The organism is Echinicola shivajiensis (assembly GCF_018642165.1).
Taxonomy (GTDB): Bacteria; Bacteroidota; Bacteroidia; order Cytophagales; family Cyclobacteriaceae; genus Echinicola; species Echinicola shivajiensis.
The window spans coordinates 288,358-1,166,254 of the sequence record NZ_JAHHZM010000001.1 but is presented as its reverse complement, the minus strand read 5'-3'; the positions used below and the strand labels follow the sequence as shown (position 1 = coordinate 1,166,254).

682 protein-coding genes, 7 tRNA genes, 1 rRNA gene, 1 other RNA gene, 1 pseudogene and 2 riboswitches (1 of these 694 cut by a window edge) are annotated in these 877,897 nt (G+C 39.2%); of the genes and pseudogenes, 374 read left to right on the top strand and 318 right to left on the bottom strand.

Annotated elements, in window-relative coordinates; genetic code table 11:
* Window positions 1-2 precede the first annotated feature (2 nt).
* The 4 genes from rrf (at window position 3) to KMW37_RS04555 (ending at window position 2,747) form a co-directional block, all read left to right on the top strand.
* A 5S ribosomal RNA gene (gene rrf, locus KMW37_RS04570) occupies window positions 3-108 on the top strand.
* Between the two features lie 295 nt (window positions 109-403).
* Entirely contained in the window at window positions 404-1,156 is a 753-nt protein-coding gene (locus KMW37_RS04565; protein ID WP_215223383.1) for an SDR family NAD(P)-dependent oxidoreductase, read from the top strand.
* 1 nt (window position 1,157) lies between these two features.
* On the top strand, window positions 1,158-1,943 hold the full coding sequence (locus tag KMW37_RS04560) for a M15 family metallopeptidase (protein ID WP_215223382.1): 786 nt from the start codon (window positions 1,158-1,160) through the stop codon (window positions 1,941-1,943).
* Between the two features lie 27 nt (window positions 1,944-1,970).
* Entirely contained in the window at window positions 1,971-2,747 is a 777-nt protein-coding gene (locus KMW37_RS04555; RefSeq protein ID WP_215223381.1) for a ThuA domain-containing protein, read from the top strand.
* 15 nt (window positions 2,748-2,762) lie between these two features.
* Here KMW37_RS04555 and KMW37_RS04550 read toward each other — a convergent pair whose 3' ends face one another.
* Both KMW37_RS04550 and KMW37_RS04545 read right to left on the bottom strand, forming a co-directional pair.
* Window positions 2,763-3,398 carry an alpha/beta hydrolase gene (locus tag KMW37_RS04550; RefSeq protein ID WP_215223380.1) on the bottom strand — a complete coding sequence of 212 codons (636 nt, stop codon included), beginning with the start codon at window positions 3,396-3,398 and terminating at the stop codon, window positions 2,763-2,765.
* A gap of 7 nt (window positions 3,399-3,405) precedes the next feature.
* Window positions 3,406-3,885, bottom strand: coding sequence for a cytidine deaminase (locus tag KMW37_RS04545; protein ID WP_215223379.1), 480 nt, complete (start codon window positions 3,883-3,885; stop codon window positions 3,406-3,408).
* A gap of 130 nt (window positions 3,886-4,015) precedes the next feature.
* Here KMW37_RS04545 and KMW37_RS04540 point away from each other — a divergent pair, with 130 nt between their 5' ends.
* Window positions 4,016-5,353, top strand: coding sequence for a saccharopine dehydrogenase family protein (locus tag KMW37_RS04540; RefSeq protein ID WP_215223378.1), 1,338 nt, complete (start codon window positions 4,016-4,018; stop codon window positions 5,351-5,353).
* Between the two features lie 5 nt (window positions 5,354-5,358).
* On the opposite strand, the gene KMW37_RS04535 is transcribed toward KMW37_RS04540, so the two are convergent.
* The 5 genes from KMW37_RS04535 to aroQ all read right to left on the bottom strand — a co-directional run bounded on the left by KMW37_RS04535 (window position 5,359) and on the right by aroQ (window position 8,740).
* A complete protein-coding gene (locus tag KMW37_RS04535) occupies window positions 5,359-6,078 on the bottom strand; it encodes a tRNA1(Val) (adenine(37)-N6)-methyltransferase (RefSeq protein ID WP_215223377.1) in 720 nt (239 codons plus the stop codon).
* Window positions 6,079-6,088: 10 nt separating this feature from the next.
* On the bottom strand, window positions 6,089-6,544 hold the full coding sequence (rnhA, locus tag KMW37_RS04530; protein ID WP_215223376.1) for a ribonuclease HI: 456 nt from the start codon (window positions 6,542-6,544) through the stop codon (window positions 6,089-6,091).
* A gap of 69 nt (window positions 6,545-6,613) precedes the next feature.
* A complete protein-coding gene (locus KMW37_RS04525; protein ID WP_215223375.1) occupies window positions 6,614-7,192 on the bottom strand; it encodes a MarC family protein in 579 nt (192 codons plus the stop codon).
* Window positions 7,193-7,249: 57 nt separating this feature from the next.
* Complete coding sequence (locus KMW37_RS04520; protein ID WP_215223374.1) at window positions 7,250-8,305, bottom strand: aminotransferase class V-fold PLP-dependent enzyme; 1,056 nt, start codon at window positions 8,303-8,305, stop codon at window positions 7,250-7,252.
* A gap of 15 nt (window positions 8,306-8,320) precedes the next feature.
* Window positions 8,321-8,740 (bottom strand): type II 3-dehydroquinate dehydratase, encoded by a 420-nt coding sequence (gene aroQ / locus KMW37_RS04515; protein WP_215223373.1) that lies wholly within the window; start codon window positions 8,738-8,740, stop codon window positions 8,321-8,323.
* 117 nt (window positions 8,741-8,857) lie between these two features.
* Here aroQ and xerD point away from each other — a divergent pair, with 117 nt between their 5' ends.
* A complete protein-coding gene (xerD, locus tag KMW37_RS04510; protein ID WP_215223372.1) occupies window positions 8,858-9,763 on the top strand; it encodes a site-specific tyrosine recombinase XerD in 906 nt (301 codons plus the stop codon).
* A 166-nt stretch (window positions 9,764-9,929) separates the two neighbouring features.
* The gene (locus KMW37_RS04505; protein ID WP_215223371.1) at window positions 9,930-10,904 is read left to right on the top strand and encodes a c-type cytochrome; all 975 of its coding nucleotides are present in this window, start codon (window positions 9,930-9,932) and stop codon (window positions 10,902-10,904) included.
* Between the two features lie 118 nt (window positions 10,905-11,022).
* On the opposite strand, the gene KMW37_RS04500 is transcribed toward KMW37_RS04505, so the two are convergent.
* Window positions 11,023-13,392 carry a glycoside hydrolase family 95 protein gene (locus tag KMW37_RS04500; protein WP_215223370.1) on the bottom strand — a complete coding sequence of 790 codons (2,370 nt, stop codon included), beginning with the start codon at window positions 13,390-13,392 and terminating at the stop codon, window positions 11,023-11,025.
* A 258-nt stretch (window positions 13,393-13,650) separates the two neighbouring features.
* Here KMW37_RS04500 and KMW37_RS04495 point away from each other — a divergent pair, with 258 nt between their 5' ends.
* From KMW37_RS04495 to KMW37_RS04455, 9 genes are all read left to right on the top strand, one after another.
* Window positions 13,651-14,691 (top strand): quinone-dependent dihydroorotate dehydrogenase, encoded by a 1,041-nt coding sequence (locus KMW37_RS04495; RefSeq protein WP_215223369.1) that lies wholly within the window; start codon window positions 13,651-13,653, stop codon window positions 14,689-14,691.
* Window positions 14,692-14,756: 65 nt separating this feature from the next.
* Window positions 14,757-17,273 (top strand): FtsK/SpoIIIE family DNA translocase, encoded by a 2,517-nt coding sequence (locus tag KMW37_RS04490; protein WP_215223368.1) that lies wholly within the window; start codon window positions 14,757-14,759, stop codon window positions 17,271-17,273.
* A gap of 32 nt (window positions 17,274-17,305) precedes the next feature.
* Complete coding sequence (locus KMW37_RS04485) at window positions 17,306-17,959, top strand: LolA family protein (RefSeq protein ID WP_215223367.1); 654 nt, start codon at window positions 17,306-17,308, stop codon at window positions 17,957-17,959.
* 100 nt (window positions 17,960-18,059) lie between these two features.
* Window positions 18,060-18,878 carry an orotidine-5'-phosphate decarboxylase gene (gene pyrF, locus KMW37_RS04480; protein WP_215223366.1) on the top strand — a complete coding sequence of 273 codons (819 nt, stop codon included), beginning with the start codon at window positions 18,060-18,062 and terminating at the stop codon, window positions 18,876-18,878.
* 165 nt (window positions 18,879-19,043) lie between these two features.
* Window positions 19,044-20,336, top strand: a complete 1,293-nt coding sequence (locus KMW37_RS04475; RefSeq protein WP_215223365.1) for a DUF2851 family protein — start codon at window positions 19,044-19,046, stop codon at window positions 20,334-20,336.
* A 58-nt stretch (window positions 20,337-20,394) separates the two neighbouring features.
* Window positions 20,395-21,033: an acetyltransferase gene (locus KMW37_RS04470; protein WP_215223364.1), complete on the top strand. Its 639-nt coding sequence runs from the start codon at window positions 20,395-20,397 to the stop codon at window positions 21,031-21,033.
* A gap of 59 nt (window positions 21,034-21,092) precedes the next feature.
* Window positions 21,093-22,076 (top strand): oxygen-dependent tRNA uridine(34) hydroxylase TrhO, encoded by a 984-nt coding sequence (gene trhO, locus KMW37_RS04465; protein ID WP_215223363.1) that lies wholly within the window; start codon window positions 21,093-21,095, stop codon window positions 22,074-22,076.
* A complete protein-coding gene (locus tag KMW37_RS04460; RefSeq protein WP_215223362.1) occupies window positions 22,069-22,932 on the top strand; it encodes a nucleoside phosphorylase in 864 nt (287 codons plus the stop codon). Before trhO ends, KMW37_RS04460 begins: the two co-directional genes overlap by 8 nt.
* Window positions 22,933-23,118: 186 nt before the next feature.
* Window positions 23,119-25,554 carry an outer membrane beta-barrel family protein gene (locus KMW37_RS04455; RefSeq protein ID WP_215223361.1) on the top strand — a complete coding sequence of 812 codons (2,436 nt, stop codon included), beginning with the start codon at window positions 23,119-23,121 and terminating at the stop codon, window positions 25,552-25,554.
* Here the strand turns inward: KMW37_RS04455 and KMW37_RS04450 are convergent.
* From KMW37_RS04450 to ubiE, 5 genes are all read right to left on the bottom strand, one after another.
* A complete protein-coding gene (locus tag KMW37_RS04450) occupies window positions 25,551-26,600 on the bottom strand; it encodes a flavin-containing monooxygenase (RefSeq protein ID WP_215223360.1) in 1,050 nt (349 codons plus the stop codon). The two genes, KMW37_RS04455 and KMW37_RS04450, sit on opposite strands and share 4 nt — an antisense overlap.
* A complete protein-coding gene (locus tag KMW37_RS04445; protein ID WP_215223359.1) occupies window positions 26,584-28,482 on the bottom strand; it encodes an ABC-F family ATP-binding cassette domain-containing protein in 1,899 nt (632 codons plus the stop codon). Before KMW37_RS04445 ends, KMW37_RS04450 begins: the two co-directional genes overlap by 17 nt.
* Before the next feature lie 96 nt (window positions 28,483-28,578).
* Entirely contained in the window at window positions 28,579-28,899 is a 321-nt protein-coding gene (locus tag KMW37_RS04440) for a hypothetical protein (RefSeq protein ID WP_215223358.1), read from the bottom strand.
* Between the two features lie 101 nt (window positions 28,900-29,000).
* On the bottom strand, window positions 29,001-29,780 hold the full coding sequence (gene porT, locus KMW37_RS04435) for a type IX secretion/gliding motility protein PorT/SprT (protein ID WP_215223357.1): 780 nt from the start codon (window positions 29,778-29,780) through the stop codon (window positions 29,001-29,003).
* Window positions 29,729-30,451, bottom strand: a complete 723-nt coding sequence (ubiE, locus tag KMW37_RS04430) for a bifunctional demethylmenaquinone methyltransferase/2-methoxy-6-polyprenyl-1,4-benzoquinol methylase UbiE (RefSeq protein WP_215223356.1) — start codon at window positions 30,449-30,451, stop codon at window positions 29,729-29,731. Before ubiE ends, porT begins: the two co-directional genes overlap by 52 nt.
* Window positions 30,452-30,574: 123 nt before the next feature.
* On the opposite strand from ubiE, the gene yihA reads away from it, so the two are divergent.
* From yihA to KMW37_RS04415, 3 genes are all read left to right on the top strand, one after another.
* Window positions 30,575-31,180: a ribosome biogenesis GTP-binding protein YihA/YsxC gene (yihA, locus tag KMW37_RS04425; RefSeq protein WP_215223355.1), complete on the top strand. Its 606-nt coding sequence runs from the start codon at window positions 30,575-30,577 to the stop codon at window positions 31,178-31,180.
* Window positions 31,181-31,239: 59 nt separating this feature from the next.
* A complete protein-coding gene (locus KMW37_RS04420; protein WP_215223354.1) occupies window positions 31,240-31,680 on the top strand; it encodes a DUF5606 family protein in 441 nt (146 codons plus the stop codon).
* Window positions 31,681-31,755: 75 nt separating this feature from the next.
* Window positions 31,756-32,055 carry a hypothetical protein gene (locus KMW37_RS04415; RefSeq protein WP_215223353.1) on the top strand — a complete coding sequence of 100 codons (300 nt, stop codon included), beginning with the start codon at window positions 31,756-31,758 and terminating at the stop codon, window positions 32,053-32,055.
* A gap of 23 nt (window positions 32,056-32,078) precedes the next feature.
* On the opposite strand, the gene fbp is transcribed toward KMW37_RS04415, so the two are convergent.
* A complete protein-coding gene (fbp, locus tag KMW37_RS04410) occupies window positions 32,079-33,119 on the bottom strand; it encodes a class 1 fructose-bisphosphatase (RefSeq protein WP_215223352.1) in 1,041 nt (346 codons plus the stop codon).
* Window positions 33,120-33,180: 61 nt separating this feature from the next.
* On the opposite strand from fbp, the gene KMW37_RS04405 reads away from it, so the two are divergent.
* Window positions 33,181-34,449, top strand: a complete 1,269-nt coding sequence (locus KMW37_RS04405) for an aspartate kinase (RefSeq protein ID WP_215223351.1) — start codon at window positions 33,181-33,183, stop codon at window positions 34,447-34,449.
* A gap of 2 nt (window positions 34,450-34,451) precedes the next feature.
* On the opposite strand, the gene KMW37_RS04400 is transcribed toward KMW37_RS04405, so the two are convergent.
* From KMW37_RS04400 to KMW37_RS04390, 3 genes are read right to left on the bottom strand one after another with little or no spacing between them, the layout of a single operon-like run.
* On the bottom strand, window positions 34,452-35,327 hold the full coding sequence (locus tag KMW37_RS04400) for a fructosamine kinase family protein (protein ID WP_215223350.1): 876 nt from the start codon (window positions 35,325-35,327) through the stop codon (window positions 34,452-34,454).
* On the bottom strand, window positions 35,320-35,805 hold the full coding sequence (locus KMW37_RS04395) for a low molecular weight protein-tyrosine-phosphatase (RefSeq protein ID WP_215223349.1): 486 nt from the start codon (window positions 35,803-35,805) through the stop codon (window positions 35,320-35,322). Before KMW37_RS04395 ends, KMW37_RS04400 begins: the two co-directional genes overlap by 8 nt.
* Window positions 35,806-35,807: 2 nt before the next feature.
* On the bottom strand, window positions 35,808-36,797 hold the full coding sequence (locus tag KMW37_RS04390) for a DUF6588 family protein (protein ID WP_215223348.1): 990 nt from the start codon (window positions 36,795-36,797) through the stop codon (window positions 35,808-35,810).
* A 149-nt stretch (window positions 36,798-36,946) separates the two neighbouring features.
* Here KMW37_RS04390 and KMW37_RS04385 point away from each other — a divergent pair, with 149 nt between their 5' ends.
* From KMW37_RS04385 to KMW37_RS04350, 8 genes are all read left to right on the top strand, one after another.
* Window positions 36,947-37,360, top strand: coding sequence for a Fur family transcriptional regulator (locus tag KMW37_RS04385; protein WP_215223347.1), 414 nt, complete (start codon window positions 36,947-36,949; stop codon window positions 37,358-37,360).
* 41 nt (window positions 37,361-37,401) lie between these two features.
* Window positions 37,402-38,031 (top strand): peroxiredoxin, encoded by a 630-nt coding sequence (locus tag KMW37_RS04380; protein WP_215223346.1) that lies wholly within the window; start codon window positions 37,402-37,404, stop codon window positions 38,029-38,031.
* Between the two features lie 119 nt (window positions 38,032-38,150).
* Complete coding sequence (locus tag KMW37_RS04375) at window positions 38,151-38,663, top strand: hypothetical protein (protein WP_215223345.1); 513 nt, start codon at window positions 38,151-38,153, stop codon at window positions 38,661-38,663.
* Between the two features lie 102 nt (window positions 38,664-38,765).
* Window positions 38,766-40,016 (top strand): 3-deoxy-D-manno-octulosonic acid transferase, encoded by a 1,251-nt coding sequence (locus KMW37_RS04370; protein WP_215223344.1) that lies wholly within the window; start codon window positions 38,766-38,768, stop codon window positions 40,014-40,016.
* On the top strand, window positions 40,009-40,938 hold the full coding sequence (gene rsgA, locus KMW37_RS04365; RefSeq protein ID WP_215223343.1) for a ribosome small subunit-dependent GTPase A: 930 nt from the start codon (window positions 40,009-40,011) through the stop codon (window positions 40,936-40,938). The genes KMW37_RS04370 and rsgA overlap by 8 nt, the downstream gene beginning before the upstream one ends.
* Before the next feature lie 140 nt (window positions 40,939-41,078).
* Window positions 41,079-41,582: a phosphoribosyltransferase family protein gene (locus KMW37_RS04360; RefSeq protein ID WP_215223342.1), complete on the top strand. Its 504-nt coding sequence runs from the start codon at window positions 41,079-41,081 to the stop codon at window positions 41,580-41,582.
* 9 nt (window positions 41,583-41,591) lie between these two features.
* The gene (gene panB, locus KMW37_RS04355) at window positions 41,592-42,413 is read left to right on the top strand and encodes a 3-methyl-2-oxobutanoate hydroxymethyltransferase (RefSeq protein WP_215223341.1); all 822 of its coding nucleotides are present in this window, start codon (window positions 41,592-41,594) and stop codon (window positions 42,411-42,413) included.
* Between the two features lie 350 nt (window positions 42,414-42,763).
* Entirely contained in the window at window positions 42,764-45,007 is a 2,244-nt protein-coding gene (locus tag KMW37_RS04350; protein ID WP_215223340.1) for an NADP-dependent isocitrate dehydrogenase, read from the top strand.
* A gap of 159 nt (window positions 45,008-45,166) precedes the next feature.
* Here KMW37_RS04350 and KMW37_RS04345 read toward each other — a convergent pair whose 3' ends face one another.
* The 4 genes from KMW37_RS04345 to KMW37_RS04330 all read right to left on the bottom strand — a co-directional run bounded on the left by KMW37_RS04345 (window position 45,167) and on the right by KMW37_RS04330 (window position 48,793).
* Entirely contained in the window at window positions 45,167-45,913 is a 747-nt protein-coding gene (locus tag KMW37_RS04345; RefSeq protein ID WP_215223339.1) for a 3-keto-disaccharide hydrolase, read from the bottom strand.
* A gap of 43 nt (window positions 45,914-45,956) precedes the next feature.
* On the bottom strand, window positions 45,957-46,379 hold the full coding sequence (locus KMW37_RS04340) for a c-type cytochrome (protein ID WP_215223338.1): 423 nt from the start codon (window positions 46,377-46,379) through the stop codon (window positions 45,957-45,959).
* Between the two features lie 33 nt (window positions 46,380-46,412).
* Window positions 46,413-47,465: a sugar phosphate isomerase/epimerase family protein gene (locus KMW37_RS04335; RefSeq protein WP_215223337.1), complete on the bottom strand. Its 1,053-nt coding sequence runs from the start codon at window positions 47,463-47,465 to the stop codon at window positions 46,413-46,415.
* Between the two features lie 161 nt (window positions 47,466-47,626).
* Window positions 47,627-48,793 carry a Gfo/Idh/MocA family protein gene (locus tag KMW37_RS04330; protein ID WP_215223336.1) on the bottom strand — a complete coding sequence of 389 codons (1,167 nt, stop codon included), beginning with the start codon at window positions 48,791-48,793 and terminating at the stop codon, window positions 47,627-47,629.
* 276 nt (window positions 48,794-49,069) lie between these two features.
* On the opposite strand from KMW37_RS04330, the gene KMW37_RS04325 reads away from it, so the two are divergent.
* From KMW37_RS04325 to KMW37_RS04300, 6 genes are all read left to right on the top strand, one after another.
* Window positions 49,070-50,302: a nucleoside permease gene (locus KMW37_RS04325; RefSeq protein ID WP_215223335.1), complete on the top strand. Its 1,233-nt coding sequence runs from the start codon at window positions 49,070-49,072 to the stop codon at window positions 50,300-50,302.
* A 13-nt stretch (window positions 50,303-50,315) separates the two neighbouring features.
* The gene (locus KMW37_RS04320) at window positions 50,316-51,182 is read left to right on the top strand and encodes a hydroxypyruvate isomerase family protein (protein WP_246581324.1); all 867 of its coding nucleotides are present in this window, start codon (window positions 50,316-50,318) and stop codon (window positions 51,180-51,182) included.
* A 39-nt stretch (window positions 51,183-51,221) separates the two neighbouring features.
* Window positions 51,222-52,901: a GMC oxidoreductase gene (locus tag KMW37_RS04315; protein WP_215223334.1), complete on the top strand. Its 1,680-nt coding sequence runs from the start codon at window positions 51,222-51,224 to the stop codon at window positions 52,899-52,901.
* A gap of 17 nt (window positions 52,902-52,918) precedes the next feature.
* A complete protein-coding gene (locus KMW37_RS04310; RefSeq protein ID WP_215223333.1) occupies window positions 52,919-53,470 on the top strand; it encodes a gluconate 2-dehydrogenase subunit 3 family protein in 552 nt (183 codons plus the stop codon).
* A 61-nt stretch (window positions 53,471-53,531) separates the two neighbouring features.
* Window positions 53,532-54,434 carry a sugar phosphate isomerase/epimerase family protein gene (locus tag KMW37_RS04305; RefSeq protein ID WP_215223332.1) on the top strand — a complete coding sequence of 301 codons (903 nt, stop codon included), beginning with the start codon at window positions 53,532-53,534 and terminating at the stop codon, window positions 54,432-54,434.
* A gap of 281 nt (window positions 54,435-54,715) precedes the next feature.
* The gene (locus tag KMW37_RS04300) at window positions 54,716-55,342 is read left to right on the top strand and encodes an LON peptidase substrate-binding domain-containing protein (protein ID WP_215223331.1); all 627 of its coding nucleotides are present in this window, start codon (window positions 54,716-54,718) and stop codon (window positions 55,340-55,342) included.
* Window positions 55,343-55,347: 5 nt separating this feature from the next.
* On the opposite strand, the gene KMW37_RS04295 is transcribed toward KMW37_RS04300, so the two are convergent.
* Window positions 55,348-56,025 (bottom strand): hypothetical protein, encoded by a 678-nt coding sequence (locus KMW37_RS04295; RefSeq protein ID WP_317195549.1) that lies wholly within the window; start codon window positions 56,023-56,025, stop codon window positions 55,348-55,350.
* Window positions 56,026-56,255: 230 nt separating this feature from the next.
* Between KMW37_RS04295 and KMW37_RS04290 the strand changes: the two genes are divergently transcribed.
* From KMW37_RS04290 to KMW37_RS04265, 6 genes are all read left to right on the top strand, one after another.
* Window positions 56,256-56,328: transfer RNA gene (locus KMW37_RS04290), tRNA-Lys, on the top strand.
* A gap of 107 nt (window positions 56,329-56,435) precedes the next feature.
* Window positions 56,436-56,510: transfer RNA gene (locus KMW37_RS04285), tRNA-Pro, on the top strand.
* 31 nt (window positions 56,511-56,541) lie between these two features.
* Window positions 56,542-56,615: transfer RNA gene (locus tag KMW37_RS04280), tRNA-Arg, on the top strand.
* Between the two features lie 36 nt (window positions 56,616-56,651).
* A tRNA-Lys gene (locus tag KMW37_RS04275) sits at window positions 56,652-56,724 on the top strand.
* Between the two features lie 279 nt (window positions 56,725-57,003).
* Window positions 57,004-58,062 (top strand): M20/M25/M40 family metallo-hydrolase, encoded by a 1,059-nt coding sequence (locus KMW37_RS04270; protein WP_246581323.1) that lies wholly within the window; start codon window positions 57,004-57,006, stop codon window positions 58,060-58,062.
* Between the two features lie 263 nt (window positions 58,063-58,325).
* Window positions 58,326-59,969, top strand: a complete 1,644-nt coding sequence (locus KMW37_RS04265; RefSeq protein ID WP_215223329.1) for a sodium/sugar symporter — start codon at window positions 58,326-58,328, stop codon at window positions 59,967-59,969.
* Between the two features lie 85 nt (window positions 59,970-60,054).
* On the opposite strand, the gene KMW37_RS04260 is transcribed toward KMW37_RS04265, so the two are convergent.
* Entirely contained in the window at window positions 60,055-60,894 is an 840-nt protein-coding gene (locus KMW37_RS04260; protein WP_215223328.1) for an AraC family transcriptional regulator, read from the bottom strand.
* Between the two features lie 204 nt (window positions 60,895-61,098).
* On the opposite strand from KMW37_RS04260, the gene KMW37_RS04255 reads away from it, so the two are divergent.
* Complete coding sequence (locus tag KMW37_RS04255) at window positions 61,099-62,589, top strand: xylulokinase (protein ID WP_215223327.1); 1,491 nt, start codon at window positions 61,099-61,101, stop codon at window positions 62,587-62,589.
* 118 nt (window positions 62,590-62,707) lie between these two features.
* Window positions 62,708-64,021, top strand: a complete 1,314-nt coding sequence (gene xylA / locus KMW37_RS04250) for a xylose isomerase (RefSeq protein ID WP_215223326.1) — start codon at window positions 62,708-62,710, stop codon at window positions 64,019-64,021.
* Window positions 64,022-64,153: 132 nt separating this feature from the next.
* Here the strand turns inward: xylA and araA are convergent, their stop codons facing one another.
* The 5 genes from araA to KMW37_RS04225 all read right to left on the bottom strand — a co-directional run bounded on the left by araA (window position 64,154) and on the right by KMW37_RS04225 (window position 70,752).
* Entirely contained in the window at window positions 64,154-65,656 is a 1,503-nt protein-coding gene (gene araA, locus KMW37_RS04245; protein WP_215223325.1) for an L-arabinose isomerase, read from the bottom strand.
* Window positions 65,657-65,691: 35 nt separating this feature from the next.
* On the bottom strand, window positions 65,692-67,566 hold the full coding sequence (locus tag KMW37_RS04240) for a sodium/sugar symporter (RefSeq protein WP_215223324.1): 1,875 nt from the start codon (window positions 67,564-67,566) through the stop codon (window positions 65,692-65,694).
* 104 nt (window positions 67,567-67,670) lie between these two features.
* Complete coding sequence (locus tag KMW37_RS04235) at window positions 67,671-68,384, bottom strand: NUDIX hydrolase (RefSeq protein ID WP_215223323.1); 714 nt, start codon at window positions 68,382-68,384, stop codon at window positions 67,671-67,673.
* 186 nt (window positions 68,385-68,570) lie between these two features.
* Window positions 68,571-69,014 carry a VOC family protein gene (locus tag KMW37_RS04230; protein ID WP_215223322.1) on the bottom strand — a complete coding sequence of 148 codons (444 nt, stop codon included), beginning with the start codon at window positions 69,012-69,014 and terminating at the stop codon, window positions 68,571-68,573.
* 91 nt (window positions 69,015-69,105) lie between these two features.
* Window positions 69,106-70,752 carry a S41 family peptidase gene (locus KMW37_RS04225; RefSeq protein WP_215223437.1) on the bottom strand — a complete coding sequence of 549 codons (1,647 nt, stop codon included), beginning with the start codon at window positions 70,750-70,752 and terminating at the stop codon, window positions 69,106-69,108.
* Between the two features lie 200 nt (window positions 70,753-70,952).
* Between KMW37_RS04225 and KMW37_RS04220 the strand changes: the two genes are divergently transcribed.
* The 4 genes from KMW37_RS04220 (at window position 70,953) to KMW37_RS04205 (ending at window position 73,542) form a co-directional block, all read left to right on the top strand.
* Window positions 70,953-71,711: a hemerythrin domain-containing protein gene (locus KMW37_RS04220; RefSeq protein ID WP_215223321.1), complete on the top strand. Its 759-nt coding sequence runs from the start codon at window positions 70,953-70,955 to the stop codon at window positions 71,709-71,711.
* Window positions 71,712-72,125, top strand: a complete 414-nt coding sequence (gene ruvX / locus KMW37_RS04215; RefSeq protein ID WP_215223320.1) for a Holliday junction resolvase RuvX — start codon at window positions 71,712-71,714, stop codon at window positions 72,123-72,125.
* Window positions 72,122-72,676, top strand: a complete 555-nt coding sequence (gene def / locus KMW37_RS04210) for a peptide deformylase (protein WP_186757635.1) — start codon at window positions 72,122-72,124, stop codon at window positions 72,674-72,676. Before ruvX ends, def begins: the two co-directional genes overlap by 4 nt.
* Window positions 72,677-72,750: 74 nt before the next feature.
* On the top strand, window positions 72,751-73,542 hold the full coding sequence (locus KMW37_RS04205; RefSeq protein ID WP_215223319.1) for an amidohydrolase: 792 nt from the start codon (window positions 72,751-72,753) through the stop codon (window positions 73,540-73,542).
* Window positions 73,543-73,596: 54 nt separating this feature from the next.
* Here the strand turns inward: KMW37_RS04205 and KMW37_RS04200 are convergent, their stop codons facing one another.
* Window positions 73,597-75,714 (bottom strand): FG-GAP-like repeat-containing protein, encoded by a 2,118-nt coding sequence (locus KMW37_RS04200; RefSeq protein ID WP_215223318.1) that lies wholly within the window; start codon window positions 75,712-75,714, stop codon window positions 73,597-73,599.
* Window positions 75,715-75,883: 169 nt separating this feature from the next.
* Here KMW37_RS04200 and KMW37_RS04195 point away from each other — a divergent pair, with 169 nt between their 5' ends.
* Together KMW37_RS04195 and KMW37_RS04190 are read left to right on the top strand one after the other, a co-directional pair.
* Window positions 75,884-77,179: a UDP-N-acetylmuramoyl-tripeptide--D-alanyl-D-alanine ligase gene (locus tag KMW37_RS04195; RefSeq protein ID WP_215223317.1), complete on the top strand. Its 1,296-nt coding sequence runs from the start codon at window positions 75,884-75,886 to the stop codon at window positions 77,177-77,179.
* Between the two features lie 143 nt (window positions 77,180-77,322).
* A complete protein-coding gene (locus KMW37_RS04190; protein ID WP_215223316.1) occupies window positions 77,323-78,249 on the top strand; it encodes a hypothetical protein in 927 nt (308 codons plus the stop codon).
* Window positions 78,250-78,284: 35 nt separating this feature from the next.
* Here KMW37_RS04190 and KMW37_RS04185 read toward each other — a convergent pair whose 3' ends face one another.
* From KMW37_RS04185 to nirB, 11 genes are all read right to left on the bottom strand, one after another.
* Complete coding sequence (locus tag KMW37_RS04185; protein ID WP_215223315.1) at window positions 78,285-79,472, bottom strand: molybdopterin molybdotransferase MoeA; 1,188 nt, start codon at window positions 79,470-79,472, stop codon at window positions 78,285-78,287.
* A 142-nt stretch (window positions 79,473-79,614) separates the two neighbouring features.
* Window positions 79,615-80,712 carry a HesA/MoeB/ThiF family protein gene (locus KMW37_RS04180; protein ID WP_215223314.1) on the bottom strand — a complete coding sequence of 366 codons (1,098 nt, stop codon included), beginning with the start codon at window positions 80,710-80,712 and terminating at the stop codon, window positions 79,615-79,617.
* The gene (gene mobA / locus KMW37_RS04175) at window positions 80,712-81,305 is read right to left on the bottom strand and encodes a molybdenum cofactor guanylyltransferase (protein ID WP_215223313.1); all 594 of its coding nucleotides are present in this window, start codon (window positions 81,303-81,305) and stop codon (window positions 80,712-80,714) included. The genes KMW37_RS04180 and mobA overlap by 1 nt, the downstream gene beginning before the upstream one ends.
* Window positions 81,289-81,771, bottom strand: coding sequence for a cyclic pyranopterin monophosphate synthase MoaC (gene moaC, locus KMW37_RS04170; protein WP_215223312.1), 483 nt, complete (start codon window positions 81,769-81,771; stop codon window positions 81,289-81,291). The genes mobA and moaC overlap by 17 nt, the downstream gene beginning before the upstream one ends.
* Window positions 81,768-82,751 carry a GTP 3',8-cyclase MoaA gene (moaA, locus tag KMW37_RS04165; protein ID WP_215223311.1) on the bottom strand — a complete coding sequence of 328 codons (984 nt, stop codon included), beginning with the start codon at window positions 82,749-82,751 and terminating at the stop codon, window positions 81,768-81,770. Before moaA ends, moaC begins: the two co-directional genes overlap by 4 nt.
* Before the next feature lie 100 nt (window positions 82,752-82,851).
* Window positions 82,852-83,091, bottom strand: a complete 240-nt coding sequence (locus tag KMW37_RS04160; protein ID WP_215223310.1) for a MoaD/ThiS family protein — start codon at window positions 83,089-83,091, stop codon at window positions 82,852-82,854.
* 201 nt (window positions 83,092-83,292) lie between these two features.
* Window positions 83,293-83,973, bottom strand: coding sequence for a response regulator transcription factor (locus KMW37_RS04155; protein WP_215223309.1), 681 nt, complete (start codon window positions 83,971-83,973; stop codon window positions 83,293-83,295).
* An 18-nt stretch (window positions 83,974-83,991) separates the two neighbouring features.
* Window positions 83,992-85,794 (bottom strand): sensor histidine kinase, encoded by a 1,803-nt coding sequence (locus tag KMW37_RS04150; protein WP_215223308.1) that lies wholly within the window; start codon window positions 85,792-85,794, stop codon window positions 83,992-83,994.
* 68 nt (window positions 85,795-85,862) lie between these two features.
* Window positions 85,863-87,740, bottom strand: coding sequence for a DUF4153 domain-containing protein (locus tag KMW37_RS04145; protein WP_215223307.1), 1,878 nt, complete (start codon window positions 87,738-87,740; stop codon window positions 85,863-85,865).
* Window positions 87,741-87,908: 168 nt separating this feature from the next.
* On the bottom strand, window positions 87,909-88,286 hold the full coding sequence (gene nirD / locus KMW37_RS04140; RefSeq protein ID WP_215223436.1) for a nitrite reductase small subunit NirD: 378 nt from the start codon (window positions 88,284-88,286) through the stop codon (window positions 87,909-87,911).
* A 46-nt stretch (window positions 88,287-88,332) separates the two neighbouring features.
* Window positions 88,333-90,825 (bottom strand): nitrite reductase large subunit NirB, encoded by a 2,493-nt coding sequence (gene nirB, locus KMW37_RS04135; RefSeq protein WP_215223306.1) that lies wholly within the window; start codon window positions 90,823-90,825, stop codon window positions 88,333-88,335.
* Between the two features lie 153 nt (window positions 90,826-90,978).
* Here nirB and cobA point away from each other — a divergent pair, with 153 nt between their 5' ends.
* Window positions 90,979-91,749: a uroporphyrinogen-III C-methyltransferase gene (gene cobA / locus KMW37_RS04130; protein WP_215223305.1), complete on the top strand. Its 771-nt coding sequence runs from the start codon at window positions 90,979-90,981 to the stop codon at window positions 91,747-91,749.
* A 106-nt stretch (window positions 91,750-91,855) separates the two neighbouring features.
* Here the strand turns inward: cobA and KMW37_RS04125 are convergent, their stop codons facing one another.
* Window positions 91,856-93,007, bottom strand: a complete 1,152-nt coding sequence (locus KMW37_RS04125; RefSeq protein WP_215223304.1) for a DUF4221 family protein — start codon at window positions 93,005-93,007, stop codon at window positions 91,856-91,858.
* 276 nt (window positions 93,008-93,283) lie between these two features.
* Between KMW37_RS04125 and KMW37_RS04120 the strand changes: the two genes are divergently transcribed.
* From KMW37_RS04120 to KMW37_RS04110, 3 genes are all read left to right on the top strand, one after another.
* Entirely contained in the window at window positions 93,284-93,877 is a 594-nt protein-coding gene (locus KMW37_RS04120) for a DUF4202 domain-containing protein (RefSeq protein WP_215223303.1), read from the top strand.
* 600 nt (window positions 93,878-94,477) lie between these two features.
* Window positions 94,478-98,089, top strand: coding sequence for a DUF1592 domain-containing protein (locus KMW37_RS04115; RefSeq protein ID WP_215223302.1), 3,612 nt, complete (start codon window positions 94,478-94,480; stop codon window positions 98,087-98,089).
* Between the two features lie 187 nt (window positions 98,090-98,276).
* Window positions 98,277-99,629, top strand: a complete 1,353-nt coding sequence (locus KMW37_RS04110; RefSeq protein WP_215223301.1) for a DUF1552 domain-containing protein — start codon at window positions 98,277-98,279, stop codon at window positions 99,627-99,629.
* Between the two features lie 90 nt (window positions 99,630-99,719).
* Here the strand turns inward: KMW37_RS04110 and katG are convergent, their stop codons facing one another.
* Window positions 99,720-101,957, bottom strand: coding sequence for a catalase/peroxidase HPI (gene katG / locus KMW37_RS04105; RefSeq protein WP_394369593.1), 2,238 nt, complete (start codon window positions 101,955-101,957; stop codon window positions 99,720-99,722).
* Window positions 101,958-102,383: 426 nt separating this feature from the next.
* On the bottom strand, window positions 102,384-102,692 hold the full coding sequence (locus tag KMW37_RS04100; protein WP_246581322.1) for a SelT/SelW/SelH family protein: 309 nt from the start codon (window positions 102,690-102,692) through the stop codon (window positions 102,384-102,386).
* 268 nt (window positions 102,693-102,960) lie between these two features.
* Between KMW37_RS04100 and KMW37_RS04095 the strand changes: the two genes are divergently transcribed.
* The 3 genes from KMW37_RS04095 to KMW37_RS04085 all read left to right on the top strand — a co-directional run bounded on the left by KMW37_RS04095 (window position 102,961) and on the right by KMW37_RS04085 (window position 105,232).
* Window positions 102,961-103,221 (top strand): hypothetical protein, encoded by a 261-nt coding sequence (locus tag KMW37_RS04095; RefSeq protein ID WP_215223299.1) that lies wholly within the window; start codon window positions 102,961-102,963, stop codon window positions 103,219-103,221.
* Window positions 103,222-103,734: 513 nt separating this feature from the next.
* A complete protein-coding gene (locus tag KMW37_RS04090) occupies window positions 103,735-104,397 on the top strand; it encodes a GIN domain-containing protein (RefSeq protein WP_215223298.1) in 663 nt (220 codons plus the stop codon).
* Window positions 104,398-104,572: 175 nt separating this feature from the next.
* A complete protein-coding gene (locus KMW37_RS04085) occupies window positions 104,573-105,232 on the top strand; it encodes an ROK family protein (protein ID WP_215223297.1) in 660 nt (219 codons plus the stop codon).
* 106 nt (window positions 105,233-105,338) lie between these two features.
* Here the strand turns inward: KMW37_RS04085 and KMW37_RS04080 are convergent, their stop codons facing one another.
* The 4 genes from KMW37_RS04080 to KMW37_RS04065 all read right to left on the bottom strand — a co-directional run bounded on the left by KMW37_RS04080 (window position 105,339) and on the right by KMW37_RS04065 (window position 112,243).
* A complete protein-coding gene (locus KMW37_RS04080) occupies window positions 105,339-105,734 on the bottom strand; it encodes a DUF7009 family protein (protein WP_215223296.1) in 396 nt (131 codons plus the stop codon).
* A gap of 11 nt (window positions 105,735-105,745) precedes the next feature.
* Complete coding sequence (locus KMW37_RS04075) at window positions 105,746-107,176, bottom strand: rubredoxin domain-containing protein (RefSeq protein ID WP_215223295.1); 1,431 nt, start codon at window positions 107,174-107,176, stop codon at window positions 105,746-105,748.
* 172 nt (window positions 107,177-107,348) lie between these two features.
* The gene (locus KMW37_RS04070) at window positions 107,349-110,870 is read right to left on the bottom strand and encodes a nitrate reductase (protein WP_215223294.1); all 3,522 of its coding nucleotides are present in this window, start codon (window positions 110,868-110,870) and stop codon (window positions 107,349-107,351) included.
* A 17-nt stretch (window positions 110,871-110,887) separates the two neighbouring features.
* The gene (locus KMW37_RS04065; protein ID WP_215223293.1) at window positions 110,888-112,243 is read right to left on the bottom strand and encodes an MFS transporter; all 1,356 of its coding nucleotides are present in this window, start codon (window positions 112,241-112,243) and stop codon (window positions 110,888-110,890) included.
* A 678-nt stretch (window positions 112,244-112,921) separates the two neighbouring features.
* Here KMW37_RS04065 and KMW37_RS04060 point away from each other — a divergent pair.
* The 4 genes from KMW37_RS04060 (at window position 112,922) to KMW37_RS04045 (ending at window position 119,257) form a co-directional block, all read left to right on the top strand.
* A complete protein-coding gene (locus KMW37_RS04060; RefSeq protein ID WP_215223292.1) occupies window positions 112,922-113,602 on the top strand; it encodes a DUF2461 domain-containing protein in 681 nt (226 codons plus the stop codon).
* A 396-nt stretch (window positions 113,603-113,998) separates the two neighbouring features.
* Window positions 113,999-116,434, top strand: a complete 2,436-nt coding sequence (locus KMW37_RS04055) for a TonB-dependent receptor (protein WP_246581321.1) — start codon at window positions 113,999-114,001, stop codon at window positions 116,432-116,434.
* 30 nt (window positions 116,435-116,464) lie between these two features.
* Window positions 116,465-117,796, top strand: coding sequence for a hypothetical protein (locus KMW37_RS04050; protein WP_215223291.1), 1,332 nt, complete (start codon window positions 116,465-116,467; stop codon window positions 117,794-117,796).
* A gap of 195 nt (window positions 117,797-117,991) precedes the next feature.
* Window positions 117,992-119,257, top strand: a complete 1,266-nt coding sequence (locus KMW37_RS04045) for a PepSY-associated TM helix domain-containing protein (protein ID WP_215223290.1) — start codon at window positions 117,992-117,994, stop codon at window positions 119,255-119,257.
* A 104-nt stretch (window positions 119,258-119,361) separates the two neighbouring features.
* On the opposite strand, the gene KMW37_RS04040 is transcribed toward KMW37_RS04045, so the two are convergent.
* From KMW37_RS04040 to KMW37_RS04030, 3 genes are all read right to left on the bottom strand, one after another.
* Complete coding sequence (locus KMW37_RS04040; protein ID WP_215223289.1) at window positions 119,362-120,186, bottom strand: Cof-type HAD-IIB family hydrolase; 825 nt, start codon at window positions 120,184-120,186, stop codon at window positions 119,362-119,364.
* Window positions 120,187-120,450 (bottom strand): hypothetical protein, encoded by a 264-nt coding sequence (locus KMW37_RS04035; RefSeq protein WP_215223288.1) that lies wholly within the window; start codon window positions 120,448-120,450, stop codon window positions 120,187-120,189. It abuts the gene before it with no gap.
* Window positions 120,451-120,570: 120 nt separating this feature from the next.
* Entirely contained in the window at window positions 120,571-120,978 is a 408-nt protein-coding gene (locus tag KMW37_RS04030; RefSeq protein WP_215223287.1) for a hypothetical protein, read from the bottom strand.
* Between the two features lie 125 nt (window positions 120,979-121,103).
* On the opposite strand from KMW37_RS04030, the gene KMW37_RS04025 reads away from it, so the two are divergent.
* The 9 genes from KMW37_RS04025 (at window position 121,104) to KMW37_RS03985 (ending at window position 138,507) form a co-directional block, all read left to right on the top strand.
* Entirely contained in the window at window positions 121,104-123,248 is a 2,145-nt protein-coding gene (locus KMW37_RS04025; RefSeq protein WP_215223286.1) for an FUSC family membrane protein, read from the top strand.
* A gap of 217 nt (window positions 123,249-123,465) precedes the next feature.
* On the top strand, window positions 123,466-125,523 hold the full coding sequence (locus KMW37_RS04020) for an FUSC family membrane protein (protein ID WP_215223285.1): 2,058 nt from the start codon (window positions 123,466-123,468) through the stop codon (window positions 125,521-125,523).
* A 140-nt stretch (window positions 125,524-125,663) separates the two neighbouring features.
* Window positions 125,664-126,689, top strand: a complete 1,026-nt coding sequence (locus tag KMW37_RS04015) for a FecR family protein (protein WP_215223284.1) — start codon at window positions 125,664-125,666, stop codon at window positions 126,687-126,689.
* 151 nt (window positions 126,690-126,840) lie between these two features.
* Window positions 126,841-130,557 (top strand): SusC/RagA family TonB-linked outer membrane protein, encoded by a 3,717-nt coding sequence (locus KMW37_RS04010; RefSeq protein WP_215223283.1) that lies wholly within the window; start codon window positions 126,841-126,843, stop codon window positions 130,555-130,557.
* A gap of 26 nt (window positions 130,558-130,583) precedes the next feature.
* Window positions 130,584-132,251 (top strand): SusD/RagB family nutrient-binding outer membrane lipoprotein, encoded by a 1,668-nt coding sequence (locus tag KMW37_RS04005; protein ID WP_215223282.1) that lies wholly within the window; start codon window positions 130,584-130,586, stop codon window positions 132,249-132,251.
* A 269-nt stretch (window positions 132,252-132,520) separates the two neighbouring features.
* Window positions 132,521-133,138 carry an RNA polymerase sigma-70 factor gene (locus KMW37_RS04000; RefSeq protein WP_215223281.1) on the top strand — a complete coding sequence of 206 codons (618 nt, stop codon included), beginning with the start codon at window positions 132,521-132,523 and terminating at the stop codon, window positions 133,136-133,138.
* A 132-nt stretch (window positions 133,139-133,270) separates the two neighbouring features.
* The gene (locus KMW37_RS03995) at window positions 133,271-134,377 is read left to right on the top strand and encodes a Gfo/Idh/MocA family protein (protein WP_246581320.1); all 1,107 of its coding nucleotides are present in this window, start codon (window positions 133,271-133,273) and stop codon (window positions 134,375-134,377) included.
* A gap of 156 nt (window positions 134,378-134,533) precedes the next feature.
* On the top strand, window positions 134,534-135,412 hold the full coding sequence (locus tag KMW37_RS03990) for a hypothetical protein (protein ID WP_215223280.1): 879 nt from the start codon (window positions 134,534-134,536) through the stop codon (window positions 135,410-135,412).
* 269 nt (window positions 135,413-135,681) lie between these two features.
* Window positions 135,682-138,507: a family 78 glycoside hydrolase catalytic domain gene (locus KMW37_RS03985; protein WP_215223279.1), complete on the top strand. Its 2,826-nt coding sequence runs from the start codon at window positions 135,682-135,684 to the stop codon at window positions 138,505-138,507.
* Between the two features lie 190 nt (window positions 138,508-138,697).
* On the opposite strand, the gene KMW37_RS03980 is transcribed toward KMW37_RS03985, so the two are convergent.
* From KMW37_RS03980 to KMW37_RS03965, 4 genes are all read right to left on the bottom strand, one after another.
* Entirely contained in the window at window positions 138,698-140,137 is a 1,440-nt protein-coding gene (locus KMW37_RS03980) for a SusD/RagB family nutrient-binding outer membrane lipoprotein (RefSeq protein WP_215223278.1), read from the bottom strand.
* 21 nt (window positions 140,138-140,158) lie between these two features.
* Window positions 140,159-143,662: a SusC/RagA family TonB-linked outer membrane protein gene (locus tag KMW37_RS03975; protein WP_215223277.1), complete on the bottom strand. Its 3,504-nt coding sequence runs from the start codon at window positions 143,660-143,662 to the stop codon at window positions 140,159-140,161.
* Between the two features lie 69 nt (window positions 143,663-143,731).
* The gene (locus tag KMW37_RS03970; RefSeq protein WP_215223276.1) at window positions 143,732-144,667 is read right to left on the bottom strand and encodes a FecR family protein; all 936 of its coding nucleotides are present in this window, start codon (window positions 144,665-144,667) and stop codon (window positions 143,732-143,734) included.
* Window positions 144,668-144,764: 97 nt separating this feature from the next.
* Entirely contained in the window at window positions 144,765-145,367 is a 603-nt protein-coding gene (locus KMW37_RS03965; RefSeq protein WP_215223275.1) for an RNA polymerase sigma factor, read from the bottom strand.
* A 219-nt stretch (window positions 145,368-145,586) separates the two neighbouring features.
* On the opposite strand from KMW37_RS03965, the gene KMW37_RS03960 reads away from it, so the two are divergent.
* Window positions 145,587-145,663 (top strand) — tRNA-Ala (locus KMW37_RS03960).
* A 787-nt stretch (window positions 145,664-146,450) separates the two neighbouring features.
* On the opposite strand, the gene recR is transcribed toward KMW37_RS03960, so the two are convergent.
* Together recR and KMW37_RS03950 are read right to left on the bottom strand one after the other, a co-directional pair.
* A complete protein-coding gene (gene recR, locus KMW37_RS03955) occupies window positions 146,451-147,071 on the bottom strand; it encodes a recombination mediator RecR (protein ID WP_215223274.1) in 621 nt (206 codons plus the stop codon).
* Between the two features lie 12 nt (window positions 147,072-147,083).
* Window positions 147,084-147,377, bottom strand: coding sequence for an ATP-dependent Clp protease adaptor ClpS (locus KMW37_RS03950; RefSeq protein ID WP_215223273.1), 294 nt, complete (start codon window positions 147,375-147,377; stop codon window positions 147,084-147,086).
* Window positions 147,378-147,431: 54 nt separating this feature from the next.
* On the opposite strand from KMW37_RS03950, the gene KMW37_RS03945 reads away from it, so the two are divergent.
* Window positions 147,432-148,889 (top strand): sodium:solute symporter, encoded by a 1,458-nt coding sequence (locus KMW37_RS03945; protein ID WP_215223272.1) that lies wholly within the window; start codon window positions 147,432-147,434, stop codon window positions 148,887-148,889.
* Here KMW37_RS03945 and KMW37_RS03940 read toward each other — a convergent pair.
* The 3 genes from KMW37_RS03940 to KMW37_RS03930 form a co-directional block, all read right to left on the bottom strand.
* The gene (locus KMW37_RS03940) at window positions 148,886-149,251 is read right to left on the bottom strand and encodes a helix-turn-helix domain-containing protein (RefSeq protein ID WP_215223271.1); all 366 of its coding nucleotides are present in this window, start codon (window positions 149,249-149,251) and stop codon (window positions 148,886-148,888) included. The genes KMW37_RS03945 and KMW37_RS03940 overlap by 4 nt on opposite strands.
* 201 nt (window positions 149,252-149,452) lie before the next feature.
* Complete coding sequence (locus tag KMW37_RS03935; protein ID WP_215223270.1) at window positions 149,453-149,791, bottom strand: MGMT family protein; 339 nt, start codon at window positions 149,789-149,791, stop codon at window positions 149,453-149,455.
* Window positions 149,781-150,659: a mechanosensitive ion channel family protein gene (locus KMW37_RS03930; RefSeq protein ID WP_215223269.1), complete on the bottom strand. Its 879-nt coding sequence runs from the start codon at window positions 150,657-150,659 to the stop codon at window positions 149,781-149,783. Before KMW37_RS03930 ends, KMW37_RS03935 begins: the two co-directional genes overlap by 11 nt.
* 88 nt (window positions 150,660-150,747) lie before the next feature.
* Between KMW37_RS03930 and KMW37_RS03925 the strand changes: the two genes are divergently transcribed.
* From KMW37_RS03925 to KMW37_RS03915, 3 genes are read left to right on the top strand one after another with little or no spacing between them, the layout of a single operon-like run.
* Window positions 150,748-151,428, top strand: a complete 681-nt coding sequence (locus tag KMW37_RS03925) for an SDR family NAD(P)-dependent oxidoreductase (protein ID WP_215223268.1) — start codon at window positions 150,748-150,750, stop codon at window positions 151,426-151,428.
* A 12-nt stretch (window positions 151,429-151,440) separates the two neighbouring features.
* The gene (locus KMW37_RS03920) at window positions 151,441-152,139 is read left to right on the top strand and encodes a GIN domain-containing protein (RefSeq protein WP_215223267.1); all 699 of its coding nucleotides are present in this window, start codon (window positions 151,441-151,443) and stop codon (window positions 152,137-152,139) included.
* Window positions 152,140-152,146: 7 nt separating this feature from the next.
* On the top strand, window positions 152,147-152,611 hold the full coding sequence (locus KMW37_RS03915) for a nuclear transport factor 2 family protein (RefSeq protein WP_215223266.1): 465 nt from the start codon (window positions 152,147-152,149) through the stop codon (window positions 152,609-152,611).
* On the opposite strand, the gene KMW37_RS03910 is transcribed toward KMW37_RS03915, so the two are convergent.
* Window positions 152,608-152,778: a hypothetical protein gene (locus tag KMW37_RS03910; RefSeq protein ID WP_215223265.1), complete on the bottom strand. Its 171-nt coding sequence runs from the start codon at window positions 152,776-152,778 to the stop codon at window positions 152,608-152,610. The two genes, KMW37_RS03915 and KMW37_RS03910, sit on opposite strands and share 4 nt — an antisense overlap.
* A gap of 159 nt (window positions 152,779-152,937) precedes the next feature.
* Here KMW37_RS03910 and KMW37_RS03905 point away from each other — a divergent pair, with 159 nt between their 5' ends.
* Entirely contained in the window at window positions 152,938-153,399 is a 462-nt protein-coding gene (locus KMW37_RS03905) for a hypothetical protein (RefSeq protein ID WP_215223264.1), read from the top strand.
* 17 nt (window positions 153,400-153,416) lie between these two features.
* On the opposite strand, the gene KMW37_RS03900 is transcribed toward KMW37_RS03905, so the two are convergent.
* A complete protein-coding gene (locus KMW37_RS03900; RefSeq protein ID WP_215223263.1) occupies window positions 153,417-153,830 on the bottom strand; it encodes an META domain-containing protein in 414 nt (137 codons plus the stop codon).
* A gap of 526 nt (window positions 153,831-154,356) precedes the next feature.
* Between KMW37_RS03900 and thrA the strand changes: the two genes are divergently transcribed.
* The 3 genes from thrA to thrC are packed head-to-tail and all read left to right on the top strand — an operon-like array spanning window position 154,357 to window position 159,033.
* On the top strand, window positions 154,357-156,804 hold the full coding sequence (gene thrA / locus KMW37_RS03895; protein WP_215223262.1) for a bifunctional aspartate kinase/homoserine dehydrogenase I: 2,448 nt from the start codon (window positions 154,357-154,359) through the stop codon (window positions 156,802-156,804).
* Window positions 156,801-157,751, top strand: a complete 951-nt coding sequence (locus KMW37_RS03890) for a homoserine kinase (protein ID WP_215223261.1) — start codon at window positions 156,801-156,803, stop codon at window positions 157,749-157,751. The genes thrA and KMW37_RS03890 overlap by 4 nt, the downstream gene beginning before the upstream one ends.
* A complete protein-coding gene (thrC, locus tag KMW37_RS03885; RefSeq protein ID WP_215223260.1) occupies window positions 157,738-159,033 on the top strand; it encodes a threonine synthase in 1,296 nt (431 codons plus the stop codon). Before KMW37_RS03890 ends, thrC begins: the two co-directional genes overlap by 14 nt.
* Window positions 159,034-159,106: 73 nt before the next feature.
* Here thrC and KMW37_RS03880 read toward each other — a convergent pair whose 3' ends face one another.
* Together KMW37_RS03880 and KMW37_RS03875 are read right to left on the bottom strand one after the other, a co-directional pair.
* Window positions 159,107-161,029, bottom strand: a complete 1,923-nt coding sequence (locus KMW37_RS03880) for a M56 family metallopeptidase (RefSeq protein WP_215223259.1) — start codon at window positions 161,027-161,029, stop codon at window positions 159,107-159,109.
* Window positions 161,029-161,403 (bottom strand): BlaI/MecI/CopY family transcriptional regulator, encoded by a 375-nt coding sequence (locus tag KMW37_RS03875; protein ID WP_215223258.1) that lies wholly within the window; start codon window positions 161,401-161,403, stop codon window positions 161,029-161,031. The genes KMW37_RS03880 and KMW37_RS03875 overlap by 1 nt, the downstream gene beginning before the upstream one ends.
* Before the next feature lie 312 nt (window positions 161,404-161,715).
* Between KMW37_RS03875 and KMW37_RS03870 the strand changes: the two genes are divergently transcribed.
* The gene (locus KMW37_RS03870; RefSeq protein ID WP_215223257.1) at window positions 161,716-162,483 is read left to right on the top strand and encodes an NRDE family protein; all 768 of its coding nucleotides are present in this window, start codon (window positions 161,716-161,718) and stop codon (window positions 162,481-162,483) included.
* A 106-nt stretch (window positions 162,484-162,589) separates the two neighbouring features.
* Window positions 162,590-163,573, top strand: coding sequence for a YpdA family putative bacillithiol disulfide reductase (locus KMW37_RS03865; protein WP_215223256.1), 984 nt, complete (start codon window positions 162,590-162,592; stop codon window positions 163,571-163,573).
* A 67-nt stretch (window positions 163,574-163,640) separates the two neighbouring features.
* Here the strand turns inward: KMW37_RS03865 and KMW37_RS03860 are convergent, their stop codons facing one another.
* On the bottom strand, window positions 163,641-164,948 hold the full coding sequence (locus KMW37_RS03860) for a sensor histidine kinase (protein WP_215223255.1): 1,308 nt from the start codon (window positions 164,946-164,948) through the stop codon (window positions 163,641-163,643).
* Between the two features lie 77 nt (window positions 164,949-165,025).
* On the bottom strand, window positions 165,026-166,654 hold the full coding sequence (ade, locus tag KMW37_RS03855; RefSeq protein ID WP_215223254.1) for an adenine deaminase: 1,629 nt from the start codon (window positions 166,652-166,654) through the stop codon (window positions 165,026-165,028).
* 172 nt (window positions 166,655-166,826) lie between these two features.
* On the opposite strand from ade, the gene cmk reads away from it, so the two are divergent.
* From cmk to KMW37_RS03815, 8 genes are all read left to right on the top strand, one after another.
* Window positions 166,827-167,513, top strand: coding sequence for a (d)CMP kinase (gene cmk / locus KMW37_RS03850; RefSeq protein ID WP_215223253.1), 687 nt, complete (start codon window positions 166,827-166,829; stop codon window positions 167,511-167,513).
* Between the two features lie 8 nt (window positions 167,514-167,521).
* Window positions 167,522-168,418 (top strand): 4-hydroxy-3-methylbut-2-enyl diphosphate reductase, encoded by an 897-nt coding sequence (locus tag KMW37_RS03845; RefSeq protein WP_215223432.1) that lies wholly within the window; start codon window positions 167,522-167,524, stop codon window positions 168,416-168,418.
* Between the two features lie 128 nt (window positions 168,419-168,546).
* On the top strand, window positions 168,547-169,908 hold the full coding sequence (locus KMW37_RS03840) for a Na(+)-translocating NADH-quinone reductase subunit A (protein WP_215223252.1): 1,362 nt from the start codon (window positions 168,547-168,549) through the stop codon (window positions 169,906-169,908).
* 3 nt (window positions 169,909-169,911) lie between these two features.
* On the top strand, window positions 169,912-171,114 hold the full coding sequence (locus KMW37_RS03835; protein ID WP_215223251.1) for an NADH:ubiquinone reductase (Na(+)-transporting) subunit B: 1,203 nt from the start codon (window positions 169,912-169,914) through the stop codon (window positions 171,112-171,114).
* A complete protein-coding gene (gene nqrC / locus KMW37_RS03830; protein WP_215223250.1) occupies window positions 171,101-171,850 on the top strand; it encodes an NADH:ubiquinone reductase (Na(+)-transporting) subunit C in 750 nt (249 codons plus the stop codon). Before KMW37_RS03835 ends, nqrC begins: the two co-directional genes overlap by 14 nt.
* 45 nt (window positions 171,851-171,895) lie before the next feature.
* Complete coding sequence (locus KMW37_RS03825; protein ID WP_215223249.1) at window positions 171,896-172,579, top strand: NADH:ubiquinone reductase (Na(+)-transporting) subunit D; 684 nt, start codon at window positions 171,896-171,898, stop codon at window positions 172,577-172,579.
* A gap of 13 nt (window positions 172,580-172,592) precedes the next feature.
* On the top strand, window positions 172,593-173,204 hold the full coding sequence (nqrE, locus tag KMW37_RS03820) for an NADH:ubiquinone reductase (Na(+)-transporting) subunit E (RefSeq protein ID WP_215223248.1): 612 nt from the start codon (window positions 172,593-172,595) through the stop codon (window positions 173,202-173,204).
* 114 nt (window positions 173,205-173,318) lie between these two features.
* Window positions 173,319-173,879, top strand: coding sequence for a DUF502 domain-containing protein (locus KMW37_RS03815; RefSeq protein ID WP_215223247.1), 561 nt, complete (start codon window positions 173,319-173,321; stop codon window positions 173,877-173,879).
* 47 nt (window positions 173,880-173,926) lie between these two features.
* Here KMW37_RS03815 and trxA read toward each other — a convergent pair whose 3' ends face one another.
* A complete protein-coding gene (gene trxA, locus KMW37_RS03810; RefSeq protein WP_186757563.1) occupies window positions 173,927-174,247 on the bottom strand; it encodes a thioredoxin in 321 nt (106 codons plus the stop codon).
* Between the two features lie 130 nt (window positions 174,248-174,377).
* Window positions 174,378-178,667 (bottom strand): DNA polymerase III subunit alpha, encoded by a 4,290-nt coding sequence (dnaE, locus tag KMW37_RS03805; RefSeq protein ID WP_215223246.1) that lies wholly within the window; start codon window positions 178,665-178,667, stop codon window positions 174,378-174,380.
* A 295-nt stretch (window positions 178,668-178,962) separates the two neighbouring features.
* On the opposite strand from dnaE, the gene KMW37_RS03800 reads away from it, so the two are divergent.
* Both KMW37_RS03800 and KMW37_RS03795 read left to right on the top strand, forming a co-directional pair.
* Window positions 178,963-181,131, top strand: a complete 2,169-nt coding sequence (locus tag KMW37_RS03800; protein ID WP_215223245.1) for a bifunctional alpha,alpha-trehalose-phosphate synthase (UDP-forming)/trehalose-phosphatase — start codon at window positions 178,963-178,965, stop codon at window positions 181,129-181,131.
* A gap of 757 nt (window positions 181,132-181,888) precedes the next feature.
* Window positions 181,889-182,968 carry a 6-bladed beta-propeller gene (locus tag KMW37_RS03795; protein ID WP_215223244.1) on the top strand — a complete coding sequence of 360 codons (1,080 nt, stop codon included), beginning with the start codon at window positions 181,889-181,891 and terminating at the stop codon, window positions 182,966-182,968.
* Between the two features lie 11 nt (window positions 182,969-182,979).
* Here KMW37_RS03795 and KMW37_RS03790 read toward each other — a convergent pair whose 3' ends face one another.
* The 7 genes from KMW37_RS03790 to KMW37_RS03760 all read right to left on the bottom strand — a co-directional run bounded on the left by KMW37_RS03790 (window position 182,980) and on the right by KMW37_RS03760 (window position 193,818).
* Window positions 182,980-187,119, bottom strand: coding sequence for an AAA family ATPase (locus tag KMW37_RS03790; protein WP_215223243.1), 4,140 nt, complete (start codon window positions 187,117-187,119; stop codon window positions 182,980-182,982).
* Between the two features lie 69 nt (window positions 187,120-187,188).
* On the bottom strand, window positions 187,189-188,628 hold the full coding sequence (locus KMW37_RS03785; RefSeq protein ID WP_215223242.1) for a sodium:solute symporter: 1,440 nt from the start codon (window positions 188,626-188,628) through the stop codon (window positions 187,189-187,191).
* Between the two features lie 2 nt (window positions 188,629-188,630).
* Complete coding sequence (locus tag KMW37_RS03780; RefSeq protein WP_246581318.1) at window positions 188,631-190,184, bottom strand: glycoside hydrolase family 10 protein; 1,554 nt, start codon at window positions 190,182-190,184, stop codon at window positions 188,631-188,633.
* 18 nt (window positions 190,185-190,202) lie between these two features.
* A complete protein-coding gene (murQ, locus tag KMW37_RS03775; protein ID WP_215223241.1) occupies window positions 190,203-191,027 on the bottom strand; it encodes an N-acetylmuramic acid 6-phosphate etherase in 825 nt (274 codons plus the stop codon).
* Between the two features lie 11 nt (window positions 191,028-191,038).
* On the bottom strand, window positions 191,039-191,899 hold the full coding sequence (locus KMW37_RS03770; RefSeq protein ID WP_215223240.1) for a BadF/BadG/BcrA/BcrD ATPase family protein: 861 nt from the start codon (window positions 191,897-191,899) through the stop codon (window positions 191,039-191,041).
* Window positions 191,900-192,031: 132 nt separating this feature from the next.
* A complete protein-coding gene (locus KMW37_RS03765; protein WP_215223239.1) occupies window positions 192,032-192,916 on the bottom strand; it encodes an N-acetylmuramoyl-L-alanine amidase in 885 nt (294 codons plus the stop codon).
* A gap of 266 nt (window positions 192,917-193,182) precedes the next feature.
* Window positions 193,183-193,818 carry a response regulator gene (locus KMW37_RS03760; protein ID WP_215223238.1) on the bottom strand — a complete coding sequence of 212 codons (636 nt, stop codon included), beginning with the start codon at window positions 193,816-193,818 and terminating at the stop codon, window positions 193,183-193,185.
* Window positions 193,819-194,148: 330 nt separating this feature from the next.
* Here KMW37_RS03760 and KMW37_RS03755 point away from each other — a divergent pair, with 330 nt between their 5' ends.
* From KMW37_RS03755 to KMW37_RS03720, 8 genes are all read left to right on the top strand, one after another.
* Entirely contained in the window at window positions 194,149-194,820 is a 672-nt protein-coding gene (locus KMW37_RS03755; RefSeq protein WP_215223237.1) for an N-acetylmuramoyl-L-alanine amidase, read from the top strand.
* Window positions 194,821-195,103: 283 nt separating this feature from the next.
* A complete protein-coding gene (locus KMW37_RS03750) occupies window positions 195,104-198,355 on the top strand; it encodes a SusC/RagA family TonB-linked outer membrane protein (RefSeq protein WP_246581317.1) in 3,252 nt (1,083 codons plus the stop codon).
* An 11-nt stretch (window positions 198,356-198,366) separates the two neighbouring features.
* Window positions 198,367-200,079, top strand: coding sequence for a RagB/SusD family nutrient uptake outer membrane protein (locus KMW37_RS03745; RefSeq protein ID WP_215223235.1), 1,713 nt, complete (start codon window positions 198,367-198,369; stop codon window positions 200,077-200,079).
* 83 nt (window positions 200,080-200,162) lie between these two features.
* Entirely contained in the window at window positions 200,163-200,984 is an 822-nt protein-coding gene (locus KMW37_RS03740) for a polysaccharide deacetylase family protein (RefSeq protein WP_215223234.1), read from the top strand.
* A gap of 2 nt (window positions 200,985-200,986) precedes the next feature.
* Window positions 200,987-202,765, top strand: coding sequence for a glycoside hydrolase family 9 protein (locus tag KMW37_RS03735; protein WP_215223233.1), 1,779 nt, complete (start codon window positions 200,987-200,989; stop codon window positions 202,763-202,765).
* Window positions 202,766-203,006: 241 nt separating this feature from the next.
* Window positions 203,007-205,961, top strand: a complete 2,955-nt coding sequence (locus tag KMW37_RS03730; protein ID WP_246581316.1) for a glycoside hydrolase family 3 N-terminal domain-containing protein — start codon at window positions 203,007-203,009, stop codon at window positions 205,959-205,961.
* Between the two features lie 29 nt (window positions 205,962-205,990).
* A complete protein-coding gene (locus KMW37_RS03725; RefSeq protein WP_215223232.1) occupies window positions 205,991-207,823 on the top strand; it encodes an outer membrane protein assembly factor BamB family protein in 1,833 nt (610 codons plus the stop codon).
* Window positions 207,824-207,835: 12 nt separating this feature from the next.
* Entirely contained in the window at window positions 207,836-209,128 is a 1,293-nt protein-coding gene (locus KMW37_RS03720) for an exo-beta-N-acetylmuramidase NamZ family protein (RefSeq protein WP_215223231.1), read from the top strand.
* Window positions 209,129-209,187: 59 nt separating this feature from the next.
* Here the strand turns inward: KMW37_RS03720 and KMW37_RS03715 are convergent, their stop codons facing one another.
* The 4 genes from KMW37_RS03715 to KMW37_RS03700 form a co-directional block, all read right to left on the bottom strand.
* On the bottom strand, window positions 209,188-210,978 hold the full coding sequence (locus KMW37_RS03715) for a glycoside hydrolase family 15 protein (RefSeq protein ID WP_215223230.1): 1,791 nt from the start codon (window positions 210,976-210,978) through the stop codon (window positions 209,188-209,190).
* 198 nt (window positions 210,979-211,176) lie between these two features.
* Window positions 211,177-211,821 (bottom strand): 16S rRNA (guanine(527)-N(7))-methyltransferase RsmG, encoded by a 645-nt coding sequence (rsmG, locus tag KMW37_RS03710; RefSeq protein ID WP_215223229.1) that lies wholly within the window; start codon window positions 211,819-211,821, stop codon window positions 211,177-211,179.
* Window positions 211,822-212,032: 211 nt separating this feature from the next.
* The gene (locus KMW37_RS03705; protein ID WP_186757544.1) at window positions 212,033-212,644 is read right to left on the bottom strand and encodes an RNA polymerase sigma factor; all 612 of its coding nucleotides are present in this window, start codon (window positions 212,642-212,644) and stop codon (window positions 212,033-212,035) included.
* A complete protein-coding gene (locus KMW37_RS03700) occupies window positions 212,635-213,765 on the bottom strand; it encodes a glycosyltransferase (protein WP_215223228.1) in 1,131 nt (376 codons plus the stop codon). Before KMW37_RS03700 ends, KMW37_RS03705 begins: the two co-directional genes overlap by 10 nt.
* 133 nt (window positions 213,766-213,898) lie before the next feature.
* On the opposite strand from KMW37_RS03700, the gene tgt reads away from it, so the two are divergent.
* Genes tgt through KMW37_RS03685 form a run of 3 tightly spaced genes read left to right on the top strand, consistent with a single transcriptional unit; the run spans window position 213,899 to window position 217,028 of the window.
* Window positions 213,899-215,029 (top strand): tRNA guanosine(34) transglycosylase Tgt, encoded by a 1,131-nt coding sequence (gene tgt / locus KMW37_RS03695; protein ID WP_215223227.1) that lies wholly within the window; start codon window positions 213,899-213,901, stop codon window positions 215,027-215,029.
* Window positions 215,029-216,102: an LptF/LptG family permease gene (locus KMW37_RS03690; protein WP_215223226.1), complete on the top strand. Its 1,074-nt coding sequence runs from the start codon at window positions 215,029-215,031 to the stop codon at window positions 216,100-216,102. The genes tgt and KMW37_RS03690 overlap by 1 nt, the downstream gene beginning before the upstream one ends.
* A gap of 5 nt (window positions 216,103-216,107) precedes the next feature.
* Window positions 216,108-217,028 carry a DMT family transporter gene (locus KMW37_RS03685; protein WP_215223225.1) on the top strand — a complete coding sequence of 307 codons (921 nt, stop codon included), beginning with the start codon at window positions 216,108-216,110 and terminating at the stop codon, window positions 217,026-217,028.
* Window positions 217,029-217,100: 72 nt separating this feature from the next.
* Here the strand turns inward: KMW37_RS03685 and ispE are convergent, their stop codons facing one another.
* Window positions 217,101-217,913: a 4-(cytidine 5'-diphospho)-2-C-methyl-D-erythritol kinase gene (gene ispE / locus KMW37_RS03680; protein WP_215223224.1), complete on the bottom strand. Its 813-nt coding sequence runs from the start codon at window positions 217,911-217,913 to the stop codon at window positions 217,101-217,103.
* A gap of 565 nt (window positions 217,914-218,478) precedes the next feature.
* Between ispE and ilvD the strand changes: the two genes are divergently transcribed.
* The 10 genes from ilvD (at window position 218,479) to KMW37_RS22400 (ending at window position 230,328) form a co-directional block, all read left to right on the top strand.
* Window positions 218,479-220,158 (top strand): dihydroxy-acid dehydratase, encoded by a 1,680-nt coding sequence (gene ilvD, locus KMW37_RS03675; RefSeq protein WP_215223223.1) that lies wholly within the window; start codon window positions 218,479-218,481, stop codon window positions 220,156-220,158.
* A 57-nt stretch (window positions 220,159-220,215) separates the two neighbouring features.
* Window positions 220,216-221,910 carry a biosynthetic-type acetolactate synthase large subunit gene (ilvB, locus tag KMW37_RS03670; protein WP_215223222.1) on the top strand — a complete coding sequence of 565 codons (1,695 nt, stop codon included), beginning with the start codon at window positions 220,216-220,218 and terminating at the stop codon, window positions 221,908-221,910.
* Between the two features lie 10 nt (window positions 221,911-221,920).
* Window positions 221,921-222,424, top strand: a complete 504-nt coding sequence (ilvN, locus tag KMW37_RS03665; protein ID WP_015265869.1) for an acetolactate synthase small subunit — start codon at window positions 221,921-221,923, stop codon at window positions 222,422-222,424.
* A gap of 11 nt (window positions 222,425-222,435) precedes the next feature.
* On the top strand, window positions 222,436-223,479 hold the full coding sequence (gene ilvC, locus KMW37_RS03660; RefSeq protein ID WP_215223221.1) for a ketol-acid reductoisomerase: 1,044 nt from the start codon (window positions 222,436-222,438) through the stop codon (window positions 223,477-223,479).
* A 156-nt stretch (window positions 223,480-223,635) separates the two neighbouring features.
* Window positions 223,636-225,033, top strand: a complete 1,398-nt coding sequence (gene leuC, locus KMW37_RS03655; RefSeq protein WP_215223220.1) for a 3-isopropylmalate dehydratase large subunit — start codon at window positions 223,636-223,638, stop codon at window positions 225,031-225,033.
* 20 nt (window positions 225,034-225,053) lie between these two features.
* Complete coding sequence (gene leuD / locus KMW37_RS03650) at window positions 225,054-225,650, top strand: 3-isopropylmalate dehydratase small subunit (RefSeq protein ID WP_215223219.1); 597 nt, start codon at window positions 225,054-225,056, stop codon at window positions 225,648-225,650.
* Between the two features lie 117 nt (window positions 225,651-225,767).
* Window positions 225,768-227,351: an alpha-isopropylmalate synthase regulatory domain-containing protein gene (locus tag KMW37_RS03645; RefSeq protein WP_215223218.1), complete on the top strand. Its 1,584-nt coding sequence runs from the start codon at window positions 225,768-225,770 to the stop codon at window positions 227,349-227,351.
* Window positions 227,320-228,387, top strand: coding sequence for a 3-isopropylmalate dehydrogenase (gene leuB / locus KMW37_RS03640; RefSeq protein WP_215223217.1), 1,068 nt, complete (start codon window positions 227,320-227,322; stop codon window positions 228,385-228,387). The genes KMW37_RS03645 and leuB overlap by 32 nt, the downstream gene beginning before the upstream one ends.
* A gap of 183 nt (window positions 228,388-228,570) precedes the next feature.
* A complete protein-coding gene (locus tag KMW37_RS03635) occupies window positions 228,571-229,860 on the top strand; it encodes an erythromycin esterase family protein (RefSeq protein WP_215223216.1) in 1,290 nt (429 codons plus the stop codon).
* A gap of 321 nt (window positions 229,861-230,181) precedes the next feature.
* Window positions 230,182-230,328 carry a hypothetical protein gene (locus KMW37_RS22400; protein WP_246581315.1) on the top strand — a complete coding sequence of 49 codons (147 nt, stop codon included), beginning with the start codon at window positions 230,182-230,184 and terminating at the stop codon, window positions 230,326-230,328.
* Window positions 230,329-230,516: 188 nt separating this feature from the next.
* Here the strand turns inward: KMW37_RS22400 and KMW37_RS03625 are convergent, their stop codons facing one another.
* The 9 genes from KMW37_RS03625 to KMW37_RS03585 all read right to left on the bottom strand — a co-directional run bounded on the left by KMW37_RS03625 (window position 230,517) and on the right by KMW37_RS03585 (window position 240,676).
* Window positions 230,517-231,683: an FAD-dependent oxidoreductase gene (locus KMW37_RS03625; RefSeq protein ID WP_215223215.1), complete on the bottom strand. Its 1,167-nt coding sequence runs from the start codon at window positions 231,681-231,683 to the stop codon at window positions 230,517-230,519.
* 277 nt (window positions 231,684-231,960) lie between these two features.
* The gene (locus KMW37_RS03620; protein WP_215223214.1) at window positions 231,961-232,779 is read right to left on the bottom strand and encodes an enoyl-ACP reductase FabI; all 819 of its coding nucleotides are present in this window, start codon (window positions 232,777-232,779) and stop codon (window positions 231,961-231,963) included.
* A 122-nt stretch (window positions 232,780-232,901) separates the two neighbouring features.
* The gene (gene recN, locus KMW37_RS03615; RefSeq protein ID WP_215223213.1) at window positions 232,902-234,551 is read right to left on the bottom strand and encodes a DNA repair protein RecN; all 1,650 of its coding nucleotides are present in this window, start codon (window positions 234,549-234,551) and stop codon (window positions 232,902-232,904) included.
* 50 nt (window positions 234,552-234,601) lie between these two features.
* Window positions 234,602-235,504, bottom strand: coding sequence for a type IX secretion system protein PorD (gene porD / locus KMW37_RS03610; RefSeq protein ID WP_215223212.1), 903 nt, complete (start codon window positions 235,502-235,504; stop codon window positions 234,602-234,604).
* 40 nt (window positions 235,505-235,544) lie between these two features.
* Window positions 235,545-236,756, bottom strand: coding sequence for a bifunctional phosphopantothenoylcysteine decarboxylase/phosphopantothenate--cysteine ligase CoaBC (gene coaBC, locus KMW37_RS03605; protein WP_215223211.1), 1,212 nt, complete (start codon window positions 236,754-236,756; stop codon window positions 235,545-235,547).
* 5 nt (window positions 236,757-236,761) lie between these two features.
* Window positions 236,762-237,079: a DNA-directed RNA polymerase subunit omega gene (locus KMW37_RS03600; RefSeq protein WP_215223210.1), complete on the bottom strand. Its 318-nt coding sequence runs from the start codon at window positions 237,077-237,079 to the stop codon at window positions 236,762-236,764.
* A 33-nt stretch (window positions 237,080-237,112) separates the two neighbouring features.
* Entirely contained in the window at window positions 237,113-238,063 is a 951-nt protein-coding gene (locus KMW37_RS03595; protein WP_215223429.1) for an outer membrane protein assembly factor BamD, read from the bottom strand.
* A gap of 70 nt (window positions 238,064-238,133) precedes the next feature.
* Window positions 238,134-238,850 carry a T9SS type A sorting domain-containing protein gene (locus KMW37_RS03590; protein ID WP_215223209.1) on the bottom strand — a complete coding sequence of 239 codons (717 nt, stop codon included), beginning with the start codon at window positions 238,848-238,850 and terminating at the stop codon, window positions 238,134-238,136.
* Window positions 238,851-239,020: 170 nt separating this feature from the next.
* Window positions 239,021-240,676: an OstA-like protein gene (locus KMW37_RS03585; RefSeq protein WP_215223208.1), complete on the bottom strand. Its 1,656-nt coding sequence runs from the start codon at window positions 240,674-240,676 to the stop codon at window positions 239,021-239,023.
* A 10-nt stretch (window positions 240,677-240,686) separates the two neighbouring features.
* Here KMW37_RS03585 and tilS point away from each other — a divergent pair, with 10 nt between their 5' ends.
* The 5 genes from tilS to KMW37_RS03560 all read left to right on the top strand — a co-directional run bounded on the left by tilS (window position 240,687) and on the right by KMW37_RS03560 (window position 248,242).
* Window positions 240,687-242,048, top strand: a complete 1,362-nt coding sequence (tilS, locus tag KMW37_RS03580; protein ID WP_246581314.1) for a tRNA lysidine(34) synthetase TilS — start codon at window positions 240,687-240,689, stop codon at window positions 242,046-242,048.
* Between the two features lie 6 nt (window positions 242,049-242,054).
* Entirely contained in the window at window positions 242,055-242,570 is a 516-nt protein-coding gene (locus KMW37_RS03575; protein ID WP_215223207.1) for a Crp/Fnr family transcriptional regulator, read from the top strand.
* A gap of 148 nt (window positions 242,571-242,718) precedes the next feature.
* On the top strand, window positions 242,719-243,657 hold the full coding sequence (gene mdh / locus KMW37_RS03570) for a malate dehydrogenase (protein ID WP_215223206.1): 939 nt from the start codon (window positions 242,719-242,721) through the stop codon (window positions 243,655-243,657).
* Window positions 243,658-243,792: 135 nt separating this feature from the next.
* A complete protein-coding gene (locus KMW37_RS03565; RefSeq protein ID WP_215223205.1) occupies window positions 243,793-246,516 on the top strand; it encodes an NHL repeat-containing protein in 2,724 nt (907 codons plus the stop codon).
* A gap of 64 nt (window positions 246,517-246,580) precedes the next feature.
* The gene (locus tag KMW37_RS03560) at window positions 246,581-248,242 is read left to right on the top strand and encodes a mechanosensitive ion channel family protein (protein ID WP_215223204.1); all 1,662 of its coding nucleotides are present in this window, start codon (window positions 246,581-246,583) and stop codon (window positions 248,240-248,242) included.
* A gap of 26 nt (window positions 248,243-248,268) precedes the next feature.
* Here KMW37_RS03560 and KMW37_RS03555 read toward each other — a convergent pair whose 3' ends face one another.
* The gene (locus KMW37_RS03555; protein ID WP_215223203.1) at window positions 248,269-248,976 is read right to left on the bottom strand and encodes a TVP38/TMEM64 family protein; all 708 of its coding nucleotides are present in this window, start codon (window positions 248,974-248,976) and stop codon (window positions 248,269-248,271) included.
* 99 nt (window positions 248,977-249,075) lie between these two features.
* Between KMW37_RS03555 and KMW37_RS03550 the strand changes: the two genes are divergently transcribed.
* A complete protein-coding gene (locus tag KMW37_RS03550; protein ID WP_215223202.1) occupies window positions 249,076-250,221 on the top strand; it encodes a cystathionine gamma-synthase in 1,146 nt (381 codons plus the stop codon).
* A gap of 21 nt (window positions 250,222-250,242) precedes the next feature.
* Here KMW37_RS03550 and KMW37_RS03545 read toward each other — a convergent pair whose 3' ends face one another.
* Genes KMW37_RS03545 through KMW37_RS03530 form a run of 4 tightly spaced genes read right to left on the bottom strand, consistent with a single transcriptional unit; the run spans window position 250,243 to window position 257,948 of the window.
* Entirely contained in the window at window positions 250,243-251,082 is an 840-nt protein-coding gene (locus tag KMW37_RS03545) for a hypothetical protein (RefSeq protein WP_215223201.1), read from the bottom strand.
* 6 nt (window positions 251,083-251,088) lie between these two features.
* On the bottom strand, window positions 251,089-252,048 hold the full coding sequence (locus KMW37_RS03540) for a Smr/MutS family protein (protein ID WP_215223200.1): 960 nt from the start codon (window positions 252,046-252,048) through the stop codon (window positions 251,089-251,091).
* Window positions 252,045-253,340 carry a cryptochrome/photolyase family protein gene (locus tag KMW37_RS03535; protein WP_215223199.1) on the bottom strand — a complete coding sequence of 432 codons (1,296 nt, stop codon included), beginning with the start codon at window positions 253,338-253,340 and terminating at the stop codon, window positions 252,045-252,047. Before KMW37_RS03535 ends, KMW37_RS03540 begins: the two co-directional genes overlap by 4 nt.
* 33 nt (window positions 253,341-253,373) lie before the next feature.
* Entirely contained in the window at window positions 253,374-257,948 is a 4,575-nt protein-coding gene (locus KMW37_RS03530) for a translocation/assembly module TamB domain-containing protein (protein ID WP_246581313.1), read from the bottom strand.
* 57 nt (window positions 257,949-258,005) lie between these two features.
* Here KMW37_RS03530 and tsaD point away from each other — a divergent pair, with 57 nt between their 5' ends.
* The 9 genes from tsaD to rpsA all read left to right on the top strand — a co-directional run bounded on the left by tsaD (window position 258,006) and on the right by rpsA (window position 267,255).
* Window positions 258,006-259,016, top strand: a complete 1,011-nt coding sequence (tsaD, locus tag KMW37_RS03525; protein ID WP_215223197.1) for a tRNA (adenosine(37)-N6)-threonylcarbamoyltransferase complex transferase subunit TsaD — start codon at window positions 258,006-258,008, stop codon at window positions 259,014-259,016.
* A gap of 13 nt (window positions 259,017-259,029) precedes the next feature.
* Window positions 259,030-259,494 carry an SsrA-binding protein gene (gene smpB, locus KMW37_RS03520; protein ID WP_215223196.1) on the top strand — a complete coding sequence of 155 codons (465 nt, stop codon included), beginning with the start codon at window positions 259,030-259,032 and terminating at the stop codon, window positions 259,492-259,494.
* On the top strand, window positions 259,460-260,269 hold the full coding sequence (locus KMW37_RS03515) for a C40 family peptidase (protein ID WP_215223195.1): 810 nt from the start codon (window positions 259,460-259,462) through the stop codon (window positions 260,267-260,269). Before smpB ends, KMW37_RS03515 begins: the two co-directional genes overlap by 35 nt.
* A 4-nt stretch (window positions 260,270-260,273) precedes the next feature.
* Window positions 260,274-260,789, top strand: a complete 516-nt coding sequence (locus KMW37_RS03510) for an HNH endonuclease (protein ID WP_215223194.1) — start codon at window positions 260,274-260,276, stop codon at window positions 260,787-260,789.
* A 365-nt stretch (window positions 260,790-261,154) separates the two neighbouring features.
* Window positions 261,155-262,471, top strand: coding sequence for a gluconate:H+ symporter (locus tag KMW37_RS03505; protein WP_215223193.1), 1,317 nt, complete (start codon window positions 261,155-261,157; stop codon window positions 262,469-262,471).
* 50 nt (window positions 262,472-262,521) lie between these two features.
* Window positions 262,522-262,983: a RidA family protein gene (locus tag KMW37_RS03500; protein WP_215223192.1), complete on the top strand. Its 462-nt coding sequence runs from the start codon at window positions 262,522-262,524 to the stop codon at window positions 262,981-262,983.
* Between the two features lie 2 nt (window positions 262,984-262,985).
* Entirely contained in the window at window positions 262,986-264,110 is a 1,125-nt protein-coding gene (locus KMW37_RS03495; RefSeq protein WP_215223191.1) for a D-TA family PLP-dependent enzyme, read from the top strand.
* 50 nt (window positions 264,111-264,160) lie between these two features.
* The gene (locus KMW37_RS03490) at window positions 264,161-265,231 is read left to right on the top strand and encodes a dipeptidase (protein WP_215223190.1); all 1,071 of its coding nucleotides are present in this window, start codon (window positions 264,161-264,163) and stop codon (window positions 265,229-265,231) included.
* Between the two features lie 251 nt (window positions 265,232-265,482).
* A complete protein-coding gene (gene rpsA, locus KMW37_RS03485; RefSeq protein WP_215223189.1) occupies window positions 265,483-267,255 on the top strand; it encodes a 30S ribosomal protein S1 in 1,773 nt (590 codons plus the stop codon).
* A 137-nt stretch (window positions 267,256-267,392) separates the two neighbouring features.
* On the opposite strand, the gene KMW37_RS03480 is transcribed toward rpsA, so the two are convergent.
* A complete protein-coding gene (locus tag KMW37_RS03480) occupies window positions 267,393-268,265 on the bottom strand; it encodes a DUF72 domain-containing protein (protein ID WP_215223188.1) in 873 nt (290 codons plus the stop codon).
* A 182-nt stretch (window positions 268,266-268,447) separates the two neighbouring features.
* Window positions 268,448-268,518: transfer RNA gene (locus tag KMW37_RS03475), tRNA-Cys, on the bottom strand.
* Window positions 268,519-268,890: 372 nt separating this feature from the next.
* On the opposite strand from KMW37_RS03475, the gene KMW37_RS03470 reads away from it, so the two are divergent.
* The 18 genes from KMW37_RS03470 to KMW37_RS03385 all read left to right on the top strand — a co-directional run bounded on the left by KMW37_RS03470 (window position 268,891) and on the right by KMW37_RS03385 (window position 292,765).
* Window positions 268,891-270,150, top strand: coding sequence for a c-type cytochrome (locus KMW37_RS03470; protein WP_215223187.1), 1,260 nt, complete (start codon window positions 268,891-268,893; stop codon window positions 270,148-270,150).
* 40 nt (window positions 270,151-270,190) lie between these two features.
* Window positions 270,191-273,280: a TAT-variant-translocated molybdopterin oxidoreductase gene (locus KMW37_RS03465; RefSeq protein WP_215223186.1), complete on the top strand. Its 3,090-nt coding sequence runs from the start codon at window positions 270,191-270,193 to the stop codon at window positions 273,278-273,280.
* 18 nt (window positions 273,281-273,298) lie between these two features.
* Window positions 273,299-274,663, top strand: a complete 1,365-nt coding sequence (nrfD, locus tag KMW37_RS03460; RefSeq protein ID WP_215223185.1) for an NrfD/PsrC family molybdoenzyme membrane anchor subunit — start codon at window positions 273,299-273,301, stop codon at window positions 274,661-274,663.
* Complete coding sequence (locus KMW37_RS03455) at window positions 274,663-275,193, top strand: DUF3341 domain-containing protein (RefSeq protein WP_215223184.1); 531 nt, start codon at window positions 274,663-274,665, stop codon at window positions 275,191-275,193. Before nrfD ends, KMW37_RS03455 begins: the two co-directional genes overlap by 1 nt.
* Window positions 275,194-275,207: 14 nt before the next feature.
* Window positions 275,208-275,834 (top strand): c-type cytochrome, encoded by a 627-nt coding sequence (locus KMW37_RS03450; RefSeq protein ID WP_215223183.1) that lies wholly within the window; start codon window positions 275,208-275,210, stop codon window positions 275,832-275,834.
* A 2-nt stretch (window positions 275,835-275,836) separates the two neighbouring features.
* Window positions 275,837-277,204 carry a quinol:cytochrome C oxidoreductase gene (locus KMW37_RS03445; RefSeq protein WP_215223182.1) on the top strand — a complete coding sequence of 456 codons (1,368 nt, stop codon included), beginning with the start codon at window positions 275,837-275,839 and terminating at the stop codon, window positions 277,202-277,204.
* A 24-nt stretch (window positions 277,205-277,228) separates the two neighbouring features.
* Window positions 277,229-278,257: a cytochrome c oxidase subunit II gene (locus tag KMW37_RS03440; RefSeq protein ID WP_215223181.1), complete on the top strand. Its 1,029-nt coding sequence runs from the start codon at window positions 277,229-277,231 to the stop codon at window positions 278,255-278,257.
* A gap of 27 nt (window positions 278,258-278,284) precedes the next feature.
* A complete protein-coding gene (locus tag KMW37_RS03435; RefSeq protein WP_215223180.1) occupies window positions 278,285-280,180 on the top strand; it encodes a cytochrome c oxidase subunit I in 1,896 nt (631 codons plus the stop codon).
* Window positions 280,161-281,243 (top strand): COX15/CtaA family protein, encoded by a 1,083-nt coding sequence (locus tag KMW37_RS03430; protein ID WP_215223179.1) that lies wholly within the window; start codon window positions 280,161-280,163, stop codon window positions 281,241-281,243. The genes KMW37_RS03435 and KMW37_RS03430 overlap by 20 nt, the downstream gene beginning before the upstream one ends.
* The gene (cyoE, locus tag KMW37_RS03425; protein ID WP_186757489.1) at window positions 281,240-282,145 is read left to right on the top strand and encodes a heme o synthase; all 906 of its coding nucleotides are present in this window, start codon (window positions 281,240-281,242) and stop codon (window positions 282,143-282,145) included. Before KMW37_RS03430 ends, cyoE begins: the two co-directional genes overlap by 4 nt.
* Entirely contained in the window at window positions 282,145-282,726 is a 582-nt protein-coding gene (locus KMW37_RS03420) for a cytochrome c oxidase subunit 3 (protein ID WP_215223178.1), read from the top strand. The genes cyoE and KMW37_RS03420 overlap by 1 nt, the downstream gene beginning before the upstream one ends.
* A 25-nt stretch (window positions 282,727-282,751) precedes the next feature.
* Window positions 282,752-283,522 carry a cytochrome c oxidase subunit 3 gene (locus KMW37_RS03415; RefSeq protein WP_215223177.1) on the top strand — a complete coding sequence of 257 codons (771 nt, stop codon included), beginning with the start codon at window positions 282,752-282,754 and terminating at the stop codon, window positions 283,520-283,522.
* 22 nt (window positions 283,523-283,544) lie between these two features.
* Window positions 283,545-283,874, top strand: coding sequence for a cytochrome C oxidase subunit IV family protein (locus tag KMW37_RS03410; RefSeq protein ID WP_215223176.1), 330 nt, complete (start codon window positions 283,545-283,547; stop codon window positions 283,872-283,874).
* Window positions 283,875-283,914: 40 nt separating this feature from the next.
* A complete protein-coding gene (locus KMW37_RS03405) occupies window positions 283,915-284,619 on the top strand; it encodes an SCO family protein (RefSeq protein WP_246581312.1) in 705 nt (234 codons plus the stop codon).
* Window positions 284,606-285,157, top strand: a complete 552-nt coding sequence (locus KMW37_RS03400) for a DUF420 domain-containing protein (protein WP_215223175.1) — start codon at window positions 284,606-284,608, stop codon at window positions 285,155-285,157. Before KMW37_RS03405 ends, KMW37_RS03400 begins: the two co-directional genes overlap by 14 nt.
* Before the next feature lie 43 nt (window positions 285,158-285,200).
* A complete protein-coding gene (locus tag KMW37_RS03395; protein ID WP_246581311.1) occupies window positions 285,201-285,437 on the top strand; it encodes a hypothetical protein in 237 nt (78 codons plus the stop codon).
* Between the two features lie 83 nt (window positions 285,438-285,520).
* Entirely contained in the window at window positions 285,521-289,240 is a 3,720-nt protein-coding gene (locus KMW37_RS03390) for an ATP-binding protein (protein WP_215223173.1), read from the top strand.
* A gap of 75 nt (window positions 289,241-289,315) precedes the next feature.
* Window positions 289,316-292,765: a hypothetical protein gene (locus KMW37_RS03385; protein ID WP_246581310.1), complete on the top strand. Its 3,450-nt coding sequence runs from the start codon at window positions 289,316-289,318 to the stop codon at window positions 292,763-292,765.
* A gap of 13 nt (window positions 292,766-292,778) precedes the next feature.
* On the opposite strand, the gene KMW37_RS03380 is transcribed toward KMW37_RS03385, so the two are convergent.
* Both KMW37_RS03380 and KMW37_RS03375 read right to left on the bottom strand, forming a co-directional pair.
* Window positions 292,779-293,366, bottom strand: coding sequence for a peptidylprolyl isomerase (locus KMW37_RS03380; protein ID WP_215223172.1), 588 nt, complete (start codon window positions 293,364-293,366; stop codon window positions 292,779-292,781).
* A 104-nt stretch (window positions 293,367-293,470) separates the two neighbouring features.
* Window positions 293,471-293,968, bottom strand: a complete 498-nt coding sequence (locus KMW37_RS03375) for a DUF4488 domain-containing protein (protein WP_215223171.1) — start codon at window positions 293,966-293,968, stop codon at window positions 293,471-293,473.
* A gap of 405 nt (window positions 293,969-294,373) precedes the next feature.
* On the opposite strand from KMW37_RS03375, the gene KMW37_RS03370 reads away from it, so the two are divergent.
* Window positions 294,374-295,513 carry a glycoside hydrolase family 10 protein gene (locus tag KMW37_RS03370; RefSeq protein ID WP_215223170.1) on the top strand — a complete coding sequence of 380 codons (1,140 nt, stop codon included), beginning with the start codon at window positions 294,374-294,376 and terminating at the stop codon, window positions 295,511-295,513.
* A 69-nt stretch (window positions 295,514-295,582) separates the two neighbouring features.
* Here the strand turns inward: KMW37_RS03370 and KMW37_RS03365 are convergent, their stop codons facing one another.
* The 3 genes from KMW37_RS03365 to KMW37_RS03355 form a co-directional block, all read right to left on the bottom strand.
* The gene (locus tag KMW37_RS03365) at window positions 295,583-295,882 is read right to left on the bottom strand and encodes a cupin domain-containing protein (protein WP_215223169.1); all 300 of its coding nucleotides are present in this window, start codon (window positions 295,880-295,882) and stop codon (window positions 295,583-295,585) included.
* Window positions 295,883-296,202: 320 nt separating this feature from the next.
* On the bottom strand, window positions 296,203-296,613 hold the full coding sequence (locus tag KMW37_RS03360; protein ID WP_215223168.1) for a hypothetical protein: 411 nt from the start codon (window positions 296,611-296,613) through the stop codon (window positions 296,203-296,205).
* Window positions 296,588-297,226, bottom strand: a complete 639-nt coding sequence (locus KMW37_RS03355; RefSeq protein ID WP_215223167.1) for a SatD family protein — start codon at window positions 297,224-297,226, stop codon at window positions 296,588-296,590. Before KMW37_RS03355 ends, KMW37_RS03360 begins: the two co-directional genes overlap by 26 nt.
* A 526-nt stretch (window positions 297,227-297,752) precedes the next feature.
* Here KMW37_RS03355 and KMW37_RS03350 point away from each other — a divergent pair.
* On the top strand, window positions 297,753-298,637 hold the full coding sequence (locus KMW37_RS03350) for a DUF5677 domain-containing protein (RefSeq protein WP_215223166.1): 885 nt from the start codon (window positions 297,753-297,755) through the stop codon (window positions 298,635-298,637).
* A gap of 16 nt (window positions 298,638-298,653) precedes the next feature.
* Window positions 298,654-299,238 (top strand): hypothetical protein, encoded by a 585-nt coding sequence (locus tag KMW37_RS03345; protein WP_215223165.1) that lies wholly within the window; start codon window positions 298,654-298,656, stop codon window positions 299,236-299,238.
* Here the strand turns inward: KMW37_RS03345 and KMW37_RS22640 are convergent.
* The gene (locus KMW37_RS22640; protein WP_394369592.1) at window positions 299,225-299,455 is read right to left on the bottom strand and encodes an HNH endonuclease; all 231 of its coding nucleotides are present in this window, start codon (window positions 299,453-299,455) and stop codon (window positions 299,225-299,227) included. The two genes, KMW37_RS03345 and KMW37_RS22640, sit on opposite strands and share 14 nt — an antisense overlap.
* Window positions 299,456-299,625: 170 nt before the next feature.
* On the opposite strand from KMW37_RS22640, the gene KMW37_RS03335 reads away from it, so the two are divergent.
* Genes KMW37_RS03335 through KMW37_RS03320 form a run of 5 tightly spaced genes read left to right on the top strand, consistent with a single transcriptional unit; the run spans window position 299,626 to window position 303,880 of the window.
* The gene (locus KMW37_RS03335) at window positions 299,626-300,330 is read left to right on the top strand and encodes an SDR family oxidoreductase (protein ID WP_215223163.1); all 705 of its coding nucleotides are present in this window, start codon (window positions 299,626-299,628) and stop codon (window positions 300,328-300,330) included.
* 12 nt (window positions 300,331-300,342) lie between these two features.
* Window positions 300,343-302,328, top strand: a complete 1,986-nt coding sequence (gene ispG / locus KMW37_RS03330) for a (E)-4-hydroxy-3-methylbut-2-enyl-diphosphate synthase (RefSeq protein WP_215223425.1) — start codon at window positions 300,343-300,345, stop codon at window positions 302,326-302,328.
* Between the two features lie 32 nt (window positions 302,329-302,360).
* Window positions 302,361-302,552, top strand: coding sequence for a DUF6728 family protein (locus KMW37_RS22395; RefSeq protein ID WP_246581308.1), 192 nt, complete (start codon window positions 302,361-302,363; stop codon window positions 302,550-302,552).
* Between the two features lie 18 nt (window positions 302,553-302,570).
* Complete coding sequence (locus KMW37_RS03325) at window positions 302,571-302,921, top strand: MmcQ/YjbR family DNA-binding protein (RefSeq protein WP_215223162.1); 351 nt, start codon at window positions 302,571-302,573, stop codon at window positions 302,919-302,921.
* Complete coding sequence (locus KMW37_RS03320) at window positions 302,918-303,880, top strand: ABC transporter ATP-binding protein (protein WP_215223161.1); 963 nt, start codon at window positions 302,918-302,920, stop codon at window positions 303,878-303,880. Before KMW37_RS03325 ends, KMW37_RS03320 begins: the two co-directional genes overlap by 4 nt.
* Window positions 303,881-303,973: 93 nt before the next feature.
* Here the strand turns inward: KMW37_RS03320 and KMW37_RS03315 are convergent, their stop codons facing one another.
* From KMW37_RS03315 to KMW37_RS03300, 4 genes are all read right to left on the bottom strand, one after another.
* Entirely contained in the window at window positions 303,974-304,492 is a 519-nt protein-coding gene (locus KMW37_RS03315; RefSeq protein WP_215223160.1) for an FKBP-type peptidyl-prolyl cis-trans isomerase, read from the bottom strand.
* 228 nt (window positions 304,493-304,720) lie between these two features.
* Window positions 304,721-307,495 (bottom strand): leucine--tRNA ligase, encoded by a 2,775-nt coding sequence (gene leuS, locus KMW37_RS03310; RefSeq protein ID WP_215223159.1) that lies wholly within the window; start codon window positions 307,493-307,495, stop codon window positions 304,721-304,723.
* Between the two features lie 224 nt (window positions 307,496-307,719).
* Window positions 307,720-308,682 carry a hypothetical protein gene (locus KMW37_RS03305; protein ID WP_215223158.1) on the bottom strand — a complete coding sequence of 321 codons (963 nt, stop codon included), beginning with the start codon at window positions 308,680-308,682 and terminating at the stop codon, window positions 307,720-307,722.
* An 85-nt stretch (window positions 308,683-308,767) separates the two neighbouring features.
* Entirely contained in the window at window positions 308,768-309,670 is a 903-nt protein-coding gene (locus tag KMW37_RS03300; protein ID WP_215223157.1) for a mechanosensitive ion channel family protein, read from the bottom strand.
* A gap of 160 nt (window positions 309,671-309,830) precedes the next feature.
* Between KMW37_RS03300 and KMW37_RS03295 the strand changes: the two genes are divergently transcribed.
* From KMW37_RS03295 to KMW37_RS03280, 4 genes are all read left to right on the top strand, one after another.
* Window positions 309,831-311,375: a bifunctional GNAT family N-acetyltransferase/carbon-nitrogen hydrolase family protein gene (locus KMW37_RS03295; protein WP_215223156.1), complete on the top strand. Its 1,545-nt coding sequence runs from the start codon at window positions 309,831-309,833 to the stop codon at window positions 311,373-311,375.
* 2 nt (window positions 311,376-311,377) lie between these two features.
* Window positions 311,378-311,929, top strand: coding sequence for a KdsC family phosphatase (locus KMW37_RS03290; protein WP_215223155.1), 552 nt, complete (start codon window positions 311,378-311,380; stop codon window positions 311,927-311,929).
* 4 nt (window positions 311,930-311,933) lie between these two features.
* Window positions 311,934-312,782 (top strand): 3-deoxy-8-phosphooctulonate synthase, encoded by an 849-nt coding sequence (gene kdsA, locus KMW37_RS03285; RefSeq protein WP_215223154.1) that lies wholly within the window; start codon window positions 311,934-311,936, stop codon window positions 312,780-312,782.
* Between the two features lie 75 nt (window positions 312,783-312,857).
* Entirely contained in the window at window positions 312,858-314,510 is a 1,653-nt protein-coding gene (locus tag KMW37_RS03280; RefSeq protein WP_215223153.1) for a L,D-transpeptidase family protein, read from the top strand.
* A gap of 35 nt (window positions 314,511-314,545) precedes the next feature.
* Here KMW37_RS03280 and KMW37_RS03275 read toward each other — a convergent pair whose 3' ends face one another.
* A complete protein-coding gene (locus KMW37_RS03275) occupies window positions 314,546-315,277 on the bottom strand; it encodes a murein L,D-transpeptidase catalytic domain family protein (RefSeq protein WP_215223152.1) in 732 nt (243 codons plus the stop codon).
* A 414-nt stretch (window positions 315,278-315,691) separates the two neighbouring features.
* Between KMW37_RS03275 and KMW37_RS03270 the strand changes: the two genes are divergently transcribed.
* From KMW37_RS03270 to KMW37_RS03240, 7 genes are all read left to right on the top strand, one after another.
* Window positions 315,692-316,102, top strand: coding sequence for a 6-pyruvoyl trahydropterin synthase family protein (locus KMW37_RS03270; protein WP_215223151.1), 411 nt, complete (start codon window positions 315,692-315,694; stop codon window positions 316,100-316,102).
* Window positions 316,062-316,760 (top strand): GTP cyclohydrolase I FolE, encoded by a 699-nt coding sequence (gene folE / locus KMW37_RS03265; protein ID WP_215223150.1) that lies wholly within the window; start codon window positions 316,062-316,064, stop codon window positions 316,758-316,760. Before KMW37_RS03270 ends, folE begins: the two co-directional genes overlap by 41 nt.
* A 292-nt stretch (window positions 316,761-317,052) precedes the next feature.
* A complete protein-coding gene (locus KMW37_RS03260) occupies window positions 317,053-317,628 on the top strand; it encodes an RNA polymerase sigma factor (protein WP_215223149.1) in 576 nt (191 codons plus the stop codon).
* Window positions 317,629-317,881: 253 nt separating this feature from the next.
* Complete coding sequence (locus KMW37_RS03255; protein ID WP_215223148.1) at window positions 317,882-318,964, top strand: FecR family protein; 1,083 nt, start codon at window positions 317,882-317,884, stop codon at window positions 318,962-318,964.
* A gap of 154 nt (window positions 318,965-319,118) precedes the next feature.
* Entirely contained in the window at window positions 319,119-322,514 is a 3,396-nt protein-coding gene (locus KMW37_RS03250; RefSeq protein ID WP_215223147.1) for a SusC/RagA family TonB-linked outer membrane protein, read from the top strand.
* Window positions 322,515-322,527: 13 nt separating this feature from the next.
* Window positions 322,528-324,360 carry a RagB/SusD family nutrient uptake outer membrane protein gene (locus tag KMW37_RS03245; RefSeq protein ID WP_215223146.1) on the top strand — a complete coding sequence of 611 codons (1,833 nt, stop codon included), beginning with the start codon at window positions 322,528-322,530 and terminating at the stop codon, window positions 324,358-324,360.
* A 39-nt stretch (window positions 324,361-324,399) separates the two neighbouring features.
* Window positions 324,400-325,362: a discoidin domain-containing protein gene (locus tag KMW37_RS03240; RefSeq protein ID WP_215223145.1), complete on the top strand. Its 963-nt coding sequence runs from the start codon at window positions 324,400-324,402 to the stop codon at window positions 325,360-325,362.
* Window positions 325,363-325,697: 335 nt separating this feature from the next.
* Here the strand turns inward: KMW37_RS03240 and KMW37_RS03235 are convergent, their stop codons facing one another.
* Complete coding sequence (locus KMW37_RS03235) at window positions 325,698-326,288, bottom strand: hypothetical protein (protein ID WP_215223144.1); 591 nt, start codon at window positions 326,286-326,288, stop codon at window positions 325,698-325,700.
* Between the two features lie 493 nt (window positions 326,289-326,781).
* Between KMW37_RS03235 and KMW37_RS03230 the strand changes: the two genes are divergently transcribed.
* The 10 genes from KMW37_RS03230 (at window position 326,782) to KMW37_RS03185 (ending at window position 346,883) form a co-directional block, all read left to right on the top strand.
* Window positions 326,782-327,444 (top strand): RNA polymerase sigma factor, encoded by a 663-nt coding sequence (locus KMW37_RS03230; protein WP_215223143.1) that lies wholly within the window; start codon window positions 326,782-326,784, stop codon window positions 327,442-327,444.
* Window positions 327,445-327,699: 255 nt separating this feature from the next.
* Window positions 327,700-328,749 carry a FecR family protein gene (locus KMW37_RS03225; RefSeq protein WP_215223142.1) on the top strand — a complete coding sequence of 350 codons (1,050 nt, stop codon included), beginning with the start codon at window positions 327,700-327,702 and terminating at the stop codon, window positions 328,747-328,749.
* Between the two features lie 140 nt (window positions 328,750-328,889).
* On the top strand, window positions 328,890-332,240 hold the full coding sequence (locus tag KMW37_RS03220; RefSeq protein WP_215223141.1) for a SusC/RagA family TonB-linked outer membrane protein: 3,351 nt from the start codon (window positions 328,890-328,892) through the stop codon (window positions 332,238-332,240).
* Between the two features lie 28 nt (window positions 332,241-332,268).
* Window positions 332,269-333,891 (top strand): RagB/SusD family nutrient uptake outer membrane protein, encoded by a 1,623-nt coding sequence (locus tag KMW37_RS03215; RefSeq protein ID WP_215223140.1) that lies wholly within the window; start codon window positions 332,269-332,271, stop codon window positions 333,889-333,891.
* Window positions 333,892-333,930: 39 nt separating this feature from the next.
* Window positions 333,931-336,960, top strand: a complete 3,030-nt coding sequence (locus KMW37_RS03210; protein ID WP_215223139.1) for a SusC/RagA family TonB-linked outer membrane protein — start codon at window positions 333,931-333,933, stop codon at window positions 336,958-336,960.
* Window positions 336,961-336,980: 20 nt separating this feature from the next.
* On the top strand, window positions 336,981-338,675 hold the full coding sequence (locus tag KMW37_RS03205; RefSeq protein WP_215223138.1) for a RagB/SusD family nutrient uptake outer membrane protein: 1,695 nt from the start codon (window positions 336,981-336,983) through the stop codon (window positions 338,673-338,675).
* A 19-nt stretch (window positions 338,676-338,694) separates the two neighbouring features.
* Window positions 338,695-339,666, top strand: a complete 972-nt coding sequence (locus KMW37_RS03200; protein ID WP_215223137.1) for a BT_3987 domain-containing protein — start codon at window positions 338,695-338,697, stop codon at window positions 339,664-339,666.
* Between the two features lie 205 nt (window positions 339,667-339,871).
* Window positions 339,872-343,243 carry a VCBS repeat-containing protein gene (locus KMW37_RS03195; RefSeq protein WP_215223136.1) on the top strand — a complete coding sequence of 1,124 codons (3,372 nt, stop codon included), beginning with the start codon at window positions 339,872-339,874 and terminating at the stop codon, window positions 343,241-343,243.
* 153 nt (window positions 343,244-343,396) lie between these two features.
* Complete coding sequence (locus KMW37_RS03190; RefSeq protein WP_215223135.1) at window positions 343,397-345,211, top strand: DUF3472 domain-containing protein; 1,815 nt, start codon at window positions 343,397-343,399, stop codon at window positions 345,209-345,211.
* 46 nt (window positions 345,212-345,257) lie between these two features.
* Window positions 345,258-346,883, top strand: a complete 1,626-nt coding sequence (locus KMW37_RS03185; RefSeq protein WP_215223134.1) for a discoidin domain-containing protein — start codon at window positions 345,258-345,260, stop codon at window positions 346,881-346,883.
* Window positions 346,884-347,067: 184 nt separating this feature from the next.
* Here the strand turns inward: KMW37_RS03185 and KMW37_RS03180 are convergent, their stop codons facing one another.
* From KMW37_RS03180 to KMW37_RS03170, 3 genes are all read right to left on the bottom strand, one after another.
* The gene (locus tag KMW37_RS03180) at window positions 347,068-348,393 is read right to left on the bottom strand and encodes a vanadium-dependent haloperoxidase (RefSeq protein ID WP_215223133.1); all 1,326 of its coding nucleotides are present in this window, start codon (window positions 348,391-348,393) and stop codon (window positions 347,068-347,070) included.
* A 158-nt stretch (window positions 348,394-348,551) separates the two neighbouring features.
* Window positions 348,552-350,471, bottom strand: coding sequence for a peptide-N-glycosidase F-related protein (locus tag KMW37_RS03175; protein ID WP_215223132.1), 1,920 nt, complete (start codon window positions 350,469-350,471; stop codon window positions 348,552-348,554).
* A gap of 84 nt (window positions 350,472-350,555) precedes the next feature.
* Window positions 350,556-351,992 (bottom strand): sulfatase-like hydrolase/transferase, encoded by a 1,437-nt coding sequence (locus KMW37_RS03170; protein ID WP_246581307.1) that lies wholly within the window; start codon window positions 351,990-351,992, stop codon window positions 350,556-350,558.
* 276 nt (window positions 351,993-352,268) lie between these two features.
* On the opposite strand from KMW37_RS03170, the gene KMW37_RS03165 reads away from it, so the two are divergent.
* The 20 genes from KMW37_RS03165 to KMW37_RS03070 all read left to right on the top strand — a co-directional run bounded on the left by KMW37_RS03165 (window position 352,269) and on the right by KMW37_RS03070 (window position 394,573).
* Window positions 352,269-353,858: an outer membrane protein assembly factor BamB family protein gene (locus KMW37_RS03165; protein ID WP_215223131.1), complete on the top strand. Its 1,590-nt coding sequence runs from the start codon at window positions 352,269-352,271 to the stop codon at window positions 353,856-353,858.
* A gap of 174 nt (window positions 353,859-354,032) precedes the next feature.
* Window positions 354,033-354,626, top strand: a complete 594-nt coding sequence (locus tag KMW37_RS03160) for an RNA polymerase sigma factor (protein ID WP_215223130.1) — start codon at window positions 354,033-354,035, stop codon at window positions 354,624-354,626.
* An 85-nt stretch (window positions 354,627-354,711) separates the two neighbouring features.
* A complete protein-coding gene (locus KMW37_RS03155; RefSeq protein ID WP_215223129.1) occupies window positions 354,712-355,740 on the top strand; it encodes a FecR family protein in 1,029 nt (342 codons plus the stop codon).
* A 191-nt stretch (window positions 355,741-355,931) separates the two neighbouring features.
* Window positions 355,932-359,351 (top strand): SusC/RagA family TonB-linked outer membrane protein, encoded by a 3,420-nt coding sequence (locus KMW37_RS03150; protein ID WP_246581306.1) that lies wholly within the window; start codon window positions 355,932-355,934, stop codon window positions 359,349-359,351.
* Between the two features lie 18 nt (window positions 359,352-359,369).
* The gene (locus KMW37_RS03145; protein ID WP_215223127.1) at window positions 359,370-361,151 is read left to right on the top strand and encodes a RagB/SusD family nutrient uptake outer membrane protein; all 1,782 of its coding nucleotides are present in this window, start codon (window positions 359,370-359,372) and stop codon (window positions 361,149-361,151) included.
* Between the two features lie 111 nt (window positions 361,152-361,262).
* Window positions 361,263-362,648: a hypothetical protein gene (locus KMW37_RS03140; protein ID WP_215223126.1), complete on the top strand. Its 1,386-nt coding sequence runs from the start codon at window positions 361,263-361,265 to the stop codon at window positions 362,646-362,648.
* A 68-nt stretch (window positions 362,649-362,716) separates the two neighbouring features.
* A complete protein-coding gene (locus KMW37_RS03135; RefSeq protein WP_215223125.1) occupies window positions 362,717-364,822 on the top strand; it encodes a glycoside hydrolase family 2 protein in 2,106 nt (701 codons plus the stop codon).
* 31 nt (window positions 364,823-364,853) lie between these two features.
* Window positions 364,854-366,305, top strand: coding sequence for an alpha-L-fucosidase (locus KMW37_RS03130; protein WP_215223124.1), 1,452 nt, complete (start codon window positions 364,854-364,856; stop codon window positions 366,303-366,305).
* 80 nt (window positions 366,306-366,385) lie between these two features.
* Window positions 366,386-367,837, top strand: coding sequence for an alpha-L-fucosidase (locus tag KMW37_RS03125; RefSeq protein ID WP_215223123.1), 1,452 nt, complete (start codon window positions 366,386-366,388; stop codon window positions 367,835-367,837).
* Window positions 367,838-368,156: 319 nt separating this feature from the next.
* Window positions 368,157-371,270: a glycoside hydrolase family 2 TIM barrel-domain containing protein gene (locus KMW37_RS03120; RefSeq protein ID WP_215223122.1), complete on the top strand. Its 3,114-nt coding sequence runs from the start codon at window positions 368,157-368,159 to the stop codon at window positions 371,268-371,270.
* Between the two features lie 11 nt (window positions 371,271-371,281).
* Window positions 371,282-372,589: a DUF3472 domain-containing protein gene (locus tag KMW37_RS03115; RefSeq protein ID WP_215223121.1), complete on the top strand. Its 1,308-nt coding sequence runs from the start codon at window positions 371,282-371,284 to the stop codon at window positions 372,587-372,589.
* A gap of 215 nt (window positions 372,590-372,804) precedes the next feature.
* Entirely contained in the window at window positions 372,805-373,464 is a 660-nt protein-coding gene (locus KMW37_RS03110) for an RNA polymerase sigma factor (RefSeq protein WP_215223120.1), read from the top strand.
* Between the two features lie 137 nt (window positions 373,465-373,601).
* A complete protein-coding gene (locus KMW37_RS03105) occupies window positions 373,602-374,645 on the top strand; it encodes a FecR family protein (protein ID WP_215223119.1) in 1,044 nt (347 codons plus the stop codon).
* 100 nt (window positions 374,646-374,745) lie between these two features.
* Window positions 374,746-374,940, top strand: coding sequence for a hypothetical protein (locus tag KMW37_RS03100; RefSeq protein ID WP_215223118.1), 195 nt, complete (start codon window positions 374,746-374,748; stop codon window positions 374,938-374,940).
* 57 nt (window positions 374,941-374,997) lie between these two features.
* Entirely contained in the window at window positions 374,998-377,991 is a 2,994-nt protein-coding gene (locus KMW37_RS03095) for a SusC/RagA family TonB-linked outer membrane protein (RefSeq protein ID WP_317195548.1), read from the top strand.
* Window positions 377,992-378,009: 18 nt separating this feature from the next.
* Window positions 378,010-379,644: a RagB/SusD family nutrient uptake outer membrane protein gene (locus KMW37_RS03090; RefSeq protein ID WP_215223117.1), complete on the top strand. Its 1,635-nt coding sequence runs from the start codon at window positions 378,010-378,012 to the stop codon at window positions 379,642-379,644.
* Between the two features lie 688 nt (window positions 379,645-380,332).
* Complete coding sequence (locus tag KMW37_RS03085) at window positions 380,333-389,245, top strand: Ig-like domain-containing protein (RefSeq protein ID WP_215223116.1); 8,913 nt, start codon at window positions 380,333-380,335, stop codon at window positions 389,243-389,245.
* Between the two features lie 7 nt (window positions 389,246-389,252).
* On the top strand, window positions 389,253-390,224 hold the full coding sequence (locus tag KMW37_RS03080) for a PorP/SprF family type IX secretion system membrane protein (RefSeq protein WP_215223115.1): 972 nt from the start codon (window positions 389,253-389,255) through the stop codon (window positions 390,222-390,224).
* A gap of 12 nt (window positions 390,225-390,236) precedes the next feature.
* Window positions 390,237-392,207: an OmpA family protein gene (locus KMW37_RS22585; RefSeq protein WP_317195547.1), complete on the top strand. Its 1,971-nt coding sequence runs from the start codon at window positions 390,237-390,239 to the stop codon at window positions 392,205-392,207.
* A 254-nt stretch (window positions 392,208-392,461) separates the two neighbouring features.
* On the top strand, window positions 392,462-394,573 hold the full coding sequence (locus KMW37_RS03070) for a hypothetical protein (RefSeq protein ID WP_215223114.1): 2,112 nt from the start codon (window positions 392,462-392,464) through the stop codon (window positions 394,571-394,573).
* 160 nt (window positions 394,574-394,733) lie between these two features.
* Here KMW37_RS03070 and KMW37_RS03065 read toward each other — a convergent pair whose 3' ends face one another.
* Complete coding sequence (locus tag KMW37_RS03065) at window positions 394,734-395,474, bottom strand: LytR/AlgR family response regulator transcription factor (protein WP_215223113.1); 741 nt, start codon at window positions 395,472-395,474, stop codon at window positions 394,734-394,736.
* A 600-nt stretch (window positions 395,475-396,074) separates the two neighbouring features.
* On the opposite strand from KMW37_RS03065, the gene KMW37_RS03060 reads away from it, so the two are divergent.
* Together KMW37_RS03060 and KMW37_RS03055 are read left to right on the top strand one after the other, a co-directional pair.
* Window positions 396,075-397,670 (top strand): PAS domain-containing sensor histidine kinase, encoded by a 1,596-nt coding sequence (locus KMW37_RS03060; protein ID WP_215223112.1) that lies wholly within the window; start codon window positions 396,075-396,077, stop codon window positions 397,668-397,670.
* A 100-nt stretch (window positions 397,671-397,770) separates the two neighbouring features.
* On the top strand, window positions 397,771-398,646 hold the full coding sequence (locus tag KMW37_RS03055; RefSeq protein ID WP_215223111.1) for a 3-keto-disaccharide hydrolase: 876 nt from the start codon (window positions 397,771-397,773) through the stop codon (window positions 398,644-398,646).
* Window positions 398,647-398,726: 80 nt separating this feature from the next.
* Here the strand turns inward: KMW37_RS03055 and KMW37_RS03050 are convergent, their stop codons facing one another.
* The 3 genes from KMW37_RS03050 to KMW37_RS03045 all read right to left on the bottom strand — a co-directional run bounded on the left by KMW37_RS03050 (window position 398,727) and on the right by KMW37_RS03045 (window position 401,634).
* On the bottom strand, window positions 398,727-400,031 hold the full coding sequence (locus KMW37_RS03050) for a beta-N-acetylhexosaminidase (protein WP_246581305.1): 1,305 nt from the start codon (window positions 400,029-400,031) through the stop codon (window positions 398,727-398,729).
* Window positions 400,000-400,305 (bottom strand): glycoside hydrolase family 20 zincin-like fold domain-containing protein, encoded by a 306-nt coding sequence (locus KMW37_RS22385; RefSeq protein ID WP_246581304.1) that lies wholly within the window; start codon window positions 400,303-400,305, stop codon window positions 400,000-400,002. Before KMW37_RS22385 ends, KMW37_RS03050 begins: the two co-directional genes overlap by 32 nt.
* Before the next feature lie 96 nt (window positions 400,306-400,401).
* Window positions 400,402-401,634, bottom strand: coding sequence for a glycoside hydrolase family 88 protein (locus KMW37_RS03045; protein ID WP_215223110.1), 1,233 nt, complete (start codon window positions 401,632-401,634; stop codon window positions 400,402-400,404).
* Between the two features lie 275 nt (window positions 401,635-401,909).
* Between KMW37_RS03045 and KMW37_RS03040 the strand changes: the two genes are divergently transcribed.
* The 16 genes from KMW37_RS03040 (at window position 401,910) to KMW37_RS02965 (ending at window position 434,251) form a co-directional block, all read left to right on the top strand.
* Window positions 401,910-402,527 carry an RNA polymerase sigma factor gene (locus tag KMW37_RS03040; RefSeq protein ID WP_215223109.1) on the top strand — a complete coding sequence of 206 codons (618 nt, stop codon included), beginning with the start codon at window positions 401,910-401,912 and terminating at the stop codon, window positions 402,525-402,527.
* Between the two features lie 154 nt (window positions 402,528-402,681).
* Complete coding sequence (locus tag KMW37_RS03035) at window positions 402,682-403,731, top strand: FecR family protein (RefSeq protein ID WP_215223108.1); 1,050 nt, start codon at window positions 402,682-402,684, stop codon at window positions 403,729-403,731.
* Between the two features lie 59 nt (window positions 403,732-403,790).
* Window positions 403,791-407,234 (top strand): SusC/RagA family TonB-linked outer membrane protein, encoded by a 3,444-nt coding sequence (locus tag KMW37_RS03030; protein ID WP_215223107.1) that lies wholly within the window; start codon window positions 403,791-403,793, stop codon window positions 407,232-407,234.
* A 27-nt stretch (window positions 407,235-407,261) separates the two neighbouring features.
* A complete protein-coding gene (locus KMW37_RS03025; protein WP_215223106.1) occupies window positions 407,262-408,887 on the top strand; it encodes a RagB/SusD family nutrient uptake outer membrane protein in 1,626 nt (541 codons plus the stop codon).
* A gap of 63 nt (window positions 408,888-408,950) precedes the next feature.
* Window positions 408,951-412,436, top strand: a complete 3,486-nt coding sequence (locus KMW37_RS03020; RefSeq protein ID WP_215223105.1) for a polysaccharide lyase family 8 super-sandwich domain-containing protein — start codon at window positions 408,951-408,953, stop codon at window positions 412,434-412,436.
* A gap of 67 nt (window positions 412,437-412,503) precedes the next feature.
* The gene (locus tag KMW37_RS03015; RefSeq protein WP_215223104.1) at window positions 412,504-414,456 is read left to right on the top strand and encodes a heparinase II/III domain-containing protein; all 1,953 of its coding nucleotides are present in this window, start codon (window positions 412,504-412,506) and stop codon (window positions 414,454-414,456) included.
* Window positions 414,457-414,663: 207 nt separating this feature from the next.
* Complete coding sequence (locus KMW37_RS03010; RefSeq protein WP_215223103.1) at window positions 414,664-415,248, top strand: RNA polymerase sigma-70 factor; 585 nt, start codon at window positions 414,664-414,666, stop codon at window positions 415,246-415,248.
* 521 nt (window positions 415,249-415,769) lie between these two features.
* A complete protein-coding gene (locus tag KMW37_RS03005) occupies window positions 415,770-416,771 on the top strand; it encodes a FecR family protein (protein WP_215223102.1) in 1,002 nt (333 codons plus the stop codon).
* A 101-nt stretch (window positions 416,772-416,872) separates the two neighbouring features.
* On the top strand, window positions 416,873-420,355 hold the full coding sequence (locus KMW37_RS03000) for a TonB-dependent receptor (protein WP_215223101.1): 3,483 nt from the start codon (window positions 416,873-416,875) through the stop codon (window positions 420,353-420,355).
* A gap of 16 nt (window positions 420,356-420,371) precedes the next feature.
* A complete protein-coding gene (locus KMW37_RS02995) occupies window positions 420,372-422,135 on the top strand; it encodes a RagB/SusD family nutrient uptake outer membrane protein (RefSeq protein ID WP_215223100.1) in 1,764 nt (587 codons plus the stop codon).
* 117 nt (window positions 422,136-422,252) lie between these two features.
* A complete protein-coding gene (locus tag KMW37_RS02990) occupies window positions 422,253-423,794 on the top strand; it encodes a sulfatase family protein (RefSeq protein WP_215223099.1) in 1,542 nt (513 codons plus the stop codon).
* A 135-nt stretch (window positions 423,795-423,929) separates the two neighbouring features.
* Window positions 423,930-425,477 (top strand): sulfatase family protein, encoded by a 1,548-nt coding sequence (locus KMW37_RS02985; RefSeq protein ID WP_246581303.1) that lies wholly within the window; start codon window positions 423,930-423,932, stop codon window positions 425,475-425,477.
* A gap of 6 nt (window positions 425,478-425,483) precedes the next feature.
* The gene (locus KMW37_RS02980; RefSeq protein ID WP_215223098.1) at window positions 425,484-427,022 is read left to right on the top strand and encodes a sulfatase family protein; all 1,539 of its coding nucleotides are present in this window, start codon (window positions 425,484-425,486) and stop codon (window positions 427,020-427,022) included.
* 36 nt (window positions 427,023-427,058) lie between these two features.
* A complete protein-coding gene (locus tag KMW37_RS02975) occupies window positions 427,059-428,699 on the top strand; it encodes a right-handed parallel beta-helix repeat-containing protein (RefSeq protein WP_215223097.1) in 1,641 nt (546 codons plus the stop codon).
* Between the two features lie 42 nt (window positions 428,700-428,741).
* Complete coding sequence (locus KMW37_RS02970) at window positions 428,742-429,818, top strand: glycoside hydrolase family protein (RefSeq protein ID WP_246581302.1); 1,077 nt, start codon at window positions 428,742-428,744, stop codon at window positions 429,816-429,818.
* A gap of 386 nt (window positions 429,819-430,204) precedes the next feature.
* Window positions 430,205-434,251 carry a CBM96 family carbohydrate-binding protein gene (locus KMW37_RS02965; RefSeq protein WP_215223096.1) on the top strand — a complete coding sequence of 1,349 codons (4,047 nt, stop codon included), beginning with the start codon at window positions 430,205-430,207 and terminating at the stop codon, window positions 434,249-434,251.
* A gap of 262 nt (window positions 434,252-434,513) precedes the next feature.
* Here the strand turns inward: KMW37_RS02965 and KMW37_RS02960 are convergent, their stop codons facing one another.
* The 3 genes from KMW37_RS02960 to KMW37_RS02950 form a co-directional block, all read right to left on the bottom strand.
* On the bottom strand, window positions 434,514-435,968 hold the full coding sequence (locus KMW37_RS02960; protein WP_215223095.1) for an alpha-L-fucosidase: 1,455 nt from the start codon (window positions 435,966-435,968) through the stop codon (window positions 434,514-434,516).
* A gap of 112 nt (window positions 435,969-436,080) precedes the next feature.
* Window positions 436,081-439,023 carry a S9 family peptidase gene (locus KMW37_RS02955; RefSeq protein ID WP_215223094.1) on the bottom strand — a complete coding sequence of 981 codons (2,943 nt, stop codon included), beginning with the start codon at window positions 439,021-439,023 and terminating at the stop codon, window positions 436,081-436,083.
* Window positions 439,024-439,295: 272 nt separating this feature from the next.
* Entirely contained in the window at window positions 439,296-440,900 is a 1,605-nt protein-coding gene (locus KMW37_RS02950) for a discoidin domain-containing protein (protein WP_215223093.1), read from the bottom strand.
* A 532-nt stretch (window positions 440,901-441,432) separates the two neighbouring features.
* Here KMW37_RS02950 and KMW37_RS02945 point away from each other — a divergent pair.
* From KMW37_RS02945 to KMW37_RS02930, 4 genes are all read left to right on the top strand, one after another.
* The gene (locus KMW37_RS02945; RefSeq protein ID WP_215223092.1) at window positions 441,433-442,041 is read left to right on the top strand and encodes an RNA polymerase sigma factor; all 609 of its coding nucleotides are present in this window, start codon (window positions 441,433-441,435) and stop codon (window positions 442,039-442,041) included.
* Window positions 442,042-442,149: 108 nt separating this feature from the next.
* Window positions 442,150-443,205 (top strand): FecR family protein, encoded by a 1,056-nt coding sequence (locus KMW37_RS02940; protein WP_215223091.1) that lies wholly within the window; start codon window positions 442,150-442,152, stop codon window positions 443,203-443,205.
* Window positions 443,206-443,329: 124 nt separating this feature from the next.
* Window positions 443,330-446,833, top strand: a complete 3,504-nt coding sequence (locus KMW37_RS02935; protein WP_246581301.1) for a TonB-dependent receptor — start codon at window positions 443,330-443,332, stop codon at window positions 446,831-446,833.
* 24 nt (window positions 446,834-446,857) lie between these two features.
* A complete protein-coding gene (locus KMW37_RS02930; protein ID WP_215223090.1) occupies window positions 446,858-448,501 on the top strand; it encodes a RagB/SusD family nutrient uptake outer membrane protein in 1,644 nt (547 codons plus the stop codon).
* A 127-nt stretch (window positions 448,502-448,628) separates the two neighbouring features.
* Here KMW37_RS02930 and KMW37_RS02925 read toward each other — a convergent pair whose 3' ends face one another.
* A complete protein-coding gene (locus KMW37_RS02925) occupies window positions 448,629-449,207 on the bottom strand; it encodes an outer membrane beta-barrel protein (RefSeq protein WP_215223089.1) in 579 nt (192 codons plus the stop codon).
* Window positions 449,208-449,683: 476 nt separating this feature from the next.
* Between KMW37_RS02925 and KMW37_RS02920 the strand changes: the two genes are divergently transcribed.
* The 6 genes from KMW37_RS02920 to KMW37_RS02895 all read left to right on the top strand — a co-directional run bounded on the left by KMW37_RS02920 (window position 449,684) and on the right by KMW37_RS02895 (window position 459,474).
* Window positions 449,684-450,334, top strand: coding sequence for an RNA polymerase sigma factor (locus tag KMW37_RS02920; protein WP_215223088.1), 651 nt, complete (start codon window positions 449,684-449,686; stop codon window positions 450,332-450,334).
* A gap of 165 nt (window positions 450,335-450,499) precedes the next feature.
* Complete coding sequence (locus tag KMW37_RS02915; protein ID WP_215223087.1) at window positions 450,500-451,549, top strand: FecR family protein; 1,050 nt, start codon at window positions 450,500-450,502, stop codon at window positions 451,547-451,549.
* A gap of 36 nt (window positions 451,550-451,585) precedes the next feature.
* Window positions 451,586-455,104: a SusC/RagA family TonB-linked outer membrane protein gene (locus KMW37_RS02910; protein WP_246581300.1), complete on the top strand. Its 3,519-nt coding sequence runs from the start codon at window positions 451,586-451,588 to the stop codon at window positions 455,102-455,104.
* A 12-nt stretch (window positions 455,105-455,116) separates the two neighbouring features.
* Window positions 455,117-457,024, top strand: a complete 1,908-nt coding sequence (locus tag KMW37_RS02905) for a RagB/SusD family nutrient uptake outer membrane protein (RefSeq protein WP_215223086.1) — start codon at window positions 455,117-455,119, stop codon at window positions 457,022-457,024.
* A 30-nt stretch (window positions 457,025-457,054) separates the two neighbouring features.
* A complete protein-coding gene (locus KMW37_RS02900) occupies window positions 457,055-458,266 on the top strand; it encodes a DUF5000 domain-containing lipoprotein (protein WP_215223085.1) in 1,212 nt (403 codons plus the stop codon).
* A gap of 2 nt (window positions 458,267-458,268) precedes the next feature.
* On the top strand, window positions 458,269-459,474 hold the full coding sequence (locus KMW37_RS02895; RefSeq protein WP_215223084.1) for a DUF4998 domain-containing protein: 1,206 nt from the start codon (window positions 458,269-458,271) through the stop codon (window positions 459,472-459,474).
* A 55-nt stretch (window positions 459,475-459,529) separates the two neighbouring features.
* On the opposite strand, the gene KMW37_RS02890 is transcribed toward KMW37_RS02895, so the two are convergent.
* Window positions 459,530-460,003: a hypothetical protein gene (locus tag KMW37_RS02890; protein ID WP_215223083.1), complete on the bottom strand. Its 474-nt coding sequence runs from the start codon at window positions 460,001-460,003 to the stop codon at window positions 459,530-459,532.
* Between the two features lie 578 nt (window positions 460,004-460,581).
* Between KMW37_RS02890 and KMW37_RS02885 the strand changes: the two genes are divergently transcribed.
* From KMW37_RS02885 to KMW37_RS02875, 3 genes are read left to right on the top strand one after another with little or no spacing between them, the layout of a single operon-like run.
* A complete protein-coding gene (locus tag KMW37_RS02885) occupies window positions 460,582-460,743 on the top strand; it encodes a hypothetical protein (protein WP_215223082.1) in 162 nt (53 codons plus the stop codon).
* A 12-nt stretch (window positions 460,744-460,755) separates the two neighbouring features.
* The gene (locus KMW37_RS02880) at window positions 460,756-461,139 is read left to right on the top strand and encodes a hypothetical protein (RefSeq protein WP_215223081.1); all 384 of its coding nucleotides are present in this window, start codon (window positions 460,756-460,758) and stop codon (window positions 461,137-461,139) included.
* A gap of 28 nt (window positions 461,140-461,167) precedes the next feature.
* Window positions 461,168-461,479 carry a hypothetical protein gene (locus tag KMW37_RS02875; RefSeq protein ID WP_215223080.1) on the top strand — a complete coding sequence of 104 codons (312 nt, stop codon included), beginning with the start codon at window positions 461,168-461,170 and terminating at the stop codon, window positions 461,477-461,479.
* 74 nt (window positions 461,480-461,553) lie between these two features.
* On the opposite strand, the gene KMW37_RS02870 is transcribed toward KMW37_RS02875, so the two are convergent.
* The 4 genes from KMW37_RS02870 to KMW37_RS02855 are packed head-to-tail and all read right to left on the bottom strand — an operon-like array spanning window position 461,554 to window position 465,688.
* A complete protein-coding gene (locus tag KMW37_RS02870; RefSeq protein ID WP_215223079.1) occupies window positions 461,554-462,294 on the bottom strand; it encodes a LytR/AlgR family response regulator transcription factor in 741 nt (246 codons plus the stop codon).
* Complete coding sequence (locus KMW37_RS02865; RefSeq protein ID WP_215223078.1) at window positions 462,291-463,340, bottom strand: sensor histidine kinase; 1,050 nt, start codon at window positions 463,338-463,340, stop codon at window positions 462,291-462,293. Before KMW37_RS02865 ends, KMW37_RS02870 begins: the two co-directional genes overlap by 4 nt.
* An 11-nt stretch (window positions 463,341-463,351) precedes the next feature.
* Window positions 463,352-464,344, bottom strand: a complete 993-nt coding sequence (locus tag KMW37_RS02860) for a Kelch repeat-containing protein (protein WP_215223077.1) — start codon at window positions 464,342-464,344, stop codon at window positions 463,352-463,354.
* Between the two features lie 6 nt (window positions 464,345-464,350).
* Window positions 464,351-465,688, bottom strand: coding sequence for a DUF4270 family protein (locus KMW37_RS02855; RefSeq protein ID WP_246581299.1), 1,338 nt, complete (start codon window positions 465,686-465,688; stop codon window positions 464,351-464,353).
* A gap of 202 nt (window positions 465,689-465,890) precedes the next feature.
* Between KMW37_RS02855 and KMW37_RS02850 the strand changes: the two genes are divergently transcribed.
* On the top strand, window positions 465,891-467,129 hold the full coding sequence (locus KMW37_RS02850) for a PorV/PorQ family protein (RefSeq protein ID WP_215223076.1): 1,239 nt from the start codon (window positions 465,891-465,893) through the stop codon (window positions 467,127-467,129).
* A 29-nt stretch (window positions 467,130-467,158) separates the two neighbouring features.
* The gene (locus KMW37_RS02845; RefSeq protein ID WP_215223075.1) at window positions 467,159-467,575 is read left to right on the top strand and encodes a DUF2141 domain-containing protein; all 417 of its coding nucleotides are present in this window, start codon (window positions 467,159-467,161) and stop codon (window positions 467,573-467,575) included.
* A gap of 44 nt (window positions 467,576-467,619) precedes the next feature.
* Here KMW37_RS02845 and rlmB read toward each other — a convergent pair whose 3' ends face one another.
* Together rlmB and KMW37_RS02835 are read right to left on the bottom strand one after the other, a co-directional pair.
* A complete protein-coding gene (rlmB, locus tag KMW37_RS02840; RefSeq protein ID WP_215223074.1) occupies window positions 467,620-468,402 on the bottom strand; it encodes a 23S rRNA (guanosine(2251)-2'-O)-methyltransferase RlmB in 783 nt (260 codons plus the stop codon).
* Complete coding sequence (locus KMW37_RS02835; RefSeq protein ID WP_246581298.1) at window positions 468,375-469,622, bottom strand: GWxTD domain-containing protein; 1,248 nt, start codon at window positions 469,620-469,622, stop codon at window positions 468,375-468,377. The genes rlmB and KMW37_RS02835 overlap by 28 nt, the downstream gene beginning before the upstream one ends.
* Before the next feature lie 49 nt (window positions 469,623-469,671).
* On the opposite strand from KMW37_RS02835, the gene KMW37_RS02830 reads away from it, so the two are divergent.
* The gene (locus KMW37_RS02830) at window positions 469,672-470,451 is read left to right on the top strand and encodes a class I SAM-dependent methyltransferase (protein WP_215223073.1); all 780 of its coding nucleotides are present in this window, start codon (window positions 469,672-469,674) and stop codon (window positions 470,449-470,451) included.
* Between the two features lie 12 nt (window positions 470,452-470,463).
* Window positions 470,464-470,943, top strand: coding sequence for a GNAT family N-acetyltransferase (locus KMW37_RS02825; RefSeq protein ID WP_215223072.1), 480 nt, complete (start codon window positions 470,464-470,466; stop codon window positions 470,941-470,943).
* Between the two features lie 80 nt (window positions 470,944-471,023).
* Here KMW37_RS02825 and KMW37_RS02820 read toward each other — a convergent pair whose 3' ends face one another.
* Window positions 471,024-474,005, bottom strand: coding sequence for a glycosyltransferase family 117 protein (locus KMW37_RS02820; protein WP_215223071.1), 2,982 nt, complete (start codon window positions 474,003-474,005; stop codon window positions 471,024-471,026).
* 131 nt (window positions 474,006-474,136) lie between these two features.
* A complete protein-coding gene (locus KMW37_RS02815) occupies window positions 474,137-474,754 on the bottom strand; it encodes a hypothetical protein (protein WP_215223070.1) in 618 nt (205 codons plus the stop codon).
* Window positions 474,755-475,260: 506 nt separating this feature from the next.
* Between KMW37_RS02815 and KMW37_RS02810 the strand changes: the two genes are divergently transcribed.
* The 5 genes from KMW37_RS02810 (at window position 475,261) to KMW37_RS02790 (ending at window position 479,870) form a co-directional block, all read left to right on the top strand.
* Window positions 475,261-476,454, top strand: a complete 1,194-nt coding sequence (locus KMW37_RS02810) for a tetratricopeptide repeat protein (protein WP_215223069.1) — start codon at window positions 475,261-475,263, stop codon at window positions 476,452-476,454.
* Window positions 476,455-476,665: 211 nt separating this feature from the next.
* The gene (locus tag KMW37_RS02805) at window positions 476,666-477,148 is read left to right on the top strand and encodes an Lrp/AsnC family transcriptional regulator (protein ID WP_186756194.1); all 483 of its coding nucleotides are present in this window, start codon (window positions 476,666-476,668) and stop codon (window positions 477,146-477,148) included.
* 69 nt (window positions 477,149-477,217) lie between these two features.
* Window positions 477,218-477,760: an NUDIX domain-containing protein gene (locus tag KMW37_RS02800; protein ID WP_215223068.1), complete on the top strand. Its 543-nt coding sequence runs from the start codon at window positions 477,218-477,220 to the stop codon at window positions 477,758-477,760.
* 56 nt (window positions 477,761-477,816) lie between these two features.
* Window positions 477,817-479,187: an MATE family efflux transporter gene (locus KMW37_RS02795; RefSeq protein ID WP_215223067.1), complete on the top strand. Its 1,371-nt coding sequence runs from the start codon at window positions 477,817-477,819 to the stop codon at window positions 479,185-479,187.
* A gap of 110 nt (window positions 479,188-479,297) precedes the next feature.
* On the top strand, window positions 479,298-479,870 hold the full coding sequence (locus KMW37_RS02790) for an acyl-CoA thioesterase (protein ID WP_215223066.1): 573 nt from the start codon (window positions 479,298-479,300) through the stop codon (window positions 479,868-479,870).
* Here KMW37_RS02790 and KMW37_RS02785 read toward each other — a convergent pair.
* The 11 genes from KMW37_RS02785 to KMW37_RS02735 all read right to left on the bottom strand — a co-directional run bounded on the left by KMW37_RS02785 (window position 479,845) and on the right by KMW37_RS02735 (window position 491,250).
* A complete protein-coding gene (locus KMW37_RS02785; protein ID WP_215223065.1) occupies window positions 479,845-481,035 on the bottom strand; it encodes an MFS transporter in 1,191 nt (396 codons plus the stop codon). The genes KMW37_RS02790 and KMW37_RS02785 overlap by 26 nt on opposite strands.
* 78 nt (window positions 481,036-481,113) lie before the next feature.
* A protein-coding gene (prfB, locus tag KMW37_RS02780; protein WP_215223064.1) for a peptide chain release factor 2 occupies window positions 481,114-482,215 on the bottom strand; the annotation gives its coding sequence in 2 pieces (ribosomal slippage) (window positions 481,114-482,154 and window positions 482,156-482,215; 1,101 coding nt in all).
* Window positions 482,216-482,336: 121 nt separating this feature from the next.
* Window positions 482,337-482,882: a hypothetical protein gene (locus tag KMW37_RS02775; protein WP_246581297.1), complete on the bottom strand. Its 546-nt coding sequence runs from the start codon at window positions 482,880-482,882 to the stop codon at window positions 482,337-482,339.
* 121 nt (window positions 482,883-483,003) lie between these two features.
* Window positions 483,004-484,071, bottom strand: coding sequence for a branched-chain amino acid aminotransferase (locus KMW37_RS02770; RefSeq protein ID WP_215223063.1), 1,068 nt, complete (start codon window positions 484,069-484,071; stop codon window positions 483,004-483,006).
* 4 nt (window positions 484,072-484,075) lie between these two features.
* Window positions 484,076-484,624, bottom strand: a complete 549-nt coding sequence (locus tag KMW37_RS02765) for a cob(I)yrinic acid a,c-diamide adenosyltransferase (protein ID WP_215223062.1) — start codon at window positions 484,622-484,624, stop codon at window positions 484,076-484,078.
* Window positions 484,625-484,764: 140 nt separating this feature from the next.
* The gene (locus KMW37_RS02760; protein WP_246581296.1) at window positions 484,765-485,487 is read right to left on the bottom strand and encodes an ABC transporter ATP-binding protein; all 723 of its coding nucleotides are present in this window, start codon (window positions 485,485-485,487) and stop codon (window positions 484,765-484,767) included.
* Between the two features lie 87 nt (window positions 485,488-485,574).
* Window positions 485,575-488,379 carry a tetratricopeptide repeat protein gene (locus KMW37_RS02755; RefSeq protein WP_215223061.1) on the bottom strand — a complete coding sequence of 935 codons (2,805 nt, stop codon included), beginning with the start codon at window positions 488,377-488,379 and terminating at the stop codon, window positions 485,575-485,577.
* Entirely contained in the window at window positions 488,379-488,666 is a 288-nt protein-coding gene (gene gatC, locus KMW37_RS02750) for an Asp-tRNA(Asn)/Glu-tRNA(Gln) amidotransferase subunit GatC (protein WP_215223060.1), read from the bottom strand. The genes KMW37_RS02755 and gatC overlap by 1 nt, the downstream gene beginning before the upstream one ends.
* Window positions 488,663-489,445 (bottom strand): lysophospholipid acyltransferase family protein, encoded by a 783-nt coding sequence (locus KMW37_RS02745; RefSeq protein ID WP_215223059.1) that lies wholly within the window; start codon window positions 489,443-489,445, stop codon window positions 488,663-488,665. Before KMW37_RS02745 ends, gatC begins: the two co-directional genes overlap by 4 nt.
* Before the next feature lie 3 nt (window positions 489,446-489,448).
* Entirely contained in the window at window positions 489,449-489,823 is a 375-nt protein-coding gene (locus tag KMW37_RS02740; protein ID WP_215223058.1) for a globin domain-containing protein, read from the bottom strand.
* 74 nt (window positions 489,824-489,897) lie between these two features.
* Entirely contained in the window at window positions 489,898-491,250 is a 1,353-nt protein-coding gene (locus tag KMW37_RS02735; RefSeq protein ID WP_215223057.1) for an NfeD family protein, read from the bottom strand.
* 286 nt (window positions 491,251-491,536) lie between these two features.
* On the opposite strand from KMW37_RS02735, the gene KMW37_RS02730 reads away from it, so the two are divergent.
* The 3 genes from KMW37_RS02730 to KMW37_RS02720 all read left to right on the top strand — a co-directional run bounded on the left by KMW37_RS02730 (window position 491,537) and on the right by KMW37_RS02720 (window position 494,221).
* Window positions 491,537-492,763, top strand: coding sequence for a LysM peptidoglycan-binding domain-containing protein (locus KMW37_RS02730; protein ID WP_215223056.1), 1,227 nt, complete (start codon window positions 491,537-491,539; stop codon window positions 492,761-492,763).
* Between the two features lie 131 nt (window positions 492,764-492,894).
* The gene (locus tag KMW37_RS02725; protein WP_215223055.1) at window positions 492,895-493,449 is read left to right on the top strand and encodes a hypothetical protein; all 555 of its coding nucleotides are present in this window, start codon (window positions 492,895-492,897) and stop codon (window positions 493,447-493,449) included.
* Between the two features lie 7 nt (window positions 493,450-493,456).
* Entirely contained in the window at window positions 493,457-494,221 is a 765-nt protein-coding gene (locus KMW37_RS02720; protein ID WP_215223054.1) for a TIGR02757 family protein, read from the top strand.
* 48 nt (window positions 494,222-494,269) lie between these two features.
* Here the strand turns inward: KMW37_RS02720 and KMW37_RS02715 are convergent, their stop codons facing one another.
* Together KMW37_RS02715 and pyrE are read right to left on the bottom strand one after the other, a co-directional pair.
* Window positions 494,270-498,127, bottom strand: coding sequence for a TIM-barrel domain-containing protein (locus tag KMW37_RS02715; RefSeq protein WP_215223053.1), 3,858 nt, complete (start codon window positions 498,125-498,127; stop codon window positions 494,270-494,272).
* 277 nt (window positions 498,128-498,404) lie between these two features.
* Window positions 498,405-499,049: an orotate phosphoribosyltransferase gene (gene pyrE / locus KMW37_RS02710; RefSeq protein ID WP_246581295.1), complete on the bottom strand. Its 645-nt coding sequence runs from the start codon at window positions 499,047-499,049 to the stop codon at window positions 498,405-498,407.
* An 83-nt stretch (window positions 499,050-499,132) separates the two neighbouring features.
* On the opposite strand from pyrE, the gene KMW37_RS02705 reads away from it, so the two are divergent.
* Window positions 499,133-499,819 (top strand): NUDIX hydrolase, encoded by a 687-nt coding sequence (locus KMW37_RS02705; protein WP_215223052.1) that lies wholly within the window; start codon window positions 499,133-499,135, stop codon window positions 499,817-499,819.
* On the opposite strand, the gene coaD is transcribed toward KMW37_RS02705, so the two are convergent.
* Genes coaD through KMW37_RS02685 form a run of 4 tightly spaced genes read right to left on the bottom strand, consistent with a single transcriptional unit; the run spans window position 499,807 to window position 502,253 of the window.
* Window positions 499,807-500,262 (bottom strand): pantetheine-phosphate adenylyltransferase, encoded by a 456-nt coding sequence (coaD, locus tag KMW37_RS02700; protein WP_215223051.1) that lies wholly within the window; start codon window positions 500,260-500,262, stop codon window positions 499,807-499,809. The genes KMW37_RS02705 and coaD overlap by 13 nt on opposite strands.
* 10 nt (window positions 500,263-500,272) lie before the next feature.
* Window positions 500,273-501,106 (bottom strand): DUF3822 family protein, encoded by an 834-nt coding sequence (locus KMW37_RS02695; RefSeq protein ID WP_215223050.1) that lies wholly within the window; start codon window positions 501,104-501,106, stop codon window positions 500,273-500,275.
* Between the two features lie 2 nt (window positions 501,107-501,108).
* A complete protein-coding gene (locus KMW37_RS02690) occupies window positions 501,109-501,696 on the bottom strand; it encodes a hypothetical protein (RefSeq protein WP_215223049.1) in 588 nt (195 codons plus the stop codon).
* Window positions 501,697-501,749: 53 nt separating this feature from the next.
* Complete coding sequence (locus KMW37_RS02685) at window positions 501,750-502,253, bottom strand: NUDIX domain-containing protein (RefSeq protein WP_215223048.1); 504 nt, start codon at window positions 502,251-502,253, stop codon at window positions 501,750-501,752.
* Window positions 502,254-502,275: 22 nt separating this feature from the next.
* On the opposite strand from KMW37_RS02685, the gene KMW37_RS02680 reads away from it, so the two are divergent.
* Together KMW37_RS02680 and KMW37_RS02675 are read left to right on the top strand one after the other, a co-directional pair.
* Window positions 502,276-503,703, top strand: a complete 1,428-nt coding sequence (locus KMW37_RS02680; RefSeq protein WP_215223047.1) for an ATP-dependent DNA helicase — start codon at window positions 502,276-502,278, stop codon at window positions 503,701-503,703.
* A gap of 171 nt (window positions 503,704-503,874) precedes the next feature.
* Complete coding sequence (locus KMW37_RS02675; RefSeq protein ID WP_215223413.1) at window positions 503,875-504,291, top strand: DUF1573 domain-containing protein; 417 nt, start codon at window positions 503,875-503,877, stop codon at window positions 504,289-504,291.
* A gap of 91 nt (window positions 504,292-504,382) precedes the next feature.
* Here KMW37_RS02675 and KMW37_RS02670 read toward each other — a convergent pair whose 3' ends face one another.
* The 3 genes from KMW37_RS02670 to KMW37_RS02660 all read right to left on the bottom strand — a co-directional run bounded on the left by KMW37_RS02670 (window position 504,383) and on the right by KMW37_RS02660 (window position 507,734).
* Entirely contained in the window at window positions 504,383-504,676 is a 294-nt protein-coding gene (locus KMW37_RS02670) for a chaperone modulator CbpM (protein ID WP_215223046.1), read from the bottom strand.
* Window positions 504,673-505,584, bottom strand: coding sequence for a DnaJ C-terminal domain-containing protein (locus KMW37_RS02665; protein WP_215223045.1), 912 nt, complete (start codon window positions 505,582-505,584; stop codon window positions 504,673-504,675). The genes KMW37_RS02670 and KMW37_RS02665 overlap by 4 nt, the downstream gene beginning before the upstream one ends.
* Before the next feature lie 260 nt (window positions 505,585-505,844).
* Entirely contained in the window at window positions 505,845-507,734 is a 1,890-nt protein-coding gene (locus KMW37_RS02660; protein ID WP_215223044.1) for a DUF294 nucleotidyltransferase-like domain-containing protein, read from the bottom strand.
* Between the two features lie 218 nt (window positions 507,735-507,952).
* Between KMW37_RS02660 and KMW37_RS02655 the strand changes: the two genes are divergently transcribed.
* The 7 genes from KMW37_RS02655 (at window position 507,953) to KMW37_RS02625 (ending at window position 518,789) form a co-directional block, all read left to right on the top strand.
* On the top strand, window positions 507,953-508,615 hold the full coding sequence (locus tag KMW37_RS02655; protein WP_215223043.1) for an HAD family hydrolase: 663 nt from the start codon (window positions 507,953-507,955) through the stop codon (window positions 508,613-508,615).
* A 409-nt stretch (window positions 508,616-509,024) separates the two neighbouring features.
* Window positions 509,025-509,552, top strand: a complete 528-nt coding sequence (locus tag KMW37_RS02650; protein ID WP_215223042.1) for an RNA polymerase sigma-70 factor — start codon at window positions 509,025-509,027, stop codon at window positions 509,550-509,552.
* Window positions 509,553-509,660: 108 nt separating this feature from the next.
* Complete coding sequence (locus KMW37_RS02645; protein ID WP_215223041.1) at window positions 509,661-510,812, top strand: FecR family protein; 1,152 nt, start codon at window positions 509,661-509,663, stop codon at window positions 510,810-510,812.
* A 218-nt stretch (window positions 510,813-511,030) separates the two neighbouring features.
* Complete coding sequence (locus KMW37_RS02640; protein ID WP_215223040.1) at window positions 511,031-514,369, top strand: TonB-dependent receptor; 3,339 nt, start codon at window positions 511,031-511,033, stop codon at window positions 514,367-514,369.
* Window positions 514,370-514,384: 15 nt separating this feature from the next.
* On the top strand, window positions 514,385-516,217 hold the full coding sequence (locus KMW37_RS02635; RefSeq protein ID WP_215223039.1) for a RagB/SusD family nutrient uptake outer membrane protein: 1,833 nt from the start codon (window positions 514,385-514,387) through the stop codon (window positions 516,215-516,217).
* Window positions 516,218-516,271: 54 nt separating this feature from the next.
* A complete protein-coding gene (locus KMW37_RS02630) occupies window positions 516,272-517,210 on the top strand; it encodes a galactose-binding domain-containing protein (protein ID WP_215223038.1) in 939 nt (312 codons plus the stop codon).
* A 70-nt stretch (window positions 517,211-517,280) separates the two neighbouring features.
* Complete coding sequence (locus KMW37_RS02625) at window positions 517,281-518,789, top strand: alpha-L-fucosidase (protein ID WP_215223037.1); 1,509 nt, start codon at window positions 517,281-517,283, stop codon at window positions 518,787-518,789.
* A gap of 94 nt (window positions 518,790-518,883) precedes the next feature.
* Here KMW37_RS02625 and KMW37_RS02620 read toward each other — a convergent pair whose 3' ends face one another.
* The 6 genes from KMW37_RS02620 to KMW37_RS02595 form a co-directional block, all read right to left on the bottom strand.
* Entirely contained in the window at window positions 518,884-519,957 is a 1,074-nt protein-coding gene (locus tag KMW37_RS02620) for a phage tail sheath family protein (RefSeq protein WP_215223036.1), read from the bottom strand.
* Window positions 519,958-520,026: 69 nt separating this feature from the next.
* Complete coding sequence (locus KMW37_RS02615; protein WP_215223035.1) at window positions 520,027-520,464, bottom strand: hypothetical protein; 438 nt, start codon at window positions 520,462-520,464, stop codon at window positions 520,027-520,029.
* Between the two features lie 403 nt (window positions 520,465-520,867).
* On the bottom strand, window positions 520,868-521,314 hold the full coding sequence (locus KMW37_RS02610; RefSeq protein WP_215223034.1) for an SRPBCC family protein: 447 nt from the start codon (window positions 521,312-521,314) through the stop codon (window positions 520,868-520,870).
* Between the two features lie 66 nt (window positions 521,315-521,380).
* Complete coding sequence (locus KMW37_RS02605) at window positions 521,381-521,632, bottom strand: hypothetical protein (protein WP_215223033.1); 252 nt, start codon at window positions 521,630-521,632, stop codon at window positions 521,381-521,383.
* A gap of 96 nt (window positions 521,633-521,728) precedes the next feature.
* A complete protein-coding gene (locus KMW37_RS02600; protein WP_215223032.1) occupies window positions 521,729-522,091 on the bottom strand; it encodes a DUF2200 domain-containing protein in 363 nt (120 codons plus the stop codon).
* Window positions 522,092-522,097: 6 nt separating this feature from the next.
* The gene (locus tag KMW37_RS02595; RefSeq protein ID WP_215223031.1) at window positions 522,098-522,532 is read right to left on the bottom strand and encodes a DoxX family membrane protein; all 435 of its coding nucleotides are present in this window, start codon (window positions 522,530-522,532) and stop codon (window positions 522,098-522,100) included.
* A 570-nt stretch (window positions 522,533-523,102) separates the two neighbouring features.
* On the opposite strand from KMW37_RS02595, the gene KMW37_RS02590 reads away from it, so the two are divergent.
* Window positions 523,103-523,501, top strand: coding sequence for an acyl-CoA thioesterase (locus KMW37_RS02590; protein ID WP_215223030.1), 399 nt, complete (start codon window positions 523,103-523,105; stop codon window positions 523,499-523,501).
* Between the two features lie 501 nt (window positions 523,502-524,002).
* Here the strand turns inward: KMW37_RS02590 and KMW37_RS02585 are convergent.
* The 9 genes from KMW37_RS02585 to KMW37_RS02550 form a co-directional block, all read right to left on the bottom strand.
* Window positions 524,003-524,626 carry an SGNH/GDSL hydrolase family protein gene (locus KMW37_RS02585; protein ID WP_246581293.1) on the bottom strand — a complete coding sequence of 208 codons (624 nt, stop codon included), beginning with the start codon at window positions 524,624-524,626 and terminating at the stop codon, window positions 524,003-524,005.
* Between the two features lie 258 nt (window positions 524,627-524,884).
* A complete protein-coding gene (locus tag KMW37_RS22505; protein WP_262891699.1) occupies window positions 524,885-525,016 on the bottom strand; it encodes a hypothetical protein in 132 nt (43 codons plus the stop codon).
* Window positions 525,017-525,061: 45 nt separating this feature from the next.
* Window positions 525,062-526,117 (bottom strand): S66 peptidase family protein, encoded by a 1,056-nt coding sequence (locus tag KMW37_RS02580; RefSeq protein WP_215223028.1) that lies wholly within the window; start codon window positions 526,115-526,117, stop codon window positions 525,062-525,064.
* A gap of 974 nt (window positions 526,118-527,091) precedes the next feature.
* Complete coding sequence (locus tag KMW37_RS02575; RefSeq protein WP_215223027.1) at window positions 527,092-528,387, bottom strand: D-alanyl-D-alanine carboxypeptidase/D-alanyl-D-alanine-endopeptidase; 1,296 nt, start codon at window positions 528,385-528,387, stop codon at window positions 527,092-527,094.
* 43 nt (window positions 528,388-528,430) lie between these two features.
* On the bottom strand, window positions 528,431-528,817 hold the full coding sequence (locus tag KMW37_RS02570) for a DUF423 domain-containing protein (RefSeq protein ID WP_215223026.1): 387 nt from the start codon (window positions 528,815-528,817) through the stop codon (window positions 528,431-528,433).
* A gap of 1 nt (window position 528,818) precedes the next feature.
* Window positions 528,819-529,493, bottom strand: coding sequence for a YggS family pyridoxal phosphate-dependent enzyme (locus tag KMW37_RS02565; RefSeq protein WP_215223025.1), 675 nt, complete (start codon window positions 529,491-529,493; stop codon window positions 528,819-528,821).
* A 234-nt stretch (window positions 529,494-529,727) separates the two neighbouring features.
* Window positions 529,728-530,774 (bottom strand): vWA domain-containing protein, encoded by a 1,047-nt coding sequence (locus KMW37_RS02560; RefSeq protein ID WP_215223024.1) that lies wholly within the window; start codon window positions 530,772-530,774, stop codon window positions 529,728-529,730.
* Window positions 530,761-531,660 (bottom strand): hypothetical protein, encoded by a 900-nt coding sequence (locus tag KMW37_RS02555; protein WP_215223023.1) that lies wholly within the window; start codon window positions 531,658-531,660, stop codon window positions 530,761-530,763. The genes KMW37_RS02560 and KMW37_RS02555 overlap by 14 nt, the downstream gene beginning before the upstream one ends.
* Window positions 531,653-532,531, bottom strand: a complete 879-nt coding sequence (locus KMW37_RS02550; protein ID WP_215223022.1) for a DUF58 domain-containing protein — start codon at window positions 532,529-532,531, stop codon at window positions 531,653-531,655. Before KMW37_RS02550 ends, KMW37_RS02555 begins: the two co-directional genes overlap by 8 nt.
* 108 nt (window positions 532,532-532,639) lie before the next feature.
* Between KMW37_RS02550 and KMW37_RS02545 the strand changes: the two genes are divergently transcribed.
* Both KMW37_RS02545 and KMW37_RS02540 read left to right on the top strand, forming a co-directional pair.
* Window positions 532,640-532,975, top strand: coding sequence for a DUF4296 domain-containing protein (locus tag KMW37_RS02545; RefSeq protein WP_215223021.1), 336 nt, complete (start codon window positions 532,640-532,642; stop codon window positions 532,973-532,975).
* 4 nt (window positions 532,976-532,979) lie between these two features.
* Entirely contained in the window at window positions 532,980-535,370 is a 2,391-nt protein-coding gene (locus KMW37_RS02540; RefSeq protein WP_215223020.1) for an endonuclease MutS2, read from the top strand.
* A gap of 6 nt (window positions 535,371-535,376) precedes the next feature.
* Here KMW37_RS02540 and KMW37_RS02535 read toward each other — a convergent pair whose 3' ends face one another.
* Genes KMW37_RS02535 through KMW37_RS02505 form a run of 7 tightly spaced genes read right to left on the bottom strand, consistent with a single transcriptional unit; the run spans window position 535,377 to window position 541,465 of the window.
* A complete protein-coding gene (locus KMW37_RS02535) occupies window positions 535,377-535,814 on the bottom strand; it encodes a nuclear transport factor 2 family protein (protein WP_215223019.1) in 438 nt (145 codons plus the stop codon).
* Between the two features lie 8 nt (window positions 535,815-535,822).
* Window positions 535,823-536,296 (bottom strand): hypothetical protein, encoded by a 474-nt coding sequence (locus KMW37_RS02530; protein WP_215223018.1) that lies wholly within the window; start codon window positions 536,294-536,296, stop codon window positions 535,823-535,825.
* Between the two features lie 48 nt (window positions 536,297-536,344).
* Complete coding sequence (locus KMW37_RS02525; RefSeq protein ID WP_215223017.1) at window positions 536,345-536,980, bottom strand: ABC transporter ATP-binding protein; 636 nt, start codon at window positions 536,978-536,980, stop codon at window positions 536,345-536,347.
* A 3-nt stretch (window positions 536,981-536,983) separates the two neighbouring features.
* Window positions 536,984-537,763, bottom strand: a complete 780-nt coding sequence (gene lpxA / locus KMW37_RS02520; RefSeq protein ID WP_215223016.1) for an acyl-ACP--UDP-N-acetylglucosamine O-acyltransferase — start codon at window positions 537,761-537,763, stop codon at window positions 536,984-536,986.
* Window positions 537,760-539,154, bottom strand: a complete 1,395-nt coding sequence (locus KMW37_RS02515) for a bifunctional UDP-3-O-[3-hydroxymyristoyl] N-acetylglucosamine deacetylase/3-hydroxyacyl-ACP dehydratase (protein ID WP_215223015.1) — start codon at window positions 539,152-539,154, stop codon at window positions 537,760-537,762. The genes lpxA and KMW37_RS02515 overlap by 4 nt, the downstream gene beginning before the upstream one ends.
* 42 nt (window positions 539,155-539,196) lie before the next feature.
* The gene (lpxD, locus tag KMW37_RS02510) at window positions 539,197-540,219 is read right to left on the bottom strand and encodes a UDP-3-O-(3-hydroxymyristoyl)glucosamine N-acyltransferase (protein WP_215223014.1); all 1,023 of its coding nucleotides are present in this window, start codon (window positions 540,217-540,219) and stop codon (window positions 539,197-539,199) included.
* Between the two features lie 16 nt (window positions 540,220-540,235).
* A complete protein-coding gene (locus tag KMW37_RS02505) occupies window positions 540,236-541,465 on the bottom strand; it encodes an HD domain-containing protein (protein ID WP_215223013.1) in 1,230 nt (409 codons plus the stop codon).
* 66 nt (window positions 541,466-541,531) lie between these two features.
* On the opposite strand from KMW37_RS02505, the gene porX reads away from it, so the two are divergent.
* From porX to KMW37_RS02490, 3 genes are read left to right on the top strand one after another with little or no spacing between them, the layout of a single operon-like run.
* Complete coding sequence (porX, locus tag KMW37_RS02500; protein WP_215223012.1) at window positions 541,532-543,094, top strand: T9SS response regulator signal transducer PorX; 1,563 nt, start codon at window positions 541,532-541,534, stop codon at window positions 543,092-543,094.
* A gap of 7 nt (window positions 543,095-543,101) precedes the next feature.
* A complete protein-coding gene (gene tsaE, locus KMW37_RS02495; protein WP_215223011.1) occupies window positions 543,102-543,536 on the top strand; it encodes a tRNA (adenosine(37)-N6)-threonylcarbamoyltransferase complex ATPase subunit type 1 TsaE in 435 nt (144 codons plus the stop codon).
* The gene (locus KMW37_RS02490; protein ID WP_215223010.1) at window positions 543,526-544,743 is read left to right on the top strand and encodes an alanine dehydrogenase; all 1,218 of its coding nucleotides are present in this window, start codon (window positions 543,526-543,528) and stop codon (window positions 544,741-544,743) included. The genes tsaE and KMW37_RS02490 overlap by 11 nt, the downstream gene beginning before the upstream one ends.
* Here KMW37_RS02490 and KMW37_RS02485 read toward each other — a convergent pair.
* The gene (locus KMW37_RS02485; protein WP_215223009.1) at window positions 544,740-545,213 is read right to left on the bottom strand and encodes a response regulator; all 474 of its coding nucleotides are present in this window, start codon (window positions 545,211-545,213) and stop codon (window positions 544,740-544,742) included. The genes KMW37_RS02490 and KMW37_RS02485 overlap by 4 nt on opposite strands.
* Window positions 545,214-545,457: 244 nt before the next feature.
* Between KMW37_RS02485 and KMW37_RS02480 the strand changes: the two genes are divergently transcribed.
* Genes KMW37_RS02480 through KMW37_RS02465 form a run of 4 tightly spaced genes read left to right on the top strand, consistent with a single transcriptional unit; the run spans window position 545,458 to window position 551,620 of the window.
* Window positions 545,458-547,725 (top strand): Rv1355c family protein, encoded by a 2,268-nt coding sequence (locus KMW37_RS02480; RefSeq protein WP_215223008.1) that lies wholly within the window; start codon window positions 545,458-545,460, stop codon window positions 547,723-547,725.
* Window position 547,726: 1 nt separating this feature from the next.
* The gene (locus tag KMW37_RS02475; RefSeq protein WP_215223007.1) at window positions 547,727-548,410 is read left to right on the top strand and encodes a hypothetical protein; all 684 of its coding nucleotides are present in this window, start codon (window positions 547,727-547,729) and stop codon (window positions 548,408-548,410) included.
* An 11-nt stretch (window positions 548,411-548,421) separates the two neighbouring features.
* Complete coding sequence (locus tag KMW37_RS02470) at window positions 548,422-550,548, top strand: sensor histidine kinase (RefSeq protein ID WP_246581292.1); 2,127 nt, start codon at window positions 548,422-548,424, stop codon at window positions 550,546-550,548.
* Window positions 550,538-551,620, top strand: a complete 1,083-nt coding sequence (locus tag KMW37_RS02465; RefSeq protein WP_215223006.1) for a hybrid sensor histidine kinase/response regulator — start codon at window positions 550,538-550,540, stop codon at window positions 551,618-551,620. The genes KMW37_RS02470 and KMW37_RS02465 overlap by 11 nt, the downstream gene beginning before the upstream one ends.
* 61 nt (window positions 551,621-551,681) lie before the next feature.
* Here KMW37_RS02465 and KMW37_RS02460 read toward each other — a convergent pair whose 3' ends face one another.
* Window positions 551,682-552,398: an SIMPL domain-containing protein gene (locus KMW37_RS02460; protein WP_215223005.1), complete on the bottom strand. Its 717-nt coding sequence runs from the start codon at window positions 552,396-552,398 to the stop codon at window positions 551,682-551,684.
* 164 nt (window positions 552,399-552,562) lie between these two features.
* Here KMW37_RS02460 and KMW37_RS02455 point away from each other — a divergent pair, with 164 nt between their 5' ends.
* On the top strand, window positions 552,563-553,102 hold the full coding sequence (locus KMW37_RS02455; protein WP_215223004.1) for an inorganic diphosphatase: 540 nt from the start codon (window positions 552,563-552,565) through the stop codon (window positions 553,100-553,102).
* 133 nt (window positions 553,103-553,235) lie between these two features.
* Window positions 553,236-554,372 carry a 1-acyl-sn-glycerol-3-phosphate acyltransferase gene (locus KMW37_RS02450; protein ID WP_215223003.1) on the top strand — a complete coding sequence of 379 codons (1,137 nt, stop codon included), beginning with the start codon at window positions 553,236-553,238 and terminating at the stop codon, window positions 554,370-554,372.
* Between the two features lie 20 nt (window positions 554,373-554,392).
* On the opposite strand, the gene KMW37_RS02445 is transcribed toward KMW37_RS02450, so the two are convergent.
* Complete coding sequence (locus tag KMW37_RS02445; protein WP_215223002.1) at window positions 554,393-557,356, bottom strand: DNA polymerase III subunit alpha; 2,964 nt, start codon at window positions 557,354-557,356, stop codon at window positions 554,393-554,395.
* Window positions 557,357-557,527: 171 nt separating this feature from the next.
* On the opposite strand from KMW37_RS02445, the gene KMW37_RS02440 reads away from it, so the two are divergent.
* The gene (locus tag KMW37_RS02440; protein ID WP_215223001.1) at window positions 557,528-557,902 is read left to right on the top strand and encodes a DUF983 domain-containing protein; all 375 of its coding nucleotides are present in this window, start codon (window positions 557,528-557,530) and stop codon (window positions 557,900-557,902) included.
* A 7-nt stretch (window positions 557,903-557,909) separates the two neighbouring features.
* Here the strand turns inward: KMW37_RS02440 and KMW37_RS02435 are convergent, their stop codons facing one another.
* Window positions 557,910-559,448 carry a BCCT family transporter gene (locus tag KMW37_RS02435; RefSeq protein ID WP_215223000.1) on the bottom strand — a complete coding sequence of 513 codons (1,539 nt, stop codon included), beginning with the start codon at window positions 559,446-559,448 and terminating at the stop codon, window positions 557,910-557,912.
* A 131-nt stretch (window positions 559,449-559,579) separates the two neighbouring features.
* On the opposite strand from KMW37_RS02435, the gene KMW37_RS02430 reads away from it, so the two are divergent.
* Both KMW37_RS02430 and KMW37_RS02425 read left to right on the top strand, forming a co-directional pair.
* Entirely contained in the window at window positions 559,580-560,626 is a 1,047-nt protein-coding gene (locus tag KMW37_RS02430; protein WP_215222999.1) for an App1 family protein, read from the top strand.
* 4 nt (window positions 560,627-560,630) lie between these two features.
* Window positions 560,631-561,506, top strand: a complete 876-nt coding sequence (locus KMW37_RS02425) for a diacylglycerol/lipid kinase family protein (RefSeq protein ID WP_215222998.1) — start codon at window positions 560,631-560,633, stop codon at window positions 561,504-561,506.
* Window positions 561,507-561,514: 8 nt separating this feature from the next.
* Here KMW37_RS02425 and KMW37_RS02420 read toward each other — a convergent pair whose 3' ends face one another.
* Window positions 561,515-561,967: a DinB family protein gene (locus KMW37_RS02420; RefSeq protein WP_215222997.1), complete on the bottom strand. Its 453-nt coding sequence runs from the start codon at window positions 561,965-561,967 to the stop codon at window positions 561,515-561,517.
* Window positions 561,968-562,087: 120 nt separating this feature from the next.
* Window positions 562,088-563,548 (bottom strand): Gfo/Idh/MocA family oxidoreductase, encoded by a 1,461-nt coding sequence (locus KMW37_RS02415; protein WP_215222996.1) that lies wholly within the window; start codon window positions 563,546-563,548, stop codon window positions 562,088-562,090.
* Window positions 563,549-563,855: 307 nt separating this feature from the next.
* Here KMW37_RS02415 and KMW37_RS02410 point away from each other — a divergent pair, with 307 nt between their 5' ends.
* Window positions 563,856-565,400: a beta-N-acetylhexosaminidase gene (locus KMW37_RS02410; RefSeq protein ID WP_215222995.1), complete on the top strand. Its 1,545-nt coding sequence runs from the start codon at window positions 563,856-563,858 to the stop codon at window positions 565,398-565,400.
* Between the two features lie 39 nt (window positions 565,401-565,439).
* Here KMW37_RS02410 and KMW37_RS02405 read toward each other — a convergent pair whose 3' ends face one another.
* The 3 genes from KMW37_RS02405 to KMW37_RS02395 all read right to left on the bottom strand — a co-directional run bounded on the left by KMW37_RS02405 (window position 565,440) and on the right by KMW37_RS02395 (window position 568,987).
* Window positions 565,440-566,693 (bottom strand): serpin family protein, encoded by a 1,254-nt coding sequence (locus KMW37_RS02405; protein ID WP_246581291.1) that lies wholly within the window; start codon window positions 566,691-566,693, stop codon window positions 565,440-565,442.
* 107 nt (window positions 566,694-566,800) lie between these two features.
* Window positions 566,801-567,976, bottom strand: coding sequence for a trans-sulfuration enzyme family protein (locus KMW37_RS02400; protein ID WP_215222994.1), 1,176 nt, complete (start codon window positions 567,974-567,976; stop codon window positions 566,801-566,803).
* Window positions 567,977-568,114: 138 nt separating this feature from the next.
* A riboswitch (SAM riboswitch) is annotated at window positions 568,115-568,221 on the bottom strand.
* A 91-nt stretch (window positions 568,222-568,312) separates the two neighbouring features.
* On the bottom strand, window positions 568,313-568,987 hold the full coding sequence (locus KMW37_RS02395; RefSeq protein ID WP_215222993.1) for an SGNH/GDSL hydrolase family protein: 675 nt from the start codon (window positions 568,985-568,987) through the stop codon (window positions 568,313-568,315).
* A gap of 374 nt (window positions 568,988-569,361) precedes the next feature.
* Here KMW37_RS02395 and KMW37_RS02390 point away from each other — a divergent pair, with 374 nt between their 5' ends.
* Window positions 569,362-570,477, top strand: coding sequence for a DUF4407 domain-containing protein (locus KMW37_RS02390; protein ID WP_246581290.1), 1,116 nt, complete (start codon window positions 569,362-569,364; stop codon window positions 570,475-570,477).
* Window position 570,478: 1 nt separating this feature from the next.
* Here the strand turns inward: KMW37_RS02390 and KMW37_RS02385 are convergent, their stop codons facing one another.
* Together KMW37_RS02385 and KMW37_RS02380 are read right to left on the bottom strand one after the other, a co-directional pair.
* On the bottom strand, window positions 570,479-571,267 hold the full coding sequence (locus KMW37_RS02385; protein WP_215222991.1) for a DUF5995 family protein: 789 nt from the start codon (window positions 571,265-571,267) through the stop codon (window positions 570,479-570,481).
* A 693-nt stretch (window positions 571,268-571,960) separates the two neighbouring features.
* Window positions 571,961-573,172: a Gfo/Idh/MocA family protein gene (locus KMW37_RS02380; RefSeq protein ID WP_215222990.1), complete on the bottom strand. Its 1,212-nt coding sequence runs from the start codon at window positions 573,170-573,172 to the stop codon at window positions 571,961-571,963.
* A gap of 362 nt (window positions 573,173-573,534) precedes the next feature.
* Between KMW37_RS02380 and KMW37_RS02375 the strand changes: the two genes are divergently transcribed.
* A complete protein-coding gene (locus KMW37_RS02375) occupies window positions 573,535-574,119 on the top strand; it encodes an acetyltransferase (protein WP_215222989.1) in 585 nt (194 codons plus the stop codon).
* Between the two features lie 5 nt (window positions 574,120-574,124).
* Complete coding sequence (locus KMW37_RS02370; RefSeq protein WP_215222988.1) at window positions 574,125-574,790, top strand: Crp/Fnr family transcriptional regulator; 666 nt, start codon at window positions 574,125-574,127, stop codon at window positions 574,788-574,790.
* 18 nt (window positions 574,791-574,808) lie between these two features.
* Here KMW37_RS02370 and KMW37_RS02365 read toward each other — a convergent pair whose 3' ends face one another.
* Window positions 574,809-575,618 carry a universal stress protein gene (locus tag KMW37_RS02365; RefSeq protein WP_215222987.1) on the bottom strand — a complete coding sequence of 270 codons (810 nt, stop codon included), beginning with the start codon at window positions 575,616-575,618 and terminating at the stop codon, window positions 574,809-574,811.
* Between the two features lie 210 nt (window positions 575,619-575,828).
* Here KMW37_RS02365 and KMW37_RS02360 point away from each other — a divergent pair, with 210 nt between their 5' ends.
* The 7 genes from KMW37_RS02360 to KMW37_RS02330 all read left to right on the top strand — a co-directional run bounded on the left by KMW37_RS02360 (window position 575,829) and on the right by KMW37_RS02330 (window position 583,457).
* Window positions 575,829-576,632 (top strand): sulfite exporter TauE/SafE family protein, encoded by an 804-nt coding sequence (locus tag KMW37_RS02360; RefSeq protein WP_215222986.1) that lies wholly within the window; start codon window positions 575,829-575,831, stop codon window positions 576,630-576,632.
* A 152-nt stretch (window positions 576,633-576,784) separates the two neighbouring features.
* Window positions 576,785-578,206 (top strand): MBL fold metallo-hydrolase, encoded by a 1,422-nt coding sequence (locus KMW37_RS02355; protein WP_215222985.1) that lies wholly within the window; start codon window positions 576,785-576,787, stop codon window positions 578,204-578,206.
* A gap of 70 nt (window positions 578,207-578,276) precedes the next feature.
* Window positions 578,277-578,858 carry a YeeE/YedE family protein gene (locus tag KMW37_RS02350; RefSeq protein WP_215222984.1) on the top strand — a complete coding sequence of 194 codons (582 nt, stop codon included), beginning with the start codon at window positions 578,277-578,279 and terminating at the stop codon, window positions 578,856-578,858.
* Between the two features lie 14 nt (window positions 578,859-578,872).
* Window positions 578,873-579,364, top strand: a complete 492-nt coding sequence (locus tag KMW37_RS02345; protein ID WP_215222983.1) for a DUF6691 family protein — start codon at window positions 578,873-578,875, stop codon at window positions 579,362-579,364.
* Window positions 579,365-579,694: 330 nt separating this feature from the next.
* On the top strand, window positions 579,695-580,879 hold the full coding sequence (locus KMW37_RS02340) for an MFS transporter (protein ID WP_215222982.1): 1,185 nt from the start codon (window positions 579,695-579,697) through the stop codon (window positions 580,877-580,879).
* Window positions 580,880-580,982: 103 nt separating this feature from the next.
* Window positions 580,983-583,043, top strand: a complete 2,061-nt coding sequence (gene metG, locus KMW37_RS02335; protein ID WP_215222981.1) for a methionine--tRNA ligase — start codon at window positions 580,983-580,985, stop codon at window positions 583,041-583,043.
* Between the two features lie 189 nt (window positions 583,044-583,232).
* Window positions 583,233-583,457 (top strand): hypothetical protein, encoded by a 225-nt coding sequence (locus KMW37_RS02330; RefSeq protein WP_215222980.1) that lies wholly within the window; start codon window positions 583,233-583,235, stop codon window positions 583,455-583,457.
* Window positions 583,458-583,472: 15 nt separating this feature from the next.
* Here KMW37_RS02330 and KMW37_RS02325 read toward each other — a convergent pair whose 3' ends face one another.
* Both KMW37_RS02325 and KMW37_RS02320 read right to left on the bottom strand, forming a co-directional pair.
* The gene (locus tag KMW37_RS02325; RefSeq protein ID WP_246581289.1) at window positions 583,473-584,219 is read right to left on the bottom strand and encodes a 4'-phosphopantetheinyl transferase family protein; all 747 of its coding nucleotides are present in this window, start codon (window positions 584,217-584,219) and stop codon (window positions 583,473-583,475) included.
* Window positions 584,220-584,799: 580 nt separating this feature from the next.
* Window positions 584,800-586,851: a S9 family peptidase gene (locus KMW37_RS02320; protein WP_215222979.1), complete on the bottom strand. Its 2,052-nt coding sequence runs from the start codon at window positions 586,849-586,851 to the stop codon at window positions 584,800-584,802.
* 201 nt (window positions 586,852-587,052) lie between these two features.
* On the opposite strand from KMW37_RS02320, the gene mscL reads away from it, so the two are divergent.
* Window positions 587,053-587,469 carry a large-conductance mechanosensitive channel protein MscL gene (mscL, locus tag KMW37_RS02315; RefSeq protein ID WP_215222978.1) on the top strand — a complete coding sequence of 139 codons (417 nt, stop codon included), beginning with the start codon at window positions 587,053-587,055 and terminating at the stop codon, window positions 587,467-587,469.
* 15 nt (window positions 587,470-587,484) lie between these two features.
* Here the strand turns inward: mscL and KMW37_RS02310 are convergent, their stop codons facing one another.
* The 3 genes from KMW37_RS02310 to KMW37_RS02300 form a co-directional block, all read right to left on the bottom strand.
* Complete coding sequence (locus tag KMW37_RS02310) at window positions 587,485-589,587, bottom strand: ComEA family DNA-binding protein (RefSeq protein ID WP_215222977.1); 2,103 nt, start codon at window positions 589,585-589,587, stop codon at window positions 587,485-587,487.
* A complete protein-coding gene (locus KMW37_RS02305; RefSeq protein ID WP_215222976.1) occupies window positions 589,584-590,411 on the bottom strand; it encodes a PorV/PorQ family protein in 828 nt (275 codons plus the stop codon). The genes KMW37_RS02310 and KMW37_RS02305 overlap by 4 nt, the downstream gene beginning before the upstream one ends.
* A gap of 69 nt (window positions 590,412-590,480) precedes the next feature.
* A complete protein-coding gene (locus KMW37_RS02300) occupies window positions 590,481-591,911 on the bottom strand; it encodes a BamA/TamA family outer membrane protein (protein WP_215222975.1) in 1,431 nt (476 codons plus the stop codon).
* A gap of 109 nt (window positions 591,912-592,020) precedes the next feature.
* On the opposite strand from KMW37_RS02300, the gene yidD reads away from it, so the two are divergent.
* Complete coding sequence (gene yidD, locus KMW37_RS02295; RefSeq protein ID WP_215222974.1) at window positions 592,021-592,242, top strand: membrane protein insertion efficiency factor YidD; 222 nt, start codon at window positions 592,021-592,023, stop codon at window positions 592,240-592,242.
* Here the strand turns inward: yidD and KMW37_RS02290 are convergent.
* The 5 genes from KMW37_RS02290 to KMW37_RS02270 all read right to left on the bottom strand — a co-directional run bounded on the left by KMW37_RS02290 (window position 592,239) and on the right by KMW37_RS02270 (window position 597,613).
* Complete coding sequence (locus KMW37_RS02290) at window positions 592,239-593,342, bottom strand: prolipoprotein diacylglyceryl transferase (protein WP_215222973.1); 1,104 nt, start codon at window positions 593,340-593,342, stop codon at window positions 592,239-592,241. The two genes, yidD and KMW37_RS02290, sit on opposite strands and share 4 nt — an antisense overlap.
* A gap of 32 nt (window positions 593,343-593,374) precedes the next feature.
* On the bottom strand, window positions 593,375-595,228 hold the full coding sequence (gene nadE / locus KMW37_RS02285) for an NAD(+) synthase (RefSeq protein WP_215222972.1): 1,854 nt from the start codon (window positions 595,226-595,228) through the stop codon (window positions 593,375-593,377).
* A gap of 122 nt (window positions 595,229-595,350) precedes the next feature.
* Window positions 595,351-596,094 (bottom strand): ribonuclease III, encoded by a 744-nt coding sequence (gene rnc / locus KMW37_RS02280; protein ID WP_215222971.1) that lies wholly within the window; start codon window positions 596,092-596,094, stop codon window positions 595,351-595,353.
* Between the two features lie 6 nt (window positions 596,095-596,100).
* The gene (fabF, locus tag KMW37_RS02275) at window positions 596,101-597,354 is read right to left on the bottom strand and encodes a beta-ketoacyl-ACP synthase II (RefSeq protein WP_215222970.1); all 1,254 of its coding nucleotides are present in this window, start codon (window positions 597,352-597,354) and stop codon (window positions 596,101-596,103) included.
* Window positions 597,355-597,376: 22 nt separating this feature from the next.
* Complete coding sequence (locus tag KMW37_RS02270; protein ID WP_010855324.1) at window positions 597,377-597,613, bottom strand: acyl carrier protein; 237 nt, start codon at window positions 597,611-597,613, stop codon at window positions 597,377-597,379.
* A gap of 150 nt (window positions 597,614-597,763) precedes the next feature.
* Here KMW37_RS02270 and KMW37_RS02265 point away from each other — a divergent pair, with 150 nt between their 5' ends.
* The gene (locus tag KMW37_RS02265; protein ID WP_215222969.1) at window positions 597,764-598,192 is read left to right on the top strand and encodes an IPExxxVDY family protein; all 429 of its coding nucleotides are present in this window, start codon (window positions 597,764-597,766) and stop codon (window positions 598,190-598,192) included.
* Window positions 598,193-598,211: 19 nt separating this feature from the next.
* Entirely contained in the window at window positions 598,212-599,648 is a 1,437-nt protein-coding gene (gene pyk / locus KMW37_RS02260; RefSeq protein ID WP_215222968.1) for a pyruvate kinase, read from the top strand.
* Window positions 599,649-599,697: 49 nt separating this feature from the next.
* Here pyk and KMW37_RS02255 read toward each other — a convergent pair whose 3' ends face one another.
* From KMW37_RS02255 to KMW37_RS02235, 5 genes are all read right to left on the bottom strand, one after another.
* Entirely contained in the window at window positions 599,698-601,191 is a 1,494-nt protein-coding gene (locus KMW37_RS02255) for an NFACT RNA binding domain-containing protein (RefSeq protein ID WP_317195546.1), read from the bottom strand.
* Between the two features lie 62 nt (window positions 601,192-601,253).
* Window positions 601,254-602,018: an MBL fold metallo-hydrolase gene (locus KMW37_RS02250; RefSeq protein ID WP_215222966.1), complete on the bottom strand. Its 765-nt coding sequence runs from the start codon at window positions 602,016-602,018 to the stop codon at window positions 601,254-601,256.
* Window positions 602,015-602,293: a hypothetical protein gene (locus KMW37_RS02245; protein WP_215222965.1), complete on the bottom strand. Its 279-nt coding sequence runs from the start codon at window positions 602,291-602,293 to the stop codon at window positions 602,015-602,017. The genes KMW37_RS02250 and KMW37_RS02245 overlap by 4 nt, the downstream gene beginning before the upstream one ends.
* A 23-nt stretch (window positions 602,294-602,316) precedes the next feature.
* Window positions 602,317-602,697 carry a response regulator gene (locus KMW37_RS02240; protein WP_215222964.1) on the bottom strand — a complete coding sequence of 127 codons (381 nt, stop codon included), beginning with the start codon at window positions 602,695-602,697 and terminating at the stop codon, window positions 602,317-602,319.
* On the bottom strand, window positions 602,694-603,449 hold the full coding sequence (locus KMW37_RS02235; protein WP_215222963.1) for a response regulator: 756 nt from the start codon (window positions 603,447-603,449) through the stop codon (window positions 602,694-602,696). Before KMW37_RS02235 ends, KMW37_RS02240 begins: the two co-directional genes overlap by 4 nt.
* Before the next feature lie 54 nt (window positions 603,450-603,503).
* On the opposite strand from KMW37_RS02235, the gene miaA reads away from it, so the two are divergent.
* Window positions 603,504-604,421, top strand: coding sequence for a tRNA (adenosine(37)-N6)-dimethylallyltransferase MiaA (gene miaA, locus KMW37_RS02230; protein WP_215222962.1), 918 nt, complete (start codon window positions 603,504-603,506; stop codon window positions 604,419-604,421).
* On the opposite strand, the gene KMW37_RS02225 is transcribed toward miaA, so the two are convergent.
* On the bottom strand, window positions 604,406-604,738 hold the full coding sequence (locus KMW37_RS02225) for a hypothetical protein (protein ID WP_215222961.1): 333 nt from the start codon (window positions 604,736-604,738) through the stop codon (window positions 604,406-604,408). The two genes, miaA and KMW37_RS02225, sit on opposite strands and share 16 nt — an antisense overlap.
* Window positions 604,739-604,740: 2 nt before the next feature.
* Entirely contained in the window at window positions 604,741-605,712 is a 972-nt protein-coding gene (gene pfkA / locus KMW37_RS02220; RefSeq protein WP_215222960.1) for a 6-phosphofructokinase, read from the bottom strand.
* A gap of 1,044 nt (window positions 605,713-606,756) precedes the next feature.
* Here pfkA (KMW37_RS02220) and KMW37_RS02215 point away from each other — a divergent pair.
* The 6 genes from KMW37_RS02215 (at window position 606,757) to KMW37_RS02190 (ending at window position 616,665) form a co-directional block, all read left to right on the top strand.
* Window positions 606,757-609,843 carry a T9SS type B sorting domain-containing protein gene (locus KMW37_RS02215; protein WP_215222959.1) on the top strand — a complete coding sequence of 1,029 codons (3,087 nt, stop codon included), beginning with the start codon at window positions 606,757-606,759 and terminating at the stop codon, window positions 609,841-609,843.
* A 26-nt stretch (window positions 609,844-609,869) separates the two neighbouring features.
* Window positions 609,870-610,817 (top strand): PorP/SprF family type IX secretion system membrane protein, encoded by a 948-nt coding sequence (locus KMW37_RS02210; RefSeq protein ID WP_215222958.1) that lies wholly within the window; start codon window positions 609,870-609,872, stop codon window positions 610,815-610,817.
* Between the two features lie 220 nt (window positions 610,818-611,037).
* Window positions 611,038-612,069 (top strand): NAD-dependent epimerase, encoded by a 1,032-nt coding sequence (locus tag KMW37_RS02205; RefSeq protein ID WP_215222957.1) that lies wholly within the window; start codon window positions 611,038-611,040, stop codon window positions 612,067-612,069.
* 108 nt (window positions 612,070-612,177) lie between these two features.
* Complete coding sequence (rfbB, locus tag KMW37_RS02200; protein ID WP_215222956.1) at window positions 612,178-613,227, top strand: dTDP-glucose 4,6-dehydratase; 1,050 nt, start codon at window positions 612,178-612,180, stop codon at window positions 613,225-613,227.
* A 187-nt stretch (window positions 613,228-613,414) separates the two neighbouring features.
* Window positions 613,415-614,212, top strand: coding sequence for a polysaccharide biosynthesis/export family protein (locus KMW37_RS02195; protein WP_215222955.1), 798 nt, complete (start codon window positions 613,415-613,417; stop codon window positions 614,210-614,212).
* 2 nt (window positions 614,213-614,214) lie between these two features.
* Entirely contained in the window at window positions 614,215-616,665 is a 2,451-nt protein-coding gene (locus KMW37_RS02190) for a GumC family protein (RefSeq protein WP_215222954.1), read from the top strand.
* 52 nt (window positions 616,666-616,717) lie between these two features.
* On the opposite strand, the gene KMW37_RS02185 is transcribed toward KMW37_RS02190, so the two are convergent.
* Together KMW37_RS02185 and KMW37_RS02180 are read right to left on the bottom strand one after the other, a co-directional pair.
* Window positions 616,718-617,959 carry an anthranilate synthase component I family protein gene (locus KMW37_RS02185; protein WP_215222953.1) on the bottom strand — a complete coding sequence of 414 codons (1,242 nt, stop codon included), beginning with the start codon at window positions 617,957-617,959 and terminating at the stop codon, window positions 616,718-616,720.
* Between the two features lie 80 nt (window positions 617,960-618,039).
* On the bottom strand, window positions 618,040-618,762 hold the full coding sequence (locus KMW37_RS02180; protein WP_215222952.1) for a YceI family protein: 723 nt from the start codon (window positions 618,760-618,762) through the stop codon (window positions 618,040-618,042).
* Between the two features lie 144 nt (window positions 618,763-618,906).
* Here KMW37_RS02180 and KMW37_RS02175 point away from each other — a divergent pair, with 144 nt between their 5' ends.
* Entirely contained in the window at window positions 618,907-619,422 is a 516-nt protein-coding gene (locus KMW37_RS02175) for a gamma carbonic anhydrase family protein (RefSeq protein ID WP_215222951.1), read from the top strand.
* Window position 619,423: 1 nt separating this feature from the next.
* Here the strand turns inward: KMW37_RS02175 and KMW37_RS02170 are convergent, their stop codons facing one another.
* From KMW37_RS02170 to KMW37_RS02150, 5 genes are all read right to left on the bottom strand, one after another.
* Window positions 619,424-620,581 (bottom strand): hypothetical protein, encoded by a 1,158-nt coding sequence (locus tag KMW37_RS02170; RefSeq protein WP_215222950.1) that lies wholly within the window; start codon window positions 620,579-620,581, stop codon window positions 619,424-619,426.
* Window positions 620,582-620,698: 117 nt separating this feature from the next.
* The gene (locus KMW37_RS02165) at window positions 620,699-622,135 is read right to left on the bottom strand and encodes a hypothetical protein (protein WP_215222949.1); all 1,437 of its coding nucleotides are present in this window, start codon (window positions 622,133-622,135) and stop codon (window positions 620,699-620,701) included.
* 257 nt (window positions 622,136-622,392) lie between these two features.
* The gene (locus KMW37_RS02160; RefSeq protein ID WP_215222948.1) at window positions 622,393-623,412 is read right to left on the bottom strand and encodes a cytochrome d ubiquinol oxidase subunit II; all 1,020 of its coding nucleotides are present in this window, start codon (window positions 623,410-623,412) and stop codon (window positions 622,393-622,395) included.
* 4 nt (window positions 623,413-623,416) lie between these two features.
* Window positions 623,417-624,742 (bottom strand): cytochrome ubiquinol oxidase subunit I, encoded by a 1,326-nt coding sequence (locus tag KMW37_RS02155; protein ID WP_215222947.1) that lies wholly within the window; start codon window positions 624,740-624,742, stop codon window positions 623,417-623,419.
* Window positions 624,743-624,861: 119 nt separating this feature from the next.
* Window positions 624,862-625,947 (bottom strand): AMP-binding protein, encoded by a 1,086-nt coding sequence (locus KMW37_RS02150; protein WP_215222946.1) that lies wholly within the window; start codon window positions 625,945-625,947, stop codon window positions 624,862-624,864.
* Window positions 625,948-626,116: 169 nt separating this feature from the next.
* Here KMW37_RS02150 and KMW37_RS02145 point away from each other — a divergent pair, with 169 nt between their 5' ends.
* Window positions 626,117-626,950 carry a 1,4-dihydroxy-2-naphthoyl-CoA synthase gene (locus KMW37_RS02145; RefSeq protein ID WP_215222945.1) on the top strand — a complete coding sequence of 278 codons (834 nt, stop codon included), beginning with the start codon at window positions 626,117-626,119 and terminating at the stop codon, window positions 626,948-626,950.
* Window positions 626,951-627,005: 55 nt separating this feature from the next.
* Here KMW37_RS02145 and menD read toward each other — a convergent pair whose 3' ends face one another.
* The 3 genes from menD to KMW37_RS02130 are packed head-to-tail and all read right to left on the bottom strand — an operon-like array spanning window position 627,006 to window position 630,322.
* Window positions 627,006-628,682, bottom strand: a complete 1,677-nt coding sequence (menD, locus tag KMW37_RS02140) for a 2-succinyl-5-enolpyruvyl-6-hydroxy-3-cyclohexene-1-carboxylic-acid synthase (protein WP_215222944.1) — start codon at window positions 628,680-628,682, stop codon at window positions 627,006-627,008.
* A gap of 9 nt (window positions 628,683-628,691) precedes the next feature.
* On the bottom strand, window positions 628,692-629,900 hold the full coding sequence (locus KMW37_RS02135; protein WP_317195545.1) for a chorismate-binding protein: 1,209 nt from the start codon (window positions 629,898-629,900) through the stop codon (window positions 628,692-628,694).
* A complete protein-coding gene (locus KMW37_RS02130) occupies window positions 629,900-630,322 on the bottom strand; it encodes a hotdog fold thioesterase (RefSeq protein ID WP_215222943.1) in 423 nt (140 codons plus the stop codon). The genes KMW37_RS02135 and KMW37_RS02130 overlap by 1 nt, the downstream gene beginning before the upstream one ends.
* A 54-nt stretch (window positions 630,323-630,376) precedes the next feature.
* Between KMW37_RS02130 and KMW37_RS02125 the strand changes: the two genes are divergently transcribed.
* Window positions 630,377-631,006 carry a histidine phosphatase family protein gene (locus tag KMW37_RS02125; RefSeq protein WP_215222942.1) on the top strand — a complete coding sequence of 210 codons (630 nt, stop codon included), beginning with the start codon at window positions 630,377-630,379 and terminating at the stop codon, window positions 631,004-631,006.
* Here the strand turns inward: KMW37_RS02125 and KMW37_RS02120 are convergent.
* From KMW37_RS02120 to KMW37_RS02110, 3 genes are all read right to left on the bottom strand, one after another.
* Entirely contained in the window at window positions 630,990-631,400 is a 411-nt protein-coding gene (locus KMW37_RS02120; protein WP_215222941.1) for a hypothetical protein, read from the bottom strand. The genes KMW37_RS02125 and KMW37_RS02120 overlap by 17 nt on opposite strands.
* Window positions 631,401-631,572: 172 nt before the next feature.
* Complete coding sequence (locus KMW37_RS02115; RefSeq protein WP_215222940.1) at window positions 631,573-632,355, bottom strand: zinc ribbon domain-containing protein; 783 nt, start codon at window positions 632,353-632,355, stop codon at window positions 631,573-631,575.
* 3 nt (window positions 632,356-632,358) lie between these two features.
* The gene (locus tag KMW37_RS02110) at window positions 632,359-633,459 is read right to left on the bottom strand and encodes a Nif3-like dinuclear metal center hexameric protein (protein WP_215222939.1); all 1,101 of its coding nucleotides are present in this window, start codon (window positions 633,457-633,459) and stop codon (window positions 632,359-632,361) included.
* Window positions 633,460-633,504: 45 nt separating this feature from the next.
* On the opposite strand from KMW37_RS02110, the gene lpxK reads away from it, so the two are divergent.
* From lpxK to KMW37_RS02090, 4 genes are all read left to right on the top strand, one after another.
* The gene (gene lpxK / locus KMW37_RS02105) at window positions 633,505-634,572 is read left to right on the top strand and encodes a tetraacyldisaccharide 4'-kinase (protein WP_215222938.1); all 1,068 of its coding nucleotides are present in this window, start codon (window positions 633,505-633,507) and stop codon (window positions 634,570-634,572) included.
* A gap of 40 nt (window positions 634,573-634,612) precedes the next feature.
* Window positions 634,613-636,484 (top strand): putative porin, encoded by a 1,872-nt coding sequence (locus tag KMW37_RS02100; protein WP_246581288.1) that lies wholly within the window; start codon window positions 634,613-634,615, stop codon window positions 636,482-636,484.
* A 5-nt stretch (window positions 636,485-636,489) separates the two neighbouring features.
* Window positions 636,490-637,101, top strand: a complete 612-nt coding sequence (gene miaE, locus KMW37_RS02095; protein ID WP_215222937.1) for a tRNA-(ms[2]io[6]A)-hydroxylase — start codon at window positions 636,490-636,492, stop codon at window positions 637,099-637,101.
* A gap of 105 nt (window positions 637,102-637,206) precedes the next feature.
* Window positions 637,207-638,451, top strand: coding sequence for an ABC transporter permease (locus KMW37_RS02090; RefSeq protein WP_215222936.1), 1,245 nt, complete (start codon window positions 637,207-637,209; stop codon window positions 638,449-638,451).
* Between the two features lie 6 nt (window positions 638,452-638,457).
* On the opposite strand, the gene KMW37_RS02085 is transcribed toward KMW37_RS02090, so the two are convergent.
* Both KMW37_RS02085 and mtaB read right to left on the bottom strand, forming a co-directional pair.
* Entirely contained in the window at window positions 638,458-638,811 is a 354-nt protein-coding gene (locus KMW37_RS02085) for a DUF805 domain-containing protein (protein WP_215222935.1), read from the bottom strand.
* A gap of 115 nt (window positions 638,812-638,926) precedes the next feature.
* A complete protein-coding gene (mtaB, locus tag KMW37_RS02080; protein WP_215222934.1) occupies window positions 638,927-640,246 on the bottom strand; it encodes a tRNA (N(6)-L-threonylcarbamoyladenosine(37)-C(2))-methylthiotransferase MtaB in 1,320 nt (439 codons plus the stop codon).
* A gap of 235 nt (window positions 640,247-640,481) precedes the next feature.
* Here mtaB and KMW37_RS02075 point away from each other — a divergent pair, with 235 nt between their 5' ends.
* The gene (locus tag KMW37_RS02075) at window positions 640,482-642,644 is read left to right on the top strand and encodes a glutamine synthetase III family protein (protein WP_215222933.1); all 2,163 of its coding nucleotides are present in this window, start codon (window positions 640,482-640,484) and stop codon (window positions 642,642-642,644) included.
* Window positions 642,645-642,693: 49 nt separating this feature from the next.
* On the opposite strand, the gene KMW37_RS02070 is transcribed toward KMW37_RS02075, so the two are convergent.
* Window positions 642,694-643,455, bottom strand: a complete 762-nt coding sequence (locus KMW37_RS02070; protein ID WP_215222932.1) for a creatininase family protein — start codon at window positions 643,453-643,455, stop codon at window positions 642,694-642,696.
* Between the two features lie 313 nt (window positions 643,456-643,768).
* Here KMW37_RS02070 and KMW37_RS02065 point away from each other — a divergent pair, with 313 nt between their 5' ends.
* Together KMW37_RS02065 and rfbA are read left to right on the top strand one after the other, a co-directional pair.
* Entirely contained in the window at window positions 643,769-645,214 is a 1,446-nt protein-coding gene (locus KMW37_RS02065) for an alpha-L-fucosidase (RefSeq protein WP_317195544.1), read from the top strand.
* Window positions 645,215-645,370: 156 nt separating this feature from the next.
* Window positions 645,371-646,231: a glucose-1-phosphate thymidylyltransferase RfbA gene (rfbA, locus tag KMW37_RS02060; protein WP_215222931.1), complete on the top strand. Its 861-nt coding sequence runs from the start codon at window positions 645,371-645,373 to the stop codon at window positions 646,229-646,231.
* Between the two features lie 16 nt (window positions 646,232-646,247).
* Here rfbA and KMW37_RS02055 read toward each other — a convergent pair whose 3' ends face one another.
* Window positions 646,248-646,967, bottom strand: a complete 720-nt coding sequence (locus KMW37_RS02055) for a DUF6089 family protein (protein WP_215222930.1) — start codon at window positions 646,965-646,967, stop codon at window positions 646,248-646,250.
* Between the two features lie 221 nt (window positions 646,968-647,188).
* Here KMW37_RS02055 and gloA2 point away from each other — a divergent pair, with 221 nt between their 5' ends.
* Window positions 647,189-647,572: an SMU1112c/YaeR family gloxylase I-like metalloprotein gene (gene gloA2, locus KMW37_RS02050; protein WP_215222929.1), complete on the top strand. Its 384-nt coding sequence runs from the start codon at window positions 647,189-647,191 to the stop codon at window positions 647,570-647,572.
* Window positions 647,573-647,604: 32 nt separating this feature from the next.
* Here gloA2 and KMW37_RS02045 read toward each other — a convergent pair whose 3' ends face one another.
* From KMW37_RS02045 to KMW37_RS02035, 3 genes are all read right to left on the bottom strand, one after another.
* Window positions 647,605-648,000, bottom strand: coding sequence for a response regulator (locus KMW37_RS02045; protein WP_215222928.1), 396 nt, complete (start codon window positions 647,998-648,000; stop codon window positions 647,605-647,607).
* 193 nt (window positions 648,001-648,193) lie between these two features.
* Window positions 648,194-649,822: a chaperonin GroEL gene (gene groL, locus KMW37_RS02040; RefSeq protein ID WP_215222927.1), complete on the bottom strand. Its 1,629-nt coding sequence runs from the start codon at window positions 649,820-649,822 to the stop codon at window positions 648,194-648,196.
* A gap of 49 nt (window positions 649,823-649,871) precedes the next feature.
* Complete coding sequence (locus KMW37_RS02035) at window positions 649,872-650,150, bottom strand: co-chaperone GroES (protein ID WP_186756343.1); 279 nt, start codon at window positions 650,148-650,150, stop codon at window positions 649,872-649,874.
* Window positions 650,151-650,371: 221 nt separating this feature from the next.
* Here KMW37_RS02035 and KMW37_RS02030 point away from each other — a divergent pair, with 221 nt between their 5' ends.
* A complete protein-coding gene (locus KMW37_RS02030) occupies window positions 650,372-651,079 on the top strand; it encodes a hypothetical protein (protein ID WP_215222926.1) in 708 nt (235 codons plus the stop codon).
* 31 nt (window positions 651,080-651,110) lie between these two features.
* On the opposite strand, the gene KMW37_RS02025 is transcribed toward KMW37_RS02030, so the two are convergent.
* The 6 genes from KMW37_RS02025 to miaB all read right to left on the bottom strand — a co-directional run bounded on the left by KMW37_RS02025 (window position 651,111) and on the right by miaB (window position 656,858).
* Complete coding sequence (locus KMW37_RS02025) at window positions 651,111-652,094, bottom strand: sterol desaturase family protein (RefSeq protein ID WP_215222925.1); 984 nt, start codon at window positions 652,092-652,094, stop codon at window positions 651,111-651,113.
* A 169-nt stretch (window positions 652,095-652,263) separates the two neighbouring features.
* On the bottom strand, window positions 652,264-652,623 hold the full coding sequence (gene secG / locus KMW37_RS02020; protein ID WP_215222924.1) for a preprotein translocase subunit SecG: 360 nt from the start codon (window positions 652,621-652,623) through the stop codon (window positions 652,264-652,266).
* A gap of 12 nt (window positions 652,624-652,635) precedes the next feature.
* Window positions 652,636-653,517, bottom strand: coding sequence for a hypothetical protein (locus tag KMW37_RS02015; protein ID WP_215222923.1), 882 nt, complete (start codon window positions 653,515-653,517; stop codon window positions 652,636-652,638).
* Window positions 653,518-653,556: 39 nt separating this feature from the next.
* Window positions 653,557-654,093 carry an LptE family protein gene (locus KMW37_RS02010; RefSeq protein ID WP_215222922.1) on the bottom strand — a complete coding sequence of 179 codons (537 nt, stop codon included), beginning with the start codon at window positions 654,091-654,093 and terminating at the stop codon, window positions 653,557-653,559.
* Window positions 654,086-655,375: a sigma-54 interaction domain-containing protein gene (locus KMW37_RS02005; protein ID WP_215222921.1), complete on the bottom strand. Its 1,290-nt coding sequence runs from the start codon at window positions 655,373-655,375 to the stop codon at window positions 654,086-654,088. The genes KMW37_RS02010 and KMW37_RS02005 overlap by 8 nt, the downstream gene beginning before the upstream one ends.
* A 22-nt stretch (window positions 655,376-655,397) precedes the next feature.
* Entirely contained in the window at window positions 655,398-656,858 is a 1,461-nt protein-coding gene (miaB, locus tag KMW37_RS02000; protein WP_215223406.1) for a tRNA (N6-isopentenyl adenosine(37)-C2)-methylthiotransferase MiaB, read from the bottom strand.
* 295 nt (window positions 656,859-657,153) lie between these two features.
* Between miaB and KMW37_RS01995 the strand changes: the two genes are divergently transcribed.
* The 3 genes from KMW37_RS01995 (at window position 657,154) to tamL (ending at window position 666,185) form a co-directional block, all read left to right on the top strand.
* Window positions 657,154-658,665, top strand: a complete 1,512-nt coding sequence (locus KMW37_RS01995; protein WP_215222920.1) for a catalase — start codon at window positions 657,154-657,156, stop codon at window positions 658,663-658,665.
* A 156-nt stretch (window positions 658,666-658,821) separates the two neighbouring features.
* Window positions 658,822-663,876 (top strand): translocation/assembly module TamB domain-containing protein, encoded by a 5,055-nt coding sequence (locus tag KMW37_RS01990; RefSeq protein WP_215222919.1) that lies wholly within the window; start codon window positions 658,822-658,824, stop codon window positions 663,874-663,876.
* Between the two features lie 8 nt (window positions 663,877-663,884).
* Window positions 663,885-666,185, top strand: a complete 2,301-nt coding sequence (gene tamL / locus KMW37_RS01985; protein ID WP_215222918.1) for a translocation and assembly module lipoprotein TamL — start codon at window positions 663,885-663,887, stop codon at window positions 666,183-666,185.
* Between the two features lie 70 nt (window positions 666,186-666,255).
* Here tamL and pfkA (KMW37_RS01980) read toward each other — a convergent pair whose 3' ends face one another.
* From pfkA (KMW37_RS01980) to KMW37_RS01960, 5 genes are all read right to left on the bottom strand, one after another.
* Complete coding sequence (gene pfkA / locus KMW37_RS01980) at window positions 666,256-667,242, bottom strand: 6-phosphofructokinase (RefSeq protein ID WP_215222917.1); 987 nt, start codon at window positions 667,240-667,242, stop codon at window positions 666,256-666,258.
* The gene (locus tag KMW37_RS01975; protein WP_186756354.1) at window positions 667,232-667,618 is read right to left on the bottom strand and encodes a methylglyoxal synthase; all 387 of its coding nucleotides are present in this window, start codon (window positions 667,616-667,618) and stop codon (window positions 667,232-667,234) included. The genes pfkA (KMW37_RS01980) and KMW37_RS01975 overlap by 11 nt, the downstream gene beginning before the upstream one ends.
* A 142-nt stretch (window positions 667,619-667,760) precedes the next feature.
* On the bottom strand, window positions 667,761-670,286 hold the full coding sequence (gene priA / locus KMW37_RS01970) for a replication restart helicase PriA (RefSeq protein ID WP_215222916.1): 2,526 nt from the start codon (window positions 670,284-670,286) through the stop codon (window positions 667,761-667,763).
* Window positions 670,287-670,292: 6 nt separating this feature from the next.
* Window positions 670,293-672,329 carry a thioredoxin domain-containing protein gene (locus KMW37_RS01965; RefSeq protein ID WP_215222915.1) on the bottom strand — a complete coding sequence of 679 codons (2,037 nt, stop codon included), beginning with the start codon at window positions 672,327-672,329 and terminating at the stop codon, window positions 670,293-670,295.
* 12 nt (window positions 672,330-672,341) lie between these two features.
* Window positions 672,342-673,325, bottom strand: a complete 984-nt coding sequence (locus tag KMW37_RS01960) for a GSCFA domain-containing protein (RefSeq protein ID WP_215222914.1) — start codon at window positions 673,323-673,325, stop codon at window positions 672,342-672,344.
* A gap of 195 nt (window positions 673,326-673,520) precedes the next feature.
* On the opposite strand from KMW37_RS01960, the gene KMW37_RS01955 reads away from it, so the two are divergent.
* Window positions 673,521-673,769 carry a hypothetical protein gene (locus KMW37_RS01955; RefSeq protein WP_215222913.1) on the top strand — a complete coding sequence of 83 codons (249 nt, stop codon included), beginning with the start codon at window positions 673,521-673,523 and terminating at the stop codon, window positions 673,767-673,769.
* A gap of 84 nt (window positions 673,770-673,853) precedes the next feature.
* Here KMW37_RS01955 and rplI read toward each other — a convergent pair whose 3' ends face one another.
* The 4 genes from rplI to KMW37_RS01935 all read right to left on the bottom strand — a co-directional run bounded on the left by rplI (window position 673,854) and on the right by KMW37_RS01935 (window position 676,095).
* On the bottom strand, window positions 673,854-674,297 hold the full coding sequence (gene rplI, locus KMW37_RS01950) for a 50S ribosomal protein L9 (protein WP_215222912.1): 444 nt from the start codon (window positions 674,295-674,297) through the stop codon (window positions 673,854-673,856).
* Window positions 674,298-674,341: 44 nt separating this feature from the next.
* A complete protein-coding gene (gene rpsR, locus KMW37_RS01945; protein WP_186756360.1) occupies window positions 674,342-674,593 on the bottom strand; it encodes a 30S ribosomal protein S18 in 252 nt (83 codons plus the stop codon).
* Window positions 674,590-674,961: a 30S ribosomal protein S6 gene (gene rpsF / locus KMW37_RS01940; RefSeq protein ID WP_215222911.1), complete on the bottom strand. Its 372-nt coding sequence runs from the start codon at window positions 674,959-674,961 to the stop codon at window positions 674,590-674,592. Before rpsF ends, rpsR begins: the two co-directional genes overlap by 4 nt.
* Before the next feature lie 213 nt (window positions 674,962-675,174).
* Window positions 675,175-676,095 carry a coiled-coil domain-containing protein gene (locus KMW37_RS01935; RefSeq protein ID WP_215222910.1) on the bottom strand — a complete coding sequence of 307 codons (921 nt, stop codon included), beginning with the start codon at window positions 676,093-676,095 and terminating at the stop codon, window positions 675,175-675,177.
* Between the two features lie 32 nt (window positions 676,096-676,127).
* On the opposite strand from KMW37_RS01935, the gene KMW37_RS01930 reads away from it, so the two are divergent.
* Window positions 676,128-676,721: a class I SAM-dependent methyltransferase gene (locus KMW37_RS01930; RefSeq protein WP_215222909.1), complete on the top strand. Its 594-nt coding sequence runs from the start codon at window positions 676,128-676,130 to the stop codon at window positions 676,719-676,721.
* 2 nt (window positions 676,722-676,723) lie between these two features.
* On the opposite strand, the gene KMW37_RS22580 is transcribed toward KMW37_RS01930, so the two are convergent.
* Both KMW37_RS22580 and apaG read right to left on the bottom strand, forming a co-directional pair.
* Window positions 676,724-677,506 carry an O-methyltransferase gene (locus KMW37_RS22580; RefSeq protein WP_215222908.1) on the bottom strand — a complete coding sequence of 261 codons (783 nt, stop codon included), beginning with the start codon at window positions 677,504-677,506 and terminating at the stop codon, window positions 676,724-676,726.
* Window positions 677,507-677,509: 3 nt separating this feature from the next.
* Complete coding sequence (gene apaG, locus KMW37_RS01920) at window positions 677,510-677,896, bottom strand: Co2+/Mg2+ efflux protein ApaG (protein ID WP_215222907.1); 387 nt, start codon at window positions 677,894-677,896, stop codon at window positions 677,510-677,512.
* A 73-nt stretch (window positions 677,897-677,969) separates the two neighbouring features.
* Here apaG and ung point away from each other — a divergent pair, with 73 nt between their 5' ends.
* Window positions 677,970-678,632, top strand: a complete 663-nt coding sequence (gene ung, locus KMW37_RS01915) for a uracil-DNA glycosylase (protein WP_215222906.1) — start codon at window positions 677,970-677,972, stop codon at window positions 678,630-678,632.
* A gap of 70 nt (window positions 678,633-678,702) precedes the next feature.
* On the opposite strand, the gene lepB is transcribed toward ung, so the two are convergent.
* The 8 genes from lepB to KMW37_RS01875 all read right to left on the bottom strand — a co-directional run bounded on the left by lepB (window position 678,703) and on the right by KMW37_RS01875 (window position 687,343).
* The gene (gene lepB / locus KMW37_RS01910) at window positions 678,703-679,773 is read right to left on the bottom strand and encodes a signal peptidase I (RefSeq protein WP_215222905.1); all 1,071 of its coding nucleotides are present in this window, start codon (window positions 679,771-679,773) and stop codon (window positions 678,703-678,705) included.
* Window positions 679,774-679,789: 16 nt separating this feature from the next.
* Entirely contained in the window at window positions 679,790-680,512 is a 723-nt protein-coding gene (gene dapB / locus KMW37_RS01905; RefSeq protein ID WP_215222904.1) for a 4-hydroxy-tetrahydrodipicolinate reductase, read from the bottom strand.
* 7 nt (window positions 680,513-680,519) lie between these two features.
* Complete coding sequence (locus KMW37_RS01900; RefSeq protein ID WP_246581287.1) at window positions 680,520-681,035, bottom strand: DUF5683 domain-containing protein; 516 nt, start codon at window positions 681,033-681,035, stop codon at window positions 680,520-680,522.
* Between the two features lie 113 nt (window positions 681,036-681,148).
* A complete protein-coding gene (locus tag KMW37_RS01895; RefSeq protein WP_215222903.1) occupies window positions 681,149-682,075 on the bottom strand; it encodes a ParB/RepB/Spo0J family partition protein in 927 nt (308 codons plus the stop codon).
* A gap of 13 nt (window positions 682,076-682,088) precedes the next feature.
* Window positions 682,089-682,868 carry a ParA family protein gene (locus tag KMW37_RS01890; protein ID WP_215222902.1) on the bottom strand — a complete coding sequence of 260 codons (780 nt, stop codon included), beginning with the start codon at window positions 682,866-682,868 and terminating at the stop codon, window positions 682,089-682,091.
* A gap of 609 nt (window positions 682,869-683,477) precedes the next feature.
* Entirely contained in the window at window positions 683,478-685,274 is a 1,797-nt protein-coding gene (gene yidC, locus KMW37_RS01885; RefSeq protein ID WP_215222901.1) for a membrane protein insertase YidC, read from the bottom strand.
* Window positions 685,275-685,330: 56 nt separating this feature from the next.
* Window positions 685,331-686,953 carry a CTP synthase gene (locus KMW37_RS01880; protein WP_215222900.1) on the bottom strand — a complete coding sequence of 541 codons (1,623 nt, stop codon included), beginning with the start codon at window positions 686,951-686,953 and terminating at the stop codon, window positions 685,331-685,333.
* 246 nt (window positions 686,954-687,199) lie between these two features.
* Window positions 687,200-687,343 carry a hypothetical protein gene (locus KMW37_RS01875; RefSeq protein WP_168196248.1) on the bottom strand — a complete coding sequence of 48 codons (144 nt, stop codon included), beginning with the start codon at window positions 687,341-687,343 and terminating at the stop codon, window positions 687,200-687,202.
* A 194-nt stretch (window positions 687,344-687,537) separates the two neighbouring features.
* Between KMW37_RS01875 and KMW37_RS01870 the strand changes: the two genes are divergently transcribed.
* The 3 genes from KMW37_RS01870 to KMW37_RS01860 are packed head-to-tail and all read left to right on the top strand — an operon-like array spanning window position 687,538 to window position 690,150.
* The gene (locus KMW37_RS01870) at window positions 687,538-688,005 is read left to right on the top strand and encodes a hypothetical protein (protein ID WP_215222899.1); all 468 of its coding nucleotides are present in this window, start codon (window positions 687,538-687,540) and stop codon (window positions 688,003-688,005) included.
* Window positions 688,005-689,426: a CCA tRNA nucleotidyltransferase gene (locus KMW37_RS01865; RefSeq protein WP_215222898.1), complete on the top strand. Its 1,422-nt coding sequence runs from the start codon at window positions 688,005-688,007 to the stop codon at window positions 689,424-689,426. The genes KMW37_RS01870 and KMW37_RS01865 overlap by 1 nt, the downstream gene beginning before the upstream one ends.
* A 7-nt stretch (window positions 689,427-689,433) precedes the next feature.
* Window positions 689,434-690,150: a tetratricopeptide repeat protein gene (locus KMW37_RS01860; RefSeq protein ID WP_215222897.1), complete on the top strand. Its 717-nt coding sequence runs from the start codon at window positions 689,434-689,436 to the stop codon at window positions 690,148-690,150.
* 227 nt (window positions 690,151-690,377) lie between these two features.
* On the opposite strand, the gene KMW37_RS01855 is transcribed toward KMW37_RS01860, so the two are convergent.
* Entirely contained in the window at window positions 690,378-691,757 is a 1,380-nt protein-coding gene (locus KMW37_RS01855) for a S41 family peptidase (RefSeq protein WP_215222896.1), read from the bottom strand.
* A gap of 217 nt (window positions 691,758-691,974) precedes the next feature.
* On the opposite strand from KMW37_RS01855, the gene KMW37_RS01850 reads away from it, so the two are divergent.
* Window positions 691,975-692,172 carry a hypothetical protein gene (locus KMW37_RS01850; protein ID WP_215222895.1) on the top strand — a complete coding sequence of 66 codons (198 nt, stop codon included), beginning with the start codon at window positions 691,975-691,977 and terminating at the stop codon, window positions 692,170-692,172.
* A 108-nt stretch (window positions 692,173-692,280) separates the two neighbouring features.
* Window positions 692,281-693,432: an MraY family glycosyltransferase gene (locus KMW37_RS01845; protein ID WP_215222894.1), complete on the top strand. Its 1,152-nt coding sequence runs from the start codon at window positions 692,281-692,283 to the stop codon at window positions 693,430-693,432.
* Window positions 693,433-693,507: 75 nt separating this feature from the next.
* Here the strand turns inward: KMW37_RS01845 and KMW37_RS01840 are convergent, their stop codons facing one another.
* The 3 genes from KMW37_RS01840 to dinB form a co-directional block, all read right to left on the bottom strand.
* Window positions 693,508-694,287, bottom strand: coding sequence for a DUF2490 domain-containing protein (locus KMW37_RS01840; protein WP_215222893.1), 780 nt, complete (start codon window positions 694,285-694,287; stop codon window positions 693,508-693,510).
* A gap of 23 nt (window positions 694,288-694,310) precedes the next feature.
* Window positions 694,311-695,096: a DUF3050 domain-containing protein gene (locus tag KMW37_RS01835; protein ID WP_215222892.1), complete on the bottom strand. Its 786-nt coding sequence runs from the start codon at window positions 695,094-695,096 to the stop codon at window positions 694,311-694,313.
* 126 nt (window positions 695,097-695,222) lie between these two features.
* Window positions 695,223-696,419, bottom strand: coding sequence for a DNA polymerase IV (gene dinB / locus KMW37_RS01830; RefSeq protein ID WP_215222891.1), 1,197 nt, complete (start codon window positions 696,417-696,419; stop codon window positions 695,223-695,225).
* 227 nt (window positions 696,420-696,646) lie between these two features.
* On the opposite strand from dinB, the gene KMW37_RS01825 reads away from it, so the two are divergent.
* The 3 genes from KMW37_RS01825 (at window position 696,647) to KMW37_RS01815 (ending at window position 697,758) form a co-directional block, all read left to right on the top strand.
* The gene (locus tag KMW37_RS01825) at window positions 696,647-697,108 is read left to right on the top strand and encodes a GNAT family N-acetyltransferase (RefSeq protein WP_215222890.1); all 462 of its coding nucleotides are present in this window, start codon (window positions 696,647-696,649) and stop codon (window positions 697,106-697,108) included.
* Window positions 697,108-697,560, top strand: a complete 453-nt coding sequence (locus tag KMW37_RS01820; protein ID WP_215222889.1) for a GNAT family N-acetyltransferase — start codon at window positions 697,108-697,110, stop codon at window positions 697,558-697,560. Before KMW37_RS01825 ends, KMW37_RS01820 begins: the two co-directional genes overlap by 1 nt.
* A gap of 115 nt (window positions 697,561-697,675) precedes the next feature.
* Window positions 697,676-697,758: transfer RNA gene (locus tag KMW37_RS01815), tRNA-Leu, on the top strand.
* A 382-nt stretch (window positions 697,759-698,140) separates the two neighbouring features.
* Here the strand turns inward: KMW37_RS01815 and KMW37_RS01810 are convergent.
* Window positions 698,141-698,914, bottom strand: a complete 774-nt coding sequence (locus tag KMW37_RS01810) for a hypothetical protein (RefSeq protein ID WP_215222888.1) — start codon at window positions 698,912-698,914, stop codon at window positions 698,141-698,143.
* Between the two features lie 830 nt (window positions 698,915-699,744).
* Here KMW37_RS01810 and KMW37_RS01805 point away from each other — a divergent pair.
* The 3 genes from KMW37_RS01805 to KMW37_RS01795 all read left to right on the top strand — a co-directional run bounded on the left by KMW37_RS01805 (window position 699,745) and on the right by KMW37_RS01795 (window position 706,907).
* Window positions 699,745-702,141, top strand: coding sequence for a glycoside hydrolase family 3 N-terminal domain-containing protein (locus KMW37_RS01805; protein WP_215222887.1), 2,397 nt, complete (start codon window positions 699,745-699,747; stop codon window positions 702,139-702,141).
* A 210-nt stretch (window positions 702,142-702,351) separates the two neighbouring features.
* The gene (locus KMW37_RS01800; protein ID WP_215222886.1) at window positions 702,352-704,646 is read left to right on the top strand and encodes a family 20 glycosylhydrolase; all 2,295 of its coding nucleotides are present in this window, start codon (window positions 702,352-702,354) and stop codon (window positions 704,644-704,646) included.
* A gap of 26 nt (window positions 704,647-704,672) precedes the next feature.
* Window positions 704,673-706,907, top strand: coding sequence for a GH92 family glycosyl hydrolase (locus KMW37_RS01795; protein ID WP_215222885.1), 2,235 nt, complete (start codon window positions 704,673-704,675; stop codon window positions 706,905-706,907).
* A 51-nt stretch (window positions 706,908-706,958) separates the two neighbouring features.
* Here KMW37_RS01795 and KMW37_RS01790 read toward each other — a convergent pair whose 3' ends face one another.
* The 4 genes from KMW37_RS01790 to KMW37_RS01775 all read right to left on the bottom strand — a co-directional run bounded on the left by KMW37_RS01790 (window position 706,959) and on the right by KMW37_RS01775 (window position 712,385).
* Window positions 706,959-707,561: a ribonuclease HII gene (locus KMW37_RS01790; protein WP_215222884.1), complete on the bottom strand. Its 603-nt coding sequence runs from the start codon at window positions 707,559-707,561 to the stop codon at window positions 706,959-706,961.
* The gene (locus KMW37_RS01785) at window positions 707,533-710,205 is read right to left on the bottom strand and encodes an MGH1-like glycoside hydrolase domain-containing protein (RefSeq protein WP_215222883.1); all 2,673 of its coding nucleotides are present in this window, start codon (window positions 710,203-710,205) and stop codon (window positions 707,533-707,535) included. Before KMW37_RS01785 ends, KMW37_RS01790 begins: the two co-directional genes overlap by 29 nt.
* A 225-nt stretch (window positions 710,206-710,430) precedes the next feature.
* Window positions 710,431-711,528, bottom strand: a complete 1,098-nt coding sequence (locus KMW37_RS01780; protein ID WP_215222882.1) for a glycosyltransferase family protein — start codon at window positions 711,526-711,528, stop codon at window positions 710,431-710,433.
* A complete protein-coding gene (locus tag KMW37_RS01775) occupies window positions 711,525-712,385 on the bottom strand; it encodes a UDP-2,3-diacylglucosamine diphosphatase (RefSeq protein WP_215222881.1) in 861 nt (286 codons plus the stop codon). The genes KMW37_RS01780 and KMW37_RS01775 overlap by 4 nt, the downstream gene beginning before the upstream one ends.
* A 611-nt stretch (window positions 712,386-712,996) precedes the next feature.
* On the opposite strand from KMW37_RS01775, the gene KMW37_RS01770 reads away from it, so the two are divergent.
* Window positions 712,997-714,652 (top strand): GNAT family N-acetyltransferase, encoded by a 1,656-nt coding sequence (locus KMW37_RS01770; protein WP_215222880.1) that lies wholly within the window; start codon window positions 712,997-712,999, stop codon window positions 714,650-714,652.
* 91 nt (window positions 714,653-714,743) lie between these two features.
* Here the strand turns inward: KMW37_RS01770 and KMW37_RS01765 are convergent, their stop codons facing one another.
* Together KMW37_RS01765 and KMW37_RS01760 are read right to left on the bottom strand one after the other, a co-directional pair.
* Window positions 714,744-716,087 carry a sensor histidine kinase gene (locus KMW37_RS01765; RefSeq protein WP_215222879.1) on the bottom strand — a complete coding sequence of 448 codons (1,344 nt, stop codon included), beginning with the start codon at window positions 716,085-716,087 and terminating at the stop codon, window positions 714,744-714,746.
* The gene (locus KMW37_RS01760; RefSeq protein WP_215222878.1) at window positions 716,077-717,459 is read right to left on the bottom strand and encodes a sigma-54-dependent transcriptional regulator; all 1,383 of its coding nucleotides are present in this window, start codon (window positions 717,457-717,459) and stop codon (window positions 716,077-716,079) included. The genes KMW37_RS01765 and KMW37_RS01760 overlap by 11 nt, the downstream gene beginning before the upstream one ends.
* Window positions 717,460-717,682: 223 nt before the next feature.
* Between KMW37_RS01760 and KMW37_RS01755 the strand changes: the two genes are divergently transcribed.
* On the top strand, window positions 717,683-718,111 hold the full coding sequence (locus KMW37_RS01755; RefSeq protein WP_215222877.1) for an FKBP-type peptidyl-prolyl cis-trans isomerase: 429 nt from the start codon (window positions 717,683-717,685) through the stop codon (window positions 718,109-718,111).
* Window positions 718,112-718,166: 55 nt separating this feature from the next.
* Here the strand turns inward: KMW37_RS01755 and KMW37_RS22375 are convergent, their stop codons facing one another.
* The 5 genes from KMW37_RS22375 to rsfS form a co-directional block, all read right to left on the bottom strand.
* Window positions 718,167-718,433 carry a hypothetical protein gene (locus KMW37_RS22375; RefSeq protein WP_246581286.1) on the bottom strand — a complete coding sequence of 89 codons (267 nt, stop codon included), beginning with the start codon at window positions 718,431-718,433 and terminating at the stop codon, window positions 718,167-718,169.
* 413 nt (window positions 718,434-718,846) lie between these two features.
* Window positions 718,847-719,662: a hypothetical protein gene (locus KMW37_RS01745; protein ID WP_215222875.1), complete on the bottom strand. Its 816-nt coding sequence runs from the start codon at window positions 719,660-719,662 to the stop codon at window positions 718,847-718,849.
* On the bottom strand, window positions 719,659-720,423 hold the full coding sequence (locus KMW37_RS01740; protein ID WP_215222874.1) for a UDP-2,3-diacylglucosamine diphosphatase: 765 nt from the start codon (window positions 720,421-720,423) through the stop codon (window positions 719,659-719,661). The genes KMW37_RS01745 and KMW37_RS01740 overlap by 4 nt, the downstream gene beginning before the upstream one ends.
* A 216-nt stretch (window positions 720,424-720,639) precedes the next feature.
* Entirely contained in the window at window positions 720,640-722,685 is a 2,046-nt protein-coding gene (ftsH, locus tag KMW37_RS01735; RefSeq protein WP_215222873.1) for an ATP-dependent zinc metalloprotease FtsH, read from the bottom strand.
* Between the two features lie 65 nt (window positions 722,686-722,750).
* Complete coding sequence (gene rsfS / locus KMW37_RS01730) at window positions 722,751-723,098, bottom strand: ribosome silencing factor (RefSeq protein WP_186756399.1); 348 nt, start codon at window positions 723,096-723,098, stop codon at window positions 722,751-722,753.
* A gap of 88 nt (window positions 723,099-723,186) precedes the next feature.
* Here rsfS and KMW37_RS01725 point away from each other — a divergent pair, with 88 nt between their 5' ends.
* The 3 genes from KMW37_RS01725 (at window position 723,187) to KMW37_RS01715 (ending at window position 726,348) form a co-directional block, all read left to right on the top strand.
* Entirely contained in the window at window positions 723,187-723,945 is a 759-nt protein-coding gene (locus KMW37_RS01725; protein ID WP_215222872.1) for a biotin--[acetyl-CoA-carboxylase] ligase, read from the top strand.
* A 72-nt stretch (window positions 723,946-724,017) separates the two neighbouring features.
* Window positions 724,018-725,334, top strand: coding sequence for an adenosylhomocysteinase (ahcY, locus tag KMW37_RS01720; protein ID WP_215222871.1), 1,317 nt, complete (start codon window positions 724,018-724,020; stop codon window positions 725,332-725,334).
* Between the two features lie 141 nt (window positions 725,335-725,475).
* A complete protein-coding gene (locus KMW37_RS01715; protein ID WP_215222870.1) occupies window positions 725,476-726,348 on the top strand; it encodes an SDR family oxidoreductase in 873 nt (290 codons plus the stop codon).
* A 1-nt stretch (window position 726,349) separates the two neighbouring features.
* Here KMW37_RS01715 and KMW37_RS01710 read toward each other — a convergent pair whose 3' ends face one another.
* Both KMW37_RS01710 and KMW37_RS01705 read right to left on the bottom strand, forming a co-directional pair.
* Window positions 726,350-726,871, bottom strand: a complete 522-nt coding sequence (locus tag KMW37_RS01710; protein WP_215222869.1) for a hypothetical protein — start codon at window positions 726,869-726,871, stop codon at window positions 726,350-726,352.
* Between the two features lie 89 nt (window positions 726,872-726,960).
* Window positions 726,961-727,149, bottom strand: coding sequence for a CPXCG motif-containing cysteine-rich protein (locus tag KMW37_RS01705; RefSeq protein WP_215222868.1), 189 nt, complete (start codon window positions 727,147-727,149; stop codon window positions 726,961-726,963).
* Window positions 727,150-727,232: 83 nt separating this feature from the next.
* On the opposite strand from KMW37_RS01705, the gene KMW37_RS01700 reads away from it, so the two are divergent.
* From KMW37_RS01700 to KMW37_RS01675, 6 genes are all read left to right on the top strand, one after another.
* Window positions 727,233-727,619: an HYC_CC_PP family protein gene (locus KMW37_RS01700; protein WP_215222867.1), complete on the top strand. Its 387-nt coding sequence runs from the start codon at window positions 727,233-727,235 to the stop codon at window positions 727,617-727,619.
* A 105-nt stretch (window positions 727,620-727,724) separates the two neighbouring features.
* Window positions 727,725-731,498: an efflux RND transporter permease subunit gene (locus KMW37_RS01695; RefSeq protein ID WP_215222866.1), complete on the top strand. Its 3,774-nt coding sequence runs from the start codon at window positions 727,725-727,727 to the stop codon at window positions 731,496-731,498.
* The gene (locus tag KMW37_RS01690; RefSeq protein ID WP_215222865.1) at window positions 731,498-732,817 is read left to right on the top strand and encodes a TolC family protein; all 1,320 of its coding nucleotides are present in this window, start codon (window positions 731,498-731,500) and stop codon (window positions 732,815-732,817) included. The genes KMW37_RS01695 and KMW37_RS01690 overlap by 1 nt, the downstream gene beginning before the upstream one ends.
* A 70-nt stretch (window positions 732,818-732,887) precedes the next feature.
* On the top strand, window positions 732,888-734,597 hold the full coding sequence (locus tag KMW37_RS01685; RefSeq protein ID WP_215222864.1) for an efflux RND transporter periplasmic adaptor subunit: 1,710 nt from the start codon (window positions 732,888-732,890) through the stop codon (window positions 734,595-734,597).
* Between the two features lie 40 nt (window positions 734,598-734,637).
* Window positions 734,638-735,207: a DUF3347 domain-containing protein gene (locus tag KMW37_RS01680; RefSeq protein WP_215222863.1), complete on the top strand. Its 570-nt coding sequence runs from the start codon at window positions 734,638-734,640 to the stop codon at window positions 735,205-735,207.
* A gap of 49 nt (window positions 735,208-735,256) precedes the next feature.
* Window positions 735,257-737,269, top strand: a complete 2,013-nt coding sequence (locus KMW37_RS01675; RefSeq protein ID WP_215222862.1) for a heavy metal translocating P-type ATPase — start codon at window positions 735,257-735,259, stop codon at window positions 737,267-737,269.
* 4 nt (window positions 737,270-737,273) lie between these two features.
* On the opposite strand, the gene KMW37_RS01670 is transcribed toward KMW37_RS01675, so the two are convergent.
* Window positions 737,274-738,569 (bottom strand): acetyl-CoA hydrolase/transferase family protein, encoded by a 1,296-nt coding sequence (locus KMW37_RS01670; protein WP_215222861.1) that lies wholly within the window; start codon window positions 738,567-738,569, stop codon window positions 737,274-737,276.
* Window positions 738,570-738,912: 343 nt separating this feature from the next.
* Between KMW37_RS01670 and KMW37_RS01665 the strand changes: the two genes are divergently transcribed.
* The 5 genes from KMW37_RS01665 (at window position 738,913) to KMW37_RS01645 (ending at window position 746,928) form a co-directional block, all read left to right on the top strand.
* The gene (locus KMW37_RS01665) at window positions 738,913-742,293 is read left to right on the top strand and encodes a methylmalonyl-CoA mutase family protein (protein ID WP_215222860.1); all 3,381 of its coding nucleotides are present in this window, start codon (window positions 738,913-738,915) and stop codon (window positions 742,291-742,293) included.
* A gap of 73 nt (window positions 742,294-742,366) precedes the next feature.
* Entirely contained in the window at window positions 742,367-742,780 is a 414-nt protein-coding gene (locus KMW37_RS01660; RefSeq protein ID WP_215222859.1) for an OsmC family protein, read from the top strand.
* Complete coding sequence (locus KMW37_RS01655; RefSeq protein ID WP_215222858.1) at window positions 742,777-743,016, top strand: hypothetical protein; 240 nt, start codon at window positions 742,777-742,779, stop codon at window positions 743,014-743,016. The genes KMW37_RS01660 and KMW37_RS01655 overlap by 4 nt, the downstream gene beginning before the upstream one ends.
* Before the next feature lie 26 nt (window positions 743,017-743,042).
* A complete protein-coding gene (locus tag KMW37_RS01650; protein WP_215222857.1) occupies window positions 743,043-744,053 on the top strand; it encodes a cache domain-containing protein in 1,011 nt (336 codons plus the stop codon).
* Between the two features lie 10 nt (window positions 744,054-744,063).
* Complete coding sequence (locus KMW37_RS01645; RefSeq protein ID WP_215222856.1) at window positions 744,064-746,928, top strand: PAS domain-containing hybrid sensor histidine kinase/response regulator; 2,865 nt, start codon at window positions 744,064-744,066, stop codon at window positions 746,926-746,928.
* Window positions 746,929-746,983: 55 nt separating this feature from the next.
* On the opposite strand, the gene KMW37_RS01640 is transcribed toward KMW37_RS01645, so the two are convergent.
* The 6 genes from KMW37_RS01640 to KMW37_RS01615 all read right to left on the bottom strand — a co-directional run bounded on the left by KMW37_RS01640 (window position 746,984) and on the right by KMW37_RS01615 (window position 753,539).
* Window positions 746,984-748,279 carry a dihydrolipoamide acetyltransferase family protein gene (locus KMW37_RS01640; RefSeq protein ID WP_215222855.1) on the bottom strand — a complete coding sequence of 432 codons (1,296 nt, stop codon included), beginning with the start codon at window positions 748,277-748,279 and terminating at the stop codon, window positions 746,984-746,986.
* 93 nt (window positions 748,280-748,372) lie between these two features.
* Window positions 748,373-749,620, bottom strand: a complete 1,248-nt coding sequence (locus tag KMW37_RS01635; protein WP_215222854.1) for a competence/damage-inducible protein A — start codon at window positions 749,618-749,620, stop codon at window positions 748,373-748,375.
* Window positions 749,621-749,638: 18 nt separating this feature from the next.
* Complete coding sequence (locus KMW37_RS01630; protein ID WP_317195542.1) at window positions 749,639-750,157, bottom strand: dihydrofolate reductase; 519 nt, start codon at window positions 750,155-750,157, stop codon at window positions 749,639-749,641.
* 86 nt (window positions 750,158-750,243) lie between these two features.
* Entirely contained in the window at window positions 750,244-751,170 is a 927-nt protein-coding gene (locus KMW37_RS01625) for a hypothetical protein (RefSeq protein WP_215222853.1), read from the bottom strand.
* A gap of 216 nt (window positions 751,171-751,386) precedes the next feature.
* A complete protein-coding gene (fmt, locus tag KMW37_RS01620) occupies window positions 751,387-752,307 on the bottom strand; it encodes a methionyl-tRNA formyltransferase (protein ID WP_215222852.1) in 921 nt (306 codons plus the stop codon).
* A gap of 20 nt (window positions 752,308-752,327) precedes the next feature.
* The gene (locus KMW37_RS01615; RefSeq protein ID WP_215222851.1) at window positions 752,328-753,539 is read right to left on the bottom strand and encodes an exo-beta-N-acetylmuramidase NamZ family protein; all 1,212 of its coding nucleotides are present in this window, start codon (window positions 753,537-753,539) and stop codon (window positions 752,328-752,330) included.
* Between the two features lie 40 nt (window positions 753,540-753,579).
* Here KMW37_RS01615 and KMW37_RS01610 point away from each other — a divergent pair, with 40 nt between their 5' ends.
* On the top strand, window positions 753,580-754,800 hold the full coding sequence (locus tag KMW37_RS01610; protein WP_215222850.1) for an ABC transporter permease: 1,221 nt from the start codon (window positions 753,580-753,582) through the stop codon (window positions 754,798-754,800).
* Here KMW37_RS01610 and KMW37_RS01605 read toward each other — a convergent pair.
* The gene (locus KMW37_RS01605) at window positions 754,778-755,539 is read right to left on the bottom strand and encodes a polyprenol monophosphomannose synthase (protein ID WP_215222849.1); all 762 of its coding nucleotides are present in this window, start codon (window positions 755,537-755,539) and stop codon (window positions 754,778-754,780) included. The two genes, KMW37_RS01610 and KMW37_RS01605, sit on opposite strands and share 23 nt — an antisense overlap.
* A 75-nt stretch (window positions 755,540-755,614) precedes the next feature.
* Complete coding sequence (locus KMW37_RS01600) at window positions 755,615-756,400, bottom strand: tetratricopeptide repeat protein (RefSeq protein ID WP_215222848.1); 786 nt, start codon at window positions 756,398-756,400, stop codon at window positions 755,615-755,617.
* A 138-nt stretch (window positions 756,401-756,538) separates the two neighbouring features.
* Between KMW37_RS01600 and KMW37_RS01595 the strand changes: the two genes are divergently transcribed.
* Both KMW37_RS01595 and KMW37_RS01590 read left to right on the top strand, forming a co-directional pair.
* A complete protein-coding gene (locus KMW37_RS01595; RefSeq protein ID WP_215222847.1) occupies window positions 756,539-756,961 on the top strand; it encodes a heavy-metal-associated domain-containing protein in 423 nt (140 codons plus the stop codon).
* A gap of 27 nt (window positions 756,962-756,988) precedes the next feature.
* Window positions 756,989-758,053, top strand: a complete 1,065-nt coding sequence (locus KMW37_RS01590; RefSeq protein ID WP_215222846.1) for a globin family protein — start codon at window positions 756,989-756,991, stop codon at window positions 758,051-758,053.
* 78 nt (window positions 758,054-758,131) lie between these two features.
* Here KMW37_RS01590 and hisB read toward each other — a convergent pair whose 3' ends face one another.
* The 11 genes from hisB to rocF all read right to left on the bottom strand — a co-directional run bounded on the left by hisB (window position 758,132) and on the right by rocF (window position 770,039).
* The gene (gene hisB / locus KMW37_RS01585) at window positions 758,132-759,229 is read right to left on the bottom strand and encodes a bifunctional histidinol-phosphatase/imidazoleglycerol-phosphate dehydratase HisB (protein ID WP_215222845.1); all 1,098 of its coding nucleotides are present in this window, start codon (window positions 759,227-759,229) and stop codon (window positions 758,132-758,134) included.
* 50 nt (window positions 759,230-759,279) lie between these two features.
* The gene (gene hisC, locus KMW37_RS01580; RefSeq protein WP_215222844.1) at window positions 759,280-760,347 is read right to left on the bottom strand and encodes a histidinol-phosphate transaminase; all 1,068 of its coding nucleotides are present in this window, start codon (window positions 760,345-760,347) and stop codon (window positions 759,280-759,282) included.
* A 2-nt stretch (window positions 760,348-760,349) separates the two neighbouring features.
* Window positions 760,350-761,642 carry a histidinol dehydrogenase gene (hisD, locus tag KMW37_RS01575; protein ID WP_215222843.1) on the bottom strand — a complete coding sequence of 431 codons (1,293 nt, stop codon included), beginning with the start codon at window positions 761,640-761,642 and terminating at the stop codon, window positions 760,350-760,352.
* Window positions 761,643-761,669: 27 nt separating this feature from the next.
* Window positions 761,670-762,530, bottom strand: a complete 861-nt coding sequence (hisG, locus tag KMW37_RS01570; protein WP_215222842.1) for an ATP phosphoribosyltransferase — start codon at window positions 762,528-762,530, stop codon at window positions 761,670-761,672.
* A 278-nt stretch (window positions 762,531-762,808) separates the two neighbouring features.
* Window positions 762,809-764,050, bottom strand: coding sequence for a glutamyl-tRNA reductase (gene hemA, locus KMW37_RS01565; protein WP_215222841.1), 1,242 nt, complete (start codon window positions 764,048-764,050; stop codon window positions 762,809-762,811).
* Window positions 764,051-764,377: 327 nt separating this feature from the next.
* Window positions 764,378-764,734, bottom strand: a complete 357-nt coding sequence (locus tag KMW37_RS01560; RefSeq protein WP_215222840.1) for a translation initiation factor — start codon at window positions 764,732-764,734, stop codon at window positions 764,378-764,380.
* A gap of 6 nt (window positions 764,735-764,740) precedes the next feature.
* The gene (locus KMW37_RS01555) at window positions 764,741-765,589 is read right to left on the bottom strand and encodes a universal stress protein (protein ID WP_215222839.1); all 849 of its coding nucleotides are present in this window, start codon (window positions 765,587-765,589) and stop codon (window positions 764,741-764,743) included.
* A gap of 117 nt (window positions 765,590-765,706) precedes the next feature.
* Window positions 765,707-766,621, bottom strand: coding sequence for a 1,4-dihydroxy-2-naphthoate polyprenyltransferase (locus tag KMW37_RS01550; protein WP_215222838.1), 915 nt, complete (start codon window positions 766,619-766,621; stop codon window positions 765,707-765,709).
* Between the two features lie 65 nt (window positions 766,622-766,686).
* Window positions 766,687-767,274 carry a glutathione peroxidase gene (locus KMW37_RS01545; protein WP_215222837.1) on the bottom strand — a complete coding sequence of 196 codons (588 nt, stop codon included), beginning with the start codon at window positions 767,272-767,274 and terminating at the stop codon, window positions 766,687-766,689.
* A 2-nt stretch (window positions 767,275-767,276) separates the two neighbouring features.
* On the bottom strand, window positions 767,277-769,067 hold the full coding sequence (gene argS, locus KMW37_RS01540) for an arginine--tRNA ligase (RefSeq protein ID WP_215222836.1): 1,791 nt from the start codon (window positions 769,065-769,067) through the stop codon (window positions 767,277-767,279).
* A gap of 21 nt (window positions 769,068-769,088) precedes the next feature.
* Window positions 769,089-770,039 carry an arginase gene (gene rocF, locus KMW37_RS01535; protein WP_215222835.1) on the bottom strand — a complete coding sequence of 317 codons (951 nt, stop codon included), beginning with the start codon at window positions 770,037-770,039 and terminating at the stop codon, window positions 769,089-769,091.
* 441 nt (window positions 770,040-770,480) lie between these two features.
* Window positions 770,481-770,612: riboswitch (SAM riboswitch) on the top strand.
* A gap of 43 nt (window positions 770,613-770,655) precedes the next feature.
* Here rocF and KMW37_RS01530 point away from each other — a divergent pair.
* A complete protein-coding gene (locus tag KMW37_RS01530) occupies window positions 770,656-771,228 on the top strand; it encodes a hypothetical protein (protein WP_317195541.1) in 573 nt (190 codons plus the stop codon).
* 375 nt (window positions 771,229-771,603) lie between these two features.
* On the opposite strand, the gene KMW37_RS01525 is transcribed toward KMW37_RS01530, so the two are convergent.
* The 3 genes from KMW37_RS01525 to KMW37_RS01515 are packed head-to-tail and all read right to left on the bottom strand — an operon-like array spanning window position 771,604 to window position 777,460.
* Window positions 771,604-773,094: an efflux transporter outer membrane subunit gene (locus tag KMW37_RS01525; RefSeq protein WP_215222834.1), complete on the bottom strand. Its 1,491-nt coding sequence runs from the start codon at window positions 773,092-773,094 to the stop codon at window positions 771,604-771,606.
* A gap of 2 nt (window positions 773,095-773,096) precedes the next feature.
* A complete protein-coding gene (locus KMW37_RS01520; protein ID WP_215222833.1) occupies window positions 773,097-776,255 on the bottom strand; it encodes an efflux RND transporter permease subunit in 3,159 nt (1,052 codons plus the stop codon).
* A gap of 50 nt (window positions 776,256-776,305) precedes the next feature.
* On the bottom strand, window positions 776,306-777,460 hold the full coding sequence (locus KMW37_RS01515) for an efflux RND transporter periplasmic adaptor subunit (RefSeq protein WP_215222832.1): 1,155 nt from the start codon (window positions 777,458-777,460) through the stop codon (window positions 776,306-776,308).
* A gap of 652 nt (window positions 777,461-778,112) precedes the next feature.
* Here KMW37_RS01515 and KMW37_RS01510 point away from each other — a divergent pair.
* From KMW37_RS01510 to KMW37_RS01490, 5 genes are all read left to right on the top strand, one after another.
* The gene (locus KMW37_RS01510) at window positions 778,113-779,504 is read left to right on the top strand and encodes an arginine decarboxylase (RefSeq protein WP_215222831.1); all 1,392 of its coding nucleotides are present in this window, start codon (window positions 778,113-778,115) and stop codon (window positions 779,502-779,504) included.
* A gap of 710 nt (window positions 779,505-780,214) precedes the next feature.
* Window positions 780,215-780,862 (top strand): RNA polymerase sigma factor, encoded by a 648-nt coding sequence (locus KMW37_RS01505; RefSeq protein ID WP_215222830.1) that lies wholly within the window; start codon window positions 780,215-780,217, stop codon window positions 780,860-780,862.
* A 128-nt stretch (window positions 780,863-780,990) separates the two neighbouring features.
* Window positions 780,991-782,028, top strand: coding sequence for a FecR family protein (locus KMW37_RS01500; protein ID WP_215222829.1), 1,038 nt, complete (start codon window positions 780,991-780,993; stop codon window positions 782,026-782,028).
* 158 nt (window positions 782,029-782,186) lie between these two features.
* Window positions 782,187-785,642 (top strand): SusC/RagA family TonB-linked outer membrane protein, encoded by a 3,456-nt coding sequence (locus KMW37_RS01495; protein WP_246581285.1) that lies wholly within the window; start codon window positions 782,187-782,189, stop codon window positions 785,640-785,642.
* Window positions 785,643-785,685: 43 nt separating this feature from the next.
* Window positions 785,686-787,239, top strand: a complete 1,554-nt coding sequence (locus tag KMW37_RS01490; protein ID WP_394369585.1) for a RagB/SusD family nutrient uptake outer membrane protein — start codon at window positions 785,686-785,688, stop codon at window positions 787,237-787,239.
* A gap of 74 nt (window positions 787,240-787,313) precedes the next feature.
* Here the strand turns inward: KMW37_RS01490 and KMW37_RS01485 are convergent, their stop codons facing one another.
* A complete protein-coding gene (locus tag KMW37_RS01485; protein WP_215222827.1) occupies window positions 787,314-788,426 on the bottom strand; it encodes an alanine racemase in 1,113 nt (370 codons plus the stop codon).
* 11 nt (window positions 788,427-788,437) lie between these two features.
* The gene (locus KMW37_RS01480; protein ID WP_215222826.1) at window positions 788,438-789,472 is read right to left on the bottom strand and encodes an alpha/beta hydrolase; all 1,035 of its coding nucleotides are present in this window, start codon (window positions 789,470-789,472) and stop codon (window positions 788,438-788,440) included.
* Between the two features lie 138 nt (window positions 789,473-789,610).
* Here KMW37_RS01480 and KMW37_RS01475 point away from each other — a divergent pair, with 138 nt between their 5' ends.
* From KMW37_RS01475 to KMW37_RS01455, 5 genes are all read left to right on the top strand, one after another.
* Window positions 789,611-791,248, top strand: a complete 1,638-nt coding sequence (locus KMW37_RS01475; RefSeq protein ID WP_246581284.1) for a M28 family metallopeptidase — start codon at window positions 789,611-789,613, stop codon at window positions 791,246-791,248.
* Between the two features lie 172 nt (window positions 791,249-791,420).
* Window positions 791,421-791,990, top strand: coding sequence for a hypothetical protein (locus KMW37_RS01470; RefSeq protein ID WP_246581283.1), 570 nt, complete (start codon window positions 791,421-791,423; stop codon window positions 791,988-791,990).
* 10 nt (window positions 791,991-792,000) lie between these two features.
* On the top strand, window positions 792,001-792,543 hold the full coding sequence (locus KMW37_RS01465) for a hypothetical protein (protein WP_215222825.1): 543 nt from the start codon (window positions 792,001-792,003) through the stop codon (window positions 792,541-792,543).
* A gap of 230 nt (window positions 792,544-792,773) precedes the next feature.
* A complete protein-coding gene (locus KMW37_RS01460; protein ID WP_215222824.1) occupies window positions 792,774-793,778 on the top strand; it encodes an AbiH family protein in 1,005 nt (334 codons plus the stop codon).
* Between the two features lie 233 nt (window positions 793,779-794,011).
* On the top strand, window positions 794,012-795,343 hold the full coding sequence (locus KMW37_RS01455) for an aminotransferase class V-fold PLP-dependent enzyme (protein ID WP_215222823.1): 1,332 nt from the start codon (window positions 794,012-794,014) through the stop codon (window positions 795,341-795,343).
* Window positions 795,344-795,584: 241 nt separating this feature from the next.
* Here the strand turns inward: KMW37_RS01455 and proC are convergent, their stop codons facing one another.
* Both proC and KMW37_RS01445 read right to left on the bottom strand, forming a co-directional pair.
* Complete coding sequence (proC, locus tag KMW37_RS01450; protein WP_215222822.1) at window positions 795,585-796,382, bottom strand: pyrroline-5-carboxylate reductase; 798 nt, start codon at window positions 796,380-796,382, stop codon at window positions 795,585-795,587.
* A 237-nt stretch (window positions 796,383-796,619) separates the two neighbouring features.
* Window positions 796,620-799,253 carry a valine--tRNA ligase gene (locus tag KMW37_RS01445; RefSeq protein ID WP_215222821.1) on the bottom strand — a complete coding sequence of 878 codons (2,634 nt, stop codon included), beginning with the start codon at window positions 799,251-799,253 and terminating at the stop codon, window positions 796,620-796,622.
* 366 nt (window positions 799,254-799,619) lie between these two features.
* Here KMW37_RS01445 and fahA point away from each other — a divergent pair, with 366 nt between their 5' ends.
* Window positions 799,620-800,864 carry a fumarylacetoacetase gene (fahA, locus tag KMW37_RS01440; protein ID WP_215223399.1) on the top strand — a complete coding sequence of 415 codons (1,245 nt, stop codon included), beginning with the start codon at window positions 799,620-799,622 and terminating at the stop codon, window positions 800,862-800,864.
* A gap of 158 nt (window positions 800,865-801,022) precedes the next feature.
* Here the strand turns inward: fahA and KMW37_RS01435 are convergent.
* The 10 genes and pseudogenes from KMW37_RS01435 to KMW37_RS01390 all read right to left on the bottom strand — a co-directional run bounded on the left by KMW37_RS01435 (window position 801,023) and on the right by KMW37_RS01390 (window position 819,557).
* Window positions 801,023-802,660: pseudogene (locus KMW37_RS01435) on the bottom strand (sulfatase family protein).
* A 47-nt stretch (window positions 802,661-802,707) separates the two neighbouring features.
* Window positions 802,708-804,513, bottom strand: a complete 1,806-nt coding sequence (locus tag KMW37_RS01430; protein ID WP_215222820.1) for a family 43 glycosylhydrolase — start codon at window positions 804,511-804,513, stop codon at window positions 802,708-802,710.
* A 129-nt stretch (window positions 804,514-804,642) separates the two neighbouring features.
* Complete coding sequence (locus tag KMW37_RS01425) at window positions 804,643-806,232, bottom strand: glucoamylase family protein (RefSeq protein WP_215222819.1); 1,590 nt, start codon at window positions 806,230-806,232, stop codon at window positions 804,643-804,645.
* A gap of 12 nt (window positions 806,233-806,244) precedes the next feature.
* A complete protein-coding gene (locus KMW37_RS01420; RefSeq protein ID WP_215222818.1) occupies window positions 806,245-807,051 on the bottom strand; it encodes a carboxylesterase family protein in 807 nt (268 codons plus the stop codon).
* Between the two features lie 104 nt (window positions 807,052-807,155).
* The gene (bglX, locus tag KMW37_RS01415; protein ID WP_215222817.1) at window positions 807,156-809,450 is read right to left on the bottom strand and encodes a beta-glucosidase BglX; all 2,295 of its coding nucleotides are present in this window, start codon (window positions 809,448-809,450) and stop codon (window positions 807,156-807,158) included.
* Between the two features lie 64 nt (window positions 809,451-809,514).
* Complete coding sequence (locus KMW37_RS01410) at window positions 809,515-811,467, bottom strand: glucoamylase family protein (RefSeq protein ID WP_246581281.1); 1,953 nt, start codon at window positions 811,465-811,467, stop codon at window positions 809,515-809,517.
* Between the two features lie 146 nt (window positions 811,468-811,613).
* Window positions 811,614-812,705 (bottom strand): LamG domain-containing protein, encoded by a 1,092-nt coding sequence (locus KMW37_RS01405; protein WP_215222816.1) that lies wholly within the window; start codon window positions 812,703-812,705, stop codon window positions 811,614-811,616.
* Between the two features lie 28 nt (window positions 812,706-812,733).
* Window positions 812,734-814,275 (bottom strand): RagB/SusD family nutrient uptake outer membrane protein, encoded by a 1,542-nt coding sequence (locus KMW37_RS01400; RefSeq protein ID WP_215222815.1) that lies wholly within the window; start codon window positions 814,273-814,275, stop codon window positions 812,734-812,736.
* A gap of 22 nt (window positions 814,276-814,297) precedes the next feature.
* Window positions 814,298-817,381 carry a SusC/RagA family TonB-linked outer membrane protein gene (locus KMW37_RS01395; protein ID WP_215222814.1) on the bottom strand — a complete coding sequence of 1,028 codons (3,084 nt, stop codon included), beginning with the start codon at window positions 817,379-817,381 and terminating at the stop codon, window positions 814,298-814,300.
* A 292-nt stretch (window positions 817,382-817,673) separates the two neighbouring features.
* Window positions 817,674-819,557: a 7TM diverse intracellular signaling domain-containing protein gene (locus KMW37_RS01390; protein ID WP_317195540.1), complete on the bottom strand. Its 1,884-nt coding sequence runs from the start codon at window positions 819,555-819,557 to the stop codon at window positions 817,674-817,676.
* A gap of 160 nt (window positions 819,558-819,717) precedes the next feature.
* On the opposite strand from KMW37_RS01390, the gene KMW37_RS01385 reads away from it, so the two are divergent.
* The gene (locus KMW37_RS01385) at window positions 819,718-820,611 is read left to right on the top strand and encodes a flavin reductase family protein (RefSeq protein ID WP_215222813.1); all 894 of its coding nucleotides are present in this window, start codon (window positions 819,718-819,720) and stop codon (window positions 820,609-820,611) included.
* Window position 820,612: 1 nt separating this feature from the next.
* Here the strand turns inward: KMW37_RS01385 and KMW37_RS01380 are convergent, their stop codons facing one another.
* The 4 genes from KMW37_RS01380 to ffs all read right to left on the bottom strand — a co-directional run bounded on the left by KMW37_RS01380 (window position 820,613) and on the right by ffs (window position 822,626).
* A complete protein-coding gene (locus KMW37_RS01380) occupies window positions 820,613-821,323 on the bottom strand; it encodes a cell division ATP-binding protein FtsE (protein WP_215222812.1) in 711 nt (236 codons plus the stop codon).
* 9 nt (window positions 821,324-821,332) lie between these two features.
* On the bottom strand, window positions 821,333-821,536 hold the full coding sequence (locus tag KMW37_RS01375) for a fructose-6-phosphate aldolase (protein WP_186756464.1): 204 nt from the start codon (window positions 821,534-821,536) through the stop codon (window positions 821,333-821,335).
* Window positions 821,537-821,765: 229 nt separating this feature from the next.
* Entirely contained in the window at window positions 821,766-822,425 is a 660-nt protein-coding gene (gene fsa / locus KMW37_RS01370) for a fructose-6-phosphate aldolase (RefSeq protein ID WP_215222811.1), read from the bottom strand.
* A 110-nt stretch (window positions 822,426-822,535) separates the two neighbouring features.
* Window positions 822,536-822,626, bottom strand: an RNA gene (gene ffs, locus KMW37_RS01365) — signal recognition particle sRNA small type.
* A 138-nt stretch (window positions 822,627-822,764) separates the two neighbouring features.
* Between ffs and KMW37_RS01360 the strand changes: the two genes are divergently transcribed.
* On the top strand, window positions 822,765-823,058 hold the full coding sequence (locus KMW37_RS01360) for a hypothetical protein (protein WP_215222810.1): 294 nt from the start codon (window positions 822,765-822,767) through the stop codon (window positions 823,056-823,058).
* Between the two features lie 13 nt (window positions 823,059-823,071).
* Here KMW37_RS01360 and KMW37_RS01355 read toward each other — a convergent pair whose 3' ends face one another.
* Window positions 823,072-823,299: a hypothetical protein gene (locus KMW37_RS01355; protein WP_186756467.1), complete on the bottom strand. Its 228-nt coding sequence runs from the start codon at window positions 823,297-823,299 to the stop codon at window positions 823,072-823,074.
* Window positions 823,300-823,660: 361 nt separating this feature from the next.
* Here KMW37_RS01355 and KMW37_RS01350 point away from each other — a divergent pair, with 361 nt between their 5' ends.
* From KMW37_RS01350 to hisIE, 14 genes are all read left to right on the top strand, one after another.
* Window positions 823,661-825,073 (top strand): anthranilate synthase component I family protein, encoded by a 1,413-nt coding sequence (locus KMW37_RS01350; RefSeq protein ID WP_215222809.1) that lies wholly within the window; start codon window positions 823,661-823,663, stop codon window positions 825,071-825,073.
* Between the two features lie 47 nt (window positions 825,074-825,120).
* A complete protein-coding gene (locus KMW37_RS01345; protein ID WP_215222808.1) occupies window positions 825,121-825,516 on the top strand; it encodes a four helix bundle protein in 396 nt (131 codons plus the stop codon).
* A gap of 54 nt (window positions 825,517-825,570) precedes the next feature.
* Window positions 825,571-826,140, top strand: coding sequence for an anthranilate synthase component II (locus KMW37_RS01340; protein WP_215222807.1), 570 nt, complete (start codon window positions 825,571-825,573; stop codon window positions 826,138-826,140).
* A gap of 81 nt (window positions 826,141-826,221) precedes the next feature.
* On the top strand, window positions 826,222-827,232 hold the full coding sequence (trpD, locus tag KMW37_RS01335) for an anthranilate phosphoribosyltransferase (protein ID WP_215222806.1): 1,011 nt from the start codon (window positions 826,222-826,224) through the stop codon (window positions 827,230-827,232).
* A 9-nt stretch (window positions 827,233-827,241) separates the two neighbouring features.
* Complete coding sequence (gene trpC / locus KMW37_RS01330; RefSeq protein ID WP_215222805.1) at window positions 827,242-828,060, top strand: indole-3-glycerol phosphate synthase TrpC; 819 nt, start codon at window positions 827,242-827,244, stop codon at window positions 828,058-828,060.
* 3 nt (window positions 828,061-828,063) lie between these two features.
* A complete protein-coding gene (locus KMW37_RS01325; RefSeq protein WP_215222804.1) occupies window positions 828,064-828,690 on the top strand; it encodes a phosphoribosylanthranilate isomerase in 627 nt (208 codons plus the stop codon).
* A 42-nt stretch (window positions 828,691-828,732) separates the two neighbouring features.
* Complete coding sequence (gene trpB, locus KMW37_RS01320; protein WP_215222803.1) at window positions 828,733-829,911, top strand: tryptophan synthase subunit beta; 1,179 nt, start codon at window positions 828,733-828,735, stop codon at window positions 829,909-829,911.
* 97 nt (window positions 829,912-830,008) lie between these two features.
* Complete coding sequence (gene trpA / locus KMW37_RS01315; RefSeq protein WP_215222802.1) at window positions 830,009-830,785, top strand: tryptophan synthase subunit alpha; 777 nt, start codon at window positions 830,009-830,011, stop codon at window positions 830,783-830,785.
* 3 nt (window positions 830,786-830,788) lie between these two features.
* A complete protein-coding gene (locus tag KMW37_RS01310; protein ID WP_215222801.1) occupies window positions 830,789-831,808 on the top strand; it encodes a bifunctional 3-deoxy-7-phosphoheptulonate synthase/chorismate mutase in 1,020 nt (339 codons plus the stop codon).
* A gap of 239 nt (window positions 831,809-832,047) precedes the next feature.
* Window positions 832,048-832,830: a phenylalanine 4-monooxygenase gene (locus tag KMW37_RS01305; protein ID WP_215222800.1), complete on the top strand. Its 783-nt coding sequence runs from the start codon at window positions 832,048-832,050 to the stop codon at window positions 832,828-832,830.
* Between the two features lie 246 nt (window positions 832,831-833,076).
* Window positions 833,077-833,661 (top strand): imidazole glycerol phosphate synthase subunit HisH, encoded by a 585-nt coding sequence (gene hisH / locus KMW37_RS01300; RefSeq protein WP_215222799.1) that lies wholly within the window; start codon window positions 833,077-833,079, stop codon window positions 833,659-833,661.
* A gap of 2 nt (window positions 833,662-833,663) precedes the next feature.
* On the top strand, window positions 833,664-834,383 hold the full coding sequence (gene hisA, locus KMW37_RS01295) for a 1-(5-phosphoribosyl)-5-[(5-phosphoribosylamino)methylideneamino]imidazole-4-carboxamide isomerase (protein ID WP_215222798.1): 720 nt from the start codon (window positions 833,664-833,666) through the stop codon (window positions 834,381-834,383).
* A 7-nt stretch (window positions 834,384-834,390) separates the two neighbouring features.
* Window positions 834,391-835,146: an imidazole glycerol phosphate synthase subunit HisF gene (gene hisF, locus KMW37_RS01290; protein ID WP_215222797.1), complete on the top strand. Its 756-nt coding sequence runs from the start codon at window positions 834,391-834,393 to the stop codon at window positions 835,144-835,146.
* A gap of 49 nt (window positions 835,147-835,195) precedes the next feature.
* Entirely contained in the window at window positions 835,196-835,801 is a 606-nt protein-coding gene (hisIE, locus tag KMW37_RS01285) for a bifunctional phosphoribosyl-AMP cyclohydrolase/phosphoribosyl-ATP diphosphatase HisIE (RefSeq protein WP_215222796.1), read from the top strand.
* A 124-nt stretch (window positions 835,802-835,925) separates the two neighbouring features.
* Here hisIE and KMW37_RS01280 read toward each other — a convergent pair whose 3' ends face one another.
* Entirely contained in the window at window positions 835,926-837,257 is a 1,332-nt protein-coding gene (locus tag KMW37_RS01280) for a S41 family peptidase (protein WP_215222795.1), read from the bottom strand.
* Between the two features lie 154 nt (window positions 837,258-837,411).
* Here KMW37_RS01280 and KMW37_RS01275 point away from each other — a divergent pair, with 154 nt between their 5' ends.
* On the top strand, window positions 837,412-838,077 hold the full coding sequence (locus KMW37_RS01275; RefSeq protein WP_215222794.1) for a TetR family transcriptional regulator C-terminal domain-containing protein: 666 nt from the start codon (window positions 837,412-837,414) through the stop codon (window positions 838,075-838,077).
* A 3-nt stretch (window positions 838,078-838,080) separates the two neighbouring features.
* Window positions 838,081-839,400: an ABC1 kinase family protein gene (locus KMW37_RS01270; protein WP_215222793.1), complete on the top strand. Its 1,320-nt coding sequence runs from the start codon at window positions 838,081-838,083 to the stop codon at window positions 839,398-839,400.
* 59 nt (window positions 839,401-839,459) lie between these two features.
* On the opposite strand, the gene KMW37_RS01265 is transcribed toward KMW37_RS01270, so the two are convergent.
* Entirely contained in the window at window positions 839,460-840,644 is a 1,185-nt protein-coding gene (locus tag KMW37_RS01265; protein ID WP_215222792.1) for a PQQ-dependent sugar dehydrogenase, read from the bottom strand.
* Window positions 840,645-840,744: 100 nt separating this feature from the next.
* Between KMW37_RS01265 and KMW37_RS01260 the strand changes: the two genes are divergently transcribed.
* Both KMW37_RS01260 and KMW37_RS01255 read left to right on the top strand, forming a co-directional pair.
* Window positions 840,745-842,670 carry an ABC-F family ATP-binding cassette domain-containing protein gene (locus KMW37_RS01260; protein ID WP_215222791.1) on the top strand — a complete coding sequence of 642 codons (1,926 nt, stop codon included), beginning with the start codon at window positions 840,745-840,747 and terminating at the stop codon, window positions 842,668-842,670.
* A gap of 106 nt (window positions 842,671-842,776) precedes the next feature.
* Complete coding sequence (locus KMW37_RS01255; RefSeq protein ID WP_215222790.1) at window positions 842,777-844,036, top strand: type IX secretion system plug protein; 1,260 nt, start codon at window positions 842,777-842,779, stop codon at window positions 844,034-844,036.
* Window positions 844,037-844,110: 74 nt separating this feature from the next.
* On the opposite strand, the gene cas6 is transcribed toward KMW37_RS01255, so the two are convergent.
* From cas6 to KMW37_RS01230, 5 genes are all read right to left on the bottom strand, one after another.
* Window positions 844,111-844,977 (bottom strand): CRISPR-associated endoribonuclease Cas6, encoded by an 867-nt coding sequence (cas6, locus tag KMW37_RS01250; RefSeq protein WP_215222789.1) that lies wholly within the window; start codon window positions 844,975-844,977, stop codon window positions 844,111-844,113.
* Window positions 844,978-845,088: 111 nt separating this feature from the next.
* Entirely contained in the window at window positions 845,089-846,186 is a 1,098-nt protein-coding gene (ychF, locus tag KMW37_RS01245; RefSeq protein ID WP_215222788.1) for a redox-regulated ATPase YchF, read from the bottom strand.
* 13 nt (window positions 846,187-846,199) lie between these two features.
* Window positions 846,200-847,282 (bottom strand): AI-2E family transporter, encoded by a 1,083-nt coding sequence (locus KMW37_RS01240; RefSeq protein ID WP_215222787.1) that lies wholly within the window; start codon window positions 847,280-847,282, stop codon window positions 846,200-846,202.
* A gap of 127 nt (window positions 847,283-847,409) precedes the next feature.
* Window positions 847,410-847,748, bottom strand: a complete 339-nt coding sequence (locus KMW37_RS01235) for a DUF3276 family protein (protein ID WP_215222786.1) — start codon at window positions 847,746-847,748, stop codon at window positions 847,410-847,412.
* 196 nt (window positions 847,749-847,944) lie between these two features.
* Window positions 847,945-848,292 carry a 4Fe-4S binding protein gene (locus KMW37_RS01230; protein ID WP_215222785.1) on the bottom strand — a complete coding sequence of 116 codons (348 nt, stop codon included), beginning with the start codon at window positions 848,290-848,292 and terminating at the stop codon, window positions 847,945-847,947.
* A 170-nt stretch (window positions 848,293-848,462) separates the two neighbouring features.
* On the opposite strand from KMW37_RS01230, the gene KMW37_RS01225 reads away from it, so the two are divergent.
* From KMW37_RS01225 to KMW37_RS01210, 4 genes are all read left to right on the top strand, one after another.
* Complete coding sequence (locus KMW37_RS01225; RefSeq protein WP_215222784.1) at window positions 848,463-849,476, top strand: acyl-CoA reductase; 1,014 nt, start codon at window positions 848,463-848,465, stop codon at window positions 849,474-849,476.
* Between the two features lie 106 nt (window positions 849,477-849,582).
* Entirely contained in the window at window positions 849,583-850,884 is a 1,302-nt protein-coding gene (locus KMW37_RS01220; protein WP_246581280.1) for a TIGR00366 family protein, read from the top strand.
* 167 nt (window positions 850,885-851,051) lie between these two features.
* Entirely contained in the window at window positions 851,052-853,316 is a 2,265-nt protein-coding gene (locus tag KMW37_RS01215; RefSeq protein WP_215222782.1) for an aconitate hydratase, read from the top strand.
* A 359-nt stretch (window positions 853,317-853,675) separates the two neighbouring features.
* Complete coding sequence (locus KMW37_RS01210) at window positions 853,676-855,583, top strand: ATP-binding protein (RefSeq protein WP_215222781.1); 1,908 nt, start codon at window positions 853,676-853,678, stop codon at window positions 855,581-855,583.
* Here the strand turns inward: KMW37_RS01210 and KMW37_RS01205 are convergent.
* Window positions 855,571-856,518, bottom strand: a complete 948-nt coding sequence (locus KMW37_RS01205; RefSeq protein ID WP_215222780.1) for a tetratricopeptide repeat protein — start codon at window positions 856,516-856,518, stop codon at window positions 855,571-855,573. The two genes, KMW37_RS01210 and KMW37_RS01205, sit on opposite strands and share 13 nt — an antisense overlap.
* 285 nt (window positions 856,519-856,803) lie before the next feature.
* On the opposite strand from KMW37_RS01205, the gene arsC reads away from it, so the two are divergent.
* From arsC to KMW37_RS01185, 4 genes are all read left to right on the top strand, one after another.
* Complete coding sequence (gene arsC / locus KMW37_RS01200) at window positions 856,804-857,157, top strand: arsenate reductase (glutaredoxin) (protein ID WP_215222779.1); 354 nt, start codon at window positions 856,804-856,806, stop codon at window positions 857,155-857,157.
* A 28-nt stretch (window positions 857,158-857,185) separates the two neighbouring features.
* The gene (locus tag KMW37_RS01195; protein WP_215222778.1) at window positions 857,186-858,184 is read left to right on the top strand and encodes a cation diffusion facilitator family transporter; all 999 of its coding nucleotides are present in this window, start codon (window positions 857,186-857,188) and stop codon (window positions 858,182-858,184) included.
* Window positions 858,185-858,900: 716 nt separating this feature from the next.
* The gene (locus tag KMW37_RS01190; protein ID WP_246581278.1) at window positions 858,901-861,276 is read left to right on the top strand and encodes a TonB-dependent receptor; all 2,376 of its coding nucleotides are present in this window, start codon (window positions 858,901-858,903) and stop codon (window positions 861,274-861,276) included.
* A gap of 1 nt (window position 861,277) precedes the next feature.
* Window positions 861,278-862,090, top strand: coding sequence for a DUF4249 domain-containing protein (locus KMW37_RS01185; RefSeq protein WP_215222777.1), 813 nt, complete (start codon window positions 861,278-861,280; stop codon window positions 862,088-862,090).
* A 261-nt stretch (window positions 862,091-862,351) separates the two neighbouring features.
* On the opposite strand, the gene KMW37_RS01180 is transcribed toward KMW37_RS01185, so the two are convergent.
* The 4 genes from KMW37_RS01180 to KMW37_RS01165 form a co-directional block, all read right to left on the bottom strand.
* A complete protein-coding gene (locus KMW37_RS01180) occupies window positions 862,352-863,554 on the bottom strand; it encodes a hypothetical protein (RefSeq protein WP_215222776.1) in 1,203 nt (400 codons plus the stop codon).
* A 120-nt stretch (window positions 863,555-863,674) separates the two neighbouring features.
* The gene (locus KMW37_RS01175; RefSeq protein WP_215222775.1) at window positions 863,675-866,467 is read right to left on the bottom strand and encodes a hypothetical protein; all 2,793 of its coding nucleotides are present in this window, start codon (window positions 866,465-866,467) and stop codon (window positions 863,675-863,677) included.
* A 905-nt stretch (window positions 866,468-867,372) separates the two neighbouring features.
* Complete coding sequence (locus KMW37_RS01170; protein ID WP_215222774.1) at window positions 867,373-869,400, bottom strand: M3 family metallopeptidase; 2,028 nt, start codon at window positions 869,398-869,400, stop codon at window positions 867,373-867,375.
* Window positions 869,401-869,578: 178 nt separating this feature from the next.
* On the bottom strand, window positions 869,579-870,925 hold the full coding sequence (locus KMW37_RS01165; RefSeq protein ID WP_215222773.1) for a M20/M25/M40 family metallo-hydrolase: 1,347 nt from the start codon (window positions 870,923-870,925) through the stop codon (window positions 869,579-869,581).
* A gap of 69 nt (window positions 870,926-870,994) precedes the next feature.
* On the opposite strand from KMW37_RS01165, the gene KMW37_RS01160 reads away from it, so the two are divergent.
* Together KMW37_RS01160 and KMW37_RS01155 are read left to right on the top strand one after the other, a co-directional pair.
* The gene (locus KMW37_RS01160) at window positions 870,995-871,513 is read left to right on the top strand and encodes a DinB family protein (RefSeq protein WP_215222772.1); all 519 of its coding nucleotides are present in this window, start codon (window positions 870,995-870,997) and stop codon (window positions 871,511-871,513) included.
* Window positions 871,514-871,536: 23 nt separating this feature from the next.
* A complete protein-coding gene (locus KMW37_RS01155) occupies window positions 871,537-872,052 on the top strand; it encodes an acyl-CoA thioesterase (protein ID WP_215222771.1) in 516 nt (171 codons plus the stop codon).
* Window positions 872,053-872,133: 81 nt separating this feature from the next.
* Here KMW37_RS01155 and KMW37_RS01150 read toward each other — a convergent pair whose 3' ends face one another.
* Entirely contained in the window at window positions 872,134-873,342 is a 1,209-nt protein-coding gene (locus KMW37_RS01150; RefSeq protein ID WP_215222770.1) for a patatin-like phospholipase domain-containing protein, read from the bottom strand.
* Window positions 873,343-873,608: 266 nt separating this feature from the next.
* Between KMW37_RS01150 and KMW37_RS01145 the strand changes: the two genes are divergently transcribed.
* Window positions 873,609-874,766 (top strand): acyl-CoA dehydrogenase family protein, encoded by a 1,158-nt coding sequence (locus KMW37_RS01145; RefSeq protein WP_215222769.1) that lies wholly within the window; start codon window positions 873,609-873,611, stop codon window positions 874,764-874,766.
* Window positions 874,767-874,896: 130 nt separating this feature from the next.
* Window positions 874,897-876,576, top strand: a complete 1,680-nt coding sequence (locus KMW37_RS01140) for an AMP-binding protein (RefSeq protein ID WP_215222768.1) — start codon at window positions 874,897-874,899, stop codon at window positions 876,574-876,576.
* Between the two features lie 37 nt (window positions 876,577-876,613).
* On the opposite strand, the gene bioB is transcribed toward KMW37_RS01140, so the two are convergent.
* Window positions 876,614-877,591 (bottom strand): biotin synthase BioB, encoded by a 978-nt coding sequence (gene bioB, locus KMW37_RS01135; protein ID WP_215222767.1) that lies wholly within the window; start codon window positions 877,589-877,591, stop codon window positions 876,614-876,616.
* A 144-nt stretch (window positions 877,592-877,735) separates the two neighbouring features.
* A protein-coding gene (locus tag KMW37_RS01130) for a DinB family protein (protein ID WP_215222766.1) crosses the window boundary here: on the bottom strand, window positions 877,736-877,897 show its 3' end. 393 nt of this gene lie beyond the right edge of the window; 162 of the gene's 555 nt are visible here — the last part of the coding sequence; the start codon falls outside the window, past its right edge — the gene reads right to left on this strand; it ends in the stop codon at window positions 877,736-877,738.

Sequence of the window (877,897 nt, the reverse complement as noted above, 5' to 3'; positions counted from 1 at the left end):
TGGGCGGTACGGCGCAGGGGATCCACCTCTTCCCATCCCGAACAGAGAAGTTAAGCCCTGTCGCGCCGATGGTACTGGGGTTACACCCGGGAGAGTAGGTCGCCGCCCTCACCTATCAGGCCCCTTTCACAAACACCGTGAAAGGGGCTTTTTGTTTTTAATAAACAGTATACTTTTTAAACCAAATAGGCGTGAAGTGAGTCGCCTAAGTTTTAAGAATATTTTTGGATCAAAGCGATATAGGTATTCAGCGAAGAAATAAGATCTGCTGTTGTGGGGATTTGTTTAGGCTGATATCTTTTAATTTTGCCATTTACATAAAAACCAATTTAGTTTTTTATTTTTCTTCTCATTCTGAACGGATTCTTTTTTAAATTACCGTTTAAATGAATTTCAACTAATTATGAATAAAATCGCATTGATTACTGGAGCTACTTCTGGTATTGGTAGGGCCTGTGCCATTAGTCTTGCTAAGGAAGGTTATCATATAATAGCTACTGGTAGAAGAGAGCAACGTCTAAAGGAGTTAAAAGCTGATTTGGATCCTAAGGTTGATTATCATTATTTGGTATTTGATGTGCGTGACAGAAAAGCAGTTGAATATGCTATAGGTACCTTAGAGGGGAAATGGAGGGATATTGATGTTCTAATTAATAATGCAGGAAATGCCCATGGCTTGGATGCAATTGATGAAGGTAATGTTGATGACTGGGATGCAATGATGGATATTAATGTGAAAGGTTTGCTATATGTGTCCAAACAAATTATGCCCATTATGCGGGAAAGGAAATCAGGTCATATTATTAATATTGGTTCTATTGCAGCAAAAGAAGTTTACCCCAATGGTAATGTATATTGCGCTTCCAAACATGCAGTGGATGCATTGACAAAGGGAATGCGCTTGGATTTGACTAAATATGGTATAAAGGTTACGGGAATTCATCCTGGTTTAGTCGAAACTGAATTTTCAGTCGTTAGGTTTAAAGGGGATGAAGAAAGGGCAAAGACAGTTTATGAGGGGTTTGATCCATTAAAAGCTGAAGATATAGCTGATATTGTCAATTTTGTAGTGACAAGACCCAAACACGTCGCCCTAACTGATATTACAGTATTGGCAGGAGAGCAGGCAAATAGTACTACAGTTTATAGAAAATAATATGCCTAAATCTCGATATTTTCTTTTTTTTGGTTTACTATTTTTATGTTGTTTTTGCGATGGGAATAGGAATAAGGCAGAACAGACAGTAATAGAAGAAAGTCCAAAAGTATCTCATATTAGTATAGAAGAATCAGTATTGGATTCCCATATTGCTATGGAACCTGATTCTATAGGTGTATTGGAGCAAGGGCTTATTGAAGCTGGCTTGGTTAATGTACAGGCTGTATTACCTGAGGTATTTGTTGATTTGAAATATAGTACAGAGGATAACTTTTTTGGCCAAGATGTATATGGTGAGTTGACAAACTGCTATTTGCAAGAGGCCACTGTTAAAAAGTTAAAAGTGGCCTTGTATTATTTAAAAAACCACCATCCTGATTTGACCTTTTTGATTTATGATGGTGTCAGGCCGCAATCGGTTCAGCAGATTCTTTGGGATAGTTTAGATAAACCAGATAGTATTAAACCTTTGTATGTTGCCAATCCTCAAAAAGGAAGTTTGCATAATTATGGTTTAGCGGTAGACCTTACTTTGGCCTATAAAGAAACAGGAGAGGCGTTGGATCTAGGTACGCATTATGATTTTTTTGGGTATCCGGCCTATCCAGATCGGGAAAAAGAAATGTTATCTACTGGGAAAATTAGTAAAAGTCATATTGAAAGAAGGGAGATTCTTCGCCAGGCCATGAAAAAGGGAGGGTTTACAGGAATTGGTTCTGAATGGTGGCACTTTAATGCCTTTTCTTTAAAGGAGGCAAAATCCAAGTTTGAAATAATACCTTAATATATTTTACAATTATAAATACATACAATGAACCTATTGAAAAGTGAAGTCCTTAGAAAGGGCTTTTTAATGTTAAGTTTAATTTTATTTACAAGTATAAGCTCATTTGCGCAAGGCCAGTTTCGGGCTTTGGTTTTTAGTAAAACCCAAGGTTTTAGGCATCAATCAATCCCTAATGCCGTAAAAGCCCTCAAGGATATGGCTAGAGATAGGGTTTTTAGTGTATATGCTACTGAAGATGCAGCAGTTTTTACAGATGAATCTTTATCGAAATATGACTTAATTATTTTGGCAAGCACTACAGGTGATATTTTGAATGACGAGCAAAAGGCTGCATTTGTTAGATTCGTCCAGAGTGGCAAAGGCGTGGTGGGTATCCATAGTGCCACTGATACCGAGTATAATTGGGAATGGTATACCAAAATGATAGGCGGCCAGTTCAGACACCACCCTGCCCAGCAAACAGTGAGGATTAAAGTGGTGGACCCAAATCACCCATCAACTTATCACTTGGATAATAAATATTGGTTATGGACTGATGAATTGTATGAGTACCAAAACTTCAATGAAGATGTAAATATTCTTTTACAATTGGATGAAAGTACTTATGATGTAGGTTCAAGAAATGGTAAGAAGATGGGAATGGGTGATGTTCATCCGATTGCTTGGTATCATGAATATGATGGAGGAAGGGTGTTTTATACGGGATTAGGCCACGTAGAGTCAGCTTATGAAGATCCTGATTTCCTTAACCATCTTTATGGGGGAATTTGGTGGGCAGCAAAAGGATATCCACTAGATTAAACCCTATTTCCAATCTTATAAAATCTCCTTCAAGGGGGCTGGATATATATCATGTCCACCTTTGTAGGAGATTTTTTCTTTTTTGAGATTAATCTTATTCAAGATTTCTTCTTGTTCCTTTAATCTATCCTCGGTCAGAAAGTGATCCTTGTTACCCCAAACCATTATAATACGTGTATCCTTCAAAGACTTGTTTACTTGACTTAGGTCTACATCGTGTGCAAAGCCTCCTCCCCATAATACCAGTTTTTTTATTGGCATATTCAGCTGGGCAGCCCACCTGCTTGCAGTAGCACTTCCTTGAGAGAATCCCAAAACATGAATGTCAGGCTTTTGTCTATAGCCTTCTAATACCTGTTCTATAATAGCATTTAAAAATTGGTTGTTGTTTTCTATGGCCAGTTCCCGTTGATGCTTGGTCATCCAATTAGCCCCTACTCTGCCAGAATAACCTTTTAAATAATTATAATTCATGGCTTCTGGAGCAATAATAAGCCGCTTCTCATCAAAGATCGATTCAAACTTTTGTAAAAAGAAGGGAGCCAATTGTCCATATCCATGGAGCACCACCCAAATTTCCTTTTCCCTGCCATTAGGCTTATGAGAGGTGAGGTAAGATGCTTTACTCTGAAAGCTGACTTCTTGGTACATTTTTTATTTATTTAAAATTATTGAATTTGAAGGGGAGTAATTGGCTGATATTATCGGCTTTTAATATTTGCCCTGATGGATTTAGCATGTAGATTTCTATTTCCTGCTTAAATTTCAGCTCATATTCATTGATTGTCTGCCTACAAAGCCCACAAGGTGAAATGAAGGAGTATTCTTCGTTTGCGATTGATTTAGCAGCGATGGCAAGTTTTAAAGGAGCCTGATCAGGGAAATTGGCATTGGCATAGGAAAGTAACACTCGCTCGGCACAAATACCAACTGGGAAGGCAGCATTTTCCTGGTTATTGGCTGAAAGCATTTCTCCATTTGCCAAAAGTAATGCAGCTCCAACTGAAAATTGAGAATATGGGGCATAAGCTTTTTGTAGGGATTTTTTTGCCAACTCCATTAAAGCTATTTCCTTGGTGTCCAACTCTTCCAGTTCAAGGATGTGCAAACATACATTTTGAGAGACTTTTTTTGCCATGTGGGTATGCAAATAGAAGTTTTGGAATTTATATATTGATAATTTAACCTTTAGTTTAAGGATTTAAAAGGATAAATTTCTCCAAGATGAAATTATTTGGCATCTTGAATAAACCCAAAGTATTAACTTAATGAAAACGATATTAGTTATCGGTGCTGGAAAATCCTCAAAAGTTTTGGTGGATTATCTTATGGAGCGAAGTTCTCTGAATAAGTACCATTTGATACTTGCAGATACAAATGTTGAATTGGCCAGGGAAAGGCTTAAGTCTTGGGACAGTGGAGAGGCTATTCAGCTTAAGGTGGAGAACCATGAAGAAAGGAGATTGGCGATTTCTCGGTCAGATGTGGTAGTGTCTATGTTGCCTGCATTTTTACATCCTATAGTGGCAGGTGATTGTTTGGTTTTGGGAAAACATTTTTTTTCCGCATCCTATGAGTCAGAGGAGATGAAGGCAATGGGAAGAGAAGTCGCCGCAAAAGGTTTATTTTTCCTCAATGAGTGCGGTTTAGATCCTGGAATTGATCATATGTCCGCAATGAGGATCATTGATGAAGAGAAGAAAGAAGGAAATACAATAGTGCTCTTTAAGTCATACTGCGGCGGAGTGCTTTCTCCAGACAGTGAAAAGGATAATCCTTGGAAGTATAAATTTACTTGGAACCCTAGAAATGTAGTGCTTGCTGGGCAGGGAGTTTCGCGGTTTATTAGAAACGGAAAATATAAATTTGTTCCGTACCATATGCTTTTTAGGCGAACTGATAAATTGAAATTTGAAGAAGTTGGAGAATTTGATGGATATGCCAATAGAGATTCTTTGGGCTATAGGGCGGTATATGGACTTGAAGATATCCCTACCATCATAAGGGGGACTTTGAGAAGAACCGGTTTTTGTAGAAGTTGGGACGTTCTGGTGCAGCTGGGAATTACTGATGATACATTTAAAGTCGAACTTCCGGAGGATTTTACCATGCGTGAATTTTTCAACGCCTTTTTACCATTTGATCCAGTTCAAAAAGTGGAAGAAAAGTTACAGTCCTTACTTCCATGGGTAGATAATGAGATTTTATATAAACTGGAATGGCTAGGATTCTTTAGCAATGATCCCTTGCCTTTAGTTAAGGGGAGTCCCGCAGAAATCCTTCAAGTTATTTTAGAGAAAAAATGGGCTATGAGGGCTGATGATCATGATATGGTGGTGATGCAACATCAGTTTGAAATCATTACTCCTCAAAAAATTAGAAAGCATATTTACTCAAGTTTGGTCATAAAAGGGGAAAACCGGGATTATACAGCCATGGCAAAAACAGTAGGTTTACCACTCGCTATAGCGGTGGACATGTTTTTGCAAGGCGAGATCAAATTAAAGGGTTTGCACCTTCCTACTAAAAAGGAAATATATATTCCGATTTTGAGGGAATTGGCAGAAAAGGGAATTGTGTTTAAGGAGGAAGTATGTTATGATTAATCAGCTTAAAAGATCAGTAAAAAATCTTTTAAAAGACTTCTGTATTCCGGGGTATAATTGAATTCTTCATCCTTAATACAAATAGTAATTGGTTCCCGTTGTAAGGAACTATTGAAGGAAAATGATTTGATATGCCTTAAAACCTTGGTGCTAGAACGATCTTTTAATTCATAGAATTCCGCTGGGTAGAGTTTGAAAAAAAATGCAATCTTCTCCAGTTCCTTCATTTGGTTTGGAGGGAGGATTACCCAGAATTTTCCCGTTTTAGGATTTAGCAGTTTAATTACTCCTTTGATCAAGTCGCCGAACGGCAATTCGTCATTATGCAGTGCCAGGTTACGTTGTTGGTCTTTGGATTTGTTATGGTTAGTATAATAAGGAGGGTTGCTGACGATTAGGTCGAATTTTTTAGTCTCGCTCTTTGAAAAATCTTGGAAGGAACCCTTTTCTATTTTCACCTGATCAGACCAAGGGCTTTGGGCTATATTTTCGCTGGCTTGGGTAAATGCCTTGCTATCAATTTCCATTGCCTTAATTTGGGCTTTTTCAAACCTTTGGGCCAGCATCAAAGCGATCACCCCTGTGCCGGTCCCAATGTCCAGGATATTCTCTGGTTGCGATTGACTGGCCAAAGCACCAAGTACAGCAGCATCAGTACTTACCTTCATAGCACATTGATCTTGGTAAATAGTGAATTGCTTAAATTGGAAATAATTATTGGGCATAATAATTATACTATCTGTTTTCCCTTTCGTAAACCTCGTCGATTAATAGGTTTTTCGATTCTGCCGCATCCACAGCCAATTGGTCACATCTTTCATTTTCAGGATGGCCTGCATGTCCCTTTACCCATTGGAACTGGGGTTTATACTTATTGTGCAATGGAATATATCTTTTCCAAAGATCCACATTCTTTTTGTCCTTGAAGCCTTTTTTTTGCCAGCTCCAAATCCAGCCTTTTGTAACCGCATCGACCACATATTTGCTGTCTGAATATATTTTTACCGGAATCCCTTCCACTTTAATTGCTTCAAGTCCCTTTATTACTGCAAGCAATTCCATGCGGTTATTGGTAGTCAATCGAAATCCCTCAGAAAGTTCTTTTTCGTGTTGCCTGAATTTCAAAATGGTCCCATATCCCCCGTTTCCAGGGTTCCCCTTAGCTGCTCCGTCCGTGTAAATTAAAATCATGCTCAAAAGTATAAAAAAATGTCAGCCATTTCTAGCTGACATTTTAAATGATGGAATTTTAAATGTCAATTATAGTGCTTCAAATAGGTTTGTTTTGAAGATTTTGATGGCAATAGATAATAGGATAATCCCAAAAATCCTTCTCAAAACATCCAGTCCGGTCTTACCCAGTATTTTCTCCAGCCAATTGGTGCTTTTTAGTACTGCGTAGACAATCACCAAATTGATCAGAATACCAACGGCAATATTGGCCTGAGCAAATTCCGACTTTAAGGTCAAAATGGTAGTCATTGTTCCTGCCCCCGCAATTAATGGAAAGGCAATAGGGACAATAGAAGTACTGGAAGCATCCGCCTCGGGATCCGGTTTGAAAATTTCAATGCCTAAAATCATTTCGGCACCAAGTGCAAAAATGATCAGTGCACCGGCTATGGCAAAGTCATCCACCCCAATTCCAAATAGGTTGAGGATGTTTTTCCCCAGTAATAGGAAAAGGACCATGAGGATTCCTGCCACAATGGTCGCTTTTTCAGACTGAATGTGCCCTGATTTTCGACGTAAGTTGATAATGATGGGAATAGAACCCAAAATATCAATTACCGAAAATAGGATCAGTGTGACCGATAGAATTTCTTTGAAATCAAACATTGTTAAAATTTTGCCGCAAAAGTAAAATTTTAATTTGGAATAATTTCAGATTTTGAATTAATATTCTTTTAGGAATTTGATCAATTTATCGAACTCTGCATCACTGATAGCAGGGAAGTTGGCTATTCTAAAGCTGGTAGGCTTTAGCGGACCATAACCACTACCCATTTGCATTCCTGCTTTTTCAGCTTCGGCCTTGATTTCCTTGATGAATTCTTCCTTACCTGAAATTCCCATTACAGTCTTACTTCTGGTTTCTGGGTTTTGAACAAGCATCATCAATTTTTCCGATTGAGCAATGGTGTTCTCCAAAATCCTCATTCTCTCTCTAAGCAGATGGTCAGTTTCCTGAATTTCAGGCCTGTCCTCCAAGCTTCTTTTCAGCAAGTAGATCCCCAGGACATTAGGGGTGTAGTGCGTTTGGTAATTAGCTGCATTTTCGAGTATGAAACTTAAGGAATTATAGCGACCAGCCTCACCCTTATGGTTACATTTTTCTATTGCCTTTGGAGAAAGTATCAATATACCCAAACCAGCAGGAAGCCCAAAACATTTTTGTACCGATGCATACCAAATGTCAGCCAAAGTGAAGTCTAGCTCAATCCCTGCCATGGAAGATGTAGTATCCACAGCGATCATTTTATTAGGGTATTTTTGCCCTAGCTCAGCAATCAGTTCGTTGCTCACTTCTGTGGCGTTTGAAGTCTCATTTTGGGTAATTGCGATAAGATCAAATTTCTCATCAATATCCAGAGAGGCTACGTCTAAGGCTGTTTCAGTGTCTAGTTTAAGGGATTCAGTTTCTGGATTTAAATGGGAGGCAAAGCTCAACCATTTTTTCCCAAAGGATCCTGAATAAATATGGTAACTGGCACGCTCTACAATCGACTGAGCAATGATTTCCCAGTTTTCTGTCGCGCTTGAGGTGAAAAGTAATTTATAATCTTCAGGTACATGAAGTTTTTCCTTTATTAAAGTTTCAGTTTCCTGATAAAGGTTCATAAATGTAGCACTTCGGTGGTTAGCACTTAATATACCTTGATTAAAAGCATCTTGTAAATATTCTGCTACTTGGTCATAGACCTTGGAAGGTCCTGGTGAAAATGTGATCATCAGTTTTGAGGTTTGTTATGATTGAAGAAAATACTGAATGCCTAATTCATAACCTTTTAGGCCTAATCCAGAAATCATACCTATGCATTCTTTTGAAATAATGCTTTTGTGACGAAATTCTTCTCTTTTATAAATATTGGAAATGTGAATCTCTAAGGTAGGAGTTGTCACTCCGGCAATAGCATCTGATATAGCTACGGATGTATGGGTGTAGGCACCTGCATTGAGTAAAATTCCGTCGTAATTAAAGCCTACTTCGTGAATTTTATCTACCAGTTCTCCTTCAATATTGCTTTGGTAATAAGATAATTCTATTTGCGGGAAGGCATTTTGAAGGGTTTCAAAGTATTCTTCAAAGGACTGCTTTCCGTAAATTTCTGGTTCTCTCTTGCCTAAAAGGTTTAGGTTTGGGCCATTTATTATAAGTATCTTCAAAATATAAAATTGTTTTTAGCTTTTACTTCCAAATATTGGGTAAAGTTAAGTATATGCCAGTTGATTTAAATAAAAAAGCCAGGCTTAAATTTTATCTTTGGATCAAAATATTTATTTATGGAGGGTTATTGGGAGAATTATATCAAGCAGTTTGTCTATTATTTAAAGATAGAGCGCTCTTTGAGCCAAAATTCAATAACTGCTTATCAGCATGATATAAAAAGGTTGGTCTCTCATTTTAATGAAAATTATCCTGATCTACGACTCTCAGGACTTCAACTGGAACATTTAAGATCCTTTGTTCATGAATTGGCCTCCCTAGGAGTTTCAGAATATACCCAAGCTAGGGTGATTTCTGGAATAAAGGCATTTTTTAAATTCTTGATGTATGAGGATATTATTTCGGAAGATCCTGCTGTACTTCTGGAAGCCCCTAAGTTGGGTAGGAAATTGCCGGATACCTTGAGCTATCATGAGATCAATCAAATATTGGAAAGTGTTAAGTTAGGAGAGGCTGAAGGCCATAGAAATAGGGCAATGCTAGAAGTGTTATATAGTAGTGGTCTTAGAGTGTCCGAACTTACGGAATTAAAAATTTCGAATGTATATACCGACATTGGTTTTTTAAGAGTGATTGGAAAAGGAAATAAGGAAAGGTTGGTACCTGTAGGAAAAGATGCATTGAAATATCTTCAAATCTATTTAAAAGAAATTCGTCGTCACCAAAAAATAGCTACAGGCCATGAGGAATATGTGTTCTTGAACCGTCGGGGGAAAAAGCTAACCAGGGTAATGGTGTTTTTAATGATAAAAAAAATAGTGGCTGAGGTAGGGATTCGAAAAAAGGTCAGTCCTCATACCTTTAGGCACAGCTTTGCAACACATTTAATAGAAGGGGGAGCAGATCTCAGGGCCGTTCAAGAAATGCTAGGCCATGAAAGTATAACCACCACAGAGATTTACACTCACCTTGACAGGGAATATTTAAGACAGGTGCTGACAGAGTTCCATCCTAGGAAGTGAATTGAAGGGAATACAAAGGTTTTTGTTTATGAATTTTTTTAATGTAGGACCTAAGTGAAAATGTTTCATCTCAATACGAATGTCATAATTAGGTATTTGAACTTTAATTTTTTGTGTATTTAATATTTTTACGTATATTCTACCATATTTTGTAAACAAACGACATATGAAACGCTTTTTGAAGATAGTTATTTACATACTAACTGTATTATTAATTATTATTGGTGGGGGGATTGCCTATATGAGTTTGGGTTTGCCGAACGTAGGCCCGCCGGAAGAGATTAAAATAGCTGGCACTGATGAACAAATAGCAAGAGGAGAGTATCTAGCTCATCATGTTATGCTCTGTATGGACTGTCATGCCCAAAGGGATTTTTCAATATTTTCAGGACCACCCAAACCTAATAGCCTTGGTGCTGGAGGGGATAAGTTTGACCATTCCATGGGCTTTCCTGGAGTGTTTATAGCACCAAATATTACACCAAGTGGTATTGGCGATTGGACAGATGGTGAGGTGTTCAGATTGATCACTACAGGTGTCAAAAAGGATGGAGACCCAATTTTCCCGGTGATGCCCTACCAAAGTTATGGCAATATGGATGCAGAAGATATTAAAGCTGTCATCGCCTATATCAGGACCTTGGAGCCAGTGGAGAATGATTTGCCTGCCTCAAAGGCCGATTTTCCTATGAACTTGATTCTTAATACTATTCCTCAGCCGGCAGAGTTAAAACCAATGCCTTCAAAAGAAGATGTAGTAAAATATGGAGAATATTTAGTGACTGCAGGAGCTTGTGCAGATTGTCATACTAATTTTGAGAATGGTGCTTATGTAGGTCCTAGGCTTGGAGGAGGAAGGGAGTTTCCTTTTCCTGATGGTACCGTCATCCGTTCTGCAAATTTAACGGCCGATGAAACAGGTATAGGAAATCTATCGGAAGATGCTTTTGTGGCACTCTTTAAAAAGTATGAAACTGAGCCATTCCAAAATATCCCCGTAAAGCAGGGAGACTTTCAGACCATTATGCCTTGGGTAATGTATGCCGGTATGGATACGACAGATTTAAGAGCTATTTACAAATATTTGAACTCTTTGGAACCTGTGAAAAACCAGGTTGAAAAAGTGTCATTCGCAAATTAACATAGATTGAAAAAGTGGATTAATCACTTCAAAGAAGTAGGGGATTCCGGTTGAATCCCAACTTCTTTTTTTACCCTTTAGAAACACAGCCCCTTAATCCTCATTAAGGGGCTGTGTTTTATTGAGAAAACATGCTCAAGTCGTTATCCAGCCAGACCTTTTTATTTTTTGTGAGACTCAATGAGGTCTTCTTTCCATTATAAAGGACTTCTTTGTTTTGATCAGTTATGCTTAGCAAACCTATTTTTACCAATTTCCCTTCTTCCCACTTTATGTCAACTTCGATATTTCCTCTTGCTATTAGTCCTTCTACAGTTCCAGTTTTCCAACTTGGTGGCAGGGTAGGAAGTATCCTGATGAAGCCCTCATGAGATTGTAACAATAATTCTGCGACACCAGCAGTAAATCCAAAATTGCCGTCAATTTGGAAGGGAGGGTGTAGGTTAAATAAATTATTTCCAGTGGAGACTTCTAAAAGTTTGTAGAGGTTTTCTTCTGCAGCTTCTTTATCTTGAAGTCGTGCATTAAAATTTATCATCCATGCCCTACTCCAACCTGTGCCCGCTCCTCCGTGATTCAAACGGTAGCTGATTGTTTTTTTAGCGGCGTCAAATTCCTCTGGCGTTGACGCGGTGATATCATCACCTGGGTGCAAAGCATATAAGTGGGACATATGTCTATGTCCTTTTTCAGGTTCTTCAAAATTTTTGTTCCATTCCAGCAATCTGCCATCAGGTCCTATTTTGATCCCTGAAGTCAATAAATTATTTTTGGCTTTTATTTCTTTGGTTAATTCATCTTCAATTTCTAAGATTTTTGCTGCTGCCAATGTGTTGTCAAATACTTCTTTAATGATTTGGTGTCCCATTGCTGCTCCATATGAAACTGCAGCAGGCTTCCCATCTTTTGCAAAATAGGAGTTTTCGGGAGATGTCTCAGGATAGGAAATGTATCGCCCCGTTTCCTCATCCAACTCTAACCAGTCAAGGTAAAATGAAGCAAACTCTTTTAATGCAGGATAGGCTCTGTTTCTTAAAAAATCCATGTCTTGGGTAAATCTAAAATGTTCCCAATAATGCTGGGCCAGCCAGCCTCCTCCATGTATCCAAGAGCCCCAGTAAGGCTGGTTTGCTCTCATCCAAGGCACAGCCCATAGATCTGTGGCATGATGAACAATACTGCCCCTGTTGATTCCGTACTGTTCCTTGGCGAGGATTTTTCCTCTTTCAATTAACCTGTCTCCAAAGTCAAACAAAGGCAATTGCATTTCTGCTAAATTAGTTGGGCCTGCAGGCCAGTAGTTCATTTGTAGATTAATGTTCAAATGGTAATCGGCATTCCAAGGCGCTTCAATAGATTCGTTCCAAATTCCCTGTAAATTTGCGGGATTGGTGCCTGGCCGAGAGGAGGATATCAGTAAATACCTGCCATATTGAAATAGTGTCGCCGCTAAACCTGCATCTTTTTGGCCTTCTTTAACTAATTGCAGTCTTTGATCTGTGGGTAAGCTGTCCAACTCATGATTCCCTAAATCTAGCTTAACGCTATTGAAGAGCTTTGAGAAATCATTTGCATGATCTTTCAGAAGGTTCTCAACTGATTTATTTTCAAGCTTAGCCAGTGTAGTTTTATTTTTTGCTTCGAAGTCTTGGCTGTAGAATGAAGTATTGCAAACTATATATATGATGGCTTCATTGACTTCAGTTAGGGAAAGTGAATTCCCTTTTATTATAGAGTTGCCTCCCTTAGTGTTTACTTTCAGTCTAGTTTCAAATTTGACCCCTGATTCTAATGGGGTGGGCTTGCCTTCCAGAACTGCACCATATTGTGTCACTTCTCCAGACATCACCAATTCATGTTGGTTGGGAACTGAAACTTTAACTGTGGGATGGCCTTTGTCTTCAGGCCTGCTCAAGCTTAAGTCAAAACTCATTCCCTCTTTTGAATCGGTTTCAAGTTGAATGACTAAAACATCTTCTACAGCGGAAGAAAATATACGTTCTGAAAAGGAAGATTCGCCTACAGTGTAGTTGACAGTTGCCAAAGCATCATCAAAGCTTAGGTTTCTGGTGTAGTTTTCGATTTCGCCTTGTCTATCAAAATCAATAAATAAATCTCCCATAGTTTGATGGGATCTTACAACTCTTCCCTTTGAGAACTTTTCCACAATGAGTTTGTCCGCCTCATGTACTTTCCCCTCTTTGATTAATTTGCGTATGGCTTTTAGGTCCTCTGGATTTCCCTTGGAGGTGCCCCAGTCAGGCCCCCCAGGCCAAAGGCTATCTTCATTGAGCTGGATATGTTCAATATCCGTTTTGCCATAAATCATTGCTCCCAAGCGGCCATTTCCAACAGGCAAGGCCTCATTCCAGTTCTTAGCGGCTTGTGTATACCATATTTTAGTGGTGTTTTTTGAATTGTCTTTTGGTGTACATGAAAGACTGAGAAATGTTGAAAAACAACAAAGAATGATAAAAATCTTTTTCATGGGTAAATATGTCTAATGTCTTATATGTTGTTTGGGGTTATTTTTATTGTAAACGGTTAAAAGCAAAAGTATATCTTATTGCTTGGCTAATTTAATTGTTTTAGTTTTAGCGCAAACGCCCTTTATGTACATGTGAAAACTTAAGACAAAAGGAGTTACCGATTTTGGGCTGAATTAATTTCCTATGAAACTGCCAATTTGATATAGCTTTCCATTGATTTCAATTAATTTAGCATTTAAAATCAATCCATGATGTCTGTGTATAAAACCATAATGAAGCCTTTTCTTTTTAGAAAAGGTGCTGAAGATGCCCACCATTTCACCTTTTCAATGACCAAGTTGACCTTCAATTTGCCTCTCGTTAAGGGGATTATCAAGCGCATGTTTTATTTTGAAGATCCATCATTGGAAAAAGAAGTTTTTGGCTTGAAATTCAAAAACCCGGTTGGCCTCGCTGCTGGGTTTGATAAAGATGCCAAGCTGATAGATGAAATGTCTATGCTGGGTTTTGGTTTTATTGAGATAGGAACCTTAACCCCCAAACCACAAGATGGAAATCCACAACCAAGACTTTTTAGATTGCCAGAAGATGAATCACTGGTGAACCGAATGGGCTTTAATAATGGTGGTGTGGAAGGAGCTATCAGCAGGCTTAAAAGCAGAAAGTCTAAGGTGTTGATTGGTGGGAATATTGGAAAGAATAAGGTAACTCCAAACGATAAAGCGGAGGACGATTACCTGATTTGCCTTAAGGCGCTACATCCTTATGTGGATTATTTTGTGGTCAATGTAAGTTCACCTAATACGCCAAATCTTCGAGATTTACAGGAAAAAGAGCCGTTAAAAAAACTCTTGCTTTCCATCAAGGAGAAAAATGATCAGATGGATCATCCAAAGCCTATTCTGCTTAAAATTGCTCCGGACTTAACGGACGGTCAATTGGATGATATAATTGCTATTGTTCAAGAAACTAAAATTGATGGGGTAATAGCTACCAACACGACCATAGATAGAAGTAAGCTGAGGACTCCGCAGGAAAAAGTGGAGGCCATAGGTGCTGGAGGAGTGAGTGGCAAGGTTTTGGGTAAAAGAAGCACAGAGGTAATCAAATATTTGGCGGAAAATTCCAATCATTCCTTTCCTATCATAGGAGTTGGAGGGATTTTCAGTGCTGAGGATGCTATAGAAAAGTTAGAGGCGGGAGCAAGTTTGGTACAGGTTTATTCAGGGATGATCTATGAAGGTCCAGCGCTGATGAAGAGAATTAAAAAAGGCTTAAAAAAGTATTACAGCCGCTGATATTTTCTATATTTCAAGATTACAACTATCTTATTGTTCATTAAAAAGTGGATTACTGAAGAATTATGGCTTCAAATACATATAAATCAAATACCTTCAGGAAGAAAGAAAAAGCTAAAAAGACGAAACGATCTTTTAATTTTTCCATCAATGCCTTAAAGGATAAAAAAATAGCCTTGTCCTTTGGTATTTTATTTATGATGGTAGGCTTGTTTTTGTTTTTTGCATTTTTGGGATACTTATTTACTGGGCCTTCTGACCAGAGTGTGGTCACTAACATTGGTCAGGATGGAGTGTCCTTTAGAGAAAATGCTGCTGAAGCAAGGAATTGGTTGGGATATGCTGGTGCCTGGATTTCACATTGGTTGATTTTCAGGTGGTTTGGCTTAGCGGCTTTTTTATTGCCTCCCTTTCTATTTATACTTGGCTTTAAGTGGGCCTTTAAAAAAACTTTGATACCTCTCACCCAATACAGTGCCTTTGGCTTGTTTTTTATTTTTTGGATTGGTTTGTTATTGGGCTATGTAGTCCATATTCTTGATGGTTTTAATTATCTACAATTCTTGAGCGGAGGATTTGGCTATGAGATGGCGGTATTGTCAGATGAGTTTTTGGGCTGGGGTACCTTTATTCTGATATTTGGTTCTTTGCTGATCTTTGTGGTGTTTTTCTATAATATCACACATATAGAATGGTTGCAGGGGGATGTGAAAAATATGCCTGATGAAAATGGTCAAATGGATACCGATTTGGCGGTTTCCACCACTGCATCTCAAAGCGCTTCTACTACAACTGCTGATAAAACTTCAGATACATTGCAAACGGAAAATTTGGATGATTTTGAAGATTCCGATTTGGATTTGGAAGAGGAAGAAGATGATGGGCAAAGCTGGACTATCAAAAATGAAAAGCCAGCGAAGCAAAATAACAGCTCTCCAGAACCTGCTTTTAATATTGAAGGCCAGACTATGGTCAGTGAGGAAACTGTAGAAGAAGAGGCTAAACAAGAAGAGAAGAGATTCACCGTTGAGACGGCTGCTAAGGAGGAGAAGACAGTAAGTGAAGTGGAGAATTTGGATCCTTATGATCCTACTTTGGATTTGGCTTCCTACCAGTATCCAAATATAGATTTGCTCAATGAGTATGATCAACAAAAGGTGACGGTTACCAGGCAAGAGCTGGAAGAAAATAAAAACAAGATCGTAGAGACCTTGGTGAATTTCAAAATTGGGATTCAGGAAATCAAAGCTACCATCGGGCCTACAGTAACTTTATATGAAATTGTGCCCGATCCAGGAGTGAAGATTTCCAAAATCAAAAACCTGGAAGATGATATTGCTTTGAGTTTGGCGGCATTGGGAATCAGGATCATTGCGCCGATTCCGGGGAAAGGTACTATTGGTATAGAGGTGCCTAACAAAAACAGAGAGCTAGTCGCTGCAAAATCAGTTTTGGGGACAGAAAAGTTCATGAAAAGTGATAAGGACCTTCCTGTTGCCTTGGGGAAAACCATTTCAAATGAAGTTTTTGTAGCTGATTTGGCCAAAATGCCTCACCTCTTGATGGCTGGGGCTACTGGGCAAGGTAAGTCTGTTGGTTTGAATGTGATTTTGGCTTCTTTGGTTTATAAGAAACACCCTTCACAACTTAAATTTGTCTTGGTGGATCCAAAGAAAGTGGAGCTAACACTTTTTAATAAAATTGAAAGGCACTTTTTAGCTAAGTTGCCTAATGCTGAGGATGCCATTATTACTGATACCAAAAAAGTAATTTATACCTTGAATTCACTTTGTATCGAGATGGATAACCGATATGATTTGCTGAAGGAAGCAGGTTGCAGGAACCTTAAAGAATACAATGCAAAATTTGTGGCCAGGAAACTTAATCCGGACAAAGGCCATAAGTTTATGCCGTATATTGTGTTGGTGATTGATGAGTTAGCAGATTTGATGATGACTGCTGGTAAGGAAATAGAAGCTCCTATTGCTCGACTTGCGCAGTTGGCTAGGGCCATCGGTATTCACTTGGTGGTGGCCACGCAGCGACCATCTGTAAATGTTATTACCGGTATTATTAAAGCCAATTTCCCTGCAAGGCTTTCTTTTAGGGTTACTTCCAAAGTAGACAGTAGAACTATTTTGGATGCTGGAGGCGCTGAACAGCTGATTGGTATGGGGGATATGCTACTATCTCAGGGCTCTGATGTGATCCGTTTACAATGTGCCTTTTTGGATACACCGGAGGTTGAAGCGGTTTGTGAATGGATTGGAGAACAACGGGGATATAGTGATGCTTATATCTTGCCAGAATTTGAGGGAGAAGACAGCGATAGCAGTGTTGGGGATGTAGATCTTTCAGACAGAGACCCGCTTTTTGAAGATGCAGCCAAGCTAATTGTTTTACATCAACAAGGAAGTACTTCATTGATTCAAAGAAAACTAAAACTAGGGTATAATAGAGCAGGAAGGATCATAGATCAGCTAGAAGCAGCTGGTGTGGTAGGGCCATTTGAAGGGAGCAAGGCAAGGGAAGTGTTGGTTCAGGATGAAGTTAGTTTGGAACAGTTATTGAGTAACCTCTAAAATGCTATAAAGCCTAAAATAGAAGGTTAACTATGTTAAAAAGAATATTATTATTTACGGTACTTGTTTTGGGATTTCAGAGCCTCGTTTTGGCACAAAAAGATCCTAATGCAAAGGTAGTCCTTGATCAAGTGAGTGAGAGGTATCAGTCGTTGAACGGTATTCAGGCCACTTTTGAATACTATTATTATAATGATCTTGATGGAGCCAGTCAGTCCAGTAAAGGAGAGGTTGCTGTCAAAGGCAATCGGTATAAATTGATTTTGGATGATCAGGAGATTTATAATAATGGAGAAACTGTTTGGACTTATATCAAGACAGGAAACTATAAGGAAGTAACCATTAATACCGTCAGTGATGACCCTGATGAACTGACTCCTTCCAGTATCTATAACCTATATAAAAAGGGATATGATTATGCCCTTTTGGGAGACGAAAGAATGGGTGGTAAATTGGTTCAGAAAATAAAGCTTTCTGCCGAGAATAGAAATGCTCAGTTTAGTACCATTGTTTTATATGTGGATAAAGCTAATAAGGATCTTGTGGGTTGGGAAGTTTCTGATGCTGATGGGGGAAGTTTCAAATATGAATTTAAGGATGTAAAAACGGATGTAGATTTAAACAATTCATTTTTTGCATTTGATGTGGCAGAGCATGTAGATGTGGAGGTGATAGATTTACGCTGATTACCCTTATAGGACGAAAAAGTTAAGAATAGCACAGATACTAAATGATTTTAAGTTTAGTGCGTGCTATTTTTTTTATTTTTGCCAAAACAATTGAAAAATGGACAAGAAAAGCCTCTTTAAGCAAATTCAACAAAAATCTTCTTTTCTATGTGTGGGACTGGATGCGGATCTGGCCAAGATCCCTGCACATTTGTTAAAGGAAGAAGATCCGATATTTGAGTTTAATAAGCAGATTATCGATCATACAGCTGATTATGCCGTGGCTTATAAACCTAATATCGCTTTTTATGAGGCTTTGGGACCAAAAGGTTGGGAAAGTCTCCAAAAAACATTGGATTATATTCCCAAGGATATTTTTACTATTTCTGATGCCAAAAGAGGAGATATCGGCAATACATCTAAATTGTATGCCAAGGCGTTTTTTGAACAGATGAACTTTGACTCTGTGACGGTAGCTCCTTATATGGGGAAAGACAGTGTAAGTCCTTTCTTGGAGTTTGAAGGTAAGTGGGTGATTTTATTGGCGCTGACTTCCAATGAGGGAAGTAAGGATTTTCAAGTATTGGAAACAGAAGGAGGAAAGCCCCTATTTCAACAAGTTTTGGAGAAAAGCCAAGATTGGGGTACTGATGGGAACTTGATGTATGTGGTAGGTGCTACACGAGGAGAAAAGATTGCCGAGGTTAGAAAATATGCTCCGGACCATTTCTTTTTGGTTCCAGGTGTAGGTGCGCAAGGAGGAAGTCTTCAAGAGGTCGCTCAGTATGGGATGAATAAGGAGTGCGGCCTATTGGTGAATTCTTCAAGGGGTATTATTTACGCATCAAATGGTGAGGATTTTGGTGCCAAAGCAGGACAAGCAGCAAAAGAACTTCAGCAAGAAATGTCTCAATTATTGGATCAGTATTGTAAATAAAAGGGAGCTATTAAATATTCATCATTTAGCCTGTCTTCTATTTGAGGTCAGGCTTTTTGTTTTTTTAGAAGTAGGGACGATTTTTAGTTTTCGATAATTACCCTTAAATTATTGTTGTGGCTGAAATACAGCGGATTGTCTTTTTAAACTTAAATTTTTTAACAAATGAATTTTCAGGAAAATTTTATCCATGCTATATGGAAGTACCAGTATTTTGATAAACGTGATTTGAGGACAAGCAATGGGCAGTCTCTAGAGGTTAGGAAGATTGGCTATTATAATTTGCATGAGGGGCCAGATTTCAGGGAATCGCATATCAGCATAGATAGATTGGAACATTATGGAAATGTAGAGGTCCATCTAAAATCTTCCGATTGGTACCAGCATTCCCATGATAGGGATCGCAATTATGATTCTGTGATTTTGCATGTCGTATGGGATCATGATACAGAGATCAAAAGAGCTGATGAAACTTTGATACCTACATTGGAATTGAAGGGGAAAGTGTTTCTGAGTGTTTTGAGAAATTATGAAAGGCTGGTAACAGCAAATAGTCCAATGCTATGCCATGAATTTCTGCCGAATATTAATGGGATTATCAAATTCTCTGCTTTGGAAAAAGCTTTGGTGGAGCGTCTTGAAGAAAAAAGTCAGTTGGTAAGTGAAGAAATTGTTTCGACATCCGGCGATTGGGAGGAAGTGGCTTATCGGTGGTTGTTTTATTGTTTTGGTTTTAAAGTGAATAATGTTCCAATGCTAAAACTGGCCCAGTCGGTTCCCTATAAGCTACTGAAAAAGCATTCGGGAAAAAGGGGGATTCTGGAAGCTATATTGCTGGGACAAGCGGGTTTTTTAAATGATGAGGCACTTGATAAATACTCAGAGTTTGCACAAAGAGAGCATGATTTTTATCATAAAAAATATTCCTTGGGAGAATCTATTTATTCTTCTGAATGGAAATTCATGAGGGTTCGGCCAAGCAATTATCCTTCTGTAAGAATCGCCCAGTTGGCGGCGATTTTGTCCCAAAGCCCCAATCTGTTTTCTTTGATAACCAAGGAAATCAGAAATGTTAAAGATTTGCAAGAGATGTTTTCAGTGGTGACCTCATCTTACTGGGAATATCATTATTACCCTGGAAAAGAATGCAAAAAGCGCCAGAATAGGCTGCTAAGTAAAAGGATCGTTCATTTGTTGGGTATTAATTTTCTGGTTCCTCTTTGGTTTTCTTATGGGAAATACTTGGATGATGAAAGGTGGAGAGATCGCTGCTTTGATCTTTTACAGGAAATTCCTCCTGAGGAAAACCATATTATTTCAGCCTTTATAGCTGAGGGTTGGGAACCAATAAATGCCTTTGATACCCAAGGGATGATAGGCTTGCATCATGGCTATTGCAGTCTGAAGAAGTGCTTATCCTGCAAGGTAGGTCAAAACCTGCTTAGACCAAGTGAATAAGGAATTTTGGTTAGCTAGGGATTTTGGCGTAATTTTGCGGACTAAACCAAAAATGGATATGGAAAAACCGGTAATTATTTTAGGGGCAAAAGGAATCGCGCATCCTGCATTGGAGATCTTTAATAGCAATGAAGTGGTTGTTTACGGTTTCCTTGAAGAGGATAAAGAAATGCATGGCACAGAGTTAAACGTGGTGCCTGTACTGGGAGATCCTGAAGATGATGGTTACCTAAAGTTGATCGGCAAAAAGTGTGAGGCTTTTGTGGCTGTTGATGATAACAAATATCGTCAGTTTTTGGTGAAGTTATTGAATGAGCGCAGGAAGGTACAACCGATCAATGCTATTCATAAAACATCCTATATTTCCACAGATGCGACTATTGGCCATGGTAATTTTATCAATGCAAAGGTTAATATTGGTGCAGGAACTAGCCTAGGAAGTCATTGTATCATTCATTCAGGAGCAATCATAGATCATAAGGTCACGGCCGAAGACTTTGTTCAAATAGGTGCTGGTGCAGTGATTAATTCAGGAGTGAGCATTGGAAAAGGTGCTTTTATTGGTTCAGGAGTTACTGTAGTGTCTGGGGTTAAAATTGGTGCAAATGCCAGGATTGGTGCTGGATCGGTAGTAGTAGCAGATGTAGAAGAAGAAAGTACTGTTTTTGGTAATCCTGCAGCTCCTATTAAAGCTTAAATTATTATATTCAATTATCATAAAAACCAGAACACCCTGCTGGAATCAGGGCTATAGTTATGGAAAATTCAAATTACAGCGTACTCCTGTACTATTGTTATGCTGAGATCAAAGATACTGAGGCATACAGGGAAGAGCATCATCTATTCTGTATTGAAAACAATATCAGGGGTAGAATCATTATTTCATCTGAAGGGCTGAATGGAACGGTTTCGGGCCTTAAAGAGGACTGTGAGAAATACATGGCCTATGTAAAGTCTGATCCTAGGTTTGCTAAGACAGATTTTAAGGTTGATGATTTTGATCGTCATGCCTTCGCTAAGATCCATGTTCGTGTTAAACCTGAAATTGTTCACTCTAGCCTAAGGCATATTAATCCATTGGAGAAAACAGGTAAGCACCTGGAGCCGGAAGAATTTAGAAAATTAAAAGATCAGGATGATGTGGTGATCTTGGATGTGCGTTCAAACTACGAGCATGAACTAGGACACTTCAAGAATGCATTGACCCTTGATATTGATAATTTCCGTGATTTTCCTGAAAAGGTAAAAGAATTGGAACATTTAAAGGATAAAAAGGTTTTGACTTATTGCACTGGTGGGATCAAATGTGAAAAAGCCAGCGCTTATTTATTGGATCAAGGATTTGAGGATGTTTACCAATTGCATGGGGGAATTATCAAATATGGTATGGAAGCTGGAGGAGAAGATTTTGAAGGGAAATGCTATGTGTTTGACAACCGATTGGCTGTAGATGTCAATAAGGTAAATCCTAAAATTATCTCCAAATGTCATTGCTGTGGTACACCTTCTGACAGAATGGTGAATTGTGCCAATCCCGAATGTAATATTCATGTGCCGATTTGTGAGGAATGTGGATGGAAGTATGAAGGAGCTTGCTCAGATGAATGTAAAGAACATCCTGAAAAAAGAGGATATAATGGAACGGGATATTACCAAAAAAACACCAATGGTTATAACCCTTATAAAGGATTGCAAAGAAAACCAGATAAGGATAAAATAAAAGCCATTTCCCATGACTAAGGTTATCCCTGCATCGGAACTTATAATTAATCCAGATGGTAGTATCTACCATCTCAACTTGAAGCCAGAATTTCTGGCTTCAACTGTTATTACGGTAGGTGATCCAGAAAGAGTGGCTAAAATTACTAAGTATTTTGACCATGTAGAGATAAAAGTAGCCAAAAGAGAATTTGTTACCCACACAGGTACTTATAAGGGGAAAAGACTGACAGTGATGAGTACTGGTATGGGGACGGATAATATAGAAATTTTTATGACTGAGTTGGATGCTTTGGTCAATATTGATCTACAAAGTAGACGGGTAAAGCAAGACCACACGTCATTAGAGATTATTCGGGTCGGTACTTCAGGAAGTATGAGTGAAAATATTCCCGCAGGTTCGCTTTTGGCTTCCGAATATGGAATAGGACTGGATACACTCATGCAGTATTATACTGCGGAATACGGCTCTTGTGAAATAGCCATAGCTGAGGCGGTACAAAAGGCTATTGGACTAGGATTTAGACCATACTGTTTTAAAGGCTCAAGTCTTTTGATGGAAAGATTGATGAAGGGAGAGGTCATTAAAGGAAATACAGTAACCTGTCCTGGATTTTTTGGCCCGCAAGGTAGAGAAGTAAGGTTGAAACCTGCCATTCCTGATATCATAGAAAGACTTTCGAAAGTGAGTGTTGAAGGTGTTGAGCTAACTAATTTTGAAATGGAAACTGCTGGCTATTATGCCATGGGGAATATGCTGGGACATAAAATGCTAAGCTTAAATGCTATAGTTGCGAATAGAATCACTCAAGAATTTGTTGCTGACGCTGACGAGGTCATGGAAAGGTTGATATTACATACTTTGGATAATATTTAAGGACTGTTTGGGTCTGAGGCTTAATTCGGGATAAAATTTTGCCTTTTTGATGAGTGGTGAAACATGTGTTTAAGTTATTGAGTTAAAGTAAAATAGGAGTTGTTTCAGGTTCATCTCGGGAATTTTGCTTTAACCCGATGAATGATTTGCAGTTAAGCTTGTTTCAGTAACCAGCAAACTCTTAGCATGAAAAGCCTTTATCTCAATTTATTCATTTCTGGATTTTTATTCATTAATTTTTCTGCTTTTTCCCAATCAAGTTTACTTAAAGGAAAGGTACATGATGAACAAAGTGGTAAGGCTTTGGAATTTGCTAATATAGCCTTGCTGGATCCCAAGGATTCGGTTGTAATTACTGGCGGGATGACAGACTTGGCTGGTCATTTTGAGTTTGAGGCATCATCCGGGGAATATATTTTTAGAGTTGGCTTTATCGGATATAAAAGTTACCATGAAACCATTAAGGTTGGAGGAAATAAAAACCTGAATTTTGGTGTGATTAAATTGGAGTCTGAGACATCCGATTTGGATGAGATTTTGGTGGAGGGAGTGACATCCATGTTTGAATCCGATATTGATAAGCGCAGGTACAATGTAGAAAACAGTATAGTTGCAGAAGGAGCCACTGCTTCAGAACTCTTGGAAACTTTGCCTTCCATTCAAGTAGATGAGGAAGGAAGCATTAGTATGAGGGGGAGTGGGAATGTGTTGATTTATATCAATGGCAGACCATCCAATTTATCTGGGGAAAATACAGAAGCCATTCTTTCCCAGTTTCCAGCCAATAGCATTAAAGAAGTGGAATTGATCACCAATCCGTCATCTAGGTATGATGCGACGGGAGTAGGGGGAATTATCAATATTATCCTGAAGAAAAATAGTTTTCAAGGCTTGAATGGGCAAGTAAATGCATCTGTCGGGAATAGGGATAAATACGCAGGAGGGTTAATCCTGAATTATGGAGCCGAAAAAATAAACTTTTTCACCTCTTATAATTATCAAAACAGAAGGAGGTACCGCAAAAGCGATGAGAAAAGGTATAATAGTCTACCGAATACCTCTCCTTTGCTTGACCAAGATTCCTATAATGATGAGGTAGAGAAATCACATTTGATAAGAGGAGGGTTTGATTGGAATATGACGCCTACACAGGTGTTGGGTTTTTATGCCCAAGGTAATATTAATCAAGAAGTGGAGGATGAAACACTCAATCAAAGAAGTGTCAATTCCTCTGGCGGACTTGATAGTTTGTCTGTTAGGGATGCTATGGAGGATGAGGAAGGTGATAATTTTGAAACTGGATTAACCTATAATTGGGAAATAGATACTGTTGGACAAAAGGTTTATGCAAGCTTTTCTTACGCCCAGGATAGCCGAAGTCAAGTAGATACTTATGAGCAGTCATTTTATGATGAAACAATGCAGGAGGTGCCAAATAAGTGGATAAAACAATTAAATGATCGTACAAGGGCCAGCGAACTTTATATTGCCCAAATAGATTATGAAAAGCCCCTTGGCAAATCTTCAAAAATTGAAGTGGGACTGAAAGGAACTTTTGGGACTTGGGATAGGGGGCAGGAATTTTTTCAGGGCGATATAAATACTGATTTTGAATTGGTAAGAAACGATACCGTGAGTGATGAGTTTACTTTTAATGAGGATGTTTATGCTGCATATTTAATTTTCAGGAGTAAAATGGGGGATTTTGGCTATCAGCTTGGTCTAAGGGGGGAGGCAACAAGAACACTTGGTGTGCAGGAAAGGAAAGATTTAGAGGTGGTAAATGATTATTTTAATCTTTTTCCCAGTTTATTTCTTAGTTATACTTTTCAGGAAGAGGAAGAACTTACCGCTAACTTTAGCCGTAGGATATCCAGGCCAGGAATATGGGATTTGGCGCCTTTGTATTATGTTTCTGATCCTTTAAATGTGAGAACAGGAAATCCTTACCTGAAGCCAGAGTATACCAACAGCTATGAATTTGGCTATATGAAAGGCTGGGAAAGATGGTTGCTTAATGCTACAATTTATCACCGTTATTCCACAGATATTATTAGTAGAATTACCCGAATTAATGAAGATAACGTCACGATACAGACCCGGGAGAATATACATGACAGAAGCAGTACTGGTTTGGAACTGATCAACCAGTTTCAGTTTGGTAATTGGGTAGATGCCACACTTACGGGTAACCTTTTCTACAGTAAGATCAGTGGAGATAATCTTGAAAATGGGGCTAATAATTCCAATTTTAGCTGGACCATCAGCTTATTATCAAATATTATCATTCCTAAAGTGGCCAATGTTCAGATTCAAGGAAATTACCGCGGCCCAATTGTTTTGCTTCAAGGAGAGTTATTGCCTTATTGGGGAATGAATGTTGGTTTTAGTAGAGATGTACTTAACAAGAAAGGTACAATAAGTTTGAACTTCAGTGATATTTTCAACACCAGAGTGTTCAAGATCAAAACTAGTGGTCCAAGTTTTTCACAAGATCGGGTTTATAACAGAGAAACCAGAATAGTTACCCTTTCCCTGAATTATAAATTTGGGGGTTTTAAAGAGAAAAGAAATGGAAGGGACCGACAAGGTGGAGGCGGAGAAGAGGACAGTGAGTTTTAATTTTTTTGTTTGGAAATTGAAGTAGAAACGATAAACCCAGCATCCTTTGCTGCCCCATAAATTAAATGTGAAGTTCTTGACCTTTGATGCGGAATCCCTAGGAAATAAAGCCCGTCAATTTTAGAAATCCCGTGATTTGCCCTTAATTCTTCAAGGTTGTTTTCAAATCCATCAATATTGATAAAATCAAAATAGGTTTCATTCCCAGTTGCAAAAAGAACAAAGTCTATATCCAAGCTATTTTGGTTGGTGAAAGTTATTTTATTCCCTTCTGCTTTTTCTACCGCTGGGTGAAATTTAGCTTTTTTGACTTTTTTCCGTATATCGTTGAAGTTGTAAATTGGGGCTGTTTTGTTCCTTTTTTTCTCCTTTAGTGGTTTTTCCAACCGATTGAATTTCTTGTCCCAGAAGAATTTGTTTTTACCAAATGAATTAAGGGATTTGAACTTAGGCTTTTCATTTGTAGACCAATGTACCTCAAAATAGGCGGTTAATTCTGCTATAATCTGAGCGACAGTATTGCCTGAACCGACTACCAATACTCTTTTGCCTTTTATGGATAATGGGCTCCTGTATTGATTGCTATGGATGAAGGGTATGTTTAGGGAGTTAGCCCATTGTGGAATATGATTTTTTTGTAGGCATCCGTAACTAATGATGATGTTTTTGGCAGAGATCTTTTCAAAGGTAGATTCTACTAGGAAATGTTCTCCTACTTTGTTGATTTCAGTTACTTGATTTTTAGGGTGTAAGGGGAAATCAAAATGCGTGGCATATCTGGAAAAATAATCTGCAACCTGATTTTTGTTGGGTAAGCTTGTTGGGGACAAGGCCATGGGTAGGTCTGGAAGACTACAAAAAGTTGCGGGAGTGTAAAGCTTCATAGAGTCAAAGTTTTTCCTCCAGTTATCTCCAACTTCCTGATGTTTTTCCAGGATAATAAAATCTTTGTCTGCTTTTTGTAAGTGCCGGGCAGCGGATAACCCACTTTGCCCGGCTCCAATGATTAGAAAATCGGTTTCTTTCATATTAGTCCATAATGTCATCGAGTTCGCTTAATTCAAGCCATCTAAATTCCAATTCCTCCAATTCTTCAGTGATTGCTTGAATGGAATTGGACCATTCCAAAAGTTCCTCATGATCTTCGGTGCCTTGGTTGATTTTTTCCACTAAGGTTGACTTTTGGTCTTCAAGGTTGGAAATTTGTTCCTGTACCTTTTTGAATTCCTGTTTTTGTTTAAAGGAAGCCTTTTGGCTATTACTCTTTACTTCTTTGGTTTTTTGAGCTGTTTTTTCTTTTTCTTGCTGTTTTTTTGCGGCATTAATAGTTTCTTGCTCTTTTTCCCATTCCCTAAGATCTGTGTAGTTGCCAGGGAAGTCCTTGATTTGGCCTTTTCCTTGGAAAACAAACAAATGGTCTACCAACCTATCCATAAAATACCTGTCGTGCGAAACAATGATCAAGCATCCTGGGAATCCATCTAGAAATTCCTCCAAGGTATTCAGGGTCATGATATCCAAATCATTCGTCGGTTCATCAAGGATCAAAAAGTTAGGGTTTTTGATTAGAACCATCAATAGTTGCAAGCGACGTCTTTCCCCACCACTAAGTTTTGCTATTGGCGTGTGCTGTTGCTTGGGAGGAAATCCAAATTTGTTCAAAAACTGAGAAGCTGTTATCGTACTTCCTCCTGCCAAGGTTACTACTTCTGCAACTTCCTTGACTATGTCCAAAAGTCTTTTGTCTTCGTTAAAAGAACCTTCTTCCTGTCTATAATATCCAAATGCGGTAGTTTGGCCGATTTCAATATTACCAGTGTCTGGCTGAAGCATTCCGGTGATCAGGTTTAGGAAAGTTGTTTTTCCTGCTCCGTTTGGTCCTACAATTCCTATTTTATCACCTTTTTTGAAGGTATAGGAGAAATTGTCTATAAATTTTTGGCCATCGTAGCTTTTGGAAAGCTTTTCGATTTCGATGATTTTACTCCCCAATCTTTGAGAAGAAATTTGAAGTTCTATTTCCCTTTCTTCTTTCTTCTGGAAAGCTTTTTCTTTGGTTTCTTCAAAGGCGTCGATACGGTATTTGGCTTTAGTTCCTCTGGCTTTGGGTTGCCTTCGGATCCATTCAAGTTCTTTTTTGTAGAGACTTTTAGCTTTTTCCTGTTCTGTGGCTTCTATTTCTCTTCTCTCAGCTTTTTTGTTGAGAAAATAACTGTAGTTGCCGGTATAGCGAAAGATTTTACCCGCATCCAGTTCAAGGATTTCATTGGTGACTTTTTCCAGAAAATACCTGTCGTGGGTAACCATGAAAATGGAAAGATTGGCTTTGGCTAAATAATCCTCAAGCCATTCGATAGTAGCCAGATCCAAGTGGTTGGTAGGTTCATCCAATAGCAGGAGGTCTGGTTTTTCTAAAATAGCTTTGGCAAGGGCCACCCTTTTTCTTTGACCACCAGAAAGTGCACCGACTGGAAGAGATGTGTCATGTAGACCTAGTTTTCCCAATACTTCTTTTACTTGGTATTCGTAATCCCAAGCCTGTAAGGCATCCATTTTTTCCATCAAGCCATTGAGCTCATCAGCGTTGTCCTTGCCAGCCTGGGCATTGATCATGGCTTTTTGATAAGCTTCCATTACCTGAAGTGTCTCATTGGAAGAGTCAGAAAAAACAGTCTGATAAATACTGAGGTTGGCATCAAATACAGGGTTTTGATGGACGTAGGCCAGCTTGACCTGTTGATTAATGGCTATATCACCCGCGTCGGCCACCTCAAGGCCCATGATTATTTTCATCAATGTGGATTTTCCTGCACCATTGATTCCGACAAGCGCAACCTTTTGGCCTTGATCTATTCCGAATGATATGTTATTGAAAAGAGACTTATCGCCGTAAGCCTTCGATAGATTTTCTACTGACAAGTAATTCATGTCCAAAATTAAATAAAAAATAGCCACTAATCGTATTTCGACTGTTACAATAAATAGCAGCTAATGATATTGCTCGGTTAGTTGCAATATTGATGCCTATTTTCCATCAAAAAGGGTTTTTATGGCTGTAGTAAGTTCTTTTAATCCTGCTTTGAAATGTTCTTTTGATTTTTCCAACATTGGTTGAATGGTCTTTTTTTGAGAAGCGTATTTCTCTTCGAGTTCTTTTCTCCGCTTATTGAACTCTTTTTCTAAGGAAGCCTTGTCTTTCTTAAGTTCTTTGACCTTCTTTTCTACTTCCACCTTTGCCTCACCACTTACTTCAGCCCCCTTGGTAATTAGCTCCTCGATTTTGTGGCCTATTTCCTGCAATAAATTTTCTACTTCTTCAAATGAAGATTTTTCTTTTGTAGTCATGATAAAGTAGGTTTAAGTGAAATAATGTCCTCTTTCAATATACAAAGCAAGCCTGAATTTCTGATAAGAAATCAAGTTTATTTTTGTTGTATTGGGTTGGTTTATTGGAAGTTAAGGTAGATGGTGATGGATTTTCTCTTCAACTCCTCAATGGCGCCAGCAAATCCAGGGTTGGACTCTGCTTCTTCATAAATATTGGTGAGCCCATGGGAAAATCTGACCTCGGGAGAGAATTTGAAAAACTTGAAATAAAAATCAAAGCCTACGCCCATTTCCAAGGCAACATCTTTACCATTAATGACCAAAGGGTCTGCGTTGGCTTCATCCTGGGATTTTGTCCTGAACATTGGGTTTACACCTCCTGTAAAGAACATTCTGGTGTTGTTGAACCTTTGGGATTTGTATTTTAACAATAAGGGGAGCTCAATCATTGTGGCTTCGGTAACTAACGATTCTGTTCTTACTCCCAGTCCAGTTTCCTCAAATTCGTCATCTTCTAGATAGTTAATATCAGTGCGGTATTCGTAGAAGCCTACTTTTGGAGTTGCCAAGAAATTGAGCTGGTCATGAAGCCTGAGTTTTAACAGAAAACCCAATGAAAACCCTGGAGAGAAGACCGGCATGATGCTTTGGATTTGTCCAAATTGAGTTTGATTAGGATCCATATAGGCATCACTGTACTTAAGTCGGAGTGATGAGGTATGCCCAGCCAGGAAAAAACCATAGGTCATAAACTGCCCATCCTGCCCGGATTTGTTCAATGGTCTAAAAGAAGAGCCTTGTCCAAAACTCTGGAGCGCTAAAAAGGTAATGAAAAACAGGGAAAACCCTATTTTTCTCCAATGTAAATTGAGCTGATGCCGAATGTAAGCGGTTTGCATTTTGTTTGGGTAAAACCTACTTTTTTTAATACAGCCAGAAAGTCATTGCCATCTGGGAAAGCCTGAACGGATTCAGGGAGATAGGTATAAGCGGATTGGTCTTTAGAAATCACTTTACCGATCTGCGGTAGAATATACTTGAAATAAAAATTATATGCTTGTTTAAATGGAAACTTTTTTGGTTTGGAAAATTCTACAATGACGGTTTTTCCTCCAGGTTTTAGTACCCGGTACATATCAGCAAGACCTTTTTCCAAGTTTTCGAAGTTCCTTACGCCAAAAGAAACGATGACTGCATCGAATTTATTATCCTCAAAAAGTAACTTTTCCGAATCCCCCATCTGCAATTCGATAAGGTGGTTCAGCTTCTTGTTTTTGATTTTCTTTTTACCTTCAGCCAGCATGCCTTCAGAAATATCTACTCCGATGACTTTGTCAGGATTTAATGCCAATGCTTCAATGGCAAAATCTCCAGTACCTGTCGCAATGTCCAAAATCATTTTTGGCTGGTCTTTTTGGAGCATTTTGATGGCAGTCTTGCGCCAAATAATATCAATTCCTAAGCTCAGGACATGATTCAGTAGGTCATAACGCTTACTGATATTATTGAACATATTAGCTACTTGAGCTTTTTTGCCATCATTTTGATTTTTGTAGGGTACTACTGACATGGATTTTGACTGTTTAGATGCGCAATATTACTAAGGAAACATGAGCAATGGAAAAATGTTAAAGATTAATTGGTGCAAGGGTTTTACTAGGAAAGGCTTACCTTTGTAAAAAATGAAAGAAAAATGATTAAAAAGGCTACATTTTTGACCAGTAATTCGGACTATAGGAAATGTCCAACTAATCATAAACCAGAATTTGCTTTTATTGGCCGGTCCAATGTGGGCAAAAGTTCCCTGATCAATATGTTGACCAACAATAAAGGTTTGGCCAAGATTTCAGGGAAGCCAGGTAAGACCCAGTTGATCAATCATTTTGAGATCAATGACAAATGGTATATTGTAGATTTGCCAGGATATGGTTTTGCCCAAGTGAGCAAAACCCTAAAGGCGGATTGGGAAAAAATGATCAAGGGTTATCTTACCAACAGGGAAAATTTGGAAGCTACTTTTGTTTTGATTGATAGCCGGCTTGATCCTCAGAAAAAGGATCTTGACTTTATTCTTTGGTGTGCACAAAATTCAGTGCCAATAGTCTTGGTGTTTACCAAAGCAGATAAACTATCTGTAAGTAAGGTGAAAAGTAACGTCCAGAAATTCCTAAGAGCATCCAGCTCAATATTTGAAGAGGCGCCACTTTATTTTGTAACTTCTTCTTCTACAGCAGTAGGAAGGGAAGAACTCTCCGATTTTATGGATGAGTTAAGTGAAGAATTTTACGCACAACAATGATTCATCTTGAGCTTTTGAGGTGAAATCCTATATTTGCAACTTGATTTAAAAGAAGAGATATGGAATTTAATGAAATAGCTACCGTAGCAGGAAAACCAGGTTTATATAAAGTGCTCAAGCCTAGCCGAAGTGGAGTGATTTTGGAGTCTATGGATGCCAAAAAAGCTAAATTAGTGGTTGGGGCTAACCATAGGGTGTCCATCCTTAGTGAAATTTCCATCTACACCCTGACCGAAGAAGGGTCTGAGCCTTTGCAGGATGTGATGATTATTATTGAAAAGGAATTTGCAGGAGACACTGGTTTGGCCAAAGGAGCTGACAATGATGAGTACATGGCTTTTATGAAGCATATTCTTCCTGAATTTGATGAGGAAAGAGTGTACCCTTCTGATATCAAGAAATTGATATCATGGTATAAGATTATTCGTGAGCATGCTCCTGAGGTGCTTGAGGAAAAAGCCGCTGAAAGTGAAGATGCTGCAAAAGAAGGAGAAGCATAATCAGGTAATTCATTAACAAAAAATGTAGCTACCTAATGAGAGAAAAGAATCAACTCATTAGGTAGCTTTTTTATTATGGAGCATCAATATATCTTAGAAAGTGTCAAGCTGCTTCAAAAGGATTTTGATTTGCCAAGTCCTCAAGAGTCTATCAGTAAGGAAGAGCTTATTGATTTATTGGAGCCAGTAATCCGACAGCTTCTGAACAGAGACTTTGAGCGCCTGCTTCAGATTTGTTATAGGGTAGACCTTGGTGAATCACGATTAAAGCACATTCTCAATGAAGCTAATCCAGAGCAAATGAGCAGGGAGCTTAGTGAAGCTTTGGTCAATCGTCAAATTCAGAAGATCGAAATCAGAAAGAAGTACCAGTAAATTAGTCCTGCCTCATAGGGTGGCTATTTATGGACTGATGAATCGACCTCTTGATTGAGGTAACTTTGGGCTTCTTCTACCATTACCTTTGAACCAATATAAAGTGGGGTTCTTTCATGGAGAGAGGTAGGTAGGATATCCAGAATTCGTTCTTGACCATTGGTGGCGACAGCGCCAGCCTGTTCGGCAATATAGGCCAATGAATTGGCTTCATAGAGCAGCCTTAACTTACCTTTTGGTGCTTTTTCGGTTTTTGGATATATATAGATGCCTCCCTTTAGCAAGTTTCTATGGAAGTCAGCAACTAAACTACCGATATACCTTGCGCTGAAATTTCTTGCTTTACAAGATCCTATATAGTTTTTGTCACCTTCGCTTATCTGGGAGCTTAACCCTTCGTTAATACTATAGATTTTTCCATCCTCTGGAGCCTTCATATTAGGGTGGGAAAGGAAGAATTCTCCTAATGATTGTTCGTAAGTGAAACCATTCACACCTTTTCCGGTGGTATATACCAGCATTGTGGAAGAGCCATATAGTACATAGCCCGCAGCAACTTGCTTGTTGCCCGGTTGCATAATGTCTTCAGGCTGGATAGGGCTGCCAATTGGAGTAACCCGTCTATAGATGGAGAATATGGTGCCTATGGATATATTTACATCAATATTGGAACTGCCATCTAAAGGGTCCATAGCCACTACATATTTGCCCTTACTATTTTGAAGATCTATGACTTCATCGTCTTCCTCCGAAACCACGGCGCATACTTCACCTCCCTTGGTTAAAGCGCGTGTGAATCTGATATTGGCAATGACGTCCAGTTTTTGTTGTTCCTCTCCTTGGACATTGGTGCTACCAAAGGCCCCACCAATTTTTGATAGCCCCGCCCTGTTAATCTCTCGATTTACTATCTTTGAAGCTAAGGCGATATCTCTGAGGATTTGAGATAATTCCCCGGAAGCAAAAGGGAAGTCGTCTTGTTTGATTTTGATGAAACGATCAAGTGTTACCCCGACTGAATAACCCAACGCCGAATGGTCTGGTTGATATGGTTTTGTTTTCATGTTTGTATTGGAAAAGTACAATTTATTATATAACCCACTGAAAAATACGACTTAAATTTTTATGACAAAAGCAATTGTATATAAATTTGGTGGAGCTTCAGTCAAAGATGCTTCTGCTATTAAAAACCTTCATAGAGTTTTATTAAATCGATTGCAGAGAAAAATGGTGATAGTTATTTCTGCAATGGGAAAGACCACAAATTTCTTGGAGGAAATCTTAAGGTTCAAATTTGTGGAAAAAGATTATTATTCGAATTGTGCAATTTTAAGGAAAAACCATTTAGCAATATGTTCTGAGCTTTTTGAGGAACAAAATCCAATATTTTCGATTGTTGAAAATTTGTTCTTGCAATTGGAACGAGATTTAGAGCAACCCCTTAATAGGGGAAATTATGACCAATATTATGACCGCATTGTGAGTTATGGTGAAATGCTATCTACTAAAATTATTCATGCTTATCTCTGTAAAGAAAATTTTTTCTGCATTTGGCAAGATGCTAGGGAATTAATTGCCACGGATGAAAGTTTTAGGTCTGCCAAGGTAGATTGGTCGCTTACGGCCAAGCAATGTAAAAAGCAATTAGAGGAAAAGTTGAAAAAATTTCCAGTGATCACCCAAGGTTTTATGGGAGCGAGCCCTGCAGGGAAATGCACAACACTTGGAAGGGAAGGTTCAGATTTTTCGGCAGCTATTATTGCCTATAGTTTAAAGGCTAAATCCGTTACTATTTGGAAGGATGTCCCTGGGGTTTTAAATGCGGATCCAAAACGCTTTCCGGATACGATTAAGTTCGAAAGAATCGATTATAAAGAGGCAGCGGAAATGACTTATTATGGAGCTTCAGTGATTCATCCAAAAACGATCAAACCGCTGGCCAATTTGAAAATCCCCCTAAATGTTTGCTCATTCGTTGAACCGGAAGGAAAAGGGACGATTATTGGCACTTTTCCAGATGAAAGGCATGTAATTCCTACCATAGTGGTGAAAGATAGGCAGGTGTTGGTGACCTTTGAAGTTACTGATTTTACGTTTATTAATGAATCACATATGCATCATGTTTATGCCGAATTGGAAAGACTGCGCTTAGGGGTGAATATGTTGCAGACCTCTGCTATATCCATTTCAATATGTTTAAATGAGGAAATGTTTAAGCTGGAGCAGCTTTTGGAAGAAATGGGCTCTTATTTTAAAATTAAGTATAATGACGGTTTGCAATTGATAACTGTAAAAAACTATGATGAAGCCTCAAAAAAACAGTTTTTGAATAGAGAAGGGGTATTGATGGAGCAGACTACCCGTAGTACAATTCAGGTAGTGTGCAGACCTTGAAATCAAAGGAATTTTTTGAGTACTTTCTTGATGCCAGGTAGGTAGCTTTGACCAAATAGGTTGAGGTGAACCAGAAGGGGGTAAAGATTATGTATGTCGGCCCTGGTTTCAAAGTCAGGCTCAAGAGGGAAAATGTCTCCATAAGCTTCGTAAAAGCGGCTTTGGAATCCTCCGAAAAGTTTTGAAAATGCAAGGTCTATTTCCCTATGTCCATAATATACAGCCGGGTCTATCAGGCAAGGATCGCCCTTTGCATTGACAATGACATTTCCCGACCATAAGTCCCCATGAAGTAATGCTGGTTTTTCGTTTGGGATAAGATCGGGGAGTTTTGGGTAGAGATTTTGAAACTTTTTGTAAAAGTCTTTACTGATCAAGCCATCATAAAAAGCTTTTCCCAGCATGGGGTCCAATCTTTGTTCAGCATAAAAATCAGCCCAGTTACTGCTGTATTTGTTGCTTTGTGGAAGTATGGCTATGTAGTTGTCTTCATCTAGACCGAATTTTGGGGAAGTAGCCATGTGAAGTTCTGCTAGTCCATGTCCCAGTGTTTCCCAATACTGGGGATTGGGATAGCCTCCAGGTATCCACTCTATCAGTAGGTAGTTTTGGTCTTTAATTCTTCCTGCCCCAATGGTCTTTGGAATTTGTAAAGGGGTATGCTTGTGTAATAGTGTCAGACCTTTGAGTTCTTGATGGAAAATATTTGCTGACTCAAAATGGTTTGATTTCAAAAAAAGCGCACCCTTGTCGGTTTCCAAGAGTACGCTTTGATTCATTGTTCCGGCAGAGATTAGTCGGACGGAATTTATTTTTGTAGGTTCATGTATAGCATCATATAAGACTTCTTCATAAAAAGAATTGGGCTTATTAAGCATATACTTGATGTTCTTTTAGTAGTTTGGCAATCAATTCTTTGATGGATTCATCCAGAATTTTATATACATTTTCAAATCCATCTTCACCTCCATAATAAGGGTCTGGTACCTCTTCAGATTCAGCATTGGGCTGAAAATCCCGCATCAAATGGATTTGATCATGGGACTGGTTATAGGTGTCCATTAATTTGTATATGTTGGACCTGTTGGACTTGTCCATGGCAATGATATAGTGAAAGTCACGGATATCAGCGTGGGAAAGTTGTCTTCCCCTGTGGGAAATTTTTATGCCGTGGCCGTTAGCGCACTTGATGCTGCGCTCATCAGGTAGTTCCCCAATATGGTAATCAGAAGTGCCACAGCTGTCACTCTTGAATTTATGAGGTAAATTCAATTCTTGGATTTGATGATTAAAGATGGCTTCCGCTAAAGGAGAGCGACAAATATTTCCTAAGCAAACGAATAAAACTTTGATCATTTTTATCTAATTGATACTCCTAGTCCTACATTAATGGTATTGTATTCCTGGAAGGTGTAATCTCCACTAAGGAATATTGGCCCAAATTTAAACCTTAGTCCTAAGGTGCCCATTGCTCCTGCTATATCATATTTCAAGTTCACAGGATCCTCTATTGGCTCTGATAAACCTTCAACACTATAGTCTCCCAATACCTGATAAGCTGATTGGCCAGTATTATAGCCAAATGCACCATAAAAGGTAATAATAGATAATTTTTTACTAATAATACCTTGGAAGGTCCATGATTCTACATCCATTTTACCATGTTGGTTTTCTGTTTTATCAATGATATAACTGGACTTTAAGCTATTATATGCAACAAGTGCTGATAGATCAAAAGGTAATAATTTTAATCCTGGAATATGCTGTTTTATATCATGTTTTACTCCTAATCCCCATTGGGAGATTTCGGCATCATCTATTTTCAATTTAGGTATAAATCTTCCAACCAATTCAAATCCTGCTGGCAGACCCAGGGCAGCCTGGATAGTTGGAGCAGGGACATATTTTACAGGGATGTCCACACCTGGAGGGACTTCAACCTCCGCAATCAGTTCACCGCCCTCATAAATTCCTAAAGTGGAATTGGTTTCCGTATCACCAAATAGGGTAGGTAGTTCTTTTGGACCATTAGCTCCTATTACCCTAAGGTTATCATATTCATTTGGGTCAAATGTGAAAGATTCATACTTGCTTGGGACCGAAGCTGCTCCTAATCCAAATTTGATGTCAAACCCAAAGGTGCTGTGAGGTTTGGCAGTCTGAGACCATCCGCTTCCCATGCTGTAAATAAAACCTTTCGCGGCAGGTTCTACGTAATACCCCATGTAGGTATTTAAATCTTTAACTCCCGCACGAAGGATTTGTTCAACGTCCACATCACCCTGTCCAAAAGCTTTGGAACTCACTAATATGAGCCCAATTAAACAAAAATGTAATATTTTCTTCATTGATATTGGTGGTTTTAAAAGATAAAGGTAAGGAAATTTAGAGGAATCTTTTAGGGCAAAAAGTACCTGAAAAAATAATTTTTGAAAAATTGAAGAACTTCTATAGTTTTGCGGAACTATTACTAGATAAGAATCATTCTTAACACTGAATGAATATTGAAGCGGTAAAAAATAAGATTTCAAGTGGTGGGCTGAAGTTTACTCATCAGCGCATGGTGATATATGAAGCTGTATCGCAGACTCATAGTCATCCTACGGCTGAGTGGGTTTATGAACAGGTCAAGGGAAACAACCCCAGTATATCATTGGGTACAGTCTATAAGACACTGGATACTTTTGTCAATGCAAAGATCATCCAGAAGTTTATAGATACCAACGGCGTGATGCGCTTTGATGCTGTACTAGAGGCTCATAGTCATTTATATGACAAGGAAACAAATGAAATCAGAGATTACCACAACCACCAATTGGAGGCCTTGATCAAAGAGTTCTTTGAGAAAAATAAAATCAAGGATTTTGAAGTTGAAGATATAGAAGTGGTCCTAAAAGGCCACAATAAGTAGAAAATAAATTAAACATAACTAATCAATTAAAATTTAAAAGTATGTCATTAGTAGGAAAAAAAGCCCCTTTATTTAGCGCACCAGCAGTTATCAACGGAGAGGAAATCGTAGAAAACTTCTCTTTGGAGCAGTTTATCGGTAAGCAAGAAGTTATCTTCTATTTCTACCCAAAAGATTTTACTTTCGTTTGCCCTACTGAGATCTTGGCTTTCCAGGAGAAATTGGCCGAGTTCGAGAAAAGAGGTGTAGCGGTTGTAGGAGCTTCTTGCGACACTGAAGAAACTCACCTTGCTTGGTTGTCTACTCCTAAAGCTAACGGTGGCATTGAAGGTGTTACTTATCCATTGGTTGCTGATCCAGCTAAAACCGTAGCCCATAACTTTGGCGTTTTGGCAGGTGAGTGGAACTATAATGAAGAAGGAGAACTTACTTATGAAGGCGCTCCAGTAGCATTCAGAGGTTCATTCTTGATTGACAAAGCTGGTGTAGTAAGACACGAAACTATCAATGACCTTCCTCTAGGAAGAAACATCGATGAGATGATCAGATTGGTAGATGCACTTCAGCACGTAGAAAAGTATGGAGAAGTTTGTCCTGCTAACTGGGAAGAAGGAAAAGAAGCTATGAAAGCTACAAAAGAAAGTGTATCCGAATACCTTTCTAAAAACTAATTCTTAGAGAAGAATTTCAATAGTAAGGCCCCGGAAGTTTTTCGGGGCTTTTTTTTGTAGCATTTATGGAGTTTCTTACGTTCTAGTGGGGAGTATATTTTTAACTAAACAATTTCAAGATGAATGCTTTTAAAATTACTACTTCCATTTTACTTGCTTTGTTTCTTCTTTCTTGTGATGATAATGACCAGCAAAATCAATTGGAGAAAAGTGAAAAAAAATGGCAAGTTCTTAAATCACAGAACGATGAATCCTACCGTTATCAAGTAAGTACTTCATCATGGACCGGCTATAGTTCACAGACGACTATTACTGTCCAAAATGGTTTGGTTACCAAAAGAGTGTTTAAAAGTTATAATGTAGATAATGAGGGTGGACAGGAACTTGTGGATTTTTATGTGGAGGAAGGAGAAGAAGTAGGGGTAAATGAGGAAGGAACTGATCCTCTTACCTTGGATGAACTTTATGATATTTGTAAGGAAGAATATTTGTCTGTTGATCCTAAAATAAATACCATCTATTTTACCGCCTTTGACAATGGACTTGTGCAGAGTTGCGGGTATGTTCCAGAAAGCTGTGTTGATGATTGTTTTTTTGGTTTTAATTTGGAAATCATCGAATGGTTAGAATGAGTTTAGAAGAATGATCAATGAAGAAGCTTTACAGGATGGACCTAAGGCTTTTTTATTATGGAATAATGAAGGTGGTTTGTTCCGATCTTGTTAATTTTGGGCATGAAGGTGTTATATGATTTTTCTGTTTGGGCGATGTCTGGGATGTTGCAGTTGACTAAAGGAGGAAAGTCCAAGTTGGCCAGATTAGTTAAAGGAAGAGAGGGGGTTTTTGATCAGCTCCAAACTTTTAGAAATGGATTTTCGGGCAAGATAGTATGGTTTCATGTAGCTTCTTTGGGGGAGTATGAGCAGGCAAAACCTGTTATTGCTGCCTTGAAAAAGACCTATGCTGATAGTGCCGTATTGGTGACTTTTTTCAGTCCCAGTGGCTATGAAAATGTGATAAAGAAATCTCAGCCTAATGTAGATATTATTACTTATTTGCCATTTGATACTAATTCAAATGTCCAGCAATTTTTGAATATTGTAAAGCCTGAAATTGTCTTCTTTGTGAAGTATGATTTATGGGCCAACTATATTTTGGAGGCTAAAAACCGACAAATTCCCTTGTTTTTATTTTCGGCTTCCATGCGAAAGGAACAGGTGTATTTCCAGTCCTATGGAGGTTTTTTTAGAAAAGTTTTGAAGTCGTTTGATCATATTTTTACTCAAAATAAGCAAACTGAAGATTTATTGAGAAAAATAGAGGTCGAGCAAGTTTCCATTGCTGGGGATACTAGGTTTGATAATGTTCAGGCAATCAGTGAAAACCCTAAAAAGTTTCCCAAATTGGAGTCATTTGTCAATGGGGCTCCTGTTATTGTAATAGGTAGTGCCTGGCAAGAAGATATGGATTTGATCATTCCATTTATCAATAAATATTCTCAATATAAATATATTATCGCGCCACATGATATTGATCAAAAAGTGATCGATACATGGTCGAAAGCAATAAATAAGTCAAGCATTAAGTATTCAGAGATTAAAGAAGCAGAATTGGACAAGAAGGAAGTGCTGTTTATAGATAATGTAGGCATGCTGTCCTCCCTTTATCAGTTTGCTCATATTGCCTATGTAGGAGGGGCTTTTGGAAAGGGCTTGCACAATATTTTAGAGCCTTTGGCCTTTAGGGTTCCCGTGCTTTTTGGGAAGTTGAAAAAAGTCAGTAAGTTTCCTGAGGCAGCGATTAGTCAGGGGGCAGGTTGCGGTTTTGAGATTGTAGACGCAGCTTCGTTTGAGAAAATAATAGTAGATTTGGAGGCGATTAATGCATACAAGAAAGCAGCAAAATCTGCGGATGTTTTGGTGAGGGAAAACCTGGGAAGTGCTCAGAAAATCATCAGTGGCGTGAAAAAATCATTCAATGAATAAAAAAGGAAGGGTAATTCGATCAACGGGAAGTTGGTATACTGTGGAAATTGAGGGTGAATCCATTCAAGCCAGGTTAAGAGGGAAATTCAAACAAAGTGATTTGAAGTTGACCAATCCTATTGCTGTAGGGGATTATGTTTCTTTGGTAAAGGAGGAAAACCAAGAAACGGCTGTAATTGCAGAAATCATGCCCCGGGAAAACTATATAATCAGGAAGTCCACTCGAAAAAGCCATTTTTCCCATATCCTTGCATCCAATATTGATCAGGCATTTCTTGTGATTACCCTTAGGCAGCCTCGTACTTCTTTGGGTTTTATAGATCGATTTATTGTTAGTACGGAGAGTTTCAGGATTCCTACTACCATTGTAGTAAACAAGATGGACTTGGTTTCTAAGGTGAAGGATAAGGAGTTTTTGCAAGATATTCATGAAATTTATGAGCCTTTGGGCTATCCTGTTTTAGAAATTTCAGCTTTGAATGATGAAGAGCTGGAAAAGGAGTTTTTAGAGAAACTACAGGATAAAACTACTTTGCTGTCAGGTCACTCAGGAGTGGGTAAGTCCACTTTGTTGAATAAATTAATTCCAAATGCCCAGCAGTCCACCCAAGAGGTTTCCAATTATACTTCAAAGGGGGTGCATACCACTACATTTGCTGAAATGTTTCCTGTAAAAGGAGGAGGGTATCTGATAGATACCCCAGGGATAAAGGAGTTTGGTATTTTGGATATTGATGATGAAGAACTTTCCCACTATTTTGTGGAGATGAGAAAATACTTAGGTCAGTGTAAGTACAATAACTGCAAGCATCTTACAGAACCTGGCTGTAAGGTGTTAGAAGTACTAGAGGAGGGATATATCCACCCTTATCGTTATGATAGTTATGTGAAAATCATGCATGAGGAAGATTCTCATCGTTGATAAATATAAAAGTATAAGCCAATAGCAAATTTAATTATTTTGGATTAGATAGAATAGGATGGATTTTATCATATTCAAATCTTTGAATCCATTGGCATTTGAGCTAATTTTCGGCTTTCAAACAGTTTGAAGATACAAACATGAGCGAAATCAAAACACTGGTGCTGAACCATAAGCAAATCCAACAAAAAATCACCCGGATAGCTTTTGAGATATATGAAAGGAATGTGGGTGAGGAAGAAATTATTTTTGCAGGTATATCTGGAATGGGCTATGTATTTGCTGGCCTGCTAGCTGAAAAGGTAAAGGAAATCTCCACTATTGAAGTGAAGAAAATGATGATTACCATTGATAAGTTTACCAAAGTTCAGCCTCCTGTGCAACTTTCAGAGGAATTTGATTTTAAAAACAAGTGTCTGATCGTAGTGGATGATGTACTTAATTCAGCAAGGACATTGACCTATGCCATAGATCCTTTTTTGAAATATGAGGTCAAAAAAATAGAAGTGGCTGTATTGGTCAACAGAAGTCATAAGCTTTTTCCTATAGCCGCTGATTATACTGGCTATGAGCTGGCCACCACCCTTAGCGAAAACATTGTCGTGAATCTTTCAGAAGAGGACTCTACCGTTTATTTACAATAACCCACTGCTATGTCTGTTCATCAGTCTTCGAATATTAAAAGAATAACCACTCATGTGCTTCAAGAAATGAAAAATCGTGGAGAAAAAATCTCCATGCTGACGGCATATGATTTTTCCATGGCCGGTATTTTAGATACTGCCGGAATTGATATTATCCTAGTAGGGGATTCAGCTTCCAATGTTATGGCGGGGCATGAGACCACGCTACCCATTACACTCGACCAAATGATTTATCATGCTTCTTCAGTAGTGAGGGCTGTAAAACGTTCATTTGTAGTGGTTGATATCCCTTTTGGTTCTTACCAGGGAAATTCCTCTGAGGCCCTTAGGTCGACCATCAGAATCATGAAGGAATCTGGAGCCCACGCAGTAAAGGTAGAAGGAGGTGCGGAAATCAGAGAGTCAGTGGTAAGGATTTTAAGTGCGGGAGTTCCTGTAATGGGGCATCTTGGCTTGACCCCACAGTCAATATACAAATTCGGAACTTATACTGTTCGAGCTAAAGAAGAAGATGAGGCGGAAAAGCTTATTTCAGATGCGAAGGTGCTGGAGGAATGTGGTTGTTTTGCCATTGTTTTGGAGAAAATCCCTGCCGCTTTGGCGAAGCGAGTAGCTGAGACTGTTTCGATACCAGTGATAGGTATCGGTGCTGGTCCACATGTGGATGGGCAGGTATTGGTCGTGCATGATATGTTGGGGATTACCCAAGAGTTTAAGCCCCGCTTTTTAAGACAATATGCTGATTTGAGAGGAGTGATGACCGAAGCGGTGGAGAATTATATCAAAGATGTAAAGTCTGAAGACTTTCCTAGTGACAAAGAGAGTTATTGATCCTATAAAAACAAGGTATTTGGACCTTAGAGATCAAGATTTTATGGGAATATTAAGCCTTTCTATGTCTTGATATTCCTAATTAATTTTATAAAAACACCTTTCTAAAAGAATTTTTATTGGAATTGCCTTTCCTTGAAGGGAATAAGCAAAGTAAATATGTTTGATAGCCCGTTTCTGAAACCAGGGTAGGGCTGTCCAATTCCGTTTTAAACCTTTGAAAACGCGATATTTTGCTTAATTTAGCGGCAAATTCGAGTGCTCAGGCATTTATCAAATTATTTAATTAATCAGTAAAATACACCAAGGCCGGCTTCTTGCTGCGCTTTGTTGTGTCAAATTTTAATAAAATGACCACTACAAAAACACCGAAGATCCTCTATACGCTGACCGATGAGGCACCAGCTTTGGCAACCTATTCTTTGTTGCCGATTATCAAATCTTTTACCGATTCAGCTGGTGTGGCAGTAGAGACAAGGGATATATCATTATCGGGAAGGATCATAGCTAATTTTCCGGAATTTTTGAAGGAAGAGCAACGTATAGGTGATGCTTTGGCAGAATTGGGTGAGATCGCCAAAACTCCTGAAGCCAATATCGTAAAACTTCCCAATATCAGTGCTTCTATTCCTCAGCTTAAAGCGGCCATTAAGGAGCTTCAAGGACAAGGTTATGCCTTGCCTGATTATCCTGATGAGCCAAAGACTGAGGAGGAAAAAGGTATCAAGGCGAAATATGATAAGATAAAGGGAAGTGCTGTAAACCCTGTTTTGAGAGAAGGGAATTCAGATAGAAGAGCTCCTCAGGCAGTGAAGCAATACGCTAGAAATAATCCTCACAGCATGGGTAAGTGGAGTGCAGACTCCAAATCCCACGTTGCTAGTATGAGTGAAGGAGACTTCTATGGAAGTGAGCAATCTGTAACCATGCCTGAAGAAGGAACTATAAAAATCCAGTTGGAAGGAAAAGATGGAAAGGTAACTGTGCTGAAGGAAGCTTTGAAACTTCAGGAAGGTGAAGTGATCGATGCTTCTGTAATGAGCGTAAAGAAATTGACTGAATTCCTTGCAGAACAGAAAGAAGATGCGAAAAAGCAAGGGATTTTGTTCTCATTGCACATGAAAGCAACCATGATGAAGGTTTCTGATCCTATCATCTTTGGTCATGCTGTTAAGGTATTCTTTGCACCAGTATTTGAAAAGCATGCCCAGACCATTCAGGAGATTGGTGTGGATGTTAATAATGGATTTGGTGATTTGATCAGTGCTTTGGACAAACTTTCAGCGGATAAGCGTCAAGAAATCGAGGCTGATATTGAGGCCTGTTATGCTGATAGCCCTGATTTGGCTATGGTGAATTCTCATAAAGGTATCACCAACCTTCATGTACCTAGTGATGTGATCATAGATGCTTCTATGCCAGCAATGATCAGAACTTCTGGTCAGATGTGGAACAAAAATGATGAATTGCAGGATACCAAGGCAGTCATTCCAGACCGTTCATATGCTGGCGTTTACCAGGAAACCATTGACTTCTGTAAGAAAAATGGCGCTTTCGATCCAACCACGATGGGCAGTGTGCCTAATGTTGGTTTGATGGCCCAGAAGGCAGAAGAATATGGATCCCATGATAAGACTTTTGAAATTCCAGCTGATGGAACCGTGAAAGTACTTGCCGCTTCAGGAGAAACCTTGATGGAGCACGTAGTTGAAAAAGGCGATATCTGGAGAATGTGCCAAACCAAAGATGCACCTATCCAAGATTGGGTGAAATTGGCAGTGAATCGTGCAAGAGCTACAGGCGTGCCTGCTGTTTTCTGGTTGGATAGCAATAGGGCTCATGATGCTGAATTGATCAAAAAAGTCAACAAATATCTACCAGAGCACGATACCGAGGGATTGGAAATCAAGATCCTTTCTCCAGTGGAAGCGACTCGTTTCTCCCTGGAAAGAATCAAAGAAGGTAAAGATACCATCTCTGTAACAGGAAATGTTCTTAGAGATTATTTAACTGATTTGTTTCCTATTTTGGAATTGGGTACCAGTGCCAAAATGCTTTCAATTGTGCCTTTAATGAATGGCGGCGGGTTATTTGAAACTGGTGCCGGTGGATCAGCCCCTAAGCACGTTCAGCAGTTTGTGGAAGAAGGTCACTTAAGATGGGATTCATTGGGTGAATTCTTGGCATTGGCTGTTTCTTTGGAGCACTTGGGCAATACTTTCAATAATGATAGAGCCATCGTTCTAGGAAAGACTTTGGATGAAGCCACTACTAAGTTCTTGTTAAATGGCAAATCTCCTTCTCGTAAGGTGAATGAGTTGGACAACCGTGGCAGTCATTTCTATTTGGCTTTATATTGGGCAGAAGCATTGGCTGCGCAGGATAGTGATGCTGCCTTGAAAGAGGTCTTCACTAAGATTGCCAAAGCTATGGGGGAGAAAGAAGAAGTGATTATTGCTGAGCTTAATGGAGCACAAGGAAGTCCTGTTGATATCGGAGGTTATTATAAGCCAAATGAAGAAAAGACTTCTAATGCCATGCGACCAAGCAAGACCTTAAACGGCATCTTGGAAATGGTAGTAGCAAGTGTTTAAAATATGATTTAAAATAGTAAAAGGCCATCCGCCTAGGCGGATGGCCTTTTTTATGGTGTACTGGGGAAGAATCCCGAGTCTTGCTTTTATTCCGCTGCTCAGGGGAAATAAAAAAAAGCTGACATTTGCCAGCTTTATTAATTTTATAGATTTTGATTATTACAATTCCTTGATCATAATATTCTTGAAGAAGACATCATTTCCATGGTCTTGAAGGGCGATTTTACCTTTCTTGTAAATCCCGAAATGCTCTGCGTTTTTGAATTTACTTCCCGCGATAAGCTCTTTCCAGCTGTCATCCCACATGGTAGTTTCCACAGTGGTTACTCCGTTTAGTTTGAAGGTTAATTTAGCATCTTCAACAATGATTTCTGTAGTATTCCATTCTCCTACTGGGTTAGAAGCCTCTTCTGTAGCTTGGATCATGTCATATAGGTCTGCAGTACGGTGTTTTAAGTTTTTGCCGTCAGGGTGACCTTCATCATCCAACAATTGGTATTCAGGACCTGTAACATAAGGGTGTCTGAATTGCTCATCTTCATGTACCATGAACATGATTCCAGAGTTACCGTTGTCAGAGATTTTCCACTCAAGCTTGAGGTGGAAATTGCTGTATTCATTTTTGGTAACAATGTCCCCTCTTCCTTCCTTTTCAGAAGAGTCAAGGTACAATACACCATCTTTTGTTTTCCACGCTGCGCCTAATGCTTCTTTATTATAGGTTTTCCAGCTGTCAGTATTAGAGCCATCAAAGAGAATGGTCCAATCACCTTCACTTTTATCAGAGGTACTTTCTACTTTAATCTCCTCTTCTGATTTGGAAGTGTTTTCGTTGCTCTGGCCGGATCCACAAGCAGTGGTTGCTAATAGGATAAGGGCTGATAGAGATAATAAGGTTTTTTTCATAGGGATAATGATAAAAGAGGGCATTGAGCCCTCCTTGATGGGTTTATTTTTTCAATAATAAAATGTATTTCACCATTTTTTTGGCATCATCTTCAGAAAGACCAGGGTGAGCAGGCATTGGCACTTCTCCCCAAACACCAGAGTTTCCTTTGATTACGTGTTCAGCCAAAGTAGCGATGTTTTCTTCAGTGCTTTCATACTTGGCAGCTACATCCTTATAAGAAGGCCCCACGATTTTACGCTCAACCATATGGCAGCTCATACAATCAGATCCTTTAACAAGTGTCTGTCCTTCTAGGTAGGTAGGGTTATCCTTGTACATTTCGTCAAAGCTCATCTCCTTTGCTGGTGTAGTTGCAGCAGGAGTGGATGTAGCTTCTGTTTTTGTGTCTGATCCGCCACCACATGCGTAGGCAAATCCTGCAAGAGCTATTGCGCCTGCGCTAGCTAGTTTGCTGATATTCATTAGTTCTATAGGTTTGTTTGATTTGGTTTGTAATTAAATTCCTAATATTTTTTTGTTCAGTGCTTCATCCGTGCCGGCAGAAGCAAAGTCATCAAAGGTTTTTTCTGTTACCCTAATGATTTTTTCACTGATAAATTTAGCACCTTCAATGGCACCGGCTTCAGGGTGCTTGATGGCACATTCCCATTCAAGTACTGCCCATCCGTCAAAGTCGTACTGGGACAATTTGCTAAAGATAGCATTGAAATCTACCTGTCCATCACCAAGAGAACGGAATCTTCCAGCTCTATTGATCCAGCTTTGGTAACCTCCATATACCCCTTGCTTTCCGGTCGGATTGAATTCAGCATCTTTTACATGGAACATTTTGATTCTATCGTGATAGAAATCGATAAATTCCACATAATCCAAACACTGCAATAAGAAGTGGCTTGGATCGTAAAGAATATTTGCTCTAGGGTGATGGTCTACTTTCTCAAGGAACATTTCGAAAGTCACTCCATCATGCAAATCTTCTCCAGGGTGCAATTCGTAGCATAAATCTACACCATTTTTATCAAATTCATCCAATATTGGCAGCCACCTTTTTGCCAGCTCTTCAAAACCTGCCTCTACTAGGCCCGCAGGACGTTGTGGCCAAGGATAAACTGTGTGCCACATCAAAGCACCACTAAAGGTGGCATGGGCAGTGAGACCAAGGTTTTTAGATGCTTTGGCAGCATACATTAATTGTTGGGTCGCCCAAGCAGACTTACCTTTCAAATCTCCTTTGAGTTCTTCAGGAGCGAAGGCATCAAATAATTCATTATATGCAGGGTTAACAGCTACTAGTTGTCCCTGTAAATGCGTACTCAATTCAGAAATCTGGAGCCCAGCATTTTCTACAGTACTTTTTATTTCTTCAGCATAGGCTAGGTCCTCCGCAGCTTTTTGCAAATCGATGAATCTACTGTCCCATGAAGGGATTTGTATGGCTTTGTATCCAATACTACTAGCCCATTCACTGATACTTTTTAGGCTGTTAAAAGGGGCATTGTCATCTGCAAACTGTGCTATAAATAAGGCTGGGCCTTTGATGGTTTTCATACAATAGGTTTTTAAAAGTTTATTTAATTAATCGTTTTAGCGAATATCAGTACTGCAAAATACATCCTTTAGAAATATTTTTTTAACATTTCTAAAGCTTTTTGCATTCAAAAGGCCGAATTAGACCTTATTAGTTAGAAGTGGACTTTTATTTTAAAGTGCTATAATTCGAATTTAGTCCATTTTTGCTCGGATTTGCCACTTTTTACCACATGTTCTATAAAAGCCATGCCTCTGAGTCCGTCTTCAGTTCCAGGAAAGTCAAGCCATTCTTTTTCAGCTTCCTGTCCGTTTGATTGGGCCAAAAGCGTACGTGCGAAATTTCTATAATGGTTGGCAAAAGCTTCTAGGTATCCTTCAGGATGTCCTGCTGGTGTTCTGCTGTTGGCTAAAGCATAGGAGGAGAGGTATGCGTTGTTGGCACCTGCTCGATATATTTGGTCAGGCTGCTCAGGATATCTTACGATTAGACTATTGGCATCCTCTTGTTGCCACTCAAGGCCTGCCTTGTCCCCGTAAACTCTGATTCTTAGGTTGTTTTCTGCGCCAGTGGCAATTTGGCTTGCCATCAAAACCCCAGATGCACCATTGTCAAATCTCAGCAGTACGATCCCATCATCATCCAATATACGGCCTGGAAGGGTGGTATTTAGGTCTGCACAGAGTTTGTCCAGTTTAAGACCACTCACATATTCCGCCAAGTTCATGGCATGGGTGCCAATGTCTCCCATACATCCTGCGACCCCACTTCTTTTAGGGTCGGTTCTCCATCCAGCTTGTTTGTTTTCTTCTTCAGAAAAATCCTTCCAAAGCCAGCCTTGCGGGTATTCTACATATACTTTTCTGATATTACCTAAGGTTCCATTGGCTACCAATTGTCTGGCTTCTTTGACCATTGGGTATCCTGTGTAAGTGTGTGTCAGGCAAAATAAAAGGCCTGTTTCTTCAATAACTTTGTTGAGTTCCTTGGCTTCCTCAAAACTTAATGTCATGGGTTTGTCAAGTACTACATGGAAACCATTTTTCAACGCTTTAATGCTGGGGTCGAAGTGGACATGATTGGGAGTGACAATGCTGACAAAATCGATCCTTTGGTCTTCAGGGAGTTGTTTCTCCTTTTCAAACATTTCATCATAAGACTGGTAAATTCTATGGCTTTCCAAGCAGAGTTCTGCGCCCGCTTGGGCTGATTTTTCAGCATTGCTGCTAAAGGCTCCTGCTACCAATTCAATTTTACCATCCATATTTGCAGCTATTCGGTGAACTGCCCCGATAAAGGAACCGGGCCCTCCGCCGATCATGCCCATACGAAGTTTGCGTTGATCCATTTTTATTTTCTTGATTATATGTTGGGATTAATTTTTATTAATTAAGGATTAATTCGTCTAATTATCAGTCTTTTTACTCACAAAAGTGACCAAAAGTAATATAGTATTACGAGTGGTGATGCTTTTAATAAATAGATAATTTATACTTACGTCCTTTAAATACAAAAACTAAAATTAAATGAAAAACGCTAAAATTTAAATTAATATTTAAGTAGTTTGGCTTTTTCATTTTAAGATGTGACTTATTAAAATAATCAAAAACCCGTATTAAACCTTATGAATTTTACTACCAAGTTTAAGCTGTCCTTTATGATGTTCCTAGAATTCTTCATCTGGGGCGGTTGGTTTGTGACCTTGGGATTGTTCCTCGAGAAAAACCTTAGTACTACTGGTGCGCAAAGTGCTGCAGCATTTTCAACCCAGTCATTTGGGGCTATTATTGCTCCTTTTATCATTGGTCTAATTGCCGATAAGTATTTTAACGCAGAAAGAATCTTGGGCGTATTACACATCATTGGTGCAGTATTGATGTTCCAAATGTACAATGCCGAAGATTTTTCCACTTTTTACCCATATGTATTTGCCTATATGGTGGCATATATGCCGACTTTGGCTTTGGTGAATTCGGTTTCTTTTAACCAGATGAGCAATCCAGAAAAAGAATTTGGATCCATTAGAGTTTGGGGTACCATTGGGTGGATTGTGGCAGGATTAGTGATTAGTTTGGTGTTTGGCTGGGATTCTGCAGAAGGAGCAGGCCAAGGATTGCTTAGAAATACCTTTATGATGACTTGTATCGCTTCGGCTGTTTTAGGTATCTATAGCTTTGTCCTTCCAAAAACTCCGCCTAAGATTTCCAAAGGCGAAAAGAAAACCATTTCTGAGATTTTAGGTCTTGATGCTTTTGCTTTGCTTAAGGATAAAAACTACTTGATCTTTTTCATTGCTTCTATCATGATATGTATTCCATTGGCTTTTTATTATCAGAATGCCAGCTTGTTTTTAGGGGAGATTGAGATGACCAATTTGACGAGTAAAATGGCTCTGGGTCAGGTGAGTGAGGTGTTGTTTATGTTGCTTCTCCCGGTTTTCTTTAGTAAGTTCGGGATCAAGAAAACCTTACTTGTTGGGATGGTCGCTTGGGTGGTCAGGTATGCATTATTTGCTTATGGCAATGTAAATGAACTTTCATTCATGCTTTTGATAGGAATTGCGCTTCACGGAATATGTTATGATTTCTTCTTTGTTTCAGGACAAATTTATACAGATTCCAAAGCAGGTGAAAAGTTCAAAAGCGCTGCCCAGGGAATGATTACCCTAGCTACCTATGGAGTTGGAATGCTGATTGGGTTCTGGGTTGCTGGAATGATTACTGATGCTTACACTGGTGCTGAAGGTCTTCACAACTGGGAAACTATTTGGTTGATTCCATCCGGAATAGCCGTTTTGGTAGCTTTGATTTTTGCATTGGCATTTAAAGAAAAGAAACCTGCACCAGTTGCGGAATAATTTAGATCTAAACATGTCAGAAAGAAGGATCGCATTAAAGAAAATGCTCATGGGCACTGCTGCAATTAGCGGCATGCCCTATTTGAATTTAAACGCAAAGAATAACCAAAAAATGCTTAAAGGGAATATCAACCATTCTGTTTGTAGATGGACTTATGGTCATTTATCCTTAGATGAATTATGTGTATTGATTAAGGATATTGGATTTAATGCAATTGACTTAATGGGGCCAAAAGATTGGCCTACAGCTCAAAAACATGGCGTATACAGCTCTATGTGTAATGGTGCTGAAATCAGTCTTGAGGAAGGTTTTAGTCATACAGAATTCCATGATGAGCTGATTAAGAATTATACTGAAATGATTCCTCTGGTAGCAAAAAACGGCTATAAAAATCTTATCTGTTTCAGTGGGAACAGAAACGGAATGGATGATGAGACTGGACTCCAGAACAGTGTGAAAGGCTTGCAGAAATTATTGCCAATTGCTGAAAAACATGGTGTTACCTTGGTGATGGAATTGTTGAACAGTAAAGTAGATCATCCAGATTATATGTGTGATAAGAGTGTATGGGGGGTGGAGTTATGCAAAAGATTGGATAGTGATAATTTTAAATTGCTATATGATATTTACCATATGCAGATCGATGAAGGAGATGTGATCAGGACTATTCGAAAGAACCATCAGTATTATGGTCATTATCATACCGGTGGAAATCCAGGTAGAAATGAAATTAACGAGAGTCAAGAGCTAAATTATCCTGCCATTGTTAAGGCTATTGCAGAGACAGGTTTCAAAGGACATGTGGCTCAGGAATTTATTCCAAAGGCAAAAGACAAAGCAGCTTCCTTAAGAGAAGCAATTGCTCTATGTGATATCTAATTTAAATTACCTATAAACCTATAAACCTAATAATTTATTATGGCTAATCAAGAGTACGATGCAATCGTAGTTGGTTCCGGAATAAGTGGCGGCTGGGCTGCCAAGGAATTGACTGAAAAAGGATTGAAGGTTTTGCTCCTTGAAAGAGGGCAAAATGTGGAGCACGTAAAAGATTATAAGAATGCCACCAAGGCACCGTGGGAAATTCCTCACAGAGGAAGGAGAACCACGGAGATGGTGGAAAACCATCCTAACTTGAAGAGAGACTATGTACTCAATGAGCAAGTGCTGGATTGGTGGGCACATGAGGACGATAGTCCATATGTGGAAGAGAAGCCTTTTACCTGGTTCAGGGGATACCAAGTAGGTGGTCGTTCTTTGCTTTGGGGTAGACAAAGTTACAGGTGGTCTGACTTGGATTTTGAGGCCAACTTAAAAGAAGGCATCGCTGTTGATTGGCCGATAAGATATAAGGATATAGCCTCTTGGTATGATTATGTAGAGAAGCATGCAGGTATAGCTGGAAATAAAGACGGTTTGGACGTTTTGCCTGATGGGCAATTTATGCCGCCAATGGCCATGAACTGTGTGGAGAAGGATGTAAAAGCAAGGCTTGAGAAGAGCTTCGAGGGTAAACGCCACCTGATCAACGCCCGTATCGCAAATATTACCCAGCCACTTCCAGGAAGACCTGGGTGTCAATACCGTAACAAGTGTTGGTTGGGCTGTCCATTTGGTGGGTACTTTAGTACACAGTCTTCCACTTTGCCTGCGGCAATGGCAACGGGTAATCTAACCTTGAGGCCTTTCTCCATTGCCAATAGGGTGATTTATGACAAAGACACAAAGAAAGCTACAGGCGTTGAGGTGATCGATGCAGAGACCATGGAGACTATTGAGTATAAATCCAAAATAGTGTTCTTATGTGCTTCAGCTTTTAATTCAACTCAGATTCTAATGCGTTCTGCTACCGATATTTGGCCAGAAGGATTAGGGAGTAGTTCAGGAGAGCTTGGTCACAATGTGATGGATCACCATTTCAGATTGGGAGCAAGTGGAAAAGTAGAAGGTTTTGAGGATAAATACTATTTCGGTAGAAGGCCTGGAGGAGTTTATATTCCAAGGTTCCGTAATGTAGGAGATGACAAGCGCGATTATGTACGCGGTTTTGGTTATCAGGGAGGAGCAAGTAGAAGTGGATGGAGCCGTAATGTAGGAGAAATGAATATTGGAGGTCCGCTTAAAGAGGCTTTGACGGAGCCAGGACCGTGGAGTATGGGGATGATGGCATTTGGGGAAATTTTGCCGTATCATGAAAATACCATTAAATTGAGTAAAGAAGTGAAGGATAAGTGGGGAATGTATGCCTTGGTGATGAATGCGGAAATCAAGGAAAATGAGGAAAAAATGAGGAAGGACATGATGAACGATGCTGCTGAAATGTTAGAGGCAGCTGGAGTTAAAGATGTCAATACTTATGATTCTGGCTACACTTTTGGTCAAGGAATCCATGAGATGGGTACTGCTAGAATGGGTAGAGACCCTAAAAGCTCTGTGCTGAATGGAAACAACCAAGTTTGGGATGCGAAAAACGTATTTGTAACTGATGGAGCAGCGATGACCTCTGCCTCAGCAGTAAATCCGTCCTTGACCTATATGGCCATGACGGCTAGGGCCGCAAGCTTTGCAGTGGAAGAATTAAAAAAAGGTAACCTATAATCTAAAAAGACACGACTATGGCAATGAACAGAAGAGATGCATTAAAGAGTGTCGTCCTCATGATGGGAGGAACCATGGTGGGCGCTAATGCCATCCTGACAGGATGTACACCAGAAAAGCAAATTGAAGGATTGGACTTTTCTCCTGAGGAGATCGCCTTTTTAGATGAAATAGGAGAAACCATTATTCCTACCACAGATACCCCAGGAGCCAAGGCAACAGGTATTGGAGCGTTTATGGTAATGATGGTGAAGGATACCTATTGGGAAGATCAGCAAAAGGAATTTGTTGATGGCCTCAATTCCCTAAGATCTGGCTTCAAGGAAGAAGTGGGAAAAGATTTTATGAAAGCCAGTCAAGAGGAGCGTACTGAATATTTGAATAAGCTAAACTCCACTGCCAATGACGAAAATGGACCTAAGTACTTTAAGATGCTCAAGGATTTGACTGTATTGGGCTATTTTACTTCTGAGATTGGTGCTACGCAGGCTTTGAATTATGTAGAGGTTCCAGGTAAATGGGAACCATGTATTGACTATAACAAAGGCGATAAAGCTTACGCTATTTAATTATTGAATAAGGGGTAAAAGATTTTGCCCCTTTTTAAATTTAAACCTATACCAACCCCAAATGAAAGAAAGAAGAAAGTTTATTAAGTTGGGCGCTGCATTTGCAGCAGGGGCCTTTTTACCTTTTCAGTTTTGCTCTTCTCCAAAAAAGGAGTCTGAAGTTTTAGAAGAAGCCGTATCTGAAGCAGTAAAAGGAACCTTGGATAGCTTTGGTGTCCAGCTTTACTCTGTGAAAGAGAATATGGCTGAAAATGCCCAAGAAACCATTAAAAAGATAGCAGGGTTTGGTTATAATCAAATCGAAGGTTATGATGGTGGAAAAGGGATTTTCTGGGGAATGAAAAATACGGAATTCAAGTCCTTCACTTCAGACCTAGGGCTAAACTTCATTTCATCCCACGCCAATGTTTTTGAAAATACCGAAAAACTTGCTGAGGAAGCTGGAAGTATCGGTATAAAGCATTTGATTTGCCCATATATTGGCCAGCAGGAATCTATTGAAGAATGGAAAAAGGTGGCTGACCGTTTTAATAAAGTGGGTGAGATCTGCAAGCAGAATGGACTAAGGTTTGCTTACCATAATCATGGTTATACCTTTGAAGAGATGGAAGGTCAAATCCCCCAAGATGTACTGATGGACTATACAGACCCTGAGTTGGTGGATTTTGAGTTGGATATCTATTGGGCTGTCACTGCGGGGGTAGATCCAGAAGCTTATTTTAAAAATTATAAAAATCGTTTCCGTCTTTGTCATGTGAAAGATAGGGAAAAAGGAGCAGCAAGTGGAGAGAGTAATGCTTCCACAGTCTTAGGGACAGGTAGCATTGATTTCGGAAAGATTTTAAGAACAGCCAAAGATAATGGAATGGAATATTTTGTCGTTGAGCAGGAGAAGTTTGAAGGTACTACTCCACTGGAAGCAGCAAAAGAAAATGCCATGTATATGAATAAATTGGTGTTCTGATGGAGAAATTTTGAATATAATCCGATCATAATTATTTATGGTCGGATTTTTTTTGCTTCTTTTTTACTGGATCATTACTAATGTGTTTATACTCAGGTTAAAGCATGATAGAGATGATTATGTCATATTCTCCTGTATGATATGGCTTTAGGTCATCATTATTTTTTTGCAAAGCACGTGGTAATGCGCGAAGTAGGCTTCAGTATGATAGCATCTTTAGGGGGTAATTTACGTTTGTAATACTGAGGTTTTAGTGAGTCGTATTGATAATTAAGATACTGATGAGTGTTACAATTCCATTATTCCCTTTAAAGCTTGTTGCTTTCCCCGGAGAGAGTTTGAATCTGCATATTTTTGAGCCTAGGTATAAGCAACTGGTTAAGGACTGTTTGCAAGGTAATCTTGAGTTCGGTGTTTGTGTGTATACAGATAGGCTGAGGACTCATGGTACTGTAGTGAGGCTAGTGGAGGTTTATAAGGAATATGATGATGGTAGGATGGATGTTAAGACCATAGGTCAACGTCCCTTCAGATTGAAAACATTCGAAAATCCATTGGAAGATAGGATGTATGCTGGTGGAGAGGTGGAGTTTTTACAGAATGATAATCTTGTTTCTGAAGCACTATTTAACGAATATGTTTTTTATTTACAAGAGGTGCTTCGGTTGTTGCATACAGGTGAGGAAATAGAGTTAAATGGTTTAGATTCATTTACTTATGCGCATAAAGTGGGGTTGAAATTGGAAGAGGAGTACCAGCTACTTTTAATCGAAAAAGAAGCTGACAGAATAAGTTTTATGATTAAGCATTTAAAGCAAATACTTCCTATTATAAGGGAGATAGAAAAAGCGAAAGAGAGAATTAAAATGAATGGTCATTTTAAATCCCTCGATCCGCTGGATTTCTAGAAATATTATAGTCTTGATATACTGCTTTTTTTGACAAAGGCATTTTTTCCTTCCCACTCAATTTGGTACCAAATGTCAGTTGATGATTTGATAACTACTCTATGGCCTGAATTAACCTTAGCCAATAGATCTCCAGCAGCCGTAGGTTCTCCCATAATGATCGTTGGGCTTTCTTTAATTACCCCTGTTTCTGGTGCTTTTAGGAAGTTGTTACTAACAAAGGCAAGGGTAAGAAAGATGATGCTGGGGATGTAGTATTTGATCTTTCCAGTTCTTTTGGAAGTGATGGAAAGAATTATACTGATAATGAGCAGCAGTGCGAATGTTCCAGTAATTTCTTGCTGATAGTCAGTTAAGATTTTGAAAAATTGTGCTTTGTCTGAGATTTCATATCCCTTAAGATCTGTTTGGTCAGTAATGTCTTTGATTTTACTGATGACTTTTGGATTGGGATTGAGGTCATAGTATTTTGATAGGTACAGGGTTGTCTCCTCATGTTTTCCCATTCCTTCTGAAATATAGGCCATCTTTAAGAGCATTGCAGGGGAATAAGCGTCTTCATTTTTTAGGATATCTACATAGTGTTTGTAAGCTTCTTGATAACTCTTAGCATTGAATAATGAATCCGCTAAAAAAAGTGATTTTGTATCTGCTTGACAATTAATACTTTGTATTAATATCACTGAAAATATCAAAAATTTTACAATAAAGTTTCGTTTGATGTTTGGCATTTTCAAAATGGTCTCTTAAATTTGCAGTCCAATTACGACAAAGATATAACAAAAAGCAAGTCGAAATTGATAAAAAAAATGGAAGTTAAAAGGACTTTCTAAGCCAATAAATAAAGGTTTTTGAGTTGATTGGTTTTGAAGTATTGTATCAGAGATTCCTAATAATAAGGAAATAATAAAATGATTCCGTAGCTCAGCTGGTAGAGCAATACACTTTTAATGTATGGGTCCTGGGTTCGAGCCCCAGCGGGATCACAAAATTGGAAATAAAATTGTGAATTCTTTTGAATAATTTGATCGGAAGGTTTTACCTTTGCAACTCCAATTCGGGAATGCATTTGCTAAGTAAATGTTATTACTCCCGGGGTGTAGCGTAGCCCGGTTATCGCGCCTCGTTTGGGACGAGGAGGTCGCAGGTTCGAATCCTGCCACCCCGACTATCCAATACTTTGTTTATTCAAAGTGAAGGGTCCTGTAGCTCAACTGGATAGAGCAACTGCCTTCTAAGCAGTAGGTTAAAGGTTCGAGTCCTTTCAGGATCACAAAGCGGAAAACAATTTCCGCTTCTTATTTCTTAAGATTCCGTAGCTCAGCTGGTAGAGCAATACACTTTTAATGTATGGGTCCTGGGTTCGAGCCCCAGCGGGATCACAAAAGCCTGACTTTCGAGTCGGGCTTTTTGCATTTAAGGACTTTTAGCTCCGCATTTTAAATAATGTTTATAAAAAAGGAAGGGATAAAGCAATATTTATGGAGTTAAGTAATGATTTTGAGTAGCTGTAATTAATATATGATTTTTTTGGCAAGATTATTGAAATGCATAAAACTTGCTACAAAAATGGTTTATGTTTATGCTATTTGTAGTTTGTTCATGTGATAGTGGGATCAGGTCTTTCGGGACTTATAAATTACTGCTTAGTTTTGCCCTTTATGAAAAAGAACTTTTCTACATTTGCGCCAGTCAATACCTTTATTCGAGGTAAATCCAACATCAAAATGATAAGTAAAGTGAGTAAATTATTGTTATCCTCATTGTTGGGCATTTATTTTTTGACCTATGTAGACGTGATAGGATATGCCCAAGTTGAGAATATTAAGATTACGGAAAGTGAGATTAAAGAACATTTGGAATTTCTTACTTCCTCTAAAAATGCGGGAAGATATCCTGGTACCAAAGGAAATAAAAGGGTTGTAAAATATATTAATTCTCAGTTTGAGGAATACGGCTTGAAGGCATTTGAAGGAGAGTACCTTCAGGAATTTGAGGCCAAACTACGGGTGAAGGAGGGGGAGTCTCCCAAGTCTCCTGTAAAAACATGGAATGTTATAGGATATGTGGAAGGGACTGATCCTACTTTGAAGGATGAATATATTATTGTAGGGGCTCATTATGATCACTTAGGTCATGGCGGTCCATCTTCCAAAAAGCCAGAAAGCGATGAGATTCACCCCGGAGCAGATGATAACGCGAGTGGAACATCCGCTTTACTGGAGATCGCGCATAAAATGGCAGGAAATAGGTTTATGCTTAGCCGAAGTGTGATTTTTGTGGCTTTTGGAGCGGAGGAACAGGGCTTGTTAGGATCCAAATATTTTGTTGAACATCTACCCGTTCCTAAGGAAAGTGTGAAACTGATGATAAATATGGACATGGTAGGTCGTTTGAATAATGAAAATCAAGTTTATATGGGTGGAGCTGGTACCTTTCCTGGAGGTGTTGATTTAATGAAGGATTTGGGGCAGGAGCTTGGCTTGAATCCTATTGTTCATGCTGGTGAAATTGGTGGGTCTGATCATGTTTCTTTTTACAGGGCAGGTATTTCTGCTATGGGTTTACATACTGGAGGGCATCCAGAGTACCACAGGCCTGAAGACACCATGGATCTAATTAATATTTCAGGCGAAAAGGTAATAGCTGAATATGTTTATAGAACGGTTGTTAAAGTAGCTCAAGCTAATTATCATCTGGAATTTATCAATCAGGATTAGGTTATATATAATCTGATAAAAGAAATCTAAAAACCTATGCGAGTATTCGCTTAGGTTTTTTTGTTTTTGTACAATTATAAGAGGTGTTTTGGTTTAAGTGTAAGATTATTAGCGGTTTATATTGTTGTTTCACTTGTTTGAAATTCCTTCGAAGTAGGCTGAAATAATTTTACTTTTTATCCTGATGATTATGGTTTGCAAAAAAAAGAATAACTTATGTGCCAATTTGAAACGAATAAAAACCATTAAACCTAAATTTTAAAATGACCTTTAACACATTAGACCTCATCGTCTTTGTGGCTTACTGTCTTTTAATTATTACCATGGGCCTAGTAGTGTCCAGGGAAAAGAAAGGCCACGTCAAGGATTCAAAAGATTATTTCTTAGCAAGCAAAGCATTGCCCTGGTGGGCTGTTGGAGCTTCATTGATTGCTTCCAATATATCTGCAGAGCAGTTTATCGGTATGTCCGGATCCGGTTTTGCTCTGGGACTTGCAATATCCACTTATGAATGGATGGCTGCAGCAACCCTTATTGTGGTAGCTATTTTCTTCCTGCCCATTTATTTGAAGGAAGGAATTTACACCATGCCCCAATTCCTCAATAGGAGGTACGATGGACGCGTTAGGACTGTAATGGCCGTATTCTGGTTGTTGATTTATGTATTTGTAAACCTTACTTCAGTACTATATCTTGGTGCTTTGAGTTTGGAAACCATTATGGGGGTTCCTCTGCATTATGGTATTATGGGCCTGGCGGCATTCGCTATGATCTATTCCATCTATGGAGGGCTTAAAGCTGTAGCTTGGACAGATGTGGTTCAGGTGGTGTTCTTGGTGGCAGGTGGTCTTGCAACTACCTATTTGGCCTTGTCAATTGTTGGTAGTGGTGATGTTTGGGAAGGAATTGGCATTCTAAGAAAAGCAGCACCTTCTCATTTCTCTATGATCATTGAAAAGGGAGAAATGATGATTCCTGATGGGACAGGCGGAAGCAAGGATGCTTACTTGGATCTTCCAGGACTAAGTGTGTTGATTGGAGGAATGTGGATTATCAATCTTAATTATTGGGGATGTAACCAGTATATTACTCAGAGGGCGCTGGCTGCAAAAAGCTTAAATGAAGCCCAGAGTGGGATGGTATTTGCTGGTTTCTTGAAACTATTGATGCCCTTGATTGTGGTTATTCCAGGGATCGCAGCTTATGTAATTGTACAGCAAGGAGTGGATACCACTTTTATTGAATCCATGACTGATCCAATTACTGGTTTGGCTAAGTCTGATAGAGCCTATCCTACATTGCTTCATTTATTACCTCCAGGCCTAAAGGGCTTGGCATTTGCAGCACTTACAGCTGCGATCGTTTCTTCTTTGGCTTCTATGGCCAACAGTACCTCTACGATTTTTACCATTGATATTTATAAGCAGTTTATCAATAAAGGTGTTTCTGAATCCAAGCAAGTAACTATTGGTAGGATCACTGCCGTTGTCGCCTTTGTTATTGCAGCTATAGTAGCTCCACAATTGAGGCAGCTTGATCAGGCCTTCCAGTATATTCAGGAATATACAGGTTTTGTGTCTCCAGGTGTTTTTGCCATTTTTATCTTTGGATTCTTTTGGAAGAAAACCACTTCAAATGCCGCTCTTACTGCAGCTGTTTTGACCATCCCATTGTCAGCAGCCTTTAAGTTTATTACTCCAAATCTTCCATTTATAGATAGGATGGGAGTAGTTTTCTTGGTGCTTTCTGCATTGATTATTGCCATCAGTTTGATCGAAGGTAAAGGTCAAGACAGTGAAAAAGCTATTACCGTTGATAAGGAATTGTTTGCCTCAAGTACTTCGTTCAAGATTGGTGCAATATTGATTTGCGGAATACTCGCAGCATTATATACAGTATTCTGGTAAGAGAAAAATAGCCATATTTAAATGGAAAATATGACCCGAACAGTGCTAAAGGAAGGTTATTTCTGAGCATCGTTCGGGTCTTTTTTTAGGACTGCCAAATTTGCGTTCTGTAGATAGAAGGAGTAATTCCTTTAACAGCCTTGAATTGCCTGTTGAAATTGGTGATGTTCCTGTAACCACATTCATGGAAAATTTGGGAAACGAAAAGATTTTTATCTTTCAACAGTTTGCAGGCATGTGCTATTCGGATTTCCTTTAAAAAACCTGAATAGGATTTTTTTGTATTCAATTTGAAAAATCTTCTGAAATTAGAGGCACTCATTTTGGCAATGGAAGCCACTTCTTCAAGTTTTATATTTTCATGAAAGTGTTTAAAAGTGTATTCCATTATTTCATCAATTATGCCTTTTGCGTCAAAGGAATTGATATGGCCATTGGTTAATATAGTGTTCTGGGTTTGGATACTGAAAGCATGAAGGAGGTTCATCAAAATTCCAAAATGCTCATATCCTTTAGCATTTTCCAATCTTTGAATGAAATCAATAAGTTCTGATTGTTCAGAATAGTCTATAGATAATGCTTGGTTTAGATGTATTAGCTGGTTGATTTTATTTAGTTCAGGCATCTTCAAAAATGTATTGCCAAAGATGCTTTTGTCAAATTGGATAACCACTACTGTGCAAAAAACCTTTTCTTCATCTTTTCTAAACCAGTGCGGAACATTAGAGCCTATATAAAATAAGTCTCCAGCAGTGAATTCTCCCACAAAATCACCAATGATGGCAGTACCATAGCCTTCTTTTATATAAAGAATTTCATTTTCGACATGTCTGTGCCAAGGGGTTTCGAATAGCGGTGTACTAAAGGTGGTTGAAACAAAAGATTTGGATTCTTGTTTTGGTAGCTTTTGAACAATTGGTTTCATAGGGGAAGCAATTTAGGATGTCACCACTAATTTACAAAATGATACTCTTTGATTATGATTTTGATCAAAGAGTATTATAAATTAATTGAATAGTGTAAGTGTGTCTTTGTTTTTTGGTCGAAATTTGTTTGGATTAGAAAGATAAAGCCATGATTGTTATGGCTTTGGTTTTATAAATTATAGGAAAGTAACCCAGAATAATTCATGCGTAGATTATTGATTGGATATGATATAGGTAGTTCATCTGTAAAAACTACCTTATTGGATGCAGATACTGGTAAGGTGGTCGCTTCAGAAGGACAACCCAAAGTAGAAATGCCTATTGATTCTCCTCAGAAGGATTGGGCGGAGCAGGATCCAATGATGTGGTGGAAGTATGTGGTTAGTACCACCCAATCTGTCCTGCATGCAGGGGAGGTAAAGACTGGTGAAGTTAAAGGGATTGGTATTTCCTATCAAATGCATGGATTGGTTTTGGTGGACAAGGACCAAGAGGTCATTCGCCCTGCAATTATTTGGTGTGATAGTCGGGCAGTAGGAATAGGTAATCAAGCATTTGATGAATTGGGAGGCGAGTTTTGTCTTTCAAATCTGTTGAATTCTCCAGGTAATTTTACCGCTTCGAAATTGAAGTGGGTAAAAGAGAACGAACCTGGAAATTATGCAAAAATTCACAAAGCGATGTTGCCTGGTGATTTTATCGCCATGAAATTGAGTGGTGAAATTTTTACGACAGAATCAGGACTCTCAGAAGGGGTTTACTGGGACTTTAAGAAGAACCAGTTGAGCCAGGAACTTTTAAATTATTATGGTATCGACAATGATCTCTTGCCAAAAGCTGTTGATTCCTTTTCTGAAGCAGGAAAGGTTAGTACTCAAGCCTCGGAGCTTCTAGGCTTGGAAGCAGGGATTCCGATTACTTACCGAGCGGGAGACCAGCCTAATAATGCCTTTTCGCTGAATGTACTTGAAAAAGGAGAATTGGCCACTACAGCCGGAACCTCAGGTACGGTTTATGGCGTGAGTGACCAGCCAGTTTATGATCCTAAGTCAAGGGTGAATACCTTCCTTCACGTTAATCATGAAGCCAACAATCCTCATTATGGAGTCTTATTGTGTATCAATGGAACCGGGATTCTAAACAGTTGGCTGAAAAGGATGCTTGGCGGGGAATCCATTATCTATGAGGAAATGAATTCCTTGGCTTCTGAGGTGCCCGTGGGGGCGGAAGGCCTGAGTTTTATTCCATTTGGTAATGGTGCTGAGCGTATCATGGAGAACAAATCTGTAGGGGCTCATTTGAGTGGATTGAACCTGCTCAAGCATGATAAGCGCCATGTGTTACGGGCAGGTCAGGAAGGGATTGTGAGTGCCTTGACCTTCGGCTTCAATATTATGAAAAATATGGGGCTGAGTCTGAACACGGTGAAAGCAGGTAGGGCAAACATGTTCCTCAGCTCACTTTTCAGAGAGGCTTTTGTCAATATGAACGAAGTGAATCTAGAGTTTTATGATACCGATGGAGCTCAAGGAGCAGCTAGGGGAGCGGGAATTGGGGCAGGAATATATGCTCATCCTCAAGATGCCTTTGTTGGTTTGGAAAAAGTAGCCTCATTTGAGCCTCATCCCAAATTGGTGGAAGAGTATAGAGGAGTCTATCAAAATTGGGAGGAATCCTTGGCCAAAGTAAAATAATTAGCAGCCTTTTGTTGGGATACTTCCCATTAGGAATTAAAAAACTCAGTAAAACCATTTAGGAAACATTTTCATTCTGATTGAATAGAAAAAATAAATAACATAAACGAACAAAATAATGTCAAAAATCTATTTCCCTAGTGTTGATAAAGTGAAATTTGAAGGAAAGGATTCTAAAAATCCATTTGCCTTTAAATATTATGATGAGAATAAAGTAGTGGCCGGTAAGACCATGAAGGAGCATTTTAAGTTTGCGATTGCCTATTGGCATAGCTTTAATGCAACCGGTGATGATCCTTTTGGCCCCGGTACAAGGAGCTATGAATGGGATAAGTCATCAGATGCACTTCAAAGAGCAAAGGATAAAATGGATGCCGCCTTTGAATTTATCTCTAAAATTGGAGCTCCTTATTATTGTTTTCATGATGTGGACCTTATTGATGAGGGTGCTACGATTGAGGAATATGAGAGCAGAATGAAGGCCATTACTGAATATGCCAAGCAAAAGCAGGCGGAAACGGGTATTAAATTGCTTTGGGGGACAGCTAATGTATTCAGTAATCCTCGCTATATGAATGGTGCCAGCACCAATCCTGATTTTAATGTTGTTTCTTGGGCAGCTACTCAGGTGAAGAACGCTATAGACGCTACTATTGCCTTAGGTGGTGAAAATTATGTTTTCTGGGGAGGAAGAGAAGGTTATATGTCTCTTCTTAATACTGATATGAAGAGAGAGACTGAGCATCTTGCGCAGTTCTTGACCATGGCAAGGGATTATGGACGTCAGCAGGGATTCAAGGGGAACTTTCTTATAGAGCCTAAGCCAATGGAGCCAACCAAACACCAATATGATTATGATGCAGCCACAGTAACTGGTTTCCTGAGACATTATGGTTTGGACAAGGATTTTAAACTGAATATTGAAGTAAACCATGCTACCTTGGCTGGTCATACTTTTCAACATGAATTACAGGTAGCTGCCGACGCAGGTCTTTTAGGGAGTATTGATGCTAACAGAGGGGATTACCAAAATGGCTGGGATACCGACCAGTTTGCCTTGAACCTTCAGGAGCTGACAGAATCCTTGTTGGTGATTTTGGAAGCTGGAGGCCTGCAAGGAGGTGGAGTTAATTTTGATGCCAAATTGAGAAGAAACTCAACTGATTTGGAGGACTTGTTCCATGCCCATATAGGTAGTATGGATGCCTTTGCAAGAGCATTGTTGATTGCTGATAACATCCTTGAAAATTCTGATTATAAGGCTTGGAGGAAAGCGAGATATGCTTCATTTGATGAAGGTAAAGGCAAGGAATTTGAATCTGGTAAGCTTACTTTGGAAGACCTTCGTGCTCATGCTGTAGCTGCTGGAGAACCAAAACTGATTAGCGGAAGACAGGAGATGTACGAAAACTTGTTGAATCAATATATTTAAAAGATATATCAGGGGATTAAATCCGCAAATAGTTCTGGGCATTTTTTGTCTTGGAGCTATTTGTGGACTTTTTTATAAATTAAAAAGCGAGCCACATGACTCGCTTTTTAATTATTCGAATAGGTGGTTTTATTACTTTTTGTTGAATTGGTAATAAGCATCGCTCCATTTCAATTCATTTTGGATGCCTCTGATGGTTGTTCCTTTGTCAATATTGACCGTTTCTATACCGGCCATTGTAGCAAAATCATTGAGGTGTTCACTTGTCAGATTTTGACTGAAGCAAGTATGGTGAGCTCCTCCTGCTAATATCCAGGCGGCACAACCCGTTTTCATGTCTGGCATTGGCTTCCACATTACTCGGGCTACAGGGAGTTTAGGAAGGTCTTTTAAAGGTTTCACGGCTTCTACTTCATTCACTATAAGTCTGAATCTATTTCCCATGTCCACTATGGAAGCATTTAACCCATCCCCACCGGTTCCATTAAACACCAACCTTACGGGGTCTTCTTTTCCTCCGATACCCAATGGATGAACCTCGCAGCTTGGTTGGTCATTGGTTAGGGTTGGATCTACCTCCAGCATGTGCGAGCCCAAAACAAGGCTGTTATTTGGGTCAAAATGGTAGGTGTAATCCTCCATAAAGGCATTTCCTCCTTCCAATCCTGATCCCATTACTTTCATGGCACGAACCAAGGCTGCAGTTTTCCAGTCTCCTTCTCCTGCATAACCATATCCATCTGCCATCAATCTTTGGGTGGCGATCCCAGGAAGTTGTTTCATTCCATGTAGATCCTCAAAGGTGTTGGAAAAGCCTTTGAAGCTTCCTTCCTCAAGGAAAGTCCTCATGCCGATTTCTATTTTTGCAGCATCCAATAAGGATTGTCTTTTTCCACCGTTCACTTTTAGATTATCTGATAGGACATAAGTGGCCTCGTATTCCTCTATCAATGCTTTTACTTGTGCATCGCTGACAGCATTAATTTTTTCTACCAAATCCCCTACCGCGTAGGTGTTGACAGAGAATCCAAACTTAAGTTCAGCCTCAACTTTGTCTCCATCGGTAACTGCCACATAGCGCATATTATCTCCAAAGCGTGCGAATTTAGCGCCTTGCCAGTCATGCCAACCACTTGCAGCTCTAGCCCATACATCTATTTCTCCGTGCAATTCCTTATCTTTCCAATGGCCTACGACTACCTTCCTGTTGACCTTCATACGGGATGTGATAAACCCAAACTCACGGTCCCCGTGAGCACTTTGGTTGAGGTTCATGAAATCCATATCTATGGAATTCCAGGGGATATCCTGATTGTATTGCGTGTGCAGATGAAGCAGGGGTTTCTGAAGGATTTTAAGCCCGTTGATCCACATTTTTGCTGGAGAAAAAGTGTGCATCCAAGTGATAAGGCCGATACAGTTTGGTGATTGGTTGGCTTCTTGGATTACAGCATAAATTTCTTCAGTGGTTTTCACTACTGGCTTATATATAACGCTTACAGCTATTTTTTTGGATTTGTCCAAATCATTAGCAATGATTTGGGCATGTTCGGCCACTTGGCGCAAAGTTTCTTCACCATATAGGTGTTGACTGCCAGTTAGGAACCAAACTTCATTTTCTTTTAAATTTTTCATTTATTCGCTACTTATTGATTTCGATATTTTGAGTATTACATCCAGAAGAAATAGTACAATAGAGACACAATTAGGATGATGCCAGCTGCTCCCACATTGAATGGTGTCGCGGTATTAAACAAGGTTGGGTCTATATTGAATGATTTTTTATCCGCATGTTCCATTTTGACATTGGTATAAAGGATAATGCCTACCATAAGAAATAGGGCTGCCAGCATAAATATGGACTCAATACCTAGGTATTCATAGCTGTCAAATATGGCAAAGCCCACTATACCTGAGATTAATCCCAAGAAGATAAAGAAATAACTGGAGGCTACAGATTTAATGGCTTCTTTTCCTGTTTTAAAATCTGGGTTAGCAAAAGCTTTCTTTTCCGCAAAACTGATGACAGATGCAATTAGACAAAGGATGATAAATACATAGCCCATTCGAAGCAGGAAAGGCATTTCTGGATAAAATACTTTGAATATTATACCAGCTGGTATGGTGGCAATTGCCGTCCAAAGAGCTGCATTGGCTGTTGCCTGTCTCCATAATAAACCCATTCCAAATACGACAACCACGCCAGGATAAATGTATCCGGTATATTCTTGAATGTACTGGAATACTTGGTCAAGGGAAGCCAATTGTGGAGCTACAAACATGGCAATCAGTAGTGCAATTACTGCAACTATTCTACCTGTTTTTACCATGTCATGGTTATTGGCATTCGGTTTAAAATATACCCTATAAATATCCATGGTGAAAATGGTGGAAGTACTGTTGATCATAGAGGCCAAGGAGGAAACAATGGCTGCAGCCAGGGCCGCAAACGCCAATCCACGGATACCATCTGGAACAAAGTTTTTTAATAACCAAGGGTAGGCTTCATCTGATTTCTGGATTTCTCCAATATGTTCTATGGGCATATTGAGTAATGCAGAAAGTTGTTCAGGGCTGTAATCATGGATAAGTACATAGGCAGCTATCCCTGGAATTACCACAATAATTGGCATTAAAATCTTAAGGTATCCAGCGAAAATCAAACCTTTCTTTGCTTCTTGGATACTTTTTGCTGCCAAGCCTTTCTGGATAATGTATTGATTGAAACCCCAATAACCAATATTGGTTAGCCACATTCCTCCTAATATAACAGCTAGCCCGGGTAAATCCTGAAAGGCATCCCTTTCTCCTCCGGCTCCGTCCGGGACCATGGTGGCGCCTTGGGGCATGATCATAACGAAATGGTCTTTTGCATCACGGTATAGGTTACCCATTCCTGCTATCATTCCATCTCCCATTCCAACTGCATCCAGTGCAAGGAAAGTGGTGATCAATCCACCACCTATCAATACGATTACTTGAACTACATCCGTCCAAGCCACCGCTTCTAGGCCACCATAAATGGAGTAAATTCCCGAAAAGACCAAAAGTCCTATGATACCATATTGAAGTGGGACTCCCATTATTTTATCTAGGGCCAAGGCTCCCAAATAGCTTACAGAGGTGAGGTTTACAAAAACATATACCAAAAGCCAGAATACGGCAAAGGCAGTGCTTACTCCCTTATTAAACCTTTCACTCAGGAATTGCGGCATGGTGTAAATACCATGTTCCAAAAAAATCGGAAGAAAGTATTTCGCTACTAAAATCAGGGCCAATGCTGCAATCCACTCATAAGCGGCTATGCCTAGTCCGATAGCAAAACCTGAACCTGAGGTTCCTATAAAATGCTCTGCAGAAATATTGGCGGCAATAAGGGAGGCACCAACTGCCCACCAAGTAAGTGATTTATCAGCCAAAAAATATTCTTGAGCTGTTTTTTCCATTCCTTTTTTGGATCTGGATACCCATAGGCCTACCGAAACAATGGCCAGGGCGTAAAGGATGAAAATAACATAATCTAGGGTAGAAAATCCTACTGACATAATAGCGATATTGAGGGTTTATGTTATACTTTGTTATTATTGATTTCTATTTAAGTGTCATATTTACACCTAAAAAATCAGAAAAAAAAATAATGAGCAAAAAATTACTCATTAACACCCGGCATTTCATTTCTGGGAATGAAATTTAGGACGGTTTGAAATTGATCATTGTACTTAGATCTGTCGATTCGATAAAAGAATGCGCCTTTTTTGGAGCTAGTTTTATCCTTGTCTTTTTCTTTGATCAGCATATGGGTGGACAATACCTTTCTGGTAAAGTTGCGCTTATCAATCTTCGTCTCATAAAGGTTTTCATACATGGCCTGAAGATGAGGCAAGGTGAATTTCTTTGGTAGTAACTCAAATAAAATGGGATGTAGAGCTGCTTTATACCTCAGTCGTGACTTGGCCATTTCGACCATTTCATTATGATCGAAAATCAAATCGGGCAATTCATTCATTGAAAACCAATGGGCATGAAAGTCGTCACTGATTTGTTTTTGGTATTTCTGGATATCGATGAGGGCAAAATAGGTGACTGCTATAGTTCTTTCAACTGGATCCCTGTCCGGTTTACTGAAAGTGTGAAGTTGTTCCATATAGACATCTTCTAGACCAGTAAGTTTTTTTAGAATTCTATTAGCAGCTCCATCCAAAGATTCTTCCGGTTGTAAAAAACCTCCCATAAGACTCCATTTTTCTTTTTCTGGAGCAAAACCTCTTTGAATCAAAAGTAACTTATAATCGGATCCATCAAAGCCAAATATAATACAGTCAATAGCCGTAAGGATCCTCGTTTGATTTGAGTATTTCATCATAATAATTTGCGATTCGAGATCGATTTAGGAAAAAAATCGATTTATGACATGTTTGTTAGGTCTTGTCAATATGACACATAAAATTAGATATAATTTTTATTATAAACTAAAATTCAGTGTGGTAGGCGAGTAGTAGGGGATAGTTTGGCAGGAAATCACCATCCTCAAGTAAGAGGGTGAAATATATTAATGTTCATCATTGACTTCAATCCAATAGCCATTTGGGTCTTGGATATAGATTTGTCTGATACCATCAGGTCGGACATTAACGTTACCCTTTTCTCCTGGCCAATCCTCGAAAGAAATATTGTTTTTCTTTAGCTTGGCAATAAAGCCATCCAAATCCTCCATGCTAAAGCATAGGTGATTGATCTTGTTGATGGTTGGAGGAGTCCAAGGAAGCTGTTGGATCAGGTGAAGTTGACCACCGCCGATAGTATACCAAGTGTGTAATCCATCTTTAAACGGTTCTTCAATTTCTTCCAAACCGAGAAATTCCTTATAAAATTTATCGCTAGCTTTCAGATCTTCAACATATACCGCAATATGGTTCAGTTTGGTCTGACTATAGGTAGTCATGGGGATCAATGATAATAATAAAACTGCTAATACTTTGAAATGATTTTTCATTGGTAGGGTTACAATAGGTCTTATGTTTGTAAAATTAACTTACAATATAGGTGAAAAAATAAAAAAGCGGGAGGATGTCCCGCTTTTTATCTTATTGATTTTCCTGAGCTTCAGGAGTGAATGCCAGTGATTCGGCCTCATCAAATAATTTCAAACCCTGTTGGTAGATTTCATTGATGTCATTAATGACTTTATAAAAGGCATTGTCATCATAAATGTTTCTACCCATATGAGCTTTTAGTAGTGTCTTAAGGTACGATTTGGATTTGTTAAAGCTTTTCTCGTCAAATTCAAGCTTATTTCTTTCACCAATCGCAATCAACTGTTGGAGCATTTTATCACTCACTTCGAAGTTATTATAATAATCTTCAAAGCTCATGTCCTCAAATTTGTTCTTGTTTTTTTCTAAATAATCCAAAATGAATTCTCTATGGGAATCGGTACCAAATAACCTGTTAACATAAGCACTGGTCATCGAAGTGTCCATTGGGACAAAGTAATCTGGCATAATGCCTCCGCCACCATAGACCGTTCTGCCTTTGGTGGTTTGATATTTCAAGCTGTCATTAAATTCAATGCTGTCAGCACTGAAAAACTCACCATGCTCAAACCTGTTGATCCAATCCATGCTATACTCTTCAGAATTTTCACCATATGGTTTTTGGATAGATCTTCCAGAAGGAGTATAATATCTGGCTATGGTCAATCTAAGTTCGGCTCCATCAGCGAGGTCAATTGGCATTTGTACCAAGCCTTTACCAAATGATCTGCGTCCTACTATTAGACCTCTATCGTTGTCCTGCAAGGCACCGGCAACAATTTCAGATGCTGAGGCACTTCCTTCATTGATTAAAACAACTACCGATCCATCTTCAAATAAGCCTGGTCTCATGGCAAAAGCTTTTTGGTTATAACGGTTGACTTTGCCTTTTTGGGAAACAATCAGTGCATTGTCCGCTAAAATCTCATCAGCAACATTTATTGCAGCGCCCATATATCCTCCCGGATTGCCCTGAAGATCCAATACCAATTTGGACATGCCCTGCGCCTTAAGATCCATTAGTGATTCCTTGAACTCATCATATGTGGTAGCAGCAAAGCGGGTGATTTTTATATAGCCCACTTCATCATTGATCATATAAGAAGCATTGATGCTATATTGAGGAATTTTGTCCCTGGTTATGGCATAATCAATCAGGTCCTTATTGTTTTTTCTTTTGATGGCCACATTGACCACACTTCCCTTAGGCCCCCTTAAAAGATCAAAAACATCTCTATTGGTAACACCAGTTCCGGCAACCGTTTCGCCATCCACCTTGATGATCTGGTCACCAGACTGAATACCTAGTTTTTCCGAAGGCCCACCAGTAAGAGGGGCCACTACATAAATGGTATCCCTTAAAATGCCAAATTCTACTCCAATGCCGTCAAATTCTCCATCAAGTTGGGACTGAGCAAGCTCAGCATCCTTTGCTGGAATATAGCTGGAATGAGGGTCAAGCTCCTCCAGCATCTTTTCAATACCATGCTCTACCAATTGGGTAGTATTCACAGTATCCACATAATCTCTGTCTATATAAGTGATTATTTCCTGCAGCTTATAAAGGGCAGCTTTTAGATCGTTGCCATCTGATTGTGGCTCAGCAAAAGTCGCTCCTATCCATATGCCTGCAGAGATGGCCAATGCCAGTATTATGGGTAGTCTGATTTGTGCTTTGGTGTTTTTGGGGGTATTCACATTTGGACGTGAAGTATTGTTTTCTTCGCTCACGATAATCCTCAGTTTATAATTTTAATATGGTTCTGATTAAAGATAATCTTCAAATATACAATTTAACATGATTTTCCACTATTTCGTTTAACTAAACGTAATAAAATCAATTTAGGTAATTAAAACGCATCATTATTACCTGAAAAAATTTTACTTTTGTCGATACCATGCCTCATATTTCTCATATAAAGAAACGTTCCATAGAAGACTTAGTTCAAGAGAATTATGTCTTTGCAGGTGTGCTCCATTATTTTGGTATTAGTTTTTACGAATATGAGAAGCATTCTTTGGAAGATGTATGCCAGGCTTTTAAAATAAATCCCCGTCAGTTAATCAATGAACTGGAGGTTTGGGCTTGGAGAAAGGACCCCAGTCGTGAGGAGCTGTACCTGAGGCCTATTGAAGTTTTGGTTGAATATCTGAAAAACAAACACCATTATTTTTTAAGGCATGAACTTCCATTTCTATCCAATATTATAAGTGGCGTAAGCTTAAAAGGCAATTATGCTGAATTGCTTTCGGATTTGCGACTGATGTTCCCGCTATTTGTGGATGATTTTATTCACCATATTCATGAAGAGGAGAATACTTTATTCAATAGAATAAAGACCCTGCAGGAAGTGGAGAACAATCATTTCAGGTTAGAGGAGTCATTGAAGGTCCTAAATATGCCTTCCATAGCTGGACTAGCAGAAGAACACGAGGTCCACGATGATGAGATGCAGGGTATTCGGAAATTGACCAATGGCTATGAGCTTGAAAAAAATGCTCCTACTTCCATTAAGGTGCTTTATCATGAATTGCAAAATTTCGAAAAGGAGCTAATCATCCACGCAACAATAGAAAATGAATTATTATTTCCCAAAGCTGTTGAATTAGAGAAAGAGGTGAAAAGAAAAATAATCAAAAAAATAAAGTCGAACTAGATGGGAAGGGTATTAGCGATAGATTTGGGAACAAAAAGAACAGGAATAGCGGTTACAGACATACTGAAGATCACTGCCAACCCGTTGGAAACTATCAGGACCATGGATTTGGATAAATTCCTGAAGGATTATATACAAAAAGAGGATGTGGAGGCTATTGTTGTGGGATATCCCAAGTCAATGGACGGCAGCGATACCCAGATGACGCAACCCGCAATTAAATTGAAGGACAAATTGTCAAAGGCCTATCCCGACAAAAAAGTGGTTTTGGTCGATGAGCGATTTACCTCCAAGATGGCCATGCAAAGTATGATCGCTATGGGCAGCAAAAAGAAAGACAGAAAAGAAAAATCAGGCAACCTGGACAAAATCAGTGCTGCCATTATATTACAAACCTATTTAGATCAAATATGATATATCCGATTGTAGCTTACGGAAATCCGATATTAAAGAAAGAAGCAGAGGAAATTAACGAGGGAGAGGATATCAGCGGTCTGATCTCGGATATGTATGATACCATGGATCATGCCAGTGGAGTTGGATTGGCTGCACCACAAATCAATAAGGGTATTCGTCTTTTTGTTATTGACAGTACTTTAATGCTGGATGAGGAAAGCGAAGAAAAAGGGATAAGGAGAGCTTTCATCAATCCGATCATCTTGGATGAATATGGTGATGATTATGGCTTTGAGGAGGGCTGTTTAAGTATCCCTGATGTGAGGGCTGAAGTGATTCGTCCAGAAACTTTGACTATTGAGTATTTTGATGAAAACTGGAATCTGAAAGAGGAGGAGTTTTCTGGTATGACTGCAAGGGTAATCCAACATGAGTATGATCATTTGGAAGGAATACTTTTTGTGGATTATATCAAAGGCATCAAAAAGAGAATGGTCAAAAGTAAATTGATTGATGTCAGCAAAGGAAAGGTCCCTACCGATTATAGGATGATCTATCCAGTAAAATAGCGCTAATAAAATTTTTAAGTCCAAAGTTGACCAGGTTCATATCCGGTCAACTTTTTTGTTAAATAGGAATATTTATGGAAAACCTTAAAGTAGCACTAATACAAACTGATCTTTATTGGCAGGACAGAGAGGCCAATTTGGCCATGTTGGAAGAAAAAATCTGGCCTTTGAAGGGTAAGGTGGACTTGATCGTCTTGCCAGAAATGTTTCCTACTGGTTTTTCCATGGAAACGGAGAAATTGGCAGAGCCTATGAATTTTACTACTACCAAATGGATGAAGCAAATGGCTGCCCAAAGCAAAGCAGTTGTAACCGGTAGTTTGATTATTAAAGATGGCGAGAGGTATTTTAACAGGTTGCTATGGGTCACTCCTGAAGGAGAAATAGAGCATTATGATAAGCGTCATCTTTTCAGAATGGCCAAAGAGGATGATTATTTTAGCGCAGGGAGGGATAATGTTGCTTTTGAAGTAAAAGGATGGAATATACTGCCTCAGGTATGCTATGATTTACGTTTTCCTGTCTGGTCTAGAAACAATTCAGATGACGAGGGAAATACGGATTATGATGTAGCGCTTTATATCGCGTCCTGGCCTGAAGCAAGGGAAAGCGCATGGGATATTTTATTGAAAGCCAGGGCAATTGAAAATCTATGCTATTCCATTGGTGTGAATAGAGTAGGTGTGGATGGCAATGGTATTAGCTATTCTGGACATTCTGCTGCCTATGATTTTAAGGGCGGAACATTGGCCTTTTCAGAAAAGTCAGAGGAAGAGTTGATCATTGAGTTGGATGCTGAAAAACTTTTGGAGTATAGACAAAAATTTCCGGCCTGGAAGGATGCAGATCATTTTTATATTATATAAAAATATTGCTGCTCCGGATTTTTAATCCCGAGCAGCAATTATAGTCATACATTTTTATTGTACTATCAGTTTCTTGGTGACTCTTTCTCCTTTATTACTAATAAATTCCATGAGGTAAAGACCATTAGGGAAAGTGCTTAAATCAATGGTTAGAGTGGCGTTAGCTTCCACATCGAAACCCTCTTTTAAAACTTGCCCAATGGAATTGATCAACCTGGCTTTTCCTGCTTGACTGGCAATTAGCTTCACAGGTCCATTAACCGGATTGGGGTAGATTTTTACCAAGAGTTGGTCTTCCCCTGGAGGATTGGTGTCAGTGGAAATATCCTTTAGGAATTGTAATCCTCCAGCCCGATTTCCTAATAATAGATCAACTTTGTTTCCAAAAGTCTGAGGGATGGTGCTTATCCAAGTGTTGCGACTAAATTTGGTTTCCTGAAGGTTTCCATCAGGCATTTCCAATAATTGTGTATTTTGGGTACTGTTGAGATTTGGGAAATCTGGGGTAAAGGCCAAAACTCCACTTTGGTCTATAGAATAAAGGTCTAGTTGGCCATTGTTATTACTGACCTTTACGATCAAATTCCTACTTGCAGGACTGTCAGAAAAACCCAAATAATTGCTGTCCAACAATTCGAATTGGGGGGAGTCCTCAAATGTGACTTTGTAGCGTTGTAACTCTCCAGTTTGTTTGGCCAGTAACATATAATCCTCACTTTGGTATTGGTAAAATTCAAAATGGTCATTAGTACGAAGAGTGGTGTTGGGAATGTTGATTTCTTGTAGTTCCTGGATGTTTTGACTGTTTGAATAATATAGTTTTCTTACCAATAGGAAGTCGATGATTTTGGTTCCTGAAATAAAAAGATAATTATCCTGTCCAGTATTGGTATATTCCAAATACTGTAAATCATTTAATCCCAATTCCGATAAACCCAGATAATCGGTTTCAATTAATTCCAGTGCTTCATTTGACAAATCATAACGGAAAGCTTGTCCTGTCGCCTCACCATTCATGACGGTATTGGCAGTTAAGATAAGAGTTCCAGAACTGGCATTACCCTTAAAGAAAGGCCTGGTATTTTCTCCTAAATCCAACATGTCCTCCTGCAAAAAGGCTTTGCTGAAGGGGGCAAGGTTTTGGTCCAATAAATAGAGGCTTTGAGAGAAATCAATTCCTGCTGTTAAAGTAGTCTCGGAACTGTTGGTGCTGACCAAGAGTTGGTCTTCCAAAATTTGGGGTACGTGGAATAAAGGGAATTGGGGTAAGTCTCTTTTGCCGGGTAAATTGGTGCTGAAGCTATCGAAAATAGGGGCTGTATTGCTGCCCCTATTTTCCATATAGTATAGTGTGTTGCATTCATCCTGCCCCATCAAAAAATCCACGATGCCATCTCCATTGAAATCCTTCAATAGAATGGAATGCCCACCAGAGTGCTCAATGGCATTATTTTCATTGCTGGGGATTTTTCTGGAAATTGGGTCTCCATCACAGGTTTGTCCGAAGGCAAAACTGCCACATTCACAAAATTCAAAATTCCCCCATCGAATTTCTGGAGCGGCAAAGGCATCAATATCTCTGTTTCCTGTTCTTTCAACGCTAGTGTTTTTGTAATATTCCAAATAATCCCCTACGGCATAGTTAAATATTACAATGTCCAAATCCCCATCCCCATCCAAGTCTTGAATAGCAGGAATATCAAGGTTATTGGCTTGGAAATTGGAACCATTTTCTAGTTTTAGATAGGTTTCGGCCACTTCCCATTCAGGATTGGTTTGACCGGCTGTAGTGATGTTTTTGTAGGCTTTGATTCCAAAGGCAGTGCTGGTAAAAAGGTCCTTTTTTCCATCTCCGTCATAATCTGCCAAGACCATGAAGCCACTTATGTCCTGTGGAAAAAAATAAGGCATATAAGCAAGCTCTTTGTACTGTCCATTATAATTTTGAAATACCTTGATTGATCTGGAATTGATATCCCAAATGACCAGTTCCTCTTTCCCGTCCCCATTGGTGTCCATGCCCTGAACCTGGGCGGCATTGATCCCGCCTGCAAAAGGCATGGATAAATTTTCTCCATTTTGCTGGATGGGCATTTCTGAATATTGATATGCCTTTTGGGCATAACTTGAAAAGAAAACAAATATCAAAAAGAAGGGAAACAGGTATTTCATGTTTACAAAGATGAATAAACTTTATTTTTCATCTAAAATTAAACGAACAATCTTGCCCAAAGATGTGAGGGAATCATTTATTTTGAGAGAAAGTTTGACAGCTTTGTTTTTTGAGAGGCAGGCAGAAAGCTTTAAGACAGTTGAGAATCAAAAATTGTAATTTCATTTAATGGCAGCTATAACTTCACTTTACGAAATCTATAAACAATCCACCGGGGTATGTACCGATACGCGAAAGATAGGGGTTGGAAATCTGTTTTTTGCCTTGAAAGGGCCGAATTTCAATGCGAACAACTTAGCTTCTAAGGCATTGGAAGAAGGAGCCTTGGCCGTAGTGATTGATGAAGCTGAATATATAGTAGAGGGAGATGAACGCTATTTCTTGGTAGAAAATGTGCTTCAGGCCTTGCAGGAACTGGCCAATTATCATCGTAAACAATTGGATATTCCATTTCTGGCCATCACAGGTTCCAATGGTAAAACCACCACCAAGGAACTGGTCAATGCGGTGTTGAGCAAAAAGTATAAAACCTATGCCACTTTAGGGAACTTGAATAACCATATCGGTGTGCCATTGACCTTATTGGCCATGGATGAAAATACTGAGTTGGGAATAGTTGAAATGGGTGCCAATAAAATTGGGGATATAGCAGAGCTCTGCGAGATAGCAGAGCCTACCCATGGTTTGATCACCAATATTGGCCGAGCGCATTTAGAAGGTTTTGGGGGATTTGAGGGAGTATTAAGGACCAAAACAGAGTTGTATCAGTTTTTGATCAGTCATAAGGGGCAGATTTTTGTCAATAGTCAAAATCCAGTTTTGGCGAATATGATCAAGCGCATGGATCATCCAGTGACCTACCCAGCTAAAGGAGATGATTATCATTGTGAAATGGTGGAAGCCAATCCCTTTGTGAAATTCAGGACAGCTGATGGTGCCGAGTACCAAACGAAAATGTTGGGTGCGTATAATTTTGAAAATATAGCCACAGCATTAACGGTAGGGACTTACTTTGGTGTGGAGGAAAAGCAAGCTGTAACAGCGGTTAGTGAATATACTCCCGGAAATATGCGTTCACAGTTGATAGAAAAGAGAAGTAACCTCATTGTGTTGGATGCCTATAATGCCAATCCAAGCAGTATGGAACAGGCCATCAGGACTTTTGGTAAGATGACAGGCAAGCCACATAAAATGGTGATTTTAGGTGATATGTATGAACTGGGAGAAAGTGCAGCCGAAGAGCATCAAAAGCTTGGGGAGTGGGTAAGCGAATATGATATTGAAAAAATATGCTTTACCGGTGAACTGGTTCAAAATGCCTTATTGAAAGCTCCAAGGGCACTTTATTTTCCTGATCCATTTAGTTTAAGAAACTGGCTGTCCGACTCCCAGTTGGAAGACCACCTGATCCTGATCAAGGGCAGCAGGGGAATGAAGCTAGAGGGATTGGTGGAGTTTATTTAAGAGAAATGGATACAGCTGATATGTGTTTGCAGCGCGGACTTTTAGATATCTGCTTTTCCAATGTACTTCTTTTAATTACTCATTAAATGCTGTTTGTCGACCTCATCATGGTTATTAATTATCACCAAGTAACAATGCCCAAAATGAACCGAAAAAAAATATTGATTGGATTTTTTATCTGTATAATTTTAATTTCTAACTCATCTCTAAGCTTTGGCCAAGAGCTGGATAATGTGCCCAAAGCATTTGAGTCCCTAGGGCAGGAACCGGAAGTTATGATTTTTGAAAGTGATGTTGCTGTGCCAACTAAAGGAGGCCATTTGCAAGGGGTTCAATTAGTGCAAATTGCAGGGAAAGAAAAGCTGCTGGTTTCAGGCAGCTCCAGCCACCAATCCTATATCCTGCAGTTGGATATGGCTTCCAAAAAGGCAGATAAGTTAATACCCTTGATGGATGATCCATTCAGGCATGCTGGAGGAATTCAAGCTTCGGAGGATTATCTGATCGTGGGCATTGAGGATAATCATATCAGGACATCTGCAAAAGTTTGTTTGTATGATTTCCAAAAAGATAACCTTCTGACAGCTAGGCCAAATGTGATAGTCGCTAGAAAGGGAGAAGAAAAGCGACCTACTGCAGGTGCTACGGGCTTATTGGGAATGGGACAGGACGTTTTGATGGTGGTGGGTAACTGGGACGCACAGAATTGGGATTTTTATTGGCTGAAATCTGGGGAAAAGGAACCTTTCCTAATTTATAGTTTTGAGGCTCCTTCAGATTGGGCCAGCTATCAGTCCATCAACTTGCTAAAGGACAAGGAAGCCATTTATGCCATTGGCTTTTACCAAAAGGACGGTGTCGATTATGCGGATTTGATCTTGGTCAGTAAAGTCGAAGCTTTTGAGCCGATCATGAAGAAATTGAGCAATAAATCATTTCATTGCAAAGAAGGTGTTGATTTTTCAGGCGCTGCAGGACTTCAGGTGAATAAAGCTGGAAACTTGATTTTTTGGGGAACGCAGAAAAATGCTGGAGAGCAGATTATTGTTAATAGATTTATTGAAAAGTAGAGGGCCCTGTGGTAGTTCCAACCATTTAACAAACACTACCGAATGGCAATAAACGAAAACCTTTCCCCTTTCCTGTAATCTCCCGCTCTTTGTGGCAGCAGCAAAAAGCCATCAGTTTTGGCGAGGCTGAATAAATCACCGGAACCGTTATGATTTAGCGGGAATGCTTTTCCATTTTTAGGGTCAAGATTCACTGAGATAAATCTGGCCAAGTTGGGGTTACTCGGTATTTCTTCTCCCAGTTCCTTGGTTTCAAATGTCCAGCCATTTCCCAGGGATTTATAAAGCCACTGTTTGAAATAGAAGAGATGGTTGACATAGGTCGAAACAGGGTTGCCAGGGTAGGCAAATATTTTGGTGTTGAATGTCTCATGGTGCCCAAACCAAAAGGGCTTTCCCGGTCTTTGGGCGATACGATGAAATGATTTTTGCACCCCCAATTCTTCCATGATTTCGGGAATATGGTCAAACTTGCCCTTGGATACACCGCCACTCAAAAGCAAAATATCGAAATCCTTTACCAATGTGCTGAGCTTTTCCCTAAGGGCTTCTTTATCGTCACGGATATGGTGCATTTCAGCTTGAATGCCATCTTGATGAAGGGATGCCCAAAGAGAATATACATTGGATTTGCGAATTTGATGAGCCAGTGGGTTTTGGCCCACGTCGACTAGTTCATCACCTGTGGAGATGATGGCCGCTTTGGGAAGCTTGGCTACTTTTACTTTGGCTTGGCCAACTGTAGCCAATATGCCTATATCTCCTGTATTGATTTGTTTGCCCTTTTCAAGTACTTTTTGTCCCTTTATTGAATCGCTGCCTTGATAATGGATGAATCTTTTGGCCGCTTTTTCAATTTGAAGATATGCATGTCCATCTTTGATCTCTATTTCCTCATACGGAATTATAGTATTGGCATTGATGGGCAAAATAGCACCGGTCATCACTTCTAGACAATGTGAAGGATCTGCCAAGCTCATTTGTGGAACTCCAGCTGCTTGAATGCCCTGAATGGGATAACTAGGGTTTAAAGGATCCTGCAAATCTAGCAAATGAATGGCTATTCCATCCATCATCACTCTGTCAAAAGGCGGAGCATCACGGTCTGTGAAAATATCCTCAGCTAAAAATCGCCCTAAAGCCTTTGTTAATGGAACCTCTTCGGTTCCATAGGACTGATTTTGGCTAAGAACCAAGTCAAGGGCTTCTTGGATAGTGATCATGGTTATTATGAAATTCTTTTGAGCTTAAATTTTTTTCAGAAGGATATTATATCTTTCATAATTATATAGTCTTGATTGCAAATCAAGACTTGCGAAATTGTAGCTGGGAATTGCAAACTTCAATTCAGCCATTTTTTTCTTTTTACTTCCCTCCTCCGACTACTACCTTTGTGCTTCTCACAGCATTCATTCCTCCTTGAACATTGAAAATAGGAGCATTGGGGAAGATTTCTTTTAGCATCATAGCTGCCTGCTGGCTTCTTTTTCCAGATTGACAAATAAGGATAAGCTCCTTTTCTGATTTGAACTCTTCTTTTCTTTCATGAATTTCCTGCAGTGGAATATTGATCGCTTGGTCTAAATGGTCTTGTTCAAATTCAGTTTTGCTTCTTACATCCACCAATTGGAAGGAGTCTTTCTTACCTAACCTTTCTAATAAACCTTCGGGGCTTAATTCTGTATATCCTAGATCGACCGCACAAACAGCTTGGCCATAATCGGCTTTTAATTTGTCAATAGCCTTATTTTCTGGATTGCATGGGACGCCGATTTTCAAGTGGCTTTGTCCAAGGGTATCCACTATCATTAATTTACCTACCAATGGTTCACCAATCCCAGTGATGACCTTTATAGCTTCTAGAGCCTGGTATGTACCAATCAAACCTGGCAAAACTCCCAATACTCCATTTTCATCACAATTGGGAATCATTTGGTTTTGGCTGGATTCCGGGAATAGACAGCGGTAGGTAGGTCCATCCTTATAATTCAGCACCGATACTTGCCCCTCAAAATCATGGATGGCACCGTAAATAAAGGGCTTGTCCAAGATAATACAGGCGTCATTGACCAAATAGCGGGTGCCAAAATTGTCGGAAGCATCTACTATCAAATCAAATCCGGCAATGGTTTCCAGCGCATTCTCTGGATTAATATATTCCTTAAGGTTAATAAGCCTGGTGTCAGGATTTTGCTGGTGCAGCCAGGAAATAAGCGTGTCCGTTTTGGCCTTTCCAATGTCTTTTGGACAATACAGTGTTTGGCGGGCAAGGTTACTTTCCTCGATAAGGTCTTGGTCCATGATCCCAATTGTGCCAACTCCCATACCATTAAGGTATTGGGCGGCCGGTGTTCCAAGTCCTCCAGCTCCAATGATGAGAATTTTAGCATTGGCCAGTTTGTTCTGGGCTTCTTCTCCAAAACCTTTGAGTTTAATATGTTTTTGATAGCGATAAGCTGACATTACTTTTTTATTCTCGATTTGGCGAGTTCATAATCTTCCGGATAGTTGGCATTAAAAAGCTCAAGGTCTTTCTCTGGATAGATTAATGCTGTATCACTATTGATCAGGAATTTTCTAGGACAACTTTTTCCTGTTTCTCTAATGAATTTTTCTGCTTCTTTCAATCCCTCAGGTTCCCAAATGCCGATCAGCGGCTCAGGAAGCTGCGATTCATGGGTGGCATATACTGTAGCCATTCTTTTTGCTTGGCGCTGTTTGAGCAAAGCTCTCAACGTGCTTTCATGAATATGGGGCAAATCCACCGCAACTACCAGCCAGGCTTTGTCGGGGTGGGCATGGTGGGCAGAAAGTATCCCGTTGAGAGGTCCTTTGTATTGGTCCTCATCAAGGATGTAATTTAGGCCTGATTGAATAATGTTTTCTTGGTCAGCCCTACAACTGATAAAGGTTTTAGGGCAAAGTTCCCTTAGCGTATGGTATAGGTAGGTTCTATGGTTGGTTCTGTAATATTGCAATTCCCCCTTGTCTTGGCCCATTCTGCTACTTTTCCCTCCTGCCAATACCAGTCCGTAAAGGTTATCTGTTGAAATCATTTTTTCCTCCTTCTTTTGCCATTAATTTGGTTTCGCTGATGATAATGTCATGGCTAAGGGCTTTGCACATATCATAAATGGTCAAAGCCGCTACGCTGGCTGCTGTCAATGCTTCCATTTCCACACCGGTTTTTCCCTCGCATTTTACACTTGCATGAATGATCAACTGATTTTCCTCAGGAATAATATCGATATGGATTTTACTCAATGCCAATGGATGGCAAAGCGGAATCAAATCAGAAGTCTTCTTTGCTGCCATGGTCCCAGCTATGACGGCCGTTTGAATGATACTGCCCTTTTTGCCCAGAAAATTATCAGCGCTTAAACTGTTAAAAACTGTTTCTGGAAATTTAACGCTGGACTGAGCAGTGGCAGTGCGCTGGGTAATGGCTTTTTCTGATACATCCACCATCTTGGCATTGCCTTCCTTATCCACATGGGACAATTGGGTATTCTTATCTTTCATCCTCCGATTAATGTCATGGACTTTTTGGTAACGGATTGTTCTTCCGCTTCAAATCCATCCTTGTGACGGGTTTGTAAAGCGGTATGTATACTGAATTTCAATCCGCTGATATTTACATAATTTCTCAACAGTGATTTGAGGTCAATGGTTTCTGTTGCATACAGGCAGGTCTGCATTTCTCCCTTGGCAGAAACCCTCACTCGGTTACAGGTACCGCAAAAAGTTCTGGAATAGCTGGGGATAATGCCAAACGAGCCTTTTGCTCCTTTGATTTTATAGTTCAAGGAGGTGGAGCTAGGGGCAGCCGGTAATTTTTCCACTTGGCCAAAGTGGTTTTTAATATGTTCTATGATGGCAATATAGTCCCATTTCAAATTCTGTTTTCCTTTGGATTGGCCATTAAAAGGCATTTCTTCCAAAAACCTTACAGTTATGGAGTGTTCCTGGACAAAATTGATGAATGGAATAATGTCATCCGTGTTTTTGCCATCCATGATCACGCAGTTAAGCTTGACATTGAAACCTTCGTCCATCATATGAAGGATATTGCCCATGACGGTGTCATATTGGTCTCTCCTTGTAATATGGTTAAACCGGTCCTTGTCCAGACTATCAAAACTCACGTTAATGGTGGTGATACCCAATTCTTTCAGTTTGGATATATGAGGACCGATCAAAGTGGCATTGGTCGTAATCGAAATCTCGTCCAGTCCTTGGATTCGGCTGAGCCTTTCTAAAAAATCCATTAGGCCTTTGCGGACAAAGGGTTCACCACCAGTGATCCTGATTTTATTTATCCCCATATCTACAAAAGCTTCTGCCATGAGGAACATTTCCTCCCAGCTGAGCAATTCATGTTTGTGGGCAAACTGAACGCCTTCTTCGGGCATACAATATTGACAGCGCAGATTACAGTTATCTGTGACTGAAAGTCTCAGGTAATTGATTTGTCTTCCGTGATTGTCAATAATCGTTGGCATAAATATTTTTTATAGATTGGCTAAAGAATCTTCTAAATTTGAAAACCTTCTTGAATATTGGTTTGGATAGCATTTAAACGTGTTTCCACTATCGGACTTTTTATCCACCACTTACTGGTGGAATCAATGCAACCTCATCGTGCTTATTGATCACAGTTTCCTCACTTGCATAAAAAAGATTGACTGATATGGCTAGAGAGGGGAGATTGATCAAATCAGGATACTTTTGGTAAAGCAAGTTTTTAAAGTCCTTTACTTTTACGAAAGTTTCTTCCATTGGGAAATCTATCATGGCTGCTCCAGTGATGTCCTTGGCGACTCCAAATGCATGTATTTTCATAAGTGGTTTAATTTCTTCATTCTAATATGTTTCAGTCCTTATTAATTAAGTGCTGATCATTTCAAGCAAGGTACTAAATAATTTTATAAATACGTAAAATTACGTATAAAATTAAGTAGACATGGTGCTTGACTAATGAAGTTATGGGTAAGGTAATAAGAATAGTAGGAACAACCAATAGCTCTTTATTCCAATGGTATCTTAGGCACTTTCTATATGTTGTTTCAGTCCTGGTTCCTCTTCTAATTTCTTGAGCAGTTCTACCACATTGCTCACTTTAAGCTTTTTCATGATATTGAATCGATGGGTTTCTATCGTTCTGATGCTTTTGCCCAATTGTTCTGCTATTTCCTTATTTCCGATTCCATCTGATATCATTTTTAGGATTTGTTTTTCCCGCTTTGTGATATCATAGGTGTTCGTTGGAACAATATTTTTGGTGACTTTTCTGTCTTTTACATTAAGGTAGCTTTTGACCAGTACTTGGCTGATATCTCCACTGAAATATTGACCTCCTTGGAAAATGGTTCTAATGGCTTTCATAAATTCATCCTTGCTGGTGTCTTTAAGCAAGTAGCCAGAAGCTCCACATTCTATGGATTGAAGGATATAATCTTCATCGTCATGCATGGAAAGGATAAGCACCTTGGTAGGGTCTTTTAATTGGTTCAGTTTTTTGGTAGCATCCAAGCCGTTCATTACTGGCATTCTAATGTCAATGATGAGTAGGTCTGGGGTGACTTCTTTGACTAACTGAATGGCCTCTTCCCCATTGGCGGCTTCCCCGATTACTTCCACTTCACCTTCATTTTCCAGTAGGTTTTTGATGCCACTTCTAACTACTACGTGGTCGTCTGCCAATACTACTTTTATTTTTTCCATCCTTTCTTAATTTTCTTATTAATCCAAAGGTACATTGATACTTATTTTCGTCCCTTTTCCCTTTTCGGAAAAGATAGTGCACTGCCCGTTGATAAAATTAGCCCTTTCTCTGATATTGAACAGACCATGTCCTGATGCTGAGAAATGACCTTTTTCTTCTAGTTTTTTCATGTCAAAGCCCTTGCCATCGTCACTGATTTCCAAATTTAAATACAGGGAATTATGGGAAAGGGTGATTTTGACCTCCGAGGCTTCTGCATATTTTATGGCATTGTTGACTGCTTCCTGACAAATCCTATAAAGATTGTTTTCAACTTTTCCCTCCAAGCGAGTAAGAAAACCTGTTTGGTTTTCAAAGCTTACCTGTAGGTCTGAAAGTTTGGATATTTCCCTACAGAACTTGTTCAGTACCGGTACAATGCCATAATCTGAAAGGGCACTGGGAGTAAGGTTGAAAGAAATTCTTCTCACTTCCTTAATGACGTTTTTCAGGAGATCCTTACTTATTTTCAGCTTGTTTCTTTCTAGGTCTGTATTCACAGAATGAATGCCTTCAAGGTTGAATTTCATGGCAGACAATAGCTGTCCTATGCCATCGTGCATGTCCCTGGAAATGCGTTTTCTTTCTTCTTCTTGTCCTTCAAGGATCAATGCTGAGCGGAACTGTTGTTCCTTTACCTTTTTCTCGATTCTCTCCCTATTGATTTCTTGGGAAATGGCTTCCGCTTCTTTCTTTTCCGTTTCATCGGTGGCAATGATCATTAGGGTTTCCAATTCTCCGCTGTCACCCATAGTTGGCGTGATGTTTACCTTCAACCAAACGAAGTCCCCCATTTCATTGGTAACCTTGATTTCTCCAGACCAAGTTTTTCCATAAGGCATCATGTCTTGGATTTTTCTTAGGTAGGTACCTTCATAGCCCTGGTCTTGTAGCCAGTTAAACAGATTTTTTGGAGGGTTTTGATCAAATTCCATCAAACGGGAGAATTTGTCGGAAAAGTAGGTGAAGTCGCCATTGGCCTTGCACTTGGCAAAAATGGTGAAATCCTCGACATCCACATCTACCTCCAATAGGTCTTGATAAGCCTGCTCCAGAGAACTGTATAGGGAGCTGAGCTCCAATGTCATTTTCTTGGACTTCTGTTCTGACTGAAGGAGCTTTTTAAAGGTTTTTTTGATGGTTTTTGCTGATGGTATGAAGATGAAGAATATTTCAAACATGATAACACCCAAAGAAATTACCAATAGGAATATTTCTACTCCCTGTAAATTGGTTACCTTGGTCTTGGCTTCATTGTCATATTGGTATACAATCATATCCATGCCTTTTAGGAATGAAGCTTCATGGTTGATGATTTGATAAATGTCCTTTTTGATACTGTCAGTGGGCAGTTGAATGTTTTTATCCAGCTTTTCACTGATGTTTTCAGCCGCCCTAACAATCGTGAGGTGATCCTTTTCTATATTTTCGAATAGGGACTGAACAGTTTTGCTGTTTTTGCCAATGATATTAAGATTCCCATTTCCGTTTTTTAATCCAAGATGAGTCTCTTTCCAGTCATTTAGGGCTAAGTTAAACTCCTTCAGGTATTTGTCCCTTTGGTCAGATTGTGTGGAGTCGCCAAGAAGTAGGGCGCATTTGCTGATTTTTTGACTTAGCATCCTTTGCCTTCCAGAAAGGTTAATTACACGTGAATCGTTTTTTTGTTCACTGATAAACTTCTGAACCAGGATTTGGCTGAGTATGATACTGGTGGCAATGGCACACAGGGCTACTAAGTAATAGCGTACCAGTTTTTCGTATTTTGGTTTTTCAGACAAAGGAAATAGTTGATCTTAATTTTTTATCCAATATTAAAATTACGTAATAACACTTAAAAAACTAAAGATTAATTATTTTCTTTCCCTAGATTAATAAGTAAATTTCCGGATAGGCTATTGATCTTAATTTCCTGATCTAGATTTTTAGTATACCTAATATGGTGTAGTTCTAGTTTGTATTTTCCTTTTTTGCTATTGATCATCAGGTGGTTGGGGGAGATGATGGTTTCTTCTTCACTTCCTGAAAGTGATTGTGTTTCTTCAATTATAGGGGAAAGAAATAGATTGATTTGTTCTTGACCATCTTGAATTAGAATACCTTTTTGATCCTTGGAAATGGATATTTCATATTTTTGGCCCCCTGCATAAATAGTTGTGCTGTCTTTTTGGTTCAAGTGGAAAGGACTTAGGTAGTCAAAGCCGGTTGTTTGGGTGCTGTGCGTATTTAATTTTGCACGAATGATATGTTGCTTTTGATAGGATATATTGGAAAAGTCCAGTCCCATGGTCTCCAAATAAAGCCTTGACTGGTCAAAATATCGGGGACTTTCTGGGGATTTTTTGATGGCAATCATTATTTCGTGCAAATCCTGCGTAAACCAAGGGTCAATTTTTTCCAATCCGTGATGATCTGAAAGGTAGCTTACAATTGATCTTACTTCTTCTTTTTGTGCGGAGTCCAAGGATAGTTTTATGGATTGACCCTTCATAGGTTGTAGTTCAGGTAACTGGCTTTTGTCCCACTGGTATTCTTGAACCAGTTTTTGGTCTTTTAGAGCATTAGATGCTGTTAAAATAGTTTTCAACCTGTTGAACTGACTGTTTTCACTAATAGAGAAAATACCCCAAGGCCCAAAGGAGGCCAGTAATAAAAGTAAGGTAAGAGAAGAGGGGATGATTTTGATGTTTTGATAGCCTAAGATAAAGTAAAAGCAGGTAAAGGTCAGCCAAACTCCTAATAAGACAATCAAATAGCGGTTTATGGTAATGCCATACTCACTTATTCTGATTCCAATGGCTAAAAATAGAACGACTACTAAAGGCAGTAATAGATAATAGTAATATTTAGAAAAAATTACTATCCATGCCTCTTCCTTATCATTTCTGTATGGATATAATAGGAGCAAGGCCAAAACTCCTAGTGTTGAAACTGAAATGATCAAGTAGGTGACTACCCCTTGAGGCCAGTCCCAATTGATGATGATCTTGATACAATAACCATAAAGTATCAATAAGTAAAGGGCTAGCAGTGGGAGAAGAATAAATTGGCTGAAGATTTTCAATTCCCTTGGGAAAGTGTTTTCCAGTTCTATTTCTTTAAAATCTTCTGGAATACCTGAAATGAAAAACCAGGTATTGAAGACTCCAATGACAAAAATGAATACCTGCAAAAAGATTTCACCCTCAAATTCAATGTTAAAAAGCAAGTTGAGAGCCATCATGGCCAAGACTATCCCAATATAAATGACCATTGAAAATAGCAGCCCTGTGACCAGGCGCAGAAAAAGGATCTTATTGTAGTTCCAAAAGTCCAGTGTCTGACTGCTTTTTATATAAGGCATAAATGCCACCATGAGATGGGAACACAGGCTGAAAATTGCAAAGCGGTAATAGGGTAAGGCAGTGTTTTGACTGTTTAGACCATTAGGTAGAGTGAAATAAATGGCAACCAGAGCAGCCAGACCTATGAGTTCCAAAATCAATTTTTGACTTTTGGAAAAATCATTTTTTTCTGCGTAGATAATAATGCCGAAAAACAGGGATATTCCCAATGCAGCTACCAGCATACCATTTACAAAAGGAAAAAGGTTTTTGGAGGAGGACTCAAACTCAACGCTGTAGTTGGCAAAAGATACTGCCAGGATTGGGGAAATAATTACCCAAGGAAATCTATTAAATGATTTTTGTGCTTGGTCGCGCAGGTATCTTACCGAAAGTAGTCTCATAGTTCAAATATGGCAAGTGCTTTGAACTATAATTTACATTAAATAAACTAAAAAAGCAGGGTTTAAAAATCAAACCCTGCTTAGTTGCGAAAAATAGGTCTACTACTAATTGATTATCTACCAATCTGTCTTTAGGTTTTGGTGGACTTACCTATGCTTTCATTTTTTTTATTCCTCAAAGCCTACAAATACATATCCATCTTCAATCTTAATGGGGTAGGTAGCTATGTCGCAGGTGTCACCGTTAAGGTTCTTGCCTGATTTTAAAGAGAAGGTTTTCTTGTGAAATGGGCACGCTACTTTTGGTTCGCCTTCAAATGATCCAATCATTCCCCTCGACAAAATCATCTGCATTTTATGTGGACAAAGATTTTGACAGGCATACCATTCGCTCCTTCTGGTAAAGTTAAAAATGGCAATTTGAAGATCTTTGTATTTGATACATGCTCCACCATCTTCTGGGAAACGGTCCACAGGAGCGGCTTTGTACCAATGCGTGACTTTGGAAGTGTCGGCTGTTTTATATTTTTCCAATTCTGAAATCATCATGTCTTTGTTTAGTGTTAAGGGATCAAGGGACTATTCATTTGAATTACCAAGGAGTTGGGATTTTTTGTCCCCTCATATCCTGGAATTCAATGTTTGGATCTTCTTCCTCTGCATTAAGGAAATGCTTGAATTTGGCTCTTAAATGAGGGTTGTTGACCACTTCTTTCCATTCGCAGGCATAGGTGTTGATCATGAACTGCATTTCTCTTTCCAGTTCCTCTCCGATTCCCAAACTGTCATTGACCACTACATCTCGAACATATTCCAGTCCGCCTTCCAATTTGTTCAACCAAGTGGCAGTCCTGGTTAAGGGCTCAGCCGTACGGATATAGAACATCAGGAACCTGTCAATGAACTTTAGGCAAGTTTCAGTGTCTACATCATTGATCAATAGCTGGGCGTGTTGAGGTTTTGATCCCCCGTTGCCGCAGATATAAAGGTTCCAACCTTTTTCAGTGGCTATAATACCAAAGTCTTTGCTCTGGGCTTCTGCACATTCCCTGATACAGCCAGAAACAGCACCTTTGAGTTTATGAGGTGAACGCAGCCCTCGATATCTTTCTTCTACCTGGATGGCAAATGAAACAGAATCCTGTACTCCATATCGGCACCAGATGCTCCCAACACAGCTTTTGACTGTTCTTAAGGATTTGCCGTAAGCATGACCGCTTTCAAATCCAGCGTTGATCAATTCTTCCCAAATGTCAGGTAACTGATCCACTCGTGCTCCAAATAAATCGATTCTTTGACCTCCGGTGATTTTGGTATAAAGGCCATACTTTTTGGCAACTTCCCCGATTACAATAAGTTTTTCCGGGGTGATTTCCCCTCCCGGGATTCTTGGTACCACTGAATAGGTTCCGCCTCGCTGTATATTGGCAAGGAATCTGTCGTTCGTGTCTTGAATGGTATCTTGCTTAGTGATCAACTCATTCCAGGTGCTGGCCAAAATGGAGGCCACTGCTGGTTTACAAACCTCACAGCCATCACCTTGTCCGAATTGATTTAGAAGTTCATTATAGGTTTTGATTTTTTTTACTTTAACCAAGTCAAGCAGCTCCTGTCGGGAATAATCAAAATGTTCGCAAAGCACATTTTTTACCGATTTGCCCATGGCTTTTAGCTGGTGTTTCAACAAGTCATTGACCATTGGCATACAGCCTCCGCAGCCAGTTCCTGCTTTCGTGCAGGATTTGATTTCCTCAATTTTGGTAATGCCGTCATTTTCAACTAAGCTGCATATGTTTCCTTTGCTAACATTTTCACAGGAACAAATTTGTGCTTCATCAGGAAGGCTTTCCACTCCAGCGCCTACTGCTTCTTTGCCTCCTCTGGCTCCTAAAATCAAGTCCTCTGGCTCAGGAGGTAAAGGCATTTTGTTTTGGCACATCTGCAATAGCATATTGTAAGCTGAGGCATCACCAACCAAAATCCCTCCTAATAGACGTTTGCCATCTATGGAAACATTAATTCTTTTATATATTCCGCTGTTTTTATTCTCATAAAAAATTGGCTTGGAAGGCTCAAAATCTCCAAATGGATCTCCAAAGCTGCCTACATCCACACCTATCAGTTTCAATTTGGTAGACATATCAAAGCCCATAAAAGGTTTGACTTCTTCATTGACCAATTGGTTGACTACTTGGCTGGCCATTTCATAACCAGGAGCTACCAGACCATAAACCATGTTTTTGTAGGAAGCGACTTCCCCAATGGCAAAAATATTTTCGTCTTCAGTTTGCAAGAACTCGTTGACGATGACGCCTCCACGAGGAGCTGTGGGGAGACCGCAATCTATCGCTAGTTCATCCCTTGGTTTGATTCCTGCTGAGATGATCAACATTTCTACTGGTAATTCACTGTCATCGGAAAATTTCATGGATTCGAGCTTACCATTACCTCTGATCTTTTTGGTATTTTTGTTGAGGTGAATCTTTATGCCTAGCTCTTCTAGTTTTGATTGTAAGGTAGCTGATCCCGCTTCATCGAGCTGTCTGGGCATTAGCCTAGGAGCAAACTCTATGACATGGGCTTTGAGCCCCATATCGATGACCGCTTTTGCTGCTTCTAATCCTAATAATCCACCACCTATAACTGCTGCGGTTTTTACTTTTTTGGAATATTCAATGATGGCATCTAAATCCTCTAAAGTACGGTAGACGAAGACGCCTTTTTTGTCCACTCCATCGATAGGTGGAACAAATGCCCCAGAACCCGTGGCCAATATCAGTTTGTCATAGGAATAATCATGTCCAGAATGTGAAATGATTTTTTTCTGCTCTCTATCTATTTTTACAATCATTTCATTGGTGTGAAGGGTGATATTGTTGTCTTCATACCAAGATCTAGGTGCCATAATCAGGTCATCAGCGGTGGATCCCGAGAAGTATTCACTTAGATGGACCCTGTCATAGGCTGGCCAAGGTTCTTCCCCGAATACGGTGATTTCAAAATCCTTTGCGGTTTCTTGTGCACAAAGTTTTTCACAAAACTTATAGCCGACCATTCCATTTCCGATTACTGCTATCTTTGTCATACGATTATTGGTTTATAGGTTTGGCTGATTTCTAAGTAATTTGACTGATTATTAGATTTATTACGGAGGCTAAGTTATGAATTAAATTTATTAATACGTAAAAATACGTATAAAAATACTTAATTTTGTTTCAGTAACTAAGTAGAAACAAGTATGAAAGGAATAAATAAGAAGTTATCGATAGTGGGAGCTGGTCCTGGTGATCCAGAGCTGATTACCTTAAAGGCCATAAAAGTGCTCAAAACAGCGGATGTGATTTTATATGATGCACTTGCCAATGAGGATTTTTTGGCTTACGCACCTGAATCAGCTATTAAGATCTTTGTGGGCAAAAGGGCCGGTATGCATTCAAGGCAGCAAAGAGAGATTAACAAGATGATTGTCAATTATGCGCAGAACTGTGGACATGTGGTAAGATTGAAAGGTGGTGATCCATATGTTTTTGGCCGGGGACATGAGGAATTGGAATATGCAGTGCAATTTGGTATTCCTACAGAATATGTGCCCGGCATAAGTAGTGCCATGTCTGTGCCAGGACTTTCGGGGATACCTTTGACAAAAAGAGGAGTAAACGAAAGTTTTTGGGTGGTGACAGGAACTTTGAAGGATCACTCTACGGCGCAGGATCTGAAGTTTGCTGCCCAATCTTCCGCCACTGTAATTATATTGATGGGAGTAAAAAAGTTGCCTGAAATTGTGAATTTGTTTATGCAATACCGTGGAGGGAAGGAAGCCATAGCTATGATTCAAAATGGTAGTAAGCCTGATGAGCGATTTATCTCAGCTGAGCTTGAGAACATTATGGAGATCCAAGAAAAAGAGCAGCTGAAAGCCCCGTCGATTATTGTAATCGGTCAGGTGGTCAAGGAAAGAGGTAAATCTTTGAGTGCCTTTTTGGAGGGGCAAGGATTAAAGATGAGGTAATAGAAGTTAGGCTGGTATTTGAAAAAAGACAGGCGCCTTCAATTTTAAAACTCCTCCTTTTTGATTTTCAGGATTCCTTGCTCCATTCTTAATACATTGTGTTTTTTTATTCATTAATACTTGGCTGAATACAAACAAATGCCAATTCATCATTGTTATTATTGAAAATCCATATTTTGCCATCTTTGGCAAAATAGTGAGGGATAGTGAAATCTAGTTCAGGAACTAAAACTTCTGCTACAAGATTGAATTCTTTATTAAAAGCAGTAATGAATGTTTTTCTTTTTGAGACTTTTGGAAATGCTGAGTTCTGGTTGGGGGATTCTTCAAATTCAAGTTGGTATGAAAGTCTATAATATTGTTCATTAAGTTCGTCATAAACTACAGGACCAAATCGTATTTGTGACAACATGGATATATAGCCTTCAAAAAATTCCTCTCTAGTCCCAAGACGATTGTTGACTTTTAATTCTACTTCATTGGGGGTGAGAGTACTTTTATAGTCCACCAGTTGAAGTTCATTGGATAAATTGTCAAACCAATAAATTTCATTGGTGAATTCATGAGAAACCAATGCGAGATTGTTTTCTTCAGATAAATAAATTCTTGGTGACATGTAATAATTATCAGGAGCAGAATGGGAGTGGGATTTGAATTTTTGATAGGGGTCAATATTGAATCTTGAAATAAGTTTTTTATTGAAATCCAATACGGCCAATTCTGACTTGTTTGATTTTAGAGGTCCTTCTACACTTATGATGGTGAAAAGTTTAGCAATAGAGTTTCTCAGGAATATTTTTTTTCGAGATATCTCTTCTTCTTTTAGTTGTTCACCTTTCCATTTTTCATCTCTTAAGGATATTTTTTTAATGAAATCCCCATTATGATTGAATATTTTGGCTGAGTAGAAATCATTTGAAACCAAGATTTTATCATCAGAAAATACATGAAAACTGGTGAAGCTGCTACCTACACCGAGCGGGCCATTTTCTTGAAAATAATTTTTGGAAACAAGCTCTTTTTGGGTAAGGTCTATTTTCTCTAGGCTAAAGTCAAAATGATTTAAATTATAAAGTGAACTTTTATTATTTGACAACCCAGAGTTATCCAAATTGTATTTAAGGTCCAGTATTTCTCCCTTGGAATCTATGAAAACAGTGTCTATAGAATAGTTGATGGATTTCAAGGTTTGATTTTTGTCTTTGATTTGACATGAATAAAATAGGATCATCAGCACTCCAAAAACTAAGTTTTTCATATTGGAAAAGTAAAGGTTAAATGGAAGATTAGTGAGTGTTTTTTGTTTTAATATCTAGTTAATCAGGGGAATGAAAAAATAATTTTAAGATTGTTAACATAGATTAAGCTTTATTAAGAGGCTAATAGAATTCATACTCCCGACTCAAGACTCAAGACCTAATACTCAATACTATTCCTCCTTCTGTATTGATTCTCACCAAGAACACTACCCTTATTTATTTTCCTTCTAAGGGGAAATCCTCCTAAATTGATTTTTGATTACAATTTTGGAATTATGACAGCAAATAAATTTGATAAAACCATAGAGGAGATTGATGCAATTAATGCTGAAGACCCTCATAAGGAATTAATTAACGGTAAGGAAGTCGCCAAGGAGTTGGTATATGGGCATAGAATGTCAGGAATGCTACTGGAGTTTTGTCCTGATGCTTCAGAGACTTTGCGTCTGGCGGCCAGATGTCAACACATTAAAAGATGGGCCATCCCGAGAGAAGATTTTCCTATGGATAGAAAGGGGTATTTGATGTGGAGAACCAAATTGAAGAAATTTCACGGTGAGCTTGCCGGTTCAATTATGGAAAAGCATGGCTATGAGAAAAAGGAGATCCAAATGGTAGATGATCTTCTTAACAAAAGAAGGTTGAAAACAGATCCCGATGTTCAGGCTCTGGAGGATGTGGTATGTTTGGTATTCCTAAAATATTATTTTGATGATTTTATTGTAAAACATCAGAATGAGGAAGAAAAGCTGGTGGACATTGTTCAAAAAACATGGAGAAAAATGTCAGAAAAAGGACATGAGGCTGCTTTGGCAATGAAACACTCTGATTCAGCCTTGACTATTGTGAAAAAAGCTTTGGCTGCTTAAAAGTTTTCTCGTAGAAGACTGATTGATCATTTAAATTTAGGGGCTCCTTATTTTGAGCAGCCCCATTTTTACACGATTGAGGTGAACTAAGGGTGAAAATAGGAGGAGCTATTGCCCTTGGTTTTCAATAGCATGGGGACGTGACCTCAGGCATAAAGTAGGGCGGTTATGGCCTGCTACCTTTGAAGAAATCCTTTTTTGTTTATTCCTCTTTAGTACCCAAAATACTTTTTTATAAGTGAAGTTCCAAATCCTATTTTTTAATTCTGCTGGCATAAGCATTTTTTTGGGAAAGTTTATGTGTTTGATTTCCAGTACGAAATGTGCAAATGCAATCGGTTGTGATAAGTTGGCTGATATTATTTTAACAGGTTCATAACGTATATTGTCCGTTTGTGGTAAAATGGTTGGTAATGTGAGTGCTTATGGATAATATTATAGACTAAGAATTTGTTGTAGAGTTAGTTTTTAAAATATTATTGTTTTGGTATTTGCTTTTTTACAAGGGGTTTATCATGCAATAATGAGAATCATGGTAATTAAGGAATGTTTTTATTCCAAAATCATTACCCCATTATAAAATAATAGGATAGCGTACTGATGGAGAAGACCATTAAAAATTTAAATGCAAAAAAAATAACCTTAGGGGCAGGGGTACTTTCCGCACTCCTACTTGCATTTGTATTTATTCCATTTGGAGAAGAAGGGGCACATTGGACCCTGTTGTTTTTAGGCAAGCTGCATCCTTTATTGGTGCATTTGCCCATCGGTGTATTAATAGCGCTTTTTGTTTTGGAATTGGCGCAATATTTTTCTCCTTCACTAGGCTTGAAACCTGCTTGTACCTTATTGCTTTGGTTGGCTGTAATTACATCTATTCCTACAGTAATTGTGGGTGCATTATTGGCAGGTAGTGGCGGATATGGTAGTGAAGTGATGGTATGGCACAAGTATTTAGGTTTAGGAACCGCCTTGATAAGTATTTGGCTATTGGCCTTGCGCTATCATATTGATGAAGAAGATAAACCACTATTGTCCTACAGGGCGTTGTTATTGGTAAATATTTTGTTCTTGAGTGCTACCGGCCATTATGGTGGATCCCTTACACATGGCTCTAATTATCTTACTGAGGATTTGCCAGAAGAAGTAAGAGCTTTTTTAGGAGATGACCCATTTGCATTGGATGGTTTGGTAGCCATGGAAAGTAGTGAAGTGGATGAAACCTTGGCAAAATATGCCTTCGAAAAAGATATTGATCCCATTACCCAGAATTATTGTGTTAGCTGCCACAATGAAGATGAAAAGAAAGGGGGGCTTAGGTTAGATGATATTAATCCGGACATGGTAAAGGGCCATGATGCAGAAACCTGGAGAGCCATGTTAAATATGGTAAACAGCGGTGAGATGCCTCCAAAAGATGAAGAGCAACTTACAGATGAGGAAAGAAGGGTATTGGTAGATTGGATTACGGCATCAATTCACCAAGCTGTGGCACAGAAGAAATCTGAACAACAGCCTGTGATCAGAAGATTGACCAAGGATCAGTACAGCAATACATTGTCTGAATTATTATATGTTCCTGTTAAATTCGGAGAAGTCCTTCCAGATGATGCAAAGTCAGAAATGGGTTTCAGTAATAATGGACAGGTTCTACAGGTGTCGCCATTGCATATAGAGTACTATAAGCAAATAGCCCGGGGTGCCCTGAATAAGGCAATTGTTTCAGAAAAGAAACCAGAAAGCATTCACTATAGGATTAAATTTGGCAAAGGCATTGGAAAGGGAAAGACTGCAGGGATGATTGGTGGTTACCAAAGTGCGCCCATTAATTCAGATGATTTTACAGTAGAGATATTAGATGAAAATGGTCAGCCAAAAATAGGGAAAGACAGTGCAAGTAAGGCTGAGCTAGACCGAATCAAGAAAGATATTGGGGTAGGGATGAGAGGGTCTCATGCCGATAGGTATCAAGTAGTAGATGAAGGGATCATCCTTTATTCGGCATTGCCGCACAAAGAGGTAACGCCTAAGTCTTGGCAAGGTCCATCCCCTAATTTGAAATTATTGTTCAGGAAGCATTTTCCTGAACAGGGTAATTTTGAGTTGAGGGTAAAAGCTTCCCGTGGATATCAGTGGGAGATACAGAAAGAAGGTTTGATAAGTTTAAGAAACGACCAGCCAGCTGAAAATCTTCCAGGAGCCATTGTTCTAGAAGCCTCAAAAGCTTTGAAATCAGAGAATCTGATAAAGAAAGAGGATTTCTATAGACCTAAAGACCTTACCAATCCTAGCTGGGCATATTATGAGTTTGAAGCTCCAAAAGACGGGTATTATCAAATTGATTTTGAACATCCTTATGTAGGTGCTGATGGAATGCCTTCCTTGGAAATGAGATTGGACAAGTTCAAGCTGGAGGAGCGTTTCCACTTTATGGATGACCAAAAAGACCTTGCCAAAATGCATACGGCATTGACTATGGCGTATTTGAAAGCAGGGAAACATAAATTCACCATTGGTGGGAAATTCTTTACAGGCTTTAGTAAAGTAACCATAAGTCCATTCCCTGAAGACCATCCAGTAACAGTACAGTTGAAATCAGAAGCTGAAAAGAGTCGTCAGAAATATGAAAATGATGTGCCTGTTATCAGGACCTTTGCCGGTTCTAGAACTGATGACGGGATGGATTATAAAACTTTTGATGATTTCAAGACGGTAAGCTCCAAGGTGGGGGATTTTGAGCACCTGACTTTCAAGGGAAGGTTGGAGAACTTGCCAATTCCTATGATCGATACGGTTGAAACAGAGATTTTGGCCAATATCATGATCTTGGGATTATGGAATGATTATTTGGTAAAAGACAATGAGGATTCCGGTCCGCCACTATTGATCAATGAATTGGAGTTTGAGGCTCCTTATTATCCTGTTTGGCCTCCTAAGAGCCATACCGAAATCTTCTTCCCTTCCTCTAAGGAAGATGATAAGGAGGCTTACACCAAAGAGGTGGTTAAGAAATTTATGGAGAGGGCTTACCGCAAACCTATTGAGAATTCGGAACTGGAGCCCTATATGGAATTCTGGAGAGGAGTTAAGGATGACTATCCACGTTATGAGGATGGTGTTAAGGAAGTTTTGGTGGCAGTGCTTTGTTCTCCTAAGTTTATTTATTTGGCAGAGCCAGAGGAGGATACAGAAGAGGAGGAAAAGGAATTCTTCCTAGCATCAAGATTAGCCTATTTCTTATGGGATTCAGCGCCTGATGATGAATTGCTGGAATTGGCGGAAGATGAGGACTTGCATAAAAGTAGGAATTTGAAAAAGCAGGTCGCTAGAATGGTTAAAGACGATAGGGTCTGGAATATGATTAGGTCTTTCAGTAATGAGTGGCTTAGGGTGGACCGTCATGAAGCCATGAGTACCAATGTCAATGAATATGCCGATTACACCCGATTTGTAAAAAGGGATATGGCTGAAGAGACCTATAATTTTATGCATTATGTCTTACAGCAAGATCTGAGTATTATGAATATGATTGAGTCGGATTTTGCCATGCTGAATCAAAATTTGGCTGAGTTTTATGGCATAGAGGGCGTTAAGGGAAGTCATTTTAGACCAGTTGCGATTACGCCGGATATGCATCGTGGAGGATTATTGTCTCAAGGGGCATTCCTAAGCGGGCATTCAGACGGAACTCAAGCGCATGCCATTAAAAGGGCTGTATGGCTTAAAACCAAGATTTTGGGAGACAGGCCACCTGCTCCTCCACCAAATGTTCCAGAGCTTGATCCTGAAACTCCTGGTTTTGAAGAATTGACTTTGAAGGAACAGTTGTTTGTGCATAGGGATAAAGCTGCTTGTATGGATTGTCATAAAAAGATAGATCCTTATGGAATAGTGTTTGAAAACTATAATGCAGTGGGAAGATTCCAGACCGTGGCAAAGGAAAAACCAATCGATACTAAAGCGGAACTTCCTGGTGGAGAGAAAGTTGAAGGAATTGATGAAATAAAGTCGTATATTTTAAATATGAAGCAGGATGATTTTACCCGGTCTTTGGTGAAGCATTTGTTTTCTTATGCTTTAGGTAGGGATGTGACTTTTGTGGATGAAAGGGAAATTGAGGCCATTGTTAGAGAAGTGAGATCTGATGATTATCGATTCCGGTCAGTAATTGAACATATCGTATTGAGTCCTTCTTTTAGGGGTGAGAATTAATTTAGGAAATAAGATAGAACCGGATGGCTTTCCGGTTTTAAACTCCTAAGAAGAATAAAATAGAGTAAAAATAGATTTGTAAGTTAATTGATATAGTATACTAGGTAATAGTTTGGCCCGACTTTTTATGGTAGCATCTTAGTCCTGGTAAATTGAAAAATGAATTAATGATAAAGACAAAATAATCATGGGAAAGAAATCTTGGCATTTAGATCGAAGGACATTTTTGAAAGGCTTGGGAGTCAGTTGTATGCTTCCTTATATGGAGGCCATGAGTACACCTTTGGCTAAAGTTGGTTCTATGAGCGAGGCTCCAAAAAGGCTTTGCTTCGTTTATTTTCCAAACGGGGTAGGGCTTCCTCCCGTTACCAATTATCACCATGAACATTGGAACTGGTTTCCTTTGGGTGAAGGCAAGGATTATCGATTTACCAAAACACTTTCTCCATTGGAAAGGCACAGGAAAGAGATCTCGATTCTAGGAGGACTAAGTCACCCTAAAAGCCGTAGGTTGCTAGGGCACCTTGCTGGTGATACTTGGTTGACCGGTGGTGATCTTAGGGGCAGTGAATATAAAAATAACATTTCGGTGGATCAGTTGGCTGCCCAACATCTTGCCAAACATACCAGATTTCCTTCTTTGGCCTTGTCCACAGATGGTGGTGTAGGCTACAAATCCAGGGTATCGACACTTTCTTTTGATCCAAACGGAAGACCGATGCCTTCTGAGCACAGACATAGGGAGATTTTTGAAAGGTACTTTGCCCCTGGAGGAGGTGAAACCACTCAAGCTAGAAGAAAAAGTTTGCAACAAGAGCAAAAAATTGTTGACTTGGTGCTAGCAGATAGTAAGCAGCTTCAAAGAAGGTTGGGGAAGCATGATCAGTTGAAGTTGGATGAATATATGACCTCTTTGAACCAAGTAGAAGAACAGATCAAGCGAAATGAGAAATGGCTGAATGTTCCTATGAAAGAATTTAATGCTGATCATATCAATTTGAACCCCAATGCTACTGTAGATCCAGAGAGCTATATCCGCTCTTCCTTTGACCTGATGGTTTTGGGAATGCAGACAGATATTACTAGGGTCATGACCTATATGATGGCCCGAGAAGATGGGATGGGATTTGGTGAGAACTTCCCTAAGCTAGCATTAGGATTTAAAAATGGACACCACGCCATTAGCCATGACCAATCCAAAAATCACTGGGTAGAATGGGGTAGTTATGACCAATGGTTGGCCAAGCAATTCTCTTATTTCTTGGACAAGATGAAGAACACAGAGGATGAATATGGCCCATTAATCCATAATACGCTTGTGTTGTATGGTTCTGCTTGTAGTAGTACCCATGATGCCGTTAACTATCCTTTGGTATTGGCTGGTGGTAAAAATATGGGAGTGAATCATGGTACTTATACCAAGTTTGATGAGCACAGCCCAATGTCCAATTTGTTTGTCAGCATGTTACATACCATAGGCATTCCTGTGGAAAGTTTCTCTGATAGTACTGGAAAGTTGGAAACAGATATTTTAGGATAAGGATTATAGAATTTTAATATAAAAAGGCCATCTACACATGCGGATGGCCTTTGATTTTATGCGGCTGGTTTAATTTTCTCTAATTTCTATTTAGTCTTGAGGATATCTTAAGTCGAACCTATCTAGTTTCATGACTTTATCCCAAGCTGCTGCAAAGTCCTTGATAAATTTCTCCTTAGAACCATTACTGGCATAAACTTCAGCTAGTGCCCTTAATTCAGAGTTCGAACCAAAAATCAGATCGGCGCGGGTAGCAGTGTATTTTGTTTCACCTGTTTCTCTGTCTTTACCCTCAAAGATCTCTTTGGTATCATCAGTAGCGGACCATTCGGTGCTCATATCCAAGAGGTTCACAAAGAAATCATTGCTTAGCTTATCCTTTTCTGCAGAGAAAATCCCCAAGTTTGAATTGTCAAAATTGGCGTTAAGTGAACGCATCCCTCCAAGTAAAACGGTCATTTCTGGAGCGGTTAGGGTCAATAATTGCGCCTTGTCGATCAACAATTCCTCCGTGGAAATAGTGTACTGGGTTTTTAGATAGTTTCTGAACCCATCGGCCATTGGCTCAAGCAATTTAAATGACTCAACATCCGTTTGCTCTGCCAAAGCATCCATACGACCAGGGATAAATGGGATGTTGACTGGATAACCTGCATTGGCAGCCGCCTTTTCCACGGCAGCATCACCACCTAGTACAATGAGGTCCGCCAATGAAACTTTTTTAGCGCCTGATTTGGCATTGAAATCAGCTTGGATTTTTTCCAGTGTTCCCAAGACCTTGGCCAGTTGTGATGGATTGTTTACTTCCCAATCCTTTTGAGGAGCCAACCGGATTCTTGCACCATTCGCTCCGCCTCTTCTGTCTGATCCTCGGTAAGTAGATGCAGAAGCCCAGGCAGTTGATACCAATTCACTGATGCTCAGGCCAGAATTTAAAATGGTAGATTTCAGCCTGGCAATATCAGTTTTAGTGATCAGGGGATGATTCACTGCAGGAATGGGGTCTTGCCAGATAAGGTCTTCCGTTGGGGCTTCAGGGCCTAAATAGGTGGTTTTTGGTCCCATATCTCTGTGGGTTAGCTTAAACCAAGCTCTGGCAAAAGCCTCATTAAATGCTTCAGGATTTTCATAGAATCTTCTTGAAATCTTTTCGAAGCCAGGGTCCATCCTTAAGGACAAATCAGTAGTAAACATGGTTGGCTGATGTCTTTTGGTTTTGTCAAAGGCATCCGGAACGGTCATGTCGGAATCCTTGGCTACCCATTGGTGGCCACCTGCTGGACTTTTGGTCAGTTCCCATTCGTTTTCGAATAGACTTACAAAGAATAAATGGCTCCACTGAGTAGGTGTGGGCGTCCAGGTTACTTCCAGTCCTGATGTAATAGCATCCTCTCCTTTTCCGGATTTGTAGGAGCTCTTCCATCCAAAACCTTGCTCTTCAATACCTGCTGCTTCTGGGTCTGGGCCTACATTGGTAGCTTCTCCCGCTCCATGGGCCTTTCCTAGCGTGTGTCCACCTGCAATCAAAGCTACAGTTTCCTCATCGTTCATCCCCATTCTACCAAAAGTCTGGCGGATGTCTTCTGCTGCCAATAATGGGTCAGGGTTTCCATTAGGTCCTTCAGGATTTACATAGATCAATCCCATCTGTACCGCTGCCAATGGGTTTTCCAATTCCCTATCTCCAGAGTATCTTTTTTCATCTGAAAGCCACTCTTTTTCAGCTCCCCAGTAAACATCCATTTCTGGTTCCCAGACATCTTCTCTACCTCCTGCAAAACCAAAAGTTTTAAAGCCCATGTCTTCTAGGGCTACGTTTCCGGTAAGCACCATCAAATCTGCCCAAGAAATCTTGTCACCATACTTTTGTTTGATTGGCCAAATCAATCTTCGTGCCTTATCTAAATTGGCATTATCAGGCCAACTGTTCAATGGAGCAAACCTTTGCTGCCCTGCTCTTGATCCTCCTCTACCATCTGCCGTTCTGTAGGTGCCCGCACTATGCCAGGCCATTCTGATAAACAAACCACCATAGTGACCGAAATCTGCTGGCCACCATTCTTGGGAATCTGTCAATACCTTTCGGATATCTTCTTTTAATGTGTGATAATCAAGGCTGTTAAACTCTTCTATATAATTGAACTTTTCTCCCATAGGGTTGGAAAGTGAAGAGTTTTGTCGGAGTATGCTTAAGTTGAGTTGATTAGGCCACCAGTCACTGTTACTGGTTGCTTTAATATTTGACTTGCTCTTTTTAGTCGCTCCAGAATGTCCGTCTGCTTTGGTCATTTCTTGATCAGTACTTTTTTCCTGACAGGCAGGAAGCATAAAAGCCAATGCTATTAGCCACAAAAATGTCATTGTATTTTTCATATATAAAGGATTTAGTTGATGAATTTCTTTTACAAAATTACATAGCCATCAACGGATCATCATTATAAATACAATTGATTGTTTTTATTAATTGATAGAAAAAATCTATTAAAATATACCGTTTTGTTTTTTTGAATATGGGCGTAATGTTTTGATAGAGCGTTTTTTGTAGTGTTGTTGAGCTTTTTGTTAACTCTTAAACAATAAAAAATGTGATTTAAATAATAGAGATTTGCTGTTACTAGCTTTCAAAAATCACGGGATAAACTAAGTTTAGATTGGATGAATTATGGATCATAATTCATAGTGCATTGATAGTTGCCTTGGCAAAAAAAAAATAATTGTCAAAAAGTGTTTAAAAGAAAAGGTTCTGTGAGAGAATTAACTGTTCCCAGATTTATTTTTGTCAGAATGCCCTAAGTGTTTATCTGGAACTATTTCATCTCGGACAGCTTGTTTTAGCTCAGTTATTTCGGGAAATCGCCCTTTTTCCTTTCTGGACCAAACTAAATTGCCGTTGGCACTTACTTCAAAAATGCCTCCAGTCCCAGGTGTTAAAGTCAAATGTTTGATATCTCCATCAAAGGTGCTCAATAATTCTTGTGCCATCCAAGTGGCCCTTAACATCCATCGACATTGGGTACAGTATTTAATTTCTATACTATGGTTCATCGCTTTTTGATTGTTCATTTAAAGTTAAAGATCAAAATTGATTTTTTCCAAGTGATTCAATTTTCCTTTCAAAATAGGTGATCACAACTACGTGGTTAATTAGAATAATTTGGTTTTAAATCGATTTTGGTCTAGATAGTGATTTCGTCCTTGCTTATATGCAAGTTTTATATGTTGTAATAGGTTTTGTACAAAATATTTTGTAAATAAAGTAGGGATAGCAGAATGTTTTCATGTGAAATATTCTGTTAGTAGGATTGATGTTATACCCAAAACCCAAATAGCCATGATTAACGAACCTAATATCCTGCATTTCAAAATCTCTCCTGTTTTAAGTCACCACACATGGGTAAGTACCTTTGCTAAGGTGGTAAGAGCAATAGCTATCATTATTTTTCTGACTCCTTTTGTTTTTAGAATGTTAGGGGACATTTCTTTGGATATGTACTTTCTAATGTTTTTTGGTTGTTGGGGAGCTTCCATTTTTCTGTTTCTGGGAGCTGAAATCCTGGACGCATTGACTGAACCGGGCCATATAGACCTTTGAAAGGTGATTATTTCTTAGAATGAGGAATATGATAAGGTAAAACTATGGAAGCGTTCATACTTGGATACTTTTTATAGGTCTCTCTTATTCTCACAATTTTTATGATTGATATCATAGAGAAGGGAAATGCATGTTTGAATATTGAGTCTTTAACTCAATTATCGTAAATTTTAATCATTAAATTATCAATTAAGAAATATGCTCTTACCAAATAAAAGTTGGGGGATATTTCTCTGGGAAAATATTGGGATGGAAGCCTGATATTTCATCCGCATTGGGCAGTAGGGAATAAGTTTTAGAATAGACTAGAAATATTTTTTAATAATTATTCATAAAAATCCCTGATAGCCATAGGGTATACCTGCACTCTAGGTGTCTTTCTTGTACAAAAAAGGATTAACAAATTGGAAGTTGACCTAATTAAACCGTTCAGTTGCCTATGAATTCGTAGAGATGAAATTGGTTTTAGCTTTCAATGTTGGGTTCTATTTCTTTACAATCAATTAATGTATTATGAAAACAAATATCATTTGTCTGTTGCTTTTAGCAGTAGTTTCCTTTTCCTGTGAAAAGGACCACCTTTGTATCAAAGGAGATGGCAATGTGCGAGAGTATGAACTAGAGTTAGATGATTTTGATCAGATTTCACTGGTAGGTCCCATTGATCTTGTGATTATCCAAGATGAACAGGCTTCCTTAAAGGTTATGGCAGAGGCTCAATTAATGAATGAGTTGGAATATAGGGTGAGAAATAATGAGCTTAGAATAGGCTTGGAGGGAAATATTCGATGCTTAGACAGCAATAAAGGTATTTTGGTTGTGGCCACATTACCTAATATTCGAAAAGTGAGCGCAGATGGTTTGAGTACAGTGACCAGTGAAGGAGAGCTTGATTTGGAGGAATTGGTCATAGCGTCTTTTGGAGAATTTCACTTGGAACTTTCTGGTGAAGTAGATAGACAGGTACTTTATGGAGAAGGAAGAGTTGAGGTGTCTAATTTTGGCTTACTGGCACAGGAAACGGTAATTGAGATTTCTGGTAGGGGAGACTATGAAGTTTCATGTTCAGAAGAATTGTCCATTGATGTAGAGGGCTCTGCAAGGGTAGATTATAAAGGGACCCCTAGAATCAATCAAAGAGTGGAAGGATTACTGGACTTAAATGATGCTAATTAGAAAGAGATAATTACGATTTTAAAAATAAAAAACACATTGTTCCATTTGAGACGGAGCAATGTGTTTTTTATTTATGTGTGATCTTTTATTGAATTGTATTAAAAATGTAGGTTCATAACTTATGTAAAGAAGTTTTTTCGGTAATATTTTCAATGGACTTGTTATATTTGATTTTATGAAAATACTTGTAATTGATATCGGAGGGTCAAATATTAAAATTTTAGCCACTGGCCAAGAGGAAAGAATAAAGATTCCCTCAGGAAGTGATTTTTCACCTGAAGAAATGATACCCTTGGTTAAGGAACAAGCCTCTAATTGGGAATACGATGTGGTCTCAATGGGATTCCCTGGGATAGTCAAAAACAATAATATTTTAACAGAACCTATCAACCTTGGACATGGATGGGAAACCTATGATTTTGAAGGAGCTTTTGGCCGTCCTATAAAAATTATCAATGATGCGGCAATGCAAGCTTTGGGGAGTTATGAAGGTAAAAAGATGCTCTTTATGGGCTTGGGGACGGGCTTGGGAACAGCGATGGTGTTGAACAATATCGTAATACCAATGGAAGCAGCGCATTTGCCATATAGGAAAAGCACCTTTGAATCTTATATAGGAAAAGTCTATTTCAATAAACATGGGATAAAGAAATGGGAAAAACATGTAAACAAATGTGTTGAATATTTTTTCAGGGCTTTCCAGCCAGATGAAATTGTGTTGGGTGGAGGAAATTCCAAGCACCTTACCAAAGTTCCCGATAGATGCCGGCTAGGAACCAATAAAAATGCCTTTAAAGGTGGTTTTAGGCTTTGGGAAGAAGATATTAAGTTTTAACCGAAGAATAAGTCGGTTATAATGATTTAGGGCATTGTAAAATACCCTTTTTTATTCTATGGTGTTTGTCTTTAAAAGGCAGAGGTGTAGTGAAAATCACAAAAGGTCAATCGCAATTTTTGTAATCTTCTTCAGATTTTGGGTTAGGAAAATTGTCACTTTCATCCTCATCAGGCCTTTTATGCAGGCATTGGAAGTCTTTTTCTATCAAAATCAGGTTTTCATACTTATCTCCTTCATTCTGAACAAAACGCATCGTGACTTCATCAGAATTGGACCAATTGTCAGAAAGGGATTTGGGGACATAGATTTTGAGCTCATTTCCAAAGAAATGTGCAGAGATAGATGGGGCTTTCTCATCAGGGATTAGGCTATAAGCCAGACCGAAATTATTGTTGTCAAGGTATAGGTTTTCTGTAACCGATTGGCCTTTGGCAATTTCTTTAACCTCTGTTTGGCTAAGGCGAAGCCTAATGGAGTTATTATTGATCCTTAGTTTCATAATCAGTAAGATTATTTTGTAATCAATTTAAATGCAGATTTTGGACTTTCACAAACTGAGCAGCAATAATTTGTGGGTAATTTCATAAATGATGTACCAGGTAATATATCTGAATCTGGATCTCCATATTTTTCATCATAAATCGTCATGCAATTTGAGCACTGATATTTTTTGTGGTGCTTTTGTTCAGAATTTAAATCAGAATCACTGTTGTCCGGATTTTTTCTTTCCTCCAATTGATCATAATATTTATAACTCAGCTCGATAAGCAATGGTGGAATAGTGTCAATTGGGACATTTTTAGCATAGAAATAATACTCTGAAAGATTTGGGTTGAAGTCCTTGGAGTACAAAATGTTAAATGTGTCAGGGTCATTAGGATTTTCCTTGGGGGCTTTTTCTATCGCTACAGAGGTAAACAGTGCCATATGCTTAGTTTTTATCGAGAAGCTCAGTCCATAGGTACTGATGTCCTGCTTGTCTAGGGCACGAACAAGGTAGTTTTTAATATTGAGGGCTTCCTCATCCAGAACAGGCAAGTGCCAATGAAGCTCGAGCGAACTGTGACGAATATTGATGCCATATTTGCCCAACAATTTTTCCCAGCTTAACCTGTCTTTTTCTGCAATGCCTTTTACAATGATTGATTTCCAAGGAGTAATACATATTTTACCTATATTGGTTTCCATGCAAAGCTCGCAAAGGGCCTTGAGGAAATTGATGGTGAATTTATTGTTTCTCCAGTATAGGCCCAGCCAATATTTGCCCCCAACAATCCTGTTCATGCCTTCATAATAAGGGGAGTTTGATTCAGGGTAGTCTAATTCCTGCTCTATAGGACTTGTATTGGGTGTAGTTTGGGAAATTGCTTTATGAAAGATTTCAGCATATTTCAAATGACTGCCTACAGGGTCCAAATCCTCAATGGTTTTGGCCACTTTGGCCAGATCATAGCCATAAATTAGTACAGGTGCACACCAAGGTTTTGGATCAATTTCTGAAAATCGAAGGTATAAAAACCAATAATTATCAATGGAGGATGCGACGAAGTTAATATTTCCTGTGAAAAGGGGGACTAGACTTTGAACAGGGTCGGTAATGTTGATCTTAAGTTTTGCCTGATAGTCAAAGGTATCAAGAATATAATGATAAGTGTGCGAAGCTAGCCAATGAGTAGTTGGCATCACATCCAAGGCAGTATATGAAGTAACGATATTATGGTATTCCTCACCATCTGTATCGTAGGCGGTGTTGATAGCGCTGAAAGTGTTTTCGAGGCTTTGAAGGTTTTTGTCTTTGACAGGAAATAGAATATCCTGACGTGAACCCAAATGGATATATTTGGTGCCCAGTTCATAGGCTGTGTTGATCGTTTTAAGGAAATCACCTGGGGAGATGATCCCGCCTTTTACAAATACCCTTACTAAATCCTCTTTTTGCATTTTGTTATAGCTTTTGCTGTGGTAAAGTTATGGTTTTATCGTGAAGGATGTTGATTTGCTCTGTCCTATTGATAATTTTCCGAATTAGATTTAAATCGGTTTAAGTCCGATATTAAGCTTATAGATTTGTTTTTCAAAGGACCAATATATAAGCTTAAAGGTTTGGAGGGGACTATGCTTTGACTAGTGCAGGCAATTCTTTATCAAGGATGCTTTTAACTTCTGGCTTACAGCTTCCACAGCCAAGTCCTGCTCCGGTTTGCTGACAGAGCTGTCTGAATTCATGACAGCCGGATTGGATGGCTTTGGTGATATTTCCTGTGCCTACATTGCCGCATGAACAGACCATTTCCCCCATTAATTCTTCTTTACTGGATTTTCCGCGTAGCAATTCTTGCCGTTTTTTGGAGAGCTCAGTTTTTTCTTCAATTAAGCTTTTGAATTCAGCAAACTCTGATTTATCTCCCATCAGAATGGTGCCGACTAAGCGATCCTGGTAAACGATACATTTTTTATAGTAAGTTTGTGCAGTGTCAATCAATAAGATTTCCTCATAGCCCTCGGCATTGGCCGGGATTTCTGGTATGCCGATGGAACAAAGGTCCAGATCAGCAAATTTTAAAATGTTCATTGGAACAGACCCCTTATAGATGCTTAGCAAGTCCCCAGTAATAAATCTGGCTGCGATATCCGCTTGCATTTCTGCCGCAGCCGTGATGCCATTTAACTTGCCATGGTGTTCGGCGATTTCTCCCATGGCAAATATGGAAGGATCACTTGTTTGAAGGTAGTCGTTTACTTTTATACCTCTTCCACAATCCAATCCTGAGGATTTTGCCAATTCCATATTTGGCCGCGTTCCAATAGCATAAACCACGGCATTACAATGAATGGTCTTGCCACTTTTTAAGCTGACAGTAACACTTTTTTCTGTCTCATTACTTTCTAGATGGGAAACTTGGTTATTCATATAGAGTTGTACACCCATTTCTTCGATTTTTTCTCGAAGTAGGGAACTGGCCATAGGATCCAATTGACGTTCCATTAACCTAGAGCCAAGCTGTACTATAGTTACCTCAATATTTATCTCACGCAGTGCTGCCGCCAATTCAAGCCCCAAAAGCCCTCCTCCTGCGATAAGGACATGCCCTTGGTAGTTAAGGTAGGATTTAAGTTGATCTGCATTTTGCCGACTTCTCATGGTGAAGATACCAGGTAGGTGCATGGGGACATCAGCAGGTACAAAGGCCCTGCTTCCTGTGGCCAAAATCAAGGTATCATAGTGATGTACCAATCCTTTTTCATCAGTGACTGTTTTATTGGAACGGTCAATTGATTCAATGCCATTTTCAATATAAAGCTTAATATTTAGTTTGTTCATCTCCTCTTCGGATTTGAACTTTAGTAAATCTTCCCAAGCCTTATGACGATTGACATAATCCGGTAAAAGTACCCTATTATAAAATGGATACTTCTCCTTAGAGAATACATGGATTTCGTCACTTTCATTAAATTCCCGATAGCTGTTGATGAAGCGGTATGCAGCAGCACCGGCTCCCACTATCAATAATTTTTGTTTTGGCTTAACGTATTTTGCGACCTGTACAGCCGAATATTTAAAGTCAGGCTGCTTAGATACAGGATCAATGTTATTCCCAGTTAGGTTATTGGTTCTGGAAAAATCATTGTTGAGAATTTTGCCCCAGTGCATGGGAAGGAAAACGACTCCTTTTTTTATTTTTTCACTTATCTGGGCATGTACCCTTACTTCTCCTCTTTTCCCGGAAATAAGCACTGTCTCGCCGTCCTTTATACCTCTACTTTGGGCATCATCAGGATGTATTTCCAAAAATGGAGTAGGTATGTGTTTGTTTAGCTTGGATACTTTTCCCGTTCTGGTCATGGTATGCCACTGGTCCCTGATCCTACCTGTAGTCAAGATCAATGGTAAATCTTTGCTCAGTTTTTCGGTGTCGTTTTTTGGACCACTGGCCAATATTTGGGCACGACCATTAGGGGTGAAGAATTTTTTATCGGTAAATAACCTACTTGTTCCTCCTTCCTTCTTGTTTTTGAATGGCCATTGAGCGGTGCCTTTGCTTTTTAGATGCTCATAGTCCAAAGCTGAAATGTCAATATTGGTGCCTTTGGTCAATTGGCAATATTCCGCATACACCGCTCCCATGTCTTGAAAATCAAAACCATTGAAGTTCATTTTTTTTGCAAAACGAATGAGAATTTCTGCATCAGGGAGGGCTTCTCCAGGAGCCTCGGTAAATTTGTTGAGATAGCTGATCCTTCTTTCCGAATTGGTCATGGTACCCTCTTTTTCTCCCCAACCCGCTGCAGGTAATACTAAATCGGCATATGGAATGGCTTCCGCCTTGCTTGAGATATCTTGGACTACTACAAATTTCGCCTTTTTCATGGCTGCTTCTACTCGAGCGGCATTGGGCATGCTGACCAATGGATTGGTGCAGATTATCCATAGGGCTTTTATGGAGCCGTCTTCCAAACCTTCAAAGATTTGAGTGGCTGTTTTGCCAGGATTTTCAGGAAGACTTTCTACATTCCAGAATCGGGCAACTTCTTCCCGGTGCTCTGGATTGAGCAGATTTCTGTGAGAGGCCAATAGTGTGGCCATTCCCCCAACTTCCCTTCCTCCCATAGCATTGGGTTGACCAGTAAGACTAAATGGTCCCGATCCGGGCTTTCCTATATGGCCTGTAATAAGGTTGAGATCTATTAGGGCAAGGTTTTTATTAACTCCTTCAGCACTTTGGTTAAGTCCCATTGCCCAAAGGGATAGGAAGCCTTTGGCATTACCAATATAGGAGGCAGCTAATTTTATATCCCTTATAGCGACATCACAGGTCTTGGCAGCGTCTTCAAGACTGGTTTGTAGGACCAATTCCTTATAAGCTTCGAATCCATCTGTATGTTGTTTGATAAATTCGAGATCAATATCTCCTTGTTCTATGATGCATCTTCCTATGGCGAGATAAAGTGTTTCATCAGTACCTGGTCTTATTTGAAGGTGTAGATCGGCCAAGGAACAGCTTTGGGTTACCCTTGGGTCCACCACAATGATTTTAGTTTCAGGATTTTCTTCCTTGTGTTTCTCTATTCTTCTCCAAAGAATGGGGTGGCACCAAGCAGGGTTGGCACCAGCCACTAGGAAACAGTCTGCTAATTCGATGTCTTCATAGGAGATAGGAACACTGTCTTCTCCCAAGGTTTTTATATAGCCCATCACGGCTGAACTCATGCACAGCCTTGAATTGGTGTCAATATTATTGGTCTGCAGGTAAGCCTTGGTCAGTTTATTGACTAAGTAGTATTCTTCCGTTAGGCATTGCCCGGAAACATAAAAAGCTACTGAGTCAGGTCCATGTTTTTTTATGATGGATTTGAATACGGCAGCAGCCCTATTGAGCGCTGTATCCCAGTCCACCTTTTCCAATGGGTGTGACTTTCCCCAACGCATCTGTGGGTAGAGGAGACGGTCGGACTTGTCCTCAACTACGTAATGTAGATTCATGCCCTTTGAGCATAGCATGCCCCGATTAACCGGATGTTCAGGGTCGCCTTCTACTGTAACTCGACCTTTTTTGTCCTTGTTGGCAATAATTCCGCAACCAACACCACAGTAGGAACAAGTACTTTTATAACTTTCAGCTTTTGTCATTGACATTGCTTGGGGGTTTAGTCTTAGCTATTTGCGTATTCAGGTTGTAGTTGCTTCTCTTCTAGAGATTTCTCTAGTTCATATTGCGCTACTTTTTCATCTTCAGCGGAGAATCTTACCAGTAATGTGCTGGCACTGATAGCAGCCACCGCTATTCCCAATACTGTTAGGGCTTGTCCATATGAAACCCCATCCATTTTGAAAAGGAATCCGGCCATCACTGCACCAGCATTTCCCCCCGCTCCTACTATGCCTGATATGGTACCTATGGCTTTTTTATTGATAAAAGGAACTACGGAAAAAGTGGCCCCCTCTGCCATTTGTACAAATAGGCTAAATAAAATCATGGTGCCTATGGCCAAAGGAAGTAAGGTCATTTGAGCGAAGAGGATCAAAGCAAGCCCTTCTATCAGCAGCACTGCTCCCAATAATCCAACGCGTCCTTTCAATCCCCATTTGATTCCTGCTTTGTCACCGAATATTCCTCCAACTGAACGGGCAAAGAGATTCATAAGTCCAAATAAACCGGCTATTAAACCCGCAGTTTTGATGTCTAGTTGGAAATAGTCATGGTAATAAATGGCTGCGACATTATTGATAGTCAATTCAATGCCAAAGCAAGCTCCATAAATCAGGAACAGTGCCCAAACCCTGTGGTCTGAAATAGCTGCTTTAAAAGCTCCTTTGGCATCAGCTTTTTTGTTCTTTTTATAATCTAGGTCGGCTTTACTCAAGTCTGCAATATTCCCTTCAGGAAAATCCGTAGTCCATTTGTAATAGGCTATGCCACATAAGATCATGGCTATTCCTGGTACTATCATGGCATATCTCCAAGCTTGTGCATCCAGAAATCCAAGCGAAACAAATAGGGCGAAAATCATTGGCATTATCATTTGGGTCACTCCACCGCCCATATTACCCCAACCTGCAGAAGTGGCATTGGCCGTGCCCACTACATTCGGCGCAAACATCACAGAAGTGTGGTACTGGGTGATCACAAAGGAAGATCCTATGACTCCAATGGCCAATCTGAACAATAGGAAAGATTCATAGCTATTGCTCAGACCGATTAGCATAACAGGAATGGAGCCTAGCGTCAAAAGGTAGGTATAAGTAATTCGAGGTCCTATTTTATCAACCAGCCATCCAATGAGCAATCGGGCAATGACGGTAATAGCTACCGAGGCGATGATGATATTACCTATCTGAGCTTTGTTGAGATCCAATTCTTCTCTGACTATTGCCATCAGCGGGGCAATGCCAAACCAACCAAAAAAACATAGGAAGAAGGCAAACCAAGAAAGGTGAAAGGCCCGCATCTGTGGGGTTTTAAAATCCAACAGTTTGATGGAGGTGGCTTTTGTGGCTACTTTTTTCATATCAATAATGTGTTAATGGTTAAATGTTTTTGCTACTAGACCTGGTGGGATTTAAAATTCCCGGCCTTGTCAGATAATTAGTTTAATTGAAGGATCTGATAAAAAGGCTGGCCGTTTCTTTCAGTTGTTTAATTACCTGAATGAAAGGCCGCTACCTTTTCCCGTATAACCTATCTATCAATTTATGTTTGACCTTCTATATTGTCTTGATTCGATTATAAATACGTAATAATACTTGAATAAAAGAGCTTTAGTTGGTCAGGGTTATTTTTGGTTTATAGTTTATGGCTATAAGCTATTGAGCTAATCAGAGAGGATCCTGATGATTGTTTTCCTTTTACATCGTGCAGGATCCTCATCTGCTTTGCAATTAGTGGTTTCAGTGAACTAATGAAAACTACTGATGCTAAGGTAGCTTAATAATTCTAAAATAAGTAAAAATACGTAAATAAATTTACGTAAAATTTATTTTTCTACGTAATATGATCCGTTGAAGGGGGTATTTTGAACTGAGTTTTGAGTTTTTTAGCGGTCATTTTTGGAGTTGGATGATATTATAAGCTGTAGAGTGCGCCAAAACTTGGAGATTAAGCTTGATTGAAAGAATTTTAATATAAAAGTGCTCGAAATAAATTTTAACTTTAAATCTGTAGTTTCAAATTACCAAGCCCCATAAAGATGAAAAAGGATACACTGAAGTTTTTAGAGCAATTGGCAGCCAACAATAACAAAGAATGGATGGATGCCAATAGAGATTGGTATTTGGAAGTAAAAGAAGGATTTTTAGAAACTGCGGGAAATATATTGGCAGGGCTAAGTAAGATGGACGCTCGCTTTTCTGTGCTTAAACCCAAGGAATGTATTTTTAGGCAAAATCGAGATATTCGATTTAGTGCCAATAAGGATCCGTATAAAAATAATATGGGAGCTTATTTTTCTCCGGGAGGAAAGAAATCTCCATTGCCAGGGTATTATTTACATATACAGCCTGGGGAGTGTTTTTTGGGAGGTGGGATTTGGATGCCAGCTTCGGATGTTCTAAAGAAAATCAGGCAGGAGATTGATTATTCAGGGGAAGAATTAACTAAAATCATTGAAGAAAAATCCTTTAAAGATACTTTTGGGTACATCAGAGGAGAAAAGCTTAAGACCTCTCCAAGGGACTATGCCTTGGACCATCCATATATTGATTTTTTGAGAATGAAGAGCTTTGTTGTTTCTAAGCCATTGACAGATAAGGAAGTGTTATCGGAAAAGGTAGTGGATCTATGTATGGATGGGTATAAAAAAATGGAAAAGTTTAATGAATTTCTTTCCAGAGCTGTTGATGATAGTGAAGGTGGTGAGGGGATATTATAGCTTAGAATTTTGATGAGCTAAGTGCTAATGCTTTGAGATAGGAGCTAAGTATAAAACTCCCATCAATTAATTTTTTATCAGTTTTTTTGGGCTGTTGAATATTTTGCCCTGATGAGTTAAATCCTATAATCTGGTTTTACTTTTTTGAATAATTGAAATTCCAATTTGATTTTCATTTGTAGAAAGGCCTTTTTAATCGCTTGAGGTATGTTTTTTAATTTTATTAAAAATAAATCTAAATAAATATTGCGAGTTATAGAGTCGTGATATATTTTTGCATTCAATTAGATTAAGTCTAAATAAAGTCAATCAGGTTGGTCAAGCCTCTGATTTTTTAGGGACAAAATGAGATATGAATTTTCATTTAAAATCAAGTTAAGCAACAATACAGATAGCATGATGAAGTCTTTACTTTTATCGAGTATTCAATATCGGATAGGAACCCTTCTGATTTTATGCGGGCTTTCTGCTTTCTATCAGGACCTTCAGGCAGCAACATTAAAAGGAAGGGTATTCGATGCCAATTCCCAGCCTATTCCTGGAGCAATTGTAAGGATTATAGATAGCCCTTTGACTGCTATTTCATCCTTAGATGGAACGTATGAAATTCTTAATGTTCCTAAAGGGAATCTAGAACTTCAACTTTCATGTATGGGCTATCAAGCCCATTCAAAGATGGTGCTTGTAGTGAGAGGGGATGAGATTGTTCATTTGGACTTTTCCTTAGCCGAATCGACGACAGAGCTGGATGGTGTAATAGTAGAAGGTCAGTCTGTAAAGAGTGAAATAGAAACTCAGGGCTTTGCTGTGGAGGTTGTAGAAACCGAAAAGGCAGCCTTACAATCTGTACAGACCAACGATTTGCTCAACAGGACAGCAGGGGTCCGTGTCCGACAAAATGGAGGGCTAGGCTCAAGGGTGGATTATAACCTTAACGGCATGACTGGAGGTTCTGTTCGCATCTTTATTGATGGTTTGCCGATCACTACCTATGGACCTTCGTTTAGCCTGAATAGTATTCCTCCTGCCTTGATAGAACGCATAGAAATTTATAAGGGGGTTATACCTGCGCACCTCGCAGATGATGCATTGGGCGGTGCCATCAATGTCATCCTAAAGAAAGGAGCGGTCAATAATGTCTCTGCTTCTGTTTCTTATGGATCCTTCAATACCTTCCAAAATAACCTTAATGCGGTTTATAGGGATGAATCTACTGGTTTTACTGCAAAAATCTCTGCCTTTCACAACTACTCTGATAATGACTATGAGGTATGGGGGAAATTTGTAAGGAATATTTTGCCTAATGGCAGGTATGATTATGTGCGTGCTAGAAGGTTTAATGATAGCTACAGGTCTTTAGGAGGTAAAATCGACCTTGGATTTACCAATGTGAAGTGGGCAGATCAATTTTTTATCAGCTATACAGGATCGGATGATTATAATGAAATACAACATGGTGCTTATATGTCCATCCCTTATGAAGGCCGCTTTACCACTTCACAGTCAAATGTCTTTGGACTTAATTATTTAAAGGAAGATTTATTTACTGATGGATTAGAGTTCTCATTCAACGGTTCTTTCAGCAAGCGGGCGCAAGTGGTGACGGATACCGTAAAGTGGAATTATAATTGGTTTGGTGAAAAGAGTCTTGGAAAATATGGTGAACCGATATTACGTCCAGAAGGTGCCCAGCAGGGAGCTCCTACCATTAACCATATCGATAGGAATGTAAGTACTTTCCGGGCAAGTGCCAACTATAATATCAATCAACATCATAAGCTCATTCTGTCCCAATCCTATTTCAATATCGATAGGTATGATCAAGATATGATGCGCAGTGCTGTGGAGCGTGAGTTTATCGGTACCAGGGACCTAGAAAAGTACATCACTTCTCTAGGCTATGAATTCAATCTGATACAATCAAGGCTAAAAGGAAATCTCTTTGGGAAATATTATGTGCAGGGGATCGATAGGATAGATCCTACACTGGAAGATGGTGTACGTGTTGAGGACCAGGTGTCAAGTAAAAGAAATACCAAAGGTTATGGTATGGCCTATTCATTCAATCTATCCAAAAACTTGCTTTTGCTGGCCTCTGCGGAAAAGGCGGTAAGGATGCCTTCTGAAGGAGAGATCTTTGGTAGCCCAGGTGAAAATATTGTGGAAAATATGAGTATCAGGCCTGAAATAAGCAATAATCTTAATCTTGGGTTTAAGCTTGGGGATTTTGAGCGAAATGAACATGAGTTTTCCTTTTCTGCTACGGGTTTTATCAGAGATACCAGGGATAAAATTACCCGGGAAATTAATGATAGGATCAACGATGCGGTACAGACTGCCCCCTTCGTGAACCTAGGCAGAACAAAGGCGATCGGTTTTGAAGGGCAAGCCAACTACGCCTATAAAAAGACTTTGCTGGCCACTTTAAATTTCTCCAAGTTCAATTCGGTGTTTAACACAAAATATGATCCTAATGGAAATGTGTATGAGAAATATCAACAACAAATTCCCAATGAACCCTACTTTACGGTAAATAGCTCGCTTGAATATACTTTCAAGGATATCTTCCAAAAAGGATCAGTATTACGACTGTCGCATTTTTTCAGTTTTGTGGAGAGGTTTTACACCACTTGGTTGGAAATCGAAGACTTCAGGACTCCTCGTCAGTATGTTCACGACTTTGGGGCTACTTATATCCTTCCGAATCAAAGGTTTTCGATCAGTGCAGACTGTAGAAATATATTTGATAAGCAGGTTTACGACAATTTCGCAGTACAAAAGCCAGGTCGTGCTTTCTATCTCAAAATCAATTATTCAATCAATAATTTCTAATCAATTTTTAACCAATTATATAACGATAAAATGTTTAATTATAGCAGTTTAAGATCAAGAATTCTTCAATTGGGGCTTGCGGCGACAGTAGTGTCCATGGCTAGCTGTAATAATGAGGACGATATAACTCCAGATACTGGATTAGAGGCAGATCGCTGGGTAACTATCGCAGGAGCAGTTATGGGAGATAACCCTGGTGATGGCAATGGTGGGACCAAGATTTTTGCGGTAAGCTATGAGGATGCGGTCAATCCTGAAAAGGAAATTGATGTATTTGATAATGGTACCCCAGTAAAATCCAATCGTACGGCGAGATTACAGGTGTCTGAAGATGGAAGTACCATGTTCAATATTGCTTATGGCGGAGAAAATGGTGGTGAATATGCCAGATTTAAAGTTGGCGGAGGTAGCAGCTATATAGAGGAAGATGTACCGGTAAATATTTCCCAATATGCAGGAACTGCTCCAAGATGGAGCAAATTGTACAATGGAGACAAAAATGGTATTGCCGTAAATGTGGCCAATATTGCTGCAAATAACGCAACAGATGAAACTGAACCATTTCAATACTATAGAGGAACAGCTACTGTATTGGACCTGAACCTACAGGAAAACCTTATAGAGGATTATAAGGATTATGAGTTGCCATTGACAGCTGAGGAAGAGTTGGCTGGCCACTGTATTTTTAGACTGGATGCCCCTGTGCTCAACCAAGCTGGTGATAAATTGTTGATCGGTACCTGGATGCGTAAATATGATCCTGCTACAGGAGAAAGGGAAGGCGACTGGGAGAGATTAGGTACGAAGACTGTAGTGGTAGATTACCCATCCTTGGAAAATCCAAGAATCATTACTTCTAACCAAGCAAATGGTGACTGTTCTGGATATAGAAGTAATGTGAATCATCTTGCTGAAGACGGATATATTTATCAAGCTACTAATAGGGATACCAACGGTTCTCATATCCTAAGGATTACTCCTGATAACGAATATGATAATAATTTCTCCATCAGTCTTGATGAGGCCCTTGGTCTGACAGATGTTTATGTGGATGCTTGGAAATACGTGAATAATGGAATCGGTTATGCCGTAATCCGTTATGGTGAAGACAATCAGGGATATCTTGTTCGAATTGATCTCAACCAACAATCCGCCACATTGGTAGAGGGTATTCCAAATGATCCTGATGTAAGGTTCAACCAATACCAAGGGTTCCTTGTTAGTGGAAATGACCTTTTGGTAGCAGTGGCACCTTTGGGTAAAGATGGAAATATATATGTGCTTCACAGTCAGTCTGGAGAAGTATCTGTAGGCGCGAAACTTGTCAATAAACCAGGAAACCACTTTATAGGGGTGTTCTAGAAATTAGCTTGACGCACTGATATTGCCCCTGTATCAGCTACTTGTTGGTACAGGGGCCTTATGGATTAAAAGGTATTGTGAAAATGGCAGACTTATTTCTGTAATTAAGTCTATTTGATTTCGCAAATAGAACCTTTGGGAAGTGCCGGTTATATTATTCTAATCCAGTCTCTAACGATTATAAAATTGAAGAAGATGAAGACTAAAAAGAAAAAGACCAATTGGCAAAAGGTCAGGAAGTTTTTTAATGATATTCACCTTTGGGTAGGCCTGGCAGGTGCTTTGGTACTTATCCCTATTTGTTTATCCGGAACCATTTATGTTTATAATACTGAATTGCAGGAAATGTTCAGTTCCCATTTGCACTGGATTGAGAAGGAGGAGGGGCAGAGCAAAATGGATTTGGAAGACCTTATCCAACATTTGTCAAATGAAGTGGAGGGGAATATTACAGCCGTTTCCATTCCCCATGCAGAAGAGAGGACTTACGAGTTTTCAGTTAAAGAAGAAGGTAGCCGCAGCCGTTTTGGGACAACTTATTATTTGAATCCCTATAGTGGGGAGATAGTAGGGAGCTCGGAAGAGAAAAATGCCGTGGCTGGATTTATGAGAGATATGTTCAGTCTGCACAGATGGTTATTATTGGATAAAATAGAAGAGCCAATTTTCGAAGGTCTGGAAAACAGAAAACTGGGAAGTTATATTTCAGGGACAGCCACTATATTGTTTACGATTGGTTTGCTTACAGGAATAGTAATTTGGTTTCCCCAGAAATTAAAAAGCTGGAAACAGGGTTTAAAGTTGAAGCTGAATGGTAGCTGGAAGCGTGCCAATCACGATTTGCATAATACCTTGGCATTCTATTCTTTTTTGTTTTTATTGATCATGGGCTTGACGGGACCACAATGGTCCTTCCCATGGTACCGAACAGCCCTGCAAAAAACTTTGGGAACTTATCAAACCCCAGGATCGAGAGGAGGACATGGAGGTCCACCACAAGCCAGCAAAGGAGATAAGGTTAAAGAAAAACAAGCTGAAACACCTTCTTTTTTAGCATTTGAGGAATATCTCAAAGTGGTGGATGAAAACCTCCCTTATGAAGGAGAATATAGAATCAGTATTCCCCAGGATGCAGATCATAAGATAGATATTTCAAAAAGTAAGGTGGGCTTTTTTGCTCCTGCAGCAGGAGACAATATTAGCTTGGACATTGAAACAGCAGAGATCAGTGATTTGAAGATTTTTGCAGACCAACCATTTAACCAAAGGGTGGCCAGGTCCATTAAGGCCCTGCATATCGGATCAGTATATGGAGGATTTACCAAATTGCTTTATTTTATTTCTTGTTTGATTGCTACAAGTTTGCCAATTACTGGAACATTGATCTGGATCAATAAGATGAAGAAAAAACCTGCTAGGAAAAAGAGGGTTGAAAAGCGAGAGGTAAGTATAGCGTCCTAGATGATACGTGTGAAATTATCGCATAGTATCAAGACAATAGACAAATACCAAAACACCAATTACTATTTAATAAGGTAGTTGGTGTTTTGGTATATTTGGAAGATTTATAGACAATATTTTTCAATCATCATGGCCACTCCATCATCTATGTTCTTGGCTGTGATTTCATTGGCCACCGCTTTGACTTCATCTCTGGCATTGCCGACGGCAACACCATGGCCAACAGCTTTTAGCATTTCTATATCATTATAGTTATCGCCGAAAGCCATTACTTCAGATATTTTAATATTATATTTTTTACTAAGTAAAAGCTCTAAAGCACTCGCCTTTGAAATAGCCTTTGGGGCAATTTCAATATAGGTGTCCTTGGAGCGGTAAAGGTGTAGGTCTTCATTTTTCTCATTTTCAAGGGTTTTAAAGATAACCTCAATTTGTTCCGCAGGCCCCATGCACATGACCTTGTGGGCACCGGCTTGCCTACTGCTCCAATGATCTTTTACTTCTTCCCAAGATTTGATGACAGGATTCACCTTGGTGCTAGTGATTTCCCTTTGGGTCCAAAAGTCATCCTGTGGCACATACCATTCATCTTCATGATAAAGGCTGATATGGATGTCAGTTCCCTTTGCCAAAGAGCTAATATGATCCACAATATCCAAGGATATTTTTACAGAGTCCAATAGCTCGAAATTTTCTTCTTTTCCGTCGAAATGAATGATATAGCCCCCATTATAACAGATCATAGGGTTTTGAAGCCTATCCAAGTCTGTCTGTAAATGGCGCATAGCGCTTGGCATTCGTGAAGAAGCCAAAATGACTGGGAAATCTTCAGGAAGTTGTTTGATGGCTGAGATGGTTCTTTCCGAGATTTCTCTGTTTTTATTAAGGAAGGTCCCGTCTATATCGGTGCAAAGGGCTTTAATATTCATCTAATTGTATTGAGGGAATATGAAGGGTAATGTACTAAAGCCAATAATGGCTACCAGCAAAATTACAAAAGCTATTCCGATTGCCCATAATATTAGGGCAGCTTTGGCATAATTGGCTTTGCTTATCGGTGTACTTTTATCGAATGCCCATACAAGAAGCATGATAAAACCCAGAAATGGAATACCCGAAATAATAAGTGTAATGATCCAGTCTCCAGTGGAAACAGGGATTTGAGGTCTTTGGTTGAAATTGTATTGATTCATCCTGATGAGTTTTTCAAAAATTAATTATATGATTTCCAGTCCCAATAAAATAAAGGTAGTTTGTGTTTTTTAGGAAATTAGTTGCTAACTGAACGATGTGTTTTGTCTCCAATCCTCGATTTACTCTTCTATCAGGCTAGCAACTTCAAAGAGATAGCTGCTTTGGTAAAGGGTTTGGGGTGGAATATCTTCAGAAGTTTTAATGATAAAGATTTCTATTTCCTTATAGTCTTGGCTTTCTGTAGCCTCTACATAGGTTTTTGCGCACTTTCGAGCAATATTGGCTTCGTTTTCGTAGAGCTCCGGCAACTGTCCATTGAAAAGTCTCAATTCAATTTTACTTTGTTCTTGGCTCAGGTCTTTCTGGAAGTTAGCCTCAATACGATTGAAATGTCCTATGGCCATCACCTCGCCTTGTCCCTTGAACATGCTGGAATTGGCGATTAGTTCAAAGAGCTTTTCGGGATTGCAACTGCAGCCAGAAAGCAGGCATACTAGAAATAATATTAAAAAGCTATTCTTTTTCATTTTAAAAACGGACAATAAGGTATAGGGTAAAATTAGCAGTATTTTTAAACTATTGAAATAATTCCTCGCATTAGGTCAATAGCGCAGAAATGGAGATATTTAAATTTTGGAATTAAAACTCAAGAATGGCAATTCTTAGACCTATAGAATTAAAAAGTTTTTTGTTTGGTCAGTACTTTGCAGATGGTGTAAAGATGACCTTAGGGGTACTCCTCCCTGCTTTGGTCTTTTCTCTGATGGGGGATTTTAAAACTGGTATTTCTATTTCTTTAGGGGCCTTTTTTGTGAGTCTTTCAGACAGTACCGGACCTGAGGAACACCGGAGGACAGGCATGATGGCCAGTTGCGGATTTGTTTTTTTAGCCGCCTTGATTACAGGAATCCTAAATGTAAATGTGTTTTTATTGGGGATAGAGATCTTGGTCTTGTGCTTCTTTTTTGCCATGTTTTCGGTATATGGGCTTAGGGCCTCATCCGTTGGATCAGGGGCTTTATTGGCGATGGCCATTTCTATAGATTCCCAAAAAACGGAGGCGGCATTTTGGATTTATGCACTGCTGGTACTGGCAGGAGGTGTTTGGTATATGGTTTTGAGCCTGTCCATCATGCAGATCAGGCCTTATAGGGTAGCCCAGCAGGCTTTGGGGGAATGTGTCTTACAGATTGCGCAATACCTAAAGCTAAAGGCCAATTTCTATAATACTGAAGTAGATGTGTCCAAAAACTATCAGGATTTAGCCAGTTCCCAGGTTCATGTGCATGAGCATCAGGAAAGCGTGAGACAGATGCTATATAAAACTAGGATTAGGGTAGGGGATTCCATTAAATCTGGGCAGTTATTGATTGTAATTTTTGTGGATACCTTGGATATTTTTGAGCAAATGATGTCTTCCCATTATGAGTACAAAAGTTTAAGGGAGATATATGGTAAGTATGGTGTGCTAAAGGAAATTGGCTTGGGTATACAGCTGATAAGTGATCAGTTGTCGGACTTGGGCTATGCCCTGATCAATAATGAAAAGCCCATAAAAAAGTCTTCAAAAACAGTCATCCTTGCCAGACTAAAGGACCAAATCGAAGACATGGAAAGTCAGGGGGTGAAATGCCTGATGCTGCGTAAGATCCAGGCCAACTTGAGGTCGATTAGCAGAAGGGTGGATGATATCTTTAATTATTTTTATAAAGAAGAACTGACCTTTATTTCCCAAACTAGGGAGGAGAACCTGTCAAAGTTTGTAGGGCACCAAAGTTTCTCTTTCAAATTGATCCTGGATAACCTCACTTTTGAGTCCAATGTTTTCAGGCATGCATTGAGACTGTCGGTGACCTGTTTGGTTGGTTTTTTGATTTCACTTCAGCTGTCTTTGGGCCACCATAGTTATTGGGTGGTATTGACCATCTTGGTGATTTTAAGGCCTGGTTTTAGTTTGACCAAAAGGAGAAATGCCCAAAGAATAATAGGTACTTTGATAGGAGGTGTTTCTGGTGTTATGATTTTGTATTTGGTCCACGATTATACGGCCCGTTTTGTGATTTTAGTAATATTGATGGTGCTGGCTTATTCCTTTTTAAGGATCAAATATGTGCTCAGTGTGGTCTTTATGACGCCTTTCATTTTTATTGTTTATGGTTTTTTGTATCCAGATGCCAATATTCTTATCGCCCGTGAGAGAATTATAGATACTATTGTAGGCTCCGGATTAGCCTATTTGGCCAGTAATTTCTTCTTTCCAAGCTGGGAATATGGAGGTTTCAGGCATTTGATAAAAGAAGCAGTTAAAGCTGATTTAGAATACCTCGCCCAAGTGATTAAGCGATTGGATCATGAGATGTTTGATGAACTTGCCTATAGGTTGGCCAGAAAAAGAATGTACCTACAATCAGCCAATCTATCAGCAGCATTTCAGCGCATGCTGGATGAACCTAAAAGCAAGCAGAAAAACAAAGAGTCCCTGCACCAGTTTGTAGTGCTTAACCATATTTTATCTTCTTATTTTTCTACCCTCTCCACGAGTTTGATTCGATCAGACATGGCTTTGTCCTCACACGATCAGGTTGTATTGATCAAAAGAGCTAGGAATTACCTATTAAGAAGTTTGGAGCACTATGGTGAGCAAGGGTTTAAACTTGATTTTTCGATTTTGGATCATTCAGATCGATTGCTTGTTGCTAGGGCTGAAGCTGAAGATGTGTTGTTGACTGAACAGTTGAATTTGATCAAAAAGACTTGTAAAGATATCGAACGGTTAAGCAGGAAGTTAGCTAATTGATAGTTTATGCTTTTATTTGTCCATTAGATTTGAATTACTGCAGTTTTGCCAAGGCAAGATTGGAGGGTTTTAAAAATAAGCTTTTGTTTTTGGGCGCTTCCATGAAAAATCTGGATATTTATTATGGGGATAAATTGAAATCATTCTGAAAGCAGGAACCTTAAAAAGTATATTTCTAGGCCAGTATTTCACAGATGGTGTAAGGGTGGCACTGGGCATGATGCTGCCTTTCTTGGTCTTTTACCTAAAGGGGGATTATTTGTTGGGGGTCTATGTGGCATTAGGCGCCCTGATGGTGAGTTTGGCTGATGCTACAGGACCTAGGGCCTATAGGCGAAATGGTATGTTGGCCAGCTGTGTAAGCATTTTTATCAGCGCCTTAGTGACAGTGTCCCTGAATACAAATGTGTATTTGCAGGCCGTTCAAGTACCTTTGTTTTGTTTTTTGTTTTCTATGATCACGGTTTATGGTGTCAGGGCCTCTGCGGTTGGATTGGCTGGTTTATTGGTAATGGCCATTTCTATGGGGGCCATTAGCACTGGGGCTAGCAGCCTTAAGTTTGCATTTTTTATTTTATCAGGGGGATTGTGGTATACTTTGTTTAGTCTCTTTATTTCACAGGTAAGGCCTTTTAGGCTTGCACAGCAGGCTTTGGGAGAATGTATCCTGCAAATTTCCAAGTATTTAACCGTTAGGTCAAGGTATTATTTTCCAAGCGAAAATTTAGAGCATAACAATAGTCAGTTGGCCAAATTGCAAGTTTCAGTGATTGAGCATCAGGAGACGGTTAGGGAGATTTTGTTTAAATCAAGAGTAAAGATGGAGGAGTCCATTAAGCCTGAGCAGTTGTTAATAGTGATATTTGTGGACATCCTTGATATTTTTGATCAAATGATTTCTTCCCATTATGAATATAAACAACTAAGGAAAGATTATGGACGCTATGGGATCTTGGAGGATTTTGGACATGTTATCCGGATGGTGGCCAATGAATTGTCTCAATTAGGTTATGCATTGATCAATAATGAAAAGCCTAAAAAGAATGAGCTTCGACAGGCCGCATTGGAGGAACTGAAAGGGGGAATAGATGCGCTAAGTGACCAAGGTGTCAAAACATTGGTCTTGAACAGGATTTTTACCAATCTTAGAGCAATTAGCAGGAGAGTGGAAGATATCCAGAATTATTTTTATGAAGAGCAATTTACCTTTATTCCCCAGACCTGGGAAGAGAGCTTGTCCAGGTTTGTAGGGAAGCAAAGTTTTTCTTTGAAACTGATCAGGGACAATTTAAGTCTTGAATCTCCTGTTTTTCGATATGCCTTGAGGTTAGCAGCAGCAGCTTTTGTGGGTTTTCTTATGTCACAGATTTCCTTGTTGGGGAAGAACAGTTATTGGGTGGTTTTGGGGATTTTGTTGATCATGCGGCCAAATTTCAGTCTGACTAAAAAACGCAGCTTGAACCAGCTAGTGGGGACACTTGTGGGAGGGGTCTCAGGTATTTTGATATTATATTTTGTGGAGGATTACACCGTGAGGATGCTTATACTCGTGGTGTTGATTATCCTGGCCAATGCCTTTATTCGGATTCGGTATTTTTGGAGTGTGGTGTTCATGACACCTTTTATATTTATTGTTTTTGGCTTTTTATATCCTGGCAATGATTTGCAGGTTGCCAAAGAAAGAATTGTGGATATATTTTTGGCATCAGGTATCTCTTTTTTATTTATCAAATACTTTTTGCCAACTTGGGAATATGGGGGGATGAAGTCCTTGTTGAATGACAGTTTGAAGGCTGATTTGGCTTATTTGTCACAGATTATTAATAGTGTTCATCCAGAGGGCTTTAACGAGTTGGATTATCGTCTTGCAAGAAAACGGATGTTTATGCAAACAGCTAAACTTTCAGCAGCTTTTCAAAGAATGTTGGATGAACCAAAAAGTCAGCAAAAGAACAATGAGGTCATGCTCAAATTGGTGGTGCTCAATAATACTTTATCTTCTTATTTTTCATCATTATCACATAGCCTAATAGCGAATAAATTAGAGCTTACTTCTTCAGAACAGGCGGTATTGGTCAAAAGGGCCAGGAATTATTTGTTGAGAAGTATGGAACATTTGGGCGAGTCAGAATTTCAAGTGGACTTTACTGTATTGGAAAATACTGAAGAATTGCTTGGTCCAGCTGAAGGTGTTGAAGACCAACTCTTGACAGAACAATTGAACTTGATTAAAAAGACCTGTAAGGATATTGAGAAGTTGAGTAGGGAAATATAATTGTTTGGATTGCGAAGGAATAAAGTTTTGTGAAATTCTAATAGAGTAGTTTTTTCTTGCGTATTTTAATTTTTTTTCATTATTGAAGGGGGGTAGAATCAGAAATAGTAGTCTTTAATATTAAGACAACCATTTCTTTTATGGATTTTAATAATGCTATGGATGCGATAATTTTTAAAGTGCTTGCTGGGGAAGCAAGCATGGAGGAGATTGACGTTTTTGAAAATTGGCTTAACGAATCTCCTGGTAACGAGAAGAAATTCCAGTTGTATAAGGAGTTTTGGCAGCGAAAGAAAGGAATTAACCGCAAGACAAAGGAGCATGTTTGGGGAAAAGTGGTAGGAACCATTGGAGAAATTGAACTTGATGAGAAGAGGTCAAAAATGTTCAATTGGTCATTTGGAAATATGTTGAAATTAGCTGCGACACTTACTCTCTTAATAGGTCTTTCAGTAGTGCTTTTTAAGTATTTGGAAGAAGAAGAGGTGGTTTTTGAGGATGAAGCCGTCATTAGCTATATAGAAAAGGTAACGCCAAATGGTCAGAAATTGAGTTTAGTGCTTCCCGATGGTACTATGGTAAAGTTAAATGCCAATAGTAAACTCAGGTTACCGAAGGATTTTGAACCTGACAAGAGAGAGGTGTATTTGGAGGGAGAGGCATTTTTTGATGTAAAAAGGGATACACTTAGACCATTTTTGATTCATAGCGAAGCAGTGACCACCAAGGTTTTAGGAACATCTTTCAATGTTAGGACCAATCCTGAAGAAGCTACCATTTCTGTAGCTGTATTGACTGGCAAGGTAGAAGTGAATGAGGCTATTGAGAACAAAAAACTGGTTCTGGTTCCTTCAGAAATGGCTGTTTTTGATAAGCATAATAAAGGTTTGATAAAACAATCCTTTGATGAACATATGATTATGGGGTGGAAGGATGGTGAAATATGGTTTAAGAACAGCTCTTTTGCCGAGGTGATCAAGCGGCTTTCTGCTTGGTATGGAGTATTCTTTAAGATGGATAGCAAAATCAAAATAGGTGATAGGTATACAGGGGGCTTTGACAAGCAAAGCTTAGAGAATGTCCTGGATGGTATCTCCTATACCTTTCAGTTTGATTATAAGATTCAAGGGGATACCGTTCACATCAATAAGATGCATAAAAAATAATATAAGCTCAAAAAAAAACTTTACAGTGTACAACGACAGCAGCTAACAAAATTAAGCTCTTTTACCTAAGCCAAATTTTGGTCGAGGAGGCTTCGGCAAAAGAGCTATTGTCTTTAGAAATTGGAAATTTTCACTAAAAACATCTAAAAATATGAAATATAAACTTTTACCCAAAGTTTTGCTTATGGCAAGGTATACTCTATATGGGTTAGTGCTACAAACCTTCTTTTGTAGCTTCTTGCTGGCGAAAAATGGATATTCTCAAAAGAGCATCGATGAGATATTTGTATCATTGGAATTAAAGCAAGCCAATGTTGGAGAAGTATTTGAACGGATTGAAAGTCAGACAGACTTTATATTTGCATTTAAGCCAGAGGACCTCAATAAAAACAGAAGATTTGATATCAAGTACAGCAATGAGCCCTTAGGAGAGGTCTTAAGATACCTCTCTCAAAATTCTGAACTTGCATTCAAAAGGATCAATCATGTGATCAATGTGCAAAAGGCCGCGAAGGAGGAGGTTTCTGTAGAAGAAGACTTTATGGAAGTGACTATCCGTGGTAGGGTGGTAGATGAAAATGGAGAGCCCTTGCCCGGGGCTACTGTATCAATTGAAGGGACTTCCACAGGGACTATAACAGACATTGACGGATATTACAGTTTAGAGGTGCCAGAGGGTGCTAAACTGATTTTCTCTTTCACTGGCTTTAAGGCTCAGGAAATTGTTGTGGGCAATCAAACTGAAATCAATGTCACTTTAAGTTCTGATATTTTATTGGAGCAGGTAGTGGTTACAGCCTTGGGAATTGAAAAAAGTAAAAGAGACCTTGGATATTCTGTGACTGAGGTAAAAGGGGATAAATTGGCCAAATCCTTTGAGGTCAACCCTGTAAATGCACTGCAAGGTCGCGTTGCTGGCGTTCAAATTGATCAGGGAAGTGGAGGGGCTTTTGGTTCTTCCAAGATTTTGATCAGGGGTAATTCCACATTGAGCAGCAATAACCAGCCTATTTTTGTGATTGATGGTGTTATCATCGACAATGATGTATTTGGTGGAACTGGACGTGATTTTGGTAATGCCTTGAAAAACCTCAATATGGAGGATTTTGAGAGTGTGTCAGTGCTTAAGGGATCCGCAGCAGCTGCGTTATACGGTTCAAGAGCCATCAATGGTGTGATCTTGATTACCTCCAAAAAAGGTAGCAAAAGAAAAGGAGTTGGCGTGTCCGTTTCCCAAAATGCCCAGATATTTCAGCCGTTTTCTGGCCCAGAATTCCAAAATGTGTTTGGTGGAGGCTCGGTGGGGGCTTTCTTTACTGACCGGAGAGATCCAAACTATCAAGCAGATGAGGCTTGGAGAACGAAGGTGTTTCCAACAGATCCAGTAACGGGACAGCCTTATATTGACCATCAGATCAACAGGGAACTGGAAAACTGGGGCCCAAGAATGGAAGGACAGGAAGTTATCAACTACGATGGAACACCTACAAAATATCTTCCTCAGCCAGATAACTTCATGGATGCATTCAGAAATGGCTGGGCTTCAAATACCAACGTGGCCTTGGATGGAGGAACCGATAGATCTTCCTTTAGGTTGTCCTATACCAGAAGTCAGGGAGAAGGTGTTGTTCAAAACAATGACTATTTGAAGAATGGCTTTGATTTCAGGGCTACCCATGAATTGACAGATTATATAGATGTCGACGCTAGCGTTAACTATACCACATTTGAAGGAAAGAACCCGCCAAGATTAGGTGGTTTGGATGCTTTTGGTTCTTATAACTTTGGTAAACTATATAGCTGGATGCTTCCAAGAAATTATGATACTGAATATTGGATGAGAGAAGAGAAATACACCAGTGTTCTTGGAGGAGCTCCCAATCCAAACAATCCTGATGAGCCCAACAAGGCTCCTGAATCAAGGTTTTGGTATTCCTTATTTAACAATAATTATCTGCAGGATGAGCAAACAGTAAGAGGTAGAATTGCCATGACTGGTAAGGTTACAGATTGGATGAAGGTAAGGTTAGAAGGTAATTTGAATAATTACTATACCAAGAATGAAACCAAAGAGTTGGGCCAAAATGTAGGTTTTACTGGTGGGAAATATGGTTTGAGCCACACTGCTAAGAAAAGTAGCTTCCTGAAAGGAATGGTGATGATGAATAAAATCATCAATGATAACTATGATATCAGCGGTTATATCGGGGCAGAATCACAACGTACAGAGACTACTTTCAACAGTGCTGAAACCGTAGGCGGATTACTGTATCCTGGAAATTTCTTCTTGGAGAATTCAGTAGAACCACAACTGTCAAGGGGCGGAGTTTCTTATAAAAGAACCATTAATTCAGTTTATGCAAGTGTTGATCAGGCGTATAAGGATCAATTGTTTCTGTACCTCTCCTGGAGAGGTGACTGGTCATCGGCTTTGACTTATTCGGATGGTACTGGAAATAATTTCTTCCACTATCCTGCTGCCAGTGCATCATGGGTGTTGTCAGAAACAGTGGCCATGCCTTCTTGGATCAGTTTCGCAAAATTGAGAGGTAATATTGCTGCACTGGGTAAAGATACCAGCCCATTTACTTTAAACCCTGGGTTCTCTTTTAATGGTTTTACCTTCATCAATGGCAACCAGATTCCAACTTCTACTTTCAGTGATAGCAGGGTACTACAGCCAAATATTAAACCCGAAAGAAAAATCGCGAAGGAAATTGGTATTGAGCTTTCCTTATTTAAAGAAAAGTTAGGAGTGGATTTCACTTTCTATCAGGATAATACCAAAAATCAGATCTTACCAATTTCCTCCCCGGTTGAATCAGGGGTGAGCGCCATATTGGTAAATGCCGGAAATATCCAGAACCGAGGTATTGAACTTACTTTGACCGCAACACCGGTAAGGACAGAGAATTTCCAATGGGAATCTATCTTGACTTTCTCTAGAAACAGGAACTTGATTAAGGAGCTGTATGATGGCAGAGAGGAATATAACCTAGGTGCTAATATCGGTGAAGTGAGCACATGGGCGGTTGTAGGCAAATCTTATGGTACCTTAAGGTCTTCTATTCAGGCTGAAGTTTTCCAAGCTAAGGATGAAAATGGAAACCCAATTGATCATCCAAACAATGGTTTGCCACAATTTGCATGGAGATCTGATGCACGTGCGGCATTCCCTGCAAGAAGCAACAGAATTCAAGATGTAGGAGATATCAATGCGGACTTCAGATCTGGCTGGAGCAATAATTTCCAATATAAAAACTTCAACTTAGGATTCTTGGTGGATGCTAAAGTAGGAGGGGATTTTGTGATGCTTTCTTATAGATACGGTACGCATACTGGGGTATTGCCTAATACTTTGCCTGGACGAGATGCCGAATATGGAGGAATTACCTGGACAAGTGAATATGATGGGGAAACTTATGATGATGGAATGATTCCTCACGGTGTTTTTGCCCAAGGACAGATGGTTACTCAACCTGATGGTAGCCAAGCGGATGTAGGAGGTATGACTTATGAAGAAGCTTATGAAGCAGGTTTGGTAGAACCAACCCATACACCACAATTCTTTTATCGATATGGTTCTTCCTCAACAGGTGTGTCTGACTACTGGATTTTTGAAAGTACTTGGGTGTCATTGAGAGAAGTTTCCCTTGGTTATAATTTCCCAAAAACATTTACAGATAAACTAGGTATCGGCGGGATGAATTTTTCCGTGATTGGGCGTGATTTATTCTATATCTATAATTCACTGCCTTATAATTTTAATCCTGCGTCCAATAACTCCAATAATACGGCTTTCTCGGGAGAACAAGGTTTCTTACCGATGACTCGCTCAGTAGGGGCTACGTTAAGGTTTCAATTTTAATCATGGCAACTCAAACATCTAGTATTATGAAATTATTCAAAAAATATATATACGTTGTCCTAGCAATTGCTTCATTCAGTTGCACAAAGGACTTTGCTGAAATCAATACAGATCCGAGTATCGTTTCAGAGCCTGATATTAAATACTTGTTGACTTATTCAGAGGACAGACTGATGACCTATCAGGGAACAGAATGGGTATGGGAAAATATGGAGCATCTGTTGAGGTATACCCAGCATGTATCTGCAAGTCCATATGAATTGACGAATAATGTCAATACGCGGTACAATGCGTTTTATGCGAGTATTTTGCCCAATTTGATTGAGATCAGGAATCAAATTGATGGGAAGAGCAATTCGGAAGCTTACCAAAACATGAAGATGGTGACTTATGCTCTTGAGGTACTTCATGGAATAAAAGTTACCGATTTGAATGGCTCAATACCTTATACTGAAGCCGGAAAAGGTAGATATGAGGTGAAATTTGATCCTAAGTATGACAATCAAGAATTGCTTTTTGATACTTGGCTCACTCAGTTGGATGAGGTTATCAATACGCTTAGTGCGAATAATAATGATAGTCAGGAATCATATGGTACAGCAGATATTTACTATCAGAGTGATTGGGTTAAATGGGTGAAGCTGGCCAATAGTTTAAAGTTGAGAATAGCTGTAAGATTGGAAAATCAAAATCCTAGTAAGACTGGTGAGATATTTCAAGAGGTGATGAGCCATAATATTGGTCCAATAGACAGCAATGATGACCAAATGGTGTTTACCCATGACAATTATTCTCCTTTTGGTAGGGGTGGTGATATCTTGTACAGAAGCACCCGGTTTGGGACAATGTCAATCATTGATTTCTTGAAGAAGACCAATGATCCAAGGTTGCCAATTTATTTCTCTCCAAATGACCTTGTGGGAGATTATGAAGATGTTCTGGAAGAAAATAATGTGGATTTACCAGATTTTATTGATCCTAATGATCCTTTGATCCAGTTCCAAGGTGGTCCTGCAGATTGGACAGTGGCGCCGGAGATCGCCAATTACTTCAGCAATCCTTTGGTAGTGGGCAGTGAGCGCTTTTTCCTTATGTCGGTTGCAAATCAAAAATTCTTTTCCCCTAAGGTGGACAACAGTAATGGAATTTGGAAAGATGTAGTTGTTTCCCATGCAGAGACTTGTTTTTATATAGCTGAGTTAATTGCAAAGGGCTATGGTAATGGTGTAGGAACTGCTGAGGAATGGTATAACCAAGGTGTTAGGGCTTCCATCCAAACGATGAATGATATTGCTGTAAGTGCCTTGTCAACGACAGCCTTTGAAGGTGATGGTTTAGCTGAGATAGCTGCTTTTCTTGCGAGACCAGAGGTGATGTTGGATGGGACCAATGATCTTGAAAAGATTTATGTTCAGCAATACCTGAATTTTCTAAGGCAGCCTAACGAAGGTTTTGTGTTTTGTAGAAGAACGGGTTATCCTAGACTTGACTCTGATTATTATGCCAGAGAGGAATTCAACGAAATAGTACCAAGAAGATTTTGGTTGGGTGATCCAGGAGAGGTAAATAGGGCTAATTGGCAAGCGGCTATGGATGAGCAAGGTTTTACTCCGCTTAGTCAGGATGTGGCTGATTTGAATAATGAGAAAATTTGGTATGATAGAAATGCTCCTGCATTTGGAATGGGGCAATAATCAAGGTTGACCAAGACCGCATAGTGTCGAGGCAGTTGTATATTAATTCCCTTGGATTATACATAATATAATCCAAGGGAATTTTTTTTGTTTATCCATTGATATTTAAAAGGATTTGGATTTAACGATAATAGTATATTGACATTGTTATGTATTATATTTCCCATGTTGTTAAAAAGGTTTTGGGTGGTGATTTTTTAGGTAGTTATCCTTTTGAAATTGAGTGAAATTATAGTATTATGTATGGTGTTTCCCTGATTTAAATTTATATGAAAAAGCAGTCCCGTCAACTTTTAGAATGTGGAGGTTTGACGACCTTCAGGAGTTTTTTTGAAAAGTATTTTGACAGGCTTTTTACTTTTTCACTTTATTATCTAAAAAGTAATGAGATGGCGGAGGAGGTAGTTTCTGATGTTTTTATTAATCTGTGGGAAAGGAGAAAAGACCTTGGTGAAATTGAAAATATTGAAGCCTATTTATACAAAGCTGTTAAAAACAAATCACTTAGTGCCATTCAAAAGAAATCCAAGGCACCTGTTTTTATGAATTTAGACAACCTAAATGTTTTGGATAAATCAGTGGATCATTTTCATCCGGAGTCCAGTTATTCCCTTAATGAGTTATATGAGCGTTTGGACAGGGCGGTAGACACATTGCCATCCCAATGTAAAATCGTATTCAAGCTAGTACGGGAGGATGGTTTGAAATACAGAGAAGTGGCAGAGATTTTGGAGGTGTCTGAAAAGGCCATAGAAAAGCAAATGGCCCGGGCCCATAGAAAGCTGAAACCCTTTTTTGATGATTATCTGTCAGATCATAAAGAAAACAAGATCACTAAAATTGCCGGTGGTGGGGCTATCATATTAGTTCTTTTGCTGATATTATAGTTTTTGGGGAGTTCATTTTTTAAAATGACTTATTACCATTTGTCATCAAAATACTCCTAAAGTATCGACCTTTCTTTCAAGTGAACTTTGAAAGAAGGAAATTAAGCAAAGTAACTACTAACCTAAATACCTATGAAATTGAATGCCACTTTAATCGCGTTATTTTTATCAATGGCGATTTTATTGCCTAATTGTCTATTGGCACAAGAAAAAACAAAGTTTGCTATGGTGGGGCTTTCCCATGGCCATAGCCCGTGGTTTTTTGAATGGGGAAAGCAAGATGATATGGAGTTGGTAGGAGTTTATGAGCCTGATGCCGCATTGGCCAATCGTTTCAAGGAACGCTATGATTTGGACGCTTCATTGATTTACAGCGATCTGGATAAGATGCTGTCGGAAAGTAAGCCAGATGGGATATTGGTTTTTGGTCCTATTTTTTATCATCTGGAAGCTGTTGAGGCAGCAGCTCCTAGAGGTATCCATGTAATGGTGGAAAAGCCCTTGGCCACAAATCCGAAAGATGCGAAAAGAATGGCTGCCTTGGCCAGGGAAAATAATATTCACTTATTGACCAATTATGAGACTTCTTGGTACCCGAGTACTGAAAAGACTTATAGACTTTTTGAAGAAGATAAAGGTGATTTGGGCGAGATTAGGAAAATGGTCTTTCACCATGGACACCAAGGGCCTAAGGAAATCGGTGTAGGGCCAGAATTTCTAACTTGGCTTACCGATCCAAAATTGAATGGAGGTGGTGCCTTAGTAGATTTTGGTTGTTATGGAGCCAATATCATGACCTATTTGAAGCATGGAGAGAAGCCTCTATCTGTAAGGGCAGTCACCAAAAACTATAAGCCAGAAATTTATGATAAGGTAGATGATGAGGCCACTATAATTGTAGATTTTAAGGATGCACAAGGGATTATACAGGCTTCTTGGAACTGGCCTTTCAATAGGAAGGATATGGAGGTTTATGGACAATCGGGATATGTGATTACAAAGGATAATGAAAATATGCGTTGGAGGTTTGTAGGACAGAAAGAAGAAGTTTCAGAGGTGAAGGCTGAAGAACTGGGGTTGGTCAGTAACCCCTTTATTTATTTTGAAAATGTGATCAAGGGGAAAGTAGAGCTAGCTCCTTACAGTTTGTATAGTCTGGAGAATAACCTGATGGTAGTGGAGATTTTGGAGGCAGCCAAGCAATCTGCAGCCACGGGACGAGCGGTTATGTTGAAATAAATATGTTTTGATTTAGGGGCTAATTTCTGTCCGGTGACGCTGATTCTTTATTCAATTTTAATTTGATTAATTCCCTTACATTTATTTTTTAAAGGAATAATGGTTAAGTTAACTAAGATATATCCAAATTATATTTTTAGTTTTAAATTTTCTGTTATGGATTGCTTAACTCAAATTACTTCGTCCCCCCAGTTTCCAAGTAATAGAATTATCTATTTATTGATTTTGATTTTTCTCTTGGGAAGCTGTGGAGAATCTTCTGAGCCGGTAGAGGAAAATGCGGAGGCAGTAGAAGAAGTTCCGGAGGAGAAAGTGGATGAAACTAATCCAACTGTCCCTACCGGAGAAAAAGCTGTTGGCGGGGATGTGGATCTTGCTATTGACCCGGAAGTAGGAGGTCCTATCACAGAAAGTATTGAATTTCCTGAAATTCCCGCTCCGGTCATTGACGCAGAATGGGATACAGCTATAACAAGTCCTCATATGCCTTTGGAAGATTATAAGGCAGTGTTGGAGGTGGACAAAAGAATAAAACTGCATCAAAATGCTAGTTTGATAGTTTGGATTGGTGATGAAAGTACAGCATATGTTGCGGATGCAGAGGCTGTAGTAGATGCGGAAGTATTTCCTGCTAGGATAGGACAATATGCGAAAGTGAAGCCCATTGCACCGGATTTTGAGATAGTACCCAGCGAAACAGGTTGTATAAAGATTGATCCTAGTGGGTCTAAAGTGCAGTTTACATTGAAGGCGATTGAGGAAGGAACCTTTGAAGTAAGCGCAGAAATACAACTATTTGATAATCCAAACTGTGAAGGAACACCTGTTCCGAAAACCACTGAGCACCTTAGTGTAACTGTAGAAGTGGATAAGGATTATCGTTGGAAAAATAGGATTAATAAGTTGGGTGAGATCTTTTGGGATAAGTTCTTTTCGTTTTGGGGCGCTTTGGTGGCTTTGGTTTTGGGTTTTCTGATTTATATCATTCGAAAATTTCTAAAAAATAAAACAGGCTATGAAGAAGGGGAAGAGTAGTTGGAGATGGTATTGTTTAAATTGGCTAGCAAGTTTATTCATTAAATGGGGAGAAGGAGAAATGGCTGGTAGGATTTTTTTCTATGCATTCTAAATGGCCTTTTGTTTTATGTATGGTGGATATATCCTGTAATACTGCTATTCCTTTGAGTAGTTTGATAATGATTTTTTTGCTGTCAATATGGGGCTTAGGGAAAAGGCTACCAGTTGATTTTCTAAGATAGCCAAAGGAATGAGTTTAAGTTCGGAACTATAAATTTTATATGTCAATGATGGGGAAGGTTGCTTTTACCTTGAATACAAGCTATTTGAGATACTTTTTGTTTTTATTCGGATTCCTTGTCTTTAAGGTTGGTGAAGCCAGGCAAGTAAGTGTGGAGGAGCTAAACTGTGATTATTTGGTCAATCCTATAGGGCTGGATAATCCAACACCTAGTTTTTCTTGGATTTTGACTTCCAATGAGCGGGCAGTGTACCAGGAAAGCTATAGGGTAATTGTAGATGAGCAATTGCAAAATGTTAAGAGTAAGAGCGGGAAGGTTTGGGATTCTGGCCAAGTCCTATCTGAAAGAAGTGTGAATATTGATTATGGAGGTGGGGAATTTAATAGCAATGCCACTTATTATTGGCGTGTCGGGATAAGGACAAAGGAAGGTGAAGAATATTGGAGTGATCCTGCATCCTTTCATACAGCACTTTTACATAAGGAAGATTGGGTTGGAAAATGGATTAGTACCAGGGAGAAAATTGAAGATGCCAGTCCTGTTTTTCGAAAGCCTTTTAAACTTGATCAAAGGGTAAGGCGTGCCCATGTTTTTGTTACGGCATGCGGTTTTTATGAGCTTTATCTGAACGGGGAAAAAGTAGGAGATCATGTACTGGATCCTGCTGTTACTGATTATAGAAAAAGGATCCTTTATTCTACTTTCGATGTTGGTGGTGATTTGAAAAAAGGGGAGAATGTTTTGGGTGTGATGCTTGGGAATGGAGCATATAATATGCGGAAGACAGAAGGGCGATATAGCTGGGGAAGCGGTGGAGAGGCAATGGGAAATCCATCCTTTATCCTGCAGTTGCATTTGGAATATGTGGATGGTAGTCGGGAAGTGATCATTACGGATGAATCCTGGAAATATACCCAAGGGCCTATCACCTTTAATAATATTTATGGAGGTGAAGATTATGATGCCAATAAGGAGGTGGAAGGATGGTTCTCTTCAGGAATGAAAGAAAAAGGAAATTGGTTCAGCGCACAAGAGGCCTTAGTGCCCGGAGGGAAGTTAGTGTCCCAGACTTTGCCTGCTATCAAGGTCACCAAGACAATAAGTCCCATTAATTCAATACGTCCTGGGAAAGGAATTTATTTGTTTGATTTAGGTCAGAATATTGCAGGCTGGTGGCAGATTAAGGTAAAGGGTAAAGCGGGGCAATCCATTAGGGTGAGAGGTTCTGAAACCTTGAATGATGTACAATTTCCCAAGCCTTTAGAGAATGGTGATCGCTTAAGTGAAAAGTTTGATTATCATTCAAAAACTTGGACTGATTATACCTTGAAGGGTGGTGAAGAAGAGGTTTATGAGCCACATTTTTTCTATTCTGGTTTTAGATATATAGAGGTGGCCACTTCAGATGGTCTTGATCTAGAGGGATTAGAAGTGAAAGGGCGCGTAGTAAGGACTGCCTTGGAACGAAACAGTACTTTTAATTCTTCAAATGCACTTTTAAATCAGATTCATAAAGCCGGTATCTGGTCCCAAAAAGGGAATACTGTTGGTTATCCCACAGACTGTCCTCATCGGGAAAAAGGTGCTTATAATGGAGATGGACAAGTGATAGCAGAAACATCCATGCATGATTTTAATATGGCTCCATTTTATTATAAGTGGTTGGATGATATGAGGGATTCACAAGAAGAAAATGGAAGGATTCCCAATACTTCACCTACATTGATCGGAGGTATGGGAGGAGGAGTTGCCTGGGGAAGTGCCTATATCCTGATTCCTTATTGGATGAACCATTACTATGACGATATAAGGATATTGAAGGAGCACTATCCCAATATGAAGAAGTACCTGCAGTATTTGGTCAATCTGGCTAAAACTGATAAGGTGCCGGAAGAAGAATATATCATCAATGATTTCATGAGCTATTGGTATTCATTGGGAGAATGGTGTTCTCCAGGGATGAGTGATGGCCCAAACCACCCAGTGGTGAATACTTTTTATTTTTTCTATAATGCAAAACTGATGGCTGAAATTGCGGCTGTCCTAGGGGAGAGGGAAGATGCCAGATATTTCAGTTCATTAAGTGATACCATTAAAATGGAATTCAATAAGAAGTTTTTTAATCCTAATACCTTTCTATATGGTACAGATTCCACGTATCAGACTTATCAGTTATTAGCTTTGGCAGGAGATTTAGTACCAGAAAATATGGAGGAAAAAGTGCTAAAGACAGTAGTGGATGATGTTTTAGCACGTGAAAAACATTTGAATACTGGGATTATAGGAACCAAATATTTATGGCCTGTTTTGGAAAATGGCAATCAAACTGGTCTGGCTTATGAGGTGGCCACTCAGCGAACTTATCCAAGTTTCGGTTATTGGTTGGATAATAATTCCACTACTCTTTTGGAAAAATTCAATGGAGATAATTCACATAATCATCAAATGTTTGGTTCCGTAGTAGAGTATTTCTACAAATACTTGGCAGGGATCAGGTCACCCCTTGAGGAAGGAACTTCAAAAGGTTATAAGCAAATATATCTTGCCCCATCTGTTCCAAAGGGATTGAATTTTGTGAATGCATCTTTGGAAACAGTTTCTGGAAAGATAGTTTCTCATTGGGAAAAGACGACACGATCTTTTGCCTATATGGTTGAATTACCCGCCAATACACGTGGTAAAGTGGCTATTCCGGTTTTAGGGAACAAGATCTATAAGCTTAAAGAGGGGGATTCAGTAGTATGGGAAAACGGTAGATATAAAGCTGGTGTGGATGGAATTATAGCTGTAGAAAGAGAAGGGGATCGTCTTATGATTGATATACTTTCAGGTAAATATGATTTTGAGCTTGATTATTCTCAGGGTAATTGACCTTTTAAGAAGACGCTATTGTTCTTGATTCTACCTGATGATGGACAGGTTTACTATTCCTAGCAGAGGATGGCATAGTTTACAAGTCTTATTGCTCAATTTCTGGATTAGACAGGTATATTAAAAAGGGTGTTTGTCAGCTAAATGCTGACAAACACCCTTTTATGCAATGCATGATTGAAGCAGTAATTTAATTGTTACGGTCCCACCATACTTTTATGTTGATTTCATCTCCTCCCATTCGGGTTACAGCTTCTTGGTAATTTTGGAAATTACTATTGGCTTCGTCGATAGGATAATAAAACCTGGAAGGCATTTCTCCTTCATTTAGCATGGAAGCAGAAGTAGGGAGGTTGGGTAGCCCAGTCCTTCGCTGCTCAAACCAAGCCTGATAGTCTGTAAAGAATAAATCATAGTATTTTTGGAGTAAAATACGTTCCAAGCTACCATCATAGGCAGCATGAGGATTGTCGAAATATCCATCGGGTACTTCTTGGCTCCACATTTCAATGGCTGCCCTTACGCCTTTTTCATAATGTGATTGGGCATCATCTATATACCCTCTTTGGGCCATTTCGGCTTTTATAAATTCTACTTCCGCGTAACTCATTATAGGGATAATAAGTGGGGCTTCTGCCAAACTTCTTTTCACTCCTGAGGCGGTTGCGATACTGTCCGGTAAGGGGTTTTCTACAAAGTCTGTTGGTTGGCCGATATAGCCATAATCTTCACTTTCCAAGCCTCTGGCTGTACTGGCAAATACTCCTATTCGCGGATCTTCAAAATTTTTCAGATTATCAATAAAAAATTCCGTGTAATACCTAAATACCCCAAAGTCCTGTGGTCGGTCCCATGGAGAAAGTGTAGGGGCTATACCATCCAAATGCAGCACTGCCGCGTCATCGCCCGAATCGAATACAGGATAAGTTGCCGGGTTGTTGATCATTTCAGTGATTTTATCAAAAGCTCCCGTTTCAGGTCGGTTTGAAATCCTAAGTAACAACCTTAGGTGGAGTGAGTTGGTGAATTTTCTCCATTTCTGCACATTGTTTTGGTACAAAATATCACTCACATAAGGCATGCCTTGTTCAGCGTCGTAGATGCTGTTGGCATATTCCAAGTCTGCCAAAAGTTGTGTGTAAATATCTTCCTGAGGTGAGAATTCAGGATACCATACATCTTCCTCAGCTTGGAGGGCATTGGCCATTGGGATATCCCCAAAACAATCTGTCAATACAGAATATGCATAGGCTTTTAGGGTCAAGGCGATAGCTTCATAATTGGGAAGCGCATCCCTTACAGCTGCTTCTCGCATTTCCTCAATATTACTGAGATTGGTATAGTAATTATTCCATGTAGAAGCCCCGATGTTCTGGTCAAAATCGTAAAAGAAGGGAGAATTGTTGAAATCATCGGTTTGCAGGAACATTTGCATCAATGGGGCAGTATTACTGCGCATTTGCTTAGCATTTTGACTGGCCAAGCTATATAGCACGGGATTTAATGTACTTCCCGCCGTGATTTTACTTAAGTTGTTAGGATCTGTATTTGTCTCTTCAAAATCTTTTGAACATGAGCTTACCCAAATACAAAAGGAGGCTACAAATAAAGGATATATGTATTTTTTCATGACTGTAGTTTTATTAGCTGATTAAAATCCGATAACGACATTTACGCCATATTCATTAGGAACTGGCATTTGGCCGACTTCCACACCTGGGTGCATATTGGTGCCTCCTGCAAAACCGGCAACCTCAGGGTCATATATAGGGAAGTCCGAGATGACCGCTAAGTTTCTGCCATAGACGGAAAGTTTCATTTCATTAAGTGGTGTTTTTGAAAGGAATTTCTCAGAGAAATCATAAGAAAGGGTCACTTCCCTCAACTTTATAAATGATGCATCAAAGGAATTGGCTTCGGTATTGGCCAGTGGATACATTAGGTTATAGTAGTTGGCGATGGAGATGGCCTTGGTGTTAGGAGAGTAGGTGCCATCACCATTGTCCACTACGCCTTTGCCGACGAGTTCTCCTTCTTCCCTTCCCACTAGGGTATGTTTCAGCTTGCCTTGTTGTGTAAGTTTGTGGTGGGTGTGAGAGTAAATGGTTCCACCATATTTTGCATCTATAACCGCATTGATGCGGAAGTTTTTATATTGGAAGGAGTTGATGAAACCTGCGACCCACTTTGGTTGTGTATCTCCGATATAAATAATGTCATCTGTCATTTCTGGAGCGCCATTTTCATTGAAAATGATCTCGCCTTGAGGACTTCTTTTGTAACCTCTACCATAAAGTGCCGCTGGAGAGCCTCCCTCAACAGCGACAAGTCTAGCGCTGGAGGAACTTAGCATTTCGAATCTGCCACCCTCGGCATTTTCATGAAGGGACATTACCGTTCCTTTGTTTTTGGCCCAAGTTAGGGTGGTGTTCCATTTGAAGTTCTTGTTCTTTACAGGAGTGCCATTGAGCATGACCTCAATTCCTCGGTTACGTACTTCACCAGCATTGATAGTTACACTTCGGTAACCAGATGAATAAGGAAGTGGCGCATTGAATATTTGGTTTTTACTGTTGTTCTGGTAAATTGCCACATCTAGTTTTAGCCTGCTTTGGAACATCCTGAAGTCAATTCCCAATTCTTTACTTGTGGTAATTTCTGGTTTGAAATCCGTATTGTACAAAGAGGTCGGAGCTAAGGCTGAGCCAGGGAAATCAGAACGCCTGTAGTATTTATCTGTGCTATAGCGATTGCCATATTTTCCGGCACCACCTACTTGGGCTATAGAAGCTCTAAATTTAGCAAAAGTAATATTTCTTGGCATATCGAAGATTTCATTCAGGATGATGCCGGAACTTGCTGATGGGAAGAAATAAGATTGATTGTGTTTGGGTAAGATGCTGTTCCAGTCATTACGTCCCGTTAGGTCAAGGAATACTTTGTCCTGCCAGCCCAAGGTCACCATTCCGTATAAACTGTTTACTTTGTTGTAGCCATCAAACTTGCTTGTGAATAGTTGAGAGCCGTTTACCAGATTATATTCTCCGGGGATCTCAAGCCCTTCGGCCCAAGAATCTTGGCGGAGGTAGCGGTAATCCATTCTGTTGCCACCAAAATTGGCGGAAACTTCCCAATCGTTAAAAGTGTCGGTATAGCTTAGTAAAAAGTCCGTATTAACTTCTTGTTTAAATACATTCGTTTTGCGATAATAACCTCGTGCATATCGGTTGATATCATAAGGTCTTTCCTGGTCCATGTTTTTGTCATACATATTTAGGGCTCCGCGGAGCATTAGCTTGACCTTAGGATGGAGTTCGATATCCATTTTAAAATTCCCAGTGATGGCATATTGATCAAGGCTATTTTGGATCTCATATACCATGGCATAAGGGTTGTCTATATAGCTACTATAAGGCCTGATCATGTCCACTTGCTCCTGACCTTTTTTCCATATAGGCTCGTACCATGCGAGGTCCACATTGGGGTTTTGGAAAATCATAAAATAAGCAATGGAGTGGTTGTTATATCCTTGTCCAGGTAGGTTGTCGCTGGTACGGTTTCTGTAGTCCACTACAGAACTAAGCTTGATATGATCGGTTACTTGGTAGTTTCCATTGACGGAAAGTGATAGCTGTTCAAATCCAGTGTTTGGCATGATCCAATCATTTTTGGAATGGGTGATTGAACCTCGCATAGAACCTTTTTCATCGCCACCTTGGATGGAAATGTTGGTGGTCTGAGTCACGCCAGTTTTCCAAAAGTCCTTGCGGTTATTTTCGTACGGTCTCCATAATTGCCTTTCAGGCGACTGTCCTTCTACGGTAGGGTCATATTGGTAGTAATATTGTCCATCAAATCTAGGCCCAAAGGCGCTACTACTTCCTCCAGTGCTATTGCCATCTTCTGAGGCACCATAAGTATAATAAAGTCGGTCATTATAAGGTACAGGATTACCGTTTTCATCGGTTGCCGGTTTTAAGTATCCTCCTTTTCCGCTGCCTTGGCCATATTCATATTGCCAATCTGGCCATCTTTGGATATTGTCGAATTTGGTGTTGCTACTGACTGTGACGCCCAGTCCTTTCTGGCCTTTTCCAGATTTGGTGGTGATAATGACAGCGCCATTTGCAGCTTGATAGCCATAAAGTGCTGAAGCGGCAGGACCTTTTAGTACCGAGACACTTTCAATATCATCAGGGTTGAGATCAGAGATGGCATTACCATAATCTATAGGCGTATCATTGCTGGCACTTCCGCCCATATAGCCATTTGAGGGGCCTGAGCCTGGGTGTTCATTTTGGATAGGTACTCCGTCAATGACAATCAGGGCACCATTATTCCCCGGGTCCAGAGAGCTGTTACCTCTCAAGACAATCTGTTGAGAACCTACAGGGCCACCTAGCCCATTGATTTGTAGGCCAGGGACTTTGCCTCGTAAAGCTTCAGACCAGTTGTTGGGGCGGGCATCGGTAAGCTGCCTGGAGTCAATGGTTTGCTGGGCGTAACCAAGCTTCTTCTCTTCCCTCTCCATTCCTAAGGCAGTAACGACTACTTCATCCAGGGCATTGACGTTTTCTTCTAAGGTGATCGTTATATGGCCGGCTTGAAGCACAGGGACTTCTTTTGTTTTATATCCCAGGTATGAAACAATCAGTGTTATTGGGAAGGATTCAATTTCAAGTGCGAATTCTCCGTTGATACCACTGATGCCTCCTTTTGAGGTCCCTTTGATTAGTAAGGTGACACCTGGAAGGGCTTCCCCTTCATTATCGGTGACTTTTCCCGTTAGTGATTGTCGAGGAGATTGAGTAGGTAAAACAATAATTGTGTTATTGGTAGTTTTGAATGAAAAGCCCGTTTCATGACCGATTTGGTTGAGAATTTCCGGTAAAGGCTCATCATTAAATTGGAAGGAGAACAAGGTACCATCTTGACTTACCTTCTCGTCAAAAATAAAATAGAATGCTGTTTTGCGCTCGATTTCGGAAAGTACTTGGGTGATTTTTGCATCCTCCAAGGATAGAGATAAACGAACTTTCGAGTGTTTATTCCCCTCAGGAAGGGAATAGGCTTGTGCTGCCATGAATAACAGGCTGAGCAATAAAAGCCCTGATTGCCGAATCTGAGCAGTTAATGGTTGTAATGGTGTTTTCATTTTAATTGAAATTAAATTGGTTGTGTTTATGTTTGATATCCTTTTCTGATAGCATTGAGCAGAGTATTTCTATTTTTTCTTTATATAAATGGTGTTCTCATTTTGAAACTCATAAGAGAATTGCTTGAGCATGGCGATGCTTTTTAAAATATTATCTATTGTCTCATTCTTGAATTTTCCGCTGATTCGCTGCTCTTTTAGTGCCTTGGATTCAAATTTTATTTTGATTCCAAAACGGTTTTCCAGCATTTCAGCAGCCTCGCCAAGACTGGTGTTTTTGAGGACAATTAGCTTGGTCCAGGAAATAGGCTCTTGACTTCTAAAAGAAGAGATGGCTAATAGTTGGGTGGAGGAACTGGTAAGCTGTTGGTTTCTGCTTATTACTACAGCTTCTTCTGGATGTTTTAGAGGGCTTACTTGAACTTTTCCTGTGATTACACTGACAGTGGTGGCCTCGGGACTTTGGCAGTTTACATCAAAGGAGGTTCCCAGCACTTTTATATCCGCGTTTTCGGTGTGAACCAAAAAGGGGCTAGATATATCTCTTTTAATATCAAAGAAAGCCCTGCCTTCCAAGTTTACTTCTCTGGCATTTCTGAATGATCTGGGATAGGTAAGACGACTGTTTTCACTTAAGGTGACGGTGCTGCCATCATTAAGCAGAACTTCCATTTGCTCACCTATGGCGGTACTGACCGTTATATTTCTGTTTTCAGCAATATGTTTGATGGTAACAGCCATGACCATAATGAGTAAAAGAGCTGCCGCAACTTTAAAGATGGGCCAGATTGGTCTGTTATTGATTTGTTTTCTATCCGATAGTTTTGTTATGATAGCATCGAAGAGCTGATGCCCTTTTTCTTCGGATACTATGGATTCGATATCTTCCAGAGTGGCATGATATTGCATATTGTCGTAGAATTTTTCTACGAGCTTGACCTCGCTTGCTGTTGCTGTTCCTTGCCGGTGTTTTTCCACCAGCTTTAAGAATTCTTCTTTTATCAAAATGTGCTCTTTAAGGGATAGTGTGAAAAATAGGAGGCACACTTAGCGAAAAGAGTGAACTTAAAAGTTTCTTAATTATTGACTTGGTAAGGTGATGTTACAGTAATCTTAGGGTAATATAAAGTGTGAAAAGTATAGGAGGAACCGTTAAGTAACTAGTTTCACGAAGCTGGGAGCGGAGTTGTTTGAGTGCCATGCTAATATGGCCTTCTACTGTTCGTTTGGAGATGTTTAGTTCTTTAGCAATTTCGCTGTTAGATCTGTTTTTTAGGCGACTGAGTACAAAGACCTCCCGACATTTTCCAGAAAGCTTATTGATATGAGCAGTGAGGATTTCCTCCAACTCGTGGTACTCCATGTTCGTGTTTTCATGTTGAGGAATACTAAGTGATTTTAATTCTTCTTCGTGGGCAAAGTCGAACTTTAGCTTTTTGATATGTGCAGACAGTTTGTACTTGATAGCTTTAAAAAGGTAACTTTCTAAGTGGAGGATGGTTGTTTCTTTATTGTTTTTCCAGAGACTTATAAATATTTCCTGTACACAATCTTCACAGACTCCTTCGTCTCTATAAACGCTATAGGCATAGGCAAAAAGTCGCTTCCAGTATCGGTCAAAGATAAGCTGAAAAGCAGCATTGTCGTCTTGCCTTAGTCGTAACAAGAGCTGAGTATCAGGTATGTTATTGCTGGATTGGTTCATGGTTTAGCTTACAGCAGCAAAGTAAGGGATTGTTAAAAAATGATACCTATTTATGATTTTAAGTTTAGGTTATGGAAATATGAACCTATTTATATTGAATTGAAGGTTTTCTGTTTGGTTATGCTTTTTCGAAAAAAAAGTGTGATAAAAAATCTTGGTCAAAAGATAGAAAAGTCTTGTTTCAAAAAAATCCCCACCCTATATTTGTGCCCTCATTAAGGGGGATTAGCTCAGTTGGCTAGAGCGCTACACTGGCAGTGTAGAGGTCATCGGTTCGAATCCGATATTCTCCACCACTCGAAACCGTGATCAAACGATTACGGTTTTTTTGTTTTTAAGGGAGCATAGAGTGGGAGGACAGTAGCGATAGGAGCATACAATATTTCTTGGAAAATGCCTAAGGCTTAGTTAGTCATGATGTGCTGCTAATAAGGAAAACCATTTAACCCGGATTATGCATTAGCAATCGTAGTGAGGGCTGAAAATGCAAGAAAATCAGGCTGTTTGGAGACTGAGGCATAGCGCCTTTATGGTGAAGTCGAAGACAGCAGCAAAGCGACTGATTTTAAAGTGTTTTAAGTCCGTAATACTTGTGCGCAGCGGTGTAGATAAGCTAATGCGTATTTCGGGTTTAACACTATAATAATTCGCTAAATCTCCTTTGTGGCCATTACTGGAATATGTGTTTGAAGCCGCCCTCTAAGCCGCCCAAAATTTATATAGCTCACTTTTATGCCTGGCTCCAATTTTTAGTTTTAACGGCTGCCCTGTCCAGTAGCAATTCTGTGCTTAGTGCCTATTTCTGCTCACATCGTCCTTGGGTTGTCTTTGCCTTTGTTTTTATAAAAACCAAATAATCTTCGGACCACTCAGGGATCTCCTTCGGATCACCTTCGGATTACCCTCGGTTATACCCGAGTATAATCCGAAGATAATTTGGATATGAGCCCTGCTTGATCCAGAGAGATGTAAAAGAATACCTTACTTGTTCTAGGCTGATCCATAAGAGGAACATAAGGAGGTGTCAGGCGCTTAAAAGGTTCCTCGGCCTGTTATATGATGCTTGAAGAGGTGGAGAATTGCTTAATCCGCCGAATAGTTGACACGAGTGAGTATACTCCTTCCCAATGTAACCTCATCGGTATATTCCAATTCACCGCCGATAGGGATGCCTCTAGCAATGGTGCTTACTTTAAGGCCTTTTTCTTTCAGTTTTCTGGTGATATAAAATGCAGTGGTATCACCTTCCATGGTGGATGGAAGGGCCAAAATTACCTCAGTAATTGGTTCGCCACTATGGGGATGGTCTATACGATAAAGTAAAGATTCGATTTTGAGCTCTTCAGGACCGATACCTTGTATAGGGGAAAGTACCCCTCCCAAAACATGGTAAAGTCCATTATACTGTGAAGTGTTTTCAATAGCCAAGACATCGGGAATGTCCTCTACTACACAGATAAGCCCTTTATCTCTTCGGGCCCCTAAGCATATGCTACAGACCTCCTGATCCGAAATATTATGGCAAACCTTACAGTATCTGGTATTTTTTCGAAGTTTTGAAATGGCCTCTGTCAAGCTATCCGAAATTACTTCTGGCTGTTTTAGTAGGTGCAATGTTAGCCTGAGGGCAGTCTTTTTACCTATACCTGGAAGACGGCTGATTTCATTCACAGCATCTTCAATAAGTTTAGAAGGGAAGTTCACCGGCAAGAATGATTAGACGATGGCTGCCTGAATGCCCGCATCCAAAATGGATTGACACATAGGCTTCAATTGATTCCTGCTGCCTTTTTTAACAGCACATTTACCCTTGTAGTGGATGATCATCGTGCATTGTTCAGCCTGTTCCTGGCTATGTTTGCAGACTTTGATCAAAACCTTGGTAACATGTTCAAAGGTATTGATGTCATCATTGAAAACCACCAAGTCATGCTCTTCAGTGTCGACCAAATCTTCTAATAAGATTTCAATTTCTTCTTCTACAGTATGTTCTAATGGTTGCATGCTCATTTTGCAAAGTTAATAATAATAGACAAATTAGCAGCCTTTAATATTTAGTATAGAATGGATTCAAATGTAATACTCCTAGTCATAACATCCTATTTCCTATTGTTGTTCATCATTTCTTGGTTGACATCAAGAAAACTCTCAGAGGAAACATTTTTTACCGGCGATAGGCAATCTCCATGGTTTCTGGTGGCATTTGGTATGATAGGGGCCTCTCTTTCGGGGGTGACTTTTATATCTGTTCCCGGTGAGGTGGGAAGTAGCAATTTCTATTATTTTCAGGTGGTTTTGGGGTATACCTTAGGTTATTTTACGGTGGCCAAGGTGCTTTTACCACTATATTATCGTTTGAATCTGGTTTCTATTTACTCCTATTTGGAGGATAGATTTGGTTTTTGGTCCTACAAAACGGGAGCATTTTATTTTATACTTTCCAGAACACTGGGCTCTTCTATTAGGGTCTTTTTGGTGGCTGGGGTTTTACAGCTTATCCTTTTTGATGACTGGGGCATTCCCTTTTGGGGTTCCGTGCTGATTACTGTTTCTTTGATCTGGCTATATACCCATAGGGGAGGGATCAAGACTGTGGTTTGGACGGATACTTTGCAGACCTTATTTATGTTGTTGGCAGTAGGGACTAGTATTTATCTTATTTCACGAGATCTAGGAATATCAGGAGTGGGTGAATTGGTGGGGAGTGCCATGGAGGATTCTAAATCTAGGATCTTTGATTGGGATTGGAAATCCAGTACAAATTTCTTCAAGCAATTTGCTTCGGGAGCGTTTATTGTCATTGTAATGACAGGTCTCGATCAGGATATGATGCAAAAAAACCTTACCTGTAGGAATATTGGTGAAGCACAAAAGAATATGTTTTGGTTTACCATCATTCTGGTGGTAGTGAATTTTTTCTTTTTAGTTTTAGGGGTACTGCTGTATCAATATTGTGCAGTAAATGGCATTGGCTTACCAGAAAGGACAGATGACCTCTATCCCATGCTGGCCACGCAGCATTTTAGCGTGTTTGCAGGGACAGTGTTTGTGCTTGGGATAATTGCTGCAGCCTATTCGAGTGCTGATTCTACTTTGACGGCCTTGACCACTTCCTTTTGTTATGATTTCTTGGAGATCGAAAGGAGGTATCCTAAAAAGCAGCAAGTCACCATTAGGAAAAAAGTCCATCTTGCCTTTACCGCTTTGATGTTTTTGGTCATACTAGCTTTTAGATGGATCAATGATCAAAGTGTGATCAATGCCGTCTTTATCATTGCGGGTTATACCTATGGCCCACTTTTGGGGCTATACAGTTTTGGTTTGTTTACCAAAAGGGAAGTGAAGGACAAAGCAGTCCCGGTAATAGCCGTATTAGCACCACTGATAGCCTACATATTAAGTGCCAATTCCAAGGAATGGCTCTGGGGATACCAATTTGGTTTTGAAGTACTGATTCTCAATGGTGGTTTAATGTTCTTGGGATTGTTTCTGTGGAGCAAAAAAAAGAGGAGAAATGTTTAAATTTCTCCTCTTTCGATTAATGAATTCACTTTTTTCAATCTCTTTAGCTGGTCTTCCAAGGTCTCCAGACTGCCATCTAAGGTTACCATTAAAGACAAGCTGTTTTCTTGGTTGCCGTCTCCTTCTTTCTTCTGCTTGATACCAGGAGAGCCATTAATGAGATCTTGAACCTCTACCTCATAGAGTTCAGATAATTTTATGGCATCATCCATTTTTAGGTTGGAACGCCCCTGCTCGTATCTAGAGTAAGCTGTATAATCTTTTTTACCTAGATAGTCGGCAATGTATTCCTGTGTGAATCCTCTGAGTACCCTGTATTTCCTAAGGTTCTCAGCAATGTGTTGTTTTAGTCCTCGTTCCATACTTAATTAATCCGTTTCAATCTAAACTTGTACTACAAAAAGCGTACACAATTTTAATATTAAACGTTTTTAACCAAAAACTGGTTTGGAAAGCGGTAAAAAAGTTAAAAATGGTAATAATTACAGGCTTTTTTGTAATCTTAATAAGTAGAGGAATTACGCATTCTTTGTATTGAATGTAGAATTACTGGTAAATATTAATCATAATGCCAGTTCTTTATTAGGGTCCCAGAAAATGTTTTTGAAGTTTTTAATTTTATCATCCTCAATGATCAATCCTTCGGCTTCAAGTAGTTTTTGCATTTTCTCTGGTGGTGAAAAATGGTGTTTTCCAGTAAGTAATCCTAGTCGGTTGACTACACGATGTGCAGGAACGTCTTTAATACCGTGGCATGCATTCATGGCGTAGCCCACGGTTCTTGCGCTGCCTTTTGCTCCCAAGTAATTGGCGATGGCTCCATAAGAGGTAGCTCGTCCTTTAGGGATCAGTCTTACCACCTGGTAAACTAGGTCAAAAAAGTTTTCCTTATCAGTTTTCACAGGCTATTTCTATTATGGTTTGGTTCATCAATCGTCTTATTTCCTTTTCTTTGGTTTTGTCAGCCGTCGTCATCATCAATTGACACTTGAATTTAACTGCTTCTTTCAGGATTTCCATGGTCTTCAAAGTGAAACTGTCCATATTGATGACTTTGTTGTAAGCTGTAATGGTCGATTTAAGCCTCGATTCAATTTGGTTGACTTCCATGGATTGGTTGATTTTCATTTCAAATTCAAAGGTCAGCTTTTTATGATGCTGCTTGGAATAATTGACTACCTGTGAGGTCAAGATGGTACTGTTTGGGATCATGACTATATCCGCATCCTCATTGATGAGAACCATATTGAGCAAGGTGACATCTCTAATCCTTCCTTGTTGGTCCCCGATTTTGATCATGTCACCTAGAGACAGCTGGTCCGAAAACATGATGATCAGTCCATTGATCATATTGGTGATATAGTCCTTGGAGAGTAAGGCTATGGCTGCCGCCACAATAGTGATGCTGGTGAAGAATGCGATGGGGCTGATGCCGAATAAAAGCAGGATGGATATCAATGCTGCAGCAACATTAAGGATGCTGGAAATATGGTTAATTCCCAATACAAAATTGCTTCTAAATGGATCTTTTCCTTTTCTGCGCAGGTAAAATCGGACGGTAATGATCCTGCCCAAAGAAATCAGGATATTACTGCTTAGAAAAAATGTTATGGCCCTTAAAGGGGCATGATGGTTAGAGAAGAAAAGTTCTAGAAAAGAGGAAATGGGATCTTCAAAAATTTTGATCAGCATAAAGGCAACTAACTTAAAAAAGAACAACAGTCTTTTGCGCTTTTCTTTCTCTCTGATTTCTGTTTTTTCTGTTGACATGCCGTTTTCGGAAATAAAGTCTTAATTTTAAGTGAATACTTTTTGCATCAATAGTAGCAAAAAATAACAATTTAACCATAAACAAAATATGAATAGAAATATCATCGTAACTGGTGCTGAGGGAAATTTGGGAAAATCTGTTGTGGAAAAGTTTAAGCGTGAAGGGTTTAGGGTGATTGCCACCGTTCACCATGGAAAGCTTGAAGAAATGGAAGAAGCAGATGATGTTTATGAGTTGGATGTAACTGATGAGCAGGCGGTAGCCGAGTTTGCAAAGGAATATGCTATGCAGTATGGGGGAGAGCTAGATGCCATGGCGCTTTTGGTAGGAGGTTTTGCTATGGGGGATTTAGAAAATACTTCTAAGGAGGACATTGAGAAAATGTTCCAATTAAACTTCTTTAGCGCTTACAATATGTGCAAAGCCTTTTTGCCAGTATTTAAAAAGGCCGAAAAGGGCAGTATTCTGTTTGTTGGAGCAAGACCAGCGCTTCAGCTTAGAGATGGTAAATCACTTGTGGCATACACTTTGAGTAAAGGTTTGGTATTGGATTTGGCTGAGCTTGTTTCGGAGGAGGGCAAAGATGCAGGGGTTAAGGCTCATGTATTTGTACCAAGCATTATTGATACACCTCCTAATCGTGAAGCAATGCCAGACCAAGATTATTCTAAATGGGTTAGTCCAGCAGAAATTGCAGAAGCCATGCACTTTGCGGTCAGTAACCCATCATTAAAAAACACAACCTTTAAACTATACGGTGGAGTCTAAATTATCAACACAATGAAAAAACAAATTTCAACAATTTTCACGCTGGTATTTTTGATCAGCAGTTTTAACTTATTTGCCCAAACCAACGAAGAAACCAGAACTGTTTCCATTTTCAATGGAGTAGAAATAAGCAATTCCATAGAAGCGGATTTGGTGAAAGGGGATCGTTATGAAGTGCAGATTATGGCCTCAGGGACGGATGCATCCAATGTTGTGACCGAAGTGAAGGACAGACAGTTAAAAGTGAAGATGGGGAAAGGAAGTTTTGGGACAAATACCGTAAAAGTGGTGATTACGTATGCGGGTAAATTGGATAAGATTTCATCAAATAGTAGTGCAAAGGTGTTTGTTAAGGATCTTGTGAAAAGTAAGAACCTTACATTGGTGGCTGAAAACAGTAGTTATATTGAAGGAGAAGTGAATGTGAACAGCTTGAAGTTAGTAGGGATGACCAATGGGAAGATTTTCATTGAAGGAACTGCCAATGAATTGGATTTGGAGGCATTCACCAAGGCTACTATTTCTGGAGACAGTCTTGTTGTTAAAAATGCTGAGGTAAGGACCAATACAGCTGCTGTTTCTACGATTGTTGTGGAAAGCTCTATTAAAGGTACAGCAGGAACCGCCGGAAAGGTCTGGTATACTGGCGATCCGGGAATGGTAGATGTAAAAACAAATACTGGTGGCGATATAGCTAGAAAAAATAATTGATAGATATATGACGATTAAGAAATTGATGTTAACCCTGCTGTTATTGGCGGGGTTTTCTTTTGGACTTAGTGCTCAGGCAATATCAGATGATGAGCAAATCAAAGAGGCCATTGTCTCATTGTTTAAGGGGATGCAGGATAGGGATGTGGCCCTACTGGAAGGGGCTTTTGCAAAGGAAGGGTATTTACAGACGATTAAACAGGGGCTGGATAGTGTAAGGGTGGAAACTTCCAGTCCAAAGGAGTTTGTAAACGGGATAGCAGCAGTTCCTGCAGAGATGAACCTAGAGGAAAGAATATTGTCCATGGAAATCAAGCAAGACGGCCCTATGGCATCAGTTTGGGTTCCCTATGAGTTTTATGTCAATGGGGAGTTGAGTCATTGCGGTGTCAATTCCTTTCAAATGGTAAAGAAACCAGAAGGGTGGAGAGTGGTCTATATTATTGATACAAGAAGGAAAAAGGGCTGCTAAGATTTTTTCCATCTTTTGAGCACTACTGCTGAGATGATGATTACTTCCAATAAAATAAATGCAGATACAAAGATTATTTGTCCCTGATCGCCTTTGACAGCGCCTTTGAAAAGGATAAAGAGCAGGAATACTGCTATTGCCGAAACGAAGCCGTTTTTAATACTCATGCTCAAAGAAACAAAAAATGGGAGGATTTGAGAAGCGTTTTTTATGCTTACTTTTGTGAGAAAAAAAATGCAGGCTATGGTTAATGCTGCTGAAGAACCAAGGATGAAGTGAATATTAGTTGGACTTGAGTATCAAGAGAACATATAAAATTAGGATAAATGAATGAGTCTTCATTTTCAAAAGAGCAAGTACATGAGGTCTTGGTAGAGGCTATTGAGGATAAATTAAAGCTGATTGAAGATAGTATCGATCAGTTGAAGCTATCAGCAGCGGAGGATACCAAGAGCAGCGCAGGGGATAAATATGAGACAGGTAGGGAAATGGTTCGCCAAGAAATAGATAAGGCGGAGCAGATGAGATTGGAGTACAGGAAGCAACTTGATCAACTTGCCAATATTAAGCCTAAGGAGCTTTTGAGTAGGGTTCAGTCAGGCAGTTTGATCATTACTGACAAGGTGCCTCTTTATGTGTCGGTAAGTTTTGGAAAAGTCACAATAAACGAACAGGATATTTTCGTCATTTCTGCTCAAGCACCTCTTGCCCGAATCTTAATGGGGAAACAAGCTGGAGATCAGGTTCAATTCAATGGAGTCAAATACCTGATCTCAGCCGTCCAATAAGTTTTTGAAATTATTTTCTATTGGGGGATCAGGGTCATTAATTCTTGTGCCCCATCCAATAAAGTGAGTTTATCCTTGGCCACTTTAAAATTAGATACATTTTTTAGGGCTCCTAAAAACTGGTTTTCTCCATCTCCAGGACAGGCTTTTTTGGTCATTGCTCCCGGGTCAAGGTTGATTCCGGTGCCGCTGAGCTCGAAATTCCCATTGAAGTTGTTGCATCCTGTGAACCCAGTAAGTCCACCGTTATCGCTGAAATTAAGTGAAGGCAAGGCTCCGGCAAACTTATCCAAGCCGCCTCCCATTAAAGAGGAGAGTACCCAATTATTGCCAGTGAGCAAATCCATAGGGTTAAGACTGGATACAGAGCTGCATGAACTAAATCCTAAAAAGAGAACGATAAGGAATGTTGACAGTTTAAGATGTTTCATAATGTCTTTGTTTTAGCTAAATTATTTGTTCGAATAATTAAAAATAAAAATAATAGGGACAAATTCTTTCGGATTGATATTATAGTTTTTTAATTCTTGAAAGAATTTAATGGTTAAGGTAGGGGGGCTATGCAAAATGCCTTTGGGTAAAAACGAAGTATGCTCCTTTTTTGCGAATTATATTTTGTAAATGAATCTGATTTCTTTTGTAGATAAAGTGAAAAACAGGACTTTTTATTAGTGGTTTGCTAAAGAAAATTTGTGATATTGGAAATTTGTGATTAAGATTGTCCCATCAAAAAGAAATGATGTTTAGCACAGTCACAAAAAATACCAACTTCACCCTTACTGCTACTCAGCAGGAGATTGGCTGTGCAGCTTTTTCTACCATCATTACACGAACCTTTTTTACAAGCACCATTACGGGGTAATCCCGTGTCTATCTATTATATTGCCGCATAGAAACGGTCCTTTATGGGACGTTCAAATCCATTTACAAACAAGCCATTAAAAATCATTCATTTTTATGAAAATATTAAAATTTGGAGGCTCATCCATCGCTAATGTTGAGAATATCGAAAAGGTATTTTCAATAATCGAAAATAAATCAAAAACAGAAGACTTTGCTTTGGTGTTCTCAGCGTTTGGCGGGGTTACTGAACAGCTACTTCAATGTGCTTCAATAGCTCAGGACAGTGAGGAAAGCTACCATACCATTCTTCAGGACTTGGAGAAAAGACATTTGGACATAGTAAAGAGCTTGGTGCCTGTTCAGCAGCAATCCACTGCCTTGACCTTTGTGAAGGTGAGGTTCAATGAGCTGGGGGATTTGTTTCATGGGATCTATTTGATCAAAGAGTGTTCCGATAGAACCATGGATTATGTCTTGAGTTTTGGTGAAAGGCTTTCCAATTTTATTTTAACTGCAGGGTTACAAGCAAGGGGCAAAGAGGCCATTTATGTAGATGCCAGAGATCTTATTAAAACCAATGATCGTTTTGGCAACGCTAAAGTGGATTTTGAAACTACCAATGGTTTGATTGATGCTTACTTTAAAAAGCATGCAGGTATCAAAGTAATTACTGGATTTATAGGCTCTACCCTAAAAGGCGAAACCACTACTGTTGGTAGAAGTGGTTCGGATTATACTGCTGCCATTTTTGCTGCTGCTCTTAAGTCGGAACAGCTGGAGATTTGGACGGATGTATCGGGTGTAATGACTGCGGATCCAAGATTGGTATATACTGCCTTTACCATTCCTCAGTTGAGCTATAGTGAGGCTATGGAGCTTTCACATTTTGGGGCCAAGGTAGTATTTCCTGCGACCATGCAACCAGCCATGAAGGCAGATATTCCAATTTATATTAAAAACACTTTCAAGCCAGAAGAGGAAGGAACCAAGATCAGTCAGGAATCTGGAGAGGGTAAGATCATCAAGGGGATTTCTTCGATGGGCAATATTTCCATATTAAACCTTCAGGGAGCGGGCTTGGTAGAGGTAGTTGGTGTAAGTCAGCGCTTTTTCGGCACACTGGCCAATGCTGGTATCAATATCGTACTGATCAGCCAGGCCTCTTCTGAACACAGTATTTGTGTGGCTATAGCTTCTAAAGATGCTGTCAGGGCCAAAACATTGATAGAGGAGGAATTCAGATATGAAGTCCAAAGCGGGGAAATGGATCAGGTACAGATTGTGCCGAATATGGCCGTAATTGCTGTGGTTGGTGAAAAGATGCAGCACAATCCCGGTACCAGTGGAAGGATGTTCCAAGCTTTGGGTAGAAATAATGTAAACGTAGCAGCGATTGCTCAAGGAAGTTCGGAGCTAAACATTTCAGCAGTGATATCTCAGGCTGATCTGCAAAAAGCCTTGAATGCATTGCACGAAGCTTTCTTCCTTTCGGACTTTAAAGTACTGCACGTATTCTTGGTCGGGGTAGGTTTGATTGGTAAGGCCTTGATCAAAATGATCGACAACCAATTGAACAATCTTCGTGAGGAGAATATGTTGGATATTCAGATTCATGGAATGGCCAATTCCAGGTTTATGAAGTTCCACGAGGATGGATTTGACCTGAAAACAGTCGGTCCTCCTGACGATAAAGATATGCCAATGGATTTGGACAAGTTTATTGGTACTATGAGCGAGATGAACTTCTCAAACTCTGTGTTCGTGGATTGTACTGCCAGTCAGGACGTGGCAGATGTTTATGATAGCATCTTGGATGCAAAGGTGGGGATTGTTACTCCTAATAAGAAAGCCAACTCAGGTTCTTTGGAGAAATATAAGCAGCTTAAGAAACTTGCCGGGCAAAGAGGTGTAAGGTTCTTTTATGAAACCAATGTGGCTGCTGGATTGCCTGTGATCAATACTTTACAGGATTTGATGTTGAGTGGAGATCATGTCCATAGAATAGAGGCAGTACTTAGTGGTTCCATGAATTATATATTCAGTGAATTGGAAAGAGGTATTCCTTTCAGTGAAGTGGTTAGACAGGCCAAAGACAAGGGGTATACCGAGCCTGATCCAAGAGATGATCTAAGCGGAATGGATGTGGCCCGGAAAATATTGATCCTAGGTCGAGAGGCTGGACAGGAGTTGCATTTTGAAGATATTGAAGTGCAAAGCATGGTGCCTTCAGATTGTGTAGATGCTGCTTCTGTTGAGGAATTCTTTACCAAGTTGAAAGCTCATGATGCTCATTTCCAGAGTTTGTTGGATGAGGCTAAGGGCAAAGGAGAGAAATTAAGGTTTATGGCTACCCTTGAAAATGGCAAGGCCAAGGTAGGTCTGAACTCATTGAACAGCGAACATCCTTTTTATACATTGAAGGGTAGTGACAATATGATATTGTTTACCACTGAGCGTTATAATGATTTCCCTATGATTGTTAGGGGACCTGGCGCTGGAGCGGATGTTACTGCTGCGGGTGTTTTTGCAGATATTATCAGATTAGGTAATTATTCAAGATGAAAAAGGTAACAGCATTTGCACCAGCCACTGTAGCCAATGTTTCATGTGGCTTTGATATATTGGGATTTGCGGTGGAGGAGCTTGGCGACAAAGTTAGTGTATCACTTTCGGATCAGCCCGGAGTAAGGGTAGTGAGTATTGAAGGAGATGGAGGAAGATTGCCTTATGAGTCGGAAAAAAACACTTGTAGTGTGGCCATTCAGGCTTTGGTCGACCATGTGGACTTTAAAGGCGGAATAGAGATAAGTCTTTCCAAAGGTTTGCCTTTGGGGAGCGGTATGGGATCGAGTGCAGCTAGTTCTGTAGCGGCCTTGGTGGCAGCCAATAGTTTATTGGGCGAGCCTCTTGAGAGAAAAGATTTGTTGCCCTTTGCTATGAAGGCTGAAGGTGTTGCCTGTGGGGCAGAGCATGCAGATAATGTTGCTCCCTCACTTTTGGGAGGCTTTGTATTGATAAGGAGTTATAAGCCTTTGGATGTTACCCGGCTGCATGTTCCCGACGGTTTGTATTGTACCTTGGTACATCCCCATTTAGAGCTGAATACAGCCGATTCCAGAAGCGTTTTGCGCCAACAGGTTTCTCTAAAGGACGCTATTATTCAATCAGGCAATATTGCTGGATTGGTTGCAGGTTTGTTTCAAGAGGATATGGGGTTGATCAGCAGGTCTTTGCAGGATGTGATTGCTGAGCCTTCTAGGTCTGTGTTGATCCCGGGTTTTGATGAGATCAAGGAAGCCATCAAGGATGCAGGAGCCCTTGGTTCAGGGATTTCAGGGTCAGGACCAACTACATTTATTCTTTCCCCAACGAGGGAAATAGCCCAGAAGGCAAGTGAGATTTGCCGGGAAGTTTTTAATAAAATTGGATTAGAAGTGGACTTGTATGTCTCTGCAGTAAATGTTCGTGGAGCTTACCTTATCAATGAATTGAAAAATGAAGTTTTATAGTACCAATAATAAAGAACATTTGGTTTCCCTGAAAGAAGCCGTTATCAAAGGTTTGGCTCCTGATCAGGGTTTGTACATGCCGGAGAAAATTCCTCAGTTGTCAGCATCTTTTTTTGAAAGTATTCATAGCATGTCTTTTAGGGAGATTGGATATGAGGTGATTGGGAAGATTTTTGGTCAGGACCTCGATGATGCTCAGGTTAAAGAACTAGTGGATCACACCCTTTCTTTTGATGCTCCACTGGTAAAGGTGGAGGATAATGTTTATAGTTTGGAATTATTTCATGGACCAACATTGGCGTTCAAAGATTTTGGTGCACGTTTTTGCTCCAAGCTGATGAGTCTGTTGGTTGGAAAAGAAAAAGTAAGGGTATTGGTAGCGACCTCTGGAGATACAGGAAGTGCGGTAGCCAATGGTTTTTATAAAGTGCCTGGTGTGGAAGTGATTATTCTTTACCCTTCAGGTAAGGTAAGTGCATTGCAAGAGAAGCAGTTTACTACTTTGGGAGAAAATGTGATTGCCCTAGAGGTGGATGGTGTTTTTGATGATTGTCAGCGTATGGTAAAAGAGGCATTCTTGGATAAAGAACTTAATGAAAAGATGCTTTTGACCTCTGCCAATTCCATCAATATTGCCCGCTGGATCCCGCAGTGTTTGTATTATTTCTATGCCTATTCGCAGTTGCCAAAAGGATCGAGGAATATTACTTTTTCGGTGCCTAGTGGTAATTTTGGAAATATAGCTGCAGGGATGCTAGCAGAGCGTATGGGCTTGCCCATAGCTAAGTTTATAGCAGCCACAAATGTCAATAAGGTGGTCCCGGATTATTTAAAAGGAATACCTTTTAAACCACGTCCATCCTTGCAGACCATTAGTAATAGTATGGATGTAGGTAATCCTAGCAATTTTTATCGATTACTGGCGCTTTATGATAATGATGAGGACTTATTAAAGTCTAAGGTCAAAGGGTGTTTCTTTGATGATGAAACTACCAGAGAGGCAATGAAAGAAGTGAAAGAGAAGACAGGATACCTAATGGACCCACATGGGGCTGTAGCTTATTTGGGCTTAAAGGAATGGATGGAAGAAAATAAAGAAGTTGTTGGCATTTTCCTTGAAACTGCTCATCCGGGCAAGTTCAGGGATGTAGTGGAAGAAGTTCATCAGGAGAAGGTGGTTTTACCTGAGAGACTTTCAGCTTTCTTGGATGGAGTGAAGAAGGTTTCTCCTTTGGATAATAACTTTAATGTATTTAAAGCTTATTTATTAGCTAAGAAATAAAAAAAAGAACCTCAGCATTTCTATATGGAATTGCTGAGGTCTCTTATGGCTAATGTAAAAAGTGATTGGTATTTTATTCTATTTCAGCTTGCTTTTCCCGCTGTCTTTTTTCCCAAGCCTTCATCTTTTCTTCAAACTCTTTTATTTTAGGCTCATTTTCCTTTTCCCAGTTTTCCATTTTTTTCTGAAATTCCTCCATTTTTGGAGCGTAGGCTGTTTCCCAATCTGCTTGCTTGGCTTCCATTTTTTTGTTCCATTCTTCCATTTTTGCTTCCCACTCTTTCATGGACTGACCGTGTTTTTTCTCCCATTCAGCCATTTTTTCTTCCATGATCTGGGCTTTAACTTCCATTTTAGCCTCTACTTTTTTTAGTTCTTGCTCAAGTTCTTTTTTTCTCTGAACATCCATGATGCTGGTATCCATTTCCATTTGGGCAAGTTCCACTGCTATTTCGCTGATTCTGCTGGCTTCTTCAGTAATTTCCAGTTCTATTTCAGGAATGGGAGGAGCGAATTCTATTCCTTCCATCGGAGGCATTGGAGGCATTGGAGGGATTTGTACATCCATTTGTGGTACTGGACTAAGTTCCAGTACAGGCATTGGATCATCTACGTTTATTGACTTATTTATCACTACCTTGGTTGGTACAGTATCACAGTCCACTGCATTGGCAAGGATTACCCTTTTGCTCATTTTCACCAAGGGCTGTTTTGCCCTATTGGTGATGATTTCTATTTCATAATCATTGTCTCTTTGGAGGATGACTCTTCTGTTTTCTATATGAGTTTCAGCTGAATTTCGGGTGGTGTTTATTGTGCTTGCAGAATTCTTATTTTGCTCATTGATTTCATCAGGACAGGGGAAGTGCCAGGCTTTAACTATTGTTTTGCTTTTGAGATCTGTTAAAATGTATTCATTTGAGAGCCGCTTTTCTTCAGTTGGTATTGCGCCCATTACAAGGGAGGCACTGATCATAAGTGATACTAACATGGTAAGGGAGATTAAGGGTGAAAGTTTTTCTTTATGGGGTTGTAAGCCCAATATTCTTTTTATTCTGTTTAACGTGTGGTTCTGGGGACCAGTAGCAGCCAAGGCCATTTCAGGAGTTGATGCATGGGCGTGTTCAGCCACTTCGGCTAGGCCATATGCCAGGTCCTGAGGAGTGAATCCCAGGCTGAGGACTACATCATCACATGCGTTTTCTCTTTCTGTTCTAATCACTTCGTTAATCCACCAAAAGCAGGGATGAAAAAAGAAGAAAACTTCCAGGCAGTGTTGCAATATGTTTACCAAATAATCGTAGCGCTTGATATGAGCCAATTCATGCGCTATTATTGCTTCTAATTGTTGTGGTGTGGTATTGAAAAGTAAGCCTGCTGGGATAAGAATAACTGGTTTAATAACGCCATATGTAATGGGCACATGAACTAGATGACTTTTTAAAACTTTTACTTTTCTATAAAATTCCATGGAAGCAATCATGCTATTGACTCTTTTGACCAATTGGTCAGGTACTTCTTGGTTGTGCTTTTTATGTAGGTTCCGTAGATCGAAAAGACTTCCGGATAATTTTACTAAATAAAATAATGCTCCAAGTAACCAGAGGTTGACAATGGTAGGCAAGAATGCTTCCAGGCGGGAATACCAAATTTGGTCTAATAGTCCAGTTCGTGCTCCATTAACAGCTATGTGCTCATTAGTCGTAGCAAAAGCTGTAGGGGCAAATTTATTAGTTGCTGAAAATTCAACCATTTGGGAAGCATGCTGCTGAGGAGTTTCCAAAACAAGTGTGAAGGTCCAGATACTGATAATGGCTATGATAAGCAATGATGCCAGGCCTGCAAAGTACCTATAGTTTGAGGATTTGTTATTTGAGAATTTCAAAAGGACCCACAGCAAAAGACTCACCGTTACTATTTGCCAGGTAGAATGCACCAAGGTCCATCCGATTGCTTCTAGGTATTCTTCCTGGATAAATTGATTGATAAATTCCATTATTGCTGGTTTTCGAGTTCATTAAGTAGTTGTCGGATTTCATTGATTTCCTCCTTAGAAGGATTGCTCTGGCCGATAGCTCTCATAATGAGTTTTTTTGCCGAGCCACCAAAAGTCGAATCCATAAAACTGCTTAATAGAGAGTTTTGAGTTTCCTTCTCTGTGATGGCAGGCATATAGAGGTGACTTCTACCTTGTTCTGATCTGGTAAGCAAGCCCTTTGCAAACATGATTTGCATCGTTTTCAGCGTAGTGGTGTAGCCGGTGTCCTTAGTTTGACTTAGTACATCATGGATTTCCCTAACACTCGCATTCTTCTTATTCCATAATATGGAAAGGATTTCAAGTTCAGAATCTGTTGGTTTGTATTTCATTTTTAACCTTACTACGATTTATTTCGTAATAAATGTATACGATGTTTTTCGTAATTCAAAAAAATAGTACGATGTTTTTCGTAATTAAAATGTTAATAAATGTTAAAACTGCTGAAAGTTAATGGGTTGTGTATCTGATTGAGGAACTATACCGTTATGAAATTGATTAGTAAAATCATGATTATGAGGATTGTCCTCAATTTAAACTGTTAAGTGTTTTAATTACGAATATCCAACTCAATTGCAGAGTAATTAAAGTTGTTTATTCACCCAGAAGGCCGGAGTTTTCCGGCCTTTTTTTTAACTTGGAGTATGTGCTTGATAACATTTGCATGGAAATCACACCCTAGGTATAAGTTGGTATTGGTGGCCAACAGGGATGAGTTCTTTACTCGCCCCACTGCTCCTTTGTTTCAATGGGAAAGTGGTATTTACGCTGGAAAAGATCTAAAAGGAGGAGGGACTTGGATGGGGATTCATCCTAAGGGAAGGTTTGCTGCTTTGACCAATTATAGGGATTTGAAAAATTTGAAAGAGAATCCTGTGAGCAGGGGAAAGCTGGTGTCGGACTTTTTAGAAGATCATTCAAAGCCCAAATCCTATATGAATAGTTTAAGAGATAAACAGGATCAATTTGATGGTTTTAATTTATTGGTGGGTGATCAAGAGGAAATGTGGTATTTGTCCAATTATGGTGAAAAACCTATTGAAGTACCTAAAGGAATTCACGGTTTGAGCAACTCATTGATAAATGTTCCCTGGAAAAAAGTACAGGAAAGTAAGTTGAGACTTCAGGAAGTCATGAAGCAGGATGAAATTGACCTGAGAGATTTATTTGAAGTGAATATGGGTAGGGAAGAAGAGAAATTGGAGAACTTACCTGAAACTGGATTACCACTGGAAATTGAGAAGGCCGTTTCAGCAGCTTTTATAGAACCCATCAATCGGTATGGAACTGTTGGGGTTTCTGCATTGCTTTGGGAGAAAGGAAGTCAAAAGGTCCAGTTTCGGGAGAAGCAGGTATTGGAGTCTGGAGGATTTATAGAGAGGCAAGTGGAATTTAAGACAAATGGTAGCTAAGGTTTTATTTTTCAGTTTAGGAATTCTTAATTTTAAGATTGGATATCAATTTTGATTTTATCAGGAACTTGACGAACTCTCCATCTTAAATTCTGTTTTAAATAGTATGAAAAAAATAGATGTATTAATAGTAGGTGCTGGACCTATAGGTTTGGCTTGTGGGATTGAAGCAGAAAGACATCAGCTGGACTATGTGATCTTGGAAAAGGGCACGCTGGTCAATTCCATATTTAATTATCCCGTAAATATGACTTTTTTCTCCACTTCTGAAAAATTGGAAATGGGAGGGATCCCTTTTATGTCTATAAATAAGCAGCCTACCCGGCCAGAAGCATTGGAATATTATAGGAGGGTAAGCCAGCATTTTGATTTGAAAGTTAATCTTTACGAGGAAGTGCAGAATATAGAAAAGCAGGCAAGCGGTGAATTTTTGGTTAAATCCTCAAAAGGCGATTATCTAGCAGAGAAAATTGTTCTTTCTACTGGGTTTTATGACCTTCCCAATAAAATGAATATACCTGGTGAGGAACTGCCAAAGGTTACCCATTATTACAAAGAACCGTGGCCTTATATAGGCCAGAAGGTCATTGTTGTTGGTGGAGGAAATTCGGCTGTAGATGTTGCATTGGAAACCTGGCGAAAAGGAGCCGAGGTTACTATGGTGATGATCAATCCTACTGTAGATCCAAATGTCAAATACTGGGTACGGCCTGATGTGGAGAATAGGATTAAGGAAGGTTCAATTAAAGCTTATTTTGATAGCTCTCTTAAAGAAATCAAAGAGCATGCAGTGATTATCAATACTCCGGAAGGAGAGGTTGAATTAGAGAATGATTTTGTTTTGGCCATGACGGGATATCAGCCTAATTATAAATTACTAGATCAGCTGGGTGTGGAGTTGACTTTGGATGAAAAAAGAAGGCCTTGTTTTGATGGGAAAAGCCAAGAGTCCAACGTTTCAGGACTATATTTAGCAGGGGTTGTCTGTGGAGGACTGAATACAAGGGAGTATTTTATTGAAAATACCATTGTTCATGCACATGCGATATTTGAGGATATCATGTCAAAAAGAAAGGTAGCTGTTAAATAATCCACTCGTTATAATAGTCCTGGAGACTTGGGGAGTGTAAGACTGTCCAGAAAGGAAGAAACAAATACTATTTCTTGGTGGGGAATTTGATAAAGAAAGTGGTGCCTATTCCGATTTCACTTTTTACATCCAGTTGCCCACCAATTTTTATAGCATTTTCTTTACAGATATATAATCCAAGTCCGTAACCTTTTTCAGATGCAGTACCCAAAGAAGAAATGTAGTTCTTGCTAAAAATATTTTTCAGTTTTTTCTCCGAAATGCCGACCCCCGTATCATCGATAATAATGTTGATAAATTGACCGTTGTTTTCATAAGAAAAATGGATCTCCCCCTTGGGAGGGGTAAATTTGATGGCGTTTTGAAGTAGGTTTCTAATGATCAATAAAAGTCGATCTGGATCCGTTTTGATCTCCAGCGGGCCTGAAAAGGATTTTGTAAAAAATATTCCTTTTTGCTCAGCCATGGATTTATAAATGTCCAAAGTGTGCTGGCAACGTTCTTGAAAATTGATAGTCTTGAAAATTGGTTTACTGCTTTTGAGTTCTATGGCAGCCCACTCCAAAATGCTTTCAGCCATTTTCTGGGTGTTTGAGGCCATCAATAAAAGGTCTTCTTGTACTGTTTTGGTTTCCTCCTCACTAAGTTCATCCTCTTTGATCATTTGCAAGATATTGGTGATGGAGATCAGTGGGTTCTTGAGATCATGGGAGATCAGCGCGATAATTTTGTTCTTTTGCTCCAAGCTGTCCTCCAAGCTAGTATTGGCTTCCCTGAAGGCCTTGTTCCTGAAATCACTTTTGATTTTTTGTTTATGATAGTTCCATTTAAGCATAGAAATAATCGCAATCATTCCAATAATGCAGGCCAAATAAGTAAGTAAATGGTCAGTTATTCTGATATTGACACTTTCATAGTTTTCAGGAATGAGCTCAGGGAATTTACTGCCAATGATATATAGGCTACTAAAGAAGATGAAATTATAAGCTCCCCAGAACCAGAATTCCTTACGGTCAGATAAGGTCAGGATAAGTAGATGAATCATGAGGAAGATATAGGAGCTGGGCCCGTTTATGCCGTCATTGAGGTAAAAATTGACAACAAGTATTGGGTAGCTAAAAACAGCCAATGTTCTAATTCCATTTTTGAAATTTTTAGATTTTCTAGCCAAAATATAAGCTAGGATCACCACCAGTGCGGTAAGGATAAGAATAATGGAAAGTATTTTTTGGCCAGTTAAAAAGTTGAATATGACCATTCCAAAAAGGTAGAGTACGAGAATTAAGGCAGTAGAATTAAAAATTCTGCCTTCCATGCCCTGTCCTGGAGAAAGGGCCGTCAGTTTCTTCCAAATTCTTTTTATGTTAAAAAGCAATTTGATCTGGATTAGGGTTGTCCTTAATGGTATTACACTATATGTTCAATCAACATGGTGTTGATTGTGATTTTTCATTATTTAAATACCGAAGTGAATTTGAAGTTTTGCCCTTCAAATAATCCTAAGTCGCTGAGTTTTAAATCAGGAATAACCAAGAGTGCCATAAAGCTGAGTGTCATAAAAGGAGAGTCCAGTTTCGATCCCATTTCTTTGGACATTTTATCGATTTCAGTGTAGGCAGCAGCGATTTCAAAGCCATCTTCTGCTGACATTATACCTGCTACAGGAAGTGCGAGGGCAATACTTTCCTTGTCTGATACGGCGGAAATTCCTCCTTTGACATCAATAAGTAAGTTAACCGCTTTTGAGATCGCTTGATTGTTTACGCCAACTGCAATGATATTGTGCGAATCATGTCCCACAGAGGAGGCTATTGCCCCTTCCTTCAATCCAAAGTTTTTAATAAATGCCACTGCTGGCTTTTTGTTTTCATAACGATTTACTACGGTGATTTTTAAGATGTCCTCAGCTATATTAGCTTCTGCCAATCCATCATTTACAATGATGTTTCCAGAGATTTCATTCGTGATTAATTGTCCATTTAATGCTTCTATGATTCTTACAGTGTTGCTCTTCGCTAAAATCTCAAAATCTGAGGGGGATTTGCGTTCAGTGTGGAAGTTGTTGATGGCCTTACTTGTTACCGAGTGAATGAGGGTTTTTCCTTCAGCTGCAACTTTGTTTCCGTTGATATAAGTGGATAGTATTTTAAAGTTAATGAGGTCTTTTGCGATAATAAAGTCAGCGGGGTCTCCTTCATTGAGCATGCCGACTTCTAAGTTGTAATGATGAACGGGATTAATACAAGCAGCTTTTAGTGTGTCGAAAAGATCTTTTCCTTTTGCTATGGACCTTGCTGCCAGTTGGTTGATATGGCCCAGGACCAAGCTGTCAGGATGTTTGTCATCCGAACAGAACATGATATTGTCTGAATGATCATCTATAAGGTCGATAAGCGCCTCGAAATTTTTGGCAGCACTGCCTTCACGGATCGCTATTTTCATTCCGTATTGCAGTTTGTCCATCGCTTCCTCAGCGGTAAAGCACTCATGATCGGTACTTATTCCTGCATCAATATACTTTTTTGCGGTTTGTCCTCTGAGGCCCGGAGCGTGACCATCTACTGGTTTGCCATGTTTCTGAGCCAGGGATATTTTTTCCATCACTTGTTTGTCTCTATTGATGGTGCCTGGCCAGTTCATCATTTCAGCCAAGTATTTGATTTCCTTTCTGGATAATAAGTCATTGATGTCATTTGCATTGATTTCTCCCCCAGCCGTTTCAAATGGTGTTGCAGGTACACAGGAGGGTGCTCCAAAGAAGAATTTGAAATTGACCTGATTGCCGTTTTCAATCATATACTCGACACCTGGTTTACCGCAAACATTAGCGATTTCATGAGGGTCCGAAACTGTCGCTACCGTTCCATGAATTACAGCTAATCGGGCAAATTCTGCCGGGACAAGCATGGAGGATTCTATATGTACATGCGCATCGATAAAACCAGGCATAATAAATTCCTCCGGGGCTGATTCCAGTTTTATGATGCTGGAGATACGACCTTTGCTCACTTCTACTCTTGCGGGAAAAATGTTCCGGTTGGGAATATCCACCAATTGGCCTTCAACAGAAAAATCTAACATAGGGAGATATTGTTTTTTTAATAAATATAATGGATTAGGGCGAATATTGATAATCTAGAAGTACCTGGGATTACGGTTTACCGATGATACTATGTGGATTAAAGGAGGATTAATCGATTCAAAACTTTTATATTTGCGGGGAAATAGAAGGCAGCTAAATTCATTTTTAATTATGAAGAAAATTATTGTAGCCATTGATGGTTATTCCGGATGTGGAAAAAGCTCTACTGCCAAAGAGGTAGCCAAAGAGTTGGGATATACATATATAGACTCCGGTGCGATGTACAGAGCTGCTACATTACATTTCATCAATAAGTTTACGGTTTTGACCAATCCTAGGGATGTAAAGAAGTCCTTGGAGGATTTGGAGGTGTCATTTCACCAAAATGAAGAAACGGGGCTTCAAGAGACCTATCTAAACGGATTAAATGTAGAGAAGAAAATCAGGGAGATGGAAGTTTCTGAAAAGGTAAGTGAGGTAAGCAAAATTAAGGAGGTTCGTCAGGAACTTGTCGCTCAGCAACAACGCTTAGGGAGGCATAAAGGTGTTGTAATGGATGGAAGGGATATTGGAACAGTGGTTTTTCCTGAGGCAGAGCTGAAGGTTTTTATGACTGCTGATTTGAAAATCCGTGCTGAAAGAAGACAGAAGGAATTGTTGGATAAGGGGGAAATGGTTGAGTTAGACCGAATTATCCAAAATTTGTCTGAAAGGGACAGAATTGATTCCAGCAGAGAAGAAAGTCCTTTAAGGAAATCCGATGATGCAGTTGAAATAGACACTAGTTTACTGGATTTTCAGGAACAAGTTAACGAAATTGCCAGTCTGGCACAGCAAAGAATGGCAGTGGATAACTAATTAATATGATGCAAGTTACAATAGACAAGAATTCAGGTTATTGCTTTGGGGTGGAGTTTGCCATAAAAATGGCAGAAGATGAAATGGAGGAAGCCAACAGTCTATATTGTTTGGGCGATATTGTCCATAACGATATGGAGGTGAAGCGATTGAGTGATAAAGGATTGGTGATAATAGATAGGGAAGAACTGAAAAATCTATCTAATTGTAAGGTCCTCATCCGTGCGCATGGTGAACCACCAGAGACCTATAAATTAGCGATTGAAAATAATATAGAGCTGATAGATGCTTCCTGTCCGGTGGTACTTAAGCTCCAACATAGGGTGAAGACTGCTTTTGACAAGATGGAAAAGAAGGATGGCCAGATCGTGATTTATGGAAAAAAAGGCCATGCAGAGGTGATCGGATTGACAGGGCAGACCTTAGAAAAAGCCATCGTGGTGATGGAAGATGATGATTTGGAAAAAATTGATTTTTCAAGACCCGTGACTTTGTTTAGTCAGACCACAAAAAGTACCAAAGGTTTTTATGCCTTAAAAGAAAAAATTGCCCAAAGGATGGCATCATCCAATCAGACTTTGGAAGAAGTGGATTTTACTGCCAATGATTCCATTTGTCGTCAAGTTTCCAATAGGGAGCCTCAGCTTACCCGTTTTTCTCAGGAAAATGACGTGATTATTTTTGTTTCCGGTAAAAAAAGTTCCAATGGCAAGGCCCTTTACCAGGTTTGTAAGACACAGAATGAAAGAAGTTATTTTGTGGAAAATGAGCAGGAACTTGATCCTAATTGGTTCGCTGAAGGGGATAAGGTAGGCATTTGCGGTGCTACATCCACTCCTATGTGGCTCATGGAGCAAGTGATGCACTATATTAATTCTCTTGGTCAGGAGACATGTGCCCAGTAGCCTAAAAAATAATTTTAGTCAAGACAATATCCCACTTATAAATATTACTAGAATTATCTTCTAATAACTAATGTATTTTATTAGATTTGAGGCGTTTTTCAAAGGACCATATAGTTACAATATAAAATATGTCAAAACTAGTTAAGCTTAAGAAGGGATTTGATATTAAGCTGGCAGGTAAGGCGGAAAGGCAAATTGAAGCATTTCAGCCAGCTCAGACCTTCGCGATTAAGCCTACAGATTTTGTAGGAATGCAGCGTCCAAAAGTCCTTGTCAAAGAGGGGGATACTGTGAAAGCAGGTACGCCGATCTTGTTTGATAAAAAACTCGAAAAGGTACTTTATGCAGCTCCTGTTTCAGGAGAAATCGTGGAAATCAAGAGAGGTGAAAGACGAAAATTGTTGGAAATCAGGATTATGGCTGACAAAGAAGTTAGTTATGAGACTTTTGACAAATTTTCTGATTCAGATCTCAAGTCCCTATCTAAAGAGCAAGCCACTGCCCAATTGCTAAAAGGCGGGGTATGGCCACAGATCATCCAAAGACCATTTGGTGTTGTAGCCAACCCAGATGAAGAGCCAAAGGCTATCTTTATTTCCGGTTTTGATTCTCATCCTTTAGCTCCTGATTATGGAGTATTGCTTAAAGGACAGGAGAAATACTTCGAAGCCGGTATCTCTATCCTTAAAAAACTTACTTCTGGACAAGTACATTTGAACTTGGATGCTCATTCTGAGGTGTCTCCAGCATATGCCGGTGTTCAAGGTGTTCAGGTAAATAAGTTTGAGGGACCACACCCAGCGGGTAATGTTGGTGTTCAAATTCATCATATAGATCCTATTAATAAAGGTGATTTGGTTTGGACTGTCAATCCTTATGGTGTTGTTCAAATTGGAAAACTATTCCTTGAAGGGATCCTTGATGCATCTAAACTAGTTGCTATTACTGGTTCGGAAGTGAAAAAGGCTGCTTACGTGAAGACTTACCTTGGAGCAAACGTCTCTACGTTTGTGGATGGAAACCTGAAGTCTGATCATGTAAGGGTTATTTCCGGCAATGTGCTTACTGGTGAAAAAATAGCATCAGATGGTTATGTGGGTTATTACCATCATCAGATCACTGTGATCCCTGAGGGAGATTATGAGGAGTTCTTGGGATGGCTTAAGCCGACCACAAGCAAGTTAAGCTTTAGTAAGGCTTTGGGTATATTCTCATTTTTGAATAAGGGTGAATTTAAAGTGGATACCAATACACATGGTGAAGAAAGACCATTTGTAGTTTCGGGAGTGTTTGAAAAAGTACTTCCAATGGATATTCTTCCTACATACCTTTTCAAGGCAATTATCTCAGAAGATTTTGATGAGATGGAAGAGCTTGGGCTTTTTGAGATTGTTGAAGAGGATGTTGCCTTGTGTGAGTTTGTAGATCCTTCAAAGAATGATTTGCAGGAAATTGTGAGAAATGGGATTGAATTATTAATGTATAGTTAAAATATGAAGGCATTACAAAACTTATTTGATAAGCTAAAGCCGAATTTCGAAAAAGGGGGGAAGTGGGAGAAATTCTACACCCTTTACGAAGGACACCGGACGATTGCTTTTGCTCCTGATATCACTACTAAAGCAAAAGGTTCTCAGATTAAAGATGCAGTAGATTTAAAGAGAGTGATGATTACGGTAGTTATTGCCATGATCCCAGCTCTTCTTTTTGGGATATTTAATGTTGGCTTTCAACATTTTCTTGCTGTTGGTGAAGAAGCTACTTTAGTTGACAAAGTGCTTTTTGGTGCAATGGCAGTATTACCAACCTTGATAGTTTCTTATGCAGTAGGTCTATTAACTGAATTTACTTTCTGTGTGATCAGAAATCACCCGATTAGTGAAGGATTCCTTGTTTCAGGGATGTTGATTGCATTGGTTATGCCTCCATTTATTCCAGTATGGCAAGTGGCATTGGCGACAATCTTTGCTGTAGTGATTGGTAAAGAGGTGTTTGGAGGAACAGGAATGAATATCCTGAATGTGGCTTTGACCGCTAGGGCTTTCTTGTATTTCGCTTATCCAGCACAAATTTCAGGTGACCAAGTTTGGACTTATTTAGGTGAGAAAACTGCCGTTGACGGTTTCTCTGGTGCGACTGCACTCTCTGTAGCTTTCCAAGCAGGTCAAAATGGAGAAGCTGTTACTTCAGCATTAGCTGCTCATAACAGTGGTATCGGAGAAAATCTATACAGCTTTGCCAATATGTTTTTAGGATTTATTCCTGGTTCTATTGGTGAAACTTCTGTATTGATGATCCTTATCGGTGCAGCAGTCCTAGTAGGAACTGGCGTAGCAAGTTGGAAAATTATCGTGAGTGGTTTTGCAGGCACTTATATCATGGGCTTGATCATGAACGCCTTTGCTGTGAATGAATTTATGGCGATGCCTGCACATTATCACTTGGTAATGGGTGGTGTAGCTTTTGGTATCGTGTTTATGGCAACTGATCCTGTATCAGCAGCACAAACAGAATCCGGTAAATGGCTTTACGGTTTGTTGATTGGTTTCTTGACCGTAATCATCAGGGTAACTAACCCAGCCTATCCAGAGGGTATCATGTTGGCGGTTCTATTGATGAACGTCTTTGCCCCACTTATTGATTTTTATGTTGTAAAAGCAAACAAGAAAAGGAGGTTACAACGTGCAACAGTCTAATACATATATCATCACGTTTTCGGTAATCCTTACCGTGGTTCTAGGCTTTTTATTGTCAGGTACTTCAGAATTGTTAGGACCAATTCAGAAGGAAGCTGAAGCCTTGGATACCAAAAAGCAGATTTTAGGAGCTGTAGTGGATGCAGAGAAAATTGCAGCCATGAAGCCTAAGGAGATCAGAGAATTCTATGAAAACACTATCTCTTCTAAAGTAGTCAACATCAATGGTGAAGAAGTAACAGAGCAAGGTGGAGTAGCCATCACTGCAGAAGCTGTTAATGTCGCCAAGAATTACAAAAAACCAGCTGAAGAGAGACTTTATCCAGTTTATATCTTCCACGAAGAAGGAAATGAAGACAAAGTTGTTTCTTATATCCTTCCAGTATTTGGTGCTGGACTTTGGGATGCTATCTGGGGTTATTTGGCGCTGAAAACTGATTTGAATACCATTGAAGGGGTGACTTTCTCCCACGCTGGTGAAACTCCAGGTTTGGGTGCAAGGATCACTTCCAAGGATATTCAGAGCCGTTTCCAAGGAAAAGAAATCTATAACGAGTCTGGAGATCTAGTAGCTGTGGAAATGCAAAAAGGAGAAGGTAAAGATTATTCATCCAACCCTCATATGGTGGATGGAATGTCTGGAGCTACTCTTACCGCAAAAGGTGTAAATAATATGCTGACTAACTATTTGGATGCCTACAAATCTTACCTTGAAAAGGTAAAAGGTAATTCTTAATCAGTCAGTTTTAAAATATTGTAGAACGTCTCAACATTTATTGAAATGAGTACAGAAACAGCAGAAAAGATAGAAGTAAAAAAGCCCGCTGAGGCACTTCTTTCCAAGCGAAGAAAAAAACTGATCAGTGACCCTTTGGTAGATGATAACCCGGTAACCATACAGGTATTGGGTATCTGCTCGGCACTGGCGGTAACCACACAGATGAAGCCTACTTTTGTAATGGCCCTATCTGTGGTTTTCGTGATTGTGATGTCAAACTTGACCATCTCTATCATGAGAAATACTATTCCTACCCGTGTTAGGATTATCGTACAGTTGGCAGTAGTGGCCACTTTGGTAACCTTGGTAAATGAGGTATTGAAAGCTTTTGCTTATGATATGTACAAGGAGCTTTCAGTATTCGTAGGTTTGATCATTACCAACTGTATCGTAATGGGTCGTCTTGAAGCCTTTGCGATGGGGAATAAGCCATATGATTCCATTCTTGATGGTTTTGGTAGTGCCCTAGGTTATTCTTGGATTATTTTGGCAGTGGCCTTCTTCCGTGAGCTTTGGGGTTCAGGTACCGTGTTTGGTATTCCTGTATTTGATACCGTTTCATCATGGTTCGGAGATGACTTCTCTTTAGCTACCAACGGTTTGATGGTGAGTCCAGTAGGAGCCTTTATTATCCTTGGTCTGATCATTTGGGTACAGCGTACCAAAACAGGTTATGTTGAACATTAAAAATTGCTAAGAAATGGAATTATTTAGCTTAGGAATCCGGTCAATCTTTATTGACAATATGGTATTTGCTTACTTTTTGGGGATGTGCTCTTTCTTGGCCGTTTCTAAAAAAGTAGATACAGCCTTAGGTCTTGGTGCAGCGGTTATCTTCGTATTGACCATCACTGTTCCTTTGAACTGGCTATTGAATGAATTTGTACTTAAAGAAGGAGCTTTGTCTTTCTTGGGTGAATCATTTGCAACGATAGATCTTACTTTCTTGAGGTTTATCATGTTTATCGCCATCATTGCTGCTATGGTACAGTTGGTGGAGATGATCGTTGAAAAATTTGCTCCTGCTCTTTACGGAGCTTTGGGTATTTTCCTTCCTTTGATCGCTGTAAACTGTGCGATTCTTGGTGGTTCTCTTTTCATGGCCCAAAGAGATTATACTTTAGCTGAAGCTACAGTATATGGATTTGGTTCAGGTGTTGGTTGGTTATTGGCTATTATTGCCCTAGCAGCTATTAGAGAGAAATTGAAGTATTCAAATGTACCAAATGGTCTTAAGGGGCTTGGTATTACTATGTTGATTACCGGATTGATGGGGATTGCCTTTATGTCTTTCATGGGTATTGACCTTTAATCGATAAAAATTATATTTAAACCCTGCCGGATGATCGGCAGGGTTTTTTTTTGCCTTTTTAACTAAACAGGCATAATTTTTATAGCTTTTATTATACCATTAAACGCTTAGACCATGTCATTTACCTCCAAACGGATTTTAAATTACTTTCTGAAAGGATTGCTCTTTGTAGCACCTTTGGCATTGACCATTTATATCATATTGCAGATTATCAAGTTTTTGGATAATCTTTTGCCTATTCCTGTTCCGGGTTTAGGAATTTTGATTGTATTTGCTATGATCACCTTCATAGGTTATTTGGCCAATATATTTATTACAAGGCCCATTTTTATATTATTAGAGAGGGGCCTCTTTAAGATACCTCTAGTAAATATTATCTATACCAGTATTAAAGATTTAATGTCGGCTTTCGTAGGGGACAAAAAGAAATTCAACACCCCTGCTGTGATACAATTAACAGATACGATTAGTCGATTGGGCTTTATTACTCAGGATGATTTGAGTGTAATAGGTGAAGAGGATTTGGTCGCAATATATCTTCCCCACTCCTATAATTTTAGTGGAAATTGCTTTTTGGTGCCGAGAAAAAATGTTCGCGTTTTGGAGAATGCGAATAGTGCTGATGTGATGAAATTTATTGTTTCAGGCGGTGTGTCAGAGCTAAAAAAGGATTAAACAATAAAGGCTCCAATTAGGAGCCTTTATGTGGTTTATTTGTCAAATTAGATTTGAGCTTCAAGTTTTTGGGATAGAACAGCTTTAGGTACAGCACCTACTTGCTTGTCTACGATTTCACCATTTTTGAAGAATAACAAAGTAGGGATACTTCTGATTCCGAATTTAGATGCTACTCCAGGGTTAGAATCAACATCTACTTTTCCTACTACGGCTTTACCATCATACTCTCCAGCAATCTCTTCTACTACTGGCCCAATCATTTTACATGGTCCGCACCATTCAGCCCAGAAATCCACTAGGATTGGTTGATCAGAATTGATGATTTCTTCAAAGTTAGCGTCTGTAATTTCAATTGCTTTTGCCATTATATTGTGTGTTTATAGTTTTTTCTGATTTCAAATATAGTATTCTAAAGTATTTTAGGTTTCTTTTAGTTCCGCTTTGATGAAAATATTTCTCAAAAGTGGCCTTTAAAGCCCTGAAGTGCAATATTTTTTAAATGATTTTATAGCTTAATTCTGGTATGGTTTCCAGCTCTTTGATCATTTCAAATGATGGATCAATAGTGTATTTTGTGGACATTAGGTCAACAGCTATCCTTTCCTTTATATCAGTTACATTGATGTGCAGTTTAGCCTCTCCTTTATATTTGGTAGTGATGGCCTCCAATCTTTCCATTAAGTCCAAAGTGAGATCATCCAAGTTGATGTTGATCCTGATGCCCTTTACCATCTTACTCCTTACTTCATTGAGCAAAATGATGTTGCCTACTTTAAATTCCAGGTCTTCTGGGTTCCAACGTTTCCCTTGCACACTTCCCGTGATATAAAGGAACCAGCCTGTCATGAAGTACTCTTTGAACTTAACATAGTCATCACCAAAGAAGAAGAAGGTATGGCCACCATTATAGTCCTCTAAGGTTAAGGTGCCAAATGGGTTTCCGTTTTTGGTGGTTCTATGTGCAAATGATGTAACTACTCCTGCCGCCTTAATGTTTTCGCCTTTGGATTTTAAAGCTTCAGTATTGGTGAATTCTGAAAGAGGTGTATTGGTAAAGGATTCGAATTCTACCTTGAACTGATCCAATGGATGGCCCGAAATATAAAGCCCCACCACTTCCTTTTCAATATTCAGCTTTTGAAGTTGGCTGAAAGGCTCGATAGGTGTAATACTTGGCATGGGGACCTCCATCCCTGAGCCTCCGCCAAATAGGGATACTTGAGAGCTTTCTGCTTCTTGTGCCTTTTTCTGAGCATATTTGACCGCCTTTTCAATTAAGGTGGCATCATTTTCAGGTCCTTCCAGGTATTGCCTTCTATGGTGGTCAGGGAAACAATCAAATCCGCCGGCCATGGCTAAGGATTCCAATGTCTTTTTGTTTACAGCCCTTAGGTTAACTCTTTGGGTAAAATCAAAGATGTTTTTGTAAGGACCATTTTCTTCGCGTTCCTCGATTACAGAGTGGACAGCAGCACCACCAGCTCCCTTAATAGCGGCGAGTCCAAAGCGAATTTGACCTTCTTGGTTTACGGTAAACCCTTCTTTTGATTCATTGACATCAGGTCCCAGTACTTCTATTCCCATTCGTTTACACTCTTCCATAAAGAACGTAACCTGGGTGATATCATTCATGTTATTACTCAATACCGATGCCATGTATTCCGCAGGATAGTGAGCTTTTAGATAAGCAGTTTGATAGGCAACCCATGCATAACAAGTCGAGTGGGACTTGTTAAAGGCATAAGAAGCAAATGCTTCCCAGTCTTTCCAGATTTTTTCCAATCGCCCTTTGTCATGGCCCTTTTCAGCAGCCTGGTTGACAAATTTAGGCTTCATCTTATCCAGTACATCCTTCAGCTTCTTACCCATGGCTTTACGAAGAACGTCGGCCTCACCCTTGGTAAAGCCAGCTAATTTTTGGGAGAGGAGCATCACCTGTTCCTGATAGACAGTAATACCATAAGTTTCCTTTAGGTATTCCTCCATATCATCCAAGTCATAGGAGATTTCCTCGTCCCCATGCTTTCTTCTAATAAAGCTTGGGATATATTCCAATGGCCCTGGACGATAAAGGGCATTCATGGCAATCAAATCTGCGAAAACCGTTGGTTTAAGTTCCCGCATGTATTTCTGCATACCTGCAGATTCATACTGGAAGATGCCGACCGTTTCACCGCGTTGGAAAAGCTCATAGGTAGGGGCGTCATCAATAGGGAAATTTTCCGGATCAAGTTCGATACCATGCCTTTCCTTGACGATTTTTACTGCATCCTTAATCAGGGTTAGGGTCTTAAGACCCAAAAAGTCCATTTTAAGCAGACCAGCACTTTCTACCACGGAGTTGTCAAACTGCGTACAGTACATGTCCGAATCCTTGGCCAGGGCCACTGGTACGAAGTTGGTAATGTCGTCAGGAGTAATAATTACCCCACAGGCGTGAATACCAGTGTTTCGAACAGAGCCTTCCAATATCTTTGCTTGATTAATTGTCTTGGCCAGATCATCAGCACCTTTGGATATATTGATCAGCTCATAAGCCTTATCAATATTCTCAGCATTTCCTTTAAGCTTATCCGACAGTTTTGCCCGATCACTTGCCAGACCAAATAAAGCTTTGAGTTTGATGTCTGGCACCAGTTTGGCTAGCCTGTCAGCATCTGAAAGCGGTAAATCCAAGGCCCTTGCGGTGTCACGAATGGCAGACTTTGCAGCCATGGTACCATAAGTGATAATTTGGGCTACCTGATTGGCTCCATACTTGTCAATTACATAATCGATTACCTTTTGACGACCATGGTCATCAAAGTCAATATCAATATCGGGAAGTGATACCCTATCTGGATTAAGGAATCTCTCAAAAAGGAGATCATACATGATGGGGTCCACATTGGTAATTCCGATACAATAGGCTACAGCAGAACCTGCAGCTGATCCCCTTCCAGGCCCCACAGACACGCCCATTTCCCTAGCTGCAGTGGTGAAATCCTGAACAATGAGGAAGTAACCTGGATAACCAGTATTGGCAATAATAGAAAGTTCAAAGTCTAGTCTCTCTCGGATCTCGTCCGTGATTTCAGGATAGCGTTTTTTGGCACCTTCATAGGTAAGGTGGCGGAGATAGGCATTTTCACCTCTTTTACCACCGTCTTCATCATCCTGAGGGTCTTGGAATTGCTCCGGAATATCAAATTTTGGTAGTAATACCTCCCTGGCCAATTTATATACTTCGATCTTATCTACGATCTCATTGGTACATTCAATGGCCTCTGGAAGGTCTGCGAAGAGTTTTTTCATCTCTTCTGGAGTTTTGATGTAGAACTCCTCATTTGGGAAACCATAGCGGAATTCCCGGCCTTTCTTTCCTATATATTTTTTAGGCTTATCTACCTTCTCACCATCTTTTACACAAAGTAAAATATCATGTGCTTTGGCGTCATTTTTCGTATTGTAATAGGTGTTGTTCGCAGCGAAATACTTGACATCATATTTATTGGCAAAGCGCAATAGGACTTCGTTTACCTTTTCTTCTTCAGGCACTCCGTGTCGGTTGAGTTCCACATAGAAGTCATCACCAAACTGTTCCTTCCACCATAAAAAGGCTTCTTCCGCCTGGGTTTCTCCCACATTTAGGATCAGAAAGGGGATTTCCCCCCAAAGTCCACCGGTGGTGGCAATTACATCTCCCTTGTATTGAACCAGAAGTTCTTTGTCAATTCGAGGGACATAATAAAAACCTTGGGTATAAGCATAGGAGGCCAATTTGGCAAGGTTATGATATCCTGCTTTGTTCTTCGCCAAAAGAACTGCCTGGAAACCATCATCTTTCTTGGATTTGTCTTGATGACTTTGGCATATATTGAATTCACAGCCTACGATAGGTTTAATGTCATTGGCCATGGCTTCCTTAACGAAGTGGAAGGCTGCCATCATATTACCATGATCGGTCATGGCTATTGCAGGCATATTGAATTCCTTGGCCCTGGCCACCATTGCAGGAATCTCTGAGGTGGCTTGAAGAATAGAGTACTGGGTGTGCACATGAAGGTGACTATATGGTACATCCACCAAGTCACGTATGTCTGCTTTTCGGGCCTGTTTGAAGACATCCTGGGCGGCCTGCTTTTGCTCATCTTTGGCTGCCGCAAAGTTGGCTGCATCCAGTTTAGGTGGCTCATAAATTACTTCCTCTACAGAAATTCCTTCTACAGGAGGCTGTACCTTGGCACTTATCAGCCCAAAAAAACATTTGGCAGTTGCATCCACATCATAGGCTGCATCGTGAGCATCCTCAAATCCTACACCAAAGAGTTTTTGGTGTAGTTCAGTCAGGGTTGGCCATTTGAATTTTCCTCCTCTCCCTCCTGGAATGGCACAGAACTCTGTGGAGATGTCCTTGGTATCCAATTCCTTTTTCTCCATAAGCTGCATGGGGACATCAGCACGGAGATATTCGGACCCACAGACATTGATATCGAATCCGATATTATGCCCGACCAGGTATTCAGCCCTGTCCACATCCTTATGAAAGATTTCAAGAACTTCCTTCAGGTCATGGCCTTCTTTTAATGCACGGTCAGTGGAAATACCATGGACCTTTTCGGCATTATAAGGTATGGTGAAACCTTCTGGTTTTACAATGTAATTATGGTTGGAGATCAGCTTTCCTTTTTCATCATGCAGCTGCCAGGCAAGCTGTACCAGTCTTGGCCAGTTGTCCAGATCAGTGATGGGGGCATTGTAGTCCCGGGGTAAACCTGTGGTCTCGGTATCAAAAATAATATACATAAGTGTTCCTTGGATTTGGGGAATCTAAATTAAGCCTAATCTTTTGAATCTGCCAGAAAGAAAGCGGCAATTGTCACAGAAAATGACACAAGAATTATAGGGTGAAAAGAGGTTGAATTCTACTCGTTTTTGGATTGTTTGGCATAGCTTATAAGGCTTGATTGTAGGGGGCGTTCTTTTTTATTTGCCAAATTATTAGTAAATTGAAATATAAAATTTTGGACGGATATTTTGTCATATTTATATCAAAATACAGTAAGTCTTCTCTTCTTTTTAAAGAAATCATAAAATAATTATGGGAAAAACAATTATTGTGTCGAACAGGTTGCCTGTTAGTTTGAGGCATAAGAATGGAAAATTTGAGTTCAAACCCAGTGCCGGAGGTCTTGCAACAGGCTTAGGGTCAATTTACAAGGAAGGAGAGAATATTTGGATTGGATGGCCAGGAAATGATGTGGAAGATCCTGAGCAGCGAGCTGAGATCATCATAGAACTTCATGATTTAAAAATGGCTCCAGTCTTCCTGACCAGTGAGGATATTGAGCAGTTTTATGAAGGCTTTAGTAATGAGACACTTTGGCCAGCCTTTCACTATTTTACCCAGAATATCAATTACGATGAGGATCATTGGGATGCCTATGTGCGGGTGAATGAAAAGTTTTGTGATGCCATCTTGAAAAAGGCCAACCCGGATGATACCATTTGGGTACATGATTATCAGTTATTGCTATTACCTCAAATGCTGAGGGAGAAATTGCCACATGCGACCATAGCATTTTTCCAACATATTCCGTTCCCATCCTATGAGGTGATCAGGATGTTGCCGTGGAGGCACCAGATACTTTCTGGAATGTGTGGGGCCGATTTGATTGGTTTCCATACCTATGATGATATGAGGCACTTTTTGAGTGCTGTAGGGAGAATCATGGGCTTATCTAATGAAAGTGGGTATATACAAGCTGAAAACAGGTTGATCAATGTCGATTCTTTCCCAATGGGGATTGATTACGAGAAATTTGCCCAGTCAGCCAAATCCAGAAAGACCAAGAATATTGCCAAGAAGTTTTTGGGGGTATTGGATGACCAAAAGCTATTGTTGAGCATTGATCGATTGGATTACTCCAAAGGGATCCCTCAAAGGATTAAGGCATTTGACAGGTTCTTGTCCGAGAATCCAGATTACCATGGGAAGGTATCGATGATCATGGTGGTGGTGCCTTCTAGGGCAAAAGTGAAGTCCTATAAAAATTTGAAGGAGGAGATAGATACTTTGGTAGGAAGGATCAATAGTGATTATTCCACTTTGAACTGGGTGCCTATCCATTATTTCTACAGGAGTTTTCCTTTTGAAGAACTGAGTGCTTTTTACAGCATGTCAGACATTGCTTTGGTTACGCCTTTAAGGGATGGTATGAATTTGGTCTGCAAGGAATTTGTGGCCAGTAAAATAGATCAGAAAGGTACTTTGATTTTGTCAGAAATGGCAGGAGCCAGTAAGGAGTTACAGGATGCCATATTGGTCAATCCAAATGATAATAAAGGGGTTTCTGATGCTATAAAACAGGCCCTTATCATGGATGAGAAGGAGCAGAAAAGTAGGATTACTTCAATGCAGGATACCATTCAGCGCTATGATATCTTCCAGTGGGTAAAAGTATTCATGGACAGGTTGGATCATGTGAAGAAAAAGCAACAGGATTTACAGTCCAAAGAAGTGGATGCCGAGGTAATGAACGAATTGCACAATTATTTTCAGGAAGCACAAAAGCCAATACTGTTTTTGGATTATGATGGTACTTTGGTCGGCTTTAAGAGTAAGCCCGAGGATGCCTTTCCGGATGATGAATTGAAGAAGTTAGTTACAAAGCTGACCAAGAAATCGCAAGTGGTGATTATCAGTGGAAGAGATAAAGAAACGCTTGGAAAGTGGTTTAAAGGACAAAAGGTGGATCTTATCGCTGAACATGGTGTGTGGTTGAAAACCAATGGAGCTAAAGACTGGGAACCTTATGCAGATGTAGATGACAGTTGGAAACCGGATATTAGGTCAGTCATGGAATATTATGTTCAAAGGACTCCTGGGGCCTTTATTGAGGAAAAACACCATTCATTGGTTTGGCATTATCGAAAAGTAGAAAGTGGATTGGGAGACCTGAGGATGAGAGAACTGTTCAGCCACTTGAAGTATATGGCCAGGGGCCATAACCTACAGGTTCTTGAAGGAAATATGGTGCTTGAAATCAAACGACCTGATATCAATAAAGGCAGGGCTGCAACCAGCTTTATGAAGGGAAATGAATATGATTTTACCTTGGCGATAGGAGATGACTGGACAGATGAAGATACCTTCCAGGCCATGCCAAAGGGATCCTATAGCATCAGGGTGGGGTATAGTTACACCAAAGCCAATTATAATATCAAAAGCCCTAAAGAGGTGAGGTATTTATTGAATAAGTTGACCTGACAGTAAGTTTGATATTTTAATCAGTGAATTTGGTTCTCTCTGATCACACAGAAATTTTTTATTGATTTCTGTGAAAACTTATTCACTGTAAGCAGTCAACATTTTCTCAAATATAAAGGACATGTATAACGTGAGCATTAAATCGATGTCATCCTGACAAAGGGAGGATCTCTTCAGTTGATTTTAGTAATGGATTTTACTGTCATAAATGTGTAAATGCAGATAAACTTGTTGAAGTATCAGCAATGTTGAAGGTAACCAAATTCAATACAGTTTTTCCTTTATTTATCATTCCTACTTTTTATTCAGGGAATGTTTTATTCTTGATGGTCATCATGAATGCTTCGCATTTCCATTGATGAAAAAGTAGGCAAAAAATCTAGTCCAGTGGAGCATTCTTCAAATTGTGTGAATTTTGCTTTGACTATGTTTCTTTTGACTCAATTAGATTTTGCACCAGTTGCTGTAGGCTAAAAATGAGTGGATCTCGTTCGTTCACTTCACGAGCTAACTCATTTTTTTTAACGCCTCCATCAACCGTCGCAAAACCGAACGCCCCAAAGGCCAATAAAAAGGGTTTTGTTAAATATTTTGTTTTCGCACACTAAGTGCAAAGTCATTTAAAGTTAGATAGACTTGTATTCTGTTTTAAAGTTGTCCCAAAAGAGAGCGATCTCTTTTAGGATAACTTATTTTTTCGTTTTGCGTTTGTTGATTTAGTTATTGTTTGATAATCATCTTTTTAACTGATTGACTTATGAAGTTTATCCTCATGTTTTTAGCATTCTGCATCTTGTTTTTTCAGTGCCAAGAAAAAAAAGAAACGGGAGAAGCATTACCTGTTATCACTATTGACCACGACAAGAAGGATGAGCTGCCTTTAAGTGACTTTGCCAGTGATTTCCGGGAAATTCCATTGGAGATGACCGAAAATAGCACCATCACATACATCAATGATATTGCCGTATCCGATGAACATCTTTACATAGATGATATATCTAACGGGGTCTTGCAGTTCGATAGGGCAGGAAGTTTTATCAAAGTCATTGGTAAAAAGGCCGAGGAAGGACCGGAGACATATGTGCAGCCGACTTCTATTGCCTTTGATAAAGAAGAAAACGCTGTAATAATTGCGGATACTTATCGCTTCAAACTATACAAATTCAATCAGGAGGGAAGGCTGATTGGTGAGTCGGAAAAATTACCTGCTGCTCCAATTTTTGTTAAAACCTCGAAGGAAGGTTATTGGATGATATCAGAACAGTACACAGGTATTGGAAATAGAAAATATGAATTAGGTGCTGAAGTATATAGAACCGATAGTGATTTTAAGCTGATTGATAACTTTTCTGCTGATCATCTAGAATTGGAAGGTAAATGGGGCGCTCCAAGGCGTCAGCCATCTCTAATAAGTTATTCGGAATACGATTCCCTCAATTACTTTTATAATCCTATTTTACTCCCTTCTCGTGCTTATTTAGGGAAATTTGACCGTGATACCTTGTATCAGGCACAGGAAGATCATCTTTTACCAAAAGTAAGGTTTGAGTTCTCCAGAGAGGTTTGGGATGGAGAAAAGAAAATTTTCCACATTAGAAATGTAATGGTTTATAAGCAATATTATCTGGTCAGTTATGAATATCGGAACACTCCTTACTTGTTTATTTATGACAGGTCTATCAAGGAAGGCAAAGTGATACAGGAGGGATTGACCGTGTCTGGTCTGGAAGAAAAATACCTGCCTTTCTCAAAATCCAATGGTCAAATGTACTTGATTGTTCAAAGGCCACCAAAAGATGGTGAAGCAGAGCCCAATCCTTCTATTATACTTTTTTGATATACTCTCTATTAGGATAGATTTATAGGGATATCAATCACAGCCAAGCAGCCTTTGCCTGGCTGACTTTCTATCATAAATTGACCATTTAGCATTTGGACCTTGGCTTCTATGCCATGCAGTCCAAAACCAGAATTTTGATTTTTAGGGTCCATTCCTATTCCGTTATCCTCGACGGTAATATTTAAGCTATCCAAATGGTTGATCAACTGTAGATGAAGGGTGCTGGCTTTTGAATGCTTTATACTATTATTGACCAGTTCTTGGCAAATCCGGTAGATGGTCAATTCAATTTGTTCAGAGAGGCGTTCCTCCAAGCCTAAGACCTGAACATGGGCTTCCATTTTGCCACTGAGGTTGATTTGTTCAATCAAAGTTTGGAGTGCCGAGGCCAACCCGAACCGTCTTAGGGACACAGGTGACATATTATGCGCAATTCGCCTGACCTCTTCAATGGCTTCGTCCATTTTATCCAAAGTGTCCTTAAAAAGTACATTACTAGGGCCCGATTTAGCACTTTCCTGGATACTGTTAAAACGCATTTTGATGGTAGAAAGGAGGGAGCCAAGACTGTCATGTAGGTCTCCGGCTATCCTTTTTCTTTCATCTTCCTGGGTTTGGATGATATCTTTTAAATGATTGTTTTTTTGGTTTTCTATCATGGAAGAAAGCCTTTCTTTTTCCTCCATTTCCCTTCTGATTTCCTCGTTCAACTTCAAGGTCTTTTCATGTGTTCTGGCATTTTCAATGATCATTCCTCCTTGATTGGAAACTATCCTTATCCATTTAATGGCAGGATCCTGATAGAGATCTTTTACAAAACGATTTTCCAGGTACACTACCATGGATAAGTACCCATTTATATTGATGGGTAAGATCATCATTGAATGGACTGCCTGTTTTCGGAGTTCTTTGACCTCTGAGAAGTTGGTTTCGCTTTCTAGGTCGTTAATCACTAAGGGGGATTGTGTCCTGTGGGCCATAAGCATCAAACCGGAAGGGATTTGAAGGTTTGCATCATCTTGATTTTCTGCCATTGGTAGCAACGAATGGGAAGCTTGGTCAATTACTTCACCACTCTTTTCTATCCACTGGATAACGGTTTTTGTTGAACCGGAAACCCTTAATAGCATTACCATTAATTTCTTGGTAAGGGGCTTGGATTCAAGCTCACCACTTAGTTCCCTAAGCAGCGTTTCAATATCCATTTCAGTCATTTTAACCCCAAGATGATTCAGCAGGAAAGTATATTGCTGGATGAGTTGTTCCGCTTTTGCCCTTCCTTCCCATTCCTGATAAGCATTGACAGCCATTAATAGTTGATCAGTGGCTTTTTCCAGTTTATTTTGGCTCAGTAGGTATTTGCCCCAAAGTTCATGCGCCAAGGCTCTTTCATAATGGTTGTTGCCGGACTTTTCAATTGCCTGTTGGAAGTTGAAATTGATACTGTCTTTTTCAATATTATTTAGCCTGCCCCATTCCGCATTTAATAAGTAATAAGCTGATGCATAGTTCTCATGTGCATGTTTATTCCATTTTTCTACCAAGCTAAGGATATGGTTTAGTTCCTCGATTAGGGCAGGCTTGGAGTTGCTTGGGAAATTATTCCAATTTTGACTGATGGAAAGAAAAAGCAAGATAAGATTGGCAGGGACCAAAGGTGAACCTTCCTGTAATTTTTGGTTGTTTCGGGCATCTCTTGCGCAGCTAAATGCTTGGTCATAATGTCCAAAAAGGAAATAATACCTTGCCCAAACATAGTTTCTATAAAAACGCTCCTCTTGTATGGTTAATTCGGCTGCCAGCCAGCTTGGTTGTTGGCGGGGTATGGAGAAAAAGGCATTGGCACCGCAAAGGTACTGTATTAAACTTTTTTGATAATGGGTGATGTAGTAGGTCAATTCTCTGCCAGGGTATGATTCTTCAAATTCATATTCCAATAGAGATTTGATGGGGGTACCTGACAGTAACTGAAGATTGAAAAGGTGGGTTTTAAGAATATAAAGGCCAATTAAATCCCCAGAAAGCCTTCCTGCCTCCATTCCTTCTATAAGCAAGTTCCTGCTTTGTCGAAAATCTTTTTTCCAAGGTTGGATATAGAAAGCAAATACACCGTATGCCCGACATCGGTATTCTAGATCATTTAGCTCTTGGTTAAACTGGAGCCCTTTTTGACCAAATTCATACCCTTTTTCAATGTCCCCGGCAATAATGTTCATTCGGCCATAGCTTACATAGCCAATTGATTTTACAGCAGGGTTTTGACTTCCCTGTGAACGATGAATGATCTGTAGGGCAGCCCAGGTCATCATAATGTCTGAAGTATGATGTAGTGCCATTCCGCCTACATATAGCAATTTTAGGATGGCATTTTGTTTCCCCGAATGAATGTTTGTCTCATCCAAAGATATCACCTGGTTCCTATCAAGACGATTGGTCAAGGATTCAATTTCTTTTCTAAAAGAAGCTTCGTCCTTTGGCAGGGATAAGCCGAGTTCCAATAAAATTTCGCCTAATATTCTAAGGACTTTCCTATACCTGCCTAGATGGTTATTGATAGTAATTTTAAGCACAAAAGCTTCAGCCCTATTTAGGGGATCAAGCAATCGCTCCAGAAGGTGATCAAGGAAGATTTCAGCTAGGTCATACTCTCCCAAATAGTACTCGACCTTGGCCCTTTCCATGAATGTCTCACAGAATTGGTCTTGGACCATTTCCCAAGGAAGTTCATTGAAAAGGTCTGCACTGACTTTTAAGAAATGTCTGGCTTGTTCGTAAGCATGGTCCTTCAGATGGATTTTACCTGCCTTAAGATTGAGCTTGGCACATAATAACGTTTCTCCCTGTTGTTTTACTTTATTAAGCGCCTGATTGAGATGCTGGGCAGCAATCACTGTTTGGGTATTATCCAATTTCTCCTGAGGACTGGAAAGGGCTTCTTTCGCTATTTTATAATGAATACTAGATTTTTCCTCTTCAGGAATCCTTTCATATATCACCTCAGCCATATAGGTTTCAGTGAACCTGAGTTTGCCCTCGTGAAACTCAATCAGTCCTGCATCAGTTGTTTCTTGAATGGAAGCAATAAGTTCCTTTTCCCCCTTGGAGAATAAAGTCAATAAAGTTTTCTTATTGGAGCTACTTAGGCAAGACATGATGAAAAGCATTTCCATACTTGGAGCAGTAAGCTTATCCAATCTGGTCGAAAGTATATTCTGGGAATTTCTTCCTTGATATTGTTCGTTGATTTGATCTAGGTTTCCCTCCCAAAAAACATCTTTTTTAGCTATTAGATTGGCGTTTTTCAAACTGTCGACCAATACTTGAAGGTAAGAAGGGTTTCCAGCGCTGAGCTGATGGCAAACTTGGCCCAGGCTTTGGGCAATTGGTGCTTCAAGGATTTCTTCAAGAAAGGACTGCGTTTGTTCTCGATTGAATCCTGTTAAAGAAATAATTTCTAGGTGTTTATTGTCGTAATTTAAGGACTCTACCAACTGGTTGACCCGTAGTGTGTTTTTCTTGGAGTCCCTGCTGGCACCTATCCAAATCAGTTTTTCCGTGGGAATATTAACAATCAAATAGTGCAGAAGATTTACACTGGAACCGTCCATCCATTGAAGATCATCGGTAAAAAATATCAAGGTCTTGTTGAAAAAGTCGCTTAGAAATTCAAAGAAAATTTTAAATAGCGGATAGAGCTGGTTCTCTATTTTGGGATTTGGGGCGGAAGGCGTTTTTAAGTCTGTTCCCTTCAATAGATTTAATTCAGGGATATAGTCATGTAATAATTGAAAGTATGCGCCTAATTTGCTTCTTAAGCCTATTGAAAACTCATTGAATGTACCTTGATCCATTTCATTATAGACTTTCCTAAGAAAATCTCCGATGCCCATTTTTAGACCAGCATAGGGAATGTTTTTTCGCTGTTGGTGGTGTTTAATATTTAGGATTAAGTACTGATCAGCATCATGTTGTAATAGGAATTGTTCTATAAGATAGCTTTTACCTGTACCGATGGGGCCTGTAAGTAGTATTCCGCTTTGATTAGCATTTTTGCCAGATGCGATATGTTGAATATGCTTTTCTAGTTTGCCAAAAAAACTTTGGTTATTAGGGGGAATATGCGCAGGTCCAAGAGTATTGCTTTTCATATTATGACGAATCTTGGAAAGTTAATGGTTTTTTACTGAATCCACTTAATTGGAACGGTAAGTCTATAATCAATTTTTCCTTACCAATAGGAGCAGGCCAAGGTAGGTCAAGGCTCCATTGACCAATAAAATTTCGAAGCCAAATTGGTATCCACCGAACCATTTGGCAGAGAAGCTGTCAAGTAGATAACTGATCAAGGGAGCCGCTATACATACAAAGGGTACCCAGCGGTCTTTAACGGAGAGCTTATTAGAAAGCCCAAAAGCGAAAAGCCCTAGAAGTGGACCGTATGTAAATCCAGCAGCCTTAAATACAGCACTGACCACACTGCTATTATTGAGCATATCAAATAAAACAATAATGATGAAAATCAAAAATGTAAATCCGATATGAACACCTAAGCGAGTTGATTTTTGAACAGCATGACCTTTTGAGGGGAGGTCTAGGATATCCACACAAAATGAGGTGGTTAGGGCAGTAAGCGCAGAATCAGCACTAGAAAAGGCTGCCGCAATTATGCCCAACAGAAAGGTGATTCCTGCTAAAGTGCCAAAATGATTTAAGGCAAGTATGGGGTACAATTCGTCTGTGCTTTCAGGGATTCCAATGCCATTTTTTTCGGCAAAATAATAAAGTAATACACCTAGGGATAGAAAGAATAAATTGGAAACAAAGAAGCTTATTGAAAACCAAAAAATGTTTTTCTTGGCTTCTTTTTGATCCTTGCAGGTCAAGTTTTTCTGCATGACGTTTTGATCCAAACCATTCATGGTAATGGTGATAAATACCCCGGCAAAGAACATTTTATAGAAATTCTTACTTGAAAGGGGATCCCATTCAAATACCCTGCTTAAGGGGTTTGATTTGATCACTTCCAGTAGCTCTCCAGTATTGAGGTCCAATTCATTACTAATAATAATGATACTGATAATCACCGCCAATAGCAGGAAGGTTGTTTGCAAGGTGTCTGTCCACACGATGGTTTTGATTCCACCTTTAAATGTATAGAGCCAGATCAATAAGGCAGTAGTGAATACTGTTATGAAAAAAGGAATGTTAAATGCATCAAAAAAGGCAATTTGTAAAACTGTGGCGGCCAGGAAGAGTCTAAAAGAAGCTCCAATGGTCTGGGAGATCAAAAAGATCACTGATCCTGATAGATAAGAGTTATGGCCAAACCGGCCTTTCAGGTATTCATAAATTGAGATCAATTGTAGCCTATAAAACAAGGGGATAAGGATCAAGGCTATGACGGCATATCCTACCATATTCCCCATCACAAACTGCAGGTAATTCCAAGAGGAGTTTCCTACTTCTCCAGGGACTGAAATAAAAGTCACGCCAGAGAGCGAGGCCCCTACCATTCCGAAAGCTACCAAATACCAAGGGGATTGACGGTTGGCAGTGTAGAAGGTTAAATCATCGGTTTTTCTGGAAGTCAGGTAACTTATAAATAATAAAAGAAGAAAATATGCTGCGATTACAATAAATACCAGACTTTGACTCATGCTTAAGGTGTTTTGATGTTTCTCCTTTTTCCCTTAGTAATTATTTCTAGTGGAAGGGAGGCTTGACTTTCATTATGAAGACGGTCTACTGCAGTGATGCAATAGGTGTATTTGCTGCGTTTTTCAATTCCATTGTCCTTCCATAATTGTAATGGGTAGGCATCTTTTTGAATAATTCCAATAATATTGCTTGGATCGGAAATGTCAATCTCTTCGTTCTCTTCGAATCGGTAAATTACAAAATAACTTGTATCTCCTTCCAAATTGGCTTTCCAATTTAAAGTAATTCCTGCTTCTGGATTTCCCTCGGCGCGGATGTTTTCAGGAGACAGTGGTGCTGACTGGTCAATCCACTGCATTACTGGTGGCAGGGCAACTGTTGGATAGGCCCTTTCCAATTGGGAATTGACATTTTCTTTGTTGCCAGCAATGGTTCTTGCACTGAAGAACATGCTGCCCTGTACTTCAGGGAAAGTCCTGTTATAATTGATTTGGTTTACGATCTCGTTTTCGTCCTCCCAACCTTTTTGGCCCACTCTGTAAATCCCTTGGCCTATATAAACATGGCGGCCATAATTGTTTTCTGACCACCACTTTACCAAGGTTTTGTATTCTGCCAATTCAAAACCGATATACCAGTAAATTTGAGGGGTGACATAATCGAGCCATCCTTCCCTTAGCCATTTTAGGACATCAGCATAAAGGTCATCGTAATTGGTTTGTCCTGCCTGAGTATCTGATCCTGTAGGATCTTTATCCTTGTTCCTCCATACACCAAAAGGACTGATGCCGAACTTCATAAAGGGTTTTTCTGCTTTGATCCTTTTAGATAGTTCTTCAACAAAATAATCGACATTGTTCCTTCTCCAGTCCTCTATGTCACTGAATCGCTGACCGAATTGAGCAAAGGAGCTACTGTCAGGAAATACTTCGTTAGGGATTTTATAAGGATAAAAATAGTCGTCAAAATGAACCGCATCCATATCGTAGTGCTTCACCACCTCAATAATGGATTGTAAAACAAACTCTTGGGCTTCTGGAATTCCCGGATCGTAATACCATTTGCCACCATACTGCACAAACCACTCAGGATGCTGAACTAAAGGATGTTCGGCCGATGGGACAAAGTCTTTGTTGTTGGAAGCTCTATATGGATTGAACCAGCCGTGAAACTCCATCCCTCGATTTTTTGCCTCCTGAATCATAAAGGTCAAAGGGTTATAGTAGGGCTCAGGGGCTTTTCCTTGCCTTCCTGTAAGGTAGGCAGACCAAGGCTCATAACTTGAGGGGTAGAAGGTATCAGCTGTAGGGCGGATCTGCATAATGATGGCATTCATCCCTGCAGCTTTTAAGGTGTCTAGCAAAGCGATGTATTCTGCCTTTTGCTGTGAAGCAGGTAATCCTTTTTCACTAGGCCAATCTATATTTTCTACACTGGCAATCCATGCAGCCCGTAATTCTCTTTTTGGTGCTTGTTGAGCTTTTAATTCAAAAATGCTTACTAAGAACATCAGTGAAACTGATAGGATATGGAGGGGTCTTCCAAAAGCTGACATGACGAGAGGATTTTTGTTTTATTGATTTTGATAAGCTTCAATGGCCTTTTTTACTGAACCATGCTCGCTTAAAAGTAAATGGGCAGCTTGATAGTCCAGATTGGGGATTTCTTCCATGACCATCTTGGTGCCTCTGTCCACTAGCTTGTTATTGCTCAGCTGCATATTGACCATTTTATTGCCTTTTATTTTTCCTAGCTTAATCATTAAGCTGGTGCTGATCATATTTAGCACCATTTTTTGGGCAGTACCTGCTTTCATTCTTGTACTTCCAGTTACAAATTCTGGCCCTACTGCTACTTCAATTGGATGTTTAGCTATTGTAGATATTGCAGCGTTTTGGTTGCAGCTGATACTACCGGTAACCAAACCATTTTTCTGGGCAGCTTTTAATCCTCCCAAGACGTATGGCGTTCTTCCAGAAGCAGCTATGCCAATTAAAACATCCTTGCTGTTGATCTGATACTTCTCTAAATCCTTCCAAGCTTGATCGGGATCATCTTCAGCTCCCTCCACAGCTGTCCTAATGGCTGAATCACCACCTGCAATAAGGCCTAGCACTAAGCTGGGTGATGCACCATATGTGGGAGGTATTTCAGAAGCATCCAAAATCCCCAATCTACCAGATGTGCCCGCCCCGATATAGAATAGCCTACCACCTGATTGAAGACCGTTGACAGCAGCATTCACCAAACTTTCAATTTGAGGTATGGATTTTTCTACTGCATCAGCAACTTTCCTGTCCTCTTGGTTAATGTTTTTAAGAAGTTCCTCTGTGGACATCGTTTCCAAATTCTCATAAAGAGAAGATGATTCTGTGGTATAGATTGTCGGACTTGTCATTTTAATATGGATTATTTGATTGCAGGAACAGTCTGGCAATGGTATTTTACCAGCCCGTCCATAGGATGCTGCACGATGTTTTCAATTTTAATTCCGTATTCGTCGGCCACCTCATGAAGAAATTCACTAAAATGGTAAGCAATGGATCCTGCAAAGGCTATTGGTGAAGTAAGGTTTTGGGAACCATAGGGAAGTACATAAAACTCGAAAAACTGCCTGAAATTTTCTTTAATGATTTTTTGGCAGGAAGGATTATTCGAGTGCTTCAACAGAAATGGCGTAAAAGAAGCTAAGAAGCGATTGGCCTGGGGTTTATTATAAATCTTATCCAAAATCTGCCTCGTGTCCATGTCAAAAGTGGCATTGAAATCCGCAATGATGCTTGGATCAAGTTTCTTTTGTAGAACTTGGGCAATCAAGTCTTTACAAAGAACTGTTCCGCTTCCCCAGTCAGCCAAAATAAATCCCAATGAAGGAACATTTTCAATGATTTGTTTGCCATCATAAACACAGGAGTTTGCTCCAGTGCCGAGGATACAGGTGATGCCGTGTTGGTCTTGCAATAAGCTTCTAGCAGCTCCTAAAATATCTCCATAAACTTCAGTTGGATATTTTACAGGAAGCACTGATTCAATGGCTGATTTTACCTGGTCCACTTTGGCCGGAAGTCCACATCCTGCACCATAAAAGATAACCTTGTCCACATTGGTAGCCAAAGGAAGTATTTCCTTATTGATTATTTGAGCGATTTCTACTTCTGAAAAAAAATAAGGGTTAAGTCCCTTACATTGCACCGAATTTAGGGTGTTGCCCTCGTCATCTACTAGTCTCCAGTCGGTTTTGGTTGATCCACTATCAGCAATTAATAGCATATTCTCAATTTTTATTAGCAAAGGGTGATTTATTCCAAGTCATGGTATCACTTATGATACAAAGATGTTTTTATTTAGCGCCTTAGGCATCCCTGAAAATAGGGATTTGGTACAATCACTGTATTGTCCTTCCTAAAGATATTTTTTGTACAAATTATGTAGGATTCTCATATCATTATCGTCCAATCCACCTTCTAGGTTCTTTTGAATGAAATGAATTTTAAATGCCCTTACTGCTGAATTAAAATCACTTACATCATAGCCAATGATGCGAAGTGCTTCTTTGGGATTAAAATGGCTTGCAATTGGTTCCAGCATTATTTGCTTGGATATGTACTGGCCATTTTCATTAGGAATTCCCATTTCTATCATCATATGAGAATCATACCAAAGCCCATATCCTTCCTCAGCGAGTTTTTGCCAAGGGAAGTAGGCACTAGGATCAACTTTTCTGGCTGGGGCGATGTCCGCATGGCCAATAAAATTGGCGGTAGGAATATTATAATCATTTTTAAGCCTTTTCAATAAGTTGAGTAAACTTTCTATTTGCGCTGAAGAAAATGGTTCGGATCCATTATTATCCAATTCAATGCCAATAGATGAACTATTTAGATCTGTATCCTGCCCCCATTTGCCACGACCGGCATGCCATGACCTCAGGTAGTCATTAAGCATTTGTACAATAGTGCCATCTTTACTGACTACATAATGTGAGCTTACTTGTGCACGTGGCAAAGTAAACGTTCTAATCGTTTGTTCTAGGGAGTCCTGCGCTGTGTGATGGATAATGACAAAGTTGGGCTTTCTTATGCTGAAATTGGTTGTCCCCACCCAAAGATCAGTGACATTGGTCGTGTCGCCTTCTTCACCAGCTTCTGGGATTTCAAGGATATTTTGCGTGGCAGCTTTTACCTGTTTTTTATGTTGTTTGTTGATGGACTTATAGGGCTTGGGAGAGCAGGCTAGTGAAAGGCATGCAAAGATCACAATAAGGCCAATACACTGAATTAGTTTCATTAAGAATTTGGGTTTTGTCGTGCTTACGTTCAAAATAGACATTTTTGAACTTAATAGGTAATCAAGCTACAAATATCAAAATAATTTAATTGTTAAAAATCCCTGAAAAAAGGGATTTGATGTGCCAGCTAAGGAAAAGTGGCATCCTAGAGGCATTTTAAAAGTGAGTGATGGGGGCTTAATAATGTTAATTAGGCAATAACATTAGTCCATGGCCTTAATATTTTGGGAGGAAGTAATTGCTATTCCGATTTGAAATGTTTGAATTATTTGATTAGCCCCTTTTTATAGGCATTATTGACAAGCTCAGCGGTGTTTTTGGCCCGAAGCTTATAGAGGAGGTTTTTGCGATGAGTCTCCACAGTGTTTTTGCTGATAAAAAGTTGCTCTCCTATTTCTTGAGTGGTTAGACCGTTGGCAATGCATCCTAATACCTCCATTTCCCTGTCAGATAGCTTTTCGGTCAGCTGCATTTTGCCAGGCTTTTTGATGAAGCTGTTGACAAGGGTTTTGCTGACTTCCTCACCTAGATAAGTCCCCCCAGCATGTAAGGTTTGAATGGCTTCTATCAAATCATTTTTTCCTGTATTCTTTAAAATATAACCTTGTGCTCCAGTTTTAAGCATATCAGAAATAAAATGCCTGTCATTATGCATGGATAGTCCAAGTACTTTTAGGGACTTATGGGATTTAAGTAAGGTCTTGGTTGCTTCTACACCATCCATTACAGGCATATTAATATCCATAATCACGATGTCTACAGGGCTTAGGTCGCAATAGTTTATAGCCTCTTTGCCATTCATTGCCTCAGCGACGACCTTGATGCCAGGTATGTCAGAAAGCATGGCCTTAAGGCCGTCAATAAACATTTGGTGGTCGTCAGCAATTAGTACATTGATCATGGTATGGTTGTTTTAGCCTTATACACAAAAAAAGTAAATACTGTTTTTGTCTGTTCTGGAAGGAATTAACTCTAATTTATGTTTTTTTTAAATAGAAATTACACAAGAGGTAAATTGGATATAATAGCATGACATTAGAGGAAAAGGTCGAAATGAGGGTTTTGAGGTGTTTTTAAGCTGATTTTGCTATTCCGGGGGAAAAAGAATGGTATTGAAAAATCACTGTTTTCAGGGATAGGAAAAACAGAATTAATGTTCAGGTTGGGGTCTCAAATACCTCGTGACAATGTACTGCTGAAAAGAAGGAATGATATGAATTTTAGATTGAAAATGAATAGCATTAAGCTTGTATTAATTGCCTCGGGCATACTCTGGGGGGCATGTTCCAAATCTACCTACCGGGTCTTTCACAAGCCTATTAAATATGATGAAGAAAGGCGAAGTCTCACATTGGAGTATTTGGAAGAGCACTATGGCTTGGTCCAAGAGGAACCCAGCATTGTTCCTAAAATGGTTGTTTTGCATTGGACGGCCATTCCTAACTTGGAGAGATCCTATGATGCGATGAATCCAGTGCATTTGCCGGGCAGTCGAACAGCCATTGCTTCTGCCAGCTCACTTAATGTCTCTTCCCATTATTTAATAGACAGGGATGGTACCATCTTTCGTCAACTTCCCGATACCATAATGGCCAGACATGTAATCGGATTGAACCATTGTGCCATTGGAGTAGAAAATGTGGGCAGTGCTAAGGAACCGTTGACTAAAGCTCAGTTGAAAGCTAATGAAGAGTTGGTAAGGCATTTGAAAAGGAAGTATGATATTGAATATGTGATTGGGCATTTTGAATATACTGCTTTTGAGAACCATCCTTTATGGAAAGAGTTGGACGAAGGATATAGGACAGTCAAGACCGACCCAGGAGAAAAGTTTATGCGTAAAATCAGAAAGCGTTTGGAAGACTTGGAACTTAAGGATCCTCCAAATTTAAGGATCGAGTAAGTCGATAATTTCCATCTTAAAAGGCCATGAAATGATAGTTTCATGGCCTTTTTTCATACAGGTAGAATAAGGCTTATGGTAGTTTTTGGAGTAATGGTGATTTGATAATATCCCTGTTTTCAGGGATGGAATGCATCGATTTTATGGAAAAATTTGAGCAACCAATAGAAATGAAAAGTTGTGGCCTATTAAACAATAAACCCAAAGGCATATGAATAACCACAGCTTTTCTTCCCTATTGGGATAAATAATTCACTTAACTAATAATCAAAAAATGTTAAACATGAAAAAACTTTTACGCTGTTCTTTAGGAGCGATTTGTTTTCTCCTGTTCCATTTTCAGGTGCTTGCCCAGACTGTCAATGTCTCAGGTACAGTGACAAGCGCTGATGATGGAACCACATTGCCTGGAGTGAGCATCTTGGTCAAGGGAACAACCAAGGGTGTCTCAACTGACATTGATGGTAAGTATAAAATTGAAGTAGGCCAGGGAGAAGTGCTGGTTTTCAGCTTTATTGGGATGATTTCTCAGGAACAAACCGTAACGGGCAGTGGAACGATAAATGTTGCCCTTGAGGCAGAAGCCAAATCGCTGGAAGAAGTGGTTGTCGTAGGTTACGGAACCCAAAAAAGAAGCGATCTTACTGGAGCAGTGGCCACAGTAGATACGAAAGTGCTAGAGTCTAGACCAATTACAGATGTGGGTAGAGGTTTACAGGGAACCACTCCTGGTTTGACCATTACTACTCCAAGTGGACAGATTGGCCAGAATCCACAGATAAGACTGAGAGGTATGACAGGGACACTGAGTAATTCTGGCGGTGCGCAGCCTTTGATCCTTGTGGATAATGTGGAGGTACCCAATCTTCAAATGATCAATCCAGAGGATATTGAGTCTATCTCTGTGTTGAAGGATGCGGCATCAGCTTCCATATATGGTTCCAGAGGTGCCTGGGGTGTGATCTTGATCACCACCAAAACAGGTAAAAAAGGTGAAGCGCCAAAAATCAACTATTCAAATAACTTTTCATGGGCTACACCTACCAAAACTCCTGTTATAGCACCAGCAGCTGAAGGAGCTGAAATGGCCTTTAAAGCTTTACAAAGAACCAATCCTTCCACCAACGTATTTGGAGTTGTGGGAATGTACTTCGATGAAGAGGGCATTCAGAAAATGCGAGAGTGGGAGCAGCAATATGGCGGTCAGAATTTAGGGAATGAAATGGTTTTAGGCAGGGATTTTGAAATCCGTGATGGCAGATTGTTCTTTTACCGCCCTTGGGATGCAGGAGATATGTTCATGAGAGAACGTACACCTCAGCAAAAGCATGATTTATCTGTTTCTGGAGGAACTGACAAGACTACTTATCGCTTGGGCGTTGGATATCTTGGCCAAAATGGTGTGCTAAAAGTAAATCCAGATGAGTTTAATCGTTATTCTTTGGATCTAAGTGTTAATACAGAAGTAACGGATTGGATGGAAGTAAGAGGTAAAGTACTTTACAGTAAAACCCAGTTTACTAGACCGTTCTATTTCAGCAGCGAGACATACGATCCTTGGTATTACCTTTTCAGATGGCCAAAAACATATCCATATGGAACTTATGAAGGCTATCCTTTCAGAAGTGCTGTGACAGAGGTTTCCCAAGCAAAAATGAACGAACAAACGACTTCTTTGAGCAGGATTAATCTCGGGACTACAATTCGTCCTGTTAAAGGCTTGGCTATTAATGCCAATTATACTTTTGATTCCAATAACTTCCATGATCATCAAACAGGTGGTGTGGTTTCCGCTTATAACTTTTGGTCTACTGGTGCCAATTTAGAATACGCACCTTATTCGAGTGCTTCCTATAATAGGGTGATTTACGGCTCATCTTGGAGTAACAGGAGCGTGGGCAAGTTATTCGCTACGTACGATAAGCAATTTGGTGATCACACCTTCAAATTTATGGCAGGTGGAGACATCGAATCCTATGAATACTGGTATCACAGTTCTCAAAGAAGGGACCTAATGGATTTGGATAGAGGCGAACTGGACTTGGCTTCTGGTGATCAGTTTGTAGGAGGAGCGAGAAACCAATGGGCTACAATGGGGGCTTTCAGTAGGGTCAATTACAACTTTAAGGATAAGTATTTTCTGGAGTTGAACGGACGTTATGATGGGTCGTCCAGACTTTCACCGACTGCAAGATGGGCATTCTTCCCTTCAATGTCAGCGGGCTATGCCATTTCAGAGGAACCGTTTATGGAGTCAGTGACCGATGTAATGTCATTCTTGAAATTGAGAGCTTCCTGGGGAGCCATTGGTAATCAAAACGCCTATTTGAGTGATATATACAGAATTATGGGGTCTTATTCTTCTGGATGGTTAAATGGTAGTGATAACCTATTGACATTCGGTACCCCTGGCGCTTTGCCTTCTTCATTGACTTGGGAGACCGTGACTACCTTGGATTATGGCTTTGATGCCAGATTCTTCCAGGATAAATTAGGTTTGACCTTTGACTGGTACAGAAGGACCACCAGTGATATGCACAGTGCTGGAGAAGTACTTCCTGCATCTTATGGTACTGGTGCTACTAAGCAAAATTTGGGTGAATTGGAAACCACCGGTTGGGAATTGGCCATTGACTACAGCCATACTTTCGGAAATGGCCTAAACCTTAATGCCACGGCCATGCTTTCTGATTTTAAAGAACGCATCACGGAGTTTGCAGATAATAAGAGTATTTACTCCAACAGAGCAGGAAGAACGCTTGGTGAAATTTGGGGTTATGAAACTGACCGATTGTTTACAGAGGATGATTTTGTTAAGGATGGGAATGGTGACCTTCTTTTGGAAAACGGGAAATATGTAATGAAGGATGGAATTCCTTCTCAATCATTGTTCGAAAGCGGTTGGTTCTTCTATGGTCCAGGTGATGTAAAATACAAGGATCTGGATGGTGACGGTGAAATCACTTATGGTTCGAATACGGTGGAAGATCATGGAGACTTGAAAGTGATTGGAAATTCCACTCCAAGATACCAATATGGTTTCAGACTGGGTGGTGATTATAAAGGAATTGATTTCAATTTCTTTATCCAGGGTGTAGGTAAGCGTGATTACTGGGCAAACGGGCCAATCTTCGTACCAGGTTATAGACCAGGAGAAGCTTGGTTTGCGCATCAATTGGATTACTGGTCACCAGAGAACCCAGATGCTTTCTATCCTAGACCTACTAATCAGGGACAATCAAGTAATAGCAAGAACTTCTTGAGACAGACGAGATACCTTTTGGATATGTCGTATATGAGAATGAAGAATATCACCATCGGTTATTCTCTGCCTCAATCTCTTATAGGAAAACTGAATATCGACAAAGTAAGAGTTTATTTCAGTGGAGAGAACTTGTTTGAATTTGACAATCTTGATTTGCCAATAGACCCAGAGGTGGATTACACTTCAGCGGGTAGCAACGATTCGAATACATTCGGTAGGGTATACCCTTATAGTAGAAACGTATCTTTTGGTTTGCAGATAACACTATAAAAAGCTGAATCATGAAAATTAGAATATTAAGCATATTAGTAGCTGTCTTTGCTTTGGTGAGCTGTGATGACTTTCTAGAAAAGCCACCATTGGATCAGCTTACAGATGAAACGTATTGGACCAGTGAGGACAATGTAAGGAGTTTTTCCTATGGATTTTATACAGCCTACTTCAGTGGCTATGGATCGGGATATGCCTGGGGGAAATTTTTCTCGGGTGAAACCCTGAATGATGATTTCGGGCCGAGCAGCCCTACTCAGTTTAGACAAAATGTCCCGACAGCTGCAACAAGTTCTTATTGGACATTTGCATGGGTAAGGAAAGCCAATATCTATTTGCAGAGAATCCAAACAGTTCCCATGGAAGATGAAGCCATCCAACATTGGTCAGGAGTAGCCAGGTTTTTCAGGGCTTTGGAATACCATGATTTGGTGAAACAGTTTGGAGATGTACCGTGGTATGACGAAGAATTGAGCGAGACTGATGAAGCCATGTTGTACAAGCCTCGTGATTCCAGAGAGGTAGTAATGGACAATGTAATGGCTGACCTTCAATTTGCCGCTGACAATGTTCGTCAGAATGACGGTACAAGTGGATTGACTGTAAACAGAGATGTTGTATTGGCATTTATGTCACGCATCATGCTTTTTGAAGGCACTTGGCAAAAGTACCATGAAGGTAATAATGAGAAAGCAAAGTCTTACTTGGAAGCTGCTAAGTGGGCTTCAAATGAATTGATTTCTGCTGGAAACTATTCTTTGGGCGATTACAGAGAAGTTTTTACCTCTCTTAATTTGGCCAGCAATCCAGAGGTAATCCTTTACAGGCATTATGAGCCAGGTTTGATTACTCATGCCCTGAACAGTTATAATAATAAGGAACCACAAACTGGCGTATCTAAAGATGCCGTGGAGTCATATCTAGTCAATGATGGTTTGCCTATTGCTCTTTCTGCTAACTATCATGGTGATAAAGGTATTGAGAATGTTATGGCCAATAGGGACGGAAGGATTTATGGAACCTTGGTTTCAGATGAGTTGAGATTAAATGGCATCCTCCCTAACTATAGCACAACTGGATATGCAACACTCAAGTTTTTGAATGAAGAAATCAAGGACGAGCCAGAAGGAAGCTCTAACTTGAACTATACGGATTCTCCTGTTTTGCGATATGGTGAAGTATTGATGAATTATGCAGAAGCTGTGGCTGAACTGGCGACGGTTGGTGGTCCTGCACTGAGCCAAGCAGATTTGGACATGTCCATCAATGTGCTAAGAGATCGTCCAGGTGTTGGAATGCCCCATTTGATGCTTATTGGAATGGAACCAGCAGTAAACGGTGCTGCCTATGACGACCCGTCAAGAGATCCAGGTGTACCTTCCATTATTTGGGAAATCAGAAGAGAGCGTAGAGTTGAGCTAATGATGGAAGGTTTCCGTCTGGATGACTTGAAGCGCTGGGAAAAATTGGAATACACGGACACTGAAGCAAATGAAGATATCAATAGGGGAGCTTGGATAGATAAAGCTGATTATCCTGGGCTACAGAGCAGTGTAACTCTTACAGGGGGTGAAACAGGATATATTATTCCTTCCACTGCTGCTGCATCGCAAAGAAGATTTGAAAATTCAAAAGTATATCTTGATCCTGTTCCTTTGGATCAGATTACACTTTATGCAGAGCATGGAGTGACATTGGAACAAAACCCTGGATGGCAAGAATAAAGTGCTGATTTGTTAGGATGTTTGTTTGTTATGCCCTTCTTTTTATTATGAAAAGAGGGGCATTTTTCAGATTTTTACTAGGTATGGAAGTAGTTAAAAGCTTATATGGTAATGGCTTATGGAGAAGAAGTATTGTTTTCTTCCTTCCTTACTTCCTTTTTGTTTACCCTATATTGGGTCAGTCTGAAAACAATTTTACCTATTCCCATGGGGCCATTATCCGGGGTGATCAAAGCCAAAAACAAATTGCTTTGGTATTTGCCGGACATGAATATGCTGAGGGAGGAACAGAAATTCTTAATTTCTTAGCTGAATTTAATGTGAAGGCTTCATTTTTCTTTACTGGAGATTTTTACCGAAATCCGGACTTCCAGCACTTGATCAAAAAGATTAATAATCAAAAGCACTATTTGGGTGCCCATTCTGATCAGCACCTCCTTTATTGTGATTGGATGAAAAGGGACAGCTTGCTAATTGACAAGGCTGGATTTATCAAAGATATTGAGGACAATTATAGGGAAATGTCCAAAAGGGGAATTCAAGCTAATAGTGCCCCATACTTTATGCCACCATACGAATGGTATAATGATACCATTAGCAAATGGACCCAAGAAATAGATTTACAATTGATTAACTTTAGTCCAGGGACAAGGTCAAATGCTGATTACACCCATCCTGGCATGTCCAATTATCTCAGCAGTGAAGAGATTTTTAAAAGTATTATGAGTTATGAGGAAAAGGAAGGGTTGAATGGATTTATACTGCTCACGCATATTGGTGTAGGACCGAAAAGAAAGGATAAATTCTATGATTTGCTTCCTGAGTTGTTAGAGCAATTACAAAGTAGAGGATATCAGTTTGTTAGAATTGATCAATTATTGAAACCATCAAAAAATATTAAATAACCATGCTGACCATTTTACTTTATCTGTTTATGTTAAATCCCTTTGTTGCGGGAGCAGAACATGATATTCATATTCGGGTAAATCAATTAGGATATTTACCTGAAGACGTGAAGTCAGCAATAGTATTTAGCAAAAAAGCAGTTCGAGAAAAACTAGTGCTGGTTGACGCTACAAGTGGGGAGGAAGTATTGCAATTTAAGCCCGAAAAGAATAAGGCTGATACCTGGGGAGAGTTCGATTATTATTACACACTTGATTTTTCTGAGATAAAGGATGCAGGCCTATACAGTATAAAAGCGAAGAAATCAGGAGCCAGCTCCAATGTTTTTAGGATCGGTGAGGATGCCTATGGAAATCACCAGGAGACCTTATTGGAATTTATGCGGCAGCAAAGATGTGGTTATAACCCTACTTTGGACATGATATGTCACCAAAGAGATGGGAGATCATTTTTTGGGCCAATGCCAGATAGTAGTTATGTGGATGTAAGTGGCGGTTGGCATGATGCTGGGGATCAACTCAAATACCTTATTACATCGAGTTACGCCACTGCTCATATGCTTATGGCTTATGAAATGTACCCAGAAAGGTTTGATGATCAATTTAATGCTTTGGGACAGGCTGGTAAAAATGGAATCCCTGATGTATTGGATGAGGCTAAATGGGGATTGGATTGGATCTTGAAGATGCACCCGGCACCAGACCAGCTTTTTCACCAAGTGGCAGATGACCGTGACCATAAAGGATTCAAAATCCCGGATGAGGACAATTCAGATTATGGTTGGGGGGCTAATAGCTACAGGCCAGTATATTTTGCTACTGGAAAACCTCAGGGATTACAAAAATATAAAAGTGAGGCGACGGGAGTAGCTAACTTGGCAGGTCGCTGTGCTGCGGCGATGGCCTTGGCGGCAAGAATCTGGCAGGAGGATTTAAATGATCCTGTTTTTGCAGAAAAATGCAAGCAGGCTGCTCTGAGCTTGTATGCTTTAGGAAGAGAGAAGGAAGGTTACCAACAAGGAAATTCCTATTCGGCACCCTACCGCTATAATGAATCCACTTGGGCGGACGATATGGAATGGGGTGCAGCTGAGCTTTATAAGACTACCAAGAACGGTGAATATTTGGAGCAGGCAAAGGCTTATGCCCTGAAAAGTAATACAGCTGATTCCTGGACGGTGGTAGATTCTACGGAGCACTATCGATTATACCCTTTTATCAATATGGGGCATTTTGTATTACATGATTTGGTAGAGGACTCATTCAAGAAGGAGTTGGAAAAGTATTATTTGGAAGGAATACAATATACCCTTCAGCGGGCCAATCAAAATCCCTTTCAAGTGGGAGTGCCCTTTATTTGGTGTTCCAATAATTTAATGACTGGATTGATTACCCAGATAATATTGTATGAAAAAATGAGTGGGGACCAGCAATTTAGTGCTTATCTGGCCAAGCAAAGGGATTGGTTGTTTGGTAGGAACCCTTGGGGAACTTCCATGTTTTCAGGTATCCCAAGTGATGGGGAGTCTCCAGAAAAAGTACATACCAGCCTTTATGTCCTTTTGGGCTTAAAAGTGCCGGGAGGCTTGGTAGATGGTCCCATATATCGTTCCATTTATGATAATTTGATTGGATTGCATTTGGAGGACCCGGACAAGTTCGCCGCCTTCCAAAATGAACATGTTGTCTATCATGACGACGTAGGAGATTATAGCAGCAATGAACCCACTATGGATGGAACTGCAGGGGCCATATTGATGATGGCCCATTGGAGTAGGTAGTGTGATTGGCCATGTCGCCCTTCGACTCCCTGTCCTCCGGAAGGCGGGCGCTCAGGGTGACATCATTTAGAGACATTCAGATTACGAAGAGTAAGATACAAAGTTAAGTTTTGCACTCTGCCCAAGGGGATGCAAAGGTGCTTATTGCAAAAAGTTTACCTTGTCATCCTGAGCGGATCTGTCTAAGCACCAGGTGGAGTAGAGTGGTTATTAGAAAAGGAAATAGTTAACTGATTATAAAATGAAATACAATTTACTAAAGAGAGGGTTGATGGGCTTGTTGTTTGCTGGAATTGGCCTGCAGGCTATGGGGCAACAGGATTCAGTTGCTTCAAAAATCCCTTTTTTGAAGCAAGAAAGTCATTGGGCCGATTCGGTTTTCCAGACTATGAGCCCTGAAGAAAGAATCTCGCAGCTGATCATGATTCCGGTTTATTCAAATAGAGACAGGGCGCATGAGGATTCTATAGCCAGTTTAGTGGAAAAATATGAAGTGGGCGGTTTGATATTTTTTCAAGGCGGTCCAGGCAGGCAAGCAAGTATGACCAATCGCTACCAAAAGATAAGCAAGGTTCCCATGATGATTTCAATAGATGCAGAGTGGGGCTTGGGTATGCGTTTGGACAGTACCATGAGTTTTCCTTACCAAATGGCCCTAGGGGGAATAGAGGATGAAAGTTTGATTTATGAGATGGGAGCGGAGATAGCTCGGCAGGCCAAGCGCATTGGCATCAATGTGAACTTTGCCCCAGTAGTGGATATAAATAATAATGCCAATAATCCAGTGATAGGCTTTAGATCTTTTGGGGAGGACAAGGAAAATGTGACATCCAAAGCCATGGCCTATATGAATGGGATGCAAGATGAACATGTCTTAGCCAATGCAAAGCACTTCCCCGGACATGGAGATACCAATGTGGATTCCCATTATGGTTTACCATTGATCAGCTTTTCCAGAGAAAGGCTTGAGGAAGTGGAATTATATCCCTTCAGAAAACTAATGAAAAATGGGTTGGGCAGTGTAATGGTAGCCCATATGAATATTCCAGTGTTGGATGATACTCCTAATTTGGCCTCTACACTTTCCAAACCTATAGTAACCGATTTGCTTAAAGGGGAAATTGGTTATGAGGGATTGGTATTTACAGATGCTTTGAATATGCAGGGGGTGGCCAAATTCTACCCTCCTGGGATAGTGGATGTAAAAGCATTGCTGGCCGGAAATGATATGTTGTTGAATACTATGGATGTGAAAACAACCATTAGTGAAGTGAAGAAAGCCATTGAAAATGGAGAGATCACGCAAGAAGAGATCGATCGGAGGGTGATGAAGGTGTTGAAGGCCAAGGCTTGGTTGGGACTGGATGAGTGGAAGCCTGTAGAGATGGAAAATATTTTTGAGGATATCAACAGCTCAAAAGCCCATAATCTCAACAGAAGATTGGTGGAGGCTTCCATCACTTTGCTGAGAAATAAAGAGGAAGTGTTGCCCATCAAGGGACTTGCTGAAGAGAAACTGGCATTTTTGGCTATTGGAGCGGAGGACGAAACTGCTTTCCAAAAAGGCTTGTCCCGATATGTGGAGGCAGATGAGTTGTTCCTTTCCAAAGAAGCTGGCTTAGAGGAGCTGATCGAATTGAAGGATAAATTAAAGCAATACAGTAAAGTCATTGTTGGGGTTCATAATTTAGGCTTAAAGGCCAGTGTGAAAAACTTTGGAATTACCGCAGAGATGAACGTGTTTCTTAAGGAGTTGATCCAAGAAGTACCCACCATCGTCAGTGTGTTTGGGAATGTTTACAGCTTGGACAAATTCGAAGGAATTGAAAACGCAGATGCTTTGCTAGCTACCTATCAGGAGTCAGATTTGACCCAGGATGTGGCTTCGCAGCTGATTTTTGGAGGAGTAGGAGCTAAGGGCAAATTGCCTGTAAGCATTTCTTCCCATTTTAAAATCGGTGATGGATTGACCACTAAGGGAGGGCTTAGATTGTCCTATGTAGAGCCTGAAGCAGTAGGGATAGACAGTAAAGATTTGCAAGGAATCGCAACATTGGTCCATCAGGCAATTGATGAAAAGGCCATTCCCGGGGCAACTGTTTTAGTAGCAAAAGATGGAAAAGTCTTCTATCAAAATTCTTTTGGCTATCATACCTACGAAAATGAAATTCCGGTTCAGGACAATGATCTTTTTGATATTGCTTCTGTTACCAAAATCAGTACTTCATTGGCGGCCTTGATGAAGTTAAAGGGGGAAGGCAAATTCGATGAGAACAATACTTTGGGAACTTATTTACCTATGGCCAAAGGAACCAATAAGGAAGATTTGATATACACGGATATTCTGACACATCAAGCGGGTTTAAAGTCTTGGATAGCTTTTTGGCAAAGTACAGTTAAGAAAAACGGAAAATTCAAGTGGGCGACATTTAAAGACCATCAAAACAAGAGGTTTCCGATAAAAGTAGCCGATAATTTATACATCCACAGAAAGTACGCGGATAAGATTTATAAGGAAATAATGAATTCTCCGGTAAGTGATGAGAAGAAATACGTTTACAGTGATCTTTCCTTTATTTTGGCTCCAAAGGTGATAGAGAATATTACTGGAGAAGATTTTGAGCCTTATCTGAAAGATGGGATTTATAGCCATTTGGGCGCAAGTACTTTGACCTTTAATCCATATAAAGATTATCCAGCAGATCGTATTGTTCCTACAGAGTATGATAGTTTGTTCCGTAAGCAGTTGCTTTCTGGAACAGTCCACGATGAGGGAGCGGCCATGCTAGGTGGTGTCAGTGGCCATGCTGGACTGTTTGGGGATGCCAACGATTTGGCCAAATTGATGCAATTATACCTTAATGATGGTACTTATGCAGGAGAAACTTTGATCAAAGGCAATACGGTTAGTGAGTATGGGAAATGTAAATTTTGCCCAGATAATTTTAGGGCCTTGGGCTTCAATAGACCTTCTAAGCCAGGTGATCCAAAAGGCAATTCAGCACCAAGTGCCCCTGAAAGCAGTTTTGGCCATACAGGATTTACGGGTACCTATGCTTGGGTAGATCCAGAAAATAAATTGGTATATGTATTTCTATCCAATAGGGTTTACCCCACGCGTGAAAACACTAGGCTTTATCAGCTGAATACCAGAACTAATGTGATAGAGGTAGTATATCAAGCTTTGAAGAAATAGACTAAGTAACAACCATAAAATCCTAAATCATGAAAAAGTTACTGGCATTGCTCCTTGCAATGCAGATAGGGGTAGTATATGCCCAAAACTTCAAGTTTGCCTTTGTTACAGATACACATATCAATGATGCCAATCCTATTCCAAGTGAGGATTTGAGATTGACTGTTGAGGATATTAACAGCTTGGAGGGAATTGATTTTGTGCTGCTCACCGGGGATATCACTGAAATGGGTACAGATTCCGAGATTAAAATGGCCTATGATATTATCAGTCAACTGAAAGTACCATTTTTTATTATTCCTGGAAATCACGACACTGGTTGGTCCGAATCAGGAGGAGTAAGTTTTATCAGGGAATTTGGCTATGATAAGTTTGCTTTTGAACATAAGGGATACAAGTTTATCGGAACCGCTTCTGGTCCTTATGTGAGGATGTCTGATGGACATATTCCCAGGGATGCGGTAGTTTGGATGGATTCTGTTTTGGCGGCCACTCCAAAAGATCAGCGGATTATCAATGTGAACCATTATCCTCTGGATAATAGCTTGGACAATTGGTTTGAACTGACAGATAGGTTAAAGCGATATAATACCCAATTTTCCATTTGTGGCCATGGACATCGCAACAAAAACTATGACTTTGAAGGAATTCCTGGTGTCATGGGAAGGTCAAATCTTCGAGCCAAAGACGAGGTTGGAGGCTACAATATAGTGGAAATCAATGAGGATACAGCTTATTTCTCTGAGAGAACCCCTGGCCAAACAACCATGGAGCCTTGGAGGAAAGTAGCATTGGGAAATAGGGGGGTTGAGGATAATAGTTTTGAAAGGCCGGATTTCAGTATTAATGAAGACTATCCGGAAGTAAATAAAAGGTGGAGCTATCATAGCGATGCCAATGTGATTTCAACTCCATTGGTAACTGATGATTTGGTAGTTTATGGGAATAGCTTGGGAAAGGTAGAAGCCCTTTCCAGGGTAACTGGTGAGCTGAAGTGGAGCTTTCAAACGGGGGGAGGAATATTTTCTTCACCTTCAATACATAAGAAACAGCTCGTGTTTGGGTCTGGGGATGGTTTTGTCTATGCCTTGAGTCTGAAAAATGGTAAGGTGATATGGAAAACAAAAACAGGGGCCTCGGTCTTAGGTTCTCCAGCCATTGAAAACGGTGTGGTTTATATAGGAGGCAGCGATGGTCAATTCCGGGCTTTGAATGCCAAAGATGGAAAAGAGATTTGGGCTTATGAGGGGCTAGGAGGCCCAGTAGTAAGTAAGGCCTTGGTGTATAATGGAAAGGTTTATTTTGGCGCTTGGGATAAATATTTCTATGCCTTGGACCAGAAAGATGGAGGCCTAAGTTGGAAATGGTCTAATGGCTCCCCAAATAGAATGTATTCTGCCGCTAGTTGCATTCCAGTTGCCCATGATGGTGTTGTCTATATTGTAGCTCCTGATCGTTATATCACTGCTCTGAATGCAGAGAGTGGGGAGCTGTTTTGGCGCAGCAATGAGGCAACTGTCAGAGAATCAATTGGGATTTCTGAAGATGGAAATTGGGTCTATGGAAAGACCATGAATGATGAAATTGTAGCATTTAAAACAGGTAAGGAAAAAGCGTCTCTAGCCTGGCAACTGGATTGTGGCTTTGGGTATGAGCATGTCCCATCGATGTTGATCGAAAAAGATGGAGCGGTTTTCTTTGGTACCAAAAACAGCACGGTGTATAGTATTGATCCCAATAAAAGGGAAGTCAATTGGGCGCATAAGGTGGATAATTCCATGGCCAATACAGTCAGTGTAGTGGATGCACATTCTTTGGTTGTAGCCACTATGGATGGAAAAATCGAGTTTTTAGAATTTTAAGAATAAAACATAATGATAGGAAAACATAGAATTATAAGGATTGCAATAATATGTCTGGTTGGGATAGTCGGATATTCCTGTGATAATAAGGCTAAGGAAGAGAAAGGTCAATTGAAGGAAGAAACACTAACAAGAGTAGTTATAGGTGCGGAAAGGCTTTTTGAGCCAGATTATTTTTCCATGATAGAGGGAAAGAAAGTAGCATTGGTTACCAATCATACTGGTTTATTGCCTGATGGAAGACATTTGGTAGATGTGCTATATGAAAATAAAAAGGTTGATTTGACCTTACTTTTTGGCCCTGAACATGGGATTCGTGGAGAGGAAGATAATCATGTGTCCGATGGTGCGGATAGTGGTACAGGTCTGCCGGTAATATCATTATATGGAAAAGTACGAAAGCCCAGTGCTGAGATGCTGGAAGGGATTGAGGTAATTATTTTTGATATCCAGGATATTGGCGCCCGTTTCTATACCTATATCGCCACCATGAACCATGTACTGGAAGCTGCTGCTGAAAATGATATTCCATATTTGGTCTTGGATAGACCGAATGCGATAGGAGGTGTTTATGTGGATGGCCCAGTTGGGGAACTCCAAAAGGAACCTGTTGTAGGTGTTGACCAGTTGCCAGTAGTTCATGGTATGACCGTTGGGGAGTTGGTTAATATGTTTAATGAAGAAAGGTCAAAGAAGGGGTTGAAAAAGGCTGATTTGACCGTAGTGAAAATGGAACATTATGATCGGAATAAATGGTATGATGAAGCCGGTCTACCTTGGATCAAGCCCTCTCCAAATATGTTGACTTTAACTACTGCAGCTCTTTATCCCATGACCTGTTTATTGGAAGGAACTAATATGTCAGAGGCTAGAGGGACTTTGCACCCTTTTGAGCATATTGGGGCAACTTGGGTAGATGGAAAAGCCTTGGCAGACAAGTTGAACGGTTACCAATTGGAGGGGGTAGAATTCATTCCGAGTCAATTTACTCCAGAAGAAGTAGTGGATGGAATTAAAATTTACCCGCCGAAGTTTTTGGGAGAGCAATGCGAAAGTGCTTTTATAAAGGTCACCAATAGAGATGATTTTGCTTCTGCCCAAGCAGGTGTTTATATGATGAAGGCTTTGTATGAATTGTACCCAGAAAAACTGGAGTGGAAAGCTGCTAGGATGGATCGTTTGATGAAAACCCCTTCAGTTAGAGAGGGAATATTAAATGGAGAAAATCCTGCGTCCATTATTCAGCAGTGGTCAGAGGGATTGGCCTATTTCAAAAAAGTCAGGTCATGTTATTTGCTTTACTAATGAGCTTGTTTTATAAAACAATAAAAAACTCCGCTGATAATTTCAGCGGAGTTTTTTGCTTATAAGAAGTTTGGTCTGTCCAGCTTTTGGCCAATCCTGTAGGCTGCATTCATCAGGCCTACATGGCTATATGCTTGAGGGAAATTGCCCCATTGCGAGCCTGTCTTATGGTCTACATCTTCAGAGAACAGCTGAAGGTGATTACAGTATTTGGTCAGTGTTTCGAAACCTTCAACAGCCTCATCCAGCCTGTTGACACATGCCAGTGCTTCAATATACCAGAATGCACAAATAAGGAAGGTAGTCTCAGGTACACCAAAGTCATCCATATGCTTATATCTGTAGAAGAGGTAATCCTTAGCAAGTAGGTCCTTTTCAAGCATCTTAAGGTGATTGTTGGCTCTTTCGATGTCACTGCCAAAATACCCCATGGTGATCAACTGTAAGGTGCTGGCATCCATGTTTTTGGTGCCAATAGCCTGCGAATAGGCTTTCATTTCAGGTACATAGCAGGCTTCGATTTTTTCTATGGATTTTAGGCGTAAATCTTCTGCCTTGGCCCTCATTTTATCATCGCCCATTCTATCGGCAATTTTGATTGCTGCACAGCTTCCGGCCCAATGGAAGATAAAGGTATAACAATGTTCCTGAGCCAGGTTTCTGAATTCCCATAGGCCAGCATCCTTTTCATTCATGGTTTCCTCTATTTTATCCAAGAGATTATAGATGAAGGGAGCTGAGTGACTTTTTTCTGATTCAATGAATCTTTTATCCGCATAAAGCGGCAATAAGCTTACCAATACCTGACCGTAAAGGTCGTTTTGGATATGGGTATAGGCCTGGTTTCCAAATCGCACGGGCTGATTGCCCAAATAACCTGACAGGTTACTCAGTTCTTCTTCCAATAGGGCAGATCCAGTGATGGAATAGAGAGGTTGGTACCTGCCATTGGCATTGGTAGGAAGATTTTGAATGAATTCAAAATAGCGCTCTAGCTCTTGGAAATGACCTAGGGAATTAAATACATTCAAAGTGTAATAGCTATCTCTGATCCAGCAGTATCTATAATCCCAATTTCGGGTAGAGCCTGGTGATTCGGGTAAACTTGTAGTGGAGGCAGCGATGATCGCTCCTGTGTCCTCAAACTGGTGAATCTTTAAAGCCAGTGCCGAGCGAACTACCAGTTTCTGATAAAAGTGGGGAATACTGGTGGACTTGATCCATTCTCTCCAATATTGGGTAGTAGCCTGGAGGAATCTTTCAGCGGTACTTTCAACTGGGGCTTCCAAGGGTTGTCCATAGGTGAAAAACAGGTATATAGGTCTCTGCAACCTAAATGCCATATCTTCAATAATATAGTTTACAGAACAATTGGCCGTAAGCCTTACTTCCTGTTCTGCACCAAGATATTCAATATGGTTGCTGCTCATGGAAGGTTTTAATGCTTTCTCGCCTCTGTTGGTTACGGGTTTACAGTTGATTTTGATTTTGGGTTCCCCTTTGATAGGCACCACTTTTCTCACGACCATCAATGGTTTATGGTACCGGTCAAAATTGTGGAACCTAGGGGCAAAGTCTGTTACCGAATAGGCTTCTTCACCATTGTCGAGATTGATAGTGGTTCTTAGGATATTAGTGTTTTCCAAATATTCTTGTTCGGAAGAAAAACTACTGTTTTCCGGAAGAATATTGAATTCACCTCCTTTTTCCTTATCCAGCATGCTGCCAAATATAAAATCACTGTCAAACCTTGGAAAGCACAACCAACTGATATTGGTGTTTTTTTCAATGTGGGCGATGTAAGCACAGTTACCGATGAGTCCGGTACCGTAATGATGTGTTTTATTCATAATCAATAGTTGAATGGTATAAAAAGTGAGCGGCTATTCTGGAATAGTTTTGAAGATAGTAAAAAAAGAAAAGTCGAAAAACACAATTTTGGCATTTTTTATACTAAAAGTCGATAATTAGGGTAAAAAAAAGATTGATTTTATGAAAAAAATGTAACTGCCCACAAAATCAGGTTTTATGGGCAGGGTAATGGTTTATTATCTTTTCCCTTCAAATGGCACATAAATTACCTTTTTGGTTTCAAAGAAGTCTTCTTTGAAATAGTCATCCAAGTGATAGGTGACATAAGAGATATCTAGTTCTTCCATTTCCTCATCTACCTCTCCACCTTTGAGGTAGAGAATGCCATTTTGGAATTCATTGAAGTCTTCTTTTTTAAACTTCCCTTTTACCCAGGGGTAGAAATTGGCCATTCTGGTTACCGCGCGGCTGACAATAAAATCATATTTTCTTTGCAGTGATTCGGCGCGGACCTGCTGGGCCTCTACATTACTTAGTTTTAGACTCTTTGCAATATCCTTAACGACTGTGATTTTTTTACCTATGGAATCCACCAAATGGAAGTTGGTTTCAGGAAAGAGTATGGCCAATGGAATACCTGGAAAACCTCCTCCAGTTCCAATGTCCAGCACCCAAGTGCCTGGTTCGAAATTCATGACCTTAGCAATGCCCAGAGAGTGGAGTACATGGTGGATATAAAAAGCATCCATGTCCTTCCTGCTGATTACATTGATTTTTTGGTTCCAATCCCGGTAAAGGTCTCCTAGCGCACTAAACTGCTCTTTTTGTTTGTCTGATAGATCAGGGAAATATTTTAAAATCAGGTCTAATTCCTGGTTCATAGCCTTTGTTTGTTATTTGCTCTTAGAATCAGGCAAAGATAAGGCTTTCATGCTAATGTTGATAATATTGCTTCATGCAATAGCTGATAAAAGGATGGACAGGAAGGTTAAGTCAAGAGAGGTAATAGAAAAGGCTGGTCTGGATTGTGAATCCAGACCAGCCTTTTGTCTTTTATCTAGCGTCTTATGTCTTAAATCTAAGGTCTAGCCTCTAAATATGCTTGTCCTTCCCTTGGGCAATTTCATAGAGTAATTCCCTTGACCGGTGCAACTGGGCTTTTACAGTACCAAGAGGTTTGTCCAGTTCTTGGGCAATTTCATCATAGGAAAGCTCATCGAAATACCTCAGTTTTACCAGTTTTCTATATTTAGCAGGAAGCTTGTCCACAAAAATCCTTACCATCTCAATTCTTTGGCTTTTGATGAATTCATCTTGAGGGTTATTGTCATCATCTTCCACATCTATATTGACAGAATTTCCACCGTCATCAGTAAGGGTATTGTTCAAACTCATGGTCTTGAGTTTTTTCTTACGGATAAAATCAATGGTGTTATTGGTGGCGATCCTAAAAAGCCAGGTACTAAAAGTATAATCCTTTTTGAATTTATGCAGGTTACGGAACGCTTTGGCAAAGGCTTCCATGGTCAGGTCTTCAGCATCATCTGCATCACGGATCATTTTTAGGATCATGAAGTAGACGGCCTTCTTATACCGTTTCATTAAAGTTGCATATGCTTGCTGGTCTTTTTGATCTACTGCTTTGTCAATTAAGTCAAAATCTTCTAGCGCCTTGTCTGAGAACCCTCTTTCGTTTATTTCCATCTAACTGTTTTTGATAGGTAACCTTTTGCCCCAATAATCCAAAAATAACTTAAATACATTAAATCGAAAAACATCGTCCAGAACACTTTTTGATGTCCTTCTATTTTCCTTATTGCACCGTTAATAGTGGAAAACTGGAGTATTGCCCTTATAACTATAATACTAATAATTATGGCAATTGGTTCCCATTGCCGAACAATACCCAACAAAGCTATTGCTGCAGTCCAAAAAAACAAATGACTAATCGCATAAATACCTATTTTGGCTTTATCAGTGGTCTTATAATATTTTCCGGTTTGAAAATGTCTCTTTTTCTGAATATAATACTCCTTGAAAGTTTTCTTTGGAATAGAACGTGTAATACTATCAGGGTGTATAACTACTGAAGTGTTTTTTCTTCCGGCGTATTTATTTATATAGAGGTCATCATCTCCGCCGAGGATCTTCCACAAATCTTTGAACGCCTTTTTATCCATGAAAAATTGCTTGCGATATGCCAAGTTTCTTCCTACGCCCATAAATGGTGCTTTCCAAAGAGCAAAAGAGAAATATTGGATAGCGGTAAACCATGTTTCGTATTGGATAAGTGCGTTCAGAAACCCCTTGGCTTTTTCATAGCCTCCATAGCCTAAGGCAAAGATTTTGTTTTCGTTACGGATCGGGTGGGTCATCCTTCTGATCCAGTTTTCAGATACTGGGCAACAATCAGCGTCCGTAAGCAAAAGCACATCATATTTGGCCACTTTTATGCCCAGCGTGAGCGCATATTTCTTCGGAGTGACATGGTCAGGAGTATAATTGACAGTAACTGTTCTAAGCTGCGGGTAATCAGACATCATCCTTTCTAGCAAGAACCTTGAATCATCATTTGAGCGGTCATTGACTACCAAAACTTCATATAAGGGGTAATTTTGTTTGAAAAGCTCTGGGATAAGCTTTTTTAGGTTTTGTTCCTCATTTCGAGCAGCTATGATAATGCTCACACCTTCTTGGTTTTGATTTAGGTCAGGATTGGCCTTTTCCCGGTAAAAGAAACTTAACCTGCCGTATATAAAAATTAAATAAATTAATTGAATTAATGTTGCTGCCCCTAAAATGAGCCACAGAAAATTGACGATCATGCGTTGTTTAGTTACAGCGTAAAGATAAAATCAAAAACAGCAACTCTTTTAAGGATAAGCTTATATTTTTGTGCTTGATTTGATAACTAAATCATAACATGGTCGTTTTGATCGTGTTTGAAAAGAAAAATAAATGAAATTCATTCTCGAAAATAAAGACGAAAAGAGTAAAGCCCGGGCAGGTGTTGTGAAGACAGATCACGGGGATATACAGACACCTATATTTATGCCTGTGGGAACAGCGGGTTCAGTAAAGGCAGTTCATCAAAGGGAGCTGACCTATGATATCAAGGCCCAGATCATATTGGGAAATACCTATCATCTTTATTTACGACCTGGTTTGGATATTTTGGAAAAGGCCGGTGGTCTGCATAAATTCAATGGTTGGAGCAAGCCTATTCTTACAGATAGTGGAGGATATCAGGTATTTTCTTTGGCAGGTACAAGGAAGATTACAGAAAAAGGGGTGTTGTTCAAGTCCCATATAGATGGTTCCAAGCATAAGTTTACGCCTGAAAACGTGATGGATATTCAGAGGTCCATTGGAGCGGATATTATTATGGCTTTTGATGAATGTACGCCTTATCCTTGCGAATATGGTTATGCGCGTGAATCCATGGATATGACCCACCGATGGCTGAAACGTTGCATTGAACAAGTGGATAGTACCGAAGGTAAATACGGGTACAACCAGACCTTATTCCCTATTGTGCAAGGGAGTGTCTATAAGGACCTGAGAAAGCAATCCGCAGAATTTATAGCTTCCTGTGAGAGGGATGGAAATGCAATTGGCGGACTTTCTGTAGGCGAACCGGCTGAGATGATGTATGAAATGACTGAGTTGGTGACGGATATTTTGCCTAAGGACAAGCCAAGGTACTTGATGGGGGTAGGTACTCCTGCCAATATTTTGGAGTGCATAGCTTTGGGAGTGGACATGTTTGACTGTGTGATGCCAACAAGGAATGCAAGGAACGGGATGTTATTTACTTCTGAAGGGATCATGAACATGAGGAATGAAAAGTGGAAGGATGATTTTTCTCCTATTGATCCTAATATCAATAGTTATGTAAGTAACTTTTATTCCAAGGCTTATTTGAGGCACCTGACCATAAGTAAGGAAATTTTAGCTGCTCAAATTGCCAGTATTCATAATTTGAGTTTTTACCTTTGGTTGGTAGGAGAAGCTCGTGAAAAGATCAAGTCAGGGGAGTTTTCTACTTGGAAAGATATGATGGTTAAAAAAGTCAGCAGGAGATTATAATGAAATTACTGGATAAACTTATTATTAAAGATTTTCTCAAAACCTACTTTTTTGTGGTTTTGATGTTGATCATGATTGTCTTGGTATTGGATTTTACCGAGAAAAATGATGCGTTTATCCGTAATGAAGTTCCTACTTCTGAGATCCTAGAGTACCTGTTTAATTATGGCCTTTATTTGAATAACTTGCTTACCCCCATTACGGTCTTTATTTCTGTGATTTTCATTACTTCCAGAATGGCAGGAAGAACGGAGATCGTAGCAATATTGAGCAGTGGGGTGAGCTTTATGAGGATGTTAGTTCCTTTTTTAATGGGAGCTTCCTTGATTGCTGTTGCCAGTTTTCTTTTGAATGGCTGGGTTTTGCCAGGGGCTACAGAAGGGGTTTATGAATTTAAAAGGGAGTATCTAAAAGACGATAGCCAGTATAATTATCAAAATTTACATGTCAAAGTAGCTCCTGATGTGTATGCCTATATTTCTAGGTATTATACCGGGCCAAAAACCGGCTATGCCTTTACTTTGGAGCATATCAAGGATGGACAGCTTTTGTCGAAACTTTCAGCGGATAGGATTGTGTGGGATACAACAGCCAATGCCTGGGAGGTAAGAAACTGGAAGCTCAGGGAGCTTCAGGAGATGGGAGAAAAATATACTGTGGGAGAAAAAATGGATACAGTACTTTCCATATCTCCGGATGATTTTGATCTTCCGCCAAATCATCATGAAACCCTGATACTTCCTGAACTCAGTAAGCAAATTAAGGTTTTGGAGGATCGTGGGGCAGATAATGTGAGCTTTTATAAGATAGAGCGCTATGTGCGGTTTATGTCTCCTTTTGCGGCCATTATTCTAACATTTATAGGAGTAATAGTTTCCTCCAAAAAGACCAGGGGAGGCTCGGGCTTTAAGATCGCTTTGGGTTTCTTATTGGCCTTTATTTATATCATCTTGTTTTTGCTTTCAAGGACCTTTGCAGAGGCGGGGACTTCCTATCCCTTGTTTGCAGTGTGGTTGCCTAATATTATTTTCGCAGCAACAGGAATGGTAATGTATAAGACAGTTCCTAGATAAATTATATGAAAGCCGGAAGCGTCAAGGATTATGTAATGCTTCATTTCATTGTTTTGATTTGGGGTTTTACAGCTATTTTGGGCTTGCTGATCAGTATACCTGCAGTTGAAATTGTCTTTTACAGGACTTTAATGGCTACGGCCATACTGGGAGTGGTTTTTGCTTTCCGGAAGAGGCATATCAAGCTTCCTTTAAATGAATTGGCCAAAGTGGTAGGGACAGGAGGTTTGATTGGAATGCATTGGATATTGTTCTTCGGAGCGGCCAGAATTTCCACTGCTTCTGTTTGTCTTGCTGGCATGGCAACCTGCTCACTTTGGACTGCTTTTATTGAGCCTTGGGTCAATAAGGTGAAAGTAAAGTGGTATGAGGTAGTTTTGGGGATAATGGTGCTTGGAGGCTTGTATGTTATTTTTAGCTTTGAACTTCTGTATTGGGAAGGGCTTTTGATGGCTGTGGGATCAGCATTTCTAGGAGCCTGCTTTACTGTGAGTAATGGTAGGCTTACCCAAAAACATTCTCCTTATCTGATTACTTTTTACGAGATGCTGGGAGCATGTGTTTTTACTGTATTATTTATGCCGGTTTATGTTAATTACTTTGCTGAAAACGGTTCTCTGCAGATGAATCCAAGTTTGGGTGATTGGTTCTGGCTGTTCTTATTGAGTGGTGTATGTACAGTATATGCTTTTTCCGTTTCTGTGGAACTGATGAAAAGACTGAGCGTGTTTGTGATTAATTTAACGGTCAATTTGGAGCCAGTTTATGGTATTGTTTTGGCAGTTTTGATTTTTGGAGAAAAGGAGCAGATGACTCCTGGGTTTTATTTTGGAACTCTGATCATTCTTGCATCGGTAGGCATGTATCCAGTATTTAATTATTTTTACAAAAGGAGAAAGAACAAGCAATTACTTAGGGTTCAATAAGTAGTTGTAGTTCCATATATTATGCCCCTGGTTTGGCCTTAAAGGCAAGCCTAGGGCATAAAATTCCTTGACTTAAAATTTAAGTTCCCCTCTAAATGTGAAGTAGTTGTCTGGCCATTCGCTTAGGTCGGGTTCTTTTTCGAAGAGTCCAAATACAGTTGATCCAGAACCCGACATGGCAGCGTAAAACGCACCTTGGTTGTAAAGACTTTCTTTTATTTGGGCGATAGCAGGGTGTTTAGGGAATATACTTGCCTCAAAATTATTTTTTAGTTGTTCACGCCAAAGAGATCTGTCTGCTAATGTCTTCTTAAGATCAAATTCGGGTGATTTTGGTTGTATACTTGCATAGGCTTCTTTGGTGCCAATGTGAATTTGAGGGTTGACCAAGGCAATCCAGCAACCTTCAAGATCAAGTTTCACAGGTTCTAATATTTCCCCTCTACCTGTAGCGATCTTGGGAGTATTTTCAATAAAGAGAGGGCAGTCACTTCCCAGTTGTGCTGCATAATCTTCCAGAAACCAATCTTCCAAGTGGAGGTCAAAAAGGCTGTTCATCATTTTGATGGCAAATGCACCATCAGCAGAGCCACCACCAAGTCCTGCTCCCATGGGAATGGCCTTATGAAGATGGATTTTGATATGAGGTAGTTCATTGAAGTCCTTTCTAAGTAATTTCAGCGCTTTGAGGATGATATTGTCCTGTTCTTTTCCCGGAATTGTAAGTCCTGTGCTGGTGTAGCTGGTCTTCTCAGCAGTAGAAATTTCTAAGGCATCATATAGAGGAATGGGGATCATGCAGGTTTCAATGTCATGATAGCCATCTTTTCTTTTTTTTGTAATGTATAGGCCAAGATTGACCTTGGCATTGGGGAATTGTATCATATCAATATGCAAAAGGATTCATCTTGCAAATCTATCAAAAACAGGGTATAAATTTCGGAACCTTTGCTTTATGTTATTTATAAATTTTGAATGAATGCTTGAATAATTGTCAAAACATTGGTTGGTGGGCTGTTGAGTAGGTAAAATTTTAACATAAATTAAAGAAAATTAAAAATCAGAAGAAAATTCTGAAAATTGAATAAATGTTTTTTTTATAAAAGATAAAAGAGGGTAATACCTAAATAAGGTGTTTCATATTCCTGTGATTGAGCGGATTTGCAATAGTTTAATTTTTGATTCAATTTAAAAAAAGAAATAAAATATTGTAAGTCTCAATTTAGGGTTTTACTTTTGTAGAGCAATAATAAAAAGTGAAGAACAGAAACCACTAAACACACTAATAAACATGTTCAGAATAGTTAGCGTCATTAACCTTATCGTCATTCTCATTTTCAACTGTAAGTGAGGCGCTAAACTATTGTTAAAACATCCATAAAGCAATAAAGTGCCTCATCCCATGAGGCACTTTTTTTTATAAAGGTAATAACAGAATATTAGGTATAATATGAGTGATTTAAAGAAATATAGTTGGGAAATCAGTGATAATGAGGAGAATCCAGCAGCAATGGCAATGTTGTATGCCACAGGTATCAGTGATGAAAAAATGAAGCAGCCTTTTGTAGGTGTAGCAAGTTGTGGTTATGAAAGTAACCCTTGTAATATGCACCTCAATAGTTTTGCTGAGGTTATCAAAAAGTCAACAGACAAAGAGAAACTTTCAGGCTTTGTTTTTAATACTATAGGGATTTCTGATGGTGAGTCTATGGGTACTTCTGGTATGAAGTATAGTCTTCCTTCAAGAGAGGTGATAGCAGACTCTATAGAATCTTTTATTCTTGGACACTCTTTTGATGGTGTTGTGACTATCCCTGGTTGTGATAAGAACATGCCAGGTGTGGTGATGGGAATGCTTCGCATCAATCGCCCCGGTATAATGGTTTTTGGTGGAACCATCCGTTCGGGAAATTATAAAGGTGAGAAATTAAATATTGTTTCTGCATTTGAGGCCTATGGTAAGAAAATCAACGGGCAGATCTCAAGCGAAGATTATATGGGTGTGATCAAAAATGCCTGTCCAGGTGCTGGTGCTTGTGGAGGTATGTACACTGCCAATACCATGTCTTCAGCAATTGAAACAATGGGCTTATCCTTACCATACAGTTCTTCAAATCCAGCGACTTCCAAAGAGAAGCGTGAAGAATGTGAGAACATTGGAAAGTATATCAAACAACTTTTGGCTTTAGATATCAAGCCTAAAGATATTATTACCCGCAAGAGTCTTGAAAATGCAGTTCGAGTAACTGTAGCCTTGGGGGGGAGTACCAATGCAGCGTTGCACATATTGGCGATTGCCAGGACGGCTGGAGTAGATTTTAACCTTGAAGATTTCAAGCGTATCAATGCTGAAACTCCTGTATTGGGTGATTTTAAGCCAAGTGGTAAGTTTATGATGGAAGACCTTTATGATATGGGTGGCCTTCCAGCATTCTTGAAATACTTCTTAAATGAGGGGTTGCTTCATGGAGACTGTATGACTGTTACAGGTAAAACATTGGCGGAAAACCTTGCTGATGTGGAACCGGTAAAAGTTTCTAAGGAAAGCGTGATTCACCCGTTGGACAATCCTATCAAGGAAACTGGTCACCTTTGTGTGCTTCATGGTAACTTGGCACCTGAAGGATCGGTAGCTAAGATTTCTGGTAAAGAAGGTAAGTCCTTCACTGGAGCAGCGAGGGTATATAATAGTGAAGAAGAGGCCAATGAGGCCATGAAGAATAGAGAGGTTCAAAAAGGAGATGTAGTGGTGATTCGCTACGTTGGACCTAAGGGTGGACCTGGTATGCCAGAAATGTTGAAGCCTACTTCTATTATTATAGGAGGTGGACTTGGATCAGATGTGGCATTGATCACTGATGGTAGGTTCTCAGGAGGAACTCACGGATTCGTAGTAGGGCACGTTACCCCAGAGGCTTATATGGGTGGTCCAATCGGTTTGATCCAGGACGGAGATAAGATCACTATCGATGCTGAGACATTGGAAATCAATGTAGACCTTAGCGATGAGGAATTAGCAGAAAGAAAAAAGACTTGGAAGAACAAAGACTTAAGTCATCTTCAAGGAACGTTAAAGAAATATGTCCAATTGGTGTCTACTGCGTCTGAGGGTTGTGTTACTGACAAATAGTAAGACAATAGACCAACCGACATAAGACTTAAACCTCAAATATAATTTATAATACACATGAAAGATTCGAGAATCAGAGGAGCTGAGATCGTAATCAAATCTTTGGTGGCCGAAAATTCTGAGTATATTTTCGGTTATCCTGGGGGTGCCATCATGCCAGTTTATGATGCACTTTATGATTACGCGGACCAAATCAAGCATGTACTGACCAGACATGAACAGGGAGCTATCCATGCCGCACAAGGCTATGCACGAGTCTCTGGTAAAGTCGGGGTTTGTATGGCTACTTCAGGGCCAGGCGCTACTAACCTGATCACAGGTATAGCAGATGCCATGATTGATAGTACTCCTCTGGTCTGTATTACAGGGCAGGTTGCTTCACCGCTTTTGGGTACAGATGCATTTCAGGAAACTGATGTAGTGGGTTTTTCAATGCCAGGGACTAAATGGAATATCCAGGTTCGTAGAGTTGAGGATATTGCTCCAGCTATAGCCAAAGGTTTTCATATCGCAAGATCAGGCAGGCCAGGGCCAGTACTGATTGACATTACAAAGGATGCTCAAAATGACTTGGGTGAATTCAATTATGTTCCTTGCTTGGGTATCAGGTCTTACAGGCCATATCCAAAAGTGAAGGAATCTCAAGTGGCCAAAGCTGCTGAGGTAATTAATTCGGCCAAAAAACCTTATGTGCTTTATGGGCAGGGGGTTGTTATTGGAAAAGCAGAAGAAGAGCTAAAGGCATTTTTGGATAAAACCGGTATTCCTGCTGCCTGTACATTATTGGGGTCAGGAGCCTTAAGTGAGGACCATCCTCAATATGTAGGTAAGTTAGGAATGCATGGAAACTACGCCCCTAATTTATTGACCAATCAATGTGATGTATTGATTGCCATTGGGATGAGGTTTGATGACCGTGTAACAGGTGATTTGAAACGATATGCCAAGCAAGCAAAAGTGGTTCACTTAGAGCTTGATAATGCAGAGATCGATAAAAATGTAAAGGCTGAAGTAGCTATTTTGGGTAACTGTAAGGAGAGCTTGCCAATGCTGACCCAGAAGGTTAATGAAAATAGCCATGAGGAATGGTTGAAGGAGTTTAGGAAGCTGGAGGAGAAGGAAAAGAGTGCGGTGGTTTCTTTGGATCTTTTGCCTACCAAATCAGGCTTGACTATGGGAGAGGTTATCCGTTATATCAATGATTATAAAAAGGATGATGCCATTCTGGTAACGGATGTAGGCCAGCACCAAATGATTGCCTGGAGATACTTCAAGTATAAAACTTCAAGAACTCAGGTGACTTCTGGAGGTTTAGGGACGATGGGTTTCAGTTTGCCCGCAGCCTTGGGTGCACAATTGGCAGACCTTAACCGTCAGGTAGTTTGTGTTGTAGGTGATGGTGGTATACAAATGACCATTCAGGAGTTAGGTACCATTATGCAAACACAAAGCCCCGTTAAAGTGGTGTTGTTGAACAATAACTTTCTAGGAATGGTAAGACAGTGGCAACAGTTGTTCTTCGATAAGCGTTATTCATTTACTGAATTGGATAACCCCGATTTTATCAAGATTGCTGAAGCCTATAATATGAAAACCTCTAAAGTTACTGAAAGAGATGATCTCAGGGATTCCGTAGCAGAGATGATGATCCATGATGGTCCTTACTTCCTGGAAGTAGTGGTGGAAAAAGAGGATAATGTATTCCCAATGATCCCTACAGGATGTTCAGTAGAAGAAGTTAGATTAAGCTAAGCCACATTTTATGAATCGATATACAGTATCCCTTTTTACGGAGAATTTCATTGGTATTCTTAATAGAGTGACTTTGATCTTCACTAGAAGAGGAGTGAATATAGACGCCCTTACTGCTTCAGAAAGTAAGGAAGATGGTGTTCATAGAATCACCATAGAGGTAACGACAACTGAGGACCAGGTCATTCAGATTGTTAAGCAAACCGAAAAAATAATTGATGTCATCAAATCCTTTTACTATAAGGATGATGAGGTCGTTTATCAAGAGATCGCTCTTTATAAAATTCCTATCAGCAGTCTTGATCCAGGCTTGGAAAAAGTCATCAGGCAGTACAATGCCAGGATCATTTCAGCAGAGAAGGAGTTTGTAGTGATCGAAATGACAGGCCATAAAGAGGACACTAAAGCACTGCTGGAGATTTTGAAGGATTTCAACATCCTTGAATTTGCCAGATCAGGCAGAGTGGCCGTGGCCAAACCAATGGGAACAATTGAACAATATTTGAATAATTAAAACTAGAAACAATGAAACTGAAATTCGGAACAGTTGAAGAAGATGTAGTAACAAGAGAAGAATTTCCTCTTGAGAAAGCCAGAGAAGTACTTAAAGACGAAGTGATTGCTGTATTGGGCTACGGTGTACAAGGTCCAGGTCAAGCACTTAACTTGAAAGATAATGGTTTTAATGTAATCGTTGGCCAGCGTAAAGGTTCCAAAACTTGGGACAAGGCTGTAGCTGATGGTTGGGTTCCTGGTGAAACACTATTTGAATTGGAAGAAGCCTGTGAAAAAGGTACTATTCTTCAGTTCTTGCTTTCTGATGCAGGTCAGATCGCTCTTTGGCCAACTGTAAAGAAACACCTTACTCCAGGTAAGGCATTGTATTTCTCTCACGGTTTCGGTGTGACTTACAATGACCAAACTGGTATCATCCCTCCAAAGGATGTTGATGTGATTTTGGTTGCTCCTAAAGGTTCTGGTACTTCTTTGAGAAGAATGTTTGTAGAAGGTAGAGGATTGAACTCTTCTTTCGCGATCTACCAAGACGCTACTGGTAAAGCTAGAGAAAGAGTTATTGCTTTGGGTATCGGAGTAGGTTCTGGATACTTGTTCGAAACTGATTTCTACAGAGAAGTAACTTCTGACCTTACAGGTGAGAGAGGTACTTTGATGGGAGCTATCCAAGGTATTTTCGCTGCTCAGTACGAAGTATTGAGAGAGAATGGTCACTCTCCTTCTGAGGCTTTCAACGAGACTGTTGAAGAATTGACTCAGAGTTTGATGCCATTGGTAGCTGAGAACGGTATGGACTGGATGTATGCTAACTGTTCTACTACTGCACAAAGAGGTGCTTTGGATTGGTGGAAGCCGTTCAGAGATGCATCTAAGCCAGTATTCGAAGATCTTTACAAGAGCGTTAAAGATGGTAAGGAAGCTGCTAAATCTATCGAGTCTAACAGTAAGTCTGACTACAGAGTGAAGTTGGAAGAGGAATTGAAAGAGTTGAGAGAATCTGAGATGTGGCAAGCTGGTGCTACTGTACGTAAGTTGAGACCAGAGAACAACTAATAACACTTAAGGAAAGCTTCGGGAATTATATGAATACAATAAGGTGTTGAAATAAGACGAGAAACTTTCCTGAAAGAAAATTCGGGAGGAATAGGAGAAAGAGATAACTCTGATTCCTATTCCTTCTGGACTTTATGACGATTGACAACAGAAGCGATGGAAAAGAAAACATTATTTGACAAAGTATGGGACGCGCACGTTGTGAAGTCAGTCCCTGACGGACCAGACGTGTTTTTCATAGATAAGCACTTTATCCATGAAGTAACCAGCCCAGTAGCCTTTCTAAACCTTGAAAAAAGAGGAAACAAAGTACTCTTCCCTGAAAGAACAGTAGCTACACCAGATCACAATGTACCAACAATAGATCAGGACAAAACCATTAAGGACAAACTTTCCCGTATGCAGGTAGAAAAGCTGCGTGAAAACTGTAATAAATATGGGATTGAACTTCATGACCTAGGTACTGACCACCATGGTATCGTTCACGTTATCGGGCCAGAATTGGGGATTACCCAGCCAGGTATGACGATTGTATGTGGAGATAGCCATACTTCCACCCACGGGGCTTTCGGAGCAATTGCTTTCGGAATAGGTACCTCTGAGGTTGAAATGGTATTTGCTTCACAATGTATCATGCAGTCTAAGCCTAAGCGCATGAGAATTACTGTTGATGGTGAGCTGAACAAGGGAGTTACTTCAAAGGATATCATTCTTTACATCATCTCTAAAATCTCTGCCAGTGGTGGAACTGGATATTTTCTTGAATATGCTGGCTCAGCAATCCAAAGCTTAAGCATGGAAGCAAGGATGACCATCTGTAATATGAGTATCGAGATGGGTGCTCGTGGTGGTTTGATTGCTCCTGATGAAACAACATTTAATTACCTAAAAGGTAAAGAACATGCACCAAAAGGTGAAGATTGGGACAAAGCAGTAGCTTACTGGAAGACCCTTAAAACCGATGAAGGCGCAGAATTTGACTTGGAGTACAAATATGATGCAGCGGACATTGAGCCGATGATCACTTATGGTACCAACCCTGGAATGGGGATCAAGATCAAAGATAATATTCCTACCACTGAAGGCATGGAAGGAAGCAACAAGAAGACTTATATCAAGTCGCTTGACTATATGGGTTTTGCGCCTGGTGAGCCTATCAAAGGCAAAAAGATTGATTATGTATTCGTAGGTAGCTGTACTAACGGTCGTATCGAAGATATTCGTGCAGTAGCTGAGTTTGTGAAAGGCAAGAAGAAAGCGGATAATATCACTGCTTGGATTGTTCCTGGATCAAGAGAGGTAGAGAAACTGGCGATCAAAGAAGGCTTGGTTGATATCTTGGAAGAAGCAGGATTTAAGCTGAGACAACCTGGTTGCTCTGCGTGTCTTGCTATGAATGATGACAAGATTCCAGCAGGAAAGTATGCAGTATCTACTTCAAACAGAAACTTCGAAGGTCGTCAAGGGCCTGGAGCTAGAACCCTTTTGGCTTCTCCTTTGACTGTGGCAGCAGTAGCCATTACTGGTGAAGTAACCGATCCACGCGAAGTATAATCATTTAAAATCGATCAAAAATGGCTTACGATAAGTTTAATATATTAAAAAGCACCGTGGTCCCATTGCCAACTGAAAATGTGGATACGGATCAAATCATTCCTGCAAGGTTCTTGAAAGCTACTGAAAGAGCAGGTTTCGGCGATAACTTGTTCAGGGATTGGAGATATGATAGTGAAGGAAATCCTAAAGCGGACTTCGTGCTTAATGACGCAACTTACGCTGGTAAGGTGTTGGTAGCAGGAAAAAACTTCGGTTCAGGATCAAGTAGAGAGCATGCTGCTTGGGCCATCTATGATTATGGCTTCAGATGTGTGGTTTCTAGCTTCTTTGCGGATATCTTCAAAAACAACTCATTGAATGTAGGGATTCTTCCGGTGACGGTAAGTCCGGAGTTTTTGGAAGAGATTTTTGCGGAAGTAGAAAAGGATCCAAAAACAGAAGTAGAAGTTGATATTGATGCGCAGAAAATCACCTTATTAAGTACCGGTACTTCTGAATCATTTGATATCAATACCTATAAGAAGGAAAACATGAAAAATGGCTTTGATGATATCGATTACCTATTGAACATCAAAGAGGATATCGTTGCTTTTGAATCAAGTAAGCAACAATAGGTAGAGACAGGAAGTTTGATTCATGCCATGACTCTGTGTCATGGCATGAATGTTCGTTCAAGGAAGCGATTGACTTCTAGCTACTAAATACTAGCTACTCAATACTAAAATTAAAGTATGCGTCTTCATAAGAAAATAGAAATCATGGATACCACGCTGAGGGATGGCGAACAGACCTCGGGAGTATCCTTTTTGCCTTCTGAGAAGCTCCAAATAGCCAAGTTGCTTTTGGAGGAACTGAAGGTGGATAGGATTGAAGTGGCATCCGCTAGGGTTTCTGAGGGAGAACTGGAAGGGGTGAAGAAAATCACGCATTGGGCTACTGAAAAGGGATACTTGGACAAAGTTGAGGTGCTGGGTTTTGTGGATACCCCAGCCTCAGTGGATTGGTTGACTGAGGCAGGAGCCAAAGTCCTCAATCTCCTTACCAAAGGATCTCTCAATCACCTAACCTACCAATTAAAGAAAACACCTGAGCAACACTTTAGTGATATTGCCAGATGTATTGCATATGCTGCAGAAAAAGGGATTTCGGTAAACGTTTATCTGGAAGACTGGAGCAGTGGCATGCGTAACAGTAAGGATTATACTTTGGAATTAATCGATTTTTTGGTTGGCCAAGGTGTCCGTAGAATAATGCTCCCTGATACCTTGGGGCTTTTGAAACCAGCCGAAGTGGCTCAGTATGTTTCGGAAGTGACAGGCGCTTATCCGGATGTTCATTTTGATTTCCATGCCCATAATGATTATGATCTCTCTGTAGCCAATGTTTTGGAAGCAGTCAATAATGGGATTTCAGGAATCCATAGTACCATAAATGGTCTTGGAGAACGTGCAGGAAACGCTCCATTGGAAAGTATTGTAGCCAGTATCACTGATTTTACAGACGTTCAGTTAAATGTCAAGGAAAATAAGATCTACCGCATAAGTAAGTTGGTGGAGCAATTTTCTGGACTTCATATTCCCTCTAACAAACCAGTCGTTGGTGAAAATGTATTCACCCAAACCGCGGGGATTCATGCCGACGGAGATAACAAGAAAAATCTTTATTTCAACGACCTTCTCCCTGAGAGATTTGGCCGCACAAGGAAATATGCCCTAGGTAAAACCTCCGGAAAAGCCAATATCCTTAAAAATCTAATGGAATTGGGGATTTCCCTTGAGCCTGATGAGCTGACCAAGGTGACCCAAAAGATCATCGAATTAGGTGATCAAAAGGAAAGGGTAACGACCGAAGACCTGCCATATATTATTTCTGATGTATTGCAGAACAATTCCATCAAGAAGGATATCAGCATAGAAGGTTATCATATGACCCATTCTAAGGGCTTGAAGCCAACTGTACAGTTGAGACTAAAGGTCAAAGATAAATTTTATGAAGCTCATGCTTCAGGAAATGGGCAGTTTGACTCTTTTATGTTAGCCCTTCATAAGATATACCAATCATTGGATAAGCCACTTCCTAAATTGACCGATTTTAGTGTAAGTATTCCTCCTGGAGGAAAAACCGATGCCTTTGTGGAGACGGTAATTACATGGGAATTGGGAAGGATTTTTAAGACCAAAGGCTTGGACAGTGACCAAACAGTGGCGGCAATGATGGCCACAGAAAAAATGCTTAACATCATTGAACAAATCAATACAGGAAAACCAGAAAACAAGAATTTATATGGAAATGAATCTAGCGCTATTACCGGGTGACGGTATTGGCCCTGAAGTGATCGATCAGGCAGTAAAGGTGGTTAAAGCTGTTGGTCAGAAGTTTGGTCATACTATTACTTTTAAAGAAGCTGTTGTTGGTGCGGCAGCCATTGATGCCACCGGAAATCCTTATCCAGACGCTACGCATGAAGTTTGTTTGCAAGCAGATGCTGTATTGTTTGGTGCTATTGGAGATCCAAAATATGATAATGATCCTAAGGCTAAAGTAAGACCTGAGCAAGGCTTATTGGCCATGAGAAAGAAATTGGGACTTTTCTCTAATGTAAGACCTACTTTCACTTTCCCTTCATTGATTCATAAATCTCCATTGAAGAAAGATCGTATCGAAGGAACCGACTTTGTATTCTTGAGAGAATTGACCGGTGGAGTTTACTTTGGTGAGCCAAGAGGTAGAAACGAGCAAGGTACCAAAGCTTTCGATACCAATGTTTACTCCAAAGAGGAAGTTGAAAGATTGGCCAGAATGGGCTTTGAGTTTGCTCAGAAGAGAAGAAAATTATTGACTTGTGTAGATAAGGCCAACGTAATGGCTACCTCTAGATTGTGGAGAGAAACTGTTCAGGAGCTAGAAGCGGAATATCCTGATGTGAAGGTTGAGTATGAATTTGTGGATGCAGTAGCCATGAGATTGATCCAATGGCCTAAAGCTTATGATGTATTAATCACAGAAAACCTTTTTGGAGATATTTTGACCGATGAGGCAAGTGTGATTTCAGGATCTATGGGCTTGATGCCATCTGCATCTTTGGGTACTGATGTGAAATTGTTTGAACCGATTCACGGTTCTTATCCTCAAGCAGCTGGTAAGGATATTGCCAATCCTTTGGCAACGGTGCTTTCTGCTGCTATGATGTTTGAATATGCTTTTGATCTTCAGGAAGAAGCCAAGGCCATTTCTGATGTAGTTAATCTTTCTCTTGCAGAGGGAGTTGTTACAGAAGATATCGCTGAGGGAGGTAAAACTTATAAGACTTCAGAAGTAGGTGACTGGTTGGCTGAGCAAATTTTGAAATAATTAGTTAGCTACAGATATGAATAGTTAAGACGAGGCTGTCTCAAAAGTCAATTCAAGAGCCTGAGATTTGGCTGTATGAAAATTGGCTCAGATACCGACCCGAATAAAACAGAGGCTGTCACTAGTTATGAGACAGCCTCGTTTTTTTTCTTAGCTTAGGTTTAAATTTTTAAAGTTGAATTTATGATTAATCGAAAGATAGTATCCTTTTTGTTTCTAGGTGTTGCTGCATTGATCATATCATACCATTTTATTTTAAGACCCTTTTTATATCCTTTCAATGAAGATGTTAAAGGGTATGTTTTGAAAAATATAGAGCCAATTACTACTATAAATCCTGATGGTCTTGAATTTCAGGATTTAAACGTGCTTAGGAAATCAATAGGGGATTCACGAGTAGTATTGTTAGGTGAACAAGATCATGGTGATGCTGCTACTTTTTTAGCTAAGACCCGAATAATTAAATTTCTTCATCAATCACTTGATTTTGATGTTTTGGTTTTCGAGAGTGATTTTTATGGGCTCAATTATTCTAATAATAATTTGATAGAAAACGTCGTTAAAGGCAGTCATAGTTTTGTGGATAATATATATCCTTTGTGGGGACAATGTGATTCATTCAAGCCAATGATCGATTATATTATTGATAATAGGGGGACATCAAATCCATTGACTGTTTCGGGAATTGATCCGCGACACGTACTGAAATGCTCTAGAGAACATTATTTGGATGATTTGAGTAGTTTTATTAATGAAAGTGAAGTGAGCATAGCTCCAGATAAATTAAGCCAATTTTATAAAACCGTTGAAACGGTCTTGACTGATGAATATTCTAGTAATGTAACAGGAGACCAGTTAGCTGCTTTTTATGAAGTTTTATTGGAGGTAAAATCAAGTGCGATTGGAAATGTTTTTTGGGAGCAGGAGATGCGGAACTTGGAAGGATTTGTAAGGAATTCTTTAGATTCGTCAATCAGTAATAATATTAGAGATGTGCAAATGGGAGATAATTTGCTATGGCTTTTAAACAAAAAATACAAAGACAAAAAAGTTGTCGTTTGGGCAAGCAATACTCATATATTTAAAGACTTTTCAATTATAAAGGAGCAGAATTTGATATTATCCAACCCTGATACCATTAATACTGGAAGTTATGTTTATGAAAAATTGAAAGATGAAATGTATGTTTTGGGAGTGACCTCATATAGTGGCAATGGGGGAAGGTTAGGGGAGAAAGGTTTTGAAATTATTGAGCCACAATCTAATTTTTTTGAAAGCTGGGTTTATGAGACAGATTTTCCCTATGCTTTTATTGACTTTTCCAATATGCCCGAAAATTTGAAGAAAGAAATGTTCTTCATGAAGACACTAGTTCACAAGCCTAGAATAGCAAATTGGTTTAATATGTTTGATGGTATTATTTATATCCAAAATATGTTTCCCTGTAAATCTGAACAAGTTACTAGGAATTAAAGTGTGTTCAGGTGATATATTAAGTAATAACAAGGTGATTTGATTTATATACTTAAAGAAATGATTTAATAATGGGTAGGGAGGTAATTTTATATATCGCAATGAGCTTAGATGGCTATATCGCCAAGGAAGATGATAATATTGATTTTTTGTTCAAAGTGTAGCTGCCAAGTGAAGATTATGGTTGTGCTGATTTCCAATATCAAGTTGATGCCTTGATTTGGGGACGGAAAACCTATGAATAGGTCTTTTCCTTTGGGATTCTCTTTTCACATAAGGATAAGAAATGTCATGTGCTGTCCAAGAGTAGAACTGGTAAAAATGAAGACGTGGAGTTTTATGGGGGAATTGACAGAGTTGATTTCCAGACTAAAAAGTGTGGAGGGGAAAAATATATACTGTGATGGTGGGGGAGAGGTAGTTTTGAGTATGTTGAAGGATAAGCTTATTGATAAAATGGTAATATAAATAATTCCTGATTTATTAGGATCAGGCAAAAGACTCTTTAGGGAAGGGAGGCCTGAGCAGGATTTGGATTTGATAAAAAGTATCTCTTATTCTTCAGGTTTGGTACAGCTGTGGTATAATATGAAAGAATAAAAAATAAGCCATATTAGGGGCAGGTTCCCTTAATATGGCTTTTAACTTTTTTGGGACTAGCCCTTCATGTATTTCATCATTTCTGCAACTCCATCTAGGTACCTATCAGTAACCTCTTTATCAGGAGTGGTGTCCCAATTGTTCTCAATACCATTTCCACCTATCATGATGCCATCCTTTCTGGGGATAAAATAAACCCCTGACATACTCGCCCGGTAACTTAATTCAGGCTGAGGAATAAGGAAACATAATTGGCCAGAAATAGGCATCATTTCTTCATCACCAAATAACTCCATGGAACCAAGTCCTGTGCAATTGGCAATGCAATTTTGGGGGAGCATGTTTAGGTCTTCTGGTTTTTTGAAGGTTTTGAATTCAAGCTGACCTCCTGCTAACAAAAAATCATCTCTTAGCATTTTCATATAGATGGGTATGTTAAATATCGTAGTAGGGGATTTGAATACTTGCTTAGTTTTAAATGGATTTTCCTTATTGCTTAATTTGTTTGGAGATGGGTAAAAACTCATTTCTTGACTGAAAAGTTGTCCTTTGACGGCATACTTATTATGACCATTATCCGAGGAAGTTTCATTGTTAGCAATATGGAAATTATCCATCCAGTTGACCATTTGGTGGATGCCCAATAAACGTTGAAATGTATTAAATGAATGGGTGCATGCTTGCTGGAACATGTCGGTAAACTCGGGAGTGATATTTTCTTGCAAAATCAGTCTGGAAGTTGGAGACCAAGTGCCCGTGGCCATAGCTGAAGTTACTTTAGGGAAAATTTCTTTAGTATAAATGGTGACTTTATAGCCCCTGTCTTGAAGGGTTCTGGCAGTGCTTAAGCCAATAATGCCACAACCTATTACAGCTACTTCCTTATCTTGAAGAGTATCGAGGAGATCGGCTGCAATTTTGGAAGTCCCCCAAGAAAGTGACCATCCACTGCCTCCATGTCCATAATTATGGACGATTGTCTTACTTCCCAATTCCTGAAGTTCAATTCTTGGTCCTTTCATTCTAAAAGGTCTTAAGCCAACAGATTCCTTAATAACCCTTTTTCTAGAGACTTTGACCTTTGGGAGTCCTTTTGCAGAGTTGATATAAAAATTGGTCTCAGATCCTGTAGGAATGTAACGGGTACACGCCCCCATGCCAAATCCAGTGCTCAGGCCTAATAATGTAGCCTTCTTGATGAAATCTCTTCTTTGATTTTTCATTAATTACCCTTTAGTAGAATGTTAAATATTAACTGGTTTATTATTTAAGCTTATAAGGGTAATTATAGGGGGAATGATCAATAGTTGATCATTTGTATTTCTAAATTATAAAATTTATAGAATTATCCTATATTCATTGATGAAAAAATGATGATTAAAGAGTTTGTTTGCTTAGAATGTAATGCGTCTGATTTTGTGAAAATTAATTGTTGTATTCCTATCAGACACATCGCTCTAGCCCAAAAATAAAAAAGCTCCCTTTTGGGAGCTTTAAGTGTTATTTCAAATCAGTGATTTTTTCCATGATCTCTTCTGAGATACCAGTACTAGAATAACCTCCGTCGTGGTACAAGTTCTGCATGGTAACCATTCTGGTATAATCAGAGAACATAGTAACAATGTATTCAGCACAAGCTTCTGCAGAAGCATTCCCAAGTGGAGAAAGTGACTCGGCAAAGTTAAAGAAAGAGTTAAATCCTCCAATTCCTGAACCTGCTGTAGTAACTGTAGGAGACTGGGAAATGGTGTTCACCCTTACTTTTTTCTTTTTACCATATCTATATCCAAATCCTCTTGCAATGCTTTCCAAAAGTGCTTTGGCATCAGCCATGTCAGTATAGAAAGGATAAACTCTCTGGGCAGCAATGTAAGAAAGACCTACGATAGAACCCCATTCGTTCATGACATCCTGCTTTTCTGCTACTTGCATCATCTTATGGAAAGACAAGGCAGAGATATCATAAGACTTCATGGCCCAATCATAATTAAGGTCGCCATATTCACGTCCTTTTCTGATATTTGGAGACATTCCTATAGAATGTAATAAGAAGTCAAAGTTTCCTCCTAAGAATTCCTTAGCTTCAGCATAAAGTTTTTCGATGTCTTCTACCGATGTGGCATCAGCAGGGATAACAATGGTATCACATTCTTTTGCCAGTTCTTGGATTGCTCCCATTCTCATAGCGATAGGGGCATTGGTAAGGACAAACTTAGCTCCTTGCTCTTTAGCTTTAAGAGCGGTTTTCCAGGCAATGGAGTTTTCATCCAATGCACCTGTTATGATTCCTTTTTTTCCTTGAAGTAGATTCTCAGGCATGATATGTTTTTTTAATTGATTTCGCTTAAACAATCCGTAAAAATAAATAAAATTTTAGGCAAACTTACGCGATTGATATGATAAATGTCCTTCCCTCAGTTTCTATTGGTGAAGAATGTCATTTACTTTAATAAATCCATGGCACTTTTACGCGCTGATTCAGACGGGTTGGCTCCTGCAATCATTTTGGCAATTTCAGTCACACGCTCCTCTTCATCTAGAGTCCGGATTTTACTGATCGTACGATCGGAACTGTTGTCCTTGTATACAAAATAGTGCCTGTCTCCTTTTGCGGCGACTTGTGGTAAGTGACTGATGCAAATTACCTGATGGCTTTGGGCAATTTGTTGCATCATTAATACCATTTGTAAGGCCACTTCACCTGAAATCCCCGTGTCAATTTCATCAAATATCAAGGTGGGTAGGGCTACTTTGTCTGCCATGATGTATTTAATGGCAAACATCAACCTGGAGAATTCACCGCCTGAGGCTACCTGTCGAATGGCTTGTGGTTTTACGCCTTTATTGGCAGAGAACATGATTTCTACTTCGTCAATACCATTAGATGAAGGTGTTACCTGGTTATGGGAAAACTCTATTTTTGCATTTTCCATTCCCAACTGGGAAAGGAGTCCAGTTATCTCTAGAGCAAATTCCTTAAAGCTTTTTTGACGTATTTTAGAAAGGCTGTCCCCAGCTTTTAGGAGCTGGTTCCAAGCCTGTTCAGATTCATTTTTTAATCTTTCCAATTCCTCATCCAAATGATCTATCTGGAAAGCTTTGTCAGCAAGTTCTTTTTCCAAGGCCATCAGTTCTTCCACAGACTGGACACTGTGTTTCTTCTGTAGTTGATAGATCTTGCTCAGTCTCTCCCTGATTTCTTCTAACTTTTCAAAATCTACTTCTATTTTGCTGTCCTCATCTTCCAAGGTGGCAGAAATATCATTTACTTCAATATATACACTTTCGAAGCGTTCTCTCAACTCTTCAAATCTATTGCTGAAGCGACTAAGCTGCTGAAGTCCTTGGTTGACCTGCATCAAAAGGGTAGTGGCGGCTATTTCATCTCCGTTGAGCAGTTGAAGGTTTTCATTGATCTTGGCTTTGATTTCCTCCGCATTGTCGAGGATTTCCTGCTCGTTCTCGAGTTCTTCTTGTTCCCCTTCTCGTAAATTAAGGGAAGAGAGTTCCTCCAATTGGAATTGGTTGAAATCAGCTTCTTTTCTTAATTCTGCAGCTTCTTGGGATAGCTGATTAAACGCTTTGCTGATCTTTTTGTATGCTTTGAATGCGGAGGTGTACTGCTCTTTTTCTTTTTGGCTCTGAGCAAAAGCATCAACCAAGTTTAACTGGTATTCTCCAGCTCCCAATAATAAGGTGTCATGTTGGGAATGGATGTCCATCAAGGATTTTCCCAAGTTTTTCAACACGTCCAGTTTTACAGGGGTATCATTGACAAAGGCCCTGGATTTTCCAGATGGCGCTATTTCCCTGCGAATGATGCATTGTGATTCAAAGTCCAGGTCTTCCGATTCAAAGTAAGATTCAAGACCATAGTTGAGGATATCAAACTCTCCCTCAATGATACATTTTTTAGAATCGTCAAAAAGGGATTTAGTGTCAGCCCTGTTTCCCAATAATAACCCCACAGCACCAAGCATGATAGACTTACCGGCTCCTGTTTCACCTGTAATCATGTTCAGTGAGTTGGAAGGGGTCATTTCCAATGTTTCAATCAAGGCATAATTTGAAATGCTCAGGCTTTTTAGCATATAGTGATAATGTTTTTCTTGGATTGGAGGTAAAAGTAATCAAAAACAAGCTATCCTTTAAGGATGTCATTGTATTTTCTGGCATTGTTGGGGTCAACTTTTAGCAGAATTTCTATGGCTTGATTTTGGATTTCCTCGGGTGCATTTTTGAGTACTTTACTGATTTCATCAGATTTCGCATCCATAAATGAAATGGTCAAAATACTATTGGGAATAGTGTTGTTTACTTCTTCCAATTTTTGAAGCGCAGCTAGAATATTCTTATAGGCTTCTTCTGGGGACTTAGTCAATTGGTCCATGCCCTTTCTATGATAAAGATAATAGGCATCTCTAACGGATCTGGTAACTTGGGAACTGTAAAGCTCATTCATTAGCCAATATCGGTTCCTTCTGTTGCTTGGACTCTGTTCCCAGCCAGGTCTAGATGATTGCTGGGCATTGGATACAATATTGTTGGCTACCTCAAAATAAGGCTCTCCTCCCTCAGCAGAAAAAGTATCATAGTCTATCCCAATGACAATATTGGCATAATAGGCTAAGAGTGAAGTGATTTCGCTTAAATGGGAGTATCGGTTGAATTCCATCGGTTGGGACTCAAGAAATTCAAAACTCCAATTTCGGTCTACAAAGTTAAATGTCAAGCTTTCATAGCTCGTTCCATAAATTGGTCTCACTGCTTGTATTTGAACAGTAGCTTCGAAGAAACCAACCTGAGGCATGTCATTGATGGTGATCAGGATATTTCCTTTGATACGCTCTTCAGGGGTGAATTGGTCATTTGTCCAGCTTCTCCCATTTAGAAACTGTTCAAAGGAATTTTTCATCTGATCAAAGATGTCTTTGTTTTGGGTCCTGGCCCTGTCACTGTTGATAGATACTGTGAAATTAAGTTCCTGTGCAGCAACCTGAAAAGTGGATATAAAGCAGAAAAGTAAAATCAGTTTGATCCTCATATTGTCTTGGTGTTGCCTAAATATAAAAATAATGTTCAAATCAATTTTCGGGTCCCAACTGTTTTTTCAAGGTGTCTACGATTAATTCTGCTATGGCAGATTTGGGCAATAGATCGCTGACCTGTTTTTGGCCTGAATGATGGAAAATGGTAACTTTATTGGTGTCATGTTTGAACCCCGCTCCAGAATCATTCATCGAGTTGAGCACAATAAAGTCAAAGTTTTTCTTTTTTAATTTTGCTTGGGCATTTTCCTCTTCTTGAGTGGTTTCTAAAGCAAAACCGACATGGAACTGGCCTTCTTTTTTTACTGCCCCTAAACTTGCTGCGATGTCCACATTTTTCTTTAGGGTGAGAGACATCTCCTCATCATTCTTCTTGATCTTTTCTTTAGCAGGATCGGCAGGAGTGTAATCGGCTACTGCAGCAGCAAAAATACATATATCTACATTAGGATGAACAGCTTGAGCCGCTTTGTACATTTCCTGAGTACTGGTAACAGGGCTTATTTTGATATTAGGATGGCTGACGCTGATTTGGCTCGGGCCCAGGATCAATTCTATTTTAGCACCGCGGTTGGCAAGATTTTCAGCTAGGGCAATACCCATCTTTCCACTGGAATGGTTTCCTATAAACCTTACTGGATCAATAGCTTCTTGGGTAGGGCCAGCAGTGATCATGATTTTTTTGCCTTCAAAATCCTTTGATTTATTGAAATGGCTGATGATCTTTTCCAGGATATGCTCTGGCTCCATCATTCGGCCTTGCCCACTTAATCCACTAGCCAGTTCTCCACTTTCTGCGTCCAAGATGATATTGCCATATTCCTTTGCTATAGCAAGATTAGATCGGACAGAGGGATGTTGGTACATATCCAAGTCCATTGCAGGAGCCAGCATTACTGGGCAGCGTGCTGAAAGATATGTTGCGGTGACTAAATTGTCAGAATTGCCATGGGCAAGTTTGGAAAGGGTACTGGCACTAAGCGGGGCTATAAGAAAAATGTCTGCCCAAAGTCCCAATTCCACATGGTTGTTCCATTCTCCTGTTTCGTTCTTATGAAACTGGTGGTAAACTGGTTTTTTGGAAAGTGTAGATAATGTCAGAGGGGTGATAAAGTCAAGAGCAGAAGTGCTCATAATGATTTGCACTTCTGCTCCTTCTTTGACCAGTAATCTGGTTAAGTGAGCTGCTTTATAGGCGGCAATGCTTCCTGTAACAGCAAGTAATACTCTTTTGCCTTGCAGCTGCATGATGATTATTCTTCTTCTGAATCGAGGTTTGGATTACGGAAGTGAACTTTGTCCTCCATAAACTCTTCCATGGCCAAGTTGGTTGGCTTAGGCATTCTTTCGTAGAATTTAGAGATTTCAATTTGCTCCTTGTTTTCAAATACCTCTTCTAAGTTGTCGACAGTAGATGCAAACTCAGATAGCTTGTTGTTTAATTCTTCTTTGGTTGCCAAAGAGATTTGCTTAGCTCTTTGAGCAACGATATGAAGGGACTCATAAAGGTTGCCAGACTTTTCGGCTACTTTGTCCAAGTCTCTAGTGATAATTGAAGGATTAACTGCCATATTGATATAAAGTTTATTTTCTATTTGATTGAATTATTTGCTGCCGGCATTAGCAGGCTTTACAGCTTCTTCAAGCTCAACTTCGTCTTCTTGCTGTTCTTCTTGTTTTTCTTTTCTAAGCGCTGCCTCTCTTGCCTTGATTTCCTCGTACTGTTTCTTCAGTTTTTGATGGGAGTTCAATTCGGTTTTGGACTGCTCAACAAGTGAAACTACCTCTTTGTTGAAATCACTTTCAGGGTATTTTCTGTTAAAATCTTCTCCAAATTCAATGGCTTCCTGAAGTCTTTCTTCTTTCTTGCTGAAAATACTTCTTTCCGCATATGCTGTGCTAACTTCTACTAACTTATAAGCTAGTTCTTCATTATGTACACTGTTAGGATATCTTTTGGCAAAATTCTGAAAGTTTACGATACATGCCAAGTAAAACTGTCCAGGGAAAAGCCCTTCAGTTAGTCTATAATACATCTGTGATTCCTCATAGGCCTTTTTCTCAAATCTTGACTGAAGATCAGTGACCATGCTCATTGCACGTTCATAAGAATCTGATTCAGGGAATCGGTTGATGAATTGCTGAATGGCTGTAACTGCTTCCTTACTGCTCTTTTGGTCCAAGTTATAGTCAGGAGCATCCATATATAAAGAGTAGGCATGCATAAACAAAGCCTCCTCTGCCATTGGGCTTCGGCTATAGCTTTGGTAGAAGTTGTTGAAATAACTTGCTGCTTCTATATATCTTTTTAGTCTGAAGTGGGCATAAGCATAGTTGAACTGAGCCAATTCAGATTTTTCGCTTCCACGGATTACTGGTAATACCTTATCGTAAAGGATAATGGATTTACTGTACTCACCTTCTTGGTAGTATTCGTTGGCCGCAGTGTAAACGTCATCCCAGTTGGTGCTTTTCTCCAGCTTGTAAAACTTGCCGCAGGAACCTAATGAGATGATGATTACAAATAGTAATGTATACTTAATAACTGTGTTCATCATTTTCAATCTGCAAATATAAGGGAATTTGATTCTGTATCAAAGTTAGTTAGCTTGTATCTCGAAAGGATTATTTTTTAACAACGAGCTTCTTGGTGACTATATTTTTACCGTTGACAATCAAGGTGTATAGATATACCCCAGGATTAAAGTCACTGACATTGATCAGAAGTGTTTTTTGTTGAGGGGAAAGGGTCAATTCTTCAATGGGGTTTCCAATAAAGCTGTTGATTGCCAGTTTAATAGTAGCATTTGGATCCTTTATTTGATAGTCTATTTGGGCAATTCTATTACTTGGGTTAGGATAAACTTCACCAAATGATATGGCCTCATGGTCCACAATTTCAGCATCCTTAGGAGCGAAGACTTCATAAACTCCTTCGATGATAAATACATCGCGAAGGTTTTCGGTGTTGGAGAAGTGTAAGTCAAAGGTGCCTTTGGTTTCAGTGATCCCTGTGCTGAATTCAATATAAAGATCTGTGAAGACCTCCCCAGGTTCCAAGTTAAGTTTAATTTTGGCAAGGTCCTTTCTAGGGTCAAAACATTGGTCACCGATACACAAATTGATGTCTTGAGATGAGCCGATTTCACCACGCATGAATTTTAAGACATATTCTTTCTCTTCATCAGAATCGTTTTGAATAATAATGGATTGTCTTTGGGTACTGTTGATTTTTCCGGTGAATTGGGCCTTATCGCTTAGAACACGCACCTGTCTTGCTTCAACTGATGACAGTTGAAAAAAGATAAAAAACATGGTGAGTAGCGATAAAAAATTTTTCATGTAAATGTTATTCCAATAAGATATTCTTTTAATTCGTTGTTATCCTTAATGTTATACGTATAAAAATACCGATAAGATTTGTTCTTTTAAAGTAATTACGGTTAAAAAATGTTAACCCCTGCAAAATTTATTTGAATGGTAAGCGTTTCAGCTGTTTTTAAGCTAAGTGATTAGGGTTTTTTTAGGTTTTTATTCTGCTTATTTAACCATTCATTAATGATTTCTTCAACTTCATCCTCATTGGGGTAAGGGATTCTAATGTTTGGTTCATTGAATAAATTTGATGGATTTTCTTCTCTTTCTAGTGGTTTTCTCCACTCATAAATCATTTTCATATCAGGTCTCTCTTCAATGCGCCAAGAGAAGCCCTTTAGCTTAGTGTCATCTTCTGTAATAAGGTGTGGAGGAATAAAAGATGCATCAGGGTTTATGGTGTGATTGATCTTGGTTACATTGCCATCCTCAAAATACATGATGATTTTCCCACATAATAGTGTGTTGATGCCCTGAACCGTCGTATCGTTTTCTAAAGCAAAATATAGCGACTCTCCATTTCCTTCAACATCCAGTCGGGACATGTCTCCTTCAGAAAAGTGTCCAGTCATATGTCTCCCCTTGATTTGGTTGAAGTTGGCTATGGTATCTGAAGTGATTACAAAGGAGTTTTCCTTAAGGAAAACCTTGTCTATGTCTTCATTGGCAATGACAAAGTTTATGCTGTCTGCCGAGATTTGACTTTTATTGTTCCAAAGCAATGGGTCGCCATATAGGTAAATTGTCGAATCTGGATAAACGTAGGCCGTTGAGTCTGCCCTGCCTGACATATTCCCTTTGATCATTTTTGTGTTAGGGAAGGCTAGCATATATCTATTTTCTGCTGATTCACTGTCTTGACTGATCAGAGTGTCTGCAGCCATGTAGAGGGTGTCTTCTTTAAAGTATTTTTGAACGAGCGCATTACCGAAAACCTCTGAATATCTTCTGTCCTCCCAATACTTTCCCCGGTCACCAAAAACTTCTAAGTTTCTTTCTTTATTGAAGATGCTGACATTATCCCTGGCCTCGTAATATTTTTTTGAATCATCATAAAATAATGTGTCTCCAGAGACTTTGCTGGTCTCATTTTCCACATCGCCTTGGAAAAACCTGAATAATTTTTTCTGGGTGTCGTAGTAGCTTCCTTTTTTGGCATTGAGCTCATCTCCTTCAGGTGACCTGATATTGGTAAGCCCTTCGGTTTCCGCAGTTTTATTTAAGGTGTAATAAAAAAGGGTGTTTGACTTAAGTGTATATTCAGGATTGACAAGGATGACATTATCCCGAAAGGTGATTTTTTCAATCTGGGTTTCATAGCGGCCCCTTTGGCTGGTCAGTACATTGGTGGAGTCAACTACTTTTCCAAAGTTATAATAATCTGCTATGCCATATCTTTTGTCGTAGTCAAGATAGTCAGTGTAAAGTGTTGTTCCGGCTTTTTTGAATACCACGTTGTCTCTGAGCTTGGCCAGTTGGGTGTTTCCGTCATAATCAGCGTAACGACTGGTGCTGGAGACTGTGTCTACAGGATTGTTCATCCGTACATTACCAAAAAGCTTTGCCTTGTTTTCCTTTTCGTAGAAATATGCTGAATCACAGTAGATCATTGTGTTGTCCTGTTTCATCACCACATTATTGATCAGCTTTTGGATGTTGCCAACCGATCTAAGTCTTTCAGACTTTATGATCTTTAGTGTCTTGGTAGTCCCTTGGTCTTGAGCCCGGCTGAATTGAAAGCTGAAAATTAAAAGTATCAGTGAAAGGAGATATGTAGGATTCTTTTTTAGCATTCTGGTTTATATGAACGACAAAATTAATCAAAAATGGTATTTTTGGTTTATGCTTGATCAGTTTATCCAACATATACGGGGAAAAAATCTTTTAGATACCAGTAAGCGTTATCTTTTGGCCATAAGCGGAGGGATTGATAGTGTTTGTTTGGCAGTTTTATTGAAAAGAGCCCAAATAGATTTTACAATGGCCCATTGTAATTTTGGCTTACGTGGTACTGAAAGTGATGGTGATGAAAAGTTTGTTAGAGACTTAGCTGATGAGTTGGAAGTGCCCTGTATAATCAAACATTTTGAGACAAAGAAATATGCCGCTTCATTGGGGATTTCCACCCAAATGGCCGCTAGGGATCTGCGTTATGATTGGTTTGAAGAAGTTCGAATTGATCAAGGTTTTGCAGGTATAGTGGTGGCACATCATGCAGATGATCAACTAGAGACCATACTTTTGAATTTACAAAGAGGAACAGGGATTGAGGGAGTGTATGGGATGTCTGAAATTCGAGATCATATTATTCGGCCGTTATTGCCTTTTAGCAGGAAGGATCTTGAGGGGTATTCAGCTAAAGAACAGATTGATTGGAGAGAAGATAGTTCCAATAGGGAAAGTGATTATAAACGTAATTTTTTGAGAAATGAGGTTTTGCCTTTGATGAAGTCTCATGATCCTTTGGTGGAAGAGAAGCTTCATCAAAGTTTTGATAGACTGAAAGACACAGGAAGGGCATTCTTCTACCTTTATGATTTGTGGTTGAAAGGGCATGTGAAAGAGGAAAGTGAAGTTCTGTTTCTGGAGAAATCAGTTTTGGAAGATGTTCCAGGAAAAAAGTCGCTGCTTTATTATTGGCTGAGAAATTATGGTTTTAATGCTGATCAGGTGGATGATATGTTGGGTGTTATAGAAGCAGGAGAGGTAGGGCGTAAATTTGAGTCTAGATCCTATATGGTGAATATCGATAGGGATTATATCTATTTGGGAGATTTAGATCCAAGCAAAAATGAATTGTATGTTGAAAAGAATGATTTTGTAATTGATTTGGGAAAATCGGTCTATGATATATTGGTGCTGGAAGGGGAGGTCTCCCTTGACAAAAGTCCAAAGAATGTCATGTTGGACAGAAGATCCTTAGAATTTCCTTTACAAATTAGGAACTGGAAGGAAGGGGATAGATTTCGCCCTTTAGGCATGAAAAAGTTTAAAAAAATCAGCGATTTTTTGATAGATTTGAAAGTGCCTGTAATTGCTAAAAGAGAAGTCAAAGTCCTGTGTGATGCCAATGGTGAGGTTGTTTGGGTGATGGGTTACAGGGTTGATGACCGTTTTAAGGTGTCACCTGCCACAAAAGAGGTGATGTATTTGAAATTTAAATAAAGGCTTATGCTTAACCCTTTTAAGAGAACCTATTCAGAGGGAGAATTAGAGATTTTTGAATTTTTGGCCAATACCGTCTTTTTCAATAAACTGAAACATGCGGAGATGTATCGTTTTTTATCAGCGATTCATAATAGGAAATACTTGAAGGATGAGGTAATATTTTTCAGGAATGATCCTAGCCAGGCATTATATATAGTAAAGAGTGGACAGGTAAGCCTAAATGTGGATATAAAAGAAAACTTTGAGAATGTCCTGAGGATAAGAAGGGGGATGGCATTTGGGGAAAATTCCCTTTTGACAGATGCCAAGCGGGTTTACACAGCCATAGTGGATTCCGAAGAAGTGGAGTTAATGGTTATTCCACATTATGCTGTTAAGGAAGTGTTTGATAGTAGCCCCAAAATCAAGGCGAAAATGTTAGCTTCTTTGGCTGAATACTATAATGCCAATAATCATAGGTTGTTCTCAGCTTACAAAAGTTCCTTTGGATTTTTTAAGCTTGGACAGATGTTTGAGTGATCATTATTTCTCTTGTTAAGAATCTTGTACATACAGCCTAATATTGGTTTCAACTAATCAAGGGAATACTTTATTAAATAGGCTTTCTTTAATATCTTAGCGGAGCTTTTCAAAAGTTCAATCAAAAAAATAAAATAAATCATAAATCATGACTAAAGTAACCGTAGTTGGAGCCGGTAATGTGGGTGCTACTTGCGCTGATGTATTGGCATACAGAGAAATCGCTGAGGAGATTGTATTGGTAGATATTAAAGAAGGAGTAGCTGAAGGTAAAGCTTTGGATATTTGGCAAAAGGCCCCTATCAATGCTTATGACAGCAGAACTGTAGGAAGTACAAATGATTATACCAAAACTGCTAATTCTGATGTAGTGGTAATTACTTCTGGTCTTCCTCGTAAACCAGGCATGACACGTGATGATTTGATCGAAACCAATGCAGGTATCGTGAAATCAGTTACGGAAAATGTAATCAAGCATTCTCCAGATGCTATCGTGATCATCGTATCTAATCCTCTTGATGTGATGACTTTCCAAGCTCATATCACTTCAAAACTTCCTCGTACCAAAGTAATCGGTATGGCGGGTATCCTGGATACTGCTCGTTACCGTGCATTTATCGCTGAGGAGTTGAATATTTCTCCAAAAGAAATCCAAGCAATCCTTATGGGTGGTCATGGTGATACTATGGTGCCACTTCCTAGATATACTACAGTAGCTGGTATCCCAGTGACTGAGTTGATCGATAAGGACAAGTTGGATGCAATTATCGAAAGAACTAAGTTCGGTGGTGGTGAATTGGTGAAACTAATGGGTACTTCTGCTTGGTATGCACCAGGTTCAGCTGCTGCTCAGATGGTTGAAGCTATCGTTAAAAACCAAAAAAGAGTATTCCCAGTTTGTATCAAATTGGAAGGAGAATATGGAATTGATGATTGTTACTTAGGCGTTCCAGTTATCTTAGGTAAGAATGGTATCGAAAAAGTGATCGAACTAGATCTTAACGATGAAGAGAAAGCATTGTTGGAAACTTCCAGAACTCACGTTAAAGAAGTGATGTCTGTATTGGAAAACCTTGCTGCTAAATAAGCATAATAGGATGAATTAGTTTAAATCCCGGCCAAATGGTCGGGATTTTGTTTTTTTGATGGAGGGATAGTTTGATTGTATAACTGTAAGTTTTTAATTTACTGAATTAAGTAAACCTTAATTGCCCGGGAGTGTATGTTAAAACGTCTTTTGGTAATTTTGCTTGTCGCTATTATTGGATTGGCAGCTTACCTTTTTTATAGTTCAAAAGTTTTTACTAAAGAAATAGATGCAGTGGATTTGGTTTCAGATCAAGCTGTGTTTGTGTTTGAAACAGAAGAGCCTGTTCAGGTTTGGAACCAGCTTGTCAGTCAGCGAATCTGGAAACGACTCTCGGATGTGCCCTCTTTAAAAGGAGTGGAAAAGCAACTAGTCGTTTTGGACAGCCTTACCGGCAAGGGGGGCAAATTGGAAAGTACCTTAAAGGGAAACCAGTTTGTGGTCTCCCTACATCCCACAGCCAAATCAGAGTTTGATTTCTTGTTTTTAGTGGCCTTTAAGGACAAACAGCAAGATCAATTTATAGCGTCCATCAAAAATAAGGTCAGGCCTGAAAGTATCAATAGTAGACTCTACAGTGGAGAAACTATTTTTGAATACAGAGACGAGGAGCATCAGACAACCTTGTCCTTTGCCTTACTGGAAAATGTGGTGGCAGCGAGCTATAATTCTTTTTTGATAGAAGAGGCGATCCGTTATATTCAATCTGAAAAGTTGAGCAGTTTTAAGGATACTTATAGTGAACTTTATCGAGCACAGAGCTCCTATAAGGATGGTTACGGGATTTTTAGGATGGGCAGCAAGGGCGTAGCGACTTTTATCAAAGGAATTGTAAAGGAAGAGCACCTTGGACTGATCAACAATTTTTCCCAACATCAAATTTCTGCCAACCTTGAACTGAAGTTTGCTGAGAATAAGGTCTTTCTTGATGGCTTCACTTTTTACCAAAATGGAGAAAAGATGGATTTCTCCAATGAGAAAAAAGGTGGTGGCAGCTTGTTCAGTAATTATATTTCCAATCGTACTTCTATCTATTACCAATACAATATCAACGAAACTTCTCAAATCCTAGATATTTCTAATTATGCCTTTGAAAGCAAGAATACCCTAATGGGTGAAGTCGAAAAATACTTAGTGAACAAAGGTTTCCTGGATAAGCTGACAGGTGAAATAGGTTTTATGATCCTAGAAGAACTGCCCAATATGGATACGGATAAGGTTGTCATATTGAAAACCACAGCACTTGATGAGCAATTGGAGCTTTTGAAGTCATTTAGCCTTTCATTGACTCAGGGGGATACCAGCCAGCTTATCAGTAATTTTTATAAGGAAAATGAAGTCTTTATGATCAATCAGGATGAGTTTCCTGCTCATCTTTTCAATGGACAGTTTATGGGTTTCAACAGGACCTATGTCAGCAGTTATGAAGATATGTTGGTATTTGCCAATAATATGAAAGCTGTAAAGGTATTTCTGGATGATATTTATAATGACAATACTTGGGGAAGATCCATCAATCAAAGACGCTTTTTGGAGGGCGTCTCCAAGAATGCAGGGTTTAATTTTATCATGAATATTCCACGTTTTTGGAATACCCTACTAAAAGTGAGCACGCCGGATTGGCAGGCATTGTTACAAAAATATGCCCCGCAACTTAAATCAATAGACTTGGTAGCTTTGCAACTTAGTGAGTTAGGTAACCATCAATATGTGAATTTGGAACTAGGTTATAATTTGGCCCCAATTAAATCTGTTCAGGATATTTTATTGGCTGAAAGCATGGAGCTGAAGTTTGAGGAGGACTTGGTTTATGGACCCAAAGCCATAGAAAACTTTAATGATAGGAGTACTGATTTTCTCGTACAGGATAAATCGAATACCATTCACTTTTTTAATGATGAGGGTGAACGAATATTTAATAAGACCCTAAACGGTAGAATAGTAAGTGATATCTATCAAATCGATTACTATAAGAATGGAAAGCTTCAGGTTCTATTTGCAACCTCCAATGCTATTTATGCTTTTGACAGGCTGGGTGATCCCTTGCCCGGATATCCGATGAGTATGCCTAATGGGGAGCTGATAGCTCAGTTGAATTTAGTCGATTATAATAATACCCGGGACTACAGGTATTTTGTTGGATCTACTGAAGGAGATTTATATATATTCGACAAAAAAGGGAATAACCTGGAAGGATGGACGCCGAGAAAGACTTCGGGAAGACTGGCTAGTCCACCGGCACATCACCGACTTTCTGGAATAGGAGATTATATGGTGGCTTTGAACAGCAATGGAGAACTATATATCATGAACAGAAGGGGTGAATTGCAAACAGGAAGTCCTGTCAATTTAGGTGAGGGAGTGAGTACGGATTATGTACTTTTGCAACGGGGGGATCACAGTGATACTCAAATGGTGACAATCACTGCTGAGGGAGAGGTAGTCCGGGTGAACTTTAGGGGAGAACTGACTTTTAGAAGCCAATTATTGAGACCTGAAAAAAACACCGAGTTTAATTTGGTCAAGGATCAGTCTGGTGATCAATATTTGTTTGTGATTCATGAGTACAACAAAGTTTCTGTAATGAATACTGAATTGGAGGTGCTTTTTGAGAAAAACATGGCTTCTGAAGATCTGGAGTTTCAGTTTTATTCTTTTGGCTCTGATAAAAACATCTTTGTGATCATCGATAAGGTACAAGAGTTTATTTATCTCTATAATCTTGAAGGTGAGCTATTAAATACTAGACCTATCAATGGCAGCCATAAAATAGAAGTGAAATATTCTGGTAGTAAAAATGAGTATAGTATTTATGCCATTCATCAGAACCGCTTTGCAAGCTATAAAATGCCCCTTTAAGTGAAGTGTAGTTTGTAAGTTGGAATTATGTAGATTTGTGAAATCTTCAAAAAATACTTGAATTATGGGATTCCGAGTGAAGCTGATCTTTTTGGGATTGGCAATTATTTTAACTAATCGTTTATCTGCACAGATTTTACCAGATGTTTCTAACCACGCAGTTAGTGATACTGTGTCTTATTTAAATCTTTCTTCTCCTTACCATACTACGCTGACCTTTTTTCATAATTTGCAAGAAGAGAATTTCCGGCCTGAAGTGGCTGCAAAGGCATTGGGAGGAGATATTGAGGGGAAAAGGGCCATTAATCAAGCAGTGGAGTTGAAGCAAATCTTTGATGGGAGAGGAGTGTTTGTGGATATAGATAATGTCCCGAATGAGCAGGAGTATGTAGATTCTACCCATAATTATCAATCTAAATATTTCTTTGACACCAATCGGTTGCCAATGATTTTCCTTGAAAAAGATGGTGATGAATGGGTGTTTTCTCGGTTTACCGTTTCTCAGATTGATGAAATGCATAAGGAAACCTATCCTTATGGGACTGATAAATTATTGAATTTATTGCCCAAGATAGGCCAGCAAGAATATTTTGGGCTTCACCTGTGGCAGCTGGTGGGTGTTTTCCTCTTGATACTCTTTGTTTTCCTTGCCCATAAATTATTCACATTCATTGTGGACAGGGGAATGTATCATTTATCGGTTAAAGTGGGCTATGCCCATGTTGCTGAGAAGTACCTGTTGCCCGTGGCCAGGGTGGTAAGTATTTATTTCATTGTGCTCTTGTTGGATATCTTTATCAGGGTTTTACAGTTACCCATAAGCATAATTTCTTGGATAGCGATATTATTGAATGCTGCCAAGCCCTTTATCATTACTATAGTCTTTTATAAGTTGGTGGATTTGTTGTCTGCCTATTTTGAAAGGCAGGCTGATAAGACCGAATCCAATCTTGATGACCAGCTGGTACCCTTAGTAAGGAAAACCCTGAAAGCCTTTGTTGTAGTGGTGGGGTCTTTGTTTATTCTTAAAGAGGGCTTGCAAGTAGATATTTGGCCTTTTCTGACAGGACTTTCAATAGGTGGTTTGGCTTTTGCTTTGGCTGCTCAAGATACCATCAAAAACTTTTTTGGTTCAGTAATGATCTTTATTGATAAGCCCTTTCAGGTGGGGGATTGGATCACTAGTGGTGATGTCGATGGAACAGTAGAAGAGGTAGGATTTAGATCCACTAGAGTAAGGACCTTTAGGAATTCTTTGATGTATATTCCGAATGGCAAAATTGCAGATGCTACGATAGATAATCATGGACTGAGGCAGTATAGAAGATTTTACAGTACGATTACTATTACCTATGATACTCCTCCTGAGTTGATCAATATTTTTGTCGATGGTTTAAGGGAAATTGTCAAAAACCATCCCAAGATCAGAAAGGATTATTATAATGTGTATTTCAATAATATGTCGGCATTTAGCCTGGATATCATGTTTTATGTCTTCTTTGAGGTGCCAACATGGGGAGACGAGCTACAGGCGAGGCATGAAGTGCTGATTCAAATAGTGAAATTAGCCAATGAACTGGGGGTTAACTTTGCCTTTCCAACACAAACGTTGCATATGGAGACATTCCCCGAAAAGCAGGGCTTGTCACCAGTATATGAAGATAATATAGAGAACTACAGAAAGCGCTTGGATGCTTTTGTGAAAAGTGAAATGGGGAAGAAGTAAATTAACAGGAAATATGTATTGAAGGGTTATTTTCGAGATGAAGATTTTTTGAAAAACCGAATGATTCCCCAGATACTGATGATTAATAAAACGATGATAAGGAGGACCTGTGTGCCTCCTTCTTTTTTTTCAAATGCCTCTGAAATAGAAGATGCCATTAATCCTGCGCTGAAGGCCATGAAGGATCTTGGTAGCATCCCAATAAGACCATATATCAATAGGCTTTTCCAGCCTGTCTTTAGCAGTGCAAATAGTAAGTTGGAAAGCGCAAATGGGATTACTGGGCTAATTCGAACAAAGAAAATCAAGGAGCCCATTTTTGATTTTTTTTCTTCCACCAAACGGGCAGCTTTGGGATAATTTGCCAAAAGGTGCTGCAAGCTGTTATGATCTAAACTGCAGCCTATAAAATAACCTATCAGGCTAGCGACTGAACATGAAATTACTACAAATGGAAATGATGACCAGCCCCACAAGAAGCCACTTAAAATGGCTAAAAGTGTAGTGGGAGCTAGCGCTAAGCCCATAATGATGGCGCCAAGGCAAGTTAGTAAAAGTGCTATGCCAAAACTTCCATTGGCCAAATTAACCAAGTCACTACTGTATACATAACTAAGCAAAATGGTACTGCCAATTGCAGGGAAAACAAGCACCCAAATCATGGAAATTCCTATGGCTGGATTTTCTTGATAAATAAGTTTGATACGGTTGAAAAAAGCTTCTTTTTTGGGCATCTTTAACGAAATCTAGGCCGAAAATAGGTAATTTTATTTTCTTAGCTCAGGCTTGGCAGTGCAAAACAATTTTACAGTAAGCATTAATTAACAATTGATATGAAATTTGGAACGAAAGTAATCCATGCGGGTGTGGAACCAGACCCTTCTACCGGAGCTATTATGACTCCTATTTTTCAAACTTCAACTTATGTACAAAAATCCCCAGGAGATCATCAGGGCTATGAATATTCCCGGACCCATAATCCGACCAGAACGGCTTTACAAAACAGCCTAGCAGCCTTGGAAAATGGTAAGCATGGGCTGTGCTTTTCTTCAGGACTTGGCGCTATTGATGCGATAATTAAGCTGTTTAGCCCGGGCGATGAGATAATAAGCACCAACGATCTATATGGTGGGACTTATAGGATTTTTACCAAAGTCTTCGCTAAATATGGTATCAAATTTCATTTTGTCCCAATGGAGGACCCTGCCTCTATAGAGAAATATATAACTGAAAATACCAGGATGATCTGGGCAGAAACGCCTACTAATCCAATGATGAATATTGTTGATATTAAGGCATTGGCAAAGATCGCCCAGAAGCATGATGTGTTATTAGGAGTGGACAATACTTTTGCCACACCTTTTCTACAAAACCCATTGGACTTAGGAGCCGATTTGGTGATGCACTCGGTGACTAAGTATTTGGGGGGGCATTCTGACGTGGTAATGGGAGTCTTGGTGGTTAATAATGATAAACTGGCCGAAGATTTGGCCTTCATTCAAAACTCTTGCGGCGCCACTCCAGGTCCACAAGATTGTTTCTTGGTGTTAAGAGGGATAAAAACCTTGCACTTGAGAATGGAGCGCCATTGTCAAAACGGAAAAACCATTGCAGGTTATCTTCGGAATCATCCTAAAGTAGATAAGGTTTTCTGGCCAGGATTTGAAGATCATCCTAACCATGATGTTGCGCTTGAGCAAATGAGGGGCTTTGGAGGAATGATTTCTTTTACCATCAAGGGAAATAAGATTGAGGATGCCAAAACAATCTTGGAAAACCTAAAGTATTTCTCTTTGGCAGAATCACTAGGTGGAGTGGAGTCCCTTTGTGGGCACCCTGCGACGATGACCCATGCCAGTATTCCCAAGGCGGAAAGGGAGAAAGTCGGTCTTTCGGATTCATTGATACGATTAAGCGTAGGAGTTGAAGATGCAGAAGATCTTAAAAATGATCTGGCACAGGCCTTGGCAAAGGTTTAATTCAAGATACCTTTAGATCAGTTAGCCTAAGATATTTGTGAACAAATGATGCGATTGGCTAACCACCTTGGTGGTTAGCTTTTTTTTGTTGCTTTTTAAGGAGAGGATAAGGTCAAGGTATTTTTGCGAAGGCGTTTCCTCCGTGTTAGAATGTACAAAGGTAAGATGCTGCAGGAAAAGGTGGTTTTGGTACCATTTGTAGAGCAGCTGGCTCAGTTGGTTCATATGGTCATGGACCAGTTCTGTAAAGGTGGAGTTGAGCCCAGAAACGATCCTTACATTCTCCAGTGTGATAATTACCTGAAGCCCTTCATAAATATCCTTTATTTCCTTCGCCTCCAGTTTTGTTCCACTATCAGACTTGAAGAATTCTAGCTCCTCATTGATAATTTGGGTGGTCGAGGTGTTGATCTGAAGTGGTCTCAGGGCTTTGCTATATTCAAAAGCCTCCTTGTACAGGGCTTCCCAGATTTCAAAAGGCGTGCCTATGATAACATCATAGGCAGCTGTATATATTTTGTTTTTATCCTTTAACAGGATCTTTTCGTATGATTTATAGCTAAGGTTGGACTTGGCAGAGGCAGATTCAAGAGCCTCCTGAATCAGTTTGATATGCAGTACCTTTTTTAGGGATTTAAAGAGCTGCTTATATGGTTCAAATAATTCGAACTTTAGCTTTTTCTCATTAAAATGGATGCGGCTCAATAAGTCAATATAAATCTCCAAAAAGATAAGTTTCTCTTCCAGTTCAATGGCTTTTTTCGACTTAAACTGTTTGGCAAGGGAGGCAAAAAGCTTTTTAGCAATAGTGTATTGCTGATCGAAGAGCTGAAATATCGGAGAAACTTGTTGAACTTGCATTTGAGTCTAATTTATACGTACAAGAGTGGCACCATATCCAAATCGGCTCTTTTGGGTATCTTGAAAATACTTAATATTTTCCAATTGACTGAGGTATTTGTGGATTTCTTTTCGAAGTACCCCATTGCCCAAACCATGTATAAAGGTGATTTCATCCATTCCTGTCGCAATGGCATAGTTTAGATTTTTCTCAAAAGTTTCCATTTGTAGCTTGAGCATTTCGGTATTGCTCATAAATTCATGATCCTTTGTGAGTTTCTCAATATGAAGATCAATTTCTTTTTCTGGACGCTTGAATTGCTGACTTGCTGGTTCTTCCTCCTTGCCCTTATTGAGTTCCTGATTAAGCTTATTGATGTCCAGAGCTTGTGTTTGCTGGTCAATGGCAAACAGGTATCCCTTTTTTCCTGTTACTGGAGCTATCTGCTGGTTTTTGAAAAAGGTAGAAGCCTTGAACTTTACTTTTTTCTCAAATGGAGCAAGGGTTTTCTCGGCCCGATGGTTAATCGGAATAAATTGCAGGAAAAGTGCAGGCCAGTTTTCAAACTGCGGAATGGATTTTTCATCCAGCTTTTTAGAACTTAGGGCACTGATGGTTCCTGAAGAAAGTGTTTTGGAGTTGTCTCCAAAAATATCAGAAGCCATAAAGACATAATCCTTCTCGGTATTGTTGATCAAATGAAGGCTCAATGTTTTATCGTTGATAGCTACATAGCTCAAATATAAACCTTCGCTCGTCTTGCTGCTTTTGGCAGTTGGAAGCGGACTTTCTTTCTCTGTTGTTTTGGAGCTGTCGCTTCCAAAATATTGTTTTTCGGTTTCATGTATCACCACTACCTCATTTTTCATGGCAGGGATTCTAAAGCCATCTTCAATTTCAATTTCTATTCTCCCTCCGCTGGAAATTTTGGTAATGGTCCCTTCTTCGTTTCCGTGCAGTAAACGCACCTTGTCTCCTATATTCATGATTCTAATGCTGATTTATATGTTTTGAGCGCTCTTTCTCGCGCTTGTTTGTGATCTACCATCGGTTCTGGGTAGTTGTCAGATCCAAATTCCTTGACCCATTTTTTGATGTATTTAAGGTCTTTGTCGAATTTCTTGATTTGCGAGCTTGGGTTGAAAATCCTAAAATAGGGTTGTGCATCAGTACCTGTTCCTGCTGCCCACTGCCAATTGCCATTATTGGAGGCCAACTCGTAATCAAGTAATTTCTTTGCAAAATACGCTTCTCCCCAACGCCAGTCAATCAAAAGATGCTTGGTGAGAAAACTGGCTACAATCATCCTTACCCTATTATGCATATGACCAGTGGTATTAAGTTCGCGCATTCCCGCATCCACTATGGGATAACCTGTTTTTCCCTGACACCATTTTTTGAATTCTTCTTCATTATTTCTCCATGGAATCTTATCGTATTGAGTTTTAAATGACTGGTCAACCACTTGTGGGTTATGAAAAAGAATCATCATAAAGAATTCCCTCCAAATCAATTCACTGAGGAAAACTTCATTTAATTCAGCCACTTCCAATGCCAGAGACCTTACACTTACAGTGCCAAAGCGCAAGTGGATGCCCAGTTTGGATGTTCTGTCTTTGGCAGGGAAATCACGATCTTGATCATAGCTCTTGATCAGGTTTTGATCAACCTCCAACGTTGGTAAATTGATATCAGTTTCTTCAAATCCAATATCAGATAATGAAGGTATTTCAAAAGGAGTAGTTTGATAAAGATGCTTGAAATTGGCTTTCAAGACTTGAGGTGGATTGGACCTGAATTTCTTCAACCAAGCATTTTTGTAAGGTGTATAGACCTTGTAGAAGTTGCCACTTTCATTCAGTACTTCGTCTTTTTCGAAAATTACTTGGTCCTTGAAGTCGAGGAAATCAATCTTTAGACTCTTTAAATAGGTTTCAACTTCTTGGTCTCTTTTGATGGCATAAGGTTCATAGTCCCTATTGGTGTACACGGATGATATTTTAAATTCCCGCGATAATTCTTTAAAGACATCTAGTGGATTACCTATTTTGATCTTTAAGGAAGCCCCTTTTATTATCAACTGTTCATTGATGGAAATCAGGTGTTGGTGAATAAAGGTCACTCTCGCATCTTTTTTATCCTCGAGTTCATCCAAAATTGATGTGTCGAAAATAAAAATGGGGAGCACATTGGTTTCATTTTGGCAGGCATAAAACAAACCTGTATTGTCTTCCAGTCTTAGGTCCCTTCTAAACCAAAAAATACATACTTTCTCCATTGTTGATCTTTTTAGAGATAGAATACAAAAGTACTAGTTATTGTTTGGCTCTTCATCAAGTTTTTCCTCAATTGGCCTGGATTCTGGTATATTAATTTGTGGGAGATCATCTGGGGTTTTCGGCGAAGAATCATCAGGGTTTTGTGTGTCATCCTGATAATCAAACCTTAGGAAATCATCCGTGTCATTGATAAGCAACTTCTCCTTTTTCTTGTTGCTGATATTCTGGAAAAGCTCCTTCAGGGAGCTGAACAATAAGGTTTGTGAGACTGATACACCATAGGTGTTGACCCTGTCGATATTCAAAGAGGTAAGGTTACTGAAATTATTCCTGTTGTAGATCCTGATTCTGTATCTGCCATCATTGGTGATCAGGTACTCAGCCTGCCAATCACCTGCAATACTTCCTAAATCAGCATTTCCCTGAGGATCAGTAAAACTTCCGTCTCTGGTTACTCTTAATCGGCCATCCAAGAAAGTGTAGGCCACCCTGAGCTGGAAGGTTTCCAAAGCGGTATTGTCCAAGGAGGTAAGGTCGATATTGATTTCCAGATTTTGGTCAACCTGCGAAAGGAGTGCATTGAGTTGGGAAGAAACCAACTGGCTTAGATTTGAAAAACCAATTCCGGCACTATTAAATTGTCCTTCTGGGGAGAATCTTCTCAGCATGATCAATGAGAATACCTGTCTGTTCTTTTCTTGCTCATCGTTTGCTATACGGTTTTTGAAGGCAGAAATGGTGGTTTGGGATTCTCCTTCTGGAAATTCGGAAAAGTCAAAATCAAAGTTGATATCTGGTGATAACAGCGGGCCATCAAGATCCATAATTACCTTAACAGGATACCTTCGATATAACTGTGAGTTCTCAAATTCTGGGCTGCTAGTTTGACTGTTTTGCAAGCTGGTAAGAGATACATTTTCCTCATAAGTGGCTTTGATGTCCATCACTCCTTCATAAGGGTCCCCATACCAGGAGATTCTTCCACCGGGGAGTATCTCAAACTGTCTGTTGATGATATTATAAAGGGAAAAATTGTATTTGGCATCAACAATTTCAAAATCTCCAGTCATGGAGAATTCACCCTGCGTATCAATGTTCAGGTTAAGGATGCCTTTGCCTCTTCCTTGGATATTTTCACCTGTCCTTGGATCTATTTGAATTTCAGTATAGGCATCAGGAGTGACATCCAATACAAAGTTCATTCTCACATTATTGATAGCAAGCTTTTCAACTGTTTCCTCTATTTTGATTTCACGAGTTGTGTCCCTTACATTGATGATATTGATGAATTCTTCTTGGGTTTGGCCTTCTGATTCACCTATAGGGATATATATTTTGGTGTTGGGTTGGGTAGTGGCATTTGCTGTAATGTCCAAATTAGAGGCCGCTCCAAAAATTTTCAATGTACCGCTGGCATAAGCTGTACCATAAAAGAGGTCATTGTCCCTTGCGGAGGTATTGAGCACTTGGAAATTGTTGAGATCGGAGGAAATGTCCAATACAAAGTTCCTGAAGGCATCATGGGCTATCCCACCACTCATTCTGGCGGAGTTTTTCTGAACATCAGTAACATTCAATCCCCTAAAACTGATCTCATTTGGCATGAAGTTAATATTGCCGTCTACTGTATAATAAGTGTTTAGGTAATTAACGCGAACGGAACCACCGCTTATTTTTCCTAATCCCTCTATATTGGGTTGGTTGAGTGTGCCTGTCATTTTTAGATCTCCAGAAACGGTTCCTCCAAATTCTGTAAGATAGGTAGAAAGGAAAGGTTCCAGTATATCCAACTTGGTGTTTTCTAGCTTACCATCCAAATTAATTTGATCATCGGTGGTGTCTATATATCCTTTTACTTCTATGTTATTTTTGTTGTCCCTATAGCTGGCCAAGTTCAGGTTCATTTTATTGTCCTCAAAATAAGTAGCAGCTTCTATATTGCCAATTAGGAATTTGTTGATGTACAAGCTGTCTATGGTAAGGCTACCATAAGATCCTGATCTTTCTATAAAACTGTTTAAGGCAAAAATCCCATTGGCTCTACCCTTGTATTCTTTATTGCCAAAGGTGTTGAGGAAATCCACGTTAACATCATGGATCTCAAAGCCTAAAATCTCATCAGGGTCTTCATTGATACGGCCATTGAAGGCCAAGTATTGGTCTTCATGGAAAAGTTTTAGATTGTCAAAGTCAATTTGTCCATCAGAAATATTAATCGAATTGTCAGGATCAAATTCCCAGTAGTTATCAAGTATTTTGATCTCTGAGGGCTCGAAAACTATATTGGTATTGGTTTTGGAAAGTTGGATTTCACTTTTGATTCTCGCATAACTTTCAGTTTTCAGTTGGTCAATGTTGAGATTGAAATCAATGGCGGATTCATTCCAGATGGCTTCCAGGCTGAGGTAGTTGAAGTTTATTTCCGGAGCAAGTTGCTGTTCTTTGGAATTGATATAGCAGGCAGCCAGCACTTCCCTTGAGTTCCGGATTTTGGCAGTGTTAAAATCCAGATCGTTTTCCAAGAAAATTTTATTGTCATACTGAATGGTGTCTATACCAGAGTAAAAGTTGAAAATAGTGTTTTCGGCTGTTTGGTAAAAGGCACCCTCAACTGAGGTGTTTTTGGAAATATATAATGAAGGTTCATAAAGATTGATGATGGGATTGATATCGAATAAGTTCATCGTGATATCAATATTGTATTCCTCAAAATCTTCCTTAGACTCTTCTTCCGTTTGGATTTCTGAGTTGGTCAGAATGGCCAGATAATTATCGAGTAATAGCTGGATATCACTATAAACTGTTTTTGACTTGAAATTTCCCGAGATACTGGCTACCAACAAATCAGAGTTGAGAGAGATCATTCTGGTATCTTCAGTGAATACAGATTGAAAAAAGAAGTTGTCAATGGCTAGGCTTCGGCCATCATGGCTGATCAACAAGTCTTTGAACCTCGCTATACCTTCCACCTCATCCACATCTGTACCCTTGGTGTCCAGTTCGACTCCACCACTGACGAAGAATTCTTCTTCTGTTAATTTTATTGCTTTAAGGTAAGCAGTATCTAATCTTGCGGTAAGCCTTGCTGAATCTTTTTGGTCTCTTAGGTCAAGAACACCATTAATATTCATTTTTAGGTTAGGGTCATCTACTGCCAGTTGTCCTCTAAATAGGTCTTTACCAAAGGTGGCATTGGTTTCAATTCCTGTGTAATTATAACCCAAAATCCCAATTTTACTGACTTTGGTGTCAAGTTCCAGTAATGCTGTCTCCAATGAAGTGCCAGTTCCCCTTAGGTTTCCTTTAAGGCTGACTTTCTGAAAGGTTTTTGGGTCTTCCATGATCTTGCCAAGATTGAATTCCTTTAGGCTAAGCTGTCCATAATATCGAGGCTGTTCTTTATCAATAAGGTAGTTGAGCTTTCCTGTAAAATCCCCTATTTGGGTCCTGAATTCTCCTTGAGTCTGGAAACGGGTAAGGTAGCCAGTAAAGTCAGCATCAAAGAAAAAGGTTTTGAATTTATTGATTTCTTTTCTGCCTTTTTCATCCAAGTAGGGGGCAAGGTCGGTGCTGTTTACCGTGGAGTTAACCAGGGAAAGTTGGAAGAAAGTGCTGTCTATTTTGGGGAGTCCATCAATATTGAACTTTCCGAAAAGTGCACTCCTTTTTCCAAATCGAATCAACAATTCCTCAGAAAACAGGTCGCTCACTTTTCCGGTGATTTGCCCGCTTAAATAGATTTTGTCATCGAAGTCCGGGATCTTACTGGTGAAATATTTCAGGTCTTTGATATCTAATACGGACTCATCCAGTTGAGCGGTAATATTTACTTGGTTATTGAAATCACTAAGGGATTTGATGTTCTCGTAGCTGAACTTCAAGTAATTCTTTATGATGGTTTCATTGGACTTGAAGTAAAGGTTTTGGAATTCCATATCTTGGGGAGAATAGCTGAATAAGGTTCTCAGCTGTTGGAATTCCATTCCAGAAGTGGATTCCAGTCCCTGCAGATACATTATATCGAAATTGAAGTTGCTTCCCTCTGCTACAAAATCCCTGGCTCCTCCAAATAGATTACGGAACCTCAGGCGTGTATAATCAAAGCCATTTTCAATTTTATCTTTTCGAAGGTCAAAAATGTCAAGTGACGTTCCTTCGAAAAAAATATTGTCAATTATAAACTCACTGCTTTTGGATCCATTTTTCTTTTTTCTTTTTCCTAGGAACCTGTTAATGTTTTGGATAAAACCTGAAATGTTGGGTGTAGAGTCTCCAGGATGGATAAGGAATTTTAATTTTCCACCCTTTAGCCTTATCTCATCGAGGCCAGGGCTTTCAGCATCCAGCAGGCCTTTTAGAGAAAAATCTATGAATATTTCATCTAAATCTGCCATTAGACTGTCCTGCGGATCTTTAACTGTAAGCCCCTTTAGACTGATAGTATCCCACCAACGGATATTTACTGTTTGAATTTTTGTTTCAAAACCGGTGTTCTTACTGAGTTTGGAGGCAAAAAACTGAGTTGCTTGGGTTTGAATAGCCGGAATTTGCAGCGCTCCAGCCACCAAAAGTAAAAGGATCAGCAGAAAAGCTGCTACTCGAAGCATTCCCCGCAAAGCTTTCTGCAAAAATTCCGTAACTTTCGATTTCTTTTCCAAAGGATTATGAAGAATATTAATATACTCGCTATAGAGTCCTCCTGTGATGAGACATCAGCGTCTATTATATCTGACGGCAAAATACTTAATAATATTGTCGCCACGCAATCGGTTCACGAAAAATATGGTGGTGTTGTGCCAGAGCTAGCTTCTCGTGCGCACCAACAACACCTTATTCCAGTAATTCATGAGGCGATCGAAACTTCCGGCCTGAAAAAGGAAGATCTATCGGCAGTGGGTTTTACACGTGGCCCTGGATTAATGGGTTCTTTGATGGTAGGGGTTTCATTTGCCAAGTCTTTTGCTTATTCGTTAGGGATTCCGCTGATAGATGTAAATCATATGCAAGCCCATATTTTAGCTCATTTTATAGATGATCCCAGGCCTCAGTTTCCCTTTATATGCTTGACAGTAAGTGGTGGACATACCCAGTTGGTTCTGGTGAAGGATTATTTGGATATGGAAGTGGTTGGTGAAACATTGGATGATGCGGTAGGGGAAGCATTTGATAAAACGGCTAAATTGTTGGGATTACCTTATCCAGGTGGACCATTGGTGGATAAGAATGCCCAAGAGGGAAATCCTGAAGCATATAAGTTTCCTGTTTCGGAAATGCCCGGATTGAATTACTCTTTTAGTGGAATCAAGACTGCGGTGCTCTACTTTTTGAGGGACCAGATAAAAGAGAATCCTGATTTTATAGATCAAAATATGGCAGATATCTGCGCTTCAGTTCAGTATACATTGATCAAAATGCTTATGCAAAAGTTGAAGAGGGCTGCCAGAAAATATAAGGTGAAGGATATAGCTATAGCTGGAGGGGTGTCAGCCAATTCAGGTCTGAGAAAGGAATTGGAAAGATTGGCAGGAGAATTGAAATGGAAAGTTTATATTCCAAAATTTGAGTATTGTACGGATAATGCGGCCATGATAGCAATGGCAGCGCACTATAAATATCTCAAAGGGGAATTTTGTGGATTGGAAGTCAGCCCAATGGCAAAAATGAAGATTGGTTAATAAGCGTTTAGAGATGGCTAAAGAAAATAGATTTAGTAAAGTAATCAATATTAAGAACAGGAAGGCAAGTTTTGAATTTGAATTCTTGGACACCTATGTGGCAGGTTTGTCATTGATGGGTACTGAGATCAAATCTATCAGGGAAGGAAAAGTATCCTTGAAAGAGGCCTTTTGCTTTTTCAGAAGGGGAGAGTTGTTTGTAAAGCAAATGCATATTTCTCCATATGCTCAAGCTGCTCATTTCAACCATGATGCGGTTAGGGAACGTAAACTTTTGCTTAATAGAAGAGAGCTTGATAAATTAGAAAGTAAATTAAGCGAGAAAGGACTTTCTATTATTCCTGTTCGTATATTTATTAATAACAAGGGCTTAGCTAAAATGGAAATAGCCCTAGGTAGAGGTAAAAAACTTCACGACAAACGTCAGGACATTAAGAAAAAGGATGCAAAACGAGAACTTGACAAAATGGCCTATTGATCAGATATATGGTATATGCAGGTTAAGTCTGATAAGTGTATATCAAGAGCCCAGACCAGGGTCAGGTCTGCTTACCCAAATACTTTTTGGAGAGACCTATCAGGTGGAGGAAAAAACTCCTAGTGAAAATTGGCTTAAGGTGAATGTGCAGGTGGATGGAACAATTGGATGGATTCCTGCCATACAACACGAAAGCATATCCAAGGAAGCATTTGATTTTTATCAAGAAGAGGATTTTCAAGTGGTTTCTTCACCGCTTTCCTCGGTGAAGTTCAGGGGAGAGACCTTATACTTACTACCAGGAAGTAATTTACATATCGGTTCCAGTGAATTGTTTGATATGGGTGGAACCGTAGAGTTCAAAGGAAGTTCAAGACATTTTAAAGAGAAGGCCACTAGGGGAGAACTGGTGTCCCTTGCTCGAATGTTTATTAATGTGCCCTTTCTGTCTGGCGGAAGGGGTTTTTTTGGTATTGGGTCTGGAAGCTTTATTCAGCTGATATATAAGATGGCCGGTTATATGGTGCCTAAGTTTATTTCCCAATTAATCGATGCTGGTAAGGAAGTGCCCTACACTGAAGTACAGCTCGGAGATATAGTAATATTTGGAAATTCGAAAGATATTCCCCATCATGCAGGAATATATGTTGGTGAAAGTCAGGTGATTCATGTGAGGGGAAAGGTGAGAGTGGATACAGTGAAGTTGGATGGAACTAAAATGGCTAAAAACAATTCTCCTTTATATCAGGTTTTGAAAATCAGGTGTTTAATGTAGGTCAATGGAAAAGAAGGTACTCGTGCTCAATTTAGATCATACGCCCATAGCTGTGGTGACGGCACAGAAAGCGATGGTGCTCACTATCTTGGAGAAAGTGAGTGTATTGGCAGATTATTCTTTTCTAAGTATCCGCACCATTGATCAGGAATTTAAATACCCAGCTGTCGTAAGGTTGGATGAATATAAAAATGTGCCCTACAGGGGAGTGTTGCTCAATAGAAATAATCTTTTTAAAAGGGATAATAATGAATGTCAATACTGCGGTTCCCAAAAGCACCTTACCGTAGATCATGTCGTTCCCCGCTCTAAGGGAGGAAAGACTAACTGGACGAATTTAATTACTGCCTGTCACAGGTGTAATGTTCAAAAGGGAGACAAAAAACCTGAAGAAGTGGGGATGCTCTTGAGGAGGAAGCCATTCAAGCCTAATCTTTCTTATTTTTTGGCTGAATACGCTGAGAAAAATGCTGAGGAATGGGTGCCGTTTTTAGATGTCAAGACGGTACAAAGTGATTGAGTTTTTCGGGATTTGCCTTTTAATCTGAAAAATGCACGAATGCTAAAACGAATAATATGATTATCTGTTTTCACACCGGTAACCTTATTTCTCACAGCCTGTCCCGATTTATCGGGAGATTCCACAGATTTTCACTGATCTACCTAACGGAAGACAGGTTTAATTCCTCGTTTCAGTAAGATCTGGTCCATTTTTCAGGGAATGTTTTGAAGGGTGAACTTTACTGGTGCAATAGCGGATATACAGAACGAATAATATGATTTTATGGTAATAAAAGATGTTTTCTGTTTTTCTTTTGGGTGAATGACAAACAATTTAATCGATTAATTTTTATATTGGTTTTTTAACCAAAACCCAAGTTACCATTGACTATACTTTATGTGTTGATGAGCATTTTGCTCTTAGTTTTGCTTATTGTTTGGGCAAAGATCAATCCTTTTCTAGCTTTCTTGATTACCTCTATTAGCGCAGGGTTTTTACTGGGAATTCCGGTGGAAGAGATTGCAGGATCTGTTCAGCAAGGAATGGGGAAATTATTGGGGGATCTTATCATTATCATTACCATGGGAGCCATGCTGGGTAAGCTGGTGGCCGAAAGCGGGGCGGCACAGCGGATTGCAGGTTTTTTAATGGGGATTTTTGGAAAGAAATACATCCACTGGGCGATGATGGTGACCGGGCTGGTGGTCGGTATTCCTTTGTTTTATACTGTAGGGTTTGTGTTATTGGTTCCATTGGTATTTACGGTAGCCTACCAGTTTAAGCTCCCCGCCATTTTTGTGGGGATTCCTCTTTTGGCAGCATTGTCCGTGACCCATGGTTTTCTGCCTCCTCACCCTTCACCAGCGGCATTGGTGGCACAGTTTGATGCCAATATGGGACTGACTTTATTGTACGGGATGATTATTGCCATTCCTACCATTTTGGTAGCTGGTCCTTGGTTTGCCCAATTCCTCAAGAAAATTCCTTCCAATCCATTAGAAACATTTCGAGCCAATCCCAAGCCTGAGGATACACTGCCTAGCACCTTTAATAGCTTTTTCTCAGCTTTATTGCCAGTAGCTTTATTGATTGGGACTACCGTTTTAGCCCTGAAGGTTCCTGAAAGTCATAGGCTTTATCCCTATATAATATTTGTAGCAGATCCTGGAATGGTGATGTTAATTTCATTGATAGTGGCTACTTTTACCTTAGGTCTGGGGATGAAGGTGGATATGAAGGAGCTGATGGGGCAGTATGTTCAGGCCGTAAAAGATGTCTCCATGATTATCTTGATTATTGCAGGAGCCGGTGCCTTGAAGCAAGTGTTGCTGGACAGTGGAGTGAGTCAGGTTATTGCGGATTCCTTGGAGACTTGGGATGTTCATCCATTATTGCTGGCTTGGACCATTACTGCGGTAATCCGGGTCTGCGTTGGGTCGGCAACTGTAGCAGGCCTGACTACGGCAGGTATCATCGCCCCTTTAATTCATGATTCTGGAGTTGATCCAAATTTGGTGGTATTATCAATAGGGGCTGGCAGCTTGATGTTTTCACATTTTAATGATGCTGGATTCTGGATGTACAAGGAGTTTTTTAATGTCAGTATTAAGGATACTATTAAATCATGGTCAATGATGGAGACCATTGTGGCCGTTGTGGGTTTGATGGGAGTAATGACCTTAGATTGGCTTTTGTTTTAAGGATAAGTTAAATTATCCCAATAAGAGATTGATAACGAAAAAATAAATAGATGTCTGCTGAAGAGAATTTTAATAAGCTAGGATTGAACTTGCCTCCAGCTCCCAAGCCTTTAGGAGTTTATAAGCCTTGTTTGATAGATGGGAAATACCTATACCTCTCTGGCCATGGTACTGTGCAAGATGATGGAAGTCTCATTATGGGACGAATAGGATTGGACATGGATATGGAAGAGGGGAAGTTGGCTGCTCGTCAGGTAGGTTTGGCGATGCTTTCAACTATTCGTGAAAATTTGGGAAGCCTAAATAAAGTAAAGCGAGTAATTAAGGTGCTAGGGATGGTGAATTGTGTTGCTGACTTCGAAAGACATCCTTTTGTGATTAATGGAGTTAGTGAGCTTTTTGCGTCAGTATGGGGGGAGGGAAATGGTGTTGGAGTAAGAAGTGCAGTGGGGTTTGGTTCTCTACCTGATAATATTCCTGTTGAAGTGGAGGCAGTTTTTGAATTACATTAAAGATGTTATTGGAAGACTTACAGAATTGGTATGATGTAAAGGGGATTGAAAAAGTAGATTCACCGTCTTTGTTGGTATATCCAAGAAGGGTGAAACAAAATATAAAGCGTGCCATTGCCATGGCGGGCGGCCCTGAATTTCTTCAGCCGCATGTTAAAACCTTCAAGTGTCAAGAGGTGGTGCATTTGCTGATGAATGAAGGGGTTGCTAAGTTCAAATGTTCAACAATAGCTGAAGCAGAAATGTTGGCCATTGCTGGGGCAAAAGAAGTACTGATTGCCTATCCTATGGTGGGGCCAAAGGTAGACAGAATGGTTAAATTGATTTTGGCCTATCAAGATACCCAGTTTTCCTGCTTAGTGGATTGCCCTGCTCAAGCTGAGTATCTTTCAGATCATACTCATTTGGCGGAGGTTTATCTTAGAGTGTACTTAGATCTCAATGTAGGTACAGATCGCACTGGTATACGGCCAGGCAAAAAAGCAGAGGTACTTTTTGATCTTTGCAAGGCCACCAGCCATTTGATTATAATGGGCTTGCATGTTTATGATGGGCATCTTCGACAAATAAATATAAAGGATAGAAGATTGGCTTGCAATGAGGCTTTTGAGCCTGTTCAGGAAATGGCCCGAAAAATGGAAGTAAAGTATGGGAAAAAAGTTTCCATCATTGCTGGAGGAAGCCCTACATTTCCCATTCATTCCAAAAGAGAAGGGGTGATTTGCAGCCCAGGTACTTTTCCTTATTGGGATCGTGGGTATGCCTTAAGCTTGCCTGAACAAAAGTTTGCTTATGCGGCTGTGTTAATATGTCGTATAATTTCAAAACCAGCTCCAGACTTGATTTGTGTTGATCTGGGCTATAAGTCAGTGGCCTCTGAAGGTCCCTTGGAAAATAGGGTTTGGTTTTTGGATTATCCTGATTTGGTACCTGTAAGCCATAGTGAAGAGCATATGGTGCTGAGAATAAAAGAAGATATGAATCTGAGCATAGGGAAATTATTGTATGCGATACCCTATCATATTTGCCCTACTGTTGCTATGTATGATAGGGTGTTGCCCATAGAATATGAGAAGGTGTCAGGAAGATGGGCGACTTTGGCAAGGCGGAGACGAATTAATATTTGAAAGAAAAACCACCAAAAAATAGGAACCAACCAAAATAATAAACCAGACCTATGTTTACTGTAGATGCCCATTTGGATTTAAGTATGAATGCATTGGAGTGGAACAGGGATTTGACCCGATCCGTAGATGCTATCAATAGAAGAGAGTACGGGCTTGATGATAAACCAGATAGAGCAAAGGCTACGGTTTCATTTCCTGCATTGAGGGAGGGGAATATTGGTTTGGTGGTGGCTACGCAAATAGCCCGTTATGTGGCCCCAGGTAATCCGCTTCCTGGATGGCATTCTCCTGCTCAGGCCTGGGCACAGACTCAAGGTCAACTGGCTTGGTATAAGGCTATGGAGGATCTTGGTGAGATGGTTCAGGTAAAAGATTTAGCTGGATTGGAAGCCCATCTTCAATTATGGGCCAATGGCACTCAAAATGATAAAAAGCCAATAGGATATATCTTGTCGTTGGAAGGGGCTGATTCTATAGTTGATTTAAGTTATTTGGAAAAAGCATATGCCTATGGGCTGAGAGCCTTGGGCCCTGCGCATTATGGGCCTGGTAGATATGCACAAGGAACAGATGCTACTGGTTTTATGGGGAAGAAGGGGCAAGAATTATTAAAGGAAATGGAGCGACTTAATATTGTCCTGGATGCTACCCATCTTTGTGATGATAGTTTTTGGGAAGCCTTAGATCACTTTAATGGGGCAGTATGGGCCAGTCATAATAACTGCAGGGCATTGGTGAATCATAATAGACAGTTCAGTGATGATCAGATCAAAGCCTTAATAGAAAGAGGGGCTGTGATTGGAGGCGCCTTGGATGCTTGGATGATGGTGCCTGGATGGGTGAGGGGAGAGTCCACTCCTTTGGGGATGGACTGTAATTTGGCAAAAATGATAGATCATTTGGACCATATCTGCCAGCTTGCGGGGAATGCTGATCATATAGGTATAGGGACAGACCTTGATGGTGCGTTTGGTAAAGAACAATGCCCCTATGATTTAGAAACAATTGCTGATTTACAGAAAGTGCCTGATTTGCTTGCTCAAAGAGGGTATTCGGAAGAAGATATAGAAAAAGTGATGCATGGCAATTGGCTTAGGTTTCTAAGAAATGCGTGGTCATAATGTGGTGGGCTGTTTTTTGCGTGATACGACTGGTAACTTATTGAAATACAGTAATTATTTATTGAGTTGATATACTTTTTAGCTTCTAATTTTTTTAAGTGATACTATTTCAAGTTGTAAAATTTCCGTACCTTTGCAGTCCGTTCGAGTGGGCGGTTCCTATTTTCCTTTTTTGGGATCTAGGGATTTCACAACTAAAAACCTCAGCCTGAAGACTCTAGGGTTGTTGAAAATCAGAGTCGTTTACTAATATGTCTAATAAAGAAGATTTTAACTGGGACAAGTTCGAAACCAAAGGTTTTGGTGAAGGTTACACTTCTGCTGAGAGAGCGGAAATGGAAAAACTTTATGACCAAACCTTGACTGAAATCAGTGAGAAGGAAGTAATCAAAGGTACTGTTGTTGGTGTCAATGATAAGGATGTTATCATCAACATTGGTTTCAAATCTGACGGTTTGGTACCAAGAACTGAATTCCGTGACCTTCCTGATCTTAAGATCGGTGACGAAGTAGAACTTTTCATTGAAGAGCAAGAAAATGCTTTGGGTCAGTTGGTTCTTTCTAGAAAGAAAGCCAAAATGGTTCGTGCATGGCAAGACATCGAAGATGCGCTTGAGAACGACAATGTGATCGAAGGTCTTGTGAAGAGAAGAACCAAAGGTGGTTTGATCGTAGATATCTACGGTGTGGAAGCCTTCTTGCCAGGTTCTCAAATTGATGTGAAGCCTATCAGAGACTTTGATGTCTATGTAGGTAAGAAAATGGAAGTGAAAGTGGTTAAGATCAACCACGCTAACGATAACGTAGTAGTTTCTCACAAAGTATTGATCGAAAAAGATCTAGAGAAGCAAAAAGCAGAAATCCTAAACAACCTAGAGAAAGGTCAGGTATTGGAAGGTGTGATCAAGAACATGACCAATTTCGGTGTATTCATCGACTTGGGTGGTGTAGATGGTCTACTTCACATTACAGATATCTCTTGGGGCAGAATCAACCATCCAGAAGAAGTGCTTAACCTTGACGACAAAGTTCAGGTTGTGGTACTTGACTTTGATGATGACAAGAAGCGTATCTCTTTAGGTATGAAGCAACTTACTGCTCATCCTTGGGATTCTCTTTCTGCTGAATTGGAAGTTGGTTCTAAAGTGAAAGGTAAAATCGTTAATGTTGCTGACTATGGTGCATTCCTTGAGTTAGCTCCGGGCGTTGAAGGTTTGATCCACGTTTCTGAGATGTCTTGGTCTCAGCACTTGAGAAACCCTGCTGATTTTGTTAAAGTAGGAGACGAAATTGAAGCAGTAGTACTTACTTTGGACAAAGACGACAGAAAAATGTCTCTTGGTATCAAGCAATTGACTGAAGATCCATGGACTAAGCAAGATATGGTGACTAAGTATGCTGTAAGTACTAAGCACAAAGGTGTGGTAAGAAACTTGACTAACTTCGGATTGTTCCTTGAGCTTGAAGAAGGTATCGACGGTCTTGTACACGTTTCTGATCTTTCTTGGACTAAGAAAATCAAGCACCCATCTGAGTATGTTAAGGTAGGGGATGAATTAGAAGTAATCGTTCTTGAACTTGACGTTGACAACAGAAGATTGGCCCTAGGTCATAAGCAATTGGAAGAGAATCCATGGGATACTTTCGAAGGTATCTTCCCGGTAGGTTCTGTTCACAAGTGTACTGTTGTTTCTAAAAACGACAAAGGTGCGGTTCTAGAGCTTCCTTACGGATTGGAAGGATTCGCTACTATCAAAAACCTAGAGAAAGAAGATGGTTCTCAAGTTGAAGTTGGAGAGTCTCTTGACTTCAGAGTAACTGAATTCTCTAAAGATGATAAGCGTATCGTTCTTTCTCATACTGCTACTTTCAAAGAAGAAGCTATTCCTGCTGCTAAGCCAGCTAAGAAAGCTGCTCCTAAGAAGAAAGCTGCCGGTACTGAGCCTCAAGAGAAATCTACTCTTGGTGACCTAGATGCTCTTTCTGCTTTGAAAGAGAAAATGGAAGGTGGAGATAAAAAATAAGCATTAGCTTATTCCGCTATAAAAGTAAAAGCATCCCGAGAAATCGGGATGCTTTTTTTGTTTTTGGGACTGTTGAGAAAAGTTTATTAATAATATTGTGATTCATGCCATGGCTCAAAGTCATGGCATGAATGTTATTAATTGTTCTCGTTGGGTATTTTTAGGCTTAGATTAAATTGCTTGTTCAGTTTTTTTATGAGGTAGGCGGAAAGGAGTGGAGATTCCTTTTCAATGTTTTGATGAACAAAAAAGTAGAGTTTTTGCAATCCCATCTCTCGCCAGCTGATGATTCTTTCCAGCCAATCATCCAATCGCCTGTAATCGCTATCAGCATTAGCTCCTACATAACGAATAAATGCAGTGTCATTGGTTAGTCTCATATGGAGCATGTCCCTTCTGCCTGCTGTATCGACAACAATATTCGCCCGATTGTTTTCAACCAATAGATTACAATATTTGTTCAGGACCTCTTCATTGGCGAACCATTCGGCATTTCTTAATTCCAAGGCTAGTGGGATTTCAGGAGGGAATTCATTAACGAACTTCTCAACCCTGTCAAAATCCTTTGGTTTGAAATTGTCGTGCATTTGAAGAAAAGTCATGCCCAGCTTGTCTTCAAAGTTTGCAATGGCGTCGGAGAAGGCCATAACTGGTTCTTGAACATTGATCAGTCGTTTGAAATGGCTGACGGAATTGGGGATTTTTGGGAAGAATTTAAAGCCTTCAGGTGTTTTGTCAGCCCATGTCTTTACTTGATCGATGCTGGGAGAGCTATAGAACGTGGCATTGAGTTCAATGGAATTGAATTGGGTGGAGTAATAGGTAAGTTCGTCCTTGGTGCCTCTTGGGTAGAACCCTTTCAGGTCAGACCTGTTCCATTTGGCGCATCCCACATAGACTTCAAAAGGGCTGTCTGATTTATGTTTGTTGAGGATGTTTTTTGTTTCCGGATGGTCTTCCGGCAAGGTAAAATCTATAGCTGATGGATCTTCAACACTTCCGAATTTCATGCTTTGGTCTTTTAAGTTTTATGGACTTTTAATTTAAGAAAAATATAGAAAGAATGAACGTTCTCTTTGACTAAAGGTTGTCCGCCAGATCGAAAGATGGTGAGTGGATTTGAGTTTTGGTGAAAAGAGAGAATTGGGTTAAAAAACAGAAAAGCATCCGCCATGGCGGATGCTTTTTGGGGAGGTCGAGAGCGGATTCGAACCGCTGTACAAGGTTTTGCAGACCTCTGCCTAGCCACTCGGCCACTCGACCATATCAGATTTGAGTTGCAAATGTAGGAGATAATTTTTCATATGCAAAATTCCTTTACTTAAATTTTAGTGAATTTTCAAGCGGTTTGTAATGCTTGCAAATTTCATAATTGAGCTTTTGAGTAAATTAGCCTAGGAAAATGGGGTATGTAGGAACTATTTACACGAATTGGGTTATTTATAAAAATTCTAAATAACCCAATTGGGTGGGATAATAAGGTTAAATGGCTGTTTATCAGGTGTTAAAATGGTTTTTACGGGGATTGATAAAAAAGGTTAGGCTAAGTGTACGGGTTTGAAAAATAGAAGTTGGGTAGTACATTTGTGGGGAGTTTTAAAAACCGTGAAATAAACTGATTAAAGAGTTATAAATATGTCAATCAAACGCTCATTATTAAGTGTTCCCTTCAGATTTTGCAACATGGCGTTGATTTTTTTCCTTTTGATAGGAATTAATGCTTTTGCTGCTGATCCTGGAGTTTCTGATAGTGAAGAGGCTGTTAAGGCCGGAGAGTCACTATTCAATGCCAACTGTAAGACCTGTCACAAACTTGATCAGAAGTTTACTGGCCCAGCCTTGCGCGGGGTGAGTGATCGAAGAGAGATTGCGTGGATCCAGGCATTTGTTAAAAACTCACAAAAAGTGATCCAAGAGGGTGACCCTGTTGCCAATGAGCTTTTCGCTGAGTTTAATAACACGGTTATGCCAGCTCACCCGTTCTTGAGCGACGATGATATAATGAACTTGCTTTCTTATATCGAATTCGGCGGTAAAGAAGAGGTAGCTGCTGCGGGTGCTGCAGGTGAAGGTGCTCAAGCTGGCGCTGCTGCAGGTGGTGTTCCAAGCGAATACCTTACAATTATTTTAGCGGTTTTAGTTTTAGTGTTGTTGTTGATCTTGATCGTTTTGGGATTGATTGTTTCTGTATTGAGCAAATACTTGAACAAGCAACATTTGGATGAGGAAGATAAAGAGTTTATCAACCAAAAAACTGATTTCAAAAAAGTATTAAAGAGTGATGCATTTGTCATTATCATTACCGCCTTGGTGGTAGCATTGGTGGCGAAGACAGCTATTGACGGACTTTTCACGGTAGGGGTCCAGCAAGGATATGCACCAACTCAGCCGATTGCATTCTCTCACGAATTGCATGCAGGTGAAAAAGAAATTGAATGTCAGTATTGCCATACTGGTGTTGAAATCGGTAGATCAGCCAATATCCCTTCTCCAAATATCTGTATGAACTGTCATATGCATATTCAGAATGTAGGTGGAAAAGAGGGCGTTTCTCCTGAAATCCAAAAGATATACGATGCGGTAGATAATAATCAACCAATAGAGTGGGTGAGAGTTCACAACTTACCTGATTTGGCATACTTTAATCACTCTCAACACGTGAATGTTGGAGGGATTGAATGTCAGACTTGTCATGGTCCTATTGAGGAGATGGAAGTAGTACGCCAGCATAGTGCCCTAACCATGGGTTGGTGTATTGACTGTCACAGACAGACAGAAATCAAAACTGCTGGTAATGAGTACTACGATAAGTTGGTACAATTGCATTCAGAATCTAAGGATGCCCTGAAGGTGAAAGACATCGGTGGGTTGGAATGTGCTAAGTGCCACTATTAATTAAAAAATCTTTTAAGAACATTCTTTTCTTTAATATAAAATGAAAGAAAATAAAAAGACATACTGGAAGGGATTAGAACAGCTGACAAACGATCCGGAATTTGTAAAGAATGCAGATCGGGAATTTCCTGAGTACCTTCCAATAAGCGGACAAGAAGAGGGAGGTTCATCAAGAAGGGATTTCCTAAAATTGATGGGATTCAGTATCGCTGCTGCTTCATTGGCAGCTTGTGAGGCTCCTGTTAGAAAGGCTATTCCTTACGTGAACAAGCCAGTAGATGTAAATCCTTCTATTCCTAATTATTACGCTTCAACCTTTGTTTCTGGTGGAGACTATGCTTCTGTAGTAGTTAAAACCAGAGAAGGTAGACCTATCAAAATTGACGGTAACAAGCTTTCCCCAATTACTCAAGGTGGTGTAAATGCCATCGTGGAAGCTTCTGTATTGTCGCTATATGATAAAGAAAGATTAGCCAGCCCATATAAAAATGGTGAAAAATCAGATTGGGCTACTATAGATAAAGAGGTTGCCGCAAAGCTTAAGGCTGCCGGCAATGTTAAAATTGTTACTAATACTATATTGTCACCGTCTACAGATAAAGCTATTGGGCTTTTGTCAGAGGCTATTGGTGGCGCGGAGGTTGTAACTTATGATGCCGCTTCTACTTATGGTATTACTAAGGCCAATGAAACTTACTACGGGGTAAATGCACTTCCTAGTTATAGCTTTGATAAGGCTGATGTTATCGTAAGTTTTGGAGCTGATTTCTTAGGTACCTGGATTTCTCCAATTGAATTTGCTAAGCAATATTCAAAAGGAAGAAAGATTTCTAAGGAAAGCCCTAACATGTCTCGTCATTACCAGTTTGAATCAAACCTTTCATTGACTGGTGCTAACGCTGACTACAGAACTCCAATCAAAGCTTCTCAAAGTGGATTGGCTGTATTAGCGCTTTATAACCTGATCGCTAAGAAAGCTGGAGCTGCTACTGTAAAGGGAGCTGCCGTTGAAGTTGCTCACTTGAGTAAAGCAGCTAATGAACTATGGGCCAATAAAGGTAAGTCGTTGGTAGTTTCTGGTTCTAATGATCCCAATGTTCAGATTGTGATCAATGCGATCAACGAACTTCTTGGAAATAATAATTCAACTATTGACTATAGCAATACAGCTTCTTTCAAAAAAGGAAATGATGCTGGAATGGCTAAGTTTGTAGCTGATCTTGCTGCTGGTAGGGTAGACGGAGTGTTGTTCTACAACTGTAACCCAGTTTACGATTACCCACAAGGTGAAGAATTAGGAGCAGCAATTGCTAAGGCAAAGGTATCTGTAAGTACCAATGCTACAATGGATGAAACAGCTTCTGCCGTTCAGTACATTGCTCCAGATCACCACTACTTGGAGTCGTGGAATGACTTCCAACCAAAAGCTGGTGAATTCAGTTTATCTCAGCCTGCTATTTCGCCACTTTTTGATACGAGACAAGCACAAGACTCTTTCTTGACTTGGGCAGGTGCTACTACTAATTATTACGACTTCCTTCAAGAAAATTGGGCTGCTATGTTTGCTGCTCAAGGTGAAACTGCTGCTTTCCAAGAAAATTGGGATAGAGCACTTTATAATGGCGTTTATTCTATTGAAGTTCCTGCTTCTGAAGAAGCTTTAGTAGGCACTGGAGATATTAATGCTGCAGCTGCGGCAATTGGAAAAGCTTATTCTGCTTCTAATGCAGGTGCAGAGCTAGTGGTTTACCAAAAAGTAGGTATCGGTGTAGGTACATTTGCCAACAACCCTTGGTTGCAGGAAATGTCCGATCCAGTTACTAAAGCTACTTGGGATAACTACTTGACAGTATCTCAAAAATGGGCAAATGAGCAAGGCTTAAAAATGTTTGAAGGAGCCACTCAAAAAGCCAAAATCACTGTAAACGGTAAATCACTTATTGTACCGGTATTGATCCAACCAGGACAGGCTGAAGGTACTATTGGTTTGGCGCTAGGTTACGGTCGTACTAAAGCTGGTAGAGTAGCCAATGGAGTAGGGGTTAACGCTTACCCATTATTGGACAACTCTAAAGGCTTTGTTAATTATGATATTACTTCTGGAGTAAGTATTGAGCTTACTTCTGATACTTATAAAATTGCACAAACTCAGACGCACCAAACTTATATGGATCGTGGAAACGTGATTCAGGAGTCAGTTTTGTCTGAGTACAAAAAGGATCCATCTGCTGGTAGGGTTTCTCCAGAAATCTACAAAGATGGGGAATTTGTAAAACCATCTAAAGTATCCCTTTGGAGCGGTCACAAATATAGCCAGCACCACTGGGGCTTGGCCATTGATATGAACTCTTGTATTGGTTGTGGTGCTTGTACCGTAGCTTGTCAAGTAGAGAATAACGTGGCTGTAGTAGGTAAGCAGGAAGTGCTTAACCGTAGAGAGATGGCTTGGATCAGAATTGACCGTTATTACAGCTCTGATGCTGAAGCGGGAGATTTGGAAGGATTGGAAAAAGCTTCTGACAATCCAGAGGTGACCTTCCAGCCAATGATGTGTCAGCACTGTAACAATGCTCCATGTGAGACGGTATGTCCGGTAGCTGCTACCACCCACAGTTCTGAAGGTCTTAACCAAATGACCTACAACAGATGTATCGGTACACGTTATTGTGCTAACAACTGTCCTTATAAAGTAAGAAGATTTAACTGGTTCAAATACCACGATAATAAAGACTTCTCTCAAGTCAATGTAGCTCAAAACGATGATTTGGGTAAAATGGTGCTTAACCCAGATGTGACCGTAAGGGCCAGAGGGGTTATGGAGAAGTGTAGCTTGTGTGTTCAGCGAATCCAATCAGGTAAATTGGCTGCTAAACGTGAGAAGAGGAAGATTAAGGATGGAGAAGTAACTACTGCTTGTGCCGTAGCCTGTCCTACTGACGCCTTGGTATTCGGTGATATGAATGATCCTAACAGCCAGGTTTCACAATTGTTGAAGATTGAAGAAAATACTACTTCAGCAGTGAAAGAGGTTAACGAGGAGAGAGCATACCATGTATTAGAGGAAATCAACGTAAGCCCTAATGTATGGTACTTCACCAAGATTAGAAATAAGGACAAAAAAGAAGCGTAAATAATAATTTTATAAGATATGCAGGTTACTTCATCCGTACGCGAGCCGTTAGTTACGGGCGGTAAAACATACAAAGACGTTACCCATGACGTTTCCAGACAGGTGGAAGGCAAGCCAACAGTGGGTTGGATGCTTGGTTTGGCTGTGGCTATTGGGACCTTATTGCTAGGTGGCATAGCTGTGGGAGCTACTGTTTGGGAAGGTATTGGTATGTGGGGATTGAATAAGACAGTAGGTTGGGCATGGGATATCACCAACTTCGTTTGGTGGGTAGGTATTGGTCACGCTGGTACTCTGATTTCAGCGGTACTCCTTCTTTTCAGGCAAAAGTGGAGAACTTCCATTAACAGAGCAGCAGAAGCGATGACGATTTTTGCCGTTATCTGTGCGGCGATGTTCCCAGTACTTCACATGGGTAGACCGTGGTTAGGTGCTTATTGGGCATTGCCACTTCCAAACGTATTTGGTTCTCTTTGGGTTAATTTTAACTCGCCATTGCTTTGGGACGTATTTGCGATCTCTACTTATTTCTCTGTGTCATTGGTGTTCTGGTACATTGGTTTGATTCCGGATTTTGCTACCATCCGAGATAGAGCAACTGGTTTAAGAAAAACTATTTATGGAGCGCTTAGCTTCGGTTGGACTGGAGCTGCCAAATCTTGGATGCACTATGAAGCAGTATCCTTGATCCTTGCAGGTTTGGCTACACCGCTTGTACTTTCAGTACACACTATCGTATCCTTTGACTTTGCTACTTCAGTGATTCCTGGGTGGCACACCACGATTTTCCCTCCATACTTTGTTGCAGGTGCGATCTTCTCAGGTTTTGCCATGGTATTGACCTTGATGATCATCACCAGAAAACTATTTAAGTTGGAAGATTATATTACAATGGTGCACATCGAATTGATGAACATCGTAATCATCATCACAGGTTCTATTGTTGGTATTGCTTATATCACTGAGTTCTTTATCGCGTGGTACTCAGGTGTAGAAGCGGAGCAATATGCCTTTATCAACAGAGCTTTTGGACCTTACTGGTGGGCTTACTGGTCTATGATGACTTGTAACGTAATTTCTCCACAACTTTTCTGGTTCAAGAAAATCAGGACTTCTATTGTGTTTACTTTCCTTCTTTCTTTGGTAGTAAATATTGGTATGTGGTTCGAGCGTTTTGTAATTATTGTAACCTCACTTCATAGGGACTTCTTACCATCTTCATGGGCAATGTTCTACCCAACTTGGGCAGATGTTGGAGTTTACCTATTCACCTTTGGTTTATTCTTTACCTTGTTCTTGTTATTTGCTAAGTTCTTCCCTGTAATCAACATGGCCGAGGTGAAATCAGTATTAAAGTCTTCATCTGAAAAAGGAAATAAATAATGGAAAGAGATACGAATTTTATCCTCGGTATTTATGAAGATGAGGATGTTTTAAAAGATGCAGTAACCAAGGTGCGTGAAGGTGGAGTTAAAATCCATGAGGTGTTTACACCATATCCTGTTCACGGTCTTGAAGATGTATTAGGATATAAAAGAAGTAAGTTGCCAATTGCGGCCTTTTTGTTTGGTATGTTAGGAACTTGCTTGGCCTTGACCATGCAGATCCTAATGATGTCTGTTGACTGGCCAATGATCATCGGTGGTAAGGACCATGCTCCACTACCAGATTTCATTCCTGTAACCTTCGAACTTACGGTATTATTGGCTTCTTTCGGTATGGTGGGTGTATTTATGGTGAGCAGTAATTTGAAGCCATGGGCACAACCTCGAATTTTTGATTTGAGAAGTACTGATGACAAGCATGTGATGGCCATTGATATTGCCAACAATGCCAACATTGAAGAAGCTAAGATCAAAGAATTGCTTCAAACTTCAGGAGCTTCAGAGGTGAATAATAAAAGTTTTGAATAGGTAACATTGAAGATATGAAAATTATTAAGTCCATATATTTAGTTGCGCTTTCTGCTGCTTCTTTGGGAGTAGTATCTTGCGGGGCTTCAGGCGATGATCAGGGGCTGGAATATGCTCCTCAAATGTACCACTCTGTAGCTTATGAGCCACTTACTCAAATTCAAAATGAAGAAGCTGGAAGCTGGTTGTCAAACAGAGAAGATGGAAAAGGTGAATTTTTCAATAGTAATGTTCACAATCCGCACAATATGAATATGAGAGAACCTGTGGCCAACACAGTAGCTCGAAATAAATATGACATGCTTCCTTACAGACTGAAAGTAGCTGATTTGGAAGGTGCCGATGCAGTTGAAAACCCAGTTGAATTGACTGATCAGGTATTGGCAGACGGTAAGCGTTTGTTTACCCAATACTGCTCACCATGCCACGGTGCTAGTGGTCAAGGAGATGGTAAAGTAGGTGAAGTAATCGGTGGTGTTGCTAACCTTACCGGTGGTGCTTACATCAACCTTACAGAAGGACACATTTTCCATGTCATCACACACGGAAAAGGTAGAATGGGAGCTCATGGTTCTCAGATCTCTCCTGAGAGAAGATGGAAAATTGTTCACTATGTTAAACAAGAAATTCAGAAACAATAATAATGGCGCACGTTACAAATTTTAACCTGGATCAAAAATTTGACTTCACGGCTGCCCTGAAGAAAACCATCATGATGGTTGGAGGTATTGGGGCGATCTTGTTGGTCATTGGTATCTTCACTTCTATGGGAGGTGATTCACACGGTGGACATGAAGCTGCTGGTCATCAGACTGAACATGTAGCTGCAGCAGACGGTCACGGTGATGCACATGCTGCTGAGGCAGGACATGAGGCTGGTGGACATAATGAATTCCATTGGTCTAAGCGTTTTTTCGCTAATCTTTGGATCAATAATGTATACTTTGCTGGTATTGCCATTATTGGTGTTTTCTTCTTTGCTATTCAATATGCTGCTCAAGCTGGATGGGCTACAGCTATCTTAAGGGTAATGATCTCTTTTGGTAACTGGCTTCCGTTTGCAGCTATTTTGATGATTGTTACTTATTTCATTGCAGGTCATGACTTGTTCCACTGGACTCACCATGATATTTTTGTAAAGGATAGCGGTCATTATGATTCTATTATTGACGGAAAAGGTGGATTCTTCTATTGGCCAATGGCCAAAGGTAGCTTCCCTATTTTCTGGGTAGCTAGATTGGTGATTTTCTTTGGACTTTGGATCTTCTTCTTCAACAAATTGAAAAGCCTTTCTTTCCAAGAAGATATCAACGGTGGTGATAGCTACTGGTATAATATGAGAAAATGGTCTGCTATTTTCTTGGTAACATTTGCTGTATCTTCTTCAATTGGTGCTTGGGACTGGGTGATGTCGATTGATACTCACTGGTTCTCTACACTATTCGGATGGTACGTATTTGCATCTTGGTTTGTAGCTGGTCTTTCTTCAATTTGTTTGGTAACGATCATGTTGAAAGAGAGAGGATACTTGGAGATGTTCAATGAAAACCACCTACATGATTTGGGTAAATTCATTTTTGGATTCTCTATCTTCTGGACTTACTTGTGGTTCTCTCAGTTCTTGTTGATCTATTATGCCAATATCCCTGAGGAATCTGTTTACTTCCTGGAAAGATTGAATAGTGATAAGTATGGTTCATTTATATTTGTGAACATTATCCTAAACTTTGTATTGCCGTTCTTGGTTTTGATGACCAGAGATGCTAAGAGACACACGATATTCTTGAAAGTTGTTTGTACTTTGATTATCGTAGGTCACTGGGTTGATTTCTTCTTAATGGTTCAGCCAGGTACATTGGGACACAATGGTGGAGTAGGATTTATGGAAGTTGGTATGTTCTTATTATATGGTTCAGTAGTGATTACTGTAGTGTTGACAGGTCTTGCTAAGAAGAACCTTATCGCTAAGAACCACCCAATGTTGGAGGAAACTTATCATCATCACATTTAATACGTATCCGAAAAAGATAAAATTATGTACGGATTTCTTATTGCACTAGGTGTTTTATTATTAGTATCCATCATCTGGATGGTATACAGGATACAAACTTTGGTTTCTGTAGTAAAAGGTTCTGAAAAGAAAATCGCTACTGGAAGTAATAAAGTTAATGCAGCGCTTTTCGTTGTTTTCCTTTTAGCGGCTGGAGCTTTGATGTTCTGGTATTCTATTAAAGAATTCGATAATTATACACTACCTCTCGCTTCAGAGCATGGTGTGGTAACTGATCAATTGTTCTGGGTGACCATGGCTATTACTGGTGTGGTTTTCATTATCACCCATATCCTTTTGTTTTGGTTTAGTTATAAGTATCAATACAAAGAAGAAAGTAGAGCTGCTTTCTTCCCTGATAACAATAAATTGGAAGTGATCTGGACTGCAGTTCCAGCCTTAGTATTGACAGTTTTGATTGTTTACGGATGGAAGTCTTGGACTGATATTACTGCTCCTGCTCCTGAAAATGCTCATGTTGTAGAGGTAATGGGATATCAGTTTGCTTGGGAATTTAGATACCCAGGTAAGGACAATCAATTAGGTAATTATGATTATAGGTTGATCAATCCATCTAATTCTAGAGGTATTGACTTTACTGATAAAAATGCCTTGGATGATTTTCCAGCTCAAACTGTAGTTATTCCAAAAGGAGAGCCAGTTTTATTCAAGATTAGATCTAGGGACGTACTTCACTCTGTTTTTGCTCCTCATATGAGATTGAAAATGGATGCAGTACCAGGTATGCCTACTAGATTCTGGTTTGTACCAACCAAAACTACTGCTGAGATGAGAGCTGAGTTGGGCGATGATGAATTTGTGTACGAAATTGCTTGTACAGAAGTTTGCGGTGGCGGTCACTTCTCCATGAGAAGAGAAATTGAAGTAGTGGAGCCAGCTGAGTACCAAAAGTGGATGGCTGAGCAAAAAACGTTTATTGAAATGGATCCTGCTTTGATCGCTGATGCTCCGGCTGAGATTAAAGAATTGGCTCAGATTCAAAGCGGTGAATAAGATATAACTTGATATAATAAAATAATTATGGCAGTAGCTAACATATCAACGCACGGTACTACGGCACATGATCATCACGATGATCATGCTCATAGTGATAATTTTATCACTAAGTATATCTTTAGTACCGACCATAAAATGATTGGTAAGCAATTTTTGGTTACCGGTATGGTATGGGCATTAATCGGTGGTTTCCTTTCTATCCTTTTTAGGTTACAGTTAGGTTTCCCTGACATGGACATGACTTTCTTGAAACCTATCTTAGGTGGATGGATTGATGAGTCTGGGGCTTTGGATACCAATTTCTACTTGGCTTTGGTGACAATGCACGGAACCATTATGGTATTCTTTGTATTGACAGCTGGTTTGAGTGGTACTTTCTCGAACTATTTGATCCCATTGCAGATTGGTGCTAGGGATATGGCCTCTGGGTTTATGAACATGCTTTCTTACTGGTTTTTCTTTGTAGCTGGTGTGATCATGTTTATCTCCCTGTTCATCTCTACTGGTCCTGCTGGTGGTGGTTGGGTAATCTATCCTCCATTGTCTGCTTTGGAGCAAGCTATTCCAGGTTCTGGATTGGGTATGACACTTTGGTTGGTGGCTATGGTATTCTTTATTGCCTCTCAGCTTTTGGGTGGTATTAACTATATCACTACCGTAATTAACCTTAGAACTAAAGGAATGTCTTTCTCAAGACTTCCATTGACAATTTGGTCATTCTTCTTGACTGCAGTCATTGGTTTGTTGTCATTCCCAGTATTGTTCTCTGCAGCGTTATTATTAGTTTTCGATAGAAGTTTCGGTACTTCTTTCTATTTGTCTGATATCTATATCGGTGGTGAAGCGCTTCCAAATACAGGAGGTAGTGCCGTATTGTTCCAGCACTTGTTCTGGTTCTTAGGTCACCCTGAAGTATATATTGTATTGCTACCTGCTTTAGGTATTACATCTGAAGTAATTGCTACTAATTCAAGAAAGCCAATTTTCGGTTACAAAGCGATGATTTTGTCAATGCTTGGTATTACTGTATTGTCTTTCGTAGTATGGGCTCACCATATGTTCGTGTCAGGTATGAACCCTTTCTTGGGATCAATCTTTATGTTCTTGACATTGATCATTGCTGTACCTTCTGCAGTTAAAGTATTTAACTATTTGACTACACTATGGAGAGGTAACTTGGTGTTTACACCAGCTATGTTGTTCTCTATAGGTTTGGTATCTTTCTTTATCTCTGGTGGTCTTACCGGTATTTTCCTTGGTAACTCTGCTGTAGATATTCAGCTTCACGATACTTATTTCGTGGTAGCTCACTTCCACTTGGTAATGGGATCAGCTTCATTCTTCGGTTTGATGGCTGGGGTTTACCACTGGTTCCCTAAGATGTTTGGTAGAATGATGGATGCCAAATTGGGCTATATCCATTTCTGGTTGACATTTGTTGGGGTGTATATGGTGTTCTTCCCAATGCACTATATCGGTATTGCAGGATTCCCAAGGAGATATTATAGCTGGACTAACTTCAACTTTGCAGATATGTACACTGATCTAAACATGTTTGTATCAGCTGCAGCTATCGTTACATTTGCTGCTCAGTTTATCTTCTTGTTCAATTTCTTCTATAGCATGTACAAAGGTAGAAGAGCTCCTCAGAACCCTTGGAGATCCAATACTTTAGAATGGACTACACCAGTAGAACCTGGTCATGGTAACTGGCCTGGAGAAATTCCTACGGTTTACAGATGGCCTTATGATTACTCTAAGCCTGGTGCTAAGGATGATTTCATCCCTCAAACTGTACCGTTGTCTTCTACTCCTGAATCTAACCTTCCTCACGAAGCTGAGCAGGTTAAATTGGAAAGAGAAATTATGGCTGAAGAGGGTAGTGATGTCCTTGTAGCTAATGAATCAAAAGAAGCTTAAAAATATTAACAGCTTTCGCAGGATCAGTCTGATCACTGTGATAGCTGTTTATTTCTTGATTTTGGTCGGAGGGATAGTGAGAAGTTCCGGTTCCGGAATGGGTTGTCCTGATTGGCCTAAATGTTTTGGGAGCTGGGTGCCTCCTACAGAGGTGAGCCAACTTCCTGATAATTATCAAGATATCTATCTCAACAAAAGGTTAGAGAAGAACGAAAGGTTTGTCAAAATGCTTCATAGCCTAGGTTTTCATAAGAAAGCTGATGAAATAAAGCATGATAAGGCAATACTTATTGAAGGTGAGTTTAATGCTACCAAAACCTGGATTGAATACCTGAACAGGCTTACTGGAGCTATTATCGGACTATTGGTTATTGCTACCTTTATCTATTCATGGAAGCTTCGTAAAGAAGATAGTACACTTACTTTGCTTTCTTTCTTGAATTTGATACTGGTTATTTTCCAAGGTTGGATAGGTTCTATAGTTGTTTCAACCAATCTTTTGCATTGGATGATAACTGTCCATATGTTGTTGGCCCTGTTGATTGTTTGTTTGTTACTCTATATCCATTATAGGGCGAATAGAATCAATCATACTGTCAAACAACAATTGGATAAGCCTGGTAATTTATTTGCCCTTTTATTAGTGGCATTTATATTAATGGTTGTACAGGTAATTTGGGGTACTCAGGTTAGAGAGCAGATAGATATGGTTGCTGCTAGGTTAGGAAATCTTTTTCGTTCGGAATGGATTGGACTACTTGGGATCGACTTTATCATTCACAGATCTTTCTCTTTGATCTTGCTAGGAATACACCTTTTGTTTATTTATAAAGTATATAAAGTCTCCTTTAGGAGATCTAATATCTTTAAGTGGTCACAAATATTAGTGGCATTGATCTTATTTGAGATTGTCACTGGAGTAGGTATGGCATATTTTGGTATTCCCGCTTACCTTCAGCCAGTTCACCTATTGGTGGGTTCGTTGATTATAGGAGTTCAATTTGTGATCCTGTTACAGTTAAGAGATCAGAATAGAATAGTGTTAAATACAACCAATTCATGAGGACAGTTAATTTATCTGAAGCGTCCTTAATTGACAGCATATTGATCCGCTCGAAAGCTTATTATGAATTGATAAAATTCAGGCTTTCAGCATTAGTTACTTTCTCTGCTGTGTTCGGGTTTATTTTAGGAGACAGTGGGGTGATGTTTTCTTGGGGCAAGTTCTTTGCACTAATGGTAGGAGGATTCCTGATCAGTGGTGCTTCTGGAGCTGCTAACGAGATACTGGAAAGAGATTACGATAAATTGATGAAAAGGACCCAAAACAGGCCTTTACCATTAAATATTATCTCTTTAAATGAAGCGTATTGGTTTACAGTGATTGTGGCCTTGATTGGTATTAGCACATTATGGTTCTTTACCAATCCTATTACTACTGGTTTGGGTATACTGAGCATGATCCTATATGTTTTTGTATACACCCCTTTAAAAAGAGTAGGTCCAATTGCGGTATTTGTAGGAGCGATTCCAGGTGCCATGCCTCCTTTATTGGGATGGACAGCTGCTACAGGAGCTATTACCTATGAGGCTTTGATTATCTTCGGAATTCAGTTTATCTGGCAATTTCCACACTTTTGGGCCATTGCTTGGGTAAGTGACGAAGACTATAAAAAGGCTGGCTTCAAATTGCTTCCTTCAGGCGGAAGGAAAGATTTGAATACAGCCATACAAATTATGATTTATACTCTGTTTCTACTGCCATTGGGCTTGTTACCAAGCTACTTTGGTTTGACAGGGTTGAATTCAGGAATTGTAGCAACGATTTGTGGGGTGTTGTTTTTGGCACAGACATTCTCTTTAATGAGAGACTGTTCAAGAAAATCGGCTCTAAAGATCATGTTTGGTTCATTCCTTTATTTGCCGATTGTGCAGATAGCTTATTTATTAGATAAAATACCATAATGGAAGAGAAATTAGCATACACTGAAGGAGCTGAGCAGCCAATTGCTATGCATCCTAAGAAGTTTGCCCTGTGGTTATTTATCGTTAGTGTAGTGATGATATTTGCCGCTTTGACTAGCGCATTTATTGTAAGACAGGGAGAGGGGAACTGGTTGGATTATAGTCTGCCGGAGGTACTGTGGTTTACATCTGCAGTGATTTTATTGAGCAGTGCCAGTATGCATTGGGCATATGTTTCTGCCAAGAATGATCAGATAGGTAATTTGAAGATCGCTTTGACTATTACTACTGTATTGGGTTTGACCTTTTTGGTAGGACAATGGTTTAGCTGGGAAGCTTTGGTAGAGCGGGATGTTTATTTCGTTGGAAATCCTGCTGGCTCATTTATGTATGTGCTGACTGGATTGCATGCTGCCCACTTGATAAGTGGTGTGATATTTCTAATTATTGTATTAATTTCGTCGTATAGATATAAAATACATTCTCAGAGGATGAATACCATGGAAATGTGTGCTACTTATTGGCACTTCCTTGGTGGTCTCTGGATTTATTTGTTTGTCTTTTTATTATTGAATCATTGAAATATAAAGTTAAAATCTAGAATATATGTCATCGACTGCAATTGAAATCAACTCCAAGAGAGGAACATGGGGTGGTGGAAATGAGCCTTTGAAGGCCAGCTATGGAAAGCTTATGATGTGGTTTTTCCTACTTTCCGACATCTTTACTTTTGCCGCTTTCCTAATTACCTATGGTGCAATTAGGGTAAGTTATCCGGCTTTTTCTGGTCATATTAAGGAGTTTACTCCTTCTAATGAGTATTGGCCAGTTCCTGAAATGATTTTTGATGCTGTACCATTTATTCACGGAGTACATGCTCCTTTGGTATTCGTAGGTATCATGACTTTTATTTTGATCATGTCTTCTGTAACCATGGTATTGGCAGTTGAAGCAGGACATAGGAATGATAAGGATGATGTTGTAAAGTGGTTGCTATGGACTATCGTTGGTGGTGCTACTTTCTTGAGCTGTCAGGCTTGGGAATGGAGCCACTTTATCCATGGTACAGATGGAGGTACTTTAATGACTTATGTGAATTCATTTGGTCAGACTATAAGCGAGACAGTATTTGGTGCTAACCTTCATGTAAATGAATATGGCCCAGCTCCATTCGCACAGTTGTTCTTTTTCATTACCGGATTCCACGGATTCCACGTTACAATTGGTGTGGTATTGCTTTTCTTAGCTTTTTACCAAGCTGCTGTAGGTGTATATGAAAGAAGAGGTCATTATGAAATGGTCGAAAAAATTGGTCTTTACTGGCACTTTGTAGATTTAGTTTGGGTATTTGTATTTACCTTCTACTATCTTGTCTAACCTCTAAAAATATTAATTAGCTATGTCATCACTTGAAAATAAAAGCACCTTGGAGGTTTTGCCTCGTAATAAGGAAAAGATCAAAAAGATTTGGAAGACTGCTTTAATCTTATTGGTTATTACATCAGTTGAGTTCCTTTTGGCCTTTACAATGGAAAGAGGAATGTTGTTATTCGCAATTTTCGTTGGACTGACAATTGTAAAAGCTTCTTATATCATGATGGAGTTTATGCACTTGAAAGATGAGTCTAAAGTATTGTTTTGGTCCATCATGCTTCCATTGATCTTCTTGGTATGGTTGCTGATAGCACTTTCCAAAGAAGGAGCGGAAATCTTTATGTTGAGATGGTAATCCAAAAATAAATTCATTTAAAAAAAGTAGGTTGGAGGGAATGCTTCCAACCTACTTTTTTGTTTGTAGTGGAGATATGAAAGTGGTAAGACTATTGCAAGGAATGGTGCTCATCTGCATTTTGATGGTGCCAGTATTGATTATATTGTTTCTCCGTAATTTTGGGGAAAATGAATATGAAATTCCAATTCTCTACGAGAATGGCATTCAAGACCCGTTTGGTGATTGTAAACTAGATTCTGTTGGGCAACATTATATTCCCCAGTTCGAATTTGTAGCACAGGACTCCAGTAAGATAGGTAAATCAGAAATGATGGGCAAAGTAACCATTGTGGATTTTTTCTTTACCAGTTGCCCAAGTATATGTCCTGTAATGTCATTGGAAATGGAAAGGGTGCAGGATGCCTTTAGAAATGAAGAACAGGTACAGCTTTATTCAATAAGTATAGATCCTGAATATGATACTCCTGAAGTGCTTAAGAAGTACAGTGAATTACATGGTGCTCAGGAAGATAAATGGTTCTTCTTGAATGGGCCTAAAGATCAAGTATATGATTTGGCAAGGTGTGGTTTTGTTTTGCCTACAATTGATGGGCAAGGCATACCGGAAAACTTCACCCATAGTGATAAACTGGCATTGATTGATGGTGAGGGAAGAATTAGGGGCTATTATAGTGGGACTAGCAGAGAAGAAGTAGATTTATTGATTTTGGAGACAAAAATATTGTTATATGGAAAGCAATAATATAGCAAATCCCGCAGAGAAAGGGATGTATAAATTGATTACGGTTATTTCTGTATTGATACCGGTAGTTGTGGCCATCTTACTATTTATGCCGGCCAAGCTTGATTTGGCTAGTGAATGGGTTTATTTCTTACCTCATCTTAATGCTGTAATCAATTTCTCAGCCAGTTTGGCCTTGATTGCGGGGTTGATATTTATTAAGAATAAAATGATTCCGTACCATCGAGCGAGTATGACCATTGCATTTGGATTGGGAGCTATTTTCTTGGTATCCTATGTGATCTATCATGCATCTGCAGAAAGCACCAGTTTTGGAGGTGAAGGTATTATCAGAACAGTATATTTTATAGTTTTGATAAGCCATATTATTTTGGCAGCAGTGGCATTATTCCCTATTCTTTTGGCCTATTATTATGGAACTAAAGGAATGGTCGAAAAACATAAAAAGATCGTAAGGTATGCATATCCTATTTGGCTTTATGTGACCATTAGTGGCGTAGTGGTGTATTGGATGATCAGTCCTTATTATAACCATTAAACTAAAAGGAGATTACAGACGTTTGAATATTATGCTACGCTTAATGAAAAAAGTATATTTTAGTTTCTTATTGGTCATTTTACCTCAAGCTTTTAGTTTGGCGCAATGTGCCATGTGCCGTGCCTCGGTAGAAAATAATGTGTCCAATGGTGATACTACCGTTGGCGCCAGTTTAAATATGGGCATTCTTTATCTATTTGTGGCCCCTTATTTGCTAGCAGGTATAATCGGTTTCTTGTGGTACCGAAATTCAAAGAAAAGGAAAAGACAAGCTATATAAAGTAATTTGAAGTATATAAATAAAAAAGCAAAGTTTGAAAATCAACTTTGCTTTTTTACTTTTAGCCTACTGTGAAATAAATTATGCTTAAGAAAAGAAGGCTCATATTAATTTTTGCGATCATTTCAATGGCGATCGTGTTGGCCATTAATTTTTTTTCCAGTCCTTTACATCCAGAAAAAAGGGCAATTCAAAAGATTGAAGAAAAAATTCAGACCATCGCCAATGAGTTCGATGATGATTTTATTCAGCTTTTGATGAATAACAGGCCCGAAAAGCAGATTTCCTTTAGCACACTTAATTTCCCTTCCCAGCATCCTTTTTATATGTATAGTGAGGATGGCAAGCTATTATATTGGTCCAATATCACCATGATTCCTGATTTTGAGGTTTTCAAAACAGGGGCCAATTATAGACCTTATCAGTTGATAGATAATCAAAAGGGAACTTATTTTAGTAGAGTAAGGAGGGTGATCAGGAACAATAAGGTTTATTGGATGGCTCAAGTCTATTCACTGAATGATAAGGTGGAAATAGATAATGAGTATTTGCACTCCGGCTTTAACCAAGAAATCTTTGGGAATGACCGCTTTATTCTAGCCTCAGATCCTATGTCAGGATATGAGAATATTAAAGCTGAAGACGGTACTTTTTATTTTTCGATTTCACTGAGAAGTGGGTATAAAGCAGTAGGTAATAAGTCCAATACAGCATTGATCCTGTTTTTCTTTTCCTTAACAGGCTTGGTGTTTATTCTTGGGGGAGATTTTGTGATGAGGCTTTGGAGGAAAGGTAATAAAAAAGTGGCCTTATTTTATACCATATCTATCTTGGGAAGTGTCAGGGCAATTATGCTGATGTTTAATTTTCCTCAGGATTATTTTGATCTTTCTCTTTTTGATCCTTATTACTACGCATCATCTCTGTTAAATCCGAGTTTGGGAGATTTGTTGCTAAATGTAATCGCAGTAATTATTGTACTGGCGATGTTGATAAGCTTATTGGGAAGAAGACAGGTGATATTGGGCTTTGCCAAATTCCGTCAACAGAAGACCCACTGGGTTTATTATTTGCTGGCCTATTCGCTTTCTACGGTGTTTTTGTTTCTGTTCTTTCTGCTTTTTACCAATATATCAAATAACTCCCAGTGGACACTTAGTATTCTGGATATTCCAACATTCGATTATTTGAAAGGAATAAGTATTTTGATTTTGTTTTTAGGAGGCGCTACCTATATGTTGTTTACTTTGATGTCCATTCATTTGGTCTTTTATAAAAGTAGGTGGCAAAAAGCCTATGCGCTCAGGATCTTAATGCTGTTTTCCGTCCCTTTTCTAGTTGTCGCTGGCTATTTTGATTTTATCTATTTGGTTGTTTATACAGCCCATCTGATCCTTTTGGTGGCCATTATTACTTTTGAATTGTATGATAATGTGTTCAAGCTTCAATTGAATACATTCTTGACTTTTTTCTTTGGCTGTTTAATGGGAGCAGTCATTACTGGAGCAGCTTCCTATCAGGACTTTAGGAAGCGGGAGATTTTGTCAAAGATTAAATTGGCCAATCAGGTCTTATTAAAGAATGATGTTATGGCTGAGTTCCTGCTAAGTGATGTGATAGATAGGATAGAAGATGACCTTTTCATAAAGAATAAAATGCTGGATCCTTTGGGGTCTAAAACACCCATTGTCCAAAAGATAGATAAGATATATTTGCCCAATTATTTTGATCAGTATGACCTCAACGTGATGATTTTTAACACTAAGGGAGAGGATGTGCTGAACCGTGGTAATGAGAAGAAACTGGATGATTATCGCTATCAATTTATGAACAGTGATTATGCGACAAGTGTTCGGGAGCTGTTTTTCGTAAAAGGTAATGAAGGTATTGAAGGAAATAGATTCTATGCCTTTGTTGGTATGTATAAGGAAGATTTGTTTCTAGGAACCATAGTGTTGGAGCTTGTACAAGAAAGGGTTCAGTCTACTAGTGTATTCCCCAAGTTACTATTGGATAAAAAGTACGCAGAGGATATTTATGACAGGAATTTTGACTATGCTGTGTTTTCTGATGAAATTCTGCAATATAGTGTAGGGGTTTTCAATTTTAGGGATCCTGAAGTAGCCAATTTATTGGAAAATGAGAACCTGTATACAACTGGTGTATTTAAAAACCAGTACCATCATTATGCAGTGAAGATTCAGTCCAGGACAATTTTGATTTCCAGTCCCATTTATCCCTATAATTATGTATTGGCTGATGTGTCCTTTTTCTTCGTCTGCTATATAGGTCTTACCCTGTTCTTTATAGCTCTTTATGTGTTGATTACTGGTTTAGGTAAGATGCAATTTAACTACGCAACAAAGATCCAGTTTTATCTGAATTTCGCGTTTTTTGTTCCCATGTTAATCATAAGTGGGGTGTCGATAGGATTGCTGAGTGATTCTTATATGGAAGATCTCCATAGGCAGTATTTTGACAAGGCAGGGATTATAAGAGATTATCTGGCCAAATATTTGGAAGAAGAAGTTAAGGGAACCATGGACAGGGATGATTTTCTGACTGAGGTCCACAATTTATCCAGTACAACGGCTTCGGATATTAATATTTACTTCCCTGATGGTAAATTAATGGTTACCAGCCAACCAAATATTTTTGAGAAAAAGGTGCTTACAGAATACCTTAATCCCATAGCTTATGCTGAAGTGATCGAAGCTCAAAATAACAGGGTGATTTTGGATGAGAAGGTAGGAGATCTGGATTATAAGACGGTTTATTTGGCATTAAGAGATATTAAACGCCAAGATGTCTTGGGGATCATAGCCATTCCATTCTTTGAGTCAGAAGATGATCTGAATGTACTTATTGTGGATGTGTTCAGTACCATAATCAATATTTTTGTGGTCATCTTTATTATCTTTTTGGTAGTGTCCTTCTTTGCCTCCAAAAAGTTGACCGATCCCTTTAAGCTGCTTACTCAAAAGCTTAAAACCACCAATTTGGAGGATAATGAGCCTATGTACTGGCCGATAAAAGATGAAATCGGTCTTTTGGTGAATGAATATAACAATATGCTCTTTAAGCTCGAAGCCAGTAAGAAGGTATTGGCATCCAATGAAAAAGAGTCTGCCTGGAGGGAAATGGCCAAGCAAGTTGCGCATGAAATTAAAAATCCATTAACACCAATGAAACTGACTTTGCAGCATCTTTTGAGGTTGCAGGCAGAGGGAAGGATAGATGATCCACAGAAGCTTCGCAAGCCAGTGAATAACTTGATCAATCAAGTGGACACTTTAAGTGATATAGCTTCTTCTTTTTCCACTTTTGCCAAAATGCCATTGCCTAAAAACGAAAGGATGGATTTTCAATTGGTAGTATTCAATGCAGTAGAGCTTTTTAAAAATCATGAAAGGGGGAAGGTAGTTCTTAGAAATAAGGCTAAAAAGAGGTTGCCAATTATGGGTGATGATAAGCTTTTTGGGCGGGTGATTTCCAATTTGATCATCAACGGAATACAATCGGTGGAAGAAAATGAGTTGGCTTATATTGAGGTGATACTGACCGTAAACGGGGGATGGGTTAATCTCGAAGTGAAAGATAATGGCCGTGGAATTCCAGAAGATTTAATGGATAAAATATTTATTCCTAACTTCAGTACGAAAAGCGAGGGCTCAGGATTGGGCTTGGCCATAGCAAAAAGGGGAGTAGAAACAGCCGGAGGTAAAATTTGGTTTGAATCCGAATTAGGGAAGGGAACCTCCTTCTACTTAACTTTTCCCTTGTTAGATGGCCCCAAGAACTGATGCGTCAGGATCACTTAAGGAATGAAATATTGTGCGGAAAATATATGCATGGTCTGCAAACTATGCGGCCTGTGGATGATACTTTTTGGTCTCAGCAGGCCTGCTTTTGCACAAGAAAAAAACTGTAGGTGGCAAGTCGTAGAGCAAGGACAGGATAGCGTATATTTTCAATTGGACTCCCTTTCTGCCCTTAACAGCAGCATTGAAGTATTCAATGTAAAGGGGGACAAGTATCCATTTACTTATGATATCAATACAGGTTTTATTCTTATCAAGCCCACTGGGCAAAGCTTACCTGACTCCCTAAAGCTCTGCTATCAGACCTTTCCAGTTAGTTTCCATCATCAGTATGCCAATAGAACTTTGGAAGCAGATTATGATTCCATGGCCTATTTTAAATCTAAGGAGAAAGAAATCATTGAGTCATTTGATTTTCGCGAAGAAATTTTTTCATCCAGTAAGTTAAATAAATCTGGAAATCTCACTAGAGGGATTTCCTTTGGAAATGCACAAAACGTCTTTGTTAATTCTTCCCTTAATCTTCAGATGGATGGGCAACTTACTGATGATTTATTTATTAGGGCAAGTATTACTGATCAGAATGTCCCTTTCCAACCCCAAGGGAATACCCAGCAAATTCAGGATTTTGATAATGTCTTGGTGGAACTGTATAATGATAAAATGAGCCTCTGGGCTGGAGATGTCGTATTTCAACAACGCCAGTCTTCCTTTTTGCGGTATTATAAAAATGTTCAGGGTTTACAATTTACCACTGATTATGAAGTCAATGAAAAATGGAAGGCATCCACTCAACTTGGAGCATCCATAGCTAAAGGGAAGTTTTCTTCGGTGATCATGGAAGTACAGGAAGGAACCTTGGGCCCCTATAGGGTTCCTGGCCCCGAAAACGAACGTTATGTGATAATAATGGCCAATTCTGAAAAGGTCTTCCTAGATGGTAAGCAATTGAAGAGAGGCTTCAATCAAGACTATATTATCGACTATAATCAAGGGCAGATTACTTTTACCACCAATGTGTTGATTACCCAGTATTCTAGGGTAAGGGTGGACTATGAATATGCTGAACGAAACTTTAGCAGGTCAATACTTACTGCCAATCATATCCAGCAAAGTGATAAGACCAGTTTTTATATTAATTATTATAAGGAGCAGGATAATAGAAATCGCCCTTTGTTTAATGAGCTAAGTGATATTGATAAGAGATTGTTGGCTGCTGTAGGGGATGAAATTGACGAGGCAGTAGTGCCAAGGGTGGACAGCGTGGCTTTTGACCCAAACAGGATCCTGTACCGCAAGGTAAGCAGTTCGGATCTCCAAGGTAGGCTGATCATCTATTATGAATACTCCAATGATAAAGAGGAAGCTCACTATAGCGTCACGTTTACTGAAGTTGGAGAAGGTAATGGGAATTACCGCAGGAGGGAACAATTGGCCAATGGTTTTGTATATGAATACGTATCCCCTATTGATGGTATAAAACAGGGGGATTATTCCTTGTTTTCGCAGCTCCCCGCACCGAATAAAAAGCAAATGATAACAGCGGGTGGAGAGGTGAAATTAGGGATGTACGAAAAGGTTTATGGAGAAGCAGCTCTTTCCAATCAGGATCAAAACCTGTTTTCTGATTTGGATAAGGAGGACAATAGTGGTTATGCAATGAAATCAGGAATGGTGTCGGAGGGGAGAAAAGTGGGCTGGCTGGATGGTTATCAGTTTAAGGGGGCAACTGAACTGGAATATAATTCTATGGATTTTAAGTTTATTGACCGGTTGAGATATATAGAATTTGACAGAGATTGGGGACTGATCAATCAAGATTTGGAAAACCCTGCGAGTGAGAAATTGCTTATGGCAACAGCTGGAGTGGTGAAAGATGAAGCTAATGAGTTGACCTATCAAATTAATTACAGAAAACGAGGCACCCAACTGGAAGGAAGTCAGCAAAGGGCAAAATATTATCAACAGTTAGGGAAACGATTTTTTACTGCGCAAAACTTATTTCTCTTGAACAGTAAAATGCCGAAGACACAATCCACTTGGCAGAGGTATGATGTAGAATTGTTTTATCGCTCCAAGGTATTGGTGCCAGGATATCAATTTAAAGTGGACAGGAATAAGGTGCTGGATACAGAAAAGGATTCAGTCATTAGTACGGCAATGAACTTTCTCTCTCACCAATTTTATCTTAAGTCAAATGACACCTTGAATTATAGTTTTTTTGCAGATGTAACTTGGCGCGAGGATAGGCTTCCTGTGAATGGACTGATTTTACCGGATACCAAAGCCTTTACAACCAACTATGGACTCCAAAAGACATTTGGCCAACATGACATTAAAGGGACTTTCACTTATAGAAAATTGAAGCATCTGAGGGAGCAGATGCTTGAAGAAAGTACCGTGATGGGGAGGTTGGATTATTATAGTGCATTATTTGATAATAACCTTAGAAATGAATTGAGCTATGCCATTGGAAATGGAAGGGAGCTAAAGCGGGAGTTTGTGTATTTGCCTGTTCCCACCGGGGAGGGAACCCATACTTGGCGTGATGATAATGAGGATGGAATTCAACAGCTAAACGAGTTTTATTTGGCGATCAATCCTGAAGAAAAGAACTATATCAAGGTCTTCACTCCCACGGATGAGTATATCCAAGCTTATACCACTTTGTTTAATTATCGACTCAATGCCCGTTTTCCTGATCAATGGAGGAAAGAACAAGGATTAAAACAACTTTTGTTTAAATTCTCCAATACTACTAGCTGGAATGTGGAAAAGAAGATTACCGCTGGTGAATTTTGGAAAAGGGTAAGTCCATTTTCCAAGGGCATTCCTGCTGAGGATTTGGTCTCCTTGAGGCAGGTGTTTAGGTCGACCTTGTTTTTTAATCGTAGTTCTTCAGTTTTTGGTTTTGATCTAGGTACCATAAAAAGCCAACATAAGCAATTGCTGACAGGAGGCTTTGAGGAGACCGAACAATTGGATTGGAGGATCAATACAAGGGTGAATTTCAAAAAGGATTTGAACCTAAGGTTGGTTTTTAATGAAGGACAAAGAAATGCAGCATCTGATTATCTAGAGAACAGAAACTATCAAGTTGATCAATTCGCTTTTGGCCCTGAGCTTACCTGGCAACCTTCTACCATTTTTAGAACCTCCATCAACTATCAATATACCGATAAGCAAAATCAGCAGAATGATGAATTTGATGAAAGGGCAGCCTTACATGAATTGGCCGCTAAAGTCAGGTATGCTAAGGCCATCAAGACCACAGTAAATGCATTGGTGAAATATACCCAAATTGACTATAACGGTGTGGCCAATTCACCAGTAGGCTATGAAATGCTAGAGGCATTGACCGTGGGTAGTAATGTAAGCTGGAGCATTAATTGGATTCAAAAGATTGGTGAAGGTCTTCAGTTGAATATGAGCTATGAAGGAAGGGATTCTGAAGGTTTAAACAGGCTGGTGCATACGGGAAGGATGCAGATTTCTGCCTTGTTTTAACTCTTTCAAAGGGCTATTCTTCTATTATTTTAAAGGACAAGATTTCGACCTTTTCTACCAGCATCTGATTGTTATCTGCTAACTGTTGGATCTTTCTCACTACTTTCATTCCATCTTTTACCTTGCCAAAAGCTGCAAAGCCTTGGCCATCAGGATTTCTTTTTCCGCCAAAATCTAATTCGGGTTGATTTCCGATGCAGATGAAAAACTCAGAACTGGCCGTTCCTGGTTCTGCCCTTGCCATGGATAATGTCCCATTTTCATGTAATAAGCCTGTTTTTTTCGTGGTTTCATGGACGATAGGTTTATAGGGGGATTTATCTGCTTCTACCCCTAAGCCACCTTGGATTACTTCTATTTTTACTTTGCTATTAGCTTGGTTATCCATTCGAACAGTCCTATAAAAGCTGGCTCCCTTAAACTTGTCGTTTTTGATGTATTTTAAAAAGTTTGCACTTGTGATGGGGGCTTGCTCCGGGAATAGTTCAAGGGTAATTAATCCCATATTTGTTTTTAGTTCAACTTTTGGATTTTGCGCAAATGATGGAATTATTAATGAGAAACAAAGTAATGCACTTAAAATATAGCCTGGCTTAATCATATAGGGAGTTAAATAACAATGAGAAATTGTCAAAATAAATTGGCATTTCCAATATTGAACCATTATTGGAAATGCCAATATTATATGTTTGAGTTTTAAGGTAATTATAAAGTTACGGTTTGTTCATGCTTTTTTGGAAGCGGTTGCTTTTTCATATAGGGAATGGATAAGGGAAGCCTACTCCATTTTTCTGAAACCCAATTTTTGTTGTCTAGACTCCATTTTATAATAAGATTGTCGCCATCAATCATTTTGTAACGAATATGGCTATCTGAATTGTTCATTTTAGGGTTGACGGCATGTTCAATGATATGCTCTACTAAAGTACTGTCGGAAGTGATGTTGTAGTTGCCATATTGCCCAATGGTGGTCTCTTGTGTTATGCTTTGTTTCCCCCAAATGATAAAAGTATAAAAGGTACTGTCCGAATTGAAAACTTTATAATTTCCGGATTTTACCTCGATCATTTTGCCTGTGAAATTGTTCATAATAGCTGTTTGTCTCCAGATTCCAACAAGTGATTCCGATGCTGGTAAATGGGTTTGTGCAGCAAGAGGAAGTGTAATAATAAATGCTATTAGTAAAATGATTGCTCTTTTCATAGTTATTTAAGCTTGTATAGTTGTTAATTGTTTTATTAAAGAATATTTGAAGATGTGGTGTTAGATCAAAAAAAAACTGAGCGTATAATATAAAATGAGTCAAAAGAAATAAGGACAACTAAATCTAATACGGATGTTTATACAATACAACTTTCAAAGATTGAAAAAAGAAAATAATAGGTGTTTAGGGATGTGTACTTAGCTGAGAGCTTGTGTTTTTGTGATCAAATCTAATTCAAATGGTTGTAGAATAGGATGGAATTAAAATCATTTGTAAAAATTTAGGTAAAGATGGTTATTGAAGGTGAAATATTTTAATTTTATATAATGCTTCAACTGCAAGGTTGTGAGTTGAAAAAATGATAATCTTGTTTAATCTATGATACCCTATACTAATTAGAACCTATGAAAAAGTTACTTCTGTTATTTGTAGCACTTGGTTTCGGATTTGGTTGCTCCAGTCCTAAGGAAAAAAGTGAAGGTCAGGAGGCTGTTGTTGAACCTGTTAAAATCCCTGTACATGCATGGCTGGGCGGTTATAATGATAAGCCAGAAGAAGAAATCAAAGCTAAGTTTACTGAATTTAAGGAACATGGAATTGATGCCTTGATGTATAATGGTGGTCATGACCCTGCTAGTTATGAAAAAGTAGGTAAGATTGCCAAGGAAGTAGGCCTAGGCTTTCATGCCTGGATTCCAACCATGGTACAGCACAAAACTGATGAGATCGATGCGGATTGGTATGCGGTAAATGGTTTAGGAGAATCAGCTCTTGAAAAGCCTGCCTATGTGCCTCACTATACTTTCTTGTGCCCAAGCAAGGATGGTACCTATAATTTCTTGGAAAATATGTACAGTAAAGTGGCCCAGGTTAAGGAAGTGGATGCGATACATTTGGATTATATCCGTTTTCCAGATGTGATCCTTGCTCGCGGACTTTGGGACAAGTACGGTTTGACCATGGATAGGGAGTATCCTCAGTTTGACTATTGCTATTGTGATGAGTGTACAGGGGATTTTAAGGAAAAAACAGGTATTGATATCAAGTCTGTAGAAGATCCTTCTCAAGTTGAAGAGTGGAAGCAGTTCCGTTATGATTTGATTACAAGTATTGTGAATAGATTGTCTGATATGGTGCATGGACATGGCAAGGAAATTAATGCAGCTGTGTTTCCTGGCCCTTCAAATGCCATGAAGATGGTTCGTCAGGAGTGGAATACCTGGAATTTGGATGCTGTATTCCCGATGAATTATAATGATTTCTATTTGGAAGGAACTGATTGGATCGGATCCATTACCAAAGAAGAAGTAGATGCTGTTGAAGGCAAGTTTCCAGTTTATAGTGGATTGTTTATCTGTCCAAATCCTGAGAAAAAAGCTGATATAGCAGATCCTGAAGGACATGGTTTGATCCCAAGTGAAATGGGGGCAGCTATCCGCAACTCCATTGCCAGTGGTGCCAGAGGTGTTTGTTTGTTCACGCCTGGACGTATGACTGATGAGCACTGGGTTGAGTTTGAAAAAGCCATCAAGCTAAAAAAGTAAAATATTAGGGATATTCTTCCCATTGTTAAAAGTGTCTTCGTTCAAAAACGAAGACACTTTTTTTTTTATTTAGTCACCTTGGGTTAGTAGGCATAAGCTGTCTTCCAATGCCTCCACTTCATGGATGATTTCCACGGGGATTTCTGTTTCTTCATATTGTTGAAGAGAAATTGTCTTGTCGTTTTCTATATAGTTTACGGCGCCTTCCAACACAAATAGCTTGGAAGGGCGATGGGTTTTATGGGCTTTCAATATCATGCCTTTTTTAAAGGCTATGGCCAATACCCTGAATGAAGTGTTTTGGTGAAGGGCCTGGGCGATGGGATGGCTGCTGCTTTCAAGCTTAGCTTTTATAGATGGTATTATCATGGTTTCAGTTTAAAATGTAACTGTTATAATTTACGAAATTTAGGGCATAATATTAGAATGATTAAAGTTGTAAATGATTGGGAACTTTTATGTACGGAAAATTTACGTACACTTATAGTGGCAACGACAACAAAACATATGGCTTTATTCATCTTCCAGATTCTGGTAAAATGTTTTTGCCTATGTCAACAATGGAAAGGGCCTTTTTGTGATACCTTGGTAAAGGAAATGAATGAATCAGATAATAGCGATTTTCTTAAATTCGCAAGCGCAGAACAAAAAGAACAGAAAAAGTAACCAAGTTTCAGGCAATAGGTTTTTTACGGGATAAATGTCAAGGCAAACTTTATGCAAAAACCTAGAGCCAAGGAGGTTGTGAAATTTACCATTGTTCCGGCCAGGAAAAAGCCGGCATTGTCATTGATGGCTTTTTGCCTTGCTAGGTTTTTAGCCGCAAATATCAAAGCAAGCCCTGTGATCTCCCCTGCAAGCACAAAGGTTAGTATGATGATGTTTTCGCATTTTCCGATGATATAACCATCTCTGATGATTTTCTTATCAGTTTCGTCTATTTTCCCGTCCCTGTCTATGTCAGTGTCTTTTTTGTTCTTTAGCACTATTTTTTTTATGAGGAAGTTTGTAAAGAAAAATGTCACAATATACCCTATTATAATGATCCCGGCTTTGGTCAGGTTTGGGACGATGTCAATGTTGTTTGTGAAGAATTCCATCTAAAATAGTGTTTAGGTTTTTTTCAGCTTCAAGAACCAGTTCTAGCTTCGAGCTTTTAGTGAGCTTGGAGATGTATTGTTGGGATACCCCAGTTTTTTCCGCTAGGTCCTTTTGTGTAAGGTCTGTTTCCCGGTGGCGGTATATTTCCCATTCAATTGCTTTCCATTCATCTCTTATGGCCAATATTAAGTTGAGGATAGTGTTGATAGTCGCGGTCATTAGGTGATCTTTAAGATCAGCAGAGAAGAGGGCTGTTCTTTTTTTTAGCAGCTCTATTTGCTCTTGACCCCTCCAAAGTGCTGGGCCTTCTAGAGATAAGAAGTTCTTTTCGTTCATGCCGAAAGCAATCTCGTCTTCTATCAGGACGGTTCTCGACTTTTGGTGCCTTTGATATTCTTGGATGGCCAGAATAATCTTAACAGCAGATCCAATGTCCATACAAACACCTCCAAAGCTATCTCCTGAGTAAATGGTCAAAGGGATTTTAAAATATAGCTTAAATTTTTCATTGATTTGCTCAGTGGTGTCATGAAAATAGCGCCATTCTTCAGGGTCAAATTTTTTGCGTGACTTGATCACATCTCCGATTAGTACAAGCTCTCTGTTTTTCATACAACTAATATAGTTGTTTTTATAAATACAACCAAATATATTGTTAGTTTAAAATACAACTCAATTGATTGTTTTATTTACATGCTTCTAAATTACAGCCAAAGGGCAGGGTGTTTTGCGGGAAGGTATTGGGTGCAATAAGCTTTGCTAATATTCCGGTTGCTTCCCCATTTCATGCTTTTTTTTAAAGGTGTTACGGGTCAAGTTAGCGCTTATCCAAGCCGTCCTTAATCCTTCTATGTGAATTTGAATAATGGTAAACTGTTCTGGGATAATTGTCAAATCAAAATCAGGTTAATAGTGATTTTCCTAGAAAATGTGACTTTGTGAACGGTAAATAGTTGTTGTACAACCATTTTTTACGTTGTAATTAATTGTAAATAAGTGTTTTATATTGTTTGGTGTCTCAAAAAATATGTCAAAAATAAATTTTTAATTAACTTATTTACTAGGTGTATCAAAGTATTAGAATGAATTTGATACACAACTTTTGCTTATATTGGAGATTTATCAAAGCAAATTGTTTATGGATAATTCCAGATTGTTATTTCTTCTTGATTTAAAAAAGGCTGAAGACCAAAAAGACGTTGAGGCAAAGATTGATTTTTTTAATACGCTGACAAATTTACTTTTTAAAGTTACCCAAAGCTTATATGATGGGGGAGAGAAACCAAAATATCATCAAAGAGAAATTGAGGGTAAATTTTTTAGATTTGGGTTGGCTAATCAAAGTATAATTACCTTAATGAAGGGGAATGAGTTTAAGCTTATTTCAAAGGATTGTAAAATAGGTGACGTGTTTTCTATAAAAAATATAATAAGGATGCAATTTGAATCTTTCCTTATTATGCACTATTTATTTTTTGATGATGTAGAAGAAGATGAACTTAATTTTAGGTATGAAATTTATAAACTTCATGGATTGCAGAAGCAAGCAAATATGAGAGCTAATACAAAGAAAGGAGAGGAAAAAAGGAAGAAGATATTAGAGGAAGTTGAAGAATGTCAGAATAGAATCATTGAATATGATACTTATAAATGTGCTAAGATTAGGGATCAAAAGTGGTATTTAAAACCATCAAAACCCAAGCTTTTTAACACTGAAGAACTGTTTAAAAGAAGCGGTTTGAATAATGTAAGAGGTGATGATATGTGGAGTATCTTTTCAAATTATACCCATGCAGAGTATATAAGTGATAGGCAATACAATTCAATTTATAGAATAGAAAAATCAATTAATGATGAATATATGTATTTGCTTACACTAATGTCATTTATGACAAGTCGATTAATTATGCTGATAGTAAATAATTTCAAAAGTGCCAAGTTATCCTATGCAAGTTTCAGTGATATTGAAAAAGCCCAAATTGAACTATGGAGTGGGGCTGATTTTTCTAATGTTAGGGTTTAATAAGTAAATTCATTCAATGAAGAAGTTAGGACGATTTTTTAATAAATACTGGTACTTAATGTTAATTTGTGGTATCGGCTTTGGTGTTTTTATTTGGCTTGTCCAGCCATTCAGCCCAGATATATGGGGCACTGTTTCAGATTGGGCAATGGTTTTAGTAGCAACCCTAACTGCTATATTTTTGATTTTGACATTTAAGGAACAACATTCTTTAACTAGGATAGAAGTTGCGAGGCATAAAGAGAATTTAAGACCAGTTCTTATGGTGGATACCAGAGAATCTGAGGTTAACAGAAGAGTAATAACACAAAGAACTATTAATTTAGTGTTTTGGTTTGAGAAAAATGTTGCAAAAGATATTGTTTTTGAATTTTCTTCAGAATCAGATGTTGATTCCATTTATTTTTCTGAGCTTCAGTGTTTTAAAAAGAATAGAGTATTGAGGTCAGATTTTGCAGTGGAAGCAAATTATAGGTTTAGATTTAATGTGAAGTATAAAAGCGTAGAAAATGTTGAATACTTAGTTTTAGGTTCTGTTTTTGTGCCAGAACAAAGGTATCATGGAGTGGTACTTGACCTTAGTATTCCTAAAGAAATTTAATCAATTCCAGCCTTTTCCCACCTTCACAAATAAACTTTAACCTATCATCAGTAAATTCCTTTAACCATTCATCCTTATCATCAATCCTTGCTTCTAGTGCTGTCTTTTGGCTGTGGCATTTGGGGCAAAGGTGTTGAAAATTATATTCCTCATATTCAAGTTCCTTAAATAACCTACTTGGTGCAATATGATCCAAATAAGCCCCAGCAGTGGGGATGCCTACACTAAGACATAATTTGTAAATGGAGTTTATGCACTTAAATTTCTATTAAACCAAAACCATCCAAAAACACCATGTGATTCTTTTAAAAAAATGTAACTTTGTGAACGGTAAATAGTTGTTATACTAACTATTTAGAAAGCAAATAAATTATAAATTACCATATTATGCCCCAAAGCATTTTAGTGACAGGAGGAACCAAAGGCATTGGTAGAGAGATTATTAGAAGGTTTGCCCAAGAAGGTTTTGATATTTTTACCTGTTCCAGGCACCAAAACGATCTAGATCAGCTGCAAAAGGATATTGCAGGGGAATTTCCAACCATTAATCTTTATACTCAAGTAGCCGATCTTTCTCAGAAGGAAGGAGTACTTTCATTGGCCACTGCCGTGAAGGAAAAGTTTATTCCAGATGTGCTGATCAATAACACGGGGGTGTTTTTGCCTGGGGCCATCCATGATGAACCTGATGGTAATTTTGAATTGATGATGCAGACCAATCTGTATAGCGCCTATTATTTGGTCAGAGAATTTACAGGCGCTATGATAGAAAGAAAGTCAGGGCATATATTCTCTATGGGCTCTATTGCAGGATTGACTGCTTATGCCAATGGAGGGAGTTATGCCATATCGAAGTGGGCCATGCTTGGAATGACCAAGTGCCTACGTCAGGAACTGCTTCCCCATGGGATCAAGGTGACATCGGTAATGCCTGGAGCCACCCTCACTGCCAGTTGGGATGGTGTGGATATTCCCGCAGAAAGATTTATGAAAGCCAGTGATGTGGCTGAATCAGTTTGGGCAGCATATAACCTTTCTCCCCAATCTGTTGTTGAAGAGATAGTGATCAGGCCTCAACTCGGGGACCTGTAAAAATAGGAAATGATGGAAGTCAAAGAAACCTTATCAAATATCAATTATTGTAATAGCCTTACCCAGTATTCCAGAAGGAAGACTATCCCGGTAAAAATCGGTGATGTTGTGGTGGGGGGAGATAATCCAATTGTGGTGCAGTCCATGACCACTAAGGATACTATGGATACAGAAGGCTCCATTGAAGAGTGTATCCGTATGATCGAGAGTGGCTGTGAGCTGATTCGTATTACAGCGCCTAGCATAAAGGAGGCTGAAAACCTGAAAAACATCAAAGAAGGTCTGGCCAAACGTGGTTACTATGTGCCATTGGTTGCTGATATTCATTTTACGCCTAATGCTGCCGAGGTAGCAGCCAGGATAGTAGAAAAAGTAAGGATCAATCCAGGTAACTATGCCGATAAAAAGAAGTTTGAGGTAATTGAGTATACAGATGAGAGTTATCGGGAAGAACTTGAGCGTATCCGCGAAAGGTTTTTGCCATTGGTGAAAATCTGTAAGGAACATGGTACGGCCATGAGGATTGGTACCAATCACGGTTCCCTTTCAGACCGAATCATGAGCCGTTACGGAGACACACCACTTGGGATGGTAGAATCTGCTCTAGAGTTTCTTAGAATTTGTGAGGAGGAAAATTACCATGAGATTGTCATTTCAATGAAATCTTCCAATACCCAAGTGATGGTTCAGGCTTACCGCTTACTGGTACAAAAGCTGGATGAAGGTGGGTTTAAACCCTATCCTCTACATTTGGGCGTTACAGAAGCAGGAGATGGAGAAGATGGCCGTGTTAAATCGGCTGTTGGTATTGGAACCTTACTGGAAGATGGTTTAGGGGATACTGTAAGGGTTTCATTGACAGAAGACCCTGAATTTGAAGCGCCCGTAGCTAGGGAATTGATAGATCGATACACTAAGCGCGAAGGTCATACTGAAATTAAGGATATAGATAAATATCCATTAGATCCATTTGAATATACGAAGAGGCATACGCTTGAGGTATATAACTTTGGAGGGCATAATGTGCCAAGGGTAATCACGGATATTTCCACAATAGAAAATATAACCCCGAAGGAGCTGAAGAAAACGGGGCATTTTTATCTTCCAGAGCTGGACAAATGGAAGATGAATGATGTGGGCTGTGACTTTGTGTATTCAGGCAAGCAGCCGATTTCCTTTATGCTGCCTAATGGACTTAAAGAAATTGTTGATTGGCCGACTTGGAAGGAACTTGAAGATCATGAGAATAAGTTTCCATCTTATTCCCTGGAAGAATTTCTCGATGCAACGGAATATCATCAGGAACTAAATTTCCTTAGGATTAAGGATGTTGAAGTGGAGAAAGCTATTCTGGCTTTGGATGGTCGCGAGGATGTGGTGATCATTCTCCACAGTGATAATGAACATAATATGCCAGCACTAAGAAGGGCTTATATAGCTTTAATTAATGCAGGGGTTGAGCTGCCAGTGGTGACTGAGGCAGATTACCAAGATCAGAATGCTGATCAAACCATGTTATATGCAGCTACTGATGTGGGTGGATTATTGATAGATGGCTTGGGTGATGGTGTGATGTTGGGTTTAGGTGAAAAGCATCTTGATGATCGAAAAGAATTGTTGGCTACCGTAAAACTGCATAATTCTGTAAGCTTTGGGGTACTTCAGGCAGCTAGAACCAGGATGTCCAAGACAGAATATATTTCTTGCCCTTCTTGTGGAAGAACCCTTTTTGATCTACAGGAAACTACTGCGATGATCAGAAAGCGTACAGACCATCTTAAAGGAGTGAAAATAGGTATTATGGGCTGTATTGTAAACGGTCCAGGAGAAATGGCTGATGCTGATTATGGTTATGTAGGATCTGGCAAAGGAAAAATAACCCTATATAAAGGCAAGGAAGTGGTGAAGCGTTCCGTTCCTTCAGAAAAAGCAGTTGATGAGCTCATCAATATTATTAGGGAAGATGGTCAGTGGGTTGAACCAGAAGCTGTTGAGTGATTGTTAAAAAGGAGAATTAATATTTGAGACGTATGGCCGATAATAAATTAAAAGAGTTTTTTCAATTAGGAGAAGTAGGTAACTACTTCATAAGGGTTTTCAAGAAGACCGACCCTAATCAGAAAAGCAATTTAAACCTGCGCATGATGCACGGGATAAATAGGATTTCCATTTTGATATTTTTGGCTGCATTGATCTTCTGGATTGTCAAAAGGTTTATATAGGTTCCAATACTGCCGCTTATGGACATTGTTTTTTTTAGAGATTATTGCTTGGCAAAACCAGGAGTAACTGAAGACACTCCTTTCAACCCTGATACGCTTTGTTTTAAAGTAGGGGGTAAGATATTTGCCATTACAGATATTACACTGTTTGAAAGTGTCAATCTCAAATGTGATCCCGAGCGAGCAGTGGAATTGAGGGAACAGTATAGGGGGATTGTTCCTGGTTATCATATGAATAAGAAGCATTGGAACACTGTCTCTTGTAAAGGGGATGTGCCTGATCCTTTGATTTTGGAATTGGCTGATCATTCTTATGATTTGATATTTAGAGGTCTTCCCAAAAAGCTCCAAAACGAAATTTCCGAATGAGTTTTCTTAAAGTAAGTCAAGTAACCAAGCAATATGATGAACAGAATATTGCTTTGCAGGAGTTTAGCCTGCAGGTGCATAAGGGAGGCGTAGTTTCCATGGTAGGGGAAAGTGGTTCCGGAAAGAGCTCTTTATTGAGGATTATTGCTGGTTTGGAAGTTCAAAACTCCGGTGTGGTTCATTTGGGAGGTCAGAAAATCCTGAACCCTAAAGAAAAGTTGGTCCCTGGATATGATGAAATCCAATTGATTCATCAGGAATATAAATTGTATCCCAATTCCTCTGTGGAAGAAAATATAGCAAGACCTTTATTGTTGTACAATAAGGATTATCAGCGGCAACGGGTGGAGGAATTGCTTGATTTACTTTCCCTGAAAGAACATAGGGATAAGAAGCCTAGGCAGCTTTCAGGCGGGCAGCAGCAGAAAGTGGCCATTGGTAGGGCCTTGAGTATAGAGCCAGAAGTCCTACTTTTGGATGAGCCATTTAGCAGCTTGGATGCTATTCAAAAACGTGAGTTGATAGAGGAGTTGAAGGTGATTTTTGAAGAACTGGATGTGACCGTCATCTTTGTGACCCATGATGTGGATGATGCCTTGATGATGAGTGAGGAATTGATGATTATTCAGAAGGGAAAACTGATCCAGCAGGGTAATGTTAGGGATATTTTTAGGAAACCTATCAATGAATATGTTGCTAAGCTTTTTGGTAACTTGAATAGAATTCCCGGTGAGAAAAAAACTTTCATTAGGCCTTCAGATTTGTTGATAGACGATAATGAAGGCTTTACAGCGAGGGTACAAAAGCAGCAATACCTTATTCATTATAATTTATTGACTGTAAGCTTGGAAGGCAAAGATGTGCAATGGAAAGTAGAGGATACTGCACGAAAATATCAGGAGGGTGATAAGATCAAATTGGGATATGATAAAATGAAGCTGATTCGATTTGAAAAATAATAGAAACTAAAAAAGCTGGTCAAGATTTATAATCCGGACCAGCTTTTTTAGTTTATTGTCTAGCTTCTTAATATCTTATGTCTTAATTCTAAATCAATGCTGATGCCCATGCTCTCCATGGACATGTCCATGCGCCAATTCCTCAGGTGAAGCCTCGCGCACTTCCAGTACTTCCCCATCAAAATGCAGTTTGAAATCAACCAGAGGATGGTTAAAGTCTAATAGTAAATCCTCACCAAGGTCTTTGAGCACTTTTGCCTGCATAGGATAACCATCTTCATCTATAAGTGGGAGGAAGTTGCCTTCTTGGAGCATTTCAGGCTTAAAGCCTCTTTCTTCTGTCAATTGGGCTTTGGCAATATCCACGATCAATTCATCATCAGCTTTACCATAAGCTTCATTTACCTCTAAGACAAAGTTAAAGTGATCTCCTTCATTTTTATCAACAAGGTATGATTCAAATTTTTCCGGTAAACCACTATTCCCAAATATAAAATAGAAAGGGTCTTCCTGATCCCTCACCTCTACACTGAAAGGAGCCGACTCCTCATCCGCTTTGCTTACTTTTAGTTCGTATGTTAGTCCTACTACTTTGTTGTTAGAGATTTCCATGTGTTATGTGTTGCTTTTAAGCAAAGATATAAATTTGGATGATTCTTCCTCATAAAAAGCAAAATAAGTGGTTTTTTGTTGCTTTTGATAAGGATAAAATGAATTAATTGGATTGTTGTAATGCCTTGATGTTTTGTGGGTTAGATAAGGGGAGGAATAATGTGTAAAAAATAAAAAAGGTTAGCTCCTTAATGAGGGCTAACCTTTAATTGTATGGTTTACTATTGCTTAAACGACAATGTTGACGATTTTTCCAGGTACTACGATGACTTTCTTAGGAGATTTTCCGTCCAGCCATTTGGCAACATTGGCATCTTCTAAAGCAGCTTTTTCGATTTCTTCTTTGCTCAAGCTTAAAGAAAGAGGAAGTTTAGCTCTCATTTTACCATTGATGGAAACAGGATATTCATGTGCGTTTTCAGCTAGATATTCTTCATTGTATTTAGGGAAACTAGCTTCAACCACAGAGTTTTCATGTCCCAATAATGACCATAATTCTTCTGCAATATGAGGTGCAAATGGAGAAAGGATTATGGCCAATGGCTCTAGAATTTCACGCTTATTACATTTCATAGCGCTTAGTTCATTCACACAGATCATGAAGCCTGAAACCGAGGTGTTGAATGAGTAATTGTTCATGTCCTCTTCCACTTTTTTGATGGTTTTGTGCAGCGCTTTTAATTCATCCTTTTTTGGTGCAGCATCCGAAACTTCGAAATTTCCATTCTTGTCATGGAATAGTCTCCAAACCTTCTTAAGGAATTTGGAGACTCCATCTATACCGTTGGTGTTCCATGGCTTGAATTGCTCCAATGGCCCCAAGAACATTTCATATAATCTTAATGTGTCTGCTCCATATCTATTGATGATATCATCTGGGTTGACCACATTGTATTTGGACTTGGACATTTTTTCCACCTCGGCACCGCAGATGTATTTGCCGTCTTCAAGGATAAACTCTGCATCCGCCAGGTCAGGTCTCCACGCTTTGAATTTTTCAAGATCCAGATGGTCGTTGTAGACGATATTTACATCCACATGCATAGCTGCTGTGTCATAGTCATTTCTAAGTCCATGACTGACAAACTTGTTAGTTCCTTTGACTCTGTAAACAAAGTTTGATCTTCCTTGGATCATACCTTGGTTGATCATCTTTTTGAAAGGCTCAACTATATTGATCAATCCACGGTCATAAAGGAATTTGGTCCAGAATCGGCTGTAAAGCAAATGTCCTGTGGCATGCTCAGCTCCACCAATATAAAGGTCTACTGCCTCCCAATAGTTTTGGGCTTCCTTGCTTACAAATTCATCATTGTTTTTGGAGTCCATATACCTTAGGAAGTACCATGATGATCCTGCCCAGCCTGGCATAGTGCTCAATTCAAGAGGGTATTCTCCATCATTGGTTTTATAGGTCCAATCCTTTGCACGTCCCAATGGAGGAGCTCCATCTTCAGTAGGTAAATATTTGTCCACTTCAGGAAGCACAATTGGAAGGTCTTTTTCTTCTACTAAATAAGGGATGTCATCTTTGAAGTAGACAGGAAGAGGTTCCCCCCAATAGCGCTGTCTGGTGAAGATGGCATCACGCATACGGTATTGGATTTTACCTTTACCGATTTTATTTTCTTCAAGGAATTCAATGGCTTTATTCATGGCTTCCCTCATCGGTAATCCATTGATGATATCAGAATTCATCGCGGTGGCACCCCACCCGTCGAAAGGAATTTCTTCAGTATTACCTTCGAGTACTTGGCGAATTTCCATTCCAAAGTGCTTGGCAAATCTGTAATCCCTGTCGTCATGGGCAGGAACTGCCATTACAGCACCTGTTCCATAGCCAGCCAAAACATAGTCGGCTACCCAAACAGGAATTTCTTCCCCATTGAAAGGGTTGATGGCGTAGCTACCAGTGAAAGCTCCAGAGATGGTTTTGACATCACTCATTCGGTCCCTTTCAGAACGGTTTTTGGCTACTTCAATATAGGCTTCTGCTTCTGCCCTTTGGTCTTCTGTGATCAGCTCTGCTGCCAATTCACTTTCTGGAGCCAAAGCAAGATAGGTCACACCGTAAATGGTATCTATTCTTGTGGTAAATACCTTGATCTTTTTATCTGATCCTTTTACTTGGAAGACCATTTCCGCACCAATGGAACGACCTATCCAGTTACGTTGCATTTCCTTGATAGGCTCATGCCAGTCTACCTTGTCCAAGTCATTAAGAAGACGCTCAGCATAGGCAGTAATGCGCATGCTCCATTGCATCATCTTCTTTCTCTCCACAGGATGGCCTCCTCTTTCTGAGAAACCATCTTTCACTTCGTCGTTAGAAAGTACAGTGCCAAGGGCAGCACACCAGTTTACGGTGGTTTCTGCCAGATAGGTTAATCTGTATTGTAAAAGTATTTCTTGCTGCTGCTTTTCTGAATAGCTGTTCCAGTCTTCTGCAGAAAAGATTTCGACATCTTCATCACTTGCCACATTGACCTTGGCATTTCCTTCTGCTTCGAAGGCTTTGATCAACTCACTGATATCTTTGGCCTTATTGGCAGTTTTGTCATAGTAACTGTTGAACAGTTGCATGAAAATCCACTGAGTCCATTTATAGTAATTAGGGTCTGAAGTTCTTACTTCCTTGTCCCAGTCAAAAGCAAAGCCGATGTTTTTAAGCTGTTCGGTGTATCTTTTGATGTTTTCCTCAGTAGTAATGGCTGGGTGTTGACCAGTTTGGATGGCATATTGCTCAGCTGGCAATCCAAAGGAATCATAACCCATTGGATGCAGTACATTATAGCCCTGCAGTCTTTTAAATCGGGTAACTATATCAGAGGCGATATATCCCAGTGGGTGGCCTACATGTAGTCCCGCTCCTGAAGGATAAGGAAACATGTCCAAACTGTAAAATTTCGGTTTTTGTGGGTCAACTTTGGCATTGAAGATTTGGGATACTTCCCATTTATCTTGCCATTTTTTTTCTATTTCTTGAAAATTATATTCAGCCATTTTTAGCAAAATTGTTACTTAGAATAGGATTGCTTGCAAAATTAAAAAAATAAATGGGATATGCCTTTGTATTTGTGTAGTAAGTGGTGTAGTGAACTAGATATCTGTTGAGGAAATTGGAAGATTGTGGTGTGGAGTGGGAGGTTTGAAGGAAGAAGAGAGGATCATGGAACTTGATTCTCTCTTTATCTTTTGTCTAATGTCTTTAGTCAAATATCTTAATATTACCAGAATCTCCAGCCACGTTGTCGTGTTCGACCTCTCCTAAGCCAGTTTTCCCAGATATCTTGAGAGAAATAGATTTCTACACCAATATTAAGGGTGAAATATCCGTCATATCGGTGAGTAAGTCCACTTCCTCTTCTGATCCGGTGCTGGAAATTTCCGTGCTTGTCGAAATAGGTCCCATTTCTGATCTTTTCTACATTGGGCAAGCCATTGTCGTCCAGCCAGTCAGGGTTTCTGACAGCCAATCTCAACCTTTCAGGCATGGGGCCTTCACCGAAGTCTCCGTAGCTTTCCAGCAAGTCCAGATAGAAATCCTTGATATTAAACGCACTTATATCGTCCATATAATCCGTCAAAGTGAACCTGTAATTTCCTTCTAAAAATAAGTCCGTGTATACGTTGAGCTTATATTTCATCCCCAGTCCCATAGGGAAAACGACAATTACTCCAGGATATTCTTTGCCTTCCAGTGCCAAGGGACGCAAACTGACCCATTCACCATCAAGCTGTGCTTTTGGGGTGTTGGTGCTGGCGCCTACTCCTGCAAAGATGTACCAGTTGAGAAAGTGACGGGTAATGTTGTTGAGCTTGACTGGTTTATAATGGTATTCAAACAGAAAGGCTGTTTCAAAGTTTCTTGCCCTAAAGTGTAGGTTTCTGGGAGTTCTTAAACTTCTGGGGTCAGCAGGCGGATCTTGGCCAGACATTTGGATAAAAGACCCTTCTAGTCTTAGTCGGGTTTTTGTACCAATGGTTCTTCGCACATTGGCCGAAAAATTAAAATCTGGTTGTATGCCTTCTTCATATTTCCAAAGGGAATACAGTTCACCGAAATACTGGGTGACTCCTCCTCCCATTCCTACAGACCATGCTTCCTCAAACCTAAAGCGGTAAAAACTTTGGGCATAGCTTTCCCATGAAAGGGATAGGATAAAAAATATGAAAAGTAAACGCTTCATCCAAAATAAATTGTTCAGTGGGGAAAAACTTGTGTTTCAAATACTTCACTTTGCGTTAATCCTACTTATTTATGTAAATAAACAACTAATTTTCAAGCTTTTCAAATCCGGACTTTAAATGTAGGTCTCTCTGTGGGAATGGAATCTCTATTCCCTCTTCATTGAATCTTCTAAATATTTCGTAGTAAAGTTGACTCTTTAATACGTTGGGTCGGTTGATGTAATCTGAAGTCCAAACCCTTAAGTTAAAATTGATGCTGTTATCTCCGTAATCTGTAAATAAAACATCAGGGCTAGGCTTGGTAAGTACTCCCTCGTTATTGGTAGCGACCTCCATCAAAATAGTTTTTACCTTTTGAGGGTCTTCCTTATAGGAAACACCCACAGGGAAATTAAAACGAATATTTCGGTCATTATGCGACCAGTTGATCACGGGACTATCTATGAATTGGCTATTGGGAACGATGACGGAAATATTATCATTAGTGACGACCATGGTAGATCTGGCCGATATTTTAATAACATCGCCATTTACGTCAGCTACTTCTATTCTATCACCTACTTTGATAGGCTGTTCAAAAAGGATGATCAGTCCACTGATGAAATTATTGGTGATGTTTTGTAGCCCAAAACCGATACCTACACCCAGTGCACCGGCAAGTATTCCCAATGCGCTGAGGTCTATGCCTGAATTCTGGACAATGATGACAAAGCCCGAAATCAATAGAACATAACGTATGATTGTCCCTACCGATTGTCGGGTACCTATATTCATATTGTACCGAACAAGTAATTTATTGACTATGAATTTCCGGATCCATTCTGTCACGATGAGTAAAATAAAAATGGAAACTGCTATGGCAATAATTCCTCCTATGGTCAGTTTGGATTCGCCCAGGGTGATGATCACATATTCTAGGAATTCGTTCAGCTTTTCCAAAAAGGCACCAAGTCCGTCCTTTTTTACATCCTGTAAAAGTTCTTCCATGCTTTGTTGGGTAAATGAGATTTGAAAACACTTGTATGGTACAAAATAATAATATTTATATTGTGAAACCAGTTGTGAGCTAAAGGAATTATTTTTGCTTAGGAAATCAGAACACTGATTTTGTTTACCATATTTGTGTGATCATAGAGCTAATTAAAGCATGAGCAAGCAGAAAGAAGAGCTGGAACACCGGCTAAAACTCCGAAATGTCATCCTTTCCGATTTTGAGAATATCCGAGATATCATGATCTCGATTTATAAGGAAAAGGAAATGACCTATACCAAGCAAGAGTTTAAAAATCAAATCAAGGCATTCCCTGAGGGGCAGATTTGTATTGAGGACAATGGAAAGGTGGTTGCTGTAGCCTTAAGTTTGGTGGTAGAGTATTCTAAATTTGGGGACAACCATACCTTTGATGAAATCACTGGTAATGGGAAGTTCGATACCCATGACCTGGAAAATGGTGATACGCTCTATGGTACCGATGTGTTTGTTGATAAGGAATACCGCGGGTTGAGATTGGGAAGGAGGCTATACGATGCCCGTAAGGAGCTTTGTGAGAACCTGAATTTGAGATCCATTATTGCTGGGGGAAGGATTCCTGGGTATAAGAATTATGCAGATAAAATCACACCAAGGAAATATATTGAACTAGTCAAAAACAAGGAAATATACGATCAGGTTCTGTCATTTCAGCTGGCCAATGAATTTCATGTTAGGAAGGTGATTACCAAGTACCTCCCAGAAGATAAAGAGTCCAGGGCCTATGCGACTTTATTAGAGTGGAATAATATCTACTATGAAAAAGAAGAAAAGCTGATTGGTAACCAAAAATCCATAGTAAGATTAGGTTTGGTCCAATGGAAAATGCGCCGTTTCAGTGATGTGGATGATTTGATGCAACAGGTTGAGTTTTTTGTCGACACCGTATCGGGCTACAAGTCAGATTTTTGTTTGCTGCCGGAATTTTTCAACGCACCTTTGCTGGCAGACTTTAATGATATGGATGCCTCTGAAGCAATTAGGAACCTAGCGGATTATACTGAGGAAGTGGTTGTGAGAATGCAGGATCTTGCTTTATCGTATAATGTGAACATCATTGCGGGTAGTATGCCAGAATATGATGGCAAAAGGTTGAGGAATGTGAGCTATCTCTGCCGCAGGGACGGCACCACGGATAAGCAATACAAGCTTCATATTACTCCGGATGAGCAATCTTATTGGGGCCTTCAAGGAGGTAATGGTATTCGTGTTTTTGATACGGACGCTGGTAGGATTGGGATCTTGATTTGCTATGATGTGGAATTTCCTGAATTGGGAAGAATTCTGGCAGAACAAGAGATGGATATTCTATTTGTCCCTTTCTGGACTGATACCAAAAATGCCTACCTTCGCGTGAGTACTTGCGCCAAGGCCAGAGCGGTGGAAAATGAGTGTTATGTGGCTATTACGGGTTCCGTAGGGAATTTGCCAAGAGTGGAAAATATGGATATTCAACATTCCCAAGCCGCTATTTATTCACCATCAGATTTCTCATTTCCGCATGATGCAGTAGTAGCGGAAGCTTCACTTAATACTGAAACTACCATTGTGGCTGATGTTGATTTGGACTTGTTGACCAAATTGAGAAAAGTGGGCAGTGTTAGAAACCTTGAGCAGAGAAGGCTGGATTTGTATTCCATTCAATGGAAAAAAAATAATTGATTATGAAGAATTACTTGAAGGATATTCCTGAAGAAATTTATGAAAAGGCTTCCAAAATCAAATTGCTTATCACAGATGTGGATGGGGTTTTGACAGATGGGGGGGTGATATATGATGACCATTATCTGGAGTTGAAAAAGTTCAACGTAAAGGATGGATTGATTGTGAAAGTTTTGCAGAAGCATGGGGTGATGATAGGCGCCATTACAGGCCGTAATTCTCCGGTAGTTAGAAGCAGATGCAAGGAGCTAGGTTTTGACTTTCACCACCACGGGATAAGGGATAAAGGAGAGAAATTGAATGAGGTTTTAGAGGAATTTAATTTGAAATTATCAGAAGTCGCCTACATCGGTGATGACCTGATTGACTTGCCTATCTTGACCAAAGTGGGATTGTCCGTTGCGCCATTGGATGCCTTGCCATATGTTAAGGAAGAGGTGGACATGGTATCTTCCCTTGCTGGCGGAAAAGGTGTTTTCCGTGAAGTTGGTGATTTGATTTTGAGTTCTAAAGGGCTCCTAAAAAAGATTATAAAAGAATTGTTAGAAAAATAAAATCATGCAAGTATTTAATCAGGTTATGAAAATCACTGATCAAGTGGTTTTGGGAAAAGATAAGCCAGTATTGTTTTCAGGGCCTTGTGCGGTGGAAAGTTTTGATATCTGCATGGAAATTGGCAGTACCGTAAAGGCAGAAGCAGAAAAGAACGGGTTTTCTTATGTTTTCAAGGCTTCTTTTGATAAAGCGAATAGGACTTCATCCGGTTCATTTCGTGGGATCGGTATGGACAAGTCTCTGGAAGTATTACAGAGGGTAGGTAAGGAATTGGGCGTACCTTTGGTGACTGATATTCACGAAAGTTATCAGGCAAAAGAGGTGGCTGAAGTAGCCGATGTACTTCAGATCCCAGCATTCTTGTGCAGACAGACAGACCTACTTTTAGCGGCTGGTCAAACAGGCAAGGCCATTAAGATCAAAAGAGGACAGTTTATGGCGCCAGAGGATATGCAGTATGCTGTCACTAAGGTGAGATCAACAGGCAATGATAACGTATGTCTTACTGAGAGAGGTTTTACCATGGGCTATCATAATTTGGTGGTGGACATGAGATCATTGCCTACCATGAGGCAGTTTGCCCCGGTTGTTTTTGATATTACCCATTCTGTACAGCAGCCGGGTGGTCAAGGTGGTTCCAGTGGAGGCCAGAGGGAATTTGCTCCTTTTTTGGCTAGGGCTGCTGCTGCAACTGGTGTGGATGGATTTTTTATAGAAACACACCCTGAACCGGCCAAAGCATTAAGTGATGGTCCAAATATGATTCCTTTGCATAGGATGGCGGATTTCTTGGCTATGCTTAAAGAAAGCTGGGATCTTGGTCAGAAATATGTAGATTTTGAAGTTCAATAATGCAATTAAAAAAGCCGGTTAATCCGGCTTTTTTAATTGCATTATTTTTATATTCAGACTGTTAAATCGTTTTCTATGAATAAGGTTATTTTTGTTTTTGCCATTTTCTTTTTTAGCACAATCAATTCTTTACAAGCACAGTCCACTGGTCTTGGAATTTCCTCAGAAATCAGGAATATTTTGGAAGCAAGCAGTCTTGGAGATCTGTCTCATGATTCTAAAGTAGATTTTAGTCAATATGATTTATTAATAAAATTTTATTCGGATAGGGGATTTAAAGAGGCTTGGACAAAGGAAGGTAGGCTTAGCAGCCAAACTTTGGCTTTAAGGGACCAGGTAAGGAAATCTAGGTATGATGGATTAGAACCAGAGGATTACTATCTGGAGCAAATTGATCACGTTATTCAGAATTTCGAAACAGAGAAAATGGGTGAAAATGCCTTGCAATTGGCTTATATAGATTTAATTTTTTCTGAAAGTTATCTGAAGCTGGCGACTGACCTATATAAAGGGAAGACTCCACAAGAGGCCGTTAAAACAGATTGGCAAATTCAGGCTAAAAGTATTAAGGTGAAGTTTGAAGAAGTGCTGGAGAAAGCAATTGAAGATGACTCTGTAGGGCAAAGTATTAGAAGGTTTTGGCCAGATTATAAGGTATATGCCAATATCAGAAAAAGCTTGAGGTCTTATTACGAAATGGTAGATTCCCAAAAGGAAAAGCCTCAAAAATTGGCCTATAAAAAACTTCTAAAAGTAGGGGACAGCAACCGACTAATCTCCGAAATACGATCAAGATTAAGTGGAGCGGAAATGACCGAAGATGAGGGGGGGGAGAATGAATTATATGACTCGGCATTGATGAAGGAAATTCAGAAGATGCAGAAACGTTTTGGTCTTAACCCAGATGGTGTAATCGGTCCTGAAACTATACATGCTCTAAACGAGACTCCTGAAGATATGATCAAGCGGATAGCCGTTAATCTGGAAAGGCTTCGATGGTTGCCAGATACCGTGATTAAGGATGAGTTTATCATCACTAATATTGCTAATTATCAGCTGGATTATGTTCGCGAAAATGGCTTGGATACCCTTTTTAGCTCTAAGGTGATTGTAGGTAAACAATACCGGTCTACTCCTGTCTTTAATGGAGAAATGTCTTATATAGTTTTTAGTCCAACATGGACAGTGCCTTCCTCAATTGTCAGGGGGGAAATGATTCCAAAAATCAAAAAAGACCCAGACTATTTAAGTAGAAACCATATGAAAATACTGACCTATTCTGGAAAAGAAATAGATCCTGTCAGTTTGGATTGGACTAAGGTTTCAGCAAAGAATTTCCCTTATATGATCAGGCAATCCCCTGGGGCTCATAATTCATTAGGTCTGGTAAAGTTTATCTTTCCCAATAAATTCAATGTTTATATACATGATACCCCTACTAAATCACTTTTCGATAAAGATATTAGGGCGTTCAGCCATGGCTGTATCAGAATTCACAAGCCTGCTGAATTTGCTAAAATAATCCTGCAAGATGATCCTATGTGGGATATGGAAAAGATAAACGATGCCATGCATGCGGGTGAAGAGACCACGGTAATGTTAAAGAAAAAAATACCTGTAGTGATTTTGTACCTTACTTTCTGGACTGATGAAAATGGTAGGGATTATATCAGAAAGGATATTTATAACCGGGATGAGGAGATTGCTAAGACACTTTTCAGTAAGTGAATTTTGGGAAGGGATTAAAGATTGAAAATGAATCCTTAGGGCTTGGCTTTTGCCAATAACTGACTATTACTAAGGTAGCTCTTCTGTGGTGCATATATGAATAGGCAGCTTTCATTTTTGATGGTATTGATGATGTCTTCAAAATCATTCATTGGCAATGCGGGACATCCCAAGCTTCTTCCCAGCCTGCCCGTTTTTTTGATGAATTCAGGGTTGGCATATTCAGCACCATGAATAACAATGGCTCTATCCCGGGCATTGTCATTAAGCCCTTTTTCTAGACCATCAAGCCTTAGGGAATAGCCATGTTTTCCATAATAGGTTTCTGCTGTAAGGTAGAATCCCAAGCTACTCATAAAGCTGGAGTTGGTGTTGGAGAATTTAGTGGCCATTAGATTGCCGCTATTTCTTCCATGAGCTACATAGGTATGGTGGAGAATGGTGCTTTTTTCAGGGTCTATGGTCCAAAGTCGCTTGGAGGTTGAAGGAAGGCTGAAGTCAATTATTGTCAAAGGTTTATTGGGTGCTATTAGTCCCTCTTGGATCAAGCTCAGGTATCCTGAGATACCGTGGTTCAAGGCTTCTTCGGATAATGAACTGTCAAAATCTCCTTCCAAAAGCTGTTTTTTGATTTTTTGAAGGATGGTATGGTTCAAATTTCCTGAGACAGCAATGGTAGGTGCTATATTGACCTCCCGGATAGGGTTATAAGCAAACAGGGCTGTGCTGATCAAAAGGGCCAGAATAAGTCCAGACTTTTTTAACATAGGTACTAATTTCTCGAAATTATTTTGTCGAGTAAATGGGTGATGTAATTTGTTGTAAAACAGGGGGCTATCCTTTCTTGTTTAAAACGCAAAATTAAACTAATCATTGTGAAAATGAACTGAAAATCCAATTATTGATGTTCTTAATCCTGAAATCTTATGCAAAACCAGACTATTAGAAGGGTTTTACTAAGCTTAATCACAGATTGGAGTGCAAATGAAATATTATTTGGTTAGTTTTGCGGTCTTAAAATATAACAAGCGGTTGATTTCAAGAAGCTTGGTTTATGGAAATGAGCTAAGTTTTTTCCGGTCGTTAAAACATTATAGTGCAAATATATGTTCTGATAGGAGATGTTGGAATTTGTAGATCACCTATTAGTATTAGTCAGATTTAAACGATTAAAGTAATATATGAAAGTATCGGTTTACCGAAAGGAACATTTTAATGCGGCACATAGATTGTGTAATCCTGAATGGTCAGATGAGAAAAATCAATCAGTTTTTGGTAAGTGCAATAACCCCAGCTTTCATGGTCACAATTATGAATTGGTCGTTAAATTAGTAGGAGAGATCGATCCTGAAACAGGTTACGTATATGACATGAAAGTGTTAAGCGATCTGATCAAGGAAAGAATCTTAAAGAAGTTTGATCATAAAAATTTAAACCTCGATGCAGATGAATTTAAACAACTTAACCCAACTGCAGAAAACATTGCTGTGGTTATTTGGAATATTTTAAGGAAAGAAATAGAAGATAAATACGATCTAACGGTTCGATTATATGAAACAGAAAGAAATTATGTTGAATACGACGGGGATTAATATAGATAGGTCTATAGATGAAATTGGGGATGAACATATTGGTACGTCCCATGAGACACCATTGAGGGAAGATGCTTTTGAAATGGATGATGAACTAAAAATGGAGCTTATCGAAAAGCATTTCAAGGAGATTATGCATGTGCTGGGATTAGACCTAACAGATGATAGTCTTAGTGGAACCCCGCGGAGAGTGGCCAAAATGTTTATCCAGGAAGTTTTCAGTGGACTAGACCCAAAAAATAAACCTGATGTGAAACTTTTTGAAAATAAATACAAATATAGTGAGATGTTAGTGGAGAAAGATATCACCTTCTTTTCCCACTGTGAGCATCATTTTGTGCCTATTTATGGTAAAGCACATGTAGCATATATTTCTAATGGCCATGTAATTGGTTTGTCCAAGATCAACCGAATAGTACAGTATTTTGCTAAGCGTCCACAGGTTCAGGAGAGATTGACCATGCAAATAGGTAATGAGCTGAAAGAAATATTAGGGACCGAGGATGTGGCAGTAGTGATTGATGCGCATCATATGTGTGTTTCTTCTAGAGGGGTTAAGGATGTAAACAGTAAAACTGTTACCTCATTTTACAGTGGAAAGTTTGATAAAGACGAAAAAACGCGAGCTGAATTCATGCAATATATTACGATGGGCTAAGTATTTGTCTCTAATAAGATTTTAAAGGCCGAGGAAATTTTTCTTCGGCCTTTTTTATGGGAATTTGATAAATGGACTTGCTGAATTGATATAGTAATTTATTTCTTGTTAGAATGTTTTCTACTTGAAATAGCATGGATGTTTTTGCTAATTGTAGAAATCTGTTTAACTTCCGAATTATTGTTGAAAATTTCTTTTATCATGTAGATTACAATGGATTGTTTTATTTACTTGATTTTTAGTGGTGTTTTCAACTTATATGGAATTGCAAATTAGCCCATTTAACCTCGTTATGCCTTTAATTAAAGTTTCCTATTGCCCGAAAGAGGACCGTCAGCTATGGACTGATATGAAGTTAGGTGATCGGTTGGCTTTTGACCAGATTTTTAATGATCATATAGAAGATTTGCAGGCATATGGCCAGAGTTTTACAAATGATGAGTACATAATCGATGACTGCTTGCAAGAGGTTTTTTGCAGAATTTGGCAGAAAAGGGGGCAATTAAAAACCACTGATAATATTAGGTATTATTTAATGGCAGCATTTAGGAAAGAGTTGTTTAAAGTCCTCAAAAGAAATAGTAAAAGACACTCCTTGATCGGAAGGTTTTTACCAGATTCCTCAATTGATTTTAATGCTACATTGGAAACATCCTTTATGGAGGAAGATTCCCGTCAGGAGCAAATGAGGGCTTTAAATCAATGTTTCAAAAAGCTCAGTTCCCGGCAAAAAGAAATTATTTATTTAAAATATTATAATGGTTTGAGCTTTGACGAAGTTTGCCAAATTCTGGAACTCGATAAGAAATCAGTTTATAATGCACTTTCCAAGGGGATGATGATTTTGAGAAAAAATATGTTAGTTTGATTATTGAGCTAGGGTAGTAATAGCTAACTGTGCTTCGATTGATTTTTTTGACCATTATATTTCGGTCTATTTATGTAATGCCTTCATTCCCTATATATTATGTGTTCCTAGGGACGTCAATTTTTTCCTGATATTTATTAAGAAGTAGTCATCATTTTTTAGGCCTTCAAATTTTTTTTAAAATTTTTCGATAATTCAGGGAGTAATTTCACTGGTCTTGGGATTTAGGGGTAAAGATAATATCTGAATTGCCTTGAAAGACAAGAATAATAAATATCAAAAGTATCAAGTTGAAGACTTTTTATTGGATGAGTCATTTGTTGACTGGGTGAAGGGAAAGGATTCTGAGGTTGATTGGGAAGAAATTTTTGCATCTTTTCCCCATTTGCGGAATAATTCTGAGGAAGCTAAGAAAATCATCAATAAGCTAAACTTTGAGAAAGACAAAAGCCCTGAAAGAATTTCAGAACTGCAACGCAGGATTAATAAAAGAATCGATCAATCTGAAAATTCAAAAAAGGAGGCTCATGTTGTGGCCCTACATGATAGGAAAACTCACTATCAATATAAATCCAAAAGAAGTAATAACTGGGGCTGGGTTGCTTCAGCGGCCGTTCTGATAATTGGGGTCGTTGGAGTGTGGTTTTGGGAGCATCCAAAGGAAGCCGTTCCTGTTATAAAAGAGGTGCCTTTTATTACCAAATCTACAGAAAAGGGGCGGAAATTAACTACTAGGTTGAGTGATGGGACCATTGTAACTATGAACTCGGCCAGTAAAATTCATTTTGAAGAAGTTTTTAACGATACGGTCAGGTTTGTGACCTTGGAGGGGGAAGCATTTTTTGATGTAGCCAAAGATACTCGTCCGTTTAGAGTCAAATCAAACGGTACGGTTACCACCGCTCTGGGGACCTCTTTTAATATAAAGCAGCAAATGGAACAAGTAAGTATTTCATTGGTTACTGGCAAGGTTGGTGTCAATATGGTCAGTAAAACAGGGATGAAGGAATCCACACTTTTAGAGCCTGGTGAGCAAGTGGCTGTGGATGTCAAGGATAAAATAAGCTTTATAAAAGGGAAATTTAATGTCTCAGATGTGCTGGCTTGGAAACGAGGCATTCTTTCTTTCAATAAAGCCTCCAATGAAGAAGTTTGGCAGGAATTGGAAAAGTGGTATGGGGTGGAGATTGTCTTCCAAAATCCAACTATCAAAAAGCAGAACTGGAATTATACCGGGAGCTTTGATAATGAAAGTATGGAAAATGTCCTAGAAAGTATAGGTTTTGTGAAAGGATTTGATTTTGAAATAACCGGTGATCAAGTGAAAATATATTAACTAAAAATAAACCCATAATGTCAAAAACTAACACATCATAAAACAAAACAGGGGTAATGATTATTACCCCTGCAATTCAATTCCTGACATGGGGGTGGGCAGGAATTGAACATTATGTTTTAACAGTTATTAATTATTAAAACCAAACAAAAGTATGAAAAAAACATTACTTGAACTTAAATACCGGCATTGTTTGCTGTTGGTGTTAGGGTTATGTATAGGAGTGGTGGGGATTTTGCGTGCGGAAGATATAAATATGGAAATGCTTGGGCAGGAAGAGCCCATTGTGGTGGATGTGGTTTTCAAGAACCATAGCTTGGAAAAGGCTTTCAGTTTAATAGAAAGACAGACTTCTTTGAAATTTTCTTATGATAGCAAAGATTTGGATAAGAGTGTACGTATTACGAAAGCTTTTAATAATGAAAAATTAACAGAAGTTCTTGGCTTTATCGGCAATCAAGCCTCGCTCGATTTTATGAGGCTCAATAATACCGTTAATGTGGTAAAGGCCAGATTCCAAACGAAAAAAGAGGAACCACAGGTCAAGGAAGACAGGACCATTTATGGCGTGGTAAAGGATGCTGAAGGTATCACTATTCCCGGTGCAAATATTGTGGAAGTGGGGACCACCAATGGTGTGGCCGCCAATGTGGATGGCGAGTTTTCTTTAACGTTAATTACGGCAAATCCGAAGATCCTGGTTTCATTTGTTGGATATAAATCTCTGGAAGTGGAGATAGGTGCTACCAGTAAGTATGAAATAGTCCTGCAGGAAGACACCGAGTCATTGGAAGAAGTAGTAGTGGTTGGTTTTGGTGAACAGAAGAAGGTAAGTTTGGTGGGATCCCAATCAACTGTAAAAGCAGGGGAGCTTAAATTGCCTAATCGAAGCTTGACCAATTCCCTTGGAGGTAGATTGGCAGGTATAGTTTCTGTACAGAGAAGTGGAGAGCCTGGATATGATGGGGCAGATATATTTATTCGTGGTATTGCTACATTTGGCTCAAGTCCGCGTAGTCCTTTGTTAATAGTGGACGGTGTGCCGGATCGGGGGATCAATGATATTAATCCGGAAGATATAGAGAGCTTTACCGTTTTGAAGGATGCTTCTGCTACCGCGGTATATGGAGCAAGGGGAGCCAATGGTGTGATCATCATCAACACAAAATCCGGCCAGCCAGGGAAGCCACAAATCAATGTGGAAGTTAATCATGCCGTTACACAATTTACCCAGTTGCCAGAGTTTGTGGATGCACCAGATTTTATGCGGCTATACAATGAAGGTTTGGAAGTTAGGGGCAGAACCCCGCAATACTCTGAAGAACAGATCCTAAAACATATTTCCGGTGAAGACCCTGATTTGTACCCCAATGTGAATTGGTATGACGAGCTGTTCAACAAATATGGATATAATAGAAGTGCCAATGTGAATGTTAGGGGTGGTTCTGATTTTGCCAATTATTATGTGTCTGCAGGATATTTTTCTGAAACGGGCATGTTGAAGAACGATGAGGTGCAGTCTTATAATTCACAGTTAAAAGTAGACCGATTCAACTTCCTGACGAATGTGGATGTAAAGGTAACCAAGACCACTAAACTGGAATTGGGGATTAACGGGTTTATCATCAATGGTAATTATCCTGGTGTGGGAACCGGGGATCTGTTTGACCAGGCTACACAGACACCACCCCACGTTATCCCTCCAAGGTATTCCAATGGGCAATGGTCACAAGGATCAGGAGGTGGAAATATCCCTAATCCATACAAAAACTTGACACAGTCCGGCTATGCTACCGAATTCAGAAACACTATCCGGTCAAATATTCGTCTCAGACAGGAGCTTGATGCCATTACAGAAGGGCTTAGTGCCACCACCATGTTTTCCTTTGATGCCTATGGCTGGAACAATCTGAGAAGAACAAGAAATGTACAGACTTATTCCGCTATCGGAAGGGATGAAAATGGAGAACTGATTACGCAAGTTGTTTCGCCGGGATCCGATGTGCTTGGATTTGAAAATTCACGAGGTGGAAACAGGAAATTCTATACGGAAACAGCCATCAATTATAACCGCTCATTTGGGAAGCACGATGTTTCGGGGCTATTACTGTATTATCAATCCGACTATGTAAATGGTGATGCAGGTGATTTAATTGAATCTATTCCTTTTAGACATAGAGGCATTTCTGGAAGAGGAACCTATGGTTATGATGAAAGGTATTTTATCGAAGCCAATTTTGGGTATTCCGGTTCGGAAAACTTTTCACCCAAGAAAAGATATGGTTTCTTCCCTTCTTTCGGTACAGGATGGCTAGTGTCCAATGAAGAATTTTTCCAACCTATTAAAAACGTGATTAGTCATTTGAAATTTCGGTATACCTATGGACTGACCGGAAATAGCGATACCGGTTCAAGGTTCCTTTTCCAAACCAGAATTAATGACTTGGGAGGTGGATCTGGTTATACATTTGGTGTACCGGGAAATACAAGAACCTGGGAAGGACTAGAGGAGGGACAAGTAGGTTCAGATGTGACTTGGGAAACAGGTAAGCGCCATAATTTAGGGATAGAAATCAGTTCATTAGATGATGACCTCTCTTTGATCGTGGAGCTTTTTAAAGAACGTCGTACAGGGATTTTGTTGATACAAAATGATATTCCTGGAGCCTCTGGATTCACATCGAATATCCCATATGGTAATATAGGGATCACAGAAAACAAAGGGGTTGATGTCACGCTCAACTACAATAAATATTTCCCATCCAGTGCTCTTTTTGATTTTGTGTCGTTTAGGGGAACATTTAATTACAATAAAAATAAAAACGTATATGATGGACTTCCTCCCTGGCAGCATCCTTGGGAAAATAGGGTAGGACATCGCATAGATCAGCGATTTGGTTATGTTGCCTTGGGCTTATTTGAAGATGAAGAAGATATTCTGAATTCGCCGGAGCAGGCTGGGGATATCCGTCCCGGAGATATCAAATACCAAGACCTGAATGGAGACGGGATGATCAATAGTTATGACCAGAAAGCTATTGGCTACGGTTCTATTCCTCAGATTTTGTATGGGCTTAATTTGGGCGTAGGGATTAAACGCTTTGAATTTGTTGTCTTTTTCCAAGGAGCAGGTAAATCTGATTTTATGTATTCTGGAGGAACAGGGACCACTCCTTTTTCAGAAGGTCCAACAAGAGGAAACCTTTATCAAAAAGCCTTGGACCGGTGGACTCCGGAAAACCCCAACCCCAATGCCTTTTATCCAAGGTTATCCACAAGACAGGATGTGACTACCAATTATTATGGCAGTACCTGGTGGCTGTACAGGTCTGATTATATCAGGTTGAAGAATGCTGAGGTAGCCTATAATTTCAGTATGAAATCCTTGGAAAAATATGGCATGAAAAACCTTAGGGTTTATGTGAATGGAACCAATCTCTTGACCTTTTCTCCTTGGGAAATATGGGATCCGGAACTTGGCGATGGCAGAGGAACGGCATACCCAAATACCACTGCCATTAACCTTGGTGTAAGAGCTAGTTTTCAATAAAACCTAGAGAAAAATGATGAACTTAAAAGATAAAAAATATAGATTAATTGCTTTGGCCTTAATGGGGCAGTTACTTTTCTCTTCAAGTTGTAATGAGGACTTTTTAAATACTGTTCCTGATAATATCACTACACTAGAGGACGTGTTTACCAATAAAAACATGACCGAGGAGTGGCTGGCCAGGATATATAATCCCATTCCCCAGATGTGGGATCAACCTTACGGTACGCCATGGAGTGGCCAGTCTGATGAAGTAAACTATGCATGGTCACAACCGGCGATCAATTCCGGGGCGCTTACACCAGTAAATACGAGCCCTAATCATTGGGACTGGTACTATCAAACCATTAGGTCTGCAGGTATTTTCCTCGAAAATATTGATATGAACCAAGAAATATTGGAGCAGCCAGGTGGGCCACAGTTGATTACCCAATACAAAGGAGAAGTCAGGTTTTTGAGGGCATATTTCTATTGGTTGATGATGAAGCAGTATGGGCCAATAGTGATTATGGGGGAAAGCACACTGCCTCCAGAAGCCGATTTTCAGATTCCCAGAAGTACTTGGGACGAATGTGTAGCATATGTACTCTCTGAAATGGATAAAGCCCATGAGCTAGTGCCTGAAAAGCATTTAAACCCCAACAATCCCAATCAAGAGGATTTGCAGCAAACAGGCAGGATTACCAAGCCAATCATCAAAGCCGTACAATCCCAGATTTTGCTGTATCATGCCAGCCCTTTGTTTAATGGAAATACAAGTTTGGGCAATTTTAAAAACCAGGACGGGACTGTTTTGTTTAACCAGACTTATGAGGAAGCAAGATGGAAAGATGCAGCTGATGCAGCAAAAGAAGTGATAGATATGGGATTATGGAACCTTTATGAAGTAGACCATGAAGATCCTTTTGTGAAGGGATATCTCTCGAGTAAAGAATTGATGTACAATGGTTGGGAAACTGAGGGGATTTGGTTGAGACCGGACAATAATGTTAACGGTTCTTGGGAAAGACATTGTTCACCTAGGAATGCTAATGGTCAAGCCTGGAATGGTATTGCCGTCACCCAGGAGATGGTGGATGATTTTAGAATGGCCAACGGTAAAAGTATTGATAATCCAACCAGTGGATATTCTGAATCTGGATTTACTTCAGAAGGGAGTGAATACTATACCGCTGGTACTTATAATATGTATGTCGGTAGGGAGCCTAGGTTCTATGTCAATGTAACGTTTAATGGGGCTACTGTGCCGGTGGTGTCAGTGCCTGGGTCTGATTATGTGGAGTTTTATTTTAGTGGAAATAGTGGTAAGCAAGGTGCACCAAGGGACTGGCCAATTACAGGATATACTGCAAGGAAGAACATCCACCCTAATACAGATTTCAGGAGTGGGACAAACTTTTCCAGACCGGCTATGATGATCCGTTTGGGAGAGGTCTACCTGAATTATATAGAGGCGCTCAATGAATATTCTCCAGGCCACCCTGATATATTGATCTATCTCAATAGAATCAGGAACCGGGGAGGATTGGCAGATTATGATGGAAGCACTGATCAGGCTACAATGCGAAAGGAAATCCGCTTGGAGAGGCAGATTGAATTGATGTATGAGGGACATCGCTACTGGGATGTGAGAAGGTGGAAAATTCCTGATACCGAAGAAGACCACCAAGGAGGGGAGTTTCATGGGATGAATATTGAGGCAGGTGGATATATGTCCGATCCTGCATTCCATCAAAGAGTGGTTGCTTTTACCCGGGCAGACTGGAGGGATAAATTCTATTTTTATCCAATACCTCAAAGGGAAATCGACAGGAACAAAGCTTTGGTACAGTTTCCTGGTTACTAGTCGGTAGTTAGATTTCAAATTAAAAACGTAGTAAACATCATGAGAAAATATACTTTATTTCATTTGGGGGTGGCCGGTTTGCTTACAATGGCGACCTTGTCCTCTTGCGAAAATGAGGAGCTTGAAATCAGTCCATTTGCAAAGATTTATATGCCCCAAGCCATTGATAAGCCCTCCCAGCATACTTTGGTAATGACGGATAGTGCGCAGGCCCTTGTCTTTGGGGCAGCCTACGGGTCCCCGGATATTTTGGGAATGGACATGGAAATTCAGTTTGAATTGGCTCCAGAAATGGTGGCTGAGTTTAACCAGGAAAATGGAACGGATTACGAAATGATACCAGAAGGAGCTTATGAGCTTTCTGGGGATAGGGCTTCCATTATATCGGGAGAAATGCAGTCCCAATCGTTGAAGGTGTGGGTGAATCCTGGCAAAGGCTTCGATTTTGAAACGCAATACCTGCTTCCTGTGACCATCAAGTCGGTGCAGAGTGATTTGCCGATTAATGAAGCATTGAGGACCACTTATTTTTTAGTGGATGCCAATCCACCCATTTATGAGGCTTTTGACCGGTCGCAATGGAATGTTTTTGACGTTTCTTCAGAGGAAGTTTCGGGAGAAGGTGAAAACAATGGACATGCCAAGCATGCTTTGGATGGGGATATCGAAACTTTTTGGCATACGCAGTGGCAAGGAGCATCTCCTGGTTTACCGCATATTATAACTGTTGATATGGGGGAAAGTAAATTTGTCAATGGTTTTTCATTTGTCCAGAGACAGAATAGAGGTACTGGAAATGTTAACGAACTGTTTGTTGAGTTAAGTGAAGATGGTGAAAACTGGACCTCTGTTGAGTTGTTCCCAGGAAATCTTCCAAATGACAATAACAATAATCCCGTTTTTGTTAAGATTCCTCAAAACGCCAGGTATTTTAGGGTGACCATTACTAGTACCTATGGTGATACCAATTTTACCCACTTGGCAGAGATTTATGCCTTTTAATTTTATCTAGTAGTTTATTGAGAAAGCTGCTCCAAATAGTTTGGAGTAGCTTTTTTTGTTTCCATGAGGTGTGTAAGTAAGTCTCTTTAGTGATATTCTTATTATGGCTATTTCGGGATATAAGCCAAAGTAGTCATAATGGGCCGCTTCAGCTTGATGCCATTCTTGTGTGTTAACTGATAGCCAGGTAATTATCCTATTTTGAAGTAATTGTTTGCTTTAATTTCTTGATTTCCTTTTCCAGTTTTTCCTTGGTCGTTGCGAAAACCGTCATTTCAATATCGGCAACATCCTCTTTATGGTAGAAAATGGTTCAGGGTTTGTAATACAAATTGTTATTCTGAGATGAGAATGTATTTCAATCTGTTCAATTCGATTTCTAATTTTTCCTTAGTTAGTGCAAAAAATGTTATTTCAAAGTCTGCGACATAGTCCTTATGAAAGAAAACAGTTCTATTAAAGGGGTACTTTTGAGCAAAGGGCAGTGGGCAATTTCTAGAATACTCTCCACCATCGTCAAAACCTAATTTTTCTAATATCGATTTGTCATAAAAAATCAGGTTAGAATTAATGGTGTCAGCTTTTAGTTTTGCAGAAATTAAATAAGATTTATTTGTATCATATGAAGGTGAAAATTTTTGAATAGATTTTTCCATTTTATGACTTTTTTCTATAAATGTAAATCCTATTCTTACATCGTCAGAGCTATTTTTCACAATTAGGAGTATTGTACTAGATAATTTGAGATCTCCACAGGCAAAGGATCCGTTTGATTCACTAAAGGTGTAATTATTTGGTAGATGAAACTCTAGACCTAGATTATTAATGTATTCTTTAAATTGATCGACTTTATTTTTTTTCTGCCCAAATGTTGCTTGCAAGAAGCTTAAGAAAAGGAATGTTAACGATAAAACTGATTTAGCCATTTAAAAATTGTTTAGTTGAAATTTAATACGAAATGATAAAATATTCTTTTTTGGATGAACCAAAGGACTTTTGGTCGCTGGTACATCTATGAGTATATCGGGTTTTCTCTGATCGAATTGATGTGGACTCCCTTATGATACTTTTTAGTGTTTCTATAGTCTTTGAAAAAATGATGAGAAATTAATTGATTTAAAATGTGTTTTTCTTGAGCTTTAAAATTATCAAAGATAAGTCCGGTTGTAGAAAACAGTAATTATGCGTTTGCTGCTAATCAGACTAAAAGTTGCTTTAAGCTTGTTGAATGAATACGAGATCTTTTTTGGAAAAGTTCTGTTTGGCTGTATTGAGTCCCTGAGGGCTTTTGTATAATATTAGTTTTTTATCCTTAATCTTTCGAATTCTAATTTAAACCTATTGTTAAATTTTGATTAAGGATTATTGTTTCTATATTTGAAAGTATTTGATAAATAAAATATTGTTCAAAAGAAGGTAATGAAAAGCCATCAAACTCTTTATTCTGAGCCACCCCAAAGAACCGAAGACTTGCCCCTAAAAGAAGATAAGGAGTTAGAGGGGTTGTTATGGGTGGAGTTTTTAAGAGGAAGTGATAAGGCACTTGCTGAAATTTACCGTATCTACTCCAAAAAACTTTTTAATTATGGTAGGCAGTTTACCAAATGCGATGATCTGATCTATGATACAATACAGGATGTTTTTATCTATTTGGTAGATGCAAGAGAGAAATTGGCTGTAGCCAAATCTGTACGATTTTACCTCTTTTCAGTTTTTAGAAGGACCCTGTTAAAAGCGCTTGAAAAGGATAAGAATGTGGTTAATCCTGAAAAAGAGGCTTTAGAAGGCTTTTTAATCAGTGTGAATGATGAATATCATCCGGTGAATGAATTTATCAATGAAAGGCATAAAAAGTTGATCATGACTGCAGTTAATCAGCTGCCAGCCCGACAAAGAGAAATGCTTACATTGCGGTTTTTTGAAGGGATGAGCTATGAGCAGATTGCTGCTATGATGGACTTGGCCAATGCCAAGACTGTTCGAACAATGATGTATCGTTCCTTTTCCCGGCTTAATAAAGTCCTAGCCCCCTTAAAAAAAGTAATCTATACTGCCTTTTTATTAGTCTTAACAGGAATATAATATCCTTCATATTGTTATTAATTTATTTTTTATAAAGAGTAATTATTTTTCTTTTTGAGAAATAAAATTTCATATTTTTTTCTTACTCATTATATTATATGGTTTTATTTTCGTTTTAACGCCTTATTGATTTATGTTTTTATTGAATCCTTATGTTTTTGATTAATAAAACGGAAAAAAGTGAAATTTTTTAGTGGTCGTTTTCTTAATCTCCTGCACTATAATGATAACAATTAAAATTACTGGAACAGGTCAATGGAATTCAATCCAAAAACAGAAGTAGATTTTTTAGAAAATGAATATTTCGTTCAATGGGTCCTTCATCCAAATGAGGAGTCGGAGCGATTTTGGAACAGGTGGTTAAACAATCATCCTGATAAAATCGTGACGCTTTCTAGGGCAAAGGATATTTTGCTTTCTTTTTCTAGAGCAGAAACTGAGGAAGGAGAAGAGGAAAAGCTAGAATCTATTTTAGATAATATAATGCTTCATCATCAGGCGCGAAAAAGAAAGGTGTCCTCAAAGGGTGTAGGTAAAAAGGGGCCTATTATCAAAATGGATAGAGGGACTTTTGTGATGCTCGCAGCATGTTTGGCCCTGGTGTTGTTTTTTACAGTAACAAGCTATTTTGAATTTAATAGTGAAGATGAATCTGTGGAACAAGTGGTTTGGATCACCAAGAAAACTACTAAAGGCGCCAAATCAACTTTTTTTCTTCCAGATGGCACAAAAGTTAAGCTAAACTCTTCCAGTGAACTGAGTTTTCCTTCCACCTTTTCAGACAGTCTTAGAGAAGTTAGGCTGGTGGGACAAGGTTTTTTTGAGGTTACCAGAAATGTAGAAAAGCCTTTCAAAGTGAGTACTCAGGAATTTAATGTTAAGGTACTGGGGACCTCCTTTGATGTAGATGCATATAGTGAATCCAATGTACAACAAGTGACGGTGTTGACAGGGAAGGTGGCCGTTGAAACCCTTGATGGGAATTCTGAATTAGTGTTGCCTTCGGAGAGGGTCAGCTTAAGTGCCGATAAAAGGGAGTTGATCAAAACCAATGTAAATGCTGATTTTCTATCTGGGTGGAAAGACGGAGTCATTGTTTTTGATCAGGACAGGTATAGCCAAGTATTTAATGATTTAGAAGAATGGTATGGAGTTGATATTGAGGTTAGAAAGGGAGTGGATATGTCCGGGACCTTCAGTGGACACTATGAAAATGAATCATTGGAAAACATTCTTAAGGGGATCAGCTATACCAAACATTTTCGCTTTCAAATAGAAGGAAAGAAAGTAATTATCAGTGAATAGATTGAAAAATAGAATATAAACCAAAAATAAAAATGTTCTCGCCTATGAAAAATCACCTTGGCCATCAGCATGGCTGTCACCTGAAATTTTATTCCTCAGGTAATTATGCACATCATTTAGAAACTAATAAGAATTAATTTATGGAAAAATTTATACGTAAGGAGTTCAGGACTGCCCTATGTGTTTTTGCTTTTTGTATGATGCTGATTTCTCCGATTTACGGTGACCAATATGCTTTTGGAGCAGTAAAAAGGAGACAAGTTGATATTACAGAAATGAAAATCACCTTGAGGTCTTCCGGTAAGCCTATCACGCATGTATTGCGTGAGGTAGGTCAAAAAACAGGGATCTTTTTTGCCTATGAAGATCAATTGGATAAGGAAATTACTTCAGTATCCGTGGATGTAGATGATAAGCCTGTAATCGAACTATTGGAAACTTTGTCCAGGGATTATGGACTTAAGTTCAAGCAGGTAAACAAAACCATCCATGTTAGCCAGAAGGAAAAAGAAACCCAAGAAATCGTTGCAGGTATCAAAGTAACCGGTACTGTTTATGATGATCAGGATTTCCCAATTCCAGGTGCCAATATCCTTATCAAAGGAACCTCTACCGGAACAATTACGGACCTTGATGGTAAGTTTATTTTGGAAGATGTGCCCGCTGATGGGGTGCTGATCGTGAGATTTGTAGGTTTTGAGCCAATGGAAGTACCTGTTAATGGTAGAAGTATCATTGAGGTAAAGCTTTCCCAAAATACCATGGGCTTGGACGAAGTGGTGGTAGTAGGTTATGGTATGCAGAAGAAAGCTACTCTAGTAGGTGCAGTAAACTCAATAGATACCAAAGATCTTTTGCAGTCTCCAACAGCGAACTTGGGTAATGCCCTTGGAGGTAGATTACCAGGTTTGATCGTGCAGCAGAGAGGTGGAGCACCAGGTTCTGATGCACCGACCATTAGAATTCGTGGTGTAGGTACAACTAACAATGCCGATCCTTTGGTATTGGTAGATGGTGTGGAAAGACCCTTTAATCAGATTGACCCAAATGAAGTAGAGACCATATCAATTTTGAAGGATGCCTCAGCGACCGCGGTTTTTGGTGTACGTGGTGCAAATGGTGTAATCTTGATTACGACCAAAAGAGGTGAGGTTGGTAAGCCACAAGTAACGGCAACTTTCAACCAGGCTACACAATCCCCAACACAATTGCCTGATTATTTGGATTCATATAATACGGCGATGTTGATGAATGAGGGGTTAAGAAATGAGGGCCAAGATCCATTGTTCTCTGATGAGGAATTGGAAAAGTTCAGAACAGGTTCAGACCCTTACCTTTATCCAAATACGGACTGGTATGATGCGGTTTTGAACAATTCTGCTCCGCAATCACAAGCTAACGTGAAAATCAGTGGTGGTACCAAGACTGCTAGGTACTTTGTCTCAGGTAGTTATTTGACACAGCGAGGCCTTTATAAGGATGCCAAAACACCTGATTATGATGCTACTGATAGATTCCAACGTTATAATTTCCGTTCTAATTTGGATTTTGATGTGACGAAGGACTTTACCGCTTCTGTGAACTTGGCTGGTAGAAGGGAAGTAAGAAATAGTCCTGGAATCGGCTTGGGTACTATATTCTCAAGTATCGCGCGATTGAAGCCTTATGAGTCTTCTGTTTATAATCCTGATGGTTCTCTTTCTGCTTCCAATGTAGGAGCCAATCCTGTAGGGCAGGTTACCCAATCTGGTTATAACAGACAATACCTGAATACCTTTGAATTGACCGTAAAGCTTAACCATAAGTTAGACTTCATTACGGAGGGATTATCTGCCAGAGCCATGGGGGCTTATGATAATATCTATAGATACAATGAGTCATGGACGAAGTCGTTTCAGGAAGTTAGGTACAGTTTGGACGAAGATGGTAACCCAGTATATATTCCTAAGACAGGGGTAGAAACTCCGCTTTCATTTGGTTCTGGTTGGGGCGATAATAGCAGAAGATTCTATACTGAATTTGCCATTGATTATGCTAGGACATTTGAAGAGGATCATGCAGTTTCTGCTTTGGCTTTGTTCAATACAGATAGAACTTGGGGTAATGCCAACTGGCCAGCTTCCAAATTGGGGCTTGTAGGTCGTGTAACTTACGGGTTTAAGGACAAGTACTTGGCCGAATTCAATATGGGCTATAATGGTACAGATAATTTTGCGCCAGGTCTTAGGTTTGGTTTCTTCCCTTCAGCTTCTGCAGGTTGGGTGATCAGTGAAGAGTCTTGGATCAAGGATTCCGCTCCTTGGGTAAGCTTTTTGAAATTGAGAGGTTCCTACGGTTTGGTAGGTAACTCTGGAATTGGTGGAAGAAGATGGTTGTATTTTCCTGATAAATACGGTAGTGTAGATGGTTATCCTTTTGGAGAAAACCCAAATAATACCGGTGGATTGGGAGAAACAGAACTTGGGAATCCAATGGTAACTTGGGAAAAAGCCAAGAAAAGCAATATTGGTTTCGAAGCCTTCTTCAATGAGGACAAATTCGGAATTGTTTTCGATCTATTCCGTGAAAGTAGAAATGATATCCTGATGACCAGAAGAGACGTATCTGGCATTTTAGGGCAGTCTGCTCTTCCTCCGGTAAATATCGGTGTGATGGAAAACAAAGGTTTCGAGATAGAACTAAGTCATAGAAATAGACTTTCAGGTGACTTTGGATATTTCGTAACAGGAAATATGTCCTATGCAAGAAACATTCGTAGTAACCTGACCGAGCCTACTCCGGAATATCCTTGGATGTCTGAAGAGGGCACTCCTCTTGGTCAGGTATTTGGTTACCAGAACTTAGGCTTCTTCGATTCTCAAGAGGAAATCGACAACTGGGCTGACCAATCATCATTTGGTATGGTCCTTCCTGGAGATATCAAGTACAAGGATTTGAACGGTGACGGGGTAATCAATACTGAGGACATGTCTCCAATTGGGTTTCCACTTTTTCCAGAGGTTATCTATGGTGCTACTATAGGCTTTGACTATAAGGGATTTGACTTCAGTATGTTGTTCCAAGGCGCGGCTAATGGTAGCTCTTACTTCCTTCAGGAAGCTGGTTGGGAATTCTTTAACAGTGCAAAGGCCATGTCTCACCACTTGGGAAGATGGACGCCAGAAACCAAGGATACCGCCACTTATCCTAGGATCAGCAGTGCATCTGATGGAGCAAATAATAACTTCCAGACTTCTGATTTTTGGTTGAAAGACGCTTCTTATTTGAGATTGAAAAACCTGGAGATCGGTTATACCCTTCCTAAGAGTTTCTTGTCCAAATTCAATGCGAGCAATTGCAGAATTTATGTAAATGGTACCAATCTTTTGACTTGGGATAATGTAGAATGGCAGGATCCTGAAATGAGGAACAATGACGGAAGTAGGTATTTCCGAGGATGGCAGTATCCTATCATGAGGGTCTTCAATGCAGGTCTTTCAGTAACATTTTAAATTTTGAAAGTTGCTTAAGCTAGAAAATATGAATATAAAATTGAACATAAAGATATACACGCTGTTTTCAGTCTTGATTTTGGCTTTATCGTCTTGTGCTGAGTATTTGGATCCAGAGCCACAGCAAGATGATCTGACTAAAGACATTGTGTTTAGCGATATATTACAGGCTGAGAAAGTACTGAATAATGTTTATTCAGGTGTAAGGACGGGACTAGATGCAGGTCCTTATTATTATGGAATGTTGGCCAGTGCCACAGATGAAGGTGTAAACTCATTTAGCTGGGCAGGTACCTGGGCTGTGACCAATGGCGCTTGGTCTCCAACCAATCAGTTTGATAATATTTGGAGTCGTCAGTACCAGTTTATTAGAAAGGCACACCTTTTCTTAGAAAATATCGACCAGGTTCCTGGCAATGATGAGCTAAAGACGAGAATGAAGGCTGAAGCAAGGTTCCTTAGGGCTTATTTCTATTTTACTTTGGTGGAAAGATATGGAGGGGTGCCTTTGGTAACTGAGCTATTGTCTTTGGATGCTGATCTTGCTCTTCCTCGTAATAGCATGGAGGAATGTGTGAATTTCATCGCGAGTGAGTGTGATGCCATATCAGGTATATTACCTGGAACTTATGGCTCATCAGATTTGGGCAGAGTAACCCGTGGGGCTGCTATGGCCTTGAAATCAAGGGCTTTATTATATTTAGCCAGTCCATTGCATAACCCATCTAACGAAACCAGTAGATGGGAAGCAGCAGCTAAGGCGGCTAAGGATGTGATTGATTTGGGGACTTATTCCCTATATCCTGATTATCAGGGATTGTTCCTTGAGCCTTTCAATGAGGAGGTTATTTATGCCAGAGTGGATTATGGCAATCAATTCTATGATAACTGGAACAGACCAAGTGGTAATATCAATGGAGGATGGGGAGGTACCAATCCTACGGTGAACTTTATAGAGTCTTATGATATGGACAATGGAAAGACCATCGAAGATCCTAGTTCTGGATATAATCCTGAGCAACCATTGGAAAACAGAGATCCTAGATTGTACCAAACCGTGGTCATCCCTGGTGATACCTGGTTCGGAGATTCTTATGAATCTTGGGATGGGGGCAAAGACGGTAGAACACCACCTCCGGGACAAGGAAAAGCGGGTGATGGTACGCGTACTGGCTTTAACTTGAAGAAGTACATGCAGGAAAACTTCCAAAATAATACCAGAACATGGATTGTGTTCAGGTTAGGTGAAATGTACCTGAATTATGCTGAAGCGATGAATGAGGTAAATGGACCTGTAGCTGAGGTGTATGATGCTTTGGATATGATTAGGGGTAGACAGACTGTAAGTCTTCCTGCATTGGAAAGAAACCTTAGTCAGGCAGAGATGAGAGAAAGGATCTGGAAAGAGCGACAAGTGGAATTGTCTTTCGAAGAGCATAGATGGTTTGATGTAAGAAGATGGAAGATAGGTGAAGTATTGGGAGGACCGATGTATGGTTATAAAATGACCAAGAATACAGATGGATCGTTGACGTTCGAAAAGAATGTTTTTCAGGAAAGAAGGTACGATGCGCCTAAGTTCGATTTGTACCCAATCCCGCAATCAGAAATCAACATCAACGAGAACCTAGAGCAAAACCCATTGTGGTAGGCACAAGTCTCGGGTATTTCATCTTTAAAATAGAAATATATGATACTACAGATAAGAAATAAATTTCGCTTTCTGAGTGCCTTGTGCTTGGTGTTGATGCTGGGCTTATTCACAGGAAAGCAGGCTGCCTTTGCTGCCAAACATTCCTATTCTTTGGGAGTGGAGGAGAAAAAGGTAAGTGGAAAAGTAGTCAATGCCGATAGTGAGGCATTGATGGGAATTACGGTTAAGTCCGTAAATACCCAAGAAGAAGTAGAAACAGATCGATTGGGAAATTTCACCATTACTGTAAGTGGTGATGATGATTCCTTGACAATCGAAGGAGAGGCTTATATCAGTCAAACCATAGCAGTGGAGGATTTAGCCGGAGCGCCCTTTATCAGCTTGGAATCCTCTAAGACCCAAAAGGCTGATTTGATATGGGGTGAGTTGCCCAGTGAGTATACTACTGAGGCTAGAAGTTCTATTGGTATGGAGGAAGTGCGTCAGAGCCCAGTTGCCAACTTATCCAATGCACTTGCAGGTAGATTGCCAGGTTTAGTAACTGTTCAAGGAACAGGTGAGCCAGGTTATGATGGCGCTTCACTTTATATTCGTGGATTGTCCACTTTTGGAGATAATTCTATCAAAGTATTTGTAGATGGTTATGAAAGGGAATTTGGTCAGTTTGATCCAAATGAAATTGAATCCATCACTGTATTGAAGGATGCAGCTGCCAATGCCATGTTCGGTATCTTTGGTGCCAATAAGGTTTTGATGGTGAAAACCAAGAGAGGACAGGCCAACCAAACCAGAATTAATTTCAATACTGAATTTGGTTTCCAATCTCCAATTGATTTGCCAGAGTATTTGGATTCTTATCAGTATGCTACCTTATATAATGAGGCATTGAGAAATGATGGTCTTCCTGAGCGTTTTAATTCAGAGGCTATCGAAGCTTACAGAACAGGAAGCAATCCCTGGTTATATCCAAATGTCAACTGGCATGATGAAATCCTTAAGGACCAGTCTTCACAACAAAGACATAATTTCAATATCAGTGGAGGAAATGAAACTGCAAGGTACTTTGTGTCTTTGGGAATGTTAGATCAGAAAGGTCTATATAAATACACCGACCTGAATGATGGTTACAGTACGGATGCTAATTACACCAGATATAATTTCCGAAGTAATATTGATGTCAACCTGAACCCTAAGACAGCCATTAAGTTGGATTTGGCGGGTAGATTGGAAAACAGAAACTTTCCAGGTTCAGGATCAAGTACTATTTTCAATAACCTTTCTGGATATCCTCCAGGCTTGTTCCCTATGCTCAATGAGGATGGATCCATTGGTGGTAATGCTGAGTATGGATCAAACCCTTATGGTTTGATCACCAATACGGGATTTGTGGAAAACCGTTCTAATTTCTTCTTGGGAACTGTTGAAGCATCCAGAAAATTGGATGAATTTATCAAAGGTTTGAAATTCCATGTTGGATTTACCATGGATAGCTATTATGATCAGTTGGTAAGCCAAAGTAAGGATTTTGCTGTTTTCCAATTGAATCAAGATGGTACCTATACGCAGTTTGGTAATGATGAGCCACTTTCTGGGAGAGGACAATCTCAAAGACAAAACAGTAGGGTTGGTGTAAAGACCGGATTTGATTATAACCGTACCTTCGGCACTGACCATGAAGTAATGGCCAATTTGGTTTATTACCAATCAAAGTATACTGTTAATAATACTCCTGATCCTTATGCTACTCAATTGGTAGCCTTGAGAGGTACTTATGTGAATAAAGGAAAGTATATCGGTCAGTTGTCCATGTCTTATTCAGGATCTGAGAATTTTGCTCCAGGTGAAAGATTTGGATTTTTCCCGACTGTTTCTGCAGGATGGATTGCCTCTAAAGAAGATTTCTTGAAAAACAGTAGTACCATTGATTACTTAAAAGTAAGGGGTTCTTTTGGGCTATTGGGTAATGATCAAATCGGTGGAGGTAGATTCCCTTATTTGAGCAGATATACCGGTGGCGGTACAGTTCTTTTTGGTAATCAGCAAAGTGTAGGAACCAGAAGAGAAGGAAACCTTCCTAATCTGGGAGCGACTTGGGAAAAATCCAAGATGGGCAATTTTGGATTTGACCTTGGATTGGTGGACAATCACTTGAATATCGCTATTGATGCATTCTATGAAAGAAGAGAGGATATCCTTTCTCAATTGAATACCATTCCTGATTTGATGGGAGCCATCCTACCTGCAAGTAATGTGGGGGTTGCTACCAATAAAGGTTTCGAGTGGGATGTAACTTGGAACAATAATTCTGGAGACTTTAGCTATTTTGTGAGGGCCTTGGGATCTTTCAATAAGAGCAATATTGTCTACCAAGATGAACCATTTAGAGAAAATGAATGGGAATACAGAAGAGGTAATCCAATCAGACAAGGCTTTGGTTTGACTGCTATCGGTTTCTTTGAAGATGAAGCAGATATAGCCAACAGCCCAATACAAACTTATGGTACTGTGAAACCTGGTGATATCAAATACAAGGACCTTAATGGTGATGATATCATTGATTACAGAGATGAAAGTGCTATAGGTAAGCCAACCCTTCCTCAATTATACTATGGTGGTCAGATCGGTTTTAGCTATAAAGGATTTGATATCAGTGCCTTGGTTCAAGGAGCAGGTAGTAGAGGAGCATTTGTTTTGAACCGTGCTACTATGGGCTTTGCCAATAACGCCAAGCCTACTGAGTTTGTGTTGAACAGATGGACACCTGAAACAGCTGACACGGCGGATTATCCTAGATTGAGTGCCAGCGATTTTTCAAACAATTACAGAAATTCAACCTTCTGGTTAAGAGATGTAAAATACCTTAGGTTGAAAAATATCGAAGTGGGTTATACACTGCCAGGCCAGTTGACTGAGCGAATCGGTGTTTATAAAGCGAGGATTTATGCCAATGGTTATAATCTCTTGACTTTTGATGATCTTGATTTTGATCCTGAAAATATCAGTTCAGGGATTTCAAGCTATCCGATTATGAAAACTGTAAGCCTTGGTGTAAGGGTGAGTTTGTAAGCTGAAAAATGAGACAGAACATGAAAAAAATGCATAAATATATAGGGGTCTGCTTGTTGGCTTTGAGTATGTCAGCTTGCCAGAATTATCTAGACCGCCCCGTAGTATCAGATGTAGATGAAGAGCGTGTATTTACGGATTATAAATTGACCTATCAATTTGTAAATGACCTTTATAGTTATAGAATAGACGAATATCGTGGCGCGAATACTAATGGAGCTGTAGGTACTTCAAGCTTTTTAGGAGCTGGGATGTTGGCTTCTGCTACCGATGATTCCAAGTATTCAGAGCTTTCATCACCGATTAATTTCTTGAATTCAGGTAACTGGACGCCTTCTTATAATCCGGCCAATATTTGGTCGGATATGTACTCAGCAGTTAGAAAGGCCAATTTGTTCTTTGAAAATGTGGACAGAATGGTCTTGGAAAGCTATGATGAGCCTATCCGTGATAATAGTGAATTGGACGCCAATGGTAATTTGATTACTGCTGGGCAGTTGAAGACAAGATTGACCGGAGAGGTTTATTTCTTGAGAGCCTATTATTATTATGAGTTGATCAAAAGATATGGCGGTGTTCCGATTATTGATCAGACCTATGAATTAGGAGAAGAGGTGAATTCTACCAGGGCTTCTTTCGAAGCTTGTGTGAATTTTATTTTGGATGATTTAGAATCTGCCAGACCTTTATTGCCTGTAAATTATAATTATTATGCAGCTAATAAGGGAAGAGCTACCCAGCCGATGGTAGATGCTTTCAAAGCACAGGTGTTGATGCTGGCAGCCAGTCCATTGCATAATACAAGCAATGACTTGGATAAGTGGCAAGCCGCAGCAGATGCTTATAAAGAAGTAATTGAGTCTGGAGCTTATAGTCTTAATAATAATTATGACAGGGCATTTGTAAGAAACCAGGGAAGTCCAGAATCCATTTTCGAGATCATTTATTATAACAGAAGTGATGTAGAGCGTAACAATACCCCTGTGGGCTACGAAGGTGGTGGGGGAGGTATCAACCCTACCCAGGATTTGGTGGAAGCTTATGAAATGGCGGATGGTACTGCTTTTGACTGGAACAATCCAGCGCATGCAGCAGCTCCTTTTGATAATCGAGACCCGCGTTTTTACCTTTCTATCCTGTATAACGGAGCGGACTGGAGAGGCAGACCTGTAGAGAGTTATGTAGGAGGTCTTGATGGAGAAGGAGTGAATGGTGCTACTTTGACAGGTTATTATATGCGTAAGTTCATGGATCCTGAACTGGATATTTTGAGAGACCAAACAAGTACCAAAAACTGGGTGATTTTGAGATATGCTGAAATCCTTCTAGGTTATGCTGAAGCACAAAATGAAGCTGTAGGTCCAGATGCATCTGTTTATGAGGCTATCAATGAGGTAAGAGACAGAGCGGGTATGCCTGCTCTTCCGGAAGGATTATCTCAGGATGAAATGCGTGCTAAAATCAGACATGAAAGAAGAATTGAATTTGCATTTGAAGGTCAAAGGTTCTTTGATACCAGAAGATGGAAAACGGCAGAAGATGAATTCAATGGTCCTGTACATGGTTTGAGAATTACCCAATCAGGGGATGATTTTGAATATGATGTGATTGAAGTGGAAGACAGGATTTTTACAGAAAAAATGTACCTGTTCCCAATTCCTCAGTCTGAAATCAATAATACCAACGGAAATCTTCAGCAAAATCCAATGTGGTAAACTTTAAAAAAGCAAAATCATGAATCTATATAAAAAAATAATTAATCCAATCGGAGGAATGTTCATGGGCCTAGTGTTCATGACTTCCTGTGATCCGGACTTTGTGGTGGAGCAACCAGAGCAATATACCAAATTGTATATGCCTCAGGCAGTAAGTGCTTCTTCTAGCCATAGTCTAGTATTGAAGGACAGTGTTCAGTCTATCGTTTTTGGTGCAGCCTATGGTGCGCCTTACACTTTGGGTACTGAAATCAATGTTAGCTTTGCTGCTGATCTAAGTATGGTGGATGCCTATAATGATGCCAACGGAACCAGCTATCCTGCTTTGCCTACGGAAAGCTTTGAGCTTTCTAGTAGTTCGGTAAGCATTCCTGCTGGTGATATGGCTTCTGAACCCTTGAAGGTCAATATCAATCCTATCAATGGATTTGATTTTGAGACCCAATACTTATTGCCTATCACCATTACTTCTGTGGATGGTAATATCACCTTGAATGAAGAACTGAAAACGTCTTATTTCTTGGTAGAAGCCAATCCGCCAGTTTATGAACCATTTATTAGAACAGGTTGGACGATAGCTTCGGTTTCTTCTGAAGAAACTGTAGGTGAAGGTGCTGGAAACGGACATGCTAAGCATGCTCTAGATGGGGAAATTGGCACTTTCTGGCATACCCAATGGTATGGAGGATCACCAGAACCGCCTCATGATATAGCTATTGATATGGGAGAGAGTAAATTGATCAGTGGTTTTTCTTTTATTCAAAGACAAAACAGAAGCACTGGTAATGTCAATGAAATCTATATCGAGCTTAGTGATGATGGTCAAAACTGGACCCAAGTAGATATCTTCCCTGGGAGTCTTCCAAATGATAATAACAACAATCCAGTATTCTTGAAGAGCCCTCAAACTGCTAGGTACTTCAAAGTGACCATCACCAGTACACACGGTGATACCAACTTTACCCACCTCGCAGAGATCTACGGATTCTAATAAAAAACAGTATCAGGAAAGGCCATCTCCAAAGGATGGCTTTTCTTGATTTTTATTCTAGCGTTACAATAGCGTTAAAATTATTGTAACTTCGAGGCTGCTTTTCCATAATAGATTTTCAATATCTATTGTGTTAATTCCCATAGTTTTAGTGGGAGCAAATTGGAGAGTAACAGCCGCATTCACCCAACAAAAATTGATTACAATGAAAGGAATTGGTCAATACTTATCACTTTCCCTAATTATTGGATTATCCTTTGCCTGCAAAAAGGAAGACAAGAAATTGATGTTAGAGGAGCTTTCGCCCGAAAGTACCGGTATTCAGTTTGAGAACACCATTAAAGAGACCAAGGACCTCAATATTTTGACTTACGAATACCTATATAATGGTGGAGGTGTTGCTGTAATTGACTTAAATAATGATGATTTGCCTGACTTGATTTTTACGGGCAATATTGTTTCCAATAAAGTGTTCCTGAATAAAGGAAACCTGCAATTCGAAGATGTTACCAAAAGCACTGGATTGTCGGGTAGAGAAGGCTTTAAAACAGGTGTTTCCATTGCCGATGTGAATGGAGATGGCCTACAAGATATTTATTATTGTTATTCTGGACCAGGAGATAATCCGGTAAGGAGAAATGAACTTTATCTCAATAATGGAGATATGACTTTTAGAGAGGCTGCCGAAGAATTTGGCCTTGATGCGGTGGGTACATTTTCTACCCAAGCCAGCTTTTTTGATTATGATAATGATGGTGATTTGGATATGTTTTTGCTGAATCACGGAAAGACATTTTATAATCCCACTTTTAATACTACGCAGTTACGTAGTACTCGACATCCACAGTATGGTAATCGTCTTTATCGGAACGACGGAGGGAAATTTACAGAAGTAAGTGAAGACGCAAAGTTGGATGGTAGTGGATTAAATTTCGGTCTAGGACTTTATACCAGCGATGTAAATGGAGACGGCTGGGTGGATATTTATGTGTCCAATGATTATAATGAGCAGGATTTTTTCTACCTGAATCAAAAGGATGGCACTTTTAAGGAAAGTTCAAAGCAATCCTTTGATCACTTGTCCAAGTTCTCCATGGGAGGGGACTTGGCCGACTATAATAATGATGGCAGGATAGATGTCCTTACGCTAGATATGTTGCCAGAGGACAATAGAAGGCAAAAATTGCTTAAGGGACCGGATAATTATAATACCTATAATTTGTTGGTGGATAGTGGATTCCATCACCAGAATATGAGAAATATGCTTCACCTGAATCGTGGGGAAGATGCTGACGGAAACCCTGTATTTAGCGAAATAGGTCAGCTTGCGGGGGTGTCCAATACCGATTGGAGCTGGACAGGTCTTTTTGCCGATTTGGATAATGATGGCTGGAAGGATATGATCGTGACCAATGGTTACCTTAGGGATTTCACCAATATGGACTTTCTGAACTTTACTTATGCCAATGCTGCTAGAGAGGCCAGAGCATCTGGAAAAGAACCGGATTTGATTGGTTTGGTCAATCAAATCCCTGCTACTAAAATCCATAATTATATTTATAAGAATGAAGGAGACTTGACCTTCAAAGATGTAACCACTGATTGGGGATTTGATCAGCCAACCATTTCAAACGGGGCGGTATATGTGGATTTGGACTTGGATGGTGACTTGGACATTGTAGTCAACCATATTAATCAGTCTGCATCTGTTTATGAGAACCATAGCAATAGCCTGAATAAGCACCATTATCTTTCTATCAAACTAAAGGGTGAAGGAGCGAATCCAGGGGCCATTGGAGCGAAAGTAAAGGTGGCTACTGGTCAGGAAATCCAAATACAGGAGTTATTCCCAGTAAGAGGTTACCAGTCCTCAATGGCTAATTTGCTTCACTTTGGACTAGGAGAGTACCAAGATGTGAAAGCCCTTGAAGTTCGCTGGCCAAACGGTAAGCATACCTTAATCAGGGATTTTTCCGCAGATACCTTGCTAGTTTTGGATATTAAAGATGCTGATAAAAAATCTAATGAGGATTTATCTCCAAGTTGGGAGATTGAAGAAATGTTAGAAGATGCCACTCAAGCCTCTGGGATTGATTTTGTACATCAGGAAAATGAATATGTTGACTTCAAAAATGAGCGACTTTTACATCAACAGCTTTCCAAGTTGGGACCAAAGATAGGAACTGGCGATGTGAATGGTGATGGTGTCGAAGATGTATTTATTGGTGGCGCTGCTGGTCAATCAGGTCAGTTGTTTTTATCCAATGTTTCAGGACAATATAAAAAGGCAGCTTCCCAGCCCTGGAATGAAGACAAGCAAAGTGAAGATTTGGGTATGGCGTTTTTTGATGCCGATGGTGATGGAGATTTAGACCTGTATATCTGTAGTGGAGGGAATGAATTCGTTACAGGAGCTCCACAGCTTCAGGATAGGCTTTATTTGAACCTAGGTGGAGGCAAGTTTGAGAAGGATAGTTCTGCCTTGCCAGAATTAAAGGCTAGTGCTATTGCTGTAACTGCAAATGACTTTGACCAAGATGGAGATATGGATCTTTTTGTTGGTGGAAGGGTGACTTCAGGAAGTTATGGTATTGCTCCTAGAAGTTATTTGTTGAGAAATGATTCTGAAGAAGGCAAAGTGAAATTTGTGGATATTACCCCAGAAATATTGAAAAATCCGGGGATGCTCACTGATGCAGCCTGGGTGGATATGACAGGAAATGAAGCTAAGGAATTGGTCATTGTAGGAGAGTTGATGCCACTTATGGTTTTTGATTTTACAGGCAAAGAGATCAAGGAAATATCAGCCAAGCTTGGAGTGGAGAATTTGACGGGGATGTATTGTAGTTTGGAAGTTGGGGACTGGAACAATGACGGTCAAGACGATTTAATCTTGGGGAACATGGGCTTGAATACCCAGTTTAAAGCAGCTAAGGATCAGCCTATGCGACTTTATGTGGGAGATTTTGATGGTAATGGTTCCATAGATCCTATCCTTACTTACTATATCAACGGAGTGAGTTATCCGATAGCCTCTAAGGATGAGCTGATCGAGCAGATGCCAATTTTAAAGAAAAAATTTATCCGCTTTGAGGATTATGCAGATGCTACTATTGAGGATGTGTTAAGTGCAGAACAGTTGGCCAAAGCTAAGGTGCTAGAAGCAGCTTATTTAGAGAATATGGTGGTGATGAGTGATGGCCAAGGGAAATATGCTGCTACTTCTCTTCCTTTAGAAGCACAGTTTTCTTCAGTTTTTGGTGCGGAAGAAGTGAATATCACCAATGGCCAGTATGAGGACTTACTGATAGCGGGTAATTTTTACCCTAACAGAGTAGAATGGGGTAAATATGATGCATCAAAAGGGACAGTCTTGAAAAATGACGGGCAAGGTAATTTTTCTACCAAACCAACCATGGTGAATGAATTGGATATTTCAGGTGATATTAGGGACATGGTAAAAGTCCAATTGAAGGGTGATCAGTACCTTATTATTGTAGCTAAAAATGATGACAGTGTACAGGTTTTTAAGAACAAAGCTGTCTCCCGTACAAATCAGTTTGAGCAAGAGCATTAGCATTTTAAGAGCATAAATAACCCTTATATAGTCTTAGCATAATTTGATTCTCAAAGGTGGAATTTTGGGATTAAGTGAAAAGTATTGCCTATTTCAAACCAGTAAATGATGTTTTTTTGAATTAAATTTTCACTAATATAAACCTAAATACAAATGAATTTTAACCACTTTTTGTCCTTTATGGCCATTGGACTGGCAGTTTCATCCTGTTCCACTGCGCAGGTAGAGCCAGTATCTTCAGATGTCGAGAAAGAGAAAAGTTATCACACCTTGATTGTTCCAGCCAACAAGTCCTATATGGAGCCTTGGGAGGCTGATAACCCAGCAATGAGGTACAATCCCGATGCTGAGGAGGATGTGGTATCTGACTGGAAGTCCACCGATCATAGTTTGGTTGGGTATTATGAGCTGACACCAGGCGAATATATTTCCGGGCTTTCTTTGAAAGTTTCAGATGGAAAAGCAACGGATTTTAAATTAAAAATCACTTCCCCAAATGATGCTGATTTTAAGGAAGAATCTAGAAAAACGGTAAGGGGAACGGGGGACTTTCAGGAGGCGTTTTTTGATACCATAAAGGTCACCCAAAAAGGTTTTTATCGGTTTGAGCTTGATCCGGTGACTGCCACTGGGGATGAGGTAGCAGAAGTAGAGAGCTTTCTATTTAAGAGTGAAAAGGGTTCAGCCAGATATGCGAAGTGGCTTTCTTCTCCATCCGTGCATTTGAGCTACCAGCCTAGTGACCAGATTTCGCGGGAATATGATTGGTTGTATGGAGAAATCAATGTTCCAGAAGGCCAAGACCCTATGTATACCTTTTATATGTGCATCGGTTTTTACAGGGGATATTTTGGGATTCAAGTAAATAGTGCCACGGAAAGAAGGGTGCTCTTTTCCGTTTGGGATAGCTCAGATGTTCCTGATGATAGAGAAGATGTAAATCCAGAAGACCTGGTTACTTTGGTAGATAAAGGGGAAGAAGTCTATGCAGGAGGTTTTGGCAATGAGGGAACTGGAGGGCAGTCATTTTGGAAGTATCCTTGGGAGACAGCAGTCCCTGTCAAGTTCATTATGAACGTAAGGAAAAATGATGACAATACGGTATTGTTGTCTGCTTGGTTCAAGGATGTAGAAGCTGAAGGTTGGAAATATATGGCCACTTGGAGGGCTCCCAAAGAGCAAAGGTATTTTGATGGTTTTTATTCCTTTTTGGAAAATTTTGGCAACCGAAATGGCCAAGAAGTGAGAATGGCCCATTATTATAATATGTGGGGCAAAGAAGTGAATGGAGACTGGATTAATTTCAATAGGGCCAGGATGACCCATACAGATGGGGTTCCAGAAGGTAGGGATGATTATGCAGGAGGCTTGGCTCAAGGGAATAGCAATCTGTTCTATATGAGTTCTGGAGGTTACACTCATGCTGAGGAGCAGAAAACAAGTGTGGGGGATATTCAGGCAAATGCACCTGATGCTGACCTTTCTTTATTAGATAATCGTGTGGATGAAGCTATTGCCAATCAAGTGATTCCAATGGAAAAGTCAGCATGGTCTGTGATTGATTTTTCATCCGAAGAGACTTCTGGTGAAGGAGCGGAAAATGGTCGGGCTGAAGATGCCATTGATGAGAACCCAGCAACCTTTTGGCACAGCCAATGGGCAGGAGCTCAACCGGATTACCCTCACTTCCTTAGTTTAGACTTGGGTGAAAGTGTTAATGCCAAGGGGCTGATCATTCAGAATCGATCTAAGCAGAATGGCAGACCGAAGAAAATAAGTGTTTCTGTAAGTTCAGATAATAATAACTGGACTTCATTGGGGGCTTTAAGTATCCCTTTAGATGGAGGAGCTGTTGATTTTGATGAAATGGCCAATTTCAGGTATATCAAATTAACCATTACAGAGGGGCATCATGATGGGACTGAAGATGATTTCTTCGTTCATGTGGCTGAGCTGGGCCTATACTAGTACAAAGCATTTTTTTAGTTTTTATTCATATTAAATCATATTAACAATGAAAAGAATATTTGTTTATTGGGTCATTTTGTTGGGCCTGTTATTCAATGCCTGTTCCACAGAAGATATGGAGCCAGATCCTGAACCTATTGAAGAGGAGGAAGAGGAAGAGCCGGTTGATTTGGGCAACTATGTTTCAGATTATAACTATAATTTAAATGTAGTGTATTTTGTGCCTTCAGATATTGAACCACTGGAGAATTATCATCAGCGATTATCAGGAGTGATGCTTTATATGGAGGATTGGTACAAAAAGGAAATGGCCTCTTATGGGTTTCCTGAAACAACCTTTGGCCTGCTGAAAAGTGAAAATGATCCTTCCTATGTTAAGGTGATCGTTATAAGAGGCAAGGGAGGACAGGACGATTATCCTTATTCCGGTGGGGGTGGAAAAGCAGGTCAGGAAATCAGGGAGTATTTTAATGCTCATCCAGAAGAGGAGGCTAGTGCACATACCCTGGTCTTTATGCCTAGCCGTACTGGTGAAAATGGTTGGGATGCTGGCGGAGTGCCTTTTTATGGCCTGGGGAAATGGTGCTATGCCCTTGATTATAAGAATTTTGATATGAAATACTGGCAGGATGGTTCCAGACAATCTGATGAGCACTGGATAGGTGGAACCATTCATGAACTAGGGCATGGGCTTAATTTACCCCACAATAAGCACAAGGCTACAGATGATTTTATCTCCATGATGGCATGGGGAAATCATGAGATCAATAAAAAACCTAATGGGGTACACTTGACCTTTGCCGATGCCCTGATTCTGGCCAACAACCAAGTTATGAGCAAGGACAATGGTAGTGAGCACTATCAAGGCAATCTCGGTTTTAGCCTTAAGTCTATTCGTATAAATGCTGATAATGAGTATCTCTATGTGAACGGGAGGTTTGAATCAGATATTGCAGTGAATGGAGCGATCGTCTATAATGATCCTAAAACCAATGAAAATGATGCGGATTATAATGCTGTGACTTGGGGAAGCAGAAATATCATAAATGGGGACAGCATTTCCTTTAGTATGCCCTTGGAAGGGATAGATCAGGAGTTTTACCAATACCCTTTTGAAATGAGAGTGAGATTTTGTCACGAAAATGGAAACTTTACTGTACTTAAGTATGGCTATGAATTTGAAAATGGAAGGCCAAATATCGATGTCGAACTAAAAGAGATCATGGAGCTACCGAAATCTGCTTGGAATGTGATAGATGTGTCCTCAGAAGAGCTTGTAGGCGGTGGTACCAATAAAGGTGCGGTGGACAACCTTAAAGATGGGGACGAGGCTACTTTTTGGCATTCTGTGTGGTATCAGGGCAATCCCCCTTATCCACATCATTTTACCATTGACCTAGGTAAGGAAGAAACTGCTGAAGGAATGGTCTTTAGCCAGCGTTTGGATAAATATAATGGGCGAGTGAAGACCGTTGAAGTGGAAATCAGTAGTGATGGAGACTCTTGGGAAGATTTAGGTGAATTTAATATTGGAGATTCAACAAGAGATGTTGTTGATTTTTCAGCTGCTCAGACTTTTAGGTATATAAAAGTTACGGTGACGGAGGGACATGATAATGAGAGTGGCGAGGATGTTTTCTTTACTCATTTGGCTGAGTTTGGTCTATATTAAATTCATAAGGTTTGTAGCATAAAAAAGGCTGTCTCACATTAAGAAATCCGTCATCACGCGTAAAACGAAGTGATCTCGAAGTATATTAATTATACGTAAGAGGAGATTGCTTCTTCCGATATTCATCGGATTCGCGATGACGGAAACTTATGGGACAGCCTGATTTTTTATATTCATCAATCCCTTAGGATTGATTCTTTGTCTTTACTCTGGACAAAACATGTTTGCCAACATTTTCTCCTTGGTCAACCCCGTTTTCAATGGCAGGGATATAATGAATCCCTCCATAAAAACGACTGATGGCGGCTTCAGAAGCTGCTTGATTGAAAGAGTTGAATTCTCTCACAGGCAATCCATAAGTTACTTCTGTTGAGTCAACGATATGTACTTCATTGCCCAATAAATGGGTTAAGGCAATGGCAGCTGACTTAGAAGCCACACTGTGGCCGCTGGTGTATTCAGGAAAAGGAGGAGTTTGAAGCAAAGGCGTCCAATCCTTGTCCATATATTGATTGATATAGGTTTCAGGTCTGATCAGGATACTCCTGTACTTTTCATCCCAGCAAGAAATAAAAGCATCAAAAAGGGAGATAGAAGTAAGGGCCATTACTTCTGTAGTTTCCTTCCAATTCAAATTCTTTGTTTTAGCAGCAATGCCGGCAATTCCCATCCAGTGTCCACCAGGAGTGATCTTCTTGTCTGCGAACATTACATGGCCTTTAATGTTCATTTTGTATGGATTGCAATCCCAGAACATGGCGATGTCTTTTTGCTCTTTTGTAAGGTTAATTCCTGCGTCCATCACGGCTTTGGCATCACTGAAAAAGCCACTGCCTTCTTTAGTGTCGAATGCAGTGGGAGGTGCAGGTTTAAACTGACTGGCAGAGTCCAAGGTGAAAGGCCTTATTTGATTCCAGTGTGGTTCAATTCCTTCAATATATGCTGGAGGAGTAGGTTTCCAGGTTTCAGCTTCTGAAGTAACCGTGTACTTGGAATAGGAACGAGTAGGTCCATAATTGTCTCCAGAGGCATAGGAAAGAACATACTGTGCCATTTCTTTTCCTAGTTTAATCGAATTCTCCTGAACAGATTCTGGTATGCCCAAGGCATTGGCCTTTTCAATTAATTCGGCTGTATAGCTGTCAATTTGCTCCTCGGAAAAAACCAAGGCTTTAGCCACATTATAATAGGCTGTCAAGGAGGCCAAAGGATAATGGCATTCTTCAGGAACATTGAATGTTTTTTCTTCAAAACTATTTAGCTGGCCCATTAGACTTTTATAGTTAGGGTCTGCTAGTGCTGTTACCTCATAGGCTGCTATTGAAGAATAGGCATAAATCCTACTGGATACTGGTGGCGAAAATATATCATGGACCATCACCGCTGTGATATTTCGGTTAGCATCTACCAATGCTTGGTTGTCCTGCAATGCTGTTTTGTATTGAGAATCGTCCTTGCATGAGAAAAATATGCAAGTGGAAATAATAAGTAGAAGTATATTTTTTGCCATAATTATATTTGAGGTTTTCCGTGCAAGTTACTGTATTATAACGGTTGATCAAAACTTAAAACTTTCGTTTTGTTTCTTTTAGGTTTTTGGTTTCCTTAAAATAAAAATCCCTGAAGCTATGTCAAACTTCAGGGATTGGTACATGGGGAATCGAAAAATTATTCACTTACCCGAAGGCGCTTATTATAGATCAATTCTCCTTGAACATAAACTTGGAAGAAATACCTGCTTTGGGAATAATTACTTAAATCGAATGTAATTTTGCCTTCCTTAAAATCCCTATAGGTGTGCTCCTCTACTACCAAACCTCCAGGGTCTTTGACCAACTTAATAATAACTTCTTCAGGATTGTTGGAAAGAAAGTCGAATGTGGTGAAATCCTTGGCGCGGGTAGGGAATACTCCCAATGAAATCTGTAGTGGATCGATAGGTTCTGGATTTGGACCAACTGCAAAATTATAGGTAATCCCATTTCCGAAATCCGAATCAAAACTCTTTATGATTTTCCCTTCTGCATTTAGTAGTGCTGCTTTTCCACGACCTGCTCTTGTTTTATACCAGAATTCCAGACCGTCTCCAGCTTTATCTTCCAATAATAATTGGTACTGGCCAGCGGCTAAGTGAATACTGTCTTTATAAGTGGTATCCGCAACAAGGCTTTCTGCAGTTCTTTCCGCAATAATCTTTCCCGTATGGTCAAGAATTTTGAAATTGTTGTCCTCGGGAGTTTTATTGGTCTGGAGGTAGAATATCAAATCATTGCTATGAACGGGTACTTTGTCATAATTAGCACTAAGGAAATTGTCTGCAGAATAGCCATCCTTTTTTCCATTAGGTTTATTGAGAGAAAACTGGTAGTTCAATTTACCTTCTTGTGGAATTAGCCCCGGCATTTGTACGGTATCCGTCTGGCCAGGTAAAAGTTCTCCTTTCCAATTAAACTTATTGCCTTTATTGCCGGCTTGTCCATGGGCAATTTCCAAACTGTTAAGAGTAGATTGTCCGTTGTTTTTAATCACAATGGTAGGACCAAAGCCTGCTGGATTAATTCTGCTGTGGATGGCTTTGTTTGATGGAATGATGATGTCCTCAATAGCCACATCATTTTTTTCTTTTGGTGATTGGTATTGGATCACATAAGCCGAAATCAACTCTTGGGCACTTGGTTTGGGTGATTGATAATCTTCCATGGCCAGCTGAACGGTGTGTTCCGGATTTTCCAGTTTAAATTCATAAATATCAGGTTGGATCAAATTCCCTGGACACCAGTTTGCTCGGTCAAAAATCCAGGTCCCCGCTTGTGGGTAAAGGGGATTGCTGCCACATGCTTTCCAGATTTGTCTGCTGGCAACTAGTTTTCCATCTAGAAGGAAATCCCTGAATTTATTACAAAACTCCCCGCATCCATCTGGTCGGTCCATACCATGGCCAGTTTGGATAATGCGCATCCTGGCCATTGCAGCATCACTGGCTTTTTTTATGCTTACAGGCTTCAAAGCCTCTTCTATTGGATTTTCTTTGTCACCGTATTTATAAGCTCCTTGGTAAACCTTGGTGATAGAGACAGGTTCTCTTACCGGTTGGCCTTTGATGATGTCAAAGGCTAGGGTGACTTTCCAGCCTCTGTCATTATTAGGTTCGTATCCTGTATGCTTATATTCAATCTCAACACTGTCCCTTAGCAAAAGGCTAAAATCAGTGACATCTACCTGCCAGTCAAATTCCCAGTCTTTTCCAAAAGCACCCCCATAAGGAGTCAGCATTCTGCCAATCTCATAATCCTTCATTTCACCGTTCTCTCCACCAATTCTTTTGATGGTTATATGATCCAGGTAATCCCAGTCTGCACATCGCATATTATCAGGACAGGCAAACTTGACCTTCATGATAATCTTGCGTATGGCCTCATCTTTTTCCGGGAAAACAGCCCAGTTGGTATAGTTTTTTTCTCCTTTGGAGGGGTCAGTAACCACGGTGATTTTATCATGGCTGATGATTTCCAAGGTATCTGTATTTGCTCCAAAAGTTCGGAAAGAAGTCATCAGAAGTAAAATGACGAGCAGATTGAGATGTTTCATACTTTAATGAGATTTTCGGTAACTATAAAATTAAAACCCTCTATACCGAGATATAGAGGGTCTGAATGAATTGTTGGAAGAGGTTTATTTATTCTTCAATTCGATCATTTCCTGATTCCAATCATTATGTATTTTAAGTAATTCCTGAACCTTGTCTGGGTGTTGCTTGGCCAGGTTAGTGGTTTCGGTTGAATCTGTAGCCATATTGACCAAATACAATTTATCATCCTCACCAAACTCCAGTTCTTTTTCCGAGTCCCAAGGGTTTCCATGAAGCTTCCAATCTCCCTTTCTCACAGCCCATGAATTGGTGGTGCTTTCAGGATTGCCAGTGGCCCAGTGTAGCACTTCATGTTGGGAAGGGGCATTTTTGTCCTTGATAATTGGCATTAAACTTTTGCCGTCTATCTCATCCTTATTTGGGATTTCAGTATTGGTGAGCTCGGCCAAGGTAGGCAGCCAGTCAATGCTGTTGGCCATTTGGTTTCTAAGCTCGTTTGCAGGAACAGCCTTTGGATAACGGATCATGGCCGGTACCCTGATACCTCCTTCTAGCATACAGAATTTAGCACCATGAAAAGGACCATTATTACCACCGCCAAAGAAGGCTCTTTCTTCTGTGCTGTGTCCATGGTCAGATTGGTAGACAATAATGGTATTGTCCAACTGTCCAGTGGCCTCTAAGTGATCCAAAACTTCACCTATCATTTCATCAAATGTACTAATGAAGGCAGCATATTCTTTTCTAGGACTAGGAGTATCCTTATAATGGTCCAACCATTTTTTTCTACCTTGATATGGATAATGCGGCATATTGATGGCCCAATAGATAAAGAAAGGGTTTTCTTTTTCAGGTGAAGTGAATTTTTTTACTTCATCCACCATTAAGTCACCAAAGAAATCGCCTTGGTGATAAACTTCTTTTTCGTTTCTATATAAATCATGCATATTGGGTCCATCCCAATAGAAAAAGTGGGAGAAGTTATCTATGCAGCCCCTTTGGTGACCAAAGAAATAATCAAAACCCTGACCGTTTGGAAGTTTCTCAGGACTGTGTCCCAAGTGCCATTTTCCAATTAACGCGGTAGAATAATCATTGGCTTTGAAAACTTCAGCCATGGTGATCTCTTCTGTAGGCAGCCCAGATTTAAATTCCGGATCGGCATGTGGAGGGGCCACATTGCCAAAGAGCCTGGCGTGGAAGTTGAACTTCCCTGTCAGAAGGCTGGCTCTTGAAGGAGAACAAACCGGAGCCGCTGCATAGAATTGGGTGAAACGTACACCTTCATTCGCAATTCTGTCCAGGTTTGGGGTTGCTAGATCCTTTGAACCAAAAGCATTGATGTCAAAGGTGCCTTGATCATCAGCGAAGATAACCAAAACGTTGGGTTTGGATTTTTCAGGTACTGTTTTTTTTTCTTCAGTAGTAGAAGGTTGGCAGGCACCTAATAGAAGACCAATTAATCCTCCTAAGATGACCATAATTCTGTTCGTGAAGCTTGATTGTATTAGTGAAATCATAATCTATGCATATGGGGTGTTACAGTGAGTTTTTGTTTTATTTATTGAAACTTAAGCTTGTTAAATTAATTTTTTCAATAATCCGAACGGTAAATATATTGAATTATTGATTAATAAATCTAGTGATTTTAGCGGAGGAGATAAGGTGTAAGCTGACTAATTGCTAATTTTTTTGTGTTAAAAGGTAAAATATTGTGTAGGTTTTAAGTAGGGGTTTAGTTCATTTATAAGTTGGATTATTTTAACGATAGGAGTGAATTTTAAAATTGTTGTGGTATGAAATATTATAGTTTGTTTTTGGTACTTGTGCTAGGTTGGTTGAGCGGGTGTGAGGGAGATAAAAATAACTTTCAACAGTATTGGCCACAGCCTGCTGGTCCCAATGGAAACTGGCAATTGACAACTACTGCACCAGTGCCAACAAGCTTCAGTGTTCGTACAGGTGAAAATATTAAATGGACCTCAGCGCTTCCAGAAGGGGGGCAAAGTGGGATTACAGTTTGGGAGGATAGGATTTTTTTGACCGTCATGAAGCCAGTTGAAAAAGTGGTGAATAAACAGGATTTGATGGGAAGTGATGTGTTGGCATTATGTCTAGATGCCGAAAACGGGGAGATGCTTTGGAGTAGGGAAATGGAAGGAAGCAGCCTTTCTGAATATATGTACGGTTTTAGCGATAGTTCCACTCCTAGTCCAGTAACTGATGGAGAATATGTTTGGTTTTATAATGCGAGCGGTAATCTCTCTTGTTTTGATTTTGAAGGGAATTTAAAATGGGAAAGAAGGTGGGAACCAGTAGAAGAATTAGATGGGGTGCATTTTCCATTCAATAAGCAGTTTGAACCATTGATTTATGAAGGGCTAGTTTTTAATATGGAGCCTTATTGGGGGGAAGATGGTGAGCGAGAATATGGGTGGAATTATATATATGGGATAGATAAACTCACAGGGGAAGTGGTATGGATTTCAGAGGATGGTTTGACGCATTATAATACCCCTTATATGGGAAAGACAGCAAATGGACTCCCCGCTCTGATGATTGGGAGAGGAGGACATCATGGTGTCCCAGAGCAACCAATAGGGTATTCACTGGTGAATCTTGAAAATGGAAAAAGTATATGGCGACATCAAGCAGAAAAGGGGATGGCACTTTATAATGCTACTTGGAACCAAGATTATGCAATATGGTACACGGAGAAAGAAAATGAAGTACATGTGCTGGACGCAAAGACAGGGATATTGAAAAAGAAGGTGTCCTTAACCAAAAATGCAGATGTACGAATTTGGGATGAAGATAAGGCCGGTTATCAAGTGCTGGAAAATATTGATATAAGCGAGGAACTTACCCCAGTCGTTTTCCCTGCTTGGTATAGCAATATCCTTGTAGGGGATAAGTTGTTCTTTATGTGTTTTAAAAAGGGGCCATACAGAAATAATATTGGCCCTGAATATGCCCTTGCCAGGGTTGATATAAATACAGGCAAGGCAGCATATCTTCAGGTGCCTGTGCAGGTAGAATACCATGATAATGTCAAAGAGTATGTATGGAATGAGGAGGCGAAGGCTGCTACCATAAATAATAAAGGGCTTGATGTGGCTCATGACAAAAGGTCCCAGAGAGATGGTTGGCATTGGAATTTCAACGGGAATCCTATTTGTGTTAACGGAAAAGTATTTTTCACCACTATGGCAGGAGTTTGTTATGTGATAGATGCTAATGCAGAGAAGTTTGATGAATCAGCTTTGATTGCAGTAAATGACCTTGGCCCCAAAGGAGGTACATGGTCTGTCAATACCCCTTCTTTTGCCAATGGAAAACTTTATCACAGGACATTGAAAAACCTTATAAGTATAGGCAAGGAATGATGATGCTAAATAATGGAAATTGGTTTATAGGTTTCTTTGTATTGGCTTGTTTTGTTAATAGTGTGTAATGAAACAATAAAATTTTTGTTTTGTTTCGATTTTGTTATTTTTAATATTGTTTTAATTTTATGAAATTATTAAATCTTTAACTAAAGCACAGCACCACTAACTTGAATGTTTAAAACTGAGAGAAATATTGACAAGGAAAAAGTCATTGCGCTTATCTCAGGTTCTGAAGAGGCTTTTGATCATTTGTTTAGGAAATATTCAAAAAAGATCTATCATATCTCCAGGAAAATGCGTTTGGGTCATGAGGATGCTGAGGGAGTCGTCCAGGAAGTTTTTATTAAAGTTTGGAATAACCGTGAACGCTTGGATGCTGAACTTTCATTCAATGCCTATTTGATTGCAATAGTGAGGTCCATTGTGATCCGGCAAGTACAACGAAAGGCAAAGCTATCCTCTTATAAGGAATATGTATTTCCGTTTTTAAATGAAACGGATACGACTACGGAGGATTATGTGATTTTTTCAGATATGATGGACCTTTCTTCTAGAGCGATGGAAAGTTTGCCGCCCAAACAAAAGCAGGTTTTTATGATGAAGAATTTTGAACATTTGAGCATCGATGAAATTGCCGAGAAGCTTCATGTTTCAAGAAAAACTGTTAAGAACCAGATTTTTAGAGCAAGCAAGTCTCTAAAGGAGAAATTAGCTGATTCCAAAATTATCTCTGTAATGATTTTTATTATGCTGGTTTTCAGTTAGTAATCTGTTTTTTATTGAAAATATTTGACCCCGAGTGGGTCTTTCAGTTCTCTTGTGTCTATATAATAATAGTAACACAAAGTGAATGGATAGGAAAAAACAACTTGACGATTTTATTGAAGGGAAGCTTTCTCATGAAGAAGCCAAAGATTTTTTGAATTGGTTGATTTCGGAGGAGGGGGAAGAGGAGTTTTCTGCTCTCATAGATGAAGAATGGTTTAGCGGCACAAAGGAGAAGGAGTATGCAGAGTTTGATATGGAAAAGCTCCTAGGAAGGACAAAAAGGGCCAAAGGTGGGGGAGCTTTGTATCTTTCCGGAAAAGACAGCGTGAGTAACCGTATTCCAAAAAGGAATGGTCAAAGATCTGCTTGGCTTAAGGTAGCTGCCAGCTTGGTGATTATATTCTCATTGTCATTTCTTTTAATTAAATGGACTGAGGAACCTGTTTCCAAACAAGTGGAGTCCTCTTTGGAATTGGTTACAAGAAAGAATCCATCTGGAATTAAGACAAGGATACATTTACCTGATGGCTCCATAGTATACTTGAATGCAGAAAGCACGGTCAGCTATCCCAAAAGCTTTGTCAATAATAGAACAATTCATCTTACTGGAGAGGCATTTTTTGAGGTTAAGAAAGATAGTTTACATCCTTTTTCTGTAGTAAGTGATCGATTGACCACTGTAGCATTGGGAACATCCTTTAATATCAGGGCTTTTGAAGGAGATAATTCTGTGGAAGTGACTTTGGCGACAGGAAAGGTAAAGGTAAGTGATGCCAGAACAAACCAAACATTGACACTGCTTCCAGGTGAGGCTGCTAGTTTGAAGGCAGGAGGCGAGGTATTGGAAAAGTATTCAGCAGATGTTTCCATGAGCACCCAATGGGTAAGAGGGGTATTGGTATTTAAGAATACTTCACTCAAGAAAATAATAAAAAGATTAGAGCGCTGGTACGGAGTGGAGATACATTTTAAGGGCAAAGTTGCTGATGAAAAATGTTCAGGTGAATTCATGGAAGGTGAATCACTGGCAAATGTACTGAGAGTGTTAAGCTACTCCGTTGAGTTTGAATATGAGATAAAAGGAAATCAAGTGATTATTACTCAAAATTAATAACGAAAGCTTATGAAATAGAGTGTTTTACGGAAATGAGCCTGGAGGATACTAGTGATATCCCCCAGGCAAACATCGAATTAATCAATAGCAGATCTGAGAATTTGGCGATGCTCGGTTTGCTATGATATGTCTAACCCAATGTTTCAACTAATGGTAAAATTATGAATAAATACTTACGATTAATAATCATGTCAACTAAGTACGCTTTGTACGGGTGCTTGATCATGATTCTTGCTATGTCTTCTGTTGCTGCTGAGTCAGTAAAAGCACAGGTGAAAAGTATAGATGAGGTAGTAGTGGAGCTCCAAAAATCCAACGTGTCCCTAAATGATATATTGAAGGAAATAGAGCAAAAAACTCCTTTCCATTTCTTTATGGTTGATAAAGGGATGGATACCAACATGAAGATCACCCTTAAAGAAAGAAAAACGACTGTAGCAGATCATTTGAAAGAGATCGCCAAGCAGTCCAAATTGAAGTTTAAGCAGGTCAATGAGACCATCAGTGTAAATAAATCCGGAAGAAACAAGGCTGTTTTTGTTCAGATAAAACAAATCACCATATCTGGCAGGGTGACTTCCGAGACTGAACCTGAAGGGATTCCTGGCGTCACCGTTAGGTTGAAAGGAGGGAATACAGGAACTGTAACTGATGTCGATGGGAATTTTAGTTTCAATGTACCTGATGAAAATTCAGTAATTGTAATCAGTTCCATTGGCTACAAATCAGTAGAAATTACGGTAGGGAACCAGCAGACATTTGACGTTAAGCTGGAAGAAGATACCAAAGCACTGGAAGAAGTGGTTGTTGTGGGCTATGGTACACAGAAGAAGGTTAACTTGACTGGAGCTGTAAGTCAAGTTACCTCAGAAATGCTAGAAAACCGCCCCGTAGCAAATATTGGACAAGCACTTCAGGGTACGATTGCCAATCTAAACGTGGGTATTTCCAATGGTAGTCCTAATACTGTTCCATCTTTTAATGTACGTGGAGGTACTTCATTTGGTAAAAATTCTAATGGTGATTTTGTTTTTCAAAATGGAAGTCCATTGATCCTTGTAGATGGTGTGGAGATGGATATCAACCAGCTAAATCCTGAGGATATTGAAAGTGTTTCTGTTCTTAAAGATGCCGCTTCTGCAGCTATTTATGGGGCAAGGGCTGCCTATGGTGTGATGTTGGTAACGACCAAGAAGGGAGCTAGTGCAGAGGGAACTAAGGTTACATATAGTAATTCATTTCAGTGGAACAGGCCATCTGCAGTTCCTGACTTATTGGATGCTTATACTATTCAAGATGCAGCCATTAAAGCACTTGAATTACAAAACCGAACTCCTTCTACGGATATGCTAGAGAAAAGAGATAGAATTGAAGCATATATGAATGATCCTGAAAATATGAATCCATACTTTATGGATGATGGAGGGAATATTATATGGATAGGTAATACTAGGCCCTATGAAGAAGCATTGAGAAGTTCTTCTCCTATGCAAAAGCATAACCTGAATCTTTCAGGTGGAACGAAAAAAACATCCTATTATGCCTCTTTAGGTTATCAAGGTCAAGAAGGTCTATATAAAATAAATACAGATAAATTCCAACGATACAATATGATGTTAAATGTAAGCTCAGAAGTGTCTGATTGGTTTTCAATAGATTTTAGAACCTCATATAGTAAGTCGAATTATTCTGAACCTGTAAGTCCTGCTGGAAAAGGGGGATGGTGGACAGCCATGTCCCAAGAAGCAGGAAGAAATGTTAATATGCCAATCATGACTCCTGAAGACTCTCCCGTGGGGGCCATGTATACGGACAATATTCTTTCTTTTATGGATTATGGATCAAGAAACGATGAAAATAAGCAGCATATTCTCATGGCTGTAGCACCTACAATTCACCTTCTTAAAGGTTGGGACTTGAAAGCCAATATCTCTTTTAAGTCATATGATTTTAGAAGAAAACAATTTATTCCTGAACTGGAGCGAATTGATAATAGATGGGATGCTCCAACTACTGTACATACCAATCCTAGCTCTGTGCAAAGGTGGAGCCAACATTCTGATCAGTACACAGTAAATGTATTCTCGGACTATTCACTGGACCTGGATAAACACGAGTTTTATTTACTTGGAGGTTTTAACCAAGAATGGTATGAATATGATTATCTAGGAGGAAGAGGAGAGCAAATCTTAACTCCTTTTATTCCGGTAATTAGTCAAACTTTGGGTAATGAATATGCTTATGACAGTGAATCTCACTGGGCGATTAGAGGAGCATTTTACAGGTTTACCTACAATTATGATAATAGGTACCTTATTGAGTCTAATGGACGATATGATGGGACATCGCGTTTTCCTGCCGATAGACGCTTTAAGTTTTTCCCTTCTTTGTCTGGAGCTTGGAGAATTTCAGAGGAGGATTGGGCTTCGGGTCTGAAACCATTGGTTAATGAGTTGAAGCTGAGGGCTTCTTATGGTAGCTTGGGTAACCAGAATGTGGCCAATTATATCTATGTGCCTTCTTACGGGACAATAGCACAGGTAAATTATATTTTCAATAATAACCGTCCTGTAGGGGTTACTCCTCCAGGCTTAGTAGATGCTGATTTGACTTGGGAAACTGCTACTACGATAGATTTTGGTCTTGACGTATCCATGTTCAATAAATTGGATGTTTCATTTGATTGGTATGAAAGGTCTACCTCCGATATTTTGGTGGCTGGGGATAAGTTCCCGGCAGTATTGGGTACAGGGGCTCCTACCAAAAACTCTGGTGAGATGAAGACAACAGGTTGGGAATTGACCACCAAATGGAGAGATAAACTAGATAATGGAATAAGATACGATATTGCTCTAAACTTGAGTGACTATCAAAGTGAAATAGTTTCATTTGATGGAAATCCAAATAATCTTCTAAGTGGACTTTATGTAGGACAGACAATGGGGGAAATCTGGGGTTATGAAACTGAGGGGATATTTCAAACTCAGGAACAGATAGATAATGCTCCAAGCCAAGAATTGATCAACTCAGGCTTGTGGTTTCCGGGGGATGTTCAATACAAGGATTTAAATGCTGATGGTGAGATAGGACCTGGAGCCAGTACATTAGATGACTCTGGTGATAGAAGAATCATTGGAAACAGTACGCCAAGGTATCGATTCGGGCTAAATATGAATGCATTTTGGAAAGGTTTTGATCTAAATGTGTTTTTTCAAGGAGTTGCCAAAAGGGATGTTTGGATAGGAAATAATCTTTTCTGGGGCGGAATTGCAGGAGGAACTGGTACTTATGAAGTGTATAACAACTCTTGGACTCCAGAAAGAACAGATGCTTATTTCCCTGCTTATAGAAGTACGGGCGCCAATAGACAAGTTCAAACCAGATACCTACAGGATGCTTCTTATATCAGGTTGAAAAACTTAACCTTGGGTTATACAATTCCTGCCTACCTCACGGAGCAAATCAATTTGGACAAAGTGAGGGTATATACTTCTGCCTATAATATTTGGGAAGGAACGAAGGTGCCAGATACATTTGATCCTGAGGTACTAAGTGGTAATTATCCAATGCTTAGATCTATGGCTGTAGGCCTTCAAGTTACATTTTAATCCAAAAAAGTCTCAATCATGAAAAAAATATATATCGTAATAACATGTTTTGTAGGGCTCCTTTGGGGGTGTAATGATGAATTCATGGAACGCTACCCGTTGGACCAGATTAGTGATGAAAATTTCTGGAGAACAGAGCAGGATCTAGAATTATATTGTAATAATTTTTATCCCACTTACATCAAAGGCTTTGGGGCTGGATGGGGAACCAATTCGGTAGCTCCTTATGGTTATAATGAAGCTATTGCATATGGTGATGTGATTACAGATAATGGGGCGCCACAGTCCTACTCAAAAGTAGCTGCAAATCAATATAATGATCATGTCAGTGGTGGAAGTGGAAGTGGCGGATGGAACTGGAGTGATATGCGGGAGTTGAATTACTTCTTGGATAACTACCAAAGGGGGGATATTGACCCTGCTGCTAGAAATATTTATGCTGGAGAGATCTTATTCTTCAAGGCTTGGGATTATTTCAAAAAGGTGAAAACCTTTGGTGATGTGCCATGGTTGACGCATGTCGTGCAAACTAATTCCCCTGAATTGATGGCTCCAAGAACTCCAAGAGCTGAAGTGATGGATTCTGTGCTGCACATTTTGAATAAGTCGATTAGTTACTTGCCTGAAAAGGGAGCTGAGAAGCCTGATCGTTTGAATAAAGATGTGGCTTTGCATTTAAAGTCTAGGATTTGCCTTTATGAAGGAACCTATAGAAAATACCATGCTGAGTTGGGATTGGACGGGACTAAATTTTTGGAAGAAGCCGTCGACGCCGCAGAACAATTGATGGGAGGTACTTATAACCTTTATTCAACAGGAGATGCGGAGAATGATTATAATGATCTGTTTGCAACCTACAGTTATGATGGAAATCCTGAAGCAATCCTTTGGAAAGAATATTCAGAAGATTTGACTATGGGGGTGGCTTTTAGTCGTTACTATGCACAGAATTTGCGTCATAGACATGGGGCAACAAGGTCACTGGTAGATGAATACCTTTGTGAGGATGGCCTTCCTATTTCTGTTAGTCCATTATTTATGGGTAAAGATTCTATACAGCGAGAAATGATGAATCGTGATCCAAGATTGAAACAAACTATTGCTGATTTTGGTACTTATAACCTTCAAGCAGGAGTTCAGGGAGCGAATAATGCACCAAAACCAAATATTCCAGGACTTAATGGTAATAAGTGTCCTACAGGTTACCGGGTGGCCAAATGGTTTTTGAATGATCCCGCAGATTGGGATCGAGTGACTAACGGAATGCAGGCTGCAATGGTGTTTAGGTATGCTGAAGTACTATTGAACTATGCCGAAGCGAAATATGAGTTAGGACAGCTTGACCAGGGTATATTGGATGAAACAGTTAATCTTATACGTGCAAGAGTTGATATGCCTCCTTTGATAATGGGGAATATCTCAGAAGATCCAATCATGGATGGGAATTATGCCACTTATTGTAATTATGTTCCTGACCCTGTTTTAAGAGAAATCAGAAGAGAAAGAAGGGTGGAATTGGCCTATGAGAGTTTTAGATGGGATGATTTGATGAGGTGGAAAGCAGGACGTTTTCTTGAAATTCCAGTTGAAGGAATCAAATTTGTACAGGAACAATTCCCATCAGTCGTAGTCGATAAAGATGTGTTTTTGAGTGAGGAAGGATATATTTTGCCTTATTATCAGACCCTTCCGGAAGGAAGACAATTTGATGAAGGAAAACAATATCTTTTCCCAATTCCGATCGAAGATTTGGTGTTGAATCCAAATCTTCAACAAAACCCGGGTTGGGAGTCAAATTAATTCAACTAATAAATTTTTAGAGTAAATAAAGATTTTGGAGGGGCCATTTGGCTCCTCCCTGATACTTTATTGCCTTTTTTAATGTTTAACTAACTATTTAATAACTAAGCCATGCGAAACCAAGTAAAAGTAATTTTTGGAAAAGTACTGATGATTTTTGCGTCAGTTGCGGTAATTTCTTGTGAACAAATACCGGTTGAGTCCACAAATTTTGTGGAAGCCAAAATGGGGAGGGGTGCTGTTACCCATGCTGAGAACCTCAATATTGTTTATTTTGTACCTACTGATAATCCAGAAGTAGAAGATTATCAAGAGCGATTAAGTGATTTATTAATCCATTTTCAAGATTTCGTTAAAGACGAAATGGATAGAAATGGTTTTGGAAACAAAACATTTGGCTTGCCGTATGACTCGGCAGCTAATCTAGTGAAGCTAATCAAGATTGATGGTGAGCATGATCAGGCTACTTATGGCTATGGTAGTGGAAGTGCGATTATTAATGAGATCAATGCTTACAGGTCAAATTATCCAGAGGACTTTACCAGTCAGCATACATTGATTATTCTTCCTCAAAGAACAGATGGAGGTAGCCAGCCATTTTATGGATATGGCAAGTACTGTTTTGCAGTGGATAATCCCAATATTAGTGTAGAGCAAATACCAAGTACTTCTTCTAATTTAATAGCTGGTATGTTGCATGAACTGGGGCATGGTCTTAACCTTGCACACAATAAAGCCAAAGTTTCAGAACAGCAGACAATTGGTACTTCATTAATGGGTGCGGGAAATTATACTTGGGGCAGAACAGGTACTTTCATCCCATTGGCTGATTGTGCTATTCTTAATAGGAATCAAATTTTTCAGGTTACTCCTGTAGCCGATATTTATGGAAGTGCAAGTACAACTATGAGTCCTGTATTGCATTATGATCCTGTAAACAATGTGATTGAGCTTTCTGGTACATTTACCAGTAACAAGACAGTCAGTGATGTGCTTGTCTGGGTAGATCCTAATGTAAATGGAGAAGGTTCTGGATCTAATAGAGATTATAATTCAGTTTCTTGGGTAGCAGAAAAGAATGGAAATTCATTTCAGGTAGATATACCAATGGATGAAATTCAGGATTTTGGAGATTGGTTATATGAGTTGAAAATCAAGCTTTTGATGGAAAATGGAACCATAAAAACCCATGGGTATTCTTTTAGCTATGTAAATGGCGAATTCACGCTTCCTGAGGGAGTAGGTGTTTTCCAGCATTCCAGCTATAACGGATGGGGGATTACCTTGGCTCCGGGATCTTATACCACTAGTGATTTGGAAGACTTAGGAGGTATTGGTAATGATATCAGCTCTATCAAAGTCCCCTTAGGATATGAGGTAGTGTTGTATGACGGAGATAATTTTACGGGAGCAACTTATGAAGCAGGACCTGGGAATATAAGTTTCTTATCAGGGTTTAATGATAAGATTTCTTCTATGGTTGTTTTAAAACAATAAGTAAAATCTATTATCACATTAGGTGAGGTGATGCCTTGCCTAATGTCTTTCCTTGTTGATTAATTAAAATGAATTATTATAAGAGAGCCATCAGATCGTCTATGGCTAAATCAGTATTTATTTATAAGGCATTTGTTGCCCTAAGCTTTGTTGCTGGTATTTCAATTGACACGCTTGCTCAAGGGCGAAAAGAAATTGATTTTAATCAGGGTTGGCTCTTCAAGAAAGGAGCCAAAGATTATGAAAAGGGTGTTTCATTTTCGCTAGAAGAATGGAAGGAAGTGACCGTTCCTCATACGTATAATAGTGAGGATATGCAGTTGGGGAAAGACTTTTATACTGGGGACGGTTTTTATCATAAAGAATTCACAGTGGCAGATTCTTTAAAGGAAAAACGTTTGTTTCTCCGCTTCGAGGGAGTAGGGTCTGTAGCTCAAGTTTACGTCAATGGCCGTTTTTTGGGAGAACATAAGGGAAGCTATTCTGCATTTGCCTTTGAAATTACCCATTCTGTAAACTATGGTGAAAAAAACACCATCTTGGTAAAGACCAATAATGAGGCGAGAAAAGATGTTTTGCCCGTTAATCATTTTTTGTTTCCCATATATGGAGGGATTTATAGACCTGTATCTCTTATCATCACCAATAAGGTAAATATTAAAGTGACCGATCATGCTTCACCGGGAATATTTATCCGCCAAAAAGATATTTCTGACAAACAGGCAACTATAAGTGTAAAAGCAAAACTTGAAAACAAGGAAATTGCTTCTAAGAGTGTGTCGCTGCGTATTGAGGTGAAAGATGCTAAGGGGAAAAGTATTAAGGTCATTGAGGAGCCTTTGGCTATTCGCCCACAAGGTGTGACCGTGGGAGAACAGGAGTTCACTGTTAAAAATCCACATCTCTGGCAGGGAGTTGAAGATCCGTACTTGTATACGCTTACTACATCACTGGAGGATGGCGATCGTGTGCTTGATGCGGTGACTCAGTTCTTAGGGATAAGATCAGTTGAGATAAAGCCAGGAAAGGGAGTCTTTTTAAACGGAAAGGCTTATCCAATGCATGGTGTCACCAGACACCAGGATCGATGGGGTTACGGCAATGCACTCAGTAGGTCGCAGCACTTAGAAGATATGCTTTTGATCAAAGAAATTGGAGCCACTACGATACGTTTGGCTCACTATCAGCAGGCAGAGGATATGTATTCCATTGCAGACAGTTTAGGTTTTTTGATTTGGGCAGAAATTCCCTTTGTCAATACTTATACCTCGGAGGAGGCAGCAAATGCCAAACAACAGATGACAGAGTTGGTGCGTCAGAATTCCAACCATCCTTCCATCTATATTTGGGGAATACACAATGAGGTGTACTCCAAAACGGAAGACGAGTATGTGGCGGTGCTGTCGAGAGAACTCAATGATATCGCAAAAACCAATGATCCTGACCGACCTACCGTAGCCGTAAGCGGTTATGGAGAAATGTGGCGTCCTGCTAACTTGTCCACAGATGTGCAAGGAATGAACCGCTATTATGGCTGGTATGAAGGTAAGATTGATGATTTGGAGCAATGGGTAGAAGGTTTAGAAGAAGCCTATCCTGAACATATTGTCATGCTTGCAGAATATGGGGCAGATGGCAATATGGACCAAGGTGCCGAAAAATTGCCAGGGAGCAGGAATCCCGTAAATGGGAAGTTTTTTCCTGAAAATTATCAAACCGAGACCCATATTCAACAGTGGGCCATCATCGAGGACCATCCTTATATTACAGCTTCTTATTTATGGAACATGTTTGAGTTTGCTGTGCCTATGTGGAATCGTGGAGGGGTGAATGCAAGAAACCTTAAAGGCTTGGTTACTTTTGATCGAAAAAGAAAGAAAGATAGCTTTTACTGGTATAAAGCTAACTGGAATCCTGAACCGATGATCCACTTGGCTAATAGCAGAGATAATAAGCGGACTGAAGCAAATACTACGGTACAGCTTTTTACCAATTTATCTTCCGTGGAGCTGATAGTCAATGGGCAGAAAATAACGAAGGAGTTGTCAGGAGTTAACAAACATCACAAAAAGTTTGAGGTGATGCTCCAGAAAGGAAATAACCTAATTATGGCGGAAGGACAAGATGATGCTGGTAAAGTGATTTCTGATAAAATGGAATGGGTCTTGGACTGAAAATGTGGGGAAAATAAAAATTAATATAATAATGAGATTAAGGAATTTTACACTAGGGGCAATACTGATGTTGGCGCTAGTTGGAGGAAAAGTAATGGCCCAAACGTCAGAGAACAGCCCTAGGACATCTATTGAATTGGAGCATGGTGCCCATAGATTAGGGAAAAGAACTGATCCAATGATGGAAAGGTGGAGGGATTATGGTTTGGGACAGTTTATCCATTGGGGAGTTTATTCCATTACGGCCGGTAAATGGGAAGGGAAGGATTATCCAGGCGCTTCTTCTTGGATTCGTTCTTGGTCTGAGATGCCTGGTGAGGATTATGATCAATTGTATAAGCAGTTTGACCCCGAACGTTTTGACCCTAAAGCGTGGGCCAAGCAAGCAAAATCAATGGGGGCGAAATATATGATCATTACCGCCAAACACCATGATGGCTTTTGTCTTTGGCCAAGTGAGTTTACAGACTATGATATAGCCAGTACCCCTTATGAGAAAGACTTAATAGGTCCAATGGTAGAAGCCTATGAAGCGGAGGGAATTGATGTTTACTTATATTTTTCGGTGATGGACTGGAACCATCCAGGATTTAGAACTGAGTTGAAAACTTCTGAAGACCGTGAGGCTTATGAAGAATTCAAGACATTCACACGAAATCAAATTTTGGAATTATTGGAAAGGTACCCGAGTACCAAAGGTCTATGGTTTGATGGAACCTGGGATGCTGCTTGGAAAGAACAGGCAGGTTTTGCAGATAAATTGGAAGCTGAAATGAGGGAGATGATTCCAGGGATTATCATAGGCAGTAGGTTCAGACCTGATGATTACGGTAATAGGCACTTTGATAGCAATGGCGATCTAATGGGAGATTATGAGCAAGGTTGGGAAAGAAAATTACCAAAGACCATAGAGGATGTTAAGGGGAATGATTGGGACTGTGTAATGACGGTTCCCGAAAATCAATGGGGATACCATTATGATTGGAAGGGCCATGTTAAAACCAGTTTTGAATTGGTGGAAATGTTGGTGAAGTCAGTGTCCTTGAATGGAAATTTTGTATTGAATTTTGGCCCTGACAGGTATGGTGAATTCAGAAATGAAGAAAGACAGCTGTTCAAGGAAATTGGGGATTGGATGGATGTTAACCAAGAAGCAATTTACGCTTGTGGGTATCTTGACTGGGAAAAACAAGACTGGGGTTACTATACCAAGGACAGGGAGACTGGAAAGATCTATATGGTCGTGTTTAATATGCCGATCAATGGTGCCTTGAGGGTCAAAACTCCCGGAAAAGTTCAACTGGACAAGGTTTATGAATTAAAGGACCCGAGTAAGGTCTTTACTCCTGAGGAAATCCATCAAAATGAATTTTTTATTCATTACTCAACGGAGAAAGCTTCAAATTCCCCATTTGTGATCGTTATTGAGTCGTCCTCAATGGATGCGGAAGGAGGAAAAACTTATCAAAAGGCGAAGACCTGATGGAATATGCCCAAAGGGTCACAAGGCCTTTTTGACGGGGATATAAATTATTTTAACCAATATAACTTTATTTAAATAAGATGAAAAAATTGATATGCGGAGCCGCATTATCGGTAATGATTGCAGGAGGGAATGTTAAGCTGGCCATGGCCCAAACCCCAAAGAATACGCCAAGGACCTCCATTGCTTTGAGGCATGGGGCACATGATTTGGGCAAAAGGACTGATCCAATGATGGAAACCTGGAGAAATTATGGTTTGGGCCAGTTCATTCATTGGGGTGTTTATGCAATTGCCGGAGGACACTGGGACGGAAAATATTATGGGGGAGCAGCGGAGTGGATCCGTTCATGGAAGGAAATGCCTAAGGATGCTTATGATAATCTGTACAAACAGTTTGATCCAAAAGAATTTGATGCCAAAGATTGGGCCAAACAAGCGAAAGATATGGGCGCCAAATACATGATCATCACCACCAAGCATCATGATGGCTTTTGTCTGTGGCCCAGTGAATTTACTGACTATGATGTAAGTAACTCTCCTTACAAGGAGGATATCATTGGTCCATTGGTGGAGGCTTATGATGCAGAGGGCATTGATGTATACCTGTATTTCTCAGTGATCGATTGGAACCATCCAGGTTATCGGTCCACCTTGAAGACTGAAAAGGATCGTGAGGAATATGAGGAGTTCAAAGAGTTTACCAAAAACCAATTGGTTGAATTGCTGGAAAGGTATCCGAGTACAAAGGGCCTTTGGTTCGATGGGACTTGGGATGCTGCTTGGAAAGAGCAGGCCGCCTTTGCTGATGAGTTAGAAACAGAACTAAGAGAAATGCTTCCAGGCTTGATTATAGGAAGTAGGTTCAGGCCCGACGATTATGGTAACCGTCATTTTGATAGCAATGGAGATCTAATGGGAGATTATGAGCAAGGTTGGGAGAGAAAGTTGCCAAAGACCATAGAAGATGTCAAAGGCAATGATTGGGACTGCGTAATGACGGTTCCGGAAAACCAATGGGGCTATCACTCCGATTGGAGAGGCCACGTAAAGACCAGTTTTGAGCTGATAGAAATGTTGGTAAGATCGGTCTCTTTAAATGGGAATTTTGTCATGAATTTTGGTCCAAATGGTGAAGGAGGAATCAGAAAAGAAGAGACCCAATTGGCTACCGAGATTGGAGACTGGATGGATGTCAATCATGAAGCAATCTATGACTGTGGCTATCTGGATTGGGAAAAACAGGACTGGGGATATTATACCCAAGACCGCAAGACTGGGAAGATCTATATGGTTGTGTTCAATATGCCCCTGAATGGAGCTCTTCGGGTTAAAACACCAGATAAAATAAAGTTAGAGAAAGTGTATTCGCTAAAGAATGGTGAGGAGTATACTCCAGAAGAGATTCATAAAAATGAGTATTTTATTCATTATACCCCTGATCATAAATCACAATCTCCAATGGTTATTGTGATCGAGCCAAGTTCGGGAGATGGAGGAAATGAAAATGTTTACCAAAAGGCGAAGACATAAAGTCTTGTAATTTTATGATAAATGATCTGAAGCAGGAGGAGACTCCTGCTTTTTTTAGTTTATGCGGAGATTATCAAAGAATGAGAACCGCAACACGTTCTACAAACGGAGATATGTAGGGATGTATGGTAATGCCATGAGTTTGTGTTTTTTTGTTGTTAATTAATTTCCGATTAAGGTATAATAAATTCTTTTTATTTCTTTTTTTTGTGAATAATCATGTTTCAAATGAAATATTCTGAAAGAATTAATTTGATAAAAGTCAGGGTTTGAAACATCAACAACCTAATTTCAATCACTAATTTAAATTTTGTACTTCATGAAGTCCTTAGTTACCACAGCTTTGTGCGTAATGGCACTGGTGCATACTGGTTTTGCACAAGAAAAGAAAGCTGACCCTATATTTGAAAACCCCAATGTTCAGGAGGAAAACAGGTTGCCGATGAGGTCCTCTTATTTTCCGTTTGAAAATGAAAAATTGGCCCAAGGAAATGATAAAACTGCTTCCAAAAGGTTTTTTGATCTAAATGGAACATGGAAGTTTTTATGGACTGATCATTATGAAAAGCTTCCGCAAGATTTTGAAGCGGTAGATTTTGATGATAATGGTTGGGATGATTTTAAAGTGCCTGCCAACTGGGAATTTAATGGTTACGGAACACCAATATATGTGAACCACCCATTCGAATTTGCAGTGGACAACCCCAATCCTCCATATATAGAAAATAAAGATAATCCTGCTGGTGTTTATCGAAGAACAATTACCCTTCCAGAGAGCTGGGAAAACGAGCAAGTATTCATTCACCTAGGAGCGGTAAAATCAGCTTTTAGACTCTATGTGAACGGAGAGTATGTTGGCCTAGGAGAGGATAGCAAGCTGGAATCCGAATTTGAACTTACCGATTATGTGAAGGCTGGCGAAAACCTCATTGCAATTGAGGTGAGAAGATGGCATGATGGGTCTTATTTGGAAGCACAGGATTTCTGGAGAATTTCCGGTATAGAAAGAGATGTTTATTTATACAGCAGACCAAAGGTTCATTTTTATGACTTGTTTGTGAAAAGCCCATTGACTAATAACTACAGAGACGGGAAATTGAATGTCACTGTGGATCTTTGGAATCGTACCAATGAGCCTCAAGGTGAGCACACGGTTACTGCTAAATTATTTGACCAGCATGGTAACTTGATTTTTGAAAAGTCTCAAAAAACCACTGGGCTTAAGAGAAAGCTAGGAAAAACTGTTTTGAATTTTGCTACAGAGATTAGCAATGTGGATGCTTGGTCTGCAGAAATCCCAACTTTGTACGAACTGGAATTGGTATTGGCTGATGAAGCTGGTAAAGCCGTTGAGGTGATCCGTCAAAATGTTGGTTTTAGAACTTATGAAATTGTAGGTAACCAGTTCTTGGTTAATGGTCAGCCAGTATTGTTCAAAGGAGTGAACCGTCACGAGTCACATCCTGAAACTCACCATGTGATTACTCGCGAGCAGATGGAGACTGACGTTCGCATCATGAAGGAGTTGAACATGAATGCAGTGAGACTTTCCCACTATCCTAATGATCCTTATTGGTATGAGCTATGCGATAAATATGGTTTCTATGTCATCGATGAAGCCAATATAGAGTCACATGGTATGTATTACAGTGCGGAAAAGTCTTTGGGTAATGCTCCTGAATGGGAATATGCGCATCTTTTGAGAATCAAGAGGATGGTTTTCAGAGATAAAAACCATCCTTCTGTAGTCGCTTGGAGTATGGGTAATGAAGCTGGTAATGGCTATAATTTTTATAAAGCATACGAATGGATCAAAGCTTATGATCCTTCCCGTCCAGTTCAGTATGAAAGATCTACTTACGAGTGGAATACAGATATCATTGTACCACAGTATCCACATCCAAAATCCATGGAGAGATATGCGCAAAGTAATCCTCCAAGACCCTATATCATGAGTGAGTATGCCCATGCTATGGGTAACAGCTTGGGTAACTTCAAAGAGTACTGGGAGGTGATCAAAAAGTATCCAAGTTTGCAAGGTGGTTATATCTGGGACTGGGTTGACCAAGGGATTTACCTTGAGAAAGATGGTAAGACTGTATTTGGCTATGGTGGAGACTGGGGACCAGAAGGAACTCCAAGTGATGATAACTTCTTGATCAATGGTGTAATTATGCCGGATAGAAGATGGAATCCACACGCATATGAAGTTAGAAGAGTACATCAAGAAGTCTCGTTTAAGTTGACTAAAGCAGGCAAGTTGGAGATTTTCAATGAATACTTCTTCAGAGACATTGCCAACTATGAATTTGAGGCGATTCTATTGGAAAATGGAGAAGAGCTTAAGCGTGAGAAAGTAGGTTCATTTGCTTTGGCTCCAAGACAGACCATGACTGTTGATCTGCCATTTGAGATAGAGACTGATGAATCTGCGGAATACAGGTTACAGATCGAAGGTAAGATCATTGAAGAAGAAGGAAGAATGACTCCTGGTACTTTATTGGCTGAAGAGGAGTTTGCATTGACAGCTCCAGTTTTGGCGACTTTTGAGCCAGTGGCAGCTGAAGTAGAAGTGAATGAGGATGGTAATAACCTTACTATCAATAATAAAAATTTCTCTGTTGTATTTGATAAGACTACTGGACAGTTCCATGACTATACTTTCAAAAAGAAGGCACTTATTGTGGATGGTCCAAGTCTATCTCTTTTCCGTCCTTTGGTGGATAATGACTTTGGTGGAGGAAGAAGTAAAAACTATGATTACCTCAATGGAGATATTGCTAAATTGAAGAGCATTGAGCATAAAGCTGTGGAAGCGACGTATCAAGTAACTGTTGTTTATGATGTCTTGAACGGTGATGCTTCTTTTACTCAATTGTACAGCTTTGACAATGATGGGAAAATCAAGGTCGATAATGACTTCAAGGCTATCAAAGGTGATCATGAGTTATTGTTGAAGCTAGGGACTGATTTGAAACTTCCAGGTGAATTGGATCATTTTGCTTGGTATGGTAGAGGTCCTTGGGAGAGTTATGAAGATAGGAAATACAGTTCGCAAGTAGGTCTTTATGAAGGAAGTGTTCTGGAGCAGTATCACCCTTATGTACGTCCGCAAGAGTCAGGAAACAAAACTGATGTAAGGTGGGCTAAAGTGACCAAGCCAGGAAAGCAAGGGGTTAAAATCTCTGCTATTGGAGACTTGTTAAATGTGAGTGCATTGCCTTATAGCATTGATCAGTTATATCCTGGTAAAGAAAAGAAAAATATCCATTCTGGAGAGCTAGAGCAAAGCGGATTTACCTATCTGCATGTGGATCATATCCAAATGGGAGTGGCCGGTATCAACAGTTGGGGATCTATTGCGCTGGAAGAGTACAGGGTATTGTTCCAAGATTATGCCTATAGCTATATCATCGAACCAATCCAAAAATAAACTGAAGAGCTATGAGATATAAAAGTTTTTTAACTATATCATTTATTGTAGGCCTAATGGCCTGCAATAATGTTTCCTTGGAAGATATAGAGAAGGAATATTTATCAGAAGTGTCTATCCCAGTGGGAGGGAACACCTATGTGACATCAGGTCATGAGGGTGCCAAAATCAGTAGAAGAAGTGGAGCTGTTGAGGACTGGTCCAATAAAGAGACTGTGCTCAGTACTTATTTCAAATTGCCCCAAGCTGAAAAGGCCTTGTTGCAATTGGTTTTGGATAGCAGAGAATCTTCTAGTGAATTACAAGTGACTGTTGGAGAAACTGCTGAAACAATTGCTTTAGAGGCTGGAACCGAAGATACAGTAAGTGTTGGGTTATTTGACCTTCCAGCGGGTTATACCCAAGTGGATGTTCAAGGGCTTTCAAAAACTGGTGCTACTTTTCCTTCACTAAAATCCCTTATTGTAAGAACTAAAAATGATTTAGAGGTAACCTATGTCAAGGATAATGAAAGTAACCGCTTTTACTGGGGTAGAAGAGGTCCTTCTGTTCACTTGTCCTATACTTTGCCAAAGGAAAAAGAATTCAAATGGTTTTATAATGAGGTGACAATCCCAGAAGGAGAAGATCCGAATGGTTCCTATTATATGGCCAATGGATTTGGGGAAGGTTATTTTGGTATTCAGGCCAATTCAGATGATGAAAGAAGGGTCTTGTTTTCAGTTTGGAGTCCTTTTCATACCAATAATCCAGATGAGATCCCTGAAGATCAGCAAATCAAGCTATTGAAAAAGGGAGAGGGTGTTAATACTGGCGAGTTTGGAAATGAAGGTTCCGGTGGTCAGAGTTTCATGAGATACAAATGGATTACTGGAAATACCTATAAATTCTTAAATTCCGTGGAGCCTGATGGAAAAGGAAATACCATCTATACGGCTTATTTCTTTGCTCCTGAGGTGGGAGAATGGAAATTGATAGCCAGTTTCTTAAGGCCTAAGACGGATACTTGGTATAAGCGTCCGCATTCATTCCTGGAAAATTTCAGAGATAGCAATGGCTATATAGGCAGAAAAGGGCTTTATGCCAACCAATGGGCGATGGATACCGAAGGAAATTGGGTAGAGCTTACAGAAGCTAAATTTACTGGTGATGATATCGCAAGAAGAGGATATAGACAGGATTATGCAGGAGGAGAGGAAAATGGCGTTTTCTTTATGAGAAATGGAGGTTTTTTCAATGAGAAGGTGGATTTGAACAGCATGCATGATAGAAAGGCAACTGGGGACCAGCCTGAAATTGATTTTTCAAGTTTGGATTAGCGATAGTCTAATATAACAAGTTTATTAAAGCCCCTTCCTTCTGGCAGGGGCTTTGTTTTTTGTGAAATATTATTTGGAATGAAGGGAATTGTAAGATAATATCGATTGAATGTCAAGGTTTTGAGTATTTTATTGGATAAAGAAATTGATTCGAAAAATTATTTTTTTACTTTTAGAGGCATTAATATAAAGTTAAGTAATTAAACAAAAGTTTAATGCCGGCATTGAATAGACTTTACGAGGAAAGACAATCCCAGTCAAAGAAAGAAATTCCAAGTATTCAGGAGCATTCTGAAACTGAATTATGGATTGCTTTTTTGAAGGGAAGTAATGCCGCACTGTCTAAGATTTATCGGGCCTATTCCAATAAGTTGTTTACTTATGGAAGACAGTTTACATCCAATGAAGCCTTGATAAAAGATGCCATTCAGGATGTGTTTTTTAAGTTGGTTGATCACAAAGATCAGCTTGGAGTAGCTCAGTCTGTTAAGTTTTATTTGTACTCAAGTTTCCGAAGAATCCTCCTTAGGTCCCTAAAAAGGGAAAGAAAGTATGTTGAGGAGGAAGAAGATGGAGAGGCTTTTTATTTTTTAGTAGATGAAGATCATTTTGCCATGGATGCGCTTTTGAACCATAAGCAAAAACAAATGGTAAAGGAAGCTTGTAATGAGTTAACCGCTAGACAAAGAGAAATTTTAAACCTCAGATTTTTTGAAAACCTCAGCTATATAGAAATAGCTGAAATGCTTGATCTAGCTAATGCCAAAACGGTGAGGACGATGCTCTATAGAGTGCTTAATAAGCTTTCAGATAAGCTGAGCCCCTTCAAGCGAAGCCTCTTGTCCTTGATTTTCTCTTTTATCTTTCTTTCATGAATCCTTAAAGAAACAATAACGTAGGTTTTAGTGTATTTATTTGAAATAATTTGTAAAAAATAATATTTCAAATAGTGGTCTTTTGATTTGTGTATGTCTCTTTATTAATAGAAACGTAATAAAGAATACATTTTCATATGCAATTTGATCCTAAGACGGAAAAAGACTTTTTACTTAATGAGCATTTTGTTCAGTGGATGATGGCGCCTGACAGTGAGTCGGATCGTTATTGGTCCAGTTGGGTAAAGGAAAACCCAGAGAAGGCCAGTATGATGAGACGGGCAAAGGAAAGCATCCAGACTTTGACACTGAGAACTTTTGAAATGGAGTCTGATGATAGTGAAATGATTCTAGATAGGGTTATCAAGCATCATAACAGGTCTAAAGAGGGTTTGATCGAAAAGAGATCAGGAACTCAAAAGTTTTTAGATTTTTTGATTTCCAATAGAGTTGCTGCGGTGCTTGTGTTGGTGACTTTGTTTTTGGGTTTGTTGACCCTGGATTTGCAACCAGGAACTACTTCTGATGTAAATGAGAAAAAGGTTGAATGGCTGACCAAAACCAGTAAGGCTGGTACCAAAATGTCTTTCCATCTTCCTGATGGCTCTTTGGTGAAACTTAATTCCAACAGTTCAATATCATTTCCCGCGCAATTTTCTGACAGCATAAGAGAGGTGAAGCTTATCGGCCAGGCCTTTTTTGATGTGGAGCATAATGAAAAACTGCCATTTGTGGTCACATCAGGTGATTTGAAAATCAAGGTGTTGGGGACTTCTTTTGATGTGAATAGTAAGCCGGAAAATAAAGAACAAAAGGTGTCCCTTCTGACAGGAAAAGTAAAGGTGATTACTGCAAGTGGTATGACAGAGCAGCTGAGGCCTCTTGAGATGGTGAGTTACTGCAAAGATGCCAAGGAACTGGTTAAAGGTGATTTTGATCCTGAGGTGATGACAGGCTGGAAAGATGGAATCATAAAATTTGACAACACAGATCATAAGGAGGTCTTTGAGATTCTGGAAGAATGGTATGATGTCGAAATCACCGTGAAAGATAATGTCATATTTAAGGGCGGTATAAACGGAAGGTATGAAAATGAGATGTTGGATAATGTGTTGAAAGGGCTGTCTTATTCCGAGAGCTTTGAATATAAAATTGAAAATAAAAAAGTGACCATTTTCTAAATATAAACCCTATGAGATTAAAACCTAAAATGACCCAAATGGTCTGGCAGATGAAAGGCCGGACTACTTACTGTTTAGCAACTAAAAATTTTAAAAAACTATGATGAAAAATGTACTCAAAAATTTGGGAGTTGCTGCTGTTTGGACTTTGTCCTTATTGGTAGTAATGTCTCCTTTGCAAGCAGAAGAGTATGCGGATAATAGTACTTCGCTTTGGCAAAATGATCTAGACAAAATGATTTTGTCTGTTGAATTTGTGAATGAGCCATTTAAGAATGTGGTAGAAGAGATATAGAGAAAAACTGGTTTTCATTTTACCTATAATGACCTGATTGAGTCTAAAAGAATTACCGTGGCGGCTAAAAAGGAGAGCCTTGAAAAGGTGCTTCAAAAATTGGGCAGTGACTATGGCTTTAGATTCAAGCAAGTCAACAAAACTGTTCATGTAATGGCTCCGCAATATGCTGAAGTATCCCAGGTAGTTTTGAAGGATATAACAGGGACAGTACTTGATGCTAGCGGTGAGCCATTACTTGGTGTAAGTATTTTAGTGAAAGGCACAACCACTGGTACAGTAACTGATTTTGATGGGACCTTTACACTAAAAGGAATTGCTGAAGATGCCGTTCTCCAGGTGTCTTTTATTGGATTTAAAAGCCAAGAAGTTCCAGTAAACGGTTTAAGCCAACTTGAAATTGTTCTTGAAGAGGACGCTCAAGGATTGGAAGAAGTAGTTGTAACTGGTTATACCAGCCAAAAGAGAGAAAACCTGACCGGTTCTATTGCAGTGGTGGATGGTGATAAGTTGAAGGATGTCACTTCTCCAAATGTAAGTAATATGCTCCAAGGAAAAATGGCCGGGGTAAATATCGTTGCCTCTTCAGGAACTCCTGGATCTCTTCCTACTATTAGGATAAGAGGTAAGAACTCCATTCGTTCTTCTGTTGATCCGATTTGGGTGGTGGATGGAGTAATCTGGCATGGAACTCCAAACCTGAACCCAGCAGATGTAGCAAGTATTTCCGTTTTGAAAGATGCCGCATCCGCTGCATTGTACGGATCAAGAGGTGCCAATGGAGTAGTGGTTGTTACCACAAAATCTGCAAAAGGTGCTGATGTAAGTAGTATTAATATCAGTGCTAAAACAGGGGTGTCGACTTTCAATACCGGAGGATTTAAGATTTCCAATTCTCAGGACATGTATGATCTTTGGGGACAGTTCCCAAATCAAAGCTCTGTACCTGATTACTATACGGAAGACCTATTGAATACTGATACCGATTGGTTGGATTTAGGAACTCAAGCAGGAACCGTACAGGATTATAATATTTCTTATACAGGTACTTCCGGTAAGGCAAGGATTTATGCTACTGGAAACTATTTCAAAGAAGAAGGATCGGTAAAGGGCTACACCTATGAAAGGCTTTCTGGTAGATTCAATGTCGATTATGATGTGTCTGAAAAATTCGTTTTCAAACCTAAATTGGCGGCGACTTATACAACTACTGATAGTAGGCAACATAGTATCTACGACATGTATAGAAACTTGCCTTGGGACAATCCCTATGATGAAGAAGGAAATATTGTAAATCCTCAGGATGGTAATACTACTTGGTACGGAAGGGACAATAGAAACTACCTGTATGACCTTCAGTGGAATTATGGAGAAAGTGCTACTTTCAATATTTTGACGAATTTGGATTTCCAGTACGATATCACGGATAACCTGTCTTTCATTTCTACCAATAATATTACCTATTATAATTCCGAAAGTTTCGGATATACAGACCCACGGTCAAATGGTGGTTTGGCTGATAATGGTAGGATCTCCAACAGCATGGCAAAGAGAATTACAAGATTTACCAATCAAATGTTGTCTTACACGAAAAATGTAGGTGATCACTTTATCAATGCTTTGGTGGCTTATGAATACAGTGATTACGGTTATAATGATCTAAGTGCAACTGGTAAAGGTATAGTTCCAGGTGCTCAAATAATCAGCAGTACTTCAGAGCCTACTTCTATCGGTGGCACTAAAAATGATTACGCCTTCCAGTCCTACCTATTGAATGCCAATTATGGGTACAAAAGTAAATACAATGCCCAGGTTTCATTTAGAAGAGATGGAGCTTCCAGATTTGGAGAGAATAATAAATACGGTAATTTCTTTGCAATCAGTGGTTCTTGGAATATACATCGCGAAGACTTCTTTAAAAGCAATGCATTTACCTATTTAAGATTAAAGGCAGCCTATGGTGGAGTGGGTAATACCCCGTCTTCATTGTATCCACAATATGAGCTTTACTCATTGGATGCACAATATAATGGAGACCCTGCTGCTGTGCCAACGACTCTTGGCAACCAAAACCTGACATGGGAAAAAACTTACGATAGCAATATCGGTATTGAGTTTGGACTTTGGGAAAGACTTGATGGTGTGCTAGAAGTTTACAACAAAAGCACCAGCGGACTATTGCACTTTGTGCCATTGCCTAATATCTCTGGTTATGATGGGTATTATGATAATATCGGTGGTGTAAGAAATAGCGGTGTTGAATTTACCTTAGGTGCTAATGTATTGAATACAGCTTCTGGTTTCGACTGGAGATTGGATTTCAACATTGGTAAAAATGTCAATGAAATTACTGAGCTGTATGAAGGAAGAAGTCAAGTTTCAGGGCAGACTATTATAGAAGAAGGCGAAAATATTGATACCTGGTATATGAGAAAATGGGCTGGTGTGAATCCTGAAGATGGAACACCGCTTTGGGAGACTGTTGACCCAAATACTGGCGAGGTAAGTATTACGGGTAGCTACTCTGCTGCTTCACTTCAGAAAGTGGGAACCAGTACACCTGATTTCTTTGGAGGTTTAAGTTCTTATATGGAATTCAAGAACTTCTATCTCAACGCTACTATGGCTTATTCAAAAGGTGCAATGGTTTACCACAGTGCTAGAGAGCTATTTGACAGTGATGGGGCTTATCCAACATATAATTTCATGAAATTGCAGGATGGATGGTCAAGATGGTCTCCTGATAATCCGAATGCAACCCATCCCCAACCAGTGTTTGCGGGAAATAACAATGCCCATAAACCTTCATCAAGGTATTTGGAAGATGCCAGTTTCATGAGAATGAGAAACATAACCTTGGGTTACACCATACCAGCTCAAATTACAGAGGCATGGAAGATTAATGGTTTGAGTGCCTATATCTCCGCTGATAATTTGTTCACTATTACAGATTATTCTGGTTTGGATCCTGAGGCAGCTGTAAATGGAGATAACTCTTCTCCTTATCCAATTCCAAGAAGGATATCTTTTGGTGTAAATCTTACTTTCTAACCTCAAAAGCGAAAAACAATGAAATATATAAAAAATAAATATTGGGTTGGGTTAGTTGCATTGATCCTCAGTGCATGTAATATTGACAGGAGCCCTTATGATTCCATCACTGCGGATGATTTGAAAAATTCAGAATCCAGTGCCCAATCAGTCACTTTGGGTACTTATAGTAGGATGAAGGATTGGAGTAATAATTGGCATAGGTTGTTCGAGTACCCTTCAGATAATGTAGCATTAAGTGGTACTACTACTGATCCGTTGTTTTTTACTTATAACTATCAGAGAATTCCTAATGGTTCTCGTGTGGGTGGTTTTTGGAGAAGTTCTTACCAGATTATTGTAGGTGCCAATAAAACTATTGAGGCTTTGCAAGAAGGGAGTTCAGATGCCAATGACCAATTATTGGCTGAAAATTACTATATCCGAGCATTAATGCATTTTCAGTTGGTGAATATTTTGGGAAGACCATATGTTCAAGGAAGAGAAAATGAAGGTGTGCCTTTGAAGTTGGATGGTGATCATTTGAACCACCCTACAAGGTCCACAGTTGGTGAGGTCTATGATCAAGTGGAGGCCGATTTATTAAAGGCCGCTTCCTTGTTTACAGAAGATAAGTCCAATGCCTATGCGACAAAGGAGGCTGTTTGGGCATTATTGTCAAGGGTTTATCTTTATATGGAAGAAAACGACAAGGCCATAGAGTATGCAGATATGGTAATTGAGTCTGGAAAATTTAGTTTGTTGTCAACAGAAAAATTGGGAGATTATACCAAATTGGCACCTGAGACCAATTCGGAAACTATTTTTGCTATTAAATTTATCCCTGATGCAGATTATCCTTCAAATGGATGGTATACTGTTGGGTCTTTATATGCTAATATTCAAGGGACTGGATGGGGTGAAATGTATGCTTCAAGGTCTTATCTTGAGTTGGTAAGAGAATATCCAGAAGATCAACGATATAAGTTTATTCAACCTAAGGTAATAGACGAAAATATTACCTGGGCACTATATGTGGATAATGCCAACTCATATAAATGGAAAGAGGTTACTAAATCAGGTGATGACTATGTTTATGATGAAGGTGGCCAAGCTAAAACACTTGATAAAGTTTCCAATGGACATGGAGGTTTTAATTATTCCATCCAAACTGCTGAAGGAAACAAGAAAGTGCTGATCGATAAAAAGCTAGATCTTAGAAATGGTTTCCCAAAGTATTATATCCTAAAATGTTCAGGCCAGGAAGATCAAGTTCACCTTTGGTCTCCAGTGATTTCCAGATTGGCTGAAATGTACTTAAATAGAGCTGAGGCCAATGCTAAGTTAGGCAACTCAGAATTAGCCTTACAGGATGTAAATCTAATCAGAGAGAGAGCGGGTATTCCATCCTCAGGTCTGTATACAGTAGCAAATCTAAATGGTAAAACAATTTTAGATGCGGTATTGGAGGAGAGGCAATTGGAACTTGCTTTTGAAGGACACAGAAAGATTGATGTATTCAGAAATAATAGATCAATGGATAGAGCATATCCTGGTACACATTTGGCGGGTAGCAACCCAATCACTTCTGTATCACCCAATGACAATGCTGTAATTGAGTTTATTCCTGAGGCACAATTATTAGTTCATGATGGTTTGACCCAGAACCCATAAAAGATTATTTATTGATTTTAAGGCCACTTTTGATGCAAGAGTGGCCTTGTTTTTTTATGTAGAGTATTTTTTTCTAGTTTAGGGAGTGATTTTATGGGGGTAATGGCTTGTTTTGAAAAAATCCAATTGTTAGTATTCTCATAAATCCTGAATCAGGGACTATTTCGTAATTCTTATGTAGTTTCTAAAAATAGTCGTTGAAAAACGTTTGAGCAGCGAACTTTTTAAACTTTATCATAACTCTAGTCTTAAGACCAAAAAACTAGGGGGGATCCAATAAAACCTTTATTTCTTATGCGTCATAATTACACAAATAGGTTTAATTATGACTAAATACTGCTTTTTTATTGCATATAATTATTTTTAACAATAATTGTCTTTTTTGTAGTTAATTTTGATCTGTAGAAGAGATAAAGTTTGATTGAAACGAGGTTGTTCGTTATTGAAAATGTGTTTTATCCGTTATTTTATGAGTGTTAATATTTGATTAGCCGTAATGAAATTGTTTGTGAAAATACGATGGGTAAAAATTATTTTGTGTTTATAAAATTATAATTAAAATATATATAGTTCAATTATTGTTATTGGACATAAAACGAAAAGGTAGATTTAATATTTTCTGATAAAGGTTTTTATCACCAAAACAACTTTAGGGATTTCTATACCAATTATTTAAAGTACTTGATTTATGGAATTAATTTTTACGAAATCAAGGCGGTTTAGACCAATATGGTTTATAACTGCCTTACTTCTATTTCAGACATTAATAAGTTTTGGTCAAGGGACCAGGACTTTGGCTGATGAAGTCACATTTGTTAGCGCTAATGTCCCCGATGGATTATTGGACTTACCTCCTTATGACAAGGAAACGGTAGAGAATCCAGATAATGCTACAGTAGACGACGATAATTTTGCTCGTTTACTAGCGAGTCCAGGCTTGGCTTTAGGATTAGGATCTTATGGTGGAGAATTGGAGTTAAAGTATCCTACTACCCGTACTGCCAATACCACAAGCTATATAAGGGTAGATGCAGAAGGGAATTTGCTTGATGTGTTATTAGGAGGGAATCTTGGCGAATTACTAGGAAGTGTACTTGGTATAGTTGCTTTAGGTGAGCAAGAAATTATAGTAACTGCCAAAAATGGTTCAACTGATGTGTATTCTAGAAGTTCTCAAGATGGCTTTAATATAGATAGGGCTAGAGTGATTACCGATGCTCAGGGAAATTATTATATAGCTATCACCCCCAATGCAAATTATGATAGAATAAATATTTCAAACCAATCTTTATCCTTACTAGGATTAGGAGATGAGGTTAATACTGATGTTTATAGTGTTTTTGATTACAATTCAGCAAGTATCTGCGGGAGCCCTCTAGGGACATCCTATGATGTCAGTGGTTTGAATTTAGACCTACTTAATTTAGGAGGCGAGGTAGTTGGAGATATCCACAATGCCATTGATGGTGATGAAAATACTTATGCTTCTTTAAGTCCTGGGCTCTTAAGTATTGCAGGAATCTTAGAACAATATTTTTATTTTGACGGTGTGGGACAGGCCAGTGATGAGGTTATGCTGACCTTAAGCAGCGCTCCGGGAATTTTAGATGTTGACTTATTGGAAAATATTGAGCTGGTCGCCTACAATGGAACTACTGAGGTGGCCAGACAAGATTTGGAGACCCTAGGAACCAATTTGTTGGGTATTGCCCAAGCGGATCTTCTGGGGCTACTGGCTGATGGAAATCCTGTAACTTTTTCTTTTTCACCAGGAATGGCCTTTGACAGAGTTGTTATTGAAGTAAATACGCTTATAAATCTGGGTACTTCAGAAAGCTTGAGGGTTAATGAAGTAGTGAGAACCCCTGGAAGACCAGACATTCAGGGAGTTGATGACGAACAGAATTTATTGGTATGCGCAGGAACTGATGTTACCTTATTGGCTGATGTGGCTACTGGTGACCAAGTCAAGTGGTATGATGCGCCTACCGCAGGTAATCTCGTTCACACAGGGGCTAGTTTCTCTCTTGGTGAAATTGGTTCTAAAGTAACATATTACGCTGCTGCAGAAAGACCAGGTTGTTCTATCGAATCCATTAGGGTGCCGGTAACTATAGATATTAATCCTGATCCTTTGATCTCATTAAATGGCTCTGCTGTTTACAATGTTGCTATTGGAGAGTCAATTATCCTTCCTCCGGCAAGTGCGGTTGATGAAGATGATAACCCTGTGTCGGTAAGCTGGTCAGGTCTTGATGGAGCGCCTTTGACGCTACCTAATACAGCTGGGGTATTCAATAGCGGGGGCAGGTATGTGTATAGGGTTTCGGCAACAGGAAATACCTGTACTAATTATGTAGATGTAGTAGTCAATGTTTTCGATCCAGATGCATGTCCACTAGTATATAATAGGATTTATTCCACTAGTGCAGATGATTTTACAACCAGCAGTTTATTGGGGATTCAATTAGGGTCGGTGACCAACCCTACCCTTGCAGCTGGAAATGACCTGTCCGATTATTCATTATTGTCTGAAACAGTAGGTACAAGTTTGTTAGGGCTGACAGGTGAAACTTCTCAAACTATCAGATGGAACACTATGGTTCCAGCTGGAACACCAGTTACAATTAAACTTGGTCGTGAATATGGCGCTGCTGGAGTTTCAGGTGGTATATATGTTCAAGCCTTAGACGGTGATCCTGTAAATGGGGATGACTTATTAGGGATAAGACAACTAGCTGATGGAGGATTGGTTTCCGCAGTAAATGGGATAAATGAGTTTGAATACACTTTTATTCCAACTGATGTAAACGGTGTTCCTGTAGCATATAATGGAGTGAAAATTTCATTGGCATCATTGCTAAATGCTGCGCAAAATGTTCGTGTTTATGCCGCCTACTATCATGAAACTAGTGCTACTCTTTCAAGTTGCACATTTGGAAGTATAGATATATTAACGGGTTTTGAGTCAATCATTGATGGCTTGGATGTAGCAAGTGGATTAACCTCTGTTCAAGATCCAGAATTATCTGTTGATGGAGATCTTAATACCTATGCTGCAATTTTTAATTCCGTAGGTGCGAATATCAGTAGTAAACTGGATGTAAGTTTTGCGGCACCTGTAATTGCTGGTGATTCCGTGGCAATCAAGGTAGGTTCAAGTACTGGATTATTGGATTTGAATGCCCTACAAGGTTATGAAATTCAAAGATATTTGGGTAACCAAGCTGTTGGGGATCCTATAGATGCGGGTTCTAACTTTTTAACGCTGACATTACTTGGTGGAGGAACTACTCAATCTTTGAACTTTATAAATGATGTGCCTTTTGACAGAATTAAAATTCTTTCAGGAGGGGTGGTTAGTGCTTTGGAAGAATTATGGGTTTATGAAATTGAATTGTTCCCGATCAGTGAAATTCCAGGAGAGGAATATGACGATATCAATGATATTGATTACCTAGAAATATGCCCTGGAGATATCATTGATCTTCCATCATTAGCCTGTGATGAAATTAAACTATATGATGCACTTGTTGGTGGTAATGAAATTACGCCGACAGATATTGCTGGATGGGCACCTGAAACCACACAGACAGTATATGTTCAGATTGTAAGGTTTGGCTGTGAGGATGGTATTGATAGAAGACCATTGGAAATCAGGGTAAAAGGCAGCACAGATCTATTATTGGAAGAAATATTGATAAACGGGACTTCTGATGATACTTTCTGTCAAGATGTTGATCCTATTACTCTTCAAGCTAGTCTTATCGCAGGAGCACCAGCTGGTGTGACTTACCAATGGTTTAGTGATAACAGTGGTACTCCTGAAGTTATAGACGGTGAAACAATGGCAAATCTGGTATTGTCAGGTCTGGCCGCTGGAGATCATACTTATTATGTTCAATTAGTGGCAGATGGATATTGTACTGCTGATCCTACAGATGTCACCTTTACGATAAATAGAAACGCAACTGATGATGATATTAATCTGGAGGGGCCAATAGTTCAATGTGTTGGGATTCCAGTTGTTTTGGCACCATCAACTAGTATAACTAACCCTATATTTAATTGGTATTTAGATGAAAATAAATCCACTCTTATCAATGATGGGGATGTAGCAGGGGCAGTTACTTTTAACGTTTCAGCTTCTGGTGAATTGACAATTTCCGGATTGGCAGATGGTGCTGATGTAAATTATTATGTGACCGTAAGTGGAGATGATGTTTGTGAAAATGTCTTAGGAAAAGAAATAAATGTTCAGGTTTCAAATAGTTTGCCTGCTCCAACATTACTGGATGCTGACTTAGAATTATGTGGCCCAGGGAATGATGCCATTTTTGAAGTCACCAATTATGCTGGTGGGTTTACTTATAAAATATTTGATGCTGCTACAGGAGGTACTGAAGTAACTACTGATGTGACTGTTGTTGATAATATTATCACTATCAGTAATGTAAATGCAGATGCAACCTATTTTGTTGAGGTGACTGGTGCAGGAGGTTGCGTAGGTGTTGATAGATCTCAAATTACCATCACAATTAATGATTTTGCTACGGATGCAGATATTGATGCTGCTGGGGGTACAATCTGCGAGGGTGAGACATTTAGTTTAACTGCTAGTAGTTCAACAGTAACAAATCCTGTGTTCACATGGTATACAGATGCTGGATTAAGTAATGTGCTTGTTGATCTTGACGTTATGCCAAGCAGTACTACTACCTATTATGTAACGGTAAGCGGTGACGGAATATGTGAAAATCAACCAGGAAATGCTAAAGAGGTTGTAGTAACAGTCAACAGGAATGCGACTGCAGCAGATATAGAAGCAGATGGCGGGACGATATGTGAGGGAGATACCTTCACCTTATCAGCAAGCAGCAGCACGGTGACCAATCCGGTGTTTACATGGTACACAGATGCAGGCTTGACCACTGTGTTACCAAGTTTGGACGTGACGCCATCGACGACAACTACCTATTATGTGACCGTAAGCGGAGACGGGGTATGCGAGAATAATGTTGGTGACGCTAAAGAAGTAACGGTAACAGTAAATAGGAATGCAACTGCAGCAGATATAGATTCAGCTGACGGTACGATCTGCGAGGGCGATAGCTTCACTTTGAGTGCGAGCAGCAGTACGGTTTCTAATGCGGTCTTTACGTGGTATACTGATGCGAGCTTGACGACAGTGCTATCCGATATGGATGTCATGCCATCAAAAACGACCACTTATTATGTAACGGTAAGCGGAGACGGAGTATGTGAGAATAATGCAGGAGATGCCAAGGAAGTGACTGTAACCGTCAACAGGAATGCCACAGCGTTGGATATAGATGCAGCAGGTGGGACAATCTGTGAAGGCGATAGCTTTACTTTGACTGCGAGCAGTAGTACAGTGTCTAATCCGAATTTTACTTGGTATGCAGATCCAGCTTTGACAATTCAGATAACCAACACTGATGTAGCACCAACTACAACCACGACCTATTATGCGACAGTTTATGGCGATGGAGTATGTGAGAATAATGCAGGAGATGCCAAGGAAGTCACCGTAACCGTCAACAGGAATGCTACGTCAGCTGATATTGATTCAGCAGGCGGGACGATATGTGAGGGCGATAGCTTCAGCTTAACAGCGAGCAGTCCAACGGTAAGTAATGCGGTATTCAGATGGTATGCTGATGCAGGATTGACCACGGAGATACTCAATGCAGATGTCACTCCATCGACAACGACTACCTATTATGTAACCGTTAGCGGGGATGGGGTATGTGAAAATAAGGCCGGTGATGCAGGAATGGTGACTGTAACCGTCAACAGGAATGCAACTGCAACAGATATAGATTCAGCTGACGGCACGATCTGCGAGGGCGATAGCTTCACTTTGAGTGCGAGCAGCAGTACGGTTTCTAATGCGGTCTTTACGTGGTATACTGATGCGAGCTTGACGACAGTGCTATCCGATATGGATGTCATGCCATCAACAACGACCACTTATTATGTTACTGTTAGCGGAGACGGAGTATGTGAGAATAATGCAGGAGATGCCAAGGAAGTGACTGTAACCGTCAACAGGAATGCCACAGCATTGGATATAGATGCAGCAGGTGGGACAATCTGTGAAGGCGGTAGCTTCACTTTGAGTGCGAGCAGCAGCACGGTTTCTAATGCAGTCTTTACGTGGTATACTGATGCGGGCTTGACAACAGTGTTGTCCGATATGGATGTCATGCCATCAATAACGACTACTTATTATGTAACGGTAAGTGGTGACGGAGTATGTGAGAACAATGCAGGCGATGCCAAGGAAGTGACTGTAACCGTTAACAGGAATGCTACGTCAGCTGATATTGATTCAGCAGGCGGGACGATCTGCGAGGGTGATAGCTTCAGCTTAACAGCGAGCAGTCCAACGGTAAGTAATGCGGTATTCAGATGGTATGCTGATGCAGGATTGACCACGGAGATACTCAATGCAGATGTCACTCCATCGACAACGACCACTTATTATGTAACCGTAAGTGGAGATGGGGTATGTGAAAATAAGGCCGGTGATGCAGGAATGGTGACTGTAACCGTCAACAGGAATGCTACGTCATCGGATATAGATTCCGCTGACGGCACGATCTGCGAGGGCGAAACTTTCACTTTGAGTGCGAGCAGCAGTACGGTTTCTAATGCGGTCTTTACGTGGTATACTGATGCGAGCTTGATGACAGTGCTATCCGATATGGATGTCATGCCATCAACAACGACCACTTATTATGTAACGGTAAGCGGCGACGGAGTATGTGAGAATAATGCAGGAGATGCCAAGGAAGTGACTGTAACCGTCAACAGGAATGCCACAGCATTGGATATAGATGCAGCAGGTGGGACAATCTGTGAAGGCGATAGCTTCACTTTGAGTGCGAGCAGCAGCACGGTTTCTAATGCAGTCTTTACGTGGTACACTGATGCGAGTTTGACGACAGTGCTATCAGATTTGGATGTCATGCCATCAACAACGACCACTTATTATGTAACGGTAAGCGGCGACGGTGTATGTGAGAACAATGCAGGCGATGCCAAGGAAGTGACTGTAACCGTTAACAGGAATGCTACGTCAGCTGATATTGATTCAGCAGGCGGGACGATCTGCGAGGGTGATAGCTTCAGCTTAACAGCGAGCAGTCCAACGGTAAGTAATCCGGTATTCAGATGGTATTCGGATTCGGATCTTACCACAGAAGTTCTGGATCCAAATGTAAGCCCAAGCAGCACGGCCACTTATTATGTTACTGTCAGCGGAGATGGAGTATGCGAAAACAAGGCAGGTGATGCGGCAATGATCACTGTGACAGTAAACAGGAATGCTACGGCAGCGGATATAGACGCAGCTGGCGGCACGATCTGCGAGGGCGGTAGCTTCACTTTGACTGCAAGCAGCAGTACGGTTTCTAATGCGGTCTTTACGTGGTATACTGATGCGAGCTTGACGACAGTGCTATCCGATATGGATGTCATGCCATCAACAACGACCACTTATTATGTTACTGTTAGCGGAGACCGAGTATGTGAGAATAATGCAGGAGATGCCAAGGAAGTGACTGTAACCGTCAACAGGAATGCCACAGCATTGGATATAGATGCCGTTGGAGGTACGATCTGCGAAGGCGATACTTTCACCTTGATTGCAAGTAGCAGTACAGTATCCAATGCAGTCTTTACGTGGTACACTGATGCGAGCTTGACAACAGTGTTGTCCGATATGGATGTCATGCCATCAACAACGACTACTTATTATGTAACGGTAAGTGGTGACGGAGTATGTGAGAACAATGCAGGCGATGCTGCCGCAGTAACAGTAACGGTAAACAGGAATGCAACGACCGCGGATATAGAAGCCGATGGCGGGACGATATGTGAGGGCGATAGCTTCAGCTTAACAGCGAGCAGTCCAACGGTAAGTAATCCGGTATTCAGATGGTATGCTGATGCAGGATTGACCACGGAGATACTCAATGCAGATGTCATGCCATCGACAACGACCACTTATTATGTGACTGTAAGCGGAGACGGTGTTTGTGAGAACAATGCAGGCGATGCTAAGGAAGTGACTGTAACAGTGAACAGGAATGCGACGGCAGCGGATATAGACGCAACTGACGGCACGATCTGCGAGGGTGATACTTTCACCTTGACTGCGAGCAGCAGTACGGTTTCTAATGCGGTCTTTATGTGGTATACTGATGCGAGTTTGACGACAGTGCTATCCGATATGGATGTCATGCCATCAACAACGACCACTTATTATGTAACGGTAAGCGGAGACGGAGTATGTGAGAATAATGTAGGAGATGCTAAGGAAGTGATGGTGACTGTAAATAGCGTGTCAGTTCCTACTACGGATATGCCAGTTCAATCCTTCTGTAAGAATCCAAATGCAACTATTTCAGATCTAGATGTAAACGAAAATAATGTTGTTTGGTATGGTACAGCATCGGGCGGAGCAAGACTAAGTCCATCTGAGGTATTGATTCCTGGAATGACTTATTATGCTGCACAAATTGATGATAATACTGGATGTGAAAGTATTGAACGCCTTCCAGTAATGGTGTCTGAATGTGCTGAACTGGACGTGGAAAAAATGGCTGATGTTAGCTCTGTGATTGTGGGTGAAATGTTTGATTACACCATTTCTGTAAGCAATAATGGACCGGTCACAGCTACTAATATTGAGGTAACAGATGAAGTTCCAACTTCTCTTCAGGTCCTTGGAGTAGATGGAAATGGTCAGATCAATGAAAATGTGGTGACTTGGAATATTGGAGAAATACTTTCAGGTGAATCCGTGACATTAACAGTGAGCGTAATGGCCGTGGAGGTCAATGAAGGAGTAGTTAATAGTGCTCAGGCAGAAGCTGAAAATTCTCAGCCTGATGAAGATGAAACGGATCCGTTACCGATTTTGCCGGACGATGTTGATCTAACCATGTCCAAGGTGGTTTCTAATTCAATTATTGAGGTTGATAAAGAATTTACTTATCAATTGATAATCACAAATAATACAGATGTACCTGCCAGAAATGTTACGGTAACTGATTATATGCCATCTCAGGTTGATTATATAGGATCTAATGCATCAAGCGCAATACAAGAGTCCTACGATGCTTCAAATGGTACTTTAACCTTTGTCATCCCAGAGTTAGCAGGTAATGATGAAATCGTCATTCAGTTACGAGTGGTGGCAAGAGAAAAAGGTGTTGTTACTAATTCAGCCACTGTTGAAACGCCAGACCAACTAGAGCTGAATGACTTGGACAATACGGCTACAGTATCACATAATCAAATAGCTATTAATATTCCAAATGTCTTTACTCCAAATGGAGATGGAATGAATGATGTTTGGGAGATAGAAGGTCTTTCAGACTTGTACCCTGACAATGAGGTGATTGTTGTGAATAGATGGGGGGGAGAAGTCTTCAAATCAAGCAACTATAATAATGACTGGAATGGAGGCTCATTGAATGGAGGAACTTACTACTATAAATTAAAAATAAGGGATAGTGATTCTGGAAGTGAGATGCAATTCACGGGATATGTAACTATTATAAGATAACGAGACGATGAAAAGCATAAAATATATTTTGATCGCAATGGGGCTGATTTTTGGTTGCTTTGATCTTCAAGCGCAGCAGGCTCCAGTTTTTAGCCAGTATATGTTTAATCCGCTGTTTTTGAACCCTGCTTATGCAGGGTACAAACAGCAGGTTTATTTGCAGAGTTATTACAGAAAACAATGGACAGATGTTCAAGGTAGTCCTGAAACTTTTGCAATATCCGGTGATGGGCTAATTAATGATACCAATGTCGGTGTGGGTGGCCATATCCTTGTAGACAGATTGGGCGCACAAAAAACCACGGGGGGATATGCAAACTTTGCTTACCATCTAAGGGTGTCCAATGAGGGGTATATGAGCTTTGGAATGGGGGCAGGTTTGGTCAATTCTAAGCTGGATGGATCAATGCTTAACCCAATAAATCCTAATGATCCAGCTGTGTCAACGGGTGATGAGCAAGTGTTATATCCTGATTTGAGAGCAGGGGTATTTTATTATAACCCATACTTCTTTTTGGGTGCATCAGCTGACAATATCTTTTCCTCTCAATTTAACTTTGATAATGGGGCAATGATGGTTCAGCCTAGAACCAATCTGTATTTAACAGCAGGTACCTTAATAGATCTTTCTTACAATGTAGCTTTAAAACCTTCCATCCTTTATGTGGATGATTTTGCTGGTCCCTCAAGATTAGATGTTAATGCCTTTGTGCTTTTGGGAGAAAGGCTGTGGTTGGGGGCTTCCTATAGGACTTCAGTTAATTTTCAGGGTGAGGAATTCAGGGAAATGGATCAAAAAAGGCCTGCCTCTGTTGTGGGATTGGTTGAGTTCTATGTTAATGATAGGCTAAGAATTGGTTATGCATATGATCACAATATTTCTGGATTTAGTGCCAAAACATTTTCAACTCACGATTTTTCAGTTGGGTATCTATTCCCTCCAAAGAAAGTCAAGTTAGTTTCTCCTAGATACTTTTAATTGATGCAGAAGATGAAAAAAAACATAGTAAACTTATTCTTTGTGTTGTTGTTGTTGAATTCATGTACAGGTCTTAGAAATAAGGAATTTGTCAAAGGGAATCAACAATATGAAATGATGAATTATGCTGTAGCTGTAGAGCATTATTCAATGGCATGGGATGAGGAAGAATTGCCGCAGACAGCTAGAGGTTTGGCTAACTCCTATTACCAAATGAGGGATTTTAATTTAGCAGAATCCTGGTATGGAAAGTTAGACAGGCTAGATGACCTTAGCTATGAAGACCGATTGAAATTTGCTAAGACGCTTATTTCAAATTCGAAATTTGATGAGGCAAAGAGACAGCTAAACGAATATAAAAGATCAGGCCAAGAGGGGGTGGATATTGATGAGGCTAATAAATTATTGAGCTTAATCAATGAAGCTAAGGAAATTTTAAATGATCCCAAAGATGTTCAAATAAAAAACCTGAAAGAGATTAATTCCAAGTATTCGGATTTTTCGGGTATTATTGAAGGTAATAAACTGGTTTTTGCTAGCGATAGAATTGATAGTATGCCCACTAATGCAAAAGTGGATGAATATAATGCCCTAAGGAGTGATATTTATGGTTGGACAGGTAATGGATACTTACAAGTATATGAGGCAAAGGGTAACTGGGATGATTTTGAGACTGATAGTGTCGAAACTTTAGAGAAATACAAAAGCCCTCATCACAGTGGTCCCATTTATGAAGCAGAGGATTTTATTTTTTGGGTGAAGGCTGGGAAACCTGGAAAAGATGCCGGCAGGCCTAGTGGGAGTAGAAAAGATTTTACTCTTTTTCCACAGATTTTCTATATGGAGAAAGTGGAAGAAGAATGGACAGATTTGAAGAGCTTACCTTTCAATAGTCCCTATGAATATGGTGTAAGTGATCCTTTTTGGGATGAGAAAAGTAAAAAACTGTACTTTTCATCTGGGCAGCCTGATGGTTCTGGTAATTCGGATATTTATTTTACCAAATACCTTGGAGATAATAACTGGTCCAATCCTGTGAATCTAGGTGAAAATATCAACTCTGTTGGAAATGAAAGAACTCCTTATATCAATGAAAAGGGAGAGTTTTATTTTTCTTCAGATGGAAGAGGAGGGCTAGGGGGGCTCGATGTATACAAGTCTGAGAAATCTGGCAATTCTTGGGGAAAGGCCCAAAATATGGGCGCTCCTATAAATTCCAGTAGGGATGATTTTGCCTTTTATTTCAACAGTGAAATTCCAGATAGGGGAGTTTTGAGCTCTGACCGGCCTGGAGGGAATGGTTTGGATGATATCTATGCATTTATTTTAGAAGTTAATTCAAAGATATTTCTTAAAGGTGTGGTGATGGATAAAGTGACTATGCAGCCTTTGGAAAATGCAGTAGTAGAACTAATGGATAAAACTACTGGTACAAATTTCAATTTCGTTACGAATGAGGATGGAGAATATGACTTTGTACTAGGAGAGGAAACTGATTATGATATAGAAGGGAAAAAGACGGATTATATTTCTGCTGAGTTGAAGGATCTGAGCACAAAAGGTCTTAGGCTGTTTGCGGATACTATAATCCGAAAAAACCTGTATTTGGATAAAATCGAAATCGGAAAAACCATTAAGCTAGAAAATATTTACTATGATTTTGATAAATGGGACATTAGATCAGATGCAGCCTTAGAACTGGATAAACTGGTGAAAATTCTAGATGATAATCCGACAATGAAAATCGAGCTTAACTCACATACTGATAGTCGAGGGTCTGATTCTTATAATCAGATATTATCAGAAAAGAGGGCGCAATCAGCTGTTGATTATATTATTTCAAAGGGTGTTTCCAGGGTTAGGATAGAAGCAAAAGGCTATGGAGAATCTAGGTTGTTGAATAAATGTGATGATGGGATTGAATGTACTGATGAGGAGCATCAGTATAACCGTCGAACTGAGTTTACTATAGTAGATTATTGATATTTTACCAGTTACCTATTTCCCGATTTTTTCTGGTCAAAATGAAGAGGTTTAATTGTAGTGTTTTCTCAAAAAGCCATGATGCCCTTAGGGTGTCATTGGCTTTTTTTGTTTTATTTTTTCTTTCTAGTAAGGCCTTTCCTTTTAGTAATAATGGGAAAATTTATGCTGAAGATTTAGTAAGCAACAGCCAAGTTATAAGTTGTGGAATAGCATGTTTGAAGAAAACTGCCGAATTTCCTTCAAATGCATTAATGGAAAACGGGTCATATGCTAGACTTTATAGTAGCCCAGGAGGTTTGTTAGGACTAGGAAGTTATGATGGTTTCATTGAAATTGGCTATGAAAATGAAGTTCCTGCAAACACCCCAACTTATATCCGCGTTGATGGTGATCAAAATCTTTTTCAGTCCCTATTGTCAGGAACTTTGGGGGATTTACTATCAGGTGTATTGGGGACTGCTTTAGGTATGCAAATTATTCAAGTAATAGCATATGATGAGGATGGAAATGAGGTGCTAGATGAGGATTCAAATGGTGGCTTAACTAGTGGGGAAATGAATGTGGTGATGGATGAAAATGGTGATTTTTATTTCCGCATAGTTCCACAAGAATCGTATAAATCCATTAAAATTATTAATAAGTCTTCTGCTTTGGTAAGTCTGGAAACAGAATTTACTTTAGATGTTTACCATGTGTTTTATTTTGAAGATGGATGTAATTATACACCAGAATTCGTGTCATATGATGGTGAGGGGATAAGCCTGGACGCACTTGGATTAGGAGGGGGGGTAATAGATTCTCCACAAAATGCGATTGATGGGGACGATGGGACCACTTCATCTCTTAGTACTGGTTTAGCTGGCGTAGCAGGAAGTATGAGTCAATTTTTTTATTTCTCAAATACCTCAAATCAATCTGATGAAGTCATGGTTACCATTAGTGGGGATCCTTCTTTACTCAATCTTGAACTCTTTAGTAATTTATCATTCATTGCTTATGATGGTGAGGATGAGGTCTATAATGAGGATTTAGGAGCTATGGCTGATGAATTACTCGATTTATTAAAACTAGATTTATTAGGTCTCTTAATGGACGGAGAGGAAGTTACTTTTCCTATAAGTCCTGGTTTTCCCTTTGATCGATTTGAAATAAAAGTGGAGTCATTAGTAGATGTTGATGTTTTAGAGGCTTTGAATATTCATGAAGTAGAAAGGACTCTAGGAAAACCCTCGTTCGATATTTCAGGGAACGAATATTCTGTTTGTAAAGGGCAAAATTTAGTGATTTCTCCCGATGATTTCTCTGGTTCGGTTGTTCGTTGGTATGATGAAAACGGTATGTTTCTAGGGGAAGGTGAACAATTGGAAGTGGAAAATATAAGTGAAAATGATGTTTATTATGTTTCTACATCAGATATATGTGAGGAGGAACTCGAGTCAGCAAGAGTTGCAATTGATATAGAAGCCTTTGAAGTACCGGAAACGGAGGATTATCAAGCCCTGCCAAGTTCAGCGGAGTATGGCGAAGGGGAAAAAGTAGTGTTAGAACCGTATTTGGAGCTTGAAACCGGCATTGAAACCCCTGAATTTTACTGGTCTTTTAATCCTGAAGGCGTTCCTGAGATTTCAAATGAAGAGGTGGTTGATAAAGGGGATCACAATGTGACTTATCGTGTATTGCCCAATGGTAATTTGGAAATTGAAGGTTTAATAGCAGATGAAGAAATCGATGATGTTTATTTAATTCTTCAAAATGGTGAGACTGGTTGTAAAAGTTCACAAGCTGTTGAGCAGGTATTTAAGGTCTTGCCAGTAAGTTGGGGTGAATTTGAAGCTGAAAAAGAGGAAACGGGGATTCGGTTAAATTGGTCGATGAATTTGGATCAGGGACTGCAAAAATTTGTTGTACAAAGGTCTGGCTCAGATAAAATCTGGATGACTTTGGGAGAAGTTGACTGTGAAAATGATTTTGTAGGGAAGGATAAATTTGATTTTGAGGATTATTACCCCATTGTTGGAAATAATTATTATAGAATAATAGCAATTGATCTAGAAGGAAAATTGGAGTACTCCAAAATTATTAGGGCTCAATTCGAACAGCCTTTGCATTACCAATTTTCGATTTCGCCAAATCCAGTATATCAGAAACCTAGGCTTTATAATAAAACTGGTAATAAATATAATGACTTAATTATCAAAGTTTTTGATAGAAATGGGAACAAAGTGTATGAAAGTAAAATAAAAGAAATCAAGCCATGGTCTCATGTTGTGTTGAACGATAATCCTAAATTACAGTCAGGTGTATATGTGTATTGTTTGTTTTTAAATGGGGGGAATGTTTTCAAATTAAAAGTGATATGGTGATCTGCTGAAAGTCTTTTACCTGTTAAAACCTATAGTAAATTGCTAACCAACTTTGTTAAGAAAAACGCCTTTGTATCTCAGCATCAGATTAATGCAAAGGAAAAGGGAGCTAATCCTAAAGTCCATAGGTTTGAATTAACTCCCTTATTTATTGTTTTTTTTATCGGGTCACTTGGTTTAGTCTTGATAATATGTTTTGATAATAATTCCTTCCAACTGGAATGTTTTGTCCCTTGATAATTATTTCTTTCGAGTTTAGTGCTTCAATTTTGTCTAAATTAACAATATAAGCCTTATTGACTTTGCAGAAAAGCACAGATGGAAGCTTATTGATCACCTCCTTGATTAAATTTCTGAGAGTATATATGGTTTGGTCTTCAGTGCATATATGAGTATATGAGCCATCAGCTTTTATCCAGTCTATTTCCTGAATGTTTACCTTTTTAAGGTAGCCCTTGTCCCTGATGAAAATAGATCCTTTTATGATTCGGTCCTGAAAAATAAGCTCAGAAACTTTATTGTTAGATTTTGTCTCAAAATTACTAATGGCTAGCTCTAGAGATGTGACAAGTGTGTCCTTGGTAAAGGGTTTTAGAATATATCCCTCAGGAGAAACAGCTTTTACTTTCTCAATAGTCTCCTTATCGGACGCAGAAGTGAAAAAAATCACTGGAATATTGAATTTTTCGCGGATATTGTGGGCTATGTCTATGCCGTTTCTTTCTCCATTTAAATGGATATCTAAAAGAATGGCGGTTGGGGAATTTTCATACAGCACATCCTCTATTCTATTCTCAGAATCTAAGATTTCACATACTTCGTAACCTTCAGATTCTAATAGGTCTTTGGTATTGTCAGCAAGCTCAAAGTTATCTTCGACGATCAGTATTTGTTTCTTCATAATTTAAAATAAGCAATCTCGGGTCCTTAATTAAAAAAAATATTTAATTCAATTATTTGAATTAATAGATTTCACAGCAAGGTAGCACATCGGTTTTAATAAATTGACTATTGGGGTTTAAAGGACTTTACTGCATATTAGTCTATTTTTTGAATAATTACAACACGAATAGTTTTTATAGATGACTAAAATTCCCTAGTGAAATTCACTAAATGTGCAATTCCTGATATTTGGTTGAGTTTTTATTTATTTCATTATAAATGTCGAATTTAAGTAGTTAAATGTTCGTTATTGCACTGAATTTTTAAAAAAATCCTAAATTTGTGATTTAAATAAAACTGTGGTATGAGCATATAATTAAATTTAAGTAATTATTATTTACCTAGAGTTTATAATGAAAATAGCTGTAATAGTTATATTGGAGATTAAGGAGAGGGAGGTTACGACATATTATGATGGATGTTTATTGTATAAAAGTAGGTCGATCTTGTTCCAAAGTCTAGAATGCCCTTTGTAAAATCACCAGTTGGATGATAAATATTGGTTTTGATATAAAAGATAGCCACCCATTTTTAATTAAAATGTTAAATCTGACATAAATTGACAAGTAACGATTTTGAATTATATTATTTTCAACAAATTTTCAAGGTGCAGCAAATGTTCCTTGAAAAGGGAAATATTCAAGATTCATTTCAAGATGTATTGGACTTAGCTAAAGAAGCTAGTGATTCAAATTTTGTTGGATCAATTCTTCTTGATACTAAAAACGGCGAGGTGCTTCGCTACTTTTTTTCGGAATTTTCAGAACAGAAATTCCCATTAAAAGCTATAATCAATAAAATTGTTAGGAAGTCCAATTTGAACAATGGTGGAGTTGAATTGATTTTTGATAAATTGAAATTTGACACTAAGAATGAAATTTTGGAATGGACTTATGCACTGAGCTCAATAGGAATAAAACAGGGGGTGTGTTTAGTGCTTGTTATGATGGGGCCAAAACTCACTAGGCAAGATCAACTAAAGAAGTATTTGAATAATACGGTCAATTGTTTGAGGATAATATTAAGGTCGGCTGGTGATTATCAATTTAAGAAGTTGTCTTCTGAGATTTCTGATAAAAAATATTCTTTTGTTAATTTTTTAGAAGAGGCTACTGATATAATTTGTGTTTTTGATAAGGAATTCGAACCAATTTATTCCTCTTCTTCTTTTAGGGAGATTTTGGGATTTTGTCCTGATAGAAATAACAAGGAACTGTTTTTGGACAAATTTTTAAATGGTCGGAAAGAGAGAATTACTTTATTTTCGAATCAAGACAATAGAGGTCAGTTTGAAATTGAGACCAAGTCTGGGAAAAAGCTTTGGTTTGATACTGTTTTTAGTCCGATAAAAAATGAAAATGGAGATGTGGAAGCATTATTAGCAGTATCTAGAGATATTTCAAAGGAAGAAAAGCTAAAGTCTACTCAGAAGTTTGCTTTACAGAAAGAAAAGGAGTTGAATAGTTCAAAGTCCCAGTTTATTTCAATTACTTCCCATGAATTTAAAACGCCACTTTCTACAATTAAATCCAGTGTAGAGATCTGTAAAATTGAACTGGAAAGAAATACTGATAAATTTCCTTCGAGGGAGAAGTTTAACAAGCATTTCAAAAGGATCAATGGTGAGGCCGATCGAATGAATACCTTGCTGAATAATTTATTGAACCTAGAAAAAATTAACCAAGGTGTTATTCAGGTAAAATTAAAAAAGAAATATCTCAACAACTACCTCAACACTGTTCTTGAGAACTATTTAGATCAAGATCTTATATTTTTAGATATTGATTTACAGGAAGATTTTAAAATATCCTTAGATGAGGATTTGGTCAGGCAGTCTTTATTTAATCTGGTTGAAAATGCACTGAAGTATGGTAGCCGGGATTTGAAACCAGTTGTCAAAACCTATTTATTGGATGATGAACTGAATCTGTGTGTGCAGGATTTTGGAGAAGGTATTTCTGATGAGGATAAGAAAAACCTATTTAAACCCTTTTATAGGGCTTCGAATTCGCACAAATATGAAAAGGGATCTGGCCTAGGCCTGATGATTACTCAGAAATTTATTGAGTTAGTAGGTGGAAAAGTTTCTTTTAAATCCGAATTAGGGAAAGGTTCTACTTTTACTATTCACCTTCCTTTATCTATTGAGAAATAATGGGTTTTAATTCTATTCCTATTTTATGTACTTTAGCCATGTTTTGAACATAAAGTTCTTTCTATTTCTTTTTAGGAATTATATTTTAACAAATACATTTATGAAGAATTTAGTTTTGCCCATTGTGGTAATGGGATTTGCTATGTCTTTTTTTGCCTGTTCAGGCAATAAGAAGGAAAACATTACAGCAGAGGCGGTTGATCAGGAATGGCAAAGCCTGTTCAATGGTGAGAGTTTTGATAACTGGAGGATTAAAATTGCCAAACATGAATTGGATGAAAATTATGCAAATACTTTCCGTATTGAGGATGGTATGATGAAGGTCAGGTATGATGAATACGATGATTTTAATTACCAATATGGACATATCTTTTATGATAAATCCTTCTCTGCTTATTTACTTCATTTAGAATACAGATTTGTTGGGGAGCAAGCTCCTGGAGGAGAAGGATGGGCACTTAGGAACAGTGGAGCAATGCTTCATGGCCAGGATCCAAGAACAATGGGGGTTGATCAGAATTTCCCTATTTCAATTGAAGGTCAGCTTTTGGGTGGAGATGGTACTCATGACCGAACTACAAGTAATCTTTGTACGCCAGGCACAAATGTAGTTATGGATGGCGAGCTTTTTACTCCACATTGTGTGAGCTCTTCTTCTAAAACCTATCACGGAGAACAGTGGGTCTCAGCTGATTTTTTGGTGTTGGGTGATTCAATAGTTCATCATATTGTAGAAGGGGATACGGTTTTGACTTATTTCGACCCGCAAATCGGGGGTGGAAATGTAGATAACTTTGATCCAGCGGTAAAGAAAGACGGTCAGCTGATTAAAGAAGGTTTTATTTCTCTTCAAAGTGAAAGCCATCCCATTGATTTTAGAACTGTTGAATTATTTGATTTAGCGCCTTATATGGATGACCAATCCAAACTTAAAGAAGTGTTAGGCTTGCTGAGAGCTAGAAAGACACATAAATAAAATTATATCAAAAAGGCTAAGCTGATATTAAACTTAGCCTTTTTGATATAATTGAAAGAGAGTTTTTTAGCATCAGAAAACTACTTGATAGTCGGTTCAGGATGATTGTCAGGGTCAAAAGGGTCGTAGAAATATAACCCGCTATCTTTATATAATTTGAAGTGTTTTTTAAGTCTTTGACTGAAATCCTCATAGTTTCGTTTGTTTTCTTGACTCCAAACTGCTTCGGCCATTGCAGCAATTCTTGGGAATACCAGAAAGTCTAATCTTTCCTCATTCGACACTGTTTCTGTCCAAAGATTAGCCTGGAGACCTAAGATTAAATCTGCTTTGTCTTCAGGGATGTCTAATCTAGAAATATCGAATTCGTAAACGCTTTGAAGAGGGTTGAAGTTGCCGCCCCATTTTCTTCCATATCTATGTGTTTCCTCTTGGACAAAATCGAAATATAAAGGTATTCTAGGACATATTACAGTAGAGATATTGTTTTCGAGCAGTTTAAGCAACTGTTCTGGTTTGTCATGTCTCCACCATAATAGGATGCTTTTTTCGGTTGGTAATCCAGCCTCAGCCATTTCATCCCATGCCAAGATTTTATTATTGAGAGAGAACAAGGAGTCGGCCATCCTTTTTATGAAATAGTCTTCCACTTCTTTTAAGTTGCTCAAGTTCTGTTGCTGCCTGAGATCCTTGATAAATGGATCACTTGCCCATTGTTGATTACCAAAACTTACTTCATCTCCTCCCAAATGGATCATTTGACTAGGGAACAGGGCGTTTATTTCACGAAGTATGTCAGTGAGGTACTGGTATGTTTCCTCTTTGCCAGGGTGAAAGGTGAATTCAGGGTGTTTTTCGGATCCTCCACCGCTAAATTCTGGATAGGCCTTATTAGCCGCCGTAGCATGTCCAGGCATATCTATTTCTGGAATGACTTCTATTTTTCTTTCATTTGCATAGCTTACTATTTCTTTGATTTCTTCCTGCGTGTAATATTGACTTGGTGCATATGGATTCCCATGGTTACCGATTCCCCCTACTAAGGCCAGTTTTGGATATTTTTGGATTTCTATTCTCCATCCTGGTGAATCTGTTAGGTGCCAGTGGAATTTGTTGAGCTTGTAATAAGCCATCCAATCTAAAATTGACTTTACTTTATCTACCCCGAAAAAGTGCCTGGATTCATCAAGCATAAATCCCCTCCAACCATACCGAGGGCTATCCTTAACTTTCCAACCTAGTATGGACAATCCATTGTCATTAACTTCGGATTGATCGATGATTTGTAGAAGGGAGATCATTCCATGAAATACACCCTCCTCATCATTGGCAGTGATTTGAATTTGGTCGGTTTCAATAGTTAATTGATATGTTTTCTCCCCCAATGAGGATATGTTTAGAAGTATGGAGGGCTGGGGCCTTACTAGTTTTTGTCAATGAAAGTGGTAGCTTGTTTTTTCTTAAAAGTTCTTTTTGAAGAAAATGAGCTTCATCTTTTAAGCTCTCATCCAAGTATTGGATGGGAGTGTTTTCATTTAAGGTAAAAATATCCCTACCACCTTCAAATGAATAAGGAACAGGGATGATGGGAGGAATCACCTGCGCCAGGGCAAGTTGACAAAGAAGGTTGAAAAGAAATATTAGTTTAAAGGTTTTCATACCGATTTCCTTTTGGGTTGTAGTTTGTTGAAAAAAAAATGCTGACAAAAACAGTAATAGTTGATGTCAGCATTGAAGGTGTTTCTATGATTTAAATTAATTTAGAAACCAATCTTGATACCTTTTTAACGCTTCGATATAGTAATAATCGGCATAAGTTAATGGAACGTCAATTTCAGAATTATGGGGAATTGAACCTACACTGTGCTTAAGGATGAAGCCTCCGTTTTGTCCTTCCTCAGCAATATATGGTGCTGAAGACATGCTAATTAACATTTTTTCGGCTGCATTTTTATAGCTGTTTGATTTTTTTGAATCTTGTGTGTATTTGCTCAATTCTAATAATGCTGAAGCATTAACAGCTGCTGCGGATACATCTCGTAAAGTGCTGTCCGAAGCAGGAGCATCATAATCCCAATATGGAATAAGGTCTTCAGGCATATTAGGATGATTGAGGGTGTAGTCAGCAATATGTTCTGCTTGGTTTAAGTACTTGGGGTCTTTGGTCTCTCTAAACATGACGGTGTAACCATATAATCCCCACGCTTGACCACGGGACCATGCAGAATCATCAGCTTTTCCTTGAGCTGTTTGTTTACCTACTGGTTGGCCATTTTCGATGCTATAATCTACCACATGGAAAGAACTGTAATCCTTTCTATAATGATGTTTCATTGTGCTGTCGGCATGAGAAAGGTTTATATTTTTGAAATCCTCATTTCCACTAGCATTGGCTGCCCAGAATAAAAACTCCAGGTTCATCATATTATCAATGATTACAGGGTATTGCCATTTGCCATGGTCCCAAGATTTTATTAAACCGGTTTCTGGGTGGAATCTAGTTGCAAGGGATTCTGCTCCTTCAAGCATAATATCTTGATAGTGCTCATTTCCTGTTATTCTGTAAGCATTGCCAAAGCTACAATAAAGCATAAAGCCCAAATCGTGTGTGCCTTTATTTTCTTTTTCCTTTTCTAGGATTTCAAGTTTTTGCTCCGCCAATTTCAACATGGAAGAATCACCTGACATTTCGAATAAGTACAATAAAGTTCCAGGATAGAAACCTGAAGTCCACCAAGATGTGCCAGATGTAATTAGCTTGTTCTCTTCTTTATTGTAGGTTCTGGGCAATTTGTCTTCTGGAACCAAGGTGCTAAGGTGTTGGTATTGTTTTACAGAAAAATCAATATTGTTTTTTATGAATTGCTTGGTAATAGAAGATTTAGGAGAAGTTTCCTTTTTTTCAGAAGTGTCTTTGCTGCTGCAAGAACTAAGTAATGCAGCCATGCTAAAAATAGCAAGTGAAAATAAGTTAATAATTGTTTTCATTAGTGATGTTATTAATTGTCTATGTTGGACTGCAAGATAGATTAATTTGATAAAATTTCACAGATCCTGTATTAGTAGAGGCTTTTTTTTATAAAAGACCACTTTGAAATAGATTTATTTTTATAATTTGTTCGATTATTGCTTTAATGTTAATAATTCGAAGGTATGAAGATTTAGTTATCCCCTTTATTGTATAATTTGCCTGATCTACCAAATATTTTTGTTTTTTTAGCTTGAATGAATTTGGAATGATGCCAAAATAATCTTTAAAATAGATGAGTAGTGTGACGAAAGAAATCCTAGACAGAGAAAGAACAGTGTGGTTAGCTTTTTTGGAAGGCGATGATCAGGCTCTTGCTGAGGTATATTCCAATAATATTGATCGATTGTATAATTATGGCAGACAGTTTACTAGAAATAAGTCTTTAGTTAAAGATGCCATTCAAGATATATTTTTTCAGCTGATAGATGATCGTGATAAATTAAGTCCAGCCAAATCAGTCAGGGCCTATTTGTTTGCTTGCTTGAGGAGAAAGTTGCTGGAGATATTAAAAAAGGAAAGAAGAGAAGTGGATATGTTTCCTGAAGAAGAGGAAGCGTTTTTTATATCAGTAGATGCCAATTCTTATTTTATTGATTCCAAACTTTCTTTGGATCAAAAAAAACTGTTGGAGCAACATTGCAATGATTTGCCTGTAAGACAAAGGGAAATTATTATGATGCGGTTTTTTGAAGGGCTACCTTATGAAGAGATTGCAGAGATCATGGGCTTGGCCAATGCGAAGACTGTTAGGACGATGATGTACAGAGGCTTAAACAAACTTTCGGAATCATTGAGCCCATTTAAGTCTCAGCTACTACAGACGATAATCATTTTCGATCTTTTGAGATAATTTTTTTCTGCTTTTATCTTGATCTTAGCACTCTAGAGGTGTATTTCTTTACCTATTAAAATTTTTTTTTAAAAAATCAGTAAAGAGACGTGGTCGTTTTATTGGTTTTATCCTCTCTCCTTACAAAGGACTCCTAAAAAAGGATTTGTAAGATATGGCTTTCAAAGATGATGTTTTTAAAGAGCTGCTTGAAGATGAAAAATTCATCCAATGGTTAATAGCTCCACATAAAGAATCAGATATATACTGGAAAGAATGGGTGGTGGCTAATCCTGAAAAGGCTCCTGTGCTCAAAGATATAAAGGCAGTAGTGAATGCTATTGAGCCAAAAATGACCTTTGGTCTGGAAATAGGAGAGAAGAAAGAGATGATGGACCAGATCATGCTGTATGCAGAGAAGAATGGTAAGATGAAGAAATTAAGAAAAGATTTCAAAGGATCAGATAGCAAATGGACTAGCAAGACATTGCTTGCAGCTTGCTTTGTAATCATCGCTATTTTGACCGCCCATTATTTTAATTTGTTTGCACCAGAAATAAGGGAAACTCCCCCAGTTTCCATTGAAAAAATGATTAGTAAGAAGACTTCAAAGGGAACAAAGTCAAGTTTCTATTTGCCGGATGGTACACTAGTGAAACTAAATTCCTCTAGTAAGTTAGAGTTTCCGAACGTTTTTTCTGATTCGATAAGGGAAGTAAGATTAGTAGGGCAAGCATTTTTTGAAGTGACTAGGAATGAAGCGGTTCCTTTTATAGTGAGAACAGAAAAAATGGATGTCCAAGTGTTGGGGACTTCTTTTGATATTTTGAGTTATCCCAATTCTGATCGTTTTGAAGTAGCTGTTGCCACAGGAAAGGTAGCGGTGGATTCAAGGGAAGGATATTCAGAAATAATCACCAAATCAGAAATGACTCGACTTGATCTGAAATCAGGGCGGTTGATTAAATCCAGTTATACTCCAATATATCATTTGGGTTGGAAAGATGGTGTTTTGGCTTTTGAGGACAAATCATTTAAACAAGTTTTTGAGGATTTGGAGAGATGGTATGGAGTGGATATTCAGGTGTCATCTGAAATTGATTTGAAGAAAAAATATACCGGGAAGTATGATAATCAAAGCTTAGAAAATGTACTGTTTGGCATGGCCACGGTATTGGATTTTCAATTTGAAATCAACGGTAAGCAGATAAAGATATTTAGCTAAATATATATATACAATAACCCAAAAATGTGTAATCCATATTAAACACGAATCATTTGAATATGAAAAAATACCTACAGTCTAGAATTAAGTTTGTAGGGATGTTTATGATGGCTTTTCTTATTGTCCATTATAATATCCTTGCACATCAATATGCCTATGCTGGCCTCAACAGGCAGCAGGATTTAGAAAGCGCAAAAGTTTCCATAAGAATGAAAGATGTCAGTGTCGTTGAAGTGCTCAAAAACATTGAAGCGAAAACGGCTTTTCATGTGGCTTTTATAGAGGAACAACTTTCGAAAGAAAGAAATGTCACGATTAGTGCCAATAAAAAGTCTCTTTTGAAGGTGCTCGAGGAACTTTCCAGAGATTATAACCTGAAATTTACCCAAGTAAACAACACCATTCATGTAGTACCAAAAAATTCTATTACAAAACCGAAGGAGGTTGAGGAAAGGTCTGTTTCTGGAAAGGTCTTGGATGAAGCAGGGATGCCTATTCCAGGAGTGAACATTATAGTGAAAGGCACAAAGAGAGTTACGGTAACAGATCTAGATGGTTCATTTTCCTTTGAAAATATAGCGGAAGATGCTGTGTTGGTTTTTTCATTTATAGGATTTGATGCGCAAGAGGTGAGTGTGGCAGGAAAAGAGTCGATTGCGGTGACCTTGTCTGAGGATATGTCTGACTTACAAGAAGTAGTGGTGGTGGGTTATGGTACGCAGAAAAAGGCTAATTTGACAGGAGCTGTTTCAACAGTAGATTCAAAGGCCTTAGAAGATCGGCCTGTAGCAAATGTGGCCAATGCTTTGCAGGGAACCACTCCTGGACTAAATATTACCCGTACAGGAGGTCAGCCAGGCAATGAAAATATCGGTATTCAAGTGAGGGGTGTCACTTCAGCGAATGGTGCCGTAAATCCGCTATTGATGGTAGATGGAGTTCCTGCGCCTCTGTTTACCCTTCAAACCATCAATCCAAATGATATCGAATCGGTAACAGTCCTAAAAGATGCTGCTGCCGCAGCTATTTATGGCGCTCAAGCCGCTGGTGGGGTGATCTTGGTAACTACCAAAGTGGGCAAAAAAGGGAAGACTACTTTTGAGTATTCCAACCAAATAGGTACCGAATGGGCGCTGAATGTGCCAGAAAGATTAAGCCTACTTGATGAGGCTCTTTACTCCAACTTGGCCAGATCAAATGCCGGGGTAGGTGCAGAATATAATGAAGAGGCATTACAGTATATCCGTGACGGAGTGGAGTTCGTGCCAAGTGAGACTAACCCTAACAAATGGGTGACTTATAACCAGAGGAGTATTAGGGAGCAGGTGCTAAGAAAGACTTCCCCAATGCAAACCCATAATTTAAGTGCGCGCGGAGGAGCAGAAAACCTTAATTATTTAGTGTCTTTGGGATATTATAATAAGCAAGGGGTGTTTAAGGTTGGTCCGGATAGTTTCGAGCGGTATAATGCTCGGTTCAATTTAGGAGCCCAGCTTACCAAGCACCTTTCATTGGATTCCAGAATTTCTTATGCTAATCATCATACTGAAGCGCCATCAAGAGGGGCTGGTGGATATGGCCTTTTGCAGCAAGTCTATCAAGCACGTCAACGATTTCCTGTCTTTATGCCCGATGGACGGCTTTTTGGAGGAGCGGGATCTTCAGGAAATAATACCTATGCCTATCTGACACAAGGTGGATATGATAATTCTACAAGAAATGATTTTGATGGGGTATTTACAGGAACGCTAAAAGATGTAGTAAAGGGGCTGACAATTAGGTCTATTTTTGGACGTCAATATAGACGTACGGACAGACAAAGGTTTGCTAGAACCGTAGAGCTTTGGGATAGAGGAGGAGATAATCCAGCCTATATCCTGAACAATCCAAATGGTTACCAGCTGACTCAGGATAATACCATCAATACCAGTTTCCAGATGTTGGTGGATTATGATCTGAAAGTAGGAGAAATGCACAAATTCCATGCTTTGGCTGGTTATCAATGGGAAGATTTTAGATGGACAAGGCTTTATTCACAAGCTACAAACCTTATTAGTAATGATTTGCCTTCTCTTAATTTAGGAGACGATAATACCAAGGTGACCAATCAAAGTATCAATACTTATGCTAATCAATCTGTATTTGGTAGGGTGAATTACAGTTTTGATGAAAAATTTCTTTTTGAAGCTACTATCAGGATGGATGAAAGCTCTAGGCTAGCTCCTGACCTTAGGACCAAAGTCTTTCCAGCAGCTTCTGTGGGATGGAATATGCATAGGGAAGAATTTTTTGGAAATGCCCTACCTTTCTTTTCTGAGTTTAAGCTAAGGGGTTCATGGGGTCAGTTAGGTAGTGCTTTGGGAGGAAATATAATAGGGTATTATGACTATTTAAGTCTCCTTTCACGAGGATCAGGGTTAGTTCTAGGTACAGATGAGACCCGAACAACTTATTTTTACGAGAGCAGTGTGCCATCTTCCAGTCTTTCATGGGAAACCATTGAAACTTGGAATGGAGGACTTGATTTGGGTTTGCTAGAGAATAAACTCCAAATGAACTTTGACTACTATGTTAAGCATAATAGAAATATGCTAACACCACTGCAGCTTCCGGCTACTTTTGGTGTAGGAACGCCTAAAATCAATAATGGAGTGCTCAAATCTTGGGGATGGGAACTGGAAGTGAATTATAGGAATAGAGTTAGCGAAGATTTTAGCTATAATGTGGGGTTTAATCTTTCTGATAACCAAAATGAGTTGGTTGAGTATGCAGGAAGGAATGTGGTTAATGCAGGAAATAACAGCATCATAGAAGGTTTTCCTCTAAATACTATTTGGGGTTATGAAACCATGCCAGGGTATTTTAGTTCAGAAGACCAAGTGGATGCAGCACCTTTCCAAGATAACAGAACTAGTACTGGAGATATCCATTATGTAAATCAAGATGGAGACGACCGAATCACAGTAGGCCGCGGTACTACAGATGACTCGGGAGACTTGGTGCTTTTAGGTACTAACCAGCAGCGTTATCTATTTGGGGTAAATGCTTCTGCTCAGTGGAAGAATTTTGACATCTCGCTCTTTTTCCAAGGTGTAGGCAAGAGGAGTTTTATGCCTACAAGGGATATGATTATGCCATTGAGCCAGACTTGGTTTATGCCCATGAAACATCATCAGGATTACTGGAGTACAGAAAATACAGATGCAGCTTTCCCAAGACCATATTTAAATGGACACCATAATTACTTGCCTTCTGATCGCTGGGTATTAGATGGAAGTTATGTGAGACTAAAGAATTTCCAATTGGGATATTCATTGCCTGCTGCTGTAATCGAGCGAGTGAAAATTAATCGTGCCAGAGTCTTTATCACTGGGCAGGATGTACTGACTTTTACTAAAATGGGTGTGTTCAATGGGGTATTTGATCCGGAAAACTCGAATAATGTTCGGGCAGATTACCCATTCTTTGGTACTGTAGCGATGGGCATAAACCTTTCTTTCTAAATGCGGGTCAAACAAAATCCAAAAAACATGAAATATCAAAACAAAAATATATTTATAGGATTGCTTGTGTTCATTATTGGAATCAGCAGTTGTGATGTAGATCGATTCCCAGAAACAGCATTGAGTGATCCCTCTTTCTGGAGAAATGAAAATGACCTCCAGTTGGCAACCAACTATCTTTATACCTATTTGCCCGGACTACCAGTGACTTCGGATGTTTGGTCAGATGATGCCTTTGGAAAGGCTCCAAATTCTATAAGTGATGGTACTCGGATCGCTCCGGCAACTGATGGGGGGTATAATTCTCCTTATAGATTGATTCGTGCTGCCAATAATATCATAGAAAAGGCTCCAAGAGCTTTAGAAAGTGGGGTGGATTTGGCTATTGTGGACCGATATATTGCTGAAGCAAAATTTTTCAGGGCTTGGGCTTATTTTAGCTTGGTACAACGCTATGGTGATGTTCCTTTAATCGTAGAGTCCTTGGATGAAGATGATGATGAACTATATGCTCCGGCAGATCCAAGGGAAGACATTGTTGAGGTGATTTATTCGGATTTGGATGAGGCAGCTGAAAATTTGCCAGTACCATCTGAAATGGATGGGGCAGATTACGGAAGGATTTCCAGTACCTCTGCTTTAGCATTTAAATCTCGGGTGGCACTTTTTGAAGGGACCAGAGCGAAATATCATGGCTATGGCAATCCTCAGTCTCACTTGACATTGGCCAAGGAAGCTGCAGAAGCTTGTATGAATTCAGATGAGCATAGCTTGTTTAATTCCTATTTTGACCTTTATCAATATGCAGGCGAGGGCCCTCAAAACAAAGAGAATATATTGGTGAAGCAATATGGAGTTAATGTTTCGGAATCTATCTTGAGCCATACTACTCAACGAACACTGGAAACAGGAGCTTCTAATCCAACTAGGGCATTGGCTAATTCTTATTTGATGTCAGACGGTTTACCAATAGAAAAATCTCCTTTGTACAGCCAACCTGAAAATATTATGGATGTTTTTGAAAATAGGGACCCTAGAATGTTGGCGACCTTTTTTAAGGAAGGTGATGAGTACATTGGTACCCAACCTACTTTCAATGTCCCTAATTTGTCATTTCAGCGGACAGGTTTTGCCAATAGGCGTTATGCGAATTTGACCGATTGGCAAAACTCTAGGTCTTATATGGATTATGCAGTAATTCGGTACGCAGAGGTATTGTTAAACTATGCAGAGGCTATATATGAGTTGGATGGAGCAATAACTGATGGAGAATTGGATAACAGCATCAATCTTTTGAGAGAAAGAGCCGGGGTAGCTCGATTGGATAATGCATTTGCATCGGCAAATGGTTTAGATATGCTAGCGGAAATTAGAAGAGAACGTAGAGTGGAATTGGCTTTAGAGGGTTTTAGATACTGGGATTTGATCAGATGGAAAATTGCAGAAGACGTGTTACCCCAGGATGTATTGGGTAATTATTTCTTCGAAGATGAGTTTGGTTCAGATGTAACTCCAAATGTAAACGAGGACAATATCATTGTTTTACAAGCAGCAGAAAACAGGAGTTTTGATCCTGATAGAGATTATTTGTGGCCTTTGCCAATAAATGAATTGGGACTTAATCCTGCATTGGAGCAAAATCCTAATTGGTAATGCTTATTTCAGGGATCTGGGTTAATTCCAGGTCCCTTTTTTTATCTCTTAACCCGAAATAACATGCGACTTAATAAAATCATCCCCCTTATACTTATTGGTCTTTGGGTGCAGTGGGGCGCTATTGCTCAAACCGAATTTGAAACCATAATGGGTAGAATTTATGATGGATTTCAAAGTTCTCCCAGTACAAGTTCACTGGACAGTCAGGTAGCTTCATTGCAGGCAAGTGTTAATGCCGATGGAAGTTGGCCTGATGTTGTTTATGATGATCATTCTCAAACTAACTGGTCCCCTGGGAAGCATATTAACAGGATAAGTATTTTTTCTAAGGCCTATTCTAGGCCGGGAAGTAGTTTTTATGGAGATACTTTACTTAAACAGGATATAGAAAAAGCTATGAACTATTGGTTAGGGCTTGATCCTGCACCATATAGTTCCAACTGGTTTTTTATCAGTATTAGTATTCCGAAAGATATAGGTAATTCACTTATTGCCTTGCGAAATGCGCCAGTTGGTATCGATAGTGTATTGGAGGCTCAGATGATTGAATGGATGACCAAGGGTGTCTCTATGACGGTATCTCCAGGAAAGGATGGCTCCAATTTGACAGACATAGGACAGCATTATATCATGCGCGCTTGCCTTACGGAAGATAGTTCGGTGCTTCAGCATGCGGTTACTGAAACCGGTAATTCCATAAAAATCAGTTCTGGAGAAGGCATCAAGCAAGACCATTCTTATATGGCTCATGGACCTCAGCTTTATACTTATGCCTATGGCCGTGAATATGTTTCAGGAATTAGAAATATTGCCGTCAACATCACTGGAACATCGTATGCTTACCCCGCATCTAAGATAGCTGTCTTTTCTGATTTTGTTCGAAAAGGGTTTATTAAAGCCTCTAGGGGAGCATATACAGATTTTAATGTTTTTGGTAGAAGCATTACTCGTTCAGGAGTTGGGAGAGCTGATGTCAACCTGATAGAACAGGTACGGAATTTTGATTTGCCCCAATACAATGCTTCTTACGATACAGTAATTAGCAGGATGAGGCAACAGGAAGGTCCTGATTATGGTGTTTCGCCAGAACATATTCATTACTGGAAAGCAGATTATACTGTTCATCACCGTCCCGAATACATGATAGGTTTGCGGAATGTTTCCACCAGAACCGTGAAATCAGAAATGGGAAATGGAGAAAATATAAAAGGCAATTATCTCACGGAGGGAGCTACTTATATAGCGACAGAAGGTGATGAATATTTTGGAATATATCCTGTGTGGGATTGGAATAAGATTCCAGGGACCACAGTGCCTGCTATTACAACTTTTCCTATTCGATCCTCTTGGGGAACTAACCCTGGGAAAGCTGGTTTTGTGGGAGGGACTTCTGCTGGAGCTTATGGGGCAAGTGTTTATGATATGAATGATTTTAGTACCAAGGCCAAAAAAGCTTGGTTTTTCTTTGACGATGAGATTGTTTGCCTAGGAACCAATATTAGTTCTACGGCACCGCAAACGATCAATACAACAGTGAATCAAACATTGTTGGATGGAAATGTGATGGTTTCAAATGGTGGAGCAGGGTATGTTCTGAGCGAAGGAAACCATGATTTTTTAAATAATTTGGATTGGGTTTGGCATGATGATGTAGGCTATGTATTTCCTAATAATGGAAATCTTCATCTGAGCAATCAAACACAAACTGGAAGTTGGAATAGCATCAATCAAAATCAATCCTCAGCTACAGTGAACAAGGAAGTGTTTAAACTTTGGCTTGACCATGGGGTGGGCCCCTCAGCTGCTGAATACACTTATGTTCTATTGCCAGGAAAAACAGCCAGTGAAACTGAAAATTATAATATCAACAATATAGAGATTATTGCCAATACTGATTCCGTTCAAGTGGTAAAACATGTCACTTTGGATATGATGCAGGCTATATTTTATCAAGCTGGCGAATATCAATTTGGCGATCTGAGTATTAATGTTAATAAACCGTCGATAGTTTTATTGAAAAACATTAGTAGTGCAGCTATCGAAGTCTATGCTGCAGATCCTAGTCAGAGCCTTGTGGGAACCTTGCGGATAGGTCTGGAAACGCCATCTTTAGGAACTATGAAAATGGTCGATTTGATTTTTCCTGAAGGGGAGTATGCAGGAAGTACTGTGACTGGGTTTGTCGACTTAAATTCACCAGAGTTTGAGGAATTAGTGGAGCCCACTGCTTTAGTGGCGATCGAAGATGCTTATGTGAGAGATGGGAATTACGCAGATACTAATTTTCCTTCGAGTAATTTGGTGGTGAAAAAGGATGGTGCTGGATATGCCAGAGAGAGTTTTATTAAGTTTGATTTGACAGCCCTTCCTGCTCAGCTGGATAGCATACATCTTAAACTTTGGGTGAATAATGCTAATATAACCGTTACCAATACAAGCTGGGAATTTTATAAGATAAGTGATGATAACTGGCAGGAAACGGAGATTACTTGGGATACAAAACCAGCAGCAGGTACTTTATTGGGAGAGGTTCCAGGGACTCCAGCAGGAAGGTTTATAGAATTGGATGTGACAGGGGCTGTGTTAGAGGAATTACATTTAGACGGGATAATTTCATTAAAAATTATCAGTACTTATCAAGGAAGTACAACGGATGCCCAATTTGCTTCTCGGGAAAATTCCACTGTAGAGCACCGACCAAGTTTAATAGTTTACAAAACGGCAGTAAATGAAGGAGAAATTGGAAGCACCTTGGCTATAGGAGATACCTTTGTTCAAGAAGCTGATGCAAGTGGTGACGCAAGTGATAGAAATTATGGAGCAGCTGGGTTTTTGGCTGTGCAAAAAGGTGGTTATCAGAGAGAAGCATATGTGAAGTTTTCCTTAGAGGATTTGCAGGGTGGGATACTTTCCGCCAATTTGAAGCTGTATAGCTTGGCAGCTGCTAGTGGAACGAATTGGGAACTTTACAGTGTGGACGATGCTTGGGAAGAAGGTACAGGTAACTGGCAAGGCAATAGTAGTGAAGGGCTGACGTGGGCAAATGCTCCAAGCGCTGGGACGTTATTATCAACTGTTCAAGGAACGTCTCAGGAAGGGTTCGTAATGTTTGATATAAGTGGCTATCTTCAGCAAATAGTCGGTTTGAAGGATACCGTTGCTTTGAAAATTGTTTCGACCACTTCAGGTGTTTACACATCGTTTGCATCCACAGAAAGTAGCAATATTAGCCAGCATCCTGCATTAGAATATATCTTAGAGTTGGAGAATGGTCCGGATCCATCTGAAAATAGCAAGTGGAGGACTCCACAGAATAAGGTGCTTATATTTCCAAATCCGTTGGAAGGGATGGGGACTATCAAATCAGATAAACTCATCAGAAGTGTATTGATAAGGGATAGGACAGGGAGAATTATTCATGAAGACCAGCAGGTAAATCAAAATGAATACTCTATAGATCTTACTGGATTGGAGAATGGGATGTACTATCTCGTTATTGTTGGAGACGATTATATGGAGTTGAAGAAGGTTATAAAAAGTAATTAGTTGAATAAAAATATGCCGGACAGCTTTCAAGAAAAGACTGTTCGGCATAAAAATTAAAAGGTTGCTAATGAAAAGAATAAGTTTTTTTAATTGGAAAGGAATTGTTTTGGGCATTTTGCTGCTGATGATAGGGACGAGATTCGCATTAGCCCAAGAAAAGAGAAATTTACTTTCACAAGAATTAGAGGAGCATAACAGTGAGGCTTGGAAAATGACTCCAGAACTTTTGTTTTCTGACAAAGAAAAGATAAGGGAAAGTTTTGTCCAATTACCCCTTGCCGTGAAGGAGCAAATAAAGCAAGATGCAGAAAAGTCACTCTCTTATGATTGGCCTAGCATACCCCTTACTGCATATTTGGACTTCGTGAGAAATGGGGACAGGACGCGCATGCAGTCTTATCAAAACCGAAGAATTACTGCCTTGAGATATTTGGTGTTGGGAGAATTGTTAGAAGCGGAAGGAAATTATATTGATGCCATTGCAGATGGTGTATGGGCATTATGTGAGCAGTCTACTTGGGTCTTATCGGCACATTTGAGTGCCCAAAAAGCAGGCGCAGGAGTTCCGGATGTCCAGGATCCTGTAATAGATCTTGGCGCAGGTGAAGTGGGGAATTTACTGGCCTGGATCCATTTTTATTTCAGAAATGATTTTGAAACCATTTCACCATTATTGGTGGATAGGATAGAAGAGGAACTCAATGAAAGAATTATTTCTCCTTATTTAGAAAGAGATGATTTTTGGTGGATGGGGTTTAATACTGATTTCGTCAATAACTGGAATCCATGGTGTAATTATAATGTGCTTTTGGTGGCAAGTTTGATAGATAATGATGAGGATAGGAAGCAGAAGGTGATTGAAAAAACGATGAAGTCTGTTGACCAGTTTATCAATTACTATAAGGCAGATGGAGCTTGTGAGGAGGGACCAGCTTATTGGGATCATGCTGCGGGAAAAATGATGGAATATCTTGAATTACTTAAAGTAATTTCAAATGAGGAAGTTGATTTGGGGAATGAAGAGCTCATCCAAAATATGGGGAATTATATAAGGAAAGCTCATATTTCGGGAGATTATTATGTGAATTTTGCAGACGCTTCTGCTAGTTTAAAAGCACATCCGGGGATAATATTCCGATATGGCGAGTATATCAATGATGATGAATTGAAAGGTTTTTCGGCATTTATCGCACAGCAAAATGAGTTTGAGAAGTCACCTTTTTCAGGTAGTTTAGATCGTGTTTTGCATAATCTATTGATTTATGATGACTTGTTGCTTCAGGAGCCATCGTATAAAAAAGATTCGTATTTTTCTTATGTGGAGACGGAAGTGTTTGGTGGAATATCTAGGACTGGATTCTTTTTTGCAGCAAAGGGAGGTCATAATAATGAGAGCCATAATCATAATGATGTAGGATCTTTCATTTTATATTCTGATGGCTTACCTGTATTGATTGATATAGGTGTCGGAACTTATTCAGCCAAAACTTTTAGTGAGGACAGGTATGATATTTGGACCATGCAATCAGATTTTCATAATCTTCCAATTATAAATGGAGTCTCACAAAGAAATGGTGATACTTTTAAAGCCGGCGGTGTAGAATTTAAGAAGAATTCCAGTAGGCTTATATTTAGTTTAGAGCTTCAGAATGCCTACCCTAACCAAGCAGCTTCTGTTAAATGGAAGAGGTCTTATGATTTTAATTTAAATCGCTCAAAGTTATTGATCAAGGATAGGTTTGATAATAAACAGTTCATTGCAAAAAGTGAGCTACATTTTATGAGCTATAACAAGCCTGAGATTATATCAAAGGGTAGGCTTAAGTTGGGGAATAAGGGTGAGCAAATCATTGTTATGGAATATCCAGGGGAAAAATTGGAAATGGATATTGAGAGAAAGGATATGAAAGATGTTAGACTGGAAAAGGCATGGGGGAAAGAAGAAGTGTATAGGATAAGTTTTTTTCAAAAAGAGGAGAAAATTAGTGATGAATGGCGAATTGCTGTGATGGTTGAGTGATTTTTTTTGTTGGTTATATTAAAAAGATAAAATATGTAAGAATTATTTTAATTTACTTAGAATAATTATGTCAATAATGGTTTTGTTATATGTTTGTTGGCTTTTTTTCTAATTATAATTTTTATTATTAGTAGTTAAACGAAATAAAATGTTTGCGAAATATTTGATTTAGAGAAATTATATTTAAGTTTAAGGAGATAGTAGAAAATGCAATCACTCCCAAAACATACAGTTTCTGAACTAGTCGACTTGCTTAGGCAAGGTGATTTGACTGCTTTTGATGAGCTATACCATCGGTATGTGCCAAGAGTTTTAGGGTTTGCCAAAACCTTTATTTTGGACAAAGGTGAAGCGGAAGAAGCGGTGCAAGAAGTTTTTATTAAAGTTTGGGAAAAGAGGGATACACTCAAAAGTGAATTAAACTTTAAAAGTTACCTCTTCGTATCCGTTAAAAACCAAATTTATAACAAAATCAGGGATGCTAAGAAGTTTGTCCGAGTTGATGACATGGAGTTGGATGTAGCTTCTTCTGAAATGCATATTCATGATAAACTCGCTTATCAAGAATTAGAACAAACCGCTTTTAACTTATTGGATCAACTTCCTCAAATTCAAAAGAAGGTTTTTACCCTAAGTAAATTGGAAGGTATGAGCCATAAGGAAATTGCTACTATGTTGGATATTTCTGTTAGGACGGTTGAGCATCATGTATACTTAGCTAATAAGCAAATGCGTGCGAATCTTTTGCAACATGCATCTATGGTCAGTGTCTTTTTAATTTTTATGCTTTAGAATTGATAATTGCCTTCATTTTTTAATTCATTGTAACAATACTTTATAGTATTATTTCCATTTAAGACCGTTTCAAAAAAAAAGTAATTGTTATAAACCGATTGGTGAAGCTGGTGTTTTAACCTTTCTTAACTTAGAAGTGACTACTCATTTGTAATTGTTCAATTATAGCATCTGATTTTTTCTTTGATTCTTTTGCTAGCTATATGAATTAGAGGGAGCTTTTGAGATAACACCTAATCCAAAGGATTGAACTTAATCTGGTTGGTTCATAGAAATGTTGTTTCTAGTATTGAAATTCGTCAGTTGAAAAAAAGCGAAAAATAATTTGCAGAGTTTAGGATAGATTTTTTTGTGTTTTTTGGTATAAAGTTTTGATTGTTTATTGTTTTATCGTATATGTCGGTTCATTGTTTTGTTAATATAAAAGTGATCGGATTAATGTTAAAAAAAAATTAAAGTTTTATTAAGTAGTTCTTCTATTCCATGTGTATTACCCTCAAAGAACATAAGGAATCAAAGTGAACAAAGATAAACTCATAAGATTTTTAAATAAAAAAGCTTCTATAGGGGAGCAGCAAGATGTGAGTCGATGGTTAGAAGAACCTGAAGCTCCGCAAAAGCTGGATGCCATAATGAAGGAAAACTGGGAGTTGTCAGGAACCTCTCACAATGATGAAGATACAGAGAGAATTCTTGAGAATATTCATAGAAGGATAAAGAAGGGGAATCAGAGGCAACTGGGTGATAAAGAAAAGAAGTTATGGTGGCCTTCATTAAAGATTGCTGCTTCTGTATTGTTGGTAGGCTTAATTGCTTTTGCTGTGTACCGTCAAGTATATCAATTAGATGTGCCAGAAGTGAAAGAAGAACTGATAGTTTACACAAAGGAGGCTAGAAGTGGTGAAAAGCTCAAATTGAGATTACCAGACAAAACATTTGTCATATTGAATGCCAATTCATCATTGAGTTACTCTTCGGAATTTGGTAAGGAAATCCGTGAAGTGACGCTTAAAGGCGAAGCTTTTTTTGAGGTTGCTTCAGATAAGAATCATCCATTTAAGGTAAAGACAGAAGATTTGGTAACCACTGCTTTGGGGACTGCCTTTAATGCTTATTCAAGAGAAGGAGATGTGAAAGTTGCACTGACGGAGGGAAAGGTTAAAGTGGAGCAGCTAGGGCAGTCCATTGGAGATAGCGATGTTTTGTTGGTTCCTGGCCAAATGGCAAGCTTTACTTCCGAAGAAAATTATGTGCTTCGGGTGGAAGATTTTGAGCCCTCAAAAGTGACTGTCTGGAAAGAAGGGAAGATTAGATTTAAAAGTCAAAAGTTGAAAGATGTAATCGATAATCTGGAACAATGGTATTCTATTGATATTGAGTTAAGTAAGGGCGTTAAGGACGGTAGAAAAGTTTCAGGCTTGTTTAACAACGAGAGCTTAGAAAACATTCTCAATGGACTGTCATTTTCCTTAGGAATCAAATACGAAATAAAAGAAAACAAAGTAATCATTAAACCATAATAATTGCCTATGATATATAAAAACAGGACAGTCTTCCATCGCCAAATAGATTGACTGCCCTGAGAGTTTCAAGTGACTAACCTTAAAACATTTACTAAATTATGAAAAGAAAATTACTAGACCTAACGATAATGGTGTCTAAAAATCTGCTATATGGCATAATTATACAATGCTTATTTCTTTCGACCTTGATGGCAAAGGAGGGAAATGCACAGATAAAGCCGCTAGATAAGGCTTTTGTGAAAGTGGAGGGGCAGACTCGGACAGTAAAGTCATTATTCGAGGACATGGAATCAAAGACAGATTATGTTTTTGTTTACCCAGATGATTTATTAAGCAATAACCCGAGTGTGACTTTGGGAAAAGGAAAAAAGTCAGTAGAAGAAGTACTGATTGAAATAGCCAAAGCTACAAAACTAAAATTTAAACAGGTCAACAATACTGTATATGTTGGAGAAAATGCCAAAAATAATATTGAGGCAGTTGAAATAAATATTGTTGCAGCTGAAATAAGCGGTGTTATCACCGATGAAGGTGGTAATCCGCTTCCAGGAGTAGCCATTGTTGAAAAAGGTACTACAAATGGTACCGTGACAGATCTCGATGGAAAATATTCTCTTACTGTTCAAGAAGGTAGTGAGCTTGTTTTTTCCTTTGTTGGATTCAAGACTAAGACAGTTCAAGTTGGAAGTAATAGCCAAATGAACATTGTCCTTGAAGAAGATCTGGGGGATCTTGATGAAGTTGTTGTGGTTGGTTATGGTACCCAAAAGAAGAGTACCCTTACAGGTTCTGTTACTGATTTAAAGGCGGATAAACTTGCCAAAAATCCAACTACCAATGTGAAAGGACTTTTGGTAGGGCAGGTTCCTGGTTTGGTAACTAATCAAAACCCAGGACTCCCCGGAGCTGATAATGTTAATATTAGCATTAGGGGATTTGGCGCTCCTTTGGTCATTGTGGATGGAGTGGAATCTTATTTGGATCGTCTAGACCCAAATGATATTGAAAGCATTTCTGTTCTGAAAGACGCTTCTGCAGCTATTTATGGTGCTCGTGCAGGGAATGGTGTTATTTTGGTAACCACTAAAAGAGGAAATGCAGGTAAGCCTAAGATAACTTATCATGGTTATTTTGCTACTCAGAAAAGATTGACTTTCCCAGAGCAGGTAGATGCTGGTAATTTTATCAAATTAGGTAGGGACGCTATTTTTAATACTCAATATGATCCTGCAAATCCAGATGCAGATATTTCTTATGGAACTTTGTTTACTGAAGAAAATCTAGAAAAATATACTGCCCCTGGTGCCCCAAGTTATGATTGGGCAAATGCTACTGTTAAAAAAGGAGGCTCTCCTTTGCAGAATCACAATTTAAGCCTTAGGGGTGGAAGTGAGGATGTGAGGTATTACATCAGTTTGGGTATGCAAGACCAGTCTGGTATCTTCAATGGAGATTATGACTACAGTAAATTTTCCGTAACCAGTAATACAGATATCAAACTTTCAGAAGGATTAGACCTTAAATTAAATGTAAGCCATATCAATGAGCAACAGGATTATGCTGCATCTTCTATCGGGGATATTTGGAATGATCTGAGGACGGCACAACCTATATATCCTACTTCTTTACCTGATCCTACTAAGAATCCATACTCCGGATTTAATGCACGTTCTCCAATAACGAGAATTCAGAAAGATGTTGTAGGCTATGAAAATACCAACAAAAAGACAACCGCCGGTGCCCTTGAGCTAAGCTATAATTTACCTTTCTTCAAGGATTTAACAGTAGGGACTAGAGCGAACTTTAGATTCAGAACTGCAGTATCAGAAACATTGACCAAATTCTATCAAGTTCATTCCTTCAATCCTGATGATATTACAGATACCTATGATGGGTATAAAGTAGAAGGTTCTGCAGGGATCAATAGATATATTAAAAGCATATATGGACCTAGTGATCCAAGAAGCAGGTTCCTTTATAGAGGATATGCAAGATATAATAAAGATATATCTAAGCATAATATCTCGTTCTTGGCCTTTGGCGAAAGGGAAGATAATGTTTATAACAGCCTGACTGTAAATAGAAGGGATTTGCTCTCTCCTGATATTCCTGAAGTGAGTGGTGCCAATGAATTGACCACTACTTCCGGTACTGGTCGTGATATAGAGTATACCCGCGTTAGTTTTGCAGGGAGATTGAATTATTCCTTTGATGAAAAATACCTTTTTGAAGCAACTTTGAGAGCGGATGCCAGCTCTAAGTTTGGACCTAAAGTAAGATGGGGTTACTTCCCGTCTGTTTCTGCAGGATGGAATATAGCAAGGGAGGACTTTATGAAAAATGCAGAGGTATTTGATCAATTGAAGCTGAGACTATCCTATAGTCAAACAGGTGTTGATAATAATTTAGGAAACACCTCTTTTGAATATTTATCGGGTTTTGAGGAGAGAACAGGGAATATATATCTTCTTGATGGACAGCAGGTTCCTCAAATTCAATCGACTGGATTGGTTAATGAATATGTTACTTGGGAAGAAACGACATTGTATAACGCTGGTCTAGATTATACTTTATTTGGAGGGCGTGTATTTGGTAGTTTTGATGGGTTTTATAGGTACCGTGATGGCCTATTGGCACCACCTTTGGAATCTTTACCAGGTACTTTTGGTGCGAATCTTCCAGCGGTTAACCTTAATGCGAATAGCAATAGAGGCTTTGATGCTTCTTTAGGTGTTAAAGGTACGGTTGGAGATTTCCAATATAATGTAGTGGCTGGTGTTGGATATACTAGGGAGAAATATGAGAAATACCAAGAAGATATCAATGAAGACGATCCTGTACAGGTGAAGTTTATTAAAAGAACTGGGAGATGGGTAAATGTTGCATTTGGATATAAAACTGATGGGCTATTCAATTCCCAAGCTGAAGTAGATGAATACTTGGATACCTATACTTTCGAAGATATCAATGGTACTCCAAAACCTGGTGATATTAAATATGTCGATATCACAGGTGATGGTGTGATCAATAGAGAAGACAGGTATGAAATTGGTTACGGAAACAATCCTCAATTGACCTATAGCCTTAGCCCAAGCTTGACCTATAAAAACTTCAATTTATCAATGTTATGGCAAGGAGGATCACAGTTCAATGTATTTATAGTAGGAGCCTATAGATCGCCATTCAATAATGAGCAGGTTCCACTTACAATACATCAAGAGTATTCTTGGACCCAAGATCCTGCTAACCCAGGAGTAGGATCCAATCCAAATGCTCAGTTGCCGGCATTCAACAGAGACGGTTCAAGAACATGGAATGATGTGCAGTCAGATTTCTGGATGAAAGATGGTACTTATATGAGATTGAAAACAGCTACTTTATCATATAACGTCAGCAATCAAATTCTGTCTCGAGTAGGTTTGGATAGGGTGACGGTTTATGTGTCAGGAGACAATATTGTATCTTTTAACAAATTGGGAATTTTCAAGGGAAGTCTTGACCCTGAAGAATCTTCGCAACCAAATGCCTTCAATTTGCCTTTATTAAGGACGATGTCTTTTGGTGTTCAAGTAGCATTGTAATTTAAAGCAGACAGTAATGAAAAATATAAGAAATATATTATTACCACTTTGCATCTTCATGCTGTTTTCATGTGAAGATGAGTTGACTAAGGTTCCGGATTTTATTTCGGAGGATAATGTGTTTGAATCAGAATCTTTGACAGAAGCCTATTTGGCAAATATCTATCAGGATATAAGGTTTTTTAATTGGGGAGGGCAAGCTGGATTAAATATAGGGATGATACCTGCGATTGGCGGCGAACATATTTGTTTTGCCGATTGGCAAGACCCTAATACCACCTACCAAAGGACATATTCAGCAGCTTCTGGTGATGGGCCTGTGGGATATTACCCGTGGAACAATGTTCGAGATGCAAATTATATTATTGAGAATATTGTAAAAAGCACTTCGTATAGTCAAGACTATATCAATTCAAAAGAAGCTGAGGCGAGGTATCTAAGGGCTTATATGTATTTTGAAATGGTGAAACGCTACGGAGGGGTACCTATAATCGATAAAGTACTGAAAGTGGATGACCCTGAGGAAGTACTTTATCCTAGTAGAAATACTGAGCAAGAAGTATATGATTTCATTATTTCTGACCTGGATGCAGCGATTCCTTATTTAAGTGCTGATCCTATAGGGGGCCAAGGCCGAGCTGACAAATGGACTGCACTAGCTCTTCAAAGTCGAGCAGCATTGTATGCAGCTAGTATCGCTAATTTTGGACAAGTACAAATAGATGGAGTGGTCGGAATTCCAAATTCTTTAGCTCAGAACTATTACCAAAAAAGTTATGATGCTTCTAAGGAAATCATTGAATCAGGGAATTTCGCGCTCTATAATGAGTACAGTGATAAGGTAGAGAATTACATCAACTTGTTTTTAGATGATAATAACAGTGAAGTGATTTTTGCCCAAGTTTTTGAGCCAATCATTAAGGGTACTAGTTTCGATAACCTTGCTTTTCCAGCTGAATTTAGAGCAGGTTGGGGATGTAATTTCCCCGTATTGTACGATATGGTTGAGTTGTTTGATTTCCAAGATGGCACCTTAGGGACGTCAATTAGTAGAGATGAACTTAACGCCAATAATAAGTGGGATATGGACGAGTTCTTTGGAAACAGAGATCCACGCTTTAGGGCATCTGTGTTCTATCCGGAAACAACCTTTAAAGGTGGCTTGATCCATTTTCACAGTAGCACGCTTTATACTAATGGTCAAGGCCAAAAGGTTGAAGTTAGTTCAGGAAATCTTGATAGAAATGGAGAAGTTTGGCCTGCATCTGCACATGCTAGGAATGTAAGAAATACAGCTTTGCTGAGACGTAAGAATGTAAATGAATATTTGGATTTACCTGTTAGTGGTGATTCAGGACAGGACTTTGCCATCTTCAGATTGGGTGAGATGTATTTGAACTTAGCAGAAGCAGCTTACTATCTCAATAAAATGGGTGAATCTCTTGAAGCAGTTAATATGATAAGAGAGAGAGCTGGAATGCCTCTTTACGATCAGATTTCTGAGGAAAACTTGAGAAAGGAAAGACAAGTAGAATTGTGTTTTGAAACACACAGGTACTGGGATTTAGTGAGATGGAGAGTTGCTCCAGATTATTTGGATAATGTAAGAATGAAAGGCTTGGTATTTAAGTATGATCTTGATGAGGACAAGTACATTATTACATTGAAGAATGCAGAACCTGTGACTAGAGAATTTGGTCCAGAGAGGTTTTACTTCCCAATTGATCAGGGAATAATTGCGGATAACCCGAAGTGGGTTCAAAATCCAGGCTACGAATAAATATAAAAGATTTTTGAGATTAAAGGGCCAGTAATTTTACTGGCCTTTTTTATCTGAATTATAGTAAAGTGCCTCTTTGGAGTTTTGTGGAGGGGCTATTGAATCAAATAAGTAAAAATGAAGAAACTAAATTTATTAACCGGCTTTGCGCTATTGCTATGCATTTCTTGCAGCCAAAAGCAGGTAGCCAAAAAAACAGATTCTTCCGGAAAAGAAAAGCCTAATGTACTACTGATTTATACCGATGATGTAGGGTATGGAGATATCGCTACTTATGGCGGAAAAATTCCTACTCCCAATATTGATAAGTTAGCAGAACAGGGCTTGCTGTTTACAAATGCTTATGCATCAGCAGCCACTTGTACTCCTTCTAGATATTCCTTGCTAACAGGTGAATATGCTTGGAGAGCAAAGGGACGTGGCGTAGCACCTGGAGATGCTTCTGCTTTGATCAAGCCAGGTGTGGAGACACTCCCTTTGGTGATGCAAGAAGGAGGTTATAGAACGGCGGCTATTGGTAAGTGGCATTTGGGACTGGGTGGCGAAGATGGCCCAGATTGGAACGGTGAGTTAAGTCCCGGTCCTTTGGAAATTGGCTTTGATTATTCATTTATAATCCCTGCGACTGGAGATCGTGTACCTACAGTATTTGTTGAAGACCATCGCGTGGTTAACCTGGATCCTAAGGATCCAATAGAAGTTAGCTATCGTAAAAAAGTGGGAGATAGACCTACTGGAAAAGATAATCCAGAATTGCTGAAGATGATGTGGTCTCATGGTCATAACCATACCATTGTCAATGGAGTAAGCCGAATTGGCTATATGTCGGGTGGGGAAGCGGCACTCTGGAGAGATGAAGATTTTGCACAAACATTTGTGGATAAGGCAAGTACATTTATTAAACAGGATTCTGATAAACCGTTTTTTATGTATTTCGCCACCCACGATATTCACGTGCCAAGGGTTGCCCATGAACGCTTTCAAGGAGCTACTGAATTTGGCCCTCGTGGAGACGTCATTGTTCAGTTGGACTGGACAGTTGGAGAATTGGTGAAATTACTAAAAGCGGAAGGGCTTGATAAAAACACCATGATTATTTTCTCCAGTGATAATGGTCCCGTTTTGGACGATGGATATGTGGACAAGGCCAGAGAGTTGGTAGGTGATCATCAACCAAGCGGAGAACTAAGAGGGGGTAAGTATAGTGCCTTTGAAGCTGGAACTCGGGTGCCTTTTATTGTGAAATGGCCCGCAGAGATTAAGCCTGGAACTATCTCCAATGCGCTTTTTAGTCAAGTGGATTTATTAGGGTCTATGGCGGCCTATTTAGAGGTGGAATATGATTCTACCCAGGCCGTTGATACTGAAAATGCTTGGCAGACCTTGTTAGGAAATGATGAAGAAGGAAGGTATGCTTTGGTGCAGGAAGCCTTGTTCAGTAATTTGGCCTATGTAAGAAGGGATGGTTACAAATATATCCCAGCCAATAATGGCCCAGATATTGTTCCTTGGGGACCAATAATTGAGACAGGCTTTTCCAAAGAAGATCAATTGTTTGATGTAAAAGCAGATGCAGAAGAGGCCAATGAAGTTTCTGAAGAGTTTCCTGAGGTAATGGAGGAAATGAAAAATGAGCTGAGTGAAATCATTAATAAGTGATATTAAAGACCTGGGTTTTCCAGGTCTTTTTTGCTAGTAGAGGATAAAAAAGTATGCAATCAAGTGATTATCGATGAAGCAAATGGTGATGTTTTTTAGGTAAATTGCACTAGCTTCTTAAATGAATAATAGAAAATGGATACTTATTTGAACAAGATTTTTATTGCTGCATTGATTTTTGTGGTAATGGCCTGTGGAAATCAAACGAAAGAAAATGGCGCAATCAGTGAAAAGAAACCTAATATCATTTATATTTTGGCAGATGATATGGGCTATGGTGATTTAGGAGCCAATAATCCGGACAGTAAAATACCAACACCCCACTTAGATCAATTGGCCAAGGAAGGAATGCGTTTTACTGACGCACATACTTCATCGGCTGTTTGTACGCCAACCAGATATGGTATCTTGACGGGGAGGTACAATTGGAGATCAACCTTGAAGAAAGGAGTATTAGGTGGATATAGTAAACCGTTGATTGATACTACCAGAGCAACGGTGGCTTCTATGCTCAGTGAGCATGGTTATCATACGGCATTTATAGGTAAATGGCACCTTAGCTGGAACTGGGGAAAAGATGAATCGGGTAAAGTGGATTTCAGCTTACCGGTAACCCATAATCCAAATGACAATGGATTTGATTATGCTTATGGCCATGTGGCTTCTTTGGATATCCCACCATATGTTTATGTAGAAAATGGAAAAGTTACTGCAGTTCCGACTGATTCCACCCAAAGTAAGGATAAGTATGGTTGGTGGAGAAAGGGAATGACTGGACCTGATTTTATGCACGAAGATGTTACGCCTAATTTTTTCAGGAGAGGCATCCAATATGTCAAAGAAAGAGCGCATTCGGGTGAACCATTTTTCCTTTATTTGCCATTGCCTTCCCCGCATACTCCTATTTTGCCTTCTGAAAAGTACCAAGGCAAAAGTGGCTTAAACCCTTACGGGGATTTTGTGATGATGATCGATGATTATATGGGGCAATTAATGGCTGCGGTCAAAGAGGCGGGCATTGAAGAAAATACCATGATTGTTTTTACCAGTGATAATGGCTGTTCTCCTGCTGCCAAAATAGAAGAGCTGACAGCAAAAGGACATTACCCCAATTATATCTTTAGAGGTCATAAAGCGGATATTTATGAAGGTGGACACAGAGTTCCTTTCATTGTAAAATGGCCCAAAACGATCAAAGCTTCTTCTGTGAGTGATCAGACCATTTGTACTACAGACTTTATGGCTACTTGTGCCGACCTGATAGGGTACAAGCTAAAGGGCAATGAGGCAGAAGACAGTTATAGCATGTTGCCAATACTTAATGGAGAAACCTTGGAAGGTGATTTTAGAGAGGCAACAGTTCATCATTCCATTAACGGAAGCTTTGCCATTCGAAAAGGCGATTGGAAGCTGGCAATGACTGCAGGATCTGCAGGCTGGAGTTTCCCTACGCCTGCCCAAGTGGCCAAACAAGATACTTTACCTGAAGTACAGTTGTTCAATCTTAAAGAAGATCCGAAAGAAGAAAATAATCTTCAAGCGGATTTTCCAGAAAAGGTCGATGAACTTCGTACGCTGTTGACAAAATACATTGAATCTGGAAGAAGTACGCCTGGCCAAGCTCAGTCCAATGATGGGGAGAAGGTATGGGAACAATTATGGTGGATGCAAGAATCTGAATAATTAACTATGAAATTTATACCCTTAAATCTTTTAAAAGCAGTTTTTGTGGGCTGCTGCTTATCGCAGTTTTCATGTGCTGAAAAAAGTCAGCATGAAGAACCCAAGCGACCGAATATCATTTATGTTTTGGCCGATGATATGGGCGTTGGTGATATCCAATCATTTTACCCTGAAGGGAAAATACCCACACCAAACCTTGATCAAATGGCTGCAGATGGGATGCGTTTCACAGATGCCCATACATCATCTGCTGTTTGCACGCCCACACGATACAGCATTTTAACTGGACGTTATAACTGGCGCTCTAGATTAAAAGAAGGTGTCTTATGGAGTGATGACAAAGGATTGATAGACACTTCGAGAACTACAGTACCCTCTCTGCTGAAGGACCATGGCTACCATACTGCTTATTTAGGGAAGTGGCATTTGGGTTGGAACTGGGGACATGATGAAGAAGGTAATATAGACTTTACCAAAGAAGTGACCCATAACCCAAATGACAATGGATTTGACTATGCTTATGGTCATGTGGCTTCATTGGACATTCCTCCTTATGTATATGTTGAAAACGGAAAAGTAACCGCAGTTCCAACTGACTCAACTGAAAGCAAAGACAAGTATGGCTGGTGGAGAAAGGGGATGACCGCTCCTGATTTCAAGCACGAGGATGTAACCCCTAATTTCTTTAGAAGAGCAATCTCATATGTGAAAGAGAGAGCAAAAACGGAACAGCCCTTTTTCCTTTATTTGGCACTTCCATCTCCACATACTCCAATTCTTCCATCAGAGAAATGGCAAGGCAAGAGTGGGCTAAACTCTTATGGGGATTTTGTGATGATGATTGATGATTATATGGGACAGCTAATTTATGCGGTAAATGAATCTGGAATAGAAGAAGATACCATGATCATATTTGTAACAGATAATGGATGTGCGCCTGCTGCCAAGATTGAAGAGTTGATTGAAGCGGGACATCATCCTAGTGCGATTTACAGAGGTCATAAGGCTGATATCTATGAAGGAGGTCACCGTGTGCCATTTATAGTTAAGTGGCCCAAAGAGGTCAAAGCTGGCAGTGTTAGCGAGCAGACCATCTGTACGACAGATCTATTGGCCACATGCGCGGCATTGGTCAATTACGAATTGAAGGATAATGAAGGTGAGGATAGTTATAATATGCTTCCTCTGCTAAAGGGAGAGACTTTAGAAGAAGATTTTCGTGAAGCAACTATCCATCACTCAGTGAATGGCTCTTTTGCTATTCGAAAAGGCGATTGGAAATTGATTATGTGTGGAGGCTCAGGAGGATGGAGTTACCCAACTCCTCAGGAAGTTGCAGAAATGGATTCTTTGCCACCTGTTCAGCTGTATAATATGAAAGAAGACCCTTCTGAAACCAATAACCTTGAAGCAAAATATCCAGAAAAAGTACAAGAGCTTCAGGATCTTCTAACAAAATATGTTTTGGAGGGAAGAAGTACGCCAGGTATTGCTCAGGAAAATGATGGGGAGAAGAAATGGAAGCAGCTTTGGTGGATGGATTAAAGTGAGTGGAATATAGATAATTCTAAAATTGTTAAGATGAAAAGAAAGCTATTTATAATTAGTGTTTTGCATATTTTGTTACTGGCGATAAGCTGGAAAGGACATGCCAAAGATTATTATGTGCATCCATCCAAGGGAAAGGATACTAATTCTGGTTTAAGCCAATCGGCAGCTTTCCGAAGTCTTGATAAGATCAACCTTTTGAAACTGGAAGCTGGTGATAAGGTTTTGTTAGCTTCTGGAGAAGTATTTGAAGGAACTATCAGCTTAAATGGTATAATGGGAGCAAAAAATGCTCCCATTATTTTTCAGTCTTTTTCATGGGATGGAACAGATAATGGAAGGGCAGTGATTGATGCGAAAAGCCAAGATGCAGGAATTTTATTGAAGGATTGTTCTTGGATAACTGTCGTTGGGCTGGAAATCAAAGCTGAAGGTTTTGAGAAGGGGATTGAGCAAAATGCAAAAATGAGGTGTGGGATTTTGGTGACAAATCAAAAGTCCGAAAAGGTTGTGGGAATAGAAATAGATGATGTTTATATCCATGATGTCTTTTTCGAGAATCCGGGCATAAAACGTGGAGAAAATGAGGTCAAGACGGCAAATGGAACCCAGCGTTACGGTTGGGGTATCAGGGTGATCAATAGTAATCCTGAGCTGATGATTCAGGAGGTGAAGATCAGCAATTGCAAGGTCGAAAATGTAGCACATACGGCCATCAAGCTAACAGGAAATGATCATAATATCCAGCAAGTCAAAATCAGCAATAATGATGTGAGTCGACCCGGAGGACCTGGTATCCAAATGTCAGGAGTGCGATTTGTTCATGTGCTGAACAATAATGTGCAATATTCTGGGAGCCCTGATGATAGCCGAAAATGGGGCAGAGGGAGTGGGCTTTGGACTTGGGGTTCTTCTCAGGTGATGATCGAGCACAATCAGTTTATGCATGCCAATGGACCTGCGGATTCTGCTGGAGCACATATTGACTTTAATTGTGACAATGTGGTCATGCAATACAACTTCAGTGCTTTTAATGCCGGAGGATTTTGTGAGATTTTAGGAAATAATTTCAACTGCTCCTACCGCTTTAATATCAGTGTGAACGATGGGCATAGAGAAAAAGGAGCGAATGGTGCGTTTCAGGAAGGAAAAGTATTCTGGCTAAGCGGCTATCAGGGTAAGAAAGCCAGAAAGGGACCGGTTAATTCCTATTTCTACAATAACACCATTTATGTCAGTAAAGACCATACCGCGAAAATAGCCATTGAGAATAATTCCAGTGGGATTTTGATCGCCAATAATATTTTCTGTATCGAAGGGGAAAGCAAGTACGTGTTGGGAGATCAGTACAATCCTGATAACGGAAAGGGTAACGTAAGCTTGGAAAATGTGACTTTTGAAAACAATCTCTTTTATGACAAGGGGAATTGGCCAAAAGAAGCAATGATTTATGATCAGTCTCCTATTTATGGAAATCCCCAATTTGCGAATGCAGGAGGAGAAAAACCATCAGACTATATCCCCTCCAATATTGAATTGGTAAAGAAAGGAGTTGAAGTGAAAAGAATTGAAGGGGATCCTTTTGGTTTGCTGTGGGGGCTAGAAATGCCTACTGATTTTCTGGGTCGAGAAATAAATGGCGCCCATTTTATAGGGGCGATAAAGCCTGAGTAATTCCAGTTTGAATCCATAAAGTATTTAGTGTCTATTTTAATAATGAAAAAAGATCTGAAAAGTAAGGGGAAAATAATTCCTGTGTTGAGTATTGCCTTGTTCTTATTTTGTATTTCAATAAGTAAAGGCCAAGACTCACTTAGTCTGTCAAAGTACATTCAGCCTGCTGGACAAGAAAATATTTTCAAGACGGAAGGATACTATAATTGGGGCGGATCAGTGGTGAAAGGAGAAGATGGAAAATACCATCTTTTCTATTCGAGATGGCCAAAGTCAACTCAATTTTCTGGTTGGATGGTTTACTCAGAAATAGCCCATGCAGTGTCCAGCGAACCTACTGGTCCTTGGGAATATAAAGAAACAGTTCTAGAAGGTAGGGGTAAAGGCTATTGGGATGCCATTACTGCTCATAACCCTAAAATCAAGTATTTCGAAGGAAAGTTTTATCTATACTATATTTCGACCAATTTGGGAGAAAATGAGGATTACACTGAGGAAGATTTAGTTGAGATCAGTCATTCCAGATTAAAGCACCCGGGCAGGAAAGCTGCCAGATCGAATCAACGGACTGGGGTTGCTGTGGCCTCATCCATGAACGGGCCATGGACCAGACAAAACCAGCCATTGATAGAACCATCAGGTCCAATTACTACCTTAACCGTTAACCCAGCTGTTGCTCAAGGGAAGGACGATCGTTTTTATATGATTGTCAAAGGAGACAAACCCAACGAAACCAGGTTTATTCGAAATCAAGCGATGGCAATCAGTGATCATCCTGATGGTCCATATGAGATTCAGCCTGATCCAGTAATTGACTATATTGATACAGAGGATATGTCTCTTTGGTTTGATGAAAGCAGAAGTATGTATTATGGAATATTCCATACTCCTGAGGGATTTATTGGTCTGGTGAGCTCTGTGGATGGACTGAAATGGACAAAAGCTTCTGAGTACCAGATCATGCCGAAAGAGATCAGAATGAAAGACGGATCAGTACTTAAGCCCGATCGTATAGAACGTCCTTTTGTTTATGAAGAAAATGGGAAAGTAATCATGCTGGGCTTGGCAGCCAAGCTGGGAGATGACTCTTTTGTCATCACCATTCCATTAAGGTACTAAACTTACCAAGGTAATAGCATGAATAGTTTGAGGGCTGACATAGTAGCTTTTATCTTTATAAAAAAGCTCGCTCGCTGTTTTTGAATAAAACAAAAATTATAATATCGATTTAGCACAAGAACTAAATATATTTTTTGTGCTAATTGTGATTAATTGTTGTAAAAAATCAAGTTTATTCTCTGAATAGATAGTGATTATCGCTATATTAGTCAGGTAGATATGGGAATTATTTTGCTTAATTACCTGACTATTTTGAGGCGTTAATAATTTAACATTGAAAAAGCATTAGGACCTTAGGGTCTTATTTTTTGATGCCAACATAGGTCAAAAGGCCTATGTTGGAACGCTGAATTTTCAACATTGGACTAACCTTAATACAATAAACTATGAAATCTAAGTTTTACCTTTTAGCGATTTCGCTAATTTGCTGGACAACTATGTCCTTTGGTCGGCAACAGACCGATTTTGACGTAATCATGGACAAAGTCTTTGATGATTTTCAGAGCAGTCCCACCACTTCTTCCCTAGACGCCAACGTGGGAGATTTGTTGAGCACTTTAGATACTGCCGGATTTTGGCCGAGCATTGACTATTCTTCAACTAGCCAAACAAATTGGAAACCTGCCGATCATTTTAAAAATTTAAGTGAGATGGCAAAGGCCTATTCTCGCACGGAAAGTGCTTACTATGGTGATAGTTTGCTCAGGGCGAGGATAATTAAAGCATCAGAGTATTGGTTGGGCTTGGATCCGCGGCCTACCAGTACGAATTGGTTTTTCAGCACCATTACCATTCCCAAAGTAGTGGGTAAAATGTTGGTGTGCTTCAGAAAAGGGCCTCAAGGAATTCCCCAATCCTTGGAGGATGATTTGATCAACGTGATGACACAGGGTGTTTCGCTTTATAATGCCCCTTCCAAGAATGGCTCTAATAGAACCGATGTAGGGCAGCATTATATCATTCGGGCATGTCTGACCGAAGATCAAGCAGTATTGAGTAATGCAGTTGACTTTGTAGGAGAATCAATTGTAGTGTCGAGTGCTGAAGGAATCCAAGCAGATGCTTCCTATGCAGCCCACGGCCAGCAACTTTACATTTACGGATATGGTCTTGAGTTTATTCAGGGAATCCGAAACATAGCCATTTATGTGACGGGAACCCAGTATGAGATTGCTCCAGAAAAAATAGCCATTTTCTCCAATTTTGTAAGAAATGGTTTTGCAAAGACTGCCCGAGGAAGATATGTGGACTTTAACGTGTATGGAAGGGGAGTTTCTAGGGCTAACAATGGTAAGGCAAGTGCTTCTCAGGTCAATAATGTAAAACTTTTTGATCTTCCTATTTATACTTCTTTCTATGATACTGTTGTTAGCCGAATGAAAGGAGAAGAAGCTCCATCATATGGCGTACAGCCTGAACATATCAATTACTGGAAAACCGATTATGCCATTCATCACCGTTCAAATTATATGTTCGGATTGAGAACCGTTTCGACGAGGACAGCCAAATCGGAGATGGGCAATGGGGAGAATGTGAAAGGAACCTATTTGACAGAGGGTGTTACCTATATTGGTGTCAAAGGGGATGAATATTATAATATTTTTCCGACATGGGAGTGGAATAAAGTGCCAGGGACAACAGTTCCGGATATCACCACTTATCCAGTCAGACCATCTTGGGGTACCAACCCAGGGACATCGGCCTTTGTGGGAGGTGTGTCAGATGGTGTTTATGGAGCGAATGTTTATGCCATGGATGATTATAACACCATAGCCAAAAAAGCTTGGTTTTTCTTCGATGACGAAGTAGTCTGTTTAGGAGCAGGTATCAATTCAACCGCCAGTGAAAAGATCAATACCACCATGAACCAGTCTCTGCTGGATGGGGATGTGACGATTTCTGAAAACGGATTAATACTTACCTTGTCTCAAGATATTTACAACTATAGTAATGGATTGGATTGGGTTTGGCATGACTCTATTGGATATGTTTTCCCTGAAGGAGGAAATATTAGACTTTCCAATCAAACCCAAACGGGAACCTGGAACAGCATTAATAGCACCCAGTCTTCGGCATCGGTAAGTAAAGATGTATTCAAGTTATGGATTGATCATGGTGTTTCACCTTCAAATGACCATTATGAATATATCGTGGTGCCTGGGATCAATAGCGCAACTGAAATGGCTAGCTATGATGCCAGCAATATTGTTGTTTTGGCGAATACAGACTCCATACAAGTGGTAAAGCATTCTGCTCTGGATATTTGGCAGTTGGTCTTTTATCAAGAGGGAACTTTTGAAGCTGAGGGGGTGAAAGTGAAAGTGGATAAACCTGTAGTATTGCAGCTCAAGGGTGTTTCTTCCGGACAGGTAGAAGTATTTGCGGCAGAGCCTACCCAAAGTTCTGGAGCTAATGTTCGAATTGGTTTGGAAGCCACAGGCTTTGACGGTATGAAAATGTTGGATTTGGAATTCCCGTCAGGATTAATGGCAGGAAGTAGTGTATCTGGAACCCTGGACAATAATTCTCCGGATTATGAAGAAATAGAAATTCCACTTGGGTCAATAGCTATTGCAGATGCTTATGTGCGAGGAGGTACCTATGAAGGGGATAACTTTCCCACGGGAACATTAATAGTTAAAAAGGGGAACGACGCCTACGATAGGGAGTCTTATATCAAATTCGATATCAGTGATCTTCCCAGTAATACGGATAGTGTTGGGGTGAGATTGTATGTGAAATACGCCAATACAACTGTGACCGATACGAGTTGGGAATTTTACACTGTGGAAGACAGTATCTGGTCAGAAACAGGTATCACTTATTTGAACAAACCTGCAGGAATTACAAAAATAGGAGAAGTGCAGGGGATGCCCGCTGGCAGTTATGTTCAGTTTGATGCTTCAAGTGCTGTATTGGCGGCCAAAGCAGCAGGTAATAGTACTTTCTCCATCAAAATAATCTCTACGGTTCAAGGAGGGCAAACAGATGGTCAATTTGCTTCGAGAGAAGAATTGGATGTATACAAAAGACCACAACTGATCATAAAGGAAAGGGAAGAAGTGGTTACTCCTATAGGAGTTGAAGCAGTTGCAGATGCCTTTGTGCGTGGAGGTGACTATGAGAATAACAATTACCCCACACAGGACTTATATGTGAAACATGGTAACGGGGCATATGACCGAGAGTCCTATATGAAGTTTGACCTAAGTGAGTTACCTAGCTCATTGGATAGTGTGCAGCTGAGAATGTATGTATCGACAGGTGGTACTGAGGTAGCCAATACCATTTGGGAAGTGTTTTCTGTATCGGACACTACTTGGACAGAGACAGGGATTACTTATGCCAATAAGCCTGCCGCAGATGTAAAGGTAGGAGAGGTACCCGGTACTGCAACGGGAAACTATATCCACTTGACTATTACGGATTCGCTATTACAAGAAATTGCTTCAGGGAAATGGTTATCGTTGAAAATGACCTCTACAGTGTTAGGAGGACAAACGGACGGTAGGTTTTCACCAAGAGAAGATGCAAACCCAGATTTTAGGCCTCAACTGATTCCTTATGGTACTGAGCCAGAACCTGAAGAACCAGAGGAGCCTGAAGTTGTTATTCCTTTGGGTATAGAGGTAACTGCCGATGCGTTTGTAAGAGGAGGAACTTATGAAAATACCAATTATCCTACTCAAACGCTGTATGTGAAACAAGCCAATGGGGCATATGAGAGAGAGTCTTATTTGAAGTTTGACTTAAGCGAATTGCCGAACTCTTTGGATAGCGTGCAGTTGAGGATGTATGTGCAGAGTGCTAATACAGATGTGAGCAATACCGTTTGGGAATTCTATTCTGTTTCTGATACGACTTGGACAGAGACTGGGATTACCTATGCCACTAAGCCCACAGGGGAAGTGAAAGTTGGTGAAATACCAGGTACAGGAGCTGGAAATTATGTTTACCTAACGATTAGCGATTCTTTATTGCAGGAGATTTCGGTGGGCAAATGGCTTTCGTTAAAAATAAGCTCTACAGCATTTGGAGGAGATACTGATGGTAGATTTGCCCCAAGGGAGCATGAGACTGCGGAATTTAGGCCACAGCTGATTCCTTATGTTTCCGAGACAGAGGAAAATGGAGAAACATCTTCTGATGAGGAACAAGTAGCGAAAAGTCCTAATGGGTTAGAAGGTAAAGATTTACCGAATAATGTGCTATTATATCCTAATCCTTTGGTAGGTATGGCTACAATCAAGACAGATCAAATATTTCATACGATTATTATTAGAAATCATGGAGGGGAAGTTGTATTTGAGGAGACTGGTATGAATACACAGGAGTATGAAATAGATCTCAGCGGATTTAAAAATGGGATGTACTACCTAATGATTATTGGAGAGGATTTTGTTGAAACCAAAAAGGCTATTAAGAGACATTAAAGGATAATAGCTGAAAGATTGATGGGGAGACAATAAGATGTCCTTCCCGCCAATAATGGAGATAGTATCTTGATAGGTTCATTATAAAATAAGCAGGACAGAATAGGTCCACATAAAAAGAAAGAGTTCGGTATTGTTCCGAACTCTTTTTTAGATTTAAACCGTAGCTCTTTTGATACTAGTCAAATACTTTACTGTCTGACTTTTAATATTAACCATAGTTAATATTGCTGGCCTTTTTTTATTAAATTGCCAAAGGGATTTATTGTTTGGTCATGGCAGTGTTATCCATTTCAAACTCAATCTTAAAACCCAAGATTGGAGTTTCTTTCAAAGGGTATTTTGGTAATTTGATTTCCAGGTTTTCTAGGTTCTGCTTCCAAACGATTTTCTTGTTGGAACCCAACAGGCTGATGCTTTTGATTTTTCCTGCTTGCGCTAGAGACAAAGAGATGATTTTTGCAGTGGTATCATCTAAACTAGCCACATATGCATAGATATGGTGGTCTTTTTGTGTGAAACGAACTTCTGGATAGATCGTTTTGCTGGTATTATCATTGTCTTGATCCGTAGGCTTTTTTGAGTCATATGATTCTTGCTCAGAGCTTGAACTATTTGACGTTTCCAGTATTTCGCCAGTGATTTTCCAAGGCTTGGTATTATAAATCCCTTCCTGATTCTGGTCCATCCATTTACCAATTAGATGAAGTCTTTTTCTAGCTTCATCGGGAAAGCGGCCAAGTGGATCGGGAGCAACATTGAGAAGGTAGTTTCCTCCTTTACTGATGATGTTGAGCAACTGCCTTACCAAAAGTTCAGGCGATTTCCATTCGTCATCATAGGAAGCATAAGTCCAGTACCTGCTCATTGTGATGCAGGATTCCCAAGGTTCTAGAATGGCCTTGTCACTGATCCTCTGCTCCAATACCAAATAGTCTCCCTGTCCATTTTCGATCCTGTTATTGACAATACACTCGGGTTGTAGGTTTAGGATAAGTTCTTTGAGTTCCTTGCTTTCAGTCTCACTGATCAGTTCCGGAGTGTCAAACCAAACAATATCCACTTTACCGTAGTTAGTGAGCAGTTCGGTAATCTGAGGTTTTACTTTTCTTTCAAAATACTTATTGAAAACTTTAGCATCTTCATCTGGAAAATCCCAAGTATTGCTTCTTCCACCTTTTTGAGGCCAGTTTGTCGGTACATCGGGATCTTGCCAGTCTCTGCCTAGAGAGTAGTAGAAACCAAGTTTAAGCCCGTATTTATGGCAGGCATCGGCAAGCTCTTTCATTGGGTCCCTTGGGTAGGGAGAAAGATTCTCCATATCATAGTCGCTAGATGCTGAATGGTACATCGCAAAACCAGGGTGATGTTTGGTGGTGATGACCAAATATTTCATTCCTGCATCAAGGGCATCTTTGACCCATTTTTCAGGATCATATTTTTCAGGATTGAAATCATGGGCTAATTCCCCGTATTCTTTGTAAGGTATTTTTTCATAGAGCATAATATGCCCAACACTTTTTGCTTTTCTTCCTTCCCAATAACCTTCTGTTTGAGTAAATAGGCCCCAGTGTATAAACATTCCAAATTTGGCGTCTTGCCACCATTCTGGTAGATCTTTGTTGGTTTGGGCAAATGTATTCACTAGGCTTCCGCTTAATATAAAGAAAGCTAGGAAAGCAAAGAAGAATAGTTTTGAGAATAAGTGTTTATTCATTGTAAATAGATAAAGGTTTTTGTAAATATAGTCCAAATGACCTAAAACGAAAAATGGATTGACGAAGTACTGTCTTGCCAATCCACTTTAAGTATTTGTTTTGTAAGCCCTTTTAAAAGGCTCTTTCTTTCAAGTGATCATCCAGATCAATTGCTTTGACTCCTGACTCAAGCCATTCCGGTGCTGGCTTGCCTTTCAGGTGATGGTCAAAGAATTCCATCATCCTAACACTGTAGTCCTTTCTGTTTTCTAACTTGGCAATACCATGGTTTTCGCCTTTGTACTGTACCATGACCACAGGTTTTTGTAACCTTCTCAGTGCATTATAGTATTCCAATCCTTGAGTGAAGTCAACGGCACCATCTTTGTCATTGTGCAACATCAATAGCGGGGTATTTACATCTTTGACATGGTAAATAGGACTGTTTCGCTCATAAGATTCCCAATTTTCCCAAGGACCTCCTGTAAATCTCCCCTGAGAGGATTCGAAGATGGCCATATTGCCATTGCCGGAGTTCCAATAAATCAGGTCATACATGGAAATCATATTGGTAAGGGCTGCACCCGCTGCAGCGGCCTTAAACATGTCCGTTTGGGTAATCAAAAAAGCAGTTTGGTATCCGCCCCAAGAGTGCCCGTGAATACCAATATTTTCTTCATCGATTACACCGGTCTCAATGGCTGCCTTTACTGCTGGGATCACACACCACACAGCTGACATACCAGGGTCATCCAATGTATATGTGATGTCCGGCATAAATACGGCATAGCCATTGCTGGTATATACATTGGGGTTCCAACCTGTTCTGCCAAAGTCAGGTGAGGTCCAGTTATGAAGACTGGCGGAAAGCTTTTCATAATAGTATACCATGGTTGGGTACTTTTTGCCCTCTTCATAATTAGCAGGTAGGAACAGCGCTCCTTGAAGTTTGTCTCCTTTGTCGGAAACATAATCCACCAATTTTACCCCGGAGGACCAAGTATATTCTTCCAGTTTTTTAGGGGCATCAGTTAGCTTTTCTAGATTTTCAAAGGAAGCATTGGCCAAGAAATAAGCAGGAGGGGTATTGTAGGTTTCCATTGAATAAACAAAGGCGTCAGCATCTTTGGCTTTGCTGAATTGGGCCATCATGGCATCCTCCCAAACCAATACTTTTGGTCCAGGCTTTAAACCTGACTTGCTGCCTTCTAGACTTACAACACCACTTTTCTTGGTCCATTCACCATATGCTCGGAAATATTGTTTTTTGCTAAGGTCGATGCCCTTTTCTTCTGGATATACAACAAATCTGGTTTGATATCGGATTTGGCTGCTTTCACCGTTCAATGTCAAGTTTAGGGCCTTTTTCTTTTTATTAACGGGTACTTGCCAAATGTCCCATTCGGTTCTTAGTAAAACATATTTGCTTTCGCTGTCCCAACCAAGAGGGTAGTTCATTGGCTTGATGACATTGTGGTCATCATCGGTGTTGACAAATGTAGTTGCTAAATTGGCAGTAAGGTTGTTTTCTTCTTTGGTGATCAGATCATAAACAAAGAAGTTTCCATTCTCAGCAAACAGAAGCTTGGTGCCATCAGGAGAAGATTTGGGAGTACTGGCTCCTGAAGGGATGTAAAACTTCTCTTTCCAAAGAGTTTTTGCCCCGTTTTCTATATCTATAATATATAAATCCCTGAAGTTTTTTCCGGTGAGGTTACTTTGAAGCTCATAAGGTTTGGCATCTGAAGCGAAAGCATAATGCTGCTTTGGTAGTACCACAAAATCTGAAAGGGTACTGTCTTGAAGTGTCATATGCTTTTTGCTTTCTGTATTATAAACAGCAAAAAGACTCTTTCTCTTTTCACTGCTTTCCATTTTTTCTTGCCTGGATTGCAACTGATCATCCTTCCAGTGCCAAATGGTCATATCAGGCTTATCAGCACTGTTGGGCTGTTTTTTGGGAGTGCTGTTATCTTTTTCGATTTTGGACAGTGCCTTCTTTAGATCAGCCATTGACTTAATGGTGGTATCCGCCCTTAATGAAGCGATTTTTTCAGTTTCTAAAGCTTTTAAGGAATCCTTGTCTACCTCTGGCTTCTTTTCTTCAGGCTTTTTGGCCAACTCAAGATCATGGATGCCATAGAAAAGCTGACTTAAATCATCAGACCAACTTGGTCTTTGGTTGGGACTAATGGTGTATTTGTCGGGAAAGCTAATGCTGTCTTCTTTGGGGTTGTAGACAACTACTTCTGGAGAGGAAAGATTCTTAACACCTATCACAGCACCTAGCTCTTGCTTGTACTTTTTGTCCTTTGTCATTTTGAGTGCTGCGAAACCATCTCCTTCATCTGTCCAATTGATAGATTTGAAGCTAGATTCATCACTTTCAAGTACATGTGTACGGTTGTTACCTATATCAAGTAAGTAAATGCCATTACCGGATTTATTCGCCGCATCAACCGTATAGGCTAAATATTTTCCTGACTTGTTAAAGGAAAACTCAAGCACATTTCCAATGTTTTGCTTGGTGCCATTTTCCAAATGATAAATCAGCAAGTCAGAGCCCTTGCCACTACCTCCATCTTTGCTGAGATTTATGGCCAAATGAGTACTTTTTTCACTGTTAAACGTAAAGTTTTGCACTTTTTCAAAAACCACTTTCTTGTCCTCTTTCAAATCAAGAAGAATAAGCTTGTTGAACAATTTTTTTGCCTTGGCTTTATCCTTTTTGTCCTTGAAATTAGGATACTCAATAAATGCCAACCATCTACTGTCTTTAGAAAAGACCATTGGTGGTCTGCTGCTATCTCCGATGGGATAAGTTTTTTTATTGTTGGTTTCATCAACGGTTTCGATGATCAATTTTCCATCACCTTCTACTTCCTTCAAAGTATAGGAAAACCATTTCCCGTCAGGTGAAATATGTCCGCTGCCAGGGACAAGGGCTTCCCAATTGGAAATTTCTTCCCAAGAAATGGGTTTTTTTTCTTTTGAAGATGATTCTTTTTCTTCTTGTGCAAATGCGTGAATGCACATCACAAAACACAGAAGAAACAAGAAAAAACGTTTATTCATTAAATCGTAGTTCATGGAGGTGATATTCTTTTCTGTTATTGAAATCAAAATCCTTCTAGGATTAGTATAGTAGCTGATAAGCTATCCAATTTAATAGCTCAGACCATAGCCTCGGTCATAAAATTATAAGAGCGGTTCAATAAATTGAGAGTAGGACTTGGCTGTATGGATAGGTAGGCTAGAATCCAAATTGTTTTGAGATTGGCTAAAAAAAAATCACAGCCCACAGAAAATTTTGGGCTGTGATTTAATAATAAAGGCTAGTTTAATATTTAGAATGCACCTAATTCAGCGATTCTCACCCCAACCGGGCTTCCATAAGAATCATGAGCCACAATTTTTACAAAGCGTGCATTTAAAGAAGCAGGAAATATAAATTGCTGTCTTCCAGTATTGGTAGTAGCCAAATAGTCGCCTGCATTGGTCCAAGAAGTGTTGTCTTCGGAGACAAATACTGTGAAATTCTTTAGCATAGCATTGGTGGCTTTTTGATTTTGAATAATTGAAATACCATGAAGCTTAATGATACTGCCCATATCCACGGTGATGTGGTGTGGAGGAGTGGGTACACTTCCGTACCAGCCAGAATGCCAAACTGTAGAAATATCATTGTCAATCAAATGGTAACCCCATCCAGAGTCCTCAAAGTCATCTTCCTGAGATGAAAAATCTACAACGGACCAATTTGTTTTATCTAAGTCATCATATGTTATTTCATTCACATCGATATCTGGTTGTCCATTGACAAAATTATAAGGATAAGAATTGGCAACTATTCTACCGTTTTCATGAACGAATGAAAGTTTTAGAGTGAAAGGGTGTTCCTTGAAATTTTCGTCAATATCGCTTAAGGCCATTTTGAATGAAACACTGTCTGCGTTAGCAGTTTCCATGATGTCACGAGTTGCCCAAGTGATGGCGTTATAATCCTTGTCATTAGGACCCGTTTTTGGGTCATTATAAACAATCGCTCCTTTAACTGGGATAGTACTTGTGAACTTTGTCTGTACGTATAAGTACTCGCTGTCTGCATAGATTCTTTGGTGCTTGATCTCTACTTCAGGGACCTCCTGATAGAATTCAAACGGAGCATTGTTAGTGAAAAGCTCATTATATCTTAAGATCAATGCCGAAGCTTTGGTGAACTTTATAGAATTAGGCGACTTCCAATAAGAACTGTTGCCATTGCCCATCATGGCAGTGAAGTTGTCAGATACTTTTTGACGGTTGTGAGGAAGGTTAAGGCCATGTCCAAGCTCGTGGATGGTTCCGCCGATCCATTTGTCGTCAATTGTAGGGAAGCCTACGCCGTCAACCCATTTGTCCATGTCGTAGCCGCCTGGATAATCACGTGTGAAAGCAAATTTTCCAAGTCCATAAAAAGGCACACCTGTACCGTCTTCATGCCTTGGTATGAAAATCAGGAAATGCTCACTAGTCTTCTCTTCAGGGTGCTCTTCAAAGTAAGCTTTGATTTCTTTTACAGCTCTGTTTCCACCATTAGAATAAGGGTAGTAGAGGTGATCATTTTCAGCATGGATAATTTTGATATTTACGTTTCCAGGGACTTCGGGATTTTCTGCCAGACCAAAAGTTCTATTGCCGAAACCATGAGAGAGCAATTGCTGGGCATAATAATTTTGCATGTGCTTCAATGCTCCAGAAAGTCTCCTTTCATAGTCCAAATGTGGCTCCATGTCATTTGGTAGAAAGTAAATAACATTAAGCTGTTTTTGATATGGAAGAGATAGTTTTTGATGATAAACGTCGGGACTATCTGATCCGACCATGTCCGCATCCCCGCAAGAACCGAGGAGGGTAGTTGCGGCAAGACATAGTCCTGCCAGCCTAGAAAAATGTAACTTTTTCTTGTTCATAATAATTATTGTTATAAGGTTAGTCAGGGGTAATAATAAGGAACAAACCAATAAAAAGAAAATTTTAGTTGGATCGAATCGAATATTAGTTTTCGTTGCTGCTTAAGGATCTATTGTTGATAAGTAGATAGTTAATCGATTTAGGAATACGCTTATTGACCAAAATGCGCGTTATTTGAATAAATGTTCAATTACAAATATTTTCGGTTTTAAAGTTTTTTTTGTTTCGTTTAATTATTAATTGTCAGAGTGGTTTTCTCCTTGGGGAATGGAAAAGATTTGGAAGGTGCCTTTGGGATGGTTACAATCGGTGTTGCTTGGGTAGAATACTATTGACTGATTTTTCTAAGTAAGGAAATAGCTTTTATTTTCTTTTGAAGTTCAAAGAATACTTTTGCCATAAGTAACCTTATTAACTTTTTCTTATCAAAGAAACATACTCTCAAATTTTTATTTTAGGCCAATTGGTCTATATTTGAAAATGGTTTAAAATCAAAAGTTTGTGAAGTCTAAGCTTTCTTGAATAAAAATTATGAATAAGCATTATAGTGAAAAAGATTCTGAAGTCTGGAGGAATATAGCTAGAGGGGACAGAGAAAGCTTTGAGGCCATCTATAATGCTTATTCTAAGTGTTTGTTCAAATATGGCTTTGGTTTTACCCAAGATGAAGAATTAATTCAAGATGTTATCCATGATGTCTTTGTTCATATATGGAATGTAAGGATGAACATCAATATCAAAAAAAACATTAAATTTTATCTTTTTACCACCTTCAGAAGGGAAATTATTAAAATGGTCAATGACCAATATAAAAGAGAATCACTGGAAGATTATCACAATAAATTTTTGTGGGAAGAGTCCTTTGAGGAATTGCTCCATAAGAATCAGATCATATCAGAGTCAGCTCTAAAAATTAATGAGGCATTGGAAAATCTTCCTTTGCGACAAAAGGAGGCTATTTATCTCAGGGTCCTTGAAGGTTTAGAATATGAGGATATTTCTGAGTTGATGGGTGTTCAGGTTCCATCTATATATAACTTGATATTTAAAGGTCTCAGAACGCTCAAGAATAGCTTGGATTTCAAGAAGGTAGCCATCAGTGCTATCTCATTTTTATTATTTTTTTGGAATTGTTTATAGCTAATTAGTAGGTTGTTAGCTGTGTTTCTGTAATAAAATCATAATTTTTTTGAATTAGGTGATGAGATTTTAGGCCTTTTGACCTCTTTAGTTCAGATGGACAAAAAAATGCAATCTTATTCAAAAATAGAAGACCTATTATTTGATCAATCATTTAAAGATTGGGTGCTCGCAGATGAGCCTGTTGAAGATCTTCATTGGCCAAATTGGATCGCCTCAAGCGATGAGAATTATAGGCTTTATGGGCAAGCAAAGGCTATTTTGATTTCCTTGAATAATCAAGGTAAAGACTTGGATGATTCTACTCAGCGGAAACTTTTTGATAGAATTGAACAGAGTATTCAGTCGAAAGGCAAAAATAGAACCTCGTATTCTTCTGCAAAAAGGAGCATTTCAAATAGATCCTGGTTTCGAGCAGCAGCAATTTTAGTATTTGTGCTAGTAGCATCTATTGCATTTTTGAACATTATCCCTTACCAAAAGGAAGTGCAATTATTGACTGAAGATTATCCTAGGGTCATAAAATCCAATCCTATAGGGCAAAAGTCAAAGTTATATTTGCCCGATGGTACGACAGTTTATCTGAATGCTGAAAGCGAAATTTCGTTCCAAGAAAATTTTGGAAAGGATCATCGGGATATAGATTTAAAAGGGGAAGCATTTTTTGAAGTTGCGCATGATACCCTGCTTCCATTTAGGGTTAAATCAAGGGATATGGTAACGGTGGCACTAGGGACATCCTTTAATATCAATGCCTATCAGGAAAACATGCCCAGCGTCCAGCTAGCTACAGGAAAAGTTAGGGTTTATTCAGTTAATGAAGAAAAGGAGGAAATCTTCTTGAATCCTGGAGAAGCTGCAGTTTTGGAAAAATCAGGGCTTAATAAAAGCTCTTATAAGCCTTTATATGCCTTTGGATGGAAAAGTGGGGTGCTGAGTTTTGCCCAAATGAAATTTACGGACGTCAAATTGAAATTGGAGCGTTGGTACGGTGTGGAAATCACAGTCGAAAATTTGCCTCATAAAGACGAGAAAGTTTCTGGGGAATTTAATGATGCCACATTAGATAACGTATTGAAAAGCCTAGGGTATACTTTGGGCTTTAATTATAGAATAGACCATAAAAAAATAACCATCAAATTTAAAGCAAGAGCCAATGAATAAACCTTAACAAAAAAAGCCAATGATAATTCATTGGCTATGTCGATAATCAACCAAGTTTCTCAGGCTTTAGGCTGCTTATCGATGTTTTAATGCCTTTTGTAGAACAGTAAAACATTTCAAAATTATGAAAAAAACATTACATGCTATATGTATGATAGGAAAATACTATCTGTATGGGTTTGTGTTTCAGCTAATTTTCCTGAACCTAATCTATGCAGCGCCTACCAAGGCACAAGAATCTCTTGACATCTCTAAAGTGTCCTTAAGTCTGGACCTTAAGGAGGCTTCTTTAGCAGATGCCTTTAAGGAGATAAAAGAAAAAACAGATTTCAAATTCATTTATAAAGATGAGTTTGTCAATAGCTTACCACCAGTAAATCTTAAGTTGAAAAACCAGTCTTTAGAAGCTGTCCTCATCAACTTGGCCACTAGCCACCAGTTGTCCTTTAAGCAGGTAGATAATACCATTAGTGTCAAGGAACATAAGAGGAGAAATATGGTTTCGCCTGTAATTATTCAGGTTAATGTAAAAGGAACTGTAGTTGATAAAAATGGAGAGCCTGTACCAGGAGTTACTGTAGTTGAAAAAGGAACTGTAAATGGGACAGTTACTGATCTAGATGGAACTTATAGCATTAGTGTGGAGGAAGGTGCGCAACTGGTTTATTCCTTTGTGGGATATATTTCTCAGACCATTCAGGTTGATAATAAATCGGTAATTAATGTGGTGCTGGAGGATGATGTCAGTGATTTGGAAGAAGTAGTGGTCGTTGGTTATGGTACCCAGAAAAAAGGAAATCTAACTGGGGCTGTTGGTATGACAGATGGAGATGTACTACAAAACAGACCAATTACCAATATTACGGATGGTCTTCAAGGTGTGGTTCCTGGTTTGAATATAACACCTTCCAATGGAGCGCCAGGAAGTGGTGCAAGTATCAATATTCGTGGAGCCACCAGTATTAATGGCGGTTCACCGCTTGTTTTGGTAGATGGAGCCCAAATGAATATCAATAATATCAACCCTCAGGATATTGAAAGTGTAACGGTTTTGAAAGATGCAGCTTCTGCGTCCATTTATGGTGCTCGTGCAGCTTTTGGTGTCATTTTGATTACTACTAAAAAAGGTGGTAAAAATACAAAACCACAGATCAACTATTCCGGCAATTTCTTCGCGGCTCAGCCAACTATTATTCCTGAAAAAGCTGATAGTTATAAGTATGCGATGTATGTGAATAGTATGAGAAATTCAACGGGGGCCAGTACGGTTTTTAATGAGGAACATCTGGGTTTGATTCAAGACAGGGTGAATGGAGTGATTTCCAATGATTATACCCTTAAGCCTTCTGGATCAGCTTACTACGAACATGCCAATACCAATTGGGCAGATTTGGTGTTTGCTACTGCAGCTCCTGGGCAAAACCACAACTTGAGTGTTTCGGGAGGAACTGATAAAACGGCATACAGGGCATCATTTGCCTATACCCGCCAAGACGGAATTGTGAAAATAGGAAACGATTTTTATGAGCGTTTCAATTTCAATACCAATATGAGTACAGATGTCAACAAATGGTTGACGACCAGATTTCAGGTGAACTTTTCCAAATCAGAACAGGATACTCACAATTTGCCCCCAGGTCATGGACCATCTATTTTCCATACGGTATGGAGAGCAAGGCCGACATTGACACCATACTTTGACTTGGATGGAGTGCCTTATCCTACATTTATTCGATTGAATCCTGTAGCAACCTTGGAGCAAGGTGGCAGAGATAATCGGGTTGGGTATAACATCAATACAAAAGCAGGTGTTGAAATGAAATTTGGAGATTTCAAAGTGTTCTCCAACTTTACCTACAATCCTAAATTCAGACAGCGGGTATTGAACAATGTGGATTTTGAATCCACTACGCCATGGGCCAATTTAAATGTTAGAAATGACGGAGGCCCATCCTATGTAAGGAAGATAAATGAAGTGGATAATTACTATGCTTTTGATATTTATGGCAAGTATGGTAAGGATTGGGAGAGCGGACATAGTTTAGAAGGGACAGTAGGTTTTAACCAAGAAATGGCCACTTTCAGCGATGATAATGTCTATAACACAGATTTAATCAGTTATGATGTGATTTCTATTTCTAACACACTAGGTGATCCAACGGTAACGGATAATTATACCGATTGGGCTTTAAGAAGTGGGTTTGCTCGTTTGAATTACAGTTTTATGGGGAAATACCTTTTGGAGGTAAACGGCCGATATGACGGTTCTTCAAGGTTTGCCAAAGATGATAGATATGGTTTCTTTCCTTCGGTATCTGCAGGTTGGAGAGTTACGGATGAGGAATTTATGAAAGACCTTACTTGGTTAAACTTGTTTAAATTAAGGGCTTCCTATGGTGCTTTAGGTAACCAGAATTCCAGTTCATTGTATCCTTATGTGGGGTATAATACAGTTGCCCAAACTAATTGGGTTATCAATGGAACGAGACCATTGGGTTTAAGTCCACAGAATCCTATTGCGGCTTCTAGAACATGGGAAACGGTGGCCACTACCAATTTTGGGGCTGATTTCGTTTTCCTTCAGGGGAGATTAGATGCGAGCGTGGATGTGTTTACAAGGAAGACAATGGACATGTTGGTAGCGGGAGATGCTTTACCGGGTGTGTTTGGTGCAGCGGCTCCGCAGAAAAATGCGGCAGATTTGCAAGTAAAAGGATGGGAGGCCTCCATTGGCTGGAATGATCGTGTGGGGACTGATTTCTCCTATAATCTAAATTTTGTCATTTCTGATTCAAAAGGCGAAATCACAAAATTTGATAATCCGACCAAATCACTTTCAAGAAGTTATTATGAGGGGATGAACATTGGTGAAATTTGGGGGTATGAGACAGTAGGTTTGTTCCAGACGCAAGAAGAGATTGATAATGCAGCTAGCCATACGCCGTTAGGTGCAGGTAACCTTGTGGGGCTTGGTGATGTTCATTATGCTGATCTCAATAATGACGGAGAGATCAATACAGATGAGAATACAGTAGATAATCCGGGCGACAGAAGAATCATAGGAAATGCCTCCCCAAGGCACCTATATGGGATTCGCGGTGGAGCAAGTTGGAAAGGTTTTGATGTAAGCTTTTTCTTCCAAGGTGTGGCCAAGAGAGATTACTGGGTGGATGGCCCATTGATGTTTGGTGGTGATGGTGGTTATGGTAATGTGATCGTAACTGATGATTTGTACGCCAATGTTTGGAGCGATGGCTCAGACGGTCTGCCAGTGAATACAGAGGCTTATTATTTCAGACCAAGCCAAGGAGGTGTAGTTAACCGTAACACCCAAATACAAACCCGATACCTTCAGGATGCAAGCTATTTAAGGTTGAAGAATTTGACCATTGGTTATGCATTGCCTAGAACTTTACTTGATAAGGTAAATATAAACAATGCTCGCGTGTTTGTGTCGGGAGAGAACCTACTGACTTTCACCAAGCTGAATTCTAATTTTGATCCGGAAGCGCTTTCGCCAAGTCAAGGGGCTTTGGGTAATACTTCTTTCAGTTCAGGAGGAAGTCAATCCGGTAAATTATATCCTCTGTCCAAAAAAGTTTCTTTTGGCATAACAGTAGGGTTTTAATTCATCAACTAAAAAAGAAAGATCATGAAAAAAATAGGAATATTTCTTCTGGCCTGCCTTTGGGGTTTAGCCGGATGTAATGATGAGTTTTTGGATACCTTTCCTAAAACACAGATAAATGATGAGAATTTCTGGAACAACCCCGCTGATTTAGCTACCTATAATAATCAGCTTTATGCCGCTTATTTCAATAGTCAAGGGTTTGGCAGAGGCGGTTTCAATGCTGGAATGCTAACTGCTGATAATCTTAGTGACAATTCCTTTGTTCAAAGCCCGGGAGATGTAAGGTTGGGGATCAATTCAGCCAATAATCCCGGAAGAAGTGATTGGGATTGGTCTTTAATAAGGGACGTTAACCAGATGTTATCCAATGCAGAAGGGGCAGAGATTGAAGAGAGTCAGAAAAATCAGTTCATTGCTGAAGCCAGGCTTTTAAGGGCTTTGGATTATTACGATAAGCTTAAGTTATATGGAAAGTTACCCATAATTGATAGGGTGCTTACCGAAGATGATGAATTGCTTTATGCTTCCCAATCTAGTAGGGATGATGTAATGGCCTTTATTATGGAGGATATTGAATTTGCCGTTCAATGGATGTCCGATAGTCCAGCAACAAATCGCTTTAGCAAAAATATTGCACAGGCCTATAAGGCTAGAATCATGCTGCATGAAGGTACATTCAGGAAGTACCATGGCTTAGGTGGTGAAGGAGCTTATTTGGAAGCAGCGGCGCAGGCAGCTCAAGTGGTGATGAATAGTGGCGACTATATGATTGATGTCAATGGTGATTATAATGATTTGTTTGCCAACATCAATTTAAATGGAAATAATGAAGTGGTGTTTTTCAGAGATTATGATGATGCATTACAGATTTATCATAATGTTTCCAATATCATTACCCATGTAGATGGTGCACAGTTTGGAGGAACTAAGGGACTTATAAATGATTACCTATGTACTGATGGATTACCGATTAATGAAAGTCCATTATATCAAGGCGATGCTACCATTGTGGATGAATTTGCCAATAGGGATGGCCGTTTAGCGGGTACATTTGCTCAGCCAAACACCTATTTTGTAAGTGATAAACTTTATCTTAATGCTAGTCCGCAAGGAGTGGTTAATACGGCTTCTCCTTCAGGCTATCAAATAGCTAAATTCTTTAATGAAAGTCAGGATATACAAGCTTGGGACAGGGCATTTATTGATGCGCCTATCCTTCGTTACGCGGAAGTTTTATTGATTTATTCCGAAGCGAAAGCTGAATTGGGAACCATTACGCAAGCAGATGTGGATATGACCATTAATCAGCTTAGAGCAAAAGCTGGCGTAGCCGACTTAGTATTGGATCAAGGAAGTATTATTGCTGATGTGAGAAGGGAAAGAAGGGTAGAATTGGCTTTTGAAGGCTTCCGCTATGATGACCTGATGCGTTGGAAAGAAGGTACTAAGCTGACTGAACCTGTAATGGGATTAAGGTTCAATGCTTCAGATATTGCTGATTATGATGCTTTTACGGTAGGTGTGGACATCCTGTTAAATGTAGATGGTTATATATTATCTGATCAGACTTATCAGTTTGATGAGAGCAAGAACTACTATTTCCCAGTTCCAGTGAATGAACTTTCATTAAATCCTAATTTGGAGCAAACGGACGGATGGAATTAGTGGGGTGATTTTCATATTTATTTTTAAAAAGAACCGGCAGTCAGTAGCTTGAATTATTCAGCTACCGGCTTGTCGGTTTTTCTCTTACTACATTGAATGTCGTCTATTTGTTTTTTATAATTATAAACTAAAAGCTTAGCCTAATTCCTGCATTGACAAAAAATGAGTTTGTCTTACCAATATCAAAGTCAGTCAATCCAGAGACATCGGTAAGTGACCATTCGTACTTGGCATCAAGAAAGAGAATAGTAAAATCCAATCCTGCTCCTGCAAATACCCCCCATGTAGGGGATTCAAAATCATCTTTGTCCAGACCTTCCCCATTTACTCCTGTGACTATAAAGGTTGAACCACCACCAAATACTCTAAGTCCAATAGCGCTGTCTTCACTTCCCAAAAGATGATAGCCAACAGCAACGGGTATTCTTAGTCCTTTAAGGTCCATGTCTAGATCATCTCCAGACGTGTTTGTGTCTGAGAATTTTGTGCTTTTCTGGGCAAAGAATAGACCTGGCTCTACATAGAATTTATCTCCAAATAAGACGCTGGCACCGAACTGATATCCTATTTTAGCTTTAGCTTCTCCAGAATCTGGATCCTTTGTAACATTAGAGAATGTTAAACCAATAGTTGGTTTTAATTCTACCTGAGCATGTGCCATTGTGGCAATCAATACTGCGACGAAGATAAGTATGAGCTTTTTCACTTGATATGGGGTTTAACATGTGATGATTAGGTTTGTTTTGTGGTTGAAAATCAGTGTGTTATATGTTGGTGGGTTGCCTTATGTTTGACCTTAATATTGAGAACGAAAAGTTTGCTCAATTTATAATATCCCCAGTTGAAGAAGGGTGACATATACTCTGGGGTTTGCTAAGATTTGGTGAATTTGATCAATAATTTTTTGCAATTCATATATCTACAGCCTTTTTGTTTAAGTGGACTATATTGGCAAAAGAAAAATACCATTTTGATAGATTTCGAAATTAACTCTCTTATTCTGATCCTATTTTTGCTGATCTTGATTAAATATTAGCAATCACTCTCTCATTTGTTTTTGTTTTTCTCTCCTTTTGTATATTAAGCATAGATTAATTGAAAATTTCTTTAACTATTGCTTTTTCGGTATAAAATATTGCTAATCTGATTTTTCTGTATTGCCGTTTTACTTTAAGAGTATTTATGAAAATAATTGGGTCTAATGTAATTAAGATTAATGATAAGGATGCGATCAATAATTCTCCTTCAATAAAGAGGAAGGGTTATAATGAACTGGATGATTTTGAGCTTTGGTCTAAATTTAAGGATGGTGATGAAAGTGCATTTGTCCAGATTTATAATGAGCATTTTGAATATTTATGTCATTTTGGAGTTCAATATGCCCAACTTCACATTGTAGAAGATTGTGTTCAAGACTTATTTATTGAATTAAGGAAAAAGAGACAGAGATTACCTGAAATAAATCATTCAATCAGATTTTTTCTTTTTCAAGCCATAAAGAGAAGGATTTTTAATGTTTTGAAGAAAGACAAAAAAAGTGTCTGCTCGGATATGATTGATAAGTTCAATTTTGAAATTATTCCTCCTCAAGAAACTTTGATTATTCTTAACCAAATACAAAAAGAAAAGTTAGAGAAATTGGATAGAGCCCTAAAGGGGTTAAATGACAAGCAACGAGAGGTTATTTATTATTTTTTTTACAAAGGGATGAGCTATGAAGAAGTTCAAAGAATGATGGGGTATAGCCATGTGAAATCAGCGAGAAATATGATTTATAAAATCATAGGAACTCTTAAAAAGGTATTTGTTTTGACATTAATTATGGTTAGTTGAATTATGATTTTTAAGATAATTTAGTGAGCTTGATAAGTGCCATAGATTTTTATTTATTGTTTAAGTAGTTGAAAAACAGAGGGTAAGTTGTTGTTTCTGAAATTTTATTTAAAAAAATGATGTCATTTTCAATTTATAGTTGTCTAGTAGTAAAAGGCAAGAAAATTGAAAAAGGACAAATACGACATAGCGTATTTTTTGACCAATAAATATTTTGTGAATTGGGTAAAATACCCCACAGAAGAAAGCGATCTTTTTTGGAAGGATTGGTTAAGGAAGCATCCTGATAGCCATGAACAGTATAATATGGCCAGAGGGATCATTGAACGAATCAATTTCAAATCAGACGATAGAATTGGTGAGCGCAAGGAAGAAATACTTGATGCCATTTTAGGTGAATCAAAAAGCCCTTTCTATCGATTTGGCTCAATTAAAACAGAAAGTTCTAAATGGGTTTTCCCAGTTGTGGTAAAACTCATTGCAGCATCTGTGATATTGATTTTGATGGCCACATTTTTATATTCTTCTTACTCAGTACATGATGTTGGAGAAAATTTGCATCAAGTACATTTTATTACCAAAAGTAACCCTAGGGGTAAAAAGACAAATTTTTTTCTTCCAGATAAAACACAAGTTACCCTAAACTCGGAAAGTAGCATTAGTTACTCTACTAATTTCAGGGGAGAAATAAGAGAAGTTTTTCTAAAGGGAGAGGCCTTTTTTGATGTCAGCCATGACTCACTTAGAACTTTTTTAGTTAGATCCGGTGATGTAGTTACCCAAGTTCATGGAACAGCCTTTAATGTGAAAGCATATCCCAAAGAGCCGGTAAGTGTTGCTTTAGAGAGGGGATTGGTTTCTGTTTATCCTCATAGCATGGACAAACCGACTATTCCATTTTATTTAAAGCCTGGAGAAATGTTAGATGTCAATTTGAACTTCGAAAACTCAGTTAAGTCGGCTATAGATTATGAAAGAGAATTTGGTTGGAAGGAAGGCCGGTTGGTGTTTAAACAGGCGGATTTGAAGGAGTTGGTAGCACGACTAGAAAGATGGTACGATGTCGATATTTCACTGATAGGAGATACTTCAAAAAGTTGGATGGTAAGTGGGGTATTTGATAATGAAAGTCTTGAAAATGTCCTAAATGGGATAAGTTATGCAAGGAACATTCAGTTCGAGCTTAACGGAGACCATGTGATCATTAAGCTATAAAGTCAATATATCTATAACCCAAAATTTAATTATACAATGAAGAAAAATGTACCTAAAACCCGCAAACGGTTGCGGGCCTGTTTAGTGTTGCTCGGCACTTTTTTAGTTGGGTCAGTTTTTGCTGATCCGGAGGATTTTCAGGGAAGCCTGGACATGAAGAAAGTTATACTCAGTGTAAATGAGAAAAACAGTTCATTAGAGAAGGTCTTCCAATCAATAGAGTCGCAAACTGACTTTAATTTTTTTTATGATGAAAAAGTAATTGATATAAAGAAGAAGGTTTCAGTTCAAAGAGAAGAGACTGCCTTGCTGGAAATTCTTACGGAGCTTTCAACTAAAGGGAAAATTAAATTTCTCCAGGTAAATGAAGTTATAAACGTAAACAACAATTTTAACAGTAATGTCCCAGAGGTAAGCGTTGTGGATCGGTCCGTAAAAGGTAAGGTGATCCCAAAAAACGATCCTTTGGGATTGCCAGGTGTAACTGTAAGGTTGAAGGGTACTGATTTGGTAAAGATCACAGACATTGATGGTAATTTTGAAATCAATGTACCTGACGAAGGGGGTGTTTTGATTTTTAGTTTTGTAGGTTATAAGACCATAGAGGTTCCTGTTGGTGCGCAGTCCCAAATTAATGTTGTGATGGAGGAAGATACCCAAGGTCTTGATGAGGTAGTCGTTGTTGGTTTTGGTACACAGAAAAAGGAAAGTGTTGTTGGTGCCATGACTTCTGTAAATCCCTCAGAACTTAAGATTCCCTCAAGTAATTTAACTACTTCCTTGGCAGGAAGGGTTGCTGGTTTGGTGTCTTACCAGACTAGTGGGGAGCCAGGAGCGGACAATGCCCAGTTTTTCGTAAGGGGCGTAGCGTCGTTTAACAATCAGAATGGGCCATTAATTCTAATTGATGGCGTTGAGCTGACTGTGGATGATTTGGCAAGGTTACAACCAGATGATATTGAAAGTTTTGCTGTATTAAAAGATCCGACTACCACTGCCATATATGGCGCAAGAGGTGCCAATGGAATTATTTTGGTCACTACTAAAACTGGAGTGGAGGGGCCTGCCGTAGTGAATTTGAGGATGGAGACATCATTCAGCCAGCCAACTGGTTTGGTGGATTTAGCTGATCCGGTTACGCATATGAGATTGCAAAATGAGGCGAATAGGACAAGAGGTGATTTTGCCACCTTTACAGAGGAGCAAATTGCTGGAACAATAAAAGGGGGAAACCCAAATATCTACCCCGCTACAGACTGGTATAATACTTTGTTCAAAGAATATGCAAATACCTCTCGTTTGAACTTGAATGTTAGAGGTGGTGGTCAAAAGGTTAGGTATTATGTTGCAGGATCTTTTAATAAAGACAATGGATTGATGAAGGCAGATAAATCCAACAACTTTACTAATGGCATCAATTTAAAGAAATACCTGTTGCGTTCAAATGTGAATATCGACCTACATAAAAATACCGAAATGATTGTTCGACTGCATTCCACTATAGATGATTACCGTGGGCCATTACAAGGAGGGAATGCTATCTATAATGCGGCAGTTAGGACAAGCCCTACTCGTTTTCCTGCTGTTTATGATCCTGATCCAAGTTTAGAAGGTGTGCCTCATATACTTTTTGGCAATGGACTACCACCAAGAGGAGAGTCAGCTTCCGGTGGGGATAATGGTAGTGTACCAGTTTGGTTCAATCCTTATGCGGAGTTACAAAGGGGGTATAGGGATACTAGAAGACAATTATCCTTAGTGCAATTGGAGTTTAAGCAAAAACTGGATGCCTTTACTCCTGGATTGTCTGCTAGGATTTTGGGAAATGTGAATACTACCTCCTTCTTCGAAAATAAACGAGGCTATTCTCCATATTTCTACAGGCTTTCTACCTTCGATCCATTTACAGAGGAATATAAGCTTGTCAGGACGGCATTGGGCTCCGGTAATGAATCTTTAGAATTGTTGCCAGGTGAACGTACCAATAATTCGGTACTGTACATGGAAACAGCTTTAAATTATAATAGGACTTTTGATAAGCACACTGTTGGTGGGATGAATGTAATGATCGTTAGGGAGTATTTGGATGGCAATGCCAACTCTGTACAACTATCTCTTCCAAGTAGAAACCTGGGGATTTCCGGAAGGTATAATTATGATTATGATAACAGGTATTTTGCTGAGTTTAATTTCGGTTATAACGGATCAGAAAGATTTGCAAAAAATAATAGGTTTGGGTTCTTCCCTTCCTTTGGAATGGGGTGGTTAATTTCTAATGAAGAGTTTTTTAGTGGATTGACCCCAACCATCAGCAGGCTGAAGTTTAGAGCTTCTTATGGTTTTGTTGGAAATGATAGAATTGGTGATACCCGCAATGACCGTTTTTTCTATTTGTCAGAGGTTGATATAAGTAATGGAGGGGCTGGAGCTACTTTTGGCAAAGAGTTAAATCAATCCATCGCAGGAGTAAGCATTAACAGATATGCCAACCCAATGGTTACCTGGGAAAAATCAGAAAAGGCAAATTTAGGACTTGAACTTAATCTTTATGATGATGCCATTCAGTTCCGTGTAGATGCATTTAAAGAGAAGAGAACCAGTATTTTGCAAAACAGGGCGGATATCCCTTCTACCCTTGGGCTTCAGGCTCCCTTGAAAACAAATGTGGGAGAGGTACTTTCCAAAGGTATTGATGCTTCCATTGATGTTAATCACTATTTTACAAATGATTTTTGGGTAATGGGCAGGGGCACTTTTACCTATTCTGACAATGAGTTTTTGGTATATGAAGAACCCAATTACAGTGAAGTAGGTGCGCCATGGAGATCACGATTGGGAAACAATGTGAATGTGACTCAAGGCTACATTGCTGAAAGACTTTTTGTGGATGATGCCGAAGCCATTAATTCACCAACTCAGTTTGGAACTCCTGGGGTAGACTATGGAGGAGGAGATATTAAATACAAGGATTTAAATGGTGATGGTGTAATTACTGAGCTTGACAAAGCTCCGATAGGTAAACCTGAAATTCCGAAAATTACTTATGGCTTTGGCTTTTCTGCTGGATATAAACGCTTTGATATCAATGTGTTCTTTCAAGGTTTGGATGAAGTGTCATTCTTCATTAATCCAATTACTACAGGTCCATTTATTAATTCAGTTCAATCGGCTGGATTGAGCTCATCCGCATCGGGTGTGTTGAGTGAGAATGGCTTGCTTCAGGCTTATGCAGACAGCCATTGGTCTGAGGAAAACCGGGATATTTATGCATTGTGGCCTAGATTATCTACTAACGTTGTCCAAAACAATGTTCAAACGAGCACATGGTGGCTGAGAAATGGAGCTTTCTTAAGGTTAAAGCAGCTTGAGATAGGGTATAATCTCCTTAAAAAGCCTTCAAATAAACTGGGGATGACCAATTTGAGAATTTATGCCACGGGTACCAACCTATATACCTGGAGTATTTTTGATTTATGGGATCCAGAATTGAAAGGGAATGGATTGAATTATCCTCTGCAAAGAGTAGTCAATTTTGGAGTTCATATCGGGTTTTAATCAAGCGAAGAAATGATGAAAAAAATAATAATAAAATATATAGTTAGTATAAGCCTATTTTTCTCTGTTACTGGATGTGGTGATTATTTGGATGTAGTACCTGATAATATTGCAGTGATAGAGGATGCTTTTGAAACGAGGGAAAATGCGCTCAGATTTCTGGCCACCCTATATGGTTACTTGCCTCCATATGCAGGTATTTCCAATCCGGCTTTGGCTGCAGGGGATGAGATTTCTGTGAATGACAATGTTTCCCGAAACTGGGCAAGTAGGAGGATTTCCCGAGGTGGCCAAAATGTGATTTCTCCAGATTTGGGATATTGGGGAAATAGGGGCACTGTTGGAAACTTATTCATTGCGCTAAGGGACTGCAATATTTTTCTGGAAAACTTGGATAAGCCTTTTGATCTTACCGAAGATGAGCGAATCCGATGGGCTGCTGAGGCAAAATTCTTAAAAGCCTATTTCCACTTTTACTTATTGAGAATGTATGGTCCCATTCCAATTGTAAAGGAGAATATTGAGGTCAGTAGTGGAGTGGAGGCTGTTAGGGTAAAGAGAGATCCTGTAGATAATGTGACCCAATATATTGTTGAACTTTTGGATGAGTCAATTGCAGATTTACCCTTGATTATTCAGGACACAGGCTTAGAGCTCGGGCGAGTTACTTCCCCTGTAGCAGCTGCTATCAAGGCTAGGGTTTTGGTGACAATGGCGAGTCCTTTGTTCAACGGAAATTCCGATTACAGCAATTTCAAAGATAAAGATGGAACACAATTGATCAATAGTACCTATGATGAAAGCAAATGGATCAAGGCAGCTGAAGCTTGTAAGGAAGCGATTGATCTAGCGCATGAAGCTGGGCATGAATTATACAGATTTGAAAATCCATCTTCAGATTGGTCTGATTCAACTATTACCAAATTGAGTATTCGAGGAAGCATGACAGAGAGGTGGAATGATGAGATTATTTGGGGGGCATCTGATAATACTGTTTCAGGTGGATTCCAAAGTTGGGCACAGGCAAAAATTGCCCCAGGGCTTACCGCTGAAAATAGGGAGAGTACCCAGTCATGGTGGTCTCCTCCACTAAGAATAGCCGAGATGTTTTATTCTGAAAATGGTGTTCCGATTAATGAAGACAAGGAGTATGACTACACAAATCGATATGCAGTAGGAGAAGCAGATGAAGCGCATAAACACTATGTGAAATCGGGTTTTAAAACAGCTAAACTTAATCTGAATAGAGAGCCTAGGTTTTATGCCTCTTTAGGATTTGACGGAGGAGTATGGTTTGGTCATGGGGTTAAGGATGATGATGATGCTTTGATAGTAGAAGGGAAAAAAGGAGAGAGAGCAGGAAGGCAAGATGCCAACAGGTGGTCTCAAAGCGGATATTGGGCCAAAAAGATGGTTTATTATGAGAATGTTCAAAGAACATCCGGTTCTGGATATACCGCCCGGACATATCCTTTTCCAATTGTTCGTTTAGCTGATTTATACCTGATGTATGCAGAAGCATTAAACGAATCAAATGGTCCTGCCGCTTCATATGAATGGGTAGATAGGGTTCGTGAACGTGCTGGTTTGGAGGGCGTGATTCAGTCTTGGGTACAACATTCCACCAATCCATCAAAGCCGGCATCAAAAGAAGGAATGAGAGAAATTATCCAGAGTGAAAGGATGATAGAGTTGGTATTTGAAGGCGTGAGGTTTTGGGATTTGAGAAGGTGGAAACTTGCTACTGAATTTATGAACAGTGATATAAAGGCATGGAATATCGAAGGTGAAACCACGGAGACATATTATAATGTGATTACTGTGGGTACATATAAGTTTTTGAGCAGGGATTATTTGTGGCCAATAGCTGAAGAAGACCTGATAGCTAATTCAAATTTGGTTCAGAATCCTGGCTGGTAAAATAGATAATAAAGACCAAAAGAAACTGAGATGAAAAATATAAAACCATATTATTTATTGTTGTGTTTTGGGCTGTCATTTTCTTCATGTGAAGAAGATGAAAGGGGGCCTCTAGTGAAAGATACAGTTCCACCAGGGATTATTAAAGAAGTACAAGTTACCAATCTTCCCGGTGGGGCAAAAATCGAATATGAAATCCCAAAAGATGAAGATGCTTTAATGGTTGAGGCAACTTATCATTTGGATAATGGAAAGGAAGTTACCTCAAAGTCTTCCATATTTAAGAATTTTGTAATCCTTGAGGGATTAAGGGAGGTGAAATCCCAGAAAGTTAACTTGGTTGTTATTGACCGCAGTAATAACAAATCAGAACCTGTATCAGTTACCATTAATCCTGAAACTGCTCCTATTGATAAACTTTATTCTAGTTTTCAGTTAAAAGAAGATTTCGGTGGGGTAAGGTTGTTGTACAATAACGAAGAAAATATATCAGCGGAGTTATTGCTTTATGCCTCTGATGAAACCGGAAACCTGGTTTATAGCCAATCAGCATTTATTAGTGACAATCAAAAAGATTATTATACGTTTAGGGGATTCCCTCCAACTGCGAGGAATTTTGGAGTAGCAGCGATCGATCGTTGGGACAATATTACTGAAACTTTTAATAAAGAAATAACACCACTTGAAGAAGTATTTCTAAGTATAGAGAATTTTGGGGATGTATTTCTTGAGGGTGATGAGCCGGACGCTTTTGGATGGATCAAGTCTAATCTGTGGAATGGATCTATAGATGGTTCTGGCTTTCACACTGCTCAAGGAAATCCGGGCGCCATAGTGCCTCCTTATACGGAAGGTTATCACATGTTTACAATGGATTTAGGTGTTAAGGCTAAGCTAAGTAGGTTTAAGTTCTGGCAAAGAAGAGGAGGATGGGAGTTCACTCATGGTAATCCTAAGAAGTTCGAAGTATGGGGTATTGATGAGATTCCCGCTGATAATGGAGCTTCTTTTGACGGTTGGGTGAAACTAGTGGAGGATGGTGAGGTAATTAAGCCATCTGGAGGACCTTTGGGGAGCAATAGCGCAGAGGATCAGGCCCAGGCAGCAAAAGGTGAAGAATTTGAATTTCCTATAGACGCTCCGGCGGTCAGATACATCAGATTTGTAAATAGGGAATCTTGGTCAACTGGGAAGTTTATGCACATCATGGAATTAAATTTTTGGGGACAAATTGTTGAATGATTATGAAATACCTAGAAAAAATAAAATATACAGTTTGGGTGTCCATTTTCATGATGCTCATTTTGATATGGTCATGTGAGACTACCAATGAAACTTTTAATGAATTTGTACTCGACGGTGAGACAGTGTATGTAGGAAAGGCAGATTCAGTGATAATAGGTGAAGGATTTAATAAGCTACGTTTTTGGGTAGCTATTAATGCTGACCCAAAGATTTCAAAAGGAATACTGAAAAACAATGATGAAACCTTTTATCATGAGTTCCCTGTAAACAGAGGAAAAAGTGGAAATGATACCATTTCCTTTGATTTAGACATACCTGAGGGTGAATACACATTTGGGCTGTTTTTACTGGATGAGTCGGGGAATCAATCAGTCAGAGTAGAAGTTCCTGCCACAGTTTATGGAGAGAAATATAAGTCTGGACTGATCAATAGAGGAATAAAGGGAATCAAATCCTTTGAAAATGAAGCTATTATTCAATGGTTATCTCCCTCTCAAGGAAGTTTGAAATCCATCGTGACCTATGAGAATCAAGAAGGAGAACTTGTTGAATTAGAAGTGGCCAATAGTGATTCGGAAACCCTTCTGGAAAATTATAAAAGAGGTGGAGAACTTTGGGTCAAGGGTTTTTATAGACCAACAGATAGTTCAATTGAAGATTTTGAAACCATTCCACTCCAATCGAATCTCCCTTTGGAATATATTTTGGATAAAACTCGGATAACAGCGCTAAGGTTGCCAGGAGATGCTTCAGATGGCTGTTATGGCTCTACCTATGATAGGTTGTTTGACGGAACTACAGGCTCCGGGTTTTGGCATAGTTGTAGCTCTGATTCTGACCGTTATCCTTGGGTGATGAGTTTTGACTTGGGTTCAGCGCAAGAAGTCTCAAAGTTTGGAATTGATGAACGTCCAGAATGCTGTGGAGATAGAAGCCCGGGCGATTACCAGATCTGGGCAACCAATGATTTGACCAATGCCAATACCTCGGATATAGACAGTGGAACCATAGAAGAATGGGAAGAAGAGGCCATTTCAAAAGGTTGGGTGAAAATATTGGATGTTTCCGGCAATACCCAAAAATCGTTCGAGCAAATTATTGAAGAGAATAGTACGAAATATCGATATGTGAGAATTGTAGGTATTTCGTCTATTGGAGGAGGGACAGAAGCAAATTTCAACGAATTTACTTTTTGGGGAAAGTAAAATAATAATAAGTAGGTATTTTGGGCAGCATAATCATCATGCTGCCCTTTTTTTATTATCTCTCATCTATAAAAGGTAAAGTTTCCTGGGTAGAGAGTTTGATGGTGCTATGGATATAATTGTCCACTTGTAAAAATTTGGCCGCAATATAAGGACTTGTAGCCTTTTTGAACTTCTTATAATATTTAGCATGCAACTTACTCAATTGGATATCATTTTTAATGGTCTTTTGGGCCAGTTCATCGGTTTTAGTATCATCCAAATTTTCAAAATTATCCAAGTAATCATTAATAATTACCAAGCGGTCTCTCGCAATTGATTTTCTTTCTTCTTCGTATTGTTCATAAACCATCCAAAAAGAAGGTTGCATGTTTTCAGGTAAATCCATGTACTGTTCAATTAACTTCTTTTTAGTGAGCCCGAATTCTGCCTGAATCAATTGAATCTCTTCATCCAATGTCGTTTGGGCCATCGAGATCATTGGAAAAAGAAGGAATAGTGTGATGATTAATGCTTGAAAGTTTTTCATGGTCAAAATGCTTAGTTCAATTACAAATTACTTTAGTAAAAAATTAAGGCAAGAAAATAATAACTGGTGCTTTGCTCATAATAGTTAAATATTGGCAAATATAGATGGAGGTTGCAGGGGAATACGGTTCATTACCCTTAGGGGATATTTTTGAGATGCCATGAAGTTTATTGGGGAAGATAAATTGGATTTGATAGCTAGAGGGGATGGGACATCAAGAACACTAAAATATTTTTTTTGGCGTATTTAAAAGGATTCAGGAATTAATCCGTTATTAAAATTGAATGGGTTTATTTACAGTGAAATTAAGCATAGCCTAAGTGGGCTGTGCTTTTTTATTTGCTTCTTATCTCCAGATGCGTTTTATAGGGTAAGAATGAAGAGGATAAAAAGTGAATTATGATTTTTATATGGTATTAATTGATTTTGGCAGGTAATTTTCTCCTGTTTTATTTGAAGTTTTTTCTACAAACTGGGTAATAATTCTACATTTTTCACCCTTAATATGTTCAAATAGCCTGCTGAAGGCCTTTTTTGGAGTGGCATAACTTATGAATATTAATTATCAAATAATTAATATGAGCAGTTTTAGAAAATTAATTTTCATGTTGTTGACAGGGATTTTGATAGTGGTTTTGACCTTATTGGGTTTGACAGGATACAGGCTCAAAGTAGAATCCAATGTGTCAGAATACCATACTACACTGGGTACTGAACCTACCAGTATCTTCTATAGGTAAAGATTAAAGATCATGAGAAAACTTTTAGTTAAAATATTCATACCAGCATTTATGTTGGTTTCATGTGGGGATGGAAAAGAAAAGATAAATTCCACTGAACTGGACTCTAATGGAGAAAGCATTCAGATGAGGGAATCCATGCCCGATATTGATGGTATAAGTGAGCTGCAGACGCCCAATGAAGAATTAGTAAGAGTGGAGGTGAAGAAGGAGGATTTGCCTAAAGAAATCACTTCTTTGGTAGCCAATGATTCTTTGCTATCGACATTGGAATTGGAGACCGCTTATTCGGTTACCGATGGCGAAAAGCAATACTATGATTTGACCTTTGTTACTGAAGATCATGAAGATATTATAGTGTCTTTTGACCATAAGGGTAATCTGTTGGAATTATAAATTATAAATAACCCTAATAAAATTAACCATGAAAAAGTTCGCGTTTATTATTGTCATTGGGATGCTGATGGCATCAGGCCTACAGGCCATGGATATTTTCCCAGCATCAACTGTTGAGTTGAGCGCTCAGGATAAGGTGGAAATATCACCTGAAGACCTTCCCCAACCTGTTAAAGATGCCATTGCAGACAGTGACGAAACAAAGGATTGGACAATATCCAAAGTCTATCAAATGACCGATGATGAAGGAAGTGTGATTTATAAAGTGACGTTTGGAGAAGGTGAAGATAGCGTCACTAAAAAGTATAATGCACAAGGTAAAGAAATTAAAGAGGATTAGTAGTTTCTTTTATTCATGTGAAAGGCACCGGTTTTTTAAGCTGGTGCTTTTTTTTTTCTAAGGGTATAGTCGTTTTACAGATTTTTTTTGACAACCAATTCATAAAAGAAATCCTTATAACTCTCACCGATAGAAATGTGTATTTCTTTATTAAATAACTTTACCTTGTTCCTACTAATATTGGCTATTTGATCTATGGAAACCACATAAGATTTGTGGATCCTAATAAAGCCCTTAGAAAATAGACTCATCTCATAATGCTTGATGGAGTTCAGGGTTAAAATAGGCTGGATTTCATTGATCAGATGGATTTTAACATAATCTTTATAACCTTCAAAATAGGAAATATCCTTTAAGTTTATTTTAACCGTGCTATGTTCTACTTTGGCAAAGATGAAACCATTATTCTCCTTGGTAGGAAGCTCTTTTTCCAATAAGGAAGGAGCTGTACTGGGACTATTCGATATGTTTAGGATTTTGCTTATAGCTTGAAAAAAACGGTCAAAACTGATAGGCTTCAATAAATAATCCACGGCATTTATTTCAAATCCCTTGACAGCATATTCACTGTAGGCGGTGGTGAAGATAACATTGGGTTTCACAGGAAGGCCTTCATAAAACTTTATACCGTTAATATCCGGCATGTTGATGTCCAAAAATATTAAGTCAATTTTTTCGCGCATAATAGCATCCATGGCCCTAATAGCTGAGTCAAATTTTCCCTTGAGCTCTAACATGGGAATCTTAGAAATATAATCTTCCAAAATGTCCAATGCCAAGGATTCATCATCGATTATAATACAATTGATTTTCATTTTTTAATCGTAAGGAAACTTTTGAAAGTACTGTTTTCGTAAAGCTGTTTGAAGCTATGGCGATTTGGATAAAGCAGTTCCATCCTTTTCCTTAGGTTGTTTATGCCCACTCCTTCTGGGTTATTGTTGATATAAAGTCCATCCTTTTGACGGGAAACACTGTTGAGCACAGATAGCAGGATTTCCTTCTCGTTTTCGGCTATTGAAATCATTACAAATGAAGGGGAGAGATAACTTATCCCATGTTTGAAAGCATTTTCAATTAAGGTTACAAACAGTAATGGTTCAATTGGATAGTCCTCATTAATTAGTTGAAAGGAGTGGCTTATTTTTGGGGCATTTTCTGAACTAAACTTAAGTTTTTCCAAATTCACATAATTTTTGATAAAAGTGACTTCCTGCCCTAATGTTACCTTGTCTTTGCCGGATTCATAAAGTACGTATCGAAGCATATCCGAAAGTAAAAGTATTGCAGGAGTGGTGTCCTCTGATTTTTTTCTTGCAAGAGAATAAATATTATTCAAAGCATTAAATAAAAAGTGGGGGTTGAGCTGGTTTTTAAGAAAGTTTAACTCCTTGATCATCCTTTGTTTCTCCAGCTCCTCATATTTCTTTTTTTCTTGTTCAAATTGCAAAATCAATTCAATGGAAGTCCCTAATCCTAAAATCATTAATAGCCTAAATAAAGAGGGAGAAAGCAGCATGAAATGACTAGGCTTTTTTACCCCTCTAACAAATGTCCCTGCTTCAAACGAAGGAGGAATATCCCTGAAATATTCATGAATAATAAAAAATAATGCCGTTAATAATATGAAAATCAGGCTGTATTGCAGGTATTTCCTTTTAAGAAGGAAGTTGGGGATGAGCCAGATAATATTGACCAGATAAAAAAGTATGATGCTGATATTGGTAATGCTGAAATAGAAAAGAGAGAAGTGTGCATCATGCTCACCAACAAAAAAGGAATAAGCTGGGGACAAAATTATCCCCAGTATTAAAATATGTATGGTAGTCTTTAGTAAATTTTTTTGTTGGTTTATTTGCATGTTTTTATTGATTAATCCTCGTCATTATAATCAACAAATGGCTCAAACTCCCAAATATCATCAAACCTCAAGCTTGAGCTTTTACCCAATAAAATATAGGCACGTTGATTATTGATGGAGAAAACGGATGCTCCTGTTCTAAAAGTACCCTCGAAATCAGTTTTTTCAAGCCACTCGTCAGTGGAAGGCCTATATTCCCAAGTGCTTCCAAGAATTGATCCTCTATTCCCAACCGTGATATAACCGTAATTTCCTATCGTAAATGCATTGGCATTGGAGCGGTAAATAAGGTAGTCATCATCATAGTCAATGGGTCTTTTTTCGGTCCATTCCAAAGTGTTTCCATCTAAGGCCCAAAGATCAAATTCATAGGAGCCATTGTTGATTCCGGTGCCAATATAAGCAATATCATCAATCACAAAAGCGACAGCTCCTTGGCGTTTTGCTCCACCCATGCTAATAATTTGCTTCCAGCTATCAGTTGTTGGGTCGTATTGCCAAAAATCCTTTTGCTCACTACCGTCATATCCCGTTCCAATATAACCTTTGTCCATCAGAGAAAAGCCAACTGCATCATACCTGGCAGTGCCTCCAAATTCAGCAAGTTCTCTCCAGCTATTGGTTTCAGGATCATACTCCCAAAAATCCTTCAGTTTATCTGTGCCGTCATAGCCAGTACCTACATAGCCCTTGCCATCAATGGAGAAAGCGACTGCATTACTTCTGGATTTTCCCGGGAAATCTGCTTTTCTTTCCCAATAATCACCAGTGGGATTGTATTCCCAAAAATCATTGAGATAATCATCGCCAGTATAGCCGCCCATAATAAATGCGCGCTCCCCGATTGTAAAAGAGGCTGCATTGGAACGATTGTCACCATCAAAATAGGACCTTCTTACCCAATTGCCCTCGCTTGTCTCTTCTTCATCACTAACACACGATGAGCTAAGAGCTATGATTCCCACTAGGGAAAATAGAATGTTGATAAATCTTACTTTAAGCATTGTTCGTTAATTTAATGGAATAAATGTGATGTCTATTTTTATCTTCTGTTCTTTGGAAATTTCTGAAAGGATCAATCCACTGGTTTCTATGCTTGTACTTTTGGGAACGCTGATCCAAAGGGCATCTTGATTGTTTACTCCCTTAGAAAGTTTATAGTCTATAAAGTCTTTTATAGGGATTTCGTAATAGGTTTTTTCTTGAAATTGCTCATCCCAGGAACTAAGCGAGGCCGATCCCAGATTTTGCGTAATTAGGTTCTTTTTATCTACTATCGAGAGATTTACCGTTGTGACAGGAATATTGAAGTAGCGGTCATAGGTGTTTGGTTTCAAGGGAAGCCTTAAGCTGGCAGAGGCAATGATGAAATCATTAGCTCTTTCTTTTAATTCAAGGACTTCTGGTAGCCCCAAGCGGATGGAGGCTCCCAAGATCTGGTCTGCCATGATTACCCCATTGGATTGCTGAATAGGAATGTTTTCATAGGCTTGTGGAGACTGAAAGTATTGGGAATTCCTGTTAATATCTAGATGAGTGAATTTTCCAGATCCATTTTCTACAGTTAGCTTGAGCAAGGCTTTGCCTTCATCTAGGTCACTTGGAATACGGTAATGAAAACCGATATAGGAGGCAGCAGTAAAGCTCATTAATGCGCTATTATCATTTGTGTTGAGGACTAGGCCTTTGAAGACCTCTTCCAAGTCATTGTTTGATTCAAATATGGAATTGTTACCTTTACCCATTTCAAATAGCCTATTGCCAAAATCATAGGGTAAAGTAATGCTAATGGAATCTTTGGAAGGGACTATTCTTGAAGCCTGTTTGATCAGTGGGCTTGTGTCAAATTGAAAATCTTGATAGCTGTAGATGTTTCCGTCATCATCAGTTTCCAGTGTTTCCAATAATTCGTGTACTTCGATATCAAAACCTGGCAAAGTGTCATAATGGAATTTTTCATAGAACAATACCAAAACTACTGAGTCTAGCTTTGCATCTTCATTTATTTCTGAACGGTTTGTACTGCCAAATTGAATATAGGGAATGGCATATATGCTTCCTCTAAAGTTATCCTCATGATGCCCCAGGGTAAAAGAGTTGAAGTTGTTGGTAGCCAAGGAGTCATTGAAATAAGTGAATAAGTCGATATCAGTATATTCTATAATTTGAAGGTCAAGGTCTTCTCCATCAGTTACCATTTGTGGCTTGGTGAGTTTTTCATTTTCAAAACAGGCAGTGAGGAAAATGAACGGAATCAAGAATAATAATTGGTCTTTTTTCTGCATATGAAATAGCACTGATGAATACACGATTAATTTGTATTGCTGACAAATCAAGGTAAAATCCATGTCTCAGGGATTTATTATAGATTTAAGTGAGGAATTTGTCGACGAATAGGCCGCTTTCCTCTTTGATCAGAAGAATAAGGTCAATGCTCTTAAAAGGGGATTGTCCCTATTATGAATTGGTTTGTCGTGAAATTTCAGGGCTTTGTCTATAAAACTGATCATTGGGGGAAAGCCCACTTACCTTGCAGCAAAAAGTATTAAGATGCGTGCTTTCATATATATTATTTGTTGCAGTATTTGTTTTCTGATTTCTGGTAGTGAGCTTTTTGCCCAAAGGGGTGATGGCTCACTCTATTCTTCCTTTGGGGTAGGATTATTGGCTCAGGACCAGTTCGGCCAGGCTGCAAGAATTGGAGGAGTTGGTACTGGGGTAAGGTCTCCTTATTTTCTCAATCAACTCAACCCTGCATCGGCCACAAGTGTCGGTGCTTTTAATTTTTTGGTGGATGCTGAGGTAAACTATAAATTGATGAATATCAATACGGGTTCAGAAAATATCAATATCAACAGGACTAATCTGAGTCTGATTTCCTTTTGGTTTAGAACCTCCAAAAAAACAGCTTTTACACTAGGTATGATGCCAATAAGCAGTGTGGATTATAGCTTTATACAGAAAGCTTATTTTTCTGGTTCGACGACTCCCTTTGATAAATACGTTACGGGTTATGGGGACATCAATAAGATCTATCTGAATTTTGCAGTGGATGTAATGCCCAGACTTTCATTGGGGATTAGGCCTTATTTTGCTTTTGGCCATATCAATCATGAGAATTTTTACTATACAGAAGAAGTAACCAATGGTAATATAGAGAGCCTGAAATTAAACAATAGGGACAATTATAATGGCTTGGGACTTGATATAGGTGCCCAGTTTGTAGCTTTTAAGCATGAAGATAAACAATTGAGCTTGGGTTTAAGCTATCAAATACCAAGTCAGTTAAAGGCAAGTAAGACCTCTTTGGCTTATCTCAATAGTTTGGATTCCGCCATGTACGAATTGGTGGAGCAAAAAGAAAATTTACAATTGGGTTCATCTGTTAAAGGAGGGATTAGCTATCAAAACAGTCGGTTGTTGCTTGCTGCTGATTATAGTTATAAAATGTTTTCTGGTGACGACAGCGGTTATATTAATAGCCATCTTTTTAGTATAGGAGGGGAGTATATGCCCAATTTTTATGGGATTGAATTTTTGAAAAGAGTGAATTATTCAGCTGGGATTTTTTATGATACTGGTTATATCCGCTCTGAAGGTAGTCCAGTGCAAAGAAAGGGGGCAAGTATAGGTTTTGGCTTTCCAATCCAAGGCTTTACAAGGCTTAATTTATCTTATCAGTATGTTCAGCAAGGCGATCTAAACCAGCTCTCCAAGGAAGTAAGCCATGGAATTAGCCTGAATTTCAATTTTGGGGATATATGGTTCCAAAAAAGCCGAATCGAATAGCATCTACCAACATAAATACATTTTAAAAAATGAAGTTTCTAGTTTTAATAATTGCTTTGCTGTATCCATTGGAGAGATATAACTCCACCGTTCTATCCATAGACAATCTTGATTTTACATTGGGCGGTCAAATAAAAGTGCAGGTTTATGATAAAAGATTTCTCCAGGATGGAGATGCTGAAGCAATTTTAGAAAAAACTGTTAAGGTTTCTGAAAACTGCTTGCCTATAGCATTGGGAGAATTGCCTGTAGGTGAATATATGATCGCAATATTTCATGATGGCAATGTGAATGGAAAAATGGATTATTCGTTTTTTGGCAGGCCCAAGGAAGGATACAGCTTTTCAGGAGCATTTAGTTGTAAGACTAAATCACGAGGTCCAGCACTTCATTATGTGAAGTTTAGCGAAGGCTTTCAACATGTAAACGTTCACTTATGCTACTAAAAAAAAGGCCTCTTGAAGAAAATCAAGAGGCCTCATTAATATTTTTATTTTGAAGTCTTTCTTTGCCTAATCGCTTCGTAAATCATTACTCCGCAAGCCACAGAAACATTAAGACTTTCTATATTTCCTCCCATAGGGATTCTTACAAATTCGTCACTAAGCTGCATTAGCTCATCAGAAATGCCATCTTCTTCTGAACCCATGATAAGTGCTGTGGGAACAGTAAAGTCAGCCTGATACATATCCCTTTCTGTCTTTTCTGTACAACTGACGATGTTTAGCCCCATTCGCTTCAGCTCTTTGACAGCAAAAAACAAGTTTTTGGCCCTACAAACAGGAAGGAAATTAAGTGCCCCAGCAGAAGTCTTTACGGCATCGGAGTTGATTTGAGCAGCTCCCTTTTCCGGAATAAGAATGGCATGTACGCCCGCACATTCTGCTGTTCTGGCAATAGCTCCAAAATTTCTGACATCCGTAATCCTGTCCAGAACCAAGATCATTGGATCTATGCCTTTGGAGAAACATTCTTCGATTACATTGTCCATGGAGGCATACTGGATGGCAGACATATGGGCCACTACACCTTGGTGGTTTTTACGGGTGATTCTGTTGAGTTTGGCTTCAGGAACCCTTACTACCGGAACCCTTTCTTGTTTGGCAAGGCTCAATAGTTCTTTGATAAGATCATTGTTCAGCTCCTTATTGACCAAGATCTTGTCAATGTCTTTTTGGGCATGAAGTGCTTCCATTACCGCTCTGGTACCAAAAATAAAGTCTTTCTCGTGAGCTCCTTTTTCAATCAAAAAGCCATCTTTCCGCTTCTCCATAATGTAATACTTTGGAACCATTCAGGCTGATAAGACCTTGATCGGTTCAGCTTGTAATAATTCGGTGTGAAAATATTTTTTACGCGTGCAAAGGTAAACCTAATTTTTGAATTACTTCCCAATTTGTCGTAAATCCAAACCTCCTTGTCCTTGTCAAAGAAAACGTCTGTCGGCGGTCCCATGATGGTGTAGATCATGCCTCTATCAGTTTTCCATCCATCCTTAAAATCAGTAAAAAGTATATTGGCGAATTCAATCTGCCTAAAGTACTCCCTGATGATGCCCTGCGCTTTTTCGGTGTCTTTGGTTAGGTTCAGCCAGTATTCATCCAAGGCTTTTTTCTTGTCAGAAGCTTCTCTTAAGGCTTCATGTTCGCTCCTAGTTGAAATGTATACCAGCATATCTACCATCTCGTTATAGCTGGATACTCTTGGGAAAGCCTCAGAGGTGGTTTTTACCATAAAACCTGTTTGTCCTGAGGTGTCAGACTGGATAAAGTAATATCCATCATTATTGAATGGTTGAGGTACATTGATAAGGAAATCTCCATTATTGACCACCCTTATGTCCTTAGGCACTGGCGCAGGACGAGTTTCCATTGGAGGCAGAGGGATATCAAAATCCCGGGGATAATAAAAGCTGAAAAGACTTAAAGTTTGATTACTCTTGAAAATCAAAGCTTCCTCTTTGTTGATGAAGTTTTGGTCAAAAGGGATGTCATTTTCGTAATAGGCACCAAAATTGGGGATTTCAGCGACAAAGGGGCTGATTAGATCCGTGTGGTAAACATACTGATCACCTTGTCTCATATCCTTGCAGATGATCACTGCATAAGCTTCTTCTTGGTTCTCTGGAATACTTACCACTTTTTCGAAATAGAAATGCCTGTCTGTATTGTATTTCAGGTCGGAAGAGGTCAGTGGGACAATATTGTTCTCATTGATTTCTTCATCGAAATCCTTAACGATAACATACGAAAAAACATAATCCTCAAAACTGGGGTCTTCCTCAATTTTTTCTATGGGCATTTGAAGCTTGAATTCCCGTTCAGAGATTTTTATGGGAATAATCTTTGGGGACATTCGGGAATATCGTGAGTATCGAAGGTTTTGATCAATGTTTTTTAGACTGCTTTGGGCTTTGGCTGTCCAAGAGCATAACAAGATCAGGGCAAGAGCACCTAGAAGTTTAAAATTTAGTGTCTTTATCTTTATCATCATCCGGTTTTAAAAATTAACCTTATTTTTGTTGAAAATAATAAAATTTTAAATGGCTACCTATACAACGGAAATTGCCTCTGATAAGTTGGTCAGTGACAACCCTATTCATCAACGTTTATTAAAGGCATACATTGCCGCCAAACCCTTAGTAAGTGGAGATTTGCTGGAAATAGGCTGTGGCGAAGGAAGAGGAGTGGAGGTGCTCAGAGAAAATGTGGCCTCTTATCATGGTTTGGACAAAATCGGAGAGGTAATAGAAAAACTTCAACAAAAGTATCCAGATGTGGTTTTTGAACAAGCAGTGATTCCTCCTTTGAGCACGGTGACTTCAGGCACTTATGATACTGTGGTGAGTTTTCAGGTGATCGAGCATATTGAGGATGACCGACTGTTTTTGGAGGAAATCTACAGGGTGCTCAAGCCAGGAGGGAAGGCCATTATTTCTACCCCTAATATCCGTCATACTTTGAGTCGAAATCCATGGCATATCAGAGAGTATACTGGCAGTCAGTTGATCAACCTTTGTGAGGGGATTTTTGATGTAGTGGATGCCAAGGGTATCGGTGGAAATGAAAAGGTTTGGGAATACCATGAAGCCAATAGGAAGTCAGTTCAGAAAATCATGCGTTTCGATATTTTTGATCTTCAGCATAAATTGCCCGCTTCAATACTGAGAATGCCTTATGAAATTCTAAATAGAATGAACAGAAATAAGCTTCATAAACAAGGTGGAGAATCAGTGACCAATATTAGCCATGAAGATTTTTTAGTGGAGAACCATCCGGATAAAGGATTGGATTTGTTTTATATTTTGGAAAAGAAAGGTTGACAGATAACAGGAATGGACTATTCGATTGATCAGGTAGACCCTTCAGAATTCCCCCTTTTGGTGGAAGTTTGGGAGGCTTCAGTGCGTGCTACCCATGATTTTTTGCAGGCCGGGGATATTGAATATTTCAAGCCCTTGATTTTGAACCAATACCTTGGACTGGTGAACCTTGCCTGTGTTCGGGATGAAAATGGCATTCCGTTAGGCTTTATTGGTGTGGCGGATAATAAGGTGGAAATGCTTTTTGTCCATCCCAATGCTATGGGGAATGGTATAGGTAAACAGCTAATGCACCACGCTATCAAAGAACTTCAGTCTTATAAGGTGGATGTTAATGAGGATAATGGGCCGGCTGTTGGTTTTTACCTCCACTTAGGTTTTGAAGTGGTCAGTAGGTCCGAATTTGATCCTATGGGGAAACCCTATCCTATATTGCATATGGAATTGAAGGATGAAATAGATCCCAATGGATTTGCTCCTAAGCAGGCATGACCGCTAGGAGTTGAAGGTTATGTCAAAAAATAAGGGAAAAGATATTGTATGAAAATAAAAAAGCGGCCTAAGCCGCTTTTTTATTTAGTATTATTTAATAATCCAGGAGTTCCCGATGGACCGAGGACAATATCCAAGTTGTTTTGGATTTTGGTGGCCAGTTCATCATAACCTCTTTCTTGCAGTAGCGGTACGAAATAACGCATCATTTCCAAGGAAATCATGGCGTCACGGTCCATTTCTCTTCCTTTGTCCCTATAGAATTTAAGGGTTTCAAAGGATTTTTCAGAGAGCTTTTCAATGATGTCCAAGGCAAGGTCATCTTCACCCATCTCGAAAAGGTATATCACCGATTGACCATTGGCGAGGTCATATGGGACTGCCTCGTTAGGGAATTTTTCCAAGCTCAGTTTTTGAATATCTGCCGCTCTTTCCAAGTCACCTTCACTCAATAAAGCACCTGTAATGGTGTTAAGGGCACTTCTGTGGTTGGAGGTGAACCTTCTATATTCTTCATCGAAGTAATTGTCTGGATTGTCCATGCCTCTGTAAGCAAACTTCTCCATGACATTTTTGTAGGCAAGATCCGTATTGACCAAAAACTCATCTACTGATTCAGGTTTATAAATAGGCAGTAAACGGTAGGTCAGGCCTTCCATTACCACATTATTTTTGAGGTCAAAACCTATAGAAGAGAGGGAGGTGTTATTAAAATAGATAGGCCTTTCCCAGTTGTTGGTGGTAATTAGATCTAGAAGCATAAGGTTGCCCTTGGTCAGGTACCTACCTTTAACCCTAAGGTTCATCTGGCTCAATACTAGATTTTCCATTCCCTCTGGAATGATTCCCTGCTTGATAACTGCCGCAGAGTCAACTTCCAGAATCAAGTTTTTAGACGGAACTTGGTAAACAGGAGTTGAAAAGCTTGAGTTGATTTTAAGAAGGTCACTTTCATTTTTCAAAAGTCTCAAGTATTCTTTGGCTGAGATTGCATTGAGACCTTGTCTTTCATTTACATACAATACGTCGTTGGTTCCTTTCTTAAAGTTCTTTTTCTCCAATGAGAATGGTAGGGCTGCTGATTTGTTAACAGGCCGAGTCATTTGCTCCACATACCAATCAGTGTCGAAATAACTCAAGACGATCACCCGAACATCAGTTCTGAAGCCTTCTACCTCTTGCACATACCATAGCGGGAAAGTGTCATTATCCCCACCGGTAAATAGGATGGCATTTTCTTCACAGGATGCTAAGAAGTTTCTAGCTGAATCGACTGAGAAGTATCTGTCAGAACGATTATGGTCATCCCAGTTTTGGTTGGCCATAAGCATAGGGACAGGGAATGCGATCAAGGTGGCCATGATAGAGGCGACAGCAAAGTTTTTGTTGACTTTCGCGATGGCATGGGCAATGGCCAATACGCCGAGACCTACCCAAATGGCAAAGGCATAAAATGAACCTACATAAATATAATCCCTTTCTCTTGGCTCCACAGGAGGGGAATTCAGGTAGAGTACCAGTACTACCCCCATCATCAAGAATAACATCATGGTGACCCAGAAGGATTTTTGATCATATTTGGCCTGGAAGAATAAGCCAATAATGCCCAATAATAATGGAAGCATCAGGTAATTATTGTGGGCCTTATTTTCTGTGATATATTTAGGGAAATCTTCAAAGGTTGAAAAGAAGGTCATTGCCGGAGCATCTGAATAATCACTTTCCCTGCCTGAGAAATTCCACATAAAATATCTCCAATACATATGCCCCAGCTGGTGGGAGAACATAAAATAGATATTGTCCGCAAAGGTAGGTTCTTCACCTTCTCTTAAGCCCAACTTGGACATATAGATGCGTTTGTGGTTAGGCTGGGTGGAATAAATTCTAGGGAGAATAGTCGTTTTTTCCGGATCGTATTCATTGACAATTCCATAGTCAACGACCTCATATTTGTCTTCTCCTTTGACATAAACAGGATCCCCTTCTTTTTGATCAACGACTTCAGCTGTAAAGTACTGTCCGTGCATTAATGGTCTATAGCCGTATTGCTCTCTTTTCAGATAACTTACAAAGCTTATGACATCTTTGGGGGCATTTTCACTGATTATAGGATCAGCGTTGGCACGAACTACAATTAAAGCATAGGATCCATAACCTATCAAAATAAAGGTAAGTGAAAGTAATATTGTATTTAATATGGCTTGCTTTGATTTGATAGAATAAATCAAAGCGGCGATAAGTGCGCCAAGGAAAATAATTACAAAGAAGATGATACCTGAACCAAATGGGAGCCCTATGTTATTGACAAAGAAGATTTCCAAAGAGCCAGCGATACTAGGCAATCCTGGGATAATAATGTTGTTGATGATTACTAAGGCTACTCCACCAAGTAAAAAAGCAATAATGGCTCCTTTTAGATTCGGAGACTTGAATTTTTTGAAATATACCACCAAGGCCAATGCAGGCAGGGTGACTAGGTTAAGCAAGTGAACACCTATGGAAAGTCCTACTAAGTAGGCGATGAAAATCATATAACGATTTTCGTCTTTCGGATTTTCAATCACATCCCATTTCAAGAATGCCCAAATGACGATAGCGGTAAAAAATGAAGACATCGCGTAAACTTCCGCTTCAACAGCAGAAAACCAGAAGCTGTCAGAGAAGGTATAGACCAATGAACCAATGATCCCAGCTCCCATAATGGCTATGGTGTGCCCCTTACTTTCTTTTCCTTTTTCAAGTTTGAATAATTTGCGTCCAAGCAGCGTGATAGACCAAAAAAGAAAAAGTATGGTAAAGCCGGAAAATAAGGCACTCCCCACGTTCATCCAGTAAGCTACGCTGAGTCCATCACCAAAGGCAAGGAACCCAAACATGCGATAGATCAATAGGAAAAATGGTGCTCCTGGAGGGTGTGGCACTTGTAGTTTGTATGATACGGCGATAAATTCTCCCGGATCCCAAAAACTCGCAGTTTCCTCAATAGTAAGTAAATAAACTAGCGTGGCTAATAAAAATACAATCCACCCCGTAAGGTCATTGACTTTTTTGTAATTGATCATGTTAAATTTACACTGATGTGAATGGCGAAAATAAAAAATAATTCAGGAAATAAGGGGAAATTAACCAATTTTAAAAAAATGAGCGGGTAATGCGGGAAAAGGGAAAGGGGGAAATCCCCCTTAAGTAGATTTTAAGAGGAAATACCCTGTTTTTTGTTCATTTCGTCAACCAATTGTCTTTTTAGTTTACGCTCTCTATCAAGGGTATTCTTTCTATGGTTTTCGAATTCTTCTTTGATTTCCAATAAATCTTTTTGAGTATTAGAAATCACTTTATGACTTCTGGAAAATTTAAAGACAAAGAATGCCAAAGCCAAAGCCAATATGATAATGGTTCCCCACATAATTGTACTATAGGTAGTTTTATATACCTGTAGGCCTAAAATTGAAAAGCTGTCTTTGCTTTCTAGGGCTGCTGTAAGTTCCAGTTGAGCATTTTCAATACCGGTATTCAATTCTTCGATTTTGGACTTTTGATCATTGATTTTTACGTTTTTTTCAATGATTTGATCCTTGAACACACTTAGCGAATCCAGAATGTTAGATTTGATTTTTTCCAGATTAGTCTTTTTGACTACCTTATATTCTTGGTAATTGTTTGAGATGGAATTTAGGTAATCAAATTGGCTTTCAATTGTACCACCATTCAGGGATCTGCTATCTTCAACCTGCTCAGGTGTATTTTGAGCATAAGTGGTAAAGGATAGGGTGATATAAGTGAAAAGTGCTATGATGCTGATTCTCTTCATTTTAATATGTGGTTTGTATTATTTTAGTTGGTTCCTTTTATATTACGAGATTACAGGATTTATCGCAGTTTTAAAAATTTAACCCCCATTAAAAGGGGTTTTTGACCGAAAAAAACTGATTTTAGCCTTTAACTAATTATCTAATCAAAAAACTTGGCGCTTAGTTAAACAAAATTGATGCTAGATATTATTTCATCTAGTAATTTTCTTGTTGCAGGAAATGTTTTAGTGTGATTTTAAACAATCTGTATTTTTTTAAGTGGTTGATCTTATGGTGGCTAACTTGGCTTAAGCATATCGAAATTTTTTTGTTAAAAGTTCAAGGAAACGAAACTATGTGAGGACATATTGCGTTCTCTCCTGAATCCTGAAAATTTTGGAAAATAATTCCAAAAGGAAATAATCTGGTAAAGAGACTTCCGTTATACATGAACGAAATTACGTGGATTCAGCAGAATTAATTCTTGAATGCAGGGAATTCATCGTAATTTTGGAAAAAAATATATATGCAATTCAGTAAATACCTTTTAATTGTTTTGGTCTTTCTTACCACTGTAGCCTATGGTGGGCAGATTCCTGCTGATTCCACAGGGCTAAAAGGAAATCAAGAGTATCTTTTGCTTAACAAGGGGCTGCAATTTCGTATCACAGAGGCGATCAATAGTATGTATGATTTCGACTTTGAAACAGCCGAGAGGGGGTTTGCTGTAATGAGTTATAATTACCCCAACCATCCGCTGCCTTACTTTTTGATGGGGCTAAGCCAATGGTGGAAGATTATACCGGATACTGAAAATAAGCAGTACGATGACCTTTTCTTTAAGTTTATGGATGAAACCATAGCGAAAGCGGAGGATTTGTTGGAAGAGGATGCAGGCAATAAAGAGGCTACATTTTTTCTTGCAGCTGCTTATGGTTTCAAGGGGCGTTTGTTAAGTGAGCGCGAAAGCTGGACGGCCACTGCTTTTGCAGGTAAGAATGCACTGAAGTATATGGAAATGAGCAAAGGAGAGGAAGAGCTTAGTCCGGAGCTGTTGTTAGGTGATGCTTTGTATAATTACTTCTCCGTTTGGATTCCTGAAAACTACCCTTTGCTTAGGCCTGTGATGTCCCTGTTTCCCAAAGGGGACAAGGCACTGGGGCTTCGTCAGTTGGAGGAAGTGGCCAAAAATTCCTTCTATGCGAGAGTTGAGGCACAATATTTTCTTTTCAGGTTATATGCATCTGAGGAAAAACGACCATTTGACGCACTCCAGATAACAGACTATTTGCATAATAAATATCCCCACAATCCTTATTTCCATAGGTTTTATGCAAGGCAGCTTTACGCTTTGGGCAGGGAGGCGGAAGCCAAAGAGGTTTCTGAGGAAATCCTGGAAGCTATTGAGAATGGCAAAACAGGCTATGAGGCAAATAGTGGAAGGTATGCGGCTTTTTTTGTCGCCCAATTCTACCATAAGAATAATAGGCTAAATGAGGCGAAAAAGTATTATATCAAAACTGCTGAGTTTGGGGAGGAGTCCGAAAATCAGGAAAGTGGATATTATCTGTATGCCTTATTGAATTTGGGAAAAATTTCTGCCAAGCAAAATAATGAGGAAGAGGCAAAAGAATACCTCAAAAAAGTGAAGAAATATGCTAAAAGAAAACATCCCGTTCATAAGGAAGCCAGAGATTTTTTGAAAAAGAATAAACTTTAAATAAAGATTGGTCGTTCTCTATTGTGTTAATCAGGAGATAATTTGAAAATTCATTATTTAATATTGTTAATCAGTGGAAAAGTTTTAAATATTTAGAGGAAGAATTAACAATATTTTGCATTCACTATCGTTTTTTGTAGTGAATTGTTTTAAAATAATCTGAAAATATATTACCTTTGCACGACATAAAATTCTGCAAATACTATAGAATATGGATAATAGCATAAAAGTAAAATTCGACAAAATTGACCGCAAAATCCTAGAAATACTCCAGGCAAATGCGAAAATTACCAATGCTCAACTTTCTAAGGATATTGGTTTATCTCCGGCTCCTACTTTGGAGCGTGTAAAAAAATTGGAGCAGTCTGGAATTATCAAAAGTTACCATGCTAAGCTTGATCCCGAAAGAATAGGTTTGGGTGTAAGTACTTTTGTTTTGGTTAGCTTGATTGGTCATAATAAAGCTAATATTGATGCCTTTATGAAGGAAATCGATGCGGTTCCAGAAGTGATCGAGTGTCATCATATTACTGGTACAGGTGATTTTATCTTAAAGATTATTTCTAAAGATATCACTTCTTATCAGAAATTGATGTTGGAGAAGGTGAGTGAGATCAAGGAAGTGGATTCTATGCAATCTATGGTTATCCTTTCTACCTTCAAGGACAGCAAAGTTTTGCCAATCCCTATGTAAGATAAAATATTAATGATATTAGAGGGTGGCTTTTTGGTCACCCTTTTTTTTTGATTGATCTTTACAGTTATGGAAGGAAATCCCTGGAAAACAAAAAGTAAAAAGACTATATATTCCAATCCCTGGATTGAGTTGGAAGAACATGAGGTGGTTACTCCTGGTGGTAGTGATGGGCTTTATGGGAAAGTGAAATTCAAGAACAAGTGTATGGCTATTGTTCCTGTGGACAAAGGATTAAATACCTGGTTGGTTGGTCAATACAGGTATACCATAGATGAGTATAGCTGGGAAATTCCAGAAGGAGGAGGGCCGATAGGTGAGGGCTTGTTGGATAGTGCCAAGCGGGAATTAAGAGAGGAGACAGGGCTAAACGCTGAAAAGTGGACTGAGGTGATGCGGTTTCATACATCGAATTCAGTTACTGATGAGGAGGGCTTTGCTTTCTTGGCTGAGGATTTGAGTTTGGGAGAAACCGAACATGAGGATACTGAAGATATTCAAGTTAAGAAGTTGCCGCTCAAGGAAGCCTTGGAAATGGTGATGTGTGGAGAAATAACTGATGTGATCAGTGCGGCAGTCTTGCTTAAGGTGGCTAGAATGCTAGGTGTGTAATTATTTTGTATTAACCCGAAGAGGTGGTTAGGTGCATTAAGAAAAGAATGCCAATTATGCTGAGGCGATTAAATTTTAAAGAACATTTTTCAAGAACCTATTATTTGGCTTATCCAGTAATGCTAAGTCAGCTTGGTCAGGTAATGGTAGGTGTAGCAGACAGCGTGATGGTTGGGCGCCTAGGTGCGGTTCCATTGGCTGCAGCCTCATTGGCAAATAGTATATTCTTTGTGATCATGATGTTTGGTACCGGTGTTTCCATGGCTATTACTCCCTTAGTGGCAGCAGCGGATGGGGAAGGGAAACCAAGGATGATCACAAGAATCTTTAACCATGGGTTTGCCATCAATGGTTTTACTGGGATATTTCTTTTTTTGGTGATTGTGATGGCCGCACCATTATTGTACCATATGGAGCAGCCAGAAGAAGTGGTGGAGCTTGGAATTCCCTTTTTGGGGATTATCAGTATGTCTTTGATTCCACTGATGTTTTTCCAGACTTTCCGTCAATTTGCTGAAGGACTCAGTCAGACAAAGCAAGCAATGATGATTACGGTTTTTTGTAATCTTATTAATGTTGGATTGAATTGGTTGTTGATTTATGGCAATCTAGGTTTTCCTGCCATGGGGTTAAATGGGGCAGGTTGGGCTACTTTGATTTCTAGGGTGTTGATGCTATTGATCATGTGGTATTTTGTCTGGTACTCCAAGCGATTCAAAGCTTATCATATTAAGTTCAATTTTAGAAAATTATATTTCCCTATGTTCTCAAAGATGTTGAAACTGGGCTTGCCCACAGGTTTTCAATTTGTCTTTGAAGTAGGGGCTTTTAGTGCGGCTGCTATAATGATGGGCTGGATAGGTGTAAATGCCTTAGCGTCCCATCAAATTGCTATTAATTTAGCTTCAATAAGCTATATGATGGCTTCTGGGCTTTCTGCAGCTGCAACAGTCAGGGTGGGGAATCAGTTGGGAAGAAAAGATATTAAAACCCTTCGCGAAGCTGGGTTTACTATTTTTGGGATGGTAGTAATATTTATGAGTGTTTTTGCCATTCTCTTTATATCATTAAGGAACTATCTTCCGCTTTTGTACATAGATGATGTACAGGTTGTAGAGGTCACAGCTAGCTTATTGATTATTGCAGGTTTGTTTCAGCTATCTGATGGGATTCAGGTGGTAGGCTTAGGGGCACTTAGGGGTATGGCAGATGTAAAAGTGCCCACAATTTTTACATTGATAGCTTATTGGGTGATCGCATTGCCTCTAGGATATTTGTTAGCCTTTCATTGGGGGCTGGCGGAGAGAGGTGTATGGTTTGGCCTTTTGATAGGATTGACCATTACAGGGGCTTTACTGTTGTCAAGATTCAATAAGTTGAGCTTAAGATTGTTGTATCAGCAAAAGAAAATGGCTCAAAAGGCATAAAGCTTGTTTCAGGGCTTGAATATTTGAATATAAAATTGGGTTAGAATGGAGAGTACCGCTGTTTTGTTTTATATTCACGACATTATTATTTGTTTATAACCCAACCAACCATGAGTACAATGCAAGAAATGGCCCGAACTTCAGCCTTTTCCAGAACCACCATAACAGAATTGATGATTCCTTCATATGCCAATTTCGGTGGTAAAATACACGGAGGAATATTACTTTCATTAATGGATAAAGTGGCCTATGTTACAGCCAGTAAACATAGCGGTGGCTATTGTGTAACTGTTTCGGTGGATACAGTTGATTTTTTACAGCCAGTAGAAGTTGGTGAGTTGGTTTCTTTAAAAGCTTCTGTTAATTATGTGGGAAACAGTTCGATGATTGTTGGTATTAAAGTGATTTCCGAGGATGTTAAGACTGGAAAAATCAAGCATACCAATACCTGTTATTTTACTATGGTGGCAAAAGGTGAGGATGATAAGCCTTGCAAAGTGCCTAAACTTATTTTGGAAACACCTACCGATGTCAGACGGTTTGTAGAAGCTATCTACAGGCGCAAGTTCAAGCAAAATTATGAAACCAATCTCAGTGAAATTAAGGCAAATTGGGATAAGCAGGATATAAATGCCTTGCTCAAAGACCAAAGATGCATTAACCAGGTTGCTGGTCAGGTTTGATGTCAGGTTTTCTGATTAGTAAGAAGAGAAGTGCAATGATTGCTCCGGCAGTGCCTATCATAAATACTTCAGGGAAGTTTTCGCTTTTATTGGCATAGATCCAGCCAGATGCCAATGCGCCTATACCAATGCCTGCCTCCAATGCAATATACATGGTTGCTAATGCCCGGCCTCTGTAGTCAGGCAGCGAAAGGTCAATGGTCCAGGCTGCAATGGTCGGGGAGGTCATGCCTATAGCAAAACCAAAGAGGATACCGGAAAATAAAAGCATTTCGCTGGAGTTACTGAAAGAAATGGCTGTCATGGCTGATGCCAGGCAGAGAGTAGCTAGTTTCAATACGGGGATTCTGCCGTATTTGTCAGAGGCTCTTCCTGCTAGTAGTCTGATAACTAATGAGCTGAGGGTGAATACTGCAAAGAAAATGCCTTTGTTTTGAATTTCGAGGTAAGCTGAGAAATCAGGTATGATGGTCAGTACAATGCCAAAAGAAAGGTAGCTGAAGAACAATACAAATGTGGGAGGGAACACCCTTTTTTCCAGTATCTCATTTTTCTTCAGGTAAATATGTTCAAGCTGCAATTTTTCCTTGTGGGGGATAGTTTCTTTTAGCTTGATCAATAATAAAATAGATATGGTAGCTACTGCTGATGAGCAGTAGAAGAGTGGGGTAATACCATAGATTTCACCAATAAGACCTCCAAAGGCTGGACCTGCGGCCATTCCCAAGGAACTGAAAAGCGATTGTAGCCCCATGGCTTCTCCACGTCTATTAAAAGGGACAATGTCGGCTACATAGGCTGCAATGCCGGTAGGGGTGAATCCCGTGCTAAATCCATGAAAAAACCTTAACAGAAGAAAGCCTGCCACACTACTGATCAAAGGGTAGAGTAAGCTGACTACGAAACATACAGCAGCTCCAAAGATCATTACAGGAACCCTGCCGATCTTGTCGGCAAGTTTGCCGCTAAAAGGTCTGGACAATCCTGCTGTCAGTGTAAATAATGAAATAATCAGCCCTTTGTATTCTTCTCCTCCCAAGCTGCTAAGGTATTCTGGAAGCTCTGGAATAACCATGTTGAAGCTTGCAAAAAACATGAATGAGCTTAAGCAGAGCTGCAAGAACTGTAAGGTGAAAAATGGAGGGATGAATTTTCTTGTTATCATTAGAGCAAGGGCAATAAATAGAAAAGCACACCAGTATACAACCGGTGCGCTTTCAAATCATTTGATGATAGAATGATATTAATTGTCACTGGCCTCTTCTTCACTTTGGGCTAAAAGATAAGCTTTGATGAATTCATTTAGACCTCCATCCAGTACGGATTGGACATCTGAGGTTTCATGACCTGTACGGGCATCCTTGATCAGTTTATAAGGATGTAGTACATAGTTTCGGATTTGGGATCCAAAATCAATTTTCATTTTTCCAGCCTCGATTTTTGCTCTTTCAGCATTGCGTTTTTCCATCTCCAATTGATAAAGACGGGATTTAAGCATTTGCATTGCCTTTTCCCTATTGGCAAGCTGAGAGCGTTCGATCTGACACACTACTACTATACCGGTAGGTTTGTGAGTGAGCTGAACCTTGGTTTCCACTTTGTTGACGTTCTGGCCACCTGCACCTCCAGATCTGGAAGTGTGTAATTCAATATCAGATGGGTTGATGTCTATTTCAATGGAATCATCTACCACAGGGTAAACATAAACGGAGGCGAATGAAGTGTGACGCCTGCCCCCACTGTCAAAGGGAGAAATCCTTACAAGTCGATGGACCCCAATTTCCGATTTCAAGAATCCATACGCCAATGGACCTTCAAACTCAAGGGTAACGGATTTGATTCCTGCTACTTCACCTTCTTGCAGATCAACTTCTTTGACCTTATAACCGTTCTTCTCTCCCCACATGATATACATCCTCATAAGTATGGAGGCCCAGTCATTACTCTCTGTGCCACCCGCTCCCGGGTTGATTTCCATTAGGGCGCTAAGCTGGTCTTCTTCACCGCTAAGCATTTTTTTGAGCTCTAGGTCTTCTATCTCATCAAGGGCTTTTTGATAGTCCCTTTTGATTTCTTCCTCTTCCACATCTCCAGCCGTATAGAACTCATGCAATACCTCTAAATCCGTGACGAGGGTCTCCGCTTTTTCATAGGCGGAGGTCCAGGCTTTTCTGGATTGGATTTGCTTCATGGTTTTTTCGGCCTCAGTAGGGTCGTTCCAAAAATCAGGTTGGGCAGATACTGCCTCGAAATCTTCTATTTCTGCTTTCTTACGATCGTAGTCAAAGATACCTCCTTAAGGCCGTGATACGCGCCTTCAAGTCTTTCAACTGGTCTGATGTCATAAAATATTGGTTTAAATTTATTTTGAAATGCGAATTTCGGTAAATTTTATGGGTTTACCTAATCCCTAATCAAGGTACTATTTAGGTTTCTTTGCCAATCATGTTTAAAGCTATTAAAGCCTTATTGATCAATTGGGTCTGGGTTGTCGATATCTAAATAGATGATTTGGATTTTGTTCCGGCCCTCATTTTTAAAGTACTTCTTTTTGAGCTTGGAGAGAATGAAACTACTGGCCAAAAGGGCGCCTGATATGATTAAGCCCCCTTTGGAGTAGCTCAAGCTTCCTTCCTGATAAAGACTGTTGATGGTTTCAGCAGTGAGCAAAAGACCTGCCGCAGCTGCCGTCAAGGTGCTTAACGCTTTAATAGTCCTATTTCTTTCATCAGTATATCGAACATCCACGACTTCAATGTTTTCTGGCCTGATGATGTTTTCGCTTAATACAACAAAATCCCTTGTGATTTCGGTGATTCTATCATCCATGAAGTAGCCGACTCCTTTTGGTTTGTAGGTGATCGGATCACCCTCATTGTATACAATTCTGGATTTTTGCTTGCCTCCTTTTTGTAAAATCAAATAACGTTGGGCTTCACTTTGCCCAAGGCCTAGACTTAAGTAAAAAAGAATCAATAAACATATGGAGGCGTAGTGGGACTTTTTCATCATACTAAAAATAATAATCAGCCTTTAATAGTTGGGATGCGTTTTTACCATTTCTATTAAAGTAGCAAGATAATATAAAAGGCTTTCCCCATTCTGAAGAAAGCCTTTTGAAAATGGTTGTTTTTTAAACTTTAATGATCCAACCGTGGGTGTCTGCTATCCTTCCGTATTTTAAAGCATCTAGCGTTTCCAATACTTTATGGGAGAATGCTGTAGCAGGTTTCTCCGGCAAAATATAATCTTGACCACCTACATGGATTCTGTCAATATGAGCAATGGTTGCAGCAGTTCCAGTGCCAAAGGCCTCTTGAAGCTTGTTGGTTTCCAATGCCTCTTTTAACTCAGTAGTAGAAAGAAATCTCTCCTCTACTTTCAGCCCCATTTCATTTGCCAAGGTCAGAACTGAATCCCTGGTGATTCCTTTCAAAATGGTCCCTTTTGTGGTAGGAGCTGTGATCAATATATCGTTAATAATGAACATCACGTTCATTGTTCCACTCTCTTCAATGTTTTCATGATTCTTGCCGTCTGTCCACAGTAATTGATCATAGCCTTGCTCTTGGGCCAATAGGGCAGGGTAAAGAGAACCAGCATAATTCCCGGCGGCTTTTGCTTGACCAGTTCCACCCTCAGCAGCTCTGGTGTATTTTGTCTCCACTTTCACAGATACAGGTTTGGCATAATAATGACCAACCGGACAAGTGAAAATCATGAATTTGTAAGTTTTGGACGGTCTGATACCTAAGTAATCATCCGTGGCAAAAATAAACGGTCTAATATATAAAGAGCATCCCGCTTGGTCAGGAACCCAGTCTCTGTCTACTTCAAGAAGTTCTCTAAGTCCTTCCATGAAAATCTCTTCTGGAAGCTCAGGTATACACATTCTTTTTGCAGACTCATTTAGCCTTCTTTGGTTGGCGTCAGCTCTGAATAGTAGGATTTCATCATTTTCGTTTTTGTAGGCCTTTAATCCTTCAAAGACGGATTGTCCATAATGTAGGGTAGCATTCGCTGGATTGAGTTCAAGTGGAGCATAAGGTTCGATGCTGAAGTTCTTCCACTCACCATCTACATAATCAGCCACAAACATATGGTCGCTCATTATCTGACCGAATGAAAGATTTTCAAAGTTAGTCCCGGCTAATTTTGAATCGTTTGTTTTCGTAATTTGGATGTCAATTGTCTTGTTCATGGTTTTAAACTCTAGGTTCCCACGTAACTTCTCCTACTTCTAATTCCTGAGAAATAACTCTTCCTATAACGAATAGATAATCGGAAAGTCTATTTAAATATTTAATTATTACTTCTTCAACTGGCTCAACCTCCATTAATGCGATCACATTTCTTTCTGCCCTTCTACATACCGTACGGGCTATATGGGAAAATGATACGACAGTGTGCCCTCCAGGTAAAATGAAATGTTTCAGTGCTGGTAGGGTTTCCTCCATTTTATCGATTTCATTTTCTAATCTAAGGATGTCCTCTTCCAGTATGTCAGGCTTTTTAACACCTTTTTTGTTAGGTTCTGTTGCTAAGGCAGCACCTATGGTAAACAATCTATCTTGAATCTCTTTTAGAAACTCACTACGAGATTGATTGATTTCTTGGTCTCTTAGTAAACCTATATAGGCATTAAGCTCATCAACAGTGCCGTATGACTCTATCCTAATATGAGCTTTTGATACGCGCTTTCCTCCAAGTAAGGATGTAAGTCCTTTGTCCCCTCCCTTAGTATAAACTTTCATTTAAATATACTTTTACTTTTGATAGTTTTACTTTACAGGCTAACCCGTTCTTTTACAGGGAAAACAAAACACTGCGAATACCTGTTCTAACCAATAAATCGAAAAGCAAAATTAAGCATTAACTTTTGATTTTTATAGCCTTATTCAGTGACAACTTGAAAATTATTTGTTGTGGGCTTGGGGTTGATTTCATCTGATTCGACCAGTCCATCTCTTAACCTGACAATGCGGTGTGCGTAATGGGCAATGTCATCTTCGTGAGTTACCATGATAATGGTGTTTCCTTTTTGATGAAGCTCATGAAAGAGGTTCATGATGTCATATGAAGTCTTTGTGTCTAGGTTACCTGTAGGCTCATCGGCAAGAATGATACTGGGGTCGTTGACCAGTGCACGGGCAATGGCAACACGCTGCCTTTGTCCACCTGAAAGCTCATTTGGCTTGTGGTTTACACGGTCATCCAAGCCAACACTTTTTAAGGCCATATAGGCTTTGTCCTCTCGCTCGGATTTATTGAAGCCAGCATAAATAAGCGGCAAGGCGACATTTTCAAGGCATGTAGCCCTGGGTAATAAGTTAAAAGTTTGGAAAACAAAACCGATTTCCTTGTTTCGAATTTCTGCGAGTTCATTTTCTGTCATGTCGCTGACATCCTTATGGTTCAAAATATACTTACCTGCAGTAGGGGTGTCCAAACATCCAATGATGTTCATCAAGGTGGATTTTCCTGATCCGGAAGGCCCCATGAAAGCCACATATTCTCCCTTTTCAATGTCGATGGAGACAGATTTTAAGGCCTTAACCTGCTCAGCCCCCATGATATATGTCTTCTTGATCTCGTTTGTTTCAATGATTTTCCCCATGATAAAAATGTTATTTGTTCTTTCCCTAAAGATACAGTTTTAAAGGAAAATGTTTTTAATAATGCTGTTAATTTATCTAAAAGGAAATTATTGGCTTTGAACTAGTAAGTTTTGTACAGCATTTTGATCTACCCAGCCCGAAAGTTCCTTCAAGGCAGCTTGGCCATAGTTGCCAAGACCTATCTTTTCACTCTTTCTAATCATTTCAATCCATAGTATTGGATCAGGGTTGAAGTCAGCAGCATTTCTTAATAATTCATATTGTACCTCGGGATCATTTATTTCAGCCACTTTCATCAAAACGAATGGTGTGATATATGGATTGGGCGTACTTTCCTTTTGGTCTGCTGTTAATTTTGCCAAAATAGGACTGGAAACTGAGGTTGGGTATTTTTTGGATTGCAGTGCCTGAGCCAGTTCTTCGATATAGGCTTGGTCAATCCCATTTTGTTTGAGCAAATAATCTTTTAAGACTTTGATTTCCTTGTTATTCAGCCAATGTCCTTTTTTTAGAAGTATTTCATGGGCCAAAATAGGCTTCATTTGATCGTCAGGTAGTCGTTCTATCTTTTCAAGAAAATCCTGCTTTGTTCCTTTTAAGAGCTCAGAAAGGAATTGGAAGTATTGCATGTCTGTATTGGGCGTTCCTGATTCTTCATCCTTTAGGTTCAGCCAGCCCGGGAAGTCGATATTGTACTTTTCTGCAATTTCAATGGCCTTCGATTGTTGTTTTCCATAGTGTAAAACAGGGATCAGGGAGCTGTTGAAATTACGGAATCCATATTCCTCTGCCTCTACCAGTTCTTTAGCTGATTTTTCCAGATCACCTTGGCCAATAAGGATTTTGGCTGCCAAAGCATGGTAATATCCTGCAGAGTTTTTATCATCCAACATCAGTCCATTGAGGTGCTTTAAAGCTTCACCAATTTGTCCGCTTTGATAAAACCTGATTACCCTTGAGATTTTCAGTTGTTTGAGGTCCAAAGTGGTCTTTGCTTCTTCTTGTAATTGTTCTAAAAGTACCAAATCATCCTCTAAACTTGTTTCTGGAGCATTGCTCCATTGATTTCGCAAAATAGCCTGTTTCAAGATCATCTGCTCTGACTGGTCAATATGCAGGCTAAAAGGGGCTAGATTTCCCTTTAAATTACTCATAGCCGTATAATTGATCTGGGAAATGAGGTCGTTTCTAGGGGCCATTTCTTCGTCAAAGCGTATTAAATGTTTTGCCTGTAAACCAATCATATTAGCATAGGCAGATTGGTTTTTAGTTGCGGCCTTGGAGATAAGTTCAAATGCATCCTGGGTTTTATTCCCCTTACTGAGCAATAAGGCAAGATTATTCTCTAAATAGACATTGTCAGGGAAAAACTCCAGTCCTTTTTGCAAATAGAATACTGCATCAAAATATCTGTTCCTTTTGTGCGCGTAATTGGCTGCCAATAAGATTTCATGTACAGAAGGGCTCCATTCAAGGCTTTCCTCCATGTGATTATTGGCAATCGTAGATTGGTTTTCTTTTAGGTACAGCAGGATTGTCGCTATTTTGGCTTTTTCATTCTTCCTGTACCTGGTCCAGCTATTTTCATATAGGATGCGTGCCTCTGTTGGTCTTTCACTCGCATAGTAGTAATCTGCTGAGAAATTGGTTGAGCTGGTGCTTATTTGTGGACCTATTACCGCATCTGAAAATACAATGAGGGAAAATAGGGCCATGATTGAACCAATTCTCATATGATGATAAGCGAAGAATTTGGGTTGGTAAATGACATCGGCTACAGGCTTGCCGGAATTCATAAAACCAGTGAAGTTAGCCAAAAGGTAAATGAAAAATAACAAGGAAAAGGCCAGTTGGGTATAAACCGTCCAATGATCCAAGAAATCCAATAATGGTCGGTTTGCTGAAAACTGGGCTTTCCAGAATAAAAATGCGCTGATGCCAAAACCAATCCAATAAAGTGATTTCCCAACAAGTGCCACTGAATAGGGTTGATTGATCTGGCTGATTTTTGATCTTGTTTCAAACCAACCTAGAAATCCTGCTAAAAGGAAAATGGGGAAAATGGGGGCATTAAATGGAAGTTCAAGGTTGCCCGTTAAATCCAATAAAATAATGAAAAGTGAAGAGACATATAAGGTACTGAATACGGTTAAGTGCCAGGAGATTTTAAGTCCAATACCCTGATTGAGTTTGGTCAATAAGAGGAAAAAACTGTTGACTAAGCTGTGCCCTATGTATAGAAGAAAAATAGCTGTGATTGCCATCCCTACCAAGCTGATATTTTCTGACATCAACAATAAAGGTTCTACTACAGAGCTGCTTAATATAAGTCCCAAAAGGGTACTCATGGCAATTGGGCTTATGATTAATGTACGCTTAAGTAGGGAGATGTGGTCATAAAAAATATGGATCAACATTGCCGGGACGGTTGTTCCTATTAGCAGGATGATCAATGCAGTGTTGCTGCTAATTCCACCGATATTTAATGAATTGACTCCAGAAATTGTCAATAAAAATATCAGTAAAGCCATGGCAGCAATGAAATAATACCGTTTGAATGTAGTGATGAGACTAAGCCCAAAACTGATCAACAGCCATGTAATTATTCCAAATACTTGGGTTTTGAAAATTTGTGCTGGAGGGAGCAAAGTCTCAAAGTTTTGGAAGATCAGGTAGTTTTCTACATTTAAAGAATATTGCTCGATACCCCAATTGAAAATATCCAAGGGGATCTCCACCATTTCTGAAAAAACACCTGCTTGAATGGGCAGGGCTTCATTCCAAGCAAAAAAGTATTGATACAGTAAAAGAAAACTGCCAATGACGCAAAGGGCGATTGGCAGTCCTAAATAGATGATATGATGTTTTTTTTCCAACGATTGCTTGGGCATTATTCAAGGACCTTAGGAACACGGAAATAATCTGAATCTCTCTGAGGGGCATTTTTCAAGCCTTTTTCATGCTCAAGGTGCTTGCCTTCTTCGTCCTCTCTCAATACATTGACCTCTGAGCTCATGGTTGTGATAGGTTCTACACCTTCTGTGTCCACTTGGTCCAAGTGCTCTACCCAATCCAAGATTTGGGTCATGTCCTTGGTCATCTTTTTAGCACTATTTTCGTCAAACTCTAATCTTGCCAAGTGGGCGATTTTCTTTAGTGTATTAGTGTCAATTTTCATGATTTATGTTCTTTTGGTGTGGTAGTGGAGCTAAAAGCTCGATCAGGTTTTCCCCCATTGTCCTTCCAAAGCTGCTCTTGTATTAAATTAAAGCAGGTCGCCTTTATCTGAGGTATGGCCTGTTTTGCCTCTCCCTTTGGAAAAACAGGAGGGTGGATGACCACCTTCACCGGTTTATAGTTCAATAAGAATTTGTTATCGTCGGGCAAAATTAAATGATTATAGGATAAAGTTACAGGAATTACAGGGATTTGTTTTTCAAAAGCAATATTAAAAGCCCCATCTTTAAAGTCTGCCATTTTTGGTGGTTGGGTTGATCTTATGCCTCCTTCTGGGAAAATAATAATGCTCGACCCTTGATCAATGGCCTCCATGGTCCGCTTAAGGGTTTCTCCACGGCTCCTGAAACTAGAACGGTTCACTGCTATATGTAGTCTTCGGAACATATAGCCAAATAAAGGCACTTTGCCCAGAGAACTCTTGCCTATAAACATCGCATCCTTGGACATCAAGCCTATCACAGGAATGTCCAGATAGGAAAAATGGTTCGCAATAATGATGTATTGTTTGTGGGATTTGAGCAAATGCCTATTTTCTACCTTAACCCTGATAAATAGTCCTGTGAAGAATATTCTTGACCAGATACCGTTCAACCTTCTGCCATACTTTTTAAGGCCTGGGATTTCTATGGTGATTAGAAACAGGGGCAATAACAACACAAAAGAAAGAATGAAAATAATGGTGCCGTAAATAGAATATATTCTCCTAAAAAATGCCATGTCCTATTGTCTGTTGATCATATGGTTGGCCACTTTTACAAAGTAACTCATCATCAATTCTTTTACATTTTGATCCACATCAATCCTGTCAAGTGCGTTGAGCATATTGTTGAGCCAGTGATTGCGCATTTTATCATCAATTGCCCACTGCAGGTGTCTCATGCGTAATCTGGGATGTCCCCTTTCCTCAGAATAGGTAGTTGGGCCACCAAATACCTGAAGAAGAAATAAATATAGGCGTTCTTCAGCAGGAGCCAGCTCTTCTGGGTATATTGATCGAAGGGTTTCGTTGGATTCAACTCCTTCATAAAAATACCGGGTCAATTCTTTGATTTTCTCTTCACCAATAGCTTGGTAAACCGTTTGGAATTCGTTCATGATGCTACTCTTGGAAGAACAAACTTAAAGAATTTTAGCAAAAGATAAATTTCAAAAGGAGATCAATTTAAGCCTTATTGTTTTTTCACAGTAAGGGAGGTGCCTTCAGTGCTGATGACTTTAATTTTCTCTCCCTTGTCAATAAAATCACCTCTTGAGTGGGCATCATAAATTTCATCATCAATGATTATTTTCCCGCTTGGCATAAGCCGGGTATGGGTAAGGCCTTCTTTTCCCAATAAATCCTCTCCGTACCAAGATGAGGTATAACCTGCTTTCTTGTCTTGGGTGTCGGCCAAGGCAATATGGCTAAATGCTTTCCACTGGTTAACCTTGGGGGCCAACAGGAAGATCATTCCTACTGCAACTACTGCAGATAATATCACGGTTACCACAGCCATGAATAGTTCACCTGATGGAACGAAGGTGAAATCAAAAACATCATTAGGGATCATTCCCAGTGTTAGGCCTGTTAGGATGCCAATGATCCCCAGAATCCCAGCGATACCAAATCCCGGGATTACAAATAATTCCAAAGCCAATAATATTATTCCTAAGATAAAGACGACGATCTCCCAGTTTTCAGCAAGGCCTGTTAAATAATAGGGAATAAAATAGAGGGTGACAGCAATAATGGATGCTGCGAGTGGGAAGCCTACCCCTGGAGTTTGAATTTCAAAGTAAATTCCCGCAAAAATGATAAGGATTAAAAATCCACTTACAGCGGGGTTTAGAAAGAAAGAAATAATCGTTTCTGTGGTGCCCAGTTTATATTCAATGATTTCATAATGGCTGATTTGCTGCTTTTCAATGACTTCTTCAATTGAGTTTACCTGGGCTTCACAAAAACCATTTTCAATGGCTTCTGAAACCGAAAAGGTAATCACAGAACCTGCTTTGGAAATACCTTCTACTTCTAAGCTTTCATCGACCATAGCCTCAGCAATTTTGGGGTTTCTACCATTGGCTTCAGCAGTGCTCCTCATCATGGAACGCATATAGGATTGATATTTGTCTGGTGCGGCATCTCCACCAGCTCCCATGACTACGGTTGCTGCACCAATGCTTGCTCCAGGAGCCATGTAGATGCTGTCGCAGGCTATGGAAATCAAGGCCCCAGCAGAAGCGGCGTCTTTGTCAATAAAAACCAAAGTGGGGATTTTTGATTCCAACAGTAAAGTACGGATGTCATCAGCATCATTGACTGCCCCTCCATAGGTGTCCATGTGAACAAGAAAATAATCCGCCTCCTTTGATTGTGCATCTTCTAGGGCAAGTCTTACCTTGCGGTTCATTCTTGGATCAATATTGTCCATTACTTCTAGAACATAAACGATTTTTTTTTCATTATCATTTTCTTGGAAAGCATAAGCAGTCATGATCAGTGAAGAAAAAATAATGCAATAGAGAATAAAATAGTTTTTCATGTTTCTGTATAAATGCTGATGGTAATTGCCCGGATTTTTCAATATTAATGGCTTATAAGGAAGCATGGCAAGCTAAATGAAATGTTAGGCTTTGTAAATGAACTCCCTCAATTTAACGTAATACTAAATATAGCAGTTTTGAACTTAATACAGCAGCAAACAATTGTAGTACATCTCCGGCTTTTTTCTTTTTAATGAAAAATTTAGCAATATTTTTGTAGTAATTTGCGTATTGCCTAATGTGCTAGAAGATATAGGTGGTTTGAATCGATAATTGAAAAAATATATGAGTTTTAAAGTGAGTATGGAGCGATTAGTTATTAAGTCAAGTTTTGTAATTCTTTTCTTTCTGGGGTTTGTCAGTGCGTCATTTGCTGGAAACACTGCGATTGATTCTGTCGGTGTGGAAAAAATAGGAGATAGAACATTTATTATTCATGAAGTAAAGTCTAAGGAGACACTGTTTTCCATTTCAAGAAGGTATGAAACTCCAGTTGGTGAAATTATAGAAAATAACAGCGAATTAAAGCAAGGACTTAAAATTGGTCAGCGCATTAAGGTTCCATTTATCCCTAAAGCAGCCTTGCCGGAAGGAGCTGTGCTTCATAAGGTAGCTCCTGGAGAGACGCTTTTTGCGATAGCCACCAAATATGAGGTTTCTGTTGAAGATGTCAAAAAATGGAATGAGTTAAAAGGAAATGATTTAAGTGTTGGTCAAGGCTTGGTTATTGAGGGGGTGAAGCCCGTTCAGGAAGCGGTCGCGAGAGAAGCTCCAGAAGTGAAAGCTGTTCCTACCAAGGTGAATGATTTGCCAAAGGAACGTCAGAAAATGATGGAGGAGGGTAAAAAGGCCAAAGAGAAAAAAGAGGAGAAGAAGAAAGTAGAGGAGCCAAAAGAAAAAGCCAATAAACAGGTTGTGGTGGAAAATGCACCCGGAACTACAGAAAGAATTGAAAACATACCAGCCGGTGCAGAGGTGGGATGGATTACCCACACGGTTAAAGATGGAGAAACCTTATATGCTATTTCCAAGAGATATAATGCCAATATGGGAGATCTTATCAATTGGAACGCACTTTCATCTAATAATCTAAAAGAAGGCCAAAAACTTAAGGTTGGTAGAAAAGAAGGAGCTGTTAACAATGCGACTCCAGTTACTGAAGTGAGTCAAGTAGAAGATGAAGCAACAACGGTTACTGCTACTTCTACTTATAAAGTGGGGAAAGCTTCTGAAGAAAGTACCGAATACAAGAATATCAAAGAATCAGGGCAAGCAGAAGTAATTCAAGGAACTGGAAACCATAAGAAATATTTGGTGTTGCACAGAAAAGCGCCAGTGGGAACTATCATGAGAATCAGGAATGAGGAAAATGACGTGATGATTTTTGCCAGGGTAGTTGGAAAACTGCCCGACACTGGAGATAATAGCAAACTTTTGATCAAGGTGTCCCAAGCAGCTTTTGACCAACTCAGGGCTGTCAATAATAGATTCAGGGTTGAAGTATCCTACTAAAGCCGCTATAAATCAGGAACAAAAAAAGACTCCATTTTAAATGGGGTCTTTTTTTGTTTTTAGCGCTGATAATGAGCATTTTGATTATTGCTGATAAAAAGTCTATTTTTGTCATTAGTTTGAACTGTCGAATGAATAAAGTACAACTCATATTTCATCATATTTTCAGGTTTATCTGGAATTTGATATTTGTTATTTCCTATCCTATTCTGGCCACCTTTGGAATAGTGTTTATTGGGATTACTTACTTTTTTTCAGGTATTTCCACACTATTGACCAAAATCAAAAGGAAAGAATCCATCAAGGAAATCAATATTCCTGATTGGAAACAGCTGACCAAGGAAGTGGATTTAATAGAAGGAAAATTGCATAAGCAGATTATGTTTGGACCTTCCTGTTATCAGTTGAGGAGAAAGGATGGAGTGCCTTCTGTGTTGGAAGACCACTATTTTGGAGGGAAGATAAACATCATCGAAGAAGGGTATTTGATGGAAAGATGGAATACAGTGGATCCAAAGAAGCTTCCAGACTTTGAAGTATGCCTTTATGAACCTGAAGAGGATAAGTTGACCCCATTGACTAATATCAAATGCTTTGACTGGCATTTGGCAGAAAAAGAAGAAAATCAATTGTCCTTTAAATGGTTTGATGGGACACAAGGAGGAGAAGTGAAAGTCGCGCTTTAACACGTTTATGGATTTAAAAGATTTTTTAGAGGAGAAGACCGAATTCTATAATCAACCTGATTTTATAACACTCGATCCCATTTCGATTCCTCATCGGTTTAGCAAGAAACAAGATATTGAAATTGCAGGTTTTTTTGCCGCTACATTGGCATGGGGGCAAAGGAAAACTATTATCAATAAGTGTTTGGAATTAATGGCCATGATGGACAATGCCCCATATGATTTTATGCTAAATCATATGGAATCTGATTTAAAACCATTTCTTGATTTTAAACACAGGACCTTTAATGATATTGATACCCTTTGGTTCATTAGTTTTTTCAAGGACTTTTATGGCAATCACCAAAGTATGGAAGAAGCATTTGTAATTGGATGGAAGGATGAAGTGGATATCATGGGGGATTTGCTTAGTAACTTTCATGAATTCTTTTTTAGAGATCCAAATGCTCCTCAAAGGACCAGAAAGCATGTGGCCACCCCAAAGAGAAAAGCAGCTTGTAAGCGCATCAATATGTTTTTGAGATGGATGGTTCGAAGCGATGATAAGGGAGTGGATTTTGGAATATGGAATAAAATAAAGCCTTCACAGTTGATCTGTCCCTGTGATCTACATGTGGATAGGGTGGCAAGAAAGCTGGGCATGATCGAAAGGAAACAAACTGATTGGAAGACAGCAATGGAGCTTACCCAGAGGCTTAGGGAGTTTGATCCTGAAGATCCGGTAAAATATGACTTTGCTCTTTTTGGATTGGGCGTAGAAGAAAAGTATTAAACCCGAAATTTAAAAGCAAAAGCCCCGAAATTTCCGGGGCTTTTGCTTTTAAAATAAGATGGTATTTAATGAGGGATCAACCAAGAGACCTTTATCAGCTTTTAAATTGAACTTCAATGGTCGTTTGGTTTTAAACCTTAGTATGAACAAATCAGTATTTCCATCCAAGGTCTCCTTAGTGCCTAGATTGACAAAGGTTGGATACAATACCTGTTCGCCATTGGTATGAAGCCTATTATTGGTCATGTTTTCCATACTTCTCATACCGATAGGCTTTATACCTATAAATTCATAGTCTTCAGAATTGTATGCCAATGCAAAGCTTAGGGCATTTACTGCACTAAGTTCTACACCCTTTATGCTGATCTCTACAATTTCATTTTCCTTGTAATTGGTTTTATCAGTGCTTAATTCAAGTTTTCCTGAAAGCTGAAATGGTTTTGATTGATCAACTCCACCCTCCAGTTGAGTCGCCACGACAGAAATGTCATAGGCATCAATGAGGTCATTTTTATTGACATCCCCGATGCTTACATAACCTTCAAAGTCTGAATCGCCCCGCTTAAGCCCTGTATAATTGATGTATGAGGTCAAATCATTTTCATCTATTAATCCATCATTATTGATGTCCCCAGGAAGGTAGCTTTCAGTGCCAGGTACTTTGAATACATACATTTCACGACCTGAACCGAATCCTCCAACACCTTCAGTAATTTCAATTTTGATATATCTTGCTGTAGGTTGCTTGTCGAAATTGAAAACTTTGGTTTCATTGTCCTTTTCCCAAGCGATATCTCCAGCTATGGTCCAATTGGCTTTGTCATTACTGAAGTATATTTTGCCTTTTAATAGGATGCCATTGGTGCCAGTTCTTCTTGGTAAATATTCCAATTTATCCAGTTGGTTGAAGGATTTGAGGTCTATGATCATATCAAAAGGGATGGCATCTTCGCCCCATTTGGTATGCCAGGTATTTCCTTCATCAAAATCAAACAGTTTGGCAATTTCATAACCTCCTTGGTTGTCAGCACTGGTTTCTCCTGCTATGTCCTGAATAGCAAATTCTAAAGGATTGGATTTGGTGGTAGCCTTAAACTCCACCCATTCAGAAACTCCGTTTTTATTTACCGCGCGAAGTTGGAAAGTGTAATCTGTTTCTGCACTAAGCCCTTCGATAAGGTATGCTGTGTCCCTAATGGTTGTATAGCGCATTCCTTCGAAGTCAATCTCATAATAATCACTATTGGCCACTTTATCCCAAGAAGGCATTAAGGAGTATGCTTCCGTATTTTCTTCATTGACTTTAGCGTTTTCTGGAGCAGATAAAGGTCCTTCAGTAACTTTTTGATTGTCTTTTGGGTTAAAATTGAAACCCTTAAGCTGTAGCTCAATGTCATTGGCAGTGATGTCCGTTTTCTTGATTTTCACTAAAAGCTGCGGGTTTTTGATTATTGGCAGATTGGCCAATTCAGTTCCAGGAGTTGAGAACCTGTTGAGATTTGGGTTTTCATGATAGAAGTAAACGTTGGTTTTATTATTGAACTCTTCCAAAGTGTTTACGCTGTTCAATTTCACTTTCTTACCAGAAATCCTGGCAAAGACTTTTTTAGGGGCTTCTGTGATATTGATTCTGAACTCAGTTGATTTTGTCTTGATGAATCCTTCATAATCACCATTTGAAGGGTGTACGGTGATTTGTAGATTGTTCTTTCCGTCTACTTCAGATTCAATCAGGGTGTACGCTCCCTCTCCATTTTTATAAGCCTCCGTTATTCCATCATCATCATATTCTCTGAAAGAAGAATGCTCAAATGGATAAAGCTCATAAATTCTGTGCTCTTTATTGATCTCTGAAACATTATTGTTAGGATTGGTCAGTGGGATAATCGCTCCTCTTTTTACAAAGACGGGAAGCTTCCATATAGGGCTGTCAAAACTGTTGATAATCTGATTACCATTATACTGCTCACCGGAAAAATAATCTATCCAAAGTCCTTTTGGTAAGTAGATGCCATTTCTGATATCATTTCCTTCCTCATCTATTTTGGTTTCTTTGTAGATTGGAGCTACCAAAAAACTAGGCCCATACATGAACTGGTATTGGGTTGCTTTACCTTGGGTATAGCTGTTTTTTTCTTCCAGGAACATTGCTCTGACCATTGGAAGGCCATCTACAGCTTCTTTTGCGATACTGTAAGTATAAGGCATCAGCTCAGATTTCCATTTTAGGTAGCTTCTATTGATGGAGGTGGTTGGTTCACCCAATGCTTGAGGATATTTTTCATTGGCTCCCCATCCGTCCATATTTAGCTCCATTGGAGTGAAGGTTTTCCATTGGAAATCCCTTGTGTTCACAAACGGGTTTTTACCTCCAAAAATCCCATCCATGTCTGAGGAAATATTGGGCTGACCAGAAAGTCCAGAGCCTATATAAGTAGGGATGTGGAATCTAATATACTCCCATACGCCTCCCGTTTGATCACCTGACCAAATCCCAGCATATCTTTGCGTGCCTGCCCAACCATCAAGAGAGATGATAAAGGGTCTGGCATTATTGCCATACTTAGGCATGATTTGTCCAACATCTGCTACCCCGTTTAAGCCAAAGGAATATCCGGCGCCTACCCAAGCCACATCTGTTTTAAGTACTCTTACCCCTGCATCTCTCACTTCCTTAATGATATCCCTTTGCAATAGCGCACTGATCCCTTCTTTTGGGTGGAGATCGGACTGGGTCCATAATCCTATTTCCACTCCATGGTTTCTGGCATAATCACCAAGTTCCTTAAGGTTTTGAATATTGCCATCCAAGGTTGCTGTTTGACCATAGCCAGCTCCATAGCCATCATTAGGCAAAATCCATCCCAATGGCATATCATGTTCATTATAACGATCAATTACTGCTCTAGCGGAGAACTGGTAATTGTCATTTTTACCATTCAATGATTCTTTGATTCCTCCATTGTCTTTTTGGCTTTCCTTATATCTTTTCCCGTCCTCAAAAAGAATTCCTTTTTCGTCTTCTTTCCAATAATCACGGTTGTAGGCATTGAGGTGTCCCTGGTAGAAACCAAATTTCGGTAAAAGAACAGGGTTGCCTGTTAATTGATAAAAATCATTCAAGAGATTACTTACTCCATCGTTGACCATGAAAAATACATCTAGATAATCAGTTTTATGTGATAAGGATACTTTTCCTTTTTCCTTTGCTCCGAAATCATATTCTCCTTTTTTGAAAGTGTACCACATTATGCCATACCCCTTCGAAGACCAATAGAAGGGAGTAGGGGAAGCAACTCCACCATCTGTCCAACTGTTCTGGTTTTCAATCGAGATCTTTTTGCCCTTATGGGAGAATCGGCCGTTTTGGATTCCTCCTCCATAGAAGTATTCATTGGGGTTTTCACGTAGACGGATACTCACTTGGTCCTTTTCAAACTTAATAGGCTCTAAACTTTCAACTATAAGGGCTTGGGTTTCTAAATTGTTGATATTAAAAAGTAAGGTGCTTTTATTGATGCTTAGTTTAATCTTATCAGTTGTAATAATAACTTCCTCCTCACCCAGGGAAAGACTGACTTGCCCAAGGTCCTTTCTTGGATTATCCACCAAAATCTGTGCTTCAGGTTCTGCTTCCGGAGCCCTTAGTTCCTTTCCTGAATTGTCTTGAAATAGCCTGAAAATATGATCTCCATAAAAGTCAACCAGCATCTTATGCTGATTGGATAGGCTAATATCAATAGTCGAATTATTGAGCTTTTTGGCATCAACTATCCTAATGTCCTGATCCCCCTGTACGGCAGGGTTCTTTGTGCTTTCCTGAGCAATGATAGGAGTATAGTAAATACAGAACACAAAAGTAAATAAAACTATAGCGTAAGTTTTAAGGGTGTTTTTTATTTTCATTTTCTTTTTAATATTACACAATGCAATAATATTCAATATTTCGAGACTAGTTGATTTTTTTTGGCAAAAGGTTAAGGAATCTCCATGTAAGGTTTGGATTGGAGACTTATGGTCTTTTTTGTGTTAGAATAGGAGTAGGATGTCCGAAAGGGATTGAGAGATATTTAAGTCCCAAAAGAACAAAAATAGGTAGAGGTTCTAAAAATACTTGCTGAGCAAAAAAAAAGCCCAATGCATATTTCTGCAATGGGCTATATATGATTTATTGAGGATGTTCTTATTTACCCCACGCATCAGGAGCTTGCCTCCATTCTGCGAGAGATTGTAAATCCTCATCTGAGGCATAGTTGTCTGCTACTGCTTGCGGAAGCATGGCTTCATAATCACTTAAGCAAACCAGTTTAACACCAGCATCTTCAAAGTTTTTGGCAGCTAGGTCAAAGCCATAGGTAAAAATGGCTGCCATTCCCAATACTTCAAAACCTGCTGCTTTTAAAGCATCCACTGCTTTTAGAGAGCTTCCACCTGTAGAAACGAGGTCTTCAATTACAACGACTTTCATTCCTTTGGTGACTTTTCCTTCAATCATATTTTCCATTCCATGACCTTTTGGCTTTGAACGAACATAAATGAAAGGGAGTCCCATCTCTTCTGCAATTAGGGCGCCTTGAGGAATTCCTGCTGTAGCTACACCAGCTATACCTTCTGCACCAGGAAAGTTGGCTTTGATGGCTTCCACCAATTGAGATTTGATAAAAGTTCTCACTTCCGGAAAAGAAAGCGAAAGACGGTTGTCACAATAGATGGGCGATTTCCATCCTGAAGCCCATGTGAAGGGTTCTTGAGGCTGCAACCTAATGGCTTTGATATCGAGTAGTTTGCGGGCAACCTGACCCGCTATGTCTTTGCTGAATAATTCCATGGCCCAAAATTAATTCATAAATATGTAAGGACTGTTGTGATGGCTAAGAAAATTGTGCAATTTTGACTTGAAACATTAGTCTTATGAGAATTTTCATTAACGATAAGCCTTTGGATATCCTTTCACCAAGTGGATTGCATAAGGATAAAACATTTGAATGCGTGTATGATAATCCCAAAGATCTTCATGCCACGGCGGATTTTCACGATGATGTATTGATTACTCACCCTTCCAAGGATATTATCATTAAACTTTTGTATTTGCTAAGAACCCGAAAGCTAAAAGACTTGGATTCCATTACTATCCTTTCTGAAGATGTTGATGAACTAAAGAGATTTATCAAAAGTAGGTTCAGTATTATAAAAGCTGCTGGAGGAGTGGTTACCAAAGGAGAGCAGATTTTGTTTATTCACCGACTTGGGAAGTGGGATTTGCCAAAAGGAAAATTCGAAAAGGGGGAAACACCCGAAGAATGTGCCGTTAGAGAAGTAGAGGAGGAATGTGCTATTGAGGTTAAGAGAGGGGGGCTGATATGTAAAACCTGGCATACTTATACCCAAAATAGGAAAAGTATCCTGAAAAAAACCTATTGGTATGCAATGGAATGTAAGGATGATAGCCAGATGAAACCTCAGAAAGAAGAGGGGATTGATGATATCAAATGGTTTAGTCACCATGAAGCCAAGGTGGCTCTGGTAAACTCTTACCCATCAATGAGGTATCTATATAAGCGTTTTTTGAGGCGAGTACCTAAGGTTCACACTTCATAAGGTAGGAACTCACTTACATTGCCACCGTATCTGTGGACTTCTCTAATTACTGTGGAACTGACAGCGGCGTATTGTGGTGAGGTAATAAGGAATACCGTTTCCAGTTTTTCATTGAGGTAACGGTTCATTTGAGAAATGGTATTTTCATATTCAAAGTCAGTGGTATTTCTCAATCCCCTGATCAGAAAGTTAGCATTGTGACTTTTTGCCAAGCTAGAGGTAAGTTCATTATAAACTACCACTTTTACACTTGGGATATCTTTATAGACACTTTTGATTTTTTCAACCATTAAGTCAATTTCAAAATACCTGGAAGTTTTGGTTGAATTATAGCCTATGCTGATGATGATTTCGTCAAAAATTTCCAATCCCCTCATGACAATATCATGATGCCCATTAGTGTATGGATCGAATGACCCTGGAAAAATAGCAATCTTCTTCATGGTTTTATTGTCAATTGGCCCAGAAAGCTGCCAGTCTTTTTGTTTCCTTATAAGACTCAGCTCCAGTAAGGTAATTTTGGTTGGTTCTTGGCTCAGTAATCACCAGGTTTTTAAAATATTGCTTTAGCACTTCTTCCTGCACATGAACATCATCTAGATTACCAATGACAGTGGTTTTACAATGCATGCGGTCAAAAGCCAATTGGTGTAGTATACTAAAGGTATATTTCAAGAAATCTTGGTTGTCTATTACCTCGAAGCGGTTAAATAACTTCAGTTCCTTATTAGCAAAGCCAGCGATATAAACCTGTTCTTTCTCTATTATTATTGAAATTTCTTGGTTGAGCATCTCTGATTTTTCTAATAATAGATAGTCCAAGATCAATGAACTACCATGACTGAATTTTATATTGGGGAGCTTTTGGCTGAGCTTGTTGGCTACATCCTGGTCAATACTTCCCACTAAGATGGTCTTGTTGTTTTCTAAGCCATCATAAAAAACTTCTTGATCTACCAATTCGGCGCTAAAAGAAAGATAGGTGCTTTGGTCTTTTGGAGAGAATAGCATTCCAGGGACCATGCAGAATTTGTCATTATAAACAAAAAGTCTGCTTTCAGCATCTTTGGGAAGTGCTTGGATGAAATTATCCGAATTGATTATTTGATCGAGGGAATCCTCTGATTCAAGTGTGTAAGAGTTTACGCCCAGAATGGATCCATTTTGGTTTTTGGCCATAACGGTAAAGTTTTCTGCGCATAATAAAAGCGATAAGCTTGATGTAGCACTTACATCAAGCTTATCGCTATAAAATTCTATTTGCGTATTTTTTATTGACTTAGTCAAAATTATTCCCAGTTACCGGAAGTAGAAGCATCATTTCTAGATCCAACTCTTAAAGCTTTCTCATTGTTATTAGCTCTTCTTTCTGGATTAACAGGAGCAGGATCTTTGATTTCAAATACATCGATCAAGATTTTGTTAGCACCTCTTTCGATTTTATCAGCAAAGAAAGTAAAGGTTTTTCCACCTGATCCAGGTACAACGTTTAGCGCAGTAAGGTTGAATTCAGGATGCTTTCTCTCATTGAAAAGAGAATCCATTACATTTACAGCACCTAAAGTATCATAGGTAATGGTGATTTCTTCCTCACCATAATCCAATAACTTAGTTTCTTCAGTTTTTTGTACAATAAAAATTTGGCCGTCTTCAATGAATTTCTTCAGGTCCGACCAATTTCCGGCATATTCACCATTAGAAGCTAAATATGCGATTTGCGCTTCTCTCAACATTTGTAATTTTTCAATTACTCTTGCTTCGATACGTGCAATACGTTTTTCTTCTTGCATGACATCGTCTACGCCTTTGTAGAGTCTATATCCCACTGCCAATGCAGCTAATAGAAAAACAATTGATAAGATTTTAGTCAGATTCATTTTTCAGTCGATTTATTCTTCTTATATAAAGGTTGATGGTATATAATAGGATGCTATTTTATGCATTTATTTTCAAAATTAAAATAACCTTTCCATATTCTTATGTCTTTCAGCGAATTTAAATTCCAAAAAAGTTGGTGCTTTTCTGATTTTTTTATCGCTTTAATAGCATTTATGTCCATAAATTCAACGGCCTCAATGACTTGTCTGTTTAGGTCCATTTCCGGGTCAATTCCCCTGATCAGTTCTCCTGATTTTCGCCTGACCTCAAAAAAGAGCTCGATGGCATGAAGGGGTGGTTGGAGGAATTCTGTTACCGTAATAAAGTCCAGGACTTCAATTTTCAGGCCTGTTTCTTCCAAATATTCCCTTTGTAGATTTTCTGCAGCATTTGTATTATAATCCATGCCGCCTCCGGGAACATTCCAAAAGCTTTTGTTTTCTCCCATTCGGTGTTTGATCATCAGGATTTTATCATCTTCAATCAAAACCCCATTTACCCTAGTGCGCAACCTGCCCCCGAATTTCTCATGGATATCTTTTTCAATATTCTGCATATAAGCTGTAGATTCGCTTTTGATGAATAAAGATAAGGAACATATCCCAAAGCCATCGGTAATGATGCGGCAAAATTTCCCGCATCAGCCTACAAATGGACAGTCCCAGTTTTTTGGACTTATGGATACTTTTTTTGATCCTAAATTTGACAGGAAGGCCACCTTTATTCTTCGAGGCTATGCAGGGACAGGAAAAACCTCTGTGATTGCAGCTGTAGTAAAGTCCCTTTCCAAATTGGGGCTGCGCTCCTTATTAATGGCTCCGACGGGCCGTGCCGCCAAAGTAATGTCATCCTATTCCGGAAGGATGGGGTTTACCATTCATAAGATCATCTATAGACCTAAATCAAAGGAAGGGATGATCGGGACTGGGTTTGACCTTCAAAAGAATTACTATAAGAAAACGGTCTTCATTGTGGATGAGGCTTCCATGTTGGCTGATGATGAGCTTGGGGGAGGTAATTTGCTTAGGGATTTGATCCAATTTGTCTTTCAGCACGCTTCCAATCGCTTGATACTGATCGGTGACACAGCTCAGCTTCCTCCCGTGGGTTCCAAAAACAGTCCAGCTTTGGATGGAAGCTATATGGGACATCATTTTGGCCTGGATGTCTTAGAGGCAGAGTTGACTGAAGTGATGCGGCAGCAATTGGATTCTGGTATTCTATATAATGCCACTAAGTTGAGGTCAGAAGTGTTGAGAAAGGAGCCAATTATTTCCTTTAAGGTTAAAGGCTTTCCGGATTTTTATCGCATGACCAGTGAGCGTCTGGAAGAAGGTCTAAGATATGCCTACGATAAATATGGCGTGGAAAACACCATCGTGGTAACCCGTTCCAACAAAACCGCTGTACAGTTTAATCAATATATCCGCCAGGCCATTCATTTCTATGAAGAGGAAATTTCTACAGGGGATATGTTGATGATCGTGCGAAATAATTATACCTATATGGCTGAATCCGATAAAGTCAGTTTTTTGGCCAATGGTGATTTTGTGGAGGTGGTAAAGATCAGGTCCTTTGAAGAGATCTACGGACTACGGTTTGCCACATTGGAGTTAAGATTGATAGATTATCCTGAAGAACCCTTTTTTGAAGCAAAAGTGATTTTGGACACCCTTTACACTTCAACCACCTCTTTGGGAGCTGAAGAATCCAGGGAGCTTTACCGGCAGGTAGTGGAGGATTATGCTGGAATAGAGAACAAAAAGGAACGCAGCGAGTACATAAAAAAAGATCCATACTTAAATGCATTGCAGGTTAAGTTTGCCTATGCGCTTACTTGCCATAAAAGTCAAGGTGGACAATGGAATGCAGTTTTTGTGGATCAGGGGTATGTGACGGAGGAGCAATTGGATACTGAATATATCAGGTGGTTGTACACTGCTTTGACCAGGGCAACAGATGAGCTGTTTCTAGTGAATTTTAACCCTAGGTTTTTTATTCAATGATCAATAGTGTTGAAATTCTATAGGTATTTTTGAACGGGTAACTTGGTTATTAGTTAAAAAATCGAAACTTTTACCCAGTAGAGTGACGTTAGATTAACACATAAGTTAAGGGAAGTTTTAACTTTGGAATGAATATTGAACAGATTAAGTAATTACCAAATACAGACTATGATGAAAAAATTAGTTTTAATGTTTTTTGTAGCCTTTGCTGCAGTGGCTATTCAGGCCCATGCTCAGACAGCTGAAGCCCAGAAAGAGGCAGTGAAAGGTCCTGTGATCACCTTCGAAGAAACTGAAAAGAACTTTGGAGATATATCGCAAGGATCCAAGGTGGAGCATACTTTCAAATTCACCAATACAGGTACTGAGGTATTGAAAATTTCAAATGTGGCAGCAACATGTGGATGTACCGTACCAAAATGGCCAAAAGAGCCAATTGCTCCTGGAAAATCTGCAGAAATTAAGGTGACTTTTAATTCCGCAGGTAAAATGGGTAAACAGAGAAGTATTGTTAGAATTTATTCTAATGCTTCCGAGCCAATTGAAAAAGTGGCCTTGATTTCAAATGTGATCAAAGAAAGCAATTAAAAAAAGGTTTTTATTGGCCTTTGATATACCAAAAAGCACCAAGGCAAAGTTTTATGAACTTTAGTTTTGGTGTTTTTTCTTTTTATAAGATTTAATCCTCATAAAGGTCAAGTCTATTTTGTATTCTTTGAATCTCTTCTTGAAGATTCTCCACTTTTTTTATTAAGTGCAAAATGGTTTCTATGCCCGCGGTATTTATTTCAAGTTCATGGTGAAGCCGGATAATTGTCTCGATTCTTTTTAATTCATCCTCATGCACGCACCTTAGTTGCTTCACTGTTTGGAACCTTACCAGGCCATAATCATCCAACTCTTCAAAGAATGTTAAACTCACCTTATAAAGACGGCTCAGTCTTTCTATGCTAATATATTCTTCAGGTATCATGAATTCCGGATTTTTGCCAATTCTTTAATCAATTCTTTTTCCTTTTCACTAAGGTTTTTGGGCATTTTTATATTGTAGGTAATGTAAAGATCCCCAAACTGTCCTTCTTTTTTGTATTTGGGAAAGCCCTTATCCCTAAGTCTTACTTTAGTGCCATTTGGTGTTTCAGGTTTTACCTTCAATTTTACCTTGCCATCAAAGGTGTTCACAGTGATGTCTCCCCCCAATAAGGCTGTATAAAGGTCAAGGTCGACATTGCTGTAGAGATTGCTTTCATGACGCTTGAACGGGGTGTTGTTGATGATCTTGAAAGTGATGTATAAATCTCCATTGGGCCCTCCGTTGACCCCTTCAGCACCATGGCCCTTGATTTTGATTACCTGCCCGTTTTCCACTCCAGCCGGAATGGTCAGTCTGATGTTCTTGCCATTGATAGTGAGCGTTCTTTTATGGGTGTGGAAAATTTCCTTTAAGTCTAGTTGTAGCTCAGCGCTCAAATCCGCACCTTTAAATTTTACCTGTTGCCTTTGGGAACCAAAGCCTGCTCTGCCCTGCCCAAACAAGGATTCGAAGAAATCGGAATAATCTCCTCCAGATGAAAATCCACCAAAATCACCGCCGAAAGATTGTCCTGTACTTTGGGAGCGACCATAATCTTGCTGGGCTTTTTCAAACTGCTCGGCATGCTTCCAGTCCTTGCCATATTGGTCGTATTTTTTTCGGTTTTCAGGATTACTTAGGACTTCATTGGCCTCATTGATCTCTTTGAACTTTTTTTCGGCAGCGACATCATTGGGGTTAAGGTCTGGGTGATATTTTCTTGCCAGCTTCCGATAAGCTTTTTTGATGTCGTCTTGAGAGGCGCTTTTGTTGATGCCTAGAATTTGGTAATAGTCTATAAAGTCCATTGGAATTTCAGGGTTTGATTAAAAACCTGAAGAATGCAGTAGATCATCCTTGTACCCATAATCGCTAAAAACATTAATTTATTTAGAAGATGTCCAATGCAAAGTCCAGAATGATAATTTACTAAAAAGTCTACATTATCAGAAGAGTCTAGTGCATGATTTAGTGCAATGAATGAGGAATATCAGTTAAACTGCAGAGAAAAATTGGGACAGGGGTACTATCAAAAAAACTAGTCTACAATAATAGAGTCGATGAAAACTTAGAATATAGTATTGGTAAAGGCAATCTTTACTTTCATTTGGAAGTTTTTGATGACCTTAAAGATCTCAATGATGGTCACTCTTTCTATTTTGGTGAGTCCATCGATATCTACAAAGTTTTCTGGCTGAACCTTGTCCAACATAATCTGCTTGGCCTGTCTGTCCAATCTCAAACTCATCAAATAATAATAAGCCTGCTTGAGTTCCAATAGTTCCTCTTCAGTAATATGTCCTGCTTTGGTCAAAGCATCCAAACGCTCACCAGTGTTGGTAAGGAAAATTTTATGTTTCAAGGCAAAAACCCTGGTAATGTCCACTATGGGTGTCATGGCTTTTTTGATATCAAATACCTTTTGTTCCCCTACAGTAAAAGTCCTGATTCCCCTGAAAAACGTGAGTGGTGGCTCATACTGCAAGGCATTGGTAGCCATATTAAAAAAGAATCTCTCCAGAGGTACGTCCAATTGCTTGTCCATATATTCATGGAGTTCATCCAGAATGCTGAAATCCCCATAAATCGGCCTTTTGTCAAAAAAGGTAGAATATTTCATGACCGTTTCTTGGGTGGACTCCTTCATCCAAGCATCATAGTTCCTCTTCCAGTGAGAAAGAGAATGGGTCCATTTAGGGTTTTTGGCCATAAATCCACCTTTGCAAAAACTAAAGCCTATGGCGTCTAGTTTTTCGGAAATCTTATCTGCAAAATCCAGGAAATATTCACGAACCAATTCCCTTTGTTCATTTGCCTTGTCCTCATAAATAATGGCATTGTCCTGGTCTGTTTTGAGGGTTTGTTCCTTACGGCCTTCACTGCCTAGGACCATAAATACAAATTTGGAAGGGGCAGGGCCTACTTCATGCAGTACTTCATCGATGACCCTTAGGGCAATGGTGTCTGATACAGTGGTAATGACCTCATTGACCGTTTCAGATCTTACCCCTCTTTGCAGTAATTGCTCCACAATGGCAGGGACTTGGGACCATTTCTCCTTTAGTTCATCTATGGAAGTGGCCTGCTTTACAGATTGAATAAACAAAAAGGGGGACTGTGATTGCTCACTGAGTAATTTGTTCCTTGAGATAAAACCAACATATTCTCCATCCTTTTCTACCAACAAATACCTTGTCTTGGTTTTGAACATCAGTAGTAATGACTCATAGATATATGCCTCCGTGTCAATAGAGACAATATCTTTTTTCATTACAGTACTGATAGGTGATTCAGTGCTTAGTTTTTTTGCAATTACCTGATCCCTAAGGGTGATATCCGTTACATAGCCGGCGATTTTTCCTTCCATATCACGAATGAAGATACAGCTGGTTTTTTCGGCTCCCATGATCTGTGCGACCTCAGTGATGGGTGTGTTTTCATGGCAGCTGACCAATTCCCTAGGATTGAGCACATCCACTTTATGGGAGTAGAAACTATCAGAGGTAATATTGTTTTGTTGGGGGTAATAAGTCGCTCCTTTTATAAAATGGACAAATTCCATGTCGAGCATCCGTTCTCCAAATTCCCGGACAAAGTGGTTCCTGAACTCAGGGAATTGCTCACAGATTTGGGAAAATTGAGCATGGCTTAACCTGAGTACCTTGGTATCAGGAAGGCTGTCTATTGTTTGAAGGCTTATTCCCTTATTGTATAGGTAGGAAATTCCACCAAACCATGTGCCCGGACCATACTGCTCTATTCTTCTTTTTTTTTGATTTCGATCATAGAAATACCCTTCATAGCCTCCTTGCAGTATAAAATCAAAGCCCTCAATCCCAGAATGATTTTGAAGGTAAATTCGCTTTTGTTTGGGGAAGAGGATTTCCCTGAACTGTTCAGACAGTTCCTTTTGGGCATTAGAGGGTAAATCTGAAAAAGGCTTGGTAAATTCCGTCATGGGTAATTCTGATAAAATTGAACAGGGATTGAATACATCCGATCTTCTGTTTAAAAGTAGCCCAAGACGGCTTAATGTCCAATTTTTTGAGAAAGTAAATATTTTCGATTTAAAATGGAGAAAAAATATTTCCAGCTATCTATCCCAATCAGAAACCATTTATTTTTGAAAGGTGTTATCCTCACTTAATCAAACCAGCCATTTAAACCACTAACATCATGCGCAATAAGGAAATGACTTTGATTTTTGATCTGAACGGGACCATCATTGATGATATGCACTTTCATACCAAGGCTTGGCATAAACTTTTCAATGAGGACTTGGGTGCGAGCCTTTCTTGGGAGGAAGTGAAAAAGGAAATGTATGGAAAGAATCCAGAAGTGCTGGAAAGGGTGTTTGGTAAGAATAAGTTTACCAAACAGGAAGCAGAGGATTGGTCTATGGAAAAGGAGAGAAGGTACCAAGAGGAGTATTTGCCTCATATGAAACTCATCCCTGGCTTGGATGGATTTTTTGAAAAGGCCAAAAGTAAAAGTGTGCAAATGGCCATTGGCTCTGCAGCAATTCCCTTTAATGTGGATTTTGTGCTAGACAATCTGAAACTTAGGGATTATTTTACAGCCATTATCACTGCTGATCATGTGGCTGTCAGTAAGCCGCACCCTGAAACCTTTTTATTGGGTGCGGAAGCACTTGGTGCCGAACCTGAAGATTGTATTGTCTTTGAAGATGCCCCAAAAGGGGTGGAGGCAGCCCAAAATGCAGGGATGAAAGCAGTGGTATTGACCACCGCCCATCCAAAGGAAGACTTCGTTAATTACGATAATATCTTGGCCTTTATCAAAAACTATGAAGATCCCTTTATTAGGGATTTGATTTAGGATGGCTAGTATGCGTTACTTTAAATTGATGGAAATTTATTTCCATCAATTTTGTAGATGCTGTTTTGTGTTTAAACCTGAACCTTAGTAGACTAGTTATCTTTACTTTCTCTTGCCAATACTGGGAATGGGTTTAGGGTGTCTCAGGTCTATTTTTGCTATATTGTTGCGCTTAGATAATCTTTTGAAGGGGTTGGTTATAGGTGTGGAAAATTTTGTTATGTATAAATTTTGCATTTTTTCGTACTATGTTTGCATCCTGTGTTTGTTGTATATTTTTTTTGTAGTTTGATCGAATTATTCTGGATGGAGATTTTGATAAACGTTATTACTTTGTTGAGCTAAAGAATAACCTCAACTTTCAAAAAATCTTTTTTATGATTGATATAATTACAGGCTTATCTAAATAATGTTTGATATGAGGGATGCTGAATTGATATTTAAAAAATATTATCCTAGGCTTTGTGCATTTGCAATTGATTTTTTGGAAGATAAAGAGGATGCCGAGGATATTGTTCAAGATGTCTTTAAAGTTTATCTGGAAAAAAATAATATTATCTCAACAGATGAATTAGCCATCAAGTCTTTTTTGTATTCTTCAGTAAAGAATGCTTGTCTAAACAAATTTAGACACCAAAAAGTAAAAGATAAGTATTGTCAGGTATTTGCTCAAGAAGAGGAGTCCGATTCCCATGGCTTGGACAATATTATTCATGCTGAAATTGTGGGAAGTCTTTATGAAGCCATCAATGAATTGCCAAAAGGCTGTGCAATAGTGATTAGAATGGGGTATTTGGAAGGTTTGAAAAATCCACAAATTGCAGAAACATTGGGTATAAGTATTAATACAGTAAAAACCCAAAAGCAAAGGGGATTGACACTGTTGAGGCAAAAATTAGGAGAAACAGCTATATTGTGTTTGATGCTTCTGTCTTGAGGTAAACGTTTGTTAAATAAAATATTTGTAAAAATTTTATATCTCTTTTCACCCACTTTTTGATTTAAAGTTTCTTAGGTATTGTAAAACGGGAAATACCTATTGGAAATGAATAAAGAGACTTTTGAGTTAGCCAGTCTTATAGAAAAATTTCTTCTTAAAAAAACATCCCCAGAGGAAGAAAATCGGATGCATTCTTTGCTTCAAAAGAAAGAGCACAAAGACTTGCTTGAATATTACAGGGGAGCTGAAAAGGTTCAGTTAAAGCTAGACTATATGCAAAGCCTGGATGTAGATAAGGCTTGGGGAAATGTTAAGAAACGAAACAAAAAGAATACATCCCATCATTTTTTCAATCTTAAATATGCTGCGGTTTTAATTTTTGGACTTTTGGCACTCGGCTATGTTCTATTAAGTCAAAACTATGGTTTTATCAAGTGGGATGAGGAGGGTGTTGAATATTCATCAGCTGTTCATTCAGATCAAATTATTCTCAGCTTATCAAGTAATAAAGAAATTCCCCTGACGGCAGATTTCATAAAAATTCAAGATGGAGAAAATGTCTTAATAGAAGGAAATGAACAAGGGATTTCTTTTAGTTTGTTGAATTCTGATGTCAAATCCGAGGTCTTGTACCAATTACGGGTACCAGCTAAGAAGGTACTTGGAGTTTCTTTGACTGATGGGAGCCAAGTATGGGTAAATGCACAATCATCCCTTTCTTTTAATCCTCAGTTTAGCAAAGAGCAACGTAAAGTAAAACTGAGGGGAGAAGCATTTTTTGATGTCAAACATGATCCTTCCAAACCATTTATTGTTGAAGCTGAAAATAGCGAAGTCAAAGTCCTTGGGACAAAGTTCAATGTAAAATCTTCTGTCGAGAAAACAACAACTGTTCTTCTTGAGGGTAAAGTAGAATTTTCCCAAAATGACCAAAATGAAATATTACGTCCAGGAGAAGGCGCAACAGCAGATGGATCTAAACTAAAGAAAGTGACTGTTGATATGGATGAGGTCATGGCCTGGAAAAATGGGGTGTTCCTCTTTGAAAAGTCGGCTCTTTCAGAGGTGCTGGATGAAGTGGGGCGGTGGTATGGTTTTGAAATCAGTGGAGCTATTGATGAACTGAAAGGAAAGAGATTTTCTGGAAAGATTAAGCGTGATACGCCTATTGATCAAGTGCTAATGATCATTCAAGATGTGTGTCCTGTAAATATTCAACTAAAAGAAAGAGTCTTGGAAGTTTCTGTAAATAGATAATTGAACTTTAACAATTTTAAAATGAACACAAATACATCCTAATGTAAAACAGTAAACCGAGAGTGCGCCAACACTCCCGGTTGAAGTAAGGCAGTAGCTAAAATCTCTCAAAATTTTATTAACAACCTAACCATTACAAAAGTATGGAATTATTGTACGATTACCTACTTCCGTTTTCGCGGAAGATAAGGGGCCGATTGCCCAAAATTATAATAACTATGAAATTGATATTTGTATTAATGTTGGTGTTTCAAGTGGGGGTGTATGCCTCCACCAAAGCCCAACAAATATCTCTTTCCGTAAAGAATAAACCCATAAAAGAGGTTTTGGATAAAGTCTCCAATCAAACAGATTATAGTTTTTTTTACAACGAATTTGATTTGGAAAAAGCGGGAAGAGTCAGTTTGGATGTTAGAGATGTTCAGATAGAAGATTTATTAAAACAAGTCTTATTGAATAAAGGCTTGGACTATCGCTTAAGGGGGGAGACCATTACCATTGTTAGGGGGGATCGGAAGGTAGAAATGGAAGCAGAGGAAAGGACCATCAAAGGGGTAGTCAAAGACGCCAATGGAGTCACTATTCCTGGTGCCAATGTGATGGAAGTGGGGACTACCAATGGCGTGGCTACTGATATTGAGGGTAATTTCAGTATTGACCTTATCACTTCTGAGCCCAAGATTCGGGTGACTTTTGTGGGGTATGAACCTTTAGTGGTTGAAATAACAAGTAATAACTTCTATGAGATTTCTTTAAAAGAAGATTCAGAAGCTTTGGATGAAGTGGTTGTGGTAGGTTTTGGAGTTCAGAAGAAGGAGAGCTTGGTTAGCTCTGTATCTACAGTAAAGGGCGAAGAGCTAAGGATGCCAACAAGGAGTTTGAGCAATAATTTGGCAGGGCAGGTTCCAGGCCTGATAGCCGTTCAACGTTCTGGAGAGCCGGGGTACGATAATGCTGAGTTTTGGATCAGGGGTATCAGTTCATTTGCAGGCGGTACCAGTCCATTAGTTTTGGTGGATGGAGTTCCTAGAAATATGAATGATATCGAGCCTGATGAAATCGAGACTTTTACTTTGTTAAAGGATGCAGCAGCTACTGCAATTTATGGTGCAGAAGGTGCCAATGGTGTAGTGATCATTACATCCAAGAGAGGCAAAGACCAGAAAACACAAATCAGTTATCGTGGCGAATACAGTGTGCTACAGCCCACCAGGTTGCCGAAGTTTCTCGGTTCTGTAGACTTTATGAACCTTTATAATGAAGCATTGGTCAACGAGGGTAAGATGCCTATATACAGTGAAGATTTAATGGCCAGGTATGCTTCTGGTCAAGATCCAGATTTATATCCTGATGTGAATTGGTTGGATCTATTGAGTAATACCACCAATAATACCCGCCATACCTTGAATTTTAGAGGAGGTGGAGAAAAGGCACGTTTCTTCATTTCAGGAGCTTACTTTAGCGAAAGCGGGATTTTTGAATCTAATCCATTGGCTGATTATGACAATAATATCGGTCTGAAAAGATATAATCTTAGAAGTAATGTGGATTTTGATGTAACCAATACCACTTTGCTAAGAGTAGATCTAAGTGGACAGTATTTGGAGACAAGTTATCCAGGTGTTGGTACTTCTACCATATTTCAAAGAATGACCATAGCACCTCCCAATTTATTTCCGATGATATTTTCTGATGGAACATATGCCTCTCACCCAGTGCCAAGTAATAATCGGGTGAATCCATACAATCTTTTGATGGAATCAGGCTATGCCAAGGAGTGGAGAAGTAGTATCCAATCAAAAGTTTCTATTGAACAAGATCTTGGCATTTTGACTGAAGGACTTAAGATAAAAGGTACGGTAAGTTATGATGCCAATTCCAACTTCAATATGAACAGAACAAAAACTCCTGCACAATTTATTGCATCAGGAAGAGACATAAATGGGGACCTTATTCTCAATCAAACCATCAATGAAAGTCCTTTTGGAGAACCCAATGAATCTAATAGTGGGAATAAAAACATCTATTTAGAAACTTCTTTAAATTATAATAGAACATTTAGTGAAAGACATGCTGTAGGCGGCATGCTGCTTTATTATCAAAAGGAGCAACAGTTACATAACCAAGCTTTGGCCTATAGAAAGCAGGCTTATATTGGGAGAGGAACTTATACTTTCGATAGGAGATATTCACTAGAAGCCAATTTTGGAATTACGGGTAGTGAGACCTTTGCAGAAGGTTATCGTTATGGCTTCTTTCCGGCCGTTGGTGTTTCATGGATTATAGAGAATGAAAGGTTCATGGAAAATTTAAGAGGTGTAATTTCAGGATTAAAAGTTAGGGGATCTATAGGTAGGACTGGTAATGACAATACAGGTGGTGAGAGGTTCTTGTACAGAGGATCATTTACAGGTGGAGCAGGATACCCTATTGGTATCGGCGGTAGTGGTTCTTTGAATGGACTAGGCGGATATGTGGAAGGACGTTTTGCTGCTCCTTCCCTGTCTTGGGAAATTGAGAATAAACGAAATGTAGGGCTGGAACTAGGTCTTTTTGAAGATAGGATCACTTTTCAAGCTGATTATTTTAACAATTATAGGTATAATATCCTACTACAAAGAAGAACGGTGTCAGCAGCTGCAGGTTTTCGACAAGCTCCATGGCAAAACTTTGGTAAAGTATCCAATAAAGGTGTAGATGCCAGCCTTAATGCACGTAAATATTTTGGTAAGGTGAAAGTGGGGCTAAGAGGAAATTTCACTTACGCCAAAAACAAAATTTTGGAATATGATGAAGTGGAACAATTATATCCCTGGATGAATGTTACGGGTACAAGTTTAAGGACTCCTAATTTATATGTTGCTGAAGGACTTTATACATTTGATGACTTTGATGTTGCTATAGAAAATGGGACAGAGGTGTATACCCTTAAAGAAGGCTTGCCAGTTTCTTCCTTGAGTTCCAATAATATGCCTGGGGATATTAAATATAAGGACCTTAATGGTGATGGCGTAATTAACCAGTTTGATCAGTCTAGAGGATTGGCTGCTCCATCAGTGCCAGAATTGGTATATGGTGTTGGGCTAAATGTTGAGTATAATAATTTTTACTTCAATATGTTCTTTCAAGGAGCTAGTAAAACTTCTACAGTTTTGGGAGAATCTAATCCGCAAGGCTTTTTCCCTTTCACATGGGGCGTAGAAGAAAGTTCCGTAAGAGAAGTTGCCTTGAATAGATGGACTGCAGAGAATCCTTCCCAGGATGTGATGTTCCCGAGGATGAGATCATCTGCATATTGGCATAACCGAGCCCCAAGTACTTGGTGGTTAAGGGATGCCAGTTTTGTAAGGTTGAAAAATGCTGAAATAGGCTATAGGTTCAAAAAGAGCAGCCTGGAGAAATTTGGTGTAAAGGCTGGAAGGATTTATCTAATGGGTAATAACCTTTATGTGTGGGATAAAATCAAAATGTGGGATCCGGAAATGGGTAATGCCAATGCAGGGATGAACTATCCGCTACCAAGGACCTTTACTTTTGGTTTGGAGTTTACACTTTAAAAATTGAAAACAATCATGAATTTATATAGAATAACGACAAAGGTAGCACTATTACTAACGGTAATTTTGTCTTCCTGTAATATGGATTATTTGGACGTTTCTGATGAATTGGCAGGAGAGTTGACTATGGCGGAAGTTTTTAGTAACCCGGGGACCACCAGACAGTTTCACAGGAATATTTTTACTGGAATACCCATGAGTTCCAATATGATTATCAATGTAAATGGTTTGCAGAATCCTTGGGCAGGAGCGGCTGATGAGTTAAAGATGTCTCACCATCATTTAAAAACAGTGACTTCTAATGGATATAATTCGGGAAATGCGCCTTTTCACCGTTGGGATACTTTGTATCAGTTGATCAGACAAGCCAACTTATTCCTTGAAAATGCTGTAGCTATTCCCCAAAGTGGTATTGCAGATTTTATCAGCGAAGATGAAATGGCTAAGATGAAAGCACAAGCCAGGTTTTTAAGGGCTTATTATCATTATTTACTATTTGAATTATATGGACCCGTTCCAATTATGGACACTGCTGCAGATCCTTCTTCCCCGGATCTGGATTTTGCTCGGAATTCAGTGGATGAAGTAGTTGATTTTATTGATTCTGAATTGAAGGCCGTTGCAAACCAACTCAATGATATAGAAACAGAACAAAACTTTTTGGCTTTACCTACCAAAGGAGTGGCCTTAGCGGTTAGGTCTCGACTTCTAGTCTACGCGGCAAGCCCACTTTTTAATGGAGGATACGAAGAAGCCTTGTCAATAACTAATCCTGAGGATGGGAAACGTTTATTCCCTGATTTTGATGGTGGAAAATGGCAAAAAGCCTTGGAGGCATTACAAGAATTTATTGATTTTGCTGATTCAGGGTATTATGCGCTTTATAAGGAATATAATGATCAGGGCTATGATCCGCATTCCTCCCTTTATAATTTATTTATGCATTATAATGATGAGATAATATGGGCAAATCCTAATAATGGATATGGTAATCTTAATGGGGAAGGTGTGGATAGAAGAGCTACCCCAAGGACCGAGCGTGGTGGTTTTGCAAGTATTGCAGTGACGCAGGAATTGGTAGATGATTATTTTATGATCGATGGAAAAACCATAGAGGAATCAGACTTGTATAGTGAGCAAGGATTTTCTGAAGCGGGAGAGGATCTCAGCGGTCAAACGGATATAGGGACCTATAGAATGTGGATCAATCGTGAGCCAAGGTTTTATCAGACCGTATTTTTCCATGGTAGAAAATGGCACATAAGTGATAATGAAATAAAATTTAGTAAAGGATTTGGCAATGATAATTCTTCCCAAAACTATCCTTGGTCAGGCTATTTGATGTATAAAAGAATTAGTAGGTCATTATATAATGAAGGAAGTTACCCAAGAAGTGAATACAGACCATCCATTATTTTTAGATTGGCCGAATTTTATCTCTTATATGCTGAGGTACTCAATGAAGTCAATCCTTCAGACCCTAGAGTAATTGAATATATTGACAGGGTAAGGGAAAGAGCCGGGATTCCTTTATTGGCTGATATTAAACCGGAGATTATTGGAGATCAGGAAGGCCAAAGAGAAGCGGTTAGACAAGAGATGCGGGTAGAGTTGGCTACAGAAGGACAGCGTTACTTTGATGTGAGAAGATGGATGATAGCTGACCAACCAGAAGGTCAACAGGGCGGACCATTTTATGGGATGAATATGAATGCTGAGGCAGAAAATGATTTCTTTCAAAGAACACCTTATGAAATAAGGGTTTGGGAAAAAGCAATGTATTTATACCCATTACCGCTGAATGAAGTCCAGAAAAGTGAAAGACTGGTACAGAACCCTGGATGGTAAATATCACAATGATTTAGTCAGTGGGGATTTTCCAAAAATTAAAATTTTAAAACAATGAAGAATTTACATCATATAAGATATGGTCTTCTACTTTTGTTGGCCACTGTTTTTAGCTGCGAAGAGGATACCAATGAAATAATACCTAAAGGAATATTTATTGCTCCCAATTCCAAAGATATTGTGGAGCAGAAGAATATTGTTTTTGTTGAGAACTATGCCTCCTCCATTTTATTTTCTGTGGCCGTATATGAGGCGGCAACGGAACAGATTAATGTCATGGTTAGGCAGAACAATGAATTGGTCATGGAATATAATTCCAAGTATGGAACGGATTTTGAAATGATCCCGGAAGAAAGTATTAGTTTTAGTGCTGATAATCCAATGATTGAGAAAGGTCAAAAAGCATCTGGAGAAATAGAGGCACTGATCAATTCAGATTTATTGGATGAGGATAAGACCTATATGCTGGCCTTGGAAATCGCCAATGCCAGTGGCAATATTGTACTGGATAAGGCCATGAATGTAAAGTACTACAGCTTGAAAGGTGGACCTCCTCCCAATAAAGCTTTAAATAAACCTACTGAACAGTCCAGTTTGGCTGCAGGAGGATTGAGTCCTAGGGCCGTTGATGGCAATACCAATGGGTATTGGGGAGCTGGTTCAGTGACTCATACCAAGGGAGAAGGGCAGGATTGGTGGCAGGTAGACCTGGAAGAAGTGTCGCCAATGATTGCTCAGATCAATATTTATAATCGTCAGGACTGTTGTTCCGAACGATTGAATAATTTCCATGTTTTTGTTTCTGATGTACCATTTGAATCCACTTCCTTGGAAGAAACCCAAGCTCAGGAAGGGGTGTCTGATTATTTTGTTTCTGGAGTAGCCGGAGCAAAGACGGAAATCAAAATAGGTAGAACAGGACAATACGTTAGGGTGCAATTAGAAGGTGATACCCCTCTTGCGTTGGCTGAAGTTGAAATATTAGCTTTATAATAATTAAATAGGATAAAATCCCACTAAATGAATTCTTGGTTCATTGGTGGGATTTTTTAAGTACAATCAAATGAAAAAGTTCGGATTACTTATTAAGGTTTTATTACCCTTGCAGTTCTTGGCATTTTATGCCTATGGCCAAAAAATTGTTCCAAATCATGTTCAGTTTATCTCATCTGATGACAGTCCCACTGACATTATTGAAAAAGCCGCAAATGTGGTTCCAACAGCTAGACAGCTAAGATGGCAACAATTGGAAGTTACCGGTTTTATCCATTTTGGCATCAATACCTTTACCGGGAAGGAATGGGGAACAGGGGCGGAAAAACCGATGATTTTTAATCCAACTGAACTTGATGCAGAGCAATGGGTTTTGGCTGCTAAAGAGGGAGGAATCAAACAGCTGATCATTACAGCAAAACACCATGATGGTTTTTGCTTATGGCCTACAAAAACTACTGATCATTCCGTGACTTCTAGCCCATGGAAAGCAGGAAAAGGTGATGTGGTAAAAGAATTGGCCGAAGCCTGTAGAAAGCATGATATGGGGTTTGGGATTTATCTGTCTCCTTGGGACATGAATGCGTCAAGTTATGGAACTGATGCTTATAATGACCTTTTTATAGACCAACTTACCGAATTGCTTACATGGTATGGGAAGGTGGATGAAGTATGGTTTGATGGAGCCAATGGAGAAGGTCCAAATGGTAAAAAACAGGTTTATGACTTTGATCGATATTACGCAAAAATACGGGAACTGCAGCCAGAAGCCGTGATAGCCATTATGGGACCTGATGTAAGATGGGTAGGAACGGAAACAGGATATGGAAAAGATACGGAGTGGAGCGTTGTTCCTGTTAATAATCTTGACCAAGAAAAGGTAGCAGCAAGCTCCCAACAAAATGTGAATGTTAAGCCAACTTGGGATAAATCAAAAGAGGTTTTGGGAAGCAGGGAAAGCCTTTTTAATGCAAAAGGGCTGGTCTGGTACCCGGCAGAAACAGATGTTTCCATCCGTCCAGGCTGGTTCTATCATGCTTCACAAGATGATAAAGTGAAGTCCCCGGAAAAGCTTTTGGATATTTATTTTAATTCCATTGGTAAGAATGGTGTTCTCTTATTGAATTTACCTCCAGATAAAAGAGGATTGATCCATGAGCAGGATGTAAAATCTTTAAAAGAATGGAAAGGTTTAATCGATGGGATTTTTAAGGAGAATATTCTGTCCCGTGCCAAAGGGAATAAGCAATCATTAAAGGTGTTGACTGACGGTGAATTAGCAACCTCCATAATTCCTAAAGAGTCAAAGGGAGAATATGTATTGGAAGTTGAATTTGAAAGTCCAGTTGAATTTAACTACTTGTCCCTACAAGAAAATATTACCCGAGGACAAAGGGTAGAGGGTTTTATTTTGGAGCGCCTCCAAGGTGAAAAGTGGCTCCCTGTAGCGGAAGGGACGACAATAGGTTATAAACGACTGTTGAAACTTGAAGTGGTTATTGGAACTAAATTCAGATTAAGAATTACTGAAAGTAGATTAGCACCTCATTTATCAGAAATAGGTTTTTACAAAGATTAGACATCTGTTTTTTATGCCTCTATTTGTATTAGGGGCATGTTTTTTACTTTGCTAAGCTCCTTTCAAAGCCAATATCTTTCTTGGTTCAGTAAATTCAAGATGACTTAACCATTTCCTGTTGAAAGCTGATGATAATAAACTCAGCTGGATGAGTTACAGCCACCTTTACCGTAATATTCATGAAACCGTTGAGGATATCCTCAGCGGTCATGGTTGAACCCAGACCACAATCTACACTGAAGGCATCTGCGGGAGATGCACCTTTGAGCCCTCCTTGTTTCCAAAGAGAAGTAAGGAAACTGTTGATCGTGGCTTTAACTGCTTCCCAAGTATTTTTATCATTTGGCTCAAAGACATAGGCTTTGGCAGCCAGTTTACAGGATTGCTCTATAAATATCATCGTTCTTCTCACCGGGAGATATTTCCAATCCAAACTATTCCCGTCTAAGGTCCTTGCGCCCCAAATGAGAATTCCCATTCCTGGAAATAGGCGGATGGCATTGATGGATTTATCAGTGAGGGGATCGATATTGAGCCCTTCTTGCTGGGCTTCCGACAGGTTTATGGGAAGTGTCATAGCAGAAACTATGGAGGTATTGGCAGGGGCTTTCCAAGGTCCCATATTATTGTCAGTCATTGTGATCACACCGGCAATGCCTCCGCTTGGGGGAAGTATATTGGCATCATTGAGCACATGCCTTATAATGGTGCTATAGGTTTTGCTGGTGGCAAGCAATGCATTATTGTATTGGCTAACTGTCAATGATTCTCCTGAAGGGTTTTCGATATTGGCAATGATCTTTTCTACAGCTGTATTGGGATTGGTTGCTGGACTTAGAATGGCCAGCAATGGTTTTATGTCTCCGCCAAATAGATTGGTATAATCAATTTCCGAGCTTTGCATAATATTGGTGCCAATGAAGGGATAATATGCAGTACCAAAGTCCAGCCCATTTGTTCCAGTTGCTGTTCTGAAGGTTTCAATATCATCTGTAAAAAGGATTGGATCAGGATTCTTTCCCCCGATAATATCGAAAATGCTAATAGCTGTTTTCATTTCGGAACTTTGCAAGAGCATTTCCTGCATAAGTGCTGCATTATCCTTTACAGAGAGCAGTGTGGCTTCCGGGCAGATATACATCGTGGGTTCCTGCTCATTTTTTAGCAAAGCTAAACCCTTGGTCAGGTCACTTAGTTGAACATGGGGATTGATGATTTGTTCTTCGGCTTTGATGGGCTATCCAGATGCTGATCCATAAGTCCCTACTGATACAATATAAGCGTCTCCACCGCCATTTTGATAGAACAGTCTGATGCTATTATAAAGATAGTATATGGTGCTGGGGTCAGGGACAATGGAGTAGTATTTGTTCTCAATAAGTATATAGTTTCCTTTTTTGGGTTCGGTTTTTTCTTCCTCCAGATAATACTGAGGTTGGTATTGTTTGGCCGGGTCAGCAGGAGGGGCTGGATTGGGAAAGCAAAAGATGGCCAGGAACTCTGCAAAAGAGGTGATTTTGGTAGGTATATTTAAATAGGACTTCCCCTCGTACTCAGCCTGTGGGGTATATCCTATAAAGGCAGGGACAGCAGTTGCAACCGGGACAACAGCATTAGGAAAAGCATTGATCTCGTTTAAATACACTCCCGGGGTCTTGATATTGGATGGTTTCATGGTTTTTTTGTGCTCAGGTGGTAAAAGAATAATTAGATTCGAAAGATGAAAAGTTGATTCCTCTATGGCATAACTTAATGCCTTTTCCAAAGTGGTATTAGCTGGTAAACTGTTTAAAGCTAATCAATTTTAAAGCAAATGATTCTGATTATACTCCTTTATTCTTGTGCGTATATTTCTCACGGATTCCTCGGATCTACTTGGCAGAAGACAGGTTTGCAAGGAAATAAAGATCTTCCGTGGAAATCTGTGAAATCCATGAGAGACTATTTAATGATTTAAAGGTATTGATATAATAGCTTATACATTTAAAGAATAGCTATGCTTTAAAAAAGCTGGTTAAAGGTTGTTTAAAGTTGCAAGTTATATCCAAAGTCTATAGCAAATTAATGTTCCTAGATTACTAGTCCGGAATATTAGGCTCCACCAGACGTTTTAATTTATCCAGGGATTCTTGCCAGCCTAAATAGCACATTTCTGTAGGGATTAGATCAGGGATTCCTTCCTGGGTTGCGAAAAGTTCTGTGCCGCAGGAAACTTTTTTGAATTCAATGGTGGTAATCATTTGTCCCGGAAGCTTTGGATCATCAAATTGGTCGGTATATTTTAAAAGTTCATTAGGTCTTATCTCCAAATATTCCCCACCAAAAGAATGCCCATTTCCTGTGCTGAAGTTGGTAAAGGACATTTTATAGGTACCACCAACCTTAAAGTCCATACTATGCACTTTACATACAAATCCATAGGGAGGCAGCCAGGAAGCCATGGCGTCGGGATCTGTAAATGCCTTGAATACTTTTTCTACCGGTGCGGCAAAAACCCGGTGCAGTTTAACAGTGTTATTGGTCATGTTGAGGCTTTTGTTTCCTAATTTAAAAATTAATTTTCACCTCCACAATCGCTTAATTTTCAGTTATTAACCATGTCTCTCATCAGGCTTTCTTGTAAGCACAAAGTAAATAACATAGAACCAACTGAAGATCCCATGTATTAAAGCCAGTAAAACAGATTTATTTCTTTCCCATGAAACTACAATGGCCAAAACACTTCCAAACCCAATTCCACCACTTATGGCGGTGCTTTTTATTGTTTGGATTCCTGTTTGTTGGCTGAAGCATTCAAGGGAAAATAACAGCATAAAAATTAATATTAGATTGATCTTTTTCATTTTGTCTGAGGGAGTTAGAAAAATTGAAGTTTTAAGAGTAAGGAATTCTTGTTAGAAAAAGTTATTTATGGATTCCATTTTTTGTAATGGCTTTACCTATTGTCTCAAAATCTTTTCCATGTTGCGGCCCTTTGCCAATTCATCAACTAGCTTGTCCAAATACCGGACTTGTTGGGTTAAGGGATTTTCAATTTCCTCAATTCGGTAACCGCAGATGAGTCCTTTGATCAAATGGGCATTGGGATTTAAATCCGCTGCCTTAAAAAAGGTCTCAAAAGTGGCTTTTTGATCGATAAATTCACCTAATCTGTTCTCATCAAATCCCGTTAACCACTCTATCACCTGGAGAAGCTCTTCTTTGGTTCTTCCTTTCCTCTCTATCTTGGCAATATAATGTGGATATACAGAGGCAAAGGTCATTTTTGCCATTCTTTCATTATGTTCCGCTGTTTCCTTCATGGTGTATTATTTCGCTTTAGGTCTGTTGATCAAATTGTCCAATTCCAAATATTTCTCTTTCATAAGGCTTAAAGCAAAAGCTCCAGCAGATGCACTAAAAACAGAATAATCAAATGCTCCTTTTATTCCGGTCGAAAAAGTCATGGATAGGGCAAATATCAAGAGTAGAAATCCACTCATTTTTGCCACCAGTTTAGTTTTGAATCCAATGATCAGGCAAAGCCCTAGAATAATTTCGGCCATGGTAGCTAATATAGCTATTGCCGGGATTATTGCGTCTGGAAACCATGGGTTGATCAGTTTGGTATATGACAAGAAATTTTTCCAGTTAGCCCAGACAGAAATTTCTTCAGGCCAGATGCCAAATCTGTCAGCTACGGCAGATAGAAAACTTAAGGCGATGGCGAATCTCAAAAAGAGTTTGATGGCTTTATTGTTCATTTTTTTAGTTGATCTTATCTAGGTTTATAGCCAAGGAAATCGTAGGGTTGAAAATCTCAACTAAGATATTCATTGGGATCGAAGTGCACAAGCAGAAATGGATTGGAAGCATCTTTTCCAACCTCTTTATTTTCAGACTTTGAGGGGCTATCATATGGGGTATTTAAATTCGATAATACCTTCTTGGTAAAATACCATGGATTCTGAGAATTTAGCCAAAAGTAAACGTATCCTATACTAGGGGTATACTAGGACTGGGAGCATCCATAGGGGAGGTCTTGATTGTTTTTTGAAATCAGAAAGGAATAAAGGGTACACGTGGAAAGTCTTAATGGATGGTATATTCAATGAATATTAATGATTGTGATTATTTTTTTTTACACCAATAATCTTATTTCTCACGGATTCCACGGATCTCCACAGATTTAATTAATCAATTTTGATAGATCTATGTGCTTTTTGTCGGAATATCTTATTATTCAAAGGGACTGGTGTCTTAGTGAATATACATATTAGCGATTGATGAAATTATTAGTTGATAATTGATGTTGAAGCATAAAAGCAAACAATATGAGATTTCACACCAGAAAATGGATCAAGCCGGAAGACCTCAATGCCAATGACTCCTTGTTCGGAGGACGACTATTGGCTTGGATAGACGAAGAGGCCGCACTATATGCGATTATCCAGTTGGAAAACAAGCATGTCGTCACCAAATACATTTCCTCCATCAATTTTATGGCCTCGGCCCGAGTAAATGATATCGTGGAAATAGGGATAGAACCGGTGAAATTTGGGAAAAGCTCCCTTACCCTGAAGTGTGAGGTGAGAAACAAGATGACCAGAGAAACCATCATTACCATAGATGAAATCATCATGGTTAACCTGGGTGCGGATGGCCAACCCAAGGCCCATGGAAAGCATCAGATCGAATATGTAAAGGATAGGTTGGAAGGTAAATCTAGTTGATCACTGTTTTGATCAGGACCGTTTTTATTCAATTTGATTTTGGAACACTAGCTCTGGTTCAACAATAAGTGGATCTAGGTCTCGATATTGACTGGCTCTTTAGCTTGAGGGCTATCTCGTACGAGAGTGCCTGCCCTGCAAGCTGGCTACTCCCTAAAAACAGTCACTGACTGTTTTCTTTACGCTCGTCCCTCCACAACTTGAGCTAACTCATTTTCTTAAAACCCTTAGCAACTTCCCCAAAACCGATGCGTTTAGGGATTCTAAAACTAAAGTGTCTCTGTATTATTATTTGGTTATTTATAAATGTAATCTGAGAAATCACAAAATTTTATTTCGTCCTGTAAGAAGAGTTAGCGTCCTGTAGGTCTATGCAGCCTCCTTTACCCCCAAGTCCCTACCTTTAGGTCATATTGGTCTCCTGTAGTCAAAGTTAGGCTTCCAACGGATTTCCTCTTAAACAAAAAAATACCCCAATTGGGGTAAATTGATGCCTATAACCTAAAATCTGATTTCCTCCCTAATCAGGTTGGCCAGTCTTTTTGCCCAGGAACTGTATATCCTCCCGCTGGGGTGGAGGCCGTCTTCGGCTTGGTTTTCGGGGTAGGAACCGATCTGTCGGTACTCTTGGGTGATGTCCAGATAATGCACTCCCCTGGAATTACTGATTTGCTGCTTGGCAGCATTATAGGCGGTGATTTCCTCGGCTACTTTTTGTTGGTCGACATTTTGCTGGCTGGCAAATGAAGTGACTCCCCAGTCAGGAATGGAGATGACAATGACCTTTGTTTGGCTTCCTCCAGCGAATTCAATTGCCTGATCTAAAAGTGCTGAAAATTCCTCCTTGAAATTATCCACTGTGCGGCCCCTGTATTGGTTGTTTACCCCGATCAGCAAGGTGACCAAATCATAGGTGTTTCCTTCGATATTGGTAGCACTGATGCCGTTTTGGAGTTCATCGGTGGTCCAGCCGGTGGTGGCAATGATCTTTGGGCTGGCAAAGCCATATTCATATTCCTCCAAAATGGAGACCAGTTGATGGGGGTAATTTTCATTAGGCTTGACGCCCTCACCAATAGTATAGGAATCTCCCAAGGCAAGGTAGCTGAGTCCATCTTTTTTCATGTTTTCTATAGGGCTGTTCGTGGAGGTATTAGTCATTTTATTGGGCTGGGGATGTTGGTTTGTGGTACAGGAAAATAGAAGTGATGCCAATAGGAAGGACCAAAGAAAACGAATTCTATTAGGTGTACTGGCGAATATTGAATTTGTTGGTGTTAGCACATTATTAATATTAAAATCATTTCATACGTTATTACTTTTTTGCTGCAGGTCAAAAAAGTAACCAAAAAACCCCGCCGCTATGCATCTATTGGACTAAAATTAAAGCCCGCACTCATGCAGGCAAACTCCTCCTGCATTGCCGCCAATCACCATTTTGTTCAGTAATTCGTCAAACATGCCTGCCTCTTTGCCTACCCACTTCTTTAATTTCTTTACGTCCAATACCTGCAAGGCGGATTAATTTAAATATTAATGAATAGAGGGATTTAAATGGTTCTAGGATGCAAAGACTTTTTCCTTTAGTTCGAAGGTGCCTGCATCGGCATCCATGCTGACCTTTGCCCCAATGGGAACAATAAACTGCTTGCTCACATGACCGATCATTGCCCCTCGATAGGCAGGAATCTCGAGTGGTTGGATATAGTCCTGTAAGATCTGCCAGATGGTCAGCGAGCCAAAGCCCCCAGAAGGATCGCAATCCGAGCATTGGCCGAAGATAAATCCCTTGATTTCATCCAAAGCGCCCATCAGCATCAGGGTGCTCATCATCCTGTCAATACGGTAAGGGTCTTCCCCCACATCCTCCAAAAAGAGGATTTTGTTTTTGAAATCGGGAAGGTAAGGAGAACCAGCCAAGGCCGTTAGCACGGTAAGGTTACCACCTACAATGATCCCTTCAGCTTTGCCTGGATGAATGGTCTGTATCCTGTTCTTTTTGACGATCAGGTCATCTCCTTTTTCCTGTTCATTTTCAAATTTCACCAGTTTTTGCTCAAAGAACATTTGCTCAAATTGCTTCACATTGAAGCTGTTCCAGCTGCCAGTGGCATTGGGGCCGTGGAAGGTGATCAGCCCAGTTTGTGCATAAATGGCATTGTGAAGGGCGGTGATATCACTGTAGCCCAGGATAGGTTTTGGATTTTTTCTGATCATCTTATAATCCAAAAGGGCTAAGATGCGGGCTGCTCCCGAACCACCACGGATACAAATGATGCCCTTGACATCCTTGTTCTTGAACATGGCGTTTATATCGCCTGCTCTTTCCTCATCGGTTCCGGCCAAATGTCCTCTGCGGCTGCTTAGGTGTTCTCCCCTGAGCACTCTGAAGCCCAAGGCTTCCAAGGTCTCTTGGGCAAACTGGAATAAGATCTCATCATTGCTGGCTGAGGAAGGACTCACCAAGCCCACCAAATCACCTTTTTTTAAGGGTTCTGGAAGCAAGGTTTTTTTATCCTCTTCAGTTGATGCGGCTATTATATCGTTTTTGAAAGCCATCATGGGGGAGAGGCCTGCGCCCAATCCCAAGGCTTTGATAAATGTTCTTTTATTCATCTAGGTGGTTTTTGAAAGGATCCAAAACGTTAAATATACAATCATTAAGGAGTTAAGAAAATGAAGCGTAACAATTAATGTCCATTTATCCCTACATGTTTACTTATTATTGCTATGCTTAAATCAAAAAGTAAAAATTAACCATTAATAACCATTAAGGAATTAAGGGTCATTAAGGGGGGAAGGGAGTTTAATGACCTTAATCTCTTTATGATAGCTGGGTTTTATAACCATTGTGGCATTAAGGTGCATTAGGGGTTGGTTGATTTTGGGTTAGAGTACTTAATGATCTTAATACCTTCATATCTTCATGGTTTTGATTTTTTAACCATTAAGGAATTAAGGGTCATTAAGGGGGGAAGGGAGTTTAATGACCTTAATCTCTTTATGATAGCTGGGTTTTATAACCATTGTGGCATTAAGGTGCATTAGGGGTTGGTTGATTTTGGGTTAGAGTACTTAATGATCTTAATACCTTCATATCTTCATGGTTTTGATTTTTTAACCATTAAGGAGTTAAGGGGCATTAAGGGGAGGAGGGAGTTTAATGACCCTAATCTCTTTATGATAGCTGGGTTTTATAACCATTAAGGTGCATTAGGGGTGGGTGATTTTGGGTCAGAGTGCTTCATGATCTTAATACCTTCATATCTTCATGGTTTTTGTTTTTTTAACCATTAAGGAATTAAGGGTCATTAAGGGGGGAAGGGAGTTTAATGATCTTAATCTCTTTATGATTGCTGGATTTTATAACCATTAAGGTGCATTAAGGGGTTGGTTGATTTTGGGTCAGAGTACTTAATGATCTTAATACCTTCATATCTTCATGGTTTCGTTTTTTTAACCATTAAGGAATTAAGGGTCATTAAGGTTTGTGTTTGTTCTTTGGATAGAAAGAGTAATTATGGTTTTAATCTATTCATGGTCATATTATTATCTAATTAATTGACAGGTGATGATTAGCTGTTTTGTGGTTAAAAATTATCACGGATATACAACATCACCTTCTCCATCTCTCTGATGACTTCCTTGGCCTTATATGGATAATTATTGTTCATAAAGGCGAAGGCATACAGCTTATTGTCCCTGGTTCTGATATATCCGGCCAAGCTATGGTTATTGCTCATGGTACCAGTTTTGGCAAAGATATAGGGGCTTGGCGCTTGATAGTAATTTTTTAAGGTGCCTGTTTTTCCTCCTTGCGGTAATAAACGAAACAAGGTGCTGTCCGGGACGATTTGATAGATCTTTTGGACCAAGGATACCATGGTCCTAGGCGAGAACAAATTATGCCTGGAAAGTCCGGAACCATCCACCCATTGTGGTTCATCAGGTAGGTCAAAAAGGAAACTGTGCTTGATACTGTCAATGGCAGCGGTGCTGTTGAGTTCATGCAGGAGTTCGTCGGAAACCATCAGCAAGAGTTGCTCGGCTAGGAAATTATCGCTTTCCCAAAGCATCTCCCTGTAGATGCTGTCCAAGGGAATCCCTTTCAAAATATAGTGTTCCTCAGGAAGAGGCTCTTTGCTGGGGATGATCTTTTTGTCCAGGTTTTGGCCCGCAAGCAAGGCAAAAGTTTCGGTGGAAGTCATAAAGGGAACCTTGGATTCCAACTTTGAATAGGTGTTGGGATTATAGTAGAAGTTATTGCTGTGAAAATCCCTCTCCACATCTTTGATTTCCTTTTGGGTGATATTGATATTGTTGGCAAAAAACTGAGGTTTGATCTGTGGCTGACGATTTTTGTTCTTAACGGTAATCAGGTTTCCATAAATAGGTAAAGAAGACCTTTCTGCGGAGTAGGAATAATAATAATCATCCCATTGCCAGCCATAGCCAAAAGCAGTATCCTCCCAGTTTTGGTCCGAAAAATAAACTTTGTCATAAGGGGCAAAGAATGCTTTCATCTGCACATCGGGCAAATGGGGGTATTCCCAAGAAGGATCTCCTGTGCCCCAGATGATGATATCATTGCCCCTGGTCTGGTAGCGGAGCCTTTTGGTGCTATCTCCCAAGGTCATTAGGGCAGCATAAAAGGTGAAGAGTTTGGTGGTGGAGGCAGGTATGAAACTTAGGTGACTGTTCTTTTCAAAAACCACTTCTTGCTCATCCAAATCATAAAGCATGAATCCAGTTTGGTGCTTGGCAAAGAAGGAGTTTTCGCCAAGCTTTTGCTCCAATCCCTTGATGTCCTTTTTGGCATGCTGGGCAAAAATAAACTGTGAGCCAAGTAGAAGACTGAAAAATAGAATGAGATGTTTTTTTAGCATAAAATCTGAATTAGGATATAAGAACCATTAAAAAAGCTATTGCTTAATTTTTTGGTTTTGGCTTAAGCCCCAGAAAAACAAAAATCCAGCCAATAATAAAGGCCAATCCTCCCAATGGGGTGATGGCGCCTAGCCAATTGGTACCAGTGGTGGAAAGGATATAAAGTGATCCTGAGAAAATAAGGATACCTGCCAAAAAGGAATAGATAGCGTTTTTTAGCGACTTACTGTGGGGGAATTGAACTTGAAGAATGCCCACCAAAAAGATAGCCAAGGTATGGTAGAACTGATATTTTACGGCCGTTTCATAGGTTTCCACCCTGCCATATTTTTCCAAAATCGGTTCCAGACCATGGGCTCCGAAAGCTCCTATGGCCACAGTTAAGGCACCCAATGCAGCAGCAAGTTTGATTGTATTGCTATAGTTCATATTATCGATAATTTCTCCTTCCAAAAATGGCGCTGCCCACCCTGACCATGGTACTGCCTTCTTCTTGGGCTATCAGGAAATCACCACTCATTCCCATGGAAAGTTCTTTTAAGGCAAAATTGTTGGGTAGCTTTTTAGTGTTAAGTTGATCCAAAAATCCTCTTAACCAGGCAAATTCCTTTCTGACTTGGTTTTCATCATCGGTATTGGTAGCCATACCCATCAGGCCTATAATCCTTACGTTTTCCAGTTCATCGAAAGCCCCCTCTTGTAATAATTCCAAAATCTCTTCTTCACTGAAGCCAAATTTGGTCTCTTCTTTGGCGATGTGGATTTGTAATAAACAAGGAATAATCCTTTCCGCTTTTTTAGCCTGCTTATTGATTTCTTTGAGCAATTTAAAAGTATCCACTCCATGGATCAGGTGGATAAAAGGGGCAATATATTTGACCTTATTTCTTTGAAGGTGTCCAATCATATGCCATTGGATATCGTCGGGCAACAGAGGATGTTTGTCCACCAGTTCTTGTACCTTATTTTCGCCAAAGTCCCTAATGCCTGCATCATAAGCTTCTTGGATATCAGAAACAGGCTTGGTCTTACTCACAGCTACCAAAAGGCAATCAGTTTTTTTGAATTGGTTTTTTAAATCGGATAGGTTTTCTTTTATGCTCATTCCTTGGTTTTTTCTTATTCAAAGATAAGTGGGGGAATTCCTTTGGGCAAATTTATATGGGACTACTGTTTGGTTTTACTTTCACGCTGTTGTTTTGAACGTAGAAGCTTTTTACGCTTTAGGGTTTCTAGCATTTCCTTTTTCATAATAAGTCAATTTGTTGTCAACTTATTTCAGGACGACACAGGCAAATAAAAAAGGGCAGCAATTCGAAATTGCTGCCCTTATATAATCTTAATCCAATAGGAAGTTATTGACAAAGGTGCTTTTCAAGGTGAGCCAGATAAAGAAGAAGATAATGGCAAAAAACAAATAAGGTCTGTAGAAATCCTGGGTTTCCTTGTACCTTGATTCTAGAATCTCTGCTTTCTCCATTTGGTTGATCTGCTCAAATATATTCTCCAGGGCATTGTCATCTGAGGCCCGGAAAAACTGTCCTTTTCCAATTCTCGCCAAATCCCTCAAGGTGGTTTCATTCAAATAGGTTTCCACCATTTGAGGTCTGCCAAAAAAGTCAGTGCCATAGGGTACCATCCCATCTTTACCTACTGCAATGGTATAAATCTTAATGTCCATGGCCTCTGCCAATTCCGCAGCGAAGGTAGGGTCTACATTACCTGCATTATTGTCCCCATCACTGAGCAGTACCATTACTTTTGACTTGGAATTGGATTCTCGCATCCTGTTGGTTGCAGTAGCTACAGCACTACCTATTGCTGTGCCTTTTACATCCATCATATCAAAAGATATATCTTCTATCAAGTCAGTCAGTAATTCATAATCTGTGGTCAATGGAGCGAGGGAATAAGCCTCACCGGCAAAGATTACCATGCCTATTCGGTCCCCAAAGCGACCGTTGATAAAGTCTATTGCGGTGGATTTGGCAGCTTCCAATCTGTTGGGCTTGAAATCCTGTAGGTCCATGGATTCTGAAATATCCAGCACTAACATGATATCGATACCTTCCGTGCTTTGCTCCACCTTTTCATTGGACCGCTGGGGCCTTGCCAGGGCAATGATGATCATCAGCATGGCCAAGGAGAAGAAAAGAGTAGGGACCAATCTCAAATAAGTCCATGGATTGCTGCTGGCCACGCTTTCGGGTAGGGACAATTCCAGGGCTGGGTTTTTGAGGATCTTGGTGAATTTCCTGATCAACAATATTAAAGGCACTATCCAAAGTAGATGCATGGCCCAAGGGTTTTCCCACTCATAGGAACGGAAGGTTTCAGGGAAAAACCAGCTCAACGAAAACCATTCTGCTATATCATTTGCTCTCATGGATTTCTTTGATTTTTTGGTGATACATATCTTCGCACACTGATTTTAATTTGTCACAAGTAACCAAAAGGCCTTCAGAAGCCCTGTTGGCATAAATGATGATTTCGATTTTCCTAAAGTCATTGACAAGCTCAGGCATTTCCATAAACTCCCCAATTTCCGTGGACGTCCACTCCCGATAGGGCTTGCCAGTCAATTCCTCCATATAATCTTTCCAAAGCCAAAGTGTTTCATCTGCGACTTGTAAGCTTGGCTTGGACTGTAGGTCTTGTACAGCCTTAGTCCATTTTGCCAGGAATTTCTTGTGTTTCTTTTTCAGCTTTCTGATGGCCCACTGCTTTTGGACTTTATTGCCAAATAACAGGATGGAAGCCACGGCTGTGATGACGAGGATACCCAAGAAAATTAACAGGTAAGGATAATTAAACTCCTTCGGAATGGCCTGGTATTTATCATTGTCTTTGAAAGCGAGTTTCTCCGGTAAGGGCTTTATGGTCAGTTCGAGCGTTAAATTATCTTCAGCAGGGGAATGCTGCAAACTGTCATATTTTAATATTTCAAATACAGGAAGTGAATAAGACTTTAACGGATCCAAAGAGAAGTTGGAAAGAAAATATACAGCACTGTCCAGCGTGACACTGTCAGCTGTGTATGATGTAAATGTTTGTTTCTCCAAAAAGGCAAAATCCTGATAGTCATAAGTGGAGTCAGGAAATACGATATCCATTTCCGAAGGATATTCGGCTTTTAGTACATAGCCAACCCTTTCGCCCAATTTGGCGGAGTCTTGAAGAAAATAGCCTTCCAATTTCAGCTTTTGTGCCTGAAGGTTAGTAGAGAAGACTAATAATAATATGCTAATGAAGAATCCTTTGATATTACCCACGCTTCATGGTTTTATTCCTGTACCTAAACAATTCAATCAGTGGAAGCACGATGTCTTCCCGGGTATCAATGGGGAGATAGTTTATCTGGTTTTTCTTGCATAATTCTTTTAATGAGCTTCTTTCTGTGGTGAATGTATCAGAAATCTTTTTGGAAAAACTGCCAAAAGCAGTGTTTACCCAGGTGGTTTTGCCTTCCTCCTTGTCAAAAACCGGGATGATTCCCAAAGAAGGTAGTGCCGATTCCCTTGGGTCGGTAACCTGTATGGCTACCACATCATGCTTTTCTCCGAGGGCTTTAAAGGACCTTTCGTAATTCACATCTATAAAATCCGAAATTACAATGATTATGCTCCGCTTTTTGATCAAATTCAGACAAAAGGTGAACATTTCATTAAGGTCGGTTTTGATAGATTTATTTTCGTGCTTGAAAATTCCTCTAATCACTTTCACTCCTTGCTTTGGGCCTTTCCCCGGGAGAATGACTTTTTCCTTTTGGTCTGAAAAAGATACCAGTGCTACTTGGCTGCCTTCATGGATGGCTGCTAGTGTGAGCACTCCGGCGATTTCCTTTCCCAAATCAATTTTCTTTCTCCTTTCGTCCCCGATATCTTGGGATCCACTGATGTCCAAAAGAAAATATACTGACTGGTCTTTATCCTCTTTGAAGGTCTTGACGAAGGTACCATGGCCCTTTGCAGATACCTTCCATTCGATGGTACGTACATCGTCTCCGTATTGGTAAGGCCTCAAGTCATCGAATTCAAGGCCCGCACCTTTGAAAATGGACTGATAATCACCCTGTAGGTGGTTGTTGGCCACCTTCCTGATCATGATTTCGTATTTTCTAAGTTTTTTCAGCAGTTGCTTCATGGGCTATTTCTTTCCGAGGGCCTAAATTTAATGGACTAGATCGAATAATAAAACGAGTAATGGATAACATATTATCTAAATTTCAACGGAAATGGCTAATTTTGCATTGTGAAAAAATCAATATTCTTCATTCTCGCCCTTTGTGGACTGCTGTCTTGTTCTGAAGAGGGGCAGCCTGATTATTTGTTGTCCGAAGATAAAATGGTAGAAATCATGGTGGATATCCATCTGGCCGAGGGTATGGCTAGTTCTCTGCCTATTTCATACGATTCTTCCAAAAAACTGTATCCTTTATTCGAAAGCCGTGTTTTTGAGAATCACCAAGTGCAGGACTCGGTATATATGGAGAGTTTGGAATATTATCTGAGAGATACAGAAAAGATGGAGGAACTTTATGGTCGGGTGATTGATTCACTTAATGTGAAAGAAAAAGAAGGAAAATAATAGTATGCTATATCCGGATAATCTTGAGTCTAAGATTAATTTTGATAAAATAAAAGAGTGGATCAAGGAGGAGTGTACCAGCAAGCTGGGTACTGATATTGTTCAGAAAGTGTCTTTCTCAAAAGACATTAATTTGCTGAACAAGCTATTGGATCAAACTGAAGAGTTTCGCCAGATTTTGTTGTCAGGTGAAATGTTTCCCTCGTCAAACTTTTTGAACATTTACCCTTACTTGGATAAAGCCAAGATTGAAGGGACTTTTTTGTATGAGGAGGATTTTCATGAAATCCGCCTTTCCTTACTTACACTCAAGGGTTGTGTAGACTTCTTTACCAAGTTTCAGGAAGAATACCCTCAGCTTTTCCAGCTCTTGGGTTTGGTCAACCTTGATAATACACTTTTGCGCTCAATCGAAAGGGTATTGGATGATAAGGGTAAAATCAAGAATAATGCTACCCGTGAACTGAGTTTGATCAGGGCGCAAATCCTATATGAGGAAAATAGACTCAGAAAGGTTTTGGACAGGATTTTTCGAGAAGCAAAAGCGAAGGGGCTGACGCCTGATGATGCCTCCATTACGATCCGAGGTGGTAGAATGGTAATGCCTGTTCTGGCGGAAAACAAAAGGAAAATCAAGGGCTTTGTGCATGATGAGTCTGCCACTGGACAGACGGTATTCTTGGAGCCTGCGGAGGTTTTGGATATCAACAATGAGTTGAAAGAGCTTGAATATATGGAACGCAGGGAGGTACAGAAAATCCTCACTGAGCTTACCAACACTTTAAGGCCTCATATTCCTGAGTTGAAGAGTGCTTTCCGCTTTTTGGGCATGGTAGATTTTATCCGAGCCAAGGCCAAGCTTGCCTTGAAAATGAATGCCAGTAAGCCCAGCCTTCAAAAGGAAAAAGTTATAGAATGGTACAATGCCCGTCACCCGGTTTTGGAACAGGCGCTCAAGCAGCAAGATAGAAAGATTGTTCCCCTGAACATTCACTTGGACCATAATAGCCGCCTTTTGGTGATTTCAGGGCCCAATGCAGGCGGGAAGTCTGTAAGTCTTAAGACAGTGGCCTTGGTACAGTATATGCTGCAATGTGGGCTGTTGGTGCCCATGGATCCGCATTCAAAATGTACAGTGTTCCATAATTTCTTTATTGATATTGGAGATGAGCAAAATATAGAAAATGATCTAAGTACCTATAGCTCCCATTTGATGAGCATGAAGTACTTTACCCAGTTTGCCGATAAGAAATCCATCTTCTTCATTGATGAATTTGGTACAGGAACTGAGCCACAGTTTGGCGGGGCCATTGCTGAATCCATTTTGCTGGCCTTGAATAAATCAGGGGCTTATGGCGTCGTGACCACTCACTATGGAAACCTGAAGCAGATAGCCGCCAAAAATCAAGGTATGACCAATGGAGCCATGCGCTTTGATGTGGACAAACTGGAGCCTCTTTATCAGCTTGAAATAGGTAAGCCAGGTAGTTCCTTTGCCCTGGAAATAGCCACCAAAATTGGGATTTCAAAGGACATTATAGGCTATGCCAAAGAGCATATTGGCGAGGAGCGCGTGAGGTATGATAGGTTGCTGAACAAGCTGGAATCTGAGAAATCCAAGTACGAAAAGGTCTTGGACGAGGTCCAGAGAAAGGAGAGGTTGCTCACCAAAAGGCTGAAAGAATATAATGAGCTTAAGGAGACTATCGAGGGTAACCAAAAGCAATTGATTCAGCTGGCCAAGTTGGAAGCCAAAGCCATTCTGGATGGGGCGAACAGTAAGATCGAGGAGACCATCCGATCCATTAAAGAAAATAAGGCAGAGAAAGTCGCCACTCAAAAGGCGAGAAAGGAACTGGAAAGCTTAAAAACTGCTATCAAGCCAGATAAAACCATCAAACCTAAACTTCCTCAGGAAATAAAGGTCATTTCCGGTGAAATCAAAGCAGGTGACCATGTCCGTCTAAAGGACAATGGTGCTATTGCTGAGGTGATCTCAATAAGGAATAAGGACGTGGAAATCAGCATTGGTGATTTAAAGTCCAATGTGAAGCTGAACAGGCTGGAAAAAATTTCCAATACCACCCTTAAAAAGGAGAAGAAAGCCATTGCCTCCAGAATGAGTTATGATACCACTTCCAAAATGCGGGATTTTTCTCCTAACCTAGATCTAAGAGGGAAACGTGGTGAGGAAATTTTGGCAATAGTTCAGAATTTTGTGGATGAAGGCCATATGTTAGGTGTCAAAGACCTGAGGATTGTGCACGGAAAAGGTGATGGTATATTAAGGGAAATTACACGCAATTTACTCCGATCAATGCCAGCTGTAGGGCAGTTTGAAGATGAGCACGCTGATCGCGGTGGTGCTGGGGTTACCTTGGTGACTTTAAGATAAAATAGGTCAGGCCGGTGGAAGTTTGTAGGCTTGTCTTACCAATAGCTTCCACTGGCCATTATCATATCTCCATACCATCATGACACCGATTTTTACCTTGCCTGGGACTCCGCTATCATTGGTTTCAGCGACCAAGATATGTCTTGCGATACCGATATTATCAACCACTTCATAATTTTGATTTTGTAGGTCAATACTCACAAAATCCGAAGCACCACTTAATAAGCTTTCTATAAATTTAGCTTGGTTTTCGATTTTTCCACTGGAGTGGCCATAGGAGAGTTTCTTGTCCGTCAGTTTTTTAAGTGTTGCTTTGTCCGGGTTGATCATGGTCTCAGTGAGCTTTTGAACAGCATTGACCAGTTCGATAGAATTTTCTGATTGTGCCTGACTAAAATGACAAATAGCCCATAGGAAAGAGAAAATTAGAGCTATGCTTTTCATGATCAGGATTATTTAGCCTTCAATTCAAACTTATAAGATCCTGCTAGTGCTTTTACCCGTCCATTGGTTGGGGTAGGTACAGTGAATTCCAAAACTAAATTGCTCCCTGCTCCTGAGAAGGAAATTTCTTCTCCTGCTGCTGGTTGGGAGCCGGTAAGGGTGATTTTATCGAAATTATTTCCAGAAAATGACCAGTTTCCACTTCCATCATAAAGATTGTTTGCATTGCTGGTGGTATAGGCTTTTGTACTTCCATTTGAGGAAAAAGTAATTTCAAAATCTGTCCAGTCGGGAGTTTCATCTGTTCCATTATGGGTGACAGCTCCACCCGTTACAATCCATGTTTGGCTGCCTTCACCAGTCAGCTTTTCAGTGGCTATTTGTTCAGGAGTTTTGGATGGTGTTGGATCGTCTTTACTACCGCAAGAAAAAAGAGTGATCAAAGAAAAAATTAACAAGTAAGATGCGAATAGTTTTTTCATAGTTTATCAAATGAATTTTCAGGTAAATATAAGGATATTCAATTGAAATCAAAGGGACTTCTGAAGCTTGTAATCTTCAATATGTAAGGTTTGATTGCAAAAGGAATATTCCTTTGGTTCATTTGAACCTATAAAAATAGTTCTGTTCTTTCCGAATTGTTCTACTAGGCTCAAATACCATTCTACACCTCTTTTGTCCAGGTTAGATGTAGGTTCGTCCAAAATCAGCATTGGGACCTTAGAAAAGAAACAAAGGCCTAGTTTAAGGCGTTGTTTCATGCCGGATGAGAAGTAGGTGATTTGTTTGTTTTTTGCCTCAGTAAGGTACATGGTTTCCATCATGTCATTGATGTCCATTCCTTCTAGGGCCACTTTGAATTCGAAATGAAATTGGAGTAATTCGAAAAGTGTGAATTCTTCAGGCAGCTCCATATAGGGAGCAGTTATGGCAAGTTTCTGATACAGTTCAGATTCTTGAATAGGGGAGCTCTGGAAGTGGTATTCTGCACTGCCCTCTGTAAAAGGTGTGGTTCCGGCAAGGCACTTCAATAAAGTGGATTTACCGGAACCATTGCTGCCAGTTATGGCAATTTTAGTATTGGAACTTACATGTAGATCCAGGTTTCTAAATATCCAATCGTATTGGAATCGCTTTGCAGCATTCTTTAGCCTGACCTCTAGCATTATTTAGTTGATATATCCTTTCATCACTCCTCTTTCAGAGGATCTGATAAAGTTTACAATCTCATCTCTTTCTTTGGTAGCAGGAAGGTTGATTTCTATTTCCTCCAATGCTCTGCTGTTATTGAGGCTATTGAGGAATAGGTACCTGTATACTTCCTGTATGTGGCTAATGGACTCATTGGAGAATCCTCTTCTTCTCAGACCAAGTGAATTTACCCCTGCATAACTCAATGGTTCTCTTGCCGCCTTGGTGAAAGGAGGTACGTCTTTTCTTACCAATGAACCACCAGAAATCATGGAGTGCATTCCGATTTTAACGAATTGGTGAATAGCACTGCTGCCCCCGATAATAGCCCAGTCATCGATGGAAACGTGACCAGCTACCTGTACCGTATTGGCAATGATCACATTGTCTCCTACACTACAATCGTGGGCAATGTGCACATAGGCCATTAAAAGACAGTTGCTGCCAATTTTGGTTACACGCTTGTCAATAGTTCCACGGCTGACTGTAACACATTCTCTGATAGTTGTGTTATTTCCAATTTCTACGGTAGAATCTTCACCTTGGAATTTAAGGTCTTGTGGAACCCCTGCAATGACCGCTCCTGGGAATATTTTGCAGTTTTTACCAATTTTTGCTCCTGGGTATATGGTTACATTGGAACCGATCCAAGTACCATCTCCGATTTCTACATTTTCATGAATAACCGAAAAAGGATCAATGCTTACATTTTCACCGACTTTGGAATTTTCATGTACTTGTGATAGCTTACTTATCATGCGTCTTTTCTTACAATACTAGCAGTCATTACGGCTTCACAGACCAATGTGTTTCCCACATAGGCTTCACCTTTCATTTTTGCAATCCCTCTTCTAATTGGGGACAATAGTTCACACTTGAATACCAAAGTATCTCCTGGTAAGACCATTTTACGGAACTTGCAGCTTTCTATTCCTAAGAAATAAGTCCAGTAGTTTTCTGGGTCATCCACTGTGCTAAGCACAAGAATGCCGCCAGTCTGTGCCATGGCTTCTACTTGTAATACTCCTGGCATGACAGGATTGTTCGGGAAATGCCCCATAAAAAACGGTTCGTTGATGGTAACATTCTTAACACCAGCGACTACCGTGTCATCAAGATAAATGATTTTATCCAAAAGTTGAAAAGGATATCTATGTGGAAGGATATTCCCAATTTGGTTAATATCCATCACAGGAGGGAGTTTAGGGTCATAATGAGGGATATGACTCGGTCCTGCTTTTTCCATTGCCCTTTTTAGCTTTTTGGCAAAAGCAACATTGGCTGCGTGTCCTGGTCTTGCTGCCAGTATTTGGGCCTTTAATGGCCTTCCTACCAAAGCAAGGTCTCCCACCACGTCAAGTAGTTTGTGTCTGGCAGGTTCGTTTTTGTAACGCAGCTCTACATTATTAAGTATTCCTTCTTGTCGGACTTCAACTTTAGGCTTGTTGAACATTTTGGCAAGGCCTTCAAGCTCTTCGTCAGTGACAATGCGGTCTACGACCACAATGGCATTGTTCAGGTCGCCTCCTTGAATCAAGTTTTGCTTATAAAGCATTTCCAGTTCATGAAGGAAGCAGAAAGTTCTACAAGAGGCTATTTCAGATTTAAATTGGCTAATATCAGTAATGGATGCATGCTGGCTACCCAATACAGGTGAATTATAATCCACCATAACAGTAACACGGTAATCATCCAATGGCAATGCTGCCATTTCCACTTCACGGGCAGAATCCCTATAATGAATACTCTCTGGAACTTCGAAGAAGCGCCTTAAAGCATTTTGCTCTTGCAAACCAGCGTCTTCCAGAATACTGATGAACTGTATGGAGCTACCATCCATGATAGGAGGTTCAGGACCGTCCAATTGGATGAGAACATTGTCAATTTCAAGTCCTACCAAGGCGGCTAGTACGTGCTCTACAGTAAATACTCTAGCGCCACTCTGCTCTATGGTAGTGCCTCTGGATACGTCTACTACATTATCTACGTCCGCATCAATGATGGGAGAACCTTCAAGATCAATTCTTTGAAACTTGTATCCGTGATTGGGAGGAGCAGGTACAAATGTCATGTTGGCTACTACTCCAGTATGTAGTCCAACTCCAGAAACTGTAACCTGTTTTCCTATGGTATGCTGTTTAACTTTCATTAATGATGTTTTTGGGGCATCCTTTTGTATTCGCCCACAAATTTATTGTTTTTTTTCCAGATCTTTAATTTTATTCTGTAGACTTGGCAAATTTTTAAAAATAGAATAGGATTTCAAGAATTCCTTCATTTCGTATCCGATGTATCCAAAAATTGTCTGGCCAGGTTTGTTGATGGATTTTGTGATGCCTGTTTTGGCTCCTATCGTTGTATTGTCTGCAATTTTTAAGTGGCCAATTATACCTACCTGGCCAGCGATGATGCAATTTTTTCCAATTTCTGTGGATCCCGAAATTCCAGATTGTGCTGCAATTACGGTGTTTTCTCCGATGATTACATTATGGGCTATTTGAACAAGGTTATCAATTTTTGCTCCTTTTTTGATAATAGTAGACCCCATGGTAGCGCAGTCAACCGTACTGTTTGAGCCTATACTGACATTGTCTTCAATGAGTACATTGCCCAATTGAGGGATGTTTTTGTAGGTTTTATCTTCTTGTGGGGCAAAACCAAAACCGTCAGCGCCTATGACAACATTAGGATGGAATTCACAATTATTGCCGATAATGGTTTCATTATAAATTTTCACCCCTGCATGAATGATACAATTGTCTCCAATGGTCACCTTGTCACCAATAAAGGCTTGGGAATGGATGATGACGTTGTTACCAATTTTACAATCTTTGCCGATATAGCTGAAAGCCGCCCTGTAACCTCCTTCTCCGAATTTGCTAGAGCTATCCATAAAGGAAGGCTGTTCTACCCCTATTTTAGAATGTTTTGTAAACTGGGCGTAGGCTTCTAGCAACTGAGTAAACCCAGAATATGGATCCTTTACTTTAATGAGTGTGGTGTTGATAGGCTTGGCAGGGGAAAAATCTTTGGCCACGATTACAGCTGTGGAATTTGTGCTGTAAATATACGGTTCATACTTCATATTGGACAAAAAGCTTATCCCCCCTTCGGCTCCATCTTGGATTTTGTCCAGTCTGCTTACTTTTTTGGTGCCATCACCTTCGATTTCTCCGTTTAAAAGCTCTGCAATCTGACTAACGGTAAATTCCATGAGTTTTAAAATTATGTTAGCGCAAAGTTAAATCTTTAGCCCGACAAGCATAATACTTTTTGACAATTTTGCTCATTGCTTTAATATTGGGAAGGTCTGCTGCTTGGGCAACATCTATTACCTCTCCCTTTTTGGTCAATATGAGGATGCTTTCTTTGGCTACATAGGCATTGTTCGATATAGAGCCATATGAAAAGAAATAGGGTAGTTCTTCTTCAGTAATGTCCAGGGTTTCTATGATTTTCCTTTCCATGTCTAAAAGTTCATCTTTTTCTAAAGGAAGGTTACTTAATTTGATTTTGAAAAGGTTTCTGGTCAAAAACATATCCGCAATATTGCTCAATACCAAGTCTTTGTTCTTTTGCCAGAGTTTTACAGCACCCCAAATATCAAAGTCATCCATGCTTGCGAATATTTCCTGAATATCAGTCGACTTTTGGAAATCATTTAGGGTAAAGTTGTTTTGAAGGAAATAGCTAAGTGCTTCAGATCCCTGTAGATTGGTGCCGGATTGCTGAAGATCTTTTGCCCTTTTTATAAGGTTAATCAGCATTTTTTCAGCACTAACTGTGGTTTTATGCAGATAAACCTGCCAATACATTAATCTTCTGGCACTGAGAAAGTTCTCTATACTGTAAAGTCCCTTTTCTTCCACTACAATCTGGTCATCCTTGATATTCATCATTTTGATTATCCTGTCTGCTCCTATGGTGCCTTCGGAAACTCCCGTAAAAAAACAGTCCCGCTGTAAATAATCCAATCGGTCAATGTCAAGTTGGCTGGAAACTAATTGATGAAAGAATTTTCTTTCATAATTATTCTTAAATATTCTTAACGCTAGGTCGAGCTGGCCGTTTAATTGTTTGTTAAGAGATTCCATGAGCAGGAGCGACAAAGACTCATGGGGAATACCCTTTAATAAAGTGTATTCGAGGGCATGAGAAAAAGGTCCATGCCCAATATCATGTAATAGAATAGCAATTAAAGAAGCCTCATATTCTTGATCACTAATTTCATGGCCCTTATTACGCAGATTGTCCAAGGTGATGCTCATCAGGTGCATTGCACCCAAGGCATGGTGGAATCTGGTATGCAGTGCGCCAGGGTATACAAAGTCGGTCAAGCCCAGCTGTTTGATCCTTCGTAACCTTTGGAAATAAGGATGGTCAATAATAGTGAAAATCAACTCGCTGGGAATGGTGATAAAACCGTAAACTGGATCGTTGAGAATTTTATGGCTTTTCAATTGCCTAAGAATTAGTTGATAGAAATCAAAAGTAGTTATAAATTTATAAGAAATAAACCGGAAAAGATGCAAAAATTTAAAATTCTCTGGGCTGATGATGAGATTGACCTACTCAAGCCTCATATCATGTTTTTGGAGCAAAAAGGATATGAAATCACCACTGTTAATAGCGGAAACGATGCCATTGAAATGGTAGAAAACTCCAATTATGATGTGATATTTTTAGATGAAATGATGCCGGGGATGACTGGTTTGGAGACCTTACAGCAAGTCAAAATACTAAAGCCTCAGACGCCAGTGGTGATGATCACCAAAAGTGAAGAGGAGCATATAATGGACGATGCCATAGGAGGGAAGATAGCTGATTATCTGATTAAACCCATTAATCCTAGTCAGATATTGCTATCAGTGAAAAAGATCCTTCAAAACAAGCAGTTGATTAGTGAGAAGACAAATATGTCTTATCAACAGGATTTTTCGCGGATCAGCATGGCCTATAATGACGCTATAGATCATGAGGAATGGGCAGATATTTACAAGAAACTTACTTACTGGGAGCTAGAAATAGATAAGACAGAGAATAAAAGTATGCAGGAAGTTTTGGATACTCAGAAATCCGAAGCCAATGCCAATTTTGCTCGGTTTATCAAAGAAAATTATTTGGATTGGCTAAATGATGCTGACGTTGATAAACCCATCTTGTCGCATCGAGTAATGAAGGAAAAAGTCTTTCCACACCTTCAGGACGGTCAAAAACCATTGTTTTTCGTAGTGATAGATAATTTGCGGTTGGACCAATGGGAGGTCATTGAACCTTTATTGAGTGACCACTTCAACGTGAAGTCAGAGGATACTTATTATAGTATTCTGCCTACCACCACAGCTTATGCAAGAAATGCCCTATTTAGCGGAATGATGCCATTGGATATGGCCAGGTTTCACCCTGATTTGTGGGAAGGCGAAGATACTGATGAAGGCAAGAATAACCATGAAAAGGAATTTTTGGAAGTTAATTTGAAGAAAAATAGGCTCCAATCGAAATTCAGCTATCACAAAATTTTACAAGCCAGTCAGGGGAAATCTGTTTTGGATCAGTTTTCCAATTTGATGAATAATGACCTGAATGTGCTGGTTTATAATTTTGTGGATATGATGTCACACGCAAGAACGGATATGAAAATGATCAGGGAACTTGCTCCTGACGAATCAGCCTATAGATCCATCACTGAAAGTTGGTTTTTGCACAGTTCTTTGTTTGAATTATTTAAAAGGGTAAGTGAGGCTGGTTGTGATGTGATTGTAACGACAGACCATGGTACCAAAAGAGTGAACAGACCTTATAAAATTATTGGAGACAGAAAGGTGACCACCAACTTAAGGTATAAGCAAGGGAAGAACCTCAACTTTGAATCAGGAAAGGTCTTTGAAATCAGTAAGCCTGAGGATGCCAAATTGCCGAGGTTTAATGTTTCCACAAGTTATGTTTTTGCAGTAGAAGATTATTTCTTTGCATATCCGAACAATTACAATTATTATGTAAATTACTACAAAGATACATTCCAACATGGAGGTGTTTCTTTGGAGGAAGTAATTGTACCGATCATGCACCTTTCACCTAAGCAGTATTAAGAAAGCATTGAAAAAGATTACTTGTGAAGATAAAGGTCAGCTGCCCGAAGTAGCCAGACAGATCATTGAAGAATGTAAAAATGTGCCCGTATGGGTGTTTATGGGGAATATGGGGGCTGGCAAAACCACTTTGATAAAAGCCATTGCCGAGGCATTTGGCGTAGGTGATCTGGTGAGCAGTCCGTCGTTTTCCATAGTCAATGAATATGAAAATGAGCAGGGCGAAGTTTTTTATCATTTCGATTTCTATCGGGTAGAGGAACAGGAAGAGGTGCTGGAGATCGGGGTTGATGAGTATTTCTATAGTGGTAGATATTGTTGGTTGGAGTGGGCCGAAAAAATTCCGGATTATCTTCCTGAGGAATTTTATTTGATTTCTATTGAAGTCACTGGAGAGGAAACAAGGGAGATGAGCATTAAAAAGATACACGATGGGAGCTAAAATGGCAGAGATACGCAAAGAGGCAGGAATATATCCCAAAGAAGCCTTGGCCAGGGTCAAAAGCTCTGATCATTCGATTTTGATAGGATTGCCGAAGGAAAATGAGGTGCAGGAAAAAAGGATGGTTCTTACCCCTGAAGCAGTGGCGTTATTGGTTAATAATAACCAGCGGGTGATGGTGGAATCAGGAGCTGGCCGTCCTTCCAAGTTTTCCGATAAGGAATATGCTGATGCAGGGGCCAAGGTGGTTTATTCTTCAAAAGAAGCATTTGAAGCGGAAGTGGTCCTAAAGGTCGAGCCACCGTCTTTGGAGGAGATATCTCATATGAATCCCGGCAGTTGCCTGATTTCTGCATTGCAATTGGGCAAGCAAAAGGCAGAGTATATTCATTCGCTCAACAGGAAAAAGATCACGGCTGTTTCTTTTGAAAATTTGGAAGATAAGGTAGGTGGTATGCCTGTTGTTCGGGCTATGAGTGAGATCGCAGGAAGTACCGTGATGCTTATCGCGGCAGAATATCTTAGCAGTGTAAAGCAAGGGGGAAAGGGCTTGATTTTAGGAGGAATCACAGGGGTCCCTCCGACTCAGGTGGTTATCATTGGAGCAGGTACTGTTGCAGAGTATGCTGCAAGGACTGGACTTGGGTTAGGTGCCAGTATTAAGATTTTTGACAATCATTTATACAAGTTGAGAAGAATTAAACAGCTTCTTGGGCAACAAGTATATACTTCAACTATAGATAATTTTACCTTGGGTGAAGCACTGAAGGAAGCAGATGTAGTGATTGGCGCTTTAAGGGCTGAAAAAGGAAGGTCCAAAGTAGTGGTTTCTGAAGAGATGGTAGCTGCTATGATGCCTGGTAGTGTGCTGATAGATGTTAGTATTGACCAGGGAGGCTGTATCGAGACTTCCCGAATGACCACCCATGAAAAACCAGTATATAATCTATATGATATCATTCATTACTGTGTTCCGAATATAGCTTCCCGGGTGTCCAGAACCGCTTCGGTTTCCTTAAGTAATATCTTTACGCCCATTCTTTTACAAATGGCAGATCTGGGTGGTGCTGAGGAAATGATCTTTAATTATAAATGGTTTATGAAAGGGGTGTACACTTATAGGGGGAGCTTAACCAATGCCCATCTAGGCAGGAAGTTCCAGATGAACCATAAGGAGCTTCAGCTGTTATTGGCCGCGAGATACTAAGAAAGCAATTTTTGACGTAAAAGGAATTCCAATTGTTCGTTGGCCTTGATCAGGTCATCGGTGAGTTTTTTGTTTTCCTTTCGGAGGGAGAAAACTTCAAAAGCATTTTTGATTACTGTTTTCATATAATCTTCTTCCCAAGGCTTGGTTAGGTAATGGTATACCTGTCCTTTATTGATGGCGTCAATTACCGCTTGAATATCGGTATAACCCGTTAATAATATTCTTATAGGATCAGGGTAATTTGGGATAATGGATTCCAAGAATTCAACACCTGTTTCTTCCGGCATTCTTTGGTCCGTAATGATAAGGTCGATTTCCTTGGTTTTTAAAATATTTCTTCCTTCCTCAGCTGAAATTGCAAGGTGAACTTTGTACTCACGTCTAAAAGTAGCTTTAAATGCTTGAAGATTGTTCTCTTCATCATCTACATAAAGAATTCGTATTTTTTCTTTTGTCGATTCAGTCATGTGCTAATCTTTGAATTCAATGCTTACCTTGGTGAGATATGCGGATGTTTAAATATAAATAAAATCTCTTTCTCGTACTATTTTACAAATATATATGTAAAACTGTCATCTATACTCAATTTAAGTAAATCTATTTGGAAATTTCAGGGTTTTTTCGAGTGATTTTTTAGTTTTTTCATTTAATTACAATGTCAATAAAGTAACTTTACTTGCGTTTGTCATCAAAAATATCACCAAGGTATAAATGGATTTGAATTATATAAAAGGAACGAATCCCAATTGGGAGGCGATTATATTACCTGCAGAGCCTAAAAGTAAAGAGGAAATCCAGCTATTAGATCGGTTAAAGAAAGATCCTACGGTGGAGAAATTTGATCAGTTGGATGGTCAAATGGCCGAATTGATTAAGATAAAGCATCCTAAAGATGACTTAAAAGATGATGAACTTGTGGTGATGGTGAAAGGATTTTTTGAAAGTCAATCCAGGGATACATATGGGTGTTGGGTTTACTACCATTGGAGAAGGCAATTGATAAGGACTTTGGAGCAAGAGGACTTTATAATGGTCCGAACTTCCAGGAATCAGTATAAAATCACCAAGGAGGAACAGGATTTATTGTCCACCAAAAAGATTGGTGTAGTAGGCTTGTCAGTTGGGCAAAGTGTGGCACTGAGTTTGGCAATGGAGAGGTCCTTTGGAGAGTTGAGAATAGCTGATTTTGACACCTTAGAATTAAGCAATATGAATAGGATCAGGACTGGGGTGTATAATTTAGGGGTGAAAAAGGCTTGGATGGTTTCCAGAGAAATAGCAGAGATTGATCCTTTCTTAAAAGTGACCATATATGAAGAAGGTGTCAACCAGTCCAATATAGATGACTTTTTTGAAAAGGGCGGAATGTTGGATATGTTGGTGGAGGAATGTGATAGTCTCGATGTTAAGATTTTGGCCAGAGAAAAGGCAAGGGCCAAAGGAGTGCCCGTGGTAATGGATACCTCTGATAGAGGAATGGTTGACGTAGAACGTTTTGATTTAGACCCTAAGCGACCTTTGTTACATGGGCTAGCAGGGAATTTAAAATACGAGGAGCTTAGCAGCTTGTCAAATGAGGAAAAAGTACCTTTTATAGGGAAAATGATAGGTATGGAAACCTTGTCTACAAGAATGAAAGCTTCATTTATGGAGGTAGGAACGTCGATTGGTACTTGGCCTCAACTGGCCAGCTCAGTGATACATGGAGGGGCTGTTTGTGCAGATGTGGTGCGAAAGATCTTTTTGAATCAATTCAGTGATTCTGGTAGGTATTATTTTGATTTTGATGAGGTCTTGTATAAAAAAGCAAAGCCTAATGAGCTTGATCAGACTCCTGCTCGACCCAATGGGAAAAAACAATTTATTCCCGAAGGTGGTTTGAGTTCCCAAAAAGTAATCAGCAAGTCCACGGTTTTAGAATTGGTCAAGAAAGCCAATTTGGCTCCTTCTGGAGGAAATTGCCAACCTTGGAAATGGGTGTATGACAAAGAGGGAGTGCTTCATCTATTTTATGACAAAAGTTTAAGTGAGTCCTTATTGGATTTTAATGGTACCGGAACCTTACTAGCTTTAGGTGCAGCTTTAGAAAATTTGGTTTGGTCAGCGCATCATGAAGGAATAGGCGTTAATATTCATTTCAATGAATTGGAATTTGGAGATGATTATATAGCCAAAATTACTTTTAATGAAAATAAGGAAGAGGGGGAAAGCGCTGAATTTGATTATTTATATCCATATATTGAAAAGAGGGTAACCAACCGAAAGCTTGAGCAGGGGAAGGAAATTCGGCCTGAAGTATTAGAGGAGTTAAGGGATATTGCGACAGATGCTGGCAATGGTTTTGAGATATTGACTGACCGAAGTCAATTTAGTGAGTTGATTGAGATCTTGGGTGTGATGGATAAGATCCGGGTATTGAATCCGATAGGCTATGCTGATTTCGTGAGGGAAATAAGGTGGACAGAGAAAGAGACTTTAGAGACCAAGGATGGAATAGATATAGAAACCTTGGAACTCAAAAATACAGGGGTAGCTGCATTGACATTATTGAGAGATAAGCAGGCAATAGCGTTTTTGAAAAGTAATAAATTGGGAGATGGTTTAAAAGAAATGTCCAAAGATACGATTAATGCTTCTTCAGCCATTTGTTTGCTAACCGCAAAGGATTTTTCTCCCTATTCCTATCTTAATGGGGGAAGGGTTTTGCAGCGGGTTTGGACCCATATTAACAAAAATGATGTGGCCTTTCAACCGATTTCCGCTTCATTGTTTTTCTTTCATCGATTAAAAAGAGAAGGATTAAAGCATTTTTCCCTAGAAGAAGGAGAGATTATCAAAGACGCACATCAAAGATTAAGAGATGTGTTTCAATTACCTCCTGATACCAATGAAGTGTTTATGTTTAGGCTTACTACTGCTTCTGATGTTTCGATAAGGTCTTTGAGGAGAGATGTGTTGGATACAGTAGCGTTCTTATAAGATGTTTATATTTAAAGCATTCAGAGCAATTGATAATGAGGACCTATGCCTTGAGTTTTTGGAAGGACACCGAAATGTGCTTAAGGAATATGGAGTGACCAAAGTAACTTCAGCTAGAAGGGATTGGATCAGTAACCCCAACGTATATGTCATAGTAGTTATAGATGCTGAGGAGAAAAGAGTAGTGAGCGGAATGAGACTACATCTTGCCCATGAAGATTATCCTTTGCCCATGGAGACAGCCATTGCTGAAGTGGATAAGAGTATACATTGTGTGGTGGCTAAGTATAGGGAAAATGTCACAGGAGAAATTGGAGGACTATGGAATTCCCGATCAATTGCCGGTTACGGTATAGGTATTAAATTTTTGATTCGTTGTGGAATAGTATTGGCCGAGCAACTTAAGATGGGGACGCTGTTGGCATTATGTGCTGAGCATACATTGGGTTCCTGTTTGGAGAAAGGGTTCGAAATTGAAGAGGGCGTGGGGAATTCAGGGAAGTTCAATTATCCAAAGATTGATTTGGTGGCTACTGCAGCGGTAATTAAAGATTTGGTTAATTTACCGTTAGCCCTTGAAGAAGAGAGGGAAGAAGTTTTTAAGCTTAGAAGGGAATTGAATTGTGAGTCAGTGTATTCTACAGCCCGTGGGGAAATGCATATTAAGTACGAACTGGAATTATAAATATATCAACTATGTCAGGTGTTTTTGGGCTTGTTTTAGCCCTTTTGCTCAGTTTAGTAGATCCTGGTCAAGATATTAATTTGATCAATTCAGAGAATACCAAGATAAATACAATTTATTATCAAGAGTTTTCTGAACAGGAAAATCCTGGAATTGATCAACTGATCCAATATGATGGATTTAAGCAGAAAGAAGGTTTTGCTCCTAATTTTGGCGTTAATAATGATGTCGTTTGGATAAAATTCCATGTTATCAATCAGGATAATAGGCCAGAACAATTTTTAGTGATGGACAATCCTACTTTGGATGAAATAGAGTATTACCTGTTTGAGTCTGGAGAATTGATCGATAAGGGAATTAGGGGAAGATCATTCCGGGATAAGGTAAATGACCATTCCTCTTCAGGTTATATACTTCCATTAAAACTAGAGACAAATATAGAATATGCGATCTACTTAAAGGTGAAAAGCTTTGAGAAGAAGGTGTTACCAATGAAAATAATGCCGGAAATTGAAGTTTTGAAAGAAGTAAAAAGAGAAGACGTTTATTTCGGGGTGTTTTCCGGAATTTTTATTGGCTTGCTCTTTTACAATCTATTCCTTTACTTTTCATTGAGAGACAAAGCTTATCTGCTATATGTGTTCCACACCGTATTTGTATGGCTGGCCCAGTCATCAATCATGGGATATACTCAGCAAATTTTATGGCCTGAATGGGATTGGATTAATTCCAGGGCAAATATGCTGTTCTCGTCCGCAGTCAGTATTGTGGGCATACTTTTCCTTAAAGAGTTTCTCAATACGAAAAAGTTTGTTCCGAAGCTTGATAAAGGCTTAAGGGTCTTTTTTGTGATATATCCCATAGTCGTTCTTACGGCGATTATAGGTCATCAAACCTTGAGTTATAATATCCTGATTTTTACCCAATCTATTATTGTCTGGTATATTTTGTTGATTGGTATTCAGGTGAATAGAGAAGGGTATAGGCCTGCAAGGTATTACTTATTGGCTTGGTCATTCTTTATGTTGGGGATTTTCCTTTTCGTTATCAGGGATATGGGGCTGATACCCTATAATATGTTTTCCGCTTACGTTATGCCTGTGGGGTCAGTATTAGAAGTGATTTTGCTTTCATTAGCCTTGGCTGATAAAATCAATGTACTAAAGGTGGAGAAGGAAGAAGAACAGCATAAAACCCTTAACGCGATAAAAGAAAATGAAAGGTTAATAAAGGAACAGAATGTTATTTTGGAAGAAAAAGTTAAATTGAGAACTGAAGAGTTAGAAAGAACGCTAAGCAATCTTCAAAATACACAAACCCAATTGGTGAATCAGGAAAAGATGGCATCTCTTGGGCAATTGACTGCCGGAATTGCGCATGAGATCAATAACCCGATCAACTTTGTGAGCTCCAATATATCGCCTTTGAAAAGGGATATAAAAGACATTATGGAGATAGTGGAGGCGTATAGGGAGAAGGGAAAAACTGAATTTAAAGAAGAGACCAAAGAAGAACTGCAGGAACTGGAAGAAGATCTTGAGTTTGATTACTTGATTGAAGAGGTAGCCTTGCTTTTGAAGGGGATGGAAGATGGAGCGAAGAGGACAGTTGAAATTGTAAAAGGGCTAAGGTTGTTCTCCAGGGTGGATGAGCAGGATGTCAAGAAGGTAGATCTACATGATGGGATCAACAGTACCTTGGTTTTATTAAATAGCACCATGGGGAAAATTGAGGTAAAAAAGGATTATGGCAATATCCCTATGGTCGAATGCTTGGCAGGTAAAATGAACCAAGTATTTATGAATATTATCAGTAATGCAATTCAAGCTTTGGGTGAGCAAGGGAGTGAAAACTCTGCACCTGGAATTTTAATAAAAACAATGTCCCAAAACGGGGAAGTAACATTAGAAATAGAGGATAATGGTCCTGGAATGCCAGAACATGTCCGAGAAAGAATTTTTGAACCATTTTTTACAACAAAGGCCGTAGGGAAAGGTACTGGTTTGGGTTTATCTATTGTTTATAAGATAATCGAGAACCACCGTGGTAAATTAGATGTTTTTACCTCCCCTGGAAAAGGAACTAAGTTTGTAATTAAGTTACCTGTATATCAAAAAACACCTAAAAATGAGCAGTAAGATTCATGTTTTATATTTAGATGACGAGGACAATAACCTACACTCTTTCAAAGCCAGTTTAAGAAGAGATTTTAAGATATATACTGCTCTGAATGCCGAAGAGGGCTTAGAGTTGGCCCAGAATAATGAGGTACATGTAGTTATAGCTGACCAGAGAATGCCTGGAATGACCGGGGTGGAATTTTTTGAGAAACTGGTAAAAATAAAGCCAGACCCAATCCGAATTTTATTGACGGGATATTCTGATATTGCCAGTGTAATTGATGCTATCAATAAAGGTGAGGTATATAGGTTTATTGATAAGCCATGGAATATAGAGCAGATAAAAAACGCTATTAAAAATGCTGCAGATATTTATTTTACCAGAAAGGAACTCAAGGAGAAAAACCAGCGCTTGAAGAAAATGCATTCTGAGATGAACCAATTTGTTTATAGTTTGTCTCATGAGCTCAGAGGCCCATTGATGAGTATTTCAGGTGTTTCCAAATTGGCTAAAATGGAATGTACTGACAATAGAATATTGGAGTATTTTGAAATGATTGATTCAGCTACCTTTAAACTGGATGATTTTATATATAAAATGCTCGACTTTTATCGCTCTACCAAAATTGACAATGTAATAACTTCCATTGATTTCAATGAGTTGTTGGGACAGCAGTGCGAAGCATATAATAATAAATGGGATCTCAGCGATATTCAACTAGAAGTGAATGTCAACCAAGAAGAGAAATTTGATTCTGATGAGGCAAAGCTTAGAGTGATCTTTAATAACCTTTTCAGCAATGCATACAAATTCCAACAGGAAGGTAACCCCGACAAGTTCATCAAGGTGGATGTTCAAGTCCAGGGAGGAAATGCAATAATAGAGGTGTCTGACAATGGTATCGGTATAGATGAAAAGTATCAAAAAGAAGTGTTTGAACTATTTCATAGGGCTACGCAAAAGAATGTTGGGGCTGGAATAGGTTTATATATGGTAAAGGAATCAGTTGAACAGTTAGAGGGAGATATAGAATTGAATTCCGCTGTTGGTGGTGGTACTTCCTTCAAGATTACCATTCCTTCTTTATAGCCAAATCATAAAGGAAAGAAAAAGGAGCTGGTCGGTAAGGCCAGCTCCTTTTTGATTTATATCACCTGGTGAAGCTAAAAATCACCAGCACTTCATCGGTGAGTTTTTGTTCTTCAGGAGAGAATGTAGGGGGGGCAGCATCTGCACCTCTGATTTGGGCCTTCATATATTCCATTTGTACAGGCCTTGGGGGGAAGCTCTGCTGGGAACTATAATCGACTTTGAAAACTTTTACATCCTTGATATCCAATGTGTTTGCAATCAGGTTAGCCTTTTCCTTTGCATCCGCAAGGGCAGTGGTGAGGAGTTCCTTTTCGTACTTTTTCTGCATTTCTTCAGATACAGTAAAGGAAACATGAAACATTATTTCTTCACTTTTGTTCAGGCGATCAACTAAGGAAACCAAATCCTTATCTGGAGAGCTCAGTTCAATTTTGATGTTTTGAGTGGCTACATAGCCACTGTCCTTTGAACTCCCTTGACGATAAATTCTGTTTTGGTTTATTCTGTATTGGCTGGTGGAGAATTCGAAGTCAGAAAGTCTACTTGAATTGACCAGTTTTTCGATTTCACTTGTTTTTTTGTTCAAGGCAGCAGCAGCTTCAGATGCAGCCATGGCGATTTTCTCAACACTAATGGAAATGATCGCCTGATCGGGTTTGATACTGATTTCACTTTTTCCAGTCACCTGAATAGTGTTGGGGTTATTTACTATTTGTGCTTGACTGACCGAAAAACCAGTTAGTAAAATGGTTAATATTAGAAGTACTTTTTTCATGATATTTAAAAATGGTTACTCCAACTAAACGGCAAAACATAGGCCATTATAACAGCAAGGCTGAAAAAAAAGCATCAAATTCATTTTTTTACTTTGTTAACAAGCCAAATGGCAGTAATTTGCCGGCCGTTTCAGTCATTATGAATGTAAAAAATGTTTTTAATATGATTAATCCATGGCATGATGTTCAAATAGGAGATGAAGCTCCGGAATACGTAATGGGCGTCATTGAAATCCCTAAAGGAAGTAAAGGAAAGTACGAATTGGAAAAAAAGACGGGTATGTTGATGCTGGATAGGGTTTTGTTTTCAGCAGTTCATTATCCTGCCAACTATGGCTTTATTCCACAGACTTTTTGTGAGGATCATGATCCATTGGATATCTTGATCATTTCTCAGATCGATATTCCATCCATGACTTTGGTTAAGGCTAAGGTGATAGGGGTGATGAGAATGGTAGATGGTGGTGAAGCTGATGATAAAATCATCGCTGTAGCAGCAGATGACCAGTCTGTAAATTACATCAACGATATTGATGAGCTTCCTCCATATTTGATGAAAGAAACGCACCGTTTCTTCGAAGATTATAAGAAGTTGGAAAACAAGGAAGTAAAAGTGGAAGACTTTCTGGGTAAGGAGGATGCGATGAGGATTATTCAAGAGAGCATTGATCTTTACGATAAGAATTTTAGAAATAAAAAATAAAAAAAGGCTGTCGCAAGACAGCCTTTTTTTATGCCTATCCTTTAGGGAATCAGTGGTAAACTAAACTTAGCGTGGCCAAATGGCATATCAACGCTATTTTTTTTGTAATTTGCGATTTGCAAAGAAAGCGTTTATGTCGAGATTTGATCATATAAGACCTTATTATGATACCGAAGTCAACCAGGCTATTATAAGTGTGGTGGATGACCCTATGATGAAAGCCATCATGGAATTTACCTTTCCAGAAATGGAAGAGGAAGAGTGGAAAAGTCAGTTAAGAAGAACTCATTCAATCCGAGACTTCCAGATTAACTTTATTTATCCCGCCATTAAGATGGTGCTAAAGAAAAGTTCTGAAGGACTTAGCTATAGTGGATTTGAACAGCTAGACCAGCATACAGCCTATCTATTTATATCAAATCACAGGGACATAATCCTGGATACTTCATTGTTGAATTATACCTTGTACAATAATGGTCTGATGATGACTTCATCTGCTATTGGTGATAATTTGGTGAAGAAGCCTTTTTTAATGACCCTTTCTAGACTTACTAGAAACTTTATTGTACAGCGAGGTCTGCCTGCCAGGGAATTGTTGGAAAGTTCTAAGCTGATGTCCCTGTATATTCAGGAGTTATTAATGCATGAAAACCGTTCAGTGTGGATTGCTCAGCGAGAAGGAAGGACCAAGGACGGTAATGATGCTACCCATAAAGGAGTGCTGAAGATGATTTCAATGGCCCGGGGAGAAGAACCGGAAATGAGTTATTTTAAAAAGCTCCATATTGTGCCAGTGTCTATTTCATATGAATATGATCCTACTGATCTGCTGAAAATGCCTGAATTGATGGCGAAGTCCAGGGCAGAAGTTTATGTGAAAGAAAAGAATGAGGATTTTGTCACTGTACTAAATGGTATCATAGGGCAAAAGAAGCGCATTCATATCCATGTAGGCAATCCTTTGGATGAAGAGATCGATCAAATCATGACAGAGGTAGAGTCAGCCAATAAGCAGTTCCAAGCTTTGTGTAATGTGATAGACCAAAAAATTATTTCTAATTTCAAATTATGGCCTACCAATTATATCGCCCATGATCTTCTGCATAATTGTGACCAATTTAAAGATGAGTATACTCTAGAGGAAAAGGAGGCTTTTGAAGAGCGGTTCAAGAAGGGAGTAGATCAAAATGATGGTGTGGCTGTCAAGAACTTTTTGGCCATGTATGCCAATCCAGTGACTAATCAAGAAGCATTAAAAGTAAGTGAATAGGGAGGTGTAAAACATCTCCTTTATTTTTCTTCGGTAGCATTCCAATAGGGCAGTCTCCTACATGAACTGATTTCAAGAGTGTGAAAATCGAATTCCTCAGTGACCTTGCCTTCAAGGAGGTAAATTCCCTTGCCAGCTAGGGGGTGTTTTTTTACAACTGGGGGGAAGTGAACCGTATCTATCCAGTCCCCGTCCCTGTCTAGGAATGTTCCAAAGTTCATGACTTCGCCTTTTATTGTCCGGGTGTATTTTATGGCGACCAAATAGCCAAGTACCTGTATGTGCTTTCCAGAATAGTATGCTATGTCCTTGGCCTTGATGCCAAGAGTATGATCATCTTTGAGCAGAAAGAAAGGGTCTTCCAAAGGGAACTCAAGGATTTCCAATTGATCGAGGATGTCCTGTCTGGTATCATTGGCTTCTAATGTTGGGACTTTTATATCTTTAAATCCTACCTGTCTAAATAAGTGCTGGTGCGGCGTTCTGTTTTTTTGCTTGTTGAATAAAAAATGAGCTTCCCAAAGAAGTGCTTGTTTGGTTTTGGCTATGAATCGAAATGCACCAATACGGATTAAAATGAGCAACTGTTCAAGGCTGATAGGAACTCTGGTAATGAAGTCCTTTAGATCGGTAAAATATCCTTCCTGTTTTCGGTTTTCCAAGATGTGGCGGCTGACTTCTTTTTGAAGGTACTTCAAGTGGATAAAGCCTAAAAAGACAGTATTACCTTTGATACAGGTGAGTTGATCGCTTTCATTGACATGAGGGAGTTGTACATCTGCACCAGTTGCCATTAGTTCACGGATATAAAATTCGGTTTTATAGAATCCTCCAAAGTTATTGATAACACCGACCATAAATTCCTTAGGGAAATGGGCTTTCAGGTAAAGGCTTTGGTAGCTTTCCACGGCAAAGGAGGCAGAATGTCCTTTGGCAAAGGAATAACCTGCAAAGCTTTCTACTTGGTGCCATACCTCTTCAGTAATGGTTCGATCGCGTCCCTTTTCAAGTGATTTCTTGAAAAAGCTATCTTTTACCCGCTGGAACTCCTCTTTTGATCTGAATTTCCCGCTCATTCCTCTTCTGAGCACATCAGCTTCATCAAAAGATAGTCCTGCAAAATGATGGGCTACTTTGATGACATCTTCTTGGTATACCATGATGCCATAGGTTTCTGGCATGAGGTCATAGAGTATGGGATGGGCACGGGATTTTCTCAAGTTTGGGCTTCGATGTCTCAGGATGTATTCTCTCATCATTCCAGAGCGGGCCACACCAGGTCTAATGATCGAACTGGCAGCGACCAGTCCGAGATATTCATCTACCTTTAGTTTGGTCAGGAGCATACGCATGGCCGGTGATTCTACATAAAAGGCCCCTATGGTATGTCCTTTTCTCAGAAGGGCTTTGATCTTTTTGTCCTGTTTGAAGGTGGCCACTTGATGGATGTCTACTTTGATGCCTTGGTTTTCTTGGATGATGTCTAAACTGTCCCTGATATGTCCCAGTCCCCTCTGGCTAAGGATGTCAAATTTGGCAAAGCCTATTTCCTCTGCAATATGCATGTCAAAATGGGTGGTTGGAAAGCCCTTTGGAGGGAGGTCTGTAGCGGTGTAATAATGGATGGGGTGTTGAGAGATAAGGATTCCTCCAGCATGAATGCTCAAATGATTGGGCATACCGTGGATTAACTGGCTGTATTTTAAGACCAATTGACCAATACGGTCAGGGAAGTAGTTGCCTGGTTTAGCAATAAAATTGATCAAAGCTTCTATATCTGTTTTGGGTAATCCGAAAACTTTTCCCAATTCCCGAATGGCTGAATTGACCTGAAAGGTGTTATGTGTGGCTAATAGGCTTACGTATTCATGCTTTTCTGTATTGTGTTTATTGAAAATATATTGAATGATTTCGTCTCGATCCTTCCAGGAAAAGTCAATGTCAAAATCTGGAGGAGAGGTCCTGTACAAGTTGATAAACCGCTCAAAATATAGGTCCAGCTCAATGGGATCCACGTCGGTGATAAACAGGCAATAGGCCACGATGCTGTTAGCACCACTCCCTCTGCCCACATAATAAAACCCACGTTTACGGGCATAGGAGACAATGTCATAATTGATCAGGAAATAGGAAACAAATTCCTTTTTTTTGATGATGTCCAGTTCTTTTTCAATCCGTTCGACCTGGTTTGGGCTAAGGGTTTGCCCATAGCGAAGTTTTGCTCCTTTATAGCTTTCTTTCCTTAAGATTTGGAAGTCCTTTTCTTTATTTCCGAAAATACCTTGTTTGTTTTTTACGGCTTGGTAATCTTGATGAAAGTGGCAGGACTGTAATAGTTTTTGGGTGTTTTGGAGCAGCCAATACTGTTCATCACATCGATCGGCAAGATCTCCTATGCTGTAAAACTGATCAGAAATATGCCCTTGCTCTTCCAGAGGAAGTTTGCTAAGTAAGATATTGAGTTCTATGCAACGCAATAGTCTGTGAATATTAAAGGAACATTGGGAATAAAAAGATACGGGCTGAAGGAGTATCCATCTGTCCTTATGCTTGGCCCAGGGAGACCGGAGTGCCTTTTTGATTTGGGCAGGGTGAATACCTAGGTATTCATTTTTGCTTAGGTTTTCTAAAGTACAGGGGAATGGATAGATGATGGCTGTATTTTGCCATTGGGGAGCTCTGTCTGGAAAGGGATTTTTTTTTCTTTTGTGGACAGAAAGGTGCAGGTTCATTTCATAAAATCCGTGGTGATTTTTGGCTAGACCAATATATTGTTGTTTGATGCCATTCCTAAAATCAATGCCTGCTACAGGTTCTATGCCTGCCAGGGTTGCAGCCTTGAGGAAATTATAAATGCCTGCTGTGCAATTGATGTCGGTGAGCGCCATAGTTTTGACACCTTTGGCCTTTGCTTGGTCGACCAATTGATTTATGGACATGGTGCCATATTTGAAACTAAAATGGGAATGGCAATTAATAAACATGGCTGAATCAGGTTTGCCTGCAATTATTTACAAATATATATGTTTGTTTTGTAAACATATAATTGTTTGTTTTAAAAACATATTGTCCCTTGGAAGCTTTCTGTTTTAAGTAGGGATAGTACTATTTGGCGACTTTTGTACTATCTTTGTGCAGGTAAAAAATAATTAGTTATGAAAAGCGCAGGTGCAGCTATTTTGGAAGGAAAATGTCCAAGGTGTAGAAAAGGTAAAATATTCCCAGTGTCTATATTTAGCTTTAAAAAGTTGTCAGCAGTAAATCATAATTGTCCAAATTGCGGGGCAGTGCTGGAGCCAGAACCTGATTTTTATTATGGAGCCATGTATGTGAGTTATGCCCTTTCAGTGGCTTTGGTGATCAATGTGATGATCATTTTGAATTTTGTGTTTGGTGATCCTGATGTTTGGGTTTATATAGTTTCAGTGGCTGGGGCAAATTTATTGCTGTTACCCATTATGTTGCGTTATTCTAAGGTGTTGTACCTGTATGCAGCAGGTAAACTCAAATATGACCCTAAATCCAGTTAGGAAGTGATTATTTCTTAAGGTATTTGCTTGGTTTCCACATCAGCATAAGCATGCTGATGGTGATGCCTATTAGTAAAAAAAGAGCAGGCAATCCGCCTAAGTTAGAAAGCATTTTTACCCCATCGATGCCAGCAAAGGTGATCATTACCCATGCTAATAATCCGACCAAGGTACCCCAGGTGACCTTTAGGCTAGTGTCGGAATCGAACTTTTCTATGGAATAGCTTTTCATACTTAGTGATGCCATGGCCTCTGTATTTGAATCGGCTGCGGTAACATAGCTGATAAACATGGCTAGTGTAAATACAGGAGCCAATAGTTCCAGACTGCCCATGTCGGCGAATACTTGGTAGATGATAGATTCTGGTCCTTTGTTTTCAAGGAGATTTTTGAATGCAATGGGGGTGTTTTCTGCATAAAACAAAGTGCTTCCTCCTAAGATGCACATCCATGCCAAGCAAAATAGTGCTGGGAAAATCCAATTAAAAAGGATGAATTCCTTTACCGTTCTACCATAGGCAATCTTCCCTAAAAACAATGCGGTGATAGGTGCCCATGCCATCCAGTTTGCCCAATTAAATATTGTCCATGATTGAAGCCATGAGCTGTGCTTGATATTGCCTAACTGAAGGCTTAAAGGGATGAAATCGGCCAGGAAATGGGTAGTGCCCTCTCCAGCATAATGGAAAATACTAAGACTGGGTCCAATGGAGAGGATGAAAAGGCAGAAAATGATAAAGACATAAAAATTGATTTGACTAAGGCTTTTTATTCCTCTGTTTATGCCTGATGATGCGGAAAGTATAAAAGTGCTGATGATGAGTAAGGTGACAACTGGCCTGATAAAAGCTTTATCCCAATTGGGCCATTGGTCTTGGATGCCTCCTGATATGCTCAGAATTCCTGCTCCTAAGGAAGCAGACATGCCAGCAACCAAAGCAAACAAGCATACCATATCTATAGAGTTGGAGAACTGGTTTAATCTATTTTTTCCTAATATCGGAGCCAGGGGACTGCTGAGACTGAACTTTTGTTCAGCATTGTAGACTGCCAAGGCAATTCCCAAGGCGGGGATGCAGTAGATGGCATAGGGGGTAAAGCCCCAGTGCAAAAATATGGCCCCCATAGAGAAGTTGGCAGAGGCACTTGAGTTACTTGGGATATTTTTAAATTCAGGAGGATATAAATAGTGGAAGAGGGGTTCTGCACTTCCCCAGAATAATATCCCCACAGCTACAGTAGTACATAGAATAATGGAAAACCAGCTTAACCTGTTGAATTTTGGTTTCGCATACTTGCCGCCAATTTTGATATTGGCTAATGGTGACCAAAGTATCATGCCGCAGGTGATGACCATGACAAAGGCTGTATAAGAAAAAAGCAATGAGAAGTTGTCAAGAATAAATTGATTGATGCTATTCATCGAATCTTCAAAGAAATCACTGGCCAACCAACTACAAGCGACTGCCAGGGATATCAGAATGAAGGGAGGCCAGAACACACTTTTTCGTAAGGGTGAGTAATATGTTTTTAGTTGGTTTCTCAATCCAAATGTTTTATTGATAAGGTGTTACGAATAAAAATAAAGGGTAAATTTATAAAGCCAACCATTTTGGGGGGATTTTTGCTTAACCCATACTGTATTGTTTTTTATCTTTTGGTTTAAATGAAAAAGGAATGGTTGTAAGAATTCTAACATTTCCTCTCCGTTATACTTTTTCTAAGGTAAAAAAGGCCTTAGGTAAATTGGGAGAAATTAGAATAGAGCCGCTTTATGCCTTTGGGAATGAAGACAGGATTTTTGTTAAAGCCCGGGTTTTGGAAGCTTATAAGCAAAGTAAGCCTTCTGCCAAAAAGAACAGCTTGCAAAACATATTGGCGGCTTTGAGGAGGTATGCTGGAAGTAGTGTGCCGGATGCTAGGGTATTGGTGAGTTTTATGGGAAAGCAAAAGGAAGTAATAAGCGATGAAGAGGGGATTGTCGCCTGTGAATTTGAATGTGCCGATCATTTTTCAATAGAAAAACATAAGGTAGGGTTTAGCTTGGTGGAAGAGGAGGGCTTAATACGGGAAAAGAAGCATTCCTATATCAAGGTTCGGCAATATTTAAAAAATCATCCCATAGGAGTAATTTCAGATATTGACGATACCATATTGATTTCCCATGCGACAGATATAGGGAAAAAGCTTTGGCTTTCTGTTTCCAAAAATGCGTATACCCGGAGGCCATTTCCTGGAGTCAGTGAGTTTTATAAAGCGCTGACCCAGCATGGGAAATATCCTGTATTTTATGTTTCAAGTAGTGATTGGAATTTATATGATTTAATTAAGGATTTTTTGGCCTATAGAAATATCCCTTCAGGTCCCTTATTGCTTCAGGATTTGCATCTTAATCTCAAGAATATCTGGCGTTCAGGTGGAGGAGATCACGCACATAAACTGGAGAAGATTGAAATGTTGCTTGACCTATATTCTGGGATGAAGTTTTTTTTGATTGGTGATAGTGGCCAACATGATCCTGAATTGTACGCAGAAATTATTAAGGCTTATCCAGGAAGGATCAAATCAGTTTATATCCGTGAGATAAGCGATGAAGAGCATCTTCGTCGCGAAGGGTTAATTCATGATATTAGCCAGTATGACCAAGCACCAGAATTGGTATTTGTGAAATCTTCCCAAGAAGCCATGCGGCATGCTAGGGAAAAACTATATATATCTTCGTAAATAGATGAAAAGACGGTATTTATTTGTCCTAAATCCCATTTCAGGTAATGGAGATGATAGAGAGGAAGTAAAAGAGCAGCTATTTCAGCAACTCCATGGTATTGATTTAGAAGTGTGGGAAACTACCGGCAAAGAAGATGACCCCAAAAGGATTCGAGATATTTTGTCCAGTGAGAATTGGGATGGAGTCTTGGTAGGAGGAGGTGATGGCACAGTCAAAATAGTGGTAGAAGCTGCCGTTGGTACTGACCTGCCCATTGGAATTGTTCCTTTGGGATCGGCAAATGGGTTGGCTACCTGTTTTGGTATTCATAGTATCTCGGATGCATGTCATGCGATACTAATGGACAGGACCAAGGCTGTTGATCTGTGGAGGATCAATGATGAGATTTTTGTTCATCTAAGTGATTTTGGCTTTAATGCAGGATTGGTGAAGCGGTCAAGATATGAGAGCACAAGGGGAATGATGGCTTATTTTATGAGTTCATTTGCTCAGTTTACAGAATTAAAACCTTATCATTTTACCATCAAGTTAGAGGAAGAAGTGATAGAGGTCGATGCCAAAATGTTGGTGATTGCGAATGGTAGCAAATATGGTACGGGCGCTTTGATCAATCCCAACGGAAAAGTGGATGATGGCCTTTTTGAAATTGTGGTTCTCAATCCTGAGGGATTTGAAGAAATCCTACGTTTATCCGTTGAGTTATTTAAGGGCACTCTGGCAGATTCGGAAATGGTAAAAATATGGTCCGCAAATAAAGTAGAAATTAGCAACCCCGATGGAGCGGATTTTCAGATTGATGGGGAGGTAATGCCCAAAACAGCAACAATAAAAGTCTATCCGGTTGATGAAAAGATAAACTTTTATTGCTTAGAATAAAGATAGAATTATTTCAATGTTCTTCTCATTGCCATGGCTACACCTAGGTGCATGCCCTCATGAATTCCTTCAAAATTGATGGCCTCAGTAATGTTTTTAAGGGTTACACCAAAGCTTGTGGTGTATTCCTGATAGCTTTTGAATGAGCCGATTACCAGGTCATTTTTTAGGCTTTCTAATGAGGAAAGAGCTATTATTTTTAAGTGTTCGAGTTCTTTCTCGGTTAGTGGAGCTTCAGGTTTAGTGCCTTTTCGGAATTTTTCCACCAGTTCTTCATCAATCAGTAGTGGTAATCCAGAAAGCTTATAGCATAAGATTTGCTGAGTGACAAGGCTATGGCCAAAGTTCCATGCAATATTGTTGTTGAATCCCTCAGGAATGGTGTTGATTTGCTCGAGGCTTAGACTGTTGAGGAGATTGATGAAATTTTCCCGTGTTTTGAGTATATGTCTAATGTTCATAGCTTATTGGGGTGATTATTGGTTGATTTTGTTTCCTGATATTAAGTTTGGGGCAAATGTACACTATAATGAGATATAAAAAAACCGGTCAATAAGACCGGTTTGTAAACGTTTTGTTTTTTATACTCCAAGGCTCCAGTCGCCTCTGTATTGTCTTCTGACGAATTGATTGGCTTCATCAAAGTTGGTGACCTTCATGTTTGGTCCATCCCAAACGAGTTTGATTCCTCTTCCAGGATAATCGTATCCTCCTTTTTCACGAGGAGTTCTGATATCGTAACTTCTGATGGCCAGATTGCCCATTAATACTGATTCTGTCAATGGACCAGCGATTGAGAAAGGAGAGCTTAGTTCATTGAATTCTTTACTTCCGTGACCTGCTACACATGCTTTTACCCATTGTGCATAGTGTCCGTTGTCACCGTTTTCCACTCTAGGAATAGTTACCGGAACCTTGTCTCCATCTTCTCTTGAAGTAGGTAATAGTTTCGGGTTAATACCATAAGTAGAACACATCATTTTTCCCTTGGTACCTTCAATGATTACACCATTGCCACCATCACCCATTTGCTCATTTGGTCCAAGTTCTTCTGGTCTGGCAGGCTGGATACCGCCATCCATCCAATGGAATTCTATATCTTTCTTTCCAGGGTTTTTGAACTTAAGTGTTACGTGGGAAGAAGGAGGGCAACCATCAGGGAAATATCCTCTGTTAAATTCACCAACGTATACAGAGCCTACACTGCATTCGGCTTCTGAAGGGTAACCTAATCCTAATACCCTGAAAGGTGGCTCCATGATATGACAAGCCATATCACCAAGAGCGCCTGTTCCATAATCCCACCAACCTCTCCAGTTGAACGGAACCAAGTTGTCTACATATTCTCTATGAGGGGCTGTGCCTAGCCATAGGTCCCAATCCAGTTCAGCTGGTGGTGTGATTGATTTTTCTGGCCATTTGATTCCTTGAGGCCATACAGGACGGTTGGTCCAACAGGATACTTTGGTAGCTTCTCCGATTAGTCCAGCATTGTACCATTCCATCATTCTTCTTACTCCATCACCTGAAGAACCTTGGTTTCCCATTTGGGTAACCACTTTGTATTTCTCAGCGGCTTGGGTAAGCATTCTGGCTTCATAAATGTCATGTGTCAAAGGCTTTTGAACATAGACATGTTTGCCTAACTGCATGGCAGCCATAGCCTGAACGGCATGGTTATGGTCAGGAGTAGATACTGTTACAGCATCAATATGCTTATGTTCTTTTTCCAACATTTCCCTGAAGTCCTTATAGTATTTGGCTTTAGGGAATCGTTCTCTGGAAGTGGCAGCTCTTCTGTCATCGACATCGCAAAGATATCCGATTTCAGCATGGCCACTTTTATGCATTTCGTTGATGTCACTTTGTCCCTTTCCACCTGCGCCTATACCGGCTACGATAATTTTATCGCTAGGGGCTGTGAAGCCAGGACCGCCAAGTACGTGTCTTGGTACTAAATAAAATCCTGCGGCAGCTGTTGCAGCTCCCTTTAAAAAATCCCGACGGGAACTATTGGGATTAGAAGGTTTTTCGTTTTTCATGAGTACTATACTTGTATTGGGAATATTGAGTTAAATTTCAAAATGAAGCATAATTTAGGGAAATCTTTTTTTTCTGCCATGTGAAAAAAAGATTTTAAGCCTTAATGGCTTTAAATAGGGATGAACGGTTGATGCTTATAACCGATATTTTAGAGCGGTTTGCTGTCTTGTTTATTGCTAAATCGTTAAAATGATTGTTTTCCTATTAAATTGTTGCTTTATAATTTAGAATAACTGCGATAAGGTTTTGATTAAAAATTCATTAAGTTTAAGACGAAAACGTGAGAAAGTTCAAAATATTTCCAATATGATAAAATCTAACCTTTTAAAGTCATCATTTATTCTTTTGATAGGTGGCTTGTTGGCGTGTGATCCCGATCCTAAACTTTCGGATAAAGCTTTGATACCTTTGCCTGAAAAGGTAATAGAACAAAATGGGGTTTTTACAATTGATAAGAATACCAAGCTGTTTATTGATCAGGTTGAACTGGAGGGGATTGCAGGCTTCTTTTCCAAGTTTATTAATCATTCGACCGGTTTTAATGTACAAGTAGTGACCGATAAACCCGAGGATGGTTATATAGCCTTAGGGTTGGTGGCTGGATTGCCTGAAGAAGGGTACGAGCTAGAAGTGCAGTCCGGTATGATCAGTATAAAAGGAGGTAGCCCAGAAGGTGTTTTTAGAGGTTTTCAGACTCTAAGACAATTGATGCCCGTTGCTATAGAGAAGGGGGGAGGATTTGAAGGGGAGTCATGGAAGATACCCGGAGTCAAAATTGAAGATGCGCCGGAATATGCTTATAGAGGAAGCATGTTGGATGTAGCCCGTCACTTCTTTGGCGTGGAGGATATTAAAAGATATATAGATCTAATGTCTTTGTATAAAATGAATTATTTGCACCTACATTTAGCTGACGACCAGGGCTGGAGAATTGAGATTAAATCCTGGCCAAAGCTTACAGAAATAGGTGGTAGTACTGCCGTTGGTGGTGGTGAAGGAGGTTTTTATACCCAAGAAGATTATAAGGAAATCGTAGATTACGCCAAAGAGCGTTTTATTACCATCGTTCCTGAGATAGATATGCCAGGTCATACCAATGCTGCTTTGGCATCTTACCCTGAACTCAACTGTAACGGTGAGGCACCAGAGCTATATACTGGAATTGAGGTAGGATTCAGTACCCTTTGTACTGATAAGGAGATTACTTATCAGTTTATTGATGATGTGATTAGGGAATTGGTAGAATTGACCCCAGGTCCTTATATACATATTGGTGGAGATGAATCCCATGTGACTCCATTGGAAGACTATATTCCATTTATTGAGCAGGTTCAGGATATTGTGAATTCGTATGATAAGAAGGTGATTGGTTGGGATGAAATTGCTCATGCAGCGTTGAGGCCTAGCGCTACTGCGCAGTATTGGTCAAAAGCGGAAAATGCACAAATGGCTGTTGACCAAGGGGCAAAAGTATTGATTTCTCCTGCTTCAAAGGCCTATTTGGATATGCAGTATGATTCAACCACTCAATTGGGATTGCATTGGGCGGCATATATTGAATTGGATAGTGCCTATCTGTGGGATCCAGTTGAACTTGAAGAGGGGATTAATAAAGATAATATTTTAGGGGTGGAGGCTCCTTTATGGACTGAAACCATCACTACTATGGATGAGTTAGAGTATATGGTTTTTCCAAGGTTGATAGGGATTGCCGAGATTGCTTGGACCAAGCCGGCTTTAAGGGAGTGGGATGATTACAAATCCAGGCTTATTAAGCATGAGGATAGGCTGAAAGCATTAGAGGTGAACTATTATTCTTCACCATTATTAAAACAAGAAGAGACGAAATAGAAAAACAAAAGCCGATCCATTTTGATCGGCTTTTGTTTTTTAAAGAATGCTTGGATCGGAGAGCTTTCCCATGAACAAAATGGCCCCGCTGTGTTTTTCTTGGATGAAAAAGATAAACGGCCTGTCCAGCGTGATGACTTGCGGGGTAGGATTAGGAGCCGCTGTGAGCTCAATGATTTCCACTACTGTGGCAGCAGCTGCTTCAGTGCCTTTTTCGTCCACCTCTATCAGGGCGTCATGGATGACCCTGCTTATTTTTAATGAATTGGTGGGAGTATCGAATAATTCAGTAAAATTTCTATCGTCAAAATAGAATGGAGTGACCAGTCCCATTGCCTCTAAATCATCTCTTAAGTTGTTGATTTTTTGCCTCATTTTAAATTTGGGCATTTTTATAATGGCAGCGCTTCGTTGAAGATTTCCTTTCCAATGGTCGATTTGTGAAAGCGAAAATTCATTTTCTATAGCAGCCAAGTTGTGACCGTCTGGTAAAATGATGCCCATGGAATATTGACCGGTACTATAGGGGATCTCCAAATAGGTAAGATTATCTGATTTGAAGTAATTGATGTCAGCTGGGTCGGAAAGACTCATCATATCTACTTGATGGCTTTCGTTTGGATTGGTATGGAATGGCGCTTTGGAGGTATTGTTTTTGTCAAATTGATATTTCCAGTCACCATAAAAATAAATGGCATTGACGAGGTACATAACTGCATCAGGACGGACTTGGTCAATCATATCCTTGATGAGGTTATTGGTGTTTTTTTCTATCCATTGATTGATGATTTCAGCAGAATTTGGATCTTTCATGTCCAAGGTACTTAGGGCAGCGAGGTATTGCATTTGCATGGTTTGCTGAAAGGCAGCTTTTACGCTCTGTCCTTCCCTGTACCAAATTCCATTAGCAATATTCAAGGAGACTTTGGGATCTACCTCTTTTAGAAATTGAGTGAGTTTATGATTGGCATTATTTGCTTCCTCTAAGCTGGTGTTTTCAAGGCCAAGTAGTTTCTTGTATTCTTCCAGAACTTCTCCTTTATTGCCGTTCATGGTCATGGAGAGGGCTTGCTGTATGCTGAATGGACTGAAGAATAAATTGGGATTTTCAGATTTTTTTAGTTGTAAGTAAAGGTCAATAGCGAAATTGTTGCTACTGTTGGCAAGGTCTTTTTCATAATCATTTAGTACCCTTAGATTGGGGACAATGGTCTTATTTTCCGAGTCTTCATTGAGGCAGGAAGTGAGCGCCAAAAAAAGGATAAAAATGATAGTGTAATATTTCTTCATCATCAAATAATTTTATTAATCTCTAGACGGAAAACAAGGTGGAAATGCTACAAAAAAAATCCTTCACATTATAAAATATGAAGGATTTTGTTAAAAGCTTAAAATTTAATTTATCTCGATTTCTCTAATGCTCTTTCTACATCTGCAATGATATCGTCATGATGTTCAAGGCCAGTAGAAAGTCTGATCAAGCCAGGTAAGATGCCCACTCTTTCTCTTTCTTCTTCTGTCAATTTACTATGAGTGGTTGAAGCTGGGTGAGTAATAATACTTCTGCTATCACCAAGATTGGCAGTGACAGTGATCATCTGCAATTCGTCAATGAATCTTTTTGCCCTTTCAATTCCTCCTTTTAGCGTCAGGGTGATGATACCTCCCCCCTGTTTCATTTGCTTTTTGGCCAAGTCATGTTGAGGGTGGCTTTTGAGGAAAGGATATTTTACAAACTCCAGATCTTTGCTATCCTGGAAGTATTCTGCCACAGTAAGGGCATTGGAACAGTGTCTGTCCATTCTTACTGCCAAGGTTTCCATACTTCTTGAGAGTATCCAAGCATTAAATGGAGAAAGGCTAGGTCCAGTATGTCTGGTAAAAAACTGCACATCTTGGATCAATTCTTTTTTGCCCAAGATCAATCCTCCTAATACTCTTCCTTGACCATCAATGTACTTGGTGGCGCTATGTGCTACAATATCAGCACCCCATTTGGCAGGCTGTTGCAAGTAAGGTGTTGCAAAGCAATTGTCTACCACCAAGATCAAATTATGAGCTTTTGCAAAAGCACTTACCCATTCTAAATCTATAATTTCCAGTCCTGGGTTGGAAGGGGTTTCTATAAATAACATTTTGGTATTGGGCTGTACCAACTTCTCCCAGTTCTGGATATCAGAAATGTCACCATAAGTAGAAGTAATTCCCCATTTGGGAAATACCCTGGTCAACAACTGGTGGGTAGATCCAAACAGTGATCTGGAAGCCAAGATGTGGTCGCCCTGTTGAAGTAGGGAGGCGATGCTACCAAACATGGCGGCCATTCCAGAAGCAGTGGCAATACCGTCTTCAGTTCCTTCCACTGCACAAACTTTTTCTATGAGATCAGAGCTGTTTGGGTTGGCATATCTAGAGTAAATATTTCCAGGTATTTCATCTGCAAACATTTGTCTCGCTTCTTCAGCACTATCGAAGGTAAAGCTTGAAGTCAAGTAAATAGGGGCAGAGTGTTCTCTTTGGTTGGATTTGGAAGAAGCTATTCTAATGGCTTCGGTTTCAAAATGCTTATTTGACATGATGGAATTTTTCAGGTTAGTAAAATTAATTAATTGACACAGACAATGCTTTTTCCAATACCTGATAGGGCATGTTTTCTGGAAATACGATGGTGTATCGAGAAGAAGTGCTGTGTGAGTAAATGGATCATAATGTCTAATTTATAGTTCCCTTTAATTTTGGGCAGGTTTTGGCACCTTTCCACCAAGGCGGATGGTTGCCAGAGGGTCTTGGAGCCTGATCTCTCGCCTCTTCTTTATAAATCAGTTTCCTGAAGTGCTGCAAAGTAACATTAGCCTGGTTGAAATTCCAAACAATTTACATTTTGCCATGAGAAATTCCAGAATTAAACTTAATCAGGGGATATAGCTTTTCAATACGGAATGCCACAAGTCATAGCCTTTGTCATTATAATGAAGCATGTCTTGTTCAAAAATTTCAGGCATTGGTTTTCCGTTTTCATTTAAAGTAATGTCCCAGATATTGACAAAAGTTACTTTTTCAGTTCTTTCGCAATAGACCTTCATTAGCCTATTAAGGGATTCATATTGTTCCTTTAGTTCCCATCTGGAAGGGCTTGGCTTTGCGCTGATGAAATGAATTTCAGCATCAGGTAAAGCTTTTTGGATTTTGGTCACCAGTTTTTTCATTGTATTAAGAATGTTGACAGGACTTTTTCCGCTGGCAATATCGTTGTCTCCTTCATAGATAAAGATGTTTTGGGGCTGGTAACGTAGGATAAGTTGATCTGCATAAAAAAGCAGCTGATGGGCCTGAGATCCTCCAAACCCAGTGTTGACAATAGTTTGATCGGGGAAATACTCTTGAAGATCGGTCCATTTTCTAACGCTGGAACTTCCAGTAAAAAGGTATACAGGTTCGTTAGATGGAGGAATAGGTGTTTTTTGGACAATGGACGCTACTTCTGCTTTAAATTTTTCTAGATCATTTTGGGCTTGAAGCTGAAGGCTAAATGTCAAGGCCAATAGTAAAAATGATATTTTGTAGTACAAGGTGTTTAGGTTTGCCATGATTAAGGGTTTCAGTTTTGGGAAAGTTATCAATTATGAATCAAAACTTTGATGGAGTATGATTGAAATATTGAAATAAATTTCGAAACCGAACATTTCTCCGTACATCTTTTTAAGTTGTACGTTTTTGGATACGCGATCAATTAGGGATGATCGAAAATAAATTAGGTATGTTTAAAACTGGAAAATGGGGTTTGGTGGCATTTTAGATGGGATTGGTCACATTTATTATTTATAAGCAGCAATCAAAAGTACCTTAAGTCCAAAATTGCTCGTTTTTTGATTAGAAGGAAGAAAGTTTGCTTTGATTTTAAAGGTCTGAAATTATAATGGGGAAGTTTAAGCGTTTTCTGTGGTTTTGCAGTGGTGGAAATATGTCACTACTAAAAAAATGTCCTACTGAATCCAACAAATACATTGGTATAGGAGGAACAGTGTTTTTTACTGGCTTACTAGCTGCTTTGTCGGGTGGGTATGCCTTATATACTGTGTTTGAGTTGTGGTATTGGGCAGTGCTTTTTGGACTTGTTTGGGGATTGATGATCTTTAATTTGGATAGGTTTATTGTCTCAGGGATGAGGAAGAGAGATAGTATTTGGTTAGAATGGAGAATGGCATTCCCTAGGTTGGTATTGGCCGTTTTGTTGGCGATAGTTATTTCAAAGCCATTGGAATTGAAGGTTTTTGAGAAAGAGATAAACAAAAAGGTTGAGGCCAGTAAGATCGCTGATTTGGCAAGTTCAAAGGAGGAATTGGAAGCTGTTTTTCCGGAAGTTGAAAGGTTGGAGGAAGAAAACCAGCTGTTGAAGCAAGAAATATTGGAAAAGGAAGCTTTTCGGGATCAGAGGCAGAAAGAATATGATGCAGAGCGATTTGGTGAGAAGACACCTGGGACTACTGGAATAGTTGGTTTAGGAGTAAACGCAGCGAAAAAAGAGCAGCAGTTGGATGCTGCTGAGAATGAATTGATAAGGGTCCGTGAAAGGAATTGGGGAAAAATAGATGAAAATGAATTAGAGATTAATAAAATACTGGAAGATAAACAGCAGGTTTTTTTACAGCAAAAAGCAATGATCGATCAATATGACGGTATAGCAGCCCGAATGGATGCGCTTTCTGTGCTAACAGCTGAAAGCAAGACTATAGCTGCAGCAAATTTGTTTATTGTTTTATTATTCATAGCGATAGAAACTGCTCCCGTAGTGGTTAAGTTGATTTCAAATAGAGGTCCATATGATTTGTTGCTGGATAAATCAGAAAGTGCTGTGGCTGTTTATGCCCATGAACAGAAATTTAAGAATCAGGAAGAAAGTAATATGCGTTTGAAGTATTTTTCAGAGACCAGTGCTTTAGAGAATGATTTGAAAATTAGGAATAAAAATCATCGTTCTGTATTGGTTTCCAAAACAGAACATGATTGGCTTGAAGACAAGTTTCAGAGAGGAAACCTAAAGAAGGCTCCAGTAGAAGCGGAGGAAGACCAAGTTTGATTTAGGCTGTTTCCAGTTTGCTGGTAAGATTGTTTGGCATATTTTCTTTTGCAATTACCTCTAATTGGTCCATTACCCTAGGTACGGACTTCCATTCTGTCCAGCTAATAAATTTTGTTATGATACTTAACCTTTTTCCTGGTTTGGCGATTTTGTTTCCGATTTTTAGTATTGATGAATCCCTGTCAATCAAAGATTGGTTATAATCTATTGCTGTCGAGTATTCGTTGGCGAATTTCCATGCTCCATCTCGGGCTATTTGAATGCTGAAATTGAGTAATATTTCGTCTTTACCATTGGCGAATTTGATTAAAAAGCCAAAAATAGGGGATACCTTGGAGAGATTGGATTTTACTCCATCTACTAATTCAGATAAGATGATATTTATTTTGTCAAAGTCATTTTTGATGTCGATTAGATTACCTTCTTTCATTGTTTCGACTGCAGCTATTCCCAAGTCGAGATTGATATGGGCGTTGATCCCCAATAACAAATGTTGGAGTATGGTGGTGCCTGATTTTTCAGCTGTTTCAAATGCGCAGAGCCAACTTTTACTTGGTTGCTCTGATTTTAGGTACAATTCATAGGCATCAAAAAAACGTTGCGCAAAAATAATGTCCAGCCTTTCCATCCTTTCATTATCTTCAAATTCCTTGTTGATTATTCCTTCCTTTATTCGGATGGTAACCCTTCTGTAAAGGACTGCAAAAAATCCGATTCGGCTTGCAGATTGATGGCAGTCTAAAACAATCCTGTCCATTTTGCTGATTACTTCCGCTATTGTGTTCATGGCAAAAAGTTTAGTTGAATTAATATTTATAGGGCCAATATAGTTCTATTGTCTTTTTGAGGTTTAATGAATTAGGAAAAATATTATCAAAATTTGTTTTTAGTATCGGTAAAGAGTAGAGAAAAAAAACATTTTTCTTTAAACCGTTTTAGTGAGCATAAGATTTGAAATATGTGGTTGTAATGGTGATTTGATATAGGAATTATGAGGGAAGTCTTGAAAAATATTTTTACGGTTTTATTGCTGTTAGGGATATTTTTATTATGTTTAAAGAAGTTTTGGTGTTAAAAACGAGGAATAAATCCCTTTTTTCCAAAATATATGCGGCTGTTAGTCAGTTAGAATAAACCCATTCGAGGAATCCATGAGGCGATTCCTCTTTTTTTTGCCTAATTTTTAGACCTGATATTACGTGTTTTACATAAAACAGCAGAAATTAGGCTGTTTTTTAAGCCGGTTTTTGGTTTTTTTTCAAAACAAGCTCTTTGTGTCATGAGAAATGAAGCTGTTTTTTACAGAGAAGTGTCTTTGCGCTTAAAACAGGCTGTTTTTTAGACCTGATTGCTTCCAAAAAGCGGGTTATTTATAAGTTCGAGCTAAATGTTATGCTAGTGTTGCTGAAATGTTAAGTTTTGTTATAAAAAAAGCTGCCAATCAATGGCAGCTTAAAATTTTAAATGACGGTTTTAAATTTTATTCGTAGTTGTATTCTTGTTTCCAACTTTCTATTGTATTGTTATAGGTGGAATGGTTGGCTAGATGGATACAGGTAGCAGTAGTTGCTCCACTGATTACATTAGAAGCAGGAGTCTCTTTGTTCACGACAGAATTATGGAAATCCTTCAATGCATAGATTGTTCCATCTTTGGTCTTTTCATCTAGGATAGGAATGCCTTTGCCTTCTTTCCAAGTAAGTTTTGTAGCACCGGATACGCCATCAACTATTTGCAGTTCCTCCATTCGTTCTTTTTCTGGGTAAAAATATCCTTCGTTCATCAAAAGGTCTACTGTTCCTTTTGTGCCTTTGATGCTGAATGAATAGCCTTCCCGTGCATTGCTGCATGTTGCACCGAAATTTCCGATCATTCCTGCTTTGTCGTAGCGAAGTATTAGCTGGACATTGTCAAAGGTTTCTCTACCATCATGATAATTATCAATTCCTCCTGTTCCCATTATAGTGTCAGGGTGGGTTTCAAATGCCCAGTTGATAAAGTCAATTTGGTGTGAAAGCAGTTCAGCTGGAAGTCCACCGGAATACTCCTTGTACATTCTCCAGTTAATGGTTCTTTCAAGTGAAGGATCTGGTACAGGTCTTTTCCAGTTCCAGTTTCTATCCCATCTGGAGTCGATTTGGGTGATTTTGCCCAAATATCCAGACTGAATCATGTCCTTAACCTTATAATAAAGAGGGGTGTATCGGTATTGGTGACCGACCTGAAGGGTCAGCTTGGGATTGTTTTTCACAACCTTTATCAAATCCTGAGCTTCAGGAATGCTATAGGTCATGGTCTTTTCCAAATAAACATTTTTTCCTGCTTCCAATGCAGCTTTTGCAGGAGCGTAGTGCATATTTAGTGGAGTGGCAATTACCACTGCATCAATTTCTTTTTGTTCAAGAAGTTTTTCGTAATTTTTGAAAGTCTGGAAGCTGATGTCCGGGAAACTGTCCTTTGCCTGTTTTAACCTAAAGTCCATATTGTCGCAAATGGCAACCATCTCAAACTGGTCAGGCATACTCTTCATCACATGCATGATTCCCTTGCCCCTGTCACCGCAACCAATTATTCCTATTTTAATTGGGCCGTTTTTTAATCCTGAAGATTGGTAAGCAGATACTAATTGCTGTGGTAAAATTGATCCTCCTAAAATAACACCTCCGGTCTTCACGAAATCCCTTCTGTTCATTTGTTAATATATTAAGTTGTTGGAATTTTTTCTGTTTTCAAATTCTTTAAATATATAAGAATATGATTTTAAAAAAAAACCGTAATATTTAAATGGGTGTTTTTTGGTTTTATTTAGTTTGAAACGTGATTAATTGGAGCCTTCATGTTTTTCCAATTTTACATTTTTAAATTCGGGGCTTTAAAATTTCTCATGCGGTTGTTTTATAGAAATGATGTTTTTCACAGTAGTGGATTAAATTAGGAAAATATAGCCTGATTGTTGATTGGAATAAATCCGTTAAATTATTGGAGAGTAATTCCTTTAAAGTAATTCTAGATTAGTTAATTATATTTACATCAAAAAAAATCGGTTAGAAAGCAATGTATGTTTTTGGAGCTTCTGGACATGGGAAAGTGGTGATATCTGCTTTAGAAAGCAGGGGGATTCATATCAGCGGTGTGTTTGACGATAACGAAGAGTTACAAACCTGCCTCCATTATCCAGTTAAAATTTACAACGAAAGTGAAGATCATCATGATAATAGTTTTATCATTGCCATAGGGGATAATGTTATAAGAGAGCAGGTGTATGAGCGTTTGGGTAGGGGATCGTGGTATGGAGTGGTCATTCATGAAAAGGCAATTGTTAATGATTATATAAGGTATGAGGAAGGGACAGTGATCATGGCCTCAGCTACTATTCAGCCCGGAACACAATTGGGAAAGCATGTTATCATAAATACTTCAGCAGTGGTTGATCATGATTGCATTATAGGTGATTTCGTCCATATTGCACCACGGGCTACATTATGTGGTGGAGTGAAGGTAGGTAAAGGAAGCTTGGTAGGTGCTGGGAGTACGGTTTTACCAGGTATTCAAATTGGAAAAAACTGCACAGTGGGAGCAGGATCAACTGTGTTAAGGAATGTAAATGATGGGGAAACTGTTTATGGTGTAGTAAAATAATACAAATGGATATTTTAGATATAAAGGATAAACTTGCTGGTATTTCGGATCAGACATTATTAGGGAAAATTGCTTCAGAGGGAAGCTTGATAAAAGTTCGCGCTGGAGAAACAATAATGGAACCTGGTCAATTTATCAAGTCTGTTCCGATAGTCATTGATGGCGCTATTAAGGTGCTGAGGGTAGACACTGAAGGGAAGGAGCTTTTTTTGTATTACTTATATCCAGGTCAAACTTGTGCATTGTCATTGACTTGCTGCGATGTGGCAAAACCCAGCGAAATAAAGGCAGTGGCAGAGGAAGATACCACAATTATCGCTATTCCAGTTAGGTTGCATGAAAAGTGGAGCGAGGAATTCAGGCAATGGAAAGATTTTGTTACCCAAACCTATCAAAATAGATTCCAGGAAATGTTAAAGGCTTTGGATGCAGTGGCTTTCTTAAAAATGGATCAAAGGTTAGCACTTTATATTCAGGCAAAAAGAGAAAAAGCCGGGAGTAATGAGCTACATATAACCCATCAGGAAATAGCCAATGAATTGGGGACTTCTCGCGAGGTGATATCAAGACTGCTCAAACAACTTGAGAAAAAGAAATGGATAGAGTTAGGTAGAAATATCATTTATATCCGTGACGATTTTGAAGAATTGATCAAGAAAAACGAAGTTTAGGTTATTCTCAATTATAACCTATTTTTTTGACTTTAAAACCAACAAAGGGACGGTGGTATGAAGGGCCAGTTCAGCTGAGTGGCTCTTATTAAATAAATAATCAAAAAAAGTGCGATGCCGCGTGAACATGGATAATAAGGTTTGGGGGTGTTGTTCAGCATACTTTTGTAAGCCTTTATTGACTTCTTGAGCGGCAATTTCCTCATAACCGATGTTGAGTTCTGGGAAACGGTCTTTTAGATAAGCTGATAATTCAAAAAATGTAATTTCCTGAGTTATTCCTTCTTTTTCCTTTATGTGAATAATTTTATAGGGAAGTTTATAGTCCTTGGTGAGTGTGATAAGCTGGCCCAAAAATGTAATGTCTTCCTTGTTTAATTCCATGGCCAAAGAAATAGTGTTCATGTTTTTGAACTGGGCCTCTGGGGGGATACATAGCACAGGCTTTGGGCAGTGTTTGATGACTTCAGTGGTAGTGGTTCCAAGAAAGGCTTGGGAGATTTTGCTCTCCCCACTTGAGCCGACAATTACTAAATCATGTTTGTTTTCTGCTTCGGAGCAAATAGCGGTGGATGCAGTTTCTTGCTTTATAAGGTAGGAAATTTTTAGGCCTTCTTTTTTTGCCCCTTTTTTCATTTTTTCCATTTCCTTTTTTGCTTGGTCTTCTATGGCCACGATATATTCGGCAAGTTGAGCAGCAAAGTCAAAAACAGGGGTATAGGCAAACAGTAAAGTAAGGGAGCCATGATGTGCTTTTGCAAGTTCTTTAGCGAACCGAAAAGCATTTTGGGCATTTTCTGAGAAATCAGTAGCTAATAGTATTTTCATGATTGTCAATGCCGATTTATTTCGTTAATATAATTACTTCACGACATTTTCCCAATTGAATTTGGCTATTGATGCAAGGTATTTGAGTAAATATAATATGATATAAATCAGGTAAATATGAGTGGGGCTATCCAAAGTGTAACAAATGTCACCGCAAGTAGCTAGTCGATGCCTTAGTTTTGTGTAAAATTTAATAAAGAAAATCACTAAATGGATTTATATACACTACTAGGATTTTTAGCCGCAACCCTTATTGGAATTAGTTTGGGATTGATAGGTGGAGGCGGCTCAATTTTAACCGTACCGATTTTGGTTTATCTGATGGGGATTTCTCCCGTTTTGGCTACAGCTTATTCCCTCTTTGTAGTAGGAAGTACCTCATTGGTTGGGTCTTTCTCTTATATGAGAAGGGGGAGTATCTCTTATAGGACGGCATTGGTGTTTGCTTTGCCCTCTTTTGCGGCAGTGTTTCTGACGAGGAGGTATATTGTACACGCCCTTCCTGAGATACTATTTACATTTCAAGGAATCACTTTATCGCGTGATGTTGCTATTATGGTGTTTTTTGCCATAATTATGGTAGCTGCAGCCTATTCCATGATAAAAAATGGTAAAAAGCTGGTCCCGGAGAAGGATGATCGCTCGCTTAATTATCCTTTGATTGCAGTTCAAGGCCTTTTCGAAGGTGCTGTTACTGGGATAGTTGGTGCAGGAGGAGGATTTTTGATTATCCCTGCTTTGGTTTTATTGGCAAAACTACCAATGAAAAAGGCCGTAGGAACCTCCTTATTGATTATTTCAGCCAAATCTTTATTGGGCTTTACTGGAGACTTGAGCACCCAAACCATTGATTGGAAGTTTTTGTTAATATTTACTGGACTTTCAATAATTGGGATATTTGTAGGCAGTATGCTTTCCAAAAAAATCAACGATAGTTCTCTTAAGAAAGGATTTGGATGGTTTGTCCTAATCATGGGCATATACATTCTGATCAAAGAGATATTTGGGATTTAATTCTTCAATTAGAATGTGATACAAGTCACTTATTCTGATTATTCAAAAACTTAGTTTTGTAACATATTATTCAGCAAATCGAACTTTAATGAGTACTGAATTGTAGGTCAATAATTTAAATAACCGCATCTTAAAAATTAGAAAAGAACAAAATGAAAATAGAACAAATTTATACGGGATGTCTGGCCCAAGGAGCTTATTATGTGGAATCAAATGGCGAAGCAGTCATCATAGACCCACTAAGAGAAGTAGATCCTTATATTGAAAAGGCCAGAAGAAATAATGCTGACATCAAATATGTCTTTGAAACGCATTTCCATGCTGACTTTGTTTCAGGTCATAAGGATTTGGCCAAAAAGACAGGTGCTCAGATTGTCTTCGGACCAACGGAAGCGCATTTGGGTTTTGATGCCAAGATTGCTCGGGATGGAGAAGAATTCAAGGTGGGAGATGTTACCATTAGGGCTATACATACCCCCGGTCATACCATGGAAAGTACTTGTTATTTGCTGATCAATGAAGAAGGCAAAGAAGAAGCTATTTTCACGGGTGACACCTTGTTTATCGGTGATGTGGGAAGGCCTGATTTGGCACAAAAGGTTTCTGAAGATCTAACGCAAGAAAAGCAGGCGGGCCATCTTTATGATTCCTTAAGAAATAAAATAATGGTTTTGCCTGATGATATCATTGTATATCCTGCGCATGGAGCAGGAAGTGCTTGCGGGAAAAACATGAGTAAAGAAACCTCTGATACATTGGGTAATCAAAAGAAAACCAATTATGCGCTTCAAGAAATGAGCAAAGAGGAATTTATAGATAAGTTGATCACGGGGCTTACTCCACCTCCTGCATACTTTCCTCAGAATGTTATGATGAATATTGAGGGCTATGACAGTATTGATGAAGTACTGGAAAGAGGTGAAAGGGCCTTAAGTCCAACTGAGTTTGAGCAGGTAGCCAATGAAACAGGGGCAATACTGTTGGATACCAGGGCTCCACAGGTATTTGCCAAAGGTTTTGTTCCAAATTCAATCAATATTGGTATAGATGGAAGTTTTGCCGTGTGGGTAGGGACCATGATCCCTGATGTGAAGCAGGAGATATTGGTGATCGCTGATGAGGGGCGTGAGGAAGAAGTGATTACCCGTTTGGCTAGAGTTGGTTATGATCATGCCGTTGGATTCCTCAAAGGAGGCTTTGAAAGTTGGAAAAAGTCTGGAAAAGAAGTGGACTATATTACATCAATCCCTGTATCGGAATTGGTGAAGATCAAGGAATCTGGTGAGGAAGTGAAAATCTTGGATGTTAGGAAGACCAGTGAATATGAAAGTGAGCACGTTATTGGGGCAGAAAACAATCCATTGGACTATATCAATGAGCACATGGATACCATAGATAAAGACCAGAAGTACTATGTACATTGTGCAGGTGGTTACCGTTCCATGATCTTTGCTTCTATTTTAAAAGCGCGAGGGTATGACCAGTTGGTTGATATTGATGGTGGTTTTAAGGCTATCAAAGAATCAGAAAAGTTTGAATTGACTGCATATGTTTGTCCAAGTACAAAATTGTAATTGGATATATTTAAAATAGGTTGAAAAGTACAAAAGAGGGGCAGCCCTCTTTTGATTAATTTAAATAATTATGGGAAATATTATTGACTGGATAAGCCAGCCATGGCCTTGGTACGTGGCAGGGCCTTTATTGGGACTTACTGTTCCAGCATTACTCTTATTGGGAAATAAATCTTTCGGGATATCATCCTCATTGAGGCACGTTTGTGCAGCCTGTGTGCCTGCCAAAATCCCCTTTTTCTCCTATAACTGGAGAAAGGAGGCCTGGAATTTGTATTTCGTCGCTGGGGTGTTTTTGGGAGGAGTGATTGCCGGTCTCTTTTTCTCAAATCCTGACGCAGTGGTGGTAGCAGAAAGCACCCAAGCTGATTTAGCTGCTTTGGGCATCACTCAATATTCCAATTTATTACCTTCTGAGATATTCTCTTGGGAAAATGTTTTGAGCATGAAAGGTCTTGTGTTCTTCGTATTTGGAGGTTTTTTGGTTGGTTTTGGTACCCGGTACGCGGGGGGGTGTACCTCAGGACATGCTATCATGGGGATTAGTAATTTACAATGGCCCTCAGTGGTGGCGACCATCTTCTTTATGTTGGGGGGATTTGCTATGACACATCTGTTTTTGCCAGGATTAATGAAATTGGCTGGGTTTTAAAAAAATAGACATTTATGAAAACGACATTTGAAAGAGAAATAGATAATCCAATAGAGTGCGAGGCACCGAATTTACAGAAGTCTCAGGAAACAGGGGTTGCACTGCTGAAGTACATGGTGATAGGGGTGTTTTTTGGAGTAATCCTCGTGAAGTCCGAGGTGATTTCTTGGTTTAGAATTCAAGAAATGTTCAGGTTGCAATCTTTCTTCATGTATGGAGTAATTGGCTCTGCGGTTGCTGTAGGGATGGTTTCTATCTTGCTGATCAAGAAGTTTAATATTAAAACCATTTCTGGTGAGAAGGTGGAAATAAAAGACAAGGAATTCAGAAAAGGACAAATCATAGGAGGTTTTATATTTGGATTGGGCTGGGCTCTGACAGGGGCATGTCCAGGACCATTGTTTGCCCAGATTGGGACAGGATTTACAGTGGTTGTAATTACCTTGGTGAGTGCATTGGCAGGGACTTGGGTATATGGGAAATTTGCTGATAAGCTTCCCAATTAATCATTGAAAAAGTAAAACAAGGAATGAAAATGGATATATTGGTTATATCCATTTTTTTTTGCTCTAATCAGACAATCATCAACTTTATTTGAATACTTTTTTGTAAATGATTCTGATTAATAAAATGGCTAGTATTACTGTGGTTCCTGCTATTACAAATTCCATGTTTTGAATATTATAGGTCAGTAATTTAAGGATTAATCCGTAGAAAATGATTTATTTCAGAAATCTCTCCTTATGCAAACGGTTGATATATTTTTTAAGGATCAATAGGTTTTAGATATACTAAAAAAGTCCATTACTTTGTGTAATAATACATTATCAACACCTATGAACTTATTAAGAAAGAGGCGGATAGCCTTAAGTAGTCTTTTTTTTCTTGCCGGATTGAGCTTTGCTTCTTGGGCTTCTAGGATTCCAGATTTCCAGCAGGTTTTTGATTTGAGTGAAGGACAACTGGGGACATTGTTGCTTGGGATGCCTCTAGGCTCATTGGTGGCCTTGCCCCTGGCAGGCTGGGCCGTGGATAAGTACGGTAGTAGGAGTGTGATTATTTGGGGGAGCATTGCTTATGCCCTGTCTTTATTGAGCTTGGGATATATGAATTCTGTTTTTCAGTTAGGTGCTGCAGTGATTGTTTTTGGGATGTTGGGAAATATTATGAATATATCTTTAAATACCCAGGCCTTGATAGTGGAGGATAATTATGCCAGAAGTATTTTGGCTTCGTTTCATGGTTTGTGGAGTCTTGCTGGATTTGCAGGAGCAGGAATTGGTGCTCTAATGATAAAATTAAATATGCTTCCGCGGGAACATTATTGTATTGTTGTTGGGATTATGATGGCCATCTTAATTACCAGTTATAATTTATTGTTCAAAGAAGAGCAAAATGCTGGAGCCGGAGGGCTGGTGCTTAAAAAGCCAGATGCTATTTTGCTCAGGGTAGGACTTGTAGGTTTTTTCGGGATGATGTGCGAGGGCTGTATGTTTGACTGGAGTGGGGTTTATTTGAAAAAAGTGGTATTGGCTTCGCCAAGTATCGTTCCTTTAGGTTATGTGGCTTTTATGGGAGCAATGGCATCTGGAAGATTTTTTTCAGATGCATTGGCCAATAAATGGGGTAAAATCGTCATGCTAAGAATTAGTGGAGCATTAATAGGGATAGGTTTGGTGTTAGCGGTGGTTTTTCCACAGGTTAGTACAGCAATTGCTGGGTTTCTATTGGTTGGTTTTGGAACAGCATCGGTTATACCCCTTTCATATAGTATTGCCGGAAGGTCCAAAATGTATTCTCCAAGTATCGCTTTGGCTTTGGTGTCCACTATTTCCTTTTTTGGATTTTTATTAGGACCGCCTTTGATTGGTTTTGTTGCGGAGTTGTTTGATCTGAAGGTTTCCTTTGCCCTGATTGCTCTAATGGGTACTTGTATTACCTTATTGGTAAGCATCAAGACACGAATTTTTGATTCTCATAAATCACCCAAAAAAATTAAAGCGGCAGGTTCAATGTCTTAATCTGATAAAGACTAAACGGCATTGGAAAGTATGATCGATGGTATCTGAAATCGATGCCCATATTATCCGCTTAAAAATTCAAATTTCCCTATCTTTGCAGCCTATGAGCAAAAAAGATTTTAAAAGATATACTGTAACATCAGCATTACCCTATGCTAATGGTCCTCTACATATTGGCCATTTGGCAGGATGTTATATTCCATCAGATATTTATGTTCGTTATCTCCGTTCTTTAGGCAAAGATGTAGCCTATATATGTGGCTCAGATGAGCATGGTGTAGCGATAACTATTAAAGCCAAAAAAGAAGGTGTTTCTCCTCAGGATATTGTGGATAGGTACCATGGTATCATGAAAGCTAGTTTTGAGGAATTTGGAATCAGTTTTGACCATTATTCTAGGACCAGTGCTCCCATTCACCACGATACAGCTTCTGAATTTTTCAAGGATTTATATGAAAAAGGGGAGTTCTTAGAGCAATCTACGGAGCAATATTATGATGAAGAGGCTGGGCAATTTTTGGCTGACCGTTATATAGAAGGTACATGTCCTAAGTGTGGATATGAAAATGCTTATGGTGACCAATGTGAAAAATGTGGTACTTCATTAAGTCCTACGGATCTAATCAATCCAAAATCCAAACTGAGTGGAAATAGTCCTGTACTCAAAGAAACCAAACATTGGTTTTTGGATTTGGCCAAGTATACGGACTTTTTGAAAAACTGGATCTTAGTTGAGCATAAAGAGGATTGGAAAAACAATGTTCTGGGCCAATGTAGGTCTTGGCTGGAAGCAGGAGATGGTTTGCAAGCCAGGTCAATGACAAGGGATATGGACTGGGGCATTCCTGTGCCGATTGAAGGAGCAGAGGGCAAAGTGCTTTATGTGTGGTTTGATGCGCCAATTGGTTATATATCCTCTACTAAAGAATGGGCATCAGAGAAGGGAGTCGATTGGGAGCCATATTGGAAGGATGAGGATACTAAGTTGGTTCACTTTATTGGTAAGGATAATATAGTATTCCATTGTATTATTTTCCCTGCCATTCTTAAGACACATGGTGAATATGTTTTACCAGATAATGTGCCTGCTAATGAGTTTTTGAATTTGGAAGGTGATAAAATATCTACTTCTAGAAATTGGGCTGTTTGGTTACATGAGTACCTGAAAGAGTTTCCTGGAAAGCAGGATGTCTTAAGGTATGTGTTGACTGCAAATGCTCCTGAAACAAAGGACAATGACTTTACTTGGAAGGATTTCCAAAGCAGGAATAACTCAGAGCTGGTTGCCATATTTGGGAATTTTGTAAACAGGGCAGTAGTACTTACACATAAGTACTTTGAAGGCGCTGTGCCTCAAAGAACTGAGCTTTCTGAATATGATCAAGAAGTATTGACAGCATTGGAAGCTTTCCCTGAAAAGATTGCTGCTTCAATTGAAAAGTACAGATTTAGAGAAGCTTTGAGCCTTGTGATGGATTTTGCCAGATTGGGTAATAAATACTTGGCGGATACAGAGCCTTGGAAAACCATTAAGCAGGATAAGGAAAGGACTGGTACCATTCTAAATATCGCATTGAATATTGCCAGTAATTTAGCCATTGTCTCTCAACCATTTTTGCCATTTACGGCTGATAAGCTCAATAATATATTAGGCATTAAAGATTTGAATTGGTTAGATGCAGGTACCGGCGATCTTCTAAAAGGGGGTGGATCAATAGGAAAAGCTGAATTGCTCTTTGAGAAAATAGAAGACAATGTAGTAGAAGCACAAGTTCAGAAGTTAATGGAAGCTAAAAAGCAAAATGAAGCGGCTAATGCCACAGTACCTCCAGTTAAAGAAACCATTGTTTTTGATGATTTCTTAAAACAAGATCTTAGGGTAGTGACTATTCTAGAGGCCGAAAAGATAAAGAAATCCAAGAAATTACTCAAGTTAACAGTCGATGCTGGCTTGGAAAAGCGCACCGTATTGAGTGGTATTGCAGAACATTTCACCCCTGAGGAACTGATAGGTAAGCAAGTGACAATGTTGATCAATTTGGCGCCGCGTAAGATGATGGGAGTTGATTCCGAAGGCATGATTTTAATGGCCGAGGATAAGGATGGAGCGCTGAAATTATTGGTTCCACATGATGCGACTGCTCCGGGATCACCAATTAGTTAATTTGATTTAGGAATAAATTTAAAACCTCAAAAAAGAATAGTTTTTTGAGGTTTTTTTTATGGATACCAATAAGAGGTGTTTGAAGTACAAAAAACAGGGTTTATATGAAAAAATACCCTAGATGGGGTATTTTTTCATATTGTTTGATAGCGTAATTTTACTTTACAAATCTTCTAAACGTAATCAACAATGGTATTCTTTTATCTCACCAATTTTTTACCAAGCGACGAGGGGCATGAGGTTCATGTTCAAGGTTGTCCAGAAATGCCTAAGATGGATAGTTTGACCTATTTAGGACCTTTTAATAACTGCCATGAGGCATTACGAAGTGCTAAAAGAAAGTTCAGTGCAGTCAGTACTTGTCCGCATTGCTGCAGTATGGAGAATCAATCAATTGTTTCTTCAGAAGATTGATACGGATAGCTTTATTCAGTGAATTTCAAAAAACCTCATTTTTCTTAAATGAACTGGAAAGGAAATGCTCAGTAGATAGAGGTCGTCCATCAAAAGACTTTTGATTTTCCAATCAGTAAAGCCTCTACCAACTTCATATGGTATATACTGTATTCCATCTAGGCAATTAATCATTTGCAGGTCATTAACGGTCCCTAAAGAAGTAGCCTTCAATAGGGACTCTTTACGGGTCCATAGTTTGAAAAATTCATGTCGGGGAGAGTAAGCTCTTTCAATAAAATTTGCTTCAGGTTGTGTGAACCATTCATTTATTAAAGGAAAAAAGTCAAATTTCTTATCAACATATTCAATGTCCACTCCAACCTCCTCATTGCAAAATCCAAAAATCACCCAATTTTGGGCATAGGAAATATTGAAGTTGAATTTACTGACATCTTTTATATAAGGCTTGTCATTCATGCCAAGTTCAATTTCAATGTCCATGGGGGCACAGTCCAAGTATTTGGACGTAAGGAATTTTAGGAAGCCCTTTCCTAATATGTAATGTACCTTTTCACTTTCCTTCTTGAGCCTGTTCATGATTTTGGTTTCCTGTGGACTAAGATATTTGAGAAAACTCTTAATCTTAGTTTTTATTTGATCCATAGGAAGCCTCCAGATATCAACGTGATCATCGATGATAAAATCTGATTTATCAGTCCAATTGGGAAGTAAAACTGTGCTACAACGGATTTTACTGATAAATAAATGACTATTCATCATAGTTTTTAGTTTTCTTCCAAGTTGTGCTAATTCAGCACTTTGATATGCAGAATTTACATAGTTTTCCACTTCATTTAATTAGGATTAGGGCATTTCATTCATTCAATATATTTCCGATAAGTTTATTAAAGGGGGGCGGAGTTTATTATTGAATTTCTTTAATATACAATTTTCTTATACTACTAAGGTGCTTATTAGTTCCCTGCAATTTATTTAACGATGTGGTATTTAAATAAGTAAACTTTTTGTCATTATAGTAAAGCTAATGAAATTTTAAATCATAAAAAATGTATTTTAAACCAAAAAAAATGAATTAGATAAAAAAGTAATTGTCCGTTAGAAAAAGAGAAACGAGTATGAAAAATAATGTAAAAATATTTTTATAAAATAGGTGATTAATCCAATGTTTCTTAAAAATCTATTTGATGGATTAGTTTTAATATTGGATTGATTGATAGCGGTAACTAATAGCTGATTGACCAGAAGAAAGAATTTTCTCTATAATGGAGCGTTATTATATGATTTTTAGTTAATAATAGGAAAAGGGTAATTACCCTTTTCCTATTTTATTTAAGGCTTATCAAGCTTTGGACAGATCAATAATGAAGGCAAATTCCATGGCCATTTCTTTCAATGATTGAAAACGGCCTGAAGCGCCTCCGTGTCCGGCATCCATATTTGTGTAAAGGAGTAGAAGGTTGTGATCTGTTTTTTCTGTTCTTAGCTTAGCGGCCCATTTAGTAGGTTCCCAATATTGTACTTGACTATCATGTAGTCCAGAGGTAATTAATAAATTAGGATAGTCTTTTTTCTCTATATTATCATAAGGAGAGTAGGAGAGCATATAGTCATAATAGGTCTTTTCCTTTGGGTTTCCCCATTCATCAAATTCTCCTGTGGTAAGTGGGATGCTCTCATCAAGCATAGTGGTAACGACATCTACAAATGGTACAGCAGCAATTACCCCTTTGTATAGCTCTGGCTTGATATTTATTATTGTACCCATTAATAATCCCCCAGCACTTCCGCCCATAGCAAATAGCTTGTCAGGACTAGTGTATTTTTGGTCGATTAGATATTCAGAACAGCAAATGAAATCGGTGAATGTATTTTTCTTCTTTAGCATTTTTCCATCTTCATACCAGTACCTTCCCATTTCTTGGCCACCTCTGATATGGGCTATGGCAAACACAAAACCCCGATCCAATAGAGAAAGTCGGTTCGAACTGAAAATGGCATCTGTGCTGAAACCATATGAGCCATAGGCATATTGAAGCAAAGGGCAGCTGCCATCTTTCTTGAAGCTTTCCTTTTTATACACCAATGAAATTGGAACCATTGTGCCGTCTTCGGCCTTTGCCCATAATCTTTCAGATTGGTATTCTTCAGGGGTGTACCCTCCTACTATTTCCTGTTGCTTCAATAAAGTTTTTTCCCCTGTCTCCATATTATAATCATAAGTGGAGGATGGGGTTGTAAGGGAGTTATAGCCAAATCTCAGTAGTTTGGTTGAAAATTCAGGGTTATAACTTGTCCATGTTGAATAGGTTGGTTCTGTAAATTCAATATAATGAGGAGCTTTATCATTCCAAGGATTGATGTGAATTCTGGTCAATCCATTAAATCTTTCTTCTAGGACAAGATGGTCTTGAAAAACCTCGAAGCCCTCAAGCAAAACATCTTTTCTGTGGGGAATAATGTCTTTCCAGTTGGCTTTCTGAGGGCTTTTTACTGGAGTTTTTACCAGTTTAAAGTTGGTGGCATGATTGTGATTGGTCATGATCAAAAAATCCTCGCCAAAATGATCGGCATGGTATTCCAGGTCCCGTTCTCTAGTTTGGATCAATTGTACCTTTCCATCAGGTTCATCAGCGTTTAAGAACCTTATTTCAGATGAAACAGTGCTTTCACTGCAAATGAATAAATATTGTTTTGATTTTGATTTGCTGATGTGACAGGTAAAGGTGTCGTCTTTTTCTTCAAATATCAATTCGTCTTTATCCTGAGTTGTACCTATTCTATGCTTGAAGATTTGAAAGGATCTTAGGGTGTTAGGATCTTGTTTTGAATAGAATATGGTTTTATTGTCATTTGCCCATGTGAGGTTTCCTGTGACATTATTGATTTCATCTGAAAGTAGCTCACCAGTTTCCAGGTTTTTTATTTTAATTGAATAAATCCTCCTGCCAATATTGTCCTGTGCAAAGGCCAATAACTGTTGATTGGTAGAAACAGCGAGGCTGCTAACATTAAAATATTCGTTCCCTTCTGCCAACTTATTTACATCCAATATAATTTCCTCTTCAGCTTCCAAACTCTCGGCTTTTCTACAAAAAATAGGATATTCAGCGCCAGAAATGTATTTGGTATAATAGAAGAAACCATCTTTAAAATAGGGTACGCTCTCATCGTCTTCTTTGATGCGACCTTTCATCTCCTCAAACAGTTCTTTCTGAAGTGTCTCAGTATGTGCTAGGGATTCTTTTAGGAAATCATTCTCCTGATTTAGATATTCAATCACTTCAGGATTATTCCTATCATTCATCCAGTAATATGGATCGATTCTGGTATGGTCATGAAAAGTAATTTTATGTGGTTTTATTGCTGCCTTTGGAGGAGTTAGTGTATTCATATTGCCAATCTAAAATTTTCACCTGCTTTGCCTGCAAATTTAATAAGTCAATAGGTAGAAGCCTACTAATAAATATTATCATATTTTGTTGCAAATATTTTTGATGTGTTGATCCTACTTAAGTATTTATTTGTATTTTGATTTTGCAATCGGTTGATATGCGATATAAAATTTTGTTCAAACCATTAACGATTATTTTGTATGGGATTATTACAGGAGTTTAAAAAGTTTGCCCTAAAAGGGAATGTCATTGATCTGGCGGTGGCTGTTATCATTGGAGCTGCATTTGGTAAGATAGTTTCTTCACTGGTTAATGACATTATTATGCCACCCATTGGCCTTGCCATAGGTGGAGTTAACTTCAAAGAGCTAATGTATGTGCTAAAAGAGGCAAGTATTTCGCCGGAAGGCGTAGAAACTGCAGCAGTTGCCATTAGGTATGGTAATTTCTTGCAAATGGTAATTGATTTTGTAATTATTGCCTTTGTGATTTTTATGGCCATCAGAACTATGAATAATTTAAAGAAAAAAGAAGAGGTAAAACCTACTCCACCACCAGCCCCGAGCAAAGAAGAATTATTGTTGGCTGAAATAAGGGATATTTTAAAAGAAAAATAATCAGTTTACCATTGGTTATTTGTTAAACTGGTATCGGATCTGAAAGGTGATATCACTTAAGGTATTGCCTTTCACTTCTTGAAGGCCTGAGCCAATCACTTCTCGATCTGAGTAAATTGATCTACTCCATCTAAGCCAAATATTTATTTTGCTAGAAGCTTTGAACTGGCTGAGTAAATAGTATCTCATGCCCTGTCCATAATAACTGGGGATTGAAAATGCCCAAAGCACATTCTTTTCATAAATGTACTGTCGATTATCGTAGTCTTCGGTATCAAAAAGGGCTATTCGTCCACTCCACTTCCATTTTCCAAAAGCAGCATTGAAGTCTTGAGCAATTGCATAGCCGCTGGTTTTTTGTTGGTCAAAATCAAAGAAGCTCCATTGGATCCTCGTGCGTATAGAATAGTTTTTATTGATGTTTTGATCCAAGTTTAAGCTATAATTTCTCTTTTTTCCTGTGGATAGCCGATAACTAGGACGCTCATTTTGGCTGGTGGTGATATTGCGGTCTTTTTGCTCCTCTCTTATTTGAAGGTATAGGGTTAGTCTTTTCTTGTTGTTATAGGTGATTCGTTGGAGCCATTCATAGCCAGCGGAAGCGGAATAGGTCCTGTATTTGAGCCAAGGAAAGCTAAACTGGTCAATATAGCCACTCCATTGTAATTTTCTGTTAGGGTGATAATGGAGCCCCAAATAAATTCCTTTTTCGTTTATAGGCCTCGTTCCCTCACTGAAAGCATTTCCATAAAAACTATGGAAATTTCTGCCAAAATCTCTGATATGAAATACCAGGTCAAAATGTTGGCTTAAACTACTCATCATTCCTAGGACAAAAGCTTTTCCAGAACTTTTTGAAATGGCTCCTTCACCAAAGAAGAAATAATTTTGGTGGTTGAAGGAAAAGTAGGAGCTATGGATGTGGTTGGTTTGTCCCCTAAATTCAAAACCATTATAGATTTGAGTTTGTCTCAAGTACGGATGTTTGAATTTGGTGACCAGAGAATTTATTCCAATCTGTAAATTTTTGCTTTTTGAAAAATAAGCTAGGTTTCCGCCAATATTTTGCTCCCAAGAATTTGCTTTTTGAGCGATTTCAGTTGAAGTTCTATGATAGCCGCTTTCTGGGAGAGATTTAATGTAAAGACTCTTCTTATTGGTGCTATCTGGCCATTCTAAAGCTGCATCCCTACGTACATGAGATAAGATTATGGTTCCCTCAATATTTCCTTTTTTATATGTAGCGGTCAATCCCCTAAAGTAGCCACTCTCTATGGCTGAGGTGAAAGGTTTAGTGCCTGTGGAACTTCTTCTGGTGGTAGTGATAGTCTCAGCTCCTTTCCCAACTGAAAATCCTGCTCCATAAACCAATCCTTGCCCAAATTGGGCCTGGTAATCTCCAATTGTTATGTTTTTCCAGTTTCCTTTGTTGTAAAGGCTTAAATGGTAGCTGAAAAAATTAAAACCATACTGGCGGGTATTTGGAGACCATTTAAAAGTTTCTCCAGCATCCTTGTCTAAGGTGAAGCCAAAACTGAAGTCTTTACTATGCTGTGTTCTGAATCTGATATAATGGCTTTCTGGGCTTCCCAGATACCGATTTGTTAATCGACCATTGCTTAAGGTGTCAGGAGCAGTAAAGCCCTTTCGGGTTTCAAGATTGAATTTAGTCCTATAGATAAGATAGGCTGTTTTTTCAGAAAGTATTCTCTTTGGTAAAGAGAGTGCTTTTTTCTCAATATTGGGGTTTAAGGTTACAAAGGGCTTTAGCTTTTGGATGGTAGAAATACTGAAACCAGGAATGGCTTGTAGCTCATATATGGAAAGTAGTTTGCCAAATGTTTTTCGATGCAGTGTGAAGCGCTGGACTTGTAAAGGACTTAAAATATAGAGGGACTGTAATTCATCTGCATTGCATTGATTTAGATCCAAAGGGTTTAGGTAAATCTGGAGTAGGTTTTCATATAGTATTTCGTAGTTCAAGTCCTCATCCTGTGTGGCAAAAAGCTCTTCTGCAAATGCCTCCACATCGAAGTCATCATAAGACTGGGCAAAGCAAAAAATAGATACTTGTGTTACAAAAATGAAGATTGTCGATATTTTTCCAAGAGAGCTCATGGCTTTTTGAAGGTATAGCTGAAGGAAAAATGATGGGTGAATCCCAGCTGATTATTTTGGGCCATTGCATAGTCAATGCTAAAGTTTTTTGGCTTAAAACCAATACCAAAGTGCAGGTTTGAGGGATTGGATTTATAGCCACACCTTGCCCAAAACCGTTTTGAAAAACTGTACTCCAGACCAATTTTTGTAACTGGTTTCAATAAGATGTCCTTTTCTGCTTCAATATTTACCCGTAAGTTTTCTGTTGGTTGAAAAGATATACCTGTTTTAATGATGGTAGGCAGATAATCATTAGAATGGGGGCTCAGTTTGGTTCTGGTAATATTATAAACATGTAAACCAAAGCTTAATTCAGGTATGATTTGTGTTAAACCTCCAAATTCTAATGTAGGGACAGCTCTTTTACCATAACCTTCAATATTGGTTTGAAGGTAGTTGGCTTTCAAACCAAAACTGTTTTTATCAATTCGGTGGGAAAAACCTAAACCTAATGATTGTTGGTTGAAAAGCTCACCGCCGTAATTGGATAAGCTTATGCCCATAACACCAAATTTACTTTGGAGAGTGGCTCCTGCTGCCAAGGTGGTTAGTTCATTTAATCCTAATCTATGATCATAGGCGCAGAAAATGGCATTTTGATCCATTTGTCCCATTGCCCCTACATTATTGAAAATGCTCCAAGGATCACTTAGACTGGTATTTGCATTGGCCATGCCAATACTTCTAGCTCCTTTAGGGTATGTTTCTGAACCATTTTGCGCAAAAGTAACGGTAGCTGCCAGAAACACTGCCCAAAAAAGTGGACATTGTAATCGTATCATACAGCAAAAAAAATCAGATGAAAAATATTAAAGATAAATTTAAGTTAAATCTATCTGAAAGTCAATGTTTTAAAGTGGTGCTTTGAAGTTAATGAAGAAACTGCCGACCCCCTGATTGTTGATGGAGTATTCAAATCGAAATACCTGATCGTAAAAGGTGATAAGGTCAATCCCAAGACCATAGCCAAACAAGTATTTGTTGGTCAAAGCGCTGTTTTCAGGAAGCCTGTTCCTGTCATTTACATACCCTTGGTCAAAATTGGCACTTAAGTAGGCTTTTACTGGGAAAGTTGAAAATTCTTCTATGGGGATTAATTTAGAAGTATCGAACTCTATATCAAGGATTTTATACCTGAAACTGTTTTTATTTATTAATAATTGTTGCCCTTCAATGACATTGATCTCGTATCCTCTGATAAAATTAGGGTCATAACCAATCCCCCTTACAAGCGTATATGGTTGGCTTGTTCCTAAAAAGCTTGATGCGGATAATCCGGTGACAAAGTGCATCTTTTCATTAAACCTAAAATACCTGCTTGCTGTAAGGGAAATCTCTGTTTCATTTACATCGTCACTACTGAAAAGACCATACCTGCTTAGCCCAATACTTAATAATTCTCCGTCTGTGGCATAGGCAATATTGTCCCTTCTGTCATGTAGAAATGAATAGGAAGCATAGAAGAACTTTTGTCGGGTTCCTTCATTCAAAAAGTAATTTGGATTTTGCTCGAGAACTTCCTCATGGACCTTGGTATTACTAAAGCCAAGTGTGAAATAGTGGAAATTATAGAAACTGCCCCTATAGGTATATTGCAAAATGGCGTTCATTTTTTTTCTGAGCATTTCTTCATCCTCATTGGAATAAAACACCTGTTTGTTTTGTGAGGATCTAACGGCTATGGTTTTATTGGTGTTATAAGTAAACCTTGCCGCTAGCCCATGAAGTTGGTCTCGGTCAATATATGGAATACTGTAGGTAAGGTCAAATGCTTGGGTAAAACCTAATTTGCCCATTATCCTCAGCTTTTCATTTCTACCACCAACATTATTGTGGTTTAATTTGAGCCCATAAATTACCCTCGAAAAATCCCTGTTTTGGTTGATCCACCATTCCGAAAAGTTCCTGTCTGCCAATTCAAAAATAATGCTCGGAATAATATACCATCTTTCCTTCACCGAAATCAACAATTCTACTTCTTCATCCCCTACAAATAATGGAGTGATTTCTACGGATGTAAACAACTGAAGGTTATAGATTTTTTTTTGATCAGAAGAGAGCGTACTGACAAAGTCTTCCCAATCATAGGTCTCACCTTGACTAATATGCATTTCACGCAGGATGATATTCTTCCTAGTTTTCTCATTACCTATAATGAAAATATTATTGACGGTAACTTTTTCTGGTATTTCTTGCGTTGAAAGACTGTCTTGGACTGCAGGGATGGTATCTTGTGCGAAAGCTTCTGGAACTATGAAAAATGCGATAAAAGCTGAAAGCATTATAGCTTTACAGTAATTTATTGTATTGATCAATATCAGAGCCTTTATATGTTTCACTGAGGGAACTTTGTTTTAAGTAATTATCTTTAAGAGTAAAATATATAATACATTGAAAACTCTCTTAAGAAAGATAGCAGTTTTTCCAGTACTGTTTTATCAATACCTTATTTCCCCGTTGTTTCCCAGTGCTTGTAGGTACACACCTACTTGTAGCCAATATATGAAAGAAGCTATTATGAAGCATGGAGTATTTAAAGGTGGCTGGATGGGAATCAAAAGAATCGCACGTTGCCACCCTTGGGGAGGTCATGGGCATGATCCCGTGCCTTAATTCTGAATGCTATTATTGCCTACCTTTAAGGCCCTTATTACCAGTATCACCCCAGCGATGACCAATGGTATACTAAGTGATTGCCCCATATTAAGGCTTAGGTTGTCTTCAAAGTCCACTTGGTTTTCCTTAAAGAACTCCCAGATAAATCGCATACCAAATACAGTGATAAGGAATAGACCTAGCAATAAACCATCAGGTAACCGTTCCTTGTATTTGTTCCAAAGACCAAATAGAATTAGGAAGATGATTAAATACGATATGGATTCATAGATTTGGGTAGGGTGTTTAGCCAGCCCAAATGTTCTTACTGTGGCTAGGTAATTTTCTCCCTCATCCACCAATTCATAGTCCAATGGTGTGTTTTCTGGTTCGGCCAAATATTTTTTAGAACTGTTGAATTTGGTCAGCACGTATTTAATATCACTTTCAAGGGTTTTTCGAAGGTCTTCTTCCTTATAGTTTCCTTTGTTGATCTCAATATCAATATTAAGAGGAACAATTCCATTGCCCTTCAATTCACTGCTTCTATCTTCAGGTTTATAAGCATTTACACTTTCTACTGGTACATTAAGTGTTTCCAATATTTCCTCAACTTGCCTTGCATATACGATGCCAGTATCTGTCCCGGTTGGCTTTCCTCCGATTTCAGAATTCATTAGGTTGCCAAACCTGATCATGGCACCTGTCATGGCCACTACTATTACTATCCTGTCGACTACCCATAAATAGCTTTGAGACGGAGTCTTTCTTACGTATAGCCAAAGCGCAAATAGAATGGCAAAGGCGGCGCCATGACTGGCCAGTCCACCTTCCCAAACCTTCAGGATTTCGATAGGGTTGCTGAGGTATTTTTCTGGCTCATAAAATAATACGTGTCCTAGCCTTGCACCAACAATGGTAGCCAAAACCATATAGATGGTTAGTTTATCTACCAATTTTTCATCATGGCCTTCTTTTTTGAAGATGTAGATCATGATTTGTTGGGAAATGATAAAGCCCAAGGCAAAAAGAAGGCTGTACCATCTGATTCTTTCAAAACCTGGAAAAACTGCTGGATTTGGGCTCCAGACTATATAATCTAAAATTAAGCTGATCATTGGTTCAGTAAGTTTTTGCTAAGATAATTTTATTATTCATCTATTTGGTCCAATTCCATCAATTCTTCCTTATAGCCTCCGGATAAAATAGGGAATCTGCACCATGTTTTAGGATCCACATTAAAATCATCCAAATGGAAGGAGGGAGCCAGCCTTTCTCTTTTCCACTGATTTCTTGACCAAAGTCTAAAAAACTTTTGGATGTAGGTTTTTAATTGAGCAGAATCAATGTCCAACTCATGTTTCAGAATATGGTATATGTCCACTGGTGACCTTCTTTCCAGAATGCCCAATCTTTCAATTTGGACAATGATAGAATAGGGCATGAGGTCGTTTTCATCCGTTTGATGCCTTTCCTGTGGCCTGAGCTCTGCAGTAGGTTGAAGTGAGTTGACTTTTTCCAATCCTTTATAACCAAGGCTTTCTTCAGCCCATTTTAACCAATGTAGCAGAAAATATTTGTCTACAGCTGCAATCGGTGAAATACTGCCGCTTGTGTCCCCATCCATGGTGGCATAACCGACATCACCTTCACTTCTATTGGAGGTGGCTAGGAGGAGAGCATTGTTTAAATTGGCCAGCATCCAGATGATTGGGGCCCGAACCCGTGCTTGGATATTTTGGAGTGTGATATCATCATTTTCCCAGGTAAGTTCTCTGCCAATGGCATTTTCTATTTTTTCAGTATACGAACTCACCTCAGAAGATATCTTCCAGTTATGAAATGTGGCGCCTATGCTTTCTGCAAGATACTGGGCGCTTTGTAAAGTGTCGCAAGAAGAGTTTTCAGAGCCCTGGTAGGCCGTTGTAAGCAGTTGGCTGGTAATTTCCTTTACGGGGTTCTCGGTCTTGATAGACAGGTCTAAATGAGCCCTTTCTAAGAAGCCTTTGACGCCAAGCTCAAAAATTCCTCGGCGTACCATTTCGGCCACCAATACAGCGATGGAGGAAGAGTCTGCTCCTCCGCTTAGGGAAAGCACAAATCCTTTGCTCCAGCTTTTTCTCATGTAGTCGAAGAGTGCCAAAGTCACTGCTTGGGTGAATTCAATGTTTTTGTCAAAACTTGACTCAATAGCTGCTTTGGGCTCAGCATTCCTTTCCAAATCAAATGCTTTTATTTGGAAAGCTTTAAAGGAAAGAAGTTCATTTTTAAGGAATAGTTTACCGTTTTGGGCAAGCAAAATTTCCCCGTCAAAAATCATCCTTCCAGCTTCATTGCCCAAAAGGTTGATGTAAAAATAAGTGGCATTCAATTCGATGGAGCTTTCCTTGACCAATTCTTCCCTATGCTCACTTTTGCCCATGGCAAAGTGGCTGGCACTAGGGTTGAATATTAGATCAACATTTCGGTCTTTTAGTCGATGACCTGGTCTTTTAGAGCCTCTCCACGCATCTTCACAGATTTCAAAACCATAGCTATATCCCTTTTTGTCAAAGATGATATCCCCAAATGGTACATCCTCTCCAAAGAAATCAAAACTGGTTGTTTTTCCTGCTACCCAAGGGGTGAACCACCTATATTCATAATGGACACCATCAATGGCCAAAAATTGCTTCGCCATGATGCCCTTGATTTTTTTGTTTTCAATTACAGCAGTACAGTTGTAAAGCGAATCAGAAATTCTTATAGGTAGCCCTATACAGACGGTAATGTCATCGCAGTAGTCCAAAAGCTTTTTTAATTGCTTCAGGGCCTTTTCAGGGTACCATTTACTTAAGAAAAGGTCCTCACTGCCATATCCAGTGATTGACAGTTCAGGGAAGCAAAGCAGTTCAATACCCTGTTGTTTTGCCTCTTCAATGGCATTTAGAATGTTTGATAAGTTGCCCGTCCAGTCCAAAGGTGTCTGGTTAACAGTGGCCCCTCCAATTTTCAATACAGACATAAGTAAATTTGTTCGGCTCAGTAAGTATTAACCCTAAATAGGATGCTTTATTCAAGGCAATATATCCAAAAGGGATTTCAATCGACTTGAGAATTATAAACACAAGGGGCAAATATAGGGTTCTAAATAGCCAGATTTAGTTTTTCGCAGGCATTTTTTGCGGCTTCTTGCTCTGCTTTCTTTTTTGTTGGCCCTTTTCCTTCTGTGAAGCTTTCCTGCTCAATTTTTAATTCTACTAGAAATTCCTTGAAGCGCTGACTACCAGTGACGGATATTAAAGAAAACTCAATTTCCTTATTTTCCTTTTGTGACCATTCAATGATCTTACTTTTAAAATTGATCGTCGTGGAAATGATATTTTCAATATCAAAATGTGGGGTGATTATCCTGGTAAGGATAAAACGCTTGCAAAAGCCATAGCCTCTGTCCAGATATACCGCCCCAACCAATGCTTCTAAGGTATCACCATAGATGGATTTATGTGTATAGAAACCTTTTCCAGATAGATCTGTATCTACAATATTGGGCAGTCCAATTTTTTTGCCGACCTGATTAAGTGATTCTCTGTTGACAATCCTCGAACGAGTCTCGGTCAAAAAGCCTTCATCTCTGAAAGGGAATTTGATGAAGAGGTGTTCAGCTACAACGGCTCCTAAAATAGCATCTCCTAAAAATTCAAGACGCTCATTGGAGGCCTTGATACCATGCTTGATTTCTTCTGCTGCAGAAGAATGTTTTAAGGCTAATTTATACAGGGATAAATTTAAAGGCTTACTGCCCACTATTAATTTTATAGCAGCAGCAAGCCTTTTATCTTTATTGTCGTAAAGTAGTTCCTGAAATCTGAGTTTGCGAAATATCTTCAAGGTAGATTACTCAGTTATTTTTTTGAAAATGATGGAAGCATTGTGCCCACCAAATCCAAATGTATTACTCAAGGCTACGTTTACTTCTCTTTTCTGAGCTTTGTTGAAAGTTAAATTTAACTTGGCGTCAAAAGCTTCATCATCAGTGAAGTGGTTAATTGTAGGAGGAACCAAGTCATGGTTGATCGCCATAATAGATGCAATGGCTTCAATTGCCCCAGCGGCACCTAAAAGGTGACCTGTCATAGACTTAGTACTGCTTATGTTAAGCTTGTAAGCGTGCTCACCAAAAATTCTTTGGATGGCTTTGGTTTCACTTACATCTCCTAATGGAGTAGAAGTACCATGGACATTGATATAATCAACATCTTCAGGCTTCATTCCAGCATCTTCCAGAGCAAACTTCATCACATTACCAGCGCCTACACCTTCTGGGTGAGGAGCCGTGATATGATGTGCATCAGCAGTCATGCCGCCACCAACCATTTCGGCGTAGATTTTGGCACCTCTAGCTTTAGCATGCTCATATTCTTCAAGGATAATAGCACCAGCTCCTTCTCCTAAGACAAATCCATCTCTGTCCTTGTCAAAAGGTCTAGAAGCAGTTTCAGGAGAATCATTTCTTTGGGACAAGGCCTTAAGGGCGTTGAATCCACCTACACCTGCCTCTGTAACTGCAGCTTCGGAGCCACCGGTTACAAAAACATTTGCTTTACCTAAACGGATATAGTTGAAAGCATCAATCAAGGCATTGGTGCCAGATGCGCAAGCTGAAACAGTCACGAAGTTAGGTCCTTGAAGACCATATTTCATGGAAATAAAGCCAGCGCTGATATCAGCGATCATTTTAGGTATAAAGAAAGGGTTGAAACGTGGAGTTCCATCACCTGTAGCGAAAGTCGCTACTTCATCCTGAAAGGTTTTTAGCCCGCCAATACCAGAACCCCAAATAACACCGGCCTTTGAAAGGTCGATCTTTTCGAGGTCAAGCCCTGAATCCTTCATGGCCTCTTCTGCAGAGATAACTGCATACTGAGTGAAAGGATCCATTTTACGAGCTTCTTTTCTATCTATAAATTGCTCAATGTCGAGGTTTTTTACCTCGCAAGCAAATTGCGTCTTAAATAAGGATGCATCGAATTTAGTAATAGGTGCAGCACCGCTTACACCATTAGATAGCCCCTTCCAGTATTCTGGAACGGTATTACCTAGTGGTGTAAGGGCACCTAAACCTGTTACTACAACTCTTTTTAAATTCATAAATGAATTTTGAAGGGTTAGATTATTTTACGTTGGCTTCCAGATAGCTTACAGCTTGACCTACTGTACCGATTTGCTCAGCTTGGTCGTCTGGAATAGAAATGTTGAATTCTTTTTCGAATTCCATGATAAGTTCTACCGTATCAAGAGAGTCAGCGCCAAGATCGTTAGTGAAGCTAGCTTCAGGAGTTACTTCAGATTCTTCTACGCCTAACTTATCCACGATAATGGCTTTTACTTTTTGTGCAATTTCAGACATTTTGTGATTAGTTTAGTTAAAACACTCCGCAAAGAAATATATTTAAAACATTAATGTCAAAAAAAACCGATAACTAAATTTAAGATATTCCACGGAAACATTGAAGTTGAGAGAATATTTTTAATTTTGTTCTTTTAAAATTCTTCCTTCATGAGGAAAACAAAACTCCAAGTAGAACATGATTTTGATTTTGAACTTTTAGGGCTGGTAGCACCTCTGAAAGACTATAAGATGGCATGGGCCATCAATAGTTCGTTGGATATTAAGTTGATAAAATCAAAAGATTACCAGTTGGAGTTTATAAATCAGCCCAATTTGGTGATCTCTCAATTTATTTTGGAAAAAGAACATGGTTTTATTCAGTTATTAAAGAACCGTTCTTTTTCAGATTCGGGACAAACACTGTATCTTGTGCCCGAATTGAAAATAATGGATTACTTCCTGCTTTTGCAGGACTTCACCCATGAGACAAATTTAAATTTGTGTATTGAAAAATTGTCAGGCAGCAAGTTTATTCAAAATGTCGTTAAACTTGATGTCTTGAAAATAAAATCAAAGGAGAACCTATTAACCTATTAAATAACAATTATAAGAAGAAATGAAGGTACCCAACGTGAATAAGAAAACTAAGATCCTGGCTACTGTTGGTCCGGCTTCCAACAACGAACAAACCCTAAAAGAATTAGTTGATGCTGGTGTTAATGTTTTCAGGTTGAACTTCTCTCATGGTAACCATGAAGGTCATGCAGAGGTGATTAGACTTATTAGAAAGATCAATAAAGAAAACAATCTTAATATCGGTATCCTGCAGGATTTGCAAGGACCTAAGATTAGGGTTGGTGAAGTTGAAAATAATGGAGTAGAGATTAAAGAGGGAGATAAGATTACCATTACCAGTGAGCCAGTAGTAGGGACCTCTTCCTTAGTTAGTACAGTTTATCAAAATTTACCTCAAGATGTGAATCCTGGCGACAGAATTTTGATCGATGATGGTAATTTGGAATTGTTGGTTAATAAGACTGAAGGAATAAATGTGGACTGTACCGTAGTCCATGGTGGCATCCTTAAGTCAAGAAAGGGGATCAATCTTCCAAACACCAAAGTAAGTGCTCCATCACTAACTGAAAAGGATAAAGAGGACTTGGTTTTTGGTCTTGAAAATGAGGTGGACTGGATTGCACTTTCTTTCGTTAGGTCTGCAGAGGATATTGCAGATTTGAAGAAAAGGATCGAAGATGCAGGTAAGTCTTGTAAAATAGTTGCTAAGATTGAAAAACCTGAGGCTTTAGATAATATTGATGAAATCATCGAACTGACTGATGGTTTGATGGTAGCTCGTGGAGATCTTGGTGTAGAGGTGCCTATGGAGATGGTGCCATTATGGCAAAAGCGTTTGGTAGAGAAATGTAAATTGGCTTGTAAGCCTGTTATCATTGCTACTCAGATGCTAGAGAGTATGATCCAAAATCCACGTCCAACACGTGCAGAAACCAATGATGTGGCCAATGCAGTTCTTGACGGTGCTGATGCGGTAATGCTTTCAGCTGAAACTGCCTCCGGTGCATATCCTGTTCATGCTGTAAAAGCAATGACCAGTGTGATCAAACATGTGGAAGATAATTCCGACGTTTATCACAACCTTTATAAAATTCCTGAAAATGATGAAACTTTCTTGAGCAATAACTTGATCCTTATGGCTTCAAGATTGTCAAGAAACGTTAAGGCTAAAGCCATAGTAGGTATTACCGCTTCTGGATTTACTGCCTTTAGAATTGCTTCCCACAGACCTTTTGCGGAGAATATTGTCTTTACCATGAATAAGACATTGATTACTCAGTTGAGTTTGGTTTGGGGTGTAAATGCTTATTATTTCAATGATGACCAAACCTCTACTGACGGAACGTTTAAGGAAATTCAGGACAGGTTGAAAGCAGATGGATATGTGGTTGAGGGGGATTTGATCGTCAACACAGCAAGTATGCCTTTGAAAGATAAAGGAAGAACTAATATGCTAAAAGTACATGTAGTGGAATAAACAAGAATAAACAGCAAAAAAAGGCTTCCTTTATAAAGGAAGCCTTTTTTTATGGTCCTTTTGGAGCGACCATTATGACCTTTTCCTTATCTACCATTACAGCTCCGGCGGGACTGCCCTTCACTTTTCTTACATATTTGCAAGGGGTATACATCACAGGGGCTAGGGATTCATTCTTATTTTTGGAATAAAATGCAGCCAACTCGGCCGCCCTTTCAATAATTGATTTGGGAATTGTTTGCCCTGATTTATACTTAATGATTACATGTGATCCGGAAACATCCTTGGCGTGTAGCCATAAGTCATCTTTCCAGCTATAGTATCTTAGCATTTGATCATTGGCCTTGGCTGACTTGCCTATCAATATCTCAAAACCTTCCATATCCAAACGCTTAAATGGAAGATTGGAGGTTTGTTCCTTTGATTTTTGATTGATCTGATTTGTCTTTGCAAATTCCCGAAGGGTTTTAAAGTCTTGGATTTCATCTAACTCCATTATTAATTCCTCTAATTCTAGAAAAAGCAGTTCTTTTTCAGAGAGGTTTTTGTATAGTTGTTCCAATTCAATTTTCCTATTCTTTGATTTTCTATAAAGATTTTCGGCCTGTTTTTGAGGGCTGCTTCCTTTCTTGAGTTTTACTGTAATATTTTGGTTTTGATAAAAGTCAAACAATTCCACTTCTGTACTTCCAGCTGGAATTTGGTGAAGATTGGCCATGATGACATCAGCCAGTTGGCTGGGAGAGCTACTGCCTTCCAAGTCCTGAAGCTTTATACGTGTTTTTTTTATATAGGAGGCTGTTTTTTTCTTCTGTTCTTCTAAGGTCTTGGAAATCTGTTTTTTTTCTTTTTCAAAAGCTTGGAAAACAACTGCATACCTGAAGTATTCATTAGCAGCTTCTATAGGGTCTGCTGAAGTGAATATGTTGTTTTCTTCAGGTAACAAGCTGAGCTGGTATTGCTCATTTTCCTTTGTTATGCTAAATAAGGGTGTTTCCAGCATGTCCATGAGCTCTTGCATAAGCAACCATTTTTCCTCGATTGGTGCTGATATGTATCCTTTGTTCTTAAGCCAAGCCCTAGGGATTTTTCCCAGCGTGGGAAGAAAGGATGCTGCTTTTCCCTCTAGAGCGATAAACTGGTCATGGCTTAAGTTTAGATGGTTTTCTAAATCTCTAATGAGCAAAGCTTGGTCTTCTTTTAACTCATTTCTGAAAATACTTGATGGTGATTGGTTTGGATCGGAATAAAATAAAACATTACTTCTGCTTCCATGAAGTTTAAATAAAAAAGCTTTGCCAGATTCAAAACTGATAAACATTGCCCTTTCATAGGACAAAGCACGTACCTGGATTACTTTTTCTCCAATAGCTCCAGGGAAAAGGTCAACACTGTTTTTTTTACTCCTTTGATAGTCTCCTGGGAAGCTAAGGCAGGTAATACTTGGAGATAGATTAGCTCTTATATATAGTGAGCTGTTTTCCTCTGAAAAACCAATGACCAATTCATCTTTGTTTTGAGAGAAGCATTCCATTATTTCCATTCCCTTAAGCTTTTTTTCAAGGGCAGGACAAAGAAATTTTAAGAAGTGATAATTAAGATGCATTAGTCAAGTGATATCTTTAAGCCATCATGAGCTAGGAAAACATTGTCAGGAAGCTGTTCTTGGATTTCCTGATGGCAGCCTAGTTTGTGGCTGATATGTGTCAAATAGGCTTTTTCTGGTTTTATCTCTTCAATTATCTCCAAGGCCTCATCCAATGTAAGGTGGGAAATGTGTTCGGAAAGCTGAAGGGCGTTTAAGACAAGGGCTTTGCTGCCCCTTATTTTTTTCATTTCTTCTTCAGCTATATATTTTGCATCAGTAATATAGGTAAAGTCCTTTATCCTATACCCAAAGACAGGTAATTTATAGTGTAGTACCCCTATAGGGGTAAAGGTGACTTCATGGACATCAAAGGGCTTGTTTTGGATCTCATGGGTGATTACCTGTGGTACTCCCGGATATTTCTTTGAGGAAAACACATATGAGAACTCCCTTTGAATTTGTTCAAGGACAGGTTTTGTGCCATAGATCGGCATATCCTTTTTCTGCATAAAATTAAAAGGACGTATATCATCAAGACCTGCAGTGTGGTCTTTGTGCTCATGTGTATAGATGACCGCGTCCAGTTGTGATATGCCTTCTCTGAGCATTTGAGATCGGAAATCTGGTCCCGTATCAATAACAAAGCTTTTTTGGTCAATTTCAATATGGATTGAACTTCTTAACCTTTTATTCCTGAAATCAAGGGAAGTGCATACATCACATTGACAACCAATGACAGGGATACCTTGAGAAGTGCCTGTTCCTAAAAAAGTGATATTCAAAGTTTAAGTTCGGTTTGTTGGAGTTCAATATAGAAATCTTGGTTTTTTTTATTTTTAAACTCCTTTGGGTTAAAATTCAATTCTTTCAGAATGTCTATTAGGGTGTTTATTTTTCCCTCAAGTGTATAATATTTGTTGATTATAACCACCTTGGTGTCCTTTAGTATGCAGTAACCTGATTTGAAGTTGCCCTTTTCATATCTCAACATATAGTCAGATTCTGCAAATAGGCTCTCGATTTTATCAAGGTTGTTTTTTGTATACTTAATGGCCATTGTTGCTGGTCAATATTAATGTGTTATTTGTTCAGGTGTTTTTTTACCGTGGCAAGAAGCAAGTCGTAGTCAAGCGGCTTTTGAAGATAATCGTTCAGTCCTGCTTGTTTAAAATCATCTAGGGTGTAGTTTTTATAGTTACCAGTTATGGCAATAATGGGGATTTGGGATTTTTGAGGATCTGATAAGTCCCTGATAGCCCTGGTACATTCTATGCCATCCATCACAGGCATATTGATATCCATTAGGATCAGATCATAATCTGCTTGTTCCAATTGGCTCAATACCTGTTTGCCATTTTTGACCGCTTTGATTTCATATTTTTCAAACATCAAAACGTTTTTGGTGAGATTGATGATAACCGAACTGTCTTCTGCTACCAATATTTTTTTATTGTCGCTCATTCTTGTCCCTGATTGGTTTGTTGGCTGAGGTGGTTCTTAAAGTTTATAAAATGATTCTGCAATGTTAAATAATCTTCGTTGATATTTTCAAACTTTGTATTCTTAATTTTTTGTTCAAACTTCCCTGCTTCGATAAATAATTTTTTTGCGCCAAGGGTTCCTGAATTCCCTTTTAATATATGAAGTTTTTCTCCAATGTCAGAAAAATTTTTCCGTTTGACTAAATTCTTGATTTCATCTAGTATTCCCTGCGCCTCTTCAATGAAATCATCATAAACCATTTTAATGTTTTCTTCTGAATTATATTTTTTTAACTGGTTATAGACCTTAGTGTCCAGAATTTCACAGATTCCAGTTGGGGTTTCTGTTTCACTTTTTGGCTTTGCAGAGTTATTTAATTGATAATATATGCTTTCAAGTAGGTGTTTTGGTTTTACAGGTTTGGCAATAAATTCATCAAATCCTGCAGAAAGAAAATATTCTCTGTCATTTTGGTTAGAAAATGCGGAAATGGCAATTATAGGGGCAATGGTTAGGTTTTCTTCCTTGATGATTTTTAGAGCGGTAATTCCATCCATTACGGGCATCTGGATGTCCATAAGGATGAGGTCGTAATTTTGGGTTTTTATTTTGCCAATTGCTTCCTTGCCATTTTCGGCAGTTTCAAACTGGTAGTCATGTGCAATAATATTCTCAAAAACCTTACGGTTGAGATTATTGTCATCCACTATTAGAACCTTTTTATTTTCCATGACCTTATAATTATTAATTTTGGACCAATTAATTCATACAATGAATACCTTTTGATGGTCTTGGAAAGTGATAAATACCTTATTGTTGTTGTTGGTCCTACTGCTGTAGGAAAAACAGATTTATGTATAAATTTAGCTAAAAAATTCAATACAGAAATTATTTCTTCTGATAGCAGACAATTTTACAGGGAGATGGAATTGGGGACTGCTAAACCGAGTAAAGATGAGCTCAGAGAAGTGAAACATCATTTTATCAATAATCTGTCTATCTTCGATGAATATGATGTAAGGAAGTTCGAAAAGGAAGCTTTGGGGCTTATGGCGACCTTGTTTGAATCCCATGATGTCTTGATTATGACAGGAGGTTCGGGATTGTTTGTCAATGCCATTTGTGAGGGTTTTGATGATATTCCTGATATTGATCCCTCTATTAGGAGATCACTCAATGATTTGTATGAAAAAGAAGGGATAACTGCTATCCAAGAAAAACTCAAAAAGCTTGATCCAGAATATTACTCAATTGTAGACCTTAATAATCCACAGAGATTGATTAGGGGCTGTGAAGTAAGCTTAGGTACAGGGAAGCCGTTTAGCAGCTATAGGGTCAAGAAGAAAGCTAGCAGGCCTTTTAATATAATAAAGGTAGGTCTAGAGCGAGAGAGAGAAGAACTTTATAATAGGATAAATTATAGGATGGATTTGATGGTTGAGGCAGGGCTCTTTGATGAAGCTGAAAAGCTATTCCCGCATAGAGAACTGAATGCTTTGCAGACTGTGGGCTATTCAGAAATTTTTGGTTATTTGGCAGGTGAATATGACAAAGAAGAGGCCGTACGACTGTTGAAGAGAAATTCCAGACGCTATGCTAAAAGACAGTTTACTTGGTTTAGAAGAGATAATGAAATCCAATGGTTTTTGCCAGAAGATCAAGGAGAGATTTTTGACTATATAGAGGATCAGATAGCGCGATAACCAAATGATTTGGCTACAAAACTGTACGGTTTAGTAGCGATCAATTCGTTGTACTGATGTCTGAGTAATTTGACTTTTCCCAAAAGGACTTTTAATGACTTGGTTTTTTGGGAATCCATATCCTGGACCTTTTTTATTTCAGCTTCAATTTTATCAATATTAAAATCTTGATCTTTCATCTCAAGATTTAATGAATCGGCTAATTTTGATAGAGCGGTTTTATATTGCTCTTTTTTTGCTTTGATGCTTTGGTTGACCACCAAAGCAAAGAGAAATACAAAACCGCCAAATGTCAATAATATTGGAATAAACCCCATGCTTAGATACTTAGAATTTCTATAAGTTTTAGGGTGTCTTTGTTCAAAGGTTTGTTTTTGGTGATGCAGTCTTCGAAGCTTGTATAGACCACTTCGTCATGAATAATACCGGCCATGCAGTTGGCCTTTCCGCTTAATAAGCCTTCAACAGCTGCCATCCCACATCTACTTGCAAGCATTCTGTCTTTTCCAGTTGGATTGCCACCCCTTTGAATATGACCAAGTGTGGTCACTTTAAAGTCCTTGGTGTCATCATTGATAGTGTTTTTGACTTTTTCCATGATTTCTGCTGCATTGCCTTCCTCATCACCCTCAGCTACTACGATTACACTGGAAGTCTTACTCTTGGAGCTAGTTAGTTTTTCAACTACTTCATTTAATGTGGTTTGGGTTTCTGGTACCATTACCATTTCAGCACCTCCTCCAAGGCCGCATTCCACAGCGATATAGCCACTATCCCTTCCCATTACTTCAATGAAGAAAATACGGTCGTGGGCTGCAGCAGTGTCCCTGATTTTATCTATAGCTTCAAGAGCGGTGTTAATGGCAGTGTCAAAACCAATAGTGAAATCGGTGCCATAAATGTCGTTATCGATAGTGCCAGGACAACCAATCGTAGGAATGCCAAATTCCTCATAGAATACTTTGGCGCCCGTAAAAGTACCGTCTCCACCAATGGCAACTAGTCCTTCAATACCATGCTTTTTTAATTGGTCATAGGCCTTTTTTCTGCCCTCTTTGGTACGGAAGTCAACACTTCTGGCTGATTTAAGGATGGTTCCTCCTCTTTGTACAATATTACTTACGGCATGGGATTCCATAGGATTGATTTCTCCTTTGATCATCCCATCATATCCATACATGATGCCATAAACTTCAAGTCCGTGATAAATCCCTGTTCTCACGACTGCCCTTATGCAGGCATTCATTCCAGGAGCATCTCCGCCTGATGTTAAAACAGCTATTTTCTTCATTGGTTTAATTAGGTTTTTTAGTGCGCTAAAATTAAGGATTAATGAATGGATTTTTAATTAATTGGTGAATTCTTTTCTGTTATTAACACATGGTAGTTATAGTTGGAAATTGTTTTAATTGACAATCAATTTAATTTGCATTAAATGTTTATTCTTTGTTCAAGGTATTTAATACGATATTTTGGTGGTTTTTTTTGAATTTTCGTTAGCCTTGTTATATTTGTTATTACGGAATTACGCAAAATAAAATTCTATGAAAAATAAATTAAAATGTATTAAGTTTTGTGTTTTTCAAACTAAAATATTTGTTTTTCATAACTAATTCAGTAATTGTTAATCGATATTTTAAAATTATTACTTATGATTAAACACCTTTACATTTAATTATTTCTTCTTTTAGGCTGAGCTTTAAATTGATTGTTTGATAAAAAAGTTCAGCTTTTGAAAGGGCTTAATACTTTAACTAATTCATTGATAATTTAAGAATTAGTTAAGCATGTTTTATCCCCTGGGAGTCTTTGGATTCAATTAAAAGAAGGGATTTGTTTAGTATAGTGCTAAAAAGGAATTCTAAAGGACAAAGTCTAACCAGCTTTGCAAGGTTCTTTTTAGCTCCGAGAAATTTTCTGTTGGATCGAAATGATTGGCAGACACATAGAGAGTTAATCAACTATACAAGTACTTTATCACCAAGGATCGGAATTATTTTAAGATCAATTTATTTTCTGAACCACACACACTGAAAGGAAAATAAATCAACTACCTACCACTCATAGCTGTTTTCTTTGGGATTTATTCCATAGTACAGTGTATAAAGCCATACGCTGAAATATTGCGAGATTCAATTAAAAGTGATTTTCTGATAAGTTATTTATTGTTCTATGCTGTGATCAAATGGTCACACCGAATAATTAACTGTTTAATAGGAGATTACTGTTTAGCTGAACAGCATTTGGGAAAATGCTAGCAAAAGAAGTTTGACCAAGGTCTACTTTTGGTTTTGCAAGATATTAATGACGTTAATAGACACCTGAATTTTATACAATGAAAAGAAATCTACTTTCAATTATTTTGGGATTTGTCATCATGCTTTGGTTCTGCCCAATGGTATATGCAGAGGCGGGGGAGTTGCCTGTAATTTCCACAACGCCGGGGTATACTGAGTTTGAACCAGGCAAGGGTGCCGTAATCATCGATTCTGGAGTGACCGCTACGGATGAAGATTCTGATTTGGCTTCAAAGGCCGTAGTGAAGTTGTCGAACAGACCTGATGGAGGTAATGAGTTTATTACTATAAGCCCTGAGGTTGTTGATTTGGCTGAAGATAATGGACTTATCGTAAATTATGATTTTACCAAAGGAGAATTGACTATTGAGGGACTGGCAAGTTTTGAGCTATATCAGGAAATCCTAAAGCAGCTTACTTATAATAATGTGTCGGGTGTTCCTAATATTGATGATAGACTAATCCAATTCACTATATATGATGAAGAAGGTAATTTAAGTGATAGTAAAACTAGGATTATCCGAATTAAGAACGTACAAGCTGTGATTACCAATGTGGAGATTTCAGATGATGGATGGTATGGTATTGGGGAGGTTATTGAAATTAGTTTGATTTTTAATAGGCCGGTATTTGTTTCTGATGGTAATCCTTACTTTTTGGTTAATCTAGGGGGAGAGGAAGTGAAGTTTTTATATGGTTCAGGCTCAGGTTCTACTGAGTTAAAGTTTACTTACACAGTAGTAGAGGGGGATGTAGATGATGATGGGATTGAAATTAATACCGAATTACTACTCGATGGAGCAAGCATAAAAGATAGTATTGGGGAACTAGCAGATTTGACCATTGGAAGTTTTCCTGATCCTTCCGGAATTAAAGTAGATGGTGTTCGTCCATATGTGATTGATTTGACCTTGCCGGCTGATGGTAGTTATGCTGTTTGTGGTGAAAACACATTAAAGTTCAGCTTAACTATAAGTGAAGATATTAACATAGAGGGTGAAGGCTTGACCTTGGTGTTTACAATGGATTCAGGAAATCGAATAGCCAATTATGTGGCGGAAGAAAGTAATGCTCAATTATTGGTTTTCACCTATAATATAGCTTCAGGTGATGCTGAGGCAGATGGGATTGAGATAGTAGGGCTAGCGCTAGGTGATGCCATGATCTTAGACAGGGCTGATAATTCTTTAACGGATTTAACCTTGACCAAAACCGAAGTAAAGGGAGGAAACAATATTACAATAGATGGCACTGCACCGGCAGTTCCAACTGTAACTGCAGCGACTCCAGATTCAGGAGTTGATTCAGCAGATGGAATTACCAACACAAATGGGTTAAGCATTGCTGGTTCGGCAAGCGAAGGAGTGACGGTTAAAGTAATGATCAATAATGATGAGGTTGGCCAAACAGATGCAGATACAGATGGGAACTGGCAATTAGATATTAGTGGATTGGATTTGGCTGAAGGGAATTATTCTATAACAGTTTCGGCCGTTGACGAGTCTTGTAATGAAAGTGAACCAAGTGCGGAATTTGCATTACAAATTGATAAGACCGGACCTGTACTGACTGGGAAAAATATTGAAGTGGCTTTAGCTGAAGATGGAACTGTGGCCGTAACGCCTGCAATGTTAATAGAGGCTGTTACAGATAATTTTACTGCCACAGATGAGATAGAGCTACTGCTGAGTGAAACTAGTTTTTCTTGTGAAAATGTAGGAGAAAATGATTTGGCCTTAACTGCAACGGATTTGGCAGGCAATGCTACTACTATTGAACTTGTTTTGACTATAGTTAGTAATGAAACTCCAGAATTGATCATCCAAGATTTGGAATTGGAACTAGACGCGGAAGGTCAGGTTGAAATCACTTATTCCGATGTGGTTACTGGTTTTTCTGGCGGTTGCTACACCATGGAGGATTATAGCTTTGAGTTGAGCAAAAGTGTATTTACCTGCTCAGATATTGGAGCACAAACCATTACTTTAACCAGTACAGCTCCAAATGGAGAAGTGACAGAACATGAGGTTTCAATAAATGTAATGGATGCGCTTGCACCTGAAATTTCCGGAATAGAAGGGAATATTGATGTGTACGTTGACTCTTCGGGCGAGTATGTTTTGACTGATGTGACCCCGGAATTTGAAATCACGGATAACTGTAGTGTGACCAGTTATTCCCAATTACCTGCATCTGGAACAGTTCTAAGTGGTTATAATGAACCGATTGAAATTAAAGTACAGGCGGAAGATACTAGTGGAAATGTTCAAGAAGCAGTATTTACGATCACTTTAAAGAGCCAGATTATTGAAAATATTGAAGATCCTGAAATCATTACAGTCAGTTGGGGAACAACCATAGAGGAATTACCGCTTCCTGAGCAAATAGAAGTTGAATTGCTTTCAGGTGAAATTGTGATGCTGGATGTAAATTGGGACTTGTCGAGTTATGACGGAATAGTTCCTGGGATGTATACAAATTCAGGAGAATTGGTGCTTTTTGGTGATATGGACAATGCTAGAAATTTGCAGCCAAGTCTAATTATCATGGTTTTGGAAAAAGAGTTGCCAACTGATATTGAATTAAGTGATGATGAATTTTCAGTAGAGGACAATCCGGAAGCACCACTGGGAACACTTACTACAGTTGACCCAGATGACGATGTCCATACTTATGACTTATCTGGTGATAATCCCGATGAGCAATATTTCTATATTTTAGGTGATCGACTTTTCTATGATCCAGAAAATATGCCTGAGGGGCAAAGTGAATACACTATTACAGTGACAAGTACTGATAGATTAGGAAATACCATTGCCAAAACCTTCGTGATCAATAGGACCAAGCCAGCTTTAGATGACTTGAATATTCCAAACGTATTTACTCCAAATGGAGATGGTATTAATGATGAATGGGGTATTTCTGCCCTTCAATTCTATGAGGCAGTTAAGGTAATGGTCTTTGAGCGAAGCGGTAAAATGGTCTTTGTGACTTTTGATCCTGCAGAAAGATGGGATGGAAAATATGAAGGAGTGGACTTACCTGTAGGTAGTTACTATTTTATAATTGAAATAGGTAGTGATGGTCAAAAGAGAAGAGGTGTTGTGACTTTGATTAGGAATTAACCAGTGCCATTGAAAAAAGAAAAAAGATGAAAAAGATATTAATCATATTGACCGTTTTGTTTCCACTTGCGCTGGGTGTTACGCATGCACAAAGTAGAAAATACATCAGTCATTTCAGTAATTTTAAAAGTTACTATAACCCTAGTTTGGTAGCACATGAGGGGAGTGTAGCGCAAAGCATTGTTCGGAATCAGTGGGGAGGTTTGCCGGGTGCACCAAAAACTATTTTGGGAAGTGTAGAAGGAGATTTTTCTCAATTGAGAAAGGTGGATAGTGTAGGGATAATAGGTAGGAATGCAGCTGGCTTGGTAGTATTGTTTGATCAACATGGGCCGTTTTCTGAGACCGAAATATTGTTGAATTATACCAATAGAGTAAGAATTACCGAGAATCATATGTTAGGTTTAGGTGCCGGAGTGAAATACCTGAATACTGAATTGGATGGAACCAAGCTTTCTCCAGAACAAGAGAATGACCCAAGTCTCTCAAGGTACATGGGGGGATTCGCGGAGAATAAAGCATTTGATTTTAATCTGGGGGTAAGTTTGATTAGTAAACAATATTACTTGTCTTATTCCCTTCAAAATGTCAGTAGCGGAAAAATCTCAAGTGGAGATAATTTTTATAATGCGAGATCACCGATCTCAAATTTTCAAGCAGGTTTCCGAGGTATGGTCAGCCCAAATGTAGGTTTAGTAGGGAATATGCTTTATAGAATGCAAAGAGATTTGCCTTTTCATCAGGAATTTAATGTAAAGGCGGTGATGATGGAGAAAGTATGGTTGGGTGTAGGGCACAGAGTAGATTACGCAACAAACCTTCAGGCTGGATTTATGTTTGATCGCTTTAGAGTAGGATATGTATATGAAATGTCCACTAAAAGAAATTCTAAAATGTACGGAAGTACACATGAATTCATGGCTTCTTTTAGCTTGTTTGAAAAAGGCAAGAAAGGAGCTTTGGGAATTTGGTAGTCACTTGATTTTCCTCAATTAATAAATGAAAAATCGCACTGGTTCAGTGCGATTTTTTTGGTTTAACTTGTTGAATTTCTTGTATATTGTAAAAAGGGGGAATAAAGAACATGTTTTTTATTTAAAGCTTTTAATTGCCATTTATGAATATTGGCAATATGGATAGTAATAAATGGCCTAAATTTGAAATTGGAAAAAGAATGCAAAACATAAATCGCCTATGAAATTTTTGGTAACAGGTGCTGCTGGATTTATCGGCCATGCCCTGGCAAAAAGACTTTTGAATGAAGGACATGAGGTAGTTGGTCTGGATAGTATCAATGATTATTATGATGTTAACCTAAAGTACGGAAGACTTAAGGATTTAAATCTGGATATTATTCAAGTCAAAAGAGACAATGGAGAGGCTATAAAATCTTCATCCGGATTTTCTTTTTATAAAATGAAGCTTGAGGACTACGATGGACTAATGCAACTTTTTGAAAAGGAGAAGTTTGATGTGGTGGTTAATTTGGCAGCGCAAGCCGGGGTCCGCTATTCCATAGAAAACCCAAAGGCTTATATTGATGCCAATATTGTAGGATTTATTAATATACTGGAAGCCTGCCGGCATTTTCCAGTTAAACACTTGATATATGCATCTTCAAGCTCTGTTTATGGAGCCAATAAAAAGATTCCTTTTTCTACTTCAGATAATGTAGATCACCCTGTTAGTCTTTATGCGGCCACAAAGAAATCTAATGAATTGATGGCGCATACCTATAGTCACCTTTATGGCATACCTACTACTGGTTTAAGATTTTTCACAGTTTATGGACCTTGGGGAAGGCCAGATATGGCGATGTTTTTGTTTACAGATGCCATTGTGAAAGGAAAGCCTTTAAAGGTATTTAATCAAGGCAAAATGCAAAGAGACTTTACCTATATAGACGATATAGTTGAGGGAGTCTACAGGGTATCATTGAAGGCACCTGAAGCAGTGACCGATTCTGGATTTTCAAAGGCTCCTTACAAAATTTATAATATAGGGAATTCCAAATCAGTTAACTTAATGGATTTCATTAGGGCCATTGAAAATGACCTGGGGAAAAAGGCCGTTTTGGATATGCAGCCAATGCAGGCAGGGGACGTTCCAAGGACTTATGCGGATGTGTCTGACCTGGCAAATGATACAGGTTATCAGCCCAATACTGCTATTGAACAAGGAGTTGCTTCTTTTGTGTCCTGGTACAAGGATTATTATGGGATTTAGTTTTACAGGGTAAATTATGTAATTGCCCTTTGTAGCATTAACTTTACATGCCTGTTTGGGAAATCAAGTCCCCGAAGATCTCTGGGGGCTTCAGTACAAAATATACAAATGCAAAAATCAATTTTAATTACCGGAGGAGCAGGCTTCATAGGAAGCCATGTAGTAAAATTATTTGTCTCAAAATATCCTAAGTATAAAATTGTCAATCTAGACTGTCTTACTTATGCAGGTAATTTAGAGAACCTCAAGGAAGTAGAAAATGCTGATAATTATGCTTTCGAAAAAGTAGATCTTTTGGATGAGAATGCTTTGAAGGAAGTTTTTGAAAAACATGAAATCACAGATGTCGTTCATTTAGCTGCGGAATCCCATGTGGACAGGTCTATTACTGATCCCTTGGCATTTGTTAAAACCAATGTAATAGGAACCGTTAACTTACTTAATGTTGCCAAGAACTATTGGCAGAAATATGAACCTCATCTTTTTTATCATGTTTCCACTGATGAGGTTTACGGTTCATTAGATGATGGTGGCTATTTTGAAGAAACCACATCTTATGATCCCCAATCTCCTTATTCAGCATCCAAGGCTTCTTCCGATCATTTTGTGAGGGCTTATGCAAATACTTATGGTTTAAGAACAGTTATCAGTAATTGTTCAAATAACTATGGACCAAATCAATTTCCTGAAAAATTGATTCCTTTATGTATTCACAATATCAAAAACAAAAAGCCCCTACCAATTTATGGAAAAGGTGAAAATGTGCGTGATTGGCTATATGTGATTGATCATGCTCATGCCATCGATAAAATATTTCATAAAGGGAAAGCGGGAGAAACCTACAATATTGGAGGTTGGAATGAATGGCAGAATATCAATATTGTTAAGTTACTTTGTGAAATCATGGACAGGAAGCTGGGCAGGGAGGAAGGTGAATCTGCTCGATTAATCACTTTTGTTAAAGACCGAGCGGGGCATGATATGAGGTATGCCATTGATGCTACTAAACTAGAAAAGGAGCTAGGCTGGAAACCTTCCTTACAGTTTGAGGAAGGGATAGAGAAAACCGTGGATTGGTACTTAGAGAATGAAGAGTGGTTGGAGCATGTGACTTCTGGAGATTATCAGAAATACTATAATAAGCATTATGCATCCTAAGCATTAATGCTAAGACAATAAGGCCAAAGTGAATTTTAACTGAAATGAACTTTGGCCTTTCTTTTTTGTATTTTATTTGTTCATTGTTGAAATACTGCAGTGAGTTTATTTTTAAGGTATTTTTTAGATTTCCAAAACTTAGATATTATAGTATATTTGGATAATGCTTAATCTCAAATTGGACTGAATGAAATATTTTCTACTTGTTTTAATCGTATTTGTTTCCCTGTCTTCATGTGTAAGTAACAAGCGATTAAATTATTTGCAAAATTTGCCAGGAAATGAACCTATTGAATTGGAAGAGTTTATTCCTTACGCTGAAGTAGATTACGAATATATTTTACAGCCGTATGATGTGGTAGATATCGATTTTGCTTCTTCAGATGAGGAGCTTACTAAGGTGTTTGAATATCAGGGATCCCGTAGTGCCAGAGGTGGAGGAGCCAGTGGAGGAGGCGATATTTTTTATTTTACAGGTTATAGTTTGGATAAGAATGGGATGGTACGTATTCCTAAATTGGGACAGATAAAAATAAGTGGATTAACTGAGGAGCAGGCTAGGAAAAAAGTTGAAGAAGAGATTAACATGTATTTCAAAGAGGAAGTATATGTGCGCTTGAGAACTGGGGGGATTCGCTTTACCACATTGGGGGAATTCTCTAGCTCAGGTACAAAGGTGATTATGAAGAACAGGGCTACGATATTTGATGCTTTGGCCATGGCGGGGGAAAGTAATATTTTGGCCAAAAAGAATGAACTATATTTAATCAGGCAATATGATGGAGGAGTAAAGATTCATCAAATAAACCTGAATGATAGGGCGTTATTGGCATCATCCTTTTATTTCATACAGCCTAATGATATCCTTTATTTACAGCCAATGAGTATTAGACAGGTTGGGGATGCCAATAACCTGACCACTGCATTACAATTAACAATTGGATTAATCACTTCTGTGCTGTTTTTTGTAGCGTTGACTAAATAAGTATGATAGACCAACAAGACATATCGAAGTTTGAAGAAGAGGTCAAACCAATTGATATAAAGTATTACCTGATCAAGTATTCCAGGTATTGGCCTTTGTATGTTTTAAGTATTGCGATTGCTTTGACTTTGGTCTTTTTATATCACAGGTATACTGTGGAGCGATATGAAGTCCAAGGGAGTATTTTGATCAAGCGAAATTCCTCGCCTGAGGTGAGGATCTTGGATAGGTCTAATATATTTTCTGGAATGAATAACCTGGAAAATGACATTTTGGTTTTTACCTCTAAGAATTTGGCAGCGGAGGCATTAAAAAAGCTACATTTTGATGTGAGCTATTTTGCATCGACCAATATTAAAGAGGTAGAATTATATGATAAATCCCCTATTAAGGTTCATGTGGATTGGAATCATATACAGCAGGAAAATAGTTTGATACAGCTTACCAAAGTTGCTGAAAACGAATTTGTTCTAAATAAAGAAGAAAAGAGTTGGGTAAATTATTTTTCAGCTAAGGCAAGAGGCCCTTTTGATGAAGAAATATTAGATAAATCCTATCGATTTGATGAAGTTATAGCGTCCAATCGATCAAAGTTTTGGATAGAGGAGTTACGTCCTTTGAGAATAGGAGAGAAACTTTCTTTTGTTATTCATAATCCAACTTCCTTGATCGATCATTATGCCAATGCTGTTTCTGTAAGGCCTCAGAATAATTACGGTTCTGTATTGAGGGTGACTTTGGTTTCTACCATTGTCGAGAAGGGAAGGGATTACGTGAATGCACTGATGGATTCTTATATTGAACATGATCTTAAGGAAAAGAATCTTATGTCCGAAAACACGCTTAAGTTCATCGATGACCAGATGTATATTGTGGAGGATTCACTTAGGTCAGTAGAGCAAAGGATGTTGGATTTTAAGGTGGATAACCAATTGCTGGATGTCAATTCGGAGTTTGGAGGTGTGCTGGGGAAGATTCATCTTTTGGAAGAACATATTCAGGAGTTGGAATTTGAGTTGGGTTATTTTAGATCATTGAAAAAATACCTGGACGACAGGTCTAGCGATTATAGCGAGGTCCTTGCTCCTTCCATGATGGGGATCAATGATGGTTTGCTGAGTGGAATGACACAGACATTGATGGATCTTTCAATGGAAAGAAGGAAGCTATTGTCTGCAGTTAATGAAAACCATCCAGATGTGCTAAAGCTGGATAAGCAGATTGAAAGACTGAGAGAGAATATCTATGAAAATATTCGCAACCTGGTAACTAATACGGAAGAGAAAAAGGCAACTGCTAAAGCAAAACTTGCGGAACTTGATCAAGAGTTTTCTAAACTTCCCCAAGCGGAATCTAACTATACCAATATTTACAGAGAATATAAACTTAGGGAAAATCTGTATAACTACTTGTTGGAAAAGCGCGCTGAAGCAGGGATTGCCAAGGCTTCCAATGTATCAGACAATTCTATTGTGGATTATGCTAGAAGAGGTAATTTAATATTTCCTCAAAAATCTCAAAATTATGGATTGGCCTTCGGTTTGGGTTTTTTTATTCCCCTTGGTTTACTCTTACTATACCATTATCTGAACAATAGGATAATGGACCAAATACAGCTTAAAAACTCCATCAGGATTCCATTGCTGGGAACCATCGGTTTTAGCGAGAAAGATACAAATATGTTGGTGGCGGAATATCCTAAGGCTATTGTTTCAGAGTCCTTTAGATCTTTGAGGTCAGCTCTTTTTTATATCGCTAGTGAAAAGAAATGTAAGCGGATTTTGGTGACCTCTAGTATTTCTGGAGAAGGAAAAACCTTTGTGAGTTTGAACTTGGCCTCGGCGATGGCCCTCAGTGGGAAGAAAACCGTTATTCTTGGAATGGATCTAAGGAAACCAAGGATTTCTCAATATGTAGGGGTTAGTAACCGGAAGGGTTTATCATCCTATCTTGTGGATAAAGCTACCAAGGAGGATATCGTCCAGGCAACCAAATATGATAATTTGTATTTTGTTCCTTCTGGACCTGTTCCGCCAAATCCGTCTGAACTTTTGTTGAAATCTAAATTGGAGGATTTGATCATTGAACTTGAAAAGGATTTCGATGTAATCATAATGGATACCCCGCCATTGGCTTTGGTGTCTGAAACCATGGATTTATTGAGGTTTTCCGATGTAAACCTCTATATAGTAAGGCAGGATTACACCCATAAGAAATACCTTTTGATGATCAATGACCTTTATGCCAACGACCAAATAAGGAATTTCTATTGTGTGTTTAATGGTTTGAAAGCTGGAGGTGATGTTTATGACTTTGGTGGCTATAATTATGGGTATGGCTATAATTATTCCTATATCAGAAAAAATAAGTATACGGGAAATTATTATGAGGAAGAAGGCAAGCCTGCAAAGTCCGGTTGGCTGGGGAAAATCCTTTCATTGTTTAGGATTTAATACTTTTGCAGTTGTCTTTTGAGGTCCAGGGGGATTGAAGTTATGTGATGTTTTATTCTCCAAGCACCTTAAAAATGGTGCTTGCTTTTAAATGGCATTCATCAAATTCATATTCCGGATTTGCATCGTATGTAATGGCGCTTCCTGCAGCAAAAAACAATTGATTTGTATTCTTGTCTACAATGATACTTCTGATAATTACGCTTAAATCAAAATCACCATTTTCTTTGATATAGCCTACTGCTCCGCTGAACCAGCCCCTTTTGAAGTTTTCATACCTATCTATCAATTCCATACATTTAATTTTGGGCGCACCCGTCATACTGCCCATAGGGAAGGTATGCGAAATGACTTGATCAAATGTTGTCTTTTCCTTAAGTGTGGAAGATAGGGTAGAGATCATTTGGGATATTTGTTTGAAAGGATAGATGCCGAAAAGTTCCTCTACCTGAACAGTCCCAGGGACAGATATTCTTGCAAGGTCGTTCCTCATTAAGTCAACTATCATAAGGTTTTCAGCTTTTTCTTTTTCACTGTTCCTCAATTCTTCCTGGAGCTGTAGGTCTTCTTCTTTTGTTAGCCCTCTTTTTATGGTTCCCTTAATAGGCTGAGCAGTAATTCTTGAGTTTTCTTTTTTTATAAACCTTTCGGGGGAGGCTCCAATTAGGTATTGCTCCTTAGCTTTGAAAAAACTACTAAAAGGCATAGGGGACAGATCCTGAAGTTTCCAAAATACAGATAGAGGATCAAGTGATTCAAATTGGGCTTTGAACGCGATACAGTAATTGAGCTCGTAAATGTCTCCCTCTAGGATGTGATTTTGAATGTTTTTTACATTTTGAATATAGTCTTCTTTAGAGGTGTTAGTAATTATTCTGTTGATTTTTGTGATTTGGTTGGGGATTTGAAATTGATGGATTTGCTCCATTATCGAATTTGGATCGTCATGCCGAACGATCATTTCTTTCTCATTAAAGGAAATGCTTAAGTCGGCCAAGAATACTAAAGTTTCTGGGCAACTTACAAAAGCAGGATTGTCACTTTGGAGTCTTTCAAATTTGTTTTTTAAATCATAACTAAAAATACCCGCTTTTGGTCCAGGAAAGCTATCCAATTCATGCCAGTTTATGGAAGTATTCCCTGCATATAAAATGTGCTCAAATCCTCTCTTAGGATATTGGATGTTATTGTGATTATGGTAAGAAAGAAAAAGGTGGTTTTCGCAGGCCCATGAAACGGCCTTTTCCAATAATCCTGGTTGGAGGGGATATTCCTTTCTTTTCTTTCCTTTCATGCACCAAAAATAAGGGAAAGGACATAAAAAAAGAGGAACTCCGTGGAATTCCTCTTTTATTTATTTGCGGTTAACTAATATTAGTTCGCTTTAATTTCAAAGCCCACATTTACAGTATTGTAAATGAATTTGTCTTTAGCTTTGTCAACTGCGGTGCTTTCGTCACCATATGATAATCCCCAATCGGTTCTGTCAATGTTAAATCCGGCCTTAGCAGAAACTGCGTCACCTTCAATTTTAATCGCTGCAGGGAATTTGATATTCTTGGTTGTACCTCTCATGGTAAGATTACCACTGATCCAGTGAGTAGGTTCATCTACCATTTGTTCACTTAATAATTTAGGAGTATAATCAGTTTTGAACTCTTCTTTGTCCTCAACTTCAGGATTAGCAGAGAATGGTTCAACTGAGGTTACCTCAAAAGTTGCTTTTGGATAGTTAGCAGCATCGAAGAAGTCTGGTGACTGAAGATGTCCATGAAGTTTTCCGTAACTTTCTTCCGTTTTTTCCATGTCATGAATTTCTAGGGCAGTGATATCAAAGGTGAATTCACCACTGGTGATGTCAGAACCTTCTAAGCTGATTTCTCCGCTTGTCACAGGGATGATACCATAATGCTTTCCAGCTGGCTTGTAACCTGTCCATAAAACCTTACTTTCAGCTCCATTTACGCTGATCGTTTTTCCTGTGGCTTGAGCTACCTCTTTGGCTCCAGAGGTTTCTACTGTCCCTCCTTTTTGACCGCAAGACGCAACTAATAATGCTCCTGCTAGTAATAATCCGGTTGTCTTAATTAAATGCATAGTTGTTTAAATTTATTATGTGTCAAATTTGATGTATATACATGTAAATTTAAAATTAGTAAAAAAGGTTCATTGTCAAATGAAAAAACTAGATTTGATTTTAAATATAACGAGGAATTGAATTTGATTGTTTAGGAGAAAATTATGGCTTTGTTAAAAAAAATAAATGGGAAAACGCCCAAAATGGGTTCAGAATGCTGGCTGGCGGATAATGCAACAGTGGTAGGGGATGTTGAAATGGGCGATAATTGTACTGTATGGTTCAATGCGGTAGTGCGTGGTGATGTGCATGAAATTAGAATTGGGAACAATACGAATATTCAGGATGGTGCTGTTATTCACTGTACTTACCAAAAGGCAGGGACATATATCGGAAATAATGTCTCCATAGCTCATAATGCCATCGTGCATGGATGTATTATCCATGATAATGTATTAATAGGAATGGGGGCGATTGTGATGGATAATGCAATCATAAATAGTGGAGCAATTATCGCAGCAGGCGCAGTGGTTTTAGCAGGAACTGTCGTTGAGGAAAACAGTATTTATGCAGGTATGCCTGCTAAAAAAGTAAAAGATATTGGTCCAGAAATGATGGAGGTTATTGCAAGAACAGCAAGAAACTACCCGGTATATTCCAAGTGGTATCAGGAGGAATAAATTAATCCGGAGCCATTTTCGGGGTTACTTGACAGCATCTTGCAATTATCTGTAATCCATTGGCTTCATAATTACTGTTAGGCCCAGTAATTTTCATGTTTCTACATACTAATAGGGACAATGTTAAAAGTGGGAAAATTCCTGGGTTATTAATTTTTGATCCATTGGAAAGCCATCCTGGCGATTGCCCATTAAGTGACCAGCCTTGCATTGACATTAAATACCCCATGAACCAAGGGCGGCTGATGTCTGCTCTTGTATAGCTAAAACTCACTTTTATATCCTGTTGCTTACTGTCTTTAAGGATAGTACTGAGCACAGGCCATTCCTGATCAGCAGTTTCATCTGCAAAGTTATTGGGGATGATATAGGAAGGGTGATAGGTTGATGTAGGGTTTATCGTACTACTTAAGGAAGTGGTCTCAAATTGGTTCTTAGCATTGTAAAAGGTTTTGCCAGCCAAGGAAAGATCGGAATTGCTGAGATTCTCTTTTGGAACGGAAGATTTTTGTGATGAGTTGATTTGCTTGATGCTTCCTGCTAAAAAACTAGCAGAAGCTTCTTCATGTATGGGAGAAAGTTTTTTTACCAATGATTGAAGTGCGGTTTGGTTTGACTGGATAGTTTTCCTTGACGGGTTTCCTGATATTATCTTGTTGGCGATATCGATTGATATTTTTCTTTCTAGTTCAATAATAGATTCTCGCTCTTGGTAAAGGTTTAATTTATCCTTGATATTTTTTGTTTTGGGTTTGACAGTAGTTAATGCAGCACCAGAAATATCCTGAAATGCACTAAAGTTTTGACCGACTTCTTTTTTTATTGAATTGCTACCATCACTTTGGTCAGTAATATTGGCTGATAGAATCAAATTTCCGTAAACATCCTCTACTGTATTGGCACTAGGAGTGAATAGGTTGCTTATGAAGGGAATTGGGTTCACCAATCTTGAAATATTTTCAGTGGAGGACATTAAGCCATTGGGATTATTAGCTGTCCAAGGATTATTGTATTCTTTTTCATTTAAAGTTTCAGGTGGCCAGGAGAATAAAAATTGGATTTCATTCCCACTTGTTCCATTAAAAGATCCTTGGGAAAAACCTGAAATCAAAAGGTTTTCCAATTGTTTTTGGAAAAACGAATCGTTGAAAATAGACATATCGAAATAGGTTAAGGTGAGAAAAAGTAAAATACGGCTCACGTGAACCGTATTTTAGTCAAATTATTAAAAATGATTGTTGAATCGATCAGCACTGATTTCCCTGAAATCCCAGCGCTATTTTTCAATGGCTTCGGCACTGGATTTTTTCTCTTCTTTGGACGAATTTCCTTTTGGCGGGGCAAAAGGAACAATGTTATTTACCCAACCAATGATCTGAAGCCCGTCATTTGAAATTGTACTTCCATCAAATCGAGAATTAAACTTTTTGTCTGTATTTCCAGTGGAATAGGATCCACTGATGGAAAACGGACCCCAACCAAAGCTGGCAGAGGTACTTAACTTGCTTTCTATCAGGGAAGAGTCCTCTTGGGAAAAATCTGCAGATATTTTCAAATCTCTCACCGCAATGAATGAGGTAGGTAGCAGTGGAAAAGGAGTGTTTAAATCCTGATTCCTTGTTCCATTGGATAACCCTCCCGGCTCATAAGCTTCACCTAGGTTCCAGCCTTTCATCGAATACAGGAGATTATTATACCATGGCCGGTCAATCATGATCCTACAAAATTTGAATGAAACCTTAAGATTACTTGTGTTGCTTGACATTGAACGGTGACTGTCCTCTTTATCAAAACTTCCACCCACATTCCATAATCCCCAACTTGCTTTTCCTCCAGCGCTTATTTTAGTAAAATCAGAATGCTCAGAGGTATGGATTTCATTGGAATTGATTGTCACTTCAGTCCATTCCTCTGCTGCTCCAGGAGCAAACCAGTTGGCGGGCATGGCGTAGGTTGGATACCATGATTTATTGGGATCGGTAATTCCAGCCCTTTTGTAACCTTCAAAAGTTTCTCTTGCCTGCTTGAAGGCTACTCCAACTTGGTTGTTAGAGGACTGAGCCAATATAGCGAGCATATCCTCGACTTTTGTTTGTTGGGCATTAACCAGGTCCTCATAAGCTGACTTAACTGCAGATTGATATGTGGGGCCGATTAATGCAAATTTTCTTTGGTCTGCTGGATTTGACATGTCATATTGAAAATAATTTGACATCAAAGTAACCACTGCATCATTATAGGCTTTCAATTTTCTTTTGTAATTACTGTAAACTGGTGAGTCGACCTTTACTTTTACAGCCTTACCTTCATCATTATAGGTAACACCATCAGTGTGCAGAAAATTAAATGCTTTATTGTATGCCTCTTTGGCTTTTGGATCCTCTGGAGGTGGGATTACTTGTGCATTGACAGTGGTTTCATATACCATGGTCAACCTATTGCCATTTGGACTTGAAATAGGGTTTATGGATAGTAAATTATCTACCAAAGCAGAAAAATTCTCCACCGCTTCCATACTTCCTTCCGGATTATTTGGGCTAAAGGGATTTGCAAACTGTCCAATGTCAATTTGTTGGCCTGGCCAGTTAAGGCTAAGGTAGGTTTGGTCAGCTTGGCTGGTTGCGGGAGAGTCTACTCCTTTTGGAGGATTGGTATATGCACTAAAAAGCGTATCATAGATCGCCTGTAGCATTTTTGAATTTTGATCTGGCATGACTTGAATTGTTTTTATTGATAAAAATTTAGCTTAACGCCCTAACGTCTTGGGCAAAAATATTTTCCGGAAAACTATAAGTACCAATTGGTCCATGTACTCAATCTTGTAGATCAAAAGTCATTAATAATTAACTATATAAATAGCGTATAATTACCTGAATACATTTTCAGGTATATACACCTATATTATGGTGAATTTTGTTGTTTTAATGTAAATAAGTGTAAAAAGTAAAGGGAATGGGGACTTTCGTAAAATTAAGAGTGTTCCTCAATTTTATATGGAGTTTTTTGAAAACTGTAAATTAAGTAGAACAAGGCTGGCAAAATGAAAATACTCCCAACAAGTAATGCAATAGCCAAGCTGCTTAAAGTGGCAGGTCCTGCAGCAGCATTTTCAAGTGTCAATGTTGCGCCTTTCATACGAATGAAATCTGGATACTGACTACTGAAAAGGGTAAATAAAATCAGGGTAACTTGAAATCCTGTGATGATTCTTAAACTGTTTACTTTATGTTTTTTTAATTGAACCCAAGTGAAAGGCAGTGAAAGTGTGGCAGCTATTAAGGCTATTAATCCTAATGGATGCTGTAATAATTGATGGATCAAAGAGAGCCCTTCCATTTCCCCAGCAAGAAAAACCAAACCTCCAGTTATAACAGTGAGCAAATTCATTCTAAGTGCTTTTTTTCTAAATATTTCCCTGTCTTCCACAGTATTGGCTTCTCCAATAAGGTAGATGGCAGCGAGCAAACCACAGATGACCACTGTAAATATTCCTACAGAAATGGGGAATATAGCTAGCCAAGGATAAATATAAGCAGAAACAAAATCAGTAGCATTGGGATCTATTCTTCCTGATATTACAGTTCCTGCTAAAATCCCTAAAAATAATGGAGTCATAAAGGAGGAATAAACAAATATCACATTGTATATTTTTTGGAAATGATCCTTTACTGCATCATAATGCCTGAAGATAAAGGCTGTTCCACGGGCGATGATTCCAATCAATAATAAGGAAAGTGGGATGTGAAGGTATACGGAAACGGTGGCATATATTTCGGGAAATCCCACAAATAGGATAACAATAGCAATAATTAGCCACATATGATTGGCCTCCCAGATAGGGCCAATAGCTTGGTAAGTCAATAATCTGGTCTGTTCTTTTTTGGAATCCTTTGTGAAAAGTTCAATGATTCCTGCACCAAAATCAGCCCCTCCAAAAAGAAGGTAGAAAAGAATGGATATGTACAAAAAAGCAATAACAACGTAAAGCATGTTTTTACTGATTTAGAGGAAGTGAGAGGTCTTGGTCTTTATCTAGACTATTGATTTGCCTGATCAATAATAATGTGACTATAGCCGTTAATGATAAATAAATTGCAGCATATAAGATAAAGGAATAAACTATACCAGGCATGGGAGTAACTGCTTCACTGGTCCTCATGATTCCATAGAGTATCCAAGGTTGTCTGCCCAGTTCCGTGACAAACCATCCTGCTTCAACAGCAATGAAGCCTAGAGGTGTCATCAAAGCCAATAGCCATAAGTATTTGTTAGAGTAGATATAGTTTTTCTTTCTCCATTCTCCAAATAACCAACTTATGCCAACTATCATTAACAAGGTCCCGCAGGCTACCATGATTTGGAAAGCAAAATGGGTGATCAGTACAGGAGGATGTTGGTCCTTTGGGATTTGATCCAGCCCGGTAACTTCAGCATTAAAATCCCCATGAGCCAAAAAACTAAGTGCTCCAGGGATTCTAATGGCATATTTTACTGTTTGGCTATCTTCATCAGGAATGCCGCCAATGATCAATGGTGCTTTTTCTTCTGTGTGAAAATGAGCTTCCATCGCAGCAAGTTTGGCGGGTTGTCTTTGTGCAACGTCTTTGGCAGAAAGGTCTCCGCTCAGAGGTTGTAATATGGCTGCTATCGCTCCAATGGTCAAGGCAATTTTGAGAGCACTTTTGTGGATTTCTTTATTTTTGCCTTTTATCAGCATAAAAGCATGTATGCCTCCCACTGCAAAACAGGTGGCCACAAATGCAGCTAAGACCATGTGCAAGGCCTGTGTAAACCAGGCATCATTGAACATAGCAGCGATTGGGTCAATATTAATATATTCACCATTCACAAAATCAAAGCCAGCTGGGGAATTCATCCACGCATTAGCGGATACGACCAAAATACCAGATGCCAATCCGCTAATACCAACTACTACTCCTGTAAACCAATGGAACCAAGGATTGAATTTATTCCAACCATAGAGGAAAAAACCCAAAGCAATGGCTTCTATAAAAAAGGCTGTTCCCTCCAGTGAAAAAGGCATTCCGAATATTGGGCCAGCGTGCTTCATAAACTCAGGCCATAATAACCCCAACTCGAAGGAAAGCATTGTTCCAGAAACCGCTCCGGTTACAAAGAAAATAGCTACACCTTTACTCCAGGCCTTGGACAGGGTTTTGTACTTTTCTTTTCCGGTTTTTAGGTATTTGTAATGAGAAATGGCCATCAAAAACGGCATGATCATTCCGATACAGGCAAAAATAATGTGAAAGCCCAATGAAAGCGCCATTTGAGATCTAGCAGCTAATAAATCATCCATATAAGGAAATTTGTAAAGAATTTATCCTCCTTGAATTTACGGTTTTTCTCTTATTGGGTTGGTTTGTGATTTAGGGTTTTTTGCAGAATGAATAGTATAAAATAAGGTGAAAAATGAAATTAATGTTTTTTTAGAGCCTGCTCCAAAGATTTGATTCGATTGATTTTGCCAGAGGTAGTTTCTATAAAATTATATGTAAAATAAATTTTTTTAGGGTTTTCGTATTTAGTCAGATGGCTTTTTACTTTTTGGGATAATTCTTGGAATAACTCTGTCTTTGGTCGTTCTGATTCTATCAAAAGAACCACTTGCTCCCCCCATTTGGGGTGGGGTTCACCAGTGACAAAATATCGTGCATCTGGAAATGAATTATTGATGACATAAGAAAGCTTCCTTTCTATTTCCTCGGGTTGGAGTTTGACCCCTCCAGAATTAATAGTGAAATCAGCCCGGCCCTTCCAGATGAATTGACGGTCATTAAGTATTTGCACAAGGTCATTGGTATGTAGTTTATTCAGGGCCATTGGGGCATTAATGATGAGTTTGCCTTCTGTATCCTGATCAATTTCAACACCAGGGAGTGTCTGGTATATCAATTTGGTATTAAGAATTAAAGGTGCTAGTGCGATATGGGAAACGGTTTCTGTCATTCCGTAGGTTTGATAGGCACTAATTCCCAACTTGGCAATTCTATTCTTTAGCTCTTCAGATATGGGGGCACCACCAATAATCAAATGTTGTATGCTTTGCAGTCTTTCAAGGGCCTTGGGTGTTTTGAGGGAGTTTTCAACTTGTGAAGGCACCATGGCCACAAAATTAAAAGCAACTTGGTCAAATAGCTTTTCAAGTGGATTGCCACTTGGTTCAATTAAATGTAGGTTACAGTTCCATTCCATTGCCCGTACCAGCATCATTTTACCAGCAATCATAGCCGTATTCAGGCAGCAGAGTAAATGTTGTCCCTTTTTTATATTGAAAAAGTCCCCAGTAGCTTTTGCGCTGCATTCCATTTGATGCCTGCTTACCGCTATTTTTTTTGGTTTTCCTGTTGAACCGGAAGTTTGCAGCTCGAAATTTTCTTTGTCATTTAGCCATTCCCTACAGAAAATAAGGGATTGATGATAATAATCTGAAAGTTCTGGCCATTTCCCAAGTTTTATCTGCTCAAAGGAAACCTGAATGTTTTGGATAAAAATGTGACTCATTTAATTAAGTAATTAGAGGGCAAATTACATTTTTTTGAAAGGCTTTAAAATGGAGGGCTCGGTAAAATTCTCTTGGATATCATCTATTAATTAATCTTTGAGAACAATTAATAATCTTGAGCCTATTATCTTGCGGTGAAATTACCTTTTAACCTAATCAATAAGCAAAATGGAGTGGAAAGTAGTTAAAGAATTTGAAGATATAACCTATAAAAAATGTGGCGGAGTAGCCCGGATTGCATTTAACCGTCCAGAAGTAAGGAATGCTTTTCGACCAAAAACAACCAGCGAGCTTTTTGAAGCATTTTTAGACGCTAGAGAAGATACTTCCATTGGAGTGGTCTTGCTTTCTGCTGAAGGTCCATCTCCTAAAGATGGGGTGTACTCTTTTTGTAGTGGAGGTGATCAAAAGGCAAGAGGCGAGCAGGGCTATGTAGGTGATGACGGAATGCACAGATTGAATATTTTGGAAGTACAACGGCTGATCCGATTTATGCCAAAAGTGGTGATTGCTGTAGTGCCTGGATGGGCAGTTGGTGGTGGACATAGCTTGCATGTGGTCTGTGACCTGACATTGGCCAGTAAAGAACATGCTATTTTTAAACAGACTGATGCCGATGTTACCAGTTTTGATGGCGGATATGGATCAGCATATTTGGCTAAAATGGTTGGTCAAAAGCGAGCGAGAGAAATTTTCTTTTTAGGAAGAAACTATTCAGCTCAGGATGCCTACGAGATGGGAATGGTTAATGCAGTAATTCCTCATGATGAGCTTGAGGACACGGCTTTCCAATGGGCACAGGAAATCCTTGAAAAGTCACCTACATCTATTAAAATGTTGAAATTTGCCTTTAACCTTACCGATGATGGAATGGTTGGGCAGCAGGTGTTTGCTGGTGAAGCTACAAGGTTGACTTATATGACTGAAGAAGCCAAAGAAGGTAGAAATGCCTTTCTTGAAAAGAGGAAGCCTAATTTCAAGGATATAAAATGGATACCATAATATAAATATTGAATAAGCCAGCACTATCCTCAGTGGATTGTTGCTGGCCTATTTTTTACCCTTCTTCTTTTAGCATCAATTTGAAATCTTTTAGGATTTGTGCATTCTTAATACTGTCAGATTTGATTTCAAGGATTTTAGGTCTTATAGATGGATGATAAAACTCTTGCAGTATATTCTCCAATTCTATTTCATCTTTTGCAGTATAGTATTTAAAATTGAAATCCTTAGCTAGGTTTTCAGCCTGAAGAGCCTGTTTGGTTTCAAAGAATTCTTCAAGCTCAGCTTGTTTGTTAGGTCCATCAATCAACCTGAAAATACCGCCTGATTGATTATTTAGCAGGATTACTCTTAAGTTGTTGATGGAGTAATTATGCCAAAAGGCATTTCGATCATAAAAGAAAGCCAAGTCTCCAGTGATCAAAGTAACAAAGTCCTTAGTTGTGAAGGTGCAACCAACTGCTGTACTGTTGGATCCATCAATTCCACTAGTTCCACGATTACAAATTATTTCTTGCTCTCTAGGTCCCAGGAAGTTCACATAGCGAACTGACATGCTATTGGCAAGATGTAATTTGGAGTTTGGGGGAATATGCTTTAGTACCTTATGGATGGCTTTGAATTCCCCAAAATCAATGTTTTCAAGTGCCTTTGTCATTTTGCATTCTATGCCTTTGTCAGCGCTAAACCAGGCTTGGTAGAATGCTTGGTCCACCTCTCCAAGGCCTGTGTTCAGAAATTTTAGGAACTGACGGGAATCACAATAAATTTGTTTTGATAATGACTGATAGGTGTCAGGGATTTCTCCGCTTGGCTGTATATGCCAATGGTCTGCACCTGATTCCCTCAAAAATAATTTTAAGGACTTTGAAATGATTGATTTACCAAAGCTAATGATCAGATCAGGCTTCAAGGCTTCTTTGTCAGCAATGGGGATTAGCTGATCATGGAAATTGATTGTAAGCTTAGATTGATGGTTACTGATCGTATCAGTAACGATGATGGCCTGTTTTGATTTGGAAATATTATTTAAAAGTTCTTGAAGCTCCTTATTGGGAGTTTGTTGTCCAGGAATGATGATGATTTTGTTATAGTAGTCAAGTTGATTTTTAAGTTTGACCTGAGCTTCTTCCGGTAAGCTCTTTTCAGAGTCCACTTGTTCAACCACCTTAATATTATGGTTATAATCAAATTTTTCATTCTCAGTAGGGTAAAAAGGCTCCCTTAAAGGTATGTTAATATGAACTGGACCAGCAGGAAAGCTTTGGGCAAGATTAATTGCTTCATTACTGATTCTATGCGCATGCCATATTTTATCTTTATGGGAAAATTCGTCAGGAAAGCTATAGTCTTTTTTAATATGCCTTCCATATATTTTTTCCTGTCTGATAGTTTGTCCATCCCATTGGTCAATCCACTCAGCAGGTCTATCAGCTGTGATTACAATTAAAGGAATTTGTTGGAAAAATGCTTCAGCGACCGCTGGAGCATAATTTAAGGCCGCAGTTCCGCTGGTACAAACCAAAATTACAGGTTTTTTTAGCTGTTGAGCCATCCCCAATGCAATAAAAGCAGCTGATCGCTCGTCTGAAATTGTCCTGCAGTGTAGTTCTGGATGTCTGGCAAAGGCCAAGGTAATTGGAGCACAACGAGAACCAGGTGAAAGAATAATGTTTTTAATGCCTTTTTTGGCACAAATATTCGCTAGATCGATGAGTGGTTGTATGATCAATTTAGGAGCTTATTGAATGAATTTACCAATGATTTCACATTTTAGGGAAGTTTCTTCCCATTCCTTTTCTGGATTGGAGTCCTCTGTTACTCCAGCACCGGCATATAGAATGACTTCGCCGTTTAAAATTTGTGCGGTTCGTAAGTTTACATAAATGGAAGTTTGGTTTTCTATATTTACCGGGCCAATAAAGCCCGAAAAGAATGATCGGTCAAACTTCTCGTGTTTTAGGATAAAGTCCATTGCTTTTTCCTTGGGTGTTCCGCAAACAGCAGAAGTAGGATGAAGTAATTTTAGCATTACTGCTCCAAGCTGGGGGAAGTTGGTGGCCTCCATATCAACCCTGAAGTCAGATCTTAGATGAAGTAAATTTCCTGCCAAAACTGTTTTCGGGCCATTTTCTTCATATTCTCTTAGTCTGATTTTTTTGAAATTATTGACGATATATCTGCTGACCAATGCTTGTTCTTCAATTTCCTTTTGTGTCCAAGCGGCATTCTTGATTGGGTTGTCGCCTTGGGCCCTTTGGGTTCCAGCTAAAGCCATGGTGTAGAAAAACTTGTCCTCCGTTTTGATCAAGATTTCTGGTGTTGCTCCAAGCCATGTCCCTATGTTTGGAATATGAAAGAAGTTAACAAAGGTGTTAGGATAGGTTTTACATAGTCGAAGAAAAGTCCTGACCAAATCAAAGTCAGCGTTTGGCCTGACCTGTTTGATCCTTGAAGGAACAACTTTTGCTATTTCTCCTGCATTAATGGCAGATATGCCCAATTCTACATACTGAATAAAATCCTCTTTCGAAGAAGATACAATATCGTTTTTTGGCTTTTTGGGATGGTTTTGTTGCCAGAAATCTTTGATAAAACCTTTTATTTCTTCAGAATCCATTTTTTTGGAAAGAAATGCTTCATCAATGACTTCAGTAGATACGGGTAAATCTAATTCAAGTTTAATATAGTCTGAGGCCCGTAAAAAGTAGGCTTTTTTGTCATCTTCTTGAGAAAAAGTATGTGCTATAAAACCTGCTGGTAATTGGTCCAGGTCTAAGTCTACTTTCTTGACTTTTTCTGTTTTGTCCACTATGAGTTGGATAGATGAACTCTTTGGGGATTTCCAGATGGCAATTTGATGACCACCTTTTAGTGCATCATAAAGCTTGAACGCTATGAATTCCTCTTGGGAAATGGTAGTTGGTTGGGCGGTTGATATATCCATCATTATTTTTTATCCAGGACAGCTATGGTGATCCTGCTAATACAAACTAAAGCATTGGTTTCAGAGTAGATCTTAATTTCCCAAACATGTGTCTTTCGACCAATATGTAAAGGTTGGACAACCCCTCTTACCCTTCCGTCCTTGACGGATTTCAAGTGATTTGCATTTATCTCCAGTCCCACACAATATTGGGTGTTGGTATCAATGCAGCACATAGCCGCAACGCTCCCAAGGGTTTCGGCGAGAACCACGCTAGCACCTCCATGTAACAATCCAAATGGTTGTTTTGTTTTATGGTCAACTGGCATACTTGCCTCGATAAAATCTTCCCCGATCTTTGTGAACTGAATATCTAGATGACCGGCCATACTGTCCTTGCTCAAGTTATTCAAAAAATCGATATCGAGGTTTTGATTAAATATCATGTGTTTTGGAATAAAAACGTTTTCTTTGAAAATTGTTAACAAAAATACGGAATCTTGAGTACTAAAAAAATCTACCTCGTCCGACATGGACAGACGGATTACAATTTAAAAGGAGTAGTGCAGGGCAGTGGCATAGATGCACCAATCAATGAGATGGGAAAGCGGCAAGCCAAGGCTTTTTATGATGCCCATAAACATATTAAATTTGATAGAATTTATTTTACAGGCCTCCAGAGAACCCGTCAATCTATTGCCCAATTTTTAGATAATGGAACACCATATGAGCCGATTGTGGAATTTAATGAGATCAGTTGGGGGAAATATGAGGGCGTTCCTATGAGCAAAGAGGAGCATAGTTATTATCAAAGTATGCTTCAGAAGTGGTCCGATGGAAATCTGGATTATAGCATTGAAGGAGGAGAGTCTCCCAATCAAGTATATAAGCGCTTAAAAAAAGGGCTTGATTATGTAATGAAACAGGAAGGCGAGACGATTCTCATTTGTATGCATGGACGCGCCATGAGGGTAATGCTAAGCTTGATGTTAGCATATGACCTAAGGTTTATGGATGTATTTGAACACCATAATTTGGGGTGTTATGAATTGACACATTTAGAGGAAGGTCGTTTCAGGATGGATCGCTATAATAATGTGAAGCACCTTAAGCTTAAAGGACTGATTTGATAGCTTTCACCTGCTTTTTATCTAATGAAGCATAGAAGCTAGAAAGTAAATCTTTATAACTTTCCTTGGATTCACTTAAGTCTATGATTCTGAATGCTACTTCCTGTAAGGGTTTTTCAGTGGATTTGTTAATTTGAACCATTGTTTGACCGAATTGACATTTGTCAAAATTACAATCAGGAACCTTAATGAATAAAACAGCATCAGAATTGCCATTATAGGTTTTGGTGTCAAATTTCTCAAAGAAGTTTAATTCAATAAATTCAGGACTTGATTTAAGTTCTTTTAATTCCTTTTTACTGAAAATAACAACGAAAGTTTTTTCTTCTGCTGCTTTACAGAAAACGGCAGAAGTAATGAGGGTGAATAGGGTAATTAATAATAAATGCTTCATGTAGAAATATATAAAATTAATTACGAGTAACCAAGTGCTTGAGCTTCAATTGTATGATAAAAATATGTAAGGTTTGCTAATATAGTTCTACTAAAAAATTAGGATTTGTTTAAATGGGATCCTGAAGGGGATAATAAAAAAGGCTGTCAATTTTGACAGCCTTTTTTATATATTATTTTTTGCTTCTTGCTTTTGTAGCTCTTTTTTTCTTTGGAAGTGTTTCATCTTCGATTTCGTCAGCAACGTCAGCTAAGATTCTTCCACAGTGTTCACATACGATGATTTTTTTCTTTTCTCTAATATCAGCCTGTCTTTGAGGAGGGACAATATTAAAGCAACCACCACAAGCGCCTCTTTTTACTTCCACAACCGCCAAGCCATTTTTAGCATTGGCACGGATTTTTTTGTAAGACTTGATGATTCTCTCTTCGATCTTTTTCGTGGCCTTTTCACGCTCAGCTTTCAGTTTTGATTCTTCAGCTTCGCTTTCTGCTACGATAGTATCAAGCTCCTCTTTCTTCGTATCAAGATCTTTTTTTCTGTCCTTTAAGGTCTCTTGAAGATCCTTTAAGTCTGAATTTTTTCCTTCAATTCTCGCCTCAGCCTCGCCAATTTTCTTTTTGGAAACCTGAATCTCCAAATCTTGAAGTTCCAATTCTTTGGTGATGGCGTCATACTCACGATTGTTTCTGACGTTCATCTGCTGTTCCTGGTATTTCTTGATCAGCTTTTCAGACTCCTTTATAGCTTCTTTATGGCCTTTGATTTCATCTTCAAGGGCTACGATGTCATTGTTGAATTTTTCTAACCTTGTCTCGTAACCAGCTATTTCGTCCTCTAAGTCTTGAACTTCCTCAGGAAGAGCTCCCCGAATTTTAAAAATAGCATCTAAACGGGAATCTATTTTTTGAAGATTATAAATGGCTTCAAGCTTCTGTGCAACTGTACTTTCCATGTACTATATGTAAGTTATGGGATTCGTAATGACTTTTGTCAAATAGAGTGCAATATTACTAAAATTTTGTGACAATATATCCAATAATAACTCTTTTGTGTGAATTTCACTTTCGTAATGTCCGATGTCGGTTATAACTATTTGATTTTCAGCATCAAAGAATTCGTGGTATTTTATGTCTGATGTGATGAAGATGTCAGTCTTGGCAGCTTTGGCCGCTCCAAGTAGAAATATACCAGCCCCACCGCAGACAGCGACCTTTTGTATCGGTTTGTTTCTCAGGTGGGTATGTTTGATAATATTTAATCCCATCGAAGTTTTTAGGTGGAGTAAAAATTCTTTTTCATCCATTGGGCTTTCAAGTTCGCCAAGCATTCCTGCTCCTACTTCTTGAAATTCATTTTCGATTTGTTGCAAGTAGTAGGCAACTTCCTCATAGGGGTGGGATGATTTTAGCGCAGCTAGGACTTTCCTTTGTAAATGGGAAGGGAAAATTAATTCAATTCTGTTTTCTTCAACACTTTCCGCCTTGCCTGTTTCACCAATGCTAGGGTTGGCTTTGTCAGAGGGTAAGAAAGTTCCCGTTCCTTGACTTCTGAAACTGCATTTACTGTATTCTCCTATTGATCCGGCTCCTGCTGAATAAAGTGCCTCCAAAACTTCATTGGTGTTTTCTAAGGGAACAAAAGCCGTTAGTTTCATCAATAATCCCTTTTTGGGGGATAAAATTTTGGTGTTTGTCAAGCCTATTTTATCACAGATTTTTTTGTTCACTCCTGTGTGGATATGGTCAAGGTTGGTGTGAATGGCAAAAATGGCAATATCATTTTTGATAGCCTTCAGCACAGTCCTTTCCACATAGTTTTTACCGGTAAGGCTTTTCAGTCCCTTAAAGACTATGGGATGATGCGCAACAATCAGGTTACAGCCTAATGAGATAGCTTCTTCTACAACTTCCTCGGTTACATCCAAAGTGCAGAGAATGCCCTTAACTTCTTCACTGGGATTACCTGTAATTAATTGGGCATTGTCATAAGATTCCTGATAGGAGGGAGGGGCTATGCTTTCCAGGAAGGAAACTACATCTCTAATCAAATTAACCATATATTTGTATTTACCGTTTGATCCAAAATTATAAAAAATAAAGTAATGCAGCCCCATCAGTATTTTATGTATCCATTTTCCCTTTTATATGATGGGATTACCCGTTTGAGGAACAGGATGTTTGATGTTGGGGTAAAGAAAAGCATAGAGTTTGAGATTCCAACTATTGTAGTTGGAAACCTCGCTATTGGCGGAACTGGGAAAACTCCTATGGTGGAGTTTTTTGTGGAGAATTTTAAGGAGTTTCATGAGGTTGCGACCCTAAGCAGGGGTTATGGACGTAGGACGAAAGGATTTATTTTGGCTGGACTTGGAGTAACCGCAGATGAAATTGGAGATGAGCCTTTTCAGGTTTTTTCTAAGTATGGCCATGAAATAACAGTAGCAGTTGGCGAGCAAAGGATTTTGGCTATTCCACAGATAATAGCTGAAAAACCAGCCACTGAGCTGGTTATTTTGGATGATGCTTTTCAGCATAGGTATGTCAAGGGAGACTTGAATGTTTTGCTGACAACATTCCAGAGGCCATTTTTCAAAGATCATGTTTTGCCTATGGGGACACTTCGGGAAAGTCCAGCAGGTGCAGGGCGTGCAGATGTGGTTGTGGTAACCAAAACTCCAGGATCAATTGACGAGGACGAGAAAAAAGAGTATTTGGAGCAAATCCGCCCGCATGTTAAAAAACATTGTACTGTACTTTTTGCTGGGCTTAAATATGGAGAGCCCTATAATGTTCGAACTAAAGAAAAGGGGGATTTTGGGAAAGCCGTTTTGGTCAGTGGTATTGCCAATAATAAATTATTGAGGGAATGGGGGGACGCTAATTATGAGCTCGTCGAAGTATTGGAGTACAGTGATCATCATTATTATGCTGAAAAGGATATTAAGTATATCGTAGAGAGAATGGAATATCATAAGGGTGAAAATCCAGTGCTTCTTACCACCGAGAAAGATGCAGTAAAACTTAATGCCAATAAATTTCTTCCTTATTTGCAAGAAATTCCGATTTTTGCGGTGCCTGTCCAGGTAAAATTTGAAGATAAAGACAGAAATATATTGTTGGACATGGCATCAAAAGTCATAAGAAACAAAGCCTATCAAAGTGAATTTTAAACAGCTATTTGGTTTATTTTTATTCATGTTAATGCTTAGCATGACAGCCTTTGGACAAACCAACAGGGGGCAAAGGCCTACGGGCGCCGGGGAGGAGCAGCAGGAGCAGCAACAAAAAAGAGGTGGGCTGATTGATGACTCTACCAAAATGGTGTATGGGCCCAAAACATCCTTGTATTTTCTAGAGGAAAATGTCCGTTTTAACAAAATGGAAAAAACGCCATTGGATACCAGTTTGACTAATTTCCATAATTTCGAACCTGTTTTTAAGAGCGGGTATAAGTACCAGGATCTTGGGAATCTGGGAAGTGCCGCTAAGCCTGTTTATTATGATTTGCCTGGAAAAATTGGAACCAGATCGGGTTTTGATGTCTATGATCTGTATTATAGGTCTCCGGATAAATTGAAGTATTTTGATACCAAGTCGCCGTATACCAAGTTGGAAGCTTTTTATGGTGGAGGTAATCGGAATATGTTAAATGTTGAGTTTGCCAGGAATATCACGCCTACTTGGAATGTTGGATTTAATTTCAATACCATTAGAGCAAGAAAAACCCTGAATCCTAATGCTAGGGATGATAATATGGCTGAACAGACAGGGTATTCCATTCATACCAATTATCAGTCGGATAATGGGAAATATATGCTTTTGGCCAATTTTTCAAGGATGCACCATGCTGTTTATGAGCAAGGAGGGATTATTCCTCCAGAGGTAGATAGTACATCATTGTATTTTACCTATGAAGATTCCAAGGTTTGGCTAAGTAATAGTAAGGCCGTGGATTTAAGGCAGGATTATCACCTTTATCAGCAGTTTGAGATTTTGAAGGGATGGCAAATTTACCAAGTTTCCGATTGGAGAAAACAGGGCGTTTCTTTTGTGTCTGACCTGACTACTAGCGATTCATCCTTTTTCAACCAGTTCAATCAAAATCGTTTTATAAATCAAGATACTACCCAGAATTATCATCGATTTGTTGAGTTTAATAATGAAGCGGGGTTTAAGGGAGATTTTGGTCCTGTATATTATAATGCCTATGTTAAATTCAGGACGGGTTCAATGAGCAGTCCCAATTTTGAAAGTGACAATAATTTCAATGAATTCTATATTGGAGGAGCTTTAAGGGGTGAGATTAATGATCAATGGTCTTTTGAAGCAGAAGGGGAGTATTTGGTGCCCGATGGTTTTCGATTAAGAGGGTATTTTATTTCACCTTATTTGGACGTCACCTATACCAAAGCCTCTTATAAGCCTACTGCCATGCAGCAGATGTACCGAGGGAATCATTATCAGTGGACCAATGATTTTTCCAATACTGGAGTGGATCAGATAAAGGGTGAGATCAAGGCGGATTTTGCCAAGGTTTCCATTCATCCAAGCTTGACATTGAACCGTGTCAATAAATATGTTTATTTCAATCAAAATCAGGAGGCTGAGCAGATAGATGGTGAAGCATACATGGTGATTCCAGGAATAGAAACTAGTTTTCGTTTTTGGAAAAGACTGGTATGGCAAAGTGAGGTGATTTATACTTCGATTTCCGGAGATGCATCTGATAAATTTAGGATTCCAGAGTGGTATGCGAGGACAAGGTTGTTCTTTGATGGGCCAATGTTTGATGAGCATCTTTTTATCCAATTTGGATTGGAAGGCCGTTATAAAAGCGATTATTATGCTGAGGCTTATATGCCAGCCACGCAGCAATATTATTTACAAGATGATTTCCTTATTGAAGCCTACCCGGTAGTGGATGCTTTTGTGAATTTGAGAATAAACCGTACTAGAGTGTTGTTGAGGTACAATCATATCAACAGTAATTTATTGAATGAACCGGGGTATTTTGTGACGCCTGATTTTACAGGGTTAAAAGGAGCTCTTGACTTAGGTATAAGCTGGTATTTCTTTGATTAAATGTTATGGGTTGGGAAGAAAGTACTAAAAACAAAATGTTGAATTTGCAATTGCCTACTGATCCACGGTGGGTAGATATAGCCTCCATGAATTTGGAGGATATATTGGTAGATCATGCATATTGTGAGCAAAAAGCAGCCTCATCTTGTATTTCTCTTATTCTTCGATTTCCAGATTTGGAAGAGTTGGTGGATGTGCTTACACCCGTGGTGGCAGAGGAGTGGGCTCATTTTGAAAGGGTGATGGAGCAAATCAGAAAGCGTGGATTTCATTTTGGTTTTCCTAGAAAAGATGAGTATGTGATCAAACTGAACCAGTTTGTAAGGAAAGGAGGGTCAAGAATTTCTCAGTTGACGGAGCACTTGCTGATGAACGCCTTGATCGAGGCAAGGAGTTGTGAACGGTTTAAATTGCTTTGGAAAAATATAGCAGATGAGGAATTACAGCATTTTTATTATGAATTGATGATTTCTGAGGCTGGTCATTATGTTAATTTTTTGGAATTGGCAAGAAGATACCAGGACCCTGAATTAGTGGATAAGCGTTGGAAAGAGTGGTTGGATTTTGAGGCAGAGGTTTTGAAGGGATTAGAAGTCAGGTCTGATAGAATGCATTAGAGATTGTTGAGACCATTTGCTCTTTTTTAAAAGAAATATTGGTATTGGGAGGTTTTTATTCCTAATATAAGCCCGATTTTTATCCTCATAAAGGAAATTTTAAATATGGAATTGCTGGAGAATATTAAAGAAGCGATGCGGTCAATTAAATCAAATTGGCTTAGGACCATTTTGACTGGTTTGATAATCGCCATTGGAATTACTTCTCTGGTAGGTATGCTTACGGCAATTGATGGGATGAAGGCTCAGATTGAAGAGAGTTTCGCGGGGTTGGGAGCAAATAATTTTGATGTAAGAACAAAGAGGGAATCTGGTCAAAGGGTAACCAAAGAGGGCGTTACAGAAAAAAACTATCCGCCTGTAAGTTATCGGGAGGCATTGTATTTCAAGGAAGAATATGGCCGTAACGGGCTATCTACTGTTTATATAACCGTTTCAGGTGCCTCAGAAGTGAAAAGAGGTTCCGTCACCACTAATCCAAATACAAGAATTACAGGTGTGGATGAGAATTATCTTTTGATCAAGGGGAATGATTTGGATGAAGGACGGAACTTTAGTAATGTAGAGATTCGCTATGGTAACAATGTCTGTATAATAGGTAGTGAAATTGCTGAGACATTATTTGATGATGGCGAGCAGGTAATAGGTGCTTATGTCTCTTTTTTTGGTAATCGGTATACTATAGTGGGTTTGTTGGAAGAACAAGGGGCTGTTGGAGGTGATTCAGGAGCAGACAGAAATATTTTTATTCCCGTGGAGAATGCGTCCAGGCTAGACCAAAATGGCACTTTTAGATATACTATAACAGCAACAGCAGCAGATCCCACCAAGATGGATTTTGAAATGGGACAGGCAATAGGAATTATGAGGAAGGTAAGAGAGGATAGAATAGGGCAAGAAGATTCGTTTGAAGTGGTTAAGTCCAATAATGTTGGGGAAAGTTTGGAGGAAGTTGCTGGTTATTTGAGGATAGGAGGATTTAGTATTGGTTTCATTACCCTGTTGGGAGCATCTGTTGGACTGATGAACATCATGTTGGTGTCGGTTACCGAAAGAACTAGAGAAATCGGTATTCGAAAAGCCTTGGGGGCTACTCCGAGGAGAATAAGGATCCAGTTTTTGATAGAGGCAGTGGTGATTTGTGTGATTGGAGGAGTCTTTGGTGTTCTTTTGGGTATGGGAATAGGCAATATTGTGGCAAGCCTGGTTGGTCCAGGTGGTTTTTTGGTTCCTTGGCTTTGGATGATTTTGGCCTTTATTGTCTGTGTTTTGGTTGGTTTGCTCTCAGGCGTTATTCCTGCAGTTAAGGCAAGCAGATTAGATCCTATAGAAGCTTTAAGATACGAGTGATTTCATTCAGACAATATCTGTTTTTCTAGGATCAGGCCCATATTGATTTTTACCTTTTTGTCCCTGTTTGACCGCTAGAAAGATAAAGCCAATGAGGTTAATTGGAGGCGGAATCAACAAGTATAGTGTGTACTTCCAATCCATGCCAATATCATGGAATCTTTTGATGGCTTGCACCAGTAATAAAACTATGGTCGTAATGAGAAGTATGCCAAAGATTACAAGAGTCAGCCAATTGTGTTGTCGAATAGATTCATACATGATCATCAGACAAAGTAAATTGATGAAATAGAATACAATAAAAAGCAGTAGATACTTTCTTCTGGTAATCCTTCCAGTGGGTTCGAGAATAGTTTTCATAGCTGAAGTTTTTAAACAATTCTATTTTTAGTTAACAATAAAATCAAAACTTTTGTTTGCTAAAGCTATGGTGGTTCAATAAAAAAGCACCCTTAAATTAGCGTGCTTTCTTCAATTAGTGTTTTTCGTAAATTGTTTCAGGTTCTAACACCTCTACAGTGCCTTTTTCATTTATTTCATCCAAGGTGACCTTTTTAATTTCATTTATAAGTAAGGGGTCATATTTAGCAGAGACCCTGATGTAGTTTTCTGTAAAACCATGCATTTTGCCATCTTCAATATCTTCTTCAAATAAGACATCAAATGTTTGCCCAAGGTTTTCTTCGTAGAATTTTCGCTTTTTCTTTTCTGAAAGAATTCTGAGCATTTTACTACGTTCATGCCTTTTCTTCATTGGGACTACCTCCTCCATTTCAGTAGCTCTGGTATTGGCTCTTTCCGAGTAAGTGAATACGTGTAGGTAACTTACAGGCAATTCATTTAGGAAATTGTAGGTTTCCAAGAAGAGCTCGTCTGTTTCCCCAGGGAATCCAACGATAACATCCACCCCTATACAGCAGTGGGGCATAAGGGATTTGATTTTGGTAACCCTGTCCACATATAGCTCCCTCAAATATCTTCTGCCCATTTTCCTCAAAATGGTGTTGCTGCCAGATTGCAATGGGATATGAAAGTGTGGAACAAACCTTTTGGACCTTGAGGCAAAATCAATGATTTCATTGGTAAGCAAGTTGGGCTCGATGGATGAAATCCTGAATCGATCTATTCCTTCTATTTCGTCCAAAGCAGTCACAAGGTCAGCGAATTTTTCTTTTCTCTTGCCATCCTGTATGCCAAAGTCACCAATATTTACTCCTGTTAGTACTACTTCTTTAACATCTGTCTCAGCTATTTCACGGGCAGATACTAAAATATTTTCAATGGCATCACTTCGGCTTTTTCCTCTTGCCAAGGGAATAGTACAGAAAGCGCAACCGTAATTACAGCCGTCCTGTACCTTTAAGAAGGTTCTGGTACGGTCATGCATGGAATAGGCGTTGTTAAAAGTGGTGGCTTCCTGAATTTCAGAAGCCAATACTTTTGTCTCTTGTTCTTTGGCAAAGCCATCCAGTAATTCAATAAGTCTGAATTTCTCGGCAGCGCCTAAAACGGCATCTACTCCTTTTATTTCTGAAATTTCCTTAGGTTTTAATTGGGCATAACAGCCAATTATGGTTACATAGGAGTTAGGGGATATCTTTTTTGCCTCCTTGACAATCTTTTTACATTTTTTGTCGGCATTTTCCGTTACCGAACATGTGTTAATAATAAAGATGTCAGGATTATCCTCAAATCCCACTTTTTTATAGCCTTTTTCCTCAAATTGGCGACTAATAGTGGAGGTTTCTGAATAATTCAGCTTACAGCCTAACGTATAAAATGCTACCTTTTTCAAACCTAACCTTGTGTATTTTCAATGAGATGCAAATTTAAGTATATTATTTCAGATTGCAATTTTCGGTTCATTCTGAGGATTTTTCGCTAAAATCATGTGTTTCGTGTCAAATTGGGGCTTATTTTTGTGAATTAATGCGGTTTTTATAAGGATTGGCTCAAAAAAATACGATTTTTCTTTTTATTTCAGATTTTTGCGTATCTTCGCTACTGTTTTTAAACCACATTATTAAAACATGGCGACTTTACGACAAAAATCATTAATGATGGTGCAGTCAAGAGAGCGAGTGTCTTTTGAAGCCCCGTCAACCAAAATTTCTGATTATTATGGTTCTGAGGTTTTCGGTTTGGCCGAAATGAAAGAATCATTAGCTCCAACCGTATACAAAAAGGTTAGTGAAGCAATTGAAAAAGGTTCTAAAATTGATTCCTCAAGTGCAGAAGAAGTAGCTACTGCTGTTAAAGCTTGGGCTTTATCCAAAGGTGTAACACATTACACTCACTGGTTCCAGCCTTTGACCGGTTCTACTGCTGAGAAGCATGACACTTTCTTTGATCCACATGGTGGAATTGAAAAATTCAAAGGATCTGCCTTGGTTCAACAAGAGCCAGATGCCTCTTCTTTCCCAAATGGTGGTATCAGAACTACATTTGAAGCCAGAGGTTATACTGCTTGGGATCCAAGTTCTCCAATGTTCATTTTCGAGAATACCCTTTGCATTCCAACGATTTTTGTTTCTTACACAGGTGAAGCGCTTGATTATAAGACTCCTTTATTGAAGTCTGTTGATGCTGTTAGTTCTGCTGCTGCTCAAATCTGCCAATTGTTTGATAGAAATGTGAAGAAGGTAACTCCTTCTTTGGGTGTTGAGCAAGAGTACTTTGTTATTGATAAGGCACTTTACGCTGCAAGACCTGACTTGGTGATGTCTGGAAGAACTGTATTCGGGCACAACCCAGCCAGAGGTCAGCAATTGGATGATCACTACTTTGGTTCTATCCCAAGTAGAGTGAAAGCTTTCATGAAGCACTTCGAAATCGAGGCTTGGAAATTGGGCATCCCTGTTTCTACTCGTCACAATGAAGTGGCTCCAGGTCAGTTTGAGGTAGCTCCAGTATTTGAAGAAATCAATAAGGCTACTGACCATAACCAGTTATTGATGGACATGATGGACAAGGTTGCTGATCAGCATGACTTGAAAGTTTTGTTCCACGAGAAGCCATTTGCCGGTCTTAACGGTAGTGGTAAGCATAACAACTGGTCTTTGATTACCGATTCTGGTGTGAACTTGTTCCAGCCAAGCAACTCAGCTAGAGAGAATCTTCAGTTTTTGACTTTCTTGATAGCTACTATCAAGTCTGTTTATGATCACGCGGATCTATTGAGAGCTAGTATTGCTTCTGCAGGTAACGACTTTAGACTTGGTGCTAACGAAGCTCCTCCAGCGATTATTTCTGTATTCTTGGGTTCTACCTTGACAGAAGTATTGGACGAACTTGAGAAAAACGGTAATATCAAGATCGAAAAAGGTGATAACATGTATATGAAGTTAGGTATCAACAAGATTCCTGAAATCATATTGGACAACACTGATAGAAACAGGACTTCTCCATTTGCCTTCACTGGTAACAAGTTTGAATTCAGAGCTGTAGGTTCTTCTTCAAACGTAGCAGGTCCAATGACTGCTCTTAACGTGATCGTAGCGGATACTCTTCGTCAGATGGCTAAAGACATTCAGGCAGAAATCGATAAGGGTAATGAGAAGAAAATTGCTATCGTTAATGTATTGAGACAATACATCAAAGACAGTAAGAAAGTACGTTTCGAAGGAGACGGTTACTCTGAAGAGTGGGAGAAAGAAGCTGAGAAAAGAGGTCTTTCTAACTTGAAGAGCACTCCATTCGCCTTGGACGTTCTTTTGAGAAAAGAAACTGCTGATCTTTACGAAAGACATAGTGTATTGAATGAAACTGAACTTCATGCAAGACATGAGATCAGATTGGAGAACTATATCATGAAGGTTCAAATTGAATCTCGTGTTATGGGTGACTTGGCGTTGAACCATATCATTCCAACTGCTATTCAGTACCAAAACAAGCTGATCGAAAACGCTAACGGTCTTAAAGGTCTTGGTTTAGATGCCAAAGCTGTTGTTGAGACAATCAGTGAGATCAGCAAACATATCTCTTCTTTGAAAGACAATGTTCTAGGTATGATTGATGCTAGAAGACAGTTGAACAAGGAAGATGATATCGCCAAGAGAGCGAAAGGTTATAGCACAGAGGTTAAAGATGCTTACTTCGACAAAATCAGATATTCTGCTGATAAGCTTGAATTATTTGTTGATGATGAGTACTGGCCATTGGCTAAATACAGAGAGATGTTGTTCTTGAAATAAGATGATATCTGAATAGATAATTTTAAAGCCGGGTTTTTCCCGGCTTTTTTTATTCATAGGGATCATACTGGTTGAGCTCAGCCAGTTCTATAAATAGTTGTGCGACCTTTTGGGTGACATCCTTAAAATATTTTTTGCCTTTTTCCTTTGAGGAAAGCTTCGGGTTGCCTATCCCAGTGTCCTTGGTTACCCGACTCCATTTTCTCTCTGACCAGGCCCATCCTTCACGGATTCCTTTGACCAGTGATTTTCTTTCTTCCCCAAGGCCTGCTTCTTCAAGTGGGCGTACCAATTTGGGATGTAAGTGCATGATTAAGCTTGTTTCCATTTCATCTGCATGATCGCCTTCATGTTCAAAGTATTTTGACTTATCCAATGCTTTGAACCAATTGCAGCTGGAAAAAAACATGTCGGGATATTTAAGGCCAATTTCTCTAAGGATAGTTTTAAAGTCATTGCCTCCATGACTATTAAGGATTAAAAGTTTTCTAACCTTTTGACGGTGGAGTACTTCAGCAATGTCCGTTATAATGGCCAGTTGGGTACTTGGATTTAAGTTCATATCTAGAAAAATATCCGCTTGGCCTGTGTTCACACCAAAGGGGATGGTTGGTAAAATCATGATCCTAGCACCTTTTCCATGTGCAATTCTTCCAGCCTCTTCAGCGATGGCATTAGCTTCATAAATATCAGTACCATAAGGGAGGTGGTAATTGTGGGCTTCAGTGGCCCCCCATGGAAGTATAGCCAAATCTATCATGGCATTTTTTAAATCTTTCCAGTTAGATTCTGCAAGAATATATGGTCTCATAGGCAAGATTGGTGGTGTTGTTAATTTTTAAAATGTCTTGATTTTAAAGAATGCGGTTTTTATCAATTTTAAAATTGGGATTTTGAAAAAGAGGGTAATATTAGGGTTTAGTCCTTCCTTATTAATATAAGGATTTCTTATTCAATTTATTAAATAGAACTTATGGTTTTTGCTGTTTTGATATGCCTTTTTTATTTTTTGATAAATGTTTGTGTATTTAATAAATCTTTCATAAAAATTTTAATTATTAAATAAAAGTTGTAGCTTTATTTTCTGTAATAATTTACCCTGAATTAGTTTAGAAATGAGTGCCATGAGAATGAAATCTGCTGTGTTGTTTTTGTTTGTTGTGATTTGTCTGCTTGGACATCCTACGATGGCTCAGGTAGATAATTTACATCATCAATCTTCAGTATATGAGGCTCCTCAGGACCCATTGGTGATACAGAAACTCGATGAGTGGCAGGATTTGAAATTCGGAATGATCATTCATTGGGGGATATATGCTGTTCCTGGAATGATTGAATCATGGGCATTATGTTCAGAAGACTGGATCAATAGAGATAGTACACAAACTTATGCTGGTTTTAAGGATTGGTATTGGGGATTAAAGGATGAATTTAATCCAGTTGATTTTGATCCAGATCAATGGGCAGAAGCTGCGGATGCCGCTGGTATGAAATACTTGGTTTTTACTACTAAGCACCACGATGGCTTCAATATGTTTGATACTAAACAAACAGATTATAAGATCTCCAATGGGCCTTTTAAAGATAATCCCAAGGCTGATGTGGCTAAATATGTGTTTGAAGCGTTCAGGAAAAAGGATTTCATGATTGGGGCTTATTTTTCCAAGCCTGATTGGCATTCCCAGTATTATTGGTGGTCAAAGTATGCTACGGCTGACCGAAATAATAATTACGATATCAGAAAAAATCCTTGGAGATGGAATAAGTTCAAGGAATTTACCTTTAATCAAATCAGTGAATTGATGCATGGTTATGGAGATATAGATATTCTTTGGTTAGATGGAGGATGGGTTAGGCCATTAGAGACTGTAAATGATGAAGTTAGGTCTTGGGGAGCAAGGATCCCAGAATGGAGCCAGGATATTGATATGCTAAAAATTGCCGATATGGCAAGGGAGGCTCAGCCAGGTTTGATTATGGTGGACAGGACGGTTCATGGTCCTTATGAAAACTATCAGACACCTGAGCAAAGTGTTCCAGAAAAGAAGATTGATAATCCTTGGGAGTCCTGTATGACCTTAGGCCATGCGTGGGGATATGTCCCTAACCAAAAATACAAATCGGTAACCAAGGTTGTTCATACTTTGGTAGAAGTTGTAGCTAAGGGAGGAAGTCTATTATTAGGTGTTGGTCCCACCCCGCAAGGTTTGATTCCTGATGAGGATGTGAAGAGATTGAAAGGGATAGGTGCTTGGCTTGATGTAAACGGTAAAGCTATTTATGGAACTAGAACTGTAGACTTCTATCAGGATGGGGATGTTTATTTTACCCAAAATGAGGATACAGGAAAAAGATATGCTATTAAGTTGATCGGAGAAGGAGAAGAAATTCCTGATTTGATTACATGGTCTTCCGATCAGCCTGTTAAAGGAAATAGAGTGACCTTACTGGATGGCGGTAAAAGACTAAGTGTCAAAAAAGTTCAAGATGAATTGCAAGTGAAGATATCAAATTCAGTAAAGAGTAGAATAAAGCAGAAAGAAGCTTTGGTGTTTGAATTTGAGAACTAATTAAAATATTTATTAGGGTCAAAGCCTGGGGGGAAGGATTCCCTTCGGGCTTTTTTTGTTATTACTGTAAGTTGGTCTACTGTTTGATAATATCTGCCCAAATTTAATATTTGGTAAACAAGCCTTATCTTAGCACTTCGAAGAAATATTTTTGATATGAAAGGGATTATTCTTGCCGGTGGATCCGGAACACGTCTTTACCCATTGACGATTGCTGTTAGCAAGCAATTAATGCCAGTATATGACAAGCCGATGATTTATTATCCTTTGTCTGTCTTGATGATGGCCGGAATAAACGAGATATTGATTATCACGACTCCTGAAGATTCTGACGCCTTTCAAAAACTGTTAGGGGATGGTTCTCATCTTGGGTGTAAATTTTCATTTGCCATACAGCCTAAACCAGAGGGGCTTGCTCAGGCTTTTGTGATAGGGGAAGAATTCATTGGCGATGACAAGGTAGCCCTCATATTGGGAGATAATATATTTTATGGATCAGGATTACAGGAAACTTTAATGAAACATACTAACCCAGAAGGAGGGGTAGTTTTTGCTTATCATGTGAACGATCCTCAACGTTATGGTGTGGTGCAATTTGATGGGGAGCAAAAGGCGATCAGTATTGAAGAAAAACCTGAAAAGCCCAAGTCTAATTATGCTGTTCCAGGTCTTTATTTTTATGATAATAGGGTGGTGGAAATCGCAAAAAAGATTAAGCCCAGTTCTCGTGGAGAGTTGGAGATTACCGATGTTAATAATGTTTATTTAAAAGAAGAGCAACTAAGTGTAGGGATATTAAGTCGTGGGACGGCTTGGTTGGATACTGGTACGCATCAGTCTTTGTTACAGGCAGCCCAGTTTGTGGAGGTGATTGAGGAAAGACAGGGGCTTAAGATAGGTTGTGTCGAGGAAGTAGCTTTTAGAAAGGGCTTTATTAATAAAGAGCAACTGTTGAAATTAGCAACTACGTTGGGTAAAAGTGGCTATGGTGTTTATTTAAAAAGATTGGTAGAGTAGCCGTTTGAATAGGAACTTAATTAGGTCTTTTTTTCCAGAAGGGGAAGGGAGATAGATATCTTTTGGCAAAAAACTGTGCTTGAACTAACATGTCATTGGTCGTGTTTGACCCTTCGTTTCCATCAAGATAATCAGAAAAAGTTGCTATGAGTGTCCCTTCAAATCCAAGATCCCAGTGGGGGTTTATTCCTACAGTTCCTCCAATTCTGATGGGAATATAAACAGATGTAGAGGTGGCTTTTTGAACTTGCACTTCTTCAGGGACCGCTATAGCCTGTTCTCTAGATATCATGATTACGCCTAAACCAAGGCCTCCGTACAGGTTGTATTTTGGTCTTTCCATATGGGAATCAAAAACTGAAAGGTAAAACTCGGGCATTAGGTCTAAAGTATAGGCGTTTCCTGTGAATGCATAGGCTTGGCCCTCTTCACCCCATCTTAATGCTAGATCAGGGATTTTGTTTAAATTACTTGAGACTGGCTGATAGCCAAATGTCGCTCTTAAATTGGTCCTTTTTGACAACTTGGAAGCTATCCCTAAGTTAAAAGAAGGTGAGATTGGGAATTCAAAATTTCTATAAGGACCGCCATTATCCGCATAAATGGATGCTGGGCCAATGCCTAAGTGAGCGGAATATTTTCTTGGAGTTTTTTGGATATAAAAGTTTTGTGCACAAACAATCTGGCTAGGAATAAAAAAAGCGAGGAAGTATAGAGTCAAAAGTTTTATGCTCATTATTTCTGAATTTTATAGGGTGGTAAACAGAGAGAATTTAAAATGGAAATAATTATTAATCATAGCAAGCATTATACCATTTTTGAAATTTAAATAATTAAAACTGCTAACTATACAAGGGTTTATTTGGGGTGAATGATGCTGGTTGAAACTTATATAATGTTTTAACATAGATAAACAACGTCTATTTGGTTGTGGGATTTTATATAGGGTAATTAAATATGCTAAAAGGAATTCATCATATTGCAGTTATATGTTCAGATTATTCCCGTTCAAAACGGTTTTATACTGAAGTGTTAGGTTTGGAAGTAATACAGGAGGTTTATAGGGAAGAAAGAAATTCCTATAAATTGGATTTGACCTTGAATGGGGAGTATATTATTGAGCTTTTTTCCTTTCCGGACCCTCCAAAAAGACTTTCCAGGCCTGAAGCATGTGGACTTCGCCATTTGGCATTTTCTGTAGAGGATTTGGGGAAAGCCGTTGAAGTATTAAATGATCTGGGAGTGCGAACTGAGGAGATTAGGGTCGATGAATGGACCGGGAAAAGGTTTGTCTTCTTCTCTGATCCCGATGGTTTGCCCATAGAATTTTATGAGGAATAGATAAGGGTAATTAAAATTCTCATTGAAGGTTTTTACCTGTCTTTTACATGTTCAGGGATAATTTCAAAAAGCTTCTCGTTGGTTAAGGGTTTTTCAATAAATCCTTTTACACATGCATATTCTTGTGACTTTTTTCTATCCTGAAAGTCAATGGAGCTGGAGAGCATTAAGATAATGTCATTTCTTTCATGGCATTTTTCCACATATTGGTCCAAAAAATCCCAACCGTTCATCACTGGCATGTTGATATCAAGAAGTATAAGCAATCTTTTTTGATTTCCAAGATTGATTATTTTTTCAAGCGCGATTTCTGCCTCAAGAAACTCATCTACATTAGAACTTAGGTTCGTTTTACCGATTAATCTTTTGTTGATGAGATTATTGATAGGGTCGTCGTCTATTAAAACAATTGAATCAAATGAATACATCAATCGCACCTTAAAATTTCATGGTTTACTATGCCAATTCAAGGTAAGATACAATTATATTTTAAGTTTTGAAAAATTATTGGGGAGCTGATTTGTACTTTTTTAGTATTAGCTGAATTTAGGTGAGGCAAAAAAAAAGGGGACTGAAAATCAGTCCCCTCAAAACTTTTATATCCAAGTGTATGGAGGATGATTACATCATACCACCCATTCCACCACCGCCCATTGGAGGAGCAGCTGGAGCTTCTTCCTTAACATCTGCTACTACACATTCGGTAGTCAAAAGCAAAGCAGCGATAGAAGCAGCATTTTCAAGAGCTAATCTGGTTACTTTAGTAGGGTCGATAACACCAGACTCAAACAAGTCTTCAAACTTGTCAGTACGGGCATTATAGCCGAAGTTACCAGTTCCTTCTTTGATCTTGTTGATTACAACAGATCCTTCAGCTCCTGCATTAGCTACGATTGATCTTAGAGGTGATTCGATAGCTTGTTTGATGATGTTGATACCAGTGTCTTGGTCGTCGTTATCACCTTTCAAACCATCAAGGGCAGAGGAAGCTCTGATCAGCGCTACACCACCACCGACAACAACACCTTCCTGAACGGCAGCTCTAGTTGCGTGAAGGGCATCATCAACACGGTCTTTCTTCTCTTTCATTTCGACTTCAGTAGCAGCACCAATATAAAGGATAGCTACACCGCCAGAAAGTTTAGCCAATCTTTCTTGGAGCTTTTCTCTGTCGTAATCAGAAGTGGTTTTTTCAATTTGAGATTTGATCTCAGCAATTCTTGCTTCGATAGCAGACTTTTCACCAGCACCATTAACGATAGTAGTGTTGTCTTTATCGATATTTACTTTTTCAGCAGTACCTAGGTACTCAACCGTAGCGTTTTCAAGCTTGTAACCTCTTTCTTCAGAGATAACTGTACCGCCAGTTAGGATAGCGATGTCTTCCAACATAGCTTTTCTTCTGTCGCCGAAACCAGGAGCTTTAACAGCTGCTACTTTCAGGGCTCCTCTGATTTTGTTTACTACCAAAGTAGCTAGAGCTTCACCATCAACATCTTCAGCAATGATCAAAAGCGGCTTGCCTGACTGAGCTACTGGTTCCAATACAGGAAGCAATTCTTTCATTGAAGAGATCTTCTTGTCATAGATCAAGATGTAAGGGTTCTCCAGTTCAGCTTCCATTTTTTCAGTGTTGGTCGTGAAGTATGGAGAAAGATAACCTCTGTCAAACTGCATACCTTCTACAGTTCTAACTTCAGTTTCAGTGCCTTTAGCTTCTTCTACTGTGATAACGCCATCTTTACCCACTTTGTCCATGGCATCGGCAATCATGTTACCGATTTCCTCGTCATTGTTAGCAGAGATAGTGCCTACCTGAGCGATTTCTTTGGAAGTAGAGATTTCTTTGGAAGTAGCTTTCAATTCAGCAACAACAGCTGCAACAGCCTTGTCGATACCTCTCTTAAGGTCCATTGGGTTAGCACCTGCTGCTACGTTTTTGATCCCTACGTTAAAGATCGCCTGGGTCAATACAGTTGCAGTAGTAGTACCGTCACCTGCATTGTCAGCAGTTTTAGAAGCTACTTCTTTTACCAACTGAGCACCCATGTTTTCGATAGGCTCTTCCAATTCGATTTCTTTGGCTACAGAAACACCATCTTTAGTGATAGTGGGAGCGCCAAATTTTTTGTCGATAATTACATTTCTACCTTTTGGGCCTAATGTTACCTTAACTGCTTCTGCAAGAGCATCAACACCTTTTTTTAATTTGTCTCTTGCGTCTGTATCGAAAAATAATTCCTTTGCCATTTTAGTTTACTTTTAATGTTTTGTTTAATTAAACTTTTAAAGTGAAGATTTAGAGAATAGCAAAAATGTCTGATTCTCTCATGATCAAATAGTCAGCACCTTCTACAGATAACTCAGTACCGGCATATTTACCATATAGTACAGTGTCACCTACTTTTACGGTAAGAGGTTCGTCTTTTTTACCGTTTCCAACAGCTACAACAGTGCCTTTTTGTGGTTTTTCTTTGGCTGTGTCAGGAATATAAAGTCCAGATGCTGTTTTCTCTTCAGCTGCAGCTGGTTCAACTAGAACTCTATCTGCAAGCGGTTGGATGTTCACTTTTGACATAATCTTATTGTTTTTTTAGGTTAGTTTCTATATTTCTTTTTCCCTCTATTACATTTCTTGTGCCAAGTAAAAAATCCTGAGATTACATGACAGAAAGTCCTGGAATAGGCAGAGGGATTGTCAGGTTTTGACTTTAAGTCCAGATCTTTCTGTCAATTTTGCTTTTTTGAAATTGGTTTCTATGTCAGTTTTTTATTAAATTCTATAAAACTATACCCTTTATGAAAACACTGTCAGATAACTGGATTGTTGAAGGCTGGATAGATTTTGAGTATAAAAAATACTTGCTTTTGGCCTATTTGAAACAAGTAGACAAGCATTTTGGTGATGCTAAGCTTTATCCCCCATTGGGTGATTTGGTTAGGCATTATGAAATCCTTTTGGGCTTTTCTAATAAGAAGGAAGTGCTCAAACAAGCTTTTCCAAAAAGACTGACTGGTATTGATCATGAAAAGATGGCGTTTAAAAAGACCGTGGAGATGCCTGATGATCAAGTAATGCAAGAGCTTGAGGAAATTATGGCATATTCCATTCCAAAAATAAAAGAACAGATAGAACAGGGTAAAACTATTTATGAGCTTGTTGAAAGTAGTTTGGAGGTTGAGCCTGTAGGATTGAGTCCGATTTATCAGAAGGAAGGCTATGTGTTATTTTCTTTTGATAATTCTTCCGAAGTATTTATTTATCGCTACCAGGTGAAATTATTTGAGAACAGTTTTGAGAAATTAAGGGGGATAGCTTTTAGTTATTTGGATAAGCAGCACAGTTCCCTCGTTCAAAGTTTTGAACAGATTAAACTCGAACTGGTCAAGCGGAATAAAGATATGCCCAATCCTGCTACATGGAGGGTGCATAGTAAAAAACGTGTGCCTTTACTTGAGACGGTGGTTCCGATCAGCAAGAGATTATTAATGAAAATGATAGCATAAAAATAAGCGCCCTTATAAGGGAGCTTATTTTTTATTTGTCCATTCTCTTTTGGAGTAATGAAGGTTCTTTTTCATTTAATATTGGAGCTGGACTTATTTTTGAACCCGCTATTTCCTTTTTAGCTTCTTTGAGTTTTTGTCTTCTGATTTCCCTGTTTTTAATTACCTCGTCACCAGGTTTGCCAAAAAGAATTTTGTAGGCCTCCTTTGAGTTTTCTGCCTGCTTTAAATCTTTGACAATATCGTACCATTCGTGGAATACCAAATAGACAGGATTGTAAGAGGTCACTGGTTTAGTAATGCCATAGTTGGGTCTCTCCGCTTCTGGCATAAAAGTTCCGAAAATCCTATCCCAAATGATAAAGGTTGATCCATAGTTTTTGTCCAAGTAATGCTCATCACTGGCATGGTGAACCCTGTGATGGGAAGGAGTTGTGAAAATATACTCGATGGGAGCAGGGAGTTTATGGATATACTCGGTATGGATCCAAAATTGGTATAGCACTGCAATTTGATGACAGATAAAGAAAACAAAAGGATCAAATCCAATCATTACCACAGGAATGAAGAAGATGAATTTGATATGTTGAGTCCAGCTTAGTCTAAATGAGACAGAGAAATTATACTTGTTGGAGTTGTGGTGTGTCACGTGAGTAGCCCACCAAAATCGTTGCTCATGTGCAATTCTGTGCGCCCAATACCTTGCGAAATCAATGGCAATAAAACATGGGATAAAGGACCACCAAGTTGGAGGGATTTTCCATGGTACGATATTCCAAAAGAATAGGACAGCGGAAAATAAGGCAACCTTGATTATTGCGCTGATTCCTACATTGATTAAACCAATGGAAGAGGCGGCCAAGAAGTCTTTACCATCATATGAATCTCTGTTTTTGTAAATACTTAATCCCCATTCTGCAAATACCAATGCGAACATTACAGGTGCAGCCCATAAGATAATATTTGGCCAATCATTAGCTCCTATATCTTCAAGGCTTTGATAATTTTCAAACATAAAATATAATTTAACTGTTTTGGTTTAGCATAAATTAAAAGGTACTACTAAATCGAGATAGTGCCAAAATTAAATGGGTTTATTAACAAATATTTAGAAAATTAAAGGGACTAAAACAAAAATAGCCCGTTTATAAAACGGGCTATTTAAAATCTTTTTATTTAAAAACTTATTCAGCACTATCTGTAGGAGTCGATGCTTCCTCACTTGGAAGGATGCTTTCACTTTCGCCAAAAGTAGGAGTTATTCCTTTCTCTTTTGCGCTTTCGATGTTAGGTGAAGCAAATTCATCGCTACTAGAAGTTGTGTCATCTATAAATGCAGAGGAAATTAGGGAAAGTACTAGGATAGCAATAGCCAATACCCAAGTAGATTTTTCTAAAATATTTCCAGTTTTGGTAACTCCCATGATTTGAGAAGCGCTACCTCCAAATGCAGCACCAACACCGCCTTTTGAATTTTGGCCCAAAATCACTAGTACCAATAATACGGCCAAAACGATGATGACACTGATTATTAAAGTAAACATATAATATTGAATTTAATCTTTTAACTCTTTTATTAAGTCCGCAAAATAAGCCTTTTTCTTCGGAAATTTCAAAATTAATTTCTCATAAATTTCTTTGGCCTTGTCTTTTTTGCCTTGTTTGGTCAATAACTTGGCGTAAGATTCAGATAGCAGTTTATCACTAAGTTGGGTGCTTTTTACGGAAAGGTCCTGAAGCTTATTGCTGTCTTCATTTTCCTTGATAGTAGCCATCTTGATTTCCTTCTTGCTGAAGGCTTTTATGATGTCTATTTGTTCCTTTTTGCGTACATCCTTTATGACCTTTTTCTCCTTTTTTCTGATAGTTTCAATCAGGTCATCTCCGGATTTTTGTCTTCTCTTTGCTGTTTTTGGATTTTTTTCTTTTGACTTTTCTTCAGTGCTGGACTTTGGCGTTTCTTTTTTGCTTTCCTTTGGAGCCGTAGTTTTTTCAGCTTCTTGGTTTCTAAGCTTGGAGAGGTTTTCTTCCAGTTTTTTTAATACCTCTGCACGGCTATTGCTAACGGGACTCGACTTAGGACTTTCTTCAAGTTCTTCTTCCTTCTCTCTTGCTTTGGGCTCAGGCTTATCTTCTAATATAACAGGTTCTTCTTCTTTAATCTTTTGGGGCTCATCTATTGTTTGTTGGTCCACCAAAAATGGTAAATCTTGCTCAATTAAGGTTTTGAGCCAGGATCTGTCTGGGCTTTGGACGGCAGCCCAATGCAATAATTCTTTGGACTCTCCATTAGATACGTTTAGCTCGTATTTGGCTGCCAAGACCTTTGGTACCAAGAAATAGGGGAAAGTTTCATGGAGCTTTATCAAAGCTTTGAAGTCCTCCTTTTCAAGGTCGTTGCCTTTTTTAATGATACTTAAAAGTTCAGCTGCATTCACAGGTTCGTCCGTTTGTTTAATTATCTAATTTAAAGAAAATTACCAATTAGCCACAGTTGAAGTGAAAATATCCTGAATGATGTTTTCAAAAATAGTGTCTATTAACTCCGTTTCTACGGTTAGCAAAGATGTATTCCTCGGGTCATAATCCTGATAGAAGGAAAAAGTTTTCTTGGCATCCTCTTCCTCATTGGAAAGGTTCATATAGTTTACTTCCACAGCAATGGTCAGTCTCATCTGTCCGGCCCTATCAGGTAGGTTGGGATCATTACTGGAAACTGTAGCCTGAGGAGTGATGGTGTACCTAGTGATTGCACCTTCGAATTGAAGGTCACCATTACTTTGTACAAGCTCTAGCTGGGTGTTTCTTTGGAAATAATCCTTCAAGGATTCAGTGAAGTTTTGCCCCATATTGGCTGGACCTCCCCCAGAATCATTAAAGAAATTGGCCACTGAAAATGACTTAGTGACATTGTAATCCAAGGTTGTTCCAGTAAAACTATATTCCACCTTACATGCTGTCAGCAGTAAGAAGGGGCAAAGTAAGTATCCTATAATGAGTTTAACTTTACTCATTGATATCATATTGTTTGATTTTGCGATAAAGGGTTCTTTCTGAAATTCCCAAGTCCTGAGCAGCGTATTTTCGCTTATTATTGTGCTTTCTCAGTGCTTTGATGATCAGTTCTTTTTCCTTCTTTTCTATGGATAGGGAACTGTCATCTTCCTCATGCATGATATCCTCAATACCTTCATCATCATAATCCTCGTTTTTGGAAGAAGAGCCTGATTCCAAAATGATAGGCAAAGAAGATTGTGGCTTCTCTGGACTTTCTTCAAATGGTACAGAGGTATCCATGTCCTCAAACAGGGAATGGTGCTTCTTAATGATATTGGAATTGATCTCTCCGGATTGGTAGGTGTCCAAAACCAATTTCTTCAGGTCGGTCATGTCCTTCTTCATGTCAAATAAGACTTTATAAAGGATCTCACGTTCTGAAAAATCACTGGATTTATCCCCTTCTTTTCCAGTTAAATGGGTATAAGGTGCAGGAAGATTGGATTCGGTGGTAGGTAAATATTTGGCCATCGTAATGGCATTTACTTCCCGGTCTTCTTCCAATAAGGATATTTGTTCTGCTAAATTTTTTAACTGCCTGATATTCCCTTTAAAAGGAAACTTAAGTAGTAATTCTTTGGCCTCGTTATCAAGTGAGATGGGAGTCACATTGTATTTTTCAGAAAAGTCAGTGGTGAATTTTCTGAACAACAAGATGATATCAGTTCCTCTTTCCCTTAAAGGAGGGACATAAATAGGAACAGTGTTTAATCTATAGTAAAGGTCTTCTCTGAATTTTCCCTTCTCGACGGCCTTAATCAAATTGACATTGGTGGCCGCGATAACCCTGACATCTGTTTTAAGCACCTTGGAGGAGCCTACCTTGATAAACTCTCCGTTCTCTAAAATTCTGAGGAGTCTGGCTTGAGTTCCCAATGGCATTTCACCAATTTCATCCAAGAAAATAGATCCTCCATCAGTTACTTCAAAATAACCCTTCCTAGCTTCATGAGCACCGGTAAAGGAGCCTTTTTCATGTCCAAACAATTCAGAGTCAATGGTCCCTTCTGGAATAGCCCCGCAGTTGATGGCAATGAATTTACCATGTTTGCGCTTGCTGATAGAGTGGATGATTTTGGAAAAAGATTCCTTACCACTTCCGCTTTCCCCAGTGATCAAGACCGTCATGTCAGTAGGCGCGGCCTGCATGGCTACCCTAATGGCATGGTTTAATAATGGGCTGTTACCGATTATTCCAAACCGTTGTTTTATTGATAATACTTCTGCGTCTGAGATCATAAATTCTTTTGTCTTTTTGGATTTATGAAACTACTTCCCCAAATAAGGTTGCAGCAGTGCAATCAGTTATTTTAACACGGACATAATCTCCCTTTTTGTAGCCTCCTCTATTGAAAATCACCACTTTGTTGGCGGAATTTCTTCCTTTTAACTGCTCTTCAGACCTTTTGGAAGTGCCCTCGACCAATACCAATTGTTCCTGTCCTACATCAAGCTGGTTTCTTTCCAGTGAGTGTTGGGATTGTTTGTTGATGATTTCCTGAAGACGTCTTTTTTTAACGTCCAAAGAAATGTCGTCTTCATATTTTTTTGCAGCAAGGGTACCGGGTCTTTCAGAATAATAGAACATATATGAAAAATCATACTTTACGATGTCCATCAGGCTGAGTGTCTCTTTGTGCTCCTCCTCAGTTTCTGTACAGAATCCTGCAATCATATCTGAGGAAATTCCACATTCTTGACCAAGGATTTCTCTGATTTTAGCCACTCGTTCAAGGTACCATTCTCTGTCATAGGTACGGTTCATTAATTCGAGTACCCTGCTATTGCCACTTTGAACAGGTAAGTGAATGTACTTACAGATATTATCATACTTTTTCATGGTGTAAAGCACTTCGTCTGTAATGTCCTTTGGATGGGAGGTGGAAAATCTTACCCTCAGCTGAGGACCGACTTTTGCCACCATTTCCAATAAATTGGCAAAGTTGATTACTTCACTTACAGCATCTTCCTGCTTGTTAAGCCTCGCCTTATTGTTCTCTTCAGGAGACCATTTAAAGCTGTCTACATTCTGACCAAGTAAGGTGACTTCCCTATACCCTTGGTTAAACAGTTCTTGTGCTTCTTTTACGATGGAATGTGGGTCTCTACTTCTTTCTCTTCCACGGGTAAATGGAACGACGCAGAAGGAGCACATATTGTCACAACCTCTCATGATGGAAATGAATGCACTGACTCCATCAGAGTTTAGCCTTACCGGTGAAATGTCCGCATAGGTTTCTTCCCTAGAAAGGAAGGTGTTGACACCTTTGTCACCTTCTTCAGCTACCTTGACCAAATTGGGGAGATCTCTGTAGGCATCTGGTCCTACTACCACATCAACTAGCTTCTCTTCCTCTAGTAATTTGTCCTTGAGCCTTTCTGCCATACAGCCTAAAACACCTATAGTGATTTCTGGCTTTTCCTTTTTGATAGTTTTGAATTGGGTGAGCCTTTTTCTTACGGTAAGTTCAGCCTTTTCTCTGATAGAACAGGTGTTTAGGAAAATCACATCAGCTTGCTCAAAATTGGCTGTGGTGTCAAATCCATTTTCTTTCATTATGGAAGCAACGATCTCGCTATCAGAGAAATTCATCTGACATCCATAGCTCTCTATATATAGCTTTTTGTGTTTTCCTGTATTCTCCTCTTCAGTGGTTTTGTAATCACATGCCTGCGCCTCTTCTGCAGGAATTATATCAATGTCTTTGATAATATTTTCCATATCACTCATTCTATCTAATTGAGTTGCGAAATTAATAAAATACCGACAAAATGACAGGCTTTTATTCATTAATGTTTTACGCTTGAAATTACATTTGGTTCCTTTAACCAAATCCTTTGAATTCTAAGAAGTAAAGGGCAGGTCTTTTCATAGGTTTTTTGTAGATTCCAAGTCAATGGTTTTTCGTAAATAGAGTCATAGATTCCAGTTATCGTTATATAGAAATAATCAATTTTTTAAATAGTGATTGAAGGCCTACCTTTAAATAAGTGAAAGAACAATAAACAACAGCCAAATGGACAAAAGAAATAAACACAATAAGCTATCTACCGCATCTGGAAGGATTTATGCTGAAAATGACAATACTAAGACAGTGGGCCCTAAAGGTCCGGTTTTGTTGGAGGATTACATTCTTCATGAGAAAATGGGCCATTTTAACAGGGAGAGAATTCCGGAAAGAGTAGTACATGCCAAGGGCTCTGGCGCCTTTGGGACTTTTACAGTGACCAATGATATTTCCCAATATACCAAGGCAAAGCTTTTTAATAAAATTGGCAAAAAGACAAAGGTCTTTGTGAGGTTTTCCACAGTAGGGGGTGAGAAAGGATCTGCGGATACGGAGCGGGACCCAAGAGGCTTTGCTGTGAAGTTTTATACCGAGGATGGAAACTGGGATTTGGTAGGGAATAATACCCCTATTTTCTTTATCAAAGACCCTAAAAAATTTAGTGATTTTATTCATACCCAAAAACGCGATCCATACACCAATATGAAATCTCCGACCATGATGTGGGATTTTTGGTCTTTGATGCCAGAATCACTTCATCAGGTATTGATTCTTATGAGCGATCGAGGTACCCCCTTTGGTTATAGGCATATGAATGGCTACGGTTCTCATACATTTTCGATGATCAACAGTAAGAATGAAAAGGTATGGGTGAAATTTCATTTTAAAACTGTACAAGGTATTAAGAACTTTACAGACAGGGAAGCTGCGGAAATGAAGTCCAAGGATATGGATTTTGCTCAAAGGGATTTATTGGAGGCAATAGAGAGTGGAGACTTTCCAAAATGGAATTTGAATATTCAGGTAATGACCCAGGGGGAAGCTAAAAAGGTGGACTTTAACCCATTTGATTTGACCAAAGTGTGGCCACATGCAGATTTTCCATTGATTGAGGTCGGGGAAATGGAGTTGAATCAAAACCCAGATAATTATTTCCAAGATGTAGAGCAGTCAGCATTTGCCCCAGCGCATGTGGTGGATGGTATTGGCTATAGCCCAGATAAAATGCTTCAGGGCAGGATATTGTCCTATCCTGATGCCCACCGGTATAGATTAGGAGTCAATTATGAACAAATTCCTGTTAATAGATGTCCTTATGCCGTCAATAATTACGAACGGGATGGTTTGATGAGAGTGGATGGAAACCAAGGCCGAAAGCCTAATTATTATCCCAACAGTTTTGATGAAATTGAGGTTGATGAATCTTATAGGGAGCCTTCCGATGATTTGGGAGAAAGTATAGCAGATTGGTATGATAGAAACAGCAAGCAAGGGGGGAGTGACCATTATTCCCAGCCAAGAACTTTGTTTAGGGATGTGATGGGGCCAGATGAGCAGGATAATGCCATAAATAATACTATTTCAGCAATGAGTGGGATTTCTGGACCAAAAAGGCAAGAGATTATTAATAGGCAGCTGTGCCATTGGTTTAGAATGGATGAGGAGTTTGGTGCCAAGGTAGCAAAGGGATTGGGGATTGATGTAGAAGCAGTAATGTCTTCAATGAACGGTATGCATTGATTTTAAGAGGATTAAGAAGTGACGAAAAGAGCGATTTATCGCTCTTTTTTGTTTTAAAGTGGTCAAAGTTCATTATGAATTTGAACCTCTTTAAAACATTTTCTTTTTGTATGACTTTTACTTATTTATCTTTGATTAAATGTCGAAATATTTGATTTGAATAAAGTAAAACTGATATTATTTAAGATTTTTAAGGTATTGCTGAAAATACTTTTGGGCCTTTTAGTGCTTGTTTTTTTGCTCTTTCTTTTTGTGAGAAGTCCCTGGGGGCAAGACTTTATTGTTCAGAAAGTGGTCAGTTATGCCTCTGAAAAAACGAATAGCAAGATTGATATCAATCGCCTTTATTTTACTTTTTCCGGGAACCTGTTCCTGGAAGGGTTGTACTTGGAGGATGTCATGGGAGATACCCTGGTTTACTCAAAAAAGCTAGAGACAGGGGTCAAGTTTATGCCCCTAATAAAGAGTGGGGCTATTCATATAAGTAAAATTCAATGGACAGGTTTGAAAGCCAATGTTTTCAGAGGAGAGGATGGTGCTTTTAATTTTGACTTTCTAATGGAGGCCTTCGTTGATCAATCGGCAAATGACAGCATTGCCCCAAAGCCTGATCCTGAAGAGGAAAGCTCCTTTCCAGAAATAGCAATTGGCCCTATTGAATTAAAAGACTTTAATTTGAAATATGAGGATGAAGAGCTGGGGATCATAAGCAGATTGGATTTGGGCAGTCTAGATGCCCGGATAGAAAAGCTGGATCTAGAAAATATGGGCTTTTATATCAGTGATTTTCAGTTTAGGGATTCAGAGGCTTTTTATCAGCAGACCAAAGCGTTCCCACCATCGGAAGAAGACACTACAGAGACTATCCTGCCATTGATCATTATAGATAATTTTCAAATTGAAGCTGTGAAGGCTTTTTATGAATCACTTCCCGACCAAATTAATGCTCAGGTTGAATTGGGGGATTTGTTGGTCCAATTACCTGAAGCGGATTTGAAAGGTCAAAAAATTGATTTGAGAAAATTAGCATTGTCCCAATCAAAAATAAGGATACAGTTGCCTGCTTCACCTGAGACTGCTGAATCTAATGAAGAAGGTGCTACAGGGAAATTTGAATGGCCAGAGTGGATAGTTGATATTGGCTCTATTGATTTTTCCAATAATGAAATTGCCTATGCACTAGGGCAACAGAAAACACAAACAGGGCTGTTTAATCCAGAAGCCATGGGGTTGAGGGACATCAATTTCAAGGCTTCACAGGTTTATCTAAACCAGACAGGTTTAGGACTTTCGCTTGATCAATTTGATTTTAAAGAAAATAGTGGTTTGACGCTTAAGGAATTTGCCTTTCAATTTGATTTAAATCAGGAAAGACTGGCATTGGAGAATCTTCGATTGGCAACCTCAAACAGTCAAATAAATGGCGTCATGAAGGTTACTTATGCATCCATAAATGAACTGATCTCTCAGCCCGAAAAATCAGGTTTTTCTCTTGATTTTCCCAATATAAATTTATCTGTCAGGGAAGCTTATCCTTTTGCACCGGAACTAAAGCAGGATCCTTATGTAATGGCATTGGCTGAGCGAGATTTTAAGGGTGTCATAAAAACAGAAGGGACCCTGAATGAGATAATGGTATCCCAATTTGAATTTAATTGGGGCAAGAATACCAAATTAAAGGCGAAGGGAAGCATTTCAAGTCCTTTGGAAGTGGAAAACCTTCTGGTGGACTTTGATGAACTGAATTTTTCTACCAATAGGAATGATATCAGCAAATTTGCTGATGAAAAGGATTACGGGGTGAAATTCCCTGAGAAGATCGACTTTATCAGTGAAGTCAAAGGGGGCATGTCTGAAATTTTTGCCAAAGCCAAATTAATGATGCCAGAGGGGGATATAGAAATGTCAGGAAGTTATAGTGATAAGGGATTTCTTGCATATGATGTTGATCTTAAGGCCGAACAAATACTTTTAGGGCGGCTGCTGCCTGAGATGGGTTTGGACACCTTGAGCTTTTCGCTCTCCAGCTCTGGGAAGGGAAATAGTTTGGGAAACCTATCTGCCAATTTTCAATCTGATTTCAACCAATTAGTTTATAATGGGTATAATTATTCAGATTTATCTCTTGAGGGGGAATTAGTTGATGGTGAGGGCACTGTTAAGCTGTCCATTGTAGATGAATATGTTGATTTAGATCTTGATTTGGAGTTAAGCTTAGATTCACTTAATGCCCATTACGGTGCTATTTTGGATTTGCGCGGAGTTAACCTGTTGGCATTGGGATTCAGCCAGAAGGATATCAGGACTAAAATGAAGCTGGAGGCAGATTTTAATGGGAATCCGGATTCATTTGATCTGAAAGCCTCGGTAAGGGAAGGTTTGGTGGTTTATGATGAAAATAGCTACCCCTTGGGAAATTTTGATCTGGATGCATTGGTCAGGCCTGATAGTACCAGCATGGATATAAAAAGTTTGATGCTGAACGGATATGCCAGATCAAACTCCTCTCCAGAACAGATTGCTATTGGACTTCAGGAACATTTCCAACGGTATTTAAGGGATAGCTTGGCAAGCGACAGCCTAGTTGTTGATTCACTTTCTCTAAATAGTAAGGGGGTAATTTTAGATACAGATTTGATTTTTAGTTCAGCGCCAGTTTTAGATCAGGTGATTTTGGGAGGTTTGGAACAAATGGATTTTGTAACTATTCAAGTTGACTTCAATGAAATAGAAAAGAAGCTTTTTGCTCAAGTTGATTTGCCCAGAATGAAATATAATGATGTCATTATTGATAGCCTTTCTGTAGAGGCTAATGGAGATGGTGAGAATATGGATTTTGGACTCGGGATAAGATCTATAAAAGCTTCCCCTCTTGCCATTGGAAAGACCAAGTTAGCGGGGCAACTGAATAACGAATTGCTGAGCTTGAATTTTTCTTCTTTTGATGGGGATGAGCAACTGTATTATATGGATTCTGAACTGAAATCGATAGGGGATACGCTGGCTTTTCATGTGATTCCTGAAAACCTGATAATGAATAGGAATAGCTGGAATGTGCCAGAAAACAATCAGGTTTTGTTGTCGAAAAAATCAGCAGTTTTTAAGGATTTTTCCTTTTCAAATAGTGAGCAAGAAATCAGTTTTAGCAATAATTTGTCCAATGGCGAAGAGACTCATATTGGTTTATCCTTTACCAATTTCCGATTGGCAACCCTTATAAGTTTGTTAAATCCAGATGAACTCTTAATCGGAGGAAAGGTTAACGGGGAATTTATAGTTGAAAACCCTTTTGGTGCCTTAGGACTATTGGCAGATATGAAAATTGATGAGCTAATGGCTTTAGGGGCAAACCTTGGGAATTTAAAACTTGAAGCTTCTTCAAAAAATGCCGGGAATTATGATTTTAACCTTGCCTTGAAGGATCGGGGTATTGATTTGGATTTAATAGGGGACTATGCAGCAAAAGAGTCCGGGGCGGATTTGGATTTAAATCTGAATTTAAATGAATTTAAATTGGAAGTGCTTCAAAATCTGTTGAATGAGGAGATAAGTGAGGCAAAAGGTAGTTTGACGGGGGAATTAGTGGTAAGTGGGAATACAGAATCCCCAAAATATAATGGTAACTTTTCCTTCAATAGCGCCGCTTTGAATGTTAAAAGACTTAATTCAAAATTTTCCTTGCCGGAACAGCCTCTAAAGATAGATCAGGATGGTATTTATTTTGATAATTACACTTTCAAAGATTCAGGCGGGAATAGCTTTAGCTTGGATGGAGAGGTCAATACCTCAGATATGGCCAATATAGCTTTTGATTTGAATCTAAAGGCGAACAAATTTCAGCTTTTGGATTCAGATAGAGAAAATAATGAACTATTTTATGGGAAGGCCAATGTCGATGCTGATGTAAAAATAAGCGGAGACATGAGTTTGCCCATCATTAAAGCTGATTTAAAAGTTAATGAAGGAACAAATTTGACTTTTGTAATTCCTGAAAGCGAATTGGATGTGGTAGAAAGGGAAGGAGTGGTATTAATAGTAGATAGGAATGATCCAAATGATATATTGACAAAAACTGAGGGAGAAAGGGTGAAGTCTCTCTATACAGGAATGAAGCTTGAGGCCTTTTTTAAAGTTGATCCTAAAGCAGAATTTAAAGTAATAGTGGATGAGCGTTCGGGGGATAATTTATTGATTGCAGGCCGTGCTGACATAAATTTTGCCATTGATCAAAATGGGAGGATGAACATGACCGGAGTTTATGAGTTGGAAAAGGGTCACTATGAGATGAGTCTTTATAGTTTGGTCAGTAGGAAATTCAATATTGTAAAGGGAAGCACTATTACTTGGAAGGGCAATCCTATGGATGCCGATTTGGATATAACAGCCTCCTATGAAGTACGTACTTCCTCCAGCGAGTTAATGGCTTCTCAGATTTCAGGAGTAAGTACTGATGTTGCTAACCAGTACAGGGAAAGATTGGATTTTTTGGTTTATTTAAATGTGGAGGGAGAATTGCTTAGGCCTGAGATTTTCTTCAAGTTAGACATGCCAGAGGATGAACAAGGGGCAATGGGGGGAAATGTTTATGAGGCCCTCCAGCAGGTTAACGAGGATGAAGGAGAGCTGAACAGGCAGGTTTTTTCGTTACTTGTATTACAAAAATTCATGCCTAATACAGAGGGAAATGAATCAGGAAATATGACTACTGGTTTGGCGAGATCTAGCGTAAGTCAGATGTTGTCTAGTCAGCTGAATAACCTTTCCAGTAACGTGTTGGGGAATTCTGGTTTTGAGCTTGATTTCGACTTGGATAGTTATTCAGGTTATGAGGGAGATAGGACCCAATTAAGTGTCAATGCCAGAAAGCGCCTTTTTGATGATAGATTGATCGTTCAAGTAGGTAGTCAGATGGACCTGGAAGGAACAAGTCAAAGTTCTCAAAACGGTAATACGGCCATGTTTGGAAATGTTAACCTTGAATATCTACTTACGGAAAGCGGTAGATACAGAATCAGAGGTTTCAGAAAAAATGAATACGAAAGTATAATAGATGGGCAACTCATTGTAACTGGGATTGCCTTTATCCTAAATAGAGAATTTAATAAATTTTATGAATTCTGGAAGGGGGAAAGGGAGGGAGTGCAATTGGGTAATCCAGATCAGAAAAGTGAAGAAAATAAAACAGTGAGCTCTTCCGAAAAAGATGAATAGTGATCCATATGGTAAAAAATATTTTTATAATTCTGTTCTCTTCATTTTTCCTGTTTTCTTGTGGGGTAGGGAAATTTATTCCAGAAGGGGAACAGTTATATACAGGGGCAATTCTCGAAGTGAAATCAACGGATAAGGCAATTTCTAAAAAGACCCTCAAAAGAGTACAGTCTAGGCTGGAAGAACTCCTTAGGCCCGAGGCCAACAGTAAATTTTTAGGAATGCGAATGGGCTTGTGGGCGTATTACAAGGGTAGTGAGGAAAAGCCTGGTTTTATCAATAGGTTTTTGAAAAAGAAAATTGGCCAAGAGCCTGTGTATTTCAGTATGGTTGATCCAAATAAGACGGAAAATCTTTTACTTAACCGATTAGAAAACAACGGTTTTTTTTATTCACAATCCAATTCTGAAAGCACTGGAAAAGGGAAGTATTTGGGGATGAAGTATGAGGTGGAAGTGTCCAAGCCCTATATGATGGAAAAACTGGAGTTATTGGGAGACTCTTTGGAAATCCATAAAGAACTAGCGGATATTTTAAAAAGTACAGAACTAACAAAAGGAACTAGGTTTGAGCTTGAAGCCTTTAAAAAGGAACGCAATAGGATCAACGAAGAACTAAGACTTAGAGGTTATTATAATTTCAATGCTGATTTTTTAATCTTTGAAGCAGACACCAATAATTATGAGGATAGAAAGTATGATCTTTTTATGAGATTGAAGTTGGATGTTCCGGAAAGAGCCATTGTTCCTTATAAAGTGGATCAGATCAAGGTTTATCCAAATTACTCCATAGAGGAAGAGGCCAAAAATCAAGATACTACCAATCTTGAAGGTATAGATTATATTCAAGATGAATTGGTGTTCAAACCGGATTTATTGGAGAAATATATTTTGATCAAGGAGTCAGAGAGATATAATTCTAATTTGTCCAGGCTTACGACGAATAGATTGTCATCAATAGGAAATTACAGATATGTCAATTTACGGTATACGGAAAAAGATTCCACTTTTTCAGAGGATGGAGAAAGACGCTTGAATGCGGATATATATTTATCTCCATTGAAAAAACGGTCGATCAGGGCTGAACTTCAAGGGCTATCCAAGTCTAATAATTTTATTGGTCCTGCTATTCAGGTGACCTTTAGGAACCGCAATATGTTCTTTGGTGGAGAGACATTCAATATCTCAGCTAATTTTGGATATGAGGTCCAAATAGCTGGTGGAGATAGAACCGGTTTAAGCACATATGATATTGGTATGAATGCTGAGATGATTTTTCCTAGGGTGGTTTTCCCTAAGCTAATAGAAGATCGGTTTGTTTATTCAGTACCTAAAACCAAAGTGAGTCTAGGCGGAGAGTCCCTGAATCGGATAGGTCTTTATAGATTAAACTCTGCTTCCACTAGTTATGGCCTTTACTGGAATTCTAGTAGATATGTTTACCATGAAATTACACCAGTCAGTTTAAGCATAGTAAACCTGTCAGACACTTCTCCTGAGTTTGAAGAAATTTTGGATAAAAATCCGTTTTTAAGAAGAAGCTTTGAACAACAGTTTATTCCTGGCTTGATTTATAATTTTAATTATAGCCAGCTAGGGGATGATTTTAGGGAAAGCCAATTTTATATAGGCACCCAGTTGGATATGGCAGGTAACCTGATAGGCTTAATAGACGGTAAGAATACCCAAGATGATCCAGGTAAGATTTTTGGATTGGAATATGCACAGTACGTAAGAGGGGATGTTGATTTAAGGTACCATATAAAAGTAGGAAAGGGCCAAGTACTTGCCGCAAGGCTGTTTGGGGGACTAGGACTTCCATATGGAAATTCGGTTTCACTGCCATATGTGAAGCAGTATTTTTCTGGCGGTCCAAACAGTGTCAGGGCGTTTAGGATCAGGTCTCTGGGGCCAGGTACGTATAAGCCTGATTCAGTAAACAATCAATCATATTTTGAGCAAACAGGGGATATTAGGATTGAAGGCAATATTGAGTATAGGTTTCCTATCGTTTCATTTTTGAAGGGAGCACTCTTTATGGATGCTGGAAATGTTTGGCTAATGAACGAAAATGAAGCCTTGCCAGGAGGGAAGTTTAGTAATTCCTGGTTGAGTGAACTAGGGATAGGTACGGGAATAGGATTAAGGATCGATATTGATTTTTTTGTTATTCGATTTGATTTTGCCAGTCCAATTAAAAAGCCCTATGAAGAAGAAGGTGATAGGTGGCAACTGGAATTCAAACCCTTTAAGCGCGACTGGAGAAGGGAGAATCTGATATTGAATTTTGCTATTGGGTATCCCTTTTAATTTAGCTTATTAAAAAAAAAAAAACCGGACAATTCTATTGTCCGGCCATATTTCTTAATGAGTGCACTCTTTAAGTAGAAAGGATTTTTGCTACTCTGAAGTCCTCTTCATCTACTTCTTTGTCATCTACGATGGCTCTTTTGATTGGAGTGAAGACCACTTTGTTGTTGATTACACCAGCCATTACATCACATTTCCCTTGAATCAACCCCTCTACGGCAGCTACCCCCAGTTTACTGGCCAATACACGATCGTATGAGGTAGGGGATCCTCCTCTTTGTAAGTGTCCCAAAATGGTTACTTTAATGTCATAGTTGGGGAGATGCTTTTTAACCTTTTTCGAAATCTCCAAAGCTCCACCGCTTTTTCCTCCTTCAGCAACAATTACCACGTTGGCTTGTTTTTTTGCTTTGGCACGGGTCTCTAGCCTGTCAATTAATGCTTCCACTGGCATTTTCTTCTCAGGAATCAAAGTGGCAGCAGCAGCACTCCCAATACCTGCATTGATGGCGATAAAGCCGGAATCTCTTCCCATTACTTCTACGAAGAACAGTCTGTCATGTGAAGTAGCTGTATCCCTGATTTTATCAATTGCCTCAATGGCTGTATTACAAGCAGTGTCAAAACCAATGGTATTGTCAGTCCCAGAAAGGTCATTGTCAATGGTGCCTGGTAGACCTATGGCAGGAATACCATATTCCTTGTAAAAAAGATGGGCCCCTGTAAGAGAACCGTCCCCACCGATAACTACCAATGCGTTGATACCATGTTTTTGAAGGTTTTCATAGGCTTTTTTTCTGCCTTCTGGAGTACGGAACTCCATACTTCTAGCAGATTTAAGGAAGGTGCCACCTCTTTCAAGAATATAAGCGATATCAGCGCTGCTCAGCTTTTTGATATCGTTTTGTATCATTCCTTCGTAGCCTCTATAAATACCGTAAACATCTAAGTTATAATAAAAAGCACTCCTAACGACTGCTCTAATGGCTGCATTCATTCCCGGAGCATCGCCACCTGAAGTCAATACGCCTATTTTTGTGATTGCATTATTTTCCATCTTCAATTTCGCTCGTTAATTGTTTGAACATTAATTCTGCAGAGGCCAGATTGGTAGCCAAAGGAATATTATGAACATCACAAATTCTCATCAACATCTGAACATCTGGTTCATGTGGATGTTTGTCCAAAGGGTCTCTAAAAAACACTACCAAGTCCAGCTCTTTTTGAGCTGCCATTGCCGCTATTTGGGCATCACCGCCATATGGGCCGGACATTAATTTTTTTACTTGAAAGCCAGATCTTTCTATATGTGATCCAGTAGTGCCAGTGGCAAAAAGTTGGATGTTTTTACCCAACAACTTGTCCTTAAAACCACTTAGGAAATGAACCATGTCAGCCTTTTTTCCGTCGTGAGCGATTAAAGCAATTTCCATTTTTTTTGGTTTAATAGGTTGAAGACCTAAAGTTATGAAAAATTAAAGATTATGTTCAAGCTTTGTCAGGCTATAATACCGAAATATATAATACTATTGTTTTAACTGCCAAAAAACACAACTTATGGCTTTATATCCTCACTTAATAAGGGTCTACATCAATTACAAATCGAACTGATTTAAATTCCTTTTTACTTTTTAGTTCTTCTATTACCAAGTTAAGTTCATGTTTGAATATGGCAGGGGCCTGTCCATTCTTGTCCAATTTGATCAGTAGGTCAAAGAGGTATTGATTTTTTATTTTTCCAATCAGGGCTTTTTCTGGGCCAAGAATTATTTTTTTGACTTGTATTTCTTTGAGTAAATTGCTGAGCTGTTTTGCCGCTCTTTCAGCAACAGTAAACTCCTTATGTTTGGTCGTGATTTTAATATTCTTGACGAAGGGAGGGTAAAAGAACTGTTTCCTTTCTCCCATTTCATTAATATAAAATTGTTGGTATTCCCCTTGGATCACCTGCCTGAAAATTTCATTGTCAGGTTTTCTGCTCTGAATGATCACATGGCCTTTTTTATTCCTTCTACCCGCTCTTCCTGCCACTTGGGTAATTTGCTGAAAAGCCCTTTCGCCGGCTCTAAAATCCGGGAAATATAAAATGCGATCAGCATCGACTATGCCCACCACAGTGACATTGTCAAAATCAAGCCCTTTGGTGATCATCTGGGTGCCCACGAGAATGTCCAAATTACCCATCCCAAACTCTTCAAGAATCCTTTGGTAAGCAAACTTGCTTCTTGTCGTATCCAAATCCATTCTCCCGATTCTAGCCTCGGGGAAAAGTAATGATAAACTTTCGGCAATACGTTCTGTTCCCATACCCACAGTGTTGAGCTCATGGCTTCCACATGCTGGGCAGGATCTAGGGACCTTTTCTTTGAAGCCACAATAGTGGCAGCGCATTTCCTCACTGTATTGATGGTAAGTCAAGCTGACATCACAGTGTTCGCATTCAGGAATCCAACCGCATTCTTCACAGGACATATAGGGGGCATAGCCTCTTCTGTTCTGAAATATCAAAACCTGTTCTTGATTATTGAGTGCTTCTTGGATTTTCTCCCTCATGATTCTGGTAAAATCCAGTTTAAGGAGGTTTTTCTTTTTGTCGGATAGTATGTCCGCAAGATGGAATTCAGGTAACTGGGCCTCACCAAAACGCCTGCTAAGTTCTACATAACCATATTTATCCATTCTGGCATTGTAGAAAGATTCAAATGATGGTGTGGCACTTCCTAATAGGGTTTTGGCTTGGTGCAGCCAAGAAAGCATGATGGAAGCGTCCCTGGCCTGGAAGCGGGGAGCGGGGTCAAACTGCTTAAATGACGGCTCATGTTCCTCATCCACAATTACCAAACCTAGGCTGTCGAAAGGCAGAAAGATGGATGATCTCACACCAACCACAAAGGAGAACTTACCGCTAAGTACTCCTTGCCAAACCTCTACCCGTTCATTGTCTGAGAATTTGGAGTGGTAAATGCCCATTTTGCTGCCGAAAACTTTCTGGAGTCGGCCTACAATTTGTGTAGTCAAGGCGATTTCAGGTAATAATAGCAAAACCTGAGAACCGCTGTCCAAAGCTTCTTGTATCAGGTGAATATATATCTCAGTCTTTCCACTACCTGTAATCCCGTGTAAGAGAATGGAGTTCTTCTGGGTAAATTGCTCTTTTATACTGGACAGGGCGGCTTCTTGGAAGTCCGCAAGCTTAATTTCTTCTTCTGAGCCTTTTAATTGATCAAACCTACTGACGATAACCTTGAACTCTTCAAGGATATCATTTTTTACTAATGTTTTTAAAGAACTTGCCGATAAACCTGCATCTATGATTACCTTTTTTTCTAAACCTTGTTCGTTTAGTTCAGGGTTTTGATGTACGGGTACTTCTTGGAGGTATTTCAAAAGTACCTCTTCCTGTTTGGGCTTTTTGCTGATTTGTTCAAATAAGCCTCCAAGAGCTTCTTTGGATTCTCTGTAGGCTTCAGTTAATCTTATTCTTGTTTCTACCTTTGGACTGTATTTTTCTCTAACCTGTTCAAATACCAATACCGCTTCTTTGGCCACCAGACTTTTGATGATGGCATAGGAAGATTTGATGCCTAATAGTTTTCCACAATCTTCATAAGACAGTTCATCCTTTTCCAAGAGCACATCCAGGATGACCTTTTCCCTGCCATCAATTGGGAAATTACAGTTATCGAGATCAAAGGATGGGTTGAGTTGAATTTTGCTCTCACTGCTGAGTTTAAGCCCAGAAGGAAGCGCTGCATTCATCACTTCACCAATATGGCAGCAATAATATTCTGCCATCCAAAACCAGAATTTGATTTGTAGTGGATTTACAACTGGATTTTCATCCAATAATTCCAAGATAGGCTTGGCGTCATAAGCCTCTGGAGGTTTTTGATGAACCTTTCCAATAATTCCCGTTAACACCTTCTTTTTGCCAAATTGTACGATCACCCTATAACCGATCCCAATATTATCCTCAAGATTTCGAGGGATACGATAAGTGAACATTTTAGGTATAGGTACAGGAAGTATTACATCCGCAAAAATTGCAGCTGCTTGTTTGTCACCGTCAGTCTCAAAAGTTTCTCCAAATAGGTTTTCCAAGTATGCTTAAGCTAGGTTCGGGAATTGTTTTACTGCAGCTTTGACATCGCTTACCGGTTGCTGGCACGCCTTGTCAAAACAAACGTAAATTAAAGCATTTCCACTCGAATCTGCCACCTTATGTTGTAAAAGGGGAAGAACAGCGTCCAAAGATTCACTAGCCGCCAGTACCTTAGGTCCTATGTAAGTTTGATGAAGAGCAAGGGCTAATTCCTTGGCTCCATTTCCAATGATGGCTATTTCAGGTGTTGTGGCTTTTTTGGATAAGTAAACGCTGGCCCATTGGGTAAGATAACCTGGCTCTTTTACCAATATTGACCTGATCAGTCCCAAAAGTTTATCGGAAAGATGGCTGTAATAATTATCATAGTAATAAAGGCCTAAATGGTGAAGGTTTTCCGCCATGATAGCATTGGAAGAAGGAATGACATTGTCAAAGATTTCTTTCTTATTGGCGATCAATTCCTCTGCATCAGGATTGTTAAAATAAAATAGATGGTCTTCTTGGTCATAGAAATGTCGTAAGCAAAAATCCGTAAGTTCTTTGGCCTTTTTTAGCCATTTTTCGTCAAAGGTCAGTTGGTACAATTTGATAAAAGCTTGTATGATGGCAGCATAATCTTCCAGAAATGCAGGGGTATAGGCTTGGTTATTTTTGTAAGACCTAAACAGTTTATCTCCTTTAATCATCTTTTTTAATAGAAACTCGCCGTTTTGTACGGCCATTTCCTTAGCAAGCGGGTTTTCTGTTGCCCAATAAACTTGGACCAATCCAGATATGCATAATCCATTCCAGCCAGAAAGGATTTTGTCATCCAATCCGGGCTTAATTCTATTTGTTCGGACTTTATATAGCCTTTCTTTTGTGGTTTTGATTTTGTCCTTTAGTTTCTGCTCAGAAAAGCCAAATTTAACAGCAATATCCTCGTAAGATGAGGTTTGAAAAAGAATGTTGACACCATTTTCCCAGTTGCCATTTTCTGAAATATTATACAGATCATAAAACCATGCTTCTTCCTCTCCAAGTAGGCTTTTTAGTTCTTCGAAGCTCCAGGTATAGAATTTTCCTTCTTCTCCTTCACTGTCTGCATCTAAAGCCGCAAAGAAGCCACCTTCTTCCTGAAGCATTTCTTTGTTGAGCCAAGCAATGGTTTCATCTACTTTTTCCTTAAAGAAGTCTTCCTCACTGACTTGGTAAGCTTTAGCAAAAAGAGATAACAGTTGCCCATTATCATAGAGCATCTTTTCAAAATGGGGGGCAAACCACTCGCTATCTACAGAGTACCTGGCAAATCCACCTCCAAGGTGGTCATAGATACCTCCCATCCCTATTTTCTTTAGGGTAAAAAGAACCTTGTCCTTGACTTCTTGGTCCTGTTTGATATTGGCATAATCCAATAAAAAGTTCCAAATAGATGGCATGGGGAATTTTGGGGCCCTGTTCATTCCGCCCCATTTGTCATCCATTTGACTGGTGAGCTTTTGACAGATATGCTCAAGCTCATCTATTGAAAGGTTATTTTCATTGGCATTCAATCCATATTTCTCTCTTTCCTTTAACTTAATGCTGTTTCCGAAGCCTTCTGCACTTTTAGCTAGGTCATCATAATGCTTTTCATAAGCATCGGCAATATTTTGAAGTAGCCCTTTCCAATTGGCATTGGGGAAATAGGTGCCCCCGTAAAATGGTTTTTGATTGGGCATCAAGAAAACATTGAGCGGCCATCCCCCTTGTAATCCCATTGCCTGGACTGCATCCATATAAATATTGTCCAAGTCAGGGCGTTCTTCCCTATCAATCTTGATGGAAACAAAGTGATCATTCATGATAGCTGCAGTGGCCTCATCTTCGAAGCTTTCATGCTCCATGACATGGCACCAATGGCAGGCTGAATAACCAATGGATACCAGGATAGGCTTGTTTTCACTTTTTGCCTTTTCCAAGGCCTCAGGTCCCCAAGGGTACCAGTTTACTGGATTATAGGCATGTTGTAAAAGATAAGGGCTTTGACTGTTTATGAGTTGATTGGTCTTTTTGCTCATACTGATAAGGGCTTAATTAGTTGGATTGAATTTGGCTTTGACCTGATTGATTTCATCTGAAAAATCAAATTCAGGTTCCAATTGTTCCATTTTCAACAGGAGATTTGATAAAAATTTTTGATGGGCGCCTCCTTTAGGGTTAAATGCCTTGTGGGAGAGAGACTTTATTATGTTCTCAATAAGTAGGATCTTATTTCTAGTATCCTCAGAGAAAAAAGATTGAGAAAACCTTTCCCAGATATAGTCTTCCGCTTGAGCAGTGGGATGGATCATATCCTCTTTATAAAATCTATAATCCCGCAATTCGTCCATCATGATTTCATAACTTGGAAAATAATTGGCCTGTGCATATTGCGAACTGATTTCATGGCAGAGTAGTCTTAATAAGGACTTGCTGAGTTGATTTTCTGCTATGCCATCTTTGATATGGCGAACAGGACTTACGGTCAGGATAATTTGAATATTGGGATTGATTTGGATTAGCTTATTATGAAAAAGATCAAAGTCATGGAGTATTTCACTAATGGATAATAATCTTTTATTGAAAAGTTGGCCAGCTTGTTTATGGCAATTGGCTACTGTAGTGCTGGATTTAATGTACTCGTAGACATGGGCAGTGCCAAAAGTGATGATTAAAGCAGATGCTTCTTTCAGGATTTTAGCCGTTCTTTCGGTGCTCACCTTAATTTTTTCCATTAAATCAGAAGGAGAATTTCCTGAAATATCAGAATGAAAATCATAATGGAGATACCTTCCTTGATGTTGGGTGATAAGGTCTTCCGAAAAAAACTTTCCATTCAATGAGTATTGAAGAAGTTTAATAATGGACAGAGGATTAAAAATTGTTCCAAATGGGTTGTTTAAAGTCTTGAATTTTCTCTCCAATAGCTTTTGTCCAATCACTGCTGAAAAGCATGAACCGATAGTCAGAATTTCCTGATTATAATTTATTTGATTTTCAAAGTGGGGAATTTGAATTTTTGTTTGAAGTAACATGGAGCTAAATTAAATAAATTGAGTCAATGTTCGGTTTTAAGCTAGAAATTGATGTAAAATTAATGGTCCGTTAATAATATATGCTTTTTGATGTTTTTATGTTAAAAATTAATGTAACTTATTGAATGTTTGATCGATATGATCTATTTTTAGTGCCATTCACGTAATAAAAAGCATAAACAAACCATTAGCATTATGAAAACAGTCACTTTAGAGAAAACAGTTGAGGCAACAGTCGAGAAATTACAAAAATTAAAGGTAGAAGATCAATTGGTGGCAGAACTGGAATGGTGTCTGGGTAGTTACAGACATGACAGTAACCCGTCAGGATTGATCGAAAAGAGTGGGGCGGCACTTACTACCTTAAAAGCAGTTAAGGAGAAAAACAGTAGGGCTGTTTCCAAGAAATTATTGGATGATCTGGAAAAAGTAGCGACAGCTTAATTCTTTTCAGAGACAAAAAAGTAAAAAGGCTATCTGCCGTAGCGGATAGCCTTTAAAATTATGTTTGATTTGTAAGTGCTGGGATTATTCAGCTACTACCACAAATTTAACCTCAGTTTTTACTTCTCTGTGAAGATCAACTTCTGCTTGGTATTCACCAGCTCCAGTTACAGGAGTGCTGATAGCGATTTTCTTTCTATCAACCTCAACACCTTTAGCAGCAAGTGCATCAGAAATCTGAAGCGTAGTTACTTTACCAAAGATTTTACCAGAATCACCGATTTTAGCTTTGATCTCAAGAGAAAGACCTTCGATTTTAGCGGCTAGATCTTCAGCTTCAGTTTTGATTTTCTCAGCTTTGTGAGCGGCTTGCTTGATATTTTCTTCAAGAATTCTTTTGTTGGAAGCAGTGGCCAATACAGCAAAACCTTGAGGGATAAGGTAATTTCTTCCATATCCAGGTTTTACAGCAACTAAGTCGTTTTTATAGCCAAGTCCTTTTATGTCTGTTTTTAAGATAACGTCCATTGTAGTTGTCTAATTTAATAAGTATTGAATAGAACAGGGCCGGATTATTTCAGTCCGTCAGTTACATAAGGTAACAAGGCCAAATGTCTAGCTTTTTTGATGGCGTTAGCCACTTTTCTCTGGTATTTCGCAGAGTTTCCAGTAAGTCTTCTAGGAAGGATTTTACCTTGCTCATTCACAAACTTCAATAAGAAGTTAGGATCTTTATAATCGATGTACTTGATGCCTAATTTTCTGAATCGGCAGTACTTCTTTTTATTCTGCTCTCTGTTGATTGGTTCGTTCTTAAGTGTCATTTTGCAGCCTCCTCTTTTACTTCAGATTTTTTGTTGAATTCACCCTTTCTTCTTCTTTCTCCGTAAGCAATAGCATGCTTATCTAGAGCTGTAGTCAAGAAACGCATTACTTTCTCGTCTCTTCTCATTTCAAGTTCAAACTTCTTGATCAAAGTTGGAATACTCTTGAATTCTACAAGTACATAGAAACCAGTGCTTTTCTTTTCGATTGGGTAAGCTAGCTTCTTAAGACCCCAATTTTCAACATTGATAATGTCTGCTCCCTCTTCTTTTAACAAGTTGATGAACTTGTCTACGGTATCCTTCATCTGAACATCAGACAAAACGGGAGTTAAAATGAATACCGTTTCATAATTTCTTTGGAACATTTGATAATTGTTTAGATGTAATTATTTAAACAGATCGCAAAATTAGGGCTTTATTTCAATTAATCAAAAAAGTGAATGGCTTTTTGTGGGATAATTGATTGTTGCTGGGCCATTTAAAAAGAATAATGTACAAAAATAACAAAAGCACCTGTAGGATTTGCCCACAGGTGCTTTTAATTGGTAAAAATGAATATGTCAAACTTGAAAAATCAATTATTTGATTTCAAACTTTTTGTTGCCAATATTAAATCCTTCTGAATAGATTTTAACTTCATAGATGCCTTCTGGATAATCAGTTTCTTTCTGATACAGGTATATCAGTTTCTTTTGGGTATTGTCAAATAGGATGTCCTGCTTAGCAGTGAAGAATTCTTCTCGGCCGTCAATAGTAAAAGTGCCAGATCCTTTGGCAATGTCAAATATCACTTGATTGTTGGGGGCTACGACCTGAACAAAGATGTCTTTTGTTCCTGGTTCAGCTACTTTATTCTCAGCAATATCAAAGGATATTTTAAGTTTTTCCAATTGTCTGTTTCTGAAAGACCCTTCTCTTTCCTTGCCCCTGGAATTGACAGCGGATATGACAATGTTTTCTGCATATAGTTTTTGGGCAATATTGACCTTCTCTTCAAGTTCTTCTTGTTTTAGATTAAGCTGTACTATGGAATCTTCAATTTCAGCTTTAGAAGTCTTAAGGTCTTGGTTTTCCGTGAAAAGCTGCTCGTTAACTTGTTTTAGCCTTGTAATCTCTTGGTCTTTGTCTGTTAAAACGGTAGAAAAGCTGTCAATCTTCTTGTTCAAGGCAGCTATTTCTGAGGCTGATCTGTTTCTTTCAGTGTTACGTTCTTGAATCAATTGCTCCTTTAACATCACTAAAGAATCTACATTTCCACCAAGTTTTTGTATTTCATTGATTCTTAGATCAAGCTGATAGGCCATGGAATCAATTCTCAGGTTCAAGTTGTTGTTGTCCTCTGATAGAATGAGGATCTCTTCAGTTTTTTGGGATTTATCTACACTGTCCAAATAAAGTTTTACTCCACTGATAACAACCAGCACCAGTAAAATGATTATTAAAATGTTTTTTCCCTTTTCGTTTCGGGATGATTTTTCTTCAGGTAAATTAGTACTCATAATGTAGAAAGTTAGGCCTTATTTGCACTATAATGACTATTTCAGAACTTTTTGATGAAAATTACTGGACTTACAGGTATCACCTAAACCAAACGGGTTGGGATGTAGGTGAAGCTACAAATCCCTTAAAGCAATATTTAGACCAAATTGTGAATAAAGAGATAAAGATTCTAATTCCAGGCGCAGGAAATGCTTATGAGGCGGCTTATGCCCATAATCATGGCTTCAAAAATGTACATGTTTTGGATATATCTTTATTGCCTTTACAGAAATTTGCCAAAGAAAATCCGGTTTTTCCATCGGATCATTTGCTTCACGAAAATTTCTTTGACCATACTGGACAATATGATCTGATAATTGAGCAGACCTTCTTTTGTGCTTTGAATCCTTCGCTTAGAAAAGATTATGCATATAAAATGGCGCAGTTGTTAAAGCCTACAGGGAAATTAGTAGGAGTATTGTTTGGTGTGGATTTTGGGAAATCTGGACCGCCTTTTGGAGGTAATAAGGCGGAGTATTTAAAATGTTTTGAGCCTGAACTGAAAGTAGTTAAAATGGAAAGATGTTATAACAGTATCAAAGAAAGGGAAGGGGCAGAGCTGTTTTTTAAAGCTGTGAAAGGCTGAAATTAGTAATTAAGGATGTAGTGTTTTTTATTGATCCCCTTCTTGAAAAACAGAATACCACATTCGTAAAAATCCATGCTCATGGTGACTTCTGCATGTGTTTTGATTTGTTCCCAAGCTTTTTGCATTTCTGGTGACCAATGAATGTCCCCAATGGCTACGATGCTATCATTATGCAATTTAGGTTTTATCAGTTCAAAGAAAAGCAAGGTAGCTTCATAGGTATGGTGAGCATCGATCAGTACAAAATCCAATAGGGTAATGTCTTCTAAAAATGAGGGAAGACTTTTCTGTATTTTACCTTCAATCAATCTAGTATTGTCAAAGGTAGCAAATGTAGTTTGAGCCACTTGAGCAAGTGAAGATGCCCCTTCAAAGGTGTAAAGCTTGCCATTTGTGGCTTTGGATAAATAGCACGTATTAATCCCTACACAGGTTCCTAGCTCTATTACAGTGGTCGCAGGGGTCAAAGAGCAAAGGTATTGATAAAGCCTGGAATATTTATCTGATGAACTGCTATGTCGTGTGATATCAGAAACTTTCCTTAGTTTGTTCTTTTTTAGATGAATAGATCCGGCACCAAAATCCTCAATTCTAATTTCATCGTCATTGGATAAAAGCCTTTTTTTTAGCTTAATCAACTCCTCATCTTTGGGCTGCTGTTTGCTGAAGGATTTTAAGCCTTCATAAACCTCAAAAGCAAAAGGTGCCTGAAGAGAATGGCGATCTTCCTTGAGAAGAAAATACTTGAGATAGGAAAAAAATGGGAATAACCTTTTTAGCACAGTCTAATTGTCGAAGATGTCAGAAATCAGTTGAAATTCAGGGATTTCAACTGCTAGGACCTGTCCGTCTTGGAGGCGTTCCATATAATATTCTCCTTTCATTTTGCCTAAGCCTGACCGCAGGTTGCAGCCAGATACATAATGGTGGGATTTCCCAGGCTCCAGTACAGGTTGCTGTCCCACGACTCCATCCCCTTCAATGATTTTTGTGGACAAGCCAGCATCAAAAACCTCCCATTTTCTCCTTAATAGCTGTATGGTATGGGCACTGTTGTTTTCAATGGAAATCTTATAAGTAAAGACATAGTGCTGCTGATGCGGACTGGAATATTCCGCTTGATAGGTTGCCTCTACACTAACCTTAATGCCTTGGGTGATTGCCGTAACCATTAAAAACTTTGTCTAAAAGGATTTTTGTTCGAAATTAAGGGTTTATTCATAAATCTCAAGAGAAATAAAGTAAATGAACGTTAAAATAAACGCGGCTTGGAAAGAAAAGTTGGGTGATGAATTTGAGAAACCCTATTTTGAAACCTTGGCCTCTTTTGTGAAAAAGGAATATAGCGAAAAGAAAATCTTTCCTCAGGGCAGTGAGATTTTTAATGCTTTTGAAAAATGCCCTTTTGAAAAAGTGAAAGTAGTGATCTTGGGGCAGGATCCATATCATGGTCCGGGGCAGGCTCATGGGTTGTCTTTTTCTGTTCGGGAGGGAATGCCATTTCCGCCTTCATTGATGAATATCTTTAAGGAGTTGAAAAATGATTTACAATTACCCGTCCCGTCACATGGTAATTTGGAAAGATGGGCCAAGCAAGGAGTCTTATTATTGAATGCAACTCTAACTGTGGAAGCCCATAAGGCGGGATCTCATCAAAAGAAGGGTTGGGAGGAATTTACTGATGCGGTTATTAGAAAGCTGGCCGAAGAGAAAGAAGGATTGGTGTTTATGCTTTGGGGAGCTTATGCCAAGAAAAAGGCGGCCTTTATTTCAGATGCTAAGCATTTGAAATTATATGCACCACATCCCAGTCCTTTATCTGCTCATAGAGGCTTTTTAGGCTGTGGACATTTCAGTAAAACCAATAATTATTTAAAATCAAAAGGAGAAAGAGAGATCAATTGGTAATAAAAAAGGCGGCAAGAATGATTCTTGCCGCCTTTTTTTTCTAGCTACCAGGGCTATTGATTTCATACTATCAGTGGATTCCTTTAAAGAATCTGTCCCATCTGATTTTGCTGAACATACTTTTGTGCTTATCGAGTGATAGCCACAAGAACCAAGCCTTACCTACAATATGATCTTCAGGAACAAATCCCCAGAATCTGGAGTCCAAGGAATCGTGTCTGTTATCACCCATCATGAAATAATAGTCTTGGGTGAAGGTGTAACTATCTTGTTTTTGCCCATTGATGAAGACCTGATTAGCCTCGATTCGTAAATCGTCTATGCCTTCATAGTTTTTGATGGTAAAGGCATATTTACGAACGTTGTCCTCTGTCAAATCTATGGTCCAACCTTTGGCAGGTACTTTGAGCGGCCCAAAGTTGTCCCTGTTCCAGCCATAATAGGATCCATCAGGGTGGATGTCCGGATCTCCATTGTCCTTTTCATAAATTCGGATTTTGACCTCCTTGATGACAGGGGAGTTTTCCAGTTGCTTAGCAATAGCTGGCGTGGTGAAGACCACATACATGCCATTGAACGGATGGTAAGAATCCCTATTGATGTCATATTCCTCAAAGAATTCCGCATTCAACATCCTGTTTGGCACCACATCATAAGAGAATTGCATCTCCTCTGGATTTTCAGCAACTTGGTCATTGATGATCAGTTGAGTATCATCTATTCTGATCACATCACCAGGGATAGCTACCGCCCTTTTGATATAGTTGGTTTTCAGATCTACCGGATATTCAAATTCATCAGGGTAGTTGAATACAACGACATCATTTCTTTCTACATTGCTAAAGCCAGGAAGACGATAGTAAGGCAGCTGAATGGCATCAGAATAGGATGGGATATCTGTTCCCCATATTTTTTGATGGGTAAGCGGTACCTGTAGTAAAGTTTGTGGGGTACGGGTACCATAGTGCATTTTACTGACAAATAGGAAATCACCTACTAAAAGGGATTTTTCCATTGAGGCAGTAGGGATGGTAAAGGGTTCTAAAAATAACCACCTGATCAAACTGGCGGCAATGACCGCAAAAACCAAGGCATCCAGCCATTCTCTAACTGGACCTTTTTTCTTTTTTTCTGAACTCATTTTATACAATGATTAATTAGAAGGTAAGGAAATCATCCATTGACAATACTCCCTTTTTATCTTTGATCCACTCAGCTACCAAAACTGCGCCAAGGGCAAAACCTTTTCTACTATGGGCAGTGTGTTTGATTTCAATATCGTCGATTTCAGACTGGTAGTTGATGATATGGGTGCCTGGAGCAGGATCAATTCTTTTGGCAGTAATAGAGATAGATTGTTCGTCGCCGTTCATATCTGTGTCCAAATTCCAACGTTTTACTCTGTCCATATTATCAATGATGCCTTCCGCCAAAGTGATAGCAGTACCGCTAGGGGCATCTTTCTTTTCAGTATGGTGAATTTCTTCCATTTTTACTGAATAATCTGATTGATCATTCATGATTTTGGCTAAAAAGCTATTGACCTTGAAAAATATATTAACACCAATACTATAGTTTGAAGCATAGAAAAACGCGCTATCATTGGAAAGGGTTAGTTTTTCGATTTCTTCTTTTTTGTCCAGCCAACCGGTAGTTCCGCTAACCACTGGAATCTGGTGGTTGATCGCCCAAGTTAGGTTTTTGAAAGCCGCATCAGGTTGACTGAATTCTATGGCTACGTCTATGGATTTAGTGTCAAGCTGATCCAGTGTGTGAACATTGGATTCATCAATCTTTCCAGCAATGGTATGGCCTCTTTCTTCCGCAATTTGGGAGATGATTTTTCCCATTTTGCCATACCCAAGTATTAAAATATTCATCTAGTATTTAAAATTTTAATTTTATTGATATTCCTACTGAATTTCCACTTGCATACATGGACTCTACAGAAGGTTGAATTTTCAAAGTCAAGTCATCAGAAACGTCAAAACCTGAAAGGTGGGCGTCCACAATGGCGTCCACGATATTTAGTGCATATATGGCTCCGAAAATCAAATAAGTTGCATCCCTGTTTCTCCTCCAATAATCCACATTTCTGATCAAACCATCTTCATTAAGGTTAGGGAAAGGGTTTTCCGTTTCCGCATCATCATCACGGTAAATGATCAAAGCATCCTTGAAAAGCTGGTACCTGCGATTATTGAATTCCACAAAGTAAAGATTAGTTATGATTCCACCATAAATAATCGGCACTTTCCATGGTTTTTCGTTATAAACTTGTCCAGCTCCGGGTAAAATGGCAGAAAGTAAAGCCGCTTTTTTGGGGTTTTTGGCTTTCTTTTTTAGTATGATCTCCTGTTGATTGGTCGTATCAGCCTCTATTTGCCTTATATCTTGCCCCAAACATTGAATTTGGAATAGAGGTAATAAAACAAAAACAGCAATAGTTTTTGGATAGTTAACTATTGCTTTTTTTATTCCCTCAAGAAAACATTTGAGATAAGAACGGCTCACTTTTAAATGATTTCAAGTATTTCCAGTATTCTGTTTAGGTCATCAGCAGAACCAAATGGTATTTTGATTTCTCCCTTGTCCCTATGATCCATTTTTAGACTTACCCTGCTGCCAAGGTGAGAAGCTAGTCTTTGTTGGAGCTTGCTCAATTCATATTTTTTGACTGGATCCAAGTCTGGCTTTTCAGCAGTAACGGTTTCCTCCTCAGGCCCATTATGCAGGGCTTTTACCAAAGCTTCTACCTTTCGGACGCTTAGTTCTTCCTCAATGGTTTTTTTGTAGATAGCAAGTTGTTTGTCAACTTCCTCTATATTGATCAATGCACGGGCATGACCCATGGATATCTTTTTGTCCCTAATGCCCGCCTGAATATCAGGTGGTAGCTTAAGTAATCTAAGATAATTATTGACTGTAGTCCTGTTCTTTCCCACTCGATCACCCAGCTGTTCTTGTTTTAAGTCACATTCTGCCAATAACCTTTGGTAGGAATGTGCAATTTCAAGTGCGTTAAGGTTTTCACGCTGGATATTTTCTATCAGGGCCATTTCCAACATTTGCTGATCATTGGCAGTCCTGACATAGGCAGGTACGGATTCCAATCCCGCAATTTTGGATGCCTGGAATCTTCTCTCTCCCGAGATTAACTGATATTCATGATCCGCTAATTTCCGAACTGTGATAGGCTGAATGATGCCTTGGACAATGATAGAGTCTGCAAGTTCTTGCAGGGCATCTTTGTCGAAATGGGTTCTTGGCTGATAAGGGTTTACCTGAATTTCCGCCAATGGAACCTCATGGATTCCTGCAGCTGGAATTACGATATCCCTTTCTTCCTTATTATTTTCTTTTTTAGAAGAATCTTCCAATAAAGCACCCAATCCTCTTCCCAGTGCCTTTTTCCTTTTTATGGGTTTTTGATTATCAGCCATGATGTGTAATAGGTTAATTCATTTTTACCAAGCCATTGCGTTCCGCGATTTCATTGGCTAAGTTCAAATAGGACAGGGCTCCCTTACCTTCGGCGTCGAAGGCTATCGCAGGAAGTCCAAAACTTGGAGATTCACCTAGTTTGACATTTCGCGGAATAATGGTGTTGAAGACCATGTTTTTAAAATGTAGTCGTACTTCTTCCACCACTTGGTTGGAAAGTCTCAGCCTTACATCGTACATGGTCAATAATATGCCTTCAATCTCCAAATCAGGGTTGAGTCTGGTTTGGATGATTTTAATGGTGTTCAATAGTTTTCCAAGGCCTTCCAAAGCAAAGTACTCACACTGTACAGGAATGATAACAGAGTTTGCTGCGGTAAGGGCATTGATGGTGATTAAACCCAATGAAGGAGAACAGTCAATGATGATGAAATCATACTGATCCTGGATCTTACCGATTACTTCACGCATTTTTTCCTCCCTGTTGTCCAGGTTGATCATTTCTACTTCAGCACCTACAAGGTCAATGTGTGAAGGGACCAGGTCTAGGTGCTCAATGTCTGTGTGGTAAATAATGGAACTGATGTCCACTCCATCAACCATACATTCATAGATACTGTTGTCTATTTCTTTGGGATCTTGTCCCAATCCTGAAGTAGTGTTGGCCTGTGGGTCAGCGTCAATTACTAGAGTTTTGAACTCCAGTACAGCCAAACTGGCTGCTAAATTCATGGCTGTGGTTGTTTTACCCACACCGCCTTTTTGGTTGGCAATAGCTACTATTTTTCCCATTGTATTGGTGTCAAATGGTCATGTTAGTTTCGGTACAAAGCTTTGACATTTTTCAAACAGCATTCTTGATGCTTGTTAAATCCTTTAGAATTCTAAGCGTCCGGGCAAAACCATCACGCAAATTACTTAAAATTCACTGGAATTTAATAATAATTAAATCAATTGGGCATCAATCCATACAATTCTGCCAAAATGCCAAATTCACGCTACACAAAGATATAAGTTTAATTTTTACATGAAACAGTTTGTTTTCCACATAGGGTTGTGGATACTGATTAACTGGTTGATTTTTAATTTTCTGCGAGGCTAATTCTACTATAAAATCTATTGAAAAAACATTGTTGTACCTTAAAAATTGAATTGCGTGAGAAATAATGGAAAATTCAATCTGCAAGAAAAAAATATAAATTCTGGTAAAAAAATCTTTTTATAAGTACTGTTTTATAGGTGTTTGATCAAATTCTATCAAAGAATAAGAAGAAAGCTTTAATGGCTAATTTAAAACTAAAAGGGAGATGTCCTGTATGCCAAGTTTACATATGGCTAAAATAAAAGAGGAAACAAGTTACTGTTTCCTCTTTTATATTTGTTTGAAATTAAGGTTTAGGCTTATTTTCTTTTTTTGCCAGCGTCTGCAGCTTTCATAGCTTCTTCCAATCTAGCTTGGAACTTGGACTTTTTCTTATTGGCATTTTTCTTTTTGTTGTCTTCAACTTTTTGACGGATTTTGTCATCATCCACAAAACGCTTGATCAAGGCTTGCTGACCAAATGTTACCATATTGGAAACGAAATAGTAGAAACTCAAGGCTGCAGGATAAGAGTTAAGAACAAACATAAAGGTCACTGGCATAATGTAACCAAGGTTCTTCATTGGGCCTTGCGCAGCAGTCAGCTGGTTGTTGAAACGCGTATATACTATTTGGGAAACCGTCATCAGTAAGGTGAAAAGGCTCACGTGGTTACCATAAAAAGGAATGGTGAAAGGAAGATTGATGATGGAATCGTAAGTAGAAAGATCATGGGCCCAAAGGAAAGGCTCTTGCCTTAATTCAATTGAATTAGGGAAGAAGAAGAACATGGCAAACAGGAATGGCATCTGCAACAACATTGGCAAACAACCACTGATAGGGCTTACTCCAAGTTGTCCGAAGAGCTTCATTTGCTCCTGTTGCATTTTGGTAGGGTCGTCACCGTATTTTTCCTTCAATTCATCGATTTCAGGCTTGATTACCCTCATTTTAGCCATTCCAATATAAGACTTGTAGGTCAGTGGGAAAAGGAAGGCCTTAATGATGAATACAATCAAAATAATGATGATACCATAGTTGGAAAAGACTTTTTCCAATACATGGAACAAGTTGACAATGATGTATTTGTTGACCCAGCTTACAAAGAAGTAGCCCATGTCTACGTTTTTCTCAAATTCAGGGCTTACCTTTTTTAAGAGTTTGTAATTGTTAGGGCCAAAGAAGTAGCTGTTGTTTGCTTGGCCATTCACCATGTTAAGGGAAAGGCTTGCAGTCATATCCTTCACAGACATGGTGTCTGTAGGAGTAGCTTGTACCAGGTTGACATCTGAGAACTGCTCGTCAGCGATCAAACCAGCACTAAAGAAACGCTGTTTGAATGCGACCCATTTTACAGGGCTAGAAAGCTGCTCGCTGTCCTCATCAGAAGAAGCACTTAAATTATCAAAATCACCTTCTTTGGTGAAATAGTTAATATGTGTTTTTCTTCTGGACTCACTGATATCGGCTTCTTGCTTTTTCAATTTGTTGTCCCAAGTGATGGCAATTCGCTGATCAGTCAAGCTGTTGATGCCATTGGCTGAGATACTTTGGGCTAGCGTGTATTTGTCCGATTGAAGGGTGTAAATCCTTTTGATGCTTCCAGAACCAGTATTGGCAGTGAAAGTAAGTTTCTGAGCAGGATTTTCTTCAATAGTGGTGTTCTCAATACTAGAATTGAAATAAAACTCATTAAGGCTGATCGGGCCTTTGCTAGTTTGAATCTGGTAATCAATGGCAGCGCTTTTCTCATCAATTAGGATAAGAGGCTCTTTTGACCAGGTTTTGAAGTCCTTTAGTTCAACACTTTTGATTTCACCACCTTTTGAAGAGAAAATGATTTTTACTAGGTCGTTTTCTAAAACAACCTGCTCTTCATTGCCTGTTACCAAAGCTGCAAATTCTCCGTATTGCTGTTGGTTTTGGAGATTTTGTAGGCTGTCAGGTAATGTGATAGGGCTTGTTTCTGCCTTTTTTGGCGAAGTTTCCTCAGCTAGGCTTTCTGTAGTAGTGGTACTTTGCTCATCTGTTACTGGCTGCGGTTCGCTAAAAAAGAAAGTGTAAACCAAAAGCACAGCTGCGAAAAGGATAAGTCCTGTCGCTTGATTTCTGTCCATAATGTTAGATTTCTGAAACCCGGAAAGGGGCTTAAGTAGCCCCTTCCGAAATTATTTTAATTGTTAGTCTTTTTATTATCCAATGTTGCCTTAATGAACTTTACAAATAATGGATGTGGATCCAAAACGGTACTCTTATATTCTGGATGGAATTGAGTCCCTACAAACCATGGATGGTTTTCAAGCTCAACAATTTCCACTAATCCACTTTCTGGATTGATTCCCGTGGCTATCATCCCCTTATCATTGTATTGTTTCAGGTAGCTGTTGTTAAATTCATAACGGTGACGGTGTCTTTCCTGAATTTTAGCTTTGCCATAGGCTGCACTTACTTTGGTGCCTTTTTTAATGTCACAAGGATAAGAACCCAAACGCATGGTGCCTCCCATTTGTTCGATGTTTTTCTGTTCCTCCATTAAGGAAATCACAGGATTGCTAGTTTCTGGATCCATTTCAATAGAATTGGCGTCCTTCAATCCGATTACGTTTCTGGCAAATTCAATTACAGCTACTTGCATACCCAAGCAAATACCAAAGAATGGGATGTTTTGGGTACGGGCAAATTTAACAGTTTCCAGTTTTCCTTCAAGGCCTCTTTCTCCAAAGCCCGGTGCCACTAATATGCCATCCAACTCACTGAGTTTCTTGGTTACATTTTCTGCATTGACTTCTTCAGAGGAAATTAGGCTTAAGTTTACTTTTGTCTCACAGGCTGCACCGGCATGGGTGAAGGCTTCAATGATGGATTTGTAAGCATCAGGAAGAGAAACGTATTTTCCTACCAAGCCGATGTTAACTTCTGAAGTTGGATTTTTAAGTTTGCCCAAGAATTCTTTCCAATGCTCCAGCTTGGTGTCTGATTTGGAAGGAAGTTTTAGTTTGGACATTACCCTTTCGTCCAGCTTTTCCTTTTTCATGTGTAGAGGCACATCATAGATGGTCTCCGCATCCATTGCTTCAATCACACAGTTTAATTGAACGTTGCAGAATAGTGCTAGCTTTTTCTTAACATCTGCAGGCAAATGATGCTCTGTACGGCAAACCAAAATATCTGGCTGAATACCCGCTTCCAGTAATTGCTTCACTGAGTGTTGGGTAGGCTTGGTTTTTAGTTCCTTTGCAGCAGAGAGATAAGGGATCAAGGTAAGGTGGACAACTAAGAAGTTATTTGGCCCAAGGTCCCAACGTGCTTGTCTAACGGCCTCAATAAAAGGAAGGGATTCGATATCGCCCACGCATCCACCTATTTCGGTGATGACAACATCGTAATTGCCTTCTTCCCCTAGTCTATAGAAGCTGTTTTTGATTTCATCCGTAATGTGAGGGATAACCTGAACTGTTTTTCCTAAGAACTCACCTTTACGTTCTTTGGTAATGACATTATTATATATCCTTCCTGTTGTGACATTGTTGTCTTGGGAAGTATTGGTATTCAGGAATCTTTCGTAGTGACCAAGGTCAAGGTCAGTTTCTGCTCCATCCTCAGTGACATAGCATTCACCATGTTCGTATGGATTAAGAGTTCCTGGATCGATGTTAAGATAAGGATCGAATTTTTGGATGGTAACCTTGAAACCTCGGGATTGTAGCAGTTTTGCCAATGAGGCTGCAATGATCCCTTTACCTAATGAAGAAGTTACTCCCCCTGTAATAAAGATATATTTGGTGGGTGATGCCATAAGAATATTATAATGTTTTGTTTGAATTCCTATGGGGCTCAAAATTAAATAAAATTATTGACTTGAGGGAGGAGGAATGGATTAAAATTTTGTTTCTCCTTCCAAAATGGCCCACAGGAATGATTTGTCGCTGAATCGAAACTGGAATTAGCTTTGTGCTTGATTGTTAAGGAATTAATGAAAAAAATCAAAAGAGGCCATCCGCCGTGGCGGATGGCCTCTTTTGATATGCACAAGTGGCTAATATTATTTAGAGAACTCTTTTTTAAGTTCTTCTACGTCCACGTTTTTGATTACAGGCTTAGCATTCAATTGCTTGATCTTAATTACACGGGTAACTTGTCTTTGCCTGTTTCTTCTAGCTTTTCTCTTTAATGTAGTAACTGCCATATCTATTCGAGTTTTAGTTCTATTCCAAACGAAGGGCAAAGGTAGGGAAAATATTTGTATATTCATCAAGATGTATTTGAAAAATAAGTAAGTGAGCGTGCGTACTGGCGTAAATTGTAGTTAATCTCAAAAAAAATAGCTGCTACTTCATAAAGTATTTTAATTTTGCCGTTTAAATAAATAAAAATTAGCAAATGGAAATAAATACCATTGTCCGTTTACTGCGAGAAAATGGCCGAGTTTGTGTCCAGGAAGGTGTGGGGAAGAAAATCGAGTTGATCAACCCTGATCACTACGATGAAGTAGCTGACCAATCGGCGATATATTTACTTACCGATTTGTTTCAAATCCGCGCACTGGCTGGTCAATTTTCTGAAATTGCCCTAGATATCGTAGAGTATGCGACCAAGCCCACAATTTATACTTCTCTGGCCAGTCCATTATTGAGTAATGGCCCTGTAGAAGATGGAAAGGTGAAGTTTAGCATATTAAAGCAGGGCTTCTGGAATAAAGTGGTTTTTAGTTTTAGTAGGCCTCTATTATATAAGGAAGCTTTTGAGCAGGAGGAAGCCGGACTTGTAAAAGACAAATTTCCATTGTTCCGATCGGATGTGAAGCGACTGTTTCTAAGCCCAGATGGTGATGTCAAAATAGGTGACTAATGAATTTATCGAAAGAAATAGCAGAGATTGATGTAATCAAGAGGGTAGGAGCTTGTGCAGATGAGTTAGGTTTTGAGGCTTATGTGGTTGGTGGATTCGTAAGAGACTTATTGTTAAAAAGATCAAGCAAAGACATAGATTTCGTCTGTGTGGGCAGTGGAATAGAACTGGCCAAAAAAGTAGCAGGTTCTTTTGGTTATCATGTGCCATTATCGGTTTTCAAAAACTTTGGTACAGCTATGATTAAGTTGGAGGATTGGGAGCTGGAGTTTGTAGGGGCCCGGAAAGAGTCCTATAGGCAGGATTCTAGAAAGCCCATTGTCGAAGATGGCACATTGAAAGAAGATCAGGAGCGTAGGGACTTTACCATTAATGCTTTGGCCATATCCATTAATGAGGCCAATTATGGAGAACTGATAGACCCTTTTAATGGTGTAAAGGACCTTAAGAGAAAGATCATCAAAACACCTTTGGATCCAGACACTACTTTTTCTGATGATCCCCTTCGTATGATGCGGGCGGTGCGTTTTGCGACCCAATTAAAGTTTGATATAGAACCGGATACTTTTGATGGCTTGCTGCGCAATGCCTCCAGGCTGGAGATTATATCCGGTGAGCGCATTATTGACGAGTTGAATAAAATAATTCTGTCAGATAGGCCAAGTTATGGTTTTAAGCTTCTTTTTGTAAGTAAACTTTTGCATCAGTTCTTTCCGGAAATGGTGGATCTTCAGGGGGTCGATTCGGTGGGAGATAAATCCCATAAGGATAATTTTTACCATACATTACAGGTGTTGGACAATATCTGTGATTTTACTGATGATTTATGGCTCAGGTGGGCAGCCATTATGCATGATATTGCAAAGCCAGTAACAAAGCGATTCAATAAAAAGGTAGGCTGGACGTTCCATGGGCATGAGGATAAGGGTGCTCGAATGACACCCAAAATTTTCAGAAAACTCAAATTACCTATGGATGAGCGCATGAAATATGTGCAGAAATTAGTAAGATTGCATTTACGGCCGATTGCATTGGTCAATGATAAGGTCACAGACTCTGCGGTAAGAAGACTGGTTTATGAGGCAGGAGATGATGTGGATGATTTGATGAATTTGTGTCGAGCGGATGTGACTTCCAAGAATCCCAATAGGGTGAAGCGCTTTCTGGCGAATTTTGATAAGGTAGAACAGAAAATTCAGGAGGTAGAAGAGAAGGACCAGGTTCGGAATTTTCAACCACCTGTATCTGGAGAAGAAATAATGGAAATATTTGGCCTTCCACCATCAAAAACGGTGGGAGAATTAAAAGAAGAAATAAAAGAAGCTATATTAGAAGGCCAAATTGAGAACAATAAAGAACAGGCTATCCAGTTAATGTTTAAGTTGGCTGAAGCCAAGGGTATTACCAAAAAGGAAAATTAGTAATTGTATGAATAAGTTTAGATTTACAGCATTAGCGTTATTTATGATCAGCTGTGGGGTGATGGCACAGGAGGTGAATTCCAGTAGCCAGCCAGCAAAAACGGATAGCAGTCAAAAGGCTGTGGACCAGTCAGCGATAAGAATTTACCAAATGGCGCTGAGGTATAATGACCCGGCAGTGGCCAAGAGTAAATTGTATGACTTGATAGAGAAATATCCTGAAAACCTCTTTTATGCCGAAAGACTGTCAAAATTGTATTTTGAACTTGAGCAATACAGTTCAGCAGCATTGGTGGCATTGGATATATTGAAGACAGACGATAAAAATATTCCCGCACTGGAAATAGCTGCTTATTCATTGGAACAGTTGGGAGCATTGGATAGGGCTTTGCCACATTTTGAGTCCCTGCACCTTTTGTCAGGAGATCTGTTTAGCTTATATAAGACGTCCTATCTTCAGTATTCTTTGAAGAAGTATGATGAAGCTTTAAATTCAGTGAATATGCTGATCAAAAACAATAAATCTGAGGAGGAAAAACTCACTTTTCCCAAAAAGGATAACACTACTCAGGATGTCAGCATGAAGGCGGCAGCTTTGAATCTGAAGGGGTTGATTTATAAGGAGCAAGGAAGCAGTTCTGAAGCAAAAGCTGCATTTGAGGCAGCATTGGCAAATGCACCAGGTTTCGAACTTGTCCAGGAAAACTTGAAGGAGCTTAATTGATTTGCGAGTAAATAGAATATAATAAGGTAAGGCCACTTCATAAGGAGTGGCTTTTTTATTGCCAAGGTTTTGAGAAGAAGGAGATTGTGAATATCAGAATAGCGTTTCCCCTGCAGATTGAGGATGAAAAAATATCAGCTTGAAGAAAGGGGACACTGATGCATAGGGCAAAAAAAGATCCAGAAGAAGCCATTCTCTTCTGGATCTTTAATAAATAAAATGCCTTTTTATTCTTGAAGTTTTATTGGGCTTTCGACCATTTTTCCAAACCTCGCTTTTCTTTCCAAACTATTGGCCAATACTTTGCGGTCAAATGTTTTCAATCTATCTCCACTGCTGACGCCTGTTATTTGTTCTATGACTGCTTTGAGTAAAACCTCATTGGTGTCTCCAAAAGGTAAAAGTCTATAGGCGAATTCATTTATGGGAATGTTAGGGGTAAAGCCTTCGCTATATTCAGATTGATTCTGGCTATTGAAACTTTTAGAGACGATTGGGAGCATGCCGTAGTCATTGTCCTCGTCTTCTTCATCTTCAATAGGAATAGACCCTACGTTTTTACCATAAGTGGTTTCACCGACAATTACGACATTCATAAAGGGCTTTAGCCCATTAATGATCAATTCACTTGAGGAAGCGGTGTTGCCCGTAGCAATTACGTACAAAGTGTTTGAGGCAATTAGGCTTCCTATGTTTTGGCTTTTACTGGTGAAATGATTGGTAAGGGATGCCTCGCCATATTGTTCTATATAGTCAGGCTGAACATTACTATTGTACTCGGTCCTAGTGAATACATCGGTTTCAGTAATATTTGGAGCTATCAGGCTGGCTAAATTAATCGCACTGTTTACATAGCCACCTCCGTTATATCTTAAGTCCAAAACAAACTCATTGATACCTTTTGTTTGAAAGTCAGAAAAAACTTCGTCTAGTTCTTGGTTAAAGCTGGTGTTGTCTCCAGGAGCAAAGAAATTATAAACCAGATAACCTATTTTTTTATCACCAATAGTATAGACAGAATCCATAAAGAGTGGGTTTTCTGAAAAAATAGTGGTACTTACTTCTACAGGGTCTTCGATCGGTAAGTATGTTTCCTCCTCATCATCATACCGGTACATGTTCAGTGTATGTGCTTCTTCTGTGTCTCCAAGTAATTCTTGGTAATTGTTCAGGGTGATTTGAGTATCGTTGATTCCTACAATAACATCGTCCCTTTGAATGCCGGCAGCTTCTGCAGGGCTACCTTTTTTGACATACAGCACTACAGCCAAGACATTGCTAGTTGTTTCGCTTTCCCTAAACAGGATGAATTCGTATCCAGCTTCTTTGCTGGTGCCTTCCAAAGCACTTAGGAGTTCTTGGAAGTTAGGGTAAATAACAGAGAAACGATCTTGATTTACCAAAAGGTGATTAAAGTAAGCCTCTGGGGCAGATTCATCAGAGATAGGGTTGTTCATACTGGCATGCCAGTAATACCAATAATCCATGTTTGCCTGAATCCAATTGTTGATGTTGACAATAGGGTTTTCGACTTTATCGTCATCAATATTGTCATTAGGATCAGAAGGGTCTTCCGAATCTTTACAGGAAGTTATAAAAATGGACAATGATAAAACAAGAAGGGTGAATATGCGAAAATTTCTAGCGAGGATCATAAGCATAGGGTCTTAAATGAAAATATTATTCAAGAATCACTTAAATCTATTCTCAATGAATTAGGTTTAAGTAAATATCAATTTAAGATTATTAACGAAATAAAAGTACTGGTTAGGTGAAAAATATAAAATTAATATATCGTAGTTATTGTATTTTGAAGGTGCTAAAATGGAGAAAAGTTTGGTAGAGGGCCAAGGTCAAGTCAAAAATACCCCTTTTGGGGTATATGAAAATAGTGATGGGCTCATTAGCTTTGAAGACGCATCCATATTAGTAGAGGATGATAAGATAACAAGCGTGTTGTTTTCTACCCTTTGTGTAAAATTGGGTAGGGTTTTCTACAGGATAATTTCTGTAATTGAGTAGGAATCACCCCTTGAAATGAAATGAGGCCAAACTTGCTTTGGTGGCATTCGAATTGTTTAAGTATGATAAAGAATACATTCTCTTATTTACCCAATTAAGTTTTTTGTTATGATTCAATTATTTACAAGCCTGATTTCTTTTTTTGTTGGACTGTTGGTGATTCCAATTATTATTAAAATAATTAGGAAAAAGAATCTTCTGGATAAACCTGGAGGAAGGAAAATTCATAAAGAGGCAATTCCTTCCATGGGAGGGATCGGGATATTCCTAGCAATGTTAGTGGGGTTAGCGTTCTCTTTAAATTTTGAAGAACTAAGTCAGATTAGGTTTTTACTCTTGGGCTGTGGGGTGATGTTTTTGTTGGGGCTTCAGGATGATCTGGTTGAGTTGACTCCTTTACAAAAACTATTAGGGCAATTGTTTGCTGTATCCATTGTGGTTGTTTTGGGAGATGTTCGAATAAGTAGTTTCTATGGCTTTTTAGGAGTAGGAGTACTGCCTGTATGGTTGAGCTACTCATTGACCATTTTTACTGTAGTTGGTTTGACCAATGCATTTAACCTCGTGGATGGATTAGATGGTTTGGCGGGGACCTTGAGCTTGATTTCCTTTGTGTTTTTAGGAGGCTGGTTTTTGTTGACAGGATTTAATGTGTATGGAGTATTGGCATTGTCTGTGTCAGGTGGGGTTTTGGCATTTATGGTGTATAACTGGCATCCTGCCAAAATATTTATGGGAGACACAGGTTCCTTGACCATAGGTTTTTTGATGGCGATTCTTGCGATTGTTTTTGTGGAGGCTAATGGAGTGATATTAAATGAAACCCATTATTTGAAGTTTCAAGCCCCAATAACTGCAGGCTTGGCGTTGGTACTGGTTTCTTGCATAGATACGCTGAGGGTTTTTATTAAAAGAATTCGTAATGGAAAACCGCCATTGGCAGCAGATAAGTCTCATGTTCACCACTTTTTGATGAGAATGAACATGGGGCATGATCAAGTAGCGATTGTTTTGGGTTTAATTAAACTTGGTTTTTTGTTCCTAGTGATCAGCTTTGCCTCTTATTCAGACAATTTGCTGCTCCCATTGGTCATTGGAAGTGTGGTAGGGCTTTGTTTGTTCTTGGATGCAGTGACTCTCAAGAAAGTGAAGAAAATAGCCAAGTCGTCACCGAGGATTTTGGATCTTGGGACCTCTCAAAATATGGGGATGGAGCAAAGGCGGCATAGAGAGAAAAGTATGGAGAAAGAACCTGCATAATGATAAAATACAATTAACAAACAAGGCCACAATATCTTAGATATTGTGGCCTTGTTTGTTAAACACAGGCGGATATTAATTCATCAGATTGATATAGTGTTTAAGTGTCATCCTGAAAATATTGGACTGTTTATAAATGTTTTCAAGGGGGGTAGAAGCATACTGATACATGTAAATAAGATCCAGTTTGATATTGTCATTGACCTGAAGGGTGGGACCAAGAATAAACCTGTTTTGGTCAAATGGAGTAGGGGAAGATTCCTCAGTGCTTTTGATGAAAATCTCATCTCCTGCCTGGAGTGAAAGAGCCCTGTTGTTTGAAGGAAAGTTAAGCAAGGGGATGTTTACCATAAAACGGTAGCGGAATCGGAAGCTTAACGGGGCCCTATAACTATTGTCTCCATCCTTTATTTTAAAAGATCTTTCTTCCACCGAAAGCCTTTGCTTTAGTTTAGTTATTCCAGTTTGATGGGAGTGGGAGATTTGTTGAAAAGGCCTTGACTCAATAATGGATATTTCTTCGCCTTGATAGGAGCCAAGATGGGCAAAGCCAGCGGCTAGCTCTAGCTGTTCATTCCAATTGTATATCACTCGGGTCCTGGCGATATATTTGTTTTTTTGATTGAGTTGCTCTTTGTACCTGATGCCAAAGTCGGATTTCAAACTCCAGTTTTCATTGAATTTGGTTTTGTTCCAATATCGAAACCATTGCTGATTGCTGCGAATGACTTCTTTGTTCTGAGCATAGCTGTTCTCAGAACAAAGAAGCATGAACAGCGTCAAAACAAACCCTAATTTCAAGGGGAGTGTGTTGGTAGGGTATATTGGGATAATTCTTGATGAAGTAATTATCATTAGAAAAATGGTTTCGGTGTCAGTTATACCTCTAATAGGGCTTTTTTAGCAATTTTGTGATTGATTTGATTCCATAATTTGATCCTTTGATTTAGGGCTTGTTCCGCGATTTTCCCTGCCTCAGTCCATTTGTTGTTGTCTTCTCCGCATAGCTCAGCAATCATTTGCATGGACAAAGGGCCGTGTTGGTCTCCATCAAGCTCTATATGCCGTTTTAGGTAATAGCTTAATTTGCTATAAGAATATTGCTTTTCCTGCTCCGCTTTTTTGATAATCTCAATGAACATATCAGGAATCAGGTCTTCACGCCCAAAGGTAAAGGCTGATGCAATAAGGTGGGGCTTTCCTGTTGCGATCACTTCAAAAGTAAAGTTGACAAAATCCTTTACAGCAGGGTCGGCATTGACCATGTCCAAAGCCTCTTTTACAGCATACCCTTCTTTAATCAGTCCGGTAAATTGGGTGATTTCCTTGGTGTCAGCCCCTGTTTGTTCCATGGCATCTATGTACATTTCGTAGTGGCTCTTAGGTTCGCCCAGTTCATTGATGTCACTCTCTTCACCGTGCACGATTTCATTGATAAAACGGCTTAAGCTTGGATTGCTGGCAGGTGTCCAAGGTAAAGAAATTCCCGTAAGGTCTCTTTGCAGTGCTTTGAGCAAGGACATAAAGTCCCATACGGCATAAACGTGCAGCTCCATGAAAACTTTGATGTCTTCTATGCAGGACAGCCCTGCATATAGCGGGTGTTGGGAAAGTTGCTTTTTTAAAGGTCCTATTTGCGCTTCGATGCGATGAATTTCCTGCATGATATTGCTTTTGTATTGGATGGCTAGGGTAATGGTTTAGCCAGTGTGATAATGTTAGGATGAAAACCGACTGCGAAATTAAGTAAAAAGAGTGTAGGATAATAGTCTTGAAGAGTGTTAGTTTGGTCAAGTGGACAATCCATTGAAAGGGTTGAAGCTACGTCTTCCCACACTCATGCCGATTGCACGGCAAACGGTTTTGTCACCGTACTTTATATTGATTTTGTCCAGGGCCTGGTATAGACGGATACTTTCTTCCGTATCCTCAAAGAGATTGATTTGGTACTGGCCATGAACCAGTGCGCTGAAGCGAACTCCTATTAAGCGGATAAGCAGGCGGCGGTTGTATAGTTTCCTGAACAGTTCCTTGACAACGGGGATCAGGGTGTGGTCTGCCGAGGAGTAGGGGATACGTTGTTGCATGGTGTGGGTGTCAAAATCAGAATAACGTATTTTGATGCTTACACAGCAGGTTAATTGCTTGTTTTTTCTGAGTTTGGTGGTTAGCTGTTCTGTCATGGCTACCAAAGTGGCTTCCAACATCCTGACATCGATGGTGTCCTGGCTGAAGGTGTTTTCTGTAGAGATGGATTTGGCCTCGGTATAGGGGATAACAGGACTTCTGTCTATCCCATTGGCTTTGTTCCATAGTACTCTGCCGTTTTTTCCAAATGCACTTTCCAGCAATTCGGCGGGCATGGTTTGCAAGGTCTGGATTTTCTTTACTCCCATGCCATAAAGGCTTTGGGCGGTTTTCTCTCCAATCATGGGGATCTTTCTGACAGACAAGGGAGCCAAAAAAGGCTTTTCCGTTCCCAAGGGAATTTCTTTTTCATTATTGGGCTTGGCTTCTCCGGTAGCTACCTTAGAGACCGTTTTGTTTTCCGAGAGCCCAAGGGAAATGGGGAGCCCGCTTTCTTTGATGATTTTTCGACGAAGTTCATGGGCCATTTTGAAACAGCCAAAAAACTTGTCCATTCCTGAATAATCGATATAGAATTCATCAATAGATGATTTTTCGAAAAGAGGCACTTCTTCTCTGATGATTTCGGTGATCTCATGGGATTTTTGGCTGTAGCGTTCTGAATCTCCCCGTATGATCAAAGCTTCAGGACAGAGCTGCCGTGCAGTACGCATGGGCATGGCCGAGTGAATACCGAATATACGGGCTTCATAACTGCATGAAGCCACTACACCACGGTCCCCAGTGCCACCAATGAGTATGGGCTTTCCGTTGAGCCTGCTGTCAAATAGCCGCTCGACCGAAACAAAGAAGGAATCCAGGTCCATATGGACGATGGTTCTAGGGCTTTCTGTATTCATGATGTAAATTTAATAAACGTTAAAATGTTTATAATATAAACTAACGTAATAATGTTGTGATGAGTTGGGAGATAGCCAGACATTTTGTGTCTTTAGAAATAAAGTAGGGGAGAAGTAATTAAGGCTGTTATCTCAGAAAAGTATAGCTTAGGGCAACTTCTAGGGCTTTTTGGATGTTTGGAGGAAATGGGGAATTATTTTTAATATAGTGAAGTATAAAATTAAATATGGAAAGCATCAGGATTATAGATTACAGCCCAAGCCTGCAGCCTCACTTTGAGTCCATTAATAAGGCTTGGATTATTGAGCATTTCACATTGGAGCCAATCGATGTAGCCGTTTTGGAGAAACCACAGGAAAATATCATTGATCAGGGCGGTGTGATAATTTTTGCGGAGCTGGAAGGAAAAATAGTGGGGACAGTGGCGCTGAAGTGTCATGAGGAAGGTGTGTATGAAATGACCAAAATGGGTGTAGTTCCTGCTGCTCAGGGAAAGAAAGTTGGTTGGGCCTTGGCCCAGGCCATTTTGTCAAAGGCTGAAAGTTTGGGAGCAAAAAAGGTGGTATTATATAGTAGTCGGAAATTGACTCCGGCTATCAATATGTACCGTAAATTGGGGTTCAAGGAAGTGGTTCCAGAAGCAGGGAAGTACAGTAGATGTGATATTAAAATGGAAGTTGATATTTAATGGCTGAATCAGGAAAACCAGAAATCATTATTCGCGAAGGAAGCATAGCCGAGGTGCTTTCACTAAGTGTGGCCATACCGGAGTTTAGCGATCCCTATGGGGATGATGTTTATGTCGATAGGCTCAAAGGTAAGCCCCATCTGATTTTGGTGGCAGAATATGGAGGGAAGTTGGTTGGTTTTAAGGTGGGGTATGCCATGGATGATGAGCAGTTTTACTCCTGGATGGGAGGGGTGTTGCCGGCATTTCGGCGTAGTGGAGTTGCAGGGATTTTGGCAGATGTGCAGACCAACTGGGCCAAGCAGTCAGGCTATGTGAAATTGGTTTTCAAGACAAGGAATATGCACAAGGATATGATCCGCTTTGCATTGAAGCGGGGTTTTATGATTACAGACCTGATCAAAAGAGCTACGGTGGAAGATCATAGGATTATTTTGGAGAAAAAAATATAATTTTAATTCACTTGAAATCAGATTATAAATGAGATAGAGGGCTTGTTTTGCCCATAAATATTTGGTGAACGTTTGGAGCAATAGTTATATCTTTCTACTTTTGCAGACCTATCCCGCGCACGTGGTGAAATTGGTAGACACGCCATCTTGAGGGGGTGGTGCTCTATGGGCGTGGAGGTTCGAATCCTCTCGTGCGCACAAAACGGCCTTTCGGTATTTCCGGAAGGCCTTTTGTGTTTTAGAGGTGGCAGTTGGTAGCATGTATCGAGTATCAAGTAGCAAAGGAGAAAAAAGAATAACGAAGAAAGAATAAAGAGAAGGCTGCGTCATCGCGAGACCGACTGAGGGAGGGCGTGGCGATCCCGTAATAGGGTGTGAGATCGCTTCGCAAGCTCTCGTGACGAATTAGTCATGAGCTAAACTGGGGGGATGAATGGGGTTGGTTAGGACAGTTGTTTTTTGGGTGATGAGAAAGGATTGAGTCGGAGACTCAGGGTTAGGGCGTTCCGCGGCACAGCCGCGGAACAACGGGTTACTAAGGTAATTCGAGCTTATGAGGGGGTAGAGGACAGTGAAAAGGCTAGTCAGAAGGCTTATCCAACTCGCTCTCTTCAATTTCATTTATATTAAAAGTATATTTGTGAGGCTCATATATTAACTGGTCGCTTCTAATATCTTTTAACAATCCATGGTTTATTAACGTTGAGATATATTCTTGATTTTTATGAAAATAGTTAGAATATAACATTAAAACCTTTTCATTCCTTGAAAGAATAAAGCCCAAAATAGGCACCTTATTAAAATCTTCATATTTAACAATATGCTCGGATATACCATTAATCATATTTAAAAAATTATCGTACTGTCCAGATTTATAAAATGAACTCCCCTCAACACCTACGATGAATGCTTTTTTAAAAAGTCTCTCATCATTACTGCACAACTTTCCATCCTCACCATTTTGAACCATTAATTTAACTTCCTCTTTTGCTATATAAGCTTTTAAATTTTTCAAAAACTCATCAATAGCTTTTTCTCCATAATTGTTTCCATAGTAAGTAGATTTCTTGGATTCTCTGACTAACTCAAAATAAGTAAAAAAGCTATTTTCCCCTTTCTGATAATTAAATTGATCCTGTTGTCCTTGAAATGCTATATATACAAAAATAAATCCGGCCAAAGCTCCTAATGGACCAGATGTTCCTCCTACAAAGGCCGCATATTCTTTAAAATCATATTCAAGATCAAGTGTAAAATGCCCAACGATTGGAAATAGAAACATCAATACTGCAGCTCCTGCCAATGCTTGTGCAAAAACAGTGTACCTTCTGATTTTTTTATTCTCATTCTCCATAAACCAAAAATATAAAAATTCCCTAGCTTCCAACCATGTCCAGCATCCCCGCACTTTTACAGGGATTGGTAGATCGTGTGAGATAGGATTTATTAAGAATTCTGGATATCCGTAATTGCACCAGTAAGGGTTACCATTCAAAATATGTTCTCAAAAGTAGCCCATATCTAACCGAAATAAAGAATTAAATCAGTGTAAATCTGTGGAATCCGTGAGAAATAAGGTTACTGGTGTCAAAACGGAGTATCAAGTAGCAAAGGGGAGAAAAGAATAAAGAGAAGGCTGCGTCATCGCAATCCGTCAAGGCCTTTAGGTTTGTAGGGTAAAGTAAAAATATGTAGCTGATTTAGATTAGATTCAGGGTTTTCTAAAATCCATCCGTGTTCATCCCCTCCATCTGTGGTTCCAAACTTTTTTATGATTCGCTTCAAGTGATAATAAGGAATTAAGACCAATTTTTAAAGTGAACTTGGAATGCCTTATTATTGCCTGTTTTTGGAATTGCAAATTCCTTTTATTCTTTGTTCCGCATTACAAATGCTGAACAGCAAGTATAGATCAACTTATATTTTTTGGGGAAGTTTAGTTGCGGATAATACTGGAAAGCATAATCGTTTTAGCGTAGTAAAAAGTGATTTTTTTAGCTGGGGAATTGTGCTGTGCTTTCAAAAAAATGCTTTGGTTTTCTTTCGTTTTATTTCCTTTTATCAAAAAACGGATGATATCTGGGATATTTTCGATATTCTCTTTTTACTTTACTAAAAAAATAATTAAATAGCTTTCCGTTTGGGGCATCTACTGCCCTCAATAATCAAAAATCTCCGTTTATCATGTTCAAAAATATTTCTCCCCTAGCTGCCCTAAAAAATGCCATAGCGGGAGGCCTTTTGATGGCCTTCAGCATTAGTGCGTTTGGACAAAAAGGTCAAGTTGCCTATAAACAAAAAGACTTACTAGTAGAAGAGCGAGTATCAGATCTGCTCAGCAGGATGACCTTAGAAGAAAAAGTAGGTCAATTATCTACGCTTTTGGGCTGGGAAATGTATGAGAAAACCGGAGATGGTGCTGAAGTTAGCGACGCTTTTAAGGAAGCCATACAGGAAAGAAATATAGGAATGTTATGGGCGACATTGAGGGCCGATCCTTGGACCCAAAAAACTTTGGAGAGCGGATTACAGCCCAAGCAAGCTGCAATAGCTACCAATGCCATGCAGCGGTATGTGATGGAAAACACCCGATTGGGAATTCCCATGCTTTTAGCGGAAGAATGCCCTCATGGACATATGGCCATTGGAACGACGGTATTTCCTACTTCCATAGGTCAAGCAAGTACTTGGAATCCTGAGCTGATACAAGATATGGCTTCTGTCATTGCGCTAGAAGCAAGGTTACAAGGTGGGCACATCGGTTATGGTCCAGTGCTGGATTTGGCTAGGGAGCCAAGATGGTCCAGAGTGGAAGAAACTTATGGAGAAGATCCGTATTTGAATGGGCAGATGGGGATAGCCATGGTTAAAGGATTTCAAGGTGAGTCCATTGCTTCAGGTGAAAATGTGATTTCTACCTTAAAGCATTTTACCGCTTATGGTGTGCCTGAAGGTGGACATAATGGAACCAGTGTGAGTGTGGGTGACCGTGAGCTTCACCAAAGCTATTTGCCTCCATTTAAAGATGCTGTACAAGCAGGTGCTTTATCCGTAATGACCGCCTATAATTCCATCGATGGAATACCGTGTACTTCCAATGGATATTTGCTCAATGATGTTTTAAGGGATGATTGGGGATTTAATGGCTTTGTGGTTTCTGACCTGGGAAGTATCAGTGGGTTAAAGGGAAGCCACCATGTAGCAGCGACTTTGGAAGATGCGGCCCAACTGGCTATCAATGCTGGCGTGGATTCGGATTTGGGCGGATATGGATTTGATAAAAACCTTTATGCTGCTATCCAAAGCGGAAAGGTAGATATGGGTGTTTTGGATCAGGCAGTAGCCAGGGTTTTAAGATTGAAATTTGAAATGGGACTGTTTGAGAACCCTTATGTTGACCCTGAATTGGCAGCTCAAAAAGTGAGGTCAGCAGCACATATTGCTTTGGCAAGAAGGGTGGCAAAGGAATCAGTGGTCTTGCTGAAGAATGAGAACGCTACTTTACCATTGAGCAAGAAATTAAATAAGATAGCCGTAATCGGTCCCAATGCAGATAATATTTATAATCAGCTAGGGGATTATACGGCACCTCAAGCCAATAGTAATATTGTAACTGTTTTGGAAGGTATCCAGGCCAAGGTAGGCAAGGATGTTCAGGTGGATTATATCAGAGGCTGTGCGGTTCGAGATACCACACAAAGTCAAATTGAGGAAGCTGCTGCTTTAGCTGTCCAAGCAGATGTAGCTGTAGTTGTATTGGGTGGTAGCAGTGCTAGGGATTTTGATACAGAATATGAGGAAACTGCTGCAGCCAAGGTGAGTGGAACCAAGGAAGGCGAGGTTATCAGTGATATGGAAAGTGGAGAAGGCTTTGACCGTATGACTTTAGACTTGCTAGGTGATCAAATGAAGCTTTTAAAGGCCATAAAGAAGACAGGAACTCCAGTAGTATTGGTGATGATCAAGGGCAGACCGCTTAACTTGAACTGGGCAGACGAGAATATTCCTGCTATCCTGGATGCTTGGTACCCTGGCCAAGAAGGGGGCAATGCCATAGCTGATGTGCTTTTTGGAGATTATAACCCTGCAGGTAGACTTTCTGTATCTGTTCCGCGTTCAGTAGGACAGCTTCCAGTTTATTATAATTATAAAAACCCTAAGAGGCATGATTATGTAGAGGGCAGTGCGGAGCCACTTTATGCTTTTGGGCATGGCCTTAGTTATTCCGAGTTTGCGTATGCTGACCTCAGTATAGCAACAGAGGGTAATGCGCAAGATGCCAAAGTAAAAGTGAGTTTCAGTGTGTCAAATACCAGTGATGTGGATGGGGAAGAAGTTGTACAGTTATATATAAAGGACCTGGTCAGCAGTACGGTAAGACCATTGATGGAACTGAAGCGCTTTGATAAGGTTAATGTTCCAGCTGGTAAGCAGCAAAGCATCCAATTTGAGTTGACTTCAGAAGATTTACAGGTTTTGGATGTCAAAATGAATAAGCTTGTAGAGCCTGGTACGTTTAAAATCTTGGTGGGAAGATCTTCTAGGGATATCCGTTTAGAAGGAGAGTTTCAGTTAGACTAAGTGATGTTTCCTGAATAATAAAGAATGCATTGGAGCATGTTTTATTGGCCCTGTAAAAATGAAATTACTTTGAAAATTCCCGAGCAAGAATTTTAAGTGTTGAAATATCCTTGTTTTGTATTTCAATTAAAACCAAAACAGTAATTAGTTCGAAAAGGGGGAAGGGTGTAAATTGCTCCCATATCCTTTTCATTTTGTATTTAATAAATCATGATTAAAAAAATCACCCTTTGTTTGAGTATGGCGCTGCTATTTGTGGCGGCAATGGCTCAGAATGCTGAGCATCTATCCAAAAGATACCCTCTTATTCCTTATCCTGCTGAGCTGACAGCGAAAGATGGATACTTTAAACTATCTGGATCAACAGCGATTGAGTTTGAAAGCGGAGAGCTAGATTTGAGTAATGAAGTTTCATTCTTACAGGAGATGCTATCTGCATATGATTTGGATAAAGATGGTTCTTCCAATGGAGAAATATTATTGTTATTTTCAAATGAGGTAAGTGCCGAAGAAGGATATGTTCTCGCTATTTCAAATGAGCAAGTGGTGATTAAGGCCAGCACCCAAACTGGTTTTTTTAGAGGTATTCAAGCCTTTGGGCAATTATTGCCAGTGAACCTTTCAGGTGAGAAACTAGCTGAGCTTGAAGTGCCGGCTGTAGAAATAAATGATGCGCCCAAGTATGATTGGCGAGGGATGCATATTGATGTGTCAAGACACTTTTTTACCAAAGAATATATTAAGAAGTTTATTGATAGACTGGCGAGATACCAGATTAACAAACTTCATATGCACTTGACAGATGATCAAGGTTGGAGAATCGAAATCAAACAATTCCCCAAGCTGACGGATGTAGGAGCTTGGAGAACTTATAATAAGCACGATACCATATGTATGGAGCGTGCAGAAACTAATCCGGACTATATTATTGACCCTTGGAATATCAAAGAAGTAGATGGCAAGGAAGTTTATGGTGGTTTTTACACCCAAGAGGATATTAAAGAAATTATCGCTTATGCAGGCAAACACCATATAGAGGTGGTTCCAGAAATAGATATGCCAGGACATATGAGTGCCGCGGTAAGGGCTTATCCTTATTTGACAGGTGATCAGAAGACTGAGTGGGGAGAGTTGTTCTCAAGTCCTTTGAACCCTTGTCAGGAAAGTACCTATGAGTTTGCTGAAAAGGTTTTGGATGAGATCATGGCCTTGTTTCCGAGCAAGTATGTACATATTGGAGCGGATGAAGTGGACAGAGAGTTTTGGGAAACTTCAATGTGTGAGGAATGGATGAAAGAAAATGGAATCGAAGATGTGGATAAGCTGCAAAGCTTTTTTGTGAACCATATGGAAGCTTATGTGAAATCCAAAGGGAAGCAATTGATTGTTTGGGATGATGCTTTGGCAGGAGGAATCAGCCCGACAGCCCATGTAATGTATTGGAGGAGCTGGGTTAAAAAAGCCCCTTTCAGAGCAGTTGAAAATGGTAATGAGATCATTATGTCCCCAGTGGGTGGAGGTCTTTATTTTGATTATGCGCCGGATAAGAGCTCTTTGAGAAAAGTATATACCGTGAGTATTGTACCAGAGGGTTTTACTGCAGAGCAGGCCAATAAAGTCATTGGGGGCCAAGCCAATATCTGGACCGAATATATCCCTTCTGAGGCAAGGGCTGATTATATGTATATGCCTAGGATGACGGCTTTGGCAGAAAGACTTTGGTCGGATCCTAAGGATTTTGAAGGATACCAAGAAAGGTTGAACAAGCATTTTGCTTGGATGCAGAAGGAAGGCATCAACTACCGTTTGCCAGACTTGAATGGCATAGCTGATAAGAATATGTTTGTGGGAAAAGGAAAATTGGACGTAAGTGCTCCCGTAGATTTCTTGACCATAAAGTACACAACAGATGGTACTGACCCAGAAATGGATGATAAAGTTTTGGAAAAACCTCTGAAAGTAAAGTCAGATACAGATTTTAAAGTGGCAGCTTTCGGGCCTTCAGGAAATCGGGGAGATGTATATGAGGTGCCTTACAGAAAAACAACTTACCTGAAAGCCATAAACGAGAGTGAGGTTGGAGGTAGCAATGGGCTTACCATGCATTTCCACAAGGGGACATTCAAGCAAACCGCACTAATGGATGATCATCAGGAAGATGAAGTGAGGTTAATGGAGCAATTGAGTATTCCAGAAGATTTAGCAAAAGGTGCTTTTGGAGCTGAGTTTATAGGTTATATCAATGTTCCAGAAAAGAGAATCTATGACTTTATTTTGACCAGTGATGATGGTAGTAAACTATATATTGGAGGTCGTGAAATTATTGATAATGATGGATTTCACCCCGCTAAAGAAGTAAGCGGTCAGGTTGCTTTGAATGCTGGACTTCATCCAATAGAGTTGGACTTTATTGAAGGTGGAGGGGGGCACACCCTTATCTTGGAATACATCGACGAGAATGGTGAGAGAAAAGCTGTTCCTGCCGATTGGTACATTTCCAATTAATCCTTAAAAATAGAAAAGGAAAAGATATGAATTTTAAACAAGTTGCAATTCTGTTGCTATCTGGACTGGTAGGTTTTTCATGTAGCCAAAAGGTTCAATATGAAGAAGCCATTGGAGATCATGAGTTTGAGTTGACACAATATGTCAATCAATACATTGGTTCTGGAGGGCATGGCCATGTGTTTGTGGGAGCCAATGTACCTTTTGGAGGAGTACAGTTGGGGCCGGTGAATCTGACCGAAGGTTGGGACTGGTGCTCAGGTTACCATATTTCAGATTCAACCCTTATAGGGTTTGCCCATACCCATTTGAGTGGTACCGGAATTGGTGATCTAGGCGATGTATTGGTAATGCCGATAGTAGGAAATACCAAGGTATATAAAGGTGATCCAGAGCAGCCAGAGACGGGATATTTTTCCTATTTCTCCCATGATAATGAGGAAGTGAAACCAGGGTATTATGCGGTAAAGGTAGATAGATATGATGTCTTTGCAGAAATGACCGCTACCGAAAGGGTGGGCTTCCATCGCTATACTTTTCCGGCAAGTAAGGAGTCCAAAATACTCATCAACTTGAAGCAGGGGATTGGTTGGGACAGTCCAACAGATACCCATATTCGAATGGTGAATGATACCACTATTTCAGGTTATCGTCACTCAAAGGGTTGGGCAGTTGATCAAAAATTGTTTTTTACAGCAGTTTTGTCCAAGCCTATTCAATCCATCGAGCTTTTTGATATGGATGAACCTCTTGCTGGCAAGGAGCATACAGCCAAGGCCGTAAAGGCTTTGTTGGGCTTTGAAACTGAGCAGGATGAGGTAGTGGAAATGAAAGTGGCTATCTCTCCGGTAAGCGAAGAAAATGCCCTTTTGAACCTGCAAGAAGAATTGCCTCATTGGGATTTTGATAAGGTGGTTACAGATGCAGATAAGGCTTGGAATCATGAGCTCAACAAGATTCAAGTGGAAATGAAGGAGAAAGATGAATTGGTGAAGTTTTATACAGCATTGTACCATACTATGATTGCTCCTTCAGTATTTAATGATGTAAATGGAGATTATAGGGGTGCCGATGGTGAGGTGAGGAATGATCAAACATTTACCAATTTGACGACCTTCTCTTTATGGGATATTTACAGAGGCTGTAGTCCACTGTATACCATTACCCAACAGGACAGAATGGTGGATATGGTGGCGTCCATGTTAAAGATCTATGAGCAACAAGGGAAATTACCGGTATGGCATTTAATGGGCAATGAGACCAATACCATGCCCGGCTATAGCGCTGTTCCCATCATCGTTGATGCTTATTTGAAAGGGATTCCCATGGATGCTGAACTGGCATTTGAAGCTGTGAAAACTACGGCAATGGGGGATGAATTCGGGTTGGATAAAGTGAAAGAGTTAGGATATATCCCAGCAGATGATGAAGTGGAGAATGTTTCCAAGGGATTGGAATATGCACTTTCTGATTGGAGCATTGCCCAAATGGCTAAGGCCATGGGTAAGGAAGAGGATTATGAATATTTCTCAAAAAGGGGGCAGTACTATAAAAATTACTTCGACCCAGAGGTCGGTTTTATGAGAGGCAAAGTTTCCGATACAGAATGGAGAGAACCTTTTAGTCCATTTACTTCCATACATATGAAGGGGGATTTCACAGAAGGTAATTCCTGGCAATATACTTTCTTGGTGCCTCAGGATGTAGAAGGTTTGATTGAGTTGGTAGGGGGCAAAGAAGCTTTTGTTTCCAAGTTGGATTCCTTATTCATTGTAGAAGGAGATATGGGAGAGGAAGCTTCCAGCGATATCACCGGTTTGATTGGCCAATATGCTCAGGGGAATGAGCCAAGTCACCATGTTACCTATATGTATGGCTACGTGGACCAGCAATACAAGACGGCTGAAAAAGTAAGGTATATTTTAAAGGAGCTGTATGCTAATGATCCTGATGGATTGAGTGGAAATGAAGATGTAGGACAGATGTCTGCTTGGTTGGTGCTTTCCTCCCTTGGCTTCTATCCAGTTAACCCTGCTGGAGGGACTTATGTTTGGGGAAGCCCAACAGTGGATCAGGCTGTAATTCATATGGATAATGGAAACACCTTGGAATTGAAAGTTAAAAACAACTCTTCAGAAAATATTTATATCCAAAATATCACTTTTGATGGAGAGCCATATAGCACCCAATTCCTGATGCATGAGGATTTGGTAAAAGGAGGTGAAATCATCATTGAGATGGGGAATACTCCGAAAAAGTAATGGTCGAAAAAATAAAAAAAATCCCAAGGTAATCGCCTTGGGATTTTTTGTTTAAAAACCGATTTCTAATTGATCGGGTAATAATTTGAAGGATTTTCTGTGGATTGGGGTGGAACCCAATTCTAAAATGCCTTGTCGGTGCTGCTTGGTAGGGTAACCTGCATTTTTCTCCCATCCATAGCCAGGATACTCCTTGGCGTATTCAGCCATTAAGTTATCCCTGTGGACTTTCGCCAAAATGGATGCAGCTGCAATACTTGCATATTTTCCATCACCCTTTATAATACAGTCATAAGGGATGTCAAGTTTACTTTTGAATCGGTTTCCATCTATCAACAGGTGCTCAGGAGCTGTGTTTAAATCCTCTATAGCCCTGCTCATGGCCAGGAAGGATGCATTAAGTATATTGATTTGATCAATTTCTTCCACGGAAGATTCCGCCACTGCCCAAGCGATGGACTTGTCTTTGATTTCCTGTATCAACCCTTCCCGGTTGCCTTTACTGAGCTTTTTGGAGTCGTTGATCAGTTCATTGGCAAAGTCATTGGGAAGGATCACAGCTGCAGCGACCACTGGTCCACAAAGGCAACCTCTGCCCACTTCATCACATCCGGCTTCTAACCTGTTAGCTTCTAAATAAGGTAACAACTTCATCTTCTACTTTTTCTTCTCTGGGATAATATTTATGAATCATTTCGGCGATCAGTCCCGTCCACCCAGTTTGGTGGGAAGCCCCAAGTCCCTTGCCATTGTCACCATGGAAATACTCAAAAAAGAGGATATAGTCCCTGAAATGCGGGTCATTTTGCATTTTTTCATTGTCCCCGAAAACAGGCCTTTTACCTTCTTGGTTTCTTCTGAATATATCTATATTTCTTAGAGACAGTTCTTTGGCTATGATGTCCAAGGTGATGAATTTTCCCGAACCGGTTGGGTATTCGATAGGGAAGTCTCCGCCATAATAGTAATTGAATTTCTTCAAGGATTCCATGATCAACCAGTTGATTGGAAACCAAATGGGACCTCGCCAGTTCGAATTGCCTCCAAACATTCTTGTATCTGATTCTCCAGGAGTGTACTTGACCGTGTGTTTCTCACCATTGAGTTTCATGGAGTAAGGGTGGTCTTTATGGTATTTAGATACCGATCTAATTCCATAGTCAGAAAGAAACTCCTCAGGATCCAAAAGCTTGTTCAATAAGCTTTTCATCCGGTGACCACGCAAAAGGGAGAACAAGTGTCGTTTGTCCTTGCCTGGTTCTATCCAGTTGGATACCAGGGAAGCCAGTTTTGGCTTTTCCTTTAGGAAGAAGTCCAAACGGTGTTTGAATTCGGTTAGGTTTTCATACATTTCTTCCTTTATAGGTTCCACAGCAAATAAAGGTATAAGGCCGACAATGGACCTTACTTTCATCCTTTTAGGCGCCTTATCATCAATATGGAGAACATCGTAAAAGAAATTATCCTCATCATCCCAAAGACTAATGTTCTGTCCAGAGATATTGTTCATGGCGCCTGCGATATAAAGAAAATGCTCCAAGAACTTGGTGGCAGTGTATTGATATACTTTGTTCTTTTCGCAAAGGTCCAGGGAAATCCTTAACATATTTAGACAAAACATGGCCATCCAAGAGGTGGCATCCGCTTGTTCTAGTTTGGCTCCGAATTGGTCTACATGTGAGCGGTCAAAAAGGCTGACATTGTCCAGTCCTAAAAAACCACCCTCAAAGATATTCTGTCCGTCGCTATCCTTTTGGTTTACCCACCAGGTGAAGTTGAGCATGAGTTTATGCAGTGCCCTTTCAAGGAATTCATAATCTCCAACTCCTCCATTCATTTTTTTATCTATCTGGAAGACCCTTTGGATAGCATAAGCGTGAATAGGGGGGTTGACATCATTAAAATTCCATTCATAGGCAGGTATCTGGCCATTGGGATGCATATACCATTCACTTAGGAGTACCAATAACTGGTCTTTTGCGAATTGGGGATCCATTCTGGCAATAGGGATGCAGTGGAAGGCCAGATCCCAGGCCGCATACCAAGGGTATTCCCATTTGTCAGGCATGGATATTATATCATAATTCTGCAGATGACGCCAATTATGATTTCTGCCTTTTTTCCTTTCCACGGGTGGTACATAGCGTCCAGGGTCACCTTCAAGCCAACGTTCTACATTATAGTAGTAAAACTGTTTTCCCCACATCATTCCCGCATAAGCCTGTCTTTGAATATTCCTTAGTTCTTCATCGGTAACATGACCTTGAAGGCTAAGATAAAATTCATCAGCATCATGGATTCGATTTTGGATAATCTCATCACAATCTTCCATGTTTACAGGGCTTGCCTTACGTTTCATCCTAAAGGTTACCTCTTCCGATTGGCCAGCTGGAATGACGATTTTATATAGGCCTGCAGCTTTGGTTCCGAAATTGTCCGGATTAAGGTGCTTTGTTTTGCCCTCTATGACATAGTCATTGATGGCATCTTTTAAGAATTTCTTTTGGTTTCCAATATCATATAACTTCTCCCTATTGGTTTCGTTATCGCAGAATAATAACTCTGGATTTCCGTCAAAGTGGAAGTGGTAATTTCCTGACTTTGGTGAAAAGGCCAGTATTTGATTGTCCGATTTCTTGGAGAGTTTGGGCAGAAAAGGTTCATGTCCCGTAAACCAGGTTTTTCTAAACCAAATAGTGGGCATCACCCAAATGGTCGCATCCTTATTGCTCCTGTTATGAATAGTAGCTCTAGAAACGATATCCTCAAAGTCCTCTTTGGCATATTCAATGAAAATGTCAAAGTACTCATCCTTATCAAAAATGCCCGTATCTATGATTTCGTATTCAGGATCCAGTTTTCCTCTTCTGTAATTTTCTTCTTCTAAATCTCTATATGGGAATTCATTTTGGGGGTATTTATAGAGCATTTTCATATAACTATGAGAAGGAGTGCTATCGAGATAATAGTATAACTCTTTCACGTCTTCTCCATGATTTCCCTGATTCCCCGTAAGGCCAAATAAGCGTTCTTTGATCATAGGGTCTTTGCCGTTCCAAAAGCCCCAAGCCAAGCAAAGTTTTTGTTTATGGTCACTAAAGCCACCGATCCCTTCTTCCCCCCATCGATAGGCTTTGCTTCTTGCATCCTCATGAGTGACATTCTCCCAAGCAGAACCATCTGCGCTGTAATCCTCTCTCACAGTACCCCACTGTCGCTCAGTTAAATATGGCCCCCATTTTTTCCAATGTTTGACCCTGTCCTGATCTTCTTTAAGTCTTAGTCTCTCTATATTCATGGAAATAATTTCAGGTCTTAAATCTTGAATTTACAAGTATTTTTAGAAAACTAATTTCCTTTGAGAGGCCCATTTATAAAAAAAAGCTCATTTTTTTTATCGAAAACGATTGAACTCTTTGGAAACGCACTTTTTTCAATTCGGTTTTTTGTAAAATACTTTAAACTAAGGGGGGGAAATGTCTTGGATTCAATGAATTTTAGGGGAAAGGCTTGATTTGATCTGTTATTTATAGACAGATAAACTGGATTCCGCAATAATATTTTCAATCATTTGGGGCAGTTGCTGCTGCCATTTTCTGAATGATTCGTTCTTTTTGACAGGCTTGTTTAGATAATCTGAAAATAATTTGAAATCAAAAGTATTATGGGCAATGCCAGCTTGGGCATTTTGTGCATCGATAGCATTGCAAGCTTGCTCGTATTGACCGTTTACAGGAACCATCATTACTCTTTTTCCTAAATACATGGCTTCACAGACTGATTCAAAGCCCGCGGTACAAACCAGACCTTTGCAGTTGGCCATTTTTTCAAGGAACTTCTGATCATCAATTTGGTGAAAGGTGATGTTGGGCTGTGGTTTGTAGATTTTTTCATTTTCTTTCTGATCCCAAAATGCTTCTATCTTAATTTGTGGATTTTCTGTTCCAAATGAAATAATATCCTCTGCATAGCCTGAATTGACGATATAGCTTAAGATATAATCTCCTTCTTTTGTGCTTAGTTTGTGAAGTTCCGATCTTAATACAGGCGGGATGATTACTAATTTTTTATGGTGGTTTACTGGGTGATTTCTAAAGGAGAGGGCGAGCAGTTTGTCTGCTCCAAGTGCAGTTGCCCAAGTGTTAAATTGAAATAGCTTTTTTTGAATGAAATTATTGGGTGCAAATGGGAATGAGGAATGATAAATCAGATATTGGTGCCCTATGGCCCAAAATGCAACTTTAGGTCTAAAAGAAAAATTATATAAGCCCGCAAGTATATCGTAAAAGTTGATGATAATATCTGGCTGGTCTTCTTTTACTACTCGGTCAATTATCTTTAAACTATGAATGAATTGTTGAAACTTTAATGTGTTTCTGGTAATGGTCTTGAAAAGGTTGATCGATTTTCCCTTTTTGTCAGTATGGAAGTTGGGACTTTCAAATTGAATTATAGGTGCTTTGAGGTTTTTACGGACAAATTCCGGTAACTGCCTTCTTTTACTTTTTCCAATAAGGATATGACTGATTTCATGTCCTTGTTCCTCCAAAATGGCAGCTAAGGCAATGGCTTGGGTCATATGGCCCCTGCCTTCACCCTGAACAATAAAAACAAATTTCATGATTCGAACGAAGAAGGAGGGATAATGATGTTTTCAGTTGATCCAAAAAAGGATACTTCGGGAAATTTATTAGGAGTATTTAATGGAATAACCTTCTCATCCGTTCCTGACCGTGCAAAATCCAATTCATTGTAATATATCAGTTGCCAGTTGCCATCAAAATCCTCGGCCAGGGCACTCATTGTTTCTACCCAGTCGCCTGAATTGTGATAAGCTATTCCATTGATCATCCTGGATTCTGCTTTATGAATATGTCCGCAGATAATACCATCGCATCCTTTAGATTTGGCCATTTTTGCGAGCTCTTCCTCGTATTTGTCTATATAGGATACAGCTGATTTTACTTTATTTTTGACGTATTGAGAGAGTGAAAAATAGCTTAGTCCTCTTTTCCTCCTATAATGGTTCACAAAACGATTTAACCATAATAAGAAAGTATAACCTATATCTCCTAGATAGGCAATCCATCTGAGATTAGTGGTGATGCTATCAAAAATATCCCCATGAAGAACAAGGTACTTTTTTCCGTGGGACTCATAAATCAAATCCTTTTGGATAGAAAGGTTGCCTATTTCTAGAGGAAGTATTTGATCTAAAAAATCATCATGATTTCCTCTAAGGTAGTATACCTTTGTATCGTCAGTGTCAATCATTTTGAGGATCCTGTTGAAGAATCGAGTATGTTTCCTTTTCCACGACCCCGACTTTTTCAGCTGCCATCCATCTATTATGTCCCCATTAAGGATAAGATTTTCGCAATGATAGTTTTTTAAAAATCGGACGACCTCTTTTGCTTTGGACCCTTTTGTACCCAAATGTAGATCAGAAACGACGATGGTCTTAAAATGTGTTTTCAAAGCTTTTCCTATTTTTAATCAATATAAAAACCAATAATTAATTGATTGTGAAGCAGATATTATGATATTGAAATGGATTTTAAGAGGAATTGATTGGAAAGTTTCCTAATTATTAACTCACCTTTCAAGAAGCTTTAAAGTATATTTTAGATACAAAAAAAAGTATTTAATAGTTTTTTTTGATGTTTTTAATAACGTAATTAGTAATCCTGATTTTTTTAGATGTTTATGAAATAAATGATGCTTTTAGATGAAAATGGAGATAGGAGGCGCAAGTTTTTAATTACAGAGATTATTGCTACCAAAGAAGAGAATTGAGCATGTATGGGTGCGTGAAATTATTTTGGAAAGGTACTTGGTAAGTTTTATCGAGGGTGGAAGATGCATTTAATGAAATTTTAGTTATTAAGACAGGTGAATCGCTTTAAGGTCATTGTAGAAATTATGGAGGGCTAAATTTGTCTGTTTAAAATAGGTAAAGGTGGTTAATTTTAATAACAATACTTTATTACGAATTGCTCATGGTGTTAAAAAATGGGATAGCAAGCTTTATAAGTAATTCCAATGAGGAATTTATAAAGAACAAGGACAAAAAATACAGTTCAAAAATAATGACTATAAATCCCCAAAGAGACCAAATGCAGATGCTTTTAGGAGTAGAAGCTTTTGAATGGATGCGTGATCGTGAGTTTCTTGAATCATGGGATAGTTTATATGATGAATGTCCTTGGGCTACCGTATTTCAGAGTAGAAAATATGTGCATTCTTGGTATTTGACGTTCAATAGTGAATATGCCCCATTGCTAGTGTTTTCCTATGATCCAGAAGGAAAGCTTGATGGTTTGTTGACCATGACCTTATCAAAAGCAGCTATTAATTATCCCAAATCTGTGAAAATAATGGGTGCTGGACTCTATGATGCTGAGTACCAGGTGTGGTTGGCCAGTGAAGAGAACGAGCATGCATTTATCGATCAGGCATTGGGACTGATTTGGGGAAAATTCCCCAAAGCTGATATTATTTTTAGGTATATCCCAAAAGGGACTTTGGTTTCTAGTTTTGAAAATTCAAAAAATTGGAAGAAACGTTGTGTAATTCAGCCATTTAGGAGACCCTTGATGAAAACTCAATCGAGTGAAATTTCCAATATTATAAGTCCTAAGGGACAATATAAAACTAAGTTTAAAAAGCTGGGCAAGTTAAAGGGGTATAGCTTTAGGAAAATAACAGAACAAAGTCAGTTTGAAGAAATTCTGCCTCAGATCATTGATCAATTTGACTTTAGGCAAGCTGCCATGTTCAATAAAAGCCAGTTTAGGGAAAGTCCACAAAAAATCAATTTTTATTTAAGGTTGTTTAAGGAAGGGTTGTTACACGTGACGGTAATTATGGTTCATAGGGAAGTTTTGGCCTCAATGGTTGCCCTTCATGGAAAAAAATGGGTCCATTTACAAGGCATAAACACCCATTCTCCCATACATTCAAAGCTATCTCCAGGTATGCTGCATTTTTATCTTTTGGCAGAAAGACTCGTTGAAGAGAGAGTGGATACTTTTGATTTGACACCAGGGTGGGATACCTATAAAGAAATGTGGATGACGGAAAGTGACACTGTTTTTAGTTTAGTAGCTACCCGAAATTCCTTTTTTTACTTTAAGAAGAAAGCCAAGAAATATATTTATGACCTCATATTAAAAATGGGATTACGCCCCATGTCGGTTGAAATGTATTGGGAAAAACGGAAATATTTATTGAAGAAAAAGGGACTTTCCGCTTTTGTGTTTGGCGAATTCAATGCCTCGCTAAAAAAAGAAAATGCCAAATTTTATATAGAGAATAGAGATTCAAATGTAATAGGGGAAATACCTTTTCGGAAAAATTCCTTGAATGATTTATTGAAATATGATTCTGGCAAATCAATGATTACAAGGTGGGAGCTGATGGAAAGAGCCATGTTTTGTTTGGGGGGACAATGTAATCTTTATACGCATACCAATAGGTCCCAATTATTGGTTTGTGTGCAGGAATTGAAGGACAACAATGAGTTAACCCGAGCATTTTCATATAACAAAGACAGTGTGTTCTTAGAACTCATTTATTGTCATCAAGACCAGCTAGATCAAATAGGGAGTTTTATTCTATCCGTAATAAACAGAATTGAGGAGAGGAAGAGGAGTAATAAAGTTTATTTGATTGCGGATAAGAGGAACAGGGAATTATGCAAAGCCTTAGAAAGTTCAAATTTTGAACCTGCGGTTAGCGAATAATTAAAGATGAGGAAACCTTAAAATAAGTTGATGATCTTCTATTATAGAAGTTTATGAAGAAAAGGTTATATGGCTGGCATTTTTAAAGTGACTATGCATTGAAGATGAGTTTAAATGTAGTTCCTGATCCGATAGTTGATTTGACCTGAATATTACCTTTATGCCTTCTCATTATTTGTTTGGATAGGCTTAATCCTATTCCTGATCCTTTTTGTTTGGTCGTAAAGAAGGGGATGAAGATTTTATTGAGTGCTTCTTCTTCAATTCCTCTACCGGTATCACTAATTTCAATGATGATTTTTCCTGCTTCATCAATAAAGGCGCTTAGGGAGATTTTTTTCTCCTCTGATTCTTCCACAGCATGGATGGCATTTTGGATAATGTTAATGAGTACCTGTTCAATCAAAGAACTATCTGCGAATAATAGTAGGTTTTCAGGCTCGATGTTTTTCTCACATTTAATACTTAACTCATCTATTTGATGACCGAAAAGCGTTGCCAGTTGTTCAAAGAGTTCATTTATTTTAATGGCGGAGAATTTAGGGACAGGAATATGAGCCAAGCTTCTAAAATCGCTAACAAAATCAATCAATCCCTCACTGCGCTTTTCTATAGTGGCTATCCCCATCAAATAATCTTCCACATCATGGACAGGTATGTCCCCCCCTTTGTCCAGTTGTGATTGAATATCCACCTTGATGGTGGAGGCCAATGAGGAAATAGGGGCAATGCTGTTCATGATTTCATGGGTCAATACTCTTACCAGGTTTTGCCATGCTTCCATTTCTTTTTCCTCCAGTTCACTTTGGATATTCTGCAAGGATACAAGTTTGAACTTGACATCACGAAGCACTAGTTCAATGACATATACAGAAAGCTGCATAATGCCATCCGGATGGGCGATTTTGATCAGTTCACTCCCGCCAGTTCTCAGGTTTTTGATGGCAAAGTGGAGTTCCTTGTTGACTTCTTCAATTTCCTCTATATGGCCGAGCTGTTCTATATTTAGCATCCTTTTGGCTGCTGTGTTGAGGATCTGCACTTGGCCATCCTCTTCAAAGGTGATCAGGCCAATACTAAGATGTTGAAATACCGATCTGAAGTATTGGTAATTGGCTTCTTTTTCTGCCTGGTCTTCTTTTAGCTTTGCCAAAATGGCATTGAATTCAATGTGCAGGTCATCTGTTTCGGTTCCGTCAAATTTGACAGGATAAACTGTGGCATAGTTGTTTTGTTTGATGTTGTCCAAGAACTGTCTGACCTTTTTAAAACTGCTTTCTGCATAGTTGATCAAGAAAATCAATTGGGCAATAACCAAAATGATAAATAGCGAAGTGATGAAAACACCGGCTTCGTTGAGTATAGCATAGGAAAGTATGAATAGGGTCATGGAAAGCAAGACCACTCTTCCTAATAACCCGACTTTATAATCCATATTTTTCTAATCTTCTGTACAAAGAAGCCCGGGTAAGTCCCAGCTCTTTTGCAGCTTTTGAAATATTTCCGCCATTTTTGTCGATGGCTTTTTGAATAACATTTTTTTCTACTTCATCCAGATTAAGGCTGGTATGGTTGCTGACCTTTTCAGCTACTGGTTTTGAAGAAAGAAAAAAGAAATCCCTGCTATCCAATTCATCACCTTCAGCCATAATGATGGCCCTTTCTATGGCATGTTGTAGTTCCCTGATATTTCCAGGCCAGCTGTAATGTTGCAAGAGATGAATGGCTGCAGTTTTGAAGCCATTAAATTCTTTCCTGTATTTTTTAGCATATATTTTCAGAAAATGATTCGCCAATAAAGGGATATCATCTTGCCTGTCACGTAATGGAGGAAGGAATATCTCTACGGTGTTGATCCTGTACAACAAGTCCTGTCTGAAGGTATTGTCCATGACCATATCGTGAACTTTCATGTTGGTAGCACTGATCAGTCGTATGTCAACAGGAATAGACTTATTGGTGCCTATTCTTGTGACTTCTCTCTTTTGCAGGGCCGTCAAAAGCTTAGACTGTAAAGGCATGCTCAGGTTGCCGATTTCATCCAAAAACAAGGTGCCCTTGTCTGCTACTTCAAATCTGCCGGCCCTGTCTTCCTTGGCATCTGTAAATGCACCTCTTTTGTGACCAAACAGCTCACTTTCAAATAGCGTTTCGGTGATAGCCCCCATGTCCACTCCGACAAATATCTCATCATTTCTTAAGGACCTGTCATGGATAGCTCTGGCAATTAGTTCTTTTCCTGTTCCGTTTTCTCCAAGTATCAAAACATTGGCATCAGTTTGAGCGACCTTGTCAATGATGGAAAATATGTTTTTCATAGCGGCGCTTTGCCCTATGATTTCCGAAAAGGGTTTCTTAAGGTCTGCTTGAAGTTGTTTGGATTTTTTGGAAATAGAATCTACCTGATTATAGCTTTCCTTTAGTCTGCTTGCAGAGGTCAAAGTGGCCAAAAGTTTTTCATTTTGCCAAGGCTTTAGGATGAAGTCTGTGGCTCCTTCTTTCAGTGCTTGTACGGCCATTTCTACATCTCCAAAGGCAGTGATTAAGATTACCACCGCCTTGGGATCAATCTCTTTGATTTGTTTTAGCCAGTGAAAACCTTCTTTTCCAGATGTGGTATCCTCAGTAAAGTTCATGTCCAGTAAAATGACATCAAAACTGTTGTTGTTAACCAAAAATGGAATTCGTCTAGGGTCTTTTTCTATGGTTACTTCTTTGGCATACTTTTTCAATAGCATTTTAGCAGCAAAAAGTAGGTCTTCATTATCATCTACTATAAGTATTTTTCCGAGACTTTTTTCTTCCATTTTTATTTTGATTTGGTAATGTTATAAACATTCAATTGCCTAAATAATGCCATAAATGAATATAGGCAAATTAACCATAAAAGAAGGGTTTTTTATATAGGTGTGTTCGGAATTGAACAAAAAAAGAACGATTATGGACGCTTTTTAAATCAAATATGGGATTCTTTTTTATCCCTTTTAAAAAGTATTACCTTTATCATTATTCACAAAAATAATTAATTAAATGTCTGTAGCAACTAAAGGAAGTACAGTAAAAGTACACTACACAGGGAAGTTAAAGGACGGTACAGTTTTCGATTCTTCAGAAAACAGAGAACCTCTTCAATTTACAGTTGGTGATGGAAACATGATTAAAGGTTTCGATCAGGCTGTAGATGGTATGGAGGTAGGACAAGATAAAAGCGTTACTATCCCTTCAGATGAGGCCTATGGTGCCAAGAGAGATGATATGATGATTGATGTGCCAATCGAACAAGTTCCTGCAGATATCAAGCCTGAAGTAGGTATGGATCTGTCTATCCAAAATCAACAAGGTCAACCAGTGCCAGTTAAAGTGGTTCAGGTAGATGCCGAAAAAATTGTTTTGGATGCAAATCACCCACTAGCTGGTGAAGATTTGATTTTCGATATAAAATTGGTTGAGATAGCTTAATTCAGTTTGAGTATTTCATATCATTGAATAAAAAAACCGGCTTAGGCCGGTTTTTTTATTCTTCATTTTTCGAAGCTTGATCTTCTTCTAAGTTCTTTTTTAGCTCATCCACTTTTTTTTTACCTTGTGGATTAGCATAGATGCTTTTTGTTTTGTTGTATTTGGAATTCCCCACTTCCACTACAAAAAGTTGACTGCTGACATAAGAAAAATCGTAAGTTTTCTGCAGGCCATCTTCAGGCATTAAGGCATCTTCAAGTATTAAGTTCCCAATGATATCAAATACCTTTACGGTGGTCTTGGTCGGGATCTTTTCTTCCAATACTATTTTAAACTTCTTTTGCCCAGTTGGTTTTAAATCAAAATCTACGTCGGGGGTATTCAGGTTTTTTGGGAATGTAAGATTCGTTTCCGATTTTTTTATGAAATTTTGGGCACGATATTGCATTGCTATCCCTGATCCGAAATACAGGAAAGCAAATATAAAAATTAAGTGATGAATTTTTCGTGGTAAACGTTTTGTCATTTGATCGCAAAATTGCAAAAATCAAACCATAAATCGAATATTTTTTAAATAATTGTAAGAATTATTCTAATAATTCTTTTTACTGTTAATGTAGTTGATGATTGATAACTAATATTTAAATAATTAAAATTGATACTAAGCTGTTGAATAATGTAGCTTATCATAAAATACGTTTAGTTTATCCTCTGCAATTATTTTTTTGATAGATCTTACTTTTTAACGATTTCTCCTTTATAGGCTTGAAGCGAATGGGAATTATAAAAAATAAACAAGTCCCGATGGACCGAAACTTTCATGTTTGGAGTAGGGAAATTGAATCTTTTTTCTTTTCCCGATAGATAGTCTGTTTGGATCAATTGATTTTTAGATGTGGAGAATATGCAATTCCCAGAAAAAGATAATTTTTGTTTTGTGATCAGATTAAGCTTGCCGATATAGTTGGCCTGATTATCAAAAAGAAATATGCCTTTGTCCTTTACATTCATAAAAAGTGTATTTTGATATTCTGTGAGCTCAATGATAGTAAAATTGGAATCCTCGAAGATAAGATTTAGCGATTGTTGCTGAAGAACCTCGTTTCTTCGGTAATCATATTGAATCAGTGAAAAATTGGTTTCGTCATAAAGCCATATTTTCTGATTGTTGCCCAGTGAAGCAGCACGGATATTGCCGAATTCTAAATTGTTCAACCTGCCTGAAAATAGGGGACTGATAAACCTGTTTAATATTTCGAATTTTTGAAGATCGTATGAAAATGTGAAAATATTTAAGGTTCTTCCTGCTTCTACTTGACTTAAAGTGCCCTGGAATTCAGGAGAATAATGATTGATAGCGTCTCCAGACTGATTGTATTGATCTAGATTCCCCCTTTGATCAGCAATTAAGATTTTGCCGTCATTGTCAATGTCAACTAGGCTGATTTCTTTTTCGCGTAGCGTGAAGATTGGCTCCCACATCATTTCTTGTCCATAACTTGATAGGGATTTCAAGAAAACAGCAAGGGTGAAAACTAGCCAAAATTTCATTTTTCAAAAGTCTTTAAATGTAATTCTTCTCCATTGAATTCTGCAAAGGTGTTTTGACTTAACCACTCACCTAGGTTAATATATTTGGAGCTTTTACCCACAGGAAGTTCCAATGGTAAATGTCTATGGCCGAAGATATAGAAGTCGAAATGCATTTTGGTCTCTACATTTTTACAATATTCCCATAACCACTCATCATTACCCAGGAATTTATCTTCATTTTTTGCCATATTGCTGCTTCTACTGTGGCTTGACCACTTATGAGCAATTGCCAGGCCAATATCAGGATGAAGCCATTTGAAAATAAACTGACAAGTTTTGCTGGTAAAAAACTTTTTGAGGATTTTATATTTTTTATCTCCTGGGCCTAACCCATCTCCGTGTCCGATTAGAAATTTTTTGTGGTTGATTTCAATGTTTATTGGATTATGGTAAACAGGAATATTTAACTCTGTGGTGAAATAGTCCTTCATCCATAAGTCATGATTTCCAGTGAAAAAGAATATGGGAATCCCTTTGTCCCTTAGCTGGGCGATTTTACCTATAAACCTGACAAAGCCCTTGGGAATGACAGTGTCAAACTCAAACCAAAAATCAAAAAGGTCACCCACCAAAAATATAGCAGCAGCTTCGTCTTCAATACTCTTCAGCCATTTAATGATTTTATCTTCCCTTTCTCTACTGGTTTGATGGTCAGGTGATCCTAAATGAAAATCAGAAGCGAAAAATATTTTTTGGTTTTCCTTAAGGTTGATGTTCATGTATGATGTAAAAGAGTATGTTGAATTCCTAGCAAAAGGTTATTGGCAAGAGACTATGATTTTCCAATAAACCCTTCTTGATCAATTTGAAGGTCAAAGTTAGCAATCTTTTAATTATTGAAAAGGTAAGCCGAACAATGGAGGAGCTAGTGTAAACAAAAAAAGCTTTCCTGATGACTAGGAAAGCTTTTTAGATAGAATCTATTTTTTTGATATTTAGTCCTTTTTCTCGCTAAGGCTTTCTTCTACATCTGAAGAACTTTCACCTTTATCAGAGGCAGCCTTATTTTTTTTCTCTTCTTTTTCGTCAACTTTTCTAGTAAAAGCCTCATAGGTAGTTTCGCTATCAAAAGGTCGTTTACCAATAAGCTTTTCTAGATCAGACTGGAAGATGATTTCTTTTTCCAATAGCTCTTGGGCCAAGGTCTCCAATTCTGGTTTTCGATGACTCAAAAGGTCTTTTGTCCTTTCGTAAGCGAAACTGATTAGCTTTCTAACTTCCTCGTCGATTGTTTCCGCGGTGGACTCAGAATAAGGCTTGCTGAATTTATAATCATTTCCTTTGCTGTCATAGAAGGAAACATTACCAATCTTATCATTCATACCATAAACCGACACGATAGAATAAGCCATTTTGGTCACTCTTTCCAAGTCACTGAGGGCACCCGTTGAAATCTTTCCAAAGACAATTTCTTCTGCAGCACGTCCACCAAGGGTCATGCACATCTCATCAATCAATTGTTCTGTTTGATAAAGGAATTGTTCTTTAGGCAAGTATTGAGCATAACCTAAGGCTGCAATTCCTCTAGGTACAATACTTACTTTTACCAAAGGATCCGCATGCTCCAAGAACCAACCTGCAACAGCATGTCCGGCCTCATGATAGGCAACGATCTTTTTCTCCTCAGGAGAGATGATTTTGTTTTTCTTCTCAAGACCTCCAATCACCCTATCAACAGCATCTTGGAAATCCTGCATGTCGACAGCTGCTTTATTTCTTCTAGCGGCAATTAGGGCTGCTTCATTACAAACATTGGCAATCTCAGCACCGGCAAAGCCTGGAGTTTGCGCAGCCAGTTTTTTAGGATCAATATCAGAACTGGTCTTGATAGGTTTTAAATGAACTTTGAAAATGGCTTCTCTACCCAAAATATCAGGCTTATCAATACTGATCTGACGGTCAAATCTACCGGCTCTCAATAAGGCGCTATCCAATACATCAGGACGGTTGGTTGCTGCCAGTACAATTACTCCTGTGTCTGTACCGAAACCATCCATTTCTACCAATAGTGAGTTCAGCGTGTTTTCACGTTCGTCATTGGAACCTGGCATTTGGCCTTTACCCCTTGAACGTCCAATAGCATCGATCTCATCGATGAAAATGATACAAGGTGCTTTTTCTTTTGCCTGCTTGAAAAGGTCACGAACCCTAGCGGCACCCACCCCAACGAACATTTCAACAAAGTCAGAACCCGATAGGGTAAAGAAAGGAACACCTGCTTCTCCTGCCACGGCCTTGGCCAATAAGGTTTTACCCGTACCTGGAGGTCCTACCAATAATGCACCTTTAGGTATCTTACCCCCTAGTTTAGTGAATTTGGAAGGATTCTTAAGGAATTCAACAATTTCCTGCACTTCCTCTTTTGCTTCATCCAATCCGGCTACATTGTCAAAAGTGATTTTTACCTTGTTCTCAGCATCAAATAGTTGGGCTTTGGATTTGCCCACATTGAAAATTTGCCCACCAGGTCCACTTGGTCCAGCCATTCTTCTCATCATGATCCAGAAAAGGAAAAATACCAGAATCAAGAAACCAAAGCTCCCAAACCAGTTGCCCCAGCTTTCTTCTTTTTTAGCTGAGGTACCTATCCTTTGATCTTCCGGAAGCTTGGCTTCCAGTTTGTCAAAGTCTTCTTCAAACTTATCAACAGATGCTACAGTAATCTTGTAGTGAGGTCCAGCAGGGTTAAAGAATGGATTTTGGGATTCCAGTTCATCTTTGTAGCGCTGGTTTTCCAGAGCTTCCTCCTTTAGGGTGACTTCTACATAGTTTTGATTATAGACCACCACTACCTTCTTCACATCATTGCTCAGGACCATGTCCTCAAACCGCTTCATCGTTATGTCGATCACGGCACTCCTTTGGTTGAACCAAGTGATGCCGATAAGCACAATCACAGCAGTGACAATTAGCCAAAGCTGGAAATTGGGCTTTTGAGGCGGTTTAGGAATGAATTTTTTATTTTTGTTTTTATCACTCATCGTTTAAATATTAATTCAATAAACTTTAGGTAAAACGGATTTAAAAAATGAAAGTTTACAAAGACCTAATTTATATGGGTAACTTTTGCATCGCCCCATAGATCTTCAAGGCCATAAAACTCTCTTTTATCTTTTAGGAAAACATGGGCTACCACGTCAACGTAGTCTACTAGAATCCATTGTAGGTTGTTTTTTCCTTCACTTCTCCAGGGTTTTTCTTTGTTGGATTTGAAAACCTCTTCTTCGATTGAATCAGAAATGGCTTCTACTTGAGTGTCTGATTGGCCGGAACAAATCACAAAAAAATCGGAAACAGAATTATTGATATCTCTCAAATCCATCACCACGATATCGGAAGCTTTTTTTTCTTCCATCCCTTTCACGATTAATTTACTCAGCTCTTCTGCTGTCATACTTTTGTTGTAATTTTACAATATCATAATTAACGCCACAATAAAAGGATAAATATCTTTATTGTGCGACAAAATAACTAATAAATTGATGCATAAAATCCTTGCCAATACTGTTTTTCTGGGGAAAGATATCATTTATCTGACAGAGTGTCATTCTACCAATGACATTGCCGCACAGAAAATCAAAGAAGGTACCGCCAAAGAAGGCAGTATCATCATTACTGACAAACAAACCAAGGGCAGGGGGCAGCGGGGCAATCGGTGGTTTAGTGAGCCTGAGGCTAACCTGACTTTTTCATTGGTTTTATCTCCTGTTTTTTTGGACGCAATGTCACATTTTGAGTTGAACAGGGTGGTCTCCTTGGCGGTCTTGGATGCACTTGGTGGATTGGTCGGAGGGATTAAAGTGAAATGGCCCAATGATATAGTACACGAAAAAGAAGGTAAACTAGGTGGGATTTTGATAGAAAATAGCATCACTAAAAAAAATATTGATACATCTATTGTTGGCATAGGCTTGAATATTAATCAAGTGGATTTTCCTTTCCCAGGCCCCACATCATTGGCAGAGCTAAGTGGACAGACATTCGATAAATGGGAAATAATGGAGAGTATATTAGTTTCCATTGAAAAAAGATACCTACAGTTGAAAAGGAACGATACAGAGAGCTTACATTCAGACTATTGGGGAAATCTTTTTAGAAAGAATGTTTTGTCGGAATATGAGGATGAAAAGGGCCGGTTTAGTGGAAAAATAATCGGTATAAGTTCAGAGGGGCGCTTGATAGTTGAGAAAAATAACCGGGAGTTAAACCATTATGCCTTCAAAGAAGTTAAATTCATCTAAGTAGCTAATTATGTAAAGTCTATGGGATTGAGTAAATTTGTGATCCGAAATTAATATCAAAACGATAAATTCATGTCAGAAACTAAATCAAAATACGTCAAGTATAAAGTAAAAGACATCTCTTTGGCTGAATGGGGCCGAAAAGAAATTAAATTGGCTGAAGCTGAAATGCCAGGATTGATGGCTTTAAGAGCTGAGTATGGCGCATCAAAGCCCCTAAAAGGAGCTAGAATCGCAGGTTGTCTTCACATGACCATTCAAACAGCCGTTTTGATTGAAACCTTGGTTGAATTAGGTGCTGAGGTGACTTGGTCTTCTTGTAATATATTCTCCACCCAAGACCATGCCGCTGCCGCTATTGCCGCTGCAGGAATATCTGTTTATGCATGGAAAGGCCTTTCTGAAGAAGAATTTGACTGGTGTATAGAGCAAACATTGTTCTTTGGTGAAGATCAAAAGCCATTGAATATGATTCTTGATGATGGTGGTGACTTGACCAATATGGTATTGGATAAATACCCTGAATTGGTGGCTGACATCAAGGGATTATCAGAAGAAACTACCACAGGTGTTCACAGGCTTTATGAAAGAATGAAGAACGGAACGCTTCCGATGCCTGCTATCAACGTAAATGACTCTGTAACCAAGTCTAAGTTTGACAATAAATATGGTTGTAAAGAATCTTTGGTAGATGCCATCAGAAGAGCTACCGATGTGATGTTGGCTGGTAAAGTAGCTGTAGTAGGTGGATATGGTGATGTTGGAAAAGGTTCTGCTGCTTCACTTAGAGGTGCAGGTGCCCGTGTAATCGTTACTGAAATCGATCCAATCTGTGCGCTACAGGCTTCTATGGACGGTTTTGAGGTGAAGAAAATGATAGGTGCGGCTGCTGAAGCTGATATCGTAGTTACTGCTACTGGTAATAAGGATATCATCACTGGTGAGCACTTCAAAGTGATGAAGGATAAAACCATCGTTTGTAATATTGGTCACTTTGACAATGAAATCGATGTGGCGTGGTTGAATACCAATTATGGCCATACCAAGGATGAGATCAAGCCTCAGGTAGATCTTTATAATGTGGATGGGAATGATATCATCCTTTTAGCAGAAGGTAGATTGGTGAACCTAGGCTGTGCCACTGGCCACCCTTCATTTGTGATGTCAAACTCCTTTACCAACCAAACTTTGGCTCAGTTGGAGTTATGGACCAATACGGATCATTACGAAAACAAAGTTTATGTATTGCCTAAGCACTTGGATGAAAAAGTTGCTGAGCTTCACTTGAGTAAATTAGGTGTGGAATTGGAAACATTGACTGAAGAGCAAGCTAAATATATCGGCGTAGAAGTGGCTGGTCCATTCAAGCCGGATTATTATAGGTATTAATCTTAGGGTTGAGATAAAATTTAAAAAGCCGCTGATTATTAGCGGCTTTTTTTGTACCCAATTTTTTTTGATGGATTTCTGAATTTCAAATAACAAAGGTTTTTTAGGTATATTGGATAAATCCTTAAAATCAAAATAGCCATGAAATATAATCAAGGAATGCTTAGGGAAGATGCTTTAAAGGGCAAGACCATATTAATTACTGGTGGTGGAACAGGTCTTGGGAGATCCATGGCGGAATATTTTTTGGAATTGGGAGCGAACGTGGTGATTAGCAGTAGGAAGCTGGAAATACTTAAGGAAACTGCAAAAGAACTTCAGGAAAGGAAAGGAGGGAAAGTATTTCCATTGGCCTGTGATGTGCGGGATACTGAGCAAGTGGAGAAAATGTTTCAACTCGCAGTAGCGGAGTTTGGGGTAGTGGATGCGGTAGTCAATAATGCAGCAGGAAATTTTATCAGCCCAACAGAAAGGCTTTCAACCAATGCCTTTCATACCGTAATTGATATTGTACTGAAAGGAAGTGTCAATATGACTATGACTGCAGGAAAGCACTGGATAGCGACTAAACAGCGAGGCGTGTTTTTGAATATTGTTACCACTTATGCATGGACAGGTTCTGCTTATGTGGTCCCAAGTGCTACAGCAAAAGCTGGTGTCTTGGCAATGACAAGATCTTTGGCGGTGGAATGGGCCAAATACAATATCCGCTCCAATGCGATTGCTCCTGGACCATTTCCCACTGAAGGAGCTTGGAGTCGACTTTTGCCAGCGGATTTGGCCAATAAATTTGATCCTGCTAAAAAAATACCGCTAAAAAGAGTCGGAGAACACCAGGAATTGGCCAATGTGGCCGCTTACCTTGTTTCAGATTTTTCGGCCTATGTCAATGGGGAAGTGATCACCATTGATGGAGGAGAATGGCTAATGGGAGCAGGGGAATTTAACCATTTGGAGCAAGTTCCTGATGAATTATGGGATCAGTTGGCGAATATGCGAAAGAATAAAAAGTGATTTATTCGGATTTAAGTCCGATAAATTCATGAGAGCTATCAAATTTTAGCCCCAAGGTATAGTCCCAAGTTGGTAGATAATTATGGATGGTGTTGGGCTCTAAGCTGGAAGCTTCTATGAAATACCATTGGTCACTGGATGCTTTAGACACCGCAATAAGCGTGATATGGTTGATGATTTCGCCTCCTGGAACCTTGATTTTGGTGGTGACAGGAACCAAAGCATGGGTTTCCCCTGAGCAATGGGTGTATTTTTGGGCCTCTCCAATTTCAAAACTTTCCACCTTCATGTTCCTGATTTTTAGTAAATCAGAGGCCAATTCCAAAGAATTTATCATACCCTGTTTTCCCCCTGATTTTTCAAGAATTACCGGGTAAGTGTAATTGACCAAAGTTTCAAAGTCCTCATTTAGATTTGCCTGGGCATAATCTTCAGCAGCCTCTTGGATTCCTGTTGGAGTTTGGGCATTTGCAATTAAAGTGAACAGACAGATAAATAGAGAGGTGCTTAATGCTTTGATCATGAGTTAGATAGCTTGTGATTCGCAAAAGTAAATCACAAAAATAATAAATGCAAGATTGTTAAAAATAAGTAGTTTTTAGTTGATGAATTTCACTGTTCAATAGGGCTTGTTGTGAAATTTGTAATTTCTCCATTCTCTATTGTGAAATTTACTTCAATTGGCTGACAGCAAACCTCACAATCTTCAATGTATTTTTGGGAGCTAATACTCAAGTCAAGTATCATTGAAATGTGCGAAAGACAATGAGGACAGGTGAAGAATTTTTCTTTGCTCAGCATGCTGCAGTTGACATTTGTTTAAAATCTACAAAAATTATATAACTTTACTAGACAAAGCTTTTCTATATTTGTTCACAGAAACCATGCGAAAGCTATTCCAAATATCGCTATTGATGATTTATCTCTGCTTCAATGCAGGGCTGAGTTATTCTATGCATTATTGTGGGGAGCAATTGGAAGCAATTAATTTTTTTGCAGAGGAAAAAACCTGTTGTGCTGAAGGAGAGGAAATGCCTGGTTGCTGTGATGATGTTCCAAAAACAGAATTGCAGAATGCTGAGCAGAACACTTCTAAGACTGTAAATGTACAATTCATTACCGCTGTGTTGTTGCCATACCCTCATTTATTGGCGGATATTATTGAGTGCATGTCATGGTATAAGGAAGAACAAGCAATAGCTTTTCCTTTGGACGATGCACCTCCCAGTGGATTGCCGATTTATATTGTAAACGAGATTTTTTTGATATAGCCTTTTGGTAAAGGCCTTTTGCCTTTGCTATACATTTCTTTGACTACCTGTCTGGTAGTTTATTTCATTTCTTATACGATTATTTCATGCATTAATAATTAGGCTATGCTTAATGCTATCATTAAATTCTTTCTAGAAAATAAGCTGGTAACTGTACTTCTATTGCTGTTATTAGTTGCATGGGGACTAGTGGTAATTCCATTTAAATGGGATACAGGCTTTTTGCCCAGTGACCCTGTGCCTGTCGACGCTATTCCAGATATTGGCGAAAACCAGCAAATAGTATTTACAGAGTGGATGGGACAATCCCCTCAGGATGTGGAAGACCAGATTACTTATCCATTGACTACATCTTTATTAGGTCTTCCCGGAGTAAAGTCCATCCGATCATCTTCCATGTTTGGGATCTCGAGTATCTACATCATATTTCAAGACGAAGTTGATTATTACTGGAGCAGGTCCAGGATTTTAGAGAAATTAAACTCATTGCCTTCCAATTTGCTTCCAGAAAATGTCCAACCAAAGCTTGGGCCTGATGCTACTGCTTTGGGACAGGTTTATTGGTATACACTTGAAGGAAGGGATAAAGATGGGAAACCAGCTGGAGGCTGGGATTTGCAGGAGTTAAGGTCCATTCAGGATTTTTATGTGCGCTATGGCCTCGCAGGTGTTGATGGCGTGGCTGAGGTGGCATCTGTAGGAGGAATGGAAAAGGAATACCAGGTGGATCTCGATCCCAATGCGATGAAGGCATATGGTGTTTCTATGATGGAGGTACGTGATGCTCTCAAAAAGACCAACCAAGACATGGGGGCCAACACACTTGAAATTAACCAAGTGGAGTATTATCTCAGGGGCTTGGGCTATGTGAAAACCATTTCAGACATAGGTGAGACAGTTGTAAAAGTTAGTGATAATGTCCCTTTGAGGATCAAGGATATTGCGCGTGTAAATATTGGACCAGCGGATCGGTCGATGAAGGGCATTTTGGACAAGTCAGGAGCCGAGGCAGTTGGAGGAGTGGTGGTAGCCCGATATGGAGACAACCCTATGGCCGTGATAGAAAATGTCAAATCGAAAATTGAGGAAATCAGTACCGGTTTACCTGAAAAGGAACTGGAAGATGGTAGAATTTCCAAGGTGACGATTGTTCCCTTTTATGATCGCTCCAATCTCATTATGGAAACTTTGGGTACCCTTAATGATGCCATTATATTACAGATTTTGATGACTATTGTGGTGATCATGGTAATGGTTTATAATCTCAGGGCATCTCTATTGATATCTGCCATTTTGCCTTTGGCGGTATTGACCTGTTTTATATTTATGAAATATGTAGGAGTAGATGCGAATATTGTAGCACTCTCCGGAATTGCCATTGCTATTGGAACCATGGTGGATTTAGGGATCATTTTAAATGAAAATATTCTTAAACATATTGATGAAGCACCCAAGGGACAAAGCTTATTAAAGACCGTTTATGACGGAACTACCGAAGTGGCCACTGCTATCATTACAGCAGTTTCAACAACCATTGTAAGTTTCTTTCCTGTGTTTACTTTGCAGGCTGCAGAAGGTAAATTGTTTGGGCCATTGGCTTACACCAAAACATTTGCTTTGGTATCTGCCTTATTGTTTACCTTGTTGATTATGCCAGCCCTGGCACATTGGGTGTTTGGGATTAAAAACGGAGGGATATTTTGGAAAAAATGGGGTAATATTGGATTGATTCTAATAGGCCTTATCTGTATTTATTGGTTTACCTTACCGGCATTGGTGATGATAGCGATAGGAACCAATAATTATCTCTTATACCGAAATCAAGAACAATATAAAAAAATCCATACACCAGTATTGGTTTCCATAGCCGTACTGGCTGTTTCATGGTTATTGGCGAGCACCTGGGCACCTTTAGGAGTTTCTGTGAGTGCTTTTACCAATTTTATCTTTGTGCTCTTGGTCATTGGCTCAGTGTTGGGAATATTTTCACTATTTATAAAGTATTATGAATCCATCCTTTCATGGTGCTTGGCCAATAAAGTAAAGTTCCTTGTTCTTCCTCTTTTGATGGTGTTTTTAGGACTCAATATTTGGGTGGGCTTTGCCAGTTTCTTTGGAGGAATAGCTAAAGGATTTGACAAATTGGGATGGAATATTCGTACTACTTCCATTTACAGTAGCATGGCCCATACTTTTCCTGGAATGGGAGAAGAGTTTATGCCTGCATTGGATGAAGGGGCATTTTTGCTAATGCCTACTTCTATGCCACATTCAGGTGTAGAGGCCAACCAGAAGATCGTTCAGCAGTTGGACTTATTGGTCAATACTATTCCAGAAGTATCCTCGGTGGTAGGAAAAGCAGGTCGTGCGGATACACCCTTGGACCCTGCTCCAATGTCCATGTTCGAGAATGTTATTTTATATAAGCCTGAGTTTAAATCAGATGAAAATGGCAGGAAAATAAGGTTTGCCGTTGATGATGAGGGGGGATTTCTCAGAAACGAAGACGGAGAGCTTATTGAGGATGAAAATGGGGAATACTTTCGTCAATGGAGGGACCATATTAAATCTCCTGATGATATCTGGAATGAAATTGCTGCAGTGGCCAATCTCCCTGGGGTGACTGCTGCTCCTAAACTTCAGCCGATAGAAACCAGGTTGCTGATGCTTCAAACGGGTATGAGGGCGCCAATTGGATTAAAAGTATATGGTCCTGATTTGAGGACTATTGAAGAGTTTAGTTTAGAAATTGAACATTATCTAAAAGAGGTGCCTGGTGTAAAGCCTGCCTCAGTGTTTGCTGACAGGACCTTGGGTAAGCCTTATTTGGAGTTGGATTTGGATAGGCAGGCTATTGCCAGGTACGGCCTGAATGTGGCGGATGTTCAGGAAACTATCAAAGGAGCTCTGGGTGGAGTGAAATTAACTTCGACAGTCGAAGGAAGGGAAAGGTTTGGTATCAGGGCAAGGTATGCAAGAGAGTATAGGAATAATCCTGAAGCAATTGAACAGCTTTTGGTAAGTACTTCTGATGGACAACAGGTGCCTATTGGTGAAATGGCCAAATTGGAATACAGACCTGGTCCAAAAGTGATTAAGAGTGAAGACTCATTTTTGGTAGGTTATGTCTTACTGGATAAGCAAGATGGAGTAGCGGAGGTTACAGTCGTTGAGAATGCCCAGCAATACCTCAAGCATAAGATAGATAGTGGGGAATTAAAAGTTCCCGCAGGTGTGAGCTATAAATTCTCAGGCTCATACGAAAACCAAGTAAGGGCAGAGAAAAGATTGTCATTGGTGATCCCTATTTGTCTTATCGTGATATTTCTGATTCTTTATTTCCAGTTTCGCTCCGTAGCAGTGACCAGCTTTATCTTTTCTGCCATTGCCATGGCATTTTCTGGTGGTTTCATCATGTTATGGCTTTATGGACAACCTTGGTTTTTGGATTTCAGCCTAATGGGGACATCCATGCGGGAGCTCTTCCAAGTTCGGGAATTTAATTTAAGTGTGGCTGTATGGGTTGGTTTTATAGCTCTGTTTGGTATTGCAACAGATGATGGGGTGGTAATGGCCACTTATCTCAAACAAAGTTTTGATAAGCGCAAAACCGAATCAGTACAGGGGATCAGAAAGGCTGTTATTTCGGCAGGATTAAGAAGGGTAAGACCTTGTTTGATGACTTCAGCCACAACTCTTTTGGCTTTATTGCCAGTACTCACTTCTACTGGACGAGGATCTGATATCATGATTCCAATGGCCATCCCTTCATTTGGGGGGATGATGGTGGCTTTGATTTCCCTGTTTATTGTACCAGTACTTTACAGCTGGTGGGAAGAATTAAAATGGAGTAAACTCAATTCCAAAAATGAGAAATAATGAAAGGCATTAGAATAATAGTTAAGGAGTATTTTGGTTTGGATAAGCGCAAATTGGGGCTGTTTTTCGTGATGGCTTTGCTGTTAAATTCTTCCATGGCTCAAAGTCTGGAGGATTATCTGGTGGAGGCAGGGGAAAACAATCCGGGTTTGAAAGCTAAATACGCCTTTTATATGTCAAGCTTGGAAAAGGTGCCACAGTTGGGGCAGCTTCCAAATCCTGAATTAAGTTTTGGCTTTTTCCTTAAGGATATGGCTACGTTGATGGGAGACCAGAAAATGAATGTTTCCTTAATGCAGCGGTTCCCTTGGTTTGGGACATTTCAGAGCCAAAAGGATGAAGCCAGCTTATTGGCTCAAGCCAATTACCTGGAGTTTGAAAGGGCCAAGTATGACTTGTATAATCAGGTAAAACAATCCTATTATCAAGTCTATTTGTGGTCCCATCACCGGATGATAGCAGAAGAAAATTTGGAGTTATTGGAGACCATGGAACGATTGGCCCTCAATAGGTTCAAAGGAGGTGTTCCGGGAGTGAAGGATAAAATGACGGACGTGCTGCGGATTCAATCAAGGTCCAAGGAAGTTGCTACTTTGATTGAAGGCTATGAAGATGAATTGGAATTGGAGCAGGTGAAATTTAACCAATTACTTAATCGACCAATCGACCAAAAGGTGAATTTTGATTATTCCAAACTGGAACAGGAGTTAATGTGGCAACGTGAAGTAATCATGGACAGTGTTCGTAACAGGAATCCTGAACTAATAAAACTGGATGTGATGGGGGATGCCTATCAGAAAAAATCTGAGGTGGCCAATAAGGCCGGTTTGCCCAGTATTGGTATTGGAGTAGATTATATGATCAATTCACCGAGGTCTCCTATGGGAGAAATAGGAAGTGGTAGGGGATATGTTCCTGGAGGAATGGGGCATAATATGGTAATGCCTATGGTCTCTTTATCCTTGCCCATTTATAGAAAGAAATATAAGGCAGCGAGAAGGGAAGCTGAGCGCTTAAGAGAATTGTCTTATTATCAGAAAGAGCAGGTGTACAATTCCTTGGAATTACAGATGGAGCAAGGTTTAAAGCAAATCAGGGATGCAGAAAGGAACCTAAAGTTATACCAAGACCAGACCGCTTTGCTTCAGCGTAGTTTTGATTTGATGTTAGCTGAGTACAGTTCTGGAGATGGGAATTTTGAGGAGTTATTGACTGTACAGCAAGAGCTTTTGGATTTTGAAATGAAAATATCAGAGGCCATTGTGAATAAACAGAAAGCAATCGCTCAATTAGAAAGTTTAATGGCAAAGTCCAATTGAGCCGAACTATGCAATTTCCAAACTCATTAGGAATTCTATCCCATAATTCGGGTTTAAAATTTTAGAAATCATGAAAAACAAAAAAATAATCATCATTATAGGAATAAGCTTCATTTTGGGAGGCCTTATTGGCTGGTGGGCCAGTTCTGGAGGGGAGCGAGTTCAGGAGGAGGAACATTCCCATGAATCAGGCACTATCTACACTTGTTCAATGCATCCACAGATCAGACAGGAAGAACCTGGAGATTGCCCTATATGTGGTATGGAATTAATACCCGTTTCTTCTTTAGAAGGTAGTAAGGATGCCAGTGCGACTCCAGCAGTCCTTAATATGAGTCCTGAAGCCATTGCATTGGCGAATATTTCTACAAGCAGGGTAAAGGCAGGGAATGACAATTATAGTCTGGAACTGAGTGGGAAAATAGAAGCTGATGAAAGAAAGGTGGCTTCTGTTTCTGCCAATTTTTCTGGCCGGGTGGATGAACTTTATGTGGCCTTTACCGGACAAGAGGTGAAAAAGGGGCAAAAGCTCGCAAGGATTTATTCTCCTGAATTGATTGCGGCACATAGGGAGTTGCTTGAGGCGAAAGAGTCACAAGATATCAGTCCGGCACTTTATGAAGCTGCAAAACAAAAATTGAAGCAGTGGGAATTGACTGATGAACAAATCAGTAAAATGGAAAATCAGGCAGACTATCAAATTCATTTTGATATCTATGCCAATACATCTGGTGTAGTAGGAAAAAGAAATGTTTCCGTTGGGGATTATGTGCAGAAAGGTGCAGTGCTGTTTGAGATAACCAATTTAAGTAAGGTATGGGTGATTTTAGATGCCTATGAAAGTAATATCAATAATATCAATTTGGGAGATCAGCTGGTTTTTAGTGCCAATGCCATGACTGATAAGGATTATGAAGCCAAGGTGACATTTATTGATCCAAGCCTCAATACCAATACCCGTAGTGTCAAAGTTCGGGCGGAGGTAAGAAATGATAATGGGGAATTAAAGCCAGGTATGTTTGTTACTGCTAGATTAAGTGTGGATACCCCAAAATCATCTACAGGTGTATTGATTCCCAGTACTGCTGTGCTATGGACTGGAAAAAGATCGGTAGTATATCGGGAAGTAGGAAAGGTAGATGCTCCTGCATTTGAGATGGTTGAAGTAACGCTTGGTGCTACTACTGGAGATAGGCAAATCGTTACGGATGGTTTGAATATTGGTGATAAGGTAGTGACCAATGGAGTATTTGCAGTGGATGGCGCCGCACAGTTGAGTGGGAAATATAGCATGATGAGTCAAAGCGCTTCTGAAAAGTTAGCAGTACCAACAGGGTTCTTAAATGATTTTGAGAAGGCAATTGATGCCTATTTTGATTTGAAGAATAAGTTGGTATCAGACGAAATGGCAAAAACTGAGGCCCAGAAGTTAAAAGGAGTCCTAGAAGAAATTAAGCAAGAAGGGCTAGATGGGGAAGCCTTGGAAGTTTGGGGGGCACTTAAAGGACAAATGGAATTAGCGGTAGATAAAATTACCAAAGCTAAGACCATAGAAGAAGAAAGAGATGGATTTATCAATCTTTCGGAGACCTTTATTACTATTTTGGAGGATTTTGGGACTTCCAAAGACGTTATATATAAGAGTTACTGTCCGATGGCAAAAAATGATCAGGGAGCTTTTTGGTTGAGTGAGGTAGAAACCATCAAAAACCCCTATTTCGGCTCTGCGATGTTAGGTTGTGGAGAAGTAAAAGGAGAGTTTAGAAAGTCTGATAATTAATTAGAAATCAATAAATTTTAACAATAAATACATATTAATCATGAAAAGAAGATCAGTATTAGGGTTTAGCTTGGCCATATCATTATTATTGGCAGTAGGCTGTAGTGAAAGCAAAAAGAGTGAACATAGCGGGCATGAGCATAATGGACACGAGCATGCTGAAAACATGGAAATGGAACATCATGAACCCTCAATTGTAAAAGCCTCATTTACAGAAGAAGGCCTAGCAGGAACATTTGATAATTATATCAAAGTTAAGACTGCCTTGGTTGAGGGGGATGCTAAATCCGCCAGTAAATATGCTCAAGATTTGGCAACGGCAAGTGCTGAAATTGAAGGTCATGCTGAATTGGTGAAAGCAGCTAAATCCATTGGGGCAGCATCGGATATTGAGAAGCAAAGAGAGGAGTTTGAAGTACTGTCAGCAGCTGTGGAAGGAGCAATAGAAGGACATATCAGTGAAGGAAAAGTTTATAAGCAATATTGCCCAATGGCTTTTAATAACAAAGGAGGATATTGGTTATCAGATGTAGCGGAGATTAGAAATCCTTATTTTGGAGATAAAATGCTAAAATGTGGAAGAGTAGAAAAAGAAATGGGAGCGCTATAAGCCTCCCATTTTTTGTTTAATTTATTTTTAATTCATAATAGAAATAGCAATGGGACATCAGCATCACACAGACCATCATCAATCCCATTCTGGGAACGAACATGGTCATGATAAACATCATGGACATATGCTTGAAGATTTTAAAAGGAGGTTTTGGGTATCCATCCTGCTCACAATTCCAATACTTGTTCATTCTAAGATGATTCAAGAATGGTTGGGTTTAGATTTTGCCTATGCAGGGGATAAGTATGTTCTGTTTTTACTTTCTTCGATTGTCTATTTCTATGGTGGTTGGCCTTTTCTAAAAGGGCTGGTAAGTGAGCTTTCTAAGCGAAAACCTGCAATGATGACCTTAATCTCACTGGCCATTACAGTTGCTTATGTGTATAGTTCAGCCACGGTTTTTGGATTGGAGGGCAAAGGATTTTTTTGGGAACTAGCTACTTTGATCGATTTGATGTTGTTGGGACATTGGATAGAGATGAAGTCAGTAATGGGGGCTTCTGGAGCTTTAGATGAATTGGCAAAGTTAATGCCTTCAGAGGCCCATCTTCTAAAGGACAATGGTGAAACCGAAGAAGTGAAAATTACGGATTTAAAAGTTGGCGATTTGGTTTTGGTTAAGCCAGGGGAGAAAATACCTGCTGATGGGAAGATATTAGATGGGAGTAGTTATGTGAATGAGTCAATGCTGACTGGAGAGTCAAAGCCAGTCAAAAAAGAAAAAGATGATGAGGTTGTTGGAGGGGGGATTAATGAAAGAGGATCATTAAAAGTTGAAGTAAAGGGTGTTGGGGAAGATGCCTATCTGTCTAGGGTGATTGGAATGGTCAAGTCTGCCCAAGAGGCTAAATCCAAAACACAGAATTTGGCAGATAAAGCTGCGGGATGGTTGTTTTATATTTCTTTGGGAGCAGGTTTAATAACAATTTCAGTTTGGCTACTGATGGGGAAAGAATTTGATTTTGCATTGGAGAGAATGGTTACTGTCATGATTATAGCCTGTCCACATGCTTTGGGTTTGGCAATTCCATTGGTTACGGCTATTTCCACTTCAGCATCTGCTAAACAAGGACTTTTGATCCGAAATAGGACAGCATTCGAAAAATCCAGAAATGTTACAATGGTGATTTTTGATAAGACAGGGACCTTGACAGTTGGGGATTTTGCTGTTAGGGAAGTAAAAGCTTTAAGTGAAGATTATAATGAAGAAGATATTTTTAAATTGGCAGGGGCCATTGAAAGTGAATCAGAGCATCCCATTGCAAATGGAATCATGAAAAAGGTGAAGGAAGAAGGAGTGAAAATTCATGAATTAACTTCTTTTGAAAATATAACCGGGGAGGGAGTTAAAGGTGTTGTAAACGGAGAAGAGCTGATGATTGGAGGTCCTGGGCTTTTGAAGAAGCTTAATATTGATATTCCCCAAGTTGATAATAGTGGAGGTGATGAAACTAGGGTATATGTTGTGGCAGAATCGAATTTGATAGGTTATTTGACCCTTTCCGATCAAGTCAGGGAATCATCGAGTCAGGCAGTTAATTACCTAAAGCAACAAGATATAAAGGTTTTAATGGCCACTGGTGATAATGAAGCAGCAGCCAAGTCTGTCAGTGATCAGCTTGGTCTTGATGGCTATTATGCTGAAGTATTACCCGAGGACAAGAAGGAAATTATCCAAAAAGCCCAAAAGGATGGGGAAGTGGTTTTGATGACAGGAGATGGGGTAAATGATGCCCCCGCATTGGCCCAAGCAGACATTGGTGTTGCTATTGGGTCGGGAACGGATGTAGCAGCAGAAACAGCCGATATTGTTTTAGTAAATAGTAATCCCATGGATATCTCAGCTATAATTGATTTTGGAAAATCTACCTACAATAAGATGGTCCAAAACCTGTTTTGGGCAACAGCATATAATGCCATTGCCCTTCCATTGGCGACAGGCTTTGTGCCAAGTTTAGTGGTCAGTCCTGCTCTGGGAGCAGTTTTGATGAGTATGAGTACCGTTGTAGTAGCATTAAATGCGCAATTACTGAAGAAATCACTGAAAAGGGTTCGATGATCACCTAAGAGGTTCTATAGCTGGTTGAACCAAACCTTTTAATGATAGATTTCTCAAGCATCTCCCTGTGCTCAGGAGCAGCAATTTTCATTAATTCCAGTGCCCTTTGGCGCAGGTTCTTTCCGTAAAGGTAGGCCGTTCCATATTCAGTTACTACGTAATGCATATGGGCCCTGGTCGTGACCACTCCAGCTCCTTCCTTGAGGAAAGGAACTATTTTAGAAACTCCTTTATTGGTTTTAGAAGTCATGGCCATGATGGGTTTACCCCCTTCAGCTAATGCTGCTCCTCTCATAAAGTCCATTTGCCCACCAACTCCGGAGAAATGATAACTACCAATGGAGTCGGCGCAGACTTGTCCTGTAAGGTCCATTTCAATACATGAGTTGATGGAGATAACCTTCGGGTTTCTACGTATTACTGCAGTGTCATTGACATAGGCAGCTTCATGAAAGGAAACGACAGGGTTGTCATCAATGAAATCATAGAGTTTTCTGTTGCCAACGGCAAACGAGGTGACTATTTTTCCTGGATGTTTTGCTTTGTATTTATTGGTCAAAGCGCCGCTGCTCATCAGGCCCAATACTCCATTAGAAAACATTTCTGTATGTACGCCTAAGTCCTTATGTTGATGAAGTGCATCCAAAACCGCATCTGGAATGGCGCCAATTCCCATTTGAAGGGTCGAGCCATCCTCAATCAGGTCAGCACAGAAATGACCAATACTTTTTTCCTTTTCTCCTATTTTTGATCCGTAATCTACCTCAGGTAGTGGGTCGTCAGCCTCTATGATATGTTGAAAACTGCTGATATGTACCAATCCATCTCCATGAGACCTTGGCATGTTTTTATTGACTTGGGCAATAGCGAGCTTGGCCACCTCTAGAGCTGGTTTGGCCACATCTACTGAAACTCCAAGGGAGCAATATCCATGTTCATCCGGAGGTGATACGTTGACGATGGCCACGTCAATAGGAAGAATGTTTCTTCTAAATAAAATACCGATTTCACTAAGGAAAATAGGTACATATCCGCCACGGCTGGAGTTGACGGCAGACCTAACATTGGCCGAAACAAAAAGTGAATTGATGAAGAAACTTTCGTTATATGGTTCTTCAGTCAGAGGCATTTCTCCTAGGGTTGTTATTGAAACAACCTCTACATCTGTTAATTCTTCATGCCTTTTGGCGAGTGCTTTCAATAATGTGGCAGGGGTAGCAGCACTTCCATGGACAAAAATCCGGTCATGGCTTTTGACCACTTTGACCGCTTCTTCTGGGGTGGTGTAGGAATAATTCATACTTTTTTGAGTTTATGAATCAAAGATCTAATAAGCTTAAATTTAAGGTTTTATCTTGATAGCCTTACAAAGGAAGCACATTGTCATCGAAAAAAGTTTGACTTTTGTCAGCTTGTATTCTGATGTTTAACTTCTGTTTTTGTTGATGTGAATCTTTCGATAGATGTCAGTTGTTTTTTGCTTTTGAATTGGTTTTTTCGAAATTTTATATGGAAAACCGCTAATGCTTCTGGAGATTTTACTCACATGATTTTGTTATATTCGCAAATGAGTTCCAAGAACATCTACAGGGATTTAGAATAAGAAATAGTGCTTCAATTAGAATCAAATTAACCAAAAGCCCATGCTTTCTGAAATTAAGAAATATAAGCCCAAAAACCATATTAGAATTGTTACTGCTGCATCCCTATTTGATGGGCATGATGCTGCCATCAATATCATGCGAAGGATTATTCAGTCTGTAGGCTGTGAAGTAATTCATCTTGGGCACAATCGTTCAGTCCAAGAGATTGTAGATTGTGCCATTCAGGAAGATGCACAGGCGATAGCGATAACTTCCTATCAGGGTGGTCATATAGAGTTTTTTAAGTATATGTATGATTTGCTAAAGGAAAAGGGGGCAGGACATATTAAGATTTTTGGTGGTGGAGGCGGTACGATTCTTCCTGAGGAAATAAAAGAACTCCATGATTATGGCATAAGTAGGATTTATTCTCCAGATGATGGCAGGGAAATGGGACTTCTGGGCATGATCAATGACTTGGTTGAGCAATGTGACTTTCCTCTGGGCAAGGATTTGGACCCAGATATAAAATTGGACAAGGGGCTTCCTAGTGGCCTAGCCAAGCTCATTTCAGCTGCAGAGAATTTTCCAGAAGAAAATTCAAAGATTCTAGAGAAAATAAGAAAAGAAAGCAAGGAAACATCGGTTCCTGTGTTAGGAATTACGGGAACAGGTGGGGCTGGAAAGTCTTCACTGGTAGATGAATTGGCGAGAAGGTTTTTAAGGGATTTTGATGATAAATATTTGGCGATAATTTCAGTGGATCCATCCAAGAGAAAGACAGGTGGCGCTTTGCTGGGAGATAGGATTAGAATGAATGCTATCAACGATCCAAGAGTATATATGCGCTCCTTGGCCACTCGTCAGGCCAATTTGGCACTTTCGAAACATGTGAACGATGCGGTTAATATGGCCAAGCTGGCAGGGTATGATCTGATAATTTTGGAAACCTCAGGTATTGGGCAGTCTGATACTGAAATTACAGAACATGCAGATCTTTCCTTGTATGTGATGACACCTGAGTATGGAGCAGCTACTCAGCTGGAAAAGATTGATATGCTTGACTTTGCTGACCTGATAGCGTTAAATAAGTTCGATAAAAAAGGGGCTTTGGATGCTCTGAGGGATGTGAAGAAGCAATATCAAAGGAATCATGAGCTTTGGGATGCCAAGGAGGAAGAGTATCCAGTTTATGGTACGATAGCCTCTCAGTTCAATGATCCAGGGATGAACCAATTATACTCCAAGATCATGGCCGAACTTAGCAATAAGTGTAATGCCTCATTTGCAGTAGAAGGTGAAGCAGCCAAAGGAGGGACTGAAAAGCAATTTATCATTCCTCCTTCCAGAAACAGATACCTTGCTGAGATCGTGGAGAGCAATAGGACATATGATCGATGGGTAGAGCAGCAGCAGGAAATAGCACAAAGACTGTATGGGATAAGAAAATCATTAGAAGCCTTAGAGAGCGTTGAAATCAATGAAAAGGATCAAATAAAATCCGGCTTGCAAAAAGCCTATAAGCAGGTTGAACTGGATTTTGATCCCAAGAATAAGCAATGGTTGACTGCCTGGCCTGAAACGAAAATGAAGTACGAAGCAGATCTTTTTACCTTTAAAGTAAGGGAGAAGGAAATTAATATTAAAACTTCTTCCCAATCGCTATCAGGAACAAGGGTGCCAAAGGTCTCGCTACCAAAATACGAAGCCTGGGGGGATATACTGAAATGGGGCCTAACAGAAAATGTCCCCGGTGCTTTCCCATTTACGGCTGGCGTTTTTCCTTTCAAAAGAGAAGGGGAAGATCCTACTAGGATGTTTGCAGGTGAGGGTGGGCCAGAAAGAACCAATAAGCGCTTTCATTATGTGTCTAAGGATATGCCTGCAAAGCGGCTGTCCACAGCCTTTGATTCAGTGACTTTGTATGGTGAGGATCCAGATTATCGTCCGGATATTTATGGGAAGATTGGAAACTCTGGAGTGAATATCTGCTGTCTTGATGATATGAAAAAACTCTACTCTGGTTTTGATCTTGCCAGTGCCTTGACTTCAGTTTCTATGACTATTAATGGTCCAGCAGCTACAATGACTGCGTTTTTTATGAATGCCGCCATTGACCAACAATGTGAGCTTTATATCAAGGAGAATGGGCTTGAAGAAGAAGTCAATAATAAGATTGATGAGATTTACCAAGAAAAGGGAGTAGAGCGACCGATTTATTTTGGGGAATTGCCTGAGGGACATGATGGGTTGGGATTAATGCTTCTAGGGGTGACAGGAGATCAGGTGCTGCCACAAAAGGTATATGAGGATATTAAAGCCAGTACTTTGACCAAAGTAAGGGGGACGGTTCAGGCAGATATCCTAAAGGAGGATCAGGCACAGAATACCTGTATTTTTTCTACAGAATTTTCTTTGAGATTGATGGGAGATGTACAGCAATACTTTATTGATCATGGGGTGAGAAACTTTTACTCTGTATCTATCTCAGGTTATCATATTGCTGAAGCAGGCGCTAATCCTATTACCCAACTGGCATTGACCTTATCCAATGGATTTACCTATGTTGAGTATTATGTGTCGAGAGGGATGGATATCAATAAGTTTGCACCCAACCTTTCATTCTTTTTTTCAAATGGTATTGATCCTGAATATGCAGTAATAGGTAGGGTTGCTAGGAGGATTTGGGCTAAGGCTATGAAAATGAAATATGGCGCCAATGAAAGGTCTCAGATGTTGAAATACCATATCCAAACCTCAGGACGGTCTTTGCATGCACAGGAAATTGATTTTAATGATATTAGGACAACACTTCAGGCCCTGTACGCTATTTATGATAATTGCAACTCTTTGCATACCAATGCGTATGATGAGGCAATCACTACGCCAACTGAGTCATCGGTAAGAAGGGCAATGGCCATTCAGCTTATAATCAATAGAGAGCTGGGCTTGACCAAAAATGAAAACCCCATTCAAGGTTCGTTTATTATAGAAGAGTTGACAGATTTAGTGGAGGAGGCTGTTTATACTGAGTTTGAAAGGATTTCTGAGCGTGGTGGCGTTTTAGGAGCCATGGAGACTATGTATCAAAGAGGCAAAATTCAGGAGGAAAGCATGCATTACGAAACCCTCAAGCATACAGGAGAATATCCAATAATTGGGGTAAACACCTTCCTGTCTTCTCAAGGCTCTCCGACAGTTACTCCTGGAGAGGTGATCAGGGCAGATAAGGAAGAAAAGGAAAGTCAGATAAAAGAACTACGAAATCTTCATTTAAAATACCGATCTTTGTCGGCTGAATTGATCAGTGAACTTAAAAATGCGGCCTTGAAAAATGAAAACATCTTTGAACAATTGATGGAGGCGGGTAAGCATTGTTCGCTAGGTCAAATAACCCATGCCTTATATGAGGTGGGGGGGCAATATCGAAGGAATATGTGATCAGGCAAATTAGGTGATTTGATCAAATAAGAATAAAAAGACCAATAATTTTAAAAGGAATAAATTTAATATCATGGCGAAGAGAAATGTGACCGTTACAATGAAAGGGGATTACGAGTATGAAGCTGTTAATCCTCAAGGAAACAAAGTACAGATAGATATGTATGATCCAGAAAAGAAGCAACATCAATCTCCAATGGACTTGGTATTGTCTGCGGTAGCTAGCTGTGCTTCTGTTGATGCGGTACTAATGATGAAGAAAAAGAGAAAGACGGTAACTGATTTTAAAGTGGAAACCGAAGGAGACAGAAATGATGGCGTGCCAGCATTTTATAAGACCATACATATGAATTTTATTCTTACTTCGCCGGATGCGACGGAAGAAGAGTTTGCCAAAGTGGTAAAGTTATCTGTGGATAAGTATTGCTCGGTTTCAGCCTCATTGAGTGCTGAGATTAGCTATAGTTCTGAAGTGAAGCGGCAATGAGAGTATTAAAAGAATTTACTGAAAAAGACATCCGGATTTCTGTTTTTTCATGGAATAACAAATACCTCATTAAGTATGAACAAGGAATGATTGAACAAACCTTTAAAGTTAATGAGATGGATATTCTGGAAGAAAGTGATTTGGATGCCTTTTTTACTTCTGAGTTTTTAGGAGATGTACAAAAAAGATTTGATGAGATGCACCAAACACTAAGAAATCAAATCGAAAATATTTAAATTCGGAAAAGTTTAAATATTTATAGATGAAATATAGCTTTTTTTTAGTTGTAATATGTTTATTGGCTTTTTTCTATGGATGTTCTGAAGAAAAGAGTGGTGTCAATCCTGAGGAATTTGAATTGCTGGATTCTATCGTTTATAGAATTGAGTCTAATTTGTACCCTTTGGAAAAAGATATCGATGAATTAGCATCCTATGCTACTTATTTATTTGCACACAAAGAGCAGTATGCCCAAAAGGCGAATAAAGATCAGTATAAAAGCACTGAGGCGGGAGTAATTTACAGAATAAGTGGAAAGCAAGATGTCAGCAGTGTTTTTGTAAGCTCGGCTACACCTGATAAAGCATCAGTATTTAATCAGGTGTATTACACTGAAGCCTTGGATTCAGCTTTTTCACAGGTTCTTGTTGATCAGCCATTGGTAAGTCAGGTATATTTAAATACTAAGCTTCAAATGTGCAGGATTTATCCTCAATTAGATGTACTGACTGTATTTGAGGAAGATCTAGACCTTACCAAGTTTAATTTTTATTTTATGGCTGACGAGGTACGGAACCCTGAGAAAAAGAGAAAGTGGCTTCAGGATATTTATATAGATCCAGCAGGAAGAGGTTGGATACTTTCTCTGATTCACCCAATATATCATAATCAGGAACTTCAGGGAGTAATGGGGCTTGATGTAACTGTAAATGATTTGATTAATGAATTATTAAGCTATAAAGATAAGAAGTTGGTATTGGTGGATGATTCAGGGAATGTGGTAGCAGGCACTTCTGATGCTATAGAAATTTTGAAGTTGCCACCATTACGAAACCACACTTATGTAGAGACGATAAATTCGAATAATTTCCGTAGGGAAGACTATAATTTGTTTAAGTCAAAAAGTAAAGAGGTCAGGAAAATGGTCTCTAAATTTATCCTTGAAAAGGATAATAAGTTTATATTGGATGGAGAATATGATTCAAAACAACATAAGGTATTATGTAGACCTTTGGATTTAATAGAATGGTACTTGATTGCCATTGAAGGGTAGAACTCACAAGATGCTAAATAAAGCCAGACCGTATAAGTTTCAATTATTTACATGGATGTCCATGGGCTCCATTGTTATTATCCTTTTTTTAGCCTATTTTTTTTATAATGCCCTGTCAAAAAACCTAATAGGCAATAGCCGGCAGTTTTTAAGTAAGCAGGTAGAAATAGCTTCAAATGAATCCCAGAGAAAATTCAATAACTTATTTGAAGACCTTACCTTTTTTACCAAAATCTTGGAAAGTTATCCTGACTTTGAATCTAATGACAATAAGCAGGTCCTTGAAGGAAGAATTAGACGACTTCTTAGTTCTTATGGGAATTTAGTGGATACATTGTTTATTGTTGAGGAAAAAAAATCAAGGGCTTATTTAGTTAGAAAAAACAATTATTTCGAGGGAATTGAAGTTTCTCCGGGTAAAGAATTTACAGATTTTGATAAGTATTTGACCATAAAAAGTCATAATAAACCCTTCAAGGTGGTAGCATCCATAAATGTAGGCGAGTTTTTATCAGATTATGCTGCCAACCATTATCTGGGTGATGGTGGGTATAAATTTTATTTTCAAGGAGATAAGGCACAGGTCATCAGTCCAGATCTAGAAGAGGGTGGATTTATTTCATTTTATCCAAGTTTAAAACGGGAGATTGAAAATGAAATAAAAGGCGGACTAAAAGGTGTATATGAAGGTGATTTGATTCTCTCTGCTGAAAACGGAAAGACAATTAATGCGATTGTCGCACAATATCCTTTTAATTTACACCCTCTTAGATCTAATTATGCCTTAGTATTTGCCAGGGATAGGGAAGTGGTTATCGCCAAGATTTTCAATACCTATATGTTACTTTTAGTGGGACTTTTTGTCCTACTGTTGTTTATCATTTATTTTATGATAAAACACTTTCGAAGCATCAATATAAATAACCATAAACTACAGAAAAAATCCAATGAGATAAATAGGCTCTTTGATCAGCAGACGCTGCTTTTACAAGGAACTAAAGGCTTTGTTTATTTTCATGATTCACATGGGAAGCTTACCAACGTTAGTGATAACCTTATTGATGTACTTGGCTATGAAAAAGAGGAGTTTTTAAATAATAATAGGGATACTGTAGCTCCAGAAGAATTGTATGGGATAAGGGCCAAATTAAAAGAAGCCATTATGAACCATGATGAATATGTGGAGTTTGAGATGAATAACATCAAAAAGGACGGTTCCATAATTAGGGTTAAATGTTTTGAAAGGTTGTTTTATGATGAAAAGGGCAATTTTACCAATAGTGTAGGAATAAGTACTGATATTCACGAAAAGCACCTTGCTGAGCAGGAATTGATCAAAAGTGAGAACAGACTTCGCGCTTTGTTGAACAGTTTGCCTGATATTATATTTATTTATAATAATGAAGGGGTCTTCATCGATTATTATGTGCAGTCTCGTGAATTACTGCTTATAGACCCAAATGATGCTTTAGGGAAATATTTGGGGGATGTGATGCCGCCTCCTTTAAATGAGAGGTTGGTCGCAGCATTTAACAGGGCCTTGAAAACAGGAAGGCTTCAGACAGAGGAAATGGATCTTGAAATTAGCGGGGCGAAAAAGTTCTTCCAAGCTAGATTTTTTAAGTTGGATGATAAGAGAATGATTTCTGTAGCTCGTGATATCACAGAGCAAAAGTTATGGGAAAATGGATTGAAGGAAGCCAAAGAGATGGCTGAAGGTGCCAATAGGGCAAAATCAGAATTTTTGGCTAGTATGAGTCATGAAATAAGAACACCTATGAATGGTCTGCTTGGAATGATAGGCCTATTGGAGGGAACAAAGCTAAATGAAGAGCAAGAACAGTTTGTGAAGGTGATAAAGGATTCTGGTGAATCGCTTTTGGTAATCATTAAGGATATTTTGGATTATTCTAAAATTGAAGAAGGCAAGTTGGAACTTGATTTGCTGGATTTCAATATAGTTGAAGAAATACATAAGGTGACCAATATTTTTTCAGGTTTGATGTCCGCAAAAGAACTTAAGTTTGATTTGCATATTGAAGATGATGTTCCCAAATGGCTGACATTGGATAAGGAAAAGCTCAAGCAAATACTTTTTAATATAATCGGAAATGCCATTAAGTTTACCCCAACAGGTGGTGAGATTAGTCTTAGAGTAAAGGGAGAGCCTATTATGGACAAGAGTTATATGATTTCCTTTTTGATCAAAGATACGGGGATAGGCATACCTAAAGATAAGATAGAAAAGCTTATCCATCCTTTTACTCAGGCGAATCATGGGAATTCAGGAGAAAAAAATGGTTCTGGTCTGGGCTTGGCAATAGCAAATAAGCTTATAGAATTGATGGGAGGGAGTTTGGAAATTGAAAGCGAGCACGGTCAGGGTGCAGAGTTTTCTTTTTCTGTATTTGGCAGGGTAGCTGTTCCAAGAGAAGGGAATGCTACCAAAGGACTTGAAGGTGCCCAAAGTGAAAATGCCATTAGTAAAATTTCCGATAGGTATCCGTTATCTATTCTTTTGGTAGAGGATAATGAAATCAACTTGAAATTTATGAAGTTGTTGATGAAACAGTTGGGGTACTATGTGGATACGGCTCATAATGGAGTGGAGGCTATCAGTGCAGTAGAGAAGAAGGACTATGATTTAATCTTTATGGATTACCAAATGCCATTTATGGATGGGCTAGAAGCTTCAAAATCGATTAAATCTATAAGAAGGGGGAGGAATGTACGTATTATAGGTCTTTCGGCCAATGTGTTTAAGGAGGATATTGAAAAAGCCCTGCTGTCAGGGATGGATGATTATTTGACCAAGCCCATTAAGATTCAGGAATTGGTGAAAAAGATAAAGGCATCATTTGAAATCAATGCATAAAAAAGCCGAAGCATTAATGCTTCGGCTTTTTTATGCATAATAGGTGCTAACCTTTTTATAGTTTAGTGTCTATATCAAAGGATTCAAGGTAATCAGCAACACGTTTAACAAACATGCCTCCCAATGATCCATCCACCACTCTGTGGTCATAAGAATGAGAAAGGAACATTTTGTGCCTGATAGCGATCACATCGCCGGTAGGCGTTTCTATCACTGCTGGTTTTTTAGTGATGGCTCCTACAGCCATGATGGCTACCTGTGGCTGCACTATGATCGGTGTGCCCATTACATTTCCAAATGAACCAACGTTGGAAAGGGTATAAGTTCCACCTGATAAATCATCTGCTCCCAATTGGTTGTTTCTGGCGCGATTGGCCAGATCATTGATTTTTTTCGATAGACCTACCAAGTTCAGTTCATTGGCTTTTTTGATTACTGGGACTATCAGGTTTCCACTTGGTAAGGCTACTGCAATGCCTATATTGATGTCTTTTTTCTTAATGATCTTGGTGCCATCTACTGATATGTTGATCATCGGGAAGTCCTGTATGGCCTTGGCCAACGCATGGACAAAGAAAGGAGTAAAGGTAATAGGTTCACCCTCTTTCTTTTTATATTCATCTTTGACCTTGTTCCTCCATAATACAATATTGGTGACATCAGCCTCAACAAATGAAGTTACATGAGGAGAGATTCTTTTGGATTCCAGCATTCTTTCCGAGATCATCTTCCTCATTCTGTCCATTTCAATGATCTCATCTCCCGCACTGATACTTGGGGCTGGAGTTCCAGAAATGGAAGTCACTGCCTGCTGGGTACTTTTGCCCCTGTTTTTGAGGTAGCTCAACATGTCATTTTTGGTTACCCTACCGTCTTTACCTGTTCCAGGGACAGTGAAAAGTTCTGCCTTGCTTATATTTTCTTCTTTGGCAATACTTAACACCAATGGTGAATAAAACCTATCGTCACTAATACTACTTGCTTTCACAGTACCGCTCATTATGGCAGCTGTTTGTGCTGGGGCAGCAGCCAAGAGCTCTTCTTTTTCCTCTATGTCTTTGTCTTCTGTGGAATCGGAAGAAGGTTCTTGCACGGTTTCTTCTGCTTCACCCTCAATTTCAATGATGGCAATAGGTGCTCCCACGGCAACTACATCCCCTTCGCCGACGAGGATTTTCTTCAATACGCCTGCATGTGATGAAGGAACTTCTGTATCCACCTTATCGGTAGCTACTTCCAAAACTGATTCATCCTGTTCAATGGAGTCTCCTTCGCTTTTAAGCCAAGTAAGGATGGTGCCTTCAATAATACTTTCACCCATTTTGGGCATTACCATTTCTACAGTTGCCATGTTATATTTATTTAATTGGGCTAATTATCTAAATTTAAAATTATATTTTAATAATGTGTTTCCAAAATAGTTTTGTCAAAACTTTTAATTGTTTTATTCTGAAATCACCTTTCTCAATAAACTCAATACTGCTATCGCAGAATATTGAATATTCAATTCTCTATCATGGGCTAGTTGCAACTTTTTGGTAACTGTTCCGCTTTCACTTGCACAGGCTATCCAAACAGTGCCTACAGGTTTTTCGGCACTTCCCCCTCCAGGTCCTGCAATACCACTACTGGCCAAGCCAAAGTCAGCATTGAACTTCTTTCTGACCATTTCGGACATCTCTATAACGGTTTCTTCGCTGACAGCCCCATGGGTTTCCAAAGTGCTGTTTTTTACTCCCAACAATTCAGCTTTGAATTTATTGTGATAGGGAACAATGGCTCCATTAAAATATTCACTGCTACCAGCAACACTGGTGATCAAATGGGAAATATAACCTCCTGTACAACTCTCCGCCAAAGCTACTGTTTTACCTTTAGTCTTCAAAAGTCGCCCTATGGCATTTTCCAGTTCGTCTTGGTCAAAACCATAGATATAGGATTGGATAAGAGGAGTTACCTTATCAATTTGTGTTTGAACATCCTTTTCCAATTGCTTATAATTGCTCCCAAAGGCGGTTAGCCTAAGCTTGACCTGCCCAAGGGATGGAAGATAAGCTAATTTAATATGTTCAGGCAAATTGTCCTCCCATCCATGAATTAAGTCAGCCAACCAGCTTTCTCCAATACCAAGAGTTTTGATGACTTTGTGATATATGACAGGCAATGGGAAAATATTTTGGATCTTTGGTAGTACAAAACTTTCCATAAGATGTTTCATTTCATGCGGCACGCCAGGCATTGACATCCATACCGTGCCATTTTCTTCAAACCACATTCCTGGCGCGGTTCCCCGATCATTTTTGATATATTGGCATTTGCTGGGGAGATGTCCCTGGAGTTCATTTAAAGGGGTAAGTTCTCTACCTCTTTTGGCAAAAAAGTGGCGTACATCTTCTATGGCCTTTTTCACAGGGACTATCTCACATTGAAAATATTTGGCCATCAAAGGCTTGGTGAGATCATCCTTGGTAGGACCTAGTCCGCCCGTGATCAAGACAATGTCTGCCCTGCTTTCAGCGCTTGAAAAGGCATTTAATATGTCTTTTTCATTATCTCCTACGGTAGTTTTGCGAACAACCCTTACTCCGATTTTGTCCAATTCCTTACTGATCCAGTGACTATTGGTATCCACGATCTGCCCATAAAGCAACTCATCACCAATAGCTATAATTTCTGCTGTTATCTCTTTCATAGGATATAATCAATCAGTTCACGCACGTTTGTAGGTGATGAAACTAAAGTCATATTCATTTTTCTCATCTTTTTGGAAAGCTTCTTTTTGGACTACTTTCCATTTATTAGCGGAAATATTGGGGAAATAGGTGTCTCCTTCTGGACTACAGTCCACCTCAGTAACCAACAATTCATCTGAAAGTTCTATAGCCTGCTTATAAATCTCCCCGCCTCCTATGATAAAAACCTTGTCCTGATTGTTTTTCTTTGCCAGATCCAGGGCATCTTGAAGATGATGGACGATATGGTGACCATCCGGAATGGAATAATCTGAATTTCTTGTGATTACTACAGAGGTCCTATTAGGAAGGGGCTTGCCCATTGATTCATAGGTCTTCCTGCCCATAATAATATAATGACCAGTAGTGTGATTTTTAAAGTGCTTAAGGTCAGCGGAAAGCTTCCAGATTAATTGGTTGTCCTTTCCGATGACATTGTTTTTAGCCTTGGCTACAATGATAGAAACTGTCAAAACCTTAGATTTTTTGGATTGCACAAGATACCAAGGTTTTTTGAAGCTTTAAAAAATGCCCTTCAAAAAGTTTTTTGTAATTCTGATGGAATTGGTCATCAAATCTGAATTTATTGTGCTTCCATGACATTAGTGTATTCTGCCATGTTGAAATCAAAATCTTTAGAACTATTGATTTCCAGTGTTTTCATGATTGAAGTGCTCTTGTCGGTTTTTGAGGAGTAGCTTGTTTCCAGTATATTCCCCTCCGGAAGTTTTTCATATACTTTTGGATATTTATTTTTCATAGCTTGACTGCTAAAGAAATTGGAATTAGAAAAGAATGAAGAAAATCCGGGAATAGGATTTTTGCTTGCCCAAAAACTAAAAGTACCATCCTCATTTTCGCCCTGATATTCTTCGCATTCGTGGCCTAAGATATTTTTTGTATTACCTGTCTTATCAAATTTAAATTCCTCATCCTCCATTTTTTCCATATCACTTTGCGAGGTCTTTTCCATCATTTTGTTCCAGTCCATCCCATAAGCCATGCTGGTTTTTTCACCATCTTTGTTTTCCATGAATAATATGGTGGCTTGGTTTTTATGATCTAATACCATGGAAACATGATCATTCTTTTTTTCAGGGTTTTCTATTTCCATTCCCCAATGCTCCGAATTATCGCTGTGAAGGAATCTTATCACTGAGGGATCTATCTCTTTACCTTTTTCATCAGTGCCGGTGATTTCCATATCAGTATAACCTTTGAATTGATATTGATCCTCAGTATCCACATTGAAGTTCATGCTTCCCATCATTTCTCCATAATCCATTCCTGAACCCTCGTATTCGGTGCTCGGACCAAATACTTCTTCCATGAACTCTTCCATTTTGCGCTGTGAGGCATTTTCTACTTCTTGGTTTACCCGTTCTTCAACTGCGTTTTCAGCCCCTTTTTGGACAGCTTTTTTTAATTTTTTGATAAACTGGGCATTGACCAATGAGGGACTAATCAACAGACTGATAATAATGGCTAATATTCTAATTTGCGCTTTCATGACTGAGGGAGTTTTGTCTTATATAAAAATACCCAAAATTATTTTAAGTGGCTAGTAATGAGTGGGTATTGGTGCGTTGGGATAGTTGGTTACCCCTTTGGGTGAGCAAGTAAAGGTGCTGGGTTAGGATATAAAATAAAAAACGGTGCTTCTAATATGAAACACCGCTTTTAAAAACAATAAAAATAATTGGTTTATGATTCTAATATTTGTCTTTTAGAACTTATGTCCTCTTAAGAAATCTTCAATTGGCATTCGTTTTTTCCCTTGCATCTGGATTTCTTTGATCTCAAGCGCTCCTTCAGCAGTTTGAAAGCGCAGGTATTTTTTATTATCTGTGTCCATCTCTCCAATTGCTTTTCCTTTAAGATCATCTATTACATCGCTGGAGTAAATTTTACAGGTTTTGTCATCAATGCTTGTCCAGGCAGCTGGATAAGGAGACAGCCCACGGATTAGATTGTGGATGTTTTCCGCCTTTTGGTTCCAGTCAATCATACAGGTCTCTTTAAAGATTTTGGGTGCATGGTTCAGTGCCTTGCTTTCATCCTGCATTTGTGTGGTGACTTCTCCCTTGCTGACTTCTTCAATAGTCTTAAGGACTAGTTTAGAACCCTTTTTCATTAATTTTTCATAGAGACTGCCAATGTTGTCCTCTGGCTGGATAGCTTCCTTTTCTTGGAAAATGATACTTCCTGTATCTATTTCATGTTTCAGGAAAAAGGTAGTGACACCGGTTTCCTTTTCTCCGTTGATAATGGCCCAGTTGATTGGTGCAGCTCCCCGGTAATTGGGCAGCAGAGATGCATGGAGGTTGAAAGTTCCCCTTGGAGGCATACTCCAAACTGATTCGGGAAGCATTCTAAAGGCAACTACTACTTGTATATCGGCCTGATAACTTCTTAGCTCCTCCAAGAAATCCGGGTTCTTTAAGTTGGTCGGCTGGAGAACAGGGATATTATGCTTCAAAGCAGCTTCTTTTACAGGAGAAGGGATAAGCTTCTGGCCCCTGCCTTTTGGCTTATCTGGAGCAGTAACTACTGCCACTACATTCCAGCCATTTTCTACTAAAATCTCTAAGGATGGCACGGCGAAATCTGGCGTGCCCATATAGATGATGCGAAGATCTTTATTCATTATGTTTTTACTTTTCCTGCTTATTTATACAGTAGGTATTTTTCTCTTATAGCTTTATAGGCTTCCAAACCTGGTTGCCAGCTAGCCTTGATTTCTTCTTCTGATTTGCCCGCAAGGATGTCTGCTTTCAATTTGTTCGTTCCGGCCAGTTTATCGAAGAAATTATTGAAGAATTTGGCATTCAAGCCTGATTTTTGGTACATCTCCAAAAGGTACTGTAATGTGAACTGATGGGAGAGCGGAGTGTTCCTCAAATCAGTACCATAGCATTTTTTACCCTCATGTGGTGGATGCTTACTCATGCCATCTATACTGACAGGGGTAAAGGTGAAATCTCCATATTTTGGATCTGGTGCACCATAAACCTGAAAAGGATAATGAGTCCCCCTTCCTACACTGATATCAGTCCCCTCAAAAAAGCAAAGTGAAGGGTAAAGTCTAATGGAAACATCATTTGGAAGATTTGGGGATGGCTTGATAGGCAAGGAATAATGCATGCTGTGGTCCCAGTTGGCTACAGGAACTACAGTAATATCTGCTTTGATGCCTCCTTTTAACCAACCTTCTCCATTGATCATTTGAGCAAGCTCACCCATACTTAGTCCATGTACTACAGGTATAGGGTGCATGCCTACAAAGCTCTTGAACTTCGGGTCCAAAACAGGACCATCGATATAATCTCCATTTGGGTTGGGACGGTCCATGATGATAAGAGGTTTGTTTTGTTCTGCGCAAGCTTCCATAACATAATGCATGGTGCTGATATAAGTGTAAAATCTCAGCCCCACATCTTGAAAATCAAATAATAGAATATCTATATCGCTCAGAACTTCCGGTGTGGGTTTTTTATTATTTCCATAAAGGGAAATTACTGGAATGCCAGTTTCCTTATCAATATCATTTTTTATATGCTCCCCGGCATCAGCCGTTCCTCGAAACCCATGTTCCGGAGCAAAGATTTTTTGAATCTTGATGCCTTGGGATAAAAGAAAGTCTGCTAAGTGCTGATTGTCCATTTGGGTCAAAACACTGGTTTGGTTGGCTACTAGCCCAACCCGCTTTCCTTTAAGCAGAGGCAGATAGATTTCGGGCTGATCGGCTGCTGGCAAAATGGTAGCAGCTTCCTTTTCGCTTTCCTGCTGATTTTCTGCATTTTCATTTGACCGGCTTTTGCAATATGCAAGGCTACCAACTAAAAAAGTCAATAGAAGTATTAATTTTAACTGCTTCATATTAATTTGCATTAGAATCTTAACAAAATAAAACACTTCATTGAACCTTTCCTACTTCATTGCCAAAAGAATTAGCTTTAAAAGAACAGGCGGATTTACCGGAACCATCCATCGCATTGCAGTAGCCAGTATTGCCATTGGTCTATCCATACTGATAATTTCATTTTTGATTTTAGGAGGTTTTCAGCAGGTGGTTTCCGAAAAGGTTTTTTCATTTACTGGTCATTATCAGGTTCATAAATTCACTTCAAACAATGCCTTTGAGGAATATCCATCCAGTAAAACCAGCCAGTTTTATACCCATTATAAGGACTATGACTTCATTAAGCATGTGCAGGAATATGCCTTTAAGCCAGGCTTACTAAAAGGGGATGAGGAAGTTCAGGGGGTGCTGCTCAAAGGTGTAGGTGAGAATTTTGACCAAGAGGCTTTTGAGCCTTCCATAGTGGAGGGAAGGTTTATTGATTTTAAGGAAGATGGTTCTACCTCTTATGAAGTGCTGCTAAGTAGAAAAATAGCGGACAAGCTATTGCTGGGAATAGGGGACAAGGTGACCATGTATTTTGTACAAGATCCGCCTAGGTATAGAAGGCTAGAGATTGTTGGGATATATGAAACTTATTTGGAGGATTTTGATGATAAAATGATTATCGGGGATATTCAGAATATTCGAAACCTCAATGGTTGGGAAGATGATATGGTAGGTGGTTTTGAAGTGTTTTTGAAAAATCCCGAAGAGATTGATGAGAAAAATGAGGCCTTGTACCGAATGATTGATTATGACCTTAAAGTGGATAAGGTGACCGATAAGTTTATCCAGATTTTTGACTGGCTTAAATTATTGAACAATAATGTTTATGTGTTTTTGGGCCTAATCCTTTTTGTGGCTTCTTTTAATATGATCGCTATCCTTTTTATCCTTATCATGGAGCGGACCCAGATGATAGGGATGTTGAAGGCCTTGGGAAGTGCTAATAGACATATCAGAAGGATTTTTGTTTGGAACGGGATAAGGATAATTGGCAGGGGAATGCTAATAGGTAATTTGATAGGATTGGGCTTTGCTTGGGTTCAGTATGTGACCAGGTTTATTGGCCTAGATCCTGAAAATTATTATATGAGCTTTGTGCCTATCCAATGGAATTGGGCGGTAATTGTGGGTATCAATATATTGGTTTTGGTGATCACTAGCTTGGTATTGTTTATACCGGCCATGGTGATCAGTAATGTTCAGCCTATTAAAGCAATTCGCTTTGACTAATCTTTGCCCGTTTATAAGGGCTGAACAGGCTTTTGAATTTCATATAGATTACTCCTAATACCGCCTCCTTAAAAATATGAGTGGACATTTTGGAAGTTCCTTTGGTTCTATCGGTGAAGATGATAGGGATTTCCGTGATTTTATAACCCAACTTCCAAGCGGTGAATTTCATTTCGATCTGGAATGCATAGCCTACAAATTTGATTTTATCCAGCTTGATCCCTTCCAAGACACTTCTGTGGTAACATTTAAACCCAGCAGTGGTATCTTTAATAGGTAAGCCTGTAATGAACTGCACATATACACTGGCAAAATAGGACATTAAAACCCTGCCCATCGGCCAATTGACCACATTCACTCCCTTAATATATCTTGACCCAATAGTCAAATCAAAACCATCTATAGCGCATGACTCATACAATCTGATCAGGTCTTTGGGATTATGGGAAAAATCAGCATCCATTTCAAAGATATAATCATAATCCTTCTCAAGGGCATACTTGAAACCAGTTATATAGGCTGTTCCCAAGCCTAGTTTTCCCTTTCTTTCTATGAGGTGGATCCTACTTTCAAAGGATTGCTGGAGGTCTTTAACAATTCCCGCAGTACCATCAGGGGAATTGTCATCAATGATCAAAACCTCAAAATGCCCAGCTAAATCCATGACAGCCATGATGATGTCATGGATATTTTCCTTTTCGTTAAAGGTAGGTATGATGACTAACTTCTTGTGATTCATATTGCAAGTCCCAAAAATAGGACTTAAAGCGATTAATTACATAGTTAAACGTAAAAAATCCGCAATGAGTAGAAATTAGAAACATTTGTCCAAGTTATCTTTGGCATATTCACTTCCATGTTTTGCGGCTAGTCTTAGGTCTTGGCAGGACTGGCTAGGGTTGATTTCCATTTGGCAAATGGCTCTTCGTGCAAGTGCGTTATAATGTTTGGGCTGACTTTTTAATACCCTGTCAAAGTCCTCTGTCGCCCAATCCAGCATGCCCATTCTCATATAAGCCAGGCCTCTGTTATAATAGGCCGTCATGTTGTCGCCCGAGTACATGATGTACATGTTAAATTGGGAAGCAGCTGTCCAGGCATCTCCAAGGTGGGCTTGAACTATTCCTCTATAGAAGTAAATGGAAGCATTTTTGGGGTCAAGTTTTTTTGCCTCAAAAAGGAAATCCTCGGCTGATTTATAATTTTCGTTCTTGATCATGGATCTACCTAGCATAATTAGCAGTTCTACATTTTTAGGGTCTTCCTTTGCTGCCAATAAGAAATGTCTTTCAGCTTGTTTATACTCTTCCAATTCCCAATAGACTTTGCCCATTCCTGCTAATGCCTGTGGGTCATGTGGAGCCAATTGTAGGATTCGTTTATAATCTGTCAATGCCTTTTCATATTCTTCCAAGGCTTCATGACTCATGGCCCTGAGTTGTATGGCTTGGGTATCTGACATCTTCATAAACAATAACCAGTTGAGCTCTGATATAGCAGCCTCAAATTGCTGGTTGGTATAATATCGATTGGCCTTTTCAAAATTCCCTTGGCAGGATGAAAAAAGCAAGAGCAATAAAAATGGGGCTAAATTTTTCATAGTTAATAGTTTAGTTATAAAACTAACAAAATAGGTGTTTTTAATCAATAGCAATTGAAAGTTTTTTTGAACCTCGGCAATCCAGCTGCAATAGACAGGTCGTATATGGTTTTGAATTAACTGTTAAACAAAAGAACCATGATCAAGAAAATTTTAATCGGAACAGTTGCATTGGTGGTCATTTTGGTGGCCACCTTGGCTGTTCATATTTATTTGGTGACCAATGACAGGCCAAAAGGGCCAAATTGGGCCATGAGTCAAATTGACTTTAACGAGGATATGGACTCATTGAAGATGGAGGAGATCAAGACTGAGCTTTTGGAAATAGAAGGTATGCGGGATGTCAGGATCAATAGGACCTCTGATTATTTGATTGTCCTATATGATCGCAAGCAACATAATCCTCATGATTTGGTGGACAACTTGAACAAGGATTATCAGCTTCAATCAACACTTTTTCAGCCTAGCGAAGAACAGTTGGCGGCAAGTTGTCCTGCTATTGACAAGAAATCATTGACCTATATGGTGGAGAGCTATTTCGAAAACCTTTTTACTAACTAATATTTTATTACATAAACCTTAAGAAAAATGAAAAAACTAAATCAATTGATGGCCTATATGCTACTGATGACTTTGGTAGTATTTTCATCCTGTAAGGATGATGATGATGTGATGCCACCCGAGGTAGATGATTCTTTCTATGCTACCAAACTGGGCGGTGAGACCATGGTAGCTGACCCAGATAATAATGGCCAGATGATCGAACAAGGTTATCTAAACCTTAGAACAGTGGTTACGGGTACAGTGCTAACTATTGCTACTGATGATAAATACGCAAGTATAAGGCCCTATTTTAATGTGCTTTTGGCCGAGGTGGGAGCCAGTGATTATTCAGGCTTTACTGCTTTAGTGAAAGATTTTACAGACCTATTGGCGGAATCTACTGGTGCAGAAAATTTCACCTATTCAGGGATGAGCATGGCTGATGCGCATGATCCTACTAAAAATGATAGAATGAACGGTATGATCGATAGTGATGATTTCGATTTATTCGTGGAGGCAGTGGTACAGGCGGCTACGGAAGCTGGATTTGGTAGTGCGGATATTTTGGGTCCTGTAGGAGATCTTTTAGGTTCTACCAAAGCGGATATCGTCCAGCGTGAAGATGGAACCATGATCGATCTTTATACGCGTTTAGGTGGTACTGTGATGGTAGATGATGGTAATGGAAATATGGTTGAAGCAGGATATCTTCCTTTGCAGGCAGTGGTGACCGAAACAGTATTGGTGATTGCAACAAATGAGGGAGGTAAATATGATAATCTTCAGCCTTATTTCCCTGTATTATTAGCAGAAGTTGGTGCTCAGGATTTTTCTGGATTTACAGCTTTAGTCGGTAATTTTAGTGACCTGTTGGCACAATCTATCGGTTCAACCAATATTACTTACAGTGGTATGAATATGGCTGATGCACACAATCCTGATGTAAATCCTAGAATGACCGGTAAAATAACTGCAGCAGATTACGATTTGTTTATTACTGCAGTTGTTGAAGCAGCTACTAATAAAGGGGTGCCAGAATCGATTATTGGTGAATTCGGTGGCTTGTTGACCAGCGAAGGGCTAAAAGGAGCTATTATTCAAGGTTCTTAATATTTATACTCAGATTAGATATCAAAAAAGGCTTTCCAACCGGAAAGCCTTTTTTATGTGAATTAAATAAGCGTTTTTTTATAATACTCCCTTGGTACTTGGAAGTTGGTTCAAGGCAGCTATATCTCTTTTAACTGCCATCTTGATGGCCCTTGCCAAGCCCTTGAAGATGGCTTCAATTTTATGATGCTCATTATTTCCTTCTGCTTTGATATTCAGGTTGCACTTGGAAGTGTCGCTGAAAGACTTGAAGAAGTGATAGAACATTTCAGTAGGCATATCTCCGATTTTTTCACGGTTAAATTCCGCCTCCCACATCATCCAGGGCCTTCCTCCAAAGTCAATGGCCACCTGTGCAAGCACATCATCCATTGGTAAAAGGAAACCATATCGGTATATGCCCTTTTTGTCCCCTAGGGCCTTAAGGTAAGCTTCACCCAGTGCCAAAGCGGTATCTTCAATGGTGTGGTGTTCATCTATATGAAGGTCACCATTTACCTTGATAGTCAAATCCGTTCCTCCGTGTTTGCCTAATTGCTCTAGCATATGGTCAAAGAAAGGCAGGCCCGTGTCAATATCGCATTTACCTGAACCATCCAAGTTTACACTGATGCTGATTTGGGTTTCAGAAGTACTTCTTTCAACTGAAGCTTTTCGGGCAGGTAGTCTTAAAAATTCATAGATTTCATCCCAAGAGCCAGTGGACAAAGCGGCACCTTCAGCAGCTTCTTCTCCAATAAAGATGGCTTGCGTACCTAGATTCTGAGCTAATTGGATATCTGTTTTACGGTCACCAATAACATAGGAATTGGCCAAGTCATATTCACCTTCCAGATATTTGGTTAATAAGCCTGTTCTTGGCTTTCTGGTAGGCGCATTCTCATGCTCAAAAGTCTTGTCAATATGGATGTCAGAAAAAATCACCCCTTCCTCTTCCAAGGTTTTTAACATCTTGAACTGAGCAGGCCAGAAGGTGTCCTCTGGGAATGAATCTGTGCCCAAACCATCCTGATTGGTAACCATGACCAATTCATAATCGGTTTCTTCAGCTATCTTCCTTAGGTTTGAAATGGCTTTTGGATAGAATTCCAGTTTTTCAAGGCTATCTACCTGAAAATCCACTGGTGGCTCCTTGATAATGGTGCCATCTCTATCTATAAATAATACTTTTTTCATTTTCGTCTATGGTTATTATTGGCGCATGGCCAATTGGAATAATCGTTTGTTTATGCAGTTGCCAATTCAGCTGGGCATTGCTGCAAAGCCTCTAGCAGTCGCTCGTTTTCTGCCCTTGTTCCAACAGAAATCCTTAGGCATTCATTGCAAAGCACCACCTTTGATCTGTCTCTAACGATGATTTGATTTTCAATTAAGTAGTCATAGGTCTTTTTGGCAGCAGGTACTTCGACCAAAAGGAAATTGGCATGACTTGGATAGATTTTTTTGATCAAATCCATCTTTTCAAAAGCCTTCTGAAGGAAATCTCTTTCCTCCATGATCTCAGCGACCATTTTCTTCATCTTATCAGTGTCATCAATAGCTGCTAAAACAGTCTCTTGGGTCAGACCACTAATATTGTAAGGAGGTTTAATTTTATTGATGATCTTGGTAATTTCCTCAGAAGCAAAGGCCATTCCCAGCCTCAAAGATGCCAGTCCCCAAGCTTTGGAGAAGGTCTGCATGACCAGGAGGTTTGGATAATTTTTGAGCTCTGTTGTAAAGCTGGGCTCATCACTGAAATCAATATAGGCTTCATCAACCACTACCAATCCATCAAAACCCTTGATTACTTTTAGTATATCTTCTCGATCTACTTTGTTTCCACTTGGGTTGTTGGGAGAGCAAATGAAAATTATTTTGGTGTTTTCATCCACTGCATCCAAGATGGCATCAGTCCTTAGCTGAAAGTCTTTTGTGAGATTTACCTTTTTGATGGCAATATCATTCACTTCAGCACTAACCTCGTACATGCCGTAAGTAGGAGGAAGGATAATGATATTGTCCAGCCCAGGTCTACAAAATGCACGCATTAATAGATCAATCGCCTCATCACTTCCATTTCCCAAAAAGATTTGATCTACAGGGACATCCTTGATGGCACTGATCTTTGTCTTTAGGGCAAACTGATAAGGGTCTGGGTATCTATTGAAGTCATCAGCGGTGATAGAGCCAAAAGGATTTTCATTGGCATCTAAAAACACACCTTCTTTACCAGAGTATTCATCCCTAGCGGAAGAGTAAGGTTTCAGCTGGGCAATATGTGGTCTTAAGATTTTATTAAGGTCAAAAGCCATGATTATTTATTCTCTTTAAGGTATTTTAATCTTACTGAAACCGCATTTTTGTGAGCATCCAGTAATTCGTTGCCTGCCAATACCTCAATGGTTGGGCCTAGGTTTTGAATACCTTTTTCGGTGATTTTTTGATAGGTAATCTTTTTGACAAAACTGTCAAGGGATACACCACTGTAATTTTTGGCAAAGCCATAGGTAGGCAGTGTGTGGTTGGTGCCTGAGGCATAATCCCCCGCAGATTCAGGAGTGAAGTTTCCTATGAAAACAGATCCTGCATTGATGATTTGAGATACTACCTCATCTTCATTTTCAATATTGATGATCAGGTGTTCGGGCGCATATTCGTTGATCAATGCAATGGCCTTGTCCTGATTGCCCATGATCACTGCAACACTGTTTTCGAGGGCTTTTTTTGCAATTGCCTTTCGTGGAAGTTTCTCCAATTGCTTTTCTACCTCCTTAAGGGTTTTTTCAGCTACCTTGGTAGCGCTAGCTACAAGCACAACCTGACTGTCAATCCCATGTTCAGCTTGAGATAACAGGTCTGAAGCTACAAAGGAAGGAACAGCAGTTTCATCAGCATATACCAAAACTTCCGAAGGTCCTGCAGGCATATCTATAGCTATGCCTTTTTTGGTAGCTAACTGTTTGGCTGCTGTGACATATTGGTTGCCAGGTCCAAAAATTTTGGCAACTTGCGGAACGCTTTCAGTTCCATAGGTCATGGCTGCGATAGCTTGGGCACCGCCTACTTTGACGATTTTGTCTATACCGATGAGGTCAGCTGTATATAATATGGCAGGATGGATTTTCCCTTCTTTATTAGGAGGGGTACAAAGCACAATTTCTTCACATCCAGCAATATTTGCTGGTACCCCAAGCATCAATACAGTGGAGAACAATGGAGCTGTTCCCCCCGGAATGTACAAGCCCACTTTTTGGATTGGAACACTTCTGCGCATACAGGTAACCCCTTCCATTACTTCCATACTAAGGTCTGGAGTGGCTTGTGCTTTATGGAATTTCTCAATATTATCTTTCGCCAATAATATGGCATCTTTAAGATCTTGATCCACCAAGTCATAAGCCGCTTTGATTTCCTCACGACTTACCAAAAGGTTTTTGATTTCTACATGATCGTATTCCAAAGCGAATTTTTTCAAAGCCTTGTCACCTTGTCGCTTCACTTTGCGCATGATAGGTTTGACAATTTTTTGAATTTCCTTCATTTTTTGAGCCGGTCTTGCCAGTTCTTTTTTCCATTCGCTTTTGCTTGGGTTAGTTATAACTCTCATCAGTATTTTTTTTGAAAGTGATTCGAATTAAAGTACCATTTTTTCGATTGGCACAACTAATATACCTTCGGCCCCGGCAGCTCTCAACTCTTCTATGTTTTCCCAGAAAAGATCTTCGCTCAATACAGAGTGTACGGAAGACCAACCTTCCTCGGCCAATGGCAAGATGGTAGGGCTTCTCATGCCGGGGATCAGTGAGATGATCTTATCCAGTGATTTATTCGGCGCATTCAGCAAAACATACTTATTGCTCTTTCCAGTTTGAACAGCATTGATTCTGAAAAGAAGTTTTTCTACAATCGCCATTTTTTCCTCACTCAATCCTTTGTGGCTGATCAATACGGCCTCGGATTTAAAGATTTCTTCTACTTCCTTCAGACCGTTCATCATCAAAGTGGAACCTGAGCTGACAATGTCACAAATCCCTTCAGCCAGGCCGATGCTAGGAGCAATCTCCACTGAGCCGCTGATCTCATGGATTTCAGCATTGATATTATTTTTCTTTAAATAATCACCAAGGATTTTAGTATAAGAAGTAGCGATGTTTTTGCCTTCAAAATAGGAAAGACCTGGATATTCTTGGCTTTTTGGAATGGCCAATGATAATCTGCACTTAGAAAAACCAAGTTTTTTAAGCACGTCAACACTTTTGTCTTTTTCTACCAGTTCATTTTCGCCAACGATACCTAAATCAGCAACACCGTCGGCTACATAACCAGGGATATCATCATCCCTTAAGTATAGAAATTCAATAGGGAAGTTTGTAGAAGTGGATTTTAACTTACCAGTGCCATTATAAAATTTGATGCCACATTCTTTGATGAGGCGTAATGAGTCTTCACTTAATCGGCCGCTTTTTTGGACGGCTATGCGAATAATATTTTCCATGAAATAAAGATACAAATATGAATAGTTCTTTTTAGAAATTCTCTGAATCAATCGGGCCGCACAAACAGTTATCGCACAGCCACTGGGGCGATATGTAAATAGTATTCCTCCTTAAGAGGAATGATGGAAATGATGAACAGTAACAGTATGCTGTACTGCAAAAAGTGGAAGGATGGAGATATGTTTGATAGTGCTGTTCATGATTTGATCACAAATTTAAACAGCTATCGTTGTTATCCAAAAAAACGAAATGATTTTTGATGAAAATTAACAAATCCTTAAAGAAATGTCTGTGTTATCATGGAATTGTAAAGATGTTTCTCTTTATCATTTTTCAATGATTTCATGGTTACCACGGTCCTCTTGATGATTTTTTGAATCATTGAATCCATGATCTGATCATAATCACCTCGCTCCTCAAGTTGGCCTTGTCTTTGAAACTTGTCTAGTTCTTCCATTTTCATGGCCTGTAATGCCGTTTTCATGTTTCTGATCACTTCAAGGTTTTTGCTGTCCTGCTTCCAGTTGAGGAATTCAGCAATATATTCTTCAAGAATCATTTCCACTTTACCAATACATGCCTTTTTTTTCTGAAAGGTTCCGTTGGTTACCTGACTGATGTCATCCATGTCAAAAAGTACCATTCCTGGTATTTTCCCTATTTCAGGTGAGATGCTGCGCGGTATGGAAATGTCCACCATTACCTTGAAAACATTTGAATGTTTCTCAAAATGACTTTGATCAATTATTGGGGCTGGAACACTGACGGTAGAAATAATGATATCGTACTTATTTATTGCCTCATTGATATTTTTAAAGGGCATGTATTGAATATTGGCTTTGTTTTTTTGATTGAAAAGCTCCAATTTTTCTTGTGAGCGGTTAATGACAGTCAGGTCATTACAGCCTTGAGAGATCAAATGACGACATACATTTTGGCCCATATCACCAAAGCCAATGACAGCAATCTTTGGGAGTTTGAGCATGTTCTGATACTCAGAAATCATGTCGACCGCTGCGTAGGGAGCAGAGCTGATGCCTGATCGAAAGCCTGTCTGACTGGCTATTTTTTTATTGGCAGCAAAAATTACATGCATTAATCTATGAATATAAGTTCCTGCTGTTTCGGTTTCCTTTGCCAGTTCATAGGCTGATTTGAATTGCGAAATTATTTGCGCGTCTCCTAATATTTGAGATTCTAAACCACTTGAAACCCTGAATAAATAAGTAAGTGCCTTTTCTTCTTTTTGTAATGAGGTAAAAATTTCTTGGGCCAATGTCAGGTTTTGATGCTTTACTTTGCACAAATTAGTTAGTATCTCCTTGTTGCAATCTTCCTCGGACACATAAAGGATTTCAGTCCTATTACAGGTGGACAGGACAAAGCTTTCAGAAATTTTATGGTTTAATTTTAACAAAGTCAAAAGCTCCTTGATGTCAGTGGTGCTCAAGGCAAACCTTTCCCTGATCGTTATATCGGTTGTTTGATGGGACAAGCTTAAAAGTCTGAATTGGATCATAATGCCTTATTGTTTTGAGCAGAACCTTATAATGGTTCTTTTTCAAATGTTTTTTGGTTCTGACATTATGTACGCAGGTGAATTTTAGTTTGGATTTATGAAGGGATAAATATCCCGCTATTTAAAACTCTTATAAATAATGATAAGGTGAAAAATATACTTGCTCGGTGAAATCCAAAAGCTGTTTATAACTCGTAGCTTAAGCTAAACGCGTCTTACAATTGATTCAAAATGTTTTTGGTGGTTCTTAAGTGTTTTGAATTTAGTTTGTGGTTCAATTTTTTAAACTAAATAAAGGAGTGGTTTGGTGAACCACTCCTTTTTTATTTACCCGCCGGATTTTTTTGCTTTATAATCGTTTTGTTTAAGGATTTCCAAGACCTTGTCCCTGTGATCTCCTTGAATAAGTATTTCACCATCTTTGGCACTACCGCCCACACCGCATTTGTTTTTGAGCAGTTTGCCTAGTTCTTTTAGGTCATCCTCCGTTCCAACAAAACCCGCAACTAGGGTTACCTGCTTGCCACCTCTGGCTTTTTTGTCGAGCATAACTTTTAAGTTTTGCTGTTGGGGTGGGAGAGTGCCTTCATTACCTTGGTTGAAGTCACTATATTCAAATTCATCATTGGTGGAGTAAACTACTCCATCCCTTTTTTTCCAATCGTTGTTTTTTTTTCTCCCCATAATTTGTCATTTGATTTTCATCGTCCAAACCGGTCTTTTGGAGTGGTTGACGACATCTTCTGCAATGCTGCCACTCAGAAGGTGCATAAAGCCTGTTCTGCCGTGAGTAGCCATTGCAATCATATCTATATTGTTGTCTTCTGCATACTGGATGATTCCATCCTCTTCTGAATCACTATTATAAATTTCAACTTTGACATCTTTCAGCTTAAGCTTATCGATGAAACTATTGATTTTTGCCAAACTTTCCCTACTGCTTTCAAATGAGTTGGGTGTATTGATTTTTACCAAGTGTAATTGTGCATTGACATTAGTCTGGAGCTTTTTCAAATGAGGAATGATGGCCTCATTTTCTTCCGAAAAGTCACTGGCAAATATAATGCTTTTGATACTATTTGGGCTTATTTCTCCCTTGATGGTTATTACGGGGCAAGTCGCATGCCTTACTACCTTTTCTGTATTAGAACCTATAAGCAATTCTTCCAATCCACTGGATCCTTTGGATCCCATAATGATAAGGTCTGCTTTTATTTCAGCTACCTCATTGGAAATGCCTGCGTATGGATTGCCAAATATCATTTTTGTAGAAAACTTATAGGCTTTGTCCTTGTTTTCCTCTTCAATGGCTTTGATTTGCTTTTTCCTTTTTTCTACTAATTCAATTACAAAGATGTTGTTGATATCATCGCCACCAAGTCCCACTTCACCAACTGTGTTAAAGTTTTGGGCAGAGGGAATTTCAATAACGTGAAGCAACTTTAAATGAGCTTGGGTGATTGTTGCCAGTTCTTTGGCAAAATCAAATGCATTTTCGGCTTCTTCTGAAAAATCAAATGGTACTAAAATAGTTTTCATGGTGAATTTTTTATGGTTATTGGCTTTAAAACAATAAAATACAAAAATTTAATAGATAATATTGTATTTCAGAGCCAATATTGTTCCATTACAATAAAACATGAATTGGAGGATTGATTAAGAGAAAATCACCAAGCCAATACCAAATGCCAAAACCCAAAATAAGGTAGAAATCGCCATTTTTTTGAGATATGGATCCAATTCCTTGGACTGGGTCTTTTTGTCTACATTATAAGCAATATTGATCATCAAGGGACTGATCAAAAGGGCTAATAAGCCTCCATAGCTTTGTTCAATAATAGCGAAAAGTAATAAAGAAAGATTGCCTAAAATGACCAATGCCCAATTGTATCTCACGGCTGCTTTTCTACCGATTCTTACGGGGATGGATTTTTTTCCTGCCAATTGGTCTGAAGCAATATCCCTGATATTATTAATATTCAAAACGGAACTACTGAAAAAGCCAAGGGAAATAGCTGGTAGGAGCAAGGCTTTTGAGAAGCTCATAGTGTGCAGGAAATAGGTGCCCAGCACTCCTACTAAACCAAAAAATAAGAATACAGAGATATCTCCCAGTCCCATATAACCATATGGGTTTGCTCCGGAAGTATAATTAACTGCTGCAAAAATAGATAATAATCCTATTCCAATGAAGGTGAAGAATATTACCCAGCTGTCCAAAGAAACATAAAGTAAGGCCAAGCCACATATAAAGCTCAATACTCCGAAAAGGATCATGGCTTGTTTCATTTCTTTGGGTTGGATAATACCAGACTGAACTGCCCGGATAGGTCCTTCCCTGTCATCGCTATCGGCACCGTGCACACTGTCACCGTAATCATTTGCTAAGTTGGAAAGGATCTGGAGCAGGGTGGTGGTCAATGCTGCTAGAAGAAAAACATCCCATTTGAATAATTCATGAGACCAAGCAATAAAACTGGCCATTAAAATGCTGGCTAAAGCCAAAGGAAGGGTTCTTAATCTGATGGCATGGAGCCATGCTTGCTTTTTGCTTGATAAATTATTGTCCACGGTAGCAGGGCGGAATTAAAACAGGTGCTCCAATGGAATTTGAAGCACCTTAAAATTGGATTTGATTAGGCTTCTATAAGTTTAATGATTTCATCATCCATAGGATTCACCTTGGATTGGAAGAACTGTTTTAGCTCTCCCTTTTCATTGATGAAATATTTGCAGAAATTCCATGTTGGCTCTTGGTCATTCCAGCCATTGAGTGACTTGTCAGACAGCCATCTGTAAAGTGGGTGCTTGTCCACTCCTTTTACTGAAATTTTCTCAAACATTGGGAAGGTAACCCCATAATTAGAAGTACAGAATTTTTTGATGTCCTCATTGGTTCCGGGTTCCTGTCCTCCAAAATTGTTGGCAGGAAATCCAAGGATGACCACTTTATCACCAAATTCTTCATTTAGTTTTTGCAAATCTTCATACTGTGGAGTATAACCACATTTGGAGGCTACATTAACTACCAAAACCTTTTTGCCCTTATATTGGCTAAAGTCTATTTTCTCCCCTTCAAGGGTCGTCATAGTGAAATCATAAAAGGTCTTTTCAGCATTTTGTTCGTTGGTTTCTGTCAAAGATTCAACTGATTTTGAGTTTTCTGATTTTGCGCTGCAAGCAACTAGTACTGCCACAGCCATCATTAAAATAAAGTTTTTCATAGTTACATTCTTTCTGGGACTTTGATACCTAATAACTTCATGCCGACGCTTAATGTTTTTGCAACTTGGGCACTAAGGGCTACCCTAAAGCTGCGTACCTTTTCGTCCGACTCACTAAAGATAGGAAGTTCTGCATAAAAGCGATTGTATTCCTTCGCTAAATCAAATAAGTACTGTGCCAAGATAGAAGGAGAATATTCCTCACCTGACTGGCTGATTTTCTTTTCAAAATCATTTAGCAGGATAATCAATTCCTTTTCTGCTTTTTCAACCTGTCCTAGACCTTCAAAAGCCTCAGATTGGTAAGAAAGTTCAATTTGGTCTGCTTTTCTGAGAATGGCAGCGATTCTTGCATGGGAATATTGGATAAAAGGCCCGGTGTTACCTTGGAACTCAATAGATTCCTGAGGGTTGAAAAGCATACGCTTCTTAGGATCCACTTTAAGCAGGAAGTATTTCAAAGCCCCAAGTCCAAGCATTTCATAAAGCGCTGCAGCTTGCTCTTCCGTAAAACCTTCAATTTTTCCAAGTTCTTTGGTGTGGCTGGCAGCTGTATCGATCATCTCCTGGATCAGGTCGTCAGCATCTACTACGGTACCTTCTCTGGATTTCATCTTGCCAGTAGGGAGGTCCACCATGCCATATGAAAGATGGTATAGCCCCTCACCATATGGTCTACCAAGCTTTTTCATGATTTTAAAAAGTACATCAAAGTGATAGTCCTGCTCATTGCCGACCACATAAACAGACTTGTTGATTTTATAATCATCGTATTTTAGGTCTGCGGTCCCCATATCTTGGGTTATATAAACCGAGGTGCCATCGCCTCTCAATACCAGTTTTTCATCCAAACCTTCATCGGTAAGGTCTGCCCATACAGATCCATTTTCTTTTTTAAAGAAAACACCTTTTTCAAGACCTTCCTCTACAATGTCCTTTCCCAATAGGTAGGTGTCGGACTCATAATAATATTGGTCAAAACTCACTCCCATTTTGGTGTAGGTAGCATCAAACCCTTTATAAACCCAGCTGTTCATGGTCTTCCAAAGGCTTACAGTAGCTTCATCTCCTGCTTCCCATTTTCTGAGCATTTCCTGAGCTTCCAGCATTAAAGGGGCCTGTTTTTTAGCCTCATCTTCGCTGAGCCCTTTTTCTATGAGCTCCTGGATTTCCTTTTTATAGGCTTTGTCAAATAGTACATAATACTTTCCTGCAAGGTGATCTCCTTTTAATCCCCCATACTCAGGGGTTTCACCGTCTCCAAAATGCTGATAGGCAACCATGGATTTACATATATGGATGCCCCGGTCATTAACCAAATTGGCTTTGATTACCTCATAACCATTGGCTGCTAGGATTTCAGAAATAGAGAAGCCAAGGAAATTGTTTCTCAAATGGCCAAGGTGAAGGGGTTTGTTGGTATTGGGAGAACTAAATTCTACCATGACCTTTTCTCCCTTTGCAGGAAGCTGGCCCAGATTTTCCTTTTTATATAATTTCTGAAATACATCCAGCCAAGACTGTTCATCAACAGAAATGTTCAAGAAACCTTTCACCACATTATAGCCACTGACCACTTCACAGTTTTCTACCAAATATTGCCCGATTTTTTCACCGCTTTCCTCTGGTTTCATCCGGGTGAATTTTAAGAAGGGGAACATGACAAAGGTGTAATTCCCTTCAAACTCTTTACGGGTTGGCTGTAAAGCAATTGATTCAGCATCCACCCGATGATCGAAGGTGGCCGCAAACGCTTGGCTAATAGCCTGGAGAATTTGTTTCTGAATGGTCATTCTTAGTTATATAATTTATACTTAAAAGTTGCTTACCAATGAATTGGTCATAGACTCCAAAACATCAAAGGCGTTTTCTGCCATGACATTTTCTGAGTCCAAGGTTGGGTTGACTTCTACGATTTCCCAACAACAAACTCTTTTATCTTTTATCAATTCTTCATTTAAATGGATGGCTTCATCTACACTTAGCCCATCCGGCACCGGAGTACCTGTTCCTTTAGAAATATTACTGTCCATACTGTCTACATCAAAGGAAATGTAGATTTGCTCACAATCCTTAAGTATGGTCAAGGCCTCATTGGCAACTCTAGAAATTCCCTTTGTTCTGATCTCTTCAGTGGAAAAGTTTTTGATCCCATGTTTCTTGATCAGGGCATTTTCAGGTTCCTCGGTATCCCTAACTGAAATATAGACGATATCTTCCGCATTTATTTTGGGGAAATCTCCCCCGACCTTTTTTATTTTCTCCCAATATTGAATTTCCTCTTCAGAGGGAGACTTTATTTTATTGGCAAGGTTGTCTTCCTGAAGGCACATGCCCAAGGGCATTCCATGCATATTTCCGGAAGGGCTGGTGTATGGACTGTGGATATCGGCATGTGCATCTATCCATATTACCCCTAGTCTTTTTTCGGGATTGGCTGATTTGATTCCCATAATACTTCCAGCAGCAGTAGAATGATCTCCCGCCAAAATGATAGGAAACTTTCTTTCCAATCTTAGGTCTTTTATGGTGTCATGAACATTTTTGATCACTTCATAGACTCCGTCAATGTGTTTTGCGTTTGGATAGATATTGTCCTTCCAAAGGTAATTGTTGGCATCTGGCACACTGATTGGATCAAACTTGGTGAAAAAGTTAGACTTTTTGTCCAAGCTGGCAATTTTTAGTGCATCTATTCCGAGACTAGCTCCACGGGTTCCTGCTGCCAATTCTGACCTTACTTCTACAAGTTCAATGTTTCTCATTAACTTTTTCTCTTCGGTTTATTTGGGTTTAGGGTTTACATCTCAAGAGGATATAAAATGATTCCCACAAAAGTAGTTAAAAATGTGCATAAATAGGAACCGGCTGCAAAATCACTAATCTATTCTTATTTACTCAATGGGATTAAACATGCACTGATTCAAGTATTGCCTAAATATTTTGAATTTCAAGACCAAGTATAATTGAAGCTTTGTTCCAGATAAGGTGGTTTGAAAAAAAATATTTCCTTGATTTGAAAAATATTTTTTAGCCTAAAAATCAATGGAAATGGGGTTTATTCGAATGTGGCTTAGGTTTTGATTGTCTGAATTTTAAAAGGTGAAAAATAAAACCCTACAAAATCTATAGGGATATTAGTAAATTAAAAAAAATGTTTTACCTTTGAAAAAGTTATTAGTGAAAAGCCTCTTAGGTAAGTAACTAATTTATAAAGAATAGGGGAGAGATCAGGCTCTGAGAACCTATAGCAACCTATCCCTCTCGAACCTTCTTATTGGAAGGAGGGGAGAAAAGGTGCTAAATCCTGCCTAAATCAATTAAAGGACCTATAAATTAAAAGAAAGATGGGAACACAGCGAATGCAGGACTATTTACCAAGTGACACCAAAAACTACTGTTGTTGATCAAAATCAACTCAGCCAAAATCAAACAACTAATAACATTATAAAAAGAAATATCATGACAGCTACAGCTTCTAACTATAATAATACTTCACTTGCACCAAATACCTTCAGCTTTAAATCTGTAATCAGAAATAATGCTCAGGATCAATCTGACATTAATGTTTTTGATTGGTTAGATCAGCATGATGCTGTTAAAGTAGAAGGTCAGGGAGCTTTTGATTTTGCTAATTTTCAAAATTCAAATAAAAGTTTTCAGGTTATATATTTCAGCTTAGAGGCTGATTTGGCTGATCACTATGCATTGTTCAGAGGTATCGTTCTTGCAGGACAACCTAAGGAAGTATATTTGGAAAATATCCATGAGAAAAGAAGCTTTTCTTTGAAGTTTTATAAAAATAATGAATCGGTTGCAAAAGAATATTTAGAAAAGATATTTAAAATTGTCAACGAAGAAATAAGATTCAAAAAGGTATTGAAAAAAGTGTTGGTGAATCAGGAAAAACACCGACTAGAAGAGAAATTATTGTTCAATGAATTGAGCTTATAATATCATAATAAACCATTAATTAATAACCATACTGATGCCCTGCTTGAAAAGCAGGGCTTTTTGTTTAGTTAATAATAATATGATCAAGCGTTAAAATATGGAACTACGGATTAAAATGGGGTTAGTGGGGATTGACAGTATTAGACCGTTTACAAATTCTATTCAAAATAGAGAGACCATGACTATGATGCAATCTGTGTTTATCCTTTTTATCTGTGGATAGTATGATGGAAGAGTGAGGCTCTCCGCTTTCTTTGTAGCCTTTGCGGTTAAACTTTTAAGCTGTACTATCTCCGCGTAAGTTAGATTGAAAAAAAGCCCCAGGATCAAAGTAGAATCCCGGGGCATATAGTTGGTTTAAATATGTCTTTTTAATTATTTCCAGCCACCACCCAAGCTTCTGTACAGCTCTATATTGGCCATTAACAACTGCATTTTTATATCGACCATGTATAGTTCTGTCTCCAAAGCATTGCTTTGGGCATTGATGACTTCCAGATAATTCGCATAACCGCTACTAAATAGCAAATAAGAATCCCTTACTGCTCTTCTGGAGTTTTTTAACCTTTGCTTGGCGATATCATACTCCTCTTCCGCTTTTTGAATGCTGATCAATTTATTGGAGATTTCCGTAACTGCTCCTAGGACTTTTTCTCGGAAGGCCAATTCTGCATTGTCCCTTTCTATTAGTGATACCTTATAATTGGTTTTAAGCTTTCGGTTTTGGAAAATAGGCTGTGTTAAGGAGCCTACAAATCTGCCAAATAAGGCTGTAGGATTAAATAGGTCTCCTGCATTTAAGGCATCAAAACCTACGTCCGCTCCAATTTTCAGGGAGGGGTAGCGCATGGCCTGGGCAACACCTACGTCCGCATTGGCAGAGACAAGGCTCATCTCGGAAGCAATGACGTCAGGTCTGTTCCTGACCAATTCCATTGGAACTCCAACGGCAATTTCGCTTAATAGTCTGATGTCTGCCAGATCTCTTTTTACCAGAAACTTATCTCCTGGATATTCACCCAGAAGCTCACTAAGGTTGTTTTCTTGGATAGCAATTTGTTTTTCTATTTGTGGAACCAAAGATGCGGAAATCAGTTTTTGGGATTCTGTTTGCGTTATAGCCAGTGAAGAAACCATACCTGAAGCGTATTGGAGTTCAACGATGCTTAAGGTGGAGTCATTCAGCCTAAGGTTAAATTCGGCCACATCCAACTGTTCCTTTAGCATCATCAACTTATAATAAGCGGTTGCTATTTGAGCAGTAAGGTCTGTTTTTACTGCCTTTTGGAAGGACTCTTGCTGTACCAATTTGGCAAGGCTTGATTCCTTTTCCCTTCGGAATTTCCCCCATAGGTCAATCTCCCAACTGGACTGCATGGAAAACATGTTTCTTGAACGCTCCAAAAACCATTGTGAAGGAGGGTTTTCTACTCCTTCATAATGTTTGTTATTGGGTCTAGCATAGGATTTCTCCGAAAACCTTCGGGATTCATAGCTAGGTCCCACTGCAATTTCAGGAAAGAAATTGGCTTTGGATTTTTTTAGATATTCCTCTGCAATTTCCATTTGCCCATTGGCTTGCTTAAGGCCAAGGTTATTTTCCATCCCCTTGTTGATCAGGTTGACCAATATGCTGTCTTCAAAGAATTCCTTCCAACACAACTCGCCGATGTTTTGAACAGCATCTTTTTTAGCTGCTGAATCTACTTGAATAGAGTCTGCATGTCTAAATGCAGCCGGCAAGCTGAGATCCGGTTTGACATAGTTTTTTCCAGCTTTACATCCTGTCAAAATTAAAATACCTAAGAATAGGATCAGTATGGATGAAAGTGGCCTTGATTTATATTTATCTACTTTGTTTCTCATAATTATGCTGTAGCTGGTTCAAGTTGCTTTACTTTCCCACTTACTTTTTCATGGACGATTTGGAAGATCATATATAGGCTTGGGATGACGAAAATCCCCAGGATCATTCCTGCAAACATTCCTCCGGCTGCACCTACACTCACCGATTCATTGCCTATGGCAGAAGCACCTTCTGTCCACATCAATGGAATCAAACCAGCAATAAATGCAAAGGAGGTCATGATGATGGGCCTGATCCTTAATCTAGCCGCTTCCACTGCTGCTTCAAATATTGAATAACCTTCCTTACGTTTTTGGTTGGCGAACTCAACTATGAGTATGGCGTTTTTGGCCAATAGTCCAATGAGCATGATCAAACTTACCTGTACGTATATATTATTGTTGATTCCTGCCAAATTGATCGCTACAAACACTCCCAAAAGCCCACAAGGTAGGGATAGCAGTACAGCAAAAGGGAGGAAATAACTCTCATATTGTGCGGCAAGGAGGAAGTAGACAAACACCAGGCTGAGAATGAAGATTACAGCTGTTTGTACTCCGGAGCTTTTTTCCTCCAAACTCATTCCTGTCCATTCATAGCTGTAATTGGTTGACAATTCTGTTTCAGCCAGTTTTTCAATTGCATTCATGGCATCTCCGGAACTGTAGCCTTCAGCTGGAGTTGCATTGATCGTAATGGAATTGAACAAGTTGTATCGGTTCACGATTTCTGGTCCATATACCCTTTTGAGGGTGATAAGAGTGTTGACCGGAACCATCTCACCTTTGTTGTTCCTCACAAAAATGGCATCCATGGATTGAAGATCCTCGCGATAGGCTACGTCCGCCTGCATATAAACCCTATATTGTCTTCCAAACTTGTTGAAGTCACCGGATTGAACACGTCCAAAATAGCTTTGGATTGAACGCATCATGTCCTGTACTTCAACTCCCATACTTTTGGCCTTTACATAATCAATATCTACTTCGTACTGAGGGTAATTAGCGTTGAAGCTAGTAAATGCATCTTCTATTTCAGGAGCAGCTACTAATTTTTGGATAAAGTCATCTGCCGTTTTACTGAATTCAGTGAAGCTTTCACCAAGTCTGTCTTGGATAACCATTTCAAGCCCATTGAATTCCCCGAATCCCTGAACTGTAGGTCGGGAGAATACGTTGATTTTGGCTTCGTCAATGTCCCTCATTTGGCGCATCAAATCAGTCTTAAGTGCGTCAAGGTCTTTGATTTTACCTCGTTCTGATTTGGGTTTTAAGGAAATATACCCCATAGCAAAAGATGGACTTCGGGCATTTTCTATGACATTAAAGCCTGAAACACTGTTTACTGTTAATACTGCCGGATGATTTCTAAGTATTGAGTCAGCCTGTTGTAATGGTTGTCTGGTTCTGTGCAATGAAGATCCAGGAGGCATCACAAGAGAATAGGTCAAGAAACTATCATCTTCAGAAGGGATAAAGGCGCTCGGTGTGTTTTTGAACAGAATTACCGTTAGGGCCAGTATTAATACTAGACCTGAAATGGCCACTGTTCTTTTTACCAAAAACCATTTGACAATCTTTACATATCTATGCGTGAATGAATCAAAGCCTGTTTCAAAAGCAGTGAATAACCTTTTTTGCACCCTTTTTACTTTTGGTAAATCCTCCTCATTAACATCCTTTTCAGGTTTTAGGATTAGCGCACAAAGTACCGGGCTTAGCGTAAGGGCGTTGACAGCAGAAATTAAGATGGCGAATATCAAGGTAAAGGCGAATTGCCTATAGAACATTCCCACAGGACCTTCCAAGAAACCAACAGGGACGAATACAGCCGCCATCACTATGGTAATCGAGATAATAGCGGAAGAAATTTCCTTCATGGCCGAGATGGTCGCCTTTTTTGCTGGTAGTCGGTCATGCGTCAGTTTATGGTGTACTGCCTCTACCACTACGATGGCATCATCCACTACTATACCGATGGCCAATACCATGGCAAACATGGTCAGGACATTTATGGAGAAGCCTAATAATTGTAAGAAGAAGAAGGTCCCGATAAGGGAGACTGGAATGGCAATAGCTGGAATAATAGTGGATCTAAAATCCTGAAGGAAGATAAATACCACTATGAATACCAAGATAAATGCTTCAAAAATAGTGTGAAGTACTTGATCCATGGATTCGTCTATCTGATTCCTTACCGAATACGAAATATTATAGGTGATCCCTTCAGGGAAGTTTTTGGAAATACGTTCCATTACCTTCCTGATCTTCTCATCTATTTCTTTGGCATTGGAGTCGTTGGTCTGTGTAATATTGATGGTGGCTGCTGGCCTTCCATCTACTGTGTTGTCACTGGCCAAGTTGGTAGCTCCCAATTCAATTCTCGCGATATCTCTTAGGTAAAGGATAGAACCATCTTTATTGGATTTGATGACAATATTCTCGTATTGTTCAGGCGTGTTGAATCTACCTTTGTGTTTGATTACTGTTTCAAAAACTTCCTCAGAAGTTTCTCCAAATTTACCTGGAGCAGCCTCAAAGTTTTGGTCATTGATTTGACTGACCACATCTTGGGGAACCAAGCCGTATAGAGCCAGTTTTTCGGGATTCAACCAGATTCTCATGGAGTAATTTCTCCTTCCCACAAAGGAGGCCTGAGCGACTCCTTCAACCCTCAACAGTTCCCTTTTTACATCAATTCTAGAAAATCCTTGGATGAAGGTTTCATCATATGGGCTGTCTTCATCTTCTGCAAAAATATTAATGGTCATAATATTACCAGTAAGCCGCTTCAATACGGAAAGGCCTTCTTTTACCACTTCAGGTGGTAAGTCACCGGTAACTGCAGAAACCCTGTTTTGGACGTTTACTGCCGCCATATCAGGGTCAGTTCCTGGTTTAAAATAAATATTGATACTACCCCGTCCAGAGTTGGTTGATTTTGAACGGATATAGGTCATGTTTTCAACGCCGTTAATGGCTTCCTCCAATGGCGTCATTACCGATGTGGCTAGGGTTTCAGCGTTACTGCCCGGATAGTAAACACCCACCCTTACACTTGGCGGAGCAATGTCTGGAAATCGAGCTACTGGTAATCTTATAAGGCCAATTACCCCAGTTAATACTATTAATATTGAAATTACTGAGGCAAAAATCGGCCTGTCGATGATATATTTTATCATTTAGCTGGTTTCTTGGTTAAATAAAGAGAATGATTTGCTGCCTATTGAAATTAGTTTTGGGCTAGCCTCTTATCGCGTTCAGGAAGAATTTTCATTCCGTTGCTAATTTTGCTGATGCCTGATAGCACGATGGTTTGATCTTCGCTGAGACCGTTTCCTTTGACAATAAAGCTTTTTCCAGATTTTCCACTTGGGAAAATTTCCTTCATTTTAACGGTATTGTCGTTCTGAAGTAGGTATACAAAAGTTTTGTTCTGTACCTGATAGGTAGCATTTTGTGGAATCAAAAATACATCAGAATGTACTTGTTCTAATATGACTTTTCCGGTGTTACCACTTCTGACCAATCTATCAGGGTTTTTAAAGCTTGCACGCATGGTGATGGTTCCTGTAGATGGGTCTATTTCACCTCCATCTGCATCAATCTGTCCCTTGTGTTCATAGGTGCTACCATCTGCCAATATCAGTTTGACCTCTGGTTTCAAATAATAGTCAGAGGTGCTGTCGGCGCGCATCCTTTTATATTTAAGGTAATTGGATTCACTCATGGAAAAATAAACATATACCTCGCTAATGTCTGATAGATTGGTGACAGGCTGGGTGTCATTTTTAGTAACCAGGTTCCCTACTCTTTTCGGGATTCTTCCAATATATCCGCTTACAGGGGCTTTGATTTTAGTAAAACCTACATTTAGTCTAGAGGTGGCCTCCAGGGCTTTGGACTGTGCCAAAGAAGCTTTAGCTACTTCTAAGTCTGATTGGGCTGTTCTTAACTGGACTTCTGAAATGACGTCATGATCTACTAACGGCTTCAATCTTTCCAATTCTATTTTAGCATTTTCTAATTTTGCCTCTTCTACTTCAACAGCAGCATGGGCGTTTTTAAGACTTTCCATATATGGGCTGGCATTTACAGTGAAAAGCAATTGTCCTTTTTCTACGTAATCGCCTTCATCAACATGGATTTGATCTAATAAACCTTCTATCTGAGGACGGATTTCCACATTTACTTTCCCCTCAATAGAGCCAAGATATTCGAAGTTTACCACTGCTGTATCCTTTTCCAATGGTAGTACGGATAGTGAAAGCAGTTCATCTTCTATCTCTTTCCCTTCAGTGTTACATGAAATACAAATTCCTGATGTTAAGGCAATGATAGGGATGATAGCCCAAGTTTTGAATGTTTTAAGTATGTTATAATTCATAATGTAATGAATGGTCTTGTCAATGTTAAATGAATGTCTGTTTGTTTCAGTAGTGATTCTGATACAATATTGATTCCAACTGTTGTTTTTCACGTATTTAGATGGAAATCATCATGTGATAGGTTAAAAAGTGTGGAATCTCTCTACACTTTATCCCATTTCTTCTGTACATATTGGTTATTTTGCCCGTTTTGGGCCTTTGGTAGGGGTAGATCAATGAAAAAATCAATGTAAATTAAGTTTTGTAAAGTTTTTCTATCATGAGTAGTTTGAGTTTTCTGTCTAATTTTACAATTATGGTTCCATAATTTCACTTACTAATGATATTGGGGGTTAATGGTGCTATTTTGTAAAATAATTGTATTATTCTGGAGCTGAAATATTTAAGCCTGTCGATGTGGTTTTGTGTGCTTCTCCTCCCCATTTTGGGGAATTTAAGATCAGGTTGTGGTAGGGTTTTTCAAATTGTGGCTACTTTTATAGGCGTTTGGTTCTTTGTGAATCAGAGGCTTATGAATATAAGTGGTTGTGAAAATATTCATAGGTGTAGTTTTAGTGGCTATATTTCAGTCCTTTAAAAAAAATCGATTTGATTTGAATTATTATTAATGCAATTTTCGAGTCTATATGTCATTAACTATATTAATGCTCAATGAACAAATACATTGATTTAATTCAGCAGACGTTTGATTTCCCTACCAAAGAATTTAAGGTAGAGGAAAATCAACTTTTATTCAATGGTGTGGATCTCATGGATATAATAGAAACATATGGGACCCCTTTGAAATTGACCTATCTTCCCAAGATCAGTGAGAGTATTCAAAATGCTAAAACTTACTTTAGCAATGCCATGCAGGCCCATGATTATCATGGAAAGTATACTTATTGTTATTGTACCAAGTCTTCTCATTTCAGCTTTGTTTTGGATGAAGCCCTTAAAAATGATATTCATATTGAAACTTCTTCAACTTTTGATATACCATTGGTGAGGAATCTATACGAGAGAGGTAAAATAACCAAGGAAACCTATATAGTTTGTAATGGTTTCAAAAGGGAGCTTTATAAGGAGTATATAGCTGGATTGCTGAATGATGGATTTGTGAATTGTATTCCGGTATTGGATAATCTTTCTGAAATTGATTATTACTTGGAGCATGTAAAAGTTCCATTTAAGGTAGGGATAAGAATTGCAGCTGATGAGGAGCCTAAGTTTGGCTTTTACACATCCAGACTTGGAGTAAGGTATAAGGATATCATTGATCTTTATGAAAAGAAAATTAAAGATAATCCTAATGTGAGCTTGAAAATGCTCCATTTCTTTATCAATTCAGGGATCAGGGATACAGCCTATTATTGGTCTGAGTTGACAAGGTTTATCCAGAAATATGTGGATCTTAAAGCGATTTGCCCAGAATTGGATACTATGGATATTGGTGGAGGATGGCCCATCAAAACAAACGTGTTTTTTGATTATGATTACCAGTATATGGCTGATCAGATCATTAAAAACATCAAGTGGATGTGTGCAAAAAATAATACCGTTGAGCCAAATATATTTACAGAGTTCGGTAGCTATACAGTAGGGGAGAGCGGAGCGGTTTTATATTCTGTTTTAGAAGAGAAACTTCAAAATGATAAAGAGCTTTGGTATATGATTGATGGTTCATTTATTACCCAGCTACCGGATAGTTGGGGGCTAAACCAGAAATATATCATGCTGGCGGTGAATAACTGGAATGAAGAATACCATAATATCAACCTTGGAGGATTGACTTGCGATAGTATGGATTATTATAATTCAGAAGCTCACCAGTATAATATTTATTTGCCTAAAAAAGTCGATAAAAAACCTCAGTATATTGGTTTCTTTCATACAGGTGCTTACCAAGAATCACTTGGTGGTTATGGCGGTATACAACACTGTTTGATTCCAGCTCCAAAGCATGTCCTTATTGATCGAAATAAGGATGGGACTATAACACATAAACTTTTTGCGGAAGAACAAACGACTGATAACATGATGAAGACTCTGGGCTATCAATAGCACTAAGGCCGTGAAAACGGCCTTTTTTTTGCTTAAGATTGGACGATTAAAATTTTATCAATCAGAAAGTCTAACTTATGTCTTAAATTATTGTTTTTGTATTGAAAAAGCTATTTTGTTAATTTATGTGTAATTTTTTAATTTATTTATTGAAATAATTTGATTATAACGAGGGTTACATTAACTTTGTATCATAAGGAAGAGATAAAAGGTCTTTTCGTCTATACTGTAGGATGTTGAAATTGGCAGACAAGCCCTCCTGTCTCGAGGGTGGAGAATCTGGAATAAAGCAAATATCGAGCTCGTGTTTTGCCTAACTACTCCGTGGAGGTTCGAGTCCTTCTCCTACAGCAGGTTATTTTGGGTTTATTGTTAATTGACTAAAGCTATGGAATACTATTTCATAGTTTTTTTTATGCCAAATTTTTTAAAATTTCTCAAAGAATATTATGGTTAAGTTAACTGAAAAACGAACTAATTGAGATTGTTTCTTTGTAGGATTATAGTGTGCTTTAATATGATTATTGCGTGTTTTATTCGTCTGGATTGAACTTTTGAAAGCTTCGTATTTTTTTGTTTGAGTATGGTCTAAATGGTTTTAGCTGAGTATGTTGTAATTGTTTGGGTAAAAGTAGCCTTTATTTAATGGGATAGAGTTTTAAATAAAAGGAAATATTCTTTTATTTAATTAACAATAGACCCATACCCTAATGAAAAACCAACAAACTAATGCTGTTCCAGTTCAGGGGAAAAATGTTTCTTCTAACGATGTTTTGATGTCATATCCAAGCGACTTTGAGTTATGGCAGGCATTTAAAAATGGAAGCAACGCTGCATTTTTGAGTATTTACAAAAAATATTTCAATAGTTTGTTCAGTTACGGCATCAGAATAAAAGACAATGAGGATTTAGTAAAGGATGCTATTCAAGATGTGTTTTTTGATTTGAAAAAGAATTGCAATGGCTTAGGCAATACTGATTGCATTAAGTTTTATCTTTTTAAATGCCTTAAAAGAAAAATATATAAGGAATTTAAGGCATGGGAAAGCCAAAGGGAAGATTTGGCCATTCAGGATAGTTTCTCAATTACTTTTTCCCACGAACAGACGATTATTAATAAGCAAATAGATTTAGAAAAGACCCGATTGATAAATGATGCAATCGGAAAACTTAGCCCAAGAAAGCGAGAGGCAATATATTACGTTTTTTACGAAGGGATGTCCTACCAGCAGGTTGCTGAACTCATGGAATTATGTGATTCAAAATCTGCAAGGGACCTAATTTATAAAGCATTGAAATGTCTTAGAGATTTTGCAGGTTTTATTCCAGTATTTTTTTTGATAAATATCCCGTTTTAATTACGGTTTATTTTGTTTTTATGGGTTTGTGTAGAATGTTGGTTTTGAATAGTTGAAAAAAAAGTAATTTTTTTTGGCGTTGTTTTGCTTGTTTTTTCCTTTACTTAATAGAGAAAATTGGAATAATAATGAGCAAAGCATCTGAGCTTTTAGAAGATTTAGAATTTATCAAATGGGTAAAATATCCCAATCGAGACCTTGATGTTTTTTGGAGAAAGTGGATGGATGCCAATCCTGATAGGATAAAGGACGTAATGCTTGCCAGGGAATTGATTTTGGGGCTTCAATTTCCTTCTAAACTTCCATCAGGGGAGCTAAGGGAAGAGGTTTTTGCCAATTTGCTTAGGGAAAATGAAAGGTCGGATATTATAGAGTTTTCGAGAAAGACTTCAAGTTCTGAACATAGTTGGTTTCATAAATGGCAATTTGCAAAAATTGCTGCTGTCTTAGTCTTGGGGGTTTTATTTGCTTTTCTTTTTGAAATGTTCAATGCGCATAACTCTGATGATAAAGTTAAGGAAACTACTAAGTGGCTAACAAAATCCATAAATGAAGGAGAGAAATTAAGTTTTAAGCTTCCTGATCAAACTATTGTTTGGTTAAATTCAGGAAGTAGTTTGAGATATCCTGAAAGTTTTGATTCTACGGTAAGATTGGTTGAATTAAAAGGAGAAGGCTTTTTTGAAGTATCAGAAAATGCCGAAAAACCATTTCAGGTATTATCCGATGATCTTTTGACCACTGCTTTGGGGACTTCTTTTAATATCAATAATAATATTCCAGGAAAAGTAAAAGTGGCATTGGTTACAGGAAAAGTGTCAGTTCAACCTCAAAATGACAGTCTTGCTTATTTCTTGAGGCCTGGATTTGCGCTAGATTATAAAAAAGATTCTCATCAGGCCAAAATCAGAAGTTTTGATCATGATACAGAGTTGGGTTGGAAGTCGGGAAAGTTGATTTTCAATAATTCATCTTTTCATCAAGTAATCAGGAAACTCCAAAAATGGTATGGAGTTGAGTTTGAAATTGTAGGAGGCCCGGGACAGGATTGGCAATTCAAGGGAAAGTTTGAAAATCAGACACTTGAAAATGTCTTAAAGAGTATGTCCAATATAGAGGACTTTACATATCAACTGAATAATAGGAACGTAGTATTAAAATTTTAACCATGAAAATATGATCTATTTCAATGACTCTTAAAAAAAGCCAACTGATTATATCAGTTGGCGCTTGTTAGCGGTCTGAAGGGTGTATAAATCTATTGGGGAATAGGATGCCCCTTAAGACCTAGTTTAATGAAAATTTCAATAAACCCTCCAAAAATATGAAATTAAACTTACAAAAGACAATATATATGTTGTCAAGGTACTTCTTGTATATATTTATCATCCAACTATTGGTGATTAACCTGGTTTCTGCAACTAGTGTTAATGGCCAGTACAAACCTATCGATAAGGTTTGGGTAAAAATTGATAAAGAATCGGTTACACTCGATCAGTTTTTTTCGGCCATTGAAAGTCAAACATCATATAACTTTTTATATGATAGCAAAGAAATTGATACCAATAGCCTTGTTGTTCTCGACCAAAACTCAGGGTCAGTAGAGAGTCTTTTGATTCAGGTTTCTGAACAATCAGATCTGAGATTTAGACAGGTCAATAATAGTATAGATGTTCTTAAGGATGATAATGGTTCAAAAAAATTAGTGACCAAGCAAAATATTCTTGCTGAGGTTTCAGGAACTGTTACAGATCAAAAGGGAGAGCCACTTCCTGGTGTAACCGTAGTGATTCAAGGGACAACGGTTGGAACAGTAACTGATATAGATGGAAATTTCACTCTTGACGTCCCTGAGGGTGGAGTATTGATATTTTCCTTTATTGGATATGAAGACCAGGTTGTAGAAGTTGGGAATAGGAGAGCAGTGAGTGTTGTCCTGAAGGAAAACCTATCTGATTTGGATGAAGTGGTAGTAGTAGGGTATGGTACCCAGAAAAGATCAGATTTGACAGGTTCAGTTGGTTCAGTTTCTGGTGAAGAGCTATTGGAAAGACCAGCCACTTCCATTAACCAAGCAATTGCAGGTAGAATTCCAGGTGTTCAGGTTAACGTGAACTCTGGTCGTCCAGGAGGAAAGACCAATATTCGTGTACGTGGTTTTAGTTCAATCAACTCTTCAAACAATCCATTATTTGTGGTTGACGGGGTTCAATTGCCTGTAGGGAATCAGGACCAAAGAAGTAATGCCATTGATTATATTAACCCAAGTGACATTGTCTCAGTGGAAGTGCTTAAAGACGCTTCATCTACTGCGATTTATGGAGCTAGAGGTGCGAATGGTGTGATTTTGATCACTACTAAAAAAGGCAAGTCCGGTGAAGGTAAAATCACCTATAATGCTGAGTTTAGCACCAACACTTATGGTCCAAATAAACCAGATGTCCTGAACACCCAACAGTATATGGAAGTTGAACAACTTGCCTGGGAAAATATGGCGAAATTTGATCCAGAAGGTTGGGCTGCAGGAAAATGGGCTTATCTTAATCCTGCATTGAAAAGAACTGATCCAAGGATTTTTGACAGTAACGGTAATCCTTATTACGATACTGATTGGATCAAAGAATCTACTCAAAGCAAACTTTCACAAAACCATCAATTAAACTTTAGTGGTGGGAGTGATCGTACAACCTACTCTCTTTCTTTGGGCTATAGAAATGATGAAGGACTTTATATTAATTCCTTCTTGACCAGGTATTCCGGTAGGTTGACTGTAGACACAAAAGTAAAGGACTGGTTGACTGTAGGTACGTCCATTAGCTATAACTATCAATCTGAAAACAATGTAGACTATAGTGATCAGGTTCCGAGAAGAATGGTGGAAGATTTCCCTTTCTTGCCAGTGTACTATGAAGATGGAACCTATGCAGACAACAGGGACTATCCATATGCAGAGGGAACAATGAGTTCTGTTCACAATTTGATGGAGAGAAAATATATATTGAATACCCAGACCTTATTGGGAAGTGTCTTTGCAAATGTCAACTTAGCAAAGGACTTGGAATTCAGAACTGTATTGGGCTCAAATGTGATTACAAGAGAAACTGATAGGTATGAAGGCAGAACCATACAAATTGGTTCTCAGGGTAGAGCTTGGCTAGCCAATTCAAGAGAAACTTTCTGGTCCTTTGAAAACTACCTGACTTATAGAAAGACTTTTTCTGAAATCCATTCTTTCACAGGAATGTTGGGGATATCATGGCAAGAATCGAATGATTTTAACATGAATATGGAAGCCCGTACTTTTGCTACCGATTTCTTCTCTTACAATAATATCGGAGCAGGTAGTAATAACCTTGGGGTAGGTTCAAATGCCAGAAGAGAAGCCTTGAATTCCTACTTTGGTAGATTCAACTATACCTTGATGAACAAATACCTATTCACTTTTACCGGTAGAATGGATGGTTCATCTAAGTTTGGTGACAATAACAAATACGCATTCTTCCCTTCAGCAGCATTGGCTTGGAGAATATCAGATGAGGAATTCCTAAAAGATCATAAGGTGATTTCTAATCTTAAACTTAGAACTAGTTACGGTCTTACAGGTAACTCGGAGATTCCTCCATATTCATCCCTTTCACTACTTGGATCAGGTTATGCAGCAATCTTGAATGATTCAAGAGTAGGTGGAACTGGAATCAACCGTTTGGCTAACCCGGATTTGAAATGGGAGAAAACCAGCCAATATGATTTAGGCTTGGAAATAGAACTTTACAAAGGCAGGATTTCATTCGAGGCAGATATGTACTACAGAAAGACTACAGATATGCTTTTGGATGCTCCAGTGCCACAAACCAGTGGTTATGCTACCATCAGACGTAATGTAGGTTCTATGGAAAACAAAGGTCTTGAGCTTTCTCTTAACACCATCAATATTGACAGGCCTAATTTCTCTTGGAGTACCAGTTTCAATATTTCCTTCAACAGAAATAAAGTGCTTTCATTGGCTACTCCAGCTGATATATTTGGTGTAGGTGGTCCGGGTATTACCAACGAAACCAGTATCATTAGAGTAGGTGAGCCTGCTGGAGCCTTTTGGGGCTTGACCAGACTAGGAGTTTGGGGAACAGATGAGGCTGCTGAAGCTGCTGAATATACCAGTTATAGAAATGGTTTGACCATTCTTCCTGGGGATATCAAGTATGAAGATGTAAATGGTGATAAGGCGATTACAGATGCGGATAGAAAGATTATCGGTAACGGTAGTCCTGATGGTTGGGGATCTTTCATCAATAATGTAAGGTTCGGAAACTTTGATCTGACACTTGATCTGCAATACATGTACGGAAACGACATTATGGATATGAACCTTCACTCTAGTGAAGACCGTCAATCCCTAGCGAACAGTTATACTACAGTATTGAATGCTTGGACTCCAGAAAATCAAAATACAATGATTGCTCAGGTTAGGGATACCCGTGCTGGTTATGTTACCAATGTGGATTCTCACTGGGTTCAAAATGGTTCATTTATCCGTGGTAGAAACCTTGTAGTGGGTTATAATTTCCAAAAAGGATTGATTGACCGTTTACGTTTGAGCAACCTAAGATTGTATGCTTCAACCCAAAACTTCTTCTTGATAGTTGATGATGAAGTGATTGGTGATCCTGAAATCACCCCAATTAGAGGAAACGACAGCAATAACGTTTTCTCACAAGGGATGAAATGGCATGAATATCCTAAGCCTACTGTATTTTTATTAGGGCTACAAATTCAGCTGTAATTTTATTAATAACATAATAAAAATAATCACCATGAAAATAACCATGAAAAAATATATATATACAGTTCTTCTAGGCAGTATGTTCGTGATGGGCAGTGGTTGTTCAGGCTTTCTGGATGAAGAAGATCCTTCAAACTTGACACCGGAGAGTTTCTATACTATACCAGATCACGCGGAGGCAGCCATTGCTGCAGTTTATGATAATTCCAGGTTTTACGGTAATGGAGCGGGTATTTTCTCGTCCAACTGGCAATTATTGGAAGCGCCAACAGGGACTTCCACCACTGAAACTGCTCAGAACTCAGATTTGAATAACCTTTATTCCCTTACTTGGGATGGTAACACTGGCCATGTGAAAAACTGGTGGAGAGGAATTTACCAGTTGATTGCTCAGGCTAACTTGGTTTTAGATAAGGTCCCAGGAATCACTCCTATGGATGAGGCACAGAAAACCAAAATTCTGGGTGAAGCCAGGTTCTTCAGGGCTTGGGCTTATTTCTATGCTGTAAGGCTTTGGGGAGATGTTCCTTTGATCCTTATGCCACAGACAGCCAATTCTGAGAACTTTTTTCCTATTCGTGAAACCCAGGAAAATGTTTACGCTCAAATTGTTGAGGATTTGAAGTTTGCTGAAACCGCCGGATTGGGTTGGTTGAATTCAAGTGGTAGAATTTCTACCTCCGCAGCCAAAGGTTTGCTTGCAAAAGTTTATTTGACTATGGCAGGTTATCCTTTGAACAAGGGCAGTGAATATTATCAATTGGCGGCAAGCAAAGCGAAAGAGATCATTGACAGTCCTGGGGAAATCGGACTTTTCGATACCTACTATGAAGTTCATGATGAAAGCTTAGGCAATATGAAAGAGCATATTTTCAGTATTCAGTATAATGATCTAGTAGCTGGAAACCCAATGGGTAATATGTTCCCTAACTTTAAGCCGGTTTCTTATCGTGGGCCATCAGGAACAGGAAGTACCGTGCCTACACGCTCATTCTATGATTCCTATGAAGCTGGAGACAAGCGTACAAGAGACCAGGAGGGCTATTTCTATACTTCTTACTACACCAATGGTAATGGGGAAGCGTTTGATTTGGGTGCACCATATATATTTAAACACTTCAATATTACTGCAAACGGTAGCCCAGGTGTTGCAGGAACAGCAAAAGATAATCTTAATGTTCCAATGCTACGTTATGCAGAGGTGCTGTTGATCTATGCTGAGGCCCAAAATGAAGTAGGTAGCGGACCTAATATGGAGGCTTACAATGCTTTGAAGAGCATAAGAGATAGAGCTGAATTGGCCACTCCGGCTATGGGAACCTTTGATCAAGTAAGTTTCCGTGAAGCTGTTTGGAGAGAAAGATGGTATGAATTCTGTTATGAAGGTATTACCTGGTTTGACATGGTTCGTCTGCGTAAAGTATTCAATGAAACCACTAAAGGTTTTGATGACTTTGCAGGACACGTGAACTTAAGTTCAGACCAGCCTTTACAGGAAAAACATTATTTGTTCCCGCTTCCAATTCCTGAGATGCAGAATAATCCAAATCTAACTCCACAAAACCCAGGTTACCCTGGGCCAGCTGGAAGCAATTAAGAAAACAATTAGTTAGTTGGATTGAATATTGATTTAGGCCTCTCTTTAAAGTTGTTTAGACTTTATTGAGAGGCTTAATTTTGTGGCTGGCCTTCCAGGTGATCAATTATTTCTCCCTTGGTGCTTATATAGGCCCCCATGCAGTCTGCGGTCATACAACTGTGTACGGGTAAAATCCCGATCAGGTCGCCTACTTTTATGTCTCGAATAAGTTGTTCTGAAGCTTTAATAATCCCATGTTCCTGAGAAATGCTTTTAATATAGGATTTGTGTTCCTGAAGCTTCCAATGTTGATCCTTGAATAGGACCACCTCCCCGAAATTGTTAGATCCATCAGCATTGATCAGAACATCCTTGGCCAAATGGACACCTCCTCCATGTATTAGTATCTCTTTTTTCTCCCATTGAATATCCACTACAGGTACAGCCAGAGCAACTGCAATGTCGGCTTTTGAACAGCTTCCTATTTTCTCTTGGGTAAGGTCATAGAAGATAAAATTGCCAGGTCCTATTTCATCAATTCCTTTGAAGTCATCCATGATGGAACAGCATGGGGTATCTCCAGAACGGGTAAGTAGATTGGGGAATTCACTGTGATATTTATCCTTTAGCATTTTAAGGGCAGCCTTAGTTTGTTTATGGATATGTTTTATTCCATCCAGATCTGCATGATAACTATGGCCAGCATGTATATAAAAACCCTTGAAAAACAACTTTTTGTTTTTACGGGCTGCTCGCATAATTTTTTCTATCAAACCAAAGTCGCTTACTTCCACTCCAGTGCGACCATAGCCAGCATCAATCTCAATAAAATAGCCAAGCGGTTGATCCAGCTTTTCTGCTAATATATTGCTTACTTCTTCATTTACCAGCTGAACAGATACAGACTGGTTTTTGGCCAATTGGTTAAGTTCAGCTGTCTGGAGTGGGTTAAAGGGAAAGGCAATATGTATATTGTCCCAATGTTGCTGGGCAAAATATTGGGCCATTTTCAGGGAGGAAACAGTGATTTCTTTGATCCCATAGTCTCGGCACCATTCGCCTACCTTTAGGGATTGGTGGGTTTTAAAATGGGGGACAAGATTTAGCTGATGCTTTTTGGCCTTTTCAGCCATCTTGGATAGATTATTCCTGCAGATGGTTTCATCTAGTACCAAGGTGGGCTGTTTGATGGATAGAAAAGTCATGACAGAGGATTTTAAGGCTGCATTTCAACTTGTATGGTTTCAGGTACAGGAACCTCTAGTGTGTTCTCTAGAAAATCGATACTAGCACTGAGTACATCTTCCCATTGTTTTGAAGTGATATAGGAAGCAATGACATGGTCTCCAGCTTCAGGGAAGGACTGTTTTACTTTTAGGTTCTCAGGAGTTTTTACTTCTTTGTACATCTCCAACATGGCCGGCACAGAAACTACTCGATCCTGGTTTTCTTCATCCTTATAATAATAGCCTAAAAATAGGGGTTCATCGATTTTTTCATAAGTGCTTTTATCCATCTTACTATAAATCAATTTGGCCAAACTCCTATAAGAATTGATATGATATTCTTCAGCCCAGTATTTTGCCTTTTTCCCTTCTCTGGGATTTAATATCACATGATTTTCATTGGTAGCGAATTCCTGGAATAGCCATCCCTGCCAAGGGCTGAAAAATGCCTCCAGTTGATTACCGTAATCTCTGAAGCAAGGCGAATAAAGTAAAATAGAGTGGATGTCATCCCTTTCCGAGGCCAGAAGACTAGTCAATGCTCCTCCCATGGAAGTGCCAATAATAATCACCTTGTCCCCAAGACTTTTTCCGATCATAAAGGCTTCCCGAGCTCCATCAGCAAGTTTTTCTGCTGTCAGATATTCAAAAGCGTTATCTCTTTTTATGCCGTGTTCAGGAAGTCTGGCCAAATACAGATTGGCACCGAAATGCTCAGCTATTTTTTGGTGAACAGGAGCACCTTCCATCTGGCTTGCTCCAAACCCGTGAATATAAACAATGGAGTAAGCAGTCTTTTGTTTGTTCAAACTGTCAGCCCAAACTATTCTTGCCTCATTATTCGGTTTAAGGCCTTTGACTGTATCTTCCTTCGCACGGATAAAACTTTCTAATTTCTGCAGGTCAGTTGGCACTGATGGGTATTCCCCCTTTAGTTCAGAGTAGGATTCCTTTGGACCCAGCATATAGACTATCACTAGGACAACGCAAATGGATAATAGTATAGGAAGTAGTTTTTTCATCATATCAGTCTAAAATAAAAAGTTAAAGCTAAACTGTTTTTCATGATTATCCTATAAAATGGAATGCAGGACTCAATTTTTAGAGAGGAAATTAATTGCCTATTATTTACTATTTTGTAAATATAATAAACCACTAATCCTATGAAGATGAAAAATTTAGGCTCTCTATTCTGCTTAATAGTTTTTGTGCTTTTTTTAGCTTGTGAGCCAAGTTCTGAAGAGAATAATGCTGAAGCCGATATTACAGCTATTGCTCTCCAAAAACATATAAGCACTTTGTCCTCCGATGAATTTAGGGGGAGAATGCCATTTACTTCAGGAGAAGTGAAAACTTTGGACTATTTGGAAAGTGAATTTAAGGCCATGGGCTTGAGTCCAGGGAATGGGGAAAGTTATTTTCAGGATGTGCCTTTGGTGGAGATCACAAGTATGGCCGATTCCACTATGAAATTAGAAGGGGAAGGCAAGTCAATTACTTTTCAGGGTCTACGGGATTATGTAATATCTACCCAAAAGCAAGTGGATTTCATAGAAGTTGATCAGGCAGAATTTGTGTTTGCAGGTTTTGGTATTGTGGCCCCTGAATATAATTGGAATGACTACGAGGGCTTTGATATGCAAGGGAAAATCGCAGTGGTTTTGGTCAATGACCCAGGCTTTGGAACCGATGATGAAAGTTTCTTTAAAGGCAATACGATGACCTACTATGGTCGGTGGACCTATAAGTTTGAAGAAGCGAAGAGACAAGGAGCATTGGGGTGTTTGGTAGTGCATAATACCATACCTGCTGGTTATGGATTTAATGTGCTTCAAAATAGTTGGAATAGCCCACAACTTTATTTGAATCCAAAGGAAGACAGCCACCAGCTGGATTTTGAAGGTTGGGTAAGCATGCCTGCGGCCAGCAAACTCTTTGAGATGGCAGGTTATAAAAGTGGTGAGTTGCTAGCGAAGGCGAGAAAGCCAGGCTTTGAAAGTTTTCCTTTGGGTATAAAGGCAAGTACTGGATTGAAAATAAGTGTTAGGCACAACGATTCAAAAAATGTAATTGCAAAACTAGCAGGTACTGCCAAGCCTGAGGAATATGTCATTTATACTGCCCATTGGGATCATATTGGTGTTGGGAAGCCTGATGCTGAAGGCGATAGTATTTTTAATGGTGCCTTGGATAATGCCAGTGGAACGGCCGCTTTATTGGAAATTGCAAAAGCTTTTGCCAAAGGGGAAAAGACAAACCGCAGCATATTGTTTTTGGCAGTAACAGCAGAGGAGCAAGGCTTGCTTGGTTCTGCCTATTATACCGAACATCCTGTTTATCCTATTTCAAAGACTTTGGCCAATATTAATATTGATGGAATTAATCCCTATGGAAAGATGAAAGATATTGTGGTCGTAGGAGAAGGGCAGTCAGACCTTGAAGATTTGCTTCAAGTCGCTGCGGATAATCAGGGACGCTATATCAGTTCTGAGCCGAATCCAGCAGCAGGATATTATTTTAGATCGGACCATTTCAATTTTGCTAAAGTGGGTGTGCCGGCACTTTATACTGATACTGGGATAGACTTGGTTGGGCAGGGAAAAGAGGCAGGAAAGGCCTTAAGTGATGAATATACAGTCAAATACTACCATAAGCAATCTGATGAATATGATAGTGACAGGTGGAATCTGGAGGGAGCAGTAGAAGATGCTGAACTGCTATATCAAGTTGGGAGGATGATTGATACCCAGGAAGTTTGGCCTGCTTGGAAAGAAGGCTCAGAGTTTAAATCACTTCGCTGATGAAGGAAAATAATACTTGTATATAGGGAGAAAATCATAATGTTTCTTGGTAAGCCCTACTTGTTCTATAGTTTCATAATGGCTAAAATGAAGGACTGTATGAATTGTAATTCCTTAGTTTTTTAGTTTTAAGGAAATATGTAGTTTTGCCAAATCATTAAATTATTTTACTATGAAGAAGTATTTTTGTTTGGCAGTGGCGCTGCTGATTTTTTCCTTTAATTATGCTCAAAGTCTAGAAAAACCAGTTACGAAAGCAGTATTTTTAGAATTGGGGGGAGCTGGACTGGCTTATACCTTTAATTATGATTTTAGGTTTGATCAGGAAAATATAAATTCCTGGGGAATGAGAGTTGGTGCGGGTGGGTTTTCATTAAATGGAAAAACATTGCTAACAGCACCGGTACAAGTAAATAGGTTGTTGGGAAGTAAGCAACATTTTTTTGAAATTGGGGCAGGGACTACATTGATTTATTTTAGGAATAAAGTTACCCATACCAATTATTACCAAAATCCCCAGACCAATGAATCCTACTATATCTCTGAAGAACATACCCAAAAGAACTATTCTTGGATATTGGATAGTGGTGATACGCCGGCTTTTATGGGAACTTTGAATTTTGGTTATAGGAAGGTGCCAGAGGATGGAGGTTTTTTGTTTAGTGCCAATTTGGTTCCTGCTTTTAACCATGAGGGTTTTTGGCCACTATGGGCAGGTTTAGGTTTTGGTTATGCATTCTAATTTTGCGATAATGAGAAAAATAGCATTGATACTTTTTATGGGAATGTTGGTGTCAGCTAGTTTGCTGGCACAGGATGAGAAGAAGCCAACCCAGGCAGTATTTGTGGAAATAGGAGGGGCGGGATTGGTGTATTCCTTCAATTATGATACCCGTTTTGATAAAAGCCGGGTAGATTCTTGGGGGCTTCGGGCAGGTGTAGGAGCTTATGCCTTGTCAGATGAGTCCTTTCTTTCCATTCCGGTGCAGATTACCAAGATTTTTGGTAAAAGAAAGCATTATTTTGAGTTTGGTGCTGGGGCTACTTTGGTCAATTATAAGGACAAATATAATTACTCCTATCCGGGGACGGTAAATAATGGGAACCCCGATAAATATTATGAATTCATTTTGGATATGGGAGAGACACCTTCAGTAATGGGAACCATGAATTTTGGATACAGAAGAATTCCAGATGAGGAGGGGTTTACCTGGAGAGTGAATTTGACGCCTATTTTTAACGGAGATGGTTTTTGGCCACTTTTTGCTGGAGTGGGGTTTGGATATGCTTTTTAGAACCTCTATTTTGAGATAAATTAAAGTAATATAATTTCTTAAATTTATTATAAAAAATTAATAGGCAGATATAAGTTATATCAGAGCTTATTGGCATTGCCCGATTCTTAAACAAAGGCCTAATGTTATTAAGGTTGAAAGAAATTAAATTAGGCGATTTTTAGTAGTGTGGAAAAATACTATTTTAGAATTCTAATTAATATTTATTCCATCTTTTAATATAAAGGTTAATGAAGATTGTTTATCTCCTTGGAAATGGTTTTGATTTGAGCCTCGGGATGAAAACTGGTTACAAAGATTTTTACGAATACTATCAATCTACTAATTCAAAAAGTGAAGTTGTTAAGAAGCTGAAAGATGAAATTTCAGGTGATCTTGAAAACTGGTCTGATTTAGAATTAGCTTTTGGTAAATACACCGAAAAAATAAACAGCCAAGATGAATATGATGAATTAATAGAAGATCTTTTAGGAAACCTTGGAGAGTATTTGTGTTATCAAGAAGAGAAGTTAGATGTTTCGATATTGGATAGAGAAAAGTTTTGTAATTATTTAGCATATCCTGAAGAATCTCTTTTACAAGCTGATAAAAATAAGCTAAAAGCCTTTAGAAATAATTATAAGAACTCCAGAGTTTCAATAGTTACTTTTAATTATACTAGAGTTGTTGAGAAAATAATAGGTGAAAAATATAGTAATATTCAAATCACTACGCATCAAAACGGAGGAAGGTCAACATTGAGTGGAGTTGAACATATTCATGGCTATACTGATAGAAGAATGATACTGGGTGTAAATGACATATCACAAATTCAAAACAAATCATTTCATAATAATACAGATGTATTAGAGTCTCTTGTAAAAAGAAATTGTAATAAAGTCCTTCGTCACACTAGAGATAGTTTTGTTGAAAATCAAATTAATTCAGCTAATTTAATATGTATTTATGGTTCTTCAATTGGTGATACTGATAAGGTTTGGTGGGAGTTGATCGGGGAGAGATTAAGGAGTAATGTTAAACTGATCATTTTTGTGAAAGATAAGCCAATAAACCCATTGTTTGAATATAAATCAATTCGAATTGAAAGGAAAATTGTTGAAAATTTTTTAACTAAGACAAACTTAGAAGAGAAAGAAAAAGAAAAAGTAAAGGATAATATTTTTATAGGATTAAATACGCAAATGTTTAACATTAAATCTACATCATTTTCAGAAAGTAAAGCGGTGGAAAAATGAGGTTAGTGTATTTTGACTAGTATAATTTATCTTTGTGAATAGATCTTTTTTAGAAGAAGTTTCCAATTAGTTAGTGGATTCCAATACTTTTTATACTTTAATAACTTAAGTTTTTTGGTGTTAATGAAATGCTATATATATATCCCAAAAGATGGTGTTTTTTAAAGAAGTGGTTTATTGTTATTGATCTGGTTTTTAGTAACTTATATTGATAAACCCAAACCCTGAAAATCATGGACCGAAGAAAATTTATCCAATCATCAGGCTTTTCCATGGGCCTTGCCCTTGCCCTGCCTTCCAGTCTTTCTTCTTATGCAAAAACTAATAAAAAATCTTTACCAGTTGCCTCATTTCGCGCTGGAGAGCTAAGTTGGTCAGAGGTAAGAAGCCTTTTTCCTTTAGATAATAGCCATATCCAAATGGCCCAGATGCTCTTGGCTTCCCACCCTAAACCTGTAGCAGAAGCCATCGCAAGTCATAGGCAGGCTTTTGACACCAATCCGGCCACTTATTGGGAAGAGCATTATATATCTGCAGAGAAGGTTGTATGTGAAGCAGCTGCAAAGTATATGGGGGTGCAAGCTGATGAAATTGCACTGACCGATAGCACAACAATGGGGACCTCATTGTTGTTTAATGGCATGAAACTTAAACCTGAGGATGAGATTTTATCCACCACCCATGATCACTATGTGACGGAAAAATCCATTGAGTATACCTGCCAGAAGACAGGGGCCACTTACCGCCGCATAGATGAATATAAGGATCCAAGAACAGTAACAGTGGATGAAGTGTTGGAGAATATTTCAAAGGCTATTTCAGACAAAACAAGAGTGTTAATGGTCACTTGGGTACAATCCTGTACTGGAGTGAAATTGCCCATTAAGGAAATAGCAGGAGTGGTGAGGAAAGCAAACGCACAAAGAGAGGAAAATAAAAGGATTTATTTTGTTGTGGATGGAGTGCATGGATTTGGAAATCAGGATGAAGATATTTCTGACATGGGTTGTGATTTCTTTTCTGCAGGGACACATAAATGGATTTTTGGCCCCAGAGGTACTGGGGTTCTCTTTGCCAGAAAGGATGCTTGGGATTTTATCTTACCCACTATACCTGCTTTTTCGGAATATCCATTTTATGATTACTTGGGAAACACCCCAGATAGAGAACCTACTTTTTTTGAAATGATGTCTCCTGGAGGATTTCATTCATTTGATTATCGGTGGGCTTTGAATTCGGCTTTTGAATTTCAGGAACAGATGGGGCGGGATAGGGTTTATCAACGTACCACTGAAATGAGTACTCGCTTGAAGGAAGGAATTAAGCATATTCAAGGCCTAGACTTGGTCACTCCGATGAATCCTGAGTTATCCGCCGGTATCAACTGTTTTATCGTTGATGGTTTGGGGCCTGAAGAAATAGTTGCCGAATTTCATAAACTGGGTGTTATAGCCAGCAACTCTCCTTATGCTGTTTCATATGCTAGATTGACTCCATTCGTAGGGAATACTGTAGAAGAAATTGATAAGAGTCTTGAAGTGCTTTCAAGGATTGCTGCTGCATAATGGGTTTGTCAAATAATGTCCCCTTAGCTAGATGGTTCAAAAACAATGGGTTATTGATGACAGTTGCAGTATGAAATAATATGGCGAAACGCTTATGTACTTAATTTGTCAAATTGGAGAAGTATGATCTTCCAGAAGGTGTTTTTTTGTAATAAAGACCATTTATAGCTTTTAGAAAATAAATTGAGAATGTGTTTTTGCAAGTTTTAAGGGTGAAGCAGACTGCTTCACCCAACAATAATTATTTTTCTATGTCTTTATAAGAAGCCAAAACCCCTTTGACCATAGCTGCACTAAAACCGTGGTGTTCCATTTCATTCAGCCCTACTATGGTACAACCTTTTGGTGTGGTCACCTTATCAATTGCCGCTTCCGGATGTATACCCTTTTTGATGATCAATTCCGCTGCACCTTTTACAGTTTGGTTTACAATGGTATTGGCAGTTTGGGCATCAAAGCCTATTTGTATACCTCCTTGGGTCATGGCACGCATAAAGCGAAGTACATAGGCAATTCCGCAAGCACCTAATACAGTGGCGGCTTCCATCAAATGTTCTTCGATCATGATGGAAATACCGATACTGTTGAACAACTCCTTGATGCTGGCTTCAATTGCTCCATTTCCATTTTTTCCACAAATACAAGTGATGGATTCTTGGATATCCGCTGCAATATTGGGCATGGCCCGGAAAATACTGGTTTCTTGGGGTAAATATTGGTACATATCCTTCAGTGTTACTCCCGTGGCCAAGGAGATGATGGTCTGCTTTTCAGGATTAAGGACAGGTTTTAATTCTTTTAGGATATGCGGGATATTATAGGGTTTGACACCCAAGACTACCAAGTCTGCATTTTTGACGGCTTCCTGGTTGTCTGCCGTGACAGTAACGCCTTTGGGCTGTAAATAGAAAAGGTTTTCAGGATGTCTTTTGGTAACAGATAGGTTCTGGGCATTGAATCCCTCGGTGTCTAACAAGCCATTCACTATGGAAAGGCCAAGGTTTCCACAACCAATAATGGCTATTTTTAAATCTTTCATTTGGCTAGAAGCTGAAATGGTAAATGATGCTTTCGTGCCCGTAAAAATAAACCAATACTTTGAATGTTAATCTTTGATAGTGGAAAAAATGTTTGTAGCATGTTTAGGGTTAGAAGTCTTGAGAAAATAGGAGAATCTAAGAGAATAAATACTCAAAGCTCATTCCTCACGACTAATTATAAAAAAAGAGCCATCCAAGAATTGAATGACTCTCTCAATATATGCTCCTTTAAAAGCTTAAACCAATTTGGCCAAACTTTCTTCCAAGGCTTTTATTTTTGCTTCTGCATCCGCCTGCTTTTTCTTTTCATTTTCCACTACCTGAGCAGGGGCACCGCTGACAAAGCGTTCATTGCTGAGTTTCTTCATTACTGAATTGAGGAAGCCTTTGGTGTATTCCAATTCTTTGGTCAGGTTTTCTTTTTCTGCTTCCACATCGATTTGCTCGTTAAGTGGGATAAACAGCTCATCCGACTTCACTACAAAGCTCAAAGCTCCGTCCACTTTTTCTGCAAATCCCAATTGGCTTAGATTGGCCAATTTCTTCAAGATAGCTTCGAAAGATTGATAGAGTTCCTGTTTTTGCGTGTTTACACTTAGTTCAAATGCTTCTTTTGGAGAGATACCTTTGGAAGCCCTGATGTTTCTTATTTGTGATACTACCTCAAATATTTGAGCTGCATCATTGATCAGTTTTTCATTATATTCACCCAGTTTTGGCCATGAGGAAACGATCAAGGCATCTTTTACCTCTCTGGTTTTTACTTGATGCCATAGCTCTTCCGAAATAAATGGCATAAAAGGATGCAATACCTTCAAGATAGACTCAAAAAAACCAATGGTTTTCTCATAAGTTTCAAGGTCGATTGGCTTTTGATATTCCGGCTTGACCATTTCAAGGTACCAAGAACAGAAATCATCCCAAACCAATTTGTAAGTGCTCATCAGGGCATCAGAAATCCTGAATTTACTGAAGTGATCTTCGATTTCAGCCAAGGCCTGGTTGAAACGGTTCTCAAACCAGTTGATGGCCGTATGGTTATTATGTTCCAAAATATTGGAATCCACTTCCCAGCCTTTGATCAAACGGAAGGCATTCCAGATTTTATTGGAGAAGTTCCTGCCCTGTTCTACCAGTTTTTCATCAAATGGAAGGTCATTTCCTGCGGGTGAACTGAAAAGCATACCAGTACGTACCCCATCAGCACCAAAGTCTTTGATCAATTCCAAAGGATCGGGAGAATTGCCCAAGGATTTAGACATTTTTCTGCCTTGTTTATCCCTTACAATGCCCGTTAGGTAAACATTTTTGAACGGTTTTTCGCCCATATATTCATATCCAGCGATGATCATTCTTGCTACCCAGAAGAAAAGGATCTCCGGAGCAGTTACCAAGTCATTGGTAGGGTAATAGTATTTTAAATCTTCGTTTTTCTCACCAGTAGTGAAAACATCGGTGTCAAATACTGAGATCGGCCATAACCAGGAAGAGAACCAAGTATCCAATACATCTTCATCCTGCTTCAGGTCCTCAAGGCTGTAATTCTCTTGGTATTTTTCATTGGCAATTTTTAATGCCTCTTCAGCCGTTTTGGCTACTACATATTCTCCGTTTGGAAGATAGTAAGCCGGAATTTGATGTCCCCACCATAGTTGGCGTGAGATACACCAGTCCCTGACATTCTCCATCCAGCTACGGTACATGTTTTTGAACTTAGGCGGATAAAGTTTGATGATATCATCCATTACTGCTTTTAGTGCAGGCTTGGTGATATCTTCCATGGTCAAGAACCACTGCAGAGATAGTTTGGGTTCGATGACAGCATCCGTTCTTTCAGAATGCCCAACATTTGAAGTGTAATCTTCTTCTTTAGAAAGTTGATCAGCCTCTTTCAGCATTTTAGCAATTTTCTTTCTTGCTATAAAACGATCCTCACCAACTAAGATTTGTGCCTTTTCATTTAAGGTTCCATCATCATTGATGATGTCGATAACTTCCAATTTATGTCTTAGACCAATTTCATAGTCATTTACATCATGGGCAGGGGTTACCTTCAAGCAACCTGTACCAAATTCCATGTCTACATAGTCATCCTCTACAATAGGGATGGCACGGTTGATCAATGGAATTAAGGCTTTTTTGCCTTTTAAATGCTCAAAACGGCTGTCATTCGGATTGATACAGATGGCCACATCGGCCATGATAGTCTCCGGACGAGTAGTTGCAATAGTCAGATACTCATCTTCACTGCCTTCAATTTTATAATTGATATAGTATAGTTTGGAATTTACTTCCTTAAAGATCACCTCATCATCAGAAAGGGCTGTTTTTCCTTGTGGATCCCAGTTGACCATTCGGATGCCTCGATAGATTTTTCCCTTATTGTGCAAGTCAACGAACACGCTGATAACAGCATTACTAAGGTCTGCATCCATGGTGAATTTGGTTCTGTCCCAGTCACAGGAAGCCCCCAATTTCTTTAACTGGTCAAGGATGATTCCACCATATTTCTCCTTCCATTCCCAAGCATATTTCAGGAATTCTTCTCTGTTGATGGATTTCTTGTCAATTCCTCTTTCCTTAAGCATGGCCACTACTTTGGCCTCAGTCGCGATGGAGGCGTGGTCCGTTCCGGGTACCCAGCAGGCATTCTTGCCTTCCATTCTAGCTTTTCTGATAAGCACATCCTGAATGGTGTTGTTCAGCATATGCCCCATGTGCAATACCCCGGTTACATTGGGAGGGGGCATGGAGATAGAATAAGGTTCTTTATTATAATCTACTTTAGAACTGAACAATTTATTTTCCATCCAGAATTCGTACCATTTCGATTCGGATTCTGCTGGATTATATTTTGTAGATAGCGACATAATTGCTTTTAGGATTTGTAATGTAGAAACTGAATTATTTCCCAGTCCGCAAAAATAATATAAATATCTTTGAAGCCAGTAAAAATCCCCCAATAAGGTGCTGACCTAATCCACTTTCCCGATTTTTTCTTAAAAATCGATAGTTTTTGTACATCGATTAATATTTGGACACTTTGTTGAATCAAGTTGGATAGCTGGTGTTTTGGACTTGGTGTTTTTTGCTTATGTATTTGTAAATTAACTGGTAATGAGCGTAAAAGCTGAAGATTGATTCAAATAAAAGGAATCAGTTTTATCCTAGCTGAATAATTTTAATTTTGTACTAGAGCTATTTTTGATAGTATGAAAAAAGAGAATTTTACTATTATGATAAGTTGGGTTCAGGTTCCCGAAAAGTCTGATTTTACCATATATAACTTACCTTATGGGGTTTTTAAGAATAAGCGTTTATCTCCAAGGTTAGGTGTTGCAATTGGGGATAAGATTGTAGATCTATCAGTGTTGCATGAGAAAGGGTTTTTATCCGAAATTAGTCTTCCCGATAAAGTTTTCTTAAATGATTGTCTCAACGATTTTATTGCTTTGGGTAAGCCTATTACCAGGAAAGTGAGGGAAAGGGTCCAAGAATTATTGTTGGAAGATAATCCGGAGCTAAAAGATCATAGGATTAGGGGGAAGGTGATGGTCAATAGAAAAGAAGCTCAGATGCTCTTGCCTGTAAAAATTGGCGATTATACGGATTTTTATAGCAGTAAAGAACATGCCACCAATGTAGGGGCCATGTTTCGAGATCCAGAAAATGCATTGTTGCCAAATTGGAAACATTTACCAGTGGGCTATCATGGAAGGGCTTCTTCCATAGTTCCTTCAGGGACGGATATCTATCGTCCAAAAGGTCAGTTTAAAGATCCTGATATGGAAAAGCCTTCATTTGGTCCAACTAGAAGGCTTGATTTTGAGTTGGAAATGGCCTTTATTACAGGGAAACCCACCAAGATGGGGGAAAGCATTTCAACTGCCGAGGCTGAGGATTATATTTTTGGATTTGTATTGTTCAATGACTGGTCGGCAAGGGATATCCAAGCTTGGGAATATGTGCCTTTAGGACCATTCTTGGGAAAAAGTTTTGCCTCAAGTATTTCTCCTTGGGTGGTGGTTATAGAGGCCTTGGAGCCTTTCAGAACAGCTTCTCCTGAGCCAGAGGAAGAATTGTTGCCTTACTTAAAATTTGAGGGCGATCATGCTTATGACTTGAATCTGGAAGTTTATATCCAACCAGGAAATGGGGTGGAAAACCTCGTGTGCCAATCCAATTATAAATACCTTTATTGGAATACCGTACAGCAATTGGCTCATCAAACAGTTAATGGCTGCAATATTAATATAGGTGATATCTATGCTTCCGGAACCATTTCGGGCCCTAATGAAAATAGTTACGGTTCCATGCTGGAGTTGGCCTGGAAAGGAACGAGGCCAATCAGATTGGAAGATGGCAGCGAGAGAAAATTTATTGAGGACGGAGATATCGTGAAGATGAGGGGCTTTGCAGAAAAGGATGGTATCAGAGTAGGATTTGGGGAAGTGAGTACTAAGGTAAAGCCTGCAAAATAAATGAAAGCAGGGAAGCAAATGAAATGTTTAGATAAAAAACGGGGAACCATTATTTAAAATAGTTCCCTTTTTTTTGTTTGGATTATGGGGGCTTCAGTATTTAATAATCAGATTCTCAAAAATCATTTTTGAATAAGCATACTGTTTTAGACTCTAATTTATTGATCATTTTTGATGAGACCTCGATCTCTATACATTTGAATATAGTGCTGGTCCAACTCATCTGAGTCTTTGTATTTGCCCCTTAATTCTTTTAGCTTTTCTTTAAGTGATTTAACCTTATCGGCGTAAGCGGGATCGTTATATACATTGTTCAGTTCCATTGGATCCTTTTTGCGGTCATACAGTTCCCACTCATCGATATCATAGTAAAAATGAGCCAATTTGAAGTCTTCTGTTACAATTCCATAGTGACGCTTAACCATATGAAATCCCGGATATTCATAATAATGGTAATAGACACCTTCTCTAGTCCATTTTTCAGGTTGCCCAGCCAATAAAGGTATCAGGCTTTCTCCTTGCATATCTTTTGGTGCTTCCACTCCTGCAGCTTCCAGAAAGGTTTGAGCGAAATCAAGGTTTTGAACCATTTCACTACTTTCAGTTCTCGCTTTAATTTTTTCAGGCCACTTTATCAGCAAAGGTGTTTTAAAGGATTCATCATAAATAAATCGCTTATCAAACCAACCGTGTTCTCCAAGATAGAAACCCTGATCTGAAGTGTATACTACAATTGTATTTTCACTTAGTCCATTTTCATCAAGGTAATCTAAAATACGACCTACATTTTCATCTACAGCGGCTATGCATCCTAGATAATCCTGCATATATCGTTGGTATTTCCACCTCATGAAATCTTCTTCATCCATGGAAGGGTACTGCTTTTTAAACTCTTCGTTTATTGGTCCATATACGGCATCCCATTCAGCTTTTTGTTCAGGTGTAAATCTTGCATATTTGCTTTTGAAGACATTAAAGCCCCACTCAGATGGCTCTTCTACGCCCAGTTCCTTTGCAATTTCAGGGTATATTTTATTGTCCGCAGAAACAGTCATATGTTCTCTAATGTTCATTTCTGCTTCACGGGCAGCCGTTCCCCTGCCTTCATAATCATCGAAAAGAGTAGCTGGTTCAGGGAAAGTACGTTTGGTAAATTCCTTATAATGACGAGGGGCAGGAAGCCACTCACGGTGCGGGGCTTTATGTAAATAAAACAACATAAATGGCTTATCCTCTTCCCTGCGGTTATCAAACTAGTCAAGGGCCAGATCAGTAATAATATCGGTTACATATCCCATGATGGTAGTATCACCTTTATTGGTGATGAATTCTGGGTTATAATAGTCTCCCTGATCTGGAAGGATTTTGAATTCATCAAATCCTTTTGGGTTATTGCCAAAATGAAGTTTACCGAACATCGCTGTTTGGTAGCCTTTTTCATGTAAAATTTGCGGAAAAGTTACATTGGTGGTGTCAAAGGGAAATACATTATCAATTTTTCCATGTATATGCGTATGCTTACCCGTCAATATCGTAGCACGGGAGGGAGCACAAATGGAATTGGTTACCGATGCATTGGTAAACAGCATACCTTCCTTGGCAATGCGGTCTATATTTGGGGTTTCAATCAATTTATTATCATAAGCACTGATCGCTTGGTATGCATGATCATCGCTCATGATAAAAACAATATTAGGCCTTTTCTCTTTCGCTATTTTTTCTTTGCAGCCTGAAAAGATAAATAACGCTAGTATGATTGCGATAAATATCCGATTGTAAAAAGTGAACTTATCCATTTTGTAGACTTTTAATGCTTTCTTTTAATGTTCTAATTCTTCAAGTGTCAATTGAGTTCGATAATTTCCGTTTTCTCAGAAATGCCATTCTCATTGAAGGATTCTATGGAGAAGTAATATTTGGTGTCCCGGTCAAGACATCGCATGAAATGTTCGGTAGTATCGTACACCAACCAGGATTGGTAAAGCTTGTCAGGAGCAATTCCCCATCGGATATTATAACCTTGTGCTCCTTTAACAGGCTTCCAAGACAAAGAAACATCTCTTCTGTCATCTTTCCTGTTTACAGTAAAATCCTTTACTTCTGACGGTTGCTTGCCAAAACCTGTTCCAAAGACCCTGATTTCAGACATGGCAAAATTGTTTCCGGGGACTTTGATATTGTTATAGCGAACATATTTTCCATTGACAGGTTGGTTGAGTACAATGTATGCATTAGGGGAATCCTTATAGCTGTTACTTCTGTCTATTACTGTGTTCCAGTTATTACCATCCTCTGAAACTTCAACTGTAAACTGGTGCCTTAATCCTTCAGTACGTGTATAAATACCTGATTCATGGTCATGGAAGTTTAACTGAAAAGCATATATTTTGCCTGGTTGCAGCATTTCGATTTCCACCCACTGCTGATCATCATTGGCTTCGGCCACCCAGAATGATTTTGGACTTTCATCAGTCAGTACTTTTGATAAGATTTTTCCATCTTCACTTTTTTCCAAAGGCATTTCTGTTATTTCCACTTCATCATCTGTAGAAGTACTTTTTCTAATCTGCTGTTTTGAGGAGGAAACGGTGGTTTTTCCCTTATAGGAAAGCAACATCCACCCGCAGTGCTCACCGGCTTTTGTCGGGTGATTGGGGGCATAGCGGGGATAATCACCATAATGGGTGTTTGAATGCATCAGCCCCTCATTGTCAAAGTAGGTGGGGAACATGCAAAGACGGCGTTCCCAATGGGAGTTGGAAGCCAGTGCCATGGTACCAAAATGCCAATATTGATCATTGGTTTGTTTTACTGTAATACCATGTCCCGCTCCATTGGTGAAGCCTCCTGGTTTAAAGCTCATGGGGTTGTTTTTCATATAGGTGAATGGACCAAGTGGGGAATCACCTATATAAACGCCGTCACCATAAACATTGAATTGTGTTCCCGGTGCGGCATATTGCAAATAGTATTTGCCATTATGCTTGGTCATGGAAGCTCCTTCCATATACCCCTCTTTTAGTGTAGGGTGAAAATTGTTCTCCCCAAAACGTTCCCAGCCATGTTCTTCTTCAACTAGGTTAATTAAATCTTTCCTGAAACCAGTTTCTAGAAACCTATCATCTTTGTTGAGCATTTTTACTCTGATGGGATGCACATTAGAAGAACCCCAGTATAAATAAGTTTTACCATCATCATCGATAAACAATTCCGAGTCTTGGATATTATTGCTGATTGAAGCTGTAGGGGCCCATTTTCCTCCTTTTGGATCATCAGTATAGAGAATGCTGCCATACCCTGCTGGATCACCTGCAAAGTAAATCAGAGAATCCTTGTAATTAAAGGCGGTTGGGGCATTGGATCCTTCAAAGAACCATTGGGCAGGCTTGATGAAATTCCAATTGACCAGATCGGTGGAATGCCAATAACCAAAGGAACGCGTTACAAACATGTAATATTCACCGCGGAATTCAACTACCGCAGGGTCAGCTCCGGAGCGGTAAGATATGTTTCTGGCAGAATTATAGACCATATAGGTATAATCAATGTCCAGCGGGTTACAGTAAGTTTGGGGAACTATTTCCTGGGCTCGTATAGTGGAACTGAGAGTTAATAGCAGGGAAGCAATTATAAAGCTTAACTTATTCATATTGTTTGTTTTTTTAAACTCTAGGTTTAAAATCGGAATCATCATTTACTTACTAAGTGTTATCATTTATATCAAAGGGAAACGGCTTAAGTCAAGGTACAGGTCATATAAACATGTCTTGCTGAATAATTATGGATTACTTTCAAAGCCCAATTTTTTCAAGCCTGCTTGGATTTCAGGAGCCCCCATAAATAATTTCCAACCCAGTCCCGAGCGGTAGTTTTCAATCATGGCAACTACTGGCCCTTGATCTATTGCCAGATAGCGTTTAGGGTAATAATCGTTTTCAGGGCTCAAAGCATCATAAAAACCATAGCGGCCAAAAACCTTCTCTCCATAGTTGTAATATAAGTTTTTGATGACCTTTAGAGATTCCTCTGGAGTATAGGGGATGGAAGAAAGAGCGGCAGTTGGTGAAATGACGCCAAGATCAGCTCCTGGACGGTGGGCTGAATAACCTGTTACTGTATAACTAGCTGTCAATCCCCAGAGATCTTCTCCATAACCTTTAAATCCATTGGGATTATCTATACACCATGCGCGGTTTATCAGGGTGTGATTTTTATTTTCTTCCCAGTAATTGGCATATTGGTCAGTTAAGCCCTTGGGATTAAGTCCCAAATAAGAGTAGTGTGCCCAGAACAATGGACCACCCATTTTTTCGGCCCCATTATGTTTTAGATGTAAAGTATAACCAAAGGCTTCCTGATCTGTGTTGATGCCACCGCTGCGCGCCCAACCTTTATGATAGGCAGAGGCTGGGATTCCATGAGTAGGGGAGGAGGCAGCCAAAACATAGGTGATTAAACATTCATTATAACCTTCTAAAGGAAAGTTCATTTCCCATTCATGAGTAGGGGACCAGTGCCAATAGAGGACGTCATGACCTCCTTGGGTATACCAATCCCATTCCATTTCTTTCCAAAGAGTATCTATTCGGTTGGCCAGTGATTTTTCAGCATCATTGCCATCTTTGAAATACTCTCTGACCGCCAAAAGCCCTTGCATTAGGAATGCGGATTCCACTAAGTCTCCTCCATTATCTTTGTCGCTAAATGATCTTGCCTTTCCAGTTTCTCCATAAATCCAGTGTGGCCAAACGCCATGAAAACGATCGGCTTTTTCCAAAAAGGAGACCATTTTATTGAATCTGTTGAGCCCCTCTTCTCTATTTATCCAACCACGATCAATGGCTGCAATGATGCCAAAGATGCCAAATCCTGTACCTCCTGTAGTAACTACCGATTGATCATTTTGAGGGTATTCGCCGTCTATGTGGATTCTTTCCGGCCCCATTCCAGACATGGGTTCTGCCCCCTCCCAAAAATATCGGAAGGTGTAAAATTCGACCATATCCAATAATTCTTCATCAGTGAAGTCTTTGGTAGTGGCCATTGCCAAACCTATTTCAGTGTTTTCACCAGCATCCTGCAGGCCTACCACTTTGTATTTCAGTGTGAGATTATTGCCCAGGTCATTTACAAAATCCATGTATATGGTATCATCCACAGTGGCTCTTTTGCTGAAATTATTGTTTTCTGTACTGACCCAAACTTCATATTGGGATATTCCACTTTGTTTAGGCCAGTGGAGTTCAACATGTCGGTCGTAGCCTTTTGCTTGAACAGGACTGTCAATGGTTTTGTCTGCTGAAGAACATCCCCATATAGTAAATCCAAACAATAGCATTAAGTAAAATGAAAGTCTTGTTTTCTTCATGAGATTGAGGAATTAATGATGTTTTGAAAAAAGCCATGGCAATAGTTCCGGCTCCGCAAATGTGGGATCCCATGAATTATGGTTGGCTTCTGGGTAGAGTGTGTACTTGACGTCTGCTCCTTCTTCCTTTAACACTTCATATACTCTTTTGGAAAGTATAGGAGGGACAATATCATCTTTGCCTCCATGAGTGATCCATATGGCTGTATGTGGAGCATATTTTTTTGCAAGTGAAAGATTGCCACCTCCGCAGATTGCCACCGCCGCGGCATATTTTTTAGGCCAACGCCCAATTGTTTCAAAAGTGCCAAAACCGCCCATGGATAGTCCCATAATATACAGGCGCTTTTTGTCCACCTTTTCTGTTTTGATAATCATTTTAGAAAGCTCATTGACCAAGTCAAGCTGTTCGGAGGGTTGATCAATGGATTGACTGAAATTAGGATCACCTTTTCCAAACAATTCTTTTCGAATGCTGACATCAATCCAGTATTTATCTTCGGGGCATTGAGGGAAGACCACGATGGAAGGAAACTTCGCCCTGTTTTCTGGATCAAGAAATAGGTTTGCCCCGTGGGTAAGTTGTTTTTTGTTGTCATTACCTCTTTCTCCGGCACCATGAAGAAAAAATACTAGCGGATACTTTTTGTCACTTTCATAATTTGCAGGATAAAGAATACGGTATAAAAGTGAATCACCTTTTTGATTTACAAAGACTCGGTTTTCAAAAAGAGATTTGTCTTGGGCCAGCAACTCCTTTGAACTAAATAAGTTCAAAGCGAACATGATCAATAAGAGGTATATTTTAGTTTTGTTCATCGTCAATTGTTTTTTCAGATCTTCCGCTAAGATCCTTCGTGTTTATAAATGAGCATGCTAGGGTGGTGTCCAATTTCTTTTTGATCCTAAAGCGTTTAGGAAGCTTATTCTTCCCAGTTGATTTTTTCTATGTTCAATTCTTGGGAATTGGTGCCTACCATGATTTCAAATTCACCTGGTTCAAACACAAAGTCGAGGTCATGGTTATAGAATTTAAGATGCTCTTTGCTTAACTCGAATTTGATTTCTTTACTTTCACCAGCTTTTAAAAAGACCTTTTGGAACCCCTTTAATTCTTTAACAGGTCGGGTGATGGTACCTACCATATCACGAACATAGAGTTGTACGACTTCAGCTCCATCATATTTTCCGTTATTGGTTAGCTGGATGCTGGCAGTTAGGGATTGGTTACCCGAAAGTTCTTTATTACTTAGGTTAAGATCTCCATATTCGAAATTGGTATAGCTCAAGCCGTAACCGAAAGGATATAAAGGCTCATTGGATACATCCAAGTAATTGGAGCGGAACTTCTGGAACCATTGTCCCTCTGGCAGTGGGCGCCCGGTATTTTTATGGTTATAGTAAATAGGGATTTGCCCTGTATTTTGAGGGAAGGTGGTTGTGAGTTTTCCAGAGGGGTTGACTCCCCCGAAAAGCACATCAGCAATAGCATCCCCTGCCTCACTACCTCCAAACCATACATTTAGGATGGAAGGGATATGCTCAGACTCCCACTTAATGGCTAGAGGTCTTCCCGTAAACATTACCATGACTATAGGCTTTCCGGTTTTAACTAGCTCTTTTAGAAGCCTTCTTTGATTCTCGGGTAGCTCAATGGTGCTTCTACTGGATGATTCTCCACTCATTTCAGCCGATTCACCCACAGCAGCGATAATGACGTCAGCATTTTTAGTTATTTCTAGCGCTTCTTTGATTAATGCCTCTTCTGATCTACTATCTCTATAAGTAGGTTTTCCAAACACACTTACCCTTGATTCGAGTAATGAATCAGCAACTATATTGGCTCCTCTGGCATGAAGAATATTGACATCATTGCCTGCAGCATTTTTGATGCCTTGCATTAGAGAAACAGACTCCTTGAACCTGCCTGCCACACTCCAGGTACCTGTCATGTTTTCTGCATTGTCCGCCATAGGGCCTATAAGCGCAATCGTACCTTCTTTCTTTAGCGGAAGAACTTCGTTTTTGTTTTTTAGCAAAACAAAGGACTGGGCAGCGATCTCACGGGCAATTTGTCTGTTTTCCTTATTGAAGATTTCATTTTTAGCTCGTTCGGTGTCACAGTATTTGTAGGGATCATCGAAAAGTCCCAGCTCAAATTTTTTCACTAAAATCAAGCGACAAGCATTATCAATTTGAGCTTCTGTAATTGTTCCATCTTCCAAAGAAGCTTCTAAGGTGGTGAGAAAGCCTTCGCCTACCATGTCCATTTCCACACCAGCTTTTAAAGCCAATGCTGACACGGTTTTAAGGTCACCCATGCCATGGTCAATCATTTCATTAATGGCGGTATAATCAGTAACCACAAAGCCATCAAAACCCCATTGCTTGCGCAAGACGTCCGTCATCAGCCATTGGTTGCCGCTGGCTGGTATACCTTCCACTTCATTAAATGAAGTCATGACTGTGCCCACACCTGCTTCAATAGCAGCTTGATAAGGAAGGAAATATTCATTGTACATCCTTTGACGGCTCATGTCTACGGTGTTATAGTCTCTTCCTGCTTCTGGGGCACCATAAAGTGCGAAATGCTTCACACAGGCCATAATAGTATTGTTTTGACTGAGATCATCCCCTTGGTAGCCCTGAACCATGGCCTTGGCAATCTGGGCACCCAAATAGGGGTCCTCTCCGCTTCCTTCGGATACACGGCCCCAGCGAGGATCCCGGCTGATGTCTGTCATGGGAGAAAAGGTCCAGTTGATGCCATCAGCACTGGCTTCCTTGGCGGCAATTTGGGCTGAGCGTTTGATCAGATTCATGTCCCAACTACAGGAAAGTCCGAGTGGAATGGGGAAAATAGTTTCGTAACCATGGATAACATCCATGCCAAATAATAAGGGAATTCCAAGTCGACTTTCTTCAACAGCTACTTGCTGCACATCTTTGATCTTTTCAACTGTTTTGATGTTAAAAAGTCCACCGATTTTTCCTGCTTTGATTTTCTCGGCAATATTTGAACTGGAAGCTTGACCTGTAGTAAAATCACCAGCAGCGGGAAGGTTGAGCTGACCAATTTTTTCTTCTAGGGTCATCAATGCCAAAACGGAATCCGCTTTGTGAAGAATGATGTCAGGTGAACCGTGATTATCTTGAGATGGAGAGCAGGCCATTGTCATGCCTCCAACTACCAAAGCGAGGAGAATAAGGTTTTTCATGGTTATAGGTTTCTTTACTTCCATATCTTACTGGCAATATTTTGCCATATTTATAGTTTGTTTTTCAATAAGTGAATTCCAGTTTGTCCAGACCAGATCGGACTTCTTCATCTGTCATGAATAGGTTCCAAAGCAATCCAGTCCGGTGATTTTCAATCATTAGAATGATCGGCCCCTGATCAATGGCCAAATAGCTGTCAGCATACCAGTTTTCGGTAATGTTATAGGCATCATAAAACCCGTATTCCCCCCAGATTTTATCTCCTAGCTGATAGTAGAAATACTTCAAGGCTTTCATAGAAGCTTCAGGGGTATAAGGCAAAGATGAAATAGCAGCAGTAGGTGTGATGACGCCAAGATCGTTGGAAGGGGAGTGTGCACTGTAGCCATTATGGTTATCACTGGCTGTCAGTCCCCAAGCAGTTTCGGTATAGCCAATAAAGCCTTTAGGATTTTGGATGCAATATGCTTGGTTGATCAGGCTGTGGACTTGATTCTGTTCCCAATAGTTGGCATACTGATCTGAAAGGTTTCTGGGGTCAAGTCCCAAAAAGGAATAGTGGGCAAAGAACAAAGGGCCACCAAGATCATTGCCCAAGGGTAACACATGTCCATAAAATGAGTTGCCATTTTTTATACTACCATTTCTGGCCCACCCAGACTCGTAAACTGCTTTATCAATAGGATGTGTAGGGGAGGATGCTGAAAGCACATAGACAATCAATGACTCATTATAGCCACGAATGGGGAGGTTCATTTCCCATTCATAATCGGGAGACCAGTGCCAATAAAGTACATTGCTGCCGTTTTGGGTATACCAGTCCCATTCCACCGTTTCCCATAGCAGGGTGATTTTATCGATGAGCTCTTTTTCAGCAGGATTGTTGGCATTGAGATAGGCCCTCACGGTGAGTAATCCCTGGATCATAAATGCCGTTTCTACCAAATCCCCGCCATTATCTTTAGCACTGAAGGGGATGGTCTTACCGGTTTCACCATTCATCCAGTGTGGCCATGCACCATGAAAACGATCAGCATATGCCAAAAAATCAATTGTCTTGTTCCATCTTTCTAAGGCTTGTTGCCTGGTAATAAAACCTCTTTCCACTCCTACTATGAGAGACATTACACCAAATCCTGAACCGCCGATGGTGACGGTGTTTCCAGAAGTGTTTCTTTCTCTTGACATTCCACTTATTGGGTGGGCAAAATCCCAAAAATAACGGAATGTTTGGGACTGTATTTTTGTGAGTAATTCTTCTTCAGAAAGCAATGTAAACTTAGGTGTTTCATCAATTTGGGTGTAGAAAACACTGCTAAGGCCAGCAAAGTTTTCTCCATTGATGCCCATGAGTTCCTGATTGATTTTTAGGGAATATTTAGAGAGGTATTGTAAAGGAGCCGAGGAGGAAAGTGTTAATTTCTGATCATTTTCCATTAGCTCAAACTGTAAGCTTGGATTGCCTGGTCCTGTCAGAGAAAAGGCTTGTTGAAGAGAGGATGGATCCAGAGGTTTGTTGAAAATCAATTCCGTACTGTAGTTTACAGGGACATTTTGGATTCGGCCTGTCCTAGTGGTATCACCACCTGATAATTGCACACTGGTAATTTCAACTGAGCCCAATATCGTAGTGAACTCTATGGTGGTTTCTGTAAAATGAGCTCCGTTGGAGGCGGTTAGGGCCGAAGATATAGACAAAGTATAGTCACTACTGGTCTCCAAGGTACCAATAGGGTTAATGGCGATGGTGGTGTTGTCAATAAGATTGGTGTTAAAGTTGACAGGAATGCCATCTTTGGATAAAGAAATGGCTGAAGCTATACTTTCGCTTTGTATAGCCTGAGAAAAGGTCAAGCTGATGGTCCTATCAATGGCGATATTTTCATTTGATCCTTGAAGGGAAAGTGTTTTATCTCCCACCTTGGCGTCAAAGAGCTGCAAAGGAGTAAGGGAATCCTCTTCTTTACATGATAGGAAAAGAATGAAAAATACCAGAAAAACTGAGTGTTTCATCATTTTGGGTATAACGGGACAGCCGCTTTTATAGATTATTTTCGATTTATTTGATGGCTTGCAGTTTAGTAAAAAGCCAAGGTTATGAAATTGGATAAATTATAAGTAGGAGAGCTTATATAAGAAGCCCTCCTTGGATTTATAAAATATTACGGCTGTTCATTATCCATGATTGTCTGCACTTCAGATGACGAAAGCGCTCTATTAAAGATGCGAAGTTCATCAATATAGCTATTGTCAGAAAGGTGTCCCCATCCAGTGAATCTAGGTGCTCCGGAGCCTATAGAAAGGATGTCGCAGCCCTCCCAGGAAATACCCGGATAAGTACCTTGGCTCACTACTGTTCCATTGATATATACGGTACATTCTGTTCCGGAAATAGTAAAAGCAATATGTACCCATTCATTGCTGTTCGGGTTGATATCAGCCGCACTACCTCCGTCAAACCAGTTGTCTCCTGCCCCGTTACCAACATTTAGTTTTATACGTTGGTTACTTCCTGCGGCCTCTCTAAATAGTCTGAAGCCCGCAGCACGGTTGTTTTGGGAGTCAGGATTAGCCTCATCAGTTGGCCCCATGACCAGAATGCCCGCTCTGTCGGGATTTGCATCGACCTTGTACCATAGAGAAGCACTGAATGCATTATTGGTCAAATTGGTCGTAGGAAAGGTCAAATAGGAATCTGTTGCACCCGCATAGGCATTGGCACCAGAAGCACTTTCACCTGCAAAACCAGGATCCCCTACCACACTGGCTTCACTTACGCTGACCAATTCCAAATACTCGTCATCAAATGGCATATAGAAAATCTCCCCATCGTATTGAGGTACATAGAATTCAGGCTTGGAAAAGACTACTGTGCTTGTTGTCGTTTTTCCAGATAGGTCATTGGCGGTTACAGCCAAAGTGTGTTCTCCGTTCGTGATATTGTCGTAAGGCAGTTTGACGGCTGTTCTTCTATAATCTTTGAAATCCGAATAGCTTCCAATTTCACTGCCATCCAAAGCCACAGTGATGTCCTGAATTTCTACATCATCTTCTACTTCAAAATCAATATTAATGGACATCACATCCTGAGGGACCCAAGTAAGTGGGCCTTCCTCAGGAAAATTGATGTTGACCATGGGGGCAGTTTCATCTGAGGCTGGAGGGACTTTGCTAATGTCGTCTATATAACCGTCTTTGCAGGCAAAACTTGTTGCCATCAGACCTGCAATAAATATTTTAGAAGTTAATTTCATGTCTTTTGGGTTTGTGTTTTACCGATACTTATTGATTGCTTGCCTCTTTAAGCTGAGGAAGGATGTCTTGTTGGTCAAGTGGATAGGGAAGGAACCTATCACCTTCATTGAAGGACCTGTCTCCATAGTTGAGTTCACTTGTGCGGTCATGTCTTACCAAGTCAAAGAAACGAACACCCCATTCCATACCGAACTCAGCAAATTTTTCATCCAACACATCATCCAAAGTCACCCCACTTAGCATGCCCAGATTAGCTCTGGATCTCACAGCATTGACTGCTTCATCTGCTGACATGACATTGCTGGAAGCGCCGCTTACCAGTGCCTCTGCGTGTATCAATAGGATCTCAGCATATCGGATAGCGATCATGTTTTTGTTCTCGCCATAATTAAACCTTCCAGGGGTCAACTGGGTAGTAGGCAGATAGTGTTTTCCACTGAGGAACCTATACCTGGGCGCATTGCCAAAACCGTCCCCATCAGGGGTGATATTGGTAACCCAGCTAGGTAAATTGGCATAGTTTGGATCTGATTCAATATCACTGATTCCATCAGGTGTAAATAGTACGGTTGTTTCGAGACGCTTTCGATCATTTCGGTCAAGCATAAACTTGATGTATTTTTCTGTAGGCTCCCAGAAGCCCCATCCGCCACTTGATCCAGGCACAGCTGGTTGCCACCCTACGGCTTGAGGGCCATATACTTGCCAAGGGAACCTGTCTGAAGTACCGCTTTCAGCACCGTAATCTGAATATTGGAATTCAAGGATATTTTCATTGTTGAGCTTTCCAGGGATTTTAAATAACTGATAGTAATCCGTTTCTAGCATGAATTCTCCGCTGCTGATGATCTCTCCAGTGGCATCAGCTACACCTTGGTAGTTTTCCATTTCCAAATTGGCTAATGCTTTAATGGCCAATGCAGTATATCGTGTGATCCCGCCACGGATGTCCGAACGTTGGTTAGGGTGGACATTGGGTAGACTGGGCATAGCTTGATCCATCAAATCAGAAATGTACTGCATGGTTTCATTATAAGGAGTAAGCGCTACTTCATACAGCGCATTGGGATCAGAGCTTACAGGAATAAGAATTTCGTTCCATAACCTGGCCAATTGAAGCAGATTATAGCCTCTCATGACATTGATTTCGGCAATGTATTGACTAGCATTTGCTGCATTTGCACCAGCTTCTTGGTATTTCTGTATCTCTTCGATGGCCCCATTCCAATAAATGATATCGGAATACATATTTAGCCAGGTGGAATTATATATCCAGAAACTCCTGTCATAGTCATAGGTATCTGTTTTGAAGAGTGGTTCTTGATCCCCAGCAGGGTTGGCATCATCGCCTCTTACAGAAATTAGCGGAAAGGTCTCCCATTGGAATCCATATAGTTCTGCATAAGCGCCATTGAGTAATAAGACCATGTTTTGGGATTGTGAATAATCCGTCTCCTGAGCCAGGATTTGATCTTCTAAGGGCGCATCCAGGTATTCGCTACAGGAAAAGGTAGTCACCAAGCATAATGCAGTGACCAATTTTATCAGTTTATATTGAAATATTTTCATGACTGTTCTTGGGTTATTGATTTTAGAACTTGACATTTAATCCCACGGTGTACACAGCAGGGATAGGGTAGGTCTGTCGGTCAATGCCATTATCCACTTCTGGGTTGAAACCATTGTAATTGAAAATGGTCAATGGCCGTTCTGCTGTCAAGGTGATACGCGTTTCTGGCATGATCACTCCCATCACTTCTTTGTCTAGCAGTGAATAAGACATGCGCACATTTTGGACCCTAAAGAAAGAACCGTCTTCCACGAAGTAATCACTGAAGTTTTGGTTCCATCCTTTACGCAGTCCGGCAGCAGAAGGATATTTGTTAGAGGTGCCTTCACCTCTCCAGAGATTGGTGGCCAAGTCTGCGTCTATATTGGTGTCATTGGTAAAGATCATTTCCCCTCTTTTTCTATTTAGGATGCTGTGGCCTGATTGACCTTGGATCAGCACCGAAAAGTCAAGGTTTTTGTACCTGAAACCAAGATTACCACCATAGGTAAGTTCTGGTAAGTAGGAACCCAATACTACCCTGTCCAAATCATCAATGGCACCATCACCGTTTTGATCTTTAAACATTAAATCTCCTGGGACAAGGTCGTTTTCGATTAAGAATTGCTCTGAATAACCACTATTGGCGATATCGGCCTCAGTTTGAAATACGCCCTGGACTTCATAGCCATAGAATGCCTGGTAAGGCTGACCAACAATGGAGCGCTGACGGAATTCCGCTTGACCGGCATTGAGGTACTCAGGTCCTCCAAGTCCTCTGACCGTATTTTTCAAGGTAGCGATGTTGCCACCGATATAGTAGGATAAGTCTTCTGTAACTTTGTTTTCCCAATTAAGAGATAATTCCAAACCTTGGTTCCTAATCTCTCCGACACTTCTTCTTACTGCACCTCTAAACAAGGGTTGTAAAACGGTTACGGCCAGACTTTGTGTATTTCTAATATAGTAATCCGCCTCTAAGGACAACCTGTTTTGGAAGAACTTAGCGGTCAGACCGAAGTTGGTTTCCTCCGTAGTCTCTATCTTATCAATGAGGTCATAGGTTGGATCCAGCCTAAAACCAGGAATTCGCACATTATTAATGGCATGGTTGGTTCCCTGTAGCGTGGGTTGGCCCACTGATGGGCTGATTCCATCATTACCTAGCTGTCCCCATGACGCTCTCAACTTAAGGAAATCGATACCTTTTACATCAAAGAAATCCTCTTCGGTAGCTACCCATCCAGCTCCGAGGGTAAAGAAATCTTCACTATCTACCTGAAACTTATTGTAATTGTCCTGACGGTAAGTAGCATAAAGCAAATATTTTTCTTTGTAGTTATAGGCTAACCTACCAAAGAAGGAGAGGTAAAATATGCGACTACCAGCATCTGAAACTGTATTGATATCATTGGCCTGTCCATTGTTCAGGTACCATAGCTCTTCATTACCAAAAGTAGGATTAGGGTCTAAATCATTTCTATTTCCACTGAGTCGCTCAAAGGTCTCACTCCTGAAGGATTGTCCCAAAGTAGCTGTAATGCCATGGTCACCAAAGAACTCCTTATAAGTAAGGTAGTTGTCTATGATTTGGTCAAAATACAAACTGCTTGATCGGGAAAGACCTGAAAGGGGATTAAGAACACCGTCATTATAGGCAAAATTGACATTTCTGGCATTGATTAAATCCAACTTATAGTTATACGCTGACCTGAAGGTCAATTTATCAGGGATAAAAGTCAGTTCGGCATGGAGGTTTCCATTGATTTTATTGACTTTATTTCTGTTGTCATTATAGAGTAGTGGGTAGAAAGGGTTTTGTCTTCCCCTATAGCCCAATCTTTGTGCATTGGACAATGGTACTGGTGAAGTGCCAAAGTCTTCATCATATTTTGGAAGAATAGGTACCGCAAAGTAAGCGTTGAACCAAGCTGCATCCGAACCTACAAATTGTTTGGCAGTACTGAAGGTAAAGTTACCACCCACAGTGATCCATTCTTTGACTTTAGAGTCGATATTGGCACGGATGTTTACCCTTTCGTATTCATTTCTGGTTTCATTGAGCAGCCCGTCTTGTTTAAAGTAACTACCACCAATGGAATAGCGTGTTTTGGTACTACCACCAGAGAATGTCAAGGTATGGTTTTGGATAGCAGCAGGGCTCATGATCTCATCGTACCAGTCTGTGTTTACAGCAGGAATACTGGGGTCTATACGGCTCCTTCCATAGGCCTGCATGGCATTGTCGATGAATTCCATGTCTGGTGCTGATCCTGTTTCGTTGATGTATTGCACAAACTGCTGACTATTGGCCATTTTGAGGACGTTTTGCGGGTTCTGTACCCCATAATATCCATCATAGACAATCTTCGCTTCTTGCTCATATTCACCTGAATTGGTCTCTATCAGGACAACCCCATTGGAAGCCCTTGCACCATAGATGGCAGATGCGGAAGCATCTTTTAGTACAGAAAGGGTCTTGATGTCATTGGAGTTGAGGAAGTCGATATTGTCAAAGAACATTCCGTCCACCACGTACAAAGGAGCTCCTCCACCTTCAAAGGAACCGATGCCCCTTACCCTTACGGTAGGGGAAGCTCCTGGAGCACCTTTACTGACGATTTGTACACCGGCGACCTTACCTTGAAGAGACTGCATGGCATTAGAACTTGGGGTTTTGACCAAGTCTTCGGTTTTCAAGGTGGTAATCGCAGAGGTCATTTCCTTTTCTTTCTGCGCACCATAACCGATGACGACCACTTCATCTAGTCCGGTTAGCTCTTCCTGAAGGGTGATATCAAGCTGTGTTCTTCCATTCAGCTCAACTAATCGAGATTCAAAACCAATAAAAGAAAAGTTTAATGTCGCGTCTGGAGAGCTGACTTTAAAAGAATACTTACCGTCTAAATCAGTGACGGTTCCATTTGTGGTGCCCTGTTCGAGAATGTTCACCCCAGGTATGGGTTCACCTCCTTGATCGAGGACTGTTCCTGAGACATTGGTGTCCTGAGCGGTTGCTGTACTAAAAGAGACCGCAAAGACGAATAATAACACCATGGGTAGTTTTCCTAGTAGAAGGATTTTGGGTTTCCATGATTCCTTACTTATGCGTAAAGACTTAATCATAAGTGTTTGGTTTTGGGTTTAAAATGGATAAAATTTCAAACGTTTGCATTTGTTGCCGTTTGACATTGAAAAGGTAGAGGAAAGAAAAAAAATCTACGTTAAAAAATGTGAAATCTTAGCTGATTAGGAGGGTGATTAAGCCCAAAACAAGTAGGATAATTAACGGTTCAGTACTATGATAAAGTAGCTCTGCTAGTTCTGAAGGTGTTTTTTATACTTTAATATCACACTATAATACTACTAGCTGGTATTGAAGTGAATTCGAATTGTTTTTGAGGTGGAAACAAAAGGTTTATTTCGATTTTATTTTCTCTTCTTCCATCATCAGTATGTCATTCCAGTGAGGTGTTTCCAACCGTAAAGCCTCAATATTTTGCTTGGTTTTCTTTCTGAAATTCCAAACTGTGTTTTTGCGTATGTCCAACAGTTCTGATAGCTGTTCCAATGTTTGTTTTTCAGGATTGGCAATGATATCATAGGCAATATAAAAGGCCTTTTCTAAGGGGAATTTTACACCGTGAAAAATGGTACCTGCAGTAACCGAATCAATATGCCCACATCGGCTACACCTGCGGGTGAAGAGTTTTGGACCTTTGGAACTTTTGGTGTATTTGCAATTTCTGCATACAAAGCCATTGCCCCACTTAAATTCTTCTAGGTGTCTTAGGCAAGCAGATTGATCAGGGAAAATACGTTGAAATTCTTCATAGGAGAGAAGCTGGTTGGTAAGCCTTGCTTGAAAAGAAGCTTTAATGCTGCTTTTTAACTTCCAATTATCCTTGTCTAAAAGGGAATTTATCCGTTTGATTTCCTCATCTTTTTCCATGAGTTGATGGTTGTATTTTTCCAATAAACTGTTTTTATGTTCCAGCTCTTGGGTCCTTTCCTGAACTTTGATTTCCAACTCACGGTTTACTTTTTCCTTTAATGCATAATTGATTTCTATTTGCTTTATGGTTCTTTTCAAAGCCCTGTCCCGGTTGTTTTTGAGAATTCTGATTCTATCTCCCAAAGCAAATGTTAATAGCAGCATTTCTAATAGGAAACCAATATGTAAGCTGTAGTACACTAAGGTCATATGCGGGATAAGGGCAGCATTTACCAATACTTTGATGACCACCCCCACAAAGAGAACACCATATGCAAATACAAAGAATCGGGCAACCTTATAGCCCCTGTACCAAATATAAATACTGGCTGAGAAAATGAAAAAGAAGGGGATTATATCATAGTATTTGATCTCAAAGAGCTTTTGGTCAAAGAGTAGGCCTATAAGAAAGAGTATGGATTTTATGCCTAATATTGCCAATAAAGCATAGTGGATTTTGGGGGTACGGTACTTTGTATTGAGAAATTTGATCGAAAACATAATAGCCCAAACCACGATCGAGTAGTTGAAAACACCGTTAGCTATTTGGTTCCAACCGGGGTAGTTTGGCCATAGGTACTGAAAGGCTATACCGTCCACACACATGGCATAAATACCCACGCTGACCAAATAAAAGGTATAATAGAGGTATTTGATCTCCCGGACAGCTGCATATACCAAAAGGTTATAAAGTCCTATAATGGCAATCATCCCGTAAAAGATGCCATAAACAAAATACTCATTGAGGGCATAGAAAATAAAGCGGTTTACTGATCGAATGGCTATTCGTATATCTGCTTTTTGGCTTGATCGGATTTTTACATAATAATTGGATATCCCTTCGGTTGAGTTTTCTAAAATGAGCTCAAAGTTTTTATGTTTGAAATCTCGGGTGCCAAAGGGAATGGCATCACCCATCAGGATGTTTTTATAGCTGCCATCCTCCTGAGGGGCATATACGTCTACCAAATCCATAGTTTGGTCATAGAATTCCATCAACCATTTTTTCGTACTCTCAGGTGTTTTGTCGATGGAAAGTTTGACCCAATAGGTGTGATTTATATCAAACTTGTTCTTATTAAATGAAGGTCTTATTTTGAAGTTATCTTGGAAACGTGGCTTGATGATATCATGGAAAGTGAGCTGGTTGGTTGTGTCTTCGAAAAACTCCAATTGAGAAATGGAAAAAATCCTTTCCTTTAGATTATCATCGATTTTTAAAGTGGAGCTTCCTGATATCCTTTGCGCATAGAGCTGATGAGAGGAAATAAAGGTGGAAAGAAAGATAAAATAAATTAGTTTTCTCACAGTTTGCAGCTAGGTTATATTATTGGTTAACTGACAGCATTCCTTAAGGAAAATACAATCAATTATCGATAGGTTTATAAAGCAAAGGTAAATATTTATAAATTGCTTTTAGAACCTAAATAATGATAACCTGCAAATGTGATATTTAATGAGTCAAAAAATGATGACAATAAATCCCAAGGATATTTCTATCGCAGACTTTCACAGTTATATGCTGGGAGCAATTGTCCCCAGGCCCATTGCCTTTGTAAGTACTGTGGATTCTGAAGGACAGGTTAATTTAAGTCCTTTTAGTTTTTTTAATGCCTTTGGTTCTAATCCTCCTATTTTGATTTTTTCACCAGCCAGAAGGGTGAGGGATAATACTACCAAGCATAGTTTGGAAAATGTAAAGGAAGTTCATGAAGCAGTTATCAGTATTGTAAGCTATGAAATGGTGCAGCAAATGTCCTTGAGCAGTACAGAATATGAAAAGGGAGTAAATGAATTTATTAAATCAGGGCTTACGCCTGTTCCCTCTGACTTGGTCGCCCCTCCGAGGGTGAAAGAATCGCCTGTTTCTTTTGAGTGCAAAGTGCTTGAAGTGATGGAAATGGGGAATAAGGGTGGAGCTGCCAATTTAGTGATCTGTGAAGTTTTACTCGCGCATATAGATGAAAGAGTAATGGGCCATGATGGTAAGATAGATCCGAATAAACTGGATGCTGTAGCCAGAATGGGTGGTAATTGGTATTGTAGGGCCAGTGGTGATGCTCTTTTCGAGATAGAAAAACCGGTTAAAACCAAGGGAATAGGAGTGGATCAGATTCCAAGAAGGATTCGCTTGAGTTCTGTTTTGACAGGCAATGACCTGGGGAGGTTAGCCAATATTGAAAAAATGCCCGATGAGGACGAAGTGTTTCAATATGGTAATAATGCCGATATGGAAGAAATGAGGGTCAGGTTTCAAAATGATGAGGAAAGTCTCCTGTTCCATTTACACCAATACGCCCAAAATCTTTTACATGAGGGAAAGGTGATGGAAGCTTGGAATGTATTGCTTCAACATTATTGATCTATATCTGATCCTTTTCGAAAATGTCCGAAGTTTTGGAATCCAGAAGGAAGCCCTTATCACATTTTAATATCCTATAGGGGTATTTTTTGAGCAATTCATGGTTATGGGTTGCCATCAAGACAGCAGTACCCTGCTTGTTGATCTCTTGGAAAAGTTTAAAAATTCCATCTGCTACCTCAGGATCTAAGTTGCCTGTCGGTTCATCGGCCAATAGGATTGATGGTTCGTTTAACAAAGCCCTTGCAATTACGACACGTTGCTGTTCACCACCTGATAATTGATGGGGCATCTTAGTGGCAGAACCGCCAAGGCCTACACGCATCAAAACTTCGACCATTCTGGTTTTCATCTTTGATTTTTCTTTCCAGCCGGTGGCACGCATTACGAAATATAGGTTTTCAGCCACTGTGCGGTCATTGAACAGTTGAAAATCCTGAAAAACGATGCCTAGTTTTCTCCGGAGATAGGGTACGTCTTTGGACTTGATTTCCTTAAGATTATAGCCAGCAATATGGCCTTCACCCATTTTGAGGGGTAGGTCAGAATATAAGGTTTTTAATAGGGAGCTTTTTCCACTTCCTGTTCTACCAATGAGAAATACGAATTCATCCTTATCTATTTCAAAAGTTACATCCTGAAGAATAGCGGTTATGCCTTGAAAGATACAGGCTTTGTTTAATCGGACTACGGGCTCGCTGGAAAATACCATAATTTAAGTTTACAATTCTAGCTTCTGTAATTTACCAAAAGGAAGCTCTTTGATCAATTTTCCCATTTCTTCTTCTTTGCCTTCCAGACCAAATTTTTCAAGGTTTTTAAGTGGACGGTCGGCCCTGAAGTAGGCTACGAGAACAAAGTTTTCATCCCTGATTTGAATATAGTCAGGAATTTTTGCTTTGCCTTTTACCTTGATGATATACATAGATGGATTTTAAATCAATTTTTAAAAAGCGAAATTTAAATGATAAGGAGTTCAGATAAAAATATTCTGTCAAATAAAGGTGGAAATGATCAATCTCTAATTTGTAATTGCTTTTATACAATCATGGCATGGCTTCAAGCCATGCCATGATTGTATAAACAAAAAACCACCAACCCTCACTGATTTCCCCAAGGAGAAAAAGCGCATGGTTGGTGGAAAAATATAATGATTACTTACCTGCTGCTTTAGCGTGGTCAGCCAAGAACTTGGCCAATCCAGCATCAGTAAGAGGGTGGTTTAATAGACCGGTGATTACATTCAATGGACAAGTTACTACGTCAGCACCGATTTCTGCACATTTAATCAAGTGCATGGTGTGTCTAACAGAAGCTGCCAATACTTGAGTGTCATATCCGTAATTTTGGTAGATATGTACGATCTGCTCGATCAACTCTAAACCGTCAAAAGCGATGTCATCCAATCTTCCGATAAATGGAGAAAGATAGGTAGCTCCGGCTTTGGCAGCAAGGATGGCCTGACCTGGAGAAAATACCAAAGTACAGTTGGTTCTAATGCCTTCGTTGCTGAAATATTTGATGGCTTTTACACCATCTTTGATCATAGGTACTTTAACTACGATTTTGTCATCAATTTTAGCTAGTTCTTTTCCTTCTTTGATCATTCCCTCAAAGTCGGTAGAAATTACTTCTGCACTAACTTTATCATCCACAATATCGCAAATAGCTTTATAGTGAGCCTTTACGTTTTCATCTCCTGTGATGCCTTCTTTGGCCATCAATGAAGGATTGGTAGTCACCCCATCCAATACGCCTAAATCATAGGCTTCTTTGATTTCAGCAAGATTGGCAGTGTCAATAAAGAATTTCATTTGTAAACGGTTTTGGTTATGTATGAATTTGGCTTGCAAAGTTAGCCTAATATTTTGAAAGTCGGGCAAAAAATATTTAAATGTTTTTATGACACTTAATTATCAAGACAAAAAAGAAGCGGCATCGCACCGCTACAACCGTCTACCCTTGCTTCCTTCCGGACCTGGGGGAGTTGACAGGAGCTGGTCGTGCCGCTTGAGTACAAAGGTAAGTCAAAAACTTACCTTTGCAAAATCTCGGTGACAAATATCTTTTATAACAGGCTAAGCTCTTATGAATCAAAAGAAAAAAATGGCAGTATTATTGATTTTACCTATTAGAAAACAAATAGCTAAATTATGAAAAAGGTTATTGCAATACTTTGTATGGGGATCATTTTAGGAGGATGTGCAGTTTTTTCGAAACCGCACAAGTATGAATTGGGAATGGAAGAACGTGATTTTGTGAAAAAGCATCAAGAGGCAGTTCTTAGTAGATTAGAAGAGGGGCAGCGGACCTATAGGTTGGTTCGGGATGAACACTTCTATGTATTGTTTACTTTTGAAAACGGAAAGTTGGTCAAATTAGAAGAGAAGGAATTGCCAAAAGCTTGGCAAGTTCCTCCTGGTCAAAATAACATTGAAGCTAAATAAACTGGGACCCAGGTCAGCCCAATCCCTTTAGGTACAGATTAAACTCTAATGGGCTGCAGGATTCAAATTCATCTACTTCAAGATCATCATAGATTTCTTCATCGAATTCCATGGTGGTCTTTTCTATTTTACCATCTGGGTGGATGATCAGTTCTATTCCAGTAAAGTCCTGTGGATTGACTTGAACTAGGACTTTATAGTCGTCAAAAGTCCTTTTGAAATATTTTGCCAAATTAGCCATGCGGATCAGTCGTTTTTTTGACTTGCAAAGTTAAGCTAATTTTAATTTATGAGCTGATTATATAATTCCCTATTAATTCTATGGGTTTAATTTAATCAGTTGGGAGATTTTTCGTTAATTATTGTGATAGGTGAAATTTTTTGGGATAAATATTTTTTTTAATATAAAATGCCTTTATATATTTGCCTATCGTAAAAATTATGAAACAAAAACATACTCAATATTGGTGGTGGCATACTCAACTTCTGAAAGCGGAAGAACAGCATGCTATTGTCTAAAATTAGAGAGTAGTAGAACCACATATAATGAGGCTTGCTGGAATTCCCAGTAAGCCTTTTTTATTTTATTTTCAAAGTTAACCATGAGCAAAACGCAAAATTTCAAGATCAAAACTCGCTACAAAAAGTTGCTGGCAGATACCATCACGCCAGTGAGTATTTATCTTCAGGTTAGGGATAAGTTTAAAAACCCCATTCTCCTGGAAAGTTCTGATTATCATGGGCAGGATAATAGTTACTCCTATATCTGTTTTAACCCAATGGCTACTTTTTCTTTTGATGGTCAGAAGGTGAAAGAGACTTTGCCTTCAGGTGAAAAATTGACCTATCAACTGGAAAAGGGAGAAAAGCTGGTGGATAATTTAAGGAGCTTTTCCAGTAAGTTTAAGGAGGAAGAAAACAATTTTAAATTTATCTCCAATGGACTTTTTGGGTATATGCAATATGATACAGTTTCGAGTTTTGAGGATATTAAGCTGGAAAACACCAAGGAATCAGAAATTCCCCAAGCTTACTATGCGGTTTATAAGAATGTGATTGTAGTGGACCATTTTAAAAATGAGCTGCATATTTTTGATCATCACATCAATGGCGAAGGGGAGGACAGTATTTCAAAAATAGAGACCCTGCTCAATAATAAGAATATTCCAAGTTATTCCTTTAAGCTTGATGGTCCTGAAGTTTCCAATTATACAGATAATGAATTTTTGGACATCCTTCGTCAAGGCAGGGAGCATTGCTTTAGGGGAGATGTTTTTCAGATAGTACTTTCTAGGTCTTTTACCACTGGTTTCAAAGGGGATGAATTCAATGTGTATAGGGCATTGAGATCTGTAAATCCATCACCTTATTTGTTTTACTTTGATTATGGCTCATACAAGGTTTTCGGAAGTTCTCCAGAAGCACAGATTGTAGTAAAAGGCAGAAAGGCTACCATTTACCCTATTGCTGGTACATTTAAAAGGACGGGTAATGATTTGGCTGATGCTGAATTGGCTACCAAGCTTTATGATGATCCAAAAGAAAACTCTGAACATGTGATGTTGGTGGATCTTGCAAGGAACGATCTCAGCAGATCTTCCGAAAAAGTGGATGTGGAAGTCTTTAAGGAAATCCAATATTACTCCCACGTGATCCACTTGGTCTCTAAAGTCACTGGAGTGCTGCCTGAAGAAGCCAACCCTTTACAGTTGGTGGCAGATACCTTCCCGGCGGGGACCCTGTCTGGTGCACCTAAGTACAGGGCCATGGAATTAATCGATGAATTGGAAGGTACAAGCAGAAGATTTTATGGAGGAGCGATTGGTTTCCTTGGATTTAACGGGGACTTTAACCATGCTATTTTGATAAGGTCTTTTGTTTCGGAAAACAATAAACTACGTTTCCAGGCAGGGGCTGGAGTGGTCGCCAAGTCCTCCATTGAGAGCGAGCTTCAGGAAGTTGCCAATAAATTGGAAGCCTTGAGGGTTGCGCTAAAGGCAGCAGAGGAGGTTTGATGTATGACTAAAATTAAAAGATTGAAAAATTTCAAGATTGGAAGATTATGGTAAAGATCAGCTGTTTTGAAGAGTTGGATGTTTGGAAGCACGCAGCTCAGATAGGGGTTGATATCTATCGAATAGCTGATAAAACCCCACTTTCTAAAGATTATAAATCAAGAGATCAGTTAATTTCAGCTGCAATTTCTATTTCAAATAACATAGCCGAGAGCTTTGAGTATAATAGCAACAAGGATTTTGTAAGGTTTCTCATTTATGCCAAAGGTTCAGCTGGAGAAGTGCGAAGCCAGGCTTATGTGTTGAATAAGGCTGCTCGGATCTCGGATGAAGATTATATTTCTCTCAGAGAGAGCCTTGTTCAGATTTCAAAGGAAATTAAAGGGTTTGTCAGTTACTTAAGGGAGTTTGAAAAAAATAAAAACAAGAAGGTAGGGGATTGAATGAAGGTTAATCTTTCAATTTTACAATATTCCAATCTTACAATAATAATTAACATGAAAATATTAGTACTCGATAATTACGATTCTTTTACTTACAACCTTGTGTACATAGTACGTGAATTGGGTTTTGGGAATCAAATGGATATATATAGGAACGATAAGATATCCTTGGAAGCTGTGGGTGCTTATGATAAAATTTTGCTTTCTCCGGGACCGGGGGTTCCCGCTGATGCAGGGATTATGCCTGAATTACTAAAGAAATATGCTGACAAAAAGGATATTTTGGGTGTCTGTCTTGGACATCAGGCCATTGGCGAGGCTTTTGGTTCAGGGTTGAATAATCTTACTGAGGTTGTTCACGGCGTGGCTTCTGAAGTAAAAGTCATCAAAGAAGATATGATTTTTAAGGGAGTCCCTGAGAAGTTTAAAATTGGAAGGTATCATAGTTGGGTGATCGATGAAAGTACTTTGTCCGATGAATTGGAAGTCACTGCCAAGACACCTGATGGTCAAATAATGGCTGTCAGACACAAAGAATATAAGGTACGTGGCTTGCAGTTTCATCCTGAGAGTATACTTACAGAGCATGGAAAGCAAATTGTTCTAAATTGGATCAAGGGATGATATCATACCTGATATAGTTAACTTATAAATTGAAATAACAACCATAAAAATAAAGGAACATTGTTCCGAAGGAGTCTAACCATGAAAGAAATATTAAATCACCTTATTGAGCACCAAACCCTTGGGAAGGAACAAGCCAAAGAGGTTTTGAAAAATATCACTTCTGGCCAATATAATCAGAGTCAAATGGCTGCTTTCCTGACAGTTTTTATGATGCGAAGTATCACAGTAGAAGAACTTAGCGGATTTAGGGAGGCCATGCTGGAGCAGTGTATTCCCGTTGAAATAGGAGAGTATGATGCCATGGATCTTTGTGGTACTGGAGGAGATGGGAAAGATACATTTAATATTTCTACCCTATCTTCATTTGTGGTAGCAGGAGCGGGCCAAAATGTAGCTAAGCATGGTAATAATGGTGTTTCTTCTATCTGTGGTTCCTCCAATTTATTGGCGAATTTTGGTTATCAGTTCACCAGTGATAAGGATGTAATTCGTAAAAACTTGGATGAAGCGGGGATTTGTTTTTTACATGCTCCATTATTTCACCCAGCGATGAAAAATGTAGGGCCTATCAGAAAAGAATTAGGGGTAAAAACCTTTTTTAATATGCTAGGCCCAATGGTAAACCCTAGTTTTCCGAAAAAACAGCTTGTAGGGGTTTTTAGTTTGGAGCTAGCCAGGCTATATGGCTATCTCTATCAGAATAATGATGTGAAATTCAGTATTCTTCATGCATTGGATGGTTATGATGAGATCTCATTGACCGGTGATTTTAAAATGATTTCTAACAGGGGGGAAAAATTGTTTGACCCTGAAAACATTGGACTACCTAAAATTTCGGCAGAAAGTATAAAAGGAGGTGAGACCATTGAAGAATCGGCAAAAATCTTTATGGATATACTCAAAGGAAAAGGCAGTATGGAGCAGAATGCAGTAGTTATTGCCAATTCTGCAGCTGCACTTTATACTGCTGATCACAAACTGAGTTTTGAAGATGCTATCGAGAGGGCTGAAGCATCTTTAAAAGGTGGCGCTGCTTTAAAAAAATTCAATGCTTTAGTGAATCCCAAAACATCTATTTCATTAGCTTAAGGAAAGAATATGAATATTTTAGATAAAATAATAGCCCATAAAAAAGGAGAGGTGGCCGAGAGGAAAAGCTTGGTGCCAACCAAATTACTGGAAAGAAGCATTTTCTTCGATAACCAGGTTGTGTCCATGAAGAAATATATTCTTCGCGAGGATAAGACTGGGATTATCGCTGAATTTAAGCGTAAATCACCTTCCAAAGGCTTGATCAACGGAACAGCCTCTGTTGAAAAAACCAGCATTGGTTATATGCAGGCAGGAGCTTCTGCCTTGTCCATTTTAACTGATCAGGAGTTTTTTGGAGGGAAAAATGAAGACCTTATTACAGCAAGGAAATTTAACTTCTGTCCGATTTTAAGAAAAGATTTTATCGTTGATGAATATCAATTGGTAGAAGCCAAATCGATTGGAGCCGATTGCATATTGTTGATTGCAGCGGCTTTGGAACCAAAAAGATTGGCTGAGCTCGCCAAGTTTGCCAAATCCCTTGGTCTGGAGGTATTGATGGAGGTACATGATGGGGAAGAATTGGAAAGGTCTGTCAATCCTGATTTGGATTTGGTAGGTGTTAATAATAGAAGTTTGAAGACCTTTGATGTTTCCTTGGATACTTCTTATGGTTTGGTGGATAAGATTCCTGATGAGTTTGTTAAAATTTCTGAAAGTGGTATTTCTGATCCCCAGACTTTAGTGGATTTGGCTGCAGCTGGATTTAACGGTTTCTTGATTGGTGAGAACTTTATGAAATCTATCAGACCACATCAGGCTGCTTTAAATTTCATGAATAAATTCAAGGACTTAAGTCCTGATTTTCACAGTCAGAAAGCATAAATTATGTTGGTGAAAGTTTGTGGGATGCGCGAGCCCAGCAATGTGTTAGAATTGTTGGATAAGGTTTCTCCGGATTTAATGGGGATGATCTTTTTTCCAAAATCTTCCCGCTATGTTGGTCTTTCAATTCCTGAACTAGAAGTTGCCGATGTAGTTAAAGTGGGAGTTTTTGTCAATAGGCCACAAGGAGAAATAAAGGAGATAGTAGATCAGTTTAATCTATCCTATGTCCAGCTTCATGGTGATGAAGGATTGGAATACGTGAAGGAGTTGAAGGGAATTACTTCAGCAGAAATTATCAAGGTTTTCAGGGTAGAAGAAAGCATTGACTGGGATGAACTGAAAGCACTAGAGCCCTTTGTGAAGTATTTCCTTTTTGATACACAGACAAAACAGTATGGAGGTTCAGGTAAGAAGTTCGATTGGTCCATATTGGAGGATTATCCTTTGCAAAAACCATTTCTTTTGAGTGGAGGAATCGATGAGGATAATGTAGATAAAATAAAAGAATTGGCCCAGAAAGTTCCTCAATTGGCCGGTGTGGATATTAATTCAAAGTTTGAAATCGAAGCAGCACTGAAGGATGTTGACAAGATCAAGACATTCGTCGAGGCTTTGAGAAGTAAATAGTTTAGTAAATAAAGCTTGCCAAAGGGCATTAGAAATAGCGTTATGATAAAAGTAGATGAAAAAGGGTTCTATGGTAAATTTGGAGGAGCATATATCCCAGAGATGCTTTATCCAAATGTGGAAGAACTTAAAAATAATTATGAGCGTATCATGGAGTCAGAGGACTTCAAGAAGGAGTTTCACAGCCTGCTCAAGGATTATGTTGGAAGACCAACTCCATTATACTTTGCGGAGCGACTTTCCAATAAATATGGAGCAAAGATTTATCTGAAGAGAGAAGATCTTTGTCATACTGGGGCACATAAGGTAAACAATACCATTGGTCAGATTATTTTAGCCAAAAAGTTGGGCAAAAAGCGAATCATTGCAGAAACAGGAGCCGGCCAGCATGGGGTGGCCACCGCGACCGTTTGTGCTTTGATGGGGATGGATTGTACTGTCTATATGGGTGAGATTGATATGGAACGCCAGAAACCCAATGTAGAACGCATGCGGATTTTGGGTGCAAAGGTAGTGCCTGCTACTTCAGGAAGTAAAACCTTAAAAGATGCTACCAATGAGGCTTTGAGGCAATGGATCAGCAATCCGGTAGATACTCATTATATTATTGGTTCTGTGGTAGGTCCACATCCCTATCCAGAGATGGTAGCCAGGTTCCAGTCAGTGATCAGCGAAGAAATCAAATACCAGTTAAAGGAAAAAGAAGGTAGGGAAAATCCTGACTTGGTAATTGCCTGTGTAGGTGGGGGAAGTAATGCTGCCGGTGCTTTTTATCATTATTATAATACTCCGGAGGTGAGACTGGCCGCCGTTGAGGCTGGAGGTCTTGGTGTTAATTCTGGGAAGTCAGCAGCTACTACAGCATTGGGGACCCCAGGGGTACTTCATGGCAGTAAAACGCTATTGATGCAGACTGAGGATGGACAAGTGATAGAGCCACATTCCATTTCAGCAGGTTTGGATTACCCTGGCATTGGGCCGGTTCATGCCCATTTATTTGATTCTGGAAGAGGGGAGTTTTACGCTGTTGATGATGAAGATGCCATGAAAGCAGGTATTGAGCTAAGTAGATTGGAAGGGATTATTCCAGCCATTGAATCAGCTCATGCACTTTCTGCATTGAAGCAAATAAAATTTGATGCTTCAGATATTATTGTGATCAATTTATCTGGTAGAGGAGATAAGGATTTGGATACCTATATCAAATGGGGAGGCTATTAGGAAGTACGAAGTTGGAAGTCCGATAACTGAAGTGAGTAAGAATTAACTAAAAGTGGCCTTTCAAAAACTAATCACCACTAACCAATAAAGAAAAGAAATGAACCGAATAGATCAATTATTTAAAACAAAAACGGAAGGAGTCCTTTCCATATATTTTACCGCAGGCTTTCCCCAATTGGAGGATACTTTGCCTATCATGGAGGCCTTAGAGGCTGCTGGAGCAGACATTATTGAGATAGGGATGCCTTATTCTGATCCCGTAGCAGATGGTCCTACCATCCAAGAAAGCAATAAGGTGGCCTTGGATAATGGTATGAGCATGAAAAGGCTTTTTGAGCAGTTGAAAGATATGCGTAAAACTGTTGCTCTTCCTGTGGTTTTGATGGGGTACCTGAATCCTATTATGCAATATGGAATGGAGGCATTCTGCAAGAAATGTCAAGAAGTTGGTGTTGATGGTTTGATCCTTCCGGATCTACCGATGCAGCAATATTTGGATGAATATAAGGAAATGTTTGATCAGTATGATTTGAGAAATACTTTCTTGGTTTCCCCTCAAACCAGTGAAGAGCGAATTAGAGAGATAGATCAAAAATCTGACGGCTTTATCTATATGGTTTCTTCACATAGTATTACCGGTGCAAAATCAGGAATCAGCGAAGAGCAGGTAGCATACTTTGACCGAGTGAAAGCCATGGAATTAAAAAATCCACGCTTGATAGGGTTTGGCATTTCAGATCATGCAACCTATACCACGGCTTCTTCCTTTAGCAATGGGGCAATAATTGGTTCAGCATTTATTAAGGTTCTTCAGAATGCGGAAAACCTTCAACAGGATATTAAAAATTACATTCAAGCAGTTAAAAACGGATAAGCCATGATTATTCAATTAAAACCTGATATTTCCGAAAGTCAAACCGAAAGTCTTATCAATGAAATAGGCCAGATAGGTTATAAAATCACTGAAGTTAAAACTCAGGAAGGTACCTATTTAGTAGGGATAGGTAGTTCTGATTTTGATATTAGAAGGTTTGGCCATCATGAGGGGATCCAGGATATTCATATCGTTTCTGATGCCTATAAATTGGTGTCCAGAAAGTGGAAGGTAAAACCAACATCCATAGACCTCGGTGATGGCGTGTTTATCAAGGAAGGAGATATGGCCATCATGGCGGGTCCTTGTTCCATTGAAACTGAAGACCAGATTGTAAAGGTAATCGATCACCTTAAGGCCAATGATATCAAGATCATGCGTGGGGGAGTTTATAAGCCAAGGAGCAGTCCTTATGCCTTTAGAGGTTTGGGAATTGATGGACTTAAATTATGGCATAAACTGGCTAGTGAAGCGGGGATCAAAATCATCACTGAAGTGATGCAGGTTTCCCAGATTGAAGAAATGCTAGATTATGTGGATGTGTTTCAGGTAGGAGCGAGAAATACACAGAACTTCAACTTGTTGGACGAGTTGGGTAAGGTAGATAAGCCGGTGATGATCAAGAGAGGAATTTCAGGTACAATTGAGGAACTTCTACAATCAGCAGAATATGTGTTTTCTGGAGGTAATGAAAAGTTGATTCTTTGTGAAAGGGGAATTAGGACTTATGAAAAGGCCAGTAGAAATACTTTGGATTTGAATGCTGTTCCTATTTTGAAGGATAAGTCTCATTTGCCTGTGGTGGTGGATCCTTCACACGGTATTGGTATTCGTAAGTTTGTACATCAAATGGCATTGGCAGGTGTTATGGCAGGTGCTGATGGAATAATCTATGAAACACATGAAGTGCCGGAAAAAGCCTATTCAGACGGGCAGCAGACTTTGAACTTTGCCCAAAGTGCACAGTTGACAGATCAGATCAGAAAAACATTTGCCATGAGAAAAACATTTGATTTGTTATAAGTCATTGATTTTGTTTTATTGAAATGAAAAGTTACCTTTGAGCATCATGTTCGAAAATCAAGCAGTAAAATATTATAGCCATTATTATCACTTCTTCTCCAGCTGGGATTAGGTGTAGGGCTGTATGCTTTACTTTGAGGAATAAATTTATAAGCCTAATCCATTTGGATTAGGCTTTTTTGTTTTAAACACGACTAGAAAAATAACGTAAATTTAGTAGGAACTAACCCAAATATAATATGACTGGAAAAACAGCGGATTGGGTCTTTCAGGATCCACGATTAAAAAAAATGGAGCAAGATTATGCTGCTTACACCCAAGAAGATTTTGAGGTGTGGAGAATCCTTTATGAAAGGCAAATTGTCAACCTTCCCAATGCCGCTTCTCAGGCCTATTTGGATGGGGTGAAAGAAATTAATTTTGGTCCTGATCGTATTGCCAACTTTAAGGAGGTTAATCAGATTTTGGGGAATTCTACTGGTTGGGGGGTGCAAGTAGTTCCGGGATTGATCGACGATGATTTGTTCTTTGGACTCTTGAAAAACAAGCGGTTTCCTTCTTCAACCTGGTTGAGAAAAATGGAGCAATTGGATTATTTGGAAGAACCTGATATGTTCCATGATGCCTTTGCTCATATGCCCATGCTGACCAACCAATCCTATGTGGATTTTTTGGAGAATCTGGGGGGGATAGCCTTGAAGCATATTGATAATAAGTGGGCTGTGGAGTTGCTCTCCAGAATTTACTGGTTTACCATTGAGTTTGGTCTGATCCGTGAAAATGGTGATTTGAGAATTTATGGGGCTGGTATCCTTAGCTCAGCGGGAGAAACCAAGTTTAGCCTTTCTGATGAACCAGCACATATCGATTACGATGTGAGAAGGATTATGCAGACAGCTTATTGGAAAGATAAATTCCAAGACAAATATTTTGTAATTGACAGCTTTGAGCAACTGTACAAGTCTCTGCCTGAGATTGAAAGTGTGCTGTTGGAAGAGCTGGCCAATTCATCGGTCGATTAAAGAGCTGAATTATGAAGAGGTGATTTGATCAAGCTTTCCTGAAAAGTTCTGAAAAAGGATAAAACAGCCAAATCAAGTCAAGAATACCTTCATTTATAGGGAATATTGTTTAATTTTGATGTTCTTAAAAAATGAAGCAAAAAAGCTGTTGAAAGCAGTTAGAAATATTAAAAACCTAAAGTATAGACCTCAACAGATCCCTTTGGGAGTTTGAGGTCTATTTAGCTTTAAAGTAGATTGAAATAAATGGATGTAGCCATTATTAAATACAATTCCGGGAATGTACAGTCAGTATTGTATGCCATGGAAAGATTGGGGGTGAAGGCTTCACTGACTGATAATCCTGAAGAAATCACAAAAGCAGACAAGGTGATTTTTCCCGGTCAAGGAGAAGCCAGTTCTGCCATGAAGTACCTAAAAGAAAGGAACCTGGATCAGTTGATCAAAGATTTGAAACAGCCCTTTTTTGGAATTTGCTTGGGACAGCAGTTACTATGCGAATATTCAGAGGAAAATGATACAAACTGCTTGGGGATTTTTCCCATTAAGGTAAAAAAGTTTCCTCCTTTGGATAAGGTGCCTCATGTAGGCTGGAACAATCTTGAAAACCTTAAAAGCCCCTTGTTAAAGGGGCTTGATGACAGTGATTATGTATATTATGTGCACAGTTATTTTGCAGAGGTTCATCCTGAATATACCATTGCTACTACGCACTATCTTAATGATTTCAGTGCCCTTTTACATAAAGATAACTTTTATGCTATGCAGGCACACCCCGAAAAGAGTAGTCTTTCCGGAGAGAAAATATTAACTAACTTCTTGAATTTGTAATCATGGAAATCATTCCAGCTATAGATATTATTGGGGGCAAATGTGTCCGTTTGACCCAGGGAGATTATGGACAGAAAAAAGAATATGCCAGCAATCCTTTAGAGGTAGCTCAGAAATTTGAACAAGCGGGAATTCGTCGTTTACACTTGGTAGATTTAGACGGTGCAAAAGCCAAGACCATTGTCAACAGGGCCGTACTGGAAAATATTACTAGCAACACTCAATTGAAAGTGGATTTTGGCGGTGGTGTACAATCGGATGAAACCATCCAAATGGCATTTGATGCTGGAGCAAGTCAGGTAACTGGCGGAAGTATAGCGGTAAAGAACCCTCAGTTGTTTGAAGGCTGGATAAATACCCACGGATCGGAGAAAATTATTTTGGGGGCAGATGCAAAAGATAGAAAAATAGCCATCAGCGGTTGGGAAGAAACTACTGAAGCTGATTTGGTGGATTTTATCAAAGATTACCATGCAAAGGGAATCAAGTATGTGATCTGTACCGATGTCGCCAAAGATGGTTTGCTTCAAGGGCCCTCTGTGGATTTGTACAAGGAGATTCTTCAGGAGATTCCAGGTATTCAGTTGATTGCCAGCGGCGGTGTGGCAGAGATGAAAGACTTGGAGGAATTGGAGAAAATAGGCGTTTATGGGACGATAGTAGGGAAAGCCTTTTATGAGGGTCGAATTTCTCTGGAACAATTGGCCTCATTCGTTAAATAAGGAAATTATGCTTACAAAAAGAATCATTCCCTGTTTGGATATTAAGGAGGGCAGAACCGTAAAAGGGGTTAACTTTGTGGATCTTAGGGATGCGGGTGATCCTGTAGAATTGGCCAAGGTGTATTCTGATGAAGGGGCTGATGAGCTGGTGTTTTTGGATATTACAGCGACAGTGGACAAGAGAAAAACATTGGTAGACTTGGTCACAAGAGTGGCCAAAGCGATCAATATTCCCTTTACTGTAGGCGGTGGGATTTCCACTGTTGAGGATGTGAAGATATTGCTCAATGCGGGTGCTGACAAAATCAGTATCAATTCCGCAGCGGTAAAAAGACCCGAGGTCATCAATGAGATGGCTGCTGAATTTGGAAGTCAATGTATCGTGGTGGCCATTGATACCAGAAATATTGATGGAATTGATTTCGTTCATACCCATGGAGGAAGAAAACCAACCATCTTGAAAACTCAGGAATGGGCAAAAGAAGTAGCGGAAAGGGGAGCAGGCGAGATACTATTAACCAGTATGGATCATGATGGTACCAAAGCTGGATTTGCCAATGATCTGACCAGTGAGATTTCTTCTGCTTTGAGTATCCCGGTGATTGCCTCGGGCGGGGCAGGAAATATGGAGCATTTCAAGGATGTATATACAGCTGGGAAAGCTGAAGCGGCTTTGGCGGCCAGTATTTTCCACTTTAAGGAAATAGCTATTCCTGATTTAAAATCCTATCTCTCTGGAGAAGGGGTAAGTACCAGGCTTTAAATAAAACAGTAAATAAAACGCTGGGCTTTTTATTGGAGCTCAATAGATAATGGAGAATTTAAAAATCGATTTTGAAAAGGTAAATGGATTGGTGCCAGCAGTCATTCAAGATGCGAATACCAATAAGGTGTTGATGCTGGGCTATATGAATGAGGAGGCCTTAAAGCATACCCAAGAAAGTGGAAAGGTGACTTTTTTTAGCCGTACAAAACAAAGACTTTGGACCAAGGGTGAAACCTCTGGTAATTTCTTGAATGTAAAAGATATCAAGGTGGATTGTGACAATGATACCTTATTGATTTTTGTGGATCCTGTTGGGCCAGTTTGCCATACTGGAGCAGATACCTGCTTTGATGAGAAAAATTCCTCTAAAACTGCTTTTATAGACCACCTACGAGGCATCATCAAGGATAGGAAAAACAATCCAAGTGATCAATCCTATACTGCTTCACTTTTTGCCAAGGGAATCAATAAAGTTGCCCAAAAAGTAGGCGAGGAAGCGGTGGAAATTGTTATTGAAGCCAAGGACGATAATAAGGATCTTTTTATGGGAGAAGCGGCTGATTTACTCTTCCATTATTTGGTGCTATTGGAGGCCAAAGGATATGAACTGGATGAGGTGATGGATGTGTTGATCAAAAGACATCAGAAATAGTGAACTGATCTATATTATATATTATTGAACCTGTCAAACCACAGATTTACACGTATGGACACTGTAAAAGATATTGTTTGTGTTGATACTTTAAATCTGTGGTTAGTTTTTTATGGTGCTAAATTTAATAAGCAGGAAACTCCTTTTTAAGTCCCTCAAAATCATCGATCATCAACCAGCTAGGTTGTTTTACCAATCTTCGGTCAGCAGGAGGGAAAGTACCATTGCTGATATGGTAAATGGCAGCATTTAGCCTAGGGTCTTCAAGATCTCCCCAGTTTTTGCTGACTTCATCTGTGGCCTGAAAATCTACAGGAAAACCCTCAAAATATTCCGCTTTGCCGTCTGCATTGGCAGTGGAAAAAGTAATGGGGACCAATTCGATATTGTGTTTTTTGAGCATTTTGTTGAAGTCTGAAACGGGGAAAGCACCTACTGGTTTACCATAAGTATTGCTACCTATCAAATAAACATCCATATAAGGGGTGAGGCAATTAATGGTCAATTCACTCGCAGAGGCTGAGCCTCCCGAGGTGATGAAGTAAATCCTGTCCAAGCTAATGCCACCTGACTTTTTGAAATTCGTGGCATTGTCATATTTGGTCTTATTGTGATTATGCTGATTGGTATACATGGTCATCCCATCAGCACTATTGGGAACAAGACTATTCATTATTTGCTCAGCCACATCGACCGATCCACCGCCATTATATCTAAGATCAATGATCAATTCATCGATGTTTTGTTCCTCAAAATAAGCCAGGGACTCTTCCACCTCAAGACTTTTGATGGGGGATTGGCCAGCTGTGGCTTTAAAACTGTTGTATACCCAATAGCCAATTCTTTTACCAGCGTTTTCATAGATGTTTTGATAGAGTACAGAATTGGCTTGATAGGCTTCTTTGGTAATGGTCCGTGTCGTGATACTTCCATCTGGAAGCTCAAAGGTGAAACTATTGCTCACGCCACTTTCCCCTGGGCCAAGTTGAAAGTCATAACCATTTCCGACTTTGTAACTTGGAACTGGTTTTCCATTTATTTCTAATACTTTCCAACCTCTTTGCCAGCCATCCATTCCTGCTGGGGATTCATTATACACAAATGCCAAATATAGGTTTTCTTCCGCATCAAGTGCCCAGCCAAACCCATGACCACTATTTTGGCCAGTAAAGGCTCTGTCAAAATCTTCAGGAGTTGTAATATAGGACCATCGGTCGAGAGGCCTGTATTTTAACCTTTCCAAATAGCCTTGTAAAGACTCTGAACGGTCAAGGGAAAATTGCTCAGGAAGTTCTTTGTTCCAAAAATACCATTCATGCATGCTGGCAAAAATGGCTGTTTTTGCGGTGTCTTCAATATATACTGGGTCATCAATCTCATTACAAGATGACAGCATAAACAAGAATACAATTGCTAGCGAAAAAAACTTGCTATACTTATTGAGAACTCTTTTCATAACTATTGACTGTACTAGTATAAACGTAATGCTCTTATTACTTGGTTTAATTAAACCCCTAAGATAAAGGATTGTTAAATTTTAGAATAATATACAAAAGTTAAAACCACATTAGACCTTTCGGTGTTAATAATAGAGCTAAGCAAAAACGATTATGGAAAAAACAGCAGCCAAGAAAACAACTAAGGTAGATAAAAGGGCCAAGCTCATTGAACAGTTTAAAAACCATGTGCTGGAAAATGGAAAAGAGCCCGTTTCTGTTTTTAAATTCACCCAGTCCTTGAAAATGAAGGAGGTGGATTTTTATGCTTTCTTCTCGAACTTTACAGGAATAAAAAGAGCGATTTGGCAATCTTTTTTTAAAGAAACGATAACCATTCTAAATAACCAGGAGGTTTATCAAGAGTATAGCGGTCGAGAAAAGCTTTTGGCATTTTTTTACACTTGGATAGAGGAGCTGAAGAACAATAGAAGTTATTTGCTGACCTTATATGGTACAGATAAGTTTCCTAAAAGCAGTTTGCCACAAGAGTTGGGAGGCTTTAGACAGGATTTTAAAGAATATATAAATGAGATTCTTCAGGCTGGAGAAGAAACGGAAGAAATAGCATCTAGACCATATATCAGTGAAAAGTATGATGAGGCACTTTGGTTACAGGTGCTTTTTATATTTAGATTTTGGATCAAGGATAATTCTGAAGGTTTTGAAAAAACCGATGAGGCTATAGAGAAATCAGTCAACCTAGCTTTTGATTTGATGGGCAAAAGTGCCTTGGATACCTTTATTGATTTTGCCAAGTTTCTTCACCAGTCCAGATAAATAATGAGAGAAAAAGGGAAAGAGCAAAGACAGATACCTGTCGGAAAGGTCCAACGTGCCGCAAAATTTATCAGCACGGGAGCTAAGGTTGGAGGGAACTATGTTAAACACTATGCAAAAAAAATAGCAGATCCGAAACTTTCCAGAGAGGAATTGGACAATGACAACGCCACCGATATTTATGATTCTTTGAGCCAACTTAAGGGAAGTGCACTCAAGGTGGCTCAAATGATGTCCATGGATAGGAATATGCTTCCTAGGGCATATCAGGAAAGGTTTTCTATGGCCCAATATAGCGCTCCTCCATTATCATATCCTTTGGTGGTGAAGACCTTTCAAAGGTACTTTGGTAAAACTCCAGATGTTTTATTTGACCAATTTACCAAGTCAGCTGTTAATGCGGCCTCTATAGGTCAGGTGCATCAGGCTGTATTAAAAGACAAGAAGTTGGCAGTGAAAATCCAGTATCCGGGTGTTGCGGATAGTATCAGTTCAGATCTGAAACTGGTAAGGCCTTTTGCATTGCGATTGCTAAATATTAGTGACAAGGAATTGAGCCATTATTTGGGAGAAGTAGAGGAAAGGTTAGTGGAGGAGACTGATTATGAGTTGGAAGTAAAAAGATCAAAAGAAATTTCTGCTGAATGTGCCCATATTCCCAATTTGGCCTTTCCTCAATACTATGAGGAGTTAAGTTGTGAAAGAGTGATTACCATGGATTGGTTGGCAGGAAATCATATCAAAGAATGGCTTCAAAGCAATCCTAGTCAAGATGATAGAAATATGATAGGTCAGGCATTATGGGATTTCTACCATCATCAAGTACATGAGTTGAAGCAGGTGCATGCAGATCCTCATCCAGGTAACTTTATTATTTTGGAGGATGGGAAACTAGGGATCATTGACTTCGGATGCGTAAAGGTTATACCAGAGGACTTTTATCAAGGTTATTTTAGTCTCATAAAGAAAGAATTGGTCGCCAATCAAGAGGAATTGGATAAGATTTTTTTTAGCCTTGAATTTATTTCTGACCAAGATACGGAGGAGGAGAAAAGATTCTTTAAATCGATTTTCAAGGAGATGATTTCATTGATTGGAAAGCCATTTCATGAAGAGCGCTTTGATTTTGCAGACAATAAATACTTTGATCAGATTTATGAATTAAGCGATAGGGTTTCTAATGATAAAATGTTCAAAAAATCGAGACAAGCCAGAGGCTCAAGACATGGCTTATATGTAAATAGGACCTATTTTGGATTATATAGTTTATTGAACCAATTGGGTGCAAAGGTTAAGACCACTAAGCCAGATTGGTTATTGTAATTTTGAAAGTAAAGGCCAGCAAATTTATCATGTGCTGGCCTTTATTTATTGAAAAGAAATTATTGTTTATAGGTTACTCTGTAGATACAGCCAGCCATGTCGTCTGAAATTAGCAAGCTTCCATCAGGGAGTTCCTGAACATCTACAGGCCTTCCCCAAACTTCTTGGCTCTCATCATCAAGCCAGCCAGAAGCAAAGTCGGTTTCTCCACTTACCTCACTTCCATTGAGTTGTACATTGCTCACTACATAGCCAGATTTTTTACTTCGATTCCATGAACCATGTTTGGCTACGAAAATAGATTTGCTGTAAGATGCAGGAAATAAGCTTCCCATATAGAAACGCATTCCCAATGGTGCAACATGAGGGCCTAGTTTGGCTTTTGGGGCTTCATAAGCAGATTGTTCCTCTCCTGCATCTCCAAATTCTGGATCTTTCACATCTCCTGCATGCCAATAAGGATATCCAAAATGTTGGCCAATTTCAGTGATTTCATTCAGCTCACAATCGGGAATGTCATCTCCCAGCTGATCTCGTCCATTGTCCGTAAACCAAAGGTTTTTGGAGTCTGGATGAAAATCAAAACCTACAGAATTTCTTACACCATGAGCAACAATTTCTGGTTCGATAGAAGTTGCATTTACATCGATTCTGGTGATGGTCGCAAATATGTCTTCCTCAGGGTCGCATATATTACATGGAGCTCCTACTGGAACATACAGCTTCCCATCTGGGCCAAAGTCAATAAATTTCCAACCATGATGTCCTTCAGTAGGGTAGCCATCATATACGACTTCAAAACTAGGGTTGGAAAGATTGTTTTTGATGTCAGGGAATTTTAGTATTCTGCTGATTTCAGCTACATAAAGGTCTCCATCTTTATAGGCCACTCCGTTAGGTGAGTTTAATCCTTCAGCAAGTGTATATCGGTAATTGGCTTTGCCATCCCCGTCTTCATCGATTAAGGCATAAACCTGTTTTTCTTGCCGGTTTCCAACAAAGACAATTCCTTCCTCACTTATTGTCATTGATCTGGCATTAGGGACATTTGCCGCCCAAACCTCAATGGAAAAGTTTTCAGGTAACCGTATAGTTTCCAGTTTTACTTCAGCAGAGTCTTTTGAAATGTCAGTCCTATTAGCACTATCCACGGCTTCAATAGGTTGAAGTTTGTTTTCATCAGCAGAGCAGGAAAACAATAAACCAAGGGCCAAAGCCCCTAAAATGGATTTTTGATAGATCATAAGTTAGTATGCTATTTGTCCAATAATACTACAAGTTAACAAATTGCTGAATTTTTTCCTGAGATTGATTTATAAGCGGGAGATTCCTTATTTTTGCAGCATGTTATCCATCAATAATTTATCGTATTATATCGGCGGCAGGGCCTTGTATGAAAATGCATCTCTGCATATCAAACCAAAGGATAAAATGGGCCTAGTAGGGCTAAATGGTACAGGTAAATCTACCTTACTGAAAATTATCAATGGTGATTATCAACCAAGCAAGGGGGAAATTCAAAAGGCTAAGGATTGTACCATCGGTTTTTTGAATCAGGATTTGCTTTCCTATCAGTCCGAAGATAGCATCTTGGATGTTGCTTTAGAGGCCTTTAAAGAGACATTGAAGCTTCAGGATGAAATCGATGCTGTACTGAAGCAGATGGAGACAGATTACTCGGAGGAGATTATCAATAAACTGGCGCATCTGCAGGAAAGATTTGAAGCGAATGAAGGTTATAGTATAAAAGCGAAGGCTGAGGAGGTTTTGGAAGGGATTGGCTTTTCCACTGATGACCTCAAAAGACCTTTAAAGACTTTCTCAGGAGGCTGGAGAATGAGGGTGATGCTGGCCAAATTACTTTTGGAGAAGCCTTCTTTATTGATGCTGGATGAACCTACCAACCACTTGGATCTTCCGTCTATCCAGTGGGTGGAAAATTATCTAAAGACCTATGAAGGTGCCGTGATCGTGGTTTCCCATGATCAGACATTTTTGGATAATTGTATTGAGACTACAGTGGAGGTTTCACGTCAAAGTTTGACACCATATGCCGGTAATTATTCTTTCTATAAAAAAGAAAAAGTAGAAAGAGAAGAGATTCAGCAGAATGCCTATGAGAACCAGCAAAAAATGATCAAGGATACGGAAAGGTTTATTGAACGTTTCCGGGCAAAGGCGTCTAAATCCAACCAGGTTCAGTCTAGGGTAAAGGCTTTGGAAAGATTGGAAAAGGTCAATGAAGTAATCAGTGATGAGATTGCTGTGAATTTTAAGTTTAAATTCTCCAAGCAATCAGGAAGGGATGTGATCACTTTGGAACATGTATCAAAGGCTTATGGAGATGTAAGAATTCTTGAAAATTCCACTGCGAGAATTGAAAGAGGAGACAAGATTGCCTTGATCGGAGCCAATGGTAAGGGGAAGTCAACTTTATTGAGGATAATTGATGGAACGGAGTCTATTGAAGGTGAAAGAAGTGAAGGCTATAATGTTATTAAATCGTTCTTTGCCCAACACCAGTTGGAGGCTTTGAATGTCAATAATGAGATTTTGCAGGAAATGCTGCAGGCTGGAAGTGATAAGTCGGAGACAGAGCTAAGAAATGTACTAGGTTGCTTTTTGTTCACCAATGATGATGTGTTCAAAAAGATCAAAGTGCTTTCAGGAGGAGAGAAGTCGAGGGTCGCTTTGGCGAAGACCTTAATTTCCGAATCTAATTTCCTTCTATTGGATGAACCTACCAACCACCTGGATATGCAATCGGTGAACATTCTGATACAGGCATTGCAGCAGTTTGAGGGAACCTTTATTACTGTTTCTCACGATAGGCATTTTATCAAAGGCGTGGCCAATAAGATTTGGTATATAGAAGATCACCAGATAAGAGAATACTTAGGGACATATGAGGAGTATACTTATTGGAGATCACAGCAGGATGCCCACGCAGCTCCAGTCCAAAGCCCTAAAAAGGAAAAGGTCAATAAACCAAAGGCTCCCAAAAATGATAATGAGCTGAATCAGGTGAAAAAGGATATCAAAAAGAAAGAGCGAGAGCTTGAGACTGTAGAGGCCGATATCATGACTCTTGAGGAAAAGAAGGTCCTTTTGGAAGCTAAACTTGCAGATCCGGAAATATTTAAGAATGACGGGAAATTGAAGGAGGTTAATTCAGCATATGAGGAATTAAAGCAGAAAGAAAATAAACTGAATCAAAATTGGGAAAAGCTGGCTGAGGAAATTGAAAGCCTCCAGGGAGCGCTTTCCTAATTGGAATTTTTATGAAATGAACTATATGCCAAGTCGCTGAGAAGGACTTGGCATTATTTTTTATATTGCTAGGAAGTTTTTGATTGGAAATTAGATTAAGCTCAGTATGTACAGAAGATTGTTTTTGTTGTTTTTGATGCTTCCATTTTGGGTAAATGCTCAGGAGGTTTTGGAAGATAAAGTATATGAAGGAAATATTCAGTCAGTTCAACTCTATAGGAAGGGGCTGGGAGTAAGTGCTCAAATGAATGCTCCAGTTATACCCTTAGGGAGTGCAGGACTTATTTTGGAATTCGATGATTTGGCATTTGAACCTGATAGGTATTCAGCAGCTTTGGTTCATTGTAATTCAGATTGGACAGCCTCTGGCTTAAAGCCTGCAGATTATATCAGACAGTATAATGAGTTTAATGTCAATACTTACGAATACTCCATTAATACAAGAATTCCCTATATCCATTTCACTTTTAATGTTCCAGCAGTGACGAAATCAGGTAATTACTTAATGAAGGTTTACAGGAACAGAAATAAGGAAGAAGTGATATTGACCAAGCGCTTTATGGTATATGATGATCAGGTGAAAGTAGGAGCTGCAATTATGGCTCCCAGTCAAACAGCAGAGCGCAGGACTGGTCAGCAAATAGATATTAAGGTGAATTATGCTGCAAGGGAGTTGGTTGACCCTGCCAGGACCGTTAAGGTGGTCGTGCGCCAAAACCAACGCTGGGACAATGCCAAAATAGGCACAAAGCCTACATTTATCAGAGATGATAGGAGTGTTTTGGAATATCAGTTTTTTAATGGTGAGAATATCTTTGATGCGGGGAATGAGTTTCGATTTGTAGACCTCAGGTATGTCAGGACAACAGGAAGGAATATTGCCTCTGTAAGTATGGAGGATGATGTCGTCTATGCCGAAACAGCCATTGGGAAGCCTAGAGCTCAGTTGAGTTATTTGGAGTATTTGGATCTGAATGGGCAATACATTGTTGAAAATTTGGAAAGAGGTAATCCCAAGCTGGAAAGTGAGTATGTATTGGTCACCTTTAATGCCCAAATGGATGATGTGGAGGGGGAACCCTATATTTTTGGTGCTTTGAGTAATTGGGGAAAGGCTGATGCTGCAAAGATGACCTATGATGCCGGGAAGGGTGTATATCAAAGTAGTTTCTTACTCAAGCAGGGCTGGTATGATTTTCTTTTGGCAGTTAAAAAGGGTGAAGAGTGGGATACACTACCTGTGGAAGGAAGTCATTATCAGACAGAAAATGAATATGATGTTTTGGTTTACTATAGGGATTTTGGTTCCAGGTATGATGAGCTTTTGGGCTATATTTCTGTCAATGCGAATAAAAAGAGGTTTTAATAAAATGATTTTTGATAAGCTGGTTGTGAAAAAATAGAACAATAAAAAAGCCCTGAATCAATCAGGGCTTTTTCTTAATCTTCGCTTTCGTCCTCATCTTTGGAAGAGGCGTCTTGCTGTTTAGCTTTATAAGGGATGAATCCCTCTCTCTTGAACTTATATGATTCTGTACGCTGGCTAGGAGAATTGTTGGCTAAGTCTAGCATACCAAATCCCTTATGGGTAAATGCGCCAAGTCCACATTTGAACACGAAGTCCTGAACTTCATGTGCAGCGTATAAAGTAAACGGCAGGGTGTAACCTCTTACCTCATATTTTACATCCATGTCGTACACAGAGTAAATCCTAGCAAATTTCTTTTGCTGTTCTTTCAGCTTATTTACATAATTCATGTCAGGTACCACTTGGAACTTATAGAAAGATTCCATTTGTTCTTGTGTGTACCATCCTGAACGTTCCATTCTCGTCAAGGTAGATTCATAAAGCAAATCAGAGAATTCATCCGTGTCTGGATTGATGAATCTCTTACCTGAATCGTCATTGAAAGTTGGAGTTAACAGTACCAATGGAGAGATACAAACAAATTTGTTTGAAGGCTCCAATTCTGGTTCCGCTTCCTTTTCGGTGTACTCGGGCGAAATGATGAGATTTCCTAACTCAATTTTTGGCGTTTTAAACACTTGCTCTAGCAAATAGTCAAGGAAGTCTTCATTGGGTGATGAAAGCACTAGGGTAACTAAGCTTGAGTAATAATGTAAGCCACTTCTACTTACTTTGGTCTGTCCTTTTAGACCAGAGAAATTGAAGTAATTGTAGTTGAAAAACTCTTCACGTCCTCCTTTTACAATTAGACCTTTAAGGAATTGGGCCAAAATGTACTGATGGTGAAAGGGTAAATAAGCGCCTTTGTTTTTTAAGGAAAATATTAATCTTATTCTCACGGCATTAAAAATGAAAAGTTAAACAATATTTAATGTTTATGATTACTATATAATTACCAACGCGGTAGTAATCCGTATGTTGGCAAAACTACAATAAAATTCTGAATAATGTTAAACATTGAATCTAAAATGCATAATATCACCGTCTTGGACTACGTAATCCTTACCTTCTATGGCAATTTTACCATTTTCGCGACAGCCGGCTTCTGATTTATATTTTTCGTAATCAGCTAATTTTATTACTTCGGATTTGATAAATCCTCTCTCAAAATCTGTATGGATTACACCCGCAGCAGCTGGGGCTTTCCAACCTTTTTGGATAGTCCAAGCTCTAACTTCCTGAACACCAGCAGTGAAGTAGGTGATTAAATTAAGTAAAGAGTAGGCGCCTCTGATTAGCTTGTTAAGCCCGCTTTCTTCCAGTCCATATTCGCCCAAAAACATTTCTTTTTCTTCCGCGTCTTCAAATTCTGCAATTTGAGATTCTATGGCTGCACAAAGGGTGATGACTTCAGCGTTTTCGTCCTTTACATTTTCCTTTAATTTTTCTACATGCTCATTGCCCTTTAAGATGCTGGCTTCATCAACATTGGCAACATATAGAACAGGTTTGATGGTCAGAAGGTGGATGTCCTGAATAGCTTCCAAATCTTCTTTTTCAACATCAATTGCTCGGGCGTTTTTTCCTGCTTCTAATCCTGCTTTGAAGATCTTAAGGATTTCAAGGTGCTTTTTAGCTTTTGCATCCCCTGACTTGGCTATTTTCTCTAACCTCTGGATTTTCTTCTCTACGGATTCAAGATCCTTAAGCTGCAATTCAGTATCTATGACTTCCTTGTCAAAAATTGGGTCTACCGTACCAGCAACGTGGACCACATTGTCGTCATTGAAACAACGGATCACATGTACAATAGCATCTACCTCACGGATGTTCGCCAAGAACTTGTTTCCAAGACCCTCTCCTTTACTAGCTCCTTTTACCAAACCTGCAATGTCTACAAATTCAATAACGGTAGGCATAACCCTTTGAGGGTTGACCAAGTCTTCCAAAATCTTTAACCTTTGGTCAGGGACAGTTACTACCCCAACATTGGGCTCAATAGTACAAAATGGAAAGTTTGCTGCTTCTGCCTTTGCACTGGAAAGCGCATTGAATAAAGTTGATTTTCCTACGTTGGGCAAACCAACGATACCACACTGTAATGCCATTTATTTTTATCTGTTAATTTCTAAATATGCGGTACTGCTTATACCCTCTATAGAATTCCTGAATTGAAACCCGAAAGATGGTGTAAACTGGGATCGCAAATATCATTCCCATGATACCGCCGACTTTTGCTCCCGCAAAGATAATAACAAAAATTTCAAGTGGGTGCGCTTTTACTGATTTAGAGAAAATTAAGGGCTGTAAAATTATATTATCAGTAAGCTGAACGACCAAAAAAACGCCGAGGATCTTTATAATAAAGAAGGTCATTTCAGTGTTGCTGATAAAATCGCCTGTTGATAGTCCTACCAAAACGCCAAATGTAGCCCCCAAAAGAGGACCTGCATAAGGAATGAGGTTAGCCACTGCAGCGAAAATACCAATGGTAAGCGCGTATTTAACGTTTGCCAAGGATAATCCAACTGAAGCAACGGTAAAGATGGAGGTCATTTGGATCAAAAGCCCCAAGAGGTAATTCGATAACAGTCTTTCCACCTTATGAAAAGTAGCTACCGATAATTCGAAATACTTGTTGGGTACCAGGTTAATGATATTCCTTCTAAGCAAGCCGTTTTCGAGCAACAGGAAAAATGAAATAAACACTACCGCCATAAGGGTGATCAAGAGTGAGCTGGTGGTATTGATTATCCCATTTAGAAAGCCTTGGAAATTCATTTCCCTTAAGCTAGAAAACAGGGTGTTTTTAAATTGAAGAAAAAGAAAGCCCGGATTGTCCGCCATCAGGTTTAGCTTGATCAATAAAGCTTCCACCTTGTCAATAGGCTCCTGAATTTGTTCGTAGAGAAACTGTATATCGATATTTTGAATGATTTCAACCTGTGCGGCTACTAAAGGAACGAAAAGCAGGGAGATCAGAAAAAACACCAAACCAATGGTTGCAAAGGAGCATATGATGGCCAGCCACCGAGGTAGGTGTTGTCCTAAAATATGGACACTGTTGATTCGATTGGTTAAGGGACGCAGTGCAGCGGCTATGACCAAAGATATGATAAAGTAAAAAGCTATATTAGAGAAATACCAGCCCAATAATAGAATGGTCAGGATAATCGCTAATATCCAGATAACTAGTTTCTGCATATAGTAAAAATAGGAAAGAGACTGTACCAATTCCACAAAGGATCAAATAATATTTTGATCAATGTAAGATCAACCCGTGCAGTGCAGGTTGGTGAATTGCTACAGTCTCCTTGGTTTTTTGATGGGATTAATCCCATTTCAAATCATCACCGAAATTGTCTTCAGTGCTTGTTTCAGCTTCTGCTTCGTATTGAGAGAAATCGAAATCTGGCATTAATTCAGTTTTAACGTGGTCTACAGTGTCCTGTAGCGCGTCAACAAATTTTGCGAAATCTTCTTTATACAAGAAAATTTTATGCTTTTCGTAAACGAAGTTGTCATCTCTTACCTTTCTTTTACTTTCAGTAATAGTAAGGTAGTAATCATTAGACCTAGTTGACTTCACGTCGAAAAAGTAAGTTCTTTTACCCGCTTTTACTTTTCTTGAGAAAATCTCCTCTCTGTCGTGTCCTTTATTCTCTTCCACTTTCCAAAATTTTTAATTACTTATATCAAGGATTTATAATACAGACGACAAGTTAAATCAATTAACATTTTAAATTCAAGAGCAGAGAAGGTTTTTTTTTAATTAAGCGTTTATTTTTTCTCTAATAGGTTAATAATCAATCGTTTTTTTTGAAGAATGGGTAAAAAAAAAAGAGTGGCCTAAACCACTCATATTTTTATTCTGCGTGAAGATATTGCTTTTTGGCAAGCAGTTCTTCTTCAGATTCGGGGTTGTCGGGATCATCCACACAGCAGTCCACAGGACATACAGCTGCGCATTGAGGTTCCTCATGGAATCCAGTACATTCCGTGCATTTTCCGGTTACGATATAGTAGAACTCATCAGATACAGGTTCCTGTGGTTCATTTGCATCCACTACCGATCCATCTTCTAATTTTACTTCGTTGAGTTCAGTACCCCCGCCCCAAGTCCATTCAATACCACCTTCATAGATAGCAGTGTTAGGGCATTCAGGTTCACATGCACCGCAGTTGATGCATTCGTCGGTTATCATTATTGCCATTATAATCTCCTTTTTAAAATTCTAATTCAAAATTAAGAAGCATATGACAATATACCAATATAAAAAATGCTCTGCTAAATAATTTATAATGAATCTAGCTTATTATTGCATTATTCACTTTTTAAGTTCAAAATAAATATCTTTGTGCCCGCATACTAAAAAATAATAGAATGACCCTCCAAGAGAGAATTAATGCCTTCGTTGCTTTAGGAAAGAGAATTGATGCCTTGCCTGAATATGAGTTGGATGAATTGGCATTTAGAGCTGAAAACAATAATAATTGGTTTACAACTGATCAAGTAAAGTTGGCGCTTCAGGCTTTGGTGAAGATGTTGGATGAGGCAGTGCTGAATGAATGGATAGGGAATTATGAAATATCGGATCATCCGATGTCCAAAAAAGTAGGAGTGATGATGGCTGGCAATATTCCTGCTGTTGGCTTTCACGATTTAATGGTAGTGTTGCTGACCGGGCATAATGCGCATGTAAAGTTAAGTTCCACAGATCAGGTACTTATTAAGTGGTTGGTAAGGGAGTTGTCTGAATTGGCACCTGAACTGGCCAAAAGAGTGGTTTTTGAGGAGATGCTTAAAGGGATGGATGCTTATATCGCTACTGGTAGTGATAATTCAGCCAGGTATTTTGAGTATTATTTTGGTAAATATCCAAGTGTTATTAGGAAAAACAGAACTTCCGTGGCGGTGCTGGATGGTTCTGAGTCCAAGGTCGATTATAAGGAATTAGCCAAGGATATTTTTCAATATTTCGGGTTAGGGTGTAGAAATGTCTCTAAGATATATTTGCCAGATGAACAGCAATTGCAGGGATTTCTTGATGCCATAGAAGGATATCATTTTATGTTGAGCCATCATAAATACCTTAATAACTATGATTACAATAAATCTATTTATTTGGTAAACGGTGAGCGGCATTTGGACAATGGGTTTTTGCTTTGTAAGCAAAGTGAGGACTTAGTTTCACCAGTGGCAGTTCTTTATTATGAGGTATATCAGGATAAGGAGGCACTGAAACAAAAAATGGATGCTCAAGAAGAAAAGATTCAATGTATTGTTAGTAAAGGTGCTTGGTATCCTTCCAGCTTTGAATTTGGTCAAGCTCAAACGCCTTCAGTTGGTGATTATGCAGATCATGTAGATACCGTTGCGTTTTTGATGGAATTATAAATCAAAGTCCAATTTGGGTTTATAGGAAGTTGAATGATGTGTTTTATGGCTAAAGCCATTATATTAAACATTATAAACTTTTGCAGTAATAAACCCGAAAGCATTGTTGAATAAGCTAAAAGGATTTTCATTCCCAACACCTTTTGACCTGGCCCTTGCACTTTCTGCAATCAGTATATTATGGGCTACAATGGCCACTATGCCAGAGGGAGAAGGGGTTCTGTCCTATTCTTGGCAGGTTTTAGAGTATTGGAAAGATGGATTTTGGAGCCTACTGGAATTTACTCTTCAGATGGTGTTAATATTGGTTTTTGGCCATGCTTTAGCAATTTCTGCACCTGTTTCTAATCTTCTAAGCCGAATTGCATCGGTCATAAAAAGCAATTCCCAAGCCGTAATGATTACTGGGGGAGCAACTTTGTTCGCAGGTTATTTGAATTGGGGGTTTGGTTTGATATTAGGGGCTATGCTAGCCAGGAAAATAGGAGAAAGGGCAGTGGCTGAGCAGTTGGAAATCAATTATCCTTTGGTGGCTGCATCAGGGTATCTTGGGATGATGGTTTGGCATGGAGGCTTTTCAGGTTCTGCTCCTTTGAAAGTGGCAGAAGAAGGTCATTTTTTGGAAAGTGAAATAGGGGTGATTCCAGTGTCCCAAACCATTCTTAGTTCCTTTAACCTTAGTATTAATTTGTTGATGATCCTTGGGCTTCTTTTAGGCTTGTGGTTGCTGTCCAAGAAAAAGTTTACTTTTAAGCCTGTTCAAGATGACTTTTCAGTACCAATTGAGATTGAAGGAAAAGATGTTTTGGGGTGGATTGTTGGGGGGATTATCTGTGTTTTGGCAATTGGAGATTTTTGGTCTGAATCAAATTTGAACCTAAGTTTTATCAGTCTCAATTATATCAACTTTTTGCTCTTGGGATTTGGCTTGGTTTTGCATAAAAGTATCCAGAAATATGTGCTAGCAATTGAAATGGCCTTGAGAGGTGCTGCAGCAATTGTTTTACAGTTTCCATTTTATGCAGGGATTTTAGGGGTGTTTAAGCTGTCAGGTTTGTTGGTGATGATAGCTGGGTATTTTGTGACCGTATCATCCCCCGAGAGTTTTCCGTTGCTGACTTTTTTCAGTGCAGCATTGATCAATTTATTTGTGCCGTCTGGAGGCGGGCAATGGGCTGTTCAGGGGCCTGTTATTGTGGAGACTGCTTTGCAAATGGGACTTTCTGTTCCTAAGATGATTATGGTAATGGCCTATGGTGACCAGCTGACCAATATGTTACAGCCTTTTTGGGCTTTACCGTTGCTGGCGATAACCGGTGTGGCGCCCAGGGACTTGTTGAGGTACACGGTTTATTTTTTTCTTCTTGGTCTTTCCGTTTTGATTTTGGGGATAATATGGGCCTTTTGAAAGACTCGCTTAGGTTTAAAATCCTGTTTAGGAACTGTTAAAGGGTTATTTTAAACCCGTATAAATAAGTAACAATACTTAGGTTTTACTTCTATTTTTCGCCTAAAACTGTATCTTTGCCAACGATTTAAATGAAATCAAGTTATCACTAAAATAATTCATTTCAAATGGCATTTGATATAGAAATGATCAAGGCAGTGTATGCGAAATATCCTGAGCGTATCGCAGCTGCCAGGAAGGTGGTGGGTAAACCACTTACTTTAGCAGAGAAAATACTTTATGCTCACCTTTGGGAAGGAGACGCTACACAAAGTTTTGAGAGAGGGAAATCTTACGTGGATTTTGCTCCTGATAGAGTTGCCATGCAAGATGCAACTGCCCAGATGGCACTTTTGCAGTTTATGCAAGCTGGTAAAGATAAAGTGGCAGTGCCTTCTACTGCACACTGTGATCACCTGATCTTGGCCCAAAATGGTGCGAAGGATGATTTGAAGAGTTCTCTTACTGCAAGTGGTGAAGTGTTTAACTTTTTGGAGTCAGTTTCTAATAAATATGGAATTGGTTTCTGGAAGCCAGGTGCAGGTATCATTCACCAAGTAGTTCTTGAAAACTATGCTTTTCCAGGTGGAATGATGATCGGTACTGATTCACATACTGTAAATGCTGGAGGTCTGGGTATGGTAGCCATCGGTGTAGGTGGTGCTGATGCTGTGGACGTAATGGCAGGTATGGCTTGGGAATTGAAGTTTCCAAAATTGATAGGTGTGAAGTTGACTGGAAAAATGAACGGCTGGACTTCTGCTAAAGATGTGATTTTGAAAGTTGCTGGTATTCTTACTGTAAAAGGTGGTACTGGTTGTATCGTGGAATACTTCGGTGAAGGAGCTAAGTCCCTTTCTGCTACTGGTAAAGGTACTATCTGTAATATGGGTGCTGAGATCGGTGCGACTACTTCTACTTTCGGTTATGACGAATCAATGGAGCGTTACCTGAAAGCAACTGACAGAGCAGATGTGGCTGAATTGGCGAATGGCGTTAAAGAGCATTTGACTGGTGATGATGAAGTATATGCCAATCCAGAGCAATATTTTGATCAAGTAATTGAAATAGATCTTTCTACTCTTGAACCACATATTAATGGTCCTTTCACTCCAGATAGAGCTACTCCTGTATCTCAGATCAGAGCTGAAGCTGAGAAGAATGGCTGGCCTACAAAAGTGGAGTGGGGATTGATCGGTTCTTGTACCAATTCTTCCTATGAAGATTTGTCAAGAGCTTCTTCTATTGCACAGCAGGCTGTAGATAAGAAATTAAAAACCAAAGCTGAGTTTGGTATCAACCCAGGTTCTGAGCAGGTAAGATTCACTGCAGATAGAGATGGTTTGTTGAAGATTTTTGAAGATTTGGACGCAACGATCTTTACTAATGCTTGTGGACCTTGTATCGGTCAGTGGGCTAGAACTGGTGCTGATAAGCAAGAGAAAAACACCATCGTTCACTCTTTCAATAGAAACTTCTCTAAGCGTGCTGATGGTAACCCAAATACCCACGCGTTTGTGACTTCTCCTGAAATGGTAGCTGCTATTGCTATCTCTGGTGACCTAGGTTTCAATCCACTTACTGATAAGTTGGTGAATGCTGATGGTGAAGAGGTGAAATTGGATCCACCAAAAGGAGATGAACTTCCAGAAAAAGGATTTGCAGTAGAAGATAACGGATACCAAGCTCCTGCAGAAGATGGTAGCGGTGTAGAAGTAGTGGTGAATCCAGATTCTAAGCGTCTTCAATTATTGGAGCCATTTGCAGCATGGGACGGTAAAAACATCACTGGAGCCAAGCTTTTGATCAAGGCCTTTGGTAAGTGTACTACTGACCATATCTCAATGGCTGGTCCTTGGTTGAGATTCAGAGGTCACCTGGATAATATCTCTGACAACTGTTTGATTGGTGCGGTTAACGCATTCAACGAAGAGACCAACTCTGTGAAAAGCCAGTTAAATGGTGAGTATGGTGCTGTTCCAGCAACACAAAGAGCTTATAAGGCTGCAGGGATTCCTACTATTGTAGTGGGTGACCACAACTATGGCGAAGGTTCTTCAAGAGAGCACGCAGCTATGGAGCCAAGACATCTTGGTGTTAAGGCTGTTTTGGTGAAGTCATTTGCCAGAATTCACGAAACCAACTTGAAGAAGCAAGGTATGCTTGCATTGACATTTGCCAATGAAGCGGACTATGATAAAATTCAAGAAGACGATACTATCAACTTCCTTGATTTAGATCAATTTGCTCCTGAGAAGCCACTTAATTTAGAGTTTGTTCATGCGGACGGATCTAAAGATGTGATTGTAGCTAACCATAGCTATAATGATGCTCAGATTGGTTGGTTCAAAGCAGGTTCTGCACTTAACTTGATCAAAGCGCAGCAAGCTTAATAGATCGATAATATAATACTTATTAGAAAAGGCTTATTGATGAAAATCAATAAGCCTTGTTTTTTGTATAGTGGCCTTTACGAAATTATAACTGGTCAATAATTAAGTGTTGTTGGTATAAAGTGCGAGTGGGTGCAGTCGTGGTTCAGAATTTTAAAACCAATGATTCCTGAGTCTATGTAGGTACATATGGGGTTATAAATCAGAATTTTGTATTGATTTATTTTTTTAAGAGAGGGGATTTATTATCTTAACCATGTGTTTAGTTATAATTTATTTATTTAAGTAAAAAAAAACTTTTGAATTAGCAGAAAGATTCGCCTATTTTAAACTTCTATAGCTGAAAGGATAATGCAATAATGACCAGTGTTTTTAGAAAGATACTTGATCAATCTCCAGAAATGGTATTTTTGGTAGAGAAGAACACACCGTACCGTGTGGTTTTTGAAAATCGTTCTTTTCGTGAGGCTTTGGGGATGGATCTGAGGAGAAAGAGCCTTTCTGATTTCGGATTGGACAGAAGTAACCTTACTACAGGTGATCAGGTTACAATCAAATACCATAGGGCTTATTATTCCTTTATTGTGGGAGAGGAAGATGCCAATTATTTTATTTTTCAAAATGGAAGCTTGGTGGACTTAGATACAGCAGAAAGATCCAAAGGAAGCGCGTCAACTAGTCCTAAAGAAAAATGCTCCAGCTTTTATAAGAATTTAATAGACAAGATTCCCAATACCCTTTTTCAAATGAATATGACAGAGGAAGGGAAAATGAATTTCAAATACTTTAGTGATGGCGGAATGAATATCTTTAACGAGTCCCAGTCTTCGAATGGGGAAGTTAAGGGTATTGATTATTTGCTGAGTATGGTTTATTCCCAAGATGTAGGGAAAGTCTTACAGTCCTTGGTGCACTCAACCAGGGTATTGTCCATGTGGAACTGTACTTTCAGGCTTAAGCTGGAAGGTAAGGATGAATTGGTTTGGGCACAGGGAATGGCCAGACCTGAAGAAGGACCTACTGGTGATATGAACTGGTATGGTTGCCTATTGGATATTTCAGATTTCAAGGAGCGGGAAATAGAGCTTGAAAACCATAAGAATTTGGCTTTGAATGCCAGTAAGGTCAAGTCCGATTTTATTTCCATGATTACTCATGATATCAGAACACCTTTGAATACCATTTCAGGGTCTGTTTTTACCTTATTAGGAGAGGATCACTATAGCTCACAAGAACCATTGCTTAATACCATTAGCTTTGCAGTGGACAATTTGATCATTATGATTAATGATCTCTTAGATTTTCAAAAGATTGAAGCAGGGAAAATTGTACTTGAGTCAAAGCCATTTAATTTAAAGCAGTTGATGGAACAGGTGGTTAATAGTTTGAGATTCCAAGCCTTGGAATCCAAAAATGACCTTAACCTGATCATTTCTGATAAAGTTGACTTTACTGTATTGGGGGATAAAGTAAGACTCTCCCAGATATTGAATAATCTGATCACTAATGCGCTTAAATTTACCCATGAAGGTAGGGTAGATGTGACGGTCACAATGATTGATCATACTCCTAAAGAGGCGAAGATTTACTTTGAAGTTAAAGACAATGGTGTTGGTATTGATAAAAAAGACTTCAATAAAGTTTTCAATGAGTTTGATCAGGTAACAGAGTCCTTTGACGCCAAGTATGGTGGCACTGGGTTAGGAATGCCTATTACCAAAAGGCTGCTTGAAAACATGGGAAGTCAAATTCTTTTGGAATCAGAAGTAGGCGTGGGCAGTACTTTTTCTTTTGAAATCAACTTCGAGAAATTTGACACACCAAAACAGCATTTGTCCTTTGAATTGGATGAATTGCCAAAAAATGGGAACTCTTTTTTAGATAATAAACCTTTTAGGAAAAATATTCAGGTTCTCTTGGCGGAGGATAACCAGGTCAATGCGATGGTGGTGATGAAGATACTTAAGGGGTGGGGATATTCTTGTGATCGTGTTTCGAATGGTGAAGAGGCTATTGCTGCTGTTTTTGATAAGACTTACGATATTATCCTTATGGATATTCAAATGCCTGTGATTGATGGTTTGGAGGCGTCCAAAATCATAAAGGAGAGGTTTGATATTCCTATTATTGCACTTACGGCGGCTTCCAGAAGAGAAGTGGCGGAGGGTTTGAAGAAAAGCAATATAGATGACTTTGTTTCCAAACCCATCAATGCGATAGTATTACAGAAAAGTATTGAGAATTTGATTCAGCATTATATTTCCTGAGCCAGTTCCAAGTACTTCTTAGTCAACTTAATTGCTGGATCTTTTTTGTAAACGTCTTCCAAGTATTTTATTGCAAGAGCTTTATTGCCTTTTAGGTAGTAGTAGATACCTTTGTTTCTTAAAGCAAATAAATTCTTGCTATTTTGTTTAAGGCTAAGGTTAATGTCTTCTAGACCCTTTTCTAAATCACCCTTGAAAAGGAGGTAAAGCCCTCTGTTATTGTAATAATAGGCTTGGGAAGGATTGAGTCCAATTGCTTTTTCAACCCAGCTAATAGCTGCAGATAAATCTTCTTTTTCAAATGCAATTAGGGATTTAATATTGTAGATGTTTGCCTCATTTGGGTTGATTTGCTCAGCCTTTTCCAGATCTGTCGTGGCTGATTCGAAGTCTTCCAGATAATACTTTATGGTGGCCCTGTTCACATAAAGGTCAGGGATATTATTGTCTTTTTCTATTGCTGCTGAAAAGGACTGTAGGGACTCTTGGTACCTGTTTAATTGCTCAAGAGTTAGACCTTTTATAAAATAACCTCTATGGTCCTCTGGGGCGAGTTCAATAAGATTTTCGGCATCAGCAAGACTTTTGTAATTTTCCCCATTATCCAGATAAGCAATGCCCCTTTGGTAATAGGCATCTTGATAAGATGGATTTAATTCTAATGCTTTGGAAAAATCATGGATGGCTAAATCGTACTTAGCCATGTTACTATAGGCCAGTCCCCGGTTATAGTAAGCGTTTTCAAAATCAGGGTCTAATTTTATTGCTTCATTATAGTAATCTATAGCACTTGAGTAATCGCTTTCCATTAATTTATTATTGCCTTTTAATAGAAACCTTCCTTTTTTATCTTCCAGAGAATCACAGGAAAAAGCAATTAAGCATAAAAGGCAAATAATGAGATGTGCGATTGAGATTCGAAAGATGTTCTGCATGCTGTATTATTGGGCTTTCTAAAAGCCATTTTTGTTTATTAAGTATCTGAGGCAAATTTAATGAAAGGATTTTATAAAATTGACTAAAGAAGGAGGTACTGAAATTTACCTACATTGGTGATGGAGATTTTGGGTGGATTAGGCTAGTATACAAAGGATTTTTTGTACATTCTATTTTGCCAATAAAAATTTGTTTAAGTAGTGTGTTTCCATTGTCCAAGCTTAAGAAACGAAGTTTTTTTTTAAATGGTGAATGGCTACTTTTGGATTAAATAATTATTTAAAATGAATAAGGTTAAGGTATATCATAATCCACGATGTGGAAAAAGTAGAGACAGCTTAAAATTGGTTCAAGAACAAGTCGCTGAGGCGGATATTGAAGTGATTAAATATTTGGAAACTCCACCATCAGCTGATGAGTTAAAAGCTATTTTGGATAAACTGGGTATAAAAGCTGAAGAGTTGATTCGTAAGAATGAGAAGGTTTGGAAAGAAAATTTCAAGGGAAAAACTTTTTCGGAGGATGAGTTGGTGAAAATTATGGTAGATCATCCGATTCTGATCGAACGTCCAATCGTGATAAAAGACAATAAGGCAGTAATCGGGCGTCCGCCTGAGCGTGTTAGAGATATTTTGTAGGTTCTCTCGTTGATTTAAATATTGTGCCGTGAAAAACCCTCGTAAGCATTGGATAATTGCTTCATTTGCAGTGAGTGTAATACTACTTATAGTAAAGTTTTATTCTTACTATATCACACAATCCAATGCAATATTAACGGATGCCCTGGAGAGTATCGTAAATGTGGTCGCCTCAGGCTTTGCTTTTTATAGTATTCATTTGAGCTCCATGCCGAGGGATCAAAACCATCCTTATGGTCATGGGAAGATTGAGTTTTTCAGTGCGGGCATTGAGGGTGTTTTGATTATCCTAGCCGGAATTTTTATTGTTTATCAATCACTTTACAATTTCCTTTTTCCTGCAGAATTAAAGGAGCTTCCGATGGGGATGGTCTTAGTTGGTGTTTCGGGGGTAGCAAATGGCTTATTGGGTTTTATGTTGCTTAATAAAGGCAGGGAATTGGAAAGCCTTACATTAGAAGCAGATGGAAGGCATATTTTGACTGATGCAATCAGCAGTTTTGTTCTTATCTTAGGCGTTGCCGTTATCTATTTTACAGGGTTTAATGTACTCGATGGCGTTTTTTCTATCCTGTTTGCATTGTATATCATCTTTAATGGTTATGGGTTGGTAAGGCGATCAGTAGCAGGCTTGATGGATGAAAGGAATCCCAGTTCCGTGAAAACAGTAGTTAGGCTTCTCAATAAGTATAGAAAGAACAATTGGATCGATATTCATAATATGCGGGTGCAGCAGTATGGTGCTGATAAGCACATTGATCTGCATTTGACCCTGCCTTATTATTTTGAACTGAAAAATGTCCATGATGAGGTAGAAAAGGTGGAGGATGTTTTGGAAGATAATCTTAAGGGTTATGTGGAAGTTTTTGTCCACGCTGATCCATGTATACCAGAAAAATGCTGTCATTATTGTCAGGTGTCCAATTGTCCTGTTAGACAATTCCCAAAATCAAAAAGGATTAGTTGGAACGTGGATAACGTATCAAAAAATCAAAAACATTACCATGAATTTACAGAAAGTATATAAGTTATATAATGTATGATTTGTGTTATTAAAAGGTATGTTTTAGTTAAGGAACATCTGTTTTTTAGGTAAAAACAGACTTGTATTTGGTTGTAAATCAGTGTTTTGTGGTGTTTAGTTTGTTGCTATTGTCCTTTCAGTTTTGTATATTAAAATAAAAAGGAAGATGAGCGACGACAAATTTAAGATGTTTCTGGCTGCGTCTGCCATTGTTTGGTTGGCAATAATTGTTTTGATTATTGTTATGTAGTCAGCAGAGAAAGTTAGCAAATATCGTTTCTGTGTACCATACAGAATCATATTTTTTAAATGGAATTAATTTTTAGATTTAAGAAAAACGGGATGATTTAAATCATCCCGTTTTTTTCTACTATACGAATAGTTTTTTTGATTCTTTATTAGGCGTTGAATGATTTTATTGGTGCGTTGTTTCTCCGACTATTATAGGGGATTGATCCTGTGAATTTGGACCGAAACTTTTTCGAATCAATACTGTTTTTTATAAAATTACCATCTACACTAGGGGTATATTGTTTTTTCAGTGTCCTTTAACTAAGCATACCTGCTTGTTATCTGTTAGACTTGATATGTTGCTTGTGGCTTCCAAAGAGAAGTACAGGAACAAAGTAAATGTTAGTTAATAATCAAGGTTAAGAATTATTTAATTATGTGGAGATTTAATTTTCCTTTAGTTTTGGGTTTTTGAAAATTATAGAAGAATGAAAATGAAATGTCTAGCCCAAAAACGGGTGAGTTTAAAATTGAAATTTCTATGGCTGTTATTGTTTGCGAATAGCCTTACTTTTTCACTGCTTGCACAGGATAAAGTCACAGTGAGCGGAACTATTGAAGATGCCAGTAGTGGAGAGGGTTTAATAGGAGCCACTATTTTCATCAAGGAATTAGGCACAGGTGGAACAAGTAATGTTTATGGCTTTTATTCGCTAACAGTACCTGAGGGGGAATACACGTTGGTGTATAGTTTTGTAGGCTATGAATCAGTCACCAAATCTATTTCTTTGTTCGATGATCAAAGTCTTAATTTAGAGTTGGAGCCAGAGTCCACCCAGTTAGAGGAAGTGGTAGTAACTGCAGACCCTGAGGATTCGAATGTTCGTTCCACACAAATGAGTGTGAATAAGTTGGATATGAGGGAGGTTTCGGCCATTCCAGTGATTTTTGGTGAAAAGGATATTGTGAAAACCATTCAGCTTCTCCCAGGCATTAAGTCCAGTGAAGGCGGAGGAGGCTTTTTTGTAAGAGGAGGAAGTGCAGATCAAAATTTAATACTATTGGACGAAGCCCCTGTTTATAATGCCTCACACTTATTGGGTTTCTTTTCTGTATTTAATTCTGATGCCATTAAGGATTTGACTATCTATAAAGGCCATATTCCTGCAGAATATGGAGGTAGGGCATCTTCCGTGTTGGATATCAAAATGAAAGAAGGGAACAATAAGAAATTCGCTGCACAGGGCGGAATCGGATTGATTTCTTCTAGAGCGACTATTGAGGCGCCGATTGTAAAGGATAAGGGTTCATTTGTGGTTTCGGGAAGGAGAACTTATGTAGATATGTTTCTTAAGCTTTCCAATGACGAAGATTTGAAAAACTCTGTTTTGTACTTTTATGACCTCAATGCCAAAGCCAACTATAAGATAGGGGAGAAGGATAGGGTATTTGTGTCCGGTTATTTTGGAAGGGATAATTTTGGTTTTGATGACCAGTTTGGCTTTGACTGGGGCAATGCGACTGCTACAGCTAGGTGGAATCATCTTTTTAATGACAGGCTTTTTCTAAATACCACAGCGGTTTTTAGTGATTATAACTATGATGTAGAAATCATGGCTGAAGAGGAAGATGGGGAGATGAATGGATTTAAGGTGATGTCAGCAATTAGGGATATAAGTCTGAAGGAAGATTTTGAATATTATATCAGTCCTGAAAATACCTTGAGATTTGGGGTGAGTGGTATTCGCCATAATTTCTTGCCTGGTGAAATTGTTCCTCAAGGGGATTCTTATATCAACCCGCAAGAACTTCAGCGGAAATATGCTTGGGAAACTGCTGCTTATATATCGGAGGATTTGAATGTTTCGCCCAATTTAAATGTCAATGCGGGCTTGAGGTATTCTTGGTTTGCTCAGGTTGGCCCCGGTGAAATATATACCTATGATGAAGATGGGGATGTAGTGGATTCCAGAATCTATAAAAGCGGAGAGATTGTCAAATCATACGGTGGCTTGGAACCAAGACTGGGTGTGACCTATTTGTTGAATGAGACGACTTCGGTTAAAGCTTCCTTCGGAAGGAATAGACAGTACCTACATTTAGTTTCCAATTCCAATGCTGGAACTCCTATTGATTTGTGGATTCCATCAAGCAATAATGTTAAACCACAAATAGCGGATCAGATCGCTCTGGGGTATTTCAGGAATTTCGATAACAATACCTTTGAGGGATCGGTAGAAGTTTACTATAAAGACATGCAAAATCAGGTAGACTACAAGACAGGTGCGGAATTGGTGTTTAATGAAAATGTTGAGTCCCAGTTGTTGTTCGGTAAGGGCTGGTCTTACGGTGCGGAATTCTTCCTTAGAAAAAATAAAGGGGATCTGACAGGTTGGATAAGTTATACTTTATCTAAAACTGAGAGAAAATTCGATGGGGTGGATTATGGAGAAGTTTATTCCGCAAGCTGGGACAGACCGCATGATTTCTCTATTGTAGGGATGTATCAATTGAATAGAAAATGGAATCTTTCGGCTGCCTTTGTTTATAGGTCTGGAGATGCTGTTACCTACCCTGTGGGTAAATATGAATCAAAAGGAGAGGTTATCAATCTATATGATAAGAGAAATAACAGCCGCTTACCTGATTATCATAGATTGGACTTAGGGGCTACCATGATGCTTAAAAGCAATGAGCGGTTTGAATCGGACCTGAACTTTTCCGTTTATAATGCCTACGCAAGAAAGAATGCATTTATCGTGAATTTTAGAGAAAGTAGAGAAGATCCAAGTAAGACAGAAGCAGTGAAATTCTCACTATTCAGTATTCTACCTTCTATTACCTATAACTTTAGATTTAAATAAAATGAAATCATATTTATATTTAATCATTATTGCAGTATTGTCATTAGCTTCTTGTGAGGAAGTGATTGATATAAGCTTAGAAGACGCAGAACCTAGGATTGTAATAGAAGGTATAGTGACTGATCAGCCCGGTCCATACACGGTCACAATAAGTAAATCTGTTGGATTCTATGAGGATAATGTTTTTCCAGGTGTTGAGGGGGCATATGTTGAAATCTCTGATGATAAAGGAAATGTAGATATTCTGGAGGATATGGGGGATGGCGAATACCAAACGACAAGCCTTCAAGGAGAACGTGGAGTGAATTATTCAATCAAGGTGGAAGTGGAAGGAAATACCTATACTGCAGCTTGTAAAATGCAAGAAGAGCAAGTGGCTATTGATTCATTACTTGTGCGATATGAGGAAGAGTCCTTGTTTTATAAAGAAGGGTATTATGTTCGTGCATATTTTGAAGATCCTCCAGGCTTAGGTAATTATTATAGCTTTAATGTTTATGTGAATGGAGAAGTTTATGTTTTTGATTTTGATGGAGAATTGATTGAAGATGACAACTTTTGGCTGTGGGATGATAAATTTACTGATGGGAATGTTCAGGACTATGATTTTCCACATACATTGGAAGAAGGGGATGAGTTGTATGTGGAGTTGAGACATTTGGATAGAACAACCTATGACTATTATAGGACCTTAGTGGAAATAATAGATGGTGGAGGAGTTGCTCCATCTAACCCTTTGTCAAATTTTGGGGATACTGCTTTGGGATATTTTGCAGCATATTCTGTTACGGATATAGAAGCAGTAGTTGAGTGATAACAAAAAAGCCTAAAACTGCTAAGTTTTAGGCTTTTTTGATCTATGTGACCTGATCGAACTCCAATTGTAAAAGTACATTATAGCCTTAAATGGGTTTTTAGAAAGTGCTTTCATAAGTAAGCCTGTTTATTCTACTTGAAACCATTGATTCAGGTAGCTGATTACTGCCCTCTATTTATAAAGGTGAAATTCATAATCAGTTATTCATACTTCAATTGAGTAAATATTTTGATTTCTTGTTTGAATTAAGGTACAAGGTCATGGTTGCGGAAAGTTACTTGTTGTTTGTTTTAGTTGATAAATGCTGAAATCGGTGAATTCTTGTTCTACTTTATCGTTGGCTTTGTCCATGGTTAAAATACAATTATCTTGTAGTACAAGTGGCTGAGGCCAAGGACTGGCATTTTTTGGGAAAGGCAGTTCTTTTTCGATTTGCTTGCCTTGGTCAAACAGGATAAAACTGAAAAGTCGTGGATCGCTATTCGGATTATAATCTGGGTCCTTATCTTTTCTTAATTGCTCTTCCCCTTCTGAAAGCCCCTTATAATATAACAGGGCTAGCAATCCTTTGTCGAACTTAAATAAAGCGGTGTTTTTTGATCCATGGCTTTTTATATATTCCTGATGCGATATGGGCAATTTTGAAATCGGCTGGAATTCTTTTTCCAAGTCATACAGGCCGATGGCCTTGCCTTTCTGAAAGGTTAAATAGAGTAGGTTGTTTTTGTTGTCAATGGTGTATACTTGCTTGATAAAGGTGTTAGGCTTTTCTAATATATTGGGCATGAATAGGTCCTTGTACAAGGGAAGAGCTGAATGTATGCTGTCTGTCTTGGGGGAATAATATTCAACTAGTTTTATATTGTCCACATCTTCAGGTTTTACTATCTTGAATATTCCCACTCCTGAGAATAGGCATGCAAAAAAAATAGGGGCGGCATCTGATATTTTATAGTAAGGGGTCTTTACTCTCGGGCCTGAGTAGAGGACTACAGTATGATAAGATGAAAAATTTGTCCGTTTTTTCACCTCCCAATTGGCGCTATAATGAACGAATTCATTGGTCGTTTGTACAAAATAACCATCGGTTTCATGGTCAAAGGAGGCTGCGGAAGCTCTGGTAGTATACTCATTGGGGCCATCCCCACTTCGTTTTACATTTTGTAGGATATTGCCTTGCTTGTTCAATATAAGGTATTCATCAGTGATGGGATCATAGGCCAGTATTTTTTTGCTCTTGTAGTTATAAACCAGCATGGTAAACCTTGTCATCCGTTCCACTCTAAAAGAATCAATTTTTGTCCATTTATATTCGGTTAAATGGCTTTTTTCTTGATCCTGTAGTGCAGGGTGGCTGTTGGTTTTGCTTTTACAAGAAAACAATATCATCAAAAATGCGAGTGTCGATGACAAGTTAATGAATACAATGTCTTTGGCATTTTTTCTTGTGATACAGGTCATTGTCTTTTTAGATTGAATCAATAGCATGTACTTTGTTTCATACTAAGTTTCCAAAAGGTAATGAAAAAAGACTAAGGATTTAGTTTTGTTTGATGTTTTTTGAGGGGATTTGGTTTAAAATCAGTCGGTCAGGGCTGTTTCACTTTTGATCACTTTATAAAACAATTCTTGATAGCCGATATTGCCATTTTCTGAGATGGCTTCAATGACAATCATGATGTTTCCGGTAATATCCCCGTTATAAAAGTTGATGTTAGCTTTTCCATTTTCGTCGGTTATAACCTGTGGCTGCCAATGAACCAATGTCCTCAGATCGGGCTTTATCCAGTCTTCTGAACTGATATGTTGATATTTTGGTGTATAAAATTCTTTCGAAGGCGAATAAAGCGGGACTGCAGCTTTGAGGATTCCCGGGGGCTGTTGGACACTGAAAATCCCTTTTCCAGCGTGGGTATATATGGCGATCACATTTCCTGACATAGGAGCTGATAATGGAGAAGCCTGCGGGTATACTTCCATATATAATGGGGTAAACTGGTCGGCAAATCGAATCAGTTCAACACTTTTTACCTCAGAAGGAGGGATGTTCGGAATGAGGTCGTAATTATAATTGATGACAGGGATACCATCGACCACCACAAGGGTTTCTTCTCCTCCGGGAATAGTTGCTTTTAGATAACTTCCTTCAGGGCCTCCAAGGCTATCTTCTCCATATGTCGCTTCCATTCTTTCAATTCTGATTTCCGGATAGTTGAAAAGAAGTACGCTGTACAGTCCATAAGACCATTTTTCTTCTTTTTCTTGGATTTCCTCTCCGTTGATCACTTTGTCCGGCTTGCCAAAGCGCTTCATGACTTTTTCTCTTTCTGGGGTGAGTAAATAATCTTCTACTGTTACTGTCTCCAGTTCAAAGGCATCATTTGAGAGTCTGAATGCTCTATCTACTTTGTTTTTTTTCTGTTGTTGTTCTACCAAGGCAAATTGGATGCTGTCCAAGTCTTCTATGGTTTTTCTATGGTCAAAGGAAATGAGGGGAGATTGGTTTTTGTCCAAGGTAATGGTGTAGTTTTTGTTCTTACCCGATTTATTGGCGCTTTGGATGAGGATATTGAGTTTATGGCCATATGAATCCGGTAAGTAGAAGTCAAAACGGCCTAGGCTGTCTGTGTTTTGAGATTGAAAAGACGGTTGTTCTCCAAAGGTCATTAAAGTTAGTTCCGCTCCTTCCTTTTTCTTTTTGGGGGAGAATACCCCACCTACTGTTCCTGAGACATGAAGGGAGGTTTCAGGCTTGTATATGATAGAATCGACAGATTGGGTATAGTTGTATCTTCGCCAGCCTTGAGTGAGTAATAGGGCATCTAGGTCTTGGAGTCTGTTTTTATTATTTGTATTAAAGTAGTAGCCTGGGCTTTCAATTTTTCCCTTTAAGTCAGCATTTAGTAAGAGTTGGGAAAGGATGTTTTGTCGGTTTTGTTGGTGTTTCCCCATCAGGTCATTATTAATGACCAAGACAGACAGATTTACTTTTTCAGGACTGACTTTAGGGTTTAAGACCTGTAAGGAGATCTCTGTTTTTTCCCTTTGAGAATAGGTGGAAGTGTCTGTGTAAGCTTGGACTTGTAGTCTATTTTTGGGTTTTTCATTGAAAAACAGTCTTTCAGCTAAGGGCTGCTGGTTTTTATCCAGTAGCGTAAAGGAAATGACTCCCTCTGGAAGACTGTTTTTGGGTAGTGGAACCATCATTTCTCCTTTTTTGAGTCTACCCTTTATAAGATAATATTCTATGCCTCTGCAATTGATTTGGATAAAAATACTGTCATTAACAGGACTTGAATTAACAGATATTAATCTAATTATGTCTTCCCCTCGAATGATAGAAAAGTTTTGTCCCTTCGGTTTTGTTTTGGGCAAAGGATATTGGAAATTAATAGTTGAGTCCCTTGAGGAGGGGATGCTAGCAAAATACTGTCTTGCGCTGTCTGGAGAAAGAAACAGGGCGCCCATACCGAGGTGGTTGCTTTTAAAATCCATGATTATTTCTCCCTTATCATTTACTATATCTCCTCTAACCTTGATACCCTGCCCCTTGCTATTTACCGCCTTGAACCCTAGTTTAGTTATTTGACGGTGAATCATATCTCCTCCCTCGGGAAAAAACTGCAGATCAATGTTTTCTTGACCCAAAGAAAATGTTTTAGAGAAGTGACGGTCATTTTGGGTAGTCATACCCAGTGTTGCCAAATCGCTTTCTATATCTACCGGATATTCCAAGGTGTACTGATCGTTATTGTCGGCTTTCAGCGTAAGGGTGTCATTTTGCTCGTTAATATCTAGGTAAATATCCAGCTTTTTATGATGTAGACTGTCAATTGTTTTTGGTGAAAATTGGGCGTTTAACCAAAATTCCCCAGGTGACTTTTCTGACAAAAATACATTGCTGATTGGTGAGATCTGTTCTTGATCAATAGAAGGGAAAATGTCAATATACTCTTCAAAAACAAAATTGTCGCCAAAATTATTATTCCATTTGGTATAAGCCCTTACCAAATATTTTCCTTTAGGATAATTTTCATTCAAATCGAAAAAATTGTCTCCCACACCATTGGAAAGTTTGATGACCTTTTCGTCTTTTATCTGTTTATCAGCACCTATCAGCTGTATATACAAAATACTGCTTAGTTGACTTGGCGCATGATGTAGTCCTTCGGTGACGATACCTTTGATCCAGATCGTTTGATCAGTTGTATAGGTTTTTCGATCCAGTTGCAAATATATTTTCTCAGATAAAGCCGAAAGCGATTGAATTTTTAAATTTTGAGCCTTTGAAGGTGTAATTGTAAAAGTAAATATTAAGATAAAATAAAGACCAACTTGTAGGAGGTATCCTTTGATTGACTTAAACTTTTTCATTAAACAGTGTGATAGGTGAGGTTTTTAGAAAAGCTTAAAAATAAACGATTTAATTTTATAATGAAAAGATTAGTTTATTAACTGCCAAGATCCCGGATGGATTTATTGGGTGATAAAAAGAAAAGCTATGAAACAATATCTCATAGCTTTAGTCAATTAACAATAAACCCAAAATAACCTGCTGTAAGAGAAGGATTTGAACCTTCAGAGTTGGTTTTTCAACTCTACCTTGAGGATAAGGTTTACTTTTACCTTATCTTCTTACAGTATTAAAAAAGCTTTTTTGCCTTTTGTGTGACACAAAATTAACGAAACTTTTTTAAAAAAATCAACTATCTAAATAAAATAATCGAAAAATATAATTTATATAAATAGAAAACGATTTCCATAGAAAAGCTTTCTAAATCGTCCCGGAATTTTTCAGCTGAATTGAGGATTTAATAAACCGGATTTTATCCAAAATGCCTATAAAACACAAAAAGCTATGAAACAATATCTCATAGCTTTAGTCAATTAACAATAAACCCAAAATAACCTGCTGTAGGAGAAGGATTCGAACCTCCACGGAGTAGTTAGGCAAAATACGAGCTCGATATTTGCTTTATCCCAGATTCTCCACCCTCGAGACAGGAGGGCTTGTCTGCCAGTTTCAACATCCTACAGTATAGATGAAAAGATCTTTTATCCTTTCTTTATGATTCAAAGGTAATATGTTTGATTTTAAATTCAAAATAATTCAATAAATAAATTTAAAAATTAATGATTTAACAATTATTTTGATGTAAATATGAATTATTTGTAATTGTTTTTTTAACATTTAAAAGATGTTTAAGTGCTTTTTTTCTGGATTCAGTGGTGAGATTTTTTATAAAAAAAAAGGACCGTAAATCGGTCCTTTCAGAATATTATATTAATCCAGCTCTTTTAAGAAGTGCTTCAGGTTTAGGTTCTCGACCCCTGAACCGCTTGTATAGAATGGATGGATGTACTTTTCCTCCCGAGGATAGTACATGTTCTTTAAAAGCATTAGCAGTCACTGGATCGAAAATTCCATTTTCCAAGAAGAGTTCAAAGGCATCAGCGTCAAGTACCTCAGCCCATTTGTAGCTGTAATAACCAGCAGCATAGCCTCCCTGGAAAATATGAGAGAAACTTGTGGACATCAATGTGCCTTCCACAGCAGGCAGAAGCTCTGTAGGCTTCATCGCTTTTTTCTCAAATTCAAATAAAGAGTTTATTTCTGAAGGGTCGGTGCTATAATAGGACATATCCAATAAACCAAAACTAACCTGTCTGAGGGTTTGGTAACCTTGGTGGAAATTTGCTGCTTTCTTGATTCTATCGATTAACGCCTCAGGGATTTTTTCGCCTGTTTTATAGTGTTTTGCAAACAAGTCAAGGCATTCCTTTTCATAACACCAGTTTTCAAAAATCTGTGAAGGTAGTTCTACGAAGTCCCAATAGACACTGGTTCCAGATAGTGATTCATAGGTGCCGTTTGCGAGCATTCCATGTAGGGCATGACCGAATTCATGGAATAGTGTAGTCACCTCGTTAAAGGTCAGCAAAGATGGTGTGCTCTTGGTTGGCTTAGTGAAATTACAAACAATGGAAACATGTGGACGATGATCAACTCCATCTTCTTTTGACTGTCCCCTGTATACGGTCATCCATGCTCCATTTCTTTTTCCAGCTCTAGGGAAAAAGTCAGCATAGAAAACTGCAAGGTGCTTTCCAGATTTGTCCTTTACCTCATAGGCTGTTACATCAGGATGGTAAACTGGGATATCGTCATTTTTGACAAACTCAAGGTTATATAGTTTTCCTGCTGTCAAAAACACGCCTTGAATGGTGTTTTCTAATTCAAAATAAGGCTTGGTCAGTTCATCATCTACCTCGAATTTTGCCTTTTTGAGCTTCTCCGAGTAATAGCCAAAATCCCATTTTTGAAGTGTCTCAGGTCCATTAATCTCCTGAGCAAATTCAGTCAACTCTTTTAATTCTTCTTCGGCTTTTGGTTTTGCTTTTTCCAGCAGGTCTTTTAGGAAATCGCTAACCTCTGAAGCGCTTTTGGCCATTCTTTCTTCCAAAACAAAATCAGCATACCTTGAATAGCCCAAAAGATTAGCTCTTTGATTTTTCAGGTTGAGGATTTCTTTCACGATTTGCTGGTTGTCCAACTCGTCACCTTTACATGATTTTGTATTATAAGCGGTGAAGATTTCCTTTCTAAGTTCCCTGTTTTCTGCATAAGTCATAAAAGGAACATAGCTGGGGAAGGCGAGCGTAAAGACCCATTTGCCTTCCTTGCCTTTTTCTGATGCAGTTTGAGCAGCGGCTTCAACCACTGCATCCGGCAAGCCTGCCAAATCAGCCTCATTATCGATTACCAATTCATATTTGTTGGTTTCCGCTAATACATTTTCTCCAAACGCAAGGCCTTTTTGAGAAAGTTCTTTATCTATTGTGCGAAGTTTTTCTTTGTCCTCATCCGAAAGGTTGGCGCCATTTCTGACAAAAGACTTATAGGTTTTGTCTAGGAGAGTTGCCTGTTCCTCGTTAAGACTTAGGTTTTCTTTTGATTGGTAGACTTTATTGACCAATTCAAAGAGCACATTGTCCAAAAGGATGTCGTTGCTGTGGGCCGTCAACAATGGTGAAATATCCCTTGCTAGCTTTTGGATCTCATCATTGGTTTCTGCAGCATTTAAATTGAAAAATATACTGGATACGATGTTTAATTTTTTGCCTGATTTGTCCAATGCTTCAATGGTATTGTTGAAGTTTGGATTTTTGGTGGATTTGATGACTTCTATTTCAGCTTTAGCCTCTTTGATGGCTTCTTTGATAGCTGGTAAAAAATGTTCGTTTTTAATTTTATCAAATGGTGCTGTTTCGAATGGCGTAGTGAATTTTTCCAATAAAGGATTCATATATTGACTTCTTGTTGATTTTTATTCCAGATGTATACGATAATATAGGCTTAAAGTTAGTGATTTTTGTTTGAGTACCTCAATACATCTGCTAAAGGGGGAAGATAAAAAAGCCTCTTTTTCCATCTGTAATTTGGACAGGAGGAATAAGAGGCTTTGTGAGTGATATATTAGGGGATTACCTCAAAGGTTTCGGGAAGACGGCCATGCTTTCTGTGTTTTTATCACCGACTGCCTGAACAGCAAAGAAGTAATTGTCCTTAGAATAAGGTAAGGTGATCGAAGTGTTTTCAGTATAAAATTTCTTTTCCCAGACTGGAGAGCTTGTTTCGCGCATTAGTACATAATACCCTTTGGCTTTTCCAGCTGCAGGTACTTGCCATTTTAATGTGGTAGAATTGCTAAGCTTGCTCACATCAACGCCTACTTCTTGAGGAACAGCAGGAGCGGAGGCCAAGCTGGCCAAAACAGCTAGGTTGACAGCTGTGTTTTTACGCAAATATTCATAATCAATATATTCCGGTAGATCGCCGTATTTGATGCCATCCTCGGTTCTTAAGTCCTGATGTTGCTGATAATAGTTTTCATTGTACTCGCAGATTCTGACTGCTGTGAATCCTTGCTGAGAAAATGGTGTGTGGTCTCCCCCTCTTAAAAACCGATCATTTCTGTAAACTAGTTTGATTTCAAGTTGATCTACATATTTCTCACCAGTTTCTTTTATATACCTCGCAAGCTGGCGAGATTTACTATCATTTTCTCCATTAGTATATTTTCTTAAACGCTCCATTTCCTCTGTTTCCAATAAAGGTACACCTTCACTGAAAACCCTGACTTTTGTGTTTTCTCTTAGCTTTGTTCCACTTGAGGCAGAGTTGCCAATCATGTCATTATTGATCATAGCTGCTAAGTTCCAGTTTTCTTCTTTGGCCATTTTGGCCATATGGGCTGCACCTTTAAGTCCCTGTTCTTCTCCGGAAACGGCTATGAAAATGATGGTTGCCGAAAAAGATTGTTTGCTCATGATCCTGGCCATTTCTATTAGGGCAGCTACTCCCGAGCCATCATCATTGGCCCCAGGGGCATCGGCCTGGGCATTCATGACATCGGAAACCCTGCTGTCCAAATGCCCGCTGACGACAAATATCCTGTCGTCATTTGGGTCAGTTCCCTTTAGGGTGGCCATTACATTTCCCATCCTTACATCTTCAGGGATTCTTCTGCCATCTGCTTCGATGGTATAATAATCAATTTTTGAACTTAACCTCCCTCCTGAGCCAGGCTCGAAAGATTTAAACTGGGAAAGTACATAATGCCTGGCTGCATCAATACCCCTGTTGTCCTCATCCTTACTTAAGGAATGTCTGGTGCCAAAGCTGACCAAGCCTTCAATATAGGTCTTGAGTTGATCCGGTGATACTTCATGAACCATTTTTTCAATGGCTTCATTTCTATGTATGGTGGTTATCTGTGAAAAACTATGTAATGGAACAATTAGGGCTAATAATGCTAAAATTCTTTTCATTCGATCATGGTTTAGGATTTCATTCCCTTAAATTTATAGTATACTAAAAGTAAATAAAAAGAGAATTACATGAGTGAATTATTAATTCCCCAAGAAGGTGAATATGGGCCTTTTTATGAGACCTATGTTTCTAAAGTCCGTGGTGCAGACATTTCAGAACTGTTGATTTCTCAAGTGGAGGAATTAAGAGGGTATTTTGAAGGGATGTCCGAGGAAAAGGCTACTTATCGATATGCAGATGGTAAATGGAGCCTTAAGGAGGTTGTTGGCCATATCAATGATACAGAAAAGGTGATGTTGTTCAGGGCATTGTGCTTTGCTAGAAATGATGATCAGGAATTGCCTGGGATGGAACAGGAAGATTATGTTAAGGCCGCCAATTTTAATGAAGTGCCATTAGTGAACCTTTTGGAAGAATTTGAGCTTACCAGATATATTATTCGCTCATTTATGAATGGACTTCCAGAAGAGGCATTTACGAGGGTGGGAATTGCAAATGGTTATGAAATTAGTGTGAGAGCATTGCTCAATATAATACCGGGACATTTTAAACATCATATGCAGATCCTACATGAGCGGTATTCATAATCCTGTTTTTAACAAAATATTTTATGTTTGAATATAACCCAGATAAGCATTATCCCAAAGAAACAGAAAGCAGGGCGGTAATTCGCTTTCAAGATTGCGATCCGCTACAGCACCTTAATAATGCCAAGTATTTTGATTACTATTTCAATGCCCGAGAGGATCAAGTTCCAAAGCTGTATGGAGTGGAAATGTATGATCTGATAAAAAAGTACCAGGCCGCCTGGGTAGTTTATAACCATAATATCTCTTATGTAAGGCCTGCCATGGTAGGTGAGTGGATCCGGATTAGAAGCAGGGTGCTGTGGCACAATGAAAATACCGTGGTGATAGAGTATTATATGATTGATGATTCCAAAAAGGAATTGAAAAACCTGCTCTGGACCACCCTTAAATATGTAGGCTTAAAGGATGGTAAGGTAAAAGCGCATAAAGGTGAAATTGTCGATTTTTTGAAGGCAACAACGGATGATTTTGATATCAGCAAATGTACAATAGCCGACAGGGTAAAGCAGTTAAAAACAAAGCTTAAGGAGGATTGAAATGATCCTTAAACAAAAAAACACGCTAGAGATTTAGCGTGTTTTTTTGTTTAAATTGATGATGTCTTCATGCAGATTAGATTAATCGACCTTATACATTTTATTGGCCGCATTGATATATTCTAATGGATTAAAGGCTTTGTCAAAAGCACTTTTTAGATTGTTGAGTTTTGACTCAAGATCATTGATTTTCGGGCCGATATGCTTGGCTGTTTTGTATTTCTCAATCAACGAATTATACTTGTTGATGTTTTCACTGATTCTGAACGTAATGCTTCCAAATCGTATTTTTAGGGATTGTATTTCTGCCATTTCATTGTAAAAGGTGTTTTTCCAATTTTTAGGATTGGCTTCCTTTTCGTGTCTCACCCTGTTTGCAATGATATTGGTCAATTCATTGAGGTATTCATATCTTCGGTTGGCATCATTCTCCATACTATAACTTCTTTCGAATGCCTTTTTGTCAATTCCCAAAACCTGAAGGTTTTTGGTGAGATTTTCTTCGTATAACTTTTTAAGTTCCTCTAGCTCAGTGTCGATGGCTTCCCATTCTGTTTCTATCAAGTTTTTGTCGTTGGTAAATTGACCGAGTTCTGTCACCAATTCAAACATTTCTTGGCTTTGGTCTCGCAGTTTCTGGTCTCTACGGCCTGTACCAATGCTTTCTACGTAGCTGGACATTCCAGTAAAGAGGGCTTGGCTAAAGGTGCCAAAAATTGGGGTGCCGGCAGAAAGGTCTCCCGTCAGGCTGATAAGATTGGATACGACCGATAAAGTAGGGCTTTCCTTTTTGTTTTTATCAATAAAGGTTTGGAACCCTTTGTACCAATCATTGAATCCAGGATAAGTAGTGGGGTTGCCTACTGCATTTAATGTTTGGAAGAAATCCCTTGTAGCACCGAACAATATCAAAGGACGCAGCTCCCTTTCCATGGAGACCAGGTTAATAATAGCTGATTGGTAGTTCCCTTGGTAAATATTTAATTCAGCATCCTTTTCAGCCTGTTGGAAATCTTCAATCAATTTAACCCTTTCAATCAGCTTCTCGATTTTCTGAGCTTCACTGTTTGATTGGTTCAAAGATGCATCGAGCATCTGGATCTTCTTGTCCAGATCGTGGAGTTTTGTTCCCAGTTCATTGTCCAAGGAATCCGTTTTTACCTGTATGTTTTTTAGTAAGCTGTTTTTGAGTGATTGCTCTAGAGAGGTTGTAGTGGTGTCAGTTTGGCCTGAGGCGAGAAAACTGAGAGATAAGAAGGTGATTGTTAATAAGTAAAGTTTAGTTTTCATAGAAAATTAAATTTCCAATTGCTACACGAAATTTGTGCCATAAATGTATGATCAATATTTTATTGATGAAATAAATCTCTTTTCTAAAATTCAATTTGGGTTTAGTGTATTACTTAAATGCTTGAATAATGCGGATGAGTGAGGATTATTGAATGAAAATAGCCTATAGAATTGTCTGATAAAATTTATTTTGCCCTTGTAAACTTTTATATTACATGAGTTTATGGATAGGGTTAAGACCTTGGTCCATGTTAAACCCAAAATATATGTTTGAGATACCAAGAACCATTTTTACGGAAGAACATGAACTGTTCCGGCAATCCATCAGGGAATTTGTCAAAAAGGAAATTACACCAAATAATGCCCAGTGGGAAAGGGATAAGCAGGTTTCCAGAGCATCATGGAGCAAGCTGGGGCAAAATGGTTTTCTCTGCCTACAGGCCCCTAGTGAATATGGCGGGATGGCCATTGATGATTTTCGCTTTAATGCAATTTTTACGGAGGAATTAGGCTTGAGCGGATGTGCTGGTCCTACCATTGGGTATTCCTTACATTCAGATATAGTATTCCCTTATTTGTTGCATTATGGCACTGAGGCAGTCAAGGAAAAATACATTCCAAAGATGATTAGCGGAGAAAATATCGGTGCCATTGCGATGACTGAGCCAGGGGCAGGAAGTGACCTGCAAAATATCAAGGCCAAGGCAATAGATAAGGGAGATCATTATGAAATCAGTGGGACCAAGACCTTCATTACTAACGGTTATTTATGTGACCTGGTGGTGGTCGCTGCCAAAACAGATTTAAGTTTGGGAGCAAAGGGGATCAGCCTTTTTTTGCTGGATGCAAATATGGAGGGTTTTTCAAAAGGCAAGCCTTTTGAAAAGGTAGGACTTCATGCCCAAGATACCTGTGAGTTGTTTTTTGAGGAAGTTAAGGTGCCCAAGGAAAACCTTTTGGGTAAAGAAGGGGAGGGTTTTTCCTACCTTATGAAGGAGTTGGCTCAGGAGCGGTTGATAGTTGCATTGGCTGCATTGGCGCTTGCAGAATTTATGCTTCAATCAACAGTGGACTATGTGAAGGGAAGGGAGGCATTTGGGAGGACCATTTCAGCGTTTCAAAACACCCGGTTCAAGCTAGCTGAAATGGCTGCAAAGATTGAGCAGGCAAGGATTTACTGTGATCAACTGGTATTGTTGCATATTGACAAGAAAGTAGACAGTGCTATGGCCTCTGCAGCCAAATATATGATGACTGAGTTGCAGTGTGAAGTAGCGGATGAATGCGTGCAACTTCATGGTGGATATGGTTATATGTGGGAATATCCAGTTGCTCGGGCCTATGCTGATGCAAGGGTTCAACGGATATATGCAGGAACGAATGAAATAATGAAGGAATTGATTGCCAGAAAAGTGTTAAAATAAAGGGTTAAATATCAATTCTTAATAATTAGAAGGTAGGTTTTGTCTTTTATTAAAATCATAAATGATTTATATTGTTGTGTTTTATTTAAGTAAAAAGGCTATTGTTTGATTACCCAAAATAATAAAAAAGATGCAAGATTTTCCGTGGTTTAAATACTATCCAGAATCAGTGCCCAAAGAAGTAGATGTCAAGGCATATGAAAGTATAATAGGCCTTTTTGAAGAGAGTGTTAATAAATATGGCGATGCAGTTGCTTATGAATGCATGGGCAAAAAAATCAGTTTTATTGAGTTAGAAAAGCTGTCAAGGGATTTTGCGGCTTATTTACAACAGGATTTGAAACTTGAGAAAGGGGAGCGCATAGCCATTCAAATGCCAAATTTGCTTCAATACCCTGTGGTAATGTTCGGGGCATTGAGAGCAGGTTTGATCGTGGTAAACACCAACCCTTTATATACTGCCCATGAGATGAAGCACCAATTTGAAGATGCTGATATTTCTGCTTTGGTGATATTATCCAACTTTGCACATAATCTGGAAGGAATTTTACCAGAATTAAAAGTCAAACATATTATCATTACCAGTATAGGTGACCTTTTGGGAGGACTGAAAGGTGGAATAGTGAATTTTGTGGTCAAGTATATCAAAAAGATGGTTCCTGAGTACCACGTCCCAGAGGAGATAAACTTCAAATCTGCCATGGCTCATGGAGCTAAAAGACGCTTAGATCCCGTCAAAATTAATTTAGAAGACATAGCCTATCTTCAGTATACAGGAGGGACTACAGGTGTGTCTAAGGGAGCTGAGCTTACTCATGGGAATATCGTTGCGAATATGCAGCAGATATCTGCCTGGATGAAACCAAAGCTGAAAGAGCATGAAGAGTTTGTGATCACGGCATTGCCTTTATATCATATTTTTGCTTTGACAGTGAATTGTTTGGCCATGTTAAAGATAGGTGCGCATAATTTGTTGATCACTAATCCAAGAGATATGAAGGCGTTTTGTAAGGAACTAAGTAAGAATAAGTTTAGTGTCCTTACAGGTGTGAATACCTTGTTTAATGGCTTACTGAATCAGGAATCTTTTAGGAACCTTGATTTCAGTGGATTGAAGGTCGCTGTCGGAGGAGGAATGGCTGTGCAGAAGTATGTGGCAGATCGGTGGCACGAAGTTACCGGAGTGCCCTTAGCGGAAGGGTACGGCTTGACAGAAACCTCTCCCGTGGCCTGCTGTAACCCAATTGATGGAACGGAGCGAATTGGAACGATAGGTATGCCTTTGCCCAATACAGAAGTGAAAATTGTAGATGATGAAGGGAATGATGTGCCGCTGGGGCAAAAGGGAGAACTGTGCATTAAGGGACCACAAGTGATGAAAGGCTATTGGAGGCGTCCTCAGGAAACTGCAGATACCATGCTTGGTGAATGGCTGAAAACCGGTGATATTGCTGTGCAGGATGAGGATGGCTTTTTGAAAATAGTGGACAGGAAAAAAGAAATGATATTGGTTTCTGGATTTAATGTGTACCCCAATGAAGTGGAAGATGTTATTGCAGGAAATGAGAAAGTTGATGAGGTAGGGGTGATAGGCATGCCAGATGAAAATTCAACTGAAAGAGTTGTGGCCTATGTGGTGGCTAATGATGAATCATTGACGGCTGAGGAGCTGATTAGTTTCTGTAGGCAAAGTCTCACCAATTATAAAGTGCCAAAGGAAATTCATTTTGTGAAAGAACTCCCCAAATCCAATGTGGGAAAGATTCTCCGAAGAATTATCAAGGAAAATCATATTAAACAATCTGCATAAAAAAAAAAAGCTCTCCGTGAAAACAGAGAGCTTTTTTTTATAAGCTTACTTCTTGATCTTTAAATGCCTTACGCGGCTTAAGATTTAATGTCTGAAACAATTGCTTGTCCATGTCTACCTCTGGGTTCGGGGTAGTTAATAATTTATCCCCAGCAAAGATGGAGTTGGCTCCTGCCATGAAGCATAGTGCTTGCTCCTCTGTATTCATTCTTACCCTTCCTGCAGAAAGTCTCACCATGGCTTTTGGCATGATAATCCTTGCAGTGGCGATCATTCTAACCATTTCCCAAACGGAAACTTTTTCTTGTTCTTCAAGCGGAGTACCCTCTACTGGTACCAATGCGTTGACAGGAACCGATTCAGGATGTGATGGTAAAGTAGAAAGAGTATGAAGCATGCCCACACGGTCTTCAAGATTTTCTCCCAATCCAATGATTCCTCCAGAACAAACCGAGATATCGGCTTTTCTGACATTTTCCAGGGTATCTAATCTATCATCGTAATTCCTTGTGGTAATGATTTCATTATAATGTTCCTCGCTTGTATCTAGATTGTGGTTGTAGGCATAAAGTCCTGCATCCTTTAATTTGGCAGCTTGTTCTTCAGATAGCATTCCCAAGGTGCAGCAAACTTCCATTCCCATGGTGTTTACTCCTTTTACCATTTCAAGTACCTTGTCAAAGTCTCTGTTATCTCTAACTTCTCTCCATGCTGCTCCCATGCAAAAGCGGGTACTACCTGCTGATTTTGCATCAGCTGCCTTTTGTAGTACTTCTTCTACTTCCAACAATTTATGGACTTTAACATCAGTATGATATCTGGCAGCTTGGGGACAGTAAGCACAGTCCTCAGGACATCCCCCCGTTTTCACGGATAGCAAGGTACATACTTGTACCTCCTGAGAGTCATGAAATTCACGGTGAACTGTTCCTGCTTTATAAATGAGGTCTAGAATAGGTAAATCAAAAATTGCTTTGATTTCTTCTCTGGTCCAATTGTTTCTAATCTCAGTCATCAAAATTCGATTTGAATGGTCTAATTACAAGCCCTAAAATTATTGAATTTTCATCAGGATGTAATCTTTTTACCGTTTTTTCTGGTCTTGAGCCAATATGAGATGATCGCCTTGTGGTATTGCAATTCGCTATGAATAAGTGGGTTATTTGATTTGGTCCAGGACTTTTTTTGCCTGATTGAAATGCCTTTTTTCATGGATGACAATGATTTCCAGCGCAGTAGATAGCGGGTATGCGATTAATTTATTGGCTGGAGAATGGATGATCTGGCCTTTTTCCAGGTAGGGTCCTAGTTTTCCTATCCA

Excerpts from the sequence above, each read along its gene's own strand:
- KMW37_RS01790 (WP_215222884.1), bottom strand. The coding sequence starts at position 707,561 with ATGAAGTTGTTACCTTATTTAGAAGCTAACAGGTTAGAAGCCGGATGT.
- KMW37_RS03705 (WP_186757544.1), bottom strand. The coding sequence starts at position 212,644 with ATGGAAATAAACGAAAGAGGGTTCTCAGACAAGGCGCTAGAAGATTTT.
- KMW37_RS03825 (WP_215223249.1), top strand. The coding sequence starts at position 171,896 with ATGAGTACAGAAACAGCAGAAAAGATAGAAGTAAAAAAGCCCGCTGAG.
- KMW37_RS04405 (WP_215223351.1), top strand. The coding sequence starts at position 33,181 with ATGACAAAAGCAATTGTATATAAATTTGGTGGAGCTTCAGTCAAAGAT.
- cmk (WP_215223253.1), top strand. The coding sequence starts at position 166,827 with ATGAAGAAAATTATTGTAGCCATTGATGGTTATTCCGGATGTGGAAAA.
- KMW37_RS02870 (WP_215223079.1), bottom strand. The coding sequence starts at position 462,294 with ATGAAAATCAATTGTATTATAATCGATGATGAATCCTTGGCATTGGAC.
- KMW37_RS02085 (WP_215222935.1), bottom strand. The coding sequence starts at position 638,811 with ATGAAAACTATTCTCGAACCCACTGGAAGGATTACCAGAAGAAAGTAT.
- KMW37_RS03555 (WP_215223203.1), bottom strand. The coding sequence starts at position 248,976 with ATGCCCAAAAAAGAAGCTTTTTTCAACCGTATCAAACTTATTTATCAA.
- KMW37_RS01705 (WP_215222868.1), bottom strand. The coding sequence starts at position 727,149 with ATGCTGAGCAAAGAAAAATTCTTCACCTGTCCTCATTGTCTTTCGCAC.
- KMW37_RS04230 (WP_215223322.1), bottom strand. The coding sequence starts at position 69,014 with ATGAAAAATCATTTCAAAGTATTAGCAGTTTTATTATTATCATTGATC.
- recN (WP_215223213.1), bottom strand. The coding sequence starts at position 234,551 with ATGCTAAAAAGCCTGAGCATTTCAAATTATGCCTTGATTGAAACATTG.
- coaD (WP_215223051.1), bottom strand. The coding sequence starts at position 500,262 with ATGAAGAAGATTGCTATTTTTCCAGGGTCATTCGATCCATACACTAAT.
- KMW37_RS04305 (WP_215223332.1), top strand. The coding sequence starts at position 53,532 with ATGAAAGAAAGAAGAAAGTTTATTAAGTTGGGCGCTGCATTTGCAGCA.
- KMW37_RS03735 (WP_215223233.1), top strand. The coding sequence starts at position 200,987 with ATGCTGACCATTTTACTTTATCTGTTTATGTTAAATCCCTTTGTTGCG.
- KMW37_RS03565 (WP_215223205.1), top strand. The coding sequence starts at position 243,793 with ATGTTAAAACGTCTTTTGGTAATTTTGCTTGTCGCTATTATTGGATTG.
- KMW37_RS04450 (WP_215223360.1), bottom strand. The coding sequence starts at position 26,600 with ATGACATTATGGACTAATATGAAAGAAACCGATTTTCTAATCATTGGA.
- KMW37_RS01545 (WP_215222837.1), bottom strand. The coding sequence starts at position 767,274 with ATGAAAAACTTTATTTTAATGATGGCTGTGGCAGTACTAGTTGCTTGC.
- KMW37_RS04040 (WP_215223289.1), bottom strand. The coding sequence starts at position 120,186 with ATGAATATTAAAGCCCTTTGCACCGATATAGACGGGACCTTCCTTAAT.
- KMW37_RS03700 (WP_215223228.1), bottom strand. The coding sequence starts at position 213,765 with ATGATCGTCAATTTTCTGTGGCTCATTTTAGGGGCAGCAACATTAATT.
- ilvN (WP_015265869.1), top strand. The coding sequence starts at position 221,921 with ATGAATCGATATACAGTATCCCTTTTTACGGAGAATTTCATTGGTATT.
- KMW37_RS02540 (WP_215223020.1), top strand. The coding sequence starts at position 532,980 with ATGCTATATCCGGATAATCTTGAGTCTAAGATTAATTTTGATAAAATA.
- KMW37_RS03015 (WP_215223104.1), top strand. The coding sequence starts at position 412,504 with ATGAAAAGAATAAGTTTTTTTAATTGGAAAGGAATTGTTTTGGGCATT.
- KMW37_RS01560 (WP_215222840.1), bottom strand. The coding sequence starts at position 764,734 with ATGGGGAGAAAAAAAAACAACGATTGGAAAAAAAGGGATGGAGTAGTT.
- KMW37_RS02580 (WP_215223028.1), bottom strand. The coding sequence starts at position 526,117 with ATGAATAAAAGAACATTTATCAAAGCCTTGGGATTGGGCGCAGGCCTC.
- KMW37_RS03090 (WP_215223117.1), top strand. The coding sequence starts at position 378,010 with ATGAAATATATAAAAAATAAATATTGGGTTGGGTTAGTTGCATTGATC.
- KMW37_RS02395 (WP_215222993.1), bottom strand. The coding sequence starts at position 568,987 with ATGGCAAACCTAAACACCTTGTACTACAAAATATCATTTTTACTATTG.
- KMW37_RS02830 (WP_215223073.1), top strand. The coding sequence starts at position 469,672 with ATGGCTACCTATACAACGGAAATTGCCTCTGATAAGTTGGTCAGTGAC.
- KMW37_RS03010 (WP_215223103.1), top strand. The coding sequence starts at position 414,664 with ATGCAATCACTCCCAAAACATACAGTTTCTGAACTAGTCGACTTGCTT.
- KMW37_RS04375 (WP_215223345.1), top strand. The coding sequence starts at position 38,151 with ATGAATGCTTTTAAAATTACTACTTCCATTTTACTTGCTTTGTTTCTT.
- KMW37_RS03240 (WP_215223145.1), top strand. The coding sequence starts at position 324,400 with ATGAGAAAATATACTTTATTTCATTTGGGGGTGGCCGGTTTGCTTACA.
- KMW37_RS01875 (WP_168196248.1), bottom strand. The coding sequence starts at position 687,343 with ATGGCAGTTACTACATTAAAGAGAAAAGCTAGAAGAAACAGGCAAAGA.
- KMW37_RS04300 (WP_215223331.1), top strand. The coding sequence starts at position 54,716 with ATGAGTGTTACAATTCCATTATTCCCTTTAAAGCTTGTTGCTTTCCCC.
- KMW37_RS01260 (WP_215222791.1), top strand. The coding sequence starts at position 840,745 with ATGTTATCCATCAATAATTTATCGTATTATATCGGCGGCAGGGCCTTG.
- KMW37_RS01355 (WP_186756467.1), bottom strand. The coding sequence starts at position 823,299 with ATGGCTAATTTGGCAAAATATTTCAAAAGGACTTTTGACGACTATAAA.
- KMW37_RS02225 (WP_215222961.1), bottom strand. The coding sequence starts at position 604,738 with ATGGGGTTTATTCCAATATTATTGACATTTGGCGGTTTTGTATTTCTC.
- fbp (WP_215223352.1), bottom strand. The coding sequence starts at position 33,119 with ATGAAAACAAAACCATATCAACCAGACCATTCGGCGTTGGGTTATTCA.
- KMW37_RS02525 (WP_215223017.1), bottom strand. The coding sequence starts at position 536,980 with ATGCTAGAGGTCAGGCTAAAGAATGCTGCAAAGCGATTCCAATACGAT.
- KMW37_RS01825 (WP_215222890.1), top strand. The coding sequence starts at position 696,647 with ATGGAAAGCATCAGGATTATAGATTACAGCCCAAGCCTGCAGCCTCAC.
- KMW37_RS03385 (WP_246581310.1), top strand. The coding sequence starts at position 289,316 with ATGATACTTTTTGGTCTCAGCAGGCCTGCTTTTGCACAAGAAAAAAAC.
- dapB (WP_215222904.1), bottom strand. The coding sequence starts at position 680,512 with ATGAATATTTTAATACTTGGGTATGGCAAAATGGGAAAAATCATCTCC.
- KMW37_RS03745 (WP_215223235.1), top strand. The coding sequence starts at position 198,367 with ATGAAAATTAGAATATTAAGCATATTAGTAGCTGTCTTTGCTTTGGTG.
- KMW37_RS02330 (WP_215222980.1), top strand. The coding sequence starts at position 583,233 with ATGGTATTCTTTTATCTCACCAATTTTTTACCAAGCGACGAGGGGCAT.
- KMW37_RS02985 (WP_246581303.1), top strand. The coding sequence starts at position 423,930 with ATGGATACTTATTTGAACAAGATTTTTATTGCTGCATTGATTTTTGTG.
- dnaE (WP_215223246.1), bottom strand. The coding sequence starts at position 178,667 with ATGTATATTATTTTTGATACCGAGACCACAGGTTTACCCCGGGACTAC.
- KMW37_RS22400 (WP_246581315.1), top strand. The coding sequence starts at position 230,182 with ATGAAGACGTGGAGTTTTATGGGGGAATTGACAGAGTTGATTTCCAGA.
- pfkA (WP_215222917.1), bottom strand. The coding sequence starts at position 667,242 with ATGGAAAATAATGCAATCACAAAAATAGGCGTATTGACTTCAGGTGGC.
- KMW37_RS01430 (WP_215222820.1), bottom strand. The coding sequence starts at position 804,513 with ATGAATAAGTTAAGCTTTATAATTGCTTCCCTGCTATTAACTCTCAGT.
- KMW37_RS01495 (WP_246581285.1), top strand. The coding sequence starts at position 782,187 with ATGAAATTAAACTTACAAAAGACAATATATATGTTGTCAAGGTACTTC.
- KMW37_RS01275 (WP_215222794.1), top strand. The coding sequence starts at position 837,412 with ATGGAAAAAACAGCAGCCAAGAAAACAACTAAGGTAGATAAAAGGGCC.
- KMW37_RS02935 (WP_246581301.1), top strand. The coding sequence starts at position 443,330 with ATGAAAAAAACATTACATGCTATATGTATGATAGGAAAATACTATCTG.
- KMW37_RS02810 (WP_215223069.1), top strand. The coding sequence starts at position 475,261 with ATGCAATTCAGTAAATACCTTTTAATTGTTTTGGTCTTTCTTACCACT.
- pyrE (WP_246581295.1), bottom strand. The coding sequence starts at position 499,049 with ATGGAATTATTCAGCAAAGACATAGCGGGTCAGGTTGCCCGCAAACTA.
- KMW37_RS03130 (WP_215223124.1), top strand. The coding sequence starts at position 364,854 with ATGAGATTAAGGAATTTTACACTAGGGGCAATACTGATGTTGGCGCTA.
- KMW37_RS03430 (WP_215223179.1), top strand. The coding sequence starts at position 280,161 with ATGAATCAAAAGAAGCTTAAAAATATTAACAGCTTTCGCAGGATCAGT.
- KMW37_RS02760 (WP_246581296.1), bottom strand. The coding sequence starts at position 485,487 with ATGGGGAAAATCATTGAAACAAACGAGATCAAGAAGACATATATCATG.
- KMW37_RS03730 (WP_246581316.1), top strand. The coding sequence starts at position 203,007 with ATGAAATACAATTTACTAAAGAGAGGGTTGATGGGCTTGTTGTTTGCT.
- KMW37_RS03080 (WP_215223115.1), top strand. The coding sequence starts at position 389,253 with ATGAAAAGCATAAAATATATTTTGATCGCAATGGGGCTGATTTTTGGT.
- KMW37_RS02205 (WP_215222957.1), top strand. The coding sequence starts at position 611,038 with ATGAAATTTTTGGTAACAGGTGCTGCTGGATTTATCGGCCATGCCCTG.
- KMW37_RS02590 (WP_215223030.1), top strand. The coding sequence starts at position 523,103 with ATGAGATTTCACACCAGAAAATGGATCAAGCCGGAAGACCTCAATGCC.
- lpxK (WP_215222938.1), top strand. The coding sequence starts at position 633,505 with ATGCAGCCCCATCAGTATTTTATGTATCCATTTTCCCTTTTATATGAT.
- KMW37_RS01695 (WP_215222866.1), top strand. The coding sequence starts at position 727,725 with ATGCTTAATGCTATCATTAAATTCTTTCTAGAAAATAAGCTGGTAACT.
- KMW37_RS04340 (WP_215223338.1), bottom strand. The coding sequence starts at position 46,379 with ATGAATATCAGCAAACTAGCTAGCGCAGGCGCAATAGCTCTTGCAGGA.
- KMW37_RS04330 (WP_215223336.1), bottom strand. The coding sequence starts at position 48,793 with ATGGATCAACGCAAACTTCGTATGGGCATGATCGGCGGAGGGCCCGGT.
- xerD (WP_215223372.1), top strand. The coding sequence starts at position 8,858 with ATGGAGGGTTATTGGGAGAATTATATCAAGCAGTTTGTCTATTATTTA.
- KMW37_RS02420 (WP_215222997.1), bottom strand. The coding sequence starts at position 561,967 with ATGAACATTAGACATATACTCAAAACACGGGAAAATTTCATCAATCTC.
- KMW37_RS04255 (WP_215223327.1), top strand. The coding sequence starts at position 61,099 with ATGCGTAGATTATTGATTGGATATGATATAGGTAGTTCATCTGTAAAA.
- KMW37_RS04500 (WP_215223370.1), bottom strand. The coding sequence starts at position 13,392 with ATGAAAAAGATTTTTATCATTCTTTGTTGTTTTTCAACATTTCTCAGT.
- KMW37_RS04220 (WP_215223321.1), top strand. The coding sequence starts at position 70,953 with ATGCCTCATATTTCTCATATAAAGAAACGTTCCATAGAAGACTTAGTT.
- KMW37_RS03305 (WP_215223158.1), bottom strand. The coding sequence starts at position 308,682 with ATGAAGCGTTTACTTTTCATATTTTTTATCCTATCCCTTTCATGGGAA.
- KMW37_RS03360 (WP_215223168.1), bottom strand. The coding sequence starts at position 296,613 with ATGGAATTCTTCACAAACAACATTGACATCGTCCCAAACCTGACCAAA.
- KMW37_RS01170 (WP_215222774.1), bottom strand. The coding sequence starts at position 869,400 with ATGAATCCTTTATTGGAAAAATTCACTACGCCATTCGAAACAGCACCA.
- KMW37_RS02460 (WP_215223005.1), bottom strand. The coding sequence starts at position 552,398 with ATGAAAAAAGTACTTCTAATATTAACCATTTTACTAACTGGTTTTTCG.
- KMW37_RS02910 (WP_246581300.1), top strand. The coding sequence starts at position 451,586 with ATGAAGAAAAATGTACCTAAAACCCGCAAACGGTTGCGGGCCTGTTTA.
- KMW37_RS03225 (WP_215223142.1), top strand. The coding sequence starts at position 327,700 with ATGGAATTCAATCCAAAAACAGAAGTAGATTTTTTAGAAAATGAATAT.
- KMW37_RS04120 (WP_215223303.1), top strand. The coding sequence starts at position 93,284 with ATGACAGCAAATAAATTTGATAAAACCATAGAGGAGATTGATGCAATT.
- KMW37_RS03195 (WP_215223136.1), top strand. The coding sequence starts at position 339,872 with ATGAAAGGAATTGGTCAATACTTATCACTTTCCCTAATTATTGGATTA.
- KMW37_RS01930 (WP_215222909.1), top strand. The coding sequence starts at position 676,128 with ATGACTATTTCAGAACTTTTTGATGAAAATTACTGGACTTACAGGTAT.
- KMW37_RS02720 (WP_215223054.1), top strand. The coding sequence starts at position 493,457 with ATGGATTTAAAAGATTTTTTAGAGGAGAAGACCGAATTCTATAATCAA.
- trpB (WP_215222803.1), top strand. The coding sequence starts at position 828,733 with ATGATAAAAGTAGATGAAAAAGGGTTCTATGGTAAATTTGGAGGAGCA.
- KMW37_RS01860 (WP_215222897.1), top strand. The coding sequence starts at position 689,434 with ATGAATAAGTTTAGATTTACAGCATTAGCGTTATTTATGATCAGCTGT.
- KMW37_RS03420 (WP_215223178.1), top strand. The coding sequence starts at position 282,145 with ATGGAAGAGAAATTAGCATACACTGAAGGAGCTGAGCAGCCAATTGCT.
- KMW37_RS02535 (WP_215223019.1), bottom strand. The coding sequence starts at position 535,814 with ATGAAAAGCATAGCTCTAATTTTCTCTTTCCTATGGGCTATTTGTCAT.
- ispG (WP_215223425.1), top strand. The coding sequence starts at position 300,343 with ATGGAAGTCAAAGAAACCTTATCAAATATCAATTATTGTAATAGCCTT.
- ahcY (WP_215222871.1), top strand. The coding sequence starts at position 724,018 with ATGTCAGAAACTAAATCAAAATACGTCAAGTATAAAGTAAAAGACATC.
- KMW37_RS02325 (WP_246581289.1), bottom strand. The coding sequence starts at position 584,219 with ATGATGAATAGTCATTTATTTATCAGTAAAATCCGTTGTAGCACAGTT.
- KMW37_RS02820 (WP_215223071.1), bottom strand. The coding sequence starts at position 474,005 with ATGATCAATTACAAAAAAGTCAATGACCTTACGGGGTGGATTGTATTT.
- KMW37_RS02385 (WP_215222991.1), bottom strand. The coding sequence starts at position 571,267 with ATGAACACAATAGCGGAAGTAATCAGCAAAATGGACAGGATTGTTTTA.
- KMW37_RS04115 (WP_215223302.1), top strand. The coding sequence starts at position 94,478 with ATGGAGAAGACCATTAAAAATTTAAATGCAAAAAAAATAACCTTAGGG.
- KMW37_RS02030 (WP_215222926.1), top strand. The coding sequence starts at position 650,372 with ATGAAAACACTGTCAGATAACTGGATTGTTGAAGGCTGGATAGATTTT.
- KMW37_RS02975 (WP_215223097.1), top strand. The coding sequence starts at position 427,059 with ATGAAAAGAAAGCTATTTATAATTAGTGTTTTGCATATTTTGTTACTG.
- KMW37_RS02635 (WP_215223039.1), top strand. The coding sequence starts at position 514,385 with ATGAATTTATATAGAATAACGACAAAGGTAGCACTATTACTAACGGTA.
- KMW37_RS02605 (WP_215223033.1), bottom strand. The coding sequence starts at position 521,632 with ATGAAAAAGATCAATCTAATATTAATTTTTATGCTGTTATTTTCCCTT.
- KMW37_RS01765 (WP_215222879.1), bottom strand. The coding sequence starts at position 716,087 with ATGGATTATAAAGTCGGGTTATTAGGAAGAGTGGTCTTGCTTTCCATG.
- KMW37_RS02875 (WP_215223080.1), top strand. The coding sequence starts at position 461,168 with ATGAAAAAGTTCGCGTTTATTATTGTCATTGGGATGCTGATGGCATCA.
- KMW37_RS01590 (WP_215222846.1), top strand. The coding sequence starts at position 756,989 with ATGAAAAAACTAAATCAATTGATGGCCTATATGCTACTGATGACTTTG.
- KMW37_RS03275 (WP_215223152.1), bottom strand. The coding sequence starts at position 315,277 with ATGTTAAAAAAGTCTGGACTTATTCTGGCCCTTTTGATCAGCACAGCC.
- nirD (WP_215223436.1), bottom strand. The coding sequence starts at position 88,286 with ATGATTTCAGAATTGGAAAAATATAAAACAGCCGACACTTCCAAAGTC.
- KMW37_RS03915 (WP_215223266.1), top strand. The coding sequence starts at position 152,147 with ATGACGATTAAGAAATTGATGTTAACCCTGCTGTTATTGGCGGGGTTT.
- KMW37_RS01700 (WP_215222867.1), top strand. The coding sequence starts at position 727,233 with ATGCGAAAGCTATTCCAAATATCGCTATTGATGATTTATCTCTGCTTC.
- porD (WP_215223212.1), bottom strand. The coding sequence starts at position 235,504 with ATGAGGATCAAACTGATTTTACTTTTCTGCTTTATATCCACTTTTCAG.
- lepB (WP_215222905.1), bottom strand. The coding sequence starts at position 679,773 with ATGAGTTCAGAAAAAAAGAAAAAAGGTCCAGTTAGAGAATGGCTGGAT.
- KMW37_RS02905 (WP_215223086.1), top strand. The coding sequence starts at position 455,117 with ATGATGAAAAAAATAATAATAAAATATATAGTTAGTATAAGCCTATTT.
- KMW37_RS01605 (WP_215222849.1), bottom strand. The coding sequence starts at position 755,539 with ATGAATCACAAGAAGTTAGTCATCATACCTACCTTTAACGAAAAGGAA.
- KMW37_RS04440 (WP_215223358.1), bottom strand. The coding sequence starts at position 28,899 with ATGACTACAAAAGAAAAATCTTCATTTGAAGAAGTAGAAAATTTATTG.
- KMW37_RS03715 (WP_215223230.1), bottom strand. The coding sequence starts at position 210,978 with ATGAATAAAACACATCATTACGGTACCGGACTCATCGGTAACTGTGCT.
- KMW37_RS02130 (WP_215222943.1), bottom strand. The coding sequence starts at position 630,322 with ATGATATTTAATCAAAACCTCGATATCGATTTTTTGAATAACTTGAGC.
- KMW37_RS02375 (WP_215222989.1), top strand. The coding sequence starts at position 573,535 with ATGTATGTTTTTGGAGCTTCTGGACATGGGAAAGTGGTGATATCTGCT.
- ung (WP_215222906.1), top strand. The coding sequence starts at position 677,970 with ATGAACGTTAAAATAAACGCGGCTTGGAAAGAAAAGTTGGGTGATGAA.
- KMW37_RS01140 (WP_215222768.1), top strand. The coding sequence starts at position 874,897 with ATGCAAGATTTTCCGTGGTTTAAATACTATCCAGAATCAGTGCCCAAA.
- KMW37_RS03985 (WP_215223279.1), top strand. The coding sequence starts at position 135,682 with ATGATGGGGAAGGTTGCTTTTACCTTGAATACAAGCTATTTGAGATAC.
- ruvX (WP_215223320.1), top strand. The coding sequence starts at position 71,712 with ATGGGAAGGGTATTAGCGATAGATTTGGGAACAAAAAGAACAGGAATA.
- KMW37_RS03470 (WP_215223187.1), top strand. The coding sequence starts at position 268,891 with ATGTCAATCAAACGCTCATTATTAAGTGTTCCCTTCAGATTTTGCAAC.
- KMW37_RS01515 (WP_215222832.1), bottom strand. The coding sequence starts at position 777,460 with ATGAATTATAACATACTTAAAACATTCAAAACTTGGGCTATCATCCCT.
- KMW37_RS04270 (WP_246581323.1), top strand. The coding sequence starts at position 57,004 with ATGAAAAAGAACTTTTCTACATTTGCGCCAGTCAATACCTTTATTCGA.
- KMW37_RS03550 (WP_215223202.1), top strand. The coding sequence starts at position 249,076 with ATGAAATTTGGAACGAAAGTAATCCATGCGGGTGTGGAACCAGACCCT.
- KMW37_RS02490 (WP_215223010.1), top strand. The coding sequence starts at position 543,526 with ATGGGAGCTAAAATGGCAGAGATACGCAAAGAGGCAGGAATATATCCC.
- KMW37_RS02785 (WP_215223065.1), bottom strand. The coding sequence starts at position 481,035 with ATGATAACAAGAAAATTCATCCCTCCATTTTTCACCTTACAGTTCTTG.
- KMW37_RS04560 (WP_215223382.1), top strand. The coding sequence starts at position 1,158 with ATGCCTAAATCTCGATATTTTCTTTTTTTTGGTTTACTATTTTTATGT.
- KMW37_RS02575 (WP_215223027.1), bottom strand. The coding sequence starts at position 528,387 with ATGCTAAAAAAACATCTCATTCTATTTTTCAGTCTTCTACTTGGCTCA.
- miaB (WP_215223406.1), bottom strand. The coding sequence starts at position 656,858 with ATGGAAAATATTATCAAAGACATTGATATAATTCCTGCAGAAGAGGCG.
- KMW37_RS01740 (WP_215222874.1), bottom strand. The coding sequence starts at position 720,423 with ATGAACATCAACCTTAAGGAAAACCAAAAAATATTTTTCGCTTCTGAT.
- KMW37_RS04335 (WP_215223337.1), bottom strand. The coding sequence starts at position 47,465 with ATGAAAACCATCAAAGGCCCAGCCTTATTTATAGCACAGTTTGCAGAT.
- dinB (WP_215222891.1), bottom strand. The coding sequence starts at position 696,419 with ATGAATACAGAAAGCCCTAGAACCATCGTCCATATGGACCTGGATTCC.
- KMW37_RS04180 (WP_215223314.1), bottom strand. The coding sequence starts at position 80,712 with ATGTCAGCTTATCGCTATCAAAAACATATTAAACTCAAAGGTTTTGGA.
- KMW37_RS04535 (WP_215223377.1), bottom strand. The coding sequence starts at position 6,078 with ATGCCCAATAATTATTTCCAATTTAAGCAATTCACTATTTACCAAGAT.
- trxA (WP_186757563.1), bottom strand. The coding sequence starts at position 174,247 with ATGGCAAAAGCAATTGAAATTACAGACGCTAACTTTGAAGAAATCATC.
- KMW37_RS01710 (WP_215222869.1), bottom strand. The coding sequence starts at position 726,871 with ATGATCAAAGCATTAAGCACCTCTCTATTTATCTGTCTGTTCACTTTA.
- KMW37_RS02690 (WP_215223049.1), bottom strand. The coding sequence starts at position 501,696 with ATGAATCTGACTAAAATCTTATCAATTGTTTTTCTATTAGCTGCATTG.
- KMW37_RS04235 (WP_215223323.1), bottom strand. The coding sequence starts at position 68,384 with ATGATGAAATACTCAAATCAAACGAGGATCCTTACGGCTATTGACTGT.
- KMW37_RS03585 (WP_215223208.1), bottom strand. The coding sequence starts at position 240,676 with ATGCTAAAAAAGAATCCTACATATCTCCTTTCACTGATACTTTTAATT.
- KMW37_RS02170 (WP_215222950.1), bottom strand. The coding sequence starts at position 620,581 with ATGTCTATTTTCAACGATTCGTTTTTCCAAAAACAATTGGAAAACCTT.
- KMW37_RS03070 (WP_215223114.1), top strand. The coding sequence starts at position 392,462 with ATGGAAAACGGGTCATATGCTAGACTTTATAGTAGCCCAGGAGGTTTG.
- KMW37_RS03995 (WP_246581320.1), top strand. The coding sequence starts at position 133,271 with ATGAAATTGAATGCCACTTTAATCGCGTTATTTTTATCAATGGCGATT.
- KMW37_RS03415 (WP_215223177.1), top strand. The coding sequence starts at position 282,752 with ATGTCATCGACTGCAATTGAAATCAACTCCAAGAGAGGAACATGGGGT.
- KMW37_RS03510 (WP_215223194.1), top strand. The coding sequence starts at position 260,274 with ATGGAAAAGAAGGTACTCGTGCTCAATTTAGATCATACGCCCATAGCT.
- KMW37_RS02645 (WP_215223041.1), top strand. The coding sequence starts at position 509,661 with ATGAATAAAGAGACTTTTGAGTTAGCCAGTCTTATAGAAAAATTTCTT.
- KMW37_RS01895 (WP_215222903.1), bottom strand. The coding sequence starts at position 682,075 with ATGGCTGATAATCAAAAACCCATAAAAAGGAAAAAGGCACTGGGAAGA.
- KMW37_RS03865 (WP_215223256.1), top strand. The coding sequence starts at position 162,590 with ATGAAAAAAATAGATGTATTAATAGTAGGTGCTGGACCTATAGGTTTG.
- gatC (WP_215223060.1), bottom strand. The coding sequence starts at position 488,666 with ATGAAAATTGACACTAATACACTAAAGAAAATCGCCCACTTGGCAAGA.
- KMW37_RS02765 (WP_215223062.1), bottom strand. The coding sequence starts at position 484,624 with ATGAAAGTTTATACTAAGGGAGGGGACAAAGGACTTACATCCTTACTT.
- KMW37_RS03355 (WP_215223167.1), bottom strand. The coding sequence starts at position 297,226 with ATGAAAAACAGAGAGCTTGTACTAATCGGAGATGTGATCAAGTCACGC.
- KMW37_RS01685 (WP_215222864.1), top strand. The coding sequence starts at position 732,888 with ATGAAAAACAAAAAAATAATCATCATTATAGGAATAAGCTTCATTTTG.
- KMW37_RS01805 (WP_215222887.1), top strand. The coding sequence starts at position 699,745 with ATGTTCAAAAATATTTCTCCCCTAGCTGCCCTAAAAAATGCCATAGCG.
- KMW37_RS02210 (WP_215222958.1), top strand. The coding sequence starts at position 609,870 with ATGAAAAAGATATTAATCATATTGACCGTTTTGTTTCCACTTGCGCTG.
- KMW37_RS03405 (WP_246581312.1), top strand. The coding sequence starts at position 283,915 with ATGCTTCCAACCTACTTTTTTGTTTGTAGTGGAGATATGAAAGTGGTA.
- miaA (WP_215222962.1), top strand. The coding sequence starts at position 603,504 with ATGGTCTTGGAAAGTGATAAATACCTTATTGTTGTTGTTGGTCCTACT.
- KMW37_RS03620 (WP_215223214.1), bottom strand. The coding sequence starts at position 232,779 with ATGCCTGAGAATCTACTTCAAGGAAAAAAAGGAATCATAACAGGTGCA.
- KMW37_RS02585 (WP_246581293.1), bottom strand. The coding sequence starts at position 524,626 with ATGAAAAAAGATGGACTCAGCTACCTTGCCTTGGGAGATTCCTATACT.
- KMW37_RS01780 (WP_215222882.1), bottom strand. The coding sequence starts at position 711,528 with ATGAAATTTGTTTTTATTGTTCAGGGTGAAGGCAGGGGCCATATGACC.
- KMW37_RS04520 (WP_215223374.1), bottom strand. The coding sequence starts at position 8,305 with ATGATCACATTTTCACCAGGACCTTCCAAGGTCTATGACCAAGTAGCA.
- KMW37_RS01645 (WP_215222856.1), top strand. The coding sequence starts at position 744,064 with ATGCTAAATAAAGCCAGACCGTATAAGTTTCAATTATTTACATGGATG.
- KMW37_RS02930 (WP_215223090.1), top strand. The coding sequence starts at position 446,858 with ATGAAAAAAATAGGAATATTTCTTCTGGCCTGCCTTTGGGGTTTAGCC.
- KMW37_RS01310 (WP_215222801.1), top strand. The coding sequence starts at position 830,789 with ATGATTATTCAATTAAAACCTGATATTTCCGAAAGTCAAACCGAAAGT.
- cyoE (WP_186757489.1), top strand. The coding sequence starts at position 281,240 with ATGAGGACAGTTAATTTATCTGAAGCGTCCTTAATTGACAGCATATTG.
- KMW37_RS03185 (WP_215223134.1), top strand. The coding sequence starts at position 345,258 with ATGAAAAGAATATTTGTTTATTGGGTCATTTTGTTGGGCCTGTTATTC.
- KMW37_RS02240 (WP_215222964.1), bottom strand. The coding sequence starts at position 602,697 with ATGAGCGACAATAAAAAAATATTGGTAGCAGAAGACAGTTCGGTTATC.
- KMW37_RS01175 (WP_215222775.1), bottom strand. The coding sequence starts at position 866,467 with ATGAAAAAGTTTAAGTCAATCAAAGGATACCTCCTACAAGTTGGTCTT.
- KMW37_RS02815 (WP_215223070.1), bottom strand. The coding sequence starts at position 474,754 with ATGAAGAGAATCAGCATCATAGCACTTTTCACTTATATCACCCTATCC.
- leuC (WP_215223220.1), top strand. The coding sequence starts at position 223,636 with ATGGAAAAGAAAACATTATTTGACAAAGTATGGGACGCGCACGTTGTG.
- KMW37_RS03180 (WP_215223133.1), bottom strand. The coding sequence starts at position 348,393 with ATGGCAAAAAATATACTTCTACTTATTATTTCCACTTGCATATTTTTC.
- KMW37_RS03530 (WP_246581313.1), bottom strand. The coding sequence starts at position 257,948 with ATGCTTCGAGTAGCAGCTTTTCTGCTGATCCTTTTACTTTTGGTGGCT.
- KMW37_RS03040 (WP_215223109.1), top strand. The coding sequence starts at position 401,910 with ATGAGTAGTGTGACGAAAGAAATCCTAGACAGAGAAAGAACAGTGTGG.
- KMW37_RS03465 (WP_215223186.1), top strand. The coding sequence starts at position 270,191 with ATGAAAGAAAATAAAAAGACATACTGGAAGGGATTAGAACAGCTGACA.
- KMW37_RS01145 (WP_215222769.1), top strand. The coding sequence starts at position 873,609 with ATGTTTGAGATACCAAGAACCATTTTTACGGAAGAACATGAACTGTTC.
- KMW37_RS01870 (WP_215222899.1), top strand. The coding sequence starts at position 687,538 with ATGGAAATAAATACCATTGTCCGTTTACTGCGAGAAAATGGCCGAGTT.
- KMW37_RS02340 (WP_215222982.1), top strand. The coding sequence starts at position 579,695 with ATGAACTTATTAAGAAAGAGGCGGATAGCCTTAAGTAGTCTTTTTTTT.
- KMW37_RS02270 (WP_010855324.1), bottom strand. The coding sequence starts at position 597,613 with ATGTCTGAAATTGCACAAAAAGTAAAAGCCATTATCGTGGATAAGTTA.
- KMW37_RS04190 (WP_215223316.1), top strand. The coding sequence starts at position 77,323 with ATGAACCGAAAAAAAATATTGATTGGATTTTTTATCTGTATAATTTTA.
- KMW37_RS04000 (WP_215223281.1), top strand. The coding sequence starts at position 132,521 with ATGAAAAAGCAGTCCCGTCAACTTTTAGAATGTGGAGGTTTGACGACC.
- KMW37_RS04350 (WP_215223340.1), top strand. The coding sequence starts at position 42,764 with ATGACCACTACAAAAACACCGAAGATCCTCTATACGCTGACCGATGAG.
- groL (WP_215222927.1), bottom strand. The coding sequence starts at position 649,822 with ATGGCAAAGGAATTATTTTTCGATACAGACGCAAGAGACAAATTAAAA.
- KMW37_RS04015 (WP_215223284.1), top strand. The coding sequence starts at position 125,664 with ATGGATTTTAATAATGCTATGGATGCGATAATTTTTAAAGTGCTTGCT.
- KMW37_RS02570 (WP_215223026.1), bottom strand. The coding sequence starts at position 528,817 with ATGAACTATAGCAATACAATCAAACTTGCTGCTGCATTGGGTGCCTTA.
- KMW37_RS03725 (WP_215223232.1), top strand. The coding sequence starts at position 205,991 with ATGAAAAAGTTACTGGCATTGCTCCTTGCAATGCAGATAGGGGTAGTA.
- KMW37_RS03440 (WP_215223181.1), top strand. The coding sequence starts at position 277,229 with ATGTACGGATTTCTTATTGCACTAGGTGTTTTATTATTAGTATCCATC.
- KMW37_RS04095 (WP_215223299.1), top strand. The coding sequence starts at position 102,961 with ATGATTAACGAACCTAATATCCTGCATTTCAAAATCTCTCCTGTTTTA.
- KMW37_RS01230 (WP_215222785.1), bottom strand. The coding sequence starts at position 848,292 with ATGGCAATAATGATAACCGACGAATGCATCAACTGCGGTGCATGTGAA.
- KMW37_RS03780 (WP_246581318.1), bottom strand. The coding sequence starts at position 190,184 with ATGTCAGCTTTTGGAAGACCCCTCCATATCCTATCAGTTTCACTGATG.
- KMW37_RS03480 (WP_215223188.1), bottom strand. The coding sequence starts at position 268,265 with ATGAAATTCGGAAGTGTTGAAGATCCATCAGCTATAGATTTTACCTTG.
- KMW37_RS02070 (WP_215222932.1), bottom strand. The coding sequence starts at position 643,455 with ATGAGACCATATATTCTTGCAGAATCTAACTGGAAAGATTTAAAAAAT.
- KMW37_RS02190 (WP_215222954.1), top strand. The coding sequence starts at position 614,215 with ATGATAGACCAACAAGACATATCGAAGTTTGAAGAAGAGGTCAAACCA.
- KMW37_RS03690 (WP_215223226.1), top strand. The coding sequence starts at position 215,029 with ATGAAATTACTGGATAAACTTATTATTAAAGATTTTCTCAAAACCTAC.
- KMW37_RS02670 (WP_215223046.1), bottom strand. The coding sequence starts at position 504,676 with ATGATACCTGAAGAATATATTAGCATAGAAAGACTGAGCCGTCTTTAT.
- KMW37_RS02355 (WP_215222985.1), top strand. The coding sequence starts at position 576,785 with ATGAAAATAGAACAAATTTATACGGGATGTCTGGCCCAAGGAGCTTAT.
- KMW37_RS03260 (WP_215223149.1), top strand. The coding sequence starts at position 317,053 with ATGCCTTTAATTAAAGTTTCCTATTGCCCGAAAGAGGACCGTCAGCTA.
- KMW37_RS03595 (WP_215223429.1), bottom strand. The coding sequence starts at position 238,063 with ATGAACACAGTTATTAAGTATACATTACTATTTGTAATCATCATCTCA.
- KMW37_RS03785 (WP_215223242.1), bottom strand. The coding sequence starts at position 188,628 with ATGAGTCAAAGTCTGGTATTTATTGTAATCGCAGCATATTTTCTTCTT.
- KMW37_RS01510 (WP_215222831.1), top strand. The coding sequence starts at position 778,113 with ATGAACAAATACATTGATTTAATTCAGCAGACGTTTGATTTCCCTACC.
- KMW37_RS03115 (WP_215223121.1), top strand. The coding sequence starts at position 371,282 with ATGAGATATAAAAGTTTTTTAACTATATCATTTATTGTAGGCCTAATG.
- KMW37_RS02410 (WP_215222995.1), top strand. The coding sequence starts at position 563,856 with ATGATAAAATCTAACCTTTTAAAGTCATCATTTATTCTTTTGATAGGT.
- KMW37_RS04370 (WP_215223344.1), top strand. The coding sequence starts at position 38,766 with ATGAAGGTGTTATATGATTTTTCTGTTTGGGCGATGTCTGGGATGTTG.
- pfkA (WP_215222960.1), bottom strand. The coding sequence starts at position 605,712 with ATGAAGAAAATAGCTGTTTTAACATCAGGCGGAGATGCTCCTGGAATG.
- KMW37_RS02655 (WP_215223043.1), top strand. The coding sequence starts at position 507,953 with ATGCGCAATAAGGAAATGACTTTGATTTTTGATCTGAACGGGACCATC.
- KMW37_RS01810 (WP_215222888.1), bottom strand. The coding sequence starts at position 698,914 with ATGGAGAATGAGAATAAAAAAATCAGAAGGTACACTGTTTTTGCACAA.
- KMW37_RS01835 (WP_215222892.1), bottom strand. The coding sequence starts at position 695,096 with ATGCAGGAAATTCATCGCATCGAAGCGCAAATAGGACCTTTAAAAAAG.
- KMW37_RS02425 (WP_215222998.1), top strand. The coding sequence starts at position 560,631 with ATGAAAAGACGGTATTTATTTGTCCTAAATCCCATTTCAGGTAATGGA.
- KMW37_RS02550 (WP_215223022.1), bottom strand. The coding sequence starts at position 532,531 with ATGAAGCAACTGCTGAAAAAACTTAGAAAATACGAAATCATGATCAGG.
- KMW37_RS04200 (WP_215223318.1), bottom strand. The coding sequence starts at position 75,714 with ATGAAATACCTGTTTCCCTTCTTTTTGATATTTGTTTTCTTTTCAAGT.
- KMW37_RS03230 (WP_215223143.1), top strand. The coding sequence starts at position 326,782 with ATGAAAAGCCATCAAACTCTTTATTCTGAGCCACCCCAAAGAACCGAA.
- KMW37_RS02600 (WP_215223032.1), bottom strand. The coding sequence starts at position 522,091 with ATGAAGGAAACAGCGGAACATAATGAAAGAATGGCAAAAATGACCTTT.
- KMW37_RS03575 (WP_215223207.1), top strand. The coding sequence starts at position 242,055 with ATGCTTAACCCTTTTAAGAGAACCTATTCAGAGGGAGAATTAGAGATT.
- KMW37_RS04110 (WP_215223301.1), top strand. The coding sequence starts at position 98,277 with ATGGGAAAGAAATCTTGGCATTTAGATCGAAGGACATTTTTGAAAGGC.
- KMW37_RS04310 (WP_215223333.1), top strand. The coding sequence starts at position 52,919 with ATGGCAATGAACAGAAGAGATGCATTAAAGAGTGTCGTCCTCATGATG.
- KMW37_RS03910 (WP_215223265.1), bottom strand. The coding sequence starts at position 152,778 with ATGAGTATTAAAAACGGCTTCGTTTCGGCAATAGCAGTATTCCTGCTC.
- KMW37_RS02790 (WP_215223066.1), top strand. The coding sequence starts at position 479,298 with ATGAGTACAATGCAAGAAATGGCCCGAACTTCAGCCTTTTCCAGAACC.
- KMW37_RS02945 (WP_215223092.1), top strand. The coding sequence starts at position 441,433 with ATGAATAAGCATTATAGTGAAAAAGATTCTGAAGTCTGGAGGAATATA.
- KMW37_RS02345 (WP_215222983.1), top strand. The coding sequence starts at position 578,873 with ATGAAAACGACATTTGAAAGAGAAATAGATAATCCAATAGAGTGCGAG.
- folE (WP_215223150.1), top strand. The coding sequence starts at position 316,062 with ATGAAACAGAAAGAAATTATGTTGAATACGACGGGGATTAATATAGAT.
- KMW37_RS03000 (WP_215223101.1), top strand. The coding sequence starts at position 416,873 with ATGAAAAGAAAATTACTAGACCTAACGATAATGGTGTCTAAAAATCTG.
- trpA (WP_215222802.1), top strand. The coding sequence starts at position 830,009 with ATGAACCGAATAGATCAATTATTTAAAACAAAAACGGAAGGAGTCCTT.
- KMW37_RS04460 (WP_215223362.1), top strand. The coding sequence starts at position 22,069 with ATGACTAAGGTTATCCCTGCATCGGAACTTATAATTAATCCAGATGGT.
- KMW37_RS02795 (WP_215223067.1), top strand. The coding sequence starts at position 477,817 with ATGCTGAGGCGATTAAATTTTAAAGAACATTTTTCAAGAACCTATTAT.
- KMW37_RS03645 (WP_215223218.1), top strand. The coding sequence starts at position 225,768 with ATGCGTCTTCATAAGAAAATAGAAATCATGGATACCACGCTGAGGGAT.
- KMW37_RS01505 (WP_215222830.1), top strand. The coding sequence starts at position 780,215 with ATGAAAAACCAACAAACTAATGCTGTTCCAGTTCAGGGGAAAAATGTT.
- KMW37_RS03495 (WP_215223191.1), top strand. The coding sequence starts at position 262,986 with ATGTTATTGGAAGACTTACAGAATTGGTATGATGTAAAGGGGATTGAA.
- cobA (WP_215223305.1), top strand. The coding sequence starts at position 90,979 with ATGAAAGGAATAAATAAGAAGTTATCGATAGTGGGAGCTGGTCCTGGT.
- KMW37_RS02155 (WP_215222947.1), bottom strand. The coding sequence starts at position 624,742 with ATGGATGATTTATTAGCTGCTAGATCTCAAATGGCGCTTTCATTGGGC.
- apaG (WP_215222907.1), bottom strand. The coding sequence starts at position 677,896 with ATGGTTACGGCAATCACCCAAGGCATTAAGGTTAGTGTAGAGGCAACC.
- KMW37_RS04030 (WP_215223287.1), bottom strand. The coding sequence starts at position 120,978 with ATGAAAAAGAATAGCTTTTTAATATTATTTCTAGTATGCCTGCTTTCT.
- leuB (WP_215223217.1), top strand. The coding sequence starts at position 227,320 with ATGGAAATGAATCTAGCGCTATTACCGGGTGACGGTATTGGCCCTGAA.
- ychF (WP_215222788.1), bottom strand. The coding sequence starts at position 846,186 with ATGGCATTACAGTGTGGTATCGTTGGTTTGCCCAACGTAGGAAAATCA.
- KMW37_RS02465 (WP_215223006.1), top strand. The coding sequence starts at position 550,538 with ATGAGCAGTAAGATTCATGTTTTATATTTAGATGACGAGGACAATAAC.
- KMW37_RS03125 (WP_215223123.1), top strand. The coding sequence starts at position 366,386 with ATGAAAAAATTGATATGCGGAGCCGCATTATCGGTAATGATTGCAGGA.
- KMW37_RS01210 (WP_215222781.1), top strand. The coding sequence starts at position 853,676 with ATGACCAGTGTTTTTAGAAAGATACTTGATCAATCTCCAGAAATGGTA.
- KMW37_RS01715 (WP_215222870.1), top strand. The coding sequence starts at position 725,476 with ATGAAATATAATCAAGGAATGCTTAGGGAAGATGCTTTAAAGGGCAAG.
- KMW37_RS02160 (WP_215222948.1), bottom strand. The coding sequence starts at position 623,412 with ATGCTTTACGTTGTTATTGCTTTTTTGTACATATCCATTCTTTTCTAC.
- KMW37_RS02065 (WP_317195544.1), top strand. The coding sequence starts at position 643,769 with ATGAGAATGAAATCTGCTGTGTTGTTTTTGTTTGTTGTGATTTGTCTG.
- KMW37_RS01690 (WP_215222865.1), top strand. The coding sequence starts at position 731,498 with ATGAAAGGCATTAGAATAATAGTTAAGGAGTATTTTGGTTTGGATAAG.
- KMW37_RS03920 (WP_215223267.1), top strand. The coding sequence starts at position 151,441 with ATGAAAAAACAAATTTCAACAATTTTCACGCTGGTATTTTTGATCAGC.
- KMW37_RS04205 (WP_215223319.1), top strand. The coding sequence starts at position 72,751 with ATGGAAAACCTTAAAGTAGCACTAATACAAACTGATCTTTATTGGCAG.
- KMW37_RS04065 (WP_215223293.1), bottom strand. The coding sequence starts at position 112,243 with ATGAAAAAAGTAGCCACAAAAGCCACCTCCATCAAACTGTTGGATTTT.
- KMW37_RS03140 (WP_215223126.1), top strand. The coding sequence starts at position 361,263 with ATGCGAAACCAAGTAAAAGTAATTTTTGGAAAAGTACTGATGATTTTT.
- KMW37_RS02405 (WP_246581291.1), bottom strand. The coding sequence starts at position 566,693 with ATGATGAAGAAATATTACACTATCATTTTTATCCTTTTTTTGGCGCTC.
- KMW37_RS03625 (WP_215223215.1), bottom strand. The coding sequence starts at position 231,683 with ATGAAAAATCAAAGAAGAGATTTCATCAAGAAGGCTACATTATTAGGC.
- KMW37_RS02400 (WP_215222994.1), bottom strand. The coding sequence starts at position 567,976 with ATGTCAAATAAGCATTTTGAAACCGAAGCCATTAGAATAGCTTCTTCC.
- KMW37_RS02850 (WP_215223076.1), top strand. The coding sequence starts at position 465,891 with ATGCGTGCTTTCATATATATTATTTGTTGCAGTATTTGTTTTCTGATT.
- hisD (WP_215222843.1), bottom strand. The coding sequence starts at position 761,642 with ATGAGAGTTATAACTAACCCAAGCAAAAGCGAATGGAAAAAAGAACTG.
- KMW37_RS02775 (WP_246581297.1), bottom strand. The coding sequence starts at position 482,882 with ATGATGAAAAAGTCCCACTACGCCTCCATATGTTTATTGATTCTTTTT.
- ade (WP_215223254.1), bottom strand. The coding sequence starts at position 166,654 with ATGTTAGATTTTTCTGTTGAAGGCCAATTGGTGGATATTCCCAACCGG.
- KMW37_RS03400 (WP_215223175.1), top strand. The coding sequence starts at position 284,606 with ATGGAAAGCAATAATATAGCAAATCCCGCAGAGAAAGGGATGTATAAA.
- KMW37_RS02485 (WP_215223009.1), bottom strand. The coding sequence starts at position 545,213 with ATGACTGAATCGACAAAAGAAAAAATACGAATTCTTTATGTAGATGAT.
- fabF (WP_215222970.1), bottom strand. The coding sequence starts at position 597,354 with ATGAATTTAAAAAGAGTTGTAGTAACAGGTTTAGGTGCCCTTACACCA.
- KMW37_RS04260 (WP_215223328.1), bottom strand. The coding sequence starts at position 60,894 with ATGAAACCAATTGTTCAAAAGCTACCAAAACAAGAATCCAAATCTTTT.
- KMW37_RS03740 (WP_215223234.1), top strand. The coding sequence starts at position 200,163 with ATGGAAGTAGTTAAAAGCTTATATGGTAATGGCTTATGGAGAAGAAGT.
- KMW37_RS02045 (WP_215222928.1), bottom strand. The coding sequence starts at position 648,000 with ATGTATTCATTTGATTCAATTGTTTTAATAGACGACGACCCTATCAAT.
- KMW37_RS01760 (WP_215222878.1), bottom strand. The coding sequence starts at position 717,459 with ATGGAAGAAAAAAGTCTCGGAAAAATACTTATAGTAGATGATAATGAA.
- KMW37_RS04100 (WP_246581322.1), bottom strand. The coding sequence starts at position 102,692 with ATGAACAATCAAAAAGCGATGAACCATAGTATAGAAATTAAATACTGT.
- KMW37_RS03600 (WP_215223210.1), bottom strand. The coding sequence starts at position 237,079 with ATGGCAGTTAATCCTTCAATTATCACTAGAGACTTGGACAAAGTAGCC.
- moaC (WP_215223312.1), bottom strand. The coding sequence starts at position 81,771 with ATGAAAGATAAGAATACCCAATTGTCCCATGTGGATAAGGAAGGCAAT.
- rplI (WP_215222912.1), bottom strand. The coding sequence starts at position 674,297 with ATGGACGTTATCTTAAAAACAGACATAAAAGGACTTGGCTATAAAAAC.
- KMW37_RS04025 (WP_215223286.1), top strand. The coding sequence starts at position 121,104 with ATGGCAATTCTTAGACCTATAGAATTAAAAAGTTTTTTGTTTGGTCAG.
- KMW37_RS02075 (WP_215222933.1), top strand. The coding sequence starts at position 640,482 with ATGGCGACTTTACGACAAAAATCATTAATGATGGTGCAGTCAAGAGAG.
- KMW37_RS03150 (WP_246581306.1), top strand. The coding sequence starts at position 355,932 with ATGTCAACTAAGTACGCTTTGTACGGGTGCTTGATCATGATTCTTGCT.
- KMW37_RS02800 (WP_215223068.1), top strand. The coding sequence starts at position 477,218 with ATGGAAGGAAATCCCTGGAAAACAAAAAGTAAAAAGACTATATATTCC.
- KMW37_RS02255 (WP_317195546.1), bottom strand. The coding sequence starts at position 601,191 with ATGGAAATAATGGAATGCTTCTCTCAAAACAAAGATGAATTGGTCATT.
- KMW37_RS03410 (WP_215223176.1), top strand. The coding sequence starts at position 283,545 with ATGTCATCACTTGAAAATAAAAGCACCTTGGAGGTTTTGCCTCGTAAT.
- KMW37_RS03965 (WP_215223275.1), bottom strand. The coding sequence starts at position 145,367 with ATGAACCAATCCAGCAATAACATACCTGATACTCAGCTCTTGTTACGA.
- KMW37_RS02885 (WP_215223082.1), top strand. The coding sequence starts at position 460,582 with ATGAGCAGTTTTAGAAAATTAATTTTCATGTTGTTGACAGGGATTTTG.
- KMW37_RS01755 (WP_215222877.1), top strand. The coding sequence starts at position 717,683 with ATGTCTGTAGCAACTAAAGGAAGTACAGTAAAAGTACACTACACAGGG.
- KMW37_RS02970 (WP_246581302.1), top strand. The coding sequence starts at position 428,742 with ATGAAAAAAGATCTGAAAAGTAAGGGGAAAATAATTCCTGTGTTGAGT.
- KMW37_RS01525 (WP_215222834.1), bottom strand. The coding sequence starts at position 773,094 with ATGAGAAACAAAGTAGATAAATATAAATCAAGGCCACTTTCATCCATA.
- KMW37_RS02895 (WP_215223084.1), top strand. The coding sequence starts at position 458,269 with ATGAAATACCTAGAAAAAATAAAATATACAGTTTGGGTGTCCATTTTC.
- KMW37_RS02965 (WP_215223096.1), top strand. The coding sequence starts at position 430,205 with ATGAAATCTAAGTTTTACCTTTTAGCGATTTCGCTAATTTGCTGGACA.
- KMW37_RS03245 (WP_215223146.1), top strand. The coding sequence starts at position 322,528 with ATGATGAACTTAAAAGATAAAAAATATAGATTAATTGCTTTGGCCTTA.
- KMW37_RS04020 (WP_215223285.1), top strand. The coding sequence starts at position 123,466 with ATGATGCTGCCTTTCTTGGTCTTTTACCTAAAGGGGGATTATTTGTTG.
- rnhA (WP_215223376.1), bottom strand. The coding sequence starts at position 6,544 with ATGATTTTAATTTACACGGACGGAGCAGCTAAGGGGAACCCTGGAAAC.
- KMW37_RS04185 (WP_215223315.1), bottom strand. The coding sequence starts at position 79,472 with ATGATCACTATCCAAGAAGCCCTTGACTTGGTTCTTAGCCAAAATCAG.
- KMW37_RS01395 (WP_215222814.1), bottom strand. The coding sequence starts at position 817,381 with ATGATTAAGTCTTTACGCATAAGTAAGGAATCATGGAAACCCAAAATC.
- KMW37_RS02165 (WP_215222949.1), bottom strand. The coding sequence starts at position 622,135 with ATGCCAGATCAAAATTCAAAAATGCTACAGGCGATCTATGATACGCTT.
- KMW37_RS04075 (WP_215223295.1), bottom strand. The coding sequence starts at position 107,176 with ATGCAAAAAGAGGATTTAGTAAGGGTATTTGTAAAAGGCGGGATCATC.
- pyk (WP_215222968.1), top strand. The coding sequence starts at position 598,212 with ATGAAGGTACCCAACGTGAATAAGAAAACTAAGATCCTGGCTACTGTT.
- KMW37_RS01265 (WP_215222792.1), bottom strand. The coding sequence starts at position 840,644 with ATGATCTATCAAAAATCCATTTTAGGGGCTTTGGCCCTTGGTTTATTG.
- KMW37_RS01615 (WP_215222851.1), bottom strand. The coding sequence starts at position 753,539 with ATGAAGCAGTTAAAATTAATACTTCTATTGACTTTTTTAGTTGGTAGC.
- trpC (WP_215222805.1), top strand. The coding sequence starts at position 827,242 with ATGAATATTTTAGATAAAATAATAGCCCATAAAAAAGGAGAGGTGGCC.
- KMW37_RS01225 (WP_215222784.1), top strand. The coding sequence starts at position 848,463 with ATGACCCTCCAAGAGAGAATTAATGCCTTCGTTGCTTTAGGAAAGAGA.
- KMW37_RS03250 (WP_215223147.1), top strand. The coding sequence starts at position 319,119 with ATGAAAAAAACATTACTTGAACTTAAATACCGGCATTGTTTGCTGTTG.
- KMW37_RS04540 (WP_215223378.1), top strand. The coding sequence starts at position 4,016 with ATGAAAACGATATTAGTTATCGGTGCTGGAAAATCCTCAAAAGTTTTG.
- KMW37_RS03545 (WP_215223201.1), bottom strand. The coding sequence starts at position 251,082 with ATGCAAGTTCAACAAGTTTCTCCGATATTTCAGCTCTTCGATCAGCAA.
- KMW37_RS01600 (WP_215222848.1), bottom strand. The coding sequence starts at position 756,400 with ATGAAAAATTTAGCCCCATTTTTATTGCTCTTGCTTTTTTCATCCTGC.
- KMW37_RS02595 (WP_215223031.1), bottom strand. The coding sequence starts at position 522,532 with ATGAACAATAAAGCCATCAAACTCTTTTTGAGATTCGCCATCGCCTTA.
- mdh (WP_215223206.1), top strand. The coding sequence starts at position 242,719 with ATGACTAAAGTAACCGTAGTTGGAGCCGGTAATGTGGGTGCTACTTGC.
- KMW37_RS03320 (WP_215223161.1), top strand. The coding sequence starts at position 302,918 with ATGAGTTTTCTTAAAGTAAGTCAAGTAACCAAGCAATATGATGAACAG.
- KMW37_RS03280 (WP_215223153.1), top strand. The coding sequence starts at position 312,858 with ATGAATAAGGTTATTTTTGTTTTTGCCATTTTCTTTTTTAGCACAATC.
- KMW37_RS02145 (WP_215222945.1), top strand. The coding sequence starts at position 626,117 with ATGGAGTGGAAAGTAGTTAAAGAATTTGAAGATATAACCTATAAAAAA.
- KMW37_RS02615 (WP_215223035.1), bottom strand. The coding sequence starts at position 520,464 with ATGAAACCATCCAATATCAAGACCCCGGGAGTGTATTTAAACGAGATC.
- KMW37_RS02995 (WP_215223100.1), top strand. The coding sequence starts at position 420,372 with ATGAAAAATATAAGAAATATATTATTACCACTTTGCATCTTCATGCTG.
- KMW37_RS03085 (WP_215223116.1), top strand. The coding sequence starts at position 380,333 with ATGGAATTAATTTTTACGAAATCAAGGCGGTTTAGACCAATATGGTTT.
- KMW37_RS03325 (WP_215223162.1), top strand. The coding sequence starts at position 302,571 with ATGGACATTGTTTTTTTTAGAGATTATTGCTTGGCAAAACCAGGAGTA.
- KMW37_RS03300 (WP_215223157.1), bottom strand. The coding sequence starts at position 309,670 with ATGGAAGAACTTTTACAGGATGTAAAAAAGGACGGACTTGGTGCCTTT.
- hisH (WP_215222799.1), top strand. The coding sequence starts at position 833,077 with ATGGATGTAGCCATTATTAAATACAATTCCGGGAATGTACAGTCAGTA.
- KMW37_RS02055 (WP_215222930.1), bottom strand. The coding sequence starts at position 646,967 with ATGAGCATAAAACTTTTGACTCTATACTTCCTCGCTTTTTTTATTCCT.
- hisB (WP_215222845.1), bottom strand. The coding sequence starts at position 759,229 with ATGAAAAAAGTATTATTTATAGATAGAGATGGCACCATTATCAAGGAG.
- KMW37_RS01485 (WP_215222827.1), bottom strand. The coding sequence starts at position 788,426 with ATGACTTTTCTATCCATCAAACAGCCCACCTTGGTACTAGATGAAACC.
- KMW37_RS04420 (WP_215223354.1), top strand. The coding sequence starts at position 31,240 with ATGGAATTTAATGAAATAGCTACCGTAGCAGGAAAACCAGGTTTATAT.
- KMW37_RS02475 (WP_215223007.1), top strand. The coding sequence starts at position 547,727 with ATGTTTATATTTAAAGCATTCAGAGCAATTGATAATGAGGACCTATGC.
- KMW37_RS02680 (WP_215223047.1), top strand. The coding sequence starts at position 502,276 with ATGAATAAAGATAAGGAACATATCCCAAAGCCATCGGTAATGATGCGG.
- lpxA (WP_215223016.1), bottom strand. The coding sequence starts at position 537,763 with ATGATAAGTAAGCTATCACAAGTACATGAAAATTCCAAAGTCGGTGAA.
- KMW37_RS02845 (WP_215223075.1), top strand. The coding sequence starts at position 467,159 with ATGAAGTTTCTAGTTTTAATAATTGCTTTGCTGTATCCATTGGAGAGA.
- KMW37_RS01795 (WP_215222885.1), top strand. The coding sequence starts at position 704,673 with ATGAATTTTAAACAAGTTGCAATTCTGTTGCTATCTGGACTGGTAGGT.
- yihA (WP_215223355.1), top strand. The coding sequence starts at position 30,575 with ATGATTAAAAAGGCTACATTTTTGACCAGTAATTCGGACTATAGGAAA.
- KMW37_RS03105 (WP_215223119.1), top strand. The coding sequence starts at position 373,602 with ATGCAATTTGATCCTAAGACGGAAAAAGACTTTTTACTTAATGAGCAT.
- KMW37_RS01785 (WP_215222883.1), bottom strand. The coding sequence starts at position 710,205 with ATGAATATAGAGAGACTAAGACTTAAAGAAGATCAGGACAGGGTCAAA.
- KMW37_RS04380 (WP_215223346.1), top strand. The coding sequence starts at position 37,402 with ATGTCATTAGTAGGAAAAAAAGCCCCTTTATTTAGCGCACCAGCAGTT.
- moaA (WP_215223311.1), bottom strand. The coding sequence starts at position 82,751 with ATGCCAACGATTATTGACAATCACGGAAGACAAATCAATTACCTGAGA.
- ilvD (WP_215223223.1), top strand. The coding sequence starts at position 218,479 with ATGAGTGATTTAAAGAAATATAGTTGGGAAATCAGTGATAATGAGGAG.
- KMW37_RS02365 (WP_215222987.1), bottom strand. The coding sequence starts at position 575,618 with ATGAAAATACTATTAGCTACTGATTTCTCAGAAAATGCCCAAAATGCT.
- KMW37_RS02135 (WP_317195545.1), bottom strand. The coding sequence starts at position 629,900 with ATGATGGATATATCAACCGCCCAACCAACTACCATTTCCCAAGAGGAA.
- KMW37_RS01465 (WP_215222825.1), top strand. The coding sequence starts at position 792,001 with ATGAGAAAAATAGCATTGATACTTTTTATGGGAATGTTGGTGTCAGCT.
- KMW37_RS02980 (WP_215223098.1), top strand. The coding sequence starts at position 425,484 with ATGAAATTTATACCCTTAAATCTTTTAAAAGCAGTTTTTGTGGGCTGC.
- KMW37_RS22385 (WP_246581304.1), bottom strand. The coding sequence starts at position 400,305 with ATGAAAACCTTTAAACTAATATTTCTTTTCAACCTTCTTTGTCAACTT.
- KMW37_RS01205 (WP_215222780.1), bottom strand. The coding sequence starts at position 856,518 with ATGCAGAACATCTTTCGAATCTCAATCGCACATCTCATTATTTGCCTT.
- KMW37_RS01340 (WP_215222807.1), top strand. The coding sequence starts at position 825,571 with ATGAAAATATTAGTACTCGATAATTACGATTCTTTTACTTACAACCTT.
- KMW37_RS01380 (WP_215222812.1), bottom strand. The coding sequence starts at position 821,323 with ATGGTATTTTCCAGCGAGCCCGTAGTCCGATTAAACAAAGCCTGTATC.
- KMW37_RS02530 (WP_215223018.1), bottom strand. The coding sequence starts at position 536,296 with ATGAAAAAACTATTCGCATCTTACTTGTTAATTTTTTCTTTGATCACT.
- argS (WP_215222836.1), bottom strand. The coding sequence starts at position 769,067 with ATGACCATTCAGAAACAAATTCTCCAGGCTATTAGCCAAGCGTTTGCG.
- KMW37_RS01845 (WP_215222894.1), top strand. The coding sequence starts at position 692,281 with ATGATTCAATTATTTACAAGCCTGATTTCTTTTTTTGTTGGACTGTTG.
- KMW37_RS01165 (WP_215222773.1), bottom strand. The coding sequence starts at position 870,925 with ATGAAAAGAATTTTAGCATTATTAGCCCTAATTGTTCCATTACATAGT.
- KMW37_RS01850 (WP_215222895.1), top strand. The coding sequence starts at position 691,975 with ATGGAGAAAAGTTTGGTAGAGGGCCAAGGTCAAGTCAAAAATACCCCT.
- KMW37_RS01655 (WP_215222858.1), top strand. The coding sequence starts at position 742,777 with ATGAGAGTATTAAAAGAATTTACTGAAAAAGACATCCGGATTTCTGTT.
- KMW37_RS03210 (WP_215223139.1), top strand. The coding sequence starts at position 333,931 with ATGATACTACAGATAAGAAATAAATTTCGCTTTCTGAGTGCCTTGTGC.
- tilS (WP_246581314.1), top strand. The coding sequence starts at position 240,687 with ATGAACGACAAAATTAATCAAAAATGGTATTTTTGGTTTATGCTTGAT.
- KMW37_RS02025 (WP_215222925.1), bottom strand. The coding sequence starts at position 652,094 with ATGTTTGAAAATTATCAAAGCCTTGAAGATATAGGAGCTAATGATTGG.
- KMW37_RS04160 (WP_215223310.1), bottom strand. The coding sequence starts at position 83,091 with ATGAAAATACATGCATTTGGAGTCGCCAAGGACATCACTGGAGCAGCC.
- KMW37_RS03950 (WP_215223273.1), bottom strand. The coding sequence starts at position 147,377 with ATGAGCATGCAACCATTAGAACATACTGTAGAAGAAGAAATTGAAATC.
- KMW37_RS01965 (WP_215222915.1), bottom strand. The coding sequence starts at position 672,329 with ATGAGCAAAAAGACCAATCAACTCATAAACAGTCAAAGCCCTTATCTT.
- KMW37_RS03925 (WP_215223268.1), top strand. The coding sequence starts at position 150,748 with ATGAATAGAAATATCATCGTAACTGGTGCTGAGGGAAATTTGGGAAAA.
- KMW37_RS03235 (WP_215223144.1), bottom strand. The coding sequence starts at position 326,288 with ATGGCTAAATCAGTTTTATCGTTAACATTCCTTTTCTTAAGCTTCTTG.
- KMW37_RS02515 (WP_215223015.1), bottom strand. The coding sequence starts at position 539,154 with ATGAAAGTTAAACAGCATACCATAGGAAAACAGGTTACAGTTTCTGGA.
- KMW37_RS03205 (WP_215223138.1), top strand. The coding sequence starts at position 336,981 with ATGAAAAAAATGCATAAATATATAGGGGTCTGCTTGTTGGCTTTGAGT.
- KMW37_RS03145 (WP_215223127.1), top strand. The coding sequence starts at position 359,370 with ATGAAAAAAATATATATCGTAATAACATGTTTTGTAGGGCTCCTTTGG.
- bioB (WP_215222767.1), bottom strand. The coding sequence starts at position 877,591 with ATGACTGAGATTAGAAACAATTGGACCAGAGAAGAAATCAAAGCAATT.
- KMW37_RS01640 (WP_215222855.1), bottom strand. The coding sequence starts at position 748,279 with ATGGCAACTGTAGAAATGGTAATGCCCAAAATGGGTGAAAGTATTATT.
- KMW37_RS01305 (WP_215222800.1), top strand. The coding sequence starts at position 832,048 with ATGACTGGAAAAACAGCGGATTGGGTCTTTCAGGATCCACGATTAAAA.
- KMW37_RS02960 (WP_215223095.1), bottom strand. The coding sequence starts at position 435,968 with ATGAATAAACACTTATTCTCAAAACTATTCTTCTTTGCTTTCCTAGCT.
- ilvC (WP_215223221.1), top strand. The coding sequence starts at position 222,436 with ATGAAACTGAAATTCGGAACAGTTGAAGAAGATGTAGTAACAAGAGAA.
- KMW37_RS03455 (WP_215223184.1), top strand. The coding sequence starts at position 274,663 with ATGGAAAGAGATACGAATTTTATCCTCGGTATTTATGAAGATGAGGAT.
- KMW37_RS04445 (WP_215223359.1), bottom strand. The coding sequence starts at position 28,482 with ATGAATTACTTGTCAGTAGAAAATCTATCGAAGGCTTACGGCGATAAG.
- porT (WP_215223357.1), bottom strand. The coding sequence starts at position 29,780 with ATGCAAACCGCTTACATTCGGCATCAGCTCAATTTACATTGGAGAAAA.
- rsgA (WP_215223343.1), top strand. The coding sequence starts at position 40,009 with ATGAATAAAAAAGGAAGGGTAATTCGATCAACGGGAAGTTGGTATACT.
- KMW37_RS04155 (WP_215223309.1), bottom strand. The coding sequence starts at position 83,973 with ATGGAAAAAATAAAAGTAGTATTGGCAGACGACCACGTAGTAGTTAGA.
- KMW37_RS01375 (WP_186756464.1), bottom strand. The coding sequence starts at position 821,536 with ATGTATATCATCAAGGTAAAAGGCAAAGCAAAAATTCCTGACTATATT.
- KMW37_RS01410 (WP_246581281.1), bottom strand. The coding sequence starts at position 811,467 with ATGATGAAACACTCAGTTTTTCTGGTATTTTTCATTCTTTTCCTATCA.
- KMW37_RS02625 (WP_215223037.1), top strand. The coding sequence starts at position 517,281 with ATGAAAAAGTTCGGATTACTTATTAAGGTTTTATTACCCTTGCAGTTC.
- KMW37_RS03270 (WP_215223151.1), top strand. The coding sequence starts at position 315,692 with ATGAAAGTATCGGTTTACCGAAAGGAACATTTTAATGCGGCACATAGA.
- KMW37_RS02100 (WP_246581288.1), top strand. The coding sequence starts at position 634,613 with ATGACAGCCTTTGGACAAACCAACAGGGGGCAAAGGCCTACGGGCGCC.
- KMW37_RS04490 (WP_215223368.1), top strand. The coding sequence starts at position 14,757 with ATGGCTTCAAATACATATAAATCAAATACCTTCAGGAAGAAAGAAAAA.
- fsa (WP_215222811.1), bottom strand. The coding sequence starts at position 822,425 with ATGAAATTCTTTATTGACACTGCCAATCTTGCTGAAATCAAAGAAGCC.
- KMW37_RS22395 (WP_246581308.1), top strand. The coding sequence starts at position 302,361 with ATGGCCGATAATAAATTAAAAGAGTTTTTTCAATTAGGAGAAGTAGGT.
- trpD (WP_215222806.1), top strand. The coding sequence starts at position 826,222 with ATGAAAGAAATATTAAATCACCTTATTGAGCACCAAACCCTTGGGAAG.
- KMW37_RS02955 (WP_215223094.1), bottom strand. The coding sequence starts at position 439,023 with ATGAATAAACGTTTTTTCTTGTTTCTTCTGTGTTTTGTGATGTGCATT.
- KMW37_RS02610 (WP_215223034.1), bottom strand. The coding sequence starts at position 521,314 with ATGACCAATAACACTGTTAAACTGCACCGGGTTTTTGCCGCACCGGTA.
- KMW37_RS03870 (WP_215223257.1), top strand. The coding sequence starts at position 161,716 with ATGTGCTTGATAACATTTGCATGGAAATCACACCCTAGGTATAAGTTG.
- proC (WP_215222822.1), bottom strand. The coding sequence starts at position 796,382 with ATGAAAGATTTAAAAATAGCCATTATTGGTTGTGGAAACCTTGGCCTT.
- KMW37_RS03220 (WP_215223141.1), top strand. The coding sequence starts at position 328,890 with ATGGAAAAATTTATACGTAAGGAGTTCAGGACTGCCCTATGTGTTTTT.
- KMW37_RS03790 (WP_215223243.1), bottom strand. The coding sequence starts at position 187,119 with ATGAAAAGCAATACTCTTGGACCTGCGCATATTCCCCCTAATAACCAA.
- KMW37_RS01890 (WP_215222902.1), bottom strand. The coding sequence starts at position 682,868 with ATGGGAAAAATAGTAGCTATTGCCAACCAAAAAGGCGGTGTGGGTAAA.
- araA (WP_215223325.1), bottom strand. The coding sequence starts at position 65,656 with ATGAAAAATTTAAAAGAAAATGAAGTTTGGTTCCTAACTGGCAGTCAA.
- KMW37_RS02770 (WP_215223063.1), bottom strand. The coding sequence starts at position 484,071 with ATGAACAAGACAATTGACATCCAAATTACGAAAACAAACGATTCAAAA.
- ilvB (WP_215223222.1), top strand. The coding sequence starts at position 220,216 with ATGAAAGATTCGAGAATCAGAGGAGCTGAGATCGTAATCAAATCTTTG.
- smpB (WP_215223196.1), top strand. The coding sequence starts at position 259,030 with ATGGCTAAAGAAAATAGATTTAGTAAAGTAATCAATATTAAGAACAGG.
- KMW37_RS02440 (WP_215223001.1), top strand. The coding sequence starts at position 557,528 with ATGAAAAGCGCAGGTGCAGCTATTTTGGAAGGAAAATGTCCAAGGTGT.
- KMW37_RS02215 (WP_215222959.1), top strand. The coding sequence starts at position 606,757 with ATGAAAAGAAATCTACTTTCAATTATTTTGGGATTTGTCATCATGCTT.
- KMW37_RS04325 (WP_215223335.1), top strand. The coding sequence starts at position 49,070 with ATGAATTTTACTACCAAGTTTAAGCTGTCCTTTATGATGTTCCTAGAA.
- mscL (WP_215222978.1), top strand. The coding sequence starts at position 587,053 with ATGGGATTATTACAGGAGTTTAAAAAGTTTGCCCTAAAAGGGAATGTC.
- KMW37_RS01725 (WP_215222872.1), top strand. The coding sequence starts at position 723,187 with ATGCATAAAATCCTTGCCAATACTGTTTTTCTGGGGAAAGATATCATT.
- rocF (WP_215222835.1), bottom strand. The coding sequence starts at position 770,039 with ATGAGAAACATTGAACTTGTAGAAGTAAGGTCAGAATTGGCAGCAGGA.
- trhO (WP_215223363.1), top strand. The coding sequence starts at position 21,093 with ATGGAAAATTCAAATTACAGCGTACTCCTGTACTATTGTTATGCTGAG.
- KMW37_RS03540 (WP_215223200.1), bottom strand. The coding sequence starts at position 252,048 with ATGAATATAGGAGACAAGGTGCGTTTACTGCACGGAAACGAAGAAGGG.
- KMW37_RS03500 (WP_215223192.1), top strand. The coding sequence starts at position 262,522 with ATGTCTGCTGAAGAGAATTTTAATAAGCTAGGATTGAACTTGCCTCCA.
- xylA (WP_215223326.1), top strand. The coding sequence starts at position 62,708 with ATGTCAAAAATCTATTTCCCTAGTGTTGATAAAGTGAAATTTGAAGGA.
- KMW37_RS01425 (WP_215222819.1), bottom strand. The coding sequence starts at position 806,232 with ATGAAGAAAACAAGACTTTCATTTTACTTAATGCTATTGTTTGGATTT.
- KMW37_RS01460 (WP_215222824.1), top strand. The coding sequence starts at position 792,774 with ATGAAGATTGTTTATCTCCTTGGAAATGGTTTTGATTTGAGCCTCGGG.
- KMW37_RS04055 (WP_246581321.1), top strand. The coding sequence starts at position 113,999 with ATGATGAAGTCTTTACTTTTATCGAGTATTCAATATCGGATAGGAACC.
- KMW37_RS04315 (WP_215223334.1), top strand. The coding sequence starts at position 51,222 with ATGGCTAATCAAGAGTACGATGCAATCGTAGTTGGTTCCGGAATAAGT.
- KMW37_RS03350 (WP_215223166.1), top strand. The coding sequence starts at position 297,753 with ATGGATAATTCCAGATTGTTATTTCTTCTTGATTTAAAAAAGGCTGAA.
- KMW37_RS03175 (WP_215223132.1), bottom strand. The coding sequence starts at position 350,471 with ATGAAACATCTCAATCTGCTCGTCATTTTACTTCTGATGACTTCTTTC.
- KMW37_RS01935 (WP_215222910.1), bottom strand. The coding sequence starts at position 676,095 with ATGAGTACTAATTTACCTGAAGAAAAATCATCCCGAAACGAAAAGGGA.
- KMW37_RS04010 (WP_215223283.1), top strand. The coding sequence starts at position 126,841 with ATGAAATATAAACTTTTACCCAAAGTTTTGCTTATGGCAAGGTATACT.
- kdsA (WP_215223154.1), top strand. The coding sequence starts at position 311,934 with ATGCAAGTATTTAATCAGGTTATGAAAATCACTGATCAAGTGGTTTTG.
- KMW37_RS01865 (WP_215222898.1), top strand. The coding sequence starts at position 688,005 with ATGAATTTATCGAAAGAAATAGCAGAGATTGATGTAATCAAGAGGGTA.
- fmt (WP_215222852.1), bottom strand. The coding sequence starts at position 752,307 with ATGAATAAAGATCTTCGCATCATCTATATGGGCACGCCAGATTTCGCC.
- KMW37_RS02430 (WP_215222999.1), top strand. The coding sequence starts at position 559,580 with ATGGTTGTAAGAATTCTAACATTTCCTCTCCGTTATACTTTTTCTAAG.
- KMW37_RS02090 (WP_215222936.1), top strand. The coding sequence starts at position 637,207 with ATGGAATTGCTGGAGAATATTAAAGAAGCGATGCGGTCAATTAAATCA.
- ftsH (WP_215222873.1), bottom strand. The coding sequence starts at position 722,685 with ATGAGTGATAAAAACAAAAATAAAAAATTCATTCCTAAACCGCCTCAA.
- arsC (WP_215222779.1), top strand. The coding sequence starts at position 856,804 with ATGAATAAGGTTAAGGTATATCATAATCCACGATGTGGAAAAAGTAGA.
- KMW37_RS01675 (WP_215222862.1), top strand. The coding sequence starts at position 735,257 with ATGGGACATCAGCATCACACAGACCATCATCAATCCCATTCTGGGAAC.
- KMW37_RS03490 (WP_215223190.1), top strand. The coding sequence starts at position 264,161 with ATGTTTACTGTAGATGCCCATTTGGATTTAAGTATGAATGCATTGGAG.
- KMW37_RS04505 (WP_215223371.1), top strand. The coding sequence starts at position 9,930 with ATGAAACGCTTTTTGAAGATAGTTATTTACATACTAACTGTATTATTA.
- KMW37_RS02035 (WP_186756343.1), bottom strand. The coding sequence starts at position 650,150 with ATGTCAAAAGTGAACATCCAACCGCTTGCAGATAGAGTTCTAGTTGAA.
- KMW37_RS02150 (WP_215222946.1), bottom strand. The coding sequence starts at position 625,947 with ATGAGTCACATTTTTATCCAAAACATTCAGGTTTCCTTTGAGCAGATA.
- KMW37_RS02705 (WP_215223052.1), top strand. The coding sequence starts at position 499,133 with ATGAGAATTTTCATTAACGATAAGCCTTTGGATATCCTTTCACCAAGT.
- hisF (WP_215222797.1), top strand. The coding sequence starts at position 834,391 with ATGCTTACAAAAAGAATCATTCCCTGTTTGGATATTAAGGAGGGCAGA.
- KMW37_RS04455 (WP_215223361.1), top strand. The coding sequence starts at position 23,119 with ATGAAAAGCCTTTATCTCAATTTATTCATTTCTGGATTTTTATTCATT.
- KMW37_RS02880 (WP_215223081.1), top strand. The coding sequence starts at position 460,756 with ATGAGAAAACTTTTAGTTAAAATATTCATACCAGCATTTATGTTGGTT.
- KMW37_RS01155 (WP_215222771.1), top strand. The coding sequence starts at position 871,537 with ATGTTTGAATATAACCCAGATAAGCATTATCCCAAAGAAACAGAAAGC.
- KMW37_RS03380 (WP_215223172.1), bottom strand. The coding sequence starts at position 293,366 with ATGATTAAGCCAGGCTATATTTTAAGTGCATTACTTTGTTTCTCATTA.
- KMW37_RS02370 (WP_215222988.1), top strand. The coding sequence starts at position 574,125 with ATGGATATTTTAGATATAAAGGATAAACTTGCTGGTATTTCGGATCAG.
- KMW37_RS03975 (WP_215223277.1), bottom strand. The coding sequence starts at position 143,662 with ATGAAAACACCATTACAACCATTAACTGCTCAGATTCGGCAATCAGGG.
- KMW37_RS02350 (WP_215222984.1), top strand. The coding sequence starts at position 578,277 with ATGGGAAATATTATTGACTGGATAAGCCAGCCATGGCCTTGGTACGTG.
- tgt (WP_215223227.1), top strand. The coding sequence starts at position 213,899 with ATGAAATTCATTCTCGAAAATAAAGACGAAAAGAGTAAAGCCCGGGCA.
- KMW37_RS02665 (WP_215223045.1), bottom strand. The coding sequence starts at position 505,584 with ATGGACTTTATAGACTATTACCAAATTCTAGGCATCAACAAAAGCGCC.
- rfbB (WP_215222956.1), top strand. The coding sequence starts at position 612,178 with ATGCAAAAATCAATTTTAATTACCGGAGGAGCAGGCTTCATAGGAAGC.
- KMW37_RS04045 (WP_215223290.1), top strand. The coding sequence starts at position 117,992 with ATGAAGACTAAAAAGAAAAAGACCAATTGGCAAAAGGTCAGGAAGTTT.
- KMW37_RS01345 (WP_215222808.1), top strand. The coding sequence starts at position 825,121 with ATGGTAAAGATCAGCTGTTTTGAAGAGTTGGATGTTTGGAAGCACGCA.
- KMW37_RS02950 (WP_215223093.1), bottom strand. The coding sequence starts at position 440,900 with ATGAACAAGAAAAAGTTACATTTTTCTAGGCTGGCAGGACTATGTCTT.
- KMW37_RS03900 (WP_215223263.1), bottom strand. The coding sequence starts at position 153,830 with ATGAAACATCTTAAACTGTCAACATTCCTTATCGTTCTCTTTTTAGGA.
- hisC (WP_215222844.1), bottom strand. The coding sequence starts at position 760,347 with ATGGCTTTTGACCTTAATAAAATCTTAAGACCACATATTGCCCAGCTG.
- KMW37_RS03980 (WP_215223278.1), bottom strand. The coding sequence starts at position 140,137 with ATGAAAAAATACATATATCCTTTATTTGTAGCCTCCTTTTGTATTTGG.
- KMW37_RS03055 (WP_215223111.1), top strand. The coding sequence starts at position 397,771 with ATGAAGAATTTAGTTTTGCCCATTGTGGTAATGGGATTTGCTATGTCT.
- rpsF (WP_215222911.1), bottom strand. The coding sequence starts at position 674,961 with ATGTTCCAAAGAAATTATGAAACGGTATTCATTTTAACTCCCGTTTTG.
- nqrE (WP_215223248.1), top strand. The coding sequence starts at position 172,593 with ATGGAATTATTTAGCTTAGGAATCCGGTCAATCTTTATTGACAATATG.
- KMW37_RS01160 (WP_215222772.1), top strand. The coding sequence starts at position 870,995 with ATGAGTGAATTATTAATTCCCCAAGAAGGTGAATATGGGCCTTTTTAT.
- KMW37_RS03025 (WP_215223106.1), top strand. The coding sequence starts at position 407,262 with ATGAAATATCAAAACAAAAATATATTTATAGGATTGCTTGTGTTCATT.
- KMW37_RS03560 (WP_215223204.1), top strand. The coding sequence starts at position 246,581 with ATGGGATTCCGAGTGAAGCTGATCTTTTTGGGATTGGCAATTATTTTA.
- KMW37_RS01270 (WP_215222793.1), top strand. The coding sequence starts at position 838,081 with ATGAGAGAAAAAGGGAAAGAGCAAAGACAGATACCTGTCGGAAAGGTC.
- KMW37_RS03045 (WP_215223110.1), bottom strand. The coding sequence starts at position 401,634 with ATGAAAACAATTATTAACTTATTTTCACTTGCTATTTTTAGCATGGCT.
- rsfS (WP_186756399.1), bottom strand. The coding sequence starts at position 723,098 with ATGACAGCAGAAGAGCTGAGTAAATTAATCGTGAAAGGGATGGAAGAA.
- KMW37_RS04035 (WP_215223288.1), bottom strand. The coding sequence starts at position 120,450 with ATGAATCAATACAATTTCAACCAAAGACCTCAAATCCCTGTTTCCACT.
- KMW37_RS02755 (WP_215223061.1), bottom strand. The coding sequence starts at position 488,379 with ATGCCCAAGCAATCGTTGGAAAAAAAACATCATATCATCTATTTAGGA.
- KMW37_RS03315 (WP_215223160.1), bottom strand. The coding sequence starts at position 304,492 with ATGGAAATCTCTAACAACAAAGTAGTAGGACTAACATACGAACTAAAA.
- KMW37_RS03840 (WP_215223252.1), top strand. The coding sequence starts at position 168,547 with ATGTCAAAACTAGTTAAGCTTAAGAAGGGATTTGATATTAAGCTGGCA.
- KMW37_RS02455 (WP_215223004.1), top strand. The coding sequence starts at position 552,563 with ATGATTAATCCATGGCATGATGTTCAAATAGGAGATGAAGCTCCGGAA.
- yidC (WP_215222901.1), bottom strand. The coding sequence starts at position 685,274 with ATGGACAGAAATCAAGCGACAGGACTTATCCTTTTCGCAGCTGTGCTT.
- KMW37_RS01520 (WP_215222833.1), bottom strand. The coding sequence starts at position 776,255 with ATGATAAAATATATCATCGACAGGCCGATTTTTGCCTCAGTAATTTCA.
- KMW37_RS03590 (WP_215223209.1), bottom strand. The coding sequence starts at position 238,850 with ATGAAAAATTTTTTATCGCTACTCACCATGTTTTTTATCTTTTTTCAA.
- KMW37_RS01385 (WP_215222813.1), top strand. The coding sequence starts at position 819,718 with ATGATGACAATAAATCCCAAGGATATTTCTATCGCAGACTTTCACAGT.
- hemA (WP_215222841.1), bottom strand. The coding sequence starts at position 764,050 with ATGATCCAATTCAGACTTTTAAGCTTGTCCCATCAAACAACCGATATA.
- metG (WP_215222981.1), top strand. The coding sequence starts at position 580,983 with ATGAGCAAAAAAGATTTTAAAAGATATACTGTAACATCAGCATTACCC.
- KMW37_RS02390 (WP_246581290.1), top strand. The coding sequence starts at position 569,362 with ATGTCACTACTAAAAAAATGTCCTACTGAATCCAACAAATACATTGGT.
- KMW37_RS03755 (WP_215223237.1), top strand. The coding sequence starts at position 194,149 with ATGAATAGCATTAAGCTTGTATTAATTGCCTCGGGCATACTCTGGGGG.
- KMW37_RS02120 (WP_215222941.1), bottom strand. The coding sequence starts at position 631,400 with ATGAAGCATTTATTATTAATTACCCTATTCACCCTCATTACTTCTGCC.
- rpsR (WP_186756360.1), bottom strand. The coding sequence starts at position 674,593 with ATGACACTTAAGAACGAACCAATCAACAGAGAGCAGAATAAAAAGAAG.
- KMW37_RS01625 (WP_215222853.1), bottom strand. The coding sequence starts at position 751,170 with ATGAAAGCGCAAATTAGAATATTAGCCATTATTATCAGTCTGTTGATT.
- KMW37_RS03215 (WP_215223140.1), top strand. The coding sequence starts at position 332,269 with ATGAATATAAAATTGAACATAAAGATATACACGCTGTTTTCAGTCTTG.
- KMW37_RS04080 (WP_215223296.1), bottom strand. The coding sequence starts at position 105,734 with ATGAAACTAAGGATCAATAATAACTCCATTAGGCTTCGCCTTAGCCAA.
- KMW37_RS03930 (WP_215223269.1), bottom strand. The coding sequence starts at position 150,659 with ATGTCAACAGAAAAAACAGAAATCAGAGAGAAAGAAAAGCGCAAAAGA.
- KMW37_RS03365 (WP_215223169.1), bottom strand. The coding sequence starts at position 295,882 with ATGATAATACCATCTATAAAAGCTAAGCTTGAAAGCAGCAGCCATCCC.
- ubiE (WP_215223356.1), bottom strand. The coding sequence starts at position 30,451 with ATGTCAGTAGTACCCTACAAAAATCAAAATGATGGCAAAAAAGCTCAA.
- KMW37_RS04265 (WP_215223329.1), top strand. The coding sequence starts at position 58,326 with ATGACCTTTAACACATTAGACCTCATCGTCTTTGTGGCTTACTGTCTT.
- KMW37_RS02715 (WP_215223053.1), bottom strand. The coding sequence starts at position 498,127 with ATGAAAATAAAAAACACCCTTAAAACTTACGCTATAGTTTTATTTACT.
- KMW37_RS04555 (WP_215223381.1), top strand. The coding sequence starts at position 1,971 with ATGAACCTATTGAAAAGTGAAGTCCTTAGAAAGGGCTTTTTAATGTTA.
- tsaD (WP_215223197.1), top strand. The coding sequence starts at position 258,006 with ATGAAGAATATTAATATACTCGCTATAGAGTCCTCCTGTGATGAGACA.
- KMW37_RS02855 (WP_246581299.1), bottom strand. The coding sequence starts at position 465,688 with ATGGATTTTACCTTGATTTGTCAGCAATACAAATTAATCGTGTATTCA.
- KMW37_RS04320 (WP_246581324.1), top strand. The coding sequence starts at position 50,316 with ATGTCAGAAAGAAGGATCGCATTAAAGAAAATGCTCATGGGCACTGCT.
- KMW37_RS01215 (WP_215222782.1), top strand. The coding sequence starts at position 851,052 with ATGGCATTTGATATAGAAATGATCAAGGCAGTGTATGCGAAATATCCT.
- fahA (WP_215223399.1), top strand. The coding sequence starts at position 799,620 with ATGATAAGTTGGGTTCAGGTTCCCGAAAAGTCTGATTTTACCATATAT.
- KMW37_RS01650 (WP_215222857.1), top strand. The coding sequence starts at position 743,043 with ATGAAATATAGCTTTTTTTTAGTTGTAATATGTTTATTGGCTTTTTTC.
- KMW37_RS03880 (WP_215223259.1), bottom strand. The coding sequence starts at position 161,029 with ATGGAATTTATCAATCAATTTATCCAGGAAGAATACCTAGAAGCAATC.
- KMW37_RS02805 (WP_186756194.1), top strand. The coding sequence starts at position 476,666 with ATGGATAATAGCATAAAAGTAAAATTCGACAAAATTGACCGCAAAATC.
- KMW37_RS22585 (WP_317195547.1), top strand. The coding sequence starts at position 390,237 with ATGAAAAAAAACATAGTAAACTTATTCTTTGTGTTGTTGTTGTTGAAT.
- KMW37_RS04390 (WP_215223348.1), bottom strand. The coding sequence starts at position 36,797 with ATGAAGAAAATATTACATTTTTGTTTAATTGGGCTCATATTAGTGAGT.
- KMW37_RS03720 (WP_215223231.1), top strand. The coding sequence starts at position 207,836 with ATGATAGGAAAACATAGAATTATAAGGATTGCAATAATATGTCTGGTT.
- KMW37_RS01670 (WP_215222861.1), bottom strand. The coding sequence starts at position 738,569 with ATGAATTATTCCTACACCACCCCAGAAGAAGCGGTCAAAGTGGTCAAA.
- KMW37_RS01400 (WP_215222815.1), bottom strand. The coding sequence starts at position 814,275 with ATGAAAATATTTCAATATAAACTGATAAAATTGGTCACTGCATTATGC.
- KMW37_RS01500 (WP_215222829.1), top strand. The coding sequence starts at position 780,991 with ATGAGCAAAGCATCTGAGCTTTTAGAAGATTTAGAATTTATCAAATGG.
- KMW37_RS03135 (WP_215223125.1), top strand. The coding sequence starts at position 362,717 with ATGAATTATTATAAGAGAGCCATCAGATCGTCTATGGCTAAATCAGTA.
- KMW37_RS02740 (WP_215223058.1), bottom strand. The coding sequence starts at position 489,823 with ATGAACGAATTCCAAACGGTTTACCAAGCTATTGGTGAAGAGAAAATC.
- KMW37_RS04415 (WP_215223353.1), top strand. The coding sequence starts at position 31,756 with ATGGAGCATCAATATATCTTAGAAAGTGTCAAGCTGCTTCAAAAGGAT.
- thrC (WP_215223260.1), top strand. The coding sequence starts at position 157,738 with ATGAAGTTTTATAGTACCAATAATAAAGAACATTTGGTTTCCCTGAAA.
- KMW37_RS01840 (WP_215222893.1), bottom strand. The coding sequence starts at position 694,287 with ATGATAATTACTTCATCAAGAATTATCCCAATATACCCTACCAACACA.
- KMW37_RS03445 (WP_215223182.1), top strand. The coding sequence starts at position 275,837 with ATGGCGCACGTTACAAATTTTAACCTGGATCAAAAATTTGACTTCACG.
- KMW37_RS01350 (WP_215222809.1), top strand. The coding sequence starts at position 823,661 with ATGAGCAAAACGCAAAATTTCAAGATCAAAACTCGCTACAAAAAGTTG.
- KMW37_RS02300 (WP_215222975.1), bottom strand. The coding sequence starts at position 591,911 with ATGCTTTCAGCTTTTATCGCATTTTTCATAGTTCCAGAAGCTTTCGCA.
- KMW37_RS03335 (WP_215223163.1), top strand. The coding sequence starts at position 299,626 with ATGCCCCAAAGCATTTTAGTGACAGGAGGAACCAAAGGCATTGGTAGA.
- KMW37_RS02650 (WP_215223042.1), top strand. The coding sequence starts at position 509,025 with ATGTTTGATATGAGGGATGCTGAATTGATATTTAAAAAATATTATCCT.
- KMW37_RS03370 (WP_215223170.1), top strand. The coding sequence starts at position 294,374 with ATGAAAAAGTTACTTCTGTTATTTGTAGCACTTGGTTTCGGATTTGGT.
- KMW37_RS03290 (WP_215223155.1), top strand. The coding sequence starts at position 311,378 with ATGAAGAATTACTTGAAGGATATTCCTGAAGAAATTTATGAAAAGGCT.
- nrfD (WP_215223185.1), top strand. The coding sequence starts at position 273,299 with ATGCAGGTTACTTCATCCGTACGCGAGCCGTTAGTTACGGGCGGTAAA.
- KMW37_RS04090 (WP_215223298.1), top strand. The coding sequence starts at position 103,735 with ATGAAAACAAATATCATTTGTCTGTTGCTTTTAGCAGTAGTTTCCTTT.
- KMW37_RS03110 (WP_215223120.1), top strand. The coding sequence starts at position 372,805 with ATGCCGGCATTGAATAGACTTTACGAGGAAAGACAATCCCAGTCAAAG.
- KMW37_RS03170 (WP_246581307.1), bottom strand. The coding sequence starts at position 351,992 with ATGATTTCACTAATACAATCAAGCTTCACGAACAGAATTATGGTCATC.
- KMW37_RS03395 (WP_246581311.1), top strand. The coding sequence starts at position 285,201 with ATGAAAAAAGTATATTTTAGTTTCTTATTGGTCATTTTACCTCAAGCT.
- KMW37_RS02685 (WP_215223048.1), bottom strand. The coding sequence starts at position 502,253 with ATGCAGAATATTGAAAAAGATATCCATGAGAAATTCGGGGGCAGGTTG.
- KMW37_RS01325 (WP_215222804.1), top strand. The coding sequence starts at position 828,064 with ATGTTGGTGAAAGTTTGTGGGATGCGCGAGCCCAGCAATGTGTTAGAA.
- KMW37_RS03160 (WP_215223130.1), top strand. The coding sequence starts at position 354,033 with ATGTTTAAAACTGAGAGAAATATTGACAAGGAAAAAGTCATTGCGCTT.
- KMW37_RS01475 (WP_246581284.1), top strand. The coding sequence starts at position 789,611 with ATGAAGATGAAAAATTTAGGCTCTCTATTCTGCTTAATAGTTTTTGTG.
- KMW37_RS01595 (WP_215222847.1), top strand. The coding sequence starts at position 756,539 with ATGATCAAGAAAATTTTAATCGGAACAGTTGCATTGGTGGTCATTTTG.
- KMW37_RS03875 (WP_215223258.1), bottom strand. The coding sequence starts at position 161,403 with ATGAAATACAAACCAACAGATTCTGAACTTGAAATCCTTTCCATATTA.
- KMW37_RS03515 (WP_215223195.1), top strand. The coding sequence starts at position 259,460 with ATGCAAAACGAGAACTTGACAAAATGGCCTATTGATCAGATATATGGT.
- leuS (WP_215223159.1), bottom strand. The coding sequence starts at position 307,495 with ATGGCTGAATATAATTTTCAAGAAATAGAAAAAAAATGGCAAGATAAA.
- gloA2 (WP_215222929.1), top strand. The coding sequence starts at position 647,189 with ATGCTAAAAGGAATTCATCATATTGCAGTTATATGTTCAGATTATTCC.
- KMW37_RS04525 (WP_215223375.1), bottom strand. The coding sequence starts at position 7,192 with ATGTTTGATTTCAAAGAAATTCTATCGGTCACACTGATCCTATTTTCG.
- KMW37_RS04240 (WP_215223324.1), bottom strand. The coding sequence starts at position 67,566 with ATGTCAGTAGGATTTTCTACCCTAGATTATGTTATTTTCATCCTTTAC.
- KMW37_RS03635 (WP_215223216.1), top strand. The coding sequence starts at position 228,571 with ATGATTAATCGAAAGATAGTATCCTTTTTGTTTCTAGGTGTTGCTGCA.
- KMW37_RS01555 (WP_215222839.1), bottom strand. The coding sequence starts at position 765,589 with ATGAAAACTATTTTAGTACCATTTGATTTTTCAGAAGAAGCCGAAAAT.
- KMW37_RS02990 (WP_215223099.1), top strand. The coding sequence starts at position 422,253 with ATGAAGAAACTAAATTTATTAACCGGCTTTGCGCTATTGCTATGCATT.
- KMW37_RS02245 (WP_215222965.1), bottom strand. The coding sequence starts at position 602,293 with ATGGCCATTAAGTATACAAAAAACAACCTTGATAAAATCGAGAGCCTA.
- KMW37_RS03155 (WP_215223129.1), top strand. The coding sequence starts at position 354,712 with ATGGATAGGAAAAAACAACTTGACGATTTTATTGAAGGGAAGCTTTCT.
- KMW37_RS02185 (WP_215222953.1), bottom strand. The coding sequence starts at position 617,959 with ATGAAAGGAAAGAAAAGAAAGGAATATCCCCTCCAACCAGGATTATTG.
- KMW37_RS04050 (WP_215223291.1), top strand. The coding sequence starts at position 116,465 with ATGTTTAATTATAGCAGTTTAAGATCAAGAATTCTTCAATTGGGGCTT.
- KMW37_RS03890 (WP_215223261.1), top strand. The coding sequence starts at position 156,801 with ATGAAAAAGGTAACAGCATTTGCACCAGCCACTGTAGCCAATGTTTCA.
- KMW37_RS01660 (WP_215222859.1), top strand. The coding sequence starts at position 742,367 with ATGGCGAAGAGAAATGTGACCGTTACAATGAAAGGGGATTACGAGTAT.
- KMW37_RS01995 (WP_215222920.1), top strand. The coding sequence starts at position 657,154 with ATGGACAAAAGAAATAAACACAATAAGCTATCTACCGCATCTGGAAGG.
- KMW37_RS03435 (WP_215223180.1), top strand. The coding sequence starts at position 278,285 with ATGGCAGTAGCTAACATATCAACGCACGGTACTACGGCACATGATCAT.
- nadE (WP_215222972.1), bottom strand. The coding sequence starts at position 595,228 with ATGTCTGTATTGAAAATTGGAGGGGCCACTGTTAACCAGACACCTTTG.
- KMW37_RS02725 (WP_215223055.1), top strand. The coding sequence starts at position 492,895 with ATGAATAAAGTACAACTCATATTTCATCATATTTTCAGGTTTATCTGG.
- KMW37_RS02890 (WP_215223083.1), bottom strand. The coding sequence starts at position 460,003 with ATGAAAAACTTTCAAGCATTAATCATCACACTATTCCTTCTTTTTCCA.
- KMW37_RS04195 (WP_215223317.1), top strand. The coding sequence starts at position 75,884 with ATGGCAGCTATAACTTCACTTTACGAAATCTATAAACAATCCACCGGG.
- KMW37_RS03450 (WP_215223183.1), top strand. The coding sequence starts at position 275,208 with ATGAAAATTATTAAGTCCATATATTTAGTTGCGCTTTCTGCTGCTTCT.
- KMW37_RS03390 (WP_215223173.1), top strand. The coding sequence starts at position 285,521 with ATGCTTAAGAAAAGAAGGCTCATATTAATTTTTGCGATCATTTCAATG.
- KMW37_RS04085 (WP_215223297.1), top strand. The coding sequence starts at position 104,573 with ATGAAAATACTTGTAATTGATATCGGAGGGTCAAATATTAAAATTTTA.
- KMW37_RS02305 (WP_215222976.1), bottom strand. The coding sequence starts at position 590,411 with ATGATACGATTACAATGTCCACTTTTTTGGGCAGTGTTTCTGGCAGCT.
- KMW37_RS02320 (WP_215222979.1), bottom strand. The coding sequence starts at position 586,851 with ATGAATACACTAACTCCTCCAAAGGCAGCAATAAAACCACATAAAATT.
- KMW37_RS01445 (WP_215222821.1), bottom strand. The coding sequence starts at position 799,253 with ATGTCGCTATCTACAAAATATAATCCAGCAGAATCCGAATCGAAATGG.
- KMW37_RS03770 (WP_215223240.1), bottom strand. The coding sequence starts at position 191,899 with ATGCTATTAATTGCTGATAGTGGATCAACCAAAACCGACTGGAGACTA.
- KMW37_RS04550 (WP_215223380.1), bottom strand. The coding sequence starts at position 3,398 with ATGTACCAAGAAGTCAGCTTTCAGAGTAAAGCATCTTACCTCACCTCT.
- KMW37_RS01975 (WP_186756354.1), bottom strand. The coding sequence starts at position 667,618 with ATGGAAATTGCTTTAATCGCTCACGACGGAAAAAAGGCTGACATGGTT.
- KMW37_RS04005 (WP_215223282.1), top strand. The coding sequence starts at position 130,584 with ATGAAATTATTCAAAAAATATATATACGTTGTCCTAGCAATTGCTTCA.
- KMW37_RS03685 (WP_215223225.1), top strand. The coding sequence starts at position 216,108 with ATGAAAGCCGGAAGCGTCAAGGATTATGTAATGCTTCATTTCATTGTT.
- KMW37_RS02480 (WP_215223008.1), top strand. The coding sequence starts at position 545,458 with ATGGATTTGAATTATATAAAAGGAACGAATCCCAATTGGGAGGCGATT.
- KMW37_RS02380 (WP_215222990.1), bottom strand. The coding sequence starts at position 573,172 with ATGAACAGAAGGGATTTCGTGAAGACCGGAGGTGTTATTTTAGGAGGA.
- hisA (WP_215222798.1), top strand. The coding sequence starts at position 833,664 with ATGGAAATCATTCCAGCTATAGATATTATTGGGGGCAAATGTGTCCGT.
- KMW37_RS02470 (WP_246581292.1), top strand. The coding sequence starts at position 548,422 with ATGTCAGGTGTTTTTGGGCTTGTTTTAGCCCTTTTGCTCAGTTTAGTA.
- KMW37_RS02235 (WP_215222963.1), bottom strand. The coding sequence starts at position 603,449 with ATGGAAAATAAAAAGGTTCTAATAGTGGATGACAATAATCTCAACCGT.
- KMW37_RS04360 (WP_215223342.1), top strand. The coding sequence starts at position 41,079 with ATGAGCGAAATCAAAACACTGGTGCTGAACCATAAGCAAATCCAACAA.
- KMW37_RS02310 (WP_215222977.1), bottom strand. The coding sequence starts at position 589,587 with ATGAGCTCTCTTGGAAAAATATCGACAATCTTCATTTTTGTAACACAA.
- KMW37_RS02265 (WP_215222969.1), top strand. The coding sequence starts at position 597,764 with ATGAGGAAAACAAAACTCCAAGTAGAACATGATTTTGATTTTGAACTT.
- KMW37_RS04125 (WP_215223304.1), bottom strand. The coding sequence starts at position 93,007 with ATGAAAAACTTAGTTTTTGGAGTGCTGATGATCCTATTTTATTCATGT.
- KMW37_RS01960 (WP_215222914.1), bottom strand. The coding sequence starts at position 673,325 with ATGTTACTTCAAACAAAAATTCAAATTCCCCACTTTGAAAATCAAATA.
- KMW37_RS01150 (WP_215222770.1), bottom strand. The coding sequence starts at position 873,342 with ATGAAAACTAAACTTTACTTATTAACAATCACCTTCTTATCTCTCAGT.
- KMW37_RS01490 (WP_394369585.1), top strand. The coding sequence starts at position 785,686 with ATGAAAAAATATATATATACAGTTCTTCTAGGCAGTATGTTCGTGATG.
- panB (WP_215223341.1), top strand. The coding sequence starts at position 41,592 with ATGTCTGTTCATCAGTCTTCGAATATTAAAAGAATAACCACTCATGTG.
- KMW37_RS02445 (WP_215223002.1), bottom strand. The coding sequence starts at position 557,356 with ATGTTTATTAATTGCCATTCCCATTTTAGTTTCAAATATGGCACCATG.
- KMW37_RS02005 (WP_215222921.1), bottom strand. The coding sequence starts at position 655,375 with ATGATCTCAGACGCAGAAGTATTATCAATAAAACAACGGTTTGGAATA.
- KMW37_RS02110 (WP_215222939.1), bottom strand. The coding sequence starts at position 633,459 with ATGGTTAATTTGATTAGAGATGTAGTTTCCTTCCTGGAAAGCATAGCC.
- mobA (WP_215223313.1), bottom strand. The coding sequence starts at position 81,305 with ATGATTTCAACAGATAACCTTTACGGACTGGTATTGGCAGGAGGGAAA.
- lpxD (WP_215223014.1), bottom strand. The coding sequence starts at position 540,219 with ATGGAATTTACCGTTAGTCAGATTGCAGAGCTTTTAAACGGAGAAATC.
- rpsA (WP_215223189.1), top strand. The coding sequence starts at position 265,483 with ATGTCTAATAAAGAAGATTTTAACTGGGACAAGTTCGAAACCAAAGGT.
- KMW37_RS03030 (WP_215223107.1), top strand. The coding sequence starts at position 403,791 with ATGAAAAAATACCTACAGTCTAGAATTAAGTTTGTAGGGATGTTTATG.
- KMW37_RS02865 (WP_215223078.1), bottom strand. The coding sequence starts at position 463,340 with ATGCAAATAAACCAACAAAAAAATTTACTAAAGACTACCATACATATT.
- KMW37_RS02940 (WP_215223091.1), top strand. The coding sequence starts at position 442,150 with ATGCAATCTTATTCAAAAATAGAAGACCTATTATTTGATCAATCATTT.
- KMW37_RS03765 (WP_215223239.1), bottom strand. The coding sequence starts at position 192,916 with ATGAAACTAATTCAGTGTATTGGCCTTATTGTGATCTTTGCATGCCTT.
- KMW37_RS03120 (WP_215223122.1), top strand. The coding sequence starts at position 368,157 with ATGAAGTCCTTAGTTACCACAGCTTTGTGCGTAATGGCACTGGTGCAT.
- KMW37_RS03750 (WP_246581317.1), top strand. The coding sequence starts at position 195,104 with ATGAAAAAACTTTTACGCTGTTCTTTAGGAGCGATTTGTTTTCTCCTG.
- KMW37_RS04470 (WP_215223364.1), top strand. The coding sequence starts at position 20,395 with ATGGAAAAACCGGTAATTATTTTAGGGGCAAAAGGAATCGCGCATCCT.
- KMW37_RS02560 (WP_215223024.1), bottom strand. The coding sequence starts at position 530,774 with ATGAGAGCAAATGATATAGCAGAATGGTTTTCGTTGAGCTGGTTTTTC.
- KMW37_RS01745 (WP_215222875.1), bottom strand. The coding sequence starts at position 719,662 with ATGAAATTTTGGCTAGTTTTCACCCTTGCTGTTTTCTTGAAATCCCTA.
- KMW37_RS03345 (WP_215223165.1), top strand. The coding sequence starts at position 298,654 with ATGAAGAAGTTAGGACGATTTTTTAATAAATACTGGTACTTAATGTTA.
- KMW37_RS01770 (WP_215222880.1), top strand. The coding sequence starts at position 712,997 with ATGACTATAAATCCCCAAAGAGACCAAATGCAGATGCTTTTAGGAGTA.
- KMW37_RS04475 (WP_215223365.1), top strand. The coding sequence starts at position 19,044 with ATGAATTTTCAGGAAAATTTTATCCATGCTATATGGAAGTACCAGTAT.
- KMW37_RS02360 (WP_215222986.1), top strand. The coding sequence starts at position 575,829 with ATGGATTTATATACACTACTAGGATTTTTAGCCGCAACCCTTATTGGA.
- KMW37_RS01420 (WP_215222818.1), bottom strand. The coding sequence starts at position 807,051 with ATGAACAAAACTAAAATATACCTCTTATTGATCATGTTCGCTTTGAAC.
- KMW37_RS02730 (WP_215223056.1), top strand. The coding sequence starts at position 491,537 with ATGAGTTTTAAAGTGAGTATGGAGCGATTAGTTATTAAGTCAAGTTTT.
- KMW37_RS01255 (WP_215222790.1), top strand. The coding sequence starts at position 842,777 with ATGTACAGAAGATTGTTTTTGTTGTTTTTGATGCTTCCATTTTGGGTA.
- hisG (WP_215222842.1), bottom strand. The coding sequence starts at position 762,530 with ATGGAAAATATTATTCGCATAGCCGTCCAAAAAAGCGGCCGATTAAGT.
- KMW37_RS02010 (WP_215222922.1), bottom strand. The coding sequence starts at position 654,093 with ATGAGTAAAGTTAAACTCATTATAGGATACTTACTTTGCCCCTTCTTA.
- KMW37_RS02900 (WP_215223085.1), top strand. The coding sequence starts at position 457,055 with ATGAAAAATATAAAACCATATTATTTATTGTTGTGTTTTGGGCTGTCA.
- KMW37_RS03990 (WP_215223280.1), top strand. The coding sequence starts at position 134,534 with ATGGATTGCTTAACTCAAATTACTTCGTCCCCCCAGTTTCCAAGTAAT.
- KMW37_RS04565 (WP_215223383.1), top strand. The coding sequence starts at position 404 with ATGAATAAAATCGCATTGATTACTGGAGCTACTTCTGGTATTGGTAGG.
- KMW37_RS04145 (WP_215223307.1), bottom strand. The coding sequence starts at position 87,740 with ATGAGACTACTTTCGGTAAGATACCTGCGCGACCAAGCACAAAAATCA.
- KMW37_RS03835 (WP_215223251.1), top strand. The coding sequence starts at position 169,912 with ATGAAGGCATTACAAAACTTATTTGATAAGCTAAAGCCGAATTTCGAA.
- nirB (WP_215223306.1), bottom strand. The coding sequence starts at position 90,825 with ATGACAAAGATAGCAGTAATCGGAAATGGAATGGTCGGCTATAAGTTT.
- KMW37_RS01180 (WP_215222776.1), bottom strand. The coding sequence starts at position 863,554 with ATGACCTGTATCACAAGAAAAAATGCCAAAGACATTGTATTCATTAAC.
- KMW37_RS03845 (WP_215223432.1), top strand. The coding sequence starts at position 167,522 with ATGCAAGTTACAATAGACAAGAATTCAGGTTATTGCTTTGGGGTGGAG.
- KMW37_RS02735 (WP_215223057.1), bottom strand. The coding sequence starts at position 491,250 with ATGAAAAACTATTTTATTCTCTATTGCATTATTTTTTCTTCACTGATC.
- KMW37_RS01880 (WP_215222900.1), bottom strand. The coding sequence starts at position 686,953 with ATGGCATCACCCACCAAATATATCTTTATTACAGGGGGAGTAACTTCT.
- KMW37_RS03065 (WP_215223113.1), bottom strand. The coding sequence starts at position 395,474 with ATGAAGAAACAAATACTGATCGTCGAAGATAACTTTGAGCTTGCTGAC.
- KMW37_RS02415 (WP_215222996.1), bottom strand. The coding sequence starts at position 563,548 with ATGAAAAACGAAAAACCTTCTAATCCCAATAGTTCCCGTCGGGATTTT.
- KMW37_RS03190 (WP_215223135.1), top strand. The coding sequence starts at position 343,397 with ATGAATTTTAACCACTTTTTGTCCTTTATGGCCATTGGACTGGCAGTT.
- KMW37_RS04345 (WP_215223339.1), bottom strand. The coding sequence starts at position 45,913 with ATGAAAAAAACCTTATTATCTCTATCAGCCCTTATCCTATTAGCAACC.
- KMW37_RS03165 (WP_215223131.1), top strand. The coding sequence starts at position 352,269 with ATGAAATATTATAGTTTGTTTTTGGTACTTGTGCTAGGTTGGTTGAGC.
- KMW37_RS02290 (WP_215222973.1), bottom strand. The coding sequence starts at position 593,342 with ATGATCAGCTTAATTTTAGATTATATAGTCTGGAGCCCAAATCCAGCA.
- KMW37_RS02920 (WP_215223088.1), top strand. The coding sequence starts at position 449,684 with ATGAAAATAATTGGGTCTAATGTAATTAAGATTAATGATAAGGATGCG.
- KMW37_RS03905 (WP_215223264.1), top strand. The coding sequence starts at position 152,938 with ATGAATGAGTCTTCATTTTCAAAAGAGCAAGTACATGAGGTCTTGGTA.
- leuD (WP_215223219.1), top strand. The coding sequence starts at position 225,054 with ATGGCTTACGATAAGTTTAATATATTAAAAAGCACCGTGGTCCCATTG.
- KMW37_RS03200 (WP_215223137.1), top strand. The coding sequence starts at position 338,695 with ATGAATCTATATAAAAAAATAATTAATCCAATCGGAGGAATGTTCATG.
- KMW37_RS02180 (WP_215222952.1), bottom strand. The coding sequence starts at position 618,762 with ATGCATTTAATTAAGACAACCGGATTATTACTAGCAGGAGCATTATTA.
- KMW37_RS01360 (WP_215222810.1), top strand. The coding sequence starts at position 822,765 with ATGAAAAAGGTTATTGCAATACTTTGTATGGGGATCATTTTAGGAGGA.
- KMW37_RS02640 (WP_215223040.1), top strand. The coding sequence starts at position 511,031 with ATGAAATTGATATTTGTATTAATGTTGGTGTTTCAAGTGGGGGTGTAT.
- tamL (WP_215222918.1), top strand. The coding sequence starts at position 663,885 with ATGGTAAAAAATATTTTTATAATTCTGTTCTCTTCATTTTTCCTGTTT.
- KMW37_RS02115 (WP_215222940.1), bottom strand. The coding sequence starts at position 632,355 with ATGGAAAGTACAGTTGCACAGAAGCTTGAAGCCATTTATAATCTTCAA.
- KMW37_RS01190 (WP_246581278.1), top strand. The coding sequence starts at position 858,901 with ATGAAAATGAAATGTCTAGCCCAAAAACGGGTGAGTTTAAAATTGAAA.
- KMW37_RS03535 (WP_215223199.1), bottom strand. The coding sequence starts at position 253,340 with ATGGAGAAAGTATGTATTTTTTGGTTTAGAAGGGACCTAAGACTGGAA.
- KMW37_RS01470 (WP_246581283.1), top strand. The coding sequence starts at position 791,421 with ATGAAGAAGTATTTTTGTTTGGCAGTGGCGCTGCTGATTTTTTCCTTT.
- KMW37_RS04485 (WP_215223367.1), top strand. The coding sequence starts at position 17,306 with ATGTTAAAAAGAATATTATTATTTACGGTACTTGTTTTGGGATTTCAG.
- KMW37_RS02660 (WP_215223044.1), bottom strand. The coding sequence starts at position 507,734 with ATGACGGAATTTACCAAGCCTTTTTCAGATTTACCCTCTAATGCCCAA.
- KMW37_RS03375 (WP_215223171.1), bottom strand. The coding sequence starts at position 293,968 with ATGAAAAGAGCAATCATTTTACTAATAGCATTTATTATTACACTTCCT.
- KMW37_RS01480 (WP_215222826.1), bottom strand. The coding sequence starts at position 789,472 with ATGATGAAAAAACTACTTCCTATACTATTATCCATTTGCGTTGTCCTA.
- KMW37_RS01955 (WP_215222913.1), top strand. The coding sequence starts at position 673,521 with ATGAAAACAGTCACTTTAGAGAAAACAGTTGAGGCAACAGTCGAGAAA.
- KMW37_RS01680 (WP_215222863.1), top strand. The coding sequence starts at position 734,638 with ATGAAAAGAAGATCAGTATTAGGGTTTAGCTTGGCCATATCATTATTA.
- KMW37_RS03815 (WP_215223247.1), top strand. The coding sequence starts at position 173,319 with ATGTCATTTACCTCCAAACGGATTTTAAATTACTTTCTGAAAGGATTG.
- KMW37_RS02175 (WP_215222951.1), top strand. The coding sequence starts at position 618,907 with ATGGCTTTGTTAAAAAAAATAAATGGGAAAACGCCCAAAATGGGTTCA.
- KMW37_RS02450 (WP_215223003.1), top strand. The coding sequence starts at position 553,236 with ATGTCGAGATTTGATCATATAAGACCTTATTATGATACCGAAGTCAAC.
- porX (WP_215223012.1), top strand. The coding sequence starts at position 541,532 with ATGCAAAAATTTAAAATTCTCTGGGCTGATGATGAGATTGACCTACTC.
- KMW37_RS02860 (WP_215223077.1), bottom strand. The coding sequence starts at position 464,344 with ATGCTTAAAGTAAGATTTATCAACATTCTATTTTCCCTAGTGGGAATC.
- KMW37_RS01405 (WP_215222816.1), bottom strand. The coding sequence starts at position 812,705 with ATGAAATTAACTTCTAAAATATTTATTGCAGGTCTGATGGCAACAAGT.
- ispE (WP_215223224.1), bottom strand. The coding sequence starts at position 217,913 with ATGATACAATTCCCCAATGCCAAGGTCAATCTTGGCCTATACATTACA.
- bglX (WP_215222817.1), bottom strand. The coding sequence starts at position 809,450 with ATGAAAAACCTTATTCTCCTCGCTTTGGTAGTTGGAGGCATGACAATG.
- KMW37_RS04400 (WP_215223350.1), bottom strand. The coding sequence starts at position 35,327 with ATGCTTAATAAGCCCAATTCTTTTTATGAAGAAGTCTTATATGATGCT.
- KMW37_RS04385 (WP_215223347.1), top strand. The coding sequence starts at position 36,947 with ATGAATATTGAAGCGGTAAAAAATAAGATTTCAAGTGGTGGGCTGAAG.
- KMW37_RS02195 (WP_215222955.1), top strand. The coding sequence starts at position 613,415 with ATGAAATATTTTCTACTTGTTTTAATCGTATTTGTTTCCCTGTCTTCA.
- rsmG (WP_215223229.1), bottom strand. The coding sequence starts at position 211,821 with ATGAACCAGGAATTAGACCTGATTTTAAAATATTTCCCTGATCTATCA.
- KMW37_RS03800 (WP_215223245.1), top strand. The coding sequence starts at position 178,963 with ATGGGAAAAACAATTATTGTGTCGAACAGGTTGCCTGTTAGTTTGAGG.
- KMW37_RS04545 (WP_215223379.1), bottom strand. The coding sequence starts at position 3,885 with ATGGCAAAAAAAGTCTCTCAAAATGTATGTTTGCACATCCTTGAACTG.
- coaBC (WP_215223211.1), bottom strand. The coding sequence starts at position 236,756 with ATGCAGCTGCAAGGCAAAAGAGTATTACTTGCTGTTACAGGAAGCATT.
- KMW37_RS01185 (WP_215222777.1), top strand. The coding sequence starts at position 861,278 with ATGAAATCATATTTATATTTAATCATTATTGCAGTATTGTCATTAGCT.
- pyrF (WP_215223366.1), top strand. The coding sequence starts at position 18,060 with ATGGACAAGAAAAGCCTCTTTAAGCAAATTCAACAAAAATCTTCTTTT.
- KMW37_RS03945 (WP_215223272.1), top strand. The coding sequence starts at position 147,432 with ATGGATTCAAATGTAATACTCCTAGTCATAACATCCTATTTCCTATTG.
- KMW37_RS04060 (WP_215223292.1), top strand. The coding sequence starts at position 112,922 with ATGAAAAAGGATACACTGAAGTTTTTAGAGCAATTGGCAGCCAACAAT.
- KMW37_RS02565 (WP_215223025.1), bottom strand. The coding sequence starts at position 529,493 with ATGAGCATAAAAGAAAACCTATCCGATTTAAAAAACCAATTCAAAAAA.
- KMW37_RS03035 (WP_215223108.1), top strand. The coding sequence starts at position 402,682 with ATGGCTTTCAAAGATGATGTTTTTAAAGAGCTGCTTGAAGATGAAAAA.
- KMW37_RS03295 (WP_215223156.1), top strand. The coding sequence starts at position 309,831 with ATGAGCAAGCAGAAAGAAGAGCTGGAACACCGGCTAAAACTCCGAAAT.
- KMW37_RS02745 (WP_215223059.1), bottom strand. The coding sequence starts at position 489,445 with ATGGCATTTTTTAGGAGAATATATTCTATTTACGGCACCATTATTTTC.
- KMW37_RS01665 (WP_215222860.1), top strand. The coding sequence starts at position 738,913 with ATGCTTTCTGAAATTAAGAAATATAAGCCCAAAAACCATATTAGAATT.
- KMW37_RS01280 (WP_215222795.1), bottom strand. The coding sequence starts at position 837,257 with ATGAAAAGAGTTCTCAATAAGTATAGCAAGTTTTTTTCGCTAGCAATT.
- KMW37_RS01635 (WP_215222854.1), bottom strand. The coding sequence starts at position 749,620 with ATGAAAGAGATAACAGCAGAAATTATAGCTATTGGTGATGAGTTGCTT.
- murQ (WP_215223241.1), bottom strand. The coding sequence starts at position 191,027 with ATGACAAGTCCGACAATCTATACCACAGAATCATCTTCTCTTTATGAG.
- KMW37_RS03760 (WP_215223238.1), bottom strand. The coding sequence starts at position 193,818 with ATGATCAATGTACTAATTGCTGACGACCACCAAATGTTTATTGACGGC.
- KMW37_RS03940 (WP_215223271.1), bottom strand. The coding sequence starts at position 149,251 with ATGGAACGAGGACTAAAACAACACATTGCTGAGAACCTTAGGAAATAC.
- KMW37_RS04395 (WP_215223349.1), bottom strand. The coding sequence starts at position 35,805 with ATGATCAAAGTTTTATTCGTTTGCTTAGGAAATATTTGTCGCTCTCCT.
- KMW37_RS03795 (WP_215223244.1), top strand. The coding sequence starts at position 181,889 with ATGAAGTTTATCCTCATGTTTTTAGCATTCTGCATCTTGTTTTTTCAG.
- secG (WP_215222924.1), bottom strand. The coding sequence starts at position 652,623 with ATGTTTACTTTAATAATCAGTGTCATCATCGTTTTGGCCGTATTATTG.
- katG (WP_394369593.1), bottom strand. The coding sequence starts at position 101,957 with ATGCTTCCTGCCTGTCAGGAAAAAAGTACTGATCAAGAAATGACCAAA.
- KMW37_RS02835 (WP_246581298.1), bottom strand. The coding sequence starts at position 469,622 with ATGATGATAAAGATAAAGACACTAAATTTTAAACTTCTAGGTGCTCTT.
- KMW37_RS04070 (WP_215223294.1), bottom strand. The coding sequence starts at position 110,870 with ATGTCAATGACAAAAGCTGAAAGTTATAAAAGTACTTGTTCCTACTGT.
- KMW37_RS03020 (WP_215223105.1), top strand. The coding sequence starts at position 408,951 with ATGCGACTTAATAAAATCATCCCCCTTATACTTATTGGTCTTTGGGTG.
- KMW37_RS01820 (WP_215222889.1), top strand. The coding sequence starts at position 697,108 with ATGGCTGAATCAGGAAAACCAGAAATCATTATTCGCGAAGGAAGCATA.
- KMW37_RS03100 (WP_215223118.1), top strand. The coding sequence starts at position 374,746 with ATGATGAAAAATGTACTCAAAAATTTGGGAGTTGCTGCTGTTTGGACT.
- KMW37_RS01800 (WP_215222886.1), top strand. The coding sequence starts at position 702,352 with ATGATTAAAAAAATCACCCTTTGTTTGAGTATGGCGCTGCTATTTGTG.
- KMW37_RS02825 (WP_215223072.1), top strand. The coding sequence starts at position 470,464 with ATGGACTATTCGATTGATCAGGTAGACCCTTCAGAATTCCCCCTTTTG.
- KMW37_RS01455 (WP_215222823.1), top strand. The coding sequence starts at position 794,012 with ATGGACCGAAGAAAATTTATCCAATCATCAGGCTTTTCCATGGGCCTT.
- def (WP_186757635.1), top strand. The coding sequence starts at position 72,122 with ATGATATATCCGATTGTAGCTTACGGAAATCCGATATTAAAGAAAGAA.
- KMW37_RS02675 (WP_215223413.1), top strand. The coding sequence starts at position 503,875 with ATGAAAAAATTAGTTTTAATGTTTTTTGTAGCCTTTGCTGCAGTGGCT.
- hisIE (WP_215222796.1), top strand. The coding sequence starts at position 835,196 with ATGGAGAATTTAAAAATCGATTTTGAAAAGGTAAATGGATTGGTGCCA.
- thrA (WP_215223262.1), top strand. The coding sequence starts at position 154,357 with ATGAAAATATTAAAATTTGGAGGCTCATCCATCGCTAATGTTGAGAAT.
- rlmB (WP_215223074.1), bottom strand. The coding sequence starts at position 468,402 with ATGGAGAAGCGGAAAGATGGCTTTTTGATTGAAAAAGGAGCTCACGAG.
- KMW37_RS01240 (WP_215222787.1), bottom strand. The coding sequence starts at position 847,282 with ATGCAGAAACTAGTTATCTGGATATTAGCGATTATCCTGACCATTCTA.
- miaE (WP_215222937.1), top strand. The coding sequence starts at position 636,490 with ATGGGTTGGGAAGAAAGTACTAAAAACAAAATGTTGAATTTGCAATTG.
- KMW37_RS02630 (WP_215223038.1), top strand. The coding sequence starts at position 516,272 with ATGAAGAATTTACATCATATAAGATATGGTCTTCTACTTTTGTTGGCC.
- rfbA (WP_215222931.1), top strand. The coding sequence starts at position 645,371 with ATGAAAGGGATTATTCTTGCCGGTGGATCCGGAACACGTCTTTACCCA.